This is a genomic window from Chryseobacterium sp. Marseille-Q8038 (assembly GCF_965111995.1).
Map to the genome: position 1 here is coordinate 1,614,802 of NZ_CBCOPN010000001.1, position 922,746 is coordinate 2,537,547.

The following is a 922,746-nucleotide window of genomic DNA, read 5'->3' on the forward strand; positions in this document are numbered from 1 at the left end:
GATATAGAATTTTAACAATTCCGTTTTTTTCCTGACCTGCAGATTTGAAATAACCTCCATTAAGAGCAGAAGAAATAAGGGTTTCATTAGGATCGCCCAAAGGTAATAATGGCAGTCCGGCAAATTCATTGACATTGACCTGAGGGGAAATTCCATTGCTGTATTCTCCGGCTTCATTCGCGTTAAATACTTTATAAATTACCGGATGGATCTGCCAGGAAATTTTTCTCGGTTTACGTTTGTCTTCTACTACAAATCCTGCCATATCTTTTCCCAGTGTAGTATCTCCAATCTGAATAACCTGCATATAAGGTTTGAGATTATTCACAACAATTTCGGCTGCCGATGCTGTACTGTTTGATGTGAGGATAAAAACTTTCTGCAACCCCAATGCATTGGCACGCAATGTATTAAAGTCAAGAGCTTTGGGATCATAAGCAATCTGTTGGGCAAATGTCCTTTTTACTTCACCTCCGTTTTTATTTCCTTTAAAAATGATGAATGGCGAACCAGATGACAACCCTGAAGGAATCAGTGAACAAAGTGTTGCCGCAGATGATACAGAGCCTCCATAATTGTATCGGAGATCGAGAATGAGTTCCTGTACTCCGGCAGCCTTAAATTCTGCAAATTTCTGGTTCAGGGTTTGTGCCATTCCGTCTGGGAAATCATAGATGTACAGATATCCTGCTTTTTTACCGTTTTTCTCAAAAACTTTAGATAAAACGGGCTGCTCAAAAGAGAAACCATAGTAAACGGTAATATTTTTTTCACCGGTTACAGCTCCGTTTTGCCATTTTCCAACGGTAAGTTCTACCACAGTCTGATCTTTAATGGAGGAAGCCATTGCTTCGGCATTTGCGGCTGTCATTATCTTTCCATTGACTTTGGTAATGATCATTCCCCGTTCAAGCCCTGAGTTAAAGGCAGGAGAGTTTTGAAGAACCAGCTTAACGATTGTAACAACCTGGTTATTGGCAAGCTTGGCAACGGTATAATCAAAACCATACATATTCCTTATGGAACGTGGATAGGTAGAGGAATCTTCAGTATTCACCATGAAAGAAAACCGATCCTGAGGAGACAGCAGACTTTTAAAAAAATCTTTTACGGGAAGCCGATAATCTGGCTTTACAGGCATTTGGTCTGCCCAGTAATAATATCGTTTCATGCTGTCCTGAACCCAGAGATTCACAGATTCTGTACTTCCTTCCGGAAAAACGGGTGCGCTTTCATCATTATTATTCGTACACGAAATGAGAAAGACTGCGATGGCAATGCATTGAAGTTTAAAAAAATTTTTCATACGCAATTACAGATATTCTGCGACATCAATATCTCCTTTTACCACCCATTCTCCATTTTCCATTTTTTCCTGAAGGACAATCATGTTAGCCCCAGTGTGCTGTTTTAATTTTACCTGAATCATTTTAGTTCCTGCATAAGGCTCTGTAGCTCCCGGTTTATATAATTCAAGATATACCGGAGCTGTAGAACTGAAAAAACTATAGATTTTCACTGCGGTAAAATTGTCTTTCCCAATATTGTCAAATTCTGCCAGTACCACTCCATTTTCTCTTTTCAGAACGCCTTTTACATCTTTCAGGGTAGTACCGGAAATTTCGCCCAGATTGGGGAAAATAAATTCAAAACCTACTTTCCCAAAATTAACCTGAGGTTTTACCGCATACGTCTGCAGGTAAATTCCCGGAAGATTAAAAAAGTACAGGTCTTTATAGTCTTCTATATTGTCATATGTAATATTGTATTTTGCAATTTCGGTGCTTGTTTCATGATTGTAGACAGACAGTTTATTGGTTTCTCCCTGATCCAGTACAAACTGAAGCTGAGTTTCTATTTTATTGGTATAGGACGTTTTTCCGTCAATGGATACAGGCTGTCCGTTGAATCTCAGCTGAAGAGCATCCGGTTTGGAAAATCCCTTGATATTAACGTCTCCGGGTTTCTGTACCTTATCAGACAACTCCATTGTATTGCTGTCTGTGCATGAAAAAAGTACCGTAAAAAATAGGAGTAATGCAAAGATTTTATTCATCTTTCTCAATTATTTCATTGTAAAACTTAAAAATATTGCCCAGCCCTATAAGCCGGGCAATATATAATTATAAAAAAACTAGTTGGATATATTCTGAATAGCCTTCTTTCAAAGACTACCCATTATTTTATATAAAATTTCATGGTATTCCTAAAATCAGATTCTAAGAGACCTGAATGCTTATTTTTTAATAAATTTCAGTCTTTCCGTTGTCTTTCCGTCTGTAACTTCTGCGATATACGCTCCTGCTATAAGACCAGCTATATGAATACCTTTGGAATACTGACTAGTCAATACTTTTTGTCCAGCTGCATTGTAAATATTAACTACCGTTGTAGTTTCTTTCAATGATGGATTAAGCTGCAGCTGTAAAGATTCTTTTACCGGATTTTCAGCTATTTGTGTTGTAATTTTGTTTCTTTTTATCTCCTTAGTTGTTAAAAATGAAGTAGCATAAATTCCCATTTCATCAATATTGATATTCTGGACATTATTTCCGCTTGTTTTTCTGTTCGACCACATTCCGATATAGATTTTCTTCCCTGCGAAAGCAGAAAGATCTACAAGAGATTGTACAAACTCGGTAAGATCTGCCGGAAATGGATTGGCAGAATCTCCTACCTGAATTTTATAAAGACTCTGAATATCATTACCATCTGCATCTACCGTCATAGCCTGAAAATCAGCTAATGTAGGAACTTCTTTCTGTGGTGTACTTACATAGATAAAAAGATCTCTGGCAACAATAGTATGGGTAGTTCTCTGCCTTCCGATATTCGCAGCTAAAGTAACTGTACCTGCAGTATTAGTAAGATCAATCTGAGGAGAAATAATCCAGTCGTTTTCCGCGATAAATCCGTTAGCATTTCCACTTGGCACCAGACTGATAGAATGACGAAGAACACCTGAAGTTCCATAAGTAAGAGTAGTTCCGTTGTGGTAAATGTTTTGTCCCTGTACCCATCCGTTACCATTGCTGTTCAGATCATGGAATGTCCATCCCTGAAGATCAGCAGGAGTATCAAAAGAATTTCCCCATACCAGAGACTGCGCTGCAGCCAGGTGAGATAAAAACAGAACAGATGATAAAATTATTTTTTTCATAATACTGATTATTAATGTTTTTGAAGTAAAAGCAAGGAATCAGCATATGCTGTTCCCTGCTTTTTAAAAGTTTTTATTATTCTACAATAGAGAAATTGTATTTTGTCCAAAGTCCCTGGAAGTTTCCACAGTTTCTTGGAGATACATTCCAACCCCCTTCGTTGAAGAAAGGCTGGCTCATACCCCATAGAGATGCAGGCGTACCAGTCGCCAGGTTAGCTGCAGGGATTCCTGCTGTTCCTGTACCTGTAACTGAAGTAGTAAATCCGTGGATCTGGATTGTGCTGTATGCTGAAGCTGAAGAAAGTTCAGAACCTGTACCTTCTACTTTGATACCCACAGGGTAGCCTGTAACCACAGCGTTATTTAATGTTAATCTTCCGTGTCTTCTGATGTGGATACCGTTTTCATACAATACTCCTTTATTAGAGTTCTTAGCTCCGATGATAGTAAGGTTGTTGATTACCGGATGAGTCAACAATGTTGTAGAAGAACCGTCTGCGTTGTTATCAAGCTCAATACCGTTAGAATCAGGGCTTGATCCGCTAAGACTGTGAGTAGAGTTGTAATCTGCCAAAGCTAATGCACAAGTGATTGTTCCTGTATACCCGTTATCAAAGTCGAAGTTATCATCATCTGCAGCAAAAGAAACAAGGTTTGAAGCGTTTACTGTACCTCCGAAGAATTCAAAAGAATCATCTTTTCCGAAAGATACCTGAATATGGTCCAAAGTAGTTCCGTTCCCTACTCCACCTAACGTAAGACCATTGATTTCGTTTCCTGAGTTCGGCGCTAAAAGATCGTACCCTGCAAACTCAATACGTACATATTTCAATGTTCCACCGTTGTGAGAAGCATTGGTACCTCCGTAATAGAAATCAGGTCCAGATAATCCTTCAATCGTTTTTGTGAAAGGTGTGTTTGTAGGAGCGTCTCCTAAAATGATAACCCCACCGAAATCACCAGGAGCAGCAGTTGTATCTTCGTTTCCGTCTAACAATTTGTAGCTGGTGAAAATGATAGGTTGAGCTTCTGTACCCGCTGCGTTGATTTTTCCTGTTTTAGAAATTACCAAAACTCCTGTAGCTGTATTGTTTGTGCTTGGTTTAGCTTTAATGAATGTACCCGGCTGAATTGTTAATGTAGCACCATTTTTTACGGTTACAACTCCATTTAATTCAACTACACCACTCCATGTAGTATTTGAAGTAATATCACCGCTTACGCTGGTTACCGGAAGAGCAGAAGCTGTAAGGTACTCAGCAGAAGTAGATTTCATTTCGAATGGAGAAGATGAATCCGCCAGTTGATCGTTTTGACAAGCTGTAAGAGATAATGCTGCCACTGCAATTAGAGTTAGTCTTTTCATTGTTATAATTTTTAATAAATCCGGTCGTGTTATTTTATACCAGATCAGTTTTTTATTCAGGAATATCTTCCTCTCTATTCCTTCGATTTGTTTTTTGGTGTTCATCCCATCGCTGCAGGAGGAACTGCATTGCGGGAGTTCCCATAGAAACCGTTAAAGCGTGGGAAAAGCTGTTAACGTCCGGTTTTTTCAGAACTGTACTGCTGTGCGCATCATCAGTTTTTTTCAGTTTTGATCAGGTTACCGAAACCTGTACGCTTCTATAATTAAGATATCTTTTTACTCTAAGTTTCTATTTCCATGCTCATAAGGCTCATTTCCTTATTCTAGAATGGAGAAATTATATTTGGTCCAAAGTCCTTGAAAATTGCCACAATTTCTTGGTGATACATTCCATCCTCCCTCATTAAAAAATGGTTGATTCATTCCCCAACCGGAAGCAGAAAGTCCAGTAGATAAGTTAGCCATAGGAATTCCTGATGTACCAGCCCCTGTGACGGAAATTGTAAATCCGTGAACAAAAATTGTATTATAATTAGAGGCAGAAGCAAGCATTGAACCTGTACCTTCTACTTTGATTCCAACAGGATATCCTGTAATGGTAGCATCATTTAATGTTAATCTTCCATTTCTTCTGATATAAATTCCATTTCCGTACCTAGCACCCATAGTGGATTTCCAAGAACCTATTATTGTAAGGTTATTCACTACAGGATGTGTTACTAATGGTGTAGATGTTCCATCAATATTATTATCGAGTTCAATACCGTGAGAATCATTGACGGCCCCACTGAGACTATGTGTAGAATTATAGTCTGCCAAAGCAAGTGCACATGTAACAGTCCCAGTATATCCATTATTAAAATCGAAATTATCATCATCTGGTGCAAAAGAAATGAGATTGGAAGCATTTACGTTTCCTCCATAAAATTCAAAGGAATCGTCTTTACCATAAGACACCTGAATATGATCGATAGTGGTACCACTACCTACTCCGGCTAAAGTAAGGCCGTTAATTTCATGGATTGTATAGGGGAATATATCTGTTCCTCCGAATTCAATACGTACATATTTCACGATTCCTGCGTTATGATTTTGGTTAGTCCCACCATAATAATAATCAGGTCCAAAAAGTCCTTCAATGGTTGTTGTAGAAGGAGTATTCGTTAAAGCATCCCCCAGCAGGATCAATCCACCAAAGTCGCCAGGCTCTCCAATAGTATCTTCATTACCGTCCAACAGCTTATAACTTGTAAAAATAATCGGCTGATTTTCTGTTCCTACGGCATTGATCTTCCCTGTTTTTGTGATGATCAGAACTCCTGACGGAGCTGTTGTTCCTTTTGGTTTTGCTTTAATATATGTTCCTGGAAGGATTGTCAGTGTAGCTCCATCTTTTACTGTTATTATTCCATCCATTTCGATGACTCCACTCCAGATTGTATTAGTGGTAATATTACCACTTACAGTAGTTACCGGAAGTGCAGAAGCCGTAATATATTCAGATGAAGTAGCCTTTATTTCAAACGAAGATTGCTTATCCTCTAATCTGTCGTGCTGACAAGCTGTAAGGAACGATAATATTACAATTGGAATTAACTTTTTCATTGTACCGCTTTAATTATTGTGTTCTATTTTATTTAGATCTATAACTTGATTGTGTTTTTAAAACATATAGTTCACACTCAGGCTGAACATTCTTCCACTGTAAGCCCTAAACATAATCTTATCAATATTCTTGTCATACCTGTCTGTTGCACCTGGTAAAAGCCCCCATGCCTCCCTTTCAGTTCCGATTGAACTACCCAGTCCCAGTGGTATTACATAGGAATTGTAATTATTATAATATTCCTTCACTCTATTGAATAAGTTTCTTGCATTGAATTTTAATTCAAGGTTTTTGTTTCGAAGAAATTTATAGGAGATCTGTGCGTCTGCCACAGCATAAGGACGCTGTATTTCTTCTCCTTTGTAAGCATACCCAACGGTGATATACTGATCTCCTTTAGCATTATATAAAAAGCTAAGTCCCAAACGATCACCATCATAGGTCAATCCAAGATTATAGGCATAAGGAGTCTGTCCATAGAGCGGGCGTTTTACTTCATAGGTTTCATCATTCTCACCTGTTTTATAAAGATCTTTAAAGGCTACTACCTTTGTATGATTATAGGTGAAGTTTCCGCTTATAAAAAGTTTTTCCAAAAAGGTTCCGTCTGCAATAAATCCTAAATTCTTTCTTACCTCAGCCTCTACTCCCAATAATTTTGCGTTTTTCGAATTACCATTATAGAGATATAGATTTCCTTCGCTGGAAATATGTCCCTCACGTTCTATGGGTCTGTCTATATTTTTATAATACAGCCCTGCAGAAAAGATTTCTCCCAATGCGGGAAACCATTCAAATTTGAAATCATAATTATTGATGACTGAAGATGTCATTTCCGTATTATAAATCAAACCATTAGCTATAGGGTCAAAATAGGGCAAACCAGTTCTTTCATTAAATTGCGGACGAATTACAGATCTGTTGTAGGCAAGTCTGAGATTCATTTTATTCGTAGGACTGTAGGCAAAGTTCATAGAGGGCATCCATTGCCACGGTTTATCCTCAATGGCCGCTCTTTCTACATTCTTGGTATCACTGGGGTCTAATTGTTGTGAGATAAGATTATATTTAAAGTATTCTGCACGAAGTCCCCAAACTAACCTTAATTTCTTCCAACGGTTATCAAACATGACAAAAACCGCATGCTGATTAACTTCCCCTTCATATTTATCATTTTTATACAGTGCCCGGGTTTCCCATCCAATGCCTCCCGGTACATAGTGAGATCCATTGAACCATTCTGCAAGAGCTCCATACATTGTCAAATAATTTTTTTCACTATTCGGAACATTTCTGTTCTCATCTACTCGCAGAAAGAATTTTTGTTGTTGATTGGTATTATTTTTCAATGTTCCTGCATATCCTGTCTTCACCGTATTTTTTACGTTTCCAAAATCCAGATCCCATTTAACTGAAGCCCCATAATTGTAATCAGTCTCTTTATTGGCTATATATCCTCTATAAAAATTTCCTCCTGTGTTATAGATTTTATGATAGGTCAGGATCTCACTCCCAATAAAATCATATAGCGTCAGATACTGGGTATAATCTTTAGTATCAGATGTTATCCCGGTTCTTGCTGCAAACCAGTTGACTTCTGCATTTCCTATTTTATGATTCCCTTCCAGTTTATTTTGTAGGAGCATCTGAAAAATGGGATAATTCGTATTATCAGTATAAGGCCTGTCTAAGTTTTTGATCTGAGCGGGATCATTATTGGGTATAATTCCGTTATAAAAATAATTGTAGGCTAATTCTGCATTGGAAGCCATGGCACTACCCGTAGTATATTCATTCCAACCGGTAACTCTTGTTAAGGTATTATCAAAAATATGGGTATAGGAATTACGGAATGAAATTCTGTTTTTCCCTAACTGAAGTCCGAAATTAAGCATCCCTGCAACTGTAGAGTTGTAATTATAGGAAGCACCTTTATTTTTGAAGTTATAAAATGGTATAGGAGCTACTCCTTTTGTTTCCCAATCTGCAACATAAGGACCTGTGGTATCCAGCCAGTTTCCTCGTCCTGTGTGGTCAATGTCCAGTTTATTCTGTTCATTTCTGATGACAAATGCTCCTGCAAAACCCCATTTATTATTGTTTTTCAGCGCATATGTTCTTCCTAATGCCAGCTGTATATTAGATCCCATGTCACCTCTGGTTTTATAGGTGCTGAAATTATCATTGGTAAACTGTCTGGACTGCTCAAAAAATCTGGGATCTGTCCAGTTCATCGGTTCAAGTCCTTTAGGAAAATCCCTGCTTCCGTCATCATATCCGAAATAATCATACTTTCCCCTCTTACGGGTTAAAAATTCTTTGAAAGCAGACTGGTCGTTATATGAAGTTCCCAGGGTTACCGTTGTAAAATTTTCATTGGGAATATCTTTGGTTCTTACTTCCACGTAGCCTCCTGCAAAGCTTGCATTCATATCTGGTGTTGCAGATTTGCTTACCACCACACTTTCTACCATGGCAGTAGGAATGATATCAAATGAGAAGTTCTGATTATAAGCTTCCGTACTGGGCAGGTTGATTCCGTCCATGGCTGCAGTATTCCAACGTTCTCCCATAGATCGTACTACCACATATTTATTATCGATGGTGGTGATACCTGTTACCCTTTTCAGTGTTCCTCCCACATCACTGTCCGGCGTTTTGGAAATCTGCTCCGCTGAAATACCATCACTCATCTGTGCTGCTTTTTTCTGCTGGGCAAGAAGTCCCGCCTGAGTATCTGCTTTTCGGGCAGCTGTGATAACAACTTCTTTGATGTCTGTAATTTTATCGGAAGCTTTGTTTAAAGCAAATGAAACAGAACTGGTTTCTTTATTGGTAACAGATAGTTTTTCAACCCTCAGCGTATTATATTTGGGAGCTTTTATCGTCAGATTATATGTTCCTGAAGGAAGATCTATGGTAAAATCTCCGTTATTATCTGTGACTACGGTTTTCTGAGCAATAGTAACTTCTGCTCCGGTAATGGGATTTCCCACCTCATCCACTATTTTACCGGAGATACGTCCGTTTCCCGGTACCGAAATATTTGAACTTTCATATTTTATCGAAATAAGATCACCATGCAAACGGTAGATAACAGGAAGCCCGTTGGTAATATCCTTCAGGCAGTTGTTGACAGAAGTATTTTCGCATTTCACCCCTTTTACCTTCAGTTCTTTAATATCTACTTTGGAATAAGCCAGTCTCATTCCCGTTTTTCCGGCAAATTCTTCCAAAACTTCAATCAACGGTCTGTTGGCAGGCACGGAAAATGTTACTTTCTGAACCAGCTCCTGAGCTTCTGCGGCTACAGTAAAAAATAAGGCTGCTATGGTAATCCCACATTTCAAACTTTTCATACTTAATAGTGTTCTCTTGATTATGATTATTTATTTTTTTGAATAATGATTTATTTCTTAAGGATATAAGTGTTTTCTTTTTTCTGTACTTCCAATCCCAGAATGAAGGCCAGCGATTCTATATTTTCGCTAACTGTTCCTCCGGTAAAATCAGCCGTTATCTTTTTATCTTCGGCCTCTTTAGGATACAGTACTTTAGTGTTATAATTGCTTTCCAGCACTGCTACGACTTCTTTTAAAGGAACATCGTTAAAACTCAAAGACAATATTGAAGGAATTTTGTTTGTCGGGTTTTTCACAGGTTTCAATGAAATAATCGCTGTGGTATGAGCAACCCCGAAATTGGTCCACTTCTGATTAGGTTTAAGAAAAGAAACCGGAACTCCCGGAGATGATACCGCTACCTTTCCTTCATAAAGATCAACGGCTTTTCTCTTTCCGGACTGTGAGATTTTAAACACAGTTCCCAATACTTTAGTACTGAAACCCTCAGCATGAACAATGAAAGGATGTATTTTTGACTTCGCCACAGAAAAGACAGCATCTCCTTTTAAATTCACCACTCTGGTAGAAGCAGGAAATGATTTTGCTACAGTCAGTTCAGCACCTGGCAAAAGAGTGACCACCGATCCGTCTTCAAGATAAACAACACGGTTTACCGATTTTGCAAGATATACATCAGGCTTTACGAACATGGTGTAAGTAAAAATACCTCCCAGCGACAAAAGCAGAATAATAACGGCCGCAATTTTATAGAAGGATGTTTTAAAACTTTTTACAGATTGTATATCTCTTTGAGGAAAATAATATTCAAGCCCAGCTAATACCCTTTCTCTGGATTCTTTCAGATGAACAGTATCCAGATCTTTTTCTGTACGGATCTTCCATTGTTTTAAAAGTTCATTTTCTTTTTCCGAAATTGGGTCTTCCGAAATTTCCCGTTCCCAAAGTCTGAAAACAAAGGCTTCAATATTTTTATAAGTTAAACGTTTTTTCATAGGGTCTTTCATGGTATTCACTGATACTTCTATCTATAAGACCGTGAAAATGAAAAACTTCCCCAGCGCATTCTTAACCTTATATTCACATTACAACCAGATTGTTAATAATTTTTACCCTTTTTCACATTTACTCAACATTAATGTCATATTTGAGTGCTGTTTTTCAGAAATATTTAATCTTACTCTACCCAAAGTTCACAAAAAGTTAATTTTCCTTTAGGTAATTTTGTAACACAATATGAGCCCAACAGACTATACATTATTAAAGAAAATAAAATCAGGCGACCGCCCTGCATTTATGCTGCTGTATGACCGATACTGGGACAGTCTATATCGCTTTGTTTTTCTACGGACACGGGATAAAGAAATCTCTGAGGAAATTCTTCAGAACCTATGGATAAAGATTCTTGAGAATACAGATATGATACAAACCGATGATACGGAAAGTGCGAAAGGCTACCTTCTCCGCCACCTTCATTACAGAATCATTGATTTTTATAACAGCTACAAAAAAGCACCTCCTACTCTGAGTATTGACGAGTTTGATATTCCCAATGAAGTTGAAATAGCAGATACAGACTACTTTGAAATCCTTGAGGAAAATGAGATCAGTACTCTGTTATCAATGATTGATGAAGTGGTTTCTCAGCTTCCCTCAACGGAACAGCAGGTGTACGATATGAGAATCCGAAAAAATATGTCTGTGAATGAGACCGCAGAAGCTCTGGGAATCAGCAACAAGACAGTAAGTAATAAATTAAGTAAAGCGTTGGGAGAAATCCGAGAACAGCTGAACCCTGAGTATCAGTCGTCAAAGAAACTGGTTTCTATCCTGCTTTTGATGGAAGTTTTGACGAGGTATTGAGAATGGGATGCGAGGTTCGGGATTCGGGATTCTGGGTCGAGTCATTGGTCAATTTGCTGCGCAGTCAATCGTTAATTTTTATAACTCCTATCAAGATTCACAGCAAAGTGTATTCACCTTTTCACGTCATTGGTCAATCTGTTGGGCAGTCAATCGTCAATTTTTATAACGTCTATTAAGATTCACAGCGAAGCGGATTCACTATTCACTAAACACTGGAAGCAAAGCCTTATTAAAGTCCAGGATTTTAAAATCGGCAAGATTTGAATCTATGCTTTCATCATTATTCGTGAAAATTACGGTCTGCATTCCGGCCTCTTTTGCAGCCTTTAATCCTGAGTGGCTGTCTTCAATAGCAATGCAGTGTTCCGGGGAAACTCCAAGGTTTTTTGCAGAAGTGAGATAAACTGCAGGATGAGGTTTTCCCTGAGTTTCAAACTCTGATGAGTGAACAGTATCAAACAATTCACGAACCTGAAGTTTTTCAAGAACAACATGTGCTACACGCAAAGGAGCATTGGTTGCCAGCCCTATTTTGTATTCTTTAGTCTTAAGATTTTTAATAAACTCCTGCACACCGGACATTGTACAGTCTTTGGTCTGTATCATCTCGATCACCCTTGTTACCACTTTATTTTCCAGATCGGATGCATCAAAATTTTCCCAGGGAAATCTTTTATACCAGAATTCGGTTACTTCCTGAGTGGTCATATATTTAGTTTGTGCTGCAAGATCTTCTGTAACCTGCACTCCATAAGATGAAAATACATCAAGTTCTGCCTGTGTCCAGAATTTTTCTGAATCTACCAGAACACCGTCCATATCAAATATTACTGCTTTTAAAGCCATCTTCTGAATGATAAATTATAAATGATGAATTACTGGCTGATTTTATAAACACAGCGCTGCCCTCCGGAAATGATATGATCTATTCTTTCCACTTTGTAATCCTTACCGATCAAGGATTGAAAATTGGATAATTCGGCACGGCAGAACCCCTGACATTCTGTTGCCGCAGCACATATGGGGCAATGGTTTTCAATCAGAAAATAATCTTTGCCTTCTTTTTTCCACTCTGCCATATAGCCTTCTTCACTACGAACTTTTGCGAGAGATTCAAGGCGCTGTTCCAGAGATTTTGCGTGAGAAAGTACTTTTTCATACCGCTCATGGGTATTCTTTTCCCTATCACTGATCAGTAAGTCCAAAGCATTGTCACCCAAAAGATTTTTCACTGACTTCAGAATCTGAACCGTCACATCTGCATGCGTATCCGGAAATTGAGACAATCCTTTCTCTGTAAGGGTATAGTAAGTAGATGGACGGCCTACACCTTCGCTCTTCACCGAAGACCGGATCAATCCTTCCTGAGCAAGGTTCAGTAAATGCTTTCTAGCCCCTTCTTTGGTGATCGAAAGCTCTTCAGCAATAAGAAGCGATGTAGCTTCACCTCTCATCTTTAAAAACATCAGAATACGATCCGCAGCCGGCTTCTTCATTTGACAATATTTAGGTTGTTTTATTTTTCAACAACAAATATAGTCATTTTCTATAACCTCAAAAATCAAAGCTTAAAACAAACATTTACAAGATATTATACTTTTGAACTACAGCATCAATAAAACAACTTAAAAGTTGTTTTATTCAAATATATTTTTACCTTTGCCATACATTAATCAAAAAAATAAATACGATGAACCCGTTTACATTACCCCAATTACCTTATGCTTATGATGCTTTGGCACCTTTTATAGATACAGAAACAATGACAATTCACCATCAGAAACATCATCAGGCTTATGTAGATAATCTGAATGCTGCACTGGCACAAACCAATGAAATCAATCCCGACCTTGATTCACTGCTTCAAAGAATTAGCGAATACAGTCCTGCTGTAAGAAATAATGGTGGCGGTCATTATAATCATTCTTTATTCTGGGAAATCCTTTCTTCTCAACCCAAGCTAAATCCAGAAGGTATGCTTCATGATGATATCACGGCAACTTTCGGAAGTCTTGAGAACCTTAAAGCAGAAATGAAAAAAACAGGTTTGGCACAGTTCGGTTCCGGATGGGTATGGCTTTTTGTAAAATTCAACGGATCTCTGGCCATCAGCTCTACCCCTAATCAGGATAATCCGATGATGGATGTTCTTTCTATGAACAGAGGTTTCCCCATTCTCGGAATAGATGTATGGGAGCATGCCTATTATCTGAACTATCAGAATAAAAGGGCCGATTATCTGGATGCTTTCTGGTCTGTACTGGATTGGTCTTCTGTGGAGAAAAAATACGAAGAAGTTTTATCAAAAGTAAGATAATCAACACAGAATAAACAAACTATGACTGAGGAAAATTTTATCAATAAAGCAAAGGCTTCCGGCATTATTGCCCTTGACCTTTCAGACTATAAACCTACTACGGAGATTGTAGAACTGGATATCAAAGAGTATCTTTTCATGGGAATGATTGTTAAGGAAAAAGAGTTTAAAGAATCAATTGCTGCGGTAGATTTTTCTGTATACAACGAAAAAGCAGTAGGTATTACCTGCTCTACCGATGCCATCATTCCGCCATGGGCTTACATGTTCATTATGGAAAAACTTTCGCCTTATGCTTCTTATGTGGATTTAAATGATGCCGAAGCAATTCTGCTCGATCTCTGGAAACGCCGTCTCATCTACGCGGATCTGAAACAGTATAGAAATCAGAAAGTGGTTGTTCGGGCCAGTACCCATCATGATCCTTCACTTTATTTACTCGCTGCAGGATTATTGAAACCTTTGGTTAAGACACTGATGTATGGCGAGATAGGATTACCCAAAGTAATTTTTAAACAATAAAAAAATGAAAGCAATCATATTCAACGGATCACTGGAAAGAAGAACCTTATCTACTTCCGGACTGATTTCAGAGTATTTTTCAGAACAGCTGAAAATACTGGGAATTCAAACAGATATTTTTACACTGGCTGATTCCGGCATTCCATTATTCGATGTTACCCTTACCAAAACCCCTTTGGCGGTAGAACGCATGACTCAGATGTTCACTGATGCAGATCTGCACATCTGGCTGGCTCCTCTTTATCACGGAAGTATTCCGGGAGTGATGAAAAACTGCCTGGACTGGCTGGAAGTAACCGCCAACAGGTATGAACCTTATCTTACGGATAAAACTGTGGGGTTGGTATGCTGGGCAGATGGTCTGCAGGCGATGCAGGGAATCAATGCCATGGATTCTATTGCCAAATCATTGCGTGCATGGCCATTACCTTTCAGTGTTCCTATTGTAAGATCATCATTATTTGCCTCTGATCAATCCACTGAAATTTCAGCTCTTTACTCTGGTAAGTTTGATAAACTGATCAGCATTGCTACCTCAAAAAAAATAGAAAAAACGACTATAAACCATTCATAACATGACAGAAACAGATATACTGATCATTGGTGCCGGCCCTGCAGGGTTATTTACGGTATTTGAAGCCGGCCTTCTCAAAATGCGCTGCCATATTATAGATGCACTGCCGCAGATGGGAGGCCAGTTATCAGAACTGTATCCCAAGAAACCTATTTTTGACATTCCCGGATTTCCCAGTGTACTGGCCGGAGAACTCATTGATAATCTTTATGAGCAGATTAAACAGTTTGAGCCTGGCTTTACATTTAATGAAACAGCAATACATCTTCTCAAACTGGAAGAAAATCTTTTTGAAGTGATTACTGATAAAGGAACAAAACACAGAGCGAAAGCCGTTATTATAGCCGGAGGTCTGGGAAGTTTTGAGCCTAAAAAACCACCTATTGAAAACATTTCTGATTTTGAGGAACGCGGCGTCAGTTATTTTATCAAAAGGCCGGAGGATTATACCGGAAAACATATAGTCATTGCCGGAGGTGGGGATTCTGCACTGGACTGGACGATTCATCTTGCTGAAATAGCTGCGTCCGTTACTCTTATTCACAGAAGGAATGAATTCCGCGGAGCTCTGGATTCTGTTGAAAAGGTAAAAAAATTAAAACAGGATGGAAAAATCAACCTTATTACCCCGGCAGAAGTGGTAGCGGTGGAAGGAGAAAATCATTTAACAAGAATATTTATTGAAAAAGAAGGAACAATTCAAGCCATTGAGACAGATTATTTTATTCCTCTGTTCGGGCTGGTTCCCAAATTAGGTCCTTTGGCTGATTGGGGACTTGAACTGGAAAAGAATGTGATAAAAGTAGACAACAGCGCTGACTTTCAAACGAATATTCCAGGGGTGTATGCTGTAGGAGATATCAATACCTATCCTTATAAAATGAAACTGATTCTGTGCGGATTCCATGAAGCAGCCATTGCCTGCCAAAGTATCTATCAGCGTTTGAATCCCAATAAAAAATTTGTACTAAAATATACCACGGTAAGTGGAATTGAAGGCTTTGACGGCACCAGAAAGCAGGCAGAAAAACAGGTAGTAGCTACTATTGACTAAGGATTATGGAGAATGAAATTACCATTACTGTTATCGACCAAAACGGTAATGCTCATACATTATTATGTCCTTTAGAAATGGGACTTACGCTTAAAGATATCTGCAAGGCTTACGAATTACCCATGGAAGCTATGTGTGGAGGAATGGCCATGTGTGCCACCTGTCATTGTTTTATTCTCAGTGAAGCCATCCCTCTTCCTGAAAAAAATGATATCGAGGAAGCTCTGTTATCAGAACTGTTTACCTCCAATACAAGCAGCAGATTAGCCTGCCAGATTCATCTGACTGCCCAAATGGATGGACTGTCAGTAAAAATTGCTGCAGATTAATGAGTTAAAATTAAAAATTAGCACACTTTATGCTGCTTATTTTCAAAGAACAGTGTTGAACTGCTGTAATTAAGTTTAGCGGGGATTTCTGAATCGTCCGACGTTGAAGAAATCCCTTTTTTAAACCCTTTAAATCCATACAATATGGCTATAAAAATAACAGATGCCTGTATCAACTGTGGAGCCTGCGAACCTGAATGCCCCAACTCAGCCATTTACGAAGGTGCTATCGACTGGCGCTGGAAAGACAAAACAAAACTTTCAGGACATATCACATTTCCTGACGGCACAGAAGGTGATGCCGATGCATACCATGAAGCTGTTTCGGACGAAGTTTATTATATCGTTTCGGGAAAATGTACAGAATGCAAAGGTTTTCATGAGGAACCTCAATGTAAGGCCGTGTGTCCTGTAGACTGCTGTGTGGATGATCCTGATCACAGAGAAACTGAAGAAGTATTATTGGACCGGCAAAAGTTCATGCATAGTGCCTAAGTACCTGATTGAGTAATTTGATTACCAGTATGAACCAGGAAAACGACTAAAAATTTCTATCTTTTATATTTAATTTTCAATAGAGGCGGGTTTTAACCCGCCTTCTTATATTTCCTATTTTTTCGACTTTAGCCAAAACTTATTTTGCGGTAATCTCAGTGTAGATTTTCTGAGTAAAAGAAGTTTCTACACCTGTTTCAGAACCATATTTCAATATGGCACCTGCAAATAGTTCCAGTTCATTATCCTTCTTTCCCGAATGGATATCAAGCTGTAAGGAAGTAGGTGTTTCAAAAGGAAATGTAGATGCTTTTTCAAATGTTTTATCAATGATATCTTCCTGAAGATGGATTTCTTTTTTACCAGCAATCTGTTGTATTTCTTTCATAATTTCTGTTGCTTCCTTCTTCTGTTTCTCGTCCGTACATACAGTTCCGATGGATGAATTATGCTTTGCCGTTACCAATCCGAAACTGGCAATGAAAATAAATTTCGTCCAGATATCCGTTAATGAATTATCTTTGAAATCAAAGTCAATTTTACTTTCTCTCAAAAGGTCTGTCACCCATTCCACTGGAGTGGAAAAATGCTCAGGATCTCTACCAACAATCATTTTCCCTACTTTTCCTTTATGCTCTACAATTCCTCTCTCTTTAATATGAGAAGCTACATAAATACAGGTTGGAAGAACGGTATGCTCCGGAATAACGGTACGTATTCTGTCATAGATGTCTGCTCCGTTCATCATCGGAAGCAAGATCGTATCTTTGTTGATGACCGGCAGCAACTGCTTACATACATTTTCAAGGTCATATTCTTTAACACAAATTAATACCAGATCAGGATTTTCAATCTCACGGATGTTCTGTGCAATGGTATCAGGATGAGTCTGCGGATTAGCATGTTCAGGAGACAGCAAAGTCAATCCGTTATCTTTTACTTTCTCGTAAGTTTCTCCACGGGCCACAAAGGAAACGGTATATTTCCGGGAAGTTTCATTAGTCTGATTTATTTTAAATCCAAAATAACCGCCTACACCACCTAATCCTACTACTACAATATGTTTTTTGTTCATGAATTATTTTTAAACAAAGATCAGTGATCATTTCTGAACTATCACTTGACAAATGAAAAGAAATTACAGTTTGTGAATATCCCTTCTGATCCTGCTCAGTGAGCTGTCTTTAATTCCTAAATAAGAAGCAATTACTTTCAAAGGAACATGCTGAAAAATATTGGGATCCTTCTTCATCAGATTGAAATATCTTGTGGATGCTTTCTGGCTGGCCATTTCAATCAGTCTGTCATGAATATTATAATAATTAAGGACAAAAAGAAGCCGGCTAAATTCCCTGAATTCGGGAATATTATGGAAATTATGCTGTACATTTTCCAATCCTGTTTCCCAGAAAATGCAGTCTGTAACAGTTTGATATATTTCTTTGGCAGGCTGCTGTCTGAAAAAGGATAAAAAGTCATTAACGAAGCAGGGAGCTTTATAAATATTGGTGGTAATCTCCTCATTATCTTCATTCAGAATATACGAGCGGACATACCCTTTTTCAAGAAAATAGGTTTTGGTACTGATGGCATCTTTATCCAGCAAAATTGTATTGGCTTTCAATTCAAAGCAATTAAATTTTTCAGTGATCTTTTCAACCACTTCTTTTTCAATACTGAATAGAGAATGAAAGTAAATGTTAAGTGATGATTTGTCCATTAAAATGACCTCATAAATCTATTTTGAGACTTCTAAAATAGTGATAATTCAGATATTCGTAAAAATTTCTATGCCTTTAATGGTCTGATTTCACTGCTTTCGTTGCTATAAATGTTGGTAGATATTCATCAATTAAAAAGCGCGGATTTGGCTGCATTTCTTCTATAAAATCTGCAATTAAAAAACCTGCTCTCAATTGTCCGCCAATAAGATCTGAAAGTGTATGCCCGAAAACCAGCGCTTCATTATGTTCCAATTTTCTATTCATCTGATTCTGATCCAAATCTTTTATATCAGCATAAGGAAGTGTATATTTTGGTCTGATAATTCCATCTTTTATATCCTGAGGATTTCGGTCTGCTACAAACACAACGGGATTAAAAAAGCTGGCCAGCAATACTCCTCCTTTTTTCAAGACTCTATACGTTTCTCTCCAAACGGGATTCACATTTTCCACATAATGGTTGGATATGGGATGAAATACAATGTCAAATGTTTCATCTTCAAATACACTCAGGTCTCTCATGTCCCCCTGAACGGTTTTCAGTGACAAACCGTCACGTTCAGCAACTTTTTCATCCTGTTTAAGCTGTTCACCGGAAATATCAAAAACAACTACGGAAGCTCCTGCTGCTGCCAGTACCGGAGCCTGCTGTCCTCCTGCAGATGCCAGACACAAAATTTTCTTTCCTTTCACATCTCCCAACCATTCCTTATTTAATGGTTTCGGAGTCAGATGAACCTCCCATTTTCCTGCTTTCGCATCATTAATTAAGTCTGTACTTACAGCTTTTGACCATTCATTCTCTTCTAATGCCTGTTTGTTCCAGGCCGCTTCGTTGTGCTGTATAAAATTGATTTCTCTTTCCTGCATATTTTTCATTTTCCGGTCATTAACTCTTAATTTACAAAAATATCATATTCATAGGCAAATCAGCTGGTACAGATTTTCTAAAATGTACTAGTCCAGTTCAATATTCAAATTGTATTGTACTTTGTAGTTTACAACAATTTTTGTAATTTTCTTAATCTAAAAGCAGTCTGCACAGACAATAATTATGGACAATGACTTCTCTTATCATTTCATAGAACCTGACCAAGAGATCGCAGATTTTGTTGAAAATCTGGGAACTTTTCAGAACCTTTCGGATGAAGCGAAAGAAGTGGTTATCATCCCTGATGGAAGAATTGATTTATTTTTTTCACAATCGGCTTCAGAGCCTTTTCATATTACTCTTCTCGGGCTGGAAACTTATCCGGAACAAAGATACATTGCTCCCCATACCATTGCCTTTGTAGTCAGTTTTAAACCTCTTGCTGTTGAATATATTTTGAATACCTCTATTGCAGATCTTTTGAATATTGGAAAAGAACTTTCTCCTGATTTCTGGGATTTTAAAACAGATGATTTAAAAGATTTTTCCTGCTGCTGTACAAAAGCAATTCAAAAAATAAAAGAACGGCTTCCCACAAAGGTAGATGAAAGAAAACGCCAACTTTTTGAGCTGGTTTATGCTTCAAAAGGAGAAATGAGTGTGCAGGAACTTTCTGAGAAAACAGGCTGGAGCAGCAGGCAGATCAACCGTTATTTTACCAAACAGCTCGGCTTGTCATTGAAAGCCTACTCTACTATTTTGCGTTTCAGGGCATCTTTGGAACACATCGCACAGGGAAGGCTCTTTCCGGAACTTAATTATACCGATCAGAATCATTTCATCAAAGAAGTGAAAAGATTTTCAGGGGTTGCTCCTAAAGAATTATCCAAAAATAAAAACGACCGATTTGTACTATTATCAGTGTTGAAAGGAAAATAAATTTGCATTGTAAAATTTAAATTAAAATGCTGATAGAAAATAAATCAATAGCAATCGTTGGTGGTGGTCCTGCAGGACTTACACTGGCAAGACTTTTACAATTAAAAGGTGCAGATGTAAAAGTATATGAAAGAGATTTCAATAAAAATGCACGGGTACAGGGCTCTCCTCTCGATATGCATGAAGACTCAGGACTGGCAGCCCTGCGCAAAGCAGAATTATTGGAGGAATTCAAAAAGACTTTCCGTCCCGGTGCAGACAGAACACTGATCATGAATGAAAAGGCTCAAATATTTTTTAACGATCATGAAACAAAACCTGAAGAAGATTTTGGACATGAGCATTTTCGTCCAGAGATAGATCGGGGTCCATTAAGAAATATGCTGTTAGAGTCCTTGCATCCTGACACCGTAGTCTGGGACAGTCATTTTCTCTCGATGGAACCTCAAAATGAAGGCTGGCTTTTGCATTTCAAAAACGGGAATTCCGTGTATGCAGACCTTGTTATTGCCGGAGACGGAGCCAATTCTAAAATCCGGCCTTATCTCACTGATATCAAACCAGTTTATTCCGGAGTTATTATGTTGGAAGGAAATATTTCAAAAGAAAATGCCCCTAAGATTGATGCCCTAATTAAAGGCGGAAAAATAATGGCATTCGGAAATACAAAAAATATTTTGCTGGGCCAGAAAGGGAATGGAGATCTTGGGTTTTATGCAAGCTTTAAAGCTGATGAAAACTGGCCTGCCACCAGTGGTCTTGATTTTTCTGACAATGCACAGGTGCTCAAATGGTTCAAAACAGAATACTCCGAATGGAATCCTTTATGGGAAGAATTGTTTGAAAATGCTGGAACTCCGTTTATTCCACGCCTGATTTACTCTATGCCCTTAGATCAAACATGGAAAACCCAGCCCAACCTGACACTGATTGGTGATGCTGCTCACGTAATGCCTCCATTTGCAGGAGAAGGTGCCAATATGGCCATGCTGGACGCACTTGAATTGAGTGAATATTTAACGAATGACAGTTACAGCACATTACAGGAAGCAATTTCCAGCTATGAACATCATATGCGGAAAAGAGCTGCCACTGCCACACAGGAATCCCTTGAAAACGGCGAACGGATGCATTCTGAAAAGTCATTGGCAACCATGCTGGACTTTTTTAATGGTCATCTTACTTCATCATAAACAAAAGGCTGTCTCAACCAGAGACAGCCTTTTTCAGTTAAATAAATCTTTTTTCTCTCCGCGTTTTAGATCCTGATGCGGAGATTCATTTGTGTTATTTCTTGATTAACTTAGTATTATAAGTATTCTTATCATCTTTTATAGTGATCACATACATTCCTTTTACCAAAGAAGCAACATTGATCCTTCCTTCAATTTTACCTTCCTGAACTAATCTTCCGTCAGCACTGTAGATTTTGTAATCTGCTTTACCTTTAAGGTTTTTCACTTCTACAAATGTATCTGCAGGGTTAGGATAAATAGATACTTCGGATGATTTCGTGTCTACGACATCTCTCACAGCAAGGTTAGCATTTTCCGAAATCTTCACAGAAAAATCTCTGAAAGATCCTACAGAAACTATTCCACCACCATTTACAGGTACAGTAGGACTTCCACAAGGTCCGCTGGCTGCATTAAAGAAAGTACTTGCAACTCTCATTCTCAACAATTTTTCACCAGAGTACGCCGTGTCAGGCACTGTAAATGTCACATTTCCGTCACGAAGGTAAGCCTGAGCAGCGGCAGCATAGAAAGGAAGAGCTCCACTGGTTACTACTTTTTCAGAGTTTTCAAAGACTCCGTTTCTGTTGTAATCTATCCAGATTTCAAGCCAGTCGTTATAGTTTCCTCCCGCAAGGTTTCTAAAGCTTGCTATATATTGAGTTCCTTTTGTTAAATTAACAGCTTTGGTTGCATCTTCACTAAAGTCAAGATATGTTTTGTAAACATCCAATCCGGTATATACATAAGCCAGGTTAGATAATGTCAATTTTACAAGACCACTATTAAAGCTTCCGCCATTTCCTCCTGTAGTCATTAAACAATAATCTGAACCTGTTCTCAGTCCTTTTGTTTTAAAGGCATAATTAGTAGAGAATGCTCCCGGAACACTATTTACAACGGCAGCTACCTGTACTTCATAATTGGTTTCATCTTCAAGATTTGACAACAATACAGAGTTGACAGCACTTGTTGTATTCGACCAGCTTGCAGCCCCTACTTTTCTGTAATTGACAGAGTAAGTGGCTCCCGGTACTTTATTCCACGATATTCTCGCCGTTGTTTTTAAAACTTCTGTCTCTATTGCAGAAACTCCTGTTGGAGCAGCGGCAGTAGAAGTAGGAGCCGTTCCTACTGTTACAGCCGGAGATACAGCATAGAAAATATTGCCTACTGCTGATATTCTTAATTTAACAGTTCCCGTTACATTAGCCGGCATTTGTACAGCATAGCTTCCTGTATTAGGTGTAGAAGCTACCAGATCTGTCCATGTAGCCCCGTTATTGGTTGTATAATCTATTTTTACGGCAGCTACATTATAAGGAGCGTTATTGGTGTTTGCAGCATCCCATGTGATGGTATTGGATGCATCATTATATAAAACAGATGCTGTGGTAAGTCCGCTGAATTTGAAAGGTCCGTCATTACCTACTGTTACAACCGTTTCAGCAGTGGAAGTCATTGGTCTTGCTGCATTCTGATCTCTTACAGTGACCGCATAGTTCAATGTTCTTGGGATATAGGAAACGGTTTCCCATACCTGTTTGTCTGTCAGTACACCATTCAATACAGTTTCCAGCTTAGGGAAATATCTTCTGCTGGTAGCTGTTCCCGGTAAAGATCTCGCAATAGCTCCTTCTGCATTATAGCCCCATCCGCTATCTCCGGAAATCGTATTCCTGTCTCCTACACTGTTGTATTGTTCCCATGTATAGGTAACAAGATCACTTTCTGCATCTACTGCTACCGCGTCCAGATAATAGGCAGTTCCTTTAGGAATAGAATAATTAGCCAACGGTGTAATTACCGGTGCGGTATTGTTTATGATATCAACAGCAACACCACATCCTACTTTAGTTTCGAGGTTATTCAATACCTGAGAAATAGATTTATAATGGAAATATCCATCCATATTGGCCTGAATATTATCCTGAGTAATTCCCGGATATCCCATGATCGTTGTTCCTCCCCAAGGCTCTACATTGGCACCGGAAGCTTCAGTTCTCATAGAGAAGGTATGGTTGGCTCCCAGCTGGTGTCCCATTTCGTGTGCTGCCATTAAGTCAAATACTTCTCCTACAGGGTCAGGGCTCATTGAAAAAGCGGCACCTTTTCCTAAAGAAGTATTAGTGGCAGGATTTGTACAAACAATTCCTATTCCTCCGGCATTTCCATTTCTGCTTTGTCCTACATTGCGATGAAATACGTGTCCGATATCATAATTGGCATTTCCAACATCTGCCGTCAGCTTTTGTTGCAGCTGTAAGTTTAATGATGGATCTCCTGTTGCTGCCTGAGGGGTATAAAAATCGGTAGCAGGATCTGTATAAATAATTCCCGGAAGATCCAACACATTAAAGTGAGCTCCAAAATCTCTCTCAAAAACCCCATTGATTCTGGTCATTGTATTATTGATCGCAGCGACAGCCCCGGCAACTGTGCCACCGTGAAATTGCGTATATTCTCCGGTAACTGCCATAGCCATTCTGAAAGTTCTGTATTTTGTATTAGTAGGTCTGTTGGTAATTCCTACATTGGAAAGCATCTTTTTTCCGTTTTCCACCAGTTTACCTATCTCTTTAAGATCATGCTCCGTATCACATTCAAACCCATGCATGTCTCCTTTTTCCTTTGTTTTATAAAAAACACCATAAGTCTGTTTATCTGCACTTATAGGTTCTATAAACTGAAATATACCGTCTTTAATAATCATAGACTGCATATCTGTAGGAGATGTACTAAATCTTAAATACTTAGAAGCATCATCCACGCCAATTCCTACATAGGATCCCAGCTGATATCTGTCTACAAGAGATTGATCCATCACAGGATTGCTATAGACCGCAAATTTTTCAATTTTTCCTTCTGCTGTTGCTAAAGAAATAATAACAGGACGTGCATTTTTTCCCGTCTCTTCAGCATTTTTCAACATTTCTCTCAGAGACTTCAAATCAACTCTGTAAGAATGTTGTACGGCAACTCCTTCTCTTATCTGTGAAGTTTTCTGAGAAACAGATTCCCATCTCTGAGCATTGAAAGCCGTAAAACATGATGCTAACGCACAAACGAATAAAATTCTTTTTTTCATAGATTTATATAAAATTATTTTGGTACAGATATAAGGTTGCTTATTTTTTCATCAAAAGATCGTTCAGACATTGTATTTAAAACCATAGCGGAACATTATCATAAATACAACAAAACGAAATCAATCGTATTAAATTCGCAAAAAATCCTACCACAAAGCTTGTATATTTCAAATAAAAAACAAAAAAAAATCCTACTACACAGGTACAACAAGCATGATAATTATTTAATTATCAATAAATTATATTCAAAACTCATTTCGGTCTTACATAATATAAGTTCTTTTAGGCGAGGAATCATTAAAATCTCAGGAAGAAAACTGGAGATAAAAACGTATTGAAAATCAGGACGAAAGTCATACTTAAATAGTACTTAAAGAAGATAAATTATGAAAAATTAAGGTAAAAAATAAGTCAGTTGAGAATGATCAGCTCTTTTTTTGATTAATAATTCCACAAATCAACTAAAAACATAACGATTTATATATCAAATATTTAAAAACAAAAATACAATATGTAGTACCCATGTAGTATAGTATTTTTTCATGTTCCCAATAAAAATTTTCATATTTGACCAAAGAGACCACAAGAAAAAAACCGAGTGGTGAAAAGAGAATATTTCGAGTACTGTCTGACCTGATAAATCAGACAGTTTTTTTTTGGATTATTGTAAGGTATCAAAGAAATGATAGATGTCTGTTTCTCCAGGAATGTCCAGCTTTTTTCTGATTCTGTATTTTTTCTGCTGGATACTTCTATGCTGAACCATCGTATAGCTTGCTATTTCTTTAGAAGTAAAATGCAGTTTAATCATAGCACAAAAAACCAATTCAGAATTTTCAAGACTTGGGTTAATCATTAAAAGCTGAGCTATAAACTCTGGGTAAGCTTCTTTAAAACGATCCAAAAATTCAGAATCATTCTTTTTACCAAGTTCTATAATCTCTTCCTGCTTATTGTCATTCATCCTTATTTTCAGATTTTCAGCTTCTATAGAAAGGACTTTTTTCCGTTTTCTCAAGGTAAGAACAATTCTCCAGGCATATAATCCCAACAGGCAGAGACCTAAGAACGACAGGGAAACAATCCAATATATTTTTCTTTGACGGTGATCGGTATCTTGTTGGGCTACCGTAATAAAAGACTCCATATCCTGATTAATGGTAGCCAGCAAAGATGTGTTGGTCTTATAAAAAGCATCCGTGTACGCCTTCAGATAAAAATAGGCCTTCTCTTTATCCCCTGTATGTTCATATAATACCCTGAGATCATTATAGATATACTTGGCGTAATAAGCGTAGATACGCTTAGTTTTTTCATTGATTTTCAATGCCCTATTAAAATACACTTCTGCTTTATCATATTCTTTATAATTAAGAAAGTACTCTCCCATAATAGTATTCGTATAGAGGGCTATTCCGTCTTCTTTACCACCTATATTGGCTTTATTACAGGCAATTGTTATGTACTTATAGGCAGAATCCCTGTCTCTGCGCATATAAACATAATCGCTTATAGCACAGTCTGCAAGCCCCGTATTGTCCAGTTTTTTGGCTTGATGGAAATATTCAAGCGCTTTTTCGTATTCTTTTTTTTGGGTAAGATAAATTGCCTGTCTCAAATAAATACTGAAAAGTATATCATTTTTAAGCTCTGAGTTATCACTTTTCTTTATAAAGCTCATGGCTTCATTGTTATATTGAAAAGCTTTATCAAGCCTTCGAAGTTCTACATTGAAGCGGCCATAAACGTTATAAAATCTGGCTTTGTGAATATTATCCTCTGAACCATCCAGAATCTCTTTTGCATTATCAAAAAGAATCTGCGACTTCTGAAAATTTTCCAGTGAAATATTAAGCTCAGCCAGATTGATAAAGCATAGCGCCTTCCCTTCTGCATAATTCATTTTATTAGCCTGATCATAATATTTTTTATTAAGCGTAATCAATGAATCATACGCTCCGGAAAGCCTGAATTTCTCATTCTGCTTAAGCAAAGAGACATCAAATCTCTTTTCAGCCTCTTTCTTTGAATGAGAATGGCACGAAACTAAAACAAAAAGTAAAACAGAAAGAAAAATACGCATCATAAGTTTCTCTATTTAAGCTAAATTCCTCTATTAATTATGATTAAACAATGATCTCTCAGAATAATGGTTTTCATATTTTAAAAATTATCAATGATTTTTTCTGATAAGATCAACAATAAAATCTTTTCATAAAACAGAATCCTGCTGCTTTTATTGTGATATATTTTTTATTCTGTTAACGTTTCAAAAAAGTCATAAATATCTGTTTCTCCGGGAATATTCAGTCTTTTTCTTATCCTGTATTTTTTTTGCTGAACAGATTTGTGCTGTACAAAAGTATAATCCGCAATCTCCTTAGAAGAAAAACGTAATTTCAACATGGCGCAGAAAGCAAGCTCTGAATTTTCAAGATCCGGATTGATTTCCAAAAGGGCTTTTATAAATCCAGGATACAATTCTTTGAATTTCAACAAGAAAGAAGAGTCATTCCTTCTAGCAAGTTCAATTACTTCTTCCCGCTGCTTTGTCTGGACATGATTTTTCAATGCATCTGTTTGCTCTTTCAAAGTATTCTTCTTCTTTCGTAATCCGCCAATCATCTTCCGGACATATACTCCTGAAACGGTAAGAACGGTGATTGACAGCGCGATAAATAGCGGAAGATCATTTTTATGCCAATCCGATTCCTGTTTTACTTCTGAAATAAAATCTTCAGTTGTTTTATTCATTGCAGCGAATCGTGCAGCATCAGATCTTCCTTCCTCTTCCATATATTTCTTCAGATAAAAATAGGCCTTTCCACCATCATTTTTTTTCTTGTATAATTCTGCAAGAGCCTTATAAACCTCTTTTATATGGGAGGAGTAAGTGCGTCTTGTTTTTATATTGATTTCCAGTGCTTTTTTAAGCGCTTTTTCTGCCTGTTCACTATTATCAACATCATTATAATAATATCCCATGGTGTAATACACCCAAAGTGACTCCACATCTGTTGTTTTCTGACTAAGCATTTTTTCATCTGCCCTGGCAATATATATTCCTGCAGAATCAGGCTTATGGGTAAATAAATAATACTGTGCCATCATACAATTGGTATACGCTGAATTTTCCAGCACATTGGCTTTTGTAAAACATTTTAAAGATGTCCCAAACCATCCCTTCCATGCATAATAAATAGCCTTGTTTACATAAAGTCTTGGAAGAAGCTTATCAGTGAGTTTCGTTTTTTTTACCTGTTTAAAATAATAAAATGCTTTATTGTTACACGCTATAGCCTTATCATATATTTTAAGATGAGAATAATACAGGCTGTAATCATCATAGAAAGTCGCTTTATGATATGCATTTTCAGAATGTATCAGATCTTTTTCTGCTTTATTGAAAAAAAATCGGGCTTTTTCATAATTTCCAGCTGAGACATTCACACTTGCCATATTCAGATAGCAGAGCCCTTTCCCTGCTGGATATCTCATTTTGACTGCCTTTTTCAGATATTTTTTATTAAGCTGGGCAAAGGCTTCATATCCACCAGACAACTGAAGTTCAGAACTTTTAGTCAATAAGGAAAAATCAAAATCCTCTCTTTCAGTAGTATGGGATTCGCTATGACATGAAAATAGACACAGAAATAACCCCACGCAGATACTAAAGGTTATTATATTCTTTATACCCTTCGGATATGTCTTTTTATTTTTAAAAATGAACCAGTTAATTTTTCCCATCACCTCCACTTTTCCTTATATATCTAGATATCTACCTATTCATTTTCTTACAAATAAGTTGATAATTATCTACCGTTATTTCAATATTATTCCCCAATATGTGTTATAAATATACATATTTTATCATGTTCATTATGAAATAAACAGGTTATTTTGCAAAAATGTAACATTCAAATAAAACAATGTGATTTTCCCCTTAAACGAATACTTTTTTAAAATTTACAGACCACTTAGGTAAGTATTTCTGATCAAACGTATATGTTTTGTTTTTAATAAGACTATCTAAAAAGAAATTTGTTACAGATTGATCAGCAGGTTTACAAATTTTAATGAAATTAATTAAAATTCAGTGATAAATTTAAGAGGAAGCCAAAATAATCCACACCTTTGTATTGGATATAAATGAAAATGACAAATAAGATAACCATGAAAAATATTAATTTTCGAAAACTTCTTCCTGAAGAAAGTAAAATCTACAGAACCATCAGGTTGGAAAGTCTGGAAAAATTCCCCGATTCATTTGGAGCAAACTATCAGGAAGCCCTGAAAATTGAAAAATTTCCAATGGAAAGCCATATTGAAGAGCAGACCAAAGAAAGATTTGTATTTGGAGCTTTTACCGATGGAGAACTTATAGGGATCTGCAGCTTTGTGAAGGGTGAGGACAATACCGGAAATATTTATCAAATGTATGTTAAAAATGAATTCCAGGGAAAAAATATTGGACAGGGATTGCTTGAAGCAGTTATTAAGGAAGCCTCTCATACATTTCATGGCATTGAAATTCTTTTAGAAGTTACTCCGGGAAATGACAAAGCTTATAAACTATATAAAAAAGCGGGATTTCTGGAAATAAAATCTTCCACCACTGAAAATATCAGCAATATCACCATGAAATATCAGGTCTGAATAAAAATTTACAACCATTCAAAAAAACTTCGTTTAGAAACCTAGTACGTACTGCATAGTTAAATATTATAAATGAATTCCTGCATTTGCTAAATTTAACCTGAAAAAAGAAATGTAATTGTGCATTAAGACCAGATCCTTGTAAAAAATCTTAATGACAGCCCATGATTTTTAAGTTAAATACAACATGAAAACGGAAAGCTTTGAAACTATATGTGAAGACGGAATACCGCTTAAAGGAATTCTCCTTATTCCGGATCAGCCAAAAGCTGTAGTTCAGTTTAATGGTGGTACAGGAACAAAGAAAGAATTTTACCTGTCATTTCTTACCTATCTTGCTGAAAATGATTTCCTGTGCTGTCTTTGGGATTACAGGGGAAGCGGAGATTCTTTTTCCGGAAATTTAAAGACCTGTGGATTTAAGTTTTCAGATTATGGAGTAAGAGATATGCCTGCTATCAAGGACTTTCTGAACGAAAGATTTCCTGAACTTCCGTTTATCATTGTTGGGCATAGTGCTGGCGGGCAGCAAATCGGATTTATGAAAAATCTGGATAATGTAAAAGGAATGATCAATTTCGCCGTATCAGCCGGCTATTATATGAATATGCCACTGTCTTACAGAATGAAAGCTTATTTTTACTTTTACCTTTTTGCCCCTATAAGTATTTTAATGACAGGATATGTAAAAGCTAAAGCCTTTGGATTAATGGAAAACCTGCCTAAAAATGTAGTGTATGAATGGCGCAGCTGGTTGGAAAAGAAAAATTACTTCTTCGATGCTAAGTTTTATGGCAAAACAGTTCCGGTTGGGCATTTCAGGAATTATACATTCCCTGTTCATTTATATTGGACGATAGACGACACCATATCAAGTCAGAAAAACACAGAATCTTATTGGGAACATATTGACAGTAAAGAAGCAATTACTTTCACGAAGTTAGTTCCTTCAGAATTAGGATTGAAGAAAATTGACCACTTTGGTTTTTTCAAAAAAAATATGAAAGACAGGCTTTGGGAAAATGTAGTAGGTCAATTAAATGCTTTTCTTTTAAATCATTAACCTCAAACACCTCCTTTGAACTTGTATTTCCATGGAGAAAAAATAATAAATTATGAACAAACAAAATGGACAAACCATTATAAAAAATGATTTGTCCATATGAAGTGACCCGGCTGGGATTCGAACCCAGGACCCATACATTAAAAGTGTATTGCTCTACCAGCTGAGCTACCGAGTCGGCCACTTACTTTTTTCAGCAAATCCCTTTATTTAAGGGACTGCAAAGATAGAAACATTTTCACTAAATCCAAATTTTTCTCCACATTTTTATTCAAAAAAACAGGTACAAAACAAAAAAATGGCAGACGATAGTAATGAACCAAAATTCTAATCACAATTCCCCATTTATAAACACCTGTTTATTAAACAGATTCAATAATAATTGTAATTAATAACTAAAAGTTTCTAAAATGAAAAGAGATGCAATTCTTCAATTGCACCCCTACTGCTGTAGTTCACTACATCTATAAATAAAACCAATAAACTTTCATTTGATTTAAAAAATTTCATTCATCATATAAATAATCAATATATAACATTGGGAGTTTATAATTTGTTAAGACTTAATGTATAGGTAGGTGCACCATAACTAAAACTAAGATCTACTGAACTCATAGAAGATCCTTGTAGATTACCTCCTCCATCTTTAGTTCTATAAAAAATCATTCTGATCAGATTTCCTGCATTCAAAGGTTTAATTACAGGTGCCGCTGTGAAATTATAAGCTCTTGCAAGTCCCACTGCCACTCTGGGAAACATAGGACGGCCTCCAGCTACAGGCGTCCAGGATGATCCTCCATCAGTACTGACTTCAAGATTAACAGCCATATAGGCATATCCGTCTCCATCATTGTTTATCGCAAGAGACGGAACTACAGATCCGGACAGCATATAATTCCCTGTTTGACCAATAGTAACCTGCCCAATAGTGGAAACTGTAGTTCCAATAGTATTCAGTGTCGCATGAGAAGATTGTATCTGAACGATTTGAGTAGCTCCTGTATTATAATTTGCTGCATTAAAAGACATCGTACTGGCAAACGTATAAAAAGCCACCTGAGATTGGGGAGTAATATTAGATGTACCTAAAACACCATTTTGATCAGCATACAGAGCTGAAATTGTAGGACTGGTTAATAAGGTTAGATCCCGGATTCTTGTGGTACCATTAACATCGAGGGTATTAGTAGGAGTTGCGGTATTAATACCCACCTGAGAACTAGCCATAGCAGAACATAGAACATAACCTACTAAAATAATTTTTTTCATAAATATTGATTTAAATTAATTAAGGTTACAAAAGTAAATCACTCCTGCATGGCCTACAACCAGGCAGATACAACATGAATACAACATATACCATACATCATACATACATCACTTCATAATCAACTCTAAAAGTTTCTGTAGGATTTTTTTAAGACAAAAATGCTTCTATAAAATCCCTTTGAAAAAATTAAGCTATTTCTCAGGTTTACTAAGTTTGTAATTAAATACCCGTCTCAATCCTACAAAATTGCCCCCATAAAAGCAAGAACTGAGTTTTAATGCTTTTATCCAAAACACTATGATAAAAACAAAATACACTGAATAACAAATAATTAAAATAATCGCAAACGAGAGGATAATTAAATTATAGATCAAGAAACAGATGAACAATACAATCGGAGGCCAAACCCTTTATTACAATACTTAGCTTAGAGCTGGCAAAATGATCTTTGAAGAATCAATAGAAGATGTATATGAAGTATCTAAACTAAGGTTCACCCCTAATTAACAGTCATAATTTCACCGTTAAATTAAAAGGTAAAGCTCATTGTCCATACTATGATCTCGCGCTACAAAATAGTGTGTTTCTTAATTTACTTTGAAGTATTGTATAGTATTTATTAATTTATTTTGGATCCCTTAAAGCAATGTTTATCATTTGTATTTGAGTCTTTATAACCCACAATATGGATTAACATGCAGGATCGATTCCATTAATTATCATTACCTTAAAATTGGGATATTGATCTGATGAAATAATACAAATCTGTTTCAGTATCAATGTTCAGTTTTTTACGTATTCTATATTTTTTTGTCTGTACAGATCTATGTTCCATAGAAGTACATTGTGCAATTTCTTTTGAAGAAAATCCAAGCCATATCATGGCACAAAATGATAAATCAGATTTAGTAAGTTTGGTATTAACCATCTGAAGTTTCTGGCATACTTCCGGATATGCTTCTTGAAATTTTGCTAAAAAACCGATACTATTATCCTTAGCAAGTTGAATTATAGTTTCATGGTTTTCGCTAAGTTTTCTTTTTAAATCTATTGTTTCCTCTTCTTTTTGAATAATTATCTCATTACTTTGTATAAGCTTGGCTTTCTTTTTTTTGATTTGCAGATAGAAATAAGTGCATAACAGGAAAATTACTATTACAGAGATGCTTCCATATAATAAAGCATTATTTTGAGTTTTTCTCTTTTCATCAAGTTTTTTCTTTTCCATGCTATCAATGGCCAGAATAACAGCTTTGTTCTGGTTATTATCCAGGCTATCTTTCAATGAAGTTGACTTATTTAAATATTCATTTTCAAGATCCAGTTCATGGATCTTTTTGTAAAGGCCGGCTAATGATTGAAAGTTATTGAGAATCAATTGGGGTCTGCCAACTTCTTTTGCCAATCTTAATGACGCTTTATAAGTATCAATGGCCTTACTATTGTTATTTTGAGTTTCCAGGAAGTTCCCATAATTATATAAAACAACTGCTCTTTGGTACTTGTTATGCTTAAATTTTTTAAATTCTAAAAGAATAAAGGATTTTTTAAAATAATAGTTTGCAGAATCCATATTTTTATTATCCCAAATATAATATCCTGCTATATTCGCTAGATCCAAAGGGTTTGCTTCTATCCTGACAGCTTTCTTCAGATAAATAAGAGAAGAATCAGCCTGATAAGGTTCAGCCAAATAAGATGCCCGGGTAGAGTACACATATCTTAAAAAAAAACGACATTCCTGATTATCTTTTTTGAGTTTCAAAGCATACTCCATCGCTTTCAAATTATAATCAAGAGCTAATTTATTAAGCTTCATCGCATTATAAACCTGAGCAAATTCCTGATTAATCTTACCTTCAAGAAAATCATCATTAATATTCTTAGATTTTTCTACCGCTTTATTTAAATAATCTAAACTTTTTTTGAAATCTCCTATGAGCCACAACCTATTGGCAATATTGGCATATCCCCAGGCTTCTCCTTTAGGATAATTATTTTCAATGGAGATTTTTACAAGATTTTCATTCCACAGGATGAGATCCTTACTTGAGATTCTGGTACGAAGTTCTTCATTCTTCTTGATCAAAAGAGTATCAAGCTGCCTTAAAGTATACTTCTGAGAATATAGTCTTGTAAAACAAAAGACAAAAAGAAGACAATAGAATGCTTTATTAATGTTTACCGAACAATACATGATGGGAAATATTATTAGGAAGTTGGCGTAAGGTTTTTCGGTTCGAAAACATACATAAATAATATTACGATTACTATTCAACCTTTTTAAAAAGGACTTTGTTTATATCCTTATTTACAATAATTATCAGCTTGGGTTTCCTTTCAAAACCTTTTTGCTCTCCTATTCTTACTTTGTAATAATAAACTGTTTGATCCTCCTCATTTCTTTCAAGTTTTAAAGGAATGAGTTCAACGAATCTATTTGTTGCAGGATGTAGTAAGACCATTACATTTTCTTTTGAAAAGTCAACGGGAGTTGGCTTTCCCTTTTCTCCCATAGAGGAAGCCTTATCAAAAATTTGATTGAATTCGTTTTCTGTTGATATTACCTTTTCAGTAAACTCTTTACTGTTATAATTATTTTTAACAAAATAATTATCTGCTATTTTGTAGAATATAAGGGAAGAATGTGTAGTGAATGTATTAGTTTCTGTCTGTGCGCTGCAAGACCAAATAATATTACTGGAAATTAAAAGAATAAGTTTTTTTTTCATTAATGGCTTTTGGAGAGATTAAATTAAAAAAACGAATCCTTTAGACAATTTTTTTAACTGTTTATAAGTATTATTTTCCACAATCATTTGAGTGTATACTATTAAGATTAACTGTATACAAATTTGCAAAAAAAACAACAATCCAACCCCTAAAAACACATACATCAAATATACATCAAAAATACACCAGATATGCAAAACGATTAAATACCAAACACATACAATAACACTTTTTGTTATATGTCTCTTTTTAAAGTTAGTCTGCTTTACTTTATCAATAGTATAAATAACAAATAGACCTACATCAGGATAATAAATAGGAATATCATCAAAGCAACATTGCTAACCCCATTAGAATATTCTGAACATTTGGAAAAGACCTGAGCCTAATTTCTCCATTCACATCAAGAGCTTTAATAGGAGCCGCTATATTAACACTCAGTTGTGAATACATAAAGAAGCAAGAAAATTGATTGAGAACAATACTGTTTTTTTCCATTTTTTCTATTTAAACAGTTGACAATATTTTGACATTATTTTAATTAAAAAAGATTTTTACAGAATAAAGATCTGGGATGGAAATAACAGTTGTTTATCAGGATAAAAACAATTAACACCCAATGAAAAAAACAAAACAACATACCCCCAAATACATTCTATTCAAAAATCACAACCCATCATAAATACACGGTGTTCAATCACAAACACAGACGAAACACTTGAGCTCTTTCAACATACATCAAACATACATCAAACATACATCAAACATACTAGGCTGTATTAAAGCCAAATTAATAAACACATTTACAATCAATTAACAAATCACCACATGTTCACAATCAAAAAATATATTCCCTATTTTTTTTCATTATGTCTATTTTTTTAAATCAAAACAATGAAATGATATGCCAATGATGTACTATAATTTTCTTGAAAAAAATCTTTATTGTGTATTTTTACACTAGATTTTAATGGGATAAAAACATAATTTTTCAATATAACTTAATAGTATAATGTTGATTTATCCTCAAGTAGGAATTCGTACTCATAATTCATTTTACTTAAATAGATTTAATATTTAATTTCTAGAAATCAACATAAAGTTTTAATCATCCGAACATATGATGAGCTTGTTGGTTTACTATAACTATTAATTTCATAACTGGGAATATAAGAATGGTGAAGTAACAAATTTTGAATATTTAAACCAAGAAGCCCAAATCCAGCTGATAAAGATTAAATAAATACTCTTTAAAAAGGCTATTATCCGAAATAACTTTTTAAAGATAAGTGCAATTATTAAAAATTATTAAACAGAACCATTTTGATATGTTAAAAGCCAATATGTTCCCAACAAACTATAAATTATTTCCGACTAAAATAGCTTATGTTACATGTCTATCTTTTTTTAGCTGTATATACTCTCAAAATTATTTGCACTCAGATATAGACAGCATTTTAATCAATGAAAATGAAAAATTACGGTTACTAGGCAAGAATAAAGAACTCCTATTTTTAAACGAGAAATTTATCAACGTAAGCAAACAGCAAAATTATCTTAAAGGAGAGGTTTTAGGGTATATTAATATTGGAACTATTTATGGAACATTAGGGGCGTACAATACCAGTTTACAATATCTGCAACTCGCAGAAAAGAAAATTAAAAATAGTAATAGTTTTTATTTATACAGTAAATTATATCAGGAGTATGGACAGTTTAATTATGTTATTGGGCTTGACTCTAAAGCATTACAATATAATTCTATGGCTATGTATTTTGGCAGAAAGATCACAGAACCTGCTGAGAAAAAAAATTTATCCAGCATCTATGCAAGCAGAGCTGATTTTCTTTATAACAAAACCCCTGATTCTTCTCTGATATACCTACATAAAGCGCTAAAAATAAAACCAAGCCCTGTTATCAAATGTCTTATTGCTAATTATTATTCAAAGCAAAAAACAGCACCTGATTCGTCTTCTTATTATTTTAATCAGGCTCTCCTCATGTTAGAAAAAATTGAATACTGGAATATTCAAAGGGGAATGACCTATTATTATGGCGGCAATTATTACTCGCAAAATGAAAAGTACGAAAAAGCCCTTGAATATTATAAAAAATCTGTTGAAATATTAGAAAAAACAAAACAAATTTATACAATACCACTTCTTTATAAAACAATAGCAGAAACCTATGAACATTTAAAGGATAAAAATAAGGAGCGTATATACCTTCAAAAATATACTAATCTAAAAGACAGTTTAAGCCATGAATGGAATCAAAGTATAAATTTATCGGCAGAGAAGACTATGAACAAACAAACGTTACAGGCAAAAACAAAAAAAACAGTCCAGATATATAATTTAATTATTGTATGTCTTGCTGTTTCAGTCTTTTTTTTCAGTCTGTTCAAATATAGAAAAAACTTTCTTTTCACCTCCAAACATAAAGCTGTTGAAAATATAAAAGAAAAACCAGAATCTATTACAACCAATGGAGTAAATAATGATCTTATTAAACTCGCTCAGGAAAATAATACGCTCTTTATCTCTAAATTTAAAGAAGTACATCCTGAGCTGGTAAAAAAAATTCGATTGCTGAATCCCAATATATCAAAATCAGAACTTTCATTGTGTGCTATGATATGGTTAGGCCTGTCTTCAAAAGAAATTGCCTGTAATACTTTTATGCAACATCGATCTGTACAGACGAAAAAAAACCGTCTCAGAAAGAAATTAAATATTCCCTCAAATATCGATTTATATCTGTTTTTCAGAAAACTTTAATGAGTTATGGAAATCAACAACAAAAAGAATTGATTACCATTAAAAGCTAAAGTATTTCATTTATCCATTCTTTTCAGAAAAGCCCTAATAACTCTCATAAATTTTATTATTATCTATGGAATGATGTATCCGCGATGTATCTATGACGTATCCATTATTTAGACAACTGTATCATTAAATATTAGTTTAGCAGAAGTAATTTCATAATTCCACTTCCACTTCAAAGAGATCAGCTTCTTACAACATATTTACTTTTCTTCAGCCAGAGCATCTCATGACCCTATTAATTAGTATTGCTTTTCTCTCTGGTTGAAGATTTTAAATAATTATATATATCATCAGATCTGTTTAATAATATTCCCTCTAATTACAAGATCTGTTTCCCTAAATAAAAAAAGGACAAACCATTAAGAAATGATTTGTCCATATGAAGTGACCCGGCTGGGATTCGAACCCAGGACCCATACATTAAAAGTGTATTGCTCTACCAGCTGAGCTACCGAGTCGGCCACTTACTTTTTTCAGTAAATCCCTTTATTTAAGGGACTGAAAAAAATAAAAACTTTTTCATTAAATCCAAATTTTCCTGTGCATTTTCACTTAAAAAATTAGATGTAAAACTCAAAAAATGATAAGTTATATAAATTGGCAACAACCAGAATCATCATTTACTGTCTATATACACTTGTTTATTAAATAGATTCAATAATTTTAACTAAGATATACAAAAGATTGAGAGAAATAATTCTTCCATTGCATCTCTACTGATTTCGTAAATCCACTACTGGAACTGTTAATTTCATATGAACAATCATTTTAGGTTGAATATCTCATCACAACAGTAGCAGCTTAAAAATTGTGACTCTGCCTGGTTTTTGTTTTGTTAATCGTGCTTATTGAACTCCTCATGATTTTCTTTTCCCATTTCTGAGATCCATCAAATTAAAGTTAAATAATCATATGGCATTTTGTTGGGTGGTATCAACCTATTGAGTAATAACCTCAGGCTGTTTAGATAAGTGTTGTTTGGATACACCATACAGGTAATGGTATTATAATAACCCCGCCAAGCTATCTATGTTAATAAAAATCTTCCCTGTAGATTCCTTTAAAGTGGGAAATCCGTAACCAGAATTATTTTTATATTCATTTTTCATTTCCAGACACCGTGTCTGATGTACTTATATCGATTTCTGCAAGATAATAGCAATGCTGTCCCTAAAAACACATACATCAAATATATAACACCACATAAAACAACTGAATATCAGATACATAAAAACAAAGCACATTATTTATGTATCTGATAAAAATATTTAACATCTATATTACAATAATCATTATCTATTTTATTTACCCAGATAAAGAAACATATTTACACTTAAACTTTGAGGTTGTATATTTACTGACTGCTGTGCGACATTGCCATTTATACTATTGGTGGTAAAGGAATGGGAGTGGTCATTCTGGTATAAGACGTTAGTATTAACGTGATCCTTATTTCTGGTACCTGTACCAATCTTTCCTGCTAGAAATGTATAAGAAAAGGTGTCATTTGAAACTCTCCCGTTATTATTGATAATATCATATTTTATTGTAGGAGCTACCGAATTTGTAGAACCTGAAAGCTGAAAATTAGGAAGTTGACTTCTCGTTATTGTTCGGTTATTGTTGCTGCTTATACTTCCTAATGTACTATTATTCTGTACAAGATAGGAATTTGCCGCATTAGGAAGATTTGTTGAAAAGCCTAAAGATTTTGCTGCAGCTATTTGAGAACCAGTTAGACCATTAATTGATCGGCCATCTAATTTTATCCAACCATTGTGGTCAGAAACCGAAAAACTGGGCATAATATCCCCAATATTAAACGAGCTTACTCCACCTCCATCAACAGATCGCCAGAATGAATTACTGAAAATAAATTCCAGGGCTTTTCCATTGGGAACAGTAATTCCATCCAATATGGCTCCAAATCCCCCTGTAGTATTGTTATACACAATAAGACGCTGGCCAGCATTTGGAGCCGCATATGCATTAACGGCTATATTTGTTGTGGCGGCTCCGATAAGTTGTATCTGGCTTACATTGACGGGAACGGAAACCGTATTCCCTGAAACTGTTAATATGGTTTCCCGATTGGTAATCGCTCCGTTTACATCCAGTGCTGTGCCTGGAACACTAAGGCCAATCCCAACATTACCATTAGATAACATTACCAAATCATCTTTGGTATCAGCTGCGGTAGGAATTCCTTTTGCTGGATTATTTTTCCGCCCATCCACATTAAATACTCCCTGAGGATTACCTGTATTAATTCCAACTTGCGATTTCACTACCAGTGAAAAGGTGACCAACAAGCATGTTGGTAAATTTTTTTTTCTCATCATTTGTTATTTTTAATTGAATTAATATTAAAATCATTTGTGAAAATTTTAATAAAAATAATTTCGCAGCAATGTTAATATTTTTGAATATAAAACCCATAAAACATACTACATCATATATACAACATATACAACATATTCAAAATAATAAGTCAGCGAAATTAATGACAAAGTTTTGTTAGAATTGGCACATGTTGGCAGCTTACTTTTCAAAACAGCCACGCATAACACTAATAAATTTGATTGTTTCAGGCAAATGATGTACCTGTGATGTGGACATTATTTAGGCAACAAAATAGTTAAGGATTAATTTTGTATAGGTTTAATTTCCATATTACCCTTCAAAGGAACCAAGTTCTTATAACATATTTACTTTTCTTCAGCCAGAGCATCTCATGACCCTATTAATTAGTATTGCTTTTCTCTCTGGTTGAAGATTTTAAATAATTATATATCACCAGATCTGTTTAATAATATTCCCTCTAAATACAACATCTGTTTCCCTAAATAAAAAAAGACAAACCATTCATAAAATGATTTGTCCATATGAAGTGACCCGGCTGGGATTCGAACCCAGGACCCATACATTAAAAGTGTATTGCTCTACCAGCTGAGCTACCGAGTCGGCCACTTACTTTTTTCAGTAAATCCCTTTGTTTAAGGGACTGCAAAGATAGAAACATTTTTACTAAATCCAAATTTCCCACTACATTTTTACTTAAAAAAATAGGTACAAAACCAAAAAAATGGCAGGCCATATCCATTAATCCAAGCAGAAATTATTATTTCTAGTTTATAAACATCTGTTTATTAAATAATTTGCTATCAACAACACACCGACAGACCTTTTAAACGTATTTTAAATTAATTTTCTTAAAATTTAAAAAAATATTGAATCAGTCCATCATTATAGAATTTACCAAAGAAAAGGAGTTTTATCAGCTCTTGTATTCTCAGCATAATAAAGAGAAGGAAGAACTTGTGCCAGATACGTAAATTCACAGTAGCAATGTTCCATCAATCCAAACCCTATCTCATCCGGTAATGGATCATTACTTCCGGCACTTGACGCACCCAGAAAAAAGTGACTTCTCAGCGTACATCCCTGTGGCGTATCTCTTACAACATGAAACATATATCCATCCATAGGATCTCCATTGCGATCAGTAGGAGTATTTTCTCCAAAACCGATTCTGGCATATACAACTGCACTTACGTCTTTATTTATATATGCCTGCTCCAAAATTTCAGGATTAAAAATTTCTGCAGGATGATGAAACTTAATAACTGCCGGCACAGGAGGTATTTCTCCCAATGATTCTGTGGCATGTATGGTAGCCCCGATATAGTTTTCATTCTTGATCCATTTGCTGTCCCAGCCGCTATGTAGCACATGATCATGTGGATGCCATAACTTCAGGTCTGCAGTTGTTTCAAAATAGGTAAACCACCAATCCAGCATCTTCCCTTTACAGTTGGGCATCACATTTCTCATCGCTACGTGCAGCATTCCGTTTTCCAATCTTTTGATACCTGCTTCCAGAGACATAGGCTTTGGAGATAAAAGGCTGTTGATATCCTTAAACGTAAGTTGTTCCACTTCTTTCGTAAGTTCCATAATTCAAATATTTTTTAGATTTATAAAATAACTCTTCAGCTGTTGGGCTTTGAATCCTGAAACAAAATTAAATCTGACACCCTTAAGTTTACTTGTATTATTTTCCAATCCAATGGCACAATCTGGAAATATGAGAAAAACAGAAAAATATAAGCCTTTGCAATGTCACACACCCGTAATTTGATTTTTAAAATCCTCTGGTGTATGGCCTGTGTGTTTTTTATAAAACCGGGAGAAATAGGCAGGATCATCAAAATTCAAATGATAGGCAATTTCTTTGATGGTCAATTCACAGGAAACAAGCATTCTTTTAGCCTCTACAATTACTCTTTCATGAAGCAGCTGTGTAAGTGTACGATCCATTTTTTCTTTCAGAATCTGATTAATCCGTTTTTCACTGATTCCCATTTTTTTAGAATAAAAGTCAGCTTTACGTTCTGTTTTATAATGTTTATCCATTAACATAATGAATTGATAAACCCGTTTCTGATTGAGATCCTGATGCAAAAAATAATGCTGGTTGATGCGGATGAGATTCAGTAAGAGAACTTTCAAGAGTGCTTTTAAAGCCAAATAAGTTCCCATCGGATTATTATATTCTTTCTCTATCAAATAAGGTGAGGTGCTGTAAAGTTTCTGCAGTATTACGGTCTATTGCAAAACCACTAAGCTGGCCATGCACATTGAAAAGATTGAAAACATCCAGGGCATATTCCTGGTTATCTTCCTCCAAATATTCTCTATCAAAAGCTATTATACAGGCTTTCTTATCTTCCATCTCCGGTTTTGTACTACGATACGGAGGAATAAAGTATATATAACCCCCTTCTTCATTGCTATGATCCTCTCCTCTTTTGTAATCTTTCATCCAGATAATCTCAAAAAAATGGGCTCGCTGTGAACGGTGCAGATAATTAGCCGGAGCATGAGAAAGTTCAAAAAAAATAAATTTTGACGGATCAATCTGATGAATGAATTTCATATACTCTGTAATTTGACTGTAAAGATACAGCTATACCTCACTGAAAGCTATGACAGAGGAATAATGTTTTGCCAGCAGAATTCAATTTACTCAGTATTTATGATTGTAAAAACTCTATAAAGGGATAAAAAGAACCCATGGACTATTCTATCTTTATTTCCTTAAGATTACAGAATTCCAGACCTTCTTGATCTATCTTATATTAAAAATTCAGAATTCATTCAGATTTTAATTCTAATTTTGAATAAAACAATTGTATGAAAATACTGGTCATTGAAGACGAAGCTGCACTAAGCAAAAGTATCATTACCTATTTAGGGCAGGAGAACTACCTTTGTGAAGTTGCTCCTAATATCAATACTGCTGTTGAAAAAATTGATTCTTATGACTATGACTGTATTCTTCTTGACATTTCATTACCTGACGGTAATGGACTGAGCGTTCTAAAGATATTAAAAGAGGATCATAAAACAGATGGTGTCATCATTATCTCTGCTAAAGATTCCATTGATGATAAAATAGCGGGATTACAATTGGGAGCTGATGATTATATCCCAAAACCGTTTCATTTATCTGAACTCAGTGCACGAATAGCTGCTGTAATACGCCGCCGGAGATTTAATGGGGATAATGTTCTGGTATTTCATGAAATCACTATTGACACGCTTGCGAAAACGGTAACTGCCAATAACCAAAAGGTTGATCTTACGAAAACGGAATACGACTTACTGCTCTATTTTACCATTAATAAAAATAGAGTTCTTTCCAAGACAGCCATTGCAGAACACCTTTCTGGCGAAAATGCAGATGTATATGATAATTATGACTTCATTTATGCTCATATAAAAAATATGAAAAAGAAACTCACAGCTGTTGGCTGCAATGATTATTTAAAATCTATTTACGGAATGGGGTATAAATTTGAATACTAAATGAAATTAATTAACTACATATCCCGTCGCTATGTAATCTATGCTATTTTTATCCTATTAATAGCCATTCCCGTATTTTATTTCTCCCTGCAATACCTGATGCTGAAAAGTCTGGATGAAAACATAAATCACCAAAAGAACTGGATAGAAAAAAAATTAAAAACAACAAACCCTGATAATTTTACTTCCTTTGAAAACAGTATTCTTGTCCGCCCATCCAATACTTCTAAAACTTTTGACTCTCTATATAGCCGACCTGTTTTCATCCCTGATGATAATGAAATAGTTATGCATCGGATTTTGGTTTCCAATACACTTGTTAATGGGAAACCCTATGAAATAAGGATTCAGAAATCCATGATAGAAGACGAAGATTTACTCAATAGCATTTTATTGCTTCAGCTAGGATTGGTTGTTTTGCTATTGACAGGTCTGATGATCATTAATCTTCAGCTTTCAAAAAAATTGTGGAAACCTTTCAATGATATTGTGAGTAAACTGAAGGTATACCGGGTAGATAGTGATGATGACTATCAGTTTATGCCCACCAATATTGAAGAATTTAAAAACTTAGGAAACTCGATTAAGGAATTGACAAAACGCAATCAAAAACTTTATAAAACACAGAAAGAATTTACCGAAAATGCGTCCCATGAACTGCAAACCCCTATAGCGGTCATGCAGGGCAAAGTGGAATTACTGATGCAAACCTCTCCCATTTCCCAGGAACAGGCTGAACTGATTGAAGAAATTTCCTTAGCAGGAAACAAGATGCAGCGCCTTAACCGAACTTTACTACTGCTAACTAAAATTGAAAATAATCAGTTTCCAAACACAGAAAAACTGTTTGTAAATAATAAGGTTCAGAAATTACTTAACCAATATGAAGAGCCCGCACAACAAAAGAATCTTCAATGGGAAATCTTGTTAAACAATGAGATTGAGATTACAGCCAATCCTATTCTTATTGATATTTTAATTGGCAATATACTATCCAATGCTATAAGACACTCAGAAAATGGATATCTGATTTCTGTAAAAACAGTACAGCAATCCCTTGTTATTGCGAATTACGGTAAGAAAAAGCTGAATGAAAAAGACTTGTTTCAGAGGTTTAAAAAACAATCAGAAAACACCAATAGTATTGGACTTGGGCTTGAAATGAGCCAGAAAATATGTGATCTGTATCATTTCAAAATTCAATATCATTTTGATAAAAGCCAGCATATTTTCACCATTATTTTCAATTAATTTCTACTTATTCTAAAAAATTCAGTATCTCTTCAGAATGTCTGTTCACTTTTACATCATTAATTAAAAAATGTAATATGAGAATAACAATTTTAGCGCTTTTACTTACAACAGGATTCAGCACAATAGTATTCGCGCAGGAGAAGAAAGAAAGTCGTAAAATTCCTTTAGCTGTAGAGAAAGCTTTTCAGAAAAACCATCCCAATGTTAAAGCTAAATGGGAAAAAGAAGGAGACAAATACGAAGCTGGTTATAAGCAAAACAGAAATAAAATAAGTGAACTTTACTCATCCGCAGGAGCATTAGAGGAAACTGAAATAACCATTCCATTAAGCCAACTGCCTGCACAGGTTTCCCAATACATCAGCAAGCATCAGCTGGGAGCTATAAAGGAAGCTGCCAAGATTACAAAAGCAGATGGCTCTATTCTTTATGAAGCCGAAGTAAAATCCGGTGATGCCCTATTTGATCCTAAAGGCAATTTTATCAGACTACAAAAAGATTAATTTCTTAGAGAAATGAAATATTGATAAGAGACCGGCTGAAGACAGTCGGTTTTTTTAATGCTTATTTATTCATAAAAAAACAATTCAGTTGAAAAATTCAGAATCTCAACAGAATTGAGTTTCATCTTTGATCTAAGAATTCGAAATAGTCTTATGAACATTCCTTATACATATCCGGTTCGATGTTTTTTAGTTCTGATAACCTTATTGCTTTCTCTTTCATTAGAGGCACAGACGGAGCATGCTCTTTCCTACTTCATTACTCAGGCACAGGCTAACAGTCCTTTGCTCAATGATTACAATAATCAGGTGATGTCTAATAAAATTGACAGTCTAAAATTAAGAGCAACCTATGGCTTTATCGTTGCAGGAGAAGCTAATGCGGGATATTCACCCAACATAAGAGGTTGGGGATATGACAATGCCTTAACGAACGGGCAATCTTTATTTGCAGGAGTAAGAGTTGCTAAAGAATTCATAAGCCGAAATAATCTTGATACGAGACTAAAAGCTTATGACGCTAACATTGCACAAATTCTGGCACAGAAAAACATCAGCATTCAAACGTTGAATAAACAGATAACAGATCAATACATCGCCACCTATACCAGTCAGCAGCGCTATGAATTAAGCAAGGAAATTATCAACCTACTCAACCACGAAGATTTGCTCCTTAAAAAACTCACTCAATCTTCTGTTTTTAAACAAACTGACTATCTGACCTTTAAAGTCACCCTACAACAAAACGAACTTACTTTACAACAGCAGCAGGCCGAGTGGCAAAGTAACTATGCTTTGCTTAATTATTTATGTGGTATTATAGATACTCAATTCCCTTTTTTACCTGCTCCCAATATTGATAAAACACTGAATCCCATTGATTTTAAAGAAAGTATGTATTCCCAGGCTTTCAAAGCTGACAGTCTGAAAATTGCCAATGACAGTGAGATTATAAAATACAACTACAAGCCAAAAATTACTGCATTTTCCGATGGTGGATATCAAACCTCTTTTGCTCAAACACCTTATAAAAATTTCGGACTGGGGATTGGTTTGGGAGTTTCTATTCCAATATACGACGGTCATCAGAAGAAAATGCTTCTGCAACAGAATCAACTGGCATTGCAGACCCGTCAAAAATATATGGAACAAACAGAAAGACAGTACCAGCAACAGATTTTTCAGATCCAAAATCAAATGGAGCAATACTATAAAATAATAGGAACTGCCAACGAGCAGATCAACTATGCCAGAACACTGGTAGAGGCCAATGCTAAGCAGCTGCCAACTGGAGATGTAAGAATGGTAGACTTTATTTTATCAATCAATAATTTACTGAGTCTTAGAGGCAATATTATCCAGTACCATGCTACTTTATTCAATTTACAGAACCAAATGCAATATTTAATTATTCAATAGCCATGAAGAAGTTATTTTATCTACTATTAGTGAGTCTTTTCACATTCAGCTGTAAGAAAAACGATGTTGTGGCTGCAGAAGAGGCAAAACCGGAGATGAAACCTAAAACAGAAGTCAATGTTGCTTATCCTTCAGATACCATCAGGCTTAGCAATACTATTACGCTGAATGCCACTGCAACCTATCTGTTGAAATCAGATGCAAAAGCCAACAGCACAGGCTATATTACTCATATGACAATTAGACTTGGCGACCGGATCAGCAGAGGCTCTGTGCTATTCGGACTGCAAACCAAAGAAGCTCGTGCACTCGGAAACACCATCAACAAGCTGGACAAATCTTTTAGATTTAGCGGCACCACAACGGTTGTTAGCCCGGCAACAGGATACGTTGTCATGCTAAACCATCAAATTGGAGATTATGTACAGGATGGTGAAATTCTCGCCACCATTACGGATGCATCCAGCTTTGGATTTGTTGTGGATGTTCCTTATGAGTATCTGCAACTGATAAAAACCCAAAACTTCTTATCTGTAAAATTACCGGATGGAAATAGCCTGCCTGCAAAAGTAGCCAAAGTAATGCCTTCTGTAGACGCCGTATCACAAACGGTAAAGGTTCTTTTGCAGGTTGCCAACAGCAGTACTATTCCTGAGAATTTAATAGGAACGGTTACTTTATCAAAATCAACGGCCTACGGCTTATCAGTGCCTAAAATGGCCGTGCTGAGCGATGAAACCCAGTCTTCTTTTTGGGTGATGAAAATGATCAACGATACGACAGCCATCAAAACACCTGTTGTAAAAGGAACAGAAACAGATCAGTATATTCAGATAAAATCGGGAAACGTTACCACAAAAGATAAGGTTATTACTTCCGGAAACTTCGGGTTAAGTGATACTGCTACTGTAAAAATTAAAAAGCATTAATCAGATGAAAAAGTCATTCTTTGTAACCTACAGAAGTCCTCTTCTGATCCTGATTTTTCTAATTCTTACAGGGGGCGCCTATTCGTATACTAAAATACAATCTGCCTTATTTCCACAGGTTACTTTCCCCAAGATAAAAATAATTGCAGATGTGGGACAACAGCCTATTAGCCAAATGACCGTAGGAGTAACCAAGGTATTGGAAAATGCTGTAAAGAAAGTTCCTGACCTACAGATTCTCAAAAGTACAACCAGCCGGGGAAGCTGTGAAATTTCGGCATTTATGTCCTGGAATGTTAATGTAGATCTGGCAAAACAACAGGTAGAAAGCAGTATCAATGAGGTTAGAAATCAACTGCCTCCAGAAACAAACATTACTGTAGAGAAAATGAACCCTTCTATTCTTCCAGTAATAGGATATTCTTTAAATTCTGACACCAAAGATCCGATAGCCCTTAAACAGCTTGCCCTGTATACCATCAAACCATTTCTTTCTCAGGTTCCCGGAGTAAGTGAAATCAGGGTAATTGGCGGACAGGATAAGGAATTTCGGGTGCTGATGAACCAGCAGATGATGGCCCGTTTGGGTATCACCTCAGCCCATGTTGAACAGGCCATCAATAATACGAATTTCATTAAATCAAATGGTTATTCCTCTGATTTCAGATACCTTTATCTCACCCTCACCGATGCACAAATCCGAAATGAAAGCCAACTGAAAAGTCTTGTGGTCAGCAATAATGGAAACCGTATCGTTTTATTAGGTGATATTGCTGAAATTACCATTCATAATGCCAAACAATATATTAAGGTGAATGCTAACGGAAAAGAAAGCATCCTTATTGCCGTTATCCAGCAGCCCAATGCCAATGTAGTGGATCTTACCAAAGCGATGAACGCCAAAATAAGTGACCTGCAGAAAACATTGACCAAAGATGTGGTACTGAAACCTTATTATGTACAAGCCGATTTTGTAAATGACTCTATCAAAAGTGTAACAGATGCCCTATGGATAGGACTTCTATTAGCTATTATTGTCGCTATTATTTTTCTCCGTTCCTGGAAGGCAAGTGCAGTAATATTAATTACCATTCCCATTACCCTGAGCCTTACCATGCTGGCTTTATACGCTATAGGGCAGACCTTCAATATCATGACCTTAGGAGCAATTGCTGCAGCCATCGGGCTTATTATAGATGATGCTATTGTAGTAGTGGAACAAATACACCGTACCCATGAAGAACATCCTGAAGAATCTTCCAAAACATTGGTACAGAAAGCAATCAGCTATCTATTAAAAGCAATGGTAGGCTCATCATTAAGTACCATTGTCATATTTCTACCTTTTATCCTGATGAGCGGAGTGGCAGGAGCATATTTCAAGGTAATGACAGCCACGATGATTATTACTTTAGTGTGTTCTTTCTTTGCCACCTGGATATTGCTGCCTGTGGTATACTTATTCCTTTCTTCAGGAAAAATAAAAGAAAAAAATCTTCAGCATCACGATGTAAAAGAGAGAAAATGGGTAGAATTCTTTATCCGTAAACCTATCTTCAGCTATATATTTATCCTGTTGCTTATCCTGGTTACTGCTTTTATTTTACCCAATATCAGCACAGGTTTTTTACCGGAAATGGATGAAGGAAGTATCGTATTAGACTACAAATCTCCTCCAGGGACTTCACTGGAAGAGACAGACAGGAAACTCAAAATAGTGGAAAAAATAATAGTTTCCAATCCTGAAGTTACAGCCTATAGCAGAAGAACAGGCACACAGATGGGATTCTTTATTACGGAACCCAATATGGGAGATTATCTGATTCAGCTAAAAAAGGACCGCAATAAAACCACCGCCGAAGTCACAGATGAGATCCGTGCGAAGATAGAAGCTTCTGGTTTACCCTTAACGGTAGATTTCGGACAGGTAATTTCGGATATGTTGGGGGATTTAATGAGCAGTGTACAACCTATCGAGATCAAAATTTTTGGGACTGATCAAAAGGTTATTGAAAATTATTCTAAAAAAGTAGCTGATATCGTGGGAAAGGTGAATGGTACTGCTGATGTATTCGATGGGATTGTAATTGCAGGTCCTTCAATGATTGTTACTCCTAAATTATCTGTTCTGGCTCAGTATCAAATTCCTTTACCTGATTTTCAAAGCCAGTTGCAGGCTAATCTCGATGGAAATGTGGTAGGAAACATTTTCGACCAGGTTCAGTTCACCCCTATCAGGCTATTATATAACAGTAAGACCAACCAGTCTCTAAGTGATATCAACAACAGTATGATTTCGTTACCCAATGGAACTTTAAAGCCGTTAAGTGAATTAGCCACCGTTGGAATTACCAGTGGCTCAGCAGAAGTAAACAGGGAGGATCTTCAAACTTTAGGAATCGTAACAGCCAGGCTGGACAATGGTGATCTTGGGGGAACAATCAATGAAATTCAAAAACAAATTGAACAGAAGATCAAGCTTCCGGCTGGATATTCAGTGGTATATGGAGGGGCCTATGCTGAGCAACAGCGATCATTCAGTGAACTTTTGATTATCCTGGGAATTTCCTGCTTATTGGTATTTTCTGTCATGCTTTTCTTATTCCGAAACATTACGGTGGCTTTTCTTATTCTATGTATTTCCGTATTGGGTATTTCCGGAGGAATACTGCTTTTATATATTACCAATACTCCGTTGAATGTAGGAAGCTACACCGGATTGATTATGATGGTAGGAATCATTGGAGAGAATGCAATTTTCACCTATTTACAGTTTCACGAAAGTCTTGCATCCAAAACAAAAGAGCAAGCTATTATATATGCCATCAGCACAAGACTCCGTCCCAAACTGATGACTGCTTTGGGAGCTATTATAGCCTTAATGCCCCTTGCTTTGGGAATTGGTACTGGTGCTCAGATGCACCAACCTTTAGCCATTGCTGTGATTGGTGGCTTTTTGGTTGCCCTTCCACTCCTGCTTATTGTTTTCCCTACTTTATTAAATAAAATTCAACTAAAACAAACTGAAGAATGAAATTCTTAATTTTTCTCCTATTGTCAGGTACAATACTCGCCCAAAATGACAGCCTCAATAAAGCCAAAGACAGTGCCGTCACTATGAATAATACTATCATCCGAGACAGTATTTCTGCCCCAGCTCCTTTTAAACTAAAAGCGAAGCAGTTTATTATTCCTGGAGTATTGATTACCTATGGTGCTTTGGCTACAGCAACAGAACAGTTCAAAAAAATAAACTTTGATACCCGAAATGAGATAAGAGAAGACCATCCTACTTTCCGCACCACCATAGATAATTACACACAATTTCTACCTGGTGCTACTGTTTTTGCACTGCAGGCATTTGGAATAAAAGGTGAAAGTCCTGTAAAAAAAGAATTGATTGTATATGCTATGTCCATTGGGATCTCTACTGCCATTGTTATTCCTACAAAAAAATTAACCCATCAGGAAAGACCAGACGGAAGTAACAACCAGTCTTTTCCTTCCGGGCATACTGCTCTGGCCTTTGCTTCGGCCGAATTTCTTCGCAGAGAGTACTGGAATGTTTCGCCCTGGATAGGTGTAGCAGGTTATGCTGTTGCCACTGGAACAGGGATTCTCAGAATGTATAACAATAAGCACTGGCTCGGTGATGTTGCAGCAGGAGCTGGAATAGGGATTCTCTCTACCACTCTATCTTATTGGCTTTATGATAAGATCTGGACTGGTGAGAATCACAAACATCAGGTCTTTCTGTTTCCAGGATACAACAATAAACAGTTTACAATTGGTCTCGTAAAACAATTTTAACCGATTCTTTTCAAATCAAAATAATAAAATTATGAAAGCAAAAAGCATCTCAGTAATAGCGTTCTCTCTTATATTTTCTATTGCCTCTTATGGGCAGAAGAGCTCATCAATGCAAGTTACCAACACATTTCAGATAGGAGGAGATGACAGCGGATGGGACTATTTATCCCTTAATCCTCAAAGCACCCAACTGTATATCAGCCATGGCAGCCGTGTCAATATTGTTGATCCAGCAACAGGCTCTCCCATTGCTGAAATTACAGATACCAATGGTGTTCATGGCATTGCTTTTCTCCCTGATACAGGCAAAGGTTACATTTCTTGCGGCAAACTGAACAAAGTAAAAGTCTTTGATACAACCACCCATAAAATCATCGGTGAAATCTCAACTGGCCAAAACCCCGATGCTCTATTCTACGAACCATTTACAAAAAAAATAATTGTTGGGAACGGAAAAAGTAATGATTTAAGCTTTATTGATCCCTCCACTGATACTGTAATACAAACCATAAACGTTGGCGGAAAACCTGAAGCAGCCGTCAGTGATGACAAAGGCAGAATATTTGTCAATATTGAAGATAAAAATGAAATAGTAGTGATGGATGCCAAAACGTTCACTATACTCTATCATTGGGGATTAGATAAAGAAGAAGAACCTTCCGGACTGGCCATAGACCTTAAAACCAGCAGACTTTTCAGTACTTGCGATAAAATGCTGGTAATTTTAGATTCCAATACAGGGAAAATTGTTAAAAAGCTACCTATTGGTGAAGGTTGTGATGGTGTGGTATTCGACACAAAAACCAATATGATTTATACGTCCAATGGTGAAGGAAATATCTCGGTCATTCGTGAAGAGAATGCTTATCAATATACCTCCTTTCCCCATATTGAAACGAAAAAGGGAGCCCGTACCATTGCGTTAAATAGAATGACTCATCGCCTATATCTTCCTACAGCCGATTTCAGTACAACAGAAAAAGACAGCAGAGGCAGAGCGAAGATATTACAGGGAACATTTAAGATACTGGAAGTAAGTATGGACAAACTCAAAAAATAAAAAAGGACAAGCCATTTTTATGGTTTATCCTTCAAGTGACCCGGCTGGGATTCGAACCCAGGACCCATACATTAAAAGTGTATTGCTCTACCAGCTGAGCTACCGAGTCGGTCACTTACTTTTTCAGTAAATCCCTTTGTTTAAGGGACTGCAAAGATAGGAAAGCCCTCTTTAAATCCAAACTTTTTCAGACTTTTTTATCATAAAATTTACATCAAAAAAGTCAAACATCTGTTTATAAATCAATTACAATATCTATTTTTTCAGATAAAAAGTGCCGGGGTAATAGGATTTGTAGAATGAAATGCCTTTTTAACATAAAAATTTAATTTGTCAAGTCAGAAATAACACATATCTTAGCAACTAAGATAATTAGTCAATGATTAAAAATACAATACAACAATTCCGTGAAGCCAGCAGAGCCTATTCTGATGCTTCTATTTTCATGCACGAGGCTATCGCCAGAAAAGCAGGACTTACCAGCGCTGATCATAAATATCTTGGACTTATTTTGCAGCATGAATCTATCACAGCTGGCGAAATCTCTAAACTAACAGGTCTTACCACTGGTGCTGTAACCGGATTGATAGACCGTCTGGAGAAGAAAGATCTTCTTAAAAGACAGTTTATTAAGGAAGACCGAAGAAAAGTCATCATCATCCCGAACATTGAGAACAGTATGAAATTACTGAGTCCTATTTTCGATGAATTGCAACAGAAAACGCTTACCCTTATCTCTGCTTTTTCTGAAAAGGAAATAGAAACCATTGAACGCTATTTCAGGGAAGCTACCCTCATTATGAAAGAAACGGCAGACCACTTAAACCACCCATAAAACAATAGAAGACCATGGAATTAACAGCCACATACCTAACCCGCGCAGAAATATGGCTTTGCCTTACTACATTGCTTTATTTTCTTATGAATGGTGCGCAGATCTTCGAAACTCTCATATTTGTACCGAAATGGGCTTCTTCCCCACCCGATACATTTAAACTTCTTCAGGATGGAAAAGGAACAAGTCTTAAGTTTTTTTGGATCATTCTTCATTCATTGCATGAAATCGCTTTTATCCTCGCAATTATTTTTTGCTGGAAAATTGATCCGGTAAGGAACTGGCTTTTGGCTTTATTTATCGTTCATGCAGCTGTAAGAGTCTGGACACTAACCTTTTTTGCTCCGAACATTATACAGTTTCAGAATTTAGTCTCAACTTCTTCCCTTTCAGAAGAAATAGCTGCCAGAATATCACTTTGGAAAAATCTTAATTATATTCGGGTAGCAATCTATATTGCTCTTTCAATAGGCTTTATTCCTCTTTGTATTAAAATATTCAGTTATCGTCAGTGATTGTAATTTCTGCTCTAAAATATAATTTCGCCAACTGTAAAAGCTGGCGAAAATTTTCAAATCAACTTATCTCTATTTTAAACAGAAATTTGAGTCTTGGCATTCTGATATTCAAAAATTTTGATAACTGTATCTGCTGTTTCCTGACCCAGATGTTTTCCAATCAGATAGAGTGCGGCATCAATCCCAGCCGTAATTCCTGCTGTAGTTATTAGCTGTCCCTGATCAATATAGCGCACATTCCTGATGACATTAGCTTCAGGATTACATTGTTCTAAAGCGTCTAACAGCATACTATGAGTGGTAATATGATGACCATCAAGGATACCTGTTCCGGATAGCAGCATACTTCCTGTACATACAGTAAATACAACTGTTCCGGCATCATAATGAGTTTTGATCCATTTCAATATCGTTTCCTGAAAATCTCTATCCTGAATATATTTCATAATGTACTCGGGGTTTGCTCCGGGGACGACAATCATATCTGGCTTGGGACATGTATTTATATCATACGTAGGGACAACAGCCATTGTGTTCGCCTCCATAAGTATAGCTTCTTTTGTTTTTCCGACTGTAAAGCAATGATAACTATCCGGACATATAACATTCGCTTTAACAAAAACATCTAAAGGGCCATTTAAATCAAGTGCTTCCACTTGGTCATAAATTAAAAATGCCACATTCATTGTTTCCCTGTTTTTTACGTGCTTCATAATTCTATTATTTTAAGATTATTATTTTTAAATAAAGGCATGAGTCTTCCATTCTGATCATTGACAATCATCAGTTTTACTATAAATCAGTAAGAGGAAAATAATTATTCTGTGGTTTTGAATGCTTTCCGGTATTGTGCCGGAGAAAGGGAAATATTTTTAAGGAATAATCGGCGAAGCGAAGCTGCACTGCTAAGACCGCACTTATCAGCAATCATATCGATACTCATATCGGTGTATTCCAGCATATTTTTGGCCTGATCCAGCCTCATTTTTTCAAGAAACTTGCCAGGAGTCATTCCGGAATCTTTAAGAAAGACCCTGGAAAAATTACGGGTACTCATATTCAAGGACTCAGCAATGTACTCTACTGTTATCATTCCGCCCAGTTTATCTTTCAACAAATCGCGGACTTGTTTTGTAAAAGGAGACATTATTTCATATTCCGGCAATGCATTTCCAAACTGAGACTGCATTCCGGATCTTTTCAAATGCAGGACAAGATGGCGGGCAACCTCTGTGCCCAAAGGTTTTCCAAAATCTTCTTCCAGTAGTGCCAATGCCAGATCCATCCCTGAAGAAACTCCACCCGAAGTATAGATAGGTTTGTCCCGAATAAAAAAAGGATTAACGTTCACCTCAAGTTTTGGATAGGATTTCTGTAATGTATCTGCAAATTTCCAATGGGTAGTCACCTTCTTTCCCTCCAGAAGACCTGCTTTGGCAAGAACAAATGCACCCACACAGACAGAACCCATACGCCTCACCTGCGGGCTTATATTTTGAAGAAAATGATAGACATCAGGACTGATTTCATCCAGTACACTCAAAGTTGTCCCTGCTACAAGCAAAGTATCTATAGGAAAATCAATATCATAAATTGTATGACTGCAAGATAATGGCATTCCTGAACTGGAATATATGAACTTTTCTGAAGTTCCGGACACCAGATGAACATGATATCCGGATCCTTCTCTGCCATCATTTAAAAAACGGTTGGCTGATGTAAAAACATCCAACGGTCCTGCAATATCAAGCAGCTGTACCTGTGGCAGCGCCAAAAGCACTATATTCTTCATCCCGGTATGTTGTCTTTCTTTCTTCATATCTCGTTCTGTATGAATACAAATGTAAAGAGAAAGCACTTTGTCTGCAATGACAAAAAACATACGATTCCGGCCAAAGTACTTTTCTCTTTTTTGTGATTATAAAAGAGACTGCCCTACAGGACAGTCTCAGCACTCTACTATAAAATTAGCTAATAAGCTATACTTTTGGTTTTATTAAAAATTAAAATCTTCCCTTACGCAGGTGATAATCGGCGGGATTTCAAATAAAGGGCGGTACGGTTCAGATAAGGAAAAAGAAAAATCAACAACAATGAAACTGCAAGAAGTCCAGCCATCATTTCATAATAATCCATGGCAAAACGGACATGATCCTGAACATTCATTCTTCCAACCAATAGTTTATGGGCAGCTTTTACTGCTTTATCTTCTGACATTCCTCTGCTAATAAGTTTTGCGGTCTGATCATGAAGAAAGCTTTTGACTTCCGGATCAACAGCACTTAAATGATCCTGAAAAGCATTGTAATGGCGGCTTTTTTCAAACAATTCAAAGAAATTGATCAGGGCTATACTCACGCAAAAACCCAGATACCGGATTGCTAAAGCCGTTGCAGCAGCAGAAGGACCAATAACCGCAGGAACCGATGAAATAATAAAAATAATCGTGGGAACCATAATCAGCCCGACTCCTAATCCCTGTATGAATAATGGGATATAATAATTAAATTCATCAGCCTGAATATCAAAAGAATAATACATCAATCCATGAAAAATCAATAACATTAAAAAACCTGGTCCCCAGATATATCGAATGTTTTTCTTTTGTAAAACCATGCAACAGGCGATAACTACACCGATAACCAGCCCGGTAAGATTAAATATATTGATATAGGAAATATGAAACGGATCCAAATGCAGTTCTGATGCAAAATAATTATTGGTAATTCCTGATGCAAACCTGCAGATGTACATCACAAAAAGGATCAGCAGACCCACTTTAAAATTTCTGTATCTGAAAACGCGCAGATCAATATAGGGTCTTTTAATGGCCTGCTGCCGAAATACAGAGATTATCCCTAAAACAACAATTCCTATTACACTTCCGAGAATCCGGTTATCTTCCAGCCAATAATATTCCTGTCCAAAAATGGTAATGTATCCAATAAGCACCAGCATAGCGCTGAAGAGTCCAAAACTCTGCCAGTCGAGTTTATACAGATGAAATCTTGCATGTGTTCTGTAATTGCTCATTGCAAGAGTCAGGAAAATAAGTCCTGGCAGATATGAGAATATGGCCGTTTTATAAACAATATTGAAATTATAAGAGTCAATAAGATCCGCAGTAATCAGATTATTAAACGGCAAGGCACAGATCAAAATACCGAAGAATACAGAAAAACTGATCTCACGTCCCCTCTCGCTGCTCAGCCGAGTAAAAATAAGAGTAAGCGACAGGTTTACATTTCCTGCAAACAGCATTCCCTGAATAAAGCGAACCGGAAACAGAATATAAATCTCCCGGGTACAATAACATACCAGACACGCTAAAATCTGCAGTGTAGTGAACAGAAGAAAGTATTCCTTTGCCGCCAGAAAACTAAAAAATCTTCTTTCCAGACTGTAAAAACCTACATATCCTGCATAAAACAGTGCCACAGAGAACTGAATATCCGCCGGCTCACTTCCATAATATCCGGCAGCAGCATTCACATTGGTCAAAGGAAGAAAAAATATGATGATCCCCGGAAGAGTCATTGAAAAAAGAATGATCTTAATAAGCCATTCCGGTGCCCATTTTTTGAAAAAAGGCATTTGTCTTTTAACCATTGGAATGCTTTTTAACCGCATATACATTTACGTTCATCCCTACTTTCAAGACATCAATATCTTTTCTCATCCCATCCACTTTGATTCTCACAGGGATACGCTGTACAATTTTCACATAATTTCCGGTAGAGTTATCAGGAGGAAGCAGTGAAAAGCTTGACCCTGTGGCGGGAGAAAGTGAAATAATAGTACCTTTAAATTCCCTATCCGGATAAGAATCTGCTACAATTTTCACATGATCTCCGATGTGCATATCTTTGATCTGTGTTTCTTTATAATTGGCCACCACCCATTTATCCGTTTCATTATTCACAATAAATGCCAGTGTTTCTCCGGCATCAATCATCTGCCCTACTTCAACGGTTCTTCGTCCCATTCTTCCATCATAGGCAGCGGTGACCGCTGTATAGCTTACATCCAGTTTATGGCGGTCCAATAAAGCTTCCAGTCTTGCAATTTCTGCGCGGACAACCGTTTTTTCAGCCTGAATATCATTAATCTTAGATCTAGAAGCAGCATAATTATCCTGAGAAGATTGATAATCGCTTTCGTTGATCTCTAAAGTTGCCTTTACATCTTCAAGACGTTGTTTGGTAGCAGATTCTTCGTCATAAAGTTTTTTATATCTGTTATAATCAAGCTGTTGTTTCCAGACTTTTGCTTTACTGGCATCTACCTGAGCCATTGCAGCGGCAGCTTCTTTTTCTGTAGTACCTGTAGTACTTTCCAACACTTTCAGTTGAGCACGTGCTTTCTGAATCGCTGCCTGAGTCTGTTTTTCCTGAAGAACATATTCCCGGTTATCAATAATCAGAAGGGTATCTCCTTTTTTAACTTCCTGATTTTCTTCAAATTTTACGGCTACAATAAATCCTCCGGCTCTCGAAATAATGGGATTTACATATTCCTGAACCTGTGCATCATTGGTCTGCTCATAGGCATAGTAATTCTTTAGCGTAAAACCGCCCCAGACTGCAAGTGCAGCAACAATTAAAAGGGAAATCCATCCTGTGAGCTTTGTGATGAGTCTATCGGTGGGAGTATATTTTTTTTTCATTGTATTATAAAATGCCTGTAATGTTTTGTAATAAATAATAATTGTTTTGTGCCATAATTTTGGCGGCTTCCAGTTCAAATTTTGTCTGAAGAAGCTGTATATCCGCATCCAGCAGTTCAGTAATCAGAGAGGTCTGGCTGAAATAGGTATTCTTAATAATCCGTGCATTCTCTTTGGCCTGAATGACATTCGCTTCCGCTACCTTTATCTGCTCAAGGGCTTCCTGATACCTTAAATAAGCTTCTTTCACCTGCTGCCTTACCTGATCCTCTGTATTCTTGTGTACCTCTTCCTCTTTTTCAAACTCCAGTTGAGCTGCTTTTACTTTATGGGTATTATGATAAAGGGAAGAAATGGAAAAAGAAGCTTTAATTCCTACTATTCCTAATGAATACCAGTACGGATTATAGGGATAAAGAAAAATCTGCGGATTGGCATAATAAAACTCTCCATACATTCCAATTTTAGGTCTTACATTGGCTTTTACCTGTTTCAGTTTGATCATACTCAGTGCTGTCTGCTGTTCAGAGACATGATAATTAAAAGAATGATCCAGTGCCAGTTTCAAATATTCTTTGTAAGTCGTATTTTCATTCCATTGATTCACTGGAACTTCAGGAATGACGATCTGTTCATCAGGAATACCCAGGATAATATTCAGCTTTTGTGTGGCAATGAGAATATCATTTTCTATAGTCACTAAAGCCATCTTCCGTTTTGAAAGTTCAAGCTCTATTCTTAAAACATCACTTTTTAAAACAACTCCGTTTTTATACAGAGCCTGTATTTCTTTAAGCTGTGTTTTCTGATCGGCTATATCCTGTTTTATAAGATCCCTGAAAATTAATGTTTTCTGGAGTTCAAGATAAAGGGCAGCTGTTTTATAATGAATATCAGAAACAGACTGCTCTTTCTGGATATCCTTAATTTTTTGAAGAGTCTGATTTTCTTTAATCTTAAGATTCAGCTTGTTTCCATTGTAAATATTCAGATAAAAATCTGCTCCGGCTCTGTAGAGCGTATGGATAACTTCATGCTGTGTAGGTTTGGAAAAAATTCCGTTTTCATAGATAGGAATGTTGGACGCTTTTTCAGCAGAACCTTTCACTTCTATTTCCGGAAGACGTTCTCTTTTGGCATCTTTCACTTCGGCTTCGGCAATGTCTACGTTGATGGTATTGATTCTGATATGGCGGCTGTTTTCCTCAGCTTTCTGCCACGCATCTTTTAAGGAGAGTATTATCGTATCCTTTGTTGGACTGCCAGTTTGAGCTGATAGAGTGTAGGAAATTCCCAGCATCAGCAATCCGGCGACATAAATTTTCATTTGAATTTTTGAATTATTGCACTGCAAATTTATCCTCAATTCGCAAATTATATTTATCTAAAATAGTCAACTTTTACATGATTCCGGCCAAATGATTATATTTGCATTCTCATTGGTATTTTAATTTTTTTTATGGGATTAATCGCTGCGCTTCCGGACATTGATAAAGACGACAAAAGTGTATTTGTTATGCACGAGAAATCGGAAAAACTGATTCCCTTCCACAAGCATACGAAAGGACAGCTGAGCTATGTAGAAGGCGGCATTGCTTATATTACGATCAGCAACAGGACGTATGTGGTCCCGGCCCGGCATTTCTTCTGGATTCCGCAGGGGATGGAACATATTTTAGAAATCGGACACTCTGCCACAGTTCTTCGTTCTCTTTATTTCTATGCTCATGATGATATCTCAGATCCTTTCTACAGCAGGCTGGGAATATATCCGGCATCAGAACTGCTGATTCAGATGATCAAGTATACTGAAATATGGGATGAAAAACATGTTACTGCAAAAGACGAAAATTTTGAATTTCTGGTCGCTTTAAAAAAAATACTGCCAAAAACCCATCAACAGCCGTTACCCATCATTCTTCCTGCCACTCACAACAAACAGATGATGAAAATTGTATCTTACCTGGAATGGAATATCACCGAAAAACTTACTTTGGCCAATGTAAGCACCAGATTTGGTCTGAGTGAACGCTCTATGTCCCGACTTTTCAAAGCAGATATGGATATTTCTTTTCTTCAATACCTGAAAACGTTAAGAATCATCAAAGCCATTGAATTGCTTTTAAATACAGACAAGCCCATCAATGAAATTGCTGATGATGTAGGCTACAGCTCCATTAGCGCCTTTAGTGATACTTTTCGCGAATTTACACAATCCAGACCTTCAGACTTGAGAAAGAGTAAAAAAACGACTCAAAATTCCATCGGATAGTCGGTTTATCTATGACCTTCGTCAGCTTTAAGAAAATAAAAGAGTAATTTATCTTTTATTAAAAATATCTTTCTATCTTTGTCTCATAAAACTCAGAAAAATGTTTTCAAAAACCTGTGAATATGCCTTAAGAGCTTTGATCTACATCGCCCAGCAGTCTAAAAATGGCAGCAGGGTCGGGATTAAAGACATTTCAAAAAGCATCCATTCGCCGGAACACTTTATCGCCAAAATTTTGCAGGACCTGAGCAGAAAAGGATTTGTACAATCTGCCAAAGGCCCGAATGGAGGTTTTTATATGGATCAGAAAAACCTGAATACTTCCATTGCTGATATTGTAAGGGAAATTGATGGTGATAAGCTTTTTTCCGGTTGTGGACTTGGGCTGGAGCAATGCTCAGAAATACATCCCTGCCCTTTGCATGAACAGTTTAAAAGCATCAGACAAGATCTCCGTATCATGCTTGAAACTTCAAAAATTCAGGCTTTTGTTGATAACCTGGATTTAAAACTAACCCATCTGAAAGTGTAAAAAAAATTTGAATAAATAAAAGACAAAAAAGTCTTTATATAATAATGAATTCAAAAAAATAATTTAATGCATACAGAAAATATTGAAAAAATGTCCGGACACTGGTTACTGGCTAAAATCGGTAAAAAAGTGTTGCGTCCGGGAGGTCTTGCGTTGACCAAAAAGATGTTATCAATGCTGGACATCAACGCTGATGATGATATGGTGGAATTTGCTCCCGGTCTTGGGTTCACCGCACACATGGCATTGGAAAAAAAACCTGGTTCTTATATAGGAATTGATGCGGAGCAAAGCGCCGTGGAATATCTTAACAGAGAATTTGAAGGGACATCAGCCCAGTTTAAACTGGGAAATGCCGCAGAGAGTTCTTTACCTGAACAATCGGCCAGTAAAGTCTATGGAGAAGCAATGCTGAGCATGCATGCAGACCACCGGAAAGCAGAAATTATCCAGGAAGCCTACAGAATCCTGAAACCTAAAGGATATTATGCAATTCATGAGCTGGCTTTAAAACCGGAGAATCTCGACAGTAATGTAAAACTGCATATTCAGAAGGAGCTGGCTTTGGCTATCAAAGTGAATGCACGCCCGTTAACCGTTTCTGAGTGGACCGCATTATTGGAAAAAGAAGGATTTAAAGTCCTGAAAGTAGAAACTGCACCCATGCACCTTCTGGAACCTCAAAGAATTATTGATGACGAAGGAGTTTCCGGAGCCATTAAAATTGCTAAAAATATATTACTCAATCCCTCCATCAGAAAGAGAGTGCTCAAAATGAAAAAGGTATTCAAAAAACATGAACAAAACATGTGTGCTGTGGTAATTATCGCAACAAAAGAATAAGTTTTGAAGGTGAAAATAAGGTGATAAAAGTCAGAACAAATAAAAAACAATTCACTCTTTTATCCTGAAAATAGATTTTATATTTGTATAAGAAAAGAAGAAGAAAGTACCTTCAAAAACCGGTAAAAATTACAGTTCATCAGCAGTTCAGGCTTACGATATCCCTACTCATAATATAAGTTCTGCTCCTATTTTTAAAATTTAAAAAACTAAATATTTATCGATCATTAAACGATATTTTCTCAGAAAACAATTTAATAAAAGATAAAAAGGTATTAATATCTCAAATAATGAAAAAATGAAACTGAATGCTAAAAACCCTCTTGTGTTAATGATGCTTTGCCTGATGACAGGTGTTTTTGTCACGGTCAGTTTTCTGGAAACCCCCATGAAGTTTCAGGTTCCGGGAATGACACTTCCCGTAGCCCTTGAGCTGGGAATGATGATGTTCGGAATATCTACTAAAATACAATGTGTCTTCCTTATCCTTATTGTAGCAGGAATGGTCGTAAGCAGAAAAAAATATACGAAAACAGACTTTATAATAATAGTCGTTTTATTAACGATCCTGCTGTTAGAAAAATTCTGGATGCTCCCTGTCCTTGATAACCGGGCCCAATTGTTATCAGCTGGAAAACCAGTTTTATCGTCAGAAATGCATAACTATTTCATCTATGCTGAATCTGCCAAAGCAATATTTCTGTGCATAGCCATCAGCTTACAATTTATAAAACAAAAAAATGAATACTGAAGCAATTCTGCACAATGTTTACTCCAGCAGAAAAATTTAAACTATTAATTCCCTTATTATGAAAAAAACGATCGTACTCACCACAGCATTATGCACAGTGATGGTATTCAATGCCTGTAAACAGAGCACTTCATCAGATACAGTCAATGGTGCCAATACAGAGAATATAAAAACGGATGGAACAAGTGAAGAATTAAAAATGCCTGCTCCACCTCATGTTCCGGCCCCTGTTGGAACCCGTGCTGCTAAAAAAATCATTGTAAAACTGGAAACGATAGAGAAAACGGGAGAACTGGCAGATGGAACACAATACAATTTCTGGACTTTCAACGGAACAGTTCCCGGAAGCTTTATCCGGGCAAGAGTTGGAGATGATATTGAACTTCATCTTAAAAACCATGAAAATAATACCTTCCCCCATAATATTGACCTTCATGCTGTAAACGGACCTGGTGGTGGTGCTGAAGCTACTTTTGTGGCTCCCGGTAAAGAAGCTGTCTTTACTTTCAAAGCACTCAACCCCGGATTATATGTCTACCATTGTGCAACAGCACCTGTAGGAATGCATATTGCCAACGGAATGTACGGTCTTATTCTTATAGAGCCTGAAGGCGGGCTTCCAAAAGTAGACAAGGAATTCTATATCATGCAGGGGGATTTTTACACGAAAGGAAAATTCGGAGATAAAGGCTTGCAGGAGTTTGACATGGATAAAGCGATTGCTGAGCATCCTGAATATGTAGTCTTCAATGGAAATACAGCCTCACTTTTAGGTGATAAAGAACTTCAGGTAAAAACAGGGGAAACAGTAAGGTTCTTTGTAGGGAACGGCGGACCGAATCTTACCTCTTCTTTCCATATTATCGGGGAAATCTTTGACAAAGTATACATCGAAGGAGGCAGCAAAATAAATGACAATGTACAAACAACGGTAATTCCTCCCGGAGGAGCATCTATTGTAGAGTTTAAAGCGACAGTTCCCGGAGAATATGTGATTGTAGATCATGCAATTTTCAGGGCATTCAACAAAGGTGCTCTAGGCAAGATTAAAGTAACCGGACCAGAAAACCCGGCAGTGTATAAAAAGAATCAGTAATGAATTAAGGTTCATTGGGATTTTAAAAGAGAAACAATGAGAACTTTTGTAATTATAGTAGGTCTGACAGTCTGTTCAGTAATGACATTTTGTTCCGAAAAAACGAAAAGTGCGAAAGTAAAAATTCCGGCCCAAAAACATTTAAGCCTGATTGTAAGTCAGAAAAAAATGATCAAAATACAAGGAGGAACGTATAAGGCATTCATTGGCAAAGATTCAGGAAGGATTGTAAGAGTACAGACTTTTTACCTGGATGACAGCCCTGTTACGAACCGGGAATATCTTGAGTTTCTTAAAGCAAATCCTCAATGGACACGAAGCAAAGTACTAAGACTCTATGCAGACAGCAATTACCTGAAACACTGGAAAAGTGACTATGAAATCCCGGCAGGAATAAGCCCGGAAGCACCTGTCACCAATATTTCATGGTTTGCCGCTGAAGCGTATGCAAAAAGCACAGGCAAAAGACTTCCGGCAATCGACGAATGGGAATATGCGGCACTGGCAGATCAATATACTCCGGATGCCTCCAGGGATCCCGCTTTTACAGATTATATTTTGAAAGCTTATCAAAAAAAGGATAAAAACCAACAACCTATAAAACAAGAACCACCTAATTATTACGGAATTTATAATATGTATGGAATGGTTTGGGAGTGGACTTATGATTTCAATTCGGTAATGATGAGTGGAGAATCCAGAAAAGATAATACGGTGAATGACAACCTATTCTGTGCCGGAGCAGCAGTAACTTCTTCTGATCTAAGAAATTACGCAGCCTTTATCCGGTATGCATTAAGAGGAAGTATAAAAGCAGATTACTGCCTTAATAATCTAGGATTCAGATGTGCTAAAAACAAAAATTGACCCTTATGAAAAATATAACTCTCATGCTGCTGGCTTTGATGATGATATCCTGCAGCAAGAAAAATGAAGAGATAAGTCCTGATTCTATCTACAACGTACAGACAAAATGGGAGAAACAGGATGGTGAGAACATTACATTCTCGGATCTGAAAGGAAAAGTACTGGTGACTGCAATGATTTTCACTTCCTGTAAAACGGCCTGCCCAAAACTAACCGCAGAAATGAGAACAATTGCCCAGAAAGTAGGAAAAACAAATCCAGAGGATATTCAGTATGTATTAATTTCCATTGATCCGGAAAATGATACTCCAAAAGTAATGAAGAGATACCTGTATGTAAACAGGTTCGATGAAAAAGAATGGACTTTCATCCGGGGTAATGAAGAAAATACCAGAGAACTGGCCAATATAATGGCTGTAAAATATAAGCAGATATCTCCTATAGAATTCTCCCACTCCAACATCATTACCGTGTATTCAAAAAAGGGAACTCTTGCTTTTCAGAAAGAAGGTCTCGATAGTGATTACGAAGCTATTGTGAGCGAAATAAAAAAACAAATACAACTTTAAATGGATAAGATTATGAAAAAATTACTTGTAGCAGTTTCACTGTTTTCACTTGCTGTAACGTCATGTTCAGATAAAAAAGGTACAGATCCCATTCCTCAGCCACAGGAAAGCAATACAATGCTGGAAGAACCAAAACCCCAGGAAGCAGCACCAGCCGCCACTCCACTTTCAGGAGCTGATGCAGAAATAGCTGAAGGAAAATCCCTTCTAGAAGGAACAGACTGTTTATCATGTCATAAAATCGATTCAAAACTTGTAGGCCCCGCCTATCAGGAAGTGGCAGCAAAGTATAAAGAAGCAGATCTTGATATGCTTGCACAGAAAATTATTGACGGTGGTAAAGGCAACTGGGGAGAAATTCCCATGACTCCCCACGCAGGATTGAGTAAAGATAACGCCAAGCTGATGGTAAAATATATTCTGTCACTTAAGAAATAGAGTAAAAAAATTTAAAATAATAAAAGATAAAAAAGTATTATATTATGAATACAAGAACAGACTTTATAGGAAATATGGTTGCTGAAGACTTCAGAACAGCAGCAATTTTTAAAAGACATGGTATTGATTTCTGCTGTAAAGGCGGAAGAACCATTGAAGATGCCTGCAGTAATAAAAAACTTGATGCTGAAAGTATTTATGAAGAACTGGAAGCACTTCCAAAAAATGAAGGTACTGCCATAGATTTCAACAGCTGGCCATTGGATTTGCTGGCAGATTATATTGAGAAAACGCACCATCGTTATGTAGAAGAAAAAACTCCTGTTTTGCAGGCATTTCTTGATAAGCTTTGTAAAGTTCACGGAGGAAGACATCCGGAGCTGTTTGAAATTAATGCATTATTCAATGAATCGGCTCACGATCTGGCTGCTCATATGAAAAAAGAAGAATTGATTCTTTTCCCTTTTGTAAGGAATATGGTAAAAGCTAAAATATCATGCACATCCCTTCCCCAGGCTCATTTTGGAACAGTAGAAAATCCTGTCCATATGATGGAACACGAACATACAGTAGAAGGCGAACGTTTCAGAAGAATTGCAGAAATCACCAATGAATATCTTCCACCTGCAGATGCCTGCAATACCTACAAAGTAGCTTTTGCCATGCTTCAGGATTTTGAAAATGATTTACATAAACATATCCATCTTGAAAATAACATCCTCTTTCCAAAAGCCATCCAACTGGAGAAAGAATTTGCCGTTGAATCTTAAAAACTAATACAGAATGACACCTAAAAAACTTTGGATATGGCTGGCGGTAGTAATGGTTGCTTCGTTTGCTGTTCTTATCTTCTATGGAACTGAAATTTACAGAAAAATTCCTCCAATTCCTGACAAAGTAGTAAGCACAGACGGAACTGTTATTGCTACCGGACAGGATATTAAAGACGGACAAAACGTCTGGCAGTCTATCGGCGGACAAACCGTAGGAAGTATCTGGGGACATGGTGCCTATATTGCTCCGGACTGGACGGCCGATTACCTCCACCGGGAATCTGTTCTGCTGCTTGATGAACTGGCGAAAAAGGATGGAAAAGTTTACAAAGAACTTCCGGATGAAGAACAGGCCAAATATCAGGTACTGCTGAAAAAAGAACTTCGTACCAACACCTTTAATGAAAGCAATAACGAAATTATTTTCTCCCCGGAACGAGCTGAAGTACAGAAAAAGCTTTCCCTGTATTATTCAAAATTATTCATGGATGATGCTTCTATGGCAAAACTTCGTGATCAGTATGCTATTCCGAAAAATACGATCAAAGATACCGGAAGAATGGCCAAAATGAATGCTTTCTTTGCATGGAGTACCTGGGTTTGTATTACGGAAAGGCCGGGAGATGATGTGACCTATACCAATAACTGGCCTCATGATGAATCGGTTGGAAATGTTCCTCCGCCTTCCCTGCATGTATGGTCTGGTTTCAGTATATTACTTTTATTAGGATGCGTAGGCCTTTTGGTATTTTATCATGCCAGAAACAAAGAAGAAGAAATCAGTGAAGCGCTTCCACACGAAGATCCGCTGCGAAGCATGAAACCGACTCCGTCCATGAAGGCGACTTTAAAGTACATATGGGTTGTTGCCCTATTAATCCTTGTTCAAATGCTTGCCGGAGTAGTGACTGCTCATTACGGAGTAGAAGGAAGCGGATTTTATGGTATTCCTTTGGATCAGTTTCTACCACAATCGGTTTCCAGAAGCTGGCATGTACAGCTGGCCATATTCTGGATTGCTACCTCATGGCTGGCAACCGGACTTTATATTGCTCCTGCCGTTTCAGGGTATGAACCAAAGTATCAGAAACTGGGCGTAAATATTTTATTTGGAGCTTTACTGATCGTTGTTCTGGGATCTTTAACCGGGCAGTGGCTCGGGGTTATGCAAAAACTGGGTCTGGTAGATAATTTCCTTTGGGGACATCAGGGGTATGAATATGTAGAACTGGGAAGAGTCTGGCAGATCTTACTGCTCATCGGGCTTATTCTCTGGCTGGTTTTAATGGTTCGGGCTCTTCTTCCTGCCTTGAAGCGAAAAGATGGAGACCGTCATTTGCTGACCCTGTTTACTCTTTCATCAGTAGCGATTGCATTATTTTATGGAGCCGGACTAATGTATGGAAGACAAACCCATATGGCGATTGCAGAATATTGGCGATGGTGGGTAGTTCACCTTTGGGTAGAAGGTTTTTTTGAAGTATTCGCAACCGTAGTGGCTGCCTTTTTATTTACAAGATTAGGATTGCTAAGACTAAAATCTGCTACCAATGCCGTTTTATTCTCAACTATTATCTTTCTTGGCGGAGGTATATTGGGAACATTCCATCATCTGTATTTCAGTGCTACCCCTACAGCTGTTCTGGCATTAGGAGCTACTTTCAGTGCCCTGGAAATAGTACCGCTTGTTCTGATTGGTTATGAAGCCTATCAAAATTATCAGCTGAGTAAATCCACCCAATGGATTCAAGCCTACAAATGGCCCATCTACTGCTTCATTGCCATGTGTTTCTGGAATTTCCTCGGGGCAGGAATCTTCGGATTTGCCATCAATCCTCCTATTGCTCTTTACTATATTCAGGGATTGAATACCACTGCTGTGCATGGCCATGCGGCTTTATTCGGAGTCTATGGAATTCTGGGAATCGGATTAATGATGTTTGTTTTGCGAGGACTTTATCCTGACCGACAGTGGAATGATAAATTAATAGGATGGGCTTTCTGGCTTATCAATATCGGGTTGCTGGTGATGGTAACGATTAGTCTTCTTCCCATAGGTATTATGCAGTCCGTAGCTTCTATAAAAGAAGGGTACTGGTATGCAAGATCTGCAGAATTTATGCAGACTGATACCATGCATTTTCTGAGATGGCTGCGTGTACCCGGAGATATTTTACTGGCTGCTGGTGAGCTGCTTTTCGTTATTTTTATCATGGGACTAAAATTTGGATGGTCGTTGAAAGAAAAACGTTAGTATAAATGGTTCAAATCTCGTAGGATTTTTAATCTTTACAATTTGATGATTTTTACATTACTTGAACTTAATTTTTAACGTAAAGAAATATTATCATTATGTTTATTTAAGGAAGCGAAGAAGAGCGACTTTGTCGCGGATGAAGCGTTATGGTAATACATTCGCTTAAAAATGATCAATGAAATTGATCAAACCTCTTTACTCCCTTACAATCATAAGAATTACAGATAAAGCTTTGCGTTGATAAAATAAGATTCTATTAATTCATTCTGATTTACATTAAAAAAGCCTTTAAATTGAGTATTTAAAGGCTTTTTATTTGGTAATTTATTGTGTTGCTTTCATCATTGCATCGGTAATTTCAATTTCCTTTTTCCTGGAATAAGTAGAGTCAAAAGGTTCCATCACATTGAATAAATACTGATAAAAAGGAGCAATCTGACGTACATTTTCAGATTCCTTCACTGCATTATTTTTGTCCATTTGCTGCAGCTTTTTTATAAAAACACTGAATTTCTTATCAACAGGTTCAATAGATTTCAAAAGGTATTCATGACCTTTTTCTCTCTGTCCTAAGGTCTTGTAAGCATCCGTTACCGCTGCTACAACCAATGCATATTCCATCGGTTTTGACCTCATCTGTCTTCTGGCCATTGCTTTAAATGACGGAGAGAGATTCTGATAGTAATCATATTCTTCAAATATTTCTTTTTTAAGGGTTTCTGCCAGCTGAAGACCTTTCTGCTCCTGCCCTGCAACAATATATCCGGTAACCATTGCACTTAATGAGCGCGGATCATTGTACTTCTCTGCAGGAATTTCTTTGGCAGCAAGATCCAGTAATTCCAGCGCCTTAGCTTTTTGTCCGCTTATTACCAGTGCAGAAACAGCTCTGCCCACAGACATTCTGTAGCCCAGAATATTGGAAGTAGCCGTTTCATCATAATAAATACTGAGATCTTTAAAATTGCCCCATCTGAAGTTTTTCACCACCTGATAAAGAGAGTTGGCATCTACCCTTCCCTTATCTCCGTCCGGACTTTGAGGTGTACGGATAGGAATCAGCCTGTAGCTGAAGCCATCAAACTGAAGATAATCATCTAGATAAAAAATATTTTCACTGTCATACATTCCGCCTGAAGAGAAATTTACAGGTCGCTTCCAATCAAAATTGGCCAGCATATCAAGCATCATCAGGTTACTTTTATAAAGTGTATTGGCTTCGTAATTAATCATAATCTGATCCACAGCGTTGGGAAGATCAGCCTGATTAATGATTCCAGATTTTACGGCATTTTCTTTATTTACCGGAAGTATAAATTTACTGACCGGAAGAATATTGTATTTTTCATATTGTTTGTCCCCAAAGTACATCTTCAGCAATTCGTCTTTTTCGGATGATTTTAATTTCAGGAATTTCATAGCATCCTTCAAAGTCAAGGAATCTTGTGTCAGATATTTTCTAAAATCCTGGAAAGTGTTGTCCGGAGCACCCTGTTCTTTAAGCATTTGGAAAAGTCCTTCCCAATCCTCTTTTTTCATCAGATATACCTGATCATTTACGCCATCCCGATACTCTTCATGAGTCAATTCACCTGGAATTCCCATTGCATTGTATGTTCTTCTTTTTACCTGATCGATATTCCATGGAGTGCCCAAAAGGGTAAAATTTACCGTTTTTACATCATCCCTGAACCTTTCTGTTTCCTGAATGGCCCATACCGGAAAAGTATCATTATCCCCATAAATAAACATGATATCATTTTTAGGAAGTGATCGTAAAAATGAATAGGCATAATCGCGGGCTGCTGTTTTTTTACTTCTGTCGTGAGAAGTATAATTCTGGAATCCCATCATCAAAGGAATTCCTAATAAAATAACTCCCGGAAGAATATTGGAAACCTTGGATTTCACCCTAGACTGAATCATCAAAAGGATGGCTCCTGCTCCCAGACCAATCCAGATGGCAAAGGCATAGAATGAGCCTACCATGGCATAATCTCTTTCTCTTACTTCAAATGGTTTTACTCCGGTATAGAAAACAATTCCCATACTTGTCAGAATAAACAGGGAAAGAATGGCATAAAACCGTCCAAAATCTCTGTTCAGCTGGAAAAAGAAACCAATCAATCCTACAATCAATGGAAGAAAGAAAAACTTTACGGTACTTTCATTTTTAAATTGGGCAGGCATATGATCCTGATCTCCAAGCAAAGCATTATCGATAAAAGAAATCCCTGATATCCAGTTCCCTTTGGTATTTTCCATATGACCCTGAAAATCATTCTGTCTTCCTACAAAATTCCACATCAGATATCTGACAAAATAATATCCGTTCTGGAATGAAATAAAATAATCCATATTCTGGGCAAAAGAAGGACGCTGCACCTTGATAAGATCATAAGGTTTCACTTTCAGATAATCTTCTGCTGTGATGGAATCTCCTTCATATTTGGCTCTCAGTTCTTCAAAAATACGTTTGGCTTCCGGATTGTCTGCAACATCTTCGTTATCATAATTAAAAGTAAAATCTGGAGCTCCATATAAAGAAATATAATTTGCCGTTACCTCTTTATCTTCATTGAACATCCTTGGCATAAAACTTATGTGCGATTTATTAAACACATAGTTGAATCTTTCTCCGGTCTTTCTGTACGTTCCGGTTTTTTCATCTTTTTCGTAAATATCTCCGGTAATCTCCCTTTTGTAACTTCCGTCTTCATCTTTTTCCAGTCCGTTTTTATCAAGAAATGCGGTGTAATTCTGTCCGTAAATAGTGGGCCAGTCACCATATTGTACTCTGTTATAATAATCTCTCATCCCGATCGCCGTATCTGGATCATTAAGATTCATCGGAGGATTGGCATTGGCTCTGATGGGAATTACCAGCCAGCAAGAGAATCCAATGATCATATAGACAATAGATAAAACAACAGTTTGGTATATCTTTCTTTTGGTTTTTCTGGCATATTTAATCAGGAAATAACAGATTAATGTCATAAGGATAAATGCAGCAACGGTTCCTGAATGGAAAGGAAGCCCAACACCATTCACTAAAAAAATCTCAAGCTTTCCAAACAGGGTCATAATCAAAGGGAAAATAATCTTGAACACCAAGGCCAGAATTCCCAATGTGATTCCATTAGCCAGCATAAAACTCTTCCAGGAAAAAGTATAGTTTCTGGTATAATAAACAAGGCAGATAGCAGGAATTGCCAGCATACACATCATATGTACTCCCACAGAAAGTCCTATGATAAAGAAAATAAGAATCACCCATCTTTCGTTATCAATAGCTTTGTATTCGTTTTCCCATTTGGTGATGAGCCATACCAGCAAAGCAATAAACATGGAAGCCATTGCATACACTTCTCCTTCTACTGCTGAAAACCAAAATGTATCTGAAAATGTAAAACATAAAGCTCCGATTACTCCGGAAAAAAGAATTGCAATTTCCTGACGTTTTGTAAGTTCCTCAAAATCTTTATGTAAAAGTCGTCTTAAAAAATGGGTAATTGTCCAGAACAGGAACAGAATGGTAAAAGCACTGAATAACGCTGACATCGCATTGATCACAATAGAATAATTTTCAGTATTTCCCAATGCAAAAATACTTGCCACGGCTCCCATAATCTGGAATAAAGCGGCACCCGGAGCGTGAGTTACTTCCAGTTTTACCGCTGAAGAGATATATTCTCCACAATCCCAAAAACTCAAAGAATGTTCTATCGTTGAAAGATAAGTAATAAGTGCAATAGCGAAAAGGAACCATCCCAGCACGGTGTTCCATTTTTTAAAAGACCAGTTTTTCATATAATATTTTCCAATATTGATATGACAACCAGAGGAAAGAGTTTATTACATGAAAATTTTATTTATTTTCTTAATAATTGATTGATATTAATACGTATTATTCAAGCCTCCATCCAAAGGAATACTTGTTCCGGTAAGATAGCCTGCATATTCTGAAGCGAGAAAAGCTACAAGATGTCCATATTCTTCAGGCTTTCCGAATCTTTTCATAGGAATTTTATTTTCCCTCGCCATTCTTATTTCTTCTGCCGGAGCGCCCGTTTGCTGAGCCTCATGCGCAACCAGTTTTTGAATTCGTTCAGTATCAAAATACCCTGTTAAAACATTATTTACTGTAATATTATGTTCGGCAATCTCATTGGAAAGAGTTTTTGCCCAGGCAATTACTGCAGAGCGGATAGAATTTGATAGGGCCAGGTTTCCGATCGGTTCTTTTACTGATAAAGAAGAAACATTGATGATACGTCCATTTCCCTGTTTGATCATATGTGGGAGAGCCAATAATGTTGTTTCACAAACTGTTTTAAAAAGAAGATCAAATGCTTTCTGATAATCCTCGGCATTCTTATCCTGTGCTAAACCAGGTTCCGGTCCATTGGTATTATTAACCAGAATATCTATGGAATGATCATTGAAATATTCTGCTATTATTTTCTTATACCTTTCAAAATCTGAAAAGTCAGCGACCAGATAGCTGTGTTTCTGATCAGAAGTGATGACCGGCAGTGAAGAAACAAAGTCTTTAAGTTTTGTTTCATTACGAGCCATAACGGTAACATTAGCGCCACATTTTGCCAGTTCTAAAGCAATTCCTGCTCCTATTCCCTGGGTTGCTCCTCCTACTAAAGCATTTTTTGAAAAAAGTTGAATATTCATATGATCTTTGGATATACTAATTGGTATAGGATAAATGTAAGAAAAAACCTCCAAATTATATTTTGAAGGTTTAATTTTTTAAGCTCTGTTTCTCATTTATTTTACGGCTGTAGCTTCAAGTTCCACCTTTAAAGTTTCAAACAAACCTTTTACTTCAAGCATCGTTACGGTCTGCTGAAGCTTATGCCTTGCAATCCACTCCTGAAGAATGGGAAAGTGAGGCCAGAGTTCTTCAGTAGAAGTTGTATAGATATTTAGTCTTACTATATTTCCACATTTATATCCTGCGGAGCTGATCAACTCTTCCAGATTGGCAATAGCCTGTTCCAGCTGAGATTTCATATCTTTATCACTGGATATTCCATCAGGATCAATAGCTGCCTGTCCGGAGCAGTATAAAGTACTTTCCACATTTTTTACTTCTACAGCTTGTGAGTAGCTTCTCTCCTTCTGCCATTTCCAGGGATTAACTGTTCTTTTTTCCATTGTATTGAATTTGTTGTCTGTTATTACCATACAAAATTGCACAACAGATACAGTAAACTCGCGTGATCCCGATCACGATTATCATGTGAGGATAATCACTTTACAGAGGCAGGCGGCTCAAAGTTTCTCTGGAAACGCCTAAATAAGCTGCTAAAAGAGACTTTGGAACGCGCTGGACAAGAGATGGATATTTTTTCAAAAGCTGGTCATACCGTTCTTTTATTCCTGTTGTCATCATGGAAATAGTACGCTGCTGGGCCGAAATGAAACCCATATAAGCTTTTTCAAGGAAGAAATGCTCCAGTTTTGGAAGTTGGGCACAGAGTTTTTTGTAATCAGCTAATGTAAGGCATAATACTTCTGTATCTTCTATACATTCCACAGACATGGTTGCTGTATTTTGTTGATAATAAGCGGGGAAATCTGTTTCCCACCAGTCTTCCATGGCAAACCCTACAATATGTTCTTTCCCTGTTTTGTCTGTATACACCAACTTCAGCAGGCCTTTCAATACAAAATAATTGTAAGGTACGGCTTCTCCTTCCTGCACTAAAAACTGATGCTTTTTATATTTTTTATAGGTGAAACAGGATGATATGAATTCAAATTCATCATCATTAAGAGGAGTTATTTTTTCGATGTGGTTTCGCAGCTGATCCAGCATATTCAGTTTCTTTACCCTATAAAATTACAATTTAATCCTAAGGTTTCTCTTTCAGCAGTTCGTCCATCTGTTTATAAAATGAATCTTTACTGTAATCTGCAAATCCTTTATGATACAAACGGATTTCTCCTTTTTTATCCAGAACAACAGTAGTAGGCAAAGAACCGCTATAAAGTACAGCAGGAATATTTCCAGCCGGCACCAGAAAAGGAACCGTAAAGCCTTCTTTCCTTAAATAAGATTTTCCTAAGGCAACATTATCATCAAGATTTACGGTAAGAAATACCATATCAGGATTGTTTTTATATTGATCATATAGTTTCTGGACAGACGGGAACTCTGCTCTGCACGGAGGACACCATGATGCCCAAAAGTTAATGAAAACTACTTTATTCCGGAAGGCAGAAATATCTATGATCTTTTCATCCTCATTTTTCAGAATAAATCCGGCATAGGAAACTCTGGTTGAATTATTTTGTGTTTCTTTTGGTTCTGATATGCTGGAATTGAGAATTCCTGTGGAAGCAACCTGTCTCATCAGCCAAACTTTTGCATCTTTATTCACTAAGATGACAATAAACAATACCGTGAGTATTATAGTAGAAATATTTTTCCTTAGCCATGTTTTCAGATTTTCCATTTTCTTCCTCTTAATTCTTAGCCAATATAAGATTAATATTTTGATCAAAAATCCGGAAGAATTGTTTTTACAATAAAAAGCCTTCAAATACTTAGATTTAAAGGCCATTCTCTGTGTTTTTAGTTTAAGTTATGATCATGGTAAGATTCTTTAAAAGCTATATTTTATTCAACAGTTTCTTTCTGAAAATAAAAAGCAGCGAACTGAAAAATGTCAGATAGGCAATATTGAATATTGCACCTCCCACCCAACCAGAAAAAGGAAGTGGTAAGAGTCCTTTTATAGGGATAATACATAAAGTCAATACAAATGGAGTCAGCAAAGCCATCCATCTTGGCAGCAGTGTTTTATGTAAAAGAATACATACAGCAAATGAAACCCAGCCTACCGCCAGTACTCCAATAGCCATTCCCCAGGCGATATTCAGCATTTTCATAAAGCCTCTTCCTGTTTCCAGAAGATAAGGATGGGCAACTGAATCGGTATGATAAACCGCCTTATAAATCTCTCCAACATAGAAGAATCCGGCATGCCCTAAAGGCGACAAAACTGCCCCGGCCAATAACATCCAATACACAAAGACTGCATACCATTTCTGGGTATCTTTGAAAAACTGATACACCAGCCATGTGGCAGGAAGCAGCAAAGGACCTGTAAGCGCTCCGATCAAAGCTCCAAACATCAATCTGGAAGTGGAACCTTCCAACATTAAAGTGGCAAATTCAACATTTACCTGATTTGCATAGGTCTTTGAAAATAATGGATAATCTGAAGGATCCGGATCAAATCCGGCAACATAAACATCACCGATGATCCAACACACTGAAACGGCTATAGCAGCAGCAAAAGACCAGTTTATTTTGGCTGAAAATTTCATAATTTTTATATCATTAATAGTTAGCAAACTTTACATCATTCCTTTGTATAGGTTCTTCATGAGGAATTAGAAAAGCAAATTTTATTATTAAGAACAATTCTAAATAATAATTATCTTTGTGCAAAACTACCCTAAACAGGTAACAGGATAGGTACGTAAAACGGAATAAAAAGTCCGCTAAAAGGAAATTCTAAAAAGAGAAGCAAAATGACAGTAAGGCTATATGATGAAAACTTTGGAAACATGCTCATGGAGCGAGATTATCCTTCCTCTTATCTCTTACATGACGGAGGCATCCAGGAATGCATTACCCAGCTCATTCCTCCCTATGGAAATGGTTTTTATCACGAAATAAGTTTCGCCAACGTTCATATCAGTTTTGGAAATATTTTATTGCCGAAGCGGCTTCAGCTGTACCTGGAAAGTGATTTTGATTCAGTAGAAATGCATTTTACCCTTAAAGGAAAAAGTAAGGCCATTTCAGGTAACTTCCAGAAAACTGTAGCATTTGACAGCTACCAGCACAATATTATTTATGCCCATCATATGGAAGGCAGAATGGAATTTGAAGGCCCGGAAATGCATTTATTTGAAATCAATCTGGCTCCGGAATTCTTTAAAAAATTTCTGCCTGAACATTCGGGAGTATTTGAAATATTCAGAAACTCGATTGAAAGACAAAATTCCTGTCTCCTCCAGCCGGAACACAACCGTATTACCCAGGAAATGTATCAAATCCTGAATGACATTATGCATTGCAGCAGAAAAGGCCTATTCAAACGAATCTATCTTGAAGCCAAGGTAAGTGAACTTCTTCTGTTACAGCTTGAACATTTTTTTGATCGTGGCTCCTTCCCTTCTTCTCTTCAGAAAAGAGATATAGAAAAAATGTACGATGTAAGAGATTATATTGTCAATAATCTGAATGCAGATAGTTCACTGAATGACCTTGCCCATCTGGTAGGAACTAATGAATTTACCCTAAAAAAAGGCTTTAAAGAAATTTTCGGGACTACCGTATTTGGATTCTGGAATGATCTTAAAATGGAACAGGCAAAAAAACTGCTTCTCGACAGCCATCTGAATATCAGTGAAATTTCCGACCATATCGGTTATAAAAATCCAAGACATTTTTCAGCAGCATTTAAGCGAAAATTTAACATATTACCCAGCCAACTCAGAAACAGATAACAGCCTGCATGCTTTTGAGCCCTTTCTGATCGATTTCTTATGCCTGACCATAATAAAATTCAACTCATCATCGTTAATAATTTGTTTTTAACAAGATCCACTGAAAAACAACAATAAATCAATATACAATGCATAATATTATTTTTTGTGTAACAGTCTTATTTTATCCTTGCTATTACCATTTTCAAAAACCTGTTTTTCCAATGGATTTATTTCATAATTAAATTGTTAGGTGTAACAAATCCTCTGTTTATCCAACTAATCGTACATCATCAAAACATTAATTCATATACAAGAGATCTACTACTTTAAAATAAACTAATGCAAACATCCTTTCTAAAAATTACCGCTGCCACCGCTGCACTCTGTTTCAGTACCCTGGCAATGGCCCAACAAAACTATTCTGTAAGTGGAACCGTGAAAGACAAAAAAAACGGTGAATTGCTCATCGGAGTATCTGTAAAAGTAAGCGAAGATCCCACCATCAATGTTGTTGCCAATGAATATGGCTTTTATTCCCTGTCACTGCCTGAAGGGAATTATACCCTTATTATTTCTTACCCTGGATATAGAGATTTTGAACAGCAGATCAAAGTAGACCAGAATATAAAGCTTGATCTGCCTCTTCTCCCTGCGGAGACAGAAGCAAAAGCGATTGATGAAGTGGTAATAACCGGAATCAAAAAGGATAAAAACTTAACCTCAGCGCAAATGGGAGCAGAAACGCTGAGTATTAAAAATATAGAAAAACTTCCTGTTCTTTTTGGAGAAAAGGATGTCATGAAAACCATTCAGCTTTTACCGGGTATTAAAAGTAACGGTGAAGGAAGCAGCGGATTCAGTGTAAGAGGTGGTGCTACCGACCAAAACCTGATATTACTGGATGAAGCTCCGGTTTATAACGCCTCTCACCTTCTAGGGTTTTTCAGTACATTCAACAGTGATGCCCTGAAAGATGCCAGCATCATTAAAGGAAACAGTCCGGCTCAATATGGAGGTCGACTTTCTTCTGTGCTGGATGTCAAAATGAAAGACGGAAACAATAAAGATTATAACGTCAACGGAGGAATTGGTCTGATCAGCAGCAGACTGAGTGTAGAAGGTCCTATTCAAAAGGAAAAATCTTCATTCATTGTTTCAGGAAGAAGAACCTATGCCGATTTGTTTCTTAAAACCAATAAAGATTATAAAGACAACAAGTTATATTTTTATGATCTTAATCTGAAAGCCAATTATCAGATCAATGAAAACAACCGTATTTACCTTTCCGGATATTTCGGAAGAGATGTTTTGGGACTGGGAGATACATTCAATACAGATTGGGGAAATACAACGGCTACGTTGAGATGGAACAGCATCATCAGCAGTAAATTATTCTCCAATACGTCTTTCATCTACAGTAATTATGATTATAAAATCAGTCTGAAAAATGATGATACCGTATTTGATTTAAATTCAAAAATCCGTGACTGGAATCTTAAGCAGGACTTTACCTGGTTTGCCGGAAACAAACACTCTGTACGTTTCGGTCTGCAGTCTATTTATCATACGCTAACTCCGAGCAGTGCTTCCGGAACTACGGTGAGCAGTTTTACAAGAAATCCGAGATACTCGTGGGAAAATGCCGTGTACATCAATGATGATTATAAAGCCACGGAAAAGCTAACCATCAATTATGGAGCAAGGCTTTCCATGTTCAGTGTATTGGGAGGCGATACATTCAATACCTATGAGAATGGTGTGCTTACCGACAGCCAGTTTTTAGAGAAAGGAAAATTCGGGAAAACATATGTGAATATTGAACCGCGTATTAGTGCCAACTACCGCATCAACGAAGTCAGCAGTGTAAAAGGAGGATATTCCCGAAACACCCAGAATCTTCATCTTTTAAGCAACAGCAACAGCGGAAATCCTACCGATCAGTGGATAGGAAGCAGCTATACGGTAAAACCGGAAATTGCAGATCAGATCAGCGTGGGCTACAGCAGGAATTTCAACAACAATAATTATGAGTTGAATGCTGAAGTTTATTATAAAGATATGAAAAACCAGATCGACTTCAAAAATGGTGCTCAGATTGGTTTTGACACTGGATCCGATGTAGAAAGTGAACTGTTATTTGGGAAAGGAAGAGCCTACGGTCTGGAACTTATTGCCAAAAAGAAAAGCGGAAAACTGACAGGATGGATTTCCTATACACTCTCTAAAACAGAAAGAAAGATTAACGGAATCAATAATAATGAGTGGTATAATGCCAGAATGGATAAGACCCACGATCTTTCTATTGTTGCTACTTACCAGCTTAATCCAAAATGGAGTTTTTCAGGATTGTTTGTATACAGCACAGGGAATGCGGTTACCTTCCCTACCGGAAAATATGAGTTGAACGGACAAACGATCTTCCAGTACAGCAACAGAAATGCTGACAGAATGCCGGCCTATCACAGAATGGATCTGAGTGCAACGTATGAACCAGGTTCCAATAAACGCTTCCGTGGTTCATGGACATTCGGTATTTACAATCTTTATGGCCGCGAAAATGCTTACACTATTAATTTCGAAGACAATCCAGACCGTCCCGGAACTACGCGTGCCATGCAGACCTCTTTATTCCGCTGGGTACCCAATATCACTTATAACTTCAAATTCTAAATCATGAAAAATACATTTTATATCATAGTATCTCTTTTTGCATTAACCTCTTGTGAAAAGGAGATTGATCTGGATCTGAATGATCAAAGCGGGAATATTGTTATTGAAGGAAATATAACCAATCAATCCGGACCCTATACTGTAAAAATAACAAAATCAGTAAGTTTCTCAGAACCGAATCAATATCCGGCGGTCACGGGAGCTCAGGTCATTCTAAGTGATGATATGGGACAAACCGAAACCCTTCATTATGCAGGAAACGGTATGTACCAAACGACAACTTTCGCCGGAGAGCCTGGCAGAACCTATACCCTGAAGGTACAGGCCGAGGGAAAACAGTATACTGCTCAAAGTACAATGCCTGAAGTAGTCTATTTCGATGGATTGAAACAGAGTTCATTTAAATTTGGGGATAAAATTACTTATACCCTATTGCCACTCTTTACAGATCCAATGCCACTGGGAAACCGTTATCTTTTTAGTTTTACGATCAATGATCTTCCCAAAAAATACATGAATACTTTTTCAGACAATGTAAACAACGGATTGCCTAACCAACAGCCTTTGATTCTCCCTAATGACGATAATAAAGGCAGAGACCATGAAGTGGTAGTAGGTGATAAAATCCATGTGGAAATGCAGTCTATCGACACCAATATATTCACTTATTACAGTGCCTTACTTCAGATTTCCGGCGGCAATGGCGGAACCGCTACTCCGGCCAATCCTCCAAGTAACATCAGCAATGGAGCTTTGGGATACTTTTCAGCTCATACAACAGATACGGAAGCTTTTGTCATCCAGCCTGTTACTCCATAAATGTAAAAAAGGATATTCCCACTACGGAATATCCTTTTTTTATTCTCTGTTCTATCTTAATTTCCTTTTTAAAGCGTAATACCTGTACAGAAGTTTATCATACCTGACCACACAAAACAGCAATCCTGCAGTTGCAATCAGTGTTTTTAAACAGATCATGCTATAGACAAAACCACCCATCATACATCCCGAAAAAAAGCAGGCAATAATGACCACTTTCAGGGTGATATTCTTTTTAAGCTGACGCTGTTCATTTTCCCGTTCCTTAAAAAACAGTTTTGAAAGTTCTATTCCCAGATCGGTAAACAATCCCGTAAGATGAGTGGTTCTCACTACAGACTGGGACACTCTTGTCACCAATGAATTCTGAACGCCCATGGCAAAAAGCAAAAGTCCCGCAATAGTATAAGGAGATATTGAGATTCCGAGTGTCTTATCATCTGCTATTCTCACAAAACCCAATATCAGAATTTCGGTAATCAAAGGAATGAGATGCGGACGGAACATTCTGCGCCCGGACGAAAATTCAACCATAAAACTTGAACAGAAAGCTCCTCCCAGAAAACATAGAATGAAGATAAAGTAAGTAAAGGCTTGGCTATAATGATCGAGAAGAATCTCTTCGGAAAAGAAGGCAAAATGCCCCGTTATATTAGTGGTAAGTACCTTAACAGATAAAACACCTACAATATTCACGATCCCGGCAACAAATGACAGGGCTGAAGCCAGTTTGAGATTGTGAAAATAAGTTCTGTTTCTCCCTCTATGTCTGAACATTTTAAACTTCTGTAAGGGTGGTATCTCCTGCTATCTTTCATAACTTAAAAACAGCTGGATAAGATAAATAAGTAAAAAAATAAATAAGAAATGTCAGCATACAGCTGTGAAAAACATATCCGCTTAAATATTTATCCAGTGTTCTATATAGATTTACTACATCCTTTTTACCATAAAATTCTACTTTTTCGTAATAAACAATGAGTCTGCCAATGAAGCAAAAATAGCTTTTACAGGTCGCTTCAAAATGTTCTGTACCCTAATTCAGAATCAATTTTATTACTTTTGTAAAAGTAATCCGTTCAGGAAGAAAAGCTTGTGATATAGATCGGCTTAAAATGTGATTTAAGTTAAAAACTGAGTGTAGATTCAACATCCTGTAAAGAAAAATTATGATCTCAAAATTTATTTTTAATAATCAGTATCTTTTTGATGAACTCCCTGAATATGATAAGAATCTTCTTACAGCAGCAATGAAAACCAAAAACTACCGTAAAAATGAGCCTATATTTACTGACGGAACAAAGCCTAATGGCGTTTACTATCTTAATGAAGGAAAAATAAAGAAATACAAGGTTGATAATGACGGAAGGGAACAGATTATTTACATTTACAGCTCCGGTGAATTTTTCGGGTATTCTGCTATTCTGAGCAATGAATCTTATGGAGATACCACCTCAACACTGGAAAATTCTGTTATCTCATTTATTTCTAAAGACAATTTTCTGGATATCCTCAGTCAGTCATCCGTTCTTTCAAGGCTGCTGCTGAAATCTTTAAGTCATGAATTCAGTGTGATGGCAAATCTTATTGCAGTTCTGTCTCATCGTACGGTACGGGAAAGAGCGGCTCTCAGTTTACTGATTCTTCACGATAAGTATACATCAAATGATGCTCCTGATGATGAAGTGTTTATTTCTCTTTCCCGAGTGGATCTTGCCAATATGGTGGGAACTGCCAGAGAAACTTTGGCCCGCATCATCAATGATTTTAAACAGGAAAAATTAATCCGATCTGAAGGAAGGAAAATACAGATCATCGACTCTAAGCGATTGATTCACATTGCTAATTTCTATTAATTTTATCTTCTTAAAAATGAACATTTAAAATTCTCAGTCTCCTACTGACAGCCTGTTGTCATAAGTGTCTGTTACCTTTGTTTCAAATTAATTCAAACAAAATTCCTTATGAAACTTACCTCATTAAGACTCATCAGTAAAGACATCAAAGCAGCAGTAGAATTTTATGAACAGACTATTGGATTATCTGCCCGATGGTATACTGAAGATTTTGCAGAACTTTCTGCTGGCTCCATTACCATCGCCATCGGAAGTACCCGAACAATGAAAATGTTTTCGGAGGGCCTGACAGATTTCGCAGGAACAAAATCAATCATTATCGAATTTCTGGTTAAAAACGTAGACGAAGAATATGAAAGAATCAAAAATATAGCTTCTGAAATTATTCAGGAGCCAACAACTATGCCCTGGGGAAACCGATCACTTCTGTTCTGTGATCCGGATGGAAATATGATAAACTTTTTTACTCCTGTAAGTGAAGAGGCTGTAAAGAAGTTCAGCTAAATCTTTCTTCAATAAAAAATAAAACCTCGCTGTTCATCAACGAGGTTTTTGTTCTAATTTTTAAAGTCAACCTTATTTCCCAAGGAATTCAATGGCTTTCGCTACAAATGCATCATGATACTGATAAAAAGAAGCATGGCCTGAGTCCGGAAATATGACCAGTTCTGCATCATCTAAATGCTGCGCCATATTTTTAGCATTCTGAACCGATACCGGAAGATCATTTTCACCATGAACAATTAATACCCGTTTTTTGATTTTTTCAATTTCCGTAAGAGCATCAGCATTGGGTTGAGCCCAGCTCAAAACTGCCGTAAACTGTGCGTTGGAAGCTGCATCATTTAATGGAAGATCTCTGTCTGTGGTACGAAGCTGAACTCTTGCGAAAGATGCTTTACCTTCTGCTGTACTTTGAGCAGATTCTGTAAACCCAAATTTCAAATAGGAAGCTTCAGGGCTTAATCCGGCTGTTCCTGCAATAATATTTGGCAGATTCGATAATCCGATTGCTCCCTGCGGACCTGTTCCTGTTAAAATTACTTTGTTGATCAGTGACGGATTGGTCAGCACAATTCTCTGGGCAACAAATCCTCCCATAGAAAATCCCATGATATTCACCTGAGGCAAATTTAAAGCTTTAATAAAATCTACGGCATCGTCAGCCATCGCCTGAACAGTATTCGGGGTTGTTCCTTTTGAGGAAGCTACTCCTTTATTGTCAAAGATAATTACTTTATACTTTTTTGCCAGTCCGTCTGTCACTGCAGGATCCCAGTCATCCATTGAGCCCCCTAACCCCGGCAACAGTACCAATGGAATGCCGTCTTCTTTTCCCAGCACACGATATGCAATGCCATTTCCTTTAACTGTTATGAATTGGGTCCTGGCAGTTTGGTGGTTTCTGTTTTGTACCTCCTGTGTCGTCGTGGGAGGCTCATTTTCTTCCGTGCAGGATACGGTCACTACGGTAAAAAGAGTTAAACATAATAAGCTTACGGCTGAGATTTTTCTGATTGTTTTCATTGTAGTTTATTTTTGTATGATTATGGTGCAAACATAAAACACAAAAACAGGCAGAACACTCAAAAGCTTTATCAACAGGACATTTTAATGAGTTAATTAGACATTTTTGAAGGTGAAAGTTAAAATTCTTAAAACTGTTTTTAAAACTCTTTAGATTTTTTCAATGCAATAAGGGCTTCCATTGCTTTCTCAGCATCTTCTTTCGCTATAAAAATATGATCATGAAAATAAGCGGCAACCACATTGCAGCTGATATTTTCCTTTTTCAAGGCATTGGCAAAAGCTGCGGTGAGTCCTATGGCTTCCAGAGAGGAATGAATATTGAGCGTGATCCATGAAGAAATATAACTATAGGGCATTTTCCATTCATCGGCTATCGTTCTTTCCAGCACAATGGTAATGGCTTCATGTTCCCGGAAGAAAAACAGAATCTTTTCCATATCCGGTATTCCGTTTAAAGTTTCAACAGTACAAAACACAAATTCTCCGGCATTCAATACAGGTTCCATATTCTGAATCAAAACCGATAAGTCTTTTTCTCCTGACATCTTTTTTGATACAAAGCTAAGGGATAGACTGCAGCATTCTGTTTATCATTTGATAAAAAACACTCAAACATTCAATTTAAAAAGTGAGAAAATGATTTCTCGTTCAAAAACAAAAAAGGAGACTGTCTGCCTCCTTTTTGTTTGTAATGTAACCTATCAACTGAACCTCACTATATGTGTTTGTGTTTTTTTTTGATCATTTGGCTTTTTTAAGAAGTCCGTTTAAGGTTATTCATACACTTCTTTTAATTTCATCAGTGTGTATTAATTTTCATCATTTGTGTTCTTATAACTATCCGTTTATTATTTGTATAGCTATCATCATTTGTTGTTTTTTGTGTATGAAATTGTATTCATTGAAGAGCATTTCTCAGTTGCTTTTTTCATTACTTAAATTTCATAGTACAAAGGAACAACATTACAACATAAAATCTTCTATAAACCCCATCGATACATGTCGATCGACTTATAGATATTTATCGATGAAATATTATTTTCTGACAATAAGAAGTGAATAACACCTTAAAACACTATAGCTTATGATGGGTTTTGACAAGGTCAACAAGCTCAACCATATTTTCAATCTTTAGTTTTTCAAAGATATTTTTTTTGATGGTGCTTACTGTATTTTGTTTGATATTCAGACTGTTTGAAATTTCCAGATTTCCATATCCTTCAGCATAAAGTTCTGCAATCTGAAGTTCTCTTTTGGTTAAACTGTTGAGTGGACTTATCAGATCCGGATTGTAAACAAACTGTACCAATAGATCCCTTAAAAGATCAGAGAAATATTCTCCTTTCTCGATAAAGGCTGTAATCGCTTCTCTTACCTCTTCCTCTTCACTCAGCTTACTCAGATAGCCGTTAGCACCGGCTTTGATAAATTTAAGGCCATGCAGTTCCTCTTCAAGTCCTGTAAAAATCAAAATTTTAAGATCTGGATTTACACTTTTCATCTGAGATAAAATATGAAGACTGTTTCCATCCGGGAAATGGGCATCAATAACGGCCATTTCTACTCCTTTTGACTCTATGATCTCCAATACCTGATGTAAGGATGAAGTCTGATAAATCTTAGCGTGAGGAACAATATCACTGATTACAATTTCCATTCCCTGGCGCACAATGCTGTGATCGTCTGCAAGCAGGAAAATAATCTCTTTATTTTGAATTGGTGTTTCCATTTTTATTACTATTTAAATTGATCCTGAATGTCACTTTCGTTCCTTTGTGCAGTTTACTTTCAACTGATATATCACCATCGAAAAGTTCAACAATTTCTTTGACCAGATTAAGTCCAAGTCCTGCTCCCAGATTATCCACCTCATCAGACACCATTCCCTGATAATAAGGGTCAAAAATTTTACCAAGATCCGATTCTGATATTCCTACTCCGGTATCTCCTACCGTTGTGATCAGGGAAATTTTATTTTCTCCAAGAGATTCGGTAGCCATCACCAGATCAATCTGTCCGTTTTCTGTAAACTTGTTGGCATTTCCGAGAATATTCATAAAAATCTGGTTGATTCTGATGTTATCCGAAAATACATTCAGATTCTCCGGAATTCTGTCTGTTACCACAAACCTGTTATTTCTCGTTTCCAGATAAGGCGTAATCACTTTTACAATAGAACTGATCTCATCTTTAAGATTGAAAACTGAGGGTATAAGTTCTTTTTCAGCATTTTCGTTTTTGGTGTATTCTAAGATCTGATTAGACTGCAGAAGCAATGTACTGTTGGTAAACTTGATCGATTTAAGATAATCCTTTATCGTTTCATCTTCCGTCGTTCTGTGGATCTTATCTATGAAAATATTGATAATTTTTAACGGAGACCTCAGATCATGGCTCAGCATTCCCAGAATCCTGTTTTTAAAATTAAGGTTCTTTTTAATCTCTTTATTCGCAGCATTAAGCTTTTGTTCATAGATAAATGCTACTCTTGTAAAGTACATGATCAGAATGGATACAATAAACATCAGAATCATCAATCCCAATACCAGATAGCTTCTGATCTTGTTATTATTGGAACTCTGTTCATTGTATTCTTTTTCCAGTTGGGATTTAAAATCCCTGATGGCATTTTCGTACACTTCTATTAAGCTGTTGCTATACACCAGAAGTTTACTGAAATTGCTGTAAAACTGCAGGTTATTTTTCTGATTTTGAACGGCAAGCATCTGGACCTTCTTTACTTCAGCAGCATAATGCTTATCCATAGACTTTATGGTGTTGTCCATTTTGGATTTAACCTGAGAAAGATCCAGCGTTTTATTGTTGGTCATTGTGATTACCGTACTTTCTTTCTGAACATCCACTTTCCCTGTTACAGCGTCTTTTAAACGTCCGAAAAAGCCTTTCTTTTTAATGGTATCGGCGTAAGTACGGGTTTGAATTTTCAAATCTTCAAAATCATTTTTGTACTTGGCTGGTTCATACTGTTTATCTTCAATATTTTGAGGCGGATTCAGAGAAGTCTGGTATACTGAATCTATTAATGTTTTCAGTTTTGCAGTCTTCACTGTATCCTGACGATGAAGAGACAATGTCTTTTTCAGCCTGGGACTTGTATTTTCATATTCCCCGATTTTATCAAAATTAGTTTTAAGTTTTCTCAACGACTGGAAATATAACTGTAATTCTCCGTTATCCTGAGTCGCCATATATTTCTGAAGATGTTCCTGGGCATCCAGAAAATCTTTCCTCGAATTATCTGTTAATCCTCCCAATGCACGGCTTTCCTCCAGCTGATCTTTAATAAATTTCAGCTTTTTCCCGTTAACAAATTCGTTATAAAAAAATATGGCGATAATGACCTGTATCAGTAAAATACAAAAGATCAATGAGTAATGAACAAGTTTTCTCAATTTAAAATTTAAGAATTTATATTTCATATTTGTTTATCATTTAAATTAATTTCCTGACTACATAAGTCCATTAGATATTAGCCTTCAACAATATACCATTATTTTCAACAATTTCATAATAGCTGTATATCATCCAATTGGCAAAGTTAAAGTAATTTTTGTCTTCTTATAATAATGAATATTTGATAAAACTCACAGAATTTAATTTTTTTCTCTATCAAAACGCCATATAAATACTCAGTTTTATCTGCGTAAATCTATTTTTTTAGATCAATTGCAAAAGTTGGGGTGCTCTAAAATATTCTGCATCTGCCTGTTTTATTATATCTGGCGAATAATATATAATCAATAACGTGTGAAAAATCAATAGACGGCTACTCATCATTTCAGTGATTTTGAAGGGTCAGAATTTCTATTTTTTTACCATTAAGTATTTCTACTACATACCACATTTGGTCATTTACACTCTAAAAACGTATACCCTCTTCTTTGTTACTTTGAAATGCTTATTAATAGTGACAATATTCAATGGGAAACCAGAATATGCACATGTACCGGCGGATTCGTCTCTATACCTAATCTATCGTAGCAGATAGAACTCAGAGCGTATTGAAGATCAGTAATAGTGGTACATTCCTCCCTATTGATGTCTTTATGTTCTCTGTTCTCTTCATACGATTATAAAAAATAAAACAAATAACCTATGATTACAGAAAACTACGACGTAATCGTCATTGGCGGAGGAGCAATAGGGCTGGCTACGGCTTATCATCTTGGCCAGCGCCAGGCAAAAACATTAGTATTGGAACAGTACACTTTTGTGAATCAGCTCGGCAGTTCTGCAGGAGTATCACGCCAGTTCCGGATTCCTTATCCGGATGAATATATGGTACAAATGGCTTTGGATGCATTGCCTTATTGGGATGAACTGCAAAAAAAGACGGATACGCAATTGCTTGATAAAGTAGGAACACTCTGGTTTGGTGATCCGGAAGTACATTCTACAGAAGGAAATATTGCTGAAGCTGAAAAAGCTTTAAAAGCATTAGGGGTTCCGTATACTACGTTAACGTCAAAGGAAATTGAAGAACAATATCATTTCAAAAACCTTCCGGATAATTATACCGGCTTGTTTCAGCCGGATGGTGCCAGCATTAATTTTAAAGCAACCATTGAAACTCTTTTAGGTCTTTGCCAAAAGGAAGAAACCGTTGAACTTAGAGAAAATTCTCCGGTGCTGGAGATCAAACAAAACGGTGATCTTTTTGAGCTTACCACGCCCAACGGAGTTTATATCGCCAAAAAACTGGCTATCATTCCCGGACCTTATATCAACAGCGTTATCAACCTGCTTGATTTTAAAATAGAAGCCACTTACTGGAATATGTCTTCTGCTTATTTTAAAAAGACCGATCCTGCGATACAATACCCAACCTGGTTTGTATTCCAGAATGCAACAGGAGATAACGGCAACCAGTTTTATGGTTTCCCATCCGTGGAATGGGATCATCCGGAATACATCCGCGTAGCCCCGGATTTTGTCATCAAACCTTTGGAAGAACCAAGTGACAGAACCTTAATTCCAAATCCCCAGGAGCTGGCTTACACTTCTGAATGGGTACAAAGCCATATGACCGGGCTAAGTATTGAACCGGAATATACTTCAACATGTCTTATTGCTTTAAGTACAATTCCCAATAAAGAACTGCTGATTGATTTTGCACCACCTTATGTTCCCAACCATAAAAATATTGTGGTATATGCCACCGGATGGGCAGCCAAATTCACTCCATTCTTAGGTAAAATCATGTCGGATCTTGCATTAGACGGACATACTGATTTTGATATTACTCCATTCCGATTAGGATATAAATATTTCGTAGCACTTTAAAATTATAGAACCATGAATCAAAAAAACGTTAATAAAGATACCCCGCTGTATCCGGGAATGCAGCCTGATCTGAAAGTAGAAGTAGCCATTATCGGTGCCGGAACTTCCGGATTGTATACTGCTTTTCGCTTGGTAACAGACAATAAGTATAAAGGTCATGAAGTACAGATCTTCGACATGAGTAACAGGTTAGGCGGAAGACTTGAATCCGTAATCATGCCGGGAATGAATTTCTGGGGTGAACTCGGAGGAATGCGTTATCTGACTTCTCAGGAGATTGTAACCACATTAATAGAAGGTTATCCACTGAAAGAGGATCCGAGCAAAAGAACACCCGTATTAAAGGATAAGATGACTCCTGTTCTCTTTCCTATGGGTAAACCGGAAGAACTCTTCATGTATATCAGAAAAGAACGTTTCAAACAAAATGCATGGACGGAGGAGCAAGATCAGGGTAACAAACTGATTACCCGTTATTTTCTGAATAAAAATGACGAAGGTTTAAGCTCTGACCAGCTATTCAATAAAATCATTTACAATGTTTTAATGTCGGATCCGTGGGTAGTAGAAAACTATAAAGAATTAATCATTGAAGATCCTAACGGTTATGATTACTCTTTCCAGCTGACCAGCAGAGATTGGGATGCCATCAAACCAAGAATGGTTTACAATTTCCCAGGTTCTCCTTATGACAAGCGTCTGGTAAATGATATTGGTTTCTGGAACTTAATCAAAGATCAGGTTTCTCAGGAAGGATATGAATTCTTAGCGAATGCCGGAGGATATTATTCCAATACCATCAACTGGAATTCCGCAGAGGCATTTCCGTATATGGTAGGAGATTTTTCTGCCAATACTACCTACAAAACGATTGAAGAAGGCTACGACAGCATCGCTTATGCAATTGCCAATGCTTATATGGAATATGAAGGAGCATGCATCTGGTCTGAAAATAAGCTGATTACTTTCACCAAAGATCATCATTTAATATCCACTCATAAATATGAACTTACTTTCCTGAATATCCAAAGCAATACAACGTGGAAAGTGTATGCCAATTCAATAGTATTGGGTATGCCAAGAAAATCTCTTGAACTGTTGGATCAGAATAACTTCTTTTTCGATGCTAACAGACATCAGAAACTGAATGAAAATATCCGTTCTATCATTATGGAACCTGCCTTTAAAATCCTGATGGGCTTCGAGCGCCCGTGGTGGAAAGATCTGGGAATTGATTCCGGGCACTCCATTACAGACTTACCGATGAGACAGTGCTACTATTTCGGTACCGATCCTGAAAACAACAATTCAATGTTGCTGGGAAGCTACGGTGATATGGAAACAGAAACATTCTGGAAAGCGCTTTCTGATGACAAAGTTCTGTTCAAAGTAAGAGCTAACAAGTCTACATCCATGGAAGAATTACACAAATTTGATGATGTTCAGGCCACAGAATTTATGGTCAACGAATTGATCAACCAGCTGAAAGAAGTACATGGTATAGACATTCCACAGCCTTATGTAACCTATTTCAGAGACTGGACCGATGATCCTTACGGCGCTGGATATCATGCATGGAAAGCAGGTTTCTCCGTGAAAGATGTCATGCCTTATATGAGAAAACCGCTGATAGATGAGCAAATTCATATTATCGGGGAGGCTTATTCCGACCAACAAGGATGGGTGGAAGGTGCTTTCTGTGAAGCCGAAAAAATGCTTCAGACCCATTATAAATTAGACTGGCCCTACTGGCTGGATCCTGATTATTATTTAGGATGGTAATCTTGCATATATAGTAATAAGATGATGTGTATCAATAAAGCTCCGGAGTATTTCGGAGCTTTATTATTTCCTTATTTACAGTAAATCATTGCACGGACAATCTTTTGTTAGATCTTCTATATATGACATTGTTTTAAATACAATTAATAATTTTAACTCAATACTTTTATAATGGTAATCATTAATTTATTACATTTGCATAACTAGTTATATAATTAGTTATTTTATAATATTTATATAAAGTACAGAAACTTAGTGTAAAACAAAAAACATAAAAATGTCAGTTCATAACGAAGATAAAAAAAAGATTACCACGCTTCAATTAAAAAAAATGAAGCAGCAAAGAGAAAAAATAAGTGTTTTGACCGCTTATGATTATACAACTGCAAAGATAATTGACGAAGCAGGAATTGATGTAATCATTGTGGGAGATAGTGCATCCAATACAATGATTGGAAATCCAACCACATTAAGCATTACTTTAGATCAAATGATTTACTATACAAAAGCAGTAGTGAATGGTACAAAAAGAGCTTTGGTGATCGCTGATATGCCATTTGGAACTGTATCTGGAAATCCCTTGAAATCTCTTGATGCGGCTATCCGTATGATGCAGGAAACTGGTGCGGATGCTATTAAAATTGAAGGCGGAGCAGAAATCAGGGAGGATGTAAAAAAAATAATTGATGCCGGTATTCCGGTAATGGCCCATTTAGGATTAATGCCACAATCCATCAATAAATATGGAACATATGCAGTAAGAGGAAAAGAAGAAGGTGAAACAAAAAAACTCATCGAAGATTGCCAATTAATGGAAGAATTAGGAGTATTTGGAATACTGCTTGAAAAAATACCGGCTGAGCTTGCTGCTCAAATTTCTCAACAAATATCAATCCCGACAATAGGAATCGGTGCAGGTGTGGGTACAGACGGACAGGTACTGGTTATACAAGATGTAATGGGAATGAATAAAGATTTTTCACCCAAATTTTTAAGGCGGTATGCAGATCTGCATACCATAATGACAGAAGCTGCCCAGCATTATATAGATGACGTAAAAACAATGAATTTTCCTAACAAAACTGAGAGTTATTAATAAAAAAACTTAAAATATGGACTTATTCAACAGAACAGGTAAAATGGCGTTAGGTAGCAGACTTCGTTTGTTGACAGCAAAAGTGACCGACGATGCTTCTAAAATTTATGAGCTGTATAACGTAGAAAACTTTTCTCCAAAATGGTTTCCTGTATTTTTTGTATTGCATGAAGAAAGTAATCAAACCATTACTGAGATTGCCGAACAAATTGGACACTCTCAACCTTCAGTAACAAAAATTATCAAGGAAATGCTGAAGGCAGGATTGGTTGAGGATAATCTTAAATCAAGTGATAAGAGAAGAAATATTGTAGGCTTAACTGCGAAAGGAAAACAACTCGCAGAGAGAATGGTAACAGTACAATGTGCGGATATAGATCTTGCTATTGATGGAATCATTGAGGAAGCTACACACAATCTTTGGGAAGCACTTGCAGAATGGGAACACCTTTTTGAACAGAAATCCTTGCTTTCAAGAGTAAAGGAACAGAAAAAGGCCCGCGAAAGTAAAAATGTAAAAATCGTTGATTATAATCCGAAATACCAATCTGCATTCAAAGCACTTAATGAAGAATGGATCTCCGCTTATTTTAAAATGGAAGATGCCGATTATAAAGCATTGGATAATCCTGAAGAATACATTTTAAATAAAGGAGGAAAAATACTTGTCGCACTTTATAATGAAGAACCACTCGGAGTATGCGCTCTTATCAAAATGGATGATCCGGATTATGATTTTGAGCTGGCAAAAATGGCCGTATCTCCCAAAGCACAGGGAAAAAATATAGGCTGGCTGCTGGGACAGGCTATCATCAGCAAAGCAAAAGAATCCGGAGCATCAAAAATATATCTTGAAAGCAATACCATATTGAAACCCGCCATTAATCTGTATTACAAACTGGGTTTCCAGAAAGTATCCGGACGGTCAACCCCTTATCAGCGCTGTAATATTCAAATGGAATTAAATGTAAACAATTAAAATATGTACGATAAAAAAGTAGCCATCGTTATCAAAGACGACCTGTTACCCTGGCAAAAACTTAATGTTGTTTCTTTTTTGGCTGGAAGTATCGCAATTAAATTTCCCGAAACTCATGGCGAGAAGTTCATCACTGCAGATCAAGAGGAATATTTAGCTTTTATCAAACACCCAACCCTTATCTTTAAAGCAGATAATGCAGAAAAGCTTCAGAGAGCATTCCGCCGGGCAAAAGACCGTGAACTGGCAATAGGCATCTATACCCAACAGCTATTTGCTACAAGGTCAGGTGAAGAAAATGTTCTTGAAATAGCAAAACATACTGCAGATAATCTGGATCTGGTGGGTATGATTGTATACGGAGAAAATAAAAAAGTTGATAAAGCTTTAGATGGGTTAAAATTTCACGAATAAAACCACTTATAAAACCAATTTTCTCATCATAATAAAAATGCACAACTGTGATATTGTGCATTTTTCATTACGCTGGACCTTGTCAAAATATAAGCTGTTATATACTAATTCCATATCACTACCATTAGTTTTTTCTATTTATCAAAGGGAATCTTGAAGTGATATTTTCCTAACTTTTCAGATTGAAACGAAATAAAGGAATAAAGAATATTTCAGGCCGTTTTATTGTATGATAAACTGAAATATTCAACCCAATAACAGCAAAAACAGCGTATCATCTTATGACAGATAAAAATTTTAATCCTCAGAAAGGCTTTATATTCAGCAAGCATGTACCGGAGGAATTATCACATTTTGACCGGGTCTTTGATGTTTTCAAAGATTTGCTCACCCATACCTCAGGAGATATAGAGGAAGCTTTCGAATGGCTTGATATGCTTGATAAAGAATATGATATCTTCAATGAAGAATATACCCTTCAGGATTTTGAAGAAGATTTGAAAAAAAGAGGTTATATCAGAGAAGAAGATCCTGAAGAAGGCAATACAGGAAGTGGAAAAGGTAAAAATATATTAACGCCTAAACTGGAAGCAGCCCTTCGTGAGTATGCCTTAGACCAGATTTTTGGAAAACTGAAGAAAAACGGAGCGGGAAATCACCGCACCAGCAAAACAGGAATCGGAGACGAAAGAGATGGTGAAAACCGCTCCTTCCAATACGGAGATGATCTTGCAGCAGTGAATATGACTGAAAGCTTAAAGAATGCACAGATCAATAACGGAATTTCAGACCTGCGCCTGACAGAGGAAGACCTCATCGTAGAAGAAACGAAATACAAGGCACAGATGAGTACCGTTCTCATGATAGACATCAGCCACTCCATGATTCTATATGGTGAAGACCGTATTACTCCGGCGAAAAAAGTAGCCATGGCACTTGTGGAACTGATTAAGCGAAAATATCCCAAAGATTCTATCGACATCATTGTTTTTGGAAATGAAGCATGGCCCATCAAAATCAAAGACCTTCCCTATTTAAAAGTAGGTCCATATCATACTAATACCGTTGCCGGACTTGAACTGGCAATGGATATTCTCCGCAGAAAAAGAAATACCAATAAACAGATTTTTATGATCACCGATGGAAAGCCAAGTTGCATTCAGCTTCCCAGTGGAGAGTTTTATATGAATAGTTTTGGTTTGGATGAAAAAATTGTTAACCAATGCTTCAACAGAGCTGCACAAGCCAGAAAACTGAAAATACCCATCACTACTTTTATGATTGCTCAGGATCCTTATCTGCGGCAGTTTGTAGAAGAATTTACCGCTCAGAATAAAGGGAAAGCTTTCCTGACAGGGCTTTCAGGTTTAGGACAAATGATTTTTGAAGATTACGAAAAAAACAGAATAAGAAGAATTTAAAGGTCAGATTTCAGACTTTAAAGCATTGAAAATAAAACCTTACCCGATAAAGTATTACAAGAAATGAAAAACGATATCACATTTAAAGAATTAAAAGACTCCGGTTATACCCATAAAACAATTAATGAGGAAATTCAGGCCAACTTAATTGCCAGAATTAAAGCTAAGGAACCAGTATTCGAAGGACTTTGGGGATATGAAGACACCGTTGTTCCCCAATTGAAAAAAGCAATTCTTGCCGGGCACCACATCAATTTACTGGGACTGCGCGGCCAGGCAAAAACCAGAATTGCAAGAAGTATGGTTAATCTGCTTGATGAATATATGCCTGTTGTAAAAGGTTCCGAAATCAATGACAGCCCGTTTCATCCCATTTCAAAATTTGCCAAAGACCTCATTGATGAATTGGGTGATAAAACTCCTATTTCCTGGGTACACCGCTCCCAACGTTTCTATGAAAAACTGGCTACTCCGGATGTGAATGTTGCTGATTTAATCGGTGATATAGACCCTATCAAAGCGGCCACTTTAAAACTTCCTTATTCTGATGAACGGGTTCTCCATTACGGAATGATTCCCCGTGCTAACCGTTCCATATTTGTTTTAAATGAATTGCCGGATTTACAGGCCCGAATCCAGGTTTCCCTGTTTAATATTTTACAGGAAGGAGATATTCAGATCCGGGGATTCCAGCTGAGAATGCCTCTTGATATTCAATTTGTTTTTACAGCCAATCCGGAAGATTATACCAACAGAGGAAGTATTGTAACTCCGTTGAAAGACAGAATCGGATCGCAGATTTTCACCCATTATCCAAAAACAATTGCTCTTGCCCGACAGATTACCGAGCAGGAAGCCCTGATTTCTGCTGAAGATAAAGCACAGATACAGATTCCTGATCTGGCGAAAGATCTTTTGGAAGAAGTAGCTTTTGCAGCCCGAATCAGTGAATATGTAGATGCAAAAAGCGGTGTAAGTGCCCGTTTGACGATCAGTGCAATGGAAAACTTGGTTGCAGCCGCCAAATTACGTCTGATTGAATCCGGAGCAGAGAAAACCACCATCCGACTGCTCGACTTCATGTCTATCATTCCGTCTATTACAGGAAAAATTGAGCTGGTATATGAAGGAGAACAGGAAGGTGCTGATTACGTAGCCAAAATTCTGATTGACAAAGCAGTCATGACTCAATTTGAAAGTATATTCCCCCGTATTTCCAAACTGGAAAAAGAAGGCATCAAAACACCTTATACCGATCTGATCAGATGGTTCAATAAAAACCATTTAGAACTTAATTACAACGATACAGATGAAGAATTTTATGCTAAACTCGATAAGATAGCTCCTCTAGTAGCGGTAGTAGAAGAAAATACCTCTGAACTCAACGCTGAAGATCAGAATTTCTGTAAAGAGCTAATTTTATGGGCATTAACCATCAGCAACAAAATTGATAAATCTGAAAATCAAAATGCATTTACTTTTGATTCGCCGGGAATTGGCCAGTTTTTGCGTAATTAAAATCAATATCCGATAGATTAAATATAAAAACCTTCAGAACTGATCTGAAGGTTTTTTATTTTTTCTTTACACCATATTATCATTTTTAAGGATTGCAGCACCAAAAGGATTATCAACCAGCCACAACCATTCTCCGTCTTCATTTCTTTTCATGATACAGGAAGTATGACCTTTCATTTCAATCAGATGCCCGTCCGGAGCTTTTCCGGTCATTTCCCAATGGTCTAGCCACATGGCAAGATCATTCACAACGGTTACATGGGGAGTTTCACCCTGAATATCCAGTTGTAAACGGCAAATCTCATTCATTGCCAATGCGATCTGATCAAGCCCTCTCAGCTCTCTCCCATCCCTATCTATATAGACCGCTTCGGGATGAAAACAGCTTAATGCACCTACAGCATCTCCGTTTTTTATACAGTAACGGAAATAAGCTACTGCTCCCGCTTCTGTTTGTCTGTTAAACCCGTGCATTTATTTCAGGTTTCTGGAGTTTAATTCTTCTTCTAATTGTTTCTTATTTTTATTCCAGCGTCTCACAATAGAACCTACAAAAAATAATGGCAAAACAGTCAGAAATCCGAAACCGCCCGTTATGGTACTATAAATAGAAATACCAACCATTACTCCCAGAAGTACAGCATTGAGAATGTTATTGGATTTGATTTCTTTTTTCTTTTCTAATAATTCATGGTCGGTTAATTGTGATAATTCTTTTTCCATGGTTTATTTCAAGTTTTTGGGTTGTTTTTGGGTTTTTAAAATGGCAAAAATTATGGTTTTACCGAAAGCTAAAATACAACATTGCTAAGACATTTTTTTATTTCTTTTATTTGTAATTTATTTCTGAAAATTTCAAAGCTTATGGAAGACAACCTGAATTGTATTTACAGAATTATCAATTTCATGGAAAAGAATTACGATCAGCCCGTCTCTGTAAAGGAACTGGAAGATATTTCCCATTACTCCTACCGAAATATCCAGCGCATTTTTAAGTACAGTTGTGGGGAAACCATTGGAGCTTTCCAGCAAAGATTAAAAGTAGAAAATGCCTATAAACGGATTCTTTATACTCAGGAAAACCTTACCTCCATTGCTATTGAAGTAGGTTTCGCCAATATCGCTTCTTTTTCCAAAGCTTTTAAACAACATTTTGGAATTTCACCCAAAGCAGCAAGACAAAGTAAAGAACAGCTCCTTTGTGGAGACGCCATCATTCCGGTCACATCAGATATTTTGCTGGAACCCGAAATTGTATTTTTGAAACCCATGCAGGTATATTATCAGAGTATTAACACGTATTACAACAATGAAGAGATTGAAGTTCTGTGGGAAAAATTTATGGAAAATGAGTTTCCAGATTCCGGGACAGCCTATTTTGGAGTCATCGCAGATGAACCATTGATTACCACTGAAATCAACTGCCGGTATGATGCATGTTCTTCCGTACAGTCTGCCCAAAAAAAGCTTCCTTCAAAAACAATATTGGGAGGAAAATATGCCCGCTTCACCCACGCAGGCAGCTATGACACCATTGACGAAACCTATACCAAAATCTATTCCCGCTGGATTTTTAATTCAGGTCTTGAATTCACCCACACTCCTATTATCGAAAAATATGAAAGGCATGCTAAAAATGAAGAGGACCAGGAAAAACAGCTGACTTATATTTTATTGCCCCTGAAGTAAGTTGTCAATTTGGGACAACTTTTACAGCTTTTATCGATCTAATTTTGCCCTGTTAAAAATAGATCAATTATGCAAAAAAAGAAAATCTTGTCCCTGCTCTTGCCTGCCCTTTTACTTTCCTGTTCACAGACAGATACAGTAGAGAATCCAGATACGGTGAACCCTGTGGCAGCTCTTTACAAAATGCCGGAAGAATCGGCAACACACGAAGGAACCTGGCTTCAATGGCCCCATCAGTATCAATATGGAACTACTTACCGTAACAGACTGGATGCAACATGGGTAGCCATGGCCAAAGAACTGGTACAAAGTGAAAAAGTTCACATCATTGCTTATGACGGTGTAGAAAAGGATCGTATTACAGCCCTGTTAAACATTGCCGGAGTTCCGCTTACCCATATTAATTTCAAGCTTTATCAGACAGATGATTTCTGGGTAAGAGATAACGGTCCTATCTATGTGAAGGATCAAAACGGACAGTTATTTATTCAGGATTGGGGGTTTAACGGCTGGGGTAATAAAGCCGATTACAGCAAATGCAACACCATTCCTTCCAAAATAGCTACAGATACCAATATTCCAAAAATCAATCTTAACTCAGTGATGATTAATGAAGGCGGAAGTGTGGAAATGGACGGAAACGGAGTCTTGATGGCTTGTAAAAGTTCTATCCTGAATAATAACAGAAATCCGGGAATGACCCAACAGGAAGCAGAAGCCATATTTACTAAAAATCTGGGGGTAACCAAATTTATCTGGCTGAATGGAAAAGCCGGTCTTGATATCACAGATATGCACATTGATGGTTTCGCAAGATTTGCCAATTCATCCACGATTATCACTATGAATCCTGATGATCTTAACTACTGGCAGGTTCCGGATGGTGATATTAATAAGCTATATGATGCTACCACAAAAAGCGGATCTGCTTATCATTTCGTAAAAGTACCCCTCACAAGAAATGATGTAATAACAACCTATGGAAAAAATGTAGGCCGTGCTTCTTATATTAATTATTATATCGCGAATAACCGCGTATTGGTACCTAACTACAACGACCCCAATGATGCTGTGGCCAATAACATTATTCAGCAGCTGTATCCTGGCAAACAGGTAGTGGGAATAGACTGCCGTAATTTATTTGCCAATGGCGGAATGGTACACTGCGTAACCCAACAACAGCCCCAATAAATACTATTAAAAATAAAGCCTGCTGAAAATCAGCAGGCTTTCCTGATAAAGAATGCCAGTCCCCAAAAATAGCGTAAATTTGTCTGACCATCTTGCTAAAAGGTGGTTTTCTATTGTAAGTATTATGAAAAAAACAGCAGTTTCTTTATTAGCCCTGCTTCTGAATATTGTTTGTCAGGCACAAAATTTTGATGTTATTCCTTTAGGGATATATGGCGGTGAGCAGGAAGACAATTTATCAGCCTATCTGGTAGGAGCCCCAAAAGACAATTCATTTCTTTGTCTTGATGCCGGTACCGTTAATGCCGGAATACGGAAAGCAATTCAATTAAAAAGTCTTGAAGGATCAGCGGAAACAGTGTTAAAAGATCAGATAAAAGGATATTTTGTGTCGCATGGTCATCTGGATCATTTATCAGGACTGATCATCAATTCCCCGGCCGACTCCAAAAAGGATATTTTTGCTATAGCACCTGTGATTCAGATTTTACAGAATCATTACTTCATCACAGATACCTGGATTAATTTTGCGGATCAGGGACAAAAACCTATCCTTGGAAAATACCATTATAATGAACTTCAGGAAGGCGCTGAAATCCCTGCACCTAAAACACCTTTCTTTATCACAGGTTATGAACTGAGCCATGTAAACCCTTATAAAAGCAGTGCTGCACTGGTAAGAAGAGATGAACACTATTTATTGTATCTGGGAGATACAGGTGCAGACCGCATTGAAAAATCTGACCGTCTGGATCATCTTTGGAATACCGTTGCTCCTCTGGTTAAAAAAAGAAAACTGAATACCATATTAATTGAAGTTTCTTTCCCTAACAGCCAGCCTGAGCATCTTCTGTTTGGCCACCTTACTCCTAATCTTCTGGTTGAAGAATTAAGTAAGCTGAAAGAAAAAACAGGTCAGAACAATCTTGAAGGGCTCAATATTGTCGTTACCCATAGAAAACCTACAGGTGATAATCCAGAACTTATCAAAAAGGAATTATTGAAAAACAATCCCCTAAACGTAAATTATATTTTCCCTGAACAAGGTAAAAAAATTAGTTTACCCTAATTATCAATCAAAAGATGAGGCTTATTTCGGCTTCATCTTTTTTTCTGCAATCATTAAACACATAAAATTTAAAGCATTAACATTCAGTACGTTAATTCAAATTCTTTAAAATTAGAAAGTTTTTTCATTGTTATATTAATTTAACATCGTAATATTGCAATATAATAATAAAAGTAATGGGAGTAACTAAAACAGACATTTATACTGAAGAGCAAAACAAGCTGGCTTCTTTACTTAAAGTGTTGGGTCACCCTGCAAGAATAGCTATTTTACAACATATCATTAATCAGAAGGCATGTATAGGTAACGACCTTGTTGAAGAACTTGGTCTTGCGCAAGCTACCATTTCTCAACATTTAAAAGAATTGAAAAATATCGGTATTATCAAAGGTTCAATTGAAGGAAAGTCGGTATGCTACTGCATCAATGAAAATACCTGGAAACAGTTTCAAAATGAATTCAACCTGTTTTTTAATCAGGATGTTACTATAAAACAATGCTGCTAAAGCATTTTTTTCATCTAATATATCGTAATATTGCAATATAACAATTTAAAATAATTACTCATTAAATTTTAATCTATTATGAGACTATCAGAAATCAAAGAAATTCTGCCGTCATTGGAGAATGTTGAATTTCAATTGGAAAACGGAACGTTTGTCCCTGAGCATTTCCATGTAACGGAAGTAGGTCAGATTATCAAAAAATTCATTGATTGCGGCGGTGTAATCAGAAGTGAAAAAGTGGTCAACTTCCAGCTATGGAATGCGGATGATTATGAACATCGTCTGAAACCGGGGAAACTGCTTCATATCATTCAGCTTTCTGAAGAAAAACTGGCAATAGAAGATTCAGAAATTGAAGTAGAATATCAAGGGGAAACCATTGGTAAGTATGATTTGGAATTTAACGGGAAAAACTTTGTCCTCAAGAACAAGACTACAGCCTGCCTTGCACAGGAAGCCTGTGGCATTCCTTCGGAAAAACCAAAGAAAAACCTGTCTGAATTATCTGTAACCTCAACATCAGCATGCAATCCGGCATCAGGCTGCTGCTAATTGATCATTATATAATACTATGTACCAAGAATTATCAAATACAGTTCAGTCTTTACAATGGGAAAATATAGAGACTGATAGAAAAGAAACTCTGGAACCACTCATCAGTTTTATCCAGCAAAAGGTAGATGATGGCAAAGAAATCAATCTGAATTTTATCTGCACCCATAATTCCCGCCGCAGCCATTTGGCACAGGTCTGGGCACAGGCAGCAGCCACTTTCTTTACGATTCCGAAAATTAACTGTTATTCTGGGGGAACAGAGACAACAGCCGTATTTCCCAAGATTGCAGAAGTCTTAGCGAAGCAGGGTTTTACAGTCTTTAGTATTGCCGATACGGCTAATCCCGTGTATGCTATAAAATACGATGACAACCATCTTCCTATCATTGGTTTTTCCAAGAAATATGACAGCCATTTCAACCCTGTATCAGGATTTGCAGCCATTATGACGTGTTCACAGGCTGATGGAGGATGTCCGTTTATCGCCGGGGCAGAAAAAAGAATCCCCATTACCTTTGAAGATCCAAAGGTTTCGGACAATACCCCGGAGCAGGAAGCAATATATACTGAAAGAAGCGTACAAATTGCAGAAGAAATGTTCTATGTTTTTTCAAAAATCAAAAAATAATTATGCAGCCAAGATTAAAGTTTCTGGATCGTTATCTTACGTTATGGATATTTCTTGCCATGGGTATTGGAGTTGCTTTGGGACATTTGTTTCCGGTTATTCCTAATATCATCAATTCACAGTCTGTAGGAACTACCAATATTCCTCTGGCAATAGGCCTTATTCTTATGATGTATCCCCCATTGGCAAAGGTTGATTACTCACTTCTGCCATTGGTATTTAAGGATAAAAAAGCAATTGGTGTCTCCTTATTCCTCAACTGGATCATTGGTCCGGCTTTGATGTTCGGACTGGCAATTCTTTTTCTAAGACACGAACCTGATTATATGTCAGGGCTGATATTGATTGGGCTCGCAAGATGTATTGCCATGGTAATCGTCTGGAATGATCTTGCCAAAGGGAACAGAGAATATGCGGCTTTACTGGTTGCTTTAAACAGCATCTTTCAGGTGTTTACGTATAGTTTTATGGTTTGGCTGTTTATTAATGTGCTTCCCAATCAGTTAGGTCTGGCCAGTTTTAATGTAAATGTTTCTGTGAAAGATATTACAGAAAGTGTACTGATTTACCTTGGAATTCCTTTTCTGGCAGGTTTCCTCAGTCGTTATTTCCTGATAAAATCTAAAGGAACGGAATGGTACAACAGAAAATTCATTCCTACAATATCACCTGTTACACTGTACGCTTTATTATTTACCATTGTACTGATGTTCAGCCTGAAAGGTTCAAAAATACTGGAGCTTCCGATGGATGTAATTAAAGTATCAATCCCTTTGGTGATCTATTTTATTCTTATGTTTTTCGTGAGCTTTATCATCAACAAATCATTAAAAATTCCTTATGATAAAAATGCATCTATTGCCTTTACAGCTACAGGAAATAATTTTGAACTGGCCATTGCTGTTGCGATCTCCGTCTTCGGTATTCACTCATCACAGGCATTTGTAGGAGTGATTGGCCCTTTGGTAGAAGTTCCGGTGTTAATACTTCTTGTAAAAGCAAGTGCATTCCTGAAAAAGAAATGGTATCATGAGTAATCTGACCGGAAGAACCATAAAGCGCCTCTATTTTCTCCTCAAGACTTATAGCAATCTGTATTGCATGATGCTCATGAACTACAGTATCAACAGCACGTCCAAGATAGATAAAGTACCCGGTTGAGAAGAATAATAATGGCTTTGTCATATAAGCTCAACTATATCAATGTAATATTCAAAATATATTTACATAAAGATACATGAATAAAAACAGCTTCACAAATCCCATTACTGTTTAAAACAATCTGTATTGATCAATATAAAAAGCCTGCAAGATGGCAGGCTTTAGCAACGTATTGAAAAATCAAAAAATGAAACCGAGGGATATTTCATTAAAATGCTTCTCCTCATAAAATAAGATAATTATTCTTATCGTGTGTTTTTAGAACCGTGGACATTTCAATCAATTCAATCCCAATTTCTTTTTGATTGTTTCCATTTCTGTTTCCAGTTTTTTAATTGTGACTTTTTGCTCTTCTATTTCATTCTGCTGATCCTGAATAGCTTTTGTAAGTGCAGGAACAAGAGAAGCATAGTCGACGGCCCAGGCTTCTTTTGTGTCATCTTTCGGTTTATAGACCGCCTCAGGAATTACTTTATAAAGATCCTGCGCCAGGAATCCGATTTTATGTTGTGTTTTCTGTACAGGATTAACAGCAGGTTTTCCTTCTTTAATTTGAGTATTAGCAGATAATTCGTATTGTTTCGGCTGCAATGCCATAATGGTACTGAGACCATATCCTATTTCTTTAATCTGAGTTTTTAAACGCATGTCCGAAGTATTGACAAAACCTCCTGCCGCACTCACCAGCCCGTTACCGTCAATAGTCACTTTCGTACTGCCGTTATAACTGTATTTGAATCCTTCTGCACCAAGATAGATCTGAGTAACAGAACCATTCAGCGTGTTGTATCCGCTTAAATCAAGATGTCCTTTGGTAGCTGCAACTTTATTTCCGCCAATACCACCTACTTCTGGCCTATTCATATTGATATCACCATTCCCATCAATATCGAGTGTGCTATTGGCATTATTGGCATAATAATATCGAAAACCTGTAGTACCTACTGTTACCTGAGCAAATGCCGGACTACTGCTGTTCCCTTTTAAAGTAAGAAGCCCATTATAGGCATTAAGAGCATTCCCTGCTGCACCAAAGGCGGTAATATCACCATCTCCGTTGAAATTAAGCTTTCGGTCTGCATTATAAAAATAATCACCACCACTGGCCTGACTTAGCTTAAATTGGGCAACATTATTATTCCCTGCTATAGTAAGAGCACCGCCTATATTATTGATTGTTCCTGCATTGACTCCTCCTTCAGTGGTTTTGGTTGAAGAATTAAGAAACATATCCATAGAACTTCCCGTATCATTAGTAAGCCTTAAAAGAGCCGAAGCATTGGTTCCGGAGTTTGTATTACTGATGGATGTAAGTCCTGACCCATTCACATTACTTCTGAAGTATAAAGCTTTATCTAAATAATCAATCGCTGTATTTTGCAAAAGTGTACCACCAAGTCTCACATCCTCTCCTACAGCAGTAAGTCCATTACTTGCTGTAATATTGGTATTTCCTGAGACTTCCCATGTAGAAACAGCGCCTGTAAGTCCGGTACTGATCAGCTGCAGGCTTTGGTTAGGTCCTATTGCGGCACTTGCACTTCCATTAATTGTTTCTGAAGCCGCAGGAGTTACCGTAACCGTAAAAGCGGTGTTATTCTTAACGGTATACATACGTCCTCTGAAATTGCCTGTTCCTGAAACAGCTGCCGGAAGGGTGAAAACAGCATTGGCCGCTCCGTTATACGAGATGTGAAAATCTCCCGAAGTCATGGCATAAGCTGCAGAGGTAACAGAAGAGTATTTTGCAGCCAAGGATCCGTTAACATCCAGGGTTGATCCGGGTTGGGCCATGTTGATCCCCACACTTTGAGCAGATCCAATGCTGTAAGAAAGCAAAGCGGCCGCGATTGATAATGCATTAAAATTTTTAAACATTATGATATGATTATGAGTTATTGATAAAGTGAATAAATCTTAGGAAATTAAACTGTATAATGATTTTATGATACAGCAGCTATTGTAAGTTTTAGATTCTCTGTAAACAAACCGTAGATAGTGCTAGCTGGTACCCTGAAAAATCTGAATGAAGAAAATTATAAAAATATTTTTTCATTGTTTCCTGTTTTTAATAGTACAAAACTATAGGTTACAGAATCGTTTTTGAAGAAACAGGTGTAAAGAAATCTCCATCTGTATGTGGAAAAATTATGACAAGCTGTATAAGGAAGAAACCACTATTAATTTGTATAAGAAGATTAAATCCACAACTGTTTTTTAGCTCCAGAATTCTATAAATAACTATTTTACAGAAGTATGAATAATTAGGATCGGCTTTCTGAAAAGATTATCTTTATACAAATGAAATTTTTACCAATCATGAAGTTAGAATTATATCAAATAGATGCCTTTACAGATGAGATTTTCCGTGGAAATCCGGCGTGTGTTGTTCCATTAAAAAATTGGTTACCAGATGAAACTCTCTTAAAAATAGCCCGTGAAAATGCTGTAGCAGAAACAGCTTTTTTCATTGATAACGGCAATACGATTCACCTGAGATGGTTTACTCCTGAAATAGAGATGGATCTGTGCGGACATGCTACCCTTGCAACGGCTCATTGTTTGGCCACCATCTTAAATTATAAGAGCAATAGAATAATCTTTGATACCAAAAGCGGTGCATTGACTGTAGAAGTAAAAGATGGGATGTATTATATGGATTTCCCATCAAGAATGCCTGAAACAGCTACTCTTCCGGATATTATCACCCGAGCTCTTACCATACAGCCTAAAGAAGTCTTCAAATCCAGAGATTATGTGCTGGTATATGATGCTGAGGAGGATATCAAAAACATAAAAATTGAAAGATCTATTTTTGATCTTATCAATCTGGATCCGGGAGGTGTTATCGTGACAGCAGCAGGTACGGACAGTGATTTTGTCTCAAGATATTTTACTTCACAGTCCTCCATTCTTGAAGATCCTGTTACCGGCTCTGCCCACTGCTCGCTTATTCCTTTCTGGTCTGAAAGATTAGGAAAAGATAAGCTTTTTGCCCGTCAGATCTCTGAAAGAGGCGGCCAGCTTTATTGTGAAAACAAGAATGAAAGAGTGATTGTGGCAGGGAAAGCCAAAACGTATTCTGCAGGACATTTTTGGACTGAATAAAAAAGATTTCAGGAGATCTTGCAGCGCAATGATCATCATGGGATATTCAGCAATAAAAAGGCCTTGAATCAAATGATTCAAGGCCTTTCTGCATAAATAATCTTATTTTTCCGATGAACGTTCTTAAGAGAGAACTATTCGGTTCATTTCTCAATGAAATTTATAATGGTTATGTTTAGCGTTTGATTACTTTTACAGTTTTTACAGTGCCATTCACTGAATGTACTATCACCTGATAAATACCCGGTAAAAGAGCTGAAAAATCAAGTGTTCCTTTAGTATCATTGATTACTTTAGCAAGTACCTCTTTTCCCGCTGTATTGTAAACTGCTGCTGAAAGAATTTTCTGATCCAATGAGAGGTTCAGAATATTATATACCGGATTAGGATAGACTTTAAGCTGATCTGCATTGAATGAGGATTTATCCATGTTCAAACCTTTGTTTGCTGAAGTTCCATTAATCATTACATTATTTGCAGGACATCCAACAGGTGTAAAAATTGTTCTTTGAGTATCTCCTCCATCTCCCAGCTCTCCGTGGCTATTAGTACCAGAGATCACTAAAAGTCCGTTCGTGTTGATAGCCAATGTATTTTGAGCTCCTGCTGAGATGCTTTGCCAGTCGGTGGTAGTTCCGATAAGCATTGGAATAGATCTGTGTACTGTTAATCCATCTCCCAATTGTCCTGAGGCATTATATCCCCACGTCCAAAGCGTTCCATCTGTTTTTACAGCTATAGTGGAACCATTAGTGCCGCTGCTAAAATTCCGCCAGTCTGTTGCAGTTCCAACCTGTATAGGTAAGGTTTTATTCACTGTTGTACCATCTCCCAATTGTCCCCATCTATTATCTCCCCAGGCCCAGATTGTACCATCTGTTTTGAGTCCCATCGAATGAGTCCTTCCTCCCTCAATAGCTTTCCAGTTTGTAGCTGTTCCTATTTGCATTGGTAAGGTTTTATTCACTGTTGTGCCATCCCCTAATTGTCCAAACTTGTTATCTCCCCAGACCCAAAGTGTTCCATCTGTTTTGATAGCAAGCGTATGATTACCTTTGGAGGATACATTTAGCCAGTCAGTAGCTGTTCCTATTTGTATAGGTAGGGTTTTGTTCACTGTTGTGCCATCCCCTAATTGTCCACTCTTATTATTTCCCCAGCCCCAAAGCGTTCCATCAGATTTTATGGCAGCCATATTACCATCTCCGGTTGCAATATTTACCCAGTCTGTTGCTATTCCCACTTGTATAGGTAAGGTTTTATTCACTGTAGTTCCATCTCCTAGTTGCCCGTCATAATTCCATCCCCAAGTCCACAGTGTTCCATCTGCTTTTATTCCTGCCGAATAAGAAAGTCCGGCTACTATTTTCACCCAGTTATCAGAAGTTCCTATTTGTGTGGGTATATTTCTGTTAATGGTAGTTCCATCTCCCAGCGCACCATCAGAGTTATCTCCCCAGCCCCATAATGTTCCGTCTTTTTTTAATCCTATGGAATGATTAAGACCGGCACTCACATTTTTCCAACAGCCTGGTTCAGTTGCAGGAAGTGTAGTAAAGGATCCGCCTTCCAGCCAAACCGCCTGGCTGAATCCGCAATCAGAGGCCACCCACCAGTAATAAGTAGTTGCAGGCATCAAGTTTGTTAAATTTACGGTTGTAGAAGCAGTCGTTCCATTATTTCCACTCATCGTAGGATTTGTGCTATACATGTACAAATAGCCTTTGCTGGGAGCTTGGGTTGCTGCCGTCCAGCTAATAGTAGCTGCTGCCGAAGTAATATTATTTGTTGAAAACTGTGTCGGAGAGATGCAAACTTCAGGGCAGGCAATCTCTACAAACGAATCTCTTTCAATAGTGGTATCATCGCCTAACTGACCTGAGCTATTTAAACCACAAGATCTAAAAGTACCATCGGTTTTTTTTACAAGAACATGATTTTTTCCTACATAGATCTGAAGGTTGTCCGTAGAAGAGCCTACTTGTGTAGGGGGAAATGTGGCACTTGAAGTGTCGTTTCCATGACCCAATTGTCCAAAAGCATTATATCCCCATGACCAAAGGGTTCCATCTGTCTTTGTTGCAAATGCAGCTCCATTTTTAGCCCCTATATAAAGCCAGTCGGTTGCTGTTCCAACTTGCTGCGGGATTTTTTTTGAAACGTTAGTGCTATTCCCTAATTGCCCGTAAACATTCTGACCCCATGCCCAGAGTGTTCCATCTGTTCTCAGACCTAATGAATAGCTATCTGCAGCGTCAACATTTTTCCAATTCGTATCTGTTCCTATTTGTGTAGGGACCTTTTTTAAAATGTTAGTTCCATCTCCATGCTGTCCTGAAGTATTAGTACCCCATGCCCATAACGTCCCGTCTGTTTTGATTCCTAAGACAAACTTATATCCTGTATCAATACTTTGCCAGTTGGTATCTGTTCCAATTTGCGTTGGGGTCTTTTTTGAAATGGTAGTTCCGTCTCCCAATTGTCCGGAATCATTACGTCCCCACGTCCATAGCGTTCCATCTGTTTTGATTCCTACCGAAAAGTCCTCCCCAATACTAACGCTTTGCCAATTCGTATCTGTTCCTATCTGTGTTGGAATATTCTTTATACCGATAGTTCCATCTCCCAATTGCCCGTAATCGTTACGTCCCCAGCCCCATAATGTTCCATTATTTTTAATAGCGAAAGTCATGTTACCTCCGGAACTGACCATTTTCCAGTCGGTAACTTTTCCTATCCGGCGTGGTACTTTTCTGGTCATCGAGGTTCCGTCACCTAATTCTCCTGAAAAATTAGTTCCCCATCCCCACAGTGATCCGTCTGTTTTGATTCCTGCTGAATGCTCATTTCCTGCATTAAGACTTTGCCAACATTGCGCAAAGGAGTGTATACTGATGAATACACCTAATAAAAGTATTTTTCTCATATTTTAATTTTCATGATATTTTCCTACTCGTATAGCTTTTCGGTTCCGCTTCGTTTACATGGTTTCTGAACTCCATACCACAAGTAATCCGAACATCCAAAAACACCTCAGAATCAAATGAATTCATAGAGAAACAGGGATATTAATCAATGAATAAGCGTTGATTTTAAAAGAATTTTGCAGATGTCAGCTCTGGCCCTTAAGAAATTTTAAGGACTTACTGTTGTTTTAAATTACTGGGAAAAAAGAGCGTGTATTCGTAAAAACAAATACGGTGTAGTTTTGTTCATTTTCATGGTTTAATTAGTTTTAAGGTTTAGTTTTTTAAGGAAACAACATGATCAGTTATAATGCCTTTTATGCCGTTCAATGCAAAAATAGATTTTTATGATGACTCACAAAATACCATAGATCAAGATTTTTCAGCAAGGCCGGAATATCATTATTCTTTTTTGCAGGAAAGATTTATACATCAAAAAGTATAAGAAAGTAAGTGCTTAAGATTACTGAAACATTCGCTTTTGCTGGTTCATAGATAGACAGACCGTCTATTTTTAGAAACATTGCTTATATTTGAATGATGTCATGAGTCATCTGTTAATTTAAAAACGACCATTATTCAAAATAGAAAATGAAAATCATCATTACTCTTTTACTTTTTATCTCCGGAATTTTGTTTTCTCAAAATCAAAGATTTGTCTATGAATATTCCTTCAAGATGGATACCTTAAACAAGGATAAGGTGGAAAAGGAGATTATGAATCTCGATATTACCAAAAAGGGATCTTATTTTTACAGCGCTTTGCTTATTACGCGGGATTCTCTTTTCAATGCGGAACTTGAAAAAGGAAAGGTTTCAAATACCATCCATATTGACTTTAGAAAGATCCAACATCCGAAAGCCAATTTCAGGGTTTCCAAAATGTATCCAGGCTTGGAAACAGTGTACCACACTTCCCTTAATGCCAGTAATGTTGCCGTAAAAGAACTCAATAAAATCAATTGGGAGGTTCTTCCGGAAACAAAAACTTTCGAAGGTTTTAAAGCGCAGAAGGCTACCACCCATTTCGGCGGAAGAAACTGGATTGCATGGTTTACCACTGACATTCAAATTCAGGACGGACCTTATAAATTTTGTGGCCTGCCCGGCTTGATCTTACATATTGAAGATGAAGAGGGAACTCATATTTTCAATATGGTTGGAAGCCAGAAGCTCAACGACAGCTTTTCACTTATCGATGCAAAAACGGCAGAAATCTTCCTGACAAAGGAAAAATTCAATAAACTTTGGCATGAATACATAAAAGATCCTGCTAAAAACATCAAACTAATGCACAGCTCCTCCGGAATGTCAGAAACCATAATGTTTGATTCAAATACCAAAAATCCCCTGAGCAAACAAGAATTAATCAGAAACAAAGAAACACGCGCAAAGGAATTCTTAAAACGATTCAATAATTTTATAGAAAAGGAGTTGTACAAATAATTTCAGTATTAGATCATCTTCGTGAACTACACGTTCCCTACTTTTTATCTTCATTAAATTTTGGGATTATTCTTCAAGATTAATACCTCTTTTTTCTTACTCCATCTTAGCCAAGACCTATTATAAGCATTTTTACGCCTTCTGAAATAAATAATAGTTTCTGCTGTTTAATCTTTGCTGCCTCAGTAGCTGACATCCCAACGGATCCTGTAAATATCAGATCGTATATTTAAAATAATTGGATGGCATTACGCTACTACTTTATGAAAAGGTAAATTAAAATTTATCTTTTTGCCTGTATATTGCATTATGTTGTAGAACTGTTGTAGCACTGTTGTAGAATGTTGTATAATGCTGTATTACGTTGTAGCATTGTTGTACCAGCTTGTTGGTTTAAAATGTTTTTGTAGTACATGAATATACGTATGTAATACGTATGTTAATTTTATATGATTCCCTGTTTTCTTTATCACTTTTGTAAAAATTTAAAACAAGTAATTTATTTACTAAAAAATTCTACGATGAAAAAATTTGTATTACTTACAGCATTTTTAATGGCCTTATACAGTAAAGGGCAAGTTGGTATTAATACCAGTAACCCTCAAGGTGTATTCCATATTGACGGAAATAAGGATAATGCTGCAACAGGAGTTCCAACAGCATTGCAGCAGACTAATGATGTTGTAGTCACCCCCACAGGAAGTGTAGGACTAGGAACCGTTTCTCCCAATAGCTCTGCAATATTAGACATCAGTTCCGGAAGTAAGGGGATTTTATTGCCCAGACTAAGCTTACAAAATCTTACTGATGGGACTACCGTTTCCTCTCCTGCCAACGGTCTGGTGGTTTACAATACCAACGCAGCCATTACCGGAGGTTCAGGACTCTATTATAATAACGGAACACCAGCGTCTCCCAGCTGGTTTAAGATGGCCAGTATCAATGACATCCCAACATTTAACACATATGCGCTGTCTGCTATGCAGGGGTTTAGTGCAGCAAATACCTCTAACGGATCTTATACTTATGACCAGATGGTAGGCTCTTGTACGGCTACTAATAGCCTTTGTCCAGTCCCTTCCTCCACTGTTTTTAACCCTGTTTATACTATTACCTTTGATAAAAAAAGTGTGAATACAGATAAATATTTTTTACTGTCATTGGATTATAAACTTGCTTTTGCAACTATAAATAATATTGTTCCCGTTAAAACCCATTGGGTACAATATGATATAGAGCTCATCCTGAATGGAGCTGTTATCAGAACTTTTTCTTCTATAATTAGTATTGCGGCAGGAGGATTCGCAGCAGTAAATTCAACCAAGCTATTTACAACAAGCCTAACGGGAACTACTCTTTTAAATACTAATAATATACTGCAGGTCAGAATTAAACCCACTCAATCTCTTATAAAGTATAATTCAGGAACAGCAGATGGTAATTATGCAACAGGAAATGCTCATTTGCTGGACATAACAGTAACAGATGTATCCTTCCAGTTATTTGAGAAATAATATATCAACCATACGGATTGTCTTTTTAAAGAAAATTCCCCTATTGTTAAACTTCTGTTTTGTAAACGAAACAGAAGTTTTTTCATTCCATATGGTAGCTCTTTTATTGTTCTGAGAGTACAAAAACTGATGCTTTAAACATCTTATTTACCCCTTTGCAAGAATTTTAATGATAAAAATGAATTCACTTTAACTATTCTCCTTATTCTCATAGAATATACCAAAAGAAACCGCAGGGAAACGGGTTTTCATTTATCAGCGAATTTATGGAGGATCATTCTTTCGTTTGAGCTGCTTTTTAACGGTCCTGTAAAGGATCAAAAAAATCAAGAGATTGCCATACGAATAAAGTAAGTACAATTAACTTAACAACAAATTACGGGGGAAACAGAGTATATTTCTATTTTAATTTCCAGCAATATTCTGAATCCATATATACAGGTCTTCATTAGAAGGAATATTAAATTTTTTGCGAATATTATATTTGCGGGTTTGCACGGTGCGAGGAGATGTAAAAGTAAATTCTGCAATATCTTTAGTAGAAAAATTAAGAAATAAATAAGCACAAAAAGTAATCTCACTGGCTTTTGAGCGAGGGGAAATTTCCAATAATTCCCTTCTGAACTCAGGATATATCTCATTAAAACGGGTAAAAAATTCAGGTGAATTTTCTTTAGCCAGCTGTACCAGTTCATCAATAGATGAAGATAATTGCTTCTTAAGAATTTCCGTTTCCTTTTCTTTCTCCATAATCAGTAGATCCTTTTGTTTCTGCCTACTTTTATTCGTTTTATATAAAACAGCAAATAAAATAATGCTTAATAAAATGACCCCTATCATGATATAATAAAAAACATTTTTTTTCTGTTTTTCATTTTCAATATTTTCATCGGTAATTCTCCTGATCGGAATATCTAAGATATTTCTTTCCACACTATTGAGACTATCATTTAATGCAGTATATTTTTCCAAATATTCATTGGCTCTTTCGATATCATTCTGTTTCTTATAGTTTTCATAAATACGTTGATAAATTACTCTCTCAGACTTTTTCAGTCCAATTTTTTTGACTACTTGTAAAGACTGGAAATAGTATTTCAATGCTTTTTCATATTCTTTCTTATAAAAATAAAGCTCTCCATAAGACAGTAAAACTCTGGATCTACTTTCGGCCGGGGCTTGACTGGATAATAAATTGGCCTTATTCAGGTAATACTCTGCTGAATCCAGCTTTTTGCTTTTGAGATTCCTTTCAGCACGAGAAACGTATAGTTCAGAATTCACAGGTAATTTACGTTCCATTGAATACACGGAATCCATTAAACCTTTTTCCGCGAAAGCAATCATTTTCTGATTGTATATATAATTTAGCCCTCGGTTTCTTTCTTCTTTATCAGATATATTGTAGGCAAGCCGAATAGCCTTATTAAAACTCAAAAGAGATTCCTTATATAAGCCCAAACCATGATAGTTCTTACCATAAATTATATTCAACCTTGTAATCAAAACGGCCCTCATTAAATTCTCTCAGCTTTTTCTCTGAAATCGAAAGAAAGTAAAAACTCTCTTTATTCCTGTTTAGCCCACATAAATAATCAGCTAAATTCATATATCCTCTGATCTCCCCTTTGGTATAATTTAGCTCCTTAGACCGCTTCAGCAATTTCTTTTCCATAGCAATCACTCCATTATAATCACCATTTTCCATTAGCCTTTTAGTTTCTTTTGTTTGCAGGCTGTCTATATCTAATTCGGAATATACCTGTCCGTTCAATTTTATCGTAAAAATCAGTAATAAAAAGAAAATTATCCACCCATTTCTATTTTTTAAAATCATAATTTTAATCTTAAATATATTTTTTATAAATACATTACTGAACATCCCCTTCTAAGAGAGTAATCTACCTGCCAAAATAGATGCAGATAAGATATAAATGGTCACTTTTCTTTTAATTTGCAAAGATATTATATAGGAGGTAATTTTGCCAGAATTAAATGATTTTCACAGCATTTTGAGTCTGTTTTCTGTAATAATTTTTAAGCGATTTAAAAATTGCCGCACAATTACCACAAACTTTTTGAGTATTTTTGAAAATTACAGTAATTGCTACAAATAAAAAAACCTTGAATCATTTGATTCTAGAACATTCAATACTTTTGATAATAGTCATACAATCCTAAAGTTCAAGGATGAAGAATTTTCCAGAAAATTCGAAAATTAATTTGGAAAAGATGTAATTAAACTGTATAAACTTAAATAATATTTCTAATAATAGCCTATTTCTAAAATATAAAATAAACTAAAGTGTGCTGCATTGTATTTTTATATTTCAAAAGTATTTTATCTTAATTTTATTTGTAATTTAACAATCTGAGCTAAGTGTCATATATAGAATGATTTGGTGCAAACCTGAGATATATCCATATTGTAACAAGAAAAAAGATAATTAAAAGATTGCAATAAAATAGTACCATGATAAAATCTGTCAATATCAAATTGTTATTAGTCCTTCTTGCCATTGTTTTTGCATTTGATTTAGTATTTATAGCTATGGATCATAGTTCTTGGCGGTTTTTTACCAAGCCACTTTTGTTACCTATTATTATCTGGTTTTATTTTACGTATTCTAAACAAAATGTATTTCGGATCAACCAATGGTTTTTGTCTGGATTAATTTTGAGCTTTTTGGGTGATATGTTTTTGTTATTTGGATGGGGATTTATGCCCGGTTTGGGAAGCTTTTTATTGGCTCATATTTGTTACATCGCTTATTTTTTTAAGATTAAAAAGAAAAATGCATGGAGTTGGCTTCCCTTTGTTTTTCTATATTTAGGTTCATTTATTTACTATATATATCCCTATTTAAACGAAATGAAGATACCCGTGGTGATTTACGGAATTACCATTGCTACGATGCTGTATTTTAGTATCAGTACTTATTCTTCATTATTAATCCTAGGAGCGATTTTGTTTGTAATATCAGATTCTGTATTGGCCATTAATATGTTCGTACAGGATAGTATTGGGAAAGAACTTGTTGTGATGATTACTTATGTTTTAGCCCAATTGATGCTGGTGTTGGGAGTGGTTGGTATTGAAAAAAAGAACAGAATTATTCGATAAAATCAAGACTTATGAAAAGATTTTTTCATAGTATCGGGCTATTCTGTCCATTGGATTTTACTGATCCTGTTACTTATTTTATTCCCGTGTTTATCTTGTTGATATTAGGGGAAATATTTTTGTATCAAATTCCTCAAAAAGTATTCACAAAAAGACTCATCAAAGATAATGTATCGAGTATCGGGTTGGGTATAGGGGCAGTAATGTTAGACTTTGGGATGAAAGCTATTTCATTATCCTACTTTTTTTGGATTTACAATCATTTTAGACTTACTGATATTTTCGGGATCAAAGATTTCAACAAATTCTTCACTTTAAATTGGCATGCAGATCACTGGTGGCTTTGGTTATTGGTTATGATTGTTCAGGATTTTGGCTTTTACTGGCATCATCGGTTGAGTCATAAAATCAGATTATTCTGGACAGGTCATGTCAATCATCATTCGGCTACTCATTTGAGTCTTGCTATTGCATTGCGTCAAGGATGGTTTGAAATCATATATCGGGACATTTGGTATATCCCTTTTATCATTATTGGTTTTCATCCTATTATGATTGCTATGATGCATCAATTTAACTTGATTTTTCAATTTTGGCCGCATACCAATGCTATTGGAAAATTAGGGTGGTTCGATAAAGTATTCAATTCTCCATCCAATCATCGGGTGCATCATTCTCGAAAAGTTGAAGATTTAGATAATAACTATGGGGGTATTTTGATGATTTGGGATCATCTTTTCGGCACGTACAAAGCGGAAGAAAAGAAAACGACGGATTACGGTATTTATCATAACATTCATACTTATAATGTTTTTCATATCGTCTTTGATGAGTTTGGAAATATGATAAAGGATGTCCGAAATGCACCTACATGGAAAGCGAAATTGGGGTATATATTCAATGCTCCGGGCTGGCATCATAATGATAAAGATGAGCGGATTTCTACTTTGAAGCGGGAATTAGAAGAAAAGATGAATTGATGGTTGTCTTGCATGAAAACAAATACGATTCTCGTCAGGTATGCAATTTTTTCATAGCAAGTAAGAATAATCTAACCTATAACATTTGACCGTCTGATTTTATAAAACTAAAAGATTTCATAACAAAGCGTCATAAAACAGTAAACTATCTGGTTGTAGACCAGCTTGACCGTTTTAGCCGTATAGCTAATGAAGCCTTTACAATGGCGAATATCAGTATAGCCGACCGGAAATCAAGCAATTTAGGACATAAAAAAAGGAGACATTCAAAAATGAATGTCTCCCTAAGCGGAGAGTGAGGGATTCGAACCCCCGGACCTGTTACAGTCAACAGTTTTCAAGACTGCCGCAATCGACCACTCTGCCAACTCTCCCTAAACTCCGGCTATACCGTTGTTTTCAGTGGTGCAAATATAGAACGATTTTTAATTTCTGCAAAACTTTTCCTACACAAATTTTAACAAAACTTAATAATAGACTAGGAATCAGGGGAATTATTTTTTATAAAAAATAATATATAAATAAAAATTATCCTGTCTAAATAGTCTTTTGATCATACCTTACATTTTGTGGCAAAGGTAATGACAGTGTTTTATCGACAACCTTTTGTCTCATCAATGATTTTTTATTGAAATGTCTTGATATATTTTGAGATAATTCTTTAAAATTGTCTGATCCATCTTTTCCCTTATAATAAAAAATCTTTATGGATTTACAATTATTATGTTCAAATAAAGTATTCAATAATGTCCTATCTGAAAGTCCGCAAGAATGCCCCATAATGTATATTTGATAATCATCAGCTTCAATCCAGTTTAACAATTTTCTATAATTAGAATTATTCAAATACATAAAAGATTTAATGTTTTCAAGAAAATCATTATCATTTGTCTTTTCCAAAAACTTATAATGATCATCCATCTCATCTCCAAAACCAAAATTAATTGGGTTAATAACATCATTTAATTGACCATGAATTTGTATATGTGAAGATTCACCAAAAAATCTTGAATTTTTAAAATTTAAATTAGTAACATAATTTTCTACATTGGAAGTATAGTTGAAATCCAAAAAGAAATTTTCATAAGCGCTATTTGATTTATCGATGTATCCTTCTGAAAATAAATAATCAAAATCTTCGAGTTTTTTTCTGTAGTCGGGTGGGAATTCTAAATAGAATGGATTATCCTCATCATATTGTGATTTTAAATTTTTAAACTTATACTCAAATAAACTTAAAATAGATTCACAATGAGAATAAGAAGTACTAAGCTGATATTTTTTTTCAATTTTTTCAGTTAAATAATATTCTAAAAGATTTTTTATTGAAGTGAATTCTTGGTTTAGTTGTTTAACAGTGCCTATATGCATATATTTTCCTTCGCCTGTAATTAATGATATCAAAACTTGGTAATAAGAGTTTTCAATGTCCACCCAATTAATTGCCTGTCTAACTGTTATTAATTCAAAAAATTTATTCTTAAAGGAAAATACTTTTTGATAATCCTCATCAAAAGATAAAGTGTTTCTATAAAAAAGGTTAAAACTTGTAGAACCATAATGAGAATCTTTAAACATATAGTTACTACTCCTATAATTAAATTTCATTTTACTACAAAAATCTTTATAGTCTTGATAACTTAGCTCGTTTGTAGACAAGTGCATCTCGTCAATTTCAAATAATTCCATAAATAATGGATTAGTTGTTGTTTGATGAAATTCCTGCCAAATAAAATTTAAAAATGAAGAATATGATGTGGGCAATCCATGTGCAAGATCAAACCCATTTCCTACAATGATTAATCTATTCATTTAATTTTAATTTTCTGTCTTAGTTTCTCTCAAATATAATTCTTTTCTTTATAAAATATAAATTACAAGAAAATTTAATAATTCTATCCCATATAGATATTGTCTTTATTTTATAGTATTATTTTTTCACTACATTTGTAAAAACACAGGTATCCTATGACAATGGAAAAACTAAGAACTTTAAGAAAGCAGAAAGGCTATACTCAGCAGCAGATTGCTGATCTTCTTGCCACCGATGTCTCCAACTATAGCAGAAAAGAAAATGGAGACGTCAGAATATTTGATGACGAATGGGAAAAACTGGCTAAAGCTTTGGAAGTTCCTGTAGAAGATATCAAAGAAGAGAAAACATCTCAGATACAACACAATGACAAGCCTACTCTAAATGATAATTCAAGTATTAATTACAATCAATACTGTAATATTCCAGAGTATTTATTAGAAAACCAGCAGGAATACATTAATCTTCTGAAAGAGCAGATTAAGGCTTTAAAAGAAGAAAATGAAAAATTAAAAAAGGGATAATCTCCTCTACATAAAGAACAAAACGGCTTCCATTATTAGAAGCCGTTTTTATTTTATACCTCTAAAAAGCTTCTATTCACGGTCTACAATTGCAATGTAGCTATTTTTTAAAAGACCGGAAGGATATACAAACTGATCACCATCTTCTCCCTTTACTACAATAGCTCCCTGCTCATCGTTCAGGCATTTGTCCAGCTGGGTTTTCAGATCATTAAGTTTTCCATGAGCAGCCTCAATAATATAAGTTCCTGTAACATGGGTGATTTTGATAACTTTGGTTTCCATATACTGTTTTGATTAGGAATTAAATGTAGGAATTTTACTTTAAGTATGAAGATATTTTCAGCAAGATAGACAAACTGGCAGATACAAACTCGTTATTATAATGCCTTTCAGTGGAAGCCATTTTTCTTTTATTATTATCAAAATATCCATTTACCCACTTCTAAAGCCCCTAAAGCCACTTCAATAAGGGTCGGGAGACCGTTCACCAACCCCCTTTACCCCCTTACCCAAGGGGGTATAGCCCCTTCACTAAGGGGGCAGCACCCCTTCCGAAGTGGCTGGAAACCGTACATGAACACCCTGCAGAGGGTTATACAAGTCCCTTGAGCCCCTTGAGCAAGTCCCTCCAGACCCTTTCAAAGGGTATATACCCCGTCAGTCATCAGATTGTATTATATTTGTAAGGTTTCAATACCATAATAAAAACTAATACTACTATTATCAGATGCTTATTCAATCCTTTATTAAAAAATCGGTTATTACCGCTTCATTAGCCATCACCTCTATGGCTTTTTCCCAAAAAATGCCTATTTCTGTTCTTCCTTCCGGCCATCTGGTGGTAGGTGCTGAAATAGATGGCAAAAAGGGAAATTTTATTTTTGACACAGGTGGAGGAATCAATCTTTTCCTGGGAAACTTTTCCAAAGGTCTGGAACCCAAAGAAACGTATAACTATTTAACCGCTTTTCGGGCAACCGGTGAGAAAATGACCATTCCTCTTTTCAAATCAAAAGAGATTATTTTTAATGGTAAAAAATTTAAAGATACCTGGTACTCCACGCATGATATGGAGATGAAAGGAATTGACGGTTTAATTTCCCTTCCAATGCTTTATGATACAGAGTTTATCATAGACTATACCACCAACGAGCTTATCTTTCCCAAAGAAAAACTGAATGGCAAGAAAGTGATGGATATCCAGCTTTCTACCAATGCAGACCAATCGATGGATATTACAACCTATGTGCTTCTGAACAATAAATATAAGATTAACGTTCTGCTGGATTCCGGTTCCGGCAAAGATTCTTTCTGGCTGAGTGAACGCCTGATGAATACGATGGATATCAAAAAAGAAGGCCTGAATGTGGTGGAAAAGAAAAGTGAATTCAACCCTGATCTTACTACCAAGTTTTATAAAAGTGATATCGGCTCTATTTCTACCCCTTTTGCCACGGTTGAAAAGCCTAAGGTCTTTTTTGTAGACGGTCTTATTTATGAAGGTAAAACAAGCATCAACTGGCTGGGGAAAAAACTGGGATTCAATCTTAAGGAGAAGAAAATCTATATTCTGGATTAGAAATATAATTACAGAAAAACGGTTGTTTTAGAATTGTCATTCTGACGAAGGAAGAATCTTATGACTGTATGAGATTCTTCCTGCGTCAGAATGACAATGTGGAGAGGTTTGAATATAGGAGAAACCACCCCGTCAAAAATTCTCTGAATTTTCGCCACCCCTCCGGGGGAGGGGAATGATTGTGTCTCAGTTGGAATGTTTGTCATTCCACAGGAATCTCAGCTTCGTTAAAATACTTTAGATTCCACGTTTTAGTTTGCTCTGCTTGCTTCACATTTTACTTTCCTGCAGGCTCGAATAATTCAATCTTATTCCCTTCAGGATCCAGGATGTGCACAAACTTTCCGTATTCATAGGCAGCAACCTCATCCAATACCGTTACCCCTTCTTTTTTCAGTTCTTCTACCAATGCTTCAATATTTTCTACATGGTAATTGATCATAAATTCTTTGGCAGAAGGTTCAAAATACTGAGTCGACTCTTTAAAAGGGCTCCACAGCGTGTATCCTTCTTTCCCGGACTCTGCGTCCTTCCAGTCGAATTTCGCTCCGTAGGGACTGGTGGGTAATCCAAGGTGGGTTTTGTACCAGTCATTTACTTGTTCCGGATCTTTACACTTAAAGAAGATTCCTCCGATAGCAGTTACTCTTTTCATTTTTTATTTGTTTTTGTTCAGTCTATAGTTTTCTGATGCAAATTTAATTTGTTTTGCTGTTTCACAAATATATTAATGTTTTGATTATCTATTTCACGAATTTCTCATTGGATATTTGATATGAAGAAATATTTTTGTTGGAAAACGCAAAGACGCAAGTAATATTAAAAAAGCCTGTTATAAGGCGCAAAGATTTTATCTCCGATAAAATTGATAACGTATACTCTTTGCTCAAAATCTTCGAGTTTATTGCGCCTTAAAACTATACATAAAGACTAGAAAAACTTTGCGCCTTTGCGATTATCCAACAAAAAAACATTAATGCTGTTGGGGAAACGCAAGGGCGCTAAGTAGATATAAAACATACTGCTGTAAGGCGCAAAGATTTTATCTCCGATAAAATTGATAACGTATACTCTCTGCTGAAAATCTTTGATTTTCTTGCGTCTTAAAACTATACATAAAGACTAGAAAAACTTTGCGCCTTCGCGATTATCCAACAAAAAAAATATAAATGCTGTTGGGGAAACGCAAGGGCGCTAAGTAGATATAAAACATACTGCTGTAAGGCGCAAAGATTTTATCTCCGATAAAATTGATAACGTATACTCTTTGCTGAAAATCTTCGAGTTTCTTGCCTCTTAAAACTATACATAAAGACTAGAAAAACTTTGCGCCTTTGCGATTATCCAACAAAAAAACATAAATGCTGTTGGGGAAACGCAAGGGCGCTAAGTAGATATAAAACATACTGCTATAAGGCGCAAAGATTTTATCTCCGATAAAATTGATAACGTATATTCTTTGCTGAAAATCTTCGAGTTTATTTAGCCTTAAAACTATACATAAAGACTAGAAAAACTTTGCGCCTTTGCGATTATCCAACAAAAAAACATAAATGCTGTTGGGGAAACGCAAGGGCGCTAAGTAGATATAAAACATACTGCTATAAGGTGCAAAGATTTTATATCCGATAAAATTGATAACGTATACTCTCTGCTGGAAATCTTCGATTTTTTTGCGCCTTAAAAAATTTACATAAAGTAGAAAAACCTTTGCGCCTTTGCGATTATCCAACAAAAAATACTGTTGGAAAACGCAAAGGCGCAAATAGTATTAAAAAAGACTGCTATAAGGCGCAAAGATTTTATCTCCGATAAAATTGATAACGTATACTCTTTGCTCAAAATCTTCGATTTTATTGCGCCTTAAAAAATTTACATAAAGTAGAAAAACCTTTGCGCCTTTGCGATTATCCAACAAAAAATACTGTTGGAAAACGCAAAGGCGCAAATAGTATTAAAAAAGACTGCTATAAGGCGCAAAGATTTTATCTCCGATAAAATTGATAACGTATACTCTTTGCTCAAAATCTTCGATTTTATTGCGCCTTAAAAAATTTACATAAAGTAGAAAAACCTTTGCGCCTTTGCGATTACCCAACAAATTAAAGATACATTTGAAAAACAAAAAAGCGCACCCATAAGGTACGCTTTGTATTGTATAAGTTGAATACGATTAGTGTAATTCAGCTAAATATTTTTCTGCATCCATTGCAGACATACATCCGCTTCCTGCAGCGGTAATAGCCTGTCTGTAGATATGATCCTGAACGTCACCAGCAGCAAATACTCCCGGAAGATTCGTTCTTGTAGAACCTTTTTCAGTAAGAATATATCCGTTCTCATCAAGATCTACCTGACCTACGAAGATATCTGTATTCGGTTTGTGACCAATCGCAATAAAGATCCCTTCAACATCCACTGTAGATTTCTCCTGAGTCTGGTTATTGATGATCACAGCTCTTTCTACCAAACTGTTTTCTCCTTCAATACCGATTAGCTCGTGGTGGAATTTCACTTCAATATTCGGAGTGCTTTCTACTCTGTGAACCATTGCTTTTGAAGCTCTGAAAACGTCTTTTCTTACCAACAGGGTTACTTTCTTACATAATTTCGCAAGGTAAGTAGCCTCTTCAGCCGCAGTATCTCCCGCTCCTACTACCACTACATCTTTTCCTCTGTAGAAGAATCCGTCACAGGTAGCACAAGCCGAAACACCACCTCCTGCATATTTTTTCTCATCATCAAGACCTAAATATTTTGCTGTAGCTCCTGTAGAGATAATAACTGTTTTAGCAAGGATTTCTTTGTTTCCTGCATATAATTTGTGAACACCGCCTACTTCCTTAGAGAATTCAGCTTTAGTGATCATTTCGTAGTGAACTTTGGTTTCAAATCTTTCTGCCTGTTTTTGCAGATCCATCATCATTTCAGGACCTGTAATCCCGGCTGGATACCCTGGGAAGTTATCAACTTCTGTAGTGGTTGTTAATTGTCCGCCCGGCTCCAGACCTGTATACAATTCAGGTTTCAAGTCTGCTCTTGCTGCATAGATAGCAGCGGTGAAGCCAGAAGGCCCGGATCCAACGATCACACAATCTAAAATGTTTTGCTCCATAATTTACTTTATTCGAAAAGATTTAATTTGAATTAAGACTGCTAATTTCGGAATTTTTAATTTCTCCTTAAAGTTATTTTAATGATACTTGTCAATATCTGATATGTTGAATTTCGATAGAAGTTGTTTTTGGGTTCGGGATTCGGGATTCAGGTTCTGGGGTTTGGATGCAAAGATTAAAAATTTCTGTTTTCATAACCTGCATCAAGCATCACATACTCACTTCATCACCACGTATCACGTAACTCATTACCACGCATACCGTTTACACTTTCATCTTAATCTTATCTACATTGATAATTTTATATACCAATTCTCTGATCAGTTCCGCATCACCCATATTCACTGCTCCAAGCCCTTTTCCTTTCATATCAAATTCGCGAAGAATAGAAATAACCCTTGTAGCATGCTTTAAAGGATAAAGTCTTGCACTTTCTGCATAGTCTTTAATAAAATAAGGATTCACTCCCATTTGTGAGGCAATCGTTTGTGGAGACTGCCCTGCCATAGTCTGATAGATGATAACGTTTGAAAAATAATTATACAGGCTTGCCAGCATCATGACAAAAGGATTATTCTTCGGATTTTTTCCCATAAAATGGGCAATTTTAAAGGCTGCATTGGCATTTTTAGTTCCCAAAGCCTTCTGAAGTTCAAAAATATTATATTCTTTACTGATCCCGATATGGTTTTCAACAATCGATCCGTCAAGAATCTCTCCTTCTTTAAGAATGATCTTTAGCTTATTCAGTTCATTAGCAATTCTTGAAAGGTCGTTCCCTAAGTATTCTGCAAGAAGATGAGAAATATTGGGAGCCGTTTTGATAGACAGCTTTATACATTCATCTGAGATCCATTTAGGAAGATTATTTTCCTTTACAGATTCACTCAGGAAAAGAGCTTTGGCTTTGTCCAGGGCTTTCGCCGCTTTTTTTCTGCTGTCAAGTTTCTTATGTTTATGCGCAAAAACCAGCACTGTAGAGGGCACCGGATTTTCTACATAAGATTCCAGAATTCTGTTTTCCTCTTCATTGAATCTTAAATCCTGTGCTTCTTTTACAATAATCACCTGCTTATCACCCATCATCGGAAACTGTCTCGCCAGGGAAAGAACTTCCTGATAGGACGTATCTTTTCCGTAGGTAACCGTTTGGTTGAAAGCTTTTTCATCTTCTTCCAAAAAGTTGTGCTCAAGGGCTTTTACCGCAACATCAATAAAGTAAGCTTCTTCTCCGTGGAAAAAATAAATAGGTAAAACTTCTTTATTTTTAATATTTTTGAGGATTAAATCTAATTCTTTCATCTTACTAATGGAACTTCCAAAACTGAATTTTCAGGAAACTTTTGATTTTAAATTCAAGAAAGACAAAGATAAGTTTTTTATTTATGATTTGGTTCGTAAAACTTATCTTCTGCTCACTCCTGAGGAATGGGTCAGACAGCACTGGATACACTATTACCTTACCGTAAAATCCTACTCCACCTCTGCCCTGATTACCGAAAAAAAGATTGTGCTGAACGGTCTTACCAAACGAATTGATCTCCTGATTACAGAAAAAACAGAACCTGTAATTCTGATTGAATGTAAAGCTCCTCAGATTAAATTAACAGAAAAGACTTTTGAACAGACAGCCAGATACAATTCCATTATCGGAGCAAAGGAAATTATCCTGACCAACGGACTTCAGCATATCAATGCTTACTATAAAGACGGACAGTATCAGTTTTACAGACCTGAATAGCACAAAATCATTTCCGTTTATCAATATTGATTGGAACGGTAAACAATTCCCATCCTTTGGAGGGGTGGCGAAAATTCAAAGAATTTTTGACGGGGTGGTTCACAAAAATACTACTTCACAACTATATTAATTATTATGAAAATAAAAAACATCATATTCGATTTCGGAGGGGTACTCATGGACTGGAATCCCAGATATTATTTCAAAGCGTATTTTAATGATAATGAAAAAATGGAATACTTCCTTGAAAACATCGCTCAGGATGAATGGAATGTAGAACAGGACAGAGGAAGAAGCCTTGCCGAAGGAACAGAAATTCAGGTGAAAAAATTCCCGGAATGGGAAAAAGAGATCCGCGCTTTCTATGACAACTGGACTGTGATGCTGAAAAGCGATATTCCACAGAATGTAGAGGTGCTTCGAAAGCTTAAAAATACGGATTATCATTTATTCGGACTGACCAACTGGTCTGAAGAAACCTTCCCGTATGCATTGGAAAACTATGATTTCTTCCAGATCTTCGAAGGTAAAATTGTAGTATCCGGAACAGAAAAACTGATCAAACCTGACCCTAAAATCTGGCATGTATTGCTGGAAAGATACAACATCAAAGCAGAGGAATCTGTTTTCATAGATGATAATACGAAGAATATTGAAATGGCAAAATCACTGGGATTTATTACAATTCAGGTTTTCCCGGAGACAGACTTAGCAAAGGAATTGAAGAAATTTGGAGTTGAAGTTTAGTCCTTTTAAATATTTTCTTAATTTTAATACTGTTTTTATCAATTTCTAACTCACAAACAATTAATTATGATACGTTCCATCTTATTAACCACCATGATGATCACCTCGGGAACCTTTTTCAGTCAGAAACTTAAAACTGTTTCTTATCAGGATGGTTCACAGAAACTGAATGGTCTCATTACGTCCAATGCAGGAAAAAAACTTCCGGGTGTTTTGATTCTTCCCGCCTGGAAAGGTATTGATGAAGAAGCTAAAACAGCAGCTGCAGAGCTTGAAAAACAAGGTTATATTGCCTTTATCGCTGACATTTACGGAGAAGGGAAAATTCCTGCCGACAATGAATCTGCGGCAAAGAGCTCAGGATATTATAAACAGAATTATCAGGAGTACCAGAAAAGAATTTCACTGGCATTAGAACAACTCAAGAAAAACGGAGCCATTTCTGATAAAATAGCAGTTATCGGTTATTGCTTTGGGGGTACAGGTGCGTTGGAATCTGCAAGAGGACATCTGCCTGTAGCGGGAGTTGTTTCTATCCATGGAAGCCTCACGAGAGATCAAAGCAGAAAAAATGAGCCCTTAACTGCAAAAATTCTGGTTGAGAATCCGGCTGATGATAAAAGTGTGACTCCGGATGATTACAATAACCTCATCAAAGAAATGAACGATGGAAATGCCGACTGGCAGATTATTACGTATGCCCATTCCAAACATACGTTTACAGATCCGAAATCTCCGGATTATAATGCAACAATGGCCAAAAGAGCATGGAATCATACCTTGATGTTCCTGAAAGAAATACTGAAATAGAATTACTACCCAAAATAAAAAAGGCAAATCCACTGAACTGCGGATTTGCCTTTTCTTTTTTAACTTTATATTTTTATCCGGTTATGGTTTAGCTTGCAGCTCAACATCATATTTCTTTGGGGAATATTTGGTCAGAGAGCCTGTAGCAGCATCAATTCCCACTCCTATTGCTCCTCCGAGAATAATATTCAGTAAGGTCACAGCATTAAATTTTTTGGTAAGCTTAACTTCTTTCTTCTCAAATCCTTCTTTTTCAAAGGTAACCATCTGCTTACCTAAAGCTCTTGGAATTTTAGTTGTACAAGGTGTTGTACATTTTTCTATTCCTTTGTGAAACACTTTTGCCCCTTCAGGATTTGAAGAAAAAGCTATTGAATCCTGGGTTCCTGTAAAAATGGTTGCACAAGAAGTGGTAGAAAGCGCAATCCCCAGCATCAATACAATTGATAATTTGTTTTTCATAGATTTTAATTAGTTCATTTTTTTAAGTCCGCGAACTTACAAAATAATTCAAAAACAAACGCTATCAATGGATGCAAATATCTCACAAAACATAGTAACCATAAGGATTACAGGATAATAAATCACAAAAGCGCACCTCAGTGCGCTCTTTCATCAATATTAGTTTTTACCGGTACCTTTTATTTTTTTATAATGGGTAATGAACCCGCGTTTCCATTACTGGAGCGCCAGTTGACATAATAAGTTCCTGATAATCCTTTTTGAAGATCTATCGGCAGTTTATTAACCCCTGATTCTATATCTGTCTTATATCCATATAATGTTTTACCTGCAATATCAGTTACCATTACCGTAATGGTCTCTCTTCCTGAAGCGGTATACTCAAGTTCTGAAAATCCACTGCTTGGGTTGGGATAAAGTTTCGCTTTGTTCTGCCCAGCGGAAGTTTTACTAAAAGTTGAAGTTATAGGAGTACATGGGTTAGTATCACATATGTAGCAGAGAAATTTAGTACATTGAAGAAGATATGTTGTGGAAGTAGTACGGGTAAGAGTTACTCCATATCCATAACTGCTATTTGAGCCAATATCGTGAAATAATCCACGATCCATCTCAGGTGTCCAGCATCCCGGAATAATGGTTGTAGCTCCTCCAATTGCCATTGGGATTGGATAATAACGGCTTGTAAGACCCGGATTAGGAAAAGATACTTTAAAAGTACGTATTACAGGTGGGCTTCCTACGGTCGTAAAGACATCCGGAAGTAAAAAATTTTGAGTAGTAATCTGACCTTCTGGAAAACCTTTTGTTTCTACTATTGAACCTGTCTTAAACTGCAATGATACCGAAGAAGGAACATATCCGGGAGCATTAGGTAATGGGACCGGGGATTGGTCCTCTCTCTTTACACTTACTGTTGTACCTGATGGATTAACGGGAACAAACTGAGCACTTAAAACTGTACTGCAAAATACAGCAGCTACAAGAAGAAAACCTGCTTTTCTTCCTCTTAAAAATGATTCTGATGATCTAAAGATCGTTGTTAAAGTTTTTTTCATAAAGTAATATTTTGGTAATAGCGTTCTTTGTTATTTCGGGACGCTGCTTCCGATAAACAGGTACAAGTTGTCTCTTTTTTATGCAAAAAAGATTAGTAAAAAGCAAAAATAAGCAAAACGGTTAAAACCGTTGCTATGCAGGGTTTTATAAAACAGTAGTCTTAGTTTGGAACTCGGTGTCTGATAGGTTTTGGTCATGAAAATACAAAGTTAGGTTACTAATTCATTACCGATTTATAAAGCAACCTTTCGGCATAACTGATTATATTTCAGTGTTTTGCTCTATTTTTTATATTCCCTTGTAACTCAATGTAATTTAATTTTAAACATTAAACATTTGAGTTATGGAACAGACAAAAAAATCCACGTTCAAGCTACTTTTCTACTTAAAAAAGAACGAGCCGAAAAAGAATGGTAATGCTCCTATTATGGCACGCATTACCATTGATGGGACCCCTAAGACTTTGGGAACTAAGTTAGAAATCAACCTGAATAATTGGGATTTAAAGTACGGAAGAGTTGAAGGCAAGAGTGCAAAAGCACTAGGTATTAATCAAAAATTGGATAATATACGGGCACGTATCGATACCCTTTATGAAGATATGCTGAAACACGAGGGTTTTGTAACGGCACAAAAGCTGAAGCTTGCATTTCTCGGTGTTGGTGTTATGGAAGATTCCTTGCTGAAAGTATTTAAAAAGAACAATGACGATTTTGGGAAAATGGTAGTACAAGGAGAACGCTCCGAAAGTACCTACTACAAGTACAAAATTGTCTATAACCACGTTGCTGAATTTATCAAAAGCAGGTATCATCGTGATGACATGGCGTTCAGGGAATTGACGTGTGATTTTATCAGAGAGTTTGATTTCTTCCTTAGAATAGACAAAAAGTGCACACACAATACTGTTTGGGTATATACTATGCCACTCTATCGTGTTGCGGAAATAGCTGTCAAAAACGGTCTTATCAGGAAAAATCCTTTTGAAGATTATGAAATATCGATGAAGGAAAATGACCGTAGCTATTTACTTAAGGAAAACGTTGAATCCCTGTTATTACACAATCCTTCAAAACAAAATTATGAAATTGTAAAGGATCTTTTTGTATTCAGCTGTTTTACAGGACTATCTTATATAGATATTAAACAACTTAAAAGTACTAACATACAATCCTTTTTTGATGGTCACGATTGGATTATAAGCCGAAGACAAAAATCTGATGTTGCTTCTAATATAAGGCTTATGGAAATACCCAAACGAATTATTGAAAAATATAAAGGTACCACCCGAAATGATTCTATTTTTCCTGTTCCTACAAACAAAATTTGTAACAGCTATATAGACAAACTAATTCAAGAATTAGATATTGTTACAGAACAAAAAGTAACCTTTCACACAGCAAGGCACACATTTGGAACAATGTTTTTAACAGAGGGTGTACCACTAGAAAGCCTCAGCAAAATGATGGGACATAAAAATATTTCTACCACTCAAATCTATGCCAAGATTACCAGTCAGAAAATCAGCAAGGATATGGATTTGGTTTCTGATAAATTTAGGTCTATGGAAAATGCTTTTATGGAATCTATATGAGATATTATCTCAAGAAGCAGGATCATAGAATCCTGCTTCTTATTTACATTCATTCCTCCAATTTTGAACGCACTATTTTTTATATTTACAGTTGGGGATGATAAAAAGAATCTCCCAAGAATTCAGCAAAATTTCTATTAATATAAAATTTATCCTGTGGAAGAAATAGACCTTACCAAAATAAAATATTATCCCGACAGATTTTATATATGTCTTGATGGATTTGATATCCAAAATTTAACAACCTTCGTTACAGATCTTAATATTGGTCAACAACAGTCCATATTTATACACGAGTACTACCATTATCTAACTAACATAGCGACTCTTCCCGGAATCCGCCAGTTTGCCCTCAATTTTTGCGACAGATTTAAGGCAACGACAATCTTGACTGTGGCAGAAGGCTTGGATGCATTCCCGATAAATTCTAACACACACGAGAAGTCTAAGGAACTGGTGCAATATTGGAAAGGGGTTATTGATCTGCTTGAAGAGGATGATATTGACTATAAAGTTGTGGAAGAAACCGAAAAGTCTGCTAACAAGAAGTTTACTATAGCATCTGTGGAAAAAACAGTAAAACCAATGGAAGTCGTCATCGAAGGAAATGTGACAAATGGGGGCAGAAATTTGATAAACATTTCAATTAATGGCTTAATTGGCATTCAATCTTTCAATCTCACCTTTGGAGCAATTGACGAGTTTCTTAGTTCATCTATTGACGAATATCTATTTGAAAATGACCTATCAGATATAAATCCAAGTATGCTTAGCAACAGACCTTTTTATCCGTACTGTTTTTTTGATGAGCTACTTTCATTTTATGGCATACGAAGACCATCAGCATTTGAAAAGATTATTATAGCTTACTTTTCCCTAAACTCTCCAAACCCTCCAATTACCCTTATCAATATTCTCGAAAAACTTCAGGATGGCGGTTATGATGAATTTCAGAAGAATCCTGAAAATTTTCTTATGTCAAATTTTCTTGAAGCTTCCCAATATAATGAGGTTCTTGATTATATAAAATCATTCGCTGATCAGTGTTCTGATCAAGGAAGAGTCCACATCGCACAGGCGCTTTACTATTATTACGACAAATTTTATCTTGCTCAGAAATTAAAAGAAAAAGATTTCTTTTTCTTCATTAGGCCATTTTTTGTAACCGCAGAAGATACCTTGAAGATGAAACAGAGATTTCTACTTGCTCTTTCAAGAATTATCAACCTCTTTACCCCGCCATTAATACTGAAGGATAAGCAATTCTTTTATATTGATAAACTTACTTCATTTGGGGAGTCTACAGCTTTGATATTGGCTACATACGAAATTTTGGAAAGTGTTAAGACCAATCAGATTGCTAAAAGACCAGCACATCTTAAAGCTAAATATAGTTTCCCTGACCGAGATCCAGATTGTGACACATTCGAGCTTTTTACGCCTCCACCCATATATGGAACTGTGTTTCGATTGGCACTTAATGAAATAGGCTTGTATGGTACATATCTACAGGAGCTTGAAAAACGTAACAAGAATAAAGAAAATGACAGCACTAAGTAATATTTAACATGCATGACCCTATCAAAAAGACACCATTATATCCCGCAGTTTCTTATTAAGAGATTTGCTGATGAAGATAATATGCTTTATCTCTATGATAAAGAAAAAGGGGCTTTCGCAAAAGAAAGAAGAAGTCCCAAGTCTGTATTCTTTGAGATGAACCGGAATACCTGGTACTTTGACGGAATGCCAAACGATAATATGGAAAAACTTTATGCCGAACTTGATGAAAAGTTTTCAAAAGATCTTGTCGAAATAACACGTACAGGTATTATTACCGAAGAAGCCTTAACATCTATATTGGTAATGGCATCATCTATGAAATGGCGCTTGCCGGCAAATGATAATCTTTTTGACACCAAAGACAAGGAGTACCCATATGATAAACTTCCTGTAAACATAGTAATTAAAAAAGACGATGGTTCCGATCACACAGAAGCACTGGATCATCTATTGAATTCTGAATTGTTCAGGCATACCAAAAAATTAATATTCCCATTTCTCCCTTTCTATGACAATCTGAATATAAGTGAGGAAAGATTACTTCGAGTTCACCATAATAGTTATGTAAACTCTAATCCAAATATTAAATCGATTTTAGGAGATGTCCCCTTAATAGAAAGCGACAGTAATAATCTTGATGATTTTGGAAATTTTATCTTACCCCTAGGTAGTAATGATACCTTTATCTGTAATGATTCCCAAGTAAAACGTGTACAACATATCGCATTCTATGTAAATAAGGACCTGGCAATGTTTCATCAGGCACAGAAATATGTTGTGTGTAAGGATAAAGAACATCTTCAATCAATCATTGATGCTTACGCCCATCTTCAAACAATAGGACAAACAGAAATTATAAATCGTTATGTGTTCCAGTTTGTATAAGGGTGATTGTGTTATTTAAGGACGGAGCAAAAATGCTCCGTCTTTTTTTATGCCCATACTTAATCCTCAAAAGCACATTTATTCCTCCAGTGCCATCCAACACAATAAAAAAGCTTTAGCAGGATGTCTTAATAAACCATCCAGAAAAACTACCCAATCTTATCCCTCAACAAATGTTTTTTAGTATCGTTTACGTGGCTACCATAGCCACAATATTTTAAGATACTAAAACCCCATATTTATAAATTCTGCAAAATGTAATTGCAGGTTTTGTAATCACAAGGCCATTTACTCAATGCCTTTTTCACGTGCTTCCACATGATTTTTTATTCAAGAACCGGTATGCTGTTTTGTTCCATTTCAAGAGCAAAGGTATTTCCGTGTTCTTAACGCAGGAACAAGGTCGTGCCCTCCTGGTTTGCAAAAAAATCTCCACCCATTCGGGTCGTATTTTTTTGACAAAACCTTGTTCCTGCTAAACACTAACCTTTTTATGCTCGTGAAACGAAACAAAGCATACTCCGGCTCTTTAGACGAATAAAAAAAATGTCAGAAATGAAAAAATACAGCATTGGAAATGGCAAAAGAGTGAAACGAAACTTCAGCACCTCCTCTCATTGCCGAATAAATCAAGGAAAATTAAATCAGAACAAAATTAATAACGCAAAAAAGTAGAAATCATGAACATTACAGGAAGACTGACAAGAGATGCGGAAGTACGCACAACGTCACAAGACAAACAAGTAGTAAACTTTTCAGTAGCGACCAACGACAGCTACCGTACCAAACAAGGCGAGCGTGTAGAGCAAACAACCTATTTTGATTGCTCCTATTGGATAACCCCAAATGTAGCCAAGCTACTTACAAAAGGCACTTTGGTGGAACTATCGGGAAGAGTAAGTACAAGAGCGTGGACAGGCAATGACGGAGAGCCAAGAGCAGGACTAAATTTCCATACATCAAACATAAAATTACACGGAGGTAGCAAAAAATCGGAAACGGCACAAGCTACTACAGGCACAAACAATAATAAGACAGAAGACGACCTCCCATTTTAACAACGAGTATTCAATCATTTTTTAACATCAAATTTTAAGCATTATGGCACATAATATCAATTTCAACGAGAGAACAGGACGTTATTCATTTTTTAGCGTACAACAAAAAGCGTGGCACGGTTTGGGGCAAATCGTGGAGCAATACCCGACAAGCGAAGAAGCTATCAAGCACGCAGGGTTAGATTACGAAGTCGTAAAATCCCCACTGTTTACCAAAGGTTCGGGCATTATCGAAACTGCTAATGATATAGAGATAGGCAGTAGTGAATTGGAAGTACCCAACTATTTTGCCAACATACGTACCGATAACAATTCAGTATTAGGAGTAGTTGGCAAGGATTACCACATAGTACAAAATCGTGAAGCCTTTAATTTTTTTGATGCTATTGTAGGCGGTGGCGAGGGTATTCTCTATGAAACCGCAGGAGCATTAGGAAACGGAGAACGTATTTTTATCACAGCCAAATTGCCTGACTATATCCGTGTAGGTAATGGCGATGATGTTACGGAAAAGTACATTTTCCTAACCACTTCGCACGATGGTAGCGGAAGTATCACAGCCGCATTTACTCCTATCCGTATAGTTTGCCAAAACACCTTAAACGCTTCGTTACGCACTATGACCAATGTAGTCCGTATCAAACATACTTCGGGAGCAAAACAACGTATTGAGAATGCCCATAAGATTATGGGACTTGCCAATACATTGAGCAACCAATTAGAGGGCATTTTTAATGAGTGGGCAAAAGTAAAGGTAACAGACCAAGAGGTTAAAAAGCTAATCCAATTGGCACTTTGCCCGAATAAGGAAACCTTTGATTTGCTAAAAAAAGGTGCTATGGATGAAATTTCCACAGTGTTCAAAAATACCGTTGAGGATGCATTTGCATACGCAATGATAAGCGATACACAGCAAATGGACACAACAAAAGGCACTTTGTTCGGAGCGTATAATGCTGTTACAGGCTACTATCAGAACGTGAGAAATTACAAGAATGACGAAGCCAAATTACAAAGCATTGTATTGGGTGGTACTGCTCAACTCAAATCACAGAAAGCATTTGAATTGTGTAATGGTTTTGCTTTAGACGGTGCAGAAATCCTAAACCTTAATTAATTAACAACAGGCTACCGCCTTAAACGGTGGTAGCCTCATAAAGCTATGCAAGTAACAGATTTAAACGGTTGCCCCATTGAGATAACAAACCTTAAAGAAGCCATTAAAATGGCTAGGCAATACAAAGAATACCGCCACGAAGACAAAAGTTTTTCTGAGTTCGACAAAAGACAAAAAGCTTATTGGATAGATATGTACGAAAAACTGACAGTAATCAAAAAGCAATCTTCAACAATTAAAATTTCAGAACGATGAACACAAATTTTTTCAATCAGATACAGCAGTTGGACTTTACAGGAGTTTTACAACTGAACATTTCAAAAGGAATAGAAAGCAACCTAATTGTAACAGTATTGCTCAATAACGAACAATGCGGAGATAGTGCCAAAAACGGTATTCCCCCATTAACATTTAACGCCACGCCCCAAGAATTTGACGAGGGATTTTTTGAGCAGATAACCACACCTATACAAAAGGTATCGGGCTTAATGGTGGATATGGAAAAATTCCTAAAGCAATTGGAAGAAGTTAAAAAGCATTCCGCAATAGAAAAAGAAAAAGCCGACAGGCAGAAGAAAGAACAGGAAGCCAAAGACAAGAAGTTTAAAGATGCTATGGCAAAGGCTGACGAACTCGAAAAAGAGGGCAAATTCCGTGAAGCGTGGATGAAAGTACCCGATATAACAGAGTTTCCCGAAAAAGCGGACGAGATACGAAAACGCAAAACATCATTATCCGACAAGTTTGCCACACCGAGCCTTTTCGGAGCAATGGAAGAAGCAACACCCGAACCGCCAGAGGAAGCAGTTACTGGCGATTATCCTATTGATGAAGCGGACGAAGAAGAACAGTATTAATAATTAAAACGAGCAATATGTTATTAGCAACCCAATTAGAGCGAGTTTTCATACTCAAAGATAAAGGACAGGACATTAGACTGACCGACCCCGAACCACGTTGGAGCGTGGAAGCCGTAATGAATTTTTACGCTAATATGTACCCGATTTTGACAACAGCAAAAGCATCTGCACCGCAAATTAAAGATGATGCAGTAGAATACAAATTTGAGAGCGTAATGGGTACGAAAGGTTAAACCAAAATTATAAAACAATGAATTATGCAACGCAACATCATATCGGGAACTATCAGCATACCCGAACAGAAACGACAACGGCAATTGCACCGACAGTTGTGCGAGTTCGCCAATTGGCTACAAAGACCAAAAGATGCAAACCAAGTGCAGAAAGACAAGCAGAAATCCGTACCGATAGCAATGCTACCAATGGTATTCTAAAGTGTACGTTTCTGCCAAAACTGAAAACAGCACAATCCGTACAGGCTTGTCAGAAAACGGAGAGGGATTTTTACAATTCCCTTTCCAAACTTGCCGAGCATTACAGCATTGAACCAATGCAGACCAAGGATTTTGAGTTTCCATACAATATAACATTGGCTATGTGGGATATGGAAACCAAAGTAAAACGTACCAATATCAATTGGGATAGTTTCAAATTGGTACAGGACAGTAAGAAAATCTACTTCACAAGTGAGGAACGATACAATACAGGTACAACCCTTTATTATATTCCTATAGCACCACTTTATCGGATGCTAAAAGACCCGAAGCGTAAAAAGACTGCACAGCTTTTAATATCAGTATGTAGTTATCTGTACCATATTGCCGATGTGCCGTATTACAGGCAGGAAGAAAGTTATCTGTATTGGCTGTACGAAATGATGAACGATTGGGTAGAACAGGACGAGGAAACGGACGAAACAGAAACATATAGAAGTGAGTTGAGAAATACCGAATACATTGGCGATAAAATAGAACAAAAGCTATTTAACCGTAGCAATCTAAAGGTATTTGAACAGCGTTTGAACCGATTTAAAAGCGTTGATATGTTCGACAGGGAATGCCATAAGGTGTCTTGCAATGCGTTTGCCCTTTTTACAGAATATCCGAACGCAAGCATTTTCCGAAACGCACCATTGTCCGAACAAGACCCTTATGATGATTACGAAAACGAAGCAATCGGAATGGAAAAGTACATTTCATTTATTGCAGATACCAAAGGTTGGTTATACGGAAGCCTTTCCGATACCATCAACAATGAATTTAACGAGTACGGAGCAATGGAAGAACCAACCATTTCCAAGCGATTTGACGGAAGTGAAATACCAACAACAAATCTCGATTTTGAGAACCGCTTGTTTGCCTTATTGGATGACCTCTGCACAATATTAGACGACTATAAAACAACAGAAAAATGAACAACGTTAACGATATCACCGAAAATTTTGGCACATTGTACCACCCAAAATCCGCTTTGGTTTTCTATGAAACTATAGGCACAAATACCGATCTGTACGTGGAGCATTTTGATATGGACAGCAACGGAATGCCTATCAATGCCCACCCACTAACGGTAAAAGAAGCCAATATTTTAGCAAAGTCCTTACAGACCGATGAAGAAAAGAACCAAGCCTTTTTAAAACCGAAGGGAATATTGCCTACAAATATCCTGCATATCAATCCGAATGCTGAAAAATGTACGGTACTTTGGTACACCAAAGCACAGCAACGGAAACTGTATTTTGTGGATAGTTTGGGCATACCCAACGGAAAAGCACAAGTACCGCCAATGCTTTGGTTGGCGAGCAAAAGCAGTCTTACCGTATTTGCTTTGGCAAATGACAGAAGACCCACCGAGAAAACGCTATTGCATTATGCACCTTTTTTCAATATCTACGAAAAGGGCAATGTATGTATGGGTACGGTGAGTATTGACATTAAAAATTCGGCTTCGGTTGAGGAATTTATACAGGCGTGGGAACATTATTTTTTCAATTCTTATTTCAGTCATTCATTATGCGAAAACTTAACGAAAAAAAATATTGTAACCCTTTGGAAAGACCTTATCAATACGGATAAACCCTTTCCTAAAGAGGTATTGAAAAAGAATAATAAAACCCTTAAAAATATATTGTGATGAATACAGAAAAAACAGCAGTTCATTTTACGGACAACTATTTACTCAATCCTACCAACCCGATTTCGGTAAACCTCATCGGAGCAGGTGGTACAGGCTCAAAAGTATTGACCGCCTTAATGGAAATAAATGAGAGTTTGATAGCATTGGAACACGCAGGGTTGCAAGTCCGCCTTTGGGATGATGATGTTATCACGAGTGCCAATTTGGGCAGACAGCGTTTTGCAGAAAGTGAAACAGGATTATACAAATCCGTTGCTTTAATCAATCGTTGCAACCGTTGGGCAGGTACAAATTGGAAAGCCAAAACGGTAAAATTTGAAAAAGACAATTTTGGCAGATTGCCCGAACAAGCAAGGGCAATCATTACCATTACTTGTGTGGACAATGTACAGGCGAGGTTTGGCGTTGCTGAAATTCTTAAAGAAATAAGTTACCGCAGACACTACCAAGATGAGCCGAAGTATTGGTTGGATTTTGGCAACAGCCAAGATACAGGACAAGTGCTACTATCTACTATCGGAGAGATAAAGCAACCCAATTCCGAGAAATACCAAATGGTGGCAAGCCTGCCATTTGTTACCGATGAATTTGGCGAATTGCTGAAGCAATCCGAACAAGAAGACAACACGCCAAGTTGCTCCCTTGCCGAAGCATTGGAATACCAGGACTTGTTTATCAATTCCTCATTGACACAAATGGGTTGTTCTTTGCTGTGGAACTTATTCCGCAGAGGAATGACCGAATACAAGGGATTTTTTCATAATCTGAAAGATTTCCGTACCCACCCGATAAAAGTCGCCTGACCCGAAAAATCGGGCGGGCAAAAATGCAATTCCTCACTTTGGTCGGAAACGCATTTTTGCATTTAGAATAGGTGCAACCCCCTTGTCAAAATGCACCACTACACAATTCCCTTTCCTTACATTTTACCAAACAGGTTGCGAGTTTTTGCTTGGGATATTTAGTATCCCATTTGTTGTATTTAGCACTGACTTCTTTTCTTTTCACACAGCGACCAAAGAAAAGAAGCAAAAGAACGTCGCATGATTAGATTTGATCGTCACATTAAAAATTGCGCCATATTATTTTTTAAATTTGACTATATCCTAAATAAAATAGACAATATGGAAAAAGCAGAAAAAATAAAGCAATTATTATTAAATCAATTTGAACAGGATTTATTTGAAGCTTCACTTGCTAGCCTAAATGATCGAACAAACAAACTTCGCTTTAATAATTTTGCATACTCTATAAGGGAGTTATCACGACATTTTTTATATAACCTTGCACCTGAAGAACGTGTGAAAAATTGTGTTTGGTTTAGTCCCGAAACTACTGACGGAAAGCCTACAAGAAACCAAAGGATTAAATACGCAGTTCAAGGTGGAATAGAAGACGCTTTATTAGATAGCTGGGGATTTGATGTTGACGAACTTAAAGACATGATAAAGGAGGTAAAAGAAACAATCAATACTTTAAGCAAGTACACTCATATTAATCCTGAGGTGTTCGATATTAGCGATTCTGAAGTTGAGCGTATGAGCCAAGATGTACTTAACTCCTTCATTGCTTTAGTAGAAACAATTGAGAACTATCGTGAAGATCTTAAACAATTCCTTGATGGACATATTGAAGAGCATATGATATCATCCGTTGTAACTAATTTTTTTGAGAATGTTGATCGGCTCGCACCTCATCATTCATTGGAATATAGTGAGGTGTCAGAATATCATATTTCAGAAATTAATGAATATGAAATTGTAGTGGAAGTCTTTGGAGATTTACATGTGATTCTTGAATATGGATCTAATAGAGAAAGACGTGAAGGTGATGGATTAGACTTGCCAGAAACATTTCCTTTTGAAACGAAGATACGCTATCAAATCGATGATGATTTTCCATCCACTAAGTTTGAGGTTGATGATTACGATGTAGATACTTCAAGCTGGTATGGAGATGATGAAGATGAAATATAGTCTTAAGCGTTGAAAATCAATTTCTTAAAATCCATAGTATCACTACCAACAAGAAGATAACTTGAAAACCCTATATTTAAAATTGCCTTTCCTACTTTCTCATCATCAATATCACTATGGGCAATCAGTTTTATGGTTGGATATTTTGTCCTCAATTCTTGAAGCTGTGTCAGCACATTCTTGTCGTAAAAATCAAGGTCAATAATGCAAACATAGGGAAGTTCATTCAATGAAAACAATTGCGATAGTCCATCTTCAATGCTTTCCGAACGAAATAAGACTTCAGTTCCTGAAGCGACAAGGTCTTGGCAGATACCATTTAAAATAGGGCTTTTGTCGTTGATAAATGCGAGAGTGATTTTTTGTTGTGCTGTACCAGTTTCCATAATATTGTCAGATTTTGAGTTAATGGAGTTTCCTGCACAAAAAAGAAAGCGCAGGCAACTACACTTACCGCACATTGAGGTACTGGTATACCCGACAACGAATAAGCGAGCGCCCACGCCTATGGCATGAGCGTTCTTCCTTATCGTCCCGTTGTCTAAAAATTACCAGTTTTCAATGTGGGACTTAAAGTAAAAACACTTTAAGATTCTATATTTTATATAGCAAATATACTAAACTCATTCCTTTTTGAACAGATATAAGATACAAAAGGTTACCGTAAGCCTGTTTTATTGACTATATAATTCTGTTCCAAGATAGTCAGGATATCACTTTCCTTGTAGATGATCTTTCCGCCAATCTGTATAAATGGCAATATATTATCATCACGGTACTGCTGTAAAGTCCGTTTGCTGATATGCAATAACCGGCACAGATCTTCGCCCGATAAGTAAATCTCTCCATTCATTACAGGACGATAGTTTTTCAATATTTCTTCAATGCGGCCTCTTAACTTCATTATCATTTCCTGATGAGTAATGATTTCTTCATTTTCATTCGTCAATAAATCCATTTTCAGTAGTATTGTACGGCTGTCCGGCTTCGAGCAAAGCCTGTATGTCCGAAAGTTTGTAATAATTCTTGCGGTTCAGTTTGGAATAAGGTAATAAGCCTTTGTCCTTGTAGGTTTGCAAGGTCCGTTTGGTAATGTTCATCATCAAACACACTTCCTGGTTATCGAGCCACTTTTCTTCTTTGAAAATCGGTGTGTATTTTTTCGTTGCGTTTTCGGTCATTTTCAAAAGTTCCTTCAAATCATTTTTCATTCCGTCCAATGCGGATTTTTGTATTGCGATAACTTCCATAGTTTGCTTGTTTTTTCCGTGGAAGTCTAAATTAAAGAGGCTTAATGCAGTGTTGGGAGTTGTGGTATTGATTGGCTTTGAAAGGAAGTGTTTGGCTTAAAAATAGGATTCAATTTTGTTTACAATGCGTTTTATTTAATCAGCCCCAATTGTTTAGCAATGTCCATTGTCATTTTGCTAAATGGTCTTTTATGGATATCTTTTTCTTTGGTATAATTACCTACAATTACTCTATCAAAATCATTTTGACTTAATGATAATTTTGAAAAGCTCTTTTGAAGAATATCTTTGAAACTCTCATTAAAAATTTGGTTCTTGACAATCAATTCTGCTATAATATCCTTGAGTATCGTGAATTTCTTTTATACTGAACATATTTTGTAGCGATTGATGACCAGCTACTGTTGTAGAGACATCATTAAATAGAATTTCAATACTTTCAGCATCTTTCGTCACTAAATAATCACATTCGGAAGACTTAGTGATTTTAAAGTTATAATCAGATTTTGATAGTTTTGATGTGATATCTGTATAAAGAAAAAAATTGATTGGTGTAGAACTTTTTCTTTTGTTACAAGAAGCACAACAGGGATATAAATTAAATAACGAAATGCTCAAAAACGGAAAATCACTTTTAGGATAGTGGTGGTCAACTTCGAGTCTTGCGTCAATTTCGTTGTTCTTTTTTGTGATAACAACAGTTAATTGAGAATTACAATAAACACAAGATTTTATTCCAATCTTCCTAAAATATTTTGGATAAAATTTATCTCGGCAATTTGTATAGTTAAGGGCATTTTGAATAAAATGAGTTAGTTGTTTTTTCATGGGCTTGAGTACTCCATTAACCGTCTCAAAAACGGGAATTTGTAGGTAATGGCCCAACTATTCCTTTGATAACTTCTATTTCTAAAGGGCTTTTTGTTAAAAATGAAATATCTTGAAATTGAGTAATGATGTTGTTAAGGTAAGTTTGTTCAGCTTGATCAAATATGTTTGCGTTAATTGCCTTGAAGTTTTTGCAGTGCAGAACTTCTTTGTTCTTCTATTTCTACTTTAAAAATTCTTGAACACTTTTTGCTTTTATTTATATGTAACGAAATCATGATTATTTGTTTAATAGTTTAGTTAGCTTGTCAATTTGTGATTGAATGAAATTGGTTTCATCATTTGGAAATGCTTGACTGTAAAGTTCCATTAAACTATTATACAAAACAGGTTCACCAACTATTGATATAATAGAAGAGCATTGACTTTGATCTATCTCTTTGTATCTAGAATTTTCAATTTCAATAGATTTAATCTCGCCTTTTATTATAGCAATTTTATTTTTTTCGGTCTCTTCATTTAATAGACCGTTGAGTGATTCTATCTTTTTATTATTAATCTTCAATGTGAGACTTTCAATAACCAATTTTATTTGACTTTTTGCCCATTCCCCCATAAACCCCTTTTGCATAAAAAAGTCATTTGCTAAGAGGTCGTGCACATTTGCTCCAAAGGTTTCGTTGCCTTCATATAAGGCTCTCCTTTGATTAATTTCAAAACAAAAGCATTCGGAATGTCTGATAAAATATATGGTGAGTGCGTTAAAAAAGTTATGTTTAATCCTTTAATGTGTTTTAAATTTTCAGGATTAATTTTACCAATATAATCTAATAGATCAGCAATATATGTCCTTTGCCATTCAGGGTGATAATAAAGTTCTATTTCGTCTAATATGATGTTGATATAGTTGTAATGAATTATTTTTTCGGACTCTTCTGCTTTTTCTTCCTTTAGCTGTTCAACAGAATTGAGTTAATAAGATGATATACAATAGAACTAATACTATGTGTTTTTTGTTTTTCTCCAGAACTTAAAGAACCAAATGAAGAACCATCTTTTGGGACTATGTTAATATAGAAAAAAGAAGGAGGTGCCATCATAAAGGTATTCACCATAAATGATCTTTTTCTGTATCTCCTGTATCTTTTTTGACAATCCATCAATTTCTAAACTGAAAGGTTTTTAAAATCGAGATTCGGTAACAAAGTCCATAATATTTTAAGTAAAGAATAGCTCCTTTTACTTTGAAAACGGCGTGACTGTCGCTTTCTTTTATTCTTCTGATATACGCATTTATATTTTTTATATTTCTTTCTTTCGGTTCTCTATATCTTTTGAATATTTTATAATCAGAAAAAGCCATTTTTAATGAGCTTCTTATGAATGTACGAAAGTGTAACATTCACAAATAAATCATTATTAAGTTGTTGTTCTGTTATTTTAAATCCAAAATGTTGCTGAAAGGCTTCAATTAATTTTTCTCTTACTGTTGAATCTATGGGCTCTTCTAGGGTTGCATTAGGATTAGGATTAGGATTGTATGACAGTTCCAAAGCAGATGCAATTTTATTGTTTACAATATTGCGTAAACTGTTTTCTTCTTGTCCTTCGGTTATAGGTTCAAGAAGATTGGCTAATAATCTTCTTGTGAGCAAATATTTTCTTTATTGATGTCAATAATACCATCGGTTCGCATTGGATTTAATACAATAGGTGTCTGATATCCGTCGTTTTGTGAAATAAAGGATTAATCCAATCTCCAATTTCTAAAGAATTCAAAGCAAAGTGAGAGTAATTAACAACTATCGTATAAAAGAACTGTTGTAAGTCATCAATGCTTTTAATCTCTTGCTTTGACACATTCGCGACAAACTTATTGTTTTTTCGTTTATAGGTTTGTTGATAAACATTACCTTCTTTAAAAACAACATTTATTAGAGTATTCAAATCAACAGAATACAAAAGTTCAAAATCTAAAATTTAAAAGGTTTCCGTTTTCTGCGGTTCTCATCTTCTAATAAATTTAGAATACTTCCAATATTGTAATTTGCCCATTATAGTAATTCTATTAAAGTACTTTTACCTGAACCGTTTCCACCTACAACAGCATTAATGTTAATTGGAATATTATTTATTGAGGTTTTAAGTTCATATAAATTGACATCGGTTTTAGGTATGTATTCTACCTCTGAAAAGTCATTTTTCCGAAATTGATACTCATTTCGGAATTGGTAAATTTGATTTTTTTTTAAATTTTTTGAAGCATCTAAAGTCAATAAAGAATTTTTACGAGTGTCTTTGGTTGGTAGCATTTTACCAACATTAATAGCTATAATTTTGAAGTTTTCTTTGTTACTCATTCTGTACCATAATTGTAATTATTAGTGATCTAAATTACATTATTTTTTCCTCTACAGTGAGATCATAAAGGTTTAATTAATCATTCTTGTACTATAAAAGTGCTAGATTTGCTCAATTAGCTTTATATTTTTACCGAAAACTCGTAATATCTATACCATCTACTATATAAATTTGAATAATTGCTGTTTGATGAGTTTCAATTATTGTTCTACCGAATACTTTCCACTGCTGCCTTCTGCTTTTCCATTTCTTTTTTCTCACGAGAATAAACCCAAAGCGACAAAAGTCCAAATATTATCAGGGCATAAGCTATCCATTTACCAACCTTTTCAATAAATTTAATGGCAACCGACTTTTCATAGGACGAAAAGCCCTCAGCTCCCATTGGACCACGCCTGTAAAACTTTCTCCGGTTGATCCAATAACGAAGTCCCAAGCCTGCAAACACAAATATTATCCCAATAACCAATGATGCAACCATATCCTCACATTTTTAATTTCACAACTATGAATTTAAGAAATATTGATGAGCCAGTAAAATACTCCTAATCATATTGCTTTAAATATAAAACGGCTTACCAATCAGATAAGCCGTTTTTATGAACTGACATACTACTTTTAATCACTACTGTTAAACTGAAAGCTCAATTGCTTTTCGTTTCCGAAGCTGTCCGAAATCCAAACCTCAAAGGATTGTGATACGGCAGATGTTGACGTATAGTACAATCTAAACTGCTCTGTCGGTAAAGGGTATAAATCGTTCGGCAGATATGGCGGTTCATCGTAGTATTGCAACGTTCCTTGTCCGTCAAACTGAAAGTAACGGAAAAAATACTGCGTGTTGCTGTAATTGCCTTTACGCTGTATGGTAATGCGTATTTCAACCGTTTGCCCGTTGGCTACATCTTTTGGAACAGGCATCACGTTTACCTCGAAAGGGAAATCGTTCTGTATTTCGAGTTCATCATCTTTGCTACAAGATACCAAAGAAACCGAAGCTGTGAGGATTGCCAGCATTACATATATCGGCAGTAATCCTATTCTGAATTTATTGAATATTCCTATCATTGTTTTAAGTTTTAAAAATTAAACCTTAATCCCACACCTGCAGACGGTCGGAACTGTTGTAAATCCGTACCCCATAAAACCTTTGTACGCCCTTGCAGGACTAACACAAAACGGTCTGACAGGTACGTTTCAAAAGTGAGGCGACCACCTGCTCCGTATATAAAATTATCCTCGCTCAAAATCTTTGCTCCGTCATATAACATTGTTTCGCCACGATTGATACTTTCATAACCGACTACGCCTGTTATCCCGAAGTTCAGTGTGATATTCTTACGAACATCACCCAGAAGGAAGAAGCTGTAACCACCCTCGGCAGTATAAGTTTCCTGCTGTATACGGAGGTCTTTATAATCGTGGTATTGGTGTGTGTATTCCAACGCCCAAAGCTGGTAATTTCCATTTTTTCCGTTCACGGTCATTCCGATGTTGAGGTAATAATCATTACCGATTTTATCATCGGATAATACGCCTGCACTTATTTCCAATCCTTTCTGTTTTGGAAGCATTCTTTGTGCCTGTGTAGCAGTGATGGCCATAAAGATGAGCATCACGGTATAGATATACTTTTTCATAAAATTGCTTTAAAAGGTTATTAAAATTTCAGGTGCATATCATTAACCAAACGAGCCTTGATTAAATCGGAATTTTCTATCTGGAGTGTCTGATGCCTGCCCCCGTTTTTTTCGAAAATCTCAATCAGCAGTACTTTGTCATCGGCAATCGTAAATTGATCTAACAGGAACACGTTTTGTTCGGTCGATTTACCGCCAATCTCCTCCAATGGCTTGTAAGTGCGTAACGGTATCAGCGGGCGTTCCTGTACTACGGTACGTTTGGCTATCTTTTTATCCACTACTTTGAAATTGATAAAATCAATCTGAAACGGCACATTGGTACGGTTTCTCAATTCCGTATGGAAATAGTATTTGCCGTTATGTATGTAAATGCCTTTAAGAATAAACTGTATACCGAAACTCTTAGCCCCGATATGTTTTACAATGCGTTTGTCTTTTTTGTAAATGGTTTCCAAAAGCAAACCCGCCAATGATGGCGAATTGTTGCCCAATTCCTCAAAAAGCACATCGTTTCCGTTAGCTTTATCAACTGCTTTTTGCATTGTAAGTAGGTCATAGCTCAACACTTCGGGATAGGAACTGTAATACACATTGAAACTGTAAAAACGTCCGTCATTAGTAATCACAGAAAAATTGGTTTCAGCTTCAAAATCCCTTACCGTTGCTTTTACACGCAACACGTTTTCCGCATCTTCCGCTTTCCCTGCAATCAGGTATTCGCTTCCCAAATCCACGTAACGGATAGCGGTCGGGAAAATCAGGTGTGAAGTCTTATCATAGGTAACTTCCATTTTATACGGTTCTATCTTGCCCAACGCAAGCGGAGTTTTTGCCTTTGTACTGTCCTGTGCATAAGATTGTACGGCAAGGCCGAGTATCAGGGCGATTGCCCAAAAGGTTTTAAAATGATTTTTCATTATTTTATTTATTTGAGTTCAACATTATTTTTTAGGTACAAGAAAAACCTGATGTTCTGCTTTCAGCGTAACTTTTGGGGTTCTTACCTTTTTGGCGAAATAGCCCGAAATTCCCTGTACCACTCCTTTGCTTAAATCTGCGGCAACCTGTTGTCCGGCATTCTGTGTGAGCATTACGCTCGTTCCACCTGTCTGGCTCATATTGCCTGCCATTTCGGTAAGGGCATTCATTTCGGGTGAATACGGAACATACAAGCCTTGCTGCCCGTCCAAATCGTAAATGGTTATATCTACCGGGATGATATTGCCCTCCATTTCTATCGAGGTAATTTTTAGTTGTAATCTCCCACCTTGAAATTTTGCATTAGCCGTTACAATCGTTCCTTTTGGAATGGTATGTTGTGGTGTTTGGGCAGGCTCTAACAATCGTAAACGCACACCCGTTTCGCCAACTACTGTTTGAGCATCGTGTACACAGGCTTTGATACTGTTTTTCGGTTGTATCACCTGCTCAACAGAACCGGCGGTATAAAAACCTCGGTTCTTTGTTTGGCTCCAATCGGCTAAAAAAGCACTGTCCGTAGGCTCACGGTACAGGGCTGATACGGCATTCTTTCTTGCAGGCGTAAACGATACAAAATGCTCTTTTTGGTTAGTGCCAGCAGCACTAAAAGCATCCGGAACAGCACCATTAGCAGGTGTTACATTTTCGGTATTCGTATTTTTCGGAAGATACTTTGCTGCCATTTCATAGGATTTCTCCATTAGTTTAAGTTGGTCATCTACGGTAGCAACGGGTGGCACATCTTTTTCAGCCAGCTTTTCTTTCATTTCGTCCAATTGCCTGCGGAGTTCCATTGTTTCCGAATTGTTGTCCTGATAAAAAGAACCTAATGTGCTTTGCGCATTACGGTAACTGTTTACTGCCGGATTACCGTTCCTGCCCGAATTTCTGCCGCCGCCATAGCTGTTGCTTTGGTCTTCTTCAGGAAGTTGTTCATCAACTGGCTCTTCTTTGTCTTCGGTATTCCAATAATCAGAAAGCGTAGTTAAAGCATTACGCTTTTCCTGGTCTTTGCTTTCCAGCATTTCCTGCTCATACGCCTTGCCTTTGTCGGCAGGCATTCCGGCTCCCGTAGCTTCTGGTACTGCATCGTTCAGCCCGATGTTTTCAATCGCTTTTTTATCTTCGGACGGTTTAAATATGAGGTACATACAACCCACGAATACAATCGCCATCAAACCAAAGATTAGGGGCTTTTTGAGCTTCTCCTTATTATTCTGTGTGCCGTCTTGCAGCACATCAGCGGTTGCTGTCGGGTTCCCTTCCGTTACCCGAACAACCGATTTTTTGTTCTCATTTTCTTTCATAAATCTTATTTTTTAGAATTGTTGATAATGTGTCCTGTAATCTTGCAGGGCTTTCACTTTTTTTGAGGACAGGGTTTTCGATATGCTCAATGATTATATCGTTACCGGATTTTGAGGTATCATACATTACTTTGCCAATCACCGCCATGGTAAGCAGCAGGTAACCTACAAAGAAGTACAGCGTATATTGGTACTGTTTGCGTAGGGACAATGCCCGCCAGCGTTCGTCCAGCTTGTCAAAATATCTGTCCATAATTGCTCTTAATTTTTTCATACCGTTTTCTGTTTTAGAGCTTGAAACGCTTAGGGCTTTTACCTGCCTTTTGTTTTAGTTCATCATTGACCAAAGCGACTACCTCAGCCGCTTTGGGTGCAGATATTACAGACAGGTTTGTCAGTTCCGATTTTTTCAGCAGTTGCCCAAATTGGTCTTTCCTTGCCACCTCCATTTTATTGAGAGAGAATTTCCCGTTCAGGTATTTTACCCACATACTACATTCGACACGGGGCTTGTCATCGCCCGACCATTGCAGATAGCCTGTCAGCAATAAATCTTGTTTGGGTAAACTGTCTGTACCTTTTTGGCAGCTTTCGATGTAATCGCTGATGGTGTCTTTCAACCTTCCGGCATACGCACCCTGCGTATGGAAATAGCCGTTATATCCTTTGTCGGTAAGGATTTTCGCAAACGTGTTTAAATCTGATAATGTTTCCATAAGATTGTTTTTTAGCGTTCGATGACTTCAATATCCCTGTTTTCAACCACTGCAAATTTTTCAATGTTAAAGCCTTGCGGGTTATTGTCGGAACGGACGGAGTTCACGAGATAGCAGGAAGTAATCAGGTTACGCCTGGTTACATTACTCGAACGGATAATAAATTGTTTGGCATAGGTGCGCACCGCATAAGGATGGGTGTCGAAATTGCACACGACACTATCGACTTCGATGCGTTGCTGAACATTACCTGAAATAATTCTGTTGTAATAACCCTTTTCAGATAAGTCTTTGTAATAGTCAAAAGCACTTTTATCCGCAAGGTTAAATGCCCTCCTCATATTGCTTTCGATAGCATTTTTATCCGGAGCGAGTGTAAAAAAAAGCTCGTGAAAACGTCTGACGTGTTCCCTTGCTTCCACAGGTCGGTTGATGCTCGCATCTTGCGACAAGGCAAGCATCAAAGATTTGCCGTTATCCAATACATAGATTTTTTGGCGTTGTTCTTCTGCAAAGTGGTAGGACTGCCATACGGCATATCCTACCACGCCAATGCAGAGAACCGCAAACACAATGGCATATAATCTTATCTGCCTAAAGCTGTTTTCGATATTTCTTAGAGTTTTAAATTCCATTTTTTAGAATGATTAATTGTTTATTTATTCATCAGTTTGCCGCCGATGTTTCCAACTGTGGAACCTGCACCTGCTCCGGCGATGTTCCCTGTTTTCATTGCAGCTTGGTTCACGTTGCGGGTAAAGTTTCCTGCGCCTCCGGCTTGGATTACCCAACCTGTCACTGTAGGAATTGTGAAGTACCCGATGATGCCGATAATCATAAATATGATGTACACTGTATTGCTCGTATCAGGTATGTAGGTCGGATCGGCAAGCATTGCTATATCCCTTTCCAGTATGAGGGATTGTATTCTTGCCAGCATCGAGCTGAACAAATCCGAAACAGGAAGCCAGAGATATACGCTGACATACCTGGTAATCCACTGTGTGAGTGTGGACTGAAATCCCTCCCAAACGGAAATAGCAAAAGCTATTGGTCCGAGTATGGAAAGGACTATCAGGAAAAATGTTCGTATGGTATCAATAACCAAAGCCGCCGCCTGAAAGAGTATTTCCAGTAAATTGCGAAACCAATCCTTTATGGCTTTCTCTATCTTGTAGGCTTGTCTGTCCATATACATTCCCGCCATTGTACCAACGTCCGATGGCGACCAGCCCAATTCATCCAGTTTTTTATCAAACTCTTCGTCTGATGCCATATAGGCGGTTTCTGGATTTCTGACCATTGCTTCATATTCCAATTGGTCTTTCTGCTGTTGCAGCTTGTTCAGGTCAAGTACTTGGTCTTCGAGTATGGTGTGGGTTCCTCTAACCACCGGACTTAATACTGCATTAATGGTTCCCAACACGATAGTTGGGAAGAACATTATACAAAGCCCCAAAGCGAAGGGACGCAACAACGGGAACACATCAATAGGTTCTGCTCGGCTTAAAGCCTGCCAAACCTTTAATGCTACATAGAACAACGCTCCCAATCCCGCTAAACCTTTAGCTACTGCCGCCATATCGCCTGCAAGCGGCATCATATCGTCGTAAAGCGAACGCAGGAGTTCGTGAAGATTATCCCATTCCATTTTACCAGTATTTTTGGTTAGAGGTTCCGTAGAGTTCAAGCACTCTTTTGGCATCGTTTTTCTTTTTCGCTCTTAGGTAGCTTACAGAAATGTTCTTATTGGTGTAGTAGCGTACAAGGCTGTGGTAATCCTTTACCTCTTTGTACACACGATCAATTACATCCATACGTTCTTTGTCGTTCAGCGAGAGACTTGATGATGTTATAATCTGCTTTAACTCTTTCAAAAGCTCGGTACTTTCATTGAGTAGTGCCGAATAACCATTACCGATAGCAACCAATTCCTGTGGTGTGAAATTTGGGTCGTTCATCATTTTTCCAAAGTTTTGCACATATATTTCGGACACATCGCCCACCAACAAAACCGTTTGCTGTACTTTACGGGCATCTTTCACAAGGTTGTTGATAGCTTTCAGCTTATCGTAATATTCCTTGCCCTGATCGTACACTTTCTTCACTTCGTTGAAGTTCTTTACGACATTGCTCACGGTGGAAGAAGTCTGTATGATTTCGTTCGCACTGTTGATAATTCCTGAAGCCAGATTTGCAGGGTCAGTTACTACAAATTGAGCTTTCGCTGACGGTGCTACGGCGAGCATTAGTGCCGTACACACCAGATACAATACTTTTTTCATTGTTTCTGAATTTTTAAATTGTTAATTGACTATTGATTTACTTTGTCCCGCCTTTGCATTGCGATATGCTTAATGGCGAGTTCTACATTGCCGTCGAGTTCAGCAGCAAGCTGCATCACTTCCATTTTTTCGGTTTCTTCAGTGGTGTAAGCAAGGTATTCTTCCAAACTAACTTCGGTGGCATATACTGCCGAGTGCGTACCACCTAAGCCAATCCAAACCTCTTTGTACAGACGGCTTGCATCGTTGTTCATATTGATGGAAAGTACTTGCCCTTTCTCTTTATCCGTAAGCCCTAACATCGCCTGTATGTCATCGAATTTGTTCATATACTTGCGTTGGTCTAATAGGATTTTACAATCGGAATTGTTGATGATACTTTCTTTCACAATGGGCGACTGGATAATATCATCGACCTCTTGCGTTACGACAATCGCTTCTCCGAAAAATTTGCGGACGGTCTTAAACAAATACTTGATGTATTCTGCCATTCCCTCTTTCGCTATCGCTTTCCACGCTTCTTCAATCAGGATGAGTTTGCGGATACCTTTGAGCCTTCGCATCTTGTTAATAAAGACCTCCATAATGATAATTGTGACTATGGGAAACAGGATTTTATGGTCTTTAATCGCATCAATTTCAAACACGATAAAGCGTTTGGAAAGCAGGTCTAATTGCTTATCAGAGTTCAACAGGTAATCATATTCGCCACCCTTGTAGTAGGGTTCGAGAACATTCAGGAAATTGGCGATGTCAAAGTCTTTTTCCCGTACCTGTTTTTCTTCGAGTACCTTGCGGTAATCGCCCTTCACATATTCATAGAAGCCATTGAAAGATGGATAAACATCGTCCGCTTTAATGCGTTCGATATATCCGCTTACGGCATTGGAAAGGGCAACCTCTTCCGAACGGGTTGGCGGTTCATCATCACGTTTCCAGAGTGTCAGTATCAAAGTCTTGACACTTTCTCTCTTTTCAATGTCAAACACACCATCATCAGTATAAAATGGATTAAAGGCGATCGGGTTGTCTTCCGTATAAGTAAAGTAAACACCGTCTTCGCCTTTGGTTTTTCCTTTAATGAGTTCACATAGTCCCTGATACGAATTACCTGTATCTACAAGCAATACGTGAGCTCCCTGCTCGTAATACTGCCGTACCATATGGTTTGTAAAGAACGATTTACCACTTCCCGATGGACCAAGTATAAACTTGTTCCTGTTCGTGATAATTCCACGCTTCATCGGTAAATCCGAAATATCTAAATGGATAGGTTTTCCGGTCAAACGGTCGGCCATCTTGATGCCAAATGGCGATGGCGAATTGTGGTAATTGGTTTCTTCTGTGAATAAACACAAAGCAGGTTCAATAAAAGTGTAAAAACTTTCCTCACTCGGAAAATCGCCTGCATTGCCAGGCATTCCTGCCCAATACAATGTGGCTACATCCGTAGTGTTGTGGCGTGGTTTGCATTCCATCAGTGCCAACGCACTACCGCAATCATTCTTTAGCTGTTTCAGTTCTGCCGGATCTTCCGACCACGCCATAATGTTGAAGTGTGCACGGATGGAGGATAGCCCGAAGCTGTGGGCTTCGTTCAGATACTTTTCTATCCATTCTTTGTTGATTTGGTTGGCACGGCTGTACCTTGCCAGTGAGTGCATATTCCTTGCGGACTTTTCAAACTTTTGCAGGTTGTCTTCGCTGTTATCCAAAAACAAATACTGATTGTAAATGTGATTGCAGCTTAACAGCAAACCCACAGGTGCGGCGAACGACAAACGGCAGTCGCTGCGGTCGGTGGATAGTTTTTCAAAACGGGTATCAGCCGATACCGTTCCGGGTAAATCGTCCGTATCGGACAAGGTGTGCAAGCTCAACCTTTTGTTCCCGATACGGACTTCTTCCGTTCCGAGAGCGATGTCCTGCATCGGTGCTCCGGCATCCCTTGATAGAGTTAGGTATTGTTCCAGTAATCCCTGCGTTTCTTCTGTTCCGATGATGTCATCTTCGGTAAGGCGTTTCAGGGTTATGAAACCGCTATCGTTTACGATACGCTCAAATTGTGCTACCGCTTCCATAAAGCGATGTATCGTTTCCTTGTTCCTGATTTCCTTTGGTATCAATGAACCTTTGCAAAGCGAGCTGAAGTTGCTTTGCATACGCATTCTTTCCTTAGTAGTCTTGGTTAGGAAAAGGTAGCAGTAGTGATTTAAGAACGGTCGCTCATTAAAATGGCGTTGGTAGGATTTAGCCAAAAAACTTTGGTCTTCCTTCGCCAAATCGGGAGCGTAGCTTTCTTTAATGTACCAATCCTGTTTGTGAACGACTGTAAAATCCGGTAAAGTCTTGATAGCTTTATGCCAGGCAGAATGAATGGCTTCATATTCCGCAGAAGCTACCGTAAACAGTTCTGGTAAACGAACCTCAAAGCAGGCGGTAATGTCTGCATCTTTTGAAAGAATGCAGTTGTTTTCTACTGCCAGCAAAGGAAACTTGCTTTCCAATGTGGTGGTCTTTGCTACATTTCTCATACGGCATTCTGTTTAGAAGTGGATTTTAAATAGCGTACAGGCTTGCGGCAGATGATGTAGCGCGGATGCCTTTTATTGGCCGCTATCTTCATCAATCCGTGTTCTCCATATTTCCTATTCAGTGAAAAGGTTTGCCATACAATGAGCGAAGCTCCGCCTGCTCCGAGGAACAGGCAGATGTAAGAGTTTACGCCTGCCATATACAGTATCATCACGAGGATAAGCGTACCGAGCAGCCCACCTGCGAAAATGAACAGGTATTGTGCTTTCAACCCTTTAAATTCCACTGTCCTGCCAATGCCTTTGTTTATGTTATAACTGTTCATAAAGCAAAGGATTAAAGGAAGAATGAACGCAGGATGGTAGCCGCCACGATTAAGAAGATACACGCACCGAACCAGCTCGCCGCAGTTTTCGATGTGTCGGGATCGCCTGAACTGAATTTGTTGTACACCTTAACGCCTCCGATGAGCCCAACCACCGCACCGATGGCGTAGATTAGTTGGGTTGCGGGGTCGAAATAGCTTGTTACCATTTGGGTAGCCTCGTTGATACCTGCCGAACCGTTTCCCTGTGCGAACGCACCAATTCCTGACAGCATTGCCATTGCTGCCAGCAAAACTTTTTTTCTCTGTTTTTCCATAATTGAAACACATTAATTTGTTACTGTTTTCCCGCACCTTGCGGGCTTTCGAGACAAAGGTGTTTCAGAAATCAGGGCGTGATAACAAAGTGGCAGTCAAAGGAATTGTTTGGCGGTGGGTGGCGGTCTAAGGGGGATTTTTTATAACTTAGTCACTTATTATTTTTAATAAGTTAATACTATGATAGATTTTGAAATAGCAGAAATAGAAGATGCTAATCAATTTGCCCGATTATTGAATCCAAGGGTAGATTTTGCGACACCGTACATATTCTATTATGATGAAACCAATAACATCAAAACATTCTATGTAAGAGAAAATGATTTCAATTATACATTTACAGCAAACTTCGTTTTGGGTGGACTTCTACATCAGGGAGAAGTACCAGACGTACAGCCATTGATAGATAGCTTTAAATTGCAAAAAACAGCTAAGGAAGTTAAATTCAAACATATAGCATTCGGGGATTTTCTTGATTGCCTCAAATCCCAGAAGTTAAACCTGTTCTTGCACTTTTTAAAGGATAGTGATCTTTATGTGCATTATTCAAGTCTTAATATTCTCTATTGGTCGATTGTGGACATTGTAGATTCTGCTATCATGAACTCTGATGTGGCTATGAGATTAGGCCCTGGATTTGACAACCGACTAAAGAACGACCTCTATAAACTGTGTCGTCTTGAAATAGATGCCGTTATTCAACTCTTTTATACTTTCGAATATCCTAATGTTAAACCTGAGAAAATTGGTGATTTCATTGAAGCATTGAGTAATCTTTTTGAAGCATATCTTCAGTTACCTGAATTTCATTTTGGGTTGGAATCGTTACGACAGATATTGAAAGAGTCTAAAAAGAAAGGCGAACTAGCTTTTGTTATGGATGAAAAAGATTATATTCTGCTGGCAGATCTGACACATTTTTATCTTAGACCCATTTACACTTTCAAGAATTCAACTCATATATTCGATAATGAGGATTCCATCCGAGAAGCTTTGAACGGGTATAGAATGCTAGATAAAGGAGTAGAGTTTAAAAACTATTCTTTTGTTGATTCTCAGGATAGCCAATTGACACAACTATCTGATGTTTTTGTTGGTTTCATGGGTAAATACACCAATTACAGGAATACACACAATATGGAGGAAATTAAAGCGGATATCGACTCTTTCTCAGCTTTACAATTAGAAAACATGAAGTTATTTATTGATATTATTAATAAATCAGACCAGAAAAACCCCGCCTTTCTACACGCAACAGATAGTTACGAAGAGGTAATGAAATTTGGAGAGTTGTGCGAGATTATTGCTGGAAAATAACCTAATTAGTATCAGATAACCTAAAGACAATTATATAAATAAAGCCGAAGAATTACCCTCGGCTTTATAGAGATAAAATTAAAGTTCTACAATCGAAAGAGTTTGGAGATTTTCTGCCAAATAGTAAGTTTAGGGATTTCTTGAACAACAGATTCTTCTTTTGCAATATCTGGCATTTCAAAATATTCTTCTTTATGTTTTAGATCATTTTCTCTACCTAAGTGGATTTCTCTTTCTGTCCAACGACCAGCAAACTCAATTTTATTGTTCCTTATCCAGTAGTGGGACTGACATTCAAAATTCCAATTGCCTATAGAGGGGTGAAGCGTAACTGCTTTACCATTAAAAGTCAGTTTCCAATCTGTCGGAGATAACGGGGTCACCACTTCATTACCGCATCCGCATACACATTTGTGTATTGCAGTACAGTATTCTATTGAGACATACAAAACGCCTTCCTCAACCTTTTCAGGAATGAACTCAACAAATTTATGGTGTAACATCCTCATTGAAAATTTTAGACACACTAATGGAATATGAGCTGTGATGTTCATTTTCCAGATCAACATAAATTCCAGATAACTTCTTCCATTTCAGGATAGCAAAAACAGCATTTAATGCATTCAGTTCAGCTATCTGAATGTTGGTAGCGTATTCATTATTATCAGAGTCTTCCGAAAAAATGCGGAGGGGCAGATGATCATTTTTGTCACGAGAAGCAGAAGTAACCCTTACAGCACCTGTAAGTTTATCATCAACTACATTAACCCCTAGACCTACATCGGAAAAAGCGACATCTACACTTACCAAATAATCCGTTATTATCTTCCTTACGGCATTCTTGTCTACACATACAAATACATAATCCATTTGATCCAACTCTTGTAAGTTCTCTTTCTTTACATAGTAGTCATGCCCATGGATATACTTGCGCATGTTTGAATACAACTTTTGATAATAAGATACCTTTCTCGGGTTTTCGTACAAATCATTCATTGACGCTGCACCGGGAGAACGGAAAGCATTGTGCTGGTCAAAGGTGTCCCCATCGTATATATGGATTTCTTTTACCGGAGTTTTAGCTACCAAATCCAAAATATATGCTCCAGTACCGCCCAGCCCAATAATTGCTATTTTCTGCCTTTCTAACTTTGCATTAATCATTTCGATGTTTGCGCGGCTGGAATTGGTATCAATGTATTCAAATACTGTTTCATTAGCACTGTCTGGTATGACCTTAAAAGTCTTTTCCGTAACTGAAGGGTCCAGATATTTCGCAGGTGCGGAAATGATGTCTGCGTACCTCTTGACTTTTTCATAGTAGTTCGGATATCCGGAAGCAGGCTTATTTGAAAAAGATCTATTTACCGTAACCTGATGGTTTAGTACAGAAGTAGTATTACTATGCTGGATTGCTGTAATGACTGTACCATCAATTTCACAGGGGTTATCCCCAATAAAATGTATAACATGGTTATCTGGAGTTCCCGTTCGTTCATTACAACTTAATGTAAGCGTAGTTACCAATATTCCATATTGGATTTGATTGTTTTGATCCACAAAGGGTATATGGTGGATAAGTAAATATCCACCACGTACCTCGATCTCATAACCTTCGTCTCTTAGACGTTTAAGGTCAGGACTATGATTTATCAGTTGCTGTGACATCGAAGATCATTTTATTTTTTACACGAACAATCGAACCTTTAACCATAGTGCCTTCCGGTTTTGGTTCCCAACCTCTGCTATAAGTAACCGTATAACCCTTGTTTGGGTTATTATCGTATGATCCGAAAGCCAACACAACCAACTGCTCAAAAGAGATATGTGCTTCTTTCCAAATATGTGGACGAGCATTCACAATGATTGTAAACTCCGTTGGTCTAGGCTTAGAGAAAAACTTCTCTTTACCCGGACGAGCTAAATCAATGACTTCATCATCTAATATTTGATCGTCTTGCCAACCTACCTTGATGTCAAGGAAGATATCATCTTCAACAAGTATATTACCCAGTTCTCTGATTTGAGCACCTCTGATGTATTGCTTATACCAGATAAAGGGCTTGTCATTAATGAAGAACTGAAGCTTTTTCTTTACAAAGAAATACTCGGTTTCAGGTCGAGCCAAGTTAACTTGTTTCTCATTTTCAATAAGCTCATCCTGATAAGGTTTGCTAATTGACAAAAACAACTCGGTATCTAAAGGTATCCCAGCAAGCTGTTTTAATTCTGCGCCTGTTTTGTACTGGTCAAAGGCTTCATACTCTTTACCTTCTATTACAAATGTTAGAGGTACTTTTGGATTTTGGGAATGCGATTCCCCTTCATGTTTATTTGAATTCATCTTGAATTTAAATTGATATTAATTAATATTTAATTGCTTATTGCTTATCATTTCGGCAATAAATAGGGCGTACCCTGCGATAGTTTAATTCTGATGCAATTGAAATTTTATACTATTAATACCAAGCCCCACTACCTGAATTGTATTGGCAGGAGGTTTAAAATCACGAAAAGCTTGTTTATTTCAAATAAAGGAGGTAGTTTTGAAGTGCAAAAACATTACTACCAAGAGCCTTGCAAGGGCTTTTGTTTCCCTTAAGGAATCAAGCCAGGTGATTTTCGCCTGGTTTTTTATTTTCTTACTCGCCTCTTTCTCATTAAAATTTTGTGTCTTTTACTGATTTTGGATCGTTTCCGGGTTTAACAGTGTCACTATCTCTAATTGGTCCACCATTTGGGCGATGTATTCTAACTTCTCCTCCGCCATTATTTGATGAAAACTGTTTTGCTAGTTGTTCAGCTTGCTTTTGAGTACTGGCAATTGCTGAAGCTTTCTTGCCGCCTTCCTTTTGGACATTCCATCCGTCTTGCCCTTTTTTTTGTGTTACATGGTAATTTGCCATAATTATATGTTTTTTTTTAAAATTCTTAAATTAAACTCTTGGTACAATTCGAGCTGCAGTTTTGATATCAACCGCTTGAACTCCAAGAGACTGGAGCATTTGTCGCATGTCATTAAATACTGGTTTCTCACTATTAGGATCTGAAATTGTTAGTATTGCTGTAAATGGTACACCAGCAGCTGGTATAGTTACACCATCTCTTGATAAGTACTCTACATCTAGTTTCCATTCTGTCGATGGTCCAACTCCTCGGGGGAAAGTTTTTTCATAAACTTTCACTGGACTCCATTTAAAAGAATGTTCAATCTGATCTTTCTCGTATAAACTTCCGTCACCTTCTTCTGGCGTATAAATTGCATTCAACCTTCCTTTGTAGTTACCATTATTTTGTAGCTGCCTTAAAGCTGCGTCGATATTTATTCTTACAAACTCAGATCCAAATCTGTAATCAAACCTTGGAGTGCTTACAATGGTGAGTTTTGCGTGCCCAAAGCATTTACCATCCCTTACTAAACTTGAAGGCCATGAAAATTTAAAACTCATTTTATGACCACTTATAGCTCGGTTTGCAAATACTAATGTTATTGCAGATGAATTTCCGTTCAAAATGTTTTCAGAACCATCCGGCATGCCAAATCCAACCAAGTGTTTGGAGACATTTCTCAAATTTTTATCGTTGAGAGACTCTGGCAATACAGCATGATGAATTCCGAGAGCGATTAGTGTTTCCCTTGAAACTATACCTTCAATCGAATGATCAAGACTTGCTAAAGTCTTTGCAACATTAGGAGCAGCGTAGCTAGTTCCGCAACCATCTACAATGTTACTCGTTGGATCTAAAGATAGAAGACCATGTCCTAAAGTTGGGTGACTAGTTCCAGAACCACCAATATGAGCAAAATCAGGTTTGAGTCCTACTCGTAGTCCAGGTCCTCGACAACTGTAACTACTTAGAGCATAGGGAACAACACCTTCCAGATGCGGAGGATTTAAAGCTGAAACACTTATATTACGACAGCTTTCAGCTGGTTTTTTAATAGCATCATTTCTCGAAGAAGCTAATATTTTTAATGCATCAAAATGATCCACAGGCCATTCTTTTCTAATATCTCTAGGATGTGTATTACCCGCCGAAATAACAAAAACGACATCGTTTTCTTCTGCAATTTTGTCCAAAATTTGTGCTGGAACGCTATAGCCTGTAGTTGATGCATGCTCTTCTATATTCAGGCTGAAGTTAAATATTCGAACTCCAGTTCTAGCTTTTAATTCCTGAACAGCAGTTTCAAGTTCATTAAAAAATTCTAGAGGTTTTGAATAGTACGAGCTATATCTATCAGCACGAGGTAATATATCAAGATCTATAATTTTACAACCATCAATTTCCCTGCAAATAGCCTTTCCATTTAATTGTTGGCCAAATATTGCTAATCCAGCTATAAAAGTACCGTGATTTTCGTCTTTGTCCATGCTGCTAATTAATCCCCAACGATCTTCTATCCAGTCGCCATAAACATCTGAAACACCTCCGTCTACAACGCATATTTTTGGATATGAGCCTTCATGATCAGGAGCAAGAACAGTAAAGTTTTCACCTTTGACCTGAGACTTGACAGTTGAGCTTTGTGTAATGATGGGAGGAAGAGTAACTTTTTTTACCAATGGATGATTTCCCAAATATTCTAATAATTCGTTATGTCTCTCCAAGTTTAGGTCAATAGATTTTTTCTCACCTGATTTGCCTGCTGTTGATGATGAGTAAAGCTGTATTACAGGAGTTGAATCGGTTTTTTCTAATTTGATACCAAATACAATAGATGAGCCCTGACCAGTAGTAATTCTTGACACAAATAAGCCTGTGCCTAAAATGGTTAACCCGCCAAAAAAGCTATCAAACAAATCGAATTTGTATTTGCTTAGTAAATCCCAATCTTGCCTCGCCGGAGGAGCTTCAAACAATTCTACCATATACGAACCGCCAGTTTGAGGATTAGATAGCCATTTTACGGCTTCTTTAACAGAAAAATTCCTTTTGTCACTTGCAGTATATGGGCTAATTCCTTCAATTGCACCGACTTCACTTCTTAATCTTGAAGGATTAGGTTCATTCTTCCCATTCTTTTCTTTATATCTTGTTTCGGGTTCAGCCTGTCCAACTTTAGTATTTATTTTATCAATACTTTCTGGCGTCAGTTCGACAAATAATTCTCCCAAATCTCCAGCTCCAATTATAGGAGCAACATCCCTTTTAAAAACTTGTGAAGTTGGGCGATGACTTTTTGCTAATGCCGTTTGCTTTAATGTAACTTTCGCATAAGAAACCTTAGCAAAACTATTTACCAATTGCATGCTCTTTATCTCACTAAGCTGATTTTGAATGTTATCTCGATGCTCTATGAATTCAGTATCATTTCCGGCAAAAAAGTCTTTAGAACCACCGCCACCATTATTTTCTAATGCCTCGATAAAAGCATCGCTATTTAATACTATTTGAACAGGACTATTTGCCATAACTTATATTTTTTCAGAATCTTTAAATTTCGATAGCTGCTTACTCAAAGTTGACGGGGTCATTCCGAACAATGATGCTAGATCTTTCTGTTTAAAAGAGTAAACCTTATCGTTTAACAGCATGTTTATAAAATCTTCATCACTGTGAACCATAACATTTCTCTTTTTTGTGTCTACCCTTCCAGAGTTGAGTACAGCAAATTGCTTCATTACTTCTACGATATTGCTTTTCTTTTCTAAGACAAAAGCTCTCTTTAGCCATTTTGAAAGCATTTCTGCATCAGCACCTGATGAACCATCTAGGCACCATGCTAAAAATTTAATCTCACTTTCGTTAAATTCTAAAGGCGTAATAAAATTCTTGAGTAATTGAATCATTACTTCGGGAGAAGGTTTAGGAATTTCAACCTGTATATCAAACCTTCTCCAAATAGCGGGATCAAGAAGACTTTCATGGTTGGTTACACCAATGGTAAAACCTTTTTCATGACGTGAATCTAGACTTTGCAACAACGTATTGACTACTCTTTTTACTTCACCAACCTCCTGTGGATCGTTACGGAGTTTAGCAATTGCATCAAACTCATCAAGAAGTAAGATGCATTTATACCTATTAGCAAAAGCGAACAGATTACCAATATTTCGAGATGTAGTTCCTAAATACGAAGACATAAGCCCTTCTAACCTTGCCAGCACTACAGGTAATCCAATTTGTTTTGCAATCCATTTTGCTAAATGTGTTTTACCAGTTCCTGGCGCACCATAAATTAAGCAAGAGCTAGCAGGAGTAGCATTAATTTCTAAAAGTTGATCGAATTTACTCCATTCATTTACAATTGAGTGAATAGCAAGCTGGATATTACCATCAAACATTGGGGCTTTTTCTGGTAGATCATCAGGAAAAAAAATCTCTGCCAATGGAGTTGATGTCTCCTTATCTACAGGAATCGATGTCTTAGGAGTTACTTCCTCGCCTTTTAAAACAACGAAAGATCTTTGGATTTTACTTGGAGACATGTCAAGCGATGATTCAGAAGCAGTCAACAAAGCCTCCAATGACTTTGCCTCTTTAGCAAACCCATCTTTTTCCAGACTTTCTTTTAATCTTCTAATTTGATGCGTGACAGCTTCATTCGGCGTTGCCAATGCGGACCTGCTTAGAGCTTGTACTATACTGAAATATTTGAGCATTTGCTTATTTGTTTCTTAAGTTATAAATGCAAATATAGTAATAAATTTCCAAAACAAGATTTTTATTTCCATTTTTTGATATAAATTTCCAAAAAAAAGATTTTAGTTTCTATTTTCTATTAAAAACAAGTTTAACGACATGAAAGTGAGTATGTTTCATGAATATTAATAAATGGGGAGCATTGCAAATAGAAAAGGGAGCTTGCTATCAAACAAACTCCCAATGTCAAAATTCTCCAAAATCATTTTCCACAAAACAAAAGAATAAACTTCAGTTTCAAAGAAAAGGTAACTGCCCAATAGCTAGCTTTTTAGCATGCTTAATTCACATTCTGCGACCTTTTCTTTTGCTGAATTCACTTTCCTCTGGCTTTGGACTAGTAGATTTTTTTTGTCCTACCTTTACTTCTTGTCCATTGTTTTGCTTTACGGTTTCCGCAAAACGGGTCTGATGCCACGGTATTACTTTGGCGTCAAATTTCAGTTGCACTCCATGTTTTTTTAAATAGTCTGAACTATTTAAGTCACCCGCTTTGTTTTGACCAATTGGGTCAAGGGTACGTTTGCCGGGAATTTGTACAACAATAAGGTCTTTGGGAACCTCCTTGACATTGAGGCTCACTTCCTGAAAGGTATGTGTCCCTTGATTGTACGGAATTGTATAGGTGTCGTCTTTGTACGAATAATAATGTTTGAGTTCGGAAAAGATGATGCCCCGTGACCAGATATCATCTTTAGGGTGCAATTTGTCATTGAATAAGTCAATATAGAAGGTATGCCCCGCAATATCTATTGTTGGAATAATACCTTTGTAAGCAATTTTATCGAACGCATCCTGATTAACCATTAGTTTGAAATCGTCCATTCCCGCCATAATATCTTCGGAAATATTATATTTCTTTGACATCCCAGTTGGGTCGAGTTTTACAAAGTCGGGTATCTCTGCTAATTTTGCTCCTGGTTCGGCATATGTCGTCAAGCCCTTTGTGTTTGGGCTGTACCAAAATCTGTAGCCCTGTACTGCTTTTTCTTCCATGTCGGATAGAGAAATTACATTTTTCGGATTGGCTTTTTGACGGAGTTCCAACTGATTGACATCGACGATAAATTCTGTTCCGAATACTTTATATGTCGGAAGTACCCTTTGTGTATCGGTTGGTATCTTATACAGATTGTCCTTTGGCTGGTTGACAATATATTCTTCTTTTGGATGTAGCTGTTCGGCAACATTACGTTTTATATGCTCAATCACATTGGTATCTACCCACGGCAGGGTACGCGCTTCAAAGTGCATTTGTTTCACATCCTGATCAGTTAGGCTATTACCATGCTTTCTATTCCATCCCACTATATCCAATTCATACTGATTGGGAAACTGCACTATGATAATATCAGTAGGCAGTTCGGTCATTTTAGAAACATCGTCCTGCTGAAATTCGCGTTTTGTTGGATTATAGGGAATAACAAATGCCCGTCTGTCTCGGTCATAATAATCTTTTATTTCAGTAAAGTCTATGCCTTTGGATATAAAGTCGTCCTTTGGCCGTAGTTTGTTCATGCGTAAATCCACGTAGAATGTATGACCTGCAATATCAAGTGTAGGTAGCATGCCTTTATTCAAACGCAGGTCAAGCAAACTGCCCGGTTCTATATTGGTATTAGGCAATCCATTTTCCATATTTTCTTATTTTAAAAGACAAAGGGAAGTCTATACAAACTCCCCAATGTCAAAATCATTCAAATCATTTTTCCGCAAAGTGGAAGAACCGGCTTCCGTTTCAGATGAGAGTGTGCTATCCAAAAGCTCGGCAATTTTTCGGGAGGCACCCTCGATGGAATTTTCCAGCAGACTGAATAATTCAGTCCCCTGTATTCTTTGAACTATATCTACCGCTGTTTCCTTTTGTGATTGTTCCAAATTCTCTTTTTGGAGCAATGCACCTACGGAGCTTAGTTCTTCAAAGGTAACCCCTTGGGCAAGACTGTTATCGCCACTGGATATTCCATACCTATTCCAATCTTCTTCCTCTTCCTCCAAATCAGGCATATTACTGAAAACTTCGTCCAGCTCTTCCTTGCGGATTTGAATGCCGACGTTTTCATTTTCGTCGTATTCAATGTCTAAATTAGCAGGGTTTATCTCCGGTTCCTCAATTTGGCGTTCAGTGGCAGTGTTTGGCACTGAAAGGCGTTCTACGGATTTAGGTTGCCCCATAATATCGGGCAGGTTCGGATTGAATTTCTTCTGCGGAGGTTCTTGCTTTGACCTTTTATGAATGACAATCTTATCCTGCAAAAGCAGGACAATGACTATCAGCAGGCATATCACAATTACTATTTCCATAACGTAGGGTTTTTAAAATAAGCCTTTGTATTTTTCGTTGAACTCCTTTGTAATCATATCTTCAAACACTTTAAAATGATGTTCAAGAATATTATTGAGATAGGCAAACAAGGGTATTTTATCATCGCCTATAATCTGTACAATGCGGGTTAAACGTTCGTGATGTGCAGGACTTAGGTATATACTTTTATTGCCTCTTTTCTGCATTTTATTCATTTGCATAAATGCGTTTTCATAGGTTGTTTTAGTCGTATTGCTAACTGTATCGGAGCTGTTGCCGGATACAATAGCATTCCTGTTCTTTTTATCTTTCTTCATTATAGAATGGGTTTAAAATGTTCGTTGAAATAATTGGTAATATCGTCCCCGTACTCCCTGAAATGATTTTCAAGAATGTTGTCAATGTAAGAGTAGAGCGTAGTTCTTTCTTCCCTTGTCAGTTGAACGATGCGGAGCAATCTTTCGTGGTATTCAGGGCGTATGTAAACCACCTTTCCGTTACGCCCCGATGGAAACCGATTGACCAAAAATGTTTCCTCGTAGTCTGCTTTCTTTGATGAACTATTCCGGGCTTTTTCCCTGGGCTTGGTTTCCTTTGGTACATCCTGCTCTTTATTATTGCTCGGTGGAGCAACAGGCTCATCGCCACTTATGACGTTCATAAGGTATTCCTCATCAACATTGGGCTTTTCAAAATCGTTGTTTTTGTTATCTGAAGCCATACTTTACTGTTTTTATAGATGAACGATTTTTAAAAACTCCTCGACAAATAAATCCATTTTGGTTGCTTTCATTAGCTGTGGTTCGGCAGGCAGCAAACTTGACCGGAATACATAACTGCCCGTGTCGTCTGTTTCCTTTCGGAAACGCTTGCTATCCATTATCCTTGTTTCCATTATGGGCAGGTTGAGTTCTTTGATGACACTTTGATACGCATCATACAAACCTGTTTTTTCCCTGCCGTCCACTTGGTTCCAAAACAGCCATATCTCTTGTTCGGGATTGCCCTCGTCCGTTTGGGGAAGTCCGAGAAAGGCTTTGGTAAAGCCCAATGTACTTTCCACTACCAAACGGTCGGCAGTAATGGGCGAAAAGATAAAGTCCATTTTTTTCAAGGTAGTCAGTACGCCTTTGGTATTGGCTGTTCCCGGCAGGTCGAAGAAAACCACATCCGGTACAACCGCCGACTGGCTTCTATATTCCGATGCTTTCTCCAGAGCCGTTTCAGCCTTGCATTTGATAATCGGGTACGCTTTTTTGTTGATGGCTTGGAACTGCTTCATTGCTGCCTTTTTATGGTAGTCGTTCTGCATTATGGTTCTCTTATCCCGTTCACGCATATTGGTCAGGCTGTGCTGTGGAAAGTCGCAGTCCATTACCAGCACATTAAAACCTAAACGGTAATGAAGTACACTTGCCAGCAAGGTGGTCATCGTAGATTTTCCCACACCGCCCTTTTGGGTGGAGAAACTGATTTTTAAAGTTTTCTTTGTCGTTTCCATTATTTAAAAATTTATTGTTACACACTTTATTTGTTTTGCAGGATTGAATATTGGTTTATCTGATTATTACCTCATTCCTATATTCCTGCATTCCCTTTTGCGTACTTTTCTGCACAGGTATTTGCTTTCATTTTTGCCTTGTCAGGTACATTCTTTGGCAAGTGGCAAAACTTGCAACAGGTAAATTGCTTTACCGCTTTTATGCTTTTACACTTTTATTGTTTTATTGTTTTATGCTTTTAAAACCCTATGCTTTTATTCCAAACCGCTTGTTTTCAAACCTGATTTTCTTCTTTGTTGAAATACATTTTTTACTACCTGCACTAAAATTATACGGCAAATAAAGAGATTGATTTGACCGCTGATTGCGGTGTGGCAGTGTTTGGCGTTCAAAGGCAGTGTTTGGCACTGTTATACAGTACAATGCTTTCGTAAACAGGGCTTTACTTTGTACAATGATTTTTATTAATGGATTTATGCAAAATTCTTTTGACAAATCGGAGGGTAACGGGAACGGCATCGAGCCGTTTTTCCCTGTTACATTTAATCCGTCCCGCAGGGCGGATTTTTGTGTTCAACAGAACACGGCAAGTTGTGTTTTAAGGCACTCGAAACCGAGTTAGTGCCTCAAAACAACTTGCCCTGCTTGGAGCTTAAAAAACGTCTTTCCGAAGTCAGCGTTTTTGTGTGAATTTAAAATGAATTAGTGATGAACGAGAACAATAACAAAAAACAGAATAAGGGCGGACGGAGAGCTAAGACCGACCCAAGCATCCACCGCCACGTTTTCCGCCTTACGGACGAAGAAAACGCCAAACTTTTATCGCTTTTTGAAGCATCGGGAATGCCCAATAAAGCAAAGTTTATTATTTACCTGCTGTTTAGTAAGGAAATGAAATCGGTTAAAATTGACAAGGGAACGGTTGATTTTTATATGCGACTGACTTCTTTTCACAGCCAGTTTCGTTCCGTAGGTATAAACTATAACCAGATTTTAAAGCTGCTGTACAAGAATTTTTCCGAGAAAAAAGCCGCGGCATTCCTGTACAAATTGGAAAAACAGACGGCTGAAATGGCGATGCTATGCCAAAAAATCATTCAGCTAACCGAAGAATTTGATGCGAAGTATATGAAAAAATAGCCTTAGAAATGATAGCGAAAATCGGAAGAAGCGGAAATTTACACGGGGCTTTGGCGTACAATCATCTTAAAGTGGTAAATGAAAACGGAAAAATTTTGTTTACCAATAAAATGATAGAAACACCTCACGGCCTCTATTCCGTTGCCCAATTAGCACAATCTTTTGCACCTTACCTGATATCCAACCGCAATACCGAGAAACATACGTTGCATATTTCACTCAATCCCGACCCAAAAGACAAGGTAAGTGATGACAAGTTCAGGGAAATGGCAGAGAAGTATATGCGTGAAATGGGTTACGGTGAACAACCTTTTATAGTCTTTAAACATACTGATATTGACCGCAGTCATATCCATATTGTATCAGTTTGTGTGGACGCGGAGGGCAAAAAGATTTCGGACAAGTTCGAAAAAATGCGGTCTATGAAAGTGTGCCGTGAACTCGAAAGGAAACAAGATTTGATACCCGCAACGGAAAAGGAGCATCGGCAGAACGACAAGGTTTTCCGGCAGGTAGATTATAAAGCAGGCGATGTGAAAAGTCAGATAGCTTCAGTAGTCCGACACCTGCCGAACTATTATCAATGCCAAACTTTGGGAGAATACAATGCTCTGCTTTCCCTGTTCAATGTTACCACCGAAAAAGTAGAGGGTGAATTGCAGGGGCAGTTACGGCAAGGTTTACTGTACATTCCCTTAAATGCAAAAGGGGATAGAGCCGGGCATCCGTTTAAGGCTTCGCTTTTCGGAAAGAACGCAGGGTTACCGACTTTGGAATTACATTTTGCAAAAAATAAAGAGGCTTTAAAAGCTCACCCGACAAAGCCAACCATTAAAGCTGCCGTTACCATTGCCCTAAAGTCAACAAGTGATGAGCAGGCTTTTAAAAAATGGTTAAGCGAACAGGGCATTAATGTAGTGGTTCGTAGAAATGACACAGGACGTATTTACGGAATAACTTTTATAGACCATAATTCTAAAACGGTTTGGAACGGCTCACGATTGGGAAAGGAACTTTCTGCCAATACATTTAATGATTGTTGGAACAATAATATCAAACTGGAAATTAAAGAGCCTGTTGAACCACAATCGAAAATATCAGGACCTCATGAAGCAGAACTACCTACTGAAGAACCACATCATTTGTTCGACTTCCTGAATACTTCTGAAAAACACGAAGACGGCTTGATTGAGGCGTTAGGTGGATTGTTGCCCGAAGACCGGGGCGAAGATTACGAGGAACAGGATTTTGCCAACAAAATGAAGAAGAAAAGAAAACGTCAAAGATAGAAATAAGCCAAACACGGCCACGCACTGCCATTAACTGCCACATTCTTATAGTAACTATTTAGAGCCATTAAATTCACGCCCGAACATTAAAACTAATAAATAATGCAGGGAGAAGACGATTTAAGAGGTTTAGCCAAAATAATGGCTTTTATGCGGGCAGTAAGTATCCTTTTGGTACTGATGCACCTTTATTGGTTCTGCTATGGTTTCTTTATAGAACGTCACTGGACTTTAGAAGTAATCAACAAAATATTAGGTAATTTTCAGCGTACGGCTGGACTATTTTCGCACACCTTATATACCAAACTGTTTGCCTTGGTAATGTTGGCATTAAGCTGTTTAGGTACAAAAGGCGTAAAGAATGATAAAATAACCTGGTCTAAAATTTATGTGGCTTTGGGGATTGGCTTTATCCTGTTTTTTCTGAATGCACCTTTATTAAGGCTATCAATAAACACCGCCACAATCCTTTATATCCTTACCACAAGTTTAGGTTATATCTTTTTAATGGTAGCCGGAGTTTGGATGGGCCGATTGCTCCGTACCAATCTGATGGATGATGTTTTCAATAATGAGAACGAGAGTTTTCATCAGGAAACTAAATTGATGGAAAACGAATACTCCGTCAATCTTCCCACAAAGTTTTATTACAAAGGAAAATGGAACAATGGCTGGATTAACATAGTCAATCCTTTTCGAGCCTCGATTGTGTTGGGAACTCCAGGTTCAGGAAAATCGTACGCAATCGTAAACAACTATATCAAGCAACAGATTGAGAAAGGGTTCTCAATGTACATCTACGATTTCAAATTTGACGACCTTTCTACCATTGCCTACAATCATCTATTGAAGCATCGGGATAAGTACAAAGTTCAGCCCAAATTCTACGTGATAAATTTTGATGACCCACGCAAGAGCCACCGTTGCAATCCACTCAATCCCGACTTTATGACAGACATTTCTGATGCTTATGAAGCAGCATATACCATTATGCTGAACCTTAATCGAAGCTGGATACAGAAGCAAGGGGATTTTTTCGTGGAAAGCCCAATTATCCTATTGGCAGCAATAATTTGGTATCTGAAAATATACCAGAACGGTAAGTATTGCACTTTCCCACACGCTATCGAATTGCTAAATAAAAAGTATTCGGATGTATTTACTATTTTAACTTCATATCCTGATTTGGAGAATTATCTGTCTCCCTTTATGGATGCGTGGCAAGGAGGGGCACAAGATCAGTTACAAGGACAAATAGCATCGGCAAAAATTCCTTTATCAAGAATGATTTCGCCGCAACTCTATTGGGTAATGACAGGCGATGATTTTTCGTTGGACATCAACAATCCAAAAGAGCCGAAGATTTTATGTGTAGGTAATAATCCTGACCGCCAGAATATTTATTCGGCTGCATTGGGTTTGTACAATTCAAGAATTGTAAAGCTCATCAACAAAAAAGGGCAATTAAAGAGTTCCGTTATTATAGATGAGCTACCCACGATTTACTTTAGAGGGCTGGATAACCTTATCGCAACGGCAAGAAGTAATAAGGTGGCAGTTTGTTTGGGCTTTCAGGATTTTTCGCAATTAACAAGGGATTACGGCGACAAAGAGAGCAAAGTTATTCAGAATACAGTAGGTAATATTTTCAGTGGTCAGGTGGTTGGCGAAACGGCAAAGAGCCTTTCGGAAAGGTTCGGAAAAGTGTTGCAGAAACGCCAAAGTCTGACTATTAACCGTAACGATAAATCAACTTCTATATCCACACAGTTAGACAGCCTTATTCCGGCTTCCAAAATTTCAACGCTTACTCAGGGTATGTTTGTTGGATCTGTATCAGATAACTTCGATGAACGTATCGAACAAAAAATATTTCACGCTGAAATCGTGGTGAATAATGAAAAGGTAGCTTCCGAAGCAAAAGCCTATCAAAAGATACCGCATATTTTATCCTTTGTAGATGAGCAGGGCGATGATAAAATGAAACAACAGATTGAAAGCAATTACCGTCAAATAAAACAAGACATTGTACAGATTATCGAAACCGAATTGGAGCGTATCAAAAACGACCCAAATTTGCAGCATTTGGTACAAAAAGAATAGCCAATGGAAGTATATGAAAAAAGCTGGTCATTATTTGCCAGCTTTTTTATTTTGCAAATACAGTACAAGTCACAATACACCCCTGGGTAATTGAATACCTTTTGTCTGTACAATACTTTCAGAAACCTTTGGGGCTTCTTTCTGTTTTTCGGTTTGTTCCAGTGGTTCTTCTTTAGTTTCAGGCGAGATAGACAATTGTATCTTCCGCTCAACGGCAGCCAGTTCTGTTTTGAGTTCACTCAATCGGTTTTCCTTAGACCACGTACCGTTTACCACTTCATGAAGAACAGGCAGGTCTTTTTGTGTTTCAGTAATTTTCTTTTGTTCCTGTTCGATATAAGCAGGTAGTTTTTCCAACGCATTAAGGAAATTCAAGGACGCTAATTTTTCATCTTTGGCAATGATACCATTATTGTAAGTATATTTTATGTTTCCTTCGCCTTCAACCAAGAAACGGTTTATCCGAATATCCAAGCCTTCTTTTTCAGACATTTCGGTTTTGACCAACAAAGTAAATCCGTACAAGCTGCCAATTTCTACATACTGACCTCCTGTACGGGCTTTGTCCGCAAGCTGATTGAGTTTTGCACCGATTTGTTTGATATCCGCATTGGGCGGCAAACCATCCAACTGTACAGGATTTGCCATTGTACCGTCCGAACGTTTTTTGATTCGCCCTTGCAGATTATTCCAATCAAGGCTCATTCGGTCAAAGCGGGATTGGGCTTTATCAAGTTCAGCCTTATAGTCTTCCAATTTGTACTTCGCACTATACTTTGAACGGTTGAACGCCTGTTTTTCGCTTTCCAATCCGGCAATCTGTTTTTCTAATTTGGCTTTATCCAACAGGTCGGTATTTCCAGAAAGGATAGCCACATATTCCGAAAAATTCATTCCTGATTTTTCGTCCATACTGCCCTCGTCAATAGTCCGTTTGCCAAGATTATTGTTTTTTAATTGGTCAATGAATAGCTGTTTATTGTACAGCAGGTTAAACTTATAGCTATCCAATGATTTTTCTACAGCATAGATAATCACATCTACTTTATTGTCTGCAAAGAATTTGGCAATCTCATTGCCTTTACGAACAGCTCTGCCATCCCTTTGGGCAAGGTCGCTTGGTCGCCACGGCGTATCCAGATGATGAACGGCAACGGCTCTTTTCTGTGCATTGACACCTGTGCCCAACATACTTGTAGAACCGAACAGCACACGGATTTTTCCCTCGTTCATTCCTTTGATAAGCTCCTTACGCTGTTTATCATTTTTGGCTTCCTGTATAAAACGGACTTCGTGCATAGGCAAGCCGTGGTCTTCCACGAGCTTGCGTTTGATTTCGGAGTACACATTCCATTCGCTGGGCTTATATGTTCCCAAATCAGAGAAAACGAACTGCGTCCCTTTTTGTGCGTTGTATTGGTTGTAGTACTTGGCAATGTTTGCCGCACAATGCGAAGCCTTGTTGTCGGGGTGGTCATCATACGCACCGCTTACCATACGCATATCAAGCGACATTTTACGGGCATAATCCGTAGCGATGAGCATCTTTGCTTTTTCTTCACTTTGTGATAAAGGTTCTCTTCCTAATAAGGTCGCATCGCCTGTTTTGGCAAACTGCATCAGGTTTTGGATAAATTCTTCCTGGTCAGGTGTAGGCGGTATATTGTAAAGTACCTCGTTCTTGTTGGGGCGGTCAATACCTATATCCTTTGCTGTTCGGTAATCCGTAATTTCAGAATAGAATTGGGCAAGCTCTGGTACTTTGATAAAGTATCTGAAACGCTCTTTGGCTACGATATTGTTCGCTACCGAAAATTCATAATCGGTCGTTTTTCTTGCGTAGATAGCTGCCCACGCATCAAAAGAGTGAATACCCTGTTTTTCCAATGCTCTTGGTCGCAGGTATTTGAATAATAAGTACAGTTCCGTCAACGAATTACTGATAGTTGTGCCAGAAAGGAAAGTTGCCCCCATATCCGCATTGATGCGTTCCTGAATGGTACGGATAGCAAAGAGCAAGTTCATCGCCTTTTGGCTTCCGTCCACATTGCCCAATCCGGCAACCCTCGTATGCCGTGTGTTGAACATCAGGTTTTTGAATTGATGACTTTCATCTACGAACAAATGGTCAATGCCCATCATTTTAAAATCTACCACATCATCTTTGCGGTTTTCAATATCGTGTTGCAGGGTTTTGAGTTTGACTTCAAGGTTTTCTTTCCGCTTGATTACTCCGGCAAGCATTCCTCTGGTCACTTCTTTGCCTTGCGATTGTAACGCATCGAGGTTTCGTTCCACGCTGCCCAGTTCTATTTCGAGGATTTCCTTTTGAATTTCGGGCGATTGCGGTATCATCCCGAATTGGTCGTGTGTCAGTATCACACAATCCCAATCGTTATTTTTAATATCGCCAAATATCCGCTGACGTTTTTGTGGTGTAAAATCTTCTTTGCCCGGAAACAGGATCTTGGCGTGTGGGTAAGCAGTGCGGTAGGCTTCGGCAATTTCGTGAACATTGCTTTTCAGCCCTATAATCATCGGCTTGTGAGCCAATCCCAAACGCTTCATTTCCTGTGCGGCGGTACACATTACCAACGTTTTTCCTGCACCTACTTCGTGGTCGCAGATAGCACCATTGTTCAGCTTTATAATCCAAACGGTATCCTTTTGGCTTGAATACAGGTCTTCGATGCCCAATGCTTTGCGGTCCAGTCCCGGAAAATCCTGATGGCTTCCGTCATAGTTTGGTCGGACGAAACAATTAAAAGTGTCGTTGTATTGGCCCGTCAGCCTGTTTTTAAACCCATCGTTTTGGGCGTGGAGCCATTCGGTAAAGGCGGTACGGATTTCGTCAATCTTTGTGTTCGCCATTTGTATGGCTTCCATATCCCGTACTTTGACCTCTTGGTCGCCAACCGTGATTTTTTTGGTAATATCGGGGGTGGTATTGACAAGGGCGTGTTTGAGCAAGGCAATCCCGTCAAACGTCCGGCTTTCAGCTTTGACAGCGTATTTTTCCCATATATGCAAATTCTTACGGTCGCACTTTACTGAAAAGTCATCCGAACTTTCAGAATAATGAACCAGTACGTCCGTATCAAAAAGATGTGAAGCAAAGCGGGCATAAATACCAGTGGGTATCCAGCGTTCGCCTAAATTAAAATCGAGTTCCTCAAACTCAATTCGTCTTGGTCGGGCTTCTTCCAAAACGGTAAGGCTTGTTTTGGCTTCGGTATCATTGGGATTGTTTTCAATGTAGTTCTGTACCTCTTGAGCTTTCTCTACTACGTTTCCTGCAACCCAGCGTTCGGCTATTTCATATTCCTTTTGCAAAGGATTGTAGTAAATACGACTGTGTAATGCTTCTTTCAAAGCATCATCGGTCATACCGCTGATTTCGGACATATAGTCCAAATCCACATTTCCATATTTGTTCAGCGAAGCCGCTAACGCTTCTTCGGGATTGTCCGTTGTTATTGTTAAGGTGGAGAAACTTACCGGACGGCTGAATATATCCGCTTTGTGTACCACGCCACCAACGACACGCTCCAAATAAGGGATTTCCTTGCCGGAACTATCCATTTTAATGAGCTTGATATTATTGGCACTATTGAGGTTTCCATACCTTTTGACAAAGGCATCATAAAGGAGGTTAAGGTTTTCCCTTTCTTCTTTTTGTTCAGTCTGCAACGTTGCCTCTTTATTGTAAAGCTCTTGGTAAACATCACGTACAGCTATGTACGCTTCGGCTCTTGCTCTTTGTAAAGGTGGTAGCTGCAAAGGGTGGAAAACTGCCATACCGTCTGATGTATCTACATCTTGCAGATGACCGACCCAACCATTATCCACAACAAGGCAATCGTTACGGTGGTACGATTCCAGTTCGCCACTATAAGTAGCAGATTCGGGAATGGTATCGGGAACGGCTGGCTTATCAGCTTGGCCATTCCCGTTTATTTGTGAAAACAGGTCGCCGATAGCTTCCTGTTTTTTACCATTGATAGATGTATTTCCATTGGTGGCTCTATTAGTAACAGGCGGCGTAAAAGGTTGCTGCATCGCACTACTGAACAGGTCAGGTTGGCGACCTACTGCACCTCTTCTCTTGTTGGTGCTTTGTCTTTTAACTTGTGGTGTTCTTTTGGGCGTAGCAAGAACCATTACAGGTTCGTCCATATTTTGAAACAAGTCAAAAATGCTTAGTTGCTTTAATTCCTGCGGACTTTCCCGATTTATTATCGGAACTGATATAGGTTGTATTTCCTGCCGAATGGTTACAGGTTCGACAATTGGAGGTCTAACTTTGGGAGTAGCGGGAATTTGTGTTATTGACTCATCGTTCAGTTCGCCTTTATATAAACTCAAATTCAGATGTTTTCCAAAATCATCCGAAAGCATTCGTTTGAGGTCTTTGGCAATTCCGGCAACCCCGCCTTTATGCATATAGATGAGTGCAGGCTGTCCGTAAGGGTCGGTATCTAATTTCCGGTCGGTATGTACAATTCTTGTATTGTCCTGAAAGAGTGCATTGCCCGGAGTATTATATTCTGTTTGCCTGCTTTGGCAAAACAGATCTTCCCTTTCGGTCAGATTTTGTTTTGCCGTATTCTTTTGCAGGATAATCAGGTCGCTTCCGACTTCCGTACCTGCATATTCCGTAAACAGGCTGTTGGGTAAGCGGACAACCGAAACTAAATTATTATCCTGCATCAACGCCCTGCGTATCGGCTCGTTCTTTGGGCTATTCAGAATGCCCTGCGAAGTAATGTAAGCCAACAAACCACCCTCACGGAGCATATCAGCACCTTTCAGGAAAAAGTAATTGTGTATGCTTCGGGCAGCCAGTACTTTTGCACTGTCCTTGCTTCGGGAATAGGAAAGGTCAAAAACGGAAGTGTCTCCAAACGGTATGTTGCTGGCGATTACATCATAGCTGTTTTGTTCCTTGTCGGGGATTTCTTCAAAACCACTTACACGGATATTGCTTTCGGGATAAAGCCGTTTTAAAATCTTGCCTGTCAGCAAGTCTTTTTCATAAGCGGTAACACTTTGTTGGTTTTCCAAAAAGGATTGTATGAATGAGCCGATACCTGCGGAGGGTTCGAGGAATTTATCGATGTTCAGACCGCTTTCACGCAATACGGAGGAAACCGCATCTATGACCTGTGGCGGTGTATAAAAAGCTGTCAGTACAGAGCTTTTCATACTATCCACATACCTGCGGTATTGCTTTTCGTCTTCGGAATTTTCTTTGAGTAGCTGGTGTAGTTCCTGCGTAATCGGGAAAAGGTCGTGTTCTGTTTTTCTCCAATTATTGATGTCTATTTCGTTCGCTATGGGGTTCAACACGAATTTAAGACCGCCAAATCCGCTGTATTGCATCATTAGCAGTCTTTCGCCTACGGTGGCTTGTCGTTTCTCCTTTTCCAGTTTAAAAGCAATTCGCAGGGCATTAATATTCTGTTGGAGATGTTGCTTTTTACTGAAGCCCATTTTCGGTTATCCATATAGCGATGGTTCCTGTTATTTCGGTATAGAGCAGGTCAAACTCATAACCGTATGCGAAGTCATCGGTTAGTTTATAGTTGGAGAAAACAGGCTCGCAAACTGGGAACATTTTAAGGGCAAACGGTCGCAGTTCCTCGTCTGCCATTATAGAGTCGAACTCATTGCATACCACCTGAAACACGGTATCGAATTTGGAGAAATGCAGTTTTTCAAACAGGATATAATTGGCTATTTCGTTGCATTGCTCAATAGTATTTCCAGAACGAAAAGCACCCTCGTAGGCATTGGCGGCCCACGAGGAACGCTGGTCTATAAACTTTTGGTCGTATGCTTTTTCGGGAAAGCTGGTGTTTAATAACCCTTGCAGTCGTAACCTGAAATACGATAGGTCTTTTTGTTGTGTATCCATACTATAATTTTGTTTAGAATTTTAAAATTATAGCAGTTTAGAAGAGCCTTTGTTAAAGTGGTAGGGTTTGGCTTTGAGAGGAAGAGTTTGGCGTAAGTTCGTAAATGAAGGAGGAATTAATTCGTATTTTTGTGGTTGACAAATGAGCTTTTTAAGTTTGCATATAAAATATACGCATTGCTTATATTTAAAGATTACATGTAATAAAAAAAACTCGAACTCGAAAAAATTAATTCAGAATCTCTATCTTTGTAGTCTGATTTACTAATTAACATATTATCTGTGTCTTTCTCAAAAAGACAAGCTCGACAAAACGAGCAATTAATGCATAAAATCTTCTGATTTTTTAATGCGCAGATAATCATATCCAGTTATTTCATCCAATCTTAAACAAAAACAATTGATTACAAATCGATTGCTTTATCACTTTGCAATGTGTTCAATATTTCAATAAGTGATGATAATACAATGATTAAAAATGAACAGTAAACAGTTAATAAGCAGAAATATAGAAGTATTTTATAATAATGCATCAGAAGAAAACAGACTTGATAAAGGAATGGGCATATTTGAATTTGAAAGAATTAAATCACTTATAGAAAAATATATCCCATCTACATCGTCAAAAATAATTGATATTGGAGGCGGTACAGGAAAATATTCAGAATGGCTTGCAAAAAAAGGACATCAAGTTCATTTAATAGAACCAGTTCCTAAACATATTAAGTTAGCCCAAAATAGAGCGAATAAATTAAAAAACAAATTTTCTGTTCAATTGGGTGAATCTCGGAAATTAGAATTTAAAAATAATTTTGCCGACTTAATAATACTTCACGGACCACTTTATCATCTTCAAAAAAAAGAAGACAGAGCTTTAACCATTAGTGAAGCTAAACGAGTTCTGAAAAATGACGGAATTATATTAGCTTTTGCCATTAATTATACCGCATCAACTTTGGTCGGTCTTTTAAATGGACTAATTCATAAAAATTCATTTTTTGAAATGTGCAAAGAAGAATTGACATCAGGAATACATAATCCACCAAATGATTTCCCTTGGCTTTTAGCAGAAGCATATTATCATAAACCTGAACAACTAAAAGACGAGTTTATAAATCATGAATTAACCCATATTAATACTTATGCTGTTGAAGGAATGGCTTGGTTGGATAAAGAATACTTTGCAAGTATGTTGAATAACAAAAAGAAAAAAACATTATTAGAACTTATTAAAATCACAGAAAATGACAGTTATCTTTTACCTTTTAGCCCACATATGATGATAGCTGTTCAAAAAAAATAACTTATGGAAATTAAAGAAGTATATTACAAAGCACTAATCGAAAATGATGGTCAACTAAATGAAATTGACCTTGGCGAAAAAATTGGACTTGGTGAAGATAAAACAAGAGAAATAATTGTACAGCTTCTATCTGAACATAAAATCGAATATGTCGAATATAGGTCTTGCAATTACAGATTGAACAAACTCAAGAAAAGGAAAAAATAACTGCAGCTAACACCTTAATAATTGCTTGTTTTAGTGTTAAACAAAGGTAGTTGCTATTTTGCTACATCTGATTTTTCTGTAGAAAACACTCGTACAACTTATTAATAAGGATCAATTCAAAACGAAACCCTCTTAATTATCAGAGGGTTTATTGTTTATACAAAATTTGTAACATCCTTCCAACCTCAATATCCATTCTCGAAAAGGCAAACCATTTTTTGCCCAAATCTTTCAGTGATGCTCCAATATGGTAAAGTTCCGTATCGTCAATTATCAAAAAACGATCGTGAGTATCAGAGAAAATTTCAATTTCAATCTGGGGATATTGGCTGTTGTACCTTTGCAAATCCAGCCGTAACTGATTGTTGATATTTTTGGTATAGATGGTGGCAGTTATATTGGCATTCCGTTTGCCCAATAAAGTCAGTACTGTATCATCCACATAATTATCCAAAAGGATAATGGAGGTTTTGGCACTTCTGATAATATCGGAAACAAAGGTATAGGCATCAAAAATTTGTCCGTTGTAGAAAATTCCCTTTTCGTTATGGAGTTTATCGCTTTCCAAAGCCTTAAAGATTTCTTCAAATTTCTGGTCGGCTTCCAGTTGTTTAATTTCAATCTTATCCAAACGATGAAACAAAGAAGCGTTGCTAATAAGCATTCTTCGCATTTCTACAAAAGCTTCCATAATTTCAATACTGACTTTGACCGCTATATCTGAACGGAGTATAGCAGAAGCCATTGTAATGCCTTGTTCGGTGAAAACATAAGGCAAATAACGTCTTCCTCCATAGCTCAAACTTGAGGTTCCAAATTGGAACCTCAAGTTTTCAACTTCCTCTTCGGTCAGTTGAAAGCAAAAAGAAGCAGGAAACCTTTCAATATTTCTTTTTACGGCTTTGTTGAGGTTCTTGGTTTCCACCTGATATAATGAAGCTAGGTCGCTATCCAGCATCACTTGCTTGCCACGTATGGTATATATTAGGTTCTTGATTTCCATCTGGCTAATGGTAGGCTTATTTTCCATTACTTTTTGTAGCTTTTATTTTTGGCAAATTCAAAGGAAGTTTTGTAATCCTCATTCAACACGATGTATGCATCGAATTTCTTTCCGGCTTTGCTTGTCATTCCTTTGATGAGTGAAGTTTTCCCTTTGCTGACAAGGCTTTCAATATCGGCTATACCGATTTGTATGGCACACACATTGCGGAACTGTATCCAATTACAATCCTCATCAGAACATTTGACAATCTTATCACGGATAATGAGTTGTTGACTTCTGCATTTCGGGCAAACCAATTTAGGCAGGTTGTTTTGAGCAATGGAAGTTTGCAACAATTCATTTGTAATGGATGAAGCATAGTTTTCCATTTCCTTTTGAAAAGCCTCTGCATCCGCTTCGTTGTTTTCGATTTTTTGCAATGCGAGTTCCCATTCGGCAGTCATTGCAACGTCTGCAATTTTACGTTCTTTGACCAACTCATAAACCTGCAATCCCTTTTCAGTCGGGATTAAAGATTTCTTATCCCGTTGGATATAATTGCGGGTAAACAGGGTTTCGATTATTGCGGCTCTTGTAGCCGGAGTGCCAATACCTATATTTTGCAATACTTTCCGTTCGTCTTCATTTTCCATTTCCTTTCCGGCAGTTTCCATAGCCGACAAAAGCCCTGCTTCGGTATAAAGTACGGGTGGTTTGGTTTTCTTTTCTAAAACAGAGGCTTCTTTGATTTTAAGTTCATCACCTTTTTTTAGTTCTGGCAAATCCTGTACAGGTTCGGTATCATCATCGGAGAAACTGCCTTTGATGGAACGCCAGCCTGCTTCTAAAACCTTACAACCCTTTGCTGTAAAATCATAATGCAATGCCTGTAAACCTACATCGGTTATCGCTTTGATGCAGGCTTGTGAAAGGGCTTCGAGCAATCGAAAGGCAATCATATCATAAATGGAATTTTCCTTTGCGTTCAGGGCAGACGGGATTTTATCAGTAATCAATAATCCGTGGTGGTCGGTAACACGCAGGTCATTTACAATACGTTTATTGAACCGTCCCCATTTCATTTTAGATACGGCTTGCTTGTAGGTTTCCCTATCCTGCAAAGCCCTTACGAGGTTGGGTATTTCAGCCCAAACATCTTCGGGAATATATTTGCTTCCAGTGCGTGGGTATGTGATAAACTTCTTTTCGTAGAGGCTTTGGGCAATATTGAGCGTTTCTTCGGCAGAAAGGTTCAGCTTTTTGTTGGCTTCCTTTTGTAATCCGGTAAGGTCGAACAATAAAGGAGGTTGCTCTGTAACACTTTTGGTTTCTACGGACGTAACCGTTGCTGTTTCGTTTCGCTGAATGGCTTTAAGCGTATCATCGGCAAGTTTTTGGTCTTCCCATTTGGTTTTGGAAATGCTTTTAAAATCTATCAGCTCTTTGTTGTGCGATAACTGTATATGCCAATATTTCGTTACCGAGAAATTTTTGTTTTCCAGATAGCGTTTGCATATCAATGCCAGCGTAGGTGTTTGTACTCTTCCGAGCGAATAAATTCCATTTCCTGCGGCTATGCTCAATGCTTGTGTAGCATTGATGCCCACGAGCCAATCGGCACGGCTTCTGCCTTGCGCCGCCTGATACAGTCCGTCAAATGCTGCACCGTCTTTTAGATTGTCAAACCCTTGTTTTATAGCTTTTTCAGTTAGTGAGCTTATCCAAAGACGTTCAAAAGGCTTGTTGCATTTCAGGTATTCATAAATATACCTGAAAATGAGTTCGCCCTCACGACCTGCATCGGTGGCTACAATGATACTGCTGCTACGGTTAAAAAGCTGTTCGATGACTTTCAGTTGCTTTAACGCTCCTGTATCGGCTGTATAACCTTTGTCTTTTTTCACTTTCCGGACGGTCAGCAAAAAAGTATTTGGGAGTATTGGTAATGATGCCTTATCAAACCCCGAAATGCCGTACTCTTCGGGCATTCCCAATCCTATTAAATGACCGAATGCCCACGTAACAAAATAGCCGTTCCCTGTCAGGTAGCCGTCCTTTTTATCGGATGCTCCCACAAGTCCGGCTATTTCTCGGGCTACGCTTGGTTTTTCTGCGATTATTGTTTTCATACTTTACTACATTTTTCTGCCTTTGGACTTTGCAGGTGTTTCGGGTTTTTCCTGTTGCTCCTGCTGCTGTTTGTTTTTCGGTCTTTGCTGTCCCGACTTCAAAGGCTCATTGATATTTTTGGTTGCTTCATTAGTCTTGCCCTCCGAATTGACGGCAATTTGCGTTTTGTGGGCTTCGATGGGCTGCATTCTTTCTTTATATTGATTAGGAAACTCAAAGCCTGTTTTTCCGGTATCTTTGTCGAAAGTGATATAGCCGTTGTAGGTTTGTCCTTTCTTATCAACCAGCCCTGCCATATAAACGGTTTGTCCGGCTTTGAAATCCTTATGTTGCTCATCGGTCAGTTCTTTACCTCTGAACGTTTTTGGAGCTTCCTGCGGCTGGCTTTGTTGATTACTTTGTCCGTTGCTTTGGGTTTGCCTGTTGGAATTATTGCGGTCAAACAGGAACTCTACATAACGCTTGTCTGCATTGAACTGTACCGTTGCCGAGAACTCCGTTCCTTTAGTGGAAATCATACCGTCTAACTTTAGCGGTTTACCCTCCATTAAAGTTTGCTTCTGCTCATCGTTCAGCTTTACACCTTTAATTTCATCGGGAATTTTTATGAAATCCGTCCTCAATGCAATTACGTCATTGGTTAGCCTATCTATACTGATAATGGACGGCATCAGTTCGCCAGTTTTAGAATTGGTCAAGTTAACCACACGCCCCATATTACCCATTTCGAGCAGGTTCTTTTTGTCTTCATCGGTAAACTTGTGTCCGAAAAACTCAAAATGCAGGTTTGGTTCTTTTTTGATACCGTGTATTGCTACGATAACATTTCCATCTTCGGCTTGCTGTAAAGACAATCGGGCATCTGTGCGAAGAACAGAACCTCCGAAATTAATGCCTATCGGCAAGAGTTCATTGGTTTTGTAACCTCGTAACAAAGGGTCAAGCAGGTTTCTTTTTTCAAGGTATTCCTTGCTTAATCCGAGGTTTTTCATTGTGTCCCAATCAATCTGCTCGGGCTTGTAGCGGTACTCGCTGGTTTCCGGTGTTGTTTGTGTTGTTGCCATATTATTTTGATTTTCTTGTTTCTTATCTTGTTGCAGTTCTGTTTTTACTTCGTGTTCCTTCATCACTTTTTCGCCTTCGGGAGTTGGCTTATCTACCTGCTTTTGCATTTCCTGTGCTTTTTCAACTGCGACGGGTGCAGGCACTTTGAAGAATGAAAAATTGGTAGGGTTCTTTAACTGGCTGAAAAAATTAGAGAAGAAGTTGGAAAAAACGTCACCATTTTTATCCACACGCATAAACTGGTTTTGGTTTTTCTTCGTGGGGTCAACGGTTTCCATTTTCCCATTCTCGTCAATACTCTTTACGGCTTGGATTTTCATTTTTTCTTTATCCAGCACTAATAGTATGTCCGATAATTGTTCGGGCATTTCCGGGTTGTTTGTGATTTCTTTGCTCATATTTTTGAAAATTTAAAAGTTCACTGCCGAATGTAAATTAAGCGTTGGCTGTATTGCCCAATGTGGCACTCAAAGGCAGTCTTTGTCTTTCATTGTCGTTCATTTTGAGAGTGGGTTAAAGCTCTCTCTAATGAACTGATGTACATCAGATAGCTTGTAATACAATTTTCCGCTTATGGTATAATAGGGCAGCCTCCCAATAGAGCGATACCGTTGCAGGGAACGGTTACTGATTTTAAGCATTTGAAGTAAATCCTGGTTATCGAGCAATTCCTCGCCGTCAATACTATTGCGTTTCTTTTGCAACTCATTTATATTGTCGCCCAGCATATCAAGACGACCCATCAGGCGTTCCATCCACGCTAAAAATTCCATTCTGTCAATATTCATAGGGATATACTTTTAGGGGTTCATACCTATTTTTTGTCTGTCTTTAGCTTTCTGCCTTTTTCGATATAGCTTTTGCCTTTTGCCATAAGCTCCTGCACAAACTGATCACTGCTCTGTATGGCATTGGCATTGAGCATATCCTTAATTGCTCCAATAGTGTAGAAATATTGACCGTAGATTTTTGAATAAGCAATCTCGCCTTTGGTGCGCATACGCCACAAGGTCTTTTCGCTGATGTGCAGGTATTGGCATACCTCGTGGTTATTGAGCCACAGGTCATCATACCCCGTATCATCCAATCTTTTCAGATAGTCGGCAATGGCATTAATACGGCTGTTGAGCTGTTGCCACGCTTCTTCTTCAATGGTTATTATTTTCATTGCACAGCTTTTTAAAGTTCACTATGCAAAATTGTTTAGAGTGGCAGTGTTTGTCTGCCAAGCCTTGCCAATTGGTTTGGCGGTTTTTTGAAATTTTTTACAATTAGGAAAAACCCTTGTTTAATAAGGAGTTCAGGCATTTTGAGTATTTTGTAACAGGGAATTGCCGACATTTGCTAATTGGCAGATATGGGCAAAAAAAAAAGCAGTACATTTTGTGTACTGCTTTGAAATTACTGTATTAAAACAGCTAAAGGTCTTTATCCATATATTCTTCGAGGGATATTTTGAGCTGGTCTAAAAATGCCGTTCTTGAACCAGTACGGGTTTTCATCCGGTGAAACGCATGATGCAAATCGCTAAGCGGAATACGGAAAAGCACCTGAAACATCAGACTGATTTTTCGGATTCCAATTTTACCGTGAGAGATCACACCCGAAGCATATAGGGCATAAATCAATTCGACGAGTGCATTTTTGCTATCTGTCCAAAATATATCTTTTGAACTTTCGGTTTTTTGTAAATTCGTATCTAGACTTTCATCAGGATTGATTTTGGTAAGCAGGTAAGTGTAGAGCAGTTCATTAGCGATAATCCTTGAAACTTTGTAATCGAAGAAGGTTGAGAATGCTGGATCTATTTCAAATACAATGCTGTTTAGTCCATCATGATAATTGATATTGCCACGTTTGAAATAAATGTCATCTCGATCAGTTCGTCCCGAACGATAATACCTGTAAAAATCGGCATTGCAGATATGTTCAATATACTCCCGTTTAAGATTTGCCAATTGGCTAGAAAAATAACTATAATACATTTTACCATTACTGACCGGACAAGTAGTCTCTATACGATAAACCTTATTGTAATAAATTAGTTTGCCAAGTATTTGAGGTTTTATGGTACGGAAGAAATTGATTTCTTCAGCTTCATCATTAAATCCCTTTTGGGTAATTGACTTTTTGACTGAAAATAAAATATCTTGGAGATACAGGATCATTTCGTAAGCTTCATCAAGCAGGCTCTTGCTCTGAGATGAAATCTTATCCTCTTTGTTGTGTATCTCTAAAAGAATGTTTTGTAGAGAATTTTTCATAGCTCATGATTTTTTAGAACAGTTTGACTTTCCAGAAAGTGTTCTTCAATTAAATCACAAACCTTATGAATTCTAGCGATAAATTCCCCACAGTTGGGGGTAACTTGGGTGATATTTTTTTATTTTCCTTCTTGTTCGTCCATTTTTTTTATTAAGGAATCTTTCAAAAGATCTAAAAATTTTGTTCGATTATTCTTTCTATTTCTTAGCTCCAAATATGTATGATAGAAATCGCCTAAATCAATTCCAAAGGTATTTTCAAATATTCTTACAATAACCTTTATTTCGGAACTACCGTCATCAAAAGCTTTGAAAGCATGCAACGCATAGATTAATTCTATTAGGGATGTTTTGCTTGCAGTCCATTTTAATAATGAACTACGTATTTCTTTGGATTTTGCTCTAGAAAATTTATTCATGTTTAATATCTGATCTTCTAGATATACTTCTATTAAATCATTTGCAATAACTTTAGCTACCTTATAATCATGAGAAGTTGAAAAACTATGATCTGATTTGAAATAAAATGTGTCTAAACTCAATTTAATATCAAATTTTCCTCTCACAAAATACTTCTCATCGAGATACGTGCTATTAGTTCGATAGTATTTATAAAACTCTAGATTATTATCGAAAAACCGCTTTAATTTCGCCAATTCGTTATTCAGATATTTTTTAATTATTCGTTGGCCTCCATGAGGCTTTTTCATCTCTATTTTGTAGATCGCATTGTAATAAATAAGTTTTGAAACAATCTTGGGTTTCAATTCTTTAAAAAAGATAATTTCATCCTCGATTGTCTTGAACTCATTTTCGTTAATAAATCGCTTTAGTTTCGTCAATTTTTGTAAGGTAATTTCAATCATAGACTCGCATAAACTTATTTGGTCACCATTATCAATATAGCGTATACCAATTTCCTCTTCAAGTTCTCGAATAATTTTACAATAAAAGTCTCTCACAGAATTTTTTTATTTTTTCAATTAGGCTTGATTTAATTTGATTGTTTTTTATTTTATTTTTTGCTGGTTTTATAATACTGTATCCCGCATTCTAGAAAATTTTTAAAATCATCTTTTGACATATAGCCTGAAACAGGGGAGTTAATAACTTTTCCATCTGGTGTTACCATAACATAATGTGGTTGCGAATTATTGTTAAAGTTTATTTGTTGAAACATAGACCATTGGTCTCCAACTGTTTTAATTTTTTTCTTCTGTCCATTCCCCATATCAATTGATCTTTGTTGTTCTTTTGGTAACTCTTCGCGATCATCTACATATAAGGAAGCCAATACAACCTCGTTTTGAATTAGAGGTAAAACATCTGGTTCACTCCAAACAAATTCCTCCATTTTACGACAATTCTCGCACCCGTATCCGGTAAAATCTATAAGAACAGGTTTATTTTTTTCTTTTGCTACTTTAATAGCTTCATAATAATCATGTTCTGGATGTATTCCAAAAATGCCGTCCTCTGGGGAAGTATAGAAGCTTACATTTAAAGGAGGCAGAATGCCACTTAGTAAAGATAAACGTGGTTTCTCTGAGTGTAATAAGCCCGGTATCAAATACAATACAAACAAAATACCTGCGATCCCAAAACTTTTTCTAACAGTTGTTATCTTTTCATTTTTATCATCATGTGGGAATCGGATTTTACCAAACAGGTACAAAACTAGACCCACTGTTACTATAATCCACAGTACAATAAATACCTCTCTCTTTAGCAAAAAAGTCTTGGAAACTAAATCCGCTTTTGATAAAAATTTTAATGCTAATGCTATTTCTATAAAGCCCAGACATACTTTTAATGTATTCATCCAGCTTCCTGATTTTGGAAGTGATAATAATACTTGCGGAAATAAAGCTAAAAATCCAAATACAAATGCCCAGGCAAGTCCAAATCCTCCAAGAGCAAATGACAGTAACGTTGGGACATCTTTAGAACTAGAAGCAACTCCGCCTAAAAGACTACCTAAGATAGGGCCGGTACACGAAAAGGAAACAATTACTAGTGTTAATGCCATGAAAAATATCCCTACAATTCCCCCAGCTTCTTCTGCTTGGGAGGATCTATTGACAATCCAAGTCGGTAACGTTATATTATAATATCCAAAAAAACTTAATGCAAAGAATAAGAATACAACAAAGAACACTAAGTTCAACCATATATTTGTTGCTATCTCATTGAAAACATTTCCACTGATACCATCTAAAATATGGAAAGGAATACTTAGTACTAAAAAGATGACTAAAATAAACCCGCCATAAATCAGTGCATTCCGTTTTCCTTTAGATCTATCAGTAGCATTTTTTGTAAAGAAAGAAACTGTCAGTGGAATCATAGGGAAGACGCATGGTGTCAACAACGCTATTAATCCTCCTAGGAATCCTAATAGCAATACCAGCCAATTACCAGATTCTTCTGTGACTTGCTCATTACCACAATCTACCAGGGGATTTTTAAAATCTAATGTATTGACCTTAATGTCACTTTGCAGATGAGCTAAATCAGAATCTTGCATTTCACTTACTATGATTTTGGACTTTGTTTCCAAATCATTTTTTGCATTTACTATTTCCTCAAATTCTATCGTATTTGGAGCTAAACAAATTTTATCGTTGCATACCTGAAAAATAATCTCAGTAGCTATCTTGGGATTGATTCCGTTACTTTTTAATCTGAATTTTTGAATAAATCTTACAGAATCGGCAAAATATACTATTTGAACACCAAATGCTTCACTGAACTCTTCTGTTTTTTTTCCCAGCTCTTTTACGTCTCCTATTAATTCAACGTTATTACTAACAATTTTCATTTTTGTTGGTATACCGCTATCCTTTGGTAAATCCTTAGAGTAAAGATGCCAACCTTCGTCTATCTGTGCTTTCAACACAGCCTCATATTCATTGTCTGCGATTTTATTAATTTTATAATCCCACTTAACAACTTCCTTTATCTGAGCCTGTAAGTTTGTTATTTGGAACAATAGCAAGACCCATAACCATTTTTTCATGATAATTTTTGTAAGTTTATTAAAATAATGTTGGGCTGTTTTCGGCCCATGTTAGAGGAAGCTTATCTGTCTTATTTAAGCGTATCAGGCTCAAAATCCATTGAAATGGAATTCATACAGTAACGCTTATATGTAGGGGCGGGGCCATCATCAAAGATATGTCCGAGATGCGAATTACAACGATTGCATTCAACCTCTGTTCTATGCATGCCATGTGAATTATCTTCTTTATAGACGACACTGTTTTTAACGGGTTCGAAAAAACTAGGCCACCCACAACTGCTTGAAAATTTAGCATCTGAACGGAAAAGTTTATTTCCACACACCGCACAATAGTAGGTGCCTTTCGTTTCACTATCCCAATATTTACCAGTAAATGCCTGTTCAGTAGCCTGTAATCTTGCAACTTGATACAACTGTGGATTTAAGACTTTTTTCCATTCTGCATTACTGATATTTAATTTTTTTTTATCGGTTCTGGAATAATAGGGATTTTCCATATGTTCCTGACTTATACCTTTATTCGTTTCCTGCGCATAACAACTACCTAAGAAAAACATGCATCCAATTAATATCAATATCCTTTTCATTTATATTTCGGTTTAACTTTATTCTTAAACACTTTTTTAAACTTGTCTAGCTTAGGTTTAATCACTCTCTGACAATACGCGGCCTCTGGATTATTCTCAAAATAATTTTGATGATAATCTTCTGCTTTGTAAAACTCTCCATAAGTTGTTACTTCGGTTATTATATTCTTTGGATAAACCTGTTCAATATTCAATTCAGCAATGATAGCTTCAGCCAATTTCTTTTGACTTTCATCATGGTAAAAAATAGCGGACCTGTATTGTGTTCCAATATCGTCTCCCTGTTTATTTAATTGGGTCGGATCATGCGCGACAAAAAAACCTCCTAATAATTCTTTATATGATATTCTTTCAGCATCATAGACTATATTACAAGCTTCTGCATGCCCGGTCATACCAGTACTTACTTCTTTATAGCTAGGATTTTTCTGATGACCACCAGTGTATCCAGAGGTTACAGATTCCACCCCTTCTAGTAGTTTGAATTGTTCTTCTACACACCAAAAACATCCGGCAGCAAACGTGGCAATTTCACAATTTTTACTATCTATTTCCATGACTCCCTTTCTTTCGACTTCTTTTTTTCCTATTTTTTTATTGATTTTCTGTTGACCACAGGAAACCAAGGGTATTTCGACCAATGCCAATAACCAAGTTTTTAAGTATTGCCCTATTTCCTAGTGTTCTTTTAATTCTTTAGCTAAAGGAAAATCTATTGGCACATTTAAAACTTTGCTTGTGAAGTTTGTGATGAAACTATCACCTACGACATGCAACGCATCAATCAGATTTTCATGATTATAGCCCATTTTAAAACATTGTTGAAGCAGTTGCACACTAATCCTATTTTTTTCTTCAACTACATTTTTAATGAATTTTACCAGCGCATCTAATTTTTTATCAAATTCAGCATTCCCCCGACGAAGCTGTAATATTTGATCTTCATCAAAACCATTTAGCTTTCCGATCATAGTATGGACACTTAGACAATATAAAGAATTGTTTTTTTGAGAAACCACTAACATAATCGCTTCGCATTCTTGCTTTGACAAAGAAACCTTTCTAGTATGAAATTGATAGTAATTACTTAATGCATTTTCTGAATGCATCATCGACGCATAAAGATTAGGGACACTCCCTAAACGCTCTTTGAAGTATTTCAAGAACTCCTTGTTTTTTTTACTAACTTCCTTATTATCGGGTATTTCTATTGTTAACATTGTTATATCTTCATTTTTTTAACTAAGACTCTTATTCTCTAAATTTGGAGATGTTTGTACCGGTATACATTTTAAAAAATCTGCTAAAATGTGCCGGACTTTCAAAACCTAATTCGTATGCAATTTCCTTTGCCGTTTTGTCGGTATAATGCAGATATCTTTTTGCTTCCAGGATAATCCTATTTTGTATTATTTTTGATGGAGCAGGTTGCCTCAAAATCGCGAAAATATTACTCAAAGTTTTTGGTGATTTATTTAACGCATCTGCATAAAATTTCACTCCATGTTCCTTTTTAAAATCTTCTTCCAGTAATAAGGCAAACTTTCTGATCATATCAAGTTTTTCATCTGAAAATTTTGAATAGCATTCACTTTGCTGTTTTGCAGTACGGGTCGTTTTAATTATTAGATGTTTCAGCAAAGTCCTAAGCATTTCTCCTTGAAAATTATCTTGCGATAACCATTCATCAGAAAACATTTTTTCTAAGTATCGCATTTCTTCTTTCTCATCCTCATTTAATTTAATAAACATAGGATGTTCAATACCATAAAATAGAAAACCAACGCAACCTACTTCAGCATCATGATCTACTATGCAATAAAACTCTCTGTTAAACTGCCAGGCAATTAATTGATCTGGTTTTTCAAATGTGAAATTTTGATTGGATACTAATGGTAATAAAGACCTTTCGGGCATTTCATAGTCAATTTCATCAATTTTTACTTTTTGCTTAGAACCTTTATTATAAACAAAAGTGTTGATAGGTGCTGTTGGCTTACGAAGTCCTGCTCCTTTTAACTGATCACTGTTCACATGCATGACGAATCTTGCTGAAGTTATTTTATCTTCGTATTCCCTTACCATATTGATTTGCCTTTATTTTATCGTTTTTAAGTGGATACTAATTTAATTTTTCTCCCTCTTTATTCCCTTATAATATCCATCACGTTTCCCCAATTATCTCATACTTACACTACATCATAAGACACCCTCTCATTTCACATTTATATGTTCTTATATATCTTACAAAATTGCTGCTGTCGCACCTCCGTCCACTACAATATTTTGACCGCTCACATACGATGCCTTATCCATTGCTAAAAAAGCAACTACCGCTGCTATTTCTACATCTTGGGCCACGCGTCGCAATGGGGTTCTGTTTGTTATTGCACTTAATTTTTGTTCATCTGCCAATACATTTTTTGTTGCTGGTGTTTCGGTAAACCATGGCGATACCGTATTTACTCTAATTTTATCTTCTGCCCATTCATTCGCTAGGTTTCTTCCCAATTGAATTAGCCCTGCCTTTGACATTCCGTAAGGAGCACCAGTTCTAGCATCCAATATTCCCGCTACAGACGCAATATTGACCACCGCACTTCCTGCCCCGTCCAAAAGGCTTGAATATAAAATTCTACTTAATTCAAATGGGGCTAACACATTTACTTCAAATACAGATCTGTATTCTCTTTCTTCATATTCGTTACTTGGTTTACGAATATTAATTCCAGCATTATTGACCAGCACATCTAATTTACCCCATTTTTTATCTACCCACATTTTAATTCTCAAACGATGATCTGTACTAGTTACGTCAGCTGACATACCATATACATTTAATCCTCGCTCTCTCAAAGCACTCTCTACTTTAATGACCTCCTCATTATCGCGTGCAGTAAACAATACTTCGGCTCCTAATTCCGCAAACTCTGTGACTATTGCTTTCCCAATCCCTTTGGAACCTCCCGTTATTACTACTTTTTTCCCTTCTAAATTCCAATTTTTCATGTCTTTATATTTTCAGTTATTTTTTCTTTGAAGCCTGTTCACCAAATTCTATCAACTGCTTTCCATTGACAAATCCTATTTTTGTCATCACTAATTTACCTTGTGGAGTGAAGAATAATAATGTTGGATATGCTGTCACTTTCCATTTCTCTGCTAATGCAATACCTTCACCACTCTCCATATCAATGGTCACATTAATGAAATTTTTATTAAAATACACTGCTGCTTCTTTCTCTTTGAATGTTTTAGATTTCAGTAATTTACAAGGCGCGCACCAAGTTGTATAAGCATCCACAAAAATATATTTATTACTTTTTTTTGCTTTTGCAGCAATTTCGCTCCATTTCCCATTAGTAAAGTCAATTTCCTGACTTTCCTTTTTCATACCGGCTTTTGGATTATTTTGGGCAAATGACATACTTACTAAAGACACCAATGCAAAAATTAGCATCGTATAAGTCATTACTCTTTTCTTAGTTTTTAACATCGTTTCTGTTTTATAAGTCTTTAAATATTGTTTGTGCTACTACCTTTAATAATTCAGGCTTTAACCTTTTTGTAATATCTGGATTGATGTATTCAAAATTTATTTCACCATTTTTGCTTAATATAAATACCGATGGAACAGGTATCAACAAATCAATGTCTTTTCCGCCAGTAGACTTAGGGAGAAAATCCCAATAACCTTTAGGGGCTTTATACGCGATGCCGAATTGCTTAGAAACTGCCAGATCTGCATCTGACAACAATGTGTATTCTAAGCTTGCTTTATCCATTGAAGCGTTTAAACCTTCAGGCTTATCGGTGCTTATTGCAATTAACTGATATCCCATTCTTTCCAGATCGCCTGATATTTCTTGTAATCCAGATAATTGTTTAGAACAGTATGGACACCATCCACCCCGATAAAAAACTAAGATAGTAGGTTTCTCAGCTACCATTTTATTTAAATCGACAATTTTCCCTTGCTGATTCATCAACGTTACCATAGGTATTTTCTCTCCTGCCAAAAGTGGGCTGATATCCTCAGCTTTTTGAGGATACATATTCTCTCCCATAGCCATCCTCCCCATTTCCATCTGGCTTTTTTCTTTATGGTCCATCATGTTCTTTTGTTGTCCTTGGGCATTGGCCTGACTAACCATTATAAGCAGACCAAGTATGCTCATAATGTGTTTTATTTTTTGTGTTATACTTTCCATTTTTAGTTAATGAAGTGTGATTAAATGTTTTTTGCTAAAGGAAAATCTATCGGTACTTGTGTTACGGCATGTAATAAGTTGCTTATTGTACGATCACCTATAATGACAATTATATCAACAAGGTTTCCCTTAGTATAACCAGCCTTAAAAAAAGCATCTAATGTTCCTACATCCACATGTCCTCTTTTTTCTGTAATCTGATTGGTAATTTTTACAAGCGCATCCAACTTTTCGTTAGCATGATACCCCCCCTTGCGGATCTCAATCGCTTCCTCATCATTTATACCTATCGATTTTGCAACTATGGTATGCGCACTTAAACAGTATACACAACTATTTACTTGGCTTACCACTAAATTTATAGCTCCGACCTCTTTTATAGTTAGGGAATTAGGAGTTTCTTCTAATTTCATATAGGCTCCTAACGCATTCTCAGAATATGCTATTATGTTATATAGATTTGGTACTTTACCAAAACTCTTCTCCATCTTATCAAAAATTTCTCTATTCGTTGATGAAATTTCTTCTTTGCTTAATAAACTGAATTTATTTTTCATTTATCCGCGATTTATAATGAGAGTCTAAGATTAAAAATGCCCAGCCTTGTTATTGGATTATTCTATTGTTACTTTGATGATGTTTGGTATAGTCGGTAACATCGTAAATGCGTTGGGATTTGGCACTTCTTCTATATTTTTATCTTCTGGCAGTGGTACTCCTGCTAAATTAAATTGGGTAATACTCGCTCCAGGAAATTGATTTATCGCTGTCCCATTGTCAAACAGACCAATTGTTGTTGAAATATCACCCTTTTGCAGTGCATCCACACCATTGCCTTTTGAAGCGAAGTACCAATCATTTGATAAGCCATACATGGTTGCAATTGCCAATCTATCACCGGATTTAACATTTAATTCTTGTGATACTTTGTTACCTGCTTGCCCACCAATTTTTGGCAACAATACCGTCGAATTGCTAGCAGGCAATACATATACATCTTTTACTCCATTCACAGTTTTGAGATACGCTGCTAATTCAGTAGCATCACCCATTTGTGCTAATTTTTTTAATCCTTTACCTTGATCTTTTTCACCTACTTTATAAATTGGATTCTCAATACCGTTGTAAATGACTACTAAAACTGGGGACAGTGGTGTAAAGATTCCTGTTTGCGACTTAATATAATCTGCAAACATTGTATTATCACCCATTTCGGCAATGTTGGTTAGGCCATTTGCGGTAGGTTTGCCTGATTCATATAGTGGGTTCGGATTTAATAAATCTCCCCCTGCAATATATGATACTGTCCATACACCCGGACTAAACGGCGTAGGATTAGCAGTATTTCCTGATGTATTTTCAATTGTCAGTGTAAACTGTGAGTTACCTTCATAATGTAGACTGGCTTTTAGTAAACTAGAAGCAGGCGCATATGTGTTTCCTTGTTCATCTGCACTGTTTACCTCAGTGATATCTTTCACACTAGATTCCGGAGTACCTGGATGCATTACAGTAGCTCCCGGCATTTGGTTAATCCTTGTACCATTATCCCATAACTTAATTTGGTTTGATACGTCACCTTCGATTGGAGTTCCGTCGTCTTTATATAATTTGATACCAGGATTAGCAGGAGCAAAAAATAAATCGTTTGACCATCCATACATTGTTGCAAATGATACAGCCTGTCCTTTACCTGCATATAATTGAATTGAAATTGATTCTCCTGGCATAATTAGAGGAGAACCGCCATTATTTTTAAATGTTCCTGATTCAACTAAAGGTCTGGAGTCCAATACATTTTCAATTGTAATCGTTGACGATGATGACATTTCCATCATGCCATCATCGTCCTTACTACATGATGCTAAAACTAATGATAGTCCCAAAAGTGATAACCACCCAAATTGTTTGTGTCTCATAAATTATTCTGTTAAAATTTTATAAAACAAAGGTATTTGATGATATTAGTTATACTGATGTCCAAATTTCCCTATCATATGACTGAATTTCCCGATTTACGGTATCTATCTGTTTAACTCGAAAAAATTATTGATTTGGGAGATTCAAATTGACAAAATTAGCTAACTTAAAATGTCAACCACCTATTCAAAGGAAAATTTGAAACAGTAAATCGAAGACAGAATCAAAAAAAGAGAATTAATACCATGTTAACATACAATCCAGCCATGTATTCATCAATCATATTCTATTCCTTCACAGGATAGAGGTCTTAGCGGGTTCTATGTAAAAATGGTATCATGACTTACTTGCACAAATTGCTTGGGTAAGTGGTTTTTTATATTCAAAAAAATACGCAGATTCCAAAACATCATTAACGGCAGTGTGTCTAAAAACCTAAACCTAACTGCTGAGAATCGAATATACGCGAATTTTGTAAGATAGGTGCCCGTGTATGAAATTGTGATTTGAGGTTATTACACAGTTTGACGGTCAGCACCTCATGGCAAATGCGAATTGGTGGAGTGGTCTTTATTACATTTAGTCTGCTAAATTCCGAATATAAAATTTCAACATAAGGACCGTTGACATAGGATCACGGCTCTCACTATATTACCTGATAATATTTGCTTCCCTTATATCTTTTAGTGGTATGTACGAGTATCTACACAAGTAAGTATATATGCTTATGTAATCCTGTAGTGGCTATATTGCTTAGTTTATTCTTCACAAAAGATAAAATCACTTTAATTCTATGATAGGCCTTTTTATTATTTTAGAAAGCATCTTATTCATGAATATAAAAAATACGGAACAGCTTTAAATTAGAATTAGAAAGAAAGCTATTCCAATTTAGTCGATAAAAGGAAATTTCGTCATGTATTAGGGAAATATGGACTATTAACCGCGCTGTTTTATAAATATCTTTGTTTTATCAAATAAAAAAATGGAAAAATCAAGCAACATAAAAACGCCAAGTATCGGGCTATTAATCATGGTTCTAGGTACAGCAGTTGTTCTACTCTGGATCGGTGCTTTTAAGTTTACATTAACGGAAGCTAAAGGAATTAAATCTCTCGTAGAAAATCATCCTTTAATGGGATGGAGTTATGAAATATGGTCAATTAGAACCGTTTCAAATATAATCGGCATAATTGAAATTATCACGGGATTAATGCTGTTGATAGGAATAAAAATAAAAAATAGCCTAAAATGGGCTGGATTGCTAATGATTTTGACTTTTGGATTTACAATTAGTTTTTTATTTACTACTCCTGGAGTATGGAAGACAGTAGATGGAGTACCTGTTACGGACTTTTTTATTTTGAAAGATTTAGTCTTTTTGGGATTTGGTGTGGCCTTATGGAAAGATAGTATTAAATGAAGCCTCGGTAGCTGAAGAATCAATCGAATCAACGATAAAATTGTATTGTGAATAAATAATTAATGAAAACAAGATTAGAAATAATGGGAGGCGTTAGTATGAGGTTACTTTTAAGTAGCCTTGTATTGATTTTGTTGAGCTTCAATCGTATGGATATACGATTGAAGCTCAACAGGCTTCCCATATGGAAATCTCTTATTGCAATCCTTTAAAAAGTGATTCTAAATCACATCAATCCGGTAAGACAAAAAATAATAAATGTAAAGGGGAATGTGCAAGTAAATGTTGCGGGAAAGCATGTAATAGTGGCTCTATTGTAGTCGCAGTAATTGAAAAATCTACGAAAAGAATATAATGTTGATCAATGTAAACGAAAACATGATCAATATATTTTATTAAAAGTATTCTGCCTTGATCCAAGATATATAACAACTGAAAAATCATCTATTTAATCCTAAGATGGCGCACAGTACTACAATACAATGTAGAAATAACTACTTCTTAATAAGCAAAGTGAAGGGAGAATAAACTGCCCGATGCATCTGGGAAATATCAAATAAAGTTTTTTAAAAGAGAATTTTAGGGAAAATCAAAAAAACAAATTTGAAATTATTGGAAGGGAATACTCGTGCGTTTTAAGAAACATACATAAGCAGATCTTACATACAGATAAACTATTTCACCCACAATTTCTTTTTCGGTGATGGCTAACGTGTAAGTACTCTAATATAGCTAGTCAATTTGTACATCGTCAATATTTATTAAAACTTATCCGGAAGTGAAATTTTCCATATCGGGAAGTATAGACAACTTAAAGGGAAGTACGGACATTTGTGAAAGCTTTCCCTCGGCTTACCTTTGTACTATACAAACGAATAAATTTATAACATAACAATTTAATAAAAATGGAAAATACATTCAACGTCCTAAAAAGAGAAGAGGTTTCAGCAAAAAATCAACAGATATTCGATGGTCTGAAAAAAGCATTCGGTGCTGTGCCTAATTTGTACTCTACGTTAGCTTATTCCGAAAATGCGCTAGAAGCTTATATTAATCTTGAAAATAGCAAAACCTCGTTAACAAAAAAAGAAATTGAGGCGGTAACGCTAGTAGTTAGTGAGGTGAATAGTTGTTTATATTGCTTAAGTGCACATACTATGGTTGCCAAGATGAATGGTTTCACAGAAGAACAGACGCTTGAAATCAGAGGCGGAAGCGCAGGGTTTGATAAAAAATTGAATGCTTTGGTAAAACTCGCCAAACAGCTTTCAGAAAAAAGAAATGCAGGTGATGGAACATTGGTAGCAGCCTTTTTTGATGCCGGTTATTCGAAAGAGAACCTTATTGATATGATCGTGCACATAGGCGACAGAACTATCAGTAACATATTACATGCTGTAACCCAAGTGCCTAATGAATTTCCATTAGCAAAATCTATTAGCTAGTAATAACTATTCAGTTAACGTCAAAATAACTTTAAATCTATAGACTATGATGCCAAGAACACAAGCTCTAAAGCCGGAACAGGTGCCGGCTGACTCTAAACCAACTCTTGATACGTTCACCAGGATGCTCGGGTTCACGCCAAATATGCTTGCGACATTTGCGCAGAGTCCAATTGCGTTCAATGCATGGGCTACTTTCCGCAGTTCCCTGAACAAGGTGCTTGACGTGAAGACGCGAGAAATCATCAGCCTCGCCGTCTCTGAGGTGAATGGCTGCAACTACTGCCTGGCGGTTCACAGCTATGCGGCCAGTATGGCTAAGTTGCCGGCCGATGAAATTATTCTCGCTCGGAAAGGCCATGCTATCGATCCGAAGAAGGACGCCGCCGTCCAGTTTGCGCGCAAAATCATCGAGACCCGCGGTCAGGTCGGTGAGTCTGATCTGGAAACTGTTCGTCAAGCTGGATATACAGATGCGAATATCATGGAGATTGTCGCTCTGGTGGCTATGTATTCGCTGACGAACTTTTTCAATAACGTGTTCGATCCGGAGAAGGACTATCCCGCTGTTCCGCTGGCTGGTTCGATCTAACTTTTATTTGGTTGGATAAATGATCTTCCAAGAGACATGAACATGCTGAAAACAAGATTGCAAGATTATAAGCGACAGTAATATAAGTTAAAAACAAGAATGGACATCGGAAAAGCAGAACCTAAATTATACAGAGCGAGGGGGACTTCGGACAAATATTTACCAACTTTAGATCTGGAACCAAACCCCCAGGAACTTATCCGGACTTGGATTTCACTAATCAACGTTTGCGGTTACTATATAATCAGTCATACCCAAGCGGCATTGGAATTAGGGTAAACTCCGTAGCGCCTGTTTGTCCTGGCCGCATGGTGGGAAACACCTTTTTTACAGAAACAGAACAAGCTGTACTTAAACTGGCAGAAGAAATTGCCTAACTTGATAAAGCTGGGGTTTCTGATGAAACTTACGAGCGAGCACTAGCGCTGCTTGGTGAACAGAAATTAGCTCAAGTAATTTTTGTTACAGTTACCATCGGTAGCAGGAACCGAATCGCTATTGCCATGCATATGGTAACCGGAGAATAGCTCAATAGTGCAATTGATGTTATTTTTTTACATGTATTATATGAAAAAAAACGAAATCTGAACGGGAATGATCAAAGAATATAACGAAAATGCAACATTGGCGCGGTTTGTTATGCACAGCGATAATCAACTGTTTTCAGGATTAGGACTTAGCAATTCAAGTCCTAATCCCGTAAATACTTTTGTTTACAATAAGGGTGAATCGCAAGAAGTACTCATCGATGCGATAGCCTACACAATGCCACCACGGAGCATTCTTCCGCTCGTTTCCAATCAGCATTTTACCTTTCAGCATCCTGAGACCCTAACTGCCTGGCAATTTAACCGTGAATTTTACTGTATCATCGATCACGATTCTGAAGTTGGATGCGTCGGTTTTCTCTTCTACGGAATCCAGCATCCAATGTTTATCACACTAAATGCCGATGAAGCAGAAGAATTGTCCGACCTTGAAAAAGTGTTTTCTACTGAACTGATGGTGAGGGATAATTTTCAGGGAGAAATGCTTCGTACCTTATTAAAAAGGGTAATTATAAAAACTACACGAATAGCAAAGCTTCAAAGTGAAAGCTATTCAAAATTCCCTGACGAAAAAATGGATATTGTGAGAAAATTTGCATTGCTTCTCGAAAAAAATTTCAAAGAACAACATCAGGTTAATTTTTATGCAGGTGCCCTCCATAAATCTCCTAAGACATTGAGCAATGTTTTTGCACGATTAAAACAACCGGCACCTTCGGTACTCATTCGTGAAAAGCTTCTGTTGGAAGCCAAACGTTATTTACATTATACTGAAAAATCGGCTAAGGAAATAGCCTATGAACTTGGTTTTGAAAGTCCGGCACATTTCAGCAAGTTTTTTAAGCTCTATACGGGAACAAATATTTCGAAGTTCAGAAGTATCTGATAGAAGCATTTTAATATAATAGAGATGTCAACGATAGATAACAACATGTACCTTCTTAATGCAATGAGTGAGCAGAATAGTAAGTATTTAACCTATTTCAATAGAAAGTTGGGGCGTACACCAAATCTGTTTTTGACGATGATGTATTCTGACAATACGTCGATAATGGAAATGCAGATATCAAGCTCATCATTAAAACATTTGAAAGCATTTTTAATGTTAGTTTGAGAGATTTTTATCATACATTTATGTAGCTTAAGTCCCGAAAAAAGGGAGGGTTACAAAGTTTCTTGACAGCCTGCGTAATGCTTTGATTAAGAAAATGTATGAACATGCCCAAGTCGGATAACATTCATTTGATTTTAATCCTGTTCTATTTAGGCTAGGATATTTATGTGTTGTAGGAGAATTGCGGGATAAAGTCAATTTAGATTCTATTCGACTAGACCTTTAAGCCAGTTCGTTCAAACCAATTATTTTTCAACTCGATCTTTTTTTCGAACAGCTCGCGAATAGTATGCTCATTTTTTTTATCGATGATTATTACTTCTGGCCTCGTTCCACTTTTCATATTTAATGCGTTTAGGATATCGTTGATGACACGCTGACGTTTCTCCTCTGTAGGTTCTAATTTAGAAACTGATTGTTTTAGTTTGTGTATTAAATCTTTGGATTCAATTCTATAGGCCTCTTCAATTTCCGGCCGGTCAGCATCTAATAACTTATTATCGTCCGAATTGGGCAAACAACTATCAACCAAAACAGAAATACAATCGATTCCCTCATTTTTCAGTTCAGCTTTTAATCCTTCCGATAATGCGATGATACTTATTTTTGATAATGTTTGCGGTATTAAGAATGGTAAGGAAAAAAGGGAGGGTCCACAACAGATATTTAAAATGATCCCGGATTTGTTTTTTCGCATGTCTGGCAACACAGCCTGTATCATACTTATCACGTTAAATAAGCTAATATCAAGTATATGTTTTATTTGAGTGATAGAAGTTGCTTCAAGCAACCCTATGCTGATTACCTCGGTACTATTGATTAAAATGTCGATTGCTCCATATTTACGAAGGATATGATCTACATTATCCTTTATAGATTTTTCGTTATTCAAATCTATATCTACCACTTGAATGTTGGGACATGAACCAAGTTCTTCAGCTGTTTCCCTACTCTTGTCATCAGTGATTACCATGGTTGCAATTACTCCATGTCCTTCTTCAGATAGCGCTTTGGCAATTAATTTACCAAACCCTGTACCACTCCCTGTTACTAAAATTGTCTTTGACATAAAATTAAACTTAAGTTATCAGTTTAGTTGCTGAATAAGTGCCTGTTATTATTGTTTGAGGATCATCACAGTTCACGGTTTTCTTGACAGGCACAAGCCTAAAGTTTTATTGTAAAAATTGTAATTACGTTGTGCATTCCCTGCAATTGCCCTCATATGATGCAATCTCAATATTCTACATGAATTATAAATTTAATAATGTAGTCGCCTTCATCAGTTGCTGTCATATTTAGATGATTTCCTTTAAATGTTGGTAATTTGATTTTAATGTTTGCATCGCCTCATCCATGCGACCACCTAGGATCATTTTTCCTACTGATAAGGTAAAGCCTTTTAGTTGTTCCCATTCAATTTTGGGGGGCATTGCCAGTGCATGTGGATTGGTTTTAATATCTACTATAACAGGCCCGTTATGTGCCAATGCCTCTGAAAGCCCTTCATACACCATTTGAGGCTCATCAATAGTTATAGATTTAAAGCCCATAGCGGTTCCAATTAGCGAAAAATCCGGATTAACAAGATCTGTTTCATTATCAATAAGGCCTTGAACTTCCATTTCAAGTTTTACCATTCCTAATGAACGATTGTTAAATACCAGAATCTTGACCGGTAAATTATATTGTTTAATAGTTACCAGGTCACCGAGTAACATGGTCAGTCCACCATCACCACAGAGCGCAATAATTTGCTTTTCCGGATGCGCCAAAGCTGCACCAATAGCCATCGGCATCGCATTTGCCATAGAACCGTGATTGAACGATCCCAGAAATTTGCGCCCTTTGGTAGCGGCAATATAACGAGCAGCCCATACACAGCACATGCCCGTATCCATAGTGAATATAGCATTGTCGGATACGAGTTCATTGACTGCATGGGCTACAAATTCAGGTTGGATAAGATCCTTTGCACCCGAATCTTTTACATAAATATTTAGATGCTTTTTTACATGGTCATATAAAGTCAATTGGGCGTTGAGAAAGCTATCGTCCGTTTTACTATCTATTAATGGTAGTAATGCTGTTAAAGTATCCTTAATATCTCCAGCCAATCCAAGTTCCAATTTTGCCCTTCTTCCCAATTTTTCCGGTTTGTCATCTATTTGGATTAACTTGTTATCAGTTGGCATGAAAGGTATGTAAGGAAAATCTGTACCCAAGAGCAAAACAATATCCGATTCATGCATCGCATGAAAGGCTGAAGGAAGGCCTAAAAGACCGGTCATTCCAACATCATAAGGATTGTCATATTGTATGCCCATCTTTCCACGAAAGGTATAGCCCACGGGTGCCTTTAATGCTTCTGCAAGACGTATTATTTCATCATGTGCATGGATAGCTCCAAATCCGCAAAAGATGGAAACTTTAGGATACTTATTCAATAAGGCCGCTGCTCTATGTAAATCTTGATCAACTGGACGGTGAATCGAAACAGGTCTATAGTTATGCATGGCGGCAACACTTTCCTGGGCAGGGAGGGCAGAGATATCACCGGGCAGACCAATAACTGCTACGCCCCGCTGGTGAATGGCATGCTGAATGGCAGTCTGCATCATGCGGGGAGCTTGTGCAGGCGTTTGGATTATTTGGTTGTAACAGCTGCAGTCATCGAATAGTTTTATCGTATTTGTTTCCTGATGGTAGTTTGTACCAAATTCACTGGTACGTATAGTCGAAGCAATTGCGATCACCGGCACACCTGAACGTTGCGCATCGTAAAGACCATTAACAAGGTGCACATGTCCTGGGCCGGAACTTCCTGCGCAGCATCCTATTCCGTTGAGTTCGGCCTCTGCCGCCGCCGCGTAGGCGCCGACTTCTTCATGGCGTACATGAATCCATTTTATTTTTCCATTACGTCGAACAGCATCATTTAGCTCGTTTAGGCTATCTCCGGCAACAGCATAGATCCTTTTTACGCCATTTTCCACTAGCATTTCAATTAGTTGTTCAGCTACTTTTTTACCCATGCGTTTAGTTTTTGAAATATAATGATTGATTTTTCACCAACGGTTATGGCATATATATAATAATAAACGTCATAAGACTACTTACTTACTTTTACGCCATTCCAAAATGCGATACGTCCTTTTATACCCTCGGCCAGTGGTCGTGGATTAGGATAGTACCATGCAGCGTCGGCGGCTTGTTCCCCGTTAACAATTACATTGTAGTAAGATGCCATACCTTTCCAAGGGCACGTCGTGTGTGTATTTGATTCCGTTAAGAATTCTTTTTTCACGGAATTTTCAGGAAAATAATGGTTACCTTCGACAACAACAGTGTTTTCACTTTCTGCGATCACTTGATCATTATAAATTGCTCTCATTGATATTGATTTTTGTTTAAATGTTATTGCTTTTTAATGACTAATTCCTATTCAAATTATTTAAGCAGTATGGCAAAACTGAATTGAGAATCAAACACTTAACTCAATGCCTCACGTTATACATACGTTTAACGAATGCAAGTATCTTAATTGACTACTAAAGTATAAACTTTGATTAAAGCGTACATTGACAAATGTCACATACATTGAAGTGGTGCCAAAGTCGAAGCTACTCCATCAGAAATGTAGTTTTTGGAGTTTGTTTCTTTTGAAAAGATTTCTGAAGCATTTTAACCTATGCACCTCATTTATATTCGGGGACTTTCAGACGGAGGCAGGACATAGGTGAAAATATCCATACTAAATGCACAGACACACCTATATGATACAGCTTTAACGCAATATAATATGGGTAATAAATAACATTTTTTTTCGCACTAGATAACTTAAAGATTTGCTTTTGACAACATGTTTTTTATTTTATCACTTACTTTAAACCGAGCTGACTAAGAGCCTGTTTCCAGAGATCAATGGCACTCACCATTTCGATTTCATCTAAAGAACAATATCCAATACGTATGAAGTTGTCTGGCTTAGAAGTATTGGGCTGAAAAAAGTAATTAGTGCCGTCGCTTATCTTTAATCCCAACTTTGCCGCATTTAGCGAGACTTCCCTGGCACTAATATCTTTTCTATAAGTTGCCCAGATTGCAAGTCCTCCGTTCGGCCGCTCAAAGGCTAAATATTCCCCCAACTGCTCGTTAAGCAAGCGGCAAGTGTTTGTCAACCGCCCCTCATAAACCTTATGTGACTTTTTGAGGTGCCGCGAGATATCACCAGTAGACAAAAGTTCGGCAATTGCTTCTTCCAGTAACTGTTCTCCTTGCCGATCTATCAATTTACGAATCGCTGCGGCTTGGTTTATTACTGCCTCCGGAGCCACCATAAAACCAATCCGGATGCCAGGGGCAAGGCTTTTGCAAAAGGAACCTACATAAATAATATTTCCTCCGTTATCCAGACTTGCCAAAGGCAAAAGCGAATTGCTTGAAAAATGATAATCGAAATCATAATCGTCTTCGAGCAATGCAAATTTATATTTACGGGCAAGATTCATCAGTCGCATACGTCTTTCCGCACACAGTGTAACCGTCGTAGGCCGATGGTGGTGGGGAATAATATAGATCATTTTAGGAATCACCTTAGTCTTACACAACTGTTCAATCATATCTATATCCATACCATCTTTATCTACAGGAATAAACGTTAGTTTTGCTCCAGTAAGCATAAATGCTTGATTTGCATCCTTATAACCTGGTTCTGGTACGAACACGTGATCTCCCGGACGAATGAGTAACTGTGTCGTTAAATAGATGGCCATCTGTGTTCCTTTGGTTATCAGTATTTCTTTTTCAGTAATCTGCATACCTCTTGTCCTGTTTAAGAAATTGGAAAGCTCAACCCTTAGCCTATGGGAACCATGTTCCGGACCATACATGAGAAATTGCCCTGCCGAGCGGCTTTTCCCAAATCTTCTGTATTCCCGCACTAACTGCTCAATAGGTGCAATCCTCGGATCAGGAAAACCGTCATCGAGTTTATATAGCGGTGCTGGCAATTCCTTGGCATTTGATTCTATACCCGGATCTATACTTGTTGATACATCAATAGATCTATTTATCAATGGATAAATGGGGTGCGAACTCCGTGTCAATTTTTTGTTGTTTTGGTTATTAATACGGACCGACGTCTCAGGGAGGTTACCTGAAACATAGACACCACTTCGGTCTCTGGTTTCCACCCAGCCCTGTAAGCTCAATTCTTCGTAGGTCTTAACGACTGTTTTTCGGTTAATTTTTAGCATTTGAGCAAGTTCACGCGAAGGTGGGAGCAGCTGGCCTGGCTTCAGGGTGCCTCGACAAATTAACTGGATAATTTCAGATTCCAACTGTAAGTATAAAGGACTATGCTGCCTATCTTTTCTAAATGCAATTTGAAGAAGTTTTATGATCATATTTGGACCCTTGTATATTTTGAAATTGGCCCACCAAGGTAACCAAAAAAAAGATTAATTTTATAGCTTGACCAAAGAATCATTTTAACAATAATAAATATTGAACTCTTTATGAAAGCAATAATTGTAACAAACCAGGCGGCTGGAATAGCTGGGATGAAACTGGTAGAGTTGCCAGAGCCAGTGGCGGCTATAAACGATGTCATTGTTCAGGTTTATGCAGCCAGTATTACCGGGGACGAGTTGTCATGGCCGTCGACCTGGACAGATCGTGCTGATCATGACCGAACGCCCTCGATTCCAGGACACGAACTGGCTGGAGTGGTTACGGCGCTTGGGTATGGCACAACGGGATTATCAGTAGGACAACGCGTCTTCGGCCTTCAGGATTGGTATAGAAACGGCACACTGGCCGAATACGTGGCGATAGAGGCACGTAACCTTGCACCATTACCAGACAATGTTGACTTCAATGATGGTAATGCACTAGTGATGCCGGGCTTAACTGCGTGGCAGGCACTTTTCGATCATGGCCAACTTCAGGCAGGACAAAGAATCCTCGTGCATGGAGCAGCTGGTATAGTAGGATCAATGGCCGTGCAGCTTGCACGTGATGCCGACGCGTACGTCATCGGTACTGGACGTACTTCTCATCGCGAAGCGGCGCTCAACTTTGGCGCAAATGAGTTTGTCGATCTGGATAATGATGAGTTAGAAAGCATTGACAAAGTAGACCTGGTTTTTGATGTCCTCGGGGGTGATATTGCGAAGCGTTCTTTGGGCGTGATTCGCTCCGGAGGGAAATTTGTGACCATCACGGGACCAATCGAAGAACAGATCAACGGAGTTAAGAATATTGACTTTGTTGTCGAAGCCAATCGGTCTCAATTGATTGAGATTGTGAAGAGGTTTGGTGAGGGAGGTCTAAAGACGAATAGCGGTATCGTTGTTACGCTCGATGACGCGGTTAAGACATACAATTCTACTGATCAGATTAAGGGTAAGACAATTGTTCGCATAGTTTCTTAAAAGCAAGTAAATAGGGGGATAATCTGCGTCGATTTTCGTTAGCCCCCTTTGAGCTAACTGATGAAACCATGGAGTATGTATTATCCTTCAGCATTGAGGACGAACATACTCCATTTTCTTTCAGTATTGGTCCTTGTGTTTTAACTAGGTAAATGAACATGAAATAAATTTGTTAAAGTATGAATGAACGACTACAGATAGAATTAGTAAATCCACAAACCAACGTATTAGCGTTTAGGTTAGTACAGCTTAATGATGACAACTATTTTAAAAATCTGAAAGGCTTCAACTGTTATAAAATAATACTGATCAGAAAAGGAAAAGGTCACTTAACCTTTGATAAGGTTAAGTATAAGTTCTCTGAAAATTGCTTAATAAGATTTCCTATTTATCAACCTTTTCAAATTGAGGCCGATGGTCCACTTGAGGGTATATTATTACAATTTCACCCGGATTTCTTTTGGAATCATAAATATGAATTGGAATTAACCAGTAAGCAGGTGCTATTTAAGAATGTTGGCGAAGTCCCCTCAATCAAAATCAGTAAAGGGGAAATGAATCAACTCCTGCATCCATTGGATAATCTTATTTCGGAACTCCATAATGACCGTTTAGGTCGTTATGATATAACGATTTCCTGGGTAAAAATATTTATGATCTATGCATCTCGGATAAAGATGGAAAGAGGAAGTGATCAATCAGAAAAACTTTCAGCAGCGCATTACATGACCCGGAATTTGATCGATGCAATAGAGCAGCATTTTCACAGTAAGCACAGGCCAGCAGATTACGCCAAATTATTAAATGTCACCGTCAAAACACTGAATCGTAGTGCTAAGCAAAACTTTTATAAAACTGTTAGTGATATGATTGCAGAACGCCTCATAACGCAGGCTAAACATGAATTGTATTTAAGTGATAAGCCAATAAAGCAAATTGCAATTGAGCTGGGGTTTCATGATATGGCTTATTTCAGCCGTTTCTTTAAAGTGAGAACGAGTATGGCACCTGACGTTTATCGTAAATCATTCCGAGATACGTCTGATTAGGCTGTCAATAATCAGATATGGATGTCATCATTGATGCCTACCATTTGTCTAGTAACCATTAACAATTATACAACAAGTTTAGATTTAAAGATTTGTTGGTATATCCGACAAAAAGGGTGATTATCACAACAGATTGTCCTTTCCGTCCATTTATCTGCTTTGCTTTATACCTTAATTTTACCAGTCATAATAAGGTTTTTATGAGGACGAATAGTGCTAAAAACATGCATTGTGGCTTTGCTGCTGTAAGAGACAATAAAAGTGAAATTTTTTTTTACTTAAAGCAATCAGTTATTTCTATTGATGCCTGAGTCTATATTTGATTTTTTTGAAAGTTATATCAGAACTTATGACCTATTCTCTGACGAGGAGATTGCAACTATTAAGTCTCTTGCAATACCCAAGCGACTTAAAAAGAGACAATTTTTACTACGTCAAGGAAGCATATGTAGATATCACACCTTTGTATGTAGTGGCTGTTTCAGGTCATATCGAATCGATGGTGCGGGCTATGAGCACATCATAAGTCTCTCTCCGGCCACGGTTTGGTTAAGTGATCCGGTTAGTCTTCTAAGCAGTTCGCCTTCAAACGAATTTATTGATGCGCTGGAAGACAGTACCATCATACAACTTTCAATACATAGTTTTAAAACCCTTTTGGAAGATATACCTAATTTTAATATACTAGTTACCAAAATCATTAGGGATGACTACTATATCAGCCGTGATAGGATATACATGATGCTCAGCCTTCAAGCAGAAGAAAGATACCGGGAGTTCATCCGGAATTTCCCTAAATTACATCAACGTATCCCGATATATATGATAGCTTCTTATCTTGGGGTATCAAGGGAGACATTAACAAGGGTACGGAGCAATATGTTGGAGCCTTGACGTTTTGGGAGGCATGAAGTAAATTAAGATGGTTGGGAGGATGGTTTTCTTATAGAAAATAAGGTTACACAAGGCCGAAATATTGATAATCAAAATTAAAGATTGAAAGTGCATGCAATGATAATCATTATATACTTTTATGATAATGAACATCTTTCTTCCGATCGAATATCGACCACCTCATTTTGCTCTAGCCAGGTTTTAAAATTATTCATGTCTTCAGGAAAATGATGAATAATCTTGCCGTTTTTGAGCATAATAGTAAAGAAGCATGATGTACTAGCATATTTTTTTAATTCTTCCGCTAAATATTCAAAATTAGGATATCGATTTTTCAAGACCACTATCTCTCACTGTTAATATCTTTCATCAAACCGGTTATACCCAGTATAATACTAATTCGGGTATAACCGTAGAATTAAATCCCTTGAAATATGCTGCCTTATATTGCAGTCGGACTTTATATTTCAATTAGAAAATGTTTATTGTTTATCGATCAATACTACTACCCTCACTTGCAGTAACTGCTACAACAAGATATACAACGACGGCATTGATATAATAATACGCTGCATCAAGCCCCTCAAAACCAAAAAGAAACGGCACGAGCATAAATATTGTCGCAACTAGGAGGTCAAGTACAAGATGCCCGCCGAATGGAATTATTTTAAATACTCCATAACGATACCTGGTAGCTAGGCTAACAAAAATAACAACAATACCTGTAATTACAGATATCCAGGATGCCATAGGATTGTTGTTGCCCAATTGTAAAATGAATGGTGCAACAATTAATGTAACAGCGGCAAGGTAGTCTACAATGCCGTGATTAGTTGGAGAAAGAAACCTTAATTTCATGTTATTTAAATTATGTTGAAAGATTATTAGTTCAAAAGACCAAAATTTCTAATGATTAGTTGTTAGTAATACTGCTCAGATAATGCCCACTTTTGTACACCTCACTATCACTGCAACACAGCGGTTCCTTTGTTATTGTCGATAAGGAATCTCCAAAATCCATCAACCTTGTACCGGATGGTATCGCAGGCCGTGCCTGCGAGCTGAATAGAATCGCCATCTTGCCCTGTGCCATCAATCGATCAGTCTACCGCGATCTGGGCAATATCTTCAGCAATGAAAATATGGCGAACATTGGCCATTAATGGAATGCCCGGCTTTAGATCTGTTTCAAGTCTGCCTGTAAGCGCTGCCTGATCAGTAATATAACCATCATCCATGACAAACACCGCCTCTGGCTCATATAATTCCATCTGGATAATAATGCTACACGAGTTAAAGTGTTTCACTAACGAAGGCATAAAATCTTCGAGTTTAATAGGAAGCGGGAATGATTTCATGTATTCTAATTAGTTTTCAGGATCATAAAGTGTAGTCCACTAACTATATCAAATGCGAACGAAGCATCCAGGCAAGTTTTTTGTGAAATTCAGTCAGACCAGTCAAATAATCACTGGTACCAGCGTCCTTTAATTGTTCTGCCAAACGGTTAATTTGCGTTCGAATATTGATAACAATACTTTCGTGATCTCCCAACAACTCCTTTATAAAACCTTTGCTGTCGTTTTTCTCCCTTGTCTGTTCAGTAAGATGGGTTAATTGTAACATTTGTTTTAGGGTAGCAGGAGCATAATGCCCCAATGTCCTTATCCGCTCTGCGACATTATCAATAATTTCGGACAGCTCGTTATATTGAGACTCGAACATCATATGCATGGCATGGAAATCTGGTCCTTCAATATTCCAATGTGCATTACGCGTTTTAGTATATAATACAAATTCATCAGCAAGGATATGTGAAAGTACTTGGCTGATCTCGGCGAGGTGTTCCTCGCTTATTCCAATATTTGGTTTCATAATAAAAATTAAAGTTATTTATTTTCTGTAAAACTATGTTCTTGACTTATATCCATCACTCAATGTCACCCTGGTGGATGCCTTTAAGGTCTTGTAACATTGTGATAATTTTATCCAATTTTTCAGTTTCAATCCTGCTAAGTTTGACCTCTATTTCTTCGATTTCCATTTTTGCTTCAAGGTTGGTTCTATAGTCATCATATGCCTGGATTCTGTCCCGCTCACCCTGACGATTTTGAGCCATCATAATTATAGGTGCTGCGTAGGCTGATTGCACCGAAAAAAATAGATTAAGAAGGATGAAAGGATAAGGGTCCCATTTAGAAAAATACGCAAGTAAATTGATGCCAACCCAGGTTAGAATCACCGCAGTTTGAATGATAATGAACTTCCATGAGCCCATGACATTCGTTACTTTATCGGCAAGACGATCACCAGGAGTGCAATCAGACTTATGTTGTTCATGCCACGTTTTACTACTTTTCATTAATGATATTGCGTGTTTTAGTATTTAATACAAATTGATCTCCAAAGACATGAGAAAGCACTTCATTGATTCCGTCGCGATACTCCTCGCTTATTCCAATGTTTGGTTTCATAATATAAGTTTTCGATTTAATTAATTCAGATAAAATTATGTTTGTATTAGGAACTGCACAATGACATTTGTCACAATACATACTTGTTCTTCAATATCATTCTGCTGATTATTGCTTGGAAACTCCAAGTGATTCAATCTTTTTCTGTAACACATATACTAGGTCCTCCTTAAACCACTCGTTTTTCCTTTGCCAAATGTTGTTCCGGGGTGACGGATGTGGTAGTGGGATAAAATTTGGGAGATACTCTTCGTAATTTTTCACTGTTTCTGTTAAGGTATCTTTAGCGCTGTTTTTTAAGTAGTATTTCTGGGCATATTGTCCAATCAAAAGTGTTAATTGTACTTCTGGCATTAATTTTAAAATCTGTTGATGCCATAAGGGTGCACATTCTGGTCTTGGAGGCAAGTCGCCTGATTTTCCGCTGCCAGGAAAACAAAAGCCCATGGGGATGAGTGCGAAGACCTTTTCATTATAAAATGTTTGTCTGTCGACTCCCAACCATTCTCTCAAATTGTTACCGCTGGCATCATCCCAAGGAATACCACTATTTTGAACTTTTTGACCTGGGGCCTGACCTATTATTACAATTTTTGATATCATGCTCGCTTGAATAATCGGTCTTGGAATGTTAGGCAAAAAATCTTTGCAAACAGTACAATTTCTAATTTCTGAAAGTATTTTGTCCATTTTATATAAGCGTAAAACACTTGAAGCATCGACTTCAAGCGTTTTTTTTAAAATTTATCGAAATAATTAGAAACAGCCTACTCCGGCTTATGCAAGCTTACTACTGTTAAAACCGCACCTCCGTTTATCCAGTAGTAGTAGGCATCCACTCCTTCAAATGAAAATGCGAACGGAGCTATCACAAACACAATTCCCACAAGTGCATCTATCGCTAAATGCCCTTTGTAAGGGATAATTCGGTATGCACCCAATTGGTGGTCTGTCAGTAGTGTGAGAATAAAGGCTGCAATGCCTGTTCCGACCGATAGTTGTAAAGCAAGTGGGTTAGAATTTCCCAATCCTAATACAAACGGTAATGCTATTAGTGCCACAGCTACCGGATAATCTAAATATGCGTGTATTTTTTTGGTTACGAATCTCATGTCTTGTTAGTTTAAGCGTTAAAATATTGTTCTTCTACAATTTGTCCGTTTTGCCAAATGGTTCGAAGTATTTCGTGCCATAAGACTTTACTTCCATCTTTCATATCGAAGTCAAAAGTGAATTCAGCGAAAGAAACATCTCCATTCAATGAAGCATTATGCAGGGTGATACCATTTACCTTGGCAATAGCGCCTGCAAAACCTTGCATTTTGGCTATCATTTCTGATTTTCCCTTTGTTACCGTACCATCAAAATCAATAGTTTTGGCATCCGGAGCGAAAAACTTTTCTGTTGCTTCTACGATTTGTCCTTTTTTAACCATCTCGTTTTTTTCCGAGCTTTCTTATTTCTGATTCTTGATAGGAATTCAGTTGACATTCCGAGGTAGGAAGCTAAAGCGTATTGAGGTACACGTTGAACGAAATTTGGATAGTTTAATAAAAAGTTCTCGTAGCGTGCTTCAGCACCATGTTTTAGGTTAAAAAGGATTCTTCGGTGTTCGAAAGCAAGTCCTTTCTCAGCCATTATCCTAAAAAAGGTTTCGAATTTATGGTTCGCTTTTTTTAGTTCCTGCTCTTTATCATAGTCAATTTGTAAAACGGTACTATCTTCTAATGCGATGATGAAAAGCGTAGCGGGATGCTGATAGATATAGCTATTAAAATCAGATACCCACCAATTTTCTATAGCAAATTGAAAGGTGTGGTCTTGTCCCTCATCTGTAACGGCATAAGTTCTGAAAGCCCCTTTAACCACAAATGCTCTATGTTTATTGGTAAAATTAGGCTGCACAATGAATTGTCTTTTTTTTACTTTGACTTCTTTAAAGCCAGACACAAATTGTTCAGCCTCATCATCATCATCTAATGAAACAAAGTTTCGTACATAATCTAAAAGTTGCTTCTTGCTCATTTTTCAATTTGTGTATGCTGTTGGCGTTCCAGCATTAAAGGTAACTTCTGTCTTCTGACAAACAGTTAAAGTCCTGAAAATAATAGTCTGTCTAGTTCGTTGCAATATTTAAATCTGCTATTTTAACCCGCAGTACATCCAACTGTTCTCCCAACCGAATCCGAACATCGAATCGGGATTTGGTTGATAGTTCTGTAAAGAATGTTTTTATTACTAGATCTGGTTTTTCATTGATTAATTTTAAAAATTAAATCAAAATCGAGTAATATCATAAAGAAACTATACTACATGGATCGATGATTTTTCGTCCTCTCTTTTAAGGCTTCAAAATTGTTGGCTGCAATTTGGTCGAATTTTCTCGGCTCCAAAAAATTCACTTTTACTTGTTCTTCCATTTCTTTGCCACCTATGATCACATTAATTTCTTTCTGAATTAGCCCTGTAATAGTGGCTTTTGCCACATCTTCAGGACTATCCATTTTCTCTACCACTGCCGTTTTCATCATACCAGTATCTGTTGCCGAAGGATAAACAGTCATGACATGAAGGGGATATTGATAAAGCTCCCTTCTCATGGCATCAGAGAATTGTCCGACCGCTGCTTTGGTAGCAGCATACACACTGTAAAAGGGCATAGCGATGTAGCCATATCCGGAGGATATATTAACAATTGCACCTTCGTTACTCTTCTGTAAAAGACTGGTTAATTTTTTGGTCAATAATACCAGACCTGTGAGGTTGATATTTATCTGGCCAATAATATCTTCGTCGCTCTGTTCGGTTAACAAACCGGCACTTACAACACACGCACTATTTACCAGGATGTCTAGTGCTCCCCACTCTTTTGTTATCGTTGCAACCACTCTATTTAAATCTTCAACCTCAGCAACATTAGCCTGTATGATAAGAATGTTTATAGATTTCAATTCAGCTTTTAGCGCCTCTAAATGCTCTTTCTTTCTGCCCACAACAGCTATATCCTTTACACCATGCCGTACGAGCTCTTTGACAATTGCTTTGCCTATTCCGGCACTTCCACCGGTAATTAATACCTTTTTGTTTTTCAGTTCCATACGATTCTTCTAGTTTTATGTTAATATATTGTGGCCAGCCAACGACTATAGGATAACACAATAAGCGAATTTATTTTTTGTGCGACCTTTATACGTATGAGCTGGACTAACGTTTGTCAAATTTCTTTAGACGGCGCCATTAGTTAGGCCTTTCCGATTTTACGCTTCTTTATAAAGAACGGTTTTTAATCTTTCATCTTTTAGAATACTGGAAGTTAACCATACGTATTCCTTTAATTTATTATCATAGCCCAACATGGAAAAACTTTGCGCAAATGGACAAGGAGGAAAATCAGGAAAATCCTTTCTTAACACATAGCGATGAGGGTCTTCATTAAATTTTGATTTGTGAACTTTTGGCAGTAAGCCGAATTTCAAGTCCGAATTACTTTCTTCATGGGTCAACAGAATTGTCTTTGCTGACCGAATTTTATGAATGACAAAGTTATCTTCCAATGATGATAAGGCATCAAACACATCGATTAAAATTCCCTTTATCCCTTTTTTCGGAATGGAAATTCCATAAATCAACGAAGAATCTTCAGGGGCATCCGCGCTTTCAAGACGATAGGCATGATCTATTTCAAATTGATCAGCATTATATTTAACAGACTTCCCCACCCAGTATAATTTTTCACCCCTGGTCCTGAATTCTTCTGAGTATCCAAGCTTCCCCAGTTCATCTACAATTGCTACGATATTGTTCTTTCCTCTCATATTGTCTTTTGATTTTATTTTAAATAAGAAATAAAGTTGATACACCGGTAGCAAAGACCGAACAACCGGCTTTAATGTGTTTTTAATTTTTGTACCATATCGGCAGTTAACGGGTCTGAATACAGACCATAGGCGTCAACTAAGACGCCTTGATGACCGGATTTAGTCCTTAACGCATAAACAATCGACTCATCTGCCGGATCGCTATTTCCTTCAAACCGATAGAATTCCACGATTTCGAAGTCATCGGGTTTAAAAGATTCACCAAGCGCCTTACAATAAATACTATCACTTTGCATGTTAAAATCTATGGTATAACCACGTTTGTTTAATCCATTTAATGCTTCTGATAAAGTATCGTATGAACTCATGTTCTATTTCCTTTTATTTTAGTTTACAACCTCGATTGTAAATTTTTTATTATTAAATTCAAATGTGTCGCCTGCTCTTTTCCCTTCAAGGCTCTTGTAGATGGGTGCGGCTGGTGAGATACCTATAAAATGCCTACCATCAATTGTAAAAGGCGCCTTGGGAACTGCAACGATCATGCAGCGGCCATTTACGCTTACGACTGCGCCAGGCTTGACAACATCTGTAGGGTCGAATGAAATGTCATTAATTGCCTTTAAGTGGTCAATATGGACATGAGCCTGATGTTCTAATTCATCCGAGATCTCTATACTCTGCCGATGATGTGACTGATCATCTTGATCTACGATTTCTTCCCTGTCCAGCAAATTACCCATTAAGAAATCGTCATATTTCATTTCTGCTTCATCAATATGATGTCTTTCCAATTTGATTAGTGCTTGCTTAATTGCGTTTTTATCCATTTTTTTTTAATTAAGATTGTTATGATGTATGTTAAGGATGCATAGAATGAATCTGTTTGCCACGAAATTTTACTAAAATTTTAAATTGGGTTATAGAATATTGGATTGACTTTCTAGTCTTTTTTCGGATTGAAGAGAGGCTAATAGCAGGCTGGCGAAACTGACAACGAAAACGGAATAATCAAATGGGGATCGATATCCGGTAAAGATCAGCATACTGAGTGCAAACGTCAGCGTAAGCACGAAACTGCCATAAGCAGCGAGCCTGATTTTATACCCGATAATAAGCAATATGCCAAATAATGCTTCGCCAATAGTAGCTACGAGGCCAAAAAAAGAAGCCATTTTTGGTGCCAGATAAGGCATCATGGTATTTGCATAAGCGACAAAATTGTCCCAATTACCCCATGATACATTGGCACTGCCGGGGGTGCCTAGAAAACCAATACGGTCCAATACCGGCAGTAGGAAACCTGCTCCTAATGCAAAACGTAATAGTACCTGCGCTGTTGGAAAAATATTTTTCATAATGACTTTATATTAAATTAAAGAGAAAGGAATTTAAACCCTTTCAAGTTCACAAGGCCTCAAATGGTCTTTTTATCAAAGTACGGCAGTAAACTTCTTTTTATTAATGACATTTATCACAAAAAGCAAAATAGTAACTATAATGTTGTAAGGGTAAAGTCCTCATTCAAGAAATGGAATTTGTCTAAAATGATTCCGTCATTCAAAGTCATAAATTAATGGACTGATAATTCGATTTTTCCAAACCAGTGAACGATTACTTCATGGCCTTCTCCAGTTGTTTTTCTGAAGGAATCATAGTTAGCCTAGCAGCTAAAGTGTGATAAATGTCCTTGTGCTGGAATCTTGATTTCTCTTTTTTTGTATGTATTAAACAGGATAGAAGAATTTTAAAACTAAATATTGATTATGACATTAAATGAAAACGATCTTGTCGCGGTAGTTGACGAACTACGTCTTAAAGGTTACACCGATAACTTTATCATAAAAGACAATCTGATTTTCTCGACAAGCATGAACCAAGGGTTTAAAGAAGAAGATGTAATTATCGAAGGAGCATACCAATTTGACGTCACCGAAGACGCCTTTGATACACAATACCTATTCGCTGTTTCGGTACCGCAATATGAGTTAAGAGGGCTGATCGTTGATCTTTTAGGAACGTACTTCTATATGGAAGAGCAATCGATCACCAAGATACTGAGAGATGCATCTCTGGTTAGCTACATTTTTGACGATCATGACCCTTATGTAAAATATGGATTGAAAAAAATTACACCATCCAATTTTAATGCAGACAGCAATCGATATGTGTTGCGGATAGGATTTCCTGATTACCCTGAATGTCCTGTAGGAACTGATTTTACGATGCTGGGATTTGATGAACAAACACGGCAGTATGTATGGCTTTCAACAAGCATACTAAACAATAGTCGCCTTAAAAGAGTCGAGTTTAATACCCTGTAATTTTTGGTAAGAGTCAATTTTACAATTGATTTGTGTGATAAATGTCAATGTTTAAGAGATGGCAAGTTTTTAACTTGCCATCTCTATGCTTTGATAATTTTAAGTAATCGGGCGAAATATAAGTTTATCTTTTAAATCCTACTAAAACAATATGATATCAATAGAGACAGACGAGTTCAGATTTGCAACAAAGAATAAAGATTTTTATTTGGACGTTATCCAGAGTCTGACGGAAACGCCAAAAAGGCTGTCGTCAAAATACTTTTACGACAAAAAGGGTGATGGCCTCTTTGAGGCTATCATGATGTCTCCGGATTATTATCTTACCCGGTGTGAAATGGAAATTTTCACTTGTCAAGCCAAACAAATTGTTGATAGGATAACAGGTCAAAATTCAGATTTTGAATTAATTGAACTGGGACCCGGTAATTGCGCTAAATCAATTCATCTATTACGTGCCCTTGTTAATGCAAATGTGTCTTTTAATTATGTACCCATCGACATATCTGAAAACGTAATCAATGAGCTGCAATCATTTCTACCCGAGAACGCCCCAGACTTACATTTTAATGGATTGGTAGGTGACTACTTTGACGCATTAGCACTCCATTGTTTATTGCCAGGAACGCGGAAAGTTGTGATGTGTTTAGGGGGCAATATCGGCAATATGACAATAGCTGAAGCTAACCTGTTCTGTAAAAAGCTTCGTAGTTATTTAAAGCCCGGTGATCAGTGTGTCATCGGATTTGATCTTGTCAAACATCCTGCAATTATCAAGCAAGCATACGACGACAGGGATGGCCTGACCCGGGAATTTAATCTAAACCTCTTAGATAGAATTAACCGTGAATTAGATGCAGATTTTAAGATTGACCAGTTTGACCATTACTGTAGCTATGATCCTTTGACAGGGTCAGCTAAAAGCTATCTCGTCAGTTTAAGCGACATGTCAGTAAACATATCCGGCACCAGCATTCCTTTTGAAAAAGACGAATGTATATGGACTGAAATATCTCAAAAATATTCTAAAGATCAGATTCATCAAATAGCGGCAGATAATGGGTTTGTCCATGCGGCGGAGTTCGTGGACAGCAAATCATGGTTTATGGATGCGCTTTGGACGGCTGTTTAAATTAAATTAATATGGAAAGATTTGATGCGATAATTATTGGTTCCGGTCAGGCGGGCAATCCCTTAGCAAAGCGATTGACTATGGAAGGTAAACGTGTGGCTATTGTCGAATCAGTCTATATAGGAGGTACTTGTATTAACTATGGATGCACACCGACAAAAACTTTGGTTGGCCTGGCTAAAAACATTGCCCAGGCACGCAAGGCCTCAGACTATGGCATCATACTAAATAACAATGTTCCGGATTATAAACTAATCAATCAACGCAAGAACGAAGTTGTATCCTATTACCGGGAAGGACTTGAAAATAGGCTGATTAAGGACCCAAATATTACGGTTTATCATGGAAAAGGCAAGTTTTCAGGATATAAGGAAGTCAGTGTACAACTTGCAGATCTGAGCTATAAATTAATTACGGCGGACTGGGTATTTATTAACACGGGCGCTCGGCCCCGTATTCCAGATATTGATAGGTTGCAATCAGTCAACTTTTTAACGTCGGAAACCATTTTAGACCTTGAATATCTGCCGGAGCATTTGATTATTGCCGGTGGCGGCTACGTGGCACTTGAATTTGCACAGATTTTCCGTCGGATGGGCAGCCAGGTTACGATCATTGAAAAGTCTTCCAAGTTACTGTCAAAAGAAGATGAGGATGTAGGATTAGAAATCACCGGGATTCTTGAGGCTGAAGGTATGCAGATCGTTATGGATGCATCCATAAAACGTGTTGATGCCGAGACGGATGGGTCTATCGCTGTTGAAATTCTTTCCACACAAGGATCATATACGTTAACCGGTAGTGATCTGTTGATTGCTACCGGCAGAATGCCAAACACGGAAGATTTGGATTTACCAAAAACAGGCATTCAGGTTGACGGAAAGGGATTTATTCCGGTAAACGACCACTTGGAAACAACAGAAGCAGGTATTTACGCACTTGGCGATGTAAAGGGCGGGCCTGCATTCACGCATGTGTCGTATCACGATTATATTGTGTTAGCTGAGAACTTATTGGATAAAAAAATGTCCTCTATCCACAATCGGTTAATCCCTTACTGTGTTTTTATTGATCCTGAACTGGGAAGAGTTGGGCTCACGGAAAAGGAAGCCGTTGAAATGGGTCTGGACTTTTCGGTTGCAAAGATGAATACTTCTTTTATTGCCCGGGCAGTTGAGATAGGCGAAACAAGCGGATTTATAAAGGCAATAGTTGACAATAAAACAAAGAAGATTTTAGGTGTCGCTGTGATATGTCCGAACGGTGGCGAATTGATGTCTTTGCTACAGGTGGCCATAATGGGCGGTCTTACTTATGACCAGTTGCGCGATACCATGTTTGCCCATCCCACGTATGCGGAAGCTATCAATAATCTTTTCCATCCGGCACATATAAAACCAAAAGCTAAGTTATGATCAGCATTCGCCAGGTAAGTAAGTTTTTTGGAGCGCATTCAGCAATAGAAAACGTCGATTTTAATATTGCTGAGGGTGAACACGTTGTATTGCTTGGACCTAGTGGAAGCGGTAAAACAACATTACTTCGGATGATTAACGGCCTGGTAACACCTTCAGCCGGTATAATATTGATCAATGGAAAGGATATCCGGAAGCAGCCTCAGGATGAGCTGAGGCGTCGAATTGGTTATGTACTTCAACGCAATAGCCTTTTTCCACATTATACCGTGGAAGAGAATATTAGCGTGGTGCCCAATCTGTTAAAATGGAACAAGCAGACGACTGCTCAAAGAGTTAGGGAACTGATGGCAAAGTTACACTTACCTGAAAAATACTTATCACGCAGACCGGATGAATTAAGCGGTGGCGAGGCACAAAGGGTAAACATCGCGCGGGCGCTTGCTACAGATCCACCGGTATTATTGATGGATGAACCGTTGAGTGCTTTAGATGCCATTACCAGAAAGTCCATACGGGAGGAATTTATGCGACTAGATGAATTCCGGAAGAAAACGATCGTCATGGTTTCTCATGATATCCAAGAAGCATTTGCAATGGCAGATACCGTTGTTTTGCTTAATAATGGGAAACTGGTTCAGCAAGGAAGACCATCTGAATTATTATACAATCCTGCTAATGATTTCGTAAAAGATTTTCTTTCAAACGACTATTTAAAACTTTCGCTTGGCGTTACATCGATTGACGACCTGTGGAATTACCTGCGGGGAGAAAGCGGTGACGAAGAAGGTTTTTCTGCGGAGCCGGTCGGTGATACCACGTTATGGAATGCAATGGAACGATTTCAGCATAACACTGAAAATTGTCAGTTCATCACCATGCGACACAAATCTTCCGGTGAATGGAAGCGCATTACATGGAGCGATCTCATGAATGCATATCGTTTACATCAAAACAATAATCAAAGATGAACGACAATATTAATCTTTGGGAGTTTGTTACCCGCCATTGGGAGAAGTTGCTCGAACAAACCGGGCAACATATCGGGCTTACCTTTATGTCCATATCCCTTGCGATATTCGTAGGTGTCCCGGCAGGTATTCTCATCAGCAGAAAAAGAAAGTTATCATCACCGGTTCTTGGTTTCGCCGGAGTGCTGCAAACAATTCCAAGCATTGCATTGCTCGGACTGCTGATTCCTGTATTGGGTATTGGTGCCAAACCCGCTATTGCAGCACTGTTCTTATACGGCCTGCTTCCTATCGTTCGCAATACCTACACTGGTATTATAAACATTGATCCTGAAATAAAAGAGGCCGCAAGAGGACTCGGCATGAGCTATAAGCAATCATTGCTGAAAGTAGAACTGCCCCTAGCGATGCCTGTAATACTTGCTGGCGTTCGTATCGCGACGATCATCAACGTTGGAGTAGCCACGCTTGCGGCGTATATAGCTGCCGGTGGATTGGGCGAGTTTATTTTTGGCGGGATTTCGCTGAACAATACAACCATGATGCTTGCGGGTGCAATACCTGCGGCCTTGCTGGCGCTTCTTTTCGATTTTCTTCTTTCGCGTCTTCAAAAAATAAGGTTTAGGAAGATAGCGGGCCTTTTTTCCATCATGGCAGGAATTGTTTTGCTTTCGGGCTTCTATATCATTCCATCCATAGAACGGAGCAAATTATTAGCCGGGTTTACTCCTGAATTCATGGGACGTGCCGATGGTTACATCGGCCTACTGCAAACATATGGTTTAAAGATACCGACAGTGGTTATCAATGATGCCGTTATGTACAAAGCGATTTATGAAAAGAAGCTGGATATAGTGAGCGGTTATAGTACCGACGGCCGGATTGATGCTTACCGGTTGGTTAGCCTGGAAGATGACAAGAAAATATTTCCCCCATATTATGTAGCACCGATTATAAAAGAGCAGACACTCTTGCGCTTCCCCGAACTGGAGCCTGTGCTTAACCTACTTGCGGGTAGGATCAATGATTCGATCATGACTTCCCTTAACTATCAAGCGGACTACCTACACCGTGAACCGGCTACCATTGCCCGTGAGTTTCTTGAAAGCCAGCATTTATATAAACCTGCCCGTCCGGTCGGTAAAAGCTCGATCAGGATTGGCTCTAAAGTATTTGACGAGCAATATATTCTTGCAAGCATTTATACGCAGCTTATCAGGGGCTATACAGACTTGGATGTTTTACCAAAAACCGGATTGGGCGGCACTAAAATATGCTTTGACGCACTAATGAACGATCAGATTGATCTATATCCGGAATACACAGGAACGGGGCTGACGGTCATGTTGCACGCCGATACGGCAACTGTGCGCAGGCTGATAGCAAATAAAGATGCGGTGTATGATTATGTGCAACGGGAGTTTAAACAACAGTTTCAAATCAAATGGTTAAAGCCTGTGGGATTCAATAACACTTATGCCTTAATGATGCGGAAAGAAGACGTTAAACGGCTAAAAATCCGGACAATCAGCGATTTGTCCAATTATTTAAAATTCGAAAAATGATAGCTATTAAAGATAAATACAGTAAAGTCCGCAAACGAAGCGAAGACATCTGTTCGACCTTGGAGACGGAAGATTATGTGGTACAACCGATAGTAGACGTGAGTCCGCCTAAATGGCACTTAGGACATACATCCTGGTTTTTTGAAACCTTTATCTTGGTCTGCTATCTTGAAGATTATTCCAGTTTTAATCCGTCTTATCCTTTCGTGTTTAACAGTTATTATGAGAGTTTAGGCGCACGCGTGATACGGACTAACCGTGGTAATTTAAGCCGGCCAACTGTTGACGAGGTCTATGAATATCGCCGTCATGTTGATGTGGCAATGGACAAGTTGCTTAGTCAAACGATAAGTGAGGAACTACATACCCTTATTATTCTTGGACTTAATCATGAAGAGCAACATCAGGAATTATTAGCGACCGATATCAAATATATTTTAGGACACAATCCGCTCTTTCCAACCTATGAGGAAATTGCAAATCCAATAGCCGTAGATACGGCTACCAATGAGTTTATTACCGTTAATGATTCCATGCACAACATTGGATACGATGGCAACGGATTCTGCTTTGACAATGAACTTGGGCGTCATGAAGTCTTTCTCCCAGCATTTAAAATAGCAAAGAATTTGGTCACAAATGGCGAGTATCTCTCATTCATCGAGGATGACGGGTACAAGAAGCATGAATACTGGCATGCCGAGGGCCTTGATTGGGTCAAAAATAATAACATTGATGCACCACTTTACTGGCATTGGATAGCTGACCAATGGCACTCCTACGGTACGGCGGGAATCCAACCATTGAAACTGGACGAACCGGTGGCTCATGTAAGCTATTACGAAGCATCCGCCTTTGCTGCATGGAAAGGAATGCGATTGCCTACAGAATTTGAGTGGGAAGCAGCGTGTAAGCAATTTCCTTGGGGTGACCGTTGGGAATGGACCGGCAGCGCATATCTGCCTTATCCCGGATACGTCCGAGCGGCCGGGGCTATCGGAGAGTATAATGGCAAATTTATGGTTAATCAAATGGTACTCCGTGGCGCTTCAATTGTCACGCCGCCGGAACATAGCCGTCCAAGTTACCGCAATTTTTTCCATCCGCATTTAAGATGGCAATATACGGGCATCAGACTCGCAAAGGCCTTTAAATAACTGCACGCACGTTTATTGTATACATATAACTCATACTCAAAAAAACAAAAAAATGGAAAGCAAACTTAAAGAACTCGTAAAAGAATTGAATGGTTTGGTATCAAATGGTCAGCTGGTTGATGCGGCTGAAAAATTTTATGCACCTAATGTCAAGACCATTGAATATGATGGCTCAGTAACAGAGGGAAAACTCGCGACAATGAAGAAACTCATCGACTTTGTAGATTCCATTCAAAATGTCAAAAAAATTGAGCTTCTTCGATCGGCGGCTGATGGCAATGCCTCCTTTTCGGAATACATTTTAGATTTCGACATGAAGGATGGAAGCAATGTCTACCTGCATGAGATCATCCGCGCACTATGGGAAGATGGCAAAGTTGTAGAGGAGCGGTATTTCAAAGGATAACGGATTTTTTTAACCTTAAATAATTAATACTACTATGCTAAAGTGGCTTGATGTTATAAAATATGCCAATAACGGCAACCCTACTCCTGACAAAAGAGTGGAAAAGACTGAAAAGGAATGGAAAGCACAGCTTACCGAAGAGCAGTTCAATATTACGCGGCTTAAGGGGACAGAGCGTGCATTCAGTTCTGACCTGTGCTCCTATTTTGAACCGGGAAGATACGCATGCGTTTGCTGTGGCACAGAACTATTTGATGCAGACACCAAGTTTGAAAGTGGAACTGGATGGCCCTCCTTCACGCAGCCGATAGAAGAAAATGCAGTTGCCTACCATAAGGATAGCGCCTTTGGTATGGTGCGTATTGAGGCGCTCTGCAATACCTGTGATGCTCACCTGGGGCATGTTTTTCAGGATGGACCTATGCCGAGCGGACTTCGTTATTGCATGAATGCCGTTTCGTTAAAAAAGGTAGACGTTAGCGAAAAGAAGGTGGATTTGGGCGGAGGCTGCTTCTGGTGTACCGAAGCAATCTTTCAACGACTGAAAGGAGTAATAAAAGTAGAAAGTGGCTACAGCGGAGGGAAGATCACCAACCCAACCTATAGAGAGGTTTGCAGCGGTATAACCGGACATGCTGAAATGGTTGAAGTTACCTACAATCCAAACGAAATATCATTTGATGATTTACTGCGAATACATCTCAGTACCCACAACCCTACAGCCGTGGACCAACAGGGCGCAGACCAGGGTTCCCAGTATCGGAGCATCATTTTTTACAGGACTGAAGATGAAAAACAAACTGCGATGAAGGTTATTCACGAAGTGCAAAAATCATATTTAGATATGGTTGTTACTCAACTGGAAATGTTCGAACATTTTTACAAAGCGGAAGATTATCATCAGGATTACTACAACAAGAACCCCGACGGAGGATATTGCCAGGCTGTTATCGATCCTAAACTATCTAAATTCAGGGAATTGTATAACGACAATATAAAATAACGCTAACTTATTAAAACAGAGACACAATTGAATACAGAACAGTACGAACGAATAAAATGTCTGATCATCGGATCTGGACCAGCTGGTTACACCGCCGCCATTTATACGGCCCGCGCAGACCTAAAACCTGTACTATATACAGGCTTGCTTATCGGCGGCCAGCTTACTAAAACGTCTGATGTCGAAAATTATCCGGGATATCCCGATGGTATAATGGGACCCGAAATGATGGAAGGTTTTCACAAACAGGCTTCCAGAATGGGCGCAGATCTGCGGATCGGGTTTGCAAGCGAAGTCGATTTTTCTGAACGGCCTTTTAAAGTTACTATCGATGAAAATAAGGTGTTACTGGCGGATTCTGTGATTATCGCTACAGGAGCAACACCAAAGCTTTTGGGACTTGATTCGGAAAATCAGTATGCGGGTCACGGGGTTTCGGCTTGTGCCACCTGTGATGGATTCTTCTTTAAGGGTGAGGATGTTGCCATTGTAGGTGCCGGGGATACTGCGGCTGAGGAAGCACTGCACCTATCAAAACTTTGTAGAAAAGTGTACATGTTGGTTCGTAAATCCAACTTCAGGGCTTCGAAAACAATGGTTCATCGGGTAGAAAACACGCCTAACATTGAAATCATGTTTAACGTCGAGGTAAAAGAAATTCTCGGAGATGGTGTAAAAGTTAATGGTACTCGGCTATTCAATAACATTACTTCGGAGGAAACTAAACTGGACGTAACCGGTCTGTTTTTAGCCATCGGCCACCATCCAAACACCGGGTTATTCAGCCGTTGGATTGATATGGATGATGTAGGATATATTAAAACAAAAAATTGTTCCACAAAGACAAATATCCAGGGCATTTTCTGTTGTGGTGACGCTCAAGACCCAAACTACCGTCAGGCAATTACCGCTGCGGGAAGTGGTTGCATGGCGGCCCTGGATTGTGAGCGGTTTCTATCGGCTATGGAACACGGAGCTATTGAATAACGGCTGCCAAATGATTTAACAAATAAAGGAAACAACAAAGTATGGAGGAATCATTAAATTTTGTCGAAGCAATCATTGAGCAAGATATCCATAATGAGGTTTACAGTGAAGGTATCACGACGAGGTTCCCTCCAGAGCCTAATGGATATCTGCATCTCGGTCATGCCAAATCCATCTGCTTGAATTTTGGGCTTGCATCAAAATACAAAGGAAGGGTTAACCTGAGGTTTGACGATACCAATCCAGAAAGAGAAAACAGCAGCTATATAGATGCCATCAGGGAAGATATTCAGTGGTTGGGATTTGAATGGCATAATGAATTCTACGCTTCAGACTATTTTGAAATCCTCTACGGATTTGCCATAGAATTAATCAAAAGAGACCTCGCTTACGTTGACGATAGCACACCTGAAGAAATTGCCGAGCAGAAAGGAACTCCCCAGGTTCCGGGAGTACCTAATCGGTACAGAGGACGTTCGATAGATGAAAATCTACTTTTATTCGAAGCGATGAAGTTTGGCGGCTTCAAAGATGGGGAGAAAGTATTGCGCGCTAAGATTGATATGAAGGCCGCTAATATGCACATGAGAGACCCGATCATGTACCGCATCAAACACACTCCCCATCATCGTACCGGGAGTGCGTGGTGTATTTATCCCATGTATGATTTTGCTCATGGCCAGTCCGATGCTATTGAGCACATCACGCATTCCACCTGCACCCTTGAATTTGTTGCACACCGTCCGCTTTATAATTGGTTCATCGAGAAATTGGGCTTATTTCCCTCCAAACAGATTGAATTTGCTCGTTTGAATCTTGCTTATACAATCATGAGCAAACGCAAGTTGCAGCAACTGGTTGAAAAAGGCTTGGTTGACGGATGGGATGATCCACGATTGCCTACGATAGCCGGTCTCCGTCGAAGGGGTTATACCCAAAACGCTATCCAGGAGTTTTGTGAAAGGATTGGCGTTGCGAAACGGGATGCGATTACGGATTACAATTTGTTAGAATTCTGTGTACGCCAGGATCTAAACAAAACGGCCCAGCGGAGAATTGCCGTTTTAAAACCGTTGAAGGTTATTATAACGAACTACGACCAGGCATCTATTGAAAAGATAGTTTTAGAGAATTTACCAGGAGAAGAAACCAAAGGTAGTCGTGAAGTACCATTTAGCAGGGAGCTATGGATCGAGCAGGACGATTTTATGGAGCATCCGACAAAGAATTACTACAGGTTGACTTTGGGAGGAGCGGTCAGATTGAAAGGAGCATATATCATCTTATGTGAGCATGTTGTGAAAGATGAAGATGGAAACATCTTAGAACTACATTGTAAATATTTTCCGGAAAGCAAGTCTGGTGACGATCAAAGCAACATTAAAGTAAAAAGCACGATCCATTGGTTAAGTATTCCTTTTGCGATCCCGGCTGAAATCCGGCTCTACAGTAACCTTTTTAAAATAGAAGACCCTAGTCAAACGGGAGACGAATTCCTAAATCATTTTAACAAAGACAGTATTCAGGTATTGCCAAATGCATATGTAGAAAATGATCTCATCAAAGGAGATGAAGTAGGTGTAAACTTTCAATTTGTCAGAATGGGCTATTTTATAAAAGACAAGAATTCAACAGCGGACCATTTTATTTTTAACAGAACCGTCGATTTGAAAGAAAACTGGAAGAAAACCTAAAAATGCCTTTTACAATAACTCATACTTAAATAACAAGCAAATACAAATTATTAAAAAAATATAAAAAATGGAAAAGATTGAAATACACGAAGGCCAAAATGGCATCTCTTTTTTTTCGCTTCATGCAGATGGCCAGGAAGTCGGCAGAATGCTTGTCAGTGTTACTCCCGATATATTGGAAGCGGGATATACCAGTGTTGGCTTTGCCCAGCGTAAAAATGGATATGGCAAGAAACTCGTAGACGCAGTAGTTGATTATGCACGCAAAAACAACCTGAAAGTAATAGGGAAATGTGGTTTTGTGGCGATGATGTTTAACAAATATCCAGAGACTTACGGAGACATCCGTGCCCATATGTAAACGTAAGGGTAACCGCTTCGGCGTATAATAGGACCCTACGTCGCAATCCCAAAAGAGATACTTAAAAACCTGAAGTCTGCACTCATGTTACCTGTTGTTATCCAGACATTCAAGCTAGAAGTATTGGTAGAGATAAAAGTTGTCGCATAAGGAGCGCTAGTTGACAGGAAAGCTAATTGGCATTTGATGCCGAATTCAAAAGGATTTTTTAAAAGGAACCAAACACTTTGAAGATAGCGCTAAAATTTAAAAATCATGATACACAAAAAACAAATCGTTCGATTGTTCGCAAAGGATATTACAGGTGATATCATTAAAGACCGTCAGGGAGTTACTGTTAATTGGCGAGCAGGGCAACTGGTTCTCGATGAACCAACATTTAATGGTGGTAATGATATCGGTCCCGATCCGTTTACAACGGTTTTATCCGGTCTTGTAGGTTGTACATTGACCACCTTACGGATGTATATCAAAAGGAAAGGATGGGATATTACAGACATACATTGCTCCGTGAATATGCTTCAACAGGCAGAGCCGTTCAAGACTTCGATTTTCAGGACGCTTTCATTCGGTCAGCCCGTTACCGATGCGCAAAAAGAACGCCTGCTTTGGATTGCAGTGAACTGTCCGGTAGCAAAGTTGCTGCATGGTGAGATTGATATAGAAACCCAGCTATCTGATGATCCAACTGTTCGGGCTGGTGGTGGAGACTACCCACCATCGGATGAGGCTTCAACAGATGCCACAGGGAATTATACAACCCAGTAACGTGAACGACCAAAAAGATTATACCGACCATTTATGTACCACTAAAACCGCAAGTAAAAAGATATGTCTACAGTTGCTTTAAGTAGCCTTAAGGGAAGATGGGTGATGGTTGGTACAATCATGGCCTCATCTATGGCATTTATAGATGCGACTGCACTTAATGTTGCATTGCCCGCTTTGCAAAGCGACTTTCATGCGACAAGCAGTGAGCTGTTCTGGATATTGAATGCATATCTGCTGATGCTCTCATCGTTAATCCTTATAGGTGGATCTTTAGGCGATAAAATTGGACGTAAACGAATTTTTATGTTGGGGATATTGATTTTTATAATCGGATCAGCTGCCTGTGGGTTTTCTCAGAATGTCTTGTCTTTGATTATATTTCGAATGATACAAGGCATCGGAGGCTCACTAATGATCCCTGGGAGCCTTGCACTGATTTCTTCTTCGATAAATGAAGTAGAGCGGGGAAAGGCTATCGGGACATGGTCAGCAGTAACTACTGTCGTCAGTGTCGGAGGGCCTATTCTCGGCGGAGGGCTTGCCGACATCGGACTTTGGAAATATATATTCTTTATTAACGTCCCTATAGGTGTATTTACGTTGATTGTTCTGGCAACAAATGTAAATGAGGTCAAGTCAGACAAGATGGATAAATCGATTGATTTTGTTGGCGCCATTACAGTTGTGTCTGGATTAGCCGCACTAACATTTAGCTTTCTTAGTATGCCTGCTAAAGGGATTTATAGTTGGCAGGTGTCCTTGGCCCTGATAATCGGTATTATCCTTCTCATAGGTTTTGTTCGGATTGAACAGCGAGCCAAACATCCGATGATGCCAATGTCTATATTTAAAAATGGAACCTTCAGCGGGGTCAATCTATTGACACTATTTCTCTATGCCGGTCTTGGTGGTGGTATGTTATTTCTGTCGTTAAATCTCGTTCAGGCGCAAGGTTACTCACAATTTGAATCAGGACTTACTATTCTTCCTTTTTCCATCCTTATGATATTGCTCTCCAGATACATTGGTAAATTATCAGACAAATACGGGGCGCGAATGTTTTTGATATTAGGTCCGATCATCACTGGCACAGGGTTTATGATGCTTGCATCAATTAAGCAGACTTATGGATCAGGTGAATACTTCAATACTTTTTTCCCAGGGATATTTGTATTCGGGCTCGGTATGGCTATTACCGTTGTCCCGCTTACAAAAACCGTAATGAGTTCGGTAGGCGATCAATTATCAGGGACTGCCTCGGGCATCAATAATGCAACAGCACAAATGTCCAATGTCTTTGCTTATGCCATCTTTGGGGCTTTGGCCGTTTTCTTCTTCTCGTCAGGAATGGAAAGCCGTCTGGCAAATTCAAAATTACCTAGTGATGCCCGAAAACTCATAGTTTCTGAGGCTATAAATCTTGGAAACGCCCAGGTCCCAGCGACAGTACAGGAGTCTGATCGTGCTCAAATTGCAGCATTTTATAAGGAAAGCTTCATAGATTCCTATAAAAATGTAATGCAGATATCAGGAATGCTTTGTATTGCAGGCGCGTTTATGACGATTATCTTCATTAAAAAAAAATCTGTTAGGGATGCACCAGAAGGCTCTAAATCCATATTTAATAAGGACTATGATAAGATTCGGTATTGACAGAGGAAGTTATTGGCACCCAGGAATTATGACTAGGGTCCTGAAAGGCATAGAATCCTTAGAACAACACAGGAATTGGTTTCGCGTCAGGAGTCAAATCGGTACCTGCCTTCTCTTTGCCATTACATTACTCAAAATCCTAAAACAAAGCTCATGCAACATAACATCCTTATAGATATATGTGCCATTTTTGGCGTTGCTACAGCTATCATCATTGTTTGCAATTTTCTTAAAATTAGATATATCATTGGTTATCTAATCACCGGTATTTTGCTCAGTCCAAATACTTCCAGCTATTTTGCCAACATGAACGAGGTGGATGTGTATGCGGAAATAGGAGTCATACTGCTTTTGTTTACCATTGGACTTGAATTTTCCTTTGACAAATTGAGAAAAATCCAAAAATACGTATTGGGCGGAGGTATGGCGCAATTGGTCATTACCATCTTAATTACTTCAGGACTTATCTGGCTTACAAGACGACCCAGCTGGGAAGGAAGTATATTCTGGGGGTTTTTGTATTCATTGAGCAGTACGGCGATCGTAATAAAAACGTTGCAGGATTCGAATAAAATAGTAACGCCCCACGGTAAATTTATATTAGCGGTGTTATTGTTTCAGGATATTATGATCGTACCCCTTATGCTGTTTACGCCTATTCTTGCAGGTGCAGGTGGTGACTTATTAACAGCGTTTGGTTTGTTATTGGGCAAATTGGTGCTGATGGGCTTCATTGCCTATGTACTGGCTCGTTTTGTAATCCCCTTTTTCTTAAAAAGTGTAATGAAGGTGCAGAGCCAGGAGGTATTTTTGATTGCCTTAATCTTTATCGTTACCGGTATCGCCTTAGTAACCGAACGACTAGGCTTATCTCTTGCTTTAGGTGCCTTCATTGCGGGCTTGATTATTGCCGAAACTGATTATGACCGTATGGCGATCTCCTGTTTTTTGCCTTTTCGATATGTATTTATGAGCTTTTTTTTCATTTCTATGGGAATGTTGCTTAACTACGAGATATTTCTGACCGATTTCGGTTGGATTGTATTTTGGATATTTTTTGTCTTTGTTGTAAAGTCAGTTGCGGGAATTCTTGCCGTAAAAATATTTGGACTGGAATGGAAAATTGCTCTTGCCGTTGGATTTTCTATCGCGCAAATTGGTGAGTTTTCATTTGTACTCGCCCAAAGCGGGTTGAAGTATCAATTGATAAGTGACAATAATTATCAGATATTTTTAGCTGTGTCCATTATCCTGATGTCTGTAACACCCTTTATAGTAACAAACGCGGAAAAAATACATCCTTTATTTAAAAAATTGATAACTAAAAATGGATAGACCTAAATTACAATTATATGGAACTGACTGGTGTACCAAGTCTTCTGCATTGCGGAATTATCTGCAAAGCAAATGGATAGAATTTGATGATTTTAATGTGGAAACAAATATTGAAGCCGAAGCTAAAGTACGGGGTCTGTACGAAGGTAAATTAAAGTTCCCTACCATAATAGTGGGCAATGATTATATTAAGAATCCAACGATATCACAACTCGAAGAATTTTTGAAAATACACAATATCTCCGGATAATTTTTAGGAGTTGAATCCATTATTTTAATAAAAGACGCCAGCTCAGATAATAATTTGTTAATAAGAAATATGAAAAAAATAGGTTTTGGTGGAGGATGTCACTGGTGTACAGAAGCCATATTTCAGGCTTTAAATGGCGTTGAGTTTGTGGAGCAGGGCTGGATTTCCTCATTGAATCCCTATGATACATTTTCAGAAGCGGTTATTGTTCATTTTAATGAAGGCATCACACTGGATGTGTTAATTGAAGTGCATCTGCTGACGCACAGTAGCGCGAGCGCACACAGTATGCGTTACAAGTACCGTTCGGCAGTGTATTATTTTGATCCCAATGATAAAGATACTATCGAATTAATAATCAATAAGCTGTCAAAGGAAAATGACACCAAATATATTACACAGACACTGCCCTTTGCAGACTTCAGATTGAATTCGGAGCACTTCCTCAATTATTATAAAAAAGACAAACAGAAACCTTTCTGCCAAACCAATATAAATCCTAAACTAGCTGCAATACGCAAAACATTCGGTCATCATATTCGAAATGATTTTTAAGATGGGAAGAATTGCCAAAATATCGGGTGATAACGGTAAGAGAAAGGGTATTGCCGTATATTAACTTTGTGGAGTTAGATAACAATTAAAGTTTTTAGTTATGAGAAAAATAGAAAGTAAACAGGAATTTGAAGAAACAATTCAAAAAGAAGCAAGCGTAGTTGTAGATTTTTACGCCGACTGGTGTGGTCCTTGCCAGACGCTATTACCCACATTGGATGACCTGTCCAAAGACTTTGAGGGGAAGGTCAAAATAGTTAAAGTTAATGTTGATAATCAACAGGAACTTGCCCAGCGTTTTGGTGTGCGTAGCATCCCCACATTGATCTTTTTCAAGAACCAAAAAGCTGTGGAGACCATAGTAGGTCTTCGAACCAAGGATGAACTTCAAAAGAAGATATCCGCGTTGGAAATAGGAAATAAATAGTAACATTCAAAATAAATAGTTATGTTAAACTGGAATGATATCATCAAGTTCGTAAACAAAGGTAATCCTGTTCCGACTCGCAGGGTGGAAAAAACAGACGAGGAATGGAAAGAACTGTTAAGCCCCGATTCGTATTTTGTTACCAGGGGGAAGGGTACTGAGCGAGCACATAGTTCGGATATGTGCGGCTTATTTGAACCGGGTAAATATGAATGTATCAGTTGTGGAACACCTTTGTTTGATGCAACTGAAAAATTTAACAGCACTTCTGGCTGGCCTTCTTTCACTCAGCCCATAGCTGTTGAAAATATTGCCTACCATAAGGATGGTGGTTATGGTATGATAAGAGTGGAAACGACCTGCAATGTCTGTGATGCGCATTTGGGCCATGTTTTTCCGGATGGTCCTGCACCAAGTGGTCTTAGATACTGTATCAATGCCGTGGCGCTTAAGAAAGTAGAGGGCTGAGATCTCTCAAGCATTTCAGATCAAAAATTTTAAAGAACTTAAATAAAATAAAAGCTATAAGTAATGGAAAATTTGAAAAAAGCATATTTGGCGGGTGGATGTTTCTGGGGCATGGAAGATCTTTTCAGAGCACGTCCTGGCGTAATTAATACCGAAGTCGGGTACTTAGGGGGACAGAACGATAATCCCACCTACGAGTATCATCCCGGCCATGCAGAGGGTGTTGAAATTACCTATGATCCAAGCAAGACAACTTATAGGGAGTTATTGGATTATTTTTTCAGGGTACATGATCCCAGCACGGTAGATAGGCAGGGCAATGACAGGGGCAAAAGTTACCGCTCGGCACTATTCATTCAGAACGATGAAGAAGGAAATGATGCCGTGGAAATGATCAAATTAGTTGATGATTCGCAACGCTGGCCTGGAAAGGTAGTAACGACATTGGAGCCGTTCACAAAATTTTGGCCTGCCGAAGACTACCATCAAGATTATCTGGTCAAAAATCCGAATGGCTACACCTGCCACTTTGAGCGCTTTGGAACTTTTTTGTAAAGCAATGAACAAAGTAACGGCAGAAATTTACCAGCTGCATCCCGATCGGTATATATTGGTCTCTGGACAGGAGGAAGGCGCACCTACATGCCCTTATGAAAATGTCCAACAATGGGTTGGCTATGATACCTTAACCAAAGAATATATTCGGTTTACAAAGTCGGTATACAAAAAGCTTGTTGAAGAAATGGAAAATAAAAAAATAAAGATATGAATATAGTAGTTTTCTTATCGACCGCACTCGGCTTCTTCGCCATGACAGGTTGTAGCAACAGTATGAGTAACAAAGCCGAGCATAATAAGGGCTTGGAAGAAAAAGTAAGCATTACTGAAATGACAGGCAATAGCGATAGCACGGACGTTATCTATTTTGCCGGAGGATGTTTCTGGGGAACAGAGCATTTTTTTAAACAGGTAGATGGTGTTATCGCTACCGAAGTAGGCTTTGCCAATGGCCGTACCGACAATCCGACATATGAGGATGTAGTACAGAAAAATACGGGCTACGCTGAAACCGTAAAGGTTACATACGATGCTGAAAAATTGGATTTGAATCTGTTACTTGATTTGTATTTCCTTGCTATTGATCCTACGAGCGTAAATAAACAGGGTAATGATATCGGTGATCAGTACCGTACGGGCATTTATTACACCTCAGGCCAGCAGTTACCACTTATAAACCAACGGATAAATAAAGAGGCGGCAAAACATATCAGAGCTATAGCAGTTGAAGTAACCCCCATAAAGAAATATTATAAAGCCGAGGATTACCATCAAGACTACCTGGATAAGAATCCGGGAGGATACTGCCATATTAATCCGGCACTTTTTAAAGTGGCGAAGGAAGCTAATAAGGCAACCAATAAATGATAATATCATCAAAAAACTATAAAAAATCATGAAAAAAGTAGCAATCAACGGATTTGGTCGCATAGGAAGGGCAGCATTAAAACTGATTTTTGAAACCGATGACCTTGAAGTCGTCGCCATAAACGATTTGATGTCGGTAGAAAATGCAGCATATCTGCTTAAATACGACAGTAACTATGGTAAGTATGCTAAAGATGTTAAATTTGAAGGAGACAGCTTATTTGTGGGGGATAAAGAAATCAAGTATTCCAGTCTACGCAACATTTTAGAGTTACCATGGAAAGCACTCAATGTAGACGTTGTTATTGAAAGTACCGGCATATTTACCAACAGTGCCGATGCTGAAGGGCATATTCTGGCTGGTGCTAAAGCAGCTGTAATTTCAGGTCCTACAAAAGACACTCCAACAGTTGTTTATGGTGTAAATACTACAGATGATAAGACATTGGTCTTTTCTTGTGCAAGTTGTACGACCAATAACATCAGCCCTGTAATAGAAATTTTGGGAAGAAGGTTAGGTATAAAAAAAGCAATTCTTAATACCATACATGGATATACTGCTTCACAAAGCCTTGTCGATGCGCCTTCGAAAAAAGAGCCACGCATGGGTAGAGCGGCCGGCTTGAATCTGGCACCGGCTGCTACGGGAGCAGCCATAGCGACTACTAAAGTATTACCTCAGTACGCCGGAAAGTTCGACGGCGTTGCCATTAGAGTTCCCGTCCCTGTTGGCTCCATTTCGGATATTACTTTTATTGCTGAGAGACCTACCACGGTTGAGGAAATCAATCAGATTCTGTCAGAAGAAGCGACCACAGAACGGTATAAAAAAGTGATCGCTGTAACAAATGAACCCCTTGTATCAACTGATATCATAGGAAGTGCTTTCGCTTCTACCGTAGATTTAGAAATGACAAGGGTTGTTGATGGAGACCTAGTGAAAATAATGGCTTGGTATGACAATGAATGGGGATTTACCAATCAGATGATCAGACAGATTCAATCAATATGGCAACCTGAATAAACTGATTTAAGCGCACATGCTTACGTCGATTAACTGCATTCCCCTTCTGAAAAGGATAGGGGAATTTTGATATTTATTGTTATGGAAATTTTGAACAACCAAATCCAACCCTGGCATTTGGAAAGTATCGGACAGAAAGATCTTCCACATTACGATAGCTTCAAAGGAAAACCCTTATTGATCTTGTTTTTCTATTTAGGCTGTCCGGGATGTGTAGGAAGAGCTATCCCATTTGCCAATAAAATGGCGTATGAACACGGGGACAAGATGAACGTATTAGGGATTCATAGCAATTTTGAAGGTCCCGAATATACCAATGATGAAATTATTGAAAATTTAAAGTCATTGCATGTTAGGTTTCCGGTTTTTAGGGATGCCGGTATGGCCACCACTTTTCACGATTACCAAGCCGGGGGGACACCTCACTGGGTTTTGGTAGATAAAAACGGTAAGGTAGTCCGTTCCATATTTGGTTCGGATCCCAATCGAGCATTATTATGGTTAGATTACGCAATTATTGAAGAGTTGGAAAAGTGAATTAGAATTTACCTTCAAAACATTGCAACTTTTGAATATTCAATATGACTATATATAAAGATCATCCACTGAAAATATATAACTCACTTTCGAACGAAAAAGAAATATTCACACCGATTCAAGATGGTCACGTTGGGATGTATGTCTGCGGTCCGACGGTGTACAGTAATGTACATCTTGGTAATGTAAGGACATTACTCTCGTTCGATATCATCTATCGCTATCTTCTGCATTTAGGCTATAAAGTCCGTTATGTGCGTAATATCACTGATGTAGGACACCTGGTTGATGATGCAGATAGCGGTGAAGATAAAATTGCAAAAAGAGCGCGTTTGGAACAACTTGAACCAATGGAAATTGTTCAACGCTATACCGTTGATTTCCATGATATCCTCCAAAAATTCAACCTTTTGCCGCCAAGCATTGAACCAACGGCGACCGGTCACATGATTGAGCAAATCAATGTCATACAGAACATCATAGATAAGGGCTATGCCTACGAATCGAATGGATCGGTATATTTCGACGTGGCAAAGTATAGTGAGGATTACGATTATGGTGTGCTCAGCCATCGGGACCTGATACACACGCTTGATAACTCCAGACCACTTCACGGCCAGTCTGACAAACGGAATGAACAGGATTTTGCGCTATGGAAGCGTGCTGATCCACACCATATAATGCGCTGGCCTTCGCCGTGGAGCGATGGTTTTCCGGGATGGCATACGGAGTGTACCACAATGAGCACAAAATACCTTGGGCAAAGATTTGACATCCACGGTGGAGGTATGGATCTGAAATTTCCACATCATGAATGTGAAATAGCTCAGGGAGAAGCCTCCACGGGCCATGCACCGGTTAACTACTGGCTGCATGCCAATATGTTAACGCTGAATGGAAAGAAAATGTCCAAATCTAGTGGAAATAATATTCTGCCAGATGAGATTTTGGCTGGCGACAATCCTGTTCTTAGCAAAGCGTTTTCAGCTTCGGTGACGCGTTTTTTTATGTTACAAACGCATTATCGAAGTATTATGGATTTTTCGAATGAGGCGATCCTGGCTGCTGAAAAAGGATACGACCGCCTGATGAAAGCGATAAATAGCTTATCGAAGCTTGAGCCTGGAAATAGATCGACACTCGACATCGCTGGTTGGGAAGCCAAATGTTATGAGGCGTTGGATGACGATTTTAATACGCCGATACTTATCTCACACCTTTTTGAAGGCGTTACGTATATTAATCAACTGAAAGACAAGACTGCCATACTTTCAGCAACCGATCTGGAACATTTCAATAAAGGTATTTCAACCTTTGTTTTTGACGTACTAGGATTGGAAATGAGATCGGGTGTGTATGACAGCTACGCTGAAAAACTCGACGGGACAATCAAATTACTAATTGAAATTAGGAATAAGGTGCGAGCAGATAGAAACTTTACTTTGTCAGATCAGATACGCAACCGACTCGCTGAGTTAGCTATCAAATTGAATGACTCAAAGGAAGAAACAACTTTTAACTATTGATCTGATTTAAAGATTCGCTTTAAATTAAATTGTGTTTTGAGATTATATGTATTTTTGATAATAATATAGAAGTACTTTAAATTGAATATTAATATGATCTATCAAGGAAAGCAGAACGAATACTTTGAGTTGGAGTATGTAGATTGTGACAATTTCAGAAGCTTTAGGCCGATTGTATCTGGGGCTCTGCAGCTACTGTGGTTTCAATCTGACGGAAACAAATTGATCATCGATGGCATTCACCAAACTTTTAATAACAACCAGATTGTTAGTCTCTCTCAATACCATCATGTGCAATATGAGCAGATTAACGCTATGAAAATGCTTCGGTTCAATTCAGAATTCTATTGCATAATTAACCATGATAGCGAAGTCGGCTGTAAAGGTGTATTGTATTATACACCTGCAAAAATACCGGTTGTTTCGGTTCAGGAGCCGCAATTTGCGATAATGAATGATGCCTGGAACCTAACCGATATGGAATTAGAAATGAAAGACGAATTGCAGCTTGAAATGCTGCAAATTGTCCTCAAGCGCATCCTGATACTGTGCACAAGAATATACAAAATGCAAGGTACCTTGTCTTTCATCGACGATAGTCAGCATAATTTAATAAGGGAATTCAATTTTCTGGTTGAACAAAACTTTAAGGAGCAGCATAGCGTCTCTTACTATGCAGGTTTATTACACAAATCACCAAAGACCATTACCAATACCTTTAAGAAGATTGATGAAAAATCACCACTTCAGCTTATCCATGACCGTATTCTGTTAGAGGCTAAAAACTTGCTGCATTATACAAAACGGGATATTTCTGAAATAGCGTACGAACTCGGATTTGAAAACGTGCAGGTATTCAGCCGATTTTTCAAGAGACTCTCAGGTATTTCTCCTACCGAATTTCGACTCAAATAAAAGAAGAGAATTTAGGCGGATTAGGCTTAAAAACATAGCAATTAAAAACGTAGACCTCTTTAAGGGCAGATCTTGAACAGTAGGGTAAATCGATCTTAATAGGTTTCGATTTAATTATTGTGCGACCTGATTGACTGAGTTTTTAATGTCTTGAAAAAAACTCTAACTCAGTAAGGCTGTCATTATGGATATAAAACAGCACCATAGCTTTATGCTCAGTGTTCCTGGTACATGGATAGGTCAAACTACCAGCCTTTGCTTAAGCCATATATCTAAAGCATTCTGTATCTCTCTGTTTGGGTACATATTCTATATACACCTTGCCATGTCTTATACTAAAGCAGGGCTCATACTATTGGGATTACGGTAATGCGCAATTGTAGGAGCACACAAATGAGCAACCTCCGCAATAACTTTGTAAGTCGAAATAAAGGGTAAAGAGCCAATGTACTCTACCCTTTATTTTTTATATTTGCAATATTGATTTACAAGGTAATCAAATGAAAAAGAATGTAATAAGCACCATTACTAAATCGTTACCGATAGAGTTTTCCTCTCTTGTAAACTACTCTTTATTAGTCACTTTGTGCTATATTAATCTTTTTAAGTAAAAAAAAAGAACCAATGAGTAAGTGAGCAGGATAAAAACACAGGCGAGTATTTTGTCATTTTGAATGCGTAAAAAAGCTGTAAATATGATATTTGGAAGCATTTCTCATTCTGGGGAATTTTCTATATTAGCCTGAAAACTATGCATCATTACCGCCTCATATTATTCCTGTTGTTTCATAGCCTGCTGATGTACAGTCAGAAGCCACAGCTCCGGCACTATAGCTTAAGTGACGGATTACCCAGCAATACAGTATATTCAGTGTATCAGGACAGTAAAGGGTTTATCTGGTTCTGTACCAGCTGGGGAATTTCAAGGTTTGACGGGCATCATTTTGAGACCATCACCAGCAATCACGGACTTCCGGATAATGAAACTTTTCAGGCATGGGAAGATGAATGGCAGCGATTATGGGTAAGCACCTATAACGGAAGCCCTACCTATATATATAATGGAAAGGTGTATTCTGCACAGAATGACAAGCTATGCCGCCTCATGGAAAAAAGGAAAATCGGTTTTTATGATATTGCTCCAAGATGGAGCCCATACGCTGATCAGCATAAAAAATATATTATAGGTAAAAACAGCATTTCTAATCCAAAAGACAGTACAGCACAATCTCCGCACCTGCACTTCTCTGACCAAGGGAATGAGTACTATATTTCTACAAAAAGGATCATAAGGAAAAATCATCAGGGATTCACCCTCGTTTATACATTTAAAGAAAAAGCCATAAAACCTTTTTTTTATCTCAATGGCCATTTGTATGCGAAATACTATAATATTCTTTATGATTTGATATTTAAAGAAAATATACCTGTTGTCAAAAAAATTGAAATGCCCAGCAATATCCTTGATCTTACAATAGGTAAAAATGGTAAAATATGGATCTGTACCACAAGTGGAATTCTGGAATACAATCCTGATGGAGGTACGAATCAAAATCCACGGTATATTGCCATGAAAGGCATTGTAAGCTATAGCAGTTTTATAGATAAACAAGGCAATAGCTGGTATCCTACCAATGAGGGTGTTTATATGCAGCCCACCAATAAGACCCTAGTGTATACTACAGCAGACGGACTTATTGATAATAATGTTTTAATAGTAAAATACCTGCCTGGAGGAAAACTTCTGGCAGGATATAACAACAGTGCTGTTATGATAAGAGAAAAAAACAGCTTCAAACCATTATATACGCTGGGTGACGGACAATGGAACAGACTCCGGTATATCTTACCTATTGATGATCATATTTTCTTAGCCGGAACAGACAGAGGCTTATATCAATGCAGCCTAAACGGAAATCAATACACAAAACTTCTTGAATATTCTCAGAAATCGGCCGCCATCAGAAATAATACCATCCTTCTAAGCCAGACTGAAACCAAACCGAGAAATCATCTTCTTTATGATCTAAAAGAAGGAAAATTCAGTCAGTTGCCTGAACTGAAGATTTCCATTGCAGCTCCGGCAACGGCTATCGATGCAAAAGGTGTGTATTGGCTGGGTACAATACAGGGGTTATTTTATTATAATCAATCTTTAAAAAAATTTATTCAGGATCATTCTTTAGGCAAAAACCGCATCACCTCACTGAATTTTCTGAAAGGCAGGCTTGTCGTTAGTACTCATTCTGATGGTATTTTTATTCGGGATGGTCAAAAAGTAATAAAGCTGAATACTACAAATGGACTCATCAGTAATATTTGTGAAAAAGCTTATATAGACGAAAAGGAAAGATTATGGATCAATACAGACAAAGGGTTATCCAGAATCACTTTTGATGACTGTATGCACTACTCTATTTATCATTTTTCGGCAGCTGACGGAGTTCCGAGCCACATGATCAATAATATTACCTTTGGAGAAGGAAAAGCTTTTCTCGCTACATCCAATGGTATTATCGTGATCAATCAGGATCATGTCAGCAAAAGCCAGCCTTACAAAGTGTATTTCCTTAAAGCATCGTTTAAAGACAGCATTGTGTACTATCCCCGAAAGATCAGCCTGAAATATAACCAGAATAATGCTCAGATCTCTTACACCGCCATTTCTTATCTGGATGAAAAAGACATTAAGTATAAATATCTTCTGTCCGGAGCAGAAAATGATACCGTAATTACAGAAGAAAGCACATTAAATCTGGGAGCTTTAAAACCTGGAAACTATCAGCTCAACGTCTGGGCTTCCGGAAAAAATAATACTTGGAATAAAACACCTGCCGTACTGGCTATTGCTGTAAAACCACCATTTTGGGAAGAACTTTGGTTTATGGGCGGAATATTCCTGCTGCTGCTGATTTTAATTATTGTGATATACAGGCACCGTATCAATATTATCCGCAAAAAGGAAGCTGAAAAAACCGAAAGAAAAAAGATGATTGCTGAACTGGAAATGCAGGCTCTCCGAGCTCAGATTAACCCCCATTTTATCTTCAATGTGTTGAATGCTATTCAGAATTATTATGGTAAAGAGGATGAATTGAATGCCAATTATTATATGGCAGCCTTTTCAGATCTGATCCGCAAAACCCTTACCCACTCCAAAGAACACTGGAACACCATTGAGAAAGAAATGGCAATGCTGAAAACGTATATCGAACTGGAACAGATGCGTTTTAAGAATCATTTCACGTATGAAATATCTGTGGAACCAGGATTGGAGCAGTTAAAAATTCCGACGATGCTTCTTCAAACCTATACTGAAAATTCCATCAGTCATGGGTTGAGACATTTAAAAACAGGGGGAATTCTGCAAATTTCCTGTAGCAGAAGTGAAGATTCCATCATATGCATTGTGGAAGACAACGGTGTGGGATTTGAAAAAGCCCGTGAATTTGACAGCAGACCGGACGATTATAAATCCATGGGACTGAAAATTACTGCCGGCAGAATTTCCGCAATTAACGAACTGTATGGAACATCCATTTCTATAGAGATCACGGATAAAAAGAGTATAAATCCGGATGTTCAGGGAACTATTGTAAAAATAACCATTAAAAACACTCCTTTTCTATGAGCAGAATAAAGTCTATCGTTGTAGATGATGAACAGGAATCACGCGAAACTCTTCTTCGTTTTCTATCCAAATATTGTCCAGACGTTGAACTCATCGGGGAAGCCGGTTCGGTGAACGAAGCAGTGGAAGTTATCAGGGAAATGTCTCCGGAACTGGTTTTTCTAGATGTCAACATGCCTGTTGAAAACGGATTTAAGTTATTTGAAAAGATATCAGACCGTAATTTTTATACTGTATTTGTGACCGCTTATGATCAGTATGCTGTGCAGGCCTTTAAACATCATGCAGTAGATTATCTGTTGAAACCTATTGTGATCCACGAACTGATCATTACCGTAAACAGGGTTGCCAGGCTTTTAGAAGATAAAAACAAAATCCAGCAGTTATCTGCTATGCTTCATCACATTAAAAGTCCTGTAGAACCGAGCAAAATTGCGCTGCCAACCCTGGAAGGTCTCGTATATGTTCACACCATTGATATTGTACGTCTTCAGGCTGATGACAATTATACTTCTATTTTTTTCAAAGGAGGAAAGAAAATGATGATATCCCATACATTAGCCTATTTTGAAGAAGCATTGAAAGAGCAAGGCTTTGTCCGTATTCATCATCAGCACCTCATCAATCTTCAGCATGTTGAAAAATACATCAGAGGACGCGGCGGCTATATTATTATGAGCGATGAAACTTCATTACAGGTATCGCAGAGGAAAAAAGATGAGTTTCTCCGGATTATTAAGAGAATAAAATAATAGAAAAAGGCAAATTCGCTGAACTGCGGATTTGCCTTTTTATGTTTTGATTTTATTTATTCCTTATTCTTCCCTGTTTACCAACTCCATAGAGAAAGCAGGCAGACAGATCGCAAGGTATTCACAAGGTTCTGAAAATGGGTTGCTGTAACGGATTCTTGCTCCCTTTTCAATAAGAATACTCTGTCCTTTTTCCAAAACAACAATTTCGCCATCAATTTCAAATTGCTTTTTTCCTGAAATGATATAAGTGAATTCATCAAATTCAGGCGTCTGATGAGGCTCGCTCCAATCCGGAGGTGCTACCATATGAGCGATGGAAACATTAGAATTTCCGGTAGAATTTCCCCAATGCTCTTCAATCAGCTTTCCGTCTGTAGTGGGAACTACAAATGGAGATTGTTGGATTTTATATTTCTTCATGCCCAGTCATCTTTTTTAATTTCATAAACAAAATTAGTTCTTGAAGGTTCTGCGAAATACGCTACTTCTTCTTCAGCAATCTTTTGTCCTCCAAGTCTTTCCAGAGCTGTCTGTGAACGGAAATTCTCTTTTCCAATATGGAAATGAACTTTGTCTACGAACTGAAAAATATAATCCAGCATCAGCTTCTTAACCTGAGGATTGATTCCTTTTCCCCAGGAGTTTGTTCCATAGAAAGTATATCCGATGAAAATATGATTATCCTCTTCATCAAAGTCATAATAACGGCTGCTTCCTAATACATTTCCGGTAGCTTTCTCCATAATTTTGAAAGCTCCTCTACTCTCCATAGCTCCTGTAAAAAAGTTTTCAAAAACTTCTCTCTTATAACGATCTTTGTTCGGATGTTGTTCCCAAACTTTAGGATCGGAAGCTACTTCATATAAAGATTCAAAATCCCCTTGCTGTAAGGGGATTAATTGAAATTCTTCGTTCTCTAAAACAGGCTGAACAGAAAAATTCATTGTTTAACTCTTTTTAGAAGAATCTGATTCTATTTTCTTGATTTCTTTCAGTTTGTCAGAAATCTTGATCACTGTATCTAATTTTGATGGCTTCAACGGAACCTCTGCCTGAGCCATATCCCATTTGATGACTAAGTTTCCTGTATTTTCGTCTGTAGGATTCAGGGTAATTTCAAACCACTCCTGTTTGTCTGTCAATTTATTAACGGGTACAGTAACATCTACTACATCCTGTTTAGGATCATAAGTATAAGCACCCCATTGCTGGAAGTCTTTATTCAGGATTACTTTCCATTCTTTTTCTGTAGGAACGATGAATAATCCGTAGGTTCCTGCAGGTACTGTTTTTCCACCGAAGTTAACGGCTTGTCCGAAAGTAATTTTTGTTGATGAGTTAGCTCCTGCTCTCCAAACCTGGCCATAAGGAACCAATTCTCCGAAAATCTTACGCCCTTTCACTCCCGGTCTTCCATAGTCGATAGAGATCTTAGACATTGAAAACTGCTGCTCAACCTTCTGACGCGGACTTGCTGCCGGCACAGAATAATCCTGAGCAAAACTGAATGCTGAAACTGAAATGCAAACTGCTATTATTAAATTTTTCACGTGTAAATTTTTGCTTAAAATTACAAAAATCAAAACAAAATAGCTTTCACAAACTTCGTTAATTTTTGTTTTACCGATATTTTTCTATGAAGATGTTTTTAATTAAATTCTTGTAAAAAGTAAATGATTAACCATTGAACAATTTATTTTTCTTAATCGTTTTCCCCTTTCTAAGCAGTATGGCATGATAAACGGAAGGAACATCATTGGTCCATGTTTTCAGTAGTAAAAGAATCGCTATAATTTCTGCTCTCGTAAGGAGCCCAACCCAGAAACAAAGGTTAAATAAAACAATGGACTGGCATTGTAAAATAACCTGAATCAGTGTTCCAAAAAGTAATAAAGTCCAGATCTTGGCTCCAATAGAGTGTGTGGCTACTTCTTTTCGGAATCTTAAAAAGCTTACCAGATAAATAAGAGCTTCAGATCCTGCAAGAATGATTATTTTGGAAGCATTGGTTTTGAAAAAATCAGGGCATTGTATATAAGCGGCAACGCCTACTGAGATGAAAAAAATCTGATCAACAGTAGAATCCAGACGTCTGAGTTTTTGTGTTGAAATATTAAGATGTCTGGCGATAATTCCATCAAAAATATCGGTTAATAATCCTAAAGATAAAAGAACAACAGCGATTGTCTGATAAAACTCTACTTTAATAAGGCTTAAAGAAATAATAACAAACCCAATGATAAGTCTTGAGAAAATTAAAATAATCGGAATTTTTGATGTCATAAAATGGTAAAATAGGATTCTAATGAATAAAATCTATGCCACAAATTCTTTTGAGAAGATTTCTAAAACAAAATAGCCTTTTCAAGCTCCAATAGCTTTTGTTTTCTCCAGATTCCTCCTCCATATCCGGTTAACTGCCCATTACTTCCGATCACACGGTGACAGGGAATTAAAATTGAAATTTTATTTAACCCGTTTGCATTTGCCACCGCTCTTACAGACTTAGGGTTTCCCAGGATATCAGCCTGTTCCTGATAACTTCTTGTTGCTCCGTAAGGAATTTCTCTGAGAATATTCCAGACTTCTTTCTGGAAAGCCGTTCCTACCAAAGAAAGAGGAACTGTAAATTGAGTTCTTTTTCCTTCAAAATATTCTTTGAGTTCTTCTTCCAGCGTAGTAAAATGAGGATTTTCCCCCTGGATAATATTCGCTTTACAATATTCTGAGATACTTTTAAGTTCTGTAGGAAGCGCTTTTCTATCGGAAAATTCCAGAAGGCAGATTCCCGATTCATCAGCACAGGCTATCATCGTTCCCAGCATGGTTTCAATTCTCTTCAGGTCAATCACTTTTTCCATGCTATTCTTTTTAGGAGAAACCCCAAAAATATTTTTAAAACTCTCATTAAAACCACTCAGACTTTCATATCCTGTATCAAATGCAACTTCTGTAACTGATTCTCCCTGCTGAAGTTTTTTAAAAGCAGTATTGAGTTTCGACATCCTCTGAAAGGCATGAAAAGTTATTCCATGGTGTTTCAGAAACCATCTACGGATTGTTGCCGGTTCCAACCCTCTTTTTACGAGATCATAATCTTTAAACTTCAAGGTGGGATCATCAGCAATTTCTTTCAGTAATTCCTTGATATAGGAAGGAGTTGCGTTGAGGTTTTCCAAAGGTCTGCATACTTTACACGGACGATAGCCTTTCAACATCGCCTCTTTAGTATTGGAAAAAAACTCTACGTTTTCAAATTTAGGTTTCCTTGCCGTACAGGTGGGCCTGCAGAATATCCCTGTAGTCTTTACGCCCATCCAGAATATTCCCTCGAATGAAACATCTTTCATATAAGATGCCTCGTACATTATTTTTTCTGTGAGTTCCATGATTCAATAAAAAGGGGTGAAAATCTTCCTGCTGTTGTCATCGTCTTACTTGTTTTTTCAAGCTCTCTGTACATAAAACAGGCTAACTTTTCATGTACTTTTGCACTTTCTCCATTCCCAAAGAGTAATGGTTCTCTACCATGAGGTAATTGCTTAAAACCAATCATAATTTTTTTATTCAAAAGTAGAAAGATCATTGCGCTCTATACAACCGAAAAATGAACAACTATTTTTTAAATTATCATGTAAAACTGAAGTTTGGGGTTAAAACAAAATTGCTTTTTCAAGTTCCAGCAGCTTTTGCTTTCTCCAAATACCACCGGCATAGCCTACCAATTCACCATTAGAACCTATTACACGATGACAGGGAATTAAAATTGCAATTTTATTGATTCCGTTGGCTGTTCCTACGGCACGTATCGCCTTCGGATTTCCTAATATTTCTGATTGCTGCTTATACGTTCTTATTTCTCCCATGGGAATTTCACGGAGCAATTGCCATACTTTTTCCTGAAACTCAGTTCCTGTGGTCCATAAAGGCGTTTCAAAATGGCTTCTTTTTCCTTCAAAATATTCTTCCAGTTCTTTTTCCAGCTGTGTGAAATGCAGATGTTCTTTCTCTACAATCTCAGCTTTCAGAACCTTTGCCAAAGCCTTCAGTTGTTTATCAATATTCTTCCGGTCTGTGAATTCAAGCAGACATATTCCCTGATCTACAGCACAGGCAATCATTTCTCCCAGTGGAGTTGAGATATTTTTTTGGTGTATTTCCATTTCATGACAATAAAAAACCTCATAAGCTTTCTTACGAGGTTTAAATTTATATAAAAAATAATTTAATATCCATAAACAGCAGATACTCTTACATAATCATTTGAAATATTACCGGTCTTCTCCTGATAATACATTGTGAAAGGGAGATCATTATTTTGATATTGAGAAACTATTTCAAATTCTTTTTTCGGACTATCAGGTAATGAACCGAAATAATACTTTATCTTTTTACTTACATTATTCCTTGAAATTTGTGAGTAATCCTGAAGTATAAAAACATTATAAGCATATTCAGGTAGTGCCAATATCCTGTTTCTGTCAATCAAAAAATCAGGATTTGTATTCTGATCATATTCATAGGTCATCACATCTCTCAGCTTAGATAAATTTCCCTCTTCATACCTTTCAATCTTTGTTATATTCTTATTATTTATAAAGATTTTCAACATGTCTGTATTGAATGGTACTCCGGAATAACTATCAATATAGTTTTTCACAATAATGATATCTGCAGAGGGATACTCAAAGGTTCTGTAATTATTTACGTAGCCTGGATCTAAATTTTCTACCTTTATAAGTCTTTGATTATTATCATAAATAAGCTTTCTTTTTTCGCTGAATGGAGAGGCATCAGCAAGTCCGGGATAAGTGTTTCCTTCAATAGAAATTAAGGTGAGTAATCCGTTGGTATAGCTAAGATTTTCAGTATAATTTCCATTAATATCCCAAACCTTAACCAATTTATCATTGTCGTACTCAAATTTAAAATCTAGTTTCTCAATCATGGAAAGTACACCATTTACCTGCTCTTCATCTTTAATAGTAAGCGTTTTAATTTTAATTAATGGTAGATCGTTATTGGGGGTTTGATTGTCTAAATCATCTGAACTTCCGCATGATAGAATTGAGAAGAATAAAATTCCTAATAAATATTTTTTCATAAAAGGCTTTTAGCGCCGCAAAACTATGAAAAGTTCATAAATAACTCCAACATTATGAACTGACTATTTTCTGAATCTGCCCTCATATGCCTCGCGTTGTGATAGATAACAAAACGAAAAGTATCCCCCAGTTTCAGTTTGATCCTTTGAAATACTGATGCTGGTTTTGGTTTTTTGGAGATCAACATTATGGGCTTTTTCTAATAATTCAAGGAACTGCTGTTGCTGGAGAATAAATTCATTCACAACATTCTTATTCAACTGGCTGTGTATAGGATTCATTTCCTTAAGGGTTTTCATCTTATTCAGTTTCTCTTTGGGAAGCATACTTTTCGCAAAATAATTTCCTAGAATTCCTGGTTTGAAAATAGTTTTCGGAGAAGTTTTGGAGGCAGCTATTCTGTTGGTAATTTCAGGAATATAAAAGTCTCCGTATCGGTTGAGATGTTCCAGACATTCCAACGTACTCCAGGTATTTTCTGTGACTCTGAAGTTCAGCTCTTCTTCCGTTTTTTGCATAAGCATTTGCGCATATTGAATATGCTGGCTGGTTCTTCCTTTTAATTCATCCAATAATGCTGAGGTTGAAATTTTCATTATATTTTTTATACAAATATCCTGATCTGATTATTCTTAAATCTTGACTGAACTCAAGATTTTTTAAGTCGGGACAAAGTTTCCGGAGACATTCTCAGATAATTGGCAATATATTTATTGGGAACTTCCTGAAACAGCTTGGGACTTCGTTTCAAAATTCTCTCAAATCGTTCTCCCGGAGCGTTGATCAGTAAATCTTTTTCTCTTTCCAGCTGCTGCAATACCAGATCTTCAAGGATACTGATCCAGAATTTCATATGTTCATCATCCGATTGTATAAACTCATAAAAATCCTTTTTTGAGGCTATTTTTACGATTGTTTTTTTAATCGCCTGAATATAAAGATCCGAAGGTTTTTCCGATAAAAATGAATCAAGGCAGACCATAATATTTCCGGTATATCCGAAACGAATTATTCTTTCTTCATTTTCATCCATCATAAAAATCCGGACACTTCCTTTTTCAATATAATAAATAGAGGTATCTGTACTCCCCGAAATCTTAAGAAATTCATTTCTCCTGAATTCGTTCTTTTCCCAATGGATTCCGCTTTGAAGTAATTTTTCAACCATTTCATTTTATTATTTGCTTTTCCAAAGATAATAGGTAATTTTAAAGTTTTAAAACACTAATCACTGATAATGCTCAAAAAAACAGCCTTTTTCATGCTGCTTTCCATCGGATTTTCCGGAATGAAAGCACAGCAGACCATTCCTTTCCGGATCACCAAACATCATAATATCATTGTTAAAACTCTGGTTAACAAAAAAGATTCACTGAATCTGATGTTCCAGATTGCCATGAAGGATTATTCAATCTCTCCCGAACACAAGCTGAAAGCAGGTCATATTATTTTCAATAAAGATGAAATAAGTGATCATAATACCGTAGAAATTGGAAAAATTACCCAGAAAAATGTACGTTTTTTTGATAACCAATTAACAGGTCATGAGGCTGACGGAAAAATAGGGACCGGAATTTTTGAAGGCAAAGCTTTTAAAATTGATTATGACAACAATCAATTTGTGATGTATGATAAAATGCCGGACCTGAACGGTTTCCAGCCTATTAGTATCATCTTAGATCATGATGGATTCTACCTTGCCGGAGACAATATCATTGATGGAGATCATCAGCAGGAGGCCTATTTTGTCTTACAATCCGGATTTTCAGGAACAATTTTGTACAGCAACACCTTCGCAGAAGAAAAGAAACTGGACAAAAAACTAAAAGTAACCGGAGAAAAAACTTTGAAAAATTCTGAAGGGAAAAGCTTAATTACCAAACAGGCAGTTCTTCCTTATTTTAAATTGGGAAATCAGGTTTTTAAAGATGTTTCTGTAGGATTTTTCTCAGGAGAGCTAAAAACACAAAATGTAAGCTACCTCGGTGCCGATATGCTCCGCAGATTCATCTGGATATTTGATGCAGAGAGAAAAATGGCTTATATAAAACCCAGCAAATACTTTTCGGAACCTTATTACAAAATGAATTAGAATATGATAAACACCTTAATGCCAAGAAAGATAATGAAGATCAAAACTGCCGCAGCACTTTTGTTTTTTCAACTGGTTATAGTGAGCTGTCAGAAAGAAGAAAAGAAAGCCATTGTCACAGAAACAAAAACTACGATTGATTCTGTAAAAACAACAAAAACTGAAGAGAAAATAGATTATACCAACTTTAATATTTTCAGTCTTTCTATTATTTCATCAGCTGAAAAAGATTCTGATATGGATATTTTTATTTCTGTTTCGGATGTTTATAAAGGAGAGCAGCCTATTCCTGCTGCGATTCTTAAAAACCAGAAGCAGATGACGTATGAAAAACGCCAGCATTTTGAACTGGATGCTCCCAGCAGAAAAAAACTCCTGAACGGAATTCATCTTACGGAAAATGACTCATTGTATATTTATGAGTATGGATCTAACAAGCTGCAAAAAATGGCTGTCAGTAAGTTAAAAGCAGTGGCTTACCTAAGTCCTTATAGTGATAGTGAAGATTTGGATCCTGATTCTTATATGATGGGATTTCAGGTTGCCACTCACCAAAAGACAACAGACTACGACCGATACAATAATGCCATCGCTTATTTCGGGAATAAAAATCCTTTTGTAGAAAATAAAATGAAAGCTGTAAAATGGCAAAAAGCAAATACAGATATTTCTAAAAAATATTTTAGTCCATCAAAGCTAGCTCCAGGAAAGTCCTATCAGGCACAGTATGAAGATATAACTTACTATCTTCAGGATTATCTTGAAGAGGGAAATACCGTAGAACGTAAGCTGGCCGTTATCAATGATCGTAAAGAAAAGATTGCTGAGAAAACATTCAGCCTTGCAGGAAGTGATGGCGGAGAATTTCTACCTCTTTATGGAATAGATGCTGATGAAGCCAATATTTTCCAATTTACAGGTCATCTTTTCAAAGGAAAACCTCCGGTTATTTTTGGATTCATTGCGCAGTCGTTTGGCTGTCCTTCCATTAGTTTTTTAGATAAAAAAGAGAAGGATTTCCCGATTAATTGTGATAACAGGCATTAGGAAAGGCTTTCGGAGAAAATCTGCATAGATTCTTACGGAATGACAAACTGGGTGGATAGGCTTTTAGAATAAATCTGCGCAATCAGCAAAATCTGCGAGAAAAATTAAATAGGAACGGGCTTTAGCCCGTTTTATTTTTATAAATATTCCATTGGCTTTAGCCAAAATTTTTAAAGTTATCATCAATTAAAAAACTAATTATTTGATTTTGTCATTCTGACGAAGGAAGAATCTTATTGATAACAAACACATAAGATTCTTCACTACATTTCATTTCGTTCAGAATGACACTTGGAGACAATCTCTATTTTAACCGACAATCCATTGGCTTTAAAAAGTTATCATCTACCTAAAAATCCAGTCTGTTGGTTAACAGATTGGTTTTTTTATGTTCAGCTCATTACTTCTTAGGATAATATCTGTCTTTCAGATGGATAAAATAGGTTTCAGATTCTTTGAAGCCATTGCTCTTCATAAACCTGATCACTACATTCAAATAGTTTTCAGAAGGAGTAAAATCTGTTCCCATTTTTTCGGAAAACTTTTTATAATCATCTTCAAGCAACTTTGGATTTTTAGCAAGCTGTTTTATATCGGATCTGAATCCTTTAAATATGAATTTTAAAGCCTCATAATTTCCGGGATAGGAAACGGTTCCATGGGTCTCACCTTCGAAGAAACTATGTTTATAGTTTAAAGATCCGTTCTTTTCTATGATTCCTTTAAATTCTTCGATGGCCTGGGTCATATCGGAATTCCAGTTTTTCTGCTGTTCTTCATTATCAGCCTGAGAAACATACAAAGATTTTTTGACTGGGAATTTCTTATTCTTTTCCAGATATTCTTTTGTTTTTGCAATCATTACTTTATTATCCCACCATAAGCTGGGATCATTGGCAACATAAGCATTGAAATAATCGGGATTGGTAAGAAATGTATTAATGGCAAATAATCCTCCGAAAGAATGTCCAACCAACACAGAATAATCCTGCGTTCTGTAATTTTTACGGATGAATGATTTCAGTTCTTCCTGTATAAATTTTACAAATTTTTCACTTCCTCCACTGTCTGCAAAAAGAATAACGTTGGGGTTTACAGGACTTTTCTTCTGAGCTTTAGTGGGTGTAAGGTCTCTTGTTCGTTCTGTATTTTTAATACCTACCACAATACATTCCGGAATATCAGCATAAGGAGTTCGGGCAATAAAATCTGTTAATCCTGTGTAATATTCGAAATTGATTTCTCCGTCTAAAAGATAGATCACCGGATATTTTGCAGGACTGATGGTGTTGTCATTATACGTTTTAGGCAGGTGAACCCAGATTTCTCTGTTTTCATTTAAAACTTTTGAAAATAAATTTTGCTTCTCTCCAATGGTCAGTTTTTCCTGGGCTTTCCCCAACGTAAACAGTAGAAATAATGGGAGGTATACAATTTTAAACCAGTTGTTCATGGTGTGAATCTTTTCTGTGTTGATGAATATTTTTAATTTCTTTATTCTTTTTAGGGGACTTATTCTTCCTTCCCCACCAGATCAGGAATCCGGTAATCGGGAGGCTGGTACAGATAATCCCGATAATGAATGTGAATATTTTACCGAACATTCCGCCCCAATAGCCTACATGCAGGTCAAAATTCATATGCTCAATCACTTCATGCATCTGAACTTCTTTGGGATAATCTATCTCATTCCCGGTATATTTATTCGTTTCTATACTTTTGCCATTGACAAGGCTTTTTAAACCAATAAACTGAGCTATGCCCACGTGATAAACTGTTGCTGAATCATTTCTGGGAATACTCATTCTGAATTGCTTTGCTTCAGGAAACTCTTTAAATTTTTTCTCTACAAAATCAGTATATGATAATGCTTTTTTATCAGTATTAAATTTAGGTTCATACTTTTCTGCAATACTATGGGCATCAACAGCGCCTCCAAAAGCCTGCTGGGTAAGATTCGTTAAAACCTCATACGCCATAATCAGTCCTGTAATGGTAATAAACACAGCCGGCAGCAATGAATAAAACCCAAAAACATTATGAAAATCGTAGTTTTTCCTGCGCCATTTTGTTCCTGATTTGATTTTAAAAGCTGTCGTTCTTGTGGTTTTGTTCCATTTTTTAGGCCACCAGAGAATCAATCCGCCAATTAACTGGATAAAAAATATGACAGAAGCAATTCCAACCACAGTTTTTCCAAACTTTCCTGCCAGCAGCTGGGCATGGATATGCGCTACAATATAGAAAAATTCATAGCTTTTTGTGGAACCTATTACTTTTCCTGTGTAAGGGTCAAGATAATGATACGCAAATACCCCTCTTGGGCCACGGCCTTTCTTTTTGGGCTTTTCTGCCTTGTCAGCATTTTTATCTTTAGGCGGTTTAGTGGCTGATGCTACTCTGAAGCTCCTGTCCGCTTCTTTATAGGTATCAAAATAGAATGCTTTTCTATCCGGAACCTGCTGGTGGAATTGGGTCAGTAATTCTTCGGGAGTCATTTTTCTGGTATTCGCCGGAGCCTGAACATATTTGGCGCTTCCTCCGCACAGATCAATAATTTCGTCACAAAAGACAAATACGGTTCCTGAAAGAGTAACCGTCAGCACAATGATTCCGGAAACCAGCCCGAGCCAGAGATGCAGCCAGCCGGTGACCCGCTTGGTAAGGGATTTTCCTTGTTTTTTTTTAGGATTAGTTTTTTTATTTTCCATATCTGTTTCCATTCTCCAAAAAATGTAAGTGTAGAAAATGCAAGGGCGCAATTGTATTTATAATGGCGTGTTTGTAAAGTGAAAAGAGTTATTCCTGCTGCCATTTACTTTAGCATATTTGAAAGCATCAGAAATAGGTATGTATTATAAATCAAAGTTTTGCGCCCTTGCGGTTTTCATCCTTATATTGTATTTGAGATTATTTTTTGTTTTTTATTAAAATTTGAAGGCAAAATTGGCAAGAATTTCTCTTGGCTTTTGGGGTTGTCCGTAGAAGTTCCAATAGGTTTCATTCAGGGCATTATTCATTTTCAGACCAATTCTGTACTTTTTCTTGTCATAGAAAATTGTTGCACCAACAGTGGTATAAGAAGGCGCAAGAAAATGATTAATAATATTGATATAGGTTTTATCCACGAAATTAAACCCTGCCCCAAAGCCAAGTCCTTCATAAGCACCCTCCATAATTTTGTAGCTTGTCCAAAGATTCGCTACATGTTTTGGTGTCCATGCGATTCTTTTTCCGCTGTCTTTGCTACGGTCATCATATTTATTGTCATTATAACCATATCCGGCAACGATATTCCATCCTTTGAAAGGGTTGGCAATAATTCCTATTTCCAGTCCCTGGCTTTTAATATTACCATCCTGAATACTTCCTATTCCGCCTGGATCTGCAACCAGTCTGTTTTTAACATTAATATTATAATAACTTACGGTTGTCAGTAATTTTTTATGGAAAAGATCTACTTTAAAACCTGTTTCAATCTGATTTCCCTGTTCAGGATCCCATTTTGTTAAAACACCTACTTCATTTAATGATGGAGCATAATTTTTAAATCCGTTTACATAATTGGCAAAAAATGAAATCTGATCTTTTACAATTTCATAGACCAATCCGAATTTTGGTGAAAACTGCGTCTGGCTATACCCCGTAACTTTATTTTCGGGATATCCGTTTTTCGTAGAGATTTCTACACCGTTTACAACCGTATCATCATTTTTATAGCTGTCTACTCTCAAACTTGCCATTACCAGCAAATTATCCGTGATATTCAAAACATCAGAGATATAACCGCTGATTGTTCTGAAGGTTGTAATATCAGATTCTGTGGATTTTCTCTCTTTATTCATGAATTTATTTCTTGAGATAGGATCCCATGCTGAAGAGCTGTCGAGATTCACTTTGTCATAAGGCATGAACACATTGCTGTATCCGTTGGCTTCATAATAAGGAAACTGATATTTTGTTCTTTGCTGGAAATAATCAATTCCCACCACCAAACGGTTTCTTAAGTTTCCAATTTTAAAATCTCCTGTAAAGTTTTGCTGGATATTATCTGTTGTTACTTTAAAGCTGTCAAAAGGGCGGATCATTCTTTCTACCTGATTGTTATTCAAATATCGAAGGACTAAAAAGATAGATTCATTCTCATTGGCTTCCCCTCTTTGGTAAGATGTTCTGGAAGTCCATTGATCATTGAATTGATGCGTAACCTCAGCCATCGTTACAAAATTGGTTCTTTTGGAACCGATATCATTGCTTGTAAACGCTCTTTTATAGGCTACTTCCAGGTCTTTCATTGAGTGCAGCGTCAGTTTTTCTGAGTTTCTTACATACGCATTCAATGTTTTATCCGGAGCGTGGAATTCTGTATCAAGCGTCACAGTGGTTTTATCGCTTACTTTATATAAAATACTTCCTGAAAAAAACAATCCTTTGTTGTAGCCGGCATCCTGAAAAGAATCCTGTGAATAGGCTGCTACATTGAATCTTGCTAATGCTGTTTTTTCCTTATTCAAAGGGGTATTTACATCTGCTGTGATTCTGTTCATTCCCCAGCTTCCGGTGGTATAATTGATAATTCCCCCGAAGTTTTCCTGGGGTTTTTTAGTGACAATATTTACCACTCCACCATAGTTGGCTAAAGTTCCTCCGAATAAGGTTCCGGATGGTCCTTTAATTACTTCTACTCTTTCAATATTAGCAATTTCAGACTGTACTCTTGGGTTTTGGGTCAGTCCGTTTCTAAAACTGGCATTGGAGCTGAATCCTCTCATGAAAATATCATTCCCGCTGTCGTTCACACTGTTGCTTACTACTACTCCGGGAGCAGAGGCCATGGCTGTATTGAAGTCCATTGCTCCCATTTCACTGATGATTTCTTTAGGAACAAGATTGTAAACAGTAGGGTTTTCCAGATTTTCCAGAGGAAGTCGTGCGATGGATTCAGATTTTTTGGTTCTGTAATTATGAGTTCCCTGTAGTGATACGGACTGGATTTCAGCCACTTTAATGGTATCCGTTTCCTGGGCACTCAGCATCGTTACGGCTAATAGAGCTGCAGAAATAATTGTTTTTTTCATGTTTATAATTAAGTTAGTCCCGCAAAATTATCTTATTTTTATTAATTCTAAATAAAAACATGACACAAATCATAAAATCACTCCTGTGAAATAGCCCATCAATAAAGGGTTTAACGAAAGGAAAAAACATTAAATAATTTGTGATATAGGGTCAATACGATAATTCATGTTTAAATTTTTCTTATCTTAATGTGATTTTATATAAATCTCATTATTCATTATAATTTTCAGAAATGAACAACAATATCCAAGAGACCATTCAGCACTTTCTTCAATTTCTTTCGGAAAGAAAACTGACAGAATTAACAAACCTATTTTCTGATACCATAGACTGGTATATCCCTGGAGATGAGCAAAAAGCGGCCTGGCTGGGAGTAAGAAACAATAAACAGGAGGTATGCGATTTTTTTGAATTATTATGGAGAAATACAGAACCAGTTTCTGCAAAAATCGACCATATTTTCAACGATGATGAAAATGTTGTTATGACAGGAGAATTTGTTACAAAGATGCTGGAAACAGATCATATTGTGGAATCTTTATTTTGTATTCAGATGCGTATTCAGAACGATAAAATTATACGCTATAGATTGCTGGAAGACAGTTTGGCAGTTTCAAAGGCTTTGGATAAGTAGCTAAAGATTATTTATCTTATTGATAACAACACCCATTGGAATTGTTTAAACTTATCAAAAAATATTGGATATTTCTTAAACCATTAAGAAGGATTTAAGTAGTAAAGCATAATTAAGTTAAGATAAATCATACTGATTTTCAAGCTTAAAGCGAAGCTTATCTTAATACTCTAAACACCTTAATGCGATCTTAATGTTTCAAAAAAGTTTAAACAAGTTTATTATTAATGAGATTCTTCCTTCGTCAGAATGACAAAAGTTGAACAATTCAACTTTTGAGATACTCTATTTGATAAAAATTAGGAATTATTTCTGTTGAAGTCTAAGATAATTTTTTTTATATCACAGCAGAAGCCATCATAGACATATAGTAATTGGCGCAGTGTAGAGCATTAATTAACACAATTTCTTTCTCCGGAAAGGTTTCAAAAGCATCAGAAGTTGTGATCTGATATTCGTAATTCAGGGAAGTCCACTTCAGATGTGGCTTTATGATCATCAGCTCTACCCCTTCCTGATCTGTAAGGACAAATGATTCTTTAAAAATCCCTCTGTGTTTAAAAAGGTAACCATTCTTTATGCCGTCAAAATAAGTCTGTACCACAATTTCACCATTCCAGTTCATCCTGAATTTCAGAAGTACTCTTTCGTGGTCTTTCAGTTCAATGGTGGTTCCCCAAAAACCTTTCGGCTCTACCTGATAGCTCTGACCCTCTGCAATTTCAATGACAGCATTAAATTTAAACCAGCTTGTATAAGTAAGTTTTCCAATTAATGTCTCTTCTTTTGTGACTTCAAAAGATAAAGAATTGCTTGATTTCGCGTAATATTCTGCCATGGTTATATCTGGATTTGGTGAAGTTTTTATTAGTTTTTAGATCGCATTAACAGCTTGAATTTTAACGCTCTAATTTATAAATAATTCTTCAAACATAATCTACTTTTAAGATGATAGAATAAAAACTATTGTGAATTAATTCTGAAAATGTTTTTTATATTGAAAGTTTGCTTTCAAATATGTATCTGTACAACCTACAGCTTATTATTTGCTTCCAAACCAGTACTCCCACTTTTTATCATCAATCCCAAATTTTCCCTGCCACCATCTCGCGGGGTAACCAACATCATCATTTCTTATGGGTCTGTGTTCTCTTTCAGGATAGGTAATGTAGCGATCTGCATATCCAAAATGCTTATCATCATGTAAAATTCCAATGATTCCTAAAATTTCCAAGACTCCTGATCGCTCTTCATCATTTGATTTGAAGGTTTTAGAAATTTTCTTTTTGAGTTGAGAAATTCTGTCGCTTGGATCTGCTGTCTCCATGATTTTTTTCAGTTCATAGAGTATCCGGTAATCATTTTCATCGGGTTTGACAGCCGGAAGCTTTGGGAACTGTTCTACATCAAATAAAACCTGAATTACATTATCAAAACAGGCTCCATCTTTATACTTGAAATAATTGATCGTATTGAATTCGATAGGATCTTCAAATTCATAAATATGAATGCCACACACTGCGCAGATACCTTCATTAGGCTGTGGGCTTGGTGTAAAGCTATGCTCAGTCAGACTTTGGGCAATACAGTAGCTGGACAAGAATGAACGGTATTCCAATTGTCTTGTACTCAGGCTGTAAATAAAGGCATCCACAACGTCCTGCTTCGTAATATTAGCAACGGCTTTTTTAATTCTACGGCAAATTTCATCATGGCTTATCTCTTCCTGATCATACATTACCGACTGCTTCTTTGCATACTCAAAATCATCTTCGGAGATATACTGCATATAGGTTTCCCAATAAAACCAGTCGCTTAAACTTTCGTCCTGGGAAGTTTTTATTGTATTGAGTAAAATCTTTATTGCTTTTTTATCCATTCTGGCTTTTTTCTTTATTCAATTTTGTAAACATAATCATTACGGATAAATTTGCTTTTATCTTTCAATGCTGCAGGATAAAATATCTTTCCATCAATCTCAACACTTTTAATCATGTATCTCCAGCTTCCATTATGGCTTTTGTAAATTTTTGTTGTTGAATTCGGATAAAGCTCAAGAACAATGGAAGAATCTCTCACTTGTATTTTTTCAAGAGTCTTTGGATCTTTAATTTTATAGAAAGAACGCGGTGACAATATTCCATTTTCGTAATTAAATGCAAAACTGCCGGATTCATCATCAATTGCTTTCGATACAGGATAATTATAATTGATCTTGATTATTTTTTTGGTCCCGGTGAGATTTTGAATATAAAAATCAGTCAACCAGGAACATCCTGAAAGAACCGTTATGAAAATAAAACTTAAGAATCCTATTATCATTGATTTTATACTCATTGTATTTAAGTTTAGAGGGCTTTTGTAAAAATAATCAGATTACTTTAATTTATTAGTTTTTCTGATAAAAAAATCCCACAAGAAAATTTGTGGGATTTTGAATATTTATTGGATTCGAAATTACATGGTCTCCATTTTGAAGCTCATGCTTTCGATTACTTTTAAGATCGCTTCTACAGTATCCATTGAAGTTAAACAAGGAACACCATTTTCCACACTCATTCTTCTGATCTGGAATCCGTCTCTTTCAGCTTGCTTACCTTTTGTAGTGGTATTCACAACATACTGAACTTTTCCTTTCTGGATCAAATCGATAAGATTTACACTTTCTTCTCCGATTTTGTATCCTATTTTGCAAGGAATTCCTTTTTCTTCGAAGAACTTCGCAGTACCTTCCGTAGCCCAGATTCTGAATCCTACTTCATGGAATCTTGCTGCAAGAGCTGCTGCTTCGTCTTTATGTTTATCTGCTACTGTGAACAGGATAGATCCGTGCATAGGAACTTTTCTTCCTGCTGCAACCAATCCTTTGTACAATGCTTTTTCAAGAGTTGTATCTTTCCCCATTACCTCTCCTGTAGACTTCATTTCTGGGCCTAAAGAGATGTCAACTTTCGTTAGTTTGGAGAAAGAGAATACCGGAACTTTTACAAATACTCCTTCTTTGTTTGGAACCAATCCGTTTTCGTATCCTAAATCTTTCAGTTTTTGTCCTAAGATTGCCTTTGTTGCAAGGTTTGCCATAGGAACTTCTGTGATTTTAGATAAGAAAGGAACTGTTCTTGAAGAACGAGGGTTTACTTCGATTACATAGACGTTTCCTTCGAAAAGAACGTACTGGATGTTCATTAATCCAATCACTTTCAGTCCTTTTGCCAGTCTTTGTGTATAATCTACCAAAGTATCAATCTCACTTTGAGAGATATTTTGTGGTGGATATACTGCGATTGAGTCTCCGGAGTGAACTCCCGCTCTTTCAATGTGCTCCATAATCCCTGGAATCACTACAGTTTCACCGTCACAGATGGCATCTACTTCAATTTCCTTTCCTACCATGTATTTATCAACCAATACAGGGTGTTCAGGGCTGGCTTCTACAGCATTTTCCATGTAGTGGGCCAATTCTGCTTCAGCGTATACAATTTCCATCGCTCTCCCTCCAAGAACGTAGCTTGGACGTACCAATACCGGATATCCGATTTCGTTAGCAATTTTTATTGCTTCTTCTTTCGAAGTTGAAGTTCTTCCTTTTGGCTGAGGAATTCCCAGTTCCTGAAGTGCTTTTTCAAATTTATCTCTGTTTTCAGCTCTGTCAAGATCTTCTAATGAAGTTCCTAAGATCTGTACTCCGTGAGAGGCTAATTTATCGGCAAGGTTAATCGCAGTCTGCCCTCCGAACTGTACCACTACTCCTTTAGGTTTTTCAAGCTCGATGATGTTCATTACATCTTCTTCTGTAAGCGGCTCGAAGTATAGTTTATCAGAAATTGAGAAATCTGTAGAAACTGTTTCAGGGTTATTGTTAATGATAATTGCTTCATAACCCATTTCTTTGATTGCCCATACAGAGTGAACTGTTGCGTAGTCAAACTCAACTCCCTGTCCGATTCTGATAGGTCCTGAACCTAGTACGATGATTTTTTCTTTGTCAGAAACAACACTTTCGTTTTCTTCTTCGTAAGTTCCGTAGAAATAAGGGGTTTCAGATTCAAATTCAGCAGCACAAGTGTCTACCATTTTGTACACCGGCATTACTCCGTTTTCTTTTCTGAAGTTGAAAACCTCACGTTCTTTTACATCCCAAAGAACAGCAATATTGATATCTGCGAAACCTAATCTCTTCGCTTCAATTAAAGTTTCTTTATCGAATTTGTTTTCAGCGATTACTTTTTCGAAGTCAACTAGTTTTTTCAGTTTCCAGATGAAGAACTTGTCGATTTTACTCCATTCTACAATCTGTTCCCAGTCGTATCCTCTTCTTAAAGCATCTCCGATAATGAACAATCTTTCATCATCACATACTCTGATTCTTCTTTCGATTTCCTCAGCAGTAAGCGCTTCCGCCTGCTTAGTTTTTAATCCTAAATGTTTGATTCCTGTTTCTAATGAACGGATAGCTTTCTGTAAAGATTCTTCCAGATTTCTTCCGATCGCCATTACTTCACCAGTTGCTTTCATCTGAGTAGAAAGTCTTCTGTCTGCCGTTTCGAATTTATCGAATGGGAATCTTGGGAACTTCGTTACCACATAGTCAAGAGCAGGTTCAAAACATGCATATGTTTTTCCTGTTACCGGATTCATGATTTCATCCAGCGTTAATCCTACAGCAATCTTTGCAGCAATTTTTGCAATCGGATATCCTGTTGCTTTACTTGCTAGCGCTGATGAACGGGAAACTCTCGGGTTTACTTCGATAATATAATACTCGAAAGAGTGTGGATCTAAGGCCAGCTGTACGTTACATCCTCCTTCGATTCCTAAAGCTCTGATGATTTTTAATGAAGCATTTCTCAGTAACTGATACTCTCTGTCTGAAAGTGTCTGAGAAGGTGCTACTACGATAGAATCTCCTGTGTGAACTCCTACCGGATCTATATTTTCCATGTTACAAACCACAATGGCGTTGTCGTTTGCATCACGCATTACTTCGTATTCAATTTCTTTGAAACCTGCGATTGATTTTTCAATAAGACACTGAGTAACCGGACTGTGCTTTAGTCCCAATTCAGCAATCTCTTTCAATTCAGCTTCTGTAGAAGCGATACCTCCTCCGGTACCTCCCATGGTAAAGGCAGGACGAACAATTACCGGGTAACCGATTTCATTGGCGAAAGCAAGTGCTCCTTCTACCGTGTTTACGATATCAGATTCCGGAACCGGCTCGTTCAATTCTCTCATCAACTCACGGAAAAGATCTCTGTCTTCAGCTCTGTTGATGGCAGAAAGCTTTGTTCCCAATACTTCCACTTTGCACTCTTCAAGAATTCCTGATTTTTCCAATTCTACCGCCATGTTCAGTCCTGTCTGACCTCCCAATGTTGGTAATAATGCATCCGGACGTTCTTTTCTGATGATGTGGCTTACAAACTGTAATGAAATCGGCTCAATATATACTTTATCAGCGATTTCCACATCCGTCATGATTGTTGCAGGGTTTGAGTTGATCAAAATTACCTTGTAGCCCTCTTCTTTCAGAGACAGACAAGCCTGCGTTCCTGCGTAATCAAATTCAGCTGCCTGACCAATGATGATAGGTCCTGAACCGATTACTAAAATTGTTTTTATATCTGTACGTTTTGCCATTTTTCTTTTTTTAGATACAAGATGTTAGATGTCAGATTCCAGACATCCAACAGGATGTTTTACTTTTTTAAATTAGATTTGAATGTATAAATCATTCTTTGAATTTCATTCAGATTTGATATTAAACAGTTGACTTTTTCTACATCAAGTAAATTTAATTCTCTAGTTAATATTAATTGTGTCTGCAATTCAAAAGAGGAAGCATTTGCTATACCAAGAAAATGATAAAACTCATTATCATTATTTCTTCCTGCGCCTTCTGCTATATTTGAAGGAATGGAGATTGCGGATCTTTTAATCTGAGAAATCAAACCAAACTTTTCATCTTTAGGTAATTCTGAACAAATGATATAAACCTGTTTTGCAAGTTCAATTGATTTTTGCCAAAAAACTAATTTTTCAAAATTATGCATGATAAAGTCTGTTATCTGATGTCTAATATCTGAAAATCTTTCTTACTTCTTAAAGTCCTCCATCATTTGAATGAACTCATCAAACAGGTAGTTTGCATCTTCAGGGCCAGGGCTCGCTTCGGGGTGATACTGAACAGAGAAACAAGGGTGGATTTTGTGTTTCAATCCTTCGTTTGTTCTGTCATTTAATGCGATGTGCGTTTCGATAAGGTCTGTTCCTTTTAAACTTTCCTGATCTACAGCATATCCATGGTTTTGAGAAGTGATTGCTACCGTGTTCTTCTCCAGATCCAGTACCGGGTGGTTTCCTCCTCTGTGTCCGAATTTAAGCTTGAAAGTTTTCGCTCCACAAGCAAGACCAATTAACTGGTGTCCTAAACAGATTCCGAAGATGGGAACTTTCCCTAATAATCCTCTGATCATCTCTAAAGCGTGTGGTACATCTTCCGGGTCACCAGGGCCGTTTGATAACATAATTCCGTCCGGATTCATCAATAGGATCTCTTCTGCCGTAGTATCCTGAGAAACCACAATGATATCACAGTTTCTTTGAGATAATTCTCTGATAATCCCCAGTTTTGCACCGAAGTCTACCAATACTACTTTGAAACCTCTGTTAGGGTTCGCGTAAGGTGTTTTTGTAGAAACTTCTTCTACCTGATTGGTAGGGAAATTTGTTGATTTTAACTCAGAAGCTACTGCAGCGTCATCTGCATCAACGTTTACAATTTTTCCTTTTACAACCCCATGGTTACGAAGAACTCTTGTCAGTCTTCTGGTGTCAATTCCTGAAATTCCTGAAAGGTTTTTCTTTTTAAATAATTCATCTAAAGTAATCTGAGTACGGAAATTGGAAGGAAGATCGCAAAGTTCTTTTACGATAAGCCCTTTGATTGCCGGCTCAATACTTTCATAATCATCACGGTTAATACCATAATTTCCGATAAGCGGATAGGTCATACAAACTATCTGACCGCAATACGATGGGTCAGAAATCAATTCCTGATACCCTGTCATTCCGGTATTGAAAACTACTTCTCCTGCAGTTTCCAATTCTGCTCCGAAACCTTCTCCATGAAACACTTCACCGGACTCCAGTATTAATTTTTTCTTCATTTTTAAAAATTAGATTTTCTATTATTTTCTTTTTTTTCTAATGTCTGATGTAAAATGTATTCTTTACCTTGAACATTTTACTTTTTACAGTTTACTTAAATGTATACCCTTTGCTTTCTAACGCTTCTTTCAAAATGGCCATTCTGGCGAAGACACCGTTTTCCATTTGTCTAAAGATTCTTGATCTCTTGCATTCTACAAGGTCTGAATCTATTTCCACTCCTCTGTTGATAGGAGCCGGGTGCATGATGATTGCTTCTTTTTTCATCGCCTGCTCTCTTTCTTTGGTCAGACCATATCTTTTATGATATTCCGAAGCGGTAAAACTCATCGCGGCATCATGTCTTTCGTGCTGGATTCTTAATAACATTAATACATCCACTTCGGTGATCAATTCATCTACAGACATATAAGTCCCGTTGATCAGTGCTCCTTCATCAAACCATTGTTCCGGTCCTGAGAAGTATACTTTTGCTCCCAATCTTCTTAATGCCTCAGCATTTGAATTGGCAACACGGCTATGTTTTACATCACCTACAATTCCTACTTTTAAACCTTCAAACTTTCCGAACTCCTGATAAATGGTCATCAGATCCAGCATACACTGTGAAGGGTGGTTTCCTGTTCCGTCTCCTCCGTTGATTACCGGAATCTTAATATTTTTCAGTTCTTCGAAGTATCTGTCTTTCTTATCTCGTATTACCACAAGGTTTACTCCTATACTTTCAATCGTCTTTACAGTGTCATAAAGGCTCTCCCCTTTGTTTACCGAACTGTGTGATGCATCAAAAGGAACTACCTGCAATCCCAGTTTTCTTTCTGCAAGGTCAAAACTTGTTTTCGTTCTTGTACTGTCTTCGAAGAAAAGGTTTGAGCAAAAAACTTCTCCTTCAATTTTAGCAGTTTTACCGTTCGCAAAAGCCAGTGCTTCTGTCAGTATACTGTTGATTCTCTCGGTGCTTAGTTCTGTAATCGTAAACATAATTCTAATTTTTGGGCATAAAAAAAGCGAAGACAACTATCTTCGCTTAATAACAATAAATATCGTAAAGGGCGCTTTCGCCCGGTAAATCTAATGATATAAATGCTTTTTTATTCATTAGGTGCAAAGATACAACAATTTTATGAACCTACAAAAATTATGTTTAAAATAAATTAAAAACTTCAGTCCTTCCTTATTCTCATTTAAAATTAATATTTTTGTTAAAACTCAAATTTATTCTATGGATTTAAAAGACAAAATGATTCTCAGTATTATTCAGGAAGACTCTACATTATCGGTTAAAGAAATTTCCGAAAAGATAGGTCTTACCTTTACTCCTACGTATGAGCGAATCAAGCAATTGGAGAAGCAAGGAATCATTCAGAAGTATGTAGGACTTTTAAACCGTGAAAAACTGGGTTTAAATATTGTAGTTTACTGTAATGTCCGCCTTAAGGAACAATCCAAGAAAGTATTGGAAACTTTTGAAAATCACATTGGAAAATATGATGAAGTACAGGAAATCATCAGTCTTTCCGGAGAGTATGACTATATGTTGAAGATTATTGCCAAAGACATCAATTCTTATAACGAATTTGCTGTTAATGTTATTTCAAACATTCCTAATATCGGGCAATACCACAGTTCAATTGTGCTTCATGAGGTAAAAAAATCTACCAAATTTAAAATTGATCTGGAATAATCCTTCTATTTTAAACCAAAGCTGATTTAAACTTCTTGCTGAAAATCAAGGATTTTCTTGTGCCTTAAAATCCAAATACATTTTTGTATAATTTTTGCGCCTTTGCGCTTACCAATAAATTTTATTTAGAAAAACGCAAAGACGCAAAAAAAATTGAAAACTTTATGCTGTAAGGCGCAAAGATTTTATCTCCGATAAAATTTTATACAGTAGATTTTCTTAACCAACCTTAAAGTTTTCATCTACCTTAATGGTTCAATTTATCAATCATCAAATTCAAAGAACAGATTAGCTCCCGAGGTAAAAAATCTACCAAGTTTAAAATTGATCTGGAATAATCATTATATTTTTAAACCAAAACTGATTTAAACTTCTTGCTGAAAATCTCTGATTTTCTTGCGCCTTAAAAAATAACTCAAATAATTATCTTTGCGCCTTTGCGTCTACCAACTTCTTTTATAAACTCGTATTTTGTTAGAAAACGCAAAGACGCAAAAGAAATTCATAAACTTCATGTTGTAGGACGCAAAGATTTTATCTCCGATAAAATTTTATACAGTAGATTTTCTTAACCAACCTTAAAGTTTTCATGTACATTAGTGGTTCAGTTTATCAATCATCAAATTCAAAGAGCGGAATTACAATCCAGCCATTAAGATCACTTAAGCAATTAAGATTTATTAAAGATTAAGATTCACAAACGAAAAAGAAAGCAGGCTATAAAATAATTTTAGAGATTCCACTGATTTTTGCTTAAGTTTTTGCTGACCTTAATGGCTTAGATTCTAACCCAATAATTTATTTTTCAGTTTATTGAACTGATATTCTATTTTATCCAGACAAAGATTACCGATACTTCCCTGATGGGTATGTTCAAGGTTTCCAGGTTCAAACTCAAACGCATTGTTTTCAACCTCCTGTCCTACTTTTACATAAGCATCACGGAAAGAACTTCCATTCTTTACCTCTTCATTGATCTTTTCTACGCTGAAAAGATACTTATACTTTTCATCTTCCAGAATCCCGTCTTTCACCTTAATATTAGGTAAAGTATAGCTTAAAATTTCCAGACACTCTTTTAAAGAATCTATGGCAGGGAAAAGTATTTCCTTCGTAAGCTGTACATCTCTGTGGTATCCGGAAGGAAGATTCGTCGTTAAAAGGATCAGTTCGTTTGGAAGTGACTGAATTCTGTTGCATCGTGCACGAACCAGCTCAAAGATATCCGGATTCTTTTTATGCGGCATAATGCTGCTTCCTGTGGTAAACTCTTTTGGAAAGCTGATAAAGTCAAAATTCTGACTCAGATACAGACATACATCATAAGCAAACTTCCCAAGAGTTCCCGCTAAGGTTGCCATAGCCATTGCCAGCATTTTTTCCGACTTTCCACGAGTCATCTGCGCATATACAGAGTTATAATTCATCGACTGGAAGCCTAGATTATACGTTGTACTTTCACGATTAATCGGAAACGAAGAACCATAACCTGCTGCAGATCCCAGTGGGTTTTTATTAATAATATTCTTTACTGAAAATAACATTTCCACATCATCCAAAAGTGCTTCCGCATAAGCCCCGAACCACAATCCGAATGATGAAGGCATCGCAATCTGCAAATGGGTATATCCAGGAAGCAGAACATTTTTATGCTGATCTGCCAACTGAATTAAAATCTGGAAAAATTCATCGGTAAGAACTGTGATCTCACGGATTTCATCCAATAAGTACAATTTTATATCCAATAAAACCTGATCATTTCTGGATCGTGCCGTATGAATTTTCTTTCCAGTGTCTCCTAATTCTTCAATGAGAATCGCTTCTATCTGAGAATGGATATCCTCAGCTTCTTTATCAATTTCAAAACTACCGTCTTCAATTTTATGTAAAATACTATTTAAAACAGATAACATCTGCTCTGATTCTTCCTGAGAAATAATCCCGGTTTCTGCTAACATTTTGCAGTGCGCCATAGAACCTTTAGCATCATATTTTGCTAAACGCTCGTCAAAGTCAAGATCTTTTCCAACGGTAAAATTATTGACTAATATATTGGTGGCAAGGTCATCCTTCTGCCATATCTTTTTCATATGATTTATTTAAAATATTGATTGGTTTTGACATGCCCAGCAAGGCAATCCTTATTACTATTAACTATAAAAAAACATTTCCTTATGTAAAGCCTTCATTTCTAATTTTCTTTTTGCATAAATCTTATTAAAAACTAAACTTCTAGTGCCTGCCGGGCGGAGTCAAAACATATATTTCAGAGATTAGAAATTAGATGTTAGAAGTTAGAAGTTAGTTATAACCTTTATGTGGCCTTTTTCTACTAATTTCTAGTCTCTAGCTTCTAGTTTCTCTTTTTATAACACTTTTTCTAAAATCCTGATGTAGATTTCTATTCCTTCTTCTATTTCATGGATATAGATAAATTCATCTGCCGTGTGAGAGCGCCTACTGTCACCCGGGCCTATTTTCACTGATGTACATGGAATAATCGCCTGATCCGAAGAGGTTGGAGATCCATAAGTGGTTCTTCCGATTTCAAGACCTGCTTTTACAAACGGATGATCCATTTCAATCTTTGAAGAATTCAGTCTGAACGATCTTGCCGTCAATGTAGATTTCATCTGAGACTGGATAATTTCAAACGCTTCCTCGTTGGAATATTCATCTGTAACCCTCACATCCAGTGTGAAATTACATGACTCAGGAACAACATTATGCTGTACTCCAGCATGAATTCCAGATAAGGTAACTTTCACTTCGCCCAGATATTCTGAAACCTTTGGAAATTTAAAGGCTAAAATATTCTGGAGATCCTCCATACATTTTACAATCGAGTTATCATCATTAGGATGAGCGGCATGAGAAGGAGTTCCTTTCATTTCTCCATCAATTACAAGAAGTCCTTTTTCTGCAATCGCCAGATTCATCTGCGTGGGTTCTCCTACAATAGCGAGTTCTACATTGGGTAGCTGCGGAAATAAGGCTTCGATTCCATCAAATCCTGAAATCTCCTCCTCTGCCGTCAAAGCAATAACTAAATTATATTTTAAATCTTCTTTATCATAAAAATGTAAAAAAACCTGGGCCATAGAAACCAAAGAAGCTCCGGCATCATTACTTCCCAAACCAAACAGCTTACCTTCTTTTTCAATAGGAATAAACGGATCCAGTGTATAGGCTTTATTGGGTTTTACCGTATCATGGTGGGTATTCAGTAAAACGGAGGGTTTAAACACATCAAAATGTTTATTCACCGCCCAGATGTTGTTTTTAAAACGTTTAGTAGGAATCTGATGTTTTTTGAAAAAATTCTCAATTTCTACTGATGTATTGAACTCATCTTTACTGAATGAAGGAATCTCAATCAAATTTTTAAGCAATCCGACTGCATTATTCAATAGCTCTTCTTTATTATAAACAGATTTCAGTTCCTGCATGATGATTTTCTATATGATTTTTCAATTGCGTCTCTTTAATCAGAAACACTTTATCTACATTATTTTTTATTGCTCCAAGAGCATTTTCAAGTTTAGGTAAAATCCCTTTGTGAAGTTTTCCTTCTTCTTTTAATACCGTAAACTCTTCCTCATTTACACTTTTAATCACTGATTCCGGATCGTTTACATCTTCTAAAACGCCTTCTTTATCAAAACAATACAACAGTTCAACTTCATATTTTTCTGACAAAGCCTGTGCAATCACAGAAGCAATGGTATCTGCATTGGTATTGAAAAGATTCCCTTTTCTGTCATGGGTAATCGCAGAAAATACAGGAACAAGATCCAGCTTGATGAGTTTTGAAACCAGCTTTCTGTTCACGCTTTTCTTAGTGATATCCCCCACAAATCCAAAGTCGATTTCAGGATGTACTCTTTTTTTAGCTTTAATCAGATTTCCGTCTGCACCGGAAAATCCTATGGCGTTACATTTTTTCTGCTGCAGCTTTTCAACAATATTTTTATTGATTCCTCCTGCATATACCATGGTTACAATATCCAATGTTTCTTTATCCGTAATCCTCCTTCCGTTGATCATTTTCTGTTCGATACCCAGTTTGTCAGCCAATGTTGTAGCCAACTTTCCTCCACCATGAACAAGGATCTTCTTTTCCTGAATTTCAGAAAATTGGGCTAAGAATTGGGCTAACAATTCTTCATCATCAATTAAAGCTCCGCCAATTTTTATGATGTATAACTTTTCTTTCATTGTCAACTTTTTGGGATCTTTACCTCTTTCTATCCTTGTCAAGGTTTTGAACCTTGACAAGAATTATTTCAGGCTTTTAATTCATCTAAAATTTCACTGAATACAGCTTGTGCCGAAAAAATTCGGTTTTTTGCCTGCTGATAGATAATAGAATTACCTCCATCCATCACCTCATCACTCAGCTCAACATTACGGCGAACCGGAAGACAGTGCATTACCTTCGCTTCATTGGTATGAGCTAATTTTTCATTGGTAAGCATCCAGTCACCTTTTACTTCAGGCATTGCTGCATAGTCATCAAAAGAAGACCAGTTTTTTACATAAATGAAATCAGCATCCTTTAAAGCTTCATCCTGATCATGAATTACCTTCACATCTTTTGTGAATTTTTTATCCAAATCATAGCCTTCAGGATTAGCAATCACCAATTCCACATCCATTTCCTGCATCCATTCTGCAAAAGAATTTCCAACGGCATGGGCAATAGGTTTGATATGTGGCGCCCAGGTTAATACCACTTTAGGTTTATGGTCTTTTTTCCAGTTCTCTGTAATGGTAATACAATCTGCCAGACTTTGCAGCGGATGGCGCGTTGCAGATTCCAAAGAAACAACAGGAACTTTTGCATGTTTTTCAAACTGGCTTAAGATACTTTCATTCACATCATCTTCTTTGCTCTTCATCCCTGCGAAACAACGCACTGCAATGATATCGCAATATTGATTTAAAACTTCAATAGCATCTTTGATATGTTCTACGGTATCACCGTTCATTACAGCTCCATCAGCAAACTCTAGATTCCAGGCTTCCTGTGCTGCATTTAATGTCAAAACATTCAACCCTAGATTTTGCGCTGCAATCTGACTGCTCAGACGGGTTCTCAAACTTGAATTCAAAAATACAAGTCCGATTGTTTTTCCCTTTCCTTTTTCTGTTTCAGTAAGGGGATCTGCTTTTATTTGTAAAGCTTTTTTTATGATTTCCTGTAAGTTTTCTACATCACTTACAGAGGTAAATTTTTTCATTTTAAAATTGATTTTAAAGATTTTGTTTACATATTAATTGTTGATCTAACCACAAAAGGCACAAAAGTTTTTATTAAAACACTTTAGAACACTTAAGTTTTAAAAGTTTATTATTTTGAAAATATATAAGCTCACATAAGAAGAAAATCAAAGATTTTCGAAAACTTAAGTGCACTTCTTAAGCCTTTAGTATTTTCTTAAAATCACTTAGTGTTTAAATTCTTTTGTGACTTTTGCGGTTTACACCTTCCCCAATACCACTTTCAAAGCATTGATGAAAAGATCCGTTTCCTCTTGTTTGATATTCAGTGCCGGAAGAATCCTTAAGACACTTTTATCATTAGAGTTTCCTGTGAAAATATGATGATCGAACAATAAGCTTTTCCTTATTTCTGAACAGTCTCTATCGAGCTCTATTCCGATCATCAACCCTTTCCTTCGGATGGATTTAATATGTGGTAAATCTTTAATTTCATTTTCAATATACCCGCCCATTTTCTGAGCATTTTCAATAAGATTTTCATCTTTCATGACATCCAGAACAGCAATTGAAGCGGTACAAGCCAGATGATTTCCTCCGAATGTAGTTCCCAGCAAACCATTGCTTGCCTGAAATTTAGGATGAATTAAAACTCCACCCACAGGGAAACCATTCCCCATTCCTTTTGCGGTTGTAATAATATCCGCTTCTACTCCAAACTCCTGATGAGCAAAGAAATATCCGCTTCTTCCATATCCGGACTGCACTTCATCCAAAATAAGAACAACATCATATTTTTCGCATAGTTCTTTAATTTTAGATAAAAATTCCGGGGTAGGAATCATAATGCCGCCTACTCCTTGAATTCCTTCAATGATAACGGAAGAAATTTCACTTCCATGTTTCTCAAAAGTTTCCTCAAGCTGCTGCACATCATTCCAGTCTGATTTGATGAATCTTTCTGAAAAATTAACCGGAGCCACAATTTTCGGATTATCTGTTACGGAAACAGCTGCAGAAGTTCTTCCATGGAATGAACCGGAAAAATAAAGCACTTTACTTTTTCCATTATGAAACGATGCAAGTTTTAAAGCATTTTCATTAGCTTCAGCTCCTGAATTACATAAGAACAGATTATAATCTTCATATCCTGAAAGTTTTCCCAGCTTTTCCGCCAGTTCAGTCTGCAATTCATTCTGAACCGAATTGGAATAAAAAGAGATCTTTTCCAATTGATCTTTTAACTTATTCTGATAATGCGGATGGTTATGACCAATGGAAATTACAGCATGACCTCCGTAAAAATCAAGATACTGTTCTCCTTTGTCATCCCAAAGAAAAGATCCCTGAGCTTTAACCGGATTTATATTGAATAATGGATATACGTTGAATAAATTCATGTCTTTTAATAAATGATAATTGATAAATAATAAATGATATAGGATTCGGTTTCCGAGTTCCCATACATTTTACTTTGTACATTCTACATTATACATCAGAATGCTATTGGTTTCAGGTTCAATCCTGCATTTTCTTCCCAGTTCATTGCCAGATTCATATTCTGTATGGCCTGTCCTGAAGCACCTTTTAACAAATTGTCAATCGCTGAGTGAATAACGACAACATTTCCACTCTTTTCGATCTGAATCACACAGCGATTGGTATTGACAACCTGCTTTAAATCAATTGCCTTGTTACTTACCGTAACAAAAGGCTCCTCCGCATAAAAATCCTGATACAATTGTTCTATTTCCTCCAGCTCCAAGTCCGTCTTCATGGTGGAACTTGTAAAAATTCCTCTTGCAAAATCTCCTCTCCATGGAACAAAATTCAGGGTTACTTCTTTATTATTAAATGCAACCAGCTGTTGTAAAATCTCATCTACATGCTGATGCGTTAAAGTTTTATACGCTGAAACATTATCATTTCTCCAGGTAAAATGAGTGGTTGCCTGCAAAGACTGCCCAGCTCCGGTAGAACCTGTAATCCCTGTAGTAAAAACTTCATTTAACACTTCTTTTTCTGCTAATGGCAGTAAAGCCAATTGAATCGCTGTAGCAAAACATCCCGGGTTCGCAATACTTTTTGCCCCCGACAGTTGTTTTTTATTGATTTCAGGTAATCCGTAGATGAAATTTCTGTTCCCAAAGTTTCCTTCTAAACGGAAATCGTTTCCGAGATCAATCACCAGCGTTTCATCTTTTACAGGATTTTGAGTTAACCAGTTTTGACTTTCTTTATGAGGAAGACACAGAAAAAGAATATCTACATCTTCAGGTGTATCTGTCAAAACCATTTCACAAACGGTCGTTAAATCCGGGTACAGATCCGAAATTCTTGTTCCCGAATTCGAACGACTATATAAAAAACTCAATGTCACATGGGGATGAAAAGCCAGTAAGCGTATCAGCTCACTTCCTGTATAACCGTTAGCACCAATTATTCCTACTGTTTTCTTCATTTTGATTCTTACAGAATGTTATTCTGCCTTACATTATGTTCTTTCGGAACTAATTGATATTCTGGTTAATCTGGTGGTATATATTTAAAGAATTGCTTACAATCTTTGTATATCCTTTCACATCGTCGCCTGTCCATGCTCTGTTAGCTTCTCCATAACTTCCGAATTTATCAGACATCAGATCGTGATTAGACTCAATTCCATTTAAAATAAATCTATAAGGATGAAGAGTTACAAATACTTTTCCGCTTACTGTTTTCTGAGAATCTACTAAGAAAGACTCAATATTTCTCATCACAGGATCCAGGAAAAGCGCCTCATGAAGCCAGTTTCCATACCAGTCGGATAACTGAGACTTCATCATTTGCTGATATTTTGAAAGTGTATGTTTCTCCAATAAATGATGCGCTTTGATAATCACTGATGCTGCTGCCGCTTCAAATCCCACACGTCCTTTAATCCCAACAATGGTATCACCTACATGAATATCACGACCAATTCCATACGCTGAGGCTAATTCCTCTATTTTTTGAATAGCATATACAGAATGTTCAAAGTTTTCTCCGTTCACTCCGATCACTTCTCCGTTTTTAAACTCGATCTCCAGTTCTGAAGGCTGAGTTTCTTTAATCTGAGAGGGAAAAGCTTCTTCCGGCAGATAATTTCTTGAAGTCAAAGTTTCTTTTCCTCCTACCGAAGTTCCCCAAAGACCTTTATTCACTGAATATTGTGCTTTATGGAATTCCATTTCATATCCGTGCTCTTTTAAAAATTCAATCTCTTCCTCGCGGGACAGCGCCATATCGCGAATGGGAGTAATGATTTCAATATTCGGGCACATCACCTGAAAGATTAAATCAAAACGAACCTGATCATTCCCTGCTCCTGTACTTCCATGAGCAATAGCATCTGCATTTACTTCAATGGCATATTTTGCAATTTCCTGCGCCTGAATCGTACGCTCAGCACTTACTGAAAGAGGATAGGTATTATTTTTCAATACATTCCCAAAAATCAGATATTTCACACATGAATTATAGTAATCTTCCTGAGCGTCTACACACCTGTATTCCTTTACTCCCAGCTTTAAAGCTTTTCTTTCCAGTTCTTTTTCCTCTTCTTTTGAAAAACCTCCGGTATTTACAGTAACGGCATACACGTCATACCCTAGTGTTTCACTAAGATATTTTGCACAGTAGGAAGTATCTAAACCTCCACTAAACGCTAAGATGACTTTCTTTTTCATCTGGACTCTTTTTATTTTTTTTAGTTGTCAAATGGAACTCACCAAGAGATTTTTGTACAGAATACTCAAAATCCATCTGGCTTACTTCATTATATTTATTTTCAGGCTGGTTATTCACCACCTCTTTTTTTTTATCATTTTCAGGAACAAATAACATGGCTGTACACAGGCAGTTTTTGCGTTCCTTCATCATTAAAATTTCATAGTTCACACAGTTTTTGCAGCCACTCCAGAATTCTTCATCCTGAGTCAGTTCAGAGTAGATTACCGGTTTATAACCTAAATCACTATTGATTTTCATTACTGCCAGCCCTGTCGTTAATCCAAATACTTTAGCATCCGGATATTTATCTCTAGATAATTGGAAAACCTTCTGCTTGACCTGAGTAGCTACACCTCCGTTCCTGAATTTCGGCGACACAATCAGTCCCGAATTGGCAACAAACTTCCCATGTGACCAGGTCTCTATATAACAGAAACCTACCCACTCACCGTTTTCAGTGGCTACCACAGCATTGCCTTCTGAAATCTTCTTACTCAAATATTCTATAGAACGTTTTGCGATTCCCGTTCCTCTACGCTGTGCAGAATCATACATTTCCTGCTGTATTTCACTCACATACATTAGATGTTCGCATGAGGAAATTTCTATTTCCATTTATTTATCTAAATTTTTTGGCAAATTTAAAATATAATTTCTTTTAAATCCAAATAAAAAAGATATTTTTTTTGTTTTAAAATTTTAAACAGGTAAAATTATCTTTATTGAAAAATATACATTTGCTAATTTATTATATATTTGCTAAAATAATATAGTTATGGAAAATACCTGTCCTAAATGCAACAGCACTAAAGTGGTAAAAAGCGGCATCATCAATGAGAAGCAACGCTTCCACTGCAAAGACTGTAATTATTATTTTACCGTTAAAAAACTGGGGAAACAAATTGATGATTACTACGTAACCAAAGCCCTGCAGCTCTATTTAGAAGGTTTGAGCTATCGCGAAATTGAAAGAATTATCGGAGTTTCACATGTTACCATCAGCTCATGGATTAAGAAGTATAATATTACAAGACCTCCTCATTCTGAATTCCATCCCGTTTATAAGATCCTAAAACAGAACGAGTTGATCGACTATATCGCTCAGGAAGAAAACATTAAAAACTCAGGAATTATCATTACTCAGTTTGCAGATAAATACATGCTGATCAAGTGGGAACGATTTAAGAAGTAGTCGGGATGCGAGATACGGGTTACGAGATCTAATTACAATTTTCAATATCAAACACTTATAAATCGATTAGATTAAAAACCCCGATCACGAAACCCGAAACGTATAACATTAAACAATTCATAACTATACTATTACCACTAATATATATTAAATTTTCATAAACAAATTATTAATTACAATTTGGCATTCACAAAAAACAACGCCAAAAATTGATAATTTATGAAGAAATTACTTACATTCATTGGATTAGCTTTAATCAGCAGTTCCGTATACTCACAAGGTTCTCCTGATTATGGCAATGGCTTAAAAATTAACCTCAACCAGAACGGTGATAAATTCATCCGATTTATTTTATGGGATCAGTTTTGGGTAAGAAACACTTCCATGAACCCCGGAAGTATGGTAGGAGGTGAACCTACAGACAACTCCTGGAGCTTAGGAAACAGACGTTTGCGTGCTCTGACCTATGCACAAATCTCTAAAAGATATATGATTCTCCTTCACTTCGGAATCAACAACCAGACCTTTATCAATGGCGGAGCTTCAGGAACTTCAGGGACAGGAGGTTATGGAAATGGAAAGAAAACCCAGTTATTTTTTCATGACGCATGGAATGAATATGCAGTTATTTTACCTGGAGAAGCAGGAAAATTCAGTTTATCTTTAGGAGCAGGTCTTCATTACTATATGGGACTTTCCCGTATGACCATGGCTTCTACCCTTAATTTCCTCACATTAGACTCACCCGTTTTTTCATGGCCACTGATTGATAATTCAGACCAGTTCGCAAGACAGCTGGGAATGTTTGCCAAAGGTAAATACGGAAAACTGGAATATCGTTTCAGTTTAAATAAACCTTTCGCTACTGATCTTACGCCTGTGAATGTAACAGATCCTTCAAGGGCTATCGCAGTAGACAACAACGGAAATCCCAGTTTTTCAAAAGCAGGATATGTTGAATATCAATTTCTTGACGAAGAATCCAACGCATTACCCTTCAAAGTAGGCTCTTACCTTGGGACAAAAAAGGTTTTCAATGTGGGCGCAGGTTTTTATCATCAGGCTGACGGAACAAGAACTTCAGTGAATTCAAACATTGAGAAACACGACATTACTCTTTTTGCAGTAGATGCTTTCGCAGATATTCCCTTGGGAGAAGCAAAAAACAAAATGGCTGTTTCCGCATATGCCGGATATTACAACTACAATTTCGGACCTAATTATGTAAGAAATCTGGGAACAATGAATATCGCAGCCTCCGATCCTAATTTTATCGGAAATAAAGCCATCGCAGGACCAGGAAATCTACAGCCCACTATCGGAACAGGTAATATTATCTACGCACAGGCTGGTTTACTTTTACCAAGCCAGGCAGAAAAGCCCAAAATCAGGATACAGCCTTTTGCAGCTTATACCCACAAAAGTTTCGAGGCCTTCGATAAATCTTCGTCTCAGTTTGATGTGGGAGCCAACTGGTTCATAGACGGACATCATGCCAAGATAACAACACAATATTCAACGAGACCGGTTTATACCAGCCCTACGGAAAGCCCTTCTTCAAAAGGGGAATTTATTGTCCAGTTTCAGATCTACTTATAAAATTTGAACCATTAAGAATAGTAAAGAAATTAAGATAAGTTAAGCACCATCAAAGATGATATAAAAAGATTATCGCTTAATAAAAATCTTAAATATTCTTATCAACTTAAAATCTCTTAATGGTTTAAAAGCAATTTCAAATTAACATCCTATTCCAATAACATCAAAAACTAATCAATATGAGCGAAAATCATCACGAAAGCTACGAAAATATGACCGACAGGCAGAAAAACCGCACGATATGGAGCGTGATCACTGCCTCTTCTCTAGGCACATTGATAGAATGGTATGACTTCTACATCTTTGGAAGTTTAGCCGTTGTTTTAGCTACGAAATTTTTCCCTGCTGATAATCCTACCGCAGCATTTTTGTCCACGCTGGCTACTTTTGCAGCCGGATTTGTTGTACGACCTTTCGGAGCATTATTTTTCGGGAGACTGGGAGATATTATCGGGAGAAAATATACCTTCCTTGTCACTTTACTGATCATGGGATTTTCCACGTTCCTGATCGGATGTATTCCAAGTTATGAAACCATTGGATTTATGGCTCCTGTTTTGGTTTTAATTTTAAGATTACTGCAGGGACTTGCTCTGGGAGGAGAATATGGAGGTGCCGCTACTTATGTTGCAGAATACGCCCAACCTCACCGAAGAGGTTACTGGACATCATGGATCCAAACTACTGCAACTGCCGGACTTTTCATTTCATTAATCGTTATTTTAATCACGAAGACAACCCTTTCTGCAGAAGAATTTGACACCTGGGGATGGAGAGTCCCTTTCTGGATCTCGATTTTAATGGTTGCCGTTTCTTATGTCATCAGAAAAAACATGAAGGAATCTCCGCTTTTTGCCAAGGCTAAAAGTGAGGGTAAAACTTCCAAAAATCCTTTAAAAGAAAGTTTTGGAAATAAATACAATTTCAAATTTGTATTGCTGGCTTTATTCGGAGCAGCCATGGGACAAGGTGTTATCTGGTATACAGGACAGTTTTATGCAATGAGTTTCCTTCAAAAAGTAATGAATGTAGAATCCGCACAGGTTGATTCATTAATGGCTACCGCTTTATTTTTAGGAACTCCGTTTTTTGTATTCTTCGGATGGCTGTCTGATAAAATCGGGAGAAAAGCAGTAATGATGACCGGAATGCTGGTTGCTATTTTAGCCTACAGACCAATATACGACAGCATGTTCAAGAGCGTGAATCTGGAAAGTAAAACTGTTGCCGCTAATGGAATTATAGAAAAAAGAACCGCCAAAATTCATAAAGACATCGCAACAGACAGCCTGGTTACTTTTCACAAAGAAACTCTTTATACAGATGGTACCTTGATCAAAAAAGACAGTGTCGTTCACTGGTCACCTTCGGGAGTTGTCATGAAAGATGGAAAAGCGGAAGAACCTAAAGTTTCTCAAAGTTTAAAACTCAGTGATGACACGAAATGGTATCTGATCTTCCTGGTATTTATCCAAGTTCTATTTGTAACAATGGTGTACGGCCCTATTGCAGCTTTCCTTGTTGAAATGTTCCCTGTGAGAATCCGCTACACTTCAATGTCATTGCCTTATCATATTGGAAACGGAGTATTCGGTGGGCTTCTTCCGGCAGTGGCAACTTATCTGGTCACCACAGGAAAAGAAGCAGGACATGCAACATGGTACTTAGAAGGGCTTTGGTATCCGATTGGGGTTGCCACAGTATGTTTGGTTATCGGATTGTTTTATCTTAAAAATAAGAACAATAATCTTCACGATTAGGTACTGAATCACTCAAATTTTTATTAATTTTAAAACTACTAAAATGAACGGACTAAAAAAAATATTAGGCATTCTCTGGATCGCTATTGCGGTGATTGTAGGATATTTCGGAATTACGGTATTGGGAATCCCAAAAATTGCTTCCGGAAAACAGGAAGATCTGGTTTTTGGCATTATCATCCTTTTTGTACTAATGCCGATTATCTCAGGCGGAATGGCCATTTTCGGGTATTATGCCTTAAAAGGAGAATATTCTGACGATAAAATTTAAAAACAAAAAGATAATTGATGGATAACAAGTCCATCAATTATCTTTTATCAAAAATCATGTATGAAAAAGAGACACGAACAAAAACTTATCATCCTGAGTGTAGGACTTATGATTGCTTTCAGCATTCCTATTTCATTGCTTTTTAACAATGACAGGGAAGTTTTAGGCTATCCTATGATTCTGATCTACCTGTTCGTGATCTGGATGATCTCCATTGTGATTTCTTTTGTAATTGTAAAAAGGCATGATGAATAGTTTCGCATTATTTTTTGTAGTTCTGTTTTACCTCGCTCTTCTTTTCTTAGTTGCCCATTTAGCAGAGAAGAGAAGAAGTAAACGCTGGATCAATAATCCTTACATTTACGCCTTGTCTCTTGCTGTATATTGTACCGCCTGGACGTATTATGGGAGTATTGGAGTGGCAGCTACAAGCGGATTAAATTATCTTCCGATTTACATTGGCCCTATTATGATTATTCCGGCATGGATCTATATCAACACCCGGATTGTAAGAATTTCAAGAGTCAACAAAATAAGCAGCCTTGCCGATTTTATTTCATTGAGATATGGGAACAGCAGAAGTCTGAGTGCCATTATTACCGTGGTGTGCCTTCTGGCCATTGTTCCTTATATCGGGCTGCAGATTAAAGCCATTTCGGAAACCTTTCATCTGGTAACGGAAACTCCGATGTCTAAAGATATCCTTACCGATAATGCCACTTTTGTAGTGGTTTTAATTGCCTTGTTTTCCTCTTATTATGGAACACGATATGTAGATGCTTCAGAAAAACGTCTGGGAATCATCTCAGCTATTGCACTGGAGAGCTTTTTAAAACTGTTTTTTATTATCATTCTTGGGTTTTTCGTGATCTATTTTGCTTTTGATGGCTTCTCAGACATTTATGAGAAAGCCAGCAAATTTGAAGATTTTAAAGAAAAAAACACCTTCAACGGAATTGAAGGTGCAATGAACTGGATGGTTCTGTGTATGATTTCAGCAACAGCTATCTGCATTCTTCCCAGACAGTTTCACACAGCCATTGTTGAAAACAGACAGGAAAAACATATCAGAACCGCCATTTGGTTTTTCCCGCTTTATCTTTTAATATTTACTGTATTTATCTTCCCAATCGCGTGGGGAGGAAGGTTGATTTTTGACGGACAAAAAGTAAATCCGGAGTTCTACTCTATTCTGATTCCTCAGCATTTTGATAATACCTTAATCACGGTACTGGTTTTTCTTGGCGGATTAAGTTCATGCATTTCAATGATTATCATCTCTGCTATTACTTTGTCGATCATGCTTTCCAACAACCTCATCATTCCCTATGGATTATTAGGAAAATTAAAATCTGAAAGTGAAGAGCAAAACACAAGAAGCATTACCAATATCAGAAAATTCAGCATTTTCGCCCTGATTATCATGGCTTTTGCCTTTTACAAGTATTTCATTCTGAAGACTTCACTGGATTCCGTAGGGCTAATATCATTTGTTGTTATTGCCCAACTTGCACCGGCCTTTTTCGGAGCCTTATTCTGGAGAAGAGGAAGTTATAAAGGTGCTGTAACAGGGCTTATAGCCGGATTAGTGATTTGTTATTTCGGATTGATTATTCCACAGTATTATTTTTCCTATAACCAGGAGTTTAAAGGCGTAATCAGGGATATGTATGATGCCTTCGGCTTTTTCACCATTCCTTATCTGGGAAGAATTCCTCAGATTTTTTTCTGGTCGATGCTGGTGAATACAAGCCTCTTTACGATTGTTTCCGTAAGTTCAAAAGGAAATTACCGTGAAAGAAACTTTGCTGAACTCTATGTTGACATTGACAAATACATTCAAAATCATGAAAATGCTTTCATCTGGCGGGGAACGGCCTATGTTTCAGATATTCAGAATATCCTGGAACGTTTTTTAGGTAAAAGCAAAACAGAACAGGCATTAAGAATTTTTAATTTAAAATATAATATAGATTCCAACACTGAAACTGCCGATTCAAGGTTTATTAAATTTTCAGAAAACCTTTTGGCTGGAAGAATCGGTACCGCTTCGGCCAAAATATTAATAGAAGGAGTGACGAAGGAAGATAAAATATCGTTAAAAGAAGTTTTAAATATCCTCGAAGAATCTCAGGAAAATATCAGTTTAAATAAAAAACTTACCGAACAGTCTGAAGAACTGCAGAAACTTTCCGATGACCTCAGAACAGCTAACGAAAGCCTGATTATCAAAGACCGTCAAAAAGACGACTTTCTGGATTCTGTTGCCCATGAATTAAGAACTCCGATTACGGCAATCCGTTCTGCAGGGGAAATCCTGGCTGATGATGACGATATTCCCTTTGACATTAAGCAGGAATTTTTAAACAATATCATTACAGAATCCGATAGATTAAGTGAAATCATCAACGATATTCTGTATCTGGACAAATTACAGCATGGCGAAATCTCTTTACATATTCAGGAAAATAACATTATTGAAACCTATAAAAAAGCATTAAATCCGCTCCTTCATCTGATACAGCAGAAAAACATTCATTTAAGTGAGGTTAATCTTCTGAATCAATTTATATTTGAATATGATGAAGCAAGAATGATTCAGCTGTTTCAGAACATTTGGGGCAATGCTTTAAAATTCACTGAAGAACAGGGAACAATTCAAACCAAATTATTTGAAAAAGATCAAAAGCTGATCATTACCATTTTCAATACCGGGAAACATATCCCGGAAGAGGATCTGGAAATGATTTTTGACAAGTTTTATCAGTCGAAAAACCAAAATATTTTAAAACCTACGGGAAGCGGACTGGGACTGGCCATTTCCAAAAAAATTGTACAGGCACACGGAGGAAGTATAAAAGCCGAAAACAGCGGATTAGGAGTAACTTTCACCATAAGCATTCCCGGAAAAATAAAAAAAGAGAATACCCATGAAGTTGAACATCATTAAACCACTTTTATGAAAAAGATAATCATTGCAGATGACGAACACAAAATATTAATGTCGCTCGAATACAGTTTTAAGAAAAACGGATATGATGTCTATATTGCCCGTGACGGAATGGAAGTCCTGGACTTTTTGAAAACAATGGTTCCGGACGTGATCCTTCTCGATATTATGATGCCTAATCTTGATGGTTACAGCACCCTGGATCTCATTAAGCAGGATGAGAAACTGAAAGACACCAAAGTCATCTTTCTGAGTGCTAAAAATAATCCCAGAGATATTGAAAAAGGATTAGAAATGGGAGCAGATGCTTATGTCACAAAGCCCTACTCGATTAAGAAACTGATGCAGCAGATTGAGGAAATGTTTTAAAAAAGAATCTAGAGCCAAGAATCAAGATATAAGACTTCAGACAACGACTTAGTAAAAAATCTTATGGCTTCGCCTTCGGCTCGCAAGCAAAAAACAAACACACGATTATTGATATGGATACTGATATATTATTTAAACAAAGCATAGAGAACAAAGAAGACTTCTGGAGAGAACAGGCCGGACAAATACAATGGTTTGATTTTCCCCACCAGATTCTTTCCAAAGACGAAAATGATTACCCACAATGGTTTTCCGACGGGAAGCTCAACATGTGCTATTTATGTATTGATAAACATATTGAAGACGGTTTTGGAGATCAGACTGCGATCGTTTATGATTCTCCTGTAACCCATCAGAAGAAAACTTATACATTCAGTCAGGCGAAAGAGGAAATTGCAAAATTAGCGGGAGGATTGGTTTCTTTGGGATTAAAAAAAGGAGATACCGCTGTCATTTATATGCCTATGATTCCGCAAACACTTTTTGCAATGCTGGCATGTGCAAGAATCGGGGTTATTCACAATGTCGTTTTCGGAGGTTTCGCTCCTCATGAGCTTGTTGTGAGAATTGATGACTGCAAACCTAAAGTTTTAATCACCGCTACTGCCGGAGTAGAAATTGCCAAAAGAATCCCCTACCTTCCGTTAGTGGAAAAGGCCATTGAACTGGCACAGGATAAAGTAGACAATATCGTTGTATACAATAGAAAACTGGTAGATAATCAGGACGAAATGTTTGATGGATTGATTGATTATGAAGAATTAGTAGAAAAATCAGCTCCGGCAGACTGCATTTCTGTAGAATCCACTCATCCGCTTTACCTCCTCTACACCTCAGGAACTACCGGAAAACCCAAAGGCATCGTTCGCGATACCGGAGGATATGCTACTGCATTACAATTCTCAATGACCTATGTTTATGGAGTAGAACCCGGTGAAACCTATTGGGCAGCTTCAGACTTCGGATGGGCTGTAGGACATAGTTTTTCAGTATACGGACCGTTAATCAACAGAAACACAACTATTATTTTTGAAGGAAAACCCATTATGACTCCCGATGCCGGTACTTTCTGGAGAATTATTTCAGAATATAAAGTTTCGGTAATGTTTACCGCACCTACTGCTATCAGAGCCATCAAGAAAGAAGACCCCAACGGAGAACTGGTCAAAAAATATGATCTGTCCCATTTCAAAAAACAGTTTCTGGCTGGTGAAAGATGTGATGTAGCCACTCTGGACTGGTTTGCAGAGCATATTGGTGTTCCGGCAATAGATCATTGGTGGCAGACAGAATCTGGCTGGCCTATGCTTGGATTACTCACTCACGACGAAAACTATCAGATCAAAAGAGCGTCTGCCGGAAAACCAGTTCCGGGATATGACATTAAAATTTTTGATGAAAACGGATTGGAGCTTGATCCTCACCACGAAGGTTATCTGGTAATCAAACTTCCTCTCCCGCCCGGTGCCATGCTAGGAATCTGGAAAGATTATGCACGTTTTGACAGCAGCTACCTGTCTCAGTATAAAGGTTACTATTTTTCAGGAGACGGCGCTATTCAGGATGAAGACGGCTATATTTTCATTACGGGAAGAGTGGATGACGTGATCAACGTGGCAGGCCACAGACTTTCTACTTCTGAAATGGAGGAAATTGTCTCTTCACATCCCGATGTTGCCGAATGCGCTGTGGTAGGTATTGATGATGATTTAAAAGGACAGGTTCCTTTTGCCACGGTGGTTTTGAAGAATGGTTCAGCGATTTCTGAAACAGGCATTGAAAAAGATATCATTCAGATGGTTCGCGACAAAATCGGAGCCGTAGCTTTTCTAAAAAACGTAATGGTTGTCAAACGCTTACCCAAAACAAGATCCGGGAAAATTTTGAGAAAATTAATAAGAACGTTACTTGACGGTAAAGATTTCCAGATTCCATCTACGATTGATGACGAGAAAATCATTGATGAAATCAAGGAAAAAATCAAGGAATATAGGGGTTAAACGGGAAATTAAACTTAAATTTAAATACATGTTTAATTCAATATAAAAATTAAAATATTAAGAGAAGTAAAGATGTTAAGAAAGATTAAGTTCATCAAAGATGAATAAAATAAATAGCTTACTCTATGATCTTAACGATATTAAATCATGGAGTTGTTTAAACTTATCAAAAATATTGGATATTTCTGAAACCATTAAGAAATATTTAAGTAGTAAAGCATAGTTAAGTTAAGATAAATCATTCTGATTTTTAAGCTTAAAGCGAAGCTCATCTTAATACTCTAAACACCTTACTGCAATCTTAATGGTTCAAAAAAATTTAAACAAGTCCATTTAAAATTTAATGGCTTAAAAATCAGAACATAAAAATATTTATCAAAATAAAATCAATAAAAACGAAAGGGATATGAGAAATTACTTAATAGAAGATTTACCACAATATTTTGAAGACTATAAAAAGTCTATCAAAAACCCTAAAAAATTCTGGGATAAGGTAGCGGATCAAAACTTCGTGTGGTATCAAAGATGGAGCAAGGTTGTTAAGTACGATATGAATGAAGCTAAGATCACCTGGTTCAAAAATGCAAAACTCAATATTACCAAAAACTGTATCGACAGACATCTTACCATAAGAGGAGAAAAAACAGCAATTATTTGGGAACCCAACGATCCTAAGGAAGAAGCTCAACACATTTCTTACCATGAATTATACACACGCGTTAATAAAACAGCCAATGTTTTACGTGATATGGGTATTGAAAAAGGAGACAGAGTCTGCATTTATCTTCCCATGATTCCTGAGCTGGCCGTTACGATGCTTGCCTGTGCAAAACTGGGAGCTGTTCATTCCGTGATCTTTGCCGGATTTTCGGCTTCAGCAGTGGCTTCAAGGGTAAATGACTGCGAGGCAAAAATGGTCATCACCTCAGATGGCAGCTACAGAGGAAATAAGGTTCTTGACCTGAAAAGCATTGTAGATGATGCATTGGAAAAAACGCCGACTGTTGAAAATGTGCTTGTCGTAAAAAGAACCCACAACGAAATTACCATGAAGGAAGGCAGAGATTACTGGATGTCTGACCTGTATGAAAAGGCTTCTCCTGATTTTGTCACCGTCATTATGGATTCTGAAGATCCACTTTTCATTTTATACACTTCCGGATCTACCGGAAAACCTAAAGGAATGCTTCATACCTGCGCCGGTTATATGGTTTACACAGCCTATACCTTTAAAAATGTCTTTAATTATAAAGAAAATGATATTTATTGGTGTACTGCAGATATCGGCTGGATCACAGGACACTCTTATATCCTTTACGGGCCATTATTGAACGGGGCTACCACTGTAATTTTTGAAGGAGTTCCTACTTATCCTGAACCGGATCGCTTCTGGGAAGTGATTGAAAAACATAAAATCACTCAGTTTTACACGGCTCCTACTGCCATCCGTTCTTTAGCCAAAGAGAGTGCCGAATGGGTAGACAAACATGATCTTAGTTCCCTTAAAGTGATTGGTTCTGTAGGTGAACCTATCAACGATGAAGCATGGCACTGGTTCAACGATCATGTCGGAAAGAAAAAATGTCCTATCGTAGATACATGGTGGCAAACAGAAACAGGAGGAATCATGATTTCACCACTTCCTTTTGTGACCCCTACAAAACCTACTTATGCTACGCTTCCATTGCCAGGTGTACAGCCCGTTTTAATGGATGATAAACGAAATGAAATTACAGGAAACCAGGTGACCGGAAATCTTTGTATCCGCTTTCCATGGCCTGGAATTGCAAGAACCATCTGGGGTGATCATCAAAGATATAAAGAAACTTATTTCACAGCGTTCCCCGGAAAATATTTTACCGGAGATGGAGCTTTAAGGGATGAAGTAGGCTATTATAGAATCACAGGTCGTGTAGATGATGTAATTATTGTTTCAGGACATAATCTTGGAACCGCACCTATTGAAGACAGCATCAACCAGCATCCGGCTGTAGCAGAATCTGCTATCGTGGGTTATCCTCATGATATCAAAGGAAATGCACTCTATGGTTATGTTATGCTTAAAGAAACCGGAGAAGGACGTGATAAAGAAAATCTGAAAAAAGAGATCAACCAGCTTATTTCAGATCAGATAGGACCGATTGCCAAGCTGGATAAAATTCAGTTTGTCTCAGGGCTTCCAAAAACACGTTCAGGAAAGATTATGCGTAGAATCTTAAGAAAAATTGCAGAAGGTGACTTCAGTAATTTCGGAGATATCAGTACGCTTTTAAATCCTGAAATTGTAGAGGAGATCAAAAACGAAAGAATTTAAATCTAATCCATTTTTTAACCAATAGAAGCCCTGGAAATTATTTTCGGGGCTTTTTTATTGCTCTCTTCATAATTAAAAAAAATGCGACAAGTTTTGTCGCCCCACGTAGATAATTTTGCATCAAAATAAGATGAAATGTAATATAAATAACGGGAATTAAATTATTAATAGTAGGATTTACCTCACATTGCATTAAAGTGATTTTCGCATCTTAAAAAATATTAAATTCGCGACGTTTTAAGAAACTAATTACTAACTCAAAAAACATAGAATGAAAAAATTCTACATCAGTGCATTCACCCTATGCACAATCCTGGGCATATCCGCTCAGGAAGTGGTGTGGCAGAAAGACATCAAATCCTCTACCCAGGATTTCTTAAGCCAGGTTACCACCACCATCGATCAGCAATATCTGATCACCGGAAGTTCTATTCAAAGCGATAAACAGCAGGCTTTAGGCAGTAAGCAAAACAACGGTTACGATTTCCATCTGGTAAAACTCAACCAGCAGGGACAGGAAGTCTGGGAGAAATATTTCTCAGGATCCAACCATGATTATTTATCCGCAACCGTTACCACTCAGGATGGCGGATTTTTACTGGCCGGAACATCCTATTCAGGAAAAGGACTCGATAAAAAAGAAGATTCCAAAGGAGGCTCCGATATCTGGTTAATCAGAATCAATGAATTTGGCGATGAATTATGGCAGAAAACCTTGGGAAGCAATTCCGATGAAGAAGCCAGAGCTGTTATTCAAACTGTGGACTTAGGATTCTTTGTCGCCGGAAATGTACAGAGTTCATCAAAAGGCTATGGTTCCAAAGATGTATGGATCACAAAATTGGATAAAAACGGAAAAGAACTTTCTCAATTAATCTTAGGCGGAAAAGGCTTAGATGAAGTTGAAAAGATGATTCCCACGAAAGATGGCGGCGCATTGCTTGGAATTTATTCCAGAAGCACATCTGTTAAAACAAATAATCAGCCATCAACGACTAACACTAATATTCCGTCTGATAGAACTGCAACCCATAACCTACTATCTGCAACCTCTAAGCAAAGCGATAATTTCGGTGAAGGCGATTACTGGATTGTCAAGCTAGACAAAAACGGAAAAGTAGAATGGGAAAAGAACTTTGGTGGCAAAGATGATGACCACATCAGAACCCTGGCCTTAACTTCAACGGGCTTTATCATTGGTGGAGAATCCAGATCAGAAAGATCAGGCAATAAAACGGTAGGCCTTGAAGAAGGAACAGACCTTTGGCTGATTTCTTTAAATGAAAGAGGTGATGAACAGTGGCAGAAATCCTACAATTTCAAGAACCGAGATATCTTAATGGGAATGAGTGTGATTCAGAGTCAAGATGCAAGAACCAAGAACCAAGACGTCACAAAAGGAATCCTGTTGGGAGGTTATACCCAGGCTGAAGGAAGAATACAGGCTGATGATGAAACATTCTGGATGCTCTATCTGGATCAGAACGGAAATGAGCAGTGGAGAAAACACGTGAAAGGAGAATCCAGACAAAAAGAAGAAAGGCTTTCCGACTTAAAACTCAACAGAGATGGTTCTATTATTTTGGCCGGAACCAGTGCAGAAGAACTGGGTAAAGAAAATTGGAAGATTGTAAAACTGGGTGATAAACAAGTCGATCAGCTGATTGAAAAATATGATATCAAAATCTATCCAAACCCTGTTTCAGACTATGCTTATGTAGAAATCGGTTTTGATTTTAAAGAGGCTGATATTTTATTGTATGACATGAGTGGAAGACAGCTTCAGAGTATAAAAACCAAGAACAGGGTAACGAAAATCAATACCCAGGCTTTGGTTCAGGGAGCTTATCTGATTAGTATAAAAACTGATACCAACAAAACGGCGAATGCCAAATTAATTAAGAAATAAAAACCATGAGTAAGAAACTTGTTGTAATTATGATTTTCCTGATTTTTAACTTAGGAAAATCACAAATTGAAAGGAACTATGGGGACACGGCTCAACCTGTTCCATCAGCCTCATCCTTTTCATCCTATGTAAATACTCCGGTCTCTTTATCTACCGGAGTTCCCAATATTGGCATTCCTTTATTATCATTACCAACAGGAAATAAAGATTTTGAGATTGCTACATCACTAAGCTACCATCCCTATAATACAGGTGAAGGTAAGCCTTCCAGTGAAGTAGGACTTGGCTGGTCTTTATTTAAAGGTGGAGCTGTTATTTCAAGAATAATTAACGGAGCTGTAGATGAGTACAATTATGACGCTACAAAATCAAGTTATAAAAAGAATTTATTTGATGATATCTACTATTATGATTTACCTGGTAATTCAGGAAAGTTCAAATTTGTAAGAGATACCATTAACAATACTTTTACCTTGAATAATATTTCGGGAAGCAATGTTAAAATAGAATATACCAGAGATTCCAATACAGCAACACTTATTCTTAATTCCTTCAAAATAACCGACAGCAAAGGATTTAAATATATATTTGAGGATTACAGTGTTGCGAGATGTGATACAAGTTCTAAAGGTTTTAATTATAAATCTGCATTCTATTTAACAAAGGTTATTGATGAAAATAATATTACGATAGCCACATTCAATTATCAGAAATATAGTAAAAATGTAAGCAGTACGAGTACTATTCTTTTATATCAGAATTGTAAAACAGAAAGTATCTCTACTTCTTACGGCAAAATTACTTTTGAAAATTTTTATACCGGTATTAGTGATGATGACCCTTACATTATAAGAAGTCTTAGTTTATGGGATAAATCCTCTCATCTTATTACCCAATACAGATTTATTTATGATAGCTTTTACAGTTCCGTTTACCCTGTTAATGTCAATAAAGGAAAAAGAATCTTATCAAATGTTCAGAAACTTGACAGAAGTCAAACGGTAACAGAAGCCAGAACATTCACTTATGATGATACAGGATCAGAAACCCGTTACGGAGCATCTCCAAATCCTAATGAATATGGAAATTTTCTGTGCCCTGATAATACAAAGAACAATCCCAAAACCTACACGCTAGGGTTACTCAAAAAAATGACTTTGCCGGAAGGTGGATATGTAGTATATAATTTTGAAGCTAATGAAGTGTATGAGAATAAAAGTACGGTACAACTTAGCACCAATCAGATTACGGATCCAGCTTTACAATATTTAAACCTGGATAATACAGTCAGTTATGACACCAACAACAGCAGAAGCTATACGCTTCAGGTTTCTGCGGCACAAAGATTTTTTATCAAATTTTCAATTGTTGAGGGCTATGAAATCATCAATATTCATGGCAATATTATTATTCCTCCCACCTATAAATTGTTAAGATCATCAGGAACTGAAGTCACAGGAGTCGCTAACGGCTGTTCAGAAAATGTGAAATACTATGACTTAACGCCAGGAACATATACCTTTAAAATCAGCGGAAACGGGAATGGAAACATTCAAAATTATATCATCAAAAACCTTGCTGCTCCCTATAAGAACACTTCTCAATCAAAAACAGGAGCCCGCATTGCAAATATAAAATATTATGATGCTGATAATACCGTAAAAAAAGCAATGTCCTATCAATATAATTCATTGGATAATAGCGGTTCAAGCGGCAGCATATTTACCGGAGAAGTCTGTAATGAGGAATTAGGAAATCTAAACGAAACAGTATTATATAAAAACGTAAAGGAAATTTACGAAGGAACTGCCGGAAACCTTGGATATACCCAATATTACTTTAAAACTCCCGATGACTATACAAGTAATATAAATTTGTATAAGCCTTATTATAACATTACCTCTACCGGCCTTTTGACAAAAAAAGAAATGTATAATCAGCAGAATCAGATGCTTTCCAGTGAAAGTACAGATTATGTGCTTGATGAGATCAGTGGCGTACAGGAATATATTATCTGTGGGTATTACAAATCTAAAAGTGCATGGTTAAAATCAACTACCACGACATCCAAAACATTTTATGCCAATGGAAGTAGCCTGGAAGATCGTACCGAAACAGTTTTTAATGCTTCCAACTTCCAGCCTGCTTATACAAAAAACACAGCTCCGGATGGAAAAATTACAGAAAAAAGTATAAAATATCCATCAGATCTGTCAAATACCCGCTTAATCAATGCCAATATGCTTTCCGTTCCTCTTCTGTTAGAAACCAAAATAAACGGAAATGTTACCAGCAAAGGAGAAACCAGATATGATTCTGCTGATCACCTGAACCCTTCCTCTGTGGTTACTTATGATTTGAAGAACCTTACTCCTGTCACCATGATGACATTTAACACCTATGACAGCAAAGGAAATCTGGTTGAATTAACAGGAAAAAATGGTATTCCTACTACTACCATATGGGGATATTACCAGACTCAGCCTATTGCACAGATTACAGGAGTCACTTATAATCAGATAGCCACCCTGCCATCCGTTATTGCTGCTATAAATGCATCCAATGCAGATGCAGATAATCCCGCCAATGAGACATCCCTGTTACAAGCTTTGGAAAACCTGCGTAAAGATCCCGCATTACAATCTAAACCAGTTGCAGTTTATACCTATGATCCATTCATTGGGATTACACAATCGGTTTCTGCCAATGGAATCAAGCTAACCTATGTATATGACGCATCGAACAGATTAATAAAAACAACAGATTCAGAGGGAAAAACAATTAAAGAATATCAATATAACTATAAACACTAATACCGATGAAAAGAATTTTAAATATACTCAGTATTTTATGGATATCGGGATATTCGTATGCCCAGACCCTAAATGCTACCACTACTGAAAACTATGTATACACGAAGACCTGTCTGGATAGAGACTGCATTAAAAAATCGGAAGCTATACAGTATTTTGACGGACTGGGAAAAGTAAAACAAACAGTAGCCATCAAAGCCACTCCATCCGGCAACGATGTCGTTAATCATATAGAATACGATGGATATGGAAGGATCGCAAAAGAGTATCTTCCAATCCCGCAAAACAGTACTCAGAACGGGGCAATCTATACCTCTCCCCTGTTGAATGCTCCGGCAATATTCGGACAGGAAAAAATTTATTCTGAAAACCAGTTTGAAAATTCCCCTTTAAGCAGGATTGACAAGATTAAGCCTTTAGGAAATGATTGGACACTCCATCCTATACAAATGGGATATAGCGCCAATATAGCCGGAGAGGTGAAAAAATATACTGCAACCAATTCATGGGCAAATGACGCCACCCTTTCTGAATTGAACGAAAATGGAACCTATGGGGCTAACCAGCTGATGAAGACCTCTACCACAGATAGTGACGGCAATACGACCACTGAGTTTAAAAACACGGATGGACAAACTATTTTAATCCGTAAAAATGATGGAACCCAGAATGTAGATACCTACTACGTTTACAATGACTTTGGAATGCAGGTTTTTGTCATTACCCCATTAGCCGCAAAAACTACGGTAGATCTGAATGCCTTAAATACCCTCTGCTATCAGTACCGTTATGACAGCTTAGGAAGACTTGTCGAAAAAAAGCTGCCGGGAAAAGATTGGGAATATATGGTGTATGATAAAGCGGACAGAATGATTCTTTCCCGTGATACCAATATAAAGCAGAACAATCAATGGCTGATGACCAAATATGATGAATTGGGAAGACCAGTTTATACAGGGCTTTTAACCGGAGGAGACAGAGCTACAAGGCAAAATGACCTGAAAAACCTAATTATCACAGAGAAAAGAAGTACAACCGGTTTTTCCAGAAGCGGGACTACCGTTTATTACACTGAGAATTATTTCAGCGGCGAAACACCGGTAATTTTAAGTGTCAATTACTATGATACTTATCCACAGGGCACCCCGGCAAAGCCTGCTCTTATTTTTGGACAGGAAGTTACAGGAGATAATATGAGTTCTTCTCAGAATACCAAAAACCTTTCTACAGCATCCTATATAAAGAATATTAATGATGATAACTGGACCTATAACTGGAACTGGTATGATGCTAAATCCAGGGTAATAGGAAGCCATACAATCAATCATTTGGGAGGATATACGAAAACAGAAATAAAACTGGATTTTGCAGGCACTACAATTCAAAGTAAAGTCTACCACAAAAGACTACAAAGCGACCCGGAACGAGTGATCAGTCAGTTTTTTGAATATGATAATCAAAACAGGCTGTTGGTACACAAACACCAGATTGATAATAATACTGTCGAAATTCTGTCTCAAAACGAGTATAATGAATTATCCCAACTGAAAAGAAAAAAAGTAGGAGGAACAGCACCTGCCAACCCTCTGCAAAGTATAGACTATACCTACAACATCAGAGGTTCCCTTATTAAGATCAATGATCCTGTTAATCTGAATGGAAAATTGTTCGGATACGGAATTAAATATACCAATCCGGAATACAGCAATGTAGGCCCGGGAAAATACAATGGGAATATTGCTGAAATTGACTGGCAGAATGCTTCTGAAAATGTTCAGAAAAGATATACTTATACCTACGACGGACTGAACAGACTGAAGGATGCCGTTTATTCTGAACCTGCTTCTACCGCACCGTTTAATAATTATTATAATGAATATCTGACTTATGATCTGAATGGAAACATTAAAACCTTAAAAAGAAATGCCTTCCCAGTCACAGGAACTACCGCCACTCAGGTAGATGATCTGACCTACGATTATAGCGGAAACCGCCTGATCAGAGTAACAGAGAACGCATTGAATGACACAGGATATGAAGGCGGAAATAATCTCATTACCTATGATGTGAATGGGAATATGAAAGATATGCTGGACAAAGGAATACAGTCTATCAGTTATAATTTTCTGAACCTACCCGATACTTTTGATATTGTACAGAATGCATTTGGCAATCCTATTAATAATACGCTTACCTATTTGTATCGTGCTGATGGAACTAAATTCAGAAAAATCTATACCACTAAAACAACAGGAAGGGCGGCAAGAACTACCATCCAAACGACAGATTATCTGGATGGGTTTCAATATACTATTGAAGAAGGAATTACCTGTCTAACATGTAGAACCACTAATGCTTATGAACAGCAGGCTTACAAAGGGATTTCTGAGCTTGGAAAAGTAATCGCACCACAATGGAAACCTGATTTTGTAGTGACAGCAGAAGGATATTACAGTTTCTCAGAAAACCGTTATATTTACCAGTATAAAGACCATCTTGGAAATACAAGGATAAGTTTTGCAAAAGACAGCGAAGGCGCTCCTGAAATTATTGATACCAACAACTATTATCCTTTTGGATTAAACCATATCGGAAATACATTTTCTCCATTTGGAAGTTTCTACAGTTACAAGTACAATGGAAAAGAACTTCAGGAAAGCGGAATGTACGACTACGGAGCAAGAATGTATATACCAGATTTGGGAAGATGGGGCGTAACAGATCACTTAGCAGAAGCATTCAGACGATTTAGCCCTTATCATTATGCAGCAGATAATCCTGTAATGTTTGTAGACCCGGATGGGATGAGAAGTGTGCCTTATGATGGAGGTGTTATCAATCATGTTCCTGAGGGCTCATGGTGGTTTGCCGGGGTAAATGGAATTTTACTCCCGAATATGTAGAAAAGGGTGGACTTGGGAAACGAAATGGTGGTGGTGCTCCGCAAACTTTTGGAAAGACACAGGCATACAGATTTAATGGCAGCCGTTCAAAACGGAGGAGAATTTTCATTAACTACCAAAAACGGCTATATGAGCTGGTGGACAGGAGGTGCTGAAGGAGATGCCAATACAGCACGAAATGGTAGGATATGATGAAACTTGTGAAGGTACGCATCAAGTAATTGGTATAGTCCCCAGGAAAAACTGGTTTTTTGGCTTGGGGAAGTATATCTTTACTTAAAGGAGCCGTAAATTCTGAAAGGATGTACACTCAAGGTTTAAGAAGAGGAATAACCAGTAATTATGTATTAAAGGAAGAAATCTGAGTTTATTTGGTAACATGCCAGCGACAGATGCATCTTTACCAATTGCCAAAATGATAAAAATAGGAAGTGCAGTAGGTAAATATTCGTTTTTCTTAGGTGTGGCATTTGATGGTGTGGGTGTCATAAATTATGCAGCTAATCCAAACTCTCCTAATGCAGTAGATCCTAAAAAAGCAGGCTTAAATACAGTAATGGGTTATCTAGGATGGAAAGGGGGAGCTTACGGAGCTGTGATTAGTACTCTATATTTTGGAATAGATAATTTTTTATCCGGGAGGATGGATTGGTGCTTCTGAAACAGCAACAAGAACCGAAGAATATGAACAACATATCACTGGTCATCCATTTTTAGTAATTCTTCAATAAAATTTTAAAAACTATGTCAATTAAAAAAATGTACTATTATCTTTTTTATAAACTTTATAAACATTACGAAAATAGTTCAGAACCATGGTTAAGCAACTGGAAAGCAGGAGTTTCAATAGGGATATTAGAAATATGGTTATTACTATCTATAGGAAATTATTTTTTAATAACAACAAATAAAACTGTTCATTTAAATCTTTTACAACCTATTGTTATTATACCTGTTACAATTGTTTTTATATTTAATTATCTATCATTTGATTATAAAGATACCTGGAAGAAATATAATGAAGAGTTTGATCAATTATCTAGAGATCAAAATAAGAAAGGTGGTGTTATAATTTGGAGCATAATAATATTAATAATAACAAATATGATTTTTTCATATTTGTTATTATTGAAAAGCAAAAATAAATCATACAGGACCCTATTCTAAAAAGAGTTTATAAAACAACAAAAAATAAAAGACTCCATAGATCATGCAAATTATATAAAAGAATGCAGAACATTAGAGATGGAAGATAATTGGTTTCAATGATTATAGGTAATGTTCCAAACATGTTGAAAATGAATTAGAGTGTTGATTTTCAATACTCTAATTCATGAATATAAAAACACCAATGGCAGTGCAGAAGCTCTTGAAGAAAACAACTATTATCCTTTTGAAGTAAAGCATTTAGAATATAATACTAGTAGGAGATCCATCTTACAATTACCAGTACAATGGTAAGGAATTACAAAAGGAAACCGGCTGGAATGATTACGGAGCAAAGAATGTATATACCAGATTTGGGAAGATGGGGCGTAACAGATCCCTTAGCAGAAGCATTCAGACGATTTAGCCCTTATCATTATGCAGCAGATAATCCTGTAATGTTTGTGGACCCGGATGGGATAGAAGTGTGCCTTATGATGGAGGTGTTATCAATCATGTTCCTGAGGGCTCATGGTGGTTTGCCGGGGTAAATGGGAATTTTACTCCCGAATATGTAGAAAAAGGTGGACTTGGGAAACGAAATGGTGGTGGTGCTCCGCAAACTTTTGGAAAGACACAGGCCTACACAGATTTAATGGCAGCCGTTCAAAACGGAGGAGAATTTTCATTAACTACCAAAAACGGCTATATGAGCTGGTGGACAGGAGGTGCCGCAGGAGATGCAAATACAGCTCAAGAGATGATTGCACATATGATGAAGCTTGGAGACAATGCATCAACTGATTGGTATGGTCTTGCAGGAAAAACTGGTTTTTGGTACCGCAGGAGTTTTGAGTGGTACTGCAGGAGTTATTGACTCTCATAACATGTATTCACAAGGTATTAGGAGAGGAATATCTGGAAACTATCAACTTACAGGTAGAAACCTAAGCCAATTTGGTAAGATGGCGATGACTGATGCAACACAACCTGTTTCTAAAATTACAAGAGGCGCAAAAATAGCTGGAACATTTTCTTTTGGACTAGGAGTAATATTTGATATTGCAGCAGTTTCAACAAATAAAATTTCACCAGGAAAATTTGTTCTAAATACAGGTATGGGAGTAGCTGGCAATTGGGGTGGTCCAATTGGAGCTTCTCTTGGTACAGTATATTTTGGAATAGATAATTTTTATGATGATGGGAAAGAAATCAAGGATGGCCAGGATTTTTAATAATGCGAATAATTTTCAAAGAGAGTTAGACGAGGGAATTAATAGTGCAGGCCTCTATAGAGTTATTTTTTGGCTCATGAACCCAAATAAAAATTTGATTATGAAAGAAATTTAAAAAAGCATATTATTATATTTTTTATAAGATTTATAAATCAATAATATATACTTCTGACAAAGTTGGGGTGAGTTTTGGAGTGACTTTAAAGCAGGAATAGCATTATTAGCCCTTGAACTTTGGTTTTTGGAACAATTTTAAACTATTATGCTATTATAACTAATACAAAATTGTTACTACTACTATATTTATAATTTTATTGATTCCTCTAGTATTTCTTTCTATACTACATTATTTTGCATTTATTCATACAGATATTTGGAAAGAATATAGTAAACAATTTGATAAATTATCTGAAGAAAAGAATAAAAAAGGTACTATAATAGTTTGCATAATAGCTGTTTTTATAGCAAGTAATTTTTTGGGATCTATCTTTCTATTACAAAAGTTTATATTTTAATATATAAAATCATGAATAAAATAGAAAAAGCGTATTATTATTTTTATTATAAAATTTATAAATCAATAGAGTATACTTCTGAAAAGGTTGGAGGAGCTTTTGGACTGATTTTAAAACAGGCATTGTAATAGGAACTTTAGAAATATGGCTCCTTGCTTCAGGATTAATTTATTATTCTATAATAAAGAATATTAAACTTAATCTTACTTTCACTAATCCTATAGTATTACTCCTCTAACATTACTTTTATATTGAACTATTTTGCATTTATCCATACAGACACTTGGAAAGAATATAATGCAGAATTCGATAAATTACCGAAAGATCAAAATAAAAAAGGAGCGATTATTGTTTGGACAATTATTGCTTTTATTACTATTAATTTTTGGATCAGCTTATTATTTACAAAAATATATTCTTAAAATGTATTAATAAATATAATAGAGTATTGAATTTCAATACTCTATTTATATAATTATGGAAAAAATAAAAAAAGTATACTATTATATCTTTATAAGATTTATAAATCAATTATATATATACTTCTGAAATGGTTGGAGGTACATTTTGGACTGATTTTAAAGCTGGATTAGTAATTCTGACTCTTGAACTTTTTCTTTGGATGGCCCTTCTAAATTATTACTCACTAGCAAATAACATACGATTCGATTTAACAGTGGCTAGCCCTATTCTTTTTATCCCACTAATATTAGCTTGTATATTAAATTATTATCTTTTAATTCATACAGACGGGTGGAAAGAATATAATAAAGAGTTTGACCAATTACCTATTGAAAAAAATAAAAAAGGAGGAATAATTGTTTGGTGTACAGTTGCTTTAATAGTTATCAACTTATTTTTTCATATTATCTATTATTAATGAGAGCTAAACGAAATCAAACTGGGCCATATTCTAGAGAATATATCCAACAACAGAAAATTAAAGATTCAATTAGTGATGCAAAATATAAGATAGATCATCAATAACTTTAAGCAATTCAGAAATTAATTCAATTCTCTGAATTCATTTTCATTCGAATGAAAAAAATTTAAAGCATATTATTATATTTTACACCTTGGGAAGCTTATAAAAACTGGGCCGATTGGGGAGCCAATACTACTGGAGCAGGATTTAAATATTTTGCTGATCAAAGAACAGCGATATATAATAGTGGATATTGGATGGATAATCTTGGACAAATGAGAAGTACTGCATATGCAGGAAGAGCCAGAGGATCATTAATAGGACTAAGAAGCGATTATGTAAGAAATACTGCAATGCTTGGAAAATACGAGGTGCTGGATATGTAGGATATGCAATCAGTGCTGGACAAATAGGATATGGGATGTATCAAGATGGTGGAAAGTTTGGAGTTAGAGTTCAAGTTGCATCTGTTGGTGTAGTTGGAGGAATTATAGGAACTATTGTTGGTCCTGAAGGTACAGTTGTTGGAGCTGCTACATTTGAAGGTCTTGCTCCTCCAGTACATTGGTCAACTGTAGCAAGATTGGCGGGTTATGCAAGAATAGGCATATGGAGTTACCTTTAATGTTTAATGGAGATAGTGGGTTTTCTGCTAATTCTAAACCGATTACAGGTGCTATTGATATTCCTGTTACTACAACAGCTGATGAATCAGACCCAGAAGAAACAATTACTTTATATAGAGGGTTTCATCAAAAATATTTCATAATGATAACAGCCAATATATAAATGCACATTTTGGAATTGCTATTCCGAAAGGATATTATCAAATAGGATTCACTTGAAGAGTATCATAGTGATATGTTTGATCATGCGTCGGGAAATAACCTTAGTATTTGGACAAAGCTGGACTACTAGTAAGGAAACTGCTAGAGATTTTGCTACAGGAATAGCTTTTGGGCCAGCAGTTCCTGGAATTATAATGTCAAAAAGTTTTAAGATTGGTGTAGCAAATCCTAATCCCCACACTTAAGGTGAAAGCGAATGGCTTGTTCCTGGAGTAGTTTATGGTGCAAAAGTAAGTATATGTTCTCCCTAGATCTGGACAATAAATAGATTTAATTTAATAATTTACTATAAAAATGAAAGAATTGATAAAACATAAAATAAAGAATATGATCCTCAATTAAATGAATTTGAAATTTCATATTCAAATCATGCTTTAATTCTTGATGATTTAGTTTCCTTGTATAAGGAAGAAATAAGATGGCTAAAGTGAAAGTATAAAAGATTAACATCTAATATTTTAAATAACTTTCTTTTAATTAAAAATGAATCTATTGAATATGTAAAATTTGTTGTTGTAAGATATGATATTACGAGTAGGCTATTTGTTTTTGCAGCAGATTATTCAAAGGTTTTTTTTTGATTTTACATCTCCGAGTGAAAACAATTCAAAATCAATTAAAAATTAAAGAAAACCAGTCTATTGTTGCCGGGGTAAATGGGAATTTTACTCCCGAATATGTAGAAAAGGGTGGACTTGGAAAACGAAATGGTGGTGGTGCTCCGCAAACTTTTGGAAAGACACAGGCCTACACAGATTTAATGGCAGCCGTTCAAAACGGAGGAGAATTTTCCCTGAAAACCAATAATGGTTATATGAGCTGGTGGACAGGAGGTGCTGCTGGAGATGCTACAACTGCTCAGGAGATGGTAGGACATATGATGAAATTATTAGGTAATGGTTTATTAGGACTTACGAATGATATAGAAAGTGCAAGTCATTCTTTAATGAAATATCAAACAGAAGATTTTTTAAAGACACTGAAAAACATTTAAATGGACAATTAGGAAATGCTAATATGATAATAGATGAGTATAATAAATTATCTAATGTAAACAAAATAAACGCTTCAACGTTTCTTTCAGCTGTTAGTGGTATTAGAGCTGGAAAAATTTTAAGATCAACCGAAGGATTTATGAATTCTGTGGGCAAAATTTCTAAAGATTAGGCTATGTTGGTACAGCTTTAACTGCTGGGGTAACATTATATGAGTTTGGAACTGATATGGGATGCCCATTCAATTGTAAATCTTGGTCTATTAGGTGCAACAGCCGTTGCTACATTTGCCACAGCTCCTGTTATAGTTGCAGCAGCTCCTGCCATCCTTGCAGGGATTGCGATTTATGGAGTAGCCGACTACATGTTTGGAGTAAGTGATCAGTTAGATAAAGGTATTGGTAGAAAATCCACAATTTGGTACCCCTAAAAATATTAAATGAAAAAATATAAAATTAAAAATTTTTCAATAAAAAGACTAATATTGTTTATGTCTTTTGCTTTTATATTAATAATATTATTAACTATACTAACTTCTCTTTATTATAATCCAAAGGTTTTCCTGCGCTTGTACTTTTGCATTAACAGCTTTAAGCTTTATGTTAATTAAAAATAATTGTACAATTACATATAATATAATATTGGAGAATGACTATATTTCATTTAATAATAAAAAAATTGATATAATAGATATTCGTAATTATAATTTTAGTGAAACTGAAAAATTTTACGGATGTAGATTAGTATTTAAGTCTTACAAAATTTTCTTAAATATTCCTAAAAAAGACAGTGGGAATTATTTAGATTTTAAAGAAGATTTAATTGAAATTATTACTTTGCAGAATAGAAAAAGAAGTAATGATCTGATTGTTGAATACAATTGGTATAATACTAAATTAGCTAAGATTTATGGTTATATAATGATTGGAATAGTGTTAACCTGGCTAATGGTAATGTTTCCTAATAAATTGAATTTATCAAATTTAGGATTGTTCTTAATTGTTTCAATAGGATTAAGTTCTATAATTTATAAGATTTTTAACAAATCATAAAAAGTCGGGAGACTTCGAGGCGGGAATCTGGAATGATTCCCGCTTTATTATATTTTGGTGTGAATTTTTTTATCTGAGAAAATCTAATCTAATTGGAGTATATAAAATAAGACACTATACTGCTACACGAACGAAATAATAAGTTGTCTGATGAAATAGGTACTCTAATCTTAAACTTGAAAAATTATCCTGGAAATAAACTAAGATTCGTAACCTTGTTAGGAGAAAAATATTATGGAATTTTCTATTTGACTGAAGATTTTAATAAAGTTATTGGATATCTAGATAGAGAAATTGATAATAGCGAATTTGATTTAATGAAGCAAGAATAGTATTATAAACATTGAAGATTATACAAAAATATTCATATGTATGAATAAAAATAGAATATTCACCATTAATCAACATTATTCAATTGTTAAAATTAAACACCCGTTCAATAATTATTCTTAAACATTGCCTCACTCTATTGAAAACAGAATATTAATTAACAAATTTTATTGCCTTAAACGCAATGATAATCAGAAAATTATTACTAACTTTAATGAGAACTTTAAAACCAATTAACTATGTCACATATATTAGCTGGAGTATTTGGTCATCACAGCGACTACAAAAAACTGGAAAGTGATCTGGAAAATTCAGGATTCGGAACTTCAGATTACATCGTATACCTTAATGATGGTTCCGGTAATTCCCAATATTTGGCAAGTGTTACCGTTAATGATCTTAATCAGATTGACCTTGCACGGAATGCATTTGTTCAGAATGCAGCATTGAAATCCTATTTATTTGAAAACATGAACATCAATGAAACCAATTATGATACTATCAAAAGGTATATTGATGCAAGAAACAGAGCTGAAATACACACCAGCCCTGAAATTAAGATCAAAACATCAAGCGATGGTATGAATTCTGAAGTGAAATTCTAATCGATATAAAATCTAATAGCCGAAGGTCCGCAGTGTATGCTGCGGATCTTTTATCTTTGAAAAAACTAAAAAATTTCGTATTTTCGTCTTATTATAGGCATGTGCACAAATGAGCTACGATTTAGAACAAGAGAATAAAGAGATCCTCGCAAGATATAAGGACCTGATTTCTAATACATACAGAACATTGGATGAGGAAAACAATAAACTCATCCGAAAGGCATTCGATATCGCGCTGGATGCCCACAAGGATCAAAGGAGAAAATCCGGAGAACCTTACATCTACCACCCCATTGCTGTTGCTAAAATTGTAGCAACAGAGATTGGTCTGGGGGCAACTTCTATTGCCTGTGCCCTGTTGCATGATGTGATTGAAGATTCTGATTATACCTACGAAGACCTGAAAAAAATATTCGGAGAAAAGATTGCCAATATCGTGAATGGACTGACCAAAATCTCCATCATGAACCATCAGAATATTTCTGTACAGTCTGAAAATTACAGGAAACTGTTATTGACATTATCTGAGGATTTCAGAGTAATTCTGATTAAAATTGCTGACCGTCTTCATAATATGAGGACTCTGGAAAGCATGGCTCCGGATAAGCAGAAAAAAATTGCTTCAGAAACAGTTTATATCTATGCTCCGATGGCTCACCGTCTGGGATTGTATAACATCAAATCTGAGCTGGAAGATCTTTCCTTAAAATACAACAGCCCCGAAGTATACAACGAGATCACGGAAAAATTGGAATTGGCCAAGGAAAGTCGTGAAAGATATATCGAAGAATTTAAAAAAGAAGTGTCAGAAAGGCTTCATGAAGAAGGCTTGAACTTTAAAATCAAAGGCCGTGCAAAAGCCATCTCTTCCATTTACAGAAAAATGCTGAAGCAGGGCGTTTCCTTTGAAGAGGTTTTTGACAACTATGCCATCAGGATTATTTATAAATCAGATGCAAAAAATGAAAAATTTCTCGCCTGGAAAATCTACTCTATCGTTACGGATGTTTACCACAGTAACCCTTCAAGAATGCGTGACTGGATTACTCAGCCCCGTTCTACAGGATATGAAAGTTTACATTTAACGGTTTTAGGTCCGGACAGAAAATGGATTGAAGTACAGATCCGTTCCGAAAGAATGGACGAAATTGCCGAAAAAGGAGTTGCCGCTCACTACAAATACAAAGAAGGTTACAAACAGAGTTCTGATGACAGAAATTTTGAAAAGTGGGTAACCGAGATCCGTGAAGTACTGGAACAGCAGCAGAACCTTTCTACTTCGGAGCTTTTGGATAATATTAAACTAAACTTATATTCCAAAGAAGTATTTGTCTTTACCCCGAAAGGAGAAATTAAAATTCTGCCAACCAATGCTACGGCTCTGGATTTCGCATTCTCTGTTCACTCCGATCTGGGAATGAAATGTTTAGGCGCAAAAATCAACGGAAAGCTGGTTCCTATTTCCTACATCCTTCAAAATGGAGATCAGGTAGATATTCTTTCTTCACAGAATCAGAAACCCAAATCTGACTGGCTGGAATTCGTAGTGACTTCAAAAGCCAAATCAAAGATTAAAAGTTATCTGAACTCTCAGAAAAACCAGTTGGTAGAAGAAGGAAAAGAAATCCTGCAAAGAAAACTTCGTCATGCAAAAATTAATTTCAATGATGACGAAATTAATAAACTTCAGAAATTCTTTAATTTAAAATCATCTCAGGAGCTCTTCCTTAAATTCCAAAGCAATGAACTGGATGTAAGCAGCCTGAGAAAATATATAGAAAGCAAAAACGTATTCAATAACTTACTTTCAAGATTCAGAAAATCACCTTCAAAAAACCAGCACTTCGAGGAACCGAAAGAGGAAAACCTTGACATGATTGTCTTTGGGAAGGACGAAGAGAAGCTTAATTACACCTATGCAAAATGCTGTACCGTGATTCCCGGTGACAAAATCTTCGGATTCATTACCATTTCAGATGGAATCAAGGTGCATAGTGACAGCTGTCCGAATGCCATCAATCTGAGAGCACAGTATGATTACCGTGTCATCCCTGCCAAATGGGTGAATGCAGAAAGCTTCAAAAACAGAGTGAAAATTGAAATTGAGGGACTTGACAGAATGGGAATGATCAATGATATCACAACGGTCATCAGTGGAAGTATGGGAATGGATATGAAAAGTATGTCTATTGAATCCAACAATGGTGTTTTCACAGGAAATATCAACCTTGAAGTCAAAAATAAAGGTCAGTTAGAAGAGACCTTTAAAAAACTTAAAAATATTAATGGTGTTTCCAGAGTGAGACGAGTACAATCATAGACATGAATTTATCTCTTTATTTTAAAAAATTTTTCAACAACAGCCAGTCCTCAGGAATTATTCTTATTTTCTGTGTACTGATTTCATTGCTTATTGCCAATTCATCCGCTGCAGAAAACTTTCAGCATTTTTTAGACAAGGAAGTAGGCACTCATCTTTTTGGATTGGAATATCCTATCAGTATCTGGATCAATGACGGACTGATGGCTGTATTTTTTCTTTTGGTGGGACTTGAAATAAAACGTGAACTTGTAGAAGGTGAACTTTCATCCTTTAAAAATGCCTCTCTCCCAATTTTTGCAGCCGTAGGCGGAATGCTTATTCCCGCTGTAATCTACAGCATTTTCAATACAGGAACGGAATACAGCAATGGTTGGGGAATTCCTATGGCTACAGATATAGCCTTTTCTCTGGCCATCATTTCAATGCTGGGTAAAAAGATTCCTAATTCTATCAAGATATTTTTAGCTGCATTAGCTATTGTAGATGATCTGGGGGCTATTCTGGTGATTGCCGTGTTCTATACAGACCAGATTCACTGGATCTACCTTCTCTTATCTTTTGGAGTAACAGCCCTGCTTTTTATTTTAAACTTCTTAAAAGTAACCAAAACTATATTTTATATCATTCCGGGACTGTTTTTATGGTATTTCCTTCATCATTCCGGAATTCATGCTACGATAGCAGGTGTTTTGCTTGCATTTTCCATTCCTACCAATGCTTCCAATGTAGAAATTTCACCGTTGGAAAAACTGGAACATCAACTTCATATTCCGGTAAGTTTTCTGATTATGCCGATATTTGCTTTAACGAATACCAATATCACTTTTTCCAGCGAAATGGTGGCCGGGGTTACGAGTACATTAGGATTGGGAATTATCTGCGGATTGGTATTGGGTAAGCTTATTGGAATCAATTTATTCTCATGGATTGCCATCAAATTAAAACTGAGTTCGCTTCCGCAAAACAGTAACTGGCTTCAGATGATCGGAGTAGGTTTATTGGCCGGAATCGGGTTTACCATGTCCATATTTATCGCACTTCTTTCCTTTAAAGGTGAAATTCCTATTCAGGATGAAGCGAAGTTTGCCATTTTAATTGCTTCTTTTATTGCTGCAATTGCAGGATTTACCATTCTAAGTGTAAGCTCAAAAGAAAACCCTGAACTGGAAGAAAATTAATCTTTCTTCTGGTTCTCCAGCTTTCTTTTATGTTCCACATCACTCTCAAAATCAGGTTCAGCAATCTGGGCATGATATCCTGAGGTTTCTTTCTGGATCTCATCAGACAGCAGCTTTTCTATTCTGAGTTTTCTGATCGCCATATTCAGTTCGTTTCCGAATAAGAGTAGATATACGTTTACATTCACCCAAACCATCAGGAGAATCATACTTCCTATGGATCCGTACAGAACGTTATATCGTGCAATATCCTTTACATAAATGGCAAAAATATAAGTGGTAACCACAAACAGAACAGTTGTTAAAATAGCTCCTGGAACCGCTTGTCGGAATCTGGTAATTTTCACGGTACCCAGCCAGTAAAATAACGTTAAAAGTATAAAGTAAAAAAGTGGGAAAGAAACGAATCCAATAATGCTGGAAAGGTTATCTACAAGCCAGGAAACATCATAAGCCGGCGTAAAAAGCTTCATTACAACCTCTACATAATATACTCCAAAAAGCGCTAAAAAAACAATGGTGATAAAGCCTATCGTAATAAAGAATGAAAGAATAAACTCCTTTACATCACTCAGCTTCTCATCAGAATTCTCATTGAAACCATTAATGAGAGAAAAAGTACCATTGGTTGCAAAGACAAGTGCAAGAACGATCGTCAGATTACTGATCCCTTTCATATTCGGGATAATATTATTCTCTATATACCCTCTTACATCACCTTCCATATTCGAAGGAAAAACATTATGCATCAGCACATCAAAAATATAGAACTGCAGTTTATCATAATGCGGCATATAAGGTAAAACGGAAAGTAAAAACAGAATAAACGGAAACAAACTTATGGTAAAGCTCCAGGAAATTGCTGCCGCTTTTCGTCCTATTTTTCCTTTGAAAATCCCGGAGATATAAATCTGAAACATCTGCCAAAGCGATATTCCCAAAACAGGAATATGGATGCTGTCAAAAAACTCTTGAATCTTCAAAATAAATTTAGGAACCTTTACACTCATCGATCTGTTTGTCTTTATACAAATGTAGGGGAATTAAATTAAATAGGGAAAAGATAGGGGGTAGATGTTAGGTAGCAGGTGGCAGGTTTTAGGGATTAGGGGTTTGAGTTTGAGAGTTTGAGAGTCGGAGGGCTTTAAAGTTTAAGGTTTAAAGTTCAAGGTTCAAGGTAACCCGCAACTAATATAACTTGCAGCTTGAATCCCGAAACTCACAACCAAATAACCAGCAACAAAATATACTCGCAACTCGCAACAAATAATCTTGCAACCCGCAACTAAAAAACCAGCAACAAATTAACCGCGAAACCCTATCTTTGCGGTCTGAAACTTCTTACAATGCGAATCAGTTTACTTTGTATCGGCAAAACAGACGATAAGGAAATTACCTCTTTAATCAATTATTATCTCAACCGTTTACCCAAGCACTGGAATTTCGAAATTACTGAAATTCCGGATGTTAAAAATGCCAGAAACCTATCTCCAGACCTTCTTAAAAAAGAAGAAGCTAAACTATTTTTAAATCATATTGATAAAAACGATCTGGTGGTCATTCTTGATGAAAAAGGAAAACAGTTTACCAGCCGTGAATTCTCACAGAAAATTGATACCTGGATGAATTCTTCAGTAAAGAAAGTACATATTCTGATTGGAGGAGCCTATGGATTTTCTGAAGATATCTACAGCAGAGCAAATGAAAAAATGTCTTTATCCAAAATGACTTTTACCCATCAGATGATCCGTCTGTTTATTGTAGAGCAGCTTTACCGTGCTGATCAGATACTACAGGGAAAACCCTATCACAACGATTAAAATAAAAGAGGCTCTCAAGAATGTCATTCTGACGAAGGAAGAATCTCACCAATACAATTTCTGAGATTCTTCACTATATTTCTGAACTGCGTTCGCAGACTTTCAGTCTGTGTTCAGAATGACAAAAGCCAAATAATTTGACTTTTGAGCCAACATATCTCTATTTCAAACTGATTTGTCTCTTTGCTTCTCCTACGACGAATGCCACGGAGTTCGCGATATTAAAACTCCTGATGAGTTTCGACATAGGAATTGTTAAATGGTTTTCAAAACGGTCCAGAACCTCTTTGCTCAATCCTACACTTTCCTTTCCGAAAACCAGCCAGTCTCCATCCTGAAAATCAGTTTCCAGGTATGATTTTTCAGCATGTGAGCTCATTAAAAAAACGCGCGACTGATCAGGAATCGTTTTAACCCACTCATCAACATCCGCATATTCAGAAACATCGAGATGTACCCAATAATCCAATCCCGAACGCTTCAGATTTTTATCATTAATTACAAATCCAAACGGATGAATCAGGTGTAATCTGCTTTCGGTTCCTACACACAATCTTCCGATATTTCCTGTATTATTAGGTATTTCAGGTTCTACAAGAACAATATTCAACATCTCTCTATCTCTTTATTCGTTTTTTAAACTGTTAGGTAAGGATTTATTTAAATGATTGGGTGCTTTTATTTATTTCTTGATACATTTAGCGTAAACATCCGTCAATACCGCTTTTTCATACCCAAGAGTTACTGCTTTATCGAAATTTTCGCAGGCTTCTTTAAGTTTAGAGGTATCCATCAGAATCATTGCTTTACTTACATAAGACTGAGCAAATTTCGGATCTATAGAAATCGCTTTGTTGGCATCTGCAAGAGCTTCCTTATATTTTTTCATTTTAAAATAAACATCTGCCCTCCCGTTATAAAGCAATGATTCCGGTTTTTCGGCAAGAAGCTTATTATAATCTTTTAAAGCGCCGTCCAGATCGCCATTATTTTTTTTCAGATTGGCCAATCCTGTTTTTGCAAAAAGATTATCAGGAGCAAAGGTCAGAATCTGATTAAGGTCTTTGATGGCAAGATCTTTTTTTCCCTGACTGTCATAAATTTTGGAACGTGTAAGATATAAATCCGGAGTTTCAGCATTCACCTGAAGTCCCTTTTCTATATATTCCAATGCTTTTATCTTATTTCCTTTCTGACTGTAAAGTGATGAGAGATTTGCATATACAGAAACCGACATAGGATTTGCTTTCAGTGCAGATTCGTAGGATTTAAAAGCCTGAGTCGTTTTTCCAAGCCTTCTCTGAGCTGTACCAAGGTAGTCGTAATATTCCGATTGAAATTTTTGAATCTGTTCTTTCTCTGCCAGTTTTAAATACTGCTCTTCAGCACATTTATAGTCGGCTTTGTTAAAACATTCTTCAGCCAGTTTTTTATCCTGGGCATAAGAACTAATCAAGAAACAGAGGGAAGTTACTGCTAATAAAGTTTTTTTCATGAAGTTATAGTTTGTTTGTTGATGACTTTTTTGGCGAGTGCACCAAATATCACTCCCAATAAAGATCCAACAAACGCCCCCACCAAAATATCTATCGGGAAATGCACTCCTAAATATATACGGCTGTAGGAAACTACTATAGCCCACACAAATATAGCATATGGAAACCATTTAAGTTTATTTTTTAATAAAATACTTAAAAAGGAAGCCAAAAAGAATGTATTGGAAGCATGAGCAGAATAAAAACCAAACTGTCCGCCACATTTCACAATTCTCATGTGATGTTCCAACGTAGGATCATGACAGGGTCTCAGCCTTGCCACACCATACTTGAAAACACTGGCCAACTGGTCAGAAACCGTTGCCCCGATAGCCAAAAATATAAGGATAAAAACTAAAGATCTTAGTTTATAATTTTTGTATAAAAAATAAAGAAATATAATGTAAAGAGGCACCCAGATCCAGGTACTTGAAATCAACATCCAAAACTGATCGAAAGATGAATCTCCTAGATTATTAAGGTAAAGAAATACCTTCTTATCTTCCTGAATAATTTCCTCCATAGATTATCTGCTTACAGGTCCTTCATAAGTCTCATCATCTGCCGGCTTCGGTTTTGGAGGCTCATTAGAAGCTACAGAAGTAGGTTCTGTCAGAATATCTTTTTTGATATCATTCATCGGGTTGAAATCCTTTGCAGCATCTTTTACCTTTTCAATCTCACGTTTGATTTCAGAAACAGGATTATCTGTTTCCTTCATGATTTCTGTTTTAATATCTTCCACTGCTCCACGCATTTTTCTAACGCCTGCACCTAGGTCACGCGCAATCTGAGGCAGTTTATCCGGACCGAATAATACAACGATTGCAATGGCAATGAGTGCCATTTCTCCAATGCTTAATTCCATGGCGTAAAATTACAAAAGATTATTGCATTTATGGACTGTAAACTAAAAATTTAAACAAATTTTAAGATTTTATAAAGTTCTGGGCGTTCGGGTAACGAGGTTTATTTTGTTGCTGGTTGTTTTTGTTGCTCGTTAGCTCAAAACCTTAAACCTTAAACCTTAAACCTTAAACCCTAAACTTTAAACTCTCTAATCCCTAATCCCTAATCCCTAATCCCTAATCCCTAATCCCTAATCCCTATAACCTGCTACCTAACATCTGCCACCTCCTACCTACGAATTAACAAATATTTAATTCAAAACAATGAGAATTACGCAACAATTATGTATATTTATAACACACAACCAAATACATATTAATTATGAAAAAACTAGTGACTACCTTTAAAGTTTTCGCCGTTTTATCGGTATTGGCACTCAACAGCTGCCAGAATGAAAGCAACGAAATGAACCAGCAGGAAATAGTTCAGGCTAAGGTAACGGTAGATGACCTGAAAAAAGAGATCACTTCTCTTCCTTCACAGGCTGTTCCTGAAGCTGTACAAATTCAATTGGATGAATCCGGCAAAAATCTTGAAACCTATTTAAAAAATGATTTACAGATTGTTGGTGTAGCAGTTCTTGGAAAAATTTCAGACCAGAAAGGTATTGAGCTTTCCAAAAGCCTGATTACAGATAAAGATCAGTTCATTGCATCCGGAAACATACTGGATCCATCTTCTGTAAAAATCGGAAAAATTGGAGATTTATATAGCGGAGATGATCTGACAACTGCCCAGCAGGGATTAAAAGAGGCTGTCACTGAAGAAGTAAAACCAGGCATCAATGTGATGGAAGTAACATGGAACAGCAAAAACGGGAAATTTACCACATTATGTTTCTATGGTGATTCGGGAATTATCTGGGATAATATCTTTGGAGGTCTTGTGATGGTGGATACCCGTGGGCATTCTGAAGCATCTGACGAAGCTTCTAAAGTAGCATCTAAATGGTATAAACAATGGTGGACCGCCAACTGGCTATGGGGCTCTAAGAGAGGTGAAGCCGGGTATCAGATTACCATTTATTACTCCGGTTCTACAGTTTCCAATGCAGATGTAAGTGACTGGGGATATATCAGTTTAGGAAAAGCAAAAAGCGAAAGTAAGATTACCAAAAAAACAGGCGCTTACGGGCAATGTCGTTATGCATTAGGGCTTTGTACGCCTACAGGTTCTTTGAGCTTTAATTCTACTAATTTTTCTGTATCATTCTCTGGATTAGGCAGTAATATTGTAAGTAACGGGACAAAATCCCTTTATCCATAATTTTTCATAAAAATCAGATTTCAAAAAAACGGGAAGCTCGCTGAGTTTCCCGTTTTATTTTATACAAAGGCTGTATCACATCCTGCTAAACTCCGGCTTTTGATTTTAAAGCCTCTATTGCATTTTCTTTTAGTCCAAAAGTATTAGTCAGTATTTCATACAACTGCATATCATTTTCTATCGATATGGATTCTTTTTCACCATGATCAGACCGGATGTTCAACACATGGTCTGTATACGTATACCGGACATTCTCATCTACTTTTGAAAGGATCAGTTTATTCTTAAAATGAGAATCCGGATGAGTAGATAAATACCAGTTAGAGATCTCAAGATCAATAGGCTCTACATGCTCAGGAATGAAGCGATATACCGGAAACCATTGTTCTTTTAACATCCAGAGGGTATAGGTTTCTTCTCGATGGGAAACTTTAAATATTCCGTTGGGCGTTTGCTGCTGTTTTTCTTCATTTAAAAGAATCGGTGCCGTAAGGGTAGCCGTTCCAAACCCGCAGTCTATGATATACTTTTCTCCTTCAAAATCAACAATAAGTAACAAATGGGTTTGTGCAGCAACACTGTCTTCCTGTCTGCCCCATACTACCCTTCCCAGCTGAAGCTTTACGTTGAATCCTAAATATTTTAAAACTTCGCTTAAAAGCAGATTTTGTTCATAGCAATATCCACCGCGAGATTCTATAACCAGTTTTTTGAAAATATCATCTAAATTCAGAGAAGGAACTTTTCCTGTATAGGAATCAATATTCTCAAAAGGAATATACTTAGGATGAAGCTGATGTATTTTTTTCAACACCTCCATATTCAACTCCGGAATTCCGGTGAAATGAATCCGTTCAAAATATTTTTCCAGGTCTACTATATTCATAATTTGTTTTTTTTCAAAAGTGAGCAAAACTATTTCTGTAAAATTATTGAATAGATTAACCCAAAGCAGTAGACATGTTCAGAATAGAACAAATCTATTGTTAATGAAAATCTTTTTTCGATGCTAAATCAACTCCATCTTTCCCTTTTTTCTGAAAAGCAGAATACGTAATCACTACACTGGCAGCCATTAAAATAAATGCTAAAAAGAAAGGTGCTCCGGAAAACTTGAATGGCGCTTCATCGTGGGTGAAATAGTAAAACAGATTCGTCATCATCGGAGGTCCGATAATAGAGGTAGCACTCATCAAACTCGTCAATGCTCCCTGAAGCTCTCCCTGTTCATTGGAAGGAACACTTTTTGTGATGACAGACTGTAAAGCCGGTCCACAAATTCCTCCTAAACAATAAGGTACCAAAAATACAAACATCATCCAGCCTTCTGATGCAAAAGCAAACAACAACATTCCTACAGCATAGAAAGCCAATCCGTAATAAATACTTTTCTGTTCTCCCAGCCTTGGTGTTGTCCACCGGATAAGACCACCTTGTACAAGGCCTACCAATAATCCTACAACTCCTAATGAGATTCCCACCATTCTTTCCGTCCAGCCGAACTTATACATGGTAAAGAAACTCCAGTTACTTTGTACAGCATGACCTGCAATATAAATTAATATCAATGAAACGATCATTCCGGAAATTTCAGGGTGTTTCCCTAAAAACTTAAATGAACCTATAGGATTGGCTCGCTTCCAGTCAAATTCTCTTCTTTTATCTTTATCCAAACTTTCGGGAAGGATGAAATACCCATAAAGGAAATTAAGTAAACATAAACCTGCTGCAGCATAGAAAGGAACTCTGGCACCATAATGTCCAAGAACTCCACCCAGAACAGGTCCTATAATAAATCCAAGACCAAAAGCTGCCCCTATCAGTCCAAAATTTTTGGCTCTGTCTTCATCAGTGGAAATATCTGCGATATAGGCACTGGCCGTTGTGACACTGGCACCCGTAATTCCGGCAATAACCCTTCCTAAAAACAGCCACCAGATGGTAGGAGCTAAGGCAAGGAAGATATAATCTACCGCAAATCCAAAAAGAGAAATCAAAATAATAGGTCTTCGTCCGTATTTATCACTCAGGTTTCCGACAAGCGGAGAGAAAATAAATTGGGTAAATGCATAGGCAAATCCCAGCCAGCCACCATATTTTGCAGCTTCGCTGATATCTGCATGAATGAGCTCCTCAATCAATTTAGGAACAACAGGAATGATGATTCCCCATCCTGTAATATCTATCAGTAAAGTAATAAATATGAAGCCTATAGCTGCTTTTTTCTTTGAATTTTCCATGATGGTGCAAAATTAATCAAATCTGGAAAATAATGATTCTAAATTGCATCGTATTAAAGAAGTATAATAGTAAAAGTAAGCCGATATATTTGATAAGAACAAAATACCTGCTTCAGACTCATTGCTGAAACAGGTATTTATCAATTAGAAACCAGAGGTATTAATTGCTGTTCAGCTTTGTATAGAGCACTCTGTTGGTGATGATACATTTGATCAGACAGCTTTGTTTTAAAGTTACCTTAACCACATTACTGTATTGATAAGCCGTTGTATTTCCGTTCAGTACAGACCTCACTCCTCTACGGTAATAGGTGGTCTGTGTAACCGGTGGAGCATCATAGGCAGCAGATGTTGCATTCGTAATATTCGAGAATGTTATATTATCTGCGGAACTTTGCCATTGATATTCTGCAGCACCACTCACCTGTGCAGTAATAGTCTGGCTAAATGCTGCAGGATCATTACTGATATCCATACACACGGTTTGGTCTGCGGCAATAGTTCCGGGAATATTTACGGAGTTTACAAAAAGCCGGCCAACAGTAGAAATTGCCTGGAAAGAGCATGTATGAAAACTTGAGTTGGCCACCACTCTGTATTGATTATTATTAAAACCTACCGGAACATTGTTAATGGTAAGGGTTGATGAAGTAACATTAGCATAGTTTGATCCATTGGTCAGATTGGTCCATGTACTTCCGATAAGGACCTGCCACTGGTAATTAATAGTATCCGGTGTTTCATCTGTAGGTGTATTATTAATCACAGCAGTCATTGTTGTAGATCCGCCAACGGCTACCGTTTTATCAGTAGGCTGAGACAGAAAGGTCATCGGGGCAAGATAATACTCAGAAAGGATATTGTACACCCTCATCTGGCTGAATGAGAATCCAATGCCTATAGCTTCACCAAAAGCAAGCTGTACTTCATCCCAGGCTGCCGTAGGAATTACTTTAATGATTCTTCGTTCCTGGTTATCACCAAAATCAAAGAAAAAATGTCCGTTAATCCCTGTACGATAGACTTCCTGTCCATTGTTATAGAAAACAAAGTTTCCACCGTTAAAACTTGGGTTAAAATTGAACCCATCAGAAGCAAAGTCAATATAAACCGGCTTATTTGCCTGAAAATCTGCTCCGCTGGTTCCTACTCCTACATACATACTGCAGAAAAGACCAGCGCCTGTACCCGGCTTCAAAGAGGCAAATGAATTAACATCAGTATCCGTCATATTATTAGGATTAGCCGCTTCTTTTCCCAATCTGAAACAAAGAAAACCACCATCACTTGAACTTGAGGTATTAGTATCCAATATTCTCCCACATCCGCCATTGGGAAGGGTTACCATCTCCTGAGATGTCATTTTACCTGATACCAGAAGACCTATTGTTATAAGCAAATACTGCAATATTAAATTTGTTTTCATCATCAAAATTTTTTAAAGTTAATTATACACGGAGAATACTCATCCCTGGATAAGGATGATGATAATGACTGCACGTCACTTCAATCTATTTGATTACAAATACAATATTGACAAAAGAGCAGGACGTTGCCGTTCCCACCACATCATATTTCAATATGCCGTTGGTATCAATACTTACATTGCTTAATACGGTATTGTCAAAATCGGTTACATAATAATAGAGATCTGAGGCATTGGCAAAGAAAGGTATTGCGCCCGGAGCTCCTGTACTTGAGACTTTTGGGGTAGAAAACTGTGTCTTATAAAGCTGGAACAAGTCTTTTGTTCTTCCCGTCCCTAAAGCAGATGTATCAATGCTGATGGACGGCATATAGAAGAATTTAACAATATTACCGCTGATCGGAATCCAGTTGGGACTGGAAGGTGTTCCGATATTCTGGGTTAATGCCTGTCTTTGGAGATCATAAACCAGCAAACCGTTTGCTGGAGCTGCTATTGTTGACAGATTGGAAACTCTTGGGATCAGTACCCCTTTAGTGGTATTGGTAACATCTAATGCTGCGCTTTTATCAGGATCAGAAATCCCAATTCCTACCTGTGCGAAAAGGAAACTGCCGACACATAATGCCGCAGCAACGAATAATTTTTCTACTTTCATTTTTGTTTTGTTTTATGTAAATATAAAATAATTTACTACATAAAACTCTTATTTTTTAATAATTTTTAAACAGAACGATAATTTTGATACAAACTCGCAAATATCCTTTATTATTCAATGATTACACATAATCAAATTATTCTCTAAAATTAGACTTAATGTATATAATTCTAATTTATCTAAACTTTAAAAATCAACTTTCAATAAAAAAAACAACAAAAATAAAATGAAAAAACACCAATAACCAATTACCAATAGAAAAGAGACAAAATAATTAAAAACTAAGTAAAAATTCAACCATTAAAATAAAAACATGCAAATAGTTATAGTGAGATACGATATTTAATGATCATTAATTAAAAAAGAAATGGGGCAATAAAAAAAGACCGTTTCAAAAGAAACGGTCTTTACTAATTTATTGTAGTTTGTATTACTTTGAAGCTAGCTCTTCTTTTGCAGAAGTAGACTTTCCATGTACCTCTTCTTCTTTTCCTGTTTTCAGGAAGTCGTAAGCAATTGCAGACGCAACAAAGATAGATGAGTAAGTACCGAATCCAATACCAATTAACATTGCAAACATGAATCCTCTCAGGTTATCACCACCGAAAATGAAGATCGCAAGGATAACCAAAATCGTAGTAAATGAGGTGTTGAATGTTCTACCTAATGTACTTGAAATAGAGTCATCAAAAAGACCTGCTAATGTTAAAGATTTTTTCTCTCTCAGGTATTCTCTAATTCTGTCGAAGATAATTACCGTATCGTTGATTGAGTATCCCAATACCGTAAGAATCGCAGCGATGAAATCCTGATTGATCTCCATGTTGAATGGCATATATTTGTGAAGCAATGAATATGCTCCTAAAATAATTACCGCATCATGGAATAGAGCAGCAACCGCTCCAAGGGAGAACTGCCATTTTCTAAATCTTACCAAGATATAGACAAAGATCATTGCTAATGCAGCTAATACCGCATAGATACCGTGAGTCTGAATATCATCAGCTACAGAAGGTCCTACTTTCTCAGAAGAAACAATTCCTGCGTGGTCTTTATCAGCAGATTTGAAATCTTTCAATGTAGTTCCTGCCGGTAAGTTTGATTTTAAACCTTCAAATAATTTCTGTTCAATAATCTGGTCAGCTTTTAAAGATTCATCTTCGATAAGGTAATCTGTAGAAATCTTTAATTGCTTATTGTTTCCGAAAGTTTTAGCTTCTACAGAAGAGTTTTTACCATCTTCCGTTTTAAATAATGCTACTAATTTGTCTTCAACATCTTCAGCTTTTACATCTTTATCAAATCTTACCACATAGTTTCTACCACCGGTAAAGTCGATACCGTATTTGAAACCGTGAGTTGCAATTGAAATAACACAAATAACGGTAAGAACAGCCGAAACAATGTATGCATATTTTCTCTTTCCAATGAAATCGATCCAGGTATTTCTGAATAGGTTCTTCGTAGCCGGAGTCCAAACAGAAAGTCCTTTTCCTTTATTTAATCTTGAGAAGATCATTACTCTTGAAAGCAATACAGACGTAAACAGGGTCATTAAAATACCGATCATCAACGTCAATGCAAAACCTTTGATAGGTCCTGTTCCGAAGAAGAACAATACAACCGCCGTTAAGAATGTTGTCGTGTGACCGTCAATAATTGCATTCAATGCATGTTTGAAACCATCTTTATAGGCTTCAAGAATGCTTTTTCCTGCAAATAATTCTTCTTTGGTTCTTTCATAAATGATAACGTTCGTATCGACCGCAACTGCCATCGTAAGAACGATACCCGCGATACCTGGAAGCGTAAGGGTAAAGTCACCCGAATCCATAATACCGAAAATATAGAATAAGTTGATTACCATTGCAATTACCGCATAAACACCAGCTCCACCGTAGTAGAAAATGATATAAACAATAATAATTGCGAATGCAATAATAAACGACATTAAACCAGAGTCAATAGCCTCCTGTCCTAAAGATGGACCTACAACAGTAGCCTGAACTACTTTTGCTCCTGCAGGCAATTTACCAGCCCCTAAAACATCTACTAATTCTTTAGCTTCTTCCTGAGAGAAGTTACCAGAGATCTGAGTTCTACCGTTAGGGATAGCATTTACAACGTTTGGAGCTGTATATACTCTGTTATCAAGAGTTACTGCAACAGGTTTCCCTACGTTTTTCTCCGTTAATGTTTTCCATTCTTTTGCTCCTTTGGAGTCCATCTGCATGTCTACCACTACTCTGCTTAGTTCGTCGTAGCTGATATTTGCAGTTTCAACAGCACCGTCTACCGGAGCTTTTTGGTTAATGTTACCTCTGATTGCATACAATACTAAGCTTTCAGCATCTGTAGCTTCAGGTTTGTAACCCCACATGAACTGTGTATATTTAATGTTAGCCGGACGTAAAGACTGACCTACTTTGCTGTTTAAAATTTTATTTACAACTGCAGTATCAGATAATTTTACGTTAGCAACACCATTCGTTCTTAATTTGTCAAGCTGTAAAAGGCTCATGAAGTTCACATTCTTTGCTACTCCCATAGAATCTCCTTTTGCAGCAACCATAGTGGTCAACGTTTGGAAATAAGGTGCAATTTCAGGAACCTGCTGTACTTCCCAGAACTGAAGTTTTGCGGAAGTCTGAAGCATTTTCTTCACTTTGTCGATATCCTTCATACCAGGCATCTCCACAGAAATTCTTGCCGTACCAGGTACTCTTTGAACGTTTGGCTGGATGGCTCCAAGCTTATCAATTCTCGTTCTGATAACCTCAAAAGCTGTTCCTACAGACGCATCAATTTTTCTTTTAACAATGCTTTTCACCTGCTCATCAGGAGTGTTGTACTTCACCTCAGTAAGGGTTGTATTTCCGAAAATTTCCGGATCTGCCAACTTAAGGTTTGTTCCTTTAGCTTTGTTAATTACATCGAACTGTTCGAAGAAATTGTCGATGTAAGGTCTTGTAGAATTCTTCTGTGCTTCATCAGTTTTGTTTAAAGCCTCAATCAGAACAGGATTTGTAGAATAATTGGTTAAATCATTCACAAGATCTCTTTGGTTAATCTCCAAAAGAACGTTGATCCCTCCTTTCAAGTCAAGACCAAGTTTCATTTCCTTGTCTTTGGCTTTAGTGTAATAAAGTTTTGTGAATCCTAAATTCAAAGTATCCTTAGAAAGTCTTGCGATTTCTTTTTGATACTTCTCCGGATTGTCTCCTGCAATAGCAGTTGCCTGCTTTTCAATTTTGCTGGCGTACCATGTTGGTAATAGCTCGTTTAAGCAAATCAACCCTAGTACAATAGCGACAATTGTAATAAGTCCTTTTCCTTGCATTTTGTTATAACTACGTTAAATTAAGTCGGCAAATATAATGATTTTCTTGTATTTTATGAATTTTTAACAACAGAAATGGTTTATTTCCAGATATATTGGTATTGTGATTTCTATTTAAGATTTAACAATTTTTTCATGCTATCATAATGAAGTTTTCAAAATATGATTGGTATAAAATTTTCATTCACTTCATCAACACACTAACTATCACAATATTATGAGAAAACTACTTTTTTGCATCAGTACTTTTTCTTCCTTAATTGTTAATTCTCAAAGCCTTAATTTGGAAGAATTTGCCACGGGACTTACCAGTCCTGTAGAGATTACGAACGCCAATGACAGCCGGCTTTTTGTTGTACAACAGAACGGTATCATTAAAATTATTCAACCCAATGGGACAATTAATCCCATTAATTTCCTGAATATCGGAACGAAAATTATTTTTGGCGGCGAAAGAGGACTTCTTGGTCTTGCATTTCATCCTCAATATCCTGCTAACGGATATTTTTTTGTGTATTATAACAATCCTTCAGGAAATATTATCGTCGCCAGGTACAGTGTAAGTTCAACAGATCCCAATGTTGCCGATCCCAATTCAGAAAAAATCCTTCTGAATATTCCCAAACCATTCGACAATCACAACGGAGGAAGCATTCATTTTGCTCCTGACGGAAAACTTTGGATCATCACCGGAGACGGAGGAAGTGGGGGCGACCCCAACAATAATGCTCAAAACAAAAACGTTCTGCTTGGAAAAATGTTGAGAATAGATGTAGATGCTACTGGTCCTTACAATATTCCGCCAGACAATCCTTTTGCAGGAGCCGGAGTAGCTGGTGCCGATGAAATATGGGCATATGGTCTCAGAAATGCATGGAAATTCTCCTTTGATCTGACTACCGGAAATGCAATGATTGCCGATGTAGGGCAAGGAGCTATTGAGGAAATCAACAAAATGCCGATTACTCAGGCTGGCCTAAACTATGGATGGCGCTGTTATGAAGGAAATAATTCTTACAATCCAGCAGGATGTGCTGCACAGTCTACCATGACCTTTCCTATTGCAGTTTATGATCATTCCGGAGGAAAATGTTCTATAACGGGCGGTTATGTCTACAGAGGAACTCAATATCCTTCACTTCAGGGAAAATATTTCTTCGCAGACTACTGTTCTACCCAAATTGGAATGTTGGATAGCAATAATGCCATTACATGGACGACTCCTTATTCCGGAAATAACTTTTCTACTTTCGGAGAAGACTATCAAAAAGGATTATATGTAGCTGCCGTGAACAGTGGAAAAATCTTTAAAATATCAACGGGAACTCTGGCTACTCAGGAAAATACGTTAGCCAGCATTAAAATCTATCCTAATCCTGCTTCAAAAGAGATTTTTGTTGAGGGTATGAAAGATAAAAAAGCAACCCTGGAAATCATCAGTGCGGAAGGAAGAAAAGTACTGGAAACCAATCAGATTACAAATGGTAAAAGTATTAATATCTCCCATATCCCTGCCGGAGTATATTATATCAATCTAAAATCCGGAGAACTGAAGTCTTACAGTCAGAAATTGATTATTAAATAGTAATACCTGGCTGTAAACGCAAACGGAACGCAAAGGTTTTTAAAATTCTATGAAAAATGATTGAAAAGGCGTTTCACTAAGCAAAAAAATTTACTAAACACAGTGGGCTTGCGAACAAAAAGATAAATCAACACTATAAAATCTTTTCGAACATTGTATTTAAATTAAATAAGCCCATAGGCCAATAAAAAAGCGGTTCAGATCTGAACCGCTTTTGTTTTATATTGTCATTGAGAAAATTCTTGTTTCCGGCTTATTCCTCATCATTCTCAGGTCAAAAACCATTGCCACATTTCTTGTGAATGCCCTCCCGGCTTCTGTAATTTTAACTTCAGTTCCGTTGATCTCAACCAATCCGTCATTTTCCATTTCTTTCAACATTTCCAGTGCATTTTCAAGCTCAGGGAAAGAGTTGTTGATATCAAAAGTGGTTTCAAGCTGACACATCAGATTCAGAATATGTCTTCTTACGACCAGGTCTTCTTTACTCAAAACGTGTCCTTTTACAACAGGAATTTCACCTTCTTCAACCATCTTCTGATATTCTTCCACGGTTTTTACATTCTGTGCAAAAGCATACCATGAATCTGATATCGCAGACATACCAAGCCCTACCATCAGCTGGGTTTTGCTTGAAGTATAGCCCATGAAATTTCTGTGAAGTTTTTTATGAATCAAAGACTGGTACAGATCATCATGTTCAAGAGAAAAATGATCCATCCCTACTTCAATATATCCTAAATCCTGAAGAAGTTTTTTACCATCTTCATACAAACGGCGTTTTTCTTCTCCACTTGGTAGGTCATTTTCATCAAAACCTCTCTGTCCTACTCCTTTTACCCATGGAACGTGTGCATAAGAATAAAAAGCTAATCTATCAGGTTTCAATTCCATTGTCTTTCTGATCGTGTGTTCCATGGCCTCCCAATTCTGGTGTGGCAATCCGAAAACCAGATCATGGCTGATTCCTCTATACCCGATTTCCTTGGCCCATTCAGTAACGTTTTTTACGTTTTCAAACGGCTGGATTCTGTTGATTGCTTTCTGAACTTTAGGATCATAATCCTGAACCCCAAAACTTACTCTTCTGAAACCAAGATCATACAATGTCTGAAGATGTTCTTTTGTGGTATTGTTAGGATGTCCTTCAAAAGAAAATTCCGGGTGTTCTGCAATGTCTACTGTTGAGAAGATTCCTTCTAACAATGTTCTTAAATTTTCAGGAGAGAAAAACGTAGGAGTACCGCCCCCCAAATGCAATTCTTTCAGTTTAGGTCTTTCGCTAAAAAGATCAAGATATAATTTCCATTCTTTTAAAACACTTTCCAGATAAGGAACTTCAACACTATGTTGTTTTGTAATACGCTTATGGCATGCACAGAACGTACACAAAGCCTCACAGAAAGGTAAATGGATATAAATAGAAATCCCCTCCTCTGCATTGCTCTCATGAAAAGACCTGATTACGGTTTCCTTCCATTTTTCCGGTGAAAATGTTGATTCATCCCAATATGGAACGGTAGGATAAGAAGTGTAACGCGGTCCGGGAATATTATACTTATCTATTAAAGAGTTCATTTTGAAAATTAAAATTTTATAAGGGTATGAAATTTTACCTCATTAAAATTTCATCTTACAAAATTAACCATAAGTTATGAATTTTAACCTATGAATTATATTAGGTTCTATTTTATAATGAGTCTAAATACGTATGATCAGGCTTTTGACCAATAGTGATAAATTCTATCTCTGCTATTTAAAATTTTAATTTCATAACGACAATTTTATTATTTCCGGCAAGAACAACCTTGTTACCATCAATCCATTGGCAGACAAAGAAGCCTTTCTCATCAGAAATTTTCTTCCATGTTTTCCCAAAATCTGAGGAATAGCTGATATGTTTGTCTCCCACTGCAACAATCTCTTTCCCTTTGGAACCCGGTTTTATTTTCACACAGGTTGTATAGCCTGCATTCTGCCCTGAAGCCTGAATCTGCCAGGTTTCACCACCATCATTCGTGGTGGCAATATTATTGATATTGGCATCTTGCTTTGTATAATCACCTCCTACAGCAATCCCGAAATGGTCTTCAAAAAAATCGATGGAATACATTCCCTGTGAAGACTCTCCCTGAATGAAAGGGGTTTCAATAATCTTCCAGTCCAATCCTTTCTGCTTAAAGATCCTGGAAGTCTTCCCACCTGTTGCAATCCAGAGGATATCCTTGTAGGAAGCAATATTGGTATTGCTGGCGGCAAATGCGGCTTCACCTTCCTTTAGTTTTACTTTCTCGTGATTACCCATTGGAGGATTCCATGTCTCGTACATTTTCTTATGAGGGAATAATAATGCCAGCTTCATCAAAAGATTTTTATCAGGATCACTGAACGTTATCCCGTATCCATCCTTTACAAAATGTAAAGCATCATAAAAAGCCGTTTTAGCAGTATCTTTAAAGACAATCTGTGATTTCAGATCTTTTTTATCAATTTTAAAGAAGTAAGCAGGACTTTCAATGTTGATGGCATAGAAAGAGGTTTTATCCTGTGCCAACGTCCTGAACTGAAGTTTATCTTCGGAAAGTTTTATCTGCTTCTGATTTTTATAATCTTTCAGATCTACAAACCCGAATTTGGAGTCTGTACCGCTATACCAGACCTTATTGTCATATAACTCCAGCGCTCTGATACTGATTTTATCAGTAAGAATTGTTTCAAGGCTTTCCACCTGTTGAGAAAATGCAGTAAGTCCTATGGACAGAAATAAAAGGGTGAAAATATTTTTCATATTATAATATTGGGGACAAAAAAAACCGCCGAAGCGGTTTATATTATTATTAATCTTGGTTCTGATATTTTTCAGGATTGTTCAATTTACTGTTTGATTTTCCGTAAAGGAAATACACTAAACCTCCTAAGAACAACCATACTGCGGAAAGTTCCAATGCATGAGCACTTAGGTTAAAGATCAGGTAAATATTGATGAATACACCCAATGCTACTACTATTTTATAAGCAGGAACTTTGAAAGGTCTGATCAAATTAGGTTCTTTTTTTCTCATTACCCAAACAGCAATACAAACCAGTGTAAATGCAAACAGGGTTCCGAAACTTGTCATATCTGCCAATGTCGAAATCGGTGTAAATGCAGCGATCAATGCAACTACAACTCCTAGCAAAATGATCCCTTTATAAGGGGTTTTTGTTTTTGGATGAAGATCACCAAAGAATCTAGGAATCAATCCGTCTTTTGCCATTCCGATGAATATTCTTGACTGTCCCATCATCATTACCATTACTACAGAAATTAATCCTACAGTAGCTGCAATTGTTACAACGTTACTCGCCCAGTGTTTTCCTGCAATTTCGAAAGCATACGCTACAGGAGCTTTAATAGCATCAGGATATTTCCCTTCAGGATTAAAGTCTGTATAATGCATCATCCCTGTCAATACAAGAGATACACAGATATACAAAGCCGTACACACTAATAATGAAGCAATAATTGCAAAAGGAACATCTTTTTTAGGATTAATAGCCTCTCCAGCCTGTGTAGAAACAGCATCAAAACCAATATAAGCAAAGAAAATAGCGGCTGCTCCGGAAATAATACCTTTAATACCATAAGCGGAGACCAGATCACCTTCAGAGTTTTTAATCTGTATTGGATCTGGAATAAAAGGCTTCCAGTTTTTAACACCATCTACAGCGTTATAAAGATCAGTATTAGAGAAAATAATATACACCCCAGCGATAATTACAAAAATAACGGCAGAAGTTTTCATTAATACGATCAGGTTATTAGCTCCTGCTGCTTCTTTAGTCCCTTTTACCAATAATGCTGTAATTAAAAGAACAAGAATGAATGCAGGCAGGTTCATTGAAAAACCATCTCCGGTATAACTTGAAGGATCTGATGTCAGATAGGCAGGTAAATGAATATTAAAAATTTTCAAAAACTTGTTAAAATATCCGGACCAACTCACGGAGACGGCCATACTCGCCATGGCATACTCGAGGATGAGACACCACCCCATGGCCCATGCAAAAATTTCTCCTACAGTTCCATACGCATAAGCATAAGCTGAACCTTCTACAGGAATAATGGATGCGAACTCTGCATAACATAATGCAGCAAAAACGCAGGCAATACCTGCAATGATAAAGGAAATGGCAAGTGCTGGTCCTGCATGATAATAGGCTCCCGTTCCCGTAAGAACAAAGATTCCACCACCGATGATAGCACCCACTCCAATTGCTGTTAAACTCCATTTTCCAAGGACTTTTTTCAGCTCACTTTTCTTCATATCTGCCTCATAGGCACTTAGTGGCTTTTTAACCCAAATTTTCGACATGTTTTTTTATTTATTAAGGATTTACGAAAATATAAAAAATTTAGAAACTCTCACGTTAATCGTTAAAATTTCATCATTTATTTTACATTAAAGACTTTAAAAACCTGACCAGCACCTTATTCATAGTATTTCACCAACATGAAGTTTTCCCGTTCTGATTCTGAACCACAGAACCAGGAAGTCAGTAATAATACAAATATGCCGTAATCTATATTCTTACAAAAAAAAAGAATGTAGAGATATATCGTGATGGTTATAGTTTGAAAACGTCGGTAATGTCATTATAATCTTACAGCTTCTTTACCGTCCTAAATAAACAGAATTTCTGAGTAATCATCACTTCCGCATTGAATTTTCACAAATCGGGAAACTTTGCAGGAACGTTATTATATTTGATAACCTGTAATGAACTTCTAAAAAAAGTAAAATTTCTTTATTTTTGAGGGTATGAATTTATATGATCTTTTCATAAAGCCTTATGAAGGCTATGATACTTTACAGATTATGTTGGAAACTTCGGGGGCCATCTTAGGAACTCTGAGTGTGTATTTTTCGATAAAAAAGAACATCTGGGTATATCCTACCGGCATTATTTCTACGCTGATCTATGTTTATATTCTTTTCAATTTCGGTCTGCTAGGAGACTGCCTCATCAACGTTTATTATACTGTAATGAGTATCTATGGATGGATTTTATGGGCCAGGAATTCAGAAGATCATATTCATGTTGATGTCACCTGGGCTCTCAAAAAAGAATGGATCTATGCCGGCTTGCTTTTTATACTGAGTCTGGCACTTGTTACCCTTATTTACTATTACAAACCTTATATTGATAATCAATTTTCGATGGAAGGAACCAGTCTCGGATTGTATCATCTGGACTGGGCAAACTGGATGGATGTTTTCACAACCTCAATATTTTTGGTAGGAATGTGGTTGATGGCCAAACAGCGCATTGAGAGCTGGATTTTCTGGATTATCGGGGATCTAATTTGCATCCCTATGATGATTTTTAAGGGACTTGGAATCACTTCGGTGCAATATTTGGTATTTACTATAATGGCTATCTTAGGATACGTCAATTGGAAAAAAAGTTTTAAAGAAAAAAAAGTACAATAAAGTCATGAAAAATTTATTCAAAATAGCAGTCAGTATTTTTGCTATTGCCAGTTTAACATCTTGTTTAGCATATACCGACGGATACGGAAGCAATAATGGAGGTTATGGTTATGGTGATCCTTACTATAACAATGGGTATTATTATGCACCTTCCGGATATTACGGAAATGGAGGATATTATGGTAATGACGGCTATTATTACAGAAACAACGTTAATTACTACTATGATAATGGAATTCCTTATTACTATGACAATTATAATAACTCCAGAAGAAAAGTCTATGTAGAAAGAAGATCTTCTTCTTCTTCAAGACCTCAAAACGGATTCCAGAATACACGTACAACGAACAGTAACGGTTCATATAATAATAGCGGAGGATTCAATAATAATAGAAACTCCAACAGCAACAGTGGATTCAGAAACCAAAATAGTGGTTCTCAAAACAATCAGGGTAATCAAAACAACAGCGGATTCAGAAACTCCAACAGTAACAGCGGATTCAGAAATCAAAGCAGCGGCAATCAGAGCAACCAGGGAAGCCAGAATAACAGTGGTTTCAGAAATTCCGGAAGCAGCAGCAGCAGATCAGAATCTTCCGGTGGTGGATTCAGAAACAGTTCCAGCAGCCAAAGCAGCAGCTCCAGCAGTTCCAGCAGACAGCAAAGCAGTGGCGGAGGCTTTAGATAAAACGATTATAAATAACAAAACGAACAGGTAACACTGTTCGTTTTTCATTTAAAATATAGTAATTTTGCTGCTTCATTTAACAAAAAAATATGGAATTTTATAAATATCAGGGAACAGGAAATGATTTTGTAATGGTAGACAACCGTGATCTGCAGTTTACTAAAGATAAAGGCATTATTGAAAAATTATGTGACAGACGCTTCGGAATTGGTGCTGACGGTCTTATTCTATTGGAAAACGATCCTGACTATGATTTCAAAATGGTGTACTACAATTCTGACGGAGGAGAAAGTACTATGTGCGGAAACGGAGGAAGATGTCTTGTTGCTTTTGCTTTTTTCCTGGACATTTTTGAAGATAAATGCAAATTCATTGCAACAGACGGCGAACATGAAGCTGAAATCCATAACGGGATCATTAAATTAAAAATGATCAATGTAGATACCGTTTCACATGACGGAAATGACTTCGTTCTGAATACCGGATCTCCCCATTATGTAAAATATGTAGAAAATCTGAAGGATTATCCCGTGTATGACGAAGGATATGGCATCAGAAATTCTGAAAAATATAAAGAAAAAGGAATCAATGTGAACTTTATAGAAAAAATTTCTGATAATGAGATTTTTGTAAGAACCTATGAACGAGGCGTTGAGGACGAAACTTACAGTTGTGGAACAGGAGTTACAGCTTCTGCTTTAACTTTTCTGCAAAAACATAATCTAACCTCTGTAAAAGTTAAAACTTTAGGCGGAAATCTTAAAGTATATGCTGAAAAAAGCGGTGATGCATTCCAGAATATTTGGCTGGAAGGTCCTGCAAAGCAAGTTTTTAGAGGTAAGACAGATCTTCTTTAAAAACAAAAACTTTTAATCAACATTTATAGGAATGAAAAAAGCAATTCTCATTGTCATTCTGCTGATTTTTGTAGTCGCAGGATTTTTTGGTTTGAGATTTTATAATAAATATTTAGGGAATAATGTAGAAAAGGACGGCTATGTCCTGATTCCTCACAGAGCAGGCTTTAAACAGATCCTAGACTCTATTGCTCCTTATATTAAAGACAGGGAATCATTTGAAGCGGTAGCTAAAGAGAAAGGTCTTGATACCAATTTTAAAGCAGGGCGTTATCATATCGAAAAAGGAACAGGCAACAAGAACCTTGTCAATATGATCAAAGCAGGTAACCAAGCCGCAAATTCTTACAGAATTGGTGATTTTGGGGATATGTATCAAATGATCGGTAAGGTGACTAAAAAAACAGAAATTGATTCACTGCATTTTGTGAATGACCTGGATGCCGTTGCGCAGGAGAAAGGCTATAAAAATGTTGAAGATTTAAAAAAATACTTTTTCATTGATACTTATAATTTTTTCTGGACGGTAAGCCCAAGAGAATTTTTTTCCAAGTTCGAGAATCAGTATAATGATTTCTGGACGAGCGAAAGAAAAAACAAAGAACAGCAGTCTGGTCTTACAAGAGATCAGATTTATGCTTTGGCTTCTATTGTTTATAAGGAGTCCGGAGGAAAAAAGGATGAAATGAAAACGATTGCCGGATTATATTTAAACCGTTACAGAAAAGGAATGAAACTTCAGTCTGATCCTACGGTAATCTATGCAATCAATAAGCAGACTAATTTTAAAGAACCTATAAAAAGGGTATTATATAAGCATTTATCTACACCATCACCTTATAACACTTATGCCAATGCTGGGATTCCTCCGGGACCTATTTGTGTAGTGGATAAAAATTCAGTAGATGCTGTTTTAAATGCTGAAAACAACAATTATATATTTATGTGTGCTGATCCGGCAAGATTTGGATACCATAAGTTTACAGCAAGTGCAGAAGAGCACGCGGTGAATGCAAAAGCTTATCAGGACTGGCTCAACTCAAAAAATATAAAATAAGTTTAGAAAGCACCTCAAAATTTATACAGTTAGTAAAAAACATAAAACCATAATGTTTTGAAGATCAAATTGATATGGATATTCAAAATATTAAGGGTTATTCTTTCACGATCTTATACAAAAAAATAACCTATGAAGAATAAGACAGAAATTGTCAATATTTTCACCAGAAAAACGTTAGGACTTACATTAGTACTTTCAGCAGCAGCGATGGCTTTTGCACAGGAGAAGGCTGGAGTTTCAGGAATCATTGTCAACAAAAAAAATCAGCCGGTTCCTTACGCTTCTGTAACTTTCAGTAATAAAGCGAACAAAACGTTAAGTGATGCTGTACTGACTGATGAAAAGGGACAGTATCAGCTTCAGCTTATGCCGGGAGATTATGATATTACCGTAGAAGCGATTGATTACAAAAAAAGTGTAGTCAGCAAAAATATTGCTGCAGCAGGGAATATCGGGGCGCTATCTATTGAAGCAGAGCCTACCTCTACTGTGGATGGTAAAACAAAAGAAATACAAGGTGTTGTTATTACCGCTTCAGCAGCCAAACCTTATAAAGTAGAACTTGACAAAAAAACATATGATCCTTCACAGGACATCGTGAGCAAAGGAGGAAACCTTCAGGATGTTTTAACGAATGTTCCTTCAGTTTCTGTAGATACAGACGGAACTGTTTCTATGAGAGGAAGTACCAATGTAAAATTTCTGATCAATGGTAAACCTTCTGCCCTATTGGGAATTGATGATGGAGCCAATGCATTACAAAGTATTCCTGCTGACCAGATTGAAAGAATTGAGGTAATTACCAACCCTTCTTCTAAATTTGAAGCGAGTGGAACATCCGGTATTCTGAATATCATCCTTAAAAAAAGCAAAAAAGTTGGATTTAACGGAAGCGTGGTAGGATCGTTAGGATATTTTCCAAGAACTTCTCTTAATACCAACCTAAGCTGGAGAAAAAACAACTGGACCTGGTTTCTGAACGGTGGTGGTGGATACACTGAAAATAAAACCAAGAATAATTCAGAAACGACTTATCATAACCTTACATTCCCTAAAATCCTTCCTTTTCAGCAGCCCAATGATGTCCTTGCACATCAGTTGCAGAACTCAACCAATAAAACTTATAATAAAAATTATAATGTAAGTGCCGGTTTTGTCCATGACTTATCTGATAAGACATCAATCAATTTCACAGGATTGGTGAGAACATTTGAAGGAGACGGAAATGAACTTCTGGATACTTATGACAGCTTTTACAGGTTCTTCAGAGATTCCCCGGACCCAAGCACTATTGCAGGGCAATGGAATTTATTAAACCCTACCGGAAGAAGAGATTCTAAAAGTGTATTCAATAATCTTGCTTTCCAGGGAGATTTGGGATTGGATCACAAATTTGATGATAAAGGACAGAATTTAGCCGTATCATTGAGCTTGCAAAAGAACAGAAGTAATAATAATGCAGACATTCTTGAAACCTATGACCTTCGTCCTGATGTGCAAGATGTTACACGAAGACATTCATCAAGCAAAACAATCATTGGTAAGGCTGATTATGAACTACCAATAGGAGAAAAATCAAAGCTTGAAGCAGGATACAGATTGGATGTTAATGATAATACGTATGATAACTTTGTAAGCAGTACTTCCAACAATCCATATATTCCTAGCTATAACAACAATACCGACTATAAGGAAGTTTTCAATGCTTTCTATTTGCAGTTTAAAAGTAAAATCGGAGAAAAATTTGCTTATCAGCTGGGATTAAGAGATGAGCTTTCAAATGTAAGCATCAATTATATCAATCAAAATCCTAATGACAAAAGGATCGATAAAACTAAAAACTACAATAATTTATTTCCGAGTGTATTCTTAAGCTATGATGTTTCTAAAAACAATCAGATTTTGCTTAATTATTCCCGCAGAATAGACAGACCAAGATCATTCTTCATGGTTCCTTTCCCAAATTACAGCAACAGTCAGAATATTTTTGAAGGAAACATAGATTTGAACCCATCGTATGTAGATTCATTTGAAGTAGGATATAATATTACGAGAAAAAAGTTTACCATTAATCCTACCCTATACTACAGACATGCCACTGATGATACTAAAATGCTAGTCTACAGACCTGATGAAAGCCTGGGAGTATTCTATACAAAACCTATCAACTTAGGAAGTGATGATCGTTACGGTTTGGATCTGAACTTCACGTACGATCCTTTCGCCTGGTTGAAAATAATGGGAAGCCTTGACATGTTCGGATATAAAACCAGCGGAATTGCTTATTATGATGCTATTGATAAAAATAAACAGCAGCAAACCCGTAATATGGATTTTACAGGAAACGGATTTTCTACCAGAGCACGTCTGAATACAACATTCAGGCTTGATAAAACGTTAAGCGTACAATTACAAGGATTCTACAGAGGAGCACAGAAATCGGCCAACCAAAATACTCAGGATATGTATGCGCTGAACCTTGGTGCTTCTAAAACAATCTGGAAAGGAGACGGAACAATTTCCTTCAATATTCAGGATATATTCAACACAAGAAGCAGAGAAGTATTCAGTTTCAATGAAGATTATACACGAAGAAACTATATGCAATGGCAGCCAAGACAGTTTGCTATATCATTAACTTACAGATTCAAGCAGGGAGAAAAAATTGAACAGCCTAAAAAGAAAAAGGATATCAATTCCAATGCAGCAGGAGACGACCAGCAAGGCGGTCCAATGTAATACAACAAAAAATCCCGAAAGTAACTTTCGGGATTTTTTTTATTCCTGTTATTTTACAGGTTCTGCTTTCGAGTATTTTTCTTTTTCAGCTTCGTAGATTCTTCTTCTCAGATCACTGGTGGAAAACCTATGGTCTCTTTTGTTGTAAAAAAGCTCAATTCCTTTTTCTTCACAGTATTTTTTACCTGTAAAATCTCTGTCCATATAATCATCTCCGATAATTCTTACATCAATTACAAATGATTTAAGAATATCCAAAAGATCTTCTTCTGTATAATAAGGAATGATCTCATCTACAGCATTCACTGCTTTCAGTTGAATATATCTTTCAACAATAGTCTGGCTTGGCTTATTTTTGTTGGGACGATCGTGTGACGGGTCGATTTGAAGCCCCACGATTAAATAATCACATACCGTTTTAGCTTCTTCAAGCATTTTGATGTGACCTGCGTGTAATAAGTCAAATGATGAAAATGTAATACCTATTCTCTGTGTCTTCATATTAATTGTAAATTAAAGCTTCGCTGAAATACATGTTCTTAAAAAATAAAGCACTGAATTTCAGGGAAGGTGTTTTGTAATTTGTTTTATTATCTTTTAAATTATTGTTTCATACAACATTACCATTTCTCAATACGTAAGCCTATGAATTTCTACTGTTCAAATATTTCTGCCATTCCCAAACGGTTCTTAAAGATTCTTCCAGAGACGTTTCAGACTTCCAGTTAAGTTCTTTCTCCGCTTTTTCAGGATTGGCATATGCGATAGTAATATCCCCTTCTCTTCTGGCACAGATCTGATAAGGCACTTCTACATTATTCGCCTTTTCAAATGCCTTTACCACTTCCAGCACAGATGATCCATTTCCTGTTCCCAGATTGTAGATATCAATCACAGCATCCGTTGATGGATCTTCCATCAGTTTTTTTAATGCTGCAACATGTGCCTTCGCCAGGTCTACAACATAGATATAATCACGAACGGCCGTTCCGTCCTCTGTAGTATAATCATCACCCCAGATGTTCAGTTTTTCACGTACTCCTGAAGCCGTCTGCATCACATAAGGTACTAAATTATTAGGAATCCCTATCGGCAACTCTCCCAGTTTTCCGGAAGGATGCGCTCCGATTGGATTAAAATATCTTAATAATGATATTTTACTTTGATAGGCTTTGGCAAAATCTATCAGGATCTGCTCTCCCATTTGCTTTGTCTTCCCATATACACTTTCAGGTACTTTCAACGGAGTGTTTTCATGTATCGGCATTTCATCTGCCTGTCCGTATACTGTACAAGATGAACTGAAAATAAAATTAGAAATCTCTCTTTCCTTAAATTCCTTAAGGATATTAATCAAAGAGAACAAATTATTTTCATAATAGTCCACAGGTATTACCTGGCTCTCTCCTACCGCTTTGGAAGCAGCAAAATTGATACATCCATCAATCTGATGAGCATCAAAAACCTGAGTGAGAAGTTCTTTTCTTCTCAAATCAAAAGGATAAAAAACCGGCTTCTTACCTGTAATTTCCTCAATATTTTTTAAAATAAACCTCTCCGAATTGGATAAATCATCTACAATAACTACTTCAAAGCCGTTATTAAGAAGTTCTACTACAGTGTGAGAACCAATATATCCAAGTCCGCCGGTAACAAGTATTGCCATTTTTATTTTTTAATCTTTGTGTTTCCCTATATCTTCTATTTCGCTTTTTGCCGGATTATGTTTTAAATAATTAATTAAAATTGCGGGTCCGATAACCAATACTGCTATTGTTATTAAAAGTGAATAAATAGACTTTGCTGAAGTCTCTCCCAACTTGGCATAAAAAGTAACCAATCCTGCAATCATTATTAAAAACATAGAGATATTAAGATACAAGAACATTTTATTTGATTCTTTAAAAATACTTATAAAGGTCATAATTAATAATGTAAATATTATAAATGTTAATGAATAATAGGGTATTTCAAATCCAGTATATTCATCTTTTACTCTGTATCCTTTAAGCAGAATATTAATAACTACTGCTCCATAATAAATAATCCAAGCAAGAACGAAAATAATTGTAAAAAAATAAGCGAACTTATGCTTCAATATTCTTTCTTCGTGAAGCATATCTATTTCATAAACTCAAGCACTGCATCTGTAATATATTTCAGCTGCTCTTCATCTAATTCTGTATGCATAGGTAAAGAAATTACCTGATCCAAAAGTTTGTCTGTATTCACAAAATCTGCATCATTACTTTCCTGATAGTAAGCTTTTTGTTTTCTTAATGCTACCGGATAGTAAATCATTGCAGGAATTTCTTTTTCCGTCAAAAACTTCTGAAGCTCGTTACGTTTTCCATTCAGAATTCTTAAAGTATACTGGTGGAATACATGTGTAGAATTTTCTGCTCTTTTTGGAGTAAGAATATTTGGATTTCCTTCAAATGCTTCATCATAAAAGTCTGCAGCTCTTCTTCTTGCTTCGTTGTAAGAATCCAGGTGAGGAAGTTTCTTTCTTAAAACCGCAGCCTGAATACTATCCAAACGGGAGTTTACTCCTACCTCATCATGGTAATATCTTTCATACATACCATGGTTAACAATCCCTCTCAAACGGTGAGCAAGCTCATCATTATTGGTAAAAATAGCACCTCCGTCTCCGTAGCATCCAAGATTCTTTGAAGGAAAGAAAGATGTTGTTCCTACCGTAGACATTGTTCCTGCCTGCTTTACGGTTCCATCAGAGAATGTATATTCTGAACCGATTGCCTGAGCGTTGTCTTCGATAACATATAAGTTGTGCTCTTCAGCAATTTTCAATATCTCTTCCATATTGGCACACTGTCCGAAAATATGTACCGGAATAATTGCTTTTGTTCTTGGGGTAATTGCTTTTTTAATCTGTTCTGTAGAAATCGTGAATGTATCATAATCCACATCCACCAATACAGATTTTAATTTAAGCAGATGAATTACTTCTACTGTTGCAGCAAAAGTAAAATCAGCTGTAATAATTTCGTCTCCTTCTTTCAGATCTAAAGCCATCAGGGCAATCTGTAATGCATCTGTACCATTGGCACATGGAATTACATGTTTTACTTCTAAATAAGACTCCAATTCATTCTGGAAAGACTTTACTTCAGGACCGTTAATAAATGCCGCAGAATCCATTACATTCAACACTGCATTGTCTACATCATTCTTTATTTTGTAATACTGACTTTGCAAGTCAACCATCTGAATTTTTTTCATATAATAAATATTTCTGTAAAAATAAGGAATTTAAAATCCTATCAAAAATTTTATTGATTTTGTTTTTATCTTTATACAAATAAATTTTATGAAAAAACTTTTACTCTTTTGTTTCCTAACAGGTTACCTAACCGTTTCAGCACAAACGGAGCTTGTTTTTGTTTACTTCACGGATAAGCCTAATAAAGCAGCTTTTTACGCAAATCCGCTGTCAGAACTCAGCCAGAAATCACTCAACAGGCGTACCGCACTGGGAATACCGCTCAATGATCAGGATGCCCCTATTGAACAGTCTTATCTCCAGAATCTTCAAAATTTAGGATTTACGGTTACAGATTATTCAAAATGGCTTAACGGAGCTGCAGTAAATGCCACTCCAGCTCAAAAAACATTGTTGCAGTCTCAAACCTTTGTTTTGTCTGTAGAAAGTTTTGCAAGAAACAGTTCAACAACCGTAAAAACAGCACCTGGAAAATGGAAAGATGATGCCAGTGTCAATAAAACACTCACGAACTTTAATTATGGTTCCGGTTCTGCACAAATTGACCAGGTTAATATTCGGCCGCTTCATCTGGCAGGTTACACCGGAACAGGAATTTCTATAGCGGTGATTGATGCCGGATTTCCCACAGTGAATACAGGAACTGCTTTTGCAAGATTGTGGACAAATAATCATATCAAAGCATCTTATGATTTTGTTACCAAAACCGGAGACATTTACAATACAGCTCTAAGTCCTCATGGTTCTGTTGTTTTAGGAGTTATCGGCGGATATCTGCAAGATGTTTTTGTAGGAGCAGCCCCTGATGCTGATTTTTATCTTTACCGCAGTGAAAATGCTGCTGTAGAAATTCCTGAAGAAGAACTCTACTGGATTGAGGCTGCTGAAGAAGCGGACAGAAAAGGGGTAGAAATTATTACGTCATCATTAGGTTACAATGTTTTTGATGAAAGCCGTTACAATTATACCTATGCCGATATGAACGGAAATACGTCTTTCATTGCACGCGGAGCAGGTATTGCTGCTGAAAAAGGGATTTTTGTACTTGCTGCTGCAGGTAATTCCGGACAACAGCCATGGCATTATCTTTTGACACCTTCTGACAATGCAAAAGTATTCTCTATTGGAAATGTAGATGCTGCCGGAAATGCCTCTCCTTCTTCTTCTTATGGGCCTAATGCTCTCGGGGTCGTAAAACCTGATGGAAGCACTCTAGGAACTGGAACTACAACCGTTTATGATAATGCTACCTTAATCGTGAACGGAACTTCTATTGCAACGCCTATTGCTGCCGGAGGAGTAGCCTGTCTTATTCAGGCATTTCCAACGATGAACAGGGAACAGATCAGAACAAGACTGAGACAGACCGCTTCACTGTATCCTGCCCATTCAGATCAGATAGGATATGGTATTCTTAATTTCGGAAACTTATACAACCTCGTTCTGAATACCTCTGAACTTGTAAAGAAAGAAAAATGCTCTATATTTCCGAATCCTGCTAAAAATATTCTAAATATTGCTTCAGAACAGGAAATACTGTCTTTAGAAATTTATGACAATTTGGGAAGACTCGTCAGAAAAAATTATAATCAGAAATCTATAAAAGTGGAGGGTTTTCCCAAAGGAACCTATTATCTTAAAATTCAGACGAAGGATAAGGTTTTGTATGAAAAATTCTTAAAGGAATAACTATTTTATCTCTCGCAAATTAAACAGATTAGGCAGATTCTGATACTGCATGTAATGTTGAATAGGCGAGAGAGATTCTTCTGCAACCACATATAATATATTTTTGGCTAAAGCCGATGGATTGATTAATAAAAAAAAGGAATGGGCTAAAGCCCATTCCTTTTAATATATTATTGTACAATATGTACAAAACCTTCGTATAAAATAACTTAAGCTGAGTTTCGGCTTGCATTGATATTCCCGAATAAAGAACGGGTTACCAGCTTTTCATAAGCTTCTTTATTTCCTTCTCCTTTTTGAATTTTCATTAAAGCGTACTGCTGAATACTCAATAACGGCAGAACAATCTTTTCACGGATTTTCACAGACTTTCTGGACAATGGATCTTCTTCCTGAAGCATTTTAAATCCTGTCAACTCGAGCATGATATCTCTGGAAAGCTCATATTCATTGAAAAGAACATTCCAGAATGCTCCGAATTTCGGATTGTTTTTAATATAATACGTCAAAGGGAAATAAGACTTATTCATACTCATCATCGAGTTCAAAACCAAGGTTTTAAAGAAATCCGAACCTTTGTACAGCTCTCTTACTTCTTCAAATCTACCCTGCTCTTTCATCTTTTGCATAGCATATCCAAACCCAAAGAATCCAGGCACATTCTGTTTTAGCTGTGACCATGAACCTACAAATGGTATGGCTCTCAGGTCTTCAAATTTCAATTCGCTGCCATTTCCTCTTTTTGAAGGACGGCTTCCTATATTAGTTTTTCCATAGTATTCAAGCGTACTCATTTCCTGAAGGTAAGGAACAAACATTGGATGTGCTTTTAAGTCTGAATATTTTTGGTAACTGATATCTGCCAATTCTATGATCAAAGCCCTTTCCTTTTCTGTAAGGTCTTTTTTTGCATTTTTGAATACGTCATTTTCCACTCCGGCTGTCAGAAGTTGTTCAAAATTGTATTTTGCCTGTTCTTTATTTCCAAAAATACTGGTAATAGTTTGCCCCTGGATCGTAAGTTCAATTTTATTATTGGCAATCGTTTTTCCCTGAGAAGCATAGAAATCGTGGGTTTTCCCTCCTCCTCTTGCAGGCGGGCCTCCTCTACCATCAAAAAACACAACTTTGATATTATTCTGCTCAGAGAGTTTAGTCAATACTTCTTTCGCTTTATAAATTTCCCAGTTGGCTTTTAGATATCCACCGTCTTTCGTTCCATCTGAGAATCCAAGCATAATCGTCTGCTGGTTTCCTCTTTTTTCAAGGTGTTTTTTATAGACAGGATTATGATACAGTTCGTTCATTACATGCTCTGCGTTGGCAAGACCTTCCATGGTTTCAAAAAGCGGAACAATATCCATATTGATCTCTTCATCTTTATAACCACAGATTTTAAAGAATGCATAAACATTCATCACATCCTTTACGGCATCAGAATTGGAAATAATATAGCGGTTCATTCCCCGAAGCCCGTTTAACTTCTGAATTTCTGAGACCTGTGAAACAGTTAACAGGGTGTCTTTTACAATATCTTCAAAATCTTCAGCATTTACCGTTTCTGAAACCTGAATCAGTTTATTAAATTTCTCTTCATATTCAGCCTTTTCATTTCCGTAGACTTTTGCGTATACCTCATCAATAACTTTCTGATGAATCCTGCTGTCCTGGCGGATATCCAACGTTGCAAAGTGAGTTCCGAAGATCATCACACGATCCCTGAAATTTACCAAAAGATCTAAAAACAAAGAGTTATGCTCGTTGATTAATATTTTTTCCGCTTCATTAGCTTTCGTTAAAATATCTTCTGCTTTAATGCTTTTTCCATCAAAAATTGCAGCATATAACTCTTCACTTAACTGTGTTAAAACTTCAGCTACCCCACGGAAACTTAATCTTCTTCTGATAAATTTCAAATGGCTGTAATAAGATTTGAGGATTGCCGAACGAAGTTCTTCCGCTACTCTTTTCGTTACATCCGCAGTGACAAAAGGGTTACCGTCCCTATCTCCTCCAGGCCAGAAGCCAAGTTGGATAATATCTTCATGAAGGTGAAAATGCCCGTTCCCGAAAGTCTTTTTGATTTTCGTAAACAGTTCACCAATGGTATCATAATACACATATCTCAGGTAGGAAATAATACTCAGGGCTTCATCTATCGGAGTAGGTTTTTCTTTATTGACAAAAGGAGTCTTTCCTAACTGCTGCAGAAGCATATCAATCTGCGTCACAGAATCACCGGTAATAGCCCCTCTTAAATCCTGGATAATCCTTTGTACTGAACTCGGATAAAACTGAGTAGGGTGCGCTGTAAATACAACCTTTACACTAAAATCTTTTAATTTTTCACGTACTTTTTCAATTTTATGATCCTGAAAAGAACGTTCAAAGAGGTTCGTCACCGTCCCATTATCACTTTCAGAATGCAGGTTTGGAAATGCTGCATCTTCAATACTGTCAAACAAAACAACCTGTCTTTCTATATATTGGATGATCTTAAAAAGCAGTTCCAATTTCTGCTCTTCATTCTGAAGATCGGTATGATTTTTAAAAAATTCTTCGACGATATCTTCAGGAGTTTTCCCTGCTTCATATCCGGTTCTGCTTTCTTCATAGAGAAACGGAAGCAGCATCCCGATGTTTGTCATTTTATCATAAGGCAGGCTCATAAATAATGAATTGTAGATCTGGAACTTATTTTCCACAATCTGCCTGAATTTTTCTGCGCGTTGGTCGTGTATCATAGTAACAAATGTAAGTGATTTTGAAATTAATTTAATTGACAAATGACAAAAATTGAGACCAAAATGCAAAAAAAATAATAGTAATTTTACTCTTCACACCATCCATCATCCATGAAAAAAATATTTACTTTTTTACTCATAGCCCTTCTTTTCATATCATGTGAAAAAGATTGTTATAATGCACCTCTTCCAGTCCTTTTTAAGTTTGTGGATTCTAATGATGAAAATCTTATTACCAATGGAATATTGACCACTTATTCAGTTCAAGACGAAGATAACAATAGCATCCAACTGTCCAAAACATCCGACAATATGATCATTGTAGAAAATGTAGGTGCTTATAATGGAACAAAAAAGTATAAATTCTTTTCTAATATTAAAGACTTAGACTTTTCAATACAATCATCGGAATTTAATGGAGGGTGTGATGGCTATCAAATTAATAAATTAACGTTTACAGGTATAGATATTGATGTAACTGCTGAAAAAGGATATTATAAAATTGTATTGGAATAATTCTCTTTCTTACTTTTGCACCGGAAACACATTCTCTATGAAACTCATCATCGCATTTTCCCTGATTCTCTCTAATCTGCTTTACAGTCAGGTCAAGGTTCCCGATGATTATAAAAAAATTCCCGATATTCTTGACACCATAGAATATCTCTATCCCTTCATTGTGCCGGATAAAGACTATGCCTACTGGCGCGTTCTCAGCAATGATACAGATTATGAAAAAGCAGTGATTTATGAAAGCCAGGCTCCTGACTTTATGACAATTAATGAACCAGTCCCGGAAAGAGGTTTTTTCCAGAAATGTATAGGGAACAACTGTTTTTCATACGTTCTTGCATGCAAAAACGAAAGATCGGTTTATTTTTCCAATGAGCAGCAGCTGAGAGATTTTATCGGAACGGTAGACAATCTTCCGGAGGCTATTTTAATGGCAAAAACGTACGGCTACTCCGTTGATACCACCAACAGATTTACCGGAGTTTATAAGATAGAAGACCGTCATATTTCTATGTATCTTATGCAGTCTAAGGGCTGTCCGGCTGTAAAAGAATCTTTTTTGGTAAAAATCAACAGAAGAACCGGAAAAATTGAAGCGAAGAGTAACGGTATTTATGCAAAAGATGAAAACTGTTCTTCTTTGTAATGATTTTTGGAAAAATAATAAGGCATAAATAGCTTTCATAAAATTGAATAATAGCAATTTTAAAATTTCATTAACTCACATTTCCTTTTTCATTCCGTAAATTTGACTTAAAATAAATTTAGAACAATGCTTAATTTCGAGTTTAAAAACCCAACAAAAATACTTTTCGGGAAAGGCGAAATCGCTAAAATTTCCAACGAAATTCCTAAAGACGCAAGAATATTAATGATTTATGGTGGTGGAAGCATCAAAAACAATGGTGTTTATGACCAGGTAAAAGAGGCTTTGAAAGATCATGAAGTGTATGAGTTTGGCGGAGTTCCTGCCAATCCTGAATACGAAGTTTTAATCAATGCTCTGAGCTTTATCAAAGAAAAAAACATTACTTACCTTCTTGCTGTAGGTGGTGGATCTGTAATTGACGGAACGAAGTTTATCTCTGCAGCAGCTCATTATGATGGTGAACCATGGGATATTTTGAGAAAGTCGGTAAGAACATTTGAAGGTCAGGGAATGCCTTTCGGAAGTATTTTAACACTGCCGGCAACGGGGTCAGAAATGAATTCCGGTTACGTAATCTCCAGAAGGGAAACCAATGAAAAATTATCTTCAGGAGGACCCGGACTTTTCCCTCAGTTTTCTGTATTGGATCCGGAAGTTATCCGATCTATCCCAAAAAATCAGATCGTGAACGGAATTACTGATGCTTATACCCATGTTTTGGAACAATATATGACCGCTCCTTCTTCTGCTGATCTTCAGGAAAGAATTGCAGAAAGCATTCTGATCAGTCTGCAGGATACCGTTCCAAAAGTATTGGCCGATGATTTCAATTATGATGCTGCAGGAAACTTTATGTGGTGCTGTACCATGGCTTTGAACGGATTGATCCAGAAAGGAGTCATTACGGACTGGGCAGTACACGCTATGGGACATGAACTGACTGCTTATTTCGGTATTGATCACGCAAGAACACTGGCTATTATTGCACCTTCTCATTACCGTTACAACTTTGAAGATAAAAAAGGCAAACTGGCTCAGTACGCTGAAAGAGTTTGGGGAATCAAAGACGGAACTGTAGAAGAGAAAGCTGAACTGGGAATCAAAAAAATGGAAGAATTTTTCCACAGCCTTCATATCAAAACCAAACTTTCTGAATATACAGAAGACTTCAAAGGAACTGCTGAAAAGGTTGAAAAAGCCTTTACAGACAGAAACTGGTTAGGGCTTGGAGAATACAAAAAACTGACTCCAAAAGATGCTTATAAAATTGTAGAAATGAGCTACTAAAGATTTTAAATTCAAGGTTTAAAGTTCAAGGTTTAAAGTTTGAAGTTAATATAGCAATTTATGATTGGGCCAAAGCCGGATCAGCCATTAATTTATATAGAAAGCGGGTTTCCACCCGCTTCTTTTGATTTTAGCAGTTACTATACTCTCTTTACCTTTTTAAAATCAATTTTTCATTTCCTGAGTGATTTATATCAGTTAAAATACCGATAACCTTCTCAAAATTATTTAATTTACAAACATTTGTTTAAAAAATCATTATTTCATTATAGATATTTCAAATTTATTTATATTTTAGCATATTCTTAAATTTGTGAAAATGAAAAAACAGCTACTTTTATTTGCCTTTTCTGCCCTGGCACTTACTTCTTGTAAAGATGACAATCTCGAAGCTTACGATATGGATATCATGAAGGGAGATTGGAAGGAAGTAAAAAGGGAAGTAATTTCCGGAAAAGATAATAAAACAGTGCTTTATACTGAAACTTTAACAGGATGCGCAGCTAAAAATACTCTTTTCTTAAGAACAGACTATTATGTAAGCTACACAGCATATACGGGAACAGGTGCAGATTGTACCCCATCGGAAAAAACTGAAGGAAGATATACCTACGATGCTGATTCAAAAGTGATTGGAATTAAACTTGGTGACGAAGGTTCTGTAAACTACAGAATTGATGTTTTGACAGGCAAAGAACTTAAACTTGCCCAGCAATCAGGGATCTTTGATATGGATGGAGATAAAATTCCTGACATTCCTTACGTTACTTACAAAAGATAAATCATAGACTCCCGCTAATCGGGAGTTTTTTATTACTTTTATATCTAATTTAAAACTGAATATAATGAAGAAGATTCTATCAGCATTTCTATTGCTGTACTTTGCTATTGCCTTTTCTCAGGAAAAAAAACCGATGTTCTGGCAGGATATCCAGGAGTTTAAAAAACTGGATCAGCAAAACCCGCCTCAAAAGGATGCAATCCTGTTTCTGGGAAGCTCATCATTCACAAAATGGACTGATATAGCAGATTATTTTCCCGGCAAAACAATTATCAACAGAGGATTCGGAGGTTCAAGACTTACTGATCTTAATGATTTTGCGAATGATCTTTTAGCTCCTTATCAGCCCAAACAGATCATCATTTACTGTGGGGAAAATGATTTTGCAGACAATCATCAGCTGAAAGCAAAAGTTGTGGTGAACCGCTATAAAGCTTTTTATAAAAAAATACGTGAAAGATTTCCTAATATTGAGGTGGATTATATCTCCATTAAATATTCTCCGAGCAGAGAAGTGATCTGGCCACAGATGAAAATTGCCAACAAAAAAATTGCTGCTTTTATGAAGAAAGAGCCTAATGCTGAATTCATTGATGTAACGAAAGCAATGGAAGATGCTGACGGAAATGTAAGAAAAGATATTTTTGTAGAAGATATGCTTCATTTTAAGCCTGAAGGATACAGAATCTGGACGAAGATCATCACTCCTTATCTGAAATAAACTGCAACCCATGATAAAAAAACCAATAACCACTTTATTTTTTATTTTACTGTATTCTCTTTCATTTTCTCAGAAGAAACCTAATGAAAAAACGATTCTTCAGGAACTTTCAGAAAAAGCCTGTCAATGTGCTGATTCTATTGCTCTGTCAAACCGAAAGAAGGAAGATATCATAAAAGATGTTCATGAATGTATTGACAAATATACAGGAGCACTTCAGATATCAACCCTTTTGAAAGGAGCAGAAAAACAGGCAGAAAAGACAACGGAAGTGAATGGAAAAAAAGAGATTAACCTGACTTTTAATACGAATAAGAATTCACAACAGTATAAGGACAGTTATAATGAGCTTGAGCGTTATCTGATGCAAAACTGCGAAAGCGTACAAAAAGCTACCCAAACTACTGAAACCAGCTATGACAAGTTCTCAAAGAATGATACAGCACTTAATTTCTATCAGAAAGCTGTTGACGCATCCAAGCAAGAAAACTGGAAGGAGGCCATTCAGAATTATGAGCAGGCTGTAAAGATTGATCCAAAATTCATTTATGCATGGGATAATCTGGGAATCTGTTATAGAAGAGTTGGAGAATATGATAAAGCTCTTAATGCTTATAAACAGTCATTGGCTGCCGATCCAAAAGGTAAAATGCCTTTACAGAACATAGCAATAACGTATGTTTATAAGAAGGAATATCAGAAAGCTATCGATGCCTATAACGATTTTGATAAAGTATATCCCGGTGATCCGGAAGTTTACTATGGGATGGGACAGGTCTATTTTACTCATCTGAAGAATAATGAGAAAGGTCTTGACAATATTTGTAAAGCCTACAGGATCTATTCTGAACAGAAATCTCCTTACCGATCAGATGCTGAAAAAATGATTGGATATATTTACAAGAGTATGAAAGAAGAAGGCAAAACAGATAAGTTTAAGGAAATTTTAAAGAACAATAACATTCAATTTGATTAAAAAATAAACTCCCAGATTAGAGTGGGAGTTTTTATTTTATTTCTTTCTTTTCGATTTCGATATTGCTTTCTGCTGGGCTCTGTTGGCTCCAAACTTCTTAGGTGTTTTTCTTTTGGAAGGACCACCCCAGTTTTCTTTTGTATTTTTAGCCTTCTTCTCATGGAATGCACCTCCTCCATCATTCAGTTTTACCTGAGCAGGATTCTTCATGACAATCTGATCTTCTTCAGCTGCAATTTTTTTAGGGTTGATCTTAACGTCTTCCGGGAATTCATTATACTTCAACTCCTTATCCATCAATAGTTCAATGTCAAGAATCAAAGGTTCTTCTTTTTTAGTGACAAAAGTAATTGCCTTTCCGTCTTTATCTGCTCTACCCGTTCTACCAATTCTGTGGATATATTGCTCCGGAATATCTGGCGTTTCAAAGTTGATCACATGGGTAATGCTTGAAATATCAAGACCTCTTGCCATTACGTCCGTAGTAATCAAACCTCTTACTTCTTCGTTCTCAAAGCTTTTCATAGCCTTAAGTCTGTAGTTTTGAGATTTATTGGAGTGAATCACATCAAACTGACCAGGGAAAAGCTCATCAATCTTAGTAAAGAGCAGGTCGGCATGTCTTTTATTATTATTAAAAATCAATACTTTAGACATATCTGCATTATTTTTCAGCAAATGTTCAAGTAAATTGATTTTGGTATTAAAGTTTTCAACCTTATAGGCAGTCTGTTCAATTTTTTCAAGCGGAGTTCCTGATTTTGCCAATGAAATTTCTATTGGATTTGCAAAATATACATCCAGCATTTCATCTACTGCTTCCGTCATGGTTGCAGAGAAAAGGATGTTTTGTCTCTTAGCTTTCATCATTTCAAAAATGTGAGTAAGCTGCGGCCTGAAACCTAAGTTAAGCATCTCATCAAATTCATCAATGACTAATTTCTGAACTTCTTTAAGCGAAATAGCATTGTCTATGGAAAGGTCCATCACTCTTCCCGGTGTTCCTACCAAAATATCACAACCATTGTTGAACAATAGTTTTTGCGTGTTGATATTTTTCCCACCGTATATTCCGATTACTCTTGCCGTAATGTTTTCTGTCAGTTTTTCAAGGATTTCAGTTACCTGAACCACCAATTCTCTTGTAGGAACAAGCACCAAAACAGTTGGATTTCCTGTCTTGCTGTATTTCCATGTTTTAAGAACGGGTAAAAGATAAGCTAATGTTTTCCCGGTTCCTGTTTGGGCAATTCCCATAACATCTCTTCCTGAAAGAATAGGTTTTATGCTCTTCTCCTGAATCGGGGTAGGTTCAAATAATTCCAAATCCGCTAAAACATCAAGAATTTTAACCGGAAGGTCAAAATCCGCAAAAGTGAGTTTTTCCATTTTGCAAAGATAGGCATTTAATTAGAAGTTGAAAATTAGGAGTAAGGAATTGGTCAATAGTGAATTTTGCTTCGCAAGTGAATTGTCAATTTGCTCCAAGATAAAAAACAAAGAACTTGAGTTATCAGGAAAAATAACTGATTAACTAGCAACCAGCAACAAATCAACTCCTTAATTTACTTTTACACTATTGACCTTGATTTTAATGTCATCATCTTCCCATTTACTGGAGGTAACAATAACATAACCTTTCTTTTTCGGATCTTTTTTGATGGGAAACCTATCCTCTTCCCACTGATCACAATGTGTTGAAATAGGTGATAATAATGGTTTCCAGCTTGCTTTACTTAAAGTATATACGTAGAATGGATGCCAGCAACTGGTACACCAATTGGGATAAAAACCAATCTCATCTTTCCCGTCACCATTAAGGTCTCCCAAATTGTACAAGCTTCCCTGGTTGGCTGGCGAAACAATTATAGAGGCTATACTTTTATCGCTGAAGTAAATAGTGGTCTCACATTTTCCTTCACATTCATCACCGCAGTCACTTACTTTTGTATAGGCATATTCTTTTGTTCCGTTTCCGTCAAAATCTCCCTGGACTTTTTCTTCATTTCCTTGCTGAGCAAAACAATACGAACTGAAAAAGGTTATTGCAGTTATAATAAGTGTTTTCATTGTAGGTTTTGGTTTTTATATGCGGCTTACTTTCTTGTAACTCTTAGCAAAAGTATCAGAACTAATATCATTGAGAAAATAAAGCCCAGAACAGCCACCAAAGACAACTCCCCGATTCTTGGTCCGGATTCTGAAGAAAAAACAATAGCGGTTGCAATGATATTGGCTCCTAAAACCATAGCCAGAATCAGATTGACAACACTTGATTTGATCACCTGGTTAGTTTTGTCTATATTTTTGATCTCACTGGATACTGTAAATTTGTTTTCATCTAGCTTTTGAAGCACAGAACGAAGCTCTTTCGGGATTTCATCAACATTATCCGTAAAATTCATCATCCGGTCCATTCCTGTTTTTAAAAGATTCTTAGGATTTATTTTCTTGGTGAAAATCTTTTTGGTGTAAGGATGAAGACTTTTCACGATATCCAGATCAGGATTAATACTCCTTCCAACTCCTTCTATCAGACTTATCCCTTTGAATAAAAGATAGAAATAATCCGGCATATAAAGTCTGTTGTCCTTCAAAATATCTTTCATCTTGTTAATGATCACCTGCACATTAATATCCTGTAATGATGAGCTGTGTACAAAATTCAGGATTTCTTCCACATCATTTTCAAAACGTCTTTCATCGGGGATCTCGTAACTGATGGCCATTTTTTTGAGGGAACGAACTATTTTATGTGAATTTTTGGCTACAAAACTTACGATAAGACTTTCAAGAATTTCTTTATCATTGGGCTGAATTTTCCCAACCGCCCCGAAATCAATAAAAACGATTTTACCATCTTTCTTCACCAGAATATTCCCGGCATGAGGATCGGCATGGAAAAATCCGTAATCTAAGATCTGAGAAACAAACAACCTTAATCCTGCTTCAGAAACTTTTACAGGATCAATACCATTGGTTAATAGAAGGGATTTATCTGTAACCTTGATCCCATCAATGAATTCCATACAAAGAATATTATTGTTGGAAAACTCTTCGTAGACTTTTGGAACATAGGTTTCTTTGTTATTTTTAAAATTAAGTCGGAACTGCAGGATATTGTTCCTTTCATTAGTCAAGGAAACTTCTTCCAGTAAAGATCTTTCAAAGGTAGAAATGGCCTGCTTCAGATTCAGTTTTTCTCCTATTTCCGAATAGGCAGATATCAGCTTTTCAATGTCTTTGATCAAAAGTAGGTCGTCTTCAATAACAGACTGTACGTCTGGTTTTCTCAATTTTAAAATTACCGGGCTGCCATCATTCAAAACAGCTTTATACACCTGGGCAATGGAAGCTGTAGCGATAGGTTCTTTCTGGATTTCACGGAAATAATCTTTCACGGAAATATTAAACTCGCTTTCCAGCGCTTCTTCTACGTCCATATCTACTGTTTCCACTTTATCCTGAAGCTTCTGCAGCTCCTGGATCAGTTCCGGCGGTAAAAGATCTTCCCTGTTGCTGAATGTCTGGCCAAGCTTTACAAAGGTAGGCCCCAGTTCCTCAAGAGCCAGTCTTATTCTTTCATAAACGGTTCCTTTAGAAATAATTTCATCCGAATTGGCAGTTTCTTCCTGCTTATTTCCTCCATTCATCCTTGCCAGCATATCTTTGAATCCATATTTACTCAGTACGGAAATCAGTCTTGCGGATCTTTTCAGTTTTCTTTGCGGCTTGTCAAACATAGTTTATCAATAGTAAGTGCAATTTACTCCAAAAATTGTTCCTTTATGAAAAGAATAGTGACAACAATATTACGATACAAAATTAAAAACTATAACACATAATCAATATTTTAAAGAATTAAATACATCAATAATTACAAAAACAATTATTTATTATAAAAATTAATATATTTACAACGTACAAATAAAACAAACCAAAAGTATTAGAACATGAAAAATTTACGTAACAACAAACTTTCAAGAGAACAATTAAAAGGGATTGCAGGAAGCGGAATCATTATTGGAAACTGCTCACACCAATGCTGTCCTACAGATGGAAGACCCAAATGTCCAGGATTGATTTGCCCTGCTGTAGTATGCCCTCAGTATATGTAAAATCAGATTTTATACAGAATTATACACTACCCGAAGAAATATTCTTTGGGTATTTTTTTTGCTCCAAAAAATGCCTATGTGCCAGAATGTATGGCACGTTATTTCTATCTAAAACAATAAAAAAACGCACCCAAATATTTAACTATCAAATAATTACATAAAAACACTTTAAAACGAGAATTAAATTCACAATCATATTCAATTAACAACAAACCATTAATTTAATTACAACACTATGTTAAAAAAAATTATTTCAGCTGGTCTTATACTATCAGCAGTCGTGTTTACAACACAAGTAAAAGCTCAGGTAGCATCAGCTCATTCTATTGCCGAAGTCGCTACAAAAGAAATGAGTTATTTAGGCCTTACAGAATCGCAGATGGGTAAAATTGAAGAAATCAATAAAACTACCGCAGATGCGCTTATTGCTCTTGACAGCAAAGCCGGTGATAATAGCAGTTCCCAAAACAACAAAGTAATTGCTGATGAGTTTGTAGGTATCATTGCCCAGCGTCATCAGGCATTGGGACAAATCCTTACTCCGGAACAGATGGCAGTGGTAAAACAGGACAGGGCAGAAAAAATTGCGCTTTTCAGAACATTGCTGATGGTCCCGATTCTGGATCTTACTGAAAGACAAGTTGAGCAGGCCTATGAGATCAACTTCAAAGGAGTTCAGGAAGTTCAGAAAGATTTTGGAAAGCGTCTTAATAAGAAAAATTCAGGTCCTGCAGATGCAGACAGCAATAAGGCAAAAAAGGTTATTATCAGTGATTTTAAAGCACTGGATAAAGATTTTAAAAAGATCTTAAGTCCTGAACAATTTGAGGTTTATAAAAACAATCAGGATTTAATTAGAGAATCAGCTAAGAAAGGATAGTTTAATCTGTTTGAATAATTAAAATTCCGGGGCAGCTAGCTGCCCCGGAATTGTTTTATTTAAGGTAAGTTTCATAAAGATCTTTTCTTCGGTCTTTCATTACCTGAACAGAACCGTTGTGATGAAGATCTTTCAGTAAATTCAGATCAACATCAACAATCAGAGTCATTTCTGTATTCGGAGTCGCTTCTCCTTTTACCGCATTAGACGGAAACGCGAAATCAGAAGGGGTAAATACCGCAGCCTGCCCGAACTGAATATCCATATTATTTACCTTGGGAAGGTTTCCTACACAGCCTGCAATCGCTACATAACATTCATTTTCTATGGCTCTTGCAGCAGCACAGTGGCGTACTCTCATATAGGCATTTTGGGTATCCGTCAGATAAGGAACGAATAAAATTTTCATGCCCTGATCCGCTAAAATCCTTGGTAATTCCGGGAATTCTACATCATAGCAGATGACAAGACCTATTTTACCACAGTCAGTATCAAAAACTTTAATTTCATTTCCTCCTTTCATCCCATAGTATCTCTTTTCGTTCGGGGTGATATGAATCTTTCTGTATTCATCCATACGGCCATCGCGGTGAAGAAGATAACTTACATTATATAAATCATTATTATCATGGTCAAAAACAGGCATGCTTCCGGAAATGATATTCACATTATAGCTGATCGCCAATTCTGAAATTTTATTCTTAATCTGTTCGGTAAGCTTAGCCAGTTCTATCATACTGTCTCTTTCGGAAAGATTATTGAAAGGAGCCAGTAAAGGGGTATTGAATAGTTCGGGGAAAAGAACAAAATCTGATTTGTAATCTCCCATCACATTCACAAAGAATTCTACCTGTTCATAAAAAGCATCGATATCTTTGAAGGTCCTCATTTGCCACTGTACCAACCCAAGACGGATAATACTGTCCTGCATGGTATTCGGTTTTCGGCTGTAATAGATATTGTTCCACTGCAAAAGAACTGCATTTTCTCTGGAAGCTTCATCTTCAGGAAGGTATTTTTTCAGGATTCTTATCGGAAGAAAATTGTTGGAAAGCTGGAAAGACAATACCGGATCATAGATCTCTTTATCTCTTACTTTTCTGATATATTCTCTTGGAGAAAACTCGTGGCTGTATTTGTGATAATTCGGGATTCTTCCGCCCAGAACAATAGACTTGAGGTTTAGTAATTCACAAAGTTCTTTTCTCGCATCATACAACCTTCTTCCCAACCGTAGTTCACGAAACTCCGGGTCAACAAAAACTTCAATTCCGTAAAGGACATTTCCCGTTGAAGTATGGGTATTGAATGTATAATTTCCGGTGATATCGCTATAGGTATGATCATCCCCGAATTCTTCGTAATTAACGATAATGGAAAGTGCTACAGCAGCCAGTTTACCGTCTACCGTAATACAAATCTGTCCGTTGGGGAACATTTTTGTCAGTTTATCAATACTTTTTTTGGACCAAATGGACTCCGACATTTGCGGGTAGGCCCTTTTCATCGTTTCCGCCAGTTCATCATAATCCTGAAGGGTCAGGTTTCTTGTTTCTATTTGCATTTGATGTAATTTTACTTAAATTTAGGAAAAATATTTTATTTAAATCCTTATATAAAAGTACTTTCCAACCATTTATATAAAAATTAACAGTGGATATTACCGAAACTTTACAAACAGCAGTTCACTCAAATAACTACTGGAAACATTCTGATTTCAGCTCTGTAGTGGAGGTACTTTCATTTCATTATGACATTCATATAGAAATGGATACAGAAAAAATTACGGCTCTGCACTTAGGAAATAAGCCCATAGGATATATCTGTCTGAATTATCCTCTGATTTTCATAGAGAGTCAATATGCTTTACAAGTAAAAAATCTTCTTTATACATTTCATAATATAGAATACATTATGGTCACTACTCTATCTCATCCATATCTGTCTGTAAATCCTGATATTTATAATGCTTATTTTGATTTTATGGAAAACTTGAATGCTTTTTCTGCTGAAGATTTTTATTTTTACAATGTAAATTAAAAATCATTCTTGTCCGATTAAATTAAAGCATAATTAGCAGGCCGCTCCTCTGGAGCTTTATTTTTATGGGAACTTCTTTTTTCTACTAACAGCAGATCCCAACGGGATCAAATCCAGCTCCACTGGGAGCTAAGCTGTTAATAGGACATATTTGTTTTAAAATTATAGCTCCGGAGGAGCGGCCTGTTAATTCATGCTGTAAATATTGATATTCTCAATGTATTTATACTTTTTATCGGAGAGTAATGATTATATTAAATTTTTATTAGCTGATGAAACCATACGCAGTAACTTTACTCATAAGCATCACCATTATTTTTATTCTAAGAATTTTTTATTCAAATTCAATAGTCAATCTCTCCCATAACGTAAACTTATTTTCTGTATCTGAAATAAAAGCTCAGGAAGTTAAAACCTTTGTTTATTTCTATTTAATAGGATCGGTATTATTAAATTATCTAATTTTCCATAAGCATATACTATTCAAACTGATATATTGTATATTAATTATGATCAATATTATACTTGTCATTTTTTCATTAAAACAGTTTTAATAGAAAATACAGGCTAAAAAGACAGATTTATACTATCAAATCAAAGCTTATTCTCATAATAAGTTCTATTATTTTAGAATTTAGAAAATATTGAACCTTAAGACTCTCCTAAGTAAGGGAAACTTGAACGAAACAGTAATCTATGAAAAGAATTTCAATAATTAATTTAGTAATATCATTGATTTACTTATTATTATCCATATATTTTCAGACAGAGTTTTTCCTTGAGTTCACTCCGGTGATTCTGCTTATTTTAATTATAAATTTTTATATTGTTCATCAGCATAATAAAAAGACAATCTTATATCTTATTAATGGTGTAATCCTTTTAATATTGATCTATTTTTTAAGCATTGGAATTATTTTAAGGCAAGATTGGTAACAAAAAATCCCACCCAAAGCGGGCAGGATTTGTATTTAAAATTCAAGTCAAGGATTATTCCCACTCAATAGTTGCAGGTGGTTTGCTTGAAATATCGTAAGCTACTCTGTTGATTCCTCTTACTTCGTTGATGATTCTGCTGGAAACAGTATCTAAGAACTCGTAAGGAAGTCTGCTCCACGTTGCTGTCATAAAGTCAATGGTATTGGCAGAACGAACTACAGCTGTGTATTCGTAAGTTCTTTCGTCTCCCATCACTCCTACAGATTTTACGGGAAGAAGAACTACAAATGCCTGAGATACTTTTTCGTAAAGGTCATTTTTATATAATTCTTCGATGAAGATATCATCAGCTTCCTGAAGGATTCTTACTTTTTCAGCATCTACCGCGCCCAATACTCTGATTCCTAATCCAGGACCTGGGAAAGGGTGTCTGTATACCATGTGATGAGGAATACCCAATTCTTCTCCTACTCTTCTTACTTCGTCCTTGAAAAGCTCTCTCAGAGGCTCTAATAATTCGAACTCCATATCTTCAGGAAGTCCTCCAACATTGTGGTGAGACTTGATTACTGCAGAGGGTCCGTTTACAGACTGGCTTTCGATAACATCCGGGTAAATAGTCCCTTGTGCAAGGAATTTAGCGCCTTCAATTTTGTGAGATTCTTCATCAAAAACGTGGATAAATTCGTTTCCGATGATTTTTCTTTTTGCTTCAGGATCGTCAACACCAGCTAATTTTGTAAGGAATCTTTCCTGAGCATCTACCATTTTAATGTTCATATGGAAATGCTCTCCATACTGATCCATTACTTTCTTCCCTTCATCCTTTCTCAATAATCCCGTATCTACGAAGATACAAGTTAACTGATCACCGATAGCCTTGTGGATCAAAACAGCGGCTACAGAAGAGTCTACTCCTCCTGAAAGACCAAGGATTACTTTGTTGTCTCCTACTTTCTCACGGATTTCCTCTACTGTTTTTTCAATATAGTTCGTCAGTTTCCAGTTTTTCTCTGAGTTACAGATTCCGAAAACAAAGTTTTCAAGCATTTTCCCTCCTTCTTCAGTATGAGATACTTCCGGGTGGAACTGAACGCAGTAGATTTTACTTTCTTCATTAGAAATAGAAGCAATTACTCCTGATTTTGCGTTTAGTTCAAAGCCTGCAGGCAATTCTCCTACTTCGTCAAAGTGGCTCATCCAAACAACAGAGTTCTGAGTCACTCCTTTTAATAAAGAGCTTTCTTTAACGATCTCAAGGTTGGCTTTACCATATTCTCCTTTTTCTCCTTTATTTACTTTTCCTCCTAAAAGGTGAGCAGTCATCTGCATTCCATAACAGATTCCCAATACAGGAATTCCTTGTTCGTATAATTCTTTTTCAACCAGGTGAGCATTTTCTGCATTCACAGAACTTGGTCCACCGGAAAGGATGATTCCTTTTGGCTGTTTTGCTAAAATATCTTGTAATGGTGTATTGTAAGGTAAGATTTCAGAGTATACACCCATCTCACGGATTCTTCTTCCAATAAGTTGGTTGTACTGGGATCCGAAATCTAAAATAATAATACCGTTGTTCATTTTGATAATTGATAAATGATGATTGATAAATGATAGAGCTAATGGCATTGACTAATGGCTTCTAGCTTGGAAAAAACTTCCCAATTTCACTTTCAGCAACTAATTTCTAACCTCTAGCGTCTAACTTCTAATTATTAACTGTTTTACAAAAAAAGACTTGGAATGTATCCAAATCTTTTTTCGTGATTTTATTAAAACTTTCCGATGTCTTCTCTGTAGAAGCCGTAATCGAAATGTACATGACCTGCATCTTCGTAAACTTTTTTGCGGGCATCTTCGTAGGTAGCTCCTGTAGCCACAATGTTCAGTACTCTACCGCCATTGGAAACCACTTTATCTCCTTTGCTAACTGCTCCGGCATATAATAGTTTACTATGTTTCAGCTTCTCTTCTCCTGTAATTTCGAAACCAATTTCGATGTTTCTCGGATAACCTCCTGAACACATTACAAGACAAACGGCTTTTTCATCTTTAAATTTAAGTTCAATGTCTTTTCCTTCCATACAGTCCTGGATCACATCAAGAAGATTGTTTTCCATCAATGCCATCAATACCTGAGTTTCAGGATCTCCGAATCTCATGTTGTATTCAAGAAGGTAAGTTCCGTTTTTCGTTACCATCAATCCGAAGAAGATGATTCCTTTAAATCCGAAACCTTCAGCTTTAAGACCTGTAATGGTAGGTTCTAAGATATTTTTCTCAAAATCTGCATAATGTTCCTGAGTAAATTCCGGGCTTGGTGCTACTGAACCCATACCTCCTGTATTGGGTCCTGTATCTCCGTTTCCGGCTTTTTTATAATCTTTTGCTGCTACACACGGGAATAGTTTATCACCGTTAGAGAAAGCAATGATAGAAGCTTCAAAACCTTGTAAATATTCTTCAATAACTAAACGAATACCAGCATCTCCATAGATTCTTCTGATCATGAAATCGTGGATGGTAGCTTCAGCTTCTTCAAGGGTGTCACAAATAACCACACCTTTACCACCAGCTAAACCACTAGCCTTGATTACCAAAGGATACTGCTGTGTCTGCACATATTCTTTAGCTTCGTTATATGAATCAAATACCACAGCCTTCGCTGTTTTGATATCATAGGTCTGCATAAATTTCTTAGAGAAAGCTTTACTTCCTTCCAGGCTTGCTACTTTTTGAGTAGGCCCAAAAACCTTAAGATCATGCTTTTTAAATTCGTCCTTGATACCCGCTACAAGAGGAGCTTCCGGACCTACGATCGTAAGATCAATCTTTTCTTTAATAGCGAAATCTCTAAGTTCTTTGATTTCTGATAAATGAACATTTTTCCCTATTACATCGGTAGTAGCATTCCCGTTGGCAAAAAACATTTTAGAAATTCTTGAGTCATTCTGAAGCTTTGCCGCTAAAGCAGATTCTCTACCGCCTTCACCTATGATTAATATTCTCATACTTTATTTATTATCTAGTCTTATTTTACAAATATATAATTTTGAATGCTAAAAATACAATCCCTAATTATTTTTTAATTCTATTTTAATTAGTGGAAAAAGTGTCTAACCCCTGTAAACATCATTGGAATACCGTGCTCATTTGCAGCTTCTACGCTATCCTGATCTTTTACACTTCCACCTGGCTGAATAATCGCCTTGATACCTTCCTGAGCGCAGAAATCTACCACATCACGGAAAGGGAAAAATGCATCTGAAGCCAGTACTAAATCTCCGGAGAATTTCTCTTTTGCTCTTTCGATAGCCTGCTGAGTCGCCCAGATTCTGTTTACCTGTCCGCCACCAATACCGAACGCCTGAATTCCGTTGGAAACTACAATTGCGTTTGACTTCACATATTTTACTACTCTCTGAGAGAAAAGTAATGCTTTTTTCTGCTCTTCTGTAGGCTGTACTTCTGTAACAACTTTGATATCGTCAGAGAAGTGAGTATCGTTATCCTGAACTAAGATACCACCGTCTACTTTCACCCAAGTCTGTTTGTCAGAAACAGGGTTTACGATTTTGATGATTCTCAGGTTTTTCTTTTTTCTTAAAATTTCAAGAGCTTCTTCATCAAATTCAGGAGCCATTACAATCTCAAGGAATGTTTTGTTTAATTCTTCCGCTGTTGCTGCATCAATTTTATAGTTCATTGCAACAATTCCGCCAAAGATAGAAACCGGATCACATTCGAATGTTTTCTGGTACGTCTCCAATGCTGAAGTTCCGATTGCAACACCACAAGGGGTAGAGTGTTTTACGGCACAACAAGCCATTTCTTCTTTGAACTCAGTCACTACTTTCCAGCAAAGGTCCATATCACGAAGATTGTTGAAAGAAAGTTCTTTACCACCCAGCTGTTCAAAGTCTTTCATTGCTCCATTCTCGAAAGTAGAAACGTAGTAAGCAGCTGTCTGGTGAGGGTTTTCTCCGTATCTTAGGTCAGCAACTTTTTTATAAGAAGCATTCAGGTAAGTAGGATATTCTTCATCTAAAAGCATTCTTGAAATTGCTGCATCATATGCAGAGGTAAGGTTGAATACTTTTCCTGCCAGTTTTTTACGGGTTTCAATGTAAGTATCCCCGTTTTGCTCCATTTCGATTTTCACTGCTGCATAATCTTCAACATCAGTGATTACCGTTACAGAATCAAAGTTTTTAGCTGCAGAACGAAGCATTGAAGGGCCTCCGATATCGATAAACTCTACTTTTTCATGTAAAGAAATGTCTTTGTTTACATTTTCAAAGAAAGGGTAAAGGTTTACGATTACCATGTCAATCAGACCAATTCCGTGTTCCTGAACGGTTTTCATGTGCTCTTCGTTGCTACGAACAGCCAACAATCCTCCGTGAACTTTTGGGTGTAAAGTTTTCACTCTTCCATCCAACATTTCAGGGAAATTGGTTACCTCATCAATCTGAATAGGATTTAAACCAGCGTCTTTCAAATGTTTGAACGTTCCTCCTGTAGAGATCAACTCATAATTCTGAGCTTCCAAAAACTGCGCGAATTCAATTAATCCACCTTTGTCAGAAACACTGATTAAAACTCTCTTTTTACTCATTTTACTTTCAATTTTTTACTTTTTACAGCTATTTCAAACTGTGTCCGGGTCTTTCACCTCCGAACTTACTTTTATTTTTACTTAGATTTCTTTTTATTAATGTAACAATGTATCAGTTTAGCAATATAACAATACCTATAACATTGGTAAACTGGTAAATTGTTAGATTGTTACATTATTTATTTCCCAGGACCTTATTGATCGCTATAGGAAATATCTCATATTCAATCTGGTGGACTTTCTGAGCCAGTGTTTCAGGAGTATCATCAGCAGTCACTTCAAAAGACTTCTGAAGAATAGGTTCTCCCTCATCAATGCCCGGCGTTACAAAATGTACAGTCGCCCCACTCTCTACTTCTTTAGCTTCAATCACAGCGTTATGAACATGATGTCCCCACATTCCTTTTCCTCCAAATTTCGGAAGCAATGCCGGATGAATGTTGATAATTTTTCCGTTCCAGTTTTCGCAGAATTCAGATTTTAAGATGGATAAAAATCCTGCCAATACGATTAAATCTGTATTTTCCGGAATGATTTTACTCAATTCGCTGCTGAAGTTTTTCCCTCTCGGAATCAGAACGTTTTCTATGTTATGGTTTTTTGCTCTTTCCAATCCGAAACATTCTCTGTCGGCAATCACTAAAGATACTTTTGCATTCTGGATTTCTCCATTATCAATGGTATCAATGATTCTCTGCAGATTGGTTCCTGAACCGGATACAAGCACAACGATGTTCTTCATTATTCAGATGTTAGATGTCAGATTTAAGATTACAGACTTACAGCCTGATGTCTAGAGTCTGAAATCTGATGTCATTTAAAATTTCAAATCGATTTTTTCTGCTCCTTCAGTGATTTCCCCGATTTCGTAAGCATCATCTAAAAGGTGCAATACTTTTTCAGCATGTTCAGCATCTACAACGATTACCATACCCACACCCATATTGAATGTTCCGTACATTTCCTCACGGGCTACTCCACCTCTTTTTTCCAACTCAAGCATTACACTAGGAATTCTGATTTTTGATTCGTCGATAGAAGCACAAAGTCCTTCAGGAATAATTCTTGGAACGTTTTCGTAAAGACCACCACCTGTAATGTGAGCAATTCCGCTTACTTTTACTTCTTCCAATACTTTATGAATATCTTTATAGTATAATCTTGTAGGAACAAGAAGTGTTTCATATAAAGGTTTTCCTTCAAACTCTTCTTCAAAGTTCGGGAATACTTTTCTTACTAAAGAGAATCCGTTTGAGTGGAATCCTGAGCTTGGCAATGCAATAATTTTGTTACCCGCTTTGATGGTAGAACCGTCAATGATCTGGTCTTTTTCTACGATTCCTACACAGAATCCAGCAACATCATAATCTCCAGGCTGGTACATTCCCGGCATTTCAGCAGTTTCTCCACCAATCAGTGCACAGTTGTTATCCTTACACGCTTCCACCATTCCTAAAACGATTTCTGCAGCGATTTCTGAATCAAGTTTTCCACAAGCCAGATAATCTAAGAAGAATAAAGGTTTTGCTCCGTGGCAAAGAATATCATTGGCACACATTGCGAAGCAATCTACCCCGATAGAATCATATTTTTTGGTATCTAAAGCTACTTTCAGCTTTGTTCCTACTCCATCTGTTCCTGATACAAGAACCGGATTTTTATATCCACCGATTTCATAGAAAGCACCAAAACTTCCCAAATGATTCAATACATTGGAATTGTGGGTTTCACCGACCGCTTTTTTGATCTTGTCAACCGTTTTGTATCCTTCTTCTTTGTCTACTCCTGCTGATTTGTAAGTGTTGCTCATGTCTGCTTAGATTTTTAGATTTCAGATTTCAGATTTCATACTATTTATGATCTAGTAACGGCTTCTGGAGTCTTCTTATCTTTTAATATTTCAATTACTTTTATACTCGATTTTAGAAAACAAAAAAGCCGACAATCTTTTCAGATTATCGGCCGTTATTTTATCTCAGAATTTCAGAGCCCACAACTTTCCCTTTATGAGAAAAACATTGTTTATAGGAGGTCTGAATTTTCATCTCTTTTCTTTTTGCAAAAATAGTAATTTTAAATGAATATTCAAATTCTATTTTTCAAGGATGGTTTCAATGGCCGCAATCTTCTTTATTTTTTCTTTCAACTCATTGATTTTCTCTTCATTAGAAATCTTCTGAGTGGTTTTATCAAAGTTATCATTAAAGAAAGGAAGTGAAAAAGTTTCCACCACATTTCCTCCGTGGAAAGGAAAACGCTTTGATGCAGCATCTAAAACTCCTGCTCCACCTCTACCTCCCGGAGATGTAGACATCAATAACATGGGCACTTCATTCCAAACTGTTCTGTCTTTGATTCTTGATACCCAGTCGAACACATTTTTGAATGCTGTAGAATAGGTTCCATTGTGTTCTGCCAAAGCGACCAACAATACATTCGCACCATCAATTTTAGCTGCAAATTCATGAGCTTCCTGAGGAACTCCACCTGCTAATTCTCTTTCATGTTTATAGATTGGCATTTCGAAAGGATTCAGATCCACTACTTCTACTTCTGCATTTTCAAATAATGTAGATGCATAGGCAACCAACTGTTTGTTCATTGAAACGTCTGAGTTACTTCCTGCTATTGCTAAAATTTTCATATGTGAGGTTTATTTTTAAGATTACAAATTTAGTTTTTTATTTAAGATAAGACGGCAGTTCCATTGGAACTTCCATTAATAATACTTCAGTATCTTCCACGGCTTCGATATTAAAACTCTGAGTATCCCAGATTCCTAATCCGTCTCTTTCATTCAGAACGCGGTCTCCTATTTTTACACTTCCTTTCAACACAAATGCATAGACTCCGTTTCCTTTTTTGTTCAGCATATAATTTTTACCGTTTCCTTTTTTAAAGTTGGCCAGATTAAACCATGCATCCTGATGAATCCAAACTCCGTCATCATTTTTATTTGGAGATAAAATCTGTTGAAATCCATTGATTTTTTCACCTTCTTTGATGCTTTTCTGATCGTATCGTGGTTCAACATTCTGTTCTTTTGGAAAAACCCAGATCTGAAGGAATTTCACCTCCTCATCTTTATTTTTATTGTATTCGCTGTGCATAACACCGGTTCCTGCACTCATCACCTGAATTTCTCCTTTTCTGATCACCGCTGTAGTTCCCATTGAATCTTTATGTTCCAGATCTCCTTCCAAAGGAATTGAAATAATTTCCATATCCCTGTGTGGGTGTGTTCCGAAGCCCATTCCCTGAGAAACGGTATCATCATTCAATACTCTTAAAACTCCAAAGTTCGTTCTGTCTCTGTTTTGATAGTTGGCAAAACTGAATGTATGGTAAGAATTTAACCATCCGTGGTTGGCATGGCCTCTTGAATCTGCTTTATGATATACTGTTTTCATTTTCTGTGATTATTTATAGTACAAATGTACGGGATGTAGGTGTTTAAAAAGTTGATGTAGGTTAAGAAAGGAAATTAGAGCAGTAAAAGGTTGAGAACGCCTGGGAAAATAGAGGTCATTTATAGGTTAGATTACGCAAAATGACGCGATTTTCATATTCTATAATATTTTTAAGGTGCAAAGATTTTATCTGCGATAAAATTTTATACGGGATATTTCTTCCTCCATGATTAAATCTATTATATAAATTAGTACAAAGATCCGTGTTATCTGTGAAAATCTGTGGGAGATTATTATATTCTGAAGATCAAAAAACCGAATAAATATGAATGATAGATTTTAAGTTATGGCTAAAGCTAATGGAAAGACATCTATAGAAAAGCAGGCTAAAGCCCACTCTTATTGAATTTGTTGTTCTTATTTTTTAAAAAGAATTGTGGTATAATCTGTATTATAAGTTCTTGTTTCAATATTGAGTTTATTTAAAAGCATTTCGGCTTCAAGTCTTATATTTTTCCAAGTTTCATGCTGGTCTAAAAAGTCCCAGTCCCAAATTTCCACAGGGATATCATCCACTTTCTTTTTAAAATTCAGGAGGTCTTCCTTAAAAGAATCGTAAATGAGTTTATTTCTGAAAATGGTATTAAATAAAACAGGGAGGAATGCATAATCAAGCTCTTCATACAGTTCTGCCAGTGGATCTATTAAAATGGGAGCCATTTCATCCAATTGGTCTACATTATAGGTATAAAGAATCAGTGAATTTATAATATTGGTATAATAGAAGTCTACGTGTTCATCATATTTAAGCAATTCTTCCTGAGTAAAGCTGCTATCTTCTAAATTTCCAGTAACATCTTTAATTTCAGCAACATCTTCATTTTCAGCCTTATCCTTTTGTTTTATAGACGAAAAAAACTTAGTCAAAAAATTAAGCTTCATGATAAACAATTTTGGTTTAAAAAAAGATAGGTTTTGGCTAAAGCCAATCAATAAATACTGAAAGAAAAAACGGGCTAAAGCCCGTTTCTATTGAATTTTGCTATATTTTTTTTTATATTTAAATTAAAGTTTTCAGCACAACTAACTTCTAACTTCTAACTTCTAGTTTCTAATTTAAAAATGCACCTGCTTGATTTCTTCTTCAATTTCTTTAGGGGTTTCATCTTCAGATTTAACAAAAATCATGGTTACTACAGCTCCTATCAGCATACAAATTCCTCCCACGACCACATAATCCATCGCCTGTTTTCCGAAAACACCACTCACCACAGGACCTCCGAATAAACCATTGATAATCTGCGGAATAACAATAAAGAAATTGAATATTCCCATATAAACTCCCATTTTTCTTTGTGGAATTACTTCAATAAGCATTGCATAAGGCATCGCCAGAATACTTGCCCAGGCAAAACCTAATCCGATCATTGAGATCCATAGATTGCTGACATCCTTAATGAAATACATTGAAACAAGTCCCAATCCTCCACACAACAAGGCTAAAGCATGGGTTTGTTTTTTACCAATCAGTTTAGCAATAGGGGTCAGCAGAAATGCAAACGGAATTGCCCAAAGGTTATACATTCCGAAAAGTTTTCCGGTAAGATCTCCCGCGTCATTAAATGCCTTGGAATGGGTATCTTCCGGAGAAAGTCCAAAATGATGGGTTGCCAGAGCGCTGGTTGTGAAAACCCACATGGTAAACAAGGCAAACCATGAGAAAAACTGAACAATTCCCAACTTTTTCATTTGTGCAGGAATCGCTGCAAAATCTTTGAAAATATCTGAAAACTTGGATTCCTGCTTTTCAACTTCTTTTCCATCTTCAAAATCAGCAAATTCCTGTGGGGAATATTCCCTGGTTGTCATGATGGTGTACAAAATTGAGATGATAAGTAATCCTGCACCTATATAAAAGGAGTAAATTACGTTATCCGCTACAAATCCTGCCGGTGCTTCATTGGAAATCCCCATTTTTGTAAGCCAATCCGGCAGATAAGAACCCAATACCGCCCCAATTCCAATCAGAATGGTCTGTACTGAGAATCCTATTGTTCCCTGATGTTTCGGGAGCATATCTCCTACCAACGCTCTGAAAGGTTCCATTGCAATATTCACCGAAGCATCCATCATCGCAAGAAATATTACAGCTAATAAAAGCGCATTGGCGGCAAACATCTGGGTAACGGAAGCTGCATTAGGAAGTAAAACCAACCCTATTGCACACAAAACAGCTCCAATCAGGAAATAAGGTTTCCTTCTTCCCAGCGGACTCCAGGTATTATCACCCATATGTCCGATAATAGGCTGAACAATCAATCCTGTAACAGGAGCAACCAGCCAAAACCAGGATAATTCATGTACATCAGCTCCTAAATTTCCAAGAATACGGCTTGCATTTCCATTCTGTAATCCGAATGCCATTTGAATTCCAAGGAATCCCATACTCATGTTAATAATCTGGAGCATGGATAAGTTTGGCTTTTTTCTTTTTCCAAATGCCTCAGCATCATGTTTCCCCATCATTATTGCCATTATGACTTCAGTTTTTGAATTAATGCATCTTCGATAGGGGCTTTTTCAGTCACCACTTTATCTACCACCTCATTAGGAACCGTCACAGAAAGAACATATTGTTTAACCTTCCAGTTTCCGTTGATTTTTTCTACCACTCCGGAACCTCTGCAAATTTTCATTTGAGTATCCAATAATTCATCAAACCATGCCAGTTTTCCATCTTTACTGAAGTAAATATTTCTTTTAAGCGCTTTAAAATTCCAGGTTTTCTTTTTGTCGAAATAAGGTTTTGCCCAGACCATAAATGCTTTTTTATCCCAGATTTCTGTAGCATCTGTTCCAATGAAGGTAGATTCATCTGCAAAGAGATTAAAATAAGCGTTATAATCTGCTTTTGCGGCAGCTGTGTTGAATGCATCAAGCATGGTACTTATTTCCGATTTTTCTTTCTCAAATCCGGTCTTCGACTGTGCGGTAAATGAAGAAAATCCCAGTAAAAAAAGGATCAATGTATAAGCAGTCGTTAGTTTTTTCATAGGTAATTATTATTTTTCTAGTTCAATAATCAATGGTGTTTTCGCAGGAATATTCATGCTGTTTTGTAATAAAATGTCTTTTCCTGAAATAATGTCTTTTCCTTTTGTAAATCCATTAAGTGATTCTGCAAACCGTTTCAGATCTAACGGCTGATCTTTTTCATTATTGTTGATCACTACCATTACACTTTCTTTTTCATTATATCTGAAATACACAAAAACCCCGTCCTGAGGAACGAAATTTTTAGTTTTCCCGGTATGAATCACCTCTTTACCCTTCCTCCAGTTCAAAAGTTTCTGAGTAAAATGAAAGAATTCTTTTTGCTCCGGGGTTTGAGAGGATGGATTGAAAGCATTTTGTTTATCAGACTTCCAGCCTCCCGGAAAATCTCTCCGGATATCTGCATCACCTCCCTTCGTCTTATCTCCTCTCATTCCTATTTCTGATCCGTAATAGATCTGTGGAATTCCTCTTACTGTGGAGATCATAGCAAGTCCTATTTTATAAGCATCGGGACTTGCATTGAAGATTTCATTCCATCTTTCGGTATCATGATTTTCAAAGAAAACCAAAATGTTATTGATATCCGGATAAAGGAAATCGCTGGTAAAAGAATCATAAATGCGGATCATTCCTTTATCCCAGCCTTCTTTTTCTTTAAGCGCTTTGGGCATATTTTCAAAGAGCATAAAATCCATTACCGAAGGTAGATTTGAGTTATAATTTTCTATCTCTCCTATTTTCGAATTTTTCTGCCACGCAGCAATTTGAGCTGCCGTATACAGCCACGTTTCTCCTACAATATTGAATTTAGGATATTCATCGGTGATCGCCTTAGCCCATTTTGCCATGGCCTCTTTATCATTGTAAGGATAAGTATCTACACGAAATCCTCCCAGTTCAGCATATTCAATCCACCAGATTGCATTTTGGATTAAATATTTCAGGACTAATGGATTTTTTTGATTGATATCAGGCATGGTAGTATCAAACCATCCGTCCAGTGCATATTTTTTATCAATGTCTGAAGCATTGGTATCAAATTGCGTTGTTGTTTTATAATTAGAACGTTTAAATCCTTTTTCTCCTTCATCAAACCAGTGTATCCAGTCTTTGGAAGGAGGATCTTTCATCATCCAGTGTGAGCCTCCCCAGTGATTGGTCACATAATCCATCACCAGTTTCATATTTCGTTTATTCAGCTCCTGAGATAGAGTTTTATAGTCTTCATTCGTTCCGTAACGGCCATCAATTTTATACAGATCTGTTTGGGCATAGCCATGATAGGAATACACTTTTTCGTTGTCTTCATTCACAGGAGTAAGCCAGACAGCGGTAGCTCCCAGATTCTGAATATAATCAAGGTTGTTAAGGATTCCACGGAGATCTCCACCATGTCTGCCATTGGGCAGGCTGCGATCTGCTTTTTCAGTCAGTTCCGGTTTTGAATCATTCTTCTCATCCCCATTGGCAAAACGATCCGGCATGATCAGATACATGAAGTCTTTGGAAGTAAAAGACCCGCGGTTTGCAGATCCCGGATTTCTTTGTTTCAGTTCATAGAGGTATGAGCCAACATTCTTTTTACCTTTTTTAATATTGATGGTAAACTTCGGAACGTTTATTTCGTTGGTATTGACTGTAATAAAAACATAATTGGGATTATCCACTTTCCGGATATCTTTGATCTGAATTCCATCTGAAAGCGTAATCTCATTATTCCCCACTTCTTTTCCGTAAACAAGAATCTGAAGCTCAGGGTTTTTCATTCCTTTCCACCAGAAAGCCGGTTCTACTCTTTCCAGATTTTTCTGGGAAAAAGCAACGGAAGCTATCGAAAGGGCGAATGCTGCATATATTGTCTTCATATTAGTGTTCAATTTAGCATTAAATTTTCATATATACGTTCAAAAATACAAGAGAAAGTCTCTTTTTTGATCTTCATTCATGCAAAATTTCAAGATTAAATATCCTTATTTTAATTTTTATAAAGAATAATTAACTTTTTCACAAAAAATTCATGTGAAAAATTAACTTTTCACGCTTTTTATCTTTAGTTTTATAGAAAAAATGTTGGATTTCAGCAATATATTTAAAACGGAAGGACCGGATGTTGTTTATACATGGACAATTCCTGTGTTTGCTACAATTATTTTCTTAGAAATGGCCTACAGCCACTTTAATAAAGAGAAAATTTATGAGACTAAAGATGTAGCAACAAACGTTCTTTTTGCTTTGCTTAATTATGGGTTAGACATCATCATGAAAGGCTTTTCGTTATTTGTTATGATGTTTTTTTACCAGCATCGTCTTTTCGACTGGCAGGAGGGAATATGGTATTGGATTGCGGTATTCCTTGCCCAGGATTTCGCCTATTATGTTCATCATTATGTGGATCATCATTCCCGTGTTTTCTGGGCAGTACATATTACCCATCATAATTCTGATTATTTCAATATCAGTACGGGATTCAGAAGTCCTGTATTTCAGCCATTATACAGGTATTTATTTTTCTCTCCATTAGCTTTCATGGGTTTTCATCCATGGCATATTCTGGTAGCCTACTCTTCTATACAGATCTATGGCACATTTGTACATACCCAATCTATTAAAAGTATGGGATTTTTAGAATACATTCTGGTTACTCCTTCCCATCACAGGGTGCATCATGCCTGCAATATCAAATATCTGGATCGAAATATGGGAATGGGACTGATTATCTGGGATAAAATTTTCGGAACTTTTGAAAAAGAAGATCCTGAAGTTCCTGTGAAATATGGAGTTTATCCTAAAATAAAATCCAAAGATCCTGCTACCATGCTTTTCTATGAATGGAGAAGAATAGGAAAAGACATCAGACAGCCGGGAATTTCCTTCAAAGACCGCATACAATATCTTTTTAATTCACCGGGATGGAGGCATGACGGTACTGGAAAAACCGTGAAACAGTATCAGAAAGAATATAAAGAGAAAATAAAAAGCGGAACACCTCTGAAAGTAAAAGAACAGATTTCAGAATCTGAAAATCAATATTCCCAACTCATTCAACAGACAGAGGATAAATAAAAAATACCCCGGAACATTAGAAATTAATGAACCGGGGCACCTTAGTGTATCTTTACAATTATTTTACTGGTTTAATTGAAACTGCGAAACCACCGCTTCTTACCATTTTAAAATTAATTTTTGACTTGCTTGTAATCTCTTTTTTATAGATGTTATAGCTTTGAGGATTATCAATATAATCAGCATCTTTTCCATCTTCATAGATGGTTGCCTCATATTTTTTTCCTTTGTCTAAGAAAGAGAAATCTACTGTGTACTCACGTTTGTTTTCATCGGTAATACCTCCTACAAACCAGTTTTCAGTACCTTTTGCTTTTCTCGCTGTAACTACATAATCACCAGGTTCTGCTGATAAAATTTTGGTATCATCCCAATCTGCTGCCACATCCTTGATAAACTGGAATGCGTCCATATGCTTTTTGTAGTTTTCAGGAAGGTCTGCAGCCATCTGAAGCGGCATGTACATTGTTACATAAAGAGCCAGCTGTTTTACCAGCGTAGTTTTTACAAAACGGTTATCTCCAGGGAAATAGTAGTCTAGCTTCGTCTGGAAAATTCCCGGTGTATAATCCATAGAACCTCCCATCCATCTTGTAAATGGAAGAACCGTCTGGTGATCAGGCTTATTTCCTCCGAATGCTTCATACTCTGTACCACGGGCTGCTTCTGCAGAGATATAGTTCGGGTAAGTACGGCTTTCTCCTGTAGGACGTACAGATTCATGAGAATTAACCATAATTTTATAGTCATTTGCTTTTTCTGCAATTCTATAGTAATGGTTGATAGTCCATTGAGAATAGTGATGTTCTCCTCTAGGAATGATATCTCCTACATATCCGGTTTTCACAGCATCATATCCATATTTGTTCATTGTTTGGAATGCTTTGTCTGCCCATCTTTCGTAGTTCGTTGCAGAACCTGAAGTTTCATGGTGCATGATCAGTTTAATTCCTTTTGAATGTGCATATTCATTCAACATTTTGATATCAAAATCCGGGTAAGGAGTAATAAAATCGAAAACAAATTCTTTTGAGTGTCCGAACCAGTCTTCCCAACCTACATTCCAACCTTCAATCAATAAGCCCTGGAACCCGTTTTCTGCAGCAAAGTCAATATATTCTTTAACTTTTGTATTGTTGGCTGCATGTTTTCCATTTGGAGTCAATTTCGCAAAATCAGTCTTCCCTAAATGAACATTTTCAGCAGTAGAATAAGCCCATTGTGATTTTCCGATAATCATTTCCCACCAAACTCCCATGTATTTTGTAGGGTGAATGTAAGAGGTATCCGTATATTTTGTAGGCTCGTTAAGGTTAAAGATCATTTTAGAATCCATCACCTGCTCTGCTTTCGGAGCTACAATAATGGTTCTCCATGGGGTTACTGACGGAGTCTGAATGTATCCTTTCGCTCCTTGTCTGTCTGCAGTTAAATGCGTTTTGAATTTAAAATTCTGTGCATCTACTTCCAGGTGTGAAGCCGGATAATCCAGCACTGCCGCTTCTGCAACGTTGATATACAAAGGTTCTTTTCCTTCTTTTTTAAGCATTAAAGGAGACTGAACTGCATTTTTCACCAAAGACTGGGAAGCATTGGCATCAAAAGCCTTATCCCATTTTGCCGGAATTTCAGAAACTTTAGTTTCCTGATACTGATATTCCTGAGAGTCATAATCTGCTACCATCCACCAAGCCTTCATATCGGTAGGGAAATCAATTTCAGAATCTTCTTCTCTGATCACAAAATAATTAAGGTTCTTTTGCTGCGGGAATTCATATCGGAATCCTAAACCATCATTAAACAATCTGAATTTCACTACAATACTTCTGTCTGTAGAAGCCTGATTCAGGGTAACTGCCAGTTCATTGTAATGGTTGATATAATTTTTCTTTTCTCCTAAAACCGGTTGCCATGTTTCATTTTTGGAGTCTCTTTTTTCATCTGTCTTCGCAAAACCGTTGTTCAGATCGTATTTTGCATCTTCTGGTTTGGCAATCTCAGAAGCGAATTTTATGGCTGTGTCTTTAAATAATCTCAATCCCAATTTAGAATCTTCTACTACTACTGCACCGTTGTACTTCAGGTTATAGTAAGGAACTCCTTCCTTCAGCTGAAAATTCATTTCGAACTTCCCGTCCGGAGATTTTAAAGATTGGGCTTTCACACCTGTAAACATCATTGAGAGCAAAAGTGCTCCAACTGTAATTTTCTTCATAATGACTATTTATTAACTTAAAAAATAGATAAAGTGCCGCAGTAAAGCAGCACTTTGCTTTATTCTAGTTTGATTTACAATTTTGTAATGGTTAACTTATAATATGCTGAATTGTGTAAATCCAGTTCAATTTTATAATTTCCTGCCTGTGAAACTTTATAGGCAGGATCTCCTGTTACCGTGTTCTCTGCACTTAAATAAGATTGAACAGCAGTTCCGGAAACCAGAGTCTGATCTGCATCTTTTGGCTGGAATTTCATTGCCCAATCGTCATTGGCTCTGAATTTAAATACTCCGGTACTTGATAATGCAATAGAATTAATTACAAAAGTTTTGGTTGCAGGATTATATACAAAATCTGTATCTGATCCCCATCCCGTAGGCGTTGCATCACCAATAACTCCGAAGTTTGCCAACACGGAAGAATACGTATTTGCTGCCCAATTTACCTTAATGTAATAAGCTCCTACTGCAGGTGCTTTTACGTTCGCTCCATCTAGCTTCAATTTTCCGGTATTGGTTCCATCGTCTCCTTTATTTCCAGGCCAATCCTCGTTGATAGAGAATTTATATTTACCATCATCATCACCAGAAACAGTATTGATCCAGATAAACCCTCTGTATTCATCATTTTTTCCTGGAGAAAACAAGTTCGGTGAATTAGCAGGAGTCCAGTTTGCATACCCTGCTGCTCCGGCATAACTACCCGGAACATTAATTTTAGGATATACCAAATCCGGATTTGGAGTATAAGGAGTTACTTTAAGTGCAATGACATTGGAATAAAAAACTGCTGATCCTACAGAAGTCTTTAATCTTACCTCGATATCATTTACAACATCCGGTGTAGCTCCAATAGCAAACATAGCGGCATTCATTGCTGCATGAGTAACAGAGCCTGAAGTCATATCATTGGAAAAGTCAACAGCAGCACTTTTCTTGAAACTGTTCCCCTTGATTCCGAATTCTACTTTCTGATTGGGAACTACGGCAATATTAAATGTTGGCTTTGTCCATGTAAAACTGATTACTGCAGTATTGGCATTAAGCTCATTCAGGACAATTGCACTTTTATCGGCAGCTATTTTACCTGCAGATGTTTCATTAATAATGGCCTGATCCTCGTCTTTTTCACAGGAAAAAACTAAAAGTCCGGTAAAAACCAGGGCTAATATTTTGAATAGATTTTTCATTTTTAACAGGATTTTAAATTAGTATCCAGGATTCTGAATCAGATTAGGATTTGCTACGATGTCTTTAGCAGGGATCGGGAAAAGGTTTCTATAACTTTCCACTGCTTTACCATCTTTTACATTTCCTTTCCATGGCCATAGATAATCTCCCGTTGTATACTTGTTGAAACGGATAAGATCACTTCTTCTGGTCATTTCCCAAGATAACTCTCTTCCTCTCTCATCTAAAATAAAGTTGAGATTGATAGAAGATACATCTCCACTAGTATTTCCATAGGCACGTTCTCTCAACTGGTTAATATAACCGATTGCTGTAGCCTGGTTTCCGCCAGCTCCTCCTCTCAATACAGCTTCAGCATACATCAGATAGATATCTGCTAAACGGTATAATGGGATATCGGCTTCAACCCAGTTGGTGTGAGCTCCGACAGATCCGTTACTTTTAACATTTTTAAATTTGATAAAAGCATAACCATCTGTAAATGAACCTAAATCATTAATTTCCAAATTCTGTCCTGCAGTAAAGAATCTTCCTCTTTTATCACTTCCATTCGTTGGAAACAGGCCTACAAATGCTTTTGTAGTTCTTAAACCACTCCATCCACCATTCACTCCAAAGTCAGCAGCTTTCATATCTCCGCCTATTGCAGCATGTACCAGATAAGTAGTTCCTCCATTGGTCTGTGTATTGATTCCGTCAAAATTGACACTTAAAATCTGTTCAGGATTGTTGATATTATTATCCGCAAGGAATAAATCGTCATATTTTGGTTTTAAAGAATATCCAGCTGCAATTACTTTGTTACAATAGGTGATACAGTCTGTATTTCTTTGAGTTCCTGTATAGACTTCAGCATTTAAGTATAGTTTTGCCAATAATGACCATACGGCTGCTTTGTCAGCTCTTCCATATTCATTGGTTTTAGGATCTTTTAATTCTCCTGCTACAGCAAGTAATTCAGATTCAATATAATTAAATAATGCTTTTCTCTCTATTCTTTGTGGCGGATTGATAGAACCTGGTAAATATGATTCATCTACAAAAGGAACATTTCCGAACATATCTATGGCATGGAAATACGATTGCGCTCTCAGGAAACGGGCTTCCGCTCTCATTAATTTTGCCTGGGCAAGATTATCTCCTGTAATATTATTGGAAGCCAGTTTTTCATCTGTTACGTTTCTTAGAAATTCATTACAAAATGCAATTTCTGTATATACTCTATAGTACATCGCCGCAATAAATTCGTTGGAAGCATCCCAGGTCATTTTATGAAGGGTATGAAGGTTTCCGTCGTTCCATCCAATCACAGCTTCATCGGTTGTGACAACGTTCAGGGTGTACATTAATCTGGTATATTGGGAAAAACCACCATTAATTCCGTTAATATCACTATCCGGCTGATCACCATCTCCACTTACCTGACCTCCCATAGCAAGTCCTCCGTAAAGTTTTGCCAGAACATTTTTATAATTGGCAAAATCTTTATAAATACTGGCTGAAGTAACATCTGTGATAGGTTCTCTTTCAAGATCTTTCACACAAGAAGCTGCCGTCAATAAAAATACTGCCGAAAGAGGCAATACTATATTTTTAAGTTTAATTCTATTTAGTTTCATTGAATTCTTATTTAAAATTGGAAGTTAAGACCTAAAGAGTAAATTTTAGGCATTTGATAGTAACCGTTATCTATTCCGCCAAAAACTTCAGGGTCTACGCCTGAGTATTTAGTGATCACAAAAACATTCTGAGCCATCGCATATATTTTCAGATTGCTTCCTTTCGAGAAAATTTCCCCGAAATTGTATCCTACATTGATATTATCCAGCCTCAGGAATGAAGCATTCTCAACATAAATATCAGACTTGTACTGAGGAACAGCAAACTTATATTGAGGTGCTGTAGAGAATACGTTTTGAAGATATTCGTTGGTAGATGCTGATTGCAGTGAACTATTTGAAGCAGCATTATTATAGACATAATTTCCTAATACAGCTCTTGCGCTTAATGCAAAATCCCAGTTCTTATGAGATACTTTGGTAGAGAAACCTAAAATGGCATCAGGTGTAGTAGATTTGTAATAATACATATCTTTCGTATTGATTGCTCCATCTCCGTTTCTGTCTACAAAGGCTCCATCAACAGGTTTTCCATTGTTATCATATACCTGCTGGTATACCCAGAATGAATTAGGTGCATATCCTACTGCATGAGCCTGAATTCTGTTCCCTGAACCTCCTTCAATACCTCCTACTTCCATATTAAATGATTCATCAGCTCTGTCTTTAAGCTTAGTGACCACCGGTTTATAGTGAGTAGCATTAAAGCTTACTTCCCAGGTTGTATTTTGGTTTTTAACCGGGATTACGGTAATACTTCCTTCAATCCCTTCATTTTTCATATCACCAACATTCTGCCAGCTTGCATTGCTTAAGCCTCCCGCAGGTTCGTCAGCATATACCAAAAGATCTTTGGTATCTTTTCTGAAGACATCTATTGATCCTGTAATTCTGTTTTTATTAAAACCAAAATCTAATCCTAAGTTCTTGGTAGTAGTTGTTTCCCAGGTAAGATTCGGGTTATAGTTAGCAGGTCTGAACATGAAATAGAATTCATTTCCAAACTGATATCCTGCTCCCTGATAACTTGGATTGTACGCTGCAAAGGCCGGGTAATTGTTCGGCTTGTTACCATTAAGTGCAGGTAATTCCTGCTGACCTGTTTTACCCCATCCTGCTCTCAGCTTTAATGTACTGATAGATGATATATTTTTGATGAAGTTTTCTTCGTTAAGCTTCCATGCCAGGGAAACTCCCGGGAAAACACCCCATACATTATCTCTGGTTCCGTTAAAGAATCTTGAAGAACCATCTTTACGAACTGATCCTGAAATAACATATTTATTATCTATGGTAAAAATGGCTCTTCCATAGAATGAAATCAATGTATTTTGAGTTTCAAAGTTCAAGTCTTGTGAATTGATCCCTGTTCCTCTATACGTTATAGCTCCGGGAAGTAAAATATTGAAATCCTGATAAGCATAACCCGCGGTAATATCCACCCCTGTTTTGATGGCACTGATGTTTTTCACATAATTAAAATAGGTTTCCAAAAGCTTATTTTTCTTTTCCATAGAATAGAAATTTGAGCTTCCTTTATCTTCGAAACCTGGTCTCAGGCGGGCATCTTTAAATTTATGCCCGTCACTTTTGGTATAATCATATCCGGCGTTCACATTGAAATGCAGGTCCGGAAGAAAGTGAAACTTATAATCTAACTGAATATTACCCAATCCTCTGAGTACAGAAGACACATCTCTAATCCCATTGATCAGTCCAAGCGGGTTGGAGTTGGCGTTTACATTATATCCTGTTGCAGATCCGGAATCCAGCCATTCATAATAACCGCCATAATTAGAGTTTCCTGAATATACCGGTTGAGTAGGATCAAAATAAGTAGCGGACTTAATTACTCCTCCGTCTACAAATCTGTTATCGGTAAATGTTCCTTTTGCGTTTACATTTACTGATAGATGGTTATCAAAGAATTTAGGATTTAAGTTCAAACCTACGGAAGTTCTGCGGAAAGAATTTGATTTTACGATACCATTCTGCTCATTATACCCTAATGATAAACGGTATGGCAAACCTTTAATACCTCCTGAAAGGGCTACGTTATTATCTGTACCCCATGCTGCCTGATAAATTTGATCCTGCCAGTCGGTATTGGCATTTCCCAGTTTCGTTTTATACCCTGCAGGTGCATAAGTATTAACAAAATCTCTGAACTCCTGAGCATTTAATACATCTACTTTACCCATTTTAGTAGAAACGGAAGTCACTGTTGAGAAATTTACTTTGAACTTCCCTGCTGTTCCTTTCTTAGTGGTAATGAGAATAACCCCGTTCGAAGCTCTGTTACCATAGATGGCAGTTGCAGAAGCATCTTTCAGGATATCAAATGTTTCAATATCATTAGGGTTAATTAAAGATAGAGGATCAGAAACACCATTCATTCCTACGAAATCCTGAGGAACACCATCAATGACGATCAATGGAGAGTTTTCACCACTTAAAGAAGAGGTCCCTCTGATTCTGATTTTTGTTCCGGAACCTGGCGCTCCACTGTTATTGGTAATCTGTACCCCTGGAGTTTTCCCCTGGATCAGCTGCCCGGCGGAAGTAGCTCCCCCGTTGAAGTCTTTAGCAGTGACGGAAGTTATGGAACCGGTAAGGTCAGATTTTTTCTGTTTTCCATATCCGATCAAAACCACTTCTTCAATTTTCTTCTCCTGAGGAAGAGAATCCGTTTTCTGCGCATGCATTACTGTACTTGCCAGTAAAAAAGCAGGTGCGATTTTTAATACTGTTGCAAAATTCTTCACAATCTTATTTTTTTTATAGTTTCGTTTTCAGTCTTATTTTAGCCTAAAGCCAGACTCGCAATTTAAAAAAAAATTAGAATTATTATAAATTTAATATAATTTTAGTTAAAATTATGTATATTACGAAACCGATTTTAGTTAGTTTTTTAAAATCCAATAATTTAGAACGTCCTATGCATTGCATAATATTTGTTTTAAATTAAGAAAAGGTTAAACAACCGTTTAACTTAATTTTATATTCAGCCTTTGAAAATTGCATTCTTCGGCATAATAATACCTTCAATAGCGGTATTCAACAGATATTCCTTATCTTTGCAGTCAAAACTTTACTATAAATGTCAAACAGAAAGATGATTACGGCAGCTTTGCCTTATGCAAACGGTCCGGTTCATATAGGACATTTGGCAGGTGTTTATATTCCTGCGGATGTTTACGCAAGATTTCAGAGAAGATTAGGAAAAGATGTAGCGTTTATCTGTGGTTCAGATGAGCACGGAATTCCTATTACCATAAGAGCCAAAAAAGAAGGGGTAACTCCTCAGGATATCGTTGACAAATATCACGAGATCATTAAAAAATCTTTTTCTGACCTTGGAATTTCATTTGATGAATATTCAAGAACAACGTCTAAAAACCATTATGAGACCAGTCAGGATTTCTTCAAGGTTTTATACGAAAAAGGAAAATTCACGGAAGAAATTTCTGAGCAGTATTTTGATGAGCAGGCAGGAGAATTCCTTGCTGACCGTTATATTGTAGGAACTTGTCCTAATTGTGGCAACGAAAATGCTTACGGTGATCAGTGTGAGAAATGTGGTTCTACCCTTTCTCCTTCTGAGCTGATCAATCCGAAATCAATGCTTAGCGGAAATGTTCCTATCCTTAAAGAAACAAAAAACTGGTATCTGCCATTAAACGAATACGAAGACTTTTTAAATGAATGGATCATTGAAGGTCATAAAGATGACTGGAAGCCCAACGTATACGGACAGGTTAAATCCTGGTTAAATGATGGCCTTAAGCCTCGTGCGATGACCAGAGACCTTAACTGGGGAGTTCCGGTTCCACTTCCGAATGCTGAAGGAAAAGTATTGTACGTATGGTTTGATGCTCCTATCGGTTATATTTCTTTCACTAAAGAATGGGCAGAGAAAAACGGAAAAGACTGGAAAGATTACTGGCAGAGTGAAAACAGTGACCTGGTACATTTTATCGGAAAGGATAATATTGTATTCCACTGTATTATTTTCCCTTCAATGATGAAAGCTCACGGAGATTATATCATGCCTAAAAATGTTCCTGCTTTTGAATTCCTGAACCTTGAGAACGATAAAATCTCAACGTCAAGAAACTGGGCGGTATGGGCTCATGAGTATGTAGAAGAATTCCCTGGACAACAGGATGTTTTAAGATATGCTCTTCTTTCATCAGCTCCGGAAACAAAAGACAACAACTTTACATGGAAGGATTTCCAGACTAAGAATAATTCTGAATTGGTAGGAATCTTCGGAAACTTCATCAACAGAGTTGCCGTTCTTATTCATAAATATTATGATGGTGTTATTCCACAAGGTGATATCAACAGTCCTGAATTGCAGGAAATAAGTAAGTCTGCAAAAGAGATTTCAGGATTCCTTGAAAATTATGAGTTCAGAAATTCATTAACGGCATTAATGAATCTTGCTCGTTTTGGAAACCAGTATCTTCAGACAGAAGAACCTTGGAAAACCATTAAAGATAACCCAGAAAAAGCGGCTCAATCTTTATTCGTTGGGGCACAAATAGCAGTTGCATTAGCTCAGCTATGTGAACCTTTCATGCCTTTCAGTTCGGAAAAGCTATTGAACATGTTCAATGTTGAAAAGAAAGACTGGAATACGATTGAAAATCAATCCGTATTAATTGAAACTGGTCATACAATCAACGAATCATCTCTCCTTTTCTCAAAAATTGAAGACGATGTCATTGAAGCTCAGATCCAGAAACTGGAAGACACCAAACAAAACAATAAAAAAACAAACCCTAACGCAAACCCTATGAAAGAAGAAATCACATTTGATGACTTTACTAAAATAGACCTTAGAACAGCAACCATTACAGAAGCTGAGAAAGTAGAAAAAGCAGATAAATTATTAAAACTTACTGTAGATACAGGAGTAGATGTAAGAACTGTTGTTTCTGGTATTGCAGAAAGCTTCACTCCTGAAGAAGTAATCGGTAAGCAAGTAATGATCCTGCTGAACCTTGCTCCTAGAAAGATCAGAGGAATTGAATCTCAGGGAATGTTATTATTAACAACAAAACCAGACGGAAAATTATCTTTCGTAACACCGGACGACAGCAATGTTGAAAACGGTATTGAGATCGGATAATTTACTTCACAATAAAGATCAAAGGCTGTTTCACTAGAAGCAGCCTTTCTTTTATATACAGTTTATGGTCAGTAAAAATGTTTTAAGAAAGCTTTCCAGTCAGGAATTAGAAGGATATTTAAAAGAAGGCAACCGCTTTGTTCCGGAAGCCGTTCAGATGGCTTTTGAAATTCTGGAAGAAAGAGGACGCGTTTTCAATGAGCAGGAAAAAATAGCTGTTCTGCAATTGATTCAGCGTAAAAAAGAAGCAGAAGAAGCAAAACGTACAGAAGAGGCAGAAGTCTGGAGAGATCATATTACAGAAGATCCTGATGCCATTAAGCTTTATTCAAGATCAACTATTTTCGTGAGCAGTATTTTGTTTAGTCCGATTACCGGAGCGATTTTATTATCTCTGAATTTAATCAAACTCAAAAAATACCTTGCCGCCTTTTTTACGCTGGTATTTGGTTTTCTTTTTTTTGTATTTCAAAAATACGTTCTGATTTCCCATTTTGATTTCGGAACAACATCCAGATACAGTCCGGAAATAGGAGTTCTTTCAGTGGGAGCTCTAGGTTTACTTCTCATAAGCGTTTTAGCCACTCCAAAAAAACTTCCTTATCGTGCAGAATCTTATGTCTTTCCCGTAATTTTATGTGCTGCAACTGCTGTTCTGATGTATTTCAATTTTCAGGAATGGTTTTCTTATTTTCCGTTATCAACGGTTATTCGCTTATTCAGATCATGATTAGAAGCTGATTCCCGCTATCCACTTTTACTCCTCGCGCCCGCGCTGCCACCCTGAGCTTAGTCGAAACTTTCCAATCCTTGCTGTGGGGTAACCGTTTCTATCGGGGCTAGGAAGAAGCACAAAAAAAGTCATCCCGGTTTACAGAATGACTCTATTATTTTGAGATTGCTTCGCTTTCAGCTCGCAATGACTTCTTGTCAATTATTTCTTAGTCAGTTTTGCCAGATAAGAATCTTCATCTTTCAAAACTCTTTCTATTTTGAAGCCGTTATTTGTGGCAGCATTTTTCAATGTATTGAAGTCAAGATACAGCCAGGTAATCGGTTCTTCAGACTCTCCTTTATAATGAACAACATACTCCAGTTCTCCGTAGTAGCCTCCTGCTGGAATATACACTCCACCATCCTTATCACGGTCGAACATATAAAGGATATCTGTACTGTCGATCAGGATTTGCCCTTTATCACCTAACAAGATGTACAGTTTCTGAAGATAAGTATCAATTTTCGCCAGGCTTTCAAAAACTCCGGTACCATTCATCAATAATAAAATGGTATCAAAAGTTTCTCCGGAAAAATCAAGCATATTTTCACAAACGGCCTTTTTAATTCCCCTCAGTTTACAAACCTCAACAGATTTTGGTGAAATATCCAATGCAGTCACATCAAGGTTTCTTTCGTTTTGAAGGAATAAAGAATGAGAACCGGCTCCTGCTCCGATATCCAGAACTTTTCCTTCGGATAACTCCAGTGCTTTCTGTTCAATATCATTCATTTCGTCAAACTCTCTGAATAAATAATCCACCGGAAGCTCATCCAGCTCAGAAATTGACGTTTCAGTCTGCAGATCCTCCGGATTTTCATTGTGATAATAATCCCAGATCGCTCTGCCCATTAAATCTTTCATAGCGCAAAGATACGGGTTCGGAGTTCAATGTTCAAAGTTTTTAGTTAAGTTACTGGTTGCTGGTTTCTTTTGTTGCAAGTTTATTTCGTTGATGCTTCTATTTAAGTTATCATTATCTTGATTCTTGGTTCTTGGTTCTTGATTCTTGGTTCTTGATTCTAGACTTTCCACCCAAAAATTCACCATTCACTTCCGAAGCAAAATTCACTATTGACATCCATGAACTTCCATCAATATTTTACAGAATATCTCCCTAATCCCTAATCCCTAATCCCTAATCCCTAATCCCTAATCCCTAATCCCTAAAACCTAAAACCTAAAACCTGCTACCTATCCCCTTCCTCCTCCATCGAATCCTTCTCTTTATGTCTGTCTGCCTGAGATTCATTCTCTGCAACCCCGGCTTTCCAATAAGAATAAGCATACAGTTCCTGTGAAGTCCAGTTTTTTTCTTTTCTCAGATAGGTGCGGATTTCTTTCACACTTGAAAATTCACAGGCAACATAACCAAATTTTGCCGTCTCAGGGATCTCAATGCTTTTTACCACATTGGCAATTTCGCTGCTGATCTGAGGTTGGGCATTGTGGAGCCATTTAAAATCAATCTGAGCTTTGGTCTCAAGCATTTGTTCATCTTCCTTTCCATGAACTTCAATGATGCATATTCCTTTTGCCGTTTCTGGAAGCGTTTCCAGGATTGCACTGATCACCGGAATGGCTGTAGCATCTCCTGCCAACAGATACCAATCTGCAGCGGGATACAGCTCTTTTCCCTCCAAACGCATCATCACACCCAATTTTGAGCCTGCTTCAGCCTCTCTCACCCATCGGGAAGCCGGGCCACCGTCTCCATGGTCTACAAAATCAATGATTAATTCATTTTTCTCAAGATCAATTCCTCTGTGGGTATAGGTTCTGATTGCCGGAGCAACTTCTTTAGGCGGATATATCCACTGATGATTTTCATCCAAAGTCGGAAAATGAATTTCGTTCAATCCAGCCGGTGGAACGGCAATTTTATTATTATCTCCCACCATCGTGTTCCTGAACAACTGAACTTCCGGTGAATACAAATACACTCTGATAAAATGGTCAGTAATGTATTCTTTTCTGGTTACTTCGGCAACAATCTGCCCTGTTGAAATTTTGGCCATAACTGATTTTTTTAAAAAATTAAAATCCGGTTTCCGATCAATCTCAGAAACCGGATTTGAAATACAATATGTTTTCAGATCAAGGCATTTTTACCTTCATCGTATTTTCTAGAATTCAAAAGTGTAAGAAAGGTTGAATGTTCTTCCTCTTCCTTTATAATTAAACAGTTCCGGAAGTCCGTACGTAGAATATAAAACCTGGGAACGCTTGCTCCAGATGGTTTGATAATCGGTATTAAACAGGTTCTGGATTCCCAGATTGAATTTCCCCCAGTTGAAACGGTATCCCATCATCAGATCTGAAGTATTATAACCTTCCACAACATTATTAAGCTCGTCTTTCTGTTTGAAATTCTGCAAAGACTGGAATCTGAATGACCAGTTTTTAATGTTATATCCGATATACGTTACCAATTTTGAAGGAGAGGCATTGTAAATTTCCTGTTTCTGCCATTCTCCTTTATTATCTACTTCAGATTTGATCAAAAGTCCGCTTGCCCCGAAATAAACTCCATTGTTTAAAGCATAAGAAACCTCAGCTTCGATTCCCATGTTTCTTAATTTCAAATCATTCACAAGAATCTGGAAGGTCTTTTTATCAACGGCAACCGTTTTATCAGAATTACTCATAAATCCAGCAACCTGAGCTCTTAATCCACCTCTGTTGATACGATACCCAACTTCAAACTGATTGGTTTTGATCGCCTGCAGAGGCTGCTCTTTTACATTGATGCTGGATACCACATCCCAATTTGTTCCCACCAGTTTATATTGCCCGATTCCATAAAACTTGGCTGGATCAGCTAAGCTTGCTCCCTGAGAAAATGTTCCCCAAATCTGATGCTGTTCATTGAATTTATATAACAATCCGGCATTGGCTAAGGTCACATTATAAGAACTTTCACCTCCCGGAATTGCGGATGCTGAGCTTCCATACCCCATTGCAATCTGTGTCTGCTGTTCTGAGCCCACAAAGTCGTCCATTTTCACATTGATATGCTGATAACGGATTCCTGCATTCAGTTGTAATTTCGGCAGGATATTATATTTTGCCTGAACATATCCGGCGTAACTCTGTGAATGATTGGTTGGGTATCTTCCCAAGCTGTATTTTGTTTCATTAATTAAACCACCGCTAGACATTGTTTTTGCAATATCATAAACAGATTGTGCTCCTTCAAACTTTTCAAAATCGAAATCGGCTCCATAGGTAACATTCAGTCCTCGCCATGATTTGGATAGTAAAGCTTTAATCCCTGAATAATAGGTATCCTGCTGTGAAGAGGACATATAAGGTATTTTTCCCGTCTGCAGGGTAACATTTCCAGGAAATGGGTAGAATCCTAATTTTTCACCACGGGTAGCCAATTGTACATACAAATCCTGCCCGCCTAAGATTCCGTTTGCATTATACGCTACAGTTGCCATATAACGTTCTGTTCCTACATTTTTATCGGAAGAGAAACCATCTCTCATTTCGAGTAATGAAGCATTTTTTGTAGTAAATGCACTCAGGTTTTCCCCTAAAAATAAACTTCGGTCTCCATTAAATTTAGAATTGTAATACTGAAGGGAAGCTGTTATTTTATGTTTATTATTAAACTGATATCCTCCTGTAGCCAAAATGTCAATCGACCGGTTATACTGAAGGTCAGTCTGGGTAATATCTGTAAAAAGCTGCTTCTGATCGGCTCCATACACTCCTCCATTTTGCTGGTAAGCAATTCCTAATCTTCCGAAGAACTTATCCCCTTTGGCTGCAATAGACTGAGCAGCACGGAAATCATGGTCGTCTTTACCCATAAATCCGGTACGCACTCCCAGTTCTGTCTCTCCACTGATTCCTTTTTTGGAAGGGATTTTTGTAATAATATTGATGATTCCACCAGTCGCATTACCTCCATAAATTGAGCTTGCTCCTGAAAGCACCTCTATTCTTTCAATATTAAAGGGATCAATAGCATCCAGCTGGCGGCTGATGGCACGGATACTGTTCAGAGAAACACCATCGATCATCACCAGCGCAGAACGTCCTCTCATATTCTGCCCGTAATTGGTTCTTCCCTGTGGACCAATATCCATAGAAGGAATAAGAATCGATAACATCTCTTTGATGGGAACCCCGCTTTTAGCCTGTTCCTGAATCTTTTCTTTCTGTACTACCCAAACCGTTCCCGGAACTTCAGAGATTTTTGTAGGTTTTCTGGAGGCTACAATCACCACATCTTCAATACCTTTAGCGGCAATAGAATCTTTAGCGGTCTGGGAAATCATCACTCCCGAAACCAAAAGACCTATGAATGCATACTGCTTTTTCATTCTTTCTACTTCAAAGTTTTATAATCTCACAAAGATAATCCTTATTTAGAAAGAATAAAAATAACAAAATGTATAATTTTAATTTTTTAAAGATGGAAGCTCGAAGTTATTGATGATCTGTAATCAATACAAGTTATAATAAATTCTTTTGGAGTAAAGGTTTGAAATCAAACAAATAGTAATAAACCGTATTTCACCACTCCCCTCTTCCTGCATCCAGCTTCCCTACTAAAATGTAAAACCCCAGCCCAATGAAGGACCAGGATTTTACTAGTGAAAAACAAGGTATCTTTTATACTGCAGGCCCTGCAGCATCTTTTATGTCTTCTAATAATTTTTTCCTTTCGCGAAGTCTTCTTCTTGCAATGACAGATTTACCTCCAAGAACTCTTACAAATCTGAAATATTGAAAACGTTTGGCTCCAAAGTGATGGGAAGCAATATAAATCATCACTCCAAATCCAACTAAAATGATATATCCGAATATTTTTTTGGTCGCAATGATGATGGCATTCAACTGAATTGTTTTCATATTGGCAGCTACATTCTGAGGAGTAACGGTCATTCCATCCATATAAACGGCAAGATCTCCAATTGCTGTCACCTGAAATCGGTACTGAAACCAAGAATAGAGTGTTGAAAAAATTCCTACCGCAAGGAAAGTTCTCCAAACCAATACAAGCCCGATGGCAGCCAGCATCTCATCCATTTCAAGCTTATCCAGTGTATAAAACCATACGGAAATAAACAGAGAACACATTCCGTAACCTTTTAAAAACATAGGCAGATACCAGTTGTCATAACTGAACTCCAGTACCATAGAAAAGTACATAATAATGGCATATCCAATCATTGCGGCAAAACCGGAAAGAATATACATTTTCAAAGGTTTTTCTTTTTTAAACCAGAAAATTGCAAGAATTCCGGCCAGAATAATTCCGGGAATCATAAGTAAACTCAGTCTGGTATTGGTCAATTGATCATACCCCAAAACTCCCACTGCAAAAGTATTCTGTATAGAGGCTGTTCCAAGAAACATTCCCAGCCAGAAAAGCATAAACAAACCGTGCTGTACGTTATTCTTTTTAAAAATTTTGAAAGAAATATACGGTCGTTTTAAGGTTAACTGGCGGATAGAAAGCAATGCAAAACTTACAAAAGCAGCAATACTGGCATTCATAATATTCTTCGAATTGAACCAGTCCTGCTGTCTTCCAAAAGAATAAACGTATGCTGAAAACATGAACGTTGAAATGAAAAGCAAAATACTCAACCAGTCAATATAATGAAGAGGAACTTTTAACGCAAAATATTTATTGTGCATAAAAATCCAGTGTATCAATGCTAAAATAAAGCATAAAACTGCTGTAAACAGATAAAACTGCTGCCAGTTATAAACCAGGGCAAACTCTGCTGCATAATAAGTAGCCACCTGATTCATCACAAGAACGAATGTATAGAAAGCGCCATAAAACATACCACGGTTTCCAATCATAACCATGAGTGGCAGGAACAGCTCTATGGTAACCATCATCTTCATAAAACCAATGAGTAAAGAAGTAAATATGAAGATCACTGGCTGTAAAGTAGTTCCGTTCACATAACTAAGCAACCCTAAAAGTACCAGAAGCAAAACCATCTTATTCCTTACTTTGAATCTCATTTTGATTCTGAGGACAACAGGCATACAGGCTCCCATACCAATGGTGGTAGCATAATTGGCCCACATAAAATATTCTGTCATGGCGCCGGTACCACTTACCAGAGAACTGATATTCCCCGTATACACCCCACCGATAGGCATTACCACAGCAAGCAGTAATACAATCAGCAGCAGCTGTATGGGTTTCGGTACCCAATTGTTATATAATCCTTTGTTGTACATGTTTTTTTAGATAATAGATTTCAGATATCAGATAGCAGACTTTCAACATTCAACCTAGGTTTTCCATACGAACATGGTCTGAAATCTGATATCTTCCGTCTTTTAGTCTTTATTAGTATTCACGTTCATATTCATTCCGGCGCTCAGTTTATCCAGATCTTCTTTTTTATTAGAAGCTGTAAACTCTATTCTCACAGGTATTCTCTGTTGTACTTTAATGAAGTTTCCGGTAGAGTTATCCGTTGGTACACTTGAATATCTTGATCCGGTAGCCGCAGAAACCGCTGTTACCACTCCTTCGAATTGTTTACCTCCTAAAGCATCTGCTGTCATGGAAATTTTTTCTCCAATTTTGATATTGGGCATCTGACTTTCCAGGAAGTTGGCCGTTACCCATTTCTGACCATTCAGTACGATGGTTGCCACCTGTTGCCCCGGCTGGATCAACTGACCTTCGGAGATGGTTCTTCTTCCCATTACTCCATCATAAGGTGCGGTGATCACCGTGTACGAAAGGTTGATTTTTGCCATATCCAAAGCAGATTTTGTTCTTTTAATTTCCGCATCATTGATTCCCAGCTTACTTTTCACTTCAGTCGTAGAAAGGTTTGCAGATTGTTTTTGGTTGACCAGAGTTTCATAAGCTGCTTTTTGAGCATCATATTCTGTTTTTACCTGATCATATTGCTGTCTTGTTACTGCCTCGGCTGATAAAAGATTTTTATATCGGTTTAAATTCTGTTCAGCATTCCATAATCTGGCTTTTGCTCCCGCAATATTAGATTGCATCACATTGATATTGTTGGAAACAGTGTTCACGGAAGAACTTGTTGCTGTTTTTTGAGCCATCGCATTCTGATATGCTGCTTCTGCCTGTCCCAGCTGGGTAAGAATTTCACGTTCGTCAAGGATGACCAGTGTATCTCCTTTTTTTACATGCTGATGTTCAATAAACTTAATTTCTTTGATATAAGCAGAAACCCTTGTATTAACAGGATTGATAAATTCTTCTACCTGTGCAGCTTCTGTATAGGTTTTGCTGCCAATATGGAAATATTCACGTATTAACCAGAATAACCCGAAACCGATCACCAAAAAGACGATGATATTGGAAATAATAGCTCTGATTTTATTGGTCTTATTTTTCTTTTTCTTGTTTTCTACAGCAGATGCTGCTTGAGTTGATGTAGTATCTTGAGTAGTTTGTCCCTTGTTTTCCATTGTGTTGATTTTCAGTGTTAAAAATTAAAGTGTTCCTGTAGATTTCAAAAGGTTGTAATACTGATACAAAACATTGATCTCAGCATTGGCATAATCGAGTTCTGACTGCAGTTTCTGGTTCTGTGCATCAATCATTTCTGCCTGTACAGCCAGTTGATTCAGATATTTGGCTTCTGTAATCTTGTAGTTTTCTTCTGCCAGTCTTTTGGAATCATTAAGAATATCTGCCTGCTGAATGGCTTCCTGATATTTTGTATAGGCTGCATTCACTCCCATATCCACATTCTGCTGTACCAGAGTCATTGCATCATTCGCCTGATTCTTTTGCAGTTCCCCTAATTTTACTTTTTCTTTCGTTTTATACAGTGTATCTATGTTATAACTCAAAGAAACCCCTGTTTGCCATCCTCCTGAATACATATCCAACACAGGATTTCTGGTTGTAATTGGTCTTTGCAGCGTATATCCTCCAAATCCAGCTAGTGTAGGCGCATTATCCGTTTTGATGATCTCAATATTTTTATCTGCAACCGCAATATTTTTTTGGGCAGACTTCAACAATGGATTGCTTTCATGGGCAAGATCTGTATAATATTCCATGCCTATTCCGGATTCTTTATTTTCCAAGCTTTCGGTAGGAACAATTTCCGTGTCAGAAGATAAACCTAAAGCAATATTTAAATTATAATTGAGGATTTTTTTATTGTTGGTAAGGGTTAAAATCCCCTGATCCAGATTTTTGATGGCTAATTCTCCACGAATCACTTCGTTTCTGGTCACCATTCCCTGCTGATAGAATTTCTGAATATTTTTAAGACGCTCCTGAGCCAGTTTCTTATTATTCTGAAATACCTCTTCCTGATTGATGATCTTATAGACATCCAGATAATTGGAAATTACTAAAAATTTCACATCCTGCTTATTTTTCTCAAGATCCAGTTCAGAAAGCTGCTCACGAAGTCCTGCCATTTCGATAGACTTATTCACCAATCCTCCCTTAAAGATCAGCTGTGTAGCCTGTACCGCATAGGAACTTCCATAATGTGGCATCGGAACATTTGTAGAATTTGAAAAATCTTTATCGATGGCAACTGCATCTCCTAGATAGAACTGGCTTGTAGAAGCCGTAATTGTAGGAAGTTTCTGAAGTTTAACAACATTCGTGTTTTGCTTTGCAATACCGATGTTCTGTGCAGACACTTTGAGCTGCTGATGGTTCTGAACAGCGAGTTCCGCTACCTCACCTGCGGTCATCTGCTTAATCTGTTGTGAAAAAAACAGCGCAGGAAAAGCTGCTATCAATACAGATAGTGCTGTTTTTATTTTCTTTGTCATTTTACCTTGTTTTACAGATGCAAAGTTAGGTCAACAACAAAATCAATCAAATGTTTGATTTCTGGAAAAAGATGTTCAAATGTAAGATTTTAGTTTTCAAACTGATGTCTGTACTGTGTAGGGCTAACCTCGAGATGCTTCTTAAAAAAGTGAGAAAACGAGTATTGATCGCTAAATCCGAGAATGGAAGAAACCTCTGAAACTGGTTTACTGGAAGAGTTTAAGAGTACCTTTGCCTCATTGATCACAATTAAAGCAATGATTTGGCTTGCAGACTTTCCTGTAATCGTCTTCACTACTGCAGAAAGATGTCTGGTTGTAATTGATTGTCGTTCGGCATAAAACTCAACAGTTCTTTCTGTAAGATGATGTTCCGAAAGATCGGTGAGAAATACAAATACAATTTCTTCCTGTCTGGACATCTGGTTCATAGAACTGTTATCTTCCTTGGAAATGATTCCTGCCATCTGATAGCAAAAAACAGAGAAAAGATGCTCTACCATTTCTTTCTTGTAAAGCATTTCCGTATCAGAATCCAGGATATATTTCAGGAAATTAACACTTTTCCAGACCACTTCCATTTCATCTTCAGGGAAAGGAACTCCTTTATTCATCTGCTGCCTGAAATACCGGTAAGTAATCAAACGGTTAAACTTCAATGACAAGGCCGAAATAAATCCTCTTTTATAAGAAACCATCCTGGATTGAAAATCGTCTGTCACAGAAACCACTTCATAAATAGTTTGCGGATCGGTTACCATAAACATATTGGCGGAAACTTCAAGATCGCTGAAATGCTGACGCAGTTTTATCGTTCCTGATTTAATAAATATAAATGCAGGATTATCAGGACGGAAAGGCTTGTCGACAGCTATTCTCTCGAAAATATTTTTTTCCGTAAAAATATCAACTCCGAATTTTTCTAGGGCAGACATAAGACAAATGTAAGCAATCTTACCAGTGATTACAAAATTTTATTATTTTAGCATTCATCCAATTTCCCTTCAGCATGAGAAAGGTCGATTTATTATTTGCCGAATACAGTAAAAGTCACAGAAATGCGACCAACAAGTTCATTCACTGGATTTGCGTACCCTTAATTTTCTGGACAATTCTAGGTTTTGCATCCCTGATTCCCTCCCCTCATTTCTGCGCTTCCTACTTCGGATGTGCCAGTATCATAAGTATTATTGCGATTATTCTGATCACCCTGTTCTATATAAGACTGTCTTTTCGGATCGCTATTGTGATGATTGTAGTAATGCTTATTATGGAGCATTTTATCTATCTCACCAATATCAATGTCGGAAGACAATCATGGATGGTTTACCTTAGTGTATTTATTATCACCTGGATTTTTCAGTTTATAGGTCATAAAATTGAAGGAAAAAAACCTTCTTTCCTTAAAGATCTGCAGTTTCTTCTGATAGGACCAATATGGCTTCTGGGCTTTATTCTGAAAAAAACAGGAATCAAATATTAATCTTCCAGAGCATATACAGCAAAACTTGCCAGCCAGTGGTCTCCTCCATAATTTCCCTGGAAAAGCAAAGGCAGTCCATTGGCAAGAAATACGTCTGCAGTTTTCCTGAAATCCTTTTTTAAGGTATGATTGGCAGGAAGAGCATTTGAAATTCCTTTCATACACCATGCTTTGGAAAAAGAGAGCCCTACCAGGTGAACCGTCTGATAATCGCTAAGATCACTTACTACAGGAATTTTTTCAACATTCTCCAGGCTTCTTTTTTCGTAAAAAGCATTCAGCCACTGTACAAATTCTTTTTGAGGGAGAACTCTTCGCATCAAATCTGCAATTTCAAGACTTGGGGAAAAGAAATCTGACCCGTCAGGTTCAAGATAAGCAGGTGTTTTCTGATCTTTTAAGAAAAAGTATTTCGCCTTTTCCATCAGCTGGTTTTCAAACTCTTTATCTTTATTGGCTCTTGCCCAATCTATGGCAAATGCCATTGCAAATGCCGTATTAGGATGAACTCCGGTTCTGTTCGGATAGGTTTGTTTTGGAAGATATGTTTTCCATGACTTCAGAATCTGATCAGTGAGCGGTTTCAGGTTTTCATGCCATATTTTAGCTTTTGGATGATCCCAGTTGGTCAGTTCTTCGTCCAGTTTTAAGATCCATGCCCAGCCGTAAGTTCTCTCAAAAGTTCCTGTAAGCTGATATTTTGTAAAGTAATCTGCTTCTGTCTGCAGTTTTTCCTTCTGAAAAGATTCATCTAAAATTTTTTCAATCTCTTTAGCACGAGAAAGATTAGGTTTTGTTTTCAAAAGTCTTGTCAGCATCCAATGTCCATGAACAGAGCTATGCCAATCAAAACACCCATAAAAACTAGGGTGAAGATCTTTGGGAGTCAGAGGAACTTCGCCAGCATTATTGATAATATGAGCTGTTTTATTTGGATATTCCTGATTGATACAGTGAAGAGGCTTGTCGGACAATTTCATGGCCATTTCGTCTGTAAGTTTTGGAGCTTCCTGGGCATACATCAGAAATGGTGAAAATACAAATGCTAAAAGACTTTTTTTCATGAATTAAAAATAGAGATAATTTATCAGTCTCAACAATTTTTCAGCCCGGTTTTAAAGCCTTCATATTATTTTTTTGATCTGTTCTTACGTTTTCTTTCATTTTATATTTTTAACAATTTTAAAATATGAACATTTTTAAGCACACTTTTTGATCATATCCACAAAAAACTAACTCATGAAAAATATTATTCTCATTTTATCAGGACTTATTCTTATCAATTGTAATAAATCAGGAGTGGCAAAACAGGAAGTTAAAGCTGATCTGATGGAAGTTATCACTGAAGATCAAGCATCTGCTGCTGTGGCTGTACCTCCACCTCCACCCCTTGCTGTTTCAGAGAAACTGCTTCCCGATGAAAAAGCATCTAACAAAGATCTGTACAACCCAAAGAAAACAGATACCATCTCCAAAAAAATCATCAAAAACGGAGATATGAAAATTCAGGTTGGTGATATTAAAAAAGCACAGAGTCAGGTCAATGAAATCATAAAGAAAAATAATGCCTATATCCAGAAAGAAGAGTTTCAAAATACGGACATGGATGATAACCTTACCCTGATCATCAGAGTTCCTCATAAAAATTTCGATGCTCTTGTCAGTTCATTTTCAGACGGAGTAGGCTCGGTTTTATCCAAAAATATTTCATCCAATGATGTCACGGAAGAGTACACTGATATATTGATAAAACTGGCCAATAAAAAAATCTATCTTGAAAAGTATCGTAATATGCTCAAAAGTGCTGCTACCACAAAGGATATGCTGGAAATTCAGGAAAATATCCGAGAGCTGGAAGATGAGATTGATGTTGCTGAAGGCAGACTTCGTTTTATTGATGACCGTGTAAATTACAGCACTTTAACGCTCAACTTATACAAAGAGAAAGTAAGAAGCTCAGCCACCTCAAAAATCGGTTTTGGAAGTCGGTTTATGGATTCTCTGACAGAAGGCTGGAACAGTTTTGTAAGCTTCCTCCTGGGACTGGTTTCGCTATGGCCGTTCTTTTTCCTTATTCCCGTTATGGTTTTCCTTTGGAGAAAATGGAAATCAGGAAAAAAAAATAAAAATTAATCTGTTAAAAATCCGGGCATCAGAGATGCCCGGATTTTCACTGCATTATCAACAATTTATACTGTTTCCAGTATAGGCTTTAATAACAAGAATAGTGCAATAATCTTGTTAAGAGCTGTTAAATATTTTTGAAAAAGAAATTGTCTCAAAAGTCAAACAATTTGTATTTTGTCATTCTGACGAAGTAAGAACTTTATTTGTAATTTGTAATATGAGATTCTTCACTCCATTTCATTCAGAATGATACTTTTGAGACCACCTTTTTGTTTATTATTTTCTGATTGTTTTAATGATACTGCGTCCATCTTTGTAAAGAATTTTCACAAAATATATTCCAGACTGAAGGCGGCTGATATTCATATTGTTCTGCCCAGGATTCATGAAAGTCATGATCTGAAGTCCGTGAGGAGTAATGACATCTACTCTGCTTATTTTACTGTAAGCGCTTTCAGGTATGAAACTGATCAGATGGTCGGATACAACTATTGAAAAACCAGATTCTTTATTGGTAAGCCCGGCAGTACAGCCTGTTCCTTCATTACAGTCACTTACCACCTTCCATACCGCATTACTTCCCGGTGATTCTCCCGGATTTGCATACCATTTGTTTTCCCAGATTTTACAGGCATGAAAAACCTTTGTTCCTGCTGTTGGATAAGCTTTTACCGGATTATATTCCTGTGCTCCACAATAGGTCACCGGACCGCCCGATTCACAGCCAGGACCTTCGGTACAAGCACTCACTTCCTCCCATACCATATTTGTTCCTGGCAGATCTCCCGGATTCGCATACCAATTATTTTTCCAGATTTTACAGGAGTAAAAAACTTTCACTCCAGCTGTAGGATATGCATTAGCAGCATTGTACTGCTCTGCTCCACAATACAACTGACCATTACCAGGTGTTACTTTCTTTGTTCTGACTTTTAATTCATTACTCATATCAGAAAGCTGATCATTCACAGCAACAGATCTTACCGTATAACGATATTCTGTATCTTGTGCCAAACCTGTCCTTGAAAAGCTTGTTTGAACAGTCTCTCCTACTTTAATCCCATTTTCAAATACATGATAATTTTTAACGCCTTGGGTATGGGTTGAGGCCATCCACATCAGGGAAACAGAATTTTCAGTAACTCCCATTGAGTGAAGATTTGATGGCGCTGTGGGTTTTTCAGGAATACCCTCACTATTCGTTTTTACACTGAGCGGAGCACTTTTCCCTGATGTAAGTCCTGAAGAACCTTTGGCCTGTATTTCATAAGTATAAACTGTATTAGCCGTTAACCCCGTATCTTCAAACTGAGCTCCATTCACTTGCTGCACACTTTGTCCGTTGCGGAACACAATGTAAGATACGGCATCTGACTGTGGTGTCCAGCTAATTTTAGCAGAGGAACCGGTAACTCCCAGCTGTGTTAACCCTGTAGGAGTGGCTGGTGCCGAAACTCCTGTTCCTGAGGTTACGTTCACATCAATAACATTATAAAATGCATTGGTAGTATCTGCTACATCCCAGACCGCTAAAATAACATGGTAGCCCGAACGATTAGCAGGAACTGCGATCTGATGAGAAACATTATCCTGTGGTGGGGTTCCATTATGCATCACTGTACCAATGAGCTCAAGATTCTGACGGGTAAGCGGTTGATTGGGATCCCAACCTTGCTTGGTCATATAATAATGCCATTTTGCCGTCGCATGATAAGCTGTATATTTCCAGATAAACGCATTTATACCGGTAGTGATATTGGTTTTCTTCCACCGGTTAGCATTTTGGATATCCAGGGTAGTATCTCCTCCTATACTTCCATTAGCGGACGCAATCTTTCCATCCGCAGGCCCAAAAGTAGGAAAGCCTTTTGGAGCTTCCAGAGAAGCGGGTTCATTAATTACAGATCCATAGATTCCAAATGCGGCAGAATAACCCAATGCAGCCTTATCCAGACTTCCCTGATATCCTCGTGAGGCAGGACTCATTACATATCCATGTGCGGATACATGAATTAAAGAAGGTACCAGTATGGCCAGCATCAGCAATACCGGAAAAAAAATTTTACGTGTCATCATATTTTAATATTTTGGTGTTGATTAGGCTGAATTGATTGTAAGCAAAACGGAACTTACATCATCAATAATTCAAAAATACAAGCGATATTTACCTGCAGCGTTAAAACAGTTCAATTATAATATGTATAATAAAAAGCCAAACTATATAAAACGACATCATGAATATTATTAATTACATTAAAATTGTAAAATTCATAATGCGTTATATTTAAATATAAAACTAGGGTATTTTACATTACAAAAATATATAAATCCCATGATATTTATCACTAATAGTTGAAATATTTTTAGTTAAAATTATTCATGAATAAATGAAAGGACAAAAAAAGTTTACAAATCCTATTTATAATATTCCAGACGATTCTAAATAAAAAGCAAAGGCCATGAAATATTCACAGCCTTTTTCTATTTTCTACTCAACAGCTCTCATACTTATTATCAAGCTACAGGAGTATAGTTTATTTCCCCAGTACAAATACCGCAGGAATTTTATGCAGTTCAGGTTTTTGTTTTTGCCAGTCTTTTATTGATTTTGTTTTGATGAACTCATGTTCCGGATCATTGATATTGGCAGCGATACAAAGCTTTGTATTCGGCGATAAAAATTTACACAGATCTTCAAAAAGCTGATTATTTCTGTACGGTGTTTCCATGAAAATCTGCGAATATCCGGTTTTCTGAACAAGCCCTTCAAGGTTCATGATCTGTTTCTTTTTCTCTCCTTTATCAATTGGAAGATAACCATGAAAAGTAAATTCCTGCCCGTTGAATCCACTGGAAATTAAAGCCAGAATAATGGATGAAGGCCCTGAAATTGGGATCACTCTGATGTTTTTCTCATGACACCATTTTACAATCAGGTTTCCGGGATCTGCAATACAAGGCAATCCGGCTTCCGACAGCAATCCGAAGTCCTGCCCTTTCATCATCAGTTCCTGAGCTTCCTTGATATCTGCATTTTCAGTGTATTTATCTAATAAAAACAACTTCAGATCGGCCTGTTTTTTTTCAGGAGCAAAAAATTTCACAACCTTTCGCGCTGTTTTCTCATTTTCCACAAAGAAATAATCTGTTTGCATGATATAATCCTTCAAAACAGGCGAAAAATGGTTGATAGAAGTATTTTCTGATAAGTAAGCAGGGAGTAAAAAAAGCATTGTATTATTTTTTAGTTCTTTCGTTAAGTGTAGGTTGAGGGAAGTATTTTGTAAGGTCCATGGAAAAAGTAACAGAAGTAATTTTCCAGGTTCCGTTGATCTTCATAAGTGTCCAGATTTCTTTTCCCCAGTTTTCCATTTTGCCACCGTACCAAAAGCTGTAATCGAAATTGGCAGAAGCAACAGCTCCATCTTCCACTATCTTAATATTGTCAAATTTTTCTTCAGATTTATCATCTTTAAAACTTTTGATAAAAGCTTTATAATCATCTGCAAAATAGTAATCAGCCTTAGGATTTTTCTCCAGACGCTTAGCCTGTGTTCGGTCTTTGTATATGCCGGTCCAAAGCACAGGTTCCTGGAATAAAGAAAGATATTTGACCTCGTCTCTGGATTTAATACATCCCATAAAGTCATCCATAACTTTAAGGATTTCTGTTTCATCTTTGGTTTGAGCGAAAGACAAACTATAGCTAAAAACAAACAGTAACAGCAGTTTCTTCATGGTTATTATTTTGATATTTGGTTTATGATTGCGTTGCATCCTTTATCCAAAAGCTGGTAAACCATTTCAAAATCTTTCATATCTCCCCAATAAGGATCCGGAACCTCAGCATTTTTGTGGTCTCCCAATACTTCTAAAAACAAAGATACTTTCTGCCGTTCTTCTTCATTTTTAGTTTTAGAAACTACATCCCCGAGTACATCAATATCCATACAATAGATTTTATCAAAGGTTTCAAAATCTTTTCTGGTGATAGGTCTTGATCTCTGTTTTGATATATCAATATCGTGATTAGCAGCAGTTTTAATGGCTCTTTTGTCAGGATGTTCTCCTTCATGCATGGAAATGGTTCCGGCTGAATCTACCGTATAATGATCCGGCAGTTTTGCTTTCATAATTCCTTCTGCCAGTGGGCTTCTGCATATATTCCCCAGACAAACCATTAATATTTTCATATTCTATGTATTTAAAAAGAGTCTTTTATCACGACAAAACTAAATAAAAAATGAAGAATAAAACTATCCTTCATTTTAATTTATTTAAGCTCAATGCTATTTATTGTTTGATTCTTTCCGTAAGATCTTTTACGTACTTCTTGATTTCTTTATCAATTTTAGAAACATCTTTGATGGTATCACAAGCATACATTACTGTAGAGTGATCTTTTCCTCCCATTTCTTCACCAATTTTGGTAAATGTAGAATTAGTGAATTCTTTCGAGAAGTACATCGCAAGCTGTCTTGGCAAAGCAATTTCTCTTTTTCTTGTTTTAGAAAGCAACTGCTCTTTTTTGATTCCGAAATAATCACATACCACTTCCTGAATGTAAGGAATATTGATGATCTTTTTCTGGTTGGCCGCAATTCTGTTGATAGTCTCCTTAAGCAATTCAAGACTAAGGTCTCTCTTGTATACTGTAGAGTAAGCGATTACCGAGTTAATTACTCCGATAAGTTCTCTTACATTGGTTTTCGTTTCCACAGCAAGGAAGTCAAGCATATCTCCCGGAAGAACAATTCCGTCTCTGCTTAATTTATCTTCGATAATCTGTCTTCTTGTGGACAGATCCGGTGATTTGATTTCTGCAGAAAGTCCCCATTTGAAACGGGAAACAATTCTGTCCTGAATATCCATAATATCTGCCGGTGCTTTATCGGAAGTAAGGATAATCTGTTTTCCATTCTGATGCAGGTGATCAAAAATATGGAAGAAACTGTCCTGAGTAGCTGATTTTCCAGACAGGAACTGAATATCATCAATAATCAGTACATCTACCATTTGATAGAAATTCGCAAACTCAGTTTGTTTATGTGCTTTGGCAGCAGAGATAAACTGCTGGATAAATTTTTCAGAAGACAGATAAAGAACTACTTTATCCGGAAACTGGTTTTTTACTTCAAGACCAACCGCTTGTCCTAAGTGTGTTTTTCCAACCCCATAACCTCCATATAAAAATAATGGGTTGAAAGCTGTTGCACCAGGTCTTTTTGCAATAGATCTTGCTACAGTTGCTGCAAATTTATTGCTTTCACCTTCTACATAACTATCAAAAGAATAGTCAGGCTTCAGGTTAGAATCTATATTTACTTTTCTAATTCCAGGAACTACAAACGGGTTTACAATATTAGCAGAAAAACCTTGTGGCATTGTTTCCTGTGTTTTCGGAGTAGGAACGCTTTGTCCCTTAATGTTCATGGTAACAGGTTTTTCTTCACCTTTTGGTCTGTTTTCCATTACAGAATACCATAATTTCACTCCTTTTCCAATATTTTTCTTCAGGGCAGCGGAAAGCAAGGACAGATAATTGTCCTCTATATATTCCTTGTAAAAATCGCTCGGTACGATCAACGTAAGGTTGTTGGCCACCAATGAAAGCGGCTGAACCTTATCGAATAGCATATCGAAAGATTTTTCAAGTTTTTTAAGGTCAGAATTGTCTTCAGCAGCGTTGAGGTTATCGCGCATAAACTGAAGGCATTTCTGCCATATCATCATTAAATTGTCATCCATTTTTTAAGCCCCGATTATTCTTTGTTTGTACTGTGTTTAGAAGGAAGACAAAGGTCCAATTTTTTCTTTTCAAAAAAAAATATTGCAGGTATTGATTATTTAAAAATATATTTGTATGTATAATTTAACACGTAAAATGATACACACAACACACTCAATACGAGTACGTTACGCGGAAACAGACCCGATGAAATATGTATACTACGGAAACTATGCAACGTACTTCGAAGTAGCGAGAGTTGAACTCTTCAGAAGCATAGGAATTTCATACGATGAAATTGAAAACCAAGGAATTTGGCTGCCCGTTTCCGACTATAAAATTAAATATATCCGCCCAGCTTTATATGATCAAAAATTAGAAATTCATACGTATGTAAAAAAAATTCCGGGTGTAAGAATTGAATTTGAATATGAAATTTACAATGAAGAGCATATTAAAATAACAGAAGCTTCCACTACTCTATTCTTTTTGGATGCAAAAACCAGCAAAGTCATCAAGTGTCCGGAATTCCTGATGGAAATGATTGAGAAGAGTTGGAAGGAGGGGTGATAGGTAGTAGATATCAGGTAGCAGGAATTAAGGATTAGGGAGATATCCTGTAAAATATTGATGGAAGGCCATTGATGTCAATGGTGAATTTTGCTTCGCAGGTGAAAGGTGAATTTTTTAATGCAATTAATATATTTATCTCTACTTAACCCATAACAAAAGAAACCAGCAACAAAAAAAACTAGCAACAAAAGAAACCAGCAACTCTCAACCCATAACAAAATAAACCAGCAACAAAAGAAACCAGCAACTCTCAACCCATAACAAAACAAACCAGCAACAAAAAAAAACTAGCAACAAAAGAAACCAGCAACTCTCAACCCATAACAAAACAAACCCGCAACACGCACTCTATTTATGAATTAATTCGCACCTTTGTACCTTTATTTTAATCATCCCTTATATTATATATTATGAAGATTGCATTTTTGGGACCTCATGCCAGTTTTACACAGCTTGCCGCTGCCCAACTATTCTCCAATGAAGAGTTATTACCACAAGCCAGTATTCTGGATTGTTTTAATGCTGTTGAAAACGGAGAAGCAGTAAAAGCGGTTGTACCTTTGGAAAACTCTATTGAAGGAACCGTATCTATGACGCTGGACTATTTATATAAGACTCCGTCTATTAAAATAGAAGCAGAAGCAGTAATGCCTATTGCTCATCACCTGATGATTCATCCGGAAAACGCCATAGAGAATATTGAAAGAATATACTCTCACCCGCAGGCGCTTGCACAGAGCTTTCATTTTCTGGATACTCACTATAAAGAGATTCCGAAACAGGATTTCTCTTCAACTGCCGCTGCCGCTAAATTTGTTTCTGAGAATCCTGACACTCCTATTGCAGCAGTAGCCAACCAGTTTGCCGCCAATTTGTATGGTTTAAAAATCATCAACCGTAATATTCAGGATTTTGAACAGAACCACACCCGATTTATCATCATTTCCAAGGAACAGAATACATATCAGAATGATCAACTGGAAACACTGGGCGAAAAATCAGGAATGCTGATCACCCTTCCTGAAGATCATCCTGGTGGACTGCATCAGGTTTTATCTGTTTTTGCGTGGAGAAAAATGAATCTCAGTAAAATTGAATCCAGAACTTTAAAGACCGGATTGGGAAATTATTTCTTCTTCATCAATGTTGAAGGTCCATGGAAAGAGGTCTTGCATGAAAACGCACTAAAAGAGCTGAAATCCCTCAATGCCAATGTTGATTTTCTTGGAAATTATAAAGAATTTCTTCTGCAGAGCTAGAAAAAAATCAATAAACCTATACAAAAAACACCGCCGTTTAGGCGGTGTTTTTTCGTTTCTGCTCTTAAAAACACAAAATTCAAAAAAAAAACTACCTAAATAACCACACAACAATTCCCTTTGTTTAAACAAAAAATAACCCACACTACAGAGAGAATTATCTTTTTATAAAACACTAATAAACAACACGTTAAATAAAAAGTAAATATAATAAGTCGTAATTAAATTATGTATAAATATCAATCAAAATATAAACATATGTTTAAATATATTACATCATATTAACATTAAAATTGAAAATATCACAATGCAGAGTATAATTTTTATTGTATATTTGCTTAGCAACTAATTAAAAATCTTGATCATGAAAACTAAACTTTACAGCTTAATGTTAGCATGTGCAACGTTACCATTATTCTCACAAGTCGGTATCAATACAGCTACTCCATCTGCAACTTTAGATGTTAACGGAACTCTGAAAGTTCGTGATACCCCCGCAGCTACAGCACTACCCGGATATCAAGTTTTAGCAATTAACCAGGGAAGCACTCAGGTTTACAGCGTGGATCCAGCGCTATTAATAGCAGCATCAGGAACAAATACTTCTGTATATGCTGCGAAAAAAACAACGGGCATCACTCTTCTGAGTGTAGGAGCTTTCCCAGCATCTTTCCAGCCTGTCAACTTTTTAGCAGCCGACCGAAACATTGGTAGCTCCGCTTTATTTTCAGATAGCGATGGTTCTTATAATATCCCATCAACCGGTGTATATGCTGTGGGATTTGCATTCAGATATGGAACAGGATTGCAGGCATCCCTATTATCAGGAACTCCGGGAATCGGTATCGCAAGAACCAGAACAGGAGTATCAACAATAATAGACAGTCGTCCTTTCAGTGGTGTTAACCTTGCATTGGCAATTAACTTAACACTTTCTGATTCCAACATCCACTCTTTGTATTCATTCCAGGCGGGTGATAAAATATCATTCGGACTTACCGATGCCGGTGTTTTCACTGTAGGATTATTGGGATCCAGTATTGCATCATTCTACATTTACAAAGTATCAAACTAGTAAAACATATTGTTAGTTATCTATACCATTTAACCCATCGCTTATACCGCGATGGGTTAATTTTTTAAATGAGCATATCAAACATTTCTTTATATTTGATAAAAACTAATGAAATGAATGAATTTGTTGCTGTCATACTCCTTATAATCATCTTCATTATTTTCAACAACCTGAACACCAAAATCAGAAAGCTTGAAAAGGAGATCTCTGATCTTAATAATAAAATCAATAATACTTCTCCGGCTCCAACTGAAGCCATTCATAAGAAAACACCAACAGAAGAAACTTTTATCTCACAGCAGGTACAGCCCCAACAGGTTTATCATGAAGAGGCAAAACATATTGAAGATAATGAAAAGACCTCAACACCAGTTCAAAAAGACTGGCAAACTCCTGTTTTTGATTTTTTAAAACAAAATGCACTTACCATCATTGGTATTTTTACCCTCGTTCTTGGAATTGGTTATTTCGTAAAATATGCTATCGATAAAAACTGGATTGGAGAAACCGCAAGAGCAGGAATCGGTTTCTGTACTGGAGCAGGAATTATCATAACCGGACATTTTCTGAGAAAAAATTACCAAGCCTTCTCTTCCATCATTACAGGAGGAGGAATTGCCGTCTTATATTTTACAGCCACAATCGCCTTTCGTGAATATCATCTGTTTACCCAAAATACTGCCTTTGTCATAACTGCGCTGATTACCGCAGCCTCTATCATCTTATCCTATTATTATAAAAGTGAAGTATTGATTATTTTTTCCCTTATAGGTGGTTTTACAGCTCCTCTGATGATCAGTACAGGACAAAGCAATTATCTTTTCCTGTTTATTTATATTACTCTTTTAAACACCGGAATGCTGGCAGCCTCTTTTCTGAAGCACTGGAAAAGTGTGGGATGGACCGCTTATATTTTTACAACAGGCTATCTTTTCTTCTGGACCGATGAAAGTCCTGAACTTTTAAGCATTACTTTTTATCTGATCAGCTATGTGATTTTCTACATTTTTGCCCTGCACGACTATTTCAGAAAAAGCATACTTTCAACCTCTGATATTTTAATACTCGCCCTCTCAAATTTATCGAGTATTTTAGGACTGCTTTATATTTTTGATACCCTAAAATATGAACCTCCGATAATTTTCCCTCTTATTTTTGCTGCTTTAAATTCCATCCTTCTGTTTAGGGAATATACCCGCAAAAACTTTGGAGTTGCTTATTCTGTATTCGCAGGGCTTGTTACCAGTCTTATAACCATTGCGATTGCCATTCAGTTTAAAACCCATCTCATCACCAGTATTTGGGCAATAGAAGCTACTCTCCTTCTTTTTATATGGAAAAAAACAGGTCATAGGATTTTTAAAATTTTCTTTTACATTCTGTTTCCATTAGTTATGATCGCACAACTTGTAACCTGGACAGAGTATTTTGGGACAAAAGATTTCAATATTATATTCAATCCTCCGTTTATTACCAGTTCGTTTACCATAGTTTCCATCATGATTAATTTATATTTATTAAGGAATACGGCGAAAGAACTACAAGGGAAGGCCAATAACATTGTTGAAGATCTTATTACGGTCATCAGCTACGGAGTTATTTATATTACTTTCCTTCTTGAAATCACGTATCACATTTCGGAAATGCCATGGTCAGTGATTACCAGCGTGGGACTTTTATTCAGTATTTATTATATTTTCATCTTATTACTTTTCAGAAAACCACTGAATATCAGAAATGACATTCAGACTCTCCTGATTTATTTGTTTTTTTTCCTGCTGATTATTAATACATCCGCTTCTACACCACCCGTTATCACAGCTATTCTAACAAAAAAATTACATATAAGTTTCTATTTTTTACATCTGATACAATGGATACCTTTTATCTATATAGGTTATAAAATCATTCCTTCTTCTGCGTTTCACAAACAACAGATTTCATACTGGATACTGTCTTTGGCACTTATCATCTCTGTAAGTTGCGAACTGCACCATTCTTATATTGTAATGGTTTCCCATAGCCTTCCCCAGTCTTATGAAGCAAGTGAACATTTTAATATTCTTTATCTTCCTATTATATGGACAATTCTTGCCAGTATTTTTATTTATAATGGTTTGAAAAAAGATATTCAGGAATATAACAAAATTGGTTTTGCACTGATAGGGCTCATGGTATTAAAGCTTTATGGTTACGATGTATGGCAAATGGACAATATTTCAAGAATCAGCGCATTCATTGTGCTCGGAATTATTTTATTATTGAGTTCTTTCACTTTCCAGCGCCTGAAAAATATGATCAAAAATATGATGGATAAAAAAGACAAAACTGAAGAAAGCGCAGACTGATAATCAGGGTAAAAGTTTTTATTTCTAAATAAAGTTTAAAACAATTCAAGATTTTATTCAAATTTTATAAAAAATAACTATATTTATCACGTTTTTAACAGTTACATATTCTGATTATGAAAAAATTACTCTATTCTTTTTTAATACTATCCTCCGCTACTTTATTTGCACAGCAAAAAAATCCTGCTGTGAAGTTTGCAGTGGCTGACAACGCTATTGGAACAGTAGAATTGTTCAATACAAGAAAGAACGTATTGCAGGTTTCAAAAGTATACAATACTCCGGCAAGCCTTCCGCAAAGTTTAAAAAAATACAGTTCTGTTTTTACAAAAGGGTTAACTGAATATAAATTCAAAAACGGAGAAAATATATTTGACAGAATGCCATTATCTGACATCAATGTACAATATAATATCCCGGCAAATAATCCTGTATTTATTGATGGGTATGAATTTACAGACACAAGTACCGTAATTTATCCTGAAATCAAGAAAAGAACGGAAACAAAAGATTACAACGGTAAGAAAACATTATTTATTTACACTACCGAAAATTAATACCATAAAAAAGGATGCTTACAACAGCATCCTTTTTATTTTAATATTTATTGTTCCACTTTTTCTTAAGCTCTTCATAAATTTTCTTTTCTGTAGAATTATTACCAGGTTCATACAGTTTCACATTCCTGATTTCTTCCGGAAGGAAGTCCTGTTCTACAAAGTTCCCTTCATAAGAATGGGCATATTTATATTCCTTTCCGTAATCCAGATCTTTCATGAGTTTTGTTGGGGCATTCCTCAAATGAAGTGGCACAGGCAGATTTCCTGTTTGTTTCACTAAAGCCAGCGCTTCATTGATGGCCATATATGCTGAATTACTTTTAGGAGAAACCGCCAGATATACAGCCGTTTCACTTAATATAATCCTTGCTTCAGGATTCCCGATTACATTAATCGCCTGAAAACAATTATTGGCAACCACCAAAGCATTTGGATTGGCCAGCCCTACATCCTCAGCTGCCAGAATAAGCATTCTTCTTGCAATAAACTTGATATCTTCACCTCCGGCTATCATTCTCGCCAGCCAGTACACCGCTCCGTTCGGATCACCACCACGCATCGATTTGATAAAGGCTGAAATAATATCATAATGCTGCTCTCCGTTTTTATCATACAGCGCCATAGTTTCCTGAAGGACTTCAAGAACATCTGAATTAAGAATTTCCTTTGTATCAGAGTTTTTATATTGATTCAAAACCAATTCTACGGAATTAATAAGTTTTCTGGCGTCCCCTCCGGAATATTGAATGAAAGCTTCTTTTTCAAGGATGGTAAAATCTGTTCCTTCATCTTTATTGTATCTTCCAGAAGCAATATCGATCAATTCTTCAAGTTTTTCGTAACTCAAAGCCTTTAAAATATACACCTGACTTCTTGAAAGCAAAGCCGAAACCACCTCAAAGCTTGGATTCTCTGTAGTGGCTCCAATCAAAACAATCCAGCCTTTTTCTACTGCATGCAGTAATGAATCCTGCTGAGACTTATTAAACCTGTGAATCTCATCAATAAAAAGAATCGGTGATTTTCCTGAAAACAGATTCTGCTTTTTGGCATCCTCAATCACATCACGCACCTCTTTCACCCCTGAAGAAACCGCAGACAGTTTATAGAATTTTCTCCCCGACTGCTCCGAGACAATTTCAGCCAGCGTAGTTTTCCCGGTTCCCGGAGGTCCCCAGAATATCAGTGAATTCAAGGCATTGTTTTCAATCATTTTTCGAATTGTTCCCTTGTCTCCGGTAAGGTGCTCCTGCCCCAATACATCATTCAGGGTTTTGGGTCTTAATTTTTCAGCTAATGGAATATTTTGGTTCAAAGTAATTCTATTTTTTAAGATCAAAGTTCCGGATTTCTGATCTCCGAAACTTATAACAAATTTAAACTAATTTTCATTTTTTTACCCTATTTTTGCATTGTTTTGAAACTTACATTCAATAAAATCATTACATTTCCACTGGTAATTCTGATCAAATTTTACCAATGGTTCATCTCGCCCTTACTTCCCAAAAACTGCCGCTACGAACCTACCTGCTCTCACTATATGATTGAGTCACTTCAGGTACATGGTGTTTTTAAAGGTTTCTGGCTGGGATTTAAAAGGATTTTAAGATGCCACCCATGGGGAGGAAGCGGTTATGACCCTGTTCCACCCAAACATAAATGTCAATAATCAAACTATTAAATCAATAGAAAAATGAATACTATCTTTTTCAGAATCTATCTTGTGCTGTTTGCGTTTACAACGCAGCTTTTTTTTGCACAGGAATACCCTGGAGGTTTATCTGACGGGACTTTAGATATCAATGGAAGCAATGTTCCTGTAAAAATCTATTCAACTACAGAAATGGGAGACCTTACGGCTTTTCCGGACAGAGAATCAGACAAGAACCAATCTTTTGTTGTGATCCTTAATGAATCCAATTTTGAACCTGCTTATTATAACTATGGTGCTTCCACTTTAGCGAAGTACAAAGATTCAAAGTACCAGTTTTTTGATAAAAACTTCAAACTTATTGATACTGCAGTTACCCAAGAAAACATTACCACTTTCAAATATGCTGTAAAGTCAGTAAAACCAATCACTGATGCTGATAAAGTAGAACTTAAAACTTCATTTAAAATATGGGATCCTTCGAAAGGTATTCATATCGGATCATTTACCCTTCATTTTTATAGTTTAATGTTTGTATTTGCCTTTGGTTTCGGATATATTTTAATGACAAGAATCTTTAAGATTGATCATGTTAACCAAAAATACCTGGAACCTTTGTTCACATGGACATTAATCGGAACTATACTTGGAGCAAGATTAGGACATGTTATCTTTTATCAGCCGGAATTATTTAAAGAGGATTTCTGGAGTGTATTTTTACCAATAAGCACAAAAAATGGTTTAAAATTCACAGGATTTTCAGGTTTGGCGAGCCATGGTGCAACAATCGCTTTGATTTTCACCACGCTTTATTATTCATTTAAAATCATCAGAAAAAATCCATTCTGGGTATATGACAGATTGGGGATTGTAGTTGCTTTGGGAGGCGCATTTGTAAGAATGGGGAACTTTTTCAATTCTGAAATTGTAGGTAAACCAGCTGATCCAAATTCTCCGTTTGCTTTGCTTTTTCCACAACAGAGCAGTGAGTATGGGCTTACTGTACCCCGTTATCCAAGCCAGTTATTTGAGGCGGTAGGATATGTTCTACTATTCATTTTATTATGGATACTTTATAGAAAAACAGATAAAAAATACCAACAGGGATGGTTATTCGGTTTGTTCTTTATCATTCTTTGGGCCATCAGATTCTTCGTTGAGTTCCTTAAAGAGCCACAAGGCGATGAATTCATCCAGATAGGTGGTCTTAATACAGGCCAGGTTCTTTCTATTCCATTTATGATTGCAGGAGTTGTCATTATGATTGTTTCCAAGAAATTTAAGATCACTCAGGCTGAAAACGAGAAGCCGGAATAAGCCACTAGAGCTAAAAAAATAAAAAGGCAAATTTGTAGAAATACGGATTTGCCTTTTTTAATATCTTAAAGTTATTACAGATTCCTCTCTGCTTTCCTGTTCAGCTCTTCAAAAACAGTCCCTAATTCATCAATGACATCTGTAGGCATCATAGATTCTTTTGAATGTCTTTCAGAAGCAATATCGGCTGCTCTACCATGTAACCAAACACCCAGAATACAGGCTTGCTCCGGAGAATATCTCTGCGCTAAAAGCGAGGTCAGAATTCCGGTAAGAATGTCTCCACTTCCTCCTTTTGCAAGACCGGCATTTCCCGTTATGTTATAAAACACATTTCTTTGTGGAGTAATGACTTGTGTGTGATGATCCTTCAATACAATATAAATATCCAGTTCCTCTGCTTTTTCCCTTGCTAATTCAAGTCTTTTAAAAGAATGATCTGTACTTCCAAAAAGCCTTTCAAACTCTTTCGGGTGAGGAGTAATAATGGATTTCTTAGGAATTAATTCTAAATATTTTGGATCTTTTGAAAGGATATTCAAAGCATCGGCATCCAATATCAAAGGTTGGGAGTAGTTTTTCAGAAAATTCAGAAAGCTTTTCTCAGTATCGGGATGAGTTCCCAGGCCAGGCCCTATGCCACAGGTAAAATCCTTGTCAAATTCAAAATTTGTCATGACCTTCTCTCCTCCTTTTATAAACATAGCTTCAGGACATGAAATCTGTAAAATTTCGTAGCCGCACTCCGGAGCCAGCGTAAAAGTAAGCCCTGCTCCGGTTCTTAAAGCTGATCGTGTTGCCAACACTGCCGCACCTATTTTCCCATAGCTTCCTCCTATGATAACCGCCTTACCATAGCTGCCTTTATGGGAAAATTCCTGTCTCGGAATGAATATGGATCCTACCTGCTGATCATCAATAACTGAATATTCAGAATCAGTTGTATCAGCGTATATCTGACCTAAATCAATATCCAATACTTCTACTTTTCCGGTATACTTTCCTGTTTCCGGATGTAGAAAAGTGCGTTTCCAGCATTGAAGAGTGAGCGTATAATCGGCTTTCAGAATAACAGAATCATGGGTAAACATTTCATCAGCAGATAACCCGGAAGGAATATCAATGGATATTTTAATATTCTTTTTGGTATTCAACTGTTCAACAAGCGTTTTGTATTCTCCTTCCAACGGTCTGGACAATCCTGTTCCGAAAAGAGCATCTACAATAATTGTTTTATCATCAAAATTATAATATTCATTTTGATCAAACTTCCTGACTGAAATTCCTGACAAATCCCGGAGTCTTTTCAGATTAACAGAAGCATCTTCCGAAAATTTTATTTTAGAATCGCTTATAAACACATCCACATCAAAACCTTTCAGATAAAGTATTCTTGCAACAGCCAATCCATCACCTCCATTATTTCCTTTGCCACAAAATACGGCCAGTTTTTTATGGTTTTTACAATGTTCTGAGATCCAATGAGCCAAAACCATTGAAGCCCTTTCCATTAATTGAATGGAAGAAACCGGCTCCTGAGAAATCGTAAACTGATCCCAGCTGCGTATCTGTTCTGCAGTGAAAACTTTCATAGGCAAATCAACTTTTAAGCAAATTACAAAAGATTTTTCATTATGATATCACGTCATTAATAAAAATAAAAACTCATCATTAATGAAATAAGATATTGACACAAAGCCAAAATATTCATTAAAACAGATCATAGAAATTCGGCATAAAATTCAATATTTTGGGAATAAAAAACTATAAAACGTAGTGTTCTTTACGTTTTTTAATTATATTTTTGTGTATATACTAATTAAAAAAAATATAAATTATGGGATTTGTAAAGGAATTTAAAGAGTTTGCCTTTAAGGGTAATGTTCTCGATCTTGCTGTCGGTGTGATCATTGGGGCAGCATTTGGAAAAATTGTTTCGTCTTTGGTAGAAGATGTAATCACGCCTCTGATATTAAATCCGGCATTGAAAGCAGCCGGTGCAGAAAACATCGCAAAACTTACATGGAATGGTGTTGCTTACGGGAATTTCCTTTCAGCAGTAATCAGTTTCCTTTGTATTGCAATGGTTCTTTTCTGGATCATTAAACTGGCTAACAAAGTAAACAAAAAAGATGCTCCGGCTCCTGCAGGACCTACGGAAGATCAAAAATTACTGGCCGAGATCAGAGATTTATTGAAAAGTAAAAATATATAAGCTGTATAAACAGTTTTACAATAAAAGCACCTATTGAGGTGCTTTTATTAGATTATATCATTTCAAATTATTGAATCTGTAAGATACTTGAAATCTGCTCTGCAAGAGAAAGCCCGATTCTATCCTGTGCTTCAAGGGTAGAAGCTCCCGTGTGAGGGGTAAGAGAGATTTTAGAATGAGTAAGAATTTCCTTAGAAGGAGTTGGCTCATTAATGAAAACATCTAATCCGGCAAATCTTACTTTACCTGAATCTAAAGCCTGAATTAAAGCTGTCTCATCAATAACTCCACCTCTTGAACAGTTGACAATAGCCACACCGTCTTTCATTATTTCAAATTCATTCTGACCAATCATATAACCGTCTTTCTGTGCCGGAACATGCAGCGTAATAAAGTCTGAATGTTTTAAAACTTCCTGTAACGGTTCTGTTTCTATGTCAACATTGATGAACTGGTTGTTGTAAAATTTCACCTTAATACTTGCTTTCCCAACATTATTATCGGCTGCTACCACTCTCATTCCAAGTCCTAAAGCAATTCTTGCCACTTCCTGTCCGATTCTTCCCATTCCAACAATACCAATTGTTTTTCCTCTTAATTCAATACCGGCTGCATAAGCTTTTTTAAGGCCTCCAAATTCAGTATCTCCTACCAAAGGCATTTTTCTGTTGGAATCCTGAAGGAATCTTGCTCCTGAAAACAAATGAGCAAAAACAAGTTCAGCCACCGATTCTGAAGAAGCTGAAGGCGTATTGATCACATGGATCCCTTTTTCTCTTGCATAATCTACATCAATATTATCCATACCAACACCTCCTCTACCAATAATGTCAATGGATGGACATCCGTCAATAATATCTTTTCTTACCTGTGTAGCACTTCTCACCAGCAGGGTGCGGATTTTGTGCTCGTTAATATAATCTACTAAAAACTCCTGTGGAACTTTTGTAGTGATAACCTCAAAGCCTTTTTCTGTCAATGCATCTATTCCAGATTGATCAAGGCCGTCATTTGCTAAAACTTTCATAAAATATCAAGTATATTAAAAAATGAAAGATTTAAAAATTAAAGGAACTGATTTCCATTTAATTTTTAAATCTTTAAATTATATTTTTATTCGCCGTCTTCTTTGAATACTTCAATGGTTACTTGCTTTTCAACCAAATCCGTAAATCTTCCTTTATATCTTGTAGCTCTTACCAGGTGGTTGTCTATCCAGTGATAATTTCCGCCTCTTGGTTTTCCGCAAAGCACGCTATGGTATTTGAAGCCATGCTTATCCAGCCAGTCGATAGTGATTTGTTTTAGATTCTCGGTTCTTGAAGTAAAAAAGCAGATCTGATGTCCTTCGTCATACCATCTGTTGATTGTTTCCAGAGCATCAGGATAAGGTTCGCAGGTCACCATTCTTTCCGGCTCTTCGTTGGGAACATCATCAGTAATGGTTCCGTCGATATCTATTAAGTAATTTTTTATTCCATCCTTTAGAATAGGACTAATGTGTTCAATGTATTCTAATTCCATTACTAAATATTAAGTAACAAAGTTAGCGTTTTTACAACTATCAGGCACGTTAATCTTAGTTTATGTTAATATTATACTATAAAAACTACTATTTAAAGAATAATTTCAATATTTTATTAATTATTTCCTTCGAAATAGTTAAAATTTTTCGTTTTGCGTTTTCTTTTTAAGCTGAGAAAGCTGAGATTGTAAAAAACAGATCAGCCAATTGATCAATTTATCGGCAAGCTTTGTTTACTTTATTATCATTATTATAAAAAGCATGATGTTTATCTAAAAATTTCCAAAATACATTTATTACTCTTACATTTGTAGGAATGGAAGAATATGTTGTTTTAGTAAATCCTGAAGATGAAGTTTTAGGACTGATGGAAAAACAGCAGGCTCACATCAATGGCCTGTTACACCGTGCTTTTTCTGTATTTCTTTTTAACAGTAAGGGAGAAATGCTTCTTCAGAAAAGAGCCTCAGGAAAATATCATTCTCCTAGCCAATGGACCAATGCTGTGTGCTCGCACCCACGAGAAGGGGAAACTTATCAGGAAGGAGCTGTGCGCAGATTAAGAGAAGAATTGGGAATTGAGGCGGAACTTTCAGAAAAATTCAATTTTATTTACAAAGCAGATGTAGGTGGAGGCCTTTGGGAGCACGAGCTGGATCATGTATTTGTAGGAAATCATGAAGCGGATTTCAATTTAAATAAAGAAGAAGTGGAAGAAGTACGATTCATTACTCCTGAAAATCTGGATAAAGAAATTGCTGAACATCCTGAAAACTTTACGGAGTGGTTCAAAATCATTCTGGAAGAATATAAACACCATTTTTAATAATGAAAAAAATATTGTTTTTTTCTGCGCTTTTAACGGGAAGTCTGTTTTTTGCCCAAAAAGCAAAAGTATATGAAAATTCCAATTACTCCATTACGATTCCGGAGGGCTGGAAATCTACGAATGACAGTGAGATTATTAATATTTTCCCTACCAGCCAGATAGGTGCTGTTACGATTTCGGAATATCATGATCTTCCCCTTCCAAAAGATGAAGTGAAAAAATTCATCCTTGCCCTTTATCAATCGAAAGATGAAGAGAAAAAAGTAAAAGAAAAAAAGAGCCAGAAAGGATATACAGAATATCTGTATGAACACTTTGATGAAAAGGAAAAGCTTTTCTGGATCACCAAAGCTTTTCAAAAAGACAAAAACTTATATTTAGTTTCCATCAACTGTGGCCAGAAGTTCTGGAACGGAAACTATATGACCCTATTCAATGAGACTTTTAACAGTTTTAAAATAAAGAAATAAAAATTAAATATGAAGAAAACAGCCTTGTACGACAAACATGTTTCTTTGGGAGCTAAGATCGTACCTTTCGCAGGTTTTGAAATGCCTGTTCAATATTCAGGGGTTACAGAAGAGCACTTTGCAGTAAGAGAAAAAGCAGGATTATTTGATGTTTCCCACATGGGACAGTTTTTCATCGAAGGGCCAGGATCAAAAGATCTTTTACAGTTTGTAACTACCAATAATGTAGATGCACTAGAAAACGGAAAAGCTCAGTATTCTTGTCTTCCTAACGAAAACGGCGGAATTGTAGATGACCTTATCGTTTACAAAATGGAAGATGACAAATATTTTGTAGTAGTTAATGCATCTAACATCGACAAAGACTGGAATCATATTTCAAAATACAATACTTTCGGGACTAAAATGACCAATGCTTCTGATGAAATGTCATTATTAGCAGTTCAGGGACCTAAGGCTACTGAAATCCTTCAGAAACTTACCGAAGTAAACCTTTCAGAAATTCCTTACTATCACTTCACAGTAGGAAGTGTTGCTGGAGAAAATAATGTGATCATTTCAAACACAGGATACACAGGAAGCGGTGGTTTTGAGATTTATTTCAATAACGAAAGTGCTGAAAAACTTTGGGATGCTGTAATGGAAGCAGGTAAAGAAGAAGGAATTATTCCTTGTGGATTGGCTTCCAGAGATACTTTAAGACTGGAAAAAGGATTCTGCCTTTACGGAAATGATATCGATGATACCACCTCTCCAATTGAAGCTGGTTTAGGATGGATCACTAAGTTTGATAAAGACTTCGTTTCTAAAGATGTTTTCGCAAAACAAAAAGAAGAAGGTGTTACAAGAAAATTAGTGGGTTTTGAACTTACAGATAAAGGAGTTCCAAGACATGATTATCCTGTAGTAGATGCTGAAGGGAATGTAATCGGGAAAGTAACTTCCGGAACACAGTCTCCAATGAAGAAAGTTGGTTTAGGTCTTGCTTATGTAGACAAACCTCATTTCAAATTAGGTTCTGAAATCTTCATTCAGGTAAGAAACAAAAACATTCCTGCAAAAGTGGTGAAAGCTCCTTTTGTATAAGTGTTTTAAGTATAAGAACAAAAAAAGAGTCCGTGATAATCATGGACTCTTTTTAATTTAATAGCAGATACAGCAGATCTTTCTGTCTGGTGAACAGGCGTCACCTACTCCGGGTGTATTCGAAATTACTCCACCTGCAGGTCCACATAGTGTAAAGCAGTTTACCAGAGGAGGTCTTAGTCCGCCGTTAATTTCCTTTAAGGCTGATCTGTTAAGGTTCTTTGTTTTTGAAAAGTTTTTAGTCATGATTTTATTTTTTGGCAATTATAAAGTTAAGTATTTAATAATTAACCAATTGAAACAAATCACAAATTACAGATAAAATTTATTTTGGAACATGTTGAAAGCAATAGTCATTACCAATGCTGGTATAGTGCTTACATCTGGTTCCTTTTTTGGTTGTTCCCAAGCATTGATTTCCTTTATTGATACCATTCACTTTTTTAGGGCTGGAAACCATTTCATATCCTGATGATTGTCCAGGATTGCAGATCTTACAAGGTTGAAGTCCAAGTTCCAGAGCTTTATTTACAGACAGGCTGGAAGAAACATTTTTCACCATTCTGCATGATGATGTATGAAACTTTGTACCCGAAGGAGTTCTGTAAACCGTCTGTCCTTTTACACTGACGGCAAGACAAAGCAATATGGAAATCAGATATTTCATTCATGTACACCAAAGAATTTCTGCAGTTCTTCTACATTTTTCTTATCATTTCCTACGAAAATCTCCTTATCTGTAATAAAAACAGGTCTTTTCAAAAAGGTATAATGATCCAGAAGCAATTCTTTAAAGTCTTTTTCTGTCAAAGATTTTACATCCAAACCTCTCAATTTGATCTGAGTAGATTTTTTGCTGAATAAAGCTTCGTATGATTTTGTTTTTTTATGCATTTCTGCCAATTCTTCTTTCGTGATCGGCTCTTTTTTAATTTCGCGAAGCTCCCACTCTGTAAGGTCAAATTGCGCTAAAATTTTTCTGCAGGTATCACATGTGTTGAGATAAAATACTTTCTTCATTACGGTTTCTAAATCTGTTATTGTTAAAATTCTCTTTCATTGAAAGTTTCGTCTTTCAAAAGTAGGATTTAATCTAAAACTTTGGAAATTATTAAATAACTTTATTCAAATTTTATAAAGATGCAGAACAAGCCTATTACTTTTCAGTTTATTTCGGAGCCTTCAGATGTTAATTACGGAGGAAATGTACATGGAGGAAGTGTTATGAAATGGATTGACCAGGCCGGTTATGCATGTGCGACAACCTGGAGTGGGAATTATTCTGTCACCATATATGTGGGCGGAATCCGTTTTTATGATCCTATTAAAATCGGTGAAGTGGTAAAAGTTGATGCTCAGGTAATTTATACAGGAACTTCGAGCATGCATATTGCCATTAATGTCTTTTCAAGAAACCTGAAGCAGCCGAACTTTGAGAAAAAAACACATTGTATCATTGTTTTTGTTGCCGTAGACGAAAATGGAAAAAAACTACCTGTACCGAAATGGATCCCAACAACCGAAGAGGAAAAACAGCAGGAAATATATGCTAAACGCCTGATGGAACTGAGAACACAGATTGAGGATGAGATGAAACCGTTTTTGTAGGGAGTTTGAGAGTTTAAGAGTTTAAAGCTAAAGGTTTTGAGTTTAACATTATTGGTAACACAAAACTAATATACTCCAGAACTCGGAACAAACACAACTTGCAACTAAAATAACTAGCAACAAAAAGCAACCAGCAACAAAGAATTTCTTTTTGAAAAACAGATTCTTCTTTTTATATTTGCATAAACAAAAGGAAATGGTGTTCTTCCTTACCCAACCGCTTTACAAAAGCTGATGACGCCTGATTAAAAGATTATTAACAAATAACTAATCAGGATTATCATGTCAAAAAACCAAAAAACATTAGGTAAAAAAGCAGTTTTTCACACTCATTTTTTCTTCAGAAAGTTTCCGGCTCTGCCCTATATTTTAAAATGGCTGTGCATCAGTACAATTATTGGAACTTTAGTGGGAACAGCTTCTGCAGGGTTTCTTCAATCCTTAGAATGGGCAACGAACTTCAGGGAAAATCACCTGTGGCTGATTGCTTTGCTACCAGCAGCGGGATTCCTGATTGGGCTTCTCTATTATTATTTCGGGAAAGATGTTGAGGCTGGAAACAATCTGCTCATTGATACCATCCATGAACCAAAGGGAATTATTCCGTTTAAGATGGCGCCTTTTGTTTATCTCGGAACCATTGTCACCCATTTCTTCGGAGGCTCTGCAGGCCGTGAAGGAACGGCACTTCAAATGGCAGGGGCTATCACGGATCAGCTTACCAGACCTTTTAAGTTGGACAGAAATGAAAGAAAAATATTAATTATTGCAGCTATTGCAGCCGGATTTGGCTCTGTATTCGGAACTCCACTGGCAGGTGCCGTTTTTGGACTTGAGGTTTTTCTGATCGGAAGAATTCGTTACAATGCCATCTTTCCTGCCTTCGCTTCTGCAATTCTGGCCGACTGGACTACCAATCTCTGGAATGTAAAGCATACCCATTATCATATTGATTTTATTCCAAAGCTTGAGTTTTTGCCAGTTCTCTACAGTATTCTGGCAGGAATAGCTTTTGGAATATGCGCCGCAGCTTTCAGCAAAATGATCCACTGGATGAGCTCTGTTTTCAAATCAAAAATCAAATATCCTCCGTTTCGCCCTGTTGTGGGGGGAATTATTATTGCGCTTGCTGTTTTTGCAATGGGCACAACCCGTTATATTGGATTGGGAGTTCCTGTAATTGTAGAGTCTTTTGAAAAACAGCTTCCTTTGTATGATTTTGCTTTAAAAATGATTCTTACCATTGTGACATTATCCGCCGGATTTAAAGGTGGAGAAGTAACTCCCCTGTTCTTTATTGGCGCTACTTTAGGAAGTGCTTTATCTCTTTTTATTCCGCTTCCGTTCGGATTATTGGCAGGAATGGGTTTTGTAGCGGTATTTGCCGGAACTACCAATACTCCTTTAGCGTGTACGCTGATGGGAATTGAATTATTCGGAGCTGAATGTGGCGTCTATGTAGCTATTGCCTGTGTTGTTTCTTATCTCCTTTCCGGTCACAACAGTATTTATACGAAGCAGAAAATCGGAGAAGCGAAAAACAGACGATTTGAAAGTCAGCAGGATAAGTCTGTTTCGGATTTTTTATAAGTTGTCTTTTAGTTGCTGGTTATTTTTTGTTTCTAGTTTCTAGTTGTTTTTGTTGATAGTTACTGGTTACCTACAAATTTAAACCCCGAATCCCGTATCTCAAAACACAACCCCAGCTACACTCAAGCCCTCCCACTCTCAAACTCACTAACATCTCCTTCGCCGTTTCCAACTATAATTCGTAATTTTACCCCATGTTCGATTACAGATTAAAAGTTTTCCATACGGTAGCTTCCCGATTAAGTTTCACGAAAGCTTCAGAAGAGCTTCATATTTCCCAGCCCGCTGTTACCAAACATATTAAAGAGATTGAAAATCAGATAGGTGCTAAGTTATTTGACCGAAAAGGAACTTCTATTCAGCTGACTCAAAGCGGGAAAATCCTGTTTGAACATGCAGAGAAGATCAGAAATATCTACCGTGATATGGAGTTTGAGATCAGCCAAATCAATCAGCAGCATAAAGGAAAACTGATTATTGGAGCCAGTACAACCGTTGCACAGTACATTTTACCTGAAATTTTAGCCAAATTCAATTCTTATTATAAAGATATCAAGATTGAGCTTCTTACGGGAAATACAGAAACGATCTCCCTACTTTTAAAAGAAGAAAAAATTGATCTGGGTATTATTGAAGGCGAATCTCAGTCTTCTTACTTTGAATACAGGACTTTTAAGCCTGATGAAATTGTTTTGGCAGCAAAATCCGACCACGCTCTAGCCCATAAAACCCTAAATTTAAAAGATCTCTATCAGCTGGATCTGATTTTCAGGGAACAAGGTTCAGGTACTCTTGAGTTTATACACAACAGACTCAAAGAAAAGGAAATCAATATCCATGAACTGAATACCGTTATGCAACTTGGAAGCAGTGAAAGTATTAAAAATTATCTTCTCCATTCCGAATGCATGGCATTTCTTTCTATCAGCACCATACTGAATGAACTGAAAAATAATATTCTGACGGTTATTGATATTAAAAACTTTAGTATTGAAAGGGATTTTCATTTTATCCTTCCTAAAGGCGAGCAATCTGAACTGATCAGCCTTTTCCTGAGATTTGCAGAGTAAATCATTTGTATAATGTACAAAGTATTCATGTAAAAAGTATTAATAATTTGCCAGCTACTATAGGTGCTTATCCGAAATACTTTTTACTTTTTACTTTTTACTTTTTACTTTTTACTTTTTACTTTTTACTTTATAACTTTTAGTTATCCAATATAACAAAATACGATTTACTTTGTAATACTAAATTCCGGAATTTTGATGCAGATTTTAAAAGTTCGCATTATGAAAGATTTCATTCAAAATGAAATGACACGGAAAGTATTTTTTATTGTTTTAGCAGTAGTATGTCTTACTCCGCTTATCTCTTCTCCTATAGCTCTTGTATTGGGATTTGGTCTGGCTGTTTTTATCGGAAATCCTTTTGAAAAACATCTTCATCATTATATTCATTTGCTATTACAGATATCAATTGTAGGTTTAGGATTCGGGCTGAAGCTGGACGAAGCGCTTCACGCCGGAAAAACAGGTTTACTCTTAACGGTTGTAAGTATTGTTACGGTAATGGTTTTGGGATATTTTCTGGGAAAAGTATTTAAACTGGAAAGGCCTTTATCTTATTTGCTCTCTGCAGGAACAGCTATTTGTGGAGGGAGTGCCATTGCAGCCGTATCTCCCATTATTAAACCCAGTACGAAACAGATTTCTCTTGCACTGGCTATTGTTTTTACCTTAAATTCTATTGCGCTGTTTGTTTATCCGGCTATAGGACATCTTCTGAATCTGTCACAGGAACAGTTTGGACTTTGGTGTGCCGTAGGAATTCACGATACGAGTTCTGTAGTAGGTGCTGCCAGTAAATATGGTGATGAAGCGTTGAAAATAGCAACTACAGTAAAACTGGCGCGTGCTTTATGGATCATCCCTGTATCATTGATCACCATGTTCATTTTTAAAAGCAAAGATTCCAAAATAAAGATTCCCTGGTTTATCGGGTATTTTATTGTGGCGATTCTGTTGAATACCTATTTTCCTTTTATGGATCGTTTCAGTGCTTCTATCACTGTTTTGGCAAAATCCGGACTGAATCTGACTTTATTTTTCATTGGTTCCACCCTTTCTATTCAAACACTGAAATCAATCGGATTAAAACCTTTAGCTATGGCAGTTATCCTTTGGATAACCATAAGTGTTGGCAGTCTTCTTTACATAATCCACTAAAAAGAGCAGCACCCTTTTGATATCAAAAGGGTGCTGCATATTAAATGTGGAAATGTTTATTTCTAATTGAAATAATTTTCTTTAGATTGCGGCTTCACCACAAGTATATACCTGCGGACAACCGATATACTGTACACAATACCAAGGTCCTGTTACAGATCCTGAGCAGCTGCATCCGCAAAGAGATAAATCCGGATTACCGCTTATTCCTCCTGTAATATTTTTCAAGTCTTGTTTTCTCAGTTTTTTAGCGTTTTTCATAATGTTCGTGAGATTTAGTTTTAATTAAATAATTTAGTTTTAGTTACCTTCCAAAGTTAAACAAATATTAAACACTCGCAACAAAAACCAATACAAAATTTAATAATTTATTGATTACAACTTAATTATTATATTCAAAATAAGGAATCCTCTATGTATTTTTTTAAACAGTTTAAATTATTCTGTAAATTCAAGGTCTCTGTCATGGGTTTCAGAAATCGTAAGTGAAGAATAAAAAGCAAGCCCAAACACCACGACACCAACTATTGCAGCACTTTCCACAACAGGGAAATGTCCTTTAAGGGAATCAAAAGCAAATATCATAACCGGCACCAGTCCTCTTACCATATTCGGAACTGTTGTGGTTGCGGTATTTCTGATATTGGTTCCGAACTGTTCGGCTGCCAGTGTTACAAACATCGCCCAGTAACCTGTTCCAAACCCCAGCCATACACAAAACAAATAGTATTTTGTTTCTGTATTTGTGTTTCCAAATAACATAATAGCTACTCCAATCAAAGTAAAGATCAGCATATAAAAGATAGCCATTTTACGTGATTTCAAAGCATGGGAAATAAAACCACTTAGTAAATCACCTACAGAAATACCTACATAGGCCCACATAATTGCTTTTCCGGGGTTGATCTCTGTAATACCTAATTCAGGAGCAAATTGATTGGCTAAAACGGCCAGAATCCCAATGCAATACCATGTGGGTAATCCTACTGCGATGCATTTTAGATATCTGATCAATCGGTCTTTATTGGTAAAAAAAGATAAAAAATCTCCTTTTGAAACATCTTTATGCTCTATATTCTTATAAATTCCGGATTCTGATACGCTTATTCTTAGTATCAATAACATAATTCCCATGATCCCACCGATGATGTAAGAAATGTTCCAGCCTCCGGCCAGTTCTACGGTAAGCTGTGCCACTACGGCACCCATTAATCCGAAACCAGCTACCACCGAGGTTCCGATTGCTCTTAAATTCTTCGGCAGACTCTCAGAAACCAGGGTAATTCCCGCTCCGAGCTCTCCGGCAAGCCCAATACCCGCTATGAACCTTAAACCGGCATATTGATACACTAAATGCTCTTTCGGAAAATATGGAAGAAAGCCACATGCAATATTGGCTAATGAATAAACCAAAATAGATCCAAACAGCACAGAAAGTCTCCCTTTTTTATCTCCGAAAATCCCCCAGAACACGCCTCCGATGAGAAGGCCTACCATCTGACAGTTCAGAATAAAGGTTCCGTCTGCATCAGGATTAAGTCCCAATGCTTTTAAACTGGGAATTCTTACAATCCCAAATAGAAGGAGGTCATAAATATCTACAAAATAGCCTAAGGCAGAAATAATAACGGGAATAGAGAAAATGTACTTCAGTTTTGAAGACAGAGACAGTTCTTGCATTTTTAAGTTTTGATAAAAATAAAAAACCTTTCAATTTCTTGAAAGGTTTTTATTAAATATCTTTTTACGATTATTATCTGGCAATATTCACAGCTCTCGTTTCTCTGATTACTGTTACTTTCACCTGTCCCGGATAAGTAAGTTCGTTCTGTATTTTCTCAGAGATGTCGTAAGAAAGCTGAGATGCTACTTCATCATTTACTTTTCCACTCTCTACCATTACTCTTAGCTCTCTACCCGCCTGAATTGCATAAGCACTGGATACACCATCAAAGCTTAACGCTGCAGATTCAAGATCTTTCAATCTCTGGATGTAAGATTCCAATACCTGTCTTCTTGCTCCCGGTCTTGCGCCTGAGATTGCATCGGCAACCTGAATGATCGGAGATAATAATGACTTCATTTCAATTTCGTCGTGGTGAGCTCCAATTGCATTTACTACTTCTGGGTTTTCACCGTATTTCTCTGCCCACTGCATACCTAAAAGGGCGTGTGGCAATTCTGATTCCTGCTCAGGAACTTTACCTATATCGTGTAAAAGACCTGCTCTTTTTGCTAATTTTACATTTAATCCTAACTCAGCAGCCATTGTTGCAGCAATATTTGCTACTTCTCTCGAGTGCTGTAGTAAGTTTTGCCCATAAGAAGAACGGTACTTCATTCTTCCTACAATTTTGATCAATTCAGGGTGTAATCCGTGGATTCCTAAATCAATGATGGTTCTCTTACCTACTTCAATGATTTCCTCCTCGATCTGTTTTCTTGTTTTTTCTACTACTTCTTCAATTCTTGCCGGGTGAATTCTACCATCGGTTACCAATCTGTGAAGGGATAATCTTGCAATCTCTCTTCTTACAGGGTCAAAGCATGAAAGAAGAATGGCTTCCGGAGTATCATCAACAATAATTTCTACTCCTGTTACCGCTTCTAAAGCACGGATATTTCTACCTTCTCTACCGATAATTCTACCTTTTACCTCATCAGATTCGATATTGAAAACAGATACTGAATTTTCGATAGCCTGCTCAGTTCCGATTCTCTGAATTGTTTGGATAACAATTTTTCTCGCTTCATTTTTAGCATTCATCTGAGCTTCTTCCATGATGCTCTGAACGTGTGCCTGAGCTCTTGTTTTAGCTTCAGCTCTCATGGTTTCTACCAATTCCGCTTTTGCTTCATCTGCTGTATAATTCGAGATTTTTTCAAGTATTTCTACTTTCTTAGCGGTAGCTGTATCTAGCTCCTGCTGTTTTCTTTCCAGAATTTCATTCTTCTTAGCGTAATCTGCAATCTGCTTGTCTAAATCTTTTTCAAGCTTTCCAGTCTTGCTAAGTTCATCATTCAGCTTATGCTCTTTGTCTTTCGTTCTCTTTTCAACTTCCTGCATTTTCTTTTCACGGGACTGAATATCTGCATCATGCTGTGATTTCAGTTCCAGGAATTTTTCTTTAGCCTGAAGGTTCTTTTCTTTCTTTATGGATTCAGCCTGTACGTTAGCTTTTTCTATAAGGTTTTCGGCATTTTTATTGGCATCATCTATGATGAATTTTGCTTTAGTATTCAGAGAACTTCTGGAAAAAAACATTCCCACCACGGCTCCGATTACTAAACAAACAACACCGACTATAACTTCTATCATAATATATATTGAGTTTTAATTGTATTCATATTCTTTACATAAAAAAAGCCTACAATAATCCAGAGATTGAGAGTAAACTCCTAATCAACACGATTTGAACTGATTTCCACTGTCTGTAATCCGGAAGTCCGGCACGCCATTCGATGGACATTTGTTCGGTAATTGTTTAGCGTTGAGTTTACCTTTAATGTGTTAGAATTATTGTAGGCAGTAATTTTTCAGGAAAAAAAATCTATTTCCCGATTTCATTCAACGACTGATTAATCTGCGTTAACCTTTCGTTGGTTGAATTAATATTTTTCTCGTAGTTAAGAGAAACTACTTCTGCATTGGTTCCCAGTTTAAGGGCACACATAGCCAAAGCATCCTGTTTATCTCTTACATCGAAGTTTTGTTCAAAATCTTTAATCATATTCTCGATCTGCTTCCCTACTTTACGCAAAGTTTCTTCCTCTGCTGCCGGTACGTTCAGCGGATACACTCTTCCTGCAATGTTGACGGTTATTCTCCTTACCTCCATTATAATCCACTGTTTTGAAGCTGAGCAATACAGAAATCAATTTCTTTCACCAATCTGTTGATATGGTTCTTCATTAATCTATTGTGTTCAGGATTTCCTGATATTGCTGAATAAAGTTTTATATTTTTTTGTTCTTCTGCTAATACCTGATTCTTTCTTCTTTCCTCATCATACTTCTTCTTCAAGTCTTCATGCTCAATATTTAATTCTCTTAAATTTTCCGTAAGATTTTTATAGTTCTTTTGCAGAGTCGAAATCTTTCTCTCTAATTCTGAAAAATTGTTTTCTAAATCTTGAAGCATTTCAGGTTTGTATATTCTAACTAAAAGCAAAAATAAAAAAATAATAGCACTAACAAAAATAAAACGCTCTATATTTTGAAATACAAACAAAAAAGGAGGCGCCAGCGCACCTCCTGTGTATTTTTCAATGAAATATTTTTTTATTCAAATTTCAGAACGAACATTACCGCTCTTGTCTGCAATGTAGAAATAGCAGATGACCAGTAAGGAGGTGTAGTAGCGTTATCCGCCACCTTCTCATTGTTCATGAAGAATGTTCCTCTTACGGCAGGAGTCAGTTTAAATTTGTTGAAATAAAACTGAATTCCCATTTCTGCAGACCATGCGAAGTTGTGAGTGGTAGATCTGTAAATCCCCTGCATGTTATCATCTGTAGAAGTTGCATTAGACTGAAGGTTCACCACATAATTCACCCCTGCTGCCACATAAGGTCTTGAATTGTACCATCTTTGTCCGTGAAGTTCCAAAAGTACCGGAATATCAATCAATGTAGATTTAATTTCTCTTACTTTATCCTTTTCCTGTAAAGGGAATGGCATAAAAGGAGGATTCGTTAAAGATCCACCTGCATAAATGTCATTGGATTGAGTATTAAAAGTCAACTGTCTTTGTGCAAACTGTAAACCTGGTTCTATTCTTACATCAAGATAGTCATTCAGTCTCCATTTTGCAATAAGCCCGGCACCGAAACTATAACTTTCCTTGGAGGTAACAAGGTTTTCATTATCATTCATCCCATATTTCGGATGCAAAACAATGCGGTAATCCAGTCTGTTCCCGTTCAAATAAAACCCCCAGCTGAATTTCTGCTCGTCGAAATCTTCCAACTTATCCATTCTGTTTCGGGTTCTGAATTGCGCGTTTGCAAAAACGGCAACATTTACTGAGGTTAAAACCAGTGCTTTTAATAGAAATTTATTCATAGGTTACTTTGTTGCTTTATAAATTGTGGCTATACCTAAACTTAATTTTTTATATTCAACTTTCTTAAATCCCGTATCTAAAAGAATTTGCTTCATCTTCTCCCCGAAAGGAAAAGCATTTACAGAATCCGGAAGGTATGTATACGCCCTATTATCCTTAGAAACCAGTCTGCCAATGGCAGGTAATATATTTTTAAAGTAAAACATATAAAATGGTCCCATGAAACCCTCAACCTTTGAAAACTCCAGTATATAAACACTTTTGTTATCTTTAACTACTCTTCTTAACTCTGCCAAACCTTTGGTAAGGTTTTCAAAATTCCTTACTCCAAATGCAACGGAAACAGCATCAAATCTATTATCCTCGAAAGGTAAATTTTCAGCATCTCCTTTTTGCATGGAAATTTTGCCGTCTAATTTAAGTTTTTTTATTTTAATAACGCCAACATTCAGCATTTGTTGTGATAAATCTAATCCAACTACTTTAGAACCGGTTCCTTTTTCAATCGTAATTGCCAGATCTCCCGTTCCTGTAGCCACATCCAGCACTTCCTGCGGATTATCATTTTTCATCCATTTTACCAGTTTATTTCTCCACAAAATATCAATTTTCATGGATAAAACACGGTTCAGAAGGTCATACTTCGGCGCAATATTGTCGAACATATCCTCTACCTGGCTTTTTTTTGTAGCCTCTGAATTGTAGGGAGTAACTTTGGTGATATCTTTTGTCAAAACTTAAAACTTGTAATATTCTTTATAATAATTTAGGTAATCCTGCTTTCTGAAGATTTTAGATCGTGATTCCACTTTCTGGATATTTTTGATCACTTTGTCATAGTCTTCATCTACATTGTAATAAAAATCTTCTGTGTAAAGCTTATTGAAGCGTTTCGCTCCTCCGTAATAATCCTTTCCGTCAATAACTGTTTTATCAAGGTTTGCCAGTAACGAATCTTTTTTAAGATTATATCCGTAATACTGATCATTTACGTAGTAATCTTGGTGTGTGATATTAATCAGACCTCGAAGTTTATTCACTTCAAATGCAGAATCATAAAGCATTTTTTTGTTCTGATCAAAAACCTGAATAGAGTTTTTCCCCTTATTCAAATCCACATGCACAAACTGTCCCGCAGAAATAATGCCTTCAGACCCGTTATTGATCTTAAAGTAATACGTATTCGGGGTAGGATTATCTACAACATAATAATTCTTCTTGGCTAAAAAAAGGAAGTAGATCCCAAAGGCAACGATAAACGCCACAGCTGCAATAAGTAAGCCTTTTAAGGATGAATTGTTTTTCATAGATTGTAAAGTACAATTTTTGCAAATTTAATAATATTTTTAATTCTCCGTTATTAATATTAATTATTAACTTTGCATCTTTAAAAAAATCATATAAACGAATGCCTAATACGATCATTATTGGCTCTGGATCTTATATTCCGAACAGAGTTATTGGTAGAGATTACTTCATGAATTCCGAGTTCTACACTGAAGACGGAGTAAAGATTGAAAAGCCTGTGGAAGAGACCATTGCGAAATTTGTAGAAATTACAGAAATCGAAAACAGGAGATTCATTGAGGATGATCTTTCCAACTCTCAAATCGGTTATGAAGCTGCAAAAATTGCCCTTGAGGATGCAAAAGTAGACGGCGAAGAATTAGATTATATCATCTATGCAAGCAATTTCGGGGAAGTTACCGAAAACGGATATGCTGATTTTATGCCAACAATGGCAGCAAGAGTAAAGAATAAACTGGGGATCAAAAACAGAAAATGCGTAACCTATGACATGGTTTTCGGATGTCCGGGATGGGTAGAAGCAATGATTTTATCTGATAATTTAATTAAAGCTAAAGTAGCAAAAACAATTCTTGTCATCGGAGCTGAAACATTAAGCAGAGTGACTGATCCATATGACAGAAACAGAATGATTTTTGCCGATGGTGCCGGAGCGGTAGTGGTAAAAGCAACTGACGAAGAGAATGTAGGAATTATTGCCCACAACACAATCTGTGACAACGGACCGGAATTAAACTACCTTGAAAATCAACCTTCTATCAATAAAGAAGCAGATCAAAAGCGTCTTTATGTAAGAATGTTAGGAAGAAAGATTTACGAATACGCTCTTAAAAACGTACCGGATGCTATCAAGGACACCATTACTGATGCAGGTCTTTCTATTGAAGATATAGATAAAATCTTAATTCACCAGGCCAATGCTAAAATGGATTACGCCATGATTGAAAGACTTCACAGGCTTTATGACGTAAAAGAATACGATCATGCCATCTCTCCTATGACGATCCAGGATCTTGGAAATACTTCAGTAGCAACAATTCCTACCATGTATGATATAATAATTAAAGGAAAAATGGAGGGTCAATCGTTTAAAGAAAAAGGTAACATTGTGATGACTTCGGTAGGAGCCGGAATGAACATCAATGCTATCGTTTACAGATTTCCTTAAAAATATTTAATAAACAAAAAATATAAAGCACAGGGAAGTTATTCTTTGTGCTTTTTTTGATCAGAACATGCAAAAGAACCTTTTAATCATCGCCGGAATCTTCCTTTTTTTGGAAGTGTATATTTATCAGGCTGTCAGAACGCTTACCGATAATTTCTGGATCAGAACCGGATATTGGGTAATATCGTTAGCCGTATATGGAATTTTCGCCTATGAAGTCACTCATTACCAACGATCAGACCGAAGTATGGTAAGGACTCAGATCATGATTTCATTATTTTTAATTTTCATCCTTCCTAAAATTTTCGTGGTCCTGTTTTTATTAATTGATGATATCATCAGAACCGGAGGCTATCTGATTGGCTTTGCCAAACCCACTGAAAATTTCTTCCCGGAAAGAAGGAAGTTCCTGAGTCTGGTAGGACTGGGAATGAGCGGAGTACTTTCAGCTCTTTTCATTGACGGAATTACGTTTGGGAAATACAGGCATACAGTAAGAAGGGTAAGAATAAATTTTGCCAATCTCCCCAAAAGTTTCAAAGGCTACAAAATCATCCAAATTTCTGACGTTCACAGCGGAAGTTTCTCAGACCCAAACAAATTACAACATGCTATCGACCTGATCAATGAACAGAAGCCCGACCTTGTATTATTTACCGGAGACATGGTAAATAATGTTGCTGATGAATTCAAGCCATTCATTCCTTTGTTTTCAAAAATTCAGGCTAAAGATGGCAAATTTGCCGTTTTAGGAAACCACGATTACGGAGATTATGTAACCTGGGAATCCCGTGCTGCTAAAAAAGAAAACATTGAGACATTGATTGGCTATGAAAAGCAGGCTGGTTTTGATATGCTGAGAAATGAGCATAGAGTTATTGAAAAAAATGGAGAGAAACTCTATATTCTGGGGGTTGAGAACTGGGGACTGAAACCATTCCCTCAATTCGGAAGAATAGATGATGCATTAAAAGGTGTACCGGAATCTGCCACTAAAATTTTAATGAGCCACGACCCTACCCATTTTGATTACGTGGTAAAAAAACACCCTGCAAACATCCATTTAACCCTTTCAGGACATACCCATGGAATGCAGTTTGGATTGGATCTAAAAAATGTAAAATGGTCCCCGGTACAATACAAATACCCAAAATGGGCCGATTTATATGAAAGCGAAGGAAAATTACTGTATGTAAACAGAGGATTTGGCGTATTAGGATATCCGGGAAGAGTGGGTGTATTGCCAGAAATCACTCTTTTTGAGCTAAGCTAGAGTACGGGGTTCGGGATGCGAGTTATTAGTTGATGGTTGTTTGGTTGCTGGTTGTTTTGGTTACGAGTTGCGGGTTTCTTTTGTTTCAAGTTTACTAGTTGCTGGCTACACAACTTTAAACTTTAAACTTTGAACCTTGAATTCTTCCTAATCCCTGCCACCTAACACCTACTCCCTAAAAAATATAATCTTTCATACGGGAAGTAGCCATTTCCCTGTCATTGAGAAAAGTAAGGAGGGCATCTAATTTGTCCTCCATTTTTTTGCCCGAAAATAAGCTTCGGTAAAAAGGAATAGCAAAACGGTATTTCTTGAAATCTGTAAACTGCCATGTATTGAGATAAATCAAAACAAACTCTTCGTTCTGTAATGTTTCCAGCACCATATTCTGATAATACTTCATTGGCAGAATCTGAAATACAAAATCATTATAAGGCAGCTGACTGTAAGGAGAGATACTTTCCGGAACAATACTCAATCCGTCCTCTTCTGTAATTACCGTATCTCTTTTGAGTCTTTTGAAAGGAAAAAGAATATTGGCATTATCGATATTGGAAACATAATTAAATTCCATCAGCTTCAAAATTTCCTGTGAAACTTTTACATCTTTCTGACGAATTCCTCTGATCTGTTTTTCCAGAAGATCCTGAATATTCTTCTTGGCATTTTCAATTTCTTCCGGATTTGATCCTTTATTATAAAAAGCAATTTCATGCCCTTTGGATGAAATTGCTTTTATTAAATTCTGAAGTTTTTCGGTGAGAGAAACCTCTACAAAAAAACTTGATTTGATATCATGAATATCTAAAATTCTAAGAATTGCTCTGGTATTATTTTCTATGATTTTCAATCTCTCATCATCGGTAATAGGAGAGCCATTTTTTACTTCAGCCTCAATACAAGTGATGTTAAAAGTCAATAATACCATTTAAATTAAAGTTTATATAAATTCTATAAAATATTAAAAATCAGACGTTAAAAATAAAACTAATTAAAGTATTACTTTATATAATTAATCCTTACCTAATTTTACTTTCAAATTCTTAATCATGTCCTTTGTCATTTCAGAAATTCCGAAATCATACGTCAGACCCCAGTCTTTTTTAGCGACCGAATCATCAATAGAAGCTGGCCAAGAATCTGCAATTGCCTGTCTGAAATCCGGCTTATAATCAATTGCAAAATCCGGAATTTCTTTCGTGATTTCTTCTGCCAGTTCTTTTGGAGTAAATGACATTCCGCCCAAATTATAAGAAGAACGAACTGTTAAACTTTCTTTGGGAGCATCCATTAATTTCAGAGTAGCATTGATGGCATCATCCATATACAACATCGGCATTCCGGTATTCTCAGAAATGAAACTTGTATATTTTCCTTCTTCAATAGCTTTGTAAAAAATCTCAACGGCATAATCGGTAGTTCCACCTCCCGCTGGAGTTTTCCAGGAGATCAATCCAGGATATCTGATACTTCTTACATCTACCCCATATTTATCGAAATAGTATTCGCACCACTTCTCCCCTGCCATTTTAGAGATTCCGTAAACAGTTGTAGGGTTCAACACTACATCCTGCCCTACCTCATGCTTTGGAATTCCTTTTCCAAATACAGCGATAGAACTTGGCCAGAAGATCTTTTTAAGAAGCCCTTCTTTCGCCATTTCACAAAAATGAAGCAATGGTTCAAGATTCAGTTTCCACGCAAAAATAGGCTGCTTTTCAGAAGTTCCGGATAAAAGTGAAGCCAGGTGATACACTGTAGTGATTTCATAATCGTGAATTACCTGTCTTACCAATTGTGTATTGGTAACATCCATTCTTTCATAGTGTCCGGCAGAAGTAATTCCTTCCTGCCATCTGTCCAATCCTGAAGCAACAACGTTTTCCGCTCCGTGGATTTCAACAAGTCTGTTCGTAAGTTCGGTACCAATTTGTCCCAAGGCACCTGTAATCAGTATTCTTTCCGTATAGGATTCCATTTTCAGATTTTTTTAGAATTGTACAAAAGTAAAAAAAACATGCCAACCATAATAAAAAAGGTGGATTTAAAAACATTTCTCAGGGAGAAGGTACTGATAGCCAGTCAAAACTCTCCTCAACAATAGAAATAATCAAATACAATCATCAAAAGCTGACATTAACTTAAAATTCAATAATTTTGTTGTAAGAAAAAACAATCATATGAAGAAGATTTTAATTGCTTCGATGCTTTTGGCGGCACAGCTCAGCTGGGCTCAATTTACAGATATCAATATTATTAAAGAAGTACAGGTAAAAAATAAAGGTGTTGTAGTGTCTGCACACCCATTAGCCAGTGAAGCGGGAGCTAAAATCTTAAAGATGGGCGGAAATGCCTACGATGCTGTAACAGCTACACAATACGCTCTTGCTGTTGTGTATCCTCAGGCAGGAAACATTGGTGGTGGTGGTTTCCTGGTGGGTGTAAAAAGTAATGGGGAAAAATTCACATTGGATTACAGAGAAACAGCTCCGAAAAAGGCTTCCAGAGACATGTACATCGACAAAAAAGGAAAAGCAGATACTGACCTTTCCCAAAACGGAAGACTGGCGGTAGGTATTCCCGGAAGTGTGGCAGGATTTTTTGCTACTCTGAAATATTGTAAGCTTCCTATGGAAAAAATTATCCAACCCGCAATTGATCTGGCGGAAAAAGGATTTGCCATTACGGATAAGGAAGCAGAAATGCTGAATAACCAAAGAGAAAAATTCCAGAAACATAATAAATCCTCCATCATTTTTGTAAAAGATGCTCCATGGAAAGCTGGAGATCTTTTGGTTCAAAAAGATTTAGCTGAAACATTGAAACTGATCCAGAAATTGGGAGCTAAAGGCTTTTATGAAGGAAAAACTGCTGATCTTTTGATTGCCGAAATGAAAAGAGGAAATGGAATTATCACACTGGAGGATCTTAAAAATTACAAGGTTGCTGAAAGAAAAGCCCTGGAATTTGATTATAAAGGAAACAATGTCGTTACGATGCCTTTACCTTCGAGTGGCGGGGTTCTTCTTGCCCAGATGCTAAGAATGGCAAGTTTTGAAAATCTTGAAAAATACCAGCAAAATTCTACAAAAGCAGTCCAGATTATGACTGAAGCAGAACGCCGGGCTTATGCAGACAGAGCAGAATATATGGGAGATCCTGATTTTATTCAGGATAAAACGTCTTATCTGATCTCTGACGAATACCTGAAAGGCAGATGGAAAAGCTTTAGTTTTGATAAAGCAACTCCAAGTTCAGAAGTGGGTAAAATTATAGAACAACCTAAAGAATCTATGCAGACTACTCATATTTCCGTATTGGACAAGGATGGAAATGCTGCTTCTGTAACCACAACTCTTAACGGGTATTATGGAAGTAAGGTGCTTGTTTCAGGGGCAGGATTCTTTTTAAATAACGAAATGGATGATTTCTCCATCAAACCGGGTGTCCCGAATATGTTCGGAGCCGTAGGGGGTGAAGCCAATTCAATACAGCCCAACAAGAGAATGCTTTCTTCTATGACCCCAACAATTATTCTTAAAAACGGAAAACCTTATATGGTTGTGGGAACACCGGGAGGAACTACAATTCCAACTTCAGTGTATCAGTCTATTGTGAATGTGGTGGATTTTAAACTGAATGCCAATATTTCAGTGAATGCTCCAAAGTTCCACCATCAGTGGCTGCCGGAAACCATCACCGTGGAAAATAATTTCCCCGAAAGTACCATTTCTGAGCTGAAAAGTAAGAATTACATCATTGAAAAGACAAAATACATTGGTAAAACAGAGATGATTGTTCTTGATGACAACGGAAATATTCACGCAGTGGCAGACGGTCGTGGCGATGATTCTGTAGCAGTGGAATAACTTTTTATATCATAAAAAAAATACATCTTGGCTTCATTCTTCGAATGAAGCCAAGGCTTTTTTTTAATCTTCCTATAGACTAAACGCAAGATTCTTTTCAATGACCTTTTGTCATGTTATTAGATAGATATTATGGGGAAGTATTAAAAACCGTTCAATACTGAACGATTTGTACTTCTAAACATTTTCTGCTTTATCTAATTCTGCCAGGATTTCATCTAGTACTTCCTTAATAGTGAAATATAAAAACTATGTTTATTTTTATCATACTTTTCTTTATCATCTTGCATAAGAACTTTTGTTATTTCTGGAACTTTATCTTTAAATTTCAGACGGATAATTCCTCCATAAGCCATGAAATAATTCAATATTATCTTTTAAGGAAACAAAATCGATCTCACAATCTATGTTTTGATAATTTCCGGATTATTATAAATATTACATTGTATTTTGTGCCTAAAATTATATCATTATCATTGTAAACATTATATAAATACATACACTTATTGCGATTAATTGGTTAAAATGTGCTTTTTAATATCATAATGGAACATATTTCTAATGACGAAAAATAAATTTTATTATCAAAATATGTTTTCAAACAAACTATCGTAAAGTGCAATTGTGAATCCATAATTTATTTTTAAATTCAATAATCTTTTTATAGAATTCTTGTGCTTCTTTAGATGTTAGTTTTTTGTCTCTTAAAGTATATTTACTACTAGGAATGAAGGTTACTTGTAATTGTTTTAGGAATATCGTCATAAAATAAATTGCTAATTTCTTAAAATCCTATATGAATCTCATCGACGGTAATTGATAATTTTTAAGGTGAAATATATAATAAAAAACTGCTCATTGCTGAACGGTTTTTAATTTTAAACATTTCATTTTTTCAGTTCTTCTATTTTATCATTATTTCTTAGTGGTAAAATAATTATATCATTTTTGAATCATCATATTTTCATTTTCGTTTGAACTAATAATTTGGTTATTTCAGGAACTTTATCTTGAATATTAAACGAACAATACCCCCATATCCTTTTGGAATAATACCAATATTGTCTCCTTTTTTAAAAAACAAAGTCTAATTTCATCAATTTTTTGATAACTATCTGCTCTTCTAAAAATGATATTAAATTTTGTTCCAACAACAAAATCAAAATCACTTCTATTATTATCTAAATAAAGTTACTTTTCCTTATTTATTGTAGGTAAATGATAATATTTTATATCTAATTCGAATGGAGATCTGAAAAAAGAAAGGGATTAAAAACCAATTTGGATTTCATTTAACTTTTCAAACACTTCATTAGTTAATATATTCATAGAATTTTATTTTTAAATTTAATAATCTTTTTATAGAAATTCTTGTGCTTCTTTAGGTGTTAGTTTTTGTCTCTTCTAATAACATATTACTGCTAGGAATAGAGTTACTTGTAATTGTTTAGGAATATCAATCCCATAAAACTCATTAACTAACTTCCTTGCCGTCCTCTATAGGAATTTCCTTTACAGCAAAATTTGATAATTTTCAGGTGAAGTATTAACTATAACTTCTAATTCTTTACTAAACTCGAGTAGTTATTCAGCTTGTAAATTTAAACCTTTTAAATCTTTTGGGACATACACTTGCAAAACACCTTTTGTTCCAGGTTTAGATGAGGATTCTATACCAAAGATGACAGCGCTTATCGGGTCTGTAGAAGTTGAAGAGCTCCATATTCTATTGAGAGTTAATATTTCCTGTAAAAAGTTCTCCATTTAGACTTCTTGTTGTTCCTCTGAAAAGTGCCTGTATCCCAACTTTTAAATCTTCCACTTGTACATTTTGATCTACTTTCCTAAGAATTTGTAAGTTCTTCTACTGTTTTTATTTTCCTACTGCTTAAAATTCTTGATAAAATAGCAGCCCCTCTCGCAATTCCTGCTCCAAATTCTGGTAATAGCCCTGTAGCAATATTATTCAGGATTATCCAAAACTCTTCGTCTATTTTTTTATTGGTAAAAATATTCAGCAACAAATAGGAATATATAATTCTTTACCCTCTGCAACTACAACTTTCATAGGGCTAAAGGGGATTCAATCTTATTTCAATTTCTTTTCTACCGTAATACATAGGAAAGAAAGATTGGTCGTAATACTACAATATTGCAGTACCTACTCTATATTTTTCTCTCTTTTCCTAAATAATAAGCAAAACCGTTATGTCTTATAAAATGGATCATAACGTTATGAGAAGGCTTATATTCCCCATAATCGATATCAATTTCCACGCCTGCTCGAGTTCATTATTTGTCCAGTTTTTCGGAAACCAATTCTTGAAAAGAGGTAATTAATACTTCAACCTTCTTGTTGAATTTTTCAAATACTTGACGGACAGTCTCAGGATTTTTTATTGACTTGATTATACACCACAAATTCGCGTTTTTACTCCTTTCAGCAGGTCAATAATTGAAATATTTTCATTAGTTCTGATATATCAATAACTTTTCAGAAGAGTAAAATCCTTCCAAAGCATTTCATCGGTAAGAACTTCCAAGACAAAATCAGGGAATGGTTTCATATAAGGCATCAATAATATCAGGTTGCTTTTAGCGACTGCAAAAAAATGTTTATAATATCGGATAATATCATTTTCATTTGTTCATGACGAATTACCTTTTATAATTCTCAAAAATTCAATGAAAGTTTCTGCATTCCCAGTATAAGGCTTTATTGCAATATATTCATCATTCAGTTTGAAATCATAAGTTTTCTGTAGCATCTGTTTGTGCATCAGAAAACTTCTTATCCTCTCCATCTTTATAGATAAAGTTAAGATTATAGGTTACTTTATAATTATCAAAATAAATCCCAAAATTATAAGAACTGCTCAATAAGTTTTTTTCTGGTATTCAGTTTGGATACGTCAAAAACAGCCTGAGTTTCTTTATTGTTCTTTTTATATACAAAAGGTTTGTTATTTTTAATACTGCTGAATACAGGAATACCGAACGAAGAAGAACCTGAATAAATAGTTTTATCTTCCAATAAATATTTTTCTGGCTCAAATAAAAAGCCTTTTATCAGTCCTGATTTTTCTCTTAAATCTTTTGCAAGAAGTTCGTAATCAATTCCACCTGTATAAAAGTCTTGAGATAAAGCATCGTAATCTTTCGTTGTAGGTTTATAAAAGAGGCCACTTTTTCCAAAAGGTGTACTTAGTGCATATTCATTTGAGATTTCATCAAATGTTTTGTTAGTCCTTATCCCTTCAAAAGGGTCTATGCCACTCCCATAAATTCTTTTTTCAAGTTCTGCCAATTGTATGATACGACTTCCTCGAAGTATTCGCCTGCTTTCTTCGTCAAAATCGTCAATGTCGTCTAAAATATTTTTCATAAATCATGTTTTTGTTGTTTGTTTTTTCTGAAACGTTCTAAAACAAATGTAAATGGACGTGGCGACAAAACGTGGCGTGTTAAATATCCTCTTAACTTTTTAATATTATTAAATACTTGAGGTATGACATATGATTTTCTACTTTTCCTGACTCTAGTGTGTAGCTGAGTTTATCCGCAGATAAAACTTCCCCACAGATTCTTTTCAATGACTTTTGTCATGTTTTCAGATAAATTTTCTTAATTTTCGCCCTTAAAAAAACAAAACGACTGTTCTTTGAAAGCAAAAAAAATACACAATCAGCTTTATTTCCAAGTAATTATAGCCATTGTTGCGGGTATTCTTCTGGGAAAATTTTATCCTGAATTGGGAGAAAAGATGAAACCCTTAGGAGACGGATTCATCAAATTGGTCAAAATGATTATCGCTCCGGTAATTTTCATTACCCTTACTTTGGGAATTGCCCACATGACCGATTTGAAAAAAGTGGGAAGAATTGCGATCAAAGCAATGATTTATTTTTTCACATTTTCAACCCTTGCTCTTATCATCGGATTATTGGTAGGAAATATCTTACAACCTGGTCATGGTTTGAATATTGATCCATCTACACTCTCAGGTGATGTTTCGCAATACCAAACACAAGCTCATGAGTCAACGCTCACAGGGTTTATTATGAATATTATTCCGGAGACTTTATTCAGTCCATTGGTGGGTGAAAATATTCTCCAGGTTCTTTTGGTTGCTATCTTAATGGGAGTCGCTTTGGTTCTGACAAAAGAAAAAAGCCAGAAAGTAACCGATTTTCTACAAGATTTATCGACTCCAGTATTTAAAATTGTCCACATGCTTATGAAACTTGCCCCAATAGGCGCTTTCGGAGCAATGGCTTTCACAATTGGAAAATACGGACTTCATTCTGTACTCAACCTTATATTTCTGGTGGGTACATTCTATATAACCTCTATTCTTTTTGTTGTTCTGGTATTAGGAGCGGTGGCATGGTATAATGGATTTAATATTTTCAAACTAATTTTCTACCTTAAAGAAGAACTTCTTCTTGTTTTGGGTACAAGTTCTTCAGAGTCTGCTCTTCCGGGAATTATGGAAAAACTTGAAAAAGCAGGCTGCTCACGGGCAATTGTAGGTCTTGTGGTTCCTACCGGCTATTCTTTCAATCTTGATGGAACCAATATCTACATGACGCTTGCTTCTCTCTTTATTGCCCAGGCATTAAATATTCATCTTCCTATTGAAAAACAGCTGATGCTTCTTTTGGTCGCTATGTTAAGTTCAAAAGGTGCAGCAGGAGTTACAGGTGCAGGATTTGTTACTCTGGCAGCAACTCTGGCAGTCGTTCCTGAAATTCCGATTGCAGGAATGACTTTAATTCTTGGAATCGACAAATTCATGAGTGAATGCAGAGCTTTAACAAATGTTATCGGAAATTCTGTAGCCACTGTAGTGGTTGCCAACTGGGAAAAACAGCTCGACAAAGAACAGCTTCAGTACTGCCTGGATCATCCGGCTGAAGTTGAGAAAAAGCTGGAGATGTAAGAAGGTAGCAGATGTTAGGTAATAGGGATTAGGTGGCAGGGATTAGAAATGATGTCAATGGTGAATTTTGATACAGAACCAAGATTCAAGAGCCAAGATAATGACAACCTAATAGAACCAGCAACAAAAACAACCAGCAACAAAAACAACCAACAACCTGTACCCTACACCAGAATATTCAAACTCGCTGGCTGTACTTTAACATGAACCGGTGATTTGATTTTATTAAATTCACCATCCAGATGCCAGTTTTTGGTATTCACTTTAAATGTTATTTCAGAGACTGGAAGATAAGTCACATATTCATCATCTTTCAGTCTTTTGGTAAACATTCTGAAAGCAAACAGCGCAGAATAGGTCAGTGGAAATTTTTTCACCAAAACCATATCTACCAAACCGTCACTTTTACTGGCTTTTGGTGCAATGTAAGCATTGTTCCCAAACTGACGCGTATTGGCAATGTTCATCATCAGATAACGGCCGTTGTACTGTTGGTATTCTTCATCAACAAATTTTACCTTGATGGGTTTATAATTGAAGAATGTTTTCAGGGAAACCTTAATATAGTTTTTGAATCCACGGCTTGTTTTTTCAAACTCTTTCACCACTTTACCATCAAATCCCGTTCCCGAAACATTGATGGAAAGCCTGTCGTTTACAGTAAAAGTATCAATCTTTCTGGAGTTTTTAACTTTTATTTTCTCTAACAGTTCATCAAGATTTTTACTGAATCGAGTTTCATTGGAAAATCCGTTTCCTGAACCGGCCGGAAAAATAGCCAGAATTTTGTTTGTATTAATAAGGTTTTTGGCTACTGTAGAAATGGTACCATCTCCTCCTATTGCTACAAAAATATCTACCTGTTCGAAATGAGCCTGAATAAATTCATCGGTTCCGACAATAGATTCTGAAACATAATACAAAGGATCATTAACCTTTGCTTTAAGTTCGTTCAAAAACGGCTGATAATTTTTTTTGGCCGAAAAAGGATTGATAATAAAAGCTACTTTGTCCATTGCCACAAAATTAAAAAATGCTTCCAGAACTGGAAGCATTAATTTACTTAATTTTCATTCTTTCTTTAAATTCTGCATTTAAAGTGCCTTTCAGGTCTTCCCATGAAACAGGAATTGTAATGTCTCCGGCTGCAAAAGCGGCAATTTCATAGGGACTATAGTGAAAATACAGGTTTTTATCATCAAAATAAAAATTATCAGAGGCCGGAATTTTATCCACTAAAAGCATCTCTGAGTTTTTCACTTCTCCATCTCCATCCATTGTTCCGCTGTTAATTTTATCAATATTTTTCATCAGAATGGCTTCAATCTTATTTTTAGGTAATGAAGTAATATCTTTTAATTCTAATTTTTTGCTGTTTTTAAGATCAAAAACCCTTTCGGAAAATCCGTAGTTATCATGCGCTCCTCCTTCATATCCGCTTCCTACATATTGGATATGCATATAGCCGTTTATATTAGAAATAAGATTCATATGGGAGCTTGAATACCAGTTTTGAGCATAGGTAACGTCTGAAGCCCAGTCTTTATTATCTTTTTTGACAGAGTTGAAATAACTATTCTTTTCACTATCCAGATAAGCCTGAAGACCGGTTTTGGAGAAATCTTTAATTTTTTCATTCTGGAAATAGATGCTGTCCAGTAGCTTTTTATCTTTTAAAGTAGGAAAAACCAACAGCTTTGAAGTGTAGCTCACTTTTAAAGAGTCTGTAATTTTTGTAGAGTCACTGACTTTTACAGAGTCTACTACAAATTCTTCACTTTTTTTGTTTTCTATATTCTCTGCTTTTGCCGCCGTTTCATTTTTTTTACAGGCGGCAACTGCCAAGAAAGAAGATAATGCTATAACAGCAATCGTATTTTTCATAATTTTATTTTTGGGGTATCAAATACAAAAACCATTCAAAAGATGAATGGTTTTCGAAAAAATTTTATTTTTTTGTTTAACTCCTGCCAAACATTACTTTTTAACAAGGCTGATCACCTGATTTTCAAATTTTGAAGCAACTCCCCAGATTTGTTTAAATGCAGGATAATATTCTTTCGGATAATCTGAACTGCTAATTTTTGAGGTAGTGGTAATCTCCAGTTTATTTCCTATTTGTTTTACAGAATAGTTGTATTCTATTTCTTTATCTTCTGTAACAATTTTTTTCTCTTTAGGCATTTCCTCAATCACATATCCTTCAGGGATTTCAAGAATCACCTTTTTTATTTTGGTCGTTGGTGATCCAAAATCGATAGGGAATTTTCTGGCTTCCGTCTGATCAAATTCATTGGAGTTCTTATTTAAAAACAACATGGGATTAATGATCATTTTCTTTCCTACTTTGTCAATAAGATTCGTTGAAGAAAACTTCATGCTACTTTCAAACTCGCCGTTCTCCAATACTTTTGAATCAATATCCGTGAAATCCATTGAAAAATTCTCTTTATACTGCTTTTTATATTTTTCAGGGTTTTCATCGTAATCATCCTTCACATACATTGCAAACACACCGGTATCTCTGTCAGAATAAGCACCGGAAACACTGCCATCTTCATTAATTTTCGCATTTACGGTAAGGTAAGTATTTCCAGGTTTAGTATTTACCATCTGAAGTTGAACAGCTTTCTCCTTACCCAGCAAAATACCAAATTGGTTCCAGTCTCTCAGAGGAAGTTCATTCATGGAAGATTGTTTTGAAGTAGCATCAAAGATTTGAATACCTCCTGCAGTTTCTACAGCTGCTAAAACAAAATTGGTGTTGGTAACGTTGGGAGATACAATATTAATCAGTCCGTTCTCTACCGTTGAAATAAGTAATGGATCTGCTTTAATATTTGCTTCACGAAGAAGCATTATTAAGAACAGGTTAATTTCTGCAGCATTACCTGTTTTGCTTTCAATCAGTTTTTTGATACCGTCTTCCGTATAGATTCCTTTATCTTTATTCCATGTAAATGTTTTCTGAACATATCTGAATATGGCATTTGCTTTTTCAAGGTCAGTTTTCATATCAGCTATTCCCGCCGGCATATTTTCTTTCGCCAGTTTTGTTTTTTTAAGCTCACCTCCGAAATCATTATTATCATAAAGTCTTTTCTTAATCTGTTCCCAGGAAGATGAGTATAATTTAAGTTCTCCAAAATTGGTGGAATTAAGCTCAGCACTGATTTTTGTGCGAAAGTTTCTGCTATTTCTCACGAACTTCTCCGCTTTAAAACCTTTCAAATTTTCAAAGCCGAATCTGTATGTTCTATATTGGGCACCATATAATGTTCTGTCAGAAACTTCATTATATTTAGGAGTAAGGCTTCCGGTATAGTTAATATTATAAGAAATACTCACAGGCGTATCCATAACATATTCTGTGTAAAGTGAGGGAGTATCCAGCTCAATAACGATTTCAGGAATAGTATAAAGAAATGCAAACGGTGTGATCACTTCATACTGATATTCTAATACCGATCCGTCTTTCACATTAGGAAAAGCAAATTTGTTAACCGTAGTATTTTTATTTTCTTTGCTTTTATATTTGGAGCTTTTTTCAACCTTTACCGGTACAGCCTTTCCACCTTCCAGATTATAGGTAAATGCCTTGAATTTAGTTAATGATTCATGTTCATTAACTCCCGTATAAAGAGGAACTTCTACATTTAATAAGTCTTCTGCATTATCTTTTTTGTAAATTTTTACTCTGTAAATATATTCTCTGTGTAGATCACCGGTAGATGCATCTACTCTGAAATGTATAGATCTGTACAAAACTTCAGCGGGTGCATTTTCATCCAGTAAAGATTTAACTTTTGATAAATCTGCTTCTGAAAATTTTGGAGCCTCTAAAAACTCATGTTTTTGCGCTTTAATACATATAAGGTTTGTAGAACAAACCAATAACAATACTATTTTTCTCATCATTATGCCTTTGTAATTAAAATTTTTGAATTGTCCATGTTTATTGTTTTCTTTATGAAGTTTACATATTCGTTATATTTTTCTTTGGGATAAGCTCCTTTATTGATTTGTATTTTTCTTTTCACGAGGATTCCCTCTCCATTCTTTACAAAATTTAATGTATAGAAACCATATTCAGATTTAAGGTTGATATTTTCAGGAGTCTCTTCTACTTTATATCCATTGGGAAGGCTGAAACTGATTTCATATTCATCCTCATAAGATTGTCCGATTTCAAAAGGAAGCTGACGGCTTTCGTCCGTTTTATGGATGGCATCATTGTATATAGGAACGGCTCTGAATAGTAAACTGTTTCCTACTTTTTTAGCATAATGGCTGGCTTTAAAATCAATATCGTAGGTTATGAAAGCATTGTCTCTATTATTGACAAAATTTTTCATTTCTACTTTTTCAAAGTTCAAAATATCCAAAGATCTTTTTAAAGCATCATTTCTTTCTTTGGGACTTAAACCGGTAAATGCTAAATTATAATCATACTGGTATCCTGTGTAATGAAAACTTCCTTCACCCTGAATACTGTTATCCTCTCCTACTTTGATTTTCATGACCTGTTTTTCTTTATTCTGTTCGGCAGAATATACAGGAGTATTAATGAGTTCTATTCCCGTTTTCTTTACTGAAAGTACATTTCGGTCTGTTGTGCTGTACCCCAGGTGGTTGAATGCAATTTGTTGGGATGTATTCTCAAGCCAGATATTCCCTTTTTCTGTAGGTACCATTAAAATAGCATGGTTCCCTCCCATTCTTGGGAAGTCCGGATCAAAAGATATCTGGGAAGCTCCGGAATTAATAACACAATAATAAGAAGGTACTCCTGCTTCATCAAGAAGAGTTTTCATATAATTGGTAAGTCCTTTACAGTCTCCGTAGCCTTTTTTGTCCACTTCATCAGGAAGCATTGGAAGCCATCCGCCAATTCCCAGCCCTACGTAGATGTATCTGGTCTTATTCTGCATATACTGATAAATCGTCTTTACTTTATCTTCTACAGATCCTTGTAAGTTCAGCGATGCTATCTCAGATTTGATAGCCGGAGTAGAAACGGCAACAGGTTCTACAAGGTTATTGTAGTACCATGTTCCAAAATCTGTCCAGTTCGTCAAAGTACCCTGTTTTCCTGCAAGATTAAATTTCGCCAGAGAGAAACTTACTTTCGGTAAAATTTTGGCAGGTTGTGGAATTAAAGAAATATCATCAATGGCGGGAACGTTTTTATAGGTAAATACTTTTTCATTGGCACTTCCACTTTCTGCAACTGATGCATAATTGAACTTTGACGGATATGTTTTCGTTCTAAGCTCTATCCCGGAGGTGTTGATAATTTTAAATTCCGCTTCTTCCAAGGAGGTATTGGTAGAAAAGAAAGGTACAAAATCAGGAATAAAAACCGTATTTTTATCTGATATCTGATAAGAGAAATCTACTGTATAAGGATATTCCGTTGGAGTATAATTAAAAACCAGAATTCTGCTATCAGAATAAAAAATTCCGTGACGGTTATTGGCAAAATCACCAAAATCTGATTTTGAAAAACTTTTTATTTTCTTTCCTGCTTCATTATAGATGGTAACTTTCACATCAGAGATACTGTTTCCTTTGTCATAGGAGATATAGGCAACTGCTTTATCATCACCATCTTTATTTAAAACAGTTTTTACCGTATTAACCTGATATTTTATATCATCAATCTTATGAATGTTCACAGTGGTCAGATCTTTTCTGACTACCATATTAGCATTTTTCTTTAAATTTTCAGGAATTGCAGAGGCAGGATAGCTCTGTGCAAAATAGAATGAGGCGGCAGATAAAGCCCCCAAGACTAGTATTTTCATCATTACTGCTAATTTTAAATGAATTATTAAAATTTTGTATTATTTTTTCACCAAACTAATGACCTGATTTTCCGTTTCAGAGATCGTTTTCCAGACTTGTTTAAAAAACGGATAGTATTCTTTTGGGTAATTTTGACTGGCAATACCTATTTTTGAGGTAATTATTATTTTATTACCAAGTGTTTCGACCTTGTATAAAAAAGATATTTCCTGATCATCCGTAGCCATCTTTTTATCTTTCGGAAGGCTTAACACTTTATAATTTTCAGGAATTTCAAGTTCTATTCTTTTTTCTTTATTAAAAGCAGAAATAAAGTCAATCTGATATTTCCTTTCATGGGACTGATCAAACAATTCTTTTTCAGCATTTAAAAACATGATTAGATTGATAATGATTTTGTCTCCTATTACATCCATCAGGTTAGAATCGGAAAATGCCATCTGAGTTTCAAAATCACCATTGTCCAGGAGTTTTGGCTCCACATTTTTCCCGTCTATATTATATCGCGACGGAAACACCTGTTTATATTTATCTTTGTTTCTATCAAATTCATCATAAGAGTTAATTGCATACATGCCGCTATCCTTTTGTGTGAAAATTCCTTTTACTAAAGAATTTCCCAGGTCTAAGCTGGCTTTGATATTCATCTCTTCTTTACTGATATTGGTATTAGAGAATGACAGAGATGTTCCTTTTTTTCCTTCCAATAAAATTCCGAAATCATTCCAATCCCTCTCTGGTAGCATATTTACCTTAGAATTAAATGAAGTTGCATCATAAAAATAAATTTGATTATTAATTTTAACGGATGTCAAAACAAAATTTAAATTATTGATATTAGGTGAAATAACATTCAGAATACCATTGTCAACAGTAGAAATCAGAAGAGGATTAGCTTCAATTCCGGCATCTCTCAAAAGCATAGTCAAAAGAAGATTTATATCTGCACTGTTTCCAGATTTTGTTTTGATAAGCTGTCTTAGATTCTGGGAAGCCATTATTCCTGTCTTCTCGTTCCATCTATAATTTTCTTTAACAAAATTGAAAATTTTATCTGCTCTTCCTAAAGGGTCATAATAGGTTTTAATATTCTCAGGAAGAATATCTTTCACATTACCTTTTAAAAAACTTCCAAAGTCATCAAAGCTATAAAGCTTGTCTGCAAGGTTGTTCCAGTCTTTGAACTCACTATACGTAAAATATTTGGTTGAAAACCTTTTAAGTTCAGGTTTAATTTTCCCTCTGAATCTATTCAGGTCTTTTACATATTTTTCCTTCTGAATAGATTTCATATCCTCATATCCAAATCTGAAAACATTATATAAAGCTCCTAAACGATCCTCAGTAGTGGAAATATGGTATTTCGGTTTAAAAATACTTCCTGTGCTGTTAAAAGAATACGTAATAGGCTCATCAGGATATTCCAAATTATACTCCTGATAAACAACCGGAATATTGTATTCCAGAAAATATACCGGATTGGAGATATTATTACTCGTCACTTTATAGCTGTATTCTATTACAGATCCGTCTGAAATATTAGGTAGAGCAAGTTTATAAATATTTACCCTTTCAGTAAAATTCTCTTTTAACTGTTCTTTTTTATCAATTATTATTTTTTCGACTTTATTATTGGAGAGGTTATATATTCTCACTTCAAACTTACTCAGCGATTCATCGGTAAGAAGAGGGATGTTTATATTAAGCCAATCTTCTGAGCGCTTTTTGTCGTAGATTTTAATTTTTGAATACCACTCTTTTTCCAAAGAATTATCATTCATGATATTATATCGAACACTATTGTAGAGAATCTCAGCAGGAGCATCTTTTTCTATAAGTGAATTCGTTTTTTTTAGATCAACTTCATCAAATAAAGGCGGAGAGAGGAATTTATGCTGTGCAAAAAATGTATTAAATACAAGGCAGCTCACCGCTACTGTAAGTTTAGCATTAATTTTCATCGGTTTTTATTGATTTTGAGAATTCGTAGAAATTGCAGAAGCAGGGTCGCTCTGCCCGAAATAGAATGAGGCGGTAGATAAAGCCTCCAAGACTAATATTTTCATCATAGTTATTAAAGTTATACAAAAATAATAAAATCTTAATAACTGTTAAAAAAAATATAAAAGGCTTCAACATATGAAGCCTTCAACCTAATACTTAAAAAGTAAATTTTACTTGTACTTATAAGGATATGAACACATTATCAACTTTTCATTTTCTATTTCTGAAAAGTTAGAACAGAATATTTATAATCATTCTATTTTGGAGAAGGAATATTTATTCTGTTTTTATGAAGGGTAAAACTTCATATTGTCTGCATTTCAAAAATAGAATAAAATATGATTCATGTATTTCAAATATTGTAGAATTAATAATAAGAAGAAGTACAATTAATTCTACAACCCTGAAATTTGCTCATAAAAAAAAGACTCCAATACTGAAGTCTTTTAGTTTTTTTTCTTTCTTTTTAATCATTCGGAACCAGTTTACTATCAAATTGATCGCTTCCAAGCCCCAGTACAGGAATAAAGATAAATCCAAAAAGAAGAATCAAAATAGTGTAGAGAGGTGTTTCTTTGGAAAATCCTTTGGCAAGCCTGTCATATACTACCCAGCATGCAAAAATGTTTACCAGTGGAATAAAGAAAAGAATGATCCACCAAATGGGTTTTTTAACGATTTCTAATAGTACAATTGTATTATAAATGGGAATAAAGGCGGCCCAGGCATCTTGTCTTCCTGCTTTCTGGAAGATTTTGTACATGCAATATCCATAGAATATATAACATAGCAGGCCGAAGAACATTGTTCCGAGTCCTAATCCTGCAGCGGCTGCGCCAGACACTGCATCTGTCCCATTATAAGGATCTGTTTGTAAAAGAGTTAACATATTATTGTTTTTTTGGTTTATCCAAATATAAAAAAAGCTTCTAAATAATTAGAAGCTTTTTTTATTATATTTTTAAAAACGTTTATGCATCAATTTTTGCATATTTCGCATTTTTCTCGATAAACTCTCTTCTCGGTGGTACCTCATCCCCCATCAACATAGAGAATACACTGTCTGCTTCTACTGCATTATCAATAGTTACCTGCTTCAGAATTCTGTGTTCAGGGTTTAGTGTTGTTTCCCAAAGCTGTTCAGGGTTCATTTCTCCAAGACCTTTGTAACGCTGTACTTCTACACCTTTACCATCCGGAGCCATTTCTAAAGTAAACTCTTCACGTTCTTTTTCGTTATAAGCATATACTTTTTTGTTCCCTTTCTTTAATAAGTATAAAGGAGGTTGAGCAATATAGATATATCCATTCTCAATAAGTTCCTTCATATATCTGAAGAAGAAAGTAAGGATCAATGTAGAAATGTGAGATCCATCAATATCGGCATCGGTCATGATAACAATTTTATGGTATCTTAATTTTGCCATATTTAAAGCTTTACTATCTTCTTCTGTTCCTACAGAAACTCCTAGTGCAGTATAAATATTTCTGATTTCCTCGTTATCATACACTTTATGAAGCATAGACTTCTCTACGTTCAAAATCTTACCTCTTAATGGTAGAATAGCCTGGAAGTGTCTGTCTCTACCCTGCTTCGCTGTTCCACCTGCGGAATCTCCCTCTACAAGAAAAAGTTCAGATTCAGCCGGGTCTTTGGATGAACAGTCAGATAGTTTTCCTGGAAGACCAGAACCTCCCATTGGAGATTTTCTCTGAACCATTTCTCTAGCCTTTTTAGCTGCTTGTCTTGCTTTAGCTGCTAAAACAACTTTCTGAACAATGATTTTAGCTTCATTAGGGTTTTCTTCCAGGAAGTTAGTAAGCATTTCTCCTACAATCTTATCAACAGCACCGGAAACTTCAGAGTTTCCTAATTTTGTTTTGGTCTGTCCTTCAAACTGAGGTTCCATTACTTTTACAGAAACTACAGCTGTAAGTCCTTCACGGAAGTCATCACCGGTAATTTCTACTTTTTCTTTTGCCGGAAGGCCTAATTCATCAGCATATTTCTTTAAAGTTCTTGTTAAAGCTCTTCTGAAACCTGCCAGGTGAGTACCTCCTTCGTGCGTATTGATATTATTAACGTAAGAGTGAAGATTTTCGTTAAATGATGTGTTATAACGCATTGCCACCTCAACAGGAATATCATCTCTTTCGCCTTCCATGAAGATCACATGCTCCATAATAGATTCACGGCTACCATCGATGTAAGCAACAAATTCTTTCAAACCACCTTCAGAATGAAAAACTTCTGAACGGAAAGAACCGTCTTCCAATTTTTCTCTTTCATCGGTAAGCGTAATCGTAATTCCTTTATTTAGGTAAGAAAGCTCTCTTAAACGGCTTGCTAATGTATCGTAATTATAGATTAATTCTGTAAATATAGTATCATCCGGCTGGAAAAACTGTTTAGTTCCTCTTGTATCACTGTGACCGATTTCTTCAACCTGAGTCTGTGCTTTTCCTTTAGAATATATCTGTTGATAGATATTCCCGTCTCTGTAAACTGTAGTTACCATTTCGTTAGAAAGTGCATTCACACACGAAACCCCTACCCCGTGAAGACCTCCCGAAACCTTATAAGAGTCTTTATCAAACTTACCTCCGGCTCCAATTTTTGTCATTACCACTTCAAGGGCAGATTTCTGCTCTTTTTCGTGGAAATCAACCGGGATACCTCTACCGTTATCACTTACTTCAATTCCGTTTCCTTCCTTGATGCTAACGAAGATCGTATCACAGTACCCTGCCAATGCCTCGTCAATAGAGTTATCTACTACTTCATAAACCAAGTGGTGAAGCCCTCTGACTCCTACATCACCAATGTACATTGAAGGACGCATACGTACGTGCTCCATTCCTTCCAATGCCTGAATACTACTAGCTGTATATTGTTTTTGACTCATATTAAATATTAAAAATCTTGCTCTATGCAAAGACTTACAAATATCGTGATTTTTTTCGAGGTATGAAAGTTAAAAAGTGTCAAAAAAATGTAGAGTTTTCTTAGTGAAAACATAAGGAAAAGTATTCCAATAAAAGATTCAAAATTAAAATGTATGGGTGAAATATCAACTGTTGTAAATCATATTCAACATCAATAATTTATGCGTAAATTTATTTACTGAAAAGTTGATATTATGGATGATTTTATAGCAGCACGCGCCCAGATGGCACTATCTCTGGGTTTTCACATTATATTCTCCTGTGTGGGTATGGTGATGCCTTTTCTCATGGCTTTTGCCCATTGGAAATACTTAAAAACCAATAATGAAGTATATAAAGGACTGACAAAAGCATGGAGCAAAGGAGTCGCTATTCTTTTTGCTACCGGAGCTGTTTCCGGAACAATGCTATCCTTTGAGCTCGGGCTTTTGTGGCCCGGTTTTATGAAACATGCAGGCCCTATTTTCGGAATGCCTTTTTCATTGGAAGGAACGGCCTTTTTCATCGAGGCTATTGCCATCGGATTCTTCTTATATGGCTGGGAAAGATTCAATAAATGGTTTCACTGGTTCTGCGGATTTCTTGTAGGAGTAAGCGGGCTGGCTTCCGGAATTCTGGTGGTAGCAGCCAACTCATGGATGAATTCTCCCACCGGTTTTGATTATATTAACGGTCAGTATCTTAATATAGATCCTATTAAAGCGATGTTTAATGACGCATGGTTTCCACAGGCTCTTCACATGACGGTTGCTGCATTTTGTGCCACAGGATTTGCTGTAGCCGGAGTGCATGCCTTTATGATTATGCGCAAAAGAAACATTGAATTTCATACCAAAGCTTTTAGAATTGCTGTAGGATTTGCTCTTATTGGAGCATTTGGTGCCCCTTTAAGTGGTGATATTGCAGCAAAATCAGTAGCAGAAAGACAACCTATCAAACTGGCTGCAATGGAAGCTCATTTTGAAACTGAGAAAGGCGCTGCATTTGTGATTGGGGGAATTCCTGATGAGGAAAAGGAAGAAATAAAATATGCTATAAAAATTCCAAAAGTTTTAAGCTTTCTGGTAAGCAATGATTTCAATTCTGAAGTAAAAGGTCTTAAAGATTTCCCGAGAGATGAATGGCCTCCGATTGCGGTTGTTCACTACGCTTTTCAGATTATGATTTTCTTCGGAGTGGTGATGATTGGTATTGGCGCTATTTATTTATATGCTTTCTTCTTCAAAAAAGAATGGCTGAGTAAAAATTGGCTGTTAAAGACCTTTTTAATAGCCACCCCTTTCGGATATATTGCGCTGGAAGCAGGATGGACAGTGACGGAAGTCGGAAGACAGCCCTGGATTATTTACGGAATTATGAGAACGGTAGATGCGGTAACACCAATGCCTGGAATACAGTATTCATTCTACTTCTTTACTGCTATTTTCGTCTCATTATCATTGATTCTTATCTTCCTTTTAAAAAGACAGATCCAAATGGTACCGAAGCTTTACGACCCTACCGACTCTCAGTTTAACGATAAAAACAACAAATCATGATCTACATTGTAATAGGTTTTCTCTGGCTATCTATCTGTCTTTATATTATTCTGGGAGGTGCTGATTTCGGAGCGGGAATTGTAGAGCTTTTCACTCATAAAAAAGCCAGAAATAAGACTCAGGAAATCATGTATGAGTCTATTGCGCCTGTATGGGAAGCCAATCATATGTGGCTGATCATCGCCATTGTAATTCTCTTTGTAGGATTCCCCGAAATCTATACGACGATGTCTACCTATCTTCACATTCCTTTGGTTTTGATGCTTTTGGGGATTATCGCGAGAGGAACAGCATTTACGTTCAGACATTACGATGCAGTAAAGGATAACTGGCAGGTTCTGTATACCCAGATCTTCTACTATGCAAGTCTTTTAACGCCTTTCTTTTTGGGATTAATTGCTGCAGCAACTGTTTCGCATTCTATCAATCCTGATGCTGTAGGTTTTCTGGATTTGTATGTTTTCAGCTGGCTGAACTGGTTTGGAGTTTCTGTAGGTTTGTTTACTGTAGCGCTTTGTGCCTATCTTGCTTCTATCTTTTCATTAAGAGAAACCCGTGATAAAGCTGATCTTTTATTAATGATCAGAAAATCCAAACAGACGATGATCTTCGTTGTGATTACAGGAATTCTGGTATTTGTGACCGCTTATATTTCAGATATTCCTCTTTTGATGTGGGTATTTTCCAAACCTTTGGGGATTATGGCAATTGCCTTTGCAACGATTGCATTATTGCTTATTTTAAGAGCCATGAACCGTCAGAAATTACTTCCTGTACGTGCTTTGGCGGGATTTCAAATGGTGATGATTTTAGTAGCTGCTACTTATCAGCACAATCCGGATATTATTTTATTAGGAAACGGACAGCATCTTTCATTATTGGAGCATATGGCGCCGCCAAAAACTATTGCAGCATTGGGATGGGCTTTGATGCTCGGTTCTTTATTTATCCTGCCGTTTTTATTTTATCTGATGGCTTCTTTCAGTAAGTTGAGAAAATAGATTTACAATGCAGAGCTATAAGGATAAAACAGAGCTTATTGAGGAACTCAGGAAAAGATATGAGCTCTACGATCAGGAATTTAATACCATCAAGGAAGATGAAAAAGATCTTCTTCAACAGGGAGTTGACAAAACTCCATCGCAAAATATTTCCTATCAGTTAGGATGGACCCATCTGCTTTTACAATGGGAAAATGATGAAAGTAAAGGCCTGGAAGTAAAAACGCCCACTCCTGACTATAAATGGAATAACCTGAAAGGATTATATCAATCTTTTTATGATCAATATGGTTCTCATAGCTTACAACAGCAAAGAGAACTGCTGCGAACTCAGGTTAATGAAATTATCACCTGGATAGAAAGCCTTGATCACGACACTTTATTCACTCCCGGACAGAGAAAATGGGCAACAACACCTGCTCAGTGGCCGGTCTGGAAATGGATTCATATCAATACCGTAGCTCCTTTTAAAAATTTCAGGACACAGCTTCGGAAATGGAAAAAAGAAAAAGGTACAGAATAGTTCTGTACCTTTTTCTTTTGATTATAGTTAGAAATATAATTACCAAGGTGTACAATCTAAAATAGCAACCTCATTTTGATTCAAAATTTCATACTCTCCTATTTCTTCATTATATTTTAGAACCAACTGTTTATTAACTTTTAAATCCAGATCACATTTTGGTGTGCTTAATGGTGAAAGTCCCCAAGCTCTCACATACATATTTACAGGATAAATAGAAAATCCATTTCTAAAATCAGAACCTTCTTCAAAATTGAGAGCCTTAAACTCAATCGCCTCAACCTCTTTTATTTTTTTCCCTTTTTTTGTTTTAAAATTTTCACTTAACAAATATTCAGAGATCCATTTTTGAATTGCCGCTTCTATTTTTATTTTTTCTTTTTCAAACATAGATGATATTTTTATTATATATTTCAAAAACTTCACCAATATTAGAATAAAGACATTTTGTCACTGTAAGCAAAAAGACCACCAGAAGGTAGTCTTTTTTATCATTTATTTCTAATATTATATTAAGCTAATTTCATCAAAAGATTTTCGTCAATCTTCTCTACTTTCACAATATTATTCTTTGTCAGAGTTTTGGAAGCTTTATCCCATTTTTTACCGGACAACTGGCTTCTTTCCTTTACTTCAGCTAAAGACATTGCTTCTTCCTGAGAATTAAGGATTTCAAGGATTACTTTTTCATCTTCACCTAATTCAATCTGCGGAACTGCTTTTTCAGGTCTCATCTGCGGGAAGAATAATACTTCCTGGATGGAGGCATTGTTCGTTAAGAACATGATTAATCTGTCCATACCGATTCCTAATCCTGAAGTTGGCGGCATACCGTATTCCAATGCTCTTAAGAAGTCCTGATCGATGAACATTGCTTCATCATCTCCTCTTTCAGATAAAGCCATCTGTGCTTCAAAACGCTCTCTCTGATCAATAGGATCATTAAGCTCTGAATAGGCGTTAGCGATTTCTTTACCGCATACCATTAATTCGAAACGTTCTGTTAAGCCTTCTTTGCTTCTGTGTTTCTTTGTCAGTGGAGACATTTCGATCGGATAATCTGTAATGAAAGTCGGCTGAATGAAGTTTCCTTCACATTTCTCACCGAAGATCTCATCAATCAGTTTTCCTTTCCCCATCGTCTCGTTTACTTCGATACCGATAGATTTCGCAAAATCATATAATTCCTTCTCCGTCTTTCCTGTGATATCAAATCCTGTATATTTCAGGATCGCTTCCGTCATAGAAACTCTTGGATAAGGAGCTTTCCAATTGATGGTATGTTCACCAAAAGTAGATTCTGAATTTCCGTTCACCTGAATAGCACAGAATTCCAATAATTTCTCAGTAAAATCCATCATCCAGTTGTAATCTTTGTAAGCTACATAGATTTCCATAGCGGTAAACTCTGGATTGTGAGTTCTGTCCATTCCTTCATTTCTGAAGTTTTTAGAGAACTCATATACTCCGTCAAAACCACCTACGATCAATCTTTTCAGATATAATTCGTTGGCAATTCTTAAATATAATGGAATATCCAATGCATTGTGGTGCGTGATAAACGGTTTTGCTGCAGCTCCACCAGGGATCGACTGTAGAATAGGCGTTTCCACCTCAAAATATCCTGCATCATTAAAGAAGGTTCTCATAGCATTGAACATTTTTGTTCTCTTCACGAAAATTTCTTTAACCTGCGGATTTACCGTCAAATCTACATAACGCTGTCTGTATCTTAATTCAGGATCTGTAAATCCGTCGTGTACAACACCATTTTCATCAGTTTTAGCCTGAGGCAGAGGACGTAATGCCTTCGTAAGAAGAACGAAATTTTTCACTAAAACCGTCTTCTCTCCTACCTGAGTCGTAAACAATTCTCCTTCAATACCGATAATATCTCCGATATCCAAAAGGTGTTTGTATACTTCATTATATAGTTCTTTATCTTCACCCGGACAGATTTCGTCTCTGTTGAAGTAAACCTGGATTTTTCCTTTAGAATCCTGCAATTCAGCAAAAGAAGCCTTACCTTGAATTCTGCGGGACATCAATCTACCAGCGATCTTCACCTGTTTACTTTCAGAAAAGTCCTGTTTTATAGATTCTGTAGTATCTGTAATGGTATACTCATCCGCAGGGAACGCATTAATCCCCATTTCAGTAAGCTTATTCAGCTTTTCTCTTCTAATGATTTCTTGTTCTGATAATTGCATTTCTTATTTTTCTAAAAGCGTACAAATTTAGGCATTTTTGACCTGACCATCAATGCTTTTTTCAGAAATTTTAAAATGTGAAGAGGAATGGTGCTGAGATACGAGATTCGGGATATTGGGATATAAGATTCGGGAAGCTATCAATAGTGAATTTTGCTTCGCAAGTGAATGGTGAATTTTTTAATAGAGCTAGAACGTCTATCCTTAATTTTAAGCATCAACGAAATAAACTTGCAACAAAAAAACCAACAACCAGTAACTTAACTAAAAACTTTGAATTTTGAATCTTAAACTTTTACATAAGCCACCCTCTTCTATCCTTCTGAGGAATAAACGTCCAGGCCAGCATTCTGCTTATCTTTTGTCCCTGAGCCATATCAATCGTTTTCACTTCTACGGCTTTTACTTTCTTTAAAAGATGAGTCAGTTTATCGAGATTGTCTTTTTTAGACACCAGACACGTGAACCAAAGAACCTGAGATGAAAACAATACACTTTCATTAATCATCTTCGTGATAAAAGCCAATTCACCTCCTTCACACCATAGCTCAGATTGCTGACCGCCAAAGTTTAGCAAAGGCTTTACTTTCTTTGATTTATTAAGATTTTTTGTTTTCCTGATGTTCCCTTTCATTGCTGACTCTTCAGAATCATGAAAAGGAGGATTGCACATCGTAAAGGCAAACCTGTCTTCAGAACCAATGATATTTTTAAAGATATGATCAGCATTTGGCTGACGTTTTAATTGAATAACAGAGGAAAGATCCGGGTTTTGATCCAAAATATTTTGAGCATTTTTCAAAGAATCCTGATTAATATCGGTTCCCAGCATCGTCCATCCGTAAGACTTGTGACTGATTAAAGGATACACAAGATTGGCTCCGGTTCCTATATCCAACCCTTTTACAAAATTTCCTGTCGGAATCTTATCAGACTGTTCGGCTAAAAGATCGGCTATATAATGTACATAATCTGCCCGTCCGGGAATGGGAGGACAAAGATTGGTATCGGGAATATCCCAGCCTTTGATGTTATAGAAATGTAAGAGTAACGCTTTATTGAGCAGTTTTACAGCTTTTGGAATGCTGAAATTAATAGTTACCGTCTGATAAGCATTTTCGAAAACATAGTGTTTCAGTTCCGGCACACAAGAAATAAGCTGATCAAAATCATAGGGATTGCGATGCAGATTTCTTGTGTGCAGACTGGATTTTTCAGCGGACATATTTTACTTCTTCTGACTTAAAATATATTCCACCATTTTTTTGGCATCTTCTTTAGATACCTGTGGATGGGCAGCCATAGGCACACTTCCCCAAACTCCACTTCCGCCTTCAATAATTTTGGAAGCCAGCAGTTCTGTATCCTTTTCGGAATATTTTCCTGCAATTTCCTTATAAGAAGGTCCTATCATTCTCTCATTCACAGAGTGGCATCCCGAGCAATCCAATGTTTCCATGATCTGATCACCTGAAAGATTAGTTTTTGCCGGCTCTGAAACAGAAGCTGTCTCAGAAGAAGCCGCCACTTCTGCTGTATTTTCTTTTTTAGAACAGGAAATGATCATAAGACCAAGAGCTCCTGCTAAAAGTATTTTTTTCATTATTTCTTAGCTGTAGAATCTGTTTTAGCAGCTTCTGGTGCAGGAGCAGCCGGAGTTGCAGCAGCTGGAGCAGCAGTTTTAGCCGTAGAATCTACAACAGTAGTTGCTTCTGGCTCTTCAAGCATCGTGTTGCTATCCTGTAAAGAATGATCTGGCTTTTTTTTGCAGCTTGCTAATAATAAACCTCCGATAAATGCGATTGCTAATACTTTTTTCATTTTATTCTAATTTGGAAGCAAAAGTATAAAAAATAAACTTTTAAACTTATGACAAATGTTTTCTTTAAGAAATATTTTTACAGCCTGGATTTTAATCTGATGATTAAAAAATAATTCAAACAGTAGGGAAATTTAAATTAGGTTGCTATTTTTGTATAACAAATTACCAAAATCAATCTAAAAATATGAAACTTATGACCAAAAAAAGTGTATTCAGTACAGCGTTTGTTGCTCTACTTTCTTCCCTCCTTCTTTCATGTGATAACTCATCAAACGATCCTCATTCAGAATATTCTGATAAAATTGAATCAGTAACGCTTTTAAAAACAACAAAGTCGTGGGACGGAACAGTGTATCCAGCCTACCCAACAACGCAACCGGAAATTTCGGTTCTTAAAATTGCTGTACCACCCAATTCGGCTCTGAACTGGCATAAACACTCAGTCATCAATGCAGCTTATGTAGAAAAAGGAGAAATCCAGATAGAAAGAAAAGAAGATGGCAAAACACAGTGGGTGAGAAAAGGTCAGGTACTTCCTGAAATGGTTAATGTTGGCCACAGAGGCAAAACCGGAGATCAGGGAGCCACCTTAATTGTTTTCTACAGCGGAACTCCTGATATTCCTTTGTCTGAACCTGTAAAATAGTTGTTTTAAACGCTATGTTCGCAAAGCAATTATGATAAAACTCTATTTTTTTGTTCGCAAGGGCACTTCGTTTAGCTAATGACTTTATGATTATTTTTCCCAGTCGCATTAATACCTGCGAATCAATACTCCTTAATCATAATGTACCTTGCTGAGTGAAAAACCTTTGCGACCTTTTTACATTCATATTAATAACATCTTTGCGAACATAGCGTTTACATAATAGTTGCTTTAAACGCTATGTTTGCAAAGCAAATATGATAAAACTCTATTTTTTTGTTCGCAAGGGCACTCCGTTTAGCTAATGACCTATGATTATTTTTTCCAGTCGCATTAATACCTGCGAATTAATACGCCTTAATCATAATGTACCTTGCTGAGTGAAACACCTTTGCGACCTTTTTACATTCATATTAATAACATCTTTGCGAACATAGCGTTTACATAAAAGATTATAATAGTATATTTATTGTATGGTTTTAATTTCAAAAATTCTGTTTTTTACCAGCCATCATGGTTTTTATACTGTGGTGCTGTTATTTGTGTTCTTTGGACTTCTCTCCTATCTGACTAAAAAAGCATTGTTTTTGATTCCGATCATTCCATTGGCTATCTTAAACGGATTTGGAGGACAATTTTTGAACGCCTGGTTCTTAAACAAATACGGAGTTGAAAGTACCGCTATCATTACTTCAGATGTAGAAACCAATTCTACCCTGAATGATATGTATATCCACGATTACGAAGCCATTGTAAAAAAGCAGGATGGAAAATACACCACTACTTTCTTCTCCACTACCAGTGCAGCCATCTATCCTATCAGCAATTCAATCAGAATACCTGATGACAAGGATATTCCGGTAAAATACATTCCCGGATACGAAAAAAACATAGTTATCCTGTATGATCAGTCCAGGGAAGGACAAATTTTATTGCAATATGAAAAGCAAGCTCCTGTCAACTCTGCAAAAACCAAATATGAGGCAGACAAAACGAATAAGGAATTCATTGAAGAATACATTTCTACCATGGAAAATTATTTAGAATATTATAATGATGAAACTTATAAAGAAAAAATCAAGGAATTGAAACAAGAGCTCAAACAGCTTAAATAAAGGATTTTTATATTAAGTTTTTGTATTTCTTTAGTTTTTTTAGTTTTTGTATTAAAAAAATTTCTACATTTGTCCCATGTTAAAAATGAACAACAATATTTGGTGGTGGCTTTCAAACTCTTCGTCGGGTCTGAAGGTATTGTCATGTTGTTAATTACAGCAGAAATAATCAAAAAACAATATATAGGCTTTGACGGATACCGTTAAAGCCTTTTTTTTATTCCTCAACTTAAAAAAAACAACAAGATGTTTACTGACACAATTACAATAAAAACTGTTTCGAAAAAAACACTGGGAGACCTTCATACTCCCATGAACATTTATCTTAAAATCAGAGATAAATTCAGGGATACCATTCTTCTGGAAAGTTCAGATTCAAAAAGTATTGACAATAATTTTTCCTTTATCGCAGTGAATGCCATTGCCGGAATTGAAGTGAAGAACCTCAACGAATTTGAAATTAAGCTTCCTGCTTCTGCTCCCGTAAAGCAATTGATTAATGAGCGAAATATCACGGATATATTTGAAGACTTCCGTAATATTTTTAAATGTGAAGAAACCCATGATCCTATAGAACAGACTGCACAGAGCCTTTTTGGATACACAAGCTTCGAAGCAGTACAGTTTTTTGAAAACATTCATCTTAAAGAACAAAGCAAGGAAGTTGAAATTCCTGTTTTGAGATACAGATTATACCAATATGTAATTGCGATCAACCATTTCAATGATGAAATGTATATCATTGAAAATTTTATTAAGGATGTAAAATCTGAACTTCATCTTTTAGAAAACCTTATTAAAAATCAGAATACTCCGGTTTATCCTTTTGAAAAAACGAGTGAGGAAACCTCTAATATCACAGACGAAGATTATCTTGAACTGGTAAAAACAGCCCAGAAACACTGTATGCGCGGTGATGTCTTCCAGCTGGTTCTGAGCAGAAGATTTGAGCAGAAATTCAAAGGAGATGAATTCAATGTATACCGTGCCTTGAGAAACATCAACCCTTCTCCTTACCTCTTCTATTTTGATTACGGAAATTATAAACTATTCGGATCAAGTCCTGAAAGCCAATTAATCATCAAAAACAACAAAGCTATTATCCACCCTATTGCCGGAACCTCTAAAAGAACAGGAAATCTGGAAACGGATCTTGAAGCTATCGAAGTTTTAAAAGCTGATCCTAAAGAAAATGCAGAACACACCATGCTGGTTGACCTGGCAAGAAATGATCTTGGTAAACTTGGAAAAAATGTTACGGTGACTAAGCTTAAAGAAATCCAGCTATTCTCTCACGTTATTCATATGGTAAGTGAAGTGACGGCAGATGTGGCGGATGATATCAATCCTCTTGAAATGGTTTCTGCCACCTTCCCACAGGGAACACTCAGTGGGGCTCCTAAGCATAAAGCGCTCCAGCTGATCAATGAATATGAGAAAGATTCCCGTGGATATTACGGAGGCTGTATTGGAATCATCGGATTGAATGGTACCTGCAACCAGGCTATTATGATCAGAACATTTTTAAGCAAAAACAACACTTTATTTTATCAGGCGGGTGCCGGTCTTGTCGCAAAATCAGTTCCTGAAAATGAACTGCAGGAGGTTAATAATAAACTGAATGCCCTGAAAAAAGCAGTGGAAAAAGCAGAAAAAATAGTTGAAAAATAAAATAAGCCTCACCAACCAGCAACTAGCAACTAGCAACTAGCAACTAGCAACCTAACAAAAAAACAATGAACAACAATATAAACACTCAGCAGCCACCGCTTAAAGTTCTCGTTTTCGACAACTATGACAGCTTTACCTACAACCTTGTCCAGACTATTGAAAGAATTCTGGATCAAAAAGTAGACGTGGTAAGAAATGATGAAATAACCCTTGCAGAGATTGATCAATATGACAAAATTATTCTTTCTCCAGGACCCGGAATTCCTGAAGAAGCAGGCATTTTATTAGAGCTGATTAAAGAATATGCTCCTACAAAAAGTATTCTTGGCGTATGTCTCGGACAACAGGCTATTGCGGAAGCTTTCGGAGGAAGTTTAATCAACCTGTCTGAAATCTTCCACGGAGTGGCTACAACTACTGAGCTGACAAAAGAAGACACCAAACTTTTCAAAGGTTTAAATTCCGGATTGGAAGTAGGAAGATATCACAGCTGGGCCGTCAATCCGTCAGATTTCCCGGAAGAACTGGAAGTTACTGCTGTAGATAAAGACGGAATGATCATGGCTTTGCAGCACAAAACATATGATGTACATGGAGTACAGTTTCACCCTGAAAGCATTTTAACGCCCGAAGGAGAAGTAATCATTAAAAATTTCCTTGTATAATGGAAACATTAGAAACCCCTGCAACAACAATAAAAACACCACAAATGAAAGAAATACTGCAATACCTGTTCAACCATAATACCCTGTCAAAATCAGAAGCCAAAGCGATGATGATTGAGATTGCACAGAATAAATTCAATGCTGCAGAAGTGACTGCATTCATAAGTGTTTTCTTAATGCGAAATATCACATTGAAAGAACTGGAAGGCTTTAGAGAAGCTTTGTTACAAATGGCTGTTCCAGTAAATATTGATGCAACTGATGCCATTGATATTGTAGGAACCGGAGGTGACGGAAAAGACACCATCAATATATCAACATTAGCAAGTTTTGTAGTGGCCGGAGCCGGACAGAAAGTAATCAAACATGGAAATTACGGAGCTTCTACCATTACAGGTTCATCCAATGTACTGGAGGAGCTTGGATATCAGTTCAAAAACACTTCAGAACAATTGAATGAGGATCTTGAAAGAGCTAACATCTGTTTTTTACATGCTCCTTATTTTCACCCTGCATTACAATCAGTAGGACTGTTGAGAAAATCTCTGGGACTAAGAACATTCTTTAATCTTTTAGGCCCGTTAGTGAATCCTGCAAAACCAAAGTATTCCATGATTGGGGTTTATAATCTGGAAATTGCAAGGATTTATCAATATCTCCTTCAAAAAGAAGAACGTGAGTTTATCCTGGTACATGGTCTTGACGGATATGATGAAATAAGCCTTACAGACGACAGTAAAATCATTACAAAAAACGGGGAAGAAATTTATTCTGCAGAAGATTTAGGCTTTCATCCTGTAACGCTGGAAGATATTAAAGCTGGAAGTTCTACTCAGGAAACAGCAAAAATATTTATGAATATTCTGGAAGGAAAAGGTACAGAACAGCAGAACTCTGTGATTCTTGCCAATGCGTCAGTAGCCCTTTACAACACGCATAAATTTGGAACTTATGAAGACTGTCTTCTCCTGGCTAAAGAAAGTCTGCAAAGCGGAAAAGCCTTGAATAGTTTTACTCTTTTAATTAATTAGTCTTATTATTTTTTTAACCGTTAAGAATTTTTAAGTGATGAAGAATCGTTAAGATCATAGCTAAAGCTATTTATTCAGCGAAGTGCTTCATTCTCCATCTTTGATGGAACTTAATTTATCTTATCATCTTAATATCCCTTAATGGTTTAACATTTTTATCATTTTATTAAATTCTGTATCAAATGACTATACTGGATAAAATTATTGAACGAAAAAAGGAGGAAATTGCAGCAGCAAAATCTCACATTTCTCTTGACCAATTAAAAGACACTCAATCCTATGGAAGAGCAACCTATTCTCTGAAAGAATCTATCAAAAATAAAAGTGGAATTATCGCTGAATTTAAAAGACAGTCTCCTTCAAAAGGGATCATTAACAATAGTGTAGAGCCTTTGGAAGTGGTTTCAGCTTACGAAAATTTTGGAGCCAGCGGAATTTCCATCCTGACTGACAGTGATTTTTTTGGAGGAAACTTCAACGATATTCTTAGCGTAAGGAATGAAATTAAAATTCCAATCCTGCGAAAAGATTTTATGATTGATGAATACCAATTTTATGAAGCCAAGAGTATAGGTGCAGATGTTATTTTACTGATTGCATCCTGCCTTTCACCTGCTCAGGTAGAAGAATTCACGGCACTTGCCCATGAACTTAAAATGGAAGTTTTACTGGAAATTCATACCGAAGATGAGCTAAAACATTTCAACTCAAAAATTGATCTGGTAGGCATAAACAATCGAAACCTTAAGGATTTCAAAGTTAATCTTCAACATTCCGTTCAGCTAAAAAATCAGCTTCCAAAAGAAGTATTATCAGTGGCAGAAAGTGGGATTTACAGCCTTGAAGATTTTAAATTTTTAAAGGAAAAAGGATTTGACGGCTTCCTGATGGGAGAATATTTCATGAAAAATACAGATCCAGCCAAAGCTTTTGAAGAATTTGCTTCTCAAATTTAAAATAAATAACAATGAACCTGCAACCTATAAACTCAAACCTGCTGCCAAAACTCAAAGTCTGTGGTCTCACAAAACCGGAACAGATTCAGGAATTGATTTCTATGAGGGTAGATTTCCTTGGTTTTATCTTCTATGAAAAATCTCCAAGATATGTTTTGAACCACCTGAGCCTGGAAGAGATCTCAACCATTAATCATCAGGGAAAAGTGGGCGTTTTTGTCAATGAAGAATTAGATATCATTGTAAAGATCGTTCAGCACGCAGATTTAAATTTTGTACAGCTTCATGGTGATGAAAGCAATGATTTCATCCTTGGATTAAGGCAAAAACTGAATCCTGAAGTTGGAATCATTAAAGTAATCAGAATAGGAAGTAATACGGCAGAAAATCAAAATAAAATAACACAAATTCTTGATCTGCAACAAGCAACCTGCAACCTGCAACCTATCACCCACTACCTGTTTGATACAGACAGCAAAGCATTTGGCGGAACGGGAAAACAATTCGACTGGAATATTCTTAATGATTTTACCATTCCTCTGCCCTACTTTTTAAGCGGCGGGATTTCAGAAGAAAATATCGGGAATACAGAAACATTGAAACAGAGGCCTTTTGCTTTAGATATCAATTCAAAATTTGAAACAGAACCTGGAAATAAAGATATTGACAGAATAAAAAAATTCAAAAATCTGTATCAACAGAATAGATAATTAAAAAACACATACAATGATGAACATACATTTGCTAAAGAAGACATTTTACAAAACGTTATTTCCCCCTAAATTTGGAAATGAAAAGATCCAGAACCTGTATCATTTTGTTGCTCAGAATGACAGCAATGTGGAACACTGGGAAGTTGGCGGATTGTTATCTGAATTCATTAGCATTATTAAAGATTTTGAGGAAGGAGATATCCAGTATTTCTTTGAGAGAATCAGCTTATGGAACAGCTATTATCTGGTGATTATTTCGGATAAATTTTTAGATAACCATGTCAGGACTGTGATAAAATATGACTTGGGATTGATTTATGCTAAAATATTTCTGTTGTATGAAGATTCTGACCCTTATTATCTGATTGATAACCTGGAAATTGCCATCACCATGTATCAATCCAAAATAGATAAGGCAACCTTAATTGATTTAATGCATAAAATAGAATTATTACATTATAAAAAATTGATTACCAAACAACAACATGACTACCATCTTACTTTTATTAATAGTTTAAACCCATGAAGTATCAGATAAAAGAAACAAAAGATTTAACAGAAAATGAGATAGAACATATCTTGAAACTTTGGGATATTTCTGCTTGGAACTCCATGAAACCAGCCTATTTCAGGATATTTTTCAAAGATTCGGAATTTCATTTTCTGATGGATAAAGATGAAAATATATTGGCAGTTTTGAGGGTAAATTTTGATTTTACCTTACAAATAGCAGACACAGAATATGTTTTTGCAGAAGCTGTAGGACTTGTAGCCACTCATAAAAAGAAAGGATATGGTGCAGCTTTGGTGAGCCGTTTCAAGGAAAATGTTATTCATAGAAATAAAGAAACTATTGGTTTCTGCCACTCAGATCTTCGTCCTTTTTATGAAAAATGTGATATAGAAATACTCTATGACAAAGCCAAAATGATCAAAGAAAGTATAGGCTCCGATTGGGTAAATTCTGAAGATGATGATATTTTAATTTTTCATACATCACAGGAAAGAAAAGAACTGCTGAATCAGTTAAGCTCACAAAACAACGCTTATTTAATTACTAAAGAATAAAAAAATGAATTATAAAAACCCCGATGAAAACGGATATTATGGAGAATTTGGAGGAGCTTTCATCCCCGAAATGCTCTATCCTAATGTAGAAGAACTGCAAAAAAACTATCTTGAAATCATAGAGTCTGAAGATTTTCAAACGGAATATCAGGATTTGCTTAAAAACTATGTAGGACGGGCTACACCACTCTATTTTGCTAAAAACTTAAGCGATAAATACCAGACTCAGATTTATTTAAAGCGTGAGGATCTTAACCATACAGGAGCTCATAAGATCAATAATGCACTGGGACAGGTTCTATTGGCAAAACGTCTTGGAAAAACAAGGATTATTGCTGAAACCGGAGCAGGACAACATGGCGTTGCCACCGCTACAGCATGTGCTTTGCTGGGGCTGGAGTGTATTGTTTATATGGGAGAAATTGATATTCAGAGACAAGCCCCGAATGTAGCAAGAATGAAAATGCTGGGTGCAGAAGTTGTAGCAGCTACTTCAGGTTCAAAAACGTTGAAAGATGCGGTGAATGAAGCATTACGAGACTGGATCAACAATCCTGTGACCACTCATTATGTGATTGGAAGTGTTGTGGGACCTCATCCTTTTCCGGATCTGGTAGCAAGATTTCAAAGTATTATTTCAAAAGAAATTAAAGAACAGCTTAAAGAAAAAATCGGAAGGGAAAATCCTGATTACGTAATTGCCTGTGTAGGCGGAGGAAGTAATGCGGCAGGAACTTTTTATCATTTTGTAGAAGAAAAAGAGGTAAAAATTATCGCTGCTGAAGCCGGAGGACTGGGAGTCAATTCAGGGAAATCTGCAGCGACTACCTTTTTAGGAACACTTGGTGTACTTCACGGAAGTAAAAGCCTTGTGATGCAGACAGAAGATGGACAGGTTATCGAGCCTCATTCAATTTCCGCAGGGCTGGATTATCCTGGAATCGGACCTTTCCATGCAAATTTATTTAAAGAGAAAAGAGCAGAATTCTTTAGTATTAATGATGATGAAGCCCTAAAATGTGCTTTTGAGCTGACCCGACTGGAAGGAATTATTCCTGCACTGGAAAGTTCTCATGCGCTGGCAGTTCTGGACAAGAAGAAATTTAATCAAAATGATGTTGTAGTCATTTGTCTGAGCGGCCGTGGAGATAAGGATATGGAAACGTATCTTAAAAATCTGTAAAATGTCGGATGTAAAATGTACAATGTATTTCCCCGGCTAGTATTCATTACTTTATACTTTGTACATTATACTTTAATACAATAAAAAATGAAAAAACTAAATATATACTTCACAGCAGGAATTCCTCATTTGGAAGATACCGCTGATATTATAAAACTGATTCAGGATTCCGGAGCAGATATGATCGAAATCGGAATGCCTTACTCTGATCCTGTGGCAGACGGACCTGTAATTCAGAAAGCGCACGAACTCGCTTTACAAAACGGAATGACGATTGAGAAACTGCTGTCTCAGTTGAAAGCCGTCAAAAATGAAATCAAAATTCCGATTATCCTGATGGGATATATCAATCCCGTTCTAAGCTTCGGCTTTGAAAAATTCTGTGCGGCATGCTCTGAAAGTGGTGTTTCAGGATTGATTCTTCCTGACCTTCCTCCTATTGAATTTGAGAAAAACTACCAGCAGATTTTACAACAATATAACCTTAATTTCACCTTTCTGGTAACTCCGGAAACTTCGGATGAAAGAATGATTTATCTGGATTCTTTAAGTTCAGGTTTTCTGTATGCAGTAAGCTCTTCTTCTACAACAGGTAATGAAAATGCAGTGGTAAAAAATGAAAACTACCTTTCCAGGGTAGCTTCTCTTCCGCTCAAAAATCCGGTAATGATCGGATTTGGGATCAAATCGAAAGAAGATTTTGAAAATGTTACAGAAAAAGCAGACGGTGGTATTATCGGAACAGCCTTTGTAAATATCCTGCTTCAGGATAAAGGCTGGAAGAAAACGGCTATAGATTTTATCCATTCCATAAAAGGGTAAAAATCACTAAATTTGTATATCAAAAATTGAAATGAATACAAATCTAAATAAAGCAGTAGAATTTGAAGATTTAGGAGTCAAAGAATATCAGCCAGCCTGGGATTATCAGGAACAGCTGATGAAAAATATCATTGACACCAAAATAAAAAACAGGGATCTTCCTGCAGAGGAGCATAGTACTACGCCCAATCACCTTCTTTTTGTAGAGCACCCTCACGTGTATACTTTGGGAAAAAGCGGGCACGAGGAAAATATGTTGGCCGGTATTGATAAGCTGAAAGAAATTGATGCTACTTTCGTAAAAGTAAACCGTGGCGGAGATATTACGTATCATGGGTACGGACAGGTTGTAGGCTACCCTATTCTGGATCTTGAAAACTTTTTTACAGATATTCATTTATATATGAGAAATCTGGAAGAAGTAATCATCAGAACCATTGCCGAATATGGGATTAAAGGAGAACGCTCTCCGGGAGAAACAGGAGTATGGCTGGATGTAGGAAAACCTTATGCAAGAAAGATGTGTGCTATGGGAGTGAAAGCTTCCCGTTGGGTTACCCTGCACGGTTTTGCACTGAATGTAAATACGGATATGCGTTATTTTGAATACATCATTCCGTGTGGAATCAAAGACAAACAGGTTACATCTTTAAAAAGAGAACTTGAAAGAGAATTAACTCCTGAAGAAATGGAGGAACTCAAGGCTAAGATCAGAAAACATTTTGCAGAGGTATTTCAGGCAGAACTGATTTACAAATAGTCAAGTCTACTTACAATATAATAAGCCCGGTTTCAATAGTTGAAACCGGGCTTGTTTTATGATAATGTTATTTTTATTCGCTTATACTATCCACAACGTTTGTCATTCCGCAGGAATCCAGACACAGAAAGCTTGTGATAATGAATGAAGATAAAATAGGAGTTTAGATTCCTACGGAATGACAAAGCGAATAAAGAAAAGATATGTACTAAAAACATCCGTATTCTAGTGATAAATTATCCATCCAACTTGTCTAATTCCCTAGGAATCCAGACTGCAAGAATCAAAAAAATATTATTTTAATAATTTTCTATTTCTCCTGAACATCTCTATAAAAATCAGCATTTTTAATATCACAAAACCAATAAAACAACAAAATAATTTATTTTTTTCTAAAAAAATATTGCTCATATTTTAAATTTTATTATTTTTAATCTCACAAAATAGTGAACTATTATAGTTAAAAAGTTCACTGAAAATTAACCACCAAAATATAAAAACTATGAAAAAATTTCTGTTATCCATGATGGTATTCGTGACGATGCTGTCATTCAATGCCTGTTCAGATTCAGGTGCCAATCAGGATCCCAATCTTGTTGCTAAAGAGTCTAATGAAATCGCGATGAAAGATTTCGGTAAAACTGTTCCGGTAGGGATTGAAAAAGAAGAGGGAAAATTTAAAGTCTCTTTTATGGTGAGTGCTCAGCCATACCACATTAAAGACAGTAAGGAAAATGCAGGTTATATTTCTATGATCAGACAAGCCGTTGAAAACGAAACTCCTGTTCATATTTTCCTGAAAACCAACACCAATGAAATTGCAAAAGTAGATAAACCTACTGATGATGATATCCGTTATTTCAAATCTGTTTTCAATAAAGAAGAGAGAGGAGACAGCAAAAAAGCAGTGAGTGTTATTCCTAACCTTGCAACACTGAACAGCTTATTTACGCAGATTAAAAACCAGGCTTGCGGTACTTCTACAGCATCTTCTCCATGTATCACTTTCAGATATCCGGTGGATGGATGCTATGCAAGAGCTCACAAAATGAGACAGATCCTCCTTAATGCAGGCTACGACTGTGAAAAGCAGTTCGTTTACGGAAATCTGAGAGCTTCTACAGGAACTTGCTGCGTATCATGGGTATATCACGTAGCCATATTGGTAAGCTTCAAAAATGCTTCCGGAATTGTTGAGAAAAGAATCATCGATCCTTCATTATTCTCCAGCGGACCTGTAACTGACGCAGCATGGAGAGCCGCTTGTACCAATACAAGCTGTGGATCTGCTTCTGTATCTTCTTTTGCCAATACAGCAGGAAACGTGTACTACAGAAGTCCATCAGGATCTTTACTGTATGATAACAATTATGTAAATACCAATTGTGTATTGAATATATTCTCATCCCTTTCAGGATGTTCTCCTTCTCCTGCACCAAGTGTAGCGAGCTGCGGATTTTAACTAATTTATATAGAGCTCCTGCATTTATTTTGATACATTGCAGGAGCTTTTTACTTAATACTTTTTTGCTATGAAAGCCTGGTCCTATTTATTATTACTTTTTATTATGATTACATCTTGTTCCGGTAATTCCAGTTCACAAAACTTAACATGGTATAACAATTCCACTATCACAGATATTACGGAAGACCCGGACAAACCTAATGAAGTTGTTCGTGTGGCCATTGGAATAAGTGCTCAGGTTTTTTATATTTCAAAGAAATCACCGGATTACAAGAGTCTTATAGAAAAAGCTACACTGAGCTTTAAAAAAAGTAAAACCTATGATATAGGGATTGAAAATAAAACCAATATCATCAAACAAATTAAAGAGGTCAGATAATCCTGACTATCTGATCACAGAAATTCCGGCATCCACTTTTACTTCAGCTCCATGGATGTATGAAGCTTCCTCTGAAGCAAGAAACAGAACTACATTCGCTATTTCTGACGGTTCTCCCTGTCTTTTAAAAGGGATGGTAGGAATAATATCATCAATGGCACTTTCAATCTGCTCTCCGGTTAAACCCGTATTATTAAAAATATTGGTTTTAATATGCCCTGGACTCACTCCGTTGACGCGGATGCCACGTTCTGTAAGTTCCACTGCAAAAGTTTTAATGAACGACTGTACTGCTGATTTGGCTGCAGAATAGACCGAAAAATTAGGCATGGCAATTTCCGTAGCTACTGAAGTATTGAAAATAACGGAACTTCCGCTTTTCATCAATGGTAATACCTGCTGTACTGTAAAAAAAGGGCCTTTTACCAGCATATTAAAAAGCTCATCAAACTGGTTTTCATCTACATATTCCACCGGAGCAAATCTCCCGTATCCTGCATTGGCAAAGACCAGATCAATATGTTCTGTATATTTTCTGACTTCCCGCTGAAGGTTCATCAGATCTTTTATGCTTCCGGCATTAGAGACAATTCCAAAAGCCTTTTCCCCCAGTTTTTCTAAAGCGATATTGACGGTCTCTTCACTTCTCCCTGTGATAATCGCTGATCCTCCTTCCTCAATAAATTTCTGAGCGGCAGCCAATCCCATACCATTAGTTCCACCCGTAATTAAAGCGGTTTTGTTTTTAAATCTCTGCATTGTTTTTTAGTTTAAATTTCTATTGCAAAGATTGGAATACAGAGCCTTTGAAAAAATCCGAATCATGCGGAATTGAATAACTAGTTTTTATCTTTTTTTAGTTTCATCAATAATTGACATCAATAAAATCTTTCAAAATTAAATTGCACACAATTAAATTGACTGTATATTTGCAATGTTAATTTACTTCAATAAAAAAATGAAGTTTAATAATCACCAAGTAGTTTAATTTAAAACAATAAAAAAATGTCATTAATAGAAAATCTAAACTGGAGACATGCCGTAAAAGCTTATGATCCCACCAAAAAAATTTCACAGGAAGATCTTACTACTATTTTAGAATCAGCAAGACTGGCTCCTACTTCATCCGGATTGCAGCCTTTCCGAATCATTGTAGTGGAAAATCAGGAACTGAAAGAAAAAATGGTGGCAGGAGCTTTAAACCCTGAAGTGATGAGAGACTCTTCTCACGTTTTGGTTTTTGCAGCATGGGACAGCTATTCTAATGAAAAGATTGACAAAGTTTACGATTATCATACCGATGTAAGAGATCTTCCAAGAGGTCGTTTCGGAAGCTATACCGATAAAATTAAAGAAATGTACGGAGCGCAGACTCCTGAAGAACATTTTGCACATACTGCACGCCAGACTTATATTGCCTTAGGAATTGCTCTTGCACAGGCTGCAGAACTTAAAATCGACAGTACTCCGGCGGAAGGATTCAGCAATGCTGTAGTAGATGAAGTATTGGGATTAAAAGAATTAGGATTAAAAAGTGTAAGTCTTTTATACCTTGGATACCGTGATGAAGCCAATGACTGGCTGTCTTCTATGAAAAAAGTCAGAATTCCAATGGATGAATTTATCATAAAAAAGTAATACCTTCATCGAATCTTTCGTACTCAATATTATGGAAAATCCGAATACACCCAAACTAGAAAACCAGATTTGCTTTCCGCTGTATGTAATTGCTAAAGAGATTACAGGGCTTTACCGTCCTTTTCTTGATGAACTGGGCATTACGTATCCGCAGTATCTTGTGATGATGATATTATGGGATGGTGACGGACTTACGGTAACCCATATCGGGGAAAAACTGTATCTGGATAGTGGAACGTTAACCCCTCTTCTTAAAAGGCTGGAATCTAAAGGATTTATTAGCAGAAAAAGAAAAAAAGAGGACGAAAGAGTGGTTGAAGTATTTTTAGACGAAGCAGGAAAACAGCTTCAGAAAAAGGCATGTGAAATTCCGGGAAAAATTCAGGAAAAACTGGGAATACAGCCGGAAGAACTGCTGCATCTTAAAGACACAGTCCTAAAAATATTAAACAAAATAGAAAAATAAATGAAAACGTTATATACAACTCAGGTTACCGCTAAAGGTGGCAGAAACGGACATGTAAAAAGTGAAAACGGAGTGTTGGATATTGAGGTAAGAATGCCAAAAAATCTGGGAGGAGCCAATGATGATTTTGCCAATCCTGAAATGCTTTTTGCAGCCGGATATTCTGCATGTTTCGACAGCGCTTTGAACAGAGTCATCAGTCTGTCTAAAGTGAAAACCGGAGAAACCACTGTAACTGCACAAGTGAGCATAGGACAGATTGAAAACGGAGGTTTTGGACTGGCAGCGGAACTTGATGTGAATATCCCCGGAGTTTCTATTGAAGAAGCACAGGCATTGACTGAAAAGGCTCACCAAATTTGTCCTTATTCTAATGCAACCCGAAACAATATGGAGGTGAAACTATCAGTAACCAACAACGATTAATCCAATTTTTTTAAGCATAGTTATAACGAAAGGAGCTGTTTCCATGGAAACAGCTCCTTTTTATTTTATTTTCCCACAGATTTCACAGATGAGCACAGATGATTGAGAATATTTTAGAACCAGTATGTCATCATTCATAATTTATAATTCCTAACTCATCATTACATTACCTCCTATCTTTATTTAGATCACTTTTCTGATAGGCATCTACCTTTTTATAAGAATCATTTTTCTCTTTTTCTTTTTTATCGGAAATCAGAATTCCGAAAAGATGGTCAATTTCATGCTGGAAAATAACAGCTGTAAAACCTTCTACAATTTCTGAATATTTTTGTCCTTTCAGATCTACATACTCCAGCTGAATGACTTTGCTTCTGTAGAACTGATCTCTGAATTCAGGAATAGACAAATCACCCTCAGGACCAAGGTTCTGAAGATCAGATCGCCATACAATTACCGGATTGATAAAGTATTCCAACGGAGTTCCTTCTTTATCAAAACGCTGTACCCAGATTATTTTTCTGTTGATTCCTACCTGAGGAGCAGCAATTCCTACTCCACCATCTGTTGACAGAAGAGATTCTTTCATTCTTTTGACCAGAACTGCCGTATTCGGATCATGAGGATCTGCTTCTGAAGAAATGTTCAGCAATGTTTTGTGCTGACTGGCATCCGTGGTCTGATAGATCGGTAATGCCGCATTTATATCGCCCTGATTAATAATGGAAATCTCATTGGAGGTAAGTTTCTGAGCATTGAACAGTCCGATAAAAAAGATCAGCAGGATGGGTAATTTCTTCATATTTTTTGAATGTAGAACAAAGGTAAATATTGTAGAATAAAAATGATTATTAATCCAAGAATTTTAAGTTTTGGCTAAAGCCGATGGCATTTTGATATAAAAATGAACGGGCTAAAGCCCGTTCCTATTGAATTTAATGTAAGTCATTGATTTTTGTCATTCTGAAAGGGATGCAATGCAGTGAAGAATCTCATAATTAATAGTAAGATTCTTCCTTTGTCAGAATGACACTTTTGTAAAAAAATTAAAAAGTCTTCGTCATGTCACCCGGAATAATCAGATTGAAATCTGTCGGGATATAGTCTTTGGCTGGAACTTTCAGTTCAGGATCGTCTGATTCAAAAACAGAAATTACCGCCATTTTCAGGTTAGGATTTTTCTGTTTGATGTACCAATAGATTCCCCCAAATTCTTTGCTGTGATAGTTTCCGTTGTAATGGATGAATGTTTTTCCGGCCTGGAAGCTTTTCAGAATAGACTCCGCCATGGTTGCATCTTTTGTAGCCTGGGCTGAGATAAAATTCATCACTCTTGTTCCTTCGGCATGGTCTCCCATCATCTTTTTCATCTCTGGATAACCTGGGGTGTCCAGCGTAACTTTGATAGGCAGCTGAGCAATGTATGTTTTCTCTTTTCCGCTTAACTTATTTAAAGATTCAAGACCTTCTTTAGCCGTCTGAGAGGCATATCTTCTTGGAATATTGGTGGCCACAAAATTCAGTTTTTTATCTCTGGCAAAATCTACCAAAGGCTTATAATCTGTTGCATAATTGTTCCATAAACGGGCTGAGTCTTTCAATGTTTTCGCATCAAATTTTCCATTTAGATATTGATCCAGCTGCGCCTGATTATCTCTTTCAAACATTTCTGCTCCTAAAATAAGCTGACCGTTCTTTTTTGCAAACAGAGCTTCTGTAATTTTAAGCTGAAGCCAGTGATTGATAGAACTGTTATGATTTTCTCCAAAAAAGACCACATCATACTCTGCCAGTTCTTTCACCAGTTTTTCGGTCTTTATTTCCTTTCCTTTTTTATCATAAAACTGGTAAGCTTTAAAGTCCTGCGCCTTCAATGAACAGAAACCGGCAAGCAGTATTGCTATGAAAATGTTTTTCATTTTATGTTGTATTTAATCACAAATTAAACAAATATTTTGTCATTTACTGCACAGTACTTGTCAATCTGCTTATATGAAAATTTGCTTTTTTACTTCTTTGCAATAAAAAAGACCGCTTTGAATTTTACAAACAAAACGGTCCCATTCAAATCATCTAATTATTATTTCTCTAATGCTGCTACAAGATCCTTCCACTCCTGAAGTTCAGGAATTCCAGGTTTTCTTTTCCCGAAGAACTGAACAATAAAGTCTCCTTCATTGTTGAATACTTCGATAGCAGTTACTTCTCCGTCTTCTGTTGGTTTTTTAACAATCCATGCTTCTGCAATTTTCGTTACATCAAGATGTAAATTGAAATCCGGATCCATTACATTAAACCATTGCTGGTGCCAAAGTGTTTTCTTAACGTTTCCTGTGTGGATCTGGATGATTCCTCTGTTTCCAACGAAAACCATAATGGGTGTGTTCTTTTCAGAAGCATCTTCAAGGATGTTGACCACTTTAGCATTATCAATTTTCTTAGCAAATCCTTCCGGAGCCAATCGTAAAGCCTGTGTTCTGCTTACTCCATATTTTCTTGTCATCATGAAGAAATCATGAGTGTCTTTCAACTCTGTCCAAGCTTTTTTGAAACCTTCCACATCAATTTCAGAATCTGCTTTTTCAGCCTGTTTTGGTGCTACTGCTTCAAAAGTCAATGCCTGATTCTGATCTTCAGCTTTGAATTTTTCAACAATTGCATCGAAAGCAGCTTCATTACTGTTTTTAGTCAGATAAATTTTGTGAAGAGCCAAACCGTCTTTTCCGAAAAACTGCAGACTTTTTTTATCTCCTTCCAATACGGCAAAAGCAAATTTCCAGTGGTTAAGGAAAATTCTAAGATCGATATCTTCACCCACAAAAAGCTGTGCATGAGGACTGCTGAAATCTCCGTTCAGGTAAGTTCCTTTTCTTTCATGAACACATTCATCATTACGGGTAAGAGCCATTACTTTTCCTAATTGCTCAGCTTCTGTAAGAATTCCCTGGAAATCCGGGTTCAGGACAGTTACTCCTTCTCCAATGCTTGTTGCCAGCAATTCTGCTTCACTTACCGCTAACTGTGCTGCTGCATTTCTTATTCTGATATGTGGATTTTCTGCTTTCAGAGCTTCCCATTTTTCCTTTAAATCATTAACTAATGTGCTCATTACTTTACTTTTTTATGGTTAAAATTGTATAAATTCTTTGTATTGTTTCGTTTCCTGTTTTACTTTTTATTTCTTCTTCTTTTTCAGAAGTTTTCATTCTTTTAAAATGGCTTTTGGAGATCAGTTCTTCCATTTCACTGTTGCTGTACAGGGTGAAGTCATATTCCGTAAACGGCAGTTTTTCCATGAATTCTCTTTGTCCGAATGTAAGAACGAATGTTCCGTCATCTTTTAAAACCCTGTAGATCTCGTTTAAGAATTCCACCGGATTTTCCCAGAAATAAACGGTGTTTACGGTGAATATTTTATCGAAGGTTTCATCCTGAAAGGGAAGATTTTTGCCTTCATACAAAACAAAATCTGCCTGGTTTTCAAATTCTTTATTGAGTCTTTTGGCTTCATTGTGCATGGTTTCAGAAATATCAATCCCGGTATATCTGAGGTTTTTGGCAAGACTCATTATACTTTTCAGGTGTGCGGCATTTCCGTGTCCTATTTCAAGGATTTGCTGACCGTCATCTATCACAAGTGTTTTGATGCTTTCCAACGTCATACTGATGTTGGTAGCATTCATCATTTCACCAATCTCGATGCCTTTTTCCCCCTGAGGGTTGGCAAGATTCTGTGCGAGGATTTTTAATTCGTCTTTTTCCATGGTTATCCAAAAATGATCATTGGGTTATTGGTAATAGGATGTCCGCAGATGGTACAGGGAAAGTTATAAGCATTGCTGATATTTTCTTCAGTAAAAACTTCCTGTGGCGTTCCATAGGCGGAAACCTGTCCTGATTTCATTAATAAAATCTTATCTGCAAATTGTGCAGCAAGGTTCAGATCATGTAAAACAACAATGGCACTGTTGGCTTTTTTTGTGAAATTTTTGATAATTTCCAATGCTTTATATTGATGTTTTATATCTAAATTGTTCAAAGGTTCATCCAGAAAAACCAGTTTATGGGTGATGTTATTTTCAAGCTGTGCCATTACTCTTGAAAGGTGTACACGTTGCTTTTCACCTCCTGAAAGTGTATTGTATTCTCTTTCTTTCAGATGAAAAATATCAGTTTCGTACATCATATTGTTCATGGCTTCCAGATCTTCTTTTCCGGGCTGGGCATCAAAATACGGGTATCTTCCCATCATGATTACATCCTTCACCTCAAGCGGAATATCGTTGCTGTTATGTTGTGAGAACTTTGCTTTGTGTTTGGAAAGCTCTCTGATATTCCATTCCCTGATCGGTTTATCTTTAAATAAAACTTTGTTATTGCCGGATTTCACTTCATCTGCCAGAACACTCAGAAGACTTGACTTTCCTGCTCCGTTGGGTCCTACAATGGCGAGAAATTCACCGTATTCCAGAGAGACATCTACCCCATCCAGGATACGGAATTCTTTATGTTTATAATTAATCTGGTGTGCCTTAATCATTACAGTGATTTTTTAAATTTAACCAAAATAGCGATAAAAATAGGTCCTCCCATTAAGGCTGTTAAAATTCCGATCGGCAATTCTGATGGCGCTACAATGCTTCTGCTGAATGTATCTGCCGTCAATAACAAGATACTTCCACACATGGCCGACAATGGCAGAATAAAAGCATAATTGGATTTGAATAAAAGTCTTAAAATATAAGGTACAATAAGACCTACAAAACCAATGGTTCCTGAGAATGCCACACAGCTTCCCACCATTAAAGCCACAATGATAATAATCTGCTTTTTCAGCCTTTCCACATTGATTCCCAAATGCTGTGCATCTTTTTCTCCCAGCATCATTGCATTCAATGCTTTTCCTTTAGGCAATAAAATAATGTAGGCAATAATCGTAACAATGGCCAGAATGATATTCTTCGTCCATGTTGCGGCTGCCAAACTTCCTAAATTCCAAAAAGTAAGATCTCTAAGCTGTTCATCTTTTGAGATATAGATTAAAAATCCTGTTATTGAAAAGCCGATCGCTGTTATCGCAACTCCGGTAAGCAGCATCATCACCACATTGGTTTTTCCTCCGCTTGTTGAAATTCTGTACACCAACATCATAGATAAAAAAGAACCTATAAAAGCTGCAATGCCTACCAGTGAAAATTGTACAGCTTCAGGAAGATATTCTTTGAAATGTCCTCCTAAAACAATCGCAATTGCTGCCAGCAGGGTTGCTCCTGATGTAAGTCCTATTAAATCTCCCGTTGCCAAAGGATTCTTGAAAAGCCCCTGAAGACTTGTTCCTGAAACCGACAACATACTTCCTACTAAAATAGCCATGATAATTCTGGCTGCTCTTACGTCCCAAATCACATATTTATCACTCAATGATAAATGGGGATCTCCTTTTATAAATTGCCACAGTGCCCTGAACGGAGAGTTGTCTCCAAAATCATAGACCCCTGTATTAAGTGACAGCACTGCTATAATAGTAAGCAGTACTGCACTTATAATAAGATAAAAGTATAGTTTACTTTGTGCTTTCAATTAAAAGTTTGTTTAATCCTACTGCTGCTTCTCCTACTCTTGGTCCGAAACCTGATACTAAACCTCCGTCCATTGCGATGATCTTCTTGTTCTTACCTGCATTGGTTTGGGATACTCCCGGCATTTTAAGTGCTCCTTCATTACCTCCTGCACCCTGTAAACCAGTTTCGAAGAAGAACAATACATCAGGATTAGCTTTTACAACAGCTTCAGGTGTCAATGGTTTGAAATCTTCAAAATCAGTCACTGCATTTTCTCCGCCTGCAAGGGTGATTAATGAAGCCATTGGTGTATTTTTACCGCTCACCATCAGCATATTTCCTCTGGCATAGATGAATAATACTTTTGGTTTTTTAGCGATTGGCTGTACCTGTTTCAGATCTGCATCAATCTTGTCATTCAGTTTCTGATAGTCTGTATTTCCGATAGCTTTTGCTACTTGTTCGATCAGTTTTTTAGTTCCTTCCTCAGTGTATTCCTGTTTGAATACTTCAGTTTTAATTCCGGAAGATTTGATTTTCCCCATTAATTCAGGGTTGATATCTTTATCAGAAGCTAAAATTAAGGTAGGAGATACCGCCATAATCGGCTCAATAGTCATGGATCTCATGTGCCCTAAATCTTTAGCAGTAGCTTTTAAACTTGCTGGATAAGTACTGGTAACGTCTGTTGCAACGATTTCTTTTTCGTGGCCTAAAGCAGCTACGATTTCAGTAATACCTCCGTTTAGCGTTACTATTTTATTGTTGGTTTTTGGTGCTTCAGAAGTAGCTTCTGTAGTATTTTCTTTTGCTCCTGCTTCTGCTTTTTTGCAAGAGTATACTGCTACAAGAACAGAAGCTGCAAGGATGAATTTTTTCATGATATACTATTATTTGATTATTTATAAAGGTTCGAATTCAAAATTGGTGTATCCTCTTTCTCCTTTCGTATTTTTCATGGTATTGAATCTCAGTTTGAAATAAAAACCTTCGGCATCTTTCAATACAAAGAAACGGTCTGCATACACAAAAGGAACCGGATTGGATGCAGTACCGGTAGTGGTTCTCCATTTATCTCCAATCGCTCTCTGGTCATTGAATACAAATTTTGCAGGCTCCACATCTTTTAATTTAAATGAATTGTAAGCCGCATCAAGACTTCCTGTAACACTTACCTGGTAAGCTCCTACTCCATTAAGGGTATTCGTTGCTACAAAGTCAGCATAAAAATAACTTCCTGCACTGGTTGTAGGCCCCATGAATACTTCATTGGTAAATGTTGTAAAGACCAGATCCCATTTTTTCTTCTTAGGCTGGATTTTTACCGGAGTTCCTGTTTTCAGATTGAAAAATGAGAAGTTGTATTCTGTATCTTTGGTAATTAGATATTCTTTGATATCTGTTCCTGTTGCATTCACATCGGCATAACGGATTTTGTATCCATTCTGTGCTCTCAGGATCTGAATCTTTTTCCATCCTCTCGGATCACCGGACAATGAAACAGAACCTGCCCCGATATTGGCTGCAGAAGGTATTTCTCTCCCCAGATTGATCAGATAAACAGGATTTTCAGCATCATTTTCTTTGATGGCATCTATTCCGGAAGTCTGATTAAGAAAATCTCCGTTCGGGTTGTCAACATATTGCATGTTCGCTGCATCAAATGTTCCCACCTGAGCAATGTCTTTCAAGCTGGATATATCAGATTCTTTTACTTTACTGATGTCTGAAGCGTTCGGTATTTTAATCACCGTCATGGCAAGAGATCCGTTCATAATCACTCTATAGGCATCGCCACTATAAAAACCAAGATCCCAGTCTGTTCTGCTGTTAACCGCCGGATTGGTATAGTCACTCAAATCAATCCATACCTGATTAGGTTCTGTAGGACCGCCAATTTGCACACTTACTTCAGACCCTGTCATAGGAGGAACCGGAACCGGATCTTCGTCTGCCGAAAGGCAAGACTGTGTGGCAGCCATGATAGAAAGAACAGATAATATTTTTAAATACTTCATAATCGTAACTTATTATTTAAAATTGAAACATTAATCGGGCAAAATAGCTTCTGCCATAGTATAAATTAACAAACCCATTCGCCGCGGTATGAGCAGAACCTGCCACTGCGGTAGAGTTTAATCTCGTTACATCAAATATATTTTTTACCCCGGCAGAAATTTCAAAATGTTTATTCCAGAAGGGCTGGCTCACAATGAAATCCATCATATGAAAGCTATCTATTTTTCCAAGGCGGAAACCCTCTGTTGGGTCTGATACATAAAGTCTGTCCGGACCTGTGAATTTGTAATAAAGGGCAAAATTGGTATCTGTATTTTTCAGTTTATAGGTTGCGGTAGCTCCTGCCTGTACCAAATACTGGAAGTCTGTAGGGGACGAAGATTTTAAATCAACCAACGATACTGATGTTCCGCTTACAGATCCTCTTAATGTTAAGGCAAACTGATCTTTTCTGAAATCAACATTCGCTGAAATCAATAAGTTTTTATACGTATTAAGATTCATGTATTTGTAGGTAGAAGGTTCTTTTACCATTACCATTTCAATTCTGTCTCGAACATCAAGATACAATGCATCTGCTCCGTAAGCAATTCTCCAGTCGTTATGAGTTACAAAATTCTGATCCCAGAAAAGTCCTGCTGAGAACCCTTTTTCAGGATTTAAATCAGGATTTCCCTGTACATCGTGATTGATGTTTACAAAATAGGTATATAACTCATCATATTTAGGAAAACGGTTGGCAGATCCTACAACTGCTCTAAGATTTGAATTCTCAGAAGTCTTATACCTAGCTGACAGAGAGTAATTATATTGATTGTTAAAGTTCTCACTCAAAGAAAGTCTTACTCCTGGTCTTAAAGAGAATTTATCAGAAACATTCCATTCTGCTGAAAGGAAATTGGAATAGGTAAATATCTTTCTTTTTACTGCTTGCCCCAAGAAGTCTCCTGCAATCAGCGCAGCATATCCATTGGTATAATCTAATTCATATCCTAACTGGAAATCAAAGACTTTACTATCCAGAAAGTTACTAAACATCCCTCTTGAATAGATGACATCTGTTTTATAATAAGACTGTTTTTCCTGTTTGCTTTTTACAGCTCTGTTCGGAATATCGTAATTGTAGTCGAAATATTGTCTATCCTGATTCTGGTAGGAGAAATCTCCCATGTAACGGATATGTCCCAGATTGGTTTGGATATTGAATTGGTGAACCCAACGGTTGGTATTATATTCTCTGTCTCTACTTTCGTAGGCTACTCCGCCCAACCCGTCATTAAGAGGATTTCTGTTTACCTCAGGGTTGTAAAAATTGAATTTTTCATTCAGGAAAGACAGTTTATAAAAGAATGTTGTTTTGTTTTTGCTGTATCTCAACAATGCGGAAGCATCATACTGATCTTTCGGATTCCACTCATATCCTCTTTGGTTATCCTGTCCGAAATATTTATAGCCTTTGCTTTCTCCTGCAAATCCCATAAACTGGTTATGGTTGAAGTTGATACTTGCAAACCATTCATTACTGATATTATAATCTACATTCAGATTCTGAATATGTCTTCCGTTTCCTCTTTTCTTAAGATCATACTGGTCTCTTACCGTTTCTTCCTGTAAAGAACCTCTTACACTGATCTTTTTTGTACTGGTTTTCTTTGTAATAATATTGATTACACCGGCAACGGCACCATTTCCGTACTCAACCCCCATACTTCCTTTTACAATTTCGATTCTCTCTATATTGCTTAAAGTAATTTTAGTAAGGTCGATATTACTGCCTAATCCTGTATCCCCTACTACCGGAATATTGTCTATAAGAATTTTTACATAATCCCCATTAAGCCCCATAATTCTTGCTGTGGAGTTTCCTGAGCGGGTATCTGGGGTAATCTGTATGTTAAGACTTTGATTTAAAACTTCCGCAACATTCGTGGCTGCCATATTTTTAATCTGCTCTGCATCAATAACATCAACCTTATAGATGGACTTGTTAATGGACTGCTGCATATACTGTCCTGTAATAACAACTTCTTCAATTTTCTTTTGATTAAGAGAATCCTTTTCTTGTGCATTTACCCATAAGGCCACGGATAACGATAGAACGGAAAGCACTTTCTTCTTCATAAGGGTACAAATTTTCGACAAATATAAAACTTTATTTAGACTCATTAAAAATAATTGTATATTTTTGTGGAATAATTCTAAATAAAAATAATCTCATGAAATTAAAATTACTTTTAGGAGCTCTGATGTTTACCGCCTTAACGGCGAATGCTCAGGTGTCTAACATCAATGAAAATTTCAACAATTTTACAGCTGGGAATACCACTTTCCCACAATTTGGATGGTCTGCCATCGTGGCACCCATCACAGGTGAGTTTCCTCCTGTACCTCCAAGAATGATTGTAGCAGGAGATTCTAACAGATTCGTCCAGTCGTATGCAGGAAACAATGCTACAGGTTCTTCTTATCTGATTACTCCACAGATTGAAACTCCAACAGGAAATAAAACTTTGACTTTTGATACTACATTGGTGTCCCCATCTCCCGGACCTGGAAGCATCCAGATAGGAGTGGCATCCAACCCTGCAGATATGTCAACTTTCGTTCCTGTAGGAAGCCCTATTAACGTATCCGTTATTGGTACAGTACAGAATATCAGTGTGAATATTCCGGCATCAACAGGTTCATATATTGTATTTAAATTCACTCCTACAGCGACTCACGTAGCGATTCAGGTAGATAATATAGTGTACAATACTACGGCTTCTTTAGGAGTGTCAGACCATATCAAATCAACAGAAAATTTCAGGTTTGCCCTAAATTCTGATCAGTCAGCATTAGAATTTATTGTAAAAAAAGATCCTAAAAACATCCAAATCTATTCAGCAGCAGGACAAAAAGCAGCGGAAGGAAAACTGAACGGACAAAGATTTGACATCAGCACTCTTCAGTCAGGAGTATATTTTATGAATATTGAAACTGCAGAAGGAAAAACGATCCAATCAAAGTTCATCAAAAAATAAGGTTTATTAGACTATTATTTGCCTTTTTAAAGCCGGCGGGATCACTCCTTCCGGCTTTATTCGTGTCTGCTTTTTTCTTAGGTATGAGAATGTTTAAAATAAAAACACGATAAAAATCATGTTTTTATTTAGACTGATTAAAAATAATTATATATTTTTGTGGAATCATTCTAAATAAGGATTTAAAAAATAAATTATGAAAACAAAACTATTATTGGCTTCAGTACTGGCAATGTCTGTTCATCAGACTGTTTTAGCACAGACTGATGCGTTGGGATACTCACAGGTAAATATGACAATGGGAAGCGGATACCAAAATCGTGTGTTTGTAAACCTTGCAGACGGTAATATGGTTTCTCAGCCAGCCAATACGTGGGATATTGCTTTTTATAGAAACTCAAACTATGCATTCGGTTCAAGAGTAAATGATGCTAAAGATATTGAAGTATTCACTGCTTCAACCAATTTAGCTGACTGGGATAATATCAGCATCAGTAATGAAGCTTCATGGGGAGCACCGCTTTACAATCCGGATCAGACAACAGACTGGAGCCAGGGAGCCTTTGAACAGGGACCTGTGACCTCTCCAAACCCTAATATCCCTTCCACAGGTTGGGGAGTTTACAACCCGGTAAATCACCATATTCAGGGGAAAGCTATTTTTGTGTTAAAATATGCTTCAGGAACTTATATTAAGTTTGCTATTGAGGATGCCTTCGCAGGATACACCTTCAAATACTCAAAATGGAACGGTACATCATGGGGAGCTACAGAAACAAGAACTCTGGCTAACGGAACAGATGATTCTTATTTCAATTATTTCTCTTTTGATACCGGAGCAAAAGTACCAAGTCTGGAACCGTCCAGAACCGCATGGGATTTCGTATTTACCAAATACTATACATTCTATATGGGAGTACAGATGTACCCGCTTTCCGGAGCCATCCAAAGCCCGAATGTTAAAGTAGCAATGACACAACCGGAAACTCAGCAAACAACGGCTTATGCAATTCCTGCCAATGCAAGTTTCTCATCAGCGATTACTACTGTAGGACATTCATGGAAAGGTATCGGAACGGTAAAAAATGATGTTGTATACTACGTTAAAAAAGGAAATGATTACTACAGAATGTATTTCACAACCAATGGTGGAGCAAGTACAGGAAATATGTATTTCAAATACAAAAAGATCACTGAAACGTTGGGAATTACCGAAGTAGGAAAAAAAGCTTCTTTCGGTATTTATCCTAACCCGGCAACAGCAGATAAAAAAGTAACTGTTCTTTTTGATGTTAAAGAAAAAGCAGGGAATAAAGGGAATGTAGAAGTTTATGATCTTACCGGGAAAAAGGTATATTCTGCGGAACTTACCAATCAGGCAGGATTCTATAAGCAGGATCTGAACCTTTCTACCCTTACATCAGGAAATTATCTTGTAAAAATTACTTACGGTGGCCATTCGGAAACGAAAAAGCTTATCGTGAAATAAAATATTTTATTTTAATACTTTCTATTTTTTCTAATAAAAAAGGCGGTTTCATAGTATTGAAACCGCCTTTTATTCTTTAAGGAAACTAAAAATCTTTAAATCTTTAAATCCTTAAATCTTTAAATATTAAAAGATTAATATATCTTAAATCCTTTATAAACCTCTGCTGAGCTTTCCATAATTTTGGAAGCATCTTTACGGAAATCTAAAAGGTGATCCTGACCGTTATGTCTGTTGTGGTGCTCAACGCTTTCCCAAAGCTCGATCAGGAAAAAAGTTCCTTTATTATCTTTATCCTCAATAAGGTCATACTGCAGACAGCCTTCTTCCTTTCTTGTTTCTTTCACAAGGTTCTGAAACAGCTCTACAGCATCCATCAGATAATTTTCATTAAACTTAAAAAGTGCAATGATATGTAAATTCATGTTCTAATATTTAGTGATGTAAAAGTAAAATATTTTCAAAACCGAATATCCTTTTAAGTCCTTTATTTTTCAACACAATGCATAATTTTTAATTAAAAACTGATTTATAAATAGTTATAGAACTCATCACAATCACCAATGTTCCGATAATCACAAACATTTTCTTTACAGGAAGCTTAGCAGTGAGCATCGCTGAAAAAGGAGCAGTAATAATTCCTCCGATTAAAAGCCCGAGAATGATATTCCAGTGCTGGATTCCCAGAGTAAAGAAAAAGGTAACGGCTGCTGTGATGGTAAGGATGAATTTGGCCACTGTAGAACTTCCCACTGCAAATCTTGGGGTAAATGCATTTTTGATCAATGTTCCCGTTACCAAAGGGCCCCAACCTCCTCCTGCAAAAGAATCTATAAAACCACCTATAACTCCCAGCCTGGTCAGATTGGTTTTTCTTTTCAGAGCTTTACTTTGTTTTTCTTTAAATGCATTCGATAGAATCTGAATTCCAAGATATAAAGTATAAAAAGCAATCAGTGTTTTGGTGATTTTCGCATAATATTCTCCAAGGTAAGTAAGACTGACTGCACCAATAACAGCCCCGATCACTGCCGGCACTGCAAGTTTCTTCACTAAACTCTTACTGACGTTTTTCAATCTGATATGGCTGATACTTCCCGCTGCCGTTGTAAAACTTTCCGCCGAGTGAATACTTGCACTTACAATATGTGGCGGAATATTCAAAAGCATAAGTGTGGTAGTACAAATGACACCATATCCCATTCCCATGGATCCTGCAACAATTTCTGCAAAAACACCTACCAAAAGCATCCAATAAAAAATATAATGATCTTTGGCCAGAATGGTTTGCAGCTCTTCAAGATATCCCAGTTCATACATTGAAAAAACAGCAATGGATATCATAACAGCGGTCACAAAAAGGACATTAAGCCTTACCTGAATTTTTCTTGAGATCACCATATTACAAAACCGTTTTAATCCATACTCCTTCATCATCAGCAGCACTGACCATAAAGACATGTAACGATGGTCTGTTTTGTACAGACCTGTTTTCAGATATAACACGTGCAGCAGCCGAATGTACTGCAGGAATAGAAGGTGTAAGTTTTTGTAACTGGTTTGCCTCTTCTTTTGAAATCATAATTTATTCATTTGAAGTAGTGCAAATATCTGATAAAATATTTATCCTACAAAACAAGTAGACTATTAATTCAAAAAAAAGGATCAGGTTAATCTACCAGATCCATTAAAGTTTTTTTCTCCAGAATGTTCAGGGAAGCATCCCGAACCTCTATCAGTACATCGTGAAGCCCGCAGTGATCTTCATTGCAGTCAGCACATTTTTCGTAAAAATTCAGACTTACGCAGGGAAGCATCGCAATAGGACCGTTTACAAGGCGAATGATCTTCGCCAGCGTCACATTTTCAGGATTTTCTTTGAAAAAGTAACCTCCACCCTTTCCTTTTTTACTGTCAAGGATGTCTGATTTTTTCAATTCAAGAAGGATATTTTCCAAAAACTTTAAGGGAATTTTTTTATGTTCCGCAATTTCAGAAATAAGAATCGGACCTTCATTTCTTTTTTCTACAAGATATGAAAGCGCCTTAAACGCATATTGAGATTTTTTTGAAAGCATTACAGCAAAAATAAGAAAATTGTTTAATATTTGAAAAAAGGGAGAAAACGAAATGGTAAAAGAGTAAAAAGGTAAATTATTCTCTCCGTAATTTTACGGTTTTAGGTACCACACTTTTGCCTTTCTCCCATTAAATCATTATGTTTGCCATATGTTCAGTAAACAAGAGGCACAGCAATTAAAAAAGGAATTTTGGACAGCTTTTGGAAGATCATTTCCCAGAAAATGGATTCTTTATGATACCAAAATCAAGGACATGGCATTTAAATTTTCTGCCGACAATAAAAAAGTAGAAGTTTCTCTGGATATTGAAATGAAAGATGAGATCTTTCGGAATGCTTACTACGAGAAGATCTGGTCATTGGAAGATATTTTAAAAGATTTCATCGGAGAGTTTCAGAAAGAAGAGCATTTCACCCTTGATAACGGTAAGATAATCAGTAGAATATGGATTGAAAAACATAATGTTTCCATTTTTAACAAAAATACATTGCAGGAAATTTTTGAATTTTTTGTAGACAAAATGGACGGTTTTGAACGCTTTTACTACGAATATGAGGATTTTATAAAGGACATATAGAATACTTACGAAATAAATACTATTTTACACTTCAGGTTAAGATAAAAAAGAAAACTTATCTTTGCCACACCACTTAAACTAATAGATGAAACAAACTAACATGATTAAAAATGAGAAAAGTGTACAAAAACATTTTTGGAGAGATTATTTCCAAAAGTAATGCTGTGAAGCTGAGCGAATATCATCTGTATTATTATAAAGAAGGTTCCGATTTCCTGAAAGAAATTGAATTTATCAACGAAGATAATATTTACAACATCAATTATTTTTTAAGTGACGAAGAAGACGAGGCGCAGGTAGTGGATTATCTTAAAGAAAAATCTGACTTTTTTGATATAGAAAAAAGGGAAGCTGCAGATGGCTTTATTATTTCCACCAATAAATTATATTCCTTATCTGTAGACGATCTGCCTTTAATTTCTAAAACTGTTTTCAAAACGGATGACCCGGAAAACTTTATCTGTTCACAGGTTATCGACAATGAAACTCATCAGCCTCAACTTGAAAGGACCATTAAATGCTGGTATACCCATGATGAAAAAGGGGAAAAATATGCCGCCATTGAATGCAGCTATCAGGAAGACGGAAAACTTGAGCTGGCAGTAGATAAAACCCCTGATCCTGATCATGAAGAAAACTGGATACATTATGATTATGACACTTTCCAGGATCTTCAGGCACAGATAACCACAGACATCAGTTATTACAGAACAGCAGCTCTACTTCCAAAAGAAACGTATCAGCAATAACTTAGGTTCTTCTTTTACATCAAAATTATGAAATGAAACAGACTTCATTTTTTTTAACCTAAAAGTACAAATACCAATCTGGTCGATATCTTTAATATCCTTAGATATCCAGATAAATGATTGATAATACAGAAATTTCTTTACATAATTTCGGTCATCACTCTGATAAATGATTACACCTTATAGCTATAAAATAAAAAAGAGAAACCTTCAGGTTTCTTTTTTTGTAATCCCGAAGTAATTTCTATACTGTTTTTGATCCGAAAAATACTCTGGGGATTTTTTAATCCGAATTTTCAAACAAAAAGGGAATGATACTTTTTATGGGATCTGGAATATATTGGAAAGTATCAGAATCATTTCCAAAAATAGGTTTAAAATTTTGTCCCATTTTATTATATTTGTACAAAGGCACAAATATAAAATTCATTATGGAAAAGCTAAGAAATCTAAGAAAGCAAAGAGGCTACACACAAGAATATATGTCTAATATTATATCAACAGACGTATCCAATTATTCCCGAAAAGAGAATGATGAAGTAAGAATATTTGATGATGAATGGGAAAAACTTGCTAAAGCGCTTGATGTTCCTGTAGAAGAGATCAAAGAGGAAAGAAAAACAGCTATTGTCCATAATAATCATGACAATACTACTTTTAATGATAATGCAGGCAGCTATTTTAACAACTTCCATAGTATTCCGGATTCTATTGTAGAAAATTTGCAGAGCTATATTAAAGTTTTGGAGGAGCAGGTGGAAACTTTGAAAGAGGAGAATAAAAAATTAATATCTAAAAATAATAAATAAAACTTCAAAATATGAGTAGTTACTTTTATTTGCAAGCTGAAAAAAATACAATAAATGCCTCCTTTATTGATGATATAAAAGAATATGCTGAACAAGAGAAAAAAATAATTTACATACTAAATAAACCTTTAACAGATCAAAAATACAATTATAAGTATAATAATTCTCTTATAGTACTTATTCCTAAACATAAAATAGGAATCATTGATTTTGGAAATAACGAGAGTGAATTTGAAGATTATGTTGAGGATATTATTGAAGATATTGGATCAATTTCTGATAAATACTTATATAAAGATGTTATAGGAAGACCTAGATCATGGCGAAAATCTTTACTAGATTATGATATAAAGTCTTCTGAAAATATACCTGACATATTAAATAATATCGAATTAACAGATGAAGGTGACATTAAAAAGTTAGACTTACTTATATCTCTTTTTATCGGAAGTATTAACGATATTGATAGAGTCAAAGAAGAGGTTCCTATAACAATTTTAGATAAAGTAAAGCAAAAAATACAATTATTCGATGGAGATCAAACAAGATTTATTTATCAAAATCCCGAAAAAAAGAAAATTATAATACAAGGGCTTTCTGGTACTGGTAAAACAGAATTGTTACTACATAAGCTAAAAGATTTATATGTAAGTGATAGTAAATCAAAAATATATTTCACCTGTCATAATAAAATTCTCGCGGACAGCTTAAAAAAAAGAATCCCTTCATTTTTTAACTTCATGAAAGTTGAACAACAAATTGAGTGGAACAAAAGGTTATGGTGTACAAATGCCTGGGGTGCTAATTCAAACCCGAATTCTGGGGCGTATAGATATATCTGTGCATTCTATGAAATACCTTTCTATAGATATTCTTTTCAAATGTCTTTCAGTAAAGCTTGTAAACTTGCTATAGATGAAATTAAAGCTAAATTTCAAAAAAGTGAAATTAAATATGCATTTACATATATGTTTATTGATGAAAGCCAAGATTTCGATGAAAATTTTTTCGATCTATGTGAACTTGTAACTGAAAAAAATATTTATGTTGCTGGTGATATTTTTCAAAGTATTTTTGATGAAAATTTTTCAAATAGTATTAAACCCGATTTTTTATTAGGAAAATGTTATAGAACTGACCCAAAAACTCTTATGTTTGCTCATGGTCTAGGAATGGGGTTATTTGAAGAAGAAAAATTAAGATGGCTAGAAGAAAAAGAATGGGAGGATTGCGGATATAATGTCTCTGTTAATAATCAAAAATTTTACTTAAGCAGAGAACCATTAAGAAGATTTGAAGATTTGGAGGATAATTTTGAAAGTATAAAATTAGTAGAAGTAACGGAAAAATATTCTGATACAATACTTACCTTAATAAGTGATTTACAAAAAGAAAACAGCACATTAGTTCCAGAAGATATAGGTATTATCCTTCTTGATCAAGACAACGAAATCTATAAATTAGCAGATGTTCTAGAACTAAGAATTCAACAAACTTTCGGATGGGATGTAAATAAAGCATATGAAACAAAAGAAAAAGTTCCAGGTTCTATTTTTATAAGTAACAGAAATAATGTAAAGGGACTAGAATTCCCCTTTGTTATCTGTATAACAAAAGCTATTAAAAATAATTCAAGTTATCGTAACTCACTTTATACAATGCTCACGCGCTCGTTTATCAAATCATTTTTATTACTTCCAAAAAATCATAAATCAGGATTGACAGAAGGAATGAAGACGGGACTTCACGAAATAATAGAGAATAAGCAAATGGTAATACAAGAACCGTCAGAGGAAGAAAAAAAGATGATCAAAACAAGTTTTGAGTATAGACTTAAAACACAATCTCATTATGATTTAATGATGGAAGTCTTTAAAAACTTAAATATTGATAAAAAATATCATACAAAATTATTTTCTGCGGCTCAAGAATTCGATATGCTTGAAAGTGATAGTGAAACATTAACTGCATTTGTAAAAGATAACATTAAATATATAAAAGACTAATAATGTGAAGATTATTGAAAAAAAAATACTTGAATTTCAAGAAAATAGTTTTTTCTCACCTATAAGAAACAAAACGGACTATGTAAAAGTTTTAATGCTGGGTGCTAGACAATTACTTTTAGATATTGATAATGAAGACGCTTCCTCATCCAAAATGAGGCTAGTTATTGATAAAATGAGTAGATTATTTTTTTATAAAGAAAAAAAATATTTTAGTATATCTTTCCCTTTTACTGTAATATATAATGAAGATCAAAATATAGAAATCAATAGTTACTCAGGTAAAAAAATAGATAATAAAAGTATATCTGCAATCATATCAATCGTAGATAGTCCAGAATTTAAATTGAATCCCTCACTCATAGATTTTTATATTGAACCCAATAATATAGTAGATTCAAATGGCCTTTTTTTGCTAGAAGAAATATTCATGTTTGAGCCATCTTATGTAAGATATGATAATGATCCTGACAATGAGAATGGCAATCTACATCCATTAAACCATATAGATTTAAATTATTCTCAATATAGTACTTTTAAAATCGGTCTTAATCAAAATATATCTCAAATATATTTTGAAAATTTACATAATATCAAAACAGATTGTTCTTTTCTGACTGATTAAACCTTTAAATAAAAAGAGAAGCCGTTGGGCTTCTCTTTTTATTAGTTATCATTTTATCCAAATTTCTTTTTCCTTAACCAGAAGAACAGTCCTCCGATAAGGCCGATAATGACCAATGGAAGCAGTAAATTCAGCCACTGCCAGTTGGTTTTCTCTTCAGTAATCCTTTGTCTGTCAAGAAGTCTTTCTTCAATATTTCGGTTTCTAAGCTCCATCAGATTGCTGTCATCCAGCAAATAATCCAAAGCATTTCTCAGGAACTGTTCGTTTCCAAACTGTTCGTTCGTTAACAAATCAACTCCTAATGGAAGTGGTTTTCCTTTGATCACTTTGTTCCTGCCTACATCTCCGTCTGCAATAACGATCATTTTATTTTCCGGGCTTGATGTCTTGAAGCCAGGGTAAGATTTTCTTTCAATTCTTGAGGCATAGGCAGAATTAAATTTCCCTTCCAATGCTACAGCAAAGATCTTCGGTGTACTTGGTTTTTCCATTTGTCCAAGACTGTCTACGCTTGCAACCTCTTTTAAATCTACATAGTTCGGAACCTGTTTCAGCAATGTTCTTTCACTGGATTCGAAAAGAACTTTTGTTTTGATATTCTTTCTTCCTCCTAAGGTATCAATGGAAGTTGGAAATTCAAACTTTACAGGGTTAATATTTTTGGTGATCGGATTATTATTTTCTGCAATTCCCAGGGGAAAATATGGCCAGGGTAAGCTTGTGTACTGAGGATTTCCACTCACTTCTCCTGTCACCAGTCTTAACAGGGCAAACTTCTTAACATCTTTTACCAAAGCAGGATTGATTCTCAACCCATAATTGAAAAAGAAGTCTGTCATGTTGATATCTACAGGGAAAGGCATTACTTTTTTGGATCTTGTTAAGGTATCCATTTCAGCATTTACGGCATCAATCATCCAAAGGGTTTTCCCTCCGTTCATGATATACTGGTCAAGAATTACTTTTTCATTATCTGTAAATGCTTTTCTTGGTTTTGCAATTACCAAAGCACTCATCTGCTTCAATAACGGAATATCTTCTACGGAAAGCTCAGTCTGATTTTTAGGAATAATAGGCCCTGCGTCGTAGTTTTCCATGGCCAGCTGTACAAATCCCTGAAATTCGTCCGGACTTAATTCATCCTGATTAACCAGAATCCCGATTTTCTTTCTCTTAGCCGCTGCAATATTTTTGATATTGGAAACAAGGTTGTATTCCAGCCCTTCAATAGATCTTGTCAACTGCTGATCAGCATCAATTCCTGCCTGCTGTACTACCAATGGTATAGAAACACCATCATTTCCATGCTTGATCACAGCATAAGGGAAAAGCGTGATCTGTGAAATTTTCCCATCTTTTACATCCGGAAGAATAGACGGCTGCATTCCCATTGCCATCAGGGTATCCTGAGACATTTTTGTTTTAATAGGGTCTATAAATTTAAAATCAATCTTTGGATTAATTTTTCTGAACTCTTCCAGCATAAATTTCGTTTCGCTCTGAAGCTGTTTGAAACTTGCCGGAAAATCACCTTCAAGATACACTTCTACAGTCAGAGGTTTTTTAACAGACTCCAGTACTTTGATAGTGTTATCGGAAAGGGTATATCTTTTTTCTTTTGTTAAGTCTAATCTGATTCCTGAATAGGTCAGGATAATTACCAATGGAACAATGGCAATTAAGAAAATTCCCAGTGGAGATTTAGCATTGAACTTCTTCATGATTCTACTTCTTTTTGTTAATAAAATGATTAGACAATACTAATGAAGCACCGATGACAAGTACAAAATAGGCTACATCTTTAAAATCAATAAGACCTCTTGTAAAGCCTAAGAAATGCTGATAAAAGCCAATATTCTGAAGGATAAAATCTGCACCTCCCAATAGTTTATAACTTGCCAGTTGTTCGATTCCAAAATACATAATGAAACACATGAAAACACCCAGCAGATAAGCCATAATCTGATTCTGTGATAATGAAGATGCCAGAATTCCCACGGCTGAAAATGCGGCGATTAAAATAATCAAGCCAATGTAACTTCCAAAGGTCATTCCAAGATCAATATTTCCAGCAGGCACTCCTAACACGTATACCGTATAAAGGTAAATCAATGAAGGAATAAGACATAAAATTCCAACGATCCATACAGAAAGGAATTTTCCGGTTACCAGTTCTGAAACTCTTAACGGCTGCGAGAAAAGCCAGTTTAATGTTCCCGTTTGCTGTTCTTCTGCAAAAGTTTTCATGGAAAGGGCAGGAATGATAAACATCAACAGCCATGGAACCAATACAAAATAGCTCTGCAACGAGGCCATTCCGATCTCAAAAATATTAGAATCGTTGTCGAAAAAGAACAGGAAAAGGGTTGCTATCAAACTGAAAGCGGCGATGATCACCCATGCACTCCAGTTTCCAAAGTAACTCCAAAGTTCTTTCTTTAAAATTGCAATCATAGTTTTTTTGTAAGATGTAAAAAGGATGAATGTATGAAGGCATACGTCCTACTCCACAATTATTTGTTTTTTTTATTTTTATTAACCAGTTTCACGGTCATCATGATCAGAAATACAAGAACGAAAAATCCTGCAATTAATTGCCACCAGTATTCAATCACCATCGATTTTAAAATAACGGTAAATACAACCAGAAACAGAATGAATGTTGCAATTTCATTCGCCTGTCTCAGTTTGATATTAGCAATCGGCAGTGTATCTCCATGTAATTCTTTTAAATGAAGAACTTTTTTCCAGCACCAGTAATGATAAATGGCAAGCCCGATAAGGAAAGTCAGTTTCAAATGAAACCACGGCATTTTCATCAGCCCGGTATTTAAAAAAATCATAACCAATCCGCATACCGCCATGATTACTCCGGCAGGAACTGTGATAATATTCCACAGTCTTCTGGCCATAAAAGTGTACTGCTCTCTCAGAATTTTCTTTTTTTCTTCAGGAAATTCATCGGTGTCTTTATAATAAACAAAAATCCTCACGAGATAAAAAATTCCCGCAAAGTAGCTTACCATGAAGATAATATGTAAAGCTTTGATGATGGTATACAGCATCCTAAAAATTTGTTTGCAAAGATAGTTTATTTCGGAAAAAAAGAGAATTTAATCTAAAATCTTTAGCATAAAATAATAAAGATTCAATATTGTTTAGAATTTGAAAATGAATTTCATATCAACATTAAAATTAAAACGCAGATTGGAACCTTGCCGATTTGAATGATAATCAAAAGGAAGAACATCTACCGGAGCATAATCTTCTTCCTTTCCTGTCATATTAGTATAAGAAATATTTTTTTGCCTGATACCAAAGCCAATTTTAGGCATAAAACCAAACCATGAAGATTCTTTATGAATCAAAATGCTGTAGTTAATATTTAATCCATATTTGGTTCTTTTATAATCTGCTGAACTAAAAGAATAATACACATCATTTTCATCGTAATATTTTCCTGAAATATTTTTTCCTATTTGATTTAAATAGAAAACTTCTGCTGATACAAAATGTTTTAATCTTGATTGAGGCACCAAACTGTAAAAAACTTCCGGTCTTATCTCAAAAATCCTGTTTTTCCCTTCAAAATTGCCCATATTTACGGGCATTATTTTGTCTGTTCCATAGGCCAATTCGCTTCCAACCCACCATCTTTCATTTATTTTCCCCATATAACCTACATTATAGCGCTGGTCACGAAAAGGAGCAAAAGCACTTACGGTAAGTATTGATTTGTAATCATTCGATTGAGCATAAATTGTATTGAAAAAGCTAAAAAAAGCAAAAAGAAGTAAATATTTTTTCACAAAATGGCTATTAGAATTAGTGTTCCAAATATATTATATTATCATTTATTCAGCAATAGCATTCATTTAATTACAAAAAAATAGAGTACTGAATATTTTTTCATAAAAAAACAGGATTTCTCTAAATAAGAAATCCTGTTTTTTATTCTACAAAAGTAGATTTTTTATCTTAAGAGATCACTCCTAATTCTTTTCCAACTTTTTCAAAAGCAGCAATGGCTTTATCCAAATGTTCTCTTGTGTGAGCCGCAGATAACTGTACTCTGATTCTCGCTTTTCCTTTTGGTACTACAGGATAAAAGAATCCGATTACGTAAATCCCTTCATCCATAAGCTTTTCAGCCATTTTCTGAGAAAGAGGTGCATCGTAAAGCATTACCGGAACAATTGCAGCATCTCCTTCAGGAATATCAAAGCCTTTCGCTTTCATTTCCGTTCTGAAATATTCTGCATTTTCCATTACTTTATCACGAAGAGAAGTATCATCAGAGATCATATCCAACACTTTCAAAGCAGCTCCTACAATTCCCGGGGCTAAAGAATTAGAGAACAGATAAGGTCTTGAACGCTGTCTCAACATATCAATGATCTCTTTCTTACCGGAAGTAAATCCTCCTAAAGCACCTCCTAAAGCTTTTCCTAAAGTAGAAGTGATGATATCTACTCTACCCATTACTTCATTAGCTTCGTGAGTTCCACGGCCTGTTTTCCCAATGAAACCTGTAGCGTGGGAATCATCTACCATTACCAAAGCATCATATTTGTCTGCAAGGTCACAAACACCTTTTAAATCTGCAACAATACCGTCCATTGAGAATACTCCATCTGTTACGATAATTTTGAAACGGTGATTTTTTTCAGAAGCTGCAATCAGTTGCGCTTCCAGATCAGCCATATTATTGTTTTTATATCTGTATCTCGCAGCTTTACAAAGACGAACACCATCAATGATTGATGCATGGTTCAGTTCATCTGAAATAATAGCATCTTCTTCTGTAAATAATGGTTCGAAAACTCCTCCGTTTGCATCAAATGCAGCAGCATAAAGGATGGTATCTTCAAGACCTAAGAAATCAGCAATTTTTTTCTCCAAATCTTTGTGAATATCCTGTGTTCCACAGATGAAACGTACAGAAGACATTCCATACCCGTGAGACTGAATCATCTCCTGAGAAGCTTTCATCACTTCCGGATTGTTGGATAATCCCAGATAATTGTTCGCACAGAAGTTCAAAAGCTTTTTTCCGTTCGCTTCTATTTCTGCACTCTGCTGAGACGTGATGATTCTTTCTCTTTTGTAAAGTCCGTCATTCTCAATATTCTGAAGTTCGTTCTGTAAATGTTGAAGGTATTTTTCAGAGATCATTTTTAGTAATTTTTTAGATGTGCTAATTTACTAAAAAGGCAGTAAAATAAAACCTTTTATAAGCTTAATTCTAAAAAATCAATTCAGGAATCAGTTTTAACACTATTAGTCTATAAATTTAGTAGGATAATATTTATATTTGTTTAAATTTTTAATGCATGAGATTAAAGCCGGTACAAAAAATAAAGACAATCAGTTCAGAAACCTTTATCAACAGCCATATGAAGCCGAGAGTTCCTATTATTCTTGAAAACTTTATCCATCCGGAAAGTCCAGCTTTCAAAAAGTGGAACTATGAATACTTCAAGGAAATTGCAGGAGATTACAGGGTGAATATATATGGTAGTGAGCTTGATTCCCTGGACAGAGTAGCCAGTGATCCTATAGCCCAGTCTACTTTTTCAGAATACCTTGACCTGATACAGTCTACCCCAACTGAACACAGACTTTTCTTATTTAATCTCTTAAAAATAAAACCCGAACTTAAGAATGATCTTATTTACAATGATGTGACCCATGGTAAAATACTAAAATGGCTGCCTTTTATGTTTTTTGGAGGTGAAGGTTCTGTCACCAGAAACCATATTGATATCGACATGTCGCACGTTTTCATTACACAGTTTCAGGGAATCAAAAGGATTTGGCTCTTCCCGTGGGAACAGTCTGATTTTATGTATAAACTGCCTTATAACTTCCACAGCCTGGCTCAGATTAAAAACCCTGATTACCGAAAATATCCGGCTCTTCTTTATTTAAATGGCTACGAAGCCATCATTCATCCCGGAGAAACCCTTTATATTCCTTCCGGATGGTGGCATTATATTCAATATGATACGGAAGGATATTCTATATCGGTAAGAGCACTTCCATCAAGCTCTCTCGAAAAATGGCGGGGTTTTAAAAACCTGGTCATCACCAGACATTTTGATAATCTCATGCGCAAAATATTCAAAGAAAAATGGTTCTCCTACAAGGTCAGGCTAGCCAGAAAAAGAGGAGCCAGAGCAGCCAGAAAACAAAGGAGCTTTCAAATTTGAAAGCTCCTTTGTTTTCTGGTTATATTGATTTCGAAAAAATTAAGGATTTATCCTTTAATCTCTTCCGTGTTACTGTTTGATAAATTTAATACTCTTTTCGTCAATAGTAATAACATAAGCTCCGGGAATCAATTCTGAAATTCCAATTGCTTTGCCTGGCTGATACGTTCCTTTTCCTACCAGTTTTCCATCGATAGCATGAATCGTAAAATCCACAGCTCTGTTAATTCCTTTCAGATTAATTTCATTTTTTGCGGGGTTCGGATATAGGCCAAAACCTTCCTTCTCAACGGAAGAAACACTTAAAGTATTATCCTGGGTAACCGTAGAGTTTTTCTCAATAATCTGATATTCATAATTAAACTGAACACTTGCAATAGGGAATGTTACCGACTGCAAAAAGCTTTGGTTATTGGATGTATTATTAAGAACAAAATAAGCCGTCTGCCCCGAAGTTCCTGTCACTTTAATAGGTAAAGGCATTTCAAAAAAACTAACTGTAGGGCTGCTTTGCGTCTGGGAAACTTTAAATAAAGCCTGATTACCGCCCTGCATCCATTTGATAGTATAAGTAGGATATCCTTCTCCATATACCCAGTCATTAAAAAATTCTGTAAAATCTGTTCCGGTAGACTGAAGCAAAGAAGCATTAAAATCAGCTGTACGCACATAGTTGTATGCCAGGTTCGGTCTTGCATGATAATCTTTAAGTGCCTGATAGAATGCAGCATCACCTAAAATCCACTTCAGCATTCTCAGCACATATCCTCCTTTGGAATAGGATAATCTGCTGTCAAATATTCTGTTGATGCTTGAAAGTCCGTTATCCGGTACATATACACTTCCTGTTGTACTTGCAGTAATGTAATTGGATTGTCCCTGTAGATAATTCAGAAATTCAGTATTGGTCATAAGCAGTTTTTCATTGGCAAGATGTTCACCAAAAGTTGCAAAACCTTCATTCAGCCAGATATCATTCCAGGCACCACAAGTTACTTTGTCTCCAAACCACTGATGGGCAAGCTCATGGGCAATAAGCTGTTTACCCCAGCTTCCCATAGAAGACATTGTCTGATGTTCCATACCGCCTCCGTACATGAATTCCATATGTCCATATTTTTCATTACGGAAAGGATAAGTTCCAAAATAGGTTTCAAAAGTACCCATAACCTGCTTCGTCCATTGAATATTATTCAGACTGGTCTGGTTGGAATTCGTGGACGGATAAATATAGTTGACAAAAGGAAACGGAGGATTCCCGATGGTATCTGTAAGTTTTACAAAATTAGTAATGGACAATGCAATCAGATACGCTGGTGTAGGATACATTGTTCTCCAGAAAGTAAGCTTTGTAGATCCTGTAGGAAATGTTTCAGACATCAGTTTTCCATTGGCTGCCACACTGTAATTGGATGGCGTAGTAATTTTAAAATCAAATCTTTCGATCTTATCATTTAAGCTTTGTTTGGTAGGAAACCAATCCTGTGCACCGTAAGGTTCATTCAACGTAGAAAGAACCGGAGTTCCGCTCTGAAGGGCAGTTTTGAAAGCATCATTAGCTGTAGAGGGTGCTCCTGCATAATAGATGGTAAGAGAATCCAGTGTATTGGCCGGAATAGAAGCCGGAAAATCAATCTTAAGTTCTTTGGAAGGAAGCTGCTGAAAACTTGTAATATTGGTTCCGTGATATTTCACCTGGGAAACCGTTAAGGAGTTGGAAAGATCGAAATAAATACTTCCCATACTTTGTGTTGGTTTAAAATGAGAAGTCACTGATCCGGAGATATTATATACCGCAGGATCCAGGCTAACATCCATTCTTTGATACTGTAAATCGTAATTGAGTGTATTGGGATTGATATTCCCGATATTCATTTTTTGAGTAAAGGATTTTTTCTCTTTTTCGATCAATCCTTTCATATCCGTATTTTGCCGTTGCTTCTGGCTATAGAATTGCTGAGATAATAAAAATCCCAACACCAAAAGGTACAATTTTGTCATGTTTAGAAAAATTTAATCAAATATAAAAAAAACCTTTTAATCAATGATTAAAAGGCCGTTATAATATATAAAATAAAAAATTTTTAAAGATCCAATGCAGGTTCAAGAATTTTCTCCATTCTTTTCTTCACCATATCTACAGATCCTGAATAGTTATTTACCATTAAAGAGAACACTAATGTTTTCCCGGAATTTGTTTTCAGATATCCTGCCAATGTTTTTACTTTATTTAAAGTTCCTGTTTTAGCAAAAACCTGTCCGTTCCCTCCTACATTAAACATTCTTTTTAATGTTCCGGATTGTCCTCCGATTGGCAGAGAAGTGAGATAAGATCTGTAATATTTCTGATCCATTAAAGAAGTAAGAAACTTCACCTGAGAAATTGGGGTTACATTATTACTTCTTGAAAGCCCGCTTCCATCGATATAGTTAAGACCAATCATATCAAATCCTGCATCTTTCAAGTGATTGGTTACTACAATTTTCCCTGATTCTGAAGTCTGGTCACCCATTCTCTGATATCCTACCGTTCTCAGCAAAGCTTCTGCCAATGAGTTATCACTGTGCTGATTGGTATAATAAATAATATCATTCAAAGTAGGTGATTTATATGCTGAAAGCATTTTTCTTCCTTCCGGAGCTGCATCTGTCATTTTCGGGGTTACTTTTCCGGTAACAGAAATTCCGCTTTTCACCAATGTTGTTCTGAAAGAGTTGGCAAGGTAAGCCGGAGCATCAGGAAGTTTGGTAGTTAAAACTCCGTTTCCTTCATATTTGTCAGCATATACCATCTGATGGTTGTAAGGAGAAACGTAGAAAAACTTCTTTTCTGTAGAGAAACCTCCTTTTTTAACAATCAGTTTTTCGTTGGCCGGATTGATATCGCGGGTACTTCCTGCAGGCAGATAGTAATTATTGTTTTCCAACCATACAACATTTTCCGGAAGCACTGAAATATTGCCTTTGAAAAGCGCTGTCTGAATGATAATATCACCATTTACCTTTTTAATTCCCTCTCTTGAAACTCCGCCTACGAAATCTGAAATAATATCTCTATAAGAGGCCGCTCCTGCTTTGTTTGTTCCCAAAGAAGGGTCACCACTTCCTATCACATAAAGATTTCCATTCAAAACTCCATTTTCATCTATAGTTCCTGAGTACTCCAGTTGCGTCATCCAACGGTAGTTTTCCCCCAGCATATTTAATGCCGTTTCCGTTGTAAGGAGCTTTGTTGTAGAAGCAGGTACTAAAGGAGTATTTTCATTGTACGAAGAGATTACCTTCTTCGTTTTCGGATCGTACACTACGAATCCCCAGGTTGCATTTTTCAGCACAGGATCCGCCATCATTGTGTTTACATTAATGTCTACCAGTTCTTTTGCTGACAAAACAGTTTTCTCCACCATCGTACTTACGGGTGATGGCAGGTTTAAACTGCTTTTCTGATTGTCATAATTCTGAGAATAAAGAACGGTAGAAACGGTAGATTGAGCCAGGAAAAGACCAGAAGCCAACACCGCCGCACTTGAAATATATTTTCTGAAATTTACCATCTATCTTCTTTTTGTTCTATAGTTTTGACTCTATAAAAAATGACAGGTTAAATCATCCAATAAAAGAGCCAAACACTTAATCAACGTCCAAAAGTAGAAATTATTGTCATATAACGGACCACCGACCTGTTATAAAAGAGTGTAAAGTTTGTTAAAAATTGTTAAAAATCTACAAAAACATCTTTTTTAATGCTTTGATAAGCAGTGATTTCATCAAATTCTTTCAAACTAATCAAAACCATGTTTTTAAATTTCTCATAGTTTTTTCCACGGGGAAGCTTAAGCATAATCTGGAACTGATACAGATTATTGAGCTTTGCAATCTGAGCTCTTTCCGGGCCTAACACACAATCTTCCGGAAGGTATTTTCTGAGGATTGAACCCAGAAATTGAGACGCACGATCTACTTTATCTTCCCTTCTGTGCTTCATTTCAATCATAATCAGCTTGGTAAATGGCGGATAATGAAATTTCTGACGTTCTGTAAGGATATATTTATAGATCTTCGCAGGATTGTTCATCTTGATCAGCTGAAATACAGAATGATCAGGATTGAAGGTCTGAATAAGGATTCTCCCTTTTCCGGAAACCCTTCCCGCTCTTCCTGAAACCTGTGTAATCAATTGGTAAGCTCTTTCTTCTGCTCTGAAATCCTGTACATATAATAAGGAATCCGCTTTCGGAATTGTAACCAGCTCAATATGATCAAAATCAAGCCCTTTGGAAATCATCTGTGTTCCTACAATGATATCTGTTTCTCCATCTTCAATCTTCTCATAAAGCTTTTCGTAGGCAAATTTTTTACGCATAGAATCTACATCCATTCTGTCTACTTCATTTTCAGGAAACAGTTGGGTAACTTCCTCATGAATTTGTTCTACTCCAACTCCTCTTTCATTCAGCTTTTCAGAATTGCATTTCGGGCAGGTTCTCGGTTTTGAGGCTCTTTGTCCACAATAATGGCACTTCATTTCATTGGCCGCTTTGTGATAAGTCATTACCACATCACAATTGGAGCAATAATTTACGTAACCACAGCTCTCGCATTCTATGACATTTGAATAGCCACGACGATTGTGCAGAACGATCGCCTGATTCTTTTCATCTACGGTTTTCTTTATTTCTTCAATAAGCTTCAGGGAGAAATTTCCTGAAACCTTTTTTGATTCCAGGGCTTCTTTGAAGTTGATCAGTTCATATTCCGGCAGATTGACATTCCCGAATCTTTCATTCAGGAAAACATATTTCATTTTATCTTTCCGGGCTCTGTAATAGCTTTCAACAGAAGGTGTTGCAGAGCCTAAAATCACTCCTGCATTGTAAAATCCACCCAAAACCAATGATGCATCCTTAGCATTAAAATAAGGAGAAACTTCTCTTGGTCTGTACGCAGAATCATGCTCTTCATCCACAACAATGAGCCCAAGGTTCTGATAAGGTAAAAACAGAGCATTACGGGTTCCTATCAGAATACGGATATCATTCTGCCTGATTCTTCGCCACACTTCTACTCTTTCAAAATCAGTCAGTTTCTGATGATAAAAACCAAGCTGTCGGCCATATTTTTTTTCTAATCTCTGGGTAATCTGTTTGGTGAGAGAAATTTCAGGAAGCAAGAACAGAACATTTTTTCCGTCACGGATGCATTCATCAATTTTCTCTAAATAAATATGAGTTTTCCCTGAGGAAGTCACTCCGTGAAGCAAAACATTCTTCCCTTCTTCAAACGCTTCATCAATCTCAGATTTTGCTGTTTTCTGCTGTTCTGAAAGTTCTTCGAGTTCTTCAATTTCTCCTTCATAGCTTTCAATTCTGTCTTTCTGCATGTAATATTCCTCCACAAGACCTTTATCTGCCAAAGGTTTGAAGTGAGAGCTTCCGAAATAACCATCTTCAAACAGCTCCGATTTTTTAATAGGAACATCCGGCTTTTCTGTCTGCTTTTCCAAAATAAGAAGGAAAAGATCTTTCTGTTTTTGAGCCCTGTTCAGTTTTAAAAGAATGTCTGTAAGATTCTGATTGACCAAAACCTCATCATCGATTCTTACATAAGCAACTTCCTTCGCTTTATACTTTTCAGCAACTTTCTCATCAATCTCAATGTACTGAAGGTCAATCAATGAATTGATTGTTTTAATAATATCCTTTTTAGGAATAAAAGCTTCAATATCCGTGAGATTAATCAGCTGTCGCACTTCCAGTGCCTGAATTAGGTACATTTCGTTGACATCCAGATTTTCAAAGTCTACAACGACTCCAGGTTTTAATTTTAAATAGGTTTCACTCTCCAGTTTTAATGAAGAAGGAAATGAAAACCTGTAGATTTCTCCCAGACTGCACATGTAATATTCCGATAGCCAATTCCAGAAATCAATCTGCTCTTGAGGCATAATGGGTTTATCATCCAACATGCTGATGACTTCCTTTGCTACAAAGTTTTCCGGTGCGTTATCATGAAGCTCAAATACAATTCCCGTATAAATCTTCTTTCCTCCAAAAGGTACCAGAACACGCATTCCAGGTTGGATTTCAGACATCATTTCTTCAGGAACTTTATAGGTAAAAGATCCTTTCAGGTTCAGGGGTAAAACAATTTGAGCGTATTGCAAGGGAAATATTTAAAGTGTAAAATTAGATTTTTCCTGAGAGAACTGCAACTTTACAGTAGTTCTTTCGTGCTATTTAACAGTGCCAGCAACCCTTGTCAGAAAAAATTCAATAGGAACGGACTTTAGTCCGTTTAATTAGTAATCAAAATCTCAATCGGCTTTAGCCAAAACATGGTCTAAACACAATGTTTGCAAAGATATGATGAATCGTTTTAATTCGTTCGCAAGGGCGTTCCACTCAGCAAAGATATCCCTCCAAAACAACAAAGAATGTCCATATTAATAAACGATGACTAATCATTAAAAAAGCAGTTCAGTCATCTCATACCAAAATGCAGAAGTAAAAAATCCGACAATAATACTGACTCCAATGATCAGGTTGGTGAGTTTTGTATTCAGCCTGAACTGTTCTGCAATGATGCTTGAAGTAACAAGTGTAGGCATCGCCGCTTCAAAAACAGTAATTTTTGCCACATCTCCTTTTATTCCCAATAACAGAGCCATTCCCAACACAATTGCAGGGGCAAGAATCAATTTATAAAGCATCGACATTGACATCTGAGGAATCAGTTTTTTCCATCCATTGAATTTCAGCTGTAATCCAACAGAAAACAAAGCTAATGGGCTTACCGTAGCGGCTAATTTATCAAAAAACGGTTCTGCAACAGTAAAATCTATAAACTGCGATAATACAAGGGCGGAAATACAACCTATTAACGGAGGAAATGTCACCAGTCTTTTTAAAATAAATAAGGCACTTACTTTTCCTGATTTGCTTCCGCCTTTTACGGCAGCAATAATTCCGAGTGTGGAAAGGGCAAAAAACATGGTCTGATCACAGATAATCGCAATACTCAGCAGACCTTCCCCATAAAAAGCACTGATTAACGGGAATCCTATGAATGAAGTATTACTGTATCCGCTTGCCAGTTCTAAAGTACTTCTGGACCGCCTGGAATACCCTCTGCTTTTGCTGTACAACATCATAAAGAAGAAACAGAACACAGAAATTAAAAATGTGGCTGCAATGGGAAACAGCATTTCTGTTGTCCATTTTACTTTAGGCAGATATTTAAACGAAACTGCCGGAAGAGCAAGATAAAGAATCCAGGTGTTGATACCTTTATGGGCATCGGGGTGGATAGATTTTGTTGCTTTGAATATCATTCCTGCAATGATACACACTGCAATCAGAACAAAATTTACCATAACTATAAAGAAATATAGTGCAAATTTACGGCTGATTTTTGAGTTGGAAGGGTAAAATTTATATTTTTTTAGGTATAAAGCATGTCAAGGTTTAAAACCTTGACATGCTTTGGCTACTTCAGCACTTTAAAAAAGTTTAATCTTTCATCACATCCCAAAGACTCATCACTTCAACGTCTTGCAAAGGTTTTGAAAGAGTGATTCTTTTGGAGGTTCCCGGTAACAGATCAAAGAAATTATCACTGAAGTGAGTATCTCCGATAAGGTAAACATCTTTTGCCAAGATGTCCGTTGATATTTCAATTTCGGTGGGTGAAATTTTTCTGATTTTAATTTCAGGTTTTGAAAGCTTTAGATCTTTAGGCTTATTGAAAAAGAACAGCTTTTCAAATGTTGTATCCTTATCAGAACTTATTTTTAAAACAACTCCGGACAAATCAAACTGAGCGAGTTTTGATTTACTGATGCTTCTAATTTTCTTACTTACATCAGCATTAATATCATCTGACTGAGTGGATTTCCAAAGTGTTTTTCCTTTAAAATCAATCAATTCAAATTTTGTATCAAGCTTTAATGTATTCATCAAATCACTGATCAGATAAACATCATAACTTTTATCGGTCTCAGCTATTGATACCAACACAGGTTCAAAACTTCTTTTTGCCTGATAATGGAAGGCTTTCCAGTTTCCGAGATAATCAATGGAAGACCATGAAACCACTGGCCAGCAGTCGTTGAGCTGCCAATACAACGTTCCCATATTGTATGGTTTTGCGCGGCGGTGAGCTTCAATGGCAATCTGCATTCCTCTTGCCTGCAAAAGCTGTGAAACATAATTATATTGTACAAAATCCGTGGGAATTTTATAATCACGCTTCAGATATTCATTCATAATATCCCAGCCTCTTGCATGTTTTTCATGAGCTTTAATTGTTGGATTTTGAAGGTTTAACTCCGGAGTTCCTGAAAACATAGATTTTGTGGTTTCAAGGCTGGGTGTGCCCTGAAAACCATATTCCGACATGAAACGTCCTACTTTCTCGTTGTAAATCTCAAAGGGCTGTTCACCCCACCAAACACCCCAATAATGGGAATCTCCTTCTGTAAGGCTTTCTTTATGTCCCCAACCGATGGATGGAGAGCTTGGCCAATATATATTTTTATCTGATTTCAGGTTTTCTGACAATGCATTGGGAATGACATCATGGAACAACTTTTTATAGTCTTTCCAAACCTGCAATGAGTCGTCTTTTGAATATTTGAACTGTTTTTGATATCCCCAGTTGACTATAGCTTCATCAATTTCATTATTTCCGCACCACAAAGCAATTGACGGATGATTCTGAAGTCTGTTGACCTGATCTCTTACTTCCTCTTTTACATTATTTAAAAAAGCTTCATCTGCCGGATAAAAACTTCCTGCAAACATAAAATCCTGCCATACTAAAATTCCGTTTTCATCACAGGCTTTGTAAAACTCATCATCTTCATAGATTCCTCCGCCCCAGATACGGATCATATTCATATTGGCATCATTGGTATCTTTGATCAGCTTCTGATATTTTTCTTTGGTCATTCTTGGTGAAAAACTGTCTCCGGGAATCCAGTTGGTTCCTTTGATATACAATGGCTGCCCATTCACTTTAAAGTAGAATGACTTTCCTTTTTCATCTTTTTCCTGTACCAATTCTACCGTTCTTAGGCCTATCCTGATATTTTTACCATCAATATTTTTCTGATCTTTTGAAAGTTTTACTTCGAAATCATAGAGGTTGGCTTCCCCACGGCCGTTAGGCTGCCAAAGCTTCATTCCTTTCGTTTCATAAGGAACCGAAATTGTATTGATTCCTTTTTTTAAAACTATTTTTTGGTGGATTTTATTAAGATCCAATGTGTAATCACCCGCATTTTCAGCATAAATTTCTACGTCAAAACGTAAATCATTAATAGCTTTAGAAGTTGTGTTCTGAATGTCTTTAACCGTAATAATTTTGGCATTATTCCAGAATTCCAATTGAACATCTTTCCATATTCCTGCAGTAACAAGCCTTGGTCCCCAATCCCAGCCAAACTGATATTGTGCTTTTCTCACAAAACTTCTTGGTGATTCCGGCATGGTAAACGGAACTTTTTTAGCCAGTTCTTTTCCGGTATTTACGGCAGATTGAAACTTTACCTGTACGATATTATTACCTGCTTTCAGATATTTTTTCACAGGAATATTCCACTTCCTGAACATATTATCTGTTTTCTTTAAGAGCTTACCGTTAAGATAAATTTCAGAAAATGTATCCAGTCCATTAAACACCAAATCAATATTATCATTTTTCAGTTCCTGAGATGAAATCATAAATTGAGTCTGATAATCCCAATCTTCATTTTCCACCCATTGTACTTTCTTTTCGTTTTCATCTTTAAAAGGATCCGGAATAATCTTGTTACTGATTAAGTCCAGATGCACTGTTCCCGGAACTTTTGCGGGAAGCCAGTTTTGATCTTTTGAATTTCTGAACTGCCAGTTTTCAGAAGACAAATTTCTTTGGGAAAACTGTGCAGAAAGGATGTTCTGTGTGAAAAGGAAAGCAAAAAGGATCGTTCTATTCATCAATAAATTTGTTTTGTATCATTACAATACCAGTGATTTTGTCATTCCGAGGAACGAAGGAATCTCTATCTTATTAATTTAGATTCCCGCTACGCCTGGAATGACAAGCTGAGCGTATATCATTTATTATTTACTCTTCAAAGCAACTACTTCATCCGGATTCGCAAAAGCTCCTCCATCAGTAATGGCTGAAGAATGGAAGTAACCGGCTTTTGTAGATGCTCTAATTCCTTCAATATTGGATGAACGAAGTCCGCCTCCAACAAGTATTTCTATTCTTCCATCGGAGAGCTCAACCAGTTTCTTAAGATTTTCTTTTCCTTCAGATACATTAGGTTTCTGGCCGGAAGTAAGAATGGTAGAAAAACCACACTCAATTACTTTTTCTAAAGAGTCTTCAAGACTTGCAGCACGGTCAAAAGCACGGTGAAAAGTACATGGAAGCGGGGATACCAATGCTACCAAAGTTTTATTCTGCTCCACATTCACCTCATCATTTTCATTCAGAATACCAAATACAAAACCATCTGCATGTAAAGATTTTAAATGAACCAGATCATTTTTCATCTGTTCAAATTCTGAATCTGAATAGGTAAAATCTCCTCCTCTGGGGCGGATCATCACAAAAATCGGGATAGTAATTTTTTCGCGAAGCTGTTTCATGGTCTCAAAATCCGGAGTTGTTCCGCCTTCACTGAGACCATCACATAACTCTATTCTATCTGCCCCGTTTTCAAAAGCAATTATTGCTGACTCAGGATTAAAACACGCTATTTCTATTTTTGACATTATATGGTATCTATTTAATTTTACTTTGGCTCATCTTGCAAAACATCTGCAATCAGAAAAGAACCGTTTTCTTTAACTACTTTTATTATTGATGGATATTTCGCTTTAAAACCATCATCCTTCAATACTACATGGAAAATATATTCATCTTTTGAAGAAGATTTTAACTCACAACTTTTGACTTCAATAGTATTCCAATCCTGCGCTGAGATTAAAAAACCAACACCAATTCCTGCTTTATTGGTATCAAACTTAGACTTCCATTTATCCTGAAATTCTTTTTCGGTAAGGCTTCCGTCTACATCCATATCAACATTTGTAGCATCCGTTTTATAATCGAAGTAGTCTTTGGTTGTGATCTTCTGCATATTCTTTTCCTCACTTCCGATATCAGCTTTGAAATAATCTACAATACTCTTCTTCAGCCATTCCCGCGCTTCTTCAGATTCATTGGATTCATAATTCAAAACTACTTTTTCCTTTATCGGTTTCGGTTCGGCAGTTGTTTTCATCTCCTTCTTCTCTTCTTTGCATGCGATCATCAGAAAGAAGGAAGCGATAATTGTTCTTTTCATATTTTGTTGTATGTTTTGGCTAAAGCCAATAGGTGTCGTTGATTTGTTTAAATGGACTAATTCCTATTAATTTGCTATTTTTTGTTGGAATAACGCAAAGGCACAAAGATTTTTCCTGTAGCATTCTTTTTGGGCGCAAGGATTTTATCTCCGATACAATTTATTTATAACTCTGGTTATTTATTGCCTTTATTATACAATTATTTCAAAGCAAATTCCGGTGTTTCAAGGCGGTTCCCTTTCTGGTCATATACCGCAAAGTTGAATCCGTCCTGAATACAGTAAGATCCATATTCTCCTTTTTTATTGATAGCGATAAAACCCACCTGGATATCTTTTAGATTTTTGTTTCTTCGCTGATTGATTTTTACAATCCTTTCCACGGCTTCTTTACAGGCTTCCTGCGGATTTCTGCCCTGTCTCATCAACTCCACTACAAGATGCGTTCCCACTGTTCTTATCACTTCTTCTCCATGGCCGGTTGCTGTAGCTGCTCCTACTTCATTATCTACAAATAAACCCGCTCCGATAATTGGAGAATCTCCTACTCTGCCATGCATTTTGAAAGCCATTCCACTCGTTGTACAGGCTCCGGAAAGGTTTCCTTGCGCATCCAAAGCAATCATTCCTATAGTATCATGGTTTTCAATATTGGCGATAGGCTTATACTGACTGGTTTTTAACCATTCTTTCCATTCTTTTTCAGATTCCGGAGTCAGAAGATTTTCTTTTTTAAAACCCTGTGAAAGGGCAAACTGCAGTGCTCCATCTCCTACGAGCATAACGTGTGGTGTCTTTTCCATTACCGCTCTGGCAACAGAAATTGGATTCTTAACATGTTCCAGACATGCAACAGAACCGATATTGTAATTTTCATCCATGATACAGGCATCCAGCGTGACTCTTCCATCTCTGTCCGGACGGCCTCCATAGCCTACACTTCTTTCCTTAGGATCTAATTCTACGAGACGAACTCCTTTTTCTACGGCATCCAATGCTTTTCCTCCTTTTCCAAGGATTGTCCATGCTTCTTCATTCGCCTTTAATCCAAAATTCCAGGTAGAGAGTACAATAGGTTTGTTGATGATTTTTTTATTTTCAGGCAGCTCCCCGGCCATAAGATCTAAGGGATTAATGGTAAGTGCTGCGGTGGCAATTCCCAGTTTTTTAATAAAACTTCTTCGGTTATTGTTCATTGTATGTAAGAATTATTTAATACAAAGCAAATATCTAAAAAAAATTCATTGAAAGTCTTATGCCTTTTTCACTATTTTTTCTTTGTTATTTTTTATTATTTTTATAATGGTTATTTTAATTAATATGTATGTTTAAAACCTTTAGAAAAATGGATTGCTTTAAGGAATTATCGGATGAAGAGATCCGGGTCCTTACAAGCATAAGTACTCCAAAACTTCTTAGAAAAAAAGAAAAACTTTTAGAACCCGGTCAGCCATTTAACCATTTATTTATATTGACCAATGGTCTTCTGAGATTTTTCTTTGACGATGAAAACGGAGTTGAAATCAATACTTTCCTGCCCTCAGAAAAAGAGGTTGCCTTTATGGAGAGCCCGGAATCATATTCCCATGAAGGCACAAAAAAGTATACCATACAAGCTGTGATTGATTCTCAAATTATTCTTTTTAATAAAAGTGAATTTGAACAGATTGCATTTCAGCACAAAGGAATTTACAAGCTGTATTTAAAATCTTTAAAACAGATTATCAGCATTTTATCTGCACGAACAGAGCAATTTTGTAAGAGTTCGCCGCTTTCCCGTTATGAAGATTTTCTAAACAGCCACCCGTTCGTCTGTCAAAATGCAAACAGAAAGTATATTGCTAATTTTTTAGGGATCACTCCCAATTCTCTTTCCCGTATTACTGCCCGAGACAATAAAAAAAAGAATCAAGGAAAAAAATAACTTAAGAATATTTTTAATTGTTTTGTTCAATATAATTTTGTCCGGTCAAAAAACTTGTTCTTCATCAATAAAAAAACCAAATGAAAAAAAACACAATCATCTTCAAAGCATTTCATCTTATAGAATAGTCTTTACCTCTTAACAGGATTAATATATGATCTTCCGGATATTCATTACGGATTGAATCTGTATTTTCTTAAGTCAACATTTTATTACCATTTTATATTTATGCAAAGAATAATCACCATTCTCTGCCTGTTACTGACATGCAATTTTGTTCAGGCATCTACAGGCAATATTGAAGACAAAATAGCAGACGGGGCATCCTGGTTAATCTTACTGGTATTACCTATTGCCGGAATTTACCTTTTCTGGAAAGTTCACATTTATCCGGAAAAAGTAGCGGAGGAAAAAAATCATCCTCAGCTGAAAGCCATAAAAAGTATGTGCCTCCTTTCCCTTGTTTTTGGAGGCCTTTTATGGCCGGTAGCCTTAATCTGGGCCAACTATGAATACGGAAATCAGGATACTCCTAAAAAAGAAACGGAAAACACAGATTTTACCGAAGAAGAAGTTAAACCCATTGAAAATTAAAAAACATGCTGGAATTACTAGTCGCAATATATGCCGGAATATGCTGGCTCCTTATTAAAAAATTAAAACTGATCCCGTGGACATTTACTACACAGGTAATCGTCTATTCATTGCCTATCTTCGGATCTATAGCTTTAATATTAAGTCTGAACTACTTCTGTCCTATTACTTCAGATGTAAAGGTAGTAAACCGAAGTGTGGATATTACCACTCAGGTTTTAGGAAAGGTAAAGAAAGTATATGTGAAGACCAACCAGGAAGTAAAAAAGGGAGATACTTTATTTGTAATTGACAGAGAGCCTTATCTACAGGAAATTAAATCACTGGAAGCTAAACTGAGCAGTATGAAAGCTACGGTATATTCTTATGATGCAGACATTTCGGCTTCCAGAAAAAATATTTCTGCCTTACAGTCACAGCTTGATCTTGCCAACAAAAGAGTATCCCAATATCAGGAGCTTGTACAGGCAGGAGCCGCCAACAAATTTGATTTTGAACAGGCTGTAACCAATGCGCGTGATCTGCAATCCAGAATCAGTGCAGCACAGTCGCAGCAGCAGTCTTTGGAAACAAAATCCAATGCCTCTTATGATGGTGAAAACTCATCTGTTTCTGAGATTCATGCCAAGCTGGACCAGGCAAAATGGAATCTTTCCCAAACCGTTGTTCTGGCTCCTACCGATGGTATAATTCCCAATGTTCAGCTGAATGAAGGGGCAATTATGGCGCCTTTCAAATCTGCATTTGTTCTGATCCAAAAGCAGCAGTCAGTCATTGGATTTTTTGCTCAGAACGAGCTGGAATCGGTAAAAAACGGAAATGAAGTAGAACTTGCTCTTAAAACAGAACCGGGAAAAGTGGTGAAAGCCAGACTTGAATATGTAATTGATGCTACGAGTCAAGGAATCATGAATAACGCTGGAGGAATGCTGGGCGGAAACGGTTCTACAGCAGGACTTCCTGATACGGCAAGGCAACTACCCGAGACTGATGGAAAACTTATTGCCAAGTTTGTACTGGAAGACAACCAAAAACACCTTACAGTGGGAGCAAGAGGAGCAGCAGTGATCTATTCTGATCATGTTAAACCTCTTCATCTTATCCGAAAAGTAATGGTGCGTATCAACAGTAAAATCAACTTCCTGATTCCAAAACTTCATTAACATGTATAAAAAGTTAATTTTATTAAGCACACTTGCTGTAAGTTTAAGTTCGTGTATCGGTTATAAAGAAGCTACAAAGGAAAACATAGATGAGCTGAAAGAAAAGAGTGAAATTGCTTCTCATATACAAATTCCGGATGACTGGATCTTTGACAGAAAAGCGAATTCAAAATCAATTTCCTATGACTGGATCAATGATCTTAAAACTTCTCAACTGGAAGCCTTGATTAATGAAGGAATGTTGCATAATGCGGATCTGATTATTGCCCGGGAAAAGCTGAATCAGGTTGAATTGGCGATGGAAATTGCAGGAAGTGATTTGTATCCTAGCGTAAGTGCTGTTGCCAATACTTCCAATAATCTGGTCAGTGGCAGCCAGATTCAGCGTCTTGCCTTAAAAGCCAATTGGGAAATTGACCTTTGGGGCAAAAATAAATCTTCACAGATGGCAAGTACCAGCAGTTACTTTTCTGCAAAACATCAGAACACCCTACTGCATCAGTCTATTGCAGGGATGATCGCCAAGGCTTATTTTCTGAATATTGCAGGAAACATCCAGGAAGATAAGATTGAAAGCTACATTAAGAAGACCAAAGACCTGGAAAAGCTTTATATTATTCAAAAGAAAGTAGGAACGGCAAATGCGCTGGATATTTCCAATATCTCTGCAGAAATTATTTCTCTGCAGGGCTATCTTGAAAAGATTAAAAATGCCAATATGCAGTCCAGAAGATCCCTGGAACTTCTCACCGGGAAATATCCGGAGGGAAAACTTACTACCCAAAACTCTTTTAACCCTGTAAAAAGTAGTATTCCTGAATCTTTTCCTCTCGAACTTTTGGAGAACAGATCAGACATACAAGCCAGTCATTTTCAGATCGAAAAAGTTTTCTACGAAGTACAGGAGGCTAAAGCAGCAAGGCTTCCTTCCATAAGTATAAGTTCCTCACTTGGGAGTGCCGGAAGTAATGTGGAAGCTATTAATTCTTTATTTTCCAATCCTTTGTTAAAAGTGGGTGGAGGATTAGTTTCTCCGCTATTCAATGGTGGAAAGCTTAAAAAGAATGTGGAAATAAAAAACTCTCAGCAGAAACAGGTTGTTGAAGAATATTCAAAAGCGGTTCTGAATGCGTTGAACGAAGTGGAATCTTCATTAGCCAACCTCCGTTCTATTGAAAAACAGATGAATTATACTACTAATGCTGTCAATGAACTGAAAAACAACATTAATCTCACTGAGAAACAGATAAAGGTAGGTACCAACAACAGTTTTGTACTGATCCGTAAACAAAGAGACCTTTTGAAAAATGAAATGAACCTCATCAATCTGGAACTTCAGTACAGAATAGAGCGTATAAATCTTTATATGGCTTTAGGTGCGGAGAACTTCATTTATTCATAGTTTTATACTCGAAAGGACTGCAGATTATTTTCTGCAGTCTTTTTTGTAAAGAATTAATGAGGCAACTTATCCCTGAAATATCCATACACCCATGTTCCGGCAACGGCACTCAACAAAGTAACGGATACGGCTAAAGCTCCTGTTCCGATCTGAGCAAAAAGAGGTCCGGGACAGGCTCCTGTAATTGCCCAGCCAAAACCAAATATCAATCCGCCGTAGATCTGGCCTTTATTAAACTTTTTTGGAGTAAGCGTAATGGGTTCACCATAGATTGTTTTTATCTTGAATTTTTTAATCAGCATTACTGAAATCATTCCTACCAAAACAGCACTTCCGATAATTCCGTACATATGGAAAGACTGCAGGCGGAACATTTCCTGTATCCTGAACCAGCTGATGACTTCTGCTTTCACAAAAATAATCCCAAAAATAATCCCAGCAGCAAGGTACTTCAGGTTATGATACCATTGATGAGTAAGGGTGCTTTCGTTCACACATACCATATCCCGATTGTGTCTATCTTTTTCTTTTATCATGATATAAACTTCTCTTTTAAAATTACAGTTATAGGGAAAGTATGACTGGCAGAATAATATTAGCCATTAAAAAACCACCGATCATAAAACAGATTGTAGCTACCAAAGAAGGCCATTGTAAGTTGGAAAGTCCCATGATGGCATGTCCGCTGGTACATCCTCCCGCATACCTTGTTCCAAAGCCTACCAAAAATCCACCTGCAACCATTATGAGAAATCCTTTCAGGGTCAGTAGGTTTTCAAAACTCATGAGCTGTACCGGAACCAGATGGCTGTAATCTGTAATTCCATAGCCTGCCAATTCTGTTTTCAGGTCTGGATTAACGGTTATTTCTGCGGGATTGAGTAAAAAATTGGCAGCAATCATCCCTCCGAAGAAAATTCCCAGCACAAAAAATAAATTCCAGGCTTCTTTTTTCCAGTCGTATTTGAAAAAATTTACATTGGCAGGTATACAGGCTGCACAGATATGCCTCAGTGAGGAACTGATTCCAAAGGATTTATTTCCCATAATCAATAAGGCAGGAACAGTAAGTCCAATCAAAGGGCCGGCAATATACCACGGCCAGGGTTCTTTTATAATCTCCAGCATTTTTTATTTTTTAATCTAATGTATTTAAAATTTTAGTCTGACACACAAAATCACTTTTAGGTATAGCGGTAGATACAATCGCTTTAAAGCCACCTTCAATTTCTGAAAAATTTCTGTATCCTCTTGCCTGAAGAATGCTCGCAGCCATCGTACTTCTGTAGCCGCTTCCACAATGCATGTAGAAATGTTCCGACGGCTCTATCTTATGAATCCACTCGTTGATCAATGCCAAAGGTTTGCTGTAAGCTTCATGAATATGTTCTGCATTGTACTCACTTTCTTTTCTTATATCAATTATTTTTGCTTTTTGGGTTTTTATTTCGGCTTCAAACTGCTCTGCAGAAATACGGTTTACAACATCTGTTTCTTTTCCAATCTTTTCCCATGCTTCAAAACCTCCTTCCAAAAATCCTAAAATATGATCAAATCCTACTCTGCTCAAGCGGGTTACAGCTTCTTCCTCTGTTCCTTTTTCAGCAACCAGAAGGATGGGTTGATTTACATTGGCAATCAAAGCGCCCACCCATGGGGCAAAGTCACCATCCAATCCTATATTGATGGATTGAGGAATAAAACTTTTGGCAAATTCACCGTTGCGTCTTACATCTAAAATCAAAGCTCCGGAAGCCTCTGCAGTTTCTTCAAATTGTTCCGGAGTAAGAGCATGCAAACCTTTTGAAAGAACTTCATCAAAACTGTTGTATCCTTTTTTATTCATCATTACATTCATCCCGAAATATGCTGGTGGAGGTAAAAGTCCGTCAGTCACTTCTTTTATAAAACTCTGTCTGTTCTTTTGGTTCAAAGCATAATTCGTTCTTTTCTGATTTCCCAATGTATCTACGGTTTCCTTCTGCATATTTTTACCGCATGCTGAACCGGCTCCATGTGCTGGATAGACAGTAATCTCATCCTGTAAAGGCAAAATTTTATTGTATAAACTATCATATAAAAGTCCTGCCAGTTCTTCCTGAGTCATATGAGCACTTTTCTGTGCGAGATCCGGGCGTCCCACATCTCCAAGAAATAAGGTATCACCACTAAAAAGGGCTTTTTCAATTCCATTTTCATCAATCAACAGGTAACATGAGCTTTCCAACGTGTGTCCCGGGGTATGAAGAACTTTGATTGTAATATTCCCTATTTCAAAGATTTGTTGATCTGCTGCTATTACAGCATCAAATTCAGGATTCGCTGTCGGTCCATATACAATTGGAGCGCCTGTTTTATGGCTTAAATCCAGATGACCGCTGACAAAATCAGCATGAAAATGAGTTTCAAAGATGTATTTCAGTTGTACTCCATCCTCTTTCAATCTGTTGATGTAAGGCTGTGTTTCTCTTAACGGATCAATAATGGCGGCTTCTCCGGCTGAAGTGATATAGTAAGCACCTTGTGCAAGACATCCTGTATAAATCTGTTCTATTTTCATTGTATTTATTTTTGATTGTGTTACCTGATACAAATCTCCAGCTTTCTTTTTTCCTCTACAGCTACTTTTGTTACATAAGAAAATTAAAGGAAGATTTCTTTCGTAATAATATAAATACCCGTCATCAGGATAAACCATCCGAATGCTGGTTTCAGTTTTTTACCCTCTATTTTTTTTGATAAGTGTGAGCCGATTACAATTCCTATAATAGCAATAGCAGTGATAGAAACCAATAGTTTCCATTCTATTTTCACATGGTTTACTGAAGAAAAAAAACCGATCAGAGAATTGACAGAGATGATAACTAAAGAAGTTCCTATTGCCGTTTTTATCGAAATTTTTAAAAGATTTACCAATGCCGGAATAATCATAAAGCCACCTCCTGCTCCCACCAATCCGGTTAAAATACCAACTATCGAACCTTGTCCTGCTGCAAGCAAAACATTATTCTTATGCGTCGTATGATGTAAAGAGTCTTTGGAAGTACTTTTTCTTATCATTTTATAAGAAGCAAGAATCATTAACCCTGCAAAAATCAAGAGTAAAAAGATATTTTTGGTAATGGTGAATTTCTGTATTTGGAATACCTCATCAGGAATTAAAGGAAGTAAATATATTCTGGTCAGAAAAATAGAAATAACAGAAGGAATTCCGAATATCAATGCGATCTTAACATTGACTAATCCTTTTTTTAAATATGAAAAAGATCCCACCAGACTGCTTATTCCCACAATAAAAAGTGAATACTCTGTTGCCAGAAAAGCTTCGACACCAAAGAGATAAACGAGAACGGGAACGGTGAGAATACTTCCTCCACCCCCGATTAAGCCTAAAGAAACCCCAATTAAAACGGCTGCTGCATATCCTATAATTTCCATTTTGCTATTCAAATAATTCTAAGGCAAAAATGGGAATGTGAAAGAAAATCTACAGCTACTTTTGTTACATAAGGAGATTTTTTAACACAAATGAGCACAAATAGGTTCACAAAGGACACAAAGAAGTTAGAGTAATTTCTCTTCTTTGAGATTGCTTCACCTTCGGTTCGCAATGATCGTTGACCACCCCGTCAAAAATTCTTTGAATTTTCGCCACCCCTCCGAGGGAGGGGAATATGAGTACCTTTGATTGAAGTGAAGTGAATGTTATGAGTTCAGGGTTTTCAGGAGAACGATTTTGTTTCTTCCCAGCTTGAGTTTTCCTTCTTCCTCCAGCTGTTTTAAAAGTCTTGATACCACTACCCTTGCTGTTCCCAACTCATTGGCAAGTTGCTCATGAGTGGTATGAATGGTTTCAGAGCCTGTAAGCTCAGATTTTTTCTGCAGCAGATTAAGAAGTCTTTCGTCTACTTTTTTGAAAGCGATGGCATTGATGATATCCAGGAGTTCTTCAAATCTTTTATGATATAATCTGAAAATATAATCCAGCCATTCCGGATGTTCTTTGATGAATAAAGAGACTTTGTCTACGGGGAGAAAAAGGATTTCTGCGTCTTCTTCAATTTCAGCTTTTACAATGCTTTTTTCATTGTGCATCCCACCCAGAAAAGACATGATACAACTTTCTCCTGCTTTGATATAATACAGTAAAATTTCACGTCCGTCTTCTTCTGTTCTGATCACTTTCAGCATTCCCTTCATCACGATAGGAATAGAACGGATGGAAGCATTTTCATCTAAAATAATATCTCCTTCCTGATAATTTTTCGTTGTACCATACTGATACAGTTTTTCTACCAGTTCCGGTGATGAGGAGAATTCTGAAGAAAGTAAGGTCTCGTCCTGCATTTTTTATTCTAATTTACACCAATTTCATCAACAAACAACCATGCTTTGGAATCTGCTCCGGGATTTCCGGCCGGAATAATACCTGCATTTTCAATATTTACTTTCAGGTATTTTGCATTCTGTGCTCCTACATTCACTTTGATTTTTCCGCTGGTATTTTGAATTTCTGCTGCCCCTATTTCTTTGATCAGTTTAAAATTCCTGTTATCATCAGACACAAAAATCTTTGCCGATTTGGCAAGATGAATCCAGCTTCCTTTATTTTCAAGGGTATTGAAATAAACTTCTGAAAAAGGTGTTTTCTGGCCAAAATCAATTGTTGCCACTACATCTTTTCCCTGAAACCCCAGCCATGTTTTACCCAGTTGTTTTACATTTCCGATAATACCATCTACTAAGGTGAAAGCTCCTCCAAAAGAATAATTTTCGCTTGGCTGTTGTTCAAGAGTTATTTTTTTCCCTGTTGTCTTTGAAATGGTAAATTGTTGTACAGACACGGCGCTTTTCAGCTGACCCTCTTCAAAATAAGCCGATTTAATGGTTAAAGAATTAGGAATCTGAACAGCATTCTGATAGGTTTCAGAATTGATGGAAGGATTTGTTCCGTCCAGTGTATATCTGATTCCGTTTGTGTTTTGCGAGGTTGACAATTCGTAGGCAATTCCAGTATTGGAAGGAATTACTTTTCCGGTGATATTATAAATACTTCTGGCATAATTTACCTTCATATCATCCAGAACTTTAAACTGGTTGATCACTCTGTTTTCAAACTCTTTATAATTTTTAGGATCTGATGTTCCCCATCCCACTTCAGAAAGCGCCATTAATCTTGGAAAAATCATATACTGTACCTGTTTGAAATCTAAAATATATTCTGTCCACAGATTAGCCTGAACTCCCATGATGTATTTAGCCTGTTCTGCATTCAGTTCGGAAGGAATAGGATTATAAGAATACACTTTTTCCAAAGGAGTAAAACCACCAAAAGCATTAGGCTCAGATTGGGGATCTCCCTGATAGTGATCAAAATAGCAATAGGCTCCGGGTGTCATTACGGCAAAATGTTTTGATTTTGCAGCTTCAATACCTCCGTTCACCCCTGTCCAGCTCATTACCGCAGCATTAGGAGCTAATCCGCCTTCTAAAATTTCATCCCAGCCAATAATTTTTCGTCCTTTGCTGTTGACATATTTTTCAATCCGATGAATAAAGTAGCTTTGTAAACCATGTTCATCTTTTAAATTATTTTTCTTAATCAATTCCTGGCAGTGTGTGCATTCTTTCCATCGTGTTTTCGGGCACTCATCACCACCAATGTGAATGTATTGGGATGGAAATAATTTGATTACCTCATCCAAAACGTTTTCCAGAAAAGTAAAGGTCTCATCTTTCGGACAGAAAACATCATCAAAAACACCCCATTTTGTAGCAGATTCAAAAGGACCTTTGGTACATGCCAGTTCAGGATATGCTGATAAAGCTGCCAATGCATGTCCTGGCATTTCAATTTCCGGGACCACTGTAATATGTCTGTCCTGAGCGTATTTTACCACTTCTTTTATTTGTTCCTGAGTATAAAAATACGGTCCGTAAGGTTTTCCGTCAAACATATTGTCAACATAAGCCCCAATCATGGATTCTTTACGTTTTGAGCCAATCTGAGTAAGCTTAGGATATTTTTTGATTTCAATTCTCCATCCCTGATCATCTGTCAAATGCCAGTGGAATGTGTTTAATTTATACATCGCCAGATAATCAATGTACTGTTTCACTTCATCTACGGTGAAAAAGTGGCGGCAAACATCCAGGTGCATTCCACGCCAGGCAAACTTTGGCTGGTCTTCAATCTTCATTGCCGGAATTTTCTTACTCTCTTTATATTGTTCGAAAATCTGAACCAGTGTCTGTAGCGCCAGGAAATATCCCTGTTTCGTATAAGATTTTACATGAATTTGGTTGGGAGAAATTTCTATAGAATAATATTCTTTTTTCTGTTCAGCATCAGCCGGAGAAGACGCAGGAATTATAGAACTTGTTAAATGAATACCACCACTCTTTTGAGCATATTGAAATTTTAACTGAGGCTCTATTCGTTTTTTGAAATATTCTGTTTCCTCTTTTGGCAGATCACCACTTAATACCAATGTTTCCGGAAGTATAAATTCTCCCTGTAAAAGTTGAACTTTTTGAGGATAAGGGATTAGATTTAATTTATTCTGGGCTAAAATCACGTTTGAAATCAATACAAAAAACACTAAAAAAGTCCGTATCATTGAATATGGTTAAGGTTTGAGCTAAGATAATTATTTTTCAAAACTCTTTGAGTCTTTTTAAAAACAAAATTTACCCCTCTTCATTATTTGAGTATCATGAAACGGATAATTTACCGTTATTAAAACACTATTATAGAAATTATTCTCTTATATCTCGTGCATCATGGCTTGTTTTTTGATAAACCTACACCACTTAAAAAAATTAAATGGTTTAAATTTGTAAAAAACTACGATGAAAAAAAACATTTTTCTGGCAGCAGCATTATTATTCTCAATGTCCACACAGGCACAAATTTTTGATATCATAAAATCTGCCGTTAAAGATAAAACAGGAGTAGATCTTAATGTTCCGGTAAAAAATACGGGTACTGCAACTTCTCCTAAGACATCCACTACGGTATCCGGTTCCAACAATTCATCTGCAGGCCTTGGAAACCTTACTTCTACCCAGATTTCCTCAGGATTAAAAGAGGCTTTAAGTATGGGAGTAACAGATGGAGTAAAAAAACTGGCCGTAACGGATGGTTTTTTCAAAAATGAAGCTGTAAAGATTTTAATGCCTGAAAAATTAAGAAAGATCGACACTACTTTACGTTCTATAGGAATGGGAAGTCTTGCTGATGAAGGAGTAAAATTACTTAACAGAGCTGCTGAAGATGCCGTAACTGAAGCCGCCCCTATTTTTACAAATGCTATTACCTCCATGACGATTACGGATGCCAAAAATATTTTATTAGGCAGTAATAATGCTGCAACAAGCTACCTTCAGGGAAAGACTCAAACTCAGCTTTTCAATGCTTTTCAGCCTAAGGTAAAAGCTTCTTTAGGAAAAGTAGGAGCTGATACGCTTTGGAAAAATCTGATTTCAAAATACAATACTTTTACAGGGCAGGCTGTAACAACAGATCTTAACGAATATGTTACCACAGAAACCATCAACGGAGTATTTAAAATGGTAGCAGATAAAGAGAGCGGAATCAGAAATACCCCTGCAATGAGAACAACAAGTATTCTGCAGAAGGTATTTGGAGCTCAGGATGGGAAATAAATAAGAAGTTAGAGGTTAGAAGTTAGTTTGACATGCTAACCGTTAAGATATAAAAGCTGTTTCATGATGAAGCAGCTTTTTTTGATTGTAATTTCTTTTGTCTTGAAATCGAAGATTCGACGTAGTCAAACAAAAGAAACAAAAATTCACGACTGGGAGTTCTCCGCTAAAAATAAATCCTGTTCTCTAAAAATTCTAAACTTGCGCGAAATCATTATTTATTAATCAGTTCTGAATTGGTCTCGCGCTTCGCACAGGAGAATTTTCTTAACGTTCACAGAATTTATTTTTTTAACGCTGCGTCCTATATCGTTTTTAAAGTTATTTTTAGAACTATTTGTCTGAACTTAAATGATAAAGGCTCTGTTTTTTATTGTCTCACTTTCTTTTGTCTTGAAACAAAAGAAACAAAAATTCAAGACTGAGAGCTCTCCGCTAAAAATAAATCCTGTTCTCTAAAAATTCTAAACTTGCGCGAAATCATTATTTATTAATCAGTTCTGAATTGATCTCGCGCTTCGCACAGGAGAATTTTCTTAACGTCCACAGGATTTATTTTTTTAACGCTGCGATCTCCTATGTCGCTTTTAGGGCAGCTATAGAAAGATTTGTCAAATTTTAAAGAATTCATAGACTGTTTTTATAATGAAGCAGCTTTTTTTGATTGTAATTTCTTTTGTCTTGAAATCGAAGATTCGACGTAGTCAAACAAAAGAAACAAAAATTCAAGACTGGGAGCTCTCCGCTAAAAATAAATCCTGTTCTCTAAAAATTCTAAACTTGCGCGAAATCATTATTTATTAATCAGTTCTGAATTGGTCTCGCGCTTCGCACAGGAGAATTTTCTTAACGTTCACAGGATTTATTTTTTTAACGCTGCGATATCCTATGTCGCTTTTAGGGGTAGCTATAGAAAGATTTGTCAAATTTTAAATGGCAGTTTCCTATATTGTAAAAAGTTTCGGCCTCACTTTGTGAGGCCGAAACTTTTTATTTATCATCAGATTAGAATTGCATTTCAGGAATTTCACCTTCAATAATCAGATCTGCTTCTGTAGCTTTGATAATATCTTCTACTGAAACTCCCGGTGCTCTTTCCACCAGTTTAAATCCTGCCGGAGTTACATCCAGAACAGCTAATTCAGTAACCACTTTTTTCACACAGTTTACTCCTGTTAAAGGAAGTGTACATTTTTTAAGGATTTTACTTTCTCCTGCTTTGTTTACGTGCATCATTGCAACGATAATATTTTCTGCAGAAGCTACAAGATCCATTGCTCCTCCCATTCCTTTCACCATTTTTCCAGGAATTTTCCAGTTGGCAATATCTCCGTTTTCTGAAACTTCCATAGCTCCAAGGATGGTAAGGTCTACTTTCTGACCACGAATCATCCCGAAACTAAAGGCTGAATCAAAGAATGAACCTCCTTCCAGAATAGTAATGGTCTGTTTTCCGGCATTGATGATATCCGCATCTTCTTCTCCTTCGAAAGGGAAAGGTCCCATCCCCAAAACTCCATTTTCACTCTGGAATTCTACGGAAATACCTTCCGGAACATAGTTGGCAACCAAAGTAGGAATCCCAATTCCCAGGTTTACATAATAACGATCTTTCAGTTCTTTTGAAATTCTTTTGGCAATTTGTTCTTTTGTAAGCATAATAAAAACTTAGACTGCAATTTAATTATTTTCACTTGAATACAAAAGAGCTTTGTTGTGTTCAATAATTAACACTGTTAGTTAAAATAATATCTGTAATTTTGTTCCATTATTTTTTAATAGAATGAAAATACTTTTTAGATATCTTAAACCTTATCAGTGGCTGATCATTATCTCTTTATTCTTAGCTACTGTTAACCAGGTTTTCTCTTTGTTTGCCCCGGCTATCACAGGAAATATCCTTGACCAGCTGGTTACCCATCCTAACTTTTTTGATAAAGAAAAACTATTGCCCAGAAACCTGAATGAGTACTTGTACGGAAGTTCTGTATATCATGGAGCTTTTTACTTTTTAGGATTACTTATCGGAACGGCAATGGTGAGTAGAATTGCCAAAGCTTTTCAGGATTATGTGGTAAGTGTGATTACCCAAAAGTTTGGCGCAAAAATATTTACTGATGGCTTAAAGCATTCTATGGCACTTCCTTATCAGGAATTTGAGGACCAGAGAAGTGGTGAAACCCTGTCAATTTTAACGAAAGTAAGAGAAGATACGGTAAAATTCATCACTAATTTCATCAATATTTTCTTCGGAATTCTGGTAAGTATTATTTTCGTTTCCGTGTATGCCATCCGTTTGCACTGGTCTATTATGCCGGTTTATATCTGTGGAATTTTCTTTATTGCCATTGTTACCAATTTACTGAGTAAAAGGATAAAGGTTATTCAGAAAAATATTGTTACTGAAACCACAGCTCTTGCCGGAAGTACTACGGAAAGTTTAAGAAATATTGAAATTGTTAAAAGTTTAGGATTGACTAATCAGGAAGTAATCCGTTTAAACAACAATACTTACAAGATTCTGGGTCTTGAACTGAGAAAAGTGAAAAGCATCCGTTCTTTAAGTTTTATTCAGGGAACGATGGTCAATTTTCTTCAGCAGATGATTACCCTGACGTTATTGTATCTGATTTTTAAAAATATTGTTACACCGGGTCAGTATCTGTCACTGATGTTTTATGGTTTCTTTATTTTCGGACCCATGCAGGAGATCGGAAATATTATTATTTCTTATCGTGAGGCAGAAGCGTCTCTTCAGAATTTTGACCGTTTGATGAAAAAAGAGGTGGAAGAAAAGCCTCTTCATCCAAAGCAAATTGGTGCTATTGAGGAACTTGAGTTTAAGCATGTTTCTTTCAAGCATCAGTCTGCCCAATATAAAGCTTTAAATAATATTTCTTTTGATCTCAAAAATGGAGAGACCATTGCTTTTGTAGGACCAAGCGGCTCCGGAAAAAGTACATTGGTAAAATTACTGGTGGGATTGTACAGACCTCAGGAAGGGAATATTTTGTATAACGGAATCAATGGAAAGGAATTTGATTTTGATGAACTGAGAAATCAGATTGGTTTTGTAACACAGGATACTCAATTATTTGCAGGAACAATCAAGGAAAACCTTCTTTTCGTTAATCCTTCAGCTACTGAAGAGGAACTGGCGATGGCTTTACAGAAATCAAGCTGTACTGCATTGCTGGAAAGAGCAGAAAAAGGAATTGAAACGATGATTGGTGAAGGCGGCCTGAAGCTGAGTGGCGGTGAAAAACAAAGGATTGCTATTGCCAGAGCTCTTTTAAGAAAACCTCATTTGCTGATTTTTGATGAAGCTACTTCTGCACTGGACAGCATTACTGAAGAAGAAATTACCACGACTATCAAGGACATTTCAAAAGAAAGAGAACAGATTACTGTACTGATTGCCCACCGTTTAAGTACGATCATGCATGCGGATAAAATTTATGTTCTTGAACGCGGACAAGTTGTAGAAACAGGCTCCCACGCCAATCTCATTGCTGAAAAAGGACTTTACTACGCCATGTGGAGACAACAGATCGGAGAAAGAAAAACACTGACTCCTCAAGCATAAAAAAAGCGCTGAAAATATTTTCAGCGCTTTTTATTTTTATTGTTTTGAACTTATTCTTTAGTTCTTACAGTTCTCTGCTCAATTCTTTTTTCAAATTTTTCTCCCTGGAAAATTCTCTGAATCATGATTCCCGGAATATGAATCTCATTTGGATCTAATTGTCCTGGTTCTACCAGTTCTTCTACTTCAGCAATGGTAATCTTTGCAGCTCCTGCCATCGGATGGTTGAAGTTTCTTGCCGAACCTTTGAAGATAAGGTTTCCGGCATGGTCTCCTTTCCATGCTTTTACGATAGAAAAGTCTGCCTCGTAAGCGTGCTCCAGGATATGAGGTTTTCCTTTGAATTCTTTCACTTCTTTTCCTTCTGCTACTTCAGTTCCATACCCTGCAGGGGTATAAAAAGCTGGAATTCCTGCCTGAGCAGCTCTGCATTTTTCAGCCAAAGTTCCCTGTGGAGTAAGCTCTACATCCAATTCACCTGAAAGCATCTGTCTTTCAAATTCAGCATTTTCACCTACGTAAGAAGAGATCATTTTCTTAATCTGTCTTTTGTGAAGCAGTAATCCTAATCCGAAATCATCTACTCCCGCATTGTTTGAAATACAAGTCAGATCTTTCACATCACTTTCTACCAAAGCATTGATTGAGTTTTCAGGGATTCCGCAAAGTCCGAATCCGCCAAGCATCAGTGTCATTCCATCCTGAATTCCTTCGATGGCCTCCTTTGCATTTTTTACTCTTTTATCTATCATGAAATATTAGATTTTTCTGTTGGCTAAATTTAATAAATTTTCTTGTATATCCGATGAACGGAAACCCTCCTGAATTTCGTGCTTTTATAAATATCTTTTTTTCAACATTTAAAACACTTATAACCACAATATTACTCTTAAAACCGAACAAGTCTGTTCGGTTTTTGCCTTATTTTTCATCAAATTGATTTATATTTGAAGTCTCAAAGCCGGAAATACAGTATATTTTATTGCTTTTGGATTTAAATTAAACACAATTTCAATGTAAAAATTATTCTATAGTAAATACTTACTACTTCTTTCCGGTATTTAATTTTCTACAGATACCATCACATTAATCATATATAAAATCAAACCTTAAACAAAAACATGAAAAAATTATTTACCTCAGCATTACTGGCATTGGTACTCAGTGTCAATGTATATGCACAGGAAAAAACTTACTTCGATGAAAACTGGGAAAAAACCACCCAGGAGAACATGGAATATTACCGTGAAACAACTCCTAAAGGAAAATTAACCCTTATCAAAGACTTCTACAAGGACGGAAAACTTCAAATGGAAGGACTGGCTTCTGACACCACTCCCAACAGTGAAATTTTTGATGGAAAAGTAACCTGGTATACCCCTGAAGGAAAAGTATTGAATTTTGCCACGTATTCTAATGGCCTGCAGGTGGGCCCAGCTCAGACTTATGATATAAAAGGAAGACTGACAGAGGATATTGTTTACAAAGCAGACGGAAATTTCTCAGGAAAGATGTTCAGCTATAAAGATGCCGAAGATGGAATTGATTTTAACATTCTGGTTGATTACGAAAACTCAACGCCTGTAAAAACAACCGTTTATGATGATGATATTAAAGGGATCAGAAATGAAACCATCATTGATAAGGACAGCAACACTGAAACAAAATATTACGGTGAAAAAGGAAAATATCTTGGCAGCAGTACTACTTCCGGTTCGGGTGAAAATATGATGGTCGATTATTATTCCAGTCCAATGAGGATTTCTAAGATAGAAAAATACAGAAAGGACGGCAGTGTAAAGGAAAGTGTTATCTATAGCAAAACCGGAAAGATCTTACAGGAACAGAAAATGAATAAAAAAGATGGCTATAAAACCACTTACGATGAGTCGGGTAAAAAAATAGGGCATCTGGTATACCAATATGATAAGGAAAATGATATTTATACTCCAATGGATGGGGATGACTATCAGCTGGCTTATGAATATTCACAGATTTCCTCTATTGATACTTATGAAAAAGGTTCAATAGTAACAAGTAAATCCTTTGATGAAAACGGAAAATTATCTTCGGAAAAAATATTAAAAGATGATCTTACACAGGAGATCAAATATTACAGTCCTGATGGAAAACTGAAATCTACATTAACATACAAAGATGGTATCCCTTATAATGGTACTACTTATGAAGGTTTTAGTGAAACAGTTTATAAGGAAGGTATCATCGTAAATATCAAAAACTTTTTTGAAGGTGATACTACGAAGCTGAGTTTTGAAAAAAAGCTGAACGCTAAACAAACAGGCTATGATGCAACTGTTTATGATACCAAAGGTACTCTTTTATATACATTCGCACAACCGATCAGTGAAGATGGGGAAGATTATTCCTTCACAGCACAAATCACACAGTATGTAAAAGGGAAGCCTGCGAATAAGTCTTCTGTAAAAGCAGGTGTTATTCAAAGTGGAAAAATCAGAATAAAAACATGGGATGGAGCTAAAGAACTTGAACGCAGCGGGAAATGGATCTTGTTAAAACTTTATAATATGGATGGGAAACTCATTCAGGAAACTAAAACACTGGCCGATGCTCAGGATGAAAATGCTTCTGCTGAAAACCAGACACTGATTAGTGAAGATGATCTGCACTATCTGTTTGACTAATTACCACATCTCTATATCAAAATATCAAAGGCGGTTTCAATTTTTTGGAATCGCTTTTTTATTTCTAACATCTACTTGAATAAGCTGATTTTATTTTTAACTGCCTGATTTATAAATAAAAAAAGAGACCGCTATTTCTAGCAGTCTCTAAAATTATAATTGTGTTTCGTTTACTTATTACTGAATAATCAGTTTTAAAGTAAATAGTTTTCTTCCGTGTACTTTTACAAAATAAACGCCAGCAGGAAGATTTTCATTCACCAAAGAAAAGCGTTGGTTATTGATATTTTTCGATACATACAGTAATTCTCCAGAAGCTGAGACCAATTCAATTTTTTCAATTGGGTAATCACTCTTTATGAAAGTAGGTTGTCCCGGTTTGGTTGGGTTTGGATACAGCACTACATTTTTCTCTGTACTTCTGGTTTCTTCAGTTCCTAAAGTGGGGGAAGCCACCTGGAACTGTACTCTGTTGGAAACCTCTGTATAGGAATCATTGGTAAACATTACCATATAATAGTTTCCTGGTGTTGCAGGCACAGCTGTTCCCTGGATTGTTTTTGTTCCCTGTGTTACTCCATCAAAATAAGTATAAGAAACAAAGTTGTCATCCGGTGTCTGAACACTTTGCGGATAAATTCCTAACCAGTCTTTAATGATTCCCGGAGAATCTGTCCATGAAGCAGTGATATTTTCTCCTAAAGTATACACTGGTTTATTGATCCATAGATCAGTAACGATGTCTCCTACTTTAAAGAATACCTTCTCCCCGATTCCGTTATATCCGTCTTCCAGTAAATATTGTGCATAATAATATCCTTTCGGAAGTCCTGTAAAATTCAAAGTTCCTGCTGCAGTTGTTACATAGCTCCATTTAATGGCAGCTGTAGTTCCCGGAGTCTGTCCCATTTTATAAATTCCGATCCAGTCTTTCTGTAAATTAGGTCCATTTGTAAAATTGATCACAACTGTTCCTCCTACAGGATAAGTATCAGCAGTAGCCTGAAGCTGTACTTTCGGTCCTACATAGAAATTTTTTCTTGCAGTGATTTCTGTATACCCTCCATTGGCGAAGAATCCTGCAAAATACTGACCTTTATTAGCTAAACCATTGTTGAAAGTAACGGTTCCTGCAGTCTGTCCATTCGTATAAATATATCCTTGTGAAGTGGTAGAAGCGGGAGTTTGCCCTTTTTTATAAATTCCTACCCAATCCTGCTGGTTACCAGGACCACCGGTATAAGTAGCCGTGATAGCTTCATTTTGAGCATATTCTGTTTTGTTTAACGTAAAAGTAGGATTTGAAACTACACTTCCTGTAATTTCGAACTGCTTCACATCACTCCAGTCGCTCCACTCAAGATTTCTGTCTCTGTAACGGGTTTTCACATAATAGATACCGTTTGGAATAGAGTTCGCAGCTAATGTTGCTTTTGTGATATCTACTCCGTCATTCAGGTTTTTGGTTTTATCCGGAGTTCCGTTTCCGTCTTTTCCGAACCAGTTTTCATAATCACGGTAGAACTCTTTTTCAATCACAGAAAAATTCGAGGTTTTACTGATCAGGAACTGTGTGGTGTTTAGCAATTCTCCGTTTGAAGATGAGAATGCACTTCCATTCAATGTCAATGGTAAAGTAGTAGTAGTACCCGTGAAATTGTTTGTGATGGATGGTTTTGCCGGTTTAGGCTGGTTTTTATATCTATGGAAAGAATCTACCAGTACATTGTTCTTCTTATTGTATACTCCACCGATAGAATAACATTCTATATCTACCTTTCCTGTCGGAATATCTACTTCCACGATCTGGTATGTCCAGTCTGTTAATGTTTTCTGAACATCATCAAAATCCTGCTCATTAGACATTCCCCAATACTGATCCCAGGCTGTTCCCCCTGAAATAATCTGATAATTTGGCGTATTTTTAAGCTGACCCCTGTGATATAAATGATGGTGAGCTCCTACATGCATTAAATATTTATCAGAAGTTACCAGAAGCGGTACTGCATTATCTCTTACCCATGTAGAAATATCTCCCACATATTGCTCAGCCTGATAAGGTCTATGGCTCAAAGAAATAATCCAGTCTACTGTAGAATCACTGTTTGCTGCAGTCAAGATTTGCTGAAGCCATGTCTGCTGAGCTGATCCTGTATGCTCAGAACTTAAACTCACAAACAAAACGTTACCAGCCTGCTGGGCATAATAATTTTCATTTCCTGAGCTTATCCCTTTATAACTAATTTCATCAATATAAAAGTGAGCATAATAAGAATTCATTCCTAAAGAACCGTACGTCTCATGGTTTCCTACCGTGGTCTGAATAGGAAGGTAAGGTGATAATTTGATATTCTTTTTAAAGTGAACATTTTCATAGTGATCCAATGTCCCTACGTCTACCTGATCACCTACCATAAAAGTAAGCGCAATATTATCAGAAGGATCTGAAGTAGCTCCAAACTTTTCTTTTAATTTCTTATAAGCATTCAAAGTAAGCGTGTCATACCTGGGTTCTGCTTTAATCTGGTTATCTCCCATGATAAGGAAACGGATTTTTCCATTGGTCGTTACCGCCTGCCCTGGCAAAGGAAGTGTTCTGAAATTGTAAACAGCAGACTCGCCGGTTCCCGTTTTTATCTTATAATAATATTTAGTATTCGGCTGAAGATTGGTGATCTTAGCCGTGTGATAATAGTAATTGTTGTTGTATCCCGTATCTGAAAAGATATTGGTAGTTCCTGTTACCGTTACATTCAGATTTGCCGGAGAATCTCCGTAGATCACTGTTGTTTCATTATTGGAGGCTGTTTTCCAATTGACGATCATAGAATTCGGAGTCGGGTTTTGTAAATAAGGAAACAAAACCTGCCCGAAAGCCATCTGGACCGCGAAACAAAAAAAGAAGAAATAATGTTTCATAATAGCTTTAGTTTTAAAATTAACATATAGTTTTAAGTTGTGAATCAGGAATTTAAAAAATCACTGTTCGGATTTTTTAGTTCGGGCAAAAGTAGAATTCCCATATAAACTCTGTCTGATGGTACTTTAAAGAAACCGTTAATTTTTTAGCAAAACCGGAACGAAAAAATTATAGTTTTTAGCACATTAATTATTTGGCGTATTCAAAAACTATTTTGTATATTTGCAACCTGTTATTCAACCTCTGACGAAGAACGTGTAAGTTGCTTAGCTTTAACATTTTATTTTATTAATAATGGATTTATTAAAGTACGTACAAGACAAGTACATTGCGAAAAAAGAATTCCCTGAATTCAAAGCAGGTGATACAATTACTGTGTATTACGAAATTAAAGAAGGACAAAAGACAAGAACTCAGTTCTTCAAAGGAACAGTTATCCAATTAAGAGGTACTGGTTCTACAAAAACTTTCACTATCAGAAAAATGAGTGGTGATGTAGGTGTAGAAAGAGTATTCCCTATTAACATGCCTGCACTTCAAAAAATCGAAGTTGATAGAAGAGGTAGAGTTAGAAGAGCTAGAATTTACTACTTCAGAGACCTTAGAGGTAAAAAAGCAAGAATCAAAGACGCTGCTTACAAGAAGAAATAATTCAGACAACAATACATACAAAAAGAGGCTGTTTACTTATAAACAGTCTCTTTTTTGTTTAAATATTTTTTTACTTTCTGTATGGAGTTCCTTCTCCGGTTTCCAGAAACTTTGTCAAACTGCCGAGAAACTGCCGCCAGCCATTTGAGCAGATCTCATAACATTCAATATCCGGATTCAGGCCGATATGGGTAAGCATCAGTACACTACTTTTTTCCTTTTGTTCCATTTCCCAGACGATCGTTGTGCCAATCCATTCTGTCTGATTTTTTAATTCAGGAAGAGCAATCAGTGAATCTTCAACAGACCACACAATTTTTGTATTGTGAGTTAATTCCTTTACCCGCATTGTTTTGTGAATTTGGTCTCCAAATCTTATAGTGAAAAGATTTCCAGCCTCCGAAGATGAACCTTCAAACAATTCAGTCCACCACAGAGGAATTTCCTGGGTCAGCGCATGATAAATTCTATCTACAGTACTGTTGACCTTAATTTCATGTATATAATCCTCAACATTATTGGTATTAATTGTTTTCATAAAATATTGTATTAGGTAGTACAATTTTATGACATTTACTGCAAATCAGGCTTTTCATAGGACAAGAAATAGAGTATCACATCAAGACAAGGTTTAAAATCTTGACAGGGTTCACAATCGTACTTTTATCAGCTGCAAAAAACTACTCATTCTTCATAAGATACTGCAAAGGGGTTGAGCCTGTATGTTTTTTGAAAAATTCAATAAAAGCGCTGTCAGATGAAAAGTCTAAAATATGCGACACCTCTCCTATTGAATTGCCTTCCACCAAAAGCTCAATCGATCGCTGCAGCCGCCATTGCTGCCTCCATTCCTGATAAGACAGTCCGGTTTCCTTTTTAAAGATACGGCTGATTGTTTTCTCTACTGCTCCGGTTTTTTCTGCAAGATCTTTCAACATGGGTGGTATAGACTTGCGCAGTGTCCATTCTTCAACTGTTTTTTTAAAACGTCTGTCCTGAGGCATTTTAAGTTCCAGTTTTTCTTCCGGAGCCATACTCATTTCGTCCCAGAATACTTTTAAAAGATTCATTTGATTATTACCCAAATCCGACCACTCCCAAAAACAAATTCTTTCTATAATCTCTTTTAGCAAAGCGTTTACATGAAGAACCTTCAGATCAGAGGTCATATATTTTTTTGAATAATTTTCATCAAAATAAATTGATCTATAGGCTACAACATTCCGAAAATTGACCCGATGAACCTCATGAGCAGGAATCCAAAGCATACGGAACGGAGGAAGAACCAACTGTTTATCAGAAGTAGTAACCGTCATACAGCCAGAGGGAGCATACAACAGTTGAGCCTTCGTTTTATGATAATGAAAGCCAGAATCATGCATCACCATATCAGAGGCTATTCCTATTACTTTCTCCTGAATAGAATCTGCATTAAATTCTTCATTTTGCTTCAGTATGGCCATGTCCTATTTTTGATATTTTTTGTTTTTATATCATTATAAATATACCTTGTTTTTTTGGAAACTTTGCAGAAAAAAATGAAAAAGACAAATCCTATCTGGCTGTTGACATTGCTTGTAATGCTTCCGCAATTTGTAGAAACCATTTACAGCCCTGTTTTACCGATGGTACAGCAACAGTTCGGAGTAAAAGAAGAAGCTGTTACTCTGACGATCAGCTTATATTTTATAGCATTTGCCCTGGGCGTGGCATTTTGGGGTGTACAGTGTGACAGAATTGGAAGAAAAAGGTCATTGGAATATGGTCTCATCACCTATGGAATCGGAACCTTGGCGGCAGTTTTTGCACCTAACTTTATGATTCTTCTTGGTGCCAGAATTATGTCAGCATTTGGAATTTCTGTAGGGTCTATTGTGACACAAACTATTTTAAGAGACAGCTACGACAAAGATAATATCAGCAAAGTATTTTCCTGGATTGGAATTGGTTTATCCATAAGCCCTGTGGTAGGAATGATTACCGGTTCGGTATTAGCTTCTTCTGTGGGGCATCAGGGAGTATTTATAACATTATGTTTGCTGGGAATATTATTCTTCACTCTTTCAAAACAAAAAATTTCTGAAACCCATCATTCAGTAAAAGAAATTAATGCAGGTACTTTAATCAATTTATTAAAGAGAATGCTTCATGATAAAGCAATTATCAGATGTTGCTTATTAATCATGAGTTTTAATGTCCTGTTGTTTTCATATTATTCACTGGCTCCTTTTATCTTTAAGAAATACCATTATTCCTCTTATGTTTTTGGATATAGCAGTGTTATACTGGCATGTGGAACATTCGCCGGGGCAAAACTCAACAGATCCCTGATATTGAAGAATATACAACCTAAATATTTAGTTAAAGCAAGTACATTTTCAGCATTTGTCGCTTCTATTTTCGTATGGATTCTGTCAAGCACAGGAATTTATTTTTTAATTCCTTATTTTTTCATTGTAATGGCCTTTAGCATTGCGATTCCAAACATCCTGAGTACAGCCTTAATGAATTATAAAAATGAAACAGGAAGTGCAGGTGCTTTATTAGGACTGATTTATTATGTTCTGATAGGCTCCGGGCTCGTAAGTATTGGCTTTATACAGAATCTGGGAATTTCATGTATACTGTTTTCAGGTATAGGAGTTTGTACCTTATTGTTCTTTGAAAATAAGAAACATTAAGTTTAACTATTTTTTATTAAACTTAATGTTTCAACTATTTTTATTCTTCTACTGTATAAAACTGTACAATGCTTCAAAAAATTTCGGATATACTTCTATATGAGGAAGATGACCTACATGATCAATCTCTACCAGCTTTGAACCTGAAATTTCACGCTGGGTTTTCTTTCCCAATTCCTGATATTGCCCCATTTTCGGTTGAAGTTCCTTTGGTGCTCTGTCTTTTCCTATAGCTGTTCTGTCTCTTGTTCCAATGATAAGCAATGTAGGAACGCTGATATTTTTAAATTCATAACATACAGGCTGGTTGTAAATCATATCTGAGGTAAGTGCTGCATCCCAGGCTACCTGAGGATACTCTTTATGAAGGGTCCATCCGGCAATTAAATCAAGCCAGGGTTGATATTCTTCTTTCCATTTGTTGTCATAATAGAATTTCAGCTGATAGTTTTTATAAGTTTCGGCTGTATTTTTCAGTTCAGCCTGATACGCCTGATCAATGGTCTGATAAGCTGCAAAAGTCTTATAATCTTCCAGTCCAATCGGATTCTCAAGAATCAGTTTTTGTACTTTCTCAGGATACAGTAATGTAAACCGGGTCGCTACCATTCCTCCCATGGAATGCCCCAAAACGATAGCTTTGTCTATTTTCAATTCATCAAGAATTCCTTTTGTATTTTCAGCCAGCTGTGAAAAGGAAAACTGGTAATCATGAGGTTTCGAAGACTTTCCAAATCCTATCTGATCAGGAATTACCACTCTGAATCCTTTAGCAGAAAGGTCTTTTGCCGTTCTTTCCCAATAAGCCCCGTTAAAATTTTTCCCATGAAGAAGCATGATTACTTTTCCATTGGATTTCTGTGGCTGTACATCCATATATGCCATTTTCAAATCTTGCCCCTGAGATTTGAGTGTAAGAAAATGAACTTCATAAGGATATTGATAATCGGAAAGCATTGCATCCAGAGGTTTTACCTGCGAAAACATAAAACCTGAGACCGTCAAAGTAAAAACAGTCATTATATTTCTGAAATATTTCATGAAACTTTTATTTAAAGATTAAAATTAAAAAAACCGCTCCAAAAGGAACGGTTTCAACTGGTATTTTTAATTAAATATTTTTTAGACAACTATGCCATCGAAATTTCTTTTCCTTTTTTTGAAGGTAAATTCATTAAAACGATAGCAAAAAGAATAAGGACAATCCCTACCCACTGGATAAGGAATACTTTTTCTCCCAGTAACACAAAAGCCATGGTTACGGAAACCGGAAGCTCCAGTGATGAAACGATACTTCCCAACCCTAATCCTGCATTTGGAAATCCAACATTGAACAGAATTGGCGGAATAATTGTTCCAAAAAGAGCCAGAACAAATCCATACGTGAGAAATATTGAATAATTAAATGAGTGGATATGTTCTGTATTATCTGTAAAATTCAGGTATAATGATTTTAATCCATCAAAATACATGGGTCCTATCTGGGCAAAGAATAAAAATGCAAATACCACTACTGAACCTCCTGCCAGCATAATAATACTCTTCCTGAAAACCGGAAGATGGGTTGCCAGCGTATTGGACGTAAACATTGTAAGGGTATATGAAGCAGCTGCCATCAGTCCCCAGAAAACTCCATGCCAGTCCAGTTCTATTTCCATATTGATAAGATTCGTTGCCAGAACGGTTCCCAGCAATACAATAACTACAGAAACAACTTTCCTCGCGTTGGGCAGTTTTCTTGTGATCATACTTTCCACCACTACACTGAACCATACCGACTGCATTAATAATACAATGGCAATCGATACATTGATATATTGTACCGCAATATAATAGAACAAACTTGTTCCTCCCAAAGAAGTTCCTGCAAGCAAGAGCATTCTTACTTCTTTAGAATTGGGCATCGATAATTTCTGTTTTGAGGTTAGGGTTTGAATAAGATTAAGGATCAAAAGCCCTGTCAAACCTAATACGAATTGGGAAGTAGTTACTTCTGAGGTTGTAAAACCATCATGGTAAGCCATTTTCACAAAAGTGGCCAACATACCGTATATACTAGCTCCAATCCCTACAAATAAAACACCTTTTAGTATATTTTTCTTCTTCATAATTTTTTTAACAGCCTGCAAAGGTACGACATATAAATTAAATCATTCTGAAGTGTACTACTGATAGATAAATAAAATCGCCACAAGCAAGCTTGTGGCGATTTTTTAAATTGATTATAAAAGTAAATTATTTTTTAACCATTACTTTCGAAGCAGCTTCGAAACCTAGTCCTTTGATTTTAACCATATAAGTTCCGTTAACAAGATTGCTTGTCGAAATTGCTTTTTTAGCATCTGGTGAGATTTTATCTTCTGTAGAAACCAGTTTTCCAGACATATCATAAAGTTCTACACTTACTTTTCCAAGGGTATTGCTTGGGAATTTAATATAAAACTCATCCTTAGCAGGGTTTGGATAGATAGAAATATCCTTGTTCTTATTTGCATTTACATCATTGGTAGCCAATAAACATGTTTCCGGTACATTAAAGTCCTGAACCTGATCATTAATATTGTTCTTCACTCCTGCTGAAGCATTCACTCCTAAACCTCTTCTTGCGAAAACGCCCCAGATCATACATTTATCAACCCCCGCAGTTGTTGCCAACTCTGCAGCCAATATTGCATTTCTTCCTTCAATAAAGCTAGGGTTACAACCCTGAAGTTTCAGAGCGTCTGTTACCAACTGTAATACTTTTGTACTTCCGTTTGGAGTTGTGGATAATACATCTGAAGAATAACCATATTTTTCAACATATTTCCAGTGAAGATCCCATAGCATCGTTGCCCAGACAAAACCGATAGAGTGTACATCCGGAACCACTGCTGATCCGTTATTGTATTCCATTCCGTTAGTATCTCCGTAGGTAAATCCGTTAACAGCAAGGCTTGTAGAATATTTTGCAGGTCTGATACCAGCTCCTGTTATTGCCTGACCTAATGCATAAGTACCTGTACCTCTTGCTACCGTAGCATTATCGCCTGCTTTATTAGTTAACATTAACGCGAAGAAATCAGACCATCCTTCTCCCATTTGTTCTTTGCTCACTCCTGAATTCAGACAGTTGTATCCTGTACCAGTCATTCTATTGGATATTCCGTGACCATATTCGTGAGTTACGATTCCGTTATCAAAACTTCCGTCAGGAGTCATATTTCCTTTTAAGGTAACGTTTACTGTAGTACTTGCTGCAAGCTGAGTTTTGATATATTCCCCTTCTGCATTGTTAATAAGTACTGAAGAAATCGTAATTGTAGGATCATTACCCGCCATATTTCCTATCGTAGCACCATTTGCAACGTTATTATATACAATAGCCGCTTTAGCACCTGCATCCTGAAGGTTTTTCACTTTAACAGCAAAGGAACATGTTCCTCTTTCAACCAGTCCTATTTTATTAGTCAATGAACTTGCAGGCAATGCTGTACAACCATCCAAAACTGATGAAAGTGCTACATCTCCTGTTATTCCGTTCATAGGTAATGGAGCACCAAACTGTGCAGTTCCGGCTCCCGGTGTACGGGAAACAGCCGCTGTAGGTGCATTATAATAAAATACTCTTCCCACCGGAGACCAAAGGTACATCTGCATTTTGCCATTATAACCATCCTGTCCTGACGAGAAATTCGCGTTATTTAATCCGCTTCCATCCTGCGCTTCAGCATATACAGAGTCATCATCTCCTCCTACAGGTCCATTACCAAAGTTGTTCTGCTGGAAATTTCTTGCAGATTCTGTAAATCCGAATTTATAGAAAACATCATGAATTCTATTATTCAGATAAAATAAATTCGTAATGGCAGCATTCCTGTTGTTTAATGGAGTTTCATTAATATTAAAAGGGAAATCAAAATTTCTTGTTGCTCCACCATCTGCCGGAGCTCCTGTAAGATAATCAGGTGCTGTTAAAGCTGTTCCTGCAGCATCTTCATAGGCAAAAACATTGTTTCCTCTGGTAACAGTATAATGATTAGTTCCGTCAGAATGCCATCCTTCAGGGGAAGCACTCAGAATCCAAGGATTCGTAATGACTGATCTTGAACCAAAAGTAGGTGCTTCAATAGGCAATGGAAATACATTATATGATGCATTATCCGGTAAAAGCAATGGAATATTATTCTGTGCTATGTTATTTTGAGGACCAACTAATGTATTTTCAAAATGATCCGCATGGCTGTATTCAGTATCGGAACCATAAGCATCATGATGGAAATTACAAGACAATGTCAGGTTACTTTTCAAAAGGATATTTCCATTGTTGGCATCTACTAAAATATTCCAGAAATTCGGAGATTTTGGCTCATTCAAAGTATATTCATATGCCAGACGAAGGTTCCCGCTCTCATCATTCATATACACCAGTCTTTGATTGGCTGATGTAGCTTTCTTTTGCGTCTTTTCAAGATATTCAAGAATGGTGAAGTTCGCAATATCAGGGTTTTTAAGATCTTCAGCAATTTTTTGAAGCGCTGTATTTTTATTAATTGCAGCTGTACCAGATGTAGAGGTAGTATAATCTTTTACAAAATTATCTGTGTAGTAAACAATTTTATTGTCCTGAATCAATGCTGTTCCTACAGAGCTGTATACAGGTAAACCTTTATACGTCTGTAAAAATTTAACAACATTACCATTCAATGATTTTGAAGGATCTACATTATCAACAATGATATTATTCAGATCAGACTTTTTATATTCCCTTATTTTATTTTGAGAAATATAATCCTTAATCAGTTTTTCATTATCCTGTCCGAACAATATTGTCGGAAACGCAGAAAATACTGCAAATAAAAGTGGTAAAGCTTTGTTTTTCATATCCATTATTAAAGGCGCTAATCTACAAATAATTCACATAACTTCATTACTTTTTTTGACAAAAATAAAAATATAAATAAATACCAATAGAAAAGATAAATTCAAAACTGTTTTACATATTTCTCAATCAACACAACCCTATATTATATTTGTGTTTGTCTTATTATGTTTACCTCGTTTTTTGCTTTTTAAAGTTTAAATATTTCGTTAAACCTATCTGGTAATTTATATAAACTCCCGATCTACAACTCATTCAATTTTAATGTTTTTTTAATATTTCATAAAAGAAACTTTTTTAATTTCACTGCTTTAAAAGGTATCTGATTATCATATACTATAGACCCATAAAAAAAGCCGCTCAAATGAGCGGCTCCTTATCTATAAATGGTTCAAAGATTATTTACCTTCTTCCATTTTTCTTTTCAACTCTGCTAATGCATCGATGTCTCCAAGAGTAGATCTTTCTTCGTTGTTAGAAGAAGAAGATACGTTTCTAGAAGAAGATTCTTTAACGTTTTTCTTTTCTTCGTCTCTGAAGATACCTGTGTGAGATACTACTACTCTCTTGAATTCTTTGTTGAATTCGATTACTTTGAATTGAGCATCTTCACCTTTTTTGATTTTAGATCCATCTTCTTTCTCTAATAATCTTGAAGGACAGAAAGCTTCAACCTCAGCATCTTCGAATTGAACAGAAGCTCCTTTATCGTGAACTTCTACAGCTTTACCAGCGTGGATAGTTCCTTCAGCATATTTAGTTTCGAATTTATCCCATGGGTTTTCAGTCAATTGCTTGTGACCTAGAGATAATCTTCTAGCTTGGATATCTAATTCAAGAACTACAACGTCTAATTTATCACCTACTGCGCAGAACTCAGATGGGTGCTTGATTTTCTTAGTCCAAGAAAGATCAGAGATGTAGATTAATCCGTCGATACCTTCTTCTAACTCTACGAATACACCAAAGTTAGTGAAGTTTCTTACCGTTCCTACATGCTGAGATCCTACAGGATACTTAGCTTCGATGTTTTCCCATGGATCTTTAGACAATTGCTTGATACCAAGAGAAATTTTTCTTTCTTCTCTATCTAAAGTTAATACTTCAGCTTCTACTTCATCACCTACTTTTACGAAATCTCCAGCAGATCTTAAGTGAGTAGACCAAGACATTTCAGAAACGTGGATTAATCCTTCAACACCTGGAGCGATTTCTACGAATGCACCATAGTCAGCAAGAACTACTACTTTTCCTTTTACTTTGTCACCTACTTTCAAGTCAGCAGAAAGAGCATCCCAAGGATGAGCTTCTAATTGCTTCATACCTAATTGGATTCTTGTTTTCTCATCATCGAAATCAAGGATTACAACTTTCACAGTCTGTCCGTCTTCTAGGATTTCAGATGGGTGGTTCACTCTAGACCAAGAAAGGTCTGTAATGTGGATCAATCCATCAACACCTCCTAAGTCAATGAATACACCGTAAGAAGTAATATTCTTAACAGTACCTTCAAGAACCTGACCTTTTTCAAGCTGAGCGATGATTTCTTTTTTCTGACCTTCGATATCTGCTTCGATCAATGCTTTGTGAGATACAACTACGTTTTTGAACTCAGGGTTGATTTTCACAACTTTGAACTCCATAGTTTTTCCTACGAACTGATCGTAATCTTTAATTGGCTTAACGTCAATTTGAGAACCAGGTAAGAATGCTTCGATTCCGTGAACGTCAACGATCATACCACCTTTAGTTCTAGATTTAACAAAACCGTTAACGATTTCTCCAGTTTCGTGAAGTTCGTTTACTTTATCCCAAGCTTTAAGCGTTCTAGCTTTTCTGTGAGATAACTGTAATTGTCCAGTTTTGTCTTCTCTCTTGTCAACCATTACTTCTACCTCGTCACCTACTTTAAGGCCTTGGTTGTAACGGAATTCGTTTAGAGAGATAACACCTTCTGATTTGAAGTTGATGTCTACGATAGCTTCTTTATCAGTTAATCTTACAACTTTACCAACTAAAACGTCGTTATCGTCTAGGTTGTTTAAAGATCCGTTGTAGATTTCTTCTAAATCGCTTTTTTCTTTTCTCGCATCTGCATCAAGACCTGATTCGAATGAATCCCAATCAAATTGTTCTGGTGCTACGTTTTGGTTTAATAAAACCTCTGCTGAATTTGTCTCTTTTGACATTTTCTAATAAAATTTGTATTCCTTCTTTTTTAATGGTTTGAATAAATGCGGATTAAAAAATACGGAAGTAATTAATTGTAAGTAATTTACCTATCAAACCTTTTCGCCACAAAAGTGGGTGCAAAGATATGAATTTTATTTAAAATAAGCAATAGATTTCAGCACGCTAATATTTAACTTATGTATTTAAAAATCAACACCTTCATTAAAAGAATGCTTCAACTGCGCTCAGCATGACATTCTAATACCAACGGTCTTAAATTTAGAATGAAGCAATATATGTTGTCTTGTGAGCATACACTGAAAGTTTACGAACGCAGTTCACGAATCATCTACAATAGATAGAAAACAAAATGAGATTCTTCATTTCGCTACGCTTCATTCAGAATGACTGTAACAAATTAATGAGCAATGTTTTTCTATCCTCTCAAACTCTTCTACTATAAAATATAACCACTCCAGAACTCTCAAATCCTCAAACTCTCCCACATATCCCCCGCTTAAATTCATTACCTTTGCAGCATGGAATTACAGCCGATCTATCAAAAACTGCAGATTCAGGATATGAATCAGATGCAGAAATCTACTTATAAAGCATCCGAAAACAATACAGACATTGTTTTACTCTCTCCTACAGGATCCGGGAAAACGCTTGCCTTTTTATTTCCTGTTTTGAGAAATCTGAAAAAAAATGTTCAGGGAGTTCAGGCATTGATATTGGTTCCTGCCAGAGAACTTGCTTTGCAGATTGAACAAGTTTTTAAATCGATGGGAACAGATTTTAAAGTTTCTGTCTGCTATGGAGGGCATGATAAAAAAATCGAGGTTAATAATTTAATTGAAGCTCCTGCTGTATTGATTGGAACTCCCGGAAGAGTTGTTTACCACTTAAGAAATAATAACTTTGATCCGAAAACAATTAAAACCTTAGTTCTTGATGAATTCGACAAAGCTCTGGAACTGGGTTTCCATGATGATATGGAATTTATTTCCCACTCTTTACAAGGACTTTCTCAAAGAATTTTAACTTCCGCCACTGCCATGGATGAAATTCCGGCCTTTACGGGATTAAAAGATGAAAAAGTAATCAGTTTCCTTAAAGAAAATGATATAAAACCAGATCTTCAGCTGAGAAAGGTAATGACTATTTCTGAGGAAAAACTGGATACCCTTTTTAATCTGGTTTGTAAAATCGGAAATAAGAGAACTTTAATTTTCTGTAATCACCGTGATGCTGTAGACCGCATCTCTGAGCTTCTTCATCAGATGGGAATTGACAGGGAGACCTTTCATGGTGGTATGGAACAGGATGAAAGAGAACGTGCTTTGCTAAAATTCAGAAATGATTCTGCAAGGATTCTTATTACCACAGATCTGGCTGCCCGCGGACTTGATATTCCTGAGGTAGAATCTATTGTTCATTATCAGCTTCCGCCAAAAGAAGATGCCTTCATCCACAGAAACGGACGTACAGCAAGAATGAACGCCAAAGGTTTTGTATATCTGATTATGACTGAGGAGGAAAATTTCCCATTCATTAAAAGTAATACTCCCGAAGAAAGTGTTGCCGGATTTACTAAAGTTCCGCAAAAAACACCTTTCCAGACCGTTTACATCAGTGCAGGGAAAAAGGATAAGGTGAATAAAGTGGATATTGTAGGGTATTTACTCAAGAAAGGAGAACTGCAGAAAGAAGATGTGGGAATTATTGAGGTAAAAGATACTACTTCTTATGTTGCTGTTTCCAGAAATAAAGTAAATGCTCTTTTAAGAAAACTTCAGAATGAAAAACTGAAAGGAAAGAAAGTGAAAATGGAAGTTGCTTATTAAACCACAAAAGTTTTTTTAAGTTGATACTTTGTGTATATAAAGTTCACATAAGCTTGTGAAAATTTTCAAAGATAAAGTAATTACCCGTGTGAGAATTCCCCTCCTCCGGAGGGGTGGCGAAAATTCAGAGAATTTTTGACGGGGTGGTTTCAACAAACATAAAAAGAGCTCTGAAATTTCAGAGCTCTTTTATTATAAAGATATCACAATCTTATTTTATTCCTCTCACCCTTGTCGGAAAAGTATATACAGATTTTGAAGCAGTAATGAAGAGTATGTTATTATTTTTCCCACCGAAAGTGACATTGGATGTCCATTTTTCAGGGATAGAAATATGATAAATCTTCTTTCCTAAACGGCTAAAAACATGAACGCCATCTCCTGTCAGATAAAGATTCCCGTGTTTATCCAGCTCCATTCCGTCTGATCCCATTTCACAGAACAGTTTTTTCTCAGACAATTTCCCTTCACCAAGTATATCATACACATACGTTTTACCGGCATCAATATCAGAAATATACAATTTCTTTAATTTTTCACTTCCTACAATTCCGTTGGGTTGTGTGAAAGTATCCAGCTTAGTAACTTTTCCTGTTTTATCTCTGTAATAAAGACTTTTATGCTGAATTTCCTGTTTAAACCCAATCCAATAGTCTCTTTCGTACAAAGGATCTGTAAAGTACATTCCTCCCAATTCATCATTCCAGACATCATTAGGGCCGTTCAGTCTTTTTCCTTCAAACCCTTTAAGCAACACTTCTACTTTTTTATCTTTTGAAATTTTCCAGATTTCCCCCTGATCATCAGAACAGGTAATCAAATACCCGTCTTTGTCAAAGTGGGTTCCGTTTGCTCTTCCTGTTTTATCTAAGAATTCTATCACCTGATTGCTTTTCCAGTCCCAATAATAGATCTTATCATTAGGCTGATCGGTAAAGTAAACATTTCCCTCTTTATCTGCTGATGGTCCTTCGGTGAAACTGAACTTATCGGAAACCATTTCCGGCTGTACTCCTTCATAAAACATTTTACTATAATTTACTGATTGGCAGTTTACCAATGCGAAAACCAAACCAATCATACTTATTTTAAAGATATTCTTCATACTTCATTTTTAAGACTGCAATTTACGATATGAGCAAAAGGTTTCAAAATATTTTCTCACTTTGATACAATAAAAATCACAAATACAAAATGTCTCAATTGTCCTATTTTGGAAGTAGATCATATTAGTAACAAAAAGATATATTCCAGAGCTTTGTAGTAAGAGAATCGATCACTTTTTTCAGGGAAATAATCAATGGAAAATAAGGTCGATTAGGATGAAAATTGTACCAAAATACTTTATAGCATACAACAATGAGCGCAGAGTCCAACAATATCAAGTCTTTGGAAATTGAAAATGAAGATTTCAGAAATTCAGTGGGAACTATGGATGAATCCGGAAAAAGAAAGTGGATTTTTCCCAGAAAGCCCAAAGGAAAATATACCAATTACAGGAATTACACCAGCTATCTTCTTCTTGCTTTATTTTTTGGGTTGCCATTTGTAAAGATTAACAATAATCCTTTTCTTCTCATTAACGTCATCGACAGAAAGTTTTTTATCCTTGGACAGCCTTTCTACCTGCAGGACTTTTTTATTCTTGCTTTGGGAGCGGTAACTTCAGTGATTTTTGTGATGTTGTTTACTGTTGTTTTCGGAAGAATATTTTGTGGATGGCTGTGTCCCCAGACTCTTTTTATGGAAATGGTTTTTCGTAAAATCGAATACTGGATCGAAGGTGACCGAAATAAACAGATGAAGCTTGACAGACAGGAATGGGATGCTGAAAAAATCCGAAAAAGAGTGACGAAATGGTCCGTATTTCTTTTTATTTCCCTACTCTGCTCTACTTTCATGTTCATGTATATTGTAGGCTATGAACAGGTTTTCCAGATTATGCTGGAAGGACCTTCAGAACATCCATTAAAGTTTATTACGATGATCTTTTTTACGATGACATTCTATTTTGTTTTTGCATGGCTTCGTGAACAGGTTTGTACCCTGGTTTGTCCTTACGGAAGACTGCAAGGCGTATTGATTGACAAACAGACCATCAATGTATATTATGACTTTAAAAGAGGTGAAGGCCGCGCAAAATGGAGAAATAACGAAGACAGGAAAGCAGCAGGAAAAGGAGACTGTATCGACTGTAACCAATGTGTTGTGGTATGTCCTACAGGAATTGATATCAGAAACGGACAGCAATTGGAATGTGTAAACTGTACAGCATGTATCGATGCCTGTGATGAAGTGATGGAAAAGGTAGGTCTGCCTAAAGGATTGGTACGCTATGCCACGGAAGCTGAGATTGAAAATCAGGATAAATTCCGATTCACTCCAAGAATGAAAGCCACCACCGTTATTTTAGCGCTGCTTATCGGATTCCTTGGATTTTTAATGTACGACCGTGGTTCTATGGAAGCCAAATTCATTAAGCCGGCAGGTTCTACGTTTTTCATTAAAAATGGTAAAATCACCAATACTTTTATTTATACTCTTCTGAATAAATCAAATGAGAAAAAGACGCTTACCATCAAAGTTATCACTCCCAACCATGCAGAAATCACTTATTTCGGTTCTGAAAAAATCATTTTGAAAGGAGATCAGATCCTGAAAGGAAACATCAACATTTCCTTCCCTGAAGAAGAAATTAAGTTCTCAAAACAAAATATGGTCATCGGAGTTTTTGATGAAAAAGGGAAACTGATAGATTCGTTTGAAACAACGTTTGAAGGACCATTTAAATTAGCTTTATAGGTGGCGGATGACAGGTTGCAGGTGGCGGGTGTTAGGTTGCAGGGATTAGGGATTAGAGATACTACTCAACAGATATCAATGGTGAGTTTTGCTTCGCAAGTGAATCGTGAATTTGGATGGGAAGTCATAAACAAGATAATGATCGTCTAAACAAAACGAGTAACCCCCAACTCGCAACAAAAACAACCAGCAACATTAAACTTTAAACCTTGAACCTTAAACCTTGAACTTTAAACTTTAAACTCATTAAGCCTTATATTTCCTCATGAACTGAGTAGGAGTCATTCCGGAGCTTTTCCGGAATACTCTTACAAAGTAGGAATATTCTTCGTATCCTAATCGAAAAGCTATCTCCACCAGACTTTCGTCCAGGTACATCAGCATTCTTTTAGCCTCCAGTACTACCCTTTCTGTAATCACATCCGTGGCCGTTTTCTGAACAACAGTCTGGGCAATTCTATTCAGATGCTTGGAGGAAATACCTAATAAAGAGGCATAATAAGTAATTGATTTATGTTTGGTAAAATTCTGCTCCATCAGATTTTCAAAATCCTGATAATGTTTAAAATAAGAGAGTCCGGCAGCTGATGCCAGTGTATCAAAGTCTTTTGAAAACAACCGGGCAGCATTAATGAAAATCTGGGACATCAATGATAAAATAAGACCTTCTTTCATTATATTTTTAGCCCGATGTTCTTTTCCCAGTTCCTGAAATAAGCTGCTGTTTTTCTTCAATTCCAAAGCATCCAACTGAAGTTTTCTTGGAAAAGATACAGATCCGAAAAAGGGAAAATTTCTGAGCTTCTGATTTACATAATGCATTTCGTAAAACTCCTGAGAACAAAAGAAAATATAGCCATCAATATCCTCCGAAAGTTCCCAGCTGTGAATCTGCCCCGGTGAAAGAAAGAAAAGACTGCCCTCCGAAACTTCATATTTCTGAAAATCAATTTCATGTACTCCTGATCCTTTGGTAAAAAGAACCGCAGCATAAAAATCATGTCGGTGTGGTTTTTCAATATGACGATGTCCCACCACCAAATGATTCTTCATCGTGTTAAAATAAAAATCTGAAGTATTTTTACCCGCCTGGAAAAGATCGATATGAAGAACGGAGATCGGATTCATTATTATATAGGTATCATAAGAAATCACAAATTTAGATAAAAAAGAACTGGTATATGATGACTCTTCCTATCTGTTAACACAAATACCTGTTATTTTATAGCAATTTCACTCTTATAAATTTTCTTTGAAACAAAGTCTGACTGTACTTTTTACAATATATTTTGGATGAAACTTTAAAAAATTTTTATCTTTGAGGTTTAGGAGTCGTAAAATGAAAATAAATTTACCTGATAAACTGTATTATTCTATAGGAGAAGTTGCGAAAGCATTTGATGTAAACACTTCATTAATACGTTACTGGGAACAGGAATTCCCTATTATCAAGCCTAAAAAAAACAGAAAAGGAAACCGTTATTTCACTCCTGAAGACATCAAAAACCTTCAGATGATCTACCATCTGGTAAAAGAAAAAGGATATACCCTGGACGGAGCCCGTATCGCCTTAACCACAAACAGTAAAATTTCCGAAACCATCACCCTGATTGACCGCCTGGAATTCGTAAAAGCCGAATTGATTAAGCTGAAAGAATCTTTGGGAGAAAGGGATGGTGAATAAATTTTTTTGAACATACAATAACCTCCGCTGCAATGAATTGCAGCGGAGGTTTTATTTACATTCTATCAGGAAATACGATCACCAGCTATTTTCACAACGTACTATACCCCCTTACCTAACCCCCTCCCCCCCCTTGGGTAAGGGGGTATACCCAGTTGCATAAGGGGCTGAAGGGAGTTGCATAACGGTCTCTAACCCCTTTGACAAAGGGTATAGGGGCTTATGGAACGGGCTATAGACAGTTGACTAAGAGGCTGGAGCGACTTCTGAACTGGCTAGAGCCCCTTGATGAGGTGGGTGGAGAGGCTTGTTAAAGTGGTGAGAGGGACTTATCTAAGGGGCTGGAGGGTGTTTATAAGTGGTTCACAGCAGTACAAGGGCTTTTCTACAGCAAAACTACTGCTTGTGGACATGAGCGAGATGCTCGTACTCGCGCCAGCGGGGAGAAGATTTGAAAATATCCTATTGGCTTCTATTACAGTCACTCTCTATAAAAATCTGAGCCCTATTAAAATCTAGAATGAATTTCCTATCTACAAAATAGAGCATTCTTTCATCAATGGGTGATTGCCTGCCTTTCTTTAAATTAGATATATCTTGATTTGTCTTCTCAAAAAAAGAATCGAAAAAATTAATAATCTGCTTATCTTTTTCATTATTCAAATCAAAGATTATTAAAGAGCCTTTATAATTATAAGTCTTAATCCTGTTAGAGAGATTATCATTATAATTCATTTTTGCAAAGCCGAAAAGATATTGATTATTACATTTTTTAATTAAGCTAATTTCAAAAAAGGCAAACTCCTTTTCAGTAATTATTTTTTCAATATAATTATAAAACTCCTTCTTTTCGTGAGTCTGAGCAGAACATCCAAAATTCAATAAAAAAACAGATACTAAGAGAATTCTTTTAATCTTTTTTAAATTTTCCTTCATAAGCCTTAATTATTTGAGAGCTATTATATATAACAGTTGTATTGTGTGCCGGCACATAAATGAAATTCCCTTACCGACGTAAACGTCTCCCTTTGTCCTATAAGCAAAATCATGAAGTTTATATATAACTATTCTGAAAATTCAACCACAGATTAAGATTCTACAGATTGAAGCAAAGCAGGTTGTCATCCAAAATTTAAAAGTAGTAAAACTTATAGTATAAACAAACCCCTGCATTTGTGCAAGGGTTGTTATTTATTCTAGAGTAGACACGAACGAGACACTCGCTCCAGCGGGGCTATTGAATAGGGTTTATTCTGTTAACTAAAAGCCATATAATTTATACAAGTAAATACATTACCTAAAATTTATATTATTTTTTAATATCTATTAATTCTCCACCTTCATAAAGTTGATACAATTTTAATGAAGAAAATTTGTTTAAAAACTTTTTAAATTCTCGAGGATTAGCAATTTCAGCGTCAATCATTTTTCCACTAAGCTCAGTAATTTTATATTCTTTATTTATACCAATAGTCCAAACCTTAGTATTTTCGTCCACTCTACCAGAATAAGTTTCCTGATTTAATATTTCAGTATTATTTTCTTCATCAACTTTAAAATTTAATGATTTAAAATATTCTTGACATTTACTTGTTGAATTAAAACCACAAAAAACAATAATATTATTGTTTTGAAAAGTAAACCATTTATAAATAACGGTATTTTTATAAAGTTTAAAGTCTTTGTTTAATGTTTCTATATATAGACCACTTTTATTAGAAGTTGAATCTGAAAATACGCTTATGGCTATATTATCTCCATATTTAAAAGGTCGTTTTAAAGTATCTTTCACATAAAGTTTCATTACTTCGTTCGTTATTTTGCCTAATTTTTCAACTTTATTTTGTGCAGAATATTGAGAAAATATCAAAAATGATATTAAAATTATTAATTTTTCCATTTTTATTACTTTTTATGATAACCATTCTTGATTGAAGTAACTTCCCCTTGCTTGCGCGAGCGTCCCGCTCAATCATTAAGTTTATATATAGCTATTATGATCAATTTTTGATATTTTTTTAATTCCTTCCATCCCATATTATAATAATTAATATCTTGAATCAGTCTTTTGAAAAAGATTGATTCATAATTACTATTTTTCATACATATATAATCAAGTGGAAATCTCCTTTCTATAAAGGATTCATTATTTCTAACCTGATACATGAGCATAACTCCATCAGTTACTATACATTTATCTATTCCATCATCGTCTTTAACCGGATCTTGTAACCAAATATTATTTTCATAATTTATTTTTTTTGCAGAAATTATTTTTCCTTTATTTAAATTATAAACAATTATATTATTATTTGTATAACTCCACATATATGAGGATTCAAAATTCAGTGAACCTAATGTGAAAATATTTCCATTTTTATTGTATAATGAATTGTAGAGTTGTTTGTTTTTTGAAATAACATCATTAGATGTATACCTTGTTTGGCAAGAGAAGAGTGATATTATACACATAAAAACATATATATATTTCATATTCTAACATTTAAAATATTAATTTATAACGATCCTGAAATCTAAAGTTTTTATTCTTTATAGCACGAGTGAGATGTTGCGCCAGCAAGGGGTAATATGCTAACAAAAATATTTACTCAAACTTAATATTTAGATTTCCAATACAGTCCATAAATTTTTTTGATTTTCTTTTTTAAAATAAGGAATATCTTTTACACCATCTTTAATATCATTATAATTTATCCTGATAGCTCCGTAGCTATTAAATTGCTTACCAAGCATGTAATAATTTTTGGTAAAAACAATTGGTTTTGGGGTAAGCTCATCAACTTCCAAACATTTTTTCAATTCATCTAACTTATTTTCTATTACTAATTGATATCTATAATATTCATTCAAATTGTTCTTTTTAAAGTCTTCTATTGATTTCTTTTTCGTATAAAATATAAAATTGCCATTTTTTACTTTTTTGTACGAAAGACTGTCAATTCTCAATTTGTAAGGGCTAGTTGTTATTTCACAAACATCTTTATTGTCGAAAATAATAATCCCATCGTAAAATCCATCTTCATAATGAAATCCGTCTTCAATATAAATACGTGAATATTTTTTTCAGGATTTATATTACAAGATTCTATTCCTAACAATCTAAATTTTGTTAAAGCATTTTTCATTCCCTCATTTTCTTGGGGACTTAAATAAGAACTATTAAAAGAAACATCGTTATTATTGAGTAAATTTTGATTTATTTCTTTTAACGAGCTTTTACTTTGTGATAAACAGCTAGTAAATAGCATTATGCACAATAAAATATAGTTTTTCATTGGTTATGATTTATATGAATGTGATGTATTTTTAGCATCATGCCTGCACCAGCGAGGAGAAGATTTGAAAATATCCTATAGGCTTTTATTACAGTCACTCTCCATAAAAATCTGAGCCCTATTAAGGTCTGGAATGAATTTCTTATCTACAAAATAGAGCATTCTTTCATCAATAGTTGATTGCCGGCCTTTCTTTAAATTAGATATATCTTGATTTGTCTTCTCAAAAAAAGAATCGAAAAAAATAATAATCTGCTTATCTTTTTCATTATTCAAATCAAAGATTATTAAAGAGCCTTTATAATTATAAGTCTTAATCCTGTTAGAGAGATTATCATTATAATTCATTTTTGCAAAGCCGAAAAGATATTGATTATTACATTTTTTAATTAAGCTAATTTCAAAAAAGGCAAACTCCTTTTCAGTAATTATTTTTTCAATATAATTATAAAACTCCTTCTTTTCGTGAGTCTGAGCAGAACATCCAAAATTCAATAAAAAAACAGATACTAAGAGAATTCTTTTAATCTTTTTTAAATTTTCCTTCATAAGCCTTAATTATTTGAGAGCTATTATATATAACAGTTGTATTGTGTGCCGGCACATAAATGAAATTCCCTTACCGACGTAAACGTCTCCCTTTGTCCTATAAGCAAAATCATGAAGTTTATATATAACTATTCTGAAAATTCAACCACAGATTAAGATTCTACAGATTGAAGCAAAGCAGGTTGTCATCCAAAATTTAAAAGTAGTAAAACTTATAGTATAAACAAACCCCTGCATTTGTGCAAGGGTTGTTATTTATTCTAGAGTAGACACGAACGAGACACTCGCTCCAGCGGGGGTGAAATCTTTACTACAGATGTGTGCATTGACAGCTATTAAATATGACAGTCAAATAAAAGAATACTATTACAAAAAAAACAAGAAGGTAAAAATCCTATGCTTATTTTAAACAATATTAGATGCAAACTTATAAGCAGGGTATTCGCCGTGATAGAAAGACAAACTCCTTAAATTAATACTTATAAATTTGCATCTTAAATTTTAACATTTTTTATTTGCTTCGTGTCATAGAATACGCAGCGAGTGACAGCATGTCTTCACTCTCCTTGATGCTTTTCTCAAACAAACTAAACTGCAAAATATTTTATAAAACAACAAAGCCACTCAAACGAGTGGCTTTGTTGTTTTAATTAATTTCTAATATATTAATTTCTTGAACTTCCATAAGCTTATTGCTATATTGTGTTCCAATAACTATATCCAATATGTCATGTGGCAGCTCTTTTAATTTCAATGGAGTTTTTGGGTTAGCAACTAAATGATAGTGAGGGTCTAGAAAATTATTCAGGTTAGTTTTATCAAAAGAATATAAGCCCTTTTTTGTCATAGATACAAAATCTTGTAAATATCTTTCATCAGCACCACTTCCAAATATTTTAACTAATAAGGAATCTAATTCAGGATTAATTACCACATCTGATATTTCGGGTAAATCCCTAAAATAAGATATTAATTTTTCATTATTTTCTGATGATTGAGCCACTGTTTCAGGTAATTTACCTGCTCCAGATGCTACAAAACCTATATGATTTTCATCTGTAAAAAACCAATCAATGTCTAAAGTTTGCTGTTCTATTTCTGTATACATAATCATTTTTATTTTCCAAAAGTTGTTTTGCAATTATCACACATTGGATAACCTTTCCTGTTCTTGGTCTTATTGCGTCAGTAAAATTAATTTGTGATGTATTAGCTGAGAAAGTTCCAACATCAGCATTTTTAGAATCCCCATATGGGCTGCTTCCTTAACCTGTTCCATTCATTGAAAATAATAACCATATCTTTTTCATTACCTACAATCACAGCTCCATGACCTCCTATAGAAACAGCCTTAGAATCAGCAATAAATATTACATCTCTACCATCCGGGTCAATGCCATTAATCGGATTATTTACAACATAATTATAAGGGTTATGACTATTAAATTTTTCAGCAAGTTCATCAACAACACCCCATCTTCCCAAATCCGGCATATAGAACCTTGCTCCATAATCATACATTCCCGTCTCTTGCAATTCCTTCCGTTATACTTTTACTGATAATCATTTTGTGTTGTAGCCGTATAATTATGCAGCATTCCAAATGGATAGTAATTATTCACTTCTACAATCTCTTCTGCTCTCCAATTATCTATACAAAAACACCCTATACAGGTTGAAGCATTGTATTGTCTGGGTTGAACGATCCCATCTCCGCTGATATCACTATAGTTTAATTTTACATTTCCTAAATGGTCATTGATACTGGTAAATATAAAATTTTCCAAGATAAAGAAAAGCAAACCACTATTTGCATAGTGTATTGTGTATGGAAACGAGTGTCTCGCTCGTGTCAGCAGGAGCTCTAATTATTTAAACGAAATTTATCTTCATAATTAAACCTTTCGACTCTATTAGATTTTTTTATAACTATTTCTAAAGAACCCTTTGGCTTTATTATTGAATCTCCAACGAAAATCTTTTCCCACCAGTCTCTATAAATAACTATACTATCGTTATTTCCGTAGACTAAGAATGGTATATTATGATTATCATAATTTATATATTTTTTGATGACTAAGGATTTTATTTCTTTTTCTCTCACTTCATCTAAAAAACCATCTCCACTTTCTGATGAAAATTTACGATTGTACAAAAATATTACCGCAATAATAATTAACGCTATTAATAAACTCTTATTTCTATTCATTATTTATGATCTTTAGATATATCGCTAAAAAATCTAGTTTGTCTCCCGTATCAACTGTTCCTAATCCCGCTTTTTTCTGTTCTGGCGTTACATTGCCATTATACATTGCAGAAGGATTTCCGTGTGCAAAAACATGTACTGTTTTTGTATTAGGATTATCTGCATATTGTCCATTATTTGCTGTTTTAATAATTGGCTGATTGGCTTTCGTATCTTTTACTAAAACTGCTTCAAGCCCTTCCAATTGTCTAGCATCAACAACTCTATTTTCAGAAAAGTTATAATGAGATTGGTAAGCATATTTTTCAGAAAGCGGGTCAATATTAAAAAATCTTCCCACATCGGGATTGCAAATCAATAAGATCAGTTTAGTACTTTTTAAATTTCGTAATACACTGTTCAATAAATTGTTGTTGCGTAAAGATTACTTTTTTTTCATTTACATACATAAATAACGAATCGTTTTTAACTGCATTGAGTTTTTTATCATGAACCTTTAAAAGAAAAATTACCTGATAATTACCCGTTTTATCTTTTTTGGGCTCCAGATGACTTACACTTTCCACAATTTTTATTTCGTTTTTGATACTATCGTCCACTTTTGCATATTTTGATTTGATTCGTTCCAAATCCTTTATTTTTTTAGCATTTTCAAGTTCACTTATTAACTGTTCCTTTTGTTTAATTAACATTTTCAATCTCTGACTAGAATTTTGAAATAAGAGATCAGCTTCCTGCCATTCCCTTAAAGTATCTAATTTTGCAAGCTGAATGGATTCTAAAGAAGATCCGTCCTGTTTAAGCTCTTGCATAATTTTTTTTTGGAGAGATTGTGTCAATTCTTCTTTAAAACTCTTGGTTTCATCTTTTTTACAAGAAAAAATAATGAATAAAATTAGTATGCAAATTATTTTAGTTCTCATATTATCTTGGTTGTATTCTTCTTAATATTGAATCAGCTTGTTTATCAAGTCTAGCATTAATAGCATTAACACTACCTACCATTGAATCCTTTTGACTTCTTGTCATATTAGTCTTAGAAACATCCTGAGTTTTAACTCCAACACCGGTTATTCTGTCTCCAGATCCTCTATAAATATTAAGACCAACCGCCTGAGAACGATAAAAACTAAGTGTATTTGATTTTGTTGCTGAGTCATTTGCAGGACTGTTTGCTGACCCAAACGAAGAAACCGCTAAATCAATTAAAGACATTACATCCACCATAGTATTGATCAAACTTATTCCCTGATCCCGGCTAGTAAAAATCCGCCATCCTGAGTGGTAACGGTTGCGGATAAATAATCATGGTTGGATCCCGAAAAATATTTCTCCCAGACTTCCTGTCCCTGCTGATTGAGTTTTACCAGATGGAAATCATAACCGTTGTTTTGCTTACTTCCAGCCCCCAGCTTCCCGCTCCCTGACTGTATAGAACTTCCGGTGATCAGATACTGCTGATCGATGGTGGTGGTGACCTGGCTTAAGAAATCCTGGGTAGAGGATTTGATGTCTTTCTGCCACACCACTTCCTGAGCGGATACGCCCAGGATTGTGCATAAGGTGAATGCACTGAGATAAAGTTTTCTCATTCCCGTGTTGTTTTTGAGTTAGTAATTAGTTTGTTAAAACGTGGCGAATTTAATACTTTTTAAGACATAAAAATCACTTTAATGTGGTATCCTGTAAATCATACTATTTATTATTTACTTTTCTTTATTTATAGTAAATCCAGTCTTATTCTGATGTAAAATTATCTACGTGGAGCGACAAAACCTGTCGTATTAAAAAACAATAATCTAATATGAACATGCAGTATCGATTACGAAATTATATCGCATAAAAGATAATATCCCTATTAGCTTTTACATCATAAAACAATTTCTTTATATCATATTTAACCATTTCAGGATCAGCTATTGCCATGCTTTATTTTTATGTATAAGTTTACTCCATGATGAGAAAAAACTATTACCAGAAATTAGCATTTATGGTCATATTGCTGACTGTTTTATTTGCGTATCAAAAATATACCAGCCGGGAAAAAGAGCCTTTTCCTGAGGTTACATTCATTGCAGATGCTTCAATAGCGGCAAATTTATCCGATTTTGATCCCAATATGCTTGATAAAGATCAATGGCAGAAACTTGGGTTTTCAGAGAAACAGACTATTACCATTCTTAAGTATAAAGATATTGTAGGCGGAAAATTTACTTCAAAAGAACAATTGAAAAAATGTTATGCTATTTCCGAAGAGAAATTCAGTGAGTTGGCATCTTTCATTTTACTTCCTGAAATGACAAAAAAGGAAAATGCAAAAGGATTTAAAACATTTGGGAAGAAAGAAATTATGATATCAGGAAAATTCAACCCTGATCAGTTTTCTGCCAATAACTGGCTTAAGATGGGTTTCAGTGAAAGACAGGCAGAGGCTATTATTAAATATCGAAATTATCTCGGAGGAAGTTTTATCAGCAAAGAAAAGTTTAAAGAATGCTTTATCATCTCTACAGAAAATTACAGCAAACTTGAGCCTTATCTGTTACTGCCGACAAAAACTCCGGAAAACTTCAGGAATATCGCAAAGAATAATCCTATAAAATCTAAGGTTCAATATCATATGTTTGATCCCAATCAGTTGGAATTAGATGAATGGATAGCCCTTGGGTTCTCAGAAAAACAAGCAAACACCATTATAAATTATCGGGACAGAAATTTACATGGAAGTTTTAAAAACCTAGATGATCTGCAGAAATGTTTTGTGATTTCTGCAGAGAAATTTCAGGAAATGAAACCTTATATCAAACTTCAGGAAAGGCAGCAGGAAAAAACAGATTTTTCAAAAACAGATCTCAATACCATTACTTTTAAACAACTTATAGAATTCGGGCTGGATGAAAAAAGCGCAGGTTCAATGATTGGTTTCAGAAAAAAACTGGGAGGTTTTATGAATAAGCAACAGATTTTAAGTACATACAATATTGATCAGGATCTTGTTCAAAAACTGATTTCAACAGCACCATTGAGCACCACCAAAGTACCTCGGTATTCATTAGTAGATGCACCGGAGGAATGGCTTAAAAATCATCCTTATTTCAAGTATTCAGCAGACAAAATCATATTCTACCGGATCAGTAACCCTGATGATAAAACAATTTGGAAACTTTTAAAACTGAAACCTGAATATGAGGAAAGAATGAAATTATATATAAAATAATAGGGGGAACAAATAAAAAACGGACATAAACTCTTCCAAAAATACGATCCCGGAAGAGTTTGCGCTCTTACATACTCTTTTAAATTTTAGTGATGCATATAATTGCTGGGACCATTGGTTCCTTCAATGGATTCTGGTAGTATTCCATATTGGTTACGTAAATCTACTGTCCCTAATTTTTGCCCGGAATTAATATCAATGATACTGATCGTTCCTGAATTCAAGTTAGGGAGATCCAATAAATTATTTTGGACTGCTACGACTTCTTTTCCTGATTTGGTTTTAAAGAAAGCCATATGATGCGCTCCTTTATCCGCATCAAAAGTTTTCAAAAGCTTTAATTGAGGAAGGTTATTGATATCAAATACGAGTACTTTTCCAGGTTCTGCAAAACTTACATAGAGTTTGTTTGAATCATCAATATACATTTCGAGCGCCCAGCCTAGTCCTTTTGTACTACCATCAAAAACCTTAGTAAAAGCATCATATTTTTTGGTCGTAGGATTGTATGGAGCCATCCAGATATCACCACCAAGCATTGTGGTAGCAAGGGCGTATTGTGGAAATTTCCCACGAAGCAGTAAAACTTCAACAGGAGCGGACATATCTGTTGGCGAGTCTGCTACCTGATAGGTCTCCTTTATTTCATAGGTATTCAGATCTAATAAAGTACAGGTATTGCCCATTCCGGTAGTAAGATCAGGGTGAATGGTAGACGACACCATCATTAATCCCTTTTCTTCATTAATGGAAATACCATGCGGATACATTATAAATTGGTTGGGATTAGTTTGAATTGGAGCTTTAATCGTTTTGATAAGCTGATTATTACTGGCATTAAAGACCCCAATACTACCATCTTTTGGACCTCCTGCTCCCCCCATAAAGGTCATAAAATATCTGCCATCATTCGTGAAAAATAAATTTTCACCTACTGTATTCTCACCAGTATCAATAGGAGTTGCACTAATTAATTGGGGTTGTCCATTTTGATCTTCTCCCGTTTTTATCTCATAAAGATAGCTGCCACCTAAAGCAGTTGTGTACATTTTTTTTGCATTTTGATTGTAATAGATATGGTGTGGCAATACACCTATACCTAATTCAAGTCTGTTGCTGATATTTCCAAAATTAGGAGCTTCAGGATCGAGTTCAATGACGGCAATTCCATCTGGCAATCCTTTCAGACTTCTATAATCAATGTAAAACGAAGAATCATGCGGATAATTCTGGTTATGATTATCATTTTGACAACTCATAAATATTACTAAAGTAACAAATAATAGAACTGAATTTAATATTAGCTTCATGATTTTCTGATTATGGTTATTAGTATTATAAATATAATATATTTTCAATGAAATATAAAACATATTACACTAATATGTGAGAAATAATGAATTACTCCTCAAATTGTTTATATCAGAAAAAATGAAATTGCTAAAGTATATTAGATATTTTAATCAAATGTTCTGCTGGAATCTGTCAGCAAAGAGTTTAGAGTTTTAAGTTCTTCATCCGTCATATCTCTCCATTTTCCAATGGGTAAATCGAGTTTGATATTCATGATACGGATTCTTTTCAGTTTTTTCACTTCATATCCAAGGTATTCGCACATTCTTCGGATCTGCCTGTTCAGTCCCTGAGTAAGGACAATTCTGAAGTTCAGATCATCAATCTTCTCTACCTCACATTTTTTAGTCACTGTATCAAGGATGGGAACTCCGTTTCTCATTTTTTCCAGGAACTTTGGAGTGAGCGGTTTATCTACCCGAACAATATATTCTTTCTCGTGATTATTTCTCGCTCTCAGAATTTTATTGACAATATCACCGTCACTTGTCAGGAGAATAAGTCCTTCACTGGGTTTATCCAATCTTCCGATAGGAAAAATTCTTTTTGGATGGTTGATATAGTCTACGATATTATTTTTTTCGCGTTTTGTATCTGTGGTACAAACAATCCCTACCGGTTTATTAAAAACGATATATATAGGTTTTTCCTGAGGTTCTCTGATAGGTTTTCCGTCTACCTCTACCAGATCTTCGTCAGAAACTTTTGTTCCCAACTCAGGAATTTTCCCGTTTATTGTAATCCTTCCCTCTTCCAAAAGCTTATCTGCTGCTCTTCTCGAACAGTATCCAACTTCTGATAAATATTTGTTGATACGCGTTTTTTCCATTAGTCTTTTCCGTAGCCGGTATAATTTTTATTGCTAAAAATGGTAATTCCATAGCTTAGGGCTATAAAAAAACCATCAGCTCCATGTTTAAGTTTGTGTGATTCAAAAACGATTCCTCCTTCCTGACTCAATCTTTTTGAATAGGAAACCTGCATTCCCAGTCTTCCACCCCAGAATTCGGTATCTGAAATAGCAGAGTGATTAAGCTGTTTTCCGTAATTAATATCTATATAAAAAGGTCTTTCTCCAGGAGAAAAAATAATCTTTGGCTGGATAACCCAATAAATCAGGTGATCATTATCCTGTATAAAGCTATATTTAAATCCTGTTCCCAATGCAAAGTTAGGAAGAAAATTGTAACCTCCTACAGCAGTAATACCATACGTTAGATTTCCTAATGAAGACCTGTTGTCGATATACTGCGAATTGTTGGGTTGATTTTTCTTATTAATATTAAACCCAATATTCAGAGAAGGATTGAAATAGAAATCCATTTTGGATTTTCCGGTTTCCGTATCCTGAGAAAATGCTTTAACAAGAGCAAATATGAATAATAAAAGGGATAATTTTATTTTCATAGGCCCTCAAACCTGTACTCATTGTTCAGAAATTGATCTGTAGCATCTTCAATGGCGTATTCTCCGATTTTAGTACGTCTTAATTGTGTCAGATAAGCTCCAACCCCCAATTCCTGCCCGATATCATGAGCAAGACTTCTGATATATGTTCCTTTTGAACAACCTACCATAAAGCTCACCAAAGGGAAATCTATTTTAATATCCTGAATGTAATGAATGGTTGTCTTCCTCGCCTTCATTTCCACTTCTTCACCGGCTCTTGCAAGGTTATAGGCTCTTTCCCCATCAATTTTAATGGCCGAATAAATAGGTGGTTTCTGTTCGATTTCTCCAACAAATTTTTCCAGGATGTTTTTTACCTGTTCTTCAGTTATATGTGAGATGTCATGATGAAGGATTTCAGGTTTTTCAGTATCATAAGATTCTGTCTGTACTCCAATTTTAATCTCTGTCCAGTATTCTTTGGGAGCATCCTGAATTTCAGGAATTTTCTTTGTAAATTTTCCACAGCAGACAATAAGAAGCCCGGTTGCTCTGGGATCTAAAGTTCCGGCATGCCCGATTTTAAATTTTTTAGGAAGATCAAATTCCCTTTTAAGTTTGTATTTCATTTTATTGACAGCCTGGAAGGAAGTCCAGTCCAAAGGCTTATCCAATAAAAAAATGTATCCTGATTTCAGTTCTTCAGCAGTCATGAATGGGTATAATGTAATTCCTATTTAAAGAAATAAAAATAGATCAAAAGAGCAATTCCAACGAAAATACGGTACCAGCCCCATGGTTTGAATCCATATTTATTAAGCACGCCAATAAAGGCTTTGATCGCAATAAGTGCCACAATAAAGGCTACAATATTTCCGATTACAAAGATCATAATGTGATCCTGTGAAGCCATGATCATTTCATATCCTTTCTGTGGATGGGCTGTTTCTTTCCCCCAGGTTTTCACAAAAACTGAGTATACTGTTACAGCAAGCATGGTAGGTACAGCAAGGAAGAAAGAGAATTCTGCGGCGGCTTTTCTGGTAAGTCCCTGTGCCATTCCTCCAATGATGGAAGCTGCACTACGGCTTGTTCCCGGCATCATCGCAAGACATTGCCAAAAACCGATGGTAACCGCATTTCTTATCGTAATTCCTTTTTCATCATCAATCTTAGGATTCTTAAACCATTTATCTGCAAACAGCAAAATAACACCTCCTAAAACCAATACGGAAGAAATAGCAATCTGATTTCCAAGAATGGCTTCAATCTTATCATCGAATAAGTATCCCAGCACCAAAGCCGGAACCACCGCAAAAGCCAGTTTGAAATAGAACTGAATATTGTTTAAATCAAAAAACTTTTTCCAATATGCTACAACTACAGATAAAATGGCTCCAAACTGAATGGACACCTGAAACATTTTTAAAAATTCTGTTTCCTCCAGCCCCATAAGATTTGCAGTAAACCCCATATGTGCTGTAGAAGAAATCGGAAGATATTCCGTCAACCCTTCTACAATGGCAATAATAATTGCTTTGATTAAATCCATATTCTTTTAAAAAATTAAAAAGATTAAAAGATTTAAGAATTTAAAAAGATGGGCCTGTTAGCTTCATATCTTTAAATTCTTAAATTTTTTAATCCTTAAATAAAGTGTATTTTATTTATTTTCTTTTTAATATCGCGTACACTTCTATGACAAATCCTATAACAACAAACAGAGGTGCTATTCTGATTCTTCTGATAGAAAAGATACCGTCATTCCATGAGTTCGGATCAAACTTTCCATCTACCGTATTGGCATCGGGACCCATCATCAGTAGAAACCCAACTACAATAAATGCTAATCCTATCAACATCCATTTGAAATTCTGCTGTCCGAAATAGAAAGCACTTTCCTGTGGTACTTCTGCTTCATGTCCAAAGTCTGAAGCGGAAAATTTATTTGTTTTTTTGCTCATTGTTAAGAGTAATATAAATCGTCAACGTTTGATTTTAAGAATCTCCATGTCGCGAAAATTGTACTTAAGACAGAAATAAAAATTCCAACTCCAAGTACTAAGATAACTAACCAGAAGTATTGGTTGTTGTCCTGTACGAAAGCAGAGCCAATCTGACTTGTGAAATAATACCATACCCCTCCTAAAGCAATAAGACCTATTACAGAACCGATGGCTCCTAAAATAATAGCTTCTACAATAAAAGGTTTAAGGATAAATCTTCTTTTCGCCCCTACCAGCTGCATCGTTTTAATAATAAATCTCTTCGAGAATATTTTCAGACGGATAGAGTTGTTGATCAATACAACTGCCAATATCAGGAACAGCACTGAAAATCCTAAGATCCACTTCAGAATTCTGCTCAGGTTATTGTAAACATCTACCATCAAAGTACTGTCATTTTTAACATCAATAATCCCCGGAACGGATTTGATCTCTTTAATGGCTTCATCAATTTTTGCAGGATCTACAAATTCCGGTTTTAAAGCAACTTCAATAGAAGAAGGGAAAATATTTTCTTCGAACAATGCATCACTGTCGATTCCCATAGTTTTCTTGGCTTCTTTTGCCGCCATATCTCTTGAAATATAAGTCGCTTTTTTTACAGGAGCTAATAACTGTACCTTTTTAAAAGTTTCTTCCTCAAGTTTTGCAATTTTTACAGAATCTTTAGCGTCATAGTTTTCATCAAAGTAGGCGTTCACCACCAACTGTTCTTTGATATAGTCAGAATATTTCTGGGCATTAATCAGAATAAGCCCCATTAATCCTAACAAAAATAACACTAAGGCAATACTTATCACTACTGTAATATTGCTGGACCGAAGCCTTTTCTTATTAAATTCATCTACAGATTTAGCCATTAATATTAAAATTTTTGGCTAAAATAGAAAAAATCTTCCGAAATTTGGGACGAAATAAAGAAAATCATTGTTAATAAAATCATAAAAAACTTTGAGTGTAAAAGCAAAAAAACATCTGGGTCAGCACTTTCTGACAGATGAAAATATCGCAAGAAAAATCGTAGAAGGTCTTAGTTTTGAGAACTATAATAATATTATGGAAGTGGGTCCAGGAATGGGAGTTCTTACCAAATATCTTCTTGAAAAGGAGCAGAAGATTTACCTTGCAGAAATCGATACAGAATCTATCGAATACCTGAAAAAGAATTATGCGAAAGTAACGGAAGAAACTTTTGTAGGAGATTTCCTGAAGCAGGATTTCAGTTTTATCAAAGACGATGAGATTGCGATCATTGGTAATTTTCCGTACAATATCTCATCTCAGATCTTGTTTCAGATTGTAGATCATTACCAATTGATCCCGGAAATGGTAGGAATGTTCCAGAAGGAGGTAGCTGAAAGAACGGCTGCTGTTCCGAGAACTAAAGATTACGGTATTCTTTCTGTCCTGATACAGGCTTATTATGATGTATCTTATATGTTTACGGTACATGAAAACGTCTTCAATCCTCCGCCGAAAGTAAAATCGGGAGTGATCAGGCTTACAAGAAACCCTAAGGAAGGGCTTTCGGGTAATGAAGTTTTGTTTAAACAAATTGTAAAAACAGGATTCAATCAAAGAAGGAAAAAACTTTCTAATGCCTTGAAATCATTAAATATTCCTGAAGCTTTAAAAGGACACGAATTTTTAGATAAGAGAGCAGAAGAACTTAGTGTTGCAGATTTTATACACTTTGCTAACCTCTGGAAAGAAAATCAATAAAGAAATCATTAAAAAAGCTTCTTTGCCGGGAGCTTTTTGTTGAACAAAATACAGTAACATTCTTTGTTAAAAAAAGCCTTTCAAAAATACATTTGAAAGGCTTTTTTTATATTACATTATCAATTTTAGTTTCTGTTCTTCAGCATAATCCATCCTGACCAGTTCATCTGAGCTTTTGATTTTGGATACTCAAAATTAAACTTATACCAGTAGGTAGCTGTAGGCAGTCTCTTACCTCCTACTGTTCCGTCCCAGATAGGATTTTCTTTTGAGAATCTGAACATTTCTACTCCATATCTGTCATATATAGAACCTTTAAAGTTTTTAAAGTCTCCAAGAGCTTTAAGATCCAGTACATCGTTTATTCCGTCTTCGTTCGGAGTAATAATATTGTTGATCTGCAGGGTAAAGAATTCAAGAGATCCCACACAATGTGTTCCTACTCTTCTTACTAAAACAGTATAGTTTGTATTGTCTAAAAGATTAGTAAATACATTAGATTCCTGCCAGCTGATTCCGTTGTCTATAGAATACTCTAACGTACTTGGTGTATTATTCATCGGAGGGTTTTCTGCAGTAATTGTAACTGTTTTCTTGATGCTTTCATAATTTAAAGCAGTAACAAAAGGAGTAGCAGCTCCCATTACTTTAGCTTCGAAAACCTTCTTACAGATACCATTATCAATTTCCACTGAATAAATCCCCCATTGGTCTACATTAATTTTCTGTGTTGTAGCCCCTGTACTCCAAAGATATTTGAAGCCTTGTCCTGCTCCTGCATCAAGGGTTACTATGTCACCAATACACATTTCAACATCTTTTAATGGTGATGTGATTTCCGGCGTAACTTCAATTCTTATGGTTGCAGGATTCAGAGATTTACATCCTTTTTGTCCGATGGCATATACTGTAAATGTTGTCGTCTGGTATAAAGTAACCGTCTGCATATTACCTGTTCCCATGAAATTACTCCACAGATAAGTATCTCCTCCTTCAGCAGTAAGGGTTACAGACTCTCCAGGACATATTTTTATTCTGGAAGCTTTTACTTTAGCTGTTGGCGTTACTTCCTTCAGTAATTTCAGTTCAACCATTTTACTACAGAATGCTCCGTTGGAAACAACAACATACAGAATCTGGCCATCATTACCATTATAGTTTAATGGAGTTTGAATATAATTATCATTCTGAGCAATTGCATCAGCCTGATTAACGTAGAATTTAAAAATCGCTCCCGGTGTAGGGCTGATAGTAGATGTAATAGTACTTAAATCAAAAGTAGTAATATCCGGTGTAGTACAAAGCAGCAATGTTGCATCCTGAGCCAGCGGTGTTGTTCCTCCGTGAATCTGTATGGAGGCTTTACCCGGACATGGATTACCAGGAACGCTTACTTCGATAGTATAGGTACCAGGCTGGATAGCGGTAATTGTATTGGTAGTGGCATTAGGTACCGGAGTGCCATTATAATACCATTGGTATACAAGATTAGGGTCATTTACAGAAGCTGTAATTACCTGAGGTACATTATCACACACATTGATATCTGAAGGTAATTTCGTTCCTGCAGGATCTAAAAGGTCTACCCCGATGTTGAAAGATCCTCCTTCAAGAAATACCGCAGAGTCATAACTGTGGTCACTGTAATCGGCAATTACCATTTTAAAGTGGTATTCCTGTCCTGCTACTACTGTTGCTGTAGCAGTTAATGGAATTGTTCTTCCATTAAAGTTGGTTTCAACGTTACCCGTGTTATATCCTCCGAAATATTGTTCGTTTACAGCACCACAACTCCCTGGTATTTCAGGGTGAATATTCGTAATACTTACTGGTCCGGCTCCTCCGGGAAGCACAGCCATATTTACATAAGGTCCACCTGAAGTAGGTCTCAATAAGATCGCAAAGGCATCTGCAAAGGTACAAGGGAATGAGCCTGTATATTCTTCTGATGCAATCAGATAATTAAATTTAATCTGAGAGGTTGTTGGAACGAAGTCAAACTCCAAAAGAACAGCATCATTCAATCTACTTTCCACTACCCCAATCACCTGTGCAAGATCAGCATCTGATCCGCCACCGTTGACATCACTAAGGCCGCCTTCAAAAGTGTTACCAGCTCTTCTCGCGTAACCTGTGGAAAGAATAAGCCCGTCTTTAAAAGGGAAATTGGTTGTAGCTTTATGAAAATATCCCCATGCTCTGTCTGCATTACTTGCAGCATGGTTAGGAGTAATCTTCACATTGGTTACATTGGGAGTAAGACAGGTATTGGTTCCGGATGAGATCAATACATCTTTAACCATTTTCTCAATAGTGTAAGCGGTTTCAGGATACTGCGGAGCGTTCACATCAATAAAAGCCCCAGCTCTTCTGGATAGATTGGAAGGAATTTCTTTTGCCTGTTTTCGAGGTGGCAGGTTTTGTGAAAATAAAAAAGTCGAGATGACTAAAAAAAATAAACAAAGCGGTAGATATCTTCTCATAATATTTTTGTTTCAACAAATTTAATTTTTTTTTAAATATCTCATATACATATTTATATTTTTTACTACAAAAAACCAAAATAAGAACCTTTTACAGTAAATTTTCGTTAATCAATCCCTATCCGAAGAAACCATAAATGATGTGGTAGCATTGAATTACAAATTATTTTAACATATTTCCTTCTCATTTCAAATAATTCACAAATCATGATAACACTTACCCTTAAAAACAAGAAAATCTTTCATTGCTGAAAGATTTTCTTGTTGATATTTTATTTTTAATAAATGTCTAGTTTCTGTTCTTCAGAAGTATCCATCCGGAACGTTGTTCCAGTTTCTTGCTGGCCGGGTTTTCCCATTGTACCCTGTACCAGTAAGTAGCAGTAGGAAGATTAATTCCTTTTAAAGATCCTGTCCATATTACATCACCTTTAGCCGCTTTGAATACCTCTGCTCCATACCTGTCAAAGATAGAAGCTGCGAAATCTTTGTACCCGCTGATTCCGGAGAAATCTATAGTGTCATTAACACCATCCATATTAGGGGTAATAGCATTACTGATAATGAATGTAAAATAATCCAGTGAAGTACCGCATTTAGCACCTTTCACTCTTACCATTACAGAATACATGGTATTATTTAAAACTCCTGTAAATACATTTGATGACTGCCATGTCAATCCTCCGTCTATGGAGAATTCTAAAGTTCCACCAGTAGGATTGCTTGCCGTAAGGGTAAGGATATGGTTATCATAAACAATATTCGTAAACTGTGGTAAATCAGGATTGATCAGCTGTGCAGAGAAAGTTTTTGAACAAACTCCGTTACTGATTATCACAGAATACGTTCCGGGAATATTAGTTGTTATGGTTTGAGTGGTTGCTCCTGTACTCCATACATAAGTATAGTTTGGTCCTGCCCCGGCATCCAGCGTTCCTTTATCTCCGGCGCAGACAAATACGTCTTTTAATGTAGAAACAATTGCAGGAACTACTTCAATGGTAACTTTAGCCGGATTCACAGAACTACATCCGTTTCCTCCCAATGCAAATACCGAATATTCTGTTGTTACGGTAGGAGTAACAACCTGTGTATTTCCATTTCCGGTAAGCCCTATCCAGTTATAAGTAATTCCTCCTGTAGCTGTTAATGTTACAGATTCTCCTTCACAAATTTTTAATTTTGATGCGGTAAGTCCTGCTATAGGTGGACCTACCTGAACTGTTACTGTTGCTGGTGTTGCAGAAATACATCCGTTAGCTCCAACAGCAAATACGGTATACACAGTTGTTGTTGTAGGTGAAACAACCTGAGTATTTCCATTTCCGGTAAGGCCATTGCCCCAGTTATAGGTTACTCCTCCAGAAGCTGTCAATGTTACAGATTCTCCAACACAAATACGGGGTTGTGATGAAACAAGTGCAGCTATCGGCTGTACTTTATCTTCCTGTACTGTTACTGTTGCAGTATAGGTACAACTTAAGTTTCCTGGTTGTGATATATTAGTAACCGTTAAAGTATATGTTCCCCCAGCGCTTACAACTGGTGTAAGTGTATTGCCTCCTGATACGATCGTTCCTCCGGTTGTGGTCCATGCAATAGTAGATCCCGCAGGAACCACAGATGTTGAAGCATTGAGTGTAATCTGTGGAGTTGTACAGGTAATTGTTTGCGGCGCAGCAATGGTAAGAGTCGTTTGAGCGGTACTTAATAATTGCAGAGACACCACATAGCTACAACCTCCATTACTTGCTAATACATAAATAGTCTGGCTTCCTCCCGGAGGTGTATATGTTGTAGGTGTTACAATAAAGTTTCCGTTAGCAGCATTGGCATCAGCCTGATTGATATAGTAAGTAAAAGTAACTCCTGCAGCAGTTGTAATCTGAGGCTGAGCTTCAGTAAGATTATAAGTTAATCCTGGCTGATAACACTTATGTAATGTTGCGTTTTGGGCTGTAAAAGGTTCTGACACTTCAATTGTTAAAGTGGCAGGGTTTTGAGACACACAACCATTCGCTCCCACTGCTGTTACAGTATAGGTTGTTGTAACAGTGGGTGAAACAACCTGTGTATTTCCGTTTCCTGTAAGGCCATTCCCCCAGTTATAGGTAGCACCTCCTGAAGCAGTAAGGGTTGCAGAATCTCCTTTACAGATTTTTATTTTGTTTGCTGTAAGCCCGGTAACTGGCGGAGCACTGTTTCCTGTTACGGTTACAGTTCCTACAGCTGTACAGCTGATATTGCCAGGCTGGTAAACTTTTGTAATGGTTAAAGTATAGGTTCCCGCAGCATTGATCACAGGATTTAAGGTAGTTCCTCCTGAAACAATATTTCCTCCGGTAGTCGTCCAGTTGAATGTAGCCCCAGCCGGATAAACAGAAGCTGAAGCATCCAGTGTCGTCTGAGAGCTAGCGCAGGTAAGTACTATCGGTGGAGCAATAGTAGGTACCATTTGTGGGGCTTTTACTAATTGCAGCTGCGCTACTTTTGCACAGAAACCATTTGCCACTCTTACATACACCGTTCCACCAGCACTCTGATGAGCTGTTGGATTAGGAACTGTATTTGCATTTCCAGCATTAGCATCTGCCAATGTAGTATAATATGAAAACACAGCTCCCGGAGTAGTGCTTATTGAGGCTTGTGCTGATGTTAAATTAAAAGTTGCATTCCCAGCGGCATAACAGGCCGTCAGTGTAGCATTCTGTACTGTAGGAGATGTTCCGCCAACCACAGTAATGGTAGCTTCTCCCGGACAGCTATTTCCCTGGATAAAAACCTTAACGGTATATACACCAGGCTGTGTTGCAGTATAACTTGCATTAGTAGCTCCTGGAATTGCATTGGTTCCCAAATACCACTGATAGGTTATGTTAGGTCCCTGAACCGAAGCTGTAAAAGTCTGTGGCGTATTATCACACATATTTACAGATGCAGGAAGCTGTACTCCTGCCGGATCCAGGATTTTCACCCCAATATCGAATGATCCGGCTTCAAGAAATACGGCTGAATCAAAGTTGGGATCCTGATAATCTGCAAGCACAATTTTAAAATGGTAGGTTTGCCCAGGAATTACCGTTGCTTTTGCAGTAAGCGGAATAGTACGTCCATTGAAATTGGTTTCAACCTGAGCAGTATTTGTACCTCCGTAATAGGCTTCATTTTTAGGCCCGCAGTTTTGATATTGCGGGTGAATATTTGTTACACTTACAGGTCCTGCTCCTCCCGGAAGCACTGCAAGATTGGTATAAGTAGGATCAGATGCTTTTTTTAACAGTAAGGCAAAACCGTCTGTAATAGTACATGGAAAGTTTTGCTGATATTCTTTGGACGCAAATAAATATCTGAAAGTAATTTCAGTAGAAGCAGCCACAAAGTCAAACTCTATAGATGTTGCATTGGTTAGGTTATTGTTAGCAATCCCTAAAGCATTCGCCAGATCTACATCTCCACCGGTTCCAAGGTCATCACTTAAAGTTCCCTGGAAAGTATTCCCGGCTTTATTAGCATACCCTGTTGAAAGTATAATCCCTTTACTGAAAGGGAAGTTTGTATTTGATTTATTAAAATATCCCCAGCTACGGTTCTGATTGGTGGCAGACAAGTTCGGAGAAACAGTTACATTGCTTACCGTTGAACTGGTACAAGTGGTACCTCCTGATATAAGGACATCATTTATCAGCTGAGTTATAGGATAGCCGGATTCCGGGTAACTAGGTGCGTTTACATCGATAAAAACACCTGCTCTCAAGGAAGCAGCTTTAGGTTTTGCAGCAATTTCTACCCTTCCTTTATTTTGAGCCAAAACAAAGTTCCCCATGAAAGCTAAAAATAACGCTAAAAATAAATTTCCTCTCCTCCTATTTAACATTTTATATTATTTTGAAAAAAAATACTATTTTTTTTGATTGAAATTCAAGTTAACACAATTTACATTATTACTAACGCAAATTTATTTATATTAGAATATCAACTCTGTTTATTTTAAAATAATAAAAAAAGACTGACAAAATAGTCAGTCTTTCAGTTATAGTTTAAATTATTCTATATTTTTAAGTAATATCCATCCTGTTTTTACAGTAAGTTCTTTACTTGCAGGATCTTCGAAGGTTACCTGATACCAGTAGGTAGAAGTAGGAAGCTTTTTGCCCTGGAAATATCCGTCCCAATATGGATTGATCTTCGCTGCTTTGAACACTTCTCTTCCATATCGGTCGAAAACCTGTCCGCTGAAATCTTTATAATTAACCACCCCGCTGAAATCAATGATATCATTAATATTATCACCATTTGGAGTAATTACATTTTTCATCACGAATGTAAAGAATTCAAGGAAACCTACACAGCTTGTAAATTTAACTCTTACTCTGATCGAAATGATTTTATTTTTAGGGACATTATTAAATATATTCGAAGACTGCCATGTAACCCCGTTATCTACTGAATATTCAAGGATACCATTACTTGGATTGCTTGCTGTGACAATCATTGTTCCGCTCTCATTATAATCCACTTTTATCACTTCAGGAATCACGGCTTTAATAACCTGAGTCTTGAACTCTTTTGAACAAACTCCGTTACTGATCATTACCGTATATTCTCCAGGAGTAGCTACTGTAATGCTCTGACTTGTTTCACCAGAACTCCACTGATAGGTATATCCAGGGCCTGAGCCTGCATCCAGAACAATTTTATCACCCTGACAGATGTGGCCACCTTTTAAGTTTGAAACAATAGCCGGTACTACTTCAATGGTAATACGTGCCGGCTGAAGAGATTTACATCCTTGTGCTCCGATAGCATATACCGTATATGTGGTAGTCTGAGTTGGGCTTACCGTTCTTATTCCTCCGGTAGTACTTGCAGAATCACTCCATTCATAGGTAACACCGCCAGAAGCTGTTAATAAAACAGATTCACCGGCACAAATTTTCAATCTCGGAGCGGTAAGTAAAGCTGTTGGCGTTTCTTCTTTTCTTAAGGTTAACGTTGCAATCTTGCTACAGAAAGCTCCATTGGAAACCAGAACATATAATATTTGTCCATCTGTTCCAGCATAGTTGGTAAGATTGGTGATATAACTGTTATTTTGAGCCTGTGCATCAGCCTGGTTGGCATAAAAACGGAATACTGCACCTGGCGTTGTACTGATCAATGGTTTTGCTGTTTCCAGATTAAAACTGGTAATTGCAGGGGTTGTACAGAGTTTAAGTTCAGCATTCTGTACAGTAGGGCTCGTTCCTCCGACGATCGTAATGGTTGCCTCGCTAGGACACTGATTTCCCGGAACCATTACTTTTACAGTATAAACTCCCGCCTGGGTAGCAATATAAATAGCACTTGTTGCCCCAGGAATAGCGACTCCATCTTTATACCATTGATAAGTCATTCCCGGAATTGCTGCTACCTGAGCTTTCAACTGCCTTGGAGTATTATCACACATATTGATGCTTCCCGGTAAAACCACTCCTGTTTCGTCTACAATTTTAATCCCCACATCAAAAGATCCTCCTTCTAAGAAAACCGCAGAGTCGTGGGAAGGGTCTTTTGCATCAGCCAATACCATTTTAAAATGATACGTCTGCCCTGGAATTACATCTGCAACAGCTGTTAGAGGTGTTGTTCTTCCAAAATAATTAATAACCAGATGCGGGTTCGCTAAAGCTCCAAAAAAGGTTGCATTGATAGGTCCGCAGCTGAATCCATTTCCTGCAGGAACAATATTGGTTGCACTTACAGGTCCTGCACCTCCGGGCAATACTGCCAGGTTCGTATAGGTAGGATCTCCAACTTTCTTTAATAAAAGGGCAAAGGCATCGGAATAGCCCAAGCAAGGATAATTGGAAGTATATTCATCAGAAACGAATATGTAATTAAATTTTACCTGGTTTGAATTCGGAACGAAATCAAATTCAAGGGCCACGGCATCCGTTAAGCTCACATTAGCTCCGGTAGCTGCTACAAGATCCGCATCACTTCCTGTTCCCACTGATTGTCCAACCGCAGATACATAATTATTACCGGCTTCAGAAGCATATCCTGTAGTCAGAACAATCCCATCTGTAAAGGGAAAATTGGTTGTTCCTTTATGAAAATATCCCCAGAATCTGTTGCTGTTGCCTACTTCATGATTAGGAGATACTGTAACGTTGGTAACATTGGCTGTTGTACAGTTGGTACCTCCATTGATCAAAATATTCTTTACCAACTGCTCCGGCGTATAGTTTGAAGGTGTGTAGGGAGGTACATTTACATCAATGAATGCTCCAGCTCTAAGACTTGCCGCAGAAGGTTTTATCTTTTCTGATTTTCTGACAGGTCTCGTTTGAGAGAATGCAGAAGCAGAAATCAATAAAAAAGAAAAAAGGAAAAAATAGTTTTTTAGTCTATAAATTAACATTTTGTTTTCATTTGTTCAAATGTAGCAAAAATAATTATACTAATTCACCATTGTATATTACTATTTTCTTATTCCACATCCACATTCACAACAAATTTTTCTTATCGTTACATTTTCCGTAAATTATTGAATATTAAAATTCAAGCATAAAAAAACAGACCAATAGCATTGATCTGTTTTATATTTTTATTCTCAGTATTTCTGTTATTTATCCTCTTTTTTCAACTGATCAATTTCATTCTGCAGCTGAGAGATAATGTCTTTTAAAGCTTTTATCTCGTTCTTGTTCGAGCTTACATTACTCTTCAGTATTACATTTTTTGCTCTTTCATTGTGATCTTCTTCATCTTCCTCTTCATTAATTTCTTCAATATCCTCACTGATCTCTTCAATATCTTCCTGGATATCTTCTATATCTTCATTGATCTCTTCAATGTCTTCGCTAATTTCCTCAAGATCTTCCTGAATATCCTCAATGTCTTCACTGATCTCTTCAATATCTTCCTGAATATCTTCAATTTTCTCGTGGCTTTTATTCACTGACATCTGGATGAAGATGGCCAGATAAATGGCTTCCAGAGAAAGTACCGTAGTAAGAATAAGAAGCATTTTGTCAAAATCAACGATATTCAGCATTGGCAGCAAAAACGAGGTAAGGAACAGCAGCGTATGAACAATCAGGGACTGAATAGATCCAATCCACGAAGTAATACTGTCTGCTATTTTTTCAAGAACTTCTTTTTTTTCGTTATATTTTTTCATCCTTTATATTTTTACAACAGTTCTTTGGTTACCCCTAATCCAAACAAGGCAAAGTCATATTTTGCAGGATCTTTTTCATCAAATTTTCTAATGGCAACGTCCAGCTCTTCTACCGTTTTCCAGTCATTCTGTGTTCTGGAAACCAATCCCAGTTTTCTGGAAATATTTCCGGTATGCACATCCAGAGGAATGGAAAGATGCTTCTGATCTATTTTTTCCCAAATTCCAAAGTCTACTCCCTTTTTGTCTTGACGTACCATCCATCTCAAAAACATAATAATCCTTTTTGCAGAGGAGTTTTTGTAAGGAGAACTGACGTGTTTATGGCTTCTGTGTTTTTCTGTTTCCAGAAATCCGTTTCTGAATCGTTCTATGGCATGGAGAAAGTTATGCTCCGTTTTTTTTACGTCAAATAGACTTTCCAGGCTTTCATTTTCTTTATAAATTCTGTTGAACTGTCTTATAAAATAGGAAAAGTCCTGTCCGTTGAAAGTTCTGTGAATACTTTTATCCTGAATCTCCTTCAGATCCTTTTCAGAATAGTTCATCACAAAATCATAGGGAGAGTTCCCCATAATATCAAGCATTTTATCTGCAGAATTAATGATTGATTTTCTGTTTCCCCAGGAGATTGTAGCTGCCAGAAATCCTGCGATTTCAATATCCTGTTTTAAAGAAAAACGGTGTGGGATCTGGATGGGATCATTTTCAATAAAATCGGGAGCGTTATACTGATCTGCCTTTTCGTTGAGAAAGTCTCTAAGTTCTTCAAATTTCAGCATATTCATTCTAAATCTTTACACTTTCCAATGCTTTGGGCAAAAATGTATTCGGGAAAATTTCTCTGGCCTGATCGGTAAATACAGTCAAATCTCCATACCTGTTTGAAAAATGTCCTAAGATCAGTTTTCCCACCTGAGCTTTCTGAGCAATTGTTGCTGCTTCCAATGCTGTGGTATGTCCTGTATAATCTGCCATTTCCTTCAGGTCATGTAAAAATGTGGATTCATGATAGAGAACCGTTACATTTTTAATAATCGGAATAACACTTTCAAGATAACGGGTATCACTGCAAAATGCATACGACACTGACGGAGCTGGCTCAAGAGTCAGAATTTCATTTTTAAGAACATACCCGTCACTCAGTACAAAATCTTTTCCTGCTTTTATATTATGATAATCGCAGGTTTCAATCTCACTGTATTTGGCAATTTCTTTCATGTTAAGATGCCTGTCTTTCTGCTTTTCTTTAAAAAGATAGCCATTACAGTAAATCCTGTGATCCAACGGAATAGTATATACCTCTATCCTGTTGTCCTCATATATTTTTTCAGAATAATCTTTGTCCAGCTCATGATAAACCACTTCAAAACCACGATGGGTTTCTGTAATCTGGAAAATAGTTTCCAGCATTTTTTTTATTCCTTTCGGCCCGTAGACATGCAGCGGTGTATCTCTTCCCAGAAGACGGAAAGAAGCAATAAGTCCCGGAAGTCCGAAACAATGATCTCCGTGAAGATGAGAGATAAAAATATGATTGATCTTTGAAAATCTTGCTTTTGCTTTCCTAAGCTGTACTTGTGTACCTTCTCCACAATCAATCAGGAAGAGTCTTTCTTCCATTTCCAGCAGCTGTGCTGTAGGTGATGTGTTGATGGTTGGGATAGCAGAATTAAAACCTAATATTGTTAAATACGTACTCAAATCAATAATTTATGATAACAAATGTACAACAGAAAATCTAAATGGGTAGTTCACCCTGATATTTAAACTTAATCAGTTACTTTTAAAAAATCCATAAATAGGTCTAACGCCTGTTTACGGTGACTGATTTTATTTTTGTCTTCAGGATTCATTTCAGCAAAGGTTCTTTCATAACCTTCAGGAACAAAAATCGGATCATATCCGAATCCTTTGAAACCTTTATTTTCAGTCAGTAAATTTCCGTGAACTCTGCCTTCAAAATATTGAGCCCCATTTTCATCATAGTAGCACAGAACTGTTACAAAATAAGCTTTTCTGTTTTCAACACCCTGCATTTCTTCCAATACCTTTTCGATATTTTTGGCAAAATCATGATCTCCGGCGTAACGTGCGGAAAAAATCCCAGGTCTTCCATCCAACGATTCCACTACCAGACCGCTGTCATCTCCCAAACTTGGAACTCCGGTTTTCTCAAAGCAATATTTGGCCTTGATCAGGGCATTGGCATGAAAAGAATCTCCGTCTTCTACAATTTCTTCGTGAATGTTGTAATCGGTAAGACTTTTTACAACACAATCGCTTCCCAGGATCTGTTGGATTTCTTCTTTTTTATGTTCGTTGTGTGTAGCTACTAATAATTCCATTTCTATATTCATTTTCAATTTTACTTTTTTAGCCTGGTTACTTACATTTCAGCATAATGTACTTTATACTTTTTCATAAAGAGATAGTAGAATAAAGAGAAAAGTACAATTCCAACAGCCAGAATAAGCCATTCTGAAACATGCAGAACCTTTGCAAAACTCTCATCTTTACCGTAAAGCACCAACAGTGACAGGGTTAAATTATTAAATGCATGCAACAATATCGGCATCAGTAAAGATTTTGTTTTATAATATACCAATCCCAATACACAGCCCAGCATCACAGCACTGATAAACTGCCATGGATTTCCGTGAACCACTCCAAAAATGATGGAGGCATATAAAATTGCTTTCCATGGTTCTACTCCTTTATTAATCAATCCTTTCTGAATAATTCCCCTGAATATAATTTCCTCAAAAATGGGAGCCATAATTACCGTCATGATAATCATTACAACAGGATTATCCGTCAGTTGACTCATTAATTGGGTAAAATATTCATAAAAATCGCCAAAAAAAGGCCCGGTAGTCGGAATCTGAGCAGCAATAAATTCAGAAATAAACATCATTCCTGCCATCATGGGAAAGATCAGGAGATAGGTAGAGAAATTAACCGATGATAAATTGAAGTTAAGCCTCTTTTGAGTGGTGCGCCTTACAATGAAAAAGTCAAAAAAGGCAATAGCCGTAAGGAATCCTACAGAATTCGCTAGCATCAGAAACCAGTCTTTCAGTTCAAGATTTTCCCGGAAAACAACTTTCCAAAAAGTGCTGAATAAGGAAACAGCCATTGTTCCCACGAATAATCCAACCACCAAAACGACACCGCCAAACCATGTAAACGTAAACTTTGGATATTTGCTATTTTCCATCCTTTCTCTGTAAAAGTTTATGAGAAACAAAGATAATTTTTTTGACTGCTACAGGCAACTAAAAAAGGATTTTCTTATTTTCGTTCCTTTATCCATGAACATCACAAAATGAATACAGAATTTCCGTTTCAAAGAATTGAGTCTACAACCAACAAATTAATGACTGTTGTTCTGAATGGGCTTTTCTTTGTGGTCTTTATTCCTTTCACTATAATTTTCGTTGTGGGTCCTGTTTACGGAATTTATAAAAGAGGATTTGAGGCAATGATGTATCCCGCATTGGTAGGTTGGGGAATTTCAGCACTTATTTTAATCCCCACAGTCCGTTATTATAGTAGAAAAAGAAAGAAAATAGAAAGTAAAATTGTGGTTGATGAAACCGGACTTTTATTTTATAATGCAAAAGATGAAATTGCAGACCAGATTCTCTATACAGATCTTCGCCCTTCAAAACAAAACTTTGATATTTATACTGTAAATCCTGTAGGATCGGGTATTTCTCCTTTACTAGAACTTACGATCCAATCAGAGAAAAAAGAAGAAATTACAAAACGTATTGACATGAATCTCCCTTTAAAGGTGGTGAAAAATAAATATACTTTGTATGCACATTTCCTGCACGGCATTGTGACTTTCCGCCCTGATTTAACAATAGATCCTTTTGTTTTTCGTAACTATTCTATTGATACGGAAACATGGAAAGTGAATAGCAAAGGGATTTCTTTGGGAGGCTGGCTTTTAATTCTGGCCGCTCTTAGTATTACAGCACTTATATGCGGACTTTTTTTTTTATTATCTGAAACTCCCAATTAATATGACAGAAAAATTCCAGACCATAGAATCCAAAATCAATAAACCCATTACTTATTTTTTAATGGGGATTATCTGGATAGCTGTCATTTTGATTATGGTAGTAATCGGGGTCGTTTTCGATCTTATATACAATAATTTCAGACAATATTTAGAGCATGATCCTGGTATTTTTTTCACACTTCTTATTGCCCAGCTTCTTCTTATATTTTGCTGTATAGCCTTGATAGTGGCTTTAACGTACCGAAAAAAAGAAAAAGCAAGAAAAGTTATTGTAGATGAAAGAGGAATTACTTTCTACAACAATCAAAATACCATTATTGAAATAATTCTATATACCAATCTTCAGCCAGCCAAAAATTCATCTGACGATGTATATGTGCGAAACACTCAGACTGTAAAATACGGCAAAACAACATTACAGATCTATCTGAAAAATAAAACAGGAGAAATTGTGTCTTCAAGTGTAGACTTTAATTTTGAATTGGTAATTCTACGCAACCAATATGATTTGTACCGTCATTTTCTAAAAGGAATCCAACATTTTCGTCCTGATCTGAAAATAAGTCTGCAGACTATTGAGCAGTATAACCTTAGTTCAGCACCGCAAAAAACTGAATTTGGAATATTTGAATACGTTATGTCTGCCTTTTTTATAATGATTGCTGCCGGATTGATCTATGTCTTCATATTATTAATAAAAATGCTTGTTTGACAGATAAGCTCAACTATTCATGGGTTCGTAGCCACATGTATTATTCTCAAACGTGACTATCCATCTATTCTTCTGCTTAATTAACATTGTCTTCATTAAAATTTGAAAACCTCGCAAAAAATCCCGATTTTTGCAACTTCAAAATACGATATGTCAGACTTAATCAAAGAAATACAAAAAAGAAAGACCTTCGGGATCATTTCCCACCCGGATGCCGGAAAAACAACCCTTACAGAAAAGTTGCTTCTTTTCGGGGGCGCGATTCAGGAAGCAGGTGCGGTAAAATCCAACAAAATAAAAAAAGGAGCTACCTCCGACTTTATGGAAATTGAAAGACAGAGAGGAATCTCTGTAGCGACTTCCGTATTGGCTTTTGAATATAGAGACCACAAAATCAACATTCTCGATACTCCGGGTCACAAAGACTTTGCTGAAGATACCTACAGAACATTAACGGCTGTAGATTCAGTAATCGTTGTGATTGACGTTGCAAAAGGGGTTGAGGAACAAACTGAAAAACTGGTTAAGGTTTGCAGAATGAGAAACATCCCAATGTTGGTTTTCATCAATAAACTTGACCGTGAAGGTAAAGATGCCTTCGATCTGTTAGACGAAGTAGAACAAAAATTAGGGTTAACAGTCTGCCCGCTTTCTTTGCCAATTGGTATGGGAAGTGACTTTCAGGGAATTTACAATATCTGGGAAAACAATATTCAGCTATTCTTAGAAGAGAAAAAACAGAAAGTTGGGGATTCTATTAAGTTTGACGACATTAATGATACTTCTATTGATGATGTTATTGGTGAAAAAGCAGCAAAAACTTTACGAGAAGAGCTTGATCTGATCCAGTCTGTTTACCCTGAGTTTAATCGTGAGGATTATATGAAAGGTGATCTTCAACCGGTATTCTTCGGTTCGGCTTTAAATAACTTTGGAGTTCGTGAGTTACTGGATGCTTTCATTGATATTGCACCAATGCCACAGCCAAAAGAAAGTGATACCCGTCTGGTAAAGCCTGAAGAAAACACTTTCACAGGATTCGTGTTCAAAATCCATGCGAATATGGATCCTAAACACAGAGACAGACTTGCCTTCGTAAAGATTGTTTCCGGAACCTTCAAAAGAAACGAAAATTATTTATTGGTAAGAGAAGGTAAAAAAATGAAATTCTCCTCTCCTAACGCATTCTTTGCTGACAAAAAAGAAGTAGTGGAAGAAAGTTTCCCTGGTGATATCGTGGGCTTACATGATACCGGAAGTTTCAGAATTGGGGATACATTAACTGGTGGAGAAAAATTAAGCTTCAAAGGAATTCCAAGCTTCTCTCCTGAACATTTCCGTTATATCAACAACAATGATCCGTTAAAAGCTAAGCAATTGGCAAAAGGTATTGATCAGTTGATGGATGAAGGGGTTGCACAGCTATTTACGCTTGAAATGAACGGAAGAAAGATCATCGGAACGGTTGGAGCCCTTCAGTACGAGGTTATTCAATACCGTCTGGAACATGAATATGGGGCAAAATGTACGTATGAACCTCTATCCATGCACAAAGCATGTTGGGTAGAAGCTGATGAAAAGTCTGAAGAATTTAAAGAATTTGCAAGATTAAAGCAGAGATTCCTGGCAAGAGATAAATACAATCAATTGGTATTCCTGGCAGACTCTTCTTTCACGATTCATATGACTCAGGAAAAATTCCCGAATGTAAAATTACACTTCATCAGTGAGTTCAGAGAAAATTAATATGAAATAAAAGAGCAAAATCGCAAAAAGCCGAAATTGTTTTAAATATAGATCCGCAGAAATTTTCTGCGGATTTTTTTATGATAGGGTTTGAAACCACCCCGTCAAAAATTCGTTGAATTTTCGCCACCCCTCCGAAGGATGGGAATCTTCAGTTTCCCAAACTCCTATTGAGTAAAAAGGCAAAGCTTTAAAATCATTTCAATACCGCAAACTCAGAAAAACGCTTTGTAAATCTTTTGTAAATCAAATACAAAATACTGAAAATATAACAGTTACTATTTTACCAGTACAATACATTTCATTTACAATCTTTACAAGAACTTCCCTTCTAATTTTACTTCATCAAAAAAATTAAACTTATGAAAAAGTTCATCTTACTCGTTGCTGTATCTAGCACTTTCATTATGTGTAAAAAAGGAGAAGTTGCACAGAATACAATACATGAAGCGATCCACTCAGCTGACAGCGCTGCAACAGTGGCAACGGAAGCTATTGATAATGCCAATAAAACAGCGGATAAAGTTCTGGACTCTGCCAGTATCAGAATAAAAGATTTTGAAAATACTAAGAACGATATTCAGCAAAAAATAGAAAATACCTCAAAGATGGTAGATTCTTTATCTGAAAAAATAACAACAACAAAACTGGAATCCAAAATAGAGAAAAGGGATTCCACGGAGAAGAAACCTGAAAAAGTGGCTGCAAAAGCTCCGGCTCCAAAGATTATTAAGGAAACCAAGATCATCTATAAAGACAAACCTAAAAATGACAGTTATGAGCTGAATATGCCTAAAGATAATATGGTAAAATCAGGATACCTTACCATACAAGCAGAAAATACAGAAACAGTGAAGGAAATCATCAGAGAAGAAGCCCATAAAAATAATGGCTACATCAAAAGTGAAAATCTTTCTTACGTGGAATCTGCAAGTCCTCACGGAGAAGATCAAAAAGTCTACAGCCTGGACATCAAAGTTCCTCTCCAGCATTTTGATGGTTTAATGGATGCTATCAGCAGTAATATCGGGGATATTGACACAAAAGACATTCAGGTTTCAGGGCGAAACTATGCCGATAATACCATCTGTACGATCAATATAAATATCCGTGATCAAGAGAAAACAGAAACAGAACCTAAAACTTTCGGTGGAAAATCGTTAGCAGCCATCGAATCAGGCTGGGATGTGATTACTTCTATCTTCCTGTTTATTCTTCCGTTATGGCCTTTGTTTCTCATTGCCGGTATTGGATATTATTTTTATAAAAAGAGAAATAAAAACATTCCGAATAACGACTCTCATTAGATTTCAATCCGTCTTTGGATAGATTTTTTAATATTTTTTTAATGAGGTTTAGAATTAAAGTTCGATTCTTATTTTTAATTTTATCAAACATTCAACGGAAGTATTTGTTTATTACAAAAATTCCTCTTAACTTTAAGTATAAGCAAAAGAGAATGAATCTTCGTTATCAAACAGGGTTCAAAAATAAAATTGGAAATTTTATTTCATATATTAATATTTTGTGATTTGGTGTAAAATAAGGCCCTCAGATTGAGAGCCTTATTTGTTTTTATTTCATATTCACTACTTTGTCTACGACAAACTTTGTGTTTCCTCTCCACGGAAGAGCACCATTGTACTCTTTGTAATGCAGATCAAAGGTTTTTCCGCTGTTCGTTTCCAGTTGTTTGAAAACTTCAGGGTCATCCACAGAAAATTCAAACTCATAGCTTGTAATGGTTCCTGTTTTTCCACTTCCGAAGCCTTCCTGAATCAGCTTACCTTCATATGTTTTGAAGACATAGCCTTTTTTCATAGCGTAGTTCAGATATCCTGATTTCACTCCTTCTCCGAAAACGAAATAGTATTTATACCAGACAAATACGCCCAGTAACAGCAGTACAACACCAAGGGTGATCCACAAAGATTTTTTCATAGGTAGTGTGTTTTATAAAATGTTATTTTGCGATACTTCTTGAGATCACGATTTTCTGAATTTCAGAAGTTCCTTCGTAGATCTGAGTGATTTTTGCATCTCTCATTAATCTTTCTACGTGGTATTCTTTCACGTATCCGTATCCACCGTGGATCTGTACTGCTTCAATAGTAGTATCCATTGCTACCTGAGAAGAGTATAATTTTGCCATAGCTCCGCTTTCAGAAATATCTTTTCCTGCATCTTTTTCACAAGCTGCTTTGAAACACAGCATTCTTGCCGCAGTGATCTGAGTAGCCATATCAGCCAATTTGAATGCAATTGCCTGGTGGTTGATGATTTCAGTTTTGAAAGCTTTTCTTGTTTTAGCATATTTCAATGCCAGTTCGTAAGCCCCTGAAGCAATCCCTAAAGCCTGGGAAGCAATACCAATTCTTCCTCCGTTCAATACGGCCATTGCAAAGTTGAAACCGAATCCGTCAGCACCGATTCTGTTTTCTTTTGGAACTTTTACGTTATTAAAGATCAAAGAATGTGTATCACTTCCTCTGATTCCCAATTTGTCTTCTTTCAATCCGATTTCAAAACCTTCCCATCCTCTTTCTACGATGAAAGCATTGATCCCTTTGTGTTTTTTCTCAGGATCTGTCTGTGCAATTACAATATAATAAGTAGCGGTACCACCATTGGTGATCCAGTTTTTGATCCCGTTTAAAAGATAGTAATCTCCTTTATCTTCGGCAGTTGTTTTCTGAGAAGTAGCATCAGAACCTGCTTCCGGCTCAGATAATGCAAATGCTCCGATTACCTGTCCGCTTGCCAATGGGGTAAGATATTTTACTTTTTGCTCTTCAGAAGCAAATTTTTCAAGACCGGCACAAACCAATGAATTGTTTACAGACATTACAACAGCTGCAGAAGCATCTATTTTTGCAATCTCCTCCATAGCAAGCACGTAAGAAACGCTGTCCATACCTGCACCTCCGTATTTTGGATCTACCATCATTCCTAAAAGTCCCATTTCTCCCATTTTCTTCACCTGTTCTGTAGGGAATTTCTGGTCACGGTCTCTTTCAATCACTCCAGGTAATAGTTCATTTTGTGCAAAATCTCTTGCTGCCTGCTGAATCATCAGCTGTTCTTCCGATAAATTAAAGTCCATAAAAAAAATAATTAGATAGCCGTAAATTTACACTTTTTAAGCAAATCTGAAAAAATTAAATTGAAAGCAGGAAAAAGGCACAGAAAATGGAAGTTAGAGCGAGTTTAATACCAGTGAATGCGTGTTTTGGGATTCGAAATGGTGAGAGATAAAAACAATACCGGATACCTTCAGAACCATAAACATTCACAAATGATCAGTTCAAAATATAAAATCCCTTTTTCAGGGCTTCCGGCCTCCTTTTTGATTCCATATATTATGGTAAGCATTTAACTAATTCCTAATTATTACATTGAAATGTTTTCAATTAAAAAAAATGCTTATATTTAAATTTCTTTATAAATTACGTAAAAAATCATGACGATCAAGAGATTATTCGATATTCCACACTACGCTTTAGAAAAATATCCTAAAACGGATATGTTTGTAACGAAATATCATGGTGAGTGGAAAAAAACTTCTACCCAGGAGTTTATTAATGAGGGAAATAAGATATCCAGAGGATTATTGAAACTTGGTATAAAACCGGGTGATAAAATCGCTTTGATTACCACCAATTCCCGTACAGAATGGGCTATAATGGATTTCGGACTTTCTCAGATCGGAGTTGTTTCAGTGCCTGTTTATCCAAGTATTTCTCCGGAAGATTATGAATTCATCTTCAATAATGCTGAAATTCAATACTGTTTTGTTTCTGATAAAGAGCTGTTGAATAAAGTAATGAAAGTAAAACACAATATCCCGAGTTTACAGGGCATTTTTACTTTTGATAATATTAGTGGCGCTGCCAACTGGAGAGAAATTCTTGATCTGGGTAAAGATGAATCTACACAAATTGAAGTGGATGACCTTTCTAACGCGATCAATACAGAAGATCTTGCAACCATTATTTATACTTCCGGAACTACCGGAAGACCGAAAGGAGTAATGCTTACCCATAATAATATTGTTTCCAACGTATTGGGAGCCATCCCGAGAATTCCCAAGAAAAGAAGTCTGGATTATAAGGAAACAAGAGCATTAAGCTTCCTTCCTATCTGCCATATTTTTGAAAGAATGCTGTTTTATCTGTATCAGTACAACGGTTTTTCTCTTTATTTTGCGGAAAGCATTGAGAAAATGGGTGAAAACGTAAAAGAAGTGAAGCCTCATTATATGACGGTAGTACCCAGGCTGGTAGAAAAAGTATATGACAAAATTTACAATACAGGATCTTCTGCAGGAGGATTAAAATCAAAAATATTCTTCTGGGCACTGAACTTAATCAGTAAGAAGAAAACTATTTCAAAGCCATCCGGACTTCAGGAAATCATTGCAGATAAATTGGTATTTTCCAAATGGAGAGAAGGTTTAGGAGGTGAGATTGTGACATTGGTTTCAGGATCTGCGGCATTGTCTACAAGACTTAACTTAATGTTCCAGAATGCGGGAATTCCTATTTTGGAAGGCTATGGTTTAACAGAAACCTCTCCGGTAATTTCTGTCAACAGCTTTGATAAGATGAAAGTGGGAACCGTAGGGATTCCATTGGATAATTTAAAAGTTAAAATTCAGGAAGACGGTGAAATTACGGTAAAAGGACCTTCTGTATTTAAAGGATATTTCCAAAATGAAGAAATGACAAAAGAAGCCTTCACAGAAGATGGTTTCTTCAAAACCGGAGATATCGGACATGTGGATGGTGACGGATTTTTACAGATCACGGACCGTAAGAAAGAAATGTTCAAGACATCGGGTGGGAAATATATTGCCCCTCAGACTATTGAAAACTTAGCGAAAGCTTCAAAATTCATAGAGCAGATCATGGTAGTGGGTGATGGTGAAAAAATGCCGTGTGCTTTGGTACAGCCTGATTTTGAATTTGCAAAAAGCTGGGCTATGAGAAACAACCTGAATATTGGTTCCACACCGGAAGAGATTGCGAAAAGCCCCGAATTGAAACAAAGGATTGAAAAAGAGATTGATGGCATCAATGAGCATCTTGGAAACTGGGAGAAAATCAAAAAAATTGAGCTTACTCCTGAAATATGGAGCATTGAAAGCGGATTGCTTACTCCAACATTAAAACTGAAAAGAAAAGCGGTAAAAGAGAAATTTATTGCTTTGTATAATAAGATGTACGATCATCAGGATTAAAATACGATCAACCGCTTCATTTTGAAGCGGTTTTTTCATTGACAAGAACATATTTTTTCTACATCCTTATAATTATAATTTCTTCAGACTGAAATGACGGGACTCAGACACCCCCGCAGGAGCCTGTGACTGCACTGTTCCCGTAGCAGTGTCAAAAGCCCCCCTATACATTGTTAAATAAATAACGTCACCAGCAGCTAAATTTACCAGACAATGAAATGAAATTGCTGTATTTCCCGCACCAGCAACAAGCTGTCCTATATTTTCACGGGTACCGGCAATGAGGTTAGCCGCTGCGGTTCCGTTTTTTGTAATACCCAGATTAACCCCGATGTAACTGCTGGCACCTGTAGTACCTCCTGCTCCAAAATAAGACAATGCATCCAGCTCATAGATACCGGTTTCATTAATGATAAAACGATTGTTTGCGGCATCCCACGATGCGGTAGAACCCTGGTTAATTTGTACTTCAACCGCTGTAAATGGCAATACCTGAGGAATACCGGAATTAAAATTGGCTGTAGAAGGTAAATTATAAGTAGCGTTTGTTGACATACCGATAATAGTATTAATTGCATTATTCGGATTTATAATCATTGCTTCCCAGGTTGCTACACCTCCTATATTCCCATTACTGATTAACATGACAAACCAACCCTGCCCTAATCCAATAGATGCCACAGGCAGACCTGTCTGATTATCAATCATCTCACTTCCATTAGCAAATACAGATACAGTAGATGTGCCCGTATTTTTAATATAGTATACACGTCCTTTAATATGTCCTGCTGCAGGGTAAGCCACTATAGCTGCCGGCAATGTTATAGTACCCGCTGAGCTTCCGTTATAGGCTACATAGTAATCTGTGATGCTCATATTGTAATTCGTTGTTACCAAACGGTACTGCGCTGCAAGACTTCCATTAATTTCCAAAGTACTTCCGGGAATGAATGTATTAATACCAACATTACCTAACTGCCCAAACAGACAGCAACTAAAAAAAGAGAAAAAGCCTAGTAATAAATTTTTCATGATATATAATTTTTCTATTGTGCGTAGATTGAATATCAGAATATCCAAATAATATCATTTATAAAAAACTTGTTTTGAACGGGGTCAAAAGCTATAGTTAATGGATATGTCTGCCTTTATTCTAACCATAAAGCCTTACTTCCTATATCTCCTGCTGAAGCCCTGTCAGTTATTTAATAATTATGCTTTTTTATTACAGTAAATATACATATAAAAACATTATATTGATAATAATTTAATACCGTTGATCGAAATTAAAAAAATTAATAAAAAATAAGAAAAATAAGTATTATTTTCTCTTTTATCAACAAGTATTAAAATACTATGCTACATATGCCATAAAAAAAGCTGTTTCATCTCTGAAACAGCTTTTATATTTTTAAAAATCAATAATTAGAATTTAATTACAGATTTCATTTTTTCGTTTTCCTCGATTACCAATTCGTCATCAACAAGGATTTTCCCAGAGTGCTCATCAATGATGATTTTCTTTCTCTGAGCAATTTCCATCTGCTTTTGAGGAGGGATTGTGAAGAAAGATCCTTTTGGAGCTCCTCTTTCTAATCCTACTACAGCAAGACCGTTGATAGAGTTTATTCTGATTCTGTTATAAGAAGCTAATAATCTCTCATCGATTTTACCTGCGAATTCTTTAGACTGCTCTATAAGATATTCTTCTTCTTTCTGAGTTTCAGAGATCAAACCATCCAATTCTTCTTTCTTGAATTTCAAGTGGCTTTTCAAATCGTCGATCTTAGCATTCAGTTCGCTTAAAGTTTCGTTTTTGTGAGCAATTTTAGCTCCGAATTCTTTAATTCTTTTTTCAGCAAGCTGAATTTCCAGATCCTGGAATTCCATTTCCTTCCCTAATGCTTCAAACTCTTTATTGTTTCTTACATTATCCTGCTGAGATTTGTATTTCTCAATTAAAGTTTTAGCATGGTTAATTACTTCATGCTTTGTTTTGATCTGATCGTCCTGATCTTTGATATCAGCATGAAATTTTTCAGCTCTTTTTTCAAGACCTTCAATCTCGATTTCAAGATCTTCAACTTCAATTGGCAATTCTCCTCTAGTATTTCGGATTTCATCCAATCTTGAATCAATGATCTGTAAATCGTATAAAGCTCTTAATTTTTCTTCAACTGAAATATCGTTGGTTTTTGCCATATTTAAATGAAATAATTTACTGGGTTTGTTTTTTCAATAGATTTTGAAATTGCAAATGTACTAAATTTTTGTGATAAAATTTCAAATAATTGTTGAGTAACAAATTGTTCTGACTCGTAATGTCCTATATCACAGATCAACATTTTAGACTCCGCTAAAAAATAGTCGTGATATTTAAGATCTCCGGTAAGATAAGCATCACATTTCTTGGCTGCTGCTGATCGTATTCCACTGGCTCCGGAGCCTCCCAAAACCCCTACTCTTCTAATTTTTTTATTATTGAAGGAGGAATGTTTTATCACTTCCAGCCCAAATTTTTCTTTTACCAATCCAAGGAAATCCTTTTCATCCATTTCCACTTCCAGATCACCATACATTCCCAATCCGGCATGATGGTTTTTATTATCAAGACTATACACCTGATGCGCTACTTCTTCATAAGGGTGTGCAGCCTTCATGGCACCTACAATCTGTCCCTGTTTAAAGCTTTCAAAAATCACAGAAATCATATCTTCATCTGCATTTTCACGAATTCCCTGCTGTCCGGAAAATGGATTTGAACCTTCTATCGGCCTGAAGGTTCCGTTCCCATTCACTGTAAAACTGCATTCATCATAAAATCCGATATTTCCTGCTCCGGCAGAGAACATGGCTTCTTTTACCTTTTCCGAATATTCTTTAGGAACAAAAACCGTTAACTGTTTTAAATTATTTTCTTTAGGCTGAAGAATCTTCATATTGCTGAGCCCTAATTGACTGCATATTCCGTGGTTTACCCCAAAGAAATCATTATCAAATGCGGTATGGATGGCATAGATGGCTATTTTATTTTCAATAGCTTTTAAAACAGCTCTCTCTACATAGTTTTTTCCCGTTAAAGATTTTAGTCCGGAAAATATAATAGGATGAAAACAAACAATCAGATTACAATTTCTCTCAATGGCCTCTTCTACTATATTTTCCAGAGCATCATGGCAAACCAGAATTCCGGATACATCGCGGTCATAAACACCACACAGCAATCCTACATTATCAAAATCTTCAGCCTGTCTGATACTGATCTCCTCTTCAATTTTTGCAATTACAGTTTTTAGCTTCATTAATTTATATTTTACGGTTACAGCGAAGATATTAATTTTACTAAAAATCCGGAAAAATTTCTACAGCAATAAAAAAACCGGCTTTTTCCGGCCGGCTTAATTTGATATTAGAAAGAATTAAATAAGACTGTTAATCTTTGAACAGTGATACCCTTGTAAAGGAGTCTACCACCACACTACAGCTTATATCGGATTCCATAAAGAGCTGATACCCTTTCCCCGGATCAAGACTTGCAGGGTCTGCAATGGTATAGAAATAAAAAGTAAGAATGTTGCCTGTTCCACTTGATCCACTTGGAACCAACTGGATGGAGTTAACTTCAAAACCGGAATCAGGATTTTTAAAAGTAGCTTTTACCGATCCTGAAGAGTTGGAGCCCGGAGTGATGGTAGCGATTACTCTCCAGACATGGACCTGGCCGTTAATTTCATTTTCTCTCCATTTACCCGTAGCCGAAATATAAATATTGGAGGTCACTCCGGGAAAGGGAACAGTTGTTTCCGGCCAGCTTGTTGTAGGGCTTGCAGCAAAGACTAATGGTACAGCATAAAGAACTTGTTGTCTTGGGCCGTAACCACTACCTGCAGCACTTAAACTGAATGAGGGTTTTACATTTGCGTTTCCAGAATTTATTTTAACGACACCGTCGTTACCAGCCTGAGAAGATGTGGGAACAAAAAGCTGTCTCCAGAGGGTACCATCCCAATACTGGAAGTTATTCGTTGTCGTATTAAAAATAAGGGTTCCTGCAGTAAGGTTAGCGTTTACGACACCTGCAGGAGGTACTGTGGAAACGTCATTATCAGCCAGGTTGGTATCCCGGTCAGTATCTGTAAGGCGAGGAATGAGGATTCCTTTCTGGTTGGAAACTATATCCAATACTGCAGCACCATTTGGTGTTGAAGTATTGATCCCAACCTGAGCATGCACAAAACTGCTTATGAAAAACAGAATAAACAAGGTTAAAATTTTTCTCATGACATAATGCTTTTGTAGAATAAAATTACGAATACGGCTTATAAGAATGTTAAAAAAAACATTTTTATATGTCATATTTTATTCGTATTTTGTTAAATATAACAACCTGAAATACATACAATTAAGTCATAATAATTCTCTTTTTAATGACGAATTTTATTTTAACATTTGCAGGATTCTTTTAACAGTCATATATTTACCCTATACTTTATAGAAATTATTAACTTCGCTGTGAAATAACCTTATATAAATGGAAAGAGAACATAATCTTGTTCCTGAGGACACTCTTTGGAAAAGATTCCTTTACCGGATAATTTATCGCTCCGATACGAAGCTTGGAAAACTGTTCGATATCATATTATTGTCTTTAATTATGGCAAGTACTGCTATTATTATGATGGAAAGTGTCCCAAAGCTTGATAAAAGATTCCATTATACTTTTCTGATTCTTGAATGGGTGATCTCTGTTTTCTTCACCCTGGAATATTCTATGAGGATTGCGGTGGTAAAAAATAAGCGGAATTATATATTCAGTTTTTTCGGAGTTATTGATTTTCTGGCGCTGGTTCCTTTTTTCCTTAGCTTTTTCTTCCCTATTACCAAATACTTTCTGATTTTCAGAATGTTGAGAATGCTGAGAATTTTCAGGATTTTCAATTTGCTGGATTTCATGAATGATGGCTATTTAATTGTAAGGGCTTTAAAAAACAGTTCGAGAAAAATTTATATCTTCCTTTTATTCCTGATTATTTTTTCAGTCATTGTAGGCTCCCTTATGTTTATGGTAGAAGGCGGAAGACAAGGTTTTGAAACAATCCCCCAATCCATTTACTGGGCAGTGGTTACGGTAACCACTGTAGGATATGGTGATGTATCGCCTATTACGCCTTTAGGGAAGTTTTTTGCGGTTGTTCTGATGCTGGCCGGTTATTCCATCATCGCCGTTCCCACTGGTATTGTAACCGCAGAAATGAGAAACAAAAGACAAAACCTTGAACTGGTGTGCGAACGCTGCGGGAATGAAGATATTGATGATGATGCAAGGTATTGTAAGAAATGTGGCAAGAAATTAGCTTAATATTAGTATAAATAAAATTTATTCACCAAATACCACAAAATCATGGAACCGAAACAGAAAAACAAACCCAATAGCTTAGTGATTATTCTTTTTGCACTGATTGTGCTGATGATCATCATCTACTTTATATTAGTCATGTTCTTCCCTACTGTTTTTGATCTTATGAATAAGGGAGATATACAACCGGTACCCAATAAATAAAGAACAATGGGTAATACTCCATCATCAGTGATGGCCACAGGATAAAATATAAAAGAAGAGCAGAATATTCTGTTCTTCTTTTTTTATAAATACTTTCAAAGTCAAAATCCCAGCTCCCATAAAAAAGACGGATCATAATGACCCGTCCCCTTCTTTTTATTTAAATGATGAATTATTTTTTAATCGCCTTGATCGTCTGTTTAGATCCGTCTTTCATTTCCAGTGTTATTAAATAAACACCCTGCATTAGATCTCTTAAATGAATCACAGATTCAGGGTTTACAATTGTTTTTACCAATCTTCCTGTAGCATCTGTTACTGATACATTTTTCACTTTTTTAATATCGGAGATATTCAATACGTCTGTAAACGGATTAGGATAAACCTGAATACTGTTTTTCGCTACAGCCGTTTCAGCTGTTGCCAGATTCGCGTTGTTAATACTAATATCATCTATATACAGATTATACTGATCCGGATCTGAATAAGCATTAAATCCAAAGAAATATATTCCTGTTGTAGGAACTGTAAATGTTATAGATTCTGTATGAGCCATTTCATCATTAATTGAAGGATAATCTGCTATAGATCCTGTCATCGCTGATGCATCAGGTAATGTTCCATAGGCAACTTTCAATTTTTCAACATAAGTTGAAGAGTTATTACCATACTTATAACTGATTGTATACTGCACTCCAGCTGTCAGATTCAACCCTTGGGTAAAGAACCATGCATTTCCGGAATTGGAAGAGTTGTAATGATAATTTAACACATTAGTAGTGAATCCCTGACTATCAGAAGGAGGATCCATTGTTTCCCAGTTATTTCCTGTTCCTGCATTAACATTGATTGTACAGCCAGGAAGAGCTGGAACGGTAACGTTTTCAAAATCTACCGTATAAGGAAGGTTCACACTTGAACACAATGTCATAAATGTAGCAGAATCACTCCATACACTTTTGCTTGTTGCACTACATGCAGATCTTACCCACACATAATAAGCAGTGGAAGGCGCTAAGCCAGGAATATTATAAGTAGCCGCCGTAATTCCTGTAAAATTAGGTGTACTTGTAGCTGTAGGCGCTGTATTGGTTGTGCTGTAATAAATATCATATCCGTTTGCAGGTACAGGAGTAGCTGCCGTCCATGAAACTGTAGCTCCTCCGGCCGTAATATTTGAAACAACTAAGGCATTAGGTTCACTACAAGCTGGTGCTACATCTATATTAATATCATCCACATACAATTGATTCATATTCGCATCAGAATATGCCTGGAATCCAAAATAATAAACTCCTGTGGTAGTGGGTGTGAAGTTTGCAAAAGCACTTGTTGCTGTACTGGAAACAATATTTGAGTGATCTGCTAATGCATTGGTCATTCCTGCGCCTGTAGCTGAAGTTCCGTAGGCTACCTTTAGTTTTTCTACGTATACCGTTCCTTCTGCATTTGCATATTTATATTTAATTCTATAGGTTACCCCTGCAGTAAGGTTAATACCGTTGGTAAAAAACCAGGTATCAGCATTATCGGCATAGTCATAAGAATACTGAAGGACATTTCCTGTAAATCCTTGAGCATCCAGAACACCTGTCTCCCACAGGTTTCCTGAACCGTCATTCACTACTGAAGTACAGCTCGGCATATCAGGTGGAGTTATACTTTCGAAGTCCAATGCATATGGCACCCCTACAGAAACACAGGATGTCATAAATGTTGCCATTTGAGACCACGCGCTCTTATTTGAAGTACTGCATACAGAACGCACCCACACATGGTAAGTAGTGGCTGCTGCAAGTGAAGGCAGATCGGCAGTTAATCCACTGCTTGTCCCGGAAACCACTACGGAAGCAGAAGGATATGTACTGGAGGTTGAATAATAATATTCGTATCCGTTGCCCGGAGCAGAAGACGGAGCAGTCCATCCCACCTGAGCAGAATTTGCTGTAACTGCGGATACCGTTAATGCAGATGGCGCAAAACAAGTTGGAACCGCACCAATAACTACTGTATAATCATGAGCTTCTCCATATCCATCAGTATTACAAGGAATAGGATCACTGGAGAACCTGTCTCCCACTCTCATTCTGTAAGTACCAGGAGTAACGGTAGAAGGAATTGTGATAAGCCCTGAGGTAATATTGTTTGCCCCTACAAGAGTACTACTCGCAGAAGCTACAAGTTCCGGAGCTGCATCATCAAAAGTTCCGTCGTTATTAAAATCTATCCAAACACGTACATTCTGATCACTGTAGCCATGTTTAACACTAAAATCATAACTTAAACCTGCACTAAGGTTAATTGTCATAGAAGTGTAATCTCCATATGCATCAGTAGAACAGCCTGTATCAGGATGATCAAATCCGGCACCCGGAATTGCAAAAGAATCTATCACATCTCCTCCACTACACCCACTAGCAAACGCTGGCGTACAGTAAGTCTGTGCGGAGGATAAAAAGCCGGCCATTAAGAAACCAACAAGTAAAAAATTTCTCATATAAAAACAGTATTAGTTAATCAAATCTAGTGAAAATCAACAATAAAAAAAATATTTTTTTAATTATCTCATAACGAATTAAACTTTTCCTTTAACAAAAGATAATTTCACCTATAAAAAAAGAGACTACTCAAATTGAGCAGCCTCTTCTTCTTATTTTTATGTCTCGTCCTAACATAGCGTTACACAAAAAAAGTAATTTTATGGAATCACTTCACAATCAGTATGTAAAACGTAGCCAAAAGGATTACAGCGTCTCCTTTAAATTGGCAGTAGTAAAAGAAGTAGAGAGTGGCAGTATTGGCAATCGTGCAGCAATGCGTAAGTATGGTATTCAAGGTCACGGAACTATAACGGAATGGCGAAGAAAATATGGTACCTTTGATATAGACAACCGCTCCCAACATAAAGCTATGCAAACACCTGAACAAAAGATTAAAGAGCTGGAAGAGAAGTTAAAACGTCTGGAACGTCATAACGAATACCTTGAAACCCGTTTAACGGAATCGGAAGACAAAGCCGCTATTCTGGATAAATTGATAGACCTGGCGGAGGAAGAATATTTGATTCCGGTAAGAAAAAACTCCTTTCCCGATCAATCCAGCATCTCAGCAAAGAAACAAAAAAAACGATAAGTTATCTTTGTAGATTGGTCGGGATCAACCGACAGCACTATTATCGAAGCTTTTGGCTTAGAGATCAAAAACAAGCCCGGGCTGACCAAGTGATTACACTGGTCAATAACCTGCGTTTGATGATGCCTCGTGTGGGTACAAGAAAGATCTATCATATGCTGGCGGACTCTCTGCATACATTACATGTGGGACGAGATAAACTTTTCAGCATACTCAGAGCCAATCATATGCTCATAAAACCCAAAAGAAACTATCGAATAACCACCAATTCCCATCATCGATTCAGAAAGCATAAGAATCTAATAGAAAATATGCCATTGGAACAGCCGGAACAAGTATGGGTTTCAGATATCACTTATATTGGAGGGCGAGACAGGAATTGCTATCTGGCTTTGGTTACAGATGCTTATTCTAAGAAAATAATGGGATATGATCTTTCTAATAGTTTGGCAACTGAGGGATCTCTGCGGGCCCTGAATATGGCTATAAAGAGAAGAAATTATAAAAAAAGCTTAATTCATCATTCCGACAGAGGGTTACAATATTGCAGTCATGTTTATCAAAAAATATTGAAAAAGAAAAATATCAGACCCTCAATGACTGAAAGCTATGATCCTTATGCAAACGCTATTGCAGAAAGAGTAAACGGAATACTCAAACAAGAGTTCTTATTAGAAGATTATCAGGTAAATATACAGACAATGAAGTTATTGGTAGAAGATGCAGTTCACATTTATAATACCAAAAGACCACATTGGTCGTGTTATATGAAAACACCCGAGCAGATGCACAAACAAAATAGTGTAAAAATAAGAACGTATAAAAACAAATATAGTTGTCGGGAAAACCCAACAACTATATAATAAATATTAGTATTTTTATCCTATTAATATGTAACGCTTATTTAGGACTAGTCATTAAGAAATTATTTTTATCTCTTAATTGCTTTAACGGTTTGTTTAGATCCGTCTTTCATATTCAAGACGACTAAATACAATCCTTCTTTAAGATCTCTCAATTGAAGTTCAGAAGAAGGTTTTTCAATAGTTTTAATCAATCTTCCGGAAACATCAATGATTGAAACAGATTTCACTTTAGACACATCCGAGATCGTTAATGTATCAATAAATGGATTAGGATATACGTTAATCTTATCTGCTTTCACAGAAGTTTCAGAAGTCGCTAAATTAGGATTTTGTTTTACTTCAACATTATCTAAAAGAACATCATCATAGAAATATCCGTTGCCACTTACATTTTTATCCACCGTAAATCTTACCTGAATAGTTGCTCCGATATAAGAAGCTGCTAAAGGAACAGCAACTGTTCTCCATTGGTTTAAGTTTGTATTATCACTAAATATCACTACCCATCCATTTCCATCATTCACTTCTACAGTAAGTTTATTATTATCATAACTTGAAGGCGAAACTGTAGTAGTAGATACTGTAGAATGATTTTTAAACCAATCAAAAGAAACAAGCGGGGCTGTTAAACCTGTTAAATTTACAGAAGGAGTAACCAATTGTACTGTATTTGTACCAGCTCCTGCATAAGGTGAGCTAGCATCTACCCATGCATAGGTACCTGCAGCTTTTCCGTTATTAGCAGGGCTTGCTCCGTAATCTGCACTTCCAGAGAATTTCCAGAAAAGGTTTGCATCAGTACCTGTTGCCGTAGGATTTACATTATTCCAACAGTTTGGTGCTGCTCCACTATCAAAGTTTTGAGTAAATGGTGCCATAGCAGTTCCACAAAGTGTATTAAATGTAGCAGCAATGCTCCATGCACTCTTATCAGAACCACTACATACTGATCTTACCCATATATAATATGTAGTAGAAGGAGACAGCCCGGCTAAAGGAGCTGAAGTGGTAGTACTTGTTCCTGAAGCTGTAGTAGAGGCAGTAGGAGCTGTACTGTTTGGCGAATAATAATATTCATATCCGTTTCCAGGAGCAGTAGCCGGTGCAGTCCATGAAATACTTGCTCCATTGGTAGTAATTGCAGATACCGTAACTCCTGATGGTTCTGAACAAGTAGGAGTAACATCTATATTAATATCATCAACATAGATTTGATTCATATTAGCAGCAGAATACGCCTGGAATCCAAAATAGTAAACCCCGGTTGCATTTGGTGTAAAGTCTACATAAGTAATTACAGCAGTTCCTCCGATAATATTCGCATGATCCGCTAAAGTATTTGTCATTCCAGCACTTGTAGCTGAAGATCCGTAAGCAACTTTTACTTTTTCAGGATATTGTGTTGTTCCGGTTGCATTAGCATATTTATATTTGATTCTGTAGCTAACTCCGGAAGTAAGATTTAAACCTTGTGTAAAGAACCATGTATTGGCAGCATTACTACTGTTATATGAATAGTTAAGCACTTTCCCTGTAAAGCCAGTTGGAGCCGTTGCAGTTTTCCATACATTTCCTGAACCACTATTAATAGTAGTTGTACAATTTGGTAAAGCAGGCGTTGTAACACTATCAAAATCTAAAGCATATGGTAAATTAGATGATGTACATGCTGTTTGGAAAGATCTCACTGTACACGCTGTAGCAGGCCCTGTAATATTAGCTGTATAGGCTGTTACAGAATAATAATAGGTAGTGGAATAATTCAAAGGTGTAGAGAAAACATAAGAGCTGCTAGTTCCACCAGCAATATCCATATCTAAAACATCATTTGCTCCTGAAGTTGTTCCTACTTTTAATTTATAACCGGAAGCACCATTTATTGCAGTCCATGTTATGGTAGGCGTTACACTTACTCCTGTAGCACTGGATGCAGGCGCTGTAACTGTAGGACAAAGGCCTAATGTTGTGAAGTTCGCTGAACTTGACCATATCCCTTTATCTGTTCCGTTACAATTTCCTCTTATCCAATAATAATACTGAGTTGAAGGAGTCAAACCGGATAAATCTGCAGTTGTTACTCCTGCACCTACAGAACCTGAAGGCGTCACCGTTGCATTAGGGGTAGTTGAAGATGTAGAATAATAATACTCATATCCATTCCCTGGAGGTGTTGTTGAAGCCGTCCAGCTTATCGTTGCAGACTCAGGAGTTAAAGCTGAGGAAGAAAGACCGTTTACTGTACTTGCACAGTTTGGTGTTGTGGTAAAAGATCCTGCGGATGCATATCCACTTCCTGACCCGGCAGCATTTGGAATATGGGAGTAAATAGATTGAGCTGCCCCATTTAAAGCCTGAACCTGAACCTGATAAGTTGTATTCTGAGTCAGTCCATTAATGGTAGCAGTAGCAGCGGATACCGGGTTACCACTATAATTAGTCCAGTCGCAGCTTCCAATCGCTCTATATTGAACATTATAAGTCGTTGCATCTGTCGGAGCAGTCCAATTGATCGTTGCAGCATTATTGGTTATTGCTGTTGCAGCAGCAAAAGTTCTTACCGGAGCTTGCGTACCGGGTGCCCATGAATATTGCAGCCCAGCCGGGATTTTAACACTTGCATTGGTTGTGCTTGAGAAAATCATAGTACTGTTATTAGCACTCGCTGTAACAGCTTTAGACCAATCGCAGGTAGTTCCAGATGGTACATTTCCAATCATCAGGGAATTTACATTGGATGCATAAGTAGTACTGTTTCCTCTTATCCCTACCTGTGGTGTACTGCCTGAAGTACTGGTACCCGGATCTGTACAGTTTCCGTAGATCACCTTTATTTCACCTGTAGCGTAAACCAATCTGATCTGGAAATTTAATTTTTCAGTAGATCTGTTATGGTAGTTAGCATGATCCTGCCACTGTACCACGAATTCAGTTCCAAGATCCTCATATCTCACCTCATGGTTTCCTGCTGGCTGCGGTGAATCTGTTGATAAAAATCCTCCATCCTGTCCAAAAGCAGAAATTGCTCCTGTAGTTGATCCCAAACTTGACATTGGAGTATAGTTTGTTCCTGAAGGTGCCGCTCCAAATGTTATAAATCCATTGGCGCTCACATAGCATGTTGTCATGGCAACACCGCCAAAGTTAAAAGGCGATGATAGAGGAATTGCGGCAGATACCTCATTGTCATACGTTGTATTAGTTCCGGTAGGGAATAATTTTGTACCTCCCGTAATTGAGGTATAAGCCACCCCGGTACTTTTCGAAAAAGTATAGTTGGCGACATTAGTTTGTGCAAAAACTCCCATACTTAAGGAAGCCAGGCACGATAGTAGTAATTTCTTCATAAAATAGTAATAATAAAAGTTAGGGCGGTAAATTTATAAATATTAATTTAAATTTTAAATGGAAAATTAAAAAATATCATAAAATTTTAAACAAAAACAATTAAAATTAACTATAAAACCCAATAAAATCAAACGTTTATTTAATTTTAATAACTATTTCATAATTAATAAAAAAATAACAAAACACTGAAAATCAAATATTTAAATTAGTATATAATTAAAATAGACTTCAGAAAATTTTTCTATTTAACATAAAAAATTATTTAAAATTTTTCATCAATATTGAAAATATGTAAACAAAAAAAAGAGTGACATAAGCCACTCTTTTTTGTATAGGTAATTTTTTCTAGTTTAAATAAAACTCATACTTATTAAGAAGTTGAATTTCCTTAATCAGATCTCCATTCAGGTCCACTGAATGTTTCATAGACTGTACTTCGATATGGGAATCATCCTCAAGGTTTTTAATAAAGAATTTCAGTTTCTGATTTCCTTTATTTCTGTCGAGAACCGTTCGGAAGAAGTCGAGATCTTCCGGTCTTACATCCATCACATCCATGACTAACGAGATACTTTTTGCAAATCTTTCGAAAGCTTCCTGAAGCTCTATCACATCATTTACATTCACAAAGACTCTTCCATCTTTAACCTGAGCAAATTTTATTTTAAAAATAACAAATCTCTGAACCTCCAGCTTCTCTTTCAACCTCATATAATCTCTGTCACCCAATCTGAATGAATAAGATCCGGAATAATCTTCCAGCGTAACAAAAGCCACTTTTTCACCACTTCTGAAACCATCTTTTACTACATATTCCGTAATCAGACCAGCAACAGTATATTCTTTTCCGCCGCCACCGTTTTCTCTTTCTTTCTGCATGGTTTTCCAGTCTTTCTTTTTCTCTTCAAACAGCTCTTCCTGCTTATTTGCAAAAGCCTGCTCTTTGTAAGCATCCACCTCATCCAGATTCAGGAACATGAAGTTACCTTTAGGCTCAGCCTTTTTAGTCACCTCTTCCACTACCTCCTCTTCACCTGCCACAACATCATCGGACACAATTTCTGTAAGATCTACAGCGTCATCCTGAGCATCCTGCTCCAAGACAGGCGCTTCATCTGTCACGACTTTCTCTTCATCATTTTTTTCAAGAACAGATTTTTTGGAAAGCTGCCCCTGCATAAACTTGAACTGGTACTTGAACTCATCCAGCGGATGCGCAGAAAGATAGAAGCCAATGATTTCCTTTTCTTTGTTAAGCTTATGCATATTCGGCCATTCCGGGCAAGGTGGCAGTTTAGGCTGTTCAATCTGAACTTCTTCCGCAAAATCAGCAAATAATGAATGTTCCATCTCATTTTTACTTTCCTGAAAGCTTTGTCCATATCTGATCAACCGTTCAAGATTGGTTTTTCCGGCCATGTCAATATCAAAATACTGTCCTCTGTGGAAAGAGTCCAGTTCATCAAAACCACCGGCAAGCACTAAACTTTCCGCTACTCTCTTATTCATCTGTGAAGGCAATATTCTTTCAAAAAAATCATAAATATTTTTAAACCTTCCGTTTGCTCTTTCTCTTGTAATTGCTTCACTTGGTCCTTCCCCAATTCCTTTGATAGCTCCCAATCCGAAACGGATCTGTCCTTTTTCGTTTACTGAGAATTTGTATTGGGATTCATTCACGTCCGGACCTAATACATCCACGCCCATACTTTTACAATCCTCCATGAACATGGTAATTGAATCCGTATTGTTAATGTTGTTACTCATCACACTCGCCATATATTCAGCAGGATAATTTGCTTTTAAATAAGCCGTTTGATAAGCAATAAATGCATAACAGGTAGAGTGAGATTTGTTGAAAGCATATTCTGCAAAGGCCTTCCAGTCATTCCAGATTTTCTCAAGCCTTTCTTCATTCAGGTTGTTTTTTCTACCTCCTTCAATGAATTTCGGGTACATTTTATTAAGAACATCAATCTGCTTTTTACCCATCGCTTTTCTCAACGTATCGGCTTCACCTTTGGTAAAATTGGCCAATTTCTGGGACAAAAGCATTACCTGCTCCTGATAAACAGTAATTCCGTATGTTTCTTTTAAATATTCTTCTGTTTCCGGTAAGTCATAAACAATCTCTTCAATCCCATGCTTCCTGTTGATAAAGTTTGGAATATATTTGATCGGACCCGGACGATACAAGGCGTTCATGGCAATAAGGTCAGCAAAAACAGTGGGTTTAAGTTCCCTCATGTATTTTTGCATCCCTGGACTTTCATACTGGAAAATCCCTACTGTTCTTCCTTCTTTAAATAGCTGATATGTTTTGGTATCATCAAGCGGAATAAGATCCGGATCAATATCTACATTATATCTTGCCTTCACAAGCTTCAATGCATCTTTAATGATAGTCAGAGTTCTCAACCCCAGGAAGTCCATCTTCAAGAGACCGGCACTCTCCGCCACGGAGTTGTCAAACTGTGACACTAAGATATCAGCATCTTTTGCTGCAATGGTTACCGGAACCAGATTACTCACATCTTCCGGTGTAATGATTACCCCACAGGCGTGAATTCCGGTATTTCTGATACAGCCTTCCATCTTTTTGGCACTTGCCAAAACTCCATGCCGTGCATCATCAGGACTGTTAAGAACATACCTCATCTCATCAACGAGCATCTGTTCTTCCGGTTTTAATTTATCATATTTTGCTAAAGCTTTCGCAATATTCATCCCCGGACTCGGAGGAATCAGCTTAGCAATATTGTTTGTATCAGGAATTGGAACATCCAGTACTCTTCCGGCATCTTTAATAGCAGATTTCCCACCCAAAACCGAGTAAGTAATAATCTGTGCTACCTGAGTTTTTCCGTATTTCTCAACTACCCATTTGATAATTTTATCTCTTCCTTCATCATCAAAGTCAATATCAATATCGGGCATGGATACCCTTTCCGGATTCAGGAATCTCTCAAAAAGCAGGTCATATTTAATAGGGTCTACATTGGTAATTCCAATACAGTAAGCTACAGCAGAACCTGCAGCAGAACCCCTTCCCGGCCCTACCCAAACCCCCATATTACGGGCTTCATTACAGAAATCCTGTACAATAAGGAAGTACCCCGGATAACCGGTATTGGCAATTACTTCAAGTTCGAAGTCGAGACGTTCTTTGATTTCATCGGTAATACCGCCAATTGGGTCATATCTTCTCTTTGCTCCTTCATAAGTAAGATAGGTAAGATAGGCCATTTCCCCTCTTTTTCCTCCATCTACCTCATCTTCAGCATGGATAAATTCTTCCGGAATATCAAACTTCGGAAGGAGAACATCTCTTTTTAAGGTATAAGGTTTAAATTTCGCAGAAAATTCCTCATACGCATCAAATGCATCAGGATAGGCTAAAAAGGCCTCTTTTATTTCATCGGAATTCTTGATATAATATTCACCTGTTGCCAGCCCTCTTCTTTTACCAAACCCTTTTCCAATAGGCGTTGTCAGCTTTTCACCATCTTTGATACAGCTTACAATATCCTGGATATTGGCATCATCTTTATTGGTGTAAAAAGTCTCATTCTGTGCTAAAATTTTAACATTATATTTATCCGCGAAATGGAGTAAAACATCATTCAAATGCTCTTCCTCAGGCAGTTTATGATTCTGAATCTGAACATAAAAATCATCTTCAAAAGTATCTTTCCACCATTTGAAAAGCTCCTCTCCTTTCTGTTCACCGGTATTTAAGATAGCATCAGGAATATCACCCATAATTCCGGAAGTGAGTGCAATCACTCCTTCTTTATATTGTGCTATCAGCTCTCTGCTCACCCTCGGAACCCCAAAATAGAATCCTTTCAGAAAACCGATACTGGAAAGTTTTGCCAGGTTTTTGTACCCGTTAAAATCTTTTGCCAAAAGTACTACCTGTGTTCTCCTGTCGGGATCATCTTTGGTAAACTGTTTTTGTTCATAACGTTCCGAAATATAGAATTCACAGCCAACCACAGGAATAAGCGGTTCAGAAACAGGCTCTTCTTCATTGAACTCCGTTCCGTTTTCTTCTGCTTCCTGCTTTTTTGCTAAATATTCTTTATGCTTTTTTGCTCTGTCCCCATTAGCTCCTTCCACTGCTGATACGAACTTAAAAGCTCCCATCATGTTTCCAAGGTCTACCATACCGACAGCGGGGAAATTTTCGTCTGAAGCTTTTTTAATCAAATCATTGATACTTGATGTAGCCGTCAATGTTGAGAAAACACTGTGACTATTAAAATTGAAATATTTCCCTAAATCAATTTCATCAATACTCCCGAAATCCTGTTGCTTTTTCTTATTATGAAAATCTGCAACCTGCCTTCTGATAACAATATTAAAAGGCTTAATCGGATCCGGATAAAGACTTCTGAAGTAAGCCAGCTGATCTTCTGAAATCTTTAAGGTTTCAGCAGGTACAACTCCGATTCTTACCATCTCAAAGAAAGCTCTGGCTGTAGCATTTACGTCGGCAGCAGCATTATGGGCTTCATCAAATTTATTCCCATAAAGTTTTTCATAAAGCTCTTCCAATTTCGGAGGTTTGAATCTTCCTCCACGACCTCCGCCAAGCTGACAGTAGTCGGTTCCCAAAATCATGGTATCTGCTTTGGGTTTTTCCTGAAGATTATCTTTCAGGTTTTTTCTGTAAAATTCTGCTCCTACAATATTATAGTCGAATTCTACATTATGCCCGGAAACCACTCTTACCCTTTCAAGGACTTTAGAGAACTCTTCAAGAATCTCCTGGAGATCTCGTCCTTCTTCATTGGCAATCTTGGTGGTAATTCCATGAATACGTGCGGCATTGAAGGGAATATCATACCCTTCAGGTTTTATTATATAATCCTGGTTTTCAATTAAGTTCCCATCATCATCATGCACTTGCCATGCAATCTGAACCATTCTTGGCCAGTTATCCGAGTCTGAAAGCGGAGCGTTGAAATTTTTTGGTAAACCGGTTGTTTCTGTGTCAAAAATTAAATACATATAATGTTCTAACTTTTTTATAAAAGAGAATGTAAAGTTACTTCATTTTTTCCAATTTCATATCAAAAACACAAAGAATCAACCCTAGCCCCAACAACAAAATAACATGATTTTATTAAAAAAATAAACAATTCAAACAATCATGAAATAAAATATTAAAATTTCATTAAAAAAATTAGAATTATATACTAAAACCAACTAGGTATCAGTTTTTTACCATAGATTTGATCAACTGTATTTTTAACAATTTATTACTCAAAATGAAGAAACAATTACTTTTACTCAGTGTTTTAGCTATTACACTAATAAATGCGCAAAACAATGAAGAATTAAACCGATCATTTGAACGCCAGAGAATAGACAACAATGAAAAATTTGAGGCTTATACATCTAAACGATATAACGCTAACAGAACTCCTGAAGTTTTAAAAGAGATTGAACAGCAAAGAACCAATCTGGCAGGTTTTTTACCTGGCAACAAACCGTATTTTTTCAAGGCTCATGATATGGACCAGATTAAAAATTCCAATGCTGATTTTTTACAGGGAGGAAACATTACGGGCTTAACAGGTTCATTCAATGGAGAAGGTATTAAATTTACTATTTTTGACGGCAGTACTTCCTCCGGTGTAGCGAGAGTATTTGCCGGACACGTTTTTTTTAACAACCTTCCTAACAGAATCACAAACAAAGAAAGCAGCACCGTTAATTATGGAGACCGCGCAACAGCCGTTTCCAGCTTTATTGGAGCGAAAGACTATCCATACACCGTAACCTTCACGAACGGAACAACCAGACAAGTCAATTTCAAAGGTATTGCGCCTAACTCTACCATTGTAGCCTATGCTTTTGGAACTTCTGTTCTGGATGGAGAAACTACCCAAAGCACGGTATTTCAAAAAATCATCAAGGCACAACCTAATATTTCAAATCATTCCTATGGAAGTAACCAGGGATGGGCAGATCCTCAGCTGATTAACAACGAACCGTCATGGGTCTGGAATGGAGCATTTTCAAGCCCAAACACTTCTTTTGACGCTCAGGGAACTTATCATAGCAACGATCGTGACTACGACCAAATTGTATACAATAACCCTTCTTACATTATTATAAAATCCGCAGGAAATTCATTTGGCGATGGACCTAGCGCTGCTACAAGTACTTATAAAAAATATTATACAGATAACACTGGAAATTTAGTAGAATTTGCAGCAACAGATACACTTCCTCCCAGCAATTGCGCACAGGGATACGATTGTATCGGGATTGGTTCTCTTGGAAAGAATATCATTGTGGTAGGTGCTGCAGACAGAATTACAACGAATGATGGAAGATATACAGCTTCTTCAGATGTTATCCATTCCAGTTACAGCAGCGCAGGACCAAGGGATGACGGAGGTATAAAACCGGATATTACTGCTGTAGGAACAAGTGTTGCGAGTGCATGGACTGATAATAATGCAACAGGAGGCAGTAAGATTAATATTGGAGATGGTACTTCTTATTCTGCCCCTGTCGTAACAGGTATTGTGGGACTTTGGACACAGATCAATAAACAGCTGTTTGGAGGAAATGTTTTAAATGCTGCATCAGCAAAAACCTTAATGGTTCACTCAGCTAAAGAAGCAGGAAACATAGGCCCTGACCCACAGTTTGGATGGGGCTTTATTGACTCGAAAAAAGGAGCGGAACTTCTTGTAGGAAAATCAAATAACACTATTATTTTCAATGATGAAACTTTAAACAGCGGAGTTGCCAATGTAAAAACAGTAAAAGCATCAGGTTCAGAGCCGTTAAAAGTGACCATATCCTGGATAGATCCTGAGTTCACCAACTTCACCAATCAATGGAGCAATATTTACAATAACAGAAGCTCCAAGCTGATTAATGATCTGGATCTGAAAATTACAGATACGACTACTAATACCGTGTATTATCCGTGGAAACTGGATGCCAACAATCCTATGACTCCTGCCACAAAAGGAGATAATACAGTAGACAACGTAGAACAGGTTGTAATTGATGCTCCGGTTGCCGGAAGAACTTATAAAATTGAGATCACCAACAAAGGCATATTGAAAAATAACTCAGGAGGCAATGCTCCTCAGAACTATTCTGTCATCGTAACAGGATTTACCGAGCTATTAGGAACTAAAGACCTTTCAAATCCTCTTAACAATCTCGCTATCTCCCCAACGATCACAAAAGATGTTACAAACATTCTAAAAGCACCTAAGAAATCTACCTTCAATGTGTATGATCTTACAGGTAAAAAACTGCAAAGCGGCACTATAAACAATGATAAAGAAACGGTAGATTTATCTGCTTACACAAAAGGAATCTACATCATTGAAGTAAAAACAGACAAAGATGTTATTTCTAAAAAAGTGATCAAGGAATAACCTATATAAACAAAGATTTTTCACAAAATACTAACAGTTGTTAGTATTTTGTTTTTTTATGTATATTTGCTTCCTATGGAAAATGCACTTCACGAAAAAGTTTCTCAGGATATATTACTCAAAGCGTATAATCATATGATGCTGGCTAAGGCAATGGCTGATATTTATGAAGAAAACAGAAACATATGCAAATATGTTCATAGTACTTCAAGAGGCCATGAAGCCATTCAGCTGGCAACAGCCTATCAGCTAAAGAAAGAAGACTGGGTTTCTCCTTATTACAGAGACGAAAGTATTCTTTTAGGAATTGGTTTTGAACCTTACCAATTGATGCTTCAATTACTGGCTAAAGCTGACGACCCTTTTTCAGGAGGAAGATCTTATTATTCTCACCCTTCAAGTAGGGATGAAAACAAACCGAAGATCGTTCATCAGAGCTCCGCAACCGGAATGCAAACCATCCCTACTACAGGAGTAGCACAGGGAATTAAATATATTCAGGATTTCAATCTTCAGAATTTTGAAAATAACCCTGTGGTTGTATGCAGCCTTGGAGACAACTCGGTTACAGAAGGTGAAGTGAGTGAAGCGCTACAATTTGCAGCATTACACCAACTTCCTATCATATTTTTGGTTCAGGATAATGAATGGGGAATTTCCGTAACGAAGGATGAAGCAAGAACCTGTGATGCTTATGATTTTGTAGCAGGATTCACGGGATTAAGCAGAATGAGAGTAGACGGGACTGATTTCGTGGAAAGTTTCGAAGCCATGAAAAAAGCTGTAGATTTTGTAAGAACAGAAAGAAAACCTTTGGTTGTGTGTGCAAAAACAGTACTGATTGGCCACCATACTTCAGGAGTAAGAAGAGAATTCTATAGAGACGAAGAAGATTTAACAAAACATAGAGCTAAAGATCCGGGAGAAATCCTTAGAAAACATTTACTGGAAACAGGTGTGGATGAAGATCTTTTAAAGCAAATCACCAAAAAGGCCCGTCTTGAGGCAGAAGAGGCTTTCGAAAAAGCTAAAAATGCAGAAGATCCAAAGCCTGAAACTGTAATGCAGCACATTTTTGCTCCTACTCCAATTACTGAGGAAACAGGAACACGTGAGCCTGCTAACGGAGAAAAAATTGTAATGGTAGATGCAGCCATCCATGCTATACAGGAATTGATGTGGAAACATCCTGAAGCTCTGCTTTACGGACAGGATGTGGGGGAAAGAATCGGTGGTGTTTTCCGTGAAACGGTTACTTTAGGAAAAAAATTCGGAAGCAAAAGAGTTTTCAATACAGCCATTCAGGAGGCTTATATCATTGGATCTACAGCCGGAATGAGCGCTGTGGGATTGAAACCCATTGTTGAGGTTCAGTTTGCAGACTATATCTACCCGGGAATCAATCAGTTAATCACAGAGATTTCAAAATCCAACTATTTAAGTGGGGGAAAATTCCCTGTAAGCAATATCATCCGTGTTCCTATCGGAGCCTATGGCGGCGGCGGTCCTTACCACAGTGGAAGTGTTGAAAGTATACTCGCCAATATCAAAGGAATCAAAATAGCTTACCCAAGTAATGCTGCAGACTTTAAAGGTTTATTAAAAGCAGCTTATTATGACCCGAATCCGGTAGTAATGCTGGAGCACAAAGGTTTATACTGGAGTAAAGTTCCGGGAACTGAAGATGCTAAAACAATAGAGCCTGCTGAAGACTATGTGCTTCCATTTGGAAAGGGTAAAGTAATCATTGAGGCTGATAAAGATGAAACTGAAAAAGGCAGAACTTTATTAGTGGTTACTTATGGTATGGGAGTTTACTGGGCTAAAGAAGCCGCTAAGAATTTCAATGGAAGAGTTGAGGTGATTGATCTGAGAACATTAATTCCTCTTGATGAAGAACTTGTTTTTGAAAGAGTAAAAGCCCACGGAAAGTGTATTGTTCTTACGGAAGAGCAGCTTAACAACTCTTTTGCAGAAGCTTTTGCCCACCGTATTTCTAAGAACTGCTTCAAATATCTTGATGCGCCTGTAGAGACAATGGGATCACTGGATGTACCTGCCGTTCCTATCAATCTGGTTCTGGAAAAAGAAATGCTTCCCAATGCTGAAAAGCTCAGCAATAAGATCGAAGAAATGCTGAAATATTAATTTTATATCAACTTAAAACCTCTAAAAATTTTTAGAGGTTTTTTTATGCATTTTTTTCACTACTTTTAATTAAGATTATCAATCTCAATTCTAGCTCATTATAAACTAAAAAAACTTGACTACCCATTATCTGACAGGCATTACAAATTAAAATCTATTATAGTTTGGTATTTATTTTGTCTGTACACGCAAAACACATCCATCTTTATGATCACAACCAAATACGTCAATTATAAACAGGTTCTCAATCTGGCCGGTGTACATCTTATCTTTATATCAATCTGGTGTACCTTAATTGCTGTTTTCTTTTATTTCTTCAACTGGCACTGGATGACGATTCCCTGGGTTCCTGTTGCACTGATTGGTACAGCGGAAGCCTTCCTTGTGGGTTTCAAAAACAACCAGGCTTATGACAGACTTTGGGAAGCCAGAAAAATCTGGGGTGGCATTGTGAATTCAAGCCGCTCATTTGCTTCTATGGTATATGCTTTTGATACTAAAAATGAAGAAATTGGTGTTTTTGATCTTGAAGACCGTAAAAGAAGAATTGTTTATCGTCATATTGCATGGTTATATACTTTCCGTGAGCAGCTTCTGGTACCTACTGAATGGGAACACATCAGCACAGAAAAAAAATTCGGGAATATCAACCTGAGAAGAAACAGACTGATTAAAGCGGGATTCCCGGACTATGGCAGAGCCCCTATTTTCCTGCACAAATACCTTTCGGAGGAAGAATATGAGCTTAAGAATGATTATAAAAACTTTGCCACTTATCTGGTTTCCCAACAGGCAAAAGATATCAATGAGCTGAAAAATATGAATGCGATTACCGATTTCAACCAGACTCAGCTGCAGAATAGTTTAAATGAATTCTATAATTTTCAGGGCCAGGCAGAAAGGATCAAAAAATTTCCTTCTCCAAGACAGTTTGCCAGCACAGCCTTTGTTTTTAACATCCTGTTTATTATGCTTCTTCCACTGGGATTGGTCAATGAATTTGCAAAGCTTGGTGATTGGGGAATATGGACTTCTATTCCTTTCTGTATCATCATTGGATGGATCTATATTATCATGGAACTTGTGGGAGATTATTCTGAAAACCCTTTTGCAGGATTAATGTTTGATGTTCCTATGCTTTCTATCTGCAGAACGATTGAAATTGACCTTCTTCAGATGAGCGGAGAAACAGATCTTCCGGATCCTATTTCTTCTAAAAATGGGGTTCTCGTATAACATAACCTGATATCAGAATTACATCAAAAAATATTCGGTAAAATAATTTTAACATCTCCATTGTTTTTCATAATTTAGAGCTATTGAAAGTATAAGCTAAGTCACTCCATACTGGTTCGGTTGAGCTTATATTTTTGATCAACTAATAATTTATCCCTTCTTTTTTTAAACAATGAGATCCAAGCAAGTACTGCAGGTTTTGACAATGCTATGTCTTACCCTATTCTGCCCTACAGTGAAATCACAGGCAGCATTCAACAAAGAACTGCCCAAAGAATTTACAGACCAATTCACCAAAGAAATCAATGACAGTATTCCCTCTCTGGGATCTTTTATTGTTTCCCAAAACGACAGACTTCTGTACCAACAGTATTTTCATGGAGCCAACAAAGAATCCGTTTTCAGTATAAAATCTGTTACCAAAAGCATTGTCTCTGTTCTGGCAGGAATTGCAAAAGATAAAAACCTGCTTCCCAACCTCAATACTCCGGTTTTAAAAATCCTTCCGGAATACAATGTCTCAAGGAGCAGTTTTAAAAATATTTCCAATATTGAAGGAAAAGTGGTTCATGATTCCATCAGAAATACCTTAACGTTAAAAAATATCCTGACCATGCAGGGAGGTTTTGATTGGGTTGAAAATTCAAAAATATCAACGGCAATGTCATTTTCCGGCGACCCTGTAAAGTTTGTTCTGGATTTGCCATTCGAAGAATATCCGGGTACTGTTTTCAATTATAATAGTGGTGAATCCCATCTTTTTGGAGCTGCATTGGCAAAAATTGTAAAGACAAACCTGAAACAGTTCGCGACAGAAAATCTTTTCAGACCTTTAAAGATGAATGTTACCCGATGGGATACGGATTCCATGAACAGAAATTTGGCAGGTTCAGAGATGTTCATGAAACCTGAAGATATGCTGAAATTTGGTTCTATGATCCTTAACAACGGAAAATTGGGCAGCAAACAGATTGTCTCACAGAAATGGGTTCAGGAATCTACAGCTGAACATGTAAAACTGGATTCCTGGGATGTCATGCCGGATGCCAACGGATATGGCTACTACTGGTGGCGAAGAAAAACCAACGGCCATCAGGCTTTCGTAGCAACCGGTTATGGAGGTCAGCTTATCTGTGTAATTCCTGATTTAAAAATGGTAATTGTAACCACTTGCTTTTTGAATGATAAAAACAAAGGGAGATCCGATATTAAAAGGCTTCATTATTTCATTGATAAAATAACAAAGGAAGATCACATCAAATAACCCAATCCGGAATTTTTTAATACCCTACAATACAATCGCCGTGGTATTCTTCACTTCGGAAATCATAAATGAGCTGTGTGTACTTGCGATGTGCTGAAGTGTCGTCAGTTTCGTCAGCATAAAGCTGCGGTAGTCTTCAATATCTTTAACACCTATTTTAAGAATATAATCATAATCTCCGCTTACATGGAAACATTCTGTAACCTCCTGAAGATCCATCACCTCTTTTTCAAACTGCAATACAAATTCTTTTTTGTGCTGGCTCAGTTTTACGTGGCACAGGACTATGAAATTTTTCTTAACTTTACTCCTGTCCAGCAAGGCTACATATTTTGAAATAACCCCTGCATTTTCAAGTTTTTTTACACGCTCATAAACAGCTGTAACAGACAATCCAAGTTTTCCGGACAGTTCTTTGGTGGTTTGCTTACAGTCTTCCTGTAAAAAAAACAAGAGTTTCTTATCAGTTTCGTCAAGTTCCATAGATAATTTTTTGGTAAAAATTTAACAATCCCGAAGATACTAAATAAATTTTCTAAATAAACAATATTTTACAGTTTTATTTTCTATAAATTCAAATTTATATTGTAATAATTAGCAAATTAATGCAAATTGGGACGATAAAATAAAAACAATATTTATGGAAAACTTTAACGCAGCCAACGAGATCCAGGATCTTCAGTATTTTGGTGAATTCGGAGGAGTGAATCCTTCTATCTCTGATAGCTCTACGTATACATTCCTTTCTGCAAAGACCATGTTTGATACTTTCGAAGGAAATGCCGAAGGATGCTACCTGTACTCCAGACATTCATCTCCAATGAATCTGTATCTGGCGCAGGCCCTTGCCAAGATGGAAAATACAGAGTCTGCCAACGTTACAGCATCAGGAATGGGAGCTATTACTTCCGTTTTGATGCAGGTGTGCAAAAGTGGAGACCATATTATTTCAAGCAGAACCATTTACGGAGGAACCTATGCTTTTCTTAAAAACTTCATGCCTCAGTTTAATGTTGCAACCACTTTTGTTGATATCAACAATTTTGAGTCGATAGAAAAAGCCATTACACCTCATACTAAAGTTATTTACTGCGAAAGTGTGAGCAACCCGCTTCTTGAAGTGGCAGACCTTAGAAAGCTTTCTGAAATCTGTAAAAAACACAATCTGAAGCTTATTGTAGACAATACATTCTCTCCCCTTTCCATCTCTCCTACTTTATTCGGAGCAGATGTGGTGATTCATAGCCTGACGAAGTTTATCAACGGAAGCAGTGACACGGTGGGAGGAGTATATTGTGCAACTCAGGCATTTATTGATGACACCAAAAATGTCAATTCCGGAGCATGTATGCTTCTGGGACCTACGATGGACAGCTTAAGATCTTCAAGTATCTTAAAAAACCTGAGAACATTGCACATCAGAATCAAACAACACAGCCACAATGCGATGTATCTGGCTGAAAGATTCGAAAAAGACGGATTAAAAGTATCTTATCCGGGATTGCCGTCTCATAAAAACCATGAATTAATGAAGAGCATGCTTCATGAAGAATATGGATACGGCGGACTCCTGACGCTGGATGCCGGAACCACAGAAAAAGCAAATGAACTGATGGAATTGATGCAGACAGAAAACCTGGGTTATCTTGCAGTAAGCTTAGGGTTTTACAAAACCTTATTCTCATGCTCAGGAAAATCCACCTCATCTGAGATCCCGGAAGAAGAAAGAGCTTCCATAGGTATTTCAGACGGACTGATCAGATTCTCCATCGGTCTTGACCACGATATCAAAAGAACTTACCATAAAATGAAAGAGTGTATGCTGAAAGTTGGAGTTCTTAACCACCATGAAAACATTTCTATCATCTAAATTTATTGTAAAAAGGCTGTTTCATTTGGAACAGCCTTTTTTTATTTTTTTTAATTTATCAAAGTGGTTGTTGAGATTCCTACGGAATGACAAACTATGTGGGCAAGGTAAATGCATCGTTAGAATTATAAATGTTGAATAATTAATGCAGATTATATACACGGTGTCTTTGTCATTCCGTAGGAATCCAGACTACCACTTTGATCTGCAGTAGGAATTTAGAAGAATAAGATGGGTTTGTTGTAATGATTAATATGGACACGAGCAGCATACTCGCGCCAGCGAGGAAATATTTAACTGAAGATTACAGGACCTATTGTTATCTCCCATTTTTCGTTATTACCATACTTATATTTGTCTTCCAACAGAACTTGGGTACTGTCCACCCATTTCCATTTTGCATAATAAATAAATTCGCCATCATAAGGAGATTTTTCAATGATCTTTTTACGCTCTATCTCATTATTGTTTTTATCAGATAGTATAGAATAAACCTCAAAAACATCTATATCCCAATTACACCAAAAATTTATTTTGTGCTTTTTATCGGGAGATAATTTAGGAGTTCCTACGAAAAATTGATATTCCAGATTCTTTTCTAAGCAATTATTATAAGCATCTATCAATGGCTGCTTTTCCCACTTTTCAGCATCTGCGATCTGCATCATGCCATTATGGATAGCTTCCAACTGCATGCGCTTCTTGCCTTGTTTATCCAATTTTACATAGCTTAAAAAATCAAAATGATTTCGAATTGAAATAACGTCTGTATAACTTTCATAATATTCTAATAAATCCCCCCAATTATCTCTAATATTGATATTAGCTTTTACAACTTTTCCTGTATTCAATTCTTTTAACATAGAACAATATAATTCTTGTACACACCATGTTTCAGAATTAATAAACTGATTTTGATGTCCTTGCGTGTAACACGCCAATGTTATTTGGTTTAGCATTTTATTTAGGCCGTTTTTGGTTAAGAGGTGATACTCCATTATTTGCGTTTTTAAAAGCGTCGACTTTATCTTTTTCCCAATCAAGCGCATTTTTTCTATTTCCAAGGTTTCCGTCAATAACTCTACCCCCCACATTGGGATCGCTCTTATATTTTGTTTTCAGTTTTTGATTTATCCTTGAGGAACCACCATCTTTTATTTGTGTAGCACTTCGTTTTTGTCCACTTATTCCATACTCCAAAACACCTCCTGTCTTCTTGTCTAATATTTCATAACCATGTTGGGCCTTCTGACTCAGCTTAGAGTTTCCATGAACCGTCTTTACCGCATCTTTTACCTCTTCAAACCCTTTTACAGCAGGCGATCTTCCTCCTTGAGCGGTTAACATTCCTTCAGGTCCACCAGCAACAGATAGAAGTATAGTCCCCCAATCAAGAGCCCCGTTTGCTACTTTCTCTTTCAAGGATTCTTTAGGAACCCCTGTAAGCAAAGTCAGCCCGCCATCTTCACCAACTACAAGTTTATTTCTTACAGCGTCATTCGAGAAAAAATTAGCTGTTCTTGCAACATTATTGGCGACTGCGGCTCTTAGACTGTTAATCCCACCACCAATCATTTCTGCAAATTCTGCAGGATCACTAGGAAGATCTTGTGCTCTTTTTGTACTTTGCCACTCTAAGCCTTCCAGCTCTCTTCCATCAACAACTCTATTCTCTGAGAAGTTGTAATGTGACTGATATGTGTATTTTTCACTTAAAGGATCTACATTAAAGAACCTTCCTATCGCAGGATCATAGTTCCTCCATCGGTAAGAACTCCAGCCTGTTTCTGTCTGTTTTTCCTGCCCCTGAGAAGAGTATTTGTAATTTGGAGATATTGAATTGGCAGTAACTAGCTCTCCTCCAAACTCTAGCCCGAAAGGATAATAATGAGTAGCTCTGTCTATTGTAGGATTTCCGGAAGCATCTTTGTAGTATGCCAGTCTGATGTTTCCTACCTGATCGGTATAATTTATTAAAATTTAGGGTATTGTTTTCAATACCCTAAACTATTTCTAGCATAGTTGAAAAATTATAATAAAAGATAATATTTAAACCTTCTTTTTCCATCCTAAACCACCTCCCATTTCTTCCGCGTTATTTTTCTCAATCCATTCTATCGCAGATTTTGAATATAAAAAATCTTTATCATTAGAATATCTTTGCAAAAATTCTTTTTTAAAATCCTTAATCACGCTATCAGACCACTCACAAAATGAATTTGATTTTTTTTCCAGTTCATCATTTTCATTATAAAAGGATTTTACATAATAAAACCTACCTCGTTCTAATATATCTTTTTCTTTGGAAATGAATCCCCCCAAACTTAGCTCCAAGACTGGGCTTTTTCTTATGTCAAAGTATTTGATACCGTTCTTAGTTGATAATATTTTAGTTTCATGTAGAAAACGATTATTGGTCAAATAAACCATGGAAGGAAAATCGTTTTTCTGAGGCAATTGTTCCAACGGAAGAATTCTAAAATCATCAGTTATATTTTCTTCTAGGAGCACCTTTATCTCGTTAGTAGCAAAGAATTCATTAATTCTAGGATACTCATTTTCTGTTATAAAAAAATTTAATTGCTTCGAAGCCATTTCTGTTTAATTTTTAAATATTATGGTACAATTTTACCTGCATCACCTACTTTAGTAGGGAGAGTTTTTGGTGTCACTTGATTATATGGAACAAATTCTGGCCTTGTTCCAGTTGCTTTTTCAATATCATCTAACGCTTTTCTTTCTCTTGATACAGGTGTGCCATTTTTGTTTTGTTTTCCAACCTGTACCCGTTTAACTGCATTAGTTTTAGGATTTGTACCTTCTACATCTATAAATCTTTTACTTTTATTTCCATTAGGTGTTTTTACCATTACTTCATTTCTAATTTTTGTGAATCCTTCTGCTTTCAACTCTTCTTCAACATCATTTATTTTAGATTGATGCAACGGTCCTCCTGCTTTCCCATATGGATTAGGTACTTTTCCAATAGTTGTTTCTGCAATTCCAGCACTAGCTTCTGCCCCTGTGAAAACACCTTTCATTGCAGACCAAACTCGTCCAAAGAACCCTGAAGCACTTGCCGCCCTTACCGATAGTACAATTTCCTCAATTTCAAAAATCGGTGCAGAAATAACTAAGGTGTTCAGTTCCTGAATTGCATCAGCATGTTCTCTTAATCTGGAAGCTTCTACAGTATTACCCCGCGCATCAAGACTATTAGCAAGTTTTAATCTTTCTTCATAAACCTTTGCAGCATTTGTAGGCAAAGCCTCTAATCCTTCTAACTCCCTATGAGCTACTACTTTATTTTCTGAGAAGTTATAATGCGACTGGTAAGCGTATTTTTCACTTAAAGGATCAACATTAAAGAACCTTCCTATCGAAGGATCATAGTTCCTCCATCGGTAAGAACTCCAGCCTGTTTCTGTTTGTTTTTCCTGCCCTTGTGTAGAGTATTTGTAATTTGGAGATATTGAAGTCGCAGTAACTAGCTCTCCTCCAAACTCTAGCCCGAAAGGATAATAATGAGTAGCTCTGTCTATTGTAGAATTTCCGGAAACATCTTTGTAATACGCAAGCCTGATGTTTCCTACCTGATCGGAAAGTGCTTTGTTAAAATCTAGGGTATTGATTTCAATGCCCTAGATTAAGATTCTTAGAAATTAGCCATTTCATGGTTGTTTTGGTAATTTTTGTGGATTTATTACTGATTTCTAAACTCTTCAATTCTATGATTATAGTTTTTATTATCTTTAAAACTAACATACTGAATACCAAAACAAGGGTTTACATTCCCGTCCATTAATTTTGTATTATAAAAAGAAAAATGCTTTAATTTCTTCAACAGTTTGATCCATTTTAAGTCAGGAATATCTCCACAGTCTCCTAAAATTAATTTTTCCAGATTTAAACAATTTTTCAATTCATTATATTGAATTAATTTCCTACAATAGTCTAATATCAAAATTTCCAAATTTTCACAAATATTCTCAAGTCCCTTTAAAGTACTTAATTGACTACAATAATGTCCTTCGAAAATTTTTAACTTTGAGAGTTTTAATCCCTCAAAATTTTGAATATTACTTTCTGTAATATGTATTTTTTCTAGTGAGCCAGGGAGCTTAATGAATGAAAAGGATTTATTTTTAGGTTTAAACTTCCAAATGACTAATGTTTTCAGATGTATATTTTCTGACAAATCAATTTGTTCATTGTACCAATCAATTGAAAGGTGCTCTAACTCCTTAAATTGAGAATAGTCTATACTTGGTTTAGATTGGGAGTCATGAATATTAACTGTAATTTTTTTAAGATTATTTAATTCATATAAGCCTGAGCAATCAATATCAAATTTGTTTAAGTAAATTTCTTCAATAAAAGTTATGTCTTTTAAGAAAGATAAATCTTTAATAGAATCTGAATTGATAGAAATAGAACGAATTTTTTTTGATTTAATGTATTTTATTTCTTCAGACAAACTACGGTTGCTTCCTCCCTATGGCCAAAGTTTTACCATCTTCTGCGATAGCATATCCATTATTTATCATAATTTCTTGTTATTATATTTCTTTGTATCTTGCTCTCTATATCTGTCACCAGGAGACCTTCTTTGATTATAATTATTTTCACTTTTGTGACCAGGAGTCCCCTGATCCTTATCAGCATCTGTTTCCATTCTTTCAGATTCCTGTTTAAATGCTTCTCTATCATTTTTTGCTTCTGTCCAATCTGTCTTTTCTAAAGGATCATCATTCTTCTCTGCCTTTTCTTTACCAGATTTTGCTGCTCTTTTCTCATCTCCTTTTCCATGATATTTTTTACCGCTTTGATGAGTATTTGTGTATGATCCTGTTTTCTTATTCCCACTAGAAGAATCACCATCTTTACTCTTTCTTTTATTATCTCCCTCACTATTTAAGACACGATTGGCAAGGTTTATTCCTGTATAAGAAACCGCCACAAGAACATTAATTTGGGTACCTAAGCCCCGCATTAAGCCATTATAATTATTAATGGCATTACTTTTCATCTGCTCATACACTGCTGATCCTGCTCCCGGTTTCGCAGCGTATAGAGGCGGAGGTGTTAAAGCACCAGGTGCAAATATTGGTAGTGGTACAAATTCTAGCCCTTCCAGCTCTCTTCCATCAACAACTCTATTCTCTGAGAAATTATAATGCGATTGATATGCGTATTTTTCACTTAATGGATCAACATTAAAGAACCTTCCTATCGCAGGATCATAGTTCCTCCATCGGTAAGAACTCCAGCCTGTTTCTGTTTGTTTTTCCTGCCCTTGTGTAGAGTATTTGTAATTTGGAGATATTGAATTGGCAGTAACTAGCTCTCCTCCAAACTCTAGCCCGAAAGGATAATAATGAGTAGCTCTGTCTATTGTAGGATTTCCGGAAGCATCTTTGTAGTATGCCAGTCTGATGTTTCCTACCTGATCGGTATAGTTGTAAATATATTTATTCTGAACGAAGTCATAATAGCCCTCTGAAGTAGGCACAAAGTTTAATACATTATTGGTATATTGAAATCCATCCAGATAGTCTGTAGCAGAGGTGGTTTCGATATTCGTTTTGCCGGAACCGAAGGTATAGATCTTTTTAAGCTTGGTTCCATCTGCTTTGTATACATATTTTGTATTGACATTGAAAAGCAGATTGTAATAATCCCGTGATTTATATAAAGAATTGAATTCTATTTGATTGGGAAGATTCAGAAAATTGTAATTGATCTTTAATATCCCTTTATCCAAATGGGTAGTCATATTCCCGTTACCATCATAGGCAATCTCATTTCCTGAAACGTCGGGGTAACCAGCATAATTTCCGGAAGTATCATTCACCCTGGCAAGTCTGTTCCCGGTGTATGTATACCCCAGATTATCCATCACTACAGCTCCTCCGTTGGAGAGCAGGTTTCTTTTAAGGTTTGGATATTCCCGTTGAGATCATAAGTGAGAGATTCGTTGTAATAATTGTTCTGAGGTACAGTTGCATTGGGTTCAGAGTAGATTCCGTTTTTGAGCCTGTCTAATGCATCATATTGATAATTATACCTTCTGAATGTTCCGGTATCTGCACTTGACCAGTCTATTTCTGCAATATTCCCGTTATATTTCCCTGTAGACACCGTAGAATACGCGGGATTATGGTATTTCAGCTCATAGGCAAAGAGCTTTCCGTTCAGGTTGGCAGGATCATTCACTTTGGTAAGCCATCCACGTATATTGTAGGTTTGATCTATCGACTGTAAAGGAGTACCCGTGGTATTTCCTGTTTTTTTATTGATAAGCTGTCCCAGGTCATTGTAGGTGTTTTCTGCCAGCAGTTCTTCCATTTGGCTGTTCACCTTGTGATAGTGTTTCAGCAGTCTTTTCTGGTCATCATATACAAACCTTTCCTGGAGGGTAACCTCAGCATCAGAAGCTCCTTTTTTGTGGTAGGTATAGCTTTCGTCTACAGCCCCGGAGAAATCAAGCCTGAATTCCTTTTTCGTATATCCGCCCAGGTGATTCCAGCTTTTCTCCGCTACTTTTTCCCCTTTGGTGTTATAGTAGAAATAGGTTTTGGTCCAGTTATCATCCTCAATATTTTTTACATAAGATGCTGTGGGCAGCCCTTGGGTATTGGCACCTCCGTTAAGCGCCTTGTCTTCATTCACTACATATTGATCGAGGATTTTTGCAGGAGGAAATTCCTTAGTGTCCCTTGGATAGGAATCATAGTAATGAACAGAAAGAAGCGTCTGGAAATTGGTAAAAAGCGTATTGGTATAATACACCACAATCCCGTTTTTGCTAAAACCTGCAGCTGTAGGGGTTTCGCTGATAACAAGATTGGTAATCTGTCCCTGTAGATCTGCGCGGCTTCCTCCTTCAATAAGTCCGGTATAGGCAACACGGCCAAAAGCATCATATTTGGTCAACAGCCATTGTCCTTTATTTTTCAGGTTCACATCCTGGGTAAGCACCGGGCGGTCAGAAGCATCATACACTACAGATTCCCAATCATCCCTTCCGGGCAGTCTTTTTTCCACCTGCCTGTACTGGCCGTCGTAGCGGTATTGATAACAAAGGCTGTTGACAATATCCGTGGTAACCACATTATTATTCTGCTCAATCTTTTTTACTGCTAAAGCGGGAATAACAAATGCCTTTTGCCCGTATTCATTATAGACATAATAGGTGTCAATATTTTGGGTTCCATCAGTACGGCGTACAAAACAGTTTCACCACGTCCGTTCTGAAACTCTATGACGGGAGTTCCGTCTTCATCGGTTACGGTATTCTTGTATAAAGTTCCCGGAGCATAAAACTCACTGCCCGGTACTATGGATACAGAGGAAATGGTTTTATGATCTGTTCCAGATGTAGCTGTGGTTGTACTCGTGATAAATTTCTTTACCTCTGAACCAAGGTTCACTTCATAGGTAAGCTTTTGTGTATGTCCGCCCGCCATTTTCCAGGGGTCACCAGGCTGAGCCACTTGCTTTAGCCTGTCTAAGGGAGAATTCTCCATCTCCTTTTCCGTATAGGCATTAGCAGTTCCGTAGTAAGAATTAGCCGCAGTTTCATTGGTAATCCCAGTATGGATCGCTGAATTTAGGGTATTGGCAGGAACTGGAAGAATATCCTTTACCTGTCTTCCGAAGGCATCATAAGTAATGGGAGTCACCAGATCTTTTCCTGTTGTGGTCGCTTTTACACTGATTATCTGTTTGGGTCTTCCCAGTCCATCGAAATAGGTAAGGGTTTCTGTCTTTTTGCTGCAGTCTCCGCTCAGGCAGGTTTGGGATTGTATATAGTTTTCTGAGATACTTTGTGCAGAGGTCAGCATGGCGATCAACAGCAGACCTAATAGGTGTATTTTTTTCATGGGTGTTTTTTTCATGGGTGCTTACTGTTTATAGTGATACCTGAATTCTTTCACCACTTTATAGCGGTAGGTTCCGGTATTATCCCTTTTTCTTACCTGAACCTGTTTCAGTCTGTTAGCGCTGTCATAGACATAGAGTTCCCTGATTCCTGACGGTGGGGTTATGGTGGTTACTCCTACCAAAGGATCGTAAGTATACTTGGTGGTCATTCCCACAGGCTGAAAAGAATCGAGAGCTTGTAATAACTCAGCCTCTTTGGTGGGATCTGCTGCATCTTCATTGGATTGGGTTACAATGGTGGCTATTTGGGTGTCTTTCTGCCACACTACTTCCTGAGCGGGTACGCCGAGGACCGTGCATAGAGTGAATGCACTGAGATCATTTTTTTTCATTCCCGTGTTGTTTTTAAGTTAACATAGTTTATCCTGATAGATCATGGTTTATCCAATTCTTTTTTATATTGTGTTTTTGAGAATCGGATGCTTTTATAGGCTCAGAAATATTTCAAAACTATTTATAATAATATTCTTTAGGGGTGAAAAATATTGTAATTTATGTGCATAAAATCAGGCTTCAATGTGTACACATTAAACTGATATTGAATAATTTAAAAGCAGTTAAAGAATATCCAGCGAATGGGTATAACCGAATAAAAATTTCATAGTTATTGCTTTTTAACCCTAATTGCCGGATGGTAAAAATGTGACCTATTTGTACGAATGTTACTTTGATGTATGCAAAAATATTCTCGTGAAGCAACAGAATAAAATAACAAAAGATCCGGAGTAATGTTCCGGATCTTTTTATTTCTGCTGAAAAAGTATATAACCTGTCTTTTGCGGTTGGGAAATCCTCCGCTGGCGTTCTGAACTTCTCCGTATATGTTTTTAATCTCAATGATGGGATTATGCAACCGGAAATCTGATATAACAGACCTTAACGGAAAGCAAGCAGACCCCGAAATAGTATGCTGAAACCTCAAATTATAACCTTACTTCTCCAATTTATATATTGATACCCCATGCAATGTATTATTTAGGCAGCAGTTAATTGTCGTAAATGTTGTGTATACTCTTTTATAGTTTTTGGCTAAAGCCGTTGGAAGATGTTATTGATGATTAAATGGGCTAAAGCCCATTCCTACTGAATCCAAACTTATCGCCTCTTCGAAATAACAACCTTTGTGTATAATCTTTTAGATTTTGGCTAAAGCCATTGGAAGATGTTATTGATGATTGAATGGGCTAAAGCCTATTCCTATTGAATCCAAACTCATCGCTTCTCCGAAATAACAAGCTTTGTGTATAATCTTTTAGGTTTTGGCTAAAGCCGTTGGAAGATGTTATTGATTTATTAAATGGGCTAAAGCCCATTCCTACTGCATTTTCTTTTGCAGACAATTCCGTGTTACTTTTTATAGTAGTGATGTGGAAAAGCATCCTCAGGTTTCATTCTGAAAACATTCAGCAAAATCCAGGATTTCAGGAATCCATACCCGTAAGAAAACATTTGAATATAGGTGGAAACCACTGCCATACCGGCAATACTGATATTTTTAGTCAGCAATAAAGCATGAAACAGCACCAAAAAGGTATATAATCCATAGAAGGCAAGGATGATCCCTCTATGCATAATAAAATACTCCAGGAAGCCCATCACATATCCCAACATAAATAAAGTAGGAAAGGCAAAAGAAATCTTCACATAATTAGGGTGTCTCTGATTAAGAATCGGTCTTGCACAGCCAAACTGATAGACCTGCTTGGAAAATTTCCCAAAATCAACTCTGCGCTTATGATATACTGCAATATCATCAAAAAAAGCAGTGGTAAAACCGTTTTCCCAAAGGGTCATAGACAAATCCGGATCCTCTCCTATTCTCATTTCAGAAAATCCGCCTACTTTTTGAAAAACAGCCTTTTTCACGCCCATATTAAAACTTCTGGGCTGAAATTTAGAAACGGCTTTCTTACTTCCTCTAATTCCTCCTGTAGTAAAAACAGAAGTCATGGAATAGGAAATAGCCTTCTGCATCAGATTGAATCCTTTATGAGCCTTATCTGCTCCTCCAAACGCATCACAGGGAATCGTCAGGATATCGTTTTTAATATGTTCAATATAATCTTTTTCAACGATGACATCACTGTCTACAAAAACCAGCCATTCATGGGCTGCTCTTGCTGCGCCATAATTTCTTGTCAGTCCTGGTCCCGAATTATCCTTTCTGAAATATTTAATATCCAACCCTTGTTCAAAGTTTTTGATGGTTGACTTCAGGTCGATCAGAGAACCGTCATCTACAATAATGATCTCAAACTCCTTATCCGTCTGTTGGGTAAGAGAAGTCAGCAGCTCAAAAAGTTCGTCTTTTCGGTTGTAAATGGCAACGACAATGGAAATAGTAGGCTTCAAATTGAAAATTTTTCAAAATTACTTATTCGCAGAACAACCTACAAACAGTTTAACAGCTTATTCAGAGAAATTAACGAAGTTCTATTTTATCCTTCTCATTGTATGGGTTTTACTGATGAAATTCTGAGCCAACAAATTTGACATTTTAAACAAAATGGACACAGGAAATCCATCCTAATTTTGCTATAGAAATTTAAAACAATAAAAAATGGAATTTACAATCAATGCATTGCAACAGCCTGTTCAATCAGGATTCAATGCGTATTCAACAGCGCAGGAAGTTATTAAAGGAATGGATCTTACCGGAAAAACAGTGATCATCACCGGCGGTTATGCAGGAATTGGTCTTGAAACCACAAAAGTATTGACCTCAGCCGGAGCACAGGTCATTATTCCGGCAAGAGATATTGAAAAGGCACGAAAAAATCTCTCAGGGATTGAAAATTTTGAACTTGAAGAAATGGATCTGATGAATCCATCTTCTATTGATGCTTTTGCAGAACGATTTACAGCATCAGGAAAAAGCCTGGATCTGCTTATTAATAATGCAGGAATCATGTGGGTTCCTCTTCGCAGAGACAGCAGAGGTTTTGAATCTCAGCTGGCAACCAATTACTTTGGGCAGTTTCACCTTACCGCAAAATTATGGCCGGCTCTGAAAAAAGCTAACGGCGCAAGGGTAATCAGTGTTTCTTCTTATGGACATCAGATGTCTCCTTTTGATTTTGAAGATCCTAATTTTGAGAGAAGAGACTATGATACCCTATCCGGATACGGACAATCCAAAACAGCCTGTAATCTGTTTGCTGTAGCACTGGATGAAAGAGGAAAAGAATTCAACATCAGAGCGTATTCTCTTCATCCCGGTTCTGTATATGGAACTGACCTGGGCAGAGAAGAGCCTATTGAGCTTTTTAAACAGCTTGGAACCCATGATGAAAACGGAAATATCAAACCGGAGGTTGAGGCAAGATTAAAAACTGTTTCCCAAGGGGCTGCCACTACAATCTGGTGTGCCGTAAGCCCACAGCTTAAGGAAATTGGCGGTGTATATTGTGAAAACTGCGATATTGCGGAAATAGACCATGGACAAATTGAGCACCGGTTTGATGAACCGGCAACCATCCGGGGAGTCCAGTCTTATTCCATCGATAAAAAAAATGCTGAGCGTTTATGGAAATTAAGTGAAGAAATGCTGGGTTTCCGGTTTGATGCCTAATAATTGTTTTTTAAATACATTTGTAATGCAAAACTTCTGACAATGGATTTCCAGATACAATACCTCACACCGGATATCAAGCTTTCCAGTTATGATGATAAACTGTTCAAAACCGAAACAGTGTTTGAATACCATATGCTGGTCTGGTTTATATCAGGAGAAACGAAGATTATTCAGGCCGATAAAACCTATATTTTCAAAGCAGGAGATATTTTTCTGATCCCAAGGAATCATCTGGCCACGATTATTAATTATCCTAAAGACGGACTTCCTCATAAAGCAGTAGCCATGCATCTTACCACAGAACGTCTGAAAGATTTTTACCGTTCGGTTGGGGAGCAAAGAAAGACAGGATATCGGGAAGCCAGCATTCACAGCTTTGACAGTCATCCGCTTCTGAACAGCTGTCTTGCTTCTCTAATCCCCTATTTTGAGATGGAGGGGCCGTTTCCTGAAAACATTGCTCATTTAAAGATTACCGAGGCAATCAGTATTGTAAGGGAAATTGATCCGGATATAGATTCTATACTTGCCGACTTCGATGAGCCTGGGAAAGTGGATCTGATTCATTTTATGGAAAAGAATTATATGTTCAATATGCCTTTGGAGCGGTTCGGATATCTTACAGGAAGGAGTTTATCTACTTTCAACCGTGATTTCAGAAAGATTTTTCAAACAACACCGCAGCGTTGGCTCACCCAAAAGCGTCTTGAACTCGCCTTTTATCATTTGTCTGAAAAGAATAAAAAGCCTTCTGATGTTTTCCTGGAAGTAGGTTTTGAAGATCTGTCGCATTTTTCGCACGCCTTTAAAAAGCAGTATGGATTTGCGCCTTCACTGGCACGATAAAATAAAATAGGTTGTACTTATGGGTACAACCTATTTTTATTATTTAATAAATTGATTATCTACTATAATTATTTTTCCTTAGAAATATCCGGATTTTTCGGATCCTTCTTTTGAGATATCACATTATGATTTAAAGCCTTTCTTTCAGGTTTTGAAGGTGATTTTGAACGTGACGATTTTGATCCGGAACTAAACAGTCCAAACGCATCCAAAACTATATCAAATACATCTAAAAAATTCCAGGACATTTTTAATCTCAGAGTTTATTAATTATTACCTTCCAGTTTATGTACTTTCTTCGTTCCCTCATACATTTCGTACTGTAAAAATCTCGTTTCCAGTTTTCCGTTGAAAAGTTTGATCTTTCTTGAAGGACGTAAACCGATTTTCTTCACCGCTTCAAGATCAGAAGAGATCAGCCATGCTAAGGTATTCGGATAATTGGTTTTAAAAGTATCTCCGATTTTCTTGTAGAAATCATCATCATTGATGGAAATTCTCTCATCATACGGAGGGTTGAAGACCATTAATAATGGGAACAATTCTTTTTTAGAATCAAAGAAATTCTGTTTTTTGATCTCAATTACATCTTCCATCTCTGCCGCTTCTACGTTCATTCTTGCAGCATTCAGCATTCTTGCATCGATGTCATACCCAACAATTTTTCCATCAAACTGTCTGACTCTGTTAATTCTGAATTCTTTGATTTTTGCAAACAGGTCTGCATCATAATTATTCCAGTTCTGGAATCCGAATCTTTTTCTGAAGATCTGAGCCGGAAGATCCATTGCAATCATTGCTGCTTCAATCAATAGTGTTCCGGAACCGCACATAGGATCCAGGAAATTTCCTTTTCCGTCCCAGCCCGCCAGCTGAAGCATTCCGCTTGCCAACACTTCATTGATAGGGGCTTCTCCCTGTTCTGTTCTATATCCTCTTTTGAATAAAGGATCTCCTGATGAATCCATTGAAATCATCACCAGCTCCCTGTCAATATGAAGGTGGAATTTGATATCCGGATTTCTTGTTTCTACATTCGGGCGTCTTTTGAATTTGTCCTGAAAATAATCCACAATGGCATCCTTCATTTTTAAAGTCACAAACTGAGAATGCTTGAACGTTTCAGAATTTACCGTAGCATCAATAGAGAAAGACTGGTCAACATCCATGAAGTTTTCCCATTCAAATTTGAACAGTCTGTCATAAAACTGATGTTGATTAAAAGCCTTGAACTCATGAATCGGAACCAGAATCTTCAATGCTGTTCTCGCAGAGTAATTGATTTTATAAAGAAAACCAAGATCTCCTTCACAATTTACTGCTCTGTTTTTGATTTCAACATTTCTTCCCCCCAATTTTTTGATTTCTTCTGCCAGAATCTGCTCCAATCCGAAGAATGTCTTTATCTGTATTTTAATATTTTCTGTATCCATAAGTATGAATTAAAAGATTTAAAGTTTTAAAAATTAAAAGATTAGCTATCCAACTTCTTGTCCAATTGAAATTTTCAATCTCTTAATGTTGTAAAATACTTTGCTTTTAACCGCACAAATTTAGTTATTTTTGCATTATGGAATGGTTTGAATCTTGGTTTGATACCCCTTATTATCATTTGCTTTATAGCAACAGAGACTATACTGAAGCTGAAAACTTCATTACAAAGCTTACTGCGGACCTTCAGCTTCCGCCTCAGTCGAAAATCATAGATCTTGCCTGTGGAAAGGGAAGACACTCTGTTTTCCTCAATAAATTAGGGTATGATGTTTTGGGTCTTGACCTATCAAGACAAAGTATTGAATCTGATAAACAGTATGAAAATCAAACACTGATTTTTGAAGTTCATGATATGAGAAACCCAATTGACGCAGATCCTATGGATGCTGTATTCAACTTATTTACAAGTTTTGGGTACTTTGATAATGAAAATGATGATAAAAAAGTATTTCAATCGGTTTATAATGCATTGAAGCCCGGAGGATATTTTGTCCTTGATTATCTGAATGAAGCGTATGTAAGAAATACACTGATCCCTGAAACAACAGTCACACGCAGTGATATTGATTTCAGGATTCTGAAAAAAATCGAAGGCAGGCATGTCATCAAAGATATCCGTTTTGAAGCTGACGGTAAGCCGTTTCATTTTTTTGAAAAGGTAAAGCTTCATACATTGGAAGCCATTCACAACTATGCCTCTGAATGTGGCTTTGAAAGAATAAAAATCTGGGGAGACTATCAGCTGAATGAATTTAATAAAGAAAATTCCCCACGTTGTATCAATTTATTTAAGAAAAAATAATGACAACAGTACTTTTACTGATTTTAAGTGTCGTAACAGGCGTATTTCTGGGAAAACACTTTGGTAAAAAAGAAAAACTGGCTAAAAATCTTTTGATATTGAGTGCCGGTTTTTTAATTACGATCTGTCTCAATGAAGTTTTCCCTCAGGTGTATACCTCTGCCGGAAGCAGTAATCTTGGGATATTCGTCATCGGAGGAGTTCTTCTTCAGATGATTCTGGAAGCACTTACCAAAGGTTTTGAACACGGACACTTCCATCATCATAGTGAACATAATATCCTTCCCGTTGCTTTAATGGTAGGATTATTCATCCATGCTTTCATTGAAGGAATTCCTCTTGCCAATGAAACGCACGAGATGTCTCCTTACCTTTGGGGGATTGTCTTTCACAATCTGCCTATTTCATTTATTCTGGGGGCATTTTTATTTAACAGAAAGGGAGAATCAAAAAGTTCGTCCTCTTATCCTTCTATTCTTATTGTAGCCTTATTTGCCCTGGCTTCTCCAATGGGAATGTTATTAGGAAACTATTTCAATCCTGATCTTCAGCCTTATTTTCTGGCTATTGTAGGGGGAATATTTCTTCATATTTCTTCTGTCATCATTTTTGAAAGTAATAAAAATCATAATATAGACTGGGTAAAAATCGGACTGGTTGTTTTAGGAGTTTCACTTGCATTGATGATGCATGTTTTCCATCAGCATCCTACCGCTGTTCATTCTCATTAAAAAGTAAAAAAGCTCCGGAATCCGGAGCTTTTTATGGTATAACGCTTTAATTATCAAAGCTTAGAATTTCCATCCTAATGTAAGGAAGAAATTATTTCTGTTACTTTTTACATCACTTACTGCATAAGCATCACTTTGGAAGCTGTTTTTAGCAGAATAATAAGATGAATCAAAATTACCATCCATATATCCTCTCATGAAAGGATTACTATATTTGGATGAGATATTCTGATAAGAAGCATCCACATAGAATGATTTGAAATCATATCCGATACCCAGTGAAAGTGTATTTCTGTCACTTAGCATAAGATTGCTGTAAGACTGATCACCTACAGTACCAGCATCGTTAAATCTGCTGATGGTAAGTGCATCAAAAGGACTTGACTGGTAAGAATAACCACCTCTCAATCTGAACTGCTGTACTCTGTACTCCGCCCCTACTCTTACTTCTGAAAGATTCTTGTAATTATCTTTAAAGAAATCATTCAACTCTCTTTCTGCTCCTCCATATACTTTATAATCAGGTTTTGTAAGTCCAAGCGTATAGTCTACATTCAAAGAGAAGTTTTTACTTGCTACAAAGGCAGCACTCACAGTTGCTTTAAGCGGTGAAGTAAACTTTCTGTTCTCAGCTCCCATATCATCCCCGTAAACAGGATCATTATAGAAATAATAATTTCTGTCTATTGTCCAGAATGTAGGCGTTTCAAGAGATGCTCCCACTCTGAAATTAGGACTTAGCTTTCCGATTACCCCTAATGAAGCTGAAAAACCAGAAGATCTTTCTGAATAAGGAGTATCTTGTTTACTGAATCCTTCTGTGGAATTATTGGTCAGATTTCTGTAAAACAAGCTGTCATACTGATCCAGTGAAGCATTGAAAAAATTGAAACCTGCTCCTAAATATAAATTATGATTATAATTGGCTCCCACCCCAAAACTCATCTTTGACAAGTTACCGTATCTTTCATACAGATGACCCGCCAATGCTGCATCTTTGGTAATATCATCTTTATCAAAAGCATAGACGATATTATTATTTCCCGGGGACTGGATGACATTGTCCAGAGTCTGGTTAGAAAAATTAATACCAATATTGATAAACTTCCATCCAGTTTCTGTCATCAAAGGAAAAGCAATTACTCCTCCTGCATTCCCAAGATCTCCTTTGGTTTTGCTATAATCTATTGTAGATCCTCCTAAAGAACTGGTGTTTTTATTTCCTAAAATAGATAAAGTTCCTGAAACCTCTCCTGAAATAGCTACTCCTAAACCTGCCGGGTTAGTAAGCAAAGAGTTTGCATCACCACCTAGCGCACCATTAGCTCCAGCCATCGCATTAAACTTAGCTGATCCCACCATAGGAGTACTTGAGTAAACCTCTACAGTATTTCTTATGACAGAAACATCCTGAGCCTGCGCATAAAATGCAGCAGAAATACTCATTAATACTAAAGATTTTTTTAACATTATTTTTTTATAGTTTATTAATTTGAAAATTATCTGAAGCCACCTCTGCCGCCGCCACCGGATCTCATTCCGCCGCCGCCTGAAGAACCGCCTCTGAAGCCGCCTCCACCAGAGTTGAAGCCACCACTGGATCTGAAACCTCCTGAATCATTAGATCTGAAGCCTCCATTATTGTTGTTATATCTTGGCTGTGGTTGCTGATAATTATAATTAGGTCTTGTTTGTGGTGCAGAATTACGGAATCCACCATTGGAATTCGTATTTCTGAAACCACCTGAATTGGTATTTCTGAAGCCGCCCGAATTGGTGCCATTACTGTTTCTGAATCCACCATTTGAGTTTGCATCTCTGAAACCACCATTATTATTGGTATTTCTGAAACCACCGTTACTATTTCTGAAACCTGAATTAGCGGTATTGGTTCTGTACACTGCATTACCTACCCCTGTATTCTGGAATCCGCCTCCGCTGATACCACTTCTTCTGTAAACAGGTCTGTTGTAGTAGCCACCACCCCAGTAACCTCCTCCGTATCCCCAATATGGGTTTCCGTAGTATCCGCCCCAGAATGGATCATAGTATCCTCCATAACCATATCCCCAGTATGGACTTCCCCATCCGATAGAGCCTCCCCAGCCCCAGCCGAATGATCCGCCCCAACCCCAGGACATACTTGCACCCCAGCCCCAGCCACGGTTCATACCCCAGCCCCAATACGGGCTATAACCACCATACCATCCCCAAGGAGATCCCCATCCCCATGAGTTATTGTCATAATAGTTGGTTTGAGAACCTGCATAAAGTCCCCAGTCTGAATCTGTAGCATTGGAGTTCCAGTTTGTATTGGTATTACTCCAGTCATTATATCTGTTTTGCTGCTCTCTGGAATTCGTTTGTGCATTTTGAATTACATTGGAATCCTGATAGTAGTCATAATATTCTCCTACTCTGTTTCCGCTATCATTAATGATAACTCCTTCAGGTAGCGTATCCTTATTGGGGTCGTAATACACCCCATCGGTCTCGCTATACCCTCCCATCTGAGCACCACAAGACACAAGTAATAATCCGCCTGATATAGCCAATACCCCTTTGGATCTTAGCAGACCAAGCAAATTTTTATGTATATTTCTTTTCATGATAACGTAAAAATTTTTAATTTAAATTATATTTGCAATCTGTACCAAAAATGTACCAAAATACTGGTAAAAAAATCTATCAAAAATAGATTTTTATTTTTAGATAACAATAATGTACAAAAGTTAAAAAAATTTTAAAAAATAATGGCAAAATTAACCTCAAGAAGCGAAGATTACAGCAAATGGTATAATGAGCTGGTTGTAAAAGCTGATTTAGCTGAAAACTCAGGCGTGCGTGGATGTATGGTGATCAAACCGTATGGCTATGCGATCTGGGAAAAAATGCGTGATGAAATGGATAAAAAATTCAAAGAAACAGGTCACGTTAACGCATACTTCCCGCTTTTTGTGCCCAAGAGCTTATTTGAGGCTGAGGAAAAAAATGCAGAAGGTTTTGCAAAAGAATGTGCTGTTGTTACCCACTACAGATTAAAAACCGACCCGGACAATCCTTCCAAGCTGATTGTAGATCCGGATGCAAAACTGGAAGAAGAACTTATTGTTCGTCCTACTTCAGAAGCAATTATCTGGAATACTTACAAAAACTGGATTCAGTCTTACAGAGACTTACCAATATTGATCAACCAATGGGCGAATGTTGTTCGTTGGGAAATGAGAACACGTCTTTTCTTAAGAACCGCAGAGTTTTTATGGCAGGAAGGTCACACCGCTCACGCTACAAAAGATGAAGCGGTAGAAGAAGCAGAAAAGATGAATAAAGTATATGCAGATTTTGCAGAAAACTTTATGGCAATGCCGGTAATTCAAGGATTAAAAACGCCATCTGAAAGATTTGCAGGAGCTGATGAAACCTATTGTATTGAAGCATTAATGCAGGACGGAAAAGCTTTACAGGCAGGAACATCTCACTTCTTAGGACAGAATTTCGCAAAAGCATTTGACGTAAAATTCACCAATAAAGAAGGAAAGATAGAACATGCATGGGCTACCTCATGGGGAACATCCACTCGTTTGATGGGAGCTTTGATTATGACACACTCTGATGATTTCGGATTGGTACTGCCTCCTACGCTGGCACCGATTCAGGTGGTGATTGTTCCGATCTTTAAAGGAGAAGAGCAGTTAGAACAAATCAGTGAAGTCGCTTTGGACATTCAGGCTAAACTGAGAGCTAAAGGTATTTCTGTGAAATTTGATAATGATACTCAGAACAAACCAGGATGGAAATTTGCAGAATATGAATTGAAAGGAGTTCCTGTAAGAATTGCAATGGGACCAAGAGATCTGGAAAATAAATCTGTGGAAATCGCGAGAAGAGATAATCTGACGAAAGAAGTTCGTTCTATTGAAGGGCTAGATTCGTACATTGAAGAGCTATTGAAAACAATTCAACAAGACCTTTACAATAAAGCATCTGAATTCAGAAAAGATAATATGACGAAAGTTGATACTTATGAAGAATTCAAAAAAGTTCTCGAAGAGAAAGGTGGATTCATCTATGCTCACTGGGATGGTACAGCTGAAGAAGAGGAACAAATCAAAGATGAAACAAAGGCAACCATCAGATGTATTCCTTTGGATGATGATATAGAAGAAGGAATTTCATTAATTTCCGGAAAACCTTCTAAGAGACGTGTATTATTCGCAAAAGCTTATTAATAATTTTAATGATTTAGAAAAAAATCGTTAATTTTTAAAGAAATATTCAAAAAAAAGTGACATTTGGACAGATTTTTGTTTAATTTTATCTCAACATTAATCAAAAAAATTTATTATTATGTCTTTAAATGTCATTGATTTAATTAAAGGACAATTAGGTCCCGCTTTAGTTTCACAGGCTGCATCGCAGTTTGGAGAAAGTGAATCCGGTATTTCTAAAGCAATTGGCGGATTATTACCTGCTGTAGTAGGTGGATTAGCCAATAACGCAGATAAGCCTGGCGTTGTGGATGCTATTACACAAGCCTCTTCAAGTGGAATTTTAGGAAATTTATTAGGTGGTTCGTCCAGCAATCCTATTATTTCGAACTTGTTGTCTTCAATTTTTGGAGATAAAGTAAGTGCATTAGTTAATTCCATTGCCAGTTTTTCAGGAGTCAGCAATACCTCTGCAGGTTCTTTGTTAAACCTGGTGACTGGAGCTACAGTAGGCACTGTTGGAAAATATGCAGCAGACAATAATTTGGGTGCTTCAGGTATTTCCAGCTTACTGAATGATCAGAAAGGCGTTATTTCTTCTTTATTGCCGGCAGGTCTTTCTTTGGCTTCCTTTGGATTAGGAGCTGAAAATTGGTTTGGTCAGGCGAAAGAAACAGTTTCTTCAGTAACTTCTACTGCTAAAGATAACCTTGCAGAAGGTGTTGCTACAGCAAGAGAAAATGTTTCCGAAGGAGCTAGAGAAGTAAGAGAAAGATTTGAAAATAATAACAATAATAATCAAGGCGGAGGTTCAATCTGGAAATGGTTGCTTCCGCTTTTATTATTGATAGCCGCTGCTTATTTCTTATGGAAACAGTGTGAGAAAAAACAGACGACTACAACTACGACCACTACGTCTGATTCTGCAGCTACCAGCTCCACTACAGATACAGCAGCTGCTACAGGAACAGCAACTCCTGCTCCTGCAACAGCTAAAACGGATGAAAACATTGATCTTAACGGAGTGATGTTAAAAGGCTACAAAGGCGGAATGGAAGATCAGATGATTACCTTCCTGAAATCCGGAGCATACAAAAACGCAGCTGATGATTCAGCATTGAAAGATAAGTGGTACGATTTCGATCATGTTAATTTCAAAATGGGAAGTTCTTCTGAACTTGAAGCAGGTTCACAAGGACAGCTGGATAACTTAGTGGCTATCCTTAAAGCTTTCCCTGATGCAAAAATCAAAATCGGAGGTTATACTGACAAAACAGGAAATGAGGCTAGCAACGTAAAACTGTCAAAAGCCAGAGCTGAATTCATCAAAGCTGCTTTAGCAAAAGCAGGAGTTGGTGCTCAGGTTCTGGAAGCAGAAGGCTATGGAAGTCAATTTGCAAAAGTAGATGCAAAAGCTTCTGATGCTGAAAGAGCTGCTGACAGAAAAATGTCTGTAAGATTTGCAAAATAGTCTTTAGATTTAATAAAAATTAGGTCCCGGGAATCAATTTCCGGGATTTTTTTATGCTATGATTTTTCTGTTTACATTTATTTAATTAAATTTGTTAGTCATTTCTAACATTTATGAATTTCAATATAAAAAGCGCCTGGCGAAAAGATAAAACAAACCATTCCTTATCAGAGGTTTATTCATCTATCAAAGTACCTAAAAATGCCACTTTCTGGAGAAAATATCTGGCATTTGCAGGACCAGGACTGATGATTGCTGTAGGCTATATGGATCCCGGAAACTGGGCTACCGATATTGCCGGAGGCGCTCAGTTTGGATATACACTCCTTTCAGTAATTCTTATCTCCAATATTTTTGCGATGGTTCTACAGCATTTATCCGTGAAACTCGGAGTTGTTGCAGAAAGAGATCTTGCACAGGCATGCAGAGACCACTTTAGCCCTACTACCAATTTTATTCTGTGGGTATTCTGTGAAATCGCGATTGCCGCCTGTGATCTCGCCGAGGTTATTGGTTCAGCCATTGCACTGAACCTGCTATTCCATATCCCGTTAACCTGGGGAATTGTCATTACAACAGTAGATGTTTTGATTATTCTTTTACTTCAGGCCAAAGGCTTCCGATGGATTGAGAGTATTGTAGGTGGCCTTATATTCATCATTCTGGCTTGTTTCGTGTATGAAATTGTCATTTCACAGCCTGCTTTCAATGAAATTCTGGGAGGCTTGGTTCCACAAAAAGAAATTATTCAGAATCCGGCTATGCTTTATATTGCCATCGGAATTTTAGGAGCCACGGTAATGCCTCACAATTTGTATCTTCATAGCAGTATTGTACAGACCAGAGATTATACCCGTGACACTGAAGGAAAAAAAGAAGCGATAAAATTTGCCACCATAGACAGCACAGTTTCATTAATGCTTGCTTTCTTCATCAATGCAGCAATCCTTATTCTGGCAGCCGCTACATTCCATACTACAGGAAACGAACATGTGGCTGATATTCATGATGCCTATAAAATGCTGACTCCTATTCTGGGAGCTTCTATGGCAAGTATTGCGTTTGCCATTGCTTTATTAGCATCCGGACAAAACTCTACATTGACTGGAACCCTTGCCGGACAGATCGTAATGGAAGGATTCCTGAACATCAGATTAAAACCGTGGCTGAGAAGATTGATCACCAGACTTATTGCTGTAATTCCTGCACTTATTGTTGCCATTCTTTACGGAGAACAGGGAACCACTGAATTATTGGTTTTAAGCCAGGTAATTCTATCCATGCAGTTGAGTTTCGCCGTTGTTCCATTGGTGATGTTTACCAATGATAAAGCCAAAATGGGTGAATTTGCCAATAAGCCTTTCCTTAAAATCTGTGTATGGATTATTTCCATCATTATCATTGTTTTAAATCTGTATCTGCTGTATCAGACGTTTACGGGAGAATAAAAAAATACAACTATAGTTTTTAAATTGACTATTGGACATTATTAAATGAATGGTCAATAGTCAATTTTTGCTTTGCAAAGTCAATTTTAATTTCACACCACAAAAAATTCACTAGCAAAGCGGATTGACATATTCACAATTGACAAGTGAATGGTCAATGGTCAATTTTTAATTTCACACTATAACAAATTCACTAGCGAAGCGGATTGACTTATTCACAATTGACAAGTGAATGGTCAATGGTCAATTCTTAATTTCACACCACAAAAAACTCACTAGCGAAGCGGATTGACATATTCACAATTGACAAGTGAATGGTCAATGGTCAATTTTTGCTTTGCAAAGTCAATTATTAATCTCATACTACGACAAATTCACAAGCGTAGCGGATTGACATATTCACAATTGACAAGTGAATGGTCAATAGTCAATTTTTAATTTCACACTATAACAAATTCACTAGCCACTATTCACCGCTACTCATTTTTCTGCCTTAATGTCCAGATTTTGGATTTGGCAGGCTCTTTGTCAAACAATCAGTAAATAAATATTGAATTATGGAAAACCAGGATATTAACGAAGAAAGCATCAATAATCACGAAGAAAACACTGTTCAGAATGACGCAACGTCTCAGGACAATGTGACAGCTGCTCCTTCGCCAGAGGAACTTTTGGCAGAGGAAAAAGACCGTTACATCAGATTGTATGCTGAATTCGAAAACTATAAAAAAAGAACGAGCAAAGAGAAGATGGAATTCTTCCAATATGCCAACCAGGAAATGATGGTTTCAATGTTAGGAGTTTTGGATGATTTTGAAAGAGCTTTAAAAGAAATCGCTAAAAACGGAAATCCGGCTGACCTGCAAGGTGTAGAGCTTATCTATCAGAAATTCAAGAATAAACTTACAGAAAAAGGCTTACAAACAATGGAAGTAAAGGCTGGTGACAGCTTTAATGTTGATTTCCATGAAGCGATTACTCAGATCCCTGCTCCATCAGAAGATTTGAAAGGAAAAATCGTAGACGTTATTGAAACAGGATACACTTTAGGAGATAAAGTAATCCGTTTTGCAAAAGTAGTAACAGGAAATTAGAATTCATAAATGATAAATGATGAGTGATAATTGATGAATGTTTCACTTATTAGCTTTACAATATCTTTTATCATCTATCAACAATCAATTATAAAATTGTCATGTCAAAAAGAGATTATTACGAGGTTCTTGAGATCAGCAAATCTGCATCCGCCGAGGAAATAAAAAAAGCATACCGTAAAATGGCCATCAAATTCCACCCGGATAAAAATCCTGGGGATAAAGAGGCTGAAGAAAAATTTAAAGAAGCTGCTGAGGCTTATGAAGTTCTGAGCGATGATCAGAAACGTGCAAGATACGATCAGTTCGGTCATGCGGGAGTAGGTGGAAATGGTGGTTTCGGAGGCGGAGGCTTCGGAGGCGGAATGAACATGGAAGATATTTTCAGCCAGTTTGGAGATATTTTCGGTGGTGGTTTCGGAGGATTCGGCGGTGGCGGCGGAGGCCGTCAGCAGGTAAAAGGTTCTAATTTAAGAATCAGAATCAGGCTAAATCTTGAGGAAATGGTAAACGGTACTCAGAAAACCATCAAAGTAAAGAAAATGAAGATGGCAGAAGGTGCCACTTCAAAAACATGTCCTACCTGTAACGGTTCCGGTGTTCAGTTAAAAGTAATGAATACCATGTTTGGCCAGATGCAGACTCAAACAACGTGTAGTACTTGCCAGGGAATTGGAAAAGTTGCTGACAAAATTCCTGCAGGAGCTAATGCCCAAGGCCTTATTAAAGATGAAGAGGAAATTACCATCAATATTCCGGCAGGAGCAAGAGACGGTATCCAGCTTAATGTAAGAGGAAAAGGAAATGATGCCCCATTTGGTGGAATTCCGGGAGATTTATTGGTGATTATTGAAGAGGAAGTAGATCAGGTGATCAAGAGAGAAGGCGATAATCTTCACCAGGAACTGTATGTTTCATTTGCTGAAGCCGCTTTAGGAACTAAAAAAGAAATTCCTACAGTAGGTGGAAAAGTAAAAATTACCGTTGATCCGGGCACCCAATCCGGGAAGATCTTAAGATTGGCTGGAAAAGGACTTCCAAGTATCGACAGTTATGGTAAAGGAGACATGTTCATCCACATCAATGTATGGACGCCGCAAAAGCTTACTAAGGAACAGAAAGACTTCTTTGAAAAGCAGATGTCCAGCGGAGAAATGGTTGCAGAACCATCCGGAAAGGAAAAAACTTTTTTTGATAAAGTAAAAGATTTATTCAATTAATATAAGAGAGGCTTTTTAAGCCTCTTTTTTTATGCTCTTTAATTTTTTATATTTTTGTCCATTATTGGATTGACTCAAAAGACTTCTGGAAACCCATGGATACAAGAACAATATTTTTAAATGCCTGTAACGAAATCGCCACTCAGCTTGATGGTTTCAAAACACTCGAAAAAGGACAAAGGCTTAAGAAAGTATCCCTTGATAAAGATATCTATTTTGAAATTTATTTTCAGTCGAGTTTTAGGAATGATTCTTCATCCATTCAGCTCCTTCCTCATATTACTATCTATTCTAAAATTTTAAAGAAATGGCAGATAGAACAAACTAAAAATGAATATGCTCAGGGATTAATTTTTGGAAATCAGATAGGGTATTTAATGCCCTATAATAATTGGAAAGAATGGAATTTAGCAGGATTGTCTTATGAAAAATCAATTCTTGAAATCACAGAAAATATAGAGAAATATATACTTCCAATTTTCGAAATTTTTAATTCTAAGAAAATCGCCATCGAGTTTTTAAAGAACAAGGGAACAAAGTTTAATCAATGGTCAGAAGATTCAATTTCTCCTTTAGATTTCCTTCTATGCTTTTCAGAAAAGGAGACCTCTGAAGTTTTTCTAAATAATTTTGTAAACAGCTGTCCATATAAAGGGAAAATTCTTAAACTTTACGAGAGCCTAAAAACGGAAAATGAAATTGATCTCAATTATTCTGAATTTCATGGAGCTCAAACCATTAAATTAGCCTACATGAATGGGTTGAAAATAAAATAAGGTTGCTACAAAACTATATCTTAATAAAGGATAAGAATTTCAGCAAATGCCTATGCAAAAAATGCGATTATAACTTTTAATATATCAACCGATAAATTCTCTACATGTATTAATAAAAAATCCTGCACTCTCACGAATACAGGATTTTTTGGTTATTTAATTCTAATTCTGTTTTATTTTTTGGTTGCCAGAGCGTAAATCCCTTTTCCTAAAGTAAATATGGCAACCGCTGCCAATCCGCCAACAACTCCAAGCGTAAGTTCTTTTAAAACATCCGGCCAGGTTGGAAGTATACCATGAAGAAATTCTACTCTGTGTAGAAAAATTCCACCGGCAACCATTATTAAAGCAATTGTTCCGACAACTCCTAATATTTTAATAACAATAGGTAAAGCCTTTACTAATAAATGCCCAAGCCTCCCGAAAAAACCTTTATCATTGCTTTTCTTTATTAATTTAAACCCTGCATCATCCATTCTTACGATCAAAGCTACAATTCCATAAACACCAACAGTCGCAATAAATGCAACCAAGCTCGTTACTAAAATCTGCGTAATGAAAGGATGACTTTCTTCCAATACGGTTCCTAAAGCAATAATAACGATCTCAATGGATAAAATAAAATCCGTTGTAATGGCCGATTTTACTTTCTCTTTTTCTATTTCTTCAGAACTTTTTTTATCTTCTTCAATTTCCTCTATAACTTCATGACCCTTTTTGTCACGGTGAAAAAGAAATTCTATTACTTTTTCAACCCCTTCAAAGGCCAGATAGAATCCTCCAAGGATCAATACATAATTAATAGCCGGAGCATACAACCAATTAAGCAAAAAAACGATGGGAAGAATGATCAGTTTGTTGATAAAAGAACCTTTTGTAATTGCCCATAAAACCGGAATTTCTCTTGAGGAAAGAAAGCCTGTGGCTTTTTCTGCATTTACAGCCAGGTCGTCTCCTAAAATTCCTGCTGTCTTTTGGGTAGCGACCTTACTGGTAACCGCTACATCATCCATCAATGCTGCAATATCGTCCAAAATAGCAAAAAAGCCTGATGCCATATTTTAATAATTTTTTAATCTTTGTTAAGTTCAGCAAAAATAAATATTTAATTCCGTTTTTGGATTCATAATATGACAATAATTTTGAAAATTATGAGAAAGATTAAGCAATGCTCCATTTTCAATATTTTATATCTTTGTTTAAAATCTATTCCATGGATGAAAACTGGGAAACCCAACTACAAAGTATCTGGCTAAAACTTGGAACAATAAGCAGTGAAGCGTTTATTCAACAAATTAAAAATCATGTAGAATTACTTACAGTGACAGATTCCCGGGCTATTGCAGATTTTGAAAGAGCCTGCGCTTTTGACTCTACCGGACATGAAAAAGAGGCTGAACCTTTGTACAGATCTGCGCTAGATAAAGGATTAACCGGCTTACGAAGAAGAAGAGCAAGAATCCAGCTGGCAAGTACTTTAAGAAATAATGGGAAAATAGAAGAAAGCATCCATATTTTAAGGGAAGAAAAAGCTAATGAGTCTGATGAACTGAATGATGCGGTAGATTCTTTCTTAGCACTGTCTCTTTCTTCAGCAGGAAAACACAAAGAAGCACTATCTATCGCTTTAAAAGCACTATCAAAACATTTGCCCAGATACAATAATTCTTTAAGCCGCTATGCTGAAAACCTTTAATTCTAAACTATATTCCGGCGTTTCTACCAGATATGACATTCAAGTCCAGTCCTTACAGACACAGAATTGTACACTACCAATATTAAGCTTAATTTTAACCGTTTTTTAAAAACCTGATACCATGCGACGTCAATTTCAATCTTTAGCTTTAGGATGTTTATTTTGTCTGTTCAGTACCATCTGCCCAACTTTAAAAGCTCAAACAGAAACTCATCTCAATACTGTTAATCAGGCAAAGAAAAAACAGGAAATAGACAGCATTATACAAGCATACGCTGCCATTAATAAGTTTAATGGAACTGCCCTAATCCATTATCAGAATAAAAATATTTTCGAAAGGTCATACGGCTGGCAGGATGCAGAGAAAAAGATATCCAACCAGAACAAAAGTGTATATCAGATTGCATCTTTAACCAAATCATTCACAGCCCTGGTTATTGTAAAACTAAGTGAGGAAGGGAAACTTTCTTTTAAAGATCCGGTTTCAAAGTTTATTCCCGATTATCCGAGAGGAAATGAAATTACGATTGAACACCTGCTCACCCACACGTCGGGTATTTATGAAGTACTGCGAAATAAAGAATATTTCAGCCTGCTTCACACCAGAAAATCAATAGCCAAAAATAAAGAACTCTCCTTTTTTAAAAATGAACCCCTGGATTTTGAGCCCGGCACTCAATTTTCGTATACCAATTCAGGATATATTGTATTGGGACTCATTATTGAAAAACTCACAGGACTTTCCTATGAAAATGCGGTAAGAAAAATCATCTTAAATCCTCTGAAGATGAATCATACCGGGTTTAATTACATGGCTTTGAAAAGTACTTACAAAACAGTTCCTTATTCTTATATTTCAAAGACAAGACAGGAAAAAACTGAAGTATGGAATTCCACATTAACCGGTCCTGCAGGACAAATCTATAGTACTGCCGAAGACCTGTACAATTACTATATCGGATTGAGGGATTATAAAATTGTATCCAAAGAAGCTTTTAAAAAAGCTACCACACCTTATTTAAGCGGTTATGGCTACGGTTGGTTTATTGATGATCTTTACGGGAAAAAACTCATTAACCATGGTGGAAATATAGAAGGCTCTACAAGCTATTTTGCCATGCTTCCTGAAGATGACCTCTGCATTATCCTTTTGAATAATATCACAAGTAAAAGACTGGAGAAAGTAGGAAATACTATTTTAGCAGCCCTGTTAGGACAACCTTATACCCTTCCACAGCCCAAGAAAGAGATCACTCTGGGAGCTGATATTCTTAAAAAATATGTTGGTGATTATGCTCTTTCTGATGATAGTGTTATTCATATTCTGAACGAAAACGGTCAGCTTTTTATACAGAACAATAAAGATCCTAAAGTAAGAATGCTGGCTGAAAAAGAGGATGTATTTTTCCTGCAGGATGATGACACCGAAATTACTTTTATTTTCAAAAAGGGAGAAAAGGATGTTATTACGATCAAAAAAGGACTTTCATCAAAGACCGCAGAACGACTTTAATTCAACATTAATCATTTCATAATCAATAGAATTTTCCGTAAATTTAAGTAATGAAAAAGCTCATTCTCAGGTATCATTTTTTTGTCATGGGATGCATTGGTTTCCTCTTGCAGTCCTGCAATACGAAATTCAGAGTATGGGTTGGTCCCGGAGGTCAACAGAAGATTTACAATTTGAAATATGGTGAACACAAAAGACAGAAAATGGATGTCTTTCTTCCCAAAGATTATGCTGAAGATTCCCCTGTAGTCCTTATTGTTCACGGCGGAGCATGGACGTTAGGTAAAAAAGAGCATATGATTCAGGTTCAGAAAATGCTTTTTGAAAACCGCATTCCGAGTATCAATATGAATTATAGATTGGTTTCTACCAAAGAAAAAATCACTTATAAACAACAGCTTGAAGATATTGCCCTGGCTATTGAAAAATTCAATTCTTTAGCAGAAAAGGCAGAACTTCAACCCAACAATTATATTCTTTTGGGAGAAAGTGCAGGTGGGCATCTGGCCTTACTTTACGGATATCAGTATCCTGAACAGATCAAAAAAATCATCTCTTTAAGCGGCCCGACAGATTTTTATAGCCCGGAATATCTTAAATCTTTTTATTCCAAATACACCTCTCCTACTTTTCAAAAGGTAGTAGGAACTAAATTTGACCGGAAAAATATATCCGAAGCTTTCAAAGAAGCCAGTCCCATCGCCAATATTACCAATGTACCTACCCTGATATTTCAGGGAAATAATGATATACTGGTTAATCAGCATCAGGGAATTGCTATGGATTCAGCACTTACAAAAATGAAAGTTCCACACAAATTCATTTTCATGAAGGGTGCCGGGCATGCTCCAAGATTTTTCAGCAAAAGAAAAAGAGACAGCATTATCTATCCGAATATTCTGGAGTGGATTAAAGAATAGTTATCTATTTAAAATAATTAAACAACTATTCTAACCACTTCGTTCATAAGAATCTTTTAAATATTCAGTATAAAAAAAATAATTTTTGCCTGGTAGATGTATTTAAAAATGCTATGGGCGCAAAAGAATTTTAATGCTTATATCTCTCGGGCGCAAAGACACTTCGTTCAGCTAGGCAGGTGACTTAGCTAAGTGAAACGCCTCTGCGAAAGAAAAAATAACAGATCATCATAATAATCTTGCGAGCTTTGCGGGGTAAAAAAAATTTCTTATGCATAAAAAAACCATCTCATTGCTGAGACGGCTCTGTATATTTTGATTGAATTATTAATTATTCAAAGTCCTGATCTTCATATTTTTTAGAAAGATCTTCTTTTTTTCCAAAAACAAATTTAAAGATCACCGGAAGTGTAGTGACTAACACGATGACAATAATGATGTATTCCAGCTTTTGTTTTAAGTTGATTCCGAACTGTTCCATAAAAAGTTTGTCCAGATAATGCCCTGCAAAGATCAGAATGAATGACCATAATACGGCACCAATGATGTTATCTCTTAAAAACTCTTTTTTATCCATTTTTACAATACCTGCTACAATAGGCGTAAAAGTTCTCACAACAGGTAAGAATCTTGCCATAATAACAGCTAATGCGCCGTGTTTTTCAAAAAAATCGTGTGCCTGATAAAGGTATTTCTTCTTGAAAAGCATTGAGTCTGGCCTTTTATATAAAGCAGGTCCTGCCTTTCTTCCAAAATAATATCCTACCTCATTTCCTATAATAGCTGCAAGAGCTACCCCTGAAGCTAACAATGTGGTATCTAAGAAATCGCTTCCTGTAGACCCAAAAGTCTCTTTGATGATTTCAACGGCATAAATCCCCGAAACGAAGAGTAGTGAGTCCCCAGGTAGAAAAAATCCTACAAAAAGACCTGTTTCAGCAAAAACAATAAACAAAATCAGCCAAAACCCTCCCATTTTTATATAAAACTCCGGGTTTAATAAATCCTTCCAGCTATTGAAATCTTCCATAAATATCGATGAACAACAAAAGTAAGCCTAAAATGTCTGAAACAAAAATTAATTATAAGATTTTAACTAAAATTCAAACATGATTTTTATAAGTCCAGATCATCATCGGAAACTGCCGTTCCATCGGCCATTAAGAATGCTTTTAAGAAAGGAGTAATATTTCCGTTCATTACGGCATCCACATCAGACGTTTCATGACCTGAGCGTACGTCTTTCACCAATTTGTAAGGGTGCATTACGTAGTTTCGGATCTGGCTTCCCCACTCGATCTTCATTTTGTTGGCTTCTATCTCATTTCTGGCCTTCATACGCTCTTCCAATTCCATCTCGTAGAGTCTTGAACGAAGGAGCTGCATTGCTTTTTCTTTATTCTGAAGCTGAGAACGGGATTCTGAGTTTTCAATAATAATCCCTGTTGGTGCGTGACGAAGACGTACGGCAGTTTCTACCTTGTTTACGTTCTGTCCTCCTGCGCCGGAAGCTCTCATGGTTTCAAAACTGATGTCTGCAGGATTAATATTAATTTCAATCGTATCATCCACCAAAGGATATACGTAAACAGAAACAAAACTTGTATGGCGTTTTGCATTACTGTCAAAAGGGGAAATTCTTACCAATCGATGCACTCCATTTTCGCCTCTTAAATATCCAAAAGCAAATTCTCCTTCAATTTCCAGGGTAACAGTCTTCACACCTGCCACATCTCCTTCCTGAAAGTTCAGTTCACGGATTTTATAGCCTTGTTTTTCGGCCCACATCGTATACATTCTCATCAGCATGGCTGCCCAGTCACAACTTTCTGTTCCTCCTGCACCTGCTGTAATCTGAAGAACAGCCGAAAGCTCATCTCCTTCATTGGAAAGCATATTTTTGAATTCAAGATCCTCAATTTTCTCTACCAACTGCGGGAATGTTTCATCCAGTTCTTTTTCAGAATCCGGATCTTCTTTTGCAAAGTCAGCTAAAACCTGCAAATCTTCAAACTGTGTCTGAATTTCATCATAGCCTTCTACCCATTTTTTCTTGGAACGAAGCTGTTTTAGAAATGCTTCAGCAGTTTTTGGATTGTCCCAAAATTCGGGTGCCGCCGTTTTTTCATCATCATTGGCAATTTCAATCTTCTTTTTTTCAATCTGAAGGTATCTGTGTAAGTCTTCAATTCTGGATTGAACTTCTTTTATCTGGTCGTTGTTAATCACGAATTTTTCTTTTTGCAAAAATAAGGAATTCTTTTAGAGTGGAGCATTCTGAATTTAAAGTTCCAGGTTTAAAGTTTTGGGTTCGGATTGGAGCTTTATTAAGGCTTCAGAAGATGATTAGAAGTTATGATTATTTGATAATTTCAGCTTCAAAGCTTCTCCTAAGGAATTCTTTTGATTGTTTACTTTCAGATTTGAAACCTACCATAGTTAAAGCATAGACAAACAAAAGCATGCCTAAAGGAAGAAAAAGTTCTACTGATATTTCTTTTTCTCTTATAGCTCTTATGGAAACACCTATGAAGAAAATCAGGGCAAATGAACACCAGACTATTAAAAAAAATAATACAAATGCATGTAATGATAGAGCCACCTGTATTTTTACTCCATTATTTTCCTTTTGAATTCTACCATTTATCTGAGGAAGAAAAGAATTCCTGTATTGTATCACTCTGCTGATTTCAAAGCTGTTATTATGGATAGATCCTTCATATTCTTTCATATAATTTCTCCCTAAACCGAATTTTTTAGGTTCTACAAAATCGGAGAGTCTTGTTAAAACTTCCTGTTCGGATAAATGGGTTCTATAAGTAATGCGTTCAAAAGGCAAATATTTCATGTATAATGCACGTGTATTTATATCATTTCTGCTATCATTTCTCCAATCTTCGGAGCTAAGGCAACTCCCATTCCTGAAAGTCTTACGGCACAAAACTGTCTTTCTGAAATCTGTTTTACAATAGGTGTTTTTTCATCACCCATGGCCATAATTCCTGACCAGCGAAGTGCTATTTTAAAATCTGTATAAGGAAGTATAACTTCTTTTAAAAAATTTTCCAAATGATTTTGCAGAAATTCTGTCGTTTCAAAAGCCGTCGTTTCTTCTGTCTTAAAATCCTGATTTCTTCCGCCACCCAGCAATATTCTGTTTCCTACATTTCTGAAATAATAGTAGCCTTCATCATAATGAAACGTTCCTTTAAGTTTTAAATCTTCTATAGGCTCAGTCAGAAGAATTTGTCCGCGGGCAGGAATAATATTTTCATTTTCCAAAAATGTTGAAGTGAATGCATTGGTACAATAGATGAGCTGATCGGCTTTTACAGAAAGATCAGTGGAAAGATAAACCTCAACTTCATCTGTTTTTTCTTCAATATTCTGAACTTCTGTTCCGAATAAAAATTCAATTTTCAGTTCATGACATTTTTCCAGCAATTTCTGTAGTAACTTTCCGGAGTGAAGACTTCCTTCACAAGGGTTTTCAATCAAAAATGCAGATTTTCCCAACCCGAATTCCTGTATTTTATTCTGTTTTAAAGTATAGGTTTTATCCAGTCCGGTTAATGCTTTCAGCTTTTCATTGATTTCGTCAATATGAGATAAAGGCTCTTCACCATTGATGATTTCATAGCCTCCATTCAACTCAAAATCAATTTCTTCATGGGTAAAATAATGTCTGATTTTCTGCAATCCGTCAAACCTCATTTTAACAAGTGCAAGCGTTTTCTCCCAACCCATTTTATGAGCATCTGCAATGACTTCAGTAAGGCTTCCAAAACAGGCAAACCCGGCATTTCTCGTGGAAGCACCCAATGGAATGGCATTCCGTTCAATAATCAAAACGGATTTCTCAGGATATTTTTCTTTGATGGATATTGCTGTCCATAGTCCGGAAAACCCTGCACCTATAATAATGATATCTCTTTTTCTGTAGAAAGTGTCCAGTTCCCAGATGCTGTTCATGAGTAATGAGTAATGAATGATGAGTCATTTTTTGTAAAATGTATAATGTAAAAAGTATTAATGTACGATGCAGCGCAACCTTAAACCTTAAACCTTAAACCTTAAACCTTAAACCTTAAACCTTAAACTTTAAACCTTGAATATCTTACCCTTTGTCTTTCTCTTCCTCATTATGCTGGAATCCGATTGCTCTTACCGGTTCTTCAACAACTCTGTAGGTTTCCAGCTCGCTCTTCAATGCCTGAATTCTGAATTGGAAATCATCAAAATTATTGATAATAGCATCAGCAAGAAATCTCGCTACCTGATCAAGATATTCTTCAGTAAGCTTTGATCCGGCATCTCTTAATGCGCTGTCTAAAAGTTTCTGATCAATTTTCAGCTTTTCGTTTCTGGTTCTTTGGTAAAGATTTTTAATTCTTTTCTTGAGGCTTTGGGTAAAATCTATCAGCATCGTATTGCTGAATGCTTTCATTTTTGAAGAGATTTCATGCCAGAAAGGAATTTTATCCGCTTTGTTATTTTTAAGTATTTTATAGAGTAAAGAATCTTCCTCAAGTCCTCTGGTCATGGCGTAAAGAATAATTTCTGAACGCTCTGAAGCATTAGGTGGAAAGATTGGTATCATCACATCAAATCTTCCCGGAGCAAGAATTTCCTCGTCAATTTCTGAAACAGAATTGGCAGAACCTACCATCAAAACACCTTCTTTTTCAAATTTTCCGATGTAATGAAGAATCAGCTCCTGAGCTTCAAGATTACAGGAAGCAATATCTGTTTCTGCCCTTCTCTGCATCATAATTTCATCAAAATCATCCATGAAAAGCAGCATTTTATTTTCCTTCATCATACTCAGCAGGAAATCACTGAAGTTGATTTCATTCCCGTCAATCAATGAAGTTCCTAAATAGTGCTTTTTTACTTCTTTAAACTGATAGCCAATGATTTCAGCAATTTTATTAGCCCAGAATATTTTTCCGCTTCCCGGAGGTCCGTAGAGAATAATTCCTGCTGGTTTATTGATGCCCCAGTCTTTGATCTGCTGTGGATTCAGGAATGGTTCCAGAACAGTGGATGTATAAAAGAACAGATCTCTGTATCCTATGAAATCTCGTTGTTTAAGACTTGTTTTATGCCCAAAATAATCATAGACGAACTGATAGTTTCCACCCAGTTTGTTATCAATCCCATAGCTTGATATAGAAGATTTGAAAAAGCCATTATCGAAAATATTAAGATTATTATCCTTGATTACTTTTTCCACCTTGTCTTTTGGCTGCTTAATGACTTCGGCAATCTGCTCCAGGGTTTTATTTTTATCCAGATCTTTTTCGTACAGCCTTAAAAAATCTAAATTTTCGCGGGCAAATTTTTCAAAATCTTCTTTTACTTCAAAATTGGTACTGATGCATTCTACCAATTCAAGATCGAAATCCTGTATAAATTGTTTTATGGCTTCTGCAGAAACATTAAGTTCTTCTGCCAGTTCAATTAGCTTCATAAGTCTTGGTTAATTCTATCAAATTTAATGTATTTACCAATAAATTGACATTGATTTATGATAATTCTGTAACATTTTCTAATTTATATAGACTACTACTATGTAAAACAAATTACATGGAAAAGATTTTATCAGTAAAAAATTTGACAAAGAAATTCAAAAGAGTTGTAGTCAACAATATTTCTTTTGATGTTGAAAAAGGAAACGTTTATGGGCTATTGGGGCCGAATGGAAGTGGAAAATCTACCACTTTCGGGATGTTGCTTTCTACCATCAATCCTACCAGTGGAGATTGGTTTTGGTTTGGCAAAAAAGGAACTGATCCGGAAACGTTAAAAAAGATCGGAGCAATTATTGAGCAGCCCAACTTTTATCCTTATTTAAGTGCAGAAACCAATCTTAAGATTGTGGCAGAAATCAAAAAAACACCCTATTCCAGGATTGATGAAGTTCTAAAAACCGTTAATCTGTATGAAAGGAGAAAAGATACTTTCAAAACCTTTTCTCTGGGAATGAAACAGCGTCTTGCTATTGCTTCAGCGATGTTAAATAATCCTGAGGTAATGATATTGGACGAACCCACCAACGGATTGGATCCTGAAGGAATTATTCAGATCAGAGAAATCATCAGCAATATTGCCAAGCAGGGAATCACCATTATTATTGCCAGCCACCTTTTGGATGAAATTGAAAAAATCTGCAGCCATGTTATTGTATTGAAAGAAGGAAATTCTATTTACTGTGGAAGAGTAGACGAAATGACTTCCAACAACGGATATTTTGAACTGAAAGCTGATAATAACATATTACTTTTCAATACATTGAACGAATTACCGTGGTTTAGCTTCGTCAATCAGGACAGGGATTATATTAAAGCCCAGATCCGTGATGATGTGTCAATTTCAGCTTCAGCACTGAATCAGAAGCTGGCGGAAAAAGGGATTTTCTTATCTCATTTGGCCAAGAAAAAACTATCTCTTGAATCTCAATTCCTTGAACTTGTAAAAAACACCAATTAGTCATGATAAAATTATTAAAACTGGAATACTATAAAAACCTGAACTATAAGCCGTTTAAGGTTTTTACGATACTTTATTTTGCCATTCTTGTCGCTTTGCTTTTCATCGGATTGGTTGATTTTGATCTTTTCGGAAGTACCATCAATTTAAAAGAACAGGGCATTTATAATTTCCCCGAAATCTGGAATTTCACGACATGGATTGTTGCTTTATTGAAAATTTTCCTGGGACTGATTATTGTTTTTTCCATTTCGCAGGAATTCAGCAACCGAATGTTCAAGCAAAATACGATTGACGGATTAAGCAGAAAGGAATTTATCACTTCAAAATTGCTGACCATAAGTATTTTCACCATTGTGTCAACGGCAATTGTATTGGGTCTTACGATATTGCTTGGATATCAGTATTCTAATACAACCGAATCTACAAAGGTTTTTGCGGAGATTTTCTTTATCGGAAATTACCTGGTAAAATTATTTACGTTCTTCTGTTTCTTAATGTTCCTTTCCATTTTATTGAGAAAATCGGTATTTGTATTTCTTGCCTTATTTGTTTTCTGGATTGGTGAGGGAGTTTTAACAGCTGTTGAAGTTTTCACCAAAGTAAAAGGACTGCAGGGAGCACAAAGAAACGAAGTTCTTCAGAATGACTTTTTTATCACGCATCTTTTGCCGTTGGAAAGTATGTCCAGCCTTATTCCTAATCCTATGATGAGATTGAATATGGTGAAAATGATGGGCGTAAAATATGAATTCCACTACCCTACAGAAAGCCTTATTGCCTGTCTGGTTTGGTCTGCCGTTTTCATCTTCGGGTCCTACTGGATTCTGAGAAAAAGGGATTGGTAGATGGTAATATTTTGAATTTAAAGATTTAAAAATTAAAATATTTAAATTATTTTTAAAGTGGTTCGTTTGCGGATCACTTTTTTTGGCTTAAAATTTTCATTCTGCTTTGTCAAAAACTAACCATGAAAAAAATATTCTACGTACCCGGATTAATCAGTGCCGTGCTGATTCCTGTTTTATTCTGGTATTATGGAAATCAGAGGGTTCAGCCACAATATTCAGTAATAGATCTTGGGCTTCCGTCGAAAGTCAGACCCAATAGACCTTTCGACAATACTTTTGAACCTTACAGAAATTGGAATTATAAAAAGATAATTGTCTCCCCTAATACGGCTCTGCAAAATCAGAAATTGTATGTCTCAGAACTTAAAAAATTGCAGACAAGAAATGAGAAAGAATCTGGAATAGAATTTATCATTAACGATAACAATAGCTATCAGGATTTTATTGCTCTAATTGATGCTATGACAATTTCCCATCAGGAAATGTATGGTGTCGATATGGAGAAAACAGAGCATTTTTTTGCTATTCATGAATATAAAGATTCGGATAATATTGAAAGAAATTATAACAGTATTTGCGGAACTGAGGCCAACACTATTTATTACAGCGAAGAAAACCATTATAAAGGCTTTGATACTTTAAAATACTTGCCTGATCTTCCCAAACAGTCATTTTATGTGATTTTTGGCTTTCTATTATTTGTGAATATCTCTATGCTCAGCATTAAAGAACGATTTCAGCTACATCATTAGTTTTAAAAATAAAAGGCTGCCATTGGGCAGCCTTCCTTTCACATTACTTTTTATCTAACAACGGAAGATATTTTCCGTATCCTTTACTCTCCATTTCTGCTTTTGGAATAAATTTCAGTGAAGCACTGTTGATACAGTAACGAAGTCCTCCTTTATCCTGTGGTCCGTCTGTGAAAACGTGTCCCAAATGGGCATCACCGGTTTTACTTCTTACTTCTACTCTATCCATACCATGGGTACGATCCAGTTTTTCGTCAATCAAAGCCTTTGTAATCGGTTTTGAGAAACTTGGCCAACCACATCCGGATTCAAATTTATCAGTAGAAATAAACAAAGGTTCTCCGGTGGTAATATCTACATAAATTCCTTCACGGGTTTCATTCCAGTATTCATTTTGAAAAGGTCTTTCTGTACCGTTTTCCTGAGTAACATTGTATTGCTCTGCAGTCAGTTTTTCCTTTAAAGCTTTTTTATCCTGTTTATGATAAGCTGGTTTTGGAAGTGGATTGGCTTTTTTCGCCATTTCAAAAAGTCCCGGTTCAATGTGACAATATCCCCCTGGATTTTTATCCAGATAATCCTGATGATAATCTTCTGCTTTGTAGAAATTTTTCAATGGAATTGTTTCTACAAGCAATGGCTTGTTATAATTTTTTGCCAGTTTCAGAACTTCATCTTTTACCACAGCTTCATCTGTTTTATTGGTGAAATAGATTCCCGTTCTGTACTGATTTCCTCTGTCATTTCCCTGCTGATCTTTACTTGTAGGATCAATGGTTTTGAAATATAAATCAATCAACAGTTTCAGATCCACTTGTTCCGGATCATATTTTACTTTTACCGTTTCTGCAAAACCTGTTGTATGACTTACCACCTCTTCATAAGTAGGATTTTGAGTATTCCCGTTGGCATAGCCCACTTCTGTTCCTACCACTCCACGAATCTGTTGAAAAAAATGTTCTGTTCCCCAGAAACATCCACCTGCAAAATAAATCTCTCTAACGTTTTTGTTATCCATAATTTTCTCATTTTCTTTTTTAATTTCCACTACATTAGGCTTGTTTCTCTTAAAAAGCCCTGATCCCGCAGCAAATACTGCTATACCCAGAATGATTCCGAGTACAATGAATATATTTTTCATATTTACCTTTTTATTCATTACTATTATTTTTGAACGATCATGAATCCGAATCCTAAAAGCATAAGGTCTTTTAAAATAAAGAAATCCGTCACAGCCACTCCATCTACTATTTTCCACATTCCCGGTGTTGTAAATAAATAGCTTAATGTTACCAGAAAAGTTACCATCATTCCTATCCCTGCATATTTTTTCAATACAGCAAATTTCGCACTAAATATCAGGAGTAATGCAATGATAATTTCTATCGTTCCGATAAGATTTGACACTGCCTGGACGCTCATAATCTTATATACGAAAAAAGTTAAGAAATGGTTTTCCACCAAAGGTTTTATGGCAGCAGCTTCTGTAGGGGTAAATTTGAAGATACCAATCCACAGCAATATAAGCGCTGCTCCGAAAAGTGAAATATAATACCCGGTTCGGGTTAATTGATTTTTAGATTCCTGTACTGTTCCGACCATATTTTTAAGATTTTAAATGAATACTTTATTGTTTTCAAAAGTATAGTCGGAGCATTTTTAAAATCCTGACAGAAATTTTCTTAGAAATTTAATTTATCGATTATTTTATTTTTAAAGTCCTGAATTTCAGAATCATTTATTTCAGTTTTTTGTTCTGAAAATTTCTTTTTAAACACTTTATCCAGAAGTGCCAGTTTTTCATTGTACATCCGGCACCATTTGCAGATCATCAGATGCATGCTCAGCATCCTGTTTTCTCTGGAAGAAATGGATTGGGCATTCCTTTTTTCCATCAGTAAAGTAGCTTCACTGCATGGTAAAAATAATTTATGTAGTATTCTTCTTATCATTTCTCTTATGACTTTGAAAACCAGTTAAACTCCAGACATTCTCTCAGCTGCATTCGGCTTCTTTGCAAAATCTTCCAAAGATTAGTCGTAGAAACTTCTAATTCCTGACTTACTTCCGGTGCTTTTTTTTCTTCGATATAATACATTTTCAGCAGGATCTTCCATCTGGAGGGCAATTCTTCGATACATTCCTCTAATGTTTTATTAAAATCTGCGCTGTCTAAAAGTTCATCTCCTTCCCCTGAAACATTCCAGTCATTCAAAACATCATTATTTTTCCAGGATCCTGTTTCGTCAAAAAAATGATCGAGTCTGACATTGGGTTCGGATTTGTATTTTTTCCGGTAAAAATCTGCCACTTTCCTGTTCAGAATAGCCATCAGCCAGGTCAGAGGATTACTTTTCCCTTCAAAAGAATCATGGGCTGAATAGGCTGCAAGAAAAACTTCCTGAACAACATCCTGAGCGTCTTCTTTATTCGAAAGTACATACAGTCCCCGCTTCAAAAGCGGCCCGGAATACTGCTCTATCCAGCTTTTCAACTCTTCATCTTTTGTCATGGGAAGGATTTTTATCTTATCTCAGATCACGGCGAAGGTAATAAGTTAAACGGAAAATTGCAAAATTAATAGATAATTGGTTACAGACTCTCCAATTGTATAGTCTTTGAAACCCTATACAATTGATGGAAAGACATTAAAAATTCTGATGCACATTTATTATCAAAACCCATCACCATTCAAAACATAGTATAAAATTATTACAAATCGCTTAAAAATCTTAAATTTGCATCTTATCAAAATTTGATACTAAAAAAAGCAAAAGCAATACTATGACATCACAAGAGATACGTCAAAAATTTTTAGATTATTTTAAAAGTAAGGAGCACTTAATCGTTCCTTCAGCTCCTATTGTGCTGAAAGACGACCCTACCCTTATGTTTTCCAACTCCGGAATGACGCAGTTCAAGGATTTTTTCCTTGGCTACAAAACCCCTACCGCCCCTAGAATTGCCGATACCCAAAAGTGTCTGAGAGTTTCAGGGAAACACAATGATTTGGATGATGTAGGTAGAGATACTTACCACCACACCATGTTTGAGATGTTAGGAAACTGGTCTTTCGGGGATTACTTCAAAAAAGAGGCTATTGCTTTTGCCTGGGAATTACTGACTGAAGTATACGGAATTCCAAAAGAAAATTTATATGTAACGATTTTTGAAGGAGACGCTTCTGAAAATCTGGACAGAGACCAGGATGCTTTTGATTTCTGGAAATCTCACATTTCAGAAGACAGAATCATCAACGGAAATAAAAAAGATAACTTCTGGGAAATGGGTGAAAGCGGACCATGTGGACCGTGTTCAGAAATCCATGTTGACTTAAGAACACCGGAAGAAAAAGCTAAAGTTTCAGGACTTGAGCTGGTGAACAACGACCATCCTCAAGTTGTAGAAGTATGGAACCTGGTTTTCATGGAGTTCAACAGAAAGGCAGATAAATCTTTAGAGAAACTTCCTGCACAGCATGTAGATACAGGAATGGGCTTTGAACGTCTTTGTATGGCGCTTCAAGGGAAGTCTTCCAACTATGATACAGATGTTTTCACCCCGCTTATTTCTAAAGTTGAAGAGCTTTCAGGTAAAAAATATACAGGAGTTTTAGAAGACGAAAAAGATATTGCTATCCGTGTTGTGGTAGACCACATCAGAGCAGTTTCTTTTGCTATTGCAGACGGACAATTACCATCTAATGGAGGTGCAGGTTATGTAATCAGAAGGATTTTAAGAAGAGGAATTTCTTATTCTTACCGATTCTTAGGAATGAAAGAACCTTTCCTTTACAAATTGGTTGCTGTTCTGCAGGAACAAATGGGGCCTTTCTTCCCGGAACTTGAAAAACAAGGAAAACTGGTTGCTGAAGTAATCAAAAGTGAAGAAGATTCATTCTTAAAAACAATTGAAAACGGATTGATCAGAGTTGAAAAACTAATTCAGCAGACCATTGCAGATAATCAGAAAGTCTTACCAAGTGAAGAGGTTTTCGAATTGTATGATACTTATGGATTCCCGGATGATTTAACAAGAATCATTGCTGAGGAAAAAGGATTAACAATTGATGAAGCTGGTTTCAAAGCTGAAATGGAGAAACAAAAACTTCGTTCAAAAGCTGATTCTGCTCAGAAAGTATACGACTGGGTAAACCTTGAATCAAAACCTGAAACGTTTGTAGGATATGATCAGATAGAATCTGAAACGTATATTACCAGATACAGAAAGGTAGAAAACAAAGACGGAGAATTTTATCAGGTGGTATTAAGCAATTCTCCTTTCTATCCTGAAGGAGGTGGACAGGTTGGAGACAAAGGTGTTCTTGAGAATGCTGTTGAAAGCTTTGAGGTACTGGAAACTAAAAAAGAAAACGGATTGATTATTTCATTGATCAGCGGACTTCCAAAGGATGCAGGTGCTGTTTTCTATGCTAAAGTAAATGCTTCTGACAGAAAGAATTCTCAGGCTAACCACTCTGTGACTCACCTTCTGCATGAAGCTTTAAGAGATGTTTTAGGAACTCACGTAGAGCAGAAAGGTTCTTATGTAGGTCCTGATTATCTACGTTTCGACTTCTCTCATTTCAACAAAATGACTGAGGAAGAACTGGCATTAATTGAAGAAAAAGTAAACAAAAAAATCAAAGAAAGTATTGCTTTGCAGGAGTTCAGAAATATTCCGATTCAGGAAGCTTTGGACAAAGGGGCAATGGCTTTGTTTGGTGAAAAATATGGTGACAGTGTGAGAATGATCCAGTTCGGAAGTTCAAAAGAACTTTGCGGAGGAACTCACGTGAAAAACACCAGCGAAATCGGTCATTTCAAAATCACTTCTGAAGGTTCTGCAGCAGCGGGAATCAGAAGAATTGAGGCTATTTCAGGAGATAAATCTGAAGAATATTTCAACAATCTTGAAAAACAGATCATTGAACTTTCTCAACTGCTAAAATCGAAAGATGTAGTAAGATCTATCGAAAAACTTATCGAAGAAAATGCTTCATTGAAGGCTGAAGTAGATGCTCTTAAAAAGGAGAAAGCAAAAGGAGAAATCGGAGAATGGAAGAATGCTTATGAGCAAAAAGGCAACAAGCAGCTTCTTGTAAAGAAAACTTCTCTGGATGCAGGTTCTGTAAAAGATATCGTATTCCAGCTGAAGAGAGAGATCCCTTCTTCCGTGACGATTATTCTTTCTGATGCAGACGGAAAACCAATGATTACTGTTGGGGTTTCTGATGATCTTGCAGCAGATTATCAGGCTGGAGCTATCGTAAAAGACCTTGCAAAAGAAATTCAAGGTGGCGGTGGCGGAAACCCAGGTTTTGCAACAGCAGGCGGTAAAAACCTTGATGGTTTGGAAAACGCTTACCAAAAAGCTTTGAATATCTAAGAATAGAAAGCTCTATTATAAATTTTAGCCCCGGCTGTCTCAGAATTGAGACAGCCGAGGCTGTTTTTATTGTATATCATATTTTTCGACGCAGAGCATTTTCTATATTATTTTATATTTCAGGAGACAAAGATTGGAATCAACTTCATTGATCCTGACGAAGCTTGTGTACTAATCATACTCCGATCTAGTTTTCCATAAACATCTGTGTAATTCGTGTAATCTGTGGGAAATTAAAATAATTTAGGAAACCAAATATATGTTTTATTTAATGCTAAGAATCGCAATAAAAGGCTCATGCTATCATAAATATTTCCGCTCGCAAAGGCGTTACACTCAGCTATGAAATGATTTCGTTTTTTGCTAAATAGAATAACTTTGCGAACGAAAAAGTAGATGGACAGAAACCTTAGCGTCTCTGCGTTATAAAATCCCATTCTTTATGATTCAGATTTTCATCAAAGACTCTTTTTATTTATATCCGTTCTAATTATTGACCTTACCTTAACAAATCATCACTTAATCTTAAACTATTTGTTTTGTCTTCTTAAAACTTAGTTAACACCAGACCTTTAGTTTTGTCGTAATCGAAATTCAAAAAATATAATTATGAAAATTAACAAAACTATTGGAGCTCTATTCCTTACAGCGATTGTTTTTCAAGGCTGTAATGATGACAATAACGGGGATTCCAACACCCCTGCCAATGACAAAATAAAGATTGAAAATTTTTCTAAAGAGCCTGCTTTCGTTTATGGAATGCAAGGTTTTGAAAATTTAAATATAACCACCCTTATTTCCAGTTCAGATGTTCTTCCAGGTTCTCCTGACTTTGTTTTTGGAGGTCAGCCGGACGGAATGGGAATTATGAAAGATCCTAACTCTGATGGTTACCTGATGATCACCAACCACGAGATCAAGCAATCGGTATCCAGAGTATATTTAGACAAAACGTTTAAGCCTGTAAAAGGAGAATATATTTTAAATGGAACCGGAGGAATGACAAGATTATGTTCCGCTACCCTGGCAACTCCTGAAATTCATGGCTTCAGTGCATTCCTTACTGCTGGAGAATCAGGTGAAGAAAGTATGGTTCATGCTTTAAATCCTTTGGCTCCTGTATCGCAGGCAACAGATAAAACAAGAGTAAAACCAGCTTTAGGAAAGGCTTCAATGGAAAATGCAGTTCCGCTTCCTAAAGATGTTTCTAATGGAAAATCTTATATCGTTATCGGGGAAGACCAATCTTATTCATCTTCTCACCAGTCTGCAGGACAGTTGATCATGTATGTAGCCGATACGCAGGGAGATTTGGATAACGGTAAGTTGTATTCTTTAAAAAGAACAAACAGCAACTATACTGAAACGGATATGACGAAAGGAAGCAGCTACGATGTAGAATTTGTTGAAATTCCGAATGCCAAAAACCTTACAGGAGCTCAGATCAATCAGAAAAATATTGATAATAATGCCATTCGTTTTTCAAGAGTGGAAGATGTTGATTACAGAAAAGGAACTGGAAAAGGAAGAGAAATTTACTTTACCGCTACAGGTGAATCTTCTGATGGTGTGAATCCGAAAGCAGGATTAACCATGTGGGGAAGAGTTTACAAACTTGTTTTGAACGCTAACAATATGCTGACAGGAAAACTAGAGGTGGTAGCAGAAGGAGATTCCAATCCTGGAAATAACCTTATCAACCCGGACAACTTATGTGTAACTGAAAACTTTGTGTACATCCAGGAAGACGGAGATTCTTATTACAAAAATGCCAACCATGATTCTTATATATGGCAGCTGAATATCGCTACAAAACAATACAAGCCATGGCTGAATATGAGACACAACAGAAATGATTCTGCATGGCAGACGGCTTATAACCAATCCGGAGATCTTCAGAAATTCGGTTCATGGGAATTCGGTGCTATGGTTGATATTTCAGATATCATTGGAGTTCCGAATACATTCTCTGTGAATATCCATTCTCATACCTGGCAGCTGGATAAATTCAAAAATCCTGACGGTTCCGGAATCAACACCAATAAAGAAGGTGGACAGATTGTAATCATCAGAAACGTAGAAAAATAGTTTTAATTTCTTCATATCAAATTAAAGTATCAATAGAAAATTTCTGTTGATACTTTTTCATACCTATGCATAAACTTTCAAAATACCCGATACTCCTTTTCTTATACTCTGCAGCTGCGCTTTTTACGCTCTATTATTGTAAAAATGATAAACAGCAGCCTGTGTACGAAGATCTTGGTTCTGTAAAAAGCAGGATTATCAAAAACAATACTGATTTCGAAAAACAAATCAATGAACTGAAAACCCTGGTTGCTAAAAGTTCCGATGAAAAACTTCTTCAGCAAAAGTTTCAGGATATCAGAAAAACCTATAAAAAAATGGAATGGGCTGTAGAATATTTCCTGCCTCACTCTGCTAGGTTTATCAATGGTCCTGCCCTTCCTGAAATAGAAATGGATGAACATACCGAAATAGAACCGGAAGGATTACAGGTTTTGGAAGAGATGTTTTATCCCTATGACCAAGCAAACAAAGAGGAAGTGACCCGAATGCTTAATAAACTCACCAATAAAAGCAATACGATAGCCACCAACTTTCAGGTGATTACCATCAGTAAAGATCAGGTTTTTGATGCTTTAAGACAGGAAGCTTTCAGAATTTCCAGCTTAGGAATTTCAGGTTTTGACACGCCTGTTTCAGGTGTGTTTTTGCAGGAAATGCCCTCTACTCTGGAAGGGATTAAGGAAACGCTGAAGCAAATTTCTACGGATCGGTCAAAAGATAAAGCTTTAAAAAATATTGTGGCAGAAATCAATTCAACGATTGAAGTTCTGAAAAAAAACACAGACAAGAATACGTTTGATTATGTCAATTTTATCCCTGACCACCTGAATAAAATCACTGCTCTGATGCTTGATTTTAAAAATCAGGAGAATATTCCGGATGTAGAAGTAACCACTGCTCTCAACAAAAATGCCGCTACTTTTTTCTCTAAAAATGCTTTTAACCCTAATGCTTTCACGCCAGGAAAGGAATATGCCTATTCTGAAGAAAAAGCCGCTCTTGGTCATCAGCTTTTTAATGATAAAATTCTTTCCAACAGCAACAACCGGAGCTGTGCCACCTGTCATATTCCTGAGAAGGCATTTACGGATGGGCTTGCCAGATCTATGTCTCTTGAAAATTCAGAACTTGCCAGAAATGCTCCATCGCTCAACTATGCAGGATATCAGCATGGTCAGTTTTGGGATATGAGAAAAGATGATCTGGAAGGACAAAGCTCGGATGTGATCTCCAATAAGGAAGAAATGCATGGTGATTTGAATATCATCCTTGCAAAAATCAATCAGGATAAAAATTATCAGGCAGCCTTTAAAAAGATTTATCATTCTCAGAAAACTGAGGTATGGCAGCTGCAGAATGTACTGGCAAGTTATATCCGTTCTCTGGCGAAATTTAATTCTGACTTTGATGAATATATGAGAGGGAATAAATCAGCAATGACAGAAAATCAAAAGCGTGGTTTTAATCTTTTTGTAGGAAAAGCTCAATGTGCCATCTGCCATTTCTTACCTTTATTCAACGGTACGGTTCCTCCAAATTTCAAAAAAACGGAACAGGAAGTACTGGGAGTCGCTGTGAATGGAGAAAATCAAACATTTGACAATGATCTGGGAAGAGGAAAATTCCATGAAACAGTAGCTTCATTACAGCATTCTTTCAAAACGCCAACACTTAGAAACAGTAGCAAAACAGCACCTTATATGCACAACGGAGGATACAAAACGTTGAAGGAAGTCATGAATTTTTATAATAAAGGGGGTGGAAAAGGATTTGGATTTAAAATAGAAAATCAAACCCTTTCTGATGCTCCATTACAACTTACGGATAAGGAAATAGATGATCTTATCGAATTTATGAAAGCTTTGGATGATCAGTAAGTCCCCGGAAAACAACAAATAATTAAAAAACTCCTGTACCTTATATGTTTAGGAGTTTTTTTATTGGAAATCTCCAGAAAATACAGAAAGACTATCTGAATGATTTTGTCATTTAATTTTATCAGAGGAAAGTCCCATGAAAACATTAGATTAAATCAATGTTATACTCTGTTAAAAACTTTTTTACCATCATAAATATTATTAATTTTGACGTAGTTTTTTTACATGAAAAGGGGTTTACTGTTATTATTTTTTATAATCAGCTTTTTGGGGTATTCGCAATCAAAAATTAAGGTTGTGGATGACGCCAGTCAAAAACCTGTCTTTAATGCTAAAGTGTCATGCGACAATACAATCATTGGATACACCAATGAACAGGGCATTCTCGAGTTTAAAACGGGATGTAAAAACATTGATATTGACGCTGATTCTTACCAGAAAGAAACCATCACAGTAGAAAGCAGCATGGAGGTTTCCCTGCTCAAAAAAACTTCAAAAACCACCAACATTGAAGCGGTAGTTATTGAAGATAAAAGTGATCCCAGAGCATTGGAAATCCTCAAAAAAGTAAATAAATTATTTAAAGAGAATTCTCCAAAAAGCTTAGGTTCCTATTCCTATAAATCTTATGAAAAAATATCTCTGGATATTGATGAAGACAGTCTTTCCCAGTTTAATCAGTACTTCAATGATTTAAATATTTTCAAGAAAAAAAGAGAAAAGGACTCATTGAATAACATCAACGCAAAAAAGATATTTTCAAAAAGCAAACTTTTTCTTTGGGAAAGGGCACAAGAGTTTTTATATTCTAAGAAATATGGTGAAAAAATCAATATCCTGGACAACAGAATCTCCGGTCTGAAACAGCCTATCTATGAAATGATCGCTCTTCAGCAAAGTAACAGAGATGTTGTTCCCGAGCAGTTGAAACCGGAAAACAGAGGATTGTACAGATTTTTCCTTTCAGATACCGTTACCCTGGACGGAAGAAAAAACTTTGTGATCCGTTTCCGTGAAGTAAACTATAAAAAGCCAGACAGGAAGCGAAAATATAATGGAGCTATTTATGTAGATACTGAAACGTACGGAGTTAAAAAAATTGAGAATTTCAGTAAAAACAAAAACGAAGGAATTATCACCAGTACCTGGGTATTTTACAATAACAAATGGTTTCTTGCCCATGAAAAAGCCAAGCTTAAAATGGGTAAAATGGCTATGGATGACAAAGAACATGCTGATGATAAGAAAGATAAAAGAAGCTTTGGAACCTATGCATTTCTGACCTCAAAATATTTTGATTTTGAAGCACCTATTGAGGAAAATCCAAAAGATTTCAAAGGCTATACCTTCTCTGTAAAAAATATTGACGGGCACTCTCTGGATCAGTACAGAACCGATCCTCTTACCGACAGGGAACAAAACACCTATAAAACCATTGACAGTTTAGGTAAAAAGTATAAAATCGACAGTAAAGCACAGATTTTATCAGGATTACTGAACGGACAGATCAGAGTAGGCTCTGTAGATTTTGCTGTAGATGAAATTGTCAATTATAACTCTTATGAAGGATTCAGATTAGGATTAAAAGCCAAGCTTAATGAAAACTTCAATCCTTATTTTTCACCGGATTATTATTTCGCATATGGGGTAAAAGACAGAAGGTGGAAATACGGAATGGGGCTTGATATGAAAACTACCCTGGAGAAAAATTCATTTTTCAGGTTTGAGGTTTATGATGATGTAACAGCGTCGGGAGAATTCAACCGGAAGCTTTGGAATTTCAAAATGAGAATGATGAATTTCGGGAATAACTTAAACAACGACCGATATTTTCACTTTAAGGGATTTTCATTATCCTACCTGAATGATGTCACTAACGGACTTACCGTTGCCCTTGCAGTAAGAAGAAATACAGAAGCGGCAGAGTTCGACTATCAGTTCAGAGACAGAGGAACTTCATACAGGAATTTTAATACATTATTTACCTTAAAGTATTCTCCGAATTCTACCAATATTATGACTCCTCAAGGGAAATCACTGATTGACCAGAAATACCCTGAGCTTTATTTTAATTATGAACAGAGCTACAAAATACTGCAGGGAGACTTCAGTTATTCACGTTTTGATGCCCTTTTTGTTCATAATTTCAAGACACCCATCGGAACTACCGGTTTCAGATTGTACGGTGGAGTCGTTTTAGGAGGAGCACCGATCTGGAAAAACTTTACCATGAACGGACTTGCTTCTCCGGGAAAAGATTTTAATTTCAACCTTACTTCTTACCTTGGTTTTGCAACACTGGAGGGCGGAAAATACTATAACGATAAATTCGTTGCCTATTACTTTACCCACAAACTGCCTTGGTATTTCAAAAGTTTCGGGCACAATGTTTCCAGCTTTGATTTTGTTCTGAGAGGGACAATCGGAGATATGAAGCATCCGGAATATCATCAGTTCAAGTTCAGAAAACTGGATCACCTGTATCAGGAAGTAGGTTTGGAATGGAACAATTTCCTTTCCAGCTATTTTAATCTGGGGCTATTCTACAGAGTGGGTTATTATGCAACACCGCATTTTAAAGAAAATTTTGCCATCCAGTTTAAACTGAAGTTTCTAGAGTTTTAATACCCCGGCAAATACAAATTCTTTATTTTTGAATCAAAATTCAGAAATATCCAACGATAATATATAAAAAAGAGCATGCAGAAAATCGAAATCAAAGCAGAACAGTTTTTTGAATTATTAAAATTAAAAGACACTCCGATGTGGGAGATTTTCTCACAGATGATTGATGGAAATGAAAAGGAAATTATCTTTTTAGACAATGAAGACAAAATCCTTTTTAATTATATTTTACCTTCTACACAGGAAAAACTGGAAGAAGACAGAAAGGAATTTTCAAAACAGTTTTCAGATAAACTGTCTAACTTCAATTAAGAATTCCCATGAATAAAAATTATATTTTTTCTTTACTGGGGCTTTTCTTATTTACCATAGGAAATGCTCAGAATTATAAAAAACCATTGGTTTCTGCCATCAAAGAATCTGATCTCCGTACCGATATGTATCAGCTTGCCGCAGACCAGTTCTGGGGCCGTGAAGCAGGAACGCTGGATGAATTAAAAGTTTCTATGTGGCTTGCTGACAAAGCAAAAGAAGCAGGAATGAAACCGGCCGGAGACAATGGTACTTTTTTCCAGTTTTTTGACATGTACAGGCATCAGGTTATTCCTCAGAGCAGCCTGAAAATTGGGGATACAAGTTTGAAATTATGGACAGACTTCCTGGTTGCCGAACCCGTGAATGCTTCTGTAGATGCCGAAATTGTATATGCCGGAAATGCAGAACCTGAAGATCTTGCTCAACTGAATATCAAAGGAAAAGTTCTTGCGGTGAATGCTTCAGACAAAAACATTTCAAAAGATATGACTCTTTTTGTAAGAAGATATCCCGGATTTGTAAGAAACAAATACTACAATAAAGCTGCTGAACTGGGAGCTAAGGCAATCATCTTCATTACCGATGATACCTCTGAACAAAGCTGGGTAGAAGTACTGCCTCAAATGACAAGAGGAAGCTACGGGGTGGAAGGACTAAGAGAGAAAATCACGAATAATATTCCTGTTTTATGGATCAAAAGAGAAAATGCCGCCTGGGTAAAAAATAATCCTAAAGCTTCTCTGAACCTGATCACTGAAACCTATAAATATCCGTCAGTGAATATTATCGGGAAAATAGAAGGTACAGATCCGGTTCTTAAAAATGAATATGTTTTGCTAAGCGGACATCAGGATCATGATGGTATAAGGCATCCTGTAAAGAATGACACCATCTATAACGGAGCAGATGATAATGCAAGTACCTGTGTTGCAATGCTGGCTATGGCCAGAGCTTATAAAAAACAGCCGGGAAAAAGAAGTATTCTGTTTGTTTTCCATGGAGCTGAAGAGAGAGGCTTGCTAGGGTCAAGATGGCATGCAGCCCACCCTGTTGTTCCGAAAGAGAAAATTGTAGCTGTATTGAATGGTGATATGATTGGAAGAAATGATAATAACCAAGCTGCTTTATTGGGAGGAAATGCTCCTCATAAAAACTCTGAAGAACTTGTAAAAATGGCTGAAGATGCTAATAATGAGAGTACAAAATTCAAATACCTGAAAGATTGGGATTCTCCGAGTCATGCTGAGTATTTCTATTTCAGAAGTGATCATCTTCCTTATGCTAAAATTGGGATTCCTGCTATATTTTTCACCAGTGTACTGCACGACCAGTATCATACACCACAGGATGAATCTGAGAATATCAATTACAAAAAGCTTTATAAAATGACCGAATGGATGTACAGAACATCCTGGAAAGTAGCCAATGAAACTGAAAGGCCGAAAGTAATTTCCAATTTTTCGCTTGAAAGATAATTGATAAAAAAATTGAACCATTGAGAAGGATTTAGGCTGTAAGGAAAGTTAAGATTCAAATCAATTTGAATAAAGCAATCTGCTTACTAAATATCGAAAGATATTCTTCTTCACTATTCTTAAAATTTTAATCCTTCTTAATGCTAAAAAAAATAAAAGCTTCACAGATTGTGAAGCTTTTTTCATCATTGTGTTTTTAGAATCTGATTGTGTACGAAATAATTTAATATTTAATATTTGTTATTGTTCTTTTGCCTTGAAGCAAAAGAACCAAAAATTCAAGACTTAGAAACTTCCGCTAAAAATGAAATCTGTTCTCTAAAAACTCTAAAACTCGTGCGGTAGCAATGTATGTTTAGAATCATATTATGTCCCGCACTCAGACAGTAGAGTTTTTTTAACGTTCTCAGAATTCATTTTTTTTAACGCTGCAGTTTCTTATGTCATTAATATGGTCGATAAAAGAAAATTTCTGTGTTTAATAAACATTCCTTTTAAATAAGAAGATTCATCAGAGAAGGATCATTGTTCAGATAGTTGACAAAAAAATCATGCTGCTTCATCTTATCAATCAAAGGGGTAAAGTCTTTGTTTTGTTTCAGAGCAATTCCTACGACTGCTATTCCTTTTTCTTTTGAGTTTTTCTGAGTATACTCGAAATAAGTAATATCGTCATCAGGACCGAGAACATCCATTACAAAAGTTTTCAATGCCCCGGGGCGCTGTGGAAATCTGACCAGAAAATAATGCTTTAATCCTGCATGCAGTAGTGCTTTCTCTTTGATCTCTTCCATACGGGTAATGTCATTATTGCTTCCGCTGATAATACACACTACATTTTTACCTTTTATTTCCTCTCTGTATTTTTCCAGTACAGCCACTGAAAGGGCTCCCGCAGGTTCTACCACGATAGCGTCTTTATTGTATAACGACAATATGGTTTCACAGACCAGTCCTTCATCTACAGTAGCCATATCATACAGGATATTTTTACAGCGTTCAAAAGTGAGATCTCCCACTTGTTGTACTGCTGCCCCATCTACAAAACGGCTTATCTTTTCAAGGAGAATAGGTCTTCCTTTTTCTAAAGCTTTTTTCATACTTGCAGCAGCGGAAGGCTCTACCCCAATGATCTTTGTTTGGGGAGACAAATGTTGAAACACCGTACAGATTCCTGCAGCTAATCCGCCGCCGCCAATCGGAACAAAAAGATAATCAACACTGCCTTCTGTCTGCTCCAGAATCTCGAGCGCAGTTGTCGCCTGCCCTTCAATAATGGCCGGATCATCAAAAGGATGAATAAATACACTGTTATGGTCTTTACAAAACCTCATCGCAGCATCTTTAGCATCATCAAAAGTATCTCCGTAGAGAATCACATCTATGTATTCTCCACCGAACATTTTTACCTGTTCAAGTTTTTGTCCGGGGGTTGGCAAAGGCATAAAAATAGTTCCTTTCACCTTCATTTTCTGACATGCAAACGCTACTCCCTGCGCATGATTTCCGGCACTGGCACACACTACTCCTTTGGAGAGTTCTTCCTCAGACATCGTTGCCATCTTATTATACGCTCCTCTTATTTTATAGGATCTTACTCTCTGAAGGTCTTCTCTTTTAAAACTGATGTTCGCTTCATAAATGGCTGACAAATTATTATTGACAGCCAAAGGTGTTTTTACTACTACATTTTTTAATCGCTCCTCCGCTTTATAGACATTCTCTAAAACGGAGGAACTTACTTCCTCTTTCATCATCTGTTCAGTTATTAATTGTTTTCAGGTCTCAGACTTCGCACCGTCTTACCCGCTTTCCACATTTCACTTTCTCTTAGCTCAGTAAGCTCTAATTCTAATTTTTCACGATAATCAGGTTTACTGTTGCTGTCTATGGAACGTTGAGCTTCGTTTCCTTTAGCTACATTGTCATACAGTTCTTCGAACAAAGGTGAAGTGGCATCTCTGAAACGCTTCCACCAATCCAGAGCCCCTCTCTGAGCTGTGGTACTACAGTTGGCGTACATCCAGTCCATTCCGTTTTCTGCCACTAAAGGCATTAATGACTGAGTCAATTCTTCTACGGTTTCATTGAATGCTTCTGAAGGGCTGTGTCCGTTTTTTCTCAATACATCATATTGAGCGGCAAATATTCCCTGTACAGCACCCATCAATGTTCCACGCTCTCCGGCAAGGTCACTGTATACTTCTTTTTTAAAGTCGGTTTCGAACAGATATCCGCTTCCTATCGCAATCCCTAATGCTGTTACTCTTTCTCTGGCTTTTCCTGTAGCATCCTGATATACGGCAAAACTACTGTTCAAACCTCTGTCCTGCAGAAACATCCTTCTCAATGAAGTTCCTGAACCTTTAGGTGCTACCAGAAATACATCTACATCGGCAGGAGGAACAATTCCTGTACGCTCACTGAAAGTAATTCCGAAACCATGAGAAAAATATAATGCTTTTCCTGGGGTAAGATGTTGTTTTACTTTTGGCCAGTACTCAATCTGTGCAGCATCACTCAGAAGATAGCAGATAATAGTTCCTTTTTCTAAAGCTTCTTCAATTTCAAATAAGGTTTCTCCCGGTACAAATCCGTCTGCTACTGCTTTATCCCATGATTTGGAGTTTTTTCTCTGTCCTACAATGACATTAATTCCGTTATCTTTTTGATTTAAAGCCTGTCCGGGGCCCTGTACTCCATATCCGATCACTGCTACGACTTCATTTTTTAATACTTCCTGAGCTTTTTCCAACGGAAATTCTTCTCTTGTTACTACGTTCTCCTCTACTCCTCCAAAATTCAATTTTGCCATTTTTTTTGATTTTATAATTATTGATTATGATGTTTAATTTTTGTGTTTAGCTTGCATATTCTACAGCCGTCAGGTATGGATTTCTATGATAATGTACTTCCAGAACATCTACCTGTTTTTCCATTTGTCTGCTGATCTTCTGAACAGAATCTTCCGTTTCTCTGATCACAATGACAAACTTTTTTACTTTTTCTATTTCGGAAGGCCCTACATTGAAGGTCACCATAGAAATTCTTCTTCTTGAAAAAATAGCATTGATCCGGCTGATCAATCCTAAGTAATCTTCTGTATACGCAGTAATGGTATATTCTTTATGATCTGTTTTCATCTTTTTTATTTTTGAGTTTTATTATTTAATACAATCTCCGAAACACTTTTCCCCTGTGGAATCATCGGAAATACATTGTGTTCTTTTCCTGTCATGACTTCAAGAAGGAAAGAGCCTTTGTGATCGAGCATTTCACGGAGAGCCCATTGCAAATCTTCTCTCTCAGATACTTTATTCCCTGATATATTGTAACCTTTGGCAACCTGAACAAAATCAGGACTCTGAATGTCTACTGAAGAATATCTTTCTTCGTGAAACAATTCCTGCCACTGCCTTACCATTCCCAGATAGCAATTATTAAGAATTAAAATTTTAACCTCAGGATGATACTGCATAATGGTTCCAAGTTCCTGAATATTCATCTGAGCCCCGCCATCTCCCATCACCGCAATCACAGGACGGTTGGTCCCTGCATATGATGCTCCGATTGCTGCGGGAAGACAAAACCCCATTGTTCCCAGTCCTCCGCTTGTGACATTCGTTCGGGAATGTTTAAAATGAGAATAGCGGCATGTTGCCATCTGATGCTGTCCCACATCCGTTACAATAACTGCCTCACCGTCTGTCATCTCATTCAGGTGACGGATAACTTCTCCCATTGTGATCTCTCCTTCTTCAGGGTAAAGCTCAGTATTGATAAGATTGATACTTTCCACTTCATGACATTTTTTAAACCGATCATGCCAGTCATGATGCTCTCTTTTCATGATCCTTTCCGTAAGAAGAGGAAGCGTATGTTTGCAGTTTCCAAGAACCGGAACATCAACTTTCACATTTTTATTGATCTCTGCGTTATCAATATCAAAGTGAATAATTTTTGCCTGCTTTGCATACTGATCCAGTCTTCCGGTTACGCGGTCATCGAATCTCATTCCGATCGCAATAAGAACATCACATTCGTTGGTTAATATATTGGGGCCATAATTTCCGTGCATTCCCACCATGCCTACAGCTTGAGGATGATGAGTAGGAATGGCACTCATTCCCAGAACAGTCCATGCTACCGGAATTCCTGATTTTTCAGCAAACTGCAAAAATTCTTTTTCAGCTTTACCCAGCATAATTCCCTGTCCTGCAATGACAAATGGTCTTTCTGCATTATTGATCAATTCTGCAGCTTTTCCTATGCTTTCCTTACATGGATCAGGATCTGGTTTATAGCTTCTCAATGAATGACATGGTGAATATCCTTTATAATCAACACACTGGAGCTGGGCATTTTTGCTAACATCTATCAATACAGGGCCGGGACGACCTGATTTTGCAATGTAAAATGCTTTTGCCAGTACTTCGGGAAGTTCATTCGCATCAGTCACCTGATAATTCCATTTGGTGACCGGGCTAGTGACGTTCATTACATCTATTTCCTGAAAAGCATCCGTTCCGAGAAGGTGTTCAAAAACCTGTCCCGTAATGCATACCAAAGGTGTATTATCCAATAAAGCATCTGCCAGTCCTGTCACAAGATTGGTTGCTCCGGGACCGCTGGTAGCCAGAACGACACCCACTTCTCCCGATACTCTTGCCAGACCCTGTGCTGCATGTACTGCTGCCTGCTCGTGACGTACAAGAATGTGTTTCAGGTTTTCTTTATAATCATAAAGAGCGTCATAGATAGGAATAATGGCACCTCCAGGATATCCGAAAACGGTTTTCACTCCTTCCTGAAGAAAAGCTTCAAGAATAATGCGGCTTCCGCTAAGTTGTATTTCTGTTGATAAATTCAGGTTTTCCATATACTTTTATTGAGTGATTTCGTCCGTTACACAGCCTTCTGCGGCTGATGATACTGTTAATGCATATTTATAAAGCAGTCCTTTCTGTACTTTAAGTGGTGGTTTTTGCCATCCTTTTTTTCTTCTTTCTATTTCTTCTTCTGAAACTTTGAGCTGTATGGTATTGTTTACAGCATCAATTTCAATCAGGTCATCATTGTTTACAAAGGCTATCAGACCTCCTTCGTGAGCTTCCGGAGTGATGTGTCCTACCACAAATCCGTGGGTTCCTCCACTAAATCTTCCATCGGTAATCAAGGCAACGCTGCTTCCCAGACCAGCTCCTATCAAAGCACTGGTAGGTTTCAACATTTCCGGCATTCCGGGAGCTCCTTTTGGACCTTCATGGCGGATTACAATGACATCACCATGCTGTACAGTTCCATCCTGAATTCCTCTGATAAGATTTTTTTCGCCATCAAATACACGGGCTTTTCCTACAAAGCGTTCACCTTCTTTTCCTGTAATTTTGGCTACACTTCCTTTCTCTGCAAGGTTTCCGTATAATATTCTCAGGTGTCCGGTAGCTTTTACAGGTTCTGACAGAGGTTTTATGATTTTCTGTTTATTAAAATCCAGATCGGGAACATTTTCTAAATTTTCAGTCAGTGTTTTTCCGGTTACAGTCAGGCAATCACCATGTAATAATCCTTGTTTTAAAAGGTATTTCATTACTGATGGTATTCCTCCGTGTTCATACAAATCCTGCATCAGGTATTTTCCGCTAGGTTTCAGGTCTGCCAATACCGGAGTTACATCGCTCATCTTCTGGAAGTCATCCTGAGTAAGAGGTACTCCGACACTTTTTGCCATGGCTATAAAATGTAAAACAGCATTGGTACTTCCTCCTAGAATAACAATCATGCGAAGAGCATTTTCAAAAGCTTTCCGGGTCATGATATCTGAAGGTTTGATGTCCTTTTCCAGTAATACTTTGAGATATTTTCCTGCCTCATGGCATTCTTCATGTTTTTCCTTGCTCAAAGCGGGATTGGAAGAAGAATATGGAAGACTCATTCCTAATGCTTCTATAGCGGAAGCCATGGTATTGGCTGTATACATTCCACCACATGCTCCGGCACCTGGACAGGAATTTTTCACAACTCCATCAAAATCTTCCTCTGTGATTTCTCCAGCAATCTTTTTACCCAGCGCTTCGAATGCAGAAACGATATTGAGCTGTTCCCCTTTGTAGCAGCCGGGAGCAATAGTCCCTCCGTACACCATGATCGATGGCCTGTTGAGTCTTCCCATTGCAATAATAGTTCCCGGCATGTTTTTGTCACAGCCTGGGAGAGCAATCAGTCCATCGTAGTATTGTGCGCCGCAGATCGCTTCGATACTGTCTGCAATAACATCACGGCTTACCAGAGAATAGCGCATTCCATCTGTTCCATTGCTCATCCCGTCACTTACCCCAATGGTATTAAAAATCAATCCGGCTAATCCATGATCCCATGTTCCTTTTTTTACCATTTTAGCCAGATCATTCAGATGCATATTACAGGTATTCCCGTCGTAGCCCATACTGGCAATTCCGACCTGAGCCTTGTGCATATCTTCTTCTGTAAATCCTATCCCGTATAACATAGCTTTGGCTGCGGGTTGTTCACTGTTTTGCGTGAATGTTTTTGAATATTTATTTAACATATTTATCATGCATTTGATGTTCTTTCATCATTTAAAAATCTAGTTCTTTACTTAATTTTGCCCCAAAACTACAGCTTGTTATATTTTATTCATTTTCAAATTTCCTGAAAACTACAATATCCAATCGTTTCAAAAACAGATATATTTAATTAATAATCAATCATTTAAACTCTTGAAATTTACAATGACAAAACTCTTACCCGTTTCAAATAAGCTTGCTGTACTTTCTTACTGGCAGTCTCTTCCCAGTTTTTGCTAAAAGGAACATCATCAAGGGAATCCAGGGCAACAATCTCTGCAGCCGTACCACAGAAAAAACCTGCATCAGCACCACGCATTTCTTCCGGTTTAAAGAAGGTTTCTTTCACAGGAATGTTGAGTTCATCACAGATTTCCATAACCGTTTGTCTTGTGATTCCCGGAAGGATACTTCCTTTGCCCGGAGTAAATAAAACTCCGTCTTTTTCGTAGAAAACATTGGCACCTGAGCTCTCTGCAACATTTCCGTCCTCATCCAATACCAATGCTTCATCATAGCCTTTGTCTTTGGCATCCTGACAGGCAAGTATCGAGTTTACATAATGTCCACCTACTTTGGCTTCAACCTTAAAAGCTTTAGGATTAGGACGCTGAAAATGGGAAGTCATGATTTTCATTTTGTCTGCCAGATATCCGTTATTCCATTCCCAGGCAAGAAGAGACAGATAAGATTTTTGTCCTTTTGAAAGTGACATATTGGGCGAACATGTAACCAATGGACGGATATAAGCATCTGTAAAACCATTACGATCCAGAAGCTCATACGTAAGCTCTGTAAGCTGGTTCACGGAATAATCAAAGGGAATATGCATCAGTTCTGCAGATCTTTTCAGTCTTTCATAATGTTCTTTTGCTTTGAAAATTCTGGGTCCGTGATCTGTGCTGTAAGATTTAATTCCTTCAAAAACAGAGTAACCATAGTGTAGAGATTGTCCGTAAAGGTCTGTTCCGGCTTCTTTGGCTTTCCTAAATTTTCCGTCAAAGTAGATGATCGTGTCGTCGTTGTAATACATGTTATAAGGTTTAAAAAATTTTAAAAATGGGAATAAAAAAAGCCCTCTCACAGTGTGAGAGGGCTCAATATATGTACAGTCATACATCTTCCTTCTCACAAACGCAAGGGAATAATAATGACGATAATAATTACTGATAATAACTGATACATATTTTTTACTATAAAAAATTAAAACAAAAAAACCGTTTCATAATTTGAAACGGTTTTATATATAATTTAAATTAAAATCTATTTAAAATGCCGTTTCCTTACTGTTGTTAATGACAACAGCAATAATAGAAATGACAATAATATTTTTCTGATTCGTAAAATTCATACTGCAAATGTATAAACTTTTTAATTACTCACAAGTTTTTTTCACACTTTTTATTTTTTTCGTAAAAAATGAGTCAATGTTTCCTTTGCCTGAGCCACATCATGAACCCTTAGAATCTTTGCGCCCTGTTCCAAAACTTTTAGGTGCAGTTTCTGTGTTTCATCATTGATATCCAAAGGAGATTTCCCAAGCGGTTTATAGATAAATGATTTTCTGGAAATACCTATTAAAAGAGGAAATTTTCCAAATCCCAGATATTTAACTTCGTGGATCATTTTCATCTGGTCCTCTACTGTTTTTCCGAACCCAAAACCAGGATCAAGAATGATGTCATTCACTCCTTTTTCTAAAAGTTCTTTTGTTTTTTTGGAAAAATACAGGTTCACTTCCAGCGTAATATCTTCGAACTTTATTTTATCATGCATAGTTTTGTAGGAAGGATTTACATGCATCAGAATGTAAGGAAGTTTCGTTTCTGCAGCTGTATCAAACATTTCTGCATCGTACTGACCGCCTGAGATATCATTGATAAGATCAATTCCTTCATTGAAACCAAACTTTACTGTTGCTGCATAAAAAGTATCAAGAGAAATCAGGGCTTCTGGAAATTCTTTTTTGATCAGAGAAATAAGATTTCCAATTCGTTTTATTTCTTCATCAGCGCTCAAAAATTCAGCGTTGGGACGTGTAGACTGAGGACCGACATCTAATATTTCAGCACCTTCATTCAATAGTTTTTCCACATGCTTTAAAGCTAAATTTTCATTATTGAATTTTCCACCATCAGAGAAAGAATCCGGCGTAAGATTGAGGATTCCCATGATCTTTGGAGTGTCGAGTTGTACTAAACGACCGTTACAGTTGATTGAATAGGTTTTAGGGTCTGAGGGTTGGAGGGTTTGGGAGTTGGAGAGCATGGAGTTTATATTGATGAATGATAAATGATAATTGATGAATGATTTTTATATCCTGCAAAATTAGTGATTTGTGAGTTTTTAATGAGAATTTAGAGGCTGGAAATTAGAAATTGCAAGCTGGAAGCCAGAAGCTGGAGGCTGGAAGCTCAATTCGTACTCTCAAACCCACAGAGCTCGGTAAATCGAATCTTGAAACTCTTACTTCAAATGCTAAAACCATCAACTCGAAACCCACATCACAAATCTGAAACCGAATTCGTATATCTGGAAATGAGAGGTTGTAAGCTGGAAGCATGAAGCTGGAGGCTGGAAGCTCAATTCGTACTCTCAAACCCACAAAGCTCGGTAAATCGAATCTTGAAATTCTTACCTCAAACACGCTCTAACCCTAAAACTCTCAAACTCTCCCACTCTCAAACCCTCTCAATCACAAACTCAGCTTCCCATATTCAAAAATCTAAAACCGAATTCGTATATTTGGAAGATTAAGAAAATTTATGCTAAAAACATCAGTACAGTTCGAGAAAATTATCAGTGAATGCCGTGATCTTTTCGGTAAAAAATTACAGGATTACGGTGCAGCATGGAGGGTTTTAAGACCCAGCTCTATTACAGATCAGATCTATATCAAGGTCAATAGAATCCGTACGCTGCAGATGACTGATAAAAAAATGGTGGATGAGAGTGAGGAAGGTGAGTTTATCGCAATTGTAAACTATTCTATCATTGGACTTATTCAGCTAGAGAAAGGTCTTTCCAATGATTTTAATGAAAATAAAGAAGAAATTTTAGGTCTGTATGACAAATATGCCAATGAAGCGAAGGCTTTAATGGAAAGAAAAAATCATGATTATGGTGAGGCCTGGAGAGATATGAGAATCTCTTCCATCACAGATCTTATTTATCAGAAAGTATTACGAACCAAACAGATTGAGGACAATCAGGGGAAAACAATCGTTTCAGAAGGTCTTGATGCCAACTATTTCGATATGCTGAATTATGCAGTCTTCTGTCTGATTAAGTTCTCAGAACAAGAAAATCAATTCGAACCCAAAAATATTTAATATGCTCAAAGGTTTATTACGCTTTATTATTGCTGTTATTTTTATCCTTTCAGGCTTTGTAAAAGCCGTGGATCTGGTAGGTTTTTCTTTCAAAATGGAAGAATATTTTGCCCCTCCGGTTTTCAATATGCCGTTTTTAGAAAAGTTTGCCCTGCTTTTTTCCATCATTGTAGTGGTACTGGAGCTTTTCCTAGGATTTATGCTGCTGCTTAAATTAAAGCTTAAATTTACCTTATCCATATTAATTGCCCTGTGTATTTTCTTTGGATTCCTGACATTTTATTCAGCGTATTTCAACGTAGTAACCGATTGCGGATGTTTTGGTGATGCTATCAAATTCACGCCTTGGCAGAGCTTCCTTAAAGATGTTGTCCTTCTTGTAGGATTGATTATACTATTTGTTCTTTACAGAAAAGAATTCCGCAAAAAAGATGAGTATGGAGTTACGGAGAAAGAGCCTTCCAATACATTCAAATACATCCTTTTAACAGTCTTTTCACTGGGAATGATCTACGTGATGGCACAAGGAATTATGCATGAACCGATTATAGATTTCCGTGATTACAGAATAGGAACGGATATTAAAGGTGAAAAAGTAAAAATCGAAAAAAATCCTTCTGAATACAAGACTTTCTATTCTCTGAAAAATCAGAAAACCGGAGCTGTTGTAAAAGTAAATCAGGATGATTATATCAAAAAAACAGAATATTGGGCAGAAGGTTCTCCATGGAAAATTGAAGAAGGCAAGAATGAATCTGTACTAACCAAAGAGGGTTACAAGTCTGAAATTGTGAAATTTAAGATTGAAGACCCTACAGGAATGGACGCTACCAATGAGATCATTAATGCTCCAAAAGCAATTTTGGTGTTCTCTTACCATCCCAAAGATGTTCCTGCAGATCTTCTTCAGAAAGTAGAAGCGAAAGTAAAAACTCAGAAAGGAGCTCTTCTCTATGGCGTTTCTACAGAACCCAATACTTTTAAAACCATCAAAAATTTAATGATGGACGGAACTGCCATCAAAACAATAGCAAGAAGCAACCCATTTGTACTGATTCTTGAAAATGGAAAAATCATTGACAAACAGCCTGCAAAGGACTACGTTAATTAATTATAAATGATAAATGATAAATGATGAATTATAAATGATAGAAGGGATAATCATAGCTCAATTATCAATTATCAATTATCAATTATCAATTATCAATTATCAATTATCAATTATCAATTATCAATTATCAATTATCAAATTTAAACACTAAACTTAAACATACAACTACTCATGCAAAAATCAAATAAATCAATCGCTGGTTATCACTTATCAATGATCCTTTCTTCTGTGGACGGAGAGTTTGCTCCTGAGGAGGGAATGCTTGTACAGCAGTACCTGGCAGATGAATTCCCGTTCAGAATGAATCTTGACAATGAGCTTGAGACCCTTGCTCTTTTACAGCCTGAAGAATGGAAAGATCATTTTGAATTCCATGCAAGATGTTTCCACGAAGATTCTACAGAAGATGAACGTATAAAGTTTGTTCAGTTTGCAAAATCGCTTATTAAAGCGGATAATAAAGTAACTGAAGAGGAGCATACTTTCTATGTTTTACTAAAGAACCTTTGGGGATTATAAACGCGAAAAAAGTAAATAAATCAATATAATAAATCTTATGAGAAGAAAAATAGTTGCAGGAAACTGGAAAATGAACAAAAATGTAATTGATGCACAACAATTGATGATTCAGTTACTAAGCTATAAAAACAATAATGCTACGAACTGTGAGGTTTGGATTGCACCACCAGCATTATATTTAATGATGGCAAAAGACATCTTTGAAAAGGATGAGATCGGAGTATTTTCTCAGGATATGAGTGAGCATGAAAGTGGAGCTTACACGGGAGAAATTTCTGCAGACATGTTAGAATCTATCGATGCAACCGGATCTTTAATTGGGCACTCTGAAAGAAGACAATACCACGGTGAAACAGATTCTCACTGTAACAGAAAAATCAAATTAGCTCTTGATAAAGGTCTTATTCCTGTTTACTGTAATGGAGAAACTCTTGAACAGAGAAAGGCAGGACAGCACTTTGATGTGGTAAAAAATCAGACTGAAGTGGCTCTTTTCACACTTTCTGCTGAAGAGATCAAAAAAGTAGTGATTGCTTACGAACCGGTTTGGGCTATTGGGACAGGAGAAACGGCAACACCTGAGCAGGCTCAGGAAATCCATGCACATATCAGAAGCATCATTGCTGCAAAATATGGACAGGAAGTTGCTGACGAAATTTCTATCCTTTATGGAGGATCTGTAAAGCCTGATAATGCTAAAGAGATTTTCTCTCAGCCAGATATTGACGGAGGTCTTATTGGAGGAGCTGCTTTGAAATTAGAGGATTTCTCTAAGATTATTGAAGGTTTTAACTAATATCTGATTACAATATTCTATACATAAGAAAACCGACGGAATCTTCGATGCCGTTATTTAAAATCGTAATGCACCTATTCATCGTGCATTGCGATTTTTCTTTATGGAAACTTTCTGACATATTTCCAACAATCAAAACTCAAGCCCCTTTCAAAGAACTATACTGCAAAGATACAAATGCCCAAAACGACAAAAATCAGACTCTTTTTATGATCGTTCACAACCTTAAAAATTACGGAATGTTATTATTTTGAAAAATCAACAGGTAACTAAATTGAGTACCATATTAACTATATAGAATAATAAAAGCAACTACCAGCGTCCCAATAATGAAAACAGCTCGTTTTACATCATTTTTGATTTTTCGATAGTGATAATTATATTTTCTTGGAGTGGGTTACCCTTCATTTTGGTTATATTTAAAGTGATTGTAATCTTCGTTTTAAATATTTGAAGTAAAAAGCAAAATGACATTGCAGTTTCAGACAGGTTGTATACCATCATTTGAATATAAACAGTATAGTATTTGAGATGATCCTATCATTTATTTTGACACTGTTTGCATTCCTTATTCTTTATATTGCTTGTTCTTATTGCCTTATGCGTGGGCTAAAACTAACAGTCCAAAGACTTAAAAAATATTTTAACAAAGAAAAGCTAATCCTAAAAACAATACGGCACGTTTTGTCGCTCCACATATATAAATTTGCGAAAAAATATTTCAAAACATAGGGAAAACCACATGTTATCAAATGAAAAATATTTATATATTAGCCAACTTAAAAAATTATCACAAATCGATGAAAAAAAAATTTATTTTGCGGTTACTGCTATTAGTAACAGTGTCGCTGTTTTTTTCAATTCGTGTAGAACCGATGAAGCTACTCAAGAAGAGAAAAGAACTGAAAGAGAAAAAATCGAAGCATTTAGCAGGTTTGAGAGCAATCTAGACTCTCAAAAACACACACAAAAGAACTCTGAATACATCAGTTATCATGAGCCATTTAAGGAAATTATTCAGACATTCATGAACAATAATCCTGTTTTCACTCAGAAATTCCAGAATGAAGTAGGAGAAATCTATTTTAATCTTAGAAGTATTACTTACGGAGAAACAACAAAAGGAATTGCCTACCCTATCATAAAAGACGGCTCAGTTAATGCAGTATTGGTAGGATTGGTCAATCCCAAAAGAGATTGGGTTAATTTTATAGTATTGAAAAATAATTCACCCGAAGTACAGAGTATAATTTCAAATTTTCAAAACGTTTACAATTCACCTTCAATAGCATCAAGAGGTAGAGAGCCTGAGCAAACAGAAGATATACTACCCGTCATAATTAATGTTTATGGAGACATTACTGGACCTGTTAATCATTATTACCAGCCTTATGTAGATTATGGAAGCAATGGTAGTGGAATGAGTGGCGGATCTGAGACCTATGGAGGCTCAGGTGGCGGAAGCCAAACACAAAACCCTCAGGATCCGAAGAATCCTTGTGAAAAGATTAAAGAACAAAAAAATAACCCCGAATTTAATCAGAAAATTAATGATTTAAAAGGAAAGACAGGACAACAAAAAGAAACAGGGTATACCCAAAAAGCAGATGGAAGCTATTCATATCAAGAAAACGCATCCACTAACAGCAGTTCTAATTCTTTAAGTTTACCTAACTCAAATTTAACACAAAATAAAGATATAATGGGCTATATGCATACTCATGTTGATGATGTTACATTTACAAACAATGAAGGTGTTGAAGAAACAAGAAAAGGCATAAAAATGTTTTCTCCTGCTGATGTGGGGTATTTTATGGATATGCTTTCTAATGCGCAGACAGCAGGTAGGCCATTAATTGATGTTTATGCAGTAATGGTTACTAGCAATGGAAGTTATGAAATGAGATTTACAGGAAATCAGTATCAAATTAAAACTTTTACTCAACAGCAAATTGAAGGATTTAAAGAAGGATATAAAAACATAATGTTAAAATCAAACAATCAAGCAGCAGCTTTTTTAAATTTTTTAAGCGAGAAAATGAATATTAAGACTACGAATTTATACAGACTAAATTCAGACGGAGGAACGGAAGAAATTAAGCTTAACGGAGATAAAGTAACAACAACGACAAGTGATTGTCCAAACTAAAATTAAATCATATGAAAAATATTTTTTTTATTATACTAACAATATTTACTGCTAATTTAAATGCACAAACAGTATCATTAGAAACGATAGCACAATGTCAAAATAATCTTGAAACATGTCCACCCTATACATCAGTAAAAGATATTAACGGGCATTTAAATAAATATGTGGGAACTTGGAAAGGTACCCACGAAGGAAAAAATTATGAAATTAACATTATAAAAAAAGAAAATGTACCAACAGAATTTTCAAACACTAAATGGGATATGTTAATAGGAAGATTTAAAATAACTAATTCTAACGAAACTGTTTTGTTCAATAATTTTAATAAATCTGATAATGATGCAAGTTTGGGTTATAATTTTCACAAAGATTTAAAATTGTACTTAATGACTTTCTCTGGAGGAAAATTAGGCTGCATTGATATTGGATTTGTTTATATAGGCATTAAGCCTGAAACCCCCAATAAAATGACAATTAATTTTCGCCCAGATTATGATATTGTAACACAGGACTGTAGCAATTTTCAAACTACTATGCCTACTAATCAAGTAATACATTTGACAAAGCAATAAATTCAGAGTAAATTATTAGTAGCTCCTAATAAAAATCAAATGATTGGCTCTACCGTAATATCAGAATGGTAAAGCCAATCATTTTCATTTTACGGTGATACAAACGATTGGTTTTTCAATATATACATTGCTGAATAATCAATCATTTACATTATTCTATATCTTGAATATCATCATCAACCATCATGCTAAGGCTGAAACATATTATTAAAACAATGAAAAATAATTCAACAAAGAAAAAGTAAGTTTTAATACGTAAATACGAAATGTAACTAAACAGAAAACCCCTGAAAAGAGCCGTCATTACAACGAAACTCATTTCAAGGGTTTTCATTTGATTTCAGGCGCATCACTATCTTCGATGCCGCCGTTTTCCGTTAAAAAAATCTAATTATTGAATATTGACTACATACATCGTTCCTTTGTCTACTTTCCCTGTTTTAGGAAGAATCTTAGCTTTCGGATTTCCGTTTCCATCATCCACTACTCCAAAATCATCATCATTGAAAACAGCCAGTTTATTATTTCCCAAATAAACGATCCCTTCAAACTTATCATGCTCATACCCCAGTTTTGCAACAAGATCAACAGCCAATGTTTTGGTCACAGCTTTTATTCCGGCAGTGGTAATTTCATCCCATGAGCATTGTTCCAAAGCTTTTCCATTCACTTTCATACCGTCCACAGCAGTAATATCTGTTCCGTTTACATCCGTTGCATTGCTCAGATTAATTCTGTATACTTTTTTAATTCCTCCCTGGGATCCAAAATTTCCGTCTCTTTCGATCACTAAAAATTCGTTGTTACTTAACGCTGTAATATCACATACCGAATCCGAAGCACCTCCATCCTGTTTATATAAAAACTGCTTGGTCTGCCCTGTAATAATATCGAACGTGACAATTCTCGTTAAAGTAGTATTGGTTGCCAATGCTTTGCTTGGTACCAGCATCATCGACTGTATAGTTCCTACCAGCGTTCTTCCGTCCGGAGTAATACACAATCCTTCCATCCCTCTGTTGGCCCTTCTTTTGGCTAAAACGGCAGGTAATTTTCTTGTTCCGGTATTTACACCTATCGGGCTTATTCTTTCCATTTCTACTCCCTCTGCACTGTAATGCACAATATGCGGTCCGTATTCATCGGAAACCCAGAATGTACCGTCGGCTGCTGCTACAATACTTTCACTGTCAAGACCGTACTGATCAGTACCTAAAACATTTCCGGAAGCATCATAAGCAATTTCTCCTGTACTTCCCATTCCTACAGGATTTGGAAGACCTGTAATAGGTTGTCCTGATGGATTTTTAAGCTTAATATATTTGATAACCTCTACATTCCCGTCAGCATTAATTTTAAAATGCATAATCGTTGGCGTAAAGTTAGGTGCTAAGAACTTTTTTCCATTCTGGAAGTCGGTATTTGGACCTCTGTCTGTAATGACATAAAATTCACCTTTTCTTGTAGGGTGAGCTGCAGCTCCGGAACCAAATCCGCCGTTGATAACATCCACTCCGTTAATCGTAGCCAGTTTTGTAAATGGAAACTCCTGAGGAAGTTTGGAATAATTAATATCCTGATTCATTATTGTTGTGTCATCATCACTTTTACATGAGGCCAATACTGCCAGTACTCCAACAGACCATAGTAATTTTTTCATATGCTATTTTATGGCTGCGAATGTATAAACTGATTGTAAACTGATCTTGAATATAATGATAATTGTATTTTAACATTAGAATCTAAAAATGAATTGAATATAAACAGAAAAATTCAGGATTTAAAAATAAAACAACAACAATACAAGCAAATCAATAAACAATATGAAAATCAATTTTTTAAGGATATCTGAAAAAAAATAATTCACAAAACAGACTCATCAATTTATATGATATATTTGCAGCGTTTTAAGGCTGAACAATGTTCATTAATAGGGAATCAGGTGAGAATACTATTCAAATCCTGAGCTGTACCCGCAACTGTAAACTGTTTAAACTTATAGCATAATAATCCACTGGAGGGAAATCCGGGAAGGAAGCTGTAAGATGTGAGCCAGGAGACCTGCCTTAGAATACTGACTTCAGAGAAGAATTGTTTCTCCCCCTGAAGATAAGTTTCGGGAATAAAACTTTAAATTAATGATATCATGAGGAAAATTTATCTTTTTTTCTTACTGCTTTGTATGCAGCTCTTGTCGGCCCAATTTACAGAAAACGACATTAAATTTTGGGTAGGAACCGGTTCTAAAAAGGCCTATTTCATTGCAGATTTTAATGACAGCAGTACTCCCAATTCTTATGCATGGGGATACCGTTTTGATGGCAATGATTTATTGATGGAAGATCTTATCAATGCAATTGTGGCAGCAGAACCCCAAATGAACGTTGATATTCCCACAGGATATCTTTCTATTCTGAATTATAATCATCATACATCCACCATTGATGACAGCTGGATAACATGGTCCGGGTCCGGTGCATCCGGCATGACATGGAACAACGGTGTAGGCTATACTCCTTTAGTGGACGGAAAATGGTATGGAGTTTCATATGGCCTTGATCATTATGACATCCCTCCTTCTCCTCCTGTTCCGGCTTATAGTTCTTCATGGTTTACTCCCTCTCAGGTTACTCATTGGGTGGGAACCGGAAATAATAAAAGCCTCATAGTTATTGATTTTGGGACAGATAATGCCAATGGAAACGCCAATTCTTTTGTGTTTGGAATTAAATATAACGGAAGTATAACTGCAGAGCAGGCTCTACAGCTGGTTCAGACTCAGATTTCCTATTTTAATTTTACATCAGCGAACAATCAGATTTCTAACTTATCATTAAATTCATTTACCGGGAATACTTCCGGATCGGGCAGCTGGAAATTGTATAAAGGAAAAGATTTATCAAGCTGGCAAATGAAAGCAAATCTTTCTCAGGTTCAGCTGAGCAATAACGATTGGTTTGGATTAAGCTTCGGACAAAGAAGACCATTTACTCCAACTGAAGCACAACTGACATTGGGTACTTCATCAGTTACAAAGAAAAAATTCGGCATTTATCCAAATCCGGCAAGTGATTTTATTCAGATTGAAACTGATGAGAAACTGAAAGAAGTGAATGTTTATTCTGCTACAGGACAAAAGGTAATAACTTCTCAGGAGTTGAAGATTCCTATCCGATCTTTATCCTCAGGAGTTTATTTTGTTGAGATTAAAACCAATAGTGGTTCTGTGATACATAAGATTGTAAAAAAATAAAGAAAAGTGCCTAATTGTTGTTTTTTAATGAATGCGTGTAGAAAACCACCCCGTCAAAAATTCTTTGAATTTTCGCCACCCCTCCAAAGGATGGGAATTTTTACGTCTTTAATTGAAATCTGGTCTGGATTGTAACTATTTCTGAAGTATTTCTTCATGAATAATTGCGGCTGGATTCCTACGGAATGACACAATTGGAATGATGGTTTATCCATACAGTTTGTCATTCCGTAGTAATCTAAACAGTCAAAATTCATAATTAATCCTACAAAAAAAACCGCACCAGATAGGTGCGGTTTCTTATGATTTTACAATCAATTATTTTTTCTCAGTAGATCTTTGAAGAACCTCATCTACCATTCCGTAGCCTTTAGCTTCTTCAGAAGTCATCCAGTAATCTCTGTCAGAAGATTTCTCTACCCACTCGTAAGTTTGTCCTGAATGGTGACCGATAATTTCATAAAGCTCCTGTTTCAATTTCAACATCTCTCTTAAGTTGATCTCCATATCAGAAGCAACTCCCTGAGCACCTCCTGACGGCTGGTGGATCATTACTCTTGAGTGCTTAAGCGCAGAACGCTTTCCTTTTTCTCCGGCAACCAATAATACAGCTCCCATTGAAGCAGCCATCCCTGTACAGATTGTTGCTACATCCGGCTTAATAATCTGCATGGTGTCATAAATACCTAAACCTGCATAAACACTTCCACCAGGAGAGTTGATGTAGATTTGAATATCTTTTGAAGGATCTGCACTTTCTAAGAATAAAAGCTGTGCTGTAACGATGTTTGCTACCTGATCATCAATCCCTGTTCCCAGGAAGATAATTCTGTCCATCATCAAACGGGAGAAAACGTCCATTTGAGCAACGTTTAATCTTCTTTCTTCCATGATGTACGGAGTAAGATTCGTTGGGCCATACATTCCCATATACTGATCGGTAACCAAACCGTTGTTTCCTAAATGTTTTACAGAGAAATCTCTGAATTCTTTTTTAATGTCCATATTTCTATTATGTATTATTTTTTAACTATTCTCGAAGTTTAAATTACAATATTTATTCCTAAAATTTTATAGGACTTTTTGTCACAGAATATCAAAAAATCTGACTTAAAAACTATCTTCTTCTATCTCCATAGATTCCTTTGATAGGCGAATATTCGATGATATTACTCAATCGCATTGAAGCTTGTTTCAATAAGGTGATTTTCTTGATAAGTTCATAGTACTTTACTTCATCAGTATCCCTGTACACATCCAACTCCTTATCTGTTTCGGTGATTAAATAATCAATATATCTGTATTTATGCAATAGAACATCTCCCTTGATCTGATCTGCCACTTTATCCCCGTAATTAGGAGGATAAATATTTCTGGAAGCCCAGTTTTCAAGCTCATCCAACGGAATTAAAGCATCTACAACCTTCGTGGTAATCTCTTCATCCATAAAAGATACAAAAAAGTTTCCACTTCTCAGCTCATCTTTTTGAATGCCTTCTCTCACCTGAGTGATAATGATTTCATTGCCTTTAACCAAAAATGCATACTGCTCTTCTTCAAAATGATGAAGTATTTCTTCAATTACTGTAATCTGATATTCTTCACCTTGTTCATTTCTACGTTTCAGAATAATATCCCCAAATGCCAGCATGTGTTCTACAAGCTTATTTTCCATGAACAATACATCATACAGAAAGGGATCTTCTTTTTCCTGATTCAAAGGAACCATCTCCATCTTTGGAGCGGCTGCTTTCTCCTTCTGCTGTTGCTGTACATGATGCGTCTGATTCTGTGTAATCTGCTTCTGAACATCCAGTTCATTGAAAAGACTCTGCTCGGAAAGTCCGAACTTGTTGGAAACCTCTTTAAGGTATACCTCTCTTTTCAGGGCATTCTGTACAAAAGAAACAGATTTTACAATATCTCTGATGGCTTCAGCCTTTTTGATAGGATCATTTCCGATATCCTTTAAAAGAATTTCCGCTTTAAAATCGATGAAATCCATCGCTTCATTTTCGATATACTTTTCAACGTATTCCTGCGGATGTTTTCTGGCAAAAGAATCCGGGTCATCTCCATCAGGAAAAAGTAACACACGGATATTCATACCTTCAGTCAAAAGCATATCAATACTTCGGAAACTGGCTTTGATACCGGCATTATCACCATCAAAAAGAATCGTTACGTTTTCTGTAAGCCTCTTAATCAGTTTGATCTGCTCTGTTGTCAAAGACGTTCCGGAACTTGCCACCACATTTTCAATTCCGGACATGTGAAGTGAAATCACATCCATATATCCTTCTACCAAAAGACAGCCATTCTTTCTTGAAATGGCCTGTTTACTCTGGTTTAATCCATAAAGAACATTAGATTTATGATAGATCTCCGTTTCCGGCGAATTGAGGTATTTTGCAGTTTTAACATTATTCTTAAGAATCCTCGCTCCAAAACCTAAAACCCTTCCTGAAAAACTATGTATCGGAAAAATAACCCTTTCCCTGAAACGGTCTACCCCTGCAGGTGTATTTTCAGGAAAAATAGAAAGTCCGGATTTTTCAAGAATTTCTTTGGTATATCCTTTTTCCAGTGCATACGCTGTAAAAGCATTCTTTTTCTCCGGAGAATATCCCAGCTGGAATTTTTTGATAATATCGTCCTTAAGCTCTCTTTCTTTAAAATAAGAAAGACCTATACTTCTCCCTTCATGATCATCCCAAAGAATCTCCTGAAAATAAGTATTGGCTACTTCATGAATCTTATACAACAGATCTTTTTCGGTCTGTGCATGTTTTGCTTCTTCAGAAATTTCACGCTGATCTTCCTCAATTTCAATTCCGTACTTTTTGGCAGCGTGGCGAAGTGCTTCAGGATAGGTAAAGTTCTCAATTTCCATAAGGAAAGAGATGGCCGTTCCTCCTTTTCCTGTTGAGAAATCTTTCCAGATCTGCTTGCTTGGTGACACCACAAAACTTGGAGACTTTTCTTCATGAAACGGACTGAGCCCTTTAAAGTTAGACCCTGCTCTTTTCAACTGCACGTATTCACCCACAATCTCTTCAACGCGGATTGTGGAGAATATCTTATCAATGGTCTGTTTGGAAATCATGCTGTAAAATTAAGTATTTTATGGAGAAGTTGGAAGGGTTCTGGTAAGAGAGCCGGAGGGTTTGAGAGTTTGGGAGTCGTGTTGTGTTTGGTTTGAGAGTGTACGAGATAAGAATTTCAACATTCGATTTGCCGAGTTTTGGGGCTTGAGAGTACGTATTGAGCTTCCAGCCTCCAGCTTCCGGCTTCCAGCTTATAATTTCTAATTTCTAGCTTCTAACCTCTCATTAAAGACTCATAAATCATTATTTTTGCAAAATAAATTTGGTAATATATGCAATTCACTATAGATAAAATCGAAGACTGGCAGGAAGTTGTTGACAGCATCATTCCTCAATTAAAACATAATATTCTTTTATTAAAGGGAAATCTGGGAGCAGGAAAAACCACTTTCACTCAATTCCTGCTTAAAAGTATGGGCAGCAAGGATGAAGTGAACTCTCCTACTTACTCTATTGTGAATGAATACAATACGGAAAAAGGAAAAGTATACCATTTTGATCTTTACCGCTTGAAAAACATTGAAGAAGTGTATGATATCGGAATTGAAGAATACCTGGACAATTCTTTTTTATGCATCATCGAATGGCCGGAAGTCTATGAAGAGGAGCTTTACGGCCTTAACTACCACGCAATGAGTATTGTGAATACGGGTGAAAAAAGAGAAATTTCATTCGATTAAATATTATGTATCTTTGTTCATTAATTGAGTGTAAAAAACAATCTGTAAGACATAATTTAATTTAAGGATGAGTACAAATATTTTTACTCCTTTCACAGAAGAAGAATTAATGCCGAAAGAGGAAAAATTGGAGGTTATAAAAAAGGGAAAACAGTTCAGTATTGGTATTCCTAAAGAGACCTGTCTCAACGAAAGGAGAACCTGCATCACTCCTGACGCCGTACAGGTGTTGGTAGAGCACGGCCATGAGATCATTATAGAAGCCGGGGCCGGAGAAGGTTCATTTTTTACAGATTTACAGTATTCCGAATCTGGGGCGAAGATCACCAATGATCCTAAAGAAGCTTTCGGACAGGATCTTATCCTGAAGGTGAATCCACCTACAGAAGATGAGATTGAGTACATGAAACCGAATACTTATCTGGTTTCTGCACTTCAGATCAATCTCCGAGACAAGGATTATTTCTTAAAACTTGCAGAGAAAAAAATAAATGCCATCGCTTTTGAATTTATCGTTGATGAATATAAGCAGCTGGCTTTAGTAAGGTTAGTAGGGGAAATTGCAGGAACTGTTTCCATTTTATATGCTTCGGAATTATTGGCCTTATCAAACGGGTTAATGCTTGGAGGAATTACAGGAGTAAGACCTGCTGAAGTAGTAATCCTGGGAGCTGGTATTGTAGGGGAATTTGCTACAAAAGCAGCCATTGGTTTAGGAGCCAGCGTAAAGGTTTTTGACAACTCTTTATCCAAACTGAGAAGGCTTCATACAATTGTTGACAGCCGTGTTCCTACTTCCATTATAGATCCTAAAGAGCTCAGCAAAAGCTTGAGACGTGCTGATGTAGTGATTGGAGCGTTACCAAGATTAAATATGACTCCTATCGTTACCGAAGATATGGTCATGAAAATGAAAAAAGGCAGTGTCATTATTGACATCACCATAGATAATGGTAAAGTGATTGAGACTTCAGAACTTACTACCATGGAAGATCCTTATATTATCAAACACGGTGTCATCCACTGCGGACTTCCCAACCTTACCTCAAGAATGCCGAGAACCACTACTAAAGCTATCTCGAATTTCTTCCTTTCCTATATTTTAAATTATGACGAAGAGGGCGGCTTTGAAAATATGCTGATCCGCAAAAACGAAATGAAGCAGAGCTTATATATGTACAAAGGAAGACATACCAAGAAAATCATCTGCGACCGTTTCGGACTTACGTACCACGATATCAATCTTTTAATTTTCTAATGAAAAAACTGAAATTTTATGCAATAGGCTTCGTTCCGGGGCTTTTACTCGTATTTTTTATTTTAAACAAAAAGGGCGCAAGCTGCAGCGGATATTTACCAAACAGCCGTGTGATTGCTGAAAGTCTTTCCAAGGAATTCAAATATTCTGAAGAGGCTAAAAATGCAATGACTGCCTATAAGATTGATGAGAAATTTATAAAAGACAGCATCATTACCAACGGGAAAGTAGATTTTGACCGCAGCCATGCCCAGAAAAAACCTTGCCCAAGCTATCTTATTACCTATCCTGAAAAAAATCCGTCTTACGAAATCACTTTTGAAAAGTGTGAAGAAACCGTAACGGTAAACGGTCTTAAGAAACTTAAATAGTTTTCAGCAACTACAAGCTATGGAAGGCAATTACTACATGATTCATGATTACCTGATATTCTTCGGAGTTTTTGCCATTTTCCTTTTTCTGACCACCAGTATTTATCTCTTCAGCCAGAATCAGAAACTGAAACAGAGAAATACCAAGTTATCGGAAACCAACAAACTTATCGAACAGCGCCTGAATGAAGTACGTTTGGAACATATCGGAACAAAGCTGAATCCGCATTTGTTTAAAAACATTCTCAATTCCGTACAGTCTCATGCCTATCAGACCTATATGTCGCTGGATAAGCTGGCCAATGTACTGGATTATATTTTATATGAAAGCAACAATAAGTACGTTAGCCCGAAAGAAGAGCTGAACTTTGCTTTAAGCCTTATTGAGATCAACAAAATCAAGATCAATCCCCTTTTTGACTTCAGAATCAAATCAAGGATTAATAAATCTGATGCTTTGTATGAGGAAAAGGTATTTGCTCCGCTGATTTCTGTGGATCTTATTGAAAATGCCTTTAAACATACAGATTTCCTGGCTCAGGATTCTTTTATTTCCATTTATATGGAGCTTGAAAATGGTATTTTCACCATGAAAGTAAGCAACAAAGCTTCGTTAAAAAATATTCTGGAAAAGGAAAAAAGCGGTTTTGGAAGCCAGTCTTTTGACCAAAGGCTTAAAATGATCTACAGCACGTACTACCAGTTGGAAAGAAGTTCAAAAAACGGAGTCTTCACTGCAGAATTAAAAATCAATTTAGGAGAATTCTATGATAAAATGCGTTATTCTGGATGATGAATTACTGGCGATCAGCTATTTAAAACTTCTATGCGAGCAAATCGACAATGTAGAAGTGGTAAAAGCATTCAATGATCCTAAAATTTTTCTTAACGAGATTGACAACCTTGACTGTAATCTGTGTATTCTGGATATTGAAATGCCGGGAATGACAGGACTTCAGGTAGCTGAGATTATTTCAGGTTCAAAAAAGATCATCTTTACTACCGCTTATAAAGAATATGCAGCCGAAGCTTTCGACCTGAATGTGGTAGATTATGTAAGAAAACCTATCAAAAAAGAAAGACTGATCCAGGCCTTCGAAAAAGCTAAAGAACTGGTGGAAAACGCACCTAAAAAGCCTTTCATCGAATGGAATACCAATATCGGAAAAACGGTTATCTTCACAGAACAGATTTCCTACATCAAAACCTCTGAGATCGATAGCAGAGATAAAGACATCATCCTCAGTGACGGCACTACGATCGTATTAAAAAACCTGAATTTTAAAAACCTTCTGGAAATGCTGCCGGCAAAAGATTTTGCCCAGGTCAACAAAAAAGAAATCATTGCTCTTTCTTCCATTAAAGTATTTTCAACCAACGAAATTATTACTACCATTCCTACAGAAGATTACACTTTCCTGAAACTTCAGATTGGTGATGCCTACAAAAGTTCCCTGATGGAGCTATTCGGAAAATAGGTCTTTTTCAAATTTTTCCGGTTTCATTACAGAAATTACGTCCTTCATTACAACTCCCCTTTTTCAGTAGGTAATCCCTTTACTTTTGCATAGAATTAATTGATTTTATTTTATAATGAAAAACTGTTTCTATGCTGTAGAATTCATCGTATCCGGTCTGTGTTTTTCTCAGGAAACACCTTCAAAACTGAAGACATCATTGAATAGCGATTGATTCAAACAGATTTTATTACATTTTTTAGAACATTCATTACATTTTAAAAAAAAGGATATTTAACATAACTATATTCTTATCAAATTTGCATAAAATATTGGAATCATGAATTTGGGGAAATACAAAAATATTATCTTTTACATCAGTACCATTGCTTTCTTTTCCTGCATTATGTACTGGTTTTTTATTCAGGGTAAAACACTGGAAATAGGAGAAAATATCACTCCCAGCAAAGCTACAGGAGCTACGATGTGGGAAAATTTTGCAGATTCTTTTCTGACAAACCTTCATCATCCTTTAGCACTTCTTCTTATCCAGATCGTGACCATTATTCTGGTAGCCAAACTTTTCGGATGGATCTGTATAAAGCTGAAACAGCCTTCTGTAATTGGTGAAATGATTGCAGGTATTGTTTTAGGACCGTCACTTTTCGGATTGTATTTCCCTGAACTTTCTGCCTTTATTTTCCCTAAAGAATCGCTTCCTAATCTACAGTTTTTAAGCCAGATCGGCTTGATTCTCTTCATGTATATTGTGGGAATGGAACTTGATTTGAGCGTTCTTAGAAAAAAAGCCCATGATGCCGTGGTGATCAGCCATGCAAGTATTATTTTCCCTTTTGCATTAGGGGTTGGGCTATCTTATTTTATTTATAAAGAATTTGCACCGGAAGGAATTCAGTTCAGTTCCTTTGCTTTATTTATAGCGATTGCAATGAGTATTACAGCGTTTCCCGTTTTGGCAAGAATCGTTCAGGAACGAAACCTTCACAAAACAAAAATAGGAACCGTAGTAATCACCTGCGCCGCCGCTGATGATATTACAGCATGGTGTATTCTGGCAGCAGTAATTGCGGTGGTAAAAGCTGGATCTTTTTCAGGATCAGTATTCGTTATCTTAATGGCCATTCTGTATGTATTCATTATGATAAAGGCGGTAAGGCCATTCCTGAACAGAATTGCCGAATCACAAAAAGGAAAAGGGTTCATCAATAAATCGCTGGTTGCTATATTTTTCCTGATTTTGATTATCTCTTCTTATGCAACAGAAGTTATTGGTATCCACGCTCTTTTCGGGGCATTCATGGCCGGAGCTATTATGCCGGAAAACGTAAAATTCAGGAATCTTTTCATAGAAAAAATAGAAGATGTTGCACTGGTTTTACTACTGCCTCTGTTCTTCGTATTTACGGGGTTAAGAACCCAGATCGGGCTATTGAATGATCCTCATCTTTGGAAAATCGGCGGACTGATTATTTTAACAGCTGTTACCGGGAAATTCGTTGGAAGTGCTCTTACCGCAAGATTTTTAAGAATAAGCTGGAAAGACAGTCTCACCATAGGTGCTTTAATGAATACCCGGGGGCTTACAGAACTTATCGTACTGAATATCGGTTATGATTTAGGAGTATTAGGTCCGGAACTTTTTGCAATGCTGGTGATCATGGCTTTATTTACAACGTTTATGACAGGGCCGTGCCTGGATTTTATCAATTACCTTTTTAAAGGAAAAAAATCAATGATTGAAGAAGATGAACAAGAGGATAATGATACAAAATACAGAGTTCTTCTCTCTTTTGAGACGGCAAAAGCAGGAAGTAAACTGTTGAAACTGGCAGATAACTTTACTCATAAAATGAACGGGAACAAAAGCGTAACGGCGATGAATATTGCTCCTGTAGATGAACTTCACGCCTTCGATATAGAAAATTTTGAAAAAGAACAGTTTAAAAATGTCATTGAAACCTCTCATGAGCTTCAGCTTGAAGTAACTACTCTTTTCAAAGCTTCTACAGATGTTGAAAGTGACCTGACCAATATTACCAATAAAGGAAATTATGACCTTCTTCTGATTATGCTTGGAAAATCAATGTATGAAGGAAGTTTACTGGGAAGATTATTAGGATTTACCACCAAAATCATTAATCCTGAAAAATTATTGAACACTGTAAAAGGAAAAGGGAATATTTTCAATACCTCTCCTTTCGATGATCTGACGCTTCAGGTTTTGGATAAATCGACTATTCCTGTAGGTATTCTTGTTGATAAAGAATTTATAACAGCGGACAAGATCTTTGTTCCGATCTTTAACCTGAGTGATTTCTATCTTCTTGAATATGCAAAAAGGCTTATCAATAACAACAATTCACAGGTTATCATTCTGGATGCAGCAGGACAGATCAGGAACAATATTGAGGTGAAAGAGCTTATCAGAAGTATTGAACAGGTAGCACCCAATCATATCACCTTGTACAATGAGAAAAAGATTGAGAAAGAATTTCTGAACTCTCAGGATCTGATGCTGATCAGCAGCAAAAGCTGGAAAAATCTGATTGACACAAAAAGTCTCTGGCTTTCTGATATCCCATCCACCTTAATAATATCAAATCCATAACACAATAGCACACCGATATTTCTATTTCTATTTGAAGCTGTAAATATTATTCGTTGTCTGTAAAGAAAAAACGGGTATATTTATAGCTTCAATTTTTTGGGACATGCTGATTAACAGTGAAAATGGAGTTATAGAGCTGGAAACCTTTGCTACCACACTTTATAAAGGAATGAGTCTTGATCAGCTGAAACAGACTGATTTTTATAAAGAAAAGTATCATACGATTTGGGATGTAAAAACCGGATATTTTTGGTATTATTTTAAGAGTATAGAAATTACAGGCTACCAGGTATCTTTCAGTGTATGTTTTTTCGGAGAACGGCTGGATCTCATTCATATGAATACCTGTGAAAGCAATGATGCCAAAGACTGGAAGGATTGGACAGAAGAAAAAGAAATGAAGGTATTCCACAGGAACAACACATTTCTGACACAGATTCTTGAAAGACCGCCCACCCAAAAAAAGAAAATACCTTACCCAAGCTGCACCTTCAACTTTCCCTGGGGAAATGTATGGTCGGTCTACGATCCGAGAAGTGCCAGCAGCCTAATGGGAATCAATTGGAATGAAGAGGAAAAAACAAATAAAAAATAACTTATAACCAAAGAATAAGATAATACTATGTGCCGATACTCCATGATGGTTTACAAAGGACATTATGCCTGTTTCAACTGCCAGAAAACTTTCAAACGACGCCATTTAAAAGATGTGGATCGGGATGCTCAGACTTCTGTGGAAGCCAAATGCCCTGAATGTGGAAATCTGATGGCTAATATGGGACTTGATTTTAAATCCCCTCCAAAAAATGACGACAAGCAATGGGCTCATATCCGCGATTTGTATACGGTAGGAATCACTTTTCATTCATGTGGATGCTCTGGTCCCGGATATATTCCTCAGGACCGAAAGGCTATTATTGCCTATCTCGAGAAAATCCGCTCAGAATATATGCATTCTCTGGTATTCTGGAGATACCGGATAGAGCCTGAGAATAAAAAGGAACGCGAACTGGATTATCAAAAAAACAGCAGTCATTTATGGGCTGTGAACCGGAATGCTTTTAAAGAAACGGTAACCAATCAGGAAGGAATCAACTATTGGCTCAAAAGAATCAATGAAGTGGAAGAAAGACTGAATATCATCAAAGCAAATCAACAATAACAACCAATTAATCAGCTAATTTCAGAAGTCTTTTAAAATCCTCTGTTATACTTTTCTCCTGTTCGGCCGGATAGTCTGCACTGATAGTAAATCCGCGCCCCGCAGTATTATTGATCAGAATTATATTTCCGTTTTCAAAATAATTCCGGGTTAAAGTAATTTCTGACTTCTTAAAATCAAAGGCTTCCGTATCCTTATTCTCTTTCATTGCTTTGGTATCATAAAAAAGCGGTCGGTTATACCGGTATTCTTTCTCCAAAACAAAAGATAGTTGTCCATTCAACAGATAATATTCTATCAGTACCTGCCCCATTTCTCCGTAATGTCTGGCGATCACTTTTTCCAGGTTTTTATGGGTATAATAAAATACAGCTTCCCCACCTTCTGCTGATTCTCCTTCAATACTTCTATTTTTGACAGAAGTCCATTTTGTCATTGAGTTGATTCTTTTAAAATTGGCCTGAATAGGTTTCAACCGGTCTTTTAAATCTTCAGTTTTGGCAGTATCCTTTTCGTTAAATGTTTCTTTAATTTTTACCGTATCTTTTGCTTTAGTGGTGAAAAAAACAGAAGACTGCTCTCTAAATTCCTGAGCATTTCCCCAACTTAAACCAGTCAATACAATGAAAACTCCGTATAAAAATCTATTCTTCATATTTGCTTTTTTATAGCTTTAAAATTAATAATAACTTTTGTTTGTATGGTATATCATGAAACCCCAAAAATCACAAAAGTTTCTTATTTGCTTACTTTAAGGTACAACTCAAGCTTTGACAACCATTATAAGAGCTGAGATCCTCCGGAGGGGGGCGAAAATTCAAAGAATTTTTGACGGGGTGGTTTTGCGTGTTTCTTAAAATTAAAGTCGTAATTCTACTACAATTTCTAAAATTTAACCCCTAAAATTAATTTCAAATTGAGTTTTTTAATAGCTTTATAGGATAATTCACATTGGATGGAAATTGATTTCTTACAATATCAGGTACGAAATGGAGACACGCTGACCTCTATTGCTTCCCGGCTGGGCATGACCAGTGAGGAGCTAAAACTCTTTCACAATTCTCATTGTCAAAAGATGGATACAGTCTGGTTTGAAAATCTTAATGACGTTAAGAAAATCTATGTTCCTACTGATTTCAAGACCGAAGCGCAAAAGGAGAAGAAAAGGAAAGAAAACCTTCCTGCTCAGCTGTCAGATTCTTTTTTTGCTAAGACCTATACTGTTCAGGAAACGTTTGAAAGTCCATTTGAATCTCCGGTTAACATTAATTACACGGTTCACCTTGATCTTCACAAAAACAAAAATACAGATCAGTACATCCTGAGTTATCTTCAGAAAGATTTTACCTCCAAGGGAAATACACCCGATGATAAAGTAAGCAGTCTTTCTATTGCGTGTATGCAAAGTATTATGCCTCTTGAATTTATCATGAATAAACAAGGCACAATCACAGGATTTGCAGACCATAAGAAAATGGTAGAAACATTTTCCGGACAGCGCAAAGAACTTGAAGAATTTTACGTAGGCGAAGTTGCTCAAAACTATATGAATGTGTTTGAAAGAGGTATTCAGGATGAATTATTTTTATTGCAGCAATTCAAGACTACGCTCTTATTTCAGACGTTATTTCCGAAAACAGACTGGTTTCAGAAGAAAACAAAGTGGAAAGAACCTTTTTATCTTTTACAGAATTCATTTCCTGTACAGTGTGAAATCAATACTGACCAGGAAAATGAAGATGAAGATTCTGTTTTGACCATTTTAAAGGGTAAAATCATTGAATTGTGTACGTCACAAGAGATCATGCGTGGCATTAAACTTCAGGAACCTGCTTCTGAACCTGCATCAGGAACTATTATACTGGAATACATCACTCACAAAAAAAATAAGAATCTTCTTCAGGCTAAAGCTTCGGTGTTACTCAGTCATGAAGAAGCGCTGATACACCAACATCACATCAATATAACACATGGATAATATGAAAAATTATGTCACACAAAAAGGCGATACATTCAGTTCGCTGGCCCGGCAGTTTAAGCTGAAAAATGAGGGCATTTTAAAAACCTATCATAATCTCCACTGCCCGCCGGAAGATGTTATGCAGGAACCTGTTCCCGGAAAAACCATTCTTATTCCGGAAGATCCACAGCTTATGACAAACGAAACTCAGAATCAGGATATTTCAGACTCTTCACAGGAAGAAACTACAGATGAGATGAGCTCCGGCAAAGAAAATTCTCCGGAACAGCAAGCAAACAAAGAAGAGCAATCCTCTGAAAAAACGAATCAGCAATCCGATAAAGAGAAAAAGAAAGATACAAAAGAAGACAGCGGCTCCACTCCTCATGAAGGAAAATATTTCATTGTGCAAAAAGGAACTGTACAGTGTAATCAGGGTTTCAAATTTCCAAAATTTAAAGTTACCAGCCACCAGAAACATTACTGGAATGATGAAGAAGGAAATGCCGATTATCTGGCAGTAACAGAGGATGATCTTCAGCTTGATCCGGCTGCACAACCGTTTGGACAATGTAAACTTAAACCGACTTCCGGAGGATATCTTCCCTGCGCCTATGCTCCTGCAGGAAAATGGCAGAAAACGTATGAGAAAGTAAAAGTCATGGGAAAAAGCTGCCTTACAGAGATTTCAGAACTCATGTGCAGCACAGGTGGGAAAATTACCATTCTCAAACATGGCCAGCAAAGTGAAACCAGCAAAAGCCAGGTGCGGAAAGCAAATACACAGGAACAGCAAGTCTACAATCCTGTTGTAGATTTTGATGCATTCAAGGAGGATACAAAAGGTACAGACGAACTTTATTACAGCTAAGCCATGACAGGAAATATTATCGGGAATCAGAATCCTATGGTAGGAAAAACCTATCCCTACGAAATACAACCTTCCGGCCTTTCATTCGGGTTGAAAGGAGAATATGAATGGCATCTTTATAAGAAACAAAAAAACGGAACCTGGAAAGACATCACCAGCCAGCCTAAAAAGGGAGAAAAAGTAACCTACAAATTTGGAGAAATAGCACTGGGAATAGAATTTCAGATGAAAGTCTATGAAAATAAAAAAGGGATTTTACCCGGACTTCCTGCTACCAAAGAATTGGTGGGTACTTTTATACTGATTCCTACCAGTGATAAAGTTTCAAAAATAGATAAAGTAATCCTTTTTAACAGAGGGGCAAAAGATGTCAATAAAGCCAGCTATCGTGATACTCTTATCGCACAGGCTCACTGCATCGCCATGTTCAATAAGGAAATAGAATTTCACCTTTGGGAAGATGATGCTCCGGGCAAAGGCCATGATCCGGTCATCAATAAAAATAACCGTCATACCCGCAGCTACAAAGCACGGGTGAATGAAAAAGGGATTGCAGAAGTGCCAATTCCTCTGATTTCTGATGAAAAAATTCTTCGTCAGGTAGCCAATCAGTTTATGATGAAAGGTGATAAAAATGAAGGAGCCCATCATGAATATTATGTTACAGCAACTTACTCCGGGAAAATTCAGGGAGCCAGCCAGGTGAATGTAGATGTGGCCAACCCGAATGATAAAGGGCAGACTCAAAATCAGCCCAAACCTAAGCCACAACCTGAGCAACACACTCCAAAGTTCACGCCCGCACAAGGAAGAGGTCCCAAGCAGCCTGATCCTAAAGGGAATATTATAGAAGCTGTTTTCATTGATGATACCGGAAAAGAGCTTTCCAAAGTAGCCATAGGAGATAAAGTGAGGGTAAGAATTCACTCCAAAAATATGGTGGGGAAACACATCCAGTATGTAGTTTGGGAATATGACACTACTTCCAACGATGAAGTCTACAGAAGTGGAAATATTAAAATTCCTGCCGATGTATGTGACACTTCAGGGTTTGTCATTAGCAAAGATATTTTTGGAAAAGGAATAGACTCTCGTATCGGCGATCCGGATGCAGATAAACAAAACTATTTTATAGAAATTATCTCCAAAGAACTATCCGCTGAATCTCAGAAATTTGGGGTAAATTCGGAAGGGCTGATGGAAGTGGAAAAGGTGAAGAGTGCGGCGGGGGTGCAGAAAACAGAAAAACCTGAGAAACAAGGAAGTTGTATATGCCAGGAACAATATAAAGACTTAGTTTGGGGAGGAAAAGTGAGTTGTGAGTTTAGAAAGAAAGTAGTACAAATATGTGCTGAATTGTGGGGAGAAAACAGAAAAATGGAAATGGCCAATGGGTTAATGGCTGTTATGAATGTTGAAACAAGTGGAAGTTTTAAAGCACAACAATTAGAAGGATGGAACTCAACAAAAGACCCAAAAAAAATGACAATAAAAGACTTCTGGAAAGAAGGAAACAGAAAGTCATCAAGAGCAATAGGCTTAATCCAATTTACCCAAGATGCTTTACAAAATAATCTTAAAGAGTATAAAAGCAACCCAAAATTATCTGTTGAAGAACGCTTTGATGAACTAAACAAACTAAAATTGGAATATGCTCAAATGGGAGAAATAAAACAACTTGATAAAGTGAAAAAATATTTTGAGCCTCAAAAAAACAATATTAAATCTCCTGAAGATATTTATTTATCAGTTTTTGCTCCAATAGGAGTCGGTAAAAGTGATGATTTTATTTTATATCAAAAAAATGATAACCCACAAAATAATAAAGAAAAAACTAGTAATAAAAATTATAATGCAAATAAAAGTGTAGATGAAGAGAATAACAATGATAAGAAAATTCAAAGAAGAGAAATATTAGGAAGGTATAATATTAGTTTTAGCCGAGGTTCGGGTAATAAGCCCAAAACATTCAACTGTGAAAATGCTATAACAATTCCTGAAAGTTCTCCTCCTAAAAGTACTAAATGGCATGATCCCGTTGACAATCCAATGTTATGCCTTTATACTCAAAATGGAAACTACAGGCCCAGATATAATGTTTTTGGAACAGTTAGAAAGGAAAGAAGTAATCACAACCACCAAGGAATAGATTTTCTTGCTTTACCAGGATCAAATGCTTATGCATGTGTTGACGCATATGTAGAATTTATAAGTATACAATCAGGATATGGAAATGTAATTTGTTTGAAAGTAAAAGATCCTAAAGAATTTTTAAAAAGAAAAAGAGATTTCAGTTTACAATATTCAAATATGGGAGAAATACAAAGTGGATCAGGTTTTAGCTTTAATGGAGATTTTTATTTATTTTATGCTCATTTACAAGAGGTAGAAAAATCATTAAAAGCTAAACAAGAAGTTAGTTGTGGGACAATTATTGGCAAGAATGGCACAAGTGGTTATGGACAAACTAAAGACCCGCACCTACATTTTGAAATTAGAAGTTCTGCTACAGGTGGTGGATTAACTAATCGATGTCATCCAGGTATTTTTGTATATTACAAAGATGAAAATACAATGTCACAAAAAGAAAAAGATTATCAAAAAGAGATAGCACAAAAATTTTGGGATTAATTATATGAAAAAGGTAATAACAATTTTAATTTCGTTCTTTCTATTATCTTGCCAAGGGCAGAAAAAAAAAGAAGAAGAAAAAAATAGTAAAAAAGAAACATCAGTATCTGAAGTTTCAAGCAAGACAGATAATACTAAAAACTTAATTCCATTAAGTAAAATCAGCTGTAATCAAGAAAGTACAGAAACAACAAATTATAATTTAAACTGTAAAAAGTTCACTATATCAAATACACTTATTGATGGAAGTGACCAAAACAGATATGAGCTTATAACTTTTGTTTTTAATGACATAGAGAAAGCTATAATTAGAAAAATCAATAATGAAGATTTGGAAACCTCCTCTCCGATGGTATATTTTTCAAATACATCTAAAAATTATATTATCTTTTTTCCCATAAATGGTGAAAATCATTTTGGATGGAAATTGTATCTGTATAAAAATAAAGTCTTATATCCATTAGGACAAAGAGTGATGTATTGGAAACCTGATTATGAAGAAACTAATATTAGTTACTCTGACATACTAAACGTTTTTGAATCTGAAGATAAAGTTTTAGTTGAAGTACCAAGTAAATACATTATTAAAGACGATAATGACTATAAAAATTATCCAAATTATTTGGATGGAAAATATTATGAAGATAAGGACAAATCATATTATGAGTTTTCTACATCAAAAATTGAATATTACAAAAAGTATAAAAATGGACTTTTTGAAGGAGATTATAATAAAATGATAAATAATAAAATAATTGATCTTATAAAATAAATCAGTTATATCTAGCAAATTATGAAAACCTTTTTAACATTACTTTTATTTCTAACTATTTGTTCTTGTAAAGAGGCAAAAGAAAACATTTCAAATCCTCAAAAGACCAAAACAGAATATAATAAATCTTTTGTTATTAGCTGTGGTTCGGGTTGTGCGATGACTTATACTGCTGAAAATATTTTACAGAATGGGACTACTTCAATAAAAGTTAAGTTCAAAGTAGAAATGTATACCGATGAACAGTTATCAGATACCTATTATGAAACCTATTTTTTCTCCTATAGTAAAAATAAAGAAATTGAAAAAATAAGCCTTGAAGGAAAAAATGAAAACATTCTAAGCAATCTTATGCCCAATGCACAAGATTCTTTTAGAGAGTTTGCTACTGAAATTATTCAAACCAAATGACAAAATCCTTTTTAGTTCTAATATAATTCTACTTTTTAAAAACACCCAACACCGATTAACAATATCTATATATAATTTAGAAAAGAAATTTCGTTTCATTTGAAAAATATTTTTACCTTTGCCTTGTGAATTTTAACAACGGAACATATTATTATAGAATTTTTACCTCAGCTCTGGGATAGGGATTCTTATGAATATAATTTAAAACCTCGTCCTAGGGACGAGGTTTTTTTATTTTAAAAAATGTAAAAAGATGAAAATAAGTATTATTGGAATAGGATTAATCGGAGGTTCGATGGCTTTGAAATTAAGAGAGAAAAACCTGGCCAGCTTCATCTACGGAATCGATAACAATACACAGCATATCAGTGACGCCTTAGAACTGAAAATAATTGATGCCGGAGTAGATCTGGAGCATGGAATTAAAAATTCGGATCTGATTATTCTTGCCATTCCTGTAGATGCTGCCAGAAAATTACTGCCTACTGTTTTAGACCTCGTGTCTGATCAGCAAACCGTAATGGATGCAGGCTCTACCAAAGCAGGAATTGTAAATGCTGTGAAAGACCATCCCAAACGTTCAAGGTTTGTAGCATTTCACCCGATGTGGGGAACAGAAAACAATGGTCCGAAATCTGCCATTGCAGAAAGTTTCTCCGGAAAAGCAGGTGTGATATGCAACAAAGAAGAATCTGCAGGCGATGCATTGAGTACTGTTGAAAAAGTAGTCAATGTCCTTGACATGCACATGATTTATATGGATGCAAAAGATCATGATGTTCACACTGCTTACATCTCTCATATCTCCCATATTACATCTTATGCTCTTGCCAATACCGTATTGGAAAAAGAACGTGAAGAGGAAACTATTTTCCAGCTTGCCAGTTCCGGTTTCTCAAGTACGGTACGTCTTGCCAAGTCGCATCCTGAAATGTGGGTTCCTATTTTTAAGCAAAACAAAGAAAATGTATTGGATGTGTTGAACGAACATATCTCCCAGCTTAGAAAATTCAAATCTGCCCTTGAAAAAGAGAACTATGAATACCTTGAAGAGCTGATCACCAATGCCAACAGGATCAGAGGAATTTTAAGATAAAATCTCTTTATACGATACTAAAAGCCCAGTGGTTTTTACTTTTATTTTATTAAGAAACCCTTAGTCAGTAATGTCTAAGGGTTTTATATTTTTAAAACGGTGTTATTTCTATTAACATTCCGGAACGTTCACCGCAATGGCTAATCCACCTTCCGAAGTTTCTTTGAAACGGTCACTCATCGACTGAGCGGTTTCCCACATCGTCAGAATCACCTCATCCAATGTTACTTTAGCTTTGGTAGGATCACTTTCCAGGGCAATATTCGCGGCAGTAATGGCTTTCATAGCTCCCATGGTATTTCTTTCAATACACGGAATTTGTACCAATCCTTTGATAGGATCACATGTTAATCCAAGGTGATGTTCCATGGCAATTTCTGCTGCCATTAATACCTGCCCGACACTTCCACCCAGAATCTCTGTAAGTCCGGCTGCTGCCATTGCAGAAGAAACTCCAATTTCCGCCTGACAACCTCCCATTGCAGCAGAAATGGTTGCATTTTTCTTGAATAATGTCCCGATTTCTCCGGCTACAAGCAAGAATCTCACGATATCATCTTCATTGGTAAATGGGGTAAATGCCTGAGCATACATCAATACTGCCGGAATTACTCCACTCGCTCCATTGGTAGGTGCCGTAATAATCCTTCCGAAACTCGCATTCTCTTCATTCACTGCCAGCGCAAAACAGGCAATCCATTTGTTAATATTGGTAAAGTTCTCCTCAGCATCTACCACCTGCTGGAACCATTCGTCTTTATTTTTATAAATTTTATCTCCCAGCAGCTTTCTGTTGATTCCTGCAGCTCTTCGGGTAACATTCAGTCCGCCAGGAAGAATTCCTTCCTTATTTACTCCTTTATAAATACATTCTTTAATCTGCTGCCAGATGTAAAGCGCTTCCTGTCTTGTTTCTTCCTGAGTTCTCCAACTTTCTTCATTCATGAAAATCAAATCTGAAATCTTATCAAATCCCAGTTTTTCACAATATTTTGCAATATCCGAAGCTTTATGACAAGGGTACAATGTACGTACACACTGTTTCTGAATAGAGTTTTTTTCCTGGCTGGCAATAAAACCTCCTCCTACAGAATAAAAATCTTGTACAAGTTCAGTTCCGTCTTCAAAAACAGCTCTGAAAATCATTCCGTTGGGATGAAAATCAAGGCTCTTTTTCATATTCAGAATCAAATGATGTCCGTAAACAAACGGAATCAGCTTCTCCCCTCCCAGATTAAGGGTTTGAGTACTTTTGATGTATTCTATTTTCTCATCAATTTTTGAAGTATTGATCGTCTTAAAATCTTCCCCATTCAAACCAAGCATTCCTGCAATATCAGTTCCGTGCCCAATCCCTGTTTTTGCGAGTGAGCCAAAAAATTCAAGAAAAACCTCTTTAACTTCTTCGATTGATCTTTCTCTTTTTATAATCCTGATAAATGCTGCAGCAGCATTCCAAGGTCCCATCGTATGCGAACTGGAAGGACCTATTCCTACTTTAATAATTTCAAAAACCGATATTGATTCCATAAATGATACGTCATTTTCCTCAAAAACAAAGATACATGATAAATCTCTAAAAAAAGCATAGCTGCACTTCAGAATTATTGAGTTTTCATAAGCACTGAAATGAATTTATGACAAGTATTTTGTACATTAGCCTATATTGTTGAATCTATTGTTTAAGCGGTCTTCTTTAATCATTTTAAATGGAAACATTAATTAAAAGCATTTTACAACATGTCAAATTAAGTCCGGAAGAAATTGCGACCTGCAAAAGTTTCTGGACTGAAAAAACATTGGAAAAAGGTGATTTTCTGTTGAGAAATGGAGAAATATGCCGTCATGACAGCTATATTATTTCGGGAGTGTTAAAAGCGTTCTGCATTAATGAGGAAAATGGAAATGAAGAAATTCTTTTTTTAGCAATTGATCATTGGTGGGCAACAGATATCGCCAGTTTTTCAAAACAAAAAGCTTCCATCTACAATATACAGGCTGTCGAAAAAACCCGCCTTTTACAGATCAGCCATCCGTCTTTTCAAAAAATGCTGGAGGAAATTCCATCTTTAGAAAAATATTTCAGGATTATTCTGGAAGGCTATCTCGGAACCCTCGAGAAAAGAGTTGTATTTAATCATATGCATAAAGCTGAGCAAAAATATTACGATTTTCTGGAGACCTATCCCAATATTGCATCCAGAGTTCCTCAATATCTCATTGCTTCTTACCTGGGAGTATCTGCAGAATTTATAAGCAGAATTCGGAAAAAAAATAAATCCTCTTGAACTAGATCAATTTCCATGGCATAAATAATCAGGAATTTTGCTGGTATAAATGATAGCAAATGAAAATACTGATTATCAATGCAAGTGTAAGAAACGAAAGATCTTACAGCAGAAAACTCACCCAGTTATTTGTTGAAAACTGGAAAACCAAATACCCTCAGGATACATTTACCTGGCGGGAGACCGGAATTGATACTATTCCCAACATCGATGAATCCTGGATTGCAGAGGCATTTAAAAAGCCTATGGACAGGACGGAAGCCAGCCAAAAAGCTTTACAACTCAGCAATGAACTGGTACAGGAACTCAAAGAACATGATATCTATGTCATTGGAACGCCCATGTATAACTGGTCTATTCCTTCCGGGTTGAAAGCTTATATCGATCAGGTAATGAGAATCAATGAAACCTGGAAATTCAGATCAGGAGTTCCGGATGGAAATTATGTAGGGCTTCTGGAAAACAAGAAAATGTTTATCCTTTCCACCCGTGGAGACACAGGATATGGAGAGAATGAGAAAAACGGCCATATCAATTTTCAAACGACTTATCTGAAACATATTTTCGGAATTATGGGAGTAAATGATGTTACCATTCATTCCTTAGACAATGAAGAATTTGGAGGTGAAATTTTTGAAAATTCAAAAAATAAAATCTTTGAAACGATCCATTCTATTCAATAAATCATTTTTGATCTGAATATATCCCTCAGGAGACTATCTTAAAAGTTCGATTATTTGGCATCTGTCATTCTGACGAAGGAAGAATCTTATTAATAACCAGACGCATAAGATTCTTCATTTCATTCAGAATGACATTTTTGAGAAAGCCTGCTGTTTTTATTAACTGAAACTTTCCTCATGTTGAGAAAGATCAAGTCCTTTGTTTTCAGACTCTTCAGAAACTCTTAGGGTAATTATTGAATCGGTAAGTTTATATAAAATGAATGATCCAAAAAATGTAAAAACAGAAACCAAAACCAAGGCGGCCATATGATGAAGAAAAACATCCACTCCTCCATGAAGCAGACTGGCATTTTCCCCATGAGCAAAGACAGCCGTAAGAATCATTCCCATAATCCCTCCTACTCCGTGACAGGCAAAAACATCCAGTGTATCATCTATTTTCTTTAATCCTTTCCAGTTGACCATCACATTTGAGACGATAGCCGTAATAAATCCGATAAAAAGACTTTCCTGAATGCTTACAAAACCACATCCGGGAGTAATGGCCACCAGTCCTACTACAGCTCCGATACAGGCTCCCAAAGCCGAAACACTTCTCCCATTGATTCTGTCAAAAAAGATCCAGGTCATCATTGCTGAAGCAGAGGCAATAGTAGTTGTTCCAAAGGCTGTAGCAGCAGAGGCAGAAGCGCTCAAAGCAGATCCTGCATTGAATCCGAACCATCCGAACCACAACATTCCTGTTCCTAAAAGTACATACGGAATATTGGAAGGCTCATGATGCGGATTTTTTCGGTTTCCTACCACCAAAGCTCCGGCAAGCGCGGCAAAACCGGCGCTCATATGCACCACCGTTCCGCCTGCAAAGTCTTTTATCCCAAAATATTTGTTTAAAAGACCATCAGAATGCCACACCATATGACAAAGCGGTGTATAAATAAAAATGCTGAAAAGGACGATGAAGAGTAAATAAGAAATAAAACGAACTCTTTCCGCAAAAGACCCGGTAATAATAGCAGGAGTAATAACTGCAAACTTCATCTGAAACAAAGCAAACAGGATAAAAGGAATCGTAGGGGCCATCAACTTATGAGGTAGATTTCCTACTCCGCTAAAAAAGGGATAGCTTAACGGATTTCCAATAATACCATAATGTTTTCCGGCAATCGTAATTCCCAGAGACTCACCGAAGGATAAAGAAAAACCGACTACTACCCAGACCATAGAGATGACTCCTAAAGCAATAAAACTCTGCAACATCGTAGAAATCACATTTTTCTTCCCCACCATTCCCCCATAAAAAAAGGAAAGTCCGGGAGTCATCAGCAAAACAAGTCCAGCTGCAGCCAGAATCCAGGCTACATCGGCTCCTACAATTTTATCTTCGCTTAAAAATTCTCCTGTATCAGGAATATCGGCAACCGGATTCCAGAACAAACCTCCAATGGCAACCAGTGTGATAACAGAGAATGAAACCATCCATTTTAATCCTATTTTCATAAAATTTATATTTAACCCCATCAAATTTAAATATAAATTCCATAAAAACTACATTTTAAAACAAAACACCCCTAAAAAAAACACTATCTAACAAATAATATTATAAATCTAACAAAACACCTCATTCAGTATTTTAGAAACTTCTTTAGATTTTGTAGCAGGAAAAAGATGGGTTCCTCCCTTCACCACGTAATCCGGATGGGAATAACGGATGGGGAAAACGATGTCTTTATCACCAAGAATCTGAATCACGTCAGGATTTTCTTCAAACTTCCATTCAGAAACTTTTTCTACGGACCATTTCAGGTAATAAGGATCTCTTACTTTGAAATATTGTAACAGTTTTGGATTTTTTGGATCAAACAGCTTTCGGACAACAGCATATACATTGGCTGCTTTATCATTGAACAAGCCTACAGGAAGTATCCTCGGGATTTTGGTCATCTCCCCGGTTTTTATGAATTTGGACTTTTCCTTATCGGATTTTATACTTCCAAGGATTACTACTTTCTCTGCCGGTTTTAATTGATTAATCTCCTGTACAATAATTCCTCCAAAAGAATAACCCAACAGGCAGAACGGCTCTGAGTCATCTACTTTCTCCGCCATTCTTTTAACATAGGCATCGAAAGGCTCATTTTTTTCAGGAATAAGCCAGTCTATAAAAATCAATTCACAGTGTTCGGGAAACTCTATTCTTTCAAGTACCTTGAAGTCTGCTCCCAGACCGCTTACGATATAAATTTTCATACTACTAATTTATAAAAATACCGGGAAACAGAGAATAGCTGCAAAAAAAATGAGACGTTCCCGGGAACATCTCATTTCTATATTGATCATATTGGATCTTATTTTTTCTTCTTCTGAATTCTATTTTCGTTATCCAGCATTTCAGTAGTCACTTTGAACTGAATATCCATTTCGTTCTTAATGAAATAATCTTTCAATGAAGACTGATAGAATACTTTAAAGTCCCTTCTGTTCAGAGAGAACTTTGCAGACTCAATAGATGTGGTAAACTGAGTAACGTATACATTTGCAGGGAAAGAGATTGTTTTTCTCACTCCTTTAAGGGTAAGGTCACCATATACTGTTGAATTGTATTCACTGTTTGCTAAAGGAATAATTTTAGTCAAATGGAATTTTGCAATAGGGAATTTTTTTACTTCGAAGAAGTTCGAGCTTTTCAAATCGTTAGTAAGCTTGATTTGATCTTCGTCAGAAACATCTCCCGCCATCATACTTCTCATATCTATTACAAACTCTCCATCTACCAGAACCGTATGGTCAAAGTTGAATTTTCCGCTTTTTAACTTTACTGTTCCTGAGTGGGAAGTTTCTTCGGTTTTTACCACTTTATACCCCCACCATCTGATCTCTGATGAAGTCACTTTAGCCACCTTATCAAATTTCTTTTGGGCAGAAACAAATGATATGCTTGCGCACACCATAGCAAACAATAGTAATCTTTTCATTCTTTTTTATTTACAATTCAACAAAAATAAAAAAAAGTGTAGAACTTCTACACTTTTAATAATCTTTTTTTGATTAATTTATTGAGCAGTTACCTTTACAAGCATATCAATATCATCTTTCACAAAAACATCCTGCATGGTAGACTTGTAAGCTACGTCAAATTTTTGTCTGTCGAAAGAGAATTTGTTTGATACTAAACTTACTACTCCTTTGCTGTAAGAAATCTTAGCAGGGAAAGAGATTGGGCTTGTTTTTCCTTTTACAGTAAGGTTTCCTGTTACAAGAGAGTTATACACTTTATCGTTGTTTTTCTTTACTCCTGTAATTTTGAAGCTTGCAGTTGGGAATTTTTCAACTTCAAAGAAGTCACCATTCTTAAGGTGTCCGTTTAATTTTTGCTGATATTCTCCTGTAAGGTCAGTAGAGCTGATAGAAGTCATATCCAATACGAAGCTTCCGCCTACCAATTGGTTTCCTTTCATTACCATGTCTCCGGACTTTACTTTTACAGTACCATCGTGAGAGCTAGCCTCAGATTTTGCTACTTTATATCCCCACCAGTGTACATCAGACGCTACTACTTTTTTTGACTGTCCGAAAGCTAAACCACCAGCTAAAACTGCTAATAAAAATATTTTTTTCATTGAATAGAGTTGTTTACTTATTTAACAGTACAAAGGTAGCATCTTATTCAATAGATTTCATTGATGTATATCAATAAAATTTATTATTTTCATGAATAATATCATCCCATAAAAAAACTCCGGAGAAATCCGGAGTCCTTATTTTATAGCTGATAGTAAGCGGTATAAAGCGCTATACCATTTAATGCTGTATGATTTTGCTTGACCAGATAGATGGGAGTATTTTTAAGCATCTCCTCCATTTTATCACTGATCTTGAATTTCTCATAGAATTTCGCTTTGTCTATATATTCTGCGATCATCTGTGGAATATCTCCGGCAATCAGTAGCCCTCCGGTAGCTTTTAATTTTAAAGTTAAGTTGTTCGCTTCTCTTGCCAGAAACTCAAGGAAAGTATCTAAAGCGATTCTGCAGATCAGTACATTTTCCTCTACAGCAGCTTTATATAATTCCTCCACGAAATTTCCCTGTGCAAGACGTTCTCCCAGCCATTCCGGCTCAGGATGTCTTTTCACATCTCTTAAGAATCTGTAGATATTGAATAATCCTGATTTCGAAAGTACATTTTCCCAGCTTACAATACCATAGATATTATTTAAGAACTGGTAAAACTCAACTTCTACGTTGGTTCTTGGTGAAAATTCCGAATGTCCTCCTTCTGTTGCGAAAGGTCTCAGGTATTTTCCGTCAAAGAAATATCCGGCTTCCCCTAATCCGTTTCCGGGAGCAAGAACTGCCACATTTCCTTTTTCAAGATGTCCGCTGGTATAAATAGCTTCAAGATGATTATCTTCAAGAAGAGCCATTCCGTAAGCAGAGGCTTCCAGGTCATTCAGCATTTCTACTTTTTCAAACCCGAAATCACGGGCATATTCTGCTACATCTAAATTCCAGCCCAGCCTTGCAGGACTGCTTTTCCCGTCAAGTACAGGACCCGGCACTGCCATTCCCAGACGTTTTACGTTTTCCAGCTGATTATCCTGAATAAACTTCTTTAAAATATCTGAAAAAGAAGCATACTCTTTGGTTGCAAATTTATTTTCTACTTTTATCTCAAGACCTCCGTTACCGGAAACAAAATAGCCTAAGATTGTTATATCTTCACGAAGACTTGCTCCAATGATAGAAACATTATCATTATTACTGTTCTCTACTCCTGGTAAATAAAGTGGAAATTTTGGATTCAGAATCATAACCTCAAATTTTACCAAATATAATAATTGTTTTTGTAAATCCTGCACAGAACAAAAAAACCTTTCCACTTTCGTGAAAAGGTTTTGGTTAATAATTGTTTATATATTAAATCTAACTACTTTCCTAATGGAATATTGTAACCGAATCCTACGCCGATATTCCCCACATTATAGTCCTGACCCGGCAAATCTCCTTTTGTCCCTACAAAAACCTTTTGGTATTGTACGAAGAAATTCCAGTCTCTGTTGTGATATCCGATCTCGGGTTTAAGGTAGAAACCTCCGCTTGCTCTTTCAACATTAGTGTTTGATGCCACTGTTTTGTCTCCAACAAGGAAACCATATCCTAAGTCTGTTCCGAAATAGAAACCTGTTTGTTTAGGATAAATTCTGATTAAAGCTGCTACAGGAACTACTCCTACATCATTATTTTTATATCCGTTGTTTTCTTTACCGAAGTAGTGAGTATATCCTGATGCGATACCTAATCCGAATCCTGGTGTAATCAGGTTTTGGTAAGCTACATCCACTCCTACTGCAGCAGAAAGATTATCTGCGGGAACTGCTAAACCAACATTTGCACCTACCTTGATCATATTATTCATTTGAGAACTTTGGGCGCTTGCGATACCTGCTGTTAAAATACCAGCCAGTACTATTGCTTGTTTAAACATTTTCATAACTCTAATTTTTTAATTTTACTAAACAAGAGGATGTAAAAATCATGCCAAGCACGGGTTTTTCTTTGATTTTAACATTCAAAAAACTCATAAAACAATGAATATCAAATGATTATTTTTAACAAAATTTAAATATTTGTTTAACAAAAATTATCAAAAAATGATAGCTAAAAAGTGAATTAATTAAAGGATGGAAGAAAGGAAGCTGGATGCTGGAAGAAATACACCTCCATAAAGTCAACTCTATTTCTACGATACAAAACTTTCCGACCCCAAACTTCCTGCCTCCTGCTTCCTGCTTCCAGTCTTAAAAACAATATTAACAAACATTAACCCGTTGTTATTTTAACCTTTTTCTTCGAAATACATCAAAAAATAAATTCTTCATGATGGCTGATTCATTATTAAAAAACAAGCATCTTCTTTGGCGTGCAGGTTTTGGTGTTGGTATTCATCAAATTGATGATTTGAAAAATAAAAACATTAAAACGTTAATGAATGAATTATTTAAAGAAGACCGCTTCAGTGAAATTACTTATGATACTCCTGATCCGGTTTCGGTGGCTGATTACATGAGCAGTACCACTCCTGCAGATAAGAAAAAAGAGATGCAAAGGATTAACAGGGAGCAGAATAATGAACTGAATCTGAACTTTCTGAATTCCATTGTTAACAGTAAGGAACAGATGAGGGAAAAGATGGCGTTCTTCTGGCATGGGCATTTCGCATCAAGAGTGATCAATCCAAGGTTCAACAAACAGCTTTTGAATACGATCAGGAAAAATGCACTGGGAAATTTCAAAGATCTGCTTTTTGAAGTAAGTCAATCACCAGCCATGCTTAATTTCCTTAATAATCAGCAGAATAAAAAGGATCATCCTAATGAAAATTTTGCCCGTGAAGTGATGGAACTGTTTACGATGGGCAGAGGAAACTATACTGAAAAAGATGTAAGAGAAGGCGCCAGAGCCTTTACAGGATGGAGTTATGATAAAGAAGGGAATTTTAAAGAAAGAAAAAATCTTCATGATGAAGACCTCAAAACTTTTTTAGGAAAAACCGGAAATTTCGATGGAAATGATGTCCTCAATATCATTCTGGAACAGAAAGCTACCGCACAGTTCATTACCACAAAGATTTATAAGTTTTTCGTCAATGAAAAACCAGATCAGGATATTGTCAATACGTTGAGTGCAAATTTCTACAATTCAGGATATGATATCAAAAAACTGATGACTGAGATCTTCTCAAGCTCATGGTTTTATGATCAGAAAAATATCGGGAATCGAATAAAGTCTCCTGTAGAATTGATGGCAGGGATTATGCGGATTCTTCCTATGCACATCCAGAATCCGGAAAACCTTATTGTATATCAGAAATTATTGGGACAAATGCTGCTTTATCCACCGAATGTAGCGGGATGGCCCAGCGGAAAATCATGGATAGACAGCTCAACACTGATGTTGAGACTTCAGATTCCGCAGATCTGGTCCGGACTTCGCCCTTTGGAATACAGTCCGCGACAGGATGATGATATTGACATGGGAATGAAATCCCGTGAAACTGCTTTAAATAAAAGTTTTAAAAACCCGAATATTACCATCGACTGGGATCGTATTGAGCAACTTTTCGCCAATAAAAACTGTGAAGACTACCTTCTCATGAGCACTCAAAGCCTTGATATGAACTCTGTAAAGAATTTTTCTGATAAGAGTATAAAAATGAATGTCATCAACCTGATGTCTACCCCGGAATACCAGTTGAGCTAGGTAGGAGATTTTTAGGTTGCAGGTAGCAGGTAATAGCTGTCGTAGTATAGCTTAATTACCATTTACTTATCTTTTACTGTTATAAAAATAAATGCCAGTAAAAATGCAGCCTAGTCCTACAACCTGCTACCTATCATCTGCCACCTTAAACCCTAAAAACAAAATTATGTTAATCAAAAGAAGAGAATTCCTCAAAATAAGTTCATTGGCTACCGCTTCTATGCTGATGCCCAATTTCTTAAAGGCAATGGCGTTGGATGAGGCTCTGAATCCCAATCAGAACATTCTGGTGGTTCTCCAGTTTACAGGAGGAAATGATGGCTTGAATACTATTATTCCAGCTAAAAATGACATTTATTTCAGGGAAAGGAAAACGTTGGCCATTCAGAACTCGATACCACTTACTGATGAAGCAGGCATCAATCCTTCACTCTCTTATTTTAAAGAGCTTTTTGATAATGGGGAACTTTCTGTGATGAATAATGTAGGATATCCCAATCCGGACAAATCCCATTTTCGAAGTATGGATATCTGGCAGTCGGCAAGCAGAAGTGATCAGTTTCTGGAAACAGGCTGGCTTGGGCGTTTTCTGGATGAAGAATGCTATCGTTGTGACCATCCTACCCAGGCGCTGGAAGTGGATGATATGCTCAGCCTTGCTTTAAAAGGAGAAAACAATAAAGCTTTTGCATTTAAAGATCCTAAAAGACTCTACCAGACCAGTCAGGAAAAGTATTTTAAATCACTCTACGACCATCACCACGATGATGAAACGGTATCTTATCTTTATCAGACGTTAGGTTCTACCATCAATAATGCCGATTATATTTTTGAAAAAAGCAAAGCTAAAAAGACGGAACAGATTTATCCCAACTCCTCATTAGGAAAAGACTTTAAGACGGTAGCTTCTTTAATAAAATCTGATATCAATACTCAGGTATACTATATTTCTGTAGGAAGTTTTGATACCCATGTCAATCAGAATGACCGACAGAAAAAGTTGTTTGACGATATCAATGAAGCCGTAAAATCATTTGTTACCGATATGAAAAGTAATGGACTGTTCAAAAATATCCTGCTGATGACATTTTCAGAATTCGGTCGCCGTGTTGCACAGAATGCCAGTAACGGAACCGATCACGGAACTGCCAACCAGATGTTCTTTATCAGCGGAAACCTTAAAAAGAAAGGTCTGTTGAATGTACTTCCTGATTTACAGAACCTGAATGAAGGCGATCTAATCTATAAAGAAGATTTCAGAAAAGTATATGCAACAATTCTTAAAAACTGGCTTAAGGCAGATTCTTCTAAAGTACTGGGATGGAAGGATGGTATTTATGATTTTGTATGATCTATCGAACCACAAAAGCGTTTGAACACTTAAGTTATTTTAATTTACTACTACATGTTTAAGAAGTACACTTAGGTTTTTGAAAACCGATTTTCATACTGTAAATAAAAAGGTTTAGATTCCTCCGGAATGACAAACTGTGTGGATAGACCATCATTACAATTGTGTCATTCCGTAGGAATCTAGCCGCAATCTCGCAGAAAAAGTATAATCCCGATCAATATCTCAACTGAAGGTGTGAAAATTCCCCTCCTCCGGAGGGGTGGCAAAAATTCAAAGAATTTTTGACGGGGTGGTTTTCAGCGTTCACCAAAAATATCCATTAACAAAAAAAAGAGACTGTACATAACTCTGACAGTCTCTTTTCAATAATTTTAAATTTTAACTACTTGTACGTTTAAGCCGTAATCTGCTTTGGTCCTTTATCTTTCTGATCTTCCTTTTTATCAAGTTTCTCAGATATTTTTTTAACAATATATTCTATCGCTATGGGTGCTATGATGGCAATTAATGCTTTAAATATTCTTGATTTCATAATATAATATGGTATTGTTAAGTTATTAATACAATTTCCAAGCCAAGATAAAATGGACAAAAAATTTAGTTTTCATCAGGAACAACCAAGCTCTGATAGTTTTTGCTTCCAGCACTGAATTTTTCTCCCATTTTCACTCTTAATTTTCGGGGTTTGTGAACAATCAAGCCGTCCCCAAATCCAAGCAGTAATCTTTCCAGTTCAAAATTAATCTGAACACAAATTTTAAACAGGGTACCTTCATCGTCTTCCTTAATAATCTCCTGACTTTTATGCAGCGGCTTTGTTTTCACATAAGGTGCATTTCCCGCATCTACCCAGAAAATCACATTCCTCGGATCCATTGATTCTGAGACGGTAACTCCTACAATATCTTTAAAGTATTCATCTCCATCCAAATCTTTATCAATATACAGGCTGTCATCTGTTTCAATACGCTCCATTCTGTCCAGTGCCAGATTGTACATTTTCTGTTTGTAAAGGCAGATCAGAAACCAACGGTTGTTGAATTCCTTCAACAGCTGTGGATGTACAGTAAATACATTGGATTCTCTGGCCGTAAAGCTTTTGTAAAGAATCTTCAATACTTTTTTATTGGCAATACTTTCATACAGAATATCAATATGCTCCAGCCCTTTCAATTGTTCATTTTTATCTAAATGAATAATAGATTTTTGGTTGGTAGCATGGATAGAGTCTTCCAGTTTCTGAATAACACCGTTCATTTCTTTGAACATAGAAAAATCCTTGAACTGTTTCAGAATCTGCACCGCATTATTCATAGCCTTCAGGTCACTTTCATTCACAGAGATATTATGAATACTGTATTCCGGATCACTATAACGGTAGTATTTTCTTTCGTAGACTTCAATAGGAGCTTCATATCCGAATTTTTCACTCCGCATATTCTGAAGATCAAGCTGAACGGTTCTTTTACTTACATAGGACTCTTTTCCCTCAAATTCAAATAATGCTTCTGAACATTCATCAATGAGATCTTCCAGCGTATATTTCCTGTATTTGTTTTTAAGACATTTATCTAATGTTTTATACCGGATCAGAGCATTTTTATTGGATGACATACCTTAGTGTTTAATGATGTGGTGTTTTTTAAATAAGAAATTTACTTTTTTCTTAAAAATTATTTTTCTTTTAAAGCGTTTTCGTCAAAAGTAATTCCTTCCCAGCCAGATTTCATGAAGTTTCGGATATTCTGGTGATCAGTTCCATCAGGATGTTTCAAAACATCATCTCTGTAATACTCACCAAAAAGCCAAAGAGTCTCCTCTTTTGTCAGATCCTGAATGCTTGCGAAGCTGAACACTTTACAAGAACCATTGTTCTGCCCTGCCTGATTGGTTGTATCACCGTTCTGAAAAGCGGTAGGAGTAAATTCATAATGTTCATCAATATGAGCGATAACATCATTAAACTGGATAGTTTCCGGGAAATGTTTTAATTGTTCTAATAATACCATGAGCCTTGTTTTTTTTAAGTTATAGAGTATTTTTACGAATCTGCAAAGCTGCTTTTCGTCTTGTTATTAAACTTTTTGTAAAAATAATTAAAATTTCTTTATCTACGCAAAACTATTGCGCAATAATGATATTACTTTGCATCATCAAAATGAAACAACATGGAATTTAATGGAAATCATTTAATCGAATTAGGATATAGACCCGCAAAATGGTTTAAAGATGCCATTAGCTATATCAACGAGAATAATCTGGGTGAACATGAGATCGCAGAATATCTGGTACAGTTCAAACAGCCGGATATAATTCCGCTTCATGAAACAGCTAAAGATTTTATGATCAACATACGGGCGGAGCATGAAAGTGAAAATGATAATGTGGAAAAAGTAATCAAAACGATGAAAGTTCTGATGAAAACCCCAACTCTGGTTGGCGGAGCTTTAATGCCTGATGCCTGCCCGACAGGTCCTGAAGGTCAGATTCCCGTAGGAGGTGTGGTAGTAGCACAAAATGCCATTCACCCGGGATTCCATAGTGCAGATATCTGTTGTTCTGTGATGCTGACAGATTTTGGAAAAACAAATCCTAAAGAGGTATTGGATGCAGCACATGCTATCACCCACTTCGGATATGGAGGAAGACCAAGAGGTGAACAGATGCCGATGTCTCAGGAACTGATGGATGCTTTCAGAGAAAATGACTTCTTGAATGATGAAAAACTGATCAGCATTGCCCGTTCTCATATGGGAACTCAGGGAGACGGAAACCATTTCCTTTTCGTGGGGATTTCTAAAAATACAGGAAATACCATGATGGTGACACACCATGGATCAAGAGCTCCAGGAGCTGCTTTATACGATAAAGGAATGAAGGTTGCCAACCGTTTCAGACAGGAAATCTCCCCTGAAACATTGAAAGAAAATGCCTGGATTCCTTATGATACTGAAGAAGGTAAATCCTATTGGGAAGCCCTTCAGCTAATAAGACAATGGACAAAAGAAAACCATACTTCCCTTCATGATGCCGTGCTGAATAAGCTGGAAATGGAAAAGGAAAACAGATATTGGAATGAACATAACTTTGTTTTCAAGGATGGAGACCTTTTCTATCATGCAAAAGGAGCCACTCCACTGGATGATAAATTCATGCCTGATATTACGGGACCAAGACTGATTCCGTTGAATATGGCAGAACCGGTACTGATTGTTCAGGGAAAAACGAATGAAAGAAACTTAGGTTTTGCACCGCATGGAGCCGGAAGAAATTTCAGCAGAAGCCAGCATAAAAGATCTTTGGCTCATAAAACAACCGAAGAAATTTTCAATGAAGAAACAGAAGGATTAGATATCCGTTTCTACTCTAATGAAGTTGATATTTCTGAGCTTCCGAGCGCTTATAAAAGTGCTAAGAATGTGAGAGCACAGATCGAAGAATACGGACTTTGCGAAGTTCTGGATGAAGTGATGCCTTACGGGTGTATTATGGCTGGAGACGTTGAGAAGAATGCTCCATGGAAGAGAAAGAAGAAATATAGAAAAGCATAATTCTTAATTTAATTAATAAACCTTAAAGGTTTTCAAAAAAACTAATAACCAAACCTTATGGGTATAAAAGCCTGTAAGGTTCATGAAAACGTTTTTCATAACGGCAGGGGCAGTAGCTCAGATGGTAGAGCAACAAGAATTACTTTTCGCTGCAGGCACATAAAGTTCCTATAAATCACCAGGTTTGTGGGTCACAGGTTCGAGTCCTGTCTGCTCCTCAAAACAATGAAAATGTGTATATTCACCTATCAGTCATTTTCATATGTTAAAAAATTAAAGGCAAAGAAAGTTCCTATATTTTGGACCTACTTTCCGCTTTTTCACTCATTATCAGGCAAAGGGAGTTCCTATATATTTTTTGATAAACTACTCCCCGCTTTTTATAAACTATAGGTAAAAGGAGTTCCTATACCCTTCACTTTTAATGAATATACTCCTCACTTATTTTTTAAACTTAAAACAATGAAAACACTACAATTATTCAATGCTGTATTGGCTAGAAAATCTGATGAAAAGCCATTTATTTCTGATGATGGTTTTATCATTGAATCTGATGCTGTATGGGCAAAAAATGAAATCATCTCCTATTATGCAAAGGAAAAATTAAATGGAAATGATTTGAATAAAACGTTTCATAAGTCCTGGGAGAAAATAAAAAATACCTCCAGAATAGACTTATTGTTTGAACAGTTCACCCATTATATTTCAACGTATGGAAGTAATTTCCAAAATGAAATGTATATTCCTGAAGAAATATTGAATGTTCCTGGTACAAAGTTGATTTTTAAAGTCATCAAGGCTTATACTGTGGAAGAAATGCAGGAAAAATGCCTTTCTCTTTTGAGATCAGGAATTGCTTTAAAAGAAGAAACCGTTGACGACTTGCTTTCTATTTTACATACAGAGCTTGAATATGATTTTACAGGAAAAGAAAACATCAGAAATAAAGAAGCGGTTATAAAAATAGCAGATCTCTATGATGTCTATCCCGAAAATCCTGTTGAGTTTTTCCGTTATGTGATTTATAAAACAACCCATACAACGCTTTTAATCAAAAATGATGAACTGATTGATTTAATCAAGCAAAGTAAATTCAATCCAGCATATTTATTTGAGAGTTTTGGGCAGGAGAAAATGGCGGAAATTTTCAACAGATTTAAGCCTTTATTCCTTGCTTATAAAAACAGAGCTCCGAAAGCCATTAATAAAATTTCGAAGCTGTCTAAAACACATCATAAACCACTCATTTCAAACCCATTGAATGATGCTACCAATACATTACTGGAAAACAGTGATTGGCATTGGCTGGAAAATGCAACACCGTTTGCATTATTCAAAGCATTGGCGGCATGTCATTCAAGAATGTATGGTCAGGATACTTTCGTGTATAGAGTCAGAAATGGAAAATCATGGACTAAAAAAGGTAAGGAAACTTATGTGAACCAGTACAACTATGAATTCATTTTGGATTATCTGAAACTGAAGTATGAAAACTTGTCCGGAAAGAAATTCTATTTCCCTGAGAATGTAGAATTTGCATTACCGACCTCTGAGAAAATGTTTGTCGGGAATATTCCTACCGGAACCCGTTTTTATGGTGATAGACTGGCTGTAGGTATTTACTGGGAAAACAAATGGGGAGCGAATGACCTTGACCTTTCAGGATTGAACATCGCTGGAAAAATAGGTTGGAATGCTGCTTATAATTATGGTAACGGACAATTGATGTACTCAGGAGATATAACTTCTGCTCCTAATGGTGCCGTGGAATATCTGTATGCTGATAAACGACTGACTACCCCAACCCTTATCATGAATAACGTTTTCAGCGGTGATGCAAATTGTGGATATAAAATCATTGTCGGAAAAGGAGATCATATTTCCTACGATTATATGATGAATCCTAACAATCTGTTTGCAGAAGCCAGATGTAACTCAGTTCAGAAACAAATGATTCTGGGAATGCTGATCCCTAAAAACGAAAAACAATGTTTCGTACTATTGAATTTCGGAGCCGGACATTCTCATGTTTCGGGAAATAGCGAAGTTTCCACCATGGCAACAACCGCATTGTATCAGCAATGGTCTGAAGCCATGTCTTTCAATGAGCTTGTAAAAGAGCTTGGTGCAGAGATTACTACAGAAAAAGCGGAAGCTGATTTTGATTTCTCACTGGAAAGTCTGGAAAAAGATAGTTTTATCAGGGTTTTTAAATAATTCCCTTTACGTCATCTGATTTATTAGATGACGTTTTTTGTGGAATTTTGCTTAAGAAATGTTGAAAACCACCCCGTCAAAAATTCTTTGAATTTTTGCCACCCCTCCGAGGGAGGGGAATTTTATCGTCTTCAACTCAAACAAAGCCTTCCCCATACAGTTTGTCATTCCGCAGGAATCCAGCCTCCAAAATTTAGAATGAGCATAGGTATTCCATTATAATATAAATAACATAAGTTTTGGCTAAAGCCTATTGAAATTTTAATCCTTATCAAACGGACTAAAGTCCGTTCCTATTGAATATTAACATGATCCAGATTCCTGCGGAATGACAATCTAGAAGGACAAACTATCCTTACAAGGGTGTCATTCCGGAGTTAAAAAAACTTTTATTCTCTACTGTTATTAACCATTCACCTTTTTAACAGAAAATAGTCCTTCATTCTCATGAATGATCACTTTTTTTCCATAATCAATCTGGATGCTGAACATCTTTTCCAGCGGAAACTGAAGCACAGCCTGAAGGATCAGACGAATCACTCCGGCATGGGCGATGATGAGTATTTTTTCCGCTTCTTTTTTCTGAATCAGTTCGTTCCAGAAACGGAGAACACGAGCCTGCATTTCAAGCAGATTTTCTCCCCCTGAAGCCTTCACATGGATAAAGTCTTTGTACCAAGGATTAATTTCTTCTTCCGGAATATCCGTCCATTTTTTCATTTCCCAGTTTCCGAAATTCATTTCCCGAAGTCTTTCATCCGTTTGATAATTGAATTTAAAGTAGTCAGCTAAAAGGCAGCAGCGCTGGGAAGGACTTGAAATAATTAGATCATAATCATTTTCTAAATCCAATGTTTTAAAATCTTCAGGATACTCTTTTCTTAAAGGCATTTCAGCAAAACCATAGCACAGGTTTTCCGGATTTTCTACAGCGGTATGACGAATTAAATGAATTTCCATGCGATCATTGTTCCTAAATAAAATAAAACTTCACAAATCTGCTGTACAGATCCCAGGCAGTCTCCCGTATAGCCGCCGATATGTTTTTTAAAATACCAGCCCATATAGATTTTCCCAAGATATGCCAGCCCAAAAGCAAAAATCAGCCGCCAGTCCGGAATCAGGATGAAAGCTATTAAAACACTGACGAATCCTATCAGTAAAGCCATTCCGTCTAATGGTTTATTGGCTAAAGGTTTTGATTTGCTGACATCAATATCAGTAACATATTGATGGGTATAAATCATTGTTCCTGAAATAAACCGGCTTGATGTATGAGCTAAAATAATGATCCCTAAAACTTTCAATGGATCCATAACTCCCAAAGCCTGGATGCTGTAGAATTTCAGAGCGAAAAGCAGGATAATACCAATGGTTCCGTAGGCTCCTACCCGACTGTCTTTCATAATAGTCAGAATTTTTTCTTTCCCATATCCGCCTCCGAAACTGTCGCACATATCCGTAAAACCATCTTCATGAAAAGCTCCGGTCAGCAAAACACTGGCGATCATCATTAAAACAATCCCTATTTCCAGGTTAAAAAGCATTGTGGAAAGATAAAGAATCACCGCATTAATCAGTCCTATTACCAGCCCAATCCACGCGAAATATTTTTGAGATTTATTCATGATCTCACTGGAATAAGGAATGGTAAACGGAACCGGAATTCTTGTAAAAAACATCAATGCCGTTGCAAAGTAGATCAGTTCATTCTTGAGGACTTTCATCTGTTCGTTTTAATATAAAAACTGGATTAATCAATTTCTGTAAAAATAGGAAAGCTTTCAACAATGATAAAGCGATCAATTGAAAAAATACAAAACATGAATCTTATCATTTTAAATTTATCCTTTTATTTCCGGAGTATTTTTAGTTTTGCACCATAATAACCATGAAAAAAATCAAATGAAAAAAACTTATTTCGTTGGATTATGTCTTATATCCATAATAAGCTGCTCAGCTCCCGGTGATGAGCTGGAAACTGCAAATGAATCACAAGCCTTAGATGCATCCGGCAAAAACATGCTGGCAAAAGGAGGCTTCAGAGACAATCCTGATACACCAACTCCTCCTCCTGCAGGAATCTGGTCTAAATCTTTTTACTTAACGAATCCTATTTACGGTTTCTACAGTGATCTTACCAAAAAACATCTGTACAATACCTCTCCTTTACCATCCGAACTTCCTAAATCCTATCCTGGATTAAGCTATTATTTTCAGGAAAGATTATTAGGATCTGCAGATGGGCCTGGTCCGGTCATCACAAGATGGTTTCACACAGGAAGTAATGATCTGGTATTAACAACAAACCCGAATGAGCTTGTAGGACAAAGTTATTGGGAGAAAAGAGATCTCGGAACCAGTTATAACGGTGATGAGCCGGGAAGCTTTCCTATTTACAGGTATTTTAATGGTGATAAAAAAACTCACTTTTATACCAGGGATAAGAATGAGCTGGGTGACGGGAAAGACGGCTATGTTTATGAGGGAATTGCTTTCTATTTGAAAGATTCAGAACCTAAAGCGTATCGGGTTCGTGACGGACAGTTTTTCCAGGATAATGCAACAGGAGCTCTATACATTGTATTTGAAAGTACCCTAAGACGTATTGAATCCTTTTCAGTGATCAATCATCTGTTTGCTGTTCAGGGAAAAGCTTATCTGGTTTCTAAAGTGAATATAGAGGATTACACAGGGGAAAGAGGAGCTGATATCACTTCAGGAACTCAACTGGTACGAAACAGCAATACCGGAAAACTATATTTGGTAGATGATGGTTTATACAGGTATATTCCAACCATGCAGATATTTAATTCATATAAACTCAATGAAGATGCTATTCAAAATAAACCTGTAAGAATGATGTTTATAGGTAAAGATGTTGCGCATACTTACTAATTGTATTTAATGTAAGATAAAAAGGGGCAATGATGCCCCTTTTTTATTTTATAAACTAAGATGATTTATTCGAAATATGAGCATCTTCAAAGCTTGACATTTCATTCAGGAAATTAACGGCACTTTGAATAATCGGATAAGCCAGTGCACAGCCTGTTCCTTCTCCCAGGCGCAGATTGAGATTGAGAATAGCTTTTTCTCTCATCAGTCCCAACAGCTGAGGATGGGCATTTTCATTGCTTACATGACAGAAGATACAATTGTTCAGAATTTCAGGATTCTTTTTCCAGACGGTGGCTACCGCAACAGTGGCTATAAATCCGTCTACCATGATCAGCATATTGTGATGATAAGCTTCTTCTATAGCCCCAATCATTTGTACAATTTCCAATCCGCCGAAGGTTTGAGCAATTTCATCTTCACTCATTTCAGTCGGATATTTTTCAATCGCTTCCGTTAAGATACTGATCTTATTCTGCAGCTGATGGTCATTCAGTCCGGTTCCGCGTCCGATACAATTGGTAATCGGAATATCAAACAGTTTGCTCATCATCAAAGAAGAAGCTGAAGTATTCCCAATTCCCATCTCACCAAAACCAATAATATTACAGCCTTTTCCAGCGATTTCAGCAACTACAGCCTTTCCATTTTTAAGTGCCAGTTGGTACTCTTCAAAAGTCATGGCTGGTTCTTCCAGGATATTACGGCTGGATTTTCTGACTTTTTTATAAATCAGATTCAGCCCTTCAGGAAAATCAAAATTGACTCCGGCATCTACAATTTTAATCTTAATATCATTCTGTCTGCAAAAAACATTGATGGCCGCACCTCCACCCAGAAAATTCATGACCATCTGATAGGTTACTTCCTGTGGGTAAGCACTTACGCCTGCAGCAGCAATTCCGTGATCGGCAGCAAAAACCACCATATGAGGATTCAATAACTGTGGGGAAGTGGTCTTCTGAACCATTCCGATTTTGTGGGCTATATGTTCCAGATGTCCTAATGCACCTAACGGTTTTGTCTTAAAATCAATTTTATGCTGTAATTCTGATGATAACATGGATATTAAATGTAGTTATGTTAAATTGAGAAAGTGCAATATTAGTGAAATGAAGAGGATTTTATATCTTTTTCAGTAGTTTTTATAAGCTGAGAGCTGTAAGTTAGATACACACCCTCAAACTCTCTCTCACTAAAACTTTCAAACACAAAAAAATTCTACGTAAGAACATTGCGCACCACCTCTTTTACTTTGCATTATAAATCAAAAACAATGACACCAAAAATACTTGAAAAAATAAAAGAAGTTGAGGCAAGCCGGGGCGTAGAAGTCCTTCTTGCAGTAGAATCAGGAAGCAGAGTCTGGGGTTTTGCCTCTCCTGACAGTGATTATGACATACGTTTCATATACCGTCATGAAAAAGACTGGTATCTTTCTCCATGGGATAAGGATGAAACGATAGAATTTATGACGGAAGACGATCTGGACGGTTCGGGTTGGGATTTGCGAAAGACCTTTCATCTTCTGCTGAAATCCAATGCGGCCTTACTAAGCTGGTTTTATTCTCCAATAGTATATAAAGCAGATGAAAAGTTTGTGGAACTGTTCAGCCCGTTGGCAGACGCTTGTTTTTCTCCGGTTGCAGTTTCTTACCATTATTTAAGCATGAGCAAAAAATATCTGGAAGCCTGCAGAAGTGATGAAGTAAAATTAAAAAGTTACTTCTATTGCTTACGAACGACCTTAACAGGAAAATGGATCATAAAGAAAGGAACAGTTCCGCCTGTATTATTCAGTGATCTGCTTGTTTTAACCGATGACGAAACCAGACGGAAAATAGAGGATCTTATCGCCTTAAAAGCAACCAAAGGAGAATCCTATTATCACCCGAACGATTGGGAACTATTTGATTTTCTGGAGAAAACAATCGCTGAAAATGAAGAAAAATCGAAAAGTCTGTCAGGAGGAAAAGCGGATAAGGGTGAGATGGAGAGGGTTTTTAGGGAAATATTGGAGAAATGTTAGAGATTACGGGAAGCCGTAGTCTTTTTTTATGGGTTCAAATTACAATTGTAGCTAAAATTATCAATATACTAGGGAAATATTCACTGAATATAGCTATCTAATTCAGAATTATAATGTAGAAAACAATTCAAATTTTGTTAATAATTATGAACTTATCCGTTTAATTAATACCTTAAATCTAAAAATTATTACATCTTAAATATTGAAAAAACTATTTTAAATGTCTATTTATAGCTGTATGGACTGTATATTTTCTTTTTCGCAATTGATTTTCGAAATGATCAGACTTAAATATTTCACAACACCTTTTCACATATCCCATGTAATTAGAATTTTTCATTTTTGATTTAGCTTCCTTCTTAATAAAAGAATATTCACCTCTTTCATTTAGTTCTAAAATTGACTTAGTGCGAAATTTCTGTTTTAACTCATTATTTTCTGAATCCATTTCTTTCAATGGTTTATTATAAAGTTTTTTAATCTGATTTAAATAGATTGCTTTTTTTTGTAATGGATCCTTCTGATTTACTTTAAAAGCCCTGCGAGCTCTTCTTTTTACAATATTTATTAGTCTTCTGTAAAATTTAGACAGATTAGTAGATTTTATAAGAACATTAAAACCTCTAAACTCAAATCCCAAATAAATTAACGGTGAGCTAATTGATCGTGTCCCATCATTATTCAGCTTAATAGAAGTTAGTCTCTTATTTTTTAATGCATTATACTCCAAATGTTCAAATATGAAAACCTCCGTTTTTGCAGTACTAATTTCTACCTTACTTTCTTTAATTAGATTTTCAAAATAATTCTTAATAATTTCAATCTCAAAAACTTTGCAAATTACAACAATGTCGTCCGAATATCTTCTATAGTATATATTCTTTTTTTTGACCAAATTTTCAACTATCTTTTTATCAAAATCATATAAGTAAATATTCGCTAATACAGCACTTATTGGTAACCCTTGAGGAATACCAATTATTTCTTTCTGTATATTTCTGAAAGGGTTTCTATAGATTCTTAACCTACCTTTTTTTATTTGATTGCGAAAATCTTCATTTGATTCAAAAAAACATTTAAAACCTTTTTCTTTTCTAATCCTAGCTAATTTACTTTCATCAAAATGAGATTTCCTGCCTAATTTTGTATTGAATTTTCTTAAATCATCTTTAAGAACATAGCTAAAATTAGTACAAGATTTAAAAACGTTGTAATGATCATTTGGAAGTTTTTTTCATCAATGATAAAAGCCCATTTTTCTTTTAAAATTTTATGATCTAAAGAAGAAAAAAATCCTTTAATATCAAAAGTTAAAACTGCTATTTTCTCACTATCTTTAGCTCTTGCTTTTATTTCGTCAAAAACTTCTTTTGCAAAATGTATTGTACTTTTACCTTTATCTGAGTTATCTTCAATTTTTATTTTTCTATAAGCAGTAACACAATCGGATAATTTCTCAATAATTGAAAGTTTTCTTCATATTTTGTATTTAATAAATTAGCATAATAACCATATATTAAAGCATCATAGTGACTAGCATAATGTAATGGTCTTAATTTAGATGTTTTTTCTACCAATCCAGTTTTCTCAATGATGTGCTTGTGAGAACGACCACCTGCAATATGCTTGGTAGAATCATGTTTTTTAAATTTTCGTTCTTTAACAAATGAGTGTATTAAAGGATAAAAAGCATATTTTGATACAAATTCTTTATTTTCAATTTGTCTTTTATATGATTGCCAATTTTCACCAATTTTTAAACTTGGTGATAAATGGAGATAGCCTTTTGATTTTAGCCAATCTGGAATATTTTGCAAATTACTCATAAAATACTTGTGCGTTAAGTTCTAGTGATAGTAATATTTCATTTTACATACATCCCGAAGGAGCGGACCAGTACCCAATAACTGAGTCATCATATTTTTCGTAAATTATAATCTAACTGCAAAATCATCAGATATGACCTTGACTTATATTAAACTATTTAGTATCTTTACAGCTGGCTTAACCCTATTATGGGAGCTACTGTTAATAAATTTCATACCTGAATATCTTAAATATTCAGTAAAGCTAAAAGCCCTTTAGTCCTAACTAGCCGTAAAAAATTAACTTTCCGCACAAGTTTAGCAAATATAATATTATAATTATTAAATTTACCCAAAAACTATAATTATAATTAATGAAAAGAATTAAACTTGGGGATTTATATTCTCTTAGAAACCATCCTTATGGAAATGGTTTGACTAATGTTAAAATTTCTGCGTTAGCGCCAATGACCCCACCAATTTTAGTAGTTTCAGAAATCCTTAATTCTCCTAAGGAATATGATCCAGAAACAGGAAGAGAAAAAATAAACAAATAAGATGTATTTTCTACTCTCATAAAACACATAGGTTCGAAAATCAGTGGTTTGACATAAAAATCCTTAAAAAAATTTACGAAGTAGAAGAAAACAACGAAGAAGATAAAGAAGAGTTAGAAGATATTCAAACTAAAAATCAGCTTAAAATTGATTATCCTAAGTCATTTTCTTTAGAAGACATAAGAGAAAAATTTCTTCATAATCAAGTTATTCTAAAATCATGTGATTTAGAATTGGGAAAATTAAAGAATACTTTTAGTCAAACAGATCAAAAGTCAATGGATAAAATAACTGCTCATTTAGACTTTCTACCACCTGTCCTAACTGTAATTGATGTAAAATTAAATGATGAGAAAATTAGTTTCAATCCAAAATCTGGAAATCTAAAAAAAATAGCTTCAGTTTTTTTACTAAAATGCAAATGGTACAACTCATTATCTAGCTCATTCTCAGAAGATTTCTTACCAATTGAAACTATCGAGATCATAAAACCCGAAAATTCAGCAGAGCTTGTTTCTAGATTAATTTTGACCAAAGAATTTATTAAACAAGATTTTGAGCAACCACTTAAACTTGAAAATGGTTTAAAACTAAAACATACTTACGCACGACCGGTTGAATTAATCTTTAATCACTACAAATACAAATTAAAGTATTATGATTTCTTTAGATCAAAAACTTTAGAGATGGATTTATCTGATTACAAGAGTGATGACGATAGTGCTAAACTTGAAGATTTAGTATTGCGAAAAATACCTGATTATGACTCTAGTCTTCAAAAATTCAATACTGTAAACGACTTTACTTTCGAAGAAAACACTTATTACAAAATAATTTATAAAGATGCTAAAGATAAAATAACAGAACGAACCATATATGTTAAAAAATTTGTTCCTAAAACAATTATCATTGCTGATTGTTTATTACGTAATGGACAAGAAAGACACTTTAGAGTTAGTGAGTCAAGTATTTTAAAAGTGGAAATTTTAGAACAAAAATACTTTAAATAAATTACCATTAGACTTAATGAACATTCCCATTCTAAAAAACAAAAACCTCATCCTCTTCGAAGCCATTTCCGGAAGCCGTTCTTTTGGGTTGGCAACGGAGAATTCTGATACGGATATCCGTGGGGTGTATTATCTGCCGAAGGAAGATTTCTTTGGCCTGAACTATATTCCGCAGATTTCCAATGAGACGAATGATATTACGTATTATGAAATCGGAAGATTTGTAGAATTGTTGCAGAAAAACAATCCTAATATTCTGGAAATTCTGGCAAGTCCGGAAGATTGTATTCAGTATAAACATCCGTTGATGGATCTATTGAAAACGGAGGATTTCCTGTCAAAATTATGCAAGGATACTTTTGCAGGATATGCTGTTTCGCAGATTAAAAAAGCAAAAGGTCTTAATAAAAAGATTCTAAACCCTATTGATAAAGAGAGAAAATCGATCCTGGATTTCTGTTTTATTTTGGAAGGACAAGGTTCTGTACCATTGAAAAAATGGCTGCATGAATTCCATTCCTCTGGAGAACGGGGTGGTTTATCACAAGAGAAATGTGGATTGGTAAATATTGATCATACAAAAGGAATGTATTCGTTATTTTATGATGAATCAGGAACGTTGGGCTATAAAGGTGTTATTCATCATGAAGAAGCGAACCAGGTTTCCGTATCATCCATTCCTAAAGATGAAAAACCTGTTGCTTACCTGTTTTGCAACCTTGATGCCTATTCTGTATACTGCAAAGACTATAGAGAATATTGGAAATGGGTAACTGAGCGTAATGAAGACCGTTACAATGTCAATCAGACTCACGGACAGAATTATGACAGCAAGAACATGATGCACACCATCCGGCTGCTGCAGTCCTGTGAACAGATTTTTAAAACCAATTCACTGACGATCCGTGTAGAAAATCGTGATGAACTCTTAGACATCAAAGCGGGAAATCAATCGTATGAAAGTGTAATGCAAAAGGCAGAAAACCTTATAGAATCAATAGAAAAACATTATTCCACATCAAATCTTCCTGAATATCCGGATTTAGAAAAAACAACAAAAATCCTGATTGAAATAAGGAAAAAACTGTACGAATATAATGATGAATCGTAAATGATAAATCATGAGTGATGAATGTGGGACTGTTAAACTCCAACACTCCCACTCTCAAACTCTCTTACCCTCAAACTCTCCCACTCTCAAACCCTACAACCCAAAACTCACTTCTTCGAAGCTTTTGCCATCGGGTTATAATCAAGGCAGATGGTTATCCAGTATTCAAAATCTTCTGCTTTTTGAAAACCAATGGGTTCTACATAGCAATATCCATTTAACTGTTTTCCTTTCATGATCATCGGCAGAAAGCCTTTCTTTTCCGAAACTTCATCTTCCAGCTCAGGATTATAACGGCACATCAGATTGTCGTGACTGATGTTGATACACATTTTCCCGTTGACAAGAAAAGACAGTCCGCTGAACATTTTCTTTTCTTCAACCTCAATATTTTTTATTATTGAAAGCCGTTCACGTACCCGGTCGGCCAGTTCTGTACTGTAAGCCATGATTTCAATTTTTTTGTTATTTAAAATTAATTAAAAACAATGATTATCACACTATTCCATTGAGATTCCTGAAAGATCTTAATCTGAAAAAATAAAATTTTATTTAAATTAATTATTGTTTTACGATAATTAATTATACATTTGCAATATCAATTATGCTTCATACCATGAACCAGACTAAAATTATTTCAAAGATTTTATTTTATATCTGCTCCTTACTTTCGGCCGGATATCTGATCACTTTTGTGTATGCTTTATTCTGTCTGAGCAGCGGATTTGCAGTTACGCCCTATAAAAACGGAAAGTTCCTTCATATCAATTATCCGTTTACGGAACAGCCGTTTCTGAATATCGAAAACAATTATCCTTATATGATTTTTTCCTTTATGTTGGTACTCATCACTTATGGAACCTTTTTCTGGTTATCAGCCAAAGTTTTCAAAGTATTTTTCCAACAGAAGCTGTTTACTCAGGAAAATATCAATCAGCTTAAGCAATTTTACCTGTATAATATTTTCATTCCTCTTCCACTGGTGATTATCGCGAGTTTCTTTGTGGAAGTAGAAAGTATGATATGGGGACTGGTGTTTATTCACTTTATGCTTGGAATTTTCTGTCTGTTTCTTGCGAATATCTTTAAGCAAGGACTACATTTGCAAAACGAACAAGACCTATTTATTTAAAATGCCAATTATAGTCAACTTAGATGTGATGCTTGCCAAAAGAAAAATGCAGAGTAAAGAATTGGCAGAAAAACTGGGTATCACGCCCGTCAACCTCTCTATCTTAAAAACCGGAAAAGCCAAAGGTGTCCGATTTGATACCCTTGAAGCCATCTGTAAAATCCTGGAATGCCAGCCGGGAGATATTCTTGAATTTAAAGAGTAGACGGGATTTGGGGTGCGAGTTGCAGGGTTTGAGTTTGAGCGTCGGAGCGTTGGAGAGTGTGAGAGTTTGAGTGTGAAAGTCTTTGAGCATGTTATCTGAAACTTCCACTTCTAACTTCTAACTTCTAACTTCTAATTTCTAGCCTCCTGCTTCCAGCTTCCAGCCACTAATTTCTAACTTCTAAACTAGCTGCCGAAAGGCCGCCTGTCCTTCTATTCCCCAAACACAACGTTATGAATACACTATCCATCAACAACCTCAGCCTTACCTATAAAAATGGTTTTCAGGCTATTAAAAACATTTCACTGGACATCAAAAACGGAATGTTCGGACTATTGGGTCCCAACGGAGCCGGAAAATCTTCTTTGATGAAAACCATTGTCGGACTTCAGAAACCAACCTCCGGAACCCTGCTTTTCAATGAAGTAGATATCGTCAAAAATCCGGATTATATCAAACAGAATCTTGGATTTCTCCCACAGGATTTCGGGGTATACCCAAAAGTTTCTGCCTATGACCTACTGGAACATATCGCCCTATTGAAAGGTATTACTGATAAAAACAAACGTAAAAATCAAATTCTGAATCTTCTTGAAAAGGTCAACCTTTCTGATTTTGCTAAAAAAGAAGTCCATACTTTTTCAGGTGGGATGAAACAGCGTTTTGGGGTTGCTCAGGCTTTATTAGGAGATCCGAAAATCATCATTGTAGATGAACCCACAGCAGGATTGGATCCGGAAGAGCGCAACCGTTTCAATACGCTGCTCAATGATATCAGCCAGGATGTAATCGTTATTCTGTCTACCCATCTTGTTGAAGATGTCAGAAACCTCTGTTCGGAGATGGCAGTGATGAATCATGGGCAAATCCTCAGACAAGGAAATCCCGGAAAACTGATTGCAGAACTGGAAAACAGAATCTGGTCAAAACCCATTCACAAAGACGAACTGGAAACTTACCATTCCAGCTATGAAATCATCAGCAGACAGCTTTTGGAAAGAGAGCTTCACATCACGGTATTTTCTGAAGAATCTCCTAAAGATTTCAGTTCCGTAACGCCTTTATTGGAACACGTTTATTTCCATACACTCACCCAAAAACCTTAATCATGAACACTTTATTTTTATTCGAAGCCAGACGCAGTACCAAGCACTGGCTCACCTATCTTGTGGCCTTACTTTTGGTGGGTCTTGGTATGTTCTGCGGCAGCCAGTTCAATCTTTCAGTAGGAGATGGAATTTACTTAAACTCACCGTATACTATTGGTTTTATGATGGGAATGCTGAGTCTTGCCGTTATTTTTTTCGCTACCGTGTATGCATTACAATTGCTTTTTAAAGATCAGGATTCAAAATTTGACAGTATTCTGTTTTCGTTTCCTTTTTCAAAATTCTCTTATCTGAAAGGAAAATTCTGCACCTATTTTCTGCAGACATTTTTAAGTTTTTCTTTCTTAATGACAGGATTTCTCATCGGGCAAATCATGCGTACCGGAAGCGAAATGCAGGAAGGCGTGAATATCATTTACTACATCTACCCTCTATTAATTTTTGGTCTTATCAATAGCCTGTTTGTCTGTAGTTTTCTGTTTCTCATTTCTACTGCGATAAAGAGAAAACTCTTGGTTGTAATGGGAGGTTTGCTTTTGTATGTGTTTTATATGATTATTTTATTGTTTTCCAATTCACCATTTATGGCTGGAAGCCTACCTCAATCATTGGAAACACAGCAATTTTCAGCTTTGATTGATCCGTTTGGATTGTCATCTTATTTCATGCAGGCTCGTGACCTTACGGCTCATCAGAAAAATATGCAGATTGTTCCTTTTACAGGATACTTCTTGTTCAACAGACTTTTATTTTTCATCGTATCAGCTGGGCTTCTCTTCGTTTCATACAGATTATTTTCTTTCTCCAACACTTCCGGACGAAAAGTAAAAACATTGGGAAACACTCATCCCTTATCTGAAACAAATACCTCCGAATACTCCATTGTGACCCCAAGTTTCAATGGGCAGAGCTCATTTCGATCTGTGATTTCTTTTACGAAAACGGATCTCACCTATCTGTTCAAAAGTATTGCTGTTCCTGCTGTTTCTATTATTCTGCTATTTTCTGTTGGAATGGAAATGTATGCCGAAATTGAAAAGGGAATTCGTCTTCCCCAGAAATATGCCGGTTCGGGACTTATGGCAACAACCATCTCAGAAAATTTTCATCTGATAGGTCTTCTTATTTCAGCGTATTTCCTAAACGATATGTACTGGAGAAGCTCATCTTCAGGATTTTTTCTGATTGAAAACAGCACTTATTTTTCAAAGAACAGGTTGACCGGACATTTTATTTCAATCAGCTTGTTATTGTTTTTCTTTACCGGAATTCTAATTATTCAGGGAATAATCTTCCAGGCCGCTTATCAGTATTTTCATATAGACTGGAAGGCTTATCTGGGTGTTTTCCTTTTCAATACTTTCCCGCTGATTCTCTTTTCCGGATTTATCCTTTTGATTAATGACCGGATTCCCAATAAATTCATTGCACTGGGGATTTCCATTCTCTCAGTTTTTGTATTGTCAGGGCCGGTTTCCGGAAAGTTGATCTCCTATCCGCTTTTCAGAATATTTTCTGATTTTAAAGGAACTTACAGTGATTTTAACGGGTATGGAATCTATGAACTGGCTTTTGCACAAAGACTTCTGTTTGGAGCAGGCATGATCAGTATTTTATGGATACTCAACAGCCTTATAAAAATAAAAAAAGTCCCAATTATTGCTTCTGGTATTGCTGTTTTTCTGTTGATCTCAGGAATCTTTGCCGGAATATTATTTATGAAAGGATATCTGCCTAACAATGAAGAACAGACCCTCTTAAGCTCCGCAGCATATGAAAAAAACTATCGGAAATATGAACATCTTCCACAGCCTGATATTTCTGATATTACCACAGAAATCAAACTCTTTCCTTCTGAAAATGCTTATCAGATCATAGGGAAATATACCCTTAAAAATCAAACCAATCAGCCTATCAGTAAGATTCTGATCAATTTCAATGAGGATTTACAACTTGAATCTGCTGCCATAACCTCAGGAAGTGAAACAACAAAGATTCATAAGAACATCACAGAAGTTTCATTAAAACAGCCTCTTCTGCCTGGTAAAACAGCTTCACTTGATTTTACACTGTCTTACCAATGGTTTGCTGTAAATGGCCATCAGTCTTTTAATGCCATTATTGAAGACGGATCTTTTATGAGAATCAGCAGATATTATCCTGTGATTGGCTACCAGAAAGATGATGAAATTCAGGATGAAAAGCAGCGCAGCCAATTCAAACTGGGAAAGCTCACTGAACTGAAGAAACCGGAAGCACCGGAAGTGGCAAAAAAAGATTTTATCAACCTCTATATGATTGTTTCTACAGAACAGGGACAGACAGCGATAGGAACAGGAGATCTTGTTAAAAAATGGTCAAAATCCGGACGTAATTATTTTGAATATAAAGCAGATCAGATTCCGTTCCGGTTTGCTGTGTCTTCAGCTGATTATGAAGTAAAAAGCTTGAATTATAAAGGAATTACCGTCAATATTTTTTACCATCAGAAACATGCTGAAAATGTGAATCATCTTCTTGAAAATACCAAGCTTACCCTGGATTACTGTCAGCAGAATTTTGGAAAGTATCCTTTTAAAACCATCAATTTTGCAGAAATTTCTTCTTTTACGCGAGGTTTTGCGGCTACAGCTTACCCATCTGCGGTCTTTATGCCGGAAGACATGGTTTTTCATGCTAATATTCACGCAGACAAAAAGCAGGATGTCATCAATGAACTGGCCGGGCATGAGCTTTCACATCTTTGGTGGGGAAACAGCCAGATAAATCCCGATGACAGAGAAGGTTCTGTGATGCTCACTGAAACACTGGCGATGTACACAGAAATGATGCTCTACAAAAAAATGCATGGCAAAGAAAAAATGAAGGAAAGAATTGAAGTACACCAACAGATCTATGACAATGAAAAAGGGTTATCCAAAAATGTCCCGATCTATAAAGCTACCGGAGATGATCCACATATTTCGTATTCCAAAGGTGCTGCAGCCATGGTGGAATTAAGCAATCTGATAGGTGAAGACAAAGTAAACAGGGCATTGAAAAATTTCCTTACCCACAATCAGTATCCCAAGAAACCTACTTCATTAGATTTGATCAATGAATTTTACAATGTTGCCCCGGATGTCAGAAAAGAGATCGACAGATTATTCAAAACCGTAGAAAATATAAATTTTAATTCAGGTTCTACAAGCGCCTCAGCAAAAGCAAATATCAAATAATCAGGCTGCATTTTTAATGTATTTTTGAAAATATTTTTCAGGAGTTGTAACAAAGTAAAGTGATGATTTACTAATTAGTTGATATATCAATAATTGATACATCATTTTAAATCTGAAAGTATGGAAAAATTAAATTCAATTATATTCTACAACATAGACAAAGCAATCAGAGCCTACAGAAACTATGCTCAGCGCCAGCTGAAAGCCCATGGTTTTACCATTACAATTGATCAGTGGCTCATCATCAAAGCCATTCTGGAAAACCCGGGAATTACCCAGAATGAGATTGGTGATCTTGTTTTCAAGGACAATGCTTCTGTGACAAGAATTATTGATTTAATGGTAAAATCCGAATATATCACACGACATGTTCATCCTGAAGACCGCAGAAAAACCCATCTGGAAGTGACAGATTCGGGGGCAAAAGTAATCAAAGAGGTTCAGAATATTGTAGAGAAGAACCGTACCACTGCTTTAAAGGGAATCAGCGAAAAAGAAATGGAAGTGATGTATTCAGCTTTACTGAAAATTTCAGAAAACTGTCTCACCCCTAAAAAGTAAAACGCTATGACCAGAATATTTTTACTCTTATTGGTCTGGATGCTGATGGTATGTACCAGCATGTTTTCCGCCCAGCAGACCATGCAGAGTTTGTCTTTGTCAGGAAATATAAAATCCGGCAATGCAGAACAGATGGAGATCAATCTCTTTGATGCAGATCAGAAATTAATCAAAACAGAAATTGCGGATAGCAATGGTAAGTTTAATTTTAATGAGTTAAAAGAAGGAACGTATCAAGTAAAAATTAATAAAAACGGTTCTGAAGTCTATCATTCGGAAAATATTTCACTGACCGAAAACAAGACTCTTACAGCCATCGATTTGAGTGTAAAATCCATTGAAGGTGTTACCATTACGAAAACCAAACCTTTGATTGAAAGACAGGACGGGAAAATGATCATGAACGTTGAAAACAGCATTGCCAGTACCGGAAATTCTGCTTTTGAAGTACTGGAAAAAGCCCCCGGAGTGAATATCGACAACAACGATAATATCAGTCTGCGAGGGAAAGGAAATCTCCTGATTCAGATAGATGGTAAAAACACGCCCATGACCGGAAGTGATCTTGCCAATTATCTAAAGGGAATTCCTTCTTCCACTATTGAAAAGATAGAGTTCATTACCAATCCGTCTTCAAAATATGATGCATCGGGATCTGCAATCATCAATATTAAACTTAAAAAAGAGCAGAGAAAAGGAACCAACGGAAGTATTTCTACGTCTTTAGGAACAGGTAAATATGTAAAAAACAACAACAGCTTCAGCATCAATCACCGAAATAAAAAAATCAATATTTTCGGAAACTACAGCTTTGCCTACAGAGAAGCTTATAACGGTCTTGTATTGGACAGGAATTTCTATGAAAACAATACTTTTAAAAAAGCCTATGTACAGGACAATTATCTGAAATTCAAGTTCAACAGTCATGTTGCCAAAGCGGGAATGGATTATTATCTGAATGATAAGAATGTACTTGGATTTTCCGTAGGATTGGTTTCGAACAAATTCAATATCAACGGCGATAATTCCAATGTGACACTGGGCAGCAGCCATCTTCCTGAAAGCTCATTTACCACCGTCAACAGATCGAATGACCGCTGGACCAATCTTTCATTCAACCTTAATCATAAGTATACGATTGATTCTTTAGGATCTGATATTTCTACGGATTTTGACTACATCAACTATGCCAATTCTTCTTTACAGAGTTTTGATACAAGAACCCATCAAATCGCCAGCGGGACAGACAATCTTGATATTATCAAAGGGGATATGGATGGAAAACTGAATATTTATTCTTTGAAATCCGACCTTACCAAAAACTTCAGCAACGACTGGAAGCTGGAAAGCGGGGTTAAAACAAGTTTCGTAAAGACTGATAATGATCTGAAATTCTTCAATGCAACTTCCGGTACTCTCATTCCTGATCTTAATAAAACCAATCATTTTATTTATGAAGAAAACATCAATGCAGTCTATGGAAATGTCTCAAAAAAATGGGAAAAACTGAAAGCTACAGCAGGTTTAAGGCTTGAAAACACCAATGTAAAAGGGACTCAGATTACCACCAATCAAATCAATAAAAGAAATTATACCCAACTGTTTCCAAGTGCTGTTTTTGCATATGATTTAACGGATAAAAGCAACCTTGAAATCAATTTCAGCAGAAGGATTACAAGACCTAGCTACAACCAGCTGAATCCTTTCAAATTCTATCTTGACCCGACTACTCTGAGAGCCGGAAATCCAGATCTGAACCCGCAAATCACAATGAATTATGAGCTGACTTACAGCCTGAGCAATAAGTATTTTGCCACATTAAGCTACAGCAAAACTTCCGACAACATTACAGATATCTTAAAACCTGTAACCGAAAACGGACAGATAGTAACGGTACAGACGATTGAAAACCTGAGTTCTGCTTCTTATTATGGCTTAAATCTGATCGCTCCGGTAAAAGTGACGAAATGGTGGGATATGAACAACAGTGCCAATTTCTACTATGGTTCCTATACCGGAAATGTTTCCGGAACACAGATTAATAACCAAGGGAATTTTACCTTCAGTATTAACAGTATTAATTCCTTTAAATTAGGAAATGGCTTCACTGCAGAACTTACAGGCAATTATAAGGCAAGGGAAGTCTACGCTTATCTTAATGCAAGCGCGAACTGGTACCTGAATATCGGAGCGCAGAAGAAATTCAAAAACAACAGTGTACTGAAGCTTTCTTTCACCGATGTATTCTTTACCAGTAATCTCAAAGGACAGACGGTTTATAATGATTATATCGAAAACTTTGCCGTAAAAAGAGATACGCGTGTGGCAACCCTCTCCTATACCTATAATTTTGGCTCTTCTAAAAACGGACAGCCTAGAAAAACAGGAGGTGCTGAGGATCTTAAGCAGCGAGTGGGAAGTTAATTATAAGAAGTTGGGAGACGCAAAGACGCTAATAAGGAGAAATAAAATAAATTGTATTTAAGGCGCAAGGATTTTATCTTCGATAAAATCGAATTCTGCTTAACGATATATTTATTTTAATCTATCTCTGATTTGGCAGGCAAAGTAAACAGAAAAATAAAACAATATACTTGCTGAAAATCTTCGATTTTCTTGCGCCTTAATCAATACAATAGTACAATTACTTTGCGCCTTTGCGTTTCCCAACTTATAATTTATGGCATAAAAAAAACAAAAATCCCTCAAAATTGAGGGATTTTTTATGTTTAAGAATGAATCTTATTAAGCTTCGTTAGAAGGTGTTTGGTTTTCCACCGGTTTTTCGCTTTGCGGCTTTTCACCTTGTGGCTTTTGTCCTTCAGGTCTTCTTTGTCCCTCAGGTCTTCCTTGTCCTTCCGGTCTTCTTTGACCTTCTGGTCTACCTTGTCCTTCTGGTCTTGGAGGTCTTGGTAAAAGAACTTTACGGGAAAGTTTCATTTTCTTACGGTCATCGTAACCCATGAACTTCACTTCTACTTCATCACCTTCTGCATAAGGAACTTTGTCTAGACGAGCCCATTCAATTTCAGAAATATGAAGAAGCCCTTCTGTTCCTTTAGCAATCGCTACGAATGCACCAAAGTCCATTACCTTCACTACTTTACCTTTGTAAACTTCACCGATAACCGGTACGAAAGTAATTTCGTTAATTCTTGCAACAGCAGCATTGATTTTCTCTCTGTCTGTTCCTGCAATCTCGATACGTCCGATCTCACCTAATTCTTCAATAGCAATAACGGTATCCGTATCTTTCTGCATCTGCTGGATAATTTTTCCTCCAGGCCCGATTACAGCACCAATGAAGTCTTTTGGAATCTCCATTACCACCATTTTCGGAGCGTGAGGCTTCACGTCTGCTCTTGGTTCAGAGATTGTTTCAGTGATTTTATTTAAGATGTGTAATCTTCCGTCTCTAGCCTGCATCAAAGCTTTTTCCATGATATCCATAGAAAGTCCCTGGATTTTAATATCCATTTGACAAGCTGTAATACCATCTGCAGTACCTGTTACTTTAAAGTCCATATCTCCAAGGTGATCTTCATCTCCTAAGATATCAGAAAGTACAGTGAATTTACCTGATTTTGCATCTGTAATCAATCCCATTGCAATACCTGAAACAGGTTTTGTAATCTGTACCCCGGCATCCATTAGTGCTAGTGTTCCTGCACAAACTGTTGCCATTGAAGATGAACCGTTTGATTCAAGGATATCAGATACAATTCTGATTGTATATGGATTTTCTTCAGGAATTACGGCCTGCAATGCTCTCTGAGCAAGGTTTCCGTGTCCTACTTCTCTTCTTGAAGTTCCTCTTAGAGGTCTTGCTTCACCTGTAGAGAATGGAGGGAAGTTATAATGTAAGAAGAATTTCTCGTCGTGCTGCGTGATTACGCTGTCTACCATGTTTGCATCTTTCACAGAACCTAAAGTTACTGCTGTTAAAGACTGAGTTTCACCTCTTGTAAACACTGCAGAACCGTGAGCTCCCGGAAGGTAATCAATTTCTGACCAGATTGGACGGATCGTTTGAGGATCACGGCCATCAAGACGGATATTGTCTTCAAGAATCATCTGACGCATAGCTTCTTTCTCTACATCATGATAATATACTTTTACGAAAGGGGTTACTCTTTCCAATTCTTCTTCATTATCAGCATATTGAGCAAGGAATTCTTCACGAACCGCTTTGAATTTCTCTCCTCTCTCCTCTTTTCCAGATGGAGTTCTTGCTACTTCATATACTTTATCGTAAGTTTCTTTCCATACTTTTTCACGAATTTCTTCGTCGTGAGTTTCGTGAGAATATTCTCTCTTAGGGAAAGCTTTACCTACTTTTTCTGCTAATCTTTCCTGAGCTTCAATTTGCTTTTTAATTTCAGCATGACCAAAATTGATAGCTTCTAACATTTCCTGCTCGGAAATTTCTTTCATTTCTCCTTCTACCATTACGATGGAGTCTTTAGTAGCTCCCACCATGATGTCTAACTCAGAATTTTTCAATTCTTCGTAACTTGGGTTGATAGAAAGTACTCCGTCAAATCTTACAACTCTTACTTCAGACATTGGTCCGTTGAAAGGGATATCTGTAATAGCAATAGCTGCAGAAGCTGCTAAACCAGCTAAATCATCAGGAATTGTTTTTCCGTCATAAGAAATTAATGAAATCATCACCTGAACTTCAGCATGGAAATCTTCAGGGAAAAGCGGACGTAATACTCTGTCCACCAAACGCATCGTTAAAATTTCCTGATCGGAAGGTCTTGCTTCTCTACGGAAGAAGTTTCCAGGAATTCTTCCACCTGCATAGAATTTTTCTCTATAATCAACGGTTAATGGTAAAAAATCTACACCAGGATTTGCTTCTTTATTGGCTACAACAGTTGCTAAAAGCATTGTTCCACCTATTTTTACTACCACAGATCCATCAGCCTGTTTAGCCAACTTCCCTGTTTCAATAGTGATTTCTCTGCCATCTGCAAGAGTAATCATTTCTGTAAACGCTTGAGGTATACTCATAAATTTGTCTTCTTAATACTCCGTATTGAGTATGAATTAATATTTAAACTCTTTAAATTTTCGTCTGCAAAGGTACTATATAATAATGATATATTAAATTTTTCGATTGCATAAATAGGCTCTCAAAATACAAAAAATTGGCTATCAATTGATGAGAGTTTCAAAGTTTATATCCATAATGCCAACTTTTCTGTCATTTATAAAAATAAAAAAGTGTTTTTTTTAAAGATAATGCATTGAAAAATCCAGTCGTTTTTGTATTATTGTCTCAAAAAATGAAAATAATACTATCTTATGAAGAAAGTATACATTTCATTATAAAAATCATTAAAATTATTGCAAAGACATAGGTGGATTCCTATATTTGCCCTACTTCACCAAATACAATGCTGTAGGCAAAAAGTTAAGGGCTATTCCTTAAGATAAATAAATGTTTATGATAAATAAAGAAGTACAATCTCAAAGCAGGAATTACACGGTTCCGTTGATTACCATCACCCTGCTGTTTTTTATGTGGGGATTCATCACCTGTATGAATGACATCCTGATCCCCTATCTGAAACAACTTTTCAATCTTACCTTTTTCGAATCCATGCTGGTACAGTTCTGCTTTTTTGGAGCTTACTTTATCGGATCACTGATTTATTTTCTGATCTCTATCACAAAAGGAGATCCCATTAATAAATTAGGATATAAAAAAGGAATCCTGTTCGGAATTTTTCTGGCAGCTTTAGGCTGTGTCCTGTTTTATCCGGCAGCTACTTTTTCGTATTATCCTCTGTTTCTGGGTGCTTTGTTTATTTTAGGACTCGGCTTTACAGTACTTCAGATTACGGCCAATGCGTATGTTTCGCTGCTGGGAAGCGAAGAATCAGCTTCCAGCCGTCTGAATATGACTCAGGCATTCAATGCATTCGGAACAACCATTGCTCCGGTGCTTGGAGGTCACCTTATTTTTGAATTTTTCTCTTCTCCGGACGGATCTTTCAGTGCTGTAGCCACAAGAATTCCTTACCTTATTTTTGCAGGGATTCTGTTATTGGTCGCCTTATTGATCTCAAGAGTTAAGCTTCCTTCATTCCAGATGGGTGAAGAAGAAATTGTAAAAGGCTGGGGAGCGCTTGAATTCAGTCACCTGAAATTTGGAGTATTCGCTATGTTCTGCTATGTGGGCGGAGAAGTTGCTGTGGGAAGTTTTATCATCAGCTTCCTGGAACAGCCACAAATTATGGGCTTTAATGAAATCATCAGTAAGAATTATCTTTCTATGTATTGGGGCGGAGCCATGATAGGACGTTTTCTTGGTGCGATTTCTTTAAATCAGTCTTTGAGCCAGAGTAAAAAAGCGCTTTATATGCTGGGAGCTGCTGCTGCTGTTTTCCTTGTTATTTTCAGCATTGTAAACCTCACTTTCTCTCAGATCAGCTTTTTCATTGTATTTATTATTCTTAATTTCATTGCCTTTTTCGTTGGTAAAGCAGCTCCGGCAAGAACATTATCAATCTTTGCCGCAATTAATGTTGTATTATTGATTTCCGCAATGGTGAATCATGGTGAAATGGCCATGTACAGTATTTTAGGAATCGGAATCTTCAACTCTATTATGTTCTCTAACATTTATACCCTCGCCATTTCAGGACTGGGGAAATATACCAGTCAGGGATCATCTTTAGTGGTAATGGCTATTTTGGGAGGAGCTATTGTTCCTATTTTCCAGGGATACCTTGCAGATCAGTTTGGAGTACAGCATTCATTTATTATTCCTGTATTCTGTTATCTGGTGATTCTTATTTTTGGAGCTTACTGTACCAAATATCTTGGTCATGTGGAAAGCACTGAAGCCAAATCAGGACATTAAAATCAAAATCAAATCAAAATGTATAAGCGGAATATCTCAAAGGTGTTCCGCTTCTTTTTTGAATATTATCATGTAACTTTTCATTGAAAAAAGGAACTTATCTTATTAATAAACACCATTACAATGAAAATACAGTTAAAGCTTGAATACGCAGCATTTCTGTTGTTAGGAGCATATGCTTTTGCCCAGACAGGATATTCCTGGTGGTGGTTTGCAGGGCTTTTCTTGGCACCCGATATTTCCATGCTGGGATATACGGTTAATAATAAAGTGGGAGCTTTTTGCTATAACCTTTTCCATCATTTTGGAGTAGCCATTGTGGTATATCTTGCCGGAACAGCTCTCTCACTGCCCTATTTACAGATGATCGGAACGATCTTATTTTCCCATTCTGCTTTTGACAGAATTCTGGGATATGGATTGAAATATCCTGATAGTTTTCAGAATACCCATTTGGGGAAGATTGGGAAGAAGGTTGAGTAAATGGATGCTGCAGAGAATTAACCACCCGTCAAAAATTCTTTGAATTTTCGCCACCCCTCCGGAGGAGGGGAATTATCATACCTTCAATTGTGCTATTGGCTTAAGTTGTAATCTTTTTATGGATAATAAAAGCTGGATTCCTACGGAATGACACAATTCAAATAGAGTTTTAATCATTCAATTTGTCATTCCGTAGGAATCTCAACAAAATTGATCGAGAATCTTTGTGTCTTTGTATTTAAAAATCTCCGGTACTACAAACTAAAAAAGCAACCTCTTTCGAAGTTGCTTTTTATTTTGAAAATCTTTATAGATTATTTTCTTAAACCTAGTTCAGCAATAATTGCTCTATATCTTGCGATATCTTTGTTTTTAAGGTAATCTAGTAAACTTTTTCTCTTACCTACCAATTTCACTAGAGATCTCTCTGTGTTGAAATCATGACGGTTAGCCTTTAAGTGCTGAGATAAGTGGTTGATTCTGAAAGTGAAAAGAGCGATTTGTCCTTCAGCACTCCCTGTGTCTTGTGCAGATTTTCCGTGTTTTGCGAAAATTTCCTGCTTTTTGTCTGTTGTTAAGTACATTCCAATATTGTTTAATGATTATTATGTAACGGGTGCAAAATTACGACTATTTTTTGATTCTGCAAACATTATTGATTTCATATATCAAAATTGATAGAAAAAAATGTTAAAAATTTCTTAATAAATTATATGCAATCCAACGAAAAGGCAGTAATTTTGCATTCGGATTACAAATGAAAAAAATTATATTCTTTACAGCAGTTACTACTTTTTTATTCATCGGGTTTACTTCGGTAAAAGCCCAGAGGAATGCTGATGATAAAATAAAAAAAGTTCTATACTTCAATCCCGAGGTAGAGCCTGATATTGATGAAATAAAAGACCCTACCAACAGTGCTTTCTTTGATGCAGTTACCGATAATTTTGGTGACAGAAGGAATAAAATGCTTCGTGCAGAAGTTCAGGTTCCCTTTGACAGCATTGATAAGCAGACTATAGTAGACTACTGCCATAATAATGATGCAGACTTTGCCATTGTTTCCAAAGTAAGATATTTCAAAGTAGGTTTTGGAAAATACGTATTCTCCAACCAGGTGGTGGTCAGCATGAAACTTTTTGGTTCTGACGGAAATCTTGTAACCGAAACAGATCACGATACATACCGAAAAAATATGCGTCTGCTGGGCTCTACCGTAAATTCTGTTAAACTAGGAACCGAAGGAGCCATAAAAGGAATCATTAAGAAGCTGAGAAAATTAAAACCCACGGAAGCAGAGCTTTAAGTTTCGGGTTCAAGGTTTAAAGTTTAAAGTTTAAGGTTTAAGGTTTAAGGTTTAAAGTTGGAATATAAGACCTTTGATAGTCAATGGTTAATTTTGCTTCGCAAGTCAATTGTGAATTTTTATTCCTGAGGTAAGTAATGCGTAAAAGAAAAAATTCATAATTCATAATTCATAATTCATAATTCATAATTCTTTCATAGCCCTTTTCCGGTAGAATATCTTTGTGTTTATCAACCATTTGAAGGGTTTTATTAATTTGGTTTTATCTTAAATCCAAATTATTATGAAAAATTCAAATTTAAAAAAGTTAAGCAGAGAAAGTCAGAGAGAAATCTTAGGAAGTATCATCCGTCTTCAGAAATGCCAGTATCATTTTGAATGTCCTGGCGGATCATGCTGTCATCGGGTATGCGTTGCTTATGCATGTCCGGAATTATAAAAATTTTCATGTTATACAGAGCACTTGTTTACTTTTACGGACAGGTGCTTTTTGTTTAAAAAACACTATAAATAATTGATTAACAATTAAATATTTTCACTAAATAAGGATTTATTAAATATTTTTTACTATTTTAGTTCAACATTAAAACCAAAATCTCATGAAAAATTTAAAGAAACTCAGCAGGCAGGCTGCCAAACAAATTAACGGAGGATCCATGGAAAGATGCAGTGAAAGCAATCCATGTCCTGTAGGATATTGCTGCAATGGTATTTGCTCACCCTTTATCTGCCTTGAATAAAAGTACACCTAACCATCAACTATAAAATAAACATCATGAAAAATCTAAAAAAACTCAGCCGACAAGTACAGAAAGAAATCAAAGGCAGCGGACCTTTCAAAAGATGCACAGAGCATTACGAATGTCCGGGCGGATCATGTTGCCATAACATCTGTGTCATAAATCCATGTCCCCTGGAATAATATATGATCATTACAGACACCTGCATTTGTAGGTGTTTTTTATTTAAAACTTAAATAAAACATTGATTCATAGTAAAATATTTTCACTCACAGATGAATAATATAGAAATATTTACTATTTTAGTCTAACATTAATCAAAACTATAAACTATATGAAAAATCTAAAAAAACTCAGCAGAGAAGCTGCCAAACAAATTAATGGAGGTATTGGACCATTCAGATGCAGCATAAACAGACCTTGTTCCGTTGGATACTGCTGTAATGGAGAATGCCTTGATCATGACTGTCCGATAGAGCCTTAATCTTACTATATTTGATTACCATGAAAAATTCAAATCTTAAGAAGCTCAACAGGCTGGAACAAAAAAACATTAAAGGAAGCGGAATAAAAAAGTGTGGTGACAATTCAGATTGCGGACCATACCAATGTTGTACAAATGCTGTTTGTATATACATTCCTACTTCAGAATGCGAACCAATGTAAAGAATATTGGAATTTAAAATTTAATTTTTGCACATCCGTTTCGGCGGGTGTTTTTTTTGCTCTTATAGTGAAGCATTAAACTTTAATTAATCCTTAATTTTGTCAGTTTATAGCTCAGTCTTAAAAATTTGAATTATTTTTGCATATCCAAAAAATTTCACGTTTTGAATTCTAGAGACGAACTTATCTTCAACCCTGCCGATATTGCCGAAACCCTCAGCGAACTTCCTGCTGATGAGAGGCTGCTCGCATTCCTGAAGGTTCCCAAAGAATACAAAGCAGAGGTTTTTTCTCATCTTGACCCTGATTTCCAAGAGGATACCATCAGAAGTATCGGAAGCGATGAAGTTTCCGAAATCCTGAATGCCATGACTCCGGATGACAGAACTGCTCTTTTCGAGGATTTCCCGGATGAGCTTATCAAGTATTCCATCAACCACCTTAACCCGCAGGAAAGAAGAATTGCTTTAAAGCTTCTTGGGTACAACTCGGATTCGATTGCCCGTCTGATGACGCCCTATTATATCCAGATCCGTAAGGAATGGACCGTAAAAAGATGTCTTCAGCAAATCAAAAAGGTAGGAAAAAGAGTGGAAACCATGAACTATCTGTATGTTGTGGATGAAAGAAACCGCCTCATTGATGACCTTGCTATCGGAACCTTACTTTTGGAAGAGGAAGATACTTTGGTTTCAGATATTACAGACAATCATTTTGTAGCCATTACTACCACTACCTCTAAAGAGGATGCGGTAACCTATTTCGAAAAGTATGACCGTGGCGCTCTTCCTATTATTACGGAAGCCGGTGTTTTGGTAGGAATCGTAACGATAGATGACATCCTAGATCAGATTGAACAGCAGAACACAGAAGATATCCAGAAATTTGGGGGATTGGAAGCATTGGATCTTCCCTATACCCAAACTTCATGGACAGAGATGATTAAAAAAAGGGCAACCTGGCTGATCATTCTCTTTGTTTCGGAAATGCTGACTGCTTCAGCAATGGGATATTTTGATAAAGAAATTGAAAAAGCCGTTGTTCTGGCCCTATTTGTTCCGTTAATTATTTCCAGTGGAGGAAATTCAGGATCTCAGGCTGCCACTTTGATTATCCGTGCGATGGCTCTTCAGGAAATCAATCTCAAAGACTGGTGGTATGTCATGAAAAAAGAGATTATCTCCGGATTATGTCTGGGGGCCATCTTAGGAATCATCGGATTTATACGAATTATGCTTTGGCAGCAGATTGGTCTTTTTGATTATGGCCAATATTGGGTATATGTCGGATTAAGTGTTTCTGTTTCTTTGATTGCCATTGTATTATGGGGAACGTTATCTGGTTCTATGATTCCGTTTGTTTTAAAGAAATTAAACCTTGACCCTGCTACCTCTTCTGCTCCATTTGTAGCAACATTGGTGGATGTTACGGGACTTATTATCTATTTTACCGTAGCCGGACTTTTCTTAACCGGAAAACTTTTGTAATTTTAGGCATCATCTAACATGCCAATATGAAAATCGTTTCTCTTGTACCCTCTATTACTGAGGCTTTATTTGACCTTGGACTTACCGAAAATGAAGTAATCGGCAGAACAAAATTCTGCATTCATCCTCAGGATAAAATAAAAAATGTACCCGTAATTGGCGGAACCAAAAATATCAATATTGAGAAAATTAAAGCGCTGCAACCAGATCTTATTCTTGCCAATAAGGAAGAAAATGTAAAGGATCAGGTAGAAGCTTTAATGGGCGATTATAAAGTAATGGTAACCAATATTGACACGATTGAAGATAATTATTATTTGCTTAAAAATCTCGGAAAGCTTTTCGGAAAGGAAGACAGAGCACAGCTTTTCAATCTTAAAATTTATGATATCCTGAATCAGGCAAAACTGGAAATTCCCGTCAAAGCAGCTTATCTTATCTGGAATAATCCTTATATGACCATTGGCTCAGATACTTTCATCCACAGAATTTTATCGGAAATTGGTTTTGAGAATATTTTCAAAGATAAAACCCGCTATCCTCAAATTACTGTTGAAGACCTGGCGGATGCTGATGTCATCATGCTTTCTTCTGAACCTTTTCCATTTAAAGAAAAACATATTCAGGAACTACAGGTTTTTTATCCGGATAAAAAGATTATGATCGTAGATGGTGAGGCATTTTCCTGGTATGGAACCCATATTGCGAAATGCGAAAATTATTTTAAGGAACTGCTTGCTGAAATTCATCTGATGCAGCAAAGCTGATTTTTTAACCATCAACTTTAAACTCTAAACATTAAACTTTAAACCCAAAACATTAAACTTTAAATTTTTAATTCACATGTCTGATACCATTATATTATCTGAGGGAGCCGAATTTGATCACGTTATACAGGAGGTTTCGAAATACATCAATCTTTATGTGATGGCGTTTGAAAAAGATGAAAGAACCATTACACGTGTCGACAAACGTGAAAATATGTATGGAGGAAACGGAACTGTTTATATGCTGCAGATGTTTGATCAGAAAGAATTAGCCAATAATCGTTTAGCAGCCTATATGGTTTTACTGAACAAAGGGGACGAGTCTGGTTTTCATACGCACAATCAAAGAAATGAACAGGAATTGTATGTTGTGGTTCATGGAACCGGAGAATATAGAGAAAGAACAGGAACAGAGGGCTCCATACGTAAGAAAGCACTACAAAAAGGGGATATTACAGCCATCAGTTCCATCGGATATCATTCTGTGGAAAACACTGGAGATGAACCCTTAATTATGTTTGTCATTACCACTAACAATCCATAAAAAAACTCCGGCTCAATCAGCCGGAGTCTATATTTTATTGTAAGCTTTCAATTACAAAATCTTAGAAACTTCATTACAAAGCCATTCTAATAATTCACGGTCTTCCTTCGTGAAAGGATCAATGGTATGAGAATCAATATCAATCTGACCAATATTTTTTCCGTCTTTAAAAATCGGAACTACAATTTCAGCTTTTGTATCGATAGAACAGCTAAGGTAGTTGCTTTCTTCATGTACGTCAGGAACTACAAATGTTTCATTGGAAACCGCTACCTGACCGCAAATTCCTTTACCGTAAGGAATAATGGTATGATCTGTTGGTGCTCCCACATAAGGGCCTAAAATCAACTCTTCCTTATCTCCGTTTTTGAAATAGAAGCCTGTCCAGTTGAAGTAAGGGATTTCCTGATCCAACAAGTGGCAAACTTTTTCAAGTTTTTCTTCTGTATTATGTTTAGGACTTTCAAGAATTGAGGAAAGTCTTTTCTTTAATTCTGACATTGTATATATATTTTAAGAGAATTGTTTTAGGGAAAGTTCTTCTTTATATCCGAACATTCCACGCTCTTTAATCATTTCTGCTACACCTTCCGGAACCTGAGTTTCCCAACCTTTCACACAGCAGGCAATTTTTCTCAATATTTCTCTGGAATAAATTTCCAAAAACTCCGGATTATAATTGGTAATATCAACAATACGGTTGTTGTGTTTGAAATATTTATAGAGTTCTTTAAGGTTTTCTTCTACTTTCAGGTTTGAAGAATCCAGTAACTGGTGAGTTTCAGGATCTTTATAAGGATACAGATATACTCTCATTCCGTTTCTGAAAAATTTCCCGAATGCTTCAAGGATTCCACCTGACAAATCTTTATAGTATTTCTCATCAAATACCATCAAAAGGTTGTTTACTCCCATCGCTACACCAATATCTCCACTGGTGTAAGATGCAAAATAATCGATCAGTCTGTAATATTCAGAGAAGTTGGAAATAATAACAGTGTATCCCAGTTTAGCCAGAATATCCACCCTGTCAAGGAAATCTCTTTCGTCAATATCTCCGTCTGCTCTCAGATTGGAAATAGTAATCTCAATAAGAACTTCTGTTTCTTCATGGGTACAGATAGCATCTTTGAAAAACATATCCATCCCATTTTTAAGCATGTCAATGTTTACTTTCGTTACCGGTCTGAAACTTCCTCTTACCGCAAAAATATTTTTCTTGTACAAAACATCTGCCGGAAGCATGTTACTTCCTTGAGAATTGAAGATTACTGCATCCGTCATTCCATTCTTTACCAATTGAAGAGACATCAGTCTGTTATCAACATAGGCAAAGGCAGGTCCGCTGAAATCAATCATATCAATTTCCAGGTTGTCTTTTGCAACATCATCGTATAAAGATTCCACTAAAGTTCTTGGGTTGTCAAAATAATTGAAAGCCCCGAAAATAAGGTTCACTCCCAGATTCCCTAAGGTTTCCTGCTGAAGCGTGGCATCATTTTCTTTGAATTTTACGTGAATTACGATTTCATTGTAATCTTCATTTTCTTTGGTTTGAAAACGAATTCCTACCCAGCCGTGGCCTTTTACAGTCTTGTCAAAATTAATGGTAGTTACCGTATTGGCGTAAGAAAAGAATTTCCTGTCAGGATTATTATCCCTTGAAATCCTCTCTTCAATCAAAGCTACTTCATATCGAAGCATTTTGCGAAGCCTGTTTTGGGTAACATACCTGTTTTTTACTTCCTTTCCGTAGATGGCATCACTAAAATCTTTGTCATAAGCAGACATTGCCTTAGCAATCGTACCGGAAGCTCCCCCTGCTCTAAAAAAGTGGCGAACAGTCTCCTGCCCTGCTCCAATTTCTGCGAAAGTACCATAAATAGTAGGATCTAGATTAATTGTTAATGCTTTTTGTTTAGGAGTTAGTTTCTGATACATTAGGACATGAAATTTTTTGTAAATTTACCAAAATTAAACCAACCTCAAAACAAAATGAAGTTGAAATTTTTAGGAACTGGTACTTCTCAAGGTGTACCTGTTATAGGCTGCACATGTGAAGTATGTACTTCACAAAATCCCAAAGACAAACGTTTACGTTCTTCCGTGATGGTTACTACGGAAGAAAATAAAAAAATATTGATCGATTGCGGTCCGGATTTCAGGCAGCAAATGCTTACCAATCATGAACATAACGTAGATATTGCGTTGATTACCCATGAACATAATGATCACGTCATTGGACTGGATGATATGCGGCCACTGATTTTTAAGAGTGGAAAAGATGTTCCGCTCTACTGCTATTCAAGAGTGGCTCATGAAATAAAAAACAGGTTTCCTTACGCTTTTGCAGACGTAAGATATCCCGGTGCGCCCGCTTTTGAACTTCACGAAATTGAAAATAAGCCTTTTGAGGTACTGGATACGGAAATCACCCCAGTGGAAGTGATTCACTATAAAATTACCGTGTTTGGATATAAGTTTAAAAAGCTGGCTTATATTACAGATGCCGGATTTATTTCTGAAACGGAGAAAGAAAAATTGAAGAATCTTGATATTCTGATCTTAAACTGTATCAGAAAATTTGATCCCCATCCTGCCCATTTTATCCTTCCGGATGTTATTAAGCTGTTCGAAGAGCTCAAACCGAAAAAATTATTTTTAACACACATCAGTCATCATTTAGGACTGCATGATATTGAAGATAAGCAGCTTCCACCCGGAATACACCTTGCCTACGATGGTTTGGAACTTAATTTTTAAAAAAATTCTTCAAAAAGCTTTTGAACATTGAAAAAAGTTCCTATATTTGCACACCAATTTGAAACAAACATCTTGTTTAAATTCAACATCAAGCCCAGGTGGCGGAATTGGTAGACGCGCTGGTCTCAAACACCAGTTCTTAGGAGTACCGGTTCGATCCCGGTCCTGGGTACAAAAAAAACCTCTGAAATCTTTTGATTTTCAGAGGTTTTTGTTTTTCATGAGAGTTAAATGGGGCTATTTTATATTTTTAATTTATCAATTCGGATCAAGCCCAAAAGTGGATCAGTATTGCGGCTGGCAAATAAGGATTTTCATTTGCCAGCCGCATACTATAGTATTTATAAAATCTAATTTTTCTCATACACATAAATATGTACATTTCCTGGTAAAAAAGTCAGATCATTATTACCACTGGTAGTTCCATTATAGTTATTATGATTTCCTCTTTTAGCAAATATTCCTACGTTAAAAGTCCCGACAGGCACATTTCTAAAGACAAAAGATCTGAAATTGGCTTTTCTCGTATCATTAAAATTAGTTCCATCCATTCCTATGGGCCCGCTATCAGAAAGAGCAATTTCTGTACCTGCTGAATTCGTTATATTAGTTTTAAATAAGTAGCCTATTCCAGCTGAAGTAGATAAACCATAGACATAAGCATCTATGTCAATATATATCACAACAATATTATTAGGGCTATTTACCTTTAATCCATTTTTACCACCTAGTATGAGAGTTGCGCCATTTTCCATGCTTAAAGAGAACGTAACGTTATTCGTCACAAATTCACTAAATGTTGTCAGTAAATTGACAGGCCCTGTTACATTACTAAGATCTTTCCAGACCGCCGGGCTTCCTGCACCCTGTGATACTAAAACCTGATTGCTCAGTCCGGCTGATCCGGCTGTGGTTGCAGTCCCTCCGACCTTAATTTCCCCGGTCACCTGAACTGATCCGTTAACATGCAGCGCCTCTTGAGGGGTTGATGTGTTAACCCCAACATTTCCCCCTGAGGTAATAGACAATCTAGGAAAGTTATTGGTCATCAATCTCATATCGTTATTACTAGTAGTCCCAAAAGAAACAATACCTGAACCAATATGTGACGTAAGAACTGCTGTACCATTGGTATGACTGAACCCAAAATTACCATCAGGTGTACTCACCGTAAGTTTAGTATTGGGCGTATTTGTACCAATCCCAACATCTCCCGCTGAGGTAACAGACAATCTAGGAAAGTTATTGGTCATCAATCTCAGATCGTTATTAGTAGTAGTCCCAAAAGAACCAATGCCTGAACCAATATGTGACGTAAGAACTGCTGTACCATTGGTATGACTGAACCCATAATTACCATCAGGTGTACTCACCGTAAGTTTAGTATTGGGCGTATTTGTACCAATCCCAACATCTCCCCCTGAAGTGATAGACAATCTATGGAAGTTATTGGTCATCAATCTCAGATCGTTATTAGTAAGAGTCCCAAAAGAAGCAATACCTGAACCAATATGTGACGTAAGAACTACTGTACCATTGGTATGACTGAACCCATAATTACCATCAGATGTAGTAACCGTAAGTTTAGTATTGGGCGAGTTTGTACCAATCCCAACATCTCCCGCTGAAGTGATAGACAATCTATGAATGTTATTGGTCATCAATCTCATATCGTTATTAGTAGTACTCCCAAAAGAAACAATGCCTGCTCCTATATGTGACTTAAGATCTACTGTACCATTGGTATGACTGAACCCATAACTACCATCAGGTGTACTAACCGTCAGTTTAGTATCGGGTGTCATTGTCCCCACTCCTATACGGTCATTGGCTGCGTCTACCGAAAAGGTAGCACCATCTACCGAAAATGCATTGGCTTGAGTCCCCGTGAATGCCAGAGTGTTAGCTCCTTGCGTTACTGTTCTGTTGCCTGTAAGGGTACCATTTGTAGTGTAGATATTACCCGCTGTTGCATTGGTGGGATTATGCAGCTTTACCCACGCTGTTCCATCATAGTAGTAGTACCCTACAGCATCTATATTGACTGCTGTTCCCGCTTGTGATCCGGTAGCTATACTGTTGATATAGATTAAAGTGGAAGCAGGAACTCCTGTCATACTTTGGGCTCTCTGCCGGTCCAGCCGGGTAATCAGAACTCCGTCTACACTGGTAGAAGTGCCGGTAGCCTTTTTGGCATTGATATCCAGCGTAGCAGCAGGACTTGCCGTATTAATACCCATCTGCGAATACGCTTTGCAAAAACCCAGCAAAACTATCGCCAATGGTAATAGTTTTTTTTTCATACATAAAAAGTTTTATTGTTTACATTCATTTGATTTGACAAAATTAATCACAAACCAATAGGCAAAACAAAATCAGGATACATCATAAATACGACAGTTATACATCAAACCTGCACCACTAACGTAGAGACAAATAAAAAATCCATAAAAGTATAAAAGAAGGAATATATGAGAAGGAATTCTCCATTACTTTTTAAAGCCCATCTGTTTAAAAATACAGCATTGACGGTATTTGTAAAAACAAGAATAAAGCACCTGTTCCATGGTATAAAAAACCTCCGAAATCTTTTGATTTTCAGAGGTTTTTATTTAAGCATTATAATAACAATATCGAAATCGATAATTCTAATTCGATTCGTCAAAACTAAACACAAAACAAGCCTTACCACGAGAAAAACAATACATCAAATACGCATCCAGCGTAAATCACATATACAAAAATAAACAACGGAAAATCAATAAGAAAAACCAAGTCATCAAAAATTCTTTGTCCAGATGAATGTATAAGCAATACGGAATTGCAACCCATACTTAATAACTGCCTAACAATTATTCATGTATAAGTAAGATTTATGCTACACTCACTCCAAAAAGCCTTCCCACTAATGCGGTAATTCCCATGGCCACTGTTCCCCAGAAACAGATCCTCAATACGGCTATTTTAATACCTGAACCTCCCGCTCTGGCTGAAATTGCTCCTAAAAGCATCAAGAATATGATGGAGAACCCATATTGGAAGTACACCATCTGTTTAATTGGAGCCAAAAGAGAAACGATAAATGGCAATAAAGCTCCTACCGCAAATGAACCAAATGAAGCCATTGCTGCCTGTAAAGGTTTGGCTTGTGTTATCTCATTAATCCCCAGTTCATCACGGGCATGTGCTCCCAGTGCATCGTGTTCTGTCAATTCAATGGCTACCTGCATCGCTGTTTCTTTGGTACAGCCTCTTTTTTCATACACTTTGGCCAATTCTCTAAGTTCTACCTCCGGCATTTGTTCAAGCTCACGTTTTTCGCGGATCAAATCTGCTTTCTCTGTATCTTCCTGTGAACTTACGGAAACATATTCACCGGCTGCCATAGACATTGCCCCGGCAATCATACCCGCCAGTGCTGCAAGAATAATCATATGCCGATCCGGTTCTGCTGCTGCAACTCCTATGACGATACTTGTGGTGGATAACAACCCGTCATTCGCTCCCAATACTGCTGCCCTAAGCCAGCCTACTCTGTTTACATAATGTTTCTCCAGCTGATGATGCATAACTTTTATTTTGGTGGTAGGCTAAAGTTACCCAATATTTCATCAAGAATCATTTTAAATTATATTCATTCTTAATTCGGATAGGGGTTCTCAAACAATTTGTAACACCTTAAAAATCAAAGTAAAAAACCACAAACCCACCCCATTCTGTCCGGAAATTCCTATTTTCTTATCTTTGCAACAATGAATTTATTATATATCAACTGGGACATCAATCCCGAAATCGTCAATATCCTAGGACTTCCTATAAAATATTACGGATTATTATTTCTTACAGGACTTGTTTTATCGCTAAATATTTTAAAACGTATTTATAAAAAAGAAGGCCTCAGTACACAAGCACACGAAGCTTTATTCTCCTATGCGCTTATAGGAATTTTGGTGGGTGCGAGGCTGGGACACTGTCTTTTTTATGATTTTGATTATTATTTACAACATCCGCTTGAAGTATTTTTACCAATTCAGAAAGGACCGGACGGAGTTTATCATTTTACAGGATTTGCAGGTCTTGCCAGTCATGGTGGTGGTATCGGTCTGGTGATTATGCTTCTTTTATATGCGAGAAAATTTTCTATTCCGTTTATGACGGTTCTGGATGCTATAGCAATTGTACTTCCGTTGGGAGGAACCTTCATCAGGCTGGCTAATCTGATGAATTCTGAAATCATAGGAGTTCCTACTGATGTTCCATGGGCGTTTATCTTCCGTCAGGTGGATGATCTTCCAAGACATCCGGCACAACTGTATGAAGCCATCTCTTATGCCCTTATTTTCTTATTTATTTACTTTATTTACAGGAAAGATATTTTTAAAATCGGAAAAGGGTTTTATTTTGGGATCAGTATTCTGCTCATCTTTATTATGAGAATTCTGATTGAATTTATCAAGGTGGATCAGGTAGAATTTGAGCACGGAATGATTTTGAATATGGGGCAGCTTCTGAGCATTCCATTTGTTCTTCTTGGATTATTCTTTATCATTAAAAGTATATTGGAGAAAGGAAAGATTAAAACAACTTAATTTTTCCCTTTATCTTACCATAAAAAACTCACTGAAAGCTATTTTTCAGTGAGTTTCTTTTTTAATAGATTCTACAATACGCTATCTCGTTGTATATCCACCGTTAGCAAATATCGTCTGGCCTGTGATCCACCAACCATCTGTTACCAGAAATTCTACCAATGGAGCAATATCCTTAATATCCGTTAGCCCTCCGAGTGCTGATGCTGATTTATGATAAGCTACCGCATCATCGGTTTCCTGTCCGTAGAAAAAAGGAGTATCCATTGGACCGGGTGCTACTGCGGTTACCGAAATCCCTCTGTTTCCAAATTCTTTGGAAGCTGCTCTTGTAAAGTGTTCTACTGGCGCTTTTGCTCCTGCATATGTGGAATACAGTCCAGTGTAAGCCGCCAGCAATGAAGTAACTATGGTGCAGATCTTCCCGTGATCGTTCAGCTTTTTACCCGCTTCCTGCAAAAAGAAGTAGGCAGATTTTGAATTGACATTGAACATGGTATCATATTCAGCTTCTGTAGTCTCCGAAAATGGCTTTTTCAGTACCATTCCCACGGTATTGATTGCAATATCAATTCCTCCGAAACGGGAAATCGTTTCCTCAAAGAACTTTGTAATATGGTCTACTTTGGTAAGGTCACCCTGGAATAGAAATGCTTCAGCTCCCAATGCCTGTACTTCAGCCAGTGTTTTTTCACTTTCTGCTTTTGAGCTTTCACTGTTGTAGTGGATGGCCAGCTTTGCCCCTTTTGCCGCAAAATCTCTGCTTAATAATCCGCCTAAATTTTTACCACCTCCGGCAATTAAAACAACTTTCCCTTTTACATTTTGTGTTGACATGTTTTTATATTTAAATGTTAATGAGACAAAGATGAATAATAAAAATGGCCTCAACATGGTGAAATTTTCGGGATTTTTCAATTTCGAATTTCCTGCTGAAAGTGAAATATTTATTATTTTTTATGTCATCAATAGCTTCTCAATAGAATGCTATTTGCCCGCCAGATACGCATTGAGACTCACCTTTTCAGTTAAACACTTCTGTATAATTCCCAAAATCACATCAATTTTAGGCATAACATTTGATACGTTCCTCCCGTATCACGCACCACCACTTCATTTTTAATATATTTTTTTATAATCCTCAGGTTTCTGAGGATTTTTTTATAGGATTATTACCGCTTTCCTGATACTCTTACACTCAGATCATAACATATCCTGCAAAACCATTTCTGATAATCAATCATTTAAAACCTGATTATTCATTTTATTGTTGTATATTTGTACATTATAAACCAAGTCTCTACTTTGTTTTCTGTAACGACCCGAATATTTTTATTCAGTCTTTGCCTTTTGAGCAGCCATCTTTTTAACTTTTATTCTTCTATTAAGAACAATACTTGTCGGAATTTTAAAGCTCTGTATGATTGGGATGATCCAAAACAGAAAACATAGCCAGGCTTTATAGGGTCTAAAACAGATCAGATTGAACCAATTAATTTATAGAAACTAAATACTAAAAATAATTTATGGCAGATTCTTTTTCTAAAAAGGAAAATTTCAAGAAAAAAATTCAAAAGCAAAAAGAAAAGGCGCTAAGACGCGAAGAACGTAAAACGAACAACAACAAAGGAGCGGAGGATGTCTTCATGTATGTAGACGAATTCGGAAGATTAACTTCTACTCCACCTGAACAAAGACAGGAAGTAAACCTTGATGATATTCAATTGGGTGCTGCACCTATCATTGAAGAAGATCCAAGAAAAACAGGAATTGTTACTTTCCTGAGTGAAAAAGGATATGGCTTCATTACTGAAGATAATAACAAAGAAAATATCTTCTTCCACAACAACAACTGTGCAGAGCCTGTGAAAAAAGGGAACAAAGTATCTTTCGAAAAAGAGAAATCTCCTAAAGGATTTTCTGCTGTTGAAATTCAGCTTGTTAAATAATAGGTACTTATAAAATGTTTCTGCAGGATAAGTAGATACATTTTAAACCATATACAAAGAGACTGCCCTTCAGGCAGTCTCTTTTTTGGGGACATATAAAAAAAGTTAACTCAACTTGTAAAAGTTGGATTCCTACGCAAGATCCTGGAATTATTTTAATTATCATTACGGGAATCCGTAGAAGCTGATTATACTATAAAAGAAGCTGCCTAAAAGACAGCTTCTTCATCGTAAAAAAAAGTAAAAATTAATCCAGTTTCCCGCCCAGTGCTTTAAACAGCAGGACGTTATTTCTGGTATTCTGATGCTGAAACTGCAGTAAATCCAGTTCAGCCGTTAATTTGCTCTTTTGAGAATTAATCAATTCAAAATAGTTCGCGTAACCTGTCAGATACAAATCATTGGAAACCTCAACACCACGGTCAAGAAAGCCTACCTCTTCTGATTTCAGTTTCAAAACACGTTCATAGATCTTCGTCTGTTTCAAAATAGACTGAAGTTCATTAAAAGCAGTCGTAATACTTTTCTGATAATTCAAAAAAGCGATTTCCTGCTCTTTGCTCGCTACTTTAAATTCATATTTCAGCTGTCCTTTATTGAAAACCGGAACCATCAATCCTCCTAACAACTGCCCTGCCAGTGAGCTTGGTTTAAAGAATGTTTCCACAGAAAAAGAATTCATCCCGAAACCGGCCCCCAGATCAATCTTTGGATAAAAAGCAGCTCTTGCAGCCTTCGCATCAGCCTGAGAAGCTTCTAAAACATAATAATTAGCTGCAACATCCGGTCTGGAGTGGATCACATTTTCCACATTAATGGCTTTATTCAGCACTTCCATATTGGTAGGCATTAATATTTTGCCGCGCTTTACCTCTCCACCATAGCTTCCTGTCAAAGTAGTGATCGCCTGTTCTACCGTAACGATTTCTACTCTGATGTGTTCAATTTCTGCCAGCCAGTTGTTATTTTGTGCCTTGAACTGCTGCACCGCCAATTCCGTAGCTTTTCCTACTTCGCGCTGTGCTAAAACGATTTCAAAAGCTCTTTGCTGAAGCTTATAATTCTTCTGATAAATGGCAAGACGGTTGTCTAAGGCTACCAACTGATAATACAGATTGGCAATATCAGTGAAAAGCTCCACCTGCAGCAGCCTTAATCCTTCTGTGGAAGCCAGATATTTCTTCTGGGCAGCAATTTTTTTATTTTTCAGTTTTCCCCACGCATCAATTTCCCAGCTGCTTCTTGCTCCCAGCCAGTAATTCGGGGTAAAATCTCTGTTGATTTTCTGATTTTCCGTAATATTGGGTGAGAGATTCGTATCATAGTTTCCCACTCCTTCCATCGTATATTTTCCGTAGCGGTTACCAGAAGCTTCTACTCCCACCTCAAGGGAAGGCAGCAGATCCATCTTTGATCTTTGAAGGAAACTGTTGGCAATTTCCACTCTCTGCTGGGCAATCTGGAAATCCGGATTTGCCTGAACTACTTTATCAAAAAGTTCCAGCAGCTGCGGATCTGTAAAGTAAGCTTTCAGGTTAATCTGCTGAAATTCATCCGGATTTTTATTTTTATCGTTTCTGATGATTTCATTGGGCAATTCCTGAGCTTTTTTGAGCTCCGTTACTTTGGGAACAGCGCATGAAACAAGGCTTAGTGAGGCTATTCCGTATATTATATTTCTATGATCTAATCTTTTCATCTTTCTTCTTATTTTCAAGTTTTGCAAAGAATATATAGAGCCCTGGAATGACTACTAATCCGAAGATGGTTCCAATCAGCATTCCTCCTGCCGCCGCTGTACCAATAGAACGGTTTCCTATCGCACCCGCACCGGATGCAATACATAACGGAATAAGTCCTGCCACAAATGCAAAAGAAGTCATCAGAATGGGTCTCAGACGTTGTCTCGCGCCTTCAATAGCTGCCGGAATGATATCAAATCCCTGCTTATTTCTTGCCACTGCAAATTCTACAATCAGAATGGCATTTTTGGCTAAAAGACCAATCAGCATGACCAATGCTACCTGTGCATAAATATTATTATCCAATCCCATCAGTACCAAAGCGATATAAGAACCGAAGATTCCTGTCGGAAGACTTAATAATACAGGCATTGGAAGAAGGAAACTTTCGTATTGTGCCGCCAATAAAAGATAGACGAATAAAAGACAGATTGCGAAGATATAAACAGTCTGGTTTCCTGATAAAATCTCTTCTCTTGTCATTCCTGACCATTCAATATCAAATCCTCTGGGCAGTGTCTCTTTGGCCACACGTTCCACAGCAGCAATAGCATCTCCCGAGCTATAGCCATCTGCAGGCTCTCCATTGATCATAGCAGACATATACATATTATACCTTGTCAGTACTTCAGGTCCGTATACTTTTTCAATAGTCATGAATGTGGAGAAAGGAACCATTTCACCCTTGTCATTTTTTAAATATAAATTCAGAATACTCTCAGGAGTGTCTCTGTGTTCAGGACTTGCCTGTACCATCACTTTATACATCTGGCTGAAACGGATAAAATTTGTGGCGTAATAAGATCCCAGCATGGTCTGTAGCGTAGACATTGCGTTATCTACCGATACTCCTTTCTTCGCTGCCATATCATAATCTACATTGATCATGTACTGTGGGAAAGTAGCATCAAAGCTGGTAAAGTTGTTCTGCAATTCGGGAGCTTCGTTTAATTTCTTAACAAAATCTTTAGTGATCTTATCGGTATTTTCGATCGTTCCTCCGGTTCTGTCTAGTAAACGTAATTCAAAACCGCTGGTATTACCGAAACCAGGCACAGTTGGCGGTGCAAAAATTTCAATCTGTGCATCTGCAATGCTCTTTGTTTTATCTGATAGTTCTGTGATGAGATCATTGACAGAAATATTTCTTTCTTTCCAGTCTTTAAGATTGATCATCGCCATTCCGTAGGATGAACCTGCAATTTCTGTTACGATACTGTAGCCTGCAAGAGTGGTCACGTTTTCTACGCCTTTAATTTTTTTGGCAATAACGGTCACTTCATCCAGCACTTTTTCTGTTCTTTCTACTGTTGCTCCCTGTGGAGTAGTCACACTTACGTATACCATTCCCTGATCTTCCATGGGAATAAATCCGGTTGGCAGGAATTTACTGGTCACAAAAGTAAGTCCAACAAATAAAAATAACAGTCCAAAAGTTACGGTAGTTCTTGTTGCAAATTTTGTTAAGATTCCCACATAGCCATTCGTCAGTCTTTCAAAGCCTGTATTGAAACTCTGGAAAGCTCTGTCGATGATTGTTTTCTTCTTATCATGATTGTGAGGTTTTAAAATAATTGCACAAAGCGCTGGAGTTAATGTCAATGCATTTACTCCGGAAATCACAATACTGATTGCCAGTGTTAATGAAAACTGGCGATAAAATACTCCTACCGGACCATCAAGGAACGCCACAGGAATAAATACTGCTGACATCACAATGGTAATAGCCACTACTGCTCCTGCAATTTCTTTGGTTGCGCTAATGGTGGCATCCATGGCATTCATTCCTTCTTCCATTTTAACGTGGACGGCTTCAACGACGACAATAGCATTATCCACTACAATCCCTATCGCAAGAACCAGGGCAAACAGCGTTAAAAGGTTAACCGAGAAATCCAGCATATTCATGAAAGCAAAAGTTCCTACCAATGCCACCGGAACAGCCAATACAGGAATCAATGTGGAACGCCAGTCCTGAAGGAAGATAAATACTACAATTCCTACCAGAATAAAGGCTTCAATAAGGGTTGTCAATACCGCACTGATGGAAGCATCCAGGAATCTGGAAACATCATAAGCCATGTTGTACTCCATTCCGGGAGGGAAAGAGGTGACTTTTAATTCTTCCATTTTTGCTTTTACACTTTCAATCACTTCGGAAGCGTTGGAACCCGGGCGCTGCTTCATCATGATTGATGCAGAAGGTCTTCCGTCTGTTTTGGAAACCATTCCGTAGTTCATAGCACCGAATTCAACTTTTGCAATATCTTTAAGCTTTAAGATTGTTCCGTCCACATCAGATCTGATGGGAACTTCTTCATATTGTTTAGGCTCAAAAAACTTTCCTTTGTATTTGATTACATACTGAAGCTGGCTGGAAGTTTTCCCAGATGTTTCACCCACTTTTCCGGGTGCTGCAGAAATATTCTGTTTTTGTAGTGAAGTGATCACTTCATCCGCAGAAATATTGTAAGCCGCCATTTTCTGTGGATCCAGCCATACTCTCATGGAGTATTCTTTCTGTCCCATAATCTCCGCACGCCCTACTCCATCAATACGTTTCAGCTCCTGAAGAACATTAATATCTGTAAAGTTATAAATGAACTGTTCATCCTGACTCGGATCAGCACTTGTGATATTGAGATACATCAGCATACTGTTCACCTCTTTTTCAGTGGTAACACCAGCTCTGATTACCTCTTCAGGAAGCTCATCAAGAATAGTGGTCACTCTGTTCTGAACGTTTACCGCCGCTACATCAGGATCTGTTCCTACTTCAAAGAAAACCTGGATAAGGGTAAGACCGTCATTGGAAGTTACCGTTGACATATAGGTCATCCCCGGTACTCCATTGATGGCACGTTCCAGAGGAAGGGCTACCGCATTGGCAGATACTTCAGCATTTGCTCCCGTATATTTTGCAGTAACGGTTACTGAAGGGGGAACAATATCCGGAAACTGAGTGATTGGCATCTTCAGTAAAGCCATGATTCCCAGCAGAACAAATAATATGGAAATAACCAACGAAAGAACCTTTCGTCTTATAAACATTTCTACCATAGTTAATTGATTTAAAGATTATGAAAGGTTAATACTTCTTTTTGATTTTGATAATATCACCATCTTTCAAAGACTGAGTCCCTTCATAAATGATTAAATCTCCTTTTTTAAGACCACTTTCCACCATATAAGAATCTCTTAATGTAGTACCGATCTTAATATTGGTCATTTTCACTTTATTCTGTTTATCCACTACAAAAACATAAGTCTTGTCCTGAATGGAGAAGGTAGATTTTTGCGGAATAAGAATCGCGTTATTCTGTTGTTCAGAAATAATAAGTTTCCCGGAAGTTCCGTGTTTAATTAAACGATCAGGATTTGGGAAAAGTACTTTATACCGGATGGAACCTGTGGTTCTGTCGATCTCTCCTTCTGCTGTTTTTAAAGCTCCGTTGAACTGATAATTAACCCCGTTGGGAAGAGTCAGTTCAATCTTTTGATGACTACCGATTTTATCGTTGGCCAAAAGCTCAAAATATAAGTTTTCAGGAATAGAGAAATAGGCATACACTTCATTCAATTGGGAAAGTGTGGTCAATAGGGTACCATTTTCCACCAAACTTCCGTCTTTATGGGGAATTACGTCAATCACTCCGTCAAAAGGTGCTGTAATTCTTGTAAAGCTTATTTTCTGAAGAACGGTTCTCTTTTCTGCATCGGCAAATGCATGTTTTGCTTTGGCAGAGGACAGTTTGGCTTTCACCATTTCCAGTTCGTTATTGGCAACAAACTTTTTAGCATGAAGACTCTGAATCTGCTTCAGCTCTACTTCTGCTATACGAACATCTGCTTCCGTCTGCTTCAATGCAGCGTTTGCTTTCAGAAGTTCCATCTGTAGTTCAGCATCATTGATTTTAAATAAAGCCTGTCCCTGATGTACAAATTGTCCCTCATTCACATAAATATGCTGTATGATGCCTCCAATTCTCGAGCGCATTTCTACATTTTTTTTAGCCTGGATATCAGTCACAAACTGGTTGCTCACCAATGTATCTTTTTCTTTGATTTCCAGTATGGGAACTTCTTTATCTTTCTGATTACTTTTTTCTTTGTCTTTACTGCATGACACAGCCAATAATGTTGCCATAAGGCAAATTATTACAGTTTTAAAATACATTTTTAAATGTTTAAGTTATAAAATTTCCGTTAAAATGATTTGGCATTCAATAACTTAAACCTAGTACAACTGAAGAAGATGGAGAAAGGATTTAACTCCACAAATAATAGAAATTGCGATTTCAGGAAGCTCAACTTTTGGAATAATTTTTAAAATTCCTGAAAAATCGGCTATTGCAGGATCATTTTTTTTAACTGAATGTTTTACAATTTTAGCAGCAGCAGGCAATGCATGCGTATTCATATCTGCCTCTTCGTAAACATCAAGAACATGAATATTTGTTACAGGCGGAACATGAGGAATATTCTGCAACGATTTTTCTGCCCAATTCGAATTGAAAAGGGAAAAAACCAGTATGATATAGAATAAGAAAAATGACCTCAGACTTGCCATGTCAAACAGAACACATTAGTTTTTCAGTAAAAACGATAATCCTGCAAAAATAGGGTTTTCTACCGGGAAATCCAGCCCTTGAACTGTTAAAAAAACTTAAACAATCGATTAATAATTCTATTAATTGGAATTTGGATTCCTTCGAATGACAAAGAGGATGTTAAGTCTATTCATGTGGTGTGTGATTCTATAGGAATCCAACTAGAATCGTTAAAAGTTTTGGCTAAAGCCAGATGAATTTTGGTTTATTATTAACGGGCTAAAGCCCGTTCCTATTGAATATCTAGAACAATTTGCTGAGTACTCTGAAACGGTAATCAAAGATATGTTCCAGCTTCTTTCGAACGAAAAGACGGTGAGCAATTTCACCTAAAAAACCCATAGGAAGTTCATAATCTATAGTATCTCTCATCAGAACACCTTCTGCATTGGGAATAAATTCATGATGATGATTCCATAATTTGTACGGCCCTTTTTTCTGAAAATCAATGAAGCTTTTCTGAAAATCAACGTGGATAATCTCGGTCTGCCATTTCATTTTAATCCCCAACAATGGAGAAACATAATAGTCGATGAGCATTCCTTCATAGATTTTATCATCTTCCATTTCCGTTAAAACAATAAAGCCCATATCTTTCGGAGTGATCTCTGAAAGATTATTTGCTGAGGAAAAGAATTTCCATGCAGTTTCTATATCACAGTTGAGTTGTTGTTCGCGGAAAAGGGTATGCTTCATAAGACGGAATCAGTTTACATGACTGTTAAGAAACAAATGTATGACAAAGATTTAATTATAGATCCACATTAATACAGGTTTTCCGGATTTCTGAATCATAGGATCAATTTCCTTCATCGCATTATTGGAAACAGTGGGACAACCCCATCCTTCAGGAGATCCATTCGGGAAAGTTTCATGATCGCTCATCAGATTCCAGGAATGAAAGACAATAAATCTTTTCAAAGCATTGCTATTGGTTTCTTCAAGGCCGTGCATCAGATATTTTATATTAATTCCCCAATCACTGTACCCTCTTCCTTCAAGCTTATATTTCCCTAAAGAAGACAGGTGGCTTCCGTCTTCATTGCTAAATCCAGGATCCGCTTTAGAATTGTCTTTACTCCATGAATTGGAACCGCAGCCATGGCCTACCAGATATTTTTTTGAGATCTTATTACTTTTAAAATCCCAGACAAAAAAACGGTTAACACCTGAATGAAGGCTCATATCAATAAGGATACAGAAATCCTTGTTAAGGTTCTTTGAAGTACAGAACGCCAACGCTTCTTCCGCTTTTATTTTTAGTTTAGAAAGATCTGCTTCAGGTTTCTTTTCTACAACTACAGGTGTTTCAACAGTTCTTATTGTATTATTTTTTCTTTCTTGTGAACATGAACCTATCCAAAAGATGATGAGAAACAGATAACCCCTCTTCATGTATTATTTATAGTGTTGAAAAATTCCGAAATCTGAAGGTGTCCAAAGTGCAGCTTTCTGTCCTGCTGCTTTTAAAGCATTATTTGACCATGTATTACAGGTGTAAAGAAAACTGTAAGTTCCTTTGGCATCATAAAAGGCATCGTTATCACTGTACACCGCATTTGTAGGGATTAACATGAAGTTTCCGTTCTGATCTCTGTCAAATTTATCTTCTACAAATTTCACTAAGTTCTGATACTGACTTCTGCTGATCATAATCATTTTGCAGTCATCTCCTTCTTTCATTGTATTATAATAGGTACAATGCATGGCAGAATCGCTTAGCCAGAATGCCGCTTTTACGGCTGTCGAAAACTTAAGGTCTGCCCAGGTTGGAGTATCAAGATAGAACCCTTTATCACCCCATCCTATTCCGATATACTGATAATCTGTTTTTTTTGATTTAGTATTGGCAAAAGAAATTTTCTGGCTCCAGTCCTGCAGATCGTTTTTCACAGGCATTACGATATCTGTGTGTACCCCGTTGGTATAAATGTAGATGGGAATTTCCTTCTTCTGTCCGTCATCCTTTGCAGAAACAGGAATATAGGGAATCAGCAGCCCGAGGATTACATAAATAATCACAATTCCTAAAATAATTCCTATCACTTTCAGGAGATACATTAATATCGATTTCACAGTCATGTTTTTTAATAAAATTTAATCTTTAATTTTTAGTAAAAGGATTTGTTTTAATCGAAAAAATGGCTATATTTAGTTACGAAATATTCACAAATATGCGTAAAAATACTAAATCCCAAAAAAGATTTAAAGTAAGAGTAAAAACAGCTCCTAAAAGAGTACAGAAAAAACGTTGATTTTCGGTGAGATTTTAATCTCCTGGAGATCAATTTTTCTTTATAGGAAAGGTTTTTCAAAAAACTTATTGATATAAATCTTTACCTCCTTAAAGCGAAAAATTTAAGGAATGGTCGATTATCAGCTTTAGTTTGGAACTACAAAAAATTCCAAAGGAGGGATTGTCACCGAAAGTTCAGAGAAAAATCAGTCAGAAGACTTCTGTAAAAACTCAATATTTCTTTTCAATCCTGCAAATTTGGTACGTTTCACAGGTGATTTTCTGAAGATTTCTGAGAAAATTTCCTGAGTGATTTCTTTCCATTCTCCTTTTTTGAAGTTTTTTAACGCTTCATTAGGCTGGAATCGGCTCTGTTTGTTAGGCGCTGAGAATCTGTTCCACGGGCATACGTCCTGGCAGATATCACAACCGAACATCCAGTCCTCCATTTTATCTTTAAAATGGCTGGGAATCTCATCCTTCAGTTCTATGGTTGCATAGGAGATGCAGCGGCTTCCATCAATAATTTTTTCAGAAACGATAGCATCTGTGGGACATGCATCAATACATTTACGGCAGCTTCCGCAGTGATCTGTAGTCGCATGATCGGGGATAAGTTCCAGATCACAGATAATTTCAGCCAGAAAATAGAAAGAACCGCTTTGTTTGGTGATGAGGTTGGCATTTTTCCCTACCCAGCCTATTCCAGACTTTTTCGCCCAGGCTCTTTCCAGAACCGGTGCAGAATCTACAAAAACCCGGAATCCGAATTCTCCTATTTCTTCCTGTAACTCAGCTACCATCTCACGGAGAATTTCTTTGATTACTTCATGATAATCTTCTGCATAAGCATATTTTGAAATCTTATAGTTTTCCAGAATTGAAATTTTTTCTTCGGGAAAGTAGTTATAAGAAAGTGAAATAACAGATTTTGAACCTTCTACGAGAAGGCGTGGATCAAGTCTTTTGTCGAAATGGTTTTCCATGTATTTCATTTCGCCATTAAAATTATTCTTGAGCCATTTTTCGAGGCGGGGAGCCTCTTCTTCCAGAAAATCAGCTTTGGAAATACCACAATTCTGAAACCCAAAACTTTTTGCCTTGGACTTTATCAGTTGGGAATATTTTTCAGCAGCAGCATTCATAATTTCACAGTGCAAAATTAAGATTATTTTATCAATCTTCTGATTTTGGCAGAAGTTCCCCTGATCTATAACTTCTACCCAGCTTCTTTTCTGAAAAATTATGTTTTCATTAGGATTTTTTTCAAAAAAAAATTGCGTAATTTCGTTTCTAATTTAATGTTTAAAACCAACAACTATGTCTTTAATAGAAGTAATACAATCAGGAAACTATGAATTAATTGACGTTCGCGAGCCAATGGAGCTTGAAATGGACGGTAATATAGATGGTGCTAAGAATATTCCTTTAGGTGAAGTAGAAGATAGACAAGATGAGATTCTATCTATTGAAAAGCCGGTTATCTTATTCTGCAGAAGTGGAAACAGAAGCGGAAAAGCATTGGATTATCTTACTGCTCAAGGATTAAAGGACGGTTATAACGGCGGAGGCTGGGCTGAGCTGAAGGCTGTTCTGGAAGCAAATCAGGGAACTTTTTAAAAGTTCCTTTTTTTTTACCCTATTTTATGAATCTGAATCAGCAATTTGAACAGCTTTGTTCTTCATTTACAAACGATCAGCACTTGATTAACAGTCTTTGGAAGGAGATTGAAACTAAATATTCTGAAAAAGGAAGACATTATCACAATCTTTTTCATCTTGAAAATATGTTTCATGAACTTGAAGCAGTGAAGGCGAATATTTCAGATTTTACGTCCGTTTCCTTTTCTGTATTTTATCATGATATTATCTACGATGCGACATCCAAGTCTAATGAGGAGAAAAGTGCTGTTAAAGCAGAGAAAAGACTTTCTGAACTTCATGTAAATAACGATAAAATCTCAATTATTTCGGAGCAGATTCTGGCGACAAAATCTCACCAGCAGTCTGATCATGCAGACACCAATTATCTTTTGGATGCTGATCTTTCCGTATTGGGTAAAGATTTTAAAACCTATATGGAATACACTCAAAATATCCGAAGAGAATATTCTATTTACCCTGATTTTTTGTATAAACCAGGACGAAAAAAAGTCCTTAAACATTTTCTTGAACTTGAAAGCATTTTTAAAACAGAATATTTTAAGGAAAAATATGAAACTCAGGCAAAGGAAAATATAAAAGCAGAAATCCTATTGCTGTAATAGTATATCTATACATTACTTCAAGGGACAGCTACTTTCAATATCAATTTACTCTTATAACGGATAAGCCGTTTCGCTCTTTGCTTCCGAAAGTACAAAATAGGTTTGTACAGTACTCACATTGGGAAGCATAGAAAGTTTATGCCTTAGAAACTGGTGATACGCTTCCATATCTTTAGTAGCAATTCTGAGAATAAAGTCATACGAACCTGCAATCTGGTAACACTCCATTACTTCTGGAAATTTAATTACTTCTTTCTCAAATTCATTTAATACTTCACCAGTGTGTTCTTTTAGGAAAACCTGTGAAAAAGAAATGAGAGAGAGCCCTATCTTGGTTCTATCTAAAATAGCTACAGTTCGTTTTATATAACCTTGAGCCTTCATTTTTTTTACTCGTTCATGAACCGCAGGAACTGATTTGTGCAGCCGAAAGGCTAATTCCTTATTACTTATAGCGCTATTGGTCTGAAGAATGCGTAAAAGCTTAATATCTGTTTCATCAAGTGGCATATTTTTTATTTTTATTGATTTCCCTCTAAAATAAGAACTTATTCTGAATAAAAACAAAACAATTCTATAAATTATATTATTTTTTCTTGGTTTTACAATAAATATTTGAAATAAAACTAAAAACAAATAATTTTGACAAAAATTTATTCAAAACAAATGAAAACAGAAAAAATTATTGCAGATCCCTGCTTATCTCCAGAACTGAGAAATAAGTTTAATCATTTATGGCATCTTGTAGGGAATACACCTATGTTGGAACTTCATTATAAGTACAAAGGCAAACAAGACAAAATTTATGTTAAATGTGAGAATTTCAATCTTACGGGCAGTATAAAAGACCGGATGGCTCTATATATTCTTTATAAAGCTTATTTAAATGGTCATATCCTACCTGGGGATGTTATCATAGAAGCAACTAGCGGCAATACCGGAATTGCATTTTCAGCAATAGGCAAAGCCTTGGGACACCAAGTTAAAATTATAATGCCTGACTGGCTGAGTAAGGAGCGTATGGACATCATAAAAAGTCTGGGAGCCGACATTCAGCTTGTAAGTAAAGGTGATGGAGGTTTTCTTAGAAGTATTCAGATCAGTGAAGAACTTGCTGCTACAGGTGGTGTATTTTTACCAAAACAATTTGAAAATGAATTCAATGCTGAAGCACATGAACTTACCACAGGAAAAGAAATAAGCAAGCAGTTATCTTCTATTGGCTTAACAACTGATGCCTTCGTTGCAGGAGTAGGAACCGGAGGAACTGTGATGGGGGTAGGAAATCATTTACTTTCACTGAACCCCGCAACCCGTATTCATCCTCTGGAGCCCGCTGAAAGCCCAACATTATCCACTGGTTATAAAACGGGATCTCATCGTATTCAGGGTATTTCTGATGAATTTATACCTGCTATTGTAAAACTGGATCGTCTTGACAGAATTGTACAGGCATATGACGGAGATTCAATTATCGTGGCGCAAAAACTGGCAAAAGAATTGGGATTAGCAGTTGGAATTTCCTCCGGAGCAAATGTCATAGGCGCTATTATGCTAAAAGAAGAAATGGGTCAGGATGCTACAGTAGTCAGTCTCTTATGCGATGACAATAAAAAATATTTGAGCACCAGTTTAGTACATGAAGAACCTTCGAAAGAACATTATGTTTCTTCAAGCCTGCAATTTATAGGTTTCCAGCCTATCAGCCGCCTTACAGATCCATTATTGATCCATTAAAATTAAATCATAAAAAAGAGAATATTTACGTATTCTCTTTCTTTATTTAAAGTTGACAATTTCATCTGAAAAGTTATCAAATATTTCTGATAAATGCTTCTGATTTTTGGAGTACCAGATTCTGAACTTCTTTATGTGGTGTATGGCCTATACCTGGAATAATATATTTTTCAGCACTTCCACTTACCTGACTAACGGTTTTTTCCACCTGATCCAACGTCCCATATTCATCAGCTTCTCCCTGAATAAATAACAATGGAGCTTTAATATCTTTCAACAGATACTCTATATTCCAGGTTCTGTAATCATCCCGTGTCCAGGTTTCTGTCCAGGCTTTGAAAAGCATTTCTACTTTATCTCCGTGATACTTCTGTAAACGTTCCGCAAGATTGGTTGTTTTGTAAGCTTCCCAGGCATCATAGACTCCTTTTAAAGTCACATCTTCCACAAAAATATGTCCTGCTTCACAGATAACGGCTTTTACTTTTTTGGGATATTTTGCAGCGGTGATTAAGGCAATTGTTCCCCCGTCACTATGCCCGAAGAGAATCACATGATCAAGATTCATTTCAATCAGTACATCATTCAGCAGATCTGCTTCCAGCTCCATATAATTTATGGGTCTTTCATGAGTAAGCATAGGATATGATTTTCCATAACCTAAGCGATCGTAAGCAAGCGTATTGCATTGTGCGGCTTCAGATAATTTAGCTGGAAAGTCTCTCCAAAGCTGTACCGAACCTAATGAATCATGCAGTAATATAATTGTAGGTCTGCCTTCAAACGGATTATAGTGTTCTATATATAATTTTTTACCCTTTACATCAATTATTCTTCCTTCCATTAGATAATTATATTTTAAAAAACAGGCATTTTCGTTTCTTCAAATTCTTTTAATAAGTGACTGAAAACAGTTTCTACCGGAAGAATGTCATCAATCAGAGCCGAAACCTGACCTATTTCCAATTCTCCATCTTCCATATCTCCTTCAAACATTCCGCGTTTTGCTCTTGCTCTTCCTAATGAAGCAATTAAAGCTTCTTTATCTCTTCCATTCAGGTAGATATCTTCCAGTTCATTGAAGAACTTATTTTTCACCATTCTTACAGGTGCCAGTTCTTTCAAGGTAAGATGAGTATCTCCTTCCTGTAGTTCTGTAATTTTCTTTTTCCAGTTTTCATGAGCACTTGCTTCTGTAGTGGCAGCAAAACGGGAACCGATCTGTACACCGTCTGCTCCAAGAATCATGGCTGCTTTGATTTGTGAGCCTAAGGCAATTCCACCTGCTGCAATTAATGGTTTAGAAATATGTTTTTTTACATTCGGAATAAGACAGAACGTTGTTGTTTCATCTCTTCCGTTGTGACCTCCTGCTTCGAAACCTTCTGCAACAATAGCATCTACTCCTGCATCTTCACATTTTACAGCAAATTTGGTAGAGGAAACTACGTGAGCTACTTTTATTCCTTCTTTCTGCAGGGTTTCTGTATAGGTTTTAGGATTCCCTGCTGACGTAAATACAATTTCCACTCTTTCTTCAAGAATAATCTGAATGATCTCTTCAATATTAGGGTATAACATCGGTACGTTTACCCCGAATGGTTTATCAGTCGCCTGTTTACATTTCCGGATATTTTCTCTTAGAATGTCAGGATACATACTTCCCGCTCCTATGATACCCAATCCGCCACAATTGGAAACAGCGGAAGCCAGCCTCCATCCCGAATGCCAGATCATCCCAGCCTGGATAATTGGATATTTAATATTAAAAAGATGTGAAATTCTATTTTGTGTTGCCTCCATATCATGAAGTTTTTTTGCAGCGTTGAAATCTATAAAATTGCTCATGCGTAAAAATACTAAAAACAATGGTTTTCAGGGAAGAATATGTCAATATTTTCTATCATTCCCATTCATGTTTTAAAGCTTTATCATAAAAAAAACCTTCAGAAATTCTGAAGGTTTTGATTTTATTTTGTCAAGGATTGTTTCTTCCAGTTAGACTTAAAGCTACAGCTGTCGTAACGTCCGTCAATGGAGATAAAAGTTGTCGGTAACTTAGAGTTGACAAACTTTTCAACCATTTCACTTTTCTTTTTATTCAGCGCCATCTGCTTGATTCTGCTGAAATCTGTTTCCAGTGTAATCTGGTGAGAAGGAATCACATCTTCAATTTTAATAATCTTGATTTGCTTTCTCTTGTTTTCTTCATCTTCAAAAGCAGTAGTGATGTCTCCCTTGTTCAATCCTGCCAATTCATAGCTGATTGTTCCAGGAATACTTTCTCTTTCAATTTTATCAGAACCATCAGCTCCAGGAACTATTCCAGCGTTGAATTTTGTTCTTTTATCTTCTGAGAATTTAAAAGCAGCGTCTTTAAATGTCATTTTGCCATTCAAAATAAGACCTCTAATACTGTCTAGTTTTGCTTTTGCTGTTTTAATTTCCTCATCAGTAGGTGTAGCTTTTAACAAGATGTGTCTTGCATCATATACTTTACCTGATCTTTTCAATAACTGAATAATATGGAAACCAAATTCAGATTCGATAGGATCTGAGATTTCATTTTCCTGAAGGTTCAATGCAGCAGCTTCGAATGGCTTAACCATCTGCCCTTTATTGATATTTTTATACAATCCTCCATTAGCAGCCGATCCTTCATCTTCAGAATAGATTCTTGCCTGGCTCTCGAAGGTTTCTCCTCCAATAATATCCTGCTTGATCTTTTTCAATCTGTTGATAAGATCTTGCTTGTGAGCTTCCGTAAGTGCCGGATAGATCATAATCTGAGCTAAAGTAACCTCATCTTTTACTTGTGGCAACTGTGTTTTATACATATTGTAGAAATCAGTAACCTCATTTGGGGTAACGTCAGCTTTATCAGTAATTCTCTGGTATTTTGCCTGTCCGTAATACTGGTCTGTGTCTATCTTTTCGATAGCATTTTTCATCTCATAAGAGTTTCTGAACTTATAAGCGGCAAGCAATGTTTTTTCATCCGGAAATTGAGAAAGCAACTGACGGTATTTTGCGTTAGCCTGTTCCTTAATGGCTGCAGAACGGTTTTCAATTAAGGTATCTTTTTTTGCTTCGTATACAAGAAGCTTGTTGCTGATAAGGTTTTCCAGGAACTCACATTTGTCTGTATTCGCAGCTCCCTGTTGTTTCCCATAATTCATCTGCTCGTTTACATCAGATTCCAAAACAATCTCATCCCCGATAACAGCTGCAATACCATCCACCAAATCTCCTTGTTTTAGCTGGGCATTCATCATATTTGAAGAGAATATCATGATGAAAATCCCAAGAAGAAAAGTGATTTTTAGTTTATTTGTCATTTTACTATTTTAACAAGTTGCAAATTTAGAATTCTTAACGAATTACACTCAATTTTTTATTATAAATATTTCTTAAAAAGACTTATTTACTGCAGTTCAACATCAAATGTCGTTAATTCTTTGAATTGTCTCAATCTGCTGAACATATCTGCTTCGCTTACTTCCTCTATTCTTTCAGTTCCGAACTTCTCTACAGTGAAAGAAGCCATTGCAGATCCTACAATAAGTGCAGATTTCATCGTATCGAAATCAATTTTTTCTTTTTTAGCAAGATAAGCAGCAAATCCTCCGGCAAAAGTATCTCCTGCTCCTGTTGGATCGAAAACATCTTCTAACGGAAGAGCCGGAATAGCAAATACTTTATTGTCATGGAAAAGTAAAGCTCCGTGCTCTCCTTTTTTGATGATCACATACTCAGGACCCATTGTGTGAATTTTTTTAGCCGCTTTTACCAAAGAATATTCTCCTGAAAGCTGTCTTGCTTCTTCATCATTGATGGTAATAACGTCTGTTTTTGCAATCATATCCATTAAGATATCCCATGCAGAATCCATCCAGAAGTTCATGGTATCAAGGATAACCAGCTTAGGACGGTTGTTCATTTTTTCAAGTACAGACAGCTGCACTCCAGGGTGTAGGTTTCCAAGTAATAAGATTTCGGCATCCTGCATTGAATCCGGGATTTTCGGATCGAAATTCTCAAGTACATTTACTTCTGTAGCCAAAGTATCTCTTGTATTCAGATCATTGTGGTATTTTCCAGACCAGAAAAATGTTTTTCCTTCTTTTACGATTTCAATTCCTTCGATGTTTACCTCTCTGTTTGTGAACATATCAAGATGTTCTTGTGGAAAGTCTCCTCCTACTACAGAAACAATTCCGGATTTAACGCCTAAAATTGATGAAGTGATCCCGATATAAGTGGCTGCACCTCCTAAAATTTTGTCCGTTTTACCAAATGGTGTTTCAATTGCATCAAATGCAACACTTCCTACAACTAAAAGTTTCATATATTTTTCAATGTATATTAAAAGTAATTATTTTTTCCATTCAAAAGTGTCCAGCAGGTGTTTCATATCATTTTTGATATAGCTCACTGCAGGCGCAAGAGAATCCGGTTTCGGTCTCGTATTAAAATATAAGTAAGCAGTAACGAAGTGCTTCGTACTGTCTGTAATGTAAAACTGAAGATTGGAAGCACTCTGGCCTTTCAGCTCATAGAAGTTTCCATAAACTTTCTTTTCAGGATATTCGAAGGATTTTGTATCAATGGAACTTGCTTTAATGGTATGTTCATACACCATTTTCTCAGCTTCCTTGATATGGTCTGCAAAGTCGTTCTGTATCGGGTAATAGGTAACAAAAAGCTTAGCCTTCATTTTCGGATAATTCACATAGAACCAGCAAGGTTTCTTAGCAGGTGCAATCGAAGCAAAATCGGAATATTCAAAGGTATAGGCACAATTGTTTTCAAACTTTTGGTATTTCGGTGCAGGATATTCAAGACGCAGCTCCCCATAAGGTTTTGGTGAAGCGTCTTTTCCACATGAAATTAAAAGCAGCGATACAAAAATAAAAATGACTTTTTTAATCATTTTGCAAAAGTACAAATTAGATTTCAGATTTCGGAAGACAAATTTCAGTCTTTCAGAGAGTTTTGAATGTAATTTTCCAGAGGCTTCGGAAAGGATTTTTCATGAGAACCTTCAACGTCGGTAATCAGGTACTGGTTTTCAGCAATAAAATCGTTCCAGATCTTCTCAGAAGTGATTTCAACATTCAATATTTCAATAGTTAAATTCTTATGAGTCAGTTTATGGGTAACTATTTTTGAGCCTGTAATGAATCGCTCCATATCTATAGAAATGGCTGTCGGAAACTCAAACAACTTCTTCCATATGAAGTCATCTGTTCTCTGACGGATCAGGAACTTTCCGTTTCTATGCACAAAATAATAGGTTAAAGCAAGATCTTCTGCTTTTACTTTTTTAGTTTTCACGGGATAATCTGACATTTTTTGCATAGAAAATGCAAGACAGTCTTTATTCACAGGACATTCTCCACACAGTGGATTTTTGGGTTTACAGATTTCTGACCCTATATCCATCATGGCCTGATTAAAATCTCCGACATTTTCCGGCATTACCAAAGCTGCCAGTTCAGAGAAATACGTAAATGCCCTTGAATTTGAAATATCAAAATCATCAGCAAAAAGACGGCTCAGAACACGGTAGAAATTCCCATCAACTGCAGGCATTTTCCCTCCGAAGCATATACTTGACACGGCTGCTGCAGTGTACTTCCCTACTCCTTTTAATTTTAAAATTTCTTCATACCGATTCGGAAAAACGCCCTGATAATCATTCATAATCTGTTGGGCAGCTTTATGAATATTGATAGCTCTTGAATAATAGCCTAATCCTTTCCAATACAATAAAACTTCGTTTTCTTCAGCTTCAGCCAACGTTTTTACATTGGGAAATCTTTTAATAAAATTATTGTAATGGTTTAATCCCTGATTGATCCTTGTCTGCTGAAATACGATTTCACAGATCCAGATTTTGTACGGATCTTTTGTCTGTCTGAAAGGCAGATCTCTTGCATTATTTTTATACCATTCAAGGATTTTGCTGCCAATATGCAGAAAATCTGAATTTCGGTTATCCTTCTCCAAAAATTTTTGTTTTGCTTTTTATGAGATACTTCGACTTCGCTCAGTATGACATTGCTAATAACAATCGTTTTCAATAAACGAATGCTAACTACTTTATGCATTACGGAGTCGAAACATTTTATAGTTGCAAAGATAAAATTTATTTATCAGCTTTCACAGAATATACAGGCGCGGCTTTTAACCATTGGTACTTAAGGTTTCTGTCTTTGGCTATAAAACGGTATCCTTCAAGTTTCTTCAGATACAAATACATGGAATCGGTATTTTTGATCTTTAATTTATATTGGGATAAAAACATCATAGGCATTTCTACAGCAGAATCTCTTACCGTTTTTAATACTTTTCCGGATTTTACTTTATAAAGAAAGAATGATTTTCCGCGGCCTTTGGAGCTGTCTGCTAATTTTACCTCTGAACTTGCAAGGACGAGTTCACTGCCATCAAAACATTCATCTCTATTCATGATGTATGCTTTTCCTTCCTGACGTTCCTGTGCGAAAAGATCATTTTCGTAAGTGCCTGGACTTTGGTATTTTTTCTCACAGCTTATCAAAAGTACCATCATTATCGAAGGTAACCCCAGAATAAGCTTCTTATTCATATTAAATTTCATAGGTGTTGGTTGAAAAAAAACCGATGTAATATTGCATCGGTTTTTGTTATATAAAGTACGTTGATGTTACTCCTGAGTATATTCTGCATCCCATTCGTTACCGTCATCTCCTTTGTGTCCGTCCAATTTAATAACGAAACTTTTTGTAGGGAAATAAGGGGTCATACGGATATCCAGCCACACTCTGTCTTTGTTTACTCTATCCTGCTCAAAACGAACAATTTTGAATTTCTCGATCAATTTGTCCGGTCCTTTGATGTTATCCAGGAACGTCACAATCTGTCTTCTCAAATCGTCTTCGTTTTTAGCATTCCAGTTTTCGAAAGCTCTTCTGTTCAGGAAGTCAAGCAATACTTTGGTTACATAGTCGAATACACGAACTACAGAATACGTCTGAAGACCGATATTGTCTCCTGTGAATAATGTCTTCGCAGAGAAAGCCATAATTTTTCCGTATTCGTTTACCATTGGTACAAGACCCATTTTTTCCAACTGAGAAATTTCACTTTTCTTCAATTCGAATTTTACTGCGTCTACTTCGTTGATATTACCATGTTTTTTACCTGCTGCCACCTGAGACATCAGTGTTTTGTGGATTTTTCCGGCTAATGAAGTGGAAGGTGGAAGTTCTACATTTTCTTCTTCCCCTACTTCTTCAGCTTTCCCACGTCCTACCAGCCAGTTACACGTCATAATAACGTTACTTCTGTGAAGCTCACCTCCTGTAAGGTTTGCAGAGTGGAATAAATCTACAACGTCATCCGGTTTATCAAGGTTGGCGAAGTCTGTAACCATCATAACTTTGTTCTCGTTACAGATTTTTGCCCATTTCTCGATCACCTTGTTAGATCCTAAATATCCTGGAATGGCAAGGATTGAGTAGTTATCTCTAAGGTCAAGACGGTCGTAATAATTTTTGAATTCTTCTGAGATTGCATCAATGAACAAAGGGTTATCCAAATCGGAAACCTGTTCAAGGCTTGCATTTACGATACTTACGTTATCCACTTTATCCAATTCTGTATTTTTGTAGAATTGAGCTACTGTTCTGTAGTTGGTTTCCAACAGACGAACCGCATCCAGTGTATTTTTTAAGTTTGTTTTCAGGTTTTGATCGGCCTGCTGTGCTTTAGTTTTGCAGGTATCGGCCATTTTATCTGCAGATTCACTCCCTTCTAAAAGGTTTACCCAAAGATTGATCTTCTGAAGAAGTTCTTTTCTTTCGTCTGCTTTATTGCTGTCATTCAGGAAGATTTCTTTTCTTGCCTTTCTTGTTGGGTTCATATTGGCAATACCGTCTACAACGGATTCAACAAAGCCAAATCCTCCCATTTTATTGAGCTCTGCAAGCGGGTTGCCCTTCGGCTGCCCTGCGTGTTGCTGCTGCCCCTGCTGCTGGCTTTCTTGTGCCTGTAATTTGCTATCCATGATTTAATGTTAGTCTTTAATTATTTTTCAAGTTCTTGTGCCACTTCTTTCAATACTTCTATGAACGCAGTTCTTGTCTGATCGTTCTCCAGCATGTTGCGTAGAATTTTATTGGTTTTCAGCTGACGTACTATTTTATTGTACTGCTCCTGTTCCATGCTCAGCTGCTGCAGATAATCTGACTTCTGAGTAAGGCTTTTAGGGGTAAAGTCTCCAAGGTTTTGAAAACGGAATTCCTCTTCTACCATTCCGCCGTCTTCTGTTTCGTGTTGTACAGATACTGAAGGCTGAAAATGTTTGAAAACGTCTTCCACTGTTTTTAATCCTGTTACGATTTCAGGGGTATAAGACTCGTCTGTTGTAAGTTGGCTTACTATCAGTGATTTATTTTCCTGTATTTCCTGAATAGCTTCATTAGCGTCTACTTTTACCTCGTTTCCGCCAACACCATAATTAAACATTGCCATATTATTGTTATTTTGAGATTTACTATTTTGGTTTGGATCTGTCTTTGAGTAATTTACCGATGAATCAAATAAATTACCAATCCAATGTTTAAATTTAAAAAAAAACTGTAACATACAAAATTTTACTAAGATTTTTCTTGAATCATCTAAATCTATTTATATTTATTTAACATACAATCACCGCATTACGATATCACTAAGCTATGAAAAAATAAATAAAGTCTTCCAAGAAAAATAAAATAAAATTTTTGTTCGCTTTGCTCTTTTATAAACATGCCTGATGAATGTTAAAATAAGAATTCTTAATACTTTACAAAAAATATTCTTTATATTTAAACAAAGTGAACCGTGTCATGAAAGATGTAAAAATAGCGTTTAGAAAACCGATATTTCCAGTTTCAGAAGCATTACAGCAGTATTTGGAAAAATATAACAGAACCACCAAAATCAGGTTTCTGTATGAAGATCTTCTAAGGTTTAGCGACAGCGTGAGTATTCTGGATAAGGACGGTAAAGATACTTTGTGGCTTGGGGTTTTGTATTCTGAATATGAGTTTAAAGAAATAGAGGCTAATTTAAATAAGATTTATACCCTCCTTCATTCTGATGGAGATATCGCTACTTTACCTTATCTGAAAGTAGATACGATCGACTTTTGTACTTTCGGAAATTCTAAACCTTTCCGGATTCGGGTGAGAAATGTACTGAATGATAATTATACGTATTTTTATATTAAACAGGCTGATGCTTCACGAATATTCGGACTGGAGCTTGAGGATCTGCTTTCTCCCAACCGAATTAATTTTCTGGTGTACAAAAATACTTTGATTGAAGAGCATATTTTAGGAATTCCGGGAGATGTTTTTATTCAGAAGCATCTTCCTAACTGTTCAGAACTTGAAAAGGCCCAGATTTCCAAAGAGTTTGTAAAATTCAATGAGCGATGTCTCATCGGCTTGCTTGGGGATATGCGTTCTTATAATTACGTCGTTATTCCTATACATGATTTCGACCAGGTTATTTACAGAATTCGCCCCATTGATTTTGATCAGCAAACTTATGAAGGGAATTTAAAAGTCTATCTTCCGCAGTATTTCAAAGAAAACAGCCCAATGGTCAATATGGTACTGGAAAAACTGAAACCCAGCTCTATAGAACAATACCGTAAGGAGGTACGATCACAAATCGTAAAAAGAGTGACCAGCAGCCAAAACAGATTTGATGAACTTATTTCTATTATGAAAAAAGATAATATCGCACCGGAAGCCAACGTCACAGAATTAAGGACAGCATTACAAAAGCTCACCTACGATGTCAACTTCAAGTATTGTAAAACGATGGGAGACGTTATAGAAACCGGAATAAAGTTTGTTCTCCGGAATTATAAGAAAGAATATTAAAAGAGAATCCGCCTCAACTTAATGGGAGACGGATTCTTTCTTTTCTAACAATTTATAAGGTAAAATTACCAGATTTTTATTCTGTCCTGAGGAGCTTTATACATTTTGTCTCCAGGTTTGATATCAAATGCTTTGATGAATGAATCCTGATTTACCAGTGGTCCAAAGGCTCTGAACATGCCCGGAGAGTGCGGATCTGTTTTCACCTGATTGATCATATACTGATCGGTAGCTTTTGTTCTCCACACAGTTGCCCAGCTCATAAAGAATCTCTGATCCTGAGTGAACCCGCTGATTTTTCCTGGATTTCCTTTATCTTTTAAATACATCTGCAGCGCATCGTAAGCCACCGCTACTCCACCTAAGTCACCGATGTTTTCACCACTTGTAAACTTACCGTTCACGAAGCTTCCTTTTACAGGTTCGTAAGCACTGTACTGAGCGGCTAACTGACCTACTTTTGCGTCAAAGTTTTTACGGTCAGCATCTGTCCACCAGTTATTAAGGTTACCATCACCATCGAAACGTGAACCACTGTCATCAAATCCGTGAGAAATTTCGTGGCCGATAACGGCTCCGATCCCTCCGAAGTTCACCGCTGCATCCGCTAAAGGATTATAGAAAGGTGGCTGAAGAATGGCTGCAGGGAATACAATTTCGTTGTTTGATCCGCTGTAATAAGCATTTACAGTTTGAGGAGACATTCCCCATTCTGTTTTATCAACAGGCTTTCCTACTTTGTCCAGACTTCTCTGATACTGCCATGCTGCTACATTCTGAAGGTTAGAATACAGGGTTGCTCCCTGTTTTGGAGATTCTACTTTCAGTTGAGTATAATCTTTCCATTTATCCGGGTACGCAATTTTCACGGTAAACTTGGATAGTTTTTCCTGAGCTTTTACTTTGGTCTCAGGAGACATCCAGTCTATATTCGCGATGTGTGTTTTGAATGATTTTAAAAGGTAATCAATATAGGTTTCCATCTGCTTTTTAGCTTCAGGAGTAAAGTATTTGTCTACATACAGCTTTCCGAATGCTTCTCCAAGAACACCATTGACAAGGGTAAGCCCTCTTTTGTTCATTGGACGTTGCTCTTTCTGACCCTGTAGATATTTAGCATAGAAATCGAATCTGATCTGCTCCAGGCTATCATCCAGATTACTTGCATTGCCATTGATGATGTGATATTTCAGATAATCTTTCAGTAAAGGAAGGTTTTTCTGGGTAATAAACTGATCCATATTCTGGTAGTATTTCAGTTCACCGATGATCACTCGGTCTGTATTTACGCCTGCATCTTTCAGGTATTTTGCAAGATCTACATTTTTAACAAGACCGGATAATTCTGATACATTTTTAGGATTGTATCTTAAATTAGCATCTCTGTTTTGCTCAAGAGTCAATAAATAATTGGCTAGCTGTTTTTCAAAGTCTACCACATTCTGTGCAGCCTGTGGAGAGTTTTTATATCCTAAAACTCCAAATAGCTTTCCTACATATGCCTGGTATTCCGCCAATGTTTTCGTGTTGGCTTCATTTACTTTCTGGTAGTAATCTCTTCCCAATCCCAGATCCGGGCCGCCAAGATATACTGCATTCATATTGGAATTCTTCATATCAGCACCCACTCTCCATCCGTAGAAAGAGTTGTCTCCTAATCTTGTAGCTTCCAAAAGGTATTTCTGAAGGTCATTAAGACTTTTAATAGCATCTACTTTGGCAAGATCAGCTTTAATCGGTGCCAGACCTTCTGCATTTCTCTTATTGGTATCCATAAAAGAAGCATACAGATTCTGGATCTTCTGTCCTTCTGAACCTGCAGGATATGATTCTGTAAGAATTTTGTTTAATATATCTAGTGAAGCATCATCCACATTTTCTCTCAAAGCATTGAAAGAACCCCAGTTTGCTTTATCGGAAGGAATCTGAGTCGTTTTCACCCAATTTCCGTTCACATAGCTAAAAAAGTCATCCTGTGGGCGGACACTTGTATCCATATACGATAAATTAATCCCCTCCTCTTTAGCTTCTTCTTTTACCGGTTCAGCCACTACAGCGGTAGCTTCTTTTTTGTTCTCCGTCCCTGCAGTCTTGGCTGCACCACACGAATTAAGAAATACAATACCTGAAAGGGCAAGTATTCCAATATTTAGCTTTTTCATTAAAAATAATTTTTGATTTTACACAAACTTATCAAATATACAAACTTTAATGATATGTTATGAGTAGTATTTATATGTTAATGGATATTTTAGGTTAAAATTTTAAAGTCTTGAGTTTAAGGTTTAAGGTTCATAGTTTAAGGTTTGAGGTTTTTGGGTGTGTTTTGGAATGTGGGTGGAAAGTGAGATTGTTATAGACCACCCCGTCAAAAATTCTTTGAATTTTTGACACCCCTCCAGAGGATGGGAATGATGGAAGCCTCTACGACAAATATATATCATCCGATTCCCTAATCCCCTAATCCCTAATCCCTAATCCCTAAACCCTAATCCTTAATCCTATTCACCTGCTACCTATTATCTACCACCTGCCACCTAAAAAAATAACCGCCCATTGCTGAGCGGTTGTTATTTTTACCAGATTTTGATTCTTTCTTCCGGCGTTTTGTATAGTTTGTCTCCTTTTTTCACATCGAATGCTTTGTAGAATGCATCAACGTTGATTAGCGGACCGAAACTTCTGAAATATCCCGGAGAGTGCGGGTCAGTTTTCACCTGATTTACCATATATTTCTCACTTGATAATGTTCTCCAAACCGTTGCCCAGCTTAGGAAGAATCTCTGATCCTGAGAGAATCCGCTGATTTTCCCTGGGTTTCCTTTGTCTTTCAGATACATCTGAAGAGCGTCATAAGCGATGTTTACCCCTCCTAAGTCAGCGATATTTTCTCCATTTGTGAAAGTACCGTTTACAAAAGTTCCTTTTACCGGCTCGTATTTGTCATACTGAGAAGCAAGAGCTTTAGTTGCTTTTTCGAAGTTGGCTTTATCTGCCGGAGTCCACCAGTCTACCAAGTTACCGTCTGCATCGAACTGTGCTCCTGAATCATCAAATCCGTGGCTCATTTCGTGACCGATAACAGCACCGATACCTCCGAAGTTTACAGCAGCATCAGCTTTAGGATTGAAGAATGGCGGCTGAAGGATTGCAGCTGGGAATACAATCTCGTTGTTTACAGGATTGTAATATGCATTTACAGTCTGTGGAGTCATTCCCCATTCTGTTTTATCAACCGGCTTACCAATTTTAGCTAAGTCTTTGTTGTATTGCCATTCACCGATGTTCTGAAGATTCTGATATAGATTTCCTCCTTTAGCTTCAGAAACGATATTTAATTTTGAATAATCTTTCCATTTGTCCGGATAAGCAACTTTTACCGTAAACTTGTTCAGCTTCTGCATTGCTTTTTCCTTAGTTGTAGAAGACATCCAAGCTAAATTATTGATATGAACTGCGAAACTTTTCTTTAAATAGTCGATCAATTCTACCATCTGAGCTTTTGCTTCAGCAGGGAAATATTTTTCAACATATAGCTTTCCGAAAGCTTCTCCTAAAGTACCATTAATCAACTCAAAACCTCTTTTGTTAAGAGCTCTTTGTTCTTGTTGACCTCTAAGATATTTACCATAGAAAGCAAATTTCATGTTTCCTAAGTTTTCACTTAAATAAGAAGCACTTCCGTGGATCATATGGAATTTAAGATAATCTTTGATTACAGAAAGATTCTGAGCATTGATTAGTTTATCAAAGTCTTTATAGTATCCTAATTCACTGATGATTACTTTGTCAGAATTTACTCCTACTTTTTTAAGGTAGCCAGGGATATCTACTCCTTTTACCAAAGTAGAAAGCTCAGCCATTGTTTTAGGGTTGTACTGAAGAGTGTTGTCACGGCTCTGCTCGTTTGTCAGATAAGTATTCGCGATGCTTTTTTCAAAATTAACGATACCTTTTGCTGCTTCATCAGCATTTTTATATCCTAATTCTTTTAACATGGAAGCTACATACTTCTGGTATTCAGCAATAGCTTCTGTATTTTTCTCGTTTACTTTCTGGTAGTAATCTCTTCCTAAACCTAAAGAAGCATTTCCTAAATAAACAGCGTTCATTTTAGAATCTTTAAGGTCTGCATCAATTCCCCATCCGTATAAAGTGTTTTCTCCTTCTTTCGTTACAGAAATCAGATAATTCTGAAGGTCAGCCATGCTTTTAATTGCATCAATTTTATTCAGATTATTCTGAATAGGCTTAATTCCGTCAGCATTTCTCTTCTCCATATTCATATAAGTAGCATACAAATCCTGAATCTTTTTCCCTTCACTTCCGTCAGCAAATTTATCTTTCAAAAGAGAGTTCAGGATCGTCATGGAATTGTTATCCGTATCCTCAGCCAGTTTATTGAAGCTTCCCCAAGTTGGTTTATCAGATGGAATTTTGGCTGTTTTCATCCAGGTTCCACTCACATAGTTGTAAAAATCATCCTGAGGACGCACCGAAGTGTCCATCAAGCTAAGGTCTAAACCTTTATCTGTGTTATTCACTGCTACTTTAGCAGCTTTAGCTTGTGCGCTCATCGTAGTCTGAGTGCAGATCCCTGCTATTAAAAACAAAGAAAGCGTTATTTTTTTCATTATGATAACAATTTTTAGAATATGTATGATTTATTTCGAATTTGTTACTTTTCAATAAAACAAATTTAAATAAATAACATGAAAATCTTTAAGTGGGAAGTTGGGAGCAGGAAGCTGGAAGTTATGAACGTCATAAAACAACCTCCAGCTACATGATCACATTTTTTTTGATCCAACCTTTACTTTTACTGGAAAAATCAGACAATAGAAGGCAGAAGTTTCCCAACTTTTTAAGAAGTTGCTATCTCTTTCACATTTCCAGTCCTTTTCAGGAATCCCCAGGACTGCATTTCGCCTTTCAGTGCTTTTCTTAAACTTTTGAATAATACAATATACATCAGCCATCTATACCCGAATCTCTGCGGAATAATATACAGGAGGTTAATCAGTTTTTCCCGCTGCACAATGAATGCCACTAAAGCTAATGAGGCATCCACTAAAAGAAAGATCAGATAATAGGTAAATATTTTGTCTCCGTTTCCGGACAGAATTCCAAAGAACATGATCACGTCTGCCATTGGCGAGAAAAACGGAATAATGTATTGGAATAATAAAATATTCGGCATTGCCCAAAGTCCCAATCCTTTATATTTGGGGTTAAGGAAAGTTTGTCTCTGTTTCCAGAACATCTGCATAATTCCATAGATCCAGCGAAAACGCTGTTTCAAAAACTGCTTTACGGTTTCAGGAGCTTCAGTAACTGCAACGGCTCTGTTTTCATTGGCCACCGTGTATCCCGCTTTTAATATTTTCACAGTAATATCACAGTCTTCCGCTAAAGTATCAGATGAATAACCTCCTGCTTCAATAATCACCGATCTTTTAAAGGCTCCGATAGCCCCTGGAATTACGGTAATAGCATTGATATGAGCATACGCAAGCCTGTCGAAATTCTGACTTGTAGTATATTCTATGGCCTGCCATTTGGTGAGCCAGTTTACTCTGTTTCCTACTTTCACATTTCCAGCAACAGCAGCTATTTTCTCTTCAGGATTTGAATTCAAAAATCTTGCGATCATGTATTTTACAGCATCCTGCTGAAGTTTGGTATCTGCATCAATGCACACCACATATTCTGCATCAGTTTCTGAAATTCCAAAGTTTAAAGCGGTTGCTTTTCCGCCATTACTTTTGGTGAAAATTTTCAGGTTCGGGTGATTCGGGAATGCTTCTACTGCTTTTTCATATGTAGAATCTTTGCTTCCGTCATCTACCATGATGATATTAAAATTCGGATAAGTCTGTTTCAACAAATTCTGAAGGGAAGAAACAATATTTACTTCTTCATTATAGGCAGGCACAATAATGGAGACTTTCGGATAGGATTCCAGAACCGGAAATCCGCCCAGTTTTTTTTCTTTTCTTCTTTCTTTAAAAGCCCAATAGGCCATCAGCAGCAGTCTGATCATTCCCAATACAATAAAAATGGTAAACAAAGCCACCAGAAAATGGCTTATTCCATAGATAACGGTCGCTAACACAAGGTTCAGCTGCATGATGTAATACGACTTTGTTTTAGGAACTGCCGGCATCAGTTCGCTTCTGCTTTTATGCAAGATATTCGTCAGGTTGGTAAAATGATAACCTTGTTTCTGAAGTGTTGGGATCAGAATTTTCAAAGCTTTCACCGTCTCTGCTCTCGTATCTCCACCCGCATCATGAAGAAGAATGATATTTCCTCTCTCATGTTTGACTCCTGCCATTACACGTTTTACAATTTCATCTGCTTTTATTCCGGGCTGCCAGTCTTCAGGATCAATATTTTCACCGATATCAAGATAGTTTTGCTGTCTTGCCAAAGCCACCGGAATAATCTCTTCTGAAGTGGTAGGCTCAGAGTCCGCGTTATAGGGAGCTCTGAACAGAATTGTACTGTGCCCTGTCACGCATTCTATCAGTAATCTTGTTAGTTTCAGTTCCAGTAAAGCTCTTTCCGGACTTACTTTCGCAACATTCTCGTGGGTAAATGTGTGGTTTCCGATCTCGTGTCCTTCTCTGTAAATTCTTTTAACGAGTGGAAGGTTCTTTTCTGCATTTAATCCTACTAAAAAGAATGCTGCCGGAACATGATATTTGGACAGGATATCCAATACCTGCGGAGTATATGTTTCATCCGGACCATCATCAAAAGTAAGAACAAGTTCTTTCTGAGGAGCACTTCCATATTTTTTCACTTCGTAAGAGCTGGGATATGTGACATAATTTTCGTCTGTGATAATTTTCTCTTTCGGATCAATTTCAAGCGCTATTTTTCCGTCATGAGGAGTATTCAGAACATCCAGCACTTCTCCGTCTCCGATGTAATCCACCATGGTTTGCCCTTTTACATTTTCGAGTGTTTTCAAATTCAGTTTGGAAAGTCCTGCAAACGTAAGATCTTTATCATAAAAATTCCATACTCTGCTGTCTTCACTTCCCAGTCTCCAGAGTGCCGTTCCTGCCAATGGATATTCTGAGGAGAAACGCATTGTATTAAAAATGGAGGCTGCATCATTGAAAAATACGGTATGGGTGAGATTTTTAGAATCTGTGTAAGAATAATTTAAATTAAAAGTATTGTCATTAAAATCAATTAACGCTTTACTGGCGCTGGCTTTGGTAATGGCCTGCATGTAGGTAACGGAGGTATTGTCATCTTTATTGGAACTCCAGTCGTAGCCATACGCTCCTAATCCCAGAATGATTTTCTGAGGAGAGGTCTGCTTCACAATTTTTCCTGTCTGTTCTTCGATCCATTTCTGTGAAGAAACCGGCCCGGCATCACTTCCTGCAGAATATTCATCGTAAGCCATCAGCACAAAGTAATCTACATAAGGATCTAATCTTGGGATGTTATAATCATCATTATCCGTCATGATATCCATGGTAACCAATAACTGATTTTTTTTGAAGGTCTCTGACAGTTCTTTCATAAAGGCAATCAGATTTTCATCAGAGTTCAGGTTCATATCCTCAAAGTCAATATTAATTCCTTTGAAATGATATTTTTGACATTGCTGAGTAATCTTTTGAATCAGATGGGTTCTTTTCTGCGGATCATTAAGAACTTTTACCAGTCCTTCTGAATGGAATTCCTGATTGGAATTGTTGCTCAGCATCGGCATGGCAGCAACTCCCGTTCTTTTGATCACTTTATAGCCTTCCGGATCTACATTTGTTTTCAGATCTCCTGTTTTAGGATCAAGGAAAAACCATTCCGGAAAAACCAGATTGACGTGTCTGATATTTCGTTTCAGAGACATCAGAGACTGAGGATCCCATGCGACATAGAATGCAGACCGGATTCCACCTGGAAACTGAGCCCAGTTTCTGTTCTGATTTTTATATCTTTCTGCTCTCGCTTTCTGAATTTTGTCGAGGTTGGTATGGATTGTTTTTTCAGAAATAAAGCTTCTGAAACCTTTATATTCTTTGGATATTTTATTCTCCTGAAGATAGGGTTTATTGGCTGTAATGACAGCTTTATAGTCTTCTTTAAAAGGGATTTTAGGACTTCTGTCCAGGGTCATCATCAGACCCAACGCAAGCAGAAGCAGTATTCCTATAAAGATAAAAACACGGCTTCCCCATTGTACACTTTTCCAGCGTTTCTTGCTGTTGGTCTGAAAAATCTGTTTGGAATTTTCCACGATTTTGAAATTTATTGAATGGCTTTCAAAAAGTGTGAAAAACTGTATAAAAATTAATTAAAAAAAAATTAAAAAAACAGACTCCTATTTAACTGTTTATTAGAAGACTTACCAAATCCTGAATCACCTTTTGGGAGACAAAATCCATAAAATCTACTCTTTCCAGATGTGGCATATATAATTTGGAGGTCACCTCCTGATCATTGATCCTGATGGTATAAAAAACAGTTCCTATACCTTTACCATCTTCTCCTTTTCCTGGCCCTGCGACTCCAGTGGTAGAAAGGGAAATATGGGTTTCAAACAATTGCTGGCATCCTTTTGCCATTTCCTGTGCCACCTGCTCACTCACTACAGTAAACTGATCTACGGTGTCTCTGGAAACATTTAAAATTTTAATCTTTTTCTCTGTAGCATAAGCCACCATTCCACCAAGGAAGTATTTTGAGCTGCCGGAAACTGAAGTGATCATTTTTGCCAGCTCACCTCCTGTACAGCTTTCTGCAGTAGAAATCGTCAGATTCCTTTCAGTAAGCATTTCTGCCAGAATATTCTCAATTTTATCTTCAGATACTGCAATGACATGACCTTCTACCAAAGGCAGCAATTTTTGAATTTCTTCTTCCGTTCTATGCTTCAGCTGTTCTTCATTCTCACCGGAAGCCGTCAGACGAAGCTTCACCCGTGTTCCAACCGGAAGATAAGACAGTGCAATATTTTCCGGAAGTGCCAGTTCCCAGTCTTCGATCTTATCTGCAAGAATACTCTCAGGAATTCCCACTACAGAAACAATTCTGGTATGAATGTAATGAAGGCTGAATCTTTGCTGCAAATAAGGAATAACCTGATCTTTAATAAGCGGTTTTACTTCGTAATGAACCCCCGGAAGGCTGTAACACAATTTTCCGTTCTGCTCCATCATCATACAGGGTGCAGTTCCATAATGGTTTTGAAAAACAATAGATTTTGTAGGTACAAAAGCCTGTTCTCTGTTTCTCTCCAGAATATCTGCCCGCCCTCTTCTTTCCATGTAACTTTTAAGATGATTGAAAGTTACCTCATCCAAAGCAATTTCATCATTAAAATACTCTGCCAGCGCCTTTTTGGTTTTATCATCTCTGGTAGGCCCGAGCCCTCCAGTTGTAATAACTAAATCACCGGTTTCAAAAGCAATACTCAATGCATTTTTAATGGTTTCAATTTCGTCTGAGATGGTAAGAATCTGAGTAACTTTTATTCCTATGTTTTTAAGTTCGGCAGCAATAAAGTTAGAATTGGTATCTACCGTATTTCCAGAAAGGATTTCGTCACCAATGGTGATCAGGACAGCTTTTTCCATATGTTTTTTTGTTGAAAAAAATTCTCTGCAAATGACGGGAAATTCTGTGGCTGCGGCAATATAAATTGATTTTTTCTATTTTTGATGAAAATATTTAAAACTACAATACAAATTATGTCTAAATATGATGATGCTTCATGGCATTATGGCGGTGATTTTCCGGAAGGACTTCCTCAGAAAAACGGGGCAACACACACAGGAATGTTCCTGAACTGGTGCATTCACAACCATATGATTTCTGATGAACTGAAAGAAGACCATGAAGAAGAAATTGAAAAATTAAAACGAAGAGAAATTACGGGTGCGGAATTCATTATGGATTCCTGTGACGGAAAATTTTCTGAATATGATCTGAATGAACTGGGAAATCTTTTTGCAAAAGATTATTATGCGGATGAAACCGATTTTGGAAACAGACACAGTTCGTTTGCTGATGATTATGTGAACATTTTCGATGCCAAAGCAGAGGAAAGTGACTATGAATACGAAACCTTCTATCACATCGAGGATACCTACGAAAACTATGATCTGATGAAGCAGGTTATCGATCATCGTTTTGAAGAATGGAAGGAGTATATTAAAAGCTAATATCTACAAGATAAAAGTATGAAAGGGCAAAATTGTATGATTTTGCTCTTTTGTATTTTTATTATTAATTATGTTTCACCCAGATGAGTTCATTGGTATTATATCCAATTTTTCTTGCTTTCTGAAGAAAACGCTGACGGATACTTTCCGGAATATTGGTAGTACGGGAAAGAATCCATAGATATTTTAAACTGCTGCCAGCTACCAGCGCATATTGATAGTCTTCATCAATATCTATAACGTTATAACCGGCCCAGATCGGCTTAAAAAATGAAACTTTCAGACGGGCTTCTGTAGGATCTTTTACAAATTTAGCTTCCCCGATAGATTCATTCCATACTTTTTTAACGTAATCGTACCCTTTATTTCTGACCTGAACAGTACCATCCGGATTCAACGAATATTCTGCAGTGACATTATCCATATTTTTTTCGAACCTGTAATCAAAACGGGCAATCTCATACCATCTGCCAAGGTATTTTTTAAGATCAAAATTCTTTACGGCAGAAGCACCTCTGGGAATTCTTACTGAATAGGAATTGAAAATGATAAGACCCAATGCTCCCAACGAAACGGGAAGGATAATTTTATGAATGGTTTTCATGACAGTAAGATTTTGTATGGTTATTTAGGAAAACGTCAAAAATAATGCCTTACACCTGTTAAGGAACAATAAATTCTATGAAAAAACTTTCAGAAAATTATCTTTAAAGCTTCCGGAGACTTCAATTTCCGTATCGTCAGACAACATTACGGTTCCACTTTTATGATAAGATTTTACAAACCCTGTATTGATAATATGGGAACGGTGAACCCTCACGAACGGATTTTCCAGAAGGTCATCGAAATGTTTCAAAAAGCGGCACACCATTTTTTTGGAGCCGTCGGTAAGATAAACCTGTGTAAAGTTTCCATCTGCCTGAAGCCTTACAATATCTTCGGTTTTTACCACATCAAATCCTTGTAAAGTGGGCAGGATCAACTGCTGCTTTTCAGGTTTTAATTTCAGATTTTCAAGGAGAATCTTGTTTCTGTTAAGTTCTTCTTTTTTCTCAAGGCTTTCCACCACTTTATTGACCGCCAGAATGAGTTCCTGAATATCAATAGGTTTTAAAATATAATAACTTGCCGATTTATTTAAAGCCTGCAAAGAATATTGTGAAAATGCCGTAATGAAAATGGTTTCATAGGATAGATCTCTGGTTGCTTCCAGAACGTCAAAAGCATTTCCAAAAGGCATTTCTACGTCCAGAAAGACCAATTGAGGCTGTTTCTCAGTGATTAAAGGCACGGCTTCTTTAATATTCTCCGCTTCACCAAGAATTTCCACCTGCGGGCAGTATTTGGTAAGATAACTTCTCAGAACTTCTCTTGCTATGATTTCATCATCTACAATGACAGCTTTTATTTTCATTTGAATAGATATTAGGTGGCAGCTACTAGGTTGCTGGTGCAAATTAGGAATATTTAGCCAACTTTACAATCTCCTCAAAGAAACGTATAGCGTTATATTCCTTTTTATGTTATCCTAAATCGTCATCAATTTATAAAGAAGATCTAGCCTGAATTCAGATCAGATCAAATTGATCTGGAGCGTTACCAAAACTCCGGTATTATTTTCTTTATCCTTTACAGAGCAGGTAATATCTTTCTTATACAGATCGTTCAGAAGCTGGATTCTTTCCAGTGTATTTTTCATTCCTCTGCCCTCTCTTGTCTTTTGATGCTGGGTTTTCTGCTTTTTACTTTCTTCAATTCCTATTCCGTTGTCTTCGATAATAATTTTAAGGTGTGATTCACTTTTATCAAAGCTTAGTTTTAAAAATCCTTTTACGGATCTGTAGCGGAGTCCATGCCAGACTGCATTTTCCAGAAACGGCTGTATAAGCATTCCCGGAACTTGCAGGTTTTGCATATTCAGGCTTTCATCTACATCAATTTCATAATCGAACTTATCTGCAAAACGTGTTTTTTCTAAAGCAAGATAATTTTGAAGAAGATCAAGCTCCTGCTGGAAAGGAATAAAATCTTCGGCTGAGTTTTCCATCACCCCGCGCATCAGCTTTGAAAATTTAGTCAGATACTGATTGGCTTCCAGTTCATTATTGGTGGCTATAAAGTGATTAACGCTATTTAAACTGTTAAAAATAAAATGCGGGTTCATCTCTCTGCGTAATGATTGAAGGGCAATTTTTTTATTTTTCGTCTGAACCTTTTTCAATGTTCTGAAAATAAAAATCATCAATCCCGTCAGTAGAATCAAAGCACCAATCAGACTGTAATTGAACACATTTTTCTTTCTGATAAGCTCATCTTTCAGCTCTTTTTCTTTTTCCAGCTGGGATATTCTCTGTTCGGTATCTTCCAGAATTTTATTATCAACCAGACTTCTGTCTTTGGAAACAAGATTCGGGAGTTTTCCTAAAAAGTCTCTGTATAACTGAACGGAGGCATCCACATTTCCTGAAATCGCATAAAGGCTGTCCAGCTTTTTTACGCTTTTCTGTGCTTCCAGGGTATGACCTTTATCTAAGGCAATTCCATAGGCATTTTTCAAAAGACCTACGGCTTCTTTCGGATCATTCTTCTTAATATAGATATCTGCCAGTTCCTGAATCTGATTGACTTTTTCCTGCGAATTGTCCTTCACAAAATCTTCTTTCAGTACTTTCTTTTTAGCTTCAATAGCTTTATCATAATTTTTGTTCTCAACATAGAGATCTGCTAATTTCTGATTGATCGCCAATGCCTGTTGAGGAGCTTCTTTTTTGGAAATTTTATAGGCGGTATTCAGGTTTTCTTCTGCGCTGGAAACATCTTTCTGTTTAAGATTAACATCAGCCAGTTGACTGTAGCTTTCTGCAAGATCGCCCTGTTCGTTTTCTTTTTTACTCAGATTGATATTATTCTGGATCGCTTCCGCCTTAACTTCGGGCGTTGGAGAAGAAAGTCTTGCAACATCATTAGTATTTACAGCTTTACTTTTTTCACTGTACCCCATTTGTGCCGCTCTGCCATAGTTGCTGATAGCAGGCGTTATTTTGTTCTGTTTTTCCTGTGACTGGGCTAATCTGCGGGTTGCTTTTTCAATATTGGGTTTGTCGTTAAGTTTTTCATACAGATTTTTAGCTTTGGTGTAATACTCTTCACTCTTCGGAAAATTCCCGTTATTAAAAAATGTTTCACCAATATTATAATATGAATCAGCCTGGGCAGGTTCATTTTTAGTATCAATTGCTTTTTTCAGCCTCTTCGTTTCTACCTGCACTTCTTCCACAGCAGCACTGCTGTTATTCGTGGTTTGGGAATGTATTGTATTTCCCCAAAGCGCCAGTAAAAAGAAGGTAAAGAGTTTAAGCATTTTCATAAAACAAAGATATACATATATATAGTCTGCTCAAAAACTATTCACCAAGTGAAGCTTGCCTTTCACCAAGTTGAGTCATTGACAATGTGACTGTAAGGCTAAGTTTGGGGCAAAATAATTCAAATTTAAAAATCATGAAAAAACAAACAGTAGCATTTTTTCTCATCATGACTTCTTTTTTAAGCTTGTCAAAAGCGCAGGTGGGAGGAAACCAAATTTACAGAGACAAAAATAATTATGATTATTCCGCTCCAAAAAACCTCAATGAATTCAACAATGCCAATAGTTATTTCACGAATGATTCCACGCTTGTTGTTAATGTAAAAGTATTGATGAATAAGACTGCAGACCGCTATAAACTTACTCTGGGGTTGAATGAAGAAGCTGCAACGCCTAAAATTGCCATCGAAAATATCAACAGGAGAATCAATGGTTTTATAAAAAGAATATCATCAATAGGCATCAAAAACGATGATATTTTTGTGGATTTTATCTCACAGACAAAAATCTATGATTATGACATTAATAAAGACACTCAGGTAACCATTCAGAAAATGGACGGGTTCGAAACCAAGAAGAATATCATTATTACCGTAAACAAGTATTCAATGATAGAAAAGCTGATCTCTGAAGCTTCAGATTTCCAGATTTATGATGTTATTAAAGTGGATTATATCAGCAATGATATTGATAAAATCCAGGAAGACCTTCTCAAAGAGGCTTATGCTGTTTTTGACAAAAAGAAGGATAATTATTTCAGGCTCTTTAAAAAAGAAACTATTGGAAGCCCTACAGCAACTTCAGGTTTTACTTATACTTTCCCAAAAAATCAATATCAGAATTATGCAGCCTTTGAAAGCGCCAATGTCACCTATGGATATGACACCAGATATATCAAAAAGGAGGAGCGAAAATCAAAGACCTTTTACTATGACGGAACAGATTATACCGGCTTTGATAAAGTCATCAACAACTCCGATCCTGAAGTAGGCATACAATATATTATGAACCTCAGCGTAAAGTATGATCTGAAGAAAAATAAAGAGAAGTAATTCATTTCTCAAGCCTCACCAAGTGAAAGCTCCATTTCACCAAGTCTCCCGAATTCCGGTTTCTGATCTGCCTAATTTTACATCAGAATTAAAAATTTAAAAACAGGAAATTATGAAATTGAAACATTTTTTATTAATCGGAATTTTAACTCTTGGAAGCTTTGTAAATGCTCAGGAAGTAAAGAAAAATGCAATTGAAGTAACGGGTGTTGCCGAAATGGAAGTAGAACCGGATGAAATTATTTTTAGTATCGGAATAAAAGCAGATAACAAAAATGATCTGGCAGATAATGAAAAGAAGTTATTTGAAATTTTAAAAAATGCAGGCGTAAAGAACGAGGATATCAAGTTCAAATCAATGTACCAGAATATCTATTCTAAAACAGCCAAGTTTACTAAAAGTTATCAGTTCAAAGCCAGCACAAAATCAAGTCTGAGTAAAATTTTTGAAGATCTGAACCAAAAATGGGTAAGCAGCCTGAACATTGCTGAGGTAAAGAGTACTAAAATTGCAGATTTCAGAAAAGCCGTAAAGATCAATGCTTTGAAGGCCGCTAAAGAAAAGGCAGATTACTTGTTGGAAAGTATGGGCAAAAAGACAGGAAATGCTCTTGAAATTGTAGAAATAGAAGATTATACCAGCGATATGATCATGCCTGCTGCTTACAAAGGAAGAATGAGCAATGTACAGATGGAAATGGCGGATGCTCCGGTAGATTATTCTTTTGATAATATTGAAAACATCAAGCTGAAATACAGCATCAAAACAAAATACGAAATTCTTTAAAATAATAAGTTCAAAATAAGGCTGCCCAAAGGGTAGCTTTTTTTGTTTTTTGTCGTTTCGAAAGGAATCTAATTTATTGTAAAAGAGATTTTTCCTTCGTCAGAATGACAATTTTGAGACCTCTATTTTTTCTCCTATAAAAACTCACCAAGTCAAAAGGCTGCTTCACCAAGTTCACCAATTTTCAGTCTTAAATAGGGATAATTTTACTTCAGGAATTCAAAATAATAAACAATGAAACGTTATTTTTTACTATTAATCATATTTTCAGTTGCCTTTATCAAAGCACAGGAAATAAAGAAAGAAATTGAAGTAAAACAGGCCACTGTATTTCTTCAGGGAGCAAAAGTTTTCGGAAGTACCAATGTAAGTCTTCAGAAAGGTAGAAATACCATAAGAATTGTCAATCTTCCCAATAATCTGGATGAGAATACCTATAAAATCAATCTTGAAAAAAATACGACACTGCTTTCCATTACTCCTCAAAGCAATTTTTTGAAAAATGATGAATTGTCAGATAATGAAAAAAAACTTGAAACAGAGACAAAAAAGCTTCAAAGACAGGTAAGCCTTCTGAATATTCAGATCAAAAATCTGACGGGTGAGCAGCATATCATTAATGATAATTTAAAAATTTCTACCAATGATAAATCTACTCCACAAGAACAGCTTATTAAACTTACTGAGTTTTACAGAAAGAGAATGCTGGAAATTGATAACCAGGTATTCCTTCTGAATGAGCAGAAAACGGTTCTGGATGAAAGTATCGCAAAGCTCAGCAATCAGTCTGCTGAAGAGCAAACCCATAAAAATACCAATCGTAAAGAGCTTCTTCTTGAAATTCTTGCGGATAACGAAACCAGTCTGAATCTTGGGGTAAGCTATATTGTTTCTGATGCCGGATGGATTCCTTCTTATGATTTGCGTGCTGAATCTGTAAAGAAACCTCTGGAAATGGTTTATAAAGGTAAAATTTATCAGAAAACAGGACAGGACTGGAAAAATGTAAAGTTGTTTGTCTCTACGTACAGACCGTCATACAATCAGGACAGACCTATTCTGTCGCCACTTTATGTAGCAGAATATACTCCTTACAATTCTCAGATGGAAATTGCAGGTTATAAATCTAAAAAAGAAATTTCAGCAGCCAATGCTTATCAGATGAGAGAAGATATTGCTGCAAAACCAAGCCAGATTCCTGTAGCTACAGTTTCTGACAGCCAGATGAATGTGATCTATGAATTGAATTACAATCAAACCATTGTAAGCCAGGAAAAAGAACAATATGTGATCCTTGATAAAAAACAGGTTGATGCCACTTACAAATACCACACAGTTCCAAAACTTAACAACCAGGTATTCCTGATGGCTTTTGTGAAGAACTGGCAGAACCTCAACCTCATCAATGGAGAAGCGAATATCTATTTTGAAGATAACTATATCGGAAAAACCAATATTACCAGCAATTATGTAAAAGATGAGTTCCCGATTTCTCTTGGAGTAGATGAAAGAATTACAGTAAAAAGAATCAAGCTTGGAGACAAGACCTCTCAAAAGGCTATGAACACAAACAAATGGGAAACAGAATCTTATCAAATCAGCATCAGAAATAATACGAAAGAAAATATTGAACTGGAAGTTCTTGATCAGCTTCCGATCAGCGAAAACTCTAAGATTCTGGTTAAAACATTAGACCTTGGCGGTGGAAGCCTTGATGATAAAACGGGAAGTATCCTGTGGAATAGAAACATAGGTTCAGGCAATTCAGAGAAGATTACCTTCTCCTATGAAGTGAAGTATCCTAAAGATATGCAGATCCAGTATTACAGCAGATAACCCATAATAAATAATGATATGACAACTTTAAAAATCTTAGCACTTGCAGCGGGTACAGCTTTTTTAAGCTCTGGTACTATTCCGGACAACCTCTCTATACAAAGTAATGGTAATCTTAATTTACCGATGCAAAAAGTTACAGTGATTCCGGCTCACTCAACCTTAAAGGATAATAAAATTCAGGTCGCTCTTTTACTGGATACTTCCAATAGTATGGACGGGCTGATTGATCAGGCAAAATCCAGACTGTGGAATATTGTGAATACTTTGACCACTTTAAAATACAATGGAAAAGCACCCCAGATTGAAATTGCCCTGTATGAATATGGCAACGACGGAATCCGTGATGAAAATTATATCCGCCAGGTTGCTCCTCTTACTCAGGATCTGGATCTTATTTCCGAAAAACTATTCGCCTTAAGAACCAATGGCGGCAGTGAATATTGTGGAGCTGTTATTCGTGATGCCTCTGCCAACCTGAACTGGGACAGTAATGATAAAAGTATGAAACTGATTTATATTGCAGGGAATGAAGCATTCAATCAGGGAAAAATAAATTATAAAGATGTTGTTTCAAAAGCGAAGGATAAAAATATTTATACCAACACCATTTTCTGTGGAAGCCGGGAGGAAGGAATTCAGACGTTCTGGCAAAACGGAGCGTCTTTAGGAGGTGGAAAATACTTCAATATCGACAGTGACAGGAAAGTAATCTATATTGAAACACCTTACGACATCAAAATTTCCGAATGCAATGCGAAGCTGAACGACACTTACATCTATTATGGAAACCATGGTTCGGAATACAGGCTTAAGCAGATCACACAGGATAAAAACGCAGAATCGCAGTCAGCATCCAACTTAGTGGAAAGGGCTGTTGCCAAATCTAAAAAGAATGCTTACAAAAATGACCATTGGGATCTGGTGGATAAAGCTGAAAAGGATGCCGGATTTATTGCCCATGTAAAAGAAAGTGAACTTCCTGCTGAGCTGAAGGGAAAAAGCAAGGAAGAAATTCAAAAAACGATTACGGCAAAGTCTGCCGCCCGCGATAAAATCCAGAAAGAAATAGAGGAACTATCCAAAAAACGCCAGACCTATATTGACGGAGAGATGAAGAAAAGAGGCAATGATGATTCTGATGATCTGGGAAAAGCCATTGAAAGTTCTATTGTTGAACTGGCTAAAAAGAACGGGTATAGTTTGTAGTTTAAAAGCGGGTTTTACCCGCTTTTTTATGTTATTAAATACGTGTAAACCACCCCGTCAAAAATTCTTTGAATTTTCGCCACCCCTCCAGAGGATGGGAATTAAGCATGTGCAATGGGAGTATTTGTTGGAGTATCTATTTATTACATTTTTTCAAGTAATTTAACCAGAATTCCTACGGAATGACACAATTCGAATAACGGTTTATCCGGGTCGTTTGTCATTCCGTAGGAATCTAAACAATTTTTATTATAGTTTGAAAATCATAGATTTTTTAGCTTTTATGCGCTTCATATGCACAAAGTTTTCAACTTGAATGAACAAAGACTCTAAAAACTTTGTGACTTTTGTGGTAAAAATACAATCACCTTCCAAATTTAAAATACCTTGACAACGGATGTTTTTTATTTTTCATAAACAAGGAAGCCATCTTCATTCCTGTTACTGAAAAAGTAATTCCGTTTCCTCCAAACCCAAGGACAAAATAAGAGTTTTTAAATTTTTGATGTTCTCCGATATAAGGCAGACCATCTTTAGTCTCTCCAAAAGTTCCGGCCCAGACAAAATCTGTATAAAAAGGGTAATCCGGTTTTATTTTCTTCAGGTTTTTAAGAATCTCTTTTTCTTTTTGATGAAGGATCGCGTCACGTTTTTCTGCAGCATAAAAATCTTCATCTCCTCCTCCGATAAGAAGCCTTCCATCATCAGTCGTTCTCATGTACAGGTAAGGATCATCAGTATTCCAGACCAATGTACTGCTGATATTTTTAAATTTGTCTTTGTCTATTTCAGAAACAATGGCATAGGTACTTTTCAGATTCACAAAGTTTTCTTTCAGCAAGTTTTTACTTTCGTAGCCAATACAGTAAATGATCTTTTTTGCTTTAATATTGAATCCACTGTTTACAGTAACCAAATTAAAACCTTTATGCTCCTCCACTTTTACCATTTCGGTCTTATCAAATATTTTCAACCCTTTTTTTACATTATGGATGAACAGCTCATGGGCAAACTGAAAAGCGTCAATACTTGCTCCCTGCCTGGATAAAATACCGCCATAGGTATTTTTAAATTCAAATTTTTTAAAAATCTCTTCTGCTTCCAGCCACTTCACACCAAATCCGTTTTGTTTTCTTGCTTCATATTCTTTCTTCAACCATTCGGCATCTTTCTTTTTCGAAGCAAAATACAGTGATTTCTTTCGTTTAAAACCGGCCTTGGATTTAGTTGTTTTTGAAAGCCTTTCTATTGTATCAATAGCATTACTGCAGGCTGCATAGCTCAGAACAGCGCCTTTTTTGCCTATTTTTTCTATCAGTTCATAAAGAGGAACATCTATTTCGTACTGGAGCATTGAAGTGGTGGCAGAAGTACTTCCGTTACAAAGTTCTCTTTTATCAATAAGGATTGTATTATATCCGTCTTCTACCATCTGATGGGCAATCAGGCTTCCTGTAATGCCACCTCCTACAATGAGAACATCACATTCTTTGTTTGATTTTAAAGAAGGATAAGAAGCTAACAGTCCGTTTTTTAGAAGCCAGAAAGGCTCATTCGATTTGAGATCCATATTAATATTTTACACTGAAAGTAACAATATTTATACCTTTTTTAACAATTTTCCACCAAATTATGGTGTAATTATTGTTATTCTTTTAAACTCAAACCACCATAAAATATTTATTATGATAACAATTATTCCAGAAGCCCCGGAAAATGTTGCAGCATTTAATGCAACGGGAGAAGTAACGAAAGAGGATTTTGAAAGACTGGTAATTCCGCGCGTAAAAGAGAAGGTAGAGCAATTCGGTGAGTTGAATTACTTATTGTATTTGGATACCGATCTGGATAATTTTACCATGGGAGCATGGCTTGAAGATCTGTTGTTAGGATTGAAAAATCTTACCAACTGGAACCGGTCAGCTATTGTTACAGATAAGGAAGGAATACGTGATTTTACCAGTATCTTCAGTGTTCTGATGCCGGGAGAGTTTAAATCTTTCCCCAAAGAAAATTTATACAATGCCCTCTATTGGTGCAAAAATGGAGATGAAGTAGAGGCATAAAACTCATTTTATACAGAAGAGCCTGTTTCAATCAGAAACAGGCTCTTTTTTTATTTCATAAGAAAGAATCTTATTTATCACAGGATACACATTCTGCGGTAACTTCCTCTTCATTTTGAGCCTTTGAACCGTACAAATACATATACCTTACACTTATAACCACCCCAATAAAAGTCATTCCTACTCCAACCAGTGATGGATAGTTGAATGAATAACCGTATTCCAGAGGAATTCCCCCAAAAAAAGCCCCCATTGCATTGGCAATATTAAAACCTGCCTGCATAAAAGCAGCAGCCATCATTTCACTTTTTGGAGCAGCTTTCATCATCATAATATTGATAGGTGATGCAATAGACATTGATAAAGCACCACACATAAAGGTCAATACAAGTGCAATATTCTGATGTTCGGCAAGGAAGAAAACTCCTCCAAGAGAAATCATCATCAGGAAGATCAGCAATGCACAGGTTTTCTCTGGTCCCAATTTATCTGAAACAATCCCTCCCACCAGATTTCCGACTACCATTCCGGCTCCTGCCAGAACCATGACATAGGCCATTTGGCTGCTCTTGATTCCTGCCACTACCGTCATTAAAGGGGTAATATAACTTAACCATGTGAAAAGTCCTCCAAATCCAATTGCTGTAATCGCCAGTACCAGCCACGACTGTTTATTTTTAAGGAATTTCAACTCTTCCATGAAATGGGTATTTTGGTTTGATTCCATGGGAGGAAGCCACAGTTTTAAAAACAAAATAGCAAAAAGCCCAATCACTGCTACAATAGCAAAGTATAGCCTCCAGTGGAAAGTATGCCCTATATAGGTGACCAGAGGAACCATTGCCAGGTTGGCGACCGTGAGCCCCGTAAACATCATCGATATATAAAATGCTTCTTTCCCTTTTCCTGCCATTTTTGAAGCGACTACCGTTCCTACTCCGAAGAATGCTCCATGAGGAAGTCCGGACAGAAAACGGATAATCAGCATACTGTTATAATCAGGAGCAATAGCCGAAAGTCCATTAAATATTGTAAAAAGGATCATAAAAGCGATCAAAACTTTCTTAGGGGGAAACTTCACCGAGTACCCGATCAGAATCGGAGCTCCGATAACCACTCCCATGGCATATGCTGAAATCAAATGTCCGGCTTGCGGGATTGTAATCTGTAATGTTTTTGCAATATCCGGCAACAGTCCCATTACGGTAAATTCCGTAGTTCCTATCCCTAAACCACCAATAGCCAGTGGTATTATTCTTTTATCAATCTTCATTGTATCTAAATCTTTTTTCTGAATTAATTTGGTTCAAATTAAAGGACAGTTGAGTATCTTTATTTTGAAAGTGCAAAAATCGAAAGAAAGTTTGAATTTCACACCTCTTTGAATGATAAAAATTTGCTCCATATTAACCTTTTTATTTAATTTTAAATTCAGAAACAATCAAACCAGAACAAAATGAAAATCCAGAAAGAAATTATTGAATTTGAAAAAGGAAAATCATTCAAGCTATTTGCCCCTTCTCTTAAGAACTGTTTTTTCTGGCATTATCATCCGGAAATCGAATTGGTATATGTGGAAGCAGTGAATGGAATCCGGCATGTTGGAAAGAATATTTCAGGCTTTACGGATAGTGATCTTTTACTGATTGGTTCCAATGTTCCCCATCTTAATTTTGATTATGGTATTCAGACCGAATGCAAACAGCTTGTATTGCAGATGCGGGAAAGCTTCCTTCAGGACATTATCCTTCCCGTTCCTGAATTTGAAAGTATCAAAACCCTTTTAGAACGTTCCTATCTTGGACTTTCATTTTCAGGAGAGACCAAAAATACAGTGGTTGAGAAACTACAGATTATTAAAGATAAAACTTCTTTTGAATCTTTGGTTGGGTTGATTGAAATTCTACAAATTCTTGCCAATTCCACTGAGGTAAAAGAACTGAATAAAGAAGATACCCGAATCAAATGGTTTTTGAATGATAAAATCAGAATGGGAACCATCTACGACTATATCCACGAAAATTATGACCGAAAACCCAATGTCAATGAAGTAGCCAAAGTGGTAAGCCTAAGTACTCCTGCTTTCTGTCGGTATTTTAAAAAGCAGACCAATATGACCTTTACTGATTTTGTCAACAACTATAGAATCAATCAGGCTAAAATATTCCTGCTGAAAGATCAGTCTGTGACGGAAGTCTGTTTTCAGGTAGGCTTTGAAAGTCTTTCCTATTTTAATAAATTATTCAAACAACATACAGGAGAAACACCTTCAGAATTCAAAAAGAAACATTTCAGACCTATAGAAATTAATGGCCGCATTGGGGTGATTACCAAGGAGACGGCTTGTAATAAATAGTTTGGCCAAAGCCGGATGATTTTAATTTTATAATAAGCGGACTGAAGTCCGATGTTATTGGGGTTTTGGTGAGTGTTAAACCACCCCGTCAAAAATTCTTTGAATTTCTGCCACCCCTCCAGAGGAGGGGAATTATGGAAATCGTTATTACAAATGGAAGCCCTTTCACTCCCTAATCCCTAATCCCTAATCCCTACAACCTAATCTCTGCTACCTAAAAAAACAAAAACCGCTCATTTCTGAACGGTTTATATTTTAGTGAATATGTTTTTCTGCGTGGTAAGAACTTCTTACAAGAGGAGAACTTTCAACATGTCTGAACCCTAAACTTCTTGCAAAATCACCGAATTCATCAAATTCTTCCGGAGTGATGAATTTTTTTACAGGAAGGTGCTTTTTAGTCGGCTGCAGATATTGTCCCATAGTAATAACATCTACATTGGCATTTCTGATATCTTCGATAGTCTGGAACACCTCATCTTTAGTTTCTCCCAATCCAAGCATTACCCCTGTTTTGGTTCTTCTTTGGCCAGCTTCTTTTAAATATCTCAATACATCAAGGCTTCTTTCATATTTAGCCTGAATTCTCACTTCTCTGGTCAAACGTTTTACGGTTTCCATATTGTGAGAGATTACTTCCGGAGCTACTTCTACCAATCTGTCAAGGTGTTTTGTGATACCCTGGAAATCCGGAATCAGAGTTTCCATCGTAGTTCCCGGAGAAATTCTTCTCACAGCATTCACTGTTTCTCCCCAAAGAATAGATCCCATATCTTTCAGATCGTCACGGTCTACAGAGGTAAGAACGGCATGTTTGATCTTCATTAATTTGATTGATCTTGCTACTTTTTCAGGTTCATCCCAATTTACATCAAGGGGTTTTCCTGTTTTTACGCCACAGAATCCACAGCTTCTTGTACAGATATTTCCTAAAATCATGAAAGTAGCTGTACCTTCACCCCAACATTCTCCCATGTTCGGGCAGCTTCCGCTTTGGCAAATGGTATTTAATTTATATTTATCAACCAATGTTCTCAGCTCTCTGTAATTCTTTCCGGTAGGAAGTTTTACGCGGATCCATTTTGGTTTTTGAACGGTAGTGTCTTGAACTGAATTTTCCATTTCTAAAATTGAAGTTCAAAGTTAAGGATTTTTTAATGGAAACCATCAACCGGAAATATTGATGAAACTTATAATTCGAAATTTCATTTGTATATTTATCTCTTCAAAATATTTTTATGAGAAAAACATTCTTCCTTTTATGGGTTACATACGGAACTTTATGCTTTGCCCAAAAGCAATTTCAACCGGCAGGCTCTACTATTCTTGAAACAATAGATGGTGATCTTGATGGAGACAAAATTCCTGAAAAAGTAATTATTTATAATACAAAGGACACCACAGATATGGGAAACATCCGTGAAATTCAGATTCTGAAAAAGGCAGGCGGAGCATGGACAATCCTTGAAAAATCTAGAAATGCTGTTATGGAAAGCAATGGCGGCGGTATGATGGGTGATCCTTACAGAGAAACAAAAATAGAAAAAGGCATTCTGATCATTTCCCAAAACGGAGGAAGCAGCTGGAAATGGGATGTTACAGATAAATATAGATTTCAGAACGGGCATTTTGAACTCATAGGAACCTCTTCCACTTCAGGAAGACCGGGCGATTACTGGAAAGATATTGATTTTAATCTTTCAACAGGTCAGCTGAACTATTCAAAAGAAGTGGAAAACACTGCTGAATATGGTAAATCTTTAAAGGAAACTTATATTAAAAAGGGACTCAAGATCAATCTTCAGAACAGAAATCAGGAAAAGCAGCAAAAAATAATTCTTCCGAAAACAAAAGAAGAGGTTTATTTTTAAATTAAATTGTGAGATTATGTTTTGGCTAAAGCCACTTTTGAATTTCTATTTTTCAGCAAACGGGCTAAAGCCCGTTTCTATTGAATATATTGTTTTTAATTATCGTCAAACTCATTATTTTTCAACAATTCGGCTAAGACTTTTTTAGCACGCATTACCCGTACTTTGGTATTGGCTACTGAAATTCCCAGTTCTTCAGCAATTTCTTTGATGCTCTTTTCTTCAAAAAATCTCAATTTTATAATATCCTGATAATTAGCATCCAGAGATTCTATTGTTTTGATGATCTTCTTCTGCTCTTCTTCAGAAATCAGAAGTTCTTCCGGAGATTTTGCGTATTGATTTTTAACTTCATCCAGATTTTCCACGGCATCTTCATTATCACGGTTCTTTTTTCTCCAGAAATCAATAACCGTATTCTGGGCAATGGTAAGAATCCAGGTTTTAAACTGAAAATGAGGATCGAACATATCCAGTTTCGATAATACTTTTGAAAAAACGTTTACGGTGATTTCATCCGCATCATTTTCATCTCTCACCTTTTTCATGACAAAAGAGAAAACATCCACCCAAAAAACATTAATGAGTTTAGTCTGGGCCTTCTGGTCTTTATCCTTGGCCTTCTGTATGAGCAGGAATAGTTGTTCGTCGTTCATTAATAACAAATATAGATTATTTGAGGCGAAAAAGCAAAGTGACAAAAAGTAAAATAATGGAAAGATGGATGGCTCTGTTTATAAAAGTTTCAAGCTAAAAAGTTTTTATGATTTTATGATTTCACTCTCCTATTTTGAGACCATTTCACTCTTTTGCTTTTTTCCCCTTAATACTTCTGAATTTACTATCTTTGCATCTTAAAATTTTAAAGTTAAAAATCAATGAATTCCTTTATAGAAGAACTGAAATGGCGTGGTCTATTTGCCGATATGATGCCAGGAACCGATGAACAACTGAATAAAGAGGTAACTACTGCATATATTGGTTTTGATCCTACTGCCGATTCTTTACATATCGGAAGTCTTATCCAGATAAAAATTTTAGCTCACTTCCAGCTGCATGGCCATAAGCCCATTGCTTTGGTAGGAGGTGCTACAGGAATGATTGGAGATCCTTCCGGGAAATCGGCTGAAAGAAATCTTTTGGATGAAGAAACTCTTTTACATTATGTTGACTGTTTAAAGAACCAGCTTTCAAAATTCTTAAACTTTGAAGGAAATGAACCCAACAAAGCTGAACTGGTTAACAATTACGATTGGATGAAGAATATTTCTTTCCTTGATTTTGCTAAAAATGTAGGGAAGAATATCACCGTCAACTATATGATGGCTAAAGATTCTGTAAAGAAAAGACTTTCCGGAGACGCAGGTGTTGACGGAATGAGTTTTACAGAATTCACATACCAGCTCATCCAGGGATATGATTTCCTTCACTTATACCAAAATAACAATGTAAAGCTACAGATGGGAGGTTCTGACCAGTGGGGAAATATCACTACAGGAACAGAACTAATCCGTAGAAAAGCTCAGGGTGAAGCGTTTGCATTAACAGTTCCTTTGATTACCAAAGCGGATGGCTCTAAATTCGGGAAGTCTGAAAGCGGGGAAAATTACTGGCTGGATAAAAAGAAAACTTCTCCTTATAAATTCTACCAGTTCTGGCTGAATGCTACTGATGATGATGCTGAAAGATTCATCAAGTTCTATACTTTCTTAGGAAAAGAAGAAATTGAAGTTTTAATTGAAGAACATAAAACAGCGGCACACGAAAGAAAACTACAAAAGAGACTGGCTAAAGAGGTTACCGTTTGGGTACATGGAAGAGAAGAATATGAAAAAGCACTGAAAGCTTCTGAAATTCTTTTCGGGCGTTCCACAGCTGAAGATCTTGTAAGTCTTGATGAAGAAACTTTCCTTGAAGTTTTTGATGGAGTTCCTCAGAAAGAAATTGCAAAAACCGATGTTTTAGGAGTAAATATTGTTGAGCTTCTTTCTGAAAAATCAGGATTCTTAAAGTCTAAGAGTGAAGCGCAAAGAGAGATTAAAGGAAATGCAATCTCTGTAAACAAGCAAAAAGTAAATGATACTTTTACCGCCAATGAAACTGATCTTATCGACGGTAAATTTCTATTATTACAAAAAGGTAAGAAAAGCTACTTTATTGTAAAAGTAGGCTAAGCTTAAACACCATATAAAAAGCGGCGCTGAGATTTTCTCAGCGCCGCTTTTATGTCCTAAAATAATTTGATATTAAAATGTATAGCTTGTAGAAGCTGACAAATACTGTCCACTGGAAGTTCCTTCTTTCTTAAGTTCTCCGTCTACCCAGATCTGAACTTTCAAAGTAGCGGAAGCGTCCGGTCCGATAGCATTTACAGCAGCATTGGCAGTGTATGCTCCAGGTTCCGAGGTTATTTCAGGGCTGCTCCAGGTTGATCCGCTAAGACTTGATGCTGTGGTAGGGTTACCATCAATTCCGTAAACGGCCACATCAATATTACTTCCCGAAGAAGCGATGGCTTTAAAAACCACTTTATGGCTTTTCCCTGCTCCATTCACATTGTTGTCGTCATTATCTTTACTGCATGAAGCTGTAAACCCAATAAGCAATGCCGCTATTACAGCAACGAATGTGCCTCTTAGCAGCTGATTCATTTTCATTTTTTTCATAATCTTTTTGTTTAACTTTTAGTTACTATATTGAATATTCTATGATTCATGATTTGATATTTGCAAAGCTATGAGCATCCTCTACGTCTATCAATCCTGAAAAACAAGTAATTTTTTCTACCTAAATTCAGGTATTTTTTATGCTGAAATTTTTAATTAAATTGAGCGTTTAAAAAAATATTTTACAGAACTGATCCATAATGAAGAGATTACTTGTCCTGCTAAGCCTGTTTTTGTTTTTTAAATTACAATCCCAACAAATCATTCCGCTTAATGAGAAAGCTTATATAGACAGCTTACAAACTATTACAAAAGGGCATCTTCCCGATGCTTCAAAAGCAACGGCTTCTTTACTTTTATCAAATTATTATAGAAACAGTGACTCTGTTTTGAGTAAGAAATATCTTGCAAACGGAAAATTACTGGCTCAAAGCAATCCTTTTATCTCAGCAAAATATTATTATTACGAAGGACAATATAATCTGGACAGGAATAAAAAGAAAGCTGCAGTTTCCTATCAGCAAGCCATCCGGTCTTTATCAAAATTCAAAAATGAGGAATCTGATTTTCTTCAGGCTCTTGCCTGGTACAGCTACGGAGTTTCTCAAAAGGATAAGGAAGGTTATATTCCTTTGGTGAAGATAATGCTTGAAAAAAGTATTCCTCTGGTTGAAAAATATGAAAGCAACAGAAATTTAGGTTTCCTGTACACTCAGCTTGCAGTGATTCTTACTTATAATGCCCAGTTTAAAAAAGCTGAAGATTATAATGGCAAAGCGCTGAAAATTCTGGAAAAACACTATCCGAATTCTGCTGAACTATTTTTCACCTATCTCAATTCTGCCAACAATTTCTGTTATCAGGCTAACGGAGATGAGGCTGAAAAGTATTTAAATAAAGCTGAAAAACTCATCAGCCCCTATCCGGAATCTTCATCCAATGCGTTTTATTATTACAGCAAAACTCTTTTGTATATTACCCGTCAAAAGAATGAAGAAGCTCTTCCTGTGATAGAAAAAGGAATTTTTTATACCCAAAAGTACAATCAGAATCTTCTGGCTCAAATGTTTTATTTCAACAAATATGATATTTTAAAAAAACTCAAAAGATATAAGGAAGCCAAGGCTACTTTGGAGGATGTTTTAACAGAAAAATCTCTGACCATTGATCTTAATAACAGAAAAACCTTTTACAAACAACTTTCATTACTCAATGAAGAATTGGGAGATACCAAAGAAGCGCTTCTATGGGAGCAAAAATATTCTAAACTCAACGATAGTCTGAATACTGAGAATGTAAAGCTTGAAATCAACAAACTGGAATCTAAATTCAACACTGCTGAAAAAGAAAGAAAAATAGCAACCTTAAATGCTGAAAAAAATCAAAAAGATCTTGAAGTAAACAAGAAGAATTCTTATTTATGGGGAATGGGTCTTGTTTTATTGTTAGCCTTAAGTCTACTGCTCTTCCTGTTTATCATTTTCAGAAAAAATAAAAAGATAAATGAACAGAAACTCAATGATATCAAGCAAAAGGAAGAATTATCACTAACGAAAGCCATCCTTGATGGAGAAGAAAGAGAGAGAGAACGTATTGCAAGAGATCTTCACGATGGTTTGGGCGGAATGCTTGCAGGGGTTAAAATTAACTTTTCCACCTGGTCTTCCAGCCATCTGAATCCGGAAAAGGATAAAGAGTTTTATAAAATCCTGGGCCAGCTGGATAGTTCTGTAAGTGAGCTGCGCCACGTCGCCAGAAATTTAATGCCAGAATCATTGCTTAATTTTGGTTTGGAAACTGCCATACAGGATTTGTGTGAATTCTACAGCAGAAAAAACCTCGACATAGATTTTCAGGCTATTGATATTGAAAAGACATTACCTTTGAATATCCAGCTTAATATTTACAGGATTGTACAGGAATTACTGGCTAATGCGGTAAAACATGCTGAGGCCAACAATATTTTACTCCAATGCTCTCAATCCGGCGAAAATTTTCTGATCACCATTGAAGATAACGGAAAAGGATTTGATAAAAACAGAGAGAATACCACCAAAAGTATGGGGCTTCGTAATCTTAAAAACAGAGTCAACTACCTGAAAGGAAAAATGGAGATCAATTCTGATCATCAGGGAACAGCAATTAATATAGAACTCAACATCCATGGAGAATGAAAAAATAAATATAGTCATCGTAGATGATCACCCTATTGTGATTGAAGGACTGAGAATGATGCTGAACAGCCAGCCTTTCTTTAATGTAGCCGGAAGTTTTGCGTCCGGTACAGAAACGATAAACTTTGTCCGCTCAGAAATGGCAGATATTATTCTCCTGGATATTACTCTTCCTGATGCCAATGGAACAGAACTTTGCAGGGAAATAAAAAAAATATCCCCGAATACCTCAGTCATCATGTTCAGCAACCGTTCTGAAAGAAGTATCATTATGCAGTCTATACAAAACGGAGCAAGTGGTTACCTTCTCAAGAACACTTCTATTGATGAGCTGGTAATATGCATAAGAGGTGCGCTTTCCGGAGATATTGTGTTCTGCAATGAAACCAAACTGATTATCAGCCGTCCTTCTCAAAATGAAGTGCCTGCACCCAGGCTTACGAAAAGAGAAAAACAAATACTACAGATGGTAGCCCAGGGGAAAACAAGTAATATGATTGCTGAGGAACTGTTTTTAAGTCCTCTTACTGTAGATACCCATCGTAAAAATCTGCTTCAGAAATTTCATGCAAAAAATTCCACGGAACTGATCAACAGAGCTGTACAACAGCGTATGATTGAAGAATAAAAAAACCGCCTTAAGAGCGGTTTTTTTATAAATATTAAAAATAAATAATTTTTATGGTTCTAGGAAACTGTAATCAATAGAAGCAACAAGTACACCTTTACCTTTCTTCTTAACAGTTCTTACAACTTCTCCATCTATATAAAGATTGATCGTTAATTCAGAATTATCATCCGGCATTGATGCATTTGCATCAAGATTCAACTGTGCCTGGCTGGAGTTCACGAAGAATTCCCCGCTTGTCCATGGTGAAGTCACAGGAGACTGTGGTGTATTGTATATTGTGTTCTGAGCTGTACCTACCTGCGTAACAACACTTATGATGTTTCCTCCGGCAGTTGTCTTCACCTCGAATTGAACCACATGATCCTGAAACTCTTCGTCATCATCTTTTTTACAAGAATTCACGACGGTAATTACAGAAAATAATAAAACGAATAAAAAAGAAAGTCTAAGTAAACTTTTTGAATTGTAAAATTGCTTCATTTCTCCAAATAGATTTTTTAATGTTTCAAATATAAGTTTTTTATTAATATAAAAATAACTTTTATGAAAATTTTCCAATAAAGATTTCCAAATAATATCAAATCAATAAAAAGAAAAAGCCCGGGAAAAATTCAAAAATATACTCTAAAGAATTAATCATTACACATAAACCATCATGCAGCAGAAGTTCATTGTGTGAATAATAAAACTTAAGATTCTGTAGGTAATTTAATTATCTTTGCTGTATGAATTTAGATTATCTAGTAAGAGAACCGGAAAATATTACCCCAAATACCCCTATTCTTTTTATGCTTCATGGCTACGGCAGTAACGAACAGGATCTTTTCAGTTTCAGGGAAACGCTTCCCAATGACTGGATTATTGTAAGTTTCAGAGCTCCGCGTGATACTCAATTTGAAGGATACTCATGGTATGATATCAATTTTAATGATCCTGAAAACTTTATCGATGTTCCCCAGGCAAAGGAATCTTTACATGCAGTTCTGGAAAGTATGCTAAAGATTATCAACCACTATGGGCTGACGGAAAGTAAAGCTCATCTTTGCGGCTTCAGCCAGGGAGGAATACTGTGCTATGCGCTGGCCTTACAACATCCTGAGCTTTTCAACTATGTGGCATGTCTGAGCAGTTATCCTGAAGAGAAAATTCTAGACGGCATTGTAAAAGATAAAAAGAAACTGGAAGGACTTCGCTTCTTCATTTCTCATGGTACGGATGATGCTGTGATCCCACTTGAATGGGGAAGAAAAGCAGCAGATCTTCTTTACGACCTTAGCTGTTACTTCACGTTCAGAGAATATATGAGTGGCCATGGGGTCAATCAGAAGAACTATATGGATTTGATGGATTTCTTTTCAAAATAAAAAGAAAGCATTTTAAAACAAATTCAACAAAAAACACTACTTCATTGTAGTTTATATAAACATTCCAGCTTTTGGAATGTTTTTTTATTATCATATAGATAAATTCACTAAATTCAGTAAATGAAATTTAAATTGCTTTTACTGGGATTATTTCTAAGCATTTTTGTAAATGCCCAGAATTCTTTTGAACTCATTAATACTAAAAAAGCGGTTATTCCTTTTCAGTTTATCAATAATCTTATCTTTATTCCTATCAATGTGAATGGTGCTGAACTTACCTTTCTGTTGGATACCGGCGTTTCGGAAACTATTCTTTTTAGCCTGGAAAATAAAGAAGTGAAGCTGAGCAATGTTGAAAAAGTAAAATTTTCCGGACTTGGGGGAAGCTTAAGTATTGATGGACTGAAGTCTGAGCGCAATATGGGCAAAATAGGTGATGAAATTGTAAATACCTCCATGTCTCTTTATATCATTCTTGATGAAGAGTTTAACATTTCTTCCCATGTAGGAATTCCTGTAAACGGAGTGATTGGATATCAGTTTTTTAAAGACCATCCTGTTTATATCGACTATATTTCAAAAAAATTAACGGTCTATGAAAATTCTGATCTTTTAAAAAAGAAGGTCAGAAAATTTGAAGAATTCCCCATTACCATTGAAAGGGATAAGCCTTATCTGTATGCCGGAGTAGAAATGACGAATGAGAAGAAAGATTCAAAGCTTCTGATTGACCTTGGAAATAACGATGCGATCTGGCTCTTTCCCACCCTTATTAAAAACTTTGTGTACAACAGACCTAATATTGATGATTTTCTTGGCCGTGGTTTCAATGGAGATATTTTGGGCAAAAGAAGTCGTATTCATAATTTTTATTTGGGTAGCTTTAAGTTTGAAAAACCTCTTACAGCTATGCCGGATGAATACTCAATACAGCACGTTACTTTAGTGGAAAACAGAAAAGGTTCTGTAGGCAGCGAAATTATGCGGAGGTTTACAGTAGCTTTTGATTATCCCGCTAAAAAATTATATTTGAAAAAAAACCGTTTTTTTAATGATCCATTTCACTTTAATATGAGCGGACTGGATTTCAAGCAGGACGGATTGGAATGGCAGCAGGACAAAATAACTATTGAAACTCAGAAATCAGCTACGGTAGTGAATGAAGTGTATAAGGATGCCTTTCAGTATAAATTTAGTTTAAAACCTATATTTTCCATTGCTGGAGTAAGAAAGGATTCACCAGCCTATGAAGCAGGCCTTAAAAAGGATGACAGAATTCTGAGTATTAACGGAGATCTAACTTCTGAGATGACACTGGAAAAAATTGTAGAGATTATGAAGTCTAGCGAAGGCCGGAATATTACCATGATCATTCAAAGGAAAAATGAAAGGCTCACAGTAAGATTCACCCTGCAAGATCCGATTCCTTATCAAGAATAAACATATGAATACTGAAGAAACCACCTTAGACAAAATAAGAACCCGGCCCAGATTTAAAATGTTTACTCATCTTACCAAGGAAGAGTATGCTGAAAATCTGAAAAAATATATAGAAGAACATAAAGACGAGTTTTCCGGGAATATCAATAAAGAAGTTGCCACCATCTGGGTGAAAACAGAATATGATAACTACTGGAAACCTCATCTTGCCTTACGGGTAGAAATAGAAGATGAACATACGACAATACGCGGAGTGTTTGGACCCAGTTCTGCAGTATGGACATTCTTTATGTTCCTGTATTTTTCTTTTTCTATCCTATGGATGACTTTTTTCACTATGTATTACGTAGAAAAGCAAATAAAAAGCGCCGAATACCCTTGGGCACTGAGCGCTTCTTTTATCATGCTATTTTTTATTCTTCTTACTTATATTGCTGCCAGATTCGGACAACATAAAGGTAAAGAGGAAATGCTTAAGCTTAGATCGTTTGCTGAAGAATCTACTTTACAGTTTGAAAAAAAATTAATTAGACACAGGTTCTATAGGTTTTTCATTCTGAATAGGTGTAGCTGCGGCTTTTGCTGCTTTGATAGAATCCGCTACTTTTTCTCTGTTGCTTTGTTCTTTAAGCATTTTCGGAACGTCCGGTTCTAAAAGTTTCGTAAGCTCTTCTACAGAAATATTATTGGCATTAGGATCATCCAAAAGGTTTCTCCATGGCTTTCTTCCGCCCCACTTATAATCTCCGAATACCATTACAGCTGTACCTCGAGCTTTGGTTGTAGCACCTCCGGGGTTCAGAATCCAGGTATCTGCATAGGAATACAGCCATTGGGCATCTCTTCTCAGCAATCGTAAACAGGAATGGGAAGCTGGATACCCAGGAAGGGTATATTCATGCCATCCGATTCCTCCTATATTGTGAATATTAAAATTATAGGGAAGTTTCCACTCGCTGCTCACGGTAGAAATTGCGAGTTTCTTTTTCCAGTTGGCAAAAGTAAGCCCTCTTGTAGTCTGGGCAGCTTTTTTCCCCATACTTGTTGGGCCCCATTTCACAAGACTTCCATTGGAATATACGGCAAAAGCCTGTATAGGATATGAGAAGATGACAAACTTTTTCACCCCGCTCAATACATCCAGCTGCATAGGAAACGGTGAATACGCCATCAATGTTGTATCTATTTTCGCAGGAACTACCAATGTATCAGAATTCCATTTACTCTTAGAATCCAGCCTGTTTAAAGCTAAAATAGCAGTTCGTTCTTCTACACTGTATTTCTTGCTGAATTCTGCATAAACAGAATCACGCATCTTTTTATCCTTTGGAAGAACAAAGGCATTATAAAAACCATTCTCCTGCATAACAGGCGGAACAGATTCTTTTTTTACGACAGGAACAGAATCTTTCTTTATAGAATCCTTTTCTACCTCCGCAACTTCCGAAGAAGAAACAGTGTCTTTAAAAGTATCGCTTATTTTTTCTATTTCTTTTTTACAGGAAACAAGGAAAACAGCGCAAAAACATGCATAAAGAATAGATTTTTTCACAGATATGTTTTTCATAAATAAATCGGCCATTTAGTTTGGCTACCCAGTACAAATATCAGACCTAAATTTGAATCATAAAAGACATTCTTAAAAATACCGTAAAAAAACGGAGGCTTTATCACTGTAAATGAGGAGTTATCGTTGAATTATCTAAAAAAAACATAGATTTTAAAGATATTTGAAGACATTGAGCAGGAACGTTATTCATCGGTCTTTTCTTTTGTAGAAATCCATTCTAAAGTTCCTTTTTTGTTAAACCGGTAAGTATCCTCATGCCATCTGGCTCCTCCTCTGCATCCTGTGGTTAAAAGTTTTTTATCCTTTTCTACTGTCACATCGCATAGACATGAGCAGCTTGAGCGGGAATAATCCGGTTCTTTAAGTTTTTCAAAGCGTTTGATTCCGGGATTATAAAGATAGATTTCAAATGTTCTGTAAACACCCATTCCTTCATCGGGAACAGAAAATGCAATATCATCATACCCGTCAAAGTTATAATCCTCTATAATACTCTGCCTAGTAAAAGAGGGTTTATCCGGAGCCGAAAGTTCAATAGCGGAATTTTTCCCGTCAGGATAAGCAATCGTGAAATGGTTGTTATAAAAGTGATTAAAGGTAAGGACGGCATTATGCAGAAGATATTTACTGCTTCCGTCATATTTCTTTTCATCCTCAATCATTTCCATCTTAAATATTCTTTTGTCCTTCCCTCTTGTATAGGTAATGTTTGAAGCTGTATGATGCATCATTTCGAAAGTATATACTCCCGTAATTTTACCTCCAATGATTTCATTCCAGACATAATACTCAATATCAGGCTGCCCGTCACTTCTTCCGCTATCGTCTACTGTAAAGCTTTTTACCTGTAGAGGAATGATTTCTTTCTTCCCTGAATATTGCACAAAAGCTCCTTTGCCCTGAGCTCCATAATAAAGCGTAAGCCTGAATTCTTTTGCTTCTCCTATGGATTTTAAGATAAAAGGCTGTGCAGAAATCATTACAGAGACCATTATCATACAGAATAAAAACAGGTTTTTCATCATGATCGTTTAAAGAAAAAGGTTCACTACAAATCTTACAATCCATAAAAGGATAATAAACAACAGTATGGCAAACTGAACTTTATTGACATTTTTATTTCCGAATTTCCATACCAGAATCCGGTCTATGATAATCACGAGTAATATGGGAATCAGACTGAACAAAATATACATTCCGAATAATCCGTCTTCGGCAGAAGATCCTGTCATGAGAACAACAGAGGCAATCAATCCGGCAATGATGGCAATGATTCCTGCCAGAAAAAAGAGGGTCCAGTTTTGAAATTGTTTTTTCATGAATAATAATATCAGTGGTTGATTGTATTGAAACGAATATTAAATCTGTAATAGTAAAACATCCAAAAAGCCAGCCAGGGTAGATTCATAATCAGAAAAATAATCGTTTCCTCACCATCTATCTTTCCATCAGTAATAGTGAAAAAGGAAAAAACAGAAGCTATAACAGGTAAAAGAAACCAACATACTGCGGTTTTTAATTTTCCTTGGAACGGTTTTAAAAGAGAAAGCAGACTGCTTAAAGACAATAAACTCAAAAATACTATCCAGAAAAGGGTAAAACCATAGACCAATCCACTCATGTCACAGTTTCTCGGTGGATTTCTTACTTCTTTGGTAAGGCTTAAAAACAGAATCAAAAATACGAAGGAAACCAAAGTGGAAATCAGCCAGGTCTTAAGTATTGCAAACAAAATAAATCTTCCTTTGGACATTCGGTGTATGCTTATTAGCTAAAGTACTAATATCCGCTCAATGTACAAAACCGGAAAATCCCTGAAAAACGGATCAGGATTTACCCCTTAACTATCTGTCTGTTTTTAAGCTGATATTTAATAATTTGTTAAAGAATCCATCCCCATATTATCTATAATTTTGGTAAAATATCAGTTATCATGTTATACATCATTATGGTAGTTGTACTACAGGCACTTATCACCCTTACGCTGCTCATGTCTCTTATCAAAAACAGAGAATCTGTACTGAATATGCTGCTCCTGTATATCGGAGTGGTTACTCTGGATATGGGCTATGAATATTTCATTATCCAAAGATTTGGCTATGAATCTGTTTTATATGAAATTCCGGGAAGCCTTCGTGTTTTTAAAGGTCTTATTTTCTTATATATCACTACATATTTAATCCACGCAAAATGGAGAGATAAACTTAAGTACCTTATTGTTCCGCTAACTCTGGTGGTCATTCATCATGCGATTGCCATTTCTGCAAAGATGCTTGATCTTTCCTGGGCAGATCTGGCCATCACATCTTATAAGTCCTATTTCGTTTATTATAGTTATTATTGGATTGCCTGCCTTGTATTGTGTATTTACTTACTTACAAAATACCGCAAAAATATTACTCATCCTGTAGCCGGTAATTTCCGTTATCTGGTTTGCTATGTATTGCTGGGAGTATTGATGTTCTGGACCGTTTACAAGCTGGGTTGGGATACTTTGATCTATCAGAAGATCTACAGCCTCCTGTTTCTTTTCCAGTTCGGGTGGATTTTGTACGTTTATATTTTAACGTACCAGCACAAGCTACAGGAACAGCAAAATACAGCAGATTTTTCCGCTCCTAAAGAAACCTATCAGTATAAGGATCTTTCAAAAATAGATTTTGAGGCTGTACAGAATGCTATTATCTCGTTCTATAAGGAGAGCCATGAATATCTGGATGAAGAGTTTACATTAGACCAGCTTTCCAGCCATTTGAAAATAAGCAAGGCAGATTTAAGTATCACTTTTAATAAACATCTTCATTCCAATTTCCACGAGTACACCAACAGAAACCGTATACAGCACTTCAAACAGATCTTGTTGGAAGATCCTTCGGTCAGTGTAACAGATCTTGCGTTTCAATGTGGTTTTAAATCCAAATCTACTTTTTATAAATATTTTAAAAAGGAATTTGACTGTCTTCCTTCCCAGCTTGTTCATTAGTTACAATTATTTAATATTAGCAACTTACTGATTTACAATATATTTCACCTCGCACTCCACAGAAAAAGTTGCATGAAATTTAAATGAACCAAAACTTTTGAAGGAGCTGACATCTTTGCACCAAACTTTATAAGGATGTCACGAGAAAGACTTTTTTTAACAAAAGCAGCATTTTTTCTTCTTGGGCCATTGGCCTTTGCACAAACTACCGTTCACGGAACGGTAGTAGACAGTCAGGGAAACCTACCCAATGCCCTGGTTTATATTGAAAACAGCGGACAGAAGATAACTTCTGACACTGACGGTTCTTTTATTCTCAATACTGTTTATGACGGAAGTTATCGACTTGTTGTAGAATATAAAGGTTATGATAGTGTTTACATCCCTTTCACCGTTACGGATAAAAAGGAAGTAGATCTTGGATTAATTAAATTCGGAGCTAAGTTTAAAGAAAACAATCTTCAGGAAGTAGTTGTTACCAGTGTATATAAAGCATCACAGGCCAGAGCGATTACGATGAAGAAAAACTCCAATACCATCACAGAAGTACTTTCTGCTGATGCTATAGGAAAACTTCCGGACCGGAATGCCGCAGACGCCGTACAACGTATGCAGGGAGTATCAATCGAAAGGGATATGGGTGAAGGACGTTTTGTAGCGGTAAGAGGGACACCTGTTCAGTGGACAGCTTCTACTCTGAATGGCAACAGAATGCCGAGTGCCAGCGGTGATAACGCCAACCGCGGGGTACAGATGGATATTTTTCCTTCGGAACTTATTCAGAATGTACGTTTATCTAAAGCTTTAACGCCCGATCTTGATGGAGATGCCATTGGCGGAAATGTGGATTTTATCACAAAAACTTCACCCAATAAAGAAACTTTAGCTATAAGTATGGCTTCGGGCTATGTCAACATGTCTAAATCCCCTACTTATAATACTTCCATTGTCTATGGGAATAAAATTACTGATAAGCTGAAATTCATTACCTCAGCAGTGATCTGGGAGCGTTCTACAGCTATTGATCAGATGAGAAATATTTACAACTACGGTCTGAAAGATAAAACAGCCTCCTATTCTATCAATCAGCTACAGCTTCGTGATTATCTGGCTAACCGAAGAACTTTAGGATTTAATTTAGGATTGGATTATGAGATAGACAGCAGGAATAAATTATATGCAAAAGGATTATACAGCCAATATAAAGACGCTCAGTCGGTAAGGGAAACTTATTTTAATTTTGACAGTAAAAATGTCCTTTTGCAGGCTCGTCATGCAGATTATCTTACAGACCTGTACTCTATGCAGCTGGGTGGTAATCATCAGGTAGGACAGCGTATGGAGGTTAATTGGTCTTTATCCAAAGCACGTTCTGAGTTTAAATTCAATTCTCCGGACAATCTTGATCCTTATGAAAGAGGTTATCCTATGGTCAATCTCATACAGCCTATGACCTATGGAAACCTGTCTGCTGACGGAAGAAAATATATGGCAATGGATGCTCCGGACGGCATTGGTGACACGGGAAGATACACTCAGCCATACAACCAGCAGGCAATAGCTGCAGATAAGCTTAAATTAAATCAAATAATCTTGAGCCAAAACCGTAACAGCGAAACAGATCTCAGAGGGCAAATGGATATTAAATATAAAGTTGCCAATAATTTTGAGCTTAAATTCGGGACCAAATACAACAATAAAAACAAAATCGTCAACAGTTCTCTGCTTGTTTGGATGCCCAAATCCTCATTGGGAATCCCCGGAACTCCGGTCACTTATCTGAGTCAGCTTGAGCGCGAGAATTTTCCGTATAAAGGAGGTTTCATGAATCCATTAGGAAATCCTTACAATGCGGTGATCATTGATCAGATGACCAATGCACAGATTGATCAAATGTACAATCCGGGTACTCAAAACAGCTTAGGACTGATGCAGGTGAGCAGTAAAGACAGCAATTCTAATATAACCAGTTCCTACAGAGGTACGGAAAATGTATGGGCTGCTTATCTGATGGGAACATGGAAGATTTCAGAACAACTTCAGCTATTGGGAGGCTTCAGAAATGAATATAATGATGTTACGTTCTGGGGCAAAAAAGTAGTAGCTGATAAGGATAATAAAACGGAAGACATTAAGGACAATAAAACATACAATGTAGTTCTTCCGATGGTCAATATGAAATGGAATATCAGTAGTGACCGCATCCTGAGGCTGGCTTATACCCGCTCTTTTGCAAGGCCGGATTTTAATGATCTAAATCCCGGAACCATCGTTAATGATATCACCAACACCATCACTCAGGGAAATACCAAACTGGATCCTACATTTTCAAATAATTTTGATCTTATGTTTGAGAACTATTTCGGAAAACTTGATCTGATAACAGCCGGAGTATTCTATAAAGATATCACCAATCTCATCTACAAAGATCAGTCTGTGGTAGATCTGGCAGGAAGAACTTATACGTTTACTGCTCCTAAAAACCTGGAGGGAGCCAGGCTCTTTGGTTTTGAATTCGGGATATCTAAACGTTTTGAAAATCTCCCGGGATTTTTGAAAAACATAGGTTTTGAAGGAAACTACACTTATATTTCTTCTAAAATGAATATGCCGGTCTATGAAAACGGCAAACAGACAGGAACTATGTCTACCACAATTCCTAATCAGGCAAAACATATTTTCAATACGATCCTGTTTTATGAAACCAGTAAGCTGATGATCCGTCTTGCCGGAAATTATAAAGGAAATTATGTAAGCGAAATCAGAGCTGCTGCCGGAGCTGACCATTATCAGTATTTTGATAAAAATTTTACAGTAGACCTTTCCACTTCTTACAGCCTTACAAAAAAAGTCCGTCTGTTTGTAGAACTCAACAATATTTTTAATGAACCCAACCGCTATTATATGGGAACAAAGGATCGCGTAGAAAATATCTCCTACTCAGGAATACGTGGGCAACTAGGATTCAATTTCAATTTTTAATCAAAGTTTTTTATTCATATGAAAAAGTATATATATGGAGCTGCATTTTGTATGACAGCGCTGGTACAGGCACAGGATAAATGCCAGAATGTAAGAATCAATCAGCTGCAGATTGTGGGAACTCACAATTCTTATGCCCAGCCGGCAGATCCAAAAGTACTGAATCTGGTAACTCCGATCATCAACGGAATGATGCAAAAATACAGCAGTATGATGTCTGAGGAGCAAAAAGCCAAATTTAAAGAGTATCATCCTTACGGAATGGATATGAAAGAGGGATTAAACTATAATCATCCTGACTTCACAGAGCAGCTCAACGCCAATCTGAGAGGACTGGAAATAGATGTTTATTATGATCCTGAAGGCGGCAGATTCAGTCATCCTGCAACGTATGAGGTATTAAAAGCCAAAGGAATCACTGATCTGGCTCCATTGAATACCAAAGGACTCACTAAGCCGGGGTTCAAAGTACTTCATATGGCAGATATAGATTTCAGAACACACTATCCTACTTTAAAAGATGCACTTACAACTCTTAAAACATGGTCTGATCAACATCCGGAACACACTCCAGTCTTCATGATGATTGAAGCCAAGGATTCCGGTTTTCCTATTCTTGAAAACAGTACAAAAGTACTCCCCTTTGATAAAAAAGCTTATGATGAGCTGGACGAAGAAATTGTACACTATCTGGGAAAGGATAAAATCATCACCCCAAAAGAAGTTCAGGGTAAATACAGGACACTTCAAGAAGCTGTAACCCACAACAACTGGCCAAAGCTTAATGACAGTAAAGGGAAATTCATTTTTATGCTGCTTCCCGGTAGTGCCGGAACCTTATCTTCTAAAAACAATCCCTATCTCATTGATGGATCATTAAAGGAAAGAGTGATGTTTTTGAACAGTGAACCGGATGATTCTTTTGCCGGATTTATATTGAGAGATAACGCAATCGTGAGACAGAAAGAAATACAAAATCTGGTAAAACAAGGTTATATGATAAGAACACGATCTGACATTGAAACTTATGAAGCTAAAACTAATGATTTTACAAGATCTAAGGCTGCTTTCAGCAGTGGTGCCCAGGTTATTTCAACTGATTTTTTCCAATCCGGAAACACCTATGGAACGCCTTATTTTGTACAACCTCCTCAGGGGAAAGATTATCTTAATAATCCTTTAAACTCTCCGTGTAAATAAATAGTAAAGATCTATTTATAATTTTTTTCTGTATAGCTATAAATAAAAAAAAGTCTTCTATTTCTAGAAGACTTTTTGCGATCCGGACGGGACTCGAACCCGCGACCTCCGCCGTGACAGGGCGGCATTCTAACCAGCTGAACTACCGGATCAATTAAAAAGCGTTGTTTTTAACTGGTGCAAATATATAGCTTTTTTTAGCTTTTCCAAAGAAACCTATTCCTTTTCTTTCAAAGCTTTTGTAAGGCTCAGATTGTCAAATACAAAAAAAATAAAATATCCTACTTTAAAAGCTTTTTAAAAGATTATTCTTCAAAATTCAGGTAGTTTTAGCATTAAAAAATGATTGAACAAATACCTACTTACTCTTATGTACGAAATTCTTTCTCCTGACCATTTATTCTGTCTGTTCGATAACTTCAACAAATTTTTTGCACAAAATAGACTTGTCGTAAACTGTTTCAGCCAATTTCCTTGCATTCTGTCCCATTTTATCTACCACATCAGGGTTGTCTTTCAGATAAAGTACTTTTTGTACAAGTTCTTCCGGACGGTTGGGGTTTACATAATATCCGCAATGGTATTCTTCAGCTATATCTTTTGTCCATCCGGCAGAGTTTACAATAATCGGTTTTCCTGCAGACAAAGAATCGAAAAGTTTGTTGGGAGAGTTGGTATACAAAATCGGGAGATCCAAAAAGGAAATCACAGAGACATCCGAAAAATTAACAATCTCAGATACGTCAGTCATAGGGAACTTACCGAGAAATTTCACATTTTTAAGATTGTTTTTTTCTACTTCCTCTATCAAATCATTTTCGGTAGAACCGCCTCCTACAAACAAAAATTCTATATCTTCTCTATTCTTTAATAATTTGGCGGATTCAATAATTGAATGAGCTCCGTTTGCTAATCCCAGAGACCCAAAATGAACTATTTTGAAGGAATCTATTTTCAAGCCTAGCTTTTCCATCAATTGATCGTTTTTTCCTCTTGGCCAGAATTCATCCATTTTAGCCATATTAGGAATCATTGATGTTTTTTCTTTTGGAATATATTTTACAACTCCATCCTGCATACCGGGAGAAAGTGCAATAACACGAGAAGCATTTTTATAAATCGTTTTTTCCAGCAGACGAGTCGTTTTTATTGTCCAACTGTTTTTTATGGCTCCCATCTGTATAGGCACCTCCGGCCATAGATCTCTTACTTCAAAAACAAAAGGTTTATTCTTAAACCATTTTAATATAAGTGCCGGAATACCTATTGTAAGAGGAGTAGATGTAGCAATCACCAAATCGATATCTTTCTGTTTCAATCCCAGCACAGACGATTTGTACATAAATTTCAAGAAAGCCTTTAACCTTCTGGAAACACTCATATTCTGGTCATAGTCTTCTTTTATATAAACGACTTCAATACCATCAACTTGTACAACTTTAATATCCTCTGAAAATTTGGATGATGAGGTGAGCATGGTGACTTTATGCCCGTTTTTAATAAGTTCCTGTGCCAGCCAATATGACCTTGTTCCCCCAGGTTCCTGAGGAGTTACAAAATATTGGTGGATATATAATATATTCATTATTTTTTATGTATATAATTGTTGGTATACTTCAGCTATTTTCTTCCAGTCATGATTTTCTAACAATTGTTCAATATCAAAACTATAATGATCTCGTTTTTGGATTAAACGTTCAAGTCCTCGTTCGATTGCAGAAACAGAAGTGTCTTCCACTTTTTCCCCGATCGTATCATCATAAAAACCGTCAATCCCTTCATTTTGCGTGTACATTACCGGTAATCCCTGCAGAAGCGCTTCTATATAGACCAAGCCAAAGGTTTCTGCTTTGGAAGGCATTGTAAAGTAGTCGCTTCGTTCGTAATAGGATTTTAAAACAGGCAGACTATCTACTTTTCCTACAAACTCAAAGGAATGATCGTTTTTAATAGAATCCATAATCCTTTTCTCGTCATTTCCACCTCCTCCAATCAGTGTTAATTTTATCCTATTCTGAATTTTGTGATTATGATTCTTAACAGCATTAATAAGGTTGAAGACATTTTTTCCCTTATTAAATTTCCCTATATAAAGCAACTGAATGCTTTTTTCATCCTCTACAGTTTTCCTTTTCTCAACTCTTGATTCTATCCAGTAAGGATCTACCCCATTTGGGATCACTATTACTTTTTGCTGTAGATCGTTCAGGATATGAGACAGGCGGGGATCTTCCAGCATTCTTTTTTTATAGACTGCCGAAATGGTTATAATCTTATTTGCATTCAGAAGTATTTTTTTACCATAGCCTCTTTCGTGCAGAAAATATTTTAAAAACACATTAAGATCCGTATTACGTACGGCTAATATGTAGGGAATATTATATTTTTTATGAAGCTCATAGGCTACTCCACCGTCGCTGTACCATGTGTGAGCATGAATAAATTTGACGGTCTTGAGGTCTATTTTTGCTTCAATGTCTTGTACTATTTTTTTTATTTTTTTCTTATACAAAACCCGATCTGCATATTTTGATAAAATATGGCTGTAGATAATCTGAGAGCGGGTATTTTTAAAATCTATTTTATTTTTCCCTATTCTGGAAACTTCCCGAAATGGATTATATACAATCTGCTCTACCCCGTTATTATCCAGTTCCCTCACTAAATTCTTATAAACTGTAGATCCTGAGTAATCGTTTGTAATGTGAAGTATCATTATGGATAAATTGAATTAAACTGCAGCTCTAAAGAAGAATTGCTAATTTTATTACTGTAATTGGTAAGATTTTTTTCGATTAATGGATATAAACTGGCATCAAAATAGATAAGTTTCATCCAGCCATCGGATATTTTCCATCCTGTATTCTGTACACTTGGATCTGTAGTGCCATCTACATTATCGGCAATACTATCTCCTTTAAGAATCTTAAGCTTCAAGGTATTACAGAGGTAACTGAAATTAAAGTCAGCCCAATTGGCATTTCCCAATTCTTTTGCTTTTATTAAATATAATACGACATGATTTCCATGCGATACATCCTGTACAACCGGTTTATAATTTTTAATTTTCTGTAACGCCTTACAAAAAGTATCCGGATAGGTACTGTTCCACGTATAATACAAAACGCTACCTGTGCCTTTATTTAAAACCAATGCTTTTTTCAGCTGCTGATCAAACTGATTTACAAATGTGGCATATGAATTTTTATTGGATTGGTCATACTTCATCAGATATAACGCAACAACAGCCCAATTTGCTCCTGTGTGAAGTCTCTGATGAAACAATAATGAATAATCTCCATATTGGCTGAAGCTTCTGTCTTTCCATTTATCGAAGGAGTATTTTAAACCACTTTCTATCGCCGGCTGATAATTTGTATACAGTTTATTCTTGGTTAATATATCCAAAAACTCACCGATGTATCTGAAAAAATAGCCTTCTGAAATTAAATGTTCCTTTCCGTTCTCTTTTGCATTCTGATTACCTTTTCCTGCATTCATCACCCAACCATTTTTTTGGTATGACGTATTTGAATTGGTATCAATAAGAATGGGTTTTATGACAGAAATATTAGTATCAATGTATTTTTTATCTTTTGTCTTAAGATACATATTGTTATTTGCATTGATAAAATATCCTAATGCCATGAAATTGTAAGTATTTTTACTCACCGATGACAGTTCCATTTTCTGCACACCAAAACTTTTGGATGCCTGCATATCTGCATTATATCTGCTTACTCTGTTTTGCTGAGCAAAAGAAAAGCTAAATAATAATACCGCACTAATCTTTATAAAATCACTTAAATATTTCATAATTATTAATATTATAATTTTGAATCAGATTCTGTAACTGCTTATCATTACCTCCATCTGCCACGTTTTCCTGGCTTAATTTAAAGAGTGAATTTTTATTTTCAATGGGAATTAAGTTTGAAAAATAACTGGATTTCACGGTCTTTGTCTTATTCAACTGAGCCATAATATTCAGCCAGACATCGTCTGCCATAAAACATAAGCTGACAAAAGCATCTTTGTTTACAACTTCTTCACTAAAAAAATTAGTCTTATACAAAGTTCCTCCCCCACTTGTATGAAATAGATCAAATGCCGGTCCAAAATTTCCAAAGACTTTTTTCCATTTAGAATATTTGCTTATAGTATTATCATCATTTCTCACGATTTTATGCGCTCTGTGGCAACAAATTGCATCAGGAAATTTTTCATGCAAATCCATTAAATCTTTAATGATATTGGATGGATAAAAAATATCATCATCTATTGTTATGATAACATCGTTTTGATATTCCTTAAAGGCATAGTAATATTTTTTATGAGACCTGAGATCTTCCTCTACAAATTTTATTTCTAATTGCTTCTTTTCATAGTACCCCAGCAAATTATCCGGTATATCTTTTAATTCATTCGGAAATTGATCTCTTGCTAAATACAATACAATTTTATTGGGAAGCAGACTTTGTCGTAACATACACTCTATAACCATCCATAATTTGGAGATTCTTCCCGGAAATGTTGTGAGTGATACGATAATATTTTCCTTATCACCTAATGGCAACCTTGAATCTTTTTTTGTAAGATTAAGGTATAGTGGTAATATCAGATTGCTTACCTTTCTAATAATAAACCTGAATAATGACTCGATCTTATTTTCTTTAGATCTTAATGAAGAATAAACCCTATCTAAAAAATCAGTTATCATTTTATATTTTTATTTTTGATCATGCTATTTTGTTTAGCAACAACATTATTAACACCTAACCCGATAAAAAACAATAACAAATACAGGTTCAAATTCGCTAACCCTTTAAAGTTTAAAATAATTATCCAGGATAATACGATTAAACAAAATGCTTTGAAGATCCACGAAGGGCTTTTTTTTGACAGTAAATAACATAAGTATGCCTGATACATCATATAGAGTACAGTGGAGATGATCCCAAAATAGAAAATCATTCGAACATATCCTATATCTGATCCCATATAATATGAGCCATTTGGGTTTTGCATCCTTCCATCTCCAATGACCCATGTTTTTAATGTCTTTGGAAATTTATACATACTTATAGACCCTTCAGTTGAAGAACTTGTAAGTTCTCCACTTTTTTGATAATTAATAAATAATTCAAAAACAAAATTAAAAACCCTGTCAATACGCTCTTGATTTCCTATTGAAATCATTATTGAATATATTACCATTGTTATTACAAGAATTGATGGGATAACCTTATATATAAGTCTAAGGGTATTTCGGGGATCAATCAAAAGGTATAAAACTAATCCCAAGCAAATAGCAACGAAAAAAGTTCTTCCTGTCATCAATCCGGCAATTATGATTAACACAAAGGATATTATATAAATTGTTTTTCTTTTATATAAATCAGTTTTTAAATAGGGAAGAATAATAGCGATGAAAAAGGCAACAGCATATTTTATTACCCCCGTAAAAAAAGCACTTCCTACACCTATTAATCTTTTTTCAACCTGTCCTAATCTACTTGTTAATCCCTGACTTGCATTTTGAGATAACAAAGAAGTATAGGCATCAAATATAGATGGTACGAAAAAGAAAACCAAAGAAATAATAGCCTGTAACGCTGCAAGGATAACAATGGAATCTAATAAATTACTAACAATTTTATCCTTATTAATTTTATATAAAATATAAATGATAAGATAAGCCGGAAAAAAATACAAAAAGATATCAAAATGATCTTTAAAATAGTAAAGATCAAGTGAACTATAGTTCCAGTTCTGAACAATTAGTATTACAACTAAAATTAATAATGAAGCAAAATAAAATGAGCTGAGATTTTTAATCTTAAAAACTAATTTTCTGTATGGAATATCCACGAAAATAAACCCTAACCCCAATACCTGAATAATTCTATCGGTTGGGATAGGGAAAAATTTCATATATATAGGATATATATAGCAAAATAATAATATATATAAGAATATTTTATACTTCATTTATTTTACTGAATAATTTTTGGATTTTTCCTAATATGATTTAAGATTATAGTTTTCTTAAGAGAATTAGGTATTCTATTATTAAAAAAATCGTGTGTTATGAAATAAAACAGACTGGAAACATTATAATTATCTAATGACAGATAATAACAAATTATAAAATTTGTAAGTTGATTTCTAAATAATAATTCACTTCTATCTTGAAAAACTTTTAATTCTTTGATTTCGTTAATTGTTATTTTAGAGGGAATTTTATAATTTCCTTTAGTATTTTTATTAATAAAAAACTCGATATGATTTTTTATTATTTTACTTTTATTTGTTCTCTGTAATTGCTTTTTATTACTAGTAATTTGATTATCTGTTATTCTATATTTTAATAATATATCTTCAAGATTACCAATCTTTCCTATCTTAATAATAGTATTCCACAACTCATAATCCTGAGTCACTAAAAAGTCCTCATTATAGCGAACTCCCATTTCAAAAAAAACTTCTCTCCTAATGATAGCAGTAGGATGTGGTAATGGAGGATAGAGTGGACTGGGAATAACGAATTTTTCCAAAATTTTTGTCGAATCCGTCTCTATTTTCAGAAGTTCACTTGTATTACCAAATTTTTCTATGCTACCGCCTGAAGCTAAAATGTCTTTATTTGAGTTCATAAAGGCTATTTGCTTTTCAAACCTATCTTTAACAGAAATATCATCAGCATCCATTCTGATAATATACTGACCGGTAGACATGCTGATCGCTTTATTTAGTGACTTTGTTAAACCTATATTGGATTCATTAATAATGAAAATAACTCTGTTATCACTTTCACAAATTGAATGTATATATTCTTTTAATTCAATATTATCCGGTTTATCTAATACTATTAAAAATTCAAAGTCTTTAAAAGTCTGATGAATAATGGATTCGATTGATTCCTTAACCCAATCAATCTTTTCATTATAAACAGACATTATTACACTTGCACTAACCATACTATTTTTTTTCAATCTTTTTTGCAGGTACTCCTGCTACTATAGAGTTCTCTTCTACATCAGTAAGAACTAACGAACCCGCACCGATGATGGCATTGTTTCCAATTGTCACATTACCTATTATTATACTATTAGGATATATCGTTACATTATCACCTAAGGTTGGATATTTACTGGTCTTATAGTTTGCCGTATCTTTAGATCCAATAGTAACATTTTGATATATTGTACAATTATTTCCTAAAACAACTTTCTGCCCTATCACAATTCCTATTGGGTGAGGAAAGTTTGTTTTTTGTTTTTTTATATACTTAAGACCTACTGTAATGTGATTATTAACAAAAATTCTTACATTATTAAGGCAAAATATACTGTAAAATAAGTTGTACACATATTGGTACAGTTTTATCAAATTTCTATATAACTTCTTCATATTAAATTAGTTTTTCTTTTTTACAGATAATATATCTATATAAAGTATCAACAAAAAATGATAATAAATAAACACCAACAAACACATATATGTTGAAGTCTACTTTTAGAATAGTTTTAAGTAATAAGTAAACCAGAATATATATGAAACTTGATATGATCATACTATAAAGTACATGTCTGTCATATCCATATACATTCAAACAATTTCTTCCCAACATTGTTCCGATGGAATATATAGGAACCATCACACTCATTAAAATCAAAACAGGATATGCATTCTTTATTTGATTATTTGAAAGAAGATCAATAGCCATATTTCCAAAAGCTATATATAAAAGAGTCATGGCTATAGATATTACTGTAACGAATTTTAAAAGCTTTAAAAAGAATTTTTTATTTTTTTCCTTTGCTAGCTTTGGAAAAACCGTTTGACTAATTAAATCTATTACAGTATTTGCTATATTCAACAACTTTGAAATTAAATCAAATACAGCAACCTCATTAAAGCTAAGAACATTCTTAATTAAAATAAGATTTAAATTTGATTTCAAAGAATTAGAGCCAAGTGCCAATCCCATTATATAGGAACTTTTTATATGATAAATAGTCTCTTTAAATGAGGGCTTTATTAATCTTATTCCATCTTTATAAAGAATATAAAGTGAACAAATAATTCCTACGAGAGAACCTGCCAAATTTATGATAGGAAAAAGTACATAGTCATTTTTCGATTTGATAAAAATAAAAATACAAATAAAGAAAATCACCCTGCTGACAAGAGTAATCATCGTTATATATTTCATTTTTTCAACTCCCTGAAAATAATATATTGGAAAAAAAACTTCAAATAATCCCAGCCATAATAAAGTGTATAAAAATAAAGAAAAGTGCTGATGAATATCATTTATATATATGCTCAGCAAATACAAAATTAAAAGCGAAATAACAAAAAATAAAACTTTAGCGAAGTAAGTAGCTGATATTATCTCTGATATTCTTGATAAGTTATCTCTATTTTGGGAAATTTCTCTAGTTGTTGTAATACTGAATCCGAAATTTACGAAAATAACAAAATATCCAACAACCGCCTGAGAATATATTAATAATCCATAGTTACTTTGACCTAATGTTTTCAATAAATAAGGATAAGTAAAGAGCGGTAAAAACAATGTTACAATTTTGATAATTGATAAATAAGAAAAATTCTTTACCAATTTTTCGTTGTTTTTAATTATGCTGATTAGCTTATTCATTTGTATAATCACTAAACCATTCAACAAATTTTGAAACGCCTGTTTCTATAGGTACAATACACTTATATCCTAATTCATTCAACTCAGTAGTGTCTGCCCAGGTTCTTACAACGTCTCCCGCCTGCATTGGCATCATTTTTTTATTTGCTTTTAATCCTAAAGAATTTTCCATGCACTCAATAAAATATAATAATGATACAGGAGATCCGTTTCCAATATTGAATAATTGATAAAAATTACCTTTATCAGAAGGATGGTTGAGAGTAACGATAATTCCCTCTACAATATCATCGATATAGGTAAAATCTCTGCTCATTTCTCCATTATTGAAAACCTTTATTTCCCTATGATTGGTCATAGCATCAGCAAACAGCATGGGTGCCATATCTGGTCTTCCCCAAGGTCCATATACTGTAAAAAATCGCAAACCAGAGGTTGGAAGTTTATATAAATGGCTATAAGTATGTGCCATTAATTCATTTGCTTTTTTGGTTGCAGCATACAAACTTACCGGCTGATCCACTTGGTCATTTTCACCAAACGGAATTTTATCGTTTTCACCATATACAGACGAACTTGATGCATATACCAAATGTTTAATTTCGTTGTGTCGGCAGCATTCTAATACGTTTACAAAACCTACCAAATTACTGTCAACATAAGCCATCGGGTTTTCTAAGCTGTATCTAACCCCTGCCTGAGCAGCCAAATTAATTACATAGTCAAAATTTTGTATTTTAAAAAGATTTGGCAAATTTTCTCTATCCTCTAAATTCAAACGTATAAAACTAAATTTTGAAAATGTAAAGGATTCAACTAAATTATTTTCCTTTTCGGATTCTGATCTATGTATACCTAATTCTTTTAAACGATCATATTTCAGGTTTATATCATAATAATCATTGATATTATCCAGACCTACAACGACATAGCCAAGATTTAAAAGTTTTTTACATAAATGAAAACCAATAAATCCAGCACAACCTGTTATTAATATTTTTTCCATTAGTTATTTCCAAATAAATCTCTAGTATATACTTTACTTTGGACATCAGATAGTTCAGTAGTGTTACGGTTAGATATAATTACGTCACACTCTTCCTTAAATTTCACTAAATCTTTTACCACTTTGGAACCGAAAAAATATTCTTCCTTAAGAGCCGGTTCAAACACTTCAACTTCAACGCCTTTAGCTTTAATCCTTTTCATTACACCTTGTATAGCAGATGCTCTGAAGTTGTCTGAACCTGATTTCATGATCAGACGGAAAACACCTACTTTTTTTGGTTTTTTGGCAAGTACAGAATCTGCTATAAAATCTTTACGGGTTCTGTTTGCATCTACAATTGCCTGAATAATATTATTAGGAACAGCGTTATAATTTGCCAAAAGCTGTTTGGTATCTTTAGGCAGACAATATCCTCCGTAGCCAAAAGACGGATTATTATAATGCGAACCAATTCTTGGGTCCAGACCAACACCTTCTACAATCTGACGGGTATCCAGTTCATGGATCTGTGCATAGCTGTCTAATTCGTTAAAATAAGCCACACGCAATGCTAAGTAGGTATTTGAAAACAATTTAATTGCCTCTGCTTCTGTAGGATTTGTAAATAAAACTGGAATATCCTTTTTTATGGCACCTTCTTTCAGTAATTCTGCAAAAATTTTTGCGCGCTCACTCTGTTCCCCCACAATAATTCGGGAAGGATATAAATTATCATACAGGGCTTTGCCTTCTCTTAAAAATTCAGGAGAAAACACCACATTATTTGTATTTAGTCTGTTTTTTAAATCTGCAGTATAACCCACCGGAACTGTAGATTTAATAATAATTACAGCTTCGGAATTATATTCTGCAATTTCATTTATTACATTTTCTACACTGCTTGTGTCGAAGTAATTTGTTGTAGGATCATAATCTGTGGGCGTGGCAACAATAATATATTCAGCTTTATCATAAGCTTCCTTTTTATCTAAAGTAGCTTTAAAATTAAGCGGTTTTGTACTTAAAAATGTACTGATCTCTTCATCCTCAATAGGAGATTTTTTAGAATTAAGCAATTCTACTCTTTCCTGAACAATATCTAAAGCTACAACTTCATTATGCTGGGCCAATAAGACGGCATTAGACAAACCTACATATCCTGTTCCTACTACTGCTATTTTCATTTTCTAATTTCTTTTTTATAAACGATTATCGTATTTCTCTAAAATTCCTTTCACATCATATACCACCCCATCTTCTTTTAAATAACTGGAAAGATCAATATTCAGGAATTCATCATGAGAAACTGTGAGAACAACTGCATCAAACTTCTCTTTAACATCTTCCATAGAATTTGTAGATGTAATGCCATATTCATGCATTACTTCTTCCGGGTTCGCCCACGGATCATACGTTGTCACATTGATAGAATAGTCTTCCAGTGCATTAATAACATCTGCTGCTTTCGTATTTCTTACATCCGGACAGTTTTCCTTAAAGGTGATTCCAAGATTCAGCACTTTGGCATCTGTAATGTTGATTCTTTTCTTGATCATTGTTTTTACCACCTCGGAAGCAACAAACTGTCCCATGGAATCATTCAGTCTTCTTGCTGTAAGGATCAGCTCAGAATAATATCCTACATCCTGTGCTTTCTGAGCAAGGTAGAAAGGATCTACCCCAATGCAGTGCCCTCCTACCAATCCGGGCTTGAATTTCAGGAAATTCCACTTGGTTCCTGCGGCTTCTAAAACTGCATGTGTATCAATATTCAAGAGATTAAATATCTTTGCAAGTTCATTCACAAAAGCAATATTAATATCACGCTGTGAATTTTCAATTACTTTTGATGCTTCAGCTACTTTGATAGTCGGTGCCAAATGTGTACCTGCTGCAATTACAGATTTATATAATTCGTCTACTTTTTTACCAATTTCCGGTGTAGAACCTGAGGTTACCTTTAAAATCTTCTCTACGGTACGTTCTTTATCTCCCGGATTGATTCTTTCAGGAGAGTATCCTGCAAAAAAATCTTCGTTAAATTTCAATCCCGAAACTTTTTCCAGCACAGGGATACATTCTTCTTCTGTAACGCCAGGATAAACAGTAGATTCATAAATAACAATATCTCCTTTTTTCAATACTTTCCCCACTGTTTCAGACGCTTTATATAAAGGTGTCAGATCGGGACGGTTATGTTTGTCTACCGGTGTAGGAACAGTTACGATATAGATGTTTGCTTCTTTAATGTCTTCCAGATCACATGAGCAAAGCAATCCTTTTGATAAACCTGAAAATGGATTCTCTTTTACTAAAACCGGCTGCAGTACTTCATCTTCCACCTCCAAAGTAGAGTCTTTTCCACTGTTAAGTTCTGCAATTCTGGTCTGATTAATATCAAAACCAACTACCGCGTATTTTGTTGCAAATAAACGGGCCAGAGGTAATCCTACATACCCCAGTCCGATTACCCCAATTTTATTCTGTATATTCATATTATATGTGATGTTCTTACTTTATTTTTATGTCTATTTTTGAAGATAATTGATTATTTATTAAAAAGTTTCTGCCACCAATTTTTCTTTTTATCCACAGTATATCCGTAACCATAGCCATAGTTGTAACCGTAGCCATATCCTCCTACATTTTTAGCAACATCATTAATTACGAAAGAGACATTCTTTATTTTTGATTCTTTTACAAGTTTATTTGCAAATTCTATTAAGATTCTTCTTGATACTCCTGATCTTACAACATATATAGAAGCATCAGCTGTATCAGAAATACTCAATGTATCTGAAACCAACATCAGCGGAGCGGAATCAATCACAATATATTCGTAACGGGACGACATCTCACTGATAAGCTTCTGATAACGACCGTTAGAAAGAAGCTCCTGAGGATTTGGGGGAATAGATCCTGCATAAATGACATCACATTCAGGATTGGTATCGGAAGTATGAACAAGATCTTCCACATTTATCGTTTCATCATATAAATATTCCGTAAGACCAGTATTCTTAATACGCTCATCATCATATCTCTGTATCTGTGGATTTCTAACATCCGAACCAATTAGTAACGATCTTCCGTTTTTGCTTCCCAATGTCAGAGCAAGATTCACTGAAACCAGTGTTTTTCCTTCTCCTTTCACTGAAGAAGTTACCAATATGACTTTCGCCGAATCTTTCTTAGGAAGTACAAATTTAAGATTGGAAACCAATATTCTGAATGATTCTGCTAATTCTGAGAAATCGTTTCTCTGTACAAGGTGATTCTGATCGTCTTTCAGCGAAGGAATATCTACGAGTACCCCAAGTGATGAAATTTCTGCAATATCGGCACGATTGTAAATTTTATCATCCCACATAAAGAAAAGATAAAATATTCCTGCAGGTGCAAGCAATCCTAATATAAGTGCAGCCAACAGAATTATAATCTTCTTTGGAGAGACAGGTGCATCAATTGTATAAGCAGGATTTACAATTTTAGCTTTCGGAACATTAACAGAAAGATTGATTGCGTTCTCTTCTCTTTTCTGTAAAAGGAAAAGGAAAAGCTGTTCTTTAAGATTCTGCTGACGTTCGATACCTCTGTAAACTTTCGACTGTCCGGGAACTTTTTCAATCATTCCGTTACTGGCAGAAATCTGACTGTTTATCTGTGCAATAGATGCCTGAATTGTAGCCTTTTGCTGACTGATATTATCTCTTACAATTTCTTTCAATGAAGAAATTTCTTTATTCATTTCTATCACAGCAGGGTTTTCATTGGTAGCCTGCTTCAGAGTTTTATTTCTACTAATAACAAGAGTGTTATATTGTGAAATTGCCTGTTCCAGAGAAGGATTTAATCCTAAATTAGAAGGCATAAGCTGATTAGAACCCTTGGAAGCTTCAGATTGAAGAGAGTTAAGGAGATCCAGCTGCGTTTGCTGCTGAAGAAGTTGTTTTGTGTTATCGGTCGTATTTTGAAGTGCCAACTGCGCCTGCGCCTGCAAGTCTACAATTCGGTTACGGTTCTGGAAGTCTTCTTTCTGATTTTCAACGCCAGAAAGATCTCGTGAGATAACTTCTAATCGTTTATCAATAAACTCCTGAGTATTTTGAGCTTGTAAGTTTTTATCTCTTAGCCCATCCAGGTTATACTGTTTGGTTACTTCATTAAGAATAGCTTCTGATTTTTCAGGAACAGTTCCTATGATGCTAATGTCCATAAGCATCGCTTTCTGATCCGGAATATCAACCTGAACCTTTTTTTCCAAAGATTTTACCTTCTCTTGAGGATTCCAGAACACAATTTTATATTTATCCTTAAAAGTAAGTCCCGGAACTTTTTGGAGAACTACAGTTCCGAAATCAAGAGCCAGATTTTTATTGAAACTACCTTTTACTTTTTTCTGATCTATACCCTCTAAAACGAAATCATTTCCATTGACTTCTTTCACAAGATATTCGGATGAAACAAATTTCTTGATATCAGTTTTATAAGATATAATTTTGGCTTCGATAGGTACTTTTATGAATAATTCAGAATCCCTTATTTCACCAGAATTATAATATTGTACGTTAAGGTTAAGGTTTTCAACAACCTTCATTAGAATAGGTCTGGAACTTACTACAGCAACCTCACTTTTAAGCTCGTCTGCATTTCCCAAGCCAAGCCCAAGATTGTCAAGGTCAATCAAAGCACCACTTAGATCCGATTGTTTTTTATCAAATTTTAGAGTTGTGGTAGACTGATACTGAGGTACAGCATACCGAAGATATACAAAGGCAACGATAACAAATAATAATACAGATGCTATAAACCAAGGCCATTTGCCTAAATACTTTCCAATGATCTTTCTCAGATCTAAAGACTCTTCACTTTCCTGAAATTCTATCTGCTGCATATTTTATCTACGAGTTAAAGCAATAATAAGTGTACCAGCTGTCAGTAAAGCACCAATAATCTGGAATGTAAGGGCTCTGTTCGGATTAGAGTTGGCCTGAACCTGTTTGTTTTTGTCCGGCTGCACATACAATATGTCGTTCTGCCTCATATAATAGTACGGTGAATTTACAATATCTGATCTCGTAAGATCAACATTGACAATCTGATCTGATCCATCATCTCCGGAACGGATCAATTTTACATTGGTACGGTCTCCAAAATCTGTCATATCACCCGCAAGACCAAGAGCCTGGAAAATATTGATCTTTTGGGAAATACTTTCTTTCTGTCCAGGATTCTTTACTTCCCCTAAGATGCTTACATTAAAATTTTTCAGGGTAATCGTAACCAAAGGGTCTGTCAGGTATCTTTTCAACCTAGTTTCCAGGTCCTGTTTAAGCTGTACCTGCGTCATTCCTTTAGTATATACATTTCCTATTACAGGAAAATAAATATTTCCTTCTTCATTTACCAAATACTCACTTGGCTGAACATATTGATTTACTCCCGTACTGCTTGCACTTCCAACTTTATTGGCAGTATTAAGATTGAAAGGTTTTACCGCAACTTCATCTAATGCAGAAACAAGGATTAGCAGCACATCACCTTCCTGAATATGCAAGCCCTGAAATTTAGCTTTTGCAACCTCCTCTTCCATGTTATGTTTCGACATATAAACCATATTCTGCTTCGGTCTGCATGATAACAATATAACCGATAACAGTGTTATATATGTAATAATCTTTTTATTCATATGTTATTATTCTAAGTCTACTTGTGTTATTATTTTAAATCTATCTAAATTAATTTAAGATACTTATTGTAAGAAGCTAACCATATATTTCACTATTTTACGAGTAATTTTACTGGTGTAAAGCGTATATTAATCTGTATATTTAAATTAATTCTTTCTCTAGCAATTTTCATTCCGTTTGGAAATAAAATAGCAAAATTATTATTTTATATTAGTTTTTTGTTTATTTTATTCTTTAATTTCATCAAGATACTTCATATTCAGATATCTTATCAAGAATTTCAAATTCGGAATTATTACTTATAAATTCCGGCACAATGGTTTTTAATATTCTCACAATCTGCAAACTATCTTTATTCATTGCTGACAGAATAATTTGTTTACACAAAATTTCTATCTCTTCAAACTCCATAAGCGGATCTCTTGAAATCATAATCTTCTCATGATGGGTAGGAATAGTGGTAGAATGATCTGTTAATAGTTCCTCATACAGCTTTTCACCAGGTCTTAATCCTATAAAATCAATTTTAATATCAATACCCGGAGTATATCCTGATAATTTTATCATTCTTTCCGCCAAATCCAGAATTTTAACCGGTTTCCCCATATCAAAAACATAAATTTCTCCACCCTGCCCCATTGTTCCTGCCTGCAGTACCAATTCGCAAGCCTCAGGAATAGTCATGAAATAACGAATGATATCAGGATGAGTAATCGTCACCGGACCTCCTTTTTCAATTTGTTTTTTGAAATGGGGTATTACGGAACCATTGGAACCCAGTACATTTCCAAAACGGGTTGTAATAAATTTTGTTGTGTTCTGCGAAGAATTTTGCAGAGACTGTACAAAGAGTTCAGCAGTCCTTTTAGAAGCACCCATCACGTTCGTAGGGTTTACAGCTTTATCTGTAGAGACCATCACAAAACGATTAACATTGTATTTTTTTGATAAAAGGGCTACATTTTGAGTCCCGCCAATGTTTACGAAAATAGCTTCATGCGGATTATCTTCTATTAAAGGGACATGTTTGTATGCTGCGGCATGATAAACTATTGAAAACTGATTATCATCAAACAATTTTTCCATTCTGGAATAGTTCGAAATATCCGCCAATACAAATTTGAATTTTTGATTAGGGAATCTTTCCAACAACTCAAGCTGTAACTCATATAAAGGAGATTCGGCCTGATCTACAACAACAATAAGTGAGGAATTTAACTGAGCAACTTGCCTTACAATTTCACTTCCTATAGATCCGGCTCCTCCGGTTACTAAAATATTTTTATGAACATGGTAACTCCTTACCTCATCATTTTCTATTTTAATGACCGGACGATCAAGTAAATCTTCTATCTGAAGCGGACGGATATTTCTCACAATATCATCTTCTTTTGTGATATTGACTACAGGTGCTTTTAACACCTTCAACCCATTATCCAATGCAAGACTGGTCCATTCTTCCATCTCAGACTTTGTCATAACATCCTTGATTAAAACCGCATCAAATTGACCTTTCAGCGTATCACTTTTGAAAAATTGTTTTTTATTATAAATTTTATGACCAAGCAACATTGCTTTTTGAGAATCCGATCTTGTGCTAAGAAATCCTGCCAGACGGTAAGGATGATCGGGATTATGAATAATAGCCTTTGCTAATGAAATAGAAGTATCTTCCACCCCTACAATAACAATTCTTTCTTTGTGTGCCACCTCCTTAGGAAGCAAAATACCAAAAACCTGTTTGGTTGCCATTCTGAAAAAGAACATCAGAAAAATAGAGATAAAGAAAAATAGAAAAAGAACAGGATACAAATACACAGGCTTACCCAATATCAATTCTGACATAAAATTAAGGCCCAGCATAGCAATAAGAGCACTACCCGAAGACCATAAAATTTTAAAAAAATCAAAAAAAGTAGAGTGCCTTATAATTCCCGCATACGTTTTGAATAGAAGTATACACAAAACATTCACAACAACTACGGAAAATATTTTTTCATTTTGATATTCTGCAAAATTAAATTTTACTTTTAGACTATTTAAAAGCAAATATGAAACTAAAACAGAAAAAAAAATGACAGAAATATCAATAAGAAAAACCGACCACCTGGGCATATACCTTAACTCCCTGATTTTAAATACATCCCCCATATACAAATAAACCTAAAACACCATTTTCATTAATTCAACACCTGGTGGTTTTTATTATCAAACGAAGATAATAATTATTATTATTAATTTTAATATTATATGTTAATTTTTATTCAAAATATAATCTTCCGTATCAGGAATATTTGAGAATAAAGTTTAAAAAGTAAAACTAATGCACAGCTTACGAGAAAGCTTTTCATACTCACTCTCCTCAAACATATAACACAAAAAAAATACTGTAAAATAGATCTATTTTACAGTATTTTGACTACTTTAATATCGCAGTTGCGATCCGGACGGGACTCGAACCCGCGACCTCCGCCGTGACAGGGCGGCATTCTAACCAGCTGAACTACCGGATCAATTTTTTTAAAAGAAATTGAGAAAACTTCTGCGATCCGGACGGGACTCGAACCCGCGACCTCCGCCGTGACAGGGCGGCATTCTAACCAGCTGAACTACCGGATCAATTTTTTTTAAAAGAAATTGAGAAAACTTCTGCGATCCGGACGGGACTCGAACCCGCGACCTCCGCCGTGACAGGGCGGCATTCTAACCAGCTGAACTACCGGATCAATTTTTTTAAAAGAAATTGAGAAAACTCTGCGATCCGGACGGGACTCGAACCCGCGACCTCCGCCGTGACAGGGCGGCATTCTAACCAGCTGAACTACCGGATCATTATTTTAAAGAACGTCGTTTCTTTTTCGTGGTTGCAAAATTACAACTTTTTTTGTTATCTGCAAATTATTTTAAAAAAAATGCCTCCCAATGCTGGAAGGCGTTCATTATCAAACTTATTTTTTTATAAGTGAGCGCTTAATTTTTCAGCGATTACCTCTTTTGGAGCTACACCTACTAATTTATCAACTACTTCTCCATTCTTAAAAATAAGAACTGTAGGAATATTTCTAATACCATACTGCATAGAAATCTCTTGGTTGTTGTCTACATCTACTTTCCCAACTACTGCTTTACCTTCAAAATCTGATGCTACTTCTTCGATGATTGGTCCTAAAGTTCTGCAAGGTCCACACCATACTGCCCAGAAGTCTACTAATACCGGTTTATCTGATTTTAAAACCGTATCCTGAAATGAGCTGTCTGTAATTTCTAAAGCCATTTTTTGTCTCTTTTATTTTAATTAATATTATTTTTCTTTTAATCCTTTATTGGATGTTCAAAATTACGATTTTTAGAGCATAAGACTATCTATGCTCAACATTAGTTTTTTCTATAGTGTAATCGCTTGAAATTTCTTTCAAGGCATTGACTAATGTATCAATCTCCGCTTTGGTCGTCATATGGCTGAAAGAGATACGTAATGGTGTACAGTGATCCATTTCATCCTCAGAAAGTACCATCATCATTACCATTGAAGGTTTTGATGCTCCTGATGAGCATGCACTTCCCTGAGAGATTGCAATTCCTTTCATGTCCAGTTGAAGTCCTATTAATGGATTTTTATAAGGCAATAAAGCACTTAAAACGGTATAAAGGCTGTTTTCCTTTTCAGCACTTCTTCCGTTGAATTTAATTCCATTTATTTCTGCAGAAAGTCTTTCAATTGCATAATCTTTAATATCCTGCATATGGTGGGTATAATCCTCCATATGATTTAGAGAAAGCTCTAATGCCTTACCTAACCCTACGATACCGCAAACATTTTCAGTTCCGGCTCTAAGGCTTCTTTCCTGAGGTCCTCCAGTAATAATTCCTTTTAAACCTGTTGCTTTTCTGATAAATGCAAACCCTGCTCCTTTTGGCCCGTGAAATTTGTGGGCACTGCAGGATGCAAAATCTACAGAGATATCTGAAAAGTCAAGGTTCATATGAGCCATGGTCTGTACAGTATCTGAGTGGAAAAGCGCATGATGCTCTTTGCACAGTTGGGCAACCTGTTTAAGGTTGATGATATTTCCGATTTCGTTGTTGGCATGCATTAAGCTTACCAGTGTTTTTTTATCTGAAGCTTTTAAAAGCTCTTCTAATTTAGCAAGATCAATATCTCCTTTTTCATTGGGACGGATGTAGTTCACTTCTACTCCTTTTCTGCTTTTCATATCCAGAATACTTTCAGAAACACATTTATGTTCCAGAGGAGAGCTGATGATTCTTTCTACTCCCAGATGTTCTACCGAGGATTTGATGATCATGTTGTTTGATTCGGTACCACAGGAAGTGAAAATGATTTCAGCAGGACTTACATGAAGATAGTCTGCAACCTGTCTTCTTACATTTTCAATAAGGATTTTTGCTTCCTGACCAAAACTGTGTGTTGAAGACGGGTTTCCGAAATTCATTTTCATAGTGCCAACCATTGCATCTATAACTTCTTCTGCAAGCGGAGTGGTTGCGGCATTATCTAAATATACTTTATCCATTATTATTTTGAATATTTTAATTCTACGGAGGTAAACTTGTAATCTGCAGGAACAGTAAAAATAAACCAAGGACTGGAGATCACCTGAATTTCCATTCCGCCTGAGGGTTCTCCGGCCGGAACTTCTACATACAGAATCTGGTTTTTCACAGATATACTTTTGATCTCTTCAATTTTATGGCTCCCTGATCTGAAGGTTCCCAAATTGTATAAAACGACTTTTTTGTTTTTCGGAAACTGCGGGTATTTGATATACGATTCATTTCCCAGGTCTGCAATTCCAAAACTTCCTTTAATAATAGTACGAAAATCTGTTTCGTCTTTAATGATTTTAAAGCCGGGCGCCTCAGCTCCTCCCTGAGATTCAGAGACAAGAAGTTCCGTATTTTCCTGTACAGCAGAAGATTTCTGAGTTGAACAGCTCATAAAAATTACTGCACATGCTATTAACAGGCTTTTCATTTTTTACAATTTTATCTCCCAAAATTAATGAAAAAATTGGTAATGTCCCTCATTTGCCCATTTCAACATTGGCCGATCTCCTGAAGTATCCCCAAATGCAATAATTTTATCGTATTTAGAATCGTTGATTTCTGCTTTAATTCTTACCAGTTTTTCTTTCCCGTTGCAGTTTTTTCCTACAAAATTTCCTGTGAAAACCCCGTTCTTAAACTCTGCCCGCGTAGAAACAAGCTCCATTTTCAGTTCATCAGCGAAAGGCTTCACCCAAATATCTAATGAAGCAGTTACCAATAAACTTTGTGTATTATTCCTATCGATATTTTTTATAAAGTCTAACGCATTTTCCCTCACTATTTTAGGATAATGCTGGTCAAAAAACTGTTTAGATTTCTGTTCTATTTTTTCCTGGGTCTGTCCTCTTAAAATGGAACCGATAAAGCTTTTTTTTACTTTTTCCGTTTCGGCCAGTTTCAGTTTCAGCAGAATAAACAGAGGTACATGTCTTAAAAATTGTATACGGTATTTTGTAGAATCGTAAAATTTAAGATACATAAACATGGTATCTTTATACGTCAAGGTTCCGTCAAAATCAAAACAATACAATTTTTTCATTTTTTTAAAGCTTTAATTTTTTGAATATAAACTCAGGAATATTCCTGATAATCATCATAATAACACTCCAAACCGGCAAAACATATGCCACGTTTTTCTCCTTTTTGAAGGCTTTATAAATACACGCAGCGGCCTGTTTGGGAGTCGCTGTCAACTTCGGATTCAAAGGAAGTCCTTCTGTCATCTTAGTGGCCATAAACCCTGGTTTTATGGTAAGAACATGTACTTTTTTATCAAAAAGATAGTTTCTCAAACCACTCAAATAAGCTGTAAAAGCTGCTTTAGCGCTTCCATAGATAAAATTACTCTGCCTTCCTCTGTCTCCTGCCACGGATGAAAGCCCGATAATCGTTCCGGATCTTCTGCTTTCAAACTTATGGGCAAAATAATTCATCACAGGAACCAGTTTCGAATAATTGATGTCAATGATACGTTCTGTATTTCGATTATCATACAATCCTTCTTCTGTTCCATCACCTAAATATCCTACGGCACAAAATAATACATTTGAATTGATATTATCAAATCTATTGTAATCAATTTCTTTCGTCAGATCCAGTTCAATGACTTCCGCCTGCTGCAGAAACTTTACATCAATATGTCTAGCAAAACGCTCTGTAGTTTCTTTATTTGAGGTAAAAAGATAGATTTTTTCAAACTTTTCTCCTTCCTGAAGTGCTTTTTCCACAAAAGCCTGTGCCACTTCAGATGTACTTCCCAGAACTATCATTATGAGTTATTATTTATGATTCTTTTGTGCTGTAAAGACACAAATTTAGGATTTTGAATATTTTTCAGGTAGCTGGTCAATGATGATCTGCTCATACTGTCTTTGGTAAGATAAATTCTTCCTCCAAACTCCTGAACAATAGCATCAAGCTGATCTACCAGTTTTTTCAGTTTTGAATTGACTTTAAAATCCAGAGCCAGTGTATACCCTTCCACAGGGAATGAGTTGTAGGCCTGAGGATTGTTCTTTCCAAAAAGTTTTAAAACCGCTAAGAATGATCCGTTCCCGCTATTGGCAATCGTTTCAAGAATTCTTTTCATTCCTTCTTTTCCGGTTTCTTTAGGAATCACCATCTGATACTGTATAAAACCGGATTTCCCGTAGATCTTATTCCAATCTGTGATGGCATCCAAAGGATAGAAAAACGTCTCATAGTCGATAAAGTTTTTTACTTCTTTTTTAGACTGTTTTTTATAGTAGAGCCAGTTGAATATTTTAACGGTAAGGGCATTCAGTACAAATCCCGGAAAATAAAAAGGAACTGTAGGCTGTAATTTTTTCTTCAACCGTAGGGGTGTTTTTGAAAAACTCTGTGGAAGTTCATGCTGAAAAGCGTGCTCTCCTCTCATCAGAATACTTCTACCAATATTTTTTCCTTTCTGAAGGCAATCAATCCATGCAACAGTGTAGGTCCAGTTTTCACTTTCTTCAAACAGTTTAAATATTTCATCCAGATTATCTGCTTTTATACTTTCCTGACGAATGTATGCAGATTCTATATTTTTAAGTTTAAATTTCGCTGTAAGAATGATACCGGTAAGTCCCATTCCTCCAATGGTAGCCCAAAACTTTTCTGAATTTTCTTCTCTGGAACAGGTAATAATTTCCCCGTTCTCAGTCATGAGCTTAAATTCAATCACATATTCTGAAAAGCATCCTTCTGCATGATGATTTTTTCCATGAACATCGGAAGCAATAGCACCTCCTACTGATACAAATTTTGTCCCGGGAGTTACATACAGAAAATATCCTTGCGGAACAGCTATTTCCAGTACATCGGAAAGCAGTACTCCGGATTCACATTCTATGATCCCGTTCAAGCGGTCAAAATTGATGAACTTATTTAATTTTTTTGTTGAAAATATAGATTCTCCCAGCGAAGCATCTCCGTAACATCTTCCATTCCCTCTTGCAATAACTTCGTTGTGATTGAGTACAAATTCTTTTATTTTTCTGAAACTGTCCTCGGATCTCATTTCCTTCTCTACTATGGGAAAGTTTCCCCAGTTTGTAACTTTCTGTATGAAATTAGGCTTCATTTCTTAAAATAAATTTGAATTAAAAATGCAACTACCCAAAGCAACAGAGTAACCTGTATATAACGGTCTCTGTAAACAATTTTTGTAGGAGATTCTGTCCTGTTATAAACCAATGTCTGCTGAAGATATCTTAACAATGCGAACACAACGAAAATCACCGTATAGAAAACCCGTTCATGAAATCTTTCCTGAACTTCCGGAGACAGTGTAAACATCAGATAACAAATGATAGCTAACGTAATAGAAATGGATAAGGCAATATCGGCAAACTGAACGTTATATCCATCCAGAGCTTTTCTTGTTTTTCCTGAAACCTGAGCATTGATAAGCTCTCCTCTTCTTTTCCCGATAGCCAGTACTAATGCCAATACAAACGTTAACAGAATCGCCCATTGCGAAATACTGATTCCGGTAATATAACCTCCAGCCAGTACACGCAATACAAATCCTATGGCAATAATAAAAATATCAATGATAGGAACATGTTTAAGCCTAAAAGTATAGGCAAGATTCATTACCACATAAAACCCTATGATGATGGCAAATTTCCAGAGTAGCTCATGGAAATAAAGTTTTGTAAAGAATACAAGAGCAATATCTACAACAATAAGACCGATAAGAATTCCTATGGCTTTTGATTTTGAAATAGCTCCACTCGCCAAAGGTCTTCTCCTTTTTTCAGGATGTTTTTTGTCTGCTTCAATATCATTATAATCATTCAGGATATACACCACACTGGCAGCAAGCGAAAATATAACAAATGCAAAAATGCTTTTGAGAAGCAGATCTATATTGGTAATATTACCTGAAAAGAAAAGAGGGACAAATACAAAAAGGTTTTTCACCCATTGCTCCACACGGAGCAGCTTTAAATATTTCTTCATTTATGTTATTTCAAATACAAAAATAATAAATTCAAAGTTTCTAGCATAAAAATACAAAAAAAACCGCCGGGGCGGTCTTTTACGAAAATATTTATATATTAAATTAACTATTGGCCTTGTTTGGCATCGTTAATCATTTTTTCATTGGCAGTAATAGCAAACTCTACTCTTCTGTTTTTAGCTCTTCCTTCGTCAGTATCGTTGCTTGCTACAGGCATTGCTTCTCCTTCACCTTTTGTAAACATTCTGTTTGATGCAATTCCTTTTCCTGATAAATATGCTTTCACAGCATCAGCTCTTCTCTGAGAAAGTTTAAGGTTGTAAGCATCTGCACCTTTGCTGTCTGTGTAACCATAGATATTGATATTTGTATCTGGGTTATTAACCAATACTTCAGCTAATTTATCAAGGTTTGTTTGGGCTACCGAAGTAAGGTTTGAAGAGTCAAAAGCGAAGTTAACAATACTTTCATTCATTGTTACTTTAATACCGTCTCCTACTCTTTCTACCTGAGCACCTGGTAAAGTTTCTTTAATATCTTTTGCCTGCTTATCCATTTTGTTACCGATAACGTTACCAGCAACACCTCCGATAATACCTCCTAATACAGCACCAATAGCACCGTTTCCTCCTTTACCTACATTATTACCAAGGATACCTCCCAGTACTGCCCCTGAAGCAACACCTACGGCTGTACCTCTTTGTTGGTGATTTGAATTCTGAACGGCTTCACAACTTGTCAATAATAATGCTGATGACAAGAAAAGAGCTCCTACGTATGTTTTTGTAAATTTCATTTTTTTTGATCTTTTATGTTGATAAATTATTTCATTCCTGCTCTCTGGAAGTTGTAAACTACTTTTACATTACCTCCTTCAAAAGGAACATCTTGCTCAAGCGAAAACTGATCTGTAGTCTGATTGATCAGAGTAAGGCTGTACCCCGCTGTATTTTGTTTTGCTTTTGTACCTGAAGCAATTTTTTTAAACATAAACGTATTACCGCCTTTTACTTCAAATTTGATAGGCTGTGTAATTGCCGGGCAATCTCCACCTCCGTTTAAAGTATACGCTCCTGTCCAGTTATTAGGAATCAATCTCCAGTGGCTTCCTACGAAGCACTGTGCGTCTGCGCCTTCGTCAAAAGGTTTAATTTTATAACCTTTATCATAATCTATGCTCACAATCTGCCAGTCTCCTTTTATTTTCAGGAAATCTGCTCTTTGATTTTGAGATGTAGCTGCTTTGTTAACAGAGGAACACGAAACTGCAAAAAGTGATGTTCCCAACATCCCTGCAAGTAGTAACTTTTTCATTTTGTTGTTTATTATTTTGTTACTATAAAGTTACAAAAAACCGTGCCAAAATTTAAAATAAAAAATAAAAAGTCCGAAAAAATTCGGACTCTTTATGATTTCTCCTTAAACACAGGGAGATAAATTATTTTTTAACAGCCTTTTTTACGGATTTCGAAGGCTTGGTATTACTTGACGGCTTACTCCCTTTGTAGAAATTGGTATAAGCGTATTCTGCAGCTTTTTTCAGGTCGATCACTCCACCCGCCTGGGATTGGTCTCCAAATCCATCTGCTGTACTTGGGTTACTGCTTTTTACAAGCGCTTCAATGATCTGATAAGGCTTCAGATCTGGCATATAAGCTAATAAAACAGCTGCTCCTCCGGCAACTACAGGTGAAGCCATAGAAGTACCCTGAAGGTATTTATATTGATTTTTAGGAACGGTAGAATAGATTTCCTCTCCCGGAGCAAAAACATTTACCATTTTCTTATTATAATTAGAAAAATCGGCTCTCAAGGCATTGTTTTTATTAGTACTTGCCCCTACCACAAGAACGTTGCTTACAAATGGTTTTTCATCAGTAACGTTTTTAAAGTTGGTAGGATATGCCAAATGTTCTGCTACATCTTCATTTTCGTTTCCAGCTGCTTTTACTAAAAGTACTCCTTTATCTTCAGCATATTTAAAAGCATCCCAAACCACATCTTTACCTGGAGAAACAGGTTTTCCGAAGCTCATGTTTAGAACTTTTGCTCCGTTATCAACGGCATATCTGATAGCATTAGCAACGTCTTTGTCTCTTTCATCTCCATTCGGAACAGTTCTTACAGACATGATTTTAGCAACTTTCGAGGCTACTCCATACTGAACTTCTTTTCCTTGTGGCAATCCGGCAATGATTCCTGCTACGTGGGTTCCGTGTTCTGCGTCTGCTCCTTCATAGTGATTATTTCCGTAGATTTTTTCAGAATAGTCATCATAGTTATCACCCACAATTTCTTTTCTTGGATCATAGGAAAGGTCATATTGTTTTGCTGCAGGCGCAAAATGATCGATTGCTTCTTTCATCTCCTCCTTCATCTTCTTTTCAAATTCCTCTGCAGATTTTCCTTTGAATTCCGGACTTTGAGAGATTTGTCCCAAGAAATCCAGGGCAATAGCATCTCTCTGATCTGTTGGGGCTTTAATAGCTGAAGTTGTTTCTGCAGTCACAGGCTTCCCTCCCAATAATTTTACCATATTAGGAATCAGCTCGTTTAGCATAGAATAGGTCTGAAAGCTTTGTTTTGCCTCGATACTTTTTTTATTGAACATATCTTTGGCCTTCATATACATATCAAACTCATCCTTCATTTTAGCCTGATTGGCTTTGTTCTTTGTGGAATCGTCTCCTTCGAAAACAGGCTTATATTTAGCAACAACTCTTGTTACCTCCATATTATCGATATCAATATCACCGTTTTTACCTCCTATAAAGTTCCATCCGTGTACATCATCAATATATCCGTTTCCATCATCATCTTTACCGTTTCCAGGAATTTCATTAGGGTTTGACCATAAGTTCTTTACCAATCCGGGGTGATCTACCTGTACTCCACTATCCAGAACTCCTACCACAACAGTTTTAGGCTTCAATCCTTTAGATTCTAAGTATTTATAAGCATTTGCCGTATTTACTCCATATACTTTTGAAGTTGCAAAATCTTTATGATACCATGTCATCAGATCTTTATCTTCGTTTGGATCAATACTTTTAGCTTTAGACTCCTGTGCAAAAGAGAAATTAAAGCCTGCTAAAAAAACTGCAGCTAATAATACCTTTTTCATATTTTGATATTTAATTTTTTAAAGACATATCCCAATCGCCACCTTCATGTGTTCTATGCTAAATATTTCCTTAATAGCGATGGTATGCTATAATTGTTTTATATTTTTTATATACACCAATGATTCCGGACCTTTATTACAAATAAGGTCAATAACCGAAAGGTCTTCCAAAAACCCTAATTTATCAGAAAACGTCTGGTAATAGTCTTCCATTTGAAATTCTGAAGGAACCTTTGCCGAAAACTTTTCTCTGAAATTGATACTTTCAGGATTTTTGATATATTCTTCATTCAAAGAGTGTGCCTTTTCTGTTTTCAATATCTGTTGGATTACTTCTATCCCTTTAAGGTTAAAGTCAAGAAGGAACTTTTCTTTAAGGTCAAATATTTTTCTGAATTTATCTTCATAATACTCGAAATACGGAGAGCTCTGATACGCTGTTTTGATTGATTTCCAATGAAGCGTTCTCCAGTCTTCACGGTAAGAGATTTCAACATCTTTATATTCTCTTTTTCCGTTATGATTGATAGGGATTATTAATGACAATTTCCCGTTGGCTCCATAGATGTTGGCTCTGTTTCTATAAGTCTGTTTGGGAAAGTTTTCAAACTGTTCCAGTACAATTTCACTCTCAGGATTTAAAAACACTGAAAACCATGAAATTGGTGGCATATAAAATGCCGGTAATAATACATTCTTCATATTCATAATACAAAAATGAAGTATTTTTTCAAATACTTCATTCTATTTTAAGTTTAATTTTTCTGTTAGTCGTCTTCAGTTTTTTTCTTTCCGAATAATTTCATGAAATATTCCCATCCGAAGAACAGGATCAGAATCATCGCTGCAATCCACCAGTAAGAGGTTTTATTGGCTTCTCCTGTATTGGTTGCTTTGAACATTCTTTCCCAACGGATTTTGAATGGCGCCTGATACGTAGAACTGCTGTCTGCAAAAGCACCCTGAAGGCTCATCCATGTGAACATTGGCTTTCCAACAATATTTTCTTCCGGAACAAAACCAAAGAATCTTGCGTCTAGTGAAGCATCCCTGTTGTCTCCTACCATCATATAATAATCCTGTTGAATAGTATATTGGCTGGCTTCTTTTCCGTTGATGAAAACTTTTCCGTTCTTTTTCTCTAAGCTGTTGTGTTCATATTCAGAAATAATCCACTGATACATTGGAAGTGTTTCCTGATTAATGGCTACAACATCTCCTTTTTTAGGAATTCTCACCGGACCGTACCAATCGGGATTCCAAGGTTTGTTAACTGGAAATATAGACTGTGTAGTATCTATACTTTTTGTATATGCTGATTTTTCTGCGTTTAATTTATATTGGATTGCAGGCATTCCTTTAGGCAAAATGCTTTCCTGCATATCAATTACATTTGGTAAAGCTTTAAGATCTTTAGCAATTTTATCAGTTAGTCCCTGAAAGGTATATTTAAACCCATTATTTGTTTGCTCTTCATTTACAGGAAGGAAACCGTAACCTTTATATAAAGCAGGGATGTCTAATTGTTCGCTCGTATTTATAACATATGCATGCTGTACTTCCTGATCACCTAAAACAGTTTCCGGCTTTCCATTTACAAAAAGTCTTCCGGCTCTCATTTCAAAAGTGTCACCTGCAGCAGCCACACATCTTTTTACGTAAGGATCTTTTCTATCAATTGCAGTATGTACGGAATCCTGAGGATAGTTGAAAACTACAACATCATTTTTCTGTGGTTTGTTGAATTGTAAAATTCTTGTGTAAGGAAGTTTTACTCCATCTACATAAGATTTGGGATCATCTTTCGGATTGCCTTTCTGTCCTGTATCCATAATTGTTCCCTGAAGGAAAGGTATAGCTACCGGACGCATCGGAAGTCTGTATCCGTAGCTCCATTTGTTAACAAAAAGGAAGTCACCTACCAGTAATGTTCTTTCCATAGATCCTGTAGGGATTCCGAATGGCTGTGTTACAAAAACGTGGATGATGGTAGCGAAAACTACTGCAAAGGTAATTGAACCAATGAATGTATCTTTCTTTTTATCATTTTTCTCTTCATCTGTAAGAAATAGCTCGTTGGCATTTTCATCTTCTAACTCTACATCTTTAGAATAGTTAATCACTGCCATATAAATAAATGGAAGGATTACGGTAAGAATCTGATCTTTGAAAAGTGTTTTCCCGAATTTTTTCACTAGATAAAGGTGAAAAACAGACATCATAATGGGCCCTACTATCGGAAGGTAAGAAAGAATTGCCCACCATTTCGGGTGTTTTGTTTCTTTCAGAATGATGAAATAGTTGTAAAAAGGGATAAAAGCAAATAAAGGGCTATAGCCCATTTTCTTGAACAGTTTCCAAGATGAAATACCCATCAATACGGATAGTATGAGGACATATACTGTATAAGTTAAAAAATAATTCATAAATTTTTGTGCCTATTCTTATGATATAAATGATAAAATGATGAGTAATAAATGATAAAAGCAGTCCGCTATTTACAATTCACTATTCATCATTTTCTGTTTTATTGGTCTGCAATTTACAGAATTTGTTACAAATTAAAGTCCCAAAACATCTTTCATTGCGAAGTTTCCTTTTTTATCTTTAATCCATTCAGCAGCTACTACAGCTCCCAATGCAAAACCGTTTCTGTTGAAAGCAGTATGTTTGATTTCGATTTCGTCTACTTCGCTTCTGTAATACACGCTGTGAGTTCCCGGTACTTCATCTTCACGTACTGCGAAAATTCCAAGCTGTTTACCTTCTGTTTCTTCCAGTTTCCATGCATCAAATTTCGGGTTGTTTTGAATGATTCCTTCGGCAATAGAAATAGCCGTTCCACTTGGAGCATCTTTTTTATGAATGTGGTGAATTTCTTCTAACTGACAAGAGTATTCATCTACATTTTTCATCAGATCGGCAAGCTTTTCGTTTAAGGCAAAAAATAAATTCACTCCTAAACTGAAGTTGGAACCATATAAGAAAGCTGTATCGTTATCTACAGCTAATTTTTCTATTTCATCTTTTTGATCCAGCCATCCTGTAGTTCCGCAAATCACCGGAATTTTATTTTCAAGGCAAGCTTTGATGTTTTCAAATGCTACTTCCGGTAATGAGAATTCAATCACAACATCCGGATTATTAAGATTCTCAGCAGTTGGGGTTTCCTTCAGGCGGGCAACTACTTCATGACCTCTCTTCTGTGCGATCTCATCAATGATCTTGCCCATTTTACCATAACCCACTAATGCTATTTTCATATGATCTTTTTATTTTTTTACTACTGCATTCAATCTTCAGATCTTTCTGCAGGTATGTTATATTTTAAAATCTGTAACTTAAACTGAATCCTGTTTTTGGAGCACTATATCCATACTGATCCTGGATTACTGATGGCTTAAAAACCAAATCCGGGTCATGACGGCTTTCGTAAAGGTGAGCATCTACTACAGCATCTACAATATTCAGAATATAGATCAACCCTGTAATAGCGATGGCATAATCCCTTTGTCTTTTGGCTCTGTCCTGAGCATTTCCCAAAGCTTTTTTGTCCAGCCACGGGTGACTGTCTACAAATTCATTAGGTGTACCATTCAGCTTTGCTACGTAATATTCACGATATTTTTTGTATTGGTTATCATTCCATACAGCAATACCGACTCCTGCTCCTACCGCTCCCCATACAATGGGAATTTTCCAGTACTTTTTGTTATAAAACTGTCCTAATCCGGGTAAAACTGCAGAATACAATCCTGCTCTGGTAGGATTAAGTTTTATCGTTTTTACCGTGGGGCCATTTGCTTTTTCAAGATCTTCAATAATCTTTGCCTCCGTCTTACTCGGCTTCACTAAACGTGATTCCTCTTTCGGAGGAGTCTGCATCCGAACGGTATCAATAGGTTTTACTTGTGAAGAGGCCAGTGCAGCAATACACAAGAAAAATGTGAAAAATATTTTCTTCATTTATTTAATATGGGATAAAATATATTCCAGCTCTTCTTCGTTTTTGAAGTCCAGAACAATTTTACCTTTTTTACCATTTCCAGAAGCTTTGATTTCCACTTTTACCTCTAAGATATCAGCGATGGTCTTCTGGGCTTTTTTATAGTTATTGGAAAGTTCCACTTTTGCTTTTTTTGCAGCGGGAGACTTTGGGTTCTTCAATACAGCAGCAGCCTGCTCTGCCTGACGAACGTTTAATTTTTCTTTGATAATCAGATCAAACAGAATCTGCTGATCTTCTTCACTTTCAAGACTGATAATAGCTCTTCCGTGTCCTGCAGAAATTTCACCGCTTCTGATGGCATTCTGAATATCCGGGTTCAGCCTTAATAATCTGATGGAATTGGTGATGGTACTTCTGTCCTTCCCTACTCTCTGGCTCAGTGTTTCCTGAGTAAGACCGATCTCTTCTAAAAGCCTATGATAAGTCAAAGCAATTTCGATAGCATCAAGATCTTCTCTCTGGATATTTTCCACAAGAGCCATCTCAAGAAGCTCCTGATCATTGACTAAACGGATATAGGCAGGAATCGTTGTTAACCCTGCAATTTTCGTTGCTCTGTAACGTCTTTCCCCGGAAATAATTTCAAACCTTTCACCGTCTTTCCTCAAGGTAATCGGCTGGATTACACCCAGGTTTTTGATCGACTGTGCAAGTTCGTTTAATGCTTTTTCATCAAAATAAGTTCTCGGCTGCGTCGGGTTCGGATAGATATCTTCAAGCGCAACTTCTACAATATTTCCCACAAACTTATCTGCTCCCTCATCAGTAGCGGAGTTGATCGTTGCTTTGGATTCTGCACTTAAAATGGCGCCCAAGCCGCGTCCCATAGCTCTTTTTTTGTCCTTCATAGATATAATTGATAAATGATGTTTGATAAGTGATGCCTAGCATTCACCTATTGGCCATTTATTATTAATTTAATTCTTTATTAAGTTTTCATTCTTTAAAAGAACTTCTTCAGCTAACTGAATATACTGAACTGCTCCTTTACTTTCTGCATCATAATTCAGGATACTTTCTCCAAAACTTGGTGCTTCACTCAATCTTACATTTCTGCTGATAATGGTTTCAAAAACCATTTCCGGGAAGTGTAGATTCACTTCTTCCACAACCTGATTGGATAATCTCAATCGGCTGTCATACATTGTTAAAAGAAGACCTTCAATTCCAAGATCTTTATTGTGGATCTTCTGAACATTTTTAACAGTATTCAAAAGTTTCCCCAGTCCTTCTAATGCAAAATATTCACATTGAATCGGAATGATTACAGAATCTGCTGCTGTAAGCGCATTGACTGTAATAAGACCTAAACTCGGTGCACAATCGATGATAATATAGTCATAATCATCTCTTACTGTAGCTAATGCTTTCTTCAGCATATATTCACGGTCTTCCTTGTCTACCAATTCTATTTCCGCAGCTACCAGATCGATATGTGACGGAATAATATCAAGGTTTGGAGTTGCCGTTCTTTTGATACAAACTCTTGTATCTGCACTGTGCTCCAGTAGATTATATGTAGAATACTGAACATCTTCCACACCCAGGCCGGAAGTTGCATTCGCCTGAGGGTCAGCGTCAATGATTAATATTCTTTTTTCCAATACTCCTAATGCTGCTGCTAAATTTACAGCGGTGGTAGTTTTACCCACCCCTCCTTTTTGATTAGCAATACCTATGATTTTTGCCATTATTAGAACTTTAAGTTTCAAAAATACACTTTTTTCTTTGCTCTCGGTAAGTGGGGAAAATCAAAATTGAGTTAAAATATTGTTAATAAGCAATTTAACAATAAAAAAAATTATCCACAAAAAAAATTCTTTGTGGATAACTATTTGAAATTTACTTTTCCGTATTAATTATCAAATTTCATGGAGATGGGAAATTTGAAATAACTTCTTACGTATTCTCCTTTTTTGTTTTTGGCGGGAATCCATTTTCCTTTATTGGAAATCATTTTAATTGTTCTCATTGCCTCATTATTAAAATCGGCGTTGGTTCCGTTAGCTTTTACCCCTGAGATGGTTCCGTCCATTTCTACAATAAAGGTAACTGTCGTTTTTACAACATCTTCTGATTCGACTCCTGAGCCGTCGAAGCTGTTCATTACTTTATTTCTGAAGGAGTCTATTCCTCCTGCAAAGCTGGCTTCTACGCTAGGATCTCTATCAATTACTGAAGGGTCTGTTTTTTCAACTACAGGATCAGCCTTTACTGCAGGCGGCCCATCACCTCCGATAACTCTTGGAACAATCGGAATATAGGTGGTATTTGGAGTTTCCTTACCTTCTGATGTTTGCGTGCTTGCTACCGCGTTTATTTTATCCTCTACTTGTTTTTCATTGGTAACTATTGCTTTAGGTTCCGGCAATGTGTTATCATATGTCTTTACAGCAGGAGCTGGCGGAGTGGGTTTTACAATTTGTACAGGTGGATCTTTCGGTCTTTCTACATCCTGAATATCAATAACATGCGGAAGGTTATAAATGGTTCCTGTAGGAGTTTCTACAGGTTTAAATGCAGAGATCACAAATGGTGTAATGGATACTGCTGCCATTAAACTTGCTCCTATAAAAAGTGCTTTGGTTAATATTCTATCTGATTCATTTCTTAATGCATAGGCACCATAGTCTTTATTGCGGTGCTCGAACAGAACTTCGTTAAAACGAAATTCCTGATTTTGGTTATGTTGTTTCATCACTACTACTATTTAAACTGTTAAAAATTGTGATTATTAGTTTTGTTAGCTCTTATCGATAAGCACTGTTGTAATATCAAAACATTTGCCAAAATTTTACCAAAACAACATAATATTAGAAAATTTTATGACAATGTTTAAATTTTAACATTTATAAATAGAAAATTTTTCGGAAAAACACTCTTATTTTTTCATAAAAACAAATAAGAAAAAAGAACACAAGTAACAGATTATTAAACTATTGTATAGAAGATTAAATAAGCAGCAGAAGAAGTGTAAGCGGTATTAATAGCCCCAAACCATTAATAATAATGAGAATAACAGAACTGATCTTAGTTTTCGAATAGCTTTTAGCAGCAAAATAAATGGCTCCTATGCTAAAAATCAAACTGCAGGCAATAAACAGAATCAGTAAAAAATCTGCACTTACATTTAGTGGCAAGCTTAAATAGATAATAATCAGAACGGCATAGGCAATGGTAAAATATAAGCTGATCACAATATTATCGAGAAAGCGTTGTGGTATTTTATTTTCTTCCATAATTTCTTATTTGCACTTTGTTTTAAGACAAAAGTATATAAAAATTAAAGATTGGAATAAGTATCCTTGTCAAGGTTTAAAACCTTGACAAGGATTGATTAATAAACCGGTAAAGTAAACTTTAAACAAAAAAAGAGACCATCCTATGATGATCTCTTTGTTATTTTAAGTCTAAAAATATTAGAATAATTCTTTTCTGATGATGTTCTGACTTCTTTCAGGACCTACAGAAACTAAGTATACATTGATTCCTAAATATTTCTCAATAAACTCGATGTATTTCTGAGCAGTGTCAGGAAGTTCATCATAGCTTCTTGCTTTAGTAATATCTTCGCTCCAACCTGGTAAATCCTGATAGATCGGCTCGTAGTTGTATAATTTTTCTGTTGAAGAAGTGAAATAATCGATGATTTTTCCGTCTTCAGTTTTGTAGTGCGTTACCACTTTCAGGTTTTCAATTCCTGTAAGAACGTCAAGCTTAGTGATTACAAGGTTGTTGATACCATTGATCATACAAGCATGTTTTAAAGAAACAAGGTCTAACCAACCTGTTCTTCTTGGTCTACCTGTAGTCGCTCCGAATTCACCACCGATCTGTCTGATTTTTTCACCCAGTTCGTTATCCAATTCAGAAGGGAAAGGTCCGTTTCCTACTCTTGTACAGTATGCTTTTGCCACACCAATTAAGTTCTGAAGTGCAGTTGGCGGAACACCAGCTCCTGAACAAACACCTCCTGTAGATGGAGAAGATGAAGTTACATATGGATACGTTCCGAAGTCGATATCAAGCATTAATGCCTGTGCTCCTTCGAATAAAACGTTTTTACCGTCTCTGATTGCTTCGTTCAGCTCTAATTCAGTATCAACGATTCTATCCTGAAGTTGTTTTCCGATTTCTAAATATTCATTGTAGATTTCTTCAACGTCTAAAGTTGGTTTTCCGTAATATTTTTCAAAAAGAGAATTTTTAACTTTTAAGTTTTTCTCGATTTTATCTCTTAAAATTTCAGGATTTAAAAGGTCTACCATTCTGATCCCGACTCTTGCAATTTTATCTTCATAACAAGGTCCGATTCCTTTTTTGGTAGTTCCAATTTGTGTTCCTCCGTGTTCCTCTTCACGGTAAGTATCCAAAAGGATGTGGTAAGGCATGATTACATGCGCTCTTCTGCTGATAAAGATATGATCTGTTCTCAAGCCTTTGCTCTCGATCTGACCAACTTCTCTAATAAAAGATTTAGGGTTTACCACTACTCCGTTCGCAATGATACATTTCCCTTTGCATTGAAGAACTCCTGAAGGAAGAAGGTGCAAAACGAATTTTTCTTCACCCACATAAACCGTGTGACCAGCGTTGTCTCCACCCTGGAAACGTACTACATAGTCCGATTTTGCTGATAAAACATCCGTGATTTTTCCTTTGCCTTCATCTCCGTACTGAAGACCTACAACTACATAAGTTGACATATTTTACTTTTGTTTTTAGATTCGTGCAAAATTACTTTTAAAAAATTGGGTGAGCAAATTTGAGAGGAATTTTATTTTGGGGTGGGGTGGAAATGATAATAATTTTTTACTTTATCATCACTATATTTGGTTTATTACAATTATACTTATGAGTCAATCTCAAAAACATCATTTTTTACCCGTATTTTATCTTAAAGGATTTGCAAATGAAAATGAACAATTTAAAATCTTCAATGTAAAAACAAAAAGATTTAAGCAAAAAGGAAATTTTTTTCTCCTTCTTCTCATTTTTACATTCTTAAGGATTATACTATTACGACAGATTAGTATATGAAGATGATTATATTTTCCCTATCTCAAAAAGCAGAATTTTTATGAAAAGAAATTTAATCATCAATTACATTATCTCATAGATCTAATCTTGTTAAAACAATCGATAAATTATTGAGCAACAAGTGATGAAAGTTATGTTGATTTTTTAATGGATCTTGATAAAGAAAACAATTATTCTTTAGATGAATATAAAGAAATACTATTCAATAACTTATTTTAATTTTTTTTGATAAAATACCAAAAATTGGTATCTTTGATTAAAATTAACACAATGCCAAAAAACACATCCATATTATTAGGGGATTATTTCGACAACTTTATCAGCCAACAGATCAAATCCGGAAAATTTTCTTCCGCCAGTGAAGTTGTAAGAACAGCTTTAAGAATGTTCGAACATGAAGAATCTAAAAAAACAGAATTAATCAACGAATTAAAAAAAGGTGAAAAATCTGGTTTTGTTGAAAATTTTGACCGTAAAGAATTTTTGAAAAATCTTCATCAAAAACATTCTGCTGAATAAATGAAATATAAAATCAGCAAAGAAGCGTTAAAAGATTTAGAAAAAATCTGGCTGTACACCTTCGAAACTTGGTCAGTAAAACAGGCAGATCATTATTTTGATTTGTTAATGAATGATATCGAATATTTATCTGCAAATCCAATGTCTGGAAAAGATTACAGTGAAATCAAAAAAGGATATTTCCGTTCAAGGGTGAAATCTCATTTTATATTTTATAAAATCAATCTTAAAAATGAAGAAATTGAAATCATAAGAATTCTTCATCAACAAATGGATATTTCATCAAGATTAGATGAATAGAAAAATCATTAATTCTGTATCTTTAATTACCCTTCAAACCAAAAGAGAATCCCCCATGAGACCACTCCAAAAATCAGGATACCTATCTGCAACCACAGACGATCAAACCCAACTCTTTTACACTTTATTTTCTCCGGAAACAGTAAAAGCCACCCTACTCATCGTTCACGGCATGCAGGAACACAGTGGAAGATATGCAGAGATTGCAGAATATTTTACAGCTCATGGGATTGCTGTATTGACGTATGATCATTTGGGACACGGAAAATCTGTCAAAGAGAAAAAAGAGATTGGCTTCTTTCAGCTTGAAAAACCGGATGAGAGACTTGTTGCAGATGCAGAAATGATGGCAGATCATCTTGCAAAGCAGTTTCCGGAGGTTCCTCATTTTATTATGGGACATTCGATGGGATCTTTTATCACCCGTTGTCTCCTTCAAAAGGCTAGCAATAAGTTTGCAGGAGCTGTCATTACGGGAACCGGCGGCCCTTTACCGGGAATAGATCTATTGAGAGCTTATTTATCATTAACCAATACCATCGCCCCACGTCATCGTACTTTTTTGAATTCTGTTTTTACGAGTGTCAATAACAAGCATTTTAAAAACGATAAAGATTTCAGTGACACCAGCTGGCTCAGTGTAAATCCTAACAACAGAAAAGCTTTTGAGCAGGACGAGCTTTGCGGGATTCCGTTTACTCATAATGCTTTTTATACTTTATTTACTATTTATAAAAAGGCTACAGCGAGAAACTGGGCTTCTTCTATTTCAAAGTCATTTCCTTTTTTATTTGTAAGTGGACAGAATGATCCGATTGGCGATTTTGGAAAAGGGGTAATGCATACCGTCAACAACTTAAAGGCTGAGGGTTTTCAGCATGTGGACGTGAAGATCTATCCGGAAATGCGTCATGAGATTTTGAATGAGGAAATACGGGAGCAAGTGTTGAATGAAATTGGTCATTGGATTTCAAAATATTAAAAATTCCCGCAGATTTTATAAAATTAAAAAGCATGAGAATACATATTTTCGGAGCTTCCGGTTCCGGAGTTACAACATTAGGGAAGGCATTGTCTGAGGAACTCCATATTGAATACTTCGACAGTGATGATTTTTTCTGGCTTACCACATCCAACCCCTTTACAGAAAGACAAGATCCTGAAATAAGAAACGCGGCTGTTTCAGATAAACTTCACTCCACAGACAACTGGATTTTTGGAGGTTCAATCATTCATTGGGGTGAAAATGTATTTCCGGCATTCGATCTGATTATATTTCTCTATCTGCCTTCTGAACTCAGAATGGAAAGACTGAGAGAAAGGGAATACGAAAGATATGGTGATGAAATGATTACCAGTCCGGAAAGAGCCCAAAAATTCCAGGAGTTTATGGATTGGGCTAAAGATTACGATCACAACACCGGTATTGCGAACAGAACTTTAAAAGCCCATTTGGAATGGCTGTCCGGGATGAATACTCCTTTAATTGAGCTCTCAGGTGATTACGAACTGCACCAGAAGATGGATATTATTCTGAATAAAATAAAACAGCCTATATAGAGATTGCTTCATTTTCCTCGCAGTGACTGGTACTTGAAAAGGAATTGTTAATTTAGGACACTGAAAAAAATCAATACCTGTGACCATAGAAGAACTTATAAAAGAAAAGATTTATCTGGATGCGATTAAGAAAACGAAGAAATAATTCATAAAAATAAAAAACCTGGAAATTGATCTCCAGGTTTTTTATGATAGGTTTTGGCTAAAGCCAATGGATTCTTATTCTATATTTAAAGACGGGCTAAAGCCCGTCCCTATTGAATACCAACTACATTATTCATTCGCAGAAAACAAATAATTAGCCTTTCGCAGAAACCTCATAATATTTAGATTCCTACGGAATGACAAAGTATGAATACAGTTCTTAATCCAACAAAACCTCACTATTCACACCAATCTCTTTCAGGAAAACTTCATCATGCGAAATCACCAGCAGAGTTCCATGATAATCTTTGATAGAACTGGTGAGAATCTCTACATTCTGAAGATCCAGGTTATTGGTTGGCTCATCAAGAATAATCATATCAGGTGCCTTATTGCTGATGGAAAGTCCGCAAAGAAGCAACCGCAAACGTTCACCTCCACTCAGCATTCCACATTTTTTGTCCCAGGTATCTTTCCAAAACAAAAATCTTGACAATAATGTTTTCACTTCAGATTCCTGTAATGCACTGTCATTGAAGGTCTGAACAAAGTCATAAAGCGTTGAATCATGATCAATCAGAGAATACTCCTGATCGATATAGATACTGTTGAATTCTGCCCTTGTTATTTTCCCTTCCAAAGGCTTACTATTTCCCAGCAGAAGCTTGATCAGCGTAGTTTTTCCGGAGCCATTGGAACCTTTAACTGAGATTCTATCACCGCTTCGCAACTCAAGGCTGATATTTTCTTTCCAGAGTTTTTCCTTTCCATAATTGAAGTTAATAGCTTCAGCAGCCACAAGTATTTTTCCTGAATGCAGATTGGAATCATTAAAATTCACTTTCATCTGATCCGAATTTTTTAAAGAGTAACGCAGGTCTCTCAAATCATCAGAAATACCACTGATTTTCTCAGCGTGTACACTTTTCAGTTTTGAACTGTTTTTTTCAGCATTATTACGAAGCGTATTCATCATAATCCTCGCTACTCCTGATTTTTCCTGCTTTCCTTTGCCTCTTGCATCCAGCTTTTGTTTTCGTTCCAGGGTTTCCCTTTCCTTTTCTTTTGCTTTTTTCAGAGCTCTTTCTTTCGAGTGAATATCATTATGCAAAGCTTCCTCCTCCACTTCTTTTTGTTCAGCATAGAAATCGTAGTTCCCTCCATAAGATGCAATTCCCTGATTACTTAACTCAAATATGACATCAACGAGATTGAGCAAGGTGCGGTCGTGGCTTACAATAACAACTGTTGCATCTGTTTTGTCAATAAGGTCATACAGGAGCTTCCTTCCCTCAAGATCCAGATGATTGGTAGGTTCATCCAATATGATAATATCAGGTTGGCTGATCTCAATTCCGGCAAGAAAAACTTTGGTCTTTTGCCCGCCACTCAAGCCTTCCAGTTTTTGAGACAGTCCAAAATTGTCAAGTCCCCAATGTTCCAGGGCATGCCGGCACCGTTCCTCAATATCCCAATCGTCATTGAGAATTTCAAAAAAAATTTCATCCACCTCTCCTTCGGTAATTTTTTGGAGAGCGTGAAGTTTCTGATCTATTTTCAAACACTCAGCAATGCTAAGATGATTAAAGTTCCCGAACATCTGAGGAACATAAAAAATATCACCATGGATATTGATATTCCCTTTTAAAGGCTGTATTTCGCCAGCAATCATTTTCAACAGGGTTGATTTCCCCATGCCGTTGCTTCCCACCAAAGCTGATTTGGTGTGAGATTGTATTGTTAAATTGATATGATTAAATAGAAGATTTCCTCCCGGAAACCCAAAGGATATATTTTGCAGTAAAATCATGATTTCTTTCTTAATAATGGTTGAACACCAGCAACATCTTTGTTACCGTCTTATTGAATCTGAAAGAAATGATATCCTACATGTCTGTATTTTGGGTTTTGAAAGAACAAAGATAGTAATTTTTGAGAACATTCAATTTTCGTCAATAATCAGGACATTTATCATCCCTTCTTCCACTCCTTTTTTAAACACGTATTTTTCTGAATCATTTTCAAAGTGCTTTTTTTGAAGCTATACCTTTCTATCTCATCAAAAAGCTCACCCTTATTATGATTTAAACAGACTTCATCTCATTATTCAATTCTACAGTCCTGAAACCACCAAACTTTTCAAACTGATAAAAACAGGAAAGTATTTTAATCAAAAATCCGTAACTTTGCCTCCTACTAAAAATTTTATGGAAAGCATTAAAGTTCACGACAAAACTTTCGTTCCTTATTTAAAGGATGCCGAAATTCAGGAAATTGTAAAAGAGACAGCGTTAAGAATTTATGAAGATTACAAAGATGAAGTACCTGTTTTCATTGGTGTTTTAAATGGGGTGGTAATGTTCTTCTCAGATCTTTTAAAATATTACCCGGGGGAATGCGAAATTGCCTTCATTCAAATGAGTTCTTATGTTGGAACTGAATCTACAGGGATTGTTTATCAGAAAATGGAGCTGACTAAAGATGTAAGAGACCGTCACATTATTCTTGTAGAAGATATTGTAGATACAGGAAACACGGTTGAAAGTCTTTTCAAATATTTTAAGGAAACACAACGTCCTAAATCTGTAAAGCTGGCTAGTTTCTTACTGAAACCTGAGATTTACAAAAAGGATTTCAAGTTGGATTATATCGGAATGGAAATTCCAAACAAATTTGTACTTGGATACGGCCTTGATTATGATGAATTGGGAAGAAACCTACCTAATTTATATCAATTGGAAGACGGACAAATCAACCATTAATTATTGTCATTAGCTACTGGCTATTGGCTGTTAGCTTTAAACTTAATCGAAATAAAAGTAAAATATTAACTTAAAAAAGCTAAAAGCCAACAGTGTATTACTAACGGCTGGAAGCGTATCAACATTATGATAAACATTGTTCTGTTCGGCCCTCCAGGAAGTGGAAAAGGAACACAAGCTCAGAATCTAATCGAGAAATTCAATTTAAAACAGGTTTCAACAGGTGATCTTTTCAGATACAATATGAAAAACGACACTGAACTTGGAAAACTGGCTAAGTCATACATCGATAAGGGAGAATTGGTTCCGGATCAGGTAACAACAGATATGCTGATCGACGAGATCAAAAAACCTACTGATACCAATGGTTTTATTTTTGACGGATATCCAAGAACAACTGCTCAGACAGAAGCTTTGGAAACCATCGTAAAGGAAGTACTGAATGACGATATTGACATCTGTCTTTCATTGGTAGTAGAGGATAAAATTTTGGTTGAAAGACTTCTTAAAAGAGGAGAAACCAGCGGAAGATCAGACGACAGCAATGTAGAGATCATTGAAAACAGAATTAAAGAATATTATACTAAAACAGCAGAAGTTGCCGAGCTTTATAAGCAGCAGGGTAAATATGTAGAGGTAAACGGTGTTGGAGAAATTGATGAGATTTCCCAAAAACTTTTCGCTGAGGTAGAGAAAATTAAATAATCGGGATACGGGTGCGGGATAGAAAATTTCGTCCCGTAGCCTGCAACTCGCAACACAAACTATATGTCTAACTTTGTAGATTACGTAAAGATCCATTGTAAAAGCGGACACGGAGGTGCTGGTTCTGCCCACCTTCGCCGTGAAAAGTATATTCCTAAAGGTGGTCCTGACGGTGGCGACGGAGGTCGTGGAGGTCATGTCATCATGAGAGGAAATGCTAATGAATGGACTTTGCTTCCACTTCGATACACCCGTCACATAAAAGCAGAACGAGGTGAAAACGGAGCAAAAAACCAGCTGACAGGAGCTGACGGTTCTGATATTTATATCGATGTTCCCATTGGGACTATCGCTAAAAATGAAGAAGGTGAAATTATCGGAGAAATCCTTGATGACAAGCAGGAAATAATTCTGATGCAAGGAGGGAAAGGTGGAAGAGGAAATGAATTTTTCAAATCTTCTACCAATCAGACTCCAAGATATGCTCAACCCGGAATGGATGGTGAAGAAGGCTATGTGGTCTTCGAGCTTAAAATTTTGGCCGATGTAGGACTTGTTGGATTTCCAAATGCTGGAAAATCTACACTTTTAGCATCTGTTTCAGCAGCAAAACCAAAAATTGCCAATTACGCCTTTACCACTCTGACTCCTAACCTTGGAATTGTGGATTACAGAAATTACAAATCATTTGTAATGGCTGATATTCCGGGAATTATTGAAGGAGCAGCAGAAGGAAAAGGATTAGGACACAGATTCCTGAGACATATTGAAAGAAACTCTATCTTGCTATTTTTAATTCCTTCTGATTCTGAAAATCATTTCCAGGAGTTTAAAATTCTGGAGAATGAATTGAAAGAATACAATCCTGAACTTTTGGATAAAGACTTTATTGTTTCTGTTTCAAAATCTGATCTTTTGGATGATGAGCTGAAGAAAGAAATTGCAGCAGAGTTTCCTGAAAACAAGCAGCCTTTGTTCTTCTCAGGAGTTACCGGAGAAGGCCTTATGGAGCTTAAAGATGCTATCTGGAAGCAATTGCACGGATAGGAAAAACATTGATTCACCAGTTTTATTTTACAATGGAACTGCAACATACAAAACAGCCTTAGAAAAATCTGAGGCTGTTTTTTTATACAATTAACTCTATTTCTTTTAGACAATATTTTAAACCATTAAGAATGGATTAAGAAATAAAGTATAGTTAAGATGAATCATTCCGATTTTTAAGCGTACAGCGAAGCTTATCTTCATATTCTTAACACCTTCATCGTATCTTAATGGTTCAAATAAAGGGTTAATTTATATTTTATATTAAACCATTAAGAAGATTTAAGAAATAAAGAGTAGTTAAGATGAATCATTCCGATTCTTAAGTATAAAGCGGAGCTTATCTTCATATTCTTAACACTTAATACAATCTTAATGGTTCAAATAAAAGGTTATCAGGTTTTCCATTTTATATTTAACATAAAAACAAAAGAAGAGTTTCTCTTTTTGGAACAATTATTGAAACATCCTCTGAAATTGAAAAAAACTATGAAATATTTACTAGCCTTTTGTGCATCTATATTATTATTTTCCTGCACTTCTCAAAAAGTAAACTCCAAATATTCTACCATTGAATATGAGGCTACTCCATGTTTTGGATTCTGTCCTGTCTTTAAAATGACCATCAGTGCCGACAGAACAGCCGTTTTTGAAGCGGAACATTTTAATTTCAATGACAAACCTTCAAAAGACGAGTTTTCAAAGCCACGTGAGGGAACTTTTAAAGGAACCATCAAAGAAGAAGATTACAATAAACTCATCAGTTTACTGGATGGACTGAATGTAAAAAGCTTAAACGACAAATATGGTGAACGAAATATTACCGATCTTCCAACCTCTTATTTAAGAATCAAATTCGCAGACGGAACTTCAAAAAACATTGAAGACTATGGAAAACACGGAAGTGAAAAGCTTTCAGAAGTCTATCAGTTTTTTGAAAACTTAAGAAAGAACCAACAATGGAATAAAGTGAAATAGTTTCACTAAAAAATATTTAAATTATCTTTGTAACAGTAATTCCTTCATTTGGAGGAATTATTTTTTTGTAAAATTAGTAACCATTTAAAATAAACATGAAGAAGAACATTTTTTTTCTTGCAGCAGTGGCTTTCTCAGCACTGTTTAATGCCCAAGAAAACACAAAAGACCAGGCATCTATGAGCTTTGGTGTAAAAGGAGGATATTCCTTATCCAATATGAAATTTTTTGGAACTGGACTGGATTCAAAATCCTATTTCTATGCAGGTATCGTAGCAGAACAACCTTTATCCTCTAAATTTGGTTTGCAGGCTGAATTACTGTATACTCAATTGGGTGGTAAAGATGCTTATCCCTGGTATGAGTTGGTGGGTAATGAAGTGGTAAACATGGGTAATATGAACTTTGATTACAAGTTCAATCAGATACAGGTTCCTATTTCAGTAAAATACTATATTGTTCCACAGCTTTCTGCATCTGCAGGAATCAACTTAGGGTTTAACATATCATCCAAAGTAAAAATGGATAATCTTTTTGATGAGTCAGAAACCCACAATTACGAATCTTTAAAAACCTTGAATTTATTTCCTTTCCTGGGGGCAGAATATAAAATTAATGAAAAGTTTTTTGTGGACGCCAGATACAATTTCAATTTTATAGAAATGAATAAAAGCAATACAGTTCCTATTAAAATTGGATTTCTGCAGGCTGGTGTAGGATATAAATTTAAATAAACTTCAGATTTTCATATCAATAAAATGGCTGCTCATATTGGGTGGCCATTTCTGTTTTCGCATAGTAAATAAGTCTAAAAAAGTGGAATAAGATACTTAAAAATATTTAGACTACCTTTGCAAAATGTAATTCTTTCAGACTGAAGGAATTTTTATTTAAATTTTAAAATAATTCATTTGAATTTTACAGACTTAAACTTAATAGAACCTATTGCAAAAGCAATCCAGGAACAGGGATACACGACTCCTACTCCTATCCAGGAAAGATCTATTCCTGATATCTTAGAAGGCAGAGACTTTCTAGGTTGTGCGCAGACAGGAACAGGAAAGACAGCTGCTTTTTCCATCCCTATTCTACAGAATTTATCCAAAAATAAAATTCCCAATAAACATATAAAAGCATTAATCCTTACTCCAACCAGAGAACTGGCCATTCAGATTGAGGAAAACATTAATGCTTACGGTAAATATCTTCCATTAAAACAACTTGTTATTTTTGGAGGGGTAAAACAAGGAAACCAGGAAGCTGCTTTGAGAAAAGGAATTGATATTCTGGTAGCAACACCAGGAAGACTTCTTGACTTTATTGCTCAGGGCATCATCAGCCTGAAAAATCTTGAGATCTTTGTTCTTGATGAAGCAGACAGAATGCTGGATATGGGATTTGTACATGATGTAAAAAGAATCATCAAACTTTTACCTCAGAGAAGACAGACTTTATTCTTTTCAGCAACAATGCCGGCTGAAATCCAGAAACTGGCTAATTCTATCTTAAACAATCCTATAAAAGTAGAGGTTACTCCCGTTTCTTCTACAGCGGATACCATTAAACAATCTGTGTATTTTGTAGAAAAAGATAACAAACTGAATTTGCTTTCTCACATTCTGCAAAATGACATTTCAGATTCTGTATTGGTATTTGCAAGAACAAAACATGGTGCAGATAAGATTTCCAGAAAACTTCAGAAAGACGATATTTCTGCTGAAGCCATTCATGGTAATAAATCTCAGAATGCGAGACAAAATGCTTTGAACAACTTCAAATCCGGGAAAACAAGAGTTCTTGTTGCCACGGATATTGCAGCAAGAGGAATTGATATTGATGAATTGAAATTTGTAATCAATTTTGAGCTTTCCGATGTTTCTGAAACCTATGTACACAGAATCGGAAGAACGGGAAGAGCCGGAGCTGAAGGTAATTCTATCTCTTTTGTAGACGGACTCGATCTTTTGAACTTAAAGAATACCGAAAAACTGATTGGAAAGAAAATTCCTGTGATCAAAGACCATCCGTTCCATACTGATGATCTGGTTGCCCAGAAAAGAGATTCTAACAACAAACCTTTTAATGCAGGTGGTGAGAAACCTAAAACAGGCAATAGTAATAATTCAAGGCCGAATAATAACCGTAAAAAGCCTTCTGCGGGAGCTTCAGTTGGGTTTAAAAAGCCAAAGAATAAGAATTTCACCAGAAAGAAATAAAAAACAAACCCCTTTTCAACATTGGAAAGGGGTTTTTATTTATCTTAAAACTTAATGTTTTATTATTTGAAAAGATTTTTTGCATTCTCTGTAGTCATGCGGTCTATTTCAGAAAACTCCTTTCCGTAGACATCAACCAGCTTTCCTGCTACCAGGTCAAGATAGGAACTTTCGTTTCTTTTTCCTCTGTGGGGAACCGGAGCCAGATAAGGAGAATCTGTTTCCAGAACAATTTTATCCAGAGGAATTTCATTCAGAAACTGATCTATTTTCCCATTTTTAAAGGTTACTACTCCACCGATTCCTAAAATAAAATTAAGATCAACAGCGTGCTGTGCCTGTTCAAGATTTCCTGAGAAACAATGGAAAATCCCTCTTAATTTAGGATGTTTCTTTCTTTCCAGTACTTCAAATGTCTCATCAAAGCTTTCTCTTGTATGAATAACAATGGGAAGGTCTTTTTCTATTGCCCAGTCAATCTGCTGTTCAAAAGCTTTTACCTGGATATCTAACGTTGTTTTATCCCAATACAGATCAATCCCGATCTCTCCTATTGCCGGAAAATGTCTCTGATCAAGGTAATTTTTTACGATTTCAAGTTCTTTTTCCCACGATTCCGGCTTTACATAACAAGGATGTAATCCCATCATTGAAAAAATCTGTCCCGGATATTCTGTTTCCAGTTGCAGCATTTTCTCGTGAGATTCAGAATCGATGGCAGGAAGGTAAAATTCTGTAATTCCTTTATCTAAGGCTCTTTGAATAGCTTCTTTTCTGTCTTCATCAAACTCTTCTGCGTATAGATGTGTATGTGTATCAATCATTTTATTTAAAATTTCAATAGATCTTCATAGGGATTTTCAAGTCCCAGCAATATTCCGAAAGCGGGTTCTGTCTTTATTCCCTGGTTTTTAAGTTCTATTATTTTTTGTTTAAATTCTTCTCCTTTTTCCTGTAATATTTTGTATTCAGCCATCATATGAAGATAAGCATTTTGCTGTATTGTAGGTTTATTCTGTCCGAAAATTTCGATGGGAAACCCTTCCAGCATAAAATTCAAGGTAATGCATTTTTCACCGTTTATAATCGGATATTCAACGTCTGCGTCTTGAGGGATAAGCTGACAAAATAGTAAATCATCCAGAAAATCTTGTTCATATTGTAAATCCACTTCGAAAATAAGATCCAGATCACTTCCTTTGATGTCAATTTCTATAGGAACAGTTCCCGCTAAAATGGGAGAATAGTCCTTCATTTTCTCAAAAACGTGATACTTTGTCAGAATTTCGTAAGCTTTTCTCTGTCTTTCATTACCTGTTTTGAGATAATCAATTTTGGTAAAATCACGCATTTAAAATATTTTATGTTTTACCTTTTTACGCTGAACTTCGATTCTTTGATCCAGCTTTTCTCTGAATTCAATAAACTTTGGATCTTTTTTGTCACTCGTCTTATGTTCCAGCGCTTTGATAATCTTAAAATTTTCTTTGATAAAATTCTGAGTTTCTCCTGAAAAATAAGCATTCCCGAATTTTTCAAAAATATAATTAACCGCCTGTGTGCTGGGATGAATCATATCTTCTTTATAAAAACGGTAATCCCTGAGGTCATCCATTAAAATTTCGTAGACAGGCAGGTAATGACAGTCTTCGAGCATCGAAATAGATTCATGGATCGCAGTAATCAGTTTAGACTTGCTTAACTGGTTTTCCACCATTCCATCTTTTGTATGCCTTACAGGTGAAACGGTGAACAAAATCTGTACACCTTCTTTACAAATATCTTTAAGATCAAGAATTGTTTGATAAATGGAGCCTGTAAGCTCCTGATGGGAAAGCAGTCTTTTTTCAAAAAACTTTTGAGGGATTTTGTGACAGTTGGCCACCAGTTTTTTCTTGGGAAGAAATTCATAAATAAATGAAGATCCGTAGGTGATAATAATCCAGTCGGCTTCCTGAAGAAAGGCATTTCCCGCTTCAATGGCTCCATTAATCTTATCTAAGGTCTGATGAATATAACGGGTATCAAAACTGGTGTGATGATCCAGAGAAATATATTCTTCATTATAGGTAATCAACTCCTCTTCTTCATAAAATGCGGAATCATGTAATCTATTGACCGCATAATTGATGGAAAAAGGGTTAAAAATGGTCCCAAAAGGGTTATTTAAAGTCTGAAGTTGCCCGTCTTGCAGTAAATCCGTCATTTCAGAGGCAAAGCACGAACCTATTGAAAATATTTTATCTTCAATTTCAATTTTCTTTTCTGATGCAGGAATATCAACTTCTGTTCTGAATTTCATTTATAAGGGATTAGGATTTAGGTATTAGGGCTCAGGCTATCTAATTCCTAAGCCCTAATACCTATAACCTTATTTAACTTTCTCTTCTCAACAAATAATTTGCCAGTTCGATAAAAGGTTTTTTCTTTTCTTCCGGAACATCTATTTTCTGAAGATAGCTTTGTCCAATTTCATTATGCTTTTCAATCAGACGTAACGCTTTTTCATCTACTTTAGTTCTTCTGAAAATCTTTTCTACTCCATACACCTTATCCACATTTTCAGTCTTCTTGGAATACCAGTAATCCAGTTCTTTTCTTTCTTCATCCGTAGCATGTTCTCTTGCTAACAGATATAGAACAGTTTTCTTATTTTCGTAAATATCTCCGGCATGCTTTTTCCCAAACTGAGCCTGATCTCCGAATACATCAAGATAATCATCCATGATCTGGAATGCAATCCCGATATGCTTTCCGAAGTTGAAAATAGCTTTGGCATCTTTAAAATCTGCTCTTGCAATCAGAGCTCCGATTTCAAATGAAGACGCACTTAAAACTCCTGTTTTGTAAGTAATCATTCTGATATAATCATCAAAAGTAACATCCTTCTGAGTTTCAAAATTGATATCATACTGCTGTCCTTCACATAAAAGAAGTCCGGTGTGGGTAAATATTCTGATACATGCTTTGAAAATTTCTGGTTCAAGATCTTCAAAAAACTTATACGCTTTCAGCATCAGTCCGTCTCCGGAAAGAATTCCTACATTAAGACCATGTAAAGTATGAATGGTAGGTTTATTTCTTCTTAAAGGAGCTTCATCCATAATATCATCATGGATTAAGGTGAAGTTATGGAAGAATTCAATAGCCAATGCCGGTTTGATTGCCTGCTTTAGATCTCCACCGAACATATCACATGCCATTAGCACCATAATGGGACGAAGACGCTTTCCACCATGGGAAATAATATAATTCATCGGATCATAGAGCTCCGAAGGTTTATCTTTAAAAGTATATTTAGTGATGGCATCTGCAACAATCTGCTGGTATCTGTCTAAAAATTCCATAAAATCTTATAATTTGAACAAAAATACGATTTTTCGGGGCTTTATAAAACAAAAATCCTCATCGTTTTGATGAGGATTTTTATCATTATCTACTCTTCTAAAAAATTATTAAACTTATTCTTATTTTCATTAATCCTTTTTCTATATGCAGGAGTATTAATTTTACCTTGAGAAGGATCATTACTATATTCTTTACGTTTTGCCAAGTATTGATCTTTGGTAATTAATAGTCCTTTTTTATAGGATATAGGTAAATTTATTTTAGTTATAGAAAGAAGTTCAAAATTAAAGTATTGACTTTCATCATTGACCTTCAAAATTAATCCTGGAAGACCTTTAAATTTGTAAGGACCATCATTTATGGGTACATCATAAGTAAACCATGCAATATATGTTCTCCTACCCACTTTTGCCACAGCTTTTGTACATTTATATCCTTGAATAATTTTATTTGTCACGTTATCAATCTTCCAATGAATACCTTCTACATAGATTGTATAAAAATCTCTACCCAAATAATTCGATATATAAAGAGAATCATTATCCTTATAAACAGAATGTCTTACTTTTGATTGTAATAATTTGCCAGGCTCCACAATACTTCCTGTCTTTATTGCAGCATCTAATTGTTTTTTAAAACCATCTGAAAAGGCTTTATCATTTTCACTGTAGTAAAGAGACTTCTTACCATTAGTAAGCAGTATCATGGGCTCTGAAATAACGTTCTTGGCGTTTAAAGTATCTTCTAAATAGGAGAAGTTATATTTGACTTCTAATATAGAGAGGTTTTTCTCTTGCTTTGGAGTCTGACTTTTAAAAAGAATTAAAACAAAACAAAAAAATATATTGAAACTTCTTTTCATAAATAATAAGTGTAAAAAGATCTCCTAAACTACTTTAGTTTAGATCATATTAAACAGGTGGATTTTCATAACTAGTATGTCCACAATCCTGCTGATTATACATTTCCCATTCATTATTTACACAATCATATGTATCAAAATCAGTGTCAAGAATAGTTTGATAAGTAGTTCCACAAATAGTTTTTAACGTTATTAAATAACGGGTAAAAGCCTTCACGTTTTCAATATCTTCTTCTACTTTTTTAATTTCTAAGCTTTTGGCATTTACCCATCCAGTAATTCCAAATGCAGCTAATAAAATAATTTTTTTCATTTTGTTTTTTAAGTTTTTAAATTAGTAATATTGTTTAATGTCAAAAAAATTCACAAAACTTTTGTTGAATTTATAAAATAATCAAAACATAAAGCAATGAAAATCATAACAATACGAAATTTATACTAAACAAAATATAAACACATTCATCATAACAATAAATATCTTGTTTTTTAATTAATGATTTAAGTTTCAATAGGATAAAAACAAAAAACTTTGCCCAAACGGACAAAGTTTATATAATTATATGATTTGTTTTTTTAGAACAGGAAGGTTACCGTAAGATAGGTAATTGCTGCTACTATTGCAGAGATTGGAATGGTTAGAACCCAAGCCCAAAGCAAGCTTACTGTAATGCCCCATCTTACTGCTGAAATTCTTTTCGTTAATCCTACCCCGATAATAGAACCTGTGATCGTATGTGTAGTAGATACAGGAATACCGAAGTGGTCTGTGATGAATAAGGTAATAGCACCTGCAGTTTCTGCACTTACGCCTTCTAATGAAGTTACTTTCGTGATCTTCGTACCCATTGTTTTGATGATCTTCCAACCACCACTCATTGTTCCTAATGCAATGGCAATAAATGATACTAAAGGAACCCAGATATAATGCTGTGCAAAATAATCAAAACGTTCCGCAGAAGGAATATTCAAATATTGTGTATCCTGAAGCATATTAACGTGGTAATAAATTACCGCTGCTCCAATGATTCCCATTACTTTCTGAGCATCATTCAAACCGTGTCCTAAACTAAACAGTGCTGATGAAGCCAGCTGTAGTCTTTTGAAAGATTTGTCTGCTTTGTGAGGGTTTGATCTTTTATAAAGGTGTACAATAATCAATGTGATAATGATGGAGATAATCATCCCTATAATGGGTGCCATGAAAATGAACAGGAAGATAGGAATTACTTTATCAAACTTTACCACACCCTGTTGTGTTACCTGGCTGAAAGCTTCTTTAATGGTTTCCCACATTCCAAGCTCCGGTTGTGCTGCAGCTACATCATGATAATCCATCATGAAAGCGTGCATAAGAGCCGCTCCTAAGAAACCTCCGATCAGCGTATGTGATGATGATGAAGGAATTCCAAACCACCATGTTAAAAGGTTCCAGGCAATAGCAGCTATCAAACCGGAAAATATAACCTCAAGAGTGATAAAATTCTCATTAACTGTTTTGGCAATTGTATTACCAATTTTGAATTCTCCAATGATGTAAGCAGCAATAAAGAACGCTGCAAAGTTCCAAAGCGCCGCCCAAAGTACAGCCTGGAATGGAGTTAAAACTTTTGTAGAAACTATAGTTGCAATTGAGTTGGCAGCATCATGGAAACCATTGATATAATCGAAGATCAGAGCCAGCGCAATAATAACTATAAGTAAAATCGGAAATTCCATTTTTGCTATGTATTAGGCGTATTTAATCATGATGTTCTCGATTGTATTGGCAACATCTTCTGCTTTGTCTGTTACAATTTCAAGGTAGTTCAATACTGATGAAACTTTAATAATGTTGATGGCATCATTGGTTTCAAATAATTCTACCATTGAATTGGAAAGCAAATCGTCAGCAATATTCTCAATAGAGTTCACTTTAATACAAGCTTCTTTCACCTGTTCCATGTTTTTGAACCCTTTAAGGTTTTTCATCGCATTCTGAATTTCCAGACATGCTTTATGGATCAATAAAGAGAAGTCAGAATAGGCCTTCATCTCAGGTGATTTGTACAGGAAAATATATTTTGTGGATGCGTAGATATAATCAGCAATATCATCCAGTCCTGTTGCCAGTGTGTGGATATCCTCACGGTCAAAAGGTGTAATGAAGTTTTTGCCTAGTTCTACGAAGATTTCGTGAGTAAGCTCATCATTCTTGTGTTCGAAGTCGCTCATTTTCTTCAACATTGAATCGTCGTTAAGATCGAAATCCTTGATTCCTGTGTTGAATTCTTCTGACATTGCAACTAGATTTTCAGTTACTTTTTCGAAAAGTACAAAGAAGATTTTATCTTTTGGTTGAAAAGCGTGGAAAATATTACCAATTCCCATTTTTTAGTATTTATAATTCGTGTGCAAATTTCTTAAAAAAGGATTGCACGTGAAACTATATAACATTAAGTTTTGTTAACATTCGCTTACCCGTTGATTATCAAATAAAAAAACCGGCCTTGAGGCCGGTTTTGTATGGTATAAGGAGAGATTAGTTTGCTACTTCAGCTCTCATATCTTTTCCTTTGAACTTCATGGATTGAATATTGCTCAAAACATTGTCTTTGAACGATTTTTCAACTTCGAAGAAAGAGAACTTCTCCAGGATTTCAATATCACCGATTTCAGCTCTTTTCTTGCTTTTTCCGCCAGCAGTTGCTTTATTGATAATATCTAAAACATCAAGCTTCTTCAAATGGTCTTTTTTACCAAGGTTGAAGAAGAATCTTACCATGTTTTCATCTCTTCTTCTTGGCTTTCCACTACGCTCTCTGTCTCTTCCGCGTTCTCCTCTGTCTCTATCACGGCCTCTGTCTCTATCTCTGTCTCTATCACGTCCACGGTCTCTTCTTGAGAAATCATCATCTCTGCTGCTTAATTTCTGCTCAGCAAGATCATGCTTATCTTTGTAGTATAAAGCAAGGTCTTTCAACTGGAACTGTAGCAACTGGTGCACCAATTCTTCTTTTGTAAAGTTGCTTAGATCCGGGATTAAGCTATCGTCAAATTCGAAAAGATCTTCGTGCTCCGTCAATAATTTTTCGAATACACCCCCTACCTGAGCTTTGATAATATCTTCACCTGTAGGAATGAATTTTTCGTTGATTTCGATTTTAGTCGCAGATTTGATCTGTTTCAGTTTTCTGCTTTCTTCAGGCTTGATTAACGCCATAGAAATACCATCTTTTCCAGCTCTACCTGTTCTTCCGCTTCTGTGAACGAATACTTCAGGATCATCTGGTAAAGAGAAGTGGATAACGTGAGTAAGGGAGTTTACATCCAATCCTCTTGCTGCCACATCTGTAGCTACAAGAATATCAATGTTTTTCAGTCTGAATTTCTTCATTACCGTATCTCTCTGCGCCTGAGAAAGATCACCATGAAGAGCATCAGCTGCATACCCGTTCTGCATTAAGAAATCTGCTACCTCCTGAGTTTCCATTCTCGTTCTACAGAAGATAATGGAGTACTGATTAGGGTTAGCATCAATTAATCTTTTTAATGCTTCTTTTTTCTGACGGTATCCTACCACATAATATTCATGAGTAATGTTCTTCTTCACTTCGTTGATAGAACCTACTGAAATACGGTGTGGTTTTGTAAGATAATTTTTGGAAATTCTTTCCACTTCTTTATTCATCGTTGCAGAGAATAAGAAAGTTTGTTTTGTTTCCGGAGTTTCGCTTAGAATGGTTTCCAATTCATCCTTGAATCCCATAGAAAGCATTTCATCAGCTTCGTCTAATACTAACCAATGAATGGCAGAAAAGTCTAATGCCTTTCTGTTAATAAGATCAATTACTCTACCTGGAGTTCCCACAATGATTTGTGGTTTATCCTTCAAAGATCTCATTTGCTCTACGATACTACTTCCACCATAAACCGCAGTAGTTTTGATGTCTTTCATATACTTAGAGTAATTCTTTATGTCCTTCGAAATCTGAAGACATAATTCCCGTGTCGGACAAAGCACCAATAATTGGATTTTGCGACTCGTATCGTCAATCATATCCAAAATCGGAAGCGAAAACGCTGCTGTTTTGCCTGTCCCTGTCTGCGCAAGTGCGATCAAGTCGCGAATATCTGAAAGAATAAAAGGGATAGTCTGTTTTTGGATTTCTGTTGGGCTTTCGTAGCCCAGTTCGCCAATTGCCTTAAGGATATCAGGACTTAAATTGGTTTCCGTAAATAAATTCATTAACTATTTTAAAATTTTTGCAAAGATACAATAAATATTTGATTTGTTTTTGAACAAATTTTTAAATATCCAAACTTAAATTCACAATCCTTTAATATATTTTTAATTTTTGGAAAATTTAATCTAAAAAAACAAGCCTTAGGTTAAAAAGTTGTTAAACATTATTTTTTTTTATTAAATTGGATTAATTTTTTCTGTGTTATTTATGAATTTTCAAAAATAAAACCATGAAAAGCAAATTTTTCTTTTTGATATTCTCATGCATAGTCATTGAAATATTTGCCCAAACTCCCAATTATCCCAATACTTGGACTCTGGAAAATTGCATTGCATATGCAAAGGAGAATAATATTTCTATTCATTCTCTCAGACTTTCAAAAAATTCTACCTACCAGGATCTCCTTCAGGCAAAAGAAGCAAAATATCCCAGCTTAAGCGGAACTGTTTCACAAGGACTTTTTGCGCTCAACGGAAGTGACGGCCTTCACATGACGGGAGCACCCTCTCAAAGCATCGGAGCCAATTCTTCTATGACGCTTTATCATGCTGACTATATTAAAAATAATGAAACTTCAAAGAATCTCCTGGTACAGATGGCCGATCTGTCTGTACAGGAATCCGAAAACAATATCACCCTGAATATCACTCAGGCCTATCTGAATATTCTGATGAATCAGGAAAATATAACTTCTCTTGAAAATGTTTTGAAAACAACCCAAACACAATTAAAGCAAGGAGATCAGCTCTACAAAGCAGGAAGTCTTTCCAAATTAAATTACCTTCAGATTCAGTCTCAGGTAGCCCAGGATCAGTACAATCTGACAGCAGCTCAAAATAACCTGCGAACCAATACGGTGAATTTAAAACAAATCCTTCAGCTGCCTTCAAATTATGATTTCCAGATTGTAAAACCTGACAGTATTATCGTAGACAATCAATTGAAAACCCTTGAAGATGTCCAGAATCTGGCACAAAATCAGCGTCCGGAAATAAAATACAGCGAACTGAATGTTGAAAATTCCAATACCAATCTGAAAATGGCTAAGGCATCCATCCAGCCTACTTTAAGCCTGTCAGGAAATATTTCCACCAATTATTCCAACGGAAACGGAAATTATTTTAACCAGCTGGGAAACAATTTTTACATGCCTATTGGTTTAAGCCTTGGAATTCCGATTTACAATAACAGAATCTATAAAACACAGATTGAGAAATCAAAAATTGCTATAGAACAGGCCAATCTTGATTTACAAAATACCAAAACAATTCTTAATCAACAGATAGAACAATCTTATATCAATCTTCAGAATGCCCTTTCACAGTATGACTCTGCTAAAACACAAATGGACATCAGCCAACAGAGTTATGATATTGTAAATGCCCAGATGAAAATCGGAAGCATTGATTATGTTCAGCTTCAGCAACAACGACTGCTTTATATTCAGTCTGTTCAGAATTTTCTTCAGGCGAAATACACCGCAGTTCTCAATAAACAGATCTACGAATTTTACGCAGGTAACCCTATAAATCTAAAGTAAGCTATGAAAACAAAGAATAAAAAATGGTTGTACTGGGTTGTGGGTGGTATTATTACCCTTGGAGCAGTCTGGTTTTTCTTCATCAGAGAAAAAGAAGTAAAAATTCAGCTGGAAACAGTAAACCCTGAAATGGGAGAAATCTCAAATTCAATTACGGCTACCGGAACCATTCAGCCTGTAGATACAGTGGCAGTGGGTACTCAGGTATCAGGAATCATTAAAAATATTTATGTGGATTTCAATTCTACTGTGAAAAAAGGGGAATTACTGGCTACTTTAGATCCGGATTTACTTCAGTACCAGTCACAGCAGATCAAAGCCAATCTGCAAAACGCAAAAAGTAATCTGGCTTATAACGAAATCAATATCAACAGACAGTCACAACTGTACAAAGTGGGTGCAATCAGCAAAGCGGATTATGACGTCGCCACCAATCAATACAATGCTGCAAAGGCGCAGGTAGGTTCAGTGAATGCTCAGCTTTCCACCGCCAATAAAAATCTGTCGTTAACTAATATTTATTCTCCAATTGACGGAACTGTACTCAACCGGAATGTGAGTGAAGGGCAAACAGTAGCTTCAAGCTTCAGTACTCCTACCCTCTTCAGTATTGCCAAGGATCTTACCAAAATGAGGGTGCGTGCCTCAGTAGATGAGGCTGATATCGGAAATGTAAAAGTAGGCCAGAAAGCCACATTTACAGTGGATGCTTTTCCGGATGAGACTTTTGACGGTCAGGTTTCAGAAGTTCGTCTTCATCCTACCGTTTCATCGAATGTTGTGAATTACACCACCATTATCAACGCTGATAACTCCAGTTTAAAGCTAAAGCCGGGAATGACCGCCAATATTACAATTTACACTGAGGTTTTAAATAATGCCATGAAGATTCCGGTAGCAGCAACCAGCTTCAGGCCAGATAGTTTAATTATCAAAAAATATAAAATAAATTCTCCGTTTGCCAATGGTAAAAAACATGAAAAAGGACAAGGGAAGAAACAAAATAAAGGAAGTGAGAACAAGAACGAAGCGGCAGTTTGGATCGTTGCGAAAGACAGCACAATCTCCCGTAAAAAGATAAAAACAGGAATGGATAATGACACCGAAATACAGGTTGTTTCAGGGTTAAATAAAAATGACAATATCATTACCGGCTACAAAGTTTTGTCTAAAAAATCTTCCGGAGGACAAACCAAAAGCCCATTCATGCCTCAAAGAAGAGGTAGTGGAAACAACAGAAACAGCGGTGGCGGCGGCGGACCGAGATAATTCAAATCAATCCTAAACAACTAGCAACTAGCAACTAGCAACTAGCAACTAGCAAACCTAAAAACAAAAGTCATGACGGAGAAAATTCTGGAGATTACAGATCTGAAAAGAGAATTCAGGATGGGCGAAGAAATTGTTCATGCTCTGAAAGGTGTAACATTTACGGTAGAGAGAGGAGAATTTGTGACTATTATGGGAAGCAGCGGCTCCGGAAAATCTACGTTACTTAATATCATTGGCTGCCTGGATAAACCTTCTGGCGGAGATTATATTCTGGATGGGGTTAATATTAAAAATCTTGACCGTGATGAACTTGCTGTTCTCAGAAATCAAAAAATAGGTTTTGTGTTTCAGTCTTATAATCTTCTTCCCAGAACTACAGCCAAAGAAAATGTAGAACTGCCGCTTCTCTACAATTCAAAAATATCTACAGAAGAGCGCCACAAAAGAGCTATACAGGCTTTGACATCTGTAAAACTTGAGAGCAGGATTGATCATCTTCCCAATCAGATGTCTGGAGGACAGCAGCAAAGAGTCGCTATTGCCAGAGCTTTGGTGAATGAACCTGTAATGATTCTGGCTGATGAAGCTACAGGAAATCTGGATACCAGAACTTCCTATGAAATTATGGCTCTGATGCAGGATCTGCACCATCAGGGACGAACGATCGTTTTTGTAACCCACGAACCTGACATTGCCACTTTCAGCAGCAGAACAGTAACCCTTCGGGATGGAAAAGTCATCAAAGATGTCAAAAATGATCATATAAAGTCTGCCAAAGAAGCTCTGGAAAACCTTCCCGTAAATGATGATTATAATTAGTTAACTAAAAACGTAGTACAATGAACCTCTCCAACCTCTTCAGAATTGCCTGGAAAGCCCTTTTACGGAATAAGCTTCGTGCATTTTTAACCATGCTCGGTATTATTATCGGGGTGGCTTCAGTGATTGCAATGACCGCTATTGGAGAAGGTTCAAAAAAAAGTATCAGTGACCAGCTTTCTTCTATGGGCTCAAATATGATCACCATACGCCCGTCAAGTAATATAAATGTTTCCGGTGGAGCAAGAATTGGTGCTTCGGGATTACAGACCCTGAGACCTCAGGATGCAGATGCCATTTCAAAAGGAGCTCCGGATGTTTCCTACGTCTCCCCTGCAGTACAAACCAACGGACAGTCTATCAACGGAGCAAACAACTGGCCGACTCAATTACAGGGAGTGAACGAAGAATATTTCAGCATCAGAGACTGGAGCATTGCAGAAGGTAATCTTTTCACCAAAAAGGATGTAACATCTTCTAACAAAGTCTGTCTTTTAGGGCAAACTGTTTATAATAATTTATTTCCCAACGGGGAAGATGCCGTAGGAAGTATCATCAGATTTAATAAAGTTCCTATGAAAGTGATTGGAATTCTGGCTTCAAAAGGTTCCAATGCATTCGGGCAGGATCAGGATGATGTGATCATCGCTCCGTTCAATACCGTTCAGAGAAGATTTTTAGGAATCACGTATGTTCAAACTATTTATGCCGCTTCTTCGAATGAAAACACGTCACAACAGGCTACAGACCAAGTTTCTGAGATTTTAAGAAAACAGCATAAACTTCCTGCTGACGGAAGCAATGATGATTTCAGTGTGAGAACCCAGGCTGAACTTATCTCTACCATGAGTTCTACCAGCCAGCTACTGACCGTACTTTTATCGGCAATCGCAGGCATTTCCCTTATTGTAGGAGGCATCGGAATCATGAATATCATGTATGTCTCAGTAACGGAACGAACCAAAGAAATAGGGCTGAGAATGTCTATTGGTGCAAGAGGAAAAGATATTTTATACCAGTTTCTTATTGAAGCGGTACTCATCAGTATCACTGGAGGAATCCTTGGAGTACTTTTAGGGATACTATCTTCAGAACTGGTCACTTTTTTCCTCTCATGGCCAACTTTTATTACAGAATCTTCAATTATAGTTTCCTTCATTGTCTGTGCAGTGACCGGAGTATTTTTCGGATATTATCCAGCGTTGAAAGCGTCAAAACTTGATCCTATTGAAGCATTGAGATATGAATAGTTTTTGTAAATTTGATTTGTGAGATTCGGGTTGCGAGGTTTCGGGATCCGAGGTTGAAAAGCCTTTATCAATCTCACTTAACATCCAAAAACACCTCACACCATATGTCTGCAAGCATTTCTTCAAAAACATTTGATTTTTTAAAAAAATTAACTGAAAACAATAACCGCGAATGGTTTACTGAAAACAAAAACCTGTACACAGAATCTCAGCAAAATGTGGTTTCATTTTTAGATGAACTGATTAAGGAGATGTCCGGTTTTGATGAAGAACTTGCAAAAATAGACAGTAAAAAAGCCCTGTTCAGAATTTATAGAGACACCCGTTTTTCAAAAGATAAATCTCCTTATAAAACCAATTTCGGAGCTTCTCTGGGAATGGGAAAAGGCAATCAGAAAGGAGGCTATTATCTTCACATGGAACCCGGAAAATCTTTTTTAGCAGGAGGAATTTACATGCCCGAATCTTCTGTTCTGAAAGAAGTGCGTAAAGAGATTTCATTATACGGAGATGATTTTCTTAAAATTCTCAACCATAAAGATTTTAAAAAACATTTTCCTGAGCTTGATCAGGACGACAAACTGAAGAAAATCCCTCAAGGTTTTGAAAAGGAAGATCCTATGGGAGAATATCTTAAACTTAAAAACTTTATTGTGGTATATTCATTGAAAGATGAGGAAATACTGGACAAAAATGCAGTGAAAAATATGAGCAAAGTTTTCAAGCTCATGAAACCTTTAAATGACTTCCTGAATACTCCTTTTCTTTAATGCACAGGATCAATTTTCCCCACAGATAACACAGATTTTCACAGATAATCTGTAATATTCTTCCGACGCTCCATCTTTATTGGATGTTTTAACATGGCGTTCAGAGGATACAGATGTCTGACAAATTTAAAATAATTAAAAACCAACCGGTTACAAAAACAGAAACGAAGGATATTTGTTGAAAATCAGCGCATTATAATTAACATTTTTTTAAGAAAAGTTTTACATTTTTACGTATCTTTGCTGTTCGCCAAAAAGCTTACAATGTCTTTATACCAAAAAATTGCAGAGAAACTACAATACATAAGCCCGAATTTCTACAAAAAAAGATATTTTAAAACTTTAAATAATCTTAATAAAAATAATTTTTCGGAACGTAATGTAGAACCGGAACTGGTATGGATTAAACAATACCTTTCTAAAAATGCTGTAATTCTGGATATTGGTGCGAATGTAGGAACTTTCCTTTATCAGCTGGAAAATACATTAAACCATGATCATATTTATGGTTTTGAACCTAATAAAAAGCTTTACCGACGATTGAAAAGGCTGTTTCCGGCAATGCACATCTTTCCTCTGGCTCTTTCTGATGAAAACAGAATAGCAGAATTCAAAGTACCGATTATTAACGGAAAAACAATTGCTTCCCGCGGTACATTAAACACTTCTTACAAAGAAAAAGGAGAAGAGAAAAGTTACACAGAGAAAGTAAAAGTGATAAAACTGGATGAATGGGCTGCACTGGAACACTTCAACAGATTAGACTTTATCAAAATAGACGTTGAAGGAAACGAAATAAAAACCCTTGTGGGGGCGCGAGAAACCATCAGACAATTTAAGCCAACTTTAATGGTCGAAATGGAACAAAGACACCACCAAACCCCTATATGGAATGAGATTTCTGAAGTGATGAGCTGGGGATATGATGCCCAATATCTGAACAGAAACAGCTTTACCCTGGAAAATCTTACAGAAGATATCATTACACAAAATACAAACGACGAAAAAAATAAAACTCAGTACATCAACAATATTATTTTTATACCTAAAAACAATTAAAACGACTTTATGAGTGTAGTAGCGAGACAAGGCTTCAAATATTCCATTATCGGTTATATTGGTTTTTTGCTGGGCACCGTTTCCGCAATATTCATATTTCCGAATGATTTTGAATTTTACGGAAAGCTGCGCTACATTCTTCCGACGGCTGAGATGCTGGTTCCCTTTGTTGTATTGGGTATCTCCTATTCGAATGTAAAGTTTTTTCACACCGTGGAAAAGGATGGTAAAAAACAGAATATGCTGTCATTGTCACTGCTGACGGTTTTTATCAACTTTCTTATTTTCACCGTTGTATTTTTCATACTTCCTTATTTTTATCCAAAGTTCAGGCATTCTGAGGCATGGAAGATCAAAGAAATGATTCTTCCACTGATTTTAATTCTTTCATTTTGTGCCATTTTCAATAAATATACATCCAATTATAAAAGAATTGTGGTTTCCAATATTTTCGATAATCTGTTTCCGAAAATAGCCAATCTGGGAGCGTTTTGTCTCTTTTTCTTTGCTTTATCGCAGAATATTACAGCTGCTACATCACAGACCATTGCATATGCTTTCTTTTTTGGAATTTTCTTTTTAATGCTTTTGGGGTATATCTATTACACGAACAAACTGGAAAAGATTCAGCTGGATTTCAATACAGGTTACTTCAAAAAAAATGACTTCTGGAAAGAATTTTTCAATTACAGTTTCTTTGGATTTTTGGGTACTTTTGGAAATTATCTGGCGATCAACAGCTTTATGATTGGAGAATTTATGGGAATGGAAGAAGTAGGAATTTATTCTGTTCTGTATGCTCTGATCTCATTGATTTCTATTCCACAACTTGGATTATTTAATATTTCGGCACCTATCATCAACAAAACGCTGGCAGACGGAGATATGGTAGAGCTGGACAGATTCCACAAAAAGACATCTTTAACCCTATATTTCCTTGGAGCCGTTTTATTCTCGTGTATCATGGTGGGATTCCCTTACCTGACGCAATTCATGCCAAAGAACGGAATCATGCTGAGAGAATATGAGCCTGTAGTCTGGATCTGGGGTTCTGCAGTATTGATAGACCTTGCAACAGGATTTAACGGGAATATTATTTCGCTTTCAAAATATTACAGATTCAATATTCTGGTCATGCTTTTACTGGCCGGACTTACTATCGGACTTAACTATTACTTCATTAAGAATACAGATCTTAAATTGATTGGAATTGCTTTATCTACAGCGATTTCCCTTACCATTTACAATGTTGTAAAAATCATTTTCAATTATATTGTATTTAAAGTTTCTCCTTTAAGTATTGAAATGATTTTTGTCTCTATCATCTGCACGCTGGCCATTACAGTAGCCATTGTCCTTCCGAACTTCGACAGCAATCTGCTGAATCTCGTTTACAAACCAGCTGTTGTTCTGATACTCATTTATGTAGGAAATTATTTCACAAAAATATTCCCGATTGAAGACTATCTGAATATGAGGTTTATTAAGAGTGTATTTAAGATTAAATAAGCTATTTTAAGGCAAAGAAAATCAGATTAGACCCTGTAAGAATTGTTCCATTTTCTGTTGAACTTCTTTCTTGCTATAGGTTGTATAAAAATCAAACGGAGTGTCTGAAAGTACCTTTAACTGCTCAAGAATATTTTCTTTTTCAGGAATAATAAAGTCAGTTTTTGAAGGGTAATTTTTTGGGAAAATAGCCAGTTTTCCATACGCTATGGCATCACCAAGGTTTCCCGTCATTTTAGTTTGCCCATAAGCTTCCTTCATGCTGAAAAACTCTGTATCCTGCTGAATCGGACACCACAAAACATCTGCTTTCTGCATCCATTTCTCAAAGTCTTCTGAAGAAACTCTTTCAGAAAAATAGGTAATATCAATATTTTCAGGGCATTTTTCAGACAGATTTTCAAGTTGTTTTAATTCATGTCCGCTGGCTTTTCCCAGGAATATAAATTTACAAGATTGATCTGTATGCAGATTCTGAATCGTTTCAAAAATATAAGCATAATCTCTTCTTTTCTGTGAAACGCCACCAGGGATTACCACGACAAGATTTTCATTTTTTGTCTTGTTAAAATCTCTGGTATAGAACAGCGGTAAAAGCTGATATCTCTCTGAAATCAAAGCAGCATCCAGTACGAAAAGAGATCTTGATGCCTGATAAACTTTGGTTTTGTAGAATAGTCCTTCCTTCAGCCATAATTTCAGTCTGAAAATAACATCTCCTTTGAAAACACTTTTCATCAGATCCAGCTTTGAAGCTTTTATAAAATTAAGATTATGAGCAATGACTGCCGTGTTGTACTTTCTGGTTATGGCTAAAAATGTATTGAAATAGCGATGAACTGTACCTATTACCACCAGATCATATCCCTTCCCTTTCAGCTGATCAAGAATCATAGAACTGTCTGATAAAAACACCGCTTCATCACTATGACTGATCTGATCTTTGATTCTTTTTGAAAAATAATAGTCTACTGCAAAATCCTGAGACCCTTTCATAATATCCATGAAAGCCTGAGCAATTTCTGCGTGCGTGTCTATTTCTATGTAAGCTATTTTTTTCACAGGTTGGCGAGAGTTATATCTTAGGTTTTGGCTAAAGCCAATGGAATCTTTATTTTTTTGTTAAACGGCTCTTAAAACCCGTTTCTATTGATGAACATTTACAACGTATAAAAAATCATTTTCTACATCTTCAGCCATTTCTTTTTCAACATTTTCCAACGTTGATCATTAACCGCTTTTTGTTCTTCTTTAGTAATTTTAAGCTCCAGTTTCTTTGATCTGCAACTCTCATAAGATTTGATAATATCAAAGAAAAATGAAGCAGATTTGCTTTTCATGGCTTCTTTGGAAGAGGCAATATAAGCCAGAAACCTGTTCAGTCCCAGGAAATAAAAATACCTTCCATAATAATCTGCCGGACGTATGGTGTAATCAGCTCCTTTTACTTTAATCAGTTTCACATGAAGCTCCGGAAGCACCACTTCTTTCCATCCCAGATTATCGAGTAATATGGAATCAATATTATCCCAGCCCAATGTTTCCCTTAAACCACCGATCTGAACAAAACATTCTTTACGGTAAGCTTTCATAGGGCCTCTTACGTGATGTTTATTGGAATTCCCTTCATACACCCAGTTTCCGTCTTTTTCAATATACAGAAGTCCTCCTACCAGCCCATATTCAGGGTTCTTGGCGAAAGCAGTTTCTACTGCTGTCAGATAATTTTCCGGAAGGATGATATCGGCATCAAACTTACAGATGATATCAAACTCAGCCATAGATTGGGTCTGAAGTCCGTTTTTAAAAGCATGAACCACTTTAGATCCCGGCTGATGTTCAGATTTCTGAAGGTTAACGGTTTCAAAACGGGAATCAGTTTCGGTATATTTCCGGATGATTTCAGGTGTTTTGTCTGTAGAACCATCGTTTACCACCACTACTTTAAAATCTTTACAGCTTTGCTGTTGTAAAGAATCAAGAGTAAACGGGAGGTTGTCTTCTTCGTTATGGGCAGGAATTATAATTAAAAACCTCACGGAATTATAAATGATTAATGATGAGTGATCAATGATAAGAAGCTTTTTAGGATATCTGTTATCATTGATCATTCATCGTTGATAGGATTTATTTGTTATGCGGTTTCAGCATGTTTTTCGGATCAAGGATTTCATCCAGTTTTTCCTGAGAAAGAATTCCTTTTTCAAGAACAAGGTTGTAAACGCTTTTTCCAGTTTCCAATGCTTCTTTTGCAATCTGTGTAGACTGTTTGTACCCGATATAAGGGTTCAATGCTGTTACAATACCGATGCTGTGTTTCACCATATTCAGGCAAATTTCTTTATTGGCAGTAATTCCTACCACACACTTGTCACGAAGGGTATCTAAGGCATTGCAAAGGAAGTTGATATTTTCCATAATAGCATGAGAAAGTACCGGTTCCATTACATTCAGCTGTAATTGTCCTGCTTCTGCAGCAAAAGTTACGGTAAGATCATTTCCGAATACTTTGAAACAAACCTGGTTTACCACTTCCGGAATCACCGGATTTACTTTACCTGGCATGATAGAAGATCCTGGCTGCATTGGTGGAAGATTGATTTCAAAAAGACCTGCTCTTGGACCTGATGAAAGTAATCTTAAATCGTTACAGATTTTTGACAATTTCACGGCAAGACGTTTTGTTGCTGAAGAGTAGATTACGTAAGATCCTGTATCAGGAGTAGCTTCTACTAAATCCGGAGCTGAAACAATCGGAAATCCTGTAATCTGAGCTAAGTTTTTAGCACAAAGAGTGGCATATCCTACCGGAGCGTTTAATCCTGTTCCGATAGCCGTTGCGCCCATGTTTACTTCTACGAAAAGGTTTGCATTGTTATTCAATTTAGAAATATCCTCTTCCAAAGTAGCAGCATAGGCTTCAAACTCCTGTCCCAAAGTCATTGGAACGGCATCCTGAAGCTGTGTACGTCCCATTTTGATAACATCGTGAAACTCCTGTCCTTTGGCGCGGAAAGCGGTAATAATCCTTTCCAGTTTTTCTACCAGTCCGATATTCATCTGAAGCAATCCCATTTTGATTGCTGTAGGGTAAGCATCATTGGTAGACTGAGAAAGATTGATATGATCATTAGGTGAACAGAATTCGTATTCTCCTTTATTTTTTCCTAATTTTTCCAATACGATATTGGCAATCACTTCATTGGCATTCATGTTGATGGAAGTTCCTGCTCCACCCTGAATCATATCTACCGGAAACTGCTCATGATATTTCCCTTCTACAATTTCATCACACGCTTCTGCTATTTTAAAATACAGGTTTTCGTCTAGAAGCCCTAGTTCATAATTGGTTTTAGCAGCTGCTTTTTTTACAAAAGCCAATCCTTTTATGAAATCCGGATAAGAAGACAAAAGCTGTCCTGAAATTTTAAAATTGTTGATAGCTCTTTGTGTCTGAACCCCATAATAAGCATCTAAAGGCACATTCAGTTCGCCTAATAGATCACTTTCTTTTCTGAAATTTTCCATTACAGATATTTTACTGTTTTTGATCGTTTAAAGATAGCAAAAACGCATCTAACCGATGCGCTTTAATTTGAATTATTTTACTGGATATTTTTGATTTAAAGCTTGTAGTGTTGCCCATGTTTCGGCATCCATGATTCCGTCATAATTTTGTGGACGGAAGTGGTACTGGAATGCTTCAATGGTTTTCTTCGTAGCATCATCCCAGGTTCCGTTAGGCTCCAATCCGTATCCAAATTTCTGCAATGAAGTCTGAATAAGGAAAATAAAGCTGGATTCATTATATCTTGCCGTAATGTCTGCCTGTGCTGCCTCAAGATAAGTTTGCTTGGCTGCTTCATCATACCACATTCCAATCTGGTATTCGTCATATAACTTTTTCCATGGGAACATAGGCCCCGGATCCTGTTTTCTTGTAGGAGCAATATCTGAATGAGCAAGTACATAATTAGGCTGAATCTGATATCTTGTTACAATATCTTTAACCAGTGCTGCCACTTTTCTTATCTGTTCATCACTAAAAGGAGCAAAGGTTCTTTTACCTGCACTATCTGTAGTATAACCTGCATTTACAATTTCAATCCCAATAGAAGTATCGTTGAGATTCTTGTCATTTCTCCATGAACTTACTCCTGCATGGTATGCTCTTTTGTTTTCATCTACCAACTGATAGATTTCATTATCTCCTGTATTATTTACGAGATAATGAGCGCTCACCGCCTGCTGGGTAAGAACGGTAATAGATTTATCATCCGGAATTGCGGTATAATGTAATATCAGATAACGTTGCCTGAAATTTTGAGCAACCGCAGGAAAATAAGTCTTTACCACTTTATAGCCACCTGGTTTTGCAGATACAATAGAACCATAACTTATCGTATTATCATTTTTTGTTGGGTCTGCTATATTAGTAGTAAAAAAATCTACTCCATGATCAGAAACTACTTTTGGTTTTGGAGCCACCGGAGGGGTTACCTTAACCGTTGGTTTCGCCTGTGTTATTGGGGTTTTCGGTTTGTATGTATTTTTTTTTACATTTTGTTGAGAAGTACAAGAAAAAACGAATGTGCTTAATCCGATGATATATAATGTCTTACGCATCAGTTTGGTTTTTGAATGATTTATTACTTCAAAAATACACAAAATTTTCTTGAATTTTATTTGGTAAATAAAGAAATCTGTTCTATATTTGCACTCGCAATAACGGAACAACGATCATTAAAAAATAAACAAAAAGGAGGGTTGCCAGAGTGGTTAATGGAGCAGTTTGCTAAACTGTCGACGCGAAAGTGTCGCAAGGGTTCGAATCCCTTACCCTCCGCTGTTTTTTTATATATTCGGGGCGTAGCGTAGTCCGGTCATCGCGCCTGGTTTGGGACCAGGAGGTCGCAGGTTCGAATCCTGCCGCCCCGACTGTTTTAGTAGTTTTCTCAAAACTACTCAATGGGTGCGTAGCTCAGCTGGATAGAGCATCTGCCTTCTAAGCAGACGGTCAAAGGTTCGAATCCTTTCGCGCTCACTTAAAGACTTACTGGAAACAGTGAGTCTTTTTTTGTGTTTACTCTTAATCAAAAATCTTTTTATAGCTCACAAAATAGAGCATCCCGATTTATAATCGGGACGGCAAAGGTTCGAATCCTTTCGCGCTCACAAAAAATTTATAATTCGAAATATTGCCCCAACCATTCATCAAAATGTTCTTTATGCTTATCCTGAGCAGCTTTAATCAATAAGTCAGGTTCTTCAATCTGGCTTAGCCCATAATCTCCTTTCATCCAGGCTAAATATTCACTTAACCCTTCACTCTCTTCATAATCATCTTCCTCTTTATAAAAATAAGCCTCATCAAACCCTACTGAAATTTCATTGTCAAAAGTGAGCAGATGCAAAAACTGCAGTATATTTTCAGCCACAATGTGAACACCGCCTTCATCCCCAAAAACAACCACAGGCATTTTATTTAAAGGCTGCTCTACTCCGTTATTCCAAATGGCATAGAAGGAACCGGAACCATTCGCCTGTGCAAAAGGCAGTAAACTATTCAGAAAACTTTCATCCTCACTCCAGCTTTTTAATCCGGATTTATCATCAATTAAAACACCAAAACCTTGTGAATAATTTTCATACGAGGAAATAGTATTCTGAAAGTAGATCAATTTTTCCAGTTCTACCGGAATTTCCTGCAGATTCAAGTTTTGTTTAAATTTTGTAATTTCTACCATGGTCAATTATATTCGGTTAATAAGATTTATAAAATGAAAATAGAACAGCAAATTTATTAACTATCTTTAATTTTATGGTCATATTTTATATTAATTTAACAACACAAACAAGCTGTTCTACTCCCAAAACATAGATTACAACTAAAACATTTTCAATACATTAAATTAAAAAAACTATTGATTACATAAAATATCTTTTTCGTTATTATAAAATACTTATATTTACCACCAAGGAGTTCTTAAAACCTTCTTTATCAACCGAAACTGGTTACACTTAGCTGTGTATTAAAAGGGAATCGTGTGTAAATCACGAACTGTCGCGCAACTGTAAGTAACATACAAAAAGTTTTTATCAATTGATATCCACTGTATATTTTTTATATGGGAAGGATGATAAAAACAGTTACAAGTCAGGAGACCTGCCTATTTCGTATTGACGATGCTTTCGCGATTTGAAGCTTACAGTCAGGTATGATGCGATATGGATATAGTACGATAACTTTTTTATCAAACTGTGTTATTTTTTGAGATGAATATGAGCGTACGTTGCGTACTTCTCATGATTCTGTAGCTCATTCGTATCCCCTTTCCGTAATTTTTCTTTCTTAATAAAGCACCGCGAAGTTTACAGAGAACTTTTTATAGGATTTAATCAATGTAAAAAGGGATAAGGTGTACCAAAGCAATTTTAATTATTCGTGGAGTTTCAACAGGTTTATTTTACAAACCTGTACAATCAGAGTTTCTCAAAATTCCCAACATCTGCACAATGGGAAAATTTCTCAACTCCTTTCCTACTTTTTACTTTTTACTCAAAAGCGATGTCTTTACAGCTCTTCCGCTTCTTTAATGATAAACAAATTTCAACTCAACAATAAATATTATAATGATCAAAAATGAAAATTGGAAGTCGCCCGGCTTAAAATTCCGGGAGGCTATGGAAAAAGAAAATCCCCTTCAGATTGTTGGAGCCATCAATGCAAACCATGCATTATTGGCACAGCAGGCTGGTTTTAATGCCATCTATCTTTCAGGAGGAGGTGTTGCTGCAGGGTCTTTAGGAATTCCTGATTTAGGAATTACAACTCTGGATGATGTACTCATAGATGTTCAGCGTATTACTAATATTTGTGATTTACCACTTTTGGTAGATATTGATACAGGATTTGGGCCTTCTGCTTTTAATGTTGCCCGAACGATAAAATCATTAATCAAAGCCGGAGCTGCTGCCATTCACATTGAAGATCAGGTGGGCGCAAAACGTTGCGGACACCGCCCCGGAAAAGAAATCGTAAGCAAAGAGGAAATGGTGGACCGGATTAAAGCCGCAGCAGATGCCCGTACTGATGAAAATTTTGTGATCGGAGCCAGAACAGATGCTTTTGCCAGTGAAGGACTGGAAAAAACACTAGAAAGGGCCATCGCTTATAAAGAAGCCGGTGCAGATTTCATTTTTGCTGAAGCAGTTCCTGATTTAAGCTTTTATCAAAAATTTGTTGATGCTACTGGGATTCCTGTACTAGCCAATATCACGGAATTTGGAATGATCAAAATGTACACTGTAGAAGAACTGAAAAATGCAGGTGTAGGACTCGTCCTCTACCCTCTTTCTGCCTTCAGAGCTGCCAATAAAGCTGCACAGAATGTATACCAACATATCCGTAAAGACGGAACACAAGCCAATGTGCTAGCTACAATGCAGACAAGAGAAGAACTCTATCAAAGTATTGGCTACCACGATTATGAACAAAAATTAGATAACCTTTTTAAACAAAATACTCATGTCAACGAATAGCGAACCAACATTTAAGCCTAAAAAAAGCGTAGCACTTTCCGGAGTAACAGCAGGTAATACCGCTCTTTGCAGTGTAGGAAAAAGTGGAAATGATCTCCATTACAGAGGTTATGATATATTGGATCTTGCAGAGAGAGCACAATTTGAAGAAGTTGCTTACCTGCTTATTTATGGTCAGCTGCCCACTGAAGCTCAACTCAAAAACTATAAAGCAAAATTAAAATCATTGAGAGGCCTTCCTCACTCTGTAAGAAATATTTTAAAAAGTATTCCGGCAGCTGCCCACCCAATGGATGTCATGCGTTCAATGGTTTCAGCAATTGGAAGTATTCAGCCGGAAAAAGATGATCACAATGTAGCCGGAGCAAGAGATATTGCAGATAAATTATTAGCATCATTCAGTTCCGGGCTTTTATACTGGTATCACTATACCCACAATGGTAAAGAAATCAATGTAGAGACTGATGATGATACTATTGGCGGACATTTCCTTCACCTTTTACATGGTAAAAAAGCTCCTGATTCATGGGTGAAAGCAATGGAAATTTCCCTTAATCTGTATGCCGAACATGAGTTTAATGCTTCTACTTTCACCGCACGTGTCATTGCCGGAACCTCATCAGACTTTTATTCCTGTATCACAGGGGCTATCGGTGCTTTGAGAGGCCCTAAACATGGGGGAGCCAATGAAGTGGCTTTTGAGATCCAGAGCCGATACAATTCTCCTGATGAGGCAGAAGAAGATATCAGAAAACGTATTGCCAACAAAGAAGTAATTATAGGATTCGGACATCCTGTTTATACCCTGTCAGACCCAAGAAATGTAGTCATTAAAAAAGTAGCTAAAGAACTTTCCGAAGAAGCCGGAGACATGCTGTTGTATAATATCGCTGAAAGGCTGGAAACTGTGATGTGGGAAGAAAAGAAAATGTTCCCTAATCTGGACTGGTTCTCCGCAGTATCTTATCACCTGATGGGAGTTCCTACCCTGATGTTTACTCCACTATTTGTGATTTCAAGAGTCACAGGATGGAGCGCACACATTATTGAACAAAGACAGGATGGGAAAATTATCCGTCCAAGTGCCAATTATACAGGTCCTGAAAATAAAGACTTTGTATCTATCGAAAATAGAAAATAAAAAATCAATTCATAATTAAACTAAAAAATAAAGATGTCATCACACATTTCAAACGAAAGGCCACAGCCGGATCAGGTATTAACAGATATTGCAGATTATGTATTACACTATGAAATCAAAAATGATTTAGCATGGAAAACAGCCCACTACTGTTTATTAGACACGATCGGTTGTGGACTGGAAGCACTTACCTATCCTGCATGTACCAAACTTTTAGGACCCATTGTAAAAGGTACCATAGTTCCGAATGGAGCTAAAGTTCCGGGTACACAATTTCAGCTGGATCCAGTACAGGCTGCTTTCAACATCGGAGCAATTATCCGTTGGTTAGATTTCAATGATACCTGGCTGGCCGCTGAATGGGGACATCCTTCAGATAACCTGGGCGGAATTTTAGCAACAGCAGACTGGCTTTCAAGAACAAATATTGCAGAAGGAAAAGCTCCGCTTAAAATGAAACAGGTTCTGGAAGCGATGATCATTGCCCATGAAATTCAAGGAGTTATCGCATTGGAAAATTCATTCAACAAAGTAGGTTTAGACCATGTATTATTGGTAAAATTAGCCTCTACAGCCGTTGTCGGAAAACTGATCGGCTTAACCCGTGATGAACTGATCAATGCCGTTTCATTAGCATTTGTAGACGGACAGTCTTTAAGAACATACCGCCATGCTCCCAATACCGGAAGCCGTAAATCCTGGGCTGCCGGAGATGCTACTTCAAGAGCAGTACGTTTAGCCCTTATTGCTAAAACAGGTGAAATGGGTTATCCATCCGTATTAACAGCAAAAACCTGGGGATTCTATGATGTGTCTTTCAAAGGAAATGAATTCAAATTCCAGAGAGAATACGGTTCTTATGTGATGGAAAATGTATTGTTCAAAATTTCATTCCCTGCAGAATTCCACTCTCAAACGGCTGTAGAAGCAGCTATGACCTTACACGATCAGTTAAAAAAATCAGGAAAATCTGCTGAAGACATCAAAAAAATAACAATCCGTACCCACGAAGCATGTATTCGTATCATTGATAAAAAAGGACCGCTGAACAACCCTGCTGACCGCGACCACGCTATTCAGTACATGGTAGCGGTTCCACTGATCTTCGGAAGGTTAACAGCCGCTGATTATGAAGACAATATAGCAACAGACCCAAGAATCGACATTCTTCGTGATAAAATTGAATGTGTAGAAGATGTACAGTTCACTACAGATTACCATGATCCTGAAAAACGTTCCATTGCCAATGCTTTAACGGTTGAATTAAACGACGGAACTGTTTTAGACGAAATTGTTGTAGAATATCCAATCGGACACAAACGCAGAAGAGACGAAGGAATTCCTGAACTGATCAAGAAATATAAAGTAAACCTTGCCAGAATATTCCCGGAAAAACAACAGAGAATTGTATTAGAAAACTCTTTAGAATATGATACTCTTGTCAACTTAGATGTCAACGAATTTGTTGATCTGCTGGTAATATAATGTACTAAAAAGTTGAGAGTGAAATGAATATTTACTCTCAACTTTTCACTCTCAATCTAAAAATCATGTCACAAAAAGTAAAAATATTAATCAACGGAAATTTTACAGAAAGTAAAGCAACAGAACACCTTCGCGTAGAAAACCCTGCAACACGGGAAACCCTTGCAGAAGTTCCACTCACGGAACTGGCTGAAATAGATCAAGCCATAGAAGCTGCTCAGGAAGCTTTCAAAACATGGAAAGAAGTAGCTACCCCGGAAAGAGCAAGATTGTTCTTAAAATACCAGCAGCTTTTAAAAGAAAACCAAAAAGAAATTGCTGAAATCCTTTCCAGAGAAAACGGAAAAACATTCCCGGATGCCATGGGAGATGTATGGCGCGGAATTGAAGTGGTAGAACATGCCTGCAACATTCCTACCCTCATGATGGGAGAAACAGTAGAAAATGTAGCAAGAGGTGTTGACACCTACAGCTATATCCAGCCACTTGGAGTATGCGCAGGAATTACACCCTTCAATTTTCCTGCAATGATCCCTTTATGGATGTTCCCTATGGCCATTGCCTGTGGAAACACCTTTATTTTAAAACCTTCAGAACAAACTCCCATGACCTCTATGAAAATGGCTGAGCTATTTTTAGAAGCAGGTTTTCCTAAAGGAGTTCTGAACATTGTTCACGGCTCCAAAGATCAGGTGAATCATATTCTGAACCATCCGGAGATCAAAGCCATTTCATTTGTAGGTTCTGTTCCTGTAGCAGAGCATGTTTACCGTACAGGAACCGATAATCTGAAGAGAGTTCAGGCTTTTGGCGGAGCAAAAAATCATATGGTAGTCATGCCGGATGCCAATAAAGAACAGGTTGTTAACAATCTGGTAGGAGCTTCCTGTGGAGCGGCCGGCCAACGTTGTATGGCCATCAGCGTAGCTGTTTTGGTAGGTGAAGCTCAAAACTGGGTGGACGATATCAAAAAAGCTCTAAGCACCATTAAACCCGGAGTATGGTCTGATGAATCTGCCGCCTTTGGGCCTCTGATTAACCAACAATCAAAAGACAAGGTTTTAAGATTAATTAAAAGTGCCTATTATCAGGGAGCTGAGGTATTACTGGATGGCAGCGACTGTAAAGTGGAAGGCTATGAAAACGGATACTTTGTAGGAGCAACGTTATTCAATAACGTATCAACAGATATGGACATTTACAAAGAAGAAATTTTTGGCCCTGCTTTATTATTATTAAAGGCGGAAACACTGGATGAAGCCATTAAAATCATTAATGCCAATCCTTATGGAAACGGAACCTCCATCTTTACCAATTCAGGAGCAGCGGCAAGAAAATTCCAGCATGAAATTGAAGTGGGACAAATCGGTGTAAACATTCCGATTCCCGTTCCATTACCGTTTTTCTCTTTTACAGGATGGAGAAAATCATTCTTTGGCGACCTGCATTCTTACGGAAAACAAGGTATTCGTTTTTACACAGAAACCAAAACGATTACAGCACGATGGTTTGAAGAAGATATTCCTGCAGGCGATCTGAATATGACGATCAGTTTAAAATAACCTTTCTATGGAATTCAACCTAAATGAAGATCAACAGGCATTTCAGGATGCCGCAAGAAGATTTGCCAAAAAAGAACTGGCTCCTTATGCTTCGGAATGGGATGCTCAGAAGATATTTCCGAGAGAAGCTATCGCAAAAGCCGGAGAACTTGGTTTTTGTGGCGTTTACACCAGAGAAGATGCCGGAGGTCTGGGATTATCACGGCTGGACGCTGCCATTATATTTGAAGAACTGGCTGCAGCCTGCCCTTCCACTACTGCCTACATTACCATACACAACATGGTCTCCTGGATGATTGATGAATTTGGGAATGATGAAATCAGAAAGCAATTATGTCCGGATTTGTCATCAGGAGTATTATTAGGATCCTATTGTCTTACAGAACCTGGCTCAGGGTCAGATGCAGCAGCCTTAAAAACAACGGCAGTGAAAAAAGACAATAAGTACATTATTAACGGAACAAAAGCGTTCATCTCCGGAGCAGGTGAAAGTGATATACTCATCGTAATGGCGCGTACCGGAGATTCTAGCCCAAAAGGAATCAGTGCTTTTATAGTACCGGCTAATTCTGAAGGGATCAGTTTTGGAGAAAAAGAAAAAAAACTCGGTTGGAATACCCAGCCGACCCGATTTGTTTTCTTTGATCATGTAGAAGTAGATGAAAAATATCTTTTAGGTGAGTTGGGACAAGGATTTAAAATAGCATTAAAAGGACTGGATGGCGGACGTATTAATATTGGCACCTGTTCTGTAGGAGCTGCACAGGGAGCTATCAGCCAGGCCCAAAAATATATGCATGAAAGGCTCCAGTTTGGGAAATCATTAGCACAGTTTCAATCGCTTCAGTTTAAAATCGCTGATATGGCAACAGAACTGGTGGCAGCCCGCCAGATGGTACATTTAGCAGCTTTCAAGTTGGATTCAAATGATATAAATGCGACTACTTATTGTGCCATGGCAAAACGCCTGGCAACCGACATGTGCTTTAATATATGCAATGAAGCAATACAAATATTAGGCGGTTATGGATGTACACAAGACTTTCCTGTGGAACGTCTTATGCGTGATGCCAGAGTACATCAGGTGGTAGAAGGAACCAATGAAATTATGAAACTGGTAATTTCAAGAAAGATTTTAGAAGAAGGAGCTATGATACAAATCCGTTAATTCAAAAGAGTAAAAATGAGTTTAATACTAACAGAAATAAAAAATAAAGTCGGGATCATCACCCTGAATTCCGAAAAAACACTCAATTCGCTTTCATTAGGAATGATTGAAGAACTGAAAGCTGTTCTGGAAGACTGGAAGACCTCTGGTGAAGTCGCCTGTATATTTCTTCAGGGAGCAGGTGAAAAAGCGCTCTGTGCCGGAGGAGATGTAAGAAAGCTACATGATGCCATTATAGAGCAGCAAAGCATTGATGGGACAAAAGTTTCTCAGCAGTGTTTCGATTTCTTTTCAAAGGAATACCAGGTAGATTACCTCATTCATACCTATCCGAAGCCTGTCATTGTCTGGGGACACGGAATTGTAATGGGTGGCGGCATCGGAATTATGGTGGGAGCCTCTCATCGTATTGTTACTGAAAGAAGCAAACTGGCAATGCCGGAAATTACTATTGGTTTATATCCCGATGTAGGCGGTACCTGGTTTTTAAATAAAATGCCTTCTGCTTATGGAATTTATCTAGGATTAACGGGGGCAAGATTAGATGGTGCCGACTGTAAGTTTTTAGGACTGGCAGATTACTATATTTCTTCCGGTTCAAAAGTAGCTCTATTAGATGCTCTCGATCATGCCCAATGGAATGGAAATAACCATCAGACAGTTTCTGCAATTCTGGAAAATATATCTAAAGAAACTACCACACCCGAATCACAGGCACAGATACATCATTCATTCATCGCACAGTTTGAAGGAGCAAATTCTTTAGAAGAGTTCAGAGATATTTTGATGCAGCATCCGGATAAAGACGAATGGATCAATACAGGAATAAAAAGCTTTGAAGCAGGCTCTCCAAGTTCAGCACACATCATTTTCAGACAATTAAAAGAAGGTGAAAATCTAAGCCTTGAAGAAGTTTTTCAATCTGAATTAAATCTTTCCTGCCAATGCTGCATTCATCCTGATTTCGCAGAAGGTGTAAGAGCATTGCTGGTAGATAAAGACCTTTCCCCTAAATGGCAGCCTGCTGCCTTACATGATATTACCAAAGAATGGGTAGACAGCTATTTTACTCCGCTTTGGACTCACGAAGAACATCCATTAAAAAACTTAGGAAAAAAAGATTAATTATGTCAAATATAGCATTTATAGGATTAGGAAATATGGGTGGGCCTATGGCCATCAACCTTGTAAAGAAAGGTCATCACGTTATCGGATTTGATCTTTCCCATTCCGCTTCAGAAGCACTGGTTTCTGCAGGCGGACAAACCTCAGACTCAGCTATAACAGCTGCTAAGGATGCTGATGTGGTCATCTCAATGCTTCCATCAGGTAAACATGTTGCAGAACTTTATTCTGAAGAATTCATCAGCCAGCTGAAGCCTGATACATTAATCATTGACAGCAGTACGATTGATGCGGTAACCGCCCGTTCTGTGGCTCAAATGGCTGCTTCGAAAGGATGTAAAATGATTGATGCACCCGTCTCAGGTGGAACTGCAGGAGCTCAGGCAGGAACATTAACCTTTATTGTAGGCGGCCAAACCAAAGACTATGAAAAGGCAAGACCTATTCTAAAATGTATGGGACAGAATATTTTTCATGCAGGAGACTCCGGTGCGGGACAGGTCGCAAAGATTTGTAACAATATGCTTTTAGCCATCCATATGATCGGTACTTCTGAAGCCATCAATTTAGGAGTCCGTCACGGTTTAGAACCTAAAATATTAAGTGAGATCATGCAGAAAAGTTCCGGTAGAAACTGGTCGCTGGAAGTGTATAATCCCTATCCGGGAGTGATGGAAAATGCCCCTTCATCAAGAGCCTATTCGGGAGGTTTTGCCGTAGATTTAATGACAAAAGATTTGGGATTGGCTGCAGAAGCAGGACTGGAAACCAGAACCTCGACTCCATTGGGAAACGCCGCTTTAAATCTGTATAGAATCTGGAGTGAAGCCGGAAATGGTACCAGCGATTTTTCAAGTATTATTCAATTCTTAAACAAACATCAGTAATCATGAATTTTGAAACATTATTATACCAACAGGAAGGATATATTGGTACCTTAACCATTAACCGCCCTGACGCTTTAAATGCTTTGAATGAAACTGTTTTAAAAGAACTGAAATCATTTGCAGAACAGATCCGATCCCACAAAGACATTCGTGTTTTAATCATTACCGGATCCGGGGAAAAAGCTTTTGTTGCGGGAGCTGACATCAAAGCAATGCAAGGGATGACGCCCCAAAAAGCTACAGATTTTTCCACCATGGCTCAAGCCGCGTTCAATTCCATTGAAGCATTACCATTTGCAGTGATCGCAGCGGTCAACGGTTTTGCGTTAGGTGGCGGATGTGAACTGGCTTTGTCCTGTGACCTCATTCTGGCAAGTGAAAAAGCAAAATTCGGATTACCGGAAGTAACGCTTGGATTATTACCTTGTTTTGGGGGAACACAACGCTTACCGAGAGCAATTGGATTGTACAAAGCAAGAGAAATGGTATTTTCCGGCGAGTTTTACTCAGCAGAAGCTTGTAAAGAATTAGGTTTTGTAAACCGTGTGATTGCTCCTGCAGAATTATGGAATGAGGCCCGGAAATTAGCGGCAACAATAGCCTCAAGAGGTCCGGTAGCCATAGCGAAAGCAAAACAATCGTTGAATACGGGTGTAGAATTACCTATTACAGAAGGTTTGCAGCAGGAGGCTGCTTTATTCGGGGAATTATTTGATACGAAAGATCATCAGGAAGGTATTGGCGCATTTATAGAAAAAAGAAACCCTGATTTTAAAGGAGAATAAAAGAAAAAATAATTTTAAAAGATATATTTGATTTTTAGGAGGCTGGTCTGTTTTTGTTACCGGTCTCCTTTTTTTACTTCCCAAAAATCCTTGTCATACAATCAAATTGTCATAATTTTGTTCTTCCTATTCAAATTCAATGAAAAATTTAAATCTCATTATTGCAAGCTGTTTGTTGGCTTCAGTTATATCGTGCACAACGGCAGCACCGGTTTCAAAAAATTCCATCCAGGATACACCTTATCAAAACCTTGGACGTGACGGAAAAATATATGCTGCTTTTTACCAGCAAAGAGCTGCTGAATATGAAGCATTATGTCTTCAGGCTTATAATATTGCGACCCTCCGTTTGGATGAAGCTTTAGCGCAGAAATCCGACAAACCTTTAGCCATCGTTTCCGATATTGATGAGACCTTTTTAGACAATTCTTATTACGCTGTGGAGCGCTCAAAAATGGGAAAGAATTATGACCAGAAAACATGGGAAGAATGGACTGCAAAAGGTATTGCCACCCCACTTACAGGTTCTCAAAAATTTTATCAGTATGCTGCCAGTAAGGGAATTCAGGTTTTTTATGTAACCAACCGTGCCGAAGTGGAGCGCGAAGGAACTTTGAAGAATTTAAAAAAATACAATTTCCCGCTTCAAAGCGATGCCAGCCTTATCTTAAGATCAAAAGAAAGCAGTAAAGAAAACCGACGAAAAGATATTGCTAAAAATTACAATATTGTTTTGCTGCTAGGCGATAACCTGGCCGATTTCTCAGATATATTTGATAAAAAATCAGAAACAGATCGTTCTGCTGCCGTGAAAAATTCGGCGGATGATTTTGGTAAAAAATTCATTATTATTCCCAATGTAGGGTATGGAGACTGGGAATCCTCATTCTACCATTACAAATACGATTATACTGATCAGCAGAAAAACTCTATGATGTATGATGCAGTGAAATCTAATCCCTAAATAAAATCTAAACCTTAGATATAAATTTAAAAACCTCACAAATTTTGTTGTGAGGTTTTTAGTTTCATGTATTATGATCTTTTTTCCTGTTTACTTCAAGACTTTCTCGTAGATTTCATTCAACAGGTTTTGTCTCATTTTAGAGTCTCTTTTATTCAAAAGGATGATAAATCCCCAATTTTTAGCTCTGTTGTAGCAGATGATTGAAGATTCTCCCATGGAATCGCCAGACTTTAAATAGATTGTATTCTGGTCATCCGTACTGATGTTAAGCCCTAAGCCCATTTCTCTTTTTTCATCTTTATAATAGATGTTTTCTGTGATTAACGCGGCATTTGAAACTGGATTTCCTTTCGTAAGAATCGCTCTCAGATACGTAACCATATCAGAAACATTGGATTTAACCAATCCGGCGGATGCAGTAACATTCCATTTGAAAAACTCCTGAGCTCCACCATTGGGATTGTAACCTGTTGTTTTATTTTTCACATTGAACTCTTTTGTGAAGGTATTCGTCATTTTCAAAGGACCGATTATTTTTTTATGAATGATTTCATCATAGCTCTTGCCATAAACCTTTTCCAATATCTGCCCCAGTAATGTATAGCCCATTGTAGAATAACGGTACTTTCCATAGTCAATAAGCTCATTACAATTATTGATGATGGAGATTAATGATTCTTCTGTAACACTACTTACCGGCTGCTGTGGGTTTAGTTCGATCAACTTCCCAAAATCTATATCAGGTAAGCCTGACTGATGAGAAGCCAGATCCGAAATTTTAATTTTATTCTTAAGATTTTCATGGAGATGATACCCTTTTGGCAGGTAATTGTCAATATAATCCTCCAGTTTTAATTTCTTATCGATAACAGCTTGTGCTATTAAATTTGAAGTCAGAATTTTTGTAATAGAAGCAATTTCGAATAAGGAACTCTTGTCTATATTCATTGAACTTTCTTTGCTCAGTTTGCCATATGCTGTGTAATATTCTTTATTATTACTGATAAAACCAACACTGATTCCCACCTCCGGATTTTTCTGATAATTATCTTTTATAATAGAATCTATCTTTTGCGAAAAATTCTGTCCGAAAGAAAAGGTACTGATGAATAATAATAGAACCGCTAAAAATGTGAATGAGTTTTTCATTGTATCGTTGTTTAATGTTTAACAATTATCTTGATACAAATTTGAAAAAGTAAAAAATCCTATGCGACCGAATAAACGTATTCTGTCTTATTGGTCTTAAAAAATGAGTACGGATTATTATTAAAAGAAGTACGAGTAATCACAAAACACTATAATACAAATAATTACAATACTTAATCAATGTTTTTCCTCTATGTTTTTTAAAGCGGAATGGAAGGAATATTTTGAATTAAAATCCTTTTCATATCAAATTTTAAGAACGGTTACTTTGCTTTGGTATTGTCTTTTAAAAAAAACAAAGCATATTCAACTCGACAAGTTTTCATAAAATCATCCTTATCTTCCACTGAATAACTTCCAGCTTCATGACCGAATATTTACGCCACAGCTTTTGCTTTTGTTCCGGTTTTAGCAGCCTCAATTTTCTTATTATTCCTAAGCTCACGTTTCATTTTACGGTAATCCCATGGAGCAACGGCATTAATATCCTGCCAAAGACCCATCTTTTTACTTTTGGCATTTTCCTGAATTTTCCCCAGTGAAGCATCTTTTGAATAGGAAAAATACCACCATCCCATCCCTGCTTTGATAAGCTCTTTGGAAAGGTATTTTCCGTCATCATAATACACTTTTGCAATGGATCTTCCATAGCGGTCCGTATTCGTTTCCACAAAACTTACCGTTTTTCCAAATACCTGAGCTGAAGTGAATTGTTTCGCATTTTTCCCGAAGGCCTGCCCACTTTCCGGACAATCAACTTCGGCCAGTCTGAGCTTTTTTTGCTGGTTTCCTTTTAACAATAAAGTAATGGTATCTCCGTCTGAAATTTTGATCACTTTTCCGGTAGTCTGTGAGAATAGAAATACAGGGAAAAGTACATACATCAACATTAATCTTTTCATGCGGCAAAGATAGGAATTAGCGGTTCTTGTTAATACAAAAACCTCACATTTTGCGAGGTTTTAGCTTTAAAAACTTTTTGTTTTATTTTTCCGCAAAGAGCAAGACCCTGCAGCATTATTCAACATCCATGATTTTATGAACATCGCCAAAGTTATACCACCTTTCTATTTTACCGGGATAATAATAGTATAACTCATCCAAATATGTTTCCTCTTTAAGAAAAGCCGTTCCTTTATTCATTGGGATGGCATAATTATCTAAATTATTAATGAAACTAACGTATTCACTATAGTTATATTTAGTTTGTGAAGAAATGGTTTCACATAGTATATTTTTATGATCAATTCTATTCACATCATCACTCATACGTCCTCTACTTGAAGCATATTCATTGATCAATTTACGATTAAAAAATGAGGCTAGTTTTTGAACATCAATGGCTACAAAGAATAAATACCCTTCTTTTTTTAACGGTTGAAATAATTCATATAAATCTTTAGTTGAATTATTAGATTTTTTTCCAAATCTAAGCTCATCAAGAGTCAAAAAATTCTCTCTGCAAAAACACTTTTTAGCAATTAAAAACTGTTGAAATGCTAAACTATCTTTTTTTAAAAAGGTTTGTAATTTTTCATATTGAGTATTTCCAATAGCCGCTTGTCCAAAAACTATTGTAATACCTAACAAAAAAAACAAAACAATAAATACTTTTTTCATCACTTACTTAGAATTAGTCATAAATATAGCTCTTATCAAATGATGATGAACATTTTTAAAGTATAAAATATTGTAAGATCAAATACTTATATAAGAAAAACTTTACCTTCACCAGTTAAATGGCATCGCAACATAAGTATTTTCAAAGATAGGTAAAGGTAAAATCTCTGCTGTTTCCAAACACACTTCATCATTTTTAACAATACAGACTTTAAGCAATTCTCCACGGTGATGATAGCCATTTAAGATTAATGCGCAAATACCATTTATATCTAAAATCCTGATTAAAGCTTTAAACGTATTTACTTTATCAGACAATTCCAGAAAACTTAAGTCGAAATCTTCAAAAGAAATATGTTCATCTGTCACAATTTGAATAAAGCGTTGCCCGATATCATACGCTGTAATGTCATTAAATTTTTCATCAGCAGTGATAAAATCGGTTTCCAGGCAGTCCAGATATACCTTTTGTCCAGATGACAAGTAGTTCCGGCTATGAAGCTTAGATTCCTGTAAAATTTCAATATTATTTCTCCTGAAAGCTCTTTTCCATTCATCGATTTTCATTAAAATATCCGCATCCCCATATTCCCATAAAAAAGAATAGACTTTTTTTTGATCATGAAAAAAATCACCCATCTGAAACCTGTATCCACGATTATAAAACAACCAAAGATTTTCATAATGCACCTCATCGCTGCTTAAAAAATTTGACAGGTAGTAGGTATTGGTATCTGTATATTTTTTCATAAAAATTTAATGTGAACTTATCGGATTAAATTTAATGGTTTTAAAGACCTTTAAAAACAGTTCTTTATTTTCTTCACTCAAATCATTCACAATAATTGCCATTTTATTTTTGTAAATATCTACGCTGTCAAAATGGATCCCGATAAGTCCTTTATTTACTTTTTTCGGCATCATAATTTGTGCTCTGTATTTATTGATTGTATCGTAGTAATAATAATTAACATTAAAAATACCATTTTTACTATCTCTTTCAGTATTTTTTGAGAAATAAGCTTTTAACTCTCTGTTTTTATATTTTTCATATAATTCTTTATCATCAGTAATGAAAAAAGAATCTTCCTCAAATGGCTTATAATCACCATAATAAATATAACCTATACGCTTATTATTTCCGGTATTGATACTAAACACTTGTGAGTCTTCGGCCGGTTCTTTCTTAATGATAAATGATTCAGGCAAGCTCATTGACACATTAGCAATTTCATGCTTAATAAGTTTCAGATTCTTACAGCAGGAAGATAATATGACCAAAAGACAAACTAACAGCACAAAATTATATTCAACTTTTACATATATATTTTTATATTTCATGATAATAGGATTCTGTTTCAATGAATCAAAAACTTTTTGCATCAAAATAATAAGCAACTTTTTCAAGAAATATATCTTCATGCTCTTCTAAGTATTGTTCAACTTTACCAGCAAGTTCATCATCCAGATAATTTTCCGGAGATTTCACATAAAAATCCAAATTAATGGAATCATTTTGAAAAGCCTTTTCCAATACGGGGATATAAATTTGATAAAATTCTTCTTTTTTCATTTCCAGTTATCTTAAAAACGAACTCCCATAAACAAACGGTTCAGGTCTTAAAAATGAAATAAAGGAGAAAAAAAATGAAAATTTTTTCATCATTTTTAAAACAAGATAAGTCAATGGTTATTAGCCGGGTAAAGGTAACAAAAAAGTTTTCACGAAAAATTAATTTAAAATTATTCTTCATTTTATTTTTTTATTTGAAAAAGTATTGTACCTTTGCAACCGCAAAAACGAAGTAAATATCGTTACTGATGACACCCTCGGGGCGTAGCGTAGTCCGGTCATCGCGCCTGGTTTGGGACCAGGAGGTCGCAGGTTCGAATCCTGCCGCCCCGACTGTTTTAGTAGTTTTCTCAAAATTACTTAATGGGTGCGTAGCTCAGCTGGATAGAGCATCTGCCTTCTAAGCAGACGGTCAAAGGTTCGAATCCTTTCGCGCTCACTTAAAGACTTACTGGAAACAGTGAGTCTTTTTTGTTTTTACTCTTATTCAAAAATATTATTATAGCTCACAAAATAGAGCATCCCGATTTTTTTGTTTTTACTCTTAATCAAAAATATTATTGTAGCTCACGAAATAGAGCATCCCGATTTTCAATCGGGACGGCAAAGGTTCGAATCCTTTCGCGCTCACTTAAAGACTTACTGGAAACAGTGAGTCTTTTTTGTTTTTACTCTTATTCAAAAATATTATTATAGCTCACAAAATAGAGCATCCCGATTTATAATTGGGACGGCAAAGGTTCGAATCCTTTCGCGCTCACTTAAAGACTTACTGGAAACAGTGAGTCTTTTTTTGTGTTTACTCTTATTCAAAAATATTATTATAGCTCACAAAATAGAGCATCCCGATTTTCAATCGGGACGGCAAAGGTTCGAATCCTTTCGCGCTCACTTAAAGACTTACTGGAAACAGTGAGTCTTTTTTTGTTTATATTAGTTCCATGTATTTTTGCTATATACTTCATTCCAAAACTCTAGATAAATTCTACATTGGGCATTCTTCAGAATCTTTACAGGAAAGATTAAGGAAACACTTATCTGATCACAAAGGATTTACATCAAAAGCTAAAGATTGGGTTATTGTTCACTTTGAAACTTTTGATTCGAAATCACATGCCTATAAAAGGGAAAGAGAAATTAAAGCTTGGAAGAGCAAATCTAAAATCCAAAAGCTTATACATACGACAGCACAGATAGAGCATCCCGATTTTTAATCGGGACGGTCAAAGGTTCAATCCCTTCGCGCCCACTTAAGGGGACACTATTTGATAGTTGCCATCTTTTTTATGCCCATAAATTATCCTACCAGTAAAATGTTTCATTCTTGCAGTAAAATGTTTCTTTACTCCATTCACCTATTTTCTAATTTTGTACATTTAACAATTACTGAGTTTTGTAATGGACAAAATATACAACATACCATCTTTCCTGAAATACATCAATGTTAGAGGCACTAGCAGTGATATGATACAGGTTGTTCATTATGATGAACATCCCGATATTTTACTGAAATCACTACCTTCCGAAATTGACTTTTATTTACTGGCACTGAAAGACAAAATCGAGGTACAGTCACCCGTTGAGAGTATGTCTGATAGTTATCTTTATCTTGATAAACCCGGCAATAAAATTGAATGGGATTTAAAAAATTCGTTTTCCGGATATGCGATTTTTATCAACGAAAAACTTCTCAACAAAATGGTTAAGGATATTTCATTTGCCAACTATGAAAGACACGAAGCCTTGTTTCTGACATCTGAAGAAAAGGAAACTTTGTATGACTTGTTTTCAAAATCTTACCGAGAGTATCAAAAAGAAAACTTTTCTAAAGAAGTATTAACCTCTTATGCTTCACTTATTATTTCATATACGCAAATTTACTATGAACGTCAATTTGAAGCCCGAAGTAAAATATACAATAAGGTCGTTGCCGATTTTTACCAACAGTTAGACATGTGTTTACATAATCCCAATGGATTGTCAGAGCTCCCATCCGTGAGTTACTTTGCAGAAAAGGCAAACCTATCTACCAATTATTTCGGAGATTTGATTAAGCATTTCACGGGTACTTCGCCTATTGATCATATCCATGAAGGAATTATACAATTAGCGAAGAACAAATTACGAACGACTAAACTTTCAATAAGTGAAATTGCATATAGCCTGGGATTTGATTATCCAACCTACTTTGCAAGATTTTTCCGTCAAAAAACCGGGATATCTCCAAAAGTATTCAGAAACCAGTGATGAAGGATAGCCGCATTAAATAATGATTAAAAGAACCAAAATCAAATAAGTATATTTTATTACTTTTATCCAAAACAAAAAAGCAATCTTCCGATTGCTTTTTTTACCTCATACAATAGAAAAACTTGGAAATCCGTAAAATGTTTCATTCTTAGAGTGATATGTTTTCGTTTACGATGTGCTGGTCAGAGTAATTTTGTTATATCAAAAATGAGTAATAACATTTTAAAAACAAACAGCATGTCACAGCAAAAAATCAATTTTAAAAACAGCAACAATGGAACCATTACCATGTCAGCCGTTATCAATTTCCCTGAAGGATTCAACGAAAATCACCAATATCCTGTTATTGTGGTTTCACATCCTGGTGGTGGTGTTAAGGAACAGGCATCAGGACTATATGCAAAAAAACTGTCTGAACAAGGCTTTATAAGCATAGCTTATGATGCGTCATATCAAGGAGAAAGCACCGGAGAACCACGTCAGTTGGAAAATCCATATATCCGTACAGAAGATGTAAGTGCGGTAATCGACTATCTGACCACATTGCCATATGTTGACCAGGAAAACATAGGGGCTATGGGAATTTGTGCAGGTGCAGGGTATACCGCCAATGCAGCTATCAATGACCATCGTATCAAAGCCGTAGGGATGGTAAGTGCAGTTAATATTGGTTCAATGTTCCGTAACGGTTGGGAAAACAATGTAAAAGATATGGATGCAATGCCTTATTTATTGGCAGGATCTAATGCAAGAACGGCAGAAGCAAAAGGTGAAGAGCAAACATTGCCTTTGGCTCCAATGAAAGAGGAAGATGCACCGAACGAAGAATTAAGAGAGGCTTGGGAATACTACCATACCAACCGTTGTCAATACCCGACAGCTCCGGGCTGGGCAACCCTGAGAAGCCTTACTCAAATTATTACATATGATGCTTACAATAAAGCAGAAGCGTTCTTTACGCAACCTTTGTTGGTAGTGGTTGGAAGTAATGCAGGAAGTGCATGGATGAGTGTCGATTTATTAGATCGTGCAGTTTCTACCGACAAAACCAAATATGTAGTGGAGGGAGCTAATCATATGACTTTATATGATGGCGAAAAAGAAGTGAATGAAGCGGTTGCTCAATTGGCTCCATTCTTCAAGAAAAACCTTGCATAGTTAATACAATCTTCAAGAAAAGCCGGACGTGTTTTACAAATATCTTCCGGCTTTATTCATCTTAAATAATAGAATCATGAGTACAAAAAATATAAAATTTAAGAATATAGCCTGGGATAATGCAGGCATTTTGCACCTTCCGGCGGATTTTGATGTAAACAAAAAATATGCAACTGTTGTAACAATGCACCCGATAGGAAGCTGTAAAGAACAAACAGCAGGTAATGTTTATGGTAAAGCATTGGCCGAAGCAGGATTTGTGGTATTAGCTTTTGACGCCTCATTTCAGGGCGAAAGCGGTGGCACACCGAGATATATTGAAAACCCGTATCAACGTACAGATGATGTGCGCTATGCTATTGATTATCTCGAAACGCTGCCTTATGTAGATGCTGACAAAATCGGTATTCTGGGTGTCTGTGGTGGTGGTGCTTATTCACTGAACATTGCAATGACCGAACGACGCATCAAAGCAGTTGTATCAATTACAGGGGTTAATTTCGGGCGGCTGTTGCGTGACGGCTTTGCAGGCGGAAACCCCATGGAAGTACTGAACAATGTAGCTGCCCAACGTTCTGCGGAAGCAAAAGGCGGGGATTTACTGACCATCAATATGCTTCCGGATAGCGTAGAAGCAGGAAAAGCGGCTGGTATAGAAGATATAGATGTTTTGGAAGCAACCGATTATTACAAAACTTCCCGTGGACAAACCAAAGGCGGAGCAACCAGTGCCATATATTCCCGTATGGGTGTAGGAATGGGTTGGGATGCGTTCTACCTGTCTGAAACTTTACTGACACAGCCTATACTTGTGGTAATCGGTGACAAACCTGGAGGTTTCGGGGCGTTCAGGGATGGATATGAAATTGTACGTCGTGCAGCTTCCACAAAAAAGGACCTTTTAGTGGTCAAAGGTTTTTCACACTATGATTTGTATGACCAGCCAGAACCTGTTAAACAGGCATTGGAGAAAGTAATTCCCTTCTTCAAAGAAAACCTTTAAAATATAATGATGTCAATGCTTACCGAAACAGAGCATCGGCATTTAAAATTGAAAATAAAAAACATAAAAATGAAAACAATAAAAGCATTAGTATTAGGCGCAAACGGAGCAATTGCACAACACGTTATCACCTTTCTTTCCAGTAAAGAGAATATAGAATTAACCTTGTTTGCAAGAAATGCCGACCCTATAAAACATTTTGAAACATCAGCAACCATCATTGAAGGCGATGTGTTCAGCACCAATGATTTGAACGAAGCAATCAAAGGGCAGGATATTATTTATGCCAACCTTGCGGGAGCAGTAGATAAAATGGCAGGAGAAATTGTATCGGCAATGAATGCCAATGATGTGAAGCGTTTAATATTCGTAACCTCATTGGGTATTTATAAAGAAGTGGCTGGTAAGTTTGGTCAGTGGAATGAAAGAATGATTGGTTCTGACTTAACTCCTTACCGAAAAGCGGCTGATATTATCGAAAAATCGGATTTAGACTATACGATTGTTCGTCCGTCTTGGCTGACCAACAATGATGAAACAGATTATGAAACCACCCAAAAAGGCGAACCTTTCAGAGGTACGGAGGTGGCAAGAAAGGCAGTAGCAGCCTATATTACTGACATTATTGAGCATCCTGAAAAAGATATAAAATCAAGCGTGGGTATCAATAAGCCAGGTGTTTATGGTGATAAGCCGACTTTTTATTAACTTCAATATGAAGCTTGTTCAAAGCCGTACCACTTTAAAATACCCGTAATTTCCAATTAAGATCAGCAGCCAAAGAGTTAAGATTATCCTCCAAGTTCACTTAAAGACTTACTGGAAACAGTGAGTCTTTTTTGTTTTTACTCTTATTCAAAAATCATGAGTATTCAAGAGTGATACAGAACAAAACTTACGTTTATTGGAATATCCTTCTATACAATTTGACAAAATTTGTTTTTTTGTCAAAAATATTTTATTTTTGTACTCATATTTCAGACAATGTCATCTCACACAGAACAAGATCAGCTTTCCCAACAAATACTGGATACCGCTTCAGGGCTGTATCTGAAGTATGGTTTAAAGAAAGTGACAATGGATGACATTTCAAAAGCAGTTGGTAAAAGCAGAACATCAATTTATTACTATTATAAAAATCGCGAGGAAGTGTTCCAGGCAGTTCTGGAAAACCTGATCAAAGAAGTGATTTCTGAGATTGATTCCAGGATGAGGAAGAAAAGAACTTTCGAAGGAAAGATTCAGGAGTTTTGCCTTGCTAAAGTGAAGACCTCGGAAGAAAGATCTTCATTTTTCAGAGCGATAGAAGCAGGAATGGATCACGAAGAGAAATCAAAGCATATTATCGATGCCCACAACCGAATGATGGAAGCGGAAAGAAATCTTCTGCTCAATTTATTTTCAACAGGCATTACCAAAGGTTCAATTCCGGAAGTTGCCATTGAAGAGCAGGAAACCATAATCTTCATTCTACAGAGCAGTATCAGAGGAATAAGGCGTGAAATGAGCCTAAAAAACAATTTTGAAAGCTTACACAATACCGTGAATACTTTGACTTCTATGGTTATTAAGCATATCAGTTAAAATTTTTTATCCAAATTTTGACATTTTTACATTATTTGTCAAATAGTCTATTTCAAAAAAAATGAACAAACTAAGTAATATCAGTACATTCCGGGCTTTCAAAAGCACCAATTATACTTTGTATTTTTTCGGGCGTTCTGTCTCACAATTTGGGACATGGATGCAGCGTACAGCCGTGGTATGGGTTGTATACAGCATGACGCAATCTGCTTTTATGCTGGGGCTCACCATTTTTGCAGAACAATTCCCTTCATTTTTATTTTCGGCTTTTGGTGGTGTGGCTGCAGACCGATATAATCGCTATAAAATTATTCAGATCACTCAAATTTTATCATTAATTCAGGCATCTTTACTGGCATTCCTGGTAATGACCGGACATCAGAATATCTGGAGTTTCATTGTACTTAGTGTTTTTCTCGGAATTATCAATGCCTATGATATTCCGGCAAGGCAGGCTATGATCAATGAAGTGGTAACAGATGATGAAGATCTTCCCAGCGCCCTTTCTCTAAGTGCAGCCATGGCAAGTATTGCAAAACTGGCAGGTCCTGCCCTGTCCGGAATTATCCTTCAAAAGTTCGGAGCCGGAACCTGTTTTCTCATTAATGCAGCCAGCTTTGCCGCAGTAATGCTTTCCATTTCGCTGATGAAAATAAAAATCATTCCTAAAAAACCGACTAAAAAAGGAACTTTCACAGAACTGGCAGAGGGTTTCAGATACCTGAAAAAAGAACCTTCTATCAGTCTGGTCATCATTATGCTGAGTATTACAGGTCTATTGATCTTACCCTACGATACTTTAATTCCTGTTTATGCAAAGGAAATTTTTAAAGGGGATGCTAAAACATTCGGTTATATTTCAAGCTTCATTGGGATTGGAGCAGTACTCGGAACTGTATTTCTGGCTTCATTGAAGAAAGGAGCCTCTATGAGAAACATTCTGATTCTGAGTACAGCTATTCTGAGTATTGGGCTGATATGTTTTTCTTATGCCACCAATTTCTACTGGTCTATGTTCTTTGCAGCATTAACGGGATTGGGAGGTGTGGCGCAATTTACCACATGCAACATTATTGTACAGTCTGAAGTGATTCCTGAAATGCGTTCAAGAGCAATAAGCATCTTATTGACCGCCATATTTGGGATGCTGCCTTTGGGAAGTGTACTTATTGGATTTATCTCCGAGAAAATAGGAGCTCCCAAAACATTATTACTGGAAGGGATTTCAGGAATTTTAATTGTGATTGTCTTTAGACGTTTACTGTTTAAGAAAAATAAGACTGAAGCCGTCAATCCCCAGCTATTGGAAGAATCGGAGGAACAATTCATCAATAAATTATAATTAAAATGGAAAATACAAAAACAGCATTGTTGGTGATGGACATGCAGTCGTCAATAGTAAGCAGCTTAACTGATCCTGAAGAGGTGGTCTCTAACGTTAAAAAGGTTATTAAAGCTGCAAAACACTGCCAAATTCCGGTTATTTATGTTATCATCGGGTTCAGACAAAGAATGCCGGAAATAAGCGCTCATAACAAAGTATTTTCAGGTCTTAAACAACATATGGCGAATGTCAATATGAAAGAATGGATGGCCATTCATCCTGAACTTAGTCCTGAAGAGGAGGATATCGTTATTACCAAAAGAAGATTCAGTGCTTTTACAGGAAGTGATCTTGAAGTCGTTCTCCGCGGACTGGATGTTCGACATTTGGTACTGACAGGAGTTTCTACCAGCGGGGTTATTTTATCTACGCTAAGAGAGGCTGCTGATAAAGATTACGACCTTACCGTGATTGAAGACTGTTGTAAAGACGGAGATGAAGAAGTACATGATATACTGATGAGAAAGGTTTTCCCTAGGCAGGCAGATGTTATTAAGGCCAATGACTGGATCGTACAGCAAAACAAAAATTAACAAAAGCAGAAAACAATTTCCCTCTTCCCTATTCGTTTCATTGGATTAAAATTCCGTTTCACGGATCTATTTCGCTGAATCAGTTTATCTTTTACGTCAATGGATGAGAAGACACGCTACTTTTACATGGTAAACGTTGCCGAAAGGTCACTTAGTTAGTTTAATTAGTAGTAAGGAACATTGATTAAGGATCAATAAAAATCTTTTTGTGCTTTAATTCCTTATAGCCATTGATGGCTCAACTATACACTTAATCATGTTTGGGTAGGATTGGTTTGCGCCAATCCTATTTTTTATTTTTAAATGATTTTTTGAATCTATTTTTCCCACAGATTGCACGGATTTTTACAGATGTTTGCGGATAATATGGATTTATTTTGATCTTTAATTAAAATCGGAATTCTTCAATGGATAGATCATTCAGTAAGATTTTTGTACAAACTTCGTGTTTTCTTGCTGCTCCCTCAACACGCCAGATAATGGTGTATTTTTCTCCGCTTCTTACCTGTTTTCCTCGGATCGATTTCAGGCCATGTTCTTTGAAAATGGACTCATATTTCTCCACTACTCCATCTTCATAGGGAATTGTAATCTGATAGGTATAACGCACACTTATTCTGTCAATAATATCCTGAACATATTTGAACATAATAAGCAACAGAAAAACAACTACAGAACCTATAATCGCTTCCTGATAATATCCTGCTCCTATTGTCATACCCAGAGAAGCACAAATCCAAATGGTAACCGCAGTTGTAAGACCAGAAACTCTGTTTTCTTCTTTAAAAATAACTCCCGCTCCAACGAATCCTATTCCTGTGATAATATTGGCGGCAATACGGTCAGGACTTCCGGGCCCGCCCAAACTCATGGATAGCATGGTAAAAATACAGGCTCCCAGTGTCACCAGAATCATGGTTCGTAATCCGGCTGACTTCAACTGGTATTCTCTTTCAATTCCAATGATACCGCCTACAAAAACTGAAAATAGAATGGGAAGTAAATCTTCAAGTATGTCCATTTGCTTTTTTATCTTCTAAATGTATTTGATTTTTTTCAACTGTAAAAGAGTCTTCCCATCTTTATACAAAAAAACCGCTGTGGATACAACGGTTTAATTTATGGGAAATACAGACTATTATTTCAGTTTATAGGAACTTCCGTTCCAAAGATAAGTTTTGGAAGCGCTTTTCTTTTTCTCTCTGTCTTTTTCATCCACTTCCATATCTTCCACTTTTAGGATAAATGCGTTGGGAATTCCTCCTTTATCATTCGGAAAAACATATTCTTCACTGTGATAAAAAGCTCCTGCATCCCCTACATTTGTTAATTGTGGAAGTGTAATCAGTTTTTTATCTTTAAAAAGAACATACTGATCGTAGCTTGCGATTCCGCAGGCTTCTCCGGAAACCATTGCCTTAAGAGTGAATTCTACATTTTGAAGCTTGTGATTGCTTTCAACATTGAAAGATGCTGAACTCAGTTCTTCTCCTCTTCCTGTATCAAAATACACCTCATCAATGAGTGTATTTCCTTCCATTACCTTTATTCCGGCAATATTCTGTTTTTGGATCTCATTATATTCTTTATTCTTCCTGTCAATTGTTTTGGAAAGCCCAAAAAGGAAATCATAGCCATTTTTGTTACGATATCCTACAGAAAGATTGCCTCCCCAGATATATCCTTCCATTGTACTTTCTCCCTTCTGATAAGAGATTTTATACCAATTGGCAGATCTTTCTCCCAATTTCAGAACAGTTTCTTCTTTTTTAAGAATCACCACCTGCTGATTCGTCTGTAATGAATCTACAATCTGAGTATTGACTCCCGGATCCAACCTCACGCGGGTCCAGTCTGTAAAGATTTTCTGCGTTTTATTTTCTTCAAAACCAAAGATTCCATCTGCATATACTTCATTTTCCTGCGCGGTAAAAAACTGCAGCATCAGTAAGAATAAAGCTGTCCATAAAGTTTTCATATTCGTATTTTGTTTTTTGTGTGTTATTTTTCAAGCAGAAGACTTACCCACTCTTCACGCTGTAGCTTCTTTTTAAGTTCAAGGCCGCTTTCTTTGCATACTTCCAGAATATCATCCACATCAAAGAAACATAATCCCGAAAGCAATAGTTTTCCTCCGTTGTTCAATACTGAAACATAAGTCGGAATATCTGAAATAAGGATATTTCTGTTGATATTGGCCAGGATAATATCATAATTCTCTTTTCCTAAGTTTTCGGCAGTTCCTTGTTCAATATCCAATTCTACATTATTTCTTGCAGCATTTTCTTTTGAATTTTCCACAGACCACTCATCAATATCAATGGCTTTTGTATCGCCTGCTCCCTGCTGTTTTGCATAAATAGCCAATACAGAAGTTCCGCATCCCATATCCAATACTTTTTTACCATTGAAATCAATATCCATCATTTGCTGGATCATCAAATGGGTGGTAGGGTGATGTCCTGTTCCGAAAGACATTTTAGGCTGAATGATAATTTCATGCATTCCTGGTACAGATTCATGGAACTCTGCTCTGATCAATACTTTATCATCAATATTGATGGGAGAAAAATTCTTTTCCCATTCTTCATTCCAGTTGATATTCGGCATTTCTTCGAAAGAATATTCAATTTTTACATTTTCGTTTTCAAAGATCGGAAGTGCTTTCAACTGCTCTTCCTGAAACAAATCTGTCTGAATATATCCTAAAATTCCGTCAATTTCTTCTGTAAAGCTGTCGAAACCTATTTCGATAAGTTCCGCCATTAAAATCTCATTCCAAGGCTGTAATGGAGAAATTTTGAAATTGAATTCTAAATAATTTTGCATGTGACTAATTTGCTGCAAAAATACTAATGTTATTACGGTTAAAAAAATGAAGTTGTGATTTTTGGCTGAAACCGGGGATTTTTATTTTTTTGAATGGATAAGATAGGAAAGTTTTATTTGTGGAATTTTTATCCCACAGATTGCACGGATTGCACAGATTATTGCCCATCATATATTCAATAGGGGCGGGCTTTAGCCCGTCTACAAAATCAAGACAAATTCCATTGGCTTTAGCCAAAACCTATCATTAGAGACCTGGAAATAAATTGCCAGATTTTTTGAAATGCGAGAAATTCCAGGTTTGAGCTAAAGCCTAAATGGAAACGTAAAAAAGAAAGCGGGCTAAAGCCCGCTTCTATTAATGAATATGATATGGAAAGTTTAGGTTATGATTTTTTATCCCACGGATGGCACAGATGACACAGATTTTTGAATTTCAGAGAAATTGTAAGTTTTGGCTAAAGCCACTAAGATTGGAAAAAGAAGAAGCGGGCTAAAGCCCGCTCCTATTGAATTTTATTGTTTATGGAAGATTAACAGTTCTTTGCTGACAACTGTAAACTTTAAACCTTGAACTTTAAATTTTTAAACTCTTAAGGATTTGTAGAGAAAATAGAACCGTTTGCAATCAACGCTCTTCTGTTCATTTTCAGGATATCTCTAACCCATTCTGCAAAGTCTTCCGGCTGTAATACTTTATCAGGATTTCCGTCTGTAAGTCCACCCTGGATGCTCATATCTGAAGCAATGGTACTTGGAGTCAAAGTGATCACACGGATATTTTGTTTTCTCCATTCTGCCATCATAGATTGAGAAAGAGATACTACGGCTGCTTTTGAAGCGGCGTAGGCTGACATATTCGGACCTCCTTTCAGACCTGCTGTGGAAGCTACGTTTACAATATCACCTTCCCCTTTAGCTTTCATAAATGGATGAGCTGCTTTGGCTGCATAATATACTCCGAACAGATTGGTTTTAATCACCTGCTCCCATGTTTCAGAAGGCATTTCTTCGATACTTCCGAAGTCTCCGATTCCGGCATTGTTGATCAGAATATCAATACCTCCCAATTGTTCTGCCAAAGATTCTATTCCCGCTTTTACCTGAATTTCATTGTCTACAGAAAAAACTGCATAGGCTGAGTTTACACCCAGTTTTTTGATTTCTTCAACCGTCATTTTAAGGTTTTCCTCATTTCTTCCTGTAATGGCAACGTTTACTCCTTCATTGGCCAAAGCTAATGCTACAGCTTTTCCTAATCCTCTTCCACCACCTGTTACGATGGCATTTTTTCCGCTTATATTCATAGTAGTAATACTTTTCTTTATACAAAGTTACGAAAGAACATTTTTATGAAATGGTGAAAACACGGATTTAATAGTTTTTTAATGATTGGGAAGGGCAATTAAAACTTATATTTTCTTAAACCACAAAAGTCACAAAAGTTTTTAGACACTTAAGTTTTTTAAGCTATTAGCTTTAAGTATAAGAAGTACACTTAAGTTTTATGAAAATCGTAGATTTCATTTTATATAAACTTTTATGCAGGATCATTACACTTTTAAATTATTCTAACCATTAATAACCTTTTGTGGCTTTTGTGGTTTCCAAGAACTTCAGCAAAAATAGAAGCCGATTTGTTGGATCGGCTTCAAAATCTAAAAAAGGTATAGTAAAAAAAATAAAAACTTAAGGAATCTGAATTGAATTCTGCACTTCAAACTCTTCTGAAGATGAGAATTCATTTCCGTACATGTCTACAGCTTTCACCTCAACTTTGTGCTTTCCTAATGGTAATTTTTTAGGAAAGTCTGCTTCCCAGATATGCTTTGACATTTCAGGATTGGAAGGTCTTCTTCCCGGAAGAATATTATCAGTAGAATCCCATTTGAAAACAGAAAGGGCAAAATTCGGGTCTATGGTTTCATCATACTCCATTTCTTCCCATTTACCACCATCGATTCTGTATTCTACTTTGTCTTTTTTGCTTCCCATGAAGAAATTGGCCAATACTTTTGCTGATGTTCTTGAAGAAGGAATCACTTTTGGAATATATAATTTAATTTGATAGTCTTCCGGTTTTCCGGCTGTTTTGTATTTAACTTTATATTGATTGTCTGTAAAGCTGATGAATGAATATCCTTTGGCTGTTCCGTCTCTCATCGTTGAAGTAGGAAGTCCGGCATCATCCGGTGTTCCTGAATACCAGTCGCCACAAGTGGTTCCTACGTTATATTCGTGTAAGTCTTTGATTCCATTCCAGCCTGCTTTTTTTCCATAGAAAATCTGCTGTTGGATGTGTGTATGTGCTGATAGAAGCAATACATTCTGGAAAGGATGTAAGAAATCAAATAATTTCTGACGGTCTGCATTTCTGAAACTGTCTTCGTTGTTATGCTCCAACGGTATATGGAAAGATATAACGATCAGTTTATTCTTATCAACCAGTTTCAGATCGTTTTCAATAAACTGGAGCTGGTCTTCACGGAATCCTCCCCAATATCCTTTGCCGTCTCTCGGATCCGGATAAAGAATATCATCCAGAATGATGAAATGTACATTGCCGTAATTGAAGGAATAATTGGCAGGACCAAAATTAGACTCGAATGTTTCATCGGAAAGGTTATCTTCCTTCGCATCATAGTTCATATCATGATTTCCCATTACATTGTACCAAGGCAGCCCCACTTCTTTCATCACATCTGCATAAGGTTTCTGAAGACTTAGATTGTCTCCTACCAGATCTCCCAGACTGATTCCCAACACTGCATTTTTCTTGGTGTTCTTCACTTCATTTACAATTCCTCTTTTGAAGTAATCCAGTTCTTTTTCTGTGTAAGGCTGTGGATCACCGAAAACAAGGATATCAAAATTTTTGTTTTCATTTTGTTTATAAAGCGGAAAGTTCAATTCTTTGGGAAGATCTCCTGTAGGAGCAACGCCTTTGTATTTGAAATCCGCCGGAGAACCTTTGGGTTTATGATGGTAATAAAACTGAGGTAAGTTATTCGCATTCAAAGCAGTCTGATATCCTGAAGGTTTGATCACAAAAATAGTCTGATCTTCCTGAACAGGCAGGCTATATCTACCATTTTTATCGGTAAGAACTACCTGAACACCGTTGGAAACAGCTACTCCTTCAATTCCTTTTTCGCGGTTTTCTTTCTTTTGATTTTTGTTACTGTCTTCGTATACATTTCCGGAAACAGAAGTTTGTGAGAATGCCATTGCTGAAACCAACAGGCAAGGCACGATACATTTTATATTGATACTCATTATCTTTTTAATTTTTAAATTATTTTAATCTTTAAATCTCAAATTATTTATTCCACCACATTTTGACATTGATATTGTCTCCTCCCATGGATTGTACAGCGGCATTATAATTATCCGTATTCATAACTTTTGTAGCGGTAGGATACATGAATCTCACAGGCATCTGCCCTCCGTTCTGAAGACCTCCGTTATTAGGAAGCACAGGCAGTTTTGTACGTCTGTATTCATACCATTGCTGATGGTCTACAAAAAACAGGGAAATGTATTTCTGAAGCATAATTTTTTCCAGAGAGCCGTCATAAGCCACTTTGGTATTACTGAAATAATTGGCAGGAACTGTTGCTCCCCATTGTTCAATAATTGACTTTACTCCGGTTTCGTAGTAGGTCTGCTGGTTTCCTGCGATGATTCCTTTGTTCACCAATTCTGCCAGAATAAACTGAACTTCAGAATAGGTCATGATTAAAATTTTTAAAGGTGCTTTTGCAAGATTTTGGTTAAGGTTAGAAGGCTGATAGTTGAAAGCGGTTCCCAAAGCATATCCCGATGGAGCTCCTTTATATCCAAGATCTTCCCCGGTAGTTGCTTTAGCTTTCGTAAAAAACATGCTCAACCTTGGATCATTATTATCTTTCATAGCATTTACAAAAAACTCGCCTGCTGCCCTGTAAGCGGTAAAATCCTGAGGGCGGGCAATTGGTGGTAAGTATGGGGATATTCCCGAAAGCGGCAGTACAGCACTGTCTGTATTATTCTGGAAAATAGGGTATTGAGCAGGGTTATTGACAATTTCCTGAATTCTTTCATACACATTCACTTCTCCGTTTCTGCTTAGAATTCTGGTCAGTAATCTTAATGAAAGAGAGTTACAGAATTTTTTCCATCCTAAGATACCGGTCTGGCTGTTGGTATTGGCATTATAAAACAAATCTGTTTCTGCTAATGCCTGGTTGGTATTGAATAGTGAATTGGCTGTTTTCAGATCGTTTAACAGTTGGATGTAAACCTCTTTCTGCTTATCATATTTTGGTTTCAAAATATTTTCTTCAACTCTCACTGCTTCAGATAAAGGTATATCACCGAAAGCATCAGTAAGATTGGAGGCAATCCACGCATTCAGAACCATTGAAATAGCCAGGTAATTATTATTCTGTTCTTTGGCTGCATATTTTTTCAGGTCACTTACCTGCTTAAGCCATCTGTAAGAAGTATTCCAGTATCCGTTTCCACTTTTTTCGTCCATATAATATCTGCTGTAGGAATTTCCTTCATTGGGAAAGTCTAAAGCGATCTGCATGATATCAAAAGTGAAATCATCGGCTCTGTTATAGCCATAACTTCCCATTTCATACTGGATGGGAGCAAGAAGACTTCCTACTGACGGATCTTTAACCTTGCTGGTATCCGTATTCATTTCATCAAATGTTCTGTCACAGGACTGAAGCATGAAAACAGAAGCGACCAATGTCAGATGTATGATTATTTTTTTCATTTTTAAAATTTTAGAATTTAAGATTTAACTGAAATCCAACGGTTCTTGCGGTTGGAAGCTGTCCCATCTCTACTCCCGGAGTAATGGTTGCATTATCCAGCGTAGCGACTTCAGGATCAAAAAGTGGGAACTTTGTCCACATCCACAGGTTCTTTCCGAAAATGGCAATCGTAAGATCATCCAGACCTATAGATTTTATGGTTTCTTTCGGGAAAGAATAGGCAATTCTGGCATCTCTCAGTTTAATAAAATCTGTACTGAAGCTGTTGGTTTCTACATTGGCTCTTCTATAGTAATCTCCATAATAAGAAGATACCAGTACTCCTTTTATATTCGGGCTGAAAGATCCGTCAGGATTCTGAACAACACCGTCTCCCACAATCATTCCACCTGGATTGTCTCTTCCCGGAAGTGTGGATTTCAGCTTACCTTGCTCTGACATTTTGTGATGTGACTGTGAATAAGCGATACCACCATATTGTCCGTCAAATGAGAAACTGATGGTAAAGTTTTTAATTCTGAAATCATTCTGAAGACCAGCTCTCCATTTCGGGAAGGCATTTCCTACTTTTTCAATATCTGCAGGTCTGGCGGGAAGTCCATTATCTCCATAAATTACTTTTCCGTCCGGGGTTCTTAATAATTTAAATCCATACATATCTCCCAGCGAACCTCCTACTTCCATTTTATAGAATACCACATCTCCCACATTGGAAACGATACCATCAAATCCTTCAGGTAACGTCATCACTCTGTTTTCGTTGGTAGACCAGTTTCCCCCTACTTTCCAGGAGAAGTCTTTGCTTTTTACCGCTAAGATATCGGCTGAAAGTTCAAGACCTCTGTTTCGGATTTTTCCGGCATTGATTATCCTTTTGGAATATCCGGTTTCAGTGGGTAATGATACCGGGACAATCTGGTTTTCACTGAAATTCTGGTAAGCGGTAAGATTAAGGTTCAATCTGTTTTTGAAAAGGCTGAAATCCATACCGGCTTCTATATTGGTATTTTTCTCCGGTTTTAGGGAAGGATTATTAAATGTTGTAGGCGCTATTACACTTCCGGTGATATTACTTGCTGTATAATAGTTATCCAAAAGATAAGGATCACTGTCTATTCCTACTTTCGCCCATGAAGCTCTTAGCTTCCATAAGTTCAGGTTATTACTTTTCAGATTAAAAATGTCTGAAAGAATGAAACTGGTACTTACTGAAGGATAAAAGAAAGATCTGTTTTGTTTTGGAAGCGTAGAACTCCAGTCATTTCTTCCGGTAACGTCCACAAATATTTTATTGTCATATCCTAGCGTTAATAATCCATAAACACTGTCTACATGTTTGTCTCTTGGTGCCGGATATTTAACCGGAATAGAAAGTGCATTGGTAAGGCTGTATTCACCAGCAGTTTTCAATCCTATCGCCTGATAATCTGTCATCAGGTATTCATTATAACGGATACTTCCTCCTGCTGAGGCAGAAATACTGAATTTATTCCAATCTCCTTTGTAAGAGAATAAAACGTCATTGTTATATTCCTGATTTTTGATAAACTGTTCTCTGTAGAACCCTTTCAGGTAATTTGCAGAACTCCATGGTCTTTTGGTTGTTCTTTTTTCATTCAGAATTTCAATACCTGACCTCAGCATTAAACTGAAATTTTTATTAAATTGATAATCTGCTGTAATGTTTCCTGTAATGGTCTTTTTTCTGACCCCATTCAACATTTCGTAAGCGATCATATAAGGATTGTCAATAAAGGAGCTGAAAGGATGGATTTGATCAACCTGTTCCTGACCCGGCTTCCAGATCGGTTTGTACCATTCCAGATCCACATTGGGATTTTGGAAGATCATGAAATAAGAAATCGACTGGTTGTTGTATCCCGTCGCAGGAAGGTTGTCACTGGAAGTAGTGTTATAGGCAAATTTTGTTGAAATTTTTAATTTTTTAGTTAGTTGATGGGCAAAAGATAAGGCGAAATTGAATCTGTCAAAGCCTGTATTCGGCATCATCCACTCGTTATTAAGATAGGTAAGTGAAGATCTGAAGCTTGTTTTCTCGTTGGAGCTTTCTACGGAAATACTGTTGGAATAGGTAGAACCTGTTCTCCAGAAACCTTTGATATTATTTTCGTAAGGTCTCCACAATTGTCTTTCCTTACTTTGTCCCATTACATTAGGATCGTATTGGAAGTAATACTGTCCGGCAAATTTAGGTCCGAAAGCACTACTTGTACCACCCGTACTTGGGCCATCCGGGGAAAGACCATAAGAGTAGTAAAAATTTCCTGCTGTATTGGTTGCGAGAGTTCCCTGCCCGTATTCATACTGCCAGTCCGGCCACTTTAATACGGAATCAAAGCTGGAGGAAGAATTGAAAGCTACTCTCAGTTTTCCATTCTTTGTTTTTCCGGATTTTGTGGTAATCATTAATGCTCCGTTGGCAGCACGTGATCCGTATAATGCGGCAGCAGAAGCACCTTTTAAAACCGTTACAGATTCAATATCATCGGGATTGATGCTGTTCAGTCCATTTCCAAGATCAATCGGAACATCACCTCCGGAACCTGCTCCATAGGCTGCCGTACCGGAACCTGTAGTAGAATTTCCCAATGGAACACCATCTACAACGATCAGCGCGTAGTTATGATCCATCATAATGGATTTTTCACCTCTCAACGTAATTCTGGAAGTCCCAAGCGGTCCCGCACCTGCAGTCTGAATTTTAAGACCCGCCACTTTTCCTTCCATGGATTGTGCCCAGTTGTTGTTCTGGGTTTCTTCAAATGTTTTGGCATCTACTTTTTCCGCAACATATCCCAAAGCTCTGTCATGCCTTTTAATCCCCAAAGCAGTAACCACTACCTCATCAAGACCTTTAACGGTATCTTTTTTTACTTTCTGCTGAGCTGCCAGGTTGACACTGATACATCCTAACAGCGACAAAACCAGCAGTTTTTGTGTCTCTTTACGCATTTCTTTTTGTTTGCGCAAAATTAAAACGACATTACAAGGATGGTCTTAACACAATTTTAACGTTTCTTAAAAAATAATTAAACCATATATTAATCAAACCTTAATAACATTACACAAATAACTAATTATCAAGAAATTAATCAATTAATTATTTTTAATACCTGTCTCCAGCGGCATTTATGTATCTTTATTGTCTTTCCTTGAGATAATACCACAAAATAAACACAATTAACTGATTTACAATAAAATAAACATCCATTCATTGATATTCTTTCTTTTACAATCAATAAAAAGAAGAGCTTAGGCTGTAAAAAGAAACAGTCTGCCTCTTTGAAAGGGCAGACTGTGTAAATTATTGGTTATCTGTTGAGATGATTAAAAAATTTCGTTAAACCACCCCGTCAAAAATTCTTTGAATTTTTGCCACCCCTCCGGAGGAGGGGAATGTTTCGTCCTTCGGTTGTACTCTTTGTGAGAAATTTCCAACGGTTATTTATTCTTTAACTGATCAGGAATATTGGTGGTTACAAATCCGATTCCCTGTTTTTTTAATTCATCATAAACAGCAACATCGTTTACTGTCCAGGCATTCGTGATTAATCCTAATCCTTTTGCTTCTGCAATCCATGTAGGGTTTTTCTGGAAAACACTGTAGTGGTAATCCATACCATCCAATCCTTCTTTTTTGATCTGCTCAGGAGACAGTTCTCCGTTCAGGTACTGAACTTTAAATGATGGAGCTAATTTTTTGATCTCTTTACAGATATTAAGGCTGAATGAAATAAACTCACTCTGAGATTCCAGCTTCATATCTTTGATCATTTTGATTGTTTTTTGAGTAATCTCATTTTCAATTTCAGGAGTCTTGGCTGGTTTGATCTCAACAATAAGCTTCAGAGATTTGTCTTTTTTTCCTTGTTTTAAATAATCTTTTAACGTAGGAAAGTTTTCTCCGTTGGATAATTTCAATGCTTCCAATTCTTTGAACGTAGCTTCTGAAATTTCCATCTTACCATGATGTTCATCGTGATTGATCACCAATACACCATCTTTTGTCATTCTTACATCAAATTCAGACCCATATATTTTTAATTTCTGAGCATTCTCCAATGATTGAAGTGAATTCTCCGTTGTAGGAGGCTGAGCCTGGAAATATCCTCTATGGGCAATAATCTGGGTTTGTGCTTTCATCATAACTGTACTTAAAACTGCTAACCCTAAGATAAAATTTTTCATAATATAATTTAAATTATTAAAAATAAAGTTGTGAAACTTCCTGATAAAGGTAGTTATTAATAAATAAAAACCACAAAGACATAAAAGATTTACAGACTACAGCTAAGTAAGATTTACAACAGCTGACTCATTTTCTTTTATGCCTTCAGTGGTTACACAAGATAATTGTTAGAAGGAATATTTCGCCCCAATCTGGATCTGGTATGGATTTCCAGACATTGGAACCAAACCTCCTCCACTTACGTTTTTAGTATATTCATACTGCATGGTCTCCTTATTAAATTTGGTTACTTTATACAGAGAAGTATTTCCATATGAGTTGTTTACGCCCCATTCTTTATTAAGCAGGTTTGCCACATTGAAGATATCAACAGAAAGTTCAAAAGCGCCTACTTTATCAAATTTAATTTTCTTCGCTACACGTACATCCCAAACGCCATAGAAGCCATTTTTACCTCCATTACGTTCTGCAATTTTACCATTATACTCGTTGATATAATCTTTCAGAGCCTGCCCTACCTGTGGATCATCCAGAATGGATTTGGTAAGGTTCGGGAAGATGAAAGCAAGGTCGTTGGAATCTACGAAGTCACCATTGATATTTCCTCCTGTTGTTGCAGAAAAACGGGTTCCTCCAATTCCTGAGTATCTGATTCCTAGGGTAAATCCTGCAATGGTAGGAGAATTCCCATAGATCACTACTTTATTTCTAAATTGGTTATCAGAATAGGTCATTCTTAAGTCTCTGGGATCACTCTGAATCATCGTAGATAATGTCGCTGAGTTCGCTACATTTCCATTGTAAGATGTATTGTCTTTGATATCAGACCATGTATAACTCGCTGTGATTTCTCCGTCTTTCCAGTAGCGATAACTTGTATCTATGACGAATGAGAACTGGTTTACTTTACCATCACTCACCAATTCCAATACTCTTCCGAAATTATTATTGATTCTTCCCTGTTTCCAGTCGAAACTTACACTGTTATTGGCATTATTGGTAATGGCACCTGTAGGAATGAATACACCTCTTCCGCCTTCATTTGCTAAAGTAAAGAAAGGATTTGCCACCATGTTTCTGTCATAATAATAGTAGTTGTTTCTACCTAAAGCCATGTATCCTGCAATTCCTGCTCTGAATCTTTCATTGAAGAAGTGGGTATAAGAGATATTTGCTTTATAAACGATTGGAATTTTTGCATCTTTACCTGTATAATTGATGGTTGGAATCTGCTTCTGAGAAAGTGAAGGAACCGAATTGTAATCATCTCTATAACTGTTAAAATCCGGGAACGGAACATCTTTAGCCGTGACATCCACTGTAGCCAAATGTTTTCCATCGAATACAAGGTTGTTGATGATCATATAATTGTTGATATCGGAAGAAAAAATTCCGGCACCGAACTTCAGGAAGTCTTTATTTCCTTCATTGATATTCCAGTCAAACTGAAACCTTGGCTGGATTACAAATGATTTGATCTGATTATCAGTTCTGATTCCCATCTCATCAAACAGTTTCTGGTTGAATTCTGCTTTCGGGTAACCTCCGTAGTCTAATCTCAAACCGGCCATTAAGTCAAGACCTTTCGCCACTTTCGTCTGAAACTGTCCATAGACACCTAGATTCCAGATATTTGATCTTACAGAAGGATCTTCCATCAAAGGAACTTCTCTATAGAATCGGTAAGGAGTCATCGCATCAAAGTTACCCATTCCCTGGAAATGGAACCTTCCGTTTACTTCACTTCCGTAGACCGATTTTGCAGTTGTATACATCAAATCAGCTCCGAAAGTATATTTTACTTTATCTGTATTGTAGTATAAGTTGTCTACAATCTGGAATACATTATTTCTAAAGCTTTCCTGGGCAAAACGGTGTCCTCCAATCTGAATATTGGTAGATCCGGCACTTGATGCTACTCCTTCAACAATCGCTCTTGGTACAGGTTTCCCCAGCTGATTGTTCTGGTAACTGTCCTGGAAAGTATAAAGATACTGAGCCTTTAATTCATTGGTTAAATTAGGTTTCAGATTTGATCTTAAGGTTAACAATAAGCTGTTATCAAGATTTTTGTCGTTTCCGTAAGATTCAAAGAAATTGATATTGGTATTATCACCCAACCCGTTTTTATTAAGGTCATAGGTGAAGTTATTTCTTAATGTTAATAAGTGCTTCTCATTGATCTGCCAGTCTAAACGTAAAAATCCTGCATCTGAGTTTCTTACTTTGTCAAAACTTCCAAACTGAGGACCGCTTCCCACTCCATATTTTGCTCTTGCAATATCCACAAACTGATTTAGCGTCTGAGTTGTTGTATTGAATCTCTTCTCATCATCAGGAGATTTGATATCGGCAATGATCAAAGGTCTTGAATCCAGCTGGTGATCCCAGGCTACGAAGAAATGTAATTTATTTTTAATGATGGGACCTCCCAATGAAAATCCGAACTGAGAAGTAGAGAAATCATTATCTCTTTTGTTCCCTCTGATATCATACGGACTGGAAAGCCAGTTGGTTCTTAAATATTCCCAGGCACTTCCTGAAAATTTATTGGTTCCTGATTTGGTAACGGCACTTACGGTTCCTCCTCCGCTTCTTCCCAATGTCACATCATATTGATTGGTGGTAATTTTGAATTCACGTACCGCTTCAATGGAGATGGAGAATGGTGCACCACTTCGGCTGGTAGTAGCTCCTGCAGAAGTAGGGTTTTTGGCTGTCATTCCATCAATAGTAAAGTTTGTAGAAGATCCAAGCTGTCCGGAAAGGTTTCCGCCTTTTCCGCTTAATGGTGATAATTCGGCAAGATTCGCAAAGTTTCGTCCGTTTACCGGAAGTATACTGATATTTTTAGCAGAAATTGCTGTAGCAGCTCCAAGGTTTCCAATCTTATTTTTAAGATTTCCCGTAATCTTTACTTCTTCAATTTGTTTCTCACTGCCAAGATCCATATTTACAGTAACCTGATCTCCAAAGTTCACATTGTAACCTTCTTTTTTATCATCGTTTACAATAACTGTATAAGGGCCTCCAAGAGGAATTTCCTTAAAAATATACTCCCCTTTTGAGTTTGTTTCCGTTTCCGTTTTGAATCCTGTAGACTCATTCACGATCGTTACTTTCACTTTTTCCTGAGCCGTACTTCCCGGTCCGGTAACTTTCCCTACAATAGAAGCCTGTGTGGTCTGTGCATACGCCATTGTCCCAAGCCCTAAAAACAATAATCCCAGTACAATCTTTACTTTTTTCATTTCTTCCGAAGATCTTTATGATTAATTTTTTGATGTTCATCAGGAAACCTCTTTGATTTTCATGTTAATAGATCACGTTGAGGTTTCTTTCAATCAGATGTGCAAAGGTATTTTGACTTTAAAGGCCGGGTGTTTAAGAAAGCTTTAACATTTTTTTAATTAAATCAGAACGTTATGTTAAATTACTTTAAACAAGTGTTTTATTTACAACACAATCAACCTATTAAAGCATGTTACATATTTTTAATTTTCCTGTACTATTTTATTCTGTTATTTTTTAAATGCAATTACTTTGGTTATTTTTGCTCAAAAGATAGAAAAGCAATGTCTGAAAACATTCAACAAAAGATAGAACAGCTCCGCAAAGAGCTTCACCAGCATAACGACAACTATTATCAACTGGATACTCCCACCATTACAGATTTTGAATTCGACATGCTTCTGCAGGAACTTCAGGATCTGGAGGCCAAGTATCCGGAATTTTATGATGAGAACTCGCCTACGGTACGTGTAGGTGGTGGTGTCACTAAGGTTTTCCCTACGATTCAGCATAAATTCAGGATGTACTCTCTGGATAATTCTTATGATTTTGATGATCTTGAAGACTGGGAAAAGAGAATTATCAAAACCATTGAAGACCCTGTAGAATTTGTTGCCGAGCTGAAATATGACGGTGCTTCCATTTCTATTCTTTATGAAAATGGAAAACTGTCACAGGCTGTTACCCGTGGCGACGGTTTCCAGGGGGATGAAATTACTCCGAATGTACGTACCATTTCGGATATTCCTTTGACTTTAAAAGGTGATTTCCCTGCTCAGTTTTTTATGCGTGGAGAAATTTATCTGACCAGAAAAAACTTTGATAAACTTAATGTACTGCGTGAGGAAGAAGGTCTTGATCCTTTCATGAATCCTAGAAATACCGCCAGTGGAAGCCTGAAAATGCAGGACAGTGCCGAGGTAAGAAAGCGTGGGCTTTCTTCAGTACTGTATCAGTTTATCTCTGAAGATATTCCGGCAGAAACCCATTGGGAGCTGCTTCAAAAGGCTCAAAGCTGGGGGTTCAAAACCTCTCAGCAGGCCAAATTATGTAAAACGATGGCTGAGGTACAGGAATTTATTACATTCTGGGATACTGAACGCCATAATCTGCCTTTTGAAATTGACGGGATTGTATTGAAGGTTAATTCATTACAACAGCAGAGACAGCTTGGTTATACAGCAAAATCTCCACGTTGGGCAATGGCTTATAAATTTAAAGCAGAAAAGGTAGAAACAGAGCTTCAAAGTGTATCTTATCAGGTGGGAAGAACGGGTGCTATTACTCCTGTTGCCAACCTTAAGCCTGTTTTACTGGCAGGAACAATTGTAAAAAGAGCCTCTCTCCATAATGAGGATATCATCAAGAAACTGGATCTTCATGAAAACGATTTTGTGTATGTGGAAAAAGGGGGAGAAATTATTCCGAAAATTGTAGGCGTAAATACTGATAAAAGAACGGAAGAAAGCAAGGAAATAGAATACATCAAACATTGTCCTGAATGTGGTACTGAGCTGGTAAAGATTGAAGACCAGGCTATTCATTTCTGTCCGAACGAACTTCACTGTCCGCCACAGGTAGTGGGAAGAATGATTCACTATGTTTCCAGAAAAGCATTGAATATTGACAACCTTGGAAGTGAAACTATAGAACAGCTTTACAGAGAAAAACTGATTGAAAATCCTGCTGACTTTTATGTTTTAACGAAAGAACAGCTTCTTCCTTTGGAAAGAATGGCTGAGAAATCTGCTCAGAATATTATTACAGGAATTGAAAAATCTAAAGAAATTCCTTTTGAGAAAGTACTTTACGGAATCGGGATCAAACATGTGGGAGAAACGGTTGCTAAAAAACTGGTAAAGAACTTTCCAACCATTGAAGAATTAAAAAATGCAACGGCTGAAGAGCTTTGCCAGGTAGAAGATATCGGGGCTAAAATTGCAGTAAGTATCGTTGAATTTTTCCAGAATTCTGAAAACGTATTGATGATCGAACGTTTAAAATCTTACGGAGTACAGCTTGAAAAAGGAGAAAGCACGAATGAAGTATTATCCAATGTGCTGGAAGGAAAAACCTTCTTATTCACCGGGAAATTGTCTTTATTCACAAGAGAATCTGCTGAGGAAATGGTAGAAAAACATGGCGGAAAAAATATTTCTGCCGTATCCAAGAACCTCAATTACCTTGTGGTAGGGGAAAAGGCAGGAAGCAAGCTGAAGAAAGCTCAGGATATCGGAACCATTGAAATCCTGGATGAACAACAGTTCCTGGATTTGATTGAAAAGCAATAAAGAATAATGATTTAATCATTTATATAAGACTGTGAAATCTATCACAGTCTTTTTTATTTTCATTTTGATATAAGTGCTTTGAATTCAGAGATAAAAAAAATAATAAAGTATTCACTTAAAAGTTTACATTTGCTTTTGATTTGTAATCAAATAGTAAAAAACTAAAACGTAACCAACTCAACCATGAAAAAACTCTACTCAGCTATTCTGCTGGCTATATTTTCTGTACTCCAGTCGCAGATTGTCAATATTCCCGATGCTAATTTTAAAGCAAAATTATTGTCAGCCGATGTTACCAATAGTATTGCATCTACAAATTCCGGTAATTTCAACATGAAAATTGATACGAATAACAATGGAGAAATTGAAGTATCTGAGGCTTTACAGGTAGGAACACTACGACTTTATGGTGGAGGAATATCAGATCTGACAGGAATCTCTGCCTTTGGAAATTTAGGAGGGCTGGATATCTCCGGGAATACTATATCATCCCTAAATCTCAGCTCTAATCCTTTTTTATCAGAATTAAGTTTTGATGGGATGTTACAGCTAAGTTCCCTGAATCTTACCAATTGTAACAATATATACAGGTTTTATTGCAATAATACAGCACTAACTTCATTGGATTTACATAATAGGCTTTCTTTAAAATATTTGTACATTTTTAATACTCCTTTAACCCATGTCAATATTTCCGGGTCTTCAAATATTGTAGAATTGGATATAGAAAAGACACAACTTACAACATTTGATGCTTCTAATCTGCAGAGTATTTTTGTTTTTTACCTGAAAAATAATCCTTTGCTTACATCCATTAACTTTGCAAATTCCAACATGGAGATCATAGATGTCAGCAAAAATAATCTATCAGCACTCAATATTCAAAATCAAAATAAGCTTCGTGTTGTTTACTGCGAAAACAATCACTTAACAAACTTAAGTATGCCTGGTTGCCCCGATATGAAAATGATTTATTGCGGATACAATCAGCTCACAAGCCTTAATCTCTCCCTATATCCTCTTTTAAATACACTCAACTGTAATAATAATTCGATTCAATCTCTTGATCTATCCCAAAATCCTGAATTTTATAATATCAACTGCAGCTCAAACAATATGAGTTTTCTTAATTTAAAAAACGGTAAAGCTCAGCAAAATAACGGAACAGGTATAGTTTTTAATCCCAATCTTGTAATTTGTTGTGATTACAATGAACAGGATATGATACAAGGTATGATAGATAGTTCTCCTTATTTTTTCTCCACTTATAAAACAACCAATTATTGCTCATTTACTCCGGGCGGAATATTCTATGTCGTTCAGGGAAATACAAAATATGACAGTAACAATAATGGTTGCGACATCAGTGATCCGGGTAAAGCATTGCAAAAATTTAATATTACAAGTGCAACTACATCAGGAAGTTTCATAGGAAATACTTCAGCTAATTATTCAATTCCCCTACAGTCCGGAACACATACTCTTACCCCTGTGTTAGAAAACCCTAATTATTTTGCAGTCACTCCGCCTTCCATAAACGTCACCTTTCCCAATCAACCTAGTCCTGTAGTACAAAATTTCTGTTTGACAGCTAATGGGGTTCATAATGATTTAGAAACAGTTATTATCCCAGTGACAGCAGCTTCACCTGGTTTTGAATCAAAATATAAAATCATCTATAAAAA

Annotated in this window: 837 protein-coding genes, 17 tRNA genes, 4 pseudogenes and 3 riboswitches (2 of these 861 cut by a window edge); of the genes and pseudogenes, 380 read left to right on the plus strand and 478 right to left on the minus strand. The window is 36.6% G+C overall.

The window, feature by feature from the left end:
- The 7 genes from ACWPWS_RS07470 to ACWPWS_RS07500 all read right to left on the minus strand — a co-directional run.
- Positions 1-1,306: the 5' portion of a S41 family peptidase gene (locus ACWPWS_RS07470; protein WP_454046078.1), read on the minus strand. The gene continues 35 nt to the left of window position 1, outside the view; the window shows 1,306 of its 1,341 coding nt (coding positions 1-1,306); it begins with the start codon at positions 1,304-1,306; the stop codon falls past the left edge of the window.
- A gap of 6 nt (positions 1,307-1,312) precedes the next feature.
- The gene (locus ACWPWS_RS07475) at positions 1,313-2,056 is read right to left on the minus strand and encodes a hypothetical protein (RefSeq protein ID WP_454046079.1); all 744 of its coding nucleotides are present in this window, start codon (positions 2,054-2,056) and stop codon (positions 1,313-1,315) included.
- Positions 2,057-2,236: 180 nt separating this feature from the next.
- Positions 2,237-3,160: a T9SS type A sorting domain-containing protein gene (locus tag ACWPWS_RS07480; protein WP_454046080.1), complete on the minus strand. Its 924-nt coding sequence runs from the start codon at positions 3,158-3,160 to the stop codon at positions 2,237-2,239.
- Positions 3,161-3,236: 76 nt separating this feature from the next.
- Positions 3,237-4,529 carry a hypothetical protein gene (locus ACWPWS_RS07485; protein WP_454046081.1) on the minus strand — a complete coding sequence of 431 codons (1,293 nt, stop codon included), beginning with the start codon at positions 4,527-4,529 and terminating at the stop codon, positions 3,237-3,239.
- Between the two features lie 321 nt (positions 4,530-4,850).
- Positions 4,851-6,137 carry a hypothetical protein gene (locus ACWPWS_RS07490; protein WP_454046082.1) on the minus strand — a complete coding sequence of 429 codons (1,287 nt, stop codon included), beginning with the start codon at positions 6,135-6,137 and terminating at the stop codon, positions 4,851-4,853.
- Positions 6,138-6,194: 57 nt separating this feature from the next.
- Positions 6,195-9,497: a TonB-dependent receptor domain-containing protein gene (locus ACWPWS_RS07495; RefSeq protein WP_454046083.1), complete on the minus strand. Its 3,303-nt coding sequence runs from the start codon at positions 9,495-9,497 to the stop codon at positions 6,195-6,197.
- Between the two features lie 50 nt (positions 9,498-9,547).
- Positions 9,548-10,495: a FecR family protein gene (locus ACWPWS_RS07500; protein ID WP_454046084.1), complete on the minus strand. Its 948-nt coding sequence runs from the start codon at positions 10,493-10,495 to the stop codon at positions 9,548-9,550.
- Between the two features lie 241 nt (positions 10,496-10,736).
- Between ACWPWS_RS07500 and ACWPWS_RS07505 the strand changes: the two genes are divergently transcribed.
- Positions 10,737-11,363, plus strand: coding sequence for an RNA polymerase sigma factor (locus ACWPWS_RS07505; RefSeq protein WP_454046085.1), 627 nt, complete (start codon positions 10,737-10,739; stop codon positions 11,361-11,363).
- 201 nt (positions 11,364-11,564) lie between these two features.
- Here the strand turns inward: ACWPWS_RS07505 and hxpB are convergent, their stop codons facing one another.
- The gene (gene hxpB, locus ACWPWS_RS07510) at positions 11,565-12,212 is read right to left on the minus strand and encodes a hexitol phosphatase HxpB (protein ID WP_454046086.1); all 648 of its coding nucleotides are present in this window, start codon (positions 12,210-12,212) and stop codon (positions 11,565-11,567) included.
- 29 nt (positions 12,213-12,241) lie between these two features.
- Positions 12,242-12,862: a helix-turn-helix transcriptional regulator gene (locus tag ACWPWS_RS07515; protein WP_209784872.1), complete on the minus strand. Its 621-nt coding sequence runs from the start codon at positions 12,860-12,862 to the stop codon at positions 12,242-12,244.
- Between the two features lie 194 nt (positions 12,863-13,056).
- Between ACWPWS_RS07515 and ACWPWS_RS07520 the strand changes: the two genes are divergently transcribed.
- The 6 genes from ACWPWS_RS07520 (at position 13,057) to ACWPWS_RS07545 (ending at position 16,657) form a co-directional block, all read left to right on the plus strand.
- Positions 13,057-13,683 (plus strand): superoxide dismutase, encoded by a 627-nt coding sequence (locus ACWPWS_RS07520; protein ID WP_454046087.1) that lies wholly within the window; start codon positions 13,057-13,059, stop codon positions 13,681-13,683.
- A 21-nt stretch (positions 13,684-13,704) separates the two neighbouring features.
- Entirely contained in the window at positions 13,705-14,205 is a 501-nt protein-coding gene (locus tag ACWPWS_RS07525; RefSeq protein WP_105682732.1) for a DUF2480 family protein, read from the plus strand.
- 4 nt (positions 14,206-14,209) lie between these two features.
- Positions 14,210-14,779, plus strand: a complete 570-nt coding sequence (locus tag ACWPWS_RS07530) for an NADPH-dependent FMN reductase (RefSeq protein ID WP_454046088.1) — start codon at positions 14,210-14,212, stop codon at positions 14,777-14,779.
- 1 nt (position 14,780) lies between these two features.
- On the plus strand, positions 14,781-15,833 hold the full coding sequence (locus tag ACWPWS_RS07535; RefSeq protein WP_454046089.1) for an NAD(P)/FAD-dependent oxidoreductase: 1,053 nt from the start codon (positions 14,781-14,783) through the stop codon (positions 15,831-15,833).
- 5 nt (positions 15,834-15,838) lie between these two features.
- Positions 15,839-16,162, plus strand: a complete 324-nt coding sequence (locus ACWPWS_RS07540; RefSeq protein ID WP_454046090.1) for a 2Fe-2S iron-sulfur cluster-binding protein — start codon at positions 15,839-15,841, stop codon at positions 16,160-16,162.
- A gap of 144 nt (positions 16,163-16,306) precedes the next feature.
- Positions 16,307-16,657 carry a 4Fe-4S dicluster domain-containing protein gene (locus ACWPWS_RS07545; protein WP_454046091.1) on the plus strand — a complete coding sequence of 117 codons (351 nt, stop codon included), beginning with the start codon at positions 16,307-16,309 and terminating at the stop codon, positions 16,655-16,657.
- Between the two features lie 139 nt (positions 16,658-16,796).
- Here ACWPWS_RS07545 and ACWPWS_RS07550 read toward each other — a convergent pair whose 3' ends face one another.
- From ACWPWS_RS07550 to ACWPWS_RS07560, 3 genes are all read right to left on the minus strand, one after another.
- Complete coding sequence (locus ACWPWS_RS07550; protein WP_454046092.1) at positions 16,797-17,732, minus strand: ketopantoate reductase family protein; 936 nt, start codon at positions 17,730-17,732, stop codon at positions 16,797-16,799.
- Positions 17,733-17,795: 63 nt separating this feature from the next.
- The gene (locus ACWPWS_RS07555) at positions 17,796-18,377 is read right to left on the minus strand and encodes a Crp/Fnr family transcriptional regulator (RefSeq protein ID WP_454046093.1); all 582 of its coding nucleotides are present in this window, start codon (positions 18,375-18,377) and stop codon (positions 17,796-17,798) included.
- A gap of 76 nt (positions 18,378-18,453) precedes the next feature.
- Complete coding sequence (locus ACWPWS_RS07560) at positions 18,454-19,251, minus strand: class I SAM-dependent methyltransferase (RefSeq protein WP_454046094.1); 798 nt, start codon at positions 19,249-19,251, stop codon at positions 18,454-18,456.
- Positions 19,252-19,435: 184 nt separating this feature from the next.
- Here ACWPWS_RS07560 and ACWPWS_RS07565 point away from each other — a divergent pair, with 184 nt between their 5' ends.
- Together ACWPWS_RS07565 and ACWPWS_RS07570 are read left to right on the plus strand one after the other, a co-directional pair.
- Positions 19,436-20,191: a helix-turn-helix domain-containing protein gene (locus tag ACWPWS_RS07565; RefSeq protein ID WP_454046095.1), complete on the plus strand. Its 756-nt coding sequence runs from the start codon at positions 19,436-19,438 to the stop codon at positions 20,189-20,191.
- 26 nt (positions 20,192-20,217) lie between these two features.
- Positions 20,218-21,384: an FAD-dependent oxidoreductase gene (locus tag ACWPWS_RS07570; protein WP_454046096.1), complete on the plus strand. Its 1,167-nt coding sequence runs from the start codon at positions 20,218-20,220 to the stop codon at positions 21,382-21,384.
- Between the two features lie 94 nt (positions 21,385-21,478).
- Here ACWPWS_RS07570 and ACWPWS_RS07575 read toward each other — a convergent pair whose 3' ends face one another.
- The 3 genes from ACWPWS_RS07575 to ACWPWS_RS07585 all read right to left on the minus strand — a co-directional run bounded on the left by ACWPWS_RS07575 (position 21,479) and on the right by ACWPWS_RS07585 (position 28,100).
- Positions 21,479-24,514 carry a reprolysin-like metallopeptidase gene (locus tag ACWPWS_RS07575; RefSeq protein ID WP_454046097.1) on the minus strand — a complete coding sequence of 1,012 codons (3,036 nt, stop codon included), beginning with the start codon at positions 24,512-24,514 and terminating at the stop codon, positions 21,479-21,481.
- 662 nt (positions 24,515-25,176) lie between these two features.
- Entirely contained in the window at positions 25,177-26,601 is a 1,425-nt protein-coding gene (locus ACWPWS_RS07580) for a hypothetical protein (protein WP_454046098.1), read from the minus strand.
- A 167-nt stretch (positions 26,602-26,768) separates the two neighbouring features.
- The gene (locus tag ACWPWS_RS07585) at positions 26,769-28,100 is read right to left on the minus strand and encodes a tetratricopeptide repeat protein (protein WP_454046099.1); all 1,332 of its coding nucleotides are present in this window, start codon (positions 28,098-28,100) and stop codon (positions 26,769-26,771) included.
- 588 nt (positions 28,101-28,688) lie between these two features.
- On the opposite strand from ACWPWS_RS07585, the gene ACWPWS_RS07590 reads away from it, so the two are divergent.
- Positions 28,689-29,171: a GNAT family N-acetyltransferase gene (locus ACWPWS_RS07590; RefSeq protein WP_454046100.1), complete on the plus strand. Its 483-nt coding sequence runs from the start codon at positions 28,689-28,691 to the stop codon at positions 29,169-29,171.
- Between the two features lie 187 nt (positions 29,172-29,358).
- Positions 29,359-30,234, plus strand: coding sequence for an alpha/beta hydrolase family protein (locus tag ACWPWS_RS07595; protein ID WP_454046101.1), 876 nt, complete (start codon positions 29,359-29,361; stop codon positions 30,232-30,234).
- Between the two features lie 105 nt (positions 30,235-30,339).
- Here ACWPWS_RS07595 and ACWPWS_RS07600 read toward each other — a convergent pair.
- The 4 genes from ACWPWS_RS07600 to ACWPWS_RS07615 form a co-directional block, all read right to left on the minus strand.
- A tRNA-Lys gene (locus ACWPWS_RS07600) sits at positions 30,340-30,412 on the minus strand.
- Positions 30,413-30,780: 368 nt separating this feature from the next.
- The gene (locus ACWPWS_RS07605; RefSeq protein ID WP_454046102.1) at positions 30,781-31,503 is read right to left on the minus strand and encodes a hypothetical protein; all 723 of its coding nucleotides are present in this window, start codon (positions 31,501-31,503) and stop codon (positions 30,781-30,783) included.
- A gap of 728 nt (positions 31,504-32,231) precedes the next feature.
- Positions 32,232-33,701, minus strand: a complete 1,470-nt coding sequence (locus ACWPWS_RS07610) for a hypothetical protein (RefSeq protein WP_454046103.1) — start codon at positions 33,699-33,701, stop codon at positions 32,232-32,234.
- A 73-nt stretch (positions 33,702-33,774) separates the two neighbouring features.
- On the minus strand, positions 33,775-34,236 hold the full coding sequence (locus ACWPWS_RS07615) for a hypothetical protein (RefSeq protein ID WP_454046104.1): 462 nt from the start codon (positions 34,234-34,236) through the stop codon (positions 33,775-33,777).
- A 1,329-nt stretch (positions 34,237-35,565) separates the two neighbouring features.
- On the opposite strand from ACWPWS_RS07615, the gene ACWPWS_RS07620 reads away from it, so the two are divergent.
- Positions 35,566-37,020, plus strand: a complete 1,455-nt coding sequence (locus ACWPWS_RS07620; protein ID WP_454046105.1) for a hypothetical protein — start codon at positions 35,566-35,568, stop codon at positions 37,018-37,020.
- Positions 37,021-37,453: 433 nt separating this feature from the next.
- On the opposite strand, the gene ACWPWS_RS07625 is transcribed toward ACWPWS_RS07620, so the two are convergent.
- From ACWPWS_RS07625 to ACWPWS_RS07650, 6 genes are all read right to left on the minus strand, one after another.
- A tRNA-Lys gene (locus tag ACWPWS_RS07625) sits at positions 37,454-37,526 on the minus strand.
- An 843-nt stretch (positions 37,527-38,369) separates the two neighbouring features.
- Complete coding sequence (locus ACWPWS_RS07630; RefSeq protein WP_454046106.1) at positions 38,370-39,410, minus strand: hypothetical protein; 1,041 nt, start codon at positions 39,408-39,410, stop codon at positions 38,370-38,372.
- A 549-nt stretch (positions 39,411-39,959) separates the two neighbouring features.
- Positions 39,960-40,032 (minus strand) — tRNA-Lys (locus ACWPWS_RS07635).
- Positions 40,033-40,323: 291 nt separating this feature from the next.
- Positions 40,324-41,025 carry a DAPG hydrolase family protein gene (locus ACWPWS_RS07640; protein ID WP_454046107.1) on the minus strand — a complete coding sequence of 234 codons (702 nt, stop codon included), beginning with the start codon at positions 41,023-41,025 and terminating at the stop codon, positions 40,324-40,326.
- 165 nt (positions 41,026-41,190) lie between these two features.
- Complete coding sequence (locus ACWPWS_RS07645) at positions 41,191-41,580, minus strand: helix-turn-helix domain-containing protein (RefSeq protein ID WP_454046108.1); 390 nt, start codon at positions 41,578-41,580, stop codon at positions 41,191-41,193.
- Between the two features lie 37 nt (positions 41,581-41,617).
- The gene (locus ACWPWS_RS07650; protein ID WP_454046109.1) at positions 41,618-42,007 is read right to left on the minus strand and encodes a hypothetical protein; all 390 of its coding nucleotides are present in this window, start codon (positions 42,005-42,007) and stop codon (positions 41,618-41,620) included.
- Between the two features lie 257 nt (positions 42,008-42,264).
- Between ACWPWS_RS07650 and ACWPWS_RS07655 the strand changes: the two genes are divergently transcribed.
- The 8 genes from ACWPWS_RS07655 to ACWPWS_RS07690 all read left to right on the plus strand — a co-directional run bounded on the left by ACWPWS_RS07655 (position 42,265) and on the right by ACWPWS_RS07690 (position 51,914).
- Complete coding sequence (locus ACWPWS_RS07655; RefSeq protein WP_454046110.1) at positions 42,265-42,939, plus strand: response regulator transcription factor; 675 nt, start codon at positions 42,265-42,267, stop codon at positions 42,937-42,939.
- Positions 42,940-44,190: a sensor histidine kinase gene (locus ACWPWS_RS07660; protein ID WP_454046111.1), complete on the plus strand. Its 1,251-nt coding sequence runs from the start codon at positions 42,940-42,942 to the stop codon at positions 44,188-44,190.
- Between the two features lie 77 nt (positions 44,191-44,267).
- Complete coding sequence (locus tag ACWPWS_RS07665) at positions 44,268-44,696, plus strand: PepSY-like domain-containing protein (protein WP_454046112.1); 429 nt, start codon at positions 44,268-44,270, stop codon at positions 44,694-44,696.
- A gap of 153 nt (positions 44,697-44,849) precedes the next feature.
- Positions 44,850-46,115, plus strand: coding sequence for a TolC family protein (locus ACWPWS_RS07670; protein ID WP_454046113.1), 1,266 nt, complete (start codon positions 44,850-44,852; stop codon positions 46,113-46,115).
- A gap of 2 nt (positions 46,116-46,117) precedes the next feature.
- Entirely contained in the window at positions 46,118-47,044 is a 927-nt protein-coding gene (locus ACWPWS_RS07675; protein ID WP_454046114.1) for an efflux RND transporter periplasmic adaptor subunit, read from the plus strand.
- Positions 47,045-47,048: 4 nt separating this feature from the next.
- Positions 47,049-50,078 carry an efflux RND transporter permease subunit gene (locus ACWPWS_RS07680; RefSeq protein ID WP_454046115.1) on the plus strand — a complete coding sequence of 1,010 codons (3,030 nt, stop codon included), beginning with the start codon at positions 47,049-47,051 and terminating at the stop codon, positions 50,076-50,078.
- Positions 50,075-50,854: a phosphatase PAP2 family protein gene (locus ACWPWS_RS07685; RefSeq protein WP_454046116.1), complete on the plus strand. Its 780-nt coding sequence runs from the start codon at positions 50,075-50,077 to the stop codon at positions 50,852-50,854. Before ACWPWS_RS07680 ends, ACWPWS_RS07685 begins: the two co-directional genes overlap by 4 nt.
- A gap of 31 nt (positions 50,855-50,885) precedes the next feature.
- Positions 50,886-51,914: a YncE family protein gene (locus ACWPWS_RS07690; protein WP_454046117.1), complete on the plus strand. Its 1,029-nt coding sequence runs from the start codon at positions 50,886-50,888 to the stop codon at positions 51,912-51,914.
- Between the two features lie 36 nt (positions 51,915-51,950).
- Here the strand turns inward: ACWPWS_RS07690 and ACWPWS_RS07695 are convergent.
- Positions 51,951-52,023, minus strand: a tRNA-Lys gene (locus tag ACWPWS_RS07695).
- Positions 52,024-52,293: 270 nt separating this feature from the next.
- On the opposite strand from ACWPWS_RS07695, the gene ACWPWS_RS07700 reads away from it, so the two are divergent.
- Positions 52,294-52,749, plus strand: coding sequence for a MarR family winged helix-turn-helix transcriptional regulator (locus ACWPWS_RS07700; RefSeq protein WP_454046118.1), 456 nt, complete (start codon positions 52,294-52,296; stop codon positions 52,747-52,749).
- A 14-nt stretch (positions 52,750-52,763) separates the two neighbouring features.
- The gene (locus tag ACWPWS_RS07705) at positions 52,764-53,264 is read left to right on the plus strand and encodes a transposase (RefSeq protein ID WP_454046119.1); all 501 of its coding nucleotides are present in this window, start codon (positions 52,764-52,766) and stop codon (positions 53,262-53,264) included.
- Between the two features lie 77 nt (positions 53,265-53,341).
- Here ACWPWS_RS07705 and ACWPWS_RS07710 read toward each other — a convergent pair whose 3' ends face one another.
- From ACWPWS_RS07710 to ACWPWS_RS07730, 5 genes are all read right to left on the minus strand, one after another.
- Positions 53,342-53,980 (minus strand): DJ-1/PfpI family protein, encoded by a 639-nt coding sequence (locus ACWPWS_RS07710; RefSeq protein ID WP_454046120.1) that lies wholly within the window; start codon positions 53,978-53,980, stop codon positions 53,342-53,344.
- Positions 53,981-54,084: 104 nt separating this feature from the next.
- Positions 54,085-55,086 carry a GlxA family transcriptional regulator gene (locus ACWPWS_RS07715; RefSeq protein ID WP_454046121.1) on the minus strand — a complete coding sequence of 334 codons (1,002 nt, stop codon included), beginning with the start codon at positions 55,084-55,086 and terminating at the stop codon, positions 54,085-54,087.
- A 197-nt stretch (positions 55,087-55,283) separates the two neighbouring features.
- Positions 55,284-56,876, minus strand: a complete 1,593-nt coding sequence (locus tag ACWPWS_RS07720; protein ID WP_454046122.1) for a beta-carotene 15,15'-monooxygenase — start codon at positions 56,874-56,876, stop codon at positions 55,284-55,286.
- Positions 56,869-57,933 (minus strand): HlyD family secretion protein, encoded by a 1,065-nt coding sequence (locus ACWPWS_RS07725; RefSeq protein ID WP_454046123.1) that lies wholly within the window; start codon positions 57,931-57,933, stop codon positions 56,869-56,871. The genes ACWPWS_RS07720 and ACWPWS_RS07725 overlap by 8 nt, the downstream gene beginning before the upstream one ends.
- Positions 57,934-57,937: 4 nt before the next feature.
- Positions 57,938-59,260, minus strand: coding sequence for a TolC family protein (locus ACWPWS_RS07730; protein WP_454046124.1), 1,323 nt, complete (start codon positions 59,258-59,260; stop codon positions 57,938-57,940).
- 132 nt (positions 59,261-59,392) lie between these two features.
- On the opposite strand from ACWPWS_RS07730, the gene ACWPWS_RS07735 reads away from it, so the two are divergent.
- The 10 genes from ACWPWS_RS07735 to ACWPWS_RS07780 all read left to right on the plus strand — a co-directional run bounded on the left by ACWPWS_RS07735 (position 59,393) and on the right by ACWPWS_RS07780 (position 68,328).
- A complete protein-coding gene (locus ACWPWS_RS07735) occupies positions 59,393-60,205 on the plus strand; it encodes a helix-turn-helix domain-containing protein (RefSeq protein WP_454046125.1) in 813 nt (270 codons plus the stop codon).
- A gap of 100 nt (positions 60,206-60,305) precedes the next feature.
- Positions 60,306-60,737: an RrF2 family transcriptional regulator gene (locus tag ACWPWS_RS07740; protein WP_047384164.1), complete on the plus strand. Its 432-nt coding sequence runs from the start codon at positions 60,306-60,308 to the stop codon at positions 60,735-60,737.
- Between the two features lie 66 nt (positions 60,738-60,803).
- Complete coding sequence (locus ACWPWS_RS07745; RefSeq protein WP_454046126.1) at positions 60,804-61,580, plus strand: methyltransferase domain-containing protein; 777 nt, start codon at positions 60,804-60,806, stop codon at positions 61,578-61,580.
- A 298-nt stretch (positions 61,581-61,878) separates the two neighbouring features.
- Complete coding sequence (locus tag ACWPWS_RS07750) at positions 61,879-62,331, plus strand: hypothetical protein (RefSeq protein ID WP_454046127.1); 453 nt, start codon at positions 61,879-61,881, stop codon at positions 62,329-62,331.
- A 58-nt stretch (positions 62,332-62,389) separates the two neighbouring features.
- Complete coding sequence (gene nirK, locus ACWPWS_RS07755; RefSeq protein ID WP_454046128.1) at positions 62,390-63,427, plus strand: copper-containing nitrite reductase; 1,038 nt, start codon at positions 62,390-62,392, stop codon at positions 63,425-63,427.
- A gap of 36 nt (positions 63,428-63,463) precedes the next feature.
- Positions 63,464-64,294 carry a formylglycine-generating enzyme family protein gene (locus tag ACWPWS_RS07760; protein ID WP_454046129.1) on the plus strand — a complete coding sequence of 277 codons (831 nt, stop codon included), beginning with the start codon at positions 63,464-63,466 and terminating at the stop codon, positions 64,292-64,294.
- Between the two features lie 5 nt (positions 64,295-64,299).
- Positions 64,300-64,863, plus strand: coding sequence for an SCO family protein (locus ACWPWS_RS07765; protein ID WP_454046130.1), 564 nt, complete (start codon positions 64,300-64,302; stop codon positions 64,861-64,863).
- A 12-nt stretch (positions 64,864-64,875) separates the two neighbouring features.
- Positions 64,876-65,301 (plus strand): c-type cytochrome, encoded by a 426-nt coding sequence (locus ACWPWS_RS07770; protein ID WP_454046131.1) that lies wholly within the window; start codon positions 64,876-64,878, stop codon positions 65,299-65,301.
- Positions 65,302-65,345: 44 nt separating this feature from the next.
- Positions 65,346-66,071 carry an iron-sulfur cluster repair di-iron protein gene (gene ric, locus ACWPWS_RS07775; protein WP_454046132.1) on the plus strand — a complete coding sequence of 242 codons (726 nt, stop codon included), beginning with the start codon at positions 65,346-65,348 and terminating at the stop codon, positions 66,069-66,071.
- Positions 66,072-66,084: 13 nt separating this feature from the next.
- Positions 66,085-68,328 carry a nitric-oxide reductase large subunit gene (locus tag ACWPWS_RS07780; protein WP_454046133.1) on the plus strand — a complete coding sequence of 748 codons (2,244 nt, stop codon included), beginning with the start codon at positions 66,085-66,087 and terminating at the stop codon, positions 68,326-68,328.
- 327 nt (positions 68,329-68,655) lie between these two features.
- On the opposite strand, the gene ACWPWS_RS07785 is transcribed toward ACWPWS_RS07780, so the two are convergent.
- The 6 genes from ACWPWS_RS07785 to ACWPWS_RS07810 all read right to left on the minus strand — a co-directional run bounded on the left by ACWPWS_RS07785 (position 68,656) and on the right by ACWPWS_RS07810 (position 75,684).
- Positions 68,656-72,141: a glycosyltransferase family 117 protein gene (locus tag ACWPWS_RS07785; protein ID WP_454046134.1), complete on the minus strand. Its 3,486-nt coding sequence runs from the start codon at positions 72,139-72,141 to the stop codon at positions 68,656-68,658.
- Between the two features lie 87 nt (positions 72,142-72,228).
- Positions 72,229-73,017, minus strand: coding sequence for an SDR family oxidoreductase (locus ACWPWS_RS07790; protein WP_454046135.1), 789 nt, complete (start codon positions 73,015-73,017; stop codon positions 72,229-72,231).
- 96 nt (positions 73,018-73,113) lie between these two features.
- Complete coding sequence (locus ACWPWS_RS07795; RefSeq protein ID WP_454046136.1) at positions 73,114-73,503, minus strand: RidA family protein; 390 nt, start codon at positions 73,501-73,503, stop codon at positions 73,114-73,116.
- Positions 73,504-73,603: 100 nt separating this feature from the next.
- On the minus strand, positions 73,604-74,167 hold the full coding sequence (locus ACWPWS_RS07800; RefSeq protein WP_105683444.1) for a Crp/Fnr family transcriptional regulator: 564 nt from the start codon (positions 74,165-74,167) through the stop codon (positions 73,604-73,606).
- A 37-nt stretch (positions 74,168-74,204) separates the two neighbouring features.
- On the minus strand, positions 74,205-74,807 hold the full coding sequence (locus tag ACWPWS_RS07805; RefSeq protein WP_454046137.1) for a TlpA family protein disulfide reductase: 603 nt from the start codon (positions 74,805-74,807) through the stop codon (positions 74,205-74,207).
- Positions 74,808-74,964: 157 nt separating this feature from the next.
- The gene (locus ACWPWS_RS07810) at positions 74,965-75,684 is read right to left on the minus strand and encodes a DUF6796 family protein (protein WP_454046138.1); all 720 of its coding nucleotides are present in this window, start codon (positions 75,682-75,684) and stop codon (positions 74,965-74,967) included.
- A gap of 207 nt (positions 75,685-75,891) precedes the next feature.
- Between ACWPWS_RS07810 and ACWPWS_RS07815 the strand changes: the two genes are divergently transcribed.
- The 3 genes from ACWPWS_RS07815 (at position 75,892) to ACWPWS_RS07825 (ending at position 80,346) form a co-directional block, all read left to right on the plus strand.
- Positions 75,892-76,875 (plus strand): helix-turn-helix transcriptional regulator, encoded by a 984-nt coding sequence (locus tag ACWPWS_RS07815; protein WP_454046139.1) that lies wholly within the window; start codon positions 75,892-75,894, stop codon positions 76,873-76,875.
- A 321-nt stretch (positions 76,876-77,196) separates the two neighbouring features.
- Entirely contained in the window at positions 77,197-79,527 is a 2,331-nt protein-coding gene (locus ACWPWS_RS07820; protein ID WP_454046140.1) for a TonB-dependent receptor, read from the plus strand.
- Positions 79,528-79,530: 3 nt separating this feature from the next.
- The gene (locus tag ACWPWS_RS07825) at positions 79,531-80,346 is read left to right on the plus strand and encodes a DUF4249 domain-containing protein (RefSeq protein WP_454046141.1); all 816 of its coding nucleotides are present in this window, start codon (positions 79,531-79,533) and stop codon (positions 80,344-80,346) included.
- A 51-nt stretch (positions 80,347-80,397) separates the two neighbouring features.
- Here ACWPWS_RS07825 and ACWPWS_RS07830 read toward each other — a convergent pair whose 3' ends face one another.
- The gene (locus ACWPWS_RS07830; RefSeq protein WP_454046142.1) at positions 80,398-81,123 is read right to left on the minus strand and encodes a YoaK family protein; all 726 of its coding nucleotides are present in this window, start codon (positions 81,121-81,123) and stop codon (positions 80,398-80,400) included.
- 392 nt (positions 81,124-81,515) lie between these two features.
- Between ACWPWS_RS07830 and ACWPWS_RS07835 the strand changes: the two genes are divergently transcribed.
- Positions 81,516-82,202: a Crp/Fnr family transcriptional regulator gene (locus tag ACWPWS_RS07835; protein WP_454046143.1), complete on the plus strand. Its 687-nt coding sequence runs from the start codon at positions 81,516-81,518 to the stop codon at positions 82,200-82,202.
- A 108-nt stretch (positions 82,203-82,310) separates the two neighbouring features.
- Positions 82,311-82,706, plus strand: coding sequence for a VOC family protein (locus tag ACWPWS_RS07840; protein WP_454046144.1), 396 nt, complete (start codon positions 82,311-82,313; stop codon positions 82,704-82,706).
- A 72-nt stretch (positions 82,707-82,778) separates the two neighbouring features.
- Here ACWPWS_RS07840 and ACWPWS_RS07845 read toward each other — a convergent pair whose 3' ends face one another.
- The 4 genes from ACWPWS_RS07845 to ACWPWS_RS07860 form a co-directional block, all read right to left on the minus strand.
- Positions 82,779-83,729 carry an alpha/beta fold hydrolase gene (locus ACWPWS_RS07845; protein ID WP_454046145.1) on the minus strand — a complete coding sequence of 317 codons (951 nt, stop codon included), beginning with the start codon at positions 83,727-83,729 and terminating at the stop codon, positions 82,779-82,781.
- Positions 83,730-83,869: 140 nt separating this feature from the next.
- Positions 83,870-84,277, minus strand: coding sequence for an ACT domain-containing protein (locus ACWPWS_RS07850; RefSeq protein WP_454046146.1), 408 nt, complete (start codon positions 84,275-84,277; stop codon positions 83,870-83,872).
- 530 nt (positions 84,278-84,807) lie between these two features.
- A complete protein-coding gene (locus ACWPWS_RS07855) occupies positions 84,808-85,461 on the minus strand; it encodes a response regulator (RefSeq protein ID WP_454046147.1) in 654 nt (217 codons plus the stop codon).
- Positions 85,439-87,145, minus strand: a complete 1,707-nt coding sequence (locus tag ACWPWS_RS07860) for a sensor histidine kinase (protein ID WP_309511343.1) — start codon at positions 87,143-87,145, stop codon at positions 85,439-85,441. The genes ACWPWS_RS07855 and ACWPWS_RS07860 overlap by 23 nt, the downstream gene beginning before the upstream one ends.
- 703 nt (positions 87,146-87,848) lie before the next feature.
- On the opposite strand from ACWPWS_RS07860, the gene ACWPWS_RS07865 reads away from it, so the two are divergent.
- From ACWPWS_RS07865 to ACWPWS_RS07895, 7 genes are all read left to right on the plus strand, one after another.
- Entirely contained in the window at positions 87,849-89,036 is a 1,188-nt protein-coding gene (locus tag ACWPWS_RS07865) for an FAD-dependent oxidoreductase (protein WP_454046148.1), read from the plus strand.
- A gap of 12 nt (positions 89,037-89,048) precedes the next feature.
- Positions 89,049-90,818, plus strand: coding sequence for a flavin monoamine oxidase family protein (locus ACWPWS_RS07870; RefSeq protein WP_454046149.1), 1,770 nt, complete (start codon positions 89,049-89,051; stop codon positions 90,816-90,818).
- Between the two features lie 277 nt (positions 90,819-91,095).
- Positions 91,096-91,914, plus strand: a complete 819-nt coding sequence (gene panB, locus ACWPWS_RS07875) for a 3-methyl-2-oxobutanoate hydroxymethyltransferase (RefSeq protein WP_454046150.1) — start codon at positions 91,096-91,098, stop codon at positions 91,912-91,914.
- A 16-nt stretch (positions 91,915-91,930) separates the two neighbouring features.
- Positions 91,931-92,893 carry a bifunctional helix-turn-helix transcriptional regulator/GNAT family N-acetyltransferase gene (locus tag ACWPWS_RS07880; RefSeq protein ID WP_454046151.1) on the plus strand — a complete coding sequence of 321 codons (963 nt, stop codon included), beginning with the start codon at positions 91,931-91,933 and terminating at the stop codon, positions 92,891-92,893.
- Between the two features lie 3 nt (positions 92,894-92,896).
- Positions 92,897-93,307, plus strand: coding sequence for a DUF2000 family protein (locus ACWPWS_RS07885; RefSeq protein ID WP_454046152.1), 411 nt, complete (start codon positions 92,897-92,899; stop codon positions 93,305-93,307).
- 281 nt (positions 93,308-93,588) lie between these two features.
- Complete coding sequence (locus ACWPWS_RS07890; protein ID WP_454046153.1) at positions 93,589-94,728, plus strand: vWA domain-containing protein; 1,140 nt, start codon at positions 93,589-93,591, stop codon at positions 94,726-94,728.
- A 63-nt stretch (positions 94,729-94,791) separates the two neighbouring features.
- A complete protein-coding gene (locus tag ACWPWS_RS07895) occupies positions 94,792-96,246 on the plus strand; it encodes a sigma 54-interacting transcriptional regulator (RefSeq protein WP_454046154.1) in 1,455 nt (484 codons plus the stop codon).
- Between the two features lie 66 nt (positions 96,247-96,312).
- On the opposite strand, the gene ACWPWS_RS07900 is transcribed toward ACWPWS_RS07895, so the two are convergent.
- Both ACWPWS_RS07900 and ACWPWS_RS07905 read right to left on the minus strand, forming a co-directional pair.
- Positions 96,313-96,720: a YybH family protein gene (locus ACWPWS_RS07900; RefSeq protein ID WP_209784935.1), complete on the minus strand. Its 408-nt coding sequence runs from the start codon at positions 96,718-96,720 to the stop codon at positions 96,313-96,315.
- Complete coding sequence (locus ACWPWS_RS07905) at positions 96,721-96,969, minus strand: FUSC family protein (RefSeq protein WP_454046155.1); 249 nt, start codon at positions 96,967-96,969, stop codon at positions 96,721-96,723.
- A 141-nt stretch (positions 96,970-97,110) separates the two neighbouring features.
- On the opposite strand from ACWPWS_RS07905, the gene ACWPWS_RS07910 reads away from it, so the two are divergent.
- The 7 genes from ACWPWS_RS07910 to arsB all read left to right on the plus strand — a co-directional run bounded on the left by ACWPWS_RS07910 (position 97,111) and on the right by arsB (position 102,921).
- Entirely contained in the window at positions 97,111-97,935 is an 825-nt protein-coding gene (locus tag ACWPWS_RS07910) for an AraC family transcriptional regulator (protein ID WP_454046156.1), read from the plus strand.
- Positions 97,936-98,004: 69 nt separating this feature from the next.
- Positions 98,005-99,126 (plus strand): agmatine deiminase family protein, encoded by a 1,122-nt coding sequence (locus tag ACWPWS_RS07915; protein ID WP_454046157.1) that lies wholly within the window; start codon positions 98,005-98,007, stop codon positions 99,124-99,126.
- A gap of 124 nt (positions 99,127-99,250) precedes the next feature.
- Positions 99,251-100,195 (plus strand): 3',5'-cyclic-nucleotide phosphodiesterase, encoded by a 945-nt coding sequence (locus ACWPWS_RS07920; protein ID WP_454046158.1) that lies wholly within the window; start codon positions 99,251-99,253, stop codon positions 100,193-100,195.
- A 176-nt stretch (positions 100,196-100,371) separates the two neighbouring features.
- Positions 100,372-100,701 (plus strand): ArsR/SmtB family transcription factor, encoded by a 330-nt coding sequence (locus ACWPWS_RS07925; RefSeq protein ID WP_209784939.1) that lies wholly within the window; start codon positions 100,372-100,374, stop codon positions 100,699-100,701.
- 78 nt (positions 100,702-100,779) lie between these two features.
- On the plus strand, positions 100,780-101,253 hold the full coding sequence (locus ACWPWS_RS07930) for a DUF6428 family protein (RefSeq protein ID WP_454046159.1): 474 nt from the start codon (positions 100,780-100,782) through the stop codon (positions 101,251-101,253).
- A 19-nt stretch (positions 101,254-101,272) separates the two neighbouring features.
- Positions 101,273-101,884 (plus strand): arsenate-mycothiol transferase ArsC, encoded by a 612-nt coding sequence (locus ACWPWS_RS07935; RefSeq protein WP_454046160.1) that lies wholly within the window; start codon positions 101,273-101,275, stop codon positions 101,882-101,884.
- Between the two features lie 2 nt (positions 101,885-101,886).
- Entirely contained in the window at positions 101,887-102,921 is a 1,035-nt protein-coding gene (gene arsB / locus ACWPWS_RS07940; protein WP_454046161.1) for an ACR3 family arsenite efflux transporter, read from the plus strand.
- Between the two features lie 403 nt (positions 102,922-103,324).
- Here the strand turns inward: arsB and ACWPWS_RS07945 are convergent, their stop codons facing one another.
- Positions 103,325-104,923 (minus strand): tail fiber domain-containing protein, encoded by a 1,599-nt coding sequence (locus ACWPWS_RS07945; RefSeq protein ID WP_454046162.1) that lies wholly within the window; start codon positions 104,921-104,923, stop codon positions 103,325-103,327.
- A gap of 441 nt (positions 104,924-105,364) precedes the next feature.
- On the opposite strand from ACWPWS_RS07945, the gene ACWPWS_RS07950 reads away from it, so the two are divergent.
- Positions 105,365-106,153 (plus strand): PhzF family phenazine biosynthesis protein, encoded by a 789-nt coding sequence (locus ACWPWS_RS07950; RefSeq protein ID WP_454046163.1) that lies wholly within the window; start codon positions 105,365-105,367, stop codon positions 106,151-106,153.
- Positions 106,154-106,328: 175 nt separating this feature from the next.
- Here ACWPWS_RS07950 and ACWPWS_RS07955 read toward each other — a convergent pair whose 3' ends face one another.
- Complete coding sequence (locus ACWPWS_RS07955) at positions 106,329-109,079, minus strand: RCC1 domain-containing protein (protein ID WP_454046164.1); 2,751 nt, start codon at positions 109,077-109,079, stop codon at positions 106,329-106,331.
- A 631-nt stretch (positions 109,080-109,710) separates the two neighbouring features.
- Between ACWPWS_RS07955 and ACWPWS_RS07960 the strand changes: the two genes are divergently transcribed.
- Together ACWPWS_RS07960 and ACWPWS_RS07965 are read left to right on the plus strand one after the other, a co-directional pair.
- The gene (locus ACWPWS_RS07960; protein WP_454046165.1) at positions 109,711-110,565 is read left to right on the plus strand and encodes a GLPGLI family protein; all 855 of its coding nucleotides are present in this window, start codon (positions 109,711-109,713) and stop codon (positions 110,563-110,565) included.
- A gap of 521 nt (positions 110,566-111,086) precedes the next feature.
- Entirely contained in the window at positions 111,087-112,079 is a 993-nt protein-coding gene (locus ACWPWS_RS07965) for a hypothetical protein (protein ID WP_454046166.1), read from the plus strand.
- 405 nt (positions 112,080-112,484) lie between these two features.
- Here the strand turns inward: ACWPWS_RS07965 and ACWPWS_RS07970 are convergent, their stop codons facing one another.
- Together ACWPWS_RS07970 and ACWPWS_RS07975 are read right to left on the minus strand one after the other, a co-directional pair.
- Complete coding sequence (locus ACWPWS_RS07970; protein ID WP_454046167.1) at positions 112,485-113,426, minus strand: tetratricopeptide repeat protein; 942 nt, start codon at positions 113,424-113,426, stop codon at positions 112,485-112,487.
- Between the two features lie 127 nt (positions 113,427-113,553).
- Positions 113,554-113,916 carry a hypothetical protein gene (locus ACWPWS_RS07975; protein WP_454046168.1) on the minus strand — a complete coding sequence of 121 codons (363 nt, stop codon included), beginning with the start codon at positions 113,914-113,916 and terminating at the stop codon, positions 113,554-113,556.
- Positions 113,917-114,552: 636 nt separating this feature from the next.
- Between ACWPWS_RS07975 and ACWPWS_RS07980 the strand changes: the two genes are divergently transcribed.
- Both ACWPWS_RS07980 and ACWPWS_RS07985 read left to right on the plus strand, forming a co-directional pair.
- Positions 114,553-115,203: a lysoplasmalogenase gene (locus tag ACWPWS_RS07980; protein WP_454046169.1), complete on the plus strand. Its 651-nt coding sequence runs from the start codon at positions 114,553-114,555 to the stop codon at positions 115,201-115,203.
- Positions 115,204-115,214: 11 nt separating this feature from the next.
- On the plus strand, positions 115,215-116,183 hold the full coding sequence (locus ACWPWS_RS07985; RefSeq protein WP_454046170.1) for a sterol desaturase family protein: 969 nt from the start codon (positions 115,215-115,217) through the stop codon (positions 116,181-116,183).
- Between the two features lie 289 nt (positions 116,184-116,472).
- Here ACWPWS_RS07985 and ACWPWS_RS07990 read toward each other — a convergent pair.
- Positions 116,473-116,557 (minus strand) — tRNA-Ser (locus tag ACWPWS_RS07990).
- A gap of 163 nt (positions 116,558-116,720) precedes the next feature.
- On the minus strand, positions 116,721-117,995 hold the full coding sequence (locus ACWPWS_RS07995) for an AbiH family protein (protein WP_454046171.1): 1,275 nt from the start codon (positions 117,993-117,995) through the stop codon (positions 116,721-116,723).
- 162 nt (positions 117,996-118,157) lie between these two features.
- Between ACWPWS_RS07995 and ACWPWS_RS08000 the strand changes: the two genes are divergently transcribed.
- Entirely contained in the window at positions 118,158-118,520 is a 363-nt protein-coding gene (locus tag ACWPWS_RS08000; protein WP_348635051.1) for a helix-turn-helix domain-containing protein, read from the plus strand.
- 72 nt (positions 118,521-118,592) lie between these two features.
- On the opposite strand, the gene ACWPWS_RS08005 is transcribed toward ACWPWS_RS08000, so the two are convergent.
- The gene (locus ACWPWS_RS08005; protein ID WP_209785091.1) at positions 118,593-118,805 is read right to left on the minus strand and encodes a glyceraldehyde-3-phosphate dehydrogenase; all 213 of its coding nucleotides are present in this window, start codon (positions 118,803-118,805) and stop codon (positions 118,593-118,595) included.
- A 445-nt stretch (positions 118,806-119,250) separates the two neighbouring features.
- Here ACWPWS_RS08005 and ACWPWS_RS08010 point away from each other — a divergent pair, with 445 nt between their 5' ends.
- Entirely contained in the window at positions 119,251-120,102 is an 852-nt protein-coding gene (locus ACWPWS_RS08010; RefSeq protein WP_123864451.1) for a hypothetical protein, read from the plus strand.
- An 8-nt stretch (positions 120,103-120,110) separates the two neighbouring features.
- On the opposite strand, the gene ACWPWS_RS08015 is transcribed toward ACWPWS_RS08010, so the two are convergent.
- From ACWPWS_RS08015 to holA, 4 genes are all read right to left on the minus strand, one after another.
- Complete coding sequence (locus tag ACWPWS_RS08015) at positions 120,111-120,308, minus strand: hypothetical protein (RefSeq protein ID WP_454046172.1); 198 nt, start codon at positions 120,306-120,308, stop codon at positions 120,111-120,113.
- A 71-nt stretch (positions 120,309-120,379) separates the two neighbouring features.
- Positions 120,380-120,757 carry a VOC family protein gene (locus tag ACWPWS_RS08020; RefSeq protein WP_454046173.1) on the minus strand — a complete coding sequence of 126 codons (378 nt, stop codon included), beginning with the start codon at positions 120,755-120,757 and terminating at the stop codon, positions 120,380-120,382.
- A 1,518-nt stretch (positions 120,758-122,275) separates the two neighbouring features.
- Positions 122,276-123,217 (minus strand): thioredoxin-disulfide reductase, encoded by a 942-nt coding sequence (trxB, locus tag ACWPWS_RS08025; RefSeq protein WP_105683490.1) that lies wholly within the window; start codon positions 123,215-123,217, stop codon positions 122,276-122,278.
- Between the two features lie 265 nt (positions 123,218-123,482).
- Positions 123,483-124,520, minus strand: a complete 1,038-nt coding sequence (gene holA, locus ACWPWS_RS08030; protein ID WP_209785095.1) for a DNA polymerase III subunit delta — start codon at positions 124,518-124,520, stop codon at positions 123,483-123,485.
- Between the two features lie 7 nt (positions 124,521-124,527).
- Here holA and ACWPWS_RS08035 point away from each other — a divergent pair, with 7 nt between their 5' ends.
- The 3 genes from ACWPWS_RS08035 (at position 124,528) to ACWPWS_RS08045 (ending at position 126,516) form a co-directional block, all read left to right on the plus strand.
- On the plus strand, positions 124,528-124,959 hold the full coding sequence (locus ACWPWS_RS08035) for a type I restriction enzyme HsdR N-terminal domain-containing protein (RefSeq protein ID WP_167029270.1): 432 nt from the start codon (positions 124,528-124,530) through the stop codon (positions 124,957-124,959).
- A gap of 135 nt (positions 124,960-125,094) precedes the next feature.
- Positions 125,095-125,706 carry an HAD family hydrolase gene (locus tag ACWPWS_RS08040; RefSeq protein WP_209785097.1) on the plus strand — a complete coding sequence of 204 codons (612 nt, stop codon included), beginning with the start codon at positions 125,095-125,097 and terminating at the stop codon, positions 125,704-125,706.
- A gap of 66 nt (positions 125,707-125,772) precedes the next feature.
- Entirely contained in the window at positions 125,773-126,516 is a 744-nt protein-coding gene (locus ACWPWS_RS08045; RefSeq protein ID WP_454046174.1) for a dienelactone hydrolase family protein, read from the plus strand.
- Between the two features lie 81 nt (positions 126,517-126,597).
- Here ACWPWS_RS08045 and ACWPWS_RS08050 read toward each other — a convergent pair whose 3' ends face one another.
- A complete protein-coding gene (locus tag ACWPWS_RS08050; RefSeq protein WP_454046175.1) occupies positions 126,598-126,978 on the minus strand; it encodes a PEGA domain-containing protein in 381 nt (126 codons plus the stop codon).
- Positions 126,979-127,157: 179 nt separating this feature from the next.
- Positions 127,158-128,036, minus strand: coding sequence for a T9SS type A sorting domain-containing protein (locus tag ACWPWS_RS08055; RefSeq protein ID WP_454046176.1), 879 nt, complete (start codon positions 128,034-128,036; stop codon positions 127,158-127,160).
- Between the two features lie 344 nt (positions 128,037-128,380).
- Here ACWPWS_RS08055 and ACWPWS_RS08060 point away from each other — a divergent pair, with 344 nt between their 5' ends.
- The 12 genes from ACWPWS_RS08060 to ACWPWS_RS08115 all read left to right on the plus strand — a co-directional run bounded on the left by ACWPWS_RS08060 (position 128,381) and on the right by ACWPWS_RS08115 (position 139,226).
- Positions 128,381-129,631: a site-specific integrase gene (locus ACWPWS_RS08060; RefSeq protein WP_191180561.1), complete on the plus strand. Its 1,251-nt coding sequence runs from the start codon at positions 128,381-128,383 to the stop codon at positions 129,629-129,631.
- A gap of 156 nt (positions 129,632-129,787) precedes the next feature.
- Complete coding sequence (locus ACWPWS_RS08065; RefSeq protein ID WP_434394074.1) at positions 129,788-131,191, plus strand: hypothetical protein; 1,404 nt, start codon at positions 129,788-129,790, stop codon at positions 131,189-131,191.
- Positions 131,192-131,203: 12 nt separating this feature from the next.
- Positions 131,204-132,079, plus strand: coding sequence for a DUF4238 domain-containing protein (locus ACWPWS_RS08070; protein ID WP_191180559.1), 876 nt, complete (start codon positions 131,204-131,206; stop codon positions 132,077-132,079).
- Between the two features lie 680 nt (positions 132,080-132,759).
- Complete coding sequence (locus ACWPWS_RS08075) at positions 132,760-133,137, plus strand: single-stranded DNA-binding protein (RefSeq protein WP_191180558.1); 378 nt, start codon at positions 132,760-132,762, stop codon at positions 133,135-133,137.
- Positions 133,138-133,180: 43 nt separating this feature from the next.
- Positions 133,181-134,254 (plus strand): DUF932 domain-containing protein, encoded by a 1,074-nt coding sequence (locus tag ACWPWS_RS08080; RefSeq protein WP_191180557.1) that lies wholly within the window; start codon positions 133,181-133,183, stop codon positions 134,252-134,254.
- Between the two features lie 45 nt (positions 134,255-134,299).
- Positions 134,300-134,509, plus strand: a complete 210-nt coding sequence (locus ACWPWS_RS08085) for a hypothetical protein (RefSeq protein ID WP_112376282.1) — start codon at positions 134,300-134,302, stop codon at positions 134,507-134,509.
- Positions 134,506-135,111, plus strand: coding sequence for a PRTRC system protein E (locus ACWPWS_RS08090; RefSeq protein ID WP_191180556.1), 606 nt, complete (start codon positions 134,506-134,508; stop codon positions 135,109-135,111). The genes ACWPWS_RS08085 and ACWPWS_RS08090 overlap by 4 nt, the downstream gene beginning before the upstream one ends.
- A 17-nt stretch (positions 135,112-135,128) precedes the next feature.
- Entirely contained in the window at positions 135,129-135,347 is a 219-nt protein-coding gene (locus ACWPWS_RS08095; protein ID WP_002978317.1) for a PRTRC system protein C, read from the plus strand.
- Positions 135,348-135,364: 17 nt separating this feature from the next.
- Positions 135,365-136,528, plus strand: coding sequence for a hypothetical protein (locus ACWPWS_RS08100; RefSeq protein ID WP_434394072.1), 1,164 nt, complete (start codon positions 135,365-135,367; stop codon positions 136,526-136,528).
- Positions 136,525-137,247: a PRTRC system protein B gene (locus ACWPWS_RS08105; protein WP_191180554.1), complete on the plus strand. Its 723-nt coding sequence runs from the start codon at positions 136,525-136,527 to the stop codon at positions 137,245-137,247. Before ACWPWS_RS08100 ends, ACWPWS_RS08105 begins: the two co-directional genes overlap by 4 nt.
- The gene (locus ACWPWS_RS08110; protein ID WP_191180553.1) at positions 137,247-138,053 is read left to right on the plus strand and encodes a PRTRC system ThiF family protein; all 807 of its coding nucleotides are present in this window, start codon (positions 137,247-137,249) and stop codon (positions 138,051-138,053) included. Before ACWPWS_RS08105 ends, ACWPWS_RS08110 begins: the two co-directional genes overlap by 1 nt.
- 321 nt (positions 138,054-138,374) lie before the next feature.
- The gene (locus ACWPWS_RS08115) at positions 138,375-139,226 is read left to right on the plus strand and encodes a pPIWI-associating nuclease domain-containing protein (RefSeq protein ID WP_191180552.1); all 852 of its coding nucleotides are present in this window, start codon (positions 138,375-138,377) and stop codon (positions 139,224-139,226) included.
- Between the two features lie 2 nt (positions 139,227-139,228).
- Here the strand turns inward: ACWPWS_RS08115 and ACWPWS_RS08120 are convergent, their stop codons facing one another.
- From ACWPWS_RS08120 to ACWPWS_RS08215, 20 genes are all read right to left on the minus strand, one after another.
- On the minus strand, positions 139,229-139,612 hold the full coding sequence (locus ACWPWS_RS08120; RefSeq protein ID WP_191180551.1) for a response regulator transcription factor: 384 nt from the start codon (positions 139,610-139,612) through the stop codon (positions 139,229-139,231).
- 272 nt (positions 139,613-139,884) lie between these two features.
- Complete coding sequence (locus ACWPWS_RS08125; RefSeq protein WP_191180550.1) at positions 139,885-140,184, minus strand: helix-turn-helix domain-containing protein; 300 nt, start codon at positions 140,182-140,184, stop codon at positions 139,885-139,887.
- The gene (locus ACWPWS_RS08130) at positions 140,165-140,476 is read right to left on the minus strand and encodes a helix-turn-helix domain-containing protein (RefSeq protein WP_434394071.1); all 312 of its coding nucleotides are present in this window, start codon (positions 140,474-140,476) and stop codon (positions 140,165-140,167) included. Before ACWPWS_RS08130 ends, ACWPWS_RS08125 begins: the two co-directional genes overlap by 20 nt.
- A 300-nt stretch (positions 140,477-140,776) precedes the next feature.
- On the minus strand, positions 140,777-141,304 hold the full coding sequence (locus ACWPWS_RS08135) for an HNH endonuclease (protein ID WP_454046177.1): 528 nt from the start codon (positions 141,302-141,304) through the stop codon (positions 140,777-140,779).
- 280 nt (positions 141,305-141,584) lie between these two features.
- Complete coding sequence (locus ACWPWS_RS08140) at positions 141,585-141,935, minus strand: hypothetical protein (RefSeq protein WP_454046178.1); 351 nt, start codon at positions 141,933-141,935, stop codon at positions 141,585-141,587.
- Positions 141,936-142,653: 718 nt separating this feature from the next.
- Positions 142,654-142,959: a hypothetical protein gene (locus ACWPWS_RS08145; RefSeq protein ID WP_454046179.1), complete on the minus strand. Its 306-nt coding sequence runs from the start codon at positions 142,957-142,959 to the stop codon at positions 142,654-142,656.
- 399 nt (positions 142,960-143,358) lie between these two features.
- On the minus strand, positions 143,359-143,664 hold the full coding sequence (locus tag ACWPWS_RS08150; RefSeq protein ID WP_454046180.1) for a hypothetical protein: 306 nt from the start codon (positions 143,662-143,664) through the stop codon (positions 143,359-143,361).
- Positions 143,665-143,873: 209 nt separating this feature from the next.
- On the minus strand, positions 143,874-144,146 hold the full coding sequence (locus tag ACWPWS_RS08155) for a molybdenum ABC transporter permease (RefSeq protein ID WP_191180547.1): 273 nt from the start codon (positions 144,144-144,146) through the stop codon (positions 143,874-143,876).
- 137 nt (positions 144,147-144,283) lie between these two features.
- The gene (locus ACWPWS_RS08160) at positions 144,284-144,733 is read right to left on the minus strand and encodes a DUF3872 domain-containing protein (RefSeq protein WP_191180546.1); all 450 of its coding nucleotides are present in this window, start codon (positions 144,731-144,733) and stop codon (positions 144,284-144,286) included.
- 11 nt (positions 144,734-144,744) lie between these two features.
- The gene (locus ACWPWS_RS08165) at positions 144,745-145,305 is read right to left on the minus strand and encodes a conjugal transfer protein TraO (protein WP_191180545.1); all 561 of its coding nucleotides are present in this window, start codon (positions 145,303-145,305) and stop codon (positions 144,745-144,747) included.
- Positions 145,306-145,325: 20 nt separating this feature from the next.
- A complete protein-coding gene (traN, locus tag ACWPWS_RS08170; protein WP_191180544.1) occupies positions 145,326-146,225 on the minus strand; it encodes a conjugative transposon protein TraN in 900 nt (299 codons plus the stop codon).
- A 24-nt stretch (positions 146,226-146,249) separates the two neighbouring features.
- Entirely contained in the window at positions 146,250-147,596 is a 1,347-nt protein-coding gene (traM, locus tag ACWPWS_RS08175) for a conjugative transposon protein TraM (RefSeq protein WP_434394067.1), read from the minus strand.
- On the minus strand, positions 147,583-147,870 hold the full coding sequence (locus ACWPWS_RS08180) for a nitrogen regulatory IIA protein (protein ID WP_191180542.1): 288 nt from the start codon (positions 147,868-147,870) through the stop codon (positions 147,583-147,585). The genes traM and ACWPWS_RS08180 overlap by 14 nt, the downstream gene beginning before the upstream one ends.
- 13 nt (positions 147,871-147,883) lie before the next feature.
- On the minus strand, positions 147,884-148,312 hold the full coding sequence (locus ACWPWS_RS08185) for a hypothetical protein (RefSeq protein WP_191180541.1): 429 nt from the start codon (positions 148,310-148,312) through the stop codon (positions 147,884-147,886).
- Between the two features lie 11 nt (positions 148,313-148,323).
- Entirely contained in the window at positions 148,324-148,947 is a 624-nt protein-coding gene (traK, locus tag ACWPWS_RS08190; RefSeq protein WP_191180540.1) for a conjugative transposon protein TraK, read from the minus strand.
- Positions 148,948-148,967: 20 nt separating this feature from the next.
- The gene (gene traJ / locus ACWPWS_RS08195) at positions 148,968-149,963 is read right to left on the minus strand and encodes a conjugative transposon protein TraJ (RefSeq protein ID WP_191180539.1); all 996 of its coding nucleotides are present in this window, start codon (positions 149,961-149,963) and stop codon (positions 148,968-148,970) included.
- 1 nt (position 149,964) lies between these two features.
- Positions 149,965-150,597 carry a DUF4141 domain-containing protein gene (locus ACWPWS_RS08200; RefSeq protein WP_434394066.1) on the minus strand — a complete coding sequence of 211 codons (633 nt, stop codon included), beginning with the start codon at positions 150,595-150,597 and terminating at the stop codon, positions 149,965-149,967.
- A 29-nt stretch (positions 150,598-150,626) separates the two neighbouring features.
- Positions 150,627-153,131, minus strand: a complete 2,505-nt coding sequence (locus ACWPWS_RS08205) for a TraG family conjugative transposon ATPase (RefSeq protein WP_434394065.1) — start codon at positions 153,129-153,131, stop codon at positions 150,627-150,629.
- Entirely contained in the window at positions 153,128-153,457 is a 330-nt protein-coding gene (locus ACWPWS_RS08210; RefSeq protein ID WP_434394064.1) for a DUF4133 domain-containing protein, read from the minus strand. Before ACWPWS_RS08210 ends, ACWPWS_RS08205 begins: the two co-directional genes overlap by 4 nt.
- Positions 153,458-153,468: 11 nt before the next feature.
- A complete protein-coding gene (locus ACWPWS_RS08215; RefSeq protein ID WP_086949882.1) occupies positions 153,469-153,774 on the minus strand; it encodes a DUF4134 domain-containing protein in 306 nt (101 codons plus the stop codon).
- A 181-nt stretch (positions 153,775-153,955) separates the two neighbouring features.
- Here ACWPWS_RS08215 and ACWPWS_RS08220 point away from each other — a divergent pair, with 181 nt between their 5' ends.
- The gene (locus ACWPWS_RS08220; RefSeq protein WP_191180535.1) at positions 153,956-155,092 is read left to right on the plus strand and encodes a DUF3800 domain-containing protein; all 1,137 of its coding nucleotides are present in this window, start codon (positions 153,956-153,958) and stop codon (positions 155,090-155,092) included.
- Positions 155,093-155,178: 86 nt separating this feature from the next.
- Here the strand turns inward: ACWPWS_RS08220 and ACWPWS_RS08225 are convergent, their stop codons facing one another.
- The 11 genes from ACWPWS_RS08225 to ACWPWS_RS08275 form a co-directional block, all read right to left on the minus strand.
- Complete coding sequence (locus ACWPWS_RS08225; RefSeq protein WP_434394063.1) at positions 155,179-155,595, minus strand: DUF6527 family protein; 417 nt, start codon at positions 155,593-155,595, stop codon at positions 155,179-155,181.
- On the minus strand, positions 155,582-156,760 hold the full coding sequence (locus ACWPWS_RS08230) for a ThiF family adenylyltransferase (protein ID WP_434394062.1): 1,179 nt from the start codon (positions 156,758-156,760) through the stop codon (positions 155,582-155,584). The genes ACWPWS_RS08225 and ACWPWS_RS08230 overlap by 14 nt, the downstream gene beginning before the upstream one ends.
- On the minus strand, positions 156,735-157,436 hold the full coding sequence (locus tag ACWPWS_RS08235) for a multiubiquitin domain-containing protein (RefSeq protein ID WP_454046181.1): 702 nt from the start codon (positions 157,434-157,436) through the stop codon (positions 156,735-156,737). Before ACWPWS_RS08235 ends, ACWPWS_RS08230 begins: the two co-directional genes overlap by 26 nt.
- Positions 157,437-157,752: 316 nt before the next feature.
- Positions 157,753-157,998, minus strand: coding sequence for a DUF2188 domain-containing protein (locus ACWPWS_RS08240; protein ID WP_078704232.1), 246 nt, complete (start codon positions 157,996-157,998; stop codon positions 157,753-157,755).
- 30 nt (positions 157,999-158,028) lie between these two features.
- Complete coding sequence (locus ACWPWS_RS08245; protein WP_434394060.1) at positions 158,029-160,509, minus strand: S8 family serine peptidase; 2,481 nt, start codon at positions 160,507-160,509, stop codon at positions 158,029-158,031.
- Positions 160,510-160,512: 3 nt separating this feature from the next.
- The gene (locus ACWPWS_RS08250; protein ID WP_120181096.1) at positions 160,513-161,700 is read right to left on the minus strand and encodes an AAA family ATPase; all 1,188 of its coding nucleotides are present in this window, start codon (positions 161,698-161,700) and stop codon (positions 160,513-160,515) included.
- Between the two features lie 325 nt (positions 161,701-162,025).
- Positions 162,026-163,378: a hypothetical protein gene (locus ACWPWS_RS08255; protein ID WP_191179250.1), complete on the minus strand. Its 1,353-nt coding sequence runs from the start codon at positions 163,376-163,378 to the stop codon at positions 162,026-162,028.
- Positions 163,379-163,408: 30 nt separating this feature from the next.
- A complete protein-coding gene (locus tag ACWPWS_RS08260) occupies positions 163,409-164,044 on the minus strand; it encodes a conjugal transfer protein TraD (RefSeq protein ID WP_434394059.1) in 636 nt (211 codons plus the stop codon).
- A 12-nt stretch (positions 164,045-164,056) separates the two neighbouring features.
- On the minus strand, positions 164,057-164,362 hold the full coding sequence (locus ACWPWS_RS08265; protein WP_078702688.1) for a DUF3408 domain-containing protein: 306 nt from the start codon (positions 164,360-164,362) through the stop codon (positions 164,057-164,059).
- Positions 164,362-164,766, minus strand: a complete 405-nt coding sequence (locus ACWPWS_RS08270) for a DUF3408 domain-containing protein (protein WP_434394058.1) — start codon at positions 164,764-164,766, stop codon at positions 164,362-164,364. The genes ACWPWS_RS08265 and ACWPWS_RS08270 overlap by 1 nt, the downstream gene beginning before the upstream one ends.
- A 12-nt stretch (positions 164,767-164,778) precedes the next feature.
- Complete coding sequence (locus ACWPWS_RS08275; RefSeq protein WP_191179254.1) at positions 164,779-165,546, minus strand: ParA family protein; 768 nt, start codon at positions 165,544-165,546, stop codon at positions 164,779-164,781.
- Positions 165,547-166,255: 709 nt separating this feature from the next.
- On the opposite strand from ACWPWS_RS08275, the gene mobA reads away from it, so the two are divergent.
- The 3 genes from mobA (at position 166,256) to mobC (ending at position 170,079) form a co-directional block, all read left to right on the plus strand.
- Positions 166,256-166,687 (plus strand): conjugal transfer protein MobA, encoded by a 432-nt coding sequence (mobA, locus tag ACWPWS_RS08280; RefSeq protein WP_072996064.1) that lies wholly within the window; start codon positions 166,256-166,258, stop codon positions 166,685-166,687.
- Between the two features lie 8 nt (positions 166,688-166,695).
- Positions 166,696-167,976 (plus strand): conjugal transfer protein MobB, encoded by a 1,281-nt coding sequence (gene mobB / locus ACWPWS_RS08285; RefSeq protein ID WP_072996062.1) that lies wholly within the window; start codon positions 166,696-166,698, stop codon positions 167,974-167,976.
- A 102-nt stretch (positions 167,977-168,078) separates the two neighbouring features.
- Entirely contained in the window at positions 168,079-170,079 is a 2,001-nt protein-coding gene (mobC, locus tag ACWPWS_RS08290) for a conjugal transfer protein MobC (RefSeq protein ID WP_070562173.1), read from the plus strand.
- 69 nt (positions 170,080-170,148) lie between these two features.
- On the opposite strand, the gene ACWPWS_RS08295 is transcribed toward mobC, so the two are convergent.
- A complete protein-coding gene (locus ACWPWS_RS08295) occupies positions 170,149-175,572 on the minus strand; it encodes an N-6 DNA methylase (protein WP_413930954.1) in 5,424 nt (1,807 codons plus the stop codon).
- Positions 175,559-175,996, minus strand: coding sequence for a DUF1896 domain-containing protein (locus tag ACWPWS_RS08300; RefSeq protein WP_072996058.1), 438 nt, complete (start codon positions 175,994-175,996; stop codon positions 175,559-175,561). Before ACWPWS_RS08300 ends, ACWPWS_RS08295 begins: the two co-directional genes overlap by 14 nt.
- A 478-nt stretch (positions 175,997-176,474) precedes the next feature.
- Between ACWPWS_RS08300 and ACWPWS_RS08305 the strand changes: the two genes are divergently transcribed.
- Both ACWPWS_RS08305 and ACWPWS_RS08310 read left to right on the plus strand, forming a co-directional pair.
- Positions 176,475-177,299, plus strand: a complete 825-nt coding sequence (locus tag ACWPWS_RS08305; protein WP_072996056.1) for a class I SAM-dependent methyltransferase — start codon at positions 176,475-176,477, stop codon at positions 177,297-177,299.
- A 3-nt stretch (positions 177,300-177,302) separates the two neighbouring features.
- On the plus strand, positions 177,303-177,506 hold the full coding sequence (locus tag ACWPWS_RS08310) for a hypothetical protein (RefSeq protein ID WP_072996054.1): 204 nt from the start codon (positions 177,303-177,305) through the stop codon (positions 177,504-177,506).
- A gap of 148 nt (positions 177,507-177,654) precedes the next feature.
- On the opposite strand, the gene ACWPWS_RS08315 is transcribed toward ACWPWS_RS08310, so the two are convergent.
- From ACWPWS_RS08315 to ACWPWS_RS08395, 17 genes are all read right to left on the minus strand, one after another.
- A complete protein-coding gene (locus ACWPWS_RS08315; RefSeq protein WP_454046182.1) occupies positions 177,655-178,536 on the minus strand; it encodes an ORF6N domain-containing protein in 882 nt (293 codons plus the stop codon).
- Entirely contained in the window at positions 178,536-180,620 is a 2,085-nt protein-coding gene (locus ACWPWS_RS08320; RefSeq protein ID WP_072996050.1) for a type IA DNA topoisomerase, read from the minus strand. The genes ACWPWS_RS08315 and ACWPWS_RS08320 overlap by 1 nt, the downstream gene beginning before the upstream one ends.
- Positions 180,621-180,626: 6 nt before the next feature.
- On the minus strand, positions 180,627-182,084 hold the full coding sequence (locus ACWPWS_RS08325; protein WP_072996048.1) for a DUF3945 domain-containing protein: 1,458 nt from the start codon (positions 182,082-182,084) through the stop codon (positions 180,627-180,629).
- Between the two features lie 99 nt (positions 182,085-182,183).
- On the minus strand, positions 182,184-182,474 hold the full coding sequence (locus tag ACWPWS_RS08330; protein WP_072996046.1) for a helix-turn-helix domain-containing protein: 291 nt from the start codon (positions 182,472-182,474) through the stop codon (positions 182,184-182,186).
- 26 nt (positions 182,475-182,500) lie between these two features.
- Complete coding sequence (locus tag ACWPWS_RS08335) at positions 182,501-182,854, minus strand: helix-turn-helix domain-containing protein (protein ID WP_072996044.1); 354 nt, start codon at positions 182,852-182,854, stop codon at positions 182,501-182,503.
- Between the two features lie 250 nt (positions 182,855-183,104).
- Positions 183,105-183,950: an RteC domain-containing protein gene (locus ACWPWS_RS08340; RefSeq protein WP_072996042.1), complete on the minus strand. Its 846-nt coding sequence runs from the start codon at positions 183,948-183,950 to the stop codon at positions 183,105-183,107.
- A gap of 119 nt (positions 183,951-184,069) precedes the next feature.
- The gene (locus ACWPWS_RS08345) at positions 184,070-184,912 is read right to left on the minus strand and encodes an RteC domain-containing protein (RefSeq protein ID WP_413930955.1); all 843 of its coding nucleotides are present in this window, start codon (positions 184,910-184,912) and stop codon (positions 184,070-184,072) included.
- 53 nt (positions 184,913-184,965) lie between these two features.
- Entirely contained in the window at positions 184,966-186,969 is a 2,004-nt protein-coding gene (locus ACWPWS_RS08350; RefSeq protein ID WP_072996038.1) for a protein-disulfide reductase DsbD family protein, read from the minus strand.
- Positions 186,970-187,040: 71 nt separating this feature from the next.
- Positions 187,041-187,559, minus strand: a complete 519-nt coding sequence (msrB, locus tag ACWPWS_RS08355; protein WP_072996036.1) for a peptide-methionine (R)-S-oxide reductase MsrB — start codon at positions 187,557-187,559, stop codon at positions 187,041-187,043.
- Positions 187,556-188,206 (minus strand): peptide-methionine (S)-S-oxide reductase MsrA, encoded by a 651-nt coding sequence (gene msrA, locus ACWPWS_RS08360; RefSeq protein ID WP_245795778.1) that lies wholly within the window; start codon positions 188,204-188,206, stop codon positions 187,556-187,558. The genes msrB (ACWPWS_RS08355) and msrA (ACWPWS_RS08360) overlap by 4 nt, the downstream gene beginning before the upstream one ends.
- A gap of 30 nt (positions 188,207-188,236) precedes the next feature.
- Complete coding sequence (locus ACWPWS_RS08365; protein WP_070562137.1) at positions 188,237-188,779, minus strand: carboxymuconolactone decarboxylase family protein; 543 nt, start codon at positions 188,777-188,779, stop codon at positions 188,237-188,239.
- Between the two features lie 31 nt (positions 188,780-188,810).
- Positions 188,811-189,593, minus strand: coding sequence for a helix-turn-helix domain-containing protein (locus ACWPWS_RS08370; RefSeq protein WP_413930956.1), 783 nt, complete (start codon positions 189,591-189,593; stop codon positions 188,811-188,813).
- A 210-nt stretch (positions 189,594-189,803) separates the two neighbouring features.
- Positions 189,804-190,568 carry an SDR family oxidoreductase gene (locus ACWPWS_RS08375; protein WP_070562130.1) on the minus strand — a complete coding sequence of 255 codons (765 nt, stop codon included), beginning with the start codon at positions 190,566-190,568 and terminating at the stop codon, positions 189,804-189,806.
- Between the two features lie 16 nt (positions 190,569-190,584).
- Positions 190,585-191,055 (minus strand): thioredoxin family protein, encoded by a 471-nt coding sequence (locus tag ACWPWS_RS08380; RefSeq protein ID WP_221405645.1) that lies wholly within the window; start codon positions 191,053-191,055, stop codon positions 190,585-190,587.
- A 10-nt stretch (positions 191,056-191,065) separates the two neighbouring features.
- The gene (locus ACWPWS_RS08385) at positions 191,066-191,770 is read right to left on the minus strand and encodes a peroxiredoxin family protein (protein ID WP_072996032.1); all 705 of its coding nucleotides are present in this window, start codon (positions 191,768-191,770) and stop codon (positions 191,066-191,068) included.
- Positions 191,771-191,790: 20 nt separating this feature from the next.
- A complete protein-coding gene (locus ACWPWS_RS08390; protein ID WP_413930957.1) occupies positions 191,791-192,327 on the minus strand; it encodes a carboxymuconolactone decarboxylase family protein in 537 nt (178 codons plus the stop codon).
- A 57-nt stretch (positions 192,328-192,384) separates the two neighbouring features.
- The gene (locus ACWPWS_RS08395) at positions 192,385-193,689 is read right to left on the minus strand and encodes a spondin domain-containing protein (protein ID WP_312208720.1); all 1,305 of its coding nucleotides are present in this window, start codon (positions 193,687-193,689) and stop codon (positions 192,385-192,387) included.
- Positions 193,690-194,675: 986 nt separating this feature from the next.
- On the opposite strand from ACWPWS_RS08395, the gene ACWPWS_RS08400 reads away from it, so the two are divergent.
- From ACWPWS_RS08400 to ACWPWS_RS08420, 5 genes are all read left to right on the plus strand, one after another.
- The gene (locus ACWPWS_RS08400) at positions 194,676-195,113 is read left to right on the plus strand and encodes a DUF417 family protein (RefSeq protein ID WP_072996028.1); all 438 of its coding nucleotides are present in this window, start codon (positions 194,676-194,678) and stop codon (positions 195,111-195,113) included.
- A 905-nt stretch (positions 195,114-196,018) separates the two neighbouring features.
- Positions 196,019-196,558: a carboxymuconolactone decarboxylase family protein gene (locus ACWPWS_RS08405; protein ID WP_072996026.1), complete on the plus strand. Its 540-nt coding sequence runs from the start codon at positions 196,019-196,021 to the stop codon at positions 196,556-196,558.
- A 46-nt stretch (positions 196,559-196,604) separates the two neighbouring features.
- Positions 196,605-197,150: a carboxymuconolactone decarboxylase family protein gene (locus ACWPWS_RS08410; protein ID WP_221405644.1), complete on the plus strand. Its 546-nt coding sequence runs from the start codon at positions 196,605-196,607 to the stop codon at positions 197,148-197,150.
- Between the two features lie 594 nt (positions 197,151-197,744).
- On the plus strand, positions 197,745-198,584 hold the full coding sequence (locus ACWPWS_RS08415; RefSeq protein ID WP_072996023.1) for an AraC family transcriptional regulator: 840 nt from the start codon (positions 197,745-197,747) through the stop codon (positions 198,582-198,584).
- Positions 198,585-198,775: 191 nt separating this feature from the next.
- Positions 198,776-198,838, plus strand: a complete 63-nt coding sequence (locus tag ACWPWS_RS08420) for a hypothetical protein (protein WP_454046892.1) — start codon at positions 198,776-198,778, stop codon at positions 198,836-198,838.
- Between the two features lie 188 nt (positions 198,839-199,026).
- Here ACWPWS_RS08420 and ACWPWS_RS08425 read toward each other — a convergent pair whose 3' ends face one another.
- From ACWPWS_RS08425 to pdxR, 4 genes are all read right to left on the minus strand, one after another.
- Positions 199,027-199,881, minus strand: a complete 855-nt coding sequence (locus ACWPWS_RS08425; protein WP_413930958.1) for an SDR family NAD(P)-dependent oxidoreductase — start codon at positions 199,879-199,881, stop codon at positions 199,027-199,029.
- A gap of 229 nt (positions 199,882-200,110) precedes the next feature.
- Positions 200,111-201,847, minus strand: coding sequence for a thiamine pyrophosphate-dependent enzyme (locus ACWPWS_RS08430; RefSeq protein WP_413930959.1), 1,737 nt, complete (start codon positions 201,845-201,847; stop codon positions 200,111-200,113).
- 77 nt (positions 201,848-201,924) lie between these two features.
- Positions 201,925-202,206 (minus strand): DUF427 domain-containing protein, encoded by a 282-nt coding sequence (locus ACWPWS_RS08435; protein WP_413930960.1) that lies wholly within the window; start codon positions 202,204-202,206, stop codon positions 201,925-201,927.
- A gap of 487 nt (positions 202,207-202,693) precedes the next feature.
- Positions 202,694-204,220 (minus strand): MocR-like pyridoxine biosynthesis transcription factor PdxR, encoded by a 1,527-nt coding sequence (pdxR, locus tag ACWPWS_RS08440; protein ID WP_413930961.1) that lies wholly within the window; start codon positions 204,218-204,220, stop codon positions 202,694-202,696.
- Positions 204,221-204,331: 111 nt separating this feature from the next.
- Here pdxR and ACWPWS_RS08445 point away from each other — a divergent pair, with 111 nt between their 5' ends.
- From ACWPWS_RS08445 to ACWPWS_RS08455, 3 genes are all read left to right on the plus strand, one after another.
- Complete coding sequence (locus tag ACWPWS_RS08445) at positions 204,332-205,249, plus strand: NADP-dependent oxidoreductase (protein ID WP_413930962.1); 918 nt, start codon at positions 204,332-204,334, stop codon at positions 205,247-205,249.
- A gap of 179 nt (positions 205,250-205,428) precedes the next feature.
- On the plus strand, positions 205,429-206,298 hold the full coding sequence (locus ACWPWS_RS08450; RefSeq protein ID WP_413930963.1) for an AraC family transcriptional regulator: 870 nt from the start codon (positions 205,429-205,431) through the stop codon (positions 206,296-206,298).
- A 303-nt stretch (positions 206,299-206,601) separates the two neighbouring features.
- Positions 206,602-207,192, plus strand: coding sequence for a Crp/Fnr family transcriptional regulator (locus ACWPWS_RS08455; protein WP_454046183.1), 591 nt, complete (start codon positions 206,602-206,604; stop codon positions 207,190-207,192).
- A 489-nt stretch (positions 207,193-207,681) separates the two neighbouring features.
- Here the strand turns inward: ACWPWS_RS08455 and ACWPWS_RS08460 are convergent, their stop codons facing one another.
- From ACWPWS_RS08460 to ACWPWS_RS08520, 13 genes are all read right to left on the minus strand, one after another.
- On the minus strand, positions 207,682-208,050 hold the full coding sequence (locus ACWPWS_RS08460; RefSeq protein ID WP_413930965.1) for an SPW repeat domain-containing protein: 369 nt from the start codon (positions 208,048-208,050) through the stop codon (positions 207,682-207,684).
- A 242-nt stretch (positions 208,051-208,292) separates the two neighbouring features.
- Positions 208,293-208,511, minus strand: coding sequence for a hypothetical protein (locus ACWPWS_RS08465; protein WP_413930966.1), 219 nt, complete (start codon positions 208,509-208,511; stop codon positions 208,293-208,295).
- 82 nt (positions 208,512-208,593) lie between these two features.
- Positions 208,594-209,067, minus strand: a complete 474-nt coding sequence (locus ACWPWS_RS08470; RefSeq protein WP_454046184.1) for a Dps family protein — start codon at positions 209,065-209,067, stop codon at positions 208,594-208,596.
- A gap of 55 nt (positions 209,068-209,122) precedes the next feature.
- Complete coding sequence (locus tag ACWPWS_RS08475; protein ID WP_413930968.1) at positions 209,123-209,554, minus strand: DUF1003 domain-containing protein; 432 nt, start codon at positions 209,552-209,554, stop codon at positions 209,123-209,125.
- A gap of 220 nt (positions 209,555-209,774) precedes the next feature.
- A complete protein-coding gene (locus ACWPWS_RS08480) occupies positions 209,775-210,356 on the minus strand; it encodes a uracil-DNA glycosylase family protein (protein ID WP_413930969.1) in 582 nt (193 codons plus the stop codon).
- Positions 210,357-210,433: 77 nt separating this feature from the next.
- Positions 210,434-210,778, minus strand: a complete 345-nt coding sequence (locus tag ACWPWS_RS08485; protein WP_413930970.1) for an SPW repeat domain-containing protein — start codon at positions 210,776-210,778, stop codon at positions 210,434-210,436.
- 11 nt (positions 210,779-210,789) lie between these two features.
- Positions 210,790-211,101 (minus strand): hypothetical protein, encoded by a 312-nt coding sequence (locus ACWPWS_RS08490; protein WP_454046185.1) that lies wholly within the window; start codon positions 211,099-211,101, stop codon positions 210,790-210,792.
- Entirely contained in the window at positions 211,077-211,691 is a 615-nt protein-coding gene (locus ACWPWS_RS08495; protein WP_454046186.1) for a Crp/Fnr family transcriptional regulator, read from the minus strand. The genes ACWPWS_RS08490 and ACWPWS_RS08495 overlap by 25 nt, the downstream gene beginning before the upstream one ends.
- A gap of 284 nt (positions 211,692-211,975) precedes the next feature.
- Positions 211,976-212,764 (minus strand): SDR family NAD(P)-dependent oxidoreductase, encoded by a 789-nt coding sequence (locus ACWPWS_RS08500; protein WP_454046187.1) that lies wholly within the window; start codon positions 212,762-212,764, stop codon positions 211,976-211,978.
- 159 nt (positions 212,765-212,923) lie between these two features.
- A complete protein-coding gene (locus tag ACWPWS_RS08505) occupies positions 212,924-213,481 on the minus strand; it encodes a hypothetical protein (protein WP_413930974.1) in 558 nt (185 codons plus the stop codon).
- A gap of 71 nt (positions 213,482-213,552) precedes the next feature.
- Entirely contained in the window at positions 213,553-213,852 is a 300-nt protein-coding gene (locus ACWPWS_RS08510; protein ID WP_413930975.1) for a phosphoribosylpyrophosphate synthetase, read from the minus strand.
- Between the two features lie 18 nt (positions 213,853-213,870).
- Entirely contained in the window at positions 213,871-214,314 is a 444-nt protein-coding gene (locus ACWPWS_RS08515) for a hypothetical protein (RefSeq protein ID WP_413930976.1), read from the minus strand.
- Between the two features lie 90 nt (positions 214,315-214,404).
- A complete protein-coding gene (locus ACWPWS_RS08520) occupies positions 214,405-214,842 on the minus strand; it encodes a DoxX family protein (RefSeq protein ID WP_413930977.1) in 438 nt (145 codons plus the stop codon).
- 408 nt (positions 214,843-215,250) lie between these two features.
- On the opposite strand from ACWPWS_RS08520, the gene ACWPWS_RS08525 reads away from it, so the two are divergent.
- From ACWPWS_RS08525 to ACWPWS_RS08655, 27 genes and pseudogenes are all read left to right on the plus strand, one after another.
- Entirely contained in the window at positions 215,251-215,808 is a 558-nt protein-coding gene (locus ACWPWS_RS08525; RefSeq protein ID WP_413930978.1) for a hypothetical protein, read from the plus strand.
- A gap of 151 nt (positions 215,809-215,959) precedes the next feature.
- Positions 215,960-216,940 (plus strand): L-histidine N(alpha)-methyltransferase, encoded by a 981-nt coding sequence (locus ACWPWS_RS08530; RefSeq protein WP_413930979.1) that lies wholly within the window; start codon positions 215,960-215,962, stop codon positions 216,938-216,940.
- A gap of 11 nt (positions 216,941-216,951) precedes the next feature.
- Positions 216,952-218,355, plus strand: a complete 1,404-nt coding sequence (locus tag ACWPWS_RS08535) for a mercuric reductase (RefSeq protein ID WP_413930980.1) — start codon at positions 216,952-216,954, stop codon at positions 218,353-218,355.
- Positions 218,352-219,326, plus strand: coding sequence for an ABC transporter ATP-binding protein (locus tag ACWPWS_RS08540; protein WP_413930981.1), 975 nt, complete (start codon positions 218,352-218,354; stop codon positions 219,324-219,326). The genes ACWPWS_RS08535 and ACWPWS_RS08540 overlap by 4 nt, the downstream gene beginning before the upstream one ends.
- Positions 219,323-220,891, plus strand: a complete 1,569-nt coding sequence (locus ACWPWS_RS08545; protein WP_413930982.1) for an ABC transporter permease/substrate-binding protein — start codon at positions 219,323-219,325, stop codon at positions 220,889-220,891. The genes ACWPWS_RS08540 and ACWPWS_RS08545 overlap by 4 nt, the downstream gene beginning before the upstream one ends.
- Complete coding sequence (gene egtB / locus ACWPWS_RS08550; RefSeq protein WP_413930983.1) at positions 220,888-222,048, plus strand: ergothioneine biosynthesis protein EgtB; 1,161 nt, start codon at positions 220,888-220,890, stop codon at positions 222,046-222,048. Before ACWPWS_RS08545 ends, egtB begins: the two co-directional genes overlap by 4 nt.
- A 52-nt stretch (positions 222,049-222,100) precedes the next feature.
- Complete coding sequence (locus ACWPWS_RS08555) at positions 222,101-222,454, plus strand: SnoaL-like domain-containing protein (protein ID WP_413930984.1); 354 nt, start codon at positions 222,101-222,103, stop codon at positions 222,452-222,454.
- Positions 222,455-222,488: 34 nt separating this feature from the next.
- Positions 222,489-223,457, plus strand: coding sequence for a bifunctional methionine sulfoxide reductase B/A protein (locus tag ACWPWS_RS08560; protein WP_413930985.1), 969 nt, complete (start codon positions 222,489-222,491; stop codon positions 223,455-223,457).
- A gap of 27 nt (positions 223,458-223,484) precedes the next feature.
- A complete protein-coding gene (gene trxB / locus ACWPWS_RS08565; RefSeq protein ID WP_413930986.1) occupies positions 223,485-224,444 on the plus strand; it encodes a thioredoxin-disulfide reductase in 960 nt (319 codons plus the stop codon).
- Positions 224,445-224,485: 41 nt separating this feature from the next.
- Positions 224,486-226,138: a glutamine--tRNA ligase/YqeY domain fusion protein gene (locus ACWPWS_RS08570; RefSeq protein ID WP_413930987.1), complete on the plus strand. Its 1,653-nt coding sequence runs from the start codon at positions 224,486-224,488 to the stop codon at positions 226,136-226,138.
- A gap of 67 nt (positions 226,139-226,205) precedes the next feature.
- Positions 226,206-226,499, plus strand: a complete 294-nt coding sequence (locus ACWPWS_RS08575) for a GNAT family N-acetyltransferase (protein WP_413930988.1) — start codon at positions 226,206-226,208, stop codon at positions 226,497-226,499.
- Between the two features lie 282 nt (positions 226,500-226,781).
- On the plus strand, positions 226,782-227,267 hold the full coding sequence (locus tag ACWPWS_RS08580; RefSeq protein WP_454046188.1) for an OsmC family protein: 486 nt from the start codon (positions 226,782-226,784) through the stop codon (positions 227,265-227,267).
- A gap of 63 nt (positions 227,268-227,330) precedes the next feature.
- Entirely contained in the window at positions 227,331-228,923 is a 1,593-nt protein-coding gene (locus ACWPWS_RS08585; protein WP_413930990.1) for an MFS transporter, read from the plus strand.
- Positions 228,924-229,076: 153 nt separating this feature from the next.
- A complete protein-coding gene (locus ACWPWS_RS08590) occupies positions 229,077-230,258 on the plus strand; it encodes a cation:proton antiporter (RefSeq protein ID WP_413930991.1) in 1,182 nt (393 codons plus the stop codon).
- A complete protein-coding gene (locus tag ACWPWS_RS08595; protein ID WP_413930992.1) occupies positions 230,251-230,508 on the plus strand; it encodes a glutaredoxin family protein in 258 nt (85 codons plus the stop codon). The genes ACWPWS_RS08590 and ACWPWS_RS08595 overlap by 8 nt, the downstream gene beginning before the upstream one ends.
- A gap of 69 nt (positions 230,509-230,577) precedes the next feature.
- Positions 230,578-231,063 carry a peptide-methionine (S)-S-oxide reductase gene (locus ACWPWS_RS08600; RefSeq protein WP_413930993.1) on the plus strand — a complete coding sequence of 162 codons (486 nt, stop codon included), beginning with the start codon at positions 230,578-230,580 and terminating at the stop codon, positions 231,061-231,063.
- A gap of 100 nt (positions 231,064-231,163) precedes the next feature.
- Complete coding sequence (gene trxA, locus ACWPWS_RS08605) at positions 231,164-231,490, plus strand: thioredoxin (RefSeq protein ID WP_070562100.1); 327 nt, start codon at positions 231,164-231,166, stop codon at positions 231,488-231,490.
- Between the two features lie 21 nt (positions 231,491-231,511).
- Positions 231,512-231,958 carry a peptide-methionine (R)-S-oxide reductase MsrB gene (gene msrB, locus ACWPWS_RS08610; RefSeq protein ID WP_070562098.1) on the plus strand — a complete coding sequence of 149 codons (447 nt, stop codon included), beginning with the start codon at positions 231,512-231,514 and terminating at the stop codon, positions 231,956-231,958.
- A gap of 63 nt (positions 231,959-232,021) precedes the next feature.
- A complete protein-coding gene (msrA, locus tag ACWPWS_RS08615; protein ID WP_070562096.1) occupies positions 232,022-232,513 on the plus strand; it encodes a peptide-methionine (S)-S-oxide reductase MsrA in 492 nt (163 codons plus the stop codon).
- Positions 232,514-232,517: 4 nt separating this feature from the next.
- The gene (locus ACWPWS_RS08620) at positions 232,518-232,727 is read left to right on the plus strand and encodes a hypothetical protein (RefSeq protein WP_070562094.1); all 210 of its coding nucleotides are present in this window, start codon (positions 232,518-232,520) and stop codon (positions 232,725-232,727) included.
- A 128-nt stretch (positions 232,728-232,855) separates the two neighbouring features.
- Positions 232,856-233,365 (plus strand): annotated as a pseudogene (gene msrA, locus ACWPWS_RS08625) (peptide-methionine (S)-S-oxide reductase MsrA); the annotation flags it as partial.
- 46 nt (positions 233,366-233,411) lie between these two features.
- A complete protein-coding gene (locus ACWPWS_RS08630) occupies positions 233,412-234,407 on the plus strand; it encodes a type I glyceraldehyde-3-phosphate dehydrogenase (RefSeq protein WP_070562090.1) in 996 nt (331 codons plus the stop codon).
- Between the two features lie 90 nt (positions 234,408-234,497).
- Positions 234,498-234,944 (plus strand): TlpA disulfide reductase family protein, encoded by a 447-nt coding sequence (locus tag ACWPWS_RS08635; protein WP_165689906.1) that lies wholly within the window; start codon positions 234,498-234,500, stop codon positions 234,942-234,944.
- A 44-nt stretch (positions 234,945-234,988) separates the two neighbouring features.
- The gene (gene cysS, locus ACWPWS_RS08640; protein WP_454046189.1) at positions 234,989-236,470 is read left to right on the plus strand and encodes a cysteine--tRNA ligase; all 1,482 of its coding nucleotides are present in this window, start codon (positions 234,989-234,991) and stop codon (positions 236,468-236,470) included.
- 93 nt (positions 236,471-236,563) lie between these two features.
- On the plus strand, positions 236,564-237,385 hold the full coding sequence (locus ACWPWS_RS08645) for a helix-turn-helix domain-containing protein (protein ID WP_072996003.1): 822 nt from the start codon (positions 236,564-236,566) through the stop codon (positions 237,383-237,385).
- Positions 237,386-238,136: 751 nt separating this feature from the next.
- Complete coding sequence (locus tag ACWPWS_RS08650; RefSeq protein ID WP_454046190.1) at positions 238,137-241,016, plus strand: histidine kinase; 2,880 nt, start codon at positions 238,137-238,139, stop codon at positions 241,014-241,016.
- A complete protein-coding gene (locus ACWPWS_RS08655) occupies positions 241,013-241,768 on the plus strand; it encodes a LytR/AlgR family response regulator transcription factor (RefSeq protein ID WP_454046191.1) in 756 nt (251 codons plus the stop codon). The genes ACWPWS_RS08650 and ACWPWS_RS08655 overlap by 4 nt, the downstream gene beginning before the upstream one ends.
- Positions 241,769-241,831: 63 nt before the next feature.
- Here the strand turns inward: ACWPWS_RS08655 and ACWPWS_RS08660 are convergent, their stop codons facing one another.
- The 10 genes from ACWPWS_RS08660 to ACWPWS_RS08705 form a co-directional block, all read right to left on the minus strand.
- Positions 241,832-242,191: a cupin domain-containing protein gene (locus ACWPWS_RS08660; RefSeq protein WP_309511362.1), complete on the minus strand. Its 360-nt coding sequence runs from the start codon at positions 242,189-242,191 to the stop codon at positions 241,832-241,834.
- The gene (locus tag ACWPWS_RS08665; RefSeq protein WP_209785103.1) at positions 242,188-242,715 is read right to left on the minus strand and encodes a GNAT family N-acetyltransferase; all 528 of its coding nucleotides are present in this window, start codon (positions 242,713-242,715) and stop codon (positions 242,188-242,190) included. Before ACWPWS_RS08665 ends, ACWPWS_RS08660 begins: the two co-directional genes overlap by 4 nt.
- Before the next feature lie 3 nt (positions 242,716-242,718).
- A complete protein-coding gene (locus ACWPWS_RS08670; protein WP_105683501.1) occupies positions 242,719-243,321 on the minus strand; it encodes a DUF2911 domain-containing protein in 603 nt (200 codons plus the stop codon).
- Positions 243,322-243,448: 127 nt separating this feature from the next.
- Positions 243,449-244,054: a CDP-alcohol phosphatidyltransferase family protein gene (locus ACWPWS_RS08675; protein WP_454046192.1), complete on the minus strand. Its 606-nt coding sequence runs from the start codon at positions 244,052-244,054 to the stop codon at positions 243,449-243,451.
- Between the two features lie 62 nt (positions 244,055-244,116).
- Complete coding sequence (locus ACWPWS_RS08680) at positions 244,117-245,160, minus strand: bifunctional transcriptional activator/DNA repair enzyme AdaA (protein WP_454046193.1); 1,044 nt, start codon at positions 245,158-245,160, stop codon at positions 244,117-244,119.
- Positions 245,139-245,327, minus strand: a complete 189-nt coding sequence (locus ACWPWS_RS08685; protein ID WP_454046194.1) for a hypothetical protein — start codon at positions 245,325-245,327, stop codon at positions 245,139-245,141. Before ACWPWS_RS08685 ends, ACWPWS_RS08680 begins: the two co-directional genes overlap by 22 nt.
- Positions 245,328-245,424: 97 nt before the next feature.
- A complete protein-coding gene (locus ACWPWS_RS08690; RefSeq protein WP_454046195.1) occupies positions 245,425-245,934 on the minus strand; it encodes a methylated-DNA--[protein]-cysteine S-methyltransferase in 510 nt (169 codons plus the stop codon).
- 62 nt (positions 245,935-245,996) lie between these two features.
- Complete coding sequence (locus ACWPWS_RS08695) at positions 245,997-246,875, minus strand: hypothetical protein (RefSeq protein ID WP_454046196.1); 879 nt, start codon at positions 246,873-246,875, stop codon at positions 245,997-245,999.
- A 63-nt stretch (positions 246,876-246,938) separates the two neighbouring features.
- The gene (locus tag ACWPWS_RS08700; RefSeq protein WP_454046197.1) at positions 246,939-247,472 is read right to left on the minus strand and encodes a DinB family protein; all 534 of its coding nucleotides are present in this window, start codon (positions 247,470-247,472) and stop codon (positions 246,939-246,941) included.
- 53 nt (positions 247,473-247,525) lie between these two features.
- The gene (locus ACWPWS_RS08705) at positions 247,526-248,044 is read right to left on the minus strand and encodes a Crp/Fnr family transcriptional regulator (RefSeq protein WP_454046198.1); all 519 of its coding nucleotides are present in this window, start codon (positions 248,042-248,044) and stop codon (positions 247,526-247,528) included.
- Between the two features lie 69 nt (positions 248,045-248,113).
- On the opposite strand from ACWPWS_RS08705, the gene ACWPWS_RS08710 reads away from it, so the two are divergent.
- The gene (locus ACWPWS_RS08710) at positions 248,114-248,968 is read left to right on the plus strand and encodes a hypothetical protein (protein WP_454046199.1); all 855 of its coding nucleotides are present in this window, start codon (positions 248,114-248,116) and stop codon (positions 248,966-248,968) included.
- Positions 248,969-248,986: 18 nt separating this feature from the next.
- Entirely contained in the window at positions 248,987-250,015 is a 1,029-nt protein-coding gene (locus ACWPWS_RS08715) for a hypothetical protein (protein ID WP_454046200.1), read from the plus strand.
- 400 nt (positions 250,016-250,415) lie between these two features.
- Here ACWPWS_RS08715 and ACWPWS_RS08720 read toward each other — a convergent pair whose 3' ends face one another.
- From ACWPWS_RS08720 to ACWPWS_RS08730, 3 genes are all read right to left on the minus strand, one after another.
- The gene (locus ACWPWS_RS08720; RefSeq protein WP_454046201.1) at positions 250,416-251,468 is read right to left on the minus strand and encodes an alpha/beta hydrolase; all 1,053 of its coding nucleotides are present in this window, start codon (positions 251,466-251,468) and stop codon (positions 250,416-250,418) included.
- Complete coding sequence (locus ACWPWS_RS08725; protein WP_454046202.1) at positions 251,452-252,726, minus strand: PepSY-associated TM helix domain-containing protein; 1,275 nt, start codon at positions 252,724-252,726, stop codon at positions 251,452-251,454. Before ACWPWS_RS08725 ends, ACWPWS_RS08720 begins: the two co-directional genes overlap by 17 nt.
- Before the next feature lie 216 nt (positions 252,727-252,942).
- Complete coding sequence (locus ACWPWS_RS08730; RefSeq protein WP_454046203.1) at positions 252,943-255,093, minus strand: TonB-dependent siderophore receptor; 2,151 nt, start codon at positions 255,091-255,093, stop codon at positions 252,943-252,945.
- Positions 255,094-255,326: 233 nt separating this feature from the next.
- On the opposite strand from ACWPWS_RS08730, the gene ACWPWS_RS08735 reads away from it, so the two are divergent.
- Positions 255,327-255,728: a nuclear transport factor 2 family protein gene (locus ACWPWS_RS08735; RefSeq protein WP_454046204.1), complete on the plus strand. Its 402-nt coding sequence runs from the start codon at positions 255,327-255,329 to the stop codon at positions 255,726-255,728.
- Positions 255,729-256,065: 337 nt separating this feature from the next.
- On the opposite strand, the gene ACWPWS_RS08740 is transcribed toward ACWPWS_RS08735, so the two are convergent.
- The 7 genes from ACWPWS_RS08740 to ACWPWS_RS08770 form a co-directional block, all read right to left on the minus strand.
- Positions 256,066-256,566 carry a hypothetical protein gene (locus ACWPWS_RS08740; protein ID WP_209785117.1) on the minus strand — a complete coding sequence of 167 codons (501 nt, stop codon included), beginning with the start codon at positions 256,564-256,566 and terminating at the stop codon, positions 256,066-256,068.
- A 204-nt stretch (positions 256,567-256,770) separates the two neighbouring features.
- Complete coding sequence (locus ACWPWS_RS08745) at positions 256,771-257,607, minus strand: hypothetical protein (RefSeq protein WP_454046205.1); 837 nt, start codon at positions 257,605-257,607, stop codon at positions 256,771-256,773.
- Positions 257,608-257,621: 14 nt separating this feature from the next.
- Positions 257,622-258,065 carry a hypothetical protein gene (locus tag ACWPWS_RS08750; protein WP_454046206.1) on the minus strand — a complete coding sequence of 148 codons (444 nt, stop codon included), beginning with the start codon at positions 258,063-258,065 and terminating at the stop codon, positions 257,622-257,624.
- Between the two features lie 120 nt (positions 258,066-258,185).
- Complete coding sequence (gene carB, locus ACWPWS_RS08755; protein WP_454046207.1) at positions 258,186-261,368, minus strand: carbamoyl-phosphate synthase large subunit; 3,183 nt, start codon at positions 261,366-261,368, stop codon at positions 258,186-258,188.
- Between the two features lie 59 nt (positions 261,369-261,427).
- Complete coding sequence (locus ACWPWS_RS08760) at positions 261,428-261,781, minus strand: four helix bundle protein (protein ID WP_454046208.1); 354 nt, start codon at positions 261,779-261,781, stop codon at positions 261,428-261,430.
- Between the two features lie 42 nt (positions 261,782-261,823).
- Complete coding sequence (locus tag ACWPWS_RS08765; protein WP_209785121.1) at positions 261,824-262,897, minus strand: carbamoyl phosphate synthase small subunit; 1,074 nt, start codon at positions 262,895-262,897, stop codon at positions 261,824-261,826.
- 91 nt (positions 262,898-262,988) lie between these two features.
- Positions 262,989-263,879: an aspartate carbamoyltransferase catalytic subunit gene (locus ACWPWS_RS08770; protein ID WP_245169738.1), complete on the minus strand. Its 891-nt coding sequence runs from the start codon at positions 263,877-263,879 to the stop codon at positions 262,989-262,991.
- Positions 263,880-264,120: 241 nt separating this feature from the next.
- Between ACWPWS_RS08770 and ACWPWS_RS08775 the strand changes: the two genes are divergently transcribed.
- Positions 264,121-264,582 (plus strand): Lrp/AsnC family transcriptional regulator, encoded by a 462-nt coding sequence (locus ACWPWS_RS08775; RefSeq protein WP_002980286.1) that lies wholly within the window; start codon positions 264,121-264,123, stop codon positions 264,580-264,582.
- 785 nt (positions 264,583-265,367) lie between these two features.
- Here ACWPWS_RS08775 and argH read toward each other — a convergent pair.
- From argH to ACWPWS_RS08815, 8 genes are all read right to left on the minus strand, one after another.
- Positions 265,368-266,672 carry an argininosuccinate lyase gene (gene argH, locus ACWPWS_RS08780; protein ID WP_454046209.1) on the minus strand — a complete coding sequence of 435 codons (1,305 nt, stop codon included), beginning with the start codon at positions 266,670-266,672 and terminating at the stop codon, positions 265,368-265,370.
- Positions 266,673-266,948: 276 nt separating this feature from the next.
- Entirely contained in the window at positions 266,949-268,031 is a 1,083-nt protein-coding gene (locus ACWPWS_RS08785) for a M20 family metallo-hydrolase (protein ID WP_454046210.1), read from the minus strand.
- The gene (gene argB / locus ACWPWS_RS08790) at positions 268,006-268,800 is read right to left on the minus strand and encodes an acetylglutamate kinase (protein ID WP_309511382.1); all 795 of its coding nucleotides are present in this window, start codon (positions 268,798-268,800) and stop codon (positions 268,006-268,008) included. Before argB ends, ACWPWS_RS08785 begins: the two co-directional genes overlap by 26 nt.
- Before the next feature lie 68 nt (positions 268,801-268,868).
- Positions 268,869-269,825, minus strand: coding sequence for an N-acetylornithine carbamoyltransferase (locus tag ACWPWS_RS08795; protein ID WP_454046211.1), 957 nt, complete (start codon positions 269,823-269,825; stop codon positions 268,869-268,871).
- Positions 269,826-270,065: 240 nt separating this feature from the next.
- Positions 270,066-271,205, minus strand: a complete 1,140-nt coding sequence (locus ACWPWS_RS08800; protein ID WP_454046212.1) for an aspartate aminotransferase family protein — start codon at positions 271,203-271,205, stop codon at positions 270,066-270,068.
- 95 nt (positions 271,206-271,300) lie between these two features.
- Complete coding sequence (gene argC, locus ACWPWS_RS08805) at positions 271,301-272,266, minus strand: N-acetyl-gamma-glutamyl-phosphate reductase (protein WP_454046213.1); 966 nt, start codon at positions 272,264-272,266, stop codon at positions 271,301-271,303.
- A 49-nt stretch (positions 272,267-272,315) separates the two neighbouring features.
- Positions 272,316-273,512, minus strand: coding sequence for an argininosuccinate synthase (locus ACWPWS_RS08810; protein ID WP_454046214.1), 1,197 nt, complete (start codon positions 273,510-273,512; stop codon positions 272,316-272,318).
- On the minus strand, positions 273,484-274,170 hold the full coding sequence (locus ACWPWS_RS08815; protein ID WP_454046215.1) for a GNAT family N-acetyltransferase: 687 nt from the start codon (positions 274,168-274,170) through the stop codon (positions 273,484-273,486). The genes ACWPWS_RS08810 and ACWPWS_RS08815 overlap by 29 nt, the downstream gene beginning before the upstream one ends.
- 160 nt (positions 274,171-274,330) lie before the next feature.
- On the opposite strand from ACWPWS_RS08815, the gene ACWPWS_RS08820 reads away from it, so the two are divergent.
- From ACWPWS_RS08820 to nhaA, 27 genes are all read left to right on the plus strand, one after another.
- The gene (locus tag ACWPWS_RS08820) at positions 274,331-274,747 is read left to right on the plus strand and encodes an IS1/IS1595 family N-terminal zinc-binding domain-containing protein (protein WP_047423319.1); all 417 of its coding nucleotides are present in this window, start codon (positions 274,331-274,333) and stop codon (positions 274,745-274,747) included.
- 219 nt (positions 274,748-274,966) lie between these two features.
- Positions 274,967-276,346, plus strand: coding sequence for a porin (locus ACWPWS_RS08825; protein WP_454046216.1), 1,380 nt, complete (start codon positions 274,967-274,969; stop codon positions 276,344-276,346).
- 179 nt (positions 276,347-276,525) lie between these two features.
- Positions 276,526-278,106: an MFS transporter gene (locus tag ACWPWS_RS08830; protein ID WP_454046217.1), complete on the plus strand. Its 1,581-nt coding sequence runs from the start codon at positions 276,526-276,528 to the stop codon at positions 278,104-278,106.
- Positions 278,107-278,149: 43 nt separating this feature from the next.
- A complete protein-coding gene (locus ACWPWS_RS08835) occupies positions 278,150-278,377 on the plus strand; it encodes a DUF6814 family protein (protein ID WP_034696261.1) in 228 nt (75 codons plus the stop codon).
- A gap of 60 nt (positions 278,378-278,437) precedes the next feature.
- On the plus strand, positions 278,438-278,632 hold the full coding sequence (locus tag ACWPWS_RS08840) for a hypothetical protein (protein WP_454046218.1): 195 nt from the start codon (positions 278,438-278,440) through the stop codon (positions 278,630-278,632).
- Positions 278,625-281,327, plus strand: a complete 2,703-nt coding sequence (locus ACWPWS_RS08845; protein ID WP_454046893.1) for an ATP-binding protein — start codon at positions 278,625-278,627, stop codon at positions 281,325-281,327. The genes ACWPWS_RS08840 and ACWPWS_RS08845 overlap by 8 nt, the downstream gene beginning before the upstream one ends.
- 9 nt (positions 281,328-281,336) lie before the next feature.
- Positions 281,337-281,696 (plus strand): response regulator transcription factor, encoded by a 360-nt coding sequence (locus ACWPWS_RS08850; protein WP_209785132.1) that lies wholly within the window; start codon positions 281,337-281,339, stop codon positions 281,694-281,696.
- Positions 281,697-281,809: 113 nt separating this feature from the next.
- On the plus strand, positions 281,810-283,696 hold the full coding sequence (locus ACWPWS_RS08855; protein WP_454046219.1) for an AMP-binding protein: 1,887 nt from the start codon (positions 281,810-281,812) through the stop codon (positions 283,694-283,696).
- A 385-nt stretch (positions 283,697-284,081) separates the two neighbouring features.
- Positions 284,082-286,010, plus strand: a complete 1,929-nt coding sequence (acs, locus tag ACWPWS_RS08860; protein WP_454046894.1) for an acetate--CoA ligase — start codon at positions 284,082-284,084, stop codon at positions 286,008-286,010.
- 271 nt (positions 286,011-286,281) lie between these two features.
- The gene (locus ACWPWS_RS08865; RefSeq protein WP_454046220.1) at positions 286,282-287,919 is read left to right on the plus strand and encodes a T9SS type A sorting domain-containing protein; all 1,638 of its coding nucleotides are present in this window, start codon (positions 286,282-286,284) and stop codon (positions 287,917-287,919) included.
- Positions 287,920-287,924: 5 nt separating this feature from the next.
- Positions 287,925-290,732, plus strand: a complete 2,808-nt coding sequence (locus ACWPWS_RS08870; protein WP_454046221.1) for a hypothetical protein — start codon at positions 287,925-287,927, stop codon at positions 290,730-290,732.
- A gap of 5 nt (positions 290,733-290,737) precedes the next feature.
- Positions 290,738-293,635: a DUF6443 domain-containing protein gene (locus tag ACWPWS_RS08875; RefSeq protein ID WP_454046222.1), complete on the plus strand. Its 2,898-nt coding sequence runs from the start codon at positions 290,738-290,740 to the stop codon at positions 293,633-293,635.
- A 12-nt stretch (positions 293,636-293,647) separates the two neighbouring features.
- On the plus strand, positions 293,648-293,827 hold the full coding sequence (locus ACWPWS_RS08880) for a hypothetical protein (RefSeq protein ID WP_454046223.1): 180 nt from the start codon (positions 293,648-293,650) through the stop codon (positions 293,825-293,827).
- Between the two features lie 187 nt (positions 293,828-294,014).
- Positions 294,015-294,296, plus strand: a complete 282-nt coding sequence (locus ACWPWS_RS08885) for a hypothetical protein (protein ID WP_454046224.1) — start codon at positions 294,015-294,017, stop codon at positions 294,294-294,296.
- A gap of 83 nt (positions 294,297-294,379) precedes the next feature.
- Entirely contained in the window at positions 294,380-294,802 is a 423-nt protein-coding gene (locus ACWPWS_RS08890) for a hypothetical protein (RefSeq protein ID WP_454046225.1), read from the plus strand.
- 338 nt (positions 294,803-295,140) lie between these two features.
- Entirely contained in the window at positions 295,141-295,332 is a 192-nt protein-coding gene (locus tag ACWPWS_RS08895; RefSeq protein WP_454046895.1) for an RHS repeat-associated core domain-containing protein, read from the plus strand.
- A complete protein-coding gene (locus ACWPWS_RS08900; RefSeq protein ID WP_454046226.1) occupies positions 295,269-295,658 on the plus strand; it encodes a hypothetical protein in 390 nt (129 codons plus the stop codon). Before ACWPWS_RS08895 ends, ACWPWS_RS08900 begins: the two co-directional genes overlap by 64 nt.
- A complete protein-coding gene (locus tag ACWPWS_RS08905; protein ID WP_454046227.1) occupies positions 295,573-296,016 on the plus strand; it encodes a hypothetical protein in 444 nt (147 codons plus the stop codon). Before ACWPWS_RS08900 ends, ACWPWS_RS08905 begins: the two co-directional genes overlap by 86 nt.
- 1,065 nt (positions 296,017-297,081) lie before the next feature.
- Entirely contained in the window at positions 297,082-297,411 is a 330-nt protein-coding gene (locus ACWPWS_RS08910; RefSeq protein ID WP_454046228.1) for a hypothetical protein, read from the plus strand.
- Positions 297,412-297,877: 466 nt separating this feature from the next.
- On the plus strand, positions 297,878-298,081 hold the full coding sequence (locus ACWPWS_RS08915; protein ID WP_454046229.1) for a hypothetical protein: 204 nt from the start codon (positions 297,878-297,880) through the stop codon (positions 298,079-298,081).
- The gene (locus tag ACWPWS_RS08920; RefSeq protein WP_454046230.1) at positions 298,066-298,245 is read left to right on the plus strand and encodes a hypothetical protein; all 180 of its coding nucleotides are present in this window, start codon (positions 298,066-298,068) and stop codon (positions 298,243-298,245) included. The genes ACWPWS_RS08915 and ACWPWS_RS08920 overlap by 16 nt, the downstream gene beginning before the upstream one ends.
- Positions 298,246-298,899: 654 nt before the next feature.
- A complete protein-coding gene (locus ACWPWS_RS08925) occupies positions 298,900-299,298 on the plus strand; it encodes a hypothetical protein (RefSeq protein WP_454046231.1) in 399 nt (132 codons plus the stop codon).
- 212 nt (positions 299,299-299,510) lie between these two features.
- Entirely contained in the window at positions 299,511-299,729 is a 219-nt protein-coding gene (locus ACWPWS_RS08930) for a hypothetical protein (protein ID WP_454046232.1), read from the plus strand.
- 211 nt (positions 299,730-299,940) lie between these two features.
- The gene (locus ACWPWS_RS08935; protein ID WP_454046233.1) at positions 299,941-300,351 is read left to right on the plus strand and encodes a hypothetical protein; all 411 of its coding nucleotides are present in this window, start codon (positions 299,941-299,943) and stop codon (positions 300,349-300,351) included.
- Positions 300,352-300,920: 569 nt separating this feature from the next.
- On the plus strand, positions 300,921-301,286 hold the full coding sequence (locus ACWPWS_RS08940) for a hypothetical protein (protein WP_454046234.1): 366 nt from the start codon (positions 300,921-300,923) through the stop codon (positions 301,284-301,286).
- Positions 301,287-301,395: 109 nt separating this feature from the next.
- Positions 301,396-303,606 carry a RelA/SpoT family protein gene (locus tag ACWPWS_RS08945; RefSeq protein ID WP_209785136.1) on the plus strand — a complete coding sequence of 737 codons (2,211 nt, stop codon included), beginning with the start codon at positions 301,396-301,398 and terminating at the stop codon, positions 303,604-303,606.
- Positions 303,607-303,608: 2 nt separating this feature from the next.
- A complete protein-coding gene (nhaA, locus tag ACWPWS_RS08950) occupies positions 303,609-304,787 on the plus strand; it encodes a Na+/H+ antiporter NhaA (protein ID WP_454046235.1) in 1,179 nt (392 codons plus the stop codon).
- Here the strand turns inward: nhaA and ACWPWS_RS08955 are convergent.
- A complete protein-coding gene (locus ACWPWS_RS08955) occupies positions 304,784-305,797 on the minus strand; it encodes a YihY/virulence factor BrkB family protein (protein WP_454046236.1) in 1,014 nt (337 codons plus the stop codon). The genes nhaA and ACWPWS_RS08955 overlap by 4 nt on opposite strands.
- A 336-nt stretch (positions 305,798-306,133) precedes the next feature.
- Here ACWPWS_RS08955 and ACWPWS_RS08960 point away from each other — a divergent pair, with 336 nt between their 5' ends.
- Positions 306,134-306,607 (plus strand): 23S rRNA (pseudouridine(1915)-N(3))-methyltransferase RlmH, encoded by a 474-nt coding sequence (locus ACWPWS_RS08960; RefSeq protein WP_454046237.1) that lies wholly within the window; start codon positions 306,134-306,136, stop codon positions 306,605-306,607.
- 160 nt (positions 306,608-306,767) lie between these two features.
- Here the strand turns inward: ACWPWS_RS08960 and ACWPWS_RS08965 are convergent, their stop codons facing one another.
- The 4 genes from ACWPWS_RS08965 to ACWPWS_RS08980 form a co-directional block, all read right to left on the minus strand.
- A complete protein-coding gene (locus tag ACWPWS_RS08965; RefSeq protein ID WP_105683549.1) occupies positions 306,768-307,220 on the minus strand; it encodes a tRNA (cytidine(34)-2'-O)-methyltransferase in 453 nt (150 codons plus the stop codon).
- 69 nt (positions 307,221-307,289) lie between these two features.
- Positions 307,290-308,102 (minus strand): tetratricopeptide repeat protein, encoded by an 813-nt coding sequence (locus tag ACWPWS_RS08970; RefSeq protein ID WP_454046238.1) that lies wholly within the window; start codon positions 308,100-308,102, stop codon positions 307,290-307,292.
- Positions 308,099-308,665, minus strand: a complete 567-nt coding sequence (locus tag ACWPWS_RS08975; protein WP_209785142.1) for a phosphatase PAP2 family protein — start codon at positions 308,663-308,665, stop codon at positions 308,099-308,101. The genes ACWPWS_RS08970 and ACWPWS_RS08975 overlap by 4 nt, the downstream gene beginning before the upstream one ends.
- A 3-nt stretch (positions 308,666-308,668) precedes the next feature.
- On the minus strand, positions 308,669-309,010 hold the full coding sequence (locus ACWPWS_RS08980; protein WP_105683551.1) for a Sec-independent protein translocase subunit TatA/TatB: 342 nt from the start codon (positions 309,008-309,010) through the stop codon (positions 308,669-308,671).
- Between the two features lie 362 nt (positions 309,011-309,372).
- Here ACWPWS_RS08980 and ACWPWS_RS08985 point away from each other — a divergent pair, with 362 nt between their 5' ends.
- Positions 309,373-310,317 (plus strand): hypothetical protein, encoded by a 945-nt coding sequence (locus tag ACWPWS_RS08985; protein ID WP_454046239.1) that lies wholly within the window; start codon positions 309,373-309,375, stop codon positions 310,315-310,317.
- Between the two features lie 85 nt (positions 310,318-310,402).
- On the opposite strand, the gene ACWPWS_RS08990 is transcribed toward ACWPWS_RS08985, so the two are convergent.
- From ACWPWS_RS08990 to secD, 5 genes are all read right to left on the minus strand, one after another.
- Entirely contained in the window at positions 310,403-311,203 is an 801-nt protein-coding gene (locus ACWPWS_RS08990) for an arylamine N-acetyltransferase family protein (RefSeq protein WP_209785144.1), read from the minus strand.
- Positions 311,204-311,303: 100 nt separating this feature from the next.
- Positions 311,304-312,557, minus strand: coding sequence for a TCR/Tet family MFS transporter (locus ACWPWS_RS08995; protein WP_209785145.1), 1,254 nt, complete (start codon positions 312,555-312,557; stop codon positions 311,304-311,306).
- Positions 312,558-312,717: 160 nt separating this feature from the next.
- Positions 312,718-313,986, minus strand: a complete 1,269-nt coding sequence (locus ACWPWS_RS09000) for a hypothetical protein (protein WP_454046240.1) — start codon at positions 313,984-313,986, stop codon at positions 312,718-312,720.
- An 82-nt stretch (positions 313,987-314,068) separates the two neighbouring features.
- Positions 314,069-314,641, minus strand: coding sequence for a hypothetical protein (locus ACWPWS_RS09005; RefSeq protein WP_454046241.1), 573 nt, complete (start codon positions 314,639-314,641; stop codon positions 314,069-314,071).
- Between the two features lie 430 nt (positions 314,642-315,071).
- Positions 315,072-317,981: a protein translocase subunit SecD gene (gene secD, locus ACWPWS_RS09010; RefSeq protein ID WP_105683557.1), complete on the minus strand. Its 2,910-nt coding sequence runs from the start codon at positions 317,979-317,981 to the stop codon at positions 315,072-315,074.
- Between the two features lie 217 nt (positions 317,982-318,198).
- Between secD and ACWPWS_RS09015 the strand changes: the two genes are divergently transcribed.
- Positions 318,199-319,566 (plus strand): PQQ-dependent sugar dehydrogenase, encoded by a 1,368-nt coding sequence (locus ACWPWS_RS09015; protein WP_454046242.1) that lies wholly within the window; start codon positions 318,199-318,201, stop codon positions 319,564-319,566.
- A 219-nt stretch (positions 319,567-319,785) separates the two neighbouring features.
- On the opposite strand, the gene hemN is transcribed toward ACWPWS_RS09015, so the two are convergent.
- The 3 genes from hemN to ACWPWS_RS09030 form a co-directional block, all read right to left on the minus strand.
- A complete protein-coding gene (hemN, locus tag ACWPWS_RS09020) occupies positions 319,786-321,144 on the minus strand; it encodes an oxygen-independent coproporphyrinogen III oxidase (RefSeq protein WP_454046243.1) in 1,359 nt (452 codons plus the stop codon).
- Positions 321,145-321,322: 178 nt separating this feature from the next.
- A complete protein-coding gene (locus tag ACWPWS_RS09025) occupies positions 321,323-322,354 on the minus strand; it encodes a WD40/YVTN/BNR-like repeat-containing protein (protein ID WP_454046244.1) in 1,032 nt (343 codons plus the stop codon).
- A 49-nt stretch (positions 322,355-322,403) separates the two neighbouring features.
- Positions 322,404-323,921: an amino acid permease gene (locus ACWPWS_RS09030; RefSeq protein ID WP_209785152.1), complete on the minus strand. Its 1,518-nt coding sequence runs from the start codon at positions 323,919-323,921 to the stop codon at positions 322,404-322,406.
- A 447-nt stretch (positions 323,922-324,368) separates the two neighbouring features.
- On the opposite strand from ACWPWS_RS09030, the gene pnuC reads away from it, so the two are divergent.
- From pnuC to ACWPWS_RS09055, 5 genes are all read left to right on the plus strand, one after another.
- Positions 324,369-325,040: a nicotinamide riboside transporter PnuC gene (pnuC, locus tag ACWPWS_RS09035; RefSeq protein WP_209785153.1), complete on the plus strand. Its 672-nt coding sequence runs from the start codon at positions 324,369-324,371 to the stop codon at positions 325,038-325,040.
- A gap of 4 nt (positions 325,041-325,044) precedes the next feature.
- Entirely contained in the window at positions 325,045-325,728 is a 684-nt protein-coding gene (locus tag ACWPWS_RS09040) for a hypothetical protein (RefSeq protein WP_454046245.1), read from the plus strand.
- A gap of 89 nt (positions 325,729-325,817) precedes the next feature.
- Positions 325,818-326,585 (plus strand): diaminopimelate epimerase, encoded by a 768-nt coding sequence (dapF, locus tag ACWPWS_RS09045; RefSeq protein WP_454046246.1) that lies wholly within the window; start codon positions 325,818-325,820, stop codon positions 326,583-326,585.
- 31 nt (positions 326,586-326,616) lie between these two features.
- Positions 326,617-327,642 (plus strand): endolytic transglycosylase MltG, encoded by a 1,026-nt coding sequence (gene mltG, locus ACWPWS_RS09050; protein ID WP_454046247.1) that lies wholly within the window; start codon positions 326,617-326,619, stop codon positions 327,640-327,642.
- A 132-nt stretch (positions 327,643-327,774) separates the two neighbouring features.
- Positions 327,775-330,384: a TonB-dependent receptor gene (locus ACWPWS_RS09055; protein ID WP_209785157.1), complete on the plus strand. Its 2,610-nt coding sequence runs from the start codon at positions 327,775-327,777 to the stop codon at positions 330,382-330,384.
- A 48-nt stretch (positions 330,385-330,432) separates the two neighbouring features.
- Here ACWPWS_RS09055 and ACWPWS_RS09060 read toward each other — a convergent pair whose 3' ends face one another.
- From ACWPWS_RS09060 to ACWPWS_RS09075, 4 genes are all read right to left on the minus strand, one after another.
- Positions 330,433-330,885, minus strand: a complete 453-nt coding sequence (locus tag ACWPWS_RS09060) for an adenylyltransferase/cytidyltransferase family protein (protein WP_105683567.1) — start codon at positions 330,883-330,885, stop codon at positions 330,433-330,435.
- A gap of 142 nt (positions 330,886-331,027) precedes the next feature.
- Positions 331,028-332,050, minus strand: coding sequence for a UDP-glucose 4-epimerase GalE (gene galE / locus ACWPWS_RS09065; protein ID WP_454046248.1), 1,023 nt, complete (start codon positions 332,048-332,050; stop codon positions 331,028-331,030).
- Between the two features lie 9 nt (positions 332,051-332,059).
- Entirely contained in the window at positions 332,060-332,503 is a 444-nt protein-coding gene (locus tag ACWPWS_RS09070) for a hypothetical protein (RefSeq protein WP_454046249.1), read from the minus strand.
- Positions 332,504-332,505: 2 nt separating this feature from the next.
- Positions 332,506-333,630, minus strand: coding sequence for a DegT/DnrJ/EryC1/StrS family aminotransferase (locus ACWPWS_RS09075; protein ID WP_105683570.1), 1,125 nt, complete (start codon positions 333,628-333,630; stop codon positions 332,506-332,508).
- Between the two features lie 88 nt (positions 333,631-333,718).
- Between ACWPWS_RS09075 and ACWPWS_RS09080 the strand changes: the two genes are divergently transcribed.
- The gene (locus ACWPWS_RS09080; protein ID WP_454046250.1) at positions 333,719-335,320 is read left to right on the plus strand and encodes a S8/S53 family peptidase; all 1,602 of its coding nucleotides are present in this window, start codon (positions 333,719-333,721) and stop codon (positions 335,318-335,320) included.
- A gap of 209 nt (positions 335,321-335,529) precedes the next feature.
- On the opposite strand, the gene ACWPWS_RS09085 is transcribed toward ACWPWS_RS09080, so the two are convergent.
- Positions 335,530-338,064, minus strand: a complete 2,535-nt coding sequence (locus ACWPWS_RS09085) for a phosphoenolpyruvate carboxylase (RefSeq protein ID WP_454046251.1) — start codon at positions 338,062-338,064, stop codon at positions 335,530-335,532.
- 111 nt (positions 338,065-338,175) lie between these two features.
- Here ACWPWS_RS09085 and ACWPWS_RS09090 point away from each other — a divergent pair, with 111 nt between their 5' ends.
- From ACWPWS_RS09090 to ACWPWS_RS09115, 6 genes are all read left to right on the plus strand, one after another.
- The gene (locus ACWPWS_RS09090) at positions 338,176-338,580 is read left to right on the plus strand and encodes a hypothetical protein (RefSeq protein ID WP_454046252.1); all 405 of its coding nucleotides are present in this window, start codon (positions 338,176-338,178) and stop codon (positions 338,578-338,580) included.
- A gap of 37 nt (positions 338,581-338,617) precedes the next feature.
- Positions 338,618-339,223, plus strand: coding sequence for a hypothetical protein (locus tag ACWPWS_RS09095; protein WP_454046253.1), 606 nt, complete (start codon positions 338,618-338,620; stop codon positions 339,221-339,223).
- A gap of 126 nt (positions 339,224-339,349) precedes the next feature.
- Entirely contained in the window at positions 339,350-340,513 is a 1,164-nt protein-coding gene (locus tag ACWPWS_RS09100; protein WP_454046254.1) for an iron-containing alcohol dehydrogenase, read from the plus strand.
- Positions 340,514-340,832: 319 nt separating this feature from the next.
- Positions 340,833-341,294, plus strand: a complete 462-nt coding sequence (locus ACWPWS_RS09105; protein ID WP_209785166.1) for a lipocalin-like domain-containing protein — start codon at positions 340,833-340,835, stop codon at positions 341,292-341,294.
- A gap of 64 nt (positions 341,295-341,358) precedes the next feature.
- Entirely contained in the window at positions 341,359-342,015 is a 657-nt protein-coding gene (locus ACWPWS_RS09110) for a GDSL-type esterase/lipase family protein (RefSeq protein ID WP_454046255.1), read from the plus strand.
- Positions 342,016-342,025: 10 nt separating this feature from the next.
- Positions 342,026-342,991 carry a tetratricopeptide repeat protein gene (locus ACWPWS_RS09115; protein WP_454046256.1) on the plus strand — a complete coding sequence of 322 codons (966 nt, stop codon included), beginning with the start codon at positions 342,026-342,028 and terminating at the stop codon, positions 342,989-342,991.
- A gap of 36 nt (positions 342,992-343,027) precedes the next feature.
- Here the strand turns inward: ACWPWS_RS09115 and ACWPWS_RS09120 are convergent, their stop codons facing one another.
- From ACWPWS_RS09120 to ACWPWS_RS09130, 3 genes are all read right to left on the minus strand, one after another.
- Positions 343,028-344,380: a DEAD/DEAH box helicase gene (locus tag ACWPWS_RS09120; RefSeq protein WP_454046257.1), complete on the minus strand. Its 1,353-nt coding sequence runs from the start codon at positions 344,378-344,380 to the stop codon at positions 343,028-343,030.
- Between the two features lie 171 nt (positions 344,381-344,551).
- Positions 344,552-345,061 (minus strand): hypothetical protein, encoded by a 510-nt coding sequence (locus ACWPWS_RS09125; RefSeq protein WP_454046258.1) that lies wholly within the window; start codon positions 345,059-345,061, stop codon positions 344,552-344,554.
- A 26-nt stretch (positions 345,062-345,087) separates the two neighbouring features.
- The gene (locus ACWPWS_RS09130) at positions 345,088-346,734 is read right to left on the minus strand and encodes an ABC1 kinase family protein (RefSeq protein ID WP_454046259.1); all 1,647 of its coding nucleotides are present in this window, start codon (positions 346,732-346,734) and stop codon (positions 345,088-345,090) included.
- 210 nt (positions 346,735-346,944) lie between these two features.
- Between ACWPWS_RS09130 and ACWPWS_RS09135 the strand changes: the two genes are divergently transcribed.
- Entirely contained in the window at positions 346,945-347,109 is a 165-nt protein-coding gene (locus ACWPWS_RS09135) for a hypothetical protein (RefSeq protein ID WP_454046260.1), read from the plus strand.
- Positions 347,110-347,344: 235 nt separating this feature from the next.
- Positions 347,345-347,989, plus strand: coding sequence for a hypothetical protein (locus tag ACWPWS_RS09140; protein ID WP_454046261.1), 645 nt, complete (start codon positions 347,345-347,347; stop codon positions 347,987-347,989).
- Positions 347,990-348,044: 55 nt separating this feature from the next.
- Here ACWPWS_RS09140 and ACWPWS_RS09145 read toward each other — a convergent pair whose 3' ends face one another.
- Positions 348,045-349,553 carry a nitrilase-related carbon-nitrogen hydrolase gene (locus tag ACWPWS_RS09145; protein ID WP_454046262.1) on the minus strand — a complete coding sequence of 503 codons (1,509 nt, stop codon included), beginning with the start codon at positions 349,551-349,553 and terminating at the stop codon, positions 348,045-348,047.
- Between the two features lie 89 nt (positions 349,554-349,642).
- On the opposite strand from ACWPWS_RS09145, the gene ACWPWS_RS09150 reads away from it, so the two are divergent.
- Positions 349,643-350,029, plus strand: a complete 387-nt coding sequence (locus tag ACWPWS_RS09150; RefSeq protein ID WP_454046263.1) for a hypothetical protein — start codon at positions 349,643-349,645, stop codon at positions 350,027-350,029.
- A 990-nt stretch (positions 350,030-351,019) separates the two neighbouring features.
- Here ACWPWS_RS09150 and guaA read toward each other — a convergent pair.
- The 11 genes from guaA to ACWPWS_RS09205 form a co-directional block, all read right to left on the minus strand.
- The gene (gene guaA / locus ACWPWS_RS09155; RefSeq protein ID WP_454046264.1) at positions 351,020-352,549 is read right to left on the minus strand and encodes a glutamine-hydrolyzing GMP synthase; all 1,530 of its coding nucleotides are present in this window, start codon (positions 352,547-352,549) and stop codon (positions 351,020-351,022) included.
- A gap of 191 nt (positions 352,550-352,740) precedes the next feature.
- Positions 352,741-353,979, minus strand: a complete 1,239-nt coding sequence (gene purD / locus ACWPWS_RS09160; protein WP_454046265.1) for a phosphoribosylamine--glycine ligase — start codon at positions 353,977-353,979, stop codon at positions 352,741-352,743.
- Positions 353,980-354,068: 89 nt separating this feature from the next.
- Complete coding sequence (purH, locus tag ACWPWS_RS09165) at positions 354,069-355,586, minus strand: bifunctional phosphoribosylaminoimidazolecarboxamide formyltransferase/IMP cyclohydrolase (RefSeq protein ID WP_209785178.1); 1,518 nt, start codon at positions 355,584-355,586, stop codon at positions 354,069-354,071.
- Positions 355,587-355,761: 175 nt separating this feature from the next.
- Positions 355,762-356,328, minus strand: coding sequence for a phosphoribosylglycinamide formyltransferase (purN, locus tag ACWPWS_RS09170; RefSeq protein ID WP_454046266.1), 567 nt, complete (start codon positions 356,326-356,328; stop codon positions 355,762-355,764).
- Positions 356,329-356,403: 75 nt separating this feature from the next.
- Positions 356,404-357,396: a phosphoribosylformylglycinamidine cyclo-ligase gene (gene purM / locus ACWPWS_RS09175; RefSeq protein ID WP_209785180.1), complete on the minus strand. Its 993-nt coding sequence runs from the start codon at positions 357,394-357,396 to the stop codon at positions 356,404-356,406.
- Positions 357,397-357,678: 282 nt separating this feature from the next.
- The gene (locus ACWPWS_RS09180; RefSeq protein WP_454046267.1) at positions 357,679-358,230 is read right to left on the minus strand and encodes an NADPH-dependent FMN reductase; all 552 of its coding nucleotides are present in this window, start codon (positions 358,228-358,230) and stop codon (positions 357,679-357,681) included.
- Between the two features lie 37 nt (positions 358,231-358,267).
- Complete coding sequence (locus tag ACWPWS_RS09185; RefSeq protein WP_454046268.1) at positions 358,268-358,996, minus strand: pirin family protein; 729 nt, start codon at positions 358,994-358,996, stop codon at positions 358,268-358,270.
- Between the two features lie 417 nt (positions 358,997-359,413).
- A complete protein-coding gene (locus ACWPWS_RS09190; RefSeq protein ID WP_454046269.1) occupies positions 359,414-359,938 on the minus strand; it encodes a hypothetical protein in 525 nt (174 codons plus the stop codon).
- A 174-nt stretch (positions 359,939-360,112) separates the two neighbouring features.
- Positions 360,113-361,531, minus strand: a complete 1,419-nt coding sequence (locus ACWPWS_RS09195; RefSeq protein WP_454046270.1) for an MFS transporter — start codon at positions 361,529-361,531, stop codon at positions 360,113-360,115.
- Entirely contained in the window at positions 361,531-362,049 is a 519-nt protein-coding gene (locus tag ACWPWS_RS09200; RefSeq protein ID WP_454046271.1) for a nuclear transport factor 2 family protein, read from the minus strand. The genes ACWPWS_RS09195 and ACWPWS_RS09200 overlap by 1 nt, the downstream gene beginning before the upstream one ends.
- Before the next feature lie 9 nt (positions 362,050-362,058).
- Positions 362,059-363,918: a glycoside hydrolase family 13 protein gene (locus ACWPWS_RS09205; protein ID WP_454046272.1), complete on the minus strand. Its 1,860-nt coding sequence runs from the start codon at positions 363,916-363,918 to the stop codon at positions 362,059-362,061.
- A 202-nt stretch (positions 363,919-364,120) separates the two neighbouring features.
- Between ACWPWS_RS09205 and ACWPWS_RS09210 the strand changes: the two genes are divergently transcribed.
- Positions 364,121-365,116 (plus strand): sterol desaturase family protein, encoded by a 996-nt coding sequence (locus ACWPWS_RS09210; RefSeq protein ID WP_454046273.1) that lies wholly within the window; start codon positions 364,121-364,123, stop codon positions 365,114-365,116.
- Between the two features lie 58 nt (positions 365,117-365,174).
- On the opposite strand, the gene ACWPWS_RS09215 is transcribed toward ACWPWS_RS09210, so the two are convergent.
- The 4 genes from ACWPWS_RS09215 to ACWPWS_RS09230 form a co-directional block, all read right to left on the minus strand.
- Entirely contained in the window at positions 365,175-367,331 is a 2,157-nt protein-coding gene (locus ACWPWS_RS09215; RefSeq protein ID WP_105683597.1) for a glycoside hydrolase family 97 protein, read from the minus strand.
- 74 nt (positions 367,332-367,405) lie between these two features.
- Complete coding sequence (locus ACWPWS_RS09220; protein WP_209785187.1) at positions 367,406-368,524, minus strand: SusE domain-containing protein; 1,119 nt, start codon at positions 368,522-368,524, stop codon at positions 367,406-367,408.
- Positions 368,525-368,542: 18 nt separating this feature from the next.
- Positions 368,543-370,144, minus strand: a complete 1,602-nt coding sequence (locus ACWPWS_RS09225) for a RagB/SusD family nutrient uptake outer membrane protein (RefSeq protein ID WP_454046274.1) — start codon at positions 370,142-370,144, stop codon at positions 368,543-368,545.
- A gap of 11 nt (positions 370,145-370,155) precedes the next feature.
- Positions 370,156-372,909, minus strand: coding sequence for a SusC/RagA family TonB-linked outer membrane protein (locus tag ACWPWS_RS09230; RefSeq protein WP_454046275.1), 2,754 nt, complete (start codon positions 372,907-372,909; stop codon positions 370,156-370,158).
- 335 nt (positions 372,910-373,244) lie between these two features.
- On the opposite strand from ACWPWS_RS09230, the gene metG reads away from it, so the two are divergent.
- Both metG and ACWPWS_RS09240 read left to right on the plus strand, forming a co-directional pair.
- Positions 373,245-375,281 carry a methionine--tRNA ligase gene (gene metG / locus ACWPWS_RS09235; protein WP_454046276.1) on the plus strand — a complete coding sequence of 679 codons (2,037 nt, stop codon included), beginning with the start codon at positions 373,245-373,247 and terminating at the stop codon, positions 375,279-375,281.
- 64 nt (positions 375,282-375,345) lie between these two features.
- Positions 375,346-376,011 carry a hypothetical protein gene (locus ACWPWS_RS09240; RefSeq protein WP_454046277.1) on the plus strand — a complete coding sequence of 222 codons (666 nt, stop codon included), beginning with the start codon at positions 375,346-375,348 and terminating at the stop codon, positions 376,009-376,011.
- 204 nt (positions 376,012-376,215) lie between these two features.
- Here the strand turns inward: ACWPWS_RS09240 and ACWPWS_RS09245 are convergent, their stop codons facing one another.
- The 7 genes from ACWPWS_RS09245 to ACWPWS_RS09275 all read right to left on the minus strand — a co-directional run bounded on the left by ACWPWS_RS09245 (position 376,216) and on the right by ACWPWS_RS09275 (position 385,769).
- Positions 376,216-376,920 carry a class I SAM-dependent methyltransferase gene (locus ACWPWS_RS09245; protein WP_454046278.1) on the minus strand — a complete coding sequence of 235 codons (705 nt, stop codon included), beginning with the start codon at positions 376,918-376,920 and terminating at the stop codon, positions 376,216-376,218.
- A gap of 326 nt (positions 376,921-377,246) precedes the next feature.
- Positions 377,247-378,074 carry a siderophore-interacting protein gene (locus ACWPWS_RS09250; protein ID WP_454046279.1) on the minus strand — a complete coding sequence of 276 codons (828 nt, stop codon included), beginning with the start codon at positions 378,072-378,074 and terminating at the stop codon, positions 377,247-377,249.
- A 108-nt stretch (positions 378,075-378,182) separates the two neighbouring features.
- Positions 378,183-380,393, minus strand: a complete 2,211-nt coding sequence (locus ACWPWS_RS09255) for a TonB-dependent receptor (protein ID WP_454046280.1) — start codon at positions 380,391-380,393, stop codon at positions 378,183-378,185.
- A 292-nt stretch (positions 380,394-380,685) separates the two neighbouring features.
- A complete protein-coding gene (locus ACWPWS_RS09260; RefSeq protein ID WP_454046281.1) occupies positions 380,686-382,278 on the minus strand; it encodes an MFS transporter in 1,593 nt (530 codons plus the stop codon).
- 102 nt (positions 382,279-382,380) lie between these two features.
- A complete protein-coding gene (locus ACWPWS_RS09265) occupies positions 382,381-383,499 on the minus strand; it encodes an HlyD family secretion protein (protein WP_454046282.1) in 1,119 nt (372 codons plus the stop codon).
- A gap of 24 nt (positions 383,500-383,523) precedes the next feature.
- A complete protein-coding gene (locus tag ACWPWS_RS09270) occupies positions 383,524-384,834 on the minus strand; it encodes a TolC family protein (RefSeq protein ID WP_047376833.1) in 1,311 nt (436 codons plus the stop codon).
- A gap of 89 nt (positions 384,835-384,923) precedes the next feature.
- A complete protein-coding gene (locus ACWPWS_RS09275; protein WP_209785197.1) occupies positions 384,924-385,769 on the minus strand; it encodes a helix-turn-helix domain-containing protein in 846 nt (281 codons plus the stop codon).
- A gap of 74 nt (positions 385,770-385,843) precedes the next feature.
- Between ACWPWS_RS09275 and ACWPWS_RS09280 the strand changes: the two genes are divergently transcribed.
- On the plus strand, positions 385,844-386,317 hold the full coding sequence (locus ACWPWS_RS09280) for an Mpo1 family 2-hydroxy fatty acid dioxygenase (RefSeq protein ID WP_454046283.1): 474 nt from the start codon (positions 385,844-385,846) through the stop codon (positions 386,315-386,317).
- On the opposite strand, the gene ACWPWS_RS09285 is transcribed toward ACWPWS_RS09280, so the two are convergent.
- Positions 386,314-387,381, minus strand: a complete 1,068-nt coding sequence (locus ACWPWS_RS09285) for a DUF2891 domain-containing protein (RefSeq protein ID WP_454046284.1) — start codon at positions 387,379-387,381, stop codon at positions 386,314-386,316. The genes ACWPWS_RS09280 and ACWPWS_RS09285 overlap by 4 nt on opposite strands.
- A gap of 175 nt (positions 387,382-387,556) precedes the next feature.
- On the opposite strand from ACWPWS_RS09285, the gene ACWPWS_RS09290 reads away from it, so the two are divergent.
- Complete coding sequence (locus tag ACWPWS_RS09290; RefSeq protein ID WP_454046285.1) at positions 387,557-388,450, plus strand: DUF4349 domain-containing protein; 894 nt, start codon at positions 387,557-387,559, stop codon at positions 388,448-388,450.
- 270 nt (positions 388,451-388,720) lie between these two features.
- On the opposite strand, the gene ACWPWS_RS09295 is transcribed toward ACWPWS_RS09290, so the two are convergent.
- From ACWPWS_RS09295 to dnaA, 5 genes are all read right to left on the minus strand, one after another.
- Positions 388,721-390,520: a lytic polysaccharide monooxygenase gene (locus ACWPWS_RS09295; protein WP_454046286.1), complete on the minus strand. Its 1,800-nt coding sequence runs from the start codon at positions 390,518-390,520 to the stop codon at positions 388,721-388,723.
- Between the two features lie 458 nt (positions 390,521-390,978).
- The gene (locus tag ACWPWS_RS09300; RefSeq protein WP_209785204.1) at positions 390,979-391,677 is read right to left on the minus strand and encodes an SAM-dependent methyltransferase; all 699 of its coding nucleotides are present in this window, start codon (positions 391,675-391,677) and stop codon (positions 390,979-390,981) included.
- A 4-nt stretch (positions 391,678-391,681) separates the two neighbouring features.
- Positions 391,682-392,182, minus strand: coding sequence for a nuclear transport factor 2 family protein (locus ACWPWS_RS09305; protein ID WP_454046287.1), 501 nt, complete (start codon positions 392,180-392,182; stop codon positions 391,682-391,684).
- A 5-nt stretch (positions 392,183-392,187) separates the two neighbouring features.
- Entirely contained in the window at positions 392,188-392,637 is a 450-nt protein-coding gene (locus ACWPWS_RS09310; protein WP_454046288.1) for a low molecular weight protein-tyrosine-phosphatase, read from the minus strand.
- Positions 392,638-392,737: 100 nt separating this feature from the next.
- Positions 392,738-394,192, minus strand: coding sequence for a chromosomal replication initiator protein DnaA (dnaA, locus tag ACWPWS_RS09315; protein WP_047376841.1), 1,455 nt, complete (start codon positions 394,190-394,192; stop codon positions 392,738-392,740).
- A 136-nt stretch (positions 394,193-394,328) separates the two neighbouring features.
- Between dnaA and ACWPWS_RS09320 the strand changes: the two genes are divergently transcribed.
- From ACWPWS_RS09320 to ACWPWS_RS09340, 5 genes are all read left to right on the plus strand, one after another.
- Positions 394,329-394,742 carry an acyl-CoA thioesterase gene (locus ACWPWS_RS09320; RefSeq protein WP_454046289.1) on the plus strand — a complete coding sequence of 138 codons (414 nt, stop codon included), beginning with the start codon at positions 394,329-394,331 and terminating at the stop codon, positions 394,740-394,742.
- Between the two features lie 413 nt (positions 394,743-395,155).
- Positions 395,156-396,004, plus strand: a complete 849-nt coding sequence (gene pheA, locus ACWPWS_RS09325) for a prephenate dehydratase (protein ID WP_454046290.1) — start codon at positions 395,156-395,158, stop codon at positions 396,002-396,004.
- 364 nt (positions 396,005-396,368) lie between these two features.
- Positions 396,369-397,079 (plus strand): hypothetical protein, encoded by a 711-nt coding sequence (locus ACWPWS_RS09330; RefSeq protein ID WP_454046291.1) that lies wholly within the window; start codon positions 396,369-396,371, stop codon positions 397,077-397,079.
- A gap of 113 nt (positions 397,080-397,192) precedes the next feature.
- Complete coding sequence (locus tag ACWPWS_RS09335) at positions 397,193-399,427, plus strand: DUF2339 domain-containing protein (protein ID WP_454046292.1); 2,235 nt, start codon at positions 397,193-397,195, stop codon at positions 399,425-399,427.
- Positions 399,428-399,543: 116 nt separating this feature from the next.
- The gene (locus tag ACWPWS_RS09340; protein WP_454046293.1) at positions 399,544-399,984 is read left to right on the plus strand and encodes a hypothetical protein; all 441 of its coding nucleotides are present in this window, start codon (positions 399,544-399,546) and stop codon (positions 399,982-399,984) included.
- 40 nt (positions 399,985-400,024) lie between these two features.
- Here the strand turns inward: ACWPWS_RS09340 and ACWPWS_RS09345 are convergent, their stop codons facing one another.
- Positions 400,025-401,302 carry a replication-associated recombination protein A gene (locus ACWPWS_RS09345; protein ID WP_454046294.1) on the minus strand — a complete coding sequence of 426 codons (1,278 nt, stop codon included), beginning with the start codon at positions 401,300-401,302 and terminating at the stop codon, positions 400,025-400,027.
- A 102-nt stretch (positions 401,303-401,404) separates the two neighbouring features.
- Between ACWPWS_RS09345 and yidD the strand changes: the two genes are divergently transcribed.
- Positions 401,405-401,656, plus strand: coding sequence for a membrane protein insertion efficiency factor YidD (yidD, locus tag ACWPWS_RS09350; protein ID WP_034695943.1), 252 nt, complete (start codon positions 401,405-401,407; stop codon positions 401,654-401,656).
- 450 nt (positions 401,657-402,106) lie between these two features.
- A complete protein-coding gene (gene lgt, locus ACWPWS_RS09355) occupies positions 402,107-402,955 on the plus strand; it encodes a prolipoprotein diacylglyceryl transferase (RefSeq protein WP_209789136.1) in 849 nt (282 codons plus the stop codon).
- A gap of 74 nt (positions 402,956-403,029) precedes the next feature.
- Here lgt (ACWPWS_RS09355) and ACWPWS_RS09360 read toward each other — a convergent pair whose 3' ends face one another.
- Positions 403,030-404,547 carry an NAD(P)H-hydrate dehydratase gene (locus ACWPWS_RS09360; protein ID WP_454046295.1) on the minus strand — a complete coding sequence of 506 codons (1,518 nt, stop codon included), beginning with the start codon at positions 404,545-404,547 and terminating at the stop codon, positions 403,030-403,032.
- 245 nt (positions 404,548-404,792) lie between these two features.
- On the opposite strand from ACWPWS_RS09360, the gene mscL reads away from it, so the two are divergent.
- A complete protein-coding gene (gene mscL / locus ACWPWS_RS09365) occupies positions 404,793-405,170 on the plus strand; it encodes a large conductance mechanosensitive channel protein MscL (protein WP_309875416.1) in 378 nt (125 codons plus the stop codon).
- A gap of 67 nt (positions 405,171-405,237) precedes the next feature.
- Here mscL and ACWPWS_RS09370 read toward each other — a convergent pair whose 3' ends face one another.
- A complete protein-coding gene (locus ACWPWS_RS09370) occupies positions 405,238-406,197 on the minus strand; it encodes a D-2-hydroxyacid dehydrogenase (RefSeq protein WP_034695946.1) in 960 nt (319 codons plus the stop codon).
- An 86-nt stretch (positions 406,198-406,283) separates the two neighbouring features.
- Positions 406,284-406,694: an LNS2 domain-containing protein gene (locus ACWPWS_RS09375; RefSeq protein ID WP_002980498.1), complete on the minus strand. Its 411-nt coding sequence runs from the start codon at positions 406,692-406,694 to the stop codon at positions 406,284-406,286.
- 317 nt (positions 406,695-407,011) lie between these two features.
- Here ACWPWS_RS09375 and idi point away from each other — a divergent pair, with 317 nt between their 5' ends.
- From idi to gcvT, 3 genes are read left to right on the plus strand one after another with little or no spacing between them, the layout of a single operon-like run.
- Positions 407,012-407,521: an isopentenyl-diphosphate Delta-isomerase gene (gene idi / locus ACWPWS_RS09380; protein WP_105683621.1), complete on the plus strand. Its 510-nt coding sequence runs from the start codon at positions 407,012-407,014 to the stop codon at positions 407,519-407,521.
- A gap of 2 nt (positions 407,522-407,523) precedes the next feature.
- Entirely contained in the window at positions 407,524-407,994 is a 471-nt protein-coding gene (locus ACWPWS_RS09385; protein WP_245169740.1) for a hypothetical protein, read from the plus strand.
- A gap of 9 nt (positions 407,995-408,003) precedes the next feature.
- Positions 408,004-409,080 carry a glycine cleavage system aminomethyltransferase GcvT gene (gene gcvT, locus ACWPWS_RS09390; RefSeq protein WP_454046296.1) on the plus strand — a complete coding sequence of 359 codons (1,077 nt, stop codon included), beginning with the start codon at positions 408,004-408,006 and terminating at the stop codon, positions 409,078-409,080.
- A 57-nt stretch (positions 409,081-409,137) separates the two neighbouring features.
- On the opposite strand, the gene ACWPWS_RS09395 is transcribed toward gcvT, so the two are convergent.
- The 3 genes from ACWPWS_RS09395 to ACWPWS_RS09405 all read right to left on the minus strand — a co-directional run bounded on the left by ACWPWS_RS09395 (position 409,138) and on the right by ACWPWS_RS09405 (position 410,100).
- Entirely contained in the window at positions 409,138-409,326 is a 189-nt protein-coding gene (locus tag ACWPWS_RS09395; protein WP_454046297.1) for a hypothetical protein, read from the minus strand.
- Positions 409,327-409,405: 79 nt separating this feature from the next.
- On the minus strand, positions 409,406-409,747 hold the full coding sequence (locus ACWPWS_RS09400; protein ID WP_454046298.1) for a hypothetical protein: 342 nt from the start codon (positions 409,745-409,747) through the stop codon (positions 409,406-409,408).
- A complete protein-coding gene (locus ACWPWS_RS09405) occupies positions 409,744-410,100 on the minus strand; it encodes an arsenate reductase family protein (protein ID WP_105683626.1) in 357 nt (118 codons plus the stop codon). The genes ACWPWS_RS09400 and ACWPWS_RS09405 overlap by 4 nt, the downstream gene beginning before the upstream one ends.
- Positions 410,101-410,220: 120 nt before the next feature.
- Between ACWPWS_RS09405 and ACWPWS_RS09410 the strand changes: the two genes are divergently transcribed.
- The 4 genes from ACWPWS_RS09410 (at position 410,221) to ACWPWS_RS09425 (ending at position 414,506) form a co-directional block, all read left to right on the plus strand.
- Entirely contained in the window at positions 410,221-410,688 is a 468-nt protein-coding gene (locus ACWPWS_RS09410) for an acyl-CoA thioesterase (protein ID WP_454046299.1), read from the plus strand.
- 183 nt (positions 410,689-410,871) lie between these two features.
- Positions 410,872-410,939, plus strand: a riboswitch (Fluoride riboswitch).
- A 31-nt stretch (positions 410,940-410,970) separates the two neighbouring features.
- Complete coding sequence (locus ACWPWS_RS09415; RefSeq protein WP_454046300.1) at positions 410,971-412,278, plus strand: voltage-gated chloride channel family protein; 1,308 nt, start codon at positions 410,971-410,973, stop codon at positions 412,276-412,278.
- Positions 412,279-412,472: 194 nt separating this feature from the next.
- Positions 412,473-413,348 carry a LysR substrate-binding domain-containing protein gene (locus ACWPWS_RS09420; RefSeq protein WP_454046301.1) on the plus strand — a complete coding sequence of 292 codons (876 nt, stop codon included), beginning with the start codon at positions 412,473-412,475 and terminating at the stop codon, positions 413,346-413,348.
- Positions 413,349-413,570: 222 nt separating this feature from the next.
- Positions 413,571-414,506: a YeiH family protein gene (locus ACWPWS_RS09425; RefSeq protein ID WP_454046302.1), complete on the plus strand. Its 936-nt coding sequence runs from the start codon at positions 413,571-413,573 to the stop codon at positions 414,504-414,506.
- A gap of 81 nt (positions 414,507-414,587) precedes the next feature.
- Here the strand turns inward: ACWPWS_RS09425 and ACWPWS_RS09430 are convergent, their stop codons facing one another.
- From ACWPWS_RS09430 to ACWPWS_RS09465, 8 genes are all read right to left on the minus strand, one after another.
- Complete coding sequence (locus ACWPWS_RS09430; RefSeq protein WP_034695964.1) at positions 414,588-414,767, minus strand: hypothetical protein; 180 nt, start codon at positions 414,765-414,767, stop codon at positions 414,588-414,590.
- Positions 414,768-414,944: 177 nt separating this feature from the next.
- Positions 414,945-416,186, minus strand: coding sequence for an MFS transporter (locus tag ACWPWS_RS09435; protein WP_209785224.1), 1,242 nt, complete (start codon positions 416,184-416,186; stop codon positions 414,945-414,947).
- Positions 416,187-416,259: 73 nt separating this feature from the next.
- Positions 416,260-417,825, minus strand: coding sequence for a ribonuclease Y (gene rny, locus ACWPWS_RS09440; RefSeq protein ID WP_454046303.1), 1,566 nt, complete (start codon positions 417,823-417,825; stop codon positions 416,260-416,262).
- Positions 417,826-418,057: 232 nt separating this feature from the next.
- Positions 418,058-418,345 (minus strand): cell division protein ZapA, encoded by a 288-nt coding sequence (locus ACWPWS_RS09445; protein WP_034695967.1) that lies wholly within the window; start codon positions 418,343-418,345, stop codon positions 418,058-418,060.
- Positions 418,345-418,647 carry a hypothetical protein gene (locus ACWPWS_RS09450; protein WP_105683630.1) on the minus strand — a complete coding sequence of 101 codons (303 nt, stop codon included), beginning with the start codon at positions 418,645-418,647 and terminating at the stop codon, positions 418,345-418,347. Before ACWPWS_RS09450 ends, ACWPWS_RS09445 begins: the two co-directional genes overlap by 1 nt.
- A 140-nt stretch (positions 418,648-418,787) precedes the next feature.
- Positions 418,788-419,570, minus strand: coding sequence for a type IX secretion/gliding motility protein PorT/SprT (gene porT / locus ACWPWS_RS09455; protein WP_105683631.1), 783 nt, complete (start codon positions 419,568-419,570; stop codon positions 418,788-418,790).
- A gap of 3 nt (positions 419,571-419,573) precedes the next feature.
- A complete protein-coding gene (gene ubiE / locus ACWPWS_RS09460) occupies positions 419,574-420,305 on the minus strand; it encodes a bifunctional demethylmenaquinone methyltransferase/2-methoxy-6-polyprenyl-1,4-benzoquinol methylase UbiE (RefSeq protein ID WP_034695974.1) in 732 nt (243 codons plus the stop codon).
- Between the two features lie 3 nt (positions 420,306-420,308).
- Positions 420,309-420,878 carry a hypothetical protein gene (locus tag ACWPWS_RS09465; protein WP_309511436.1) on the minus strand — a complete coding sequence of 190 codons (570 nt, stop codon included), beginning with the start codon at positions 420,876-420,878 and terminating at the stop codon, positions 420,309-420,311.
- A 101-nt stretch (positions 420,879-420,979) separates the two neighbouring features.
- Here ACWPWS_RS09465 and ACWPWS_RS09470 point away from each other — a divergent pair, with 101 nt between their 5' ends.
- Positions 420,980-422,047 (plus strand): 3-oxoacyl-ACP synthase III family protein, encoded by a 1,068-nt coding sequence (locus ACWPWS_RS09470; protein WP_105683632.1) that lies wholly within the window; start codon positions 420,980-420,982, stop codon positions 422,045-422,047.
- 67 nt (positions 422,048-422,114) lie between these two features.
- Positions 422,115-423,320, plus strand: a complete 1,206-nt coding sequence (locus ACWPWS_RS09475; RefSeq protein WP_454046304.1) for a metallophosphoesterase — start codon at positions 422,115-422,117, stop codon at positions 423,318-423,320.
- Positions 423,321-423,495: 175 nt separating this feature from the next.
- Here ACWPWS_RS09475 and ACWPWS_RS09480 read toward each other — a convergent pair whose 3' ends face one another.
- Together ACWPWS_RS09480 and ACWPWS_RS09485 are read right to left on the minus strand one after the other, a co-directional pair.
- A complete protein-coding gene (locus ACWPWS_RS09480) occupies positions 423,496-424,248 on the minus strand; it encodes a polysaccharide deacetylase (protein ID WP_454046305.1) in 753 nt (250 codons plus the stop codon).
- A gap of 84 nt (positions 424,249-424,332) precedes the next feature.
- Positions 424,333-425,298 (minus strand): NAD-dependent epimerase/dehydratase family protein, encoded by a 966-nt coding sequence (locus ACWPWS_RS09485; RefSeq protein ID WP_454046306.1) that lies wholly within the window; start codon positions 425,296-425,298, stop codon positions 424,333-424,335.
- Between the two features lie 202 nt (positions 425,299-425,500).
- Here ACWPWS_RS09485 and ggt point away from each other — a divergent pair, with 202 nt between their 5' ends.
- The gene (gene ggt / locus ACWPWS_RS09490) at positions 425,501-427,189 is read left to right on the plus strand and encodes a gamma-glutamyltransferase (protein ID WP_454046307.1); all 1,689 of its coding nucleotides are present in this window, start codon (positions 425,501-425,503) and stop codon (positions 427,187-427,189) included.
- A gap of 1,844 nt (positions 427,190-429,033) precedes the next feature.
- On the opposite strand, the gene ACWPWS_RS09495 is transcribed toward ggt, so the two are convergent.
- Together ACWPWS_RS09495 and ACWPWS_RS09500 are read right to left on the minus strand one after the other, a co-directional pair.
- Entirely contained in the window at positions 429,034-429,210 is a 177-nt protein-coding gene (locus tag ACWPWS_RS09495) for a hypothetical protein (RefSeq protein WP_454046308.1), read from the minus strand.
- Positions 429,211-430,052: 842 nt separating this feature from the next.
- Positions 430,053-430,574 carry a hypothetical protein gene (locus ACWPWS_RS09500; protein WP_454046309.1) on the minus strand — a complete coding sequence of 174 codons (522 nt, stop codon included), beginning with the start codon at positions 430,572-430,574 and terminating at the stop codon, positions 430,053-430,055.
- Positions 430,575-430,850: 276 nt separating this feature from the next.
- Between ACWPWS_RS09500 and ACWPWS_RS09505 the strand changes: the two genes are divergently transcribed.
- Positions 430,851-432,131 carry a dicarboxylate/amino acid:cation symporter gene (locus ACWPWS_RS09505; protein ID WP_454046310.1) on the plus strand — a complete coding sequence of 427 codons (1,281 nt, stop codon included), beginning with the start codon at positions 430,851-430,853 and terminating at the stop codon, positions 432,129-432,131.
- Positions 432,132-432,295: 164 nt separating this feature from the next.
- On the opposite strand, the gene ACWPWS_RS09510 is transcribed toward ACWPWS_RS09505, so the two are convergent.
- The 7 genes from ACWPWS_RS09510 to gyrB all read right to left on the minus strand — a co-directional run bounded on the left by ACWPWS_RS09510 (position 432,296) and on the right by gyrB (position 442,849).
- Positions 432,296-433,147: a diacylglycerol/lipid kinase family protein gene (locus ACWPWS_RS09510; RefSeq protein ID WP_454046896.1), complete on the minus strand. Its 852-nt coding sequence runs from the start codon at positions 433,145-433,147 to the stop codon at positions 432,296-432,298.
- A gap of 43 nt (positions 433,148-433,190) precedes the next feature.
- Positions 433,191-434,015, minus strand: a complete 825-nt coding sequence (locus ACWPWS_RS09515; RefSeq protein WP_454046311.1) for an RsiV family protein — start codon at positions 434,013-434,015, stop codon at positions 433,191-433,193.
- 93 nt (positions 434,016-434,108) lie between these two features.
- The gene (locus ACWPWS_RS09520) at positions 434,109-436,049 is read right to left on the minus strand and encodes a DUF3857 domain-containing protein (RefSeq protein ID WP_454046312.1); all 1,941 of its coding nucleotides are present in this window, start codon (positions 436,047-436,049) and stop codon (positions 434,109-434,111) included.
- Positions 436,049-437,941, minus strand: coding sequence for a DUF3857 domain-containing protein (locus ACWPWS_RS09525; RefSeq protein WP_454046313.1), 1,893 nt, complete (start codon positions 437,939-437,941; stop codon positions 436,049-436,051). The genes ACWPWS_RS09520 and ACWPWS_RS09525 overlap by 1 nt, the downstream gene beginning before the upstream one ends.
- A gap of 36 nt (positions 437,942-437,977) precedes the next feature.
- Positions 437,978-439,900, minus strand: coding sequence for a transglutaminase domain-containing protein (locus ACWPWS_RS09530; RefSeq protein ID WP_454046314.1), 1,923 nt, complete (start codon positions 439,898-439,900; stop codon positions 437,978-437,980).
- A gap of 509 nt (positions 439,901-440,409) precedes the next feature.
- Positions 440,410-440,832 carry a DUF5684 domain-containing protein gene (locus ACWPWS_RS09535; protein WP_209785236.1) on the minus strand — a complete coding sequence of 141 codons (423 nt, stop codon included), beginning with the start codon at positions 440,830-440,832 and terminating at the stop codon, positions 440,410-440,412.
- An 82-nt stretch (positions 440,833-440,914) separates the two neighbouring features.
- Positions 440,915-442,849 carry a DNA topoisomerase (ATP-hydrolyzing) subunit B gene (gene gyrB, locus ACWPWS_RS09540; protein ID WP_454046315.1) on the minus strand — a complete coding sequence of 645 codons (1,935 nt, stop codon included), beginning with the start codon at positions 442,847-442,849 and terminating at the stop codon, positions 440,915-440,917.
- A gap of 234 nt (positions 442,850-443,083) precedes the next feature.
- On the opposite strand from gyrB, the gene ACWPWS_RS09545 reads away from it, so the two are divergent.
- The 3 genes from ACWPWS_RS09545 to ACWPWS_RS09555 are packed head-to-tail and all read left to right on the plus strand — an operon-like array spanning position 443,084 to position 445,951.
- Positions 443,084-444,427, plus strand: a complete 1,344-nt coding sequence (locus ACWPWS_RS09545; RefSeq protein ID WP_454046316.1) for a cytochrome ubiquinol oxidase subunit I — start codon at positions 443,084-443,086, stop codon at positions 444,425-444,427.
- On the plus strand, positions 444,424-445,428 hold the full coding sequence (locus ACWPWS_RS09550; RefSeq protein WP_034695999.1) for a cytochrome d ubiquinol oxidase subunit II: 1,005 nt from the start codon (positions 444,424-444,426) through the stop codon (positions 445,426-445,428). Before ACWPWS_RS09545 ends, ACWPWS_RS09550 begins: the two co-directional genes overlap by 4 nt.
- A 7-nt stretch (positions 445,429-445,435) precedes the next feature.
- Positions 445,436-445,951, plus strand: a complete 516-nt coding sequence (locus tag ACWPWS_RS09555; protein ID WP_454046317.1) for a ClbS/DfsB family four-helix bundle protein — start codon at positions 445,436-445,438, stop codon at positions 445,949-445,951.
- A gap of 39 nt (positions 445,952-445,990) precedes the next feature.
- Here ACWPWS_RS09555 and ACWPWS_RS09560 read toward each other — a convergent pair whose 3' ends face one another.
- The 5 genes from ACWPWS_RS09560 to ACWPWS_RS09580 all read right to left on the minus strand — a co-directional run bounded on the left by ACWPWS_RS09560 (position 445,991) and on the right by ACWPWS_RS09580 (position 449,982).
- Positions 445,991-446,341 (minus strand): hypothetical protein, encoded by a 351-nt coding sequence (locus ACWPWS_RS09560; RefSeq protein ID WP_454046318.1) that lies wholly within the window; start codon positions 446,339-446,341, stop codon positions 445,991-445,993.
- 122 nt (positions 446,342-446,463) lie between these two features.
- Positions 446,464-448,161: a lysine--tRNA ligase gene (gene lysS / locus ACWPWS_RS09565; RefSeq protein ID WP_454046319.1), complete on the minus strand. Its 1,698-nt coding sequence runs from the start codon at positions 448,159-448,161 to the stop codon at positions 446,464-446,466.
- A 295-nt stretch (positions 448,162-448,456) separates the two neighbouring features.
- Positions 448,457-449,386 (minus strand): 23S rRNA (adenine(1618)-N(6))-methyltransferase RlmF, encoded by a 930-nt coding sequence (gene rlmF, locus ACWPWS_RS09570; protein WP_454046320.1) that lies wholly within the window; start codon positions 449,384-449,386, stop codon positions 448,457-448,459.
- A 3-nt stretch (positions 449,387-449,389) separates the two neighbouring features.
- Positions 449,390-449,764 (minus strand): c-type cytochrome, encoded by a 375-nt coding sequence (locus ACWPWS_RS09575; RefSeq protein ID WP_454046321.1) that lies wholly within the window; start codon positions 449,762-449,764, stop codon positions 449,390-449,392.
- The gene (locus tag ACWPWS_RS09580) at positions 449,764-449,982 is read right to left on the minus strand and encodes a hypothetical protein (RefSeq protein ID WP_110009423.1); all 219 of its coding nucleotides are present in this window, start codon (positions 449,980-449,982) and stop codon (positions 449,764-449,766) included. The genes ACWPWS_RS09575 and ACWPWS_RS09580 overlap by 1 nt, the downstream gene beginning before the upstream one ends.
- Positions 449,983-450,176: 194 nt before the next feature.
- Between ACWPWS_RS09580 and ACWPWS_RS09585 the strand changes: the two genes are divergently transcribed.
- The 14 genes from ACWPWS_RS09585 (at position 450,177) to ACWPWS_RS09650 (ending at position 462,457) form a co-directional block, all read left to right on the plus strand.
- Positions 450,177-450,629, plus strand: coding sequence for a cupin domain-containing protein (locus tag ACWPWS_RS09585; protein ID WP_454046322.1), 453 nt, complete (start codon positions 450,177-450,179; stop codon positions 450,627-450,629).
- Positions 450,630-451,102: 473 nt separating this feature from the next.
- Positions 451,103-451,744, plus strand: coding sequence for a hypothetical protein (locus ACWPWS_RS09590; RefSeq protein ID WP_454046323.1), 642 nt, complete (start codon positions 451,103-451,105; stop codon positions 451,742-451,744).
- Positions 451,745-451,990: 246 nt separating this feature from the next.
- The gene (locus ACWPWS_RS09595; protein ID WP_454046324.1) at positions 451,991-453,415 is read left to right on the plus strand and encodes an anthranilate synthase component I family protein; all 1,425 of its coding nucleotides are present in this window, start codon (positions 451,991-451,993) and stop codon (positions 453,413-453,415) included.
- A 65-nt stretch (positions 453,416-453,480) separates the two neighbouring features.
- Positions 453,481-454,080 (plus strand): anthranilate synthase component II, encoded by a 600-nt coding sequence (locus ACWPWS_RS09600; protein ID WP_454046325.1) that lies wholly within the window; start codon positions 453,481-453,483, stop codon positions 454,078-454,080.
- Between the two features lie 44 nt (positions 454,081-454,124).
- Positions 454,125-455,111 (plus strand): anthranilate phosphoribosyltransferase, encoded by a 987-nt coding sequence (gene trpD, locus ACWPWS_RS09605; protein ID WP_454046897.1) that lies wholly within the window; start codon positions 454,125-454,127, stop codon positions 455,109-455,111.
- Between the two features lie 182 nt (positions 455,112-455,293).
- Entirely contained in the window at positions 455,294-456,067 is a 774-nt protein-coding gene (trpC, locus tag ACWPWS_RS09610) for an indole-3-glycerol phosphate synthase TrpC (protein ID WP_454046326.1), read from the plus strand.
- Between the two features lie 11 nt (positions 456,068-456,078).
- Entirely contained in the window at positions 456,079-456,777 is a 699-nt protein-coding gene (locus ACWPWS_RS09615; protein WP_454046327.1) for a phosphoribosylanthranilate isomerase, read from the plus strand.
- A 16-nt stretch (positions 456,778-456,793) separates the two neighbouring features.
- On the plus strand, positions 456,794-457,306 hold the full coding sequence (locus ACWPWS_RS09620; protein ID WP_309511444.1) for a hypothetical protein: 513 nt from the start codon (positions 456,794-456,796) through the stop codon (positions 457,304-457,306).
- Positions 457,303-457,848, plus strand: coding sequence for a GNAT family N-acetyltransferase (locus ACWPWS_RS09625; RefSeq protein ID WP_454046328.1), 546 nt, complete (start codon positions 457,303-457,305; stop codon positions 457,846-457,848). Before ACWPWS_RS09620 ends, ACWPWS_RS09625 begins: the two co-directional genes overlap by 4 nt.
- A 4-nt stretch (positions 457,849-457,852) precedes the next feature.
- Positions 457,853-459,031 (plus strand): tryptophan synthase subunit beta, encoded by a 1,179-nt coding sequence (trpB, locus tag ACWPWS_RS09630; protein ID WP_454046329.1) that lies wholly within the window; start codon positions 457,853-457,855, stop codon positions 459,029-459,031.
- Positions 459,032-459,118: 87 nt separating this feature from the next.
- Positions 459,119-459,853 (plus strand): tryptophan synthase subunit alpha, encoded by a 735-nt coding sequence (gene trpA, locus ACWPWS_RS09635; protein ID WP_454046330.1) that lies wholly within the window; start codon positions 459,119-459,121, stop codon positions 459,851-459,853.
- A gap of 31 nt (positions 459,854-459,884) precedes the next feature.
- On the plus strand, positions 459,885-460,613 hold the full coding sequence (gene lipB, locus ACWPWS_RS09640) for a lipoyl(octanoyl) transferase LipB (RefSeq protein ID WP_079241098.1): 729 nt from the start codon (positions 459,885-459,887) through the stop codon (positions 460,611-460,613).
- A 502-nt stretch (positions 460,614-461,115) separates the two neighbouring features.
- Positions 461,116-462,075 carry a protein-glutamine glutaminase gene (locus tag ACWPWS_RS09645; protein ID WP_105683660.1) on the plus strand — a complete coding sequence of 320 codons (960 nt, stop codon included), beginning with the start codon at positions 461,116-461,118 and terminating at the stop codon, positions 462,073-462,075.
- A gap of 70 nt (positions 462,076-462,145) precedes the next feature.
- The gene (locus ACWPWS_RS09650; RefSeq protein ID WP_454046331.1) at positions 462,146-462,457 is read left to right on the plus strand and encodes a hypothetical protein; all 312 of its coding nucleotides are present in this window, start codon (positions 462,146-462,148) and stop codon (positions 462,455-462,457) included.
- Positions 462,458-462,463: 6 nt separating this feature from the next.
- Here ACWPWS_RS09650 and ACWPWS_RS09655 read toward each other — a convergent pair whose 3' ends face one another.
- A complete protein-coding gene (locus ACWPWS_RS09655; protein WP_454046332.1) occupies positions 462,464-463,216 on the minus strand; it encodes an SDR family oxidoreductase in 753 nt (250 codons plus the stop codon).
- 246 nt (positions 463,217-463,462) lie between these two features.
- Here ACWPWS_RS09655 and ACWPWS_RS09660 point away from each other — a divergent pair, with 246 nt between their 5' ends.
- From ACWPWS_RS09660 to ACWPWS_RS09670, 3 genes are read left to right on the plus strand one after another with little or no spacing between them, the layout of a single operon-like run.
- Complete coding sequence (locus ACWPWS_RS09660; protein WP_209785257.1) at positions 463,463-464,095, plus strand: NAD(P)H-dependent oxidoreductase; 633 nt, start codon at positions 463,463-463,465, stop codon at positions 464,093-464,095.
- 31 nt (positions 464,096-464,126) lie between these two features.
- Positions 464,127-464,561, plus strand: coding sequence for a MarR family winged helix-turn-helix transcriptional regulator (locus tag ACWPWS_RS09665; RefSeq protein WP_209785258.1), 435 nt, complete (start codon positions 464,127-464,129; stop codon positions 464,559-464,561).
- Positions 464,562-464,987, plus strand: a complete 426-nt coding sequence (locus ACWPWS_RS09670; RefSeq protein ID WP_454046333.1) for an organic hydroperoxide resistance protein — start codon at positions 464,562-464,564, stop codon at positions 464,985-464,987. It begins immediately after the preceding gene.
- 166 nt (positions 464,988-465,153) lie between these two features.
- On the opposite strand, the gene ACWPWS_RS09675 is transcribed toward ACWPWS_RS09670, so the two are convergent.
- The 9 genes from ACWPWS_RS09675 to ACWPWS_RS09715 form a co-directional block, all read right to left on the minus strand.
- Positions 465,154-465,789 (minus strand): peptide deformylase, encoded by a 636-nt coding sequence (locus ACWPWS_RS09675; RefSeq protein WP_454046334.1) that lies wholly within the window; start codon positions 465,787-465,789, stop codon positions 465,154-465,156.
- Positions 465,790-466,033: 244 nt separating this feature from the next.
- On the minus strand, positions 466,034-466,906 hold the full coding sequence (locus ACWPWS_RS09680; RefSeq protein ID WP_454046335.1) for a ChaN family lipoprotein: 873 nt from the start codon (positions 466,904-466,906) through the stop codon (positions 466,034-466,036).
- 161 nt (positions 466,907-467,067) lie between these two features.
- On the minus strand, positions 467,068-468,096 hold the full coding sequence (locus ACWPWS_RS09685; protein WP_454046336.1) for a hemin-degrading factor: 1,029 nt from the start codon (positions 468,094-468,096) through the stop codon (positions 467,068-467,070).
- Between the two features lie 4 nt (positions 468,097-468,100).
- On the minus strand, positions 468,101-468,751 hold the full coding sequence (locus ACWPWS_RS09690) for a class I SAM-dependent methyltransferase (protein ID WP_454046337.1): 651 nt from the start codon (positions 468,749-468,751) through the stop codon (positions 468,101-468,103).
- A 2-nt stretch (positions 468,752-468,753) separates the two neighbouring features.
- Positions 468,754-469,527 carry a heme ABC transporter ATP-binding protein gene (locus ACWPWS_RS09695; RefSeq protein WP_209785264.1) on the minus strand — a complete coding sequence of 258 codons (774 nt, stop codon included), beginning with the start codon at positions 469,525-469,527 and terminating at the stop codon, positions 468,754-468,756.
- A complete protein-coding gene (locus ACWPWS_RS09700) occupies positions 469,527-470,567 on the minus strand; it encodes a FecCD family ABC transporter permease (protein WP_454046338.1) in 1,041 nt (346 codons plus the stop codon). The genes ACWPWS_RS09695 and ACWPWS_RS09700 overlap by 1 nt, the downstream gene beginning before the upstream one ends.
- The gene (locus ACWPWS_RS09705) at positions 470,551-471,429 is read right to left on the minus strand and encodes a heme/hemin ABC transporter substrate-binding protein (RefSeq protein ID WP_454046339.1); all 879 of its coding nucleotides are present in this window, start codon (positions 471,427-471,429) and stop codon (positions 470,551-470,553) included. The genes ACWPWS_RS09700 and ACWPWS_RS09705 overlap by 17 nt, the downstream gene beginning before the upstream one ends.
- Before the next feature lie 21 nt (positions 471,430-471,450).
- Complete coding sequence (locus ACWPWS_RS09710) at positions 471,451-472,566, minus strand: HmuY family protein (RefSeq protein WP_454046340.1); 1,116 nt, start codon at positions 472,564-472,566, stop codon at positions 471,451-471,453.
- A gap of 16 nt (positions 472,567-472,582) precedes the next feature.
- Entirely contained in the window at positions 472,583-474,688 is a 2,106-nt protein-coding gene (locus ACWPWS_RS09715) for a TonB-dependent receptor plug domain-containing protein (RefSeq protein ID WP_454046341.1), read from the minus strand.
- Positions 474,689-474,783: 95 nt separating this feature from the next.
- Between ACWPWS_RS09715 and ACWPWS_RS09720 the strand changes: the two genes are divergently transcribed.
- Together ACWPWS_RS09720 and ACWPWS_RS09725 are read left to right on the plus strand one after the other, a co-directional pair.
- Positions 474,784-475,590 carry a choice-of-anchor J domain-containing protein gene (locus ACWPWS_RS09720; protein WP_454046342.1) on the plus strand — a complete coding sequence of 269 codons (807 nt, stop codon included), beginning with the start codon at positions 474,784-474,786 and terminating at the stop codon, positions 475,588-475,590.
- Between the two features lie 196 nt (positions 475,591-475,786).
- Positions 475,787-477,079 (plus strand): T9SS type A sorting domain-containing protein, encoded by a 1,293-nt coding sequence (locus ACWPWS_RS09725; protein ID WP_454046343.1) that lies wholly within the window; start codon positions 475,787-475,789, stop codon positions 477,077-477,079.
- Positions 477,080-477,213: 134 nt separating this feature from the next.
- Here ACWPWS_RS09725 and ACWPWS_RS09730 read toward each other — a convergent pair whose 3' ends face one another.
- From ACWPWS_RS09730 to ACWPWS_RS09745, 4 genes are all read right to left on the minus strand, one after another.
- Complete coding sequence (locus ACWPWS_RS09730) at positions 477,214-477,504, minus strand: putative quinol monooxygenase (RefSeq protein WP_047376912.1); 291 nt, start codon at positions 477,502-477,504, stop codon at positions 477,214-477,216.
- An 88-nt stretch (positions 477,505-477,592) separates the two neighbouring features.
- On the minus strand, positions 477,593-478,540 hold the full coding sequence (locus tag ACWPWS_RS09735; protein WP_245169743.1) for a sulfite exporter TauE/SafE family protein: 948 nt from the start codon (positions 478,538-478,540) through the stop codon (positions 477,593-477,595).
- Positions 478,482-478,661, minus strand: a complete 180-nt coding sequence (locus ACWPWS_RS09740) for a hypothetical protein (protein ID WP_454046344.1) — start codon at positions 478,659-478,661, stop codon at positions 478,482-478,484. The genes ACWPWS_RS09735 and ACWPWS_RS09740 overlap by 59 nt, the downstream gene beginning before the upstream one ends.
- Before the next feature lie 88 nt (positions 478,662-478,749).
- On the minus strand, positions 478,750-479,157 hold the full coding sequence (locus ACWPWS_RS09745; protein ID WP_309511461.1) for an RrF2 family transcriptional regulator: 408 nt from the start codon (positions 479,155-479,157) through the stop codon (positions 478,750-478,752).
- 151 nt (positions 479,158-479,308) lie between these two features.
- Here ACWPWS_RS09745 and ACWPWS_RS09750 point away from each other — a divergent pair, with 151 nt between their 5' ends.
- From ACWPWS_RS09750 to ACWPWS_RS09770, 5 genes are all read left to right on the plus strand, one after another.
- Positions 479,309-479,737, plus strand: coding sequence for a DUF4268 domain-containing protein (locus tag ACWPWS_RS09750; RefSeq protein ID WP_454046345.1), 429 nt, complete (start codon positions 479,309-479,311; stop codon positions 479,735-479,737).
- 110 nt (positions 479,738-479,847) lie between these two features.
- Positions 479,848-480,486 (plus strand): hypothetical protein, encoded by a 639-nt coding sequence (locus ACWPWS_RS09755; RefSeq protein ID WP_209785270.1) that lies wholly within the window; start codon positions 479,848-479,850, stop codon positions 480,484-480,486.
- A gap of 431 nt (positions 480,487-480,917) precedes the next feature.
- Positions 480,918-481,295 (plus strand): helix-turn-helix domain-containing protein, encoded by a 378-nt coding sequence (locus ACWPWS_RS09760; RefSeq protein ID WP_454046346.1) that lies wholly within the window; start codon positions 480,918-480,920, stop codon positions 481,293-481,295.
- Between the two features lie 11 nt (positions 481,296-481,306).
- The gene (locus ACWPWS_RS09765) at positions 481,307-483,301 is read left to right on the plus strand and encodes a DEAD/DEAH box helicase (protein WP_454046347.1); all 1,995 of its coding nucleotides are present in this window, start codon (positions 481,307-481,309) and stop codon (positions 483,299-483,301) included.
- A gap of 4 nt (positions 483,302-483,305) precedes the next feature.
- Positions 483,306-483,926 carry a hypothetical protein gene (locus ACWPWS_RS09770; RefSeq protein WP_454046348.1) on the plus strand — a complete coding sequence of 207 codons (621 nt, stop codon included), beginning with the start codon at positions 483,306-483,308 and terminating at the stop codon, positions 483,924-483,926.
- 53 nt (positions 483,927-483,979) lie between these two features.
- Here the strand turns inward: ACWPWS_RS09770 and gldG are convergent, their stop codons facing one another.
- The 5 genes from gldG to kbl form a co-directional block, all read right to left on the minus strand.
- Positions 483,980-485,650: a gliding motility-associated ABC transporter substrate-binding protein GldG gene (gene gldG, locus ACWPWS_RS09775; protein WP_309511464.1), complete on the minus strand. Its 1,671-nt coding sequence runs from the start codon at positions 485,648-485,650 to the stop codon at positions 483,980-483,982.
- Between the two features lie 4 nt (positions 485,651-485,654).
- Positions 485,655-486,383: an ABC transporter permease gene (locus tag ACWPWS_RS09780; RefSeq protein ID WP_105683683.1), complete on the minus strand. Its 729-nt coding sequence runs from the start codon at positions 486,381-486,383 to the stop codon at positions 485,655-485,657.
- A 59-nt stretch (positions 486,384-486,442) separates the two neighbouring features.
- Positions 486,443-486,994, minus strand: coding sequence for a CopD family protein (locus tag ACWPWS_RS09785; RefSeq protein ID WP_047432297.1), 552 nt, complete (start codon positions 486,992-486,994; stop codon positions 486,443-486,445).
- Positions 486,995-487,087: 93 nt separating this feature from the next.
- Entirely contained in the window at positions 487,088-487,738 is a 651-nt protein-coding gene (locus ACWPWS_RS09790; protein WP_454046349.1) for a hypothetical protein, read from the minus strand.
- A 169-nt stretch (positions 487,739-487,907) separates the two neighbouring features.
- Entirely contained in the window at positions 487,908-489,104 is a 1,197-nt protein-coding gene (gene kbl, locus ACWPWS_RS09795; RefSeq protein WP_105683686.1) for a glycine C-acetyltransferase, read from the minus strand.
- A 158-nt stretch (positions 489,105-489,262) separates the two neighbouring features.
- Here kbl and ACWPWS_RS09800 point away from each other — a divergent pair, with 158 nt between their 5' ends.
- The gene (locus ACWPWS_RS09800; protein ID WP_454046350.1) at positions 489,263-490,141 is read left to right on the plus strand and encodes a cupin-like domain-containing protein; all 879 of its coding nucleotides are present in this window, start codon (positions 489,263-489,265) and stop codon (positions 490,139-490,141) included.
- Positions 490,142-490,210: 69 nt separating this feature from the next.
- Here ACWPWS_RS09800 and ACWPWS_RS09805 read toward each other — a convergent pair whose 3' ends face one another.
- The 8 genes from ACWPWS_RS09805 to ACWPWS_RS09840 form a co-directional block, all read right to left on the minus strand.
- The gene (locus ACWPWS_RS09805; RefSeq protein WP_454046351.1) at positions 490,211-492,142 is read right to left on the minus strand and encodes a M1 family aminopeptidase; all 1,932 of its coding nucleotides are present in this window, start codon (positions 492,140-492,142) and stop codon (positions 490,211-490,213) included.
- Positions 492,143-492,225: 83 nt separating this feature from the next.
- A complete protein-coding gene (gene dacB, locus ACWPWS_RS09810; RefSeq protein ID WP_454046352.1) occupies positions 492,226-493,695 on the minus strand; it encodes a D-alanyl-D-alanine carboxypeptidase/D-alanyl-D-alanine endopeptidase in 1,470 nt (489 codons plus the stop codon).
- Between the two features lie 161 nt (positions 493,696-493,856).
- Positions 493,857-496,304, minus strand: coding sequence for a replication restart helicase PriA (gene priA, locus ACWPWS_RS09815; RefSeq protein WP_454046353.1), 2,448 nt, complete (start codon positions 496,302-496,304; stop codon positions 493,857-493,859).
- A gap of 300 nt (positions 496,305-496,604) precedes the next feature.
- Positions 496,605-497,513 carry an AEC family transporter gene (locus tag ACWPWS_RS09820; protein ID WP_209785278.1) on the minus strand — a complete coding sequence of 303 codons (909 nt, stop codon included), beginning with the start codon at positions 497,511-497,513 and terminating at the stop codon, positions 496,605-496,607.
- A 136-nt stretch (positions 497,514-497,649) separates the two neighbouring features.
- Entirely contained in the window at positions 497,650-500,118 is a 2,469-nt protein-coding gene (locus tag ACWPWS_RS09825) for a beta-mannosidase (RefSeq protein ID WP_454046354.1), read from the minus strand.
- A 126-nt stretch (positions 500,119-500,244) separates the two neighbouring features.
- A complete protein-coding gene (locus tag ACWPWS_RS09830; RefSeq protein ID WP_454046355.1) occupies positions 500,245-500,907 on the minus strand; it encodes a copper homeostasis protein CutC in 663 nt (220 codons plus the stop codon).
- Between the two features lie 20 nt (positions 500,908-500,927).
- Positions 500,928-501,482, minus strand: coding sequence for a hypothetical protein (locus ACWPWS_RS09835; RefSeq protein ID WP_454046356.1), 555 nt, complete (start codon positions 501,480-501,482; stop codon positions 500,928-500,930).
- A gap of 200 nt (positions 501,483-501,682) precedes the next feature.
- A complete protein-coding gene (locus ACWPWS_RS09840) occupies positions 501,683-502,678 on the minus strand; it encodes an isoaspartyl peptidase/L-asparaginase family protein (protein ID WP_209785281.1) in 996 nt (331 codons plus the stop codon).
- A gap of 149 nt (positions 502,679-502,827) precedes the next feature.
- Here ACWPWS_RS09840 and ACWPWS_RS09845 point away from each other — a divergent pair, with 149 nt between their 5' ends.
- The 4 genes from ACWPWS_RS09845 (at position 502,828) to ACWPWS_RS09860 (ending at position 506,565) form a co-directional block, all read left to right on the plus strand.
- Positions 502,828-503,406: a Crp/Fnr family transcriptional regulator gene (locus tag ACWPWS_RS09845; RefSeq protein WP_454046357.1), complete on the plus strand. Its 579-nt coding sequence runs from the start codon at positions 502,828-502,830 to the stop codon at positions 503,404-503,406.
- Positions 503,407-503,634: 228 nt separating this feature from the next.
- The gene (locus ACWPWS_RS09850; protein WP_454046358.1) at positions 503,635-504,000 is read left to right on the plus strand and encodes a DUF3302 domain-containing protein; all 366 of its coding nucleotides are present in this window, start codon (positions 503,635-503,637) and stop codon (positions 503,998-504,000) included.
- A 5-nt stretch (positions 504,001-504,005) separates the two neighbouring features.
- Positions 504,006-505,163 carry an HlyD family secretion protein gene (locus ACWPWS_RS09855; protein WP_454046359.1) on the plus strand — a complete coding sequence of 386 codons (1,158 nt, stop codon included), beginning with the start codon at positions 504,006-504,008 and terminating at the stop codon, positions 505,161-505,163.
- 1 nt (position 505,164) lies between these two features.
- Positions 505,165-506,565, plus strand: coding sequence for a TolC family protein (locus ACWPWS_RS09860; RefSeq protein ID WP_454046360.1), 1,401 nt, complete (start codon positions 505,165-505,167; stop codon positions 506,563-506,565).
- 53 nt (positions 506,566-506,618) lie between these two features.
- On the opposite strand, the gene ACWPWS_RS09865 is transcribed toward ACWPWS_RS09860, so the two are convergent.
- From ACWPWS_RS09865 to ACWPWS_RS09890, 6 genes are all read right to left on the minus strand, one after another.
- Positions 506,619-507,101, minus strand: a complete 483-nt coding sequence (locus tag ACWPWS_RS09865; RefSeq protein WP_454046361.1) for a DUF6691 family protein — start codon at positions 507,099-507,101, stop codon at positions 506,619-506,621.
- 28 nt (positions 507,102-507,129) lie between these two features.
- A complete protein-coding gene (locus tag ACWPWS_RS09870; protein WP_209785287.1) occupies positions 507,130-507,693 on the minus strand; it encodes a YeeE/YedE family protein in 564 nt (187 codons plus the stop codon).
- Between the two features lie 10 nt (positions 507,694-507,703).
- Positions 507,704-509,125 (minus strand): MBL fold metallo-hydrolase, encoded by a 1,422-nt coding sequence (locus tag ACWPWS_RS09875; RefSeq protein ID WP_454046362.1) that lies wholly within the window; start codon positions 509,123-509,125, stop codon positions 507,704-507,706.
- 83 nt (positions 509,126-509,208) lie between these two features.
- Entirely contained in the window at positions 509,209-510,003 is a 795-nt protein-coding gene (locus ACWPWS_RS09880; RefSeq protein WP_454046363.1) for a sulfite exporter TauE/SafE family protein, read from the minus strand.
- Positions 510,004-510,270: 267 nt separating this feature from the next.
- Positions 510,271-510,912 (minus strand): Crp/Fnr family transcriptional regulator, encoded by a 642-nt coding sequence (locus ACWPWS_RS09885; RefSeq protein WP_454046364.1) that lies wholly within the window; start codon positions 510,910-510,912, stop codon positions 510,271-510,273.
- A gap of 8 nt (positions 510,913-510,920) precedes the next feature.
- Entirely contained in the window at positions 510,921-513,185 is a 2,265-nt protein-coding gene (locus tag ACWPWS_RS09890) for a glycoside hydrolase family 20 protein (RefSeq protein WP_454046365.1), read from the minus strand.
- A gap of 232 nt (positions 513,186-513,417) precedes the next feature.
- Here ACWPWS_RS09890 and ACWPWS_RS09895 point away from each other — a divergent pair, with 232 nt between their 5' ends.
- Positions 513,418-514,233, plus strand: coding sequence for a DUF4197 domain-containing protein (locus tag ACWPWS_RS09895; protein WP_309511476.1), 816 nt, complete (start codon positions 513,418-513,420; stop codon positions 514,231-514,233).
- Between the two features lie 1,005 nt (positions 514,234-515,238).
- On the opposite strand, the gene ACWPWS_RS09900 is transcribed toward ACWPWS_RS09895, so the two are convergent.
- Positions 515,239-515,892 carry a CoA transferase subunit B gene (locus ACWPWS_RS09900; protein ID WP_002980639.1) on the minus strand — a complete coding sequence of 218 codons (654 nt, stop codon included), beginning with the start codon at positions 515,890-515,892 and terminating at the stop codon, positions 515,239-515,241.
- 124 nt (positions 515,893-516,016) lie between these two features.
- Between ACWPWS_RS09900 and ACWPWS_RS09905 the strand changes: the two genes are divergently transcribed.
- Positions 516,017-517,819, plus strand: a complete 1,803-nt coding sequence (locus ACWPWS_RS09905) for an ABC transporter ATP-binding protein (protein ID WP_454046366.1) — start codon at positions 516,017-516,019, stop codon at positions 517,817-517,819.
- 50 nt (positions 517,820-517,869) lie between these two features.
- Here the strand turns inward: ACWPWS_RS09905 and ACWPWS_RS09910 are convergent, their stop codons facing one another.
- Positions 517,870-518,571 (minus strand): CoA transferase subunit A, encoded by a 702-nt coding sequence (locus ACWPWS_RS09910; RefSeq protein WP_105683707.1) that lies wholly within the window; start codon positions 518,569-518,571, stop codon positions 517,870-517,872.
- Between the two features lie 369 nt (positions 518,572-518,940).
- Between ACWPWS_RS09910 and ACWPWS_RS09915 the strand changes: the two genes are divergently transcribed.
- Positions 518,941-520,482 (plus strand): membrane-binding protein, encoded by a 1,542-nt coding sequence (locus ACWPWS_RS09915; protein ID WP_454046367.1) that lies wholly within the window; start codon positions 518,941-518,943, stop codon positions 520,480-520,482.
- 177 nt (positions 520,483-520,659) lie between these two features.
- Here the strand turns inward: ACWPWS_RS09915 and ACWPWS_RS09920 are convergent, their stop codons facing one another.
- Positions 520,660-523,401, minus strand: a complete 2,742-nt coding sequence (locus ACWPWS_RS09920) for a fibronectin type III domain-containing protein (RefSeq protein WP_454046368.1) — start codon at positions 523,399-523,401, stop codon at positions 520,660-520,662.
- Positions 523,402-523,696: 295 nt separating this feature from the next.
- Here ACWPWS_RS09920 and rplS point away from each other — a divergent pair, with 295 nt between their 5' ends.
- Entirely contained in the window at positions 523,697-524,053 is a 357-nt protein-coding gene (gene rplS, locus ACWPWS_RS09925) for a 50S ribosomal protein L19 (RefSeq protein ID WP_002980648.1), read from the plus strand.
- 70 nt (positions 524,054-524,123) lie between these two features.
- On the opposite strand, the gene ACWPWS_RS09930 is transcribed toward rplS, so the two are convergent.
- Both ACWPWS_RS09930 and ACWPWS_RS09935 read right to left on the minus strand, forming a co-directional pair.
- Complete coding sequence (locus ACWPWS_RS09930) at positions 524,124-524,591, minus strand: SRPBCC family protein (RefSeq protein WP_454046369.1); 468 nt, start codon at positions 524,589-524,591, stop codon at positions 524,124-524,126.
- A 142-nt stretch (positions 524,592-524,733) separates the two neighbouring features.
- Entirely contained in the window at positions 524,734-525,516 is a 783-nt protein-coding gene (locus ACWPWS_RS09935) for an AraC family transcriptional regulator (protein ID WP_454046370.1), read from the minus strand.
- 75 nt (positions 525,517-525,591) lie between these two features.
- Between ACWPWS_RS09935 and ACWPWS_RS09940 the strand changes: the two genes are divergently transcribed.
- The gene (locus ACWPWS_RS09940; protein WP_454046371.1) at positions 525,592-526,734 is read left to right on the plus strand and encodes an MFS transporter; all 1,143 of its coding nucleotides are present in this window, start codon (positions 525,592-525,594) and stop codon (positions 526,732-526,734) included.
- Positions 526,735-526,782: 48 nt separating this feature from the next.
- Here ACWPWS_RS09940 and ACWPWS_RS09945 read toward each other — a convergent pair whose 3' ends face one another.
- From ACWPWS_RS09945 to rpsA, 4 genes are all read right to left on the minus strand, one after another.
- Positions 526,783-527,775: an alpha/beta fold hydrolase gene (locus ACWPWS_RS09945; RefSeq protein WP_454046372.1), complete on the minus strand. Its 993-nt coding sequence runs from the start codon at positions 527,773-527,775 to the stop codon at positions 526,783-526,785.
- Between the two features lie 89 nt (positions 527,776-527,864).
- Positions 527,865-528,842 carry an EamA family transporter gene (locus tag ACWPWS_RS09950; protein WP_454046373.1) on the minus strand — a complete coding sequence of 326 codons (978 nt, stop codon included), beginning with the start codon at positions 528,840-528,842 and terminating at the stop codon, positions 527,865-527,867.
- 127 nt (positions 528,843-528,969) lie between these two features.
- Entirely contained in the window at positions 528,970-531,597 is a 2,628-nt protein-coding gene (locus ACWPWS_RS09955) for a T9SS-dependent M36 family metallopeptidase (RefSeq protein WP_454046374.1), read from the minus strand.
- 396 nt (positions 531,598-531,993) lie between these two features.
- Positions 531,994-533,784 carry a 30S ribosomal protein S1 gene (rpsA, locus tag ACWPWS_RS09960; RefSeq protein ID WP_149834761.1) on the minus strand — a complete coding sequence of 597 codons (1,791 nt, stop codon included), beginning with the start codon at positions 533,782-533,784 and terminating at the stop codon, positions 531,994-531,996.
- A 522-nt stretch (positions 533,785-534,306) separates the two neighbouring features.
- Between rpsA and ACWPWS_RS09965 the strand changes: the two genes are divergently transcribed.
- The gene (locus tag ACWPWS_RS09965; RefSeq protein ID WP_209785303.1) at positions 534,307-535,614 is read left to right on the plus strand and encodes a DEAD/DEAH box helicase; all 1,308 of its coding nucleotides are present in this window, start codon (positions 534,307-534,309) and stop codon (positions 535,612-535,614) included.
- Positions 535,615-535,825: 211 nt separating this feature from the next.
- On the opposite strand, the gene ACWPWS_RS09970 is transcribed toward ACWPWS_RS09965, so the two are convergent.
- Positions 535,826-536,719: an SMP-30/gluconolactonase/LRE family protein gene (locus tag ACWPWS_RS09970; protein ID WP_309511486.1), complete on the minus strand. Its 894-nt coding sequence runs from the start codon at positions 536,717-536,719 to the stop codon at positions 535,826-535,828.
- 254 nt (positions 536,720-536,973) lie between these two features.
- On the opposite strand from ACWPWS_RS09970, the gene ccoG reads away from it, so the two are divergent.
- Positions 536,974-538,416, plus strand: a complete 1,443-nt coding sequence (gene ccoG / locus ACWPWS_RS09975; RefSeq protein WP_454046375.1) for a cytochrome c oxidase accessory protein CcoG — start codon at positions 536,974-536,976, stop codon at positions 538,414-538,416.
- Positions 538,417-538,662: 246 nt separating this feature from the next.
- Here the strand turns inward: ccoG and ACWPWS_RS09980 are convergent, their stop codons facing one another.
- Positions 538,663-539,544, minus strand: coding sequence for an AraC family transcriptional regulator (locus tag ACWPWS_RS09980; protein WP_454046376.1), 882 nt, complete (start codon positions 539,542-539,544; stop codon positions 538,663-538,665).
- A gap of 211 nt (positions 539,545-539,755) precedes the next feature.
- Here ACWPWS_RS09980 and ACWPWS_RS09985 point away from each other — a divergent pair, with 211 nt between their 5' ends.
- A complete protein-coding gene (locus ACWPWS_RS09985; RefSeq protein ID WP_105683719.1) occupies positions 539,756-540,100 on the plus strand; it encodes a MerR family transcriptional regulator in 345 nt (114 codons plus the stop codon).
- A gap of 462 nt (positions 540,101-540,562) precedes the next feature.
- Here the strand turns inward: ACWPWS_RS09985 and ACWPWS_RS09990 are convergent, their stop codons facing one another.
- The 13 genes and pseudogenes from ACWPWS_RS09990 to ACWPWS_RS10050 all read right to left on the minus strand — a co-directional run bounded on the left by ACWPWS_RS09990 (position 540,563) and on the right by ACWPWS_RS10050 (position 547,746).
- Positions 540,563-541,036 (minus strand): hypothetical protein, encoded by a 474-nt coding sequence (locus ACWPWS_RS09990; RefSeq protein ID WP_454046377.1) that lies wholly within the window; start codon positions 541,034-541,036, stop codon positions 540,563-540,565.
- Positions 541,037-541,409: 373 nt separating this feature from the next.
- Positions 541,410-542,000: a hypothetical protein gene (locus tag ACWPWS_RS09995; RefSeq protein WP_454046378.1), complete on the minus strand. Its 591-nt coding sequence runs from the start codon at positions 541,998-542,000 to the stop codon at positions 541,410-541,412.
- Positions 542,001-542,068: 68 nt separating this feature from the next.
- A complete protein-coding gene (locus tag ACWPWS_RS10000; RefSeq protein WP_454046379.1) occupies positions 542,069-542,593 on the minus strand; it encodes a hypothetical protein in 525 nt (174 codons plus the stop codon).
- Positions 542,594-542,722: 129 nt separating this feature from the next.
- Positions 542,723-542,971: a hypothetical protein gene (locus ACWPWS_RS10005; protein WP_454046380.1), complete on the minus strand. Its 249-nt coding sequence runs from the start codon at positions 542,969-542,971 to the stop codon at positions 542,723-542,725.
- 113 nt (positions 542,972-543,084) lie between these two features.
- On the minus strand, positions 543,085-543,396 hold the full coding sequence (locus tag ACWPWS_RS10010; protein WP_454046381.1) for a hypothetical protein: 312 nt from the start codon (positions 543,394-543,396) through the stop codon (positions 543,085-543,087).
- Positions 543,397-543,471: 75 nt separating this feature from the next.
- On the minus strand, positions 543,472-543,945 hold the full coding sequence (locus ACWPWS_RS10015; protein WP_454046382.1) for a hypothetical protein: 474 nt from the start codon (positions 543,943-543,945) through the stop codon (positions 543,472-543,474).
- A gap of 646 nt (positions 543,946-544,591) precedes the next feature.
- Entirely contained in the window at positions 544,592-545,053 is a 462-nt protein-coding gene (locus ACWPWS_RS10020; RefSeq protein WP_454046383.1) for a hypothetical protein, read from the minus strand.
- Positions 545,054-545,325: 272 nt separating this feature from the next.
- Positions 545,326-545,579 (minus strand): annotated as a pseudogene (locus ACWPWS_RS10025) (RHS repeat-associated core domain-containing protein); the annotation flags it as partial.
- A 230-nt stretch (positions 545,580-545,809) separates the two neighbouring features.
- Positions 545,810-546,154: a hypothetical protein gene (locus ACWPWS_RS10030; protein WP_454046384.1), complete on the minus strand. Its 345-nt coding sequence runs from the start codon at positions 546,152-546,154 to the stop codon at positions 545,810-545,812.
- Complete coding sequence (locus ACWPWS_RS10035; RefSeq protein WP_454046385.1) at positions 546,147-546,557, minus strand: hypothetical protein; 411 nt, start codon at positions 546,555-546,557, stop codon at positions 546,147-546,149. The genes ACWPWS_RS10030 and ACWPWS_RS10035 overlap by 8 nt, the downstream gene beginning before the upstream one ends.
- Positions 546,523-547,077 (minus strand): hypothetical protein, encoded by a 555-nt coding sequence (locus ACWPWS_RS10040; protein WP_454046386.1) that lies wholly within the window; start codon positions 547,075-547,077, stop codon positions 546,523-546,525. The genes ACWPWS_RS10035 and ACWPWS_RS10040 overlap by 35 nt, the downstream gene beginning before the upstream one ends.
- Position 547,078: 1 nt before the next feature.
- Positions 547,079-547,369, minus strand: a complete 291-nt coding sequence (locus tag ACWPWS_RS10045; protein WP_454046387.1) for a hypothetical protein — start codon at positions 547,367-547,369, stop codon at positions 547,079-547,081.
- Positions 547,370-547,395: 26 nt separating this feature from the next.
- On the minus strand, positions 547,396-547,746 hold the full coding sequence (locus ACWPWS_RS10050) for a hypothetical protein (protein WP_454046388.1): 351 nt from the start codon (positions 547,744-547,746) through the stop codon (positions 547,396-547,398).
- A gap of 362 nt (positions 547,747-548,108) precedes the next feature.
- Between ACWPWS_RS10050 and ACWPWS_RS10055 the strand changes: the two genes are divergently transcribed.
- The gene (locus ACWPWS_RS10055; protein WP_454046389.1) at positions 548,109-549,371 is read left to right on the plus strand and encodes a hypothetical protein; all 1,263 of its coding nucleotides are present in this window, start codon (positions 548,109-548,111) and stop codon (positions 549,369-549,371) included.
- An 86-nt stretch (positions 549,372-549,457) separates the two neighbouring features.
- On the opposite strand, the gene ACWPWS_RS10060 is transcribed toward ACWPWS_RS10055, so the two are convergent.
- From ACWPWS_RS10060 to ACWPWS_RS10090, 7 genes are all read right to left on the minus strand, one after another.
- Complete coding sequence (locus tag ACWPWS_RS10060) at positions 549,458-550,630, minus strand: hypothetical protein (RefSeq protein WP_454046390.1); 1,173 nt, start codon at positions 550,628-550,630, stop codon at positions 549,458-549,460.
- Between the two features lie 200 nt (positions 550,631-550,830).
- A complete protein-coding gene (rluF, locus tag ACWPWS_RS10065; RefSeq protein WP_454046391.1) occupies positions 550,831-551,553 on the minus strand; it encodes a 23S rRNA pseudouridine(2604) synthase RluF in 723 nt (240 codons plus the stop codon).
- On the minus strand, positions 551,553-552,131 hold the full coding sequence (locus tag ACWPWS_RS10070; protein WP_454046392.1) for a hypothetical protein: 579 nt from the start codon (positions 552,129-552,131) through the stop codon (positions 551,553-551,555). The genes rluF and ACWPWS_RS10070 overlap by 1 nt, the downstream gene beginning before the upstream one ends.
- On the minus strand, positions 552,128-552,826 hold the full coding sequence (gene truB, locus ACWPWS_RS10075; protein ID WP_309511497.1) for a tRNA pseudouridine(55) synthase TruB: 699 nt from the start codon (positions 552,824-552,826) through the stop codon (positions 552,128-552,130). Before truB ends, ACWPWS_RS10070 begins: the two co-directional genes overlap by 4 nt.
- A gap of 20 nt (positions 552,827-552,846) precedes the next feature.
- Entirely contained in the window at positions 552,847-553,665 is an 819-nt protein-coding gene (locus tag ACWPWS_RS10080) for an undecaprenyl-diphosphate phosphatase (RefSeq protein WP_309511498.1), read from the minus strand.
- Positions 553,666-553,780: 115 nt separating this feature from the next.
- Positions 553,781-554,077 carry a DUF3098 domain-containing protein gene (locus ACWPWS_RS10085; RefSeq protein ID WP_105684710.1) on the minus strand — a complete coding sequence of 99 codons (297 nt, stop codon included), beginning with the start codon at positions 554,075-554,077 and terminating at the stop codon, positions 553,781-553,783.
- Between the two features lie 2 nt (positions 554,078-554,079).
- Complete coding sequence (locus tag ACWPWS_RS10090) at positions 554,080-554,979, minus strand: cell division protein FtsX (protein WP_034695324.1); 900 nt, start codon at positions 554,977-554,979, stop codon at positions 554,080-554,082.
- Between the two features lie 91 nt (positions 554,980-555,070).
- On the opposite strand from ACWPWS_RS10090, the gene rsmA reads away from it, so the two are divergent.
- Complete coding sequence (gene rsmA / locus ACWPWS_RS10095) at positions 555,071-555,841, plus strand: 16S rRNA (adenine(1518)-N(6)/adenine(1519)-N(6))-dimethyltransferase RsmA (protein WP_105684709.1); 771 nt, start codon at positions 555,071-555,073, stop codon at positions 555,839-555,841.
- Between the two features lie 125 nt (positions 555,842-555,966).
- On the opposite strand, the gene ACWPWS_RS10100 is transcribed toward rsmA, so the two are convergent.
- The 8 genes from ACWPWS_RS10100 to ACWPWS_RS10135 form a co-directional block, all read right to left on the minus strand.
- Positions 555,967-558,324: a choice-of-anchor L domain-containing protein gene (locus tag ACWPWS_RS10100; protein WP_454046393.1), complete on the minus strand. Its 2,358-nt coding sequence runs from the start codon at positions 558,322-558,324 to the stop codon at positions 555,967-555,969.
- A gap of 289 nt (positions 558,325-558,613) precedes the next feature.
- Positions 558,614-562,198: a choice-of-anchor L domain-containing protein gene (locus tag ACWPWS_RS10105; protein ID WP_454046394.1), complete on the minus strand. Its 3,585-nt coding sequence runs from the start codon at positions 562,196-562,198 to the stop codon at positions 558,614-558,616.
- A gap of 168 nt (positions 562,199-562,366) precedes the next feature.
- The gene (locus tag ACWPWS_RS10110) at positions 562,367-564,727 is read right to left on the minus strand and encodes a choice-of-anchor L domain-containing protein (protein ID WP_454046395.1); all 2,361 of its coding nucleotides are present in this window, start codon (positions 564,725-564,727) and stop codon (positions 562,367-562,369) included.
- A gap of 204 nt (positions 564,728-564,931) precedes the next feature.
- Positions 564,932-565,489: a DUF1003 domain-containing protein gene (locus tag ACWPWS_RS10115; protein ID WP_105684705.1), complete on the minus strand. Its 558-nt coding sequence runs from the start codon at positions 565,487-565,489 to the stop codon at positions 564,932-564,934.
- 11 nt (positions 565,490-565,500) lie between these two features.
- Complete coding sequence (locus tag ACWPWS_RS10120; protein ID WP_454046898.1) at positions 565,501-566,271, minus strand: TIGR02757 family protein; 771 nt, start codon at positions 566,269-566,271, stop codon at positions 565,501-565,503.
- 7 nt (positions 566,272-566,278) lie between these two features.
- Entirely contained in the window at positions 566,279-567,193 is a 915-nt protein-coding gene (locus ACWPWS_RS10125) for a ribonuclease Z (RefSeq protein WP_209785326.1), read from the minus strand.
- Between the two features lie 68 nt (positions 567,194-567,261).
- A complete protein-coding gene (rdgB, locus tag ACWPWS_RS10130; protein ID WP_408914853.1) occupies positions 567,262-567,837 on the minus strand; it encodes an RdgB/HAM1 family non-canonical purine NTP pyrophosphatase in 576 nt (191 codons plus the stop codon).
- 41 nt (positions 567,838-567,878) lie between these two features.
- Positions 567,879-568,709, minus strand: coding sequence for a CPBP family intramembrane glutamic endopeptidase (locus ACWPWS_RS10135; RefSeq protein ID WP_454046396.1), 831 nt, complete (start codon positions 568,707-568,709; stop codon positions 567,879-567,881).
- A gap of 108 nt (positions 568,710-568,817) precedes the next feature.
- Between ACWPWS_RS10135 and ACWPWS_RS10140 the strand changes: the two genes are divergently transcribed.
- From ACWPWS_RS10140 to ACWPWS_RS10155, 4 genes are all read left to right on the plus strand, one after another.
- Positions 568,818-569,522, plus strand: coding sequence for a hypothetical protein (locus tag ACWPWS_RS10140; protein ID WP_454046397.1), 705 nt, complete (start codon positions 568,818-568,820; stop codon positions 569,520-569,522).
- A gap of 1 nt (position 569,523) precedes the next feature.
- Positions 569,524-570,234, plus strand: a complete 711-nt coding sequence (locus ACWPWS_RS10145) for a hypothetical protein (protein WP_454046398.1) — start codon at positions 569,524-569,526, stop codon at positions 570,232-570,234.
- A 150-nt stretch (positions 570,235-570,384) separates the two neighbouring features.
- Positions 570,385-571,980 (plus strand): peptide chain release factor 3, encoded by a 1,596-nt coding sequence (locus ACWPWS_RS10150; RefSeq protein ID WP_209785330.1) that lies wholly within the window; start codon positions 570,385-570,387, stop codon positions 571,978-571,980.
- Positions 571,981-572,342: 362 nt separating this feature from the next.
- The gene (locus ACWPWS_RS10155; RefSeq protein WP_454046399.1) at positions 572,343-573,287 is read left to right on the plus strand and encodes a DUF4349 domain-containing protein; all 945 of its coding nucleotides are present in this window, start codon (positions 572,343-572,345) and stop codon (positions 573,285-573,287) included.
- Between the two features lie 268 nt (positions 573,288-573,555).
- Here ACWPWS_RS10155 and ACWPWS_RS10160 read toward each other — a convergent pair whose 3' ends face one another.
- Positions 573,556-573,921 (minus strand): hypothetical protein, encoded by a 366-nt coding sequence (locus ACWPWS_RS10160; RefSeq protein WP_105684698.1) that lies wholly within the window; start codon positions 573,919-573,921, stop codon positions 573,556-573,558.
- A 22-nt stretch (positions 573,922-573,943) separates the two neighbouring features.
- On the minus strand, positions 573,944-575,083 hold the full coding sequence (locus ACWPWS_RS10165) for an acyl-CoA dehydrogenase family protein (protein WP_209785332.1): 1,140 nt from the start codon (positions 575,081-575,083) through the stop codon (positions 573,944-573,946).
- Between the two features lie 117 nt (positions 575,084-575,200).
- Between ACWPWS_RS10165 and ACWPWS_RS10170 the strand changes: the two genes are divergently transcribed.
- Together ACWPWS_RS10170 and ACWPWS_RS10175 are read left to right on the plus strand one after the other, a co-directional pair.
- Complete coding sequence (locus tag ACWPWS_RS10170) at positions 575,201-575,356, plus strand: hypothetical protein (RefSeq protein WP_454046400.1); 156 nt, start codon at positions 575,201-575,203, stop codon at positions 575,354-575,356.
- Positions 575,357-575,440: 84 nt separating this feature from the next.
- Positions 575,441-577,219, plus strand: coding sequence for an AMP-dependent synthetase/ligase (locus tag ACWPWS_RS10175; RefSeq protein WP_454046401.1), 1,779 nt, complete (start codon positions 575,441-575,443; stop codon positions 577,217-577,219).
- A 72-nt stretch (positions 577,220-577,291) separates the two neighbouring features.
- Here ACWPWS_RS10175 and ACWPWS_RS10180 read toward each other — a convergent pair whose 3' ends face one another.
- From ACWPWS_RS10180 to ACWPWS_RS10195, 4 genes are all read right to left on the minus strand, one after another.
- Positions 577,292-578,251, minus strand: a complete 960-nt coding sequence (locus tag ACWPWS_RS10180) for a hypothetical protein (RefSeq protein ID WP_454046402.1) — start codon at positions 578,249-578,251, stop codon at positions 577,292-577,294.
- A gap of 393 nt (positions 578,252-578,644) precedes the next feature.
- Complete coding sequence (locus tag ACWPWS_RS10185) at positions 578,645-579,421, minus strand: zinc ribbon domain-containing protein (protein ID WP_454046403.1); 777 nt, start codon at positions 579,419-579,421, stop codon at positions 578,645-578,647.
- A gap of 2 nt (positions 579,422-579,423) precedes the next feature.
- Complete coding sequence (locus ACWPWS_RS10190) at positions 579,424-580,521, minus strand: Nif3-like dinuclear metal center hexameric protein (RefSeq protein ID WP_454046404.1); 1,098 nt, start codon at positions 580,519-580,521, stop codon at positions 579,424-579,426.
- A gap of 130 nt (positions 580,522-580,651) precedes the next feature.
- Positions 580,652-581,500, minus strand: coding sequence for a hypothetical protein (locus ACWPWS_RS10195; RefSeq protein WP_454046405.1), 849 nt, complete (start codon positions 581,498-581,500; stop codon positions 580,652-580,654).
- A gap of 250 nt (positions 581,501-581,750) precedes the next feature.
- Here ACWPWS_RS10195 and ACWPWS_RS10200 point away from each other — a divergent pair, with 250 nt between their 5' ends.
- Together ACWPWS_RS10200 and ACWPWS_RS10205 are read left to right on the plus strand one after the other, a co-directional pair.
- Complete coding sequence (locus ACWPWS_RS10200) at positions 581,751-582,578, plus strand: ion transporter (RefSeq protein ID WP_454046406.1); 828 nt, start codon at positions 581,751-581,753, stop codon at positions 582,576-582,578.
- Positions 582,579-582,620: 42 nt separating this feature from the next.
- Complete coding sequence (locus ACWPWS_RS10205) at positions 582,621-582,779, plus strand: hypothetical protein (protein ID WP_165791728.1); 159 nt, start codon at positions 582,621-582,623, stop codon at positions 582,777-582,779.
- Between the two features lie 172 nt (positions 582,780-582,951).
- On the opposite strand, the gene ACWPWS_RS10210 is transcribed toward ACWPWS_RS10205, so the two are convergent.
- Entirely contained in the window at positions 582,952-585,276 is a 2,325-nt protein-coding gene (locus ACWPWS_RS10210; RefSeq protein ID WP_454046407.1) for a GEVED domain-containing protein, read from the minus strand.
- 203 nt (positions 585,277-585,479) lie between these two features.
- Between ACWPWS_RS10210 and ACWPWS_RS10215 the strand changes: the two genes are divergently transcribed.
- Complete coding sequence (locus ACWPWS_RS10215; protein ID WP_454046408.1) at positions 585,480-585,911, plus strand: hypothetical protein; 432 nt, start codon at positions 585,480-585,482, stop codon at positions 585,909-585,911.
- A 14-nt stretch (positions 585,912-585,925) separates the two neighbouring features.
- The gene (locus tag ACWPWS_RS10220) at positions 585,926-586,774 is read left to right on the plus strand and encodes an IS3 family transposase (RefSeq protein ID WP_209785203.1); all 849 of its coding nucleotides are present in this window, start codon (positions 585,926-585,928) and stop codon (positions 586,772-586,774) included.
- A gap of 68 nt (positions 586,775-586,842) precedes the next feature.
- Here the strand turns inward: ACWPWS_RS10220 and ACWPWS_RS10225 are convergent, their stop codons facing one another.
- Both ACWPWS_RS10225 and dnaE read right to left on the minus strand, forming a co-directional pair.
- The gene (locus ACWPWS_RS10225) at positions 586,843-590,121 is read right to left on the minus strand and encodes a fibronectin type III domain-containing protein (protein WP_454046409.1); all 3,279 of its coding nucleotides are present in this window, start codon (positions 590,119-590,121) and stop codon (positions 586,843-586,845) included.
- 346 nt (positions 590,122-590,467) lie between these two features.
- Complete coding sequence (gene dnaE, locus ACWPWS_RS10230; RefSeq protein WP_454046410.1) at positions 590,468-595,138, minus strand: DNA polymerase III subunit alpha; 4,671 nt, start codon at positions 595,136-595,138, stop codon at positions 590,468-590,470.
- 260 nt (positions 595,139-595,398) lie between these two features.
- Between dnaE and ACWPWS_RS10235 the strand changes: the two genes are divergently transcribed.
- From ACWPWS_RS10235 to ACWPWS_RS10250, 4 genes are all read left to right on the plus strand, one after another.
- Positions 595,399-597,540, plus strand: coding sequence for a S8 family peptidase (locus ACWPWS_RS10235; protein ID WP_454046411.1), 2,142 nt, complete (start codon positions 595,399-595,401; stop codon positions 597,538-597,540).
- Positions 597,541-597,615: 75 nt separating this feature from the next.
- On the plus strand, positions 597,616-599,688 hold the full coding sequence (locus ACWPWS_RS10240) for an alpha-ketoacid dehydrogenase subunit alpha/beta (RefSeq protein WP_454046412.1): 2,073 nt from the start codon (positions 597,616-597,618) through the stop codon (positions 599,686-599,688).
- A 207-nt stretch (positions 599,689-599,895) separates the two neighbouring features.
- Positions 599,896-600,924 carry a bestrophin family protein gene (locus tag ACWPWS_RS10245; RefSeq protein ID WP_454046413.1) on the plus strand — a complete coding sequence of 343 codons (1,029 nt, stop codon included), beginning with the start codon at positions 599,896-599,898 and terminating at the stop codon, positions 600,922-600,924.
- A gap of 172 nt (positions 600,925-601,096) precedes the next feature.
- Positions 601,097-602,188 (plus strand): serine hydrolase domain-containing protein, encoded by a 1,092-nt coding sequence (locus ACWPWS_RS10250; protein WP_454046414.1) that lies wholly within the window; start codon positions 601,097-601,099, stop codon positions 602,186-602,188.
- Positions 602,189-602,212: 24 nt separating this feature from the next.
- Here the strand turns inward: ACWPWS_RS10250 and ACWPWS_RS10255 are convergent, their stop codons facing one another.
- Entirely contained in the window at positions 602,213-602,671 is a 459-nt protein-coding gene (locus ACWPWS_RS10255; RefSeq protein ID WP_414846837.1) for an Lrp/AsnC family transcriptional regulator, read from the minus strand.
- A 157-nt stretch (positions 602,672-602,828) separates the two neighbouring features.
- On the opposite strand from ACWPWS_RS10255, the gene ACWPWS_RS10260 reads away from it, so the two are divergent.
- Complete coding sequence (locus ACWPWS_RS10260; RefSeq protein WP_105684682.1) at positions 602,829-604,058, plus strand: aminotransferase class I/II-fold pyridoxal phosphate-dependent enzyme; 1,230 nt, start codon at positions 602,829-602,831, stop codon at positions 604,056-604,058.
- A 293-nt stretch (positions 604,059-604,351) separates the two neighbouring features.
- Here the strand turns inward: ACWPWS_RS10260 and ACWPWS_RS10265 are convergent, their stop codons facing one another.
- From ACWPWS_RS10265 to ACWPWS_RS10320, 12 genes and pseudogenes are all read right to left on the minus strand, one after another.
- Positions 604,352-605,056 (minus strand): hypothetical protein, encoded by a 705-nt coding sequence (locus ACWPWS_RS10265; RefSeq protein WP_454046415.1) that lies wholly within the window; start codon positions 605,054-605,056, stop codon positions 604,352-604,354.
- Positions 605,019-605,633, minus strand: a complete 615-nt coding sequence (locus ACWPWS_RS10270) for a hypothetical protein (RefSeq protein WP_454046416.1) — start codon at positions 605,631-605,633, stop codon at positions 605,019-605,021. The genes ACWPWS_RS10265 and ACWPWS_RS10270 overlap by 38 nt, the downstream gene beginning before the upstream one ends.
- 93 nt (positions 605,634-605,726) lie before the next feature.
- A pseudogene (locus ACWPWS_RS10275) lies at positions 605,727-606,038 on the minus strand (RHS repeat-associated core domain-containing protein); the annotation flags it as partial.
- Positions 606,039-606,107: 69 nt separating this feature from the next.
- Positions 606,108-606,653, minus strand: a complete 546-nt coding sequence (locus tag ACWPWS_RS10280) for a hypothetical protein (protein WP_454046417.1) — start codon at positions 606,651-606,653, stop codon at positions 606,108-606,110.
- Positions 606,654-606,673: 20 nt separating this feature from the next.
- Positions 606,674-607,324 (minus strand): hypothetical protein, encoded by a 651-nt coding sequence (locus ACWPWS_RS10285; protein WP_454046418.1) that lies wholly within the window; start codon positions 607,322-607,324, stop codon positions 606,674-606,676.
- 21 nt (positions 607,325-607,345) lie between these two features.
- Positions 607,346-607,696, minus strand: a pseudogene (locus tag ACWPWS_RS10290) (RHS repeat-associated core domain-containing protein); the annotation flags it as partial.
- Positions 607,697-607,761: 65 nt separating this feature from the next.
- Positions 607,762-608,535, minus strand: a complete 774-nt coding sequence (locus tag ACWPWS_RS10295; protein WP_454046419.1) for a hypothetical protein — start codon at positions 608,533-608,535, stop codon at positions 607,762-607,764.
- 66 nt (positions 608,536-608,601) lie between these two features.
- Positions 608,602-609,957 (minus strand): RHS repeat-associated core domain-containing protein, encoded by a 1,356-nt coding sequence (locus tag ACWPWS_RS10300; RefSeq protein ID WP_454046420.1) that lies wholly within the window; start codon positions 609,955-609,957, stop codon positions 608,602-608,604.
- A 2-nt stretch (positions 609,958-609,959) separates the two neighbouring features.
- Positions 609,960-611,171 carry a hypothetical protein gene (locus ACWPWS_RS10305; RefSeq protein ID WP_454046421.1) on the minus strand — a complete coding sequence of 404 codons (1,212 nt, stop codon included), beginning with the start codon at positions 611,169-611,171 and terminating at the stop codon, positions 609,960-609,962.
- Between the two features lie 29 nt (positions 611,172-611,200).
- Entirely contained in the window at positions 611,201-611,944 is a 744-nt protein-coding gene (locus ACWPWS_RS10310) for a DUF6443 domain-containing protein (protein ID WP_454046422.1), read from the minus strand.
- Positions 611,945-611,965: 21 nt separating this feature from the next.
- On the minus strand, positions 611,966-612,337 hold the full coding sequence (locus ACWPWS_RS10315) for a hypothetical protein (RefSeq protein WP_454046423.1): 372 nt from the start codon (positions 612,335-612,337) through the stop codon (positions 611,966-611,968).
- A gap of 1,015 nt (positions 612,338-613,352) precedes the next feature.
- Positions 613,353-614,357, minus strand: coding sequence for a glycosyltransferase (locus ACWPWS_RS10320; RefSeq protein ID WP_454046424.1), 1,005 nt, complete (start codon positions 614,355-614,357; stop codon positions 613,353-613,355).
- A gap of 208 nt (positions 614,358-614,565) precedes the next feature.
- Between ACWPWS_RS10320 and ACWPWS_RS10325 the strand changes: the two genes are divergently transcribed.
- Positions 614,566-615,576 (plus strand): SDR family NAD(P)-dependent oxidoreductase, encoded by a 1,011-nt coding sequence (locus tag ACWPWS_RS10325; protein WP_454046425.1) that lies wholly within the window; start codon positions 614,566-614,568, stop codon positions 615,574-615,576.
- 42 nt (positions 615,577-615,618) lie between these two features.
- Positions 615,619-616,425: a helix-turn-helix domain-containing protein gene (locus ACWPWS_RS10330; protein ID WP_454046426.1), complete on the plus strand. Its 807-nt coding sequence runs from the start codon at positions 615,619-615,621 to the stop codon at positions 616,423-616,425.
- Positions 616,426-616,493: 68 nt separating this feature from the next.
- Here the strand turns inward: ACWPWS_RS10330 and ACWPWS_RS10335 are convergent, their stop codons facing one another.
- Both ACWPWS_RS10335 and ACWPWS_RS10340 read right to left on the minus strand, forming a co-directional pair.
- Positions 616,494-616,673 carry a hypothetical protein gene (locus ACWPWS_RS10335; protein WP_454046427.1) on the minus strand — a complete coding sequence of 60 codons (180 nt, stop codon included), beginning with the start codon at positions 616,671-616,673 and terminating at the stop codon, positions 616,494-616,496.
- 18 nt (positions 616,674-616,691) lie between these two features.
- A complete protein-coding gene (locus ACWPWS_RS10340; protein WP_209785356.1) occupies positions 616,692-617,858 on the minus strand; it encodes a THUMP domain-containing class I SAM-dependent RNA methyltransferase in 1,167 nt (388 codons plus the stop codon).
- Between the two features lie 137 nt (positions 617,859-617,995).
- Between ACWPWS_RS10340 and ACWPWS_RS10345 the strand changes: the two genes are divergently transcribed.
- Entirely contained in the window at positions 617,996-618,721 is a 726-nt protein-coding gene (locus ACWPWS_RS10345) for a class I SAM-dependent DNA methyltransferase (protein WP_454046428.1), read from the plus strand.
- A complete protein-coding gene (locus ACWPWS_RS10350) occupies positions 618,721-619,452 on the plus strand; it encodes a ZIP family metal transporter (RefSeq protein ID WP_209785442.1) in 732 nt (243 codons plus the stop codon). Before ACWPWS_RS10345 ends, ACWPWS_RS10350 begins: the two co-directional genes overlap by 1 nt.
- A gap of 60 nt (positions 619,453-619,512) precedes the next feature.
- Here the strand turns inward: ACWPWS_RS10350 and ACWPWS_RS10355 are convergent, their stop codons facing one another.
- On the minus strand, positions 619,513-620,898 hold the full coding sequence (locus ACWPWS_RS10355) for an OmpP1/FadL family transporter (protein WP_454046429.1): 1,386 nt from the start codon (positions 620,896-620,898) through the stop codon (positions 619,513-619,515).
- A 53-nt stretch (positions 620,899-620,951) separates the two neighbouring features.
- The gene (locus tag ACWPWS_RS10360; protein ID WP_209785444.1) at positions 620,952-622,061 is read right to left on the minus strand and encodes a prolyl-tRNA synthetase; all 1,110 of its coding nucleotides are present in this window, start codon (positions 622,059-622,061) and stop codon (positions 620,952-620,954) included.
- Between the two features lie 144 nt (positions 622,062-622,205).
- Between ACWPWS_RS10360 and proS the strand changes: the two genes are divergently transcribed.
- The 6 genes from proS (at position 622,206) to ACWPWS_RS10390 (ending at position 629,669) form a co-directional block, all read left to right on the plus strand.
- Positions 622,206-623,681 (plus strand): proline--tRNA ligase, encoded by a 1,476-nt coding sequence (proS, locus tag ACWPWS_RS10365; RefSeq protein WP_454046430.1) that lies wholly within the window; start codon positions 622,206-622,208, stop codon positions 623,679-623,681.
- A 118-nt stretch (positions 623,682-623,799) separates the two neighbouring features.
- Positions 623,800-625,131, plus strand: coding sequence for a DUF937 domain-containing protein (locus ACWPWS_RS10370; RefSeq protein ID WP_454046431.1), 1,332 nt, complete (start codon positions 623,800-623,802; stop codon positions 625,129-625,131).
- Positions 625,132-625,244: 113 nt separating this feature from the next.
- Positions 625,245-626,579: an Nramp family divalent metal transporter gene (locus ACWPWS_RS10375; protein ID WP_105684000.1), complete on the plus strand. Its 1,335-nt coding sequence runs from the start codon at positions 625,245-625,247 to the stop codon at positions 626,577-626,579.
- 557 nt (positions 626,580-627,136) lie between these two features.
- Entirely contained in the window at positions 627,137-627,673 is a 537-nt protein-coding gene (locus ACWPWS_RS10380) for a nucleotide exchange factor GrpE (protein ID WP_209785448.1), read from the plus strand.
- A gap of 101 nt (positions 627,674-627,774) precedes the next feature.
- Positions 627,775-628,893: a molecular chaperone DnaJ gene (gene dnaJ, locus ACWPWS_RS10385; protein ID WP_105683998.1), complete on the plus strand. Its 1,119-nt coding sequence runs from the start codon at positions 627,775-627,777 to the stop codon at positions 628,891-628,893.
- 95 nt (positions 628,894-628,988) lie between these two features.
- On the plus strand, positions 628,989-629,669 hold the full coding sequence (locus ACWPWS_RS10390; RefSeq protein ID WP_309511535.1) for a DUF4304 domain-containing protein: 681 nt from the start codon (positions 628,989-628,991) through the stop codon (positions 629,667-629,669).
- 173 nt (positions 629,670-629,842) lie between these two features.
- Here the strand turns inward: ACWPWS_RS10390 and ACWPWS_RS10395 are convergent, their stop codons facing one another.
- Positions 629,843-630,727: a DUF808 domain-containing protein gene (locus ACWPWS_RS10395; protein ID WP_454046432.1), complete on the minus strand. Its 885-nt coding sequence runs from the start codon at positions 630,725-630,727 to the stop codon at positions 629,843-629,845.
- A gap of 155 nt (positions 630,728-630,882) precedes the next feature.
- Between ACWPWS_RS10395 and ACWPWS_RS10400 the strand changes: the two genes are divergently transcribed.
- The 3 genes from ACWPWS_RS10400 (at position 630,883) to ACWPWS_RS10410 (ending at position 633,798) form a co-directional block, all read left to right on the plus strand.
- On the plus strand, positions 630,883-631,365 hold the full coding sequence (locus tag ACWPWS_RS10400) for a tetratricopeptide repeat protein (protein ID WP_454046433.1): 483 nt from the start codon (positions 630,883-630,885) through the stop codon (positions 631,363-631,365).
- 121 nt (positions 631,366-631,486) lie between these two features.
- Positions 631,487-632,878, plus strand: a complete 1,392-nt coding sequence (locus tag ACWPWS_RS10405; protein WP_454046434.1) for a serine hydrolase — start codon at positions 631,487-631,489, stop codon at positions 632,876-632,878.
- 50 nt (positions 632,879-632,928) lie between these two features.
- Positions 632,929-633,798, plus strand: coding sequence for an alpha/beta hydrolase (locus tag ACWPWS_RS10410; protein ID WP_209785454.1), 870 nt, complete (start codon positions 632,929-632,931; stop codon positions 633,796-633,798).
- Between the two features lie 331 nt (positions 633,799-634,129).
- Here ACWPWS_RS10410 and ACWPWS_RS10415 read toward each other — a convergent pair whose 3' ends face one another.
- The 5 genes from ACWPWS_RS10415 to ACWPWS_RS10435 all read right to left on the minus strand — a co-directional run bounded on the left by ACWPWS_RS10415 (position 634,130) and on the right by ACWPWS_RS10435 (position 639,271).
- On the minus strand, positions 634,130-634,828 hold the full coding sequence (locus tag ACWPWS_RS10415) for a DedA family protein (RefSeq protein WP_105683992.1): 699 nt from the start codon (positions 634,826-634,828) through the stop codon (positions 634,130-634,132).
- Positions 634,829-634,914: 86 nt separating this feature from the next.
- Positions 634,915-636,027 (minus strand): peptide chain release factor 2, encoded by a 1,113-nt coding sequence (gene prfB / locus ACWPWS_RS10420; protein WP_105683991.1) that lies wholly within the window; start codon positions 636,025-636,027, stop codon positions 634,915-634,917.
- Between the two features lie 130 nt (positions 636,028-636,157).
- A complete protein-coding gene (locus ACWPWS_RS10425) occupies positions 636,158-636,646 on the minus strand; it encodes a hypothetical protein (RefSeq protein WP_454046435.1) in 489 nt (162 codons plus the stop codon).
- 17 nt (positions 636,647-636,663) lie between these two features.
- Positions 636,664-637,770, minus strand: coding sequence for an NAD(P)/FAD-dependent oxidoreductase (locus ACWPWS_RS10430; protein WP_454046436.1), 1,107 nt, complete (start codon positions 637,768-637,770; stop codon positions 636,664-636,666).
- Between the two features lie 145 nt (positions 637,771-637,915).
- A complete protein-coding gene (locus ACWPWS_RS10435; protein WP_454046437.1) occupies positions 637,916-639,271 on the minus strand; it encodes an ATP-binding protein in 1,356 nt (451 codons plus the stop codon).
- A 116-nt stretch (positions 639,272-639,387) separates the two neighbouring features.
- Between ACWPWS_RS10435 and ACWPWS_RS10440 the strand changes: the two genes are divergently transcribed.
- The 3 genes from ACWPWS_RS10440 (at position 639,388) to ACWPWS_RS10450 (ending at position 641,893) form a co-directional block, all read left to right on the plus strand.
- Entirely contained in the window at positions 639,388-640,290 is a 903-nt protein-coding gene (locus ACWPWS_RS10440) for an ABC transporter ATP-binding protein (RefSeq protein WP_209785458.1), read from the plus strand.
- 2 nt (positions 640,291-640,292) lie between these two features.
- Positions 640,293-641,138: an ABC transporter permease gene (locus ACWPWS_RS10445; RefSeq protein ID WP_454046438.1), complete on the plus strand. Its 846-nt coding sequence runs from the start codon at positions 640,293-640,295 to the stop codon at positions 641,136-641,138.
- A gap of 122 nt (positions 641,139-641,260) precedes the next feature.
- Complete coding sequence (locus ACWPWS_RS10450; protein WP_454046439.1) at positions 641,261-641,893, plus strand: hypothetical protein; 633 nt, start codon at positions 641,261-641,263, stop codon at positions 641,891-641,893.
- Positions 641,894-641,936: 43 nt separating this feature from the next.
- Here ACWPWS_RS10450 and msrB (ACWPWS_RS10455) read toward each other — a convergent pair whose 3' ends face one another.
- From msrB (ACWPWS_RS10455) to ACWPWS_RS10470, 4 genes are all read right to left on the minus strand, one after another.
- The gene (msrB, locus tag ACWPWS_RS10455; protein ID WP_454046440.1) at positions 641,937-643,034 is read right to left on the minus strand and encodes a peptide-methionine (R)-S-oxide reductase MsrB; all 1,098 of its coding nucleotides are present in this window, start codon (positions 643,032-643,034) and stop codon (positions 641,937-641,939) included.
- Between the two features lie 23 nt (positions 643,035-643,057).
- Complete coding sequence (locus ACWPWS_RS10460; RefSeq protein WP_454046441.1) at positions 643,058-643,495, minus strand: DUF417 family protein; 438 nt, start codon at positions 643,493-643,495, stop codon at positions 643,058-643,060.
- An 80-nt stretch (positions 643,496-643,575) separates the two neighbouring features.
- Positions 643,576-643,845: a hypothetical protein gene (locus ACWPWS_RS10465; RefSeq protein WP_047377054.1), complete on the minus strand. Its 270-nt coding sequence runs from the start codon at positions 643,843-643,845 to the stop codon at positions 643,576-643,578.
- 5 nt (positions 643,846-643,850) lie between these two features.
- Positions 643,851-644,405 (minus strand): sigma-70 family RNA polymerase sigma factor, encoded by a 555-nt coding sequence (locus ACWPWS_RS10470; RefSeq protein ID WP_454046442.1) that lies wholly within the window; start codon positions 644,403-644,405, stop codon positions 643,851-643,853.
- Between the two features lie 272 nt (positions 644,406-644,677).
- On the opposite strand from ACWPWS_RS10470, the gene alaS reads away from it, so the two are divergent.
- The 6 genes from alaS (at position 644,678) to ACWPWS_RS10500 (ending at position 655,664) form a co-directional block, all read left to right on the plus strand.
- Positions 644,678-647,281 (plus strand): alanine--tRNA ligase, encoded by a 2,604-nt coding sequence (gene alaS, locus ACWPWS_RS10475; protein ID WP_454046443.1) that lies wholly within the window; start codon positions 644,678-644,680, stop codon positions 647,279-647,281.
- A gap of 609 nt (positions 647,282-647,890) precedes the next feature.
- Complete coding sequence (locus ACWPWS_RS10480; RefSeq protein WP_454046444.1) at positions 647,891-649,369, plus strand: alkaline phosphatase PhoX; 1,479 nt, start codon at positions 647,891-647,893, stop codon at positions 649,367-649,369.
- Between the two features lie 65 nt (positions 649,370-649,434).
- Positions 649,435-651,249: a cytochrome-c peroxidase gene (locus tag ACWPWS_RS10485; protein ID WP_454046445.1), complete on the plus strand. Its 1,815-nt coding sequence runs from the start codon at positions 649,435-649,437 to the stop codon at positions 651,247-651,249.
- Between the two features lie 297 nt (positions 651,250-651,546).
- Positions 651,547-653,874: a hypothetical protein gene (locus ACWPWS_RS10490; RefSeq protein WP_309511546.1), complete on the plus strand. Its 2,328-nt coding sequence runs from the start codon at positions 651,547-651,549 to the stop codon at positions 653,872-653,874.
- A 75-nt stretch (positions 653,875-653,949) separates the two neighbouring features.
- Positions 653,950-654,186: a hypothetical protein gene (locus ACWPWS_RS10495; protein ID WP_454046446.1), complete on the plus strand. Its 237-nt coding sequence runs from the start codon at positions 653,950-653,952 to the stop codon at positions 654,184-654,186.
- Between the two features lie 8 nt (positions 654,187-654,194).
- Positions 654,195-655,664: a M20/M25/M40 family metallo-hydrolase gene (locus ACWPWS_RS10500; RefSeq protein ID WP_454046447.1), complete on the plus strand. Its 1,470-nt coding sequence runs from the start codon at positions 654,195-654,197 to the stop codon at positions 655,662-655,664.
- Between the two features lie 494 nt (positions 655,665-656,158).
- On the opposite strand, the gene ilvA is transcribed toward ACWPWS_RS10500, so the two are convergent.
- The 7 genes from ilvA to folP form a co-directional block, all read right to left on the minus strand.
- Complete coding sequence (ilvA, locus tag ACWPWS_RS10505) at positions 656,159-657,421, minus strand: threonine ammonia-lyase (protein WP_454046448.1); 1,263 nt, start codon at positions 657,419-657,421, stop codon at positions 656,159-656,161.
- 11 nt (positions 657,422-657,432) lie between these two features.
- Positions 657,433-658,479, minus strand: a complete 1,047-nt coding sequence (gene ilvC / locus ACWPWS_RS10510) for a ketol-acid reductoisomerase (protein ID WP_105683973.1) — start codon at positions 658,477-658,479, stop codon at positions 657,433-657,435.
- A gap of 46 nt (positions 658,480-658,525) precedes the next feature.
- Entirely contained in the window at positions 658,526-658,807 is a 282-nt protein-coding gene (locus tag ACWPWS_RS10515; protein ID WP_062671248.1) for an ACT domain-containing protein, read from the minus strand.
- A 5-nt stretch (positions 658,808-658,812) separates the two neighbouring features.
- On the minus strand, positions 658,813-660,543 hold the full coding sequence (ilvB, locus tag ACWPWS_RS10520; protein ID WP_454046449.1) for a biosynthetic-type acetolactate synthase large subunit: 1,731 nt from the start codon (positions 660,541-660,543) through the stop codon (positions 658,813-658,815).
- A gap of 6 nt (positions 660,544-660,549) precedes the next feature.
- Complete coding sequence (gene ilvD / locus ACWPWS_RS10525) at positions 660,550-662,232, minus strand: dihydroxy-acid dehydratase (RefSeq protein WP_454046450.1); 1,683 nt, start codon at positions 662,230-662,232, stop codon at positions 660,550-660,552.
- 179 nt (positions 662,233-662,411) lie between these two features.
- Positions 662,412-663,284: a branched-chain-amino-acid transaminase gene (gene ilvE / locus ACWPWS_RS10530; protein WP_454046451.1), complete on the minus strand. Its 873-nt coding sequence runs from the start codon at positions 663,282-663,284 to the stop codon at positions 662,412-662,414.
- A gap of 368 nt (positions 663,285-663,652) precedes the next feature.
- Positions 663,653-664,519, minus strand: coding sequence for a dihydropteroate synthase (gene folP / locus ACWPWS_RS10535; RefSeq protein WP_454046452.1), 867 nt, complete (start codon positions 664,517-664,519; stop codon positions 663,653-663,655).
- A 497-nt stretch (positions 664,520-665,016) separates the two neighbouring features.
- On the opposite strand from folP, the gene ACWPWS_RS10540 reads away from it, so the two are divergent.
- The 6 genes from ACWPWS_RS10540 to ACWPWS_RS10565 all read left to right on the plus strand — a co-directional run bounded on the left by ACWPWS_RS10540 (position 665,017) and on the right by ACWPWS_RS10565 (position 670,733).
- Entirely contained in the window at positions 665,017-665,583 is a 567-nt protein-coding gene (locus ACWPWS_RS10540; RefSeq protein WP_209785475.1) for a DUF1599 domain-containing protein, read from the plus strand.
- Position 665,584: 1 nt separating this feature from the next.
- Positions 665,585-666,694 carry a BT_3928 family protein gene (locus ACWPWS_RS10545; RefSeq protein ID WP_454046453.1) on the plus strand — a complete coding sequence of 370 codons (1,110 nt, stop codon included), beginning with the start codon at positions 665,585-665,587 and terminating at the stop codon, positions 666,692-666,694.
- A 171-nt stretch (positions 666,695-666,865) separates the two neighbouring features.
- Positions 666,866-667,213, plus strand: a complete 348-nt coding sequence (locus tag ACWPWS_RS10550) for a TerB family tellurite resistance protein (RefSeq protein ID WP_105683966.1) — start codon at positions 666,866-666,868, stop codon at positions 667,211-667,213.
- 37 nt (positions 667,214-667,250) lie between these two features.
- The gene (gene tpiA / locus ACWPWS_RS10555) at positions 667,251-668,009 is read left to right on the plus strand and encodes a triose-phosphate isomerase (RefSeq protein WP_209785478.1); all 759 of its coding nucleotides are present in this window, start codon (positions 667,251-667,253) and stop codon (positions 668,007-668,009) included.
- A gap of 742 nt (positions 668,010-668,751) precedes the next feature.
- Positions 668,752-670,158, plus strand: a complete 1,407-nt coding sequence (locus ACWPWS_RS10560; protein WP_454046454.1) for a hypothetical protein — start codon at positions 668,752-668,754, stop codon at positions 670,156-670,158.
- Positions 670,159-670,169: 11 nt separating this feature from the next.
- On the plus strand, positions 670,170-670,733 hold the full coding sequence (locus ACWPWS_RS10565; protein ID WP_454046455.1) for a DUF6705 family protein: 564 nt from the start codon (positions 670,170-670,172) through the stop codon (positions 670,731-670,733).
- A gap of 391 nt (positions 670,734-671,124) precedes the next feature.
- Here ACWPWS_RS10565 and ACWPWS_RS10570 read toward each other — a convergent pair whose 3' ends face one another.
- Positions 671,125-672,393 (minus strand): esterase-like activity of phytase family protein, encoded by a 1,269-nt coding sequence (locus ACWPWS_RS10570; protein WP_454046456.1) that lies wholly within the window; start codon positions 672,391-672,393, stop codon positions 671,125-671,127.
- A gap of 233 nt (positions 672,394-672,626) precedes the next feature.
- Positions 672,627-672,816: riboswitch (cobalamin riboswitch) on the plus strand.
- Positions 672,817-672,879: 63 nt separating this feature from the next.
- On the opposite strand from ACWPWS_RS10570, the gene ACWPWS_RS10575 reads away from it, so the two are divergent.
- Positions 672,880-673,986 carry a T9SS type A sorting domain-containing protein gene (locus ACWPWS_RS10575; RefSeq protein ID WP_454046457.1) on the plus strand — a complete coding sequence of 369 codons (1,107 nt, stop codon included), beginning with the start codon at positions 672,880-672,882 and terminating at the stop codon, positions 673,984-673,986.
- A gap of 318 nt (positions 673,987-674,304) precedes the next feature.
- Here the strand turns inward: ACWPWS_RS10575 and clpP are convergent, their stop codons facing one another.
- Together clpP and dnaG are read right to left on the minus strand one after the other, a co-directional pair.
- The gene (gene clpP / locus ACWPWS_RS10580; protein ID WP_027373257.1) at positions 674,305-674,991 is read right to left on the minus strand and encodes an ATP-dependent Clp endopeptidase proteolytic subunit ClpP; all 687 of its coding nucleotides are present in this window, start codon (positions 674,989-674,991) and stop codon (positions 674,305-674,307) included.
- Positions 674,992-675,103: 112 nt separating this feature from the next.
- On the minus strand, positions 675,104-677,092 hold the full coding sequence (gene dnaG / locus ACWPWS_RS10585; RefSeq protein WP_454046458.1) for a DNA primase: 1,989 nt from the start codon (positions 677,090-677,092) through the stop codon (positions 675,104-675,106).
- Between the two features lie 273 nt (positions 677,093-677,365).
- On the opposite strand from dnaG, the gene tsaE reads away from it, so the two are divergent.
- From tsaE to ACWPWS_RS10625, 8 genes are all read left to right on the plus strand, one after another.
- Complete coding sequence (gene tsaE / locus ACWPWS_RS10590) at positions 677,366-677,773, plus strand: tRNA (adenosine(37)-N6)-threonylcarbamoyltransferase complex ATPase subunit type 1 TsaE (protein ID WP_454046459.1); 408 nt, start codon at positions 677,366-677,368, stop codon at positions 677,771-677,773.
- Between the two features lie 67 nt (positions 677,774-677,840).
- On the plus strand, positions 677,841-679,031 hold the full coding sequence (locus tag ACWPWS_RS10595) for an alanine dehydrogenase (RefSeq protein WP_114821220.1): 1,191 nt from the start codon (positions 677,841-677,843) through the stop codon (positions 679,029-679,031).
- Positions 679,031-679,402 (plus strand): DUF4258 domain-containing protein, encoded by a 372-nt coding sequence (locus tag ACWPWS_RS10600; RefSeq protein ID WP_209785484.1) that lies wholly within the window; start codon positions 679,031-679,033, stop codon positions 679,400-679,402. The genes ACWPWS_RS10595 and ACWPWS_RS10600 overlap by 1 nt, the downstream gene beginning before the upstream one ends.
- 19 nt (positions 679,403-679,421) lie before the next feature.
- Positions 679,422-680,195, plus strand: a complete 774-nt coding sequence (locus tag ACWPWS_RS10605; protein WP_454046460.1) for a histidine kinase — start codon at positions 679,422-679,424, stop codon at positions 680,193-680,195.
- The gene (locus ACWPWS_RS10610; protein ID WP_454046461.1) at positions 680,170-680,880 is read left to right on the plus strand and encodes a LytR/AlgR family response regulator transcription factor; all 711 of its coding nucleotides are present in this window, start codon (positions 680,170-680,172) and stop codon (positions 680,878-680,880) included. Before ACWPWS_RS10605 ends, ACWPWS_RS10610 begins: the two co-directional genes overlap by 26 nt.
- A 319-nt stretch (positions 680,881-681,199) precedes the next feature.
- The gene (locus ACWPWS_RS10615) at positions 681,200-683,488 is read left to right on the plus strand and encodes a cation:proton antiporter (protein WP_454046462.1); all 2,289 of its coding nucleotides are present in this window, start codon (positions 681,200-681,202) and stop codon (positions 683,486-683,488) included.
- Positions 683,489-683,591: 103 nt separating this feature from the next.
- The gene (locus ACWPWS_RS10620) at positions 683,592-684,083 is read left to right on the plus strand and encodes a hypothetical protein (protein ID WP_454046463.1); all 492 of its coding nucleotides are present in this window, start codon (positions 683,592-683,594) and stop codon (positions 684,081-684,083) included.
- 42 nt (positions 684,084-684,125) lie between these two features.
- Entirely contained in the window at positions 684,126-684,650 is a 525-nt protein-coding gene (locus ACWPWS_RS10625; RefSeq protein ID WP_454046464.1) for a hypothetical protein, read from the plus strand.
- 7 nt (positions 684,651-684,657) lie between these two features.
- Here ACWPWS_RS10625 and ACWPWS_RS10630 read toward each other — a convergent pair whose 3' ends face one another.
- A complete protein-coding gene (locus tag ACWPWS_RS10630) occupies positions 684,658-685,305 on the minus strand; it encodes a hypothetical protein (protein ID WP_454046465.1) in 648 nt (215 codons plus the stop codon).
- A 300-nt stretch (positions 685,306-685,605) separates the two neighbouring features.
- Here ACWPWS_RS10630 and ACWPWS_RS10635 point away from each other — a divergent pair, with 300 nt between their 5' ends.
- From ACWPWS_RS10635 to ACWPWS_RS10660, 6 genes are all read left to right on the plus strand, one after another.
- On the plus strand, positions 685,606-686,628 hold the full coding sequence (locus tag ACWPWS_RS10635; protein ID WP_454046466.1) for a LysM peptidoglycan-binding domain-containing protein: 1,023 nt from the start codon (positions 685,606-685,608) through the stop codon (positions 686,626-686,628).
- 1 nt (position 686,629) lies between these two features.
- Entirely contained in the window at positions 686,630-687,481 is an 852-nt protein-coding gene (locus tag ACWPWS_RS10640) for a DUF4280 and LysM peptidoglycan-binding domain-containing protein (protein ID WP_454046467.1), read from the plus strand.
- Positions 687,482-687,484: 3 nt separating this feature from the next.
- Positions 687,485-690,112 (plus strand): M23 family metallopeptidase, encoded by a 2,628-nt coding sequence (locus ACWPWS_RS10645; protein ID WP_454046468.1) that lies wholly within the window; start codon positions 687,485-687,487, stop codon positions 690,110-690,112.
- A 4-nt stretch (positions 690,113-690,116) separates the two neighbouring features.
- On the plus strand, positions 690,117-690,884 hold the full coding sequence (locus ACWPWS_RS10650) for a hypothetical protein (RefSeq protein WP_454046469.1): 768 nt from the start codon (positions 690,117-690,119) through the stop codon (positions 690,882-690,884).
- A gap of 21 nt (positions 690,885-690,905) precedes the next feature.
- Complete coding sequence (locus ACWPWS_RS10655) at positions 690,906-691,295, plus strand: hypothetical protein (protein ID WP_454046470.1); 390 nt, start codon at positions 690,906-690,908, stop codon at positions 691,293-691,295.
- 253 nt (positions 691,296-691,548) lie between these two features.
- A complete protein-coding gene (locus ACWPWS_RS10660; RefSeq protein ID WP_454046471.1) occupies positions 691,549-692,391 on the plus strand; it encodes a prephenate dehydrogenase in 843 nt (280 codons plus the stop codon).
- A gap of 111 nt (positions 692,392-692,502) precedes the next feature.
- Here ACWPWS_RS10660 and ACWPWS_RS10665 read toward each other — a convergent pair whose 3' ends face one another.
- Entirely contained in the window at positions 692,503-693,921 is a 1,419-nt protein-coding gene (locus ACWPWS_RS10665; protein WP_454046472.1) for an L-serine ammonia-lyase, read from the minus strand.
- A 179-nt stretch (positions 693,922-694,100) separates the two neighbouring features.
- On the opposite strand from ACWPWS_RS10665, the gene ACWPWS_RS10670 reads away from it, so the two are divergent.
- Both ACWPWS_RS10670 and ACWPWS_RS10675 read left to right on the plus strand, forming a co-directional pair.
- Positions 694,101-694,679 (plus strand): Crp/Fnr family transcriptional regulator, encoded by a 579-nt coding sequence (locus ACWPWS_RS10670; RefSeq protein WP_454046473.1) that lies wholly within the window; start codon positions 694,101-694,103, stop codon positions 694,677-694,679.
- Positions 694,680-694,738: 59 nt separating this feature from the next.
- Positions 694,739-695,362: an FMN-dependent NADH-azoreductase gene (locus tag ACWPWS_RS10675; protein WP_454046474.1), complete on the plus strand. Its 624-nt coding sequence runs from the start codon at positions 694,739-694,741 to the stop codon at positions 695,360-695,362.
- A 159-nt stretch (positions 695,363-695,521) separates the two neighbouring features.
- Here ACWPWS_RS10675 and ACWPWS_RS10680 read toward each other — a convergent pair whose 3' ends face one another.
- The 6 genes from ACWPWS_RS10680 to ACWPWS_RS10705 all read right to left on the minus strand — a co-directional run bounded on the left by ACWPWS_RS10680 (position 695,522) and on the right by ACWPWS_RS10705 (position 700,858).
- A complete protein-coding gene (locus ACWPWS_RS10680) occupies positions 695,522-696,865 on the minus strand; it encodes an ammonium transporter (protein WP_454046475.1) in 1,344 nt (447 codons plus the stop codon).
- A 108-nt stretch (positions 696,866-696,973) separates the two neighbouring features.
- Entirely contained in the window at positions 696,974-697,615 is a 642-nt protein-coding gene (locus tag ACWPWS_RS10685; protein ID WP_454046476.1) for an alpha/beta hydrolase, read from the minus strand.
- A 98-nt stretch (positions 697,616-697,713) separates the two neighbouring features.
- Complete coding sequence (locus ACWPWS_RS10690; protein WP_105683938.1) at positions 697,714-698,340, minus strand: YceI family protein; 627 nt, start codon at positions 698,338-698,340, stop codon at positions 697,714-697,716.
- 78 nt (positions 698,341-698,418) lie between these two features.
- Positions 698,419-698,985: a YceI family protein gene (locus ACWPWS_RS10695; RefSeq protein WP_047377096.1), complete on the minus strand. Its 567-nt coding sequence runs from the start codon at positions 698,983-698,985 to the stop codon at positions 698,419-698,421.
- Positions 698,986-699,128: 143 nt separating this feature from the next.
- The gene (locus tag ACWPWS_RS10700; protein ID WP_209785510.1) at positions 699,129-700,178 is read right to left on the minus strand and encodes a glucokinase; all 1,050 of its coding nucleotides are present in this window, start codon (positions 700,176-700,178) and stop codon (positions 699,129-699,131) included.
- Between the two features lie 116 nt (positions 700,179-700,294).
- Positions 700,295-700,858: a membrane protein gene (locus ACWPWS_RS10705; RefSeq protein ID WP_047377098.1), complete on the minus strand. Its 564-nt coding sequence runs from the start codon at positions 700,856-700,858 to the stop codon at positions 700,295-700,297.
- A 386-nt stretch (positions 700,859-701,244) separates the two neighbouring features.
- Here ACWPWS_RS10705 and ACWPWS_RS10710 point away from each other — a divergent pair, with 386 nt between their 5' ends.
- Both ACWPWS_RS10710 and ACWPWS_RS10715 read left to right on the plus strand, forming a co-directional pair.
- A complete protein-coding gene (locus tag ACWPWS_RS10710; protein ID WP_454046477.1) occupies positions 701,245-702,627 on the plus strand; it encodes a DUF1800 domain-containing protein in 1,383 nt (460 codons plus the stop codon).
- A gap of 166 nt (positions 702,628-702,793) precedes the next feature.
- Positions 702,794-703,978, plus strand: a complete 1,185-nt coding sequence (locus ACWPWS_RS10715) for a DUF1501 domain-containing protein (RefSeq protein WP_454046478.1) — start codon at positions 702,794-702,796, stop codon at positions 703,976-703,978.
- Between the two features lie 397 nt (positions 703,979-704,375).
- Here the strand turns inward: ACWPWS_RS10715 and ACWPWS_RS10720 are convergent, their stop codons facing one another.
- From ACWPWS_RS10720 to ACWPWS_RS10730, 3 genes are all read right to left on the minus strand, one after another.
- Positions 704,376-704,513, minus strand: coding sequence for a hypothetical protein (locus ACWPWS_RS10720; RefSeq protein ID WP_454046479.1), 138 nt, complete (start codon positions 704,511-704,513; stop codon positions 704,376-704,378).
- Positions 704,514-704,578: 65 nt separating this feature from the next.
- On the minus strand, positions 704,579-705,595 hold the full coding sequence (locus ACWPWS_RS10725; RefSeq protein WP_454046480.1) for a helix-turn-helix transcriptional regulator: 1,017 nt from the start codon (positions 705,593-705,595) through the stop codon (positions 704,579-704,581).
- Between the two features lie 59 nt (positions 705,596-705,654).
- Entirely contained in the window at positions 705,655-705,990 is a 336-nt protein-coding gene (locus ACWPWS_RS10730; protein ID WP_105683933.1) for a HopJ type III effector protein, read from the minus strand.
- 159 nt (positions 705,991-706,149) lie between these two features.
- On the opposite strand from ACWPWS_RS10730, the gene ACWPWS_RS10735 reads away from it, so the two are divergent.
- From ACWPWS_RS10735 to ACWPWS_RS10745, 3 genes are all read left to right on the plus strand, one after another.
- The gene (locus tag ACWPWS_RS10735) at positions 706,150-707,532 is read left to right on the plus strand and encodes an RtcB family protein (protein ID WP_454046481.1); all 1,383 of its coding nucleotides are present in this window, start codon (positions 706,150-706,152) and stop codon (positions 707,530-707,532) included.
- Between the two features lie 106 nt (positions 707,533-707,638).
- Positions 707,639-707,750 (plus strand) — tRNA-OTHER (locus ACWPWS_RS10740).
- A 244-nt stretch (positions 707,751-707,994) separates the two neighbouring features.
- Positions 707,995-709,749 (plus strand): hypothetical protein, encoded by a 1,755-nt coding sequence (locus tag ACWPWS_RS10745; RefSeq protein ID WP_454046482.1) that lies wholly within the window; start codon positions 707,995-707,997, stop codon positions 709,747-709,749.
- 405 nt (positions 709,750-710,154) lie between these two features.
- Here ACWPWS_RS10745 and cobC read toward each other — a convergent pair whose 3' ends face one another.
- Together cobC and ACWPWS_RS10755 are read right to left on the minus strand one after the other, a co-directional pair.
- Positions 710,155-710,709, minus strand: a complete 555-nt coding sequence (gene cobC / locus ACWPWS_RS10750) for an alpha-ribazole phosphatase family protein (RefSeq protein WP_454046483.1) — start codon at positions 710,707-710,709, stop codon at positions 710,155-710,157.
- Complete coding sequence (locus ACWPWS_RS10755) at positions 710,694-711,476, minus strand: adenosylcobinamide-GDP ribazoletransferase (protein ID WP_454046484.1); 783 nt, start codon at positions 711,474-711,476, stop codon at positions 710,694-710,696. Before ACWPWS_RS10755 ends, cobC begins: the two co-directional genes overlap by 16 nt.
- A 178-nt stretch (positions 711,477-711,654) precedes the next feature.
- On the opposite strand from ACWPWS_RS10755, the gene ACWPWS_RS10760 reads away from it, so the two are divergent.
- Positions 711,655-712,647 (plus strand): hypothetical protein, encoded by a 993-nt coding sequence (locus ACWPWS_RS10760; RefSeq protein WP_454046485.1) that lies wholly within the window; start codon positions 711,655-711,657, stop codon positions 712,645-712,647.
- 55 nt (positions 712,648-712,702) lie between these two features.
- On the opposite strand, the gene cobT is transcribed toward ACWPWS_RS10760, so the two are convergent.
- Complete coding sequence (cobT, locus tag ACWPWS_RS10765; RefSeq protein WP_454046486.1) at positions 712,703-713,710, minus strand: nicotinate-nucleotide--dimethylbenzimidazole phosphoribosyltransferase; 1,008 nt, start codon at positions 713,708-713,710, stop codon at positions 712,703-712,705.
- Between the two features lie 213 nt (positions 713,711-713,923).
- Here cobT and ACWPWS_RS10770 point away from each other — a divergent pair, with 213 nt between their 5' ends.
- Positions 713,924-714,676: a nucleotidyltransferase domain-containing protein gene (locus ACWPWS_RS10770; RefSeq protein ID WP_454046487.1), complete on the plus strand. Its 753-nt coding sequence runs from the start codon at positions 713,924-713,926 to the stop codon at positions 714,674-714,676.
- A gap of 211 nt (positions 714,677-714,887) precedes the next feature.
- On the opposite strand, the gene ACWPWS_RS10775 is transcribed toward ACWPWS_RS10770, so the two are convergent.
- Both ACWPWS_RS10775 and ACWPWS_RS10780 read right to left on the minus strand, forming a co-directional pair.
- On the minus strand, positions 714,888-715,775 hold the full coding sequence (locus ACWPWS_RS10775) for a reverse transcriptase domain-containing protein (protein ID WP_454046899.1): 888 nt from the start codon (positions 715,773-715,775) through the stop codon (positions 714,888-714,890).
- A gap of 319 nt (positions 715,776-716,094) precedes the next feature.
- Entirely contained in the window at positions 716,095-716,502 is a 408-nt protein-coding gene (locus tag ACWPWS_RS10780) for a hypothetical protein (protein WP_454046488.1), read from the minus strand.
- Between the two features lie 353 nt (positions 716,503-716,855).
- On the opposite strand from ACWPWS_RS10780, the gene ACWPWS_RS10785 reads away from it, so the two are divergent.
- From ACWPWS_RS10785 to ACWPWS_RS10795, 3 genes are all read left to right on the plus strand, one after another.
- Positions 716,856-717,038 carry a hypothetical protein gene (locus ACWPWS_RS10785; RefSeq protein WP_454046489.1) on the plus strand — a complete coding sequence of 61 codons (183 nt, stop codon included), beginning with the start codon at positions 716,856-716,858 and terminating at the stop codon, positions 717,036-717,038.
- Positions 717,039-717,271: 233 nt separating this feature from the next.
- Positions 717,272-718,048 (plus strand): hypothetical protein, encoded by a 777-nt coding sequence (locus tag ACWPWS_RS10790; RefSeq protein ID WP_454046490.1) that lies wholly within the window; start codon positions 717,272-717,274, stop codon positions 718,046-718,048.
- Between the two features lie 16 nt (positions 718,049-718,064).
- Positions 718,065-719,159, plus strand: coding sequence for a nucleotidyltransferase domain-containing protein (locus ACWPWS_RS10795; RefSeq protein ID WP_454046491.1), 1,095 nt, complete (start codon positions 718,065-718,067; stop codon positions 719,157-719,159).
- Positions 719,160-719,266: 107 nt separating this feature from the next.
- Here the strand turns inward: ACWPWS_RS10795 and ACWPWS_RS10800 are convergent, their stop codons facing one another.
- A complete protein-coding gene (locus tag ACWPWS_RS10800; protein ID WP_454046492.1) occupies positions 719,267-719,608 on the minus strand; it encodes a TfoX/Sxy family protein in 342 nt (113 codons plus the stop codon).
- A gap of 167 nt (positions 719,609-719,775) precedes the next feature.
- Between ACWPWS_RS10800 and ACWPWS_RS10805 the strand changes: the two genes are divergently transcribed.
- The 6 genes from ACWPWS_RS10805 (at position 719,776) to ACWPWS_RS10830 (ending at position 727,808) form a co-directional block, all read left to right on the plus strand.
- Positions 719,776-720,291, plus strand: coding sequence for a DUF2975 domain-containing protein (locus ACWPWS_RS10805; protein WP_209785524.1), 516 nt, complete (start codon positions 719,776-719,778; stop codon positions 720,289-720,291).
- Between the two features lies 1 nt (position 720,292).
- Positions 720,293-720,496 (plus strand): helix-turn-helix domain-containing protein, encoded by a 204-nt coding sequence (locus ACWPWS_RS10810; protein ID WP_002980904.1) that lies wholly within the window; start codon positions 720,293-720,295, stop codon positions 720,494-720,496.
- A 233-nt stretch (positions 720,497-720,729) separates the two neighbouring features.
- Positions 720,730-721,602 carry an ABC transporter ATP-binding protein gene (locus ACWPWS_RS10815; protein WP_454046493.1) on the plus strand — a complete coding sequence of 291 codons (873 nt, stop codon included), beginning with the start codon at positions 720,730-720,732 and terminating at the stop codon, positions 721,600-721,602.
- Between the two features lie 2 nt (positions 721,603-721,604).
- Positions 721,605-724,823: a M1 family aminopeptidase gene (locus tag ACWPWS_RS10820; RefSeq protein WP_454046494.1), complete on the plus strand. Its 3,219-nt coding sequence runs from the start codon at positions 721,605-721,607 to the stop codon at positions 724,821-724,823.
- A 120-nt stretch (positions 724,824-724,943) separates the two neighbouring features.
- Complete coding sequence (locus ACWPWS_RS10825; RefSeq protein ID WP_209785527.1) at positions 724,944-725,384, plus strand: MarR family winged helix-turn-helix transcriptional regulator; 441 nt, start codon at positions 724,944-724,946, stop codon at positions 725,382-725,384.
- Between the two features lie 6 nt (positions 725,385-725,390).
- A complete protein-coding gene (locus ACWPWS_RS10830; protein ID WP_454046495.1) occupies positions 725,391-727,808 on the plus strand; it encodes a TonB-dependent receptor domain-containing protein in 2,418 nt (805 codons plus the stop codon).
- Positions 727,809-728,129: 321 nt separating this feature from the next.
- Here ACWPWS_RS10830 and ACWPWS_RS10835 read toward each other — a convergent pair whose 3' ends face one another.
- Positions 728,130-730,403 (minus strand): polyribonucleotide nucleotidyltransferase, encoded by a 2,274-nt coding sequence (locus ACWPWS_RS10835; protein ID WP_454046496.1) that lies wholly within the window; start codon positions 730,401-730,403, stop codon positions 728,130-728,132.
- Between the two features lie 436 nt (positions 730,404-730,839).
- On the opposite strand from ACWPWS_RS10835, the gene ACWPWS_RS10840 reads away from it, so the two are divergent.
- Both ACWPWS_RS10840 and ACWPWS_RS10845 read left to right on the plus strand, forming a co-directional pair.
- Positions 730,840-732,261, plus strand: a complete 1,422-nt coding sequence (locus tag ACWPWS_RS10840; RefSeq protein ID WP_454046497.1) for a sugar MFS transporter — start codon at positions 730,840-730,842, stop codon at positions 732,259-732,261.
- 123 nt (positions 732,262-732,384) lie between these two features.
- The gene (locus ACWPWS_RS10845) at positions 732,385-732,744 is read left to right on the plus strand and encodes a DUF4260 domain-containing protein (protein ID WP_309511590.1); all 360 of its coding nucleotides are present in this window, start codon (positions 732,385-732,387) and stop codon (positions 732,742-732,744) included.
- A gap of 314 nt (positions 732,745-733,058) precedes the next feature.
- Here ACWPWS_RS10845 and rpsO read toward each other — a convergent pair whose 3' ends face one another.
- On the minus strand, positions 733,059-733,328 hold the full coding sequence (gene rpsO / locus ACWPWS_RS10850) for a 30S ribosomal protein S15 (protein WP_034692246.1): 270 nt from the start codon (positions 733,326-733,328) through the stop codon (positions 733,059-733,061).
- A 173-nt stretch (positions 733,329-733,501) separates the two neighbouring features.
- Here rpsO and ACWPWS_RS10855 point away from each other — a divergent pair, with 173 nt between their 5' ends.
- From ACWPWS_RS10855 to ACWPWS_RS10890, 8 genes are all read left to right on the plus strand, one after another.
- Complete coding sequence (locus ACWPWS_RS10855; protein ID WP_209785532.1) at positions 733,502-734,050, plus strand: pyruvate decarboxylase; 549 nt, start codon at positions 733,502-733,504, stop codon at positions 734,048-734,050.
- A gap of 283 nt (positions 734,051-734,333) precedes the next feature.
- Positions 734,334-734,489, plus strand: coding sequence for a hypothetical protein (locus ACWPWS_RS10860; protein WP_165791689.1), 156 nt, complete (start codon positions 734,334-734,336; stop codon positions 734,487-734,489).
- Between the two features lie 160 nt (positions 734,490-734,649).
- On the plus strand, positions 734,650-734,790 hold the full coding sequence (locus ACWPWS_RS10865; protein WP_209785533.1) for a bacteriocin-like protein: 141 nt from the start codon (positions 734,650-734,652) through the stop codon (positions 734,788-734,790).
- Positions 734,791-734,825: 35 nt separating this feature from the next.
- Positions 734,826-734,972 carry a bacteriocin-like protein gene (locus tag ACWPWS_RS10870; protein ID WP_164976668.1) on the plus strand — a complete coding sequence of 49 codons (147 nt, stop codon included), beginning with the start codon at positions 734,826-734,828 and terminating at the stop codon, positions 734,970-734,972.
- Positions 734,973-735,124: 152 nt separating this feature from the next.
- Positions 735,125-735,274, plus strand: a complete 150-nt coding sequence (locus ACWPWS_RS10875) for a bacteriocin-like protein (protein WP_454046498.1) — start codon at positions 735,125-735,127, stop codon at positions 735,272-735,274.
- Positions 735,275-735,620: 346 nt separating this feature from the next.
- Complete coding sequence (mgtE, locus tag ACWPWS_RS10880) at positions 735,621-736,943, plus strand: magnesium transporter (RefSeq protein WP_209785534.1); 1,323 nt, start codon at positions 735,621-735,623, stop codon at positions 736,941-736,943.
- A 26-nt stretch (positions 736,944-736,969) separates the two neighbouring features.
- Complete coding sequence (locus ACWPWS_RS10885) at positions 736,970-737,710, plus strand: ABC transporter substrate-binding protein (RefSeq protein ID WP_454046499.1); 741 nt, start codon at positions 736,970-736,972, stop codon at positions 737,708-737,710.
- A 76-nt stretch (positions 737,711-737,786) separates the two neighbouring features.
- Positions 737,787-738,254 (plus strand): cupin domain-containing protein, encoded by a 468-nt coding sequence (locus tag ACWPWS_RS10890; RefSeq protein ID WP_454046500.1) that lies wholly within the window; start codon positions 737,787-737,789, stop codon positions 738,252-738,254.
- Between the two features lie 51 nt (positions 738,255-738,305).
- Here the strand turns inward: ACWPWS_RS10890 and ACWPWS_RS10895 are convergent, their stop codons facing one another.
- Positions 738,306-738,755: a GAF domain-containing protein gene (locus ACWPWS_RS10895; RefSeq protein WP_079240912.1), complete on the minus strand. Its 450-nt coding sequence runs from the start codon at positions 738,753-738,755 to the stop codon at positions 738,306-738,308.
- 12 nt (positions 738,756-738,767) lie between these two features.
- Positions 738,768-740,195, minus strand: coding sequence for a nicotinate-nucleotide adenylyltransferase (locus ACWPWS_RS10900; protein WP_105683909.1), 1,428 nt, complete (start codon positions 740,193-740,195; stop codon positions 738,768-738,770).
- A gap of 54 nt (positions 740,196-740,249) precedes the next feature.
- Between ACWPWS_RS10900 and ACWPWS_RS10905 the strand changes: the two genes are divergently transcribed.
- The gene (locus ACWPWS_RS10905; protein ID WP_454046501.1) at positions 740,250-741,017 is read left to right on the plus strand and encodes an MBL fold metallo-hydrolase; all 768 of its coding nucleotides are present in this window, start codon (positions 740,250-740,252) and stop codon (positions 741,015-741,017) included.
- Positions 741,018-741,109: 92 nt separating this feature from the next.
- Positions 741,110-741,189 (plus strand) — tRNA-Leu (locus ACWPWS_RS10910).
- Between the two features lie 178 nt (positions 741,190-741,367).
- Here the strand turns inward: ACWPWS_RS10910 and ACWPWS_RS10915 are convergent.
- Both ACWPWS_RS10915 and ACWPWS_RS10920 read right to left on the minus strand, forming a co-directional pair.
- On the minus strand, positions 741,368-743,320 hold the full coding sequence (locus ACWPWS_RS10915) for a hypothetical protein (protein WP_454046502.1): 1,953 nt from the start codon (positions 743,318-743,320) through the stop codon (positions 741,368-741,370).
- A 570-nt stretch (positions 743,321-743,890) separates the two neighbouring features.
- On the minus strand, positions 743,891-744,586 hold the full coding sequence (locus tag ACWPWS_RS10920) for a VIT1/CCC1 transporter family protein (RefSeq protein ID WP_454046503.1): 696 nt from the start codon (positions 744,584-744,586) through the stop codon (positions 743,891-743,893).
- A gap of 183 nt (positions 744,587-744,769) precedes the next feature.
- Between ACWPWS_RS10920 and lgt (ACWPWS_RS10925) the strand changes: the two genes are divergently transcribed.
- Positions 744,770-745,606, plus strand: coding sequence for a prolipoprotein diacylglyceryl transferase (gene lgt / locus ACWPWS_RS10925; RefSeq protein WP_309511596.1), 837 nt, complete (start codon positions 744,770-744,772; stop codon positions 745,604-745,606).
- A gap of 81 nt (positions 745,607-745,687) precedes the next feature.
- On the opposite strand, the gene ACWPWS_RS10930 is transcribed toward lgt (ACWPWS_RS10925), so the two are convergent.
- Positions 745,688-746,443, minus strand: coding sequence for an SDR family oxidoreductase (locus ACWPWS_RS10930; protein WP_209785595.1), 756 nt, complete (start codon positions 746,441-746,443; stop codon positions 745,688-745,690).
- Between the two features lie 689 nt (positions 746,444-747,132).
- Between ACWPWS_RS10930 and ACWPWS_RS10935 the strand changes: the two genes are divergently transcribed.
- Positions 747,133-747,555 (plus strand): cold shock domain-containing protein, encoded by a 423-nt coding sequence (locus ACWPWS_RS10935; RefSeq protein ID WP_105683902.1) that lies wholly within the window; start codon positions 747,133-747,135, stop codon positions 747,553-747,555.
- A 247-nt stretch (positions 747,556-747,802) separates the two neighbouring features.
- On the opposite strand, the gene ACWPWS_RS10940 is transcribed toward ACWPWS_RS10935, so the two are convergent.
- The 8 genes from ACWPWS_RS10940 to queG form a co-directional block, all read right to left on the minus strand.
- A complete protein-coding gene (locus ACWPWS_RS10940; protein WP_454046504.1) occupies positions 747,803-749,254 on the minus strand; it encodes a TolC family protein in 1,452 nt (483 codons plus the stop codon).
- Positions 749,235-752,357 (minus strand): efflux RND transporter permease subunit, encoded by a 3,123-nt coding sequence (locus tag ACWPWS_RS10945; RefSeq protein WP_454046505.1) that lies wholly within the window; start codon positions 752,355-752,357, stop codon positions 749,235-749,237. Before ACWPWS_RS10945 ends, ACWPWS_RS10940 begins: the two co-directional genes overlap by 20 nt.
- Positions 752,358-752,385: 28 nt before the next feature.
- On the minus strand, positions 752,386-753,474 hold the full coding sequence (locus ACWPWS_RS10950; RefSeq protein ID WP_454046506.1) for an efflux RND transporter periplasmic adaptor subunit: 1,089 nt from the start codon (positions 753,472-753,474) through the stop codon (positions 752,386-752,388).
- 60 nt (positions 753,475-753,534) lie between these two features.
- Positions 753,535-753,867, minus strand: coding sequence for a hypothetical protein (locus ACWPWS_RS10955; RefSeq protein ID WP_454046507.1), 333 nt, complete (start codon positions 753,865-753,867; stop codon positions 753,535-753,537).
- A 283-nt stretch (positions 753,868-754,150) separates the two neighbouring features.
- Positions 754,151-754,603, minus strand: a complete 453-nt coding sequence (locus ACWPWS_RS10960; RefSeq protein ID WP_454046508.1) for an SRPBCC family protein — start codon at positions 754,601-754,603, stop codon at positions 754,151-754,153.
- A gap of 51 nt (positions 754,604-754,654) precedes the next feature.
- Entirely contained in the window at positions 754,655-755,302 is a 648-nt protein-coding gene (locus tag ACWPWS_RS10965) for a murein L,D-transpeptidase catalytic domain-containing protein (protein ID WP_454046509.1), read from the minus strand.
- A gap of 3 nt (positions 755,303-755,305) precedes the next feature.
- On the minus strand, positions 755,306-755,989 hold the full coding sequence (locus ACWPWS_RS10970; RefSeq protein WP_454046510.1) for a TIGR02117 family protein: 684 nt from the start codon (positions 755,987-755,989) through the stop codon (positions 755,306-755,308).
- A gap of 360 nt (positions 755,990-756,349) precedes the next feature.
- Positions 756,350-757,288: a tRNA epoxyqueuosine(34) reductase QueG gene (queG, locus tag ACWPWS_RS10975; RefSeq protein ID WP_105683889.1), complete on the minus strand. Its 939-nt coding sequence runs from the start codon at positions 757,286-757,288 to the stop codon at positions 756,350-756,352.
- A 175-nt stretch (positions 757,289-757,463) separates the two neighbouring features.
- Here queG and ACWPWS_RS10980 point away from each other — a divergent pair, with 175 nt between their 5' ends.
- Positions 757,464-757,763: a rhodanese-like domain-containing protein gene (locus ACWPWS_RS10980; protein ID WP_126653957.1), complete on the plus strand. Its 300-nt coding sequence runs from the start codon at positions 757,464-757,466 to the stop codon at positions 757,761-757,763.
- Positions 757,764-757,789: 26 nt separating this feature from the next.
- Positions 757,790-758,407: an HD domain-containing protein gene (locus tag ACWPWS_RS10985; RefSeq protein ID WP_454046511.1), complete on the plus strand. Its 618-nt coding sequence runs from the start codon at positions 757,790-757,792 to the stop codon at positions 758,405-758,407.
- Positions 758,408-758,461: 54 nt separating this feature from the next.
- On the opposite strand, the gene ACWPWS_RS10990 is transcribed toward ACWPWS_RS10985, so the two are convergent.
- A complete protein-coding gene (locus ACWPWS_RS10990) occupies positions 758,462-758,920 on the minus strand; it encodes an Lrp/AsnC family transcriptional regulator (protein ID WP_209785604.1) in 459 nt (152 codons plus the stop codon).
- 156 nt (positions 758,921-759,076) lie between these two features.
- Between ACWPWS_RS10990 and ACWPWS_RS10995 the strand changes: the two genes are divergently transcribed.
- Positions 759,077-760,147: a PLP-dependent cysteine synthase family protein gene (locus tag ACWPWS_RS10995; RefSeq protein ID WP_454046512.1), complete on the plus strand. Its 1,071-nt coding sequence runs from the start codon at positions 759,077-759,079 to the stop codon at positions 760,145-760,147.
- Between the two features lie 76 nt (positions 760,148-760,223).
- Here ACWPWS_RS10995 and ACWPWS_RS11000 read toward each other — a convergent pair whose 3' ends face one another.
- The 9 genes from ACWPWS_RS11000 to ACWPWS_RS11040 all read right to left on the minus strand — a co-directional run bounded on the left by ACWPWS_RS11000 (position 760,224) and on the right by ACWPWS_RS11040 (position 768,667).
- The gene (locus ACWPWS_RS11000) at positions 760,224-760,991 is read right to left on the minus strand and encodes an alpha/beta fold hydrolase (RefSeq protein ID WP_454046513.1); all 768 of its coding nucleotides are present in this window, start codon (positions 760,989-760,991) and stop codon (positions 760,224-760,226) included.
- A gap of 14 nt (positions 760,992-761,005) precedes the next feature.
- Positions 761,006-761,995, minus strand: a complete 990-nt coding sequence (locus ACWPWS_RS11005) for an NAD(P)H-dependent flavin oxidoreductase (RefSeq protein WP_309511602.1) — start codon at positions 761,993-761,995, stop codon at positions 761,006-761,008.
- A 122-nt stretch (positions 761,996-762,117) separates the two neighbouring features.
- Complete coding sequence (locus ACWPWS_RS11010; RefSeq protein WP_209785607.1) at positions 762,118-763,485, minus strand: peptidylprolyl isomerase; 1,368 nt, start codon at positions 763,483-763,485, stop codon at positions 762,118-762,120.
- A gap of 86 nt (positions 763,486-763,571) precedes the next feature.
- Positions 763,572-764,495, minus strand: coding sequence for a PfkB family carbohydrate kinase (locus ACWPWS_RS11015; protein ID WP_209785608.1), 924 nt, complete (start codon positions 764,493-764,495; stop codon positions 763,572-763,574).
- A gap of 27 nt (positions 764,496-764,522) precedes the next feature.
- Complete coding sequence (gldD, locus tag ACWPWS_RS11020) at positions 764,523-765,080, minus strand: gliding motility lipoprotein GldD (RefSeq protein ID WP_454046514.1); 558 nt, start codon at positions 765,078-765,080, stop codon at positions 764,523-764,525.
- Between the two features lie 44 nt (positions 765,081-765,124).
- Positions 765,125-766,159, minus strand: a complete 1,035-nt coding sequence (gene mutY, locus ACWPWS_RS11025) for an A/G-specific adenine glycosylase (protein WP_454046515.1) — start codon at positions 766,157-766,159, stop codon at positions 765,125-765,127.
- Between the two features lie 139 nt (positions 766,160-766,298).
- Positions 766,299-766,760: a hypothetical protein gene (locus tag ACWPWS_RS11030; RefSeq protein WP_454046516.1), complete on the minus strand. Its 462-nt coding sequence runs from the start codon at positions 766,758-766,760 to the stop codon at positions 766,299-766,301.
- A gap of 78 nt (positions 766,761-766,838) precedes the next feature.
- Positions 766,839-768,200: a DUF5458 family protein gene (locus ACWPWS_RS11035; RefSeq protein WP_105683879.1), complete on the minus strand. Its 1,362-nt coding sequence runs from the start codon at positions 768,198-768,200 to the stop codon at positions 766,839-766,841.
- 20 nt (positions 768,201-768,220) lie between these two features.
- Positions 768,221-768,667, minus strand: coding sequence for a type VI secretion system contractile sheath small subunit (locus ACWPWS_RS11040; protein ID WP_165791687.1), 447 nt, complete (start codon positions 768,665-768,667; stop codon positions 768,221-768,223).
- Positions 768,668-769,020: 353 nt separating this feature from the next.
- On the opposite strand from ACWPWS_RS11040, the gene ACWPWS_RS11045 reads away from it, so the two are divergent.
- Complete coding sequence (locus tag ACWPWS_RS11045) at positions 769,021-770,067, plus strand: hypothetical protein (RefSeq protein WP_454046517.1); 1,047 nt, start codon at positions 769,021-769,023, stop codon at positions 770,065-770,067.
- Positions 770,068-770,132: 65 nt separating this feature from the next.
- On the opposite strand, the gene ACWPWS_RS11050 is transcribed toward ACWPWS_RS11045, so the two are convergent.
- The 4 genes from ACWPWS_RS11050 to ACWPWS_RS11065 form a co-directional block, all read right to left on the minus strand.
- Positions 770,133-772,229: a M13-type metalloendopeptidase gene (locus ACWPWS_RS11050; protein WP_454046518.1), complete on the minus strand. Its 2,097-nt coding sequence runs from the start codon at positions 772,227-772,229 to the stop codon at positions 770,133-770,135.
- Positions 772,230-772,643: 414 nt separating this feature from the next.
- Positions 772,644-774,701 carry a M13 family metallopeptidase gene (locus ACWPWS_RS11055; RefSeq protein ID WP_105683875.1) on the minus strand — a complete coding sequence of 686 codons (2,058 nt, stop codon included), beginning with the start codon at positions 774,699-774,701 and terminating at the stop codon, positions 772,644-772,646.
- A gap of 230 nt (positions 774,702-774,931) precedes the next feature.
- A complete protein-coding gene (locus tag ACWPWS_RS11060) occupies positions 774,932-778,330 on the minus strand; it encodes a polysaccharide deacetylase family protein (RefSeq protein ID WP_454046519.1) in 3,399 nt (1,132 codons plus the stop codon).
- Between the two features lie 88 nt (positions 778,331-778,418).
- Positions 778,419-779,669 (minus strand): CinA family nicotinamide mononucleotide deamidase-related protein, encoded by a 1,251-nt coding sequence (locus ACWPWS_RS11065; RefSeq protein ID WP_454046520.1) that lies wholly within the window; start codon positions 779,667-779,669, stop codon positions 778,419-778,421.
- 114 nt (positions 779,670-779,783) lie between these two features.
- Between ACWPWS_RS11065 and ACWPWS_RS11070 the strand changes: the two genes are divergently transcribed.
- Positions 779,784-780,257, plus strand: coding sequence for a DUF7832 domain-containing protein (locus tag ACWPWS_RS11070; protein WP_454046521.1), 474 nt, complete (start codon positions 779,784-779,786; stop codon positions 780,255-780,257).
- Between the two features lie 64 nt (positions 780,258-780,321).
- Here the strand turns inward: ACWPWS_RS11070 and ACWPWS_RS11075 are convergent, their stop codons facing one another.
- The 3 genes from ACWPWS_RS11075 to ACWPWS_RS11085 all read right to left on the minus strand — a co-directional run bounded on the left by ACWPWS_RS11075 (position 780,322) and on the right by ACWPWS_RS11085 (position 783,624).
- Positions 780,322-780,861 carry a lipocalin family protein gene (locus ACWPWS_RS11075; protein WP_454046522.1) on the minus strand — a complete coding sequence of 180 codons (540 nt, stop codon included), beginning with the start codon at positions 780,859-780,861 and terminating at the stop codon, positions 780,322-780,324.
- 75 nt (positions 780,862-780,936) lie between these two features.
- Positions 780,937-781,671 carry a LytR/AlgR family response regulator transcription factor gene (locus ACWPWS_RS11080; protein WP_454046523.1) on the minus strand — a complete coding sequence of 245 codons (735 nt, stop codon included), beginning with the start codon at positions 781,669-781,671 and terminating at the stop codon, positions 780,937-780,939.
- Between the two features lie 159 nt (positions 781,672-781,830).
- Entirely contained in the window at positions 781,831-783,624 is a 1,794-nt protein-coding gene (locus ACWPWS_RS11085; protein WP_454046524.1) for a tetratricopeptide repeat-containing sensor histidine kinase, read from the minus strand.
- Positions 783,625-783,758: 134 nt separating this feature from the next.
- Between ACWPWS_RS11085 and ACWPWS_RS11090 the strand changes: the two genes are divergently transcribed.
- The 4 genes from ACWPWS_RS11090 to ACWPWS_RS11105 all read left to right on the plus strand — a co-directional run bounded on the left by ACWPWS_RS11090 (position 783,759) and on the right by ACWPWS_RS11105 (position 788,508).
- Positions 783,759-784,676 (plus strand): SIMPL domain-containing protein, encoded by a 918-nt coding sequence (locus ACWPWS_RS11090; RefSeq protein WP_454046525.1) that lies wholly within the window; start codon positions 783,759-783,761, stop codon positions 784,674-784,676.
- A 112-nt stretch (positions 784,677-784,788) separates the two neighbouring features.
- Positions 784,789-785,463: an SIMPL domain-containing protein gene (locus ACWPWS_RS11095; protein WP_454046526.1), complete on the plus strand. Its 675-nt coding sequence runs from the start codon at positions 784,789-784,791 to the stop codon at positions 785,461-785,463.
- 234 nt (positions 785,464-785,697) lie between these two features.
- Complete coding sequence (locus tag ACWPWS_RS11100; protein ID WP_454046527.1) at positions 785,698-787,299, plus strand: DUF4139 domain-containing protein; 1,602 nt, start codon at positions 785,698-785,700, stop codon at positions 787,297-787,299.
- A gap of 18 nt (positions 787,300-787,317) precedes the next feature.
- Positions 787,318-788,508 carry a VWA domain-containing protein gene (locus ACWPWS_RS11105; protein ID WP_454046528.1) on the plus strand — a complete coding sequence of 397 codons (1,191 nt, stop codon included), beginning with the start codon at positions 787,318-787,320 and terminating at the stop codon, positions 788,506-788,508.
- A 364-nt stretch (positions 788,509-788,872) separates the two neighbouring features.
- Here ACWPWS_RS11105 and ACWPWS_RS11110 read toward each other — a convergent pair whose 3' ends face one another.
- Positions 788,873-790,078, minus strand: coding sequence for an NAD(P)/FAD-dependent oxidoreductase (locus ACWPWS_RS11110; RefSeq protein WP_454046529.1), 1,206 nt, complete (start codon positions 790,076-790,078; stop codon positions 788,873-788,875).
- Between the two features lie 115 nt (positions 790,079-790,193).
- Between ACWPWS_RS11110 and ACWPWS_RS11115 the strand changes: the two genes are divergently transcribed.
- The gene (locus tag ACWPWS_RS11115) at positions 790,194-790,574 is read left to right on the plus strand and encodes a SpoIIAA family protein (protein WP_047377160.1); all 381 of its coding nucleotides are present in this window, start codon (positions 790,194-790,196) and stop codon (positions 790,572-790,574) included.
- A 70-nt stretch (positions 790,575-790,644) separates the two neighbouring features.
- Here the strand turns inward: ACWPWS_RS11115 and ACWPWS_RS11120 are convergent, their stop codons facing one another.
- Complete coding sequence (locus ACWPWS_RS11120) at positions 790,645-791,847, minus strand: MFS transporter (RefSeq protein ID WP_454046530.1); 1,203 nt, start codon at positions 791,845-791,847, stop codon at positions 790,645-790,647.
- 183 nt (positions 791,848-792,030) lie between these two features.
- Here ACWPWS_RS11120 and ACWPWS_RS11125 point away from each other — a divergent pair, with 183 nt between their 5' ends.
- Positions 792,031-792,930, plus strand: a complete 900-nt coding sequence (locus tag ACWPWS_RS11125) for an AraC family transcriptional regulator (RefSeq protein WP_454046531.1) — start codon at positions 792,031-792,033, stop codon at positions 792,928-792,930.
- Positions 792,931-793,185: 255 nt separating this feature from the next.
- On the opposite strand, the gene lipA is transcribed toward ACWPWS_RS11125, so the two are convergent.
- The gene (gene lipA, locus ACWPWS_RS11130) at positions 793,186-794,052 is read right to left on the minus strand and encodes a lipoyl synthase (protein WP_105683859.1); all 867 of its coding nucleotides are present in this window, start codon (positions 794,050-794,052) and stop codon (positions 793,186-793,188) included.
- A gap of 116 nt (positions 794,053-794,168) precedes the next feature.
- Here lipA and ACWPWS_RS11135 point away from each other — a divergent pair, with 116 nt between their 5' ends.
- Positions 794,169-794,801, plus strand: coding sequence for a hypothetical protein (locus ACWPWS_RS11135; protein ID WP_454046532.1), 633 nt, complete (start codon positions 794,169-794,171; stop codon positions 794,799-794,801).
- A gap of 95 nt (positions 794,802-794,896) precedes the next feature.
- Here the strand turns inward: ACWPWS_RS11135 and ACWPWS_RS11140 are convergent, their stop codons facing one another.
- A complete protein-coding gene (locus ACWPWS_RS11140; protein ID WP_149388260.1) occupies positions 794,897-795,457 on the minus strand; it encodes an RNA polymerase sigma factor in 561 nt (186 codons plus the stop codon).
- A 222-nt stretch (positions 795,458-795,679) separates the two neighbouring features.
- On the opposite strand from ACWPWS_RS11140, the gene tyrS reads away from it, so the two are divergent.
- On the plus strand, positions 795,680-796,975 hold the full coding sequence (gene tyrS / locus ACWPWS_RS11145) for a tyrosine--tRNA ligase (protein WP_454046533.1): 1,296 nt from the start codon (positions 795,680-795,682) through the stop codon (positions 796,973-796,975).
- A gap of 72 nt (positions 796,976-797,047) precedes the next feature.
- On the opposite strand, the gene ACWPWS_RS11150 is transcribed toward tyrS, so the two are convergent.
- Positions 797,048-797,467, minus strand: a complete 420-nt coding sequence (locus ACWPWS_RS11150) for a hypothetical protein (protein WP_209785630.1) — start codon at positions 797,465-797,467, stop codon at positions 797,048-797,050.
- A gap of 200 nt (positions 797,468-797,667) precedes the next feature.
- Here ACWPWS_RS11150 and ACWPWS_RS11155 point away from each other — a divergent pair, with 200 nt between their 5' ends.
- Positions 797,668-799,641 (plus strand): tetratricopeptide repeat-containing sensor histidine kinase, encoded by a 1,974-nt coding sequence (locus ACWPWS_RS11155; protein ID WP_454046534.1) that lies wholly within the window; start codon positions 797,668-797,670, stop codon positions 799,639-799,641.
- On the plus strand, positions 799,631-800,269 hold the full coding sequence (locus ACWPWS_RS11160) for a response regulator (RefSeq protein ID WP_105683854.1): 639 nt from the start codon (positions 799,631-799,633) through the stop codon (positions 800,267-800,269). Before ACWPWS_RS11155 ends, ACWPWS_RS11160 begins: the two co-directional genes overlap by 11 nt.
- Before the next feature lie 51 nt (positions 800,270-800,320).
- Here ACWPWS_RS11160 and ACWPWS_RS11165 read toward each other — a convergent pair whose 3' ends face one another.
- Complete coding sequence (locus ACWPWS_RS11165) at positions 800,321-800,752, minus strand: hypothetical protein (protein WP_228421792.1); 432 nt, start codon at positions 800,750-800,752, stop codon at positions 800,321-800,323.
- A 245-nt stretch (positions 800,753-800,997) separates the two neighbouring features.
- Here ACWPWS_RS11165 and ACWPWS_RS11170 point away from each other — a divergent pair, with 245 nt between their 5' ends.
- Together ACWPWS_RS11170 and ACWPWS_RS11175 are read left to right on the plus strand one after the other, a co-directional pair.
- On the plus strand, positions 800,998-801,636 hold the full coding sequence (locus ACWPWS_RS11170; protein WP_105683852.1) for an alpha/beta hydrolase: 639 nt from the start codon (positions 800,998-801,000) through the stop codon (positions 801,634-801,636).
- A 120-nt stretch (positions 801,637-801,756) separates the two neighbouring features.
- Positions 801,757-803,076: a PDZ domain-containing protein gene (locus ACWPWS_RS11175; RefSeq protein ID WP_209785634.1), complete on the plus strand. Its 1,320-nt coding sequence runs from the start codon at positions 801,757-801,759 to the stop codon at positions 803,074-803,076.
- A gap of 523 nt (positions 803,077-803,599) precedes the next feature.
- Here the strand turns inward: ACWPWS_RS11175 and ACWPWS_RS11180 are convergent.
- From ACWPWS_RS11180 to ACWPWS_RS11195, 4 genes are all read right to left on the minus strand, one after another.
- The gene (locus tag ACWPWS_RS11180) at positions 803,600-804,643 is read right to left on the minus strand and encodes a L,D-transpeptidase (RefSeq protein WP_209785636.1); all 1,044 of its coding nucleotides are present in this window, start codon (positions 804,641-804,643) and stop codon (positions 803,600-803,602) included.
- A gap of 185 nt (positions 804,644-804,828) precedes the next feature.
- Positions 804,829-805,671 (minus strand): XAC2610-related protein, encoded by an 843-nt coding sequence (locus ACWPWS_RS11185; RefSeq protein WP_454046535.1) that lies wholly within the window; start codon positions 805,669-805,671, stop codon positions 804,829-804,831.
- A 6-nt stretch (positions 805,672-805,677) separates the two neighbouring features.
- Positions 805,678-805,965: a hypothetical protein gene (locus tag ACWPWS_RS11190; RefSeq protein WP_454046536.1), complete on the minus strand. Its 288-nt coding sequence runs from the start codon at positions 805,963-805,965 to the stop codon at positions 805,678-805,680.
- 11 nt (positions 805,966-805,976) lie between these two features.
- A complete protein-coding gene (locus ACWPWS_RS11195; RefSeq protein WP_209785639.1) occupies positions 805,977-806,399 on the minus strand; it encodes a hypothetical protein in 423 nt (140 codons plus the stop codon).
- Positions 806,400-806,579: 180 nt separating this feature from the next.
- Between ACWPWS_RS11195 and ACWPWS_RS11200 the strand changes: the two genes are divergently transcribed.
- The 3 genes from ACWPWS_RS11200 to ACWPWS_RS11210 all read left to right on the plus strand — a co-directional run bounded on the left by ACWPWS_RS11200 (position 806,580) and on the right by ACWPWS_RS11210 (position 811,811).
- Positions 806,580-807,629, plus strand: a complete 1,050-nt coding sequence (locus ACWPWS_RS11200; protein ID WP_454046537.1) for a helix-turn-helix transcriptional regulator — start codon at positions 806,580-806,582, stop codon at positions 807,627-807,629.
- Positions 807,630-807,764: 135 nt separating this feature from the next.
- Positions 807,765-810,611, plus strand: a complete 2,847-nt coding sequence (locus ACWPWS_RS11205) for a TonB-dependent receptor (RefSeq protein ID WP_454046538.1) — start codon at positions 807,765-807,767, stop codon at positions 810,609-810,611.
- Between the two features lie 18 nt (positions 810,612-810,629).
- Entirely contained in the window at positions 810,630-811,811 is a 1,182-nt protein-coding gene (locus tag ACWPWS_RS11210; protein ID WP_454046539.1) for a phosphatidylinositol-specific phospholipase C domain-containing protein, read from the plus strand.
- Between the two features lie 78 nt (positions 811,812-811,889).
- Here ACWPWS_RS11210 and ACWPWS_RS11215 read toward each other — a convergent pair.
- From ACWPWS_RS11215 to ACWPWS_RS11400, 38 genes are all read right to left on the minus strand, one after another.
- Positions 811,890-811,963, minus strand: a tRNA-Asp gene (locus ACWPWS_RS11215).
- Between the two features lie 245 nt (positions 811,964-812,208).
- Complete coding sequence (locus tag ACWPWS_RS11220) at positions 812,209-813,396, minus strand: glycosyltransferase family 4 protein (protein WP_454046540.1); 1,188 nt, start codon at positions 813,394-813,396, stop codon at positions 812,209-812,211.
- 6 nt (positions 813,397-813,402) lie between these two features.
- Entirely contained in the window at positions 813,403-814,527 is a 1,125-nt protein-coding gene (locus ACWPWS_RS11225) for a glycosyltransferase (protein ID WP_454046541.1), read from the minus strand.
- Complete coding sequence (locus tag ACWPWS_RS11230) at positions 814,527-815,627, minus strand: hypothetical protein (RefSeq protein WP_454046542.1); 1,101 nt, start codon at positions 815,625-815,627, stop codon at positions 814,527-814,529. Before ACWPWS_RS11230 ends, ACWPWS_RS11225 begins: the two co-directional genes overlap by 1 nt.
- Positions 815,611-816,531 (minus strand): glycosyltransferase, encoded by a 921-nt coding sequence (locus ACWPWS_RS11235; protein WP_454046543.1) that lies wholly within the window; start codon positions 816,529-816,531, stop codon positions 815,611-815,613. Before ACWPWS_RS11235 ends, ACWPWS_RS11230 begins: the two co-directional genes overlap by 17 nt.
- Positions 816,528-817,745, minus strand: a complete 1,218-nt coding sequence (locus ACWPWS_RS11240) for a hypothetical protein (protein ID WP_454046544.1) — start codon at positions 817,743-817,745, stop codon at positions 816,528-816,530. Before ACWPWS_RS11240 ends, ACWPWS_RS11235 begins: the two co-directional genes overlap by 4 nt.
- Positions 817,746-817,807: 62 nt before the next feature.
- Positions 817,808-818,806, minus strand: coding sequence for a glycosyltransferase (locus ACWPWS_RS11245; protein ID WP_454046545.1), 999 nt, complete (start codon positions 818,804-818,806; stop codon positions 817,808-817,810).
- A complete protein-coding gene (locus ACWPWS_RS11250; RefSeq protein ID WP_062676395.1) occupies positions 818,793-819,224 on the minus strand; it encodes a serine O-acetyltransferase in 432 nt (143 codons plus the stop codon). The genes ACWPWS_RS11245 and ACWPWS_RS11250 overlap by 14 nt, the downstream gene beginning before the upstream one ends.
- A 1-nt stretch (position 819,225) precedes the next feature.
- Positions 819,226-820,479, minus strand: a complete 1,254-nt coding sequence (locus ACWPWS_RS11255) for an oligosaccharide flippase family protein (protein WP_309513699.1) — start codon at positions 820,477-820,479, stop codon at positions 819,226-819,228.
- Positions 820,472-821,485 (minus strand): NAD-dependent epimerase, encoded by a 1,014-nt coding sequence (locus tag ACWPWS_RS11260; RefSeq protein WP_454046546.1) that lies wholly within the window; start codon positions 821,483-821,485, stop codon positions 820,472-820,474. Before ACWPWS_RS11260 ends, ACWPWS_RS11255 begins: the two co-directional genes overlap by 8 nt.
- Positions 821,485-822,651 carry a nucleotide sugar dehydrogenase gene (locus ACWPWS_RS11265; protein WP_454046547.1) on the minus strand — a complete coding sequence of 389 codons (1,167 nt, stop codon included), beginning with the start codon at positions 822,649-822,651 and terminating at the stop codon, positions 821,485-821,487. Before ACWPWS_RS11265 ends, ACWPWS_RS11260 begins: the two co-directional genes overlap by 1 nt.
- Before the next feature lie 15 nt (positions 822,652-822,666).
- Positions 822,667-823,962, minus strand: coding sequence for a nucleotide sugar dehydrogenase (locus ACWPWS_RS11270; RefSeq protein WP_454046548.1), 1,296 nt, complete (start codon positions 823,960-823,962; stop codon positions 822,667-822,669).
- A 53-nt stretch (positions 823,963-824,015) separates the two neighbouring features.
- The gene (locus tag ACWPWS_RS11275; RefSeq protein WP_454046549.1) at positions 824,016-826,361 is read right to left on the minus strand and encodes a GumC family protein; all 2,346 of its coding nucleotides are present in this window, start codon (positions 826,359-826,361) and stop codon (positions 824,016-824,018) included.
- 3 nt (positions 826,362-826,364) lie between these two features.
- Entirely contained in the window at positions 826,365-827,075 is a 711-nt protein-coding gene (locus ACWPWS_RS11280; RefSeq protein WP_454046550.1) for a polysaccharide biosynthesis/export family protein, read from the minus strand.
- 325 nt (positions 827,076-827,400) lie between these two features.
- Positions 827,401-829,308, minus strand: coding sequence for a polysaccharide biosynthesis protein (locus ACWPWS_RS11285; RefSeq protein ID WP_454046551.1), 1,908 nt, complete (start codon positions 829,306-829,308; stop codon positions 827,401-827,403).
- A 288-nt stretch (positions 829,309-829,596) separates the two neighbouring features.
- Positions 829,597-829,670 (minus strand) — tRNA-Asp (locus ACWPWS_RS11290).
- A gap of 32 nt (positions 829,671-829,702) precedes the next feature.
- Positions 829,703-829,776, minus strand: a tRNA-Asp gene (locus tag ACWPWS_RS11295).
- Positions 829,777-829,809: 33 nt separating this feature from the next.
- Positions 829,810-829,883, minus strand: a tRNA-Asp gene (locus ACWPWS_RS11300).
- A 31-nt stretch (positions 829,884-829,914) separates the two neighbouring features.
- Positions 829,915-829,988: transfer RNA gene (locus ACWPWS_RS11305), tRNA-Asp, on the minus strand.
- Between the two features lie 125 nt (positions 829,989-830,113).
- Positions 830,114-830,431: a thioredoxin gene (gene trxA, locus ACWPWS_RS11310; RefSeq protein WP_027374941.1), complete on the minus strand. Its 318-nt coding sequence runs from the start codon at positions 830,429-830,431 to the stop codon at positions 830,114-830,116.
- Between the two features lie 85 nt (positions 830,432-830,516).
- Positions 830,517-831,692: a cysteine desulfurase family protein gene (locus ACWPWS_RS11315; protein WP_454046552.1), complete on the minus strand. Its 1,176-nt coding sequence runs from the start codon at positions 831,690-831,692 to the stop codon at positions 830,517-830,519.
- Between the two features lie 2 nt (positions 831,693-831,694).
- On the minus strand, positions 831,695-832,153 hold the full coding sequence (locus tag ACWPWS_RS11320) for a hypothetical protein (RefSeq protein ID WP_454046553.1): 459 nt from the start codon (positions 832,151-832,153) through the stop codon (positions 831,695-831,697).
- A gap of 24 nt (positions 832,154-832,177) precedes the next feature.
- A complete protein-coding gene (locus ACWPWS_RS11325; RefSeq protein ID WP_105683829.1) occupies positions 832,178-832,765 on the minus strand; it encodes an HAD family hydrolase in 588 nt (195 codons plus the stop codon).
- Between the two features lie 4 nt (positions 832,766-832,769).
- A complete protein-coding gene (locus tag ACWPWS_RS11330; protein ID WP_454046554.1) occupies positions 832,770-833,495 on the minus strand; it encodes an SDR family NAD(P)-dependent oxidoreductase in 726 nt (241 codons plus the stop codon).
- Positions 833,495-834,814: an FAD-binding oxidoreductase gene (locus tag ACWPWS_RS11335; protein ID WP_105683827.1), complete on the minus strand. Its 1,320-nt coding sequence runs from the start codon at positions 834,812-834,814 to the stop codon at positions 833,495-833,497. Before ACWPWS_RS11335 ends, ACWPWS_RS11330 begins: the two co-directional genes overlap by 1 nt.
- Complete coding sequence (locus tag ACWPWS_RS11340; RefSeq protein ID WP_454046555.1) at positions 834,811-835,698, minus strand: decaprenyl-phosphate phosphoribosyltransferase; 888 nt, start codon at positions 835,696-835,698, stop codon at positions 834,811-834,813. The genes ACWPWS_RS11335 and ACWPWS_RS11340 overlap by 4 nt, the downstream gene beginning before the upstream one ends.
- 107 nt (positions 835,699-835,805) lie before the next feature.
- Positions 835,806-836,495 (minus strand): OmpA family protein, encoded by a 690-nt coding sequence (locus ACWPWS_RS11345; RefSeq protein WP_105683825.1) that lies wholly within the window; start codon positions 836,493-836,495, stop codon positions 835,806-835,808.
- 26 nt (positions 836,496-836,521) lie between these two features.
- Positions 836,522-837,013: a lipocalin family protein gene (locus tag ACWPWS_RS11350; RefSeq protein ID WP_209785660.1), complete on the minus strand. Its 492-nt coding sequence runs from the start codon at positions 837,011-837,013 to the stop codon at positions 836,522-836,524.
- Positions 837,014-837,137: 124 nt separating this feature from the next.
- Positions 837,138-838,823, minus strand: a complete 1,686-nt coding sequence (locus tag ACWPWS_RS11355) for a S8 family serine peptidase (protein ID WP_454046556.1) — start codon at positions 838,821-838,823, stop codon at positions 837,138-837,140.
- 87 nt (positions 838,824-838,910) lie between these two features.
- A complete protein-coding gene (locus ACWPWS_RS11360; RefSeq protein WP_454046557.1) occupies positions 838,911-839,531 on the minus strand; it encodes a WbqC family protein in 621 nt (206 codons plus the stop codon).
- Between the two features lie 59 nt (positions 839,532-839,590).
- On the minus strand, positions 839,591-841,249 hold the full coding sequence (gene lepB / locus ACWPWS_RS11365; RefSeq protein ID WP_454046558.1) for a signal peptidase I: 1,659 nt from the start codon (positions 841,247-841,249) through the stop codon (positions 839,591-839,593).
- 135 nt (positions 841,250-841,384) lie between these two features.
- A complete protein-coding gene (dapB, locus tag ACWPWS_RS11370; protein WP_454046559.1) occupies positions 841,385-842,086 on the minus strand; it encodes a 4-hydroxy-tetrahydrodipicolinate reductase in 702 nt (233 codons plus the stop codon).
- A 64-nt stretch (positions 842,087-842,150) separates the two neighbouring features.
- The gene (locus tag ACWPWS_RS11375; RefSeq protein ID WP_105683820.1) at positions 842,151-842,789 is read right to left on the minus strand and encodes a DUF5683 domain-containing protein; all 639 of its coding nucleotides are present in this window, start codon (positions 842,787-842,789) and stop codon (positions 842,151-842,153) included.
- Positions 842,790-843,680, minus strand: coding sequence for a ParB/RepB/Spo0J family partition protein (locus ACWPWS_RS11380; RefSeq protein ID WP_105683819.1), 891 nt, complete (start codon positions 843,678-843,680; stop codon positions 842,790-842,792).
- 69 nt (positions 843,681-843,749) lie between these two features.
- Positions 843,750-844,523: a ParA family protein gene (locus tag ACWPWS_RS11385; protein ID WP_105683818.1), complete on the minus strand. Its 774-nt coding sequence runs from the start codon at positions 844,521-844,523 to the stop codon at positions 843,750-843,752.
- 164 nt (positions 844,524-844,687) lie between these two features.
- Positions 844,688-845,530, minus strand: a complete 843-nt coding sequence (locus tag ACWPWS_RS11390; protein WP_454046560.1) for an energy transducer TonB — start codon at positions 845,528-845,530, stop codon at positions 844,688-844,690.
- Positions 845,531-845,783: 253 nt separating this feature from the next.
- Positions 845,784-846,071: a hypothetical protein gene (locus ACWPWS_RS11395; RefSeq protein WP_454046561.1), complete on the minus strand. Its 288-nt coding sequence runs from the start codon at positions 846,069-846,071 to the stop codon at positions 845,784-845,786.
- Positions 846,072-846,251: 180 nt separating this feature from the next.
- Positions 846,252-847,538, minus strand: coding sequence for an adenylosuccinate synthase (locus tag ACWPWS_RS11400; RefSeq protein ID WP_209785668.1), 1,287 nt, complete (start codon positions 847,536-847,538; stop codon positions 846,252-846,254).
- 604 nt (positions 847,539-848,142) lie between these two features.
- Between ACWPWS_RS11400 and ACWPWS_RS11405 the strand changes: the two genes are divergently transcribed.
- From ACWPWS_RS11405 to ACWPWS_RS11420, 4 genes are read left to right on the plus strand one after another with little or no spacing between them, the layout of a single operon-like run.
- Positions 848,143-848,391, plus strand: coding sequence for a type II toxin-antitoxin system ParD family antitoxin (locus tag ACWPWS_RS11405; protein WP_454046562.1), 249 nt, complete (start codon positions 848,143-848,145; stop codon positions 848,389-848,391).
- Positions 848,392-848,691 carry a type II toxin-antitoxin system RelE/ParE family toxin gene (locus tag ACWPWS_RS11410; protein ID WP_454046563.1) on the plus strand — a complete coding sequence of 100 codons (300 nt, stop codon included), beginning with the start codon at positions 848,392-848,394 and terminating at the stop codon, positions 848,689-848,691.
- Positions 848,692-848,746: 55 nt separating this feature from the next.
- Positions 848,747-849,673 carry an alpha/beta fold hydrolase gene (locus tag ACWPWS_RS11415; RefSeq protein ID WP_454046564.1) on the plus strand — a complete coding sequence of 309 codons (927 nt, stop codon included), beginning with the start codon at positions 848,747-848,749 and terminating at the stop codon, positions 849,671-849,673.
- 32 nt (positions 849,674-849,705) lie between these two features.
- Positions 849,706-850,251: an AAA family ATPase gene (locus ACWPWS_RS11420; RefSeq protein WP_454046565.1), complete on the plus strand. Its 546-nt coding sequence runs from the start codon at positions 849,706-849,708 to the stop codon at positions 850,249-850,251.
- A 364-nt stretch (positions 850,252-850,615) separates the two neighbouring features.
- Here ACWPWS_RS11420 and ACWPWS_RS11425 read toward each other — a convergent pair whose 3' ends face one another.
- Positions 850,616-852,205, minus strand: a complete 1,590-nt coding sequence (locus ACWPWS_RS11425; protein ID WP_454046566.1) for an ABC-F family ATP-binding cassette domain-containing protein — start codon at positions 852,203-852,205, stop codon at positions 850,616-850,618.
- A gap of 397 nt (positions 852,206-852,602) precedes the next feature.
- Between ACWPWS_RS11425 and hpt the strand changes: the two genes are divergently transcribed.
- From hpt to ACWPWS_RS11455, 6 genes are all read left to right on the plus strand, one after another.
- Positions 852,603-853,157, plus strand: coding sequence for a hypoxanthine phosphoribosyltransferase (gene hpt / locus ACWPWS_RS11430; protein WP_047380929.1), 555 nt, complete (start codon positions 852,603-852,605; stop codon positions 853,155-853,157).
- 126 nt (positions 853,158-853,283) lie between these two features.
- A complete protein-coding gene (locus tag ACWPWS_RS11435; RefSeq protein ID WP_047374143.1) occupies positions 853,284-853,862 on the plus strand; it encodes an adenylate kinase in 579 nt (192 codons plus the stop codon).
- A 63-nt stretch (positions 853,863-853,925) separates the two neighbouring features.
- Positions 853,926-854,909, plus strand: coding sequence for a GTPase ObgE (gene obgE, locus ACWPWS_RS11440; protein WP_209785674.1), 984 nt, complete (start codon positions 853,926-853,928; stop codon positions 854,907-854,909).
- Positions 854,910-855,398: 489 nt separating this feature from the next.
- The gene (locus ACWPWS_RS11445) at positions 855,399-855,887 is read left to right on the plus strand and encodes a DUF6438 domain-containing protein (protein ID WP_454046567.1); all 489 of its coding nucleotides are present in this window, start codon (positions 855,399-855,401) and stop codon (positions 855,885-855,887) included.
- 95 nt (positions 855,888-855,982) lie between these two features.
- Complete coding sequence (locus ACWPWS_RS11450; RefSeq protein WP_454046568.1) at positions 855,983-856,621, plus strand: porin family protein; 639 nt, start codon at positions 855,983-855,985, stop codon at positions 856,619-856,621.
- Positions 856,622-856,798: 177 nt separating this feature from the next.
- Positions 856,799-858,103 carry a DEAD/DEAH box helicase gene (locus ACWPWS_RS11455; RefSeq protein ID WP_209785677.1) on the plus strand — a complete coding sequence of 435 codons (1,305 nt, stop codon included), beginning with the start codon at positions 856,799-856,801 and terminating at the stop codon, positions 858,101-858,103.
- A 62-nt stretch (positions 858,104-858,165) separates the two neighbouring features.
- Here the strand turns inward: ACWPWS_RS11455 and ACWPWS_RS11460 are convergent, their stop codons facing one another.
- The 9 genes from ACWPWS_RS11460 to ACWPWS_RS11500 form a co-directional block, all read right to left on the minus strand.
- Entirely contained in the window at positions 858,166-858,927 is a 762-nt protein-coding gene (locus ACWPWS_RS11460) for a TatD family hydrolase (RefSeq protein WP_454046569.1), read from the minus strand.
- A 5-nt stretch (positions 858,928-858,932) separates the two neighbouring features.
- Positions 858,933-859,454, minus strand: coding sequence for a DUF4269 domain-containing protein (locus ACWPWS_RS11465; RefSeq protein WP_454046570.1), 522 nt, complete (start codon positions 859,452-859,454; stop codon positions 858,933-858,935).
- Positions 859,455-860,405 (minus strand): GSCFA domain-containing protein, encoded by a 951-nt coding sequence (locus ACWPWS_RS11470; protein WP_454046571.1) that lies wholly within the window; start codon positions 860,403-860,405, stop codon positions 859,455-859,457.
- Positions 860,406-860,478: 73 nt separating this feature from the next.
- Positions 860,479-861,450: a polyprenyl synthetase family protein gene (locus ACWPWS_RS11475; RefSeq protein ID WP_034697588.1), complete on the minus strand. Its 972-nt coding sequence runs from the start codon at positions 861,448-861,450 to the stop codon at positions 860,479-860,481.
- Between the two features lie 89 nt (positions 861,451-861,539).
- A complete protein-coding gene (locus tag ACWPWS_RS11480; protein ID WP_454046572.1) occupies positions 861,540-862,313 on the minus strand; it encodes a GLPGLI family protein in 774 nt (257 codons plus the stop codon).
- 49 nt (positions 862,314-862,362) lie between these two features.
- Positions 862,363-862,626 carry a hypothetical protein gene (locus ACWPWS_RS11485; RefSeq protein WP_454046573.1) on the minus strand — a complete coding sequence of 88 codons (264 nt, stop codon included), beginning with the start codon at positions 862,624-862,626 and terminating at the stop codon, positions 862,363-862,365.
- 260 nt (positions 862,627-862,886) lie between these two features.
- Positions 862,887-864,029 (minus strand): inorganic phosphate transporter, encoded by a 1,143-nt coding sequence (locus ACWPWS_RS11490; RefSeq protein WP_309513656.1) that lies wholly within the window; start codon positions 864,027-864,029, stop codon positions 862,887-862,889.
- A gap of 12 nt (positions 864,030-864,041) precedes the next feature.
- The gene (locus ACWPWS_RS11495; RefSeq protein ID WP_027374906.1) at positions 864,042-864,680 is read right to left on the minus strand and encodes a DUF47 domain-containing protein; all 639 of its coding nucleotides are present in this window, start codon (positions 864,678-864,680) and stop codon (positions 864,042-864,044) included.
- A 151-nt stretch (positions 864,681-864,831) separates the two neighbouring features.
- Positions 864,832-866,538, minus strand: a complete 1,707-nt coding sequence (locus ACWPWS_RS11500; protein ID WP_209785684.1) for a DEAD/DEAH box helicase — start codon at positions 866,536-866,538, stop codon at positions 864,832-864,834.
- A gap of 227 nt (positions 866,539-866,765) precedes the next feature.
- Here ACWPWS_RS11500 and ACWPWS_RS11505 point away from each other — a divergent pair, with 227 nt between their 5' ends.
- The 7 genes from ACWPWS_RS11505 (at position 866,766) to ACWPWS_RS11535 (ending at position 874,755) form a co-directional block, all read left to right on the plus strand.
- Positions 866,766-868,076 carry a TolC family protein gene (locus tag ACWPWS_RS11505; RefSeq protein ID WP_454046574.1) on the plus strand — a complete coding sequence of 437 codons (1,311 nt, stop codon included), beginning with the start codon at positions 866,766-866,768 and terminating at the stop codon, positions 868,074-868,076.
- Positions 868,077-868,079: 3 nt separating this feature from the next.
- Positions 868,080-869,345 (plus strand): efflux RND transporter periplasmic adaptor subunit, encoded by a 1,266-nt coding sequence (locus ACWPWS_RS11510; protein WP_454046575.1) that lies wholly within the window; start codon positions 868,080-868,082, stop codon positions 869,343-869,345.
- Positions 869,346-869,417: 72 nt separating this feature from the next.
- A complete protein-coding gene (locus ACWPWS_RS11515; protein ID WP_209785687.1) occupies positions 869,418-870,167 on the plus strand; it encodes an ABC transporter ATP-binding protein in 750 nt (249 codons plus the stop codon).
- 20 nt (positions 870,168-870,187) lie between these two features.
- Complete coding sequence (locus ACWPWS_RS11520; RefSeq protein WP_454046576.1) at positions 870,188-871,417, plus strand: ABC transporter permease; 1,230 nt, start codon at positions 870,188-870,190, stop codon at positions 871,415-871,417.
- Positions 871,418-871,521: 104 nt separating this feature from the next.
- Complete coding sequence (locus ACWPWS_RS11525) at positions 871,522-872,187, plus strand: DUF2461 domain-containing protein (RefSeq protein ID WP_454046577.1); 666 nt, start codon at positions 871,522-871,524, stop codon at positions 872,185-872,187.
- A gap of 264 nt (positions 872,188-872,451) precedes the next feature.
- Positions 872,452-873,246 carry an FkbM family methyltransferase gene (locus ACWPWS_RS11530; RefSeq protein WP_454046578.1) on the plus strand — a complete coding sequence of 265 codons (795 nt, stop codon included), beginning with the start codon at positions 872,452-872,454 and terminating at the stop codon, positions 873,244-873,246.
- Between the two features lie 9 nt (positions 873,247-873,255).
- Entirely contained in the window at positions 873,256-874,755 is a 1,500-nt protein-coding gene (locus tag ACWPWS_RS11535) for a lipopolysaccharide biosynthesis protein (RefSeq protein WP_454046579.1), read from the plus strand.
- A gap of 21 nt (positions 874,756-874,776) precedes the next feature.
- Here the strand turns inward: ACWPWS_RS11535 and ACWPWS_RS11540 are convergent, their stop codons facing one another.
- The 4 genes from ACWPWS_RS11540 to ACWPWS_RS11555 all read right to left on the minus strand — a co-directional run bounded on the left by ACWPWS_RS11540 (position 874,777) and on the right by ACWPWS_RS11555 (position 879,381).
- Positions 874,777-875,817, minus strand: a complete 1,041-nt coding sequence (locus tag ACWPWS_RS11540) for a hypothetical protein (protein WP_454046580.1) — start codon at positions 875,815-875,817, stop codon at positions 874,777-874,779.
- A gap of 122 nt (positions 875,818-875,939) precedes the next feature.
- A complete protein-coding gene (locus ACWPWS_RS11545; protein ID WP_454046581.1) occupies positions 875,940-876,866 on the minus strand; it encodes a glycosyltransferase in 927 nt (308 codons plus the stop codon).
- A 16-nt stretch (positions 876,867-876,882) separates the two neighbouring features.
- A complete protein-coding gene (gene aspA, locus ACWPWS_RS11550) occupies positions 876,883-878,283 on the minus strand; it encodes an aspartate ammonia-lyase (protein ID WP_034700201.1) in 1,401 nt (466 codons plus the stop codon).
- A 72-nt stretch (positions 878,284-878,355) separates the two neighbouring features.
- Positions 878,356-879,381: an N-acetylmuramoyl-L-alanine amidase gene (locus ACWPWS_RS11555; RefSeq protein WP_454046582.1), complete on the minus strand. Its 1,026-nt coding sequence runs from the start codon at positions 879,379-879,381 to the stop codon at positions 878,356-878,358.
- 135 nt (positions 879,382-879,516) lie between these two features.
- Here ACWPWS_RS11555 and ACWPWS_RS11560 point away from each other — a divergent pair.
- The 3 genes from ACWPWS_RS11560 to ACWPWS_RS11570 all read left to right on the plus strand — a co-directional run bounded on the left by ACWPWS_RS11560 (position 879,517) and on the right by ACWPWS_RS11570 (position 879,799).
- Positions 879,517-879,601 (plus strand) — tRNA-Ser (locus ACWPWS_RS11560).
- Between the two features lie 17 nt (positions 879,602-879,618).
- Positions 879,619-879,693, plus strand: a tRNA-Pro gene (locus tag ACWPWS_RS11565).
- A 32-nt stretch (positions 879,694-879,725) separates the two neighbouring features.
- Positions 879,726-879,799, plus strand: a tRNA-Arg gene (locus ACWPWS_RS11570).
- 139 nt (positions 879,800-879,938) lie between these two features.
- On the opposite strand, the gene ACWPWS_RS11575 is transcribed toward ACWPWS_RS11570, so the two are convergent.
- Positions 879,939-880,502 carry a hypothetical protein gene (locus ACWPWS_RS11575; protein ID WP_454046583.1) on the minus strand — a complete coding sequence of 188 codons (564 nt, stop codon included), beginning with the start codon at positions 880,500-880,502 and terminating at the stop codon, positions 879,939-879,941.
- A gap of 248 nt (positions 880,503-880,750) precedes the next feature.
- Positions 880,751-880,943: riboswitch (cobalamin riboswitch) on the plus strand.
- A gap of 445 nt (positions 880,944-881,388) precedes the next feature.
- On the opposite strand from ACWPWS_RS11575, the gene prpB reads away from it, so the two are divergent.
- The 9 genes from prpB to ACWPWS_RS11620 all read left to right on the plus strand — a co-directional run bounded on the left by prpB (position 881,389) and on the right by ACWPWS_RS11620 (position 891,414).
- Positions 881,389-882,297, plus strand: a complete 909-nt coding sequence (gene prpB / locus ACWPWS_RS11580) for a methylisocitrate lyase (RefSeq protein ID WP_454046584.1) — start codon at positions 881,389-881,391, stop codon at positions 882,295-882,297.
- Positions 882,284-883,438, plus strand: coding sequence for a bifunctional 2-methylcitrate synthase/citrate synthase (gene prpC / locus ACWPWS_RS11585; protein ID WP_105683787.1), 1,155 nt, complete (start codon positions 882,284-882,286; stop codon positions 883,436-883,438). The genes prpB and prpC overlap by 14 nt, the downstream gene beginning before the upstream one ends.
- A gap of 33 nt (positions 883,439-883,471) precedes the next feature.
- The gene (locus ACWPWS_RS11590) at positions 883,472-884,923 is read left to right on the plus strand and encodes a bifunctional 2-methylcitrate dehydratase/aconitate hydratase (RefSeq protein ID WP_454046585.1); all 1,452 of its coding nucleotides are present in this window, start codon (positions 883,472-883,474) and stop codon (positions 884,921-884,923) included.
- A 65-nt stretch (positions 884,924-884,988) separates the two neighbouring features.
- Positions 884,989-886,485, plus strand: a complete 1,497-nt coding sequence (locus tag ACWPWS_RS11595) for a CoA-acylating methylmalonate-semialdehyde dehydrogenase (protein ID WP_454046586.1) — start codon at positions 884,989-884,991, stop codon at positions 886,483-886,485.
- 7 nt (positions 886,486-886,492) lie between these two features.
- Positions 886,493-887,653 carry an acyl-CoA dehydrogenase family protein gene (locus ACWPWS_RS11600; protein ID WP_454046587.1) on the plus strand — a complete coding sequence of 387 codons (1,161 nt, stop codon included), beginning with the start codon at positions 886,493-886,495 and terminating at the stop codon, positions 887,651-887,653.
- 15 nt (positions 887,654-887,668) lie between these two features.
- Positions 887,669-888,778, plus strand: a complete 1,110-nt coding sequence (locus ACWPWS_RS11605) for an enoyl-CoA hydratase/isomerase family protein (protein ID WP_454046588.1) — start codon at positions 887,669-887,671, stop codon at positions 888,776-888,778.
- A 2-nt stretch (positions 888,779-888,780) separates the two neighbouring features.
- On the plus strand, positions 888,781-889,665 hold the full coding sequence (mmsB, locus tag ACWPWS_RS11610; RefSeq protein WP_454046589.1) for a 3-hydroxyisobutyrate dehydrogenase: 885 nt from the start codon (positions 888,781-888,783) through the stop codon (positions 889,663-889,665).
- Positions 889,666-889,667: 2 nt separating this feature from the next.
- Positions 889,668-890,450, plus strand: coding sequence for an enoyl-CoA hydratase/isomerase family protein (locus tag ACWPWS_RS11615; protein WP_454046590.1), 783 nt, complete (start codon positions 889,668-889,670; stop codon positions 890,448-890,450).
- A 139-nt stretch (positions 890,451-890,589) separates the two neighbouring features.
- Positions 890,590-891,414, plus strand: a complete 825-nt coding sequence (locus tag ACWPWS_RS11620; protein ID WP_454046591.1) for a 5'-nucleotidase, lipoprotein e(P4) family — start codon at positions 890,590-890,592, stop codon at positions 891,412-891,414.
- Positions 891,415-891,504: 90 nt separating this feature from the next.
- Here ACWPWS_RS11620 and ACWPWS_RS11625 read toward each other — a convergent pair whose 3' ends face one another.
- From ACWPWS_RS11625 to ACWPWS_RS11650, 6 genes are all read right to left on the minus strand, one after another.
- Positions 891,505-892,566, minus strand: a complete 1,062-nt coding sequence (locus ACWPWS_RS11625) for a serine hydrolase domain-containing protein (RefSeq protein ID WP_454046592.1) — start codon at positions 892,564-892,566, stop codon at positions 891,505-891,507.
- 377 nt (positions 892,567-892,943) lie between these two features.
- Entirely contained in the window at positions 892,944-893,468 is a 525-nt protein-coding gene (locus tag ACWPWS_RS11630) for a thermonuclease family protein (protein WP_454046593.1), read from the minus strand.
- Positions 893,469-893,583: 115 nt separating this feature from the next.
- Entirely contained in the window at positions 893,584-894,186 is a 603-nt protein-coding gene (locus ACWPWS_RS11635) for a hypothetical protein (RefSeq protein WP_454046594.1), read from the minus strand.
- Between the two features lie 108 nt (positions 894,187-894,294).
- The gene (locus ACWPWS_RS11640; protein WP_454046595.1) at positions 894,295-894,936 is read right to left on the minus strand and encodes a hypothetical protein; all 642 of its coding nucleotides are present in this window, start codon (positions 894,934-894,936) and stop codon (positions 894,295-894,297) included.
- Positions 894,937-894,942: 6 nt separating this feature from the next.
- Positions 894,943-895,527 (minus strand): hypothetical protein, encoded by a 585-nt coding sequence (locus ACWPWS_RS11645; protein WP_454046596.1) that lies wholly within the window; start codon positions 895,525-895,527, stop codon positions 894,943-894,945.
- Between the two features lie 25 nt (positions 895,528-895,552).
- On the minus strand, positions 895,553-895,759 hold the full coding sequence (locus tag ACWPWS_RS11650; protein ID WP_454046597.1) for a hypothetical protein: 207 nt from the start codon (positions 895,757-895,759) through the stop codon (positions 895,553-895,555).
- A 258-nt stretch (positions 895,760-896,017) separates the two neighbouring features.
- Here ACWPWS_RS11650 and ACWPWS_RS11655 point away from each other — a divergent pair.
- The 10 genes from ACWPWS_RS11655 to ACWPWS_RS11700 all read left to right on the plus strand — a co-directional run bounded on the left by ACWPWS_RS11655 (position 896,018) and on the right by ACWPWS_RS11700 (position 903,671).
- Positions 896,018-896,092 (plus strand) — tRNA-Pro (locus ACWPWS_RS11655).
- 32 nt (positions 896,093-896,124) lie between these two features.
- Positions 896,125-896,198, plus strand: a tRNA-Arg gene (locus ACWPWS_RS11660).
- A 502-nt stretch (positions 896,199-896,700) separates the two neighbouring features.
- Positions 896,701-896,973 carry a GIY-YIG nuclease family protein gene (locus ACWPWS_RS11665; protein WP_454046598.1) on the plus strand — a complete coding sequence of 91 codons (273 nt, stop codon included), beginning with the start codon at positions 896,701-896,703 and terminating at the stop codon, positions 896,971-896,973.
- A gap of 184 nt (positions 896,974-897,157) precedes the next feature.
- Positions 897,158-898,006, plus strand: coding sequence for a helix-turn-helix domain-containing protein (locus tag ACWPWS_RS11670; protein WP_454046599.1), 849 nt, complete (start codon positions 897,158-897,160; stop codon positions 898,004-898,006).
- 240 nt (positions 898,007-898,246) lie between these two features.
- Positions 898,247-899,167, plus strand: a complete 921-nt coding sequence (locus tag ACWPWS_RS11675) for an alpha/beta hydrolase (RefSeq protein WP_454046600.1) — start codon at positions 898,247-898,249, stop codon at positions 899,165-899,167.
- Between the two features lie 76 nt (positions 899,168-899,243).
- On the plus strand, positions 899,244-900,170 hold the full coding sequence (locus ACWPWS_RS11680; RefSeq protein ID WP_454046601.1) for an alpha/beta hydrolase: 927 nt from the start codon (positions 899,244-899,246) through the stop codon (positions 900,168-900,170).
- Between the two features lie 15 nt (positions 900,171-900,185).
- Entirely contained in the window at positions 900,186-900,878 is a 693-nt protein-coding gene (locus ACWPWS_RS11685; RefSeq protein WP_454046602.1) for an SDR family oxidoreductase, read from the plus strand.
- A gap of 276 nt (positions 900,879-901,154) precedes the next feature.
- Positions 901,155-901,754 carry a TetR/AcrR family transcriptional regulator gene (locus ACWPWS_RS11690; RefSeq protein WP_454046603.1) on the plus strand — a complete coding sequence of 200 codons (600 nt, stop codon included), beginning with the start codon at positions 901,155-901,157 and terminating at the stop codon, positions 901,752-901,754.
- Between the two features lie 61 nt (positions 901,755-901,815).
- A complete protein-coding gene (locus ACWPWS_RS11695; protein ID WP_454046604.1) occupies positions 901,816-903,096 on the plus strand; it encodes an MFS transporter in 1,281 nt (426 codons plus the stop codon).
- Between the two features lie 5 nt (positions 903,097-903,101).
- Complete coding sequence (locus tag ACWPWS_RS11700) at positions 903,102-903,671, plus strand: cysteine hydrolase family protein (protein ID WP_454046605.1); 570 nt, start codon at positions 903,102-903,104, stop codon at positions 903,669-903,671.
- Between the two features lie 388 nt (positions 903,672-904,059).
- On the opposite strand, the gene ACWPWS_RS11705 is transcribed toward ACWPWS_RS11700, so the two are convergent.
- The 9 genes from ACWPWS_RS11705 to ACWPWS_RS11745 form a co-directional block, all read right to left on the minus strand.
- Positions 904,060-904,692, minus strand: coding sequence for an MgtC/SapB family protein (locus ACWPWS_RS11705; RefSeq protein ID WP_454046606.1), 633 nt, complete (start codon positions 904,690-904,692; stop codon positions 904,060-904,062).
- A 117-nt stretch (positions 904,693-904,809) separates the two neighbouring features.
- Entirely contained in the window at positions 904,810-905,649 is an 840-nt protein-coding gene (locus tag ACWPWS_RS11710; RefSeq protein WP_454046607.1) for an SH3 domain-containing protein, read from the minus strand.
- Between the two features lie 23 nt (positions 905,650-905,672).
- A complete protein-coding gene (prmA, locus tag ACWPWS_RS11715; protein ID WP_454046608.1) occupies positions 905,673-906,500 on the minus strand; it encodes a 50S ribosomal protein L11 methyltransferase in 828 nt (275 codons plus the stop codon).
- A 593-nt stretch (positions 906,501-907,093) separates the two neighbouring features.
- Entirely contained in the window at positions 907,094-907,807 is a 714-nt protein-coding gene (locus tag ACWPWS_RS11720) for a 3-ketoacyl-ACP reductase (protein ID WP_454046609.1), read from the minus strand.
- Positions 907,808-908,189: 382 nt separating this feature from the next.
- Complete coding sequence (locus ACWPWS_RS11725; protein WP_454046610.1) at positions 908,190-909,776, minus strand: calcineurin-like phosphoesterase C-terminal domain-containing protein; 1,587 nt, start codon at positions 909,774-909,776, stop codon at positions 908,190-908,192.
- A 43-nt stretch (positions 909,777-909,819) separates the two neighbouring features.
- The gene (locus ACWPWS_RS11730; protein WP_454046611.1) at positions 909,820-911,268 is read right to left on the minus strand and encodes a SusD/RagB family nutrient-binding outer membrane lipoprotein; all 1,449 of its coding nucleotides are present in this window, start codon (positions 911,266-911,268) and stop codon (positions 909,820-909,822) included.
- Between the two features lie 10 nt (positions 911,269-911,278).
- Positions 911,279-914,242, minus strand: coding sequence for a SusC/RagA family TonB-linked outer membrane protein (locus ACWPWS_RS11735; RefSeq protein ID WP_309513676.1), 2,964 nt, complete (start codon positions 914,240-914,242; stop codon positions 911,279-911,281).
- A gap of 489 nt (positions 914,243-914,731) precedes the next feature.
- Positions 914,732-915,478, minus strand: a complete 747-nt coding sequence (locus tag ACWPWS_RS11740; RefSeq protein ID WP_454046612.1) for a glycerophosphodiester phosphodiesterase family protein — start codon at positions 915,476-915,478, stop codon at positions 914,732-914,734.
- Positions 915,479-915,646: 168 nt separating this feature from the next.
- The gene (locus ACWPWS_RS11745) at positions 915,647-918,730 is read right to left on the minus strand and encodes a TonB-dependent receptor (protein ID WP_309513678.1); all 3,084 of its coding nucleotides are present in this window, start codon (positions 918,728-918,730) and stop codon (positions 915,647-915,649) included.
- A gap of 324 nt (positions 918,731-919,054) precedes the next feature.
- Between ACWPWS_RS11745 and ligA the strand changes: the two genes are divergently transcribed.
- Together ligA and ACWPWS_RS11755 are read left to right on the plus strand one after the other, a co-directional pair.
- Positions 919,055-921,061 carry an NAD-dependent DNA ligase LigA gene (ligA, locus tag ACWPWS_RS11750; protein ID WP_454046613.1) on the plus strand — a complete coding sequence of 669 codons (2,007 nt, stop codon included), beginning with the start codon at positions 919,055-919,057 and terminating at the stop codon, positions 921,059-921,061.
- Positions 921,062-921,244: 183 nt separating this feature from the next.
- Positions 921,245-922,746, plus strand: the 5' portion of a protein-coding gene (locus ACWPWS_RS11755; protein WP_454046614.1) for a DUF7619 domain-containing protein. 964 nt of this gene lie beyond the right edge of the window; the window shows 1,502 of its 2,466 coding nt (coding positions 1-1,502); the start codon lies at positions 921,245-921,247; its stop codon lies beyond the right edge, outside the window.

Coding starts and splice junctions, on each gene's coding strand:
- ACWPWS_RS07475 (WP_454046079.1), bottom strand. CDS start 2,056: ATGAATAAAATCTTTGCATTACTCCTATTTTTTACGGTACTTTTTTCA.
- ACWPWS_RS07480 (WP_454046080.1), bottom strand. CDS start 3,160: ATGAAAAAAATAATTTTATCATCTGTTCTGTTTTTATCTCACCTGGCT.
- ACWPWS_RS07485 (WP_454046081.1), bottom strand. CDS start 4,529: ATGAAAAGACTAACTCTAATTGCAGTGGCAGCATTATCTCTTACAGCT.
- ACWPWS_RS07490 (WP_454046082.1), bottom strand. CDS start 6,137: ATGAAAAAGTTAATTCCAATTGTAATATTATCGTTCCTTACAGCTTGT.
- ACWPWS_RS07495 (WP_454046083.1), bottom strand. CDS start 9,497: ATGAAAAGTTTGAAATGTGGGATTACCATAGCAGCCTTATTTTTTACT.
- ACWPWS_RS07500 (WP_454046084.1), bottom strand. CDS start 10,495: ATGAAAAAACGTTTAACTTATAAAAATATTGAAGCCTTTGTTTTCAGA.
- ACWPWS_RS07505 (WP_454046085.1), top strand. CDS start 10,737: ATGAGCCCAACAGACTATACATTATTAAAGAAAATAAAATCAGGCGAC.
- hxpB (WP_454046086.1), bottom strand. CDS start 12,212: ATGGCTTTAAAAGCAGTAATATTTGATATGGACGGTGTTCTGGTAGAT.
- ACWPWS_RS07515 (WP_209784872.1), bottom strand. CDS start 12,862: ATGAAGAAGCCGGCTGCGGATCGTATTCTGATGTTTTTAAAGATGAGA.
- ACWPWS_RS07520 (WP_454046087.1), top strand. CDS start 13,057: ATGAACCCGTTTACATTACCCCAATTACCTTATGCTTATGATGCTTTG.
- ACWPWS_RS07525 (WP_105682732.1), top strand. CDS start 13,705: ATGACTGAGGAAAATTTTATCAATAAAGCAAAGGCTTCCGGCATTATT.
- ACWPWS_RS07530 (WP_454046088.1), top strand. CDS start 14,210: ATGAAAGCAATCATATTCAACGGATCACTGGAAAGAAGAACCTTATCT.
- ACWPWS_RS07535 (WP_454046089.1), top strand. CDS start 14,781: ATGACAGAAACAGATATACTGATCATTGGTGCCGGCCCTGCAGGGTTA.
- ACWPWS_RS07540 (WP_454046090.1), top strand. CDS start 15,839: ATGGAGAATGAAATTACCATTACTGTTATCGACCAAAACGGTAATGCT.
- ACWPWS_RS07545 (WP_454046091.1), top strand. CDS start 16,307: ATGGCTATAAAAATAACAGATGCCTGTATCAACTGTGGAGCCTGCGAA.
- ACWPWS_RS07550 (WP_454046092.1), bottom strand. CDS start 17,732: ATGAACAAAAAACATATTGTAGTAGTAGGATTAGGTGGTGTAGGCGGT.
- ACWPWS_RS07555 (WP_454046093.1), bottom strand. CDS start 18,377: ATGGACAAATCATCACTTAACATTTACTTTCATTCTCTATTCAGTATT.
- ACWPWS_RS07560 (WP_454046094.1), bottom strand. CDS start 19,251: ATGCAGGAAAGAGAAATCAATTTTATACAGCACAACGAAGCGGCCTGG.
- ACWPWS_RS07565 (WP_454046095.1), top strand. CDS start 19,436: ATGGACAATGACTTCTCTTATCATTTCATAGAACCTGACCAAGAGATC.
- ACWPWS_RS07570 (WP_454046096.1), top strand. CDS start 20,218: ATGCTGATAGAAAATAAATCAATAGCAATCGTTGGTGGTGGTCCTGCA.
- ACWPWS_RS07575 (WP_454046097.1), bottom strand. CDS start 24,514: ATGAAAAAAAGAATTTTATTCGTTTGTGCGTTAGCATCATGTTTTACG.
- ACWPWS_RS07580 (WP_454046098.1), bottom strand. CDS start 26,601: ATGATGCGTATTTTTCTTTCTGTTTTACTTTTTGTTTTAGTTTCGTGC.
- ACWPWS_RS07590 (WP_454046100.1), top strand. CDS start 28,689: ATGAAAAATATTAATTTTCGAAAACTTCTTCCTGAAGAAAGTAAAATC.
- ACWPWS_RS07595 (WP_454046101.1), top strand. CDS start 29,359: ATGAAAACGGAAAGCTTTGAAACTATATGTGAAGACGGAATACCGCTT.
- ACWPWS_RS07605 (WP_454046102.1), bottom strand. CDS start 31,503: ATGAAAAAAATTATTTTAGTAGGTTATGTTCTATGTTCTGCTATGGCT.
- ACWPWS_RS07610 (WP_454046103.1), bottom strand. CDS start 33,701: ATGTATTGTTCGGTAAACATTAATAAAGCATTCTATTGTCTTCTTTTT.
- ACWPWS_RS07615 (WP_454046104.1), bottom strand. CDS start 34,236: ATGAAAAAAAAACTTATTCTTTTAATTTCCAGTAATATTATTTGGTCT.
- ACWPWS_RS07620 (WP_454046105.1), top strand. CDS start 35,566: ATGTTAAAAGCCAATATGTTCCCAACAAACTATAAATTATTTCCGACT.
- ACWPWS_RS07630 (WP_454046106.1), bottom strand. CDS start 39,410: ATGATGAGAAAAAAAAATTTACCAACATGCTTGTTGGTCACCTTTTCA.
- ACWPWS_RS07640 (WP_454046107.1), bottom strand. CDS start 41,025: ATGGAACTTACGAAAGAAGTGGAACAACTTACGTTTAAGGATATCAAC.
- ACWPWS_RS07650 (WP_454046109.1), bottom strand. CDS start 42,007: ATGAAATTCATTCATCAGATTGATCCGTCAAAATTTATTTTTTTTGAA.
- ACWPWS_RS07655 (WP_454046110.1), top strand. CDS start 42,265: ATGAAAATACTGGTCATTGAAGACGAAGCTGCACTAAGCAAAAGTATC.
- ACWPWS_RS07660 (WP_454046111.1), top strand. CDS start 42,940: ATGAAATTAATTAACTACATATCCCGTCGCTATGTAATCTATGCTATT.
- ACWPWS_RS07665 (WP_454046112.1), top strand. CDS start 44,268: ATGAGAATAACAATTTTAGCGCTTTTACTTACAACAGGATTCAGCACA.
- ACWPWS_RS07670 (WP_454046113.1), top strand. CDS start 44,850: ATGAACATTCCTTATACATATCCGGTTCGATGTTTTTTAGTTCTGATA.
- ACWPWS_RS07675 (WP_454046114.1), top strand. CDS start 46,118: ATGAAGAAGTTATTTTATCTACTATTAGTGAGTCTTTTCACATTCAGC.
- ACWPWS_RS07680 (WP_454046115.1), top strand. CDS start 47,049: ATGAAAAAGTCATTCTTTGTAACCTACAGAAGTCCTCTTCTGATCCTG.
- ACWPWS_RS07685 (WP_454046116.1), top strand. CDS start 50,075: ATGAAATTCTTAATTTTTCTCCTATTGTCAGGTACAATACTCGCCCAA.
- ACWPWS_RS07690 (WP_454046117.1), top strand. CDS start 50,886: ATGAAAGCAAAAAGCATCTCAGTAATAGCGTTCTCTCTTATATTTTCT.
- ACWPWS_RS07700 (WP_454046118.1), top strand. CDS start 52,294: ATGATTAAAAATACAATACAACAATTCCGTGAAGCCAGCAGAGCCTAT.
- ACWPWS_RS07705 (WP_454046119.1), top strand. CDS start 52,764: ATGGAATTAACAGCCACATACCTAACCCGCGCAGAAATATGGCTTTGC.
- ACWPWS_RS07710 (WP_454046120.1), bottom strand. CDS start 53,980: ATGAAGCACGTAAAAAACAGGGAAACAATGAATGTGGCATTTTTAATT.
- ACWPWS_RS07715 (WP_454046121.1), bottom strand. CDS start 55,086: ATGAAGAAAGAAAGACAACATACCGGGATGAAGAATATAGTGCTTTTG.
- ACWPWS_RS07720 (WP_454046122.1), bottom strand. CDS start 56,876: ATGGTTAAAAGACAAATGCCTTTTTTCAAAAAATGGGCACCGGAATGG.
- ACWPWS_RS07725 (WP_454046123.1), bottom strand. CDS start 57,933: ATGAAAAAAAAATATACTCCCACCGATAGACTCATCACAAAGCTCACA.
- ACWPWS_RS07730 (WP_454046124.1), bottom strand. CDS start 59,260: ATGAAAATTTATGTCGCCGGATTGCTGATGCTGGGAATTTCCTACACT.
- ACWPWS_RS07735 (WP_454046125.1), top strand. CDS start 59,393: ATGGGATTAATCGCTGCGCTTCCGGACATTGATAAAGACGACAAAAGT.
- ACWPWS_RS07740 (WP_047384164.1), top strand. CDS start 60,306: ATGTTTTCAAAAACCTGTGAATATGCCTTAAGAGCTTTGATCTACATC.
- ACWPWS_RS07745 (WP_454046126.1), top strand. CDS start 60,804: ATGCATACAGAAAATATTGAAAAAATGTCCGGACACTGGTTACTGGCT.
- ACWPWS_RS07750 (WP_454046127.1), top strand. CDS start 61,879: ATGAAACTGAATGCTAAAAACCCTCTTGTGTTAATGATGCTTTGCCTG.
- nirK (WP_454046128.1), top strand. CDS start 62,390: ATGAAAAAAACGATCGTACTCACCACAGCATTATGCACAGTGATGGTA.
- ACWPWS_RS07760 (WP_454046129.1), top strand. CDS start 63,464: ATGAGAACTTTTGTAATTATAGTAGGTCTGACAGTCTGTTCAGTAATG.
- ACWPWS_RS07765 (WP_454046130.1), top strand. CDS start 64,300: ATGAAAAATATAACTCTCATGCTGCTGGCTTTGATGATGATATCCTGC.
- ACWPWS_RS07770 (WP_454046131.1), top strand. CDS start 64,876: ATGAAAAAATTACTTGTAGCAGTTTCACTGTTTTCACTTGCTGTAACG.
- ric (WP_454046132.1), top strand. CDS start 65,346: ATGAATACAAGAACAGACTTTATAGGAAATATGGTTGCTGAAGACTTC.
- ACWPWS_RS07780 (WP_454046133.1), top strand. CDS start 66,085: ATGACACCTAAAAAACTTTGGATATGGCTGGCGGTAGTAATGGTTGCT.
- ACWPWS_RS07785 (WP_454046134.1), bottom strand. CDS start 72,141: ATGAAAAACTGGTCTTTTAAAAAATGGAACACCGTGCTGGGATGGTTC.
- ACWPWS_RS07790 (WP_454046135.1), bottom strand. CDS start 73,017: ATGAATATTCAACTTTTTTCAAAAAATGCTTTAGTAGGAGGAGCAACC.
- ACWPWS_RS07795 (WP_454046136.1), bottom strand. CDS start 73,503: ATGGAAAAAAGAACAGTTAATCCCTGGAAATGGCAGAAGGAGAGAAGC.
- ACWPWS_RS07800 (WP_105683444.1), bottom strand. CDS start 74,167: ATGCTGGATCAGCTGCGAAACCACATCGAAAAAATAACTCCTCTTAAT.
- ACWPWS_RS07805 (WP_454046137.1), bottom strand. CDS start 74,807: ATGGAAAATCTGAAAACATGGCTAAGGAAAAATATTTCTACTATAATA.
- ACWPWS_RS07810 (WP_454046138.1), bottom strand. CDS start 75,684: ATGAAATTTTCAGCCAAAATAAACTGGTCTTTTGCTGCTGCTATAGCC.
- ACWPWS_RS07815 (WP_454046139.1), top strand. CDS start 75,892: ATGACAGTAAGGCTATATGATGAAAACTTTGGAAACATGCTCATGGAG.
- ACWPWS_RS07820 (WP_454046140.1), top strand. CDS start 77,197: ATGCAAACATCCTTTCTAAAAATTACCGCTGCCACCGCTGCACTCTGT.
- ACWPWS_RS07825 (WP_454046141.1), top strand. CDS start 79,531: ATGAAAAATACATTTTATATCATAGTATCTCTTTTTGCATTAACCTCT.
- ACWPWS_RS07830 (WP_454046142.1), bottom strand. CDS start 81,123: ATGTTCAGACATAGAGGGAGAAACAGAACTTATTTTCACAATCTCAAA.
- ACWPWS_RS07835 (WP_454046143.1), top strand. CDS start 81,516: ATGATCTCAAAATTTATTTTTAATAATCAGTATCTTTTTGATGAACTC.
- ACWPWS_RS07840 (WP_454046144.1), top strand. CDS start 82,311: ATGAAACTTACCTCATTAAGACTCATCAGTAAAGACATCAAAGCAGCA.
- ACWPWS_RS07845 (WP_454046145.1), bottom strand. CDS start 83,729: ATGAAAACAATCAGAAAAATCTCAGCCGTAAGCTTATTATGTTTAACT.
- ACWPWS_RS07850 (WP_454046146.1), bottom strand. CDS start 84,277: ATGTCAGGAGAAAAAGACTTATCGGTTTTGATTCAGAATATGGAACCT.
- ACWPWS_RS07855 (WP_454046147.1), bottom strand. CDS start 85,461: ATGGAAACACCAATTCAAAATAAAGAGATTATTTTCCTGCTTGCAGAC.
- ACWPWS_RS07865 (WP_454046148.1), top strand. CDS start 87,849: ATGATTACAGAAAACTACGACGTAATCGTCATTGGCGGAGGAGCAATA.
- ACWPWS_RS07870 (WP_454046149.1), top strand. CDS start 89,049: ATGAATCAAAAAAACGTTAATAAAGATACCCCGCTGTATCCGGGAATG.
- panB (WP_454046150.1), top strand. CDS start 91,096: ATGTCAGTTCATAACGAAGATAAAAAAAAGATTACCACGCTTCAATTA.
- ACWPWS_RS07880 (WP_454046151.1), top strand. CDS start 91,931: ATGGACTTATTCAACAGAACAGGTAAAATGGCGTTAGGTAGCAGACTT.
- ACWPWS_RS07885 (WP_454046152.1), top strand. CDS start 92,897: ATGTACGATAAAAAAGTAGCCATCGTTATCAAAGACGACCTGTTACCC.
- ACWPWS_RS07890 (WP_454046153.1), top strand. CDS start 93,589: ATGACAGATAAAAATTTTAATCCTCAGAAAGGCTTTATATTCAGCAAG.
- ACWPWS_RS07895 (WP_454046154.1), top strand. CDS start 94,792: ATGAAAAACGATATCACATTTAAAGAATTAAAAGACTCCGGTTATACC.
- ACWPWS_RS07900 (WP_209784935.1), bottom strand. CDS start 96,720: ATGCACGGGTTTAACAGACAAACAGAAGCGGGAGCAGTAGCTTATTTC.
- ACWPWS_RS07905 (WP_454046155.1), bottom strand. CDS start 96,969: ATGGAAAAAGAATTATCACAATTAACCGACCATGAATTATTAGAAAAG.
- ACWPWS_RS07910 (WP_454046156.1), top strand. CDS start 97,111: ATGGAAGACAACCTGAATTGTATTTACAGAATTATCAATTTCATGGAA.
- ACWPWS_RS07915 (WP_454046157.1), top strand. CDS start 98,005: ATGCAAAAAAAGAAAATCTTGTCCCTGCTCTTGCCTGCCCTTTTACTT.
- ACWPWS_RS07920 (WP_454046158.1), top strand. CDS start 99,251: ATGAAAAAAACAGCAGTTTCTTTATTAGCCCTGCTTCTGAATATTGTT.
- ACWPWS_RS07925 (WP_209784939.1), top strand. CDS start 100,372: ATGGGAGTAACTAAAACAGACATTTATACTGAAGAGCAAAACAAGCTG.
- ACWPWS_RS07930 (WP_454046159.1), top strand. CDS start 100,780: ATGAGACTATCAGAAATCAAAGAAATTCTGCCGTCATTGGAGAATGTT.
- ACWPWS_RS07935 (WP_454046160.1), top strand. CDS start 101,273: ATGTACCAAGAATTATCAAATACAGTTCAGTCTTTACAATGGGAAAAT.
- arsB (WP_454046161.1), top strand. CDS start 101,887: ATGCAGCCAAGATTAAAGTTTCTGGATCGTTATCTTACGTTATGGATA.
- ACWPWS_RS07945 (WP_454046162.1), bottom strand. CDS start 104,923: ATGTTTAAAAATTTTAATGCATTATCAATCGCGGCCGCTTTGCTTTCT.
- ACWPWS_RS07950 (WP_454046163.1), top strand. CDS start 105,365: ATGAAGTTAGAATTATATCAAATAGATGCCTTTACAGATGAGATTTTC.
- ACWPWS_RS07955 (WP_454046164.1), bottom strand. CDS start 109,079: ATGAGAAAAATACTTTTATTAGGTGTATTCATCAGTATACACTCCTTT.
- ACWPWS_RS07960 (WP_454046165.1), top strand. CDS start 109,711: ATGAAAATCATCATTACTCTTTTACTTTTTATCTCCGGAATTTTGTTT.
- ACWPWS_RS07965 (WP_454046166.1), top strand. CDS start 111,087: ATGAAAAAATTTGTATTACTTACAGCATTTTTAATGGCCTTATACAGT.
- ACWPWS_RS07970 (WP_454046167.1), bottom strand. CDS start 113,426: ATGATTGCTTTCGCGGAAAAAGGTTTAATGGATTCCGTGTATTCAATG.
- ACWPWS_RS07975 (WP_454046168.1), bottom strand. CDS start 113,916: ATGATTTTAAAAAATAGAAATGGGTGGATAATTTTCTTTTTATTACTG.
- ACWPWS_RS07980 (WP_454046169.1), top strand. CDS start 114,553: ATGATAAAATCTGTCAATATCAAATTGTTATTAGTCCTTCTTGCCATT.
- ACWPWS_RS07985 (WP_454046170.1), top strand. CDS start 115,215: ATGAAAAGATTTTTTCATAGTATCGGGCTATTCTGTCCATTGGATTTT.
- ACWPWS_RS07995 (WP_454046171.1), bottom strand. CDS start 117,995: ATGAATAGATTAATCATTGTAGGAAATGGGTTTGATCTTGCACATGGA.
- ACWPWS_RS08000 (WP_348635051.1), top strand. CDS start 118,158: ATGGAAAAACTAAGAACTTTAAGAAAGCAGAAAGGCTATACTCAGCAG.
- ACWPWS_RS08005 (WP_209785091.1), bottom strand. CDS start 118,805: ATGGAAACCAAAGTTATCAAAATCACCCATGTTACAGGAACTTATATT.
- ACWPWS_RS08010 (WP_123864451.1), top strand. CDS start 119,251: ATGCTTATTCAATCCTTTATTAAAAAATCGGTTATTACCGCTTCATTA.
- ACWPWS_RS08015 (WP_454046172.1), bottom strand. CDS start 120,308: ATGACAAACATTCCAACTGAGACACAATCATTCCCCTCCCCCGGAGGG.
- ACWPWS_RS08020 (WP_454046173.1), bottom strand. CDS start 120,757: ATGAAAAGAGTAACTGCTATCGGAGGAATCTTCTTTAAGTGTAAAGAT.
- trxB (WP_105683490.1), bottom strand. CDS start 123,217: ATGGAGCAAAACATTTTAGATTGTGTGATCGTTGGATCCGGGCCTTCT.
- holA (WP_209785095.1), bottom strand. CDS start 124,520: ATGAAAGAATTAGATTTAATCCTCAAAAATATTAAAAATAAAGAAGTT.
- ACWPWS_RS08035 (WP_167029270.1), top strand. CDS start 124,528: ATGGAACTTCCAAAACTGAATTTTCAGGAAACTTTTGATTTTAAATTC.
- ACWPWS_RS08040 (WP_209785097.1), top strand. CDS start 125,095: ATGAAAATAAAAAACATCATATTCGATTTCGGAGGGGTACTCATGGAC.
- ACWPWS_RS08045 (WP_454046174.1), top strand. CDS start 125,773: ATGATACGTTCCATCTTATTAACCACCATGATGATCACCTCGGGAACC.
- ACWPWS_RS08050 (WP_454046175.1), bottom strand. CDS start 126,978: ATGAAAAACAAATTATCAATTGTATTGATGCTGGGGATTGCGCTTTCT.
- ACWPWS_RS08055 (WP_454046176.1), bottom strand. CDS start 128,036: ATGAAAAAAACTTTAACAACGATCTTTAGATCATCAGAATCATTTTTA.
- ACWPWS_RS08060 (WP_191180561.1), top strand. CDS start 128,381: ATGGAACAGACAAAAAAATCCACGTTCAAGCTACTTTTCTACTTAAAA.
- ACWPWS_RS08070 (WP_191180559.1), top strand. CDS start 131,204: ATGACCCTATCAAAAAGACACCATTATATCCCGCAGTTTCTTATTAAG.
- ACWPWS_RS08075 (WP_191180558.1), top strand. CDS start 132,760: ATGAACATTACAGGAAGACTGACAAGAGATGCGGAAGTACGCACAACG.
- ACWPWS_RS08080 (WP_191180557.1), top strand. CDS start 133,181: ATGGCACATAATATCAATTTCAACGAGAGAACAGGACGTTATTCATTT.
- ACWPWS_RS08085 (WP_112376282.1), top strand. CDS start 134,300: ATGCAAGTAACAGATTTAAACGGTTGCCCCATTGAGATAACAAACCTT.
- ACWPWS_RS08090 (WP_191180556.1), top strand. CDS start 134,506: ATGAACACAAATTTTTTCAATCAGATACAGCAGTTGGACTTTACAGGA.
- ACWPWS_RS08095 (WP_002978317.1), top strand. CDS start 135,129: ATGTTATTAGCAACCCAATTAGAGCGAGTTTTCATACTCAAAGATAAA.
- ACWPWS_RS08100 (WP_434394072.1), top strand. CDS start 135,365: ATGAATTATGCAACGCAACATCATATCGGGAACTATCAGCATACCCGA.
- ACWPWS_RS08105 (WP_191180554.1), top strand. CDS start 136,525: ATGAACAACGTTAACGATATCACCGAAAATTTTGGCACATTGTACCAC.
- ACWPWS_RS08110 (WP_191180553.1), top strand. CDS start 137,247: ATGAATACAGAAAAAACAGCAGTTCATTTTACGGACAACTATTTACTC.
- ACWPWS_RS08115 (WP_191180552.1), top strand. CDS start 138,375: ATGGAAAAAGCAGAAAAAATAAAGCAATTATTATTAAATCAATTTGAA.
- ACWPWS_RS08120 (WP_191180551.1), bottom strand. CDS start 139,612: ATGGAAACTGGTACAGCACAACAAAAAATCACTCTCGCATTTATCAAC.
- ACWPWS_RS08125 (WP_191180550.1), bottom strand. CDS start 140,184: ATGGATTTATTGACGAATGAAAATGAAGAAATCATTACTCATCAGGAA.
- ACWPWS_RS08130 (WP_434394071.1), bottom strand. CDS start 140,476: ATGGAAGTTATCGCAATACAAAAATCCGCATTGGACGGAATGAAAAAT.
- ACWPWS_RS08135 (WP_454046177.1), bottom strand. CDS start 141,304: ATGAAAAAACAACTAACTCATTTTATTCAAAATGCCCTTAACTATACA.
- ACWPWS_RS08140 (WP_454046178.1), bottom strand. CDS start 141,935: ATGCAAAAGGGGTTTATGGGGGAATGGGCAAAAAGTCAAATAAAATTG.
- ACWPWS_RS08150 (WP_454046180.1), bottom strand. CDS start 143,664: ATGAGTAACAAAGAAAACTTCAAAATTATAGCTATTAATGTTGGTAAA.
- ACWPWS_RS08155 (WP_191180547.1), bottom strand. CDS start 144,146: ATGGTTGCATCATTGGTTATTGGGATAATATTTGTGTTTGCAGGCTTG.
- ACWPWS_RS08160 (WP_191180546.1), bottom strand. CDS start 144,733: ATGATAGGAATATTCAATAAATTCAGAATAGGATTACTGCCGATATAT.
- ACWPWS_RS08165 (WP_191180545.1), bottom strand. CDS start 145,305: ATGAAAAAGTATATCTATACCGTGATGCTCATCTTTATGGCCATCACT.
- traN (WP_191180544.1), bottom strand. CDS start 146,225: ATGAAAAATCATTTTAAAACCTTTTGGGCAATCGCCCTGATACTCGGC.
- traM (WP_434394067.1), bottom strand. CDS start 147,596: ATGAAAGAAAATGAGAACAAAAAATCGGTTGTTCGGGTAACGGAAGGG.
- ACWPWS_RS08180 (WP_191180542.1), bottom strand. CDS start 147,870: ATGAAAAAATTAAGAGCAATTATGGACAGATATTTTGACAAGCTGGAC.
- ACWPWS_RS08185 (WP_191180541.1), bottom strand. CDS start 148,312: ATGGAAACATTATCAGATTTAAACACGTTTGCGAAAATCCTTACCGAC.
- traK (WP_191180540.1), bottom strand. CDS start 148,947: ATGGAATTTAAAACTCTAAGAAATATCGAAAACAGCTTTAGGCAGATA.
- traJ (WP_191180539.1), bottom strand. CDS start 149,963: ATGGAATGGGATAATCTTCACGAACTCCTGCGTTCGCTTTACGACGAT.
- ACWPWS_RS08200 (WP_434394066.1), bottom strand. CDS start 150,597: ATGAAAAAAGTATTGTATCTGGTGTGTACGGCACTAATGCTCGCCGTA.
- ACWPWS_RS08205 (WP_434394065.1), bottom strand. CDS start 153,131: ATGAGAAATGTAGCAAAGACCACCACATTGGAAAGCAAGTTTCCTTTG.
- ACWPWS_RS08210 (WP_434394064.1), bottom strand. CDS start 153,457: ATGAACAGTTATAACATAAACAAAGGCATTGGCAGGACAGTGGAATTT.
- ACWPWS_RS08215 (WP_086949882.1), bottom strand. CDS start 153,774: ATGGAAAAACAGAGAAAAAAAGTTTTGCTGGCAGCAATGGCAATGCTG.
- ACWPWS_RS08220 (WP_191180535.1), top strand. CDS start 153,956: ATGATAGATTTTGAAATAGCAGAAATAGAAGATGCTAATCAATTTGCC.
- ACWPWS_RS08225 (WP_434394063.1), bottom strand. CDS start 155,595: ATGTTACACCATAAATTTGTTGAGTTCATTCCTGAAAAGGTTGAGGAA.
- ACWPWS_RS08230 (WP_434394062.1), bottom strand. CDS start 156,760: ATGTCACAGCAACTGATAAATCATAGTCCTGACCTTAAACGTCTAAGA.
- ACWPWS_RS08235 (WP_454046181.1), bottom strand. CDS start 157,436: ATGAATTCAAATAAACATGAAGGGGAATCGCATTCCCAAAATCCAAAA.
- ACWPWS_RS08240 (WP_078704232.1), bottom strand. CDS start 157,998: ATGGCAAATTACCATGTAACACAAAAAAAAGGGCAAGACGGATGGAAT.
- ACWPWS_RS08245 (WP_434394060.1), bottom strand. CDS start 160,509: ATGGCAAATAGTCCTGTTCAAATAGTATTAAATAGCGATGCTTTTATC.
- ACWPWS_RS08250 (WP_120181096.1), bottom strand. CDS start 161,700: ATGCTCAAATATTTCAGTATAGTACAAGCTCTAAGCAGGTCCGCATTG.
- ACWPWS_RS08255 (WP_191179250.1), bottom strand. CDS start 163,378: ATGGAAAATGGATTGCCTAATACCAATATAGAACCGGGCAGTTTGCTT.
- ACWPWS_RS08260 (WP_434394059.1), bottom strand. CDS start 164,044: ATGGAAATAGTAATTGTGATATGCCTGCTGATAGTCATTGTCCTGCTT.
- ACWPWS_RS08265 (WP_078702688.1), bottom strand. CDS start 164,362: ATGAAGAAAGATAAAAAGAACAGGAATGCTATTGTATCCGGCAACAGC.
- ACWPWS_RS08270 (WP_434394058.1), bottom strand. CDS start 164,766: ATGGCTTCAGATAACAAAAACAACGATTTTGAAAAGCCCAATGTTGAT.
- ACWPWS_RS08275 (WP_191179254.1), bottom strand. CDS start 165,546: ATGGAAACGACAAAGAAAACTTTAAAAATCAGTTTCTCCACCCAAAAG.
- mobA (WP_072996064.1), top strand. CDS start 166,256: ATGAACGAGAACAATAACAAAAAACAGAATAAGGGCGGACGGAGAGCT.
- mobB (WP_072996062.1), top strand. CDS start 166,696: ATGATAGCGAAAATCGGAAGAAGCGGAAATTTACACGGGGCTTTGGCG.
- mobC (WP_070562173.1), top strand. CDS start 168,079: ATGCAGGGAGAAGACGATTTAAGAGGTTTAGCCAAAATAATGGCTTTT.
- ACWPWS_RS08295 (WP_413930954.1), bottom strand. CDS start 175,572: ATGGGCTTCAGTAAAAAGCAACATCTCCAACAGAATATTAATGCCCTG.
- ACWPWS_RS08300 (WP_072996058.1), bottom strand. CDS start 175,996: ATGGATACACAACAAAAAGACCTATCGTATTTCAGGTTACGACTGCAA.
- ACWPWS_RS08305 (WP_072996056.1), top strand. CDS start 176,475: ATGAACAGTAAACAGTTAATAAGCAGAAATATAGAAGTATTTTATAAT.
- ACWPWS_RS08310 (WP_072996054.1), top strand. CDS start 177,303: ATGGAAATTAAAGAAGTATATTACAAAGCACTAATCGAAAATGATGGT.
- ACWPWS_RS08315 (WP_454046182.1), bottom strand. CDS start 178,536: ATGGAAAATAAGCCTACCATTAGCCAGATGGAAATCAAGAACCTAATA.
- ACWPWS_RS08320 (WP_072996050.1), bottom strand. CDS start 180,620: ATGAAAACAATAATCGCAGAAAAACCAAGCGTAGCCCGAGAAATAGCC.
- ACWPWS_RS08325 (WP_072996048.1), bottom strand. CDS start 182,084: ATGAGCAAAGAAATCACAAACAACCCGGAAATGCCCGAACAATTATCG.
- ACWPWS_RS08330 (WP_072996046.1), bottom strand. CDS start 182,474: ATGAATATTGACAGAATGGAATTTTTAGCGTGGATGGAACGCCTGATG.
- ACWPWS_RS08335 (WP_072996044.1), bottom strand. CDS start 182,854: ATGAAAATAATAACCATTGAAGAAGAAGCGTGGCAACAGCTCAACAGC.
- ACWPWS_RS08340 (WP_072996042.1), bottom strand. CDS start 183,950: ATGAAAAATTCTCTACAAAACATTCTTTTAGAGATACACAACAAAGAG.
- ACWPWS_RS08350 (WP_072996038.1), bottom strand. CDS start 186,969: ATGAAAAAATGGTTATGGGTCTTGCTATTGTTCCAAATAACAAACTTA.
- msrB (WP_072996036.1), bottom strand. CDS start 187,559: ATGAAAAGGATATTGATATTAATTGGATGCATGTTTTTCTTAGGTAGT.
- ACWPWS_RS08365 (WP_070562137.1), bottom strand. CDS start 188,779: ATGTTAACAATAGAAATACCCGATAATAAGGAAGTTAGTAAAAAAAAC.
- ACWPWS_RS08375 (WP_070562130.1), bottom strand. CDS start 190,568: ATGAAAAATTGGAATTTAGAAGGGAAAAAAGTAGTAATAACGGGAGGT.
- ACWPWS_RS08380 (WP_221405645.1), bottom strand. CDS start 191,055: ATGTTAAAAACTAAGAAAAGAGTAATGACTTATACGATGCTAATTTTT.
- ACWPWS_RS08385 (WP_072996032.1), bottom strand. CDS start 191,770: ATGGAAAGTATAACACAAAAAATAAAACACATTATGAGCATACTTGGT.
- ACWPWS_RS08390 (WP_413930957.1), bottom strand. CDS start 192,327: ATGAAAAATAAATTCAGTTTATTAAGCAAAGAAGAAATTTCATCAACG.
- ACWPWS_RS08395 (WP_312208720.1), bottom strand. CDS start 193,689: ATGAGACACAAACAATTTGGGTGGTTATCACTTTTGGGACTATCATTA.
- ACWPWS_RS08400 (WP_072996028.1), top strand. CDS start 194,676: ATGGAAAAATCAAGCAACATAAAAACGCCAAGTATCGGGCTATTAATC.
- ACWPWS_RS08405 (WP_072996026.1), top strand. CDS start 196,019: ATGGAAAATACATTCAACGTCCTAAAAAGAGAAGAGGTTTCAGCAAAA.
- ACWPWS_RS08410 (WP_221405644.1), top strand. CDS start 196,605: ATGATGCCAAGAACACAAGCTCTAAAGCCGGAACAGGTGCCGGCTGAC.
- ACWPWS_RS08415 (WP_072996023.1), top strand. CDS start 197,745: ATGATCAAAGAATATAACGAAAATGCAACATTGGCGCGGTTTGTTATG.
- ACWPWS_RS08425 (WP_413930958.1), bottom strand. CDS start 199,881: ATGTCAAAGACAATTTTAGTAACAGGGAGTGGTACAGGGTTTGGTAAA.
- ACWPWS_RS08430 (WP_413930959.1), bottom strand. CDS start 201,847: ATGGGTAAAAAAGTAGCTGAACAACTAATTGAAATGCTAGTGGAAAAT.
- ACWPWS_RS08435 (WP_413930960.1), bottom strand. CDS start 202,206: ATGAGAGCAATTTATAATGATCAAGTGATCGCAGAAAGTGAAAACACT.
- pdxR (WP_413930961.1), bottom strand. CDS start 204,220: ATGATCATAAAACTTCTTCAAATTGCATTTAGAAAAGATAGGCAGCAT.
- ACWPWS_RS08445 (WP_413930962.1), top strand. CDS start 204,332: ATGAAAGCAATAATTGTAACAAACCAGGCGGCTGGAATAGCTGGGATG.
- ACWPWS_RS08450 (WP_413930963.1), top strand. CDS start 205,429: ATGAATGAACGACTACAGATAGAATTAGTAAATCCACAAACCAACGTA.
- ACWPWS_RS08455 (WP_454046183.1), top strand. CDS start 206,602: ATGCCTGAGTCTATATTTGATTTTTTTGAAAGTTATATCAGAACTTAT.
- ACWPWS_RS08460 (WP_413930965.1), bottom strand. CDS start 208,050: ATGAAATTAAGGTTTCTTTCTCCAACTAATCACGGCATTGTAGACTAC.
- ACWPWS_RS08465 (WP_413930966.1), bottom strand. CDS start 208,511: ATGCCTTCGTTAGTGAAACACTTTAACTCGTGTAGCATTATTATCCAG.
- ACWPWS_RS08470 (WP_454046184.1), bottom strand. CDS start 209,067: ATGAAACCAAATATTGGAATAAGCGAGGAACACCTCGCCGAGATCAGC.
- ACWPWS_RS08475 (WP_413930968.1), bottom strand. CDS start 209,554: ATGAAAAGTAGTAAAACGTGGCATGAACAACATAAGTCTGATTGCACT.
- ACWPWS_RS08480 (WP_413930969.1), bottom strand. CDS start 210,356: ATGGACAAAATACTTTCAGAAATTAGAAATTGTACTGTTTGCAAAGAT.
- ACWPWS_RS08485 (WP_413930970.1), bottom strand. CDS start 210,778: ATGAGATTCGTAACCAAAAAAATACACGCATATTTAGATTATCCGGTA.
- ACWPWS_RS08490 (WP_454046185.1), bottom strand. CDS start 211,101: ATGGTTAAAAAAGGACAAATCGTAGAAGCAACAGAAAAGTTTTTCGCT.
- ACWPWS_RS08495 (WP_454046186.1), bottom strand. CDS start 211,691: ATGAGCAAGAAGCAACTTTTAGATTATGTACGAAACTTTGTTTCATTA.
- ACWPWS_RS08500 (WP_454046187.1), bottom strand. CDS start 212,764: ATGGAACTGAAAAACAAAAAGGTATTAATTACCGGTGGAAGTGCCGGA.
- ACWPWS_RS08505 (WP_413930974.1), bottom strand. CDS start 213,481: ATGAGAGGAAAGAACAATATCGTAGCAATTGTAGATGAACTGGGGAAG.
- ACWPWS_RS08510 (WP_413930975.1), bottom strand. CDS start 213,852: ATGAGTTCATACGATACTTTATCAGAAGCATTAAATGGATTAAACAAA.
- ACWPWS_RS08515 (WP_413930976.1), bottom strand. CDS start 214,314: ATGGATAAAAACGCAATTAAGCAAGCACTAATCAAATTGGAAAGACAT.
- ACWPWS_RS08520 (WP_413930977.1), bottom strand. CDS start 214,842: ATGAAAAATATTTTTCCAACAGCGCAGGTACTATTACGTTTTGCATTA.
- ACWPWS_RS08525 (WP_413930978.1), top strand. CDS start 215,251: ATGACATTAAATGAAAACGATCTTGTCGCGGTAGTTGACGAACTACGT.
- ACWPWS_RS08530 (WP_413930979.1), top strand. CDS start 215,960: ATGATATCAATAGAGACAGACGAGTTCAGATTTGCAACAAAGAATAAA.
- ACWPWS_RS08535 (WP_413930980.1), top strand. CDS start 216,952: ATGGAAAGATTTGATGCGATAATTATTGGTTCCGGTCAGGCGGGCAAT.
- ACWPWS_RS08540 (WP_413930981.1), top strand. CDS start 218,352: ATGATCAGCATTCGCCAGGTAAGTAAGTTTTTTGGAGCGCATTCAGCA.
- ACWPWS_RS08545 (WP_413930982.1), top strand. CDS start 219,323: ATGAACGACAATATTAATCTTTGGGAGTTTGTTACCCGCCATTGGGAG.
- egtB (WP_413930983.1), top strand. CDS start 220,888: ATGATAGCTATTAAAGATAAATACAGTAAAGTCCGCAAACGAAGCGAA.
- ACWPWS_RS08555 (WP_413930984.1), top strand. CDS start 222,101: ATGGAAAGCAAACTTAAAGAACTCGTAAAAGAATTGAATGGTTTGGTA.
- ACWPWS_RS08560 (WP_413930985.1), top strand. CDS start 222,489: ATGCTAAAGTGGCTTGATGTTATAAAATATGCCAATAACGGCAACCCT.
- ACWPWS_RS08570 (WP_413930987.1), top strand. CDS start 224,486: ATGGAGGAATCATTAAATTTTGTCGAAGCAATCATTGAGCAAGATATC.
- ACWPWS_RS08575 (WP_413930988.1), top strand. CDS start 226,206: ATGGAAAAGATTGAAATACACGAAGGCCAAAATGGCATCTCTTTTTTT.
- ACWPWS_RS08585 (WP_413930990.1), top strand. CDS start 227,331: ATGTCTACAGTTGCTTTAAGTAGCCTTAAGGGAAGATGGGTGATGGTT.
- ACWPWS_RS08590 (WP_413930991.1), top strand. CDS start 229,077: ATGCAACATAACATCCTTATAGATATATGTGCCATTTTTGGCGTTGCT.
- ACWPWS_RS08595 (WP_413930992.1), top strand. CDS start 230,251: ATGGATAGACCTAAATTACAATTATATGGAACTGACTGGTGTACCAAG.
- ACWPWS_RS08600 (WP_413930993.1), top strand. CDS start 230,578: ATGAAAAAAATAGGTTTTGGTGGAGGATGTCACTGGTGTACAGAAGCC.
- trxA (WP_070562100.1), top strand. CDS start 231,164: ATGAGAAAAATAGAAAGTAAACAGGAATTTGAAGAAACAATTCAAAAA.
- msrB (WP_070562098.1), top strand. CDS start 231,512: ATGTTAAACTGGAATGATATCATCAAGTTCGTAAACAAAGGTAATCCT.
- msrA (WP_070562096.1), top strand. CDS start 232,022: ATGGAAAATTTGAAAAAAGCATATTTGGCGGGTGGATGTTTCTGGGGC.
- ACWPWS_RS08620 (WP_070562094.1), top strand. CDS start 232,518: ATGAACAAAGTAACGGCAGAAATTTACCAGCTGCATCCCGATCGGTAT.
- ACWPWS_RS08630 (WP_070562090.1), top strand. CDS start 233,412: ATGAAAAAAGTAGCAATCAACGGATTTGGTCGCATAGGAAGGGCAGCA.
- cysS (WP_454046189.1), top strand. CDS start 234,989: ATGACTATATATAAAGATCATCCACTGAAAATATATAACTCACTTTCG.
- ACWPWS_RS08645 (WP_072996003.1), top strand. CDS start 236,564: ATGATCTATCAAGGAAAGCAGAACGAATACTTTGAGTTGGAGTATGTA.
- ACWPWS_RS08650 (WP_454046190.1), top strand. CDS start 238,137: ATGCATCATTACCGCCTCATATTATTCCTGTTGTTTCATAGCCTGCTG.
- ACWPWS_RS08655 (WP_454046191.1), top strand. CDS start 241,013: ATGAGCAGAATAAAGTCTATCGTTGTAGATGATGAACAGGAATCACGC.
- ACWPWS_RS08660 (WP_309511362.1), bottom strand. CDS start 242,191: ATGAAGAAATATAAAATCCAACAATCTCCATTTGTAGTTCCCACTACA.
- ACWPWS_RS08665 (WP_209785103.1), bottom strand. CDS start 242,715: ATGAATTTTTCTGTTCAGCCTGTTTTAGAGAACGAAGAATTTCAATTA.
- ACWPWS_RS08675 (WP_454046192.1), bottom strand. CDS start 244,054: ATGACATCAAAAATTCCGATTATTTTAATTTTCTCAAGACTTATCATT.
- ACWPWS_RS08680 (WP_454046193.1), bottom strand. CDS start 245,160: ATGGAACTCACAGAAAAAATAATGTACGAGGCATCTTATATGAAAGAT.
- ACWPWS_RS08685 (WP_454046194.1), bottom strand. CDS start 245,327: ATGATTGGTTTTAAGCAATTACCTCATGGTAGAGAACCATTACTCTTT.
- ACWPWS_RS08690 (WP_454046195.1), bottom strand. CDS start 245,934: ATGGAAATACACCAAAAAAATATCTCAACTCCACTGGGAGAAATGATT.
- ACWPWS_RS08695 (WP_454046196.1), bottom strand. CDS start 246,875: ATGAAAAAATATTTATTAGGAATTTTATTCTTCTCAATTCTATCATGC.
- ACWPWS_RS08700 (WP_454046197.1), bottom strand. CDS start 247,472: ATGAAAATTTCAACCTCAGCATTATTGGATGAATTAAAAGGAAGAACC.
- ACWPWS_RS08705 (WP_454046198.1), bottom strand. CDS start 248,044: ATGGTTGAAAAATTACTTCAAAGCGGAATCCATTGGGAAAAGAACGAA.
- ACWPWS_RS08710 (WP_454046199.1), top strand. CDS start 248,114: ATGCTCAAAAAAACAGCCTTTTTCATGCTGCTTTCCATCGGATTTTCC.
- ACWPWS_RS08715 (WP_454046200.1), top strand. CDS start 248,987: ATGCCAAGAAAGATAATGAAGATCAAAACTGCCGCAGCACTTTTGTTT.
- ACWPWS_RS08720 (WP_454046201.1), bottom strand. CDS start 251,468: ATGAACAACTGGTTTAAAATTGTATACCTCCCATTATTTCTACTGTTT.
- ACWPWS_RS08725 (WP_454046202.1), bottom strand. CDS start 252,726: ATGGAAAATAAAAAAACTAATCCTAAAAAAAAACAAGGAAAATCCCTT.
- ACWPWS_RS08730 (WP_454046203.1), bottom strand. CDS start 255,093: ATGAAAAAAACAATTATTTCTGCAGCTCTATTAGCCGTAACGATGCTG.
- ACWPWS_RS08735 (WP_454046204.1), top strand. CDS start 255,327: ATGAACAACAATATCCAAGAGACCATTCAGCACTTTCTTCAATTTCTT.
- ACWPWS_RS08740 (WP_209785117.1), bottom strand. CDS start 256,566: ATGGCAGAATATTACGCGAAATCAAGCAATTCTTTATCTTTTGAAGTC.
- ACWPWS_RS08745 (WP_454046205.1), bottom strand. CDS start 257,607: ATGGATAAAAAAGCAATAAAGATTTTACTCAATACAATAAAAACTTCC.
- ACWPWS_RS08750 (WP_454046206.1), bottom strand. CDS start 258,065: ATGAGTATAAAATCAATGATAATAGGATTCTTAAGTTTTATTTTCATA.
- carB (WP_454046207.1), bottom strand. CDS start 261,368: ATGGCAAAACGTACAGATATAAAAACAATTTTAGTAATCGGTTCAGGA.
- ACWPWS_RS08760 (WP_454046208.1), bottom strand. CDS start 261,781: ATGCATAATTTTGAAAAATTAGTTTTTTGGCAAAAATCAATTGAACTT.
- ACWPWS_RS08765 (WP_209785121.1), bottom strand. CDS start 262,897: ATGAAGAAAAAATTAATACTGGAGTCCGGTGAAGTGTTTCATGGAGAA.
- ACWPWS_RS08770 (WP_245169738.1), bottom strand. CDS start 263,879: ATGTTTACGATTACAGAACTAAGCACCGAGAGAATCAACAGTATACTG.
- ACWPWS_RS08775 (WP_002980286.1), top strand. CDS start 264,121: ATGGATTTAAAAGACAAAATGATTCTCAGTATTATTCAGGAAGACTCT.
- argH (WP_454046209.1), bottom strand. CDS start 266,672: ATGAAAAAGATATGGCAGAAGGATGACCTTGCCACCAATATATTAGTC.
- ACWPWS_RS08785 (WP_454046210.1), bottom strand. CDS start 268,031: ATGCAGGAACTGAAATCTGTTTATAATAAAGAAGAGCTATTGAATAAT.
- argB (WP_309511382.1), bottom strand. CDS start 268,800: ATGAAAGAAAAGTTATACATCATAAAAATTGGCGGAGCTTTAATTGAT.
- ACWPWS_RS08795 (WP_454046211.1), bottom strand. CDS start 269,825: ATGAAAAAATTTACCTCTGTAAGTGATGTAGAAAACTTACAGGAAATC.
- ACWPWS_RS08800 (WP_454046212.1), bottom strand. CDS start 271,205: ATGAATTTATTCAACGTATATCCATTATTCAATATAAATCCGGTTAAA.
- argC (WP_454046213.1), bottom strand. CDS start 272,266: ATGAAGAAAACAGTAGGAATAATTGGTGCTAACGGTTATACAGGAAGT.
- ACWPWS_RS08810 (WP_454046214.1), bottom strand. CDS start 273,512: ATGAAAAAGAAAGTCATCTTAGCGTTTAGTGGAGGTTTAGATACTTCC.
- ACWPWS_RS08815 (WP_454046215.1), bottom strand. CDS start 274,170: ATGGAAATAGAAATTTCCTCATGCGAACATCTAATGTATGTGAGTGAA.
- ACWPWS_RS08820 (WP_047423319.1), top strand. CDS start 274,331: ATGGAAAATACCTGTCCTAAATGCAACAGCACTAAAGTGGTAAAAAGC.
- ACWPWS_RS08825 (WP_454046216.1), top strand. CDS start 274,967: ATGAAGAAATTACTTACATTCATTGGATTAGCTTTAATCAGCAGTTCC.
- ACWPWS_RS08830 (WP_454046217.1), top strand. CDS start 276,526: ATGAGCGAAAATCATCACGAAAGCTACGAAAATATGACCGACAGGCAG.
- ACWPWS_RS08835 (WP_034696261.1), top strand. CDS start 278,150: ATGAACGGACTAAAAAAAATATTAGGCATTCTCTGGATCGCTATTGCG.
- ACWPWS_RS08840 (WP_454046218.1), top strand. CDS start 278,438: ATGAAAAAGAGACACGAACAAAAACTTATCATCCTGAGTGTAGGACTT.
- ACWPWS_RS08845 (WP_454046893.1), top strand. CDS start 278,625: ATGAATAGTTTCGCATTATTTTTTGTAGTTCTGTTTTACCTCGCTCTT.
- ACWPWS_RS08850 (WP_209785132.1), top strand. CDS start 281,337: ATGAAAAAGATAATCATTGCAGATGACGAACACAAAATATTAATGTCG.
- ACWPWS_RS08855 (WP_454046219.1), top strand. CDS start 281,810: ATGGATACTGATATATTATTTAAACAAAGCATAGAGAACAAAGAAGAC.
- ACWPWS_RS08865 (WP_454046220.1), top strand. CDS start 286,282: ATGAAAAAATTCTACATCAGTGCATTCACCCTATGCACAATCCTGGGC.
- ACWPWS_RS08870 (WP_454046221.1), top strand. CDS start 287,925: ATGAGTAAGAAACTTGTTGTAATTATGATTTTCCTGATTTTTAACTTA.
- ACWPWS_RS08875 (WP_454046222.1), top strand. CDS start 290,738: ATGAAAAGAATTTTAAATATACTCAGTATTTTATGGATATCGGGATAT.
- ACWPWS_RS08885 (WP_454046224.1), top strand. CDS start 294,015: ATGCCAGCGACAGATGCATCTTTACCAATTGCCAAAATGATAAAAATA.
- ACWPWS_RS08890 (WP_454046225.1), top strand. CDS start 294,380: ATGTCAATTAAAAAAATGTACTATTATCTTTTTTATAAACTTTATAAA.
- ACWPWS_RS08895 (WP_454046895.1), top strand. CDS start 295,141: ATGTATATACCAGATTTGGGAAGATGGGGCGTAACAGATCCCTTAGCA.
- ACWPWS_RS08905 (WP_454046227.1), top strand. CDS start 295,573: ATGCATCAACTGATTGGTATGGTCTTGCAGGAAAAACTGGTTTTTGGT.
- ACWPWS_RS08910 (WP_454046228.1), top strand. CDS start 297,082: ATGGTTGGAGGTACATTTTGGACTGATTTTAAAGCTGGATTAGTAATT.
- ACWPWS_RS08915 (WP_454046229.1), top strand. CDS start 297,878: ATGTATCAAGATGGTGGAAAGTTTGGAGTTAGAGTTCAAGTTGCATCT.
- ACWPWS_RS08920 (WP_454046230.1), top strand. CDS start 298,066: ATGGAGTTACCTTTAATGTTTAATGGAGATAGTGGGTTTTCTGCTAAT.
- ACWPWS_RS08930 (WP_454046232.1), top strand. CDS start 299,511: ATGAGTTTGGAACTGATATGGGATGCCCATTCAATTGTAAATCTTGGT.
- ACWPWS_RS08940 (WP_454046234.1), top strand. CDS start 300,921: ATGTCACATATATTAGCTGGAGTATTTGGTCATCACAGCGACTACAAA.
- ACWPWS_RS08945 (WP_209785136.1), top strand. CDS start 301,396: ATGAGCTACGATTTAGAACAAGAGAATAAAGAGATCCTCGCAAGATAT.
- nhaA (WP_454046235.1), top strand. CDS start 303,609: ATGAATTTATCTCTTTATTTTAAAAAATTTTTCAACAACAGCCAGTCC.
- ACWPWS_RS08955 (WP_454046236.1), bottom strand. CDS start 305,797: ATGAGTGTAAAGGTTCCTAAATTTATTTTGAAGATTCAAGAGTTTTTT.
- ACWPWS_RS08960 (WP_454046237.1), top strand. CDS start 306,134: ATGCGAATCAGTTTACTTTGTATCGGCAAAACAGACGATAAGGAAATT.
- ACWPWS_RS08965 (WP_105683549.1), bottom strand. CDS start 307,220: ATGTTGAATATTGTTCTTGTAGAACCTGAAATACCTAATAATACAGGA.
- ACWPWS_RS08970 (WP_454046238.1), bottom strand. CDS start 308,102: ATGAAAAAAACTTTATTAGCAGTAACTTCCCTCTGTTTCTTGATTAGT.
- ACWPWS_RS08975 (WP_209785142.1), bottom strand. CDS start 308,665: ATGGAGGAAATTATTCAGGAAGATAAGAAGGTATTTCTTTACCTTAAT.
- ACWPWS_RS08980 (WP_105683551.1), bottom strand. CDS start 309,010: ATGGAATTAAGCATTGGAGAAATGGCACTCATTGCCATTGCAATCGTT.
- ACWPWS_RS08985 (WP_454046239.1), top strand. CDS start 309,373: ATGAAAAAACTAGTGACTACCTTTAAAGTTTTCGCCGTTTTATCGGTA.
- ACWPWS_RS08990 (WP_209785144.1), bottom strand. CDS start 311,203: ATGAATATAGTAGACCTGGAAAAATATTTTGAACGGATTCATTTCACC.
- ACWPWS_RS08995 (WP_209785145.1), bottom strand. CDS start 312,557: ATGGAAAATTCAAAGAAAAAAGCAGCTATAGGCTTCATATTTATTACT.
- ACWPWS_RS09000 (WP_454046240.1), bottom strand. CDS start 313,986: ATGATGAAAACAAATTTAATATTGCAGTATTTGCTTATAACAATAGGT.
- ACWPWS_RS09005 (WP_454046241.1), bottom strand. CDS start 314,641: ATGAAAGTAGAAAAATTATTCGTTGCTGCGGCATTATGTGTCGGCAGT.
- secD (WP_105683557.1), bottom strand. CDS start 317,981: ATGCAAGGAAAAGGACTTATTACAATTGTCGCTATTGTACTAGGGTTG.
- ACWPWS_RS09015 (WP_454046242.1), top strand. CDS start 318,199: ATGAGAAAACTACTTTTTTGCATCAGTACTTTTTCTTCCTTAATTGTT.
- hemN (WP_454046243.1), bottom strand. CDS start 321,144: ATGAACTCTTTAATAGATAAGTATAATATTCCCGGACCGCGTTACACT.
- ACWPWS_RS09025 (WP_454046244.1), bottom strand. CDS start 322,354: ATGAAAAATATTTTCACCCTTTTATTTCTGTCCATAGGACTTACTGCA.
- ACWPWS_RS09030 (WP_209785152.1), bottom strand. CDS start 323,921: ATGTCGAAAATTTGGGTTAAAAAGCCACTAAGTGCCTATGAGGCAGAT.
- pnuC (WP_209785153.1), top strand. CDS start 324,369: ATGAATTTATATGATCTTTTCATAAAGCCTTATGAAGGCTATGATACT.
- ACWPWS_RS09040 (WP_454046245.1), top strand. CDS start 325,045: ATGAAAAATTTATTCAAAATAGCAGTCAGTATTTTTGCTATTGCCAGT.
- dapF (WP_454046246.1), top strand. CDS start 325,818: ATGGAATTTTATAAATATCAGGGAACAGGAAATGATTTTGTAATGGTA.
- mltG (WP_454046247.1), top strand. CDS start 326,617: ATGAAAAAAGCAATTCTCATTGTCATTCTGCTGATTTTTGTAGTCGCA.
- ACWPWS_RS09055 (WP_209785157.1), top strand. CDS start 327,775: ATGAAGAATAAGACAGAAATTGTCAATATTTTCACCAGAAAAACGTTA.
- ACWPWS_RS09060 (WP_105683567.1), bottom strand. CDS start 330,885: ATGAAGACACAGAGAATAGGTATTACATTTTCATCATTTGACTTATTA.
- galE (WP_454046248.1), bottom strand. CDS start 332,050: ATGGCAATACTTGTTACCGGCGGACTTGGATATATTGGTTCTCACACT.
- ACWPWS_RS09070 (WP_454046249.1), bottom strand. CDS start 332,503: ATGCTTCACGAAGAAAGAATATTGAAGCATAAGTTCGCTTATTTTTTT.
- ACWPWS_RS09075 (WP_105683570.1), bottom strand. CDS start 333,630: ATGAAAAAAATTCAGATGGTTGACTTGCAAAGTCAGTATTACAAAATA.
- ACWPWS_RS09080 (WP_454046250.1), top strand. CDS start 333,719: ATGAAAAAACTTTTACTCTTTTGTTTCCTAACAGGTTACCTAACCGTT.
- ACWPWS_RS09085 (WP_454046251.1), bottom strand. CDS start 338,064: ATGATACACGACCAACGCGCAGAAAAATTCAGGCAGATTGTGGAAAAT.
- ACWPWS_RS09090 (WP_454046252.1), top strand. CDS start 338,176: ATGAAAAAAATATTTACTTTTTTACTCATAGCCCTTCTTTTCATATCA.
- ACWPWS_RS09095 (WP_454046253.1), top strand. CDS start 338,618: ATGAAACTCATCATCGCATTTTCCCTGATTCTCTCTAATCTGCTTTAC.
- ACWPWS_RS09100 (WP_454046254.1), top strand. CDS start 339,350: ATGCTTAATTTCGAGTTTAAAAACCCAACAAAAATACTTTTCGGGAAA.
- ACWPWS_RS09105 (WP_209785166.1), top strand. CDS start 340,833: ATGAAAAAACAGCTACTTTTATTTGCCTTTTCTGCCCTGGCACTTACT.
- ACWPWS_RS09110 (WP_454046255.1), top strand. CDS start 341,359: ATGAAGAAGATTCTATCAGCATTTCTATTGCTGTACTTTGCTATTGCC.
- ACWPWS_RS09115 (WP_454046256.1), top strand. CDS start 342,026: ATGATAAAAAAACCAATAACCACTTTATTTTTTATTTTACTGTATTCT.
- ACWPWS_RS09120 (WP_454046257.1), bottom strand. CDS start 344,380: ATGGAAAAACTCACTTTTGCGGATTTTGACCTTCCGGTTAAAATTCTT.
- ACWPWS_RS09125 (WP_454046258.1), bottom strand. CDS start 345,061: ATGAAAACACTTATTATAACTGCAATAACCTTTTTCAGTTCGTATTGT.
- ACWPWS_RS09130 (WP_454046259.1), bottom strand. CDS start 346,734: ATGTTTGACAAGCCGCAAAGAAAACTGAAAAGATCCGCAAGACTGATT.
- ACWPWS_RS09135 (WP_454046260.1), top strand. CDS start 346,945: ATGAAAAATTTACGTAACAACAAACTTTCAAGAGAACAATTAAAAGGG.
- ACWPWS_RS09140 (WP_454046261.1), top strand. CDS start 347,345: ATGTTAAAAAAAATTATTTCAGCTGGTCTTATACTATCAGCAGTCGTG.
- ACWPWS_RS09145 (WP_454046262.1), bottom strand. CDS start 349,553: ATGCAAATAGAAACAAGAAACCTGACCCTTCAGGATTATGATGAACTG.
- guaA (WP_454046264.1), bottom strand. CDS start 352,549: ATGAACAACGGTATTATTATTTTAGATTTCGGATCCCAGTACAACCAA.
- purD (WP_454046265.1), bottom strand. CDS start 353,979: ATGAGAATATTAATCATAGGTGAAGGCGGTAGAGAATCTGCTTTAGCG.
- purH (WP_209785178.1), bottom strand. CDS start 355,586: ATGAGTAAAAAGAGAGTTTTAATCAGTGTTTCTGACAAAGGTGGATTA.
- purN (WP_454046266.1), bottom strand. CDS start 356,328: ATGAAGAACATCGTTGTGCTTGTATCCGGTTCAGGAACCAATCTGCAG.
- purM (WP_209785180.1), bottom strand. CDS start 357,396: ATGAGCAACACTTACAAATCAGCAGGAGTAGACAAAGAAGAAGGATAC.
- ACWPWS_RS09180 (WP_454046267.1), bottom strand. CDS start 358,230: ATGAAAATTTTAGCAATAGCAGGAAGTAACTCAGACGTTTCAATGAAC.
- ACWPWS_RS09185 (WP_454046268.1), bottom strand. CDS start 358,996: ATGAAAACAGTATATCATAAAGCAGATTCAAGAGGCCATGCCAACCAC.
- ACWPWS_RS09190 (WP_454046269.1), bottom strand. CDS start 359,938: ATGAAGCTTAATTTTTTGACTAAGTTTTTTTCGTCTATAAAACAAAAG.
- ACWPWS_RS09195 (WP_454046270.1), bottom strand. CDS start 361,531: ATGGCAATAATGATGGGGAAACATGATGCTGAGGCATTTGGAAAAAGA.
- ACWPWS_RS09200 (WP_454046271.1), bottom strand. CDS start 362,049: ATGAAAAAACTAACGACTGCTTATACATTGATCCTTTTTTTACTGGGA.
- ACWPWS_RS09205 (WP_454046272.1), bottom strand. CDS start 363,918: ATGAAGACAATATATGCAGCATTCGCCCTTTCGATAGCTTCCGTTGCT.
- ACWPWS_RS09210 (WP_454046273.1), top strand. CDS start 364,121: ATGTTGGATTTCAGCAATATATTTAAAACGGAAGGACCGGATGTTGTT.
- ACWPWS_RS09215 (WP_105683597.1), bottom strand. CDS start 367,331: ATGAAGAAAATTACAGTTGGAGCACTTTTGCTCTCAATGATGTTTACA.
- ACWPWS_RS09220 (WP_209785187.1), bottom strand. CDS start 368,524: ATGAAAAATCTATTCAAAATATTAGCCCTGGTTTTTACCGGACTTTTA.
- ACWPWS_RS09225 (WP_454046274.1), bottom strand. CDS start 370,144: ATGAAACTAAATAGAATTAAACTTAAAAATATAGTATTGCCTCTTTCG.
- metG (WP_454046276.1), top strand. CDS start 373,245: ATGTCAAACAGAAAGATGATTACGGCAGCTTTGCCTTATGCAAACGGT.
- ACWPWS_RS09240 (WP_454046277.1), top strand. CDS start 375,346: ATGGTCAGTAAAAATGTTTTAAGAAAGCTTTCCAGTCAGGAATTAGAA.
- ACWPWS_RS09245 (WP_454046278.1), bottom strand. CDS start 376,920: ATGAAAGATTTAATGGGCAGAGCGATCTGGGATTATTATCACAATGAA.
- ACWPWS_RS09250 (WP_454046279.1), bottom strand. CDS start 378,074: ATGGCCAAAATTTCAACAGGGCAGATTGTTGCCGAAGTAACCAGAAAA.
- ACWPWS_RS09255 (WP_454046280.1), bottom strand. CDS start 380,393: ATGAAAAAGCAGTATGCATTCATAGGTCTTTTGGTTTCGGGAGTGATG.
- ACWPWS_RS09260 (WP_454046281.1), bottom strand. CDS start 382,278: ATGTACAACAAAGGATTATATAACAATTGGGTACCGAAACCCATACAG.
- ACWPWS_RS09265 (WP_454046282.1), bottom strand. CDS start 383,499: ATGGAAAACAAGGGACAAACTACTCAAGATACTACATCAACTCAAGCA.
- ACWPWS_RS09270 (WP_047376833.1), bottom strand. CDS start 384,834: ATGACAAAGAAAATAAAAACAGCACTATCTGTATTGATAGCAGCTTTT.
- ACWPWS_RS09275 (WP_209785197.1), bottom strand. CDS start 385,769: ATGTCTGCCCTAGAAAAATTCGGAGTTGATATTTTTACGGAAAAAAAT.
- ACWPWS_RS09280 (WP_454046283.1), top strand. CDS start 385,844: ATGAGAAAGGTCGATTTATTATTTGCCGAATACAGTAAAAGTCACAGA.
- ACWPWS_RS09285 (WP_454046284.1), bottom strand. CDS start 387,381: ATGAAAAAAAGTCTTTTAGCATTTGTATTTTCACCATTTCTGATGTAT.
- ACWPWS_RS09290 (WP_454046285.1), top strand. CDS start 387,557: ATGAAAAATATTATTCTCATTTTATCAGGACTTATTCTTATCAATTGT.
- ACWPWS_RS09295 (WP_454046286.1), bottom strand. CDS start 390,520: ATGATGACACGTAAAATTTTTTTTCCGGTATTGCTGATGCTGGCCATA.
- ACWPWS_RS09300 (WP_209785204.1), bottom strand. CDS start 391,677: ATGCTTTTTTTACTCCCTGCTTACTTATCAGAAAATACTTCTATCAAC.
- ACWPWS_RS09305 (WP_454046287.1), bottom strand. CDS start 392,182: ATGAAGAAACTGCTGTTACTGTTTGTTTTTAGCTATAGTTTGTCTTTC.
- ACWPWS_RS09310 (WP_454046288.1), bottom strand. CDS start 392,637: ATGAAAATATTAATGGTTTGTCTGGGGAATATATGCAGAAGCCCACTG.
- dnaA (WP_047376841.1), bottom strand. CDS start 394,192: ATGGATGACAATTTAATGATGATATGGCAGAAATGCCTTCAGTTTATG.
- ACWPWS_RS09320 (WP_454046289.1), top strand. CDS start 394,329: ATGATACACACAACACACTCAATACGAGTACGTTACGCGGAAACAGAC.
- pheA (WP_454046290.1), top strand. CDS start 395,156: ATGAAGATTGCATTTTTGGGACCTCATGCCAGTTTTACACAGCTTGCC.
- ACWPWS_RS09330 (WP_454046291.1), top strand. CDS start 396,369: ATGAAAACTAAACTTTACAGCTTAATGTTAGCATGTGCAACGTTACCA.
- ACWPWS_RS09335 (WP_454046292.1), top strand. CDS start 397,193: ATGAATGAATTTGTTGCTGTCATACTCCTTATAATCATCTTCATTATT.
- ACWPWS_RS09340 (WP_454046293.1), top strand. CDS start 399,544: ATGAAAAAATTACTCTATTCTTTTTTAATACTATCCTCCGCTACTTTA.
- ACWPWS_RS09360 (WP_454046295.1), bottom strand. CDS start 404,547: ATGAAAGTTTTCACTGCAGAACAGATACGCAGCTGGGATCAGTTTACG.
- mscL (WP_309875416.1), top strand. CDS start 404,793: ATGGGATTTGTAAAGGAATTTAAAGAGTTTGCCTTTAAGGGTAATGTT.
- ACWPWS_RS09370 (WP_034695946.1), bottom strand. CDS start 406,197: ATGAAAGTTTTAGCAAATGACGGCCTTGATCAATCTGGAATAGATGCA.
- ACWPWS_RS09375 (WP_002980498.1), bottom strand. CDS start 406,694: ATGGAATTAGAATACATTGAACACATTAGTCCTATTCTAAAGGATGGA.
- idi (WP_105683621.1), top strand. CDS start 407,012: ATGGAAGAATATGTTGTTTTAGTAAATCCTGAAGATGAAGTTTTAGGA.
- ACWPWS_RS09385 (WP_245169740.1), top strand. CDS start 407,524: ATGAAAAAAATATTGTTTTTTTCTGCGCTTTTAACGGGAAGTCTGTTT.
- gcvT (WP_454046296.1), top strand. CDS start 408,004: ATGAAGAAAACAGCCTTGTACGACAAACATGTTTCTTTGGGAGCTAAG.
- ACWPWS_RS09395 (WP_454046297.1), bottom strand. CDS start 409,326: ATGACTAAAAACTTTTCAAAAACAAAGAACCTTAACAGATCAGCCTTA.
- ACWPWS_RS09400 (WP_454046298.1), bottom strand. CDS start 409,747: ATGAAATATCTGATTTCCATATTGCTTTGTCTTGCCGTCAGTGTAAAA.
- ACWPWS_RS09405 (WP_105683626.1), bottom strand. CDS start 410,100: ATGAAGAAAGTATTTTATCTCAACACATGTGATACCTGCAGAAAAATT.
- ACWPWS_RS09410 (WP_454046299.1), top strand. CDS start 410,221: ATGCAGAACAAGCCTATTACTTTTCAGTTTATTTCGGAGCCTTCAGAT.
- ACWPWS_RS09415 (WP_454046300.1), top strand. CDS start 410,971: ATGTCAAAAAACCAAAAAACATTAGGTAAAAAAGCAGTTTTTCACACT.
- ACWPWS_RS09420 (WP_454046301.1), top strand. CDS start 412,473: ATGTTCGATTACAGATTAAAAGTTTTCCATACGGTAGCTTCCCGATTA.
- ACWPWS_RS09425 (WP_454046302.1), top strand. CDS start 413,571: ATGAAAGATTTCATTCAAAATGAAATGACACGGAAAGTATTTTTTATT.
- ACWPWS_RS09430 (WP_034695964.1), bottom strand. CDS start 414,767: ATGAAAAACGCTAAAAAACTGAGAAAACAAGACTTGAAAAATATTACA.
- ACWPWS_RS09435 (WP_209785224.1), bottom strand. CDS start 416,186: ATGCAAGAACTGTCTCTGTCTTCAAAACTGAAGTACATTTTCTCTATT.
- rny (WP_454046303.1), bottom strand. CDS start 417,825: ATGATAGAAGTTATAGTCGGTGTTGTTTGTTTAGTAATCGGAGCCGTG.
- ACWPWS_RS09445 (WP_034695967.1), bottom strand. CDS start 418,345: ATGGAGGTAAGGAGAATAACCGTCAACATTGCAGGAAGAGTGTATCCG.
- ACWPWS_RS09450 (WP_105683630.1), bottom strand. CDS start 418,647: ATGCTTCAAGATTTAGAAAACAATTTTTCAGAATTAGAGAGAAAGATT.
- porT (WP_105683631.1), bottom strand. CDS start 419,570: ATGAATAAATTTCTATTAAAAGCACTGGTTTTAACCTCAGTAAATGTT.
- ACWPWS_RS09465 (WP_309511436.1), bottom strand. CDS start 420,878: ATGAAAAACAATTCATCCTTAAAAGGCTTACTTATTGCAGCTGTGGCG.
- ACWPWS_RS09470 (WP_105683632.1), top strand. CDS start 420,980: ATGCCTAATACGATCATTATTGGCTCTGGATCTTATATTCCGAACAGA.
- ACWPWS_RS09475 (WP_454046304.1), top strand. CDS start 422,115: ATGCAAAAGAACCTTTTAATCATCGCCGGAATCTTCCTTTTTTTGGAA.
- ACWPWS_RS09480 (WP_454046305.1), bottom strand. CDS start 424,248: ATGGTATTATTGACTTTTAACATCACTTGTATTGAGGCTGAAGTAAAA.
- ACWPWS_RS09485 (WP_454046306.1), bottom strand. CDS start 425,298: ATGGAATCCTATACGGAAAGAATACTGATTACAGGTGCCTTGGGACAA.
- ggt (WP_454046307.1), top strand. CDS start 425,501: ATGAAGAAGATTTTAATTGCTTCGATGCTTTTGGCGGCACAGCTCAGC.
- ACWPWS_RS09500 (WP_454046309.1), bottom strand. CDS start 430,574: ATGAAAAATATTTTAGACGACATTGACGATTTTGACGAAGAAAGCAGG.
- ACWPWS_RS09510 (WP_454046896.1), bottom strand. CDS start 433,147: ATGGACAAAGTAGCTTTTATTATCAATCCTTTTTCGGCCAAAAAAAAT.
- ACWPWS_RS09515 (WP_454046311.1), bottom strand. CDS start 434,015: ATGAAAAATACGATTGCTGTTATAGCATTATCTTCTTTCTTGGCAGTT.
- ACWPWS_RS09520 (WP_454046312.1), bottom strand. CDS start 436,049: ATGATGAGAAAAATAGTATTGTTATTGGTTTGTTCTACAAACCTTATA.
- ACWPWS_RS09525 (WP_454046313.1), bottom strand. CDS start 437,941: ATGATGAAAATACTAGTCTTGGGGGCTTTATCTGCCGCCTCATTCTAT.
- ACWPWS_RS09530 (WP_454046314.1), bottom strand. CDS start 439,900: ATGAAAATTAATGCTAAACTTACAGTAGCGGTGAGCTGCCTTGTATTT.
- ACWPWS_RS09535 (WP_209785236.1), bottom strand. CDS start 440,832: ATGTTAACTCTTTTACAAACAGATCCTTATAATGGGACAGATGCAGTG.
- gyrB (WP_454046315.1), bottom strand. CDS start 442,849: ATGAGTCAAAAACAATATACAGCTAGTAGTATTCAGGCATTGGAAGGA.
- ACWPWS_RS09545 (WP_454046316.1), top strand. CDS start 443,084: ATGGATGATTTTATAGCAGCACGCGCCCAGATGGCACTATCTCTGGGT.
- ACWPWS_RS09550 (WP_034695999.1), top strand. CDS start 444,424: ATGATCTACATTGTAATAGGTTTTCTCTGGCTATCTATCTGTCTTTAT.
- ACWPWS_RS09555 (WP_454046317.1), top strand. CDS start 445,436: ATGCAGAGCTATAAGGATAAAACAGAGCTTATTGAGGAACTCAGGAAA.
- ACWPWS_RS09560 (WP_454046318.1), bottom strand. CDS start 446,341: ATGTTTGAAAAAGAAAAAATAAAAATAGAAGCGGCAATTCAAAAATGG.
- lysS (WP_454046319.1), bottom strand. CDS start 448,161: ATGCAATTATCAGAACAAGAAATCATTAGAAGAGAAAAGCTGAATAAG.
- rlmF (WP_454046320.1), bottom strand. CDS start 449,386: ATGTCCGCTGAAAAATCCAGTCTGCACACAAGAAATCTGCATCGCAAT.
- ACWPWS_RS09575 (WP_454046321.1), bottom strand. CDS start 449,764: ATGAAAAAAATACTTTTAGCAGGAGCTCTTGGTCTTATGATCATTTCC.
- ACWPWS_RS09580 (WP_110009423.1), bottom strand. CDS start 449,982: ATGAAAAAAGTATTAGCAATCGCATTTATCGGAGGTTTATTATTAGCA.
- ACWPWS_RS09585 (WP_454046322.1), top strand. CDS start 450,177: ATGACCAAAAAAAGTGTATTCAGTACAGCGTTTGTTGCTCTACTTTCT.
- ACWPWS_RS09590 (WP_454046323.1), top strand. CDS start 451,103: ATGGTTTTAATTTCAAAAATTCTGTTTTTTACCAGCCATCATGGTTTT.
- ACWPWS_RS09595 (WP_454046324.1), top strand. CDS start 451,991: ATGTTTACTGACACAATTACAATAAAAACTGTTTCGAAAAAAACACTG.
- ACWPWS_RS09600 (WP_454046325.1), top strand. CDS start 453,481: ATGAACAACAATATAAACACTCAGCAGCCACCGCTTAAAGTTCTCGTT.
- trpD (WP_454046897.1), top strand. CDS start 454,125: ATGAAAGAAATACTGCAATACCTGTTCAACCATAATACCCTGTCAAAA.
- trpC (WP_454046326.1), top strand. CDS start 455,294: ATGACTATACTGGATAAAATTATTGAACGAAAAAAGGAGGAAATTGCA.
- ACWPWS_RS09615 (WP_454046327.1), top strand. CDS start 456,079: ATGAACCTGCAACCTATAAACTCAAACCTGCTGCCAAAACTCAAAGTC.
- ACWPWS_RS09620 (WP_309511444.1), top strand. CDS start 456,794: ATGATGAACATACATTTGCTAAAGAAGACATTTTACAAAACGTTATTT.
- ACWPWS_RS09625 (WP_454046328.1), top strand. CDS start 457,303: ATGAAGTATCAGATAAAAGAAACAAAAGATTTAACAGAAAATGAGATA.
- trpB (WP_454046329.1), top strand. CDS start 457,853: ATGAATTATAAAAACCCCGATGAAAACGGATATTATGGAGAATTTGGA.
- trpA (WP_454046330.1), top strand. CDS start 459,119: ATGAAAAAACTAAATATATACTTCACAGCAGGAATTCCTCATTTGGAA.
- lipB (WP_079241098.1), top strand. CDS start 459,885: ATGAATACAAATCTAAATAAAGCAGTAGAATTTGAAGATTTAGGAGTC.
- ACWPWS_RS09645 (WP_105683660.1), top strand. CDS start 461,116: ATGAAAAAATTTCTGTTATCCATGATGGTATTCGTGACGATGCTGTCA.
- ACWPWS_RS09650 (WP_454046331.1), top strand. CDS start 462,146: ATGAAAGCCTGGTCCTATTTATTATTACTTTTTATTATGATTACATCT.
- ACWPWS_RS09655 (WP_454046332.1), bottom strand. CDS start 463,216: ATGCAGAGATTTAAAAACAAAACCGCTTTAATTACGGGTGGAACTAAT.
- ACWPWS_RS09660 (WP_209785257.1), top strand. CDS start 463,463: ATGTCATTAATAGAAAATCTAAACTGGAGACATGCCGTAAAAGCTTAT.
- ACWPWS_RS09665 (WP_209785258.1), top strand. CDS start 464,127: ATGGAAAATCCGAATACACCCAAACTAGAAAACCAGATTTGCTTTCCG.
- ACWPWS_RS09670 (WP_454046333.1), top strand. CDS start 464,562: ATGAAAACGTTATATACAACTCAGGTTACCGCTAAAGGTGGCAGAAAC.
- ACWPWS_RS09675 (WP_454046334.1), bottom strand. CDS start 465,789: ATGAAGAAATTACCCATCCTGCTGATCTTTTTTATCGGACTGTTCAAT.
- ACWPWS_RS09680 (WP_454046335.1), bottom strand. CDS start 466,906: ATGAAAAACATTTTCATAGCAATACTGCTTGCCGGTTTCTGTTCATTG.
- ACWPWS_RS09685 (WP_454046336.1), bottom strand. CDS start 468,096: ATGAGCACATTAGTTAATGATTTAAAGGAAAAATGGGAAGCTCTGAAA.
- ACWPWS_RS09690 (WP_454046337.1), bottom strand. CDS start 468,751: ATGGAAAAAGACGAATTAAAAATCCTCGCACAGAATCTTGCCAACCCT.
- ACWPWS_RS09695 (WP_209785264.1), bottom strand. CDS start 469,527: ATGATTAAGGCACACCAGATTAATTATAAACATAAAGAATTCCGTATC.
- ACWPWS_RS09705 (WP_454046339.1), bottom strand. CDS start 471,429: ATGAAAAAATTCATCCTTGCAGCTTCTGTTCTTGTAGCAGTATACTCT.
- ACWPWS_RS09710 (WP_454046340.1), bottom strand. CDS start 472,566: ATGAAGTATTTAAAAATATTATCTGTTCTTTCTATCATGGCTGCCACA.
- ACWPWS_RS09715 (WP_454046341.1), bottom strand. CDS start 474,688: ATGAAGAAGAAAGTGCTTTCCGTTCTATCGTTATCCGTGGCCTTATGG.
- ACWPWS_RS09720 (WP_454046342.1), top strand. CDS start 474,784: ATGAAATTAAAATTACTTTTAGGAGCTCTGATGTTTACCGCCTTAACG.
- ACWPWS_RS09725 (WP_454046343.1), top strand. CDS start 475,787: ATGAAAACAAAACTATTATTGGCTTCAGTACTGGCAATGTCTGTTCAT.
- ACWPWS_RS09730 (WP_047376912.1), bottom strand. CDS start 477,504: ATGAATTTACATATCATTGCACTTTTTAAGTTTAATGAAAATTATCTG.
- ACWPWS_RS09735 (WP_245169743.1), bottom strand. CDS start 478,540: ATGTCTTTATGGTCAGTGCTGCTGATGATGAAGGAGTATGGATTAAAA.
- ACWPWS_RS09740 (WP_454046344.1), bottom strand. CDS start 478,661: ATGATTTCAAAAGAAGAGGCAAACCAGTTACAAAAACTTACACCTTCT.
- ACWPWS_RS09745 (WP_309511461.1), bottom strand. CDS start 479,157: ATGCTTTCAAAAAAATCTCAATATGCGTTTAAGGCGCTTTCATATCTT.
- ACWPWS_RS09750 (WP_454046345.1), top strand. CDS start 479,309: ATGTTCAGTAAACAAGAGGCACAGCAATTAAAAAAGGAATTTTGGACA.
- ACWPWS_RS09755 (WP_209785270.1), top strand. CDS start 479,848: ATGAGAAAAGTGTACAAAAACATTTTTGGAGAGATTATTTCCAAAAGT.
- ACWPWS_RS09760 (WP_454046346.1), top strand. CDS start 480,918: ATGGAAAAGCTAAGAAATCTAAGAAAGCAAAGAGGCTACACACAAGAA.
- ACWPWS_RS09765 (WP_454046347.1), top strand. CDS start 481,307: ATGAGTAGTTACTTTTATTTGCAAGCTGAAAAAAATACAATAAATGCC.
- gldG (WP_309511464.1), bottom strand. CDS start 485,650: ATGAAGAAGTTCAATGCTAAATCTCCACTGGGAATTTTCTTAATTGCC.
- ACWPWS_RS09780 (WP_105683683.1), bottom strand. CDS start 486,383: ATGATTGCAATTTTAAAGAAAGAACTTTGGAGTTACTTTGGAAACTGG.
- ACWPWS_RS09785 (WP_047432297.1), bottom strand. CDS start 486,994: ATGCTGTATACCATCATCAAAGCTTTACATATTATCTTCATGGTAAGC.
- kbl (WP_105683686.1), bottom strand. CDS start 489,104: ATGATCTCTGAAAAATACCTTCAACATTTACAGAACGAACTTCAGAAT.
- ACWPWS_RS09800 (WP_454046350.1), top strand. CDS start 489,263: ATGAGATTAAAGCCGGTACAAAAAATAAAGACAATCAGTTCAGAAACC.
- ACWPWS_RS09805 (WP_454046351.1), bottom strand. CDS start 492,142: ATGACAAAATTGTACCTTTTGGTGTTGGGATTTTTATTATCTCAGCAA.
- dacB (WP_454046352.1), bottom strand. CDS start 493,695: ATGGTAAATTTCAGAAAATATATTTCAAGTGCGGCGGTGTTGGCTTCT.
- ACWPWS_RS09820 (WP_209785278.1), bottom strand. CDS start 497,513: ATGGTAAATTTTGTTCTGATTGCAGTGTGTATCATTGCAGGAATGATA.
- ACWPWS_RS09825 (WP_454046354.1), bottom strand. CDS start 500,118: ATGAATAGAACGATCCTTTTTGCTTTCCTTTTCACACAGAACATCCTT.
- ACWPWS_RS09830 (WP_454046355.1), bottom strand. CDS start 500,907: ATGTCAAAAATAGAAATAGCGTGTTTTAATCCTGAGTCAGCAATAATT.
- ACWPWS_RS09835 (WP_454046356.1), bottom strand. CDS start 501,482: ATGAAAAGAACAATTATCGCTTCCTTCTTTCTGATGATCGCATGCAAA.
- ACWPWS_RS09840 (WP_209785281.1), bottom strand. CDS start 502,678: ATGAACAATAACCGAAGAAGTTTTATTAAAAAACTGGGAATTGCCACC.
- ACWPWS_RS09845 (WP_454046357.1), top strand. CDS start 502,828: ATGGATTGCTTTAAGGAATTATCGGATGAAGAGATCCGGGTCCTTACA.
- ACWPWS_RS09850 (WP_454046358.1), top strand. CDS start 503,635: ATGCAAAGAATAATCACCATTCTCTGCCTGTTACTGACATGCAATTTT.
- ACWPWS_RS09855 (WP_454046359.1), top strand. CDS start 504,006: ATGCTGGAATTACTAGTCGCAATATATGCCGGAATATGCTGGCTCCTT.
- ACWPWS_RS09860 (WP_454046360.1), top strand. CDS start 505,165: ATGTATAAAAAGTTAATTTTATTAAGCACACTTGCTGTAAGTTTAAGT.
- ACWPWS_RS09865 (WP_454046361.1), bottom strand. CDS start 507,101: ATGATAAAAGAAAAAGATAGACACAATCGGGATATGGTATGTGTGAAC.
- ACWPWS_RS09870 (WP_209785287.1), bottom strand. CDS start 507,693: ATGCTGGAGATTATAAAAGAACCCTGGCCGTGGTATATTGCCGGCCCT.
- ACWPWS_RS09875 (WP_454046362.1), bottom strand. CDS start 509,125: ATGAAAATAGAACAGATTTATACAGGATGTCTTGCACAAGGTGCTTAC.
- ACWPWS_RS09880 (WP_454046363.1), bottom strand. CDS start 510,003: ATGGAAATTATAGGATATGCAGCAGCCGTTTTAATTGGGGTTTCTTTA.
- ACWPWS_RS09885 (WP_454046364.1), bottom strand. CDS start 510,912: ATGCAGGACGAGACCTTACTTTCTTCAGAATTCTCCTCATCACCGGAA.
- ACWPWS_RS09890 (WP_454046365.1), bottom strand. CDS start 513,185: ATGATACGGACTTTTTTAGTGTTTTTTGTATTGATTTCAAACGTGATT.
- ACWPWS_RS09895 (WP_309511476.1), top strand. CDS start 513,418: ATGAAAAAAAACATTTTTCTGGCAGCAGCATTATTATTCTCAATGTCC.
- ACWPWS_RS09900 (WP_002980639.1), bottom strand. CDS start 515,892: ATGCTTACAAAAGAACAAATTGCCAAAAGAATTTCAAAAGAACTGAAA.
- ACWPWS_RS09905 (WP_454046366.1), top strand. CDS start 516,017: ATGAAAATACTTTTTAGATATCTTAAACCTTATCAGTGGCTGATCATT.
- ACWPWS_RS09910 (WP_105683707.1), bottom strand. CDS start 518,571: ATGATAGATAAAAGAGTAAAAAATGCAAAGGAGGCCATCGAAGGAATT.
- ACWPWS_RS09915 (WP_454046367.1), top strand. CDS start 518,941: ATGAAAAAATTATTTACCTCAGCATTACTGGCATTGGTACTCAGTGTC.
- ACWPWS_RS09920 (WP_454046368.1), bottom strand. CDS start 523,401: ATGAAACATTATTTCTTCTTTTTTTGTTTCGCGGTCCAGATGGCTTTC.
- rplS (WP_002980648.1), top strand. CDS start 523,697: ATGGATTTATTAAAGTACGTACAAGACAAGTACATTGCGAAAAAAGAA.
- ACWPWS_RS09930 (WP_454046369.1), bottom strand. CDS start 524,591: ATGAAAACAATTAATACCAATAATGTTGAGGATTATATACATGAAATT.
- ACWPWS_RS09935 (WP_454046370.1), bottom strand. CDS start 525,516: ATGGCCATACTGAAGCAAAATGAAGAATTTAATGCAGATTCTATTCAG.
- ACWPWS_RS09940 (WP_454046371.1), top strand. CDS start 525,592: ATGAAAAAGACAAATCCTATCTGGCTGTTGACATTGCTTGTAATGCTT.
- ACWPWS_RS09945 (WP_454046372.1), bottom strand. CDS start 527,775: ATGAAATATTTCAGAAATATAATGACTGTTTTTACTTTGACGGTCTCA.
- ACWPWS_RS09950 (WP_454046373.1), bottom strand. CDS start 528,842: ATGAAGAAGAAAAATATACTAAAAGGTGTTTTATTTGTAGGGATTGGA.
- ACWPWS_RS09955 (WP_454046374.1), bottom strand. CDS start 531,597: ATGAAAAACAAAGCTTTACCACTTTTATTTGCAGTATTTTCTGCGTTT.
- rpsA (WP_149834761.1), bottom strand. CDS start 533,784: ATGTCAAAAGAGACAAATTCAGCAGAGGTTTTATTAAACCAAAACGTA.
- ACWPWS_RS09965 (WP_209785303.1), top strand. CDS start 534,307: ATGGAATTACAGCCGATCTATCAAAAACTGCAGATTCAGGATATGAAT.
- ACWPWS_RS09970 (WP_309511486.1), bottom strand. CDS start 536,719: ATGAAGAATATCTTTAAAATAAGTATGATTGGTTTGGTTTTCGCATTG.
- ccoG (WP_454046375.1), top strand. CDS start 536,974: ATGAGCGCAGAGTCCAACAATATCAAGTCTTTGGAAATTGAAAATGAA.
- ACWPWS_RS09980 (WP_454046376.1), bottom strand. CDS start 539,544: ATGAATCCGATCTCCGTTCTTCATATCGATCTTTTCCAGGCGGGTAAA.
- ACWPWS_RS09985 (WP_105683719.1), top strand. CDS start 539,756: ATGAAAATAAATTTACCTGATAAACTGTATTATTCTATAGGAGAAGTT.
- ACWPWS_RS09990 (WP_454046377.1), bottom strand. CDS start 541,036: ATGAAGGAAAATTTAAAAAAGATTAAAAGAATTCTCTTAGTATCTGTT.
- ACWPWS_RS09995 (WP_454046378.1), bottom strand. CDS start 542,000: ATGGAAAAATTAATAATTTTAATATCATTTTTGATATTTTCTCAATAT.
- ACWPWS_RS10000 (WP_454046379.1), bottom strand. CDS start 542,593: ATGAAATATATATATGTTTTTATGTGTATAATATCACTCTTCTCTTGC.
- ACWPWS_RS10010 (WP_454046381.1), bottom strand. CDS start 543,396: ATGAAAAACTATATTTTATTGTGCATAATGCTATTTACTAGCTGTTTA.
- ACWPWS_RS10015 (WP_454046382.1), bottom strand. CDS start 543,945: ATGAAGGAAAATTTAAAAAAGATTAAAAGAATTCTCTTAGTATCTGTT.
- ACWPWS_RS10020 (WP_454046383.1), bottom strand. CDS start 545,053: ATGTATACAGAAATAGAACAGCAAACTTTAGACATTGATTGGTTTTTT.
- ACWPWS_RS10030 (WP_454046384.1), bottom strand. CDS start 546,154: ATGAATAGAAATAAGAGTTTATTAATAGCGTTAATTATTATTGCGGTA.
- ACWPWS_RS10040 (WP_454046386.1), bottom strand. CDS start 547,077: ATGAGAACTAAAATAATTTGCATACTAATTTTATTCATTATTTTTTCT.
- ACWPWS_RS10045 (WP_454046387.1), bottom strand. CDS start 547,369: ATGTCTTTAATTGATTTAGCGGTTTCTTCGTTTGGGTCAGCAAACAGT.
- ACWPWS_RS10050 (WP_454046388.1), bottom strand. CDS start 547,746: ATGAGAAAACTTTATCTCAGTGCATTCACCTTATGCACAATCCTGGGC.
- ACWPWS_RS10055 (WP_454046389.1), top strand. CDS start 548,109: ATGATGAGAAAAAACTATTACCAGAAATTAGCATTTATGGTCATATTG.
- ACWPWS_RS10060 (WP_454046390.1), bottom strand. CDS start 550,630: ATGAGTTGTCAAAATGATAATCATAACCAGAATTATCCGCATGATTCT.
- rluF (WP_454046391.1), bottom strand. CDS start 551,553: ATGGAAAAAACGCGTATCAACAAATATTTATCAGAAGTTGGATACTGT.
- ACWPWS_RS10070 (WP_454046392.1), bottom strand. CDS start 552,131: ATGAAAATAAAATTATCCCTTTTATTATTCATATTTGCTCTTGTTAAA.
- truB (WP_309511497.1), bottom strand. CDS start 552,826: ATGACTGCTGAAGAACTGAAATCAGGATACATTTTTTTATTGGATAAG.
- ACWPWS_RS10080 (WP_309511498.1), bottom strand. CDS start 553,665: ATGGATTTAATCAAAGCAATTATTATTGCCATTGTAGAAGGGTTGACG.
- ACWPWS_RS10085 (WP_105684710.1), bottom strand. CDS start 554,077: ATGAGCAAAAAAACAAATAAATTTTCCGCTTCAGACTTTGGACATGAA.
- ACWPWS_RS10090 (WP_034695324.1), bottom strand. CDS start 554,979: ATGGCTAAATCTGTAGATGAATTTAATAAGAAAAGGCTTCGGTCCAGC.
- ACWPWS_RS10100 (WP_454046393.1), bottom strand. CDS start 558,324: ATGAGAAGATATCTACCGCTTTGTTTATTTTTTTTAGTCATCTCGACT.
- ACWPWS_RS10105 (WP_454046394.1), bottom strand. CDS start 562,198: ATGTTAAATAGGAGGAGAGGAAATTTATTTTTAGCGTTATTTTTAGCT.
- ACWPWS_RS10110 (WP_454046395.1), bottom strand. CDS start 564,727: ATGTTAATTTATAGACTAAAAAACTATTTTTTCCTTTTTTCTTTTTTA.
- ACWPWS_RS10115 (WP_105684705.1), bottom strand. CDS start 565,489: ATGAAAAAATATAACGAAAAAAAAGAAGTTCTTGAAAAAATAGCAGAC.
- ACWPWS_RS10120 (WP_454046898.1), bottom strand. CDS start 566,271: ATGCTGAAATTTGAAGAACTTAGAGACTTTCTCAACGAAAAGGCAGAT.
- rdgB (WP_408914853.1), bottom strand. CDS start 567,837: ATGGAATTATTAGTAGCTACACACAACGAACATAAAAAAGAAGAAATC.
- ACWPWS_RS10135 (WP_454046396.1), bottom strand. CDS start 568,709: ATGGAAAATAGCAAATATCCAAAGTTTACGTTTACATGGTTTGGCGGT.
- ACWPWS_RS10140 (WP_454046397.1), top strand. CDS start 568,818: ATGAATACAGAATTTCCGTTTCAAAGAATTGAGTCTACAACCAACAAA.
- ACWPWS_RS10145 (WP_454046398.1), top strand. CDS start 569,524: ATGACAGAAAAATTCCAGACCATAGAATCCAAAATCAATAAACCCATT.
- ACWPWS_RS10150 (WP_209785330.1), top strand. CDS start 570,385: ATGTCAGACTTAATCAAAGAAATACAAAAAAGAAAGACCTTCGGGATC.
- ACWPWS_RS10155 (WP_454046399.1), top strand. CDS start 572,343: ATGAAAAAGTTCATCTTACTCGTTGCTGTATCTAGCACTTTCATTATG.
- ACWPWS_RS10160 (WP_105684698.1), bottom strand. CDS start 573,921: ATGAAAAAATCTTTGTGGATCACCCTTGGTGTTGTACTGCTGTTACTG.
- ACWPWS_RS10165 (WP_209785332.1), bottom strand. CDS start 575,083: ATGGACTTTAATTTATCGGAAGAACAGCTGATGATTCAGCAGGCAGCA.
- ACWPWS_RS10170 (WP_454046400.1), top strand. CDS start 575,201: ATGCGTGTTTTGGGATTCGAAATGGTGAGAGATAAAAACAATACCGGA.
- ACWPWS_RS10175 (WP_454046401.1), top strand. CDS start 575,441: ATGACGATCAAGAGATTATTCGATATTCCACACTACGCTTTAGAAAAA.
- ACWPWS_RS10180 (WP_454046402.1), bottom strand. CDS start 578,251: ATGAAAAATTTATTACTAGGCTTTTTCTCTTTTTTTAGTTGCTGTCTG.
- ACWPWS_RS10185 (WP_454046403.1), bottom strand. CDS start 579,421: ATGGCAAAAACCAACGATATTTCAGTTGAAGAAAAATTAAGAGCTTTA.
- ACWPWS_RS10190 (WP_454046404.1), bottom strand. CDS start 580,521: ATGAAGCTAAAAACTGTAATTGCAAAAATTGAAGAGGAGATCAGTATC.
- ACWPWS_RS10195 (WP_454046405.1), bottom strand. CDS start 581,500: ATGAGAAAAATTTTAACCTTGTTTATTCTGTTTTTCATAAGCAGTTTT.
- ACWPWS_RS10200 (WP_454046406.1), top strand. CDS start 581,751: ATGGAAAGAGAACATAATCTTGTTCCTGAGGACACTCTTTGGAAAAGA.
- ACWPWS_RS10205 (WP_165791728.1), top strand. CDS start 582,621: ATGGAACCGAAACAGAAAAACAAACCCAATAGCTTAGTGATTATTCTT.
- ACWPWS_RS10210 (WP_454046407.1), bottom strand. CDS start 585,276: ATGAGAAATTTTTTACTTGTTGGTTTCTTAATGGCCGGCTTTTTATCC.
- ACWPWS_RS10215 (WP_454046408.1), top strand. CDS start 585,480: ATGGAATCACTTCACAATCAGTATGTAAAACGTAGCCAAAAGGATTAC.
- ACWPWS_RS10225 (WP_454046409.1), bottom strand. CDS start 590,121: ATGAAGAAATTACTACTATCGTGCCTGGCTTCCTTAAGTATGGGAGTT.
- dnaE (WP_454046410.1), bottom strand. CDS start 595,138: ATGTATTTAATTTTTGACACAGAAACAACCGGTTTACCAAAAAATTTC.
- ACWPWS_RS10235 (WP_454046411.1), top strand. CDS start 595,399: ATGAAGAAACAATTACTTTTACTCAGTGTTTTAGCTATTACACTAATA.
- ACWPWS_RS10240 (WP_454046412.1), top strand. CDS start 597,616: ATGGAAAATGCACTTCACGAAAAAGTTTCTCAGGATATATTACTCAAA.
- ACWPWS_RS10245 (WP_454046413.1), top strand. CDS start 599,896: ATGATCACAACCAAATACGTCAATTATAAACAGGTTCTCAATCTGGCC.
- ACWPWS_RS10250 (WP_454046414.1), top strand. CDS start 601,097: ATGAGATCCAAGCAAGTACTGCAGGTTTTGACAATGCTATGTCTTACC.
- ACWPWS_RS10255 (WP_414846837.1), bottom strand. CDS start 602,671: ATGGAACTTGACGAAACTGATAAGAAACTCTTGTTTTTTTTACAGGAA.
- ACWPWS_RS10260 (WP_105684682.1), top strand. CDS start 602,829: ATGGAAAACTTTAACGCAGCCAACGAGATCCAGGATCTTCAGTATTTT.
- ACWPWS_RS10265 (WP_454046415.1), bottom strand. CDS start 605,056: ATGGAGTATCACCTCTTAACCAAAAACGGCCTAAATAAAATGCTAAAC.
- ACWPWS_RS10270 (WP_454046416.1), bottom strand. CDS start 605,633: ATGATTGGTGGTGGGATTAACAGTCTAAGAGCCGCAGTCGCCAATAAT.
- ACWPWS_RS10280 (WP_454046417.1), bottom strand. CDS start 606,653: ATGGCTTCGAAGCAATTAAATTTTTTTATAACAGAAAATGAGTATCCT.
- ACWPWS_RS10300 (WP_454046420.1), bottom strand. CDS start 609,957: ATGGATAATCTGGGGTATACATACACCGGGAACAGACTTGCCAGGGTG.
- ACWPWS_RS10310 (WP_454046422.1), bottom strand. CDS start 611,944: ATGAAAAAAATACACCTATTAGGTCTGCTGTTGATCGCCATGCTGACC.
- ACWPWS_RS10315 (WP_454046423.1), bottom strand. CDS start 612,337: ATGAAAAAAAATGATCTCAGTGCATTCACTCTATGCACGGTCCTCGGC.
- ACWPWS_RS10325 (WP_454046425.1), top strand. CDS start 614,566: ATGGAATTTACAATCAATGCATTGCAACAGCCTGTTCAATCAGGATTC.
- ACWPWS_RS10330 (WP_454046426.1), top strand. CDS start 615,619: ATGGATTTCCAGATACAATACCTCACACCGGATATCAAGCTTTCCAGT.
- ACWPWS_RS10335 (WP_454046427.1), bottom strand. CDS start 616,673: ATGTCCTGGAATTTTTTAGATGTATTTGATATAGTTTTGGATGCGTTT.
- ACWPWS_RS10340 (WP_209785356.1), bottom strand. CDS start 617,858: ATGGATACAGAAAATATTAAAATACAGATAAAGACATTCTTCGGATTG.
- ACWPWS_RS10345 (WP_454046428.1), top strand. CDS start 617,996: ATGGAATGGTTTGAATCTTGGTTTGATACCCCTTATTATCATTTGCTT.
- ACWPWS_RS10350 (WP_209785442.1), top strand. CDS start 618,721: ATGACAACAGTACTTTTACTGATTTTAAGTGTCGTAACAGGCGTATTT.
- ACWPWS_RS10355 (WP_454046429.1), bottom strand. CDS start 620,898: ATGAGTATTTCTGCTGCATTTTATGCGCAGGCTCAGGATGTTTCTGTC.
- ACWPWS_RS10360 (WP_209785444.1), bottom strand. CDS start 622,061: ATGAAAAGAAATATACATAAAAATTTGCTTGGTCTGCTAAGATCCAAA.
- proS (WP_454046430.1), top strand. CDS start 622,206: ATGGCAAAATTAACCTCAAGAAGCGAAGATTACAGCAAATGGTATAAT.
- ACWPWS_RS10370 (WP_454046431.1), top strand. CDS start 623,800: ATGTCTTTAAATGTCATTGATTTAATTAAAGGACAATTAGGTCCCGCT.
- ACWPWS_RS10375 (WP_105684000.1), top strand. CDS start 625,245: ATGAATTTCAATATAAAAAGCGCCTGGCGAAAAGATAAAACAAACCAT.
- ACWPWS_RS10380 (WP_209785448.1), top strand. CDS start 627,137: ATGGAAAACCAGGATATTAACGAAGAAAGCATCAATAATCACGAAGAA.
- dnaJ (WP_105683998.1), top strand. CDS start 627,775: ATGTCAAAAAGAGATTATTACGAGGTTCTTGAGATCAGCAAATCTGCA.
- ACWPWS_RS10390 (WP_309511535.1), top strand. CDS start 628,989: ATGGATACAAGAACAATATTTTTAAATGCCTGTAACGAAATCGCCACT.
- ACWPWS_RS10395 (WP_454046432.1), bottom strand. CDS start 630,727: ATGGCATCAGGCTTTTTTGCTATTTTGGACGATATTGCAGCATTGATG.
- ACWPWS_RS10400 (WP_454046433.1), top strand. CDS start 630,883: ATGGATGAAAACTGGGAAACCCAACTACAAAGTATCTGGCTAAAACTT.
- ACWPWS_RS10405 (WP_454046434.1), top strand. CDS start 631,487: ATGCGACGTCAATTTCAATCTTTAGCTTTAGGATGTTTATTTTGTCTG.
- ACWPWS_RS10410 (WP_209785454.1), top strand. CDS start 632,929: ATGAAAAAGCTCATTCTCAGGTATCATTTTTTTGTCATGGGATGCATT.
- ACWPWS_RS10415 (WP_105683992.1), bottom strand. CDS start 634,828: ATGGAAGATTTCAATAGCTGGAAGGATTTATTAAACCCGGAGTTTTAT.
- ACWPWS_RS10425 (WP_454046435.1), bottom strand. CDS start 636,646: ATGAAATATTTGCCTTTTGAACGCATTACTTATAGAACCCATTTATCC.
- ACWPWS_RS10430 (WP_454046436.1), bottom strand. CDS start 637,770: ATGAACAGCATCTGGGAACTGGACACTTTCTACAGAAAAAGAGATATC.
- ACWPWS_RS10435 (WP_454046437.1), bottom strand. CDS start 639,271: ATGAAGCTAATTGAACTGGCAGAAGAACTTAATGTTTCTGCAGAAGCC.
- ACWPWS_RS10440 (WP_209785458.1), top strand. CDS start 639,388: ATGGAAAAGATTTTATCAGTAAAAAATTTGACAAAGAAATTCAAAAGA.
- ACWPWS_RS10445 (WP_454046438.1), top strand. CDS start 640,293: ATGATAAAATTATTAAAACTGGAATACTATAAAAACCTGAACTATAAG.
- ACWPWS_RS10450 (WP_454046439.1), top strand. CDS start 641,261: ATGAAAAAAATATTCTACGTACCCGGATTAATCAGTGCCGTGCTGATT.
- msrB (WP_454046440.1), bottom strand. CDS start 643,034: ATGAAAAATATATTCATTGTACTCGGAATCATTCTGGGTATAGCAGTA.
- ACWPWS_RS10460 (WP_454046441.1), bottom strand. CDS start 643,495: ATGGTCGGAACAGTACAGGAATCTAAAAATCAATTAACCCGAACCGGG.
- ACWPWS_RS10465 (WP_047377054.1), bottom strand. CDS start 643,845: ATGATAAGAAGAATACTACATAAATTATTTTTACCATGCAGTGAAGCT.
- ACWPWS_RS10470 (WP_454046442.1), bottom strand. CDS start 644,405: ATGACAAAAGATGAAGAGTTGAAAAGCTGGATAGAGCAGTATTCCGGG.
- alaS (WP_454046443.1), top strand. CDS start 644,678: ATGACATCACAAGAGATACGTCAAAAATTTTTAGATTATTTTAAAAGT.
- ACWPWS_RS10480 (WP_454046444.1), top strand. CDS start 647,891: ATGAAAATTAACAAAACTATTGGAGCTCTATTCCTTACAGCGATTGTT.
- ACWPWS_RS10485 (WP_454046445.1), top strand. CDS start 649,435: ATGCATAAACTTTCAAAATACCCGATACTCCTTTTCTTATACTCTGCA.
- ACWPWS_RS10495 (WP_454046446.1), top strand. CDS start 653,950: ATGCAGAAAATCGAAATCAAAGCAGAACAGTTTTTTGAATTATTAAAA.
- ACWPWS_RS10500 (WP_454046447.1), top strand. CDS start 654,195: ATGAATAAAAATTATATTTTTTCTTTACTGGGGCTTTTCTTATTTACC.
- ilvA (WP_454046448.1), bottom strand. CDS start 657,421: ATGATGAAAGAGGAAGTAAGTTCCTCCGTTTTAGAGAATGTCTATAAA.
- ilvC (WP_105683973.1), bottom strand. CDS start 658,479: ATGGCAAAATTGAATTTTGGAGGAGTAGAGGAGAACGTAGTAACAAGA.
- ACWPWS_RS10515 (WP_062671248.1), bottom strand. CDS start 658,807: ATGAAAACAGATCATAAAGAATATACCATTACTGCGTATACAGAAGAT.
- ilvB (WP_454046449.1), bottom strand. CDS start 660,543: ATGGAAAACCTGAATTTATCAACAGAAATACAACTTAGCGGAAGCCGC.
- ilvD (WP_454046450.1), bottom strand. CDS start 662,232: ATGTTAAATAAATATTCAAAAACATTCACGCAAAACAGTGAACAACCC.
- ilvE (WP_454046451.1), bottom strand. CDS start 663,284: ATGTATTACAACGACGACACGATCATCTACTTTGACGGAAAATTTAGG.
- folP (WP_454046452.1), bottom strand. CDS start 664,519: ATGCTCTCCAACTCCCAAACCCTCCAACCCTCAGACCCTAAAACCTAT.
- ACWPWS_RS10540 (WP_209785475.1), top strand. CDS start 665,017: ATGCTAAAAACATCAGTACAGTTCGAGAAAATTATCAGTGAATGCCGT.
- ACWPWS_RS10545 (WP_454046453.1), top strand. CDS start 665,585: ATGCTCAAAGGTTTATTACGCTTTATTATTGCTGTTATTTTTATCCTT.
- ACWPWS_RS10550 (WP_105683966.1), top strand. CDS start 666,866: ATGCAAAAATCAAATAAATCAATCGCTGGTTATCACTTATCAATGATC.
- tpiA (WP_209785478.1), top strand. CDS start 667,251: ATGAGAAGAAAAATAGTTGCAGGAAACTGGAAAATGAACAAAAATGTA.
- ACWPWS_RS10560 (WP_454046454.1), top strand. CDS start 668,752: ATGTTATCAAATGAAAAATATTTATATATTAGCCAACTTAAAAAATTA.
- ACWPWS_RS10565 (WP_454046455.1), top strand. CDS start 670,170: ATGAAAAATATTTTTTTTATTATACTAACAATATTTACTGCTAATTTA.
- ACWPWS_RS10570 (WP_454046456.1), bottom strand. CDS start 672,393: ATGAAAAAATTACTATGGTCTGTTGGAGTACTGGCAGTATTGGCCTCA.
- ACWPWS_RS10575 (WP_454046457.1), top strand. CDS start 672,880: ATGAGGAAAATTTATCTTTTTTTCTTACTGCTTTGTATGCAGCTCTTG.
- clpP (WP_027373257.1), bottom strand. CDS start 674,991: ATGGACATTAAAAAAGAATTCAGAGATTTCTCTGTAAAACATTTAGGA.
- dnaG (WP_454046458.1), bottom strand. CDS start 677,092: ATGATTTCCAAACAGACCATTGATAAGATATTCTCCACAATCCGCGTT.
- tsaE (WP_454046459.1), top strand. CDS start 677,366: ATGCAATTCACTATAGATAAAATCGAAGACTGGCAGGAAGTTGTTGAC.
- ACWPWS_RS10595 (WP_114821220.1), top strand. CDS start 677,841: ATGAGTACAAATATTTTTACTCCTTTCACAGAAGAAGAATTAATGCCG.
- ACWPWS_RS10600 (WP_209785484.1), top strand. CDS start 679,031: ATGAAAAAACTGAAATTTTATGCAATAGGCTTCGTTCCGGGGCTTTTA.
- ACWPWS_RS10605 (WP_454046460.1), top strand. CDS start 679,422: ATGGAAGGCAATTACTACATGATTCATGATTACCTGATATTCTTCGGA.
- ACWPWS_RS10610 (WP_454046461.1), top strand. CDS start 680,170: ATGATAAAATGCGTTATTCTGGATGATGAATTACTGGCGATCAGCTAT.
- ACWPWS_RS10615 (WP_454046462.1), top strand. CDS start 681,200: ATGAATTTGGGGAAATACAAAAATATTATCTTTTACATCAGTACCATT.
- ACWPWS_RS10620 (WP_454046463.1), top strand. CDS start 683,592: ATGCTGATTAACAGTGAAAATGGAGTTATAGAGCTGGAAACCTTTGCT.
- ACWPWS_RS10625 (WP_454046464.1), top strand. CDS start 684,126: ATGATGGTTTACAAAGGACATTATGCCTGTTTCAACTGCCAGAAAACT.
- ACWPWS_RS10630 (WP_454046465.1), bottom strand. CDS start 685,305: ATGAAGAATAGATTTTTATACGGAGTTTTCATTGTATTGACTGGTTTA.
- ACWPWS_RS10635 (WP_454046466.1), top strand. CDS start 685,606: ATGGAAATTGATTTCTTACAATATCAGGTACGAAATGGAGACACGCTG.
- ACWPWS_RS10640 (WP_454046467.1), top strand. CDS start 686,630: ATGAAAAATTATGTCACACAAAAAGGCGATACATTCAGTTCGCTGGCC.
- ACWPWS_RS10645 (WP_454046468.1), top strand. CDS start 687,485: ATGACAGGAAATATTATCGGGAATCAGAATCCTATGGTAGGAAAAACC.
- ACWPWS_RS10650 (WP_454046469.1), top strand. CDS start 690,117: ATGAAAAAGGTAATAACAATTTTAATTTCGTTCTTTCTATTATCTTGC.
- ACWPWS_RS10655 (WP_454046470.1), top strand. CDS start 690,906: ATGAAAACCTTTTTAACATTACTTTTATTTCTAACTATTTGTTCTTGT.
- ACWPWS_RS10660 (WP_454046471.1), top strand. CDS start 691,549: ATGAAAATAAGTATTATTGGAATAGGATTAATCGGAGGTTCGATGGCT.
- ACWPWS_RS10665 (WP_454046472.1), bottom strand. CDS start 693,921: ATGGAATCAATATCGGTTTTTGAAATTATTAAAGTAGGAATAGGTCCT.
- ACWPWS_RS10670 (WP_454046473.1), top strand. CDS start 694,101: ATGGAAACATTAATTAAAAGCATTTTACAACATGTCAAATTAAGTCCG.
- ACWPWS_RS10675 (WP_454046474.1), top strand. CDS start 694,739: ATGAAAATACTGATTATCAATGCAAGTGTAAGAAACGAAAGATCTTAC.
- ACWPWS_RS10680 (WP_454046475.1), bottom strand. CDS start 696,865: ATGAAAATAGGATTAAAATGGATGGTTTCATTCTCTGTTATCACACTG.
- ACWPWS_RS10685 (WP_454046476.1), bottom strand. CDS start 697,615: ATGAAAATTTATATCGTAAGCGGTCTGGGAGCAGACTTCAAGGTACTT.
- ACWPWS_RS10690 (WP_105683938.1), bottom strand. CDS start 698,340: ATGAAAAGATTACTATTGTTTGCTATGGTGTGCGCAAGCATATCATTT.
- ACWPWS_RS10695 (WP_047377096.1), bottom strand. CDS start 698,985: ATGAAAAAAATATTTTTATTAGCAGTTTTAGCTGGTGGTTTAGCTTTC.
- ACWPWS_RS10700 (WP_209785510.1), bottom strand. CDS start 700,178: ATGATTCTGAATCCAAAATTTCCACTTTATTTACCAGGAGTAGAGAAC.
- ACWPWS_RS10705 (WP_047377098.1), bottom strand. CDS start 700,858: ATGAAAATGTTTAAACAAGCAATAGTACTGGCTGGTATTTTAACAGCA.
- ACWPWS_RS10710 (WP_454046477.1), top strand. CDS start 701,245: ATGATGGCTGATTCATTATTAAAAAACAAGCATCTTCTTTGGCGTGCA.
- ACWPWS_RS10715 (WP_454046478.1), top strand. CDS start 702,794: ATGTTAATCAAAAGAAGAGAATTCCTCAAAATAAGTTCATTGGCTACC.
- ACWPWS_RS10720 (WP_454046479.1), bottom strand. CDS start 704,513: ATGAAATCAAGAATATTTAAAGCATTAATTGCCATCATAGCACCCATA.
- ACWPWS_RS10725 (WP_454046480.1), bottom strand. CDS start 705,595: ATGTCATCCAATAAAAATGCTCTGATCCGGTATAAAACATTAGATAAA.
- ACWPWS_RS10730 (WP_105683933.1), bottom strand. CDS start 705,990: ATGGTATTATTAGAACAATTAAAACATTTCCCGGAAACTATCCAGTTT.
- ACWPWS_RS10735 (WP_454046481.1), top strand. CDS start 706,150: ATGGAATTTAATGGAAATCATTTAATCGAATTAGGATATAGACCCGCA.
- ACWPWS_RS10745 (WP_454046482.1), top strand. CDS start 707,995: ATGAAAACACTACAATTATTCAATGCTGTATTGGCTAGAAAATCTGAT.
- cobC (WP_454046483.1), bottom strand. CDS start 710,709: ATGGAAATTCATTTAATTCGTCATACCGCTGTAGAAAATCCGGAAAAC.
- ACWPWS_RS10755 (WP_454046484.1), bottom strand. CDS start 711,476: ATGAAAGTCCTCAAGAATGAACTGATCTACTTTGCAACGGCATTGATG.
- ACWPWS_RS10760 (WP_454046485.1), top strand. CDS start 711,655: ATGAAAAAAACTTATTTCGTTGGATTATGTCTTATATCCATAATAAGC.
- cobT (WP_454046486.1), bottom strand. CDS start 713,710: ATGTTATCATCAGAATTACAGCATAAAATTGATTTTAAGACAAAACCG.
- ACWPWS_RS10770 (WP_454046487.1), top strand. CDS start 713,924: ATGACACCAAAAATACTTGAAAAAATAAAAGAAGTTGAGGCAAGCCGG.
- ACWPWS_RS10780 (WP_454046488.1), bottom strand. CDS start 716,502: ATGAGTAATTTGCAAAATATTCCAGATTGGCTAAAATCAAAAGGCTAT.
- ACWPWS_RS10785 (WP_454046489.1), top strand. CDS start 716,856: ATGAAAAGAATTAAACTTGGGGATTTATATTCTCTTAGAAACCATCCT.
- ACWPWS_RS10795 (WP_454046491.1), top strand. CDS start 718,065: ATGAACATTCCCATTCTAAAAAACAAAAACCTCATCCTCTTCGAAGCC.
- ACWPWS_RS10800 (WP_454046492.1), bottom strand. CDS start 719,608: ATGGCTTACAGTACAGAACTGGCCGACCGGGTACGTGAACGGCTTTCA.
- ACWPWS_RS10805 (WP_209785524.1), top strand. CDS start 719,776: ATGAACCAGACTAAAATTATTTCAAAGATTTTATTTTATATCTGCTCC.
- ACWPWS_RS10810 (WP_002980904.1), top strand. CDS start 720,293: ATGCCAATTATAGTCAACTTAGATGTGATGCTTGCCAAAAGAAAAATG.
- ACWPWS_RS10815 (WP_454046493.1), top strand. CDS start 720,730: ATGAATACACTATCCATCAACAACCTCAGCCTTACCTATAAAAATGGT.
- ACWPWS_RS10820 (WP_454046494.1), top strand. CDS start 721,605: ATGAACACTTTATTTTTATTCGAAGCCAGACGCAGTACCAAGCACTGG.
- ACWPWS_RS10825 (WP_209785527.1), top strand. CDS start 724,944: ATGGAAAAATTAAATTCAATTATATTCTACAACATAGACAAAGCAATC.
- ACWPWS_RS10830 (WP_454046495.1), top strand. CDS start 725,391: ATGACCAGAATATTTTTACTCTTATTGGTCTGGATGCTGATGGTATGT.
- ACWPWS_RS10835 (WP_454046496.1), bottom strand. CDS start 730,403: ATGAGTATACCTCAAGCGTTTACAGAAATGATTACTCTTGCAGATGGC.
- ACWPWS_RS10840 (WP_454046497.1), top strand. CDS start 730,840: ATGATAAATAAAGAAGTACAATCTCAAAGCAGGAATTACACGGTTCCG.
- ACWPWS_RS10845 (WP_309511590.1), top strand. CDS start 732,385: ATGAAAATACAGTTAAAGCTTGAATACGCAGCATTTCTGTTGTTAGGA.
- rpsO (WP_034692246.1), bottom strand. CDS start 733,328: ATGTACTTAACAACAGACAAAAAGCAGGAAATTTTCGCAAAACACGGA.
- ACWPWS_RS10855 (WP_209785532.1), top strand. CDS start 733,502: ATGAAAAAAATTATATTCTTTACAGCAGTTACTACTTTTTTATTCATC.
- ACWPWS_RS10860 (WP_165791689.1), top strand. CDS start 734,334: ATGAAAAATTCAAATTTAAAAAAGTTAAGCAGAGAAAGTCAGAGAGAA.
- ACWPWS_RS10865 (WP_209785533.1), top strand. CDS start 734,650: ATGAAAAATTTAAAGAAACTCAGCAGGCAGGCTGCCAAACAAATTAAC.
- ACWPWS_RS10870 (WP_164976668.1), top strand. CDS start 734,826: ATGAAAAATCTAAAAAAACTCAGCCGACAAGTACAGAAAGAAATCAAA.
- ACWPWS_RS10875 (WP_454046498.1), top strand. CDS start 735,125: ATGAAAAATCTAAAAAAACTCAGCAGAGAAGCTGCCAAACAAATTAAT.
- ACWPWS_RS10885 (WP_454046499.1), top strand. CDS start 736,970: ATGAAAATCGTTTCTCTTGTACCCTCTATTACTGAGGCTTTATTTGAC.
- ACWPWS_RS10890 (WP_454046500.1), top strand. CDS start 737,787: ATGTCTGATACCATTATATTATCTGAGGGAGCCGAATTTGATCACGTT.
- ACWPWS_RS10895 (WP_079240912.1), bottom strand. CDS start 738,755: ATGTCAGAATTAAAGAAAAGACTTTCCTCAATTCTTGAAAGTCCTAAA.
- ACWPWS_RS10900 (WP_105683909.1), bottom strand. CDS start 740,195: ATGTATCAGAAACTAACTCCTAAACAAAAAGCATTAACAATTAATCTA.
- ACWPWS_RS10905 (WP_454046501.1), top strand. CDS start 740,250: ATGAAGTTGAAATTTTTAGGAACTGGTACTTCTCAAGGTGTACCTGTT.
- ACWPWS_RS10915 (WP_454046502.1), bottom strand. CDS start 743,320: ATGAAAAAAAAACTATTACCATTGGCGATAGTTTTGCTGGGTTTTTGC.
- ACWPWS_RS10920 (WP_454046503.1), bottom strand. CDS start 744,586: ATGCATCATCAGCTGGAGAAACATTATGTAAACAGAGTAGGCTGGCTT.
- lgt (WP_309511596.1), top strand. CDS start 744,770: ATGAATTTATTATATATCAACTGGGACATCAATCCCGAAATCGTCAAT.
- ACWPWS_RS10930 (WP_209785595.1), bottom strand. CDS start 746,443: ATGTCAACACAAAATGTAAAAGGGAAAGTTGTTTTAATTGCCGGAGGT.
- ACWPWS_RS10935 (WP_105683902.1), top strand. CDS start 747,133: ATGGCAGATTCTTTTTCTAAAAAGGAAAATTTCAAGAAAAAAATTCAA.
- ACWPWS_RS10940 (WP_454046504.1), bottom strand. CDS start 749,254: ATGAAAAGATTAGATCATAGAAATATAATATACGGAATAGCCTCACTA.
- ACWPWS_RS10945 (WP_454046505.1), bottom strand. CDS start 752,357: ATGGTAGAAATGTTTATAAGACGAAAGGTTCTTTCGTTGGTTATTTCC.
- ACWPWS_RS10950 (WP_454046506.1), bottom strand. CDS start 753,474: ATGTATTTTAAAACTGTAATAATTTGCCTTATGGCAACATTATTGGCT.
- ACWPWS_RS10955 (WP_454046507.1), bottom strand. CDS start 753,867: ATGGCAAGTCTGAGGTCATTTTTCTTATTCTATATCATACTGGTTTTT.
- ACWPWS_RS10960 (WP_454046508.1), bottom strand. CDS start 754,603: ATGAAGCATACCCTTTTCCGCGAACAACAACTCAACTGTGATATAGAA.
- ACWPWS_RS10965 (WP_454046509.1), bottom strand. CDS start 755,302: ATGAAGAGGGGTTATCTGTTTCTCATCATCTTTTGGATAGGTTCATGT.
- ACWPWS_RS10970 (WP_454046510.1), bottom strand. CDS start 755,989: ATGACTGTGAAATCGATATTAATGTATCTCCTGAAAGTGATAGGAATT.
- queG (WP_105683889.1), bottom strand. CDS start 757,288: ATGAATGCTGCTGCTGAAAAATATTCCCAACTGATAAAGTCCAAGGCA.
- ACWPWS_RS10980 (WP_126653957.1), top strand. CDS start 757,464: ATGTCTTTAATAGAAGTAATACAATCAGGAAACTATGAATTAATTGAC.
- ACWPWS_RS10985 (WP_454046511.1), top strand. CDS start 757,790: ATGAATCTGAATCAGCAATTTGAACAGCTTTGTTCTTCATTTACAAAC.
- ACWPWS_RS10990 (WP_209785604.1), bottom strand. CDS start 758,920: ATGCCACTTGATGAAACAGATATTAAGCTTTTACGCATTCTTCAGACC.
- ACWPWS_RS10995 (WP_454046512.1), top strand. CDS start 759,077: ATGAAAACAGAAAAAATTATTGCAGATCCCTGCTTATCTCCAGAACTG.
- ACWPWS_RS11000 (WP_454046513.1), bottom strand. CDS start 760,991: ATGGAAGGAAGAATAATTGATGTAAAGGGTAAAAAATTATATATAGAA.
- ACWPWS_RS11005 (WP_309511602.1), bottom strand. CDS start 761,995: ATGAGCAATTTTATAGATTTCAACGCTGCAAAAAAACTTCATGATATG.
- ACWPWS_RS11010 (WP_209785607.1), bottom strand. CDS start 763,485: ATGACAAATAAACTAAAAATCACTTTTCTTCTTGGGATTTTCATCATG.
- ACWPWS_RS11015 (WP_209785608.1), bottom strand. CDS start 764,495: ATGAAACTTTTAGTTGTAGGAAGTGTTGCATTTGATGCAATTGAAACA.
- gldD (WP_454046514.1), bottom strand. CDS start 765,080: ATGATTAAAAAAGTCATTTTTATTTTTGTATCGCTGCTTTTAATTTCA.
- ACWPWS_RS11030 (WP_454046516.1), bottom strand. CDS start 766,760: ATGAATAAGAAGCTTATTCTGGGGTTACCTTCGATAATGATGGTACTT.
- ACWPWS_RS11035 (WP_105683879.1), bottom strand. CDS start 768,200: ATGGATAGCAAATTACAGGCACAAGAAAGCCAGCAGCAGGGGCAGCAG.
- ACWPWS_RS11040 (WP_165791687.1), bottom strand. CDS start 768,667: ATGGCAATGTTTAATTATGGTGTTGGCGGAAACGAGGTAAAAGTAGAC.
- ACWPWS_RS11045 (WP_454046517.1), top strand. CDS start 769,021: ATGAAAGATGTAAAAATAGCGTTTAGAAAACCGATATTTCCAGTTTCA.
- ACWPWS_RS11050 (WP_454046518.1), bottom strand. CDS start 772,229: ATGAAAAAGCTAAATATTGGAATACTTGCCCTTTCAGGTATTGTATTT.
- ACWPWS_RS11055 (WP_105683875.1), bottom strand. CDS start 774,701: ATGAAAAAAATAACGCTTTCTTTGTTTTTAATAGCAGGGATCTGCACT.
- ACWPWS_RS11065 (WP_454046520.1), bottom strand. CDS start 779,669: ATGGAAAAAGCTGTCCTGATCACCATTGGTGACGAAATCCTTTCTGGA.
- ACWPWS_RS11070 (WP_454046521.1), top strand. CDS start 779,784: ATGTCTAAATATGATGATGCTTCATGGCATTATGGCGGTGATTTTCCG.
- ACWPWS_RS11075 (WP_454046522.1), bottom strand. CDS start 780,861: ATGAAAACCATTCATAAAATTATCCTTCCCGTTTCGTTGGGAGCATTG.
- ACWPWS_RS11080 (WP_454046523.1), bottom strand. CDS start 781,671: ATGAAAATAAAAGCTGTCATTGTAGATGATGAAATCATAGCAAGAGAA.
- ACWPWS_RS11085 (WP_454046524.1), bottom strand. CDS start 783,624: ATGAAAATGCTTAAACTCTTTACCTTCTTTTTACTGGCGCTTTGGGGA.
- ACWPWS_RS11090 (WP_454046525.1), top strand. CDS start 783,759: ATGAAAAAACAAACAGTAGCATTTTTTCTCATCATGACTTCTTTTTTA.
- ACWPWS_RS11095 (WP_454046526.1), top strand. CDS start 784,789: ATGAAATTGAAACATTTTTTATTAATCGGAATTTTAACTCTTGGAAGC.
- ACWPWS_RS11100 (WP_454046527.1), top strand. CDS start 785,698: ATGAAACGTTATTTTTTACTATTAATCATATTTTCAGTTGCCTTTATC.
- ACWPWS_RS11105 (WP_454046528.1), top strand. CDS start 787,318: ATGACAACTTTAAAAATCTTAGCACTTGCAGCGGGTACAGCTTTTTTA.
- ACWPWS_RS11110 (WP_454046529.1), bottom strand. CDS start 790,078: ATGGATCTCAAATCGAATGAGCCTTTCTGGCTTCTAAAAAACGGACTG.
- ACWPWS_RS11115 (WP_047377160.1), top strand. CDS start 790,194: ATGATAACAATTATTCCAGAAGCCCCGGAAAATGTTGCAGCATTTAAT.
- ACWPWS_RS11120 (WP_454046530.1), bottom strand. CDS start 791,847: ATGAAGATTGATAAAAGAATAATACCACTGGCTATTGGTGGTTTAGGG.
- ACWPWS_RS11125 (WP_454046531.1), top strand. CDS start 792,031: ATGAAAATCCAGAAAGAAATTATTGAATTTGAAAAAGGAAAATCATTC.
- lipA (WP_105683859.1), bottom strand. CDS start 794,052: ATGGAAAATTCAGTTCAAGACACTACCGTTCAAAAACCAAAATGGATC.
- ACWPWS_RS11135 (WP_454046532.1), top strand. CDS start 794,169: ATGAGAAAAACATTCTTCCTTTTATGGGTTACATACGGAACTTTATGC.
- ACWPWS_RS11140 (WP_149388260.1), bottom strand. CDS start 795,457: ATGAACGACGAACAACTATTCCTGCTCATACAGAAGGCCAAGGATAAA.
- tyrS (WP_454046533.1), top strand. CDS start 795,680: ATGAATTCCTTTATAGAAGAACTGAAATGGCGTGGTCTATTTGCCGAT.
- ACWPWS_RS11150 (WP_209785630.1), bottom strand. CDS start 797,467: ATGAAAAAAATGAAAATGAATCAGCTGCTAAGAGGCACATTCGTTGCT.
- ACWPWS_RS11155 (WP_454046534.1), top strand. CDS start 797,668: ATGAAGAGATTACTTGTCCTGCTAAGCCTGTTTTTGTTTTTTAAATTA.
- ACWPWS_RS11160 (WP_105683854.1), top strand. CDS start 799,631: ATGGAGAATGAAAAAATAAATATAGTCATCGTAGATGATCACCCTATT.
- ACWPWS_RS11165 (WP_228421792.1), bottom strand. CDS start 800,752: ATGAAGCAATTTTACAATTCAAAAAGTTTACTTAGACTTTCTTTTTTA.
- ACWPWS_RS11170 (WP_105683852.1), top strand. CDS start 800,998: ATGAATTTAGATTATCTAGTAAGAGAACCGGAAAATATTACCCCAAAT.
- ACWPWS_RS11175 (WP_209785634.1), top strand. CDS start 801,757: ATGAAATTTAAATTGCTTTTACTGGGATTATTTCTAAGCATTTTTGTA.
- ACWPWS_RS11180 (WP_209785636.1), bottom strand. CDS start 804,643: ATGAAAAACATATCTGTGAAAAAATCTATTCTTTATGCATGTTTTTGC.
- ACWPWS_RS11185 (WP_454046535.1), bottom strand. CDS start 805,671: ATGATGAAAAACCTGTTTTTATTCTGTATGATAATGGTCTCTGTAATG.
- ACWPWS_RS11190 (WP_454046536.1), bottom strand. CDS start 805,965: ATGAAAAAACAATTTCAAAACTGGACCCTCTTTTTTCTGGCAGGAATC.
- ACWPWS_RS11195 (WP_209785639.1), bottom strand. CDS start 806,399: ATGTCCAAAGGAAGATTTATTTTGTTTGCAATACTTAAGACCTGGCTG.
- ACWPWS_RS11200 (WP_454046537.1), top strand. CDS start 806,580: ATGTTATACATCATTATGGTAGTTGTACTACAGGCACTTATCACCCTT.
- ACWPWS_RS11205 (WP_454046538.1), top strand. CDS start 807,765: ATGTCACGAGAAAGACTTTTTTTAACAAAAGCAGCATTTTTTCTTCTT.
- ACWPWS_RS11210 (WP_454046539.1), top strand. CDS start 810,630: ATGAAAAAGTATATATATGGAGCTGCATTTTGTATGACAGCGCTGGTA.
- ACWPWS_RS11220 (WP_454046540.1), bottom strand. CDS start 813,396: ATGAATATATTATATATCCACCAATATTTTGTAACTCCTCAGGAACCT.
- ACWPWS_RS11225 (WP_454046541.1), bottom strand. CDS start 814,527: ATGATACTTCACATTACAAACGATTACTCAGGATCTACAGTTTATAAG.
- ACWPWS_RS11230 (WP_454046542.1), bottom strand. CDS start 815,627: ATGAAATATTTAAGTGATTTTATAAAGATTAGTGCGGTATTATTATTT.
- ACWPWS_RS11235 (WP_454046543.1), bottom strand. CDS start 816,531: ATGATAACTGATTTTTTAGATAGGGTTTATTCTTCATTAAGATCTAAA.
- ACWPWS_RS11240 (WP_454046544.1), bottom strand. CDS start 817,745: ATGAAATTTTTCCCTATCCCAACCGATAGAATTATTCAGGTATTGGGG.
- ACWPWS_RS11250 (WP_062676395.1), bottom strand. CDS start 819,224: ATGAAGAAGTTATATAGAAATTTGATAAAACTGTACCAATATGTGTAC.
- ACWPWS_RS11255 (WP_309513699.1), bottom strand. CDS start 820,479: ATGAATAAGCTAATCAGCATAATTAAAAACAACGAAAAATTGGTAAAG.
- ACWPWS_RS11260 (WP_454046546.1), bottom strand. CDS start 821,485: ATGGAAAAAATATTAATAACAGGTTGTGCTGGATTTATTGGTTTTCAT.
- ACWPWS_RS11265 (WP_454046547.1), bottom strand. CDS start 822,651: ATGAAAATAGCAGTAGTAGGAACAGGATATGTAGGTTTGTCTAATGCC.
- ACWPWS_RS11270 (WP_454046548.1), bottom strand. CDS start 823,962: ATGAATATACAGAATAAAATTGGGGTAATCGGACTGGGGTATGTAGGA.
- ACWPWS_RS11275 (WP_454046549.1), bottom strand. CDS start 826,361: ATGCAGCAGATAGAATTTCAGGAAAGTGAAGAGTCTTTAGATCTGAGA.
- ACWPWS_RS11280 (WP_454046550.1), bottom strand. CDS start 827,075: ATGTCGAAACATAACATGGAAGAGGAGGTTGCAAAAGCTAAATTTCAG.
- ACWPWS_RS11285 (WP_454046551.1), bottom strand. CDS start 829,308: ATGGGGGATGTATTTAAAATCAGGGAGTTAAGGTATATGCCCAGGTGG.
- trxA (WP_027374941.1), bottom strand. CDS start 830,431: ATGGCTTTAGAAATTACAGACAGCTCATTTCAGGATACGGTTTTAAAA.
- ACWPWS_RS11315 (WP_454046552.1), bottom strand. CDS start 831,692: ATGGATAAAGTATATTTAGATAATGCCGCAACCACTCCGCTTGCAGAA.
- ACWPWS_RS11320 (WP_454046553.1), bottom strand. CDS start 832,153: ATGAAAAGCCTGTTAATAGCATGTGCAGTAATTTTTATGAGCTGTTCA.
- ACWPWS_RS11325 (WP_105683829.1), bottom strand. CDS start 832,765: ATGAAAAAATTGTATTGTTTTGATTTTGACGGAACCTTGACGTATAAA.
- ACWPWS_RS11330 (WP_454046554.1), bottom strand. CDS start 833,495: ATGATAGTTCTGGGAAGTACATCTGAAGTGGCACAGGCTTTTGTGGAA.
- ACWPWS_RS11335 (WP_105683827.1), bottom strand. CDS start 834,814: ATGAAGCCTAATTTCATACAGAAAGTTACAAACTGGGGAAACTTTCCC.
- ACWPWS_RS11340 (WP_454046555.1), bottom strand. CDS start 835,698: ATGAAGAAATATTTAAAGCTGCTCCGTGTGGAGCAATGGGTGAAAAAC.
- ACWPWS_RS11345 (WP_105683825.1), bottom strand. CDS start 836,495: ATGAAATTTACAAAAACATACGTAGGAGCTCTTTTCTTGTCATCAGCA.
- ACWPWS_RS11350 (WP_209785660.1), bottom strand. CDS start 837,013: ATGAAAAAGTTACTACTTGCAGGGATGTTGGGAACATCACTTTTTGCA.
- ACWPWS_RS11355 (WP_454046556.1), bottom strand. CDS start 838,823: ATGAAAAAGGTATTATTAGCTGCAGTTTTTTTAGCAGGCTTTAATTTC.
- ACWPWS_RS11360 (WP_454046557.1), bottom strand. CDS start 839,531: ATGAATATGAAGAATGTATTATTACCGGCATTTTATATGCCACCAATT.
- lepB (WP_454046558.1), bottom strand. CDS start 841,249: ATGAATTATTTTTTAACTTATACAGTATATGTCCTCATACTATCCGTA.
- dapB (WP_454046559.1), bottom strand. CDS start 842,086: ATGAAAATAGCATTAGTGGGTTATGGTAAAATGGGCAAGATCATTGAT.
- ACWPWS_RS11375 (WP_105683820.1), bottom strand. CDS start 842,789: ATGAAGAAAATATTTTTCACATTTTTCTTGTGTATTGCTGCACTGGCC.
- ACWPWS_RS11380 (WP_105683819.1), bottom strand. CDS start 843,680: ATGAAGGACAAAAAAAGAGCTATGGGACGCGGCTTGGGCGCCATTTTA.
- ACWPWS_RS11385 (WP_105683818.1), bottom strand. CDS start 844,523: ATGGCAAAAATCATAGGTATTGCTAATCAAAAAGGAGGGGTGGGTAAA.
- ACWPWS_RS11390 (WP_454046560.1), bottom strand. CDS start 845,530: ATGAAACAACATAACCAAAATCAGGAATTTCGTTTTAACGAAGTTCTG.
- ACWPWS_RS11395 (WP_454046561.1), bottom strand. CDS start 846,071: ATGGAAGAAAATAAAATACCACAACGCTTTCTCGATAATATTGTGATC.
- ACWPWS_RS11400 (WP_209785668.1), bottom strand. CDS start 847,538: ATGTCAACTTATGTAGTTGTAGGTCTTCAGTACGGAGATGAAGGCAAA.
- ACWPWS_RS11405 (WP_454046562.1), top strand. CDS start 848,143: ATGCCAAAAAACACATCCATATTATTAGGGGATTATTTCGACAACTTT.
- ACWPWS_RS11410 (WP_454046563.1), top strand. CDS start 848,392: ATGAAATATAAAATCAGCAAAGAAGCGTTAAAAGATTTAGAAAAAATC.
- ACWPWS_RS11415 (WP_454046564.1), top strand. CDS start 848,747: ATGAGACCACTCCAAAAATCAGGATACCTATCTGCAACCACAGACGAT.
- ACWPWS_RS11420 (WP_454046565.1), top strand. CDS start 849,706: ATGAGAATACATATTTTCGGAGCTTCCGGTTCCGGAGTTACAACATTA.
- ACWPWS_RS11425 (WP_454046566.1), bottom strand. CDS start 852,205: ATGATTTTACTGCAAAATATATCCTTTGGGTTTCCGGGAGGAAATCTT.
- hpt (WP_047380929.1), top strand. CDS start 852,603: ATGGAAAGCATTAAAGTTCACGACAAAACTTTCGTTCCTTATTTAAAG.
- ACWPWS_RS11435 (WP_047374143.1), top strand. CDS start 853,284: ATGATAAACATTGTTCTGTTCGGCCCTCCAGGAAGTGGAAAAGGAACA.
- obgE (WP_209785674.1), top strand. CDS start 853,926: ATGTCTAACTTTGTAGATTACGTAAAGATCCATTGTAAAAGCGGACAC.
- ACWPWS_RS11445 (WP_454046567.1), top strand. CDS start 855,399: ATGAAATATTTACTAGCCTTTTGTGCATCTATATTATTATTTTCCTGC.
- ACWPWS_RS11450 (WP_454046568.1), top strand. CDS start 855,983: ATGAAGAAGAACATTTTTTTTCTTGCAGCAGTGGCTTTCTCAGCACTG.
- ACWPWS_RS11460 (WP_454046569.1), bottom strand. CDS start 858,927: ATGATTGATACACATACACATCTATACGCAGAAGAGTTTGATGAAGAC.
- ACWPWS_RS11465 (WP_454046570.1), bottom strand. CDS start 859,454: ATGCGTGATTTTACCAAAATTGATTATCTCAAAACAGGTAATGAAAGA.
- ACWPWS_RS11470 (WP_454046571.1), bottom strand. CDS start 860,405: ATGAAATTCAGAACAGAAGTTGATATTCCTGCATCAGAAAAGAAAATT.
- ACWPWS_RS11475 (WP_034697588.1), bottom strand. CDS start 861,450: ATGGAATTTTTAGACAGATACCAGCAGATTGTTGCAGATGCCATCACT.
- ACWPWS_RS11480 (WP_454046572.1), bottom strand. CDS start 862,313: ATGAAAAGAAGTTTCAATATATTTTTTTGTTTTGTTTTAATTCTTTTT.
- ACWPWS_RS11485 (WP_454046573.1), bottom strand. CDS start 862,626: ATGAAAAAAATTATTTTATTAGCTGCATTTGGAATTACTGGATGGGTA.
- ACWPWS_RS11490 (WP_309513656.1), bottom strand. CDS start 864,029: ATGGAATTTCCGATTTTACTTATAGTTATTATTGCGCTGGCTCTGATC.
- ACWPWS_RS11495 (WP_027374906.1), bottom strand. CDS start 864,680: ATGGGAATTGGTAATATTTTCCACGCTTTTCAACCAAAAGATAAAATC.
- ACWPWS_RS11500 (WP_209785684.1), bottom strand. CDS start 866,538: ATGAATTTATTTACGGAAACCAATTTAAGTCCTGATATCCTTAAGGCA.
- ACWPWS_RS11505 (WP_454046574.1), top strand. CDS start 866,766: ATGAAAAGCAAATTTTTCTTTTTGATATTCTCATGCATAGTCATTGAA.
- ACWPWS_RS11510 (WP_454046575.1), top strand. CDS start 868,080: ATGAAAACAAAGAATAAAAAATGGTTGTACTGGGTTGTGGGTGGTATT.
- ACWPWS_RS11515 (WP_209785687.1), top strand. CDS start 869,418: ATGACGGAGAAAATTCTGGAGATTACAGATCTGAAAAGAGAATTCAGG.
- ACWPWS_RS11520 (WP_454046576.1), top strand. CDS start 870,188: ATGAACCTCTCCAACCTCTTCAGAATTGCCTGGAAAGCCCTTTTACGG.
- ACWPWS_RS11525 (WP_454046577.1), top strand. CDS start 871,522: ATGTCTGCAAGCATTTCTTCAAAAACATTTGATTTTTTAAAAAAATTA.
- ACWPWS_RS11530 (WP_454046578.1), top strand. CDS start 872,452: ATGTCTTTATACCAAAAAATTGCAGAGAAACTACAATACATAAGCCCG.
- ACWPWS_RS11535 (WP_454046579.1), top strand. CDS start 873,256: ATGAGTGTAGTAGCGAGACAAGGCTTCAAATATTCCATTATCGGTTAT.
- ACWPWS_RS11545 (WP_454046581.1), bottom strand. CDS start 876,866: ATGATCAATGATAACAGATATCCTAAAAAGCTTCTTATCATTGATCAC.
- aspA (WP_034700201.1), bottom strand. CDS start 878,283: ATGGAAAATTTCAGAAAAGAAAGTGATCTATTAGGCGAACTGAATGTG.
- ACWPWS_RS11555 (WP_454046582.1), bottom strand. CDS start 879,381: ATGCGTAAGACATTATATATCATCGGATTAAGCACATTCGTTTTTTCT.
- ACWPWS_RS11575 (WP_454046583.1), bottom strand. CDS start 880,502: ATGGTAGAAATTACAAAATTTAAACAAAACTTGAATCTGCAGGAAATT.
- prpB (WP_454046584.1), top strand. CDS start 881,389: ATGATCAAAAATGAAAATTGGAAGTCGCCCGGCTTAAAATTCCGGGAG.
- prpC (WP_105683787.1), top strand. CDS start 882,284: ATGTCAACGAATAGCGAACCAACATTTAAGCCTAAAAAAAGCGTAGCA.
- ACWPWS_RS11590 (WP_454046585.1), top strand. CDS start 883,472: ATGTCATCACACATTTCAAACGAAAGGCCACAGCCGGATCAGGTATTA.
- ACWPWS_RS11595 (WP_454046586.1), top strand. CDS start 884,989: ATGTCACAAAAAGTAAAAATATTAATCAACGGAAATTTTACAGAAAGT.
- ACWPWS_RS11600 (WP_454046587.1), top strand. CDS start 886,493: ATGGAATTCAACCTAAATGAAGATCAACAGGCATTTCAGGATGCCGCA.
- ACWPWS_RS11605 (WP_454046588.1), top strand. CDS start 887,669: ATGAGTTTAATACTAACAGAAATAAAAAATAAAGTCGGGATCATCACC.
- mmsB (WP_454046589.1), top strand. CDS start 888,781: ATGTCAAATATAGCATTTATAGGATTAGGAAATATGGGTGGGCCTATG.
- ACWPWS_RS11615 (WP_454046590.1), top strand. CDS start 889,668: ATGAATTTTGAAACATTATTATACCAACAGGAAGGATATATTGGTACC.
- ACWPWS_RS11620 (WP_454046591.1), top strand. CDS start 890,590: ATGAAAAATTTAAATCTCATTATTGCAAGCTGTTTGTTGGCTTCAGTT.
- ACWPWS_RS11625 (WP_454046592.1), bottom strand. CDS start 892,566: ATGAAAAACTCATTCACATTTTTAGCGGTTCTATTATTATTCATCAGT.
- ACWPWS_RS11630 (WP_454046593.1), bottom strand. CDS start 893,468: ATGAAAAGATTAATGTTGATGTATGTACTTTTCCCTGTATTTCTATTC.
- ACWPWS_RS11635 (WP_454046594.1), bottom strand. CDS start 894,186: ATGAAAAAAGTATTTATTGTTTTGTTTTTTTTGTTAGGTATTACAATA.
- ACWPWS_RS11640 (WP_454046595.1), bottom strand. CDS start 894,936: ATGAAAAAATATACAGATACCAATACCTACTACCTGTCAAATTTTTTA.
- ACWPWS_RS11645 (WP_454046596.1), bottom strand. CDS start 895,527: ATGAAATATAAAAATATATATGTAAAAGTTGAATATAATTTTGTGCTG.
- ACWPWS_RS11650 (WP_454046597.1), bottom strand. CDS start 895,759: ATGAAAAAAGAAGAATTTTATCAAATTTATATCCCCGTATTGGAAAAG.
- ACWPWS_RS11665 (WP_454046598.1), top strand. CDS start 896,701: ATGTATTTTTGCTATATACTTCATTCCAAAACTCTAGATAAATTCTAC.
- ACWPWS_RS11670 (WP_454046599.1), top strand. CDS start 897,158: ATGGACAAAATATACAACATACCATCTTTCCTGAAATACATCAATGTT.
- ACWPWS_RS11675 (WP_454046600.1), top strand. CDS start 898,247: ATGTCACAGCAAAAAATCAATTTTAAAAACAGCAACAATGGAACCATT.
- ACWPWS_RS11680 (WP_454046601.1), top strand. CDS start 899,244: ATGAGTACAAAAAATATAAAATTTAAGAATATAGCCTGGGATAATGCA.
- ACWPWS_RS11685 (WP_454046602.1), top strand. CDS start 900,186: ATGCTTACCGAAACAGAGCATCGGCATTTAAAATTGAAAATAAAAAAC.
- ACWPWS_RS11690 (WP_454046603.1), top strand. CDS start 901,155: ATGTCATCTCACACAGAACAAGATCAGCTTTCCCAACAAATACTGGAT.
- ACWPWS_RS11695 (WP_454046604.1), top strand. CDS start 901,816: ATGAACAAACTAAGTAATATCAGTACATTCCGGGCTTTCAAAAGCACC.
- ACWPWS_RS11700 (WP_454046605.1), top strand. CDS start 903,102: ATGGAAAATACAAAAACAGCATTGTTGGTGATGGACATGCAGTCGTCA.
- ACWPWS_RS11705 (WP_454046606.1), bottom strand. CDS start 904,692: ATGGACATACTTGAAGATTTACTTCCCATTCTATTTTCAGTTTTTGTA.
- ACWPWS_RS11710 (WP_454046607.1), bottom strand. CDS start 905,649: ATGAAAACTTTATGGACAGCTTTATTCTTACTGATGCTGCAGTTTTTT.
- prmA (WP_454046608.1), bottom strand. CDS start 906,500: ATGCAAAATTATTTAGAATTCAATTTCAAAATTTCTCCATTACAGCCT.
- ACWPWS_RS11720 (WP_454046609.1), bottom strand. CDS start 907,807: ATGAATATAAGCGGAAAAAATGCCATCGTAACAGGTGGTGGAAGAGGA.
- ACWPWS_RS11725 (WP_454046610.1), bottom strand. CDS start 909,776: ATGAGTATCAATATAAAATGTATCGTGCCTTGCCTGTTGGTTTCAGCA.
- ACWPWS_RS11730 (WP_454046611.1), bottom strand. CDS start 911,268: ATGAAAAAAATAATCATACATCTGACATTGGTCGCTTCTGTTTTCATG.
- ACWPWS_RS11735 (WP_309513676.1), bottom strand. CDS start 914,242: ATGCGTAAAGAGACACAAAAACTGCTGGTTTTGTCGCTGTTAGGATGT.
- ACWPWS_RS11740 (WP_454046612.1), bottom strand. CDS start 915,478: ATGAAAAATTTTATCTTAGGGTTAGCAGTTTTAAGTACAGTTATGATG.
- ACWPWS_RS11745 (WP_309513678.1), bottom strand. CDS start 918,730: ATGAAAAAAGTAAAGATTGTACTGGGATTATTGTTTTTAGGGCTTGGG.
- ligA (WP_454046613.1), top strand. CDS start 919,055: ATGTCTGAAAACATTCAACAAAAGATAGAACAGCTCCGCAAAGAGCTT.